Origin of the sequence: Agromyces mariniharenae, assembly GCF_008122505.1 — a bacterium.
In the GTDB taxonomy this organism is placed as follows: Bacteria; Actinomycetota; Actinomycetes; order Actinomycetales; family Microbacteriaceae; genus Agromyces; species Agromyces mariniharenae.
This window is the reverse complement of the sequence record NZ_VSSB01000002.1, coordinates 1-914350: the sequence shown is the minus strand read 5'-3', so window position 1 is coordinate 914350 and position 914350 is coordinate 1. Positions and strand designations below refer to the sequence as shown.

Sequence of the window (914350 nt, the reverse complement as noted above, 5' to 3'; positions counted from 1 at the left end):
CACGCCGAAGGGCGGCACGCACCAGACCGGATTCGACCAGGGGCTGCTGCGGTTCCTGCGCCAGCAGGTGGAGCAGAACGCCCGGCGCCTCAAGGCCGGCAACGACAAGCTCGAGAAGGACGACGTGCTCGCGGGCCTCACGGCCGTGATCACCGTGCGGCTGCCCGAGCCGCAGTTCGAGGGCCAGACGAAGGAGGTGCTGGGCACCCCCGCCGTGCGCGCCATCGTGGCCAACGTGCTCACGAAGGAGCTCGGGGCGCGATTCGCCTCCACGAAGCGCGACGACAAGGCGCAGTCCGCGCTGCTGCTCGACAAGGTCGTCGCCGAGATGAAGTCGCGCATCTCCGCCCGCGCGCACAAGGAGACCCAGCGCCGCAAGAACGCGCTCGAGAGCTCGTCGCTGCCCGCGAAGCTCGTGGACTGCCGCTCCAGCGACGTGGCGCACAGCGAGCTGTTCATCGTGGAGGGCGACTCGGCGCTCGGCACGGCCAAGCTCGCCCGAGACAGCGAGCACCAGGCGCTGCTGCCGATCCGCGGCAAGATCCTCAACGTGCAGAAGGCGAGCGTCTCCGACATGCTCGGCAACGCCGAGTGCGCCTCGATCATCCAGGTGATCGGCGCGGGATCGGGCCGGAGCTTCGATCTCGCGTCCGCGCGCTACGGCAAGGTCATCATCATGAGCGACGCCGACGTCGACGGTGCGCACATCCGCACGCTGCTGCTCACGCTCTTCTTCCGTTACATGCGGCCGATGATCGAGGAGGGCCGCGTGTTCGCGGCGGTCCCGCCGCTGCACCGCGTGGTCGTGATGAACCCGGGCTCGAAGCCCAACGACACGATCTACACGTACTCCGAGGCCGAGCTCCAGGGCGTGCTCGCCCAGCTGAAGAAGCAGGGTCGCCGCTACCAGGACCCGATCCAGCGGTACAAGGGCCTCGGCGAGATGGACGCCGACCAGCTCGCGACGACGACGATGGACAAGCGGCACCGCACGCTGCGCCGCGTCGGCCTCGGCGACGCCGAGAACGCCGGTCGGGTGTTCGAGCTGCTCATGGGCAACGACGTGGCACCGCGCAAGGAGTTCATCATCGACAGCTCCGACGCGCTCGAGCGCGACCGCATCGACGCCTGACGCCGACGGCAGCTCGCGCGTCGGCTCCGCCTCATCGGGCGGACGGGCGGATGTTCTGGTTCAGGTGGAACACGTTGTCGGGGTCGTAGGCGTCCTTCACCGCGGTCAGCCGGGCGAGCTTCTCGTCGGAGTACGCGCGGCGCAGGCCCGCGGCGCCGTCGTCGCCGAGCACGTTGACGTAGGCGCCGCTCGCGAACCGTTCCATGGCGCCGGCGTAGCGTCGCGCCGCCGACATCCGGGCCTCGTCCTCCGACGGATCGCGCCACCGCGCGGCGGCGACGAACTCGAACGCGGTGTCGCGCCGTGAGAACGCGGTGTCGTCATCGTCGACGTCGGCGATCGCGCCGCCGTAGGCCTGCAGGCTCACGTCGGGCAGGTAGGGTTCGTCGCGCTCGAACACGAGGTCGAGGAGCTCGTCGTCGAGGGCGCGGAAGTAGTGGCCCTTCCAGTACCGCCGCCAGGTGTGGCCCTCGAGGTCGTCCTCGCGGGTCTGGAGCTCGAGGTACGACATGGGCTCGACCACGCGGGCGACTGGTTCGGCCACAGCCGAGAGCTCCCGGTCGAGCTCCGCGATCGCGGCGCCTCCCGCCTCGGGGTCGCCGACCCAGACGAGCCCGACGGCCACGTCCTGCCCCGAGATCGTCGCCGTGAAGGTCGCCTCCCTGGGCGCGGTCGCACTCAGGTCGCGCCAGCGTCGCATCGGCATCGCCGCCACGGCCGCGGGGTAGTGGAACTCCGCCGCGATCGTGCGCCCCGGTTCGGGGTGGAGCACGAACTCGAACTCCGTCACGACGCCGAAGTTGCCGCCGCCGCCGCGCAGCGCCCAGAACAGCTCGGGGTGCTCCTCGGCGCTCGCGCGCACGATCGACCCGTCGGCGGTCACGACCTCGAACGAGACGACGTTGTCGCACGTCAGGCCGTGCCGCCGCGCCAGCCAGCCCATCCCGCCGCCGAGTGTCAGCCCGCCGACGCCCGTGTGCGACACGTTGCCCGCGGTCGTCGCGAGACCGTGCTCCTGGGTGGCCACGTCGAGCGCCCCGAGGAGCGCCCCGCCCTGCACGCGAGCCCGACGCGTCGCAGGATCGACCACGACCGCGCCCATCGGGCGGAGATCGATCATGAGGCCCCCGTCGGGCACCGCGTGTCCGACGATGCCGTGCCCGCCGCAGCGGATCCCGAACTCGAGGTCGTGCTCGCGCGCGTACCGCAGGGCGGCGGCCACGTCAGCGGCGTCGGAGCACCGCACGACGAACCTCGGATGCCGGTCGACCATGGCGTTCCACACCGTGCGCGCCTCGTCGTAGCCGTCGTCGCCCGGCGCGAGCACGTCTCCGCCGATCGTCTGCTCCAGCACCGCACGCGTCATCGCCGCCCCCAGCCGTCACGGGCCGGATGCCGCGGGGCGATGCCGCACCGCGCCGGCCACGGCCGAATATGCCGGTCGTCGCGGCCGACGTCAAGAGCGGGACGCCCCGGCGCGGGCCGGCTCAGCCGATGCGCCGCCCCACGGCGGCGACCACGGCCTCGAGCGCCTGGCCCGATGCGTCGCGCTTCGCGCCGCCGTCGGGCAGCTGTCGCGCGGACCCGTCGGTGCCCACCGCGAGCGCGGGAGACCGGCCGACCCAGGCGAGGTGCAGGGCATCCTCGCCCTTCAGGAATCGCTGCGCCCGCACGCCGCCCGTCGCGCGGCCCTTCGCCGGGAACTCCGCGAACGAGCTCACCTTCGCGCTGCCGGGGTCGGTGCCGAGCAGTGTCTCGTTGCTCGCGGCGATCGTGACGACCACTGCGTCGGCCGCGGATTCGGCCGGCACGCTCGTGAAGTGCACCACGTGCGCACCCGAGGCCAGGTTGATGCCCGCCATGCCACCGGCCGGGCAGCCCTGCGGGCGCACGGATGCCGCGGGGAAGCGCAGCAGCTGCGCGTCGGAGGCGACGAACACGAGCTCGTCGGTCTCGTCGCCCTGCACCGCGCCGACGACCTCGTCGCCGGCCTTCAGGCCGATGACCTCGAACTCGGGCTTGTTGGGATAGGCGTTCGCGGCAACGCGCTTCACCACGCCCTGCTTCGTGCCGAGTGCGATCGAGCGGTCGCCGTCGAGCGCCACGATTGCGAGCACCTTCTCGTCGCGGTTCGGCAGCGCGAGGTAGTCGCCGACGCGCACGCCGGCGCCGAGCTGCACCGAGGTCGGCGGCAGCATCGGCAGGTCGACGGGCGTGAACCGGATGAGGCGGCCGAGGCTCGTGACGGCGCCGATCTCGGCGCGGCTCGTGGTGTCGAGCGTCGAGCGGATGGCGTCGTGCTTGCTCCGCCGAGCCGGCTGCGTGATCGCCGGCTGGCCGTCGGGCCCGTCGGGGAGGTCGACGCGAGCGATGCGACCCGTCGCGCTGAGGAACACGCGGCACGCGACATCCGCCACCTCGAGGTCGGCCGCGGCGTGCTTCGCACGTGTGCCCGCGATGCTCGGTCGGGCATCGGTGAGCAGCGTGCGCCGCGGCGTGCCGTAGCGCTCGGCGATCTCGGCGAGCTCGTCGGACACGAGCGCCTCGATGCGGTGCCGGCTCGCGAGCAGGGCCTCGAGCTCGTCGATCTCGGCGCGGAGCTTGTCGCGCTCGGCCTCGAGCTCGAGGCGGGAGAACTTCGTGAGCCGGCGCAGGCGCAGTTCGAGGATGTACTCGGCCTGCAGCTGGCTGAGGTCGAAGACGTCCATGAGGCGGGTTCGCGCCTGCTCGGCCTCGTCGCTCGTGCGGATGACCTGGATGACCTCGTCGATGTCGAGGATCGCGATGAGCAGGCCCTCGACGAGGTGCAGCCGCTCCGTGCGACGCGCGAGGCGGAACTGCGACCGCCGCGTCACCACCGAGATGCGGTGCGCGACGTAGACCTGCAGGAGCTCGCGCAGCCCGAGCGTCTGCGGGCCGCCGTCGACGAGGGCGACGTTGTTGATGTTGAAGGAGTCCTCGAGCGGCGTCAGGCGGTAGAGCTGCTCGAGCACCGCCTCGGGGCTGAAGCCGGTCTTGATGCCGATGACGAGGCGCAGGCCGTTGGTGCGGTCGGTGAGGTCGGTGACGTCGGAGATGCCGCTGATCTTCTTGGCGTTGACGCCGTCCTTGATCTTCTCGATGACCTTCTCGGGGCCGACGAGGTAGGGGAGCTCGGTGACCACGAGCCCCGTCTTGCGCGCGGTGATGCTCTCGACGCTGACCTTCGCGCGGGTCTTGAAGCTGCCGCGGCCGGTCGCGTACGCGTCCTTGATGCCGGCGAGCCCCACGATCGTGCCGCCCGTCGGCAGGTCGGGGCCGGGCACGTACTCCATGAGCTCGTCGAGCGTCGCGTTCGGGTGGGCGATGAGGTGCCGCGCGGCCGCGACGACCTCGATGAGGTTGTGCGGCGCCATGTTCGTGGCCATGCCCACGGCGATGCCGCTCGCGCCGTTGACGAGGAGGTTCGGATAGGCCGCCGGCAGGACCTCGGGCTGGGTGAGCTGGTTGTCGTAGTTCGGGACGAAGTCGACCACGTCCTCGTCGAGCCCCTCGGTCATCGCGAGCGCGGGGGAGGCCAGGCGGGCCTCGGTGTAGCGCGGTGCTGCCGGACCGTCGTCGAGGGAGCCGAAGTTGCCATGGCCGTCGACGAGCGGCACGCGCAGCGTGAACGGCTGCGCCATGCGCACGAGGGCGTCGTAGATGGCCGTGTCGCCGTGCGGGTGCAGCTTGCCCATGACCTCGCCGACGACGCGCGCCGACTTCACGTGGCCGCGGTCGGGCCGCAGGCCCATCTCGACCATCTGGTAGAGGATGCGTCGCTGCACGGGCTTCAGGCCGTCGCGCGCGTCGGGCAGGGCCCGCGAGTAGATGACCGAGTAGGCGTACTCGAGGAACGAGCCCTGCATCTCGGTGGCGACGTCGACGTCCTCGATGCGTTCGACGATCGGCTCGTCGGCGGGCGGGTTCTTGGCTCGGGTCATCCGTGGTCTCTGCTGCTGGCGTGCGGTGCACGCGGGGGGAAACGGGGGCGCGCCCGGCCTGTGCCAGACTGGGCGCGATGCCTGCCATGCTACCGGTGCCCGCCGTCACCGCTCCGCGGCTTGCCGGGGTCCTCGCGAGTTCGCTGGCGAGCCTGCAGGGCGTGCAGAACGGGTTCGGGCTCCCCGCGGCATCCGGTGCGGTGGTCGTGCTCGTCGACGGCCTCGGCGCGGGCAACCTGCAGGCGCGCGCCGGCCACGCCCGATTCCTCAGCTCGCGGATGACGCGGCGCGACGTGATCCGCACGGTGCTGCCGTCGACGACGGCCGCAGCCCTCGCGAGCTTCACGACGGGACGGATGCCGGGGGAGCACGGGCTCGTCGGCTACCGGGTCCTCGACGCGGCGCACGACCGCCTCGTGAACCAGCTCAACGGCTGGGACGCCGCCATGGTGCCCGAGACGTGGCAGCGCTCGGAGACGCTGTTCGAGTCCGCGGCCGCCGACGGCGTTCCGACGTTCGCGATCGGCGCGGCGCGCTATGCCGACTCGGGCTACACGCGGGCGGTGCTGCGCGGGGCGGAGTTCCGGGCCGCCGCCTCGGTCCCCGATCGCTTCGCCATGGCGCAGTCGGTGCTCGAGCAGCACTCGGGCGCCCTCGTCTACCTGTACGTGCCCGAGCTCGACCAGGCCGCACACGCGCACGGCTGGGAGTCCGACCGCTGGCTCGGGCTCCTCGAGCAGCTCGACGCCGAGGTCGCCGCGTTCGAGCGACGGATGCCGCGGGGCACGGGCCTGCTCGTCACGGCCGACCACGGCGTGGTCGACGTGCCCGCCCAGAAGCACGTGTTCGTCGACGCCCGCCCCGACCTCGTCGACGGCATCCGTCACGTCGGAGGCGAGCCGCGGTTCCTCTCCCTCTACGCCGAACCCGAGCTCGACGAGGCGGCCCGCGCGCGGCTCGTCGAGGGCTGGCGGGCCGCGGAGGGCCACCGGGCATGGGTGCTCGGGCGCGACGAGGCGATCGAATCCGGCCTCTACGGGCCGACGGTCGACGAGGAGGTGCTGAGCCGGATCGGCGACGTGCTCATCGCCGCCCGGTCGGGCATCGCCTACTACGACCGGCGCGAGCCGAACCGGCAGGCCGAGCTCATGGTCGGGCAGCACGGCTCGCTCACCGACGAGGAGACCCGGGTGCCGCTCATCCGAGCAGGGGCGTACGCGCGGGCGTGACCTCGCGCGGCACGTTCGGACGCGCCGAGATGGCGGTGCGGCATCCGTCGCCGTTCGACCCTCACGCGGGCCGGGCTCGGATCAGGACGGGTACTGGCCGCGCTTGACCTGCGGCTTCGGCAGACGCAGCGGACGCAACTGCAGCGCGCGCATGGCCGCGTACCAGCGGACCTTCTCGACCTTGTTCTCGCCGAACTTCGCCCTGAGCTTGCGGTTCAGGATCGTGCCCAGGATGATCACGTCGAGCACGGAGACGAGGAAGAAGCCCCAGAGCGCGAAGATGCCGATGGTCTGCACCTCGTAGCTCGGGATCAGCGTGAGCACGATGACGAGGAACATCACCGGGATCAGGATCTCGCCGATGCTGAAGCGCGCGTCGACGTAGTCGCGCACGAACTTCTTCTGCGGGCCGCGGTCGCGTGCGGGCAGGTACTTGTCCTCGCCCATCGCCATGCCGACGCGAGCCCGCTCACGGGCCTCGGTCTGCTTCGCGCGGGCCTGCCTCGCCGCTTCCTTGCGGTCGTTCGGCACGAGCGGGCGCTTGCGTGCGGCCTCCTGGGCGGCACGGCTCGGAGTGGGCGTCCCCTTGCCGACCTTGGGGGTCGACTCGGATGCCGCGTTGTCGGCGCCGGCTTCGGGCGCGGGGGTGTTGGTGGAGTTGTTGGCCACGGGAGTCCTCGGATCGGTTCCCTTAAGATTACCGGCATGACCCAGCCCCCTCCCACCGGATCCACGATCGCGCCCACCGAGACCGCCGCGGCGATCCGCAGCGCCGTGGACGCCGGCTTCCCCGCGACCGTCGCCGACCTCGCCCGCCTCGTGCGGATCCCGTCCGTGTCGTGGCCCGCGTTCGACCCCGCCCACGTCGCCGAGAGCGCCGAGGCCGTCGCCGAGCTGCTCCGCGGAACCGGCGTGTTCGAGCTCGTCGAGATCCGCCGCGCCGCCGTCGAGGACGGATCGGAGCTCGGCCAGCCCGCCGTGGTGGCGAGCCGGCCCGCGCGCAACGGACGCCCGACGGTCCTCCTCTACGCGCACCACGACGTGCAGCCCCCCGGCAAGGACGACGACTGGGACACGCCGCCGTTCGAGCCCACGCAGCGCGGCGACCGGCTGCACGGCCGGGGCGCCGCCGACGACAAGGCGGGCGTCATGGCCCACGTCGGCGCCATCCGCGCGTTCGCCGAGGCGGCGGGCGACTTCGACCTCGGCATCGCGGTGTTCATCGAGGGGGAGGAGGAATGGGCGTCGCGCTCGTTCGCGAACTTCCTCCGCGAGAACCGCGACCTCCTCGCCGCCGACGCGATCATCGTCGCGGACTCCGGCAACTGGGACCTCGAGACTCCCGCGATCACCGTCGCGCTCCGCGGCGCGGTCGCGTTCAACCTCCGCATCGACACGCTCGCGCACGCCTCGCACTCGGGCATGTACGGCGGCGCCGTGCCCGACGCGATGCTCGCCGGCATCCGCCTGCTCGACACCCTGTGGGACGCGGACGGCTCGGTCGCCGTCGAGGGCCTGCGCGACGCGGGGCTCGAGACGCCGGCGTACGACGAGGCGCAGCTCCGCGCAGAGGCGGGCCTGCTCGACGGCGTCGCGCCGATCGGCACGGGCACCATCCTGTCGCGCATCTGGTCGCAGCCCGCGATCACGATCACGGGCATCGACGCGCCCGACGTGGCGAACGCGTCGAACACGCTCCTGCCCGGCATCCGGGTGCGCGTGAGCGCCCGCATCGCGCCGGGCCAGGACGCCGACGAGGCGTTCGCGGCGGTCCGCGCGCACCTCGAGGCGAACGCGCCGTTCGGCGCGAAGCTGACCTTCGAGGACGTGGACACCGGGCAGCCGTTCCTCGTGGACACGAGCGGCTGGGCGGTCGCCGAGACGCGCGCCGCCATGGCGGAGGCATGGGGGCGCGAGCCCGTCGAGATCGGCGTCGGCGGCTCGATCCCGTTCATCGCCGAGCTCGTCGAGGAGTTCCCCGGCGCGCAGATCCTCGTGACGGGCGTCGAGGACCCCGAGTCCAAGGCGCACAGCCCGAACGAGTCGCTGCACCTCGGCGTGTTCAAGCGCGCGCTGCTCGGGGAGGCCCTGTTCCTCGCCCGGCTCGAGGCGCGCGGCGACGCGCCCTGACGGCTCGTGCGACTTCCCGGGTCCGGGCGGGGCGGGTATTCAGGATCCGCGGTTACCATGGAGGCAGGCTTTGATGTACCTGATGCACGAGGAGTGACATGAGCGACACGATCACCGACACGACGCACGGCGTGAAGCTGAGCGACCCCGCCGCCGACAAGGTCCGCAGCCTCCTCGAACAGGAGGGTCGCGACGACCTGCGACTGCGCGTCGCGGTGCAGCCCGGCGGATGCTCCGGGCTCATCTACCAGCTGTACTTCGACGAGCGGCTGCTCGACGGCGACGCCGTCGTGGACTTCTCGGGCGTCGAGGTCGTGGTCGACAAGATGAGCGTGCCCTACCTCGACGGCGCCTCGATCGACTTCGAGGACACCATCCAGAAGCAGGGCTTCACCATCGACAACCCCAACGCGCAGGGCAGCTGCGCGTGCGGCGACTCCTTCCACTGAGGGTTCGTCGACTCCGCTCCCGAAGGGAGGCCGCCCGGGCGGCCTCCCTTCGGCGTTTCCGCAGGTGGTTTCGGGAATCCGTGCATCCCCGTCCGACACCGCCTCCGGGTGCACACCCGGGGGGTCGAGTCGGAGTAGGCTAGGGATCGATCACCGCGCTTCGCTGTGAAGCGCCTTCGAGTCTCCCGAAAGGTCACCGGTGCGCCACAATCGCCGTCTCCGATGGGCTGCAATCCCGATCGCAGCGTCGCTCAGCCTCGTCCTCGCCGGATGCACGCAGGCACAGCTGAACGGATTCCTTCCGGGCTTCGAGGAGGGCGAGCCTCCCGTCACCAACCACACCGACCTCGTCTCGGGCCTCTGGGTGACGTCGTGGATCGTGCTGCTCGTCGTCGGCGTGATCACCTGGGGCCTCACGATCTGGGCCGTCATCGCGTACCGCCGGCGCAAGGGCCAGACCGGCCTCCCGGTGCAGCTGCGCTACAACATGCCGATCGAGGTCTTCTACACGATCGTTCCGCTGATCCTCGTGCTCGGCTTCTTCGCCTTCACGGCCCGCGACCAGGCGGTCATCGAGCAGCGCTTCGCCGAGGACGAGATCGACGTCAAGGTCGAGGTCATCGCCAAGCAGTGGGCCTGGGACTTCAACTACGTCAACGAAGACGTCTACTCGCCCGGCATCCAGGGCCAGCTCTCCGACGAGGGCCCCGCCGGCTCGCTCGTCCAGTCCGAGCTCCCGACCCTGTACCTCCCGGTCGGCCAGAACGTCGAGATCGAGCTCGAGTCGCGCGATGTCATCCACTCGTTCTGGGTCGTGGACTTCCTCTACAAGAAGGACATGTTCCCGGGCAAGACCAACTACATGTCGTTCGTCCCCGAGCGCGAGGGCACCTACGAGGGCAAGTGCGCCGAGCTCTGCGGCGAGTACCACTCGCTCATGCTCTTCAACGTCCAGGTCGTCTCCGAGGCGGAGTACGAGGACTACATCGAGTCGCTCCGCGACCTCGGCCAGGAGGGCCAGCTCTCCAACGAGTACGACCGCAACCAGAACCAGCCCGGCAAGGGCGCGCCCGAACTGAAAGAGGAGCACGAAGCCGAATGAGCACCACGACCGCACCGGCTCGGCCGCAGTCGAGCAGCCTGCCGTTCGGCGCCCCCAAGGTCGAGCGCAAGGGCAACGTCCTCGTCCGGTGGATCACGTCCACCGACCACAAGGTCATCGGGTACCTCTACCTGATCACCTCCTTCATCTACTTCTGCATCGGCGGCGTGATGGCCCTCATCATCCGCGCGCAGCTGTTCGAGCCCGGTCTCGAGATCATCCAGACGCGCGAGCAGTACAACCAGCTGTTCACGATGCACGGCACGATCATGCTGCTGATGTTCGCGACGCCGCTCTTCGCGGGCTTCGCGAACGTGCTCATGCCGCTGCAGATCGGCGCGCCCGACGTCGCGTTCCCGCGACTGAACGCGCTCGCGTACTGGTTCTTCAACTTCGGCTCGCTGATGGCCGTCGCCGGCTTCTTCACCCCGCAGGGTGCGGCGTCGTTCGGATGGTTCGCCTACCAGCCGCTGGCATCGACCACGTTCTCGCCGGGCATCGGCGGCAACCTCTGGATGCTCGGCCTCGGCCTCTCGGGCTTCGGCACGATCCTCGGCGCGGTGAACTTCATCACGACGATCATCACGATGCGCGCGCCGGGAATGACCATGTTCCGCATGCCGATCTTCACCTGGAACACGCTCGTCACGTCGATCCTCGTCCTGATGGCGTTCCCGGTGCTCGCGGCCGCGATCCTCGCCGCCGGCGCCGACCGCATCTTCGGCGCCCACATCTACGACCCGGCCAACGGCGGCGTCATCCTGTGGCAGCACCTGTTCTGGTTCTTCGGCCATCCCGAGGTGTACATCATCGCGCTGCCGTTCTTCGGCATCGTGTCCGAGATCTTCCCGGTGTTCAGCCGCAAGCCGATCTTCGGATACAAGACGCTGATCTATGCGACCATCGCCATCGCGGCACTGTCGGTCACCGTGTGGGCGCACCACATGTACGTCACCGGCTCGGTGCTGCTGCCGTTCTTCGCCCTGATGACGATGCTCATCGCGGTGCCGACGGGCGTGAAGATCTTCAACTGGATCGGCACGATGTGGCGCGGATCCATCACGTTCGAGACGCCGTTGATCTGGTCGCTCGGCTTCCTCATCACGTTCGTGTTCGGTGGCCTCACCGGCGTGATCCTGGCGTCGCCGCCGCTCGACTTCCACGTCTCCGACACCTACTTCGTCGTGGCGCACTTCCACTACGTCGTCTTCGGCACGGTCGTGTTCGCGATGTTCGCGGGCTTCTACTTCTGGTGGCCCAAGTGGACCGGCAAGATGCTGAACGAGCGGCTCGGCAAGTGGCACTTCTGGCTGCTGTTCATCGGCTTCCACACGACGTTCCTCATCCAGCACTGGCTGGGCGTCGTCGCGATGCCGCGCCGGTACTATTCGTACCTGCCTGAAGACAACATCACCTGGATGAACCAGCTGTCGACGATCGGCGCGGGCATCCTCGCGGTCTCGCTCATCCCGTTCTTCCTGAACGTCTACATCACCGCGCGCCGCGCGCCGAAGGTGACCGTGAACGACCCGTGGGGCTACGGCCGCTCCCTCGAGTGGGCGACCAGCTGCCCGCCGCCGCGGCACAACTTCACGTCGATCCCGCGCATCCGCTCGGAGGCGCCGGCGTTCGACCTCAACCACCCCGAGGCCGGCATTCCGGTGGGCATCGGTCCGGCGAAGGACGCCCCGCAGGCACCGGTGTTCGACGCAGCGACGAAGGAAGTCAAGTAGATGCGCGCCAATGTCATCATGTTCTGGATCCTCGCGGTCTTCTTCGGACTCGCGGCGGTCGTCTACGGGGTCTGGAGCGCGATCGACGAAGTGGACCCGGGCATGGAGTGGGCCGGCACCGTGGCGCTGTCGCTCACGACCGTCCTGTCCGCATTCATCGCCTTCTACCTCGGGCGTGTGCACCGTGCGCAGGGCGCTGAGCTGCCCGAAGACCGCCTCGACGCGAACATCGACGACGGCGACGCGGAGCTCGGCTTCTTCAGCCCGTGGAGCTGGTGGCCCATCATCCTCGCGACGGGCGCCGCGCTCGGGTTCCTCGGCCTCGCGATCGGGTTCTGGATCACGTTCCTCGCGGTCCCGCTCGTGATCATCGCGCTCGTCGGCTGGGTGTACGAGTACTACCGCGGCAACTTCGCTCGCTGAGCGATCCCGTTCGAAGGGCCCGGCACCGGATGGTGCCGGGCCCTTCGGCGTTCCTGCCCGTGACGTGCCGCGCGGGTGTGGGGTGGTGATCGACGGAGCGGTGCAGCGAATCACCCGGCGGGCGCGGTGCGGACGCCGGCCGGCTCACGCACCGCAACGGCGATGTGCCACCGCTTCGAGCGTTCGTAGGTGCGCAGTGCGAGCCCGTGTGCCCTGAGGACGCCCAGCATCGCCTCGGGGGAGTGGACGAACCCGCGGTAGTCATGCCCGACGATCGCCATCCGGGCGTTGCTCATGGCCACCACCGCCCGGGTGAAAAGGTTCCGAGCGGGATGGCTGAAGACGACCGCCGACCTGGCGTGATCCGCGGCCGCGCCAAGGAGTCCCGCGAAGTCGGGGTAGCAGCAGATCACGCGGTGCAGCAGCACGTAGTCCGCCCGCGCGACGTCGGCGTCGGATGCCGCGGCGAGGTCGACGCCCACGATGCGGGTGACGCGTCCGTCGACGCCGCTCGCCCGCATGAGCTCGTCGGCCTGCTGCTCGTAGGCGTCGGAGAGCTCGAGGTTCACCGTCTCCGCGGCGCCGCGTGCGAGCAGCTCGAGCTGGAGCTCGCCGACGCCGCCGCCGACCTCGAGCACGCTCCTGCCGTGGAGTCCGAGCCCCGACAGGGCTTCGATGATGCGTCCCTCGGGTGCGGTGAGGCCGCGTCGGCGATACCGGCGGGCGATGCTGCTGGCGAACCGCTCGTCGAAGATCTCGGAGTACCGGCCGTCCGGCGCGGGCCCGCAGCATCCCGACATGAACCCAGTATGACGCCGACGCCGCGCGACGGCGCCGATCGATGGCGTCGATGGTTCAGTCGCCCGCGGCGTGCTCGAACACGAGCACGTCGACGGAGACCGTGACCGTGCGTGCGTGCTCAGGCTGGTGCGGCCGGCGATCGGCGTGATGTGCGGCCGGCCCCATGTCGACGAGCAGCGCCTGTGTCGCGGCCGTGGCCTCGAGCGGGTACGTCACCGTGGTGCGCGCTCCACGCCTGAGTCCCGCCTCGTGGAAGCGATCCGACACCAGTTCGGCCTTCTCAGCCGGCACGTCGAGCATCGCGCCCTCGGCGCGGAGCTCGTGGAGGTGGTCGGCGGTCGGGACCACGACGACCACCACGCCGCCGGGCCGCAGGATGCGGGCGAACTCAGGAGGGTTGCGAGGCGCGAAGACGTCGAGCACGACGTCAGCGACGGCGTCGCGCACCGGGAGGGGTCGCCAGGTGTCGAGGACGACGCCCGTGGATCCCCCGATGGCGCGGCGGCTCATCCGCACCGCATCGGGGGAGCGGTCGGCGAGGAGGAAGTCCGCCGTCGGGAGCGCGTCGGCCAGCAACGCCGAGTAGTACCCGGTGCCGCACCCGAGATCGGCGATGCGAGGGGCATCCGTTGCACCGTCGATGCCTGCTGAGCTCAGCGCTTCGACGATCGACGCCGCGATGGGCGCGTAGGCACCGCTGTCGAGGAGCGCCGCTCGTGCGTCGAGCATCGCGCGGTCGTCTCCGACCGTCCGCGGCGCCTTCGGTGGGAGCAGCGTGACGATGCCGTGCTTCGAGAGGTCGAAGCGGTGCCCGGTCTCGCAACCGAGCGTGCGTTCACCGACCGGATCGAGGTCGAGGAGACAGTTCGGGCACCGGAGCCATGTCGTGTCGATCGACATGGGACCGGTGCCCGAAGCGGAGTGCGGTCGGCTCAGTGGTGCGACGAGTGGTGCGCCGCCTCGAGCTCGCCCTTCGTGACCGGCGCGATGCGGTCCTCGAAGAACCAGCGCGACAGTCCGGCTCGGACTCGCTGGCCGACGGTGATCTTGCCACGGGAGTTCGGGCGGATCATGAGCGGCTCGTACGAGTCGTAGCTCACAAGGCGCCAGCGGTCGTACTCGTCGAGCGGCTGGTGGACCTCGATGAACTCGCCACCGGGCAGCTTCACGATGCGGCCCGACTCGTAGCCGTGCAGCACGATCTCGCGATCCTTCTTCTGCAGTGCGATGCAGACGCGCTTCGTGACGAAGTAGGCGATGAAGGGACCGACGATCGTCGTGAACTGGAGCGCGTGGATGACGCCCTCCATCGTCAGCGAGAAGTGCGTCGCCAGGATGTCGGAGCTCGCCGCAGCCCAGAGGCTCGCGTAGAACGTCACGCCGGCGGCGCCGATCGCGGTGCGGGTGGGCGCGTTGCGCGGACGGTCGGCGATGTGGTGCTCGCGCTTGTCGCCGGTGATCCACGCCTCGATGAAGGGATAGGCCACCACCAGCACGATGAAGATGCCGATCGCGATCAGCGGGACGAGGATGTTGAACGACCAGGTGCGGTCGAGCCACACGAACTCCCAGCCCGGCGGGATCAGGCGCAGCGCGCCGTCGGCGAAGCCGATGTACCAGTCGGGCTGCGTTCCGGCGGAGACGGGCGAGGGGTCGTACGGACCGTAGTTCCAGATCGGGTTGATGGTGAACATCGCGGCGATGAGCGCGATCACACCCCAGATGATGAACATGAAGCCGCCGGCCTTCGCCGCGTAGATCGGCAGGATGGGCGGACCCACCGAGTTCGTCGTCTGACGACCGGGTCCGGCGAACTGCGTGTGCTTGTGGATGAACACGTACACGACGTGGATCGCGATGAGCGCGACGACGAGCGCCGGCAGCAGCAGGATGTGCAGCGTGTAGAGGCGTCCGACGATCGCGGTGCCCGGGAACTCACCGCCGAAGAGCAGGAACGAGGTCCACGTGCCGATGATCGGGATGCCCTTGATGAGGCCGTCGATGATGCGGAGGCCGTTGCCCGAGAGCAGGTCGTCGGGGAGCGAGTAGCCGGTGAAGCCCTCGCCCATCGCGAGGATGAACAGCGTGAAGCCGATCACCCAGTTGAACTCTCGCGGCTTGCGGAACGCGCCCGTGAAGAAGATGCGGAGCATGTGCAGGCCGATGGCCGCCACGAAGAGCAGCGCCGCCCAGTGGTGCATCTGCCGCACGAACAGGCCGCCGCGGATGTCGAACGAGATGTCGAGCGTGGACGCCATGGCCACCGACATCTCGACGCCCTTGAGCGGCACGTACGAGCCGTCGTAGTGGACCTCGGCCATCGACGCCTGGAAGAAGAACGTCAGGAACGTGCCGGAGATGAGCACGACGATGAAGCTGAAGAGCGCGACCTCGCCGAGCAGGAACGACCAGTGGTCTGGGAAGGCCTTGCGGCCGAGGCCCTTGATCGCGACCGCGATACCGGTGCGGTCGTTGAAGTAGTCCGACGCCGCCGCGGTGAACGTGCGCTTCGCAGGCGTGTCGGTTCGGGTCGGTACGGTGGTCAACTGCGCTCCCAGAAACTCGGGCCGACGGGTTCGGTGAAGTCGCTCTGCGCGACGAGGTAGCCCTCCTCGTCGACCGCGATGGGCAGCTGCGGCAGCGGGCGCTTGGCCGGGCCGAAGATGACCTCGCAGTGGTTCGCCACGTCGAACTGCGACTGGTGGCACGGGCAGAGCAGGTGGTGCGTGTGCTGCTCGTAGAGCGCCACGGGGCATCCGACGTGCGTGCAGATCTTGGAGTAGGCGACGATGCCGTCGTACGACCAGGACTCGCGATCAGGCGCCTGGTTGAGCTCGCTCGGCTCGAGGCGCATGAGCAGCACCGCTGCCTTAGCCTTCTCCTCGAGCCGGCCGTGCTCGAGCTCCGCGAGGCCCTCGGGGATCACGTGGAACGCGCTGCCGATGGTGACGTCGGCGGCCTTGATCGGCACGCCCGACGGGTCGAGGGTGAGGCGGGTGCCCTTGGCCCACATCGTGTGGCTCAGGAGCTCGACGGGCAGCTGGTCCTGCGGGGCGAATCCGCGGAACAGGACCACCGCGGGCAGGGGGAAGACGAGCAGTGCGCCGATCAGGCTGTTGCGGATGACCGTGCGGCGCGAGAACCCGGACTCCTCGTCGGCCTCGCGCATCACGTGCACCGCGCCCGCCTTCGTGGGCTCGGCGCCGCCGATCGGGTGGCGGATGTCGACCGATTCCGCAGAGGTCATGAGCGACTTGCCCCAGTGGATGGCGCCGAAGCCGATGCCGAGGAGGGCGAGCGTGGCGCCGAGGCCGATGAACATGTTGTTCAGTCGAACCATGCCGACGTCGTTCGACTCGATCGGGAAGAGCATGTAGGCGGCGATGGCCCACACGCTGCCGAGGATCGACAGGTAGAAGAGCGAGTAGACGGTGCGCTGGGCACGCTTCTCGCGCTTCGGGTCCTCATCGGTGACGCGAGGACGGTGCGGCTCGAAACCGGGATTGTCGAACGCGTCCTGGGCGACGACCGCCGTGCCGGGCGACCGGGTGTATACGTCTGCCTCGTGCGACGAGTCGGCAGCAACGACGTCCGTGCCGCTGTGGTCGTCCTGGGCCATGGTTCTCCTTCTTGGGTGCTGCGAGCCGAGCGGGCGCTAGTTGGACTTCGCCGTGATCCACACGGTGACCGCGACGATCGCGCCGAGACCGAAGATCCAGATGAACAGGCCCTCTGCGACCGGCCCGAGCGAGCCGAGCTCGAAACCGCCGGGCGAGCGGTTGTCCTGCACGTACTGGAGGTACGTGATGATGTCGCGCTTGTCTTCGGGCGAGATGTTCAGGTCGTTGAACACCGGCATGTTCTGCGGGCCCGTGACCATGGCCTCGTAGATGTGCACCCCCGAGACGTCGGTGAGCGGGGGAGCGAACTTGCCCTCGGTGAGCGCACCGCCGGCGCCGGCCACGTTGTGGCACATGGCGCAGTTGATGCGGAACAGCTCGGCGCCGTTCGCGGCGTCGCCGCCGCCGTTGACGAGGTGCTCGGCGGGGATGTCTGGGCCGGGGCCGAGGGAGGCGACGTAGTAGGCCAGCTGCTTGACCTGCTCGTCGGTGAACTGCGGCGGCTTCTGCTGGGCCTGCGGACCCTGCATCTGCATCGGCATGCGGCCCGTGCCGACCTGGAAGTCGACCGCGGCGGCGCCGACGCCGATCAGGCTGGGACCCGTGCCCGTGCCCTGGGCCTCGAGGCCGTGGCAGGTGGCGCAGTTCGCCTGGAAGAGCTTCTTGCCCTGCTCGATGGTCTCCTGCGACGTGGGCTCGCTCTCGGCCTGCGCCGCCGTCCCGGTGCTCAGGGCGGCGTACGCGCCGCCCGTGAAGACGAGTCCGAGCGCGAGAAGCGCGACGGTGGCGAGCGGGTGCCGGCGGCCGGTGCGTCGCTTCGAGCGGTTCATCAGTTTCTTCCTGTTGGCGGTCATGCGGTTCGGGACGCTCCTGCTGCGACTATCTGAGGACGTAGATGACGAGGAACAGGCCGATCCAGACCACGTCGACGAAGTGCCAGTAGTACGAGACGACGATGGCGCTGGTCGCCTCACGGTGGCCGAAGTTCTTGACCGCGAACACGCGGCCGATGACGAGCAGGAACGCGATGAGGCCGCCCGTGACATGGAGGCCGTGGAAGCCCGTCGTGAGGTAGAAGGCCGAGCCGTACGCGTTGGAGTCGAGGGCGATGCCCTCGGAGACGAGCTGCGCGTACTCCCAGATCTGGCCGGCGACGAAGACCGCGCCCATGGCGTAGGTGAGGAAGAACCACTCGACCATGCCCCACTGCGACGGCTTCCACCCGGTGGCGTAGGGCTGCAGCCGCTCGGCCGCGAACACCCCGAACTGGCAGGTGAACGACGAGAGCACGAGGATGATCGTGTTCGTCAGCGAGAACGGGAAGTTCAGTCGATTCGCCTCGAACTCCCACAGCTCGGGCGACGTCGACCGCAGCGTGAAGTAGATCGCGAAGAGGCCCGCGAAGAACATGACCTCGCTGCCGAGCCAGACGATCGTGCCCACCGCAACGGTGTTCGGTCGCTTGATCACGGGCGCGCTCGCCTGATAAGTGATTGAGGTGCTCGTCACGCTCCCCATTATGGCTGAAATCGGGGCTGAGTTTTCGTCATCCGGGGGAGTCGTGTCGGTGCTTTCGGGTTAGGCAACCCTCAGTTGCGGTGTGCGTCAGCCGCGAATCCACCCTGAATCCCCGTCGATAGGATCGGAGCATGCCCGAGCGACAGAACTGGCCCGCCATCATCACCGCGCTGCTCGACGGCGAAGACCTCAGCGTCTCGGATGCCGCGTGGTGCATGGAGCAGGTCATGACGGGCACCGCGACCGACGCGCAGCTGGCCGCGTTCCTCATCGCCCTGCGGGTGAAGGGGGAGACGGTCGACGAGATCGTGGGCTTCCGCGACGCCGTGCTCGAGCACGCCGTGCCGCTCCACGTCGACCCCATGGCGCTCGACATCGTGGGCACGGGCGGCGACCGCTTCGGCACGGTGAACGTGTCGACCATGGCGTCCGTCATCGCCGCGGCATCCGGCGTGCCCGTCATCAAGCACGGCAACCGGGCGGCGAGTTCGGCGTCGGGATCGTCCGACGTGCTCGCCGCGCTCGGGCTCGACCTCGGCCTGTCCGCCGACCGCGTGGCGGCGGTGCTCGACGAGGCCGGCATCACGTTCGCGTTCGCGGGGGCGTTCCATCCGGGGTTCAAGCACGCGGGCCCCGTCCGCGCCCAGCTCGGCGTGCCGACGGTCTTCAACTTCCTCGGTCCGCTCTGCAATCCGGCCCGCCCCGAGGCGTCGGCGGTGGGCGTCGCGCACCTCGATCGCGTTCCCCTCATCGTCGGCGTGTTCCAGACGCGCGGCGCGACGGCGCTGGTGTTCCGCGGCGACGACGGCCTCGACGAGCTCACGACCACCGGCCACAGCCACGTGTGGGAGGTGTCCCGCGGCACGGTGAAGGAGCACGACCTCGATCCGCGCGAGCTCGGCATCCCGCGGGCGAGCATCGACGACCTCGTCGGCGGCGACGCCGCGCACAACGCCGAGATCGTGCATCGCGTGCTCGCCGGCGATCGCGGTCCGGTGCGCGACATCGTCGTGCTGAACGCCGCCGCAGGACTCGTGGCGTTCGAGCTCGCGAAGGACCCGAGCCAGTTCCAGCGCGCCATCCTCGACCGGTTCCGCGACAAGATGGCGGTCGCCGAGGAGGCCATCGACAGCGGTGCCGCCGCACGCAGGCTCGAGGAGTGGATCGCGGCGACGAAGGCCTGAGCCGGGGGCGCAGGTCGAGCGCTCGGTCGCGCGCCCACGACGAGACGCATGCGAAACGGCCCCGCGGATGCCGCGGGGCCGTTCGCCGTTCGGATCACTCGTGCGAGACGTCCTCGTCGACCCAGTCGAACGTCTTCGAGACGGCCTTCTTCCAGAGTCGGAGCTGGCGCTCGCGCTCGGCCTCGTCCATGGCGGGCTCCCAGCGGCGGTCCTCCTGCCAGTTGGCACGGAGGTCGTCGAGGCCCGACCAGAAGCCGACCGCGAGGCCGGCGGCGTAGGCCGCGCCGAGCGCGGTCGTCTCCGCCACGACCGGCCGCACGACCGGCACGCCGAGGATGTCGGCCTGGAACTGCATGAGCGTGTTGTTCGCGATCATGCCGCCGTCGACCTTGAGCTCGGTGAGCTCCACGCCCGAGTCGGCATTCACCGCGTCGAGCACCTCGCGGGTCTGGAACGCCGTCGCCTCGAGGGCTGCGCGGGCGATGTGCCCCTTGTTGACGTATCGGGTGAGCCCGACGAGCGCGCCGCGGGCGTCGGCACGCCAGTACGGCGCGAAGAGTCCCGAGAACGCCGGCACGAAGTACGCGCCGCCGTTGTCGTCGACCGTCTTGGCGAGCTCCTCGACCTCGGGAGCGCTCGAGATCAGCCCGAGGTTGTCGCGCAGCCACTGGATCAGCGAGCCCGTGACCGCGATCGAGCCCTCGAGCGCGTAGTGCGCGGGCTCGTCGCCGATCTTGTACCCGAGGGTCGTGAGCAGCCCGTTCTTCGAGTGCACGATGTCCGTGCCCGTGTTGAAGATGAGGAAGTTGCCCGTGCCGTAGGTGTTCTTCGACTCGCCGGGATCGAAGGCGGCCTGGCCGAACGTCGCGGCCTGCTGGTCGCCGAGGTCGCCGGCGATCGGCACCTCGCGCAGCAGGCTCGACCCGTGGGCCGTGCCGAAGACGCCCGACGAGGGCTTGATCTCGGGGAGCATCGACTTCGGCACGTTGAACGCCGCGAGGATGTCGTCGTCCCACTGCAGGGTCTCGAGGTCCATGAACATCGTGCGGCTGGCGTTCGTGACATCCGTGGCGTGCACGCCGCCGTCGACGCCGCCGGTGAGATTCCAGAGCACCCACGTGTCGGTGTTGCCGAAGATCAGGTCGCCCGCCTCCGCCTTCTCGCGGGCGCCCTCGACGTTCTCGAGGATCCAGACGATCTTGGTGCCCGAGAAGTAGGTGGCGAGCGGGAGGCCGACCTTTTCCTTGAACCGCTCGACGCCGCCGTCGGCCGCGAGCCGGTCGACGATGGGCTGCGTGCGGGTGTCCTGCCACACGATGGCGTTGTAGACGGGCTGGCCGGTGTTCTTGTCCCACACCACTGCGGTCTCGCGCTGGTTGGTGATGCCGACCGCGGCGATGTCGTGCCGGGTGAGCTGCTTCTTGCCGAGAGCCTGGCCGATGACCTCACCGGTGTTGCGCCAGATCTCCATCGGGTCGTGCTCGACCCAACCGGGCCTGGGGAAGATCTGCTCGTGCTCGAGCTGTCCGGTCGACACGATCGAGCCCTTCTTGTCGAAGACGATCGCGCGTGTGCTCGTTGTTCCCTGGTCGATGGCCAGGACGTAGTCAGCCATGACTTCCTCTCAATGTTGCGGATGTCCCGCCGGCGTCCTCGTCGGCGAATGCACGAGCTTGCCCGTGCCGAACGAAGCGGGGCCGGCCGCTCGGGCCGGCCCCGCCGGATGGTCAGGTGAGGACCGGCAGCAGCACCAGGGCCGCCCAACCGGCGAGCAGCCCGCCGATGATCGGGCCGACCACCGGGACCCAGGAGTAGGACCAGTCGCTGCCGCCCTTGCCGCGGATCGGCAGGAAGGCGTGCGCGATGCGCGGACCGAGGTCGCGGGCCGGGTTGATGGCGTAGCCGGTCGGACCGCCGAGGGAGACGCCGATGCCGACCACGAGGAGGGCAACCGGCAGCGCGCCGAGCGAGGCGAGGCCGGATGCGTCGCCCTGACGGCCGAAGCCGATGACGACGAAGACCAGCACGAAGGTGCCGATGATCTCGGTGATGAGGTTCCAGGCGTAGTTCCGGATGCCGGGGCCCGTCGAGAAGGTGCCGAGCTTCGGCGCCGGGTCGGGTTCCTCGTCGAAGTGCTGCTTGTACGCCAGCCAGCAGATCACCGCACCGACGATCGCGCCGATGAGCTGCGCGACGATGTACGCGAGCACCGACGTGAAGTCGACCGGGACGGTGAGCCCGAGGGCCGCATTGCCGAACTCCGTCGCGCCGTTGGCGACCAGCCCCAACGTCACGGCCGGGTTGATGTGCGCGCCCGATGCGTAGGCGACGATGACGGCGGCGAAGACCGCGAAGCCCCAGCCGAACGTCACCATGAGGAATCCGCCGTTGAAGCCCTTCGTCTTGGCGAGGGCGACGTTGGCCACGACACCGCAACCCAACAGGACCAGCATCGCGGTCCCGACGAGCTCGGAGAAGAACAACACCCAGAGAGTGTCCACGTTGACCTTCCATCCTTCGTGCTGAGCCCGTGGGCCGCGCCCACGGGCGGAACACCCCACACCATACTCGCGGCGCGCACGCGCAGGGAATGGCCGGGCGCCTTTTTGTGGAGGCGCCTCTCCGATTTCCGGGAAGCTCTTACCTCGGGCGCCGCTTGGGGCGTAGGTTGACGGGGGAGTGCTGCGACGGCGCCGATGCATGGTCGCGCGGTGTTCGGCAGCCATGGTGAAGGGATGCCCGTGAAGAAGATCATCAACGATCCGAAGCGCGTCGTCGACGAATCGGTCGCCGGATTCGGCCTGGCCCACGCCGACATCATTCGCGTCGAGCTGGATCCGATCCATGTCGTGCGGGCGGACGCCCCGATCGCCGGCAAGGTCGGCATCGTCAGCGGCGGCGGCAGCGGACACGAGCCGCTCCACGCCGGATACGTCGGCTTCGGCATGCTGGATGCCGCGGTGCCCGGCGCCGTCTTCACCTCGCCAACGCCCGACCCGATCCTCGCCGCCACCAAGGCGGTCGACGGCGGTGCGGGCGTGCTGCACATCGTGAAGAACTACACCGGCGACGTGCTCAACTTCGAGACCGCGGCCGACCTGGCGGCCGCCGACGGCATCACCGCGCGCGCGGTCGTCACGAACGACGACGTCGCCGTGAAGGACAGCCTCTACACGGCCGGCCGTCGCGGCGTGGCGGGCACCGTGCTGGTCGAGAAGATCGCGGGCGCGGCAGCCGAGCGCGGCGACTCGCTCGACGAGGTCGCCGACCTCGCCGAGCGCGTCAACGCCAACGCACGGTCGATGGGCCTCGCCCTGACGCCCTGCATCGTGCCGCACGCCGGCGAGCCGAGCTTCACGCTCGCCGAGGACGAGATCGAGATCGGCATCGGCATCCACGGCGAGCCCGGACGCGAGCGCATCAAGCTCGAACCGGCCGACGGCCTCGTCGACCGCCTCATCGAACCCGTGCTCGACGACCTCCCGTACTCGAGCGGCGACCGCGTGCTGCTGTTCGTCAACGGCATGGGCGGCACGCCGCTCATCGAGCTGTACCTCGCGTATCGCCGTGCGGCCGAGGTGCTCGACGAGCGGGGCATCACGATCGCCCGGTCGCTCGTGGGCAACTACATCACGTCGCTCGAGATGCAGGGGATGTCGATCACGCTCCTGAAGCTCGACGACGAGATGATCGAACTGTGGGATGCGCCCGTGCAGACGGCTGCGCTCCGATGGGGACGATAGAAGGAGGCATCCGTGGGTCTGGACATCACCTGGGCGGTGGACTGGGTCAGGCGAAGCGCTGACGTGATCTCCGAGCACCGGGTCGAGCTCATCACGCTCGACCGGGAGATCGGCGACGGCGATCACGGCGAGAACATGGATCGCGGCTTCCAGGCCGTGCTTCCGAAGCTCGACGACCTGCCGGCCGGGTCCACCCCGGGCGATGTCCTGAAGCTCGTGGCGACGACGCTCATCTCGACGGTCGGCGGGGCCGCCGGTCCGCTCTACGGCACCGCGTACCTGAAGGGCGCCGTGGCCGCCGGATCCGAGACGTCGCTCGACGGCTCCGCGATCGCCGCGGTGCTCACGGCGGCGCGCGACGGCATCGTGATGCGCGGCAAGGCGGAGTCGGGCGACAAGACCATGGTCGACGCCTGGACGCCCGCCGTCGATGCGGCCGACGCAGCGGCGTCGAACGGGTCGGATGCCGCAGCGGTCCTCGCGGCTGCGGCGGCCGCCGCCCGTGAGGGCGCGATCGCCACCGAGCCGCTCGTCGCCCGCAAGGGCCGCGCGAGCTACCTCGGCGAGCGCTCCGCCGGACACCGCGATCCCGGCGCAGAGTCGACCGCGCTGCTGCTGCAGGCCGCGGCCGACGCGGCCTCCGCCTCGGCGGGGGCGTGAGGGTGGCGACACCGGGAAAGGTCGGCGTCGTCTTCGTCTCGCACTCCGCGCGCATCGCGGAGGGGCTTGTCGAGCTCGCTCGCCAGATGGCGCCGTCGGCGGCCCTCGTGGCCGCCGGCGGCACCGACGACGGCCGCATCGGCACGAGCTTCGACCTCGTGAGCTCGGGCATCGCCGAGGCCGACTCGGGCGCGGGGGTCGTGGTGCTCTGCGATCTGGGCTCGGCGATCCTCACGACCGAGACGGCGCTGGACTTCCTCGACGACGAGGTGCGCGATCGCGTGCGCATCGTCGACGCCCCGCTCGTGGAGGGCGGGGTCGCCGCGGCCGTGGCGGCGGAAGCGGGCGACGACCTCGCGCACGTGGTGAGCGCTGCGGAGTCCGCGCGCGGCGGCGGAGGCGGCGAGGCGCCGACGGGCGCCGGCGCGACCACGCCTGCCGCGGAATCCGGTGCAGCCGGGGCATCCGGTCATGTGCATGTTCGCACCGTGACGCTCGTGAACGCCGACGGCCTGCACGCCCGCCCCGCGGCCGAGCTCGTGAAGCTCGCGAGCACGTTCGGGCCACGTGTCACGGTGAACGGCACGGACGCGAAGAGCCTGCTCAGCATCATGTCGCTCGGCCTCACGAAGGGTGCGACGGTCGAGATCGCGAGCGACGATCCCGAGGGCGGCGCGGCGGTCGCGGCGATCGCGGAGCTGGCCGAGTCGGGGTTCGGCGAGGCCTGACCCGCCGGCGGGCAGGGGAGCGAAGCTCGCGTCCCGCGTAAGAGAACGATCGTTCTCTGCTAGTTGCCGCCGGCGACCCGGATGTCGGCACCCGAGGTGTACGAGGCATCCGACGAGAGCAGGTAGGCGACCGCGCCGGCCACCTCGTGCACCTCGCCGGGGCGACGCATCGGGATGCCGGGCGCACGTTCGTCGGGCGCGTTCGGGCGCCCGGCCGCCGCGTGGATCTCGGTGCGCGTGGTGCCGGGGGAGACCGTGTTGACGCGCACGCCGACCGGTCCGAACTCCTTCGACGCACCCGTTGTGAGCGCGTTGAGCGCGGCCTTGCTCATGGAGTAGGGGATGTAGGTGTTCGGCGCGCCCGTGGTCGCGGCACCCGAGGAGATGTTGACGATCGAGCCGCCCGCGCCGCCGCGGTCGGTGGCCATGTGGGCGATCGCCGCCCGCGTCAGCACGATCGGGGCGAGCACGTTGATTCGGAACACCAGCTCGGACTCGTCGATCGAGCCGTCGAGGAACCCGCCGATCCGGCCGGTGATGCCCGCATTGTTCACGAGCCCGGTGACGGTACCGAAGTGCTCGACGGCTTCGGGCACGACGGTGGCTGCGGCATCCAGGTCGGCGAGGTCGACCTGGATCAGCAGCACGCGGGCGCCGGATGCCTCGCAGGCGCGCTGCACGGCCTGGGCGTCCTGCGCGCGGTCGCGGTAGGTGAGCACGAGGTCGTGGCCGTCGGCGGCGAGCCGCTCGGCGATGGCGGCCCCGATGCCACGGCTGCCGCCCGTGACGATCGTGACCGGGCGGTTCGCGGCATCCGTGTGCATGCCACCACCCTACGAGCCGGCGCGGATGCTGGCGTGCCTCGGGGGAGCGGGCGTACCATCGGGCCCATGACACGCGACGCGGCAGGTCGCCCAGGCGACGGCAACGCCTTCTCAAGATTCTTCGTCCGAGTCGACAATGCGCTCGAGCCCATCTTCACGACGACACCGCTCGTCGACGACTCGCCGCCGGTCGACGAACAGGAGCTGCGCTCCCGTCCGTGCCCGGTGTGCGGCCGGCCGATCTCCGAGCATGCGTTCGAGGAGACGAACGGCAACGTCATCATGGAGTGCCCGACCGACGAACGGCTGCCCGAGCCGCTCTCGAACGGACCGCTCAACGAGTTCGGCATGCCCGCGACCGGCCGGCGGCTCGAGAAGTACGAGGAGCGGCAGGCGCGCGAGGAGGCCGAGCGCGAGGCCCAACGCGAGGCGCGCGAGGAGGCGGAGGCCGAGCGCGCGTAGCCGGATGCCGATAGGCTGCTCGGCGAACGTGACACGATTCGAGGAGGTGAGCCCGATGCACGCACCGTCCACTCCGGGCGCTCCTTCGAGTTCACGATCGCGCGACTGACGTAGCCGTCGCGGGGAGCGCAACGAAGCTCTCCCAGAAAGCTACGATCATGAATCCTTCCCTGCGGCACCACGCGGAGACGACCGTCGACGACGTCTCCGAACGCCCCACCCGCACCGCGCTCGTCCTCGGGGGCGGCGGATCGACCGGCAACGCCTGGCTCATCGGCGTCGTCGCCGGCCTGTTCGACGCCGGCATCGACGTGACCGACGCCGACCTCACGATCGGGACCTCGGCCGGATCGACGGCCGCGGCTCAGTTCGCGGGTGCGACGCCGACCGAACTGCTCGCCGCCGTCCTCGCCGCCGATGTCCAGCCACTGACCGGTCCGAGCGGACCCGACCGAGGACGCAACGCAGCCGGGTCCGTGGCGGATCACCTCGAGCGCTTGCGGGCGCTTATCGCGTCCGCCGTGGATCAGGCCGACCTGCGTCGCAGGGTGGGTGCGAGGGCACTCGAGCTGGAGGCAGCGTCGCCTGAAACCCGGCAGGCGCAGTGGCGCGCGACCGTCGCCTCGCGCCTGCCCAGTCCCGAGTGGCCCGGTCGACGCATCCTGATCACGGCGGTGGATGCCGAGACCGGCGCACCGATCGTGTTCGATCGCGACAGCGGCATCGACCTCGTGGATGCCGTGGCCGCCAGCTGCTCCAGCGGCGCCGCCTATCGGGTCGACGGCCATGCGTACATCGACGGCGGCTTCCGATCCAACGCGGAGAATGCCGACCTGGCGAGCGGATGCGCACGGGTGCTCGTCTTGTCGCCGTTCGGTGGCAGGTCGCTGGTGCCGGCATCCTGGGGCACGCATCTCGCGACGCAACTCGACGAGTTGCGCGCACGGGGGAGCGGTGTCGAGACGATCGTCCCCGACCGCGCAGCCGAGCACCTGTTCGGCGCGAATGGGATGGATCCGACGTTGCGCCCGCCTGCGGCCCGGGCCGGATACGACCAGGGCCGGGCACTCGCCGACCGCGTCGCCGAGTTCTGGCGCTGAGGCGCGGGCGGATCCGGTGCGATGGCGCGCCGGATCCGCTCAGGCGAGCGGGGCGCGCGTCTCGTAGCGCGCGACCATCGTCCGGGCCGCTTCGTCCACCACCCGCTGGGTCTCCGCCTGGGTGAGCGACCAACCGACGTGCACGAGGCGAGGCCAGAAGACGACGGTGGCGATCATGCCGAGGAACTGCGTCGCCGCCATGTCCGGGTCATCCACCTGTGCGCTTCCCGCAGCGCTCTCCGCGCGGAAGTAGCGACCGAGCGCCGCGAGGACGGGCAAGGTTCCGAAGTCGAACGTTCGCGCGCGCAGTTCGGGGAACCTGGGGGACTCGGCGATCACGGTCCGGATGAGCTCGGCCACGCGGGGCCTGGACAGCAGCTCCGCATACGCGCGGCCCAGCATGACGAGACCCGCATGGAAGGCTCCGGGTGGCGGGAGCTCGATCGTCTCGTCGGGCGAGTCACCCGCCGCGAGCACCGTCGCCTCGAAGAGGGCGGCCTTCGTCGGGAACTGCTTGAACAGCGTCGCCTTGGAGACTCCCGCGCGCTCCGCGACCCGCGCCAGCGAGGTCCGGTCGTAGCCCGACTCGAGGAACAGGTCCGTGGCCGCGTCGAGGATCGCCACGCGGTTCGCCGCAGCGATCCGTCGATGGTAGGCCGAGGGTTCGGGTGACATGGATCCAGTCTGCCATGAGGTGAGTCGGTTGACTCACCACGAAACGCTCGGTAGAGTCGAAGTGGTGAGTCACTTGACTCACCACTACGGAAGGAGGGGTGATGGCACGCGTCATCGTTCACGCGACCGTGACACTCGACGGCTTCATGGCCGACGCGGATGGGGGGATCGACTGGATGTTCGACGTTCCGGCGGCTCCTGAGGACGAAGTGGTCGTACGGCGGGTCATGGACGAGATCGGCGCGGTGGTCGGGGGAGCGAACCGGACGCAGACCATCGAGGACGGCGAAGTGCCGTACGGGGGAATGCTGAAGGTCCCGGTGTTCCTGATGACCCGGAGCGCGCACGAACCCGTGGAGCGGGACGGCATCACGTACACCTTCGTGGTCGACGACATCGAGCAGGCGGTCGAGTCCGCCAAGGCGGCGGCGGGGGACAAGTGGGTCAGCCTCTTGGGCGGCAGCATCTCGAGGCAGTGCCTCGAACGTGGACTCGTCGACGAGCTCCACCTCGACATCGTGCCGATCCTGCTCGGCGGCGGCATCTCCCTGTTCGCCGGCCTGGGACAGCGCATCGACCTGGAGCGCCTCGAGACCTCGGCGTTCGCCGGCGAGACCCACCTCCGCTACCGCGTGCTCTCCCCGGAGGGGAGCGGGCGAGCAGGGATCCCATCCACGGCGTGAACGGATCGGAGGTCGTCGGTTGTCACACGGACGGGTCCCAGGCTGCGAGCTGATCGAAGATGCGAGGGTCGCCTTCGAACTCCAGCGAATCCAGCGGAATGCGGCCGTAGAAGAACAGGACCAGGTCGCTTGCCGTGCCCCGCGCGGAGACGTCGGTCCGTGACCCAGGCGGCACGCTAAACCGACATAATGTGCATTATCGGCGCTTGTTCACGTGAGCCGATGTCAGCTGCCCACCAGCCGCAGCGAAGGATCAGCCGGACAGGCTGGACAGGCACAGCGTGGCGTCGGCCGTGTCCGTCGTCAGCAGCTCCGCCGACTCGGTGCTGATCCGCTCGACAGCTGCGAGGTCGTCGACCTTCGCCTGAAGGTTGCTCAGCTTGACCACGGCGTCCGTCGTCTTGCCGGCCTCGGCGAGCGCCGCGGTGTCGCCGACGATCTTCAGGAGCCCGGCGCGCTCCTTGTCGACCTTCCCGCCGGTGATCGGCACCGAGGACAGGTCGCTGGAGAGCTGGGTGAGCTCGGCGGCGCACGGCGTCTCGGAGTCGGCGATGGCGGCGGATCCGCCGGCGACCGCCAGCGTCGATGCGAGGAGCGCGCCTGCGAGCACGGCCGGAAGTCGAGTGAGCACTGTGGTCCTCCTGGGGTCGGATGCGGGTGTCGGGTACGGCGATCCTAAGCGCCGCGCGGCCACGGCCAACGCCGCGCGTCGGGGCTTGACACGGCGCATCCGGATGCCCTCCGGATCAGTGACCGACCCGGACATCAGTTGCTCGCGCTCGAGCCGCGTCGGCGAGACGGATCGGTGCGACCCGCCTCACCAGGGCATCGGGCGATCGACGGCCCGCTCCGAGTCATCCGGGAACTCCGGCAGCTCGGTTCCGCCTGCCCGGATGCACAGCCAGCGCAGCTGCTCCGAACCGTCGGGCGCGCAGCGCCACGTGCGCCAGACGCCCTGGCCGACCCGCACGAGCGTGCCGGCGTGCACGTCGACGACCTCGTCGTCGAGCCCCATCTGGCCGTCGCCCGCGAGGAAGACGTACAGCTCCTCGACACGGGCGTGCCGATGCCAGTAGCCGGCTTCCTCGCCGGGCTCGAGCGCGTTCGCCGTCAGTCCGATGTACTGCATCGTGAGCTCGTGGTCCACGACGCGTCGGCCGTTGCGTGAGCTCTCGGGTCGGAATCCGCCGTGGTGCGTGCGCCAGTCGTCGAGTCCGCCGATCTCCAAGACCTCGTAGTCCGTCACGTCTCCCACGATAGGGCGCCCGCTCCCCTGTCCGTGTCCGCGGCGGCGGGAAAGCGCTTGCCCAGCGCTTCCGGACGATCCCCTCACCCGCAGATGGCCGCGATCGCCGGCTGGCAGTCGTTCGGCTCGTTCCCGTTCACGCGAGTGAGCCGAAGTGTCGTCACCGCGTTCTCCTGGTAGATGCCGCCACCGGTGGCGGTTCCCCCGGGCGCGCTGACGGCGTTGTGCTGCACGCGACTGGTGGTGAGCGACGCCGTGCCGAAATTCGCGAGGCCACCGCCGACGGCGACGCCACCCGTGGGACCGACCGACGAATTGCCGCGGAGCGCGCTGTTGACGAGCGACAGGCTCGCCCCGGTGTTGTTCGTGATGCCGCCGCCGACCGCTGCGGTGTCACCCGCGGCGAGGTTGTCGCGCACGATCGAGTTGATGAACGAGGCCGTGCCGCCGTTGACGATCCCGGCTCCGCCGACGATCGATCCGCTGCCCGCCGCGGTGTTCTCGAACACGCGACTGTCGACCAGCGTCAGGGTGCCGAGATTGAGGATGCCGCCGGCGCAGATCGCCGCACCTCCATCGGGGCAGTCGACCGCACTCCCCCCGCTGATGCTGCCGTTCAGCATCGTCAGCGCTCCCCCGTTCGCAACCTGGAGGATTCGGAAGGCCGGGGCATCCGTGGTTCTCGAGATCTTCGCGTCGACGATGGTGAGGCCGCTCGTGACGGTGGGCAGGCCCGTTCGGCTCGACGAGCCGGCGGGAACTTCGGTGAGTACGAAACGGCCCGCCGCCTGCAGGGTGTCGGCACCGTCGCCCGCCCGGCACGCGTCGCGCGGCGCATCGGTGTTCGCTGCGATGATCGCCTCCACCAGTGAGCAGTTGCCGTTGACGGCGTCATCGACCGCACCCGGCGTCACGCGAATGAACGCACCCGGTTGCGGGACGGCGCTCGGCTGCGGGACGGCGCCGGTCAGCCCGACGACGGCCACGGATGCCGCGACCGCCGCGTGGATCGCCAGACGCCAGCTCATGCGCGACTCCGCTGCTCGGGGCCAGGAACGAGCCCGGATCAGCGATCCGACCCCTCGATCCGGGCCTTCTTCCAGTTGCTCGTGCACTCGAGCGTGACCGTGAACGTTCCGCTGCCGACGGACCAGTTCGTGAAGGAGCCCTCGATGGACTTGACGGCGACGAACTCCTTCATCCCCTCGATCCGGCGCTCAGACGAGGTCGCCACCACGAGCGTCGCGACCGAGGGCGCCGTGTCGATGATCACGCCCAGCGGGAGGATGCGGTCGTTCGAGAACTTCTTGTCGGTGAGATACGGGAAGTCCGCCGGGCACGCTCCGCTGAATCGGGCGTTGGCCCAGAGCCCCTCGTACCGGACGGAGTAGATCTGCACCCGGATGACCTCGGGATCGCTCGGCGGGTCGGCCGCAGCCGGTGCCGCGACGGCTCCGGCGAACAGCATCCCGAGCCCCGCTCCGACCGCCAGCAGCTTTCGATACCTGGACATACGACATCCTCCCCCGATGCAATGGCCCGCCCGTGATCGCCCGGGCAGCGCCCGACCGCCAGTATGCTCCGAGTTCGCGACGTTGTCTTCCCTTGCGTGTCACCTCGGCTGCCGCATGCCGGTGCACCGAACCGCGGGTCAGGCGCCCACGTAGTCGGCGAGGTGCTCGCCGGTCAGGGTCGATCGAGCGGCGACCAGGTCGACGGGGGTGCCCTCGAACACGATCCGCCCGCCGTCGTGACCGGCGCCCGGCCCGAGGTCGATGATCCAGTCCGCGTGCGCCATCACCGCCTGGTGGTGCTCGATCACGATCACCGACTTCCCGGCGTCAACGAGGCGGTCGAGCAGGCCGAGCAACTGCTCCACGTCCGCGAGGTGCAGGCCGGTCGTCGGCTCGTCGAGCACGTAGACGCCGCCCTGCTCCCCCATGTGCACCGCGAGCTTCAGGCGCTGCCGTTCGCCGCCCGAAAGGGTCGTGAGAGGCTGCCCGATCGTGAGGTAGCCGAGCCCGACATCGGCGAGCCGCTGCAGGATCGTGTGCGCAGCCGGGATCCTGGCCTCGCCCGCGCCGAAGAACTCCGCCGCCTCGTCCACCGACATGGCCAGCACCTCGCTGATGTCGCGGCCGCCCAGCCGGTAGTCCAGCACGGACGCGTCGAACCGCTTGCCGCCGCACACCTCGCACACCGACGACACGGTCGCCATGGGTCCGAGGTCGGTGTAGACGACGCCGTTGCCGTTGCAGTTGGGGCAGGCGCCCTCGGAGTTCGCGCTGAAGAGCGCCGGCTTCACGCCGTTCGCCTTGGCGAACGCCTTGCGGATCGGCTCGAGCATGCCCGTGTAGGTGGCCGGATTGCTGCGGCGGGACCCGCGGATGGCGCCCTGGTCGATCGAGACGACGCCATCGCGGCCCGACACGGAACCATGGATGAGCGAGCTCTTGCCCGAGCCGGCGACGCCGGTCACGACCGTGAGCACGCCGAGCGGGATGTCGACGTCGACGCCCTGGAGGTTGTTGGCGTCGGCACCGCGCACCTCGAGCGCGCCCGACGGCGTGCGGACCGAGGGTTTGAGCGCGGCACGGTCGTCGAGATGCCGGCCGGTCAGCGTGCCGCTCCGGCGCAACTCGTCGACGGTCCCCTCGAACACGATCTCGCCGCCGCCGGCGCCGGCGCGCGGGCCGAGGTCGACCACGTGGTCGGCGATCTCGATCGCCTCGGGCTTGTGCTCGACGACGAGGACCGTGTTCCCCTTGTCGCGCAGCTGCCGGAGCAGGTCGTTCATACGCTGGATGTCGTGCGGGTGCAGCCCCACCGTCGGCTCGTCGAAGACGTACGTGACATCCGTCAACGACGACCCGAGGTGCCGGATCATCTTCGTGCGCTGCGCCTCGCCACCCGACAACGTGCCCGACGAGCGATCGAGCGAGAGGTAGCCGAGCCCGATCTCGACGAACGAGTCCATGAGCTGCTGCAGGTTCGCGAGCAGCGGCGCGACCGTCGGCTGGTCGAGGCCGCGCACCCACTCCGCGAGATCGCTGATCTGCATGGCGCACGCGTCGGCGATGCTGATGCCGTCGATCTTGGACGAGCGGGCGCCCTCCGCGAGTCGCGTGCCGCCGCACTCGGGACAGGCGGCGAACGTCACCGCCCGCTCCACGAACGCGCGGATGTGCGGTTGCATGGCGTCGAGGTCCTTGGAGAGCATCGACTTCTGCACCTTGGGCACGAGGCCCTCGTAGGTGAGGTTGATGCCGTTGATCTTCACCTTCGTCGGCGACTTGTACAGGAAGTCGTGCAGCTCGGCCTCGGTGAACTGCTCCACCGGGGTGTCGCCGTCGAAGAACCCGGACTCCGCGTACAGGCGGGTCGACCATCCGTCGGCCGTGTACCCGGGCACCGTGATCGCCCCCTGGTTCAGCGACCTCGTCGCGTCGAAGAGCTGGCCGAGGTCGATGTCGGAGACCGTCCCCATGCCCTCGCAGCGGGGACACATGCCGCCGAGCTGGGTGAAGTCGATGGACTTCTGCTCGCCGCCCTCCACCGTGATCGCGCCGCTCCCCTGGACGGTCGGGATGTTGAAGGAGAACGCCTGCGGCGAGCCGATGTGCGGGCGCCCGAGGCGGCTGAACAGGATGCGCAGCAGGGCGTTCGCGTCGGTCACGGTGCCGACCGTGGACCGGGCGTTCGCGCCCATGCGCTCCTGGTCGACGATGATCGCCGTCGTCAGTCCCTCGAGCACATCGACGTCGGGCCGGGAGAGGCTCGGCATGAAGCCCTGCACGAACGCGCTGTACGTCTCGTTGATCATGCGCTGCGACTCCGCTGCGATGGTCTCGAACACGAGCGAGCTCTTGCCTGAGCCCGAAACGCCCGTGAAGACGGTGAGCCGGCGCTTGGGGATGGCGACGCTGACGTCCTTGAGGTTGTTCTCGCGCGCACCCTGCACGCGGATGAGGTCGTGGCCGTCGGCCGGGTGCGACCCGTTCGTCGTGTGTTCGGTCGTGGTGATCGTCATCGGTTCTCCATGCGGTGGACGTGGTCTGTGCCATGCGGGAGGTCCTGCACGGCGTCCGTGCAGGACCTCGAGTCGCGGCCGGCAGTGCTCAGCGGGGCTCCTGGATCCTGACCATGTTGCCGGCGGGGTCGCGGAACGCGCAGTCGCGGACGCCGTAGGGCTGGTCGATGGGCTCCTGGGCGACTTCGGCGCCGCTCGCCTGCACCTGCTCGAACGTGCCGTCGACGTCGGCGGTGGCGAGCACGATGCTCGCGAACGTGCCCTTCGCCATCATCTCGGCGATCGTGCGGCCCTCGTCTTCGGTGACGCCGGGGTCGGCGGTCGGCGGATAGAGCACGACCGAGGTGCCGGGCTGGCCGCTCGGGCCGACGGTGATCCACCGCATCCCCTCGTACCCGACGTCGTTGCGCACCTCGAACCCGAGGACGTCGCGATAGAAGCCGAGCGACGCCTCGGGATCCGTGTGCGGGAGGAACGTGTACTGAATCGTGATGTCCATGTGCGCCACGCTACTGCCGCCGTCCGGCGGCCGCTTCTCGATTCCTGACCGGTCGCGCCACCCGCTTCGCCATGACCGACGGCACCCCGGCCATCACGGACGACACGCCCTCGACCGGGTGGCGCGCCTCGCGCTGGTAGACGCTCGGCGGCACGCCGACGAGCTCGGTGAACCGTGTGCTGAACGTGCCCAGCGACGAGCAGCCGACCTCGAAGCACACCTCGGTGACGCTGAGGTCGCCGCGCTGGAGCAGCGCCATCGCGCGCTCGATCCGCCGTGTCATCAGGTAGCTGTAGGGCGACTCGCCGTAGGCGCGCTTGAACTCGCGGCTCAGGTGCCCGGCCGACATGTTCACGCCGCGAGCGAGCGCGTCGACGTCGAGCGGCTTGGCGTACTCCCGGTCCATGCGGTCGCGGACGCGCCGCAGCAGCGCGAGATCTCGCAGGCGCTGCTCGTCAGCGGGACTGCTGTTCACCCCTCGATCGTGCCACGCCCCGCCGACGATGCCCACCCGGCGCGGACCCGCCGGCTGGGTCACGTCGGTGCTGTCCGCCGTGGGTGGCGGGGGCTCCAGCCCGACGCGACGTGAGGAGGCCGCGGAACCCGAGACGGATCGCGTCGGAGTCGCACGTCATCCGCACGGTGGAGGCGCGACTCCGCGGCATCCGCTAGGCATGGAGGATGGAGTTCTCCCTCGAGTTCACGCCCGACCTGCTCGCCGTCTTCCTCACGCTGTTCGTCCTCGAGGTGGTGCTCGGCGTCGACAACGTGATCTTCATCTCGATCCTCGCGTCGAAGCTGCCGGTGGAGCAGCAGGCGCGGGCGCGCAACCTCGGCCTCACGCTCGCGATGCTCATGCGCGTGCTGCTCGTGCTCTTCGCCGGCTGGATCATCACGCTGAAGGCCGACCTGTTCGTGATCGCCGGCATCGGCTTCTCGGGACGCGACCTCATCCTCATCGCGGGCGGGCTCTTCCTCGTCTACAAGGCGGTGCACGAGATCCACCAGAAGCTCGAGGGCGTCGAGGAGCACGGCGCGGGCGGTGCCGCACGCGCGACCTTCGGCTCCGTGATCTTCCAGATCCTGCTGCTCGACCTCGTGTTCTCGCTCGACTCGGTCATCACGGCCGTCGGCATGACCGAGAACCTCGTCGTCATCATCACCGTCGTCGTGCTCTCGTTCGGGCTCATGCTGTTCGCCGCGCGCTACATCTTCACGTTCGTCAACCGCCACCCGACCGTGAAGATGCTCGCCCTCGCGTTCCTCCTGCTCATCGGCGTGTTCCTCATCGCCGACGGCTTCGGGGTGAAGATCGACAAGGCGCTCATCTACGGCCCGATGGCGTTCGCGATCTTCGTCGAGGCGCTGAACCTCCTCGCCGCGTCGCGTCGCGCCAAGCGGCTCGGCACCGTCAGGGAGCCCGTGCGGCTGCACACCGGGTACCCCGTCGAGAACGAGGTCGAGGCCGTGCACGCGGCGACCTCGACGGGCCCCGAAGCTGGCGCCGTGCACCTGTCGCGACGTCCGGTCAGCGGCGTCGTGACCGACCACGACGGGCACGAGGAGCCACGCGGACTGGGCTGATCGCTACTCCCCGTCACGCGACGACACGGGAGGACGCGCGCACTCACATCCGACGCTCAGGTCCCGGCGAGGCATAGCCTGACCCTTGCAACGCCCCTCAGTCGTCGCCTCAGAAAGGACATCCCATGTCGACGCCGCAGTCCAGTACGGTCTTCGCCGCCTTCTCGCTCGACTCAGCGAACCTGTCGAAGTCCGCCATCAACACCGTCCGCGCGACCCTCGGCATCAGCGGGGTCATCGCCCTCATCGTGGGCATCCTCATCACGTTCTGGCCGAAGAACTCGGCGCTCGTGCTCACGGTCATCCTGGCCATCTACTTCGTCATCGCCGGGCTCGCCTACCTGGGCCTCGGCATCTTCTCCAAGGGCATCTCGGGCGGCGCCAGGACGCTCGACATCATCCTCGGCCTGCTGTTCCTCATCGGTGGCGTCATCGCCCTGTTCAACGTCCAGACGGCGGCGGCGGCCCTGGCCGTGTTCCTCGGCATCCTGATCGGAATCCTGTGGATCGTCGAGGGCGTCGTGGCGCTCGTCCAGTCGGGCGACTCGCCGTCGCGCGGGTGGACGATCTTCTTCGGCATCCTGAGCGTCGTGGCCGGCATCATCGTGCTGTTCTCGCCGCTCTGGGGCGCCGTCGTGCTGTTCGTCATCGCGGGCATCGCGCTGATCGTGCTCGGCATCATCCAGATCGTGCGCGCGTTCACGTTCGGTCGTGGCGCGGGCGGAGCGGCCGCGACGGCATAGCGCCGCGGCATCCGACGACGAAGGCCGGTCCGGAGCGCACAGCGCTCCGCGACCGGCCTTCGTGTCGTGCGGCTCAGGCCTCGGGTGCGAATCCCGAGGTGTCGCCCACGTAGCGGGTGTTGCCGGCCGGGATCGGCTCGGCGACGGCGGACGCGACCTCGGCCGCGAACTCCGAGACGTTGTAGAGCCGGCCCGCGTCCTCGCGGCGCGCGGCGATCGCACCGGGGTTGGCGCGCTCGAGCAGCGTTGCGGTGATGGTGCCCTCGATCATGTCGCCCGACACGACCACGAACTCGATGCCGGATGCCGCGAACTCGGGCAGCTTCGCCCGCAGCGCGTCCTCGCCGGCCCGCTTCGAGAGCGCGACGGGCTCGTACTCGGGCATGGTCGGGGTCGTTCGGATGAAGTGCGCCTGGTGGCTCGTGACGAAGACGATGCGCGCGCCCTCGGCGAGATGCGGCAGCGCGCCCTCGACGACGTTGACCTGCGCGTCGCGGTTGAGCCGCATGGCGTAGTCCCCGCCCAGGCCGGTCTCCATGCCGCCCGACGCGTTGAGCACGAGGATGTCGATCGGTCCGAGCTCGGCGACGGTGCGCTCGAACATCTCGGCCACGGACGCCGGGTCGGTGAGGTCGGCGCCCACGGCGATCGCCCGGCCGCCCGCCTCGGTGATGTCGGCGACGACCTTCTCGGCGCGCGGCGCCTTGCTGCGGTAGTTGACGACCACGGCGGCGCCCGCCGCCGCGAGGTAGCGGGCCGTGTCGGCGCCGATCCCGCGCGACGAGCCCGTGACGAGGGCGACGCGACCGTCGAGCGATCCGGGGGCGAGTGGGTTGGTCACGGCGGGGACTCCTCGTGGCTTTCTGGGACGGACCGATGGGTCCTGGCGATGCGCCGAACCGAGACTATCAACTCACCCGTCGCGGCATCCGCCCTGCTAGTTTCGAAGCGGGGACGCGTGCGAAGGAGACCATGACTTGGATGTGCTGACGCAGTACGCATGGATCGTCTGGCTCGTCCTGATCCTCGTGTTCGCGACCATCGAGGTCTTCACGCTCGAGATGACGTTCCTCATGCTCGCGCTCGGCAGCGTCGCCGGCCTGCTCTCAGGGCTGTTCGGCATCCCGTGGTGGGCGCAGTTCATCATCGCCGCGGTGGTGGCCGTGGCCCTCATCCTCACGCTCCGACCGTCGCTGCTGCGGCTGCTCAGGCGCGGCGGCGATCCCGCGCGCAGCAACATCGACGCGCTCATCGGCGCCGACGGCGCGGTCGTGCGCACGGTGACACCCGTGGGTGGCCAGGTCCGCCTCCAGAACGGCGAGGTGTGGACGGCGCGCCTCTCCCCCATCACCGAGCAGGCGGATGTCGCCGTGGGCGAGCGCGTGCTCGTCACGGGCATCGATGGTGCGACGGCCGTCGTCGTGCCCGTTGAGAGGAGCACCCCGCAGTGATCGACGCCGGCACCATCATCATCGCGGTCGTCGTCCTGGCGATCGTCATCTTCGTCATCGTCGTGCTGGCGAAGTCGATCCGCATCATCCCGCAGGCCTACGCGGGCATCGTCGAGCGGCTCGGCCGCTACCACAAGACGCTCATGCCGGGCCTCAACGTGCTGGTGCCGTTCATCGACCGGCTCCGTCCGCTCGTCGACATGCGCGAGCAGGTGGTGTCGTTCCCGCCGCAGCCCGTGATCACCGAGGACAACCTCGTCGTCTCGATCGACACGGTCGTCTACTTCCAGGTCACCGACGCGCGGGCCGCGACGTACGAGATCGCGAACTACCTCGGCGCCGTCGAGCAGCTCACGACGACGACGCTGCGCAACGTCGTCGGCGGGCTGAACCTCGAAGAGGCGCTCACCTCCCGCGACAACATCAACGGCCAGCTGCGCGTCGTGCTCGACGAGGCCACCGGCAAGTGGGGCATCCGCGTCTCCCGCGTCGAGCTGAAGGCGATCGACCCGCCCCTTTCCATCCAGGACTCGATGGAGAAGCAGATGCGCGCCGAGCGCGACCGCCGCGCACTCATCCTCACCGCCGAGGGCACCAAGCAGTCGCAGATCCTCACCGCAGAGGGCGCCCGGCAGGCGGCGATCCTCCAGGCCGAGGGTGACGCGAAGGCCGCGGTGCTCCGCGCACAGGGCGAGGCGGAGGCGATCCTCACGGTGTTCGATGCCATCCACAAGGGCGACCCCGACCCGAAGCTGCTCGGCTACCAGTACCTGCAGATGCTGCCGCAGCTCGCCGAGGGCGCGTCGAACAAGCTCTGGATCATCCCCAGCGAGCTCACCGAGGCGCTGAAGGGCATCGGCACGGCGTTCACGCCGCCGGGTGCGCCGACGGATGCCGCACCGACCCGGTCGACGGATGCCTCGACGACCCGGCCGCCGGGTGCGCCGTCGCCCGAACGACACTGAGCCGCGTGGCCTCGACCTACCTCGATCCGCCCGCGCCGCGGGTGCTGGCGCACCGCGGGCTGGCGCTCGACGCACCCGAGAACACGATGCTCGCATTCTCGGAGGCGGTCGAGATCGGGGCGTCGTACCTCGAGACCGACGTGCACGTGTCGCACGACGGCGTCGCCGTGATCTCGCACGACCCGAGCCTGCGGCGCGTGGCCGGGCATGACCTCCGGGTCTCCGACCTCACGATGGACGAGCTGCGCCGGATCGACCTCGGACACGGCCAGGGGTACTGCACCCTCGAGGAGGCGCTCGACGCCTTCCCGCAGACGAGGTTCAACATCGACATCAAGGTGGAGGGCGCGCTCGCACCCGCCGTCGCCGTGCTCCGACGCACGGGGGCGGGGTCGCGCGTGCTGCTCACGAGCTTCACCGACGGCCGGCGGCGGCGCGCCGCGCGCCTCGTCGTCGACGCCGTGAGCTCGCCCGGCCGTGCCGGAGTCATCCGCTCCCTCATCGCCGCCCCCTTCGGCCCCGCGGCGCTGGCGTGGGCCGTTCGCGGTGCCGTGGCGTTGCAGGTGCCCGAGCGCGTCGGGCCGCTCCGAGTGGTCACGCGCGCCTTCGTCGAGCGTGCGCACCGCGCCGGTCTCGAGGTGCACGTGTGGACGGTGAACGACCCCGCGGTCATGGCGCGTCTGCTCGACCTCGGCGTCGACGGCCTCGTGACCGACCGCGCCGACCTCGCCCTTCCCCTCGTCGAGGCGCGTACCTGAGAATTCCCCGGCAATCCCCCAGTCGGTGGCAAGGGAATGCCCAGCTTGGTCGTTTATACCTGTAGACGATCGAGAGGAGTACGCCATGGCGGACCGGAGCCTTCGGGGCATGCGTATCGGCGCCCAGAGCCTGCAGAGTGAGGACGGCGTGGTCTTCGCCGACCGTGCCGACTACACCTACCGCTGCGAGGCGTGCGGTCGCGAGACCGTGATGACCTTCTCGACCGAGGCGGAGCTCCCCGAGACCTGGGAGTGCCGCTACTGCGGCGCCGCCGCGACCCTGCTCGTGGACTCGAAGCCGGTCGAGATCGATCGCTCGGGCGAGAAGGTCGCCCGCACCCACTGGGACATGCTGCTCGAGCGCCGTACCCGCGCCGAGCTCGAGGAGCTCCTCGAGGAGCGCCTCGCCTACCTGCGAGCCCGTCGCGGCCAGCAGAAGATCGGCGCCTAGCCCTCGCCGTCACCCTCCCCGACGACCTCGCGACGTGAACGTCGCGTGATCACGCCTGCGGCGATGAGTCCGCCGAGCGATCCCGAGACGATGAGCAGCGGGACCGCGCCGCCGAGCACGACCGAGGGCGTGAGGCCCTCGCGCAACTCCACGTCGGTGACCATGGCGCCCGGCTCGTAGGCCGGCAGCGCGTCGATGGTGCGCCCGCTCGGGTCGATCACCTGGCTCGTGCCCACCGTGGAGATGTTCACGACCGACCGGCCCGTCTCGATGGCGCGCAGGCGCGCGATCGCCAGCTGCTGCTGGTTCTCGTCGGTGCCACGGAAGTCGGCGTTGTTCGTCTGGAACATGTAGAGGTCGGCGCCGTCGCGCGCGCCCTCCCAGATGAGCTCGTCGTAGATCACGTCGAAGCAGATCGCCAGGCCCGTCACCGCGTCGCCGAGGTCGAACACCGGCGGGTTCGTGCCCGGGGTGTAGCCACGTTGGATGAGCCCGGTGAGGTCGCCCGCGATCGCGTCGTAGAACCAGCGGTCGGGGATGTACTCGCCGAACGGCACCGGGTTGCGCTTGTCGTAGCTCGCGACCGCGCCCTCACCGGCGCGCCAGAGCAGCGACGTGTTGAAGAACTCCGCGCCGTTCGTGGTCACCGTGTTGAGCACGACGGGCGCGTCGAGCTGCTCGCTGAGATCGTCGAAGATGTCTGCGACGTCGGGGCTGCGTGTCGGGTCGATGTCCGACCCGCCCTCGGGCCAGAGCAGCACGTCGATGTCGGGCTCGTCGAGGATCGGCTCGGTCGCCTCGAGCTGGGCCTCGAGCACGTCGCCGGGTTCGCGCTCGTCGAAGTACCCGGCCGGACCGTTGCCCTGGACGCTCGCCACGCGCAGCTCCCCCGTCGTCGTGGTCGGCCACGCCGGCACGAGGATCGCCACGAGCGCCAGCGCCGCCACCGGCACCGCGGAGCGCAGGTCCTGCCAGCCACGCAGGCGCACCCATTCGATGACCCCGGCCACGAGCGCGACCATGATGAACGACAGGCCGGTCGACCCGACCCACGACACGACATCGGCGAACGGGCTCTCCGACTGGCTCTGCGCGGCACGGCCCCACGGGAATCCGCCGTAGGGAATGGTGCCCGTGGCCGCCTCGCGCACGCACCACAGCCCCGCAACGAGCAACGGGAGCCAGATGAGGCGCACCCACCGCGATGAGCTCGCCCGTGGCACCCAGCGGTAGGCGAGCGTGATGAGCACGGCGCCGCCCGCGACGAAGAACGACTCGAAGATCGACAGGGCGAGCCAGGGCACCGGCCCGAGGTACAGCGCCGTCCACGACACCTGCTGCAGGTAGAACGCCACGCCGAACGCGAAGCCGACGAGCGCGGCCGACCAGCCGCTGCGGCCGATCAGGCTGACGAGCGCGAGCGCGATCCCGACGAAGGCGAGCGGCCAGATGCCGGCGCCCGGGAACCCGAGGTCGTAGAGGAGCCCACCGGCGATCGCGGCGAGGAGTGCGACCCACAACGGCAGCAGCGGACGCGGGTCGTTCTCGGGCACCAGCTCAGCCTAGGCGACGATCCCGGCCGTTCACGCGACCGACCCGTAGGCCACCACGCCGCGCCGCACGGCGTCGATCGCCGCCCGCGCAGTCGCGCCGAGCTCGGCGTCGGCGACGATCGAGACCTGGTCGAGCAGGTCGACCACCTGCTTGGTCAGGCGCACGAAGTCGCCGGCCGCGAGGTCGGTGTCGTCGAGCACGGTGCCGAGGCCCGCACCGCCCGCCCAGGCGTGCATGGCGAGGGCCAGCGCGGGCGACGGCTGGTCGCTCCCCGTGAGCCGGTGGTCGCGTTCGAGGTCGTCGAGGCGGCTCCACACGTCGGTGGTCGCGTCGAACGCCGCACGGAACCGGCCGCGGGGCATCCGGTAGTCGACGCCGCGGTCGTCGCGGCGCGGCTCGTAGACGAGCGCAGCCGCCATCGCGGCGATCGACGGCACGTCGAGGCCGTCCCACAGGCCCTGTCGCAGGCACTCGGCCACGAGCAGGTCGCGTTCGCCGTAGATGCGCTTCAGGATACGGCCCGCCGACGTCGAGACGAGCGATCCCTTCGCGTCGCGCTCGAGGTAGCCGAGCTGCTCGAGCACCTCGGTCACGCGGTCGAACCGCTTCGCGACCTGGCCGGTTCGGGTGCGGATCTGCCGCGAGAGCTGGTCGTGCTCCTGCTTGAGGCGCCACCACCGCTCGGCCCAGCGCGCGTGCTGCTCGCGCTCGGCGCAGCCGTGGCAGGGATGCGCCCGCAGCTGCTTGCGCACCGCGACGAGCTCGCGCTGCATCCGCTCGCGCTGCGCGTGCGTCGGATTGCCCTTGGACGACTGGCGCTCGAGCTCGCCGATGCGTCGCCGGATCGCGGCGTAGTCCGCGAAGTCGCCGAGGTGGCACCGCATGGCCTCGTCGTAGCCCGCCATCGACTCCTCCTGCTTGCGGAGGGTGCGCGCGAGGTCGACGACCGCGCGGTCGGCCTGGAACTGCGCGAACGACAGCTCGAGGATCTGGCGCGTGCGCTCGCGTCCGAACTGGTCGATGAGGTTGACGGCCATGTTGTAGGTCGGCTTGAAGCTCGAGTTCAGCGGGTAGCTGCGACGCGACGCGAGCGCGGCGACCGCCTCGGGGTCGAGCCCGTCGGCCCACTGGATGACGGAGTGGCCCTCGACGTCGATGCCGCGGCGTCCGGCGCGGCCCGTGAGCTGCGTGTACTCCCCCGGCGTGATCGGCACGCGCGCCTCGCCGTTGAACTTCTCGAGCTTCTCGAGCACCACCGACCGGGCGGGCATGTTGACGCCCAGCGCCAGCGTCTCGGTGGCGAAGACCACCTTCAGGAGCTTCAGCTGGAACAGCTCCTCGACGACCTCCTTGAAGGCGGGCAGCATCCCGGCGTGGTGCGCAGCGACGCCGCGCTGGAGGCCCTCGATCCAGTCCCAGTAGCCGAGCACGGCGAGATCCTCGTCCCGCAGCATCCGGGCCCGTTCCTCGACGATCGCGCGGATCTCGTCGCGCTCCTCGGTGTCGGTGAGCCGGATGCCGGAGCGGAGCACCTGGCGGACGGCCTGGTCGCAGCCCGCCCGCGAGAAGATGAACACGATGGCGGGGAGCAGGTGCTTGCCGTGCAGCAGGTCGACGACGTCGGGGCGCTCGATGCGCCCGCTCGGCTGGCCCTGCTGGTGGAACCGGCCGCGGTCGCTCCCGCGCCGTCCGCGTGCGGAGCGCGACGAGATCGACCGTCCGCCGGTGCGCGCCAGGCGCTGCAGCTCGGGATTGACCCGGTTCGTGGCCGCGAGGCCCGACGAGTCGAACAGGTCGAGGAGCTTGCCCTTCACGAGCACGTGCTGCTCGAGCGGCACGGGACGCTCCTCGGAGACGATCACGTCGGTGTCGCCGCGCACGGCCTGCAGCCAGTCGCCGAACTCCTCGGCGTTCGACACGGTCGCCGAGAGCGAGACGAGTCGCACCGCCTCGGGGAGGTGGATGATGACCTCCTCCCACACCGCGCCGCGGAACCGGTCGGCGAGGTAGTGCACCTCGTCCATCACGACGTAGGCGAGGCGGTCGAGCAGCGGCGAGTCGGCGTAGAGCATGTTCCGCAGCACCTCGGTGGTCATCACCACGATGCGCGCGCCCGAGTTCACGTTCGTGTCGCCCGTGAGCAGGCCCACCTGGTCGGCGCCCCACTCGTCGGCGAGCTCCTGGAACTTCTGGTTGCTGAGCGCCTTGATCGGGGTCGTGTAGAAGACCTTCGCCTTCGGCTCCTGCATGGCGAGGAACACCGCGAACTCGGCGACCACGGTCTTGCCTGCGCCCGTCGGCGCGGCGACGAGGACGCTGCGGCCCTCGTCGAGCGCGGCGCATGCGGCCTGCTGGAACGGGTCGAGGTCGAACTTCAGTCGTGAGGCGAACTCGGCGAGGCGGGGCTTGCGGCGCTGCTCACGCGAGATCGCGTACCGCTCGGCCGGGGAAAGGGTCTCCACCCCTCCAGCCTAGACAGCGGCTCCGAACTCCACGCGGTTGCGGCGCTCGACACGGCGGTCGTGCAGGTGCGCGATGAACCACGCGCCGAAGTACAGCGCGATCATCGGGATCGCGAGCATGAACATCGAGATGATGTCGGCCGAGGGTGTCGCGATGGCCGTGAACAGCACGATCACGAGGATCGCCACGCGCCACGACTTGATGATCGCCTTCGCACTGATGATGCCCGCGAAGTTCAGCAGCACGATGAACACCGGCACGACGAATGCGATGCCGATCGCCACGACGAGCTTCAGGACGAAGTCGATGTACTCCTTCGCCGTGAGCAGGGACTCGGCGCCGTCGGGCACGAAGCTCGTCATGAGCTTCACGATGTTCGGCAGCACGAACCACCCGGCCGCGCAGCCGGCGAAGAAGAGCGGGATGGCGGTGGCGAAGAACGCCAGGGTGAACTTGCGCTCGCGCGTGTTCAGCCCGGGCACGAGGAATGCGAAGATCTGGTACAGCCAGACGGGGGCCGAGATCACGATGCCCAGCGTGAACGCGATCTGCAGGCGCAGGTCGAACGCGCTCGAGATCGTCGGGAAGATGATCGCCGTGTCGCTGCCCTGCGCCTCGGCGACCCGCTCGACCGGCTCCTGGATGGCCTGCCAGACGAAGGCGTCGGTCAGCCACCATCCGAGCGCCATGCCGACGACGATGGCGATGGCCGAGATGAAGAGGCGCTTGCGCAGCTCGATGAGATGCGCGCCCAGCGACATCCGCTTCTCGCGGTTCTTCTCCCCGCGATCCTTCACCGCGGACATCGGGGTCAGCGGCTCTTGCCGGTATCGGCCTCGTCGGTCTTGGCCTGGCCGCCCGCGACGTCGGACGTCGCCGGAGTGCTCGTCGCGGTGGTGCTCGACGTGGTGCCGTCGGCCGCCTCCGCGTCAGTCGCCGCTCCGTCCTTCTCGGGACGGACCTCGCTCTTGAGGATCTTCATCGACTGCCCGAGGCTGCGGGCGAGCGCCGGGAGCTTCGGCGCGCCGAAGAGCAGCAGGATGACCACGAGGATGATCAGCGCGTGCCAACCAGTGAAGCCTTGCCACATAGGTGTTCGTCCGTTCTCGGGGGGATCGTGCGGCCAGTCTACCTGCCGAACCCCCTATGCGAGACAATCGCGGTCCGAGCGGCTCCCCCGCCCGCCCGACGCGCGTCGCTCCAGCAGTGCGTCAGCGGGGGCCGGCGGATGCCTCGCGGTCGCCGTAGCCCGCGAGGCCGGCGGCGGCCCACTCGGCGACCGCCGCGCGCGCCTCGGCCGGGGCGACGACCGTCACGAGGCCGGGCAGGCCCGCGACGAGGCGCTTCAGCCCGTGGACGTGCGCGAGCCGCAGCGTGACGCGCAGGCGCCCGTCGATCTCGCGCGTGCTCGAGTCCGCGAGGTAGTCCGCGAGCAGGGGCAGCGCAGACGGCTCGACGTCGACGATGACGTCGAGGTCGGACTCCGAGCCCTGGAACAGGGTGTCGGGCACCGCGCGACCCGAGTGGTCGCCGATCGGCTCGTCGGTGAGCACGAGGTCGCTCATGCGGTCGACGCGGAAGTTCCGCACGTCCTCTCGCGTGTGGCAGTACGCCTGCAGGTACCAGTCCGCGTCCTGCGAGATGATCCGCAGCGGATCGGCACGGCGGCGGCCCCGCTCGCCCCTGGCGTTGAGGTAGTCGAACTCGAGCTGTCGGCCCTCGGCCACCGCCTCGCGGATCAGCGCGAGCGACGCGTCGGCCTCGGTCTCGGCGACGGCGAGCCGGCTCGGCGCGGCCGAGGCACCCGCGGTCAGCTTCGCCATGAGCGAGGCGAGCGACGCGCTGCCGGCGTTCTCGGGCGAGGCCGAGAGGTACTGCAGCCCGGCGATGAGCGCGGCCGCCTCGCGCGCGGAGAGCCGCGGCGCGTCGTCGATCGCGACGTGGTGCACGACGATGACGACGTCGTCCTCCTCGAACGAGTCCCAGTCGATGTCGAACAGGTCGTTCGGCTGGTACGTGCCGGTCTCCCCCGGCAGTCCGGAGGTCGCGATGAGCCGCACGGCGTCGCGGATCTCCTCCTCGGTCATGCCGAAGTGCTGCGCCGCCTCGGAGACGTCGACGACACGCCGCTCGAGCAGGTACGGCACGAACGAGAGCAGGAAGACGAGCTTGTCGGGCGCCTTGAGCGGCTTCTGGCGCTTCGCCATCACGCGACTCCCCCGTTCCGGTGCGCGGCCACGACCGCCTCCAGCCGGACGCGTACCGCCTCGCGCAGCGGCGCGGGACCGATGACGCGCACTTCGGGGCCGTAGGCGGCGATCTCGTCGGCGAAGACCGCGGCATCCGTGTAATGCAGCCGGATGACCCCGGCGTCCTCGTCGCGCAGCACCGCCCGCTTGCCGAGGCGCACCTCGGCGTCGCTGCCCGCCGTGACCGCGAGGTCGGCGGCGTTCTGGAGCCGCAGCTCGTCGAGCTCGGCGAGGATGCGGTCCTGGATGCCGGGCGGCGGCGCGTCGAACGTGAGGCCCGGCACCGGCTCGACGGCGCCGACGATGCGCGACAGCAGGAAGGTGCGCGGGCCCTGCGCGTCGCGGTCGAAGGCGTGCAGGTGCCAGCGGCCCTCGTGCAGCACGACCGCCAGGGGGTTCACCGTGCGCTCGCGCGGTGCGGCCTCGCCCGGCTTGAAGTAGCGGAAGCGCACGACCTGCCGGCGGTCGAGGGCCTGGCGCAGCGGCTCGAACGCGGCATCCCGCACCCGAAGTCGGGGTGCGTAGCCGATGACCGGTTCGCGCGGCTCGATGCCGAGCGAGCGCAACTTGGTGAGCGCGCGCTGCGAGTCGGCCGAGAGGGACGCCTCGCGCCAGACCTCGGCGGCGAGGCCCAGCAGTGCGAGCTCGTCGGGAGTGAACCGCACCTCGTCGGGCAGGTCGTACTGGCCCTTCGGGATGCGGTAGCGCAGGGCCTGGTTGTCGCCGGGGCGGTCGGGCGACTCCACGGTCTCGAGCGGGATGCCGAGCTCGCGGATGTCGTCCTTGTCTCGCTCGAACTGCCGCTCGAGGTTGGCGTTCTGGCCGGACTCGTCGTACCGCTCGGCGTAGCCGCGCACGGTCGAGAGGATCTCGGACTTCAGCAGCCCGGTCTCGGTCGCGAGGAGCGCGAGCACGAGGCTGAAGAGCCGATCTTCGACGGGGATCCGCTGCTCGCCCGTTCGTCCTCCACCAGCCACACGAGCGATCATACTGAACCGCGGGCGGCGTCAGGCCGCCGTCGCCGGCTCAGATCACGCCCAGGACGTCGATCACGAAGAAGAGCGTGGAATTCGCCGGGATCTGGGAGTTCCCCTGCTCGCCGTAGCCTTCGGACGGCGGGATGATGACGCCGACCTGCGAGCCCACCTGCTGCCCGATGAGGGCATCCGCGAAGCCCGGGATGACCTGGGCGTCGTCGCCCTTCGTCACGACGAACGTTGCCGGGGCGCCGTTCTCCCACGTGGAGTCGAACACCGTGCCGCCGTCCCAGAGCACGCCCGTGTACTGCACGACGACCGAGTCGCCGTCTTCGATCGTCTCGCCGTTGCCCTGCTTCAGGACCTCGACCTCGGTGTGGTCCTTCGCGGGCGGGTCGTTGTCGGGCACCGTGATGCCGGGTCGGCCGTCGGGCGCGAGCACGACCGCCGGGAAGCCGTCGCGGCTGAGGCGCGGCGCACCGTCGGCTCGCGACGGGAACGCGCGGTCCACGTCGACGACGAGCACGAGGCTGTCGTCGGGCGAGATGTTGAGCGACGGGTTGCCCTCCTCGCCGAACCCGTCGGCCGGCGGAACGACGACCGCGACGCGGGAGCCGACCTTCGCGCACGACAGCGCCTTGTGCAGGCCGGGCAGGATGGCCGTCGAGTTGGTGACCGAGATGGGGTCCTCGTCACCGAAGCCCGCGACCTGCAGCTCCTCGCCCGTCGCGCCGTTGTAGACCGCGAGGCCGACGAGCGCCTGCTGCCCCTCCTGCAGGTACTCCCCCTCGCCCGCGATGACCTCGGTGCACTGCGTCTCCTCGGGCACGAGCGGCGTGGGGAACTCCACGCGGGGCTCAGCGCCGAAGTCGCCCTTCACCACGACGGCGTCGGACGACTGCCCCGGCGCCGCGTCGGGCGCGGGCGCGGTGGCGCAGCCGGACAGGGCGACGGCGACCAGGCCGGCGGTGGCGATGAGCGCGAGTGACGAGCGCACTGATCCTCGTTTCTTCGAAGGGGGAGCTTCGGGGCGTAGGTAGCCTACCCGCCGTTCCCGGTGGGTTCGGTGTCGGTGGTCGCGGGCGGGGCTGCCGGCTCGGCGACGTCGGCGGCCGCCGCGCCTTCGTCGGCGCGCGAGCGCTCGGCCGCGGCATCCGCTGCCCGGACGCGCTTGCGCAGCGCCTTGTCGCTCACGACGCGTTCCCCGAGGGCGCCGGGCGTCCAGACCTCGACGTCCTCCTCGCTGAAGTCGGTCTTCGACGGGCGGCGCTTGAGCTCGGGCAGCACGGTGCCCGGCGCGAGCCGGCGAGCCGTGATGAGGAATCCGGTGTGCGCGATCATGCGGTGGTCGGGCCGCACCGCGAGTCCCTGCACGTGCCAGCCGCGCACCATCGTCTCGTTCGACACGGGGTCGGTGTAGTGGCCCGTCGCCCGGATGGCCTCGGCGACGCGCGAGAGCTGCGTGGCGGTGGCGATGTAGCAGAGCAGTACGCCGCCGGGCTTCAGCGCCTCGGAGACGACGTCGATGCACTCCCACGGCGCCAGCATGTCGAGCACGACGCGGTCGACGGATGCCGCGGCCGCCTGCCGGGGCAGCTCCTCCGCCAGGTCGCCGAGCGTGATCGACCAGTTCTCGGGGTCGAAGCCGTGGAAGGTCGCGACGTTGCCACGGGCGACCTCGGCGAACTCCTCGCGGCGCTCGAACGACATGAGGCGGCCCTGCGGCCCGATGGCGCGCAGTAGCCAGAGCGACAGCGCGCCCGAGCCGACGCCGGCCTCCACGACCGTGGCGCCCGGGAAGACGTCGGCCTGCGCGAGGATCTGCGCCGCGTCCTTCGGGTACACGATGGCGGCGCCGCGCGGCATCGACATCACGAAGTCGCCGAGCAGCGGGCGCAGGGCGAGGTACTCGACGCCGACCTGGTTCGCGACGACCGAGCCGTCGGGCAGGCCGATGAGGTCGTCGTGCGCGATGGGTCCCTTGTGGGAGTGGAAGAGCTTGCCCGGCTCGAGCGTGATCGTGTGCATCCGGCCCTTGGGGCCCGTGAGCTGCACGCGGTCGCCCGGTCGGAAGGGTCCGCTGCGCTCTCCGCGGCTCTCGCTCATGCGCGGCCCTCGCGGACGGCGAGGAGCTCCGCGACATCCGACACCGTCTTGTCGGCGAGCGTCGGCCAGAGCACGTGGGCTGGCGCCTCGTCGAGGGCGAGGAAGTTCGGGACGCCGACGGTGACGGCCCCGGCCGACCACGCCGACGTGAGCCCCGCGGGCGAGTCCTCGATCGCGACGCAGTCGCGCACGTCGACCCCGAGCTCGGCTGCGGCGACGAGGTAGGGCTCGGGGTGCGGCTTGGGGTTCGCGACCACGTCGCCCGTGACGATCGCGTCGAACGCCTCGAACGGGATGGCCGCGATCACGTCGTCGGCCATCGAGCGGATCGACATGGTGACGAGCGCGGTGGGCACGGATGCCGTGCGCAGCGCCTCGAGGAGCTCGCGGGCGCCCGGGCGCCACGGCACGCCCTGCTCGACGAGCTGCTGCTTCACACGGCCCGTGAGGCGGTGGACGATCGTGTCGGCGTCGAGGTCGACGCCCGCGGCCTGGAACACGCGGGCGGACTCCCAGAGGCCCATGCCGACGAGGCCGAGACCGTCTTCATGCGTCCAGCGACCGCCGAAGGACTCGACGAGCTCCACCTCGGCCGCCATCCAGTACTGCTCGGTGTCGACGAGGGTGCCGTCCATGTCCCAGAGGACGGCGGCGGGAAGGCGAGTGGTCACAACCCGCAAGTCTACGGCCACGGCCTATTGTGGAGGGGACCCCGGTCCACCCGGGGCGGAGAGCGGGGCACCTTTGGTGGATCAGCGGGCCGGTTTCGAGGGCGGAAGGCTCCTCGTCGTCGCCTTCGAGGGCTGGAACGACGCCGGAGAGGCCGCGACCGGTGCCGCGAAGCTCCTCGCGGAGCGCCTCGGCCTCGTCGAGATCGCCGCGGTCGATCCCGAGCTGTACTTCGACTACCAGTTCACGCGGCCCACCGTGGCGGTCGGCGACGACGGCACGCGTCGGCTCGAATGGCCCGGTGCCGCGATCCTCGGCCCCGGCGGGCGCCCGGCGCCCGCCGACGAGGACCGCGTGACCGGCCCCGGCGCCGCCGCGCTGCACGTGCTGCTGGGCGCCGAGCCCGCGCGCAGCTGGAAGGGCTTCGCCGCCGAGCTCGTGGACGCGGCGCTCGCCGCCGACATCGAGGGCATCGTGCTGCTCGGCGCGATGCTCGCCGACGCCCCGCATACGCGCCCGCTCGCGGTGTTCGCGTCGAGCGAGAACCGCGAGGTGCGCGACGAGCTCGGCGTCGACCGCTCGAGCTACGAAGGGCCCGTCGGCATCCTCAGCGTGATCGCCGACCAGGCCGAGCGGGTGGGCATCCCCACGGTGTCGCTGTGGGCGTCGGTGCCGCACTACGTGCACAACGCACCCTCGCCGAAGGCCGTGCTCGCCCTGCTCGCGAAGCTCGAGGAGCTGACCGGGCTCAGCATCCCGCGCGGCTCGCTCGAGACCGAGGCCAAGGCGTGGGAGGCGGGCGTCGATGCGCTCGCCGCCGACGACGAGGACATGGCGGGCTACATCGCCCAGCTCGAGCAGGCGCGCGACGCGGTCGACGCGCCCGAGGCGAGCGGCGAGGCCATCGCGCGCGAGTTCGAGCGCTACCTGCGGCGTCGCGGCGACGGCCCCGAGGGCGGCCGGGCCGACGGTCGCGAGGGGCCGCGCGACGAGCCCTGGCGGCCGCGCGACGGGTCCTGAGCCGAGCGGATGCCGCGGCGGCATCCGTCATCGGACCGGCGTGCCGGCGCGGCATCCGTCATCGCGAGACGCCGCGCCGCGGCATCCGTCACGCGTCGATGGTGCCCGTCGCGAGGAGCGCGAAGATCGTGCCGCCGAGGAGGATGCGGTAGATCACGAACGGCAGGAAGCTGTGGCGTGAGATCCACTGCATGAAGAACGCGATCACGAGGATCGCGACGACGAACGCGACGAGGGTCGCCGCGGCCGTCTCGATGGGGCCGTACACCGCGGGCTCCCCCCAGCTCTTGAACAGCTGGTAGAAGCCCGAGCCGAACACGGCGGGGATCGCGAGCAGGAACGCGTACCGTGCCGCGGCCGCGCGCTCGTAGCCGAGGAACAGGCCCATCGTGATCGTGCCGCCCGAGCGCGAGACGCCCGGGATGAGCGCGAGCGCCTGCGCGAAGCCGAACAGGATGCCGTGCGGCACCGTGATCTGGTCGAGCGTGCGGCGCTTGGCGCCGGCCCAGTCGGCGAGTCCGAGGATGAGGCCGAACACGACGAGCATGGTCGCGACGATCCAGAGGGAGCGGAACACGGTCTCGATCTGGTCCTGGAACAGGATGCCGAGCACCACGATCGGGATCGAGCCGATGATGATCAGCCAGCCCATGCGGGCGTCGGGATCGTGCCGCGGGACGCGCCCGAACAGCGAGCGGAACCAGTGCGCGATGATGCGCACGATGTCGCGCCAGAAGAACACGACGACGGCGGTCTCGGTGCCGATCTGCGTGATCGCGGTGAAGGCGGCGCCGGGGTCCTGCGCATTCGGCAGGAACTCGCCGAGGATCCGGAGGTGCGCGCTCGAGGAGATCGGGAGGAACTCGGTGAGGCCCTGCACCAGGCCGAGGATGATCGCTTCGAGCACGTTGGGGAATCCGCCTTCCGCCGGCTCTCGCTGAGCGCCGGGAGTCGTCGTCGGTGAGCCGTCGGGGTCAGTAGTCGAGGAGCAGGTCCTCGAGCACCCGCCTTCCGAAGGATAGTGCGTCGAGCGGCACGCGCTCGTCGACGCCGTGGAACATGGCCGGGAAGTCGAGGTCGGCGGGCAGGCGCAGCGGCGAGAATCCGTAGCCCGCGATGCCGAGTCGGTGGAGCGACTTGTTGTCGGTGCCGCCCGAGAGCAGGTACGGGAAGACGGGTGCGCCGGGGTCGTGCCGGCCGAGCGATCGCGTCACGGCGTCGACGAGGGGTCCGCGGGTGGATGCCTCGAGCCCGACGTCCTTGTGCACGAACTCGATCTCGATGTCGTCGCCGATGATCTCGCGCACCTCGGCGAGCACGGCCTCCTCCTGCCCGGGGATCGTGCGGATGTCCACGAGCGCCTCCGCGCGGTCGGGGATGACGTTGTGCTTGTAGCCCGCGTCGAGGACGGTCGGGTTCGTCGTGGTGCGCAGCGTCGCGGTGATGAAGCCCGATGCGGAGCCCGTCGCGAGCGCGAGCTCGTCGGGCGAGACTCGCTCGGGGTCGACGCCGAGCGCGCCGGCGATCGCGCCCAGGAGCTCGCGGGTCGTGTCGGTGAGGTGCAGGGGCCACTCGGTGCGGCCGAGCCGGGCGATCGCCTCGGCGAGCCGGGTCACCGCGTTGTCGCGGATCAGGCGCGAGCCGTGCGCGGCCACGCCGCGGGCGATGAGCCGGACCCAGATGAGCGACTTCTCCCCCGTCTGCAGGAGGTACGCGCGCGTGCCGCCCACGGTGATCGAGTAGCCGCCGACCTCGCTGATCGCCTCGGTGGCGCCCGCGAAGAGCTCGGGGTGGTGGTCGACGAGCCAGCTCGCGCCGCGTCCGCCGCCCGCCTCCTCGTCGGCGAAGAACGCGACGACGAGCTCGCGCTCGGGCAGCGACCCGTTGCCGATGATGTCGGCGAGGGCCGTGAGGATCATGGCGTCCATGTCCTTCATGTCCACGGCGCCGCGGCCCCAGAGCATGCCGTCGCGGATCTCCCCCGCGAACGGGTCGACGCTCCAGTTGCGAGGGTCGGCGGGCACCACGTCGAGGTGCCCGTGCAGCACGAGTGCGGGCTTGTCGGGGTTGCGGCCCGGCACGCGGGCGACGACGCTCGTGCGGCGCGCCTCGGGCTCGAACATCCTCGGCTCGAGGCCCAGCGCAGCGAGCCTCGCCTCGACGTACTCGGCGGCCTCCCGCTCGCCCTTCGCGCGCCCCTCCCCGTGGTTGGTCGTGTCGAACCGGATGAGGTCGCGGGCGACCACCGCGGTCTCGTCGAGCTCGGTGCCGGAGTGGGTCGTCTGCGGGGCTGCGGGTGACTCGGCCATGCGTCTCACCGTAGCCCGCCGCCGTGGCGGCGCGTGTACGAGGCGCCCCGGATTCCGTGCTAGTGTCTTCTCTCGGGCCTGCGGGAGACTGCGGGGCCGACACAACGCGCGGGTGGCGGAAATGGCAGACGCGCTAGCTTGAGGTGCTAGTGCCCTAACGGGCGTGGGGGTTCAAGTCCCCCCTCGCGCACGCGTTGCGAAGAAGGCCGGATCATCATGATCCGGCCTTCGTTCGTTTCCGGGCGGATGCCGCGTGTCGACGCGCTGCAGGGTGCGGGTGTCGGCGGCATCCGTACACTCGTGCCCGGCCGACGCGACACGCCGATGTCCCCGGAACGCGGGGTGGACGGGTGGCCCCCGCGACTTGCCGGATTCGAACGTATGTTCGAAACTGGAGCATGACCATGACCGCTCCCCTCGTCGCCCCAGCGCCCCGCCCGGCGCGCGTCGAGGAGCTGCAGGCCCGCATCCGCGGGATGCAGGCGACGCGGCTCGACTCGAAGGCCGTGCCGACGCATCCGGCGCTCGAGTCGGTGCTGCCGGGCGGCACGCTCCGCGAGGGCACGGTGGTGCAGGTCGAGGGGTCGACCACGCTGCTCATGGCGCTGCTGGCGGGGCCGAGCGCGAGCGGCCGCTGGGTCGCCGTGGCGGGCATGCCCGAGTTCGGGGTCGAGGCGGCCTCGCGGTTCGGCATCGCGCTCGAGCGGCTCGTGCTCGTGCCCGATCCGGGGCGCCAGTGGCTCACGGTCGTCGCCGCGCTCGCCGACGTCATCCCCGTGGTCGCGGTGCGGCCCGCGGGGCGGGTCTCCCCCGCCGAGACGAGCCGGCTCCAGGCCCGGCTGCGCCAGCGCGGCACCACGCTGCTCGTCGCGGGCGAGTGGCCCGGCAGCGACGCTCGCCTCGGCGTCGAGGCGAGCGAGTGGCAGGGGCTCGAGCGCGGCCACGGGCACCTCGCCGGGCGCGAGGTCGTGGTGAGCGTCGCGGGCCGCGGCGAGTTCGTGCGCCGCACGCAGTCGCGGCTGCGGCTGCCCGGCCGCTCGCTCGAGTTCGCGCCCGTCGAGGCCGCCGCCGCCCAGCCCGTCGAGCCGATCCGCCTCGACGACCTCGAGCGGAGGGCCACCGGATGACCGTCGACACCGGCCGCACCATCGTGCTGTGGTGCCCCGACTGGCCGATCCTCGCGGTGTGCCGCGAGCTCGGCCTCGACCCCGACGCACCCCTCGCGCTCACCGAGGCCGGCCTCGTCTTCGCCTGCTCGGCCGCCGCCCGCGGCGACGGCGTCGCGCGGGGGCTGAAGCTGCGCGAGGCGCAGTACCGCTCCCCCGAGCTCACGGTGCTCGACTACGACATCGCCCTCGACGTGCGCGTCTTCGAGCCCGTGATGCGCCGCGTCGAGGCCACGGTGCCGGGCGTGCAGCTCATCCGCCCCGGCACACTCGCCATGCGCGCCCGCGGGCCGGCGCGCTACTACGGCGGCGAGGAGGCCGCGGCGGCGGCCCTCCTCGAGACCGTCGGGGTGCCCGGCGCCAGGGTGGGCATCGCCGACGGACCGTTCGCGGCCGAGCAGGCGGCGCGCGCCGCGCGCACCTCGTCGGTCGCGATCGTGCCGCCCGGGGCATCCGCGGAGTTCATCGCCCCACTGCCCGTGGGCCTCGTGGTCGACGCCCGCACCACGACGCTGCTCACCCGGCTCGGCGTGCGCACGCTCGGCGAGTTCGCCGCGCTCCCCGCCGACGACGTGCGGCGCCGCTTCGGCGCCGCAGGCGCGCTCGCGCACGACCGGGCGGCCGGCCGGGAGCAGGCGCGGGTCGTCGCGCGCACGCCACCGCCCGAGTTCGAGGTGGAGCAGCACTTCGAGCCCCCGCTCGACCGCATCGACCAGCTCGCCTTCGCGTTCCGCGTGGGCGCCGAGGAGTTCATCGAGCGCATGCGCGCCGTGCGACTCGTGTGCACGGGCCTGCGCATCGAGCTCGACGACGAGGACGGCGGCCACTCGAGCCGCAGCTGGCTGCATCCGCGGTGGTTCACGCCCGCCGACGTCGTCGACCGGGTGCGCTGGCAGCTGCAGGGCGCCGGCACCGCCGACAGCGGGCTCGCCTCCCCGATCGTGCGGCTGCGGGTCGTGCCCGAGCGCATCGACTCCACCGGCAACCACGAAGAGGGGCTCTGGGGCGGCGGCCCCGACGAGCGCGTGCACCACGGGCTCACGCGCGTGCAGAGCATGCTCGGGCACGAGGCGGTCGTGACCGCGGCGATCGGCGGCGGCCGCATGCTCGCCGACCGGCAGGTGCTCGTGCCGTGGGGCGACCGACCGCCCGAGCGCGCGGGCCACGCGCCGTGGCCCGGCAGCCTGCCAGCGCTGGCACCCGCGAGCGTCTTCCGCGAGCGGCTGCCGATCGCGCTCCTCGACGCGCGCGGCGAGCTCGTCGCCGTCGACGGCCGCGGTGCGATCTCGGCGGCGCCCGAGCGGTTCGCCGTGGGCGGCGGCGAGGCCGCGCCGGTGCGCGCCTGGGCGGGTCCGTGGCCGGTCGTCGAGCGCTGGTGGGACGCCGAGCAGGCTAAGCGCGTGCACCGGTTCCAGGTCGTCGACGACGACGGCTGCGCCTGGCTCCTCGTGCGCGATCGCGAGGGCTGGTGGGCCGAGGCGAGGTACGACTGATGGGCTGGAACAACCCGTCGATCCCGTGGTCGGAGCTCGAGCAGAAGCTCTCCGACCGTCGGCGCCCGGGCGGGCCCTCGATCATCGCCGACGGCGGCGACAGCCCCGGGTGGAGTCGCAAGCGGCATCCGTACCGCCCCTCGGAGGGACTCGAGGCGCCGTCGGGCCCGATCGTGCCGTACGCCGAGCTGCACGCGCACTCCGCGTTCAGCTTCCTCGACGGCGCCTCCTCACCCGAGCAGCTCGTCGAGGAGGCGCACCGGCTCGGGCTCTCTGGCCTCGCGATCACCGACCACGACGGCTTCTACGGCATCGTGCGGTTCGCCGAGGCGGCCGAGAGCTTCCCCGAGCTCACCACGGTGTTCGGCGCGGAGCTCTCGCTCGGGCTGCCCGAGCCGCAGATGGGCGTCGCCGATCCCGAGGGCGAGCACGTGCTCGTGCTCGCACGGCAGGAGGCGGGCTACCACCGGCTCGCGAGCGCCATCACCGCGGGGCAGCTCGCGGGCGGCGAGAAGGGTCGTCCGGTCTACTCCCTCGAGGAGCTCGCGTCGCAGTCGGGCGGCGAGTGGGTGATCCCCACCGGATGCCGCAAGGGCGCCGTGCGGCGCGCGCTGGCCGACGGCGGGGCGGATGCCGCGTGGCGCGAGCTCGATCGTCTGGTCGCGCTGTTCGGCCGCGACCACGTCGTCGTGGAGCTCTTCGACCACGGGCACCCGCACGACCAGGATGCGAACGACGCCCTCGCGGCGCTCGCGGAGCGCGCCCGCCTGCCCCTGCTCGCGACCAACGCGGTGCACTACGCCACGCCGGGCGAGCACCGCCTCGCGTCGGCGCTCGCGGCGGTGCGCGCGCGGCGCAGCCTCGACGAGCTCGACGGGTGGCTTCCCGCCTCCGACGGGCTGCACCTGCGCTCGGGCGCCGAGATGATGCGCCGCTTCGACCGGTACCCGGGCGCGGTCGCGCGTTCGGTCACGCTCGCCGAGGAGCTCGGGTTCCGGCTGCGCAGCGCCCGCCCGCGGCTGCCCCGGCAGGAGGTGCCGGAGGGGCACACGCCCATGAGCTGGCTGCGCGAGCTCGTGTGGTCGGGCGCGGAGCGGCGCTACCCCGGGCTCCCCGACCACGTGCGCGAGCGGCTCGCCCGCGAGCTCGACGTCATCGAGCAGAAGGACTTCCCGGGCTACTTCCTCATCGTGTACGACCTCGTGCGCGAGGCGCGCAGTCGCGGCATCCTGTGCCAGGGGCGCGGCTCGGCCGCGAACTCGGCGGTCTGCTACGTGCTCGACATCACCGCGGTGGACTCGATCTACTTCGACCTGCCGTTCGAGCGCTTCCTCTCGGCGCTGCGCGACGAGGAGCCCGACATCGACGTCGACTTCGACTCCGACCGGCGGGAGGAGATCATCCAGTACGTCTACGGCAAGTACGGCCGCCACAACGCCGCCCAGGTGGCGAACGTCATCAGCTATCGCCCGAAGGTCGCGGTGCGCGACATGGCGAAGGCGCTCGGGTACTCCACCGGGCAGCAGGACGCCTGGTCGAAGCAGGTCGAGCGGTGGGGCGCCGTGGTCTCCACCGACGACCACGACATCCCCGCCCCGGTCGTCGAGCTCGCCGAGCAGCTGCTCACGTTCCCCCGGCACCTCGGCATCCACTCGGGCGGCATGGTGCTCACCGACCGGCCCGTCGGCGAGGTGTGCCCCATCGAGCACGCCCGCATGGAGAACCGCACGGTGCTGCAGTGGGATAAAGACGACTGCGCGTGGATGGGCCTCGTGAAGTTCGACCTGCTCGGCCTGGGCATGCTCGCCGCGCTGCAGTACACGTTCGACCTCGTGCGCGAGACGACGGGCGAGGAATGGGAGCTCGCCACCATCCCGAAGGAGGAGGCGGCCGTCTACGACATGCTCTGCCGCGCCGACTCGGTGGGGGTGTTCCAGGTCGAGAGCCGCGCGCAGATGGGCACGCTCCCCCGGCTGCAGCCGCGCTGCTTCTACGACCTCGTCGTCGAGATCGCGCTCATCCGGCCCGGTCCGGTGCAGGGCGGTGCGGTGCACCCCTACATCCGCCGGCGCACGGGCGAGGAGCCGGTGAGCTACCTGCATCCGAAGCTCGAGCCCGTGCTCGCCCGCACCCTCGGCGTGCCGCTGTTCCAGGAGCAGCTCATGCAGATGGCGGTCGCGGTCGGCAACTGCAGCGCGGCCGACGCCGACCTGCTGCGCCGGGCGATGGGCTCCAAGCGCGGCATCGAGAAGATCGAGCGGCTCCGCGAGAAGCTCTACGCCGGCATGGCCGAGAACGGCATCGCCCTCGACGTGGCCGACTCCATCTACGAGAAGATCGAGGCGTTCGCGAACTTCGGCTTCGCCGAGAGCCACGCCCTGAGCTTCGGGCTGCTCGTCTACGCGAGCTCCTGGCTGAAGCTGCACTACCCCGCCGCGTTCCTCGCCGCGCTGCTGCGCGCGCAGCCGATGGGCTTCTACTCCCCGCAGACGCTCACCGCCGACGCGCGACGGCACGGCGTGCGGATGCTGCGGCCCGACATCCTGCGCTCGGGCGTCGACGCGCGGCTGGAGGCGATCGATGCGGCATCCGGTGCTCGGGGCGATGGCGCTGCCGACGTTGCCGGCGACGACCGGCGCGCGGCGACCGGCATGGACGCGTGCGTCGACGCCGTACAGCCGCCCGTCGACCGCTTCGACCGGGAGGCGCCCGACCGCTCCGCCGACCACCGGCGCGACGGCGCGTACGCCGTGCGGCTGGGGCTGGCCGACGTCTCGTCGATCGGCACGGCCGTGGCCGAGCGCATCATCGCCGAGCGCGCCGCCCGCGGCCCGTACCGCGACATGGCCGACGTCTCCCGGCGGGCCGGCCTCGACGCCGAGCAGCTCGAGGCGCTCGCCGCGGCCGGCGCGTTCTCGGGCTTCGGACTCGAGCGACGCGAGGCGCTCTGGCTCGCGGGCGAGGCCGCGCAGGACCGCGAGGAGTACCTCGCCGGGTCGGTCGTCGTGGTGCAGCCGCCGCTGCTGCCGATGCTGAGCGACGCCGAGCAGGTCGTGTACGACCTGTGGGCGACGGGCATCTCCCCCGACGACCACCCGATCCGGCACATCCGCGAGCAGCTCGACGAGCGGGGGGCGATCCGCATCGACCGCCTGCGGCAGACCGAGAGCGGCCGGCGCATCGAGGTGGGCGGCGTCGTCACGCACCGACAGCGGCCGGCGACGGCGAGCGGCATCACGTTCATGAACGTCGAAGACGAATCGGGCACGCTCAACGTGATCGCCGGGGTCGGCGTGTGGAACCGCTACCGGCGCGTCGCCCGAGAGGCGCCCGCGATGATCGTGCGCGGCATCCTCGAGCGCTCCCCCGAGGGGGTCGTCAACCTCGTCGCCGACCGGTTCGAGCGCCTCATCGTGAAGGCGCCGAGCCGCTCACGCGACTTCCGCTGAACCCGAACGAGGCGCCCGTCCGCCGACTCGCCCGCAGCGTGGCCGCCGGGCATACAGTGAGCCCTGTGGGGAACCGCGGTCGGCGAGCCCGCGCCGACGGAGCCGAGATCACGACGCGCGAACCGGCGGAGCGCCTGTTCACGTCCTCGTTCGTGATGCTCGCGGTGGCCGACCTCGGCTACTTCACCGCCGCAGGCGTCGCGATCTTCGTGCTTCCCCTGCACGTCACCGGCCCGGTCGGCGGCGACGAGGCAGCTGCCGGCCTCGCGTTCGGCGTGTTCGCGGTGTCGGCGCTCCTGCTCCGGCCGTTCGCCGGCCGCCTGGCGGACGTGTACGGCCGACTCCCCCTGCTCCTCGGCGGCGCCCTGCTCGCCGCGGCCAGCCTCGTGCTGCTCGCGCTCACCCGCGACCTCGTCTCGGTCGTGGTGCTGCGCCTCCTGGCGGGCGTCGCCGAGGCCGCGTTCTTCGTCGCCGGGTTCGCCGCGCTCGCTGACCTCGCTCCGCCGTCCCGGCTCGGCGAGGCGCTCTCGTACAACTCGCTCGGCCTCTACCTCGGCATCGCGCTGGGGCCCGTGCTCGGCGAAGCCCTCACGCAGCTCGGCGGCGCCACCCTCGCGTGGTGGGGCGCCGGTGGGCTGGCCGTGCTCTCGGCGGTCCTGGCCCTCTTCATCGGTGAGACCCGGGAGGGCCCGGCGCCCGAACCGGGCGATCGCCACCTCGTCCATCGTCCCGCGCTGCCGATCCTCGTCGGGTTCCTCGCATCCCTCCTGGCGATGGGCGGGTTCCTGGCCTTCGTGACGCTCCACGGCACGCGTGTGGGCTTCGAGGTGCCGAGCCTGGCGCTCTTCACCTACGGCGCGGTCGTCGTGGTCTGCCGGGTCGCCTTCGCCAAGGTGCCCGACCGCCTGCCCGCCCTCCGCCTCGGCGCCGCCGCGCTCATCACGATCGCGCTCGGCCTCACCGTGGTCGCCATCTGGGCGTCGCCGGCCGGACTCGTCGTCGGCGCCGCGATCACTGCGGTCGGCGTCGCCTTCTCGACGCCGGCATTCTTCTCCGCCATCTTCGCCACGGCATCGCCCTCGCAGCGCGGTGTCGCTTCGGGCACCGCCAGCGCCGCGATCGACCTGGGCCTCGGCCTCGGCCCGATCGCGCTCGGCCTCCTGGCGCAGCCGTTCGGGATCCCGTGGGCCTTCGGGGCGGGGGCGGCGATCGCGGGGCTCGGCGCGATCTGGACGCTCGCCCTCTCCCGGCGGACGGCGAGCCGCGAGCGTCGACCGGCGTCCGCGTGATTCCCCGATCGGCCGTGTCGACGCGCGACCGTCCGGGGCGCGTCCGCTAGCCTCGACCGGTGCCGACCCCGACCCACGATCCGAACGGACCCGATCGCTACGGCGCCGACGTACTCGCGGGCGACTGGCGGTCACAGGGACGCCGAACGATCCCGACGCTCGAGGCCGAGCGCGACCTCGTCGTCGAGCTCGCCGCCGACGGGTTCTGCGGGGCCGTCGTGGCGGTCGACAAGCGGCACGTGACGCTGGAGGACCGGTTCGGCGCGAAGCGCGTGTTCCCGCTCGGTCACGGCTTCCTCGTCGACGGAGAGGCCGTGCAGCTCGTCTTCCCGACGCCGAAGGCCCCTGCCGGGCGGCTCCGCACGGCGTCGGGCTCGTTCGCCGTCGGGCAGGCGCCCGCCCGCGTCGCCCTGCCCAGCCGCATCTTCGTCGAGGGCCGGCACGACGCCGAGCTCGTCGAGAAGGTCTGGGGCGCCGACCTGCGCATCGAGGGCGTCGTGGTCGAGTACCTCGAGGGCGTCGACGTGCTCGCCGCACAGCTCGACGACTTCCGACCGGGACCCGGCCGCCGCGCGGGCATCCTCGTCGACCACCTCGTGCCGGGCTCGAAGGAGCAGCGCATCGCGGACGCGGTGGCGCGCGGCCCGCACGGCCGGCATGTGCTCGTGGTGGGGCATCCGTTCATCGACGTCTGGCAGGCCGTGAAGCCCGCTCGCCTCGGACGCGATGCGTGGCCCGTCGTCCCTCGCGGCACCGAGTGGAAGCACGGCGTGTGTGCGGCGTTCGGCTGGCCGCACGCCGACCAGGCCGACATCGCGCGGGCGTGGCAGCACATCCTCGGCCGCGTGCGCGGCTACGGCGACCTCGAGCCCGCGCTCCTCGGTCGCGTGGAGGAGCTCATCGACTTCGTGACCGCGCCGCCTGAGGGTTGAATCCGAACGCTTTCGCGGTGACTCCCGTTCGGCAGCCCGAAACCCGTTCGGCGCTCCGAAATGCTGCCAATCCGGGCCGATCGGCCGGTTCTCGCCCGGCGCGCCGATATCGTGGCTGAGGCCGCGTGAGCGGCGAGGACGTGACGGAGCGGGAGCGACCGGACGTCGGCTCCCCGATGGGATGTGGAGCAGATGACCGACGAACGGCCGGGAACGGCGGCGGACCGGGCACGCTGGCGGCGCTACCTCGCGGACGAGCGGGCGGAGGCAGCGGTCTACCGCGAGCTCGCTGCGCGACGCGACGGCGAGGAGCGGGAGATCCTGCTCGCCCTCGCAGCGGCCGAGGGGCGGCACGAGGCGCACTGGCTCCGGCTGCTCGACGGCGACGACTCCGGCGTGCCGCGCGCCGACCTGCGCACCCGGATGCTCGGCGGCCTCGCCCGCCGCTTCGGCTCGATCTTCGTGCTCGCGCTCGCCCAGCGCGCCGAGGCCCGCTCCCCCTACGCCACCGACCCCGACGCGACCGCCGCCATGGCGGCCGACGAGCGCATCCACGGCGAGGTCGTGCGCGGGCTCGCCGCACGCGGTCGTCGCCGGCTCGCGGGCACGTTCCGCGCGGCAGTGTTCGGCGCCAACGACGGCCTCGTCTCCAACCTCGCGCTCGTGCTCGGCATCGGCGCGACGGGTGTTCCGGCGTCCGTCGTGCTGTTCACCGGCATCGCGGGCCTCCTCGCGGGCGCGCTCTCGATGGGCGCCGGAGAGTACGTGTCGGTGCGGTCGCAGCGCGAGCTGCTCGAGGCATCCGCCCCCGACCCGACGGCGCGCGAGGCGCTCGTCGATCTCGACCTCGACGCGAACGAGCTCGCCCTCGTGTACCGCGCCCGCGGCATGGACGAGGGCGACGCCAGTGAGCACGCGGCGCTCGTGATGGCCCGGGTGCGGGCGGCCGAGCAGCTCGCAGCGCCCACCGACGCGCTCACGGTGTCGGCGCCGCACGACGACGAAGCCGTCGGCACGGGCCTGTCGGCCGCGATCTCGAGCTTCCTGTTCTTCGCGTCGGGCGCACTCATCCCGGTGCTGCCGTGGATCTTCGGCCTGAGCGGCACCGTCGCGATCATCACGGCGACCGTGCTCGTGAGCATCGCGCTCCTCGCCACGGGCGCCACGGTCGGCCTGCTCTCGGGCGCATCGCCGATGAAGCGCGCGTTCCGCCAGCTCGCGATCGGGCTCGGCGCGGCCGCAGTCACCTACGTGCTCGGCCTCGCGTTCGGCACGACGATCGGCTGACGCGCGGTCGTCTGGACTGCCGCTCCGCGCTGGTGGGCGTACGACGCGGTCGTGCGCCTACCCGACGAGCCGGTTCCAGCCGTCGCCGTCGACGTGCTCGAAGATGAGGTTCGTCTCGGTGTGCGCCACGGCCGGATGCCCCGTGAGATGCGCGAGCACGAACTCGCGGAGCTCCTCGGCGTCGCGTGCCGCGACGTGCAGCAGGTAGTCCTCTGCGCCCGCCATGTGGAAGACGCCGAGCACACCCGGCAGGTGGGGCACCTGCGCACGGAACGCGTCGATCTCGCTGCGGTCGTGCTTCACGAGCCGTACCGCGATGAGCGCCTGCAGCGATACCCCGAGCGAGGCCAGGTCGACGTCGACACGGTAGCCGCGCACCGTGCCGAGGCTCTGCAGTCGGCGCAGCCGAAGCGATACGGTGGACTCGGCGACGCCGACCTCCGCGGCGAGGGCGGCGCCCGAGGCCCTCGCATTCGCCGAGAGCGCGCGCAGCAGCGCACGGTCGACGCGGTCGAGTTCGGGTTTCTGCGCCATGAGCTCGGCTCCCCTCGGTGTGGCGTGAAGATTCTTCGGTCTTGAGAGTCTAGCGCGATGATCGTGCATGCGGGTTTGCGTATTGCTGCAGATCCTGCTTTCTTCGAGGCATGCAGACATCGTCGTCGCAGTTCGAGACCCGCGCCGTGCACGGCGGCATGGACGGGGTCCGGGCGAGCGGATCCCACGTTCCCGTCATCGACTTCTCCACCACGAACCCGCTCGGGTCGGTCGAGACCGGCGGCCTCTCCTACGAGGAGCTCGCCACGGGGCACGACCTCGGCGAGGGCCGCTCGGCCGTCTACCAGCGGCTCTGGCAGCCCGGTGTCGCGCGCTTCGAGGACTCGCTCGCGGGCCTCGAGGGCACCGAGGGCGCGGTCGCGTTCGCGAGCGGGATGGCGGCGCTCGCGGCGACGCTCATCGCGACGGCCTCCGCCGGCAAGCCGCACGTCGTGGCCGTGCGTCCGCTCTACGGCGGCACCGACCACGTGCTCGAGAGCGGCCTGCTCGGTACCCGGGTCACCTGGACCGACGCCGACGGCATCGGCGCCGCGATCGAGGCCGACACCGGCCTGGTCGTCGTCGAGACGCCCGCGAACCCGACCCTCGAGCTCCTCGACCTGCGCCGGGTGACGGATGCCGCGGGCGACGTGCCCGTGCTCGTCGACAACACCTTCGCCACGCCCGTGCTGCAGCGCCCGGCCGAGCACGGCGCCACGCTCGTGCTGCACAGCGCGACGAAATACCTCGGCGGACACGGCGACGTCATGGGCGGCGTCGTCGCAGCCGACCGCGACTGGGTCGAGCGGCTCCGCCGCGTCCGCGCCCTCACGGGCGGACTCCTGCACCCGATGGCCGCGTACCTGCTGCACCGAGGCCTCCGCACGCTGCCGGTGCGGGTCCGCGCCCAGCAGGAGACGGCCCGCCTGCTCGCCGAGCGCCTCATCGCACACCCGGCCGTCGTTCGCGTGCACTACCCCGGGTTGCCCGGTCAGGACCCGCAGGGCCTCGTCGGCACGCAGTTGGCGGGTCCCGGCTCGATCATCGCGATCGAGCTCGCCGGCGGCTACGACGCCGCGGCGCGCTTCACGGAGTCGTGCGAGCTCGCCACGCACGCGGTATCGCTCGGCGGGGTCGACTCGCTCGTGCAGCACCCCGCGTCGCTGACGCACCGACCCGTCGCGGGCGAGGCGAAGCCGAACGCGGCGGTCGTCCGCATCTCGGTCGGCCTCGAGCACGTCGACGACCTCACGGCCGACTTCATGTCGGCGCTCGACGCCGCGGCCGAGCACGGCGGGCTCGCGATCCCCGAGCGCGCCGACGCCACGGTCGCCTGAGCCGCCGCGAGCCCCGCTCCACGAGCAGCGTGCTTCGCGCGAGGTGCGGCCCCGCCCGCCCCGCTCACTCGGCGGCGTGCGGGGGCACGTGCGCCGAGCCGTGCGACGGTGCATCGGCGGCCGGCGGCGTCGCACCGGTGGCCTCGGGCGTCGGCGTCGGGTTGCGGATGCCGAGCCACGACACGACGCCGCCGATGACCAGGAACACGGCCGTGGCGACGGCCGCACGTCGGTAGCCGGCGACGTCGAGCTGGGTGCCCACGATGACGCCGATGCTCGCGATCGCGACGAGCCCGGCGATGCGGGCCACGGCGTTGTTGACCGCGGAGCCGATGCCCGCGCGGGCCGGGTCGACCGCGCCGAGGATGGCGGCGGTGAGCGGCGCCACCGTGATGGCCATGCCGAGCCCCATGAGCAGGATGCCGGGCAGGAGGTGCAGCCAGTAGTTCAATTCCGCCTGCACCATGACGGTGAGCAGGTAGCCGACGCCGACGACGAGCGGCCCGATCGTCATGAAGATGCGCGGGCCGTAGCGTGTCGACAGGGTGCCGAACCGGGAGCCGAACAGCACGAGCATGATGGTGGGCGGCAGGGTCGCGAGCCCTGCCATCGTGGCCGAGAACCCGGCGAACTGCTGCAGGAAGATCGTCAGCGCGAACGGCCCGAGCGAGAACGCCGCGTAGATGAAGAGCGTGGCGACGTTCCCCCAGGCGAAGTTGCGCGCCCCGAACAACGAGAGCGGCAGCATCGGATGCCGCGTGCGCCGCTCCCACAGCACGAATGACACGAGCGCGGCGAGCCCGACGACGAGCGGCACCCACACCACGGGCGACGCCCACCCGAACCGGCCCTGCTCGATGAGGGCGAACACCGTGCCGCCGAGCCCGACGACGCCGAGCGCCGCGCCCACCCAGTCGATCGGCTCGCGATCGGGGTTCGGCTCGTCGCGCCCGAGCGCGTGCATCATCACGAGCACCACGGCGATCGGCAGGACGTTGATCCAGAACACGAGCCGCCACGAGACCAGGTCGACGAGGAGCCCGCCGAACAGCGGCCCGATGAGGAACGCGCTCGTGGTCCATGCGGTCCACTGCCCGATCGCGCGGCCCTGCTCGGACTTCGAGAACGTCGCGATGATGATCGCCAGCGAGCTCGGCACGAGCAGTGCGCCCGCTGCGCCCTGGAGGGCACGGCCGACGATGAAGACGATGCCGCTCGGCGCGATCGCGCAGATCACCGAGGTGACGGCGAAGCCGTAGAGCCCGATGCGGATGATGCGCAGCCGGCCGAAGGAGTCGGACAGCGACCCCGCGAGCAGGATGAACGCGCCGAGCGTGAGCAGGTACGCGTCGACCGCCCACTGCTGCAGGGCGAGGCCGCCGCCGAGCTCGGCCGCGAGCGACGGCAGGGCGACGTTGATGACCGCACCGTCGAGGAACGCGATGAACGAGACGACGATGGCGACGATGAGCACTCGGGTGCGGCGTTCCACTCGCCCATGCTGGCACACGCCGCCGACGTCCGCCGAGCGCGTGGGGTCGAGCGCCGTCAGCGTCCGCAGAGCACGTCAGCCGTGCGCGCGTTCAGCGCCCGCCGAGCCGCTTGCGCAGCAGCTCGATGCGCGCCTGCAGCTGCGTCACGGTCGCGTGCGCGACGTCGGGACCGCCGCACGCACGCCGCAGCTCGCCGTGCACGAGCGAGTGCGGATTGCCCGTCTGCCGGGCGTAGAGCCCGACGAGGGAGTTGAGCAGCGATCGCTGCTCCTTGAGCGTGCGGTAGAGCGCCACCGGCTCGGCCTGGTCGGATGCCTCGGACTCGACCGCGTGTCGTCGACGATCCCCCGCGCGGCGCGCCTGCCGCGCCTGCCGGTGACGCAGCAGCTCCGAGACCTGCTCGGGCTCGAGGAGTCCGGGGATGCCGATGAAGTCGTGCTCCTCGTCACTTCCGGGCTCGGCCAGCGTGCCGAACTCGGTGCCGTCGAAGACGACGCGATCGAATGCGGCATCCGAGGCGATCGCCTCCCAGGTGCCGAGGCCGACCTCCTCCGACGCGCGGTCCTCGCGGTTCGCGGACTCGAGGAGGCCGTCGTCGAGGCCGTCATCGTCGCGGTCGCCGTCGCGGCGGTCGAGCGCATGGTCGCGCTCGAGCTCGAGCTGGGCCGCGAGCTCCATGAGCACCGGCACGTTCGGGAGGAACACCGACGCCGTCTCGCCGCGGCGCCGGGCGCGCACGAAGCGGCCGATCGCCTGCGCGAAGAACAGCGGCGTCGAGGCGCTTGTCGCATACACGCCGACGGCGAGCCGCGGCACGTCGACGCCCTCGGACACCATGCGCACGGCGACCATCCAGCGCCGCGTGTCGCCCGAGAACTCCTCGATGCGCGCGCTCGCCTCCTTCTCGTCGGAGAGCACCACCGCGACGGGTTCACCGCAGATGCCCTCGAGGATCCGGGCGTACGCCCGAGCGACGGTCTGGTCGGTCGCGATGACGAGCCCGCCGGCATCGGGAATGGACTGGCGGACCTCGGTCAGGCGGCGGTCGGCCGAGGCGAGCACGGCGGGGATCCACTCCCCCGTCGGCTCGAGCGCCGTGCGCCAGGCCGACGAGGTGATGTCCTTCGTGTTGTCCTCGCCGAGCCGGGCCTCCATCTCGTCGCCGGCCTTCGTGCGCCAGCGCATGTGGCCGGCGTAGACCATGAAGATGACGGGCCGAACGACGCCATCGGCGAGCGCCCGCCCGTAGCCGTAGTCGTAGTCCGTCTGCGACAGGCGGATGCCCTTCGCGTCGGGCTCGTACCGCACGAACGGGATGGGCGCCGTGTCGGACCGGAACGGCGTGCCCGTGAGCGACAGCCGCTTCGTCGCCGGCTCGAACGCCTCGCGGATCGCGTCGCCCCAGGAGAGCGCGTCACCGCCGTGGTGCACCTCGTCGAGGATGACGAGCGTGCGCCCCGAGATCGTGAGCTCGCGGTGCAGCGCGGGGCGCATCGCGACCTGCGCGTAGGTGACCGCGACGCCGTGGAAGTGGCGGGCGGTCTGGCCGTGGGCGTTGCGGAACCCGGGGTCGAGCCGGATGCCGGCTCGGGCCGCGGCATCCGCCCACTGCCGCTTCAGGTGGTCGGTCGGCGCGACGACCGTGATGCGGTCGATGACGCGCCGGTGCCGCAGCTCGGCGGCGAGGCGCAGGGCGAAGGTCGTCTTGCCGGCGCCCGGCGTCGCTGCGGCCAGGAAGTCGCGCGGCAGCTCGGCGAGGTACTGCTCGAGGGCTTCGGCCTGCCACGCGCGCAGCTTGCTCGCGGTGCCCCACGCGGCGCGTTCTGGGAAGGACGGGGAGAGGTGCTCGGCGGCCGAGGTGCCCGGCAGGTGGCCGGATGGGGTCGCTGTGCTCACTGGATCCGAGCGTAGCGGAGGGCCCCGACATCCCCGAACCGGACGGTCGGGCAGACGGTCCGGCGCACGCCGGGCACGGTGACCGGCCGCGTCGGCAGCCGTTGGCACAATGGAGGCATGGTCAAGCAGCAGCATCCGTGGTCCCGCTACGTCGCCCTCGGCGACTCCTTCACGGAGGGCATCGGCGACCCCGAGCCCACCGTGCCGGGCGGGCACCGCGGCTGGGCCGACCGCGTGGCCGAGGTGCTCTCGCTGGGCACCGAGGACTTCGCCTACGCGAACCTCGCGGTGCGCGGCAAGCTCATCCAGCAGATCGTCGACGAGCAGCTCGAGCCCGCGCTGGCGCTCCGGCCCGACCTCATCACGATCTCCGCGGGCGGCAACGACGTCATCCGTCCGGGCACCGACCCCGACGAGATCGCCGCGAGGTTCGAGTACGCGATCGAGCGCCTCTCCCGCGACCACGCCACCATCGTGCTGTTCACGGGCGTCGACGTGGGCTTCTCCCCCGTCTTCCGCGGCATCCGGGGCAAGGTGGCGATCTACAACGAGAACCTGCGCTCGATCGCCGCGAAGCACGACTGCATCGTGGCCGACCAGTGGGCGCTCGCCGAGATCCAGGACCAGCGCATGTGGGCGCCCGACCGCCTGCACCTCAACTCGCTCGGCCACCACACGGTCGCGCGCATGGTGCTCGCGGCGCTCAACGTCGAGAACGACCTCCAGCCCATGAAGCCCGAGCCGCTGCCCCAGGGCACGTGGCGCCAGGCGCGCGTCGAAGACCTCGCGTGGGCGCGCGAGTACCTCGTGCCGTGGGTGCTCCGCCGCGTGCGGCACCAGTCGTCGGGCGACCTCATCTCGGCCAAGCGGCCGGATGCCGGGCCGTACACGCTCCCCGACTGAGGCGCGTCAGCCGGCCGTCGTCGCCGGCACCGCATCGAGCGCGCCCGGGTGCGTGAGCCGCCACCAGGCGCCGGGGTCGGTGATCGTCGCGTCGAGCACGAGCGGCACCGTGATCTCCTGCGTGCCGGCGTGCACGACGGCCGTACCCACCTCGTCGCCGCGGGCGCCGAGCGTGACGGGGTTCGCGTGCACCTCGACGTCGACGGGCGTGTCGTTCCACACGACGACGGTCGCCCCGCTCGTCGTGCGCGCCCGGGCGGTGTCGCCCCACGGGGTGTCGTAGGTCGCGAGCGCCTCGTCGGCCTCGAGCGGCGCCACCTCGTGGAAGCCGGGCGCGATGGAGTCGAGCAGGGCGGCGATCGCGTCGTTCAGCACGGCGTGCGTCTGGCCGCCGAGCAGCACGCCGACGACCGTGATCGAGGAGGCGCCCACCGCGAAGTCCGCCGAGAACAGCAGGTTGGCCGCGTCATCCGTCGTGCCCGTCTTGATGCCGTCGACGCCGTGCGTGCCGAGCAGCTTGTTGCCGTTCTTCAGCGTGCCGAGCTCGGGGATGTCGACCGCCTGCGTCGCGACGATCTCGGCGAGCACCGGGTTCTCGAGCGCGAGCTCGCCGAGCTGCACGAGGTCGGCGGCCGTGCTCACGTTGTCGAGCGACAGGCCGCTCGAGTCGGCGATCCGCGTGTTCGCGAGCCCGTGCGCGTCGAGCCAGGTGCGCGCCTGGTCGAGGAAGCCGTCGACCGAGCCGAACGCCCAGTTCGCGATGGAGATCGCGTAGTTGTTCCCCGACGGCAGCATCATCGCCTCGAGGCTCTCGCGCAGCGTCAGGGTCGCCCCGGCCCGCACCGGCGCGACCGAGCCGTTCTGGGCGATCATGTCCCAGTAGATGTCGACGTCGGCGTCGGTGTACGTGAGCTCGGGGCCGCCCTCGCCGGCCGCGATCGGATGCTCCTCCAGCACGACCAGCGCGGTGATCACCTTCGTGATGCTCGCCGTCGCCATGGGCGCCTGCTCGTTGCCCGCGACGAGCAGCCCGTCGTAGCCGACCGCCGCCACCGCGTACGTGCCGAACCCGGGCAGCGCGAGCGCCTGCGGGGCGGCCACGACGGGCTCGGGATCGGTGACCGCGGGCTGGGCGGCCGGAACGGGTGCCCCGAGCGCGCCGGCGGTGTAGACGCCGCCCGTCGTGAGCAGCGCGACCACGAGCGCGAGCGCGCCGAACACGACGATGCGGCGCCGGCGGTAGACCGCGGCGCTCGGGCGACGCGCGTCGACGTCGGCGGGGGCAGGGGATGGCACGCATCGAGCTTAACCGCGCCGGCTGGTGATCCCCGGTACGGCGCGGGTCGCACCGGCGTCGACCGCGGCGCCGACCACTCAGTCGACCGCGAGCGCGTAGAGCACCACGGCCGCAGCCGCCGCGACGTTGAGCGAGTCCACGCCGTGCGTCATCGGGATCGTCACGATGCGGTCGGCCGCGTCCAGCGCCCGGGGGCTGAGCCCGTCGCCCTCCGCGCCGAACACGAGCGCGAGCCGGTCGGGCGCGTCCGTCGCGAGGTTCCGGAGCGACACGGCGTCGTCGGCGAGTGCGAGTGCCGCGATCGAGAACCCGTGGGCGTGCAGCATCCGGGCCGCCTCTGGCCACTCGGGCAGCCGGGTCCACGGCACCTGGAACACCGTGCCCATGCTGACCCGCACGCTCCGCCGGTAGAGCGGGTCGGCGCAGCGGGGCGTCACGAGCACGGCGTCGGCGCCGAGGGCGGCGACCGAGCGGAAGATCGCGCCGACGTTCGTATGGTCGACGATGTCCTCGAGCACGACGACCCGTCGCGCGCTCGCGAGGAGCTCGCCCGGGTCGGGCATCGGCGGGCGCTCGAACGCGGCGAGGGCGCCGCGATGCACGCGGTACCCGGTGATCGCCTCGAGCTGCTCGGGCTCGGCGAGGTGCACGGGGATGTCGAACGGCTCGAGCACCTCCTCGAGCCCCGGCAGCCACTTCTCCTCCATGAGCACCGAGCGCGGACGGTGCCCGGCGCCGATGGCGCGGCGGATGACCTTCGCGGACTCGGCGATGTAGAGGCCGTTGGCGGGCTCGTGGGCGCTGCGCAGCGCCACGTCGGTGAGTCCCGCGTAATCGGCCACGGCGTCGGATGCCGCGTCGCGGACGCGTTCGATGTGCATGGTCCTCCTCCCCTCCAGCCTGCCAGCGCCCGAAACAATCCCGAAAACCGACGCGTCTAGAATCGGACCACCGTCGAAGGGAGACACGCTGGTGCCTGGCCTGGAAGCCCCGATGCTGACCGACGAGCTGCTCGATGCGGCCGTCGGGCTGATGCGCGGCGCGCGGGTCGCGGTGCTCACGGGCGCGGGCGTGTCCACCGACTCCGGCATCCCCGACTACCGCGGCGAGGGCGCTCCCGTTCGCACGCCGATGACGTTCCAGGCGTTCCTCTCCTCGGAGGCCGCGCGCAAGCGCTACTGGGCCGGCAGCCACCTCGGCTGGCGCAACTTCGGCGCAGCACGGCCGAACACCGGGCACCTGGCCCTCGCCGAGCTGGAGGCGGGCGGCGTCGTGCCCGGCATCGTGACCCAGAACGTCGACGGCCTGCACCGCCGCGCCGGCAGCCGGCACGTCGTCGAGCTGCACGGCGGCATGGACCGCGTGCTCTGCCTCACCTGCGGGCAGCACTACGCCCGCCAGGCCATCGCCGACCGGCTCTCCGAGCTGAATCCCGCGACCGACCTCGACGTGGCGATCCGCATGGCGCCCGACGGCGACGTCGAGGTCGACGACGTCGACGCGATGGTCATCCCCGCGTGCACGGTCTGCGGCGGCATCCTGAAGCCCGACGTCGTGTTCTTCGGCGAGTTCGTGCCCGCCGACACCTACCAGGCGGCCGCGTCGCTCGTGCAGGCCGCCGACACGCTGCTCGTCGCGGGCTCGTCGCTCGTCGTGAACTCGGGTGTGCGGCTCCTCGAGCTCGCGCGTCGGCGCCGCATGCCGATCATCGTCGTCAACCGCGGCATCACGAAGGGCGACAGCCGCGCCGCCGTGAAGATCGACGCCGGCACGAGCGAGACCCTCGTCGCCATGGCCGACGCGCTGCTCGGCTGACGCCTGCGGGCCTGCCGCGGCTGCCCCGGCGTCAGCGCCGACGGCCGTCGCGACGCCGACGCGTCCCCGGCGCCACCGTGCGGCGCATGAGCTCGAGCAGCTGCTCGGCCGACCTCGCCCAGGTGAAGCGTGCGGCGACGTCGACGGATGCCGCGGAGCGGTGCTCCCACTCCCCCGGCCGCCCGAGCGACCACAGCGCGGCGACGAGCGCCTCGGGGTTGTCGGGATCGAAGTAGAGGGCGGCGTCACCGCCGATCTCGCGGAAGATCGGGATGTCGCTCACGACCACGGGCGTGCCGAGGCGCATCGCCTCGACGAGCGGGATGCCGAAGCCCTCGGCGCGGGACGCGTGCACGAGCGCCGTCGCGCCCGACAGGAGCTGCGCGTACTCGGCATCGGTGACGCCGTCGTGGAACACGAGGCGCGCCTGCGGTGCGAGCCGGGTCAGCCGCTCGCGCTCGGCGCGGCCGATGCGACTGGCGAGGTGCAGCTCGTGGTCGGGCAGGGCGGCCACCGCGCGCACGAGCGTGTCGACGTTCTTGTAGGGCATGTAGGAGCCCATGTACACGAGCCGGTTGCCCTCCGGTCGCGCGCGCGGCAGCGCCGGCGTTCCGAGGTCGTCGGCGGCGTTCGACACCACCGTGACGGGGCGATCGGTGAGGTGGTGCTCGCGGATGAGGCCGGCGGTGGTCTGCGACACGGTGACGACCGCGTCGGCGCGGTTCAGCAGCATCCGCTGGGGCCACCAGGCGAGGTGGTACAGCCGCCAGAGGATGCGCACGAACCAGGGCAGGTCGCGCGGCGGCGTGCGGTTCTCGTAGTAGATGAGGTCGTGCAGCGTCAGCAGGAGCTTGTAGTTCCGGCCCCACGAGCCCATGGTCTGCATCGGCGTGAAGACGATGTCGGGCCGCAGCTGCTTCACCTGCCGCGCCACGAACGGCTCGCGCGGGCTCGTCGGCGAGGTCACGAGCTGCCACGGCAGGGACGGCAGCAGGTCGAGCTGGCGGTGGTCGCTGATGAGCATGGTGAGCGGATGCCGCTTCGCGAGCTCGGTCACGATGCCCGCCGTGAAGCGGCTGATGCCGTCGTGGTGCCCGATGCGCACGTAGCGGCAGTCGACGACGATCCTCACGCGCGTGCTCCCGAGCGGAGGAACCGCAGGATGCGCCCCGCGGCATCGCCCGGCGTCTCGTAGTGGATCAGGTGCCCCACCTCGGGGATGACCTCGAGCGTCGCGTCGGGGAACAGGGTCGCGAGCCGGTGCTGCGCCTCGATCGGCGTGACGTCGTCGCGCTCGGCCGCGACGAGCAGCGTCGGCACGTCGATGTCGTGCGCGTACTCGCTCACGTCGTGGCTGACCGACGCGCGGAATGCCTCGAGCACGGCGTCGCGGTCGCCGAACGCGGAGAAGTAGCGGTCGTGCTGGTCGTGGATCCAGCGTCGGAGCGACTTGGAGCGCGTCTTCGCCATGGTGACGCTCATGACCCGCACGATCGCGCCGTTGCGCAGCAGCGCGAAGCCGGCCTTCTCGGGCAGCGCGGCCGCGGTGCGGTAGTAGCCCACGGCGAGGCGGGTCATGATCGCGCGCGGGCCCTCGAGCGCGGGCGCGCCGATCGGGTTGACGAGCACCAGCCGCTCGGGCCGCAGTCCGCGCGCGACCGCCGCGGACGAGATGATCGATCCGAACGAGTGGCCGAGCAGGGCGTACGGGCCCGTGATGCCCACTGCGTCGATGAACGCCGCGAGCCAGTCCGCGTAGGCGTCGATGTCGTGCGGCCGGTCGGCGAACGTCGCCGACTCGCCGAATCCGGGCAGGTCGGGCGAGATGAACCGGAACCCCGGCAGCTGCGCGACGACGGGCTCGAGGCCGTGGTGGTCGCCGCGGAAGCCGTGCACGAGCACGAGCACCGGGGCATCCGCCGGGCCGTACTCCCACCACGCGGTCTCGGTGCCGTCGACGTCGACGCGATGCTCGCTGACGGGGATGCGAGCGAGCTGCTCGTCGTACGGGGAGGCGATCATTCCGCACATTCTACGGCGCGGGGGCTGGGCGATCGCCCCGGCTCCACAGTGCTCGCGACACACGCGGCGCGCTCCCCCGGGTCTGTGGGTGGCCGCCCATAGCCTTCCACCATGGATGCCTCGAGCAGCGCCCGCTGGGCCGATACCCTCGCCGTCTTCGACCTCGAGACCACCGGCATCGACGTCGACACGTGCCGCATCGTGACGGCCCACGTCGGTGTCATCGGCGCCGACGGCGCGGTGCTCGAGCAGCAGGAGTGGCTCGTCGATCCGGGCGTCGAGATCCCCACCGCCGCATCGCTCATCCACGGCGTCACGACCGAGCGCGCCCGCCTCGAGGGCCAGTCGGCCGTCAGCGCCGTCGCCGAGATCATCGCCGCGTTGACGGATGCCGCGAGCCGCGGCCTGCCGATCGTCGCCTACAACGCCGCCTACGACCTCACCGTGCTCGAGCGCGAGGCCGAGCGCTACGGGCACGCGCCGCTCCCCGGACCGGGTCCCGTCGTCGATCCCCTCGTCATCGACAAGGCCGTCGACCGCTACCGACGTGGCAAGCGCACGCTCACGGCCGCTGCCGCGCATTACGGAGTGCCGCTGCTCGACGCCCACGATGCCGGCGCCGACGCCGTCGCCGCCGGCCGGGTGGCGCAGGCGATCGCGCGCGCGTTCCCCGAGCTGGCGGCGCTCGCCGTGGGCGACCTGCACGACCGGCAGGTCGACTGGTGCCGCGAGCAGGCCGAGAGCTACCAGGCCTACCGGCGGGCGAACGGCGAGCCCGCATTCACGACCTCGGGCGCCTGGCCCGTGCGACGCGCGACCGCGGTGCTCGTCGTCGGCGCCCCTGCTTCGGTCGTGGCGCCACCGGCAGCCGTCGAGGCGCCCCTGCCGCCCGGCTCCGACGACATGCTCTTCTGAGGCTCGTCTGCGCGATCTCGGAGCATTCGCCAAGGTCGCATGCAGGAAGAACTGGCGGAGGTGCGGCGTGCCGCCGAAGTCCGCGCCGCGTGTCGGCAGAATCTTCCTGCATCTGTCGCAGCACACGGCGTGGTGCGTCCGCAAGGCCGTTGCTCCCGAGCCGTGAGGTCGTAGGCTCCGGGCATGACGGATTCCGAGCCGATCCAGCGGCACGTCTGGCTCCTCGACGGTCGCTCGCTGTGCGATCGGAGCAGTCGCCCCGCGGAGCTCCGCCCACCGACGCCCGAGGAGTTCGACGCGGAGACCGCCCAGACCGAGGCCGCGCCCGCGTGCACCGCCTGCCTGTTCCTGGCCGCGAACCTGCGACAGGACGCGGCGGCCATCCTCCGCGACGCACGGAGCGTCTGGCCCCCCACCGCCGCGGCGGCATGGGAGTCGCTCACCGACACGCGCTGGACGCAGCGCCTCGACGTCGAGGCGATCGCCCGATCGGAGCCGGTCGACGCGCCGCCCGACTTCGACGGCCTGGTGCTCGCCCTCGACGCCGCCGAGCTCGATCGGATCCGCGCCGAGTGGGCGGCCGATCGGCAGCGTCGGCGCAACGCCCTGATCGGCTACTGGACCCCGTCGCAGGACTCCGAGGATGGCACCTGATCCCGTCGAGCCGTGCCGCGAGACCGTCGCCGGGCACGCCGAAGGGCGGACGACCGGAGTCGCCCGCCCTTCGGATCGGCAGGATTACTTGCCGAAGTTCTTGAAGCGCTGGTTGAACTTCTCGACGCGGCCGGCCGAGTCCATGATGCGCTGCTTGCCCGTGTAGAACGGGTGCGACTCCGACGAGATCTCGACGTCGATGACGGGGTAGGTGACGCCGTCGAGCTCGATGGTCTTGTCGCTCGTCGCGGTCGAGCGGGTGAGGAACGTGGCGCCCGAGGCGAGGTCGCGGAAGACGACGGCGTTGTATTCGGGGTGGATGTCGGTCTTCATGGAGACTTCCTTGTTGATCGGATGTGACGGGGAATCCCGCGCGCTGGGCGCAGGGAAAGCATGATGGCCCTCGGGCCAGCTATCGAGTCTAGCAGAGTCGACGCGACCGCACGTCAGGCGGCGCGCGCAGCGAACCGCCCGTCGGCCTCGGAGAGGTCGATCGACAGCCCGAACGTGTCGCTGAGGCTCTCGGACGTGAGCGCCTCGGTCAGCGGGCCGGCGGTCACGACCTTTCCGCCGGAGAGCAGCAGCGCGTGGGTGAAGCCCTGCGGGATCTCCTCGACGTGGTGGGTGACCATGACGATCGCGGGCGACGACGGCGACGAGGCGTAGCCGCCGAGCAGGCCGACGAGCTCCTCGCGCGCGCCGAGGTCGAGGCTCGCGGCGGGCTCGTCGAGCAACAGCAGCTCGGGATCGGTCATCACCGAGCGGGCGATCTGCACGCGCTTCTGCTCGCCGTCGGAGAGGCTGCCGAAGCGGCGCTCGGCGAAGCCCTCGAGGCCCCACTCGGTGAGCACGCGCTGCGCGCGACGGAGGTCGATCTCCTCGTACTCCTCGTTCCAGCGTCCGGTGACCGAGTAGGCGGCGGTGAGCACCACGTCGAGCACGGTCTCGTTCTTGGGGATCTTGCGCGCCATCGCGGTGGACGCGAACCCGATCATGGGGCGCAGCTCGAAGACGTCGACCTTGCCGAGCGCCTCCTGGAGCACGTCGGCCGTGCCCTTGCTCGGGTGCATCGCTGCGGCCGCGATCTGCAGCAGGGTGGTCTTGCCCGCTCCGTTCGGACCGAGGATGACCCAGCGCTGGTCGGAGTCGACGCTCCACGTCACCGAGTCGAGGATCGGATTCCCGTCTCGGATGACCGACACGTCGTGGAACTGCAGCACCGTACTCGCCATGCCCACCATGCTATCGGGACCGGAAGGGCCCTCCGGTCCGCGCGCAGTCCTCGACGACGCCCCGTGGCGGTGGCTCAACTCCCGAGGACCCGTGCGTAGAGCTCGCGCGTGCGGGCGGCGATCGCGCCCCACGCGAAGTGCTCCTCAGCGCGCCGGCGACCGGCCGCCCCCATCGCGTTCGCCGTGGCCGGATCGCTCACCACGCGGGTCAGCGCCGCGGCGAGGTCGGCGACGAACGCGTCGGGGTCGAGCGGGGTTCCGGTGCCGTCGTCGACCTGCTCGATCGGCACGAGCACGCCCGTGACGCCGTCGTCGACGACCTCGGGGATGCCGCCGGTCGCCGTGCCCACGACGGGCGCGCCGCACGCCATCGCCTCGAGGTTCACGATGCCGAGCGGCTCGTACACCGAGGGGCAGACGAACGTGGTCGCCGCGGTCAGGAGCGCCGTGAGCTCGGGCCGCGGGAGGTGCCGGTCGATCCACACGACGCCGCCGCGCTCGGCGCTGAGCTCCTCGACGAGGCCCGTGACCTCGGCCATGATCTCCTCGGTGTCGGGTGCGCCCGCGCACAGCACGAGCTGCACGTCGGCGGGCAGCAGCCGCGCCGCGCGCAGCAGGTACGGCAGGCCCTTCTGCCGCGTGATGCGGCCGACGAAGATGACCGACGGGCGGTCGGGGTCGAGCCCCAGCGACCGTGCGAGGTCGGCGTCGTGGTTCGGCTTCCAGTCGGTGAGGTCGATGCCGTTGTAGACGACCTCGACGCGCTCGGGGTCGATGGCGGGGTACGCGCGCAGGATGTCGCGGCGCATGCCGTCGCTCACGGCGATCACGGCGTCGGCGTCCTCGAACGCGCTGCGCTCGACCCACGAGGAGAGGCGGTAGCCGCCGCCGAGCTGCTCGGCCTTCCACGGACGGAGCGGCTCGAGGCTGTGCGCGGTGACGACGTGCGGGATGTCGTGCAGGCGCTTGGCCGTGAAGCCGGCGAAGTTGGCGTACCAGGTGTGCGAGTGCACGAGGTCGGCGCCCGCGGCATCCCCGGCCATCAGCAGGTCGACGCCCATCGTGCCGAGCGCGGGGTTGCGGCCGTCGAACTCGGCGGGTGTGCCGTAGCCGATCGTGCCCGGTTCGTCGCGTGGCGCGCCGAAGCAGCGGACGACCACGTCGAGGTCGCGGCGGAGCGCCCTGACGAGCTCTGCGACATGCACCCCCGCTCCTCCGTAGACCTCGGGCGGATACTCGCGGGTGAGCAGGTCGACACGCATGCTGCAACGGTAGCGCAGCGGATGCGGCATCCGACATGGGCCGACATCGACCCCCGAAATCGCACGGCGTCTGACTACGCTGGGGTCCATGGCCACGCGCAAGGTATTCGGCATCGTGCTCGCCGGCGGCGAGGGCAAGCGGCTCATGCCCCTCACGGAGGACCGGGCCAAGCCCGCGGTCCCGTTCGGGGGACAGTACCGGCTCATCGACTTCGCCCTGTCGAACCTGCTCAACTCCGGCCTGAGGCAGATCGTGGTGCTGACGCAGTACAAGTCGCACAGCCTCGACCGCCACATCTCGCAGACGTGGCGCATGAACGGGCTGCTGAACTCCTACGTGGCCTCGGTGCCCGCGCAGCAGCGCCTCGGCAAGCGCTGGTTCTCGGGGTCGGCCGACGCGATCCTGCAGAGCCTCAACCTCATCTACGACGAGCAGCCCGACATCATCGTCGTCGTCGGCGCCGACCACGTCTACCGCATGGACTTCAGCCAGATGATCGACGCGCACATCCAGTCGGGCCAGGCGGCGACGGTCGCGGCGATCCGCCAGCCCATCTCGCTCGCCGACCAGTTCGGCGTCATCGAGGTCGACAAGGAGCACCCCGACCGCATCCATCGCTTCCTCGAGAAGCCGAAGGAGCCCGTCGGACTGCCCGACGCCCCCAACGAGGTGCTCGCCTCGATGGGCAACTACGTCTTCGACGCCGACGCGCTCATCGACGCCGTGCTCCGCGACGGGGAGCGCACCGACTCGAGCCACGACATGGGCGGCGACATCATCCCCGCCTTCGTCGCGCAGGGCGCGGCGGGCGTGTACGACCTCAAGCGCAACGACGTCCCCGGCTCCACCGACCGCGACCGCTACTACTGGCGCGACGTGGGGACGATCGACTCGTTCTTCGAGGCGCACCAGGACCTCATCTCGGTGCTGCCCGTCTTCAACCTCTACAACCGCGAGTGGCCGATCTTCAGCCAGCAGCTCAACTCGCCGCCCGCGAAGTTCACGCGCGACGCCCGCGGCTCGCTCGGCACGGTCATCGACTCGATCGTGTCGCTCGGATCCGTCATCTCGGGCGCCCACGTCGAGCGCAGCGTGCTCGGTCCGTGGGCGATCGTGGGCTCCGGCGCGCACGTCGCCGACTCGATCCTGTTCGACCGCGCCCGCATCGAGGCGGGCGCGACCGTGCAGCGGGCCATCCTCGACAAGGAGGTCGTCGTCGAGGCCGGTGCGCACATCGGCGTCGACCGCGCCGAAGACCTGGCGCGCGGCTTCATCGTGACCGACAGCGGCATCACGGTCGTCGGCAAGGGCTCACGGGTCCGGGTCACGGCGTGACGGGCACGGCGGCCGGCCGCGCGAGCGGCCCCCTCGTCGTGCTCGACGCCGACTCCACGCTCATCCGCGAGGAGGCGATCGAGCTGCTGGCGGATGCCGCGGGCAGCCTCGAGCTCGTCACCGAGGTCACCGAGCGCGCGATGCGCGGCGAGCTCGACTTCGCCGAGAGCCTGCGCGAGCGCGTCGCGACGCTCGCCGGACTGGACGTCGCCGAGTTCGAGCGCGCCCGCGCCCGGATGACGCCGACGGCGGGCGTCGAGGAGCTCATCGAGCGGGTGCACGCCATCGACGGCCGGGTCGGCGTCGTCTCGGGCGGGTTCCACGAGCTGCTCGATCCGCTCGCCGAGCGGCTAGGTCTCGACTTCTGCCGCGCGAACCGCCTGGAGGTGGTCGACGGCCGCCTCTCGGGGCGGGTCGACGGCGCTGTCGTCGATGCGGCCGGCAAGGCCGCGGCGCTCGAGGAGTGGGCGGCGGCGAGCGGCATCCCGCTCGAGCGCACGGTCGCCGTGGGCGACGGCGCCAACGACCTGCAGATGCTCGGCCGGGCTCGCCTGGGGGTCGCCTTCTGTGCGAAGCCGGTCGTGCGCCGGCAGGCGGATGTCGCGATCGACGCACCCGACCTCAGCGCGGTGCTGCCCCTCCTCGGCCTGCGCGGCTGACCCGGTCGCGAGAGCGAATCTGCGGCGGGCTGGGAGCTTCCTCCGAACCCCGACGGCGGCGCCGGATCGGACGTAGCCTGTGCCCATGTCCGGTCGCATCGTCGCACGTACGTTCGCCGCCGCCGCGCTGACCGGACTCTTCGCCGTCGGCGCGGTCGGCACCGCACAGGCAGCCGCTCCGCCGGGCGGCGGAACGGTCGAGGACCTCATCGCCCTCCCCGACGGGTTCCAGCCCGAGGGCATCGCGATCGGCAACGGTCCCACCGCCTACGTCGGCTCGCTCGCCGACGGCGACGTCTACGTGTTCGACCTCCGCACGGGCGACGAGATCACGACACTCCAGGGCCCCGGCACGCCCTCGGTCGGCCTCAAGGTCGACCAGCGCGGGCGGCTCTTCATCGCCGGCGGACCCACGGGCACGGCGCGCGTCGTCGACGCGACCACCGGTGACGTGCTGGAGACCTACCAGCTGACGACCGGACCCGCCTTCATCAACGACGTCGTGCTGACCCGCGACGGCGCGTGGTTCACGAACAGCTTCGCCGGCGAGCTCTACTTCGTGCCGCTCGGCCCGGCCGGCGCGCTCTCCGACGCCTCCGACGTCGTGACGCTGCCGCTCACGGGCGACTGGGTGCAGCAGGGGGGATTCAACGCGAACGGCATCGCCGAGACGCCCGACCACCAGGCGCTGCTCGTCATCCAGTCGGCGACCGCGACGCTCTTCCGCGTCGATCCGGCCACGGGTGAGGCGACGGCGGTCGACCTCGGTGGGGAGACGCTGGCGGCCGGCGACGGACTGCTCGTCGTCGGGAACACGCTCTACGTGGTGCAGAACCAGCTGAACACCGTCGCGGTCGTGCAGCTCAGCCCCGACGGCACGAGCGGCACCGTGGTCGATCGGATCACCGATCCCGACTTCCAGGTGCCGACGACGGTCGCCCGGTTCGGGAAGAGCCTCTTCCTCCCGAATGCGCGCTTCGGCACGCCGCCGACGCCCGACACCGAGTACTCGGTGGTGCGCATCGACCGCTGAGTCGTCACGAACCGACGGACGGGGCGATCACGCCGGGAGCGCCGGCCGCTAGTGCCCCATGCCCAGGCCGCCGTCGACGGGGATGACGGCGCCCGAGATGTAGCCCGCGTCGTCGCCGGCGAGCCAGGTGACGACCTTCGCGACCTCGACCGGGGTCGCGAAGCGCCCCATCGGGATGGTCTTCTGGTAGTCGGCCTGCTGGGCGTCGGACAGCTCGTCGGTCATGTCGGTCTGGATGAAGCCGGGCGCCACGACATTCGTCGTGATGTTGCGGGCGCCGAGCTCGCGCGTGAGCGAGCGCGCCATGCCCACGAGGGCGGCCTTCGACGCCGCGTAGTTGACCTGTCCGGGCGAGCCGTAGAGCCCGACGACGCTCGAGATGAGCACGATGCGCCCGAACCGCGCCTTGAGCATGCCCTTCGACGCGCGCTTGATCACGCGGAACGCGCCCGTGAGGTTCGTGTCGATGACGCTCGTGAACTCGTCCTCGGTCATGCGCAGCAGCAGCGTGTCGCGCGTGATGCCGGCGTTCGCGACGACCACCTCGATGGGACCGAGGGCCGCCTCGACCTCACTGAACGCCTGGTCGACCGACGCGGCATCCGTGACGTCGGCCCGCACCGTGAGCGCGCCCTCGGGGCCCTCGCCCGAGCGGGCCGTGACCGCGACCCGGTGGCCCTCGGCGAGGAACTCCTGGGCGATCGCGTAGCCGATCCCCCGGTTGCCACCGGTCACGAGGACGGTACGGCTCGTCGTCATGCTGGACTCCGTTCTGTGCGGTCGGGCGATGCCCTGCTGCGAAGGGGCGACGCCCCGGCCGATCGGCCCGTCCCAGCATAGAGGCTCCCGATCGGGGCATCCGAGGCGCCCTGACGGACGTAGGCTTGGGGTATGAGGAGGGCGCCGCGAGACCCACGGCGACCAGCATGAAGCAGCAGTCGATCACCACGCTGCCGCCCTCGCCCGAAGCGGAGCGGCGCTCGCGCATGATCAAGTACACGATCGCGATGTCCATCCGCGTCGCGTGCATCTTCTGCATGCTGTTCGCGCAGGGGTGGTGGCTCGTCGTGTTCGCCGCCGGTGCGGTGTTCCTCCCCTACGTCGCGGTCGTGCTCGCCAACGTGAGCGGTCCATCGCGCAACGACGAGGTGCTGCGGCCCGGCAGCATCGTCCCGGTCGGGACGCCGCCCGACGGCGACGCCCGCCCGGAGGACGGGGCAGCCGAGGCGGGCCCGTGGGGTTCGCCTGCTGCCGACGCGCCGGCACCCGACGCGGCCGAACCCGAGGCCGACCCGACGCCGGCAGACGACGCGGGGCCGGCGGCATCCGATCGCGACGGCGACGAGCGCGGTGCCGCGTGATCGGCGGCATCGGGGCGGAACCCGCCCAGGACGTCTGCTCGCGCGCCGCGTGCCGTGAGCCCGCGACCTGGCGCATCGACTGGCAGAACCCGCGTATCCACACCGGCGACCGGTGGAAGACCTGGCTCGCGTGCGACGAGCACGTGGAGTACCTCCGCGGGTTCCTCGAGGCGCGGTCCTTCCCAGTGCGGGTCGCGGCCTTCGACCCGGTGACGGATGCCGCAGCGGGGACCGAGCCGTGAGCGAATGGACGTTCCTCAGGTCGTCGCGGTGGGCGGGCTACCTGGCGCTCGTGATCGTGTTCGCGATCGCGTGCAGCGCGCTCGGCGCGTGGCAGCTCAACCGCCGGGCCGAGGCGCTCGCCGAGGTCGCCCGGATCGACGCCAACTACGACGCCGAGGCGGTCCCGGTGGCCGAGGCCCTGCCCGATCCTGCCGGATTCGACGCGGACCAGCGCTGGCAGGTCGTCGCCCTCTCGGGCGAGTTCCTCGCCGCCGAGGAGGTCGTGGTGCGCAACCGCCCGTTCGAGGGCAGCTCGGGCTTCGAGGTGATCACGCCGTTCCGCCTCGACGACGGCGCCGTGTTCATGGTGAACCGGGGCTGGATCGCCCAGGACTCCGACGGCCGGCCGAGCGAGTACGCGGCGCCGCCGACCGGGAGCGTCGACGTCGAGGCGCGCCTGAAGGCCGGCGAGGGCCGGATCGCCGGGCGCACGTCGACGGGGAACGAGCTCGCCACGATCGACCTCGACGAGCTCGCGGAGCGCGTCGGTGGCGAGACCTACACGGGCGCGTACGGCCTGCTCGTGCAGCGCGGCGAGGACGCCGCCGAGCCGCCCCTCGCGGCCGCGCGTCCGGTGCGCGACGAGGGCCCGCACCTCTCCTATGCGCTGCAGTGGTTCGTGTTCGCGCTGCTCGGGTTCGCCGGGCTGGCGTGGGCGGCGAACCAGGAGCGCAAGGGGCTCGCCGAGGCATCCGCCGCCTCGGGTACGACGACGGATGCCGCGAGGGCGCCCGGCGAGCCGGCATCGGGCACCCCGGTGCGGGCGCCGCGACGGCCCAAGCGCGAGCGGAAGGACGCCGACGCCGACCTCGAGGACGAGGTGCTCGACCGGCGGTGATGAAGCGTGAGGAAGCGCGTCGATCCGCGCCGCGCTGACCTCACGCCAGCTCGATGAGCTCCTGGTACTCCCGCGACCAGTGGTCCTCGGTGCCGTCGGGCATGATGAGCACGCGCTCGGGGTTGAGCGCCTCCACCGCGCCGGGGTCGTGGCTGACGAGCACGACCGAGCCCTCGTAGTGCGCGAGCGCGTCGAGGATCTCCTCGCGGCTCGCGGGGTCGAGGTTGTTCGTCGGCTCGTCCAGCAGCAGCACGTTCGCACCCGACACGACGATCATCGCGAGCGCCAGGCGGGTCTTCTCGCCGCCCGAGAGCACGCCGGCGGGCTTGTGCACGTCGTCGCCCGTGAAGAGGAAGGAGCCCAGCACCTTGCGCGCCTCGGTCTCGGTGAGGTTCGGCGACGCGCTGACCATGTTCTGCAGCACGGTGCGCTTCACGTCGAGCGTCTCGTGCTCCTGCGCGTAGTAGCCGACACGCAGGCCGTGTCCGGGCTCGATGACGCCCGTGTCGGGGTCGTCGACGCCGGCGAGGATGCGGAGCAGGGTCGTCTTGCCCGCGCCGTTGAGCCCGATGATGACGACCTTCGAGCCGCGGTCGATCGCGAGGTCGACCGCGGTGAAGATCTCCAGCGAGCCGTAGCTCTTCGAGAGGTCGCTCGCGGTGAGCGGCGTGCGACCGCAGGGCGCCGGCGTCGGGAAGCGGAGCTTTGCCACGCGGTCGACCGAGCGCACCTCCTCGAGCCCGGCGAGGAGCTTCTCGGCGCGCGCCACCATCTGGTGCGCCGCGGCCGCCTTGGAGGCCTTCGCGCCGAACTTCGCCGCCTGCATCTGCAGCACGCCGGCCTTCTTCTCGGCGTTGGCGCGCTCCTTCTTGCGGCGCTCCTCGTCGGCCGCGCGCTGGCGCAGGTAGTGCTTCCAGCCCATGTTGTAGATGTCGATGACCGAGCGGTTCGCGTCGAGGTAGAACACCCGGTTCACGACCTCGCCGACGAGCTCGACATCGTGGCTGATCACGATGACGCCGCCCTTGTAGCCCTTCAGGAACTCGCGGAGCCAGACGACCGAGTCGGCGTCGAGGTGGTTCGTGGGCTCGTCGAGGATCATCGTCTCGGCGTCCGAGAAGAGGATCCGGGCGAGCTCGATGCGGCGGCGCTGTCCGCCCGACAGGGTCTTCAGCGGCTGATCGAGGATGCGGTCGGGCAGGTTGAGGTTCGACGCGATCGACGCGGCCTCGGCCTCGGCGGCGTAGCCCCCGAGTGCCGTGAAGCGGTCGGTGAGGTTGCCGTACTTCTTCATCGCGCGCTCGGCGACCGCCGGGTCGTCGCTGCCCATCTGCACGGATGCCTCGTGCATGCCGAGCACGAGGGAGCCGAGCCCGCGCGCGTCGAGGATGCGTGTCCGCGCGAGCATGTCGGGATCGCCCGAACGCGGATCCTGCGGCAGGTAGCCGATCTCGCCCGAGCGGTCGATGCGCCCGCCGGTCGGCAGGGTCTCGCCCGCGAGCGTCTTCGTGAGCGTGGTCTTGCCGGCGCCGTTGCGGCCGACGAGGCCGACCTTGTCGCCCGAGGACACGCGGAAGTCCACGTGCTCCATGAGCACGCGCGCGCCGATGCGGATCTCGAGATCATGGACGGCGAGCACGGGGATCCTCCGGGCGGAACGGGTGGTGGGCGACGTGCCGAGCGGCACAGCCGCCCAGTCTATCGCGGATGGCATGGGTGGCCGCCCCAAGCCGATCGGTAGCGCGCCCCGACGGTCGGCGGGCGGGCGGACGACCAGCCGAGCGGATGTCGCCGGCATCCGCCAGACTCGAGGCATGCCGAAGCCCGCCAGCACGGCCCGCCTGCGGGCGGCCCGCCTCGCCGCGCACGGACTCCGCGACGGGCTGCCGTCGATCACCGATGCCGTGCGGCGCCTGGGCGCCGTACAGGCGCAGGACTTCGTCGCGGCGAAGTGGGTGCTCGGCGCACGGGTCCCGGGCTCCGTCGCCGCCGACGTCGACGCGGCGCTCGAGTCGCGCGACGTGGTGCGCTCCTGGCCGATGCGGGGCACGCTGCACATCCTCCCCACCGAGCAGCTCCGACCGATCCTGTGGATCACCGGGCCCCGCGAGCTGCGACGGGCGGCGCTGACGCACCGCACGCTCGAGCTCGACGACGAGACCTACCTGCGGGCTCGCGCGGTGGCCGAGCGCGTCCTCGCCGACGGTGCGATGTCCCGCGAGCAGCTGACCGCCGCATGGGAGGACGCCGGCATCTCGACCGCCGGTCAGCGCGGCTACCACCTGATCTGGTGGCTCGCGCTCGAGGCCGTGATCTGCTGCGGACCCGTCGATGGCCGCACCCAGCGCTTCGTCCTGCTCGACGACTGGGCGCCGCAGCAGGGCGCCCTGCCCGAGCGCGACGAGATCCTCGCGGGCCTGTTCACGTCGTACGTCGCCGGGCACGGCCCTGTCACGGTGCAGGACTTCGCGTGGTGGGCCGGGCTGACGCTCGGCGATGCGCGAACGGCCCTCGCGGCCGCGGGCGACGCAGTCGTCGCGTTCGACGCCGAGCGGGTCGTGGTCGCCGACGCCGGCTGGGCGGCCGATCCCGACGCCGCGGCGCCGCGGGCGGCCGGTCGACACGCGCTCGCCGCGTTCGACGAGTACTTCCTCGGCTACCGCGACCGCGCGCCGGTCTGCGAGCCGCTCCACGCCGGCCGCGTGGTGCCGGGCGGCAACGGCGTGTTCCAGCCGATCCTCGTCGCCGGCGGTGCGGTCGAGGGGCTGTGGAAGGTCGCGCGGGCGCGAGGCGGGGCATCCGTTGCCCTGCACGGCTTCGACGGCGACCTCGAGCCCGCGCGATATCGCTCGGCCCTCGCGAGGTGGGCGCGCTTCACCGGCGAGCGTCTCGACGCGGTCACGACGGCCTGACCCGGTCGGTCCCGCACTCCCCCGAACGCCGAACGGGCGGCGCCGAGTGCCGGCACCGCCCGTTCGCACGCGTCGGACTACTGCTCGAGTGCAGCCTGGAGCTCGAGCGTGATGGTGACCTGGTCGCCGAGGAGCACGCCGCCGGTCTCGAGCGCCGCGTTGTAGGTGAGGCCGAAGTCCTCGCGGTTCACGACGGCCTTCGCGGTGGCGCCGCCCTTGTAGTTGCCGTAGGGGTCGCCGCCGAAGCCGCCGAAGTCGAAGTCGAAGGTGACGGGCTTGGTGATGCCGCGCATGGTGAGGTCGCCGTCCACCTTGAAGTCGCCGCCCTCGACGCGCACGCCGGTCGACACGAAGTCGATCGTCGGGTGGGTCTCCGCCTCGAAGAAGTCGCCGGTGCGCAGGTGCGCGTCGCGGTTCGGCTCGTTCGTCGTGATCGACGCGACCTCGGCGGACGCGGTCACCTGGGAGTCGAGGGGGTTCTCGGCCGTGACGAAGGTGGCGTCGAAGCGCTCGAACTTGCCCTTCACCTTGCTGATCATGAGGTGGCGGATGCTGAAGCCGACCTCGCTGTGCGCGGTGTCGACCTTCCAGGTGCCCACTCGGTAGCCGGGGATCTCGATCGTGGCGGTGCTCGTCATAGTGCGTTGTTCTCCGTGTTCGGTTCGTGCGGCCGGATCGGCCACACTCGATACGAACGCATTGATATGTCGCGTCTATTCCCCGGATCCGGAATCCGCCTCCTCGACGGCGATCGTGCGACGGAGCGTGAGCACCCGCTCGACCGCGTCATCGAGGCGCTCTTCACTGAGGCGGCCCGACTCGACCGCGCCCGTGAGCGACCCGACGAGGCCGTCGACCGAGACGCCGACCTCCGCCGGATCGGCGGGCAGGACGTAGAGGAGCAGGTCGCATCCCGCGGCGACCGCGCGCACGGCGTTCTCGCCCGGATCGGCGTACTCGGGCAGGTCGTTGCGCTGGAGCATGAGCATGTCGTCGCTCACGACGACGCCGTCGAAGCCCAGCTCGTCGCGCAGGATCCGGTGCCACTCCGGCGAGAGCGACGCCGGCGCCTGGTCGATCGCCGGGTACGCCAGGTGACCCGTCATCACGAGCTCGGCGCCGGCGTCGATGCCCGCCTCGAACGGGACGGCCGGTCCGGCGCGCCACTCGTCCATCGTGAGCGGCGCGGTCGGGATGCTCGTGTGCGAGTCGCCGGGAGCGGCGCCATGGCCCGGGAAGTGCTTGAGCGTGCTCTCCACGACGTGACGCTCACCCGTCACGGCCGCGGCCACGCGATCGGCGGCAGCCCTCGGGTCGGTCCCGAGGATGCGACCCGCGATGAACGACTCGGGGTCGGGCGTGACGTCGGCGACGATCCCGAAGTTCACCGAGACGCCCGCATCGGCGAGGGCCGTGGCGCGGGCGGCGAACGCGTCCTCGGATGCCGCGGGCGGCTCGTTGCGGAGCACGTCCGCGCCGGGCTGGCCGTCCCAGGGCAGTCGCTGCACCTCGCCGCCCTCCTCGTCGATCCCGATGAGCGCGGGCGCCTCGGGATCGGCCTGCACCGACGCCGTCAGCGCGGCCAGCTCGGGCGGGGTTGCTGGCATGTTGTCGCCCATGAGGATGAGCCCCGACACGCCCTTGTCGACGTAGGCGCGCAGCGGCGCGGGATCGACGCCCGGGGCGTGCAGCATGAGCAGCGCGGCCGCCTTCTGCTCGGTGGTCAGCTGCGACATCCGCTCGTCGACCCAGTCGCCGACGGGATCGACGGACCGCGACGGCGCGGCCGTCTCCGGTGTCCGCGCGGCGGGGGCGGGGGCGACGCAGGCGGCGGTACCGGCGAGCACGGCCACGGCCAGCAGCGGCAGGATCGTCGTTCTCGTCGTTCGCACCGGCCCGAGTGTACGCTGCGTGTCCGAACGTCCGCCGAGCGGGCTCGTGGGTAGACTCGCGGGGCTCGGAGGGGGTCCTGTGCGAATCGGAGGGAAGGCGGTCGCGGGCATCGCGGTGGTGCTCGCCATGCTCGCCCTGCCCACCGTGCCGGCCGCCGCCGAGGACTATCCGACCTGGGACGAGGTCCAGGCCGCGAAGGCCGACGTGACGACCCGCGAGGCCGAGGCGACGCGGATCACCGCGTTCGTCGACGAGCTCGAGGCCGAGGCCGGGCGCCTCGGCGACGCCGCCGTCGAGGCCGCCGCGGCATCCGCTGCAGCCGAGTCGGCGCGCGCCGCCGCGGAGACGCGGGCGACGACCCTGCGCGCGGCGGCCGACGCCGCCACGGCCGAGGCCGAGGCATCCGCCGCCCGCCTCGGACGCGTGAGCGCGGTGCTCGCCCGCTCGGGCGGCGCGGACGTGGGACTGCGGCTCTTCTTCGACGACGGCAGCGCGTCCGACCTGCTCATGGGGCTCTCCCGCGCCGCGCAGCTCGCCGACCTCTACGGCGGGGTCGCCGCACAGGCGAAGGCCACGCGAGCGGATGCCGCGGCGTTGAGCGAGCAGGCGGACGTCGCGGAGTCCGAGCGGACGCGACTCGCCGCGGAGGCCGAGGCGGCCGCCGCAGAGGCGGAGGCGGCGCATGAGGCGGCAGAGGCGCGCGTGGTCGAGCAGCAGGCCGTGCTCGATACGCTCTACGCCCAGCTCGCGAGCCTGCGCGACCGCACGGTCGAGCTCGAGCGGCAGTACCGGATCGGCGAGCAGGTCGCCCAGGAGCAGGCCGCCCGTGCGGCCGCGGCTGCCGCCGCCGCAGCGGCCGGGGCGTCGGGCGGCGGCAGCAGCGGGCCGCCACCGCCGGGCGTGGTCGTCGACCGGGCGGCGGCGAAGGCGTACGCCGCGAGCCGCATGGCGGCATACGGCTGGGGCTCGGACCAGTTCCGGTGCCTCGACCTGCTCTGGACGCGGGAGTCGGGCTGGCGCGCGAACGCCTACAACGCCTCGAGCGGCGCCTACGGCATCCCCCAGTCGCTGCCCGGCAGCAAGATGGCGAGCGCCGGAGCCGACTGGCGCACGAACGCGGCCACGCAGATCAACTGGGGCCTCGGTTACATCGACGCCCGCTACGGCTCGCCGTGCGCCGCATGGGCGCATTCCGAAGCGGTCAACTGGTACTGACCGGCCGGTCGGTACGAGACGCCCGCCCGCGCAGTCCAGACTGGTACGGATGCGCGACCAGGACGAGCTCGAGGTGTTCCGCCGCCACGGCGCGGAGGGCGTGCTGCTGCTCGGCGGTGGCGCCGCCCTCCTCCTGCAGCTGGCCGATCCCCGGATCGCCCACGGCGTGGTGCGGCACAGCGACTTCCGCACGCGCCCGCTCGATCGGCTCTTCGGCACCCTCGACTACATCTACGCGATCGGCTTCGGCGACGAGGAGACGATGCGTGCCGCGGTGCGGGCGGTCAACGCGGCGCACGTGCCCGTGCGCGCCGCCGCCGGCGACGGGCGCCCGGCCTACAGCGCGTTCGACGCGGATGCGCAGCGCTGGGTGGCCTCGACGCTCGCGGCGGTGGCGCTCGAGCTGCGGGAACGGCTCTGGGGTCCGGTCGACGAGGCGACGGGCGACGCGATCGTGCGCGGGTACGCCGCCGTGGGCCACCGCCTCCAGGCGACGCGCGAGGGCTGGCCCGAGACGCGAGCCGAGTTCGACGCCTGGTGGGCCGATCGCGCCGAGCGGCTGGCGGTGGGCGATGAGGCCCGGGCGGTCGCACGCGCGCTGCTGTCGCGGCAGGCCGGCTTTCCGGTCGGCGCGACGCCGCTGCTCGCCCCCGTCCGGCTCCTCACTGCAGCGCTCCTGCCGGCGCCCGTCCGCGAGGCCTACGGCTTCCGCTGGACGCCGCGCGCGGAGCGCGTCGCGAACGGGTGGATCCGCGGCATCGGCGCCGTCTGGCCGCTGCTCCCCCGGGCCGTGAGGCACGCCCCGATGCGCGCATCCCTCCGTCGCACGAGGCGTCGCAGCCGCTACGCTGGGCTTGAGCACCGAGGACGACGATGACCCAGCCAGCACCGCACCGGAACGAGCCGCTCGACAGCATCGATCGGCGCATCGTCGCGGAGCTCAGCCGGGACGGTCGTCTCTCCGTCCGCACGCTCGCGGAGCGCGTGCACATCTCCCGCACGGCCGCCCACAACCGCGTGCAGCAGCTGCAGAAGCGCGGCGTGATCACGGGCTTCGGCGCGCAGATCGACCGCAAGGCGATCGGCCTGAACATCTCCGCGCTCGTCGTCGTGCGCATCGGCGAGGTGTCGTGGGAGCAGATCGCCGCGAAGCTCGCCACCCTCCCCTTCGTCGAGAAGGTGCAGGCCGTGTCGGGCGACATCGACATCATGCTCACGGTGAGCGCGCCCGACCACGAGCAGCTCAGCCAGGCGATCCTCCGCGACATCCACGACATGCCGGGCGTGGTGTCCACGCGGTCGCACCTGATCCTCGCCGAACTCGACGGACATCCGCCCGCGCAGACCCTGGACATCTGGCGCACCTGAGCCCCGTCTCGGCGGACGAACGGCAACCGTTTCACGCTGGCAGTGCCGTTCGTTCACGCTTGTCCGGGACGCCCAGCGAGCGCCTCGCGATGGGCGCACCATGGCCGTATGAGCCTCAATGTCGAGCACCACAGCGTCCGCGCCCTCCCGTCCGAGAAACCGATCCGGCTGCTCGACAACGCCGGCCACGCGGTGCACGGCGCGGCCGCCGGCGGCTTCGAGCTGCCCGACGTCGAGACGCTCGTCGAGCTGTATCGGCGCATGGTCGTCGCACGCCGATTCGACGTGCAGGTCACCGCCCTCACGAAGCAGGGACGCCTGGCCACCTACCCCTCCGCGTACGGCCAGGAGGCCTGCGAGATCGGTGCCATCTCGGCGATCGAGGCGCGCGACTGGTTCTTCCCGACCTACCGCGACAGCATCGCGCTGCTGACCCGCGGGATCGAGCCCGGCGGCATCCTCGCCTCCTTCCGCGGCGACTGGCACAACGGCTACGACCAGCACGCCCACCGCACGGCCTCGCAGGCGACGCCGCTCGCGACGCAGGCGCTGCACGCGGTGGGGCTCGCGCACGCCGCCCGGCTTCGGCAGGACCCGATCGTGACGATGACGTACCTCGGCGACGGCGCCACGAGCGAGGGCGATGCGCACGAGGCGTTCAACTTCGCGGCGGTCTGGCAGACGCCGACCGTCTTCCTGATCCAGAACAACGGCTTCGCCATCTCGACGCCGGTGTCGCGGCAGACGCGCGCCGTCACCCTCGCCGACAAGGCCGTCGGCTACGGCATGCCCGGCTACCACGTCGACGGCAACGACGTCGCGGCCATGTACGCGGTGACGCACGCCGCGGTCGAGCGCGCCCGCGCCGGTGGCGGACCGACCCTCATCGAGGGCCTCACCTACCGGATCGAGGCGCACACGAACTCCGACGACCCGACGCGCTACCGCCACTCCCGCGACGTCGAGCACTGGAAGCGCCGCGATCCGATCGAGCGCCTCGAGAAGTACCTCGTCTCCGAGGGCGCGCTGAGCGAGGCGGCACGTGCCGAGATCGCGGATGCCGCAGAGGCGGTCGCCGCGCACACGCGCGAGGTCATGACCGCCGAGGCCGAGCTCGACCCGCTCGAGCTGTTCGACCACGTGTACGACCGGGAGCGCGCTTCGCTCCTCGAGCAGCGTGCCCGCCTCGAGGCCGAGCTCGCCGACGCCGCGATGCACGCCGCCGACCACGCCGGAGCCGCCCGATGACCGCGACGTCGACCAAGCCCGACGCCCCCGAGGCATCCGCGCCCACGCAGCTCACGATGGCCGGCGCGCTCAACGCCGCGCTCCGCGACGCCATGGAGGCCGACGACCGCGTCGTCGTCTACGGCGAGGACGTCGGTCCGCTCGGCGGCGTGTTCCGCGTCACCGACGGCCTCCAGGAGCGCTTCGGCGAGGACCGCATCTGGGACTCGCCGCTGGCCGAGTCCGGCATCGTCGGCACCGCGGTGGGCATGGCCATGTACGGCATGCGGCCGGTCGTCGAGATGCAGTTCGACGCGTTCAGCTATCCCGCGTTCGAGCAGATGGTCTCGCACGTCGCGAAGATGCGGAACCGCACGAAGGGCCGGATGACACTGCCCATGGTCGTGCGCATCCCCTGCGCCGGCGCGATCGGCGGCGTCGAGCACCACTCCGACTCCTCGGAGGCGTACTGGACGTCGACGCCCGGCCTCACGGTCGTGATGCCCTCCAACCCCGCCGACGCGTACTCGATGCTGCGCGAGGCGATCGAGAGCGACGACCCCGTCGTGTTCATGGAGCCGAAGAGCCGCTACTGGTCGAAGGCCGAGATGTCGCTGCCCGTGCGCACCGCGCCGATGGACCGCGCCGTCGTGGTGCGGGAGGGCACCGACGCAACGCTCCTCGCCTACGGACCGACCGTCCGCACCGCCCTCGAGGCGGCCGACGCCGCCGCGGCCGAGGACCTGTCGATCGAGGTCGTCGACCTGCGCAGCCTCTCCCCCTTCGACGACGAGACCGTCGGGGCATCCGTACGCAAGACCTCGCGGGCCGCCGTGATCCACGAGGCCGCGCAGTTCGGCGGCTACGGCGCCGAGGTCGCGGCCCGGGTGACCGAACGCAATTTCCACTGGCTCTCGGCGCCCGTGCTGCGCATCACCGGCTTCGACATCCCGTTCCCGTCGCCGAAGCTCGAGGAGTACCACCTGCCGACGCCCGACCGCGTGCTCGCCGCGCTCGACACGTGGGAGTGGGACGACTGATGGGCCGCGACTTCATCCTCCCCGACCTCGGCGAGGGCCTCACCGAGGCCGAGGTCGTCGCCTGGCTCGTCGCGCCGGGCGACGAGGTCGGCATCGACCAGCCCGTCGTCGAGCTCGAGTCCGCGAAGTCCGTGGTGCAGTTGCCCACGCCGTTCGCCGGCGTCGTCGAGACGCTCGGCGGCGAGGTCGGCCAGGTGCTGCACGCGGGCGACGTGCTCATGACGCTCGCCCCGGTCGGCGCCGAGGTCGCATCGGATGCCGCGCCTGAGGCGTCGACGGATGCCGCGCCGGCACCGGTCGCCGCCGAGCCCGGCATCGCCGTGCCCACCGAGGCCGCCTCCGAGGAGTCGGGCGCGGTGCTCATCGGCTACGGCACGAAGGCGACGACCGCGACGAAGCGCTCGGCCGCTGCACCGACGCGGTTCGGCCGCCGTCGGCGTCCTGCCGGCACGGTCGCAGGCGGCGCAGGTGGCTCGGGCGGGCCCGGCAGCGCCGGCCGCACCGCGACCGGGCCGGCGCCCGCGCGCCTGGACCCCGCACGCCGCTCCCCCGTCGTCTCACCGATCGTGCGGCGGATCGCCCGCGAGCACGGCTTCGACGCGAGCCAGCTCGACGGTTCCGGCCCCGACCACCTCGTGAGGCGCCGCGACGTCGAGGCGTACGTGCAGGAACTCGAGGGCAGGACGACGGCCGCGCCCGGGACGACGGCCACCCAGCCCGCGACGCCCGAGCGCGAGCCGGCGGCATCCGCAGCCCCGACGTCCGAGCCCGCCGGCGACCGCCGCGTGCCGCTCGACCGGATGGGACGCGCCGCCGCGGCGCACTTCTCGCGGTCGCGCCGCGAGATCCCCGAGGCGACCGTCTGGATGGACGTCGACGCGACCGAGCTGCTCGCGGCGCGCCGGCAGCTGCAGGAGGCGACCGGAGAGCGCTTCGGCGTCACGGCGCTCGTGGCGCGCTTCGTCGTGGCCGGGCTGGCGCGGCATCCACTGCTCAACTCGAGCTTCGACGCCGAGCGCGACGAGATCGTGCTGCACGGCGACGTGAACCTCGGCATCGCCGCGCAGACGCCGCGCGGCCTGCTCGTGCCGGTGGTGCACGGCGCGGGCCGGATGTCGCTGCGCGAGCTGCGCGACGCGATCGGCGCGCGCAGCGAGGAGGCGGCGTCGGGCGCGTTCCCGCCCTCGGCGCTCACCGGCGGCACCTTCACGCTGAACAACTACGGCACGCTCGGCGTCGACGGCTCCGCGGCGATCATCAACCACCCCGAGGCGGGCATGCTCGGCATCGGGCGCCTCGTCGAGCGGCCGTGGGTCGTCGACGGCGCGCTGGCCGTTCGCACGGTGACCGAGCTCACGCTCTCGTTCGACCATCGCGTCTGCGACGGCGCCGAGGCGGCAGGGTTCCTCACCTTCGTCGCCCGCTGCATCGAGCGTCCGGTGTCGGTGCTCGCCGACCTCTGACGAGGTCCGGCTGCCCCGGCTGAGCCCGGCCGAACGTCGCCGGGCAGGCGGATGCCGCGGCGTCGGGCTCGAGGCGGCCGCCGCGGCATCCGTCGATCAGGGGATCAGAAGAAGTCGTCGGGCGTGCCCGCTGCGCGTTCGACGTCGCGCGTGCTCTCGCCGGCTGCACGCAGCTTGGCGACTGCGACCCGGAGGCCGGACTCCATCTGCGCCGCCCACGAGTCGGAGTCGCGCGCGCTCGCCTCAGCGGCGCGTGCGCGCTCTTCTGCGGCCTCGGCGGTGGCCCGGGCGTCGGCGACCTGACGCAGCGCCAGCGAGATCCCGTAGTAGGCGGCGACCATCGTGGCGATCGGCGCGGCGATGACCGCGAGCGCGCTGATCGCGGCGCCAGTCGGGCTGAACGCGATGAGCAGCGCGAACGCGAGGAAGAGCACGACGATGCCCACGAGCACTACGAGCATGAACCGCAGGTCGCGACTCCACACGCGCGACGACGAGCGCTGCGAGGACCCGCCGCCGGATTCGGGCTGGGGACCCGCGGGCATCACCACGGTGTCATCGGGCTGCTGGGCCGGATAGCCGGCCTGCGCCCCCTGGTCGACGATCTGACGTGAGTACGCGTCGGTCATGGCTCCCCCGCTTCCCGTGCATTGCCGGACCCCCCAATTGTGGGTCGGCCCGGCGAAGGGGTCAAGGAAACGCGCCGCCCGAACTCCCTCGCGCGTCAGGCGGCCGCGGCCTCCGCAAGGCCTCGCTCGATGACCGCGAGCACCGCGGGGTCGTCGGGCTGCACGTTCGGACGGAACCGGGCGACCTCGCCGTCGGGGAGCAGCACGAACTTCTCGAAGTTCCAGGTCACCCGCCCGGCCTTGCCCGCGGCATCCGGCACCTTCGTGAGCTCGACGTAGAGCGGATGCCGCTTGCGCCCGTTGACCTTCACCTTGGCCATGAGCGGGAACGTCACGCCGTAGGTCATCGAGCAGAACGACTTGATGTCCTCGGAGCTGCCCGGCTCCTGGCCGGCGAACTGGTTGCAGGGGAAGCCGAGCACGGTGAAGCCGCGGTCGCCGTACTCGCGCTGCAGCGCCTCGAGCTTCTCGTACTGCGGCGGGAGCCCGCACCGCGAGGCGACGTTCACCACCAGCACGACGCGGTCGTCGTACTCGGCCAGGGTCGTCGTCTCGCCGTCGATGGTCGTGAGCGGGATGTCTCGGAGGTCCACGGTTCGAGCCTAACGCGGGCTCGCCGGGTGTCTGCGCAGTCCCCGGATACGACGATGGCCGGCGCTTCCGCAGCCGGCCATTCCGTTCAAGTGGTGGATCTGAGGGGACTCGAACCCCTGACCCCCTGCATGCCATGCAGGTGCGCTACCAGCTGCGCCACAGACCCGTGCGCCCCGTTCGGGGCAACGAATTGAGCTTACACCAGCCGGGGCCCTCCGATGAAATCGAGCGGTGCTCAGCCGACGGATGCCGCGGATGCCCCGAGCTCAGCTCGAGGAGCTGCCGCTTCCCGCCGCGAGCAGCGGCGCGACCGGCAGCACCGGGCAGTCCAGCCACAGGCGTTCGAGACCGTAGTACAGCCGCTCCTCGCGGTGGAAGACGTGCACGACGAGGTCGCCGAAGTCGAGCAGCACCCATCGTCCGGCGTCGTGGCCCTCGCGGCGGTGCGTCTTGGCGCCGGCCTTGCGGAGCACGTCCTCGACCTCGTCGGCGATCGCGATCACGTTGCGCTCGGACGTGCCGGTGACGATGAGGAACACGTCGGCGAAGGGCAGCGGCACCGACACGTCGAGGGCGACGAGGTCCTCGCCGCCCTTCGAGTCGGCCGCGCGCGCCGCGAGGGCGAGCGAGTCGAGTGCCTGGTCGGATGCGGTCATACGCTCACTTCCGGTAGCTGGTGATGACGCGGCCGATCAGAACAGGCCGGCGACCGCGCCGATGATGAGGGTGGCGACGACGCCGAGGGCGAGCACGCCGGCCGTGACGGCGAGCACGAGCGGAACGTTCATGCCCTCCTTCTTCGGGGGCGCCATCATGGCGCGTGCATTGTTCTGGGTGCTGATCGCCCGCGTGGCCGCGACGGGGGCGCCGACGCCCGCGCCGTCCTCGACCTGGTCGAACAGTCGGTCGACGTCGGAGGAGTCGATCTGGCTGGGATGCACGCCCGTCGCGCCGAAGCTGCGGGGCAGGTCGATCGAGCCGGTCACGATGACCTCGCCGCTCTTCGCGAGCGCGTCGCTCATCGGGCCCTGATCGGGCAGGTTGGGCAGGATGAGCGCGTTGGTGGTCGTCGGGACGCCGTGGCTGATGCCGCCGCGCGACAGCAGCTGGTCGAACGGCTCGGCTCGTTCGATCGGAGCGTCGAGCTGCGACGTCCAGTGTCCCACCGGCTTGGGGGCGGCGGCGGACTCGTCGGCGATGGCGGCATCCGCGACCTGGTGCGGTGCGGGGGCGCGCGTCGGCGCCGGCGGCTGGCCGAACGGGTTCGACGCCGCGCTCGGCATCGGAGCCGCAGGAGCGGGCGCCGCGGGTGCGGGGACCGACGCGGAGGGCGTCTCGGGCCCGAGGTCGTCGAAGATGTCCAGGTCGTGGAACTCGCCCGCCGCATGCGCGTCGAGCATCGCCCGCAGCTCACGGCGCGTGAGCGTGCGCTCGGGCGTCGAGGGCTCGGGCACGGGCTCCTGGCGCGGCGGGGCGGAGGCGGTGGGGTCGAACTGCGGCGGGTACGGGCTGCCGGGCGCAGCCGAGGGCGGCGACGCGATCGAACCGCCGAACGGCGACGACGGGTCGGCGAACCCGCCCGCCGGACGAGGCGCCGTGTAGTCGGGCGGCGGCACCTGCGCCTGCGGCTGCGCAGGCGGAGCCTGCGGCGCGGAGGCCGGGGCGGGCGGGGCGTCAGGGGTCGACGAAGCCGCCTGCTGCTCGAGCAGGCGTTCGCGTTCTCGCATCTCTCGCCGCGTCAGCGGCGGTTCCTGCGACGACGTCATTCGACACTCCGATAGAGGTGGTGCTTGGAGATGTACTGGACGACCCCATCAGGCACCAAGTACCACACCGGGAAACCCCGGCGTACCCGGTCTCGGCAGTCGGTCGACGAGATCGCCAGTGCCGGGACCTCCAGCAAGCTTACGTCCTGCTCCGGCAAACCCGAAACGGACAGGTCATGTCCCGGACGACTCACAGCCACGAAGTGGGCGAGCTCCCAGAGCTCCTCCACGTCGCGCCAGCTGAGGATCTGGGCGATCGCATCGGCACCCGTGATGAAGAAGAGCTCCGCCTCGGGGCGCTCGCGACGGATGTCGCGGAGGGTGTCGATCGTGAACGTCGGCTTGCCGCGATCGATGTCGACGCGGCTGACGGTGAAGCGCGGGTTCGACGCGGTCGCGATGACCGTCATGAGGTAGCGGTGCTCGGCCGGCGTGACCACCGACTTGTACGTCGGCTCCCCCGTCGGCACGAAGACGACCTCGTCGAGCCCGTACGACTGGGCGACCTCGCTGGCCGCGACCAGGTGGCCGTGGTGGATCGGATCGAACGTGCCGCCCATCACGCCGATGCGTGGTCGGCCGCTCCCGCCGCTCATGGCGCGACCTCAGTGGCCGCCGTGCTCGCCCCCGCCGTGGCGGGCCGCGTAGGCCTCGGCCTTGGACCGGTGCCGGTTCGCGACGTCGCGGTACGACGCCGTGACGAAGGCCAGGGCGGCGAAGATGATGAGCGCCACGAGTCCGTAGACCCACGCCTCCACGGGGAGCTCCCTCGCGTGCACCGTCTCGGTCAGCACCGTGCCGGTCAGCACTGCGGTCGTGAGGCTCATTCGCCGTTCCTTTCCATCCTGCGGGTGTTGCTCGTGACAGTCTAGCGAGGTCAGGCGCGCACGTGCCCGGCGCCGCGCACGATCCACTTCGTGCTCGTGAGCTCGGGCAGGCCCATGGGCCCTCGGGCATGCAGTTTCTGCGTCGAGATGCCGACCTCAGCGCCGAATCCGAACTCCGCGCCGTCGGTGAACCGCGTCGACGCGTTCACCATGACCGCCGCGGCATCCACCTCGTTCAGGAACCGCTCGGCGTTGCCGAGGTCGTTCGTGACGATCGACTCGGTGTGCTTGGTGGAGTAGCGGCGGATGTGGCGCAGCGCGTCGTCCATCGAGTCGACGATGCCCACCGAGAGGTCGAGGCTCATGTGCTCGGTCGCCCAGTCCTCGTCGGTCACGGGCACGGTCTCAGGTCGCAGGGCGTGCACGCGTTCGTCGGCGTGCACGGTGACGCCGGATGCCTCGAGCCGGTCGAGCACCGCCGGCAGCAGCCGCTCGGCGGCGTCGCGGTGCACGAGCAGCGTCTCGAGCGCGTTGCAGACGCTCGGCCGCTGCACCTTCGCGTTGTGCACGAGCTCGACCGCCCAGTCCTCGCGGGCGGATGCGTCGAGGAACATGTGCACGACGCCGGCTCCCGTCTCGATGACGGGCACCTTCGCCTCGTCGACGACCGCGCGGATGAGCCCTGCGCTGCCGCGCGGGATGAGCACGTCGACGTAATCGCGGGCCTGCATGAGGTGGCGCGCGCCGGCGCGGCCGAAGTCGTCGACCGTCTGCACGCCGTCGGCGGGGAGGCCCACGGACTCGAGCGCATCGCGCAGCACGCCGAGGAGCACGTGGTTGGTCTGCTCGGCGGCGGTGCCGCCGCGCAGCACGACCGCGTTGCCGCTCTTCAGCGCGAGCACGGCGATGTCGATCGTCACGTTGGGACGCGCCTCGTAGATCGCGCCGACGACGCCGAGCGGCACCCGCACCTGGTCGATCCGGACGCCGTTCGGCAGCGAACGGCCGCTCACGGTGTCGCCGATCGGGTCGGTGAGCGCGATGACCTCGAGCACGGCGTCGGCCAGGGCGCCCACGCGGCGCTCGTCGAGGGCGAGGCGGTCGAGGAGTCCGCTGGAGAGGCCGGCCTCGTCGCCCGCCTCGAGGTCGCGGGCGTTGGCGGCGATGATCTCGGCGGTGCGCTCGCGCAGCAGGACCGAGACCTGCTCGAGCGCGGCATCCTTCTCGGCCGTCGTTGCCCGCGCGAGCCGGTACGACGCCTCCTTCGCGGCGGCGAGCCGCGCGTCGATCACCGTCGTGTCGAGGTCGGGGTGCTCCATGGCACCAGCCTAGGTGAGCGCGGCCTACGCCCCGGCCGTGTGACGAACGGGGGCCGCGTCGAACCAGGTGCCCACCTCGGCGCCCGTGAGCGCCTGCGACACGAGCGGCGTGGCGGTGATGAGCACCGCGGCACCCGACTCCGCGGCGATCCGGGCGGCCGAGACCTTGGTCTCCGCTCCTCCGGTGCCGACGCCGGCGCGACCGATCGTCCCGATCTCGACCCCCGCGAGCGGGTCGCCGAACGGCACGTGGTCGATGCGCTCGGCGCCCTCGAGGTGCGGCGGCTTCGTGTAGAGCGCGTCGACGTCGGAGAGCAGCACGAGCAGGTCGGCCCCGATGAGCTCGGCCACCATCGCGGCGAGCCGGTCGTTGTCGCCGAACCGGATCTCGTGCGTCGCCACGGTGTCGTTCTCGTTGACGATGGGCAGGATGCGCAGGGCGAGGAGCCGGTCCATGGCGCGCTGCGCATTGGAGCGCGGCGTCGCGTGCTCGAGGTCGCCTGCGGTGAGCAGCACCTGGCCCGCGACGATGCCGTAGCGGTCGAGCGAGTCCTGGTAGCGGAACACGAGCAGGTTCTGACCCACGGATGCCGCGGCCTGCTGCGTCGCGAGGTCGTTGGGCCGTTCCTCGAGCCTCAGGTACGGCATGCCCGTGGCGATCGCGCCCGACGAGACGAGCACCACCTCGGTGCCGCGCTCGTGCGACGCGGCGAGGGCGTCGACGAGCGGGCCGATCTGGCCGGCGTTCTCGCCGCTGATGGACGACGAGCCCACCTTCACGACGATGCGACGGGCGTTCGGGATGTCGGCGCGCGTGCGCGGGGTCACCGGTCGTCGTCCTCCGTACCGGGATCGGCAGGTCCGATCGCGTCGTCGTCCATGTCCTCGGCCCACAGGCCGGCCTCGCGCTCGCGCTGCAGCTCGGCGCGGGCCTCGGCCTTCGCGTCCATGCGCTCGTGGTACTCGCTGCGGCGCTCGGCGCGCGTCGCGCGGCGGTTGTCGTCGAGACGCACGTCGGTGCCGCGCGGCGCGGTGATGAGCTCGGCCGTCGACGTGAGCGTGGGCTCCCAGTCGAACACGACGCCCGAGCCGGCTCCGATGACGACCGTCGACCCGGCGATCGCGCCGGCGCGCACCAGCTCGTCCTCGACGCCGAGGCGGGCCAGCCGGTCGGCGAGGTAGCCGACGGCCTCGTCGTTGGTGAAGTCGGTCTGGGCGACCCAGCGCTCGGGCTTCGCGCCCAGCACGCGATAGATGGTGCCGTAGCTGCCGCCCTCGGGGCGCACGACGAACCCGGCCTCGTCGACGGCCTTCGGCCGCATCACGATGCGCTCGGGAGCGGGAGCCGCGGCGGCGGCCGCACGGGCCTCGTCGACGAGCTCGCCGAGGGCGAAGCCGAGCTGGCGGAGGCCCTCGTGGCTCACGGTCGAGATCTCGAACACGCGGTAGCCGCGCGCCTCGAACTCGGGGCGCACGAAGTCGGCCAGCTCGCGGGCCTCGGGCACGTCGACCTTGTTCAGCGCGATGAGCTGCGGGCGGTCGAAGAGCGGCACCTGGCCCTCGGGCACGGGATACGCGGCGAGCTCGGCGAGGATCACGTCGAGGTCGCTGACGGGGTCGCGGCCGGGCTCGAGCGTGGCGCAGTCGATGACGTGCAGGAGCGCGGAGCATCGCTCGACGTGGCGGAGGAACTCGAGGCCGAGGCCCTTGCCCTCGCTCGCGCCCTCGATGAGCCCGGGCACGTCGGCGACGGTGTAGCGGTGGTCGCCCGCCTGCACGACGCCGAGGTTCGGATGCAGCGTGGTGAACGGGTAGTCCGCGATCTTCGGCCGTGCGGCGGAGAGGGCGGCGATGAGGCTCGACTTGCCCGCCGACGGGAAGCCGACGAGTGCGACATCCGCGATGGTCTTGAGCTCGAGGGCGACCTCGCCCTCGTAGCCGGGCGTGCCGAGCAATGCGAAGCCGGGCGCCTTGCGCTTCGTGCTCGCGAGTGCCGCGTTGCCGAGGCCGCCGAGACCGCCCGGTGCGACGACGAACCGCAGGCCGGGCTGGTCGAGGTCGGCGAGCTCGACGCCCTCCTCGTCCTTCACGACCGTGCCGACGGGCACGGGGAGCTCGAGCGTCTCGCCGGCGGCGCCCGAGCGGTTGTCGCCCATGCCGGGCTGGCCGTTGTCCGACGAGCGGTGCGGCCGCCCGTGATACGCCAGGAGGGTCGTGACCTGGGGGTCGGCGACAAGCACGATGTCACCGCCGTGCCCGCCGTTGCCGCCGTCGGGACCGGCGAGCGGCTTGAACTTCTCGCGGCGCACCGAGACGCACCCGTTGCCGCCGTGCCCGGCGCGCACGAACAACGTCACGCGGTCGACGAAGCTGACCATGCCGCTGCCCTCCTGTTGCTCTGGGAAATGCGTGAGGGCGAGCCGAAGCCCGCCCTCACACGACCGATCGGTCGACTATTCGCCGGCCGCCACGATGTTGACGACCTTGCGGCCGCCCTTGGTGCCGAACTGCACGGCGCCGGCCTCGAGCGCGAAGAGCGTGTCGTCGCCACCGCGACCGACGCCCGCACCCGGGTGGAAGTGGGTGCCGCGCTGGCGGACGAGGATCTCGCCCGCGCTGACGACCTGACCGCCGAAGCGCTTCACGCCGAGGCGCTGCGCGTTCGAGTCACGACCGTTGCGAGTGGAGCTCGCTCCCTTTTTGTGTGCCATGTCTGCTTCTCCTTGGGGGCCGCTGCTACTTGATGCCGGTGATCTTGACGCGCGTGAGCTCCTGACGGTGGCCCTGGCGCTTCTTGTAGCCGGTCTTGTTCTTGAACTTCTGGATCACGATCTTGGGACCGCGGAGGTCGTTCAGGACCTCGGCCGTGACCGTGATCTTCGCGAGCGACTTGGCGTCGGAGGTGATCTTGTCGCCGTCGACGAAGAGGACCGGCGTGAGCTGGACGTTGCCGTCCTTGTCCGCCTTGATCCGGTCCATCGTCACGATGGTGCCGACTTCGACCTTCTCCTGCCGACCGCCGGCGCGCACTACTGCGTAAACCACTACTCGTACCTATCTCTGGGGAGCCGGGGCTCCGGTGTCTGATGGGATGTCACTGCGCGGGACCCCAGCGGGATGGAGGGTCGTCACTGCCAGAAAACTGTGCGGGCACACCGGGATAAGCCGGTGGCACCAGCGGTCGAGTCTACCGGATGCCCCGGGGCCGGTCAAACGCGCGTCACCCGGCGCGTCGCGCGCACCCGCGCGTAGGATCGGGCCCATGACCGTGCTCATCGACACGCCGCTCTGGCCGAAGCACGGCACGGTCTGGGCGCACCTCGTGAGCGACCGCTCGGTCGCCGAGCTGCGCGCCTTCGCCGAGCGCAACGGGGTGCCGGCGCGCGCCTTCGACCTCGACCACTACGACGTCCCCGTCGAGCGGTGGGACGAGCTCGTGGCCGCGGGCGCCGAGCCCGTCTCGCCGCGCGAGCTCGTGCGCCGGCTCGCGGCGAGCGGACTGCGGGTCACGCCGCGCGAGCGGCACGGACGGGGCGGGCCCGACCGGCACCACGGCTGACGGTGCGCGAGCGCCGCAGCCGGGTCGGGCCTACTCCTGGCGCTCCCCCGCGGTCGTGCCGTCGGCGCGAGTGATCACGGGCGGTCCGCCGGCGGTGCTGAGCGCCGCGGTCGAGACGCGACGGCTGCGGGATCGTCCCTCGCCGGCCTTCTTCGGGGCGGGCAGCGCGTCGAGCACCGAGTCGAGGAGCCCCTCGGCCTCGGCGGCCCGCACAGTGCGACGTCGCTCGGCCGGCGCGACGGGCGGCAGGTCGAGGTCGACGCGAGGCGACTCGGATGCCGCGGCGGGCTCGGCAGCGGGCGCGGACTCGCGTGCGGCCCGCTCGGGCGCACCGGACTCGGCCTGCTCGGGTGCAGCGGTCGCCGAGACCTCGGCCGGACCCTGCTCCTGCGACACGCGGCGATGACGTCCGCGACGGCGTCCGCCCGAGGACGGCTGCGACTCGCGTCCGCTCGACGCGGCCGTCGCCTCGGCAGGCGCAGCGTCGGTCGTCGCGGCGGCGACCGCGGCCTCGCGGGCCGGCTCGGCTGCGGGCGACGCGGCCTCGCCGCCCGAGGCGGCGGGCGCGGCATCCGTCGCCGGCTTGTGGTCGGCGTGCGGGATGGTCGACGCGGCGATCTGGGCGAGGGCGTGCTTGACGTCCTCGGTGATCGCGTGCGTGCCCGTGTGCGCCTTGGCCTCGGCGGGCTGCTGCTGCGGCTGGTTGCCGCCGCCGCCGCCGCGACCGCGACGGCGCTCGACCTGCTGCTGCGGCGCACGGTGCTTCATGATCGGCTCGTGGTGCACGATGATGCCGCGGCCGGCGCACACCTCGCAGGGCTCGCTGAACGACTCGAGGAGGCCGAGGCCGAGCTTCTTGCGGGTCATCTGCACGAGGCCGAGCGACGTGACCTCGGCGACCTGGTGCTTCGTGCGGTCGCGCGAGAGGCATTCGACGAGGCGCCGCAGCACGAGGTCGCGGTTCGACTCGAGCACCATGTCGATGAAGTCGACGACGATGATGCCGCCGATGTCGCGGAGCCGGAGCTGCCGCACGATCTCTTCAGCCGCCTCGAGGTTGTTCTTGGTGACGGTCTCCTCGAGGTTGCCGCCCGAGCCCACGAACTTGCCGGTGTTCACGTCGACGACCGTCATCGCCTCGGTGCGGTCGATGATGAGCGACCCGCCCGACGGCAGCCAGACCTTGCGGTCGAGGGCCTTCTCGATCTGCTCGGTGATGCGGAACTCGTCGAACGCGTCGCGCTCGCCTGTGTACGCCTCGACGCGCTCGAGGAGGTCGGGCGCCACGGCGCGCAGGTAGCGCTCGATCGTCTCGCGCGCGTCGTCGCCCGAGATGATCATCTTCTGGAAGTCCTCGTTGAAGACGTCGCGGACGATCTTGATCAGCAGGTCGGGCTCGGAGTGCAGCAGCGCGGGCGCCTGCACCTTCTCGAGCTGGGTCGAGATGTCGGCCCACTGCGCGATGAGACGGTTCACGTCGAGCGTGAGCTGCTCCTCGGTGGCGCCCTCGGCGGCGGTGCGCACGATGACGCCGACGTTGTCGGGCAGCACCTCCTTGAGGATCTTCTTGAGGCGCGCGCGCTCGGTGTCGGGCAGCTTGCGGCTGATGCCGTTCATCGAGCCGTTCGGCACGTACACGAGGTAGCGGCCGGGCAGCGAGACCTGGCTGGTGAGGCGGGCGCCCTTGTGGCCCACCGGGTCCTTCGTGACCTGCACGAGCACGCGGTCGCCCGGCTTCAGGGCGAGCTCGATGCGGCGGGGCTGGTTCTTCTCGCCGTTCTCGGCGGCGGCGTCCCAGTCGACCTCACCCGAGTAGAGCACGGCGTTGCGGCCGCGGCCGATGTCGACGAACGCGGCCTCCATGCTCGGCAGCACGTTCTGCACGCGCCCGAGGTAGACGTTGCCGATGAGCGACGCGTCCTGGTTTCGGGCGACGTAGTGCTCCACGAGCACGCCGTCCTCCATCACGCCGATCTGCACGCGGCCGCTCTTGGAACGTACGACCATCTGGCGGTCGACCGACTCGCGACGGGCGAGGAACTCCGCCTCGGTGATGACCGCACGGCGGCGACCGGCGTCGCGACCGTCGCGACGGCGCTGCTTCTTGGCCTCGAGGCGCGTCGAGCCCTTGACCTTCTGCGGCTCGGTGATGAGCTCGGGCTCGCGCGGCTTGCGCACCTTGACGACGGTGTTCGCCGGCTCGTCGCCCGACGGGCGACCCTCCTCGCCGCTGCGGCGGCGGGTGCGGCGGCGCACGCTCGAGGACTCCTCGGCAGCGGCGGCGGCGCGGTCGCCGCGCTCGGGGCGTTCGGGCCGCTCGGTGGGAACGAGCACGGGCGGCGCGTGGAAGATGAGCGAGGTCGTCGTCAGCGTCGCGGGGATCGGCGAGGCGGGCTCGGGCGCCGGCTCGGGCTCGGCGTCGGCCTCGGCGGCGGTCTCCTCCGCCTCGGGCGCGTCGGCGGCGTCGTCCGCGTCGTCGGCCTCGTCGGTCGCGTCGGCGGCCGGTGCGGTCTCGACCCGCTCGGATGCCACGACGGCGGGCTCGTCGACCGAGCGCGCCTCAGCGGCATCCGATTCGGGCCCTGACGGCGACGTCTCGTCGACGGCCGACTCGCCGTTCAGCGCGGTGCGCTCGGACGTGCGACCGCGACCGTTGCGTCGGGCCCCGAACAGGCCGCCGCGTCGCTTCGGTGTGCCGGTGCCGGAATCGGGTTCGTTCGTGTGGTTGTCGTTGCCTTCCACCATCTCTGGTGCACTCCTACGACGGTGTGGACGGCCGCGCCATCCGCTCCGTTCTCGTCTCGAGCGGTCTCGCGCCCTGCGCGGAACCGCCAATCCTTCTCACTGCTGCGACCGGCTGGGTGCCTGTGTCGCCACGTCTCGCGGTGCGTCTCACCGCCTACTCGGATGCGGTGCATCCTCAAAGCCTTCGTCTGCGTCGCGGCGGGCGCGGCCCGTGCGACTCCTTCGATTATCGCACGCTCTCACAGGGTCGTGTGGAAACGGCATGCCACAATACGAACATGCCGGACACTCCCCCGCGGTCCCGACCCGTCGCGGTCGCCGTGTTCCTCGTGATCGCCGGGGCGTTGGGCCTGCTCGCCGCGTTCGAGCTGTCGGTCGAGAAGGTCCTCGTGCTGGCCGATCCCGAGCACGTCCCGAACTGCAACGTCGGGGTGCTCGTGGGCTGCAGCACGAACCTCGCATCGTGGCAGGGCTCGGTGTTCGGCTTCCCGAATCCGTTCATCGGCATGATGGCCTGGCCCGTCGTCGTCACGATCGCGGTGGCGATCCTGGCCGGAGCGCAGTTCGCCCGGTGGTTCTGGATCGGGTTCAACGTGGGCGTCGCCGGGGCGCTGGTCTTCGTGGGCTGGCTCATCTCCCAGAGCATCTACGTGCTCGACGTGCTGTGCCCCTGGTGCATGCTGACGTGGGCGGTGACCATCCCGACGTTCTGGGTGGTGACCCTGCACAACCTGCGCGAGGGTCATATTCCCGCGTCGGCACGCGTCCGGCGCCTCGCAGCCGAGTGGTTCAAGTGGATCCCGCTCATCACGGTCGTCTGCTACGCGATCGTCATCGTGCTGGCGCAGGTGCAGATGAATGCGATCCCGCGCGTGATGATCGACCTGCAGAACCTCTTCGGGTAGGCGATCGGGTCGACCCCGCCTGGGCCGCCGCTCAGGCCCCCAGGGCTCGCGCCGGCCGGGCGACCCGGCCGGCGCGGCATCCGATCAGGCGAACCAGAGGGCGAGCTCGCGCTCGGCCGACTCCACCGAGTCGGAGCCGTGCACGAGGTTCTGCTGCACCCGGAGGCCCCAGTCGCGGCCGAAGTCGCCTCGGATCGAGCCGGGCGCCGCGGTCGTGGGGTCGGTGGTGCCGCCGAGGATGCGGAAGCCCTCGATGACGCGGTTGCCGGCGACGCGCATGGCGACGACGGGGCCCGACTGCATGAACTCCAGCAGCGGCTCGTAGAAGGGCTTGCCCTCGTGCTCGGCGTAGTGCTGCGCGAGCAGGTCGCGGTCGGGCTGCACCATGCGGATGTCGACGAGGGAGTAGCCCTTCGCCTCGATGCGGCGGAGGATCTCGCCCGTCAGGTTGCGCGCGACGCCGTCGGGCTTCACGAGCACGAGGGTCTCCTCGATGGGGGTCGTCATTCCTGTTCCTTCCCCGGATCGGCCGATGCCGTCCGTTCACGGTCGATCCGTGCACCGACGACCATGCAGTACGCCCACAGGCCGCCGAAGATGGCGCCGACGAAGAACATCGCCGGATTGAGGAGGCCCGCCGCGAGGATGAGCCCCTGGATGGCCCATCCGACGCCGTAGCCCCACCTGAACCGCAGGAGCCCGATGGTGGCCACGAGGCCGAGGATCACGACGCCGCCGGCCGCCAGCGCGATCCACGGCGGCAGGTCGAACGTGCCGTTCTCGGTGGGCGCGAGGCCCCAGATCACGAGCGCGGCGAGGAAGACGACGATGATCTCGAACGCGAGCACGATGGAGGCGAGGGTGCGCTGCACCGAGCGCGGCTCGCCGGCCGCGGGCGAGGTGCCGGGTGCGCCGGCCGTCGTGTCGGGCCCGCCGGCCGGGTCACGCGGGGCGTCGGCACCGGGCTCGTGCTCGGCCGGCGTGTCCACGCCGCCGCTCATGCGCGACCCCAGCCGCGGTCGGCGGCGATCTCCATCGCCTCGGCGACGAGCCCGATCGAGCCGGTCACGACCACCGCGCGCTTCGGGGCCTCGGACGCCCACTCGCGCGCCTCGTCGAGCGCGTCGTCGAGCCGGTCGACGACCTGCACGCGCTCGGGCCCGATGCGGGCCGCGATCGACGCTGCCACCTCGCCGGCATCGCGGGCCCGCTCGGAATCGGGCCGCGTCACGAGGAACGCCCCGCCCGTGCGGGCGAGCACCGAGGCGATGCCGTCGGCGTCCTTGTCGGCGAGCACGCCGAACACGAACACGACCTCGTCGAAGTCGAAGTACTCCTCGAGCGCCGCCACGAGCGAGGCGGCGCCGTGCGGATTGTGCGCCGCGTCCACGATGACCGTGGGCTCGGTGCCGATCGTCTGCAGGCGACCGGGCGACGTGGTCGTCGCGAGGCCGTCGACGACCTCGTCGGCGAGGCGCACGGCCCCGCCGCCGATGAACGCCTCGACCGCTGCGATCGCCACGGCGGCGTTCTCGGCCTGGTGCCGGCCGAACAGCGGCAGCGCGATGTCGCGGTACTCCCCCGCGAGGCCCCGGATGGACACCAGTTGTCCGCCCACGGCCACGCGCGACTCGAGCACGTCGAAGGCGTCGCCCTCGACCGCGAGCGTCGACTCGGTGAGGTCGGCCGCGTCCTCCAGCACCTCGAGCGCCGCGTCGGGCTGGCGAGCGCTGACGACGGATGCCGCTGGCTTGATGATGCCCGACTTCGTGCGCGCGATCTCGGTGATCGTGGAGCCGAGTCGCGACTGGTGGTCGAGGTGGATCGGCGTGAACACCGCCACCTGTCCGTCGGCCACGTTCGTGGAGTCCCACTCGCCGCCCATGCCCACCTCGAGCACGACGACGTCGACCGGGGCGTCGGCGAAGCACGCGAACGCGAGCACCGTGAGCACCTCGAAGAAGGTCAGCGGTTCCTCGCCCGCGCCCTCGAGCTCGGCGTCGACGATCGCGATGAACGGGAGGATCTCGTCCCAGTTGCGGGCGACGGCCTCGTCGGCGATGGGATCGCCGTCGATGCGGATGCGCTCGGTGAACCGCTCGAGGTGCGGGCTCGTGAGCAGGCCGGTGCGCAGGCCCGAGGCGCGCAGCAGGCTCTCGATCATGCGGCTGGTCGAGGTCTTGCCGTTCGTGCCGGTGATGTGGATCACGGGCGCGGCGCGGTGCGGGTCGCCGAGCAACTCGACGGCCCTCCGCGTCGGCGCCAGCCTCGGCCGCGGCGAGCCCTCGCCCACGCGGGCGATGAGCGCGGTGTACACGGCGTCGGCCGCGTCGCGCGCCTCGGCGGCCTCGAAGTCGTCGGATGCGTCGGTCACAGCTTCTCCAGGTCCACGAGCAGGGCGGAGCCGTCGCCGACCGGACGCGACGCCGCGGCGCCCGCCACGTCGGCGGCCGTCTCGATGTCGAGCTCGGAGGCGAGCGTCTCCCGGGCGATGAGCGCGTGGTGCGCGGATGCCGCGGCGGCGCCGATCGCGTCGAGCGTGAGGGCGAGGCGGATGCGGTCGCCGACCTCGAGGCCGGCGGCCTTGCGGGCCTCCTGCACGGCGCGGACGACGTCGCGCGCGAGGCCCTCGGCCTCGAGCTCGGGCGTCGTCACGGTGTCGAGGAGGACGAAGCCGCCGTCGGACAGCAGTGCGAGCGCGTTCGATCCGTCGCCCGAGCCGCCGGCCTCGAGCACGAGGTCGTACTCGCCGGGCTCGAGCGCGATGCCGCCGGCCACGACGCCCTCGCCGTTGAGCGACCAGTCGCCCGACCGGGCGGCCTGGATCGCCTGCTGCACGGACTTGCCGAGGCGTGGTCCGGCGGCCCGCGCGTTGACGCTGAGCCGCTTCGTGACGCCGTAGGCCTCGGCGCTCGAGTCGTCGAGCGGCACGAGGTCGACCGACTTCACGTTGAGCTCGTCGCGGAGGATGCCCTCGAAGGGCGCGAGCGCCGCGGCATCCGACGTCACGACCGTGAGGTTCGCGAGCGGAAGGCGCACGCGGCGACCAGCCTGCTTGCGCAGCGCGAGGGTGGCGCCGCTGATCTCGCGGACGGCGTCCATGGCGGCGACGAGCGCCGGGTCGGCCGGGAACTCGTCGGCGTCGGGCCAGTCGGCCAGGTGCACGCTGCGGCCGCCCGTGAGCCCCCGCCAGACCTGCTCGGTGACGAGCGGGAGTAGCGGCGCGGCGAGGCGCGTGTAGGTCTCGAGCACCGTGAAGAGCGTGTCGAACGCCTCGGCACCCGAGCCGTCCTCACCGACACCCGCCCAGAACCGGTCGCGCGACCGGCGCACGTACCAATTGGTCAGCACGTCGGCGAAGTCGCGCAGCTTCTGCGCCGCGAGCGGCGAGTCGAAGTCCTCGAGGTCGGCCGTGACGCCGGCCACGAGGTCGCGCAGCTTCGCGAGCAGGTACCGGTCGAGCACGTCGGTCGAGTCGGTGCGCCGCTGCGCCTCGTACCCGCCCTCGCGCGCCGTGTTGGCGTAGAGCGAGAAGAAGTACCACGTGCTCCACAGCGGCAGCATGACCTGCCGGACGCCCTCGCGGATGCCCTCCTCGGTGACGACGAGGTTGCCGCCGCGCAGCACCGAGCTCGACATCAGGAACCAGCGCATGGCGTCGGAGCCGTCGCGGTCGAAGACCTCGGAGACGTCGGGGTAGTTGCGCAGCGACTTCGACATCTTCTGCCCGTCGCTGCCGAGCACGATGCCGTGGCTGACGACGTTCTCGAAGGCCGGCCGGTCGAACAGTGCCGTCGACAGCACGTGCAGGGTGTAGAACCAGCCGCGGGTCTGCCCGATGTACTCGACGATGAAGTCGGCCGGGTTGTGCGAGTCGAACCACTCCTGGTTCTCGAACGGGTAGTGCACCTGCGCGAACGGCATCGAGCCCGAGTCGAACCACACGTCGAGCACGTCGGGGATGCGCCGCATGGTGCTCTTGCCGGTGGGGTCGTCGGGGTTCGGGCGGGTCAGGTCGTCGATGAACGGGCGGTGCAGGTCGGGCTCGCCGTGCGAGTTGCGCGGCAGCACCCCGAAGTCGCGCTCGAGCTCCTCGAGCGAGCCGTAGACGTCGATGCGCGGGTGCTCGGGGTCGTCGCTCTTCCACACGGGGATCGGCGAGCCCCAGTACCGGTTGCGGCTGATCGACCAGTCGCGGGCGCCCGCGACCCACTTGCCGAACTGGCCGTCCTTGACGTTCTCGGGGACCCAGGTGATCTCCTGGTTCAGCTCGCCCATGCGGTCGCGGAAGTCGGGCACGCGGATGAACCAGCTCGACACCGCCTTGTAGATGAGCGGGTTGCGGCAGCGCCAGCAGTGCGGGTACGAGTGCTCGTAGCTCGCCTGGCGGAGCAGTCGGCCCTCGGCCTTGAGCACCTGCGTGAGCGGCTTGTTCGCGTCGCTCCAGAGGAGGCCCGCGACATCCGTCACCGCCGAGAGGAACCGGCCGCCCTCGTCGAGCGAGAGGATCACCGGGATGCCGGCGGCCTCGCCCACCTTCTGGTCCTCCTCGCCGTATGCGGGGGCCTGGTGCACGATGCCGGTGCCGTCGTCGGTCGTGACGTAGTCGGCGACGAGGATCTGCCAGGCGTTCTGCAGCCCGTAGTGGTCGACGTCGGCGTAGTAGTCGAAGAGCCGGTCGTAGGTCACGCCCTCGAGCTCGGCACCCGTGACCGTGCGCGAGACCGCAGCGCGGGCGTCGTCGGCCGAGTCGTAGCCGAGCTCCTTGGCGTAGCTGCCCACGAGGTCGCGGGCGAGCAGGTACTCGGCGCCGAGCACCTCGGTGTCGGTCGCGCCGACGTGCTCGCGGTTGACCGTCGCATCGGGCGTGCCGTTCGGGCCGGCGGGCACGACGGCGTACTCGATGCCGGGGCCGACCGCGAGCGCGAAGTTCGTCGGCAGCGTCCACGGCGTCGTCGTCCACGCGAGGGCGCGCACGGCGGTGAGCCCGAGCGACTCCGCCTTCGCGCCCGTGAGCGGGAAGGTGACCGTGACGGTCTGGTCCTGGCGCATCTTGTAGACGTCGTCGTCCATGCGCAGCTCGTGGTTCGACAGCGGCGTCTGGTCGCGCCAGCAGTACGGCAGCACGCGGTAGCCCTCGTAGGCGAGGCCCTTGTCGTAGAGCGTCTTGAACGCACAGATCACGGACTCCATGAACGGGAGGTCGAGCGTCTTGTAGTCGTTCTCGAAGTCGACCCAGCGCGCCTGGCGGGTGACGTAGTCCTGCCACTCCTCGGTGTAGCGCAGCACGGCGTCGCGCGCGGCCTGGTTGAAGGCCGCGATGCCCATCTCCTCGATCTCGCTCTTGTCGGTGATGCCGAGCTGGCGCTCGGCCTCGAGCTCGGCGGGCAGGCCGTGGGTGTCCCAGCCGAACCGGCGGTGCACCTGGTGCCCGCGCATGGTCTGGAACCGCGGGAACAGGTCCTTGGCGTAGCCCGTGAGGAGGTGCCCGTAGTGCGGCAGGCCGTTGGCGAACGGCGGGCCGTCGTAGAAGACCCACTCGGGTGCGCCCTCGCGCTGGTCGATCGACGCCTGGAAGGTCTCGTCGGCCTTCCAGAACGCGAGGACCTCGCGCTCGACCGACGGGAAGTCGGGAGACGGGGCGACGGAGTGGTCGTCTGGGGTACGGGGGTACACGCTCGCTCCTTGCGGGGACGGATGCTTCCGCGAGGACGCCGGCCGCTCGATCGAGCTCCGCCGCGGTACCACCTCGCTTGCGAATCGGACCCTTCGCCCTTCGACGAGCTCAGGGACCGGGACCGATTCGCCCCTCGTTGCGGCTGTGACGGGCCGACCCGTTCGGTTCTACTTGCCGATCGGATGCCACGGGGGCATCCACTCGCGTTCTTCCGAAGACTCCCCGGTGATGGCCGGATCGATGTCGTTGCCCTCAAGCCTACCGTGTCGGCGCGGTGCGGAGCACGCCGGGCGACGACGGCGACCACCGGTACGCCTCGCTGATGAGCGCGAGCAGCGCGCTCTCGGGCAGGTCGTGCAGCTTGGCCTCGTCGACGAGGTCGTGGATCGCCCCGGCGAGGGCGGCGTGACCGCCGATGCGCACCGCGACGACGGCGCCACGGCCCGGATGCAGCTCGATGAGGCCCTCGTCGCGCAGCACGCGGTACCCGCGCAGCACGGTGTGCATGTTCACGCCGAGGTCGCCGGCGAGGTCGCGTGCGGCGGGGAGGCGCTCGCCGCCGATGACGCGACCGTCGATGATCGCGGCACGCACGGCGGACGCGAGCTGCTCGAAGAGCGGGGTCGGACGGGTCGGATCGAGTCGGATCAGCACCTCCCGATCGTATTGTGCTAGTCGAATGCGAACAAGTCGCTTGTCGGTCGGATCGGCCGCTGCCATGATGAGTCCGAGCCGCGTCGTCGGGGCGTCCCCGCTCCCCCAGCGCGCCCCGTCGACCGGCCCGGATCACGCCGTCGGTCGCGCGACGCCGGCACCCGCCGAGCCGTCGGGCTCACCGCAGCCAGAACCCACAAGGACCCATCGTGACCACTGCAACCCCCGTGCCCACCACGCCCGCGGACCCGCCCCACATCCGACGCATCGCGTGGGCGTCGATGGTCGGCACCTCGCTCGAATCGTTCGACTTCTACGTCTTCGCGTACTTCTCGGCGTTCTTCGTCGGCCCGCTCTTCTTCGACCCGCTCGGCGAGTTCGGCGGCACCCTCGCCGCGTTCTCGACGATCGCCCTGGCCTTCGTGGTCCGCCCGATCGGTGCGGCGATCTTCGGCCACATGGGCGACCGCCTCGGACGCCGCGCGACGCTGCTCTGGACCGTCGGCATCATGGGCGTCGCGACCGGCCTCATCGGCCTGCTGCCGACCTACGCCCAGGCCGGCTGGCTCGGCGCCGTCGGCCTGGTGCTGCTGCGCGTCGTGCAGGGGCTCTCGCTCGGCGGCGAGTGGGGCGGCTCGATCCTGCTCGCGACCGAGCACTCGAACCCCGTGAAGCGCGCGTTCTACGCCGCGATCCCGCAGCTCGGCTCCCCCGTCGGGTCGATCCTCTCCGCGGCACTGTTCATCATCATGACCCTCGTGCTCCCCGCCGAGGAGATCGCGGCGTGGGGCTGGCGCATCCCCTTCCTCCTCGCGATCCCGCTCCTGCTCGTCTCGCTCTACCTGCGCTGGTCGATCGACGAGACGCCCGTGTTCAAGGAGGTCGTCGCCGAGGGGCGCCGCGACCGCGTCCCGTTCGCGACCATGTTCCAGAAGCGCCCCGTCGCGATCCTCATCGCCATCGGCGCGGCGATGCTCGGCATCGGCTCGTACTCGCTGATGAACACGTACACCATCAACTACGGCGCGGCGGAGCTCGGCTTCAGCTTCCAGGACCTCCTGATCGCGACCACGATCGGCGGCCTGCTGCAGCTCGTCACCATCCCGCTCTTCGGCGCGTGGGCGAACCGCATCGGCTCGGCCCGGGTCGTGGCGTGGGGCGCGCTCGGCACGCTGCTCATCACGTTCCCGATGTACTTCCTGCTGCAGTTCGCGACGTTCCCGATCCTCGTGGGCACCATGATCATCGGCGGCATCCTGCCGACCATGTCGTGGGCCGCGCTCGGCGGCCTCATGAACGACCTGTTCCCCGACCACTTCCGGTACTCGGCGCTCTCGGTCTCGTACGCGATCGCGGCCACCGTGGGCGGCTTCGTGCCGCTCGTGACCGTGGCGCTCGGCGAGGCGACGGGGTACGTGTGGTGGCACCCGGGGATCGTGCTCGCCGTGCTCTCCGCCGTGACCCTCGTCGCCGCGTGGGCGGCCGCCCGGATGCCCGTGGTGCCCGAGTCGGGCGACCCCGAGCAGCAGCTCGAACCGCAGGCGGCCGGTCCCACCGCCTGAGCGGCCCGCTCCGCGGGGTGCGACGCTCCATCCGCTAGGCTGGAGCGTCGCACATTCAGGCACCCCCATGGACTCGGTGCCGTACATACCGAACCGGAGCATCATGACCGACACCCCGCGCATCCCCGACAAGCCCGCACTCGAGGGCCTCGAGGCCAAGTGGGGCGGCGTCTGGGAGCAGGACGGCACCTACCGGTTCGACCGCGACTCCGCCACGCGCGACGCGATCTACTCGATCGACACGCCGCCGCCCACCGCGTCGGGCTCGCTGCACATCGGCCACGTGTTCTCGTTCACGCACACCGACCTCGTGGCGCGGTACCAGCGCATGCGCGGCCGCAGCGTCTTCTACCCCATGGGCTGGGACGACAACGGCCTGCCCACCGAGCGCCGCGTGCAGAACTACTACGGCGTGCGATGCGACCCGACGCTGCCGTACGACCCCGACTTCGTGCCGCCGTTCGAGGGCGGCGACAACAAGAGCACGAAGGCCGCCGACCAGCTGCCGATCAGCCGCCGCAACTTCATCGAACTGTGCGAGAAGCTGACGGTGGAGGACGAGCAGGAGTTCGAGGCGCTGTTCCGCGCGCTCGGCCTGTCGGTCGACTGGACGCAGACCTATCGCACGATCGCCGACGAGGCGCTGTTCACCTCGCAGCTCGCGTTCATCCGCAACGTCGAGCGCGGCGAGGCCTACCAGGCGCTCGCGCCCACGCTCTGGGACGTGACGTTCCGCACCGCGGTGGCCCAGGCCGAACTCGAGGACCGCGAGCAGGCCGGCCACTACCATCGCGTGACCTTCCACCGCCCCGACGGCGGCACGGTCGAGATCGAGACGAGCCGCCCCGAGCTCATCCCCGCGTGCGTGGCCCTCGTCGCGCACCCCGACGACGAGCGCTACCAGCCCCTCTTCGGCACGACCGTGACGACGCCCGTGTTCGGCGTCGAGGTGCCGGTCGTGGCGCATCACCTCGCCCAGAAGGACAAGGGCACGGGCATCGCCATGATCTGCACCTTCGGCGATGTGACCGACGTCGTGTGGTGGCGCGAGCTCGACCTCCCGAACCGCACGATCATCGGGTTCGACGGCCGCATCGTCGCGGAGGCGCCCGACGCCATCACGTCGGAGTCCGGTCGTGCCGCGTTCGCCGAGCTCGCCGGCAAGACCGCCTACTCCGCCAAGCAGGCCGTGGTCGAGCAGCTCCGATCGTCGGGCGACCTGCTCGGCGAGCCCAAGGCCATCACGCACCCCGTGAAGTTCTTCGAGAAGGGCGACCGCCCGCTCGAGATCGTCTCCACGCGCCAGTGGTACATCGTGAACGGCGCGCGCGACGAGGAGCTGCGGTCGCGCCTCGTCGACGGCGGTCGTGAGATCGACTGGCGCCCCGACTTCATGCGCGTGCGCTACGAGAACTGGGTGGGCGGCCTCGCTGGCGACTGGCTGATCTCCCGCCAGCGCTTCTTCGGCGTGCCGATCCCGGTGTGGTACCCGCTCGACGCAGACGGGAATCCCGTGTTCGACGAGCCCATCGTCGCGACGCGCGAGCTGCTGCCGGTCGACCCGTCGTCGGCCACTGCGCCGGGCTACGAGGAGTCGCAGCGCGGCGAGCCGGGCGGCTTCGTCGGCGAGCACGACATCATGGACACCTGGGCGACGTCCTCGCTCACGCCGCAGCTCGCGGGCGGCTGGGAGCGCGACCCCGAGCTGTTCGACCTCGTCTTCCCGTACTCGCTGCGGCCGCAGGCGCAGGACATCATCCGCACGTGGCTGTTCTCCACGGTGCTGCGCGCCGAGCTCGAGCACGGCACCCGGCCGTGGGCGAACACGGCGATCTCGGGCTTCATCGTCGACCCCGACCGCAAGAAGATGTCGAAGTCGAAGGGCAACGTGGTGACCCCCGCGGGCCTCCTCGAGCAGCACGGCTCCGACGCGGTGCGGTACTGGGCCGCGTCGAGCCGCCTCGGCGTCGACGCCGCGTTCGATCCGCAGAACCCGACGCAGGTGAAGATCGGCCGTCGCCTCAGCATCAAGGTGCTGAACGCCGCGAAGTTCATCCTCGGCTTCGACGGAAGCGCGGATGCCCCGGTGACCGTGCCGATCGACCGCAGCATGCTCGCCGAGCTCGCCGACGTCGTCGCGAGCGCCACGCGTTCGTTCGACGCCTACGACCACGCCCGGGCGCTCGAGGTCGCCGAGACCTTCTTCTGGACCTTCTGCGACGACTACCTCGAGCTCGTGAAGGAGCGCGCCTACGGCGAGCCCAGCCCCGAGCAGGCCTCGGCCGTCGCGGCGCTGAAGACCGCGCTCTCGGTGCTGCTGCGCCTGTTCGCACCGGTCATCCCGTTCGCGACCGAGGAGGCCTGGCGCTGGTCGAACGCGGGCTCGGTGCACCGCGCCGCGTGGCCGACGACCGACGAGCTCGCCGCCCGCGGTGAGGCCGGTGTCGAGCTGCTCGAGCTCGCGAGTCTGGCGCTCACGGGCATCCGTCGCGCCAAGACCGACGCGAAGGCGTCGCAGAAGACCCCGGTGTCGAGCGCCGTGATCGCCGCCCCGGCGACCGCGATCGCGCTGCTCGAGTCGGCGGCATCCGACCTCCGCGCGGTGGGGCGCATCGCGTCGCTGTCGTTCGTGGAGGCCGACGAGTTCGAGGTGCGCGACATCGTGCTCGCCGCACCCGAGGCGTAGGGGGAACGCATGGCACACGAGATCCGCATGGCGGGCGACGACGACTTCTTCGGCTGGCTGCCGCTGTTCGAGGCGTACTGCCGGTTCTACGAGACCGATCTCGACGACGCGAAGGCGCTCATCGTCTGGAACTGGATCCGCGACGAGCACGACCCGCTCGAGGCGGCGCTCGCGGTCGACGAGGAGGGCACGCCCGTGGGGCTCGCGCAGTACCGCGTCGTGCCCGACACGCTGCAGGCCACGCGCGGCCTGTACCTCGACGACCTCTACGTCGATCCCGAGTCGCGCGGTTCGGGCGTCGGGCGTGCGCTCATCGAGTTCGTGCACGCCCGCTCGCGTGAGATCGGCGCGGGCGGCGTGAGCTGGATCACCGCGGCCGACAACGCCGATGCTCAGAAGCTCTACGACAACCTCGCACGCCGCACGACGTGGGTCACCTACGAGATGGACGCCTGATGCGCCTCGGCACGCGCTGGGAGTTCGGCGCCGAGCCGCCGGCATCCGTGCCCGCCGACCTGCGCCCGCGCATCGCGGCCGCGGAGGCGACCCACGAGGGCGAGGGCGCCGGCCGCCACTGGACGCTGACCTGGCTGGAGGGGCGCCCGATCGTCGAGCTCGACGACGGCACCGTCGTCAGCGACGCCATCATCGACGTGCACGACGCCGACGAGGACTGGTAGCGCCTCAGGCCCGCGCGAGCACCTCGGCGTGCGGCATGAGCAACCAGCCGTCGTCGTCGGTCGCCCAGTCGCGCCACGCCTGCCCGATGCGCGCGAGCTCGGCGGGGTTCGAGTGTCCCGACTCGATCGCGTGTGCCGCGAACTGCGACTGCGTCGCCCGCTCGGCCCACGAGTTGCCCCACCACTCCCGCTCGAGCGCGGTCGAGAACACCCAGGTCGTCGCGGTGGAATCCGCGTCGACGAAGCCCGCCTCGCGCACCCAGCGCGTGAGGTGACGGCCCGCGTCGGGCTCCCCGCCGTTGCCGATCGCGACGTCGTGGTAGAGCTCGAGCCAGCGGTCGAGGCCCGACGAGGCCGGGCTCCAGATCACGCCGCCGTAGTCGACGTCGCGCACCGCGAGGATGCCGCCGGGTTTCAGCACCCGACGGAACTCGCGCAGCGCGTCGACGGGGCGGGCGAGGTGCTGCAGCACCTGGTGCGCGTGCACGACGTCGAACGCGGCATCCGCGAACTCGAGGGCGTAGGCATCGCCGACGCGGAAGTCGACGTTGTCGACGCGCTCGCTCGAAGCGAGGCCGGCCGCGCGCGCCACGACGTCGGCGGCGGCGTCGACGCCCGTCACGAGGCCGGGTCGCACGCGGCGCGCGAGGTCGATTGTGATGGTTCCGGGGCCGCTGCCGACGTCGAGCACGCGGGCGCCGGCCTCGAGGTGCGGCGCGAGGTAGGCGGCCGAGTTCTCCACCGTGCGCCAGGAGTGCACGCGGAGCACGCTCTCGTGATGGCCGTGCGTGTAGGCCTCGGCCGGTGCGGACTCGATCGACTCCCCGTCGCGCTGCATACGTCGAGCCTACGACCGTCGCGACGCCGTCGCGCTCGCCCATAGGGTGGTCGGATGGACGATCGCACGAACCCGTTCCTCGAACCCAGTCCGCTCCCCTATCGCCTCCCGCTGTTCGGGCTCGTGCGGCCCGAGCACTACCGCGAGGCGATCGAGGCGGGCATGCGCGAGCAGCGCGCCGAGGTCGAGGCGATCGCTGCGGATGCCGCGCCGCCGAGCTTCGAGAACACGCTCGTCGCCCTCGAGCGGTCGGGGGTCCTCCTCCGCCGGGTGCTGCCCGTGTTCGCGAACGCGAGCTCGGCCGACGCGAGCGACGAGCTCGACGCCCTCGAGGCCGAGCTGGCGCCGAAGCTCGCCGCGCACCGCGACGCCATCCGCCTCGACCCGCGCCTGTTCGCGCGCATCGGCGTGCTGCACGGCCTCCGCGACGACCTTGGCCTCGATCCCGATCAGGCGTACCTCCTCGACCGCAGCTACACCGAGGCGGTCCTGGCCGGCGCCGGACTCGACCCCGAGGGGCGGAGCCGACTCACCGAGCTCAACGAACGCCTGTCCTCGCTCACCACGGCGTTCCAGCAGGACCTGCTCGCCGACACGAACGACCTCGCGCTGCACCTCGCCGACGAGGCGGAGCTCGACGGGCTGGATGCGGGTGCGCGGTCCGCGGCCCGTGAGGCGGCCCGCTCCCGGGATCTCGACGGGTGGCTCATCACGCTCGTGCTCCCGACGGGGCAACCGGCACTCGCGGCGCTCACCCGACCCGACGTGCGCGACCGCCTCCTCGCCGCGTCCATGGCGCGCGGCGCCCGCGGCGGAGCGCACGACACCCGGGCGACACTGCTCGAGATCGTGCGCCTGCGCGCCGAGCGGGCGAAGCTCCTCGGGTTCCCCGACCACGCCGCGGCCGTGACCGCGGGCGAGACCGCCGGCTCCCCCGAGGCCGTCGCGGCCCTGCTCGACGAGCTCGTGCCGGCGGCGACGCGGAACGTCGCGCGCGAGCGCGCCGACCTGACCGCCCGGGCATCGGCCGCGGGCGCCCGCACGCCCGTCGCCGCCGACTGGGCGTACCTCGCCGAGCAGGTGCGCGCCGAGCGCCACGACGTCGACCTCGCGGTGCTGCGACCGTACTTCGAGCTCGACCGCGTGCTCGTCGACGGCGTCTTCCACGCCGCGGGCCTCCTCTACGGCCTCCGGTTCGACCGCCGCGACGGCCTCGTCGGCTACCACCCCGACACTCGCGTCTACGAGGTGTTCGAGCACGACGGCTCCCCGGTCGGCCTGTACCTCTTCGACCCGTACACACGCGACTCGAAGCGCGGCGGGGCGTGGATGAGCGCGCTCGTGGACCAGTCCGAGCTCACGGGCGACCTGCCCGTCGTCGTCAACAACATGAACATCCCGAAGCCCGCCGCCGGCGAGCCGACGCTCCTCACGTTCGACGAGACCGAGACGCTCTTCCACGAGTTCGGCCACGCCCTGCACGGCTTGCTCGCCCGCGTGCGGTACCCGTCGCAGGCGGGCACGAGCGTGTTCCGCGACTTCGTCGAGCTGCCGAGCCAGGTGAACGAGCTGTGGGTGCTGCGCCCCGAGGTGCTCGGGCACTACGCCGTGCACCACGAGACGGGCGAGCGGATGCCGCAGCAGCTCGCCGACCGCCTCATCGCCGCGCGCGGCTTCAACCAGGGCTTCGAGACGGCGGAGTACCTCGGCGCCGCGGTGCTCGACCAGGCGTGGCACCGCCTCGTCGCGGAGGATGACGTGAACGACGTGGCCGCCTTCGAGCATGCGGCGCTCGCGGCCGCGGGCCTCGCCGACCCGCTCGTGCCGCCGCGCTACTCGAGCGCGTACTTCGCCCACGTGTTCGCGGGCGGGTACGACGCCGGCTACTACTCGTACATCTGGAGCGAGGTGCCGGGGGCCGACGTCATGGAATGGTTCGAGCACCACGGCGGCGCGACCCGCGAGAACGGCGACCGGTACCGCCGCGAGGTGCTCGAGCCGGGCGGCTCCCGCGACCCGGGCGAGTCGATCCGCGCGCTGCTCGGGCGCGAGCCGTCGATCGACGCGCTGCTGCGGCGCCGCGGCCTCGCCTGAGCGGCGGCTGGTGGCCGAGTGCGACGGCGCTCGGTCACCAGCCGCCGAGCCCCAACCTCCGAGCACGCGACGACGCCCCGGATGCACGCGGCATCCGGGGCGTCGGCGTCGAATCGGAGGCTAGATCGCGAACCCGAGGGCGCGCATCATGTCGCGGCCGTCGTCGGTGATCCGCTCGGGGCCCCACGGCGGCATCCACACCCAGTTGATGCGGAACGCGTCGACGATGCCGTCGAGCGCCTCGGCGGTCTGCTCCTCGAGCACGTCGGTGAGGGGGCATCCGGCGCTCGTGAGCGTCATGTGGATCACGAGCGCGTCGTGCTCATCGTCCCAGCCGAGGTCGTAGATCAGCCCGAGGTCGACGACGTTGACGCCGAGCTCGGGGTCCATCACGTCCTTGAGCGCCTCGGTGACCGCGTCGTAGCGCTCGGGTGCGAGTGTGGTGACCATGATGCGATTCTAGCCGCGGCCTACTCGGCGACGGCCGTCTCCGCGACCTGGTAGCGGTCGTAGCCCTCTTCCTCGAGCCGCTCGGCCAGCTCGGGACCGCCCTGCTCGGCGATCCTGCCCGCGACGAACACGTGCACGAAGTCGGGGTGGATGTACCGGAGGATTCGCGTGTAGTGCGTGATGAGCATGATGCCGAGGCCCGTGTTGGCCTTGGCGCGGTTCACGCCCTCGGAGACGATCTTCAGCGCATCGACGTCGAGGCCGGAGTCGGTCTCGTCGAGCACGGCGAAGCGCGGCTTGAGCAGCTCGAGCTGGAGGATCTCGTTGCGCTTCTTCTCGCCGCCCGAGAAGCCCTCGTTGACGTTGCGCTCGGCGAAGACCGGGTCCATGCGGAGGTTGGACATCGACTCGCGGACGTCCTTCACCCAGCCGCGGATGGAGGGCGCCTCGCCGTCGATCGCGGTCTTCGCGGTGCGGAGGAAGTTCGTGACGGTCACGCCGGGGATCTCGACGGGGTACTGCATCGCGAGGAAGAGGCCGGCGCGAGCGCGGGCGTCGACGGTCATCTCGAGCACGTTCTCGCCGTCGAGCAGGATCTCGCCCTGCACCACGGTGTACTTGGGGTGACCGGCGATCGTGTAGGCGAGCGTCGACTTGCCGGAGCCGTTCGGCCCCATGATCGCGTGGATCTCGCCCTCGTTGATGGTGAGGTCGACGCCGCGGAGGATCTCGCGGACGCCCTGGTCGGTCTCGACGTTGACGTGCAGGTTCTTGATCTCGAGCACGGACATGGTTCTTGTTGGTCTCTTTCGTTCGTCGGCCGCTCGGGCCGGAAGCTGGTGGGTCGGGCGGGTCAGACGGTCAGCGTGACCGACGGGTCGATGTGGACGTCGCCGTCCTTCACCTCGACCTGGAACACGGGGACGGGCTCGTAGGCGGGGAGGGTCAGCGGCTTGCCGGTCGTGAGGGAGAACTTCGAGCCGTGCGCCCAGCACTCGAGCGTGTCGTCCTCCACGAAGCCCTCGGCGAGCGAGATGTCGCCGTGCGTGCAGGTGTCGCCGATGGCGAAGATGTCGCCCGCGGCGTCCTTCACCACGGCGATCGGCACGCCCTCGACCACGAAGCGCGCGGCCTCGTTGGTCCCGAGGTCGTCGACGGCGCAGACTCGAACGGATGCCACGTCAGCTCCCCTGCAGCTCGGCCTCGAGCGCGGCGGTGAGCCGCTCCTCGAGCTCGGGCGAGCCGATCTTCTGGACGATCTCGGTGAGGAAGCCGCGCACCACGAGCCGGCGCGCCTCGTCTTCGCGGATGCCGCGAGCCATCAGGTAGAACAGCTGCTCGTCGTCGAAGCGGCCGGTCGCGCTCGCGTGGCCGGCCCCTTCGATGTCGCCGGTCTCGATCTCGAGGTTCGGCACGGAGTCGGCACGGGTGCCGTCGGTGAGCACGAGGTTGCGGTTCTGCTCGTAGCTGTCGGTGCCGACCGCGGCGTTGCCGATGAGCACGTCGCCGATCCAGACACTGCGCGCGCCCTCGCCCTGCAGCGCGCCCTTGTAGGTCACGCGGCTGCGGGTGTGCGGTGCGTCGTGGTGCACGAACACCTGCTGCTCGAGGTGCTGGCCGGCGTCGGCGAAGTAGAGGCCGAGCGCCTCGACGTCGGAGCCCTGCTCGGCGAGGTGCGTCGACGGGTTGACCCGCACGACCTTGCCGCCGAGCGAGACGACGATGTGCTTGAGGAACGAGTCGCGGCCGAGCCGCGCGAAGTGGCTCGCGAGGTGCACGGCGTCGTCGTCCCACTCCTGGAGGGACACGACCGTGAGCGATGCGCCCTCGCCGACGATGATCTCGACGTTCTCGCTGAGGCGGGCCGGCCCCGTGCCGCGGAGCACGATGAGGCCGCGGCTGTTCGGGGCCGCCTGGATGACCGTGTGCGCGGCGCGCGGCGACTCGCCGAGCCCGTGGCGGGTGACGACGACGGTCTTCTCGTCCTCGCCGTCGACGTTCACGAGGAGGGCCTCGCCGAAGCTCGACCACGCGTTCGCGGCGGCACGCTCCTCGGGGATCCCGCCGGTGCCGCCGACGCGGGCGTCGTCGCGGGCGATCCACGCGACGTCGACGCCCGCGGCATCCGTGGACTCGACCTCGACGCGCGAGCCGTCGAGCTCACCGCCGGTGAGGTCGGCGAACGCGGCGACGGGCGAGAGCTTCCACTCGTGCTCGCGGCCGGTGACCGGGGCGAAGTCGTCGACGTTCACCGATCGGAAGCGCTCGGAGCGCGTCTGCACGGGCACGAAGGCGCCGTCGGAGTGCGGTCGGAACCCGTGCTGCTCGGCGGTGGGCATGGCTGTGCTCTGCGTTGCGGCGGTCATTCTCTAGCCGACCGATCCTTCCATGCCCATCTCGATGAGCTTGTTGAGTTCCATCGCGTACTCCATGGGGAGCTCGCGCGCGATGGGCTCGATGAAGCCGCGCACGATCATCGCCATGGCCTCGTCTTCGGGGATGCCCCGAGCCATCAGGTAGAAGAGCTGCTCTTCGCTGACCTTCGAGACCGTGGCCTCGTGGCCGAGCACGACGTCGTCGACGCGGATGTCGATCGCCGGGTAGGTGTCGGAGCGGGAGATGGTGTCGACGAGCAGGGCGTCGCAGCGCACCGTGTTCGCCGCGTGGTGGGCGTTCGCGTCGACGCGGACCTCGCCGCGGTAACCCGCGCGACCGCCGCCGCGCGCGATCGACTTCGAGACGATCGACGACTGCGTGTACGGCGCCATGTGGATCATCTTGGCGCCGGCGTCCTGGTGCTGGCCCGGGCCCGCGAAGGCGACCGACAGGGTCTCGCCCTTGGCGTGCTCGCCCATGAGGAAGATCGACGGGTACTTCATCGTGACCTTGGAGCCGATGTTGCCGTCGATCCACTCCATGGTGGCGCCCTCGGCGGCCGTGGCCCGCTTGGTGACGAGGTTGTAGACGTTGTTCGACCAGTTCTGGATCGTCGTGTAGCGCACGCGGGCGTTCTTCTTCACGATGATCTCGACGACTGCCGAGTGCAGCGAGTCCGACTTGTAGATCGGCGCCGTGCAGCCCTCGATGTAGTGCACATAGGAGCCCTCGTCGGCGATGATGAGCGTGCGCTCGAACTGGCCCATGTTCTCGGTGTTGATGCGGAAGTAGGCCTGCAGCGGGATCTCGACGTGCACGCCCTTCGGCACGTAGACGAACGAGCCGCCCGACCAGACCGCGGTGTTGAGCGCGGCGAACTTGTTGTCGCCGGCCGGGATCACCGTGCCGAAGTACTCCTCGAAGAACTCGGGGTGCTCCCGCAGCGCCGTGTCGGTGTCCATGAAGATGACGCCCTGGCGCTCGAGCTCCTCGTTGATCTGGTGGTAGACCACCTCGGACTCGTACTGCGCGGCGACGCCGGCGACGAGGCGCTGGCGCTCGGCCTCGGGGATGCCGAGGCGCTCGTAGGTGTTCTTGATGTCGTCGGGCAGGTCTTCCCAGGTCTGGGCCTGCTTCTCGGTGGAGCGGACGAAGTACTTGATGTTGTCGAAGTCGATCTCCGAGAGATCGGCGCCCCAGGTGGGCATCGGCTTGCGCTCGAAGAGCTGCAGCGCGCGCTGGCGGCGCTGGAGCATCCATTCGGGCTCCTCTTTCAGCCGCGAGATGTCGGCGACGACCTCGGGCGAGATGCCGCGTCGGGCCGATGCGCCGGCGACATCGGAGTCGGCCCAGCCGAACTCGTACGTGCCGAGCCCTTCCAGTTCGGGGCGGTCGATCAGTACGTCCGTCATGCTCTCCCTCTTCTCCTCCCGTGCGACCGGCTATCAGTCCGGCTCATGCCCCCTCGCGGGTCGAGGTGCTCGACGGGAGGGCGATGATGTGCGGGTGGCTCCAGTGCGAACCTAAGATGGTTGGCAACCCGTATCGCGCGTTGGCGCGCCTCGCGGGATCTCCAACCCCTCAAGTCTATAGGGTCGCACTCCCGGCTGGTCCGATCTCCCAGTGCCGTCACAGTCCGACCCGGATCAGGACCCTTCAGCGTGAATCGCTTCGCCCAGTGGCTGCCCGATCGCGTCGACACGCGCATCCGCGTGTTCGCGTGGCTCTCGTTCGCGGTGCAGACGATCATCATCGGCACGGGCGGCGCGGTGCGCCTCACGGGTTCGGGGCTCGGATGCCCAACCTGGCCGACCTGCACGGCCGACTCGCTCGTGCCCACCGAGGAGCTCAGCTACCACTCGCTCATCGAGTTCGGGAACCGCATGATGACGGGCGTCGTCGGCATCGTCGCGCTCGTGCTCTTCGTGCTCGTGTGGCGCATCCGCCGCGAGCGGCGCGACCTGTTCACGCTCGCGTTCATCGTGGGCGCCGGCGTCGTCGCGCAGGCGATCGTCGGCGGCATCACCGTGTGGACGGGGCTCAACCCGTTCATCGTCGGCTTCCACTACGTGTCGTCGCTCCTGCTCGTGTGCGTGTGCGCCGCGTTCATCGTGCGCATGGACGCGATCGCCGGTCCCCGTGAGCTCGCCGTGCCCGGCTGGTACGCCGGCCTCACGCACGCCACGACCGCCGTGCTCGCCCTCACGATCGTGTTCGGCATCCTCACGACGGGCGCGGGCCCGCACTCCGGGGATGCCGCGGCCGGCCGCAACGGCTTCGAGGCCGAGCTCCTCGAGCACGTGCACGCGTGGCCGGGCTACGCCCTGCTCGCCCTGACCGTCGCGCTGGTCGTCGGCGCCTGGCGCCTGCGCCTGCCGACGCTCCGCTGGACGATCGTGCTCCTCGCCGCCGAGCTCGTGCAGATCGCCATCGGCCTCTACCAGGCCCGCAACGGGCTCCCGCCGCTCGCAGTCGGCGTGCACATGGTGCTCGCCGCGCTCACCGCCGCCGCGATGACGGTGGTGGTGCTGCGGCTCAAGCGCACCGCTCCGGCCGACCGGCCGGTGGAGGCATCCGTCGGCGCATGATCGTCGAGCATCGCGGCCGCACGCCGCGCATCGATCCCGGGGCCACGATCGCGCCCGGGGCGATCGTGTCTGGCGACGTGGTGGTCGAGGCCGGCGCACGCATCCTGCACGGCGCGGTGCTCACCGCCGAGGACGGCGAGGTGCGCATCGGCCGTGAGGCCGTGGTCCTCGAGCACGCCGTCATCCGCGGTCGCGCGGGGCATCCGGCGGTCATCGGCGACCACGTCATGGTCGGCCCGCACGCGCACGTCAACGGCGCCACGGTCGGCGACCGGGCGTTCATCGCGACGGGCGCGTCGCTGTTCCCCGGCGCGGTCGTCGGCGAGGACGCCGAGGTGCGCATCAACGGCGTCGTGCAGGTGAACACGACGCTCGAGCCGGGCGCGGTGGTGCCCATCGGCTGGGTGGCGGTCGGCTCCCCCGCGCAGATCCTGTCGCCCGACCGGCACGAGGAGATCTGGGCGATCCAGCAGGCGCTCGACTTCCCGGGCACGGTCTACGGCGTCGACCGCGCCGTCGGCATGGACGAGCTGATGCGCCGCCAGTCGGCGTTCTACGCGGCCCACGATGGCGATCGCGAACTCGATTAGGCGGCCGGGCCCGCGCCGTCCGCGACGCGATGCACCAGGCGGGCGAGCTCCACGCGGTTCGCCGTGCCGGTCTTCGCGAGCAGGTGCGACACATGCGTGCTCACGGTCTTCTCGCTGATCATGAGCGTCCGGGCGATCTCGCCGTAGGTGCGCCCGACCGCGATGAGGTCGAGCACGTCCCGCTCGCGTTCGGTCAGGCCGGGCAGCGCCGCCGGTGCAACGGATGCCGCGCCGGCCGGCTCCTCGATCGGAACCCGTGCACGGGCGGCGAGGTCGAGCAGCTCGCCCTCGACCGGCCTCGCGCCCAGCCGGCGTGCGAGCGCGAGCCCGGTGCGGAGCATCTCGGCGCCCGCCTGCCGGTCGTGGCCTCGGCCGAGCAGTGCCTCGGCGGCGCGCCAGCGCGCGTAGGCCTCCTCCCATGGGAGATGCGCATCGGCGCATGCCTCGACCGTCTCCGTCCAGCAGAACGCTGCGGCGGCATCCGCTCGCGCGCGAGCGCGCTCGGCGACGTACATGCGGTCGAGCGCGTCGACCTGGTGTCGCATGAGCTCCGTCCACGTTCCCGAGTCCTCGATGATGTGGGGGAAGCGCTCGACGAGGGCGTCGAGGGTAGCGAGTATCGCATCCGTCGGTTCACCGCCGTCCCTCGCCGCTTGCGCCCGGTCGGCGAGTGCCCTGGCCGCGAACGGCAGCAGCCACTCCGCCATGGTCGGCGGGACCCCGCGATCGACGGCGCCCTCGAGAGCGGCGTCGTAGGCGGCGACGGGGTCGCCCGCGCCGAGCCGGACCTCGGCACGGACCGCGTCGTACTCGACGGCGAGGAACGCCGACCCGTCCACGACGAGTTCCTCGACCCGCAGCAGGTGTCCCTCGGCCTCCCGCTGTCGCCCCTGGAGCAGGGCGAGCCGGGCTGCCGCGAGACGGGCTTCGAGATCACCCAGCGGCCCGGGATCGGAGCCCAGCGCCACCCGGAGTCGTTCGTCGGCCTCGTGCCAGCCGCCCACGGTCAACCATGAGCTGGCCTCTGCAGCAGAGAGCCACGCGATGTACGCGTGCGGACCGCCGTGCGCCTCCAGTTCGAGTCGGCGGTCCCGCATGCGGAGTGCGAAGGCCTCGCTCGCCCAGGTCTCGATGGCGTTCGCCTCCCACATCGACGCGTGCACGAACGCCCACCATGCGCGCGCCTCGAGGGCGGGCGCCTGGGCCGCGTGCCCGAGCTCGGCCGCGACGGCCGTCTCCTCCGCGAAGTTCGCCGCCATCGAACCGGCCGAGAGCGCGAGTGACAACGCCTGTGGGTCTCCCGCCGCGCGGGCCACGTCGATCGCCGTGCGTGCGTGTGCGAGAGCCGCCGGGTCGCCTGCCCAGAGTTCCGCGTGCGCCAGCTCTGCGAGCGCGATCGCGTACTCGCGACTCGACGTGTCGGCCGACGCGAGCCCGACGGCCTCACGCATCTCGTCGACCTCGATGAAGGACCGTCCGCGCATGAACCGCAGGTGCATGCGCCGGACGCGGAGCTCGGCCGCGACGAGCGGCTCGGCCCGTTCGTCCACCCGGGCCAGCAGGGCCTCGACGGCGTCGAGCTCGTCGCCGGTGGCGCCGGCATCGGCCGCCGCGTGCCGGAGCCGTCGGAGCAGGTCGTCGAGCGACGGCGTGACGTCGTCGAGGTCCTCGCGCAGGCTCACCGCGCGCCGGAGCAGCCGGAGTTCCTCCGCGCGACCGGCGGCATCGCCCGCCGCCGCGGCGGCGCGCAGGGTCCACTCGAAGGCGGCCCGGGTCTCGCCGGCGCGGTACCGATGGTCGGCGATGGCGATCACCGACGCAGCAGGAGCCGGATCCGCGAGTCGTGCCTCCAGGAGCTTCGCGAACCGACGATGCCATTCGCGCCGTTCGTCCTCTCCGAGCGAGGCTTCGAGCACCTCGGCGTTCATGGGGTGGTGGAACCAGTACGCGCCGCCGTCGAGCAGGTCGAGCGTTCCCAGGTCGACTGCTTCGGTGAGGCGGGCGCGGATCGCGTCCACCGACACGTGAGCATCGACCACCTCGGCGAGCTCGCTCGCGTGCATCGCGACGCCGCCCACGGCCAGCACCGTGGCGAGCCGGCGCGTCTCGGGTGTCAAGCGGAACCATGCCTGCAGCACCGCCGAACTGAGGTCCGCGGGGAACGTCTCGGGCGCGGCCCGCGCATCCGCGGGCAGCCCGGTGACCATGAGGCGGGTGAAGTAGGGGTTGCCTCGGGTGCGACCGTGCACGTCGTCGATGAGCGACTGGTGCGGAACCGCGCCGAGCAGCGCCTGCAGCTGTTGGGCGGTGCCCACACGGTCGAGGGGGTCGAGTACGAGCTCGGACATGCGGGGCAGTCGCCGGATGTCCGCGAGCCAGCGCTGCAGCGGATGCCCCAGGCCCACCTCGCCGGCGCGGAGCGTGGCGATCACGCTCAGCCGGCGTCGTGCAGGGCCTGCGATGACGTACATGAGGGCATCGAGCGTCGACTGGTCGGCCCACTGCACGTCGTCGACGACGAGCACGACCGGACGTTCCCGGCATCGCCGGCCCAGCCAGTCGTCGAAGCGCAACGTGAGATCGCGGTCGTCGCCGTCGAGCTCGACCCCGCCCCCGTCGTCATCCTCGTCCATCGCGCGCAGCGCGGCGCGGATCGGCATCAGCGGAATCGACATCGACGTGAGGGGCAAGCACGCCCCGAAGATCGTCAGCGCCCGACGGCCGTTCGAGCAGGCATGCGCCACCAGCGCCGTCTTCCCCACGCCGGCGTCGCCGGAGACGACGAGAGCCTGCGCCTCCTCGGCGGCGGATCGGTCGAGGAGCCCCCTGATGGTCCCGAGTTCACGCTCGCGCCCGACGAACACCGGCGACGACGGCTCGGGTGGCATGGCCACCACCCCAGTCTGGCACCGCTGCGCGCGCAGATCTCAGGATGTTCCGCCCCCATCTCAGGGGTCGCACCCGATTCGGCGTACCCGTCGGGGGCGGAGCGTGGTGCCGTCCGATTCCCTGAAAGGCAACGATCATGTCCACTGCACGCACCGTCGGCGCATCCCTCTTCATCGCCGCGTTCCTCACGACGGCCATCGCCGCCCCCGCATCCGCCCGCCCCGAGGCGGCGCCCGACGCTCCACCCACGCAGTCGCACGGGTTCGGTCAGTGCCCGCTGCAGCGCATCGACGACCAGTTCGTCCGCTGCGACGACCTGACCGGTGCCGGCGTGAGGGCCCCGTCCTGGATCCCCGAGCAGCACGCACGCTTCTTCTGAGGAGCACGCATCTTCTGACGGGTGCGCCGGACGTCGACCGGCGCACCCGTCCCATGTCGGCGCGACGCCGCACTGCGAGGCGGTGGCGCGCATCCGACGGCGGTGCGCCGGGTCAGGGACGGCGCACCGTCCCTGAAGCTCAGAACGGCAGCAGCGGGTCGATCCCGATCGCGAGGAACAGCAGCGAGAGGTACGCGATCGAGCCGTGGAACACGCGCATCGGCGAGACCTGCTCATGGCGGATCGCGAGGTTGTAGAGGCGGTGCGTCTCGTAGATGAACCAGATGCCGGTCACCACGGCGACCGTCGAGTAGACAAGGCCCATGCCCGCGACGGGGATGAGCAGCAGCGAGCACGCCACGGTCGCCCACGCGTAGAGGATCACCTGCAGGCCGACCTGGGCCCGGCCGCGCACGACGGCGAGCATCGGCACGCCGGCGGCGGCGTAGTCGTCCTTGTACTTCATCGAGAGCGGCCAGTAGTGCGGCGGCGTCCAGAGGAAGATGATGAGGAACAGGATGAACGGGGTCCAGCTCAGGCTGCCGGTGACCGCCGCCCAGCCGATGAGCACGGGCATGCAGCCCGCGACACCGCCCCAGACGATGTTCTGCGACGTGCGGCGCTTGAGGATGAGGCTGTAGAAGACGACGTAGAGCAGGATCGCGGCGAGCGAGAGCAGCGCGGCGAGCCAGTTGGTGAAGACCCAGAGCCAGACGATGGATGCCGCGCCGAGCCCGTAGGCGAAGACGAGCGCCTCGCGGTCGGTGAGCTCGCCGGTGACGAGCGGGCGGCCGCGCGTGCGCCGCATCACGCGGTCGATGTCGCGGTCGATGTAGCAGTTGAACGCCCCGGCCGAGCCGGCGCTCATCGCACCGCCGATGAGGGTGGCCACGAGCAGCCAGAGGTTCGGGAGCCCGTTCTGGGCGAGGATCATAGTGGGTGCGGTGACCACGAGCAGCAGCTCGATGACACGCGGCTTGGTGAGGGCGAGGTACGCGGCGAGCTTCCGCCGTACCGTCATCGCCGGACGCGACTCGCGTGTGTGTACGGCTGCTGCCTGCATCGTTCCTCTTCTGGGCGCGGGTGTCTCGGCCACTCCCCGCGCGGCCTCCATCGATTCTAGGACATGCCCGCGCGGGGGTTAGGGGAATGCGCTTTCCCCCTCACATCACGCGGAGTCGCGTGTGAGTCACAGCCCGTCACACTGGGCCCGGAATCCATATACTGAGGAATGCGCGCCCGGCTTCGCGGGTTCGACCGAGAGGGCGTCTCGCCGCCGGTCGGATCCGTCGCCCGGGCGGAACCGCGCCGCAACGTCCTCGGCGGGTCGGGGCCGGTCGGTTCCCGACGCCGTCACGATCGGAAGGAACATCACCTCGTGGCAACTCTGCAGTGGGAACCCATCGACGATCGCGCGGTCGACACGGCGCGCGTCCTCGCGGCCGACGCCGTCGAGAAGGTCGGGAACGGGCACCCCGGCACCGCGATGAGCCTGGCCCCCGCGGCCTACCTCCTCTTCCAGAAGGTCATGCGTCGCGACCCGGCCGACCACAGGTGGCTCGGCCGCGACCGCTTCATCCTCTCGGCGGGCCACAGCTCGCTCACGCAGTACGTGCAGCTGTACCTCGCGGGCGACGGCCTCGAGCTCGACGACCTGAAGGCGCTGCGCACGTGGGGCTCCAAGACCCCGGGCCACCCCGAGTACGGCCACACCGACGGCGTCGAGATCACGACCGGTCCGCTCGGCCAGGGCCTCTCCTCCGCGGTCGGGTTCGCCTACGCGTCCCGCTACGAGCGCGGCCTGTTCGACCCCGATGCCGCGCCGGGCACGAGCCCGTTCGACCACTTCGTCTACGTGGTCGCCGGCGACGGCGACCTGCAGGAGGGCGTGACGAGCGAGGCATCCTCGCTCGCCGGCCACCAGCAGCTGGGCAACCTCGTCGTGATCTACGACTCGAACCAGATCTCGATCGAGGACGACACGAACATCGCCTTCACCGAGGACGTCGCCAAGCGCTACGAGGCGTACGGCTGGCACGTGCAGACCGTCGACTGGAAGAGGGCCGGCAAGTACGTCGAGGACGTCGCCGAGCTGCACCGCGCGATCGAGGCCGCCCAGGGCGAGACCTCGAAGCCCTCGATCATCATCCTGAAGACCATCATCGGCTGGCCGAGCCCCGGCAAGCAGAACACCGGCAAGATCCACGGCTCGGCGCTCGGCGCGGCCGAGCTCGCCGCCACGAAGGAGGTGCTCGGCTTCGACCCCGAGCAGACCTTCGTCGTCGCCGAGGACGTCATCGAGCACACGCGTGAAGCGCGCGAGCGCGGCGCCGTCGCGCACGCCGAGTGGCAGGTCGGGTTCGACGCCTGGGCCGAGGCGAACCCCGAGCGCAAGGCGCTCCTCGACCGCCTCGAGGCGGGCGACCTGCCCGATGGCCTCGAGTCCGTGCTGCCGGCGTTCGAGGGCGGCACCGAGCTGTCCACCCGCGCGGCATCCGGCAAGGTCATCAACGCCCTCGCGGGCGAGCTGCCCGAGTTCTGGGGCGGCTCGGCCGACCTCGCGGAGTCGAACCTCACGACCATCAACGACGCCGCCTCGTTCATCCCGACCGAGTGGTCGACGCACGAGTTCGCCGGCAACCCCTACGGCCGCGTGCTGCACTTCGGCATCCGCGAGCACGCCATGGCCGCCATCGTCAACGGCATCGTGCTGCACGGCCCGACGCGCCCGTTCGGCGGCACGTTCCTGATCTTCAGCGACTACATGCGCCCCGCGGTGCGTCTCGCCGCGCTCATGCACGTGCCGTCGATCTTCGTCTGGACCCACGACTCGGTCGCCCTCGGCGAGGACGGCCCCACGCACCAGCCGATCGAGCAGCTCGCGACGCTCCGCGCCATCCCGAACTTCACGGTCGTGCGGCCCGCCGACGCGAACGAGGTCGCGGTCGCCTGGCTCGAGGTCCTGAAGCGTCGCGGCGGCCCCGTCGGCCTCGCGCTGACCCGCCAGAACATCCCCGTGTTCGAGCGCGGCGACGGCGCGGCATCCGGTGACACGCTCGCCTCGGCCGAGGGCCTCGTGAAGGGCGCCTACGTGCTCGCCGAGGCGCCGTCGGGCGAACCCGACGTGATCCTCATCGCCACGGGCTCCGAGGTGCAGCTCGCCGTCGCTGCGCGCGAGCGCCTCGCCGAGGAGGGCATCCAGGCGCGCGTCGTCTCGGCGCCGAGCCTCGAGTGGTTCGAGGAGCAGGACGCCGAGTACCGCGAGTCCGTGCTGCCGTCGTCGGTCACCGCACGCGTCTCCGTCGAGGCGGGCATCGCCCTCACGTGGCGTCCGTACGTCGGCGACCGCGGCCGGAGCGTCTCGATCGAGCACTTCGGCGCCTCCGCCGACTACAAGACCCTGTTCCGCGAGTTCGGCATCACCACCGATGCCGTCGTCGCCGCCGCCAAGGAAACGCTCGCCGCCTGACGGGCGAGAAGGAGAATCACCGACATGGCCACGCAGACCCAGTCCACCCAGTCCCCCACCGAGGCCCTCTCGCAGGCCGGCGTCAGCATCTGGCTCGACGACCTCTCGCGCGAGCGCATCACCTCGGGCGGCCTCGCGCGCCTGATCGCCGACCGCAACGTCGTGGGCGTCACCACCAACCCGACGATCTTCGCCGGCGCGCTCTCGAAGGGCGACGCCTACACCGAGCAGCTGCACGCACTCGCGGAGGCCGGCGCCGACCTCGACGCGGCCGTGTTCGAGACCACGACCGACGACGTGCGCGACGCGGCCGACATCCTGCGTCCCGTCTACGACGCCACCGGCGGCTACGACGGCCGAGTGTCGATCGAGGTCGCGCCCGACCTCGCGCACGACACGACGGCGACCATCGAGCAGGCGCACGCGCTCTGGGAGAAGGTGGACCGGCCGAACGTGATGATCAAGATCCCGGCGACCGTCGAGGGCCTGGACGCGATCACCGCGGCGATCGGCGCGGGCATCAGCGTGAACGTCACCCTGATCTTCAGCCTCGATCGGTACCGCGAGGTCATCGACGCGTACCTCGCCGGGCTCGAACAGGCGAAGGCGGCGGGCCTCGACCTGTCCACGATCCACTCGGTCGCGTCGTTCTTCGTGTCCCGGGTGGACACCGAGATCGACAAGCGCCTGGCCGCGATCGGCACCGATGAAGCCCTCGCGCTGAAGAGCAAGGCCGGCGTCGCGAACGCGCAGCTCGCCTACGAGCTCTACGAGGAGGCGTTCTCGTCCGACCGCGCCGTCGCACTGCTCGCGGCTGGCGCGAACCGGCAGCGCCCCCTGTGGGCGTCGACCGGGGTGAAGGACCCGGCGCTGCCCGACACGCTGTACGTGGTCGAGCTGGTCGCCCAGGGCGTCGTGAACACGATGCCCGAGAAGACCCTCGAGGCCACCTTCGACCACGGCGAGATCCGCGGCGACACGGTGACCGGGTCGTACGCCGAGGCCGGTGCCGTGCTCGATGCGCTCGCTGCGGTCGGTGTCGACTACGACGACGTCACCGCCGTGCTCGAGCGCGAGGGCGTGGAGAAGTTCATCGTGTCCTGGCACGAGCTGCTCGACACCGTCCGCACCGCACTGGAGGCGGCCCGATGAGCTTCCGCATCTCGGTCAGCGGCGCGGCCGCCGACGCCGTCCGCCGCACCGTGCCGGGCCTCGTGTCCGACCTCGTCGCCAGCGGCATCACCGCGCAGGACCCCGAGCTCTGGGGTCCGGCGGCCGAGGAGGAGGCGTCGAAGCGCCTCGGCTGGACCGAGGCGGTCGCCATCTCGCGCCCGCTCGTGCCCGAGATCGAGGCGCTCCGCGAGGAGCTCGAGGCCGACGGCGTCACGCACATCGTGCTGGCGGCCATGGGCGGCTCCTCGCTCGCGCCCGAGGTCATCACGCGCACCGCGCGCGTCGAGCTCACCGTGCTCGACTCGACCGAGCCCGGCCAGGTGCGGGCGGCGCTCGCCGACCGCCTCGCGGAGTCCGCGCTCGTCGTCTCGTCGAAGTCGGGTTCGACCGCCGAGACCGACAGCCAACGACGGGTCTACGAGCAGGCGTTCCGCGACGCCGGCATCGACCCGGCGAAGCGCATCGTCGTCGTGACCGACCCCGGCTCGCCGCTCGACGAGTCGGCGCGGGCCGCCGGCTACCGCGTCTTCAACGCCGACCCGAACGTGGGCGGCCGCTACTCCGCGCTGACCGCCTTCGGCCTCGTGCCCTCCGGCCTCGCGGGCGTCGACATCGCCGAGGTCCTCGACGAGGCCGAGACCATCGAGCTCTCGCTCGCGATCGACAGCCCCGAGAACCCGGGCCTGGTGCTCGGCGCCGCCATCGCGGCCACGGCGCCGCTGCGCGACAAGCTCGCGATCGTGGCCGACGGCACCCACATCGTCGGCTTCGCCGACTGGGCCGAGCAGCTCATCGCCGAGTCCACGGGCAAGGAGGGCACCGGCATCCTGCCCGTCGTGCTCGACGTGAACTCGCCCGAGCTCACCGCCGACCTCCCCGACGTGCAGGTCGTGCGCCTCGTCGACGACGCGGGCGACGAGATCTTCCGCAACGACACCCACGGCGAGATCCGCGTCTCGGGCACGCTCGGTGCGCAGCTGCTCGTCTGGGAGTACGCGACCGCGGTCGCCGGGCGCCTGCTCGGCATCAACCCGTTCGACCAGCCCGACGTGGAGTCGGCGAAGATCGCCGCCCGCGGCCTGCTCGACGCGCGCCCCGAGCCCGCTCCCGCGGCGTTCGTGGCCGACGGCATCGAGGTCCGCGGCACGCCCGAGGTCATCGGCGCGTCGAGCGACCTCGCCTCGGCCATCGAGGTCCTGCTCGAGGAGCTCCCCGCGAACGGCTACCTCTCGGTCCAGGCCTACGTCGACCGCGTCGCGCACCCCGAGGTCGCCCGCATCCGCGACCTCCTCGCGGCGCGCGCCGGACGCCCCGTCACCTTCGGCTGGGGGCCGCGCTTCCTGCACTCGACCGGCCAGTTCCACAAGGGCGGCCCCGCGGTCGGCGTGTTCCTGCAGATCACGGAGCAGCCGGCCGAGGACCTCGAGATCCCCGAGCGACCGTTCACGTTCGGCGAGCTCATCGCCGCGCAGGCGTCCGGTGACGCGAGCGTGCTCGCCGACCACGGCCGCCCGGTGCTCACGCTGACGCTGACGGACCCCGCCGCGAACCTCGCGACGCTGTTCGACGCGGTCGGCTGATCCAGGGAGGATCCGCATTGGCTCCGGCAGAGATCTCCGCGCAGCACAACCCGCTGCGCTCCCCCAAGGACTACCGCCTCAACCGGATCGCCGGCCCCTCGAGCCTCATCATCTTCGGGGTGACCGGCGACCTCTCGCGGAAGAAGCTCATGCCCGCGGTCTACGACCTCGCGAACCGGGGGCTCCTGCCGCCCGGCTTCGCGCTGGTCGGATTCGCACGCCGCGACTGGGCGGACGAGGACTTCGAGCGGGTCGTGCACGACTCGGTGCAGCAGTACGCCCGCACCGAGTTCCGCGAGGACGTGTGGAAGCAGCTCGCCCGCGGCATCCGCTTCGTGCAGGGCGACTTCGACGACGACGCGGCGTTCGACCGACTGCACGCCGTCGTCGAGGAGCTCGACCGCGAACGCGGCACGATGGGCAACCACGCGTTCTACCTGTCGATCCCGCCCAAGTCGTTCCCGCTGGTGACCGAGCAGCTCAAGCGCTCGGGCCTGACGGAGCAGAAGGACGGCCAGTGGCGACGCGTCGTCATCGAGAAGCCATTCGGCAGCGACCTCACGTCAGCGCGCGAGCTGAACGACGTCGTCGCGTCGGTGTTCCCGCCCGACGCGGTGTTCCGGATCGACCACTACCTCGGCAAGGAGACCGTCCAGAACATCCTGGCGCTCCGGTTCGCGAACCAGCTCTACGAACCCATCTGGAACGCGAACTACGTCGACCACGTGCAGATCACCATGGCCGAGGACATCGGCGTGGGCGGTCGCGCCGGGTACTACGACGGCATCGGCGCGGCGCGCGACGTCATCCAGAACCACCTGCTGCAGCTGCTCGCGCTCACCGCCATGGAGGAGCCGATCTCGTTCGACGCCGCCGACCTGCGCGCCGAGAAGGAGAAGATCCTCGCGGCCGTGCGCCTGCCCGACGACCTGGCGACGGGCACGGCCCGCGGCCAGTACTCGGGCGGCTGGCAGGGCGGCGAGAAGGTCGTCGGCTTCCTCGACGAGGAGGGCATGAACCCGCACTCGACGACCGAGACGTACGCAGCCATGAAGCTGCTCATCGGCACCCGCCGGTGGGCGGGCGTGCCGTTCTACCTCCGCGCGGGCAAGCGCCTCGGCCGGCGCGTCACCGAGATCGCGGTCGTCTTCAAGCGCGCGCCCCAGCAGGTGTTCGCCGACAGCCAGACGTCCGAGCTCGGCCAGAACGCCCTCGTGATCCGGGTGCAGCCCGACGAGGGCGTCACCATCCGGTTCGGCTCGAAGGTGCCGGGAGCCGGCATGCAGGTGCGCGACGTCACGATGGACTTCGGCTACGGCCACGCGTTCACCGAGGCGAGCCCCGAGGCCTACGAGCGCCTCATCCTCGACGTGCTGCTCGGCGACCCGCCCCTCTTCCCGCGCCAGGAGGAGGTCGAGCTCTCGTGGAAGATCCTCGACCCGATCGAGGAGTTCTGGGAAACGCAGGGCCAGCCCGAGCAGTACCGCCCCGGCACCTGGGGACCGAGCTCCGCCGACGAGCTCCTGCACCGCGACGGACGAAGCTGGAGGCGCCCGTGATCGTCGAACTGCCCGACACGACGACGAGCCAGGTCTCCAAGACCCTCGTCAAGATCCGCGAGGAGGGCGGCGTCGTCGCCCTCGGCCGAGTGCTCACCCTCGTCATCGCCACCGCACCCGGCAGCGAGGAGGAGGCGATCGAGGCCGCGAACGACGCGTCACGGGAGCATCCGATGCGCGTCATCGTGGTCTCGAGCGACCCCGAGGAAGCGCCCGACCTGGATGCGCGCCTCGACGCGGAGATCCGCGTGGGCGGCGACGCCGGTGCGAGCGAGGTCATCGTCCTCCGTGCCCACGGCGACGCCGCACGCGATGAGGAGAGCCTCGTCATGGGGCTGCTCCTGCCCGATGCGCCGGTCGTCACGTGGTGGCCCGGCGCGTCGCCAGACGTGCCCGGCCAATCCCCGCTCGGCCGCATCGCCCACCGGCGCATCACGGATGCGTCGACGAAGCCAGACCCGCAGCACGCGCTGCACGCCTGCGCCACGAGCTACACGCCCGGCGACGCCGACTTCGCGTGGACGCGGCTCACGCTCTGGCGCGCACAGCTCGCGGCCGTGCTCGACCAGCCGCCGTACGCGCCGATCACGGCCGTGAAGGTGACGGGGGCGATCGACTCGCCGTCGACCACGCTGCTCGCGGCCTGGCTGCACCTGCAGCTCGACGCGCCGACGACGTACGAGCTCACGCCCGTCGAGGAGGGCTCGCACGGCATCCACGGCGTGGAACTGCAGCGCGATGGGGGCACCGTCGAGCTCGTGCGCGACATCCCCGGTGTCGCCACGCTCAACCAGCCCGGCCAGCCGACGCACCACGTCGCGCTGCCGCGCCGCAACCTCCGCGACTGCCTCGCCGACGAACTCCGCCGCCTCGACCCCGACGAGTTGTACGGTGAAGTGATCACGAGCGGCCTCGCGCTGCTCGGCGACGCGGAGGCCGAAGGAGTCCATGCATGACGAATGAGCGGCGGGTGCTCGTCCACCCCGACAAGGCATCGCTGGCGGGATCCGTGGCCGCACGGTTCATCACCAAGATGCTCGACATCCTCGACGAGCAGGCCGTCGCGCACGTCGTGCTGACCGGCGGGTCCATGGGCTCGGCGGTGCTCGAGGCGGTGGCGTCCTCCCCGGCGCGCACGACCATCGACTGGTCGCGCGTGCACTTCTGGTGGGGCGACGAGCGCTGGGTGCCCGCGGGCGATGCCGATCGCAACGACCTGCAGGCGCAGCAGGCGCTGCTCGACGACCTCGACCTCCCCGACGAGAACGTGCACCCGTTCCCCGCGTCCGACGCCGGCCTCGACCTCGACGAGGCGGCGGCGGCGTATGCGGCGGAGCTGTCGGAGCACGGCGTCGACGGGCTCGCGCACCCGATCTTCGACATCACGTTCCTCGGCGTCGGACCCGACGGCCACATCGCGTCGCTCTTCCCGCACCGCTCGGGCATCCAGGTGACCGACCGCACGGTCATCCCCGTGCGCAACTCCCCCAAGCCGCCGCCCGAGCGTCTCAGTCTCACGCGGCCGGTGATCAACTCGTCGCAGCGCATCTGGATGGTGCTCGCCGGCGCCGACAAGGCCTCGGCGCTCGGTCTCGCCCTCGCGGGCGCGAGTCGCGACGAGGTGCCCGCCGCCGGCATCAAGGGACGCCGACGCACGGTGTTCTTCGTCGACGCCGACGCGGCGGCCGAGGTGCCCGAGTCGCTCATCGCGCGCGACTACTGAACGAGCGGGCGGATGCCGCGAGCACACGCTCCCGAATCCGCATTCGCTCCCCCGAGACACGGAAGGGGCCGGCCATCATGGCCGGCCCCTTCCGCATGTCTGCGGGGTGACGTCACTCCTGCGGAGCGACCTGCCCACGGCGCGCGCGAAGCTGCGTGAGCGCCTCCTCGAGCAGCGCGGCGGCCTCCTCGTCGGTGCGACGCTCCTTCACGTAGGCGAGGTGCGTCTTGTAGGGCTCGAGCTTCGACACCGACGGCGGGTTGTCCTTGTCGCGACCGGCCGGCAGCCCCGTGGAGGGGCTGTCGATGATCTCGGGGATCTCCTCCTCGGGCAGGTTCGCCGCGAAGTACCGCACGGTCTCGTTGCCCTGGGCGTCCCAGTAGCTCACGGCGACGCGGTCGGCGTGGAAGCCGCGATCCTGCTCGCCCATCGGGCCCGCGCCCACGCGCGACCCACGGATGGCGCTGTTGCCTGATGCCATGGCGACTCCCCCGTCAGATTCCGGCGTCGAACTTGGTGATGAGTCCGAGCACGACGATGCACGTCACCCACACGAGTCCGAGGATGACGGTGATCCGATTGAGATTCCGCTCGGCCACGCCGGAGGCGCCGAGGCTGGAGGTGACGCCGCCGCCGAACATGTCGGACAGACCGCCGCCGCGGCCCTTGTGCAGCAGGATGAGCAGCGTCAGCAGGAGGCTCGTGAGCCCGAGCAGCACCTGCAGGACGACCTGGAGAATCTCCACGGTGAACCTTTCCGGGCACGACGCAGGGTGTCGTGCCGACAATCGAGTATAGCCGGACCCGCGACCGGGCCGATGGAACCCGCCGTCAGGCCCCGACGTGCTTCTTGAACCGGGCGATGCTCGAGAACTCGTCGATGTCGAGGCTCGCGCCGCCCACGAGGGCGCCGTCGACGTTCGGCTCGCGCAGGAAGGACGCGATGTTCGCGGCCTTCACCGACCCGCCGTAGAGGATGCGCGTCGCCTGCGCGACGTCGTCGCCGAGCACCTCGGCGATCACCTCGCGCAGGGCGGCGGCGACCTTCTCGGCCTGCTCGGGCGTGGCCGCCTGGCCGGAGCCGATCGCCCAGACCGGCTCGTACGCGACCACCAGGCCCTTGGCGCCGTCGACGCCCTCGAGCGCCGTGCGCAGCTGCGCGACGGGCACCGCGCTGGCCCCGAAGCGCTCCAGGTCTTCGGCGGTCTCGCCGACGCACACGACCGGGACGAGCCCGTGGCGCTGCGCCGCGAGCACCTTCGCGTTGACGATGGCGTCGGTCTCGTGGTGGTACGTGCGCCGCTCGGAGTGGCCGATGATGACGTACGCGCAGTCGAGGGCCGCGAGGAACGCGCCCGACACCTCGCCCGTGTAGGCGCCCGAGTCGTGCGCCGAGAGGTCCTGCGCGCCGTAGGCGAGCGGGAGCGAGTCGGCCGCGATGAGCGTCTGCACCGAGCGGAGGTCGGTGAACGGCGGGAACACGGCCACCTCGGCGTCGGCGTAGTCGTGCTTCGCGTCGGCCAGCGACCATGCGAGCTTCTGCACGAACGCGATCGACTGCAGGTGGTCGAGGTTCATCTTCCAGTTGCCCGCGATGAACGGGGTGCGCTTCACTGCCATCCGAGGACCTCCAGTCCGGGGAGCTTCTTGCCCTCGAGGAACTCGAGGCTCGCGCCTCCGCCCGTCGAGATGTGTCCGAATGCGTCGTCGGCGAAGCCGAGCTGGCGTACTGCGGCCGCGGAGTCGCCGCCGCCCACGACGCTGAGGCCGTCGACCTCGGTGAGCGCCTGCGCGACCACCCGCGTGCCGTCGGCGAAGGGAGCCAGCTCGAACACGCCCATCGGACCGTTCCAGAACACGGTCTTCGAGTTGCGGATCCGCTCGGCGAACGCCGCCGCCGTGTCGGGGCCGATGTCGAGGCCGAGTCCGGATGCCCCGAACGCGGTCTGCTCGATCGCATCGGCCGGTGCGACCTCGTGCGCGGCATCCGCGGCGAAGCGCTCGGCCACGACCACGTCGGTCGGCAGGACGATGTCGACGCCGCGCTCGGCGGCCTCGGCCAGGTAGCCCTGCACCGTCTCGATCTGGTCCTCCTCGAGGAGGCTCGAGCCGACCTTGTGGCCCTGTGCGGCGAGGAACGTGAACAGCATGCCGCCGCCGATGAGCAGCGCGTCGACGCGCGGGAGCAGGTGCGCGATGACGCCGAGCTTGTCGGACACCTTCGAGCCGCCGAGCACCACGGTGTACGGGCGCTCGGGCGACTCCGTGAGGCGGTCGAGCACGTCGAGCTCGGAGGCGATGAGGAGGCCCGCGGCGCTCGGGCGCAGCTCCTCCAGCTCGTAGACGCTCGCCTGCTTGCGGTGCACGACGCCGAAGCCGTCGGAGACGACCGCGTCGGCGAACTCGGCGAGCTGGCCGGCGAACGCCGTGCGCTCGGCCTCGTTCTTCGAGGTCTCCCCCGGGTTGAACCGGAGGTTCTCGAGCACGAGCACCTCGCCGTCGCCGAGCGCCGCGACCTTCGCCGCGGCATCCGTGCCGACCGTGTCGGACGCGAACGCCACGGGCGCGTCGATGAGCTCGTCGAGGCGGGCCGCCACGGGCGCGAGGCTGTACTTCGCGTCGGGCGCCCCGTCAGGGCGACCGAGGTGGGAGACCACGATGACGCGGGCCCCCTGGCCGATGAGGGCCTCGAGGGTGGGCACCGACGCCCGCACGCGGCCGTCGTCCGTGATGACCCCGTCCTGGAGAGGAACGTTGAGGTCGCAACGGACGACGACGCGCTTGCCGGCGAGCGGACCGAGGGAATCGATCGTTCGCAGGGTCACGATGGCCCGATTCAGAGGCGCTCGGCGACGTACTCGGTGAGGTCGACGAGGCGGTTGGAGTAGCCCCACTCGTTGTCGTACCAGCCCGAGAGCTTCACCTGGTCGCCGATCACGCGCGTGAGGCCGGCGTCGAAGATGCAGGAGTACGGGTCGGAGACGATGTCGCTCGACACGATCTCGTCCTCGGTGTACTTCAGGATGCCCTTGAGCGGGCCGTCGGCCGCGGCCTTGTAGGCGGCCTTGACCTCGTCGACCGTCACCGGACGCGATGCGGTGACGGTGAGGTCGGTGATCGAGCCGGTGGGGACCGGCACGCGCAGGGCGAAGCCGTCGAGCTTGCCGACGAGCTCGGGCAGCACGAGGCCGATGGCCTTCGCCGCACCGGTCGAGGTCGGGACGATGTTGATGGCGGCGGCGCGGGCGCGGCGCAGGTCCTTGTGGGGGCCGTCCTGCAGGTTCTGGTCGGCCGTGTACGCGTGCACCGTGGTCATGAGGCCGCGCTCGATGCCGAACGCGTCGTTGAAGACCTTCGCCAGCGGCGCGAGGCAGTTCGTGGTGCACGACGCGTTCGAGATGATGTTGTGCTTCTCGGGGTCGTACGAGTCCTCGTTGACGCCCATGACGAAGGTCGCGTCCTCGTCGGTCGCAGGAGCCGAGATGAGGACCTTCTTCGCGCCTGCCTCGAGGTGCTTGCGCGCGTCGGCGGCCTTGGTGAAGAAGCCGGTCGACTCGATGACGATGTCGACGCCGAGCTCGCCCCAGGGCAGGTTCGCGGGGTCACGCTCCGCGAAGGCCTTGATGGCCTTGCCGTTCACGATGATGTGGTCGTCGTCGTAGTCGACGGTCGCGTCGAGGCGACCCGTGACCGAGTCGTACTTCAGCAGGTGCGCGAGCGTCTTGTTGTCGGTGAGGTCGTTCACGGCGACGATCTCGAGGTCGGCGCCCTGGGCCAGGGCGGCGCGGAAGTAGTTGCGGCCGATGCGGCCGAAGCCGTTGATGCCGATCTTTACGGACACGGATGTCTCCTGAATTGACGTGCGCGAATGCGCGGATTCCAAGGTGAGCTATCGGACGGCGGTGTCCCCGGACGGCGCCCGGGGACACCATCCGCTATGACAGTAGCAGCAGCCCTGAGGTCTTCTCGCGTGCGGCCTGGAGGCGCTGCTGGGCGTTGTCCCAGTTGGCGATGTTCCAGAACGCCTTCACGTAATCGGCGCGCACGTTCTGGTAGTCGAGGTAGTACGCGTGCTCCCAGACGTCGAGCATCAGGAGCGGGACGATGCCCGCCGGCAGGTTGCCCTGCTGGTCGAAGAACTGCACGATGATGGGCCGCTGGCCGATCGAGTCCCATGCGAGCACGGCCCAGCCGGAGCCCTGCACGCCGAGCGCGGTCGCGGTGAAGTGCGCCTGGAACTTGTCGAACGAGCCGAACTCGTCGTCGATCGCCGCGGCGAGCTCGCCGGTCGGCTCGTCGCCGCCGTCGGGCGACAGGTTGGTCCAGAAGATCGAGTGGTTGACGTGGCCGCCGAGGTTGAACGCGAGGTCCTTCTCGAGCTTGTTGACGTTGGCGAGATTGCCCGAGTCGCGCGCCTCGGCGAGCTGCGCGAGGGCCGTGTTGGCACCGGTCACGTACGCCTGGTGGTGCTTCGAGTGGTGCAGCTCCATGATCCGGCCGCTGATCGACGGCTCGAGGGCCGCGTAGTCGTACGGGAGATCGGGGAGGGTGTAGTCAGCCATTGCTTCTCCTTGTCAGATGCCGGGGAACCGGGCCTCTGCCCGGCGCGACCGCGGCATCCCCTAGCCTATGCCTGACGCTGCGGGCGCTGCCGGGCCTTGACGCTTTCGGTCATGGCCGACCGGGCATCGGCATCGGATGCCGCGACGCGGCGCCCGGGGCACACGGATGCCGCGCGCCGGCCCCCCGGGCAACGGATGCCGCGATGCGCCCGCTCGCCCGCTCAGTCGTCGAGGTCGGCGGGCAGGCTCGCCTCGGTGCCGGGGACGCCCAACTCCGCGGCGCGCTTGTCGGCCATGGCGAGCAGGCGCCGGATGCGCCCGGCGACGGCGTCCTTCGTCATGGGCGGGTCCGCGTGGTGGCCGAGCTCGTCGAGGCTCGCGTCGCGGTGCGCGAGGCGCAGCTCGCCGGCGTACTTCAGGTGGTCGGGGATGTCGTCGCCGAGCAGCTCCATGGCCCGCTCGACGCGGGCGCACGCGGCCACGGCGGCCTGCGCCGACCGGCGGAGGTTCGCGTCGTCGAAGTTGACCAGGCGGTTGGCGGTGGCGCGCACCTCGCGGCGCTGGCGCAGTTCCTCCCAGTTGCGCACGGTGTCGGTGGCGCCCATGATCGCGAGCATCGCGCTGATCGCCTCGCCGTCGCGGATCACGACGCGGTGCACGCCACGCACCTCGCGGGCCTTCGCCGAGATGCCGAGGCGTCCGGCCGCGCCGACGAGGGCCATGGCCGTCTCGTTGCCGGGGCAGGTGACCTCGAGCGCCGCCGACCGGCCCGGGTCGGTGAGGCTGCCGTGTGCGAGGAACGCGCCGCGCCAGACGGCCGCGACGTCGTCGCGCGAGCCGGTGGTGAGCTTGTTGGGGAGCCCGCGCACGGGGCGGCGGCGGGCGTCGAGCAGGCCGGTCTGACGGGCGAGCGTCTCGCCGCCGTCGAGCACGCGCACCAGGTACTGGTTCTGCCGGCGGATGCCCGACGGCGAGATCACCGAGACGTCGGGTCGCACGCCGTAGAGCTCGCCGAGGTCGCGGGTCACTCGACGGGCGATCGTGGGCGAGTCGAGCTCGGCCTCGATCGCGATACGGCCCGAGATGATGTGCAGTCCGCCCGCGAAGCGCAGCACCGAGGCCAGCTCGGCGGCGCGCACGCTCGTCTTCGACACCTCGACCCGCGCGAGTTCCTCTTTCACGTCGGCGGTCAGCGCCACGTCACGTCCTCTCGTTCATTCATCTGGTGCGGCCGGCTCATTCACGGCCGCGATCGCGGTGCTTCACGCTGACGGCCACGCCCGGGAACGCACCCAGGCGGTCGGCCAGCTCGCGGACGATGGCGACCGAGCGGTGCTTGCCGCCGGTGCATCCGATCGCGATGGTCGCGTGTCGCTTGTTCTCACGTTGGTAGCCCGCGAGCACCGGCTCGAGCGCGGCGGCGTAGGCGTCGATGAACTCGCGCGCGCCGGGCTGGCCGAGCACGTACTCGGCCACCTCGGGGTCCTCGCCGTTGAGGTGCCGGAGCTCGGGGATCCAGAACGGGTTCGGCAGGAACCGCGCGTCGGCGACGAGGTCGGCGTCGGCCGGGAGGCCGTACTTGAAGCCGAAGCTCAGCAGCGTGACACGCAGGCCCGCTCGGCCCTCCTCAGCGAAGGTCTCGGTGATGAGCGTCGCGAGCTGGTGGATGTTGAGGTCGGAGGTGTCGACGACGATGTCGCTCGACTCGCGCAGCTCGGCCAGTCGCCCCCGCTCGGCGCCGATGCCGTCGAGGAGCGTGCCGTTGCCCTGCAGCGGGTGCGGGCGGCGGACCGACTCGAACCGGCGCACGAGCACGGCGTCGGTTGCGTCGAGGAACACGACGCGCACGTTCACCCCCGTGCGCAGCGCCTGGATGATGTCCTGCAGCTCCGAGAAGAAGTCGCGACCGCGCACGTCGACGACGGCCGCGATGCGTGGCAGCGAGGCCCCCGCGCGCTCGACGAGCTCGACGAGCGGACGCAGCATCTGCGGCGGGAGGTTGTCGACGACGTACCAGCCCAGGTCTTCGAGCGCGTTGCCGACGGTCGATCGTCCGGCGCCCGACATCCCGGTGACGATGAGCATCTCCTGCTGGTGCTCAGCCTCGGCTGCCATCGTCTCGAACCCCCTTTTTCGCGTCGACACCCCAGCCTACCGGGGCGCCGACACGCCGTCAGCGTGCAGGTGCGCGTGAACGGTGGCCGCGAGGCTCGGCCCGATGCCCTTCACCTCGGCGATCTCCGTCTCCCCTGCGCCGCGCAGGCGTTTCACCGATCCGAAGTGCTTGAGCAGCTCCCGCACGCGTGCCGGCCCGAGGCCCGGGATCTCGGAGAGCACGGTCGAGATGTCGCGCTTGCGGCGCTGGCGCTGGTGCGTGATCGCGAACCGGTGCGCCTCGTCGCGGACGCGCTGGAAGAGGAACAGCGCGTCGCTGTTGCGCGGCAGGATGACGGGGAAGTCCGCGTCGGGCGTCCAGATCTCCTCGAGCCGCTTGGCGATGCCGCAGAGGTAGATGCCCTCCACGCCCGACTCCTCGAGAGCGCGCGCGGCGGCCGCCACCTGCGGCTGACCGCCGTCGACGACGAGCAGGTTGGGGCGGTAGACGAACTTCCTGCGCCGCTCGGAGACGACCGGGGCATCCGCCGCATCGCCGTCGGCCACGTCGGGGCGAGTGCCCGCACCCGCTGCAGCCGTATCGGATGCCTCGTCGTCGGGCCGCCGCCCGAGGTAGGCGAGCCGGCGCGTGAGCACCTGGTGGATCGAGTCCGTGTCGTCGGTGGAGCTCGGGATGGTGAACCGGCGGTACTCGTCTTTGCGCGCGAGGCCGTCTTCGAAGACGACCATCGACGCGACGATGTTCGTTCCGCTGAGGTGCGAGACGTCGTAGCACTCGATGCGCAACGGCGCGTCGGCCATGCCGAGGGCCTCCTGGATGTCCTCCAGCGCGCGGGAGCGGGTCGTGAAGTCGGCGCTGCGGCGGGTCTTGTAGAGCATCAGGGACTGCTTGGCGTTCTGCGTCGCGGTGGCGAGCAGCTGCGCCTTCGCGCCGCGCTGCGCGACCCGCAGGTGCACGTTGCGACCCGCGAGCCCGCCGAGCCAGGTCTCGAGCGCCTCGGCGTCGTCGGGCAGCTCGGGCACGACCACCTCGCGGGCCGGCGTGAGGTCGTCGCCGTACGCGTTCTGCACGACCACGTCGACGAGTTCGCCGAGCGGCACGTCGAGCTCCTTGTCGACCGTCCACGACCGCTCGCCGCGGATGCGACCGCCGCGCACCATGAACAGGTGCACCGCAGCGGCGAGCTCGTCGTGCTCGATGCCGAACACGTCGAGGTCGACGCGGTCGCCCAGCACCACCGCGCTCTTCTCGAAGAACGCCGTGGCGGCCTGCAGCTGGTCGCGCTTGCGGGCGGCCGTCTCGTAGTCCTGCACGGCCGAGGAGGCCTGCATCTCTCGCTCGAGGTCGCGCACGATGCGCGGGTCCTGGTTCTGCATGAACGCGACGAACCGGTCGACGTTGGCCCGATGCTCCTCGATGGTCACCTTGCCCGAGCACGGCCCGAAGCACCGGCCGATCTGCCCGGCGAAGCACGGCTTGCCGGTCGCCATCGCGCGCCGGTAGTCGCTGTCCTTGCACGTGCGGATCGGGAACAGCTTGATGAGGATCTCGAGCATGTCGGTGACGGCCCACATCTTCGGGTACGGCCCGAAGTAGCGTGCCCCCGGGATGCCGCGCTTGCGCGAGACCATCGCCCGTGGCGCCTCGTCGGCGAGCGTCACGACGAGGTACGGGTACGACTTGTCGTCCTTGAAGCGCACGTTGAACGGTGGCTTCAGCTCGTTGATCCACGTGATCTCGAGGTTGAGCGCCTCGACATCGCTCGCGACGACGGTCCACTCGACGGATGCCGCGCTGAGCACCATGCGGCGGGTGCGCTCGTGCAGGCTGTACAGCGGCGCGAAGTAGTTCGAGAGGCGCGCGCGCAGGTTCTTCGCCTTGCCGACGTAGAGCACGCGGCGGTCGGCGTCGCGGAACCGGTAGACGCCGGGACCCGTGGGGATCTCGCCCGGCCTCGGCCGGTACGGGACGGTGTCTCGTGACAGCGCTGTGCTCATCCGCGTCAGCTGGCGACCTCGACGCGGGCGGATGCCGCGTCGAAGATCTCGCGCAGGAAGTAGCCGGTGTGGCTCTCGGCCACGCGGGCCACCTGCTCGGGCGTGCCGGTCGCGACGACCTGCCCGCCGCCGGAGCCGCCCTCGGGCCCGAGGTCGATGATCCAGTCGGCGGACTTGATGACGTCGAGGTTGTGCTCGATGACGATGACGGTGTTGCCCTTGTCGACGAGCTTGCCCAGCACCTTCAGGAGCTTGCGCACGTCTTCGAAGTGCAGGCCCGTGGTGGGCTCGTCGAGCACGTACACGCTGCGGCCGTTCGAGCGGCGCTGGAGCTCGGTCGCGAGCTTCACGCGCTGCGCCTCGCCGCCCGACAGGGTCGTGGCGCTCTGCCCGAGCTGCACGTAGCCGAGACCGACGTCGACGAGGGTCTTCAGGTACCGGTGGATCGCCGAGATCGGCTCGAAGAACTCGGCCGCCTCGCTGATCGGCATCTCGAGCACCTCGGCGATGTTCTTGCCCTTGTAGTGCACCTGCAGCGTCTCGCGGTTGTACCGCTTGCCGCCGCAGACCTCGCATGCGACGTAGACGTCGGGCAGGAAGTTCATCTCGATCTTGATGGTGCCGTCGCCCGCGCACGCCTCGCAGCGCCCGCCCTTGACGTTGAAGCTGAACCGCCCGGGCAGGTAGCCGCGCGCCTTCGCCTCGGTGGTCTCGGAGAAGAGCGTGCGGATGCGGTCGAACACGCCCGTGTAGGTCGCCGGGTTCGACCGCGGAGTGCGGCCGATCGGCGCCTGGTCGACGTGCACGACCTTGTCGAGCTGCTCGATGCCCGTGACGCGGCGGTGCTTGCCGGGCACCTTGCGGGCGCCGTTGAGCCGGTTCGCGAGCACGCGGTAGAGGATGTCGTTGACGAGCGACGACTTGCCCGAGCCGCTCACCCCGGTGACCGCCGTGAAGGTGCCGAGCGGGAACTCGACGTCGACGCCGCGCAGGTTGTTGGCCTCGGCGCCCTGCACCGAGATCATGCGCGCGGCATCGACGGAACGCCGATGAGCGGGCATCGCGATCTCCTTGCGACCCGACAGGTAGTCACCGGTCAGCGACCGCGAGTTCTTGAGCAGGTCGGCGTAGCTGCCCGAGTGCACGACCGTGCCGCCGTTCACGCCGGCACCCGGCCCGATGTCGACGATCCAGTCGGCCGTGCGGATCGTGTCCTCGTCGTGCTCGACGACGATCAGCGTGTTGCCGAGGTCGCGCAGCGCGACGAGCGTATCGATGAGGCGGCGGTTGTCGCGCTGGTGCAGGCCGATGCTCGGCTCGTCGAGCACGTAGAGCACGCCCGTGAGGCCCGACCCGATCTGCGTCGCGAGCCGGATGCGCTGCGCCTCGCCGCCCGACAGCGTGCCAGCGGCCCGAGCGAGGTCGAGGTAGCTGAGCCCCACCCGGATCAGGAAGTCGAGCCGCACCTTGATCTCGCGGAGCACCTGCGCGCCGATGGCCTGCTCGCGCTCGGTGAGGTGCAGGCGGTCCATGAAGGCGCGGGCGTCGGTGAGGCTGAGCAGGCCGACGTCGGCGATGCTGTGCTCGTGGATGAGCACCGAGAGCACCTCGGGCTTGAGGCGCTTGCCGTCGCACACCGGGCACGGCACCTCGCGGAGGTACTCGGCCCAGCGCGCCCGCTGCACGTCGGTCTCGGCCTGGAGGTACTGCCGCTCGATGTAGGGCACGACGCCCTCGAACCCCGAGGTGTAGCTCATCTCGCGGCCGTAGCGGTTGCGCCAGCGCACCTTGACCTCGAAGTTGTCGCCCCGCAGCACGGCGCCGCGTGCATCGGCCGGGAGCTCCTCCCACGGCGTGTCGAGCGAGAAGCCCAGATCGCGGGCCAGCCCGTCGAGCAGCTTCTCGTAGTAGTTGTAGAGGCTCTTGCCCTGCGAGGTCCACGGCAGGATGACGCCCTCGGCGATGCTGAGGCTCGTGTCGCCCAGCAGCAGCGCCTCGTCGACCGACATGCGCGTGCCGAGGCCGGAGCACTCGGGGCAGGCGCCGAACGGCGCGTTGAACGAGAACGTGCGCGGCTCGATCTCGGTGAGCTGGATCGGGTGCTGGTTGGGGCACGAGAGCTTCTCGGAGAACGTGGTCCACGCGTCGGGCCCGGTCTCGTCGACGAAGTTGACCTGCACGAGCCCGTCGGTGAGCCGCAGGGCCGTCTCGAGCGAGTCGGTGAGGCGGCCGAGGAGTTCGGGTCCGGCGACGAGGCGGTCGATCACGACGGAGATGTCGTGCTTGACCTGCTTCTTCAGGACCGGCGGCTCGTCGAGCCGGATGAGCTCGCCGTCGACGACGGCACGTGAGTAGCCGCCCGCCGCGAGCTCGCGGAACAGGTCGACGAACTCGCCCTTCTTCTGCGACACCACCGGGCTGAGCACCTGGTAGCGCGTGCCCTCTGGCAGCTCCATGAGCTGGTCGGCGATCTGCTGCACGGTCTGCCGCTGGATCTTCTCGCCGCAGACCGGACAGTGCGGCACGCCGATGCGCGCCCAGAGGAGGCGCATGTAGTCGTAGATCTCGGTGATGGTGCCGACCGTCGAGCGCGGGTTGCGGTTCGTCGACTTCTGGTCGATCGAGACCGCCGGGCTCAGCCCCTCGATGAAGTCGACGTCGGGACGGTCGACCTGGCCGAGGAACTGGCGGGCGTAGGCGGAGAGCGACTCGACGTAGCGACGCTGGCCCTCGGCGAAGATCGTGTCGAACGCGAGCGAGGACTTGCCGGAGCCCGAGAGCCCCGTGAACACGACCATGGCATCGCGCGGGATCTCGACGTCGACGTTCTGCAGGTTGTGCACGCGGGCACCGCGGACACTCAGGCGCGAGTGGGCATCGAGACGTGAAACTGGCACCCTCCGAGTCTAGAGAGCGCCACCGACACCGGGTCCGCCGCGGCACGTGCTCTCAGCGAACATACGTTCGATTCTCGCCATCGGGGGGACTCCCCCGGCCTACGTCAGGTGTCCGGCCTTCTCCATCTGCCGCAGCTCCCGCTTGAGCTCGGACACCTCGTCGCGCAGCCGGGCAGCGAGCTCGAACTTCAGCTCGCCGGCGGCCTCGAGCATCTGGTCGTTGAGGTCGCGGATCAGGTCTTCGAGGTCGTTCGCGCCCTCGGCCGCGATGCCCTCGCGGCGGAGGTTCGGCACGGGCGCCTTGGTGCGTCCCTCGCGGCCGGCGAGCAGCGCCGCGGTGTCGGCCTCCTCGCGCGCGAGCACCGCCGTGATGTCGGCGATGCGCTTGCGCAGCGGCTGCGGATCGATGCCGTTCGCCCGGTTGTACTCGAGCTGCTTCTCGCGGCGACGCGTCGTCTCGTCGATCGCGGCCGCCATCGACTCGGTGAGCACGTCGGCGTACATGTGCACCTCGCCCGATACGTTGCGTGCGGCTCGGCCGATGGTCTGGACGAGCGAGGTCGACGATCGCAGGAAGCCCTCCTTGTCGGCGTCGAGGATCGCCACGAGGGACACCTCGGGCAGGTCGAGGCCCTCGCGGAGCAGGTTGATGCCGACCAGCACGTCGTAGACGCCGGCCCGCAGCTCGGTGAGGAGTTCGACGCGGCGGAGCGTGTCGACGTCGGAGTGCAGGTAGCGCACGCGCACGCCGGCCTCGGTGAGGAAGTCGGTGAGCTCCTCGGCCATGCGCTTCGTGAGCGTCGTGACGAGCACGCGCTCGTCGCGCTCGGCGCGGACGCGGATCTCCTCGAGCAGGTCGTCGATCTGGCCCTTCGACGGCTTCACCACGATCTGCGGGTCGACGAGGCCGGTCGGGCGGATGATCTGCTCGACGACGCCGTCGGCGACGCCCATCTCGTAGCGGCCGGGGGTCGCCGAGAGGTACACGGTCTGGCCGACGCGCGCCTTGAACTCGTCCCACTTGAGCGGGCGGTTGTCGATGGCGCTCGGGAGCCGGAACCCGTGCTCGACGAGCGTGCGCTTGCGCGAGGAGTCGCCCTCGTACATCGACCCGATCTGCGGCACGGTGACGTGCGACTCGTCGATGACGACGAGGAAGTCGTCGGCGAAGTAGTCGAGGAGGCAGTGCGGCGCCTCCCCCGGCGCGCGGCCGTCGATGTGCCGCGAGTAGTTCTCGATGCCCGAGCAGAACCCGATCTGCTCCATCATCTCGAGGTCGAACGTGGTGCGCATGCGCAGGCGCTGCGCCTCGAGGAGCTTGCCCTCGCGCTCGAGCTCGGCGAGGCGCTCGTCGAGCTCGTCGCGGATCGTGCCGATCGCCCGCTGCATCACGTCGGTGCTCGCGACGTAGTGCGAGCCCGGGAACACCGGGACGGCATCGAGCTTCGCCACGACCTGCCCGGTGAGCGGGTGCAGGCTGTAGAGCGCCTCGATCTCATCGCCGAACATCTCGATGCGGATGGCCAGCTCCTCGTAGACCGGGATGATCTCGATCGTGTCGCCGCGCACGCGGAACGTGCCGCGCGAGAACGCGAGGTCGTTGCGCTGGTACTGCATGGACACGAACTTGCGGATGAGCCAGTCGCGGTCGACGCGCTGGCCCACCTGGAGCGGCATCATCGCGTTGAGGTACTCCTCGGGCGTGCCGAGGCCGTAGATGCACGACACCGTGGAGACGACGACGACGTCGCGCCGGCTGAGCAGCGAGTTCGTGGTGGAATGCCGCAGCCGCTCGACCTCGGCGTTGATCGACGAGTCCTTCTCGATGAAGGTGTCGGTCTGCGGCACGTAGGCCTCGGGCTGGTAGTAGTCGTAGTAGGAGACGAAGTACTCCACCGCGTTGTTCGGCATCAGCTCGCGGAACTCGGTGGCCAGCTGGGCCGCGAGCGTCTTGTTGTGCGCGAGCACGAGCGTGGGCCGCTGCACCTGCTCGATGAGCCAGGCCGTGGTCGCGGACTTGCCGGTGCCGGTGGCGCCGAGGAGCACCACGTCGGTCTCACCGGCGTTGATGCGGGCGGCGAGGTCGGCGATCGCCGTGGGCTGGTCGCCGCTCGGCTGGTACTCGCTCACGACCTCGAACGGACGGACGGAACGCGTGGCCTGCATGCGTTCAAGTCTAGGTTCGCCCGCCGACACTCCACCCGGCGTGCGCCAGGGGCGAACGCGCGCCGACGCGAGCGGCGGCATCCGCCCGACAGCCCGCCTACGCCCGCGCGCGCTCCTGGCGGATGCGCTGCCAGAGCGCGTCGGTCTGGCTCATGGTGTGCGCCATCGAGCCGTCGGTGTCGATCACCACGTCGGCGATCGAGAGCCGGGCCGTGTTGTCCACCTGCGCGTCCACGCGCGCCTCGGCGTGGATCGGATCGTATCCGCGCTCCTGCACCAGGCGCTCGACCTGCGTGCGTCGCGGCGCGTTCGTCACGACGATGAGGTCGAAGGGGTGGTCGACGGATGCCTCGACGAGCAGCGGCACGTCGTAGACCACCACGGCGTCGGGGTCCTCGGCCTCGGCGCGCTCGATGAGCTTGCGCGACAGCTCGCGGACGGCCGGGTGCACGATCGCGTTGAGCCGCGTGCGCGCGGCGTCGTCGGCGAACACGAGCTCGCCGAGCTTCGGACGGTCGAGCCGGCCGTCGTGCCCCACCACGCCCTCGCCGAACTCGGCGACGATCGCGTCGAACGCGGGCTTGCCGGGCTCGACGACGCGTCGCGCGAGGTCGTCGGCGTCGATGTGCACCGCCCCGTGCTCGACGAGGCGCCTGGCGACCGTGGACTTGCCGGAGGCGATTCCGCCCGTGAGACCGATCAGATACACGCTCACCACTCTATCCGTGCGACACTCGACCCGACGGCGACGCCGGGTCGGCGGGCCGCACGGCCGAGGGGGTGCGGATGCTCGAGCTGCTGACCGGCACGGGCCTCGCGCTCGCGGCCGGGCTCAATGCGTGGATCCCGCTCGTCGTGCTCGGCGCCCTCGACCGCTTCACGGGACTGATCGAGCTCCCGGCTGCATGGGCGTGGCTCGCGAACGAGTGGGTGCTCCTCATCCTCGTCGTGCTGCTCGTGTTCGAGTTCGTCGCCGACAAGGTGCCCGGACTCGACTCCATCAACGACGTGGTGCAGACGTTCGTCCGGCCGACGGCCGGGGGCATCGCGTTCGGCTCGGGCGTCGGCGCGACGACCGTCGCGGTCACCGATCCCGAGGCGTTCTTCGCCTCGCAGCAGTGGGTGCCGATCGCGATCGGCATCGTGCTCGCGCTCGGCGTGCACCTCGCGAAGGCGGCCGCGCGACCGATCGTGAACGCGTCGACGGCCGGCGTCGGCGCGCCAGTCGCGAGCGCCGCGGAGGACGCCGGCAGCTTCACCCTCGCGTTCGCCGCCATCCTCGCGCCCGTCCTCGTGCTGCTCGGCATCGTCGTGATGGCCGCACTCGTCGTGTGGCTCGTGCGCCGGCGCCGCCTGCGGCGCGAGCGGGCTGCGCAGCCGCCGCCCACCGTCGCCGGCTGATCGGTCGGCCGCCGGCGGTCGACCGAGCCGGCACGGGTGCCCCTCCAGACGCCGGAAGGCCGGCCCCCGAGGGGACCGGCCTTCCGTTCGTCGCGGTGCGACTAGTTGTTGCTCGAGAGCTTCTCGCGCAGCGCAGCGAGCGACGCGTCGTCGGCGAGGGTGCCTGCCGCCGCGGAGTCGCTCGAGTACGACGCCGAGCCCGAGAACGAGTCGTCGGCGGCAGCGGCAGCGTTCGCCTGGGCGACCTGCTTCTTGTGCGCCTCCCAACGAGCCTGGGCGGCAGCGTAGTCCTGCTCCCACTTCTCGCGCTGGGCCTCGAAGCCCTCGCGCCACTCGTTCGTCTCGGGGTCGAAGCCCTCGGGGTACTTGTAGTTGCCCTGCTCGTCGTACTCGGTGAGCATGCCGTAGAGCGCCGGGTCGAACTCGGTGCCCTCGGGGTCGACGCCCTCGTTGGCCTGCTTGAGCGAGAGCGAGATGCGGCGACGCTCGAGGTCGATGTCGATGACCTTGACGAAGACCTCCTCGCCGACCGACACGACCTGCTCGGCCAGTTCGACGTGACGACCCGACAGCTCCGAGATGTGCACGAGGCCCTCGATGCCGTCGGCGACGCGGACGAATGCGCCGAACGGGACGAGCTTCGTGACCTTGCCCGGGGTGACCTGGCCGATCGCGTGCGTGCGGGCGAAGACCTGCCACGGGTCCTCCTGCGTCGCCTTGAGCGACAGGGAGACCCGCTCGCGGTCGAGCTCGACGGAGAGCACCTCGACGGTGACCTCCTGGCCGACCTCGACGACCTCGCTGGCGTGCTCGATGTGCTTCCACGACAGCTCGGAGACGTGCACGAGGCCGTCGACGCCGCCGAGGTCGACGAACGCACCGAAGTTGACGATCGACGAGATGACGCCCTTGCGGATCTGGCCCGGGTGGAGGTTCGCGAGGAACGTCGAACGCGACTCGGACTGCGTCTGCTCGAGGAGCGCGCGGCGCGAGAGCACGACGTTGTTGCGGTTCTTGTCGAGCTCGAGGATCTTCGCCTCGATCTCCTGGCCGAGGTACGGCGTGAGGTCGCGGACGCGGCGGAGCTCGATGAGCGAGGCCGGGAGGAAGCCGCGGAGGCCGATGTCGACGATCAGGCCGCCCTTGACGACCTCGATGACCTGGCCGGTCACGACGCCGTCGGCTTCCTTGATCTTCTCCACGTCGCCCCAGGCGCGCTCGTACTGGGCGCGCTTCTTCGACAGGATGAGCCGGCCTTCCTTGTCCTCCTTCTGGAGGACGAGGGCCTCGACGGTGTCGCCGACGCCGACGACCTCGCTGGGGTCGACATCGTGCTTGATGGAAAGCTCGCGGGAGGGGATCACACCCTCGGTCTTGTAGCCGACGTCGAGGAGGACCTCGTCGCGGTCGATCTTCACGACGGTACCCTCGATGAGGTCGCCGTCGTTGAAGAACTTCAGAGTCTTCTCGACCGCGGCGAGGAAATCGTCAGCAGATCCGATGTCGTTGATCGCGACCTGCTTGGGCGCCTTGGTCGTTGCGGTTGTCATGTAGTGAATGCTCCGTAAAGGACAGAATCGAGCCCGTCGCGAAGTAGAGCGTTTATGATTTCCGCGGCGGGCATGCGGACAGGGATGTCACACGCGTGACGCTCCATCCTAACCGACGGCGGAGGCCATCGGCAACCGGACATCGGGCGGCCATCTCGGTCGCCGTGCGACGCGAGACTCAGGGCGTGAGCCCTGGGCCGACCACCCGCATGCGAAGGATTCGTCACGCGGGTGGCGACCCCTCGCGACGGTCAGCCCAGCAGCGCACCGCGCAGCGTGTCGAGCCCGACGCCGCCCAGGTCGAGGGCACGACGGTGGAACTCCCGGATGTCGAACGCGTCGCCCTCGCGGTGCGCGACCTCGTCGCGCAGCTGCTCCCAGATGCGCTGGCCCACCTTGTAGGAGGGAGCCTGCCCCGGCCAGCCGAGGTAGCGGTTCACCTCGAAGCGGACGAAGCCCTCGTTCATGTTCACGTTCTGCGACAGGAATTCGAGCGCGTACGCCCCGTTCCACGGGCCCTCGCCGTCGGGACGCGGCTTGCCGAGGTGCACGCCGATGTCGAGCACGACGCGAGCGGCGCGCATGCGCTGCCCGTCGAGCATGCCGAGCCGGTCCGCGGGATCGTCGAGGTAGCCGAGGCCCTCCATGAGCCGCTCGGCGTAGAGCGCCCAGCCCTCGGCGTGGCCCGAGGTGCCGGCGAGCTGGCGCCGCCACGTGTTGAGCTTGCCGCGGTTCACGACCGCCTGCCCGATCTGCAGGTGGTGGCCCGGAACGCCCTCGTGGTACACCGTGGTGAGCTCGCGCCAGGTGTCGAACTCGGTCACTCCCTCGGGCACCGACCACCACATGCGGCCCGGCCGGCTGAAGTCGTCGCTCGGACCCGTGTAGTAGATGCCGCCCTCCTGCGTCGGCGCGATGAGGCACTCGAGCGTGCGGATCTCGGCGGGGATGTCGAACTGCGTCGCGCCGAGCTCGGCGACGGCGCGGTCGCTCGTCTCCTGCATCCACCGCTGCAGCGCGTCGGTGCCGTGCAGCTTGCGCGCCGGGTCGCCGTCGAGGTGCGCGATGGCCTCCGCGACGGATGCCCCGGGCTTGATCTCGCGGGCGATGGACTCCTGTTCGGCGACCATTCGGGCGAGCTCCTCGATGCCCCACTCGTAGGTCTCGTCGAGGTCGATGACCGCGCCGAGGAACCGACGCGACTGGAGCGCGTACAGCTCGCGCCCGACCGCGTCGCGTTCGCCTGCCTTGGGAGCGAGCTCGCCCTCGAGGAAGTCGGCGAGTGCACCGTAGGCAGACGCCGCCTCGGCCGCCCCGCGCTCGAGCTCGCGGCGCAGCGGCTCGGCGAGCTCGTCGTCTCCGGCCTTGGCGTTCTCGGCGAAGGTCGCGAAGAACCCGTCGGCCTTCGCGATGCGCCGCGCCTGCGCGGCGACCTCGCGCACCTGCCGCACGGCGGGGACGACGCCCTCGCCGATGCCCGACCGGAGGGTGGCGACGTACCCGTCGATCGCGCGCGGCACCTCGCCGAGCCGGGAGGCGATGCGCTCCCAGTCGTCGCGCGAATCGGTGGCCATGATGTCGAACACGTCCCGGATCTCCTGCGCGGGGCTCGCGATCACGTTGAGGTCGCGCAGGTGGAGCTTCGCCTCGTTGCCCTCGAGGTCGAGGGCGAGCTCGCTGCCGAGGTCGGCGACCGTGATGCGATCGACGTCGTCGACCGGATCGGCGGCGCGCAGGGCGGCCAGTGCCCGGCGCGTCTCGTGGACGACCCGCTCGTGGCCCTCGGGTGAGTAGTCGGCGAGCCGGTCGTCGGCCGAGGATCGGCCGATGTACGTGCCGACGGCGGGGTTCAGCTCGACGAGGGTGTCGACCCACCCTTCGGCGATGCGGTCGACGTCGGACGGGATGCGCTCACTCGATGCCATGGGAGCGAGCCTAGGGCACCCCGCCGACGCGCTGCGGACGCCCTGGAGACTGGCTCGAACGGCGCGGGCGAGCACCCGGCGAGCACCCGGCGGCAGGCACCCGCGACGGATGCCCCGTGCCGCATGCGGCGGCGCGCGGCATCCGTGCCGGCCGGCTCAGTGAGCCGCGTCGTCCCAGTTCGCGCCCCGCCCGATCTGCACGTCGAGCGGCACGAGGAGGTCGGCGGCACTCGCCATGCGGCCGCGGACGATCTCCTCCAGCACGTCGGATTCGCCGGCCGCCACCTCGAAGATGAGCTCGTCGTGCACCTGCATGAGCATGCGGCTCCCGAGCCCGCGGGCGGCGATGTCGGCCTCGACGCGCGACATCGCGATCTTGATGATGTCGGCGGCCGAGCCCTGGATCGGCGAGTTGAGCGCGGCGCGCTCGGCGTTCTCGCGGAGCACGCGGTTGGGGCTGGACAGGTCGGGGAACGGGCGCCGGCGGCCGAAGATCGTCTCGGTGTAGCCGTCGATGCGTGCCTGCTCGACCACTCCGCGCAGGTAGTCGCGCACGGCGCCGAAGCGCTCGAAGTACTCGCGCATGAGCTGCTGCGCCTCTGCGCGCTCGATGCGGAGCTGCTTGGAGAGGCCGAACGCGCTGAGCCCGTAGGCCAGGCCGTAGGACATCGCCTTGACCTTCGTGCGCATGAGGTTGGTGACGTCGGCCGGGTCGACCGAGAACACCCGCGCGCCGACGAACCGATGCAGGTCCTCACCGGCGTTGAACGCCTCGATGAGCCCCGGGTCGCCCGAGAGGTGCGCCATGATGCGCATCTCGATCTGCGAGTAGTCGGCCGTGAGCAGCTCGGCGTACTCGGGACCGTGGCGGAACGCCTCGCGGATGCGCCGCCCGTCTTCGGTGCGGATGGGGATGTTCTGCAGGTTCGGGTCGTTCGACGACATGCGGCCAGTGGCCGCGCCGATCTGGCCGTACGTCGTGTGGATGCGCCCGTCGGCGCCGATCGCCTTGTCGAGCGACTCGATGATCTGGCGGAGCTTCGTGACATCGCGATGCTCGAGCAGGTAGCCGAGGAACGGGTGCGGGTTCGACTCCTGGAGGTCGGCGAGGGCGTTGGCGTCGGTGGTGTAGCCGGTCTTCGTGGCCCGGGTCTTGGGCATGCCGAGCTGGTCGAAGAGCACCTCTTGGAGCTGCTTCGGCGAGCCGAGGTTGATCTCGCGGCCGATCTCGGCGTAGGCGGCCTCGGCCAGCGCCGCGGCGCGCGCGCCGAGCTCCCCGGAGAGGGTGGCGAGCTCACCGTGGTCGACGGTGACGCCGCGGAGCTCCATGGCGGCGAGCACGTGCACGAGCGGCATCTCGATCTCGGCGAGCAGGCGTCGCGACTCGTCGGAGAGGGCGCGGAGCACGACGGGCGCGAGGCGGAGCGTGTACCAGGCGTACTCGGGCGCGCCGGAATCGCTGCCCTCTTCGGGGACGAGCATCGCCGGGTCGGCCTGCGGCACGGTCTCGCCGAGGTGATACGCCACGAGGTCGGCCAGCGTCTTCTCCTGCAGGATCGGCCGCACGAGCCATCCGGCGAGGAGCGTGTCGAGCACGAGCCCGTCGATCGCGAGACCCGACCGCGTGAGCGCCTTCAGCTGCGGCTTCGCGTCGGTGAGGATCTTCGGCGCGTCGCTCGCGAGCCACGCCTCGAACGGCGCCGTCTCGGGCGCGCCCTCCCGCCATGCGAGGTGCACCGACTCGCCGTTCGTCGCGATCCCGGCGCCGATCACGCGCCCGTCGACGACCTCGAGGCTGAGGCCGAGCCCGGCCGGCTCGGCGGCGGCGGCGCGCTCGAGCCACCCGGCGAGCTCGTCGCCGACGAGGCGCAGCGGGGTCGGCGCCGTCGGTGCGGGGCCGATCTCGACGACCTCGGGCTGGGCGGGCGCGGATGCCGCGGCCGCGCCGCCGCCGCCGCCGTTGGCCTCGCCCGTGACGAGCTTCGTCACGCGCTCCATGAGCGTGCGGAACTCGAGCCGCTCGAAGATGGGCCGGACCGACTCGAGGTCGATCGGCCGGGACTCGAGCTCGGCGATCTCGACGTCGAGCTCGACGTCGCGCACGAGCTGGTTGAGCTTGCGGTTGCGCACCGCGTTCTCGCGCCCGTCGCGCAGGTTCTGCCCCACGACGCCCTTGATCTCCTCGGCGTGCTCGAGGATGCCGTCGAGGTCGCCGTAGAGGCCGAGCCACTTCACCGCGGTCTTCTCGCCGACCTTGGGGATGCCGGGCAGGTTGTCGCTCGTCTCGCCGACGAGCGCGGCCACGTCGGGGTACTGCTCGGGGCGGATGCCGTAGCGCTCGACGACCGCGTCGGTGTCGTAGCGCTTGAGCTGCGAGACGCCCTGCGTGTTGGGGTAGAGCAGCGTGACGTCGTCGTTGACGAGCTGGATGGTGTCGCGGTCGCCCGACACGAGCAGCACGCGATACCCCTCGGCGACGCCCCGCGCCGCGAGCGTCGCGAGGATGTCGTCGGCCTCGAAGTCCTCCTTCTCGAGCGTGCGCACGCCCATGGCGCGCAGCGCGTCTTGGAGGAGCGGGACCTGCCCCCGGAACTCGACCGGCGTCTCGCCGCGGTTGCCCTTGTACTCCGCGTACTCGCGCGTGCGGAACGACTGGCGGGACATGTCGAACGCGACCGCCAGGTGCGTCGGCTTCTCGTTCTGCAGCAGCAGGAGCAGCATCGACAGGAAGCCGTGGATGGCGTTCGTGTGCTGTCCGTCGCGCGTCGAGAAGCTGTCGACGGGGAGGGCGTAGAAGGCGCGGAAGGCCAGCGAATGGCCGTCGATCACGAGGAGGGTGGGCTTGTCTGCGTCCGGCACCCACCAAGACTACAAGCGACCGACGACACCGATCGGCCGCCGGCGACGGGCGACGGATGCCGCGGCCACGGCTGCCCGCGGAGACGACGGATGCCGCGACGAACGGGTCGTCGCGGCATCCGATGCTCTGGCTCTGAGGCCCTACTTCTTGGGGGCGAGCTGCTCGATGATGGCCTGGGAGACGTCCTTCATGGTGAGGCGACGGTCCATCGACGCCTTCTGGATCCAGCGGAACGCCTCGGGCTCGGTGAGGCCCATCTTCTCGTTGAGCAGGCCCTTGGCGCGGTCGACGAGCTTGCGGGTCTCGAAGCGCTCGACGAGGTCGCCGACCTCGGCCTCGAGCGCGATGATCTGGGCGTGCCGGGCGAGCGCGATCTCGATGGCCGGCAGCAGGTCGTTGGGGGTGAACGGCTTGACGACGTAGGCGAGGGCGCCCGCCTCGCTCGCGCGCTCGACGAGCTCCTTCTGGCTGAACGCGGTGAGGAGCACGACCGGGGCGATGTGCCCCTTCGAGAGTCGCTCGGCCGCCGAGATGCCGTCGAGCTGGGGCATCTTCACGTCCATGATGACGAGGTCGGGGCGCAGCTCGGTCGCGAGCGCCACCGCCGTCTCGCCGTCGCCGGCCTCTCCGACGACCTCGTAGCCGTTGTCGCGGAGGATCTCGACGATGTCGAGGCGGATGAGGGACTCGTCCTCCGCCACGACCACGCGGCGCGGCGCCGGCTGGGTCTGTTCGCTGTCTGTCACGCAGGAAAGCCTACGGTATTCTGGGCGGGGCCTCTGGCCGGTGTGGCGGAATGGCAGACGCGGAGCACTCAAAATGCTTTGCCCGCAAGGGCGTGTGGGTTCGACCCCCACCACCGGCACCATCACGGTTCAGCCTCGCCCATGCTCCGCATGCCCCCCGCGGCATCCTGGCCGCTGCGACCGCGGCACGACGAACGACCCGGTCATCCGACCGGGCCGTTCGCAGGATGGGGCTAGAGCACCTCGCCGACGACGTGCACGCGCACGTCGTTGGTGGTGCCGGGGATGCCGGGAGGCGAACCCGAGATGATGACGACCTTCTCGCCGTTGACCGCCATGCCGGTCTTCGCGAGCACCTCGTCGACCTGGCCGACCATCTGGTCGGTGTGCGTCACGCGGTCCACGACGAACGACTCGACGCCCCAGTTGAGCGCCATGCGGCGCCGGATGGCGGGGTCGGGCGTGAACGCGAGGATCGGGATGACCGATCGGATGCGGGTCATCCGTCGCACGGACTCGCCGGTCTCGGTGAAGACGCAGAGGTACTTCGCCTCGACGAAGTCGGCCACCTCGACCGCAGCGAGCGTGATCGCGCCGGCCTGCGTGCGCGGCTTGGTGCCGAGCGGCGGGATGCGCTCGAGGCCGTGCTGCTCGGTCGACTCGACGATGCGCGCCATGGTCTTGACGGTGATCACCGGGTACTCGCCGACGCTCGTCTCGCCCGACAGCATGACCGCGTCGGCGCCGTCGAGGATGGCGTTCGCGACGTCGGAGGTCTCGGCGCGCGTCGGCACCGGGCTGTGGATCATCGACTCGAGCATCTGCGTCGCAACGATGACGGGCTTGGCGAGGCGGCGGGAGATCTCGATCGCGCGCTTCTGCACGATGGGCACGGCCTCGAGCGGCAGCTCGACGCCGAGGTCGCCGCGGGCGACCATGATCGCGTCGAAGGCCTCGACGATCTCCTCGAGCGCGTCGACGGCCTGCGGCTTCTCGATCTTCGCGATGACCGGCACGCGGCGGCCGACCTCGTCCATGATCTCTCGCACGCGCTCGACGTCGGCGGCGTTCCGCACGAACGACAGGGCGATGAGGTCGGCGCCGAGCTCGAGGCCCCAGCGCAGGTCGGCCTCGTCCTTCTCCGAGAGCGCGGGCACGTTGACCGCGACGCCGGGGAGGTTGATGCCCTTGTTGTTCGAGACCGGGCCGGCGACGATGACCTTGGTCGTCACGACGGTGCCGTCGGTCTCGACGACTTCGACGCGCACCTTGCCGTCGTCGATGAGCAGGTGGTCGCCGGGCTTCACGTCCTGGGGCAGGCCCTTGAAGGTTGTGCCGACGATCTCCTTGGTGCCGAGGATCTCCTCGGTGGTGATCTTGAAGATGTCGCCCTCGGCGAGCTCGTGGGGGCCGTTCTCGAACTTGCCGAGGCGGATCTTCGGGCCCTGGAGGTCGATGAGCACCGCGACCGCGCGGCCGGAGTCGTTCGCTGCCTTCCTGACGTTCTGGTAGACCCCCTCGTGCACGTCGTAGGTGCCGTGGCTGAGGTTCATGCGCGCGACGTCGACGCCGGCATCGATGATCGCCCGGATCTGCTCATAGCTCGACGTCGCCGGCCCGAGGGTGGCGACGATCTTCGCTCGTCTCATCTGGTGTGTGCTCCCGTGTTCCGCGCCGAGGCGCTGGGTTCGTGGTCGTGGGTCGTGCGTCGCGCCGACGGCGCTCCGTGTGGGCTAGATCGCGAAGGCGCGGGCGTGCGCGGCGATCGGGCTCGGCAACTCGGTGTCGCCTTCAAGGTACCGGTCCACGGCGGATGCCGCAGCGCGGCCCTCTGCGATGGCCCACACGATGAGGGACTGGCCGCGTCCGGCGTCGCCGGCCACGAACACGCCCGGCTGGGACGTGCTGTAGTCGGCGTCACGGGCGACGTTGCCGCGGTCGGTGACGGGCAGCTGCAGCTGCTCGTCGAGCTCGCGGGTCTCGGGGCCCGTGAAGCCGAGCGCGAGGAGCACGAGGTCCGCGGGGATCTCGCGCTCGGTGCCCGCCTTGGGCACGCGGCGCCCGTCGAGGTACTCGGTCTCGGCGACGCGGATGGCGCGCACCTCGCCGGCGTCGTTGGCGAGGAACTCGACCGTCGAGGCGAGGTACTGGCGCACGCCGCCCTCCTCGTGCGCGCTCTGCACCTCGAACAGCGTCGGGTGCATCGGCCACGGCTGCTCCGACGGACGCGACGGGCTCGGCTGCTTGCCGATCGCGAGGTTCGTCACCGAGAGCGCACCCTGGCGGTGCGCGGTGCCGATGCAGTCGGCGCCGGTGTCGCCGCCGCCGAGGACGACGACGTGCTTGCCCTCGGCCGAGATCTGGTCGAAGACCTCGTCGCCTGCAAGGTGGCGGTTGGACTGCACGAGGTACTCCATGGCGAAGTGCACGCCCGGCAGGTCGCGGCCGGGGATCGGCAGGTCGCGGGGCACGAGCGCGCCCGTGGCGACCACGACGGCGTCGTACCGCTCGCGGAGCTGCTCCCACGTGATGTCGACGCCGATGTTCACGCCGGCGCGGAACCGGGTGCCCTCTGCGGTCATCTGCGCGAGGCGCAGGTCGAGGTGCTTCTTCTCCATCTTGAAGTCGGGGATGCCGTAGCGCAGCAGGCCGCCGATGCGGTCGTCGCGCTCGAACACGGCCACCGTGTGGCCGGCGCGCGTCAGCTGCTGGGCGGCCGCGAGCCCCGCGGGACCCGAGCCGACCACGGCCACGGTCTTGCCGGTGAGGCGCCCCGGCGGCTGCGGCTGCACCCAGCCGTTGCCGAACGCCTGGTCGATGATCGAGACCTCGACCTGCTTGATCGTGACGGCGGGCTGGTTGATGCCGAGCACGCACGCCGACTCGCACGGCGCCGGGCACAGCCGGCCGGTGAACTCGGGGAAGTTGTTCGTCGCGTGCAGGCGCTCGATCGCGGCACGCCCCTCGCCGCGCCACATCAGGTCGTTCCACTCGGGGATCAGGTTGCCGAGTGGGCAGCCCTGATGGCAGAACGGGATGCCGCAGTCCATGCAGCGACCGGCCTGGCGGCGGAGCTGGGCGGGGTCGCCCTGCTCGTAGACCTCTTTCCAGTCCATGATGCGCACCGGCACGGGGCGCCGCTTGGGCAGCTCCCGCTCGGTGACTTTCAGAAAGCCCTTCGGGTCAGCCACCCGTCACCTCCACGCAGTTCATGGGCACAGCTCGGGTCCACACCGCGTTGCTGTCAGCCACCCGTCACCTCCACGCAGTTCATGGGCACAGCTCGGGTCCACACCGCGTTGCTGTCAGCCACCCGTCACCTCCAGGATTCGTGTCCACACCACGTCGCCGTCGGGGTCGAGGCCCTCGTCGACCGCGCTCTGGCGGGTCCGGAGCACCGCCGCGTAGTCGCGCGGCAGCACCTTCGTGAAGCGGTCGAACGCGACGTCGCCCTCGGCGAGCAGCTGCGCGGCGACCGCGGAATCGGTCTGCTCGAGGTGCTGCTCGAGCAGGTCGCGCACGATCTCGATGTCGGCGCTGCCGAGCGGCAGCAGCTCGAGCTCGCCCGAGCTCAGCGCCTCGCGGTTCACGCGACCCTCGCGCAGGCCGAGCACGTAGGCGGTGCCGCCCGACATGCCGGCGCCGAGGTTGCGGCCGGTGTCGCCGAGGATGAGCGCCAGGCCGCCCGTCATGTACTCGAGCGCGTGGTCGCCCACGCCCTCGACCACGGCGGTCGCTCCTGAGTTGCGCACGAGGAACCGCTCGCCGACGATGCCGCGGATGAACATGCTGCCGCGCGTCGCGCCGTAGCCGATCACGTTGCCGGCGATCACGTTGCGCTCGGCGACGAAGCCGCTGTCACGCGACGGGCGCAGCACGAGCTGGCCGCCCGAGAGTCCCTTGCCGACGTAGTCGTTCGAGTCGCCCTCGAGGCGCAGCGTGATGCCGCTCGGCAGGAACGCGCCGAGCGACTGGCCAGCCGATCCGGTCAGCGTCACGTCGATGGAGCCCGCCGGGAGGCCGTGCTCGCCGTGGCGGACGGTCACCTCGTGGCCGAGCATGGTGCCGACGGCGCGCTCGGTGTTGCGGATCGGCAGCGTGATCTCGACGCTGCCGCCCTGCTCGAGCACGATCGCACCGCGGCGGATGAGCTCGTTGTCGAAGTGCTCGTCGAGCTCGTGGTCCTGCTGGCGGAGGTTGCGGCGCGGCTCGGACTCCGAGAAGTCGGGGCCGACGAGCACGGGCGTGAGGTCGAGGCCCGACGCCTTCCAGTGCTCGACGGCGCGGTCGACGTCGAGCAGGTCGCGCCGGCCGATGACCTCGTCGAGCGAGCGGTAGCCGAGCTCGGCGAGGTACTCGCGCACCTCCTGGGCGATGAACTCGAAGAAGTTGACCACGAACTCGGGCTTGCCCGTGAAGCGCTTGCGCAGCTCGGGGTTCTGGGTGGCGACGCCGACCGGGCAGGTGTCGAGGTGGCAGACGCGCATCATGACGCAGCCCTCGACCACGAGCGGCGCGGTGGCGAAGCCGAACTCCTCGGCGCCGAGCAGGGCGCCGACGATGACGTCGCGACCCGACTTCAGCTGCCCGTCGACCTGCACCACGACGCGGTCGCGCATGCCGTTCAGCATGAGCGTCTGCTGCGTCTCGGCGAGGCCGAGCTCCCACGGCGTGCCGGCGTGCTTCAGCGAGTTCAGCGGGCTCGCGCCCGTGCCGCCGTCGTGCCCCGAGACGAGGATCACGTCGGCGAGGGCCTTCGCCGTGCCGGCCGCGACCGCGCCGATGCCCGACTGGCTCACGAGCTTCACGTGCACGCGTGCCTTCGGGTTCGCCCGCTTCAGGTCGAAGATGAGCTGCTTGAGGTCTTCGATGGAGTAGATGTCGTGGTGCGGCGGCGGCGAGATGAGCCCGACGCCGGCGGTCGCGTGCCGGGTGCGCGCGACCCACGGGTAGACCTTCGTCGGCGGCAGCTGGCCGCCCTCGCCAGGCTTCGCGCCCTGGGCCAGCTTGATCTGGATGTCGTCGGCGTGCGTGAGGTACATGCTCGTGACGCCGAAGCGGCCCGAAGCGACCTGCTTGATCGCGCTGCGGCGCTCGGGGTCGAGCAGGCGGTCGAGGTCCTCGCCGCCCTCGCCCGTGTTGGACTTCGCACCCAGCCGGTTCATGGCGATCGCGAGGGTCTCGTGCGCCTCCTTCGAGATGGAGCCGTAGCTCATCGCACCGGTGGAGAACCGCTTCACGATCGACTCGATCGGCTCGACCTCGTCGATCGGCACCGGCGCGCGCGAGCCCGTGCGGAGCGCGAACATGCCGCGCAGCGTCATCAGATCCTCGGCCTGCGAGTCGACGAGCGAGGTGTACTCGCGGAACACGTCGTAGCGGCGGTTCCGGGTCGCGTGCTGCAGGCGGAACACCGTCTCGGGGTTGAACAGGTGCGGCGATCCGTCGCGGCGCCACTGGTACTCGCCGCCCGTCGCGAGGCGCTCGTGCGCGCGCACGGCGACGTCCTCGGGGTACGCGACGCGGTGGCGGTGCACGTTCTCGGCCGCGATCACGTCGATGCCGACGCCGCCGAGCTTCGAGGTGGTGCCCGTGAAGTACTCGTCGATGAACTCCTGCGAGAGGCCGACGGCCTCGAACGCCTGGGCGCCCGCGTACGACGAGATGGTCGAGATGCCCATCTTCGACATGATCTTCAGTACGCCCTTGCCGAGCGCCTTGATCACGTTGTGCACCGCCTGCTCGGGCGTGACGCCCGTGATGACGCCGGAGCGCACCAGGTCCTCGCAGGTCTCCATCGCGAGGTACGGGTTCACGGCGGATGCCCCGAAGCCCACGAGCAGCGCGATGTGGTGCACCTCGCGCACGTCGCCGGCCTCGACGACGAGGCCGACCTTCATGCGGGTCTGCGACCGGATGAGGTGGTGGTGCACGGCGGAGAGCATGAGCAGCGACGGGATCGGCGCGAGGTCCTTGGTGGAGTCGCGGTCGCTCAGGACGATGAACGACGCGCCCTCCTCGATGGCCTCGTCGACCTCGTCGCACAGCTCGTCGAGGCGCGCGCGCATCGCCTCGGGGCCGTCGTCGACTCGGTAGAGGCCCTTCAGCGTCTTGGTGGTGCGCGAGCCGATGCGCGGGTCGATGTGCACGATCTTCGCGAGCTCGTCGTTGTCGATGACCGGGAAGTCGAGCACGACCTGGCGCGCGTGCTCGGGCCCGGCGTCGAGCAGGTTGCGCTCGGGGCCGAGCGACGAGCCGAGCGACGTGACGACGGCCTCCCGGATCGAGTCGAGCGGCGGGTTCGTGACCTGCGCGAACTGCTGCGTGAAGTAGTCGAAGAGCAGGCGCGGCCGCTTCGAGAGCACTGCGATCGGAGTGTCGGATCCCATCGCGCCGAGCGGCTCCTGCCCGGTGCGCGCCATGGGCGTGAGGAGGATCTTCACCTCCTCCTCCGTGTAGCCGAAGGTCTTCTGGCGGCGGTTCACCGACGCCGGCGGGTGCACGATGTGCTCGCGCTCCGGCAGCTCGGCGAGGCGGATGCGACCGGCGTCGAGCCACGTCCCCCACGGCTCGGATGCCGCGAGCTCGGCCTTGATCTCGTCGTCCTCGATGAGTCGGCCGGCCTCGGTGTCCACGAGGAACATGCGCCCCGGCTGCAGGCGGCCCTTGCGCACGATCCGCGACTGGTCGATGTCGAGCACGCCGATCTCGCTCGCGAGCACGACGAGGCCGTCGTCGGTGACGACGTACCGCCCGGGGCGCAGGCCATTGCGGTCGAGCGTCGCGCCGACGAGCGTGCCGTCGGTGAAGACGATCGCGGCGGGGCCGTCCCACGGCTCCATGAGCATCGAGTGGTACTCGTAGAACTCCCGGCGGGCCGCGTCGATCTCGGTCTGGTTCTCCCACGCCTCGGGCACCATCATCATGACCGCGTGCGGGAGGCTGCGGCCCGCCAACGTGAGCAGCTCCACCACCTCGTCGAACGAGGCCGAGTCGCTCGCTCCCGGCGTGACGATGGGCAGGATCGGGTCGAGGTCGCCGAGCAGCTCCGACTCGAGCTGCGACTGGCGCGCCCGCATCCAGTTGCGGTTGCCCTGGATCGTGTTGATCTCACCGTTGTGCGCGATCATGCGGAACGGCTGCGCGAGCGGCCACGACGGGAACGTGTTGGTCGAGTAGCGCGAGTGCACGAGCGCGAGCTTCGACGCGAACCGCTCGTCGGAGAGGTCGGGGTAGAAGGGCTCGAGTTGGAGGGTCGTGACCATGCCCTTGTAGACGAGCGTGCGGCACGACAGCGACGCGAAGTAGAGCTCGATCTCGCGCTCGGCGCGCTTGCGCAGCCGGAAGGCGAGCCGGTCGAGGGCGATGCCAGAGAGGCGGTCGCCGTCGGAGGTGGTCGCAGAGGACTGCACGTAGAGCTGCTGCACCACGGGCATGGCGGCGCGGGCCAGCGTGCCGAGCTCCTCGGGCCGAACGGGGACCTCGCGCCATCCGATGACCTCGAGCCCCTCGGATGCCGCGAGCGCGGCGAGCCGGCGCTTGACGCTCGACCGCGTGGTGGGGTCGACGGGGAGGAACGCGTTGCCGACCGCGTACGCGCCTGCGGCCGGGAGCGCGAAGGGTGCGACGGCGCGCAGGAACGCGTCGGGGACCTGGGTGATGATGCCGGCGCCGTCACCGGTTCCAGCGTCGGAGCCCACCGCTCCGCGGTGCTCGAGGTGGCGCAGCGCGTCGAGCGCGGCCGTGATGATGTCGTGCCCCGCGGTGCCGCGGAGCGTCGCGACCATCGCGAGGCCGCAGGCGTCCTTCTCGGCGGCGGGGTCGTACATGCCCTGCGCGTCGGGAACGAGACCGAACCTCGAGAAGGGTGGAGTGAGCGACACGTGGACCGTCCTCATCAACTAGATAACAGCGGGGGACGTCGTCGGCCCTTCGAAGGGATGTCGCGACGCATGGTGCGGCGTCGCGTCGGAGAACGTGCGATGGACGCTACGGCGTGGTGGACCGGCTCGAGCTTGTGGCTGCGGTCTCGCCCGTGGTGTTCTCACCCTCGACGCCATCGTCGAGAGAGTCGGAGTCGGACTCGGTTTCGTCAGAGTCTACCTCAGCGTCGGGTCCCTTCCATTCACGGCCGGGAACGTACGGCGAGGGCTCGTCGCCGGTGTGCCGGCGGCGCTGCACGAGGTAGAGGATGATGCCGAACACGACCGCGGCCCACGACGCCCACACGTTGACGCGCACGCCGAGGAACATCTCGCTCGGATCGACGCGGATCGCCTCGAAGAAGGCGCGGCCCGTGCCGTACCAGATCAGGTAGAGCGCGAACGCCTTGCCCCAGCGCAGGTTGATGCGACGCTCGAGGAAGATGATGAGCGCGGCGCCCGCGAGGTTCCAGACGATCTCGTAGAGGAACGTGGGGTGGAACAGCGTGCCGTCGGCGAGTCCGGCGGGGAACGCCGCGTTGTCGGACTCGATCTCGAGCCCCCACGGCAGGTCGGTGGGCAGGCCGAACAGCTCGTGGTTGAACCAGTTGCCGAGGCGGCCCACGGCCTGGGCGACGAGCATGCCCGGCGCCAGCGCATCGGCGAACGACCAGAACCGGATTCCCGTGAAGCGGCAGCCGATCCAGACGCCGACGGCGCCGCCGATCAGCGCGCCGTAGATGGCGTTGCCGCCCTCCCAGATGTTCCAGATCGCGCCGGGCTGGAACGGGTTCAAGACGTTGGCGCCCTCGAAGAAGTAGTCGTCGGGGTGCGTGAGCACGTGGTACAGCCGCGCGCCGATGATGCCCAGCGGCACCGCCCAGAGGGCGATGTCGAGCACGATGCCGGGCTCGGCGCCCCGCTTCGTGAGCCGGCGGCCGGTGATGATCACGGCGAGGACGATGCCGAGGAGGATGCACAGCGCGTACATGTGGATGTTCAGGGTCCAGCCGAAGATCGGGATCTCGAGGACCTGCCACGCGTAGTCCGGGCTCGGGATGCTGAACGGAGCGATCACGCCGTCGACTGCCTTTCGTCAGGGGGTGCGGCCGCCGCAGCGGCCTCCAAGAGCGTACTTCACTCGGGCTGCGTGCCGCGTGCGAGCTCCGCCGCCAGCTCGCCGGCCGCGCCGACCCCGCCCTCGGCCAGCGCCTTCACGAGCGCGGAGCCGACGATCGCGCCGTCGGCGTACTCGAGCACCTCGGCGACCTGGGCGGCCGTGGAGATGCCGAGGCCGACGCAGCTCGCGGGCGAACCCGCGTCGGCGAGCCGGGACACGAGCGTGCGCGCCGCCTGGTCGACGTCGCTGCGCGCGCCGGTGATGCCCATCGTCGAGACGGCGTAGACGAAGCCGCGGCTCGCGTCGACGGCCTGCGCGACGCGCGCGTCGGTCGACGTGGGCGCCGCGAGGAACACCCGGTCGAGGCCGGTGCGCTCGGATGCCGCGATCCAGTCGGCCGCCTCGTCGGGGATGAGGTCGGGCGTGATGAGGCCCGCTCCCCCGGCGGCGGCGAGGTCGTCGGCGAAGCGGTCGACACCGTACTGCACGACGGGGTTCCAGTAGGTCATGATCAGCACCGGGGCATCCGTGCGCTCGGTGATGCGACGCACCGCCTCGAAGCCGTCGGCCAGGCGGAACCCGTTCTGCAGTGCCTGCTGCGTCGCCGCCTGGATGACGGGGCCGTCCATGACCGGATCGGAGTACGGGAGCCCGAGCTCGAGCACGTCGACGCCGTGCTCGACGAGGGCGACGGCCGCCTCGACGCTCTCGTCGAGCGTCGGGAAGCCGACCGGGAGGTAGCCGATGAGGGCGCCGCGCGCCTCCTCGTTCCGCCGCGCGATCACGGGCCCGACGGTCCTCATTCGGTCGCTCCCTCGTCGTACAGGTCGAAGTACTTCGCCGCGGTGTCCATGTCCTTGTCGCCGCGGCCCGAGAGGCTCACGAGGATCGTCGCGTCGGGGCCGAGCTCGCGGCCGAGCTCGAGCGTTCCCGCGAGGGCGTGCGCGGACTCGATGGCGGGGATGATGCCCTCCGTGCGCGTGAGCAGGCGCAGCGCCTCCATGGCCGCCGCATCGGTCACCGGGAGGTACTCGGCGCGGCCGATCGCGGCGAGCCAGGCATGCTCGGGGCCGACGCCCGGGTAGTCGAGGCCCGCGGAGATCGAGTGCGACTCGATCGTCTGGCCGTCCTCGTCCTGCAGCAGGTAGCTGCGGGCGCCGTGCAGCACGCCGGGGCGGCCCTTGGTGATGGTCGCGGCGTGGCGCTCGGTGTCGACGCCCTCGCCGCCCGCCTCGTAGCCGACGAGCCGCACGTCGGCGTCGTCGAGGAACGCGTGGAAGATGCCGATGGCGTTCGAGCCGCCGCCGACGCACGCGGTGACCGCCGTGGGCAGCGAACCCGTGAGGTCGAGCACCTGCTGGCGCGCCTCCTCGCCGATGACCTTCTGGAAGTCGCGCACCATCTCGGGGAACGGGTGCGGGCCCGCCACCGTGCCGAAGATGTAGTTGGTGGTGGCCACGTTGGTGACCCAGTCGCGCATGGCCTCGTTGATCGCGTCCTTCAGCGTGCGCGAGCCCGCCTTCACGGCCACGACCTCGGCGCCGAGGAGCCGCATGCGCGCGACGTTGAGCGCCTGGCGCTCGGTGTCCACCTCGCCCATGTAGATCGTGCACTCGAGGCCGAACAGGGCGGCCGCCGTCGCCGTGGCGACGCCGTGCTGGCCGGCGCCCGTCTCGGCGATGACGCGCGTCTTGCCGATGCGCTTCGTGAGCAGCGCCTGGCCGAGCACGTTGTTGATCTTGTGCGAGCCCGTGTGGTTCAGGTCCTCGCGCTTCAGGATGATGCGTGCGCCGCCGGCGTGGGCGGCGAACCGCGGCACCTCGGTGATAATCGAGGGCCGCCCCGTGTAGCTGCGGCCGAGCTCGGCGAGCTCTTCGCCGAACGCGGGGTCGAGCTTCGCGAGGTCGTACGCCTCGCCCAGCTCGTCGAGGGCGGCGACGAGGGACTCGGGCACGAAGCGCCCGCCGAAGTCGCCGAAGTACGGACCGGTCTGCGCTCTCAGCGTCATGTCACACCGCCAGGAAGGCTCGGAGGTTTTCGATCGGGTCGCCCGTGACGAGGGCCTCGCCCACGAGCACGACGTCGGCGCCGGCGGCGCGGTAGTGCGCCACGTCGGCCGCCGACAGCACCGCGGACTCGGCGACCTTGATCGCGTCGGCCGGGAACCGGTCGGCGAGCCGGCCGAAGAGGTCGCGGTCGAGCTCGAACGTGGAGAGGTCTCGGGCGTTCACGCCGATGAGCCGGGCGCCGAGCGCGGCGGTCCGGTCGAGCTCCTCGGCGGAGTGCGTCTCGACGAGCGGCGTCATGCCGAGCTCGACGATGAGGTCGAAGAGCTCGCGCAGCGTGGCGTCGTCGAGCGCCGCGACGATGAGGAGCACGAGGTCGGCGCCGGCGGCGCGGGCCTCGAGCACCTGGTACGGCGTCGCGATGAAGTCCTTGCGCAGCACGGGCAGCGCCACGGCCGCGCGCACGGCCTCGAGGTCGGCGAGCGAGCCGCCGAAGCGGCGCCCCTCGGTGAGCACGCTGATCGCGCTCGCTCCGCCCAGCTCGTAGCTGCGGGCGAGCGCGGCCGGGTCGGCGATCTGCGCCAGCGCCCCGCGCGACGGGCTCGAGCGCTTGATCTCCGCGATGACCTTGACTCGCTCGGAGGGCTTCAGCACCTCGAGCGCGTCGATGGCCGCCGGGCGCTCGAGCGCGGCGCGTTCGACCTCGGCGAAGGGGCGCGTCTCACGGCGCGACAGAGAATCGGCGACCGCGTTCGCCGTCAGTTCGGACAGCACGCGTCAGTGCACCCTCTCGGCGACCTTCGCGCCGCCGACGCCGTAGCCGGCGCGGGCGAGGATCCAGCCGACGATCGCGCCGATGAGGAGCAGGCCCGCGGAGGCCCACACGAGCCACTGCACGTCGAAGAAGAACGCGACCGTGCCGATGACGAACGCGATGAGCATGATCGTGACGGAGGTCCACGCCGCGGGCGAGTGTCCGTGGCCGGGATCTGCGTGCTCAGTGCTCATGATGCTCCTTCGTTGCGGGGTTCGGGGGTCAGTCTAGCGGCTGCGCTCGGTCGGGCCCTCGCCCGCGGCGCGGCCGTCGGCGGGCGCGTCGGGTGCGTCCTCCGCAGCGGCCGCGGCGGGTGCCGCGGCGTCTTCTCGCGCATCGGGTGCGCCGGGAGCGTCCGGCGCGTCCGATGCCGCGACCGGCTCCTCGTCGGTGGGGTCGTCCCCGCGGCTCAGCTCGTCCCAGTCGTCGATGGCGCGATCGGATGCCGCGCGCTCGCGATCCCCGGCCGAGCCCGGCTCGTCGGCGTCGGCGAGGCGGGCACCCCGGTAGCGGCGGGAGGAGGCGGGCCAGCGCGTGCCGGTGACGAGCACCGCGATCCCGGCGAGCACGAGCAGCACGCCACCGGCGATCGCCGCGACGGGCCATGCGGTGGCGGTCGCCGAGGCCACGAGTTCGGCGGTCGGTCCGGATCCCGTGACGCCCGTGGCATCCGTCACCGCCGGGGCGACCGCGGCCACCGCGTTCCCGAGCGAGATGCCGGCGGCGAGGAGGACGCACCCGCCGAGGATGATCTCGAGCACGCCGAGGACGATGCGGATGCCCGGTCCGGCGATCGCCAGCGCGGCGACGAGCGCGAGCCCGGCGAGCCCGAGCGCCGCGAGGGCAGGCGAGGCGACGCTGCCGGGCACGGCGATCGCCTCGCCGCCCGCCGCGGCATCCGTCAGCCTGAGCTCGTACCAGGTCTGGCTCCACGAGAGCAGCGCGAGGCCCGCGCCGATGATCGTGACGACGAGGACCGGCAGCTTCATGCGCGCGGGGGTCACTCGACCCTCCGCATCGCGTTCGCGACCGCGACCGCGCGTAACGGTGCCGCGGCCTTGTTCACCGACTCCTGGAACTCGGACTCGGGCACCGAGTCGGCCACGAGTCCGCCGCCGGCCTGCACGCGCGCGACGCCGCCCGAGATGGTCGCCGTGCGGATCGCGATCGCCAGGTCGGCGTCGCCGCCGAAGCCGAAGTACCCGACGACGCCGCCGTAGAGGCCGCGCTGCGCGGGCTCCAGCTCGTCGATGATCTCGAGCGCACGCGGCTTCGGCGCGCCCGAGAGCGTGCCCGCCGGGAAGGTCGCGCGGAACACGTCGACCGCGTTCGCGTCGTCGCGCAGGTCGCCCTCGACCGACGAGACGAGGTGCATGATGTGGCTGAAGCGCTCGACGCGCATGAACTCGGTGACCTCGACCGACCCCGCGAGGCAGACCTTCGCGAGGTCGTTGCGGGCCAGGTCGACGAGCATGAGGTGCTCGGCCTGTTCCTTCGGGTCGGCGACGAGCTCGGCCTCGAGCTCGGCGTCCTGCTCGGGCGTCGCGCCGCGCGGCTTCGACCCGGCGATGGGGTGCGTGAACACCCGGCCGTCCTGCACCTTCACGAGCGCCTCGGGCGAGGAGCCGACGATCCAGTACGGCTCGCCGGCCGGGTCGTCGAGGTGGAGCACGTACATGTAGGGGCTCGGGTTCAGGCTGCGCAGCACGCGGTAGACGTCGAGCGGATGCGCGGTCGCCTCCAGCTCGAACCGCTGGGCGATCACGACCTGGAAGACGTCGCCCTCGCGGATGTACTCCTTCGACCGTTCGACGGCTGCGAGGAAGTCGGCCTTCTCGGTGCGGTGCGCGGGGCTCGCGGCCGTCGAGAGGTCGATCTCGGCGAGCCACGCCTCCGACGGCCGGGCGAGGCGCCGCTGCATCCGGTCGAGGCGCTCCTGTGCGTCGACCCAGAGGGCGTCGGGTGCGTCGTCGCCGTCGTTGAGCACGGATGCCACGAGTTGCACGGTGCCCGTGCGGTGGTCGATCACGACGAGCTCGGACACGAACGAGAACGCCTGTCCCGGCATCCGGAAGTCGGCCGGCGGGCGGTTCGGCAGGCGCTCGATCTGGCGGATCGCCTCCCACCCGATGAAGCCCACGAGCCCGCCCGTGAGCGGCGGCGCTCCGGGCACGTCCTCGGTGCGCCAGCGCTCGAACAGCGCCTCGAGGGCGGCGAGGGGCGCGAGGTCGGCGGCGTCGCCGAGCGCGCGTTCCGCGCTCAGGCCGTAGTCCTGCCACTCGACGCGGCCGTCGTGCTCCGTGAGCACGCCGTAGGAGGACGCGCCGACGAATGAGTACCGCGACCAGATGCCGCCCTGCTCGGCGGACTCGAGCAGGAACGTGCCGGGGCGGCCCTCGGCGAGCTTGCGGTAGATGCCGACCGGCGTCTCGCCGTCGGCGAAGAGCTCGCGCGTCACGGGCACGACGCGGCGGCCGGGCAGCAGCGCGGTGAACTCCTCGAAGCTCGTGGTGGCGGGCACGCGGATCTCCTCGTCGTCTCGGCGGGTGTCGTCGTCAGTCGGCCGCGGCGGGCGCGATGCCCTTGCGCACCTCGAGCGGGTCGCCGTCGAAGCACGTGCGCGTGCCCGTGTGGCATGCCGCACCGACCTGCTCGACCGTGACGAGCAGGGTGTCGGCGTCGCAGTCGAGCGCCGCCGCGCGCACGTACTGCACGTGACCGGAGGTGTCGCCCTTGCGCCAGTACTCCTGCCGCGAGCGCGACCAGAAGGTCACCCGGCCCTCGGTCAGCGTGCGCCGCATCGCCTCGCGGTCCATCCAGCCGAGCATGAGCACCTCGCCGGTGCCCTCCTGCTGGATGATCGCCGGCAGCAGGCCGTCGGCGTTGAAGGTCGCCCGGTCGAGCGGCGATCCCCCGGGCGTCCACGCCTCGTCGTCGCGCTCCAGCTCCTCGTCGCCCGGTTCGCTCATCGCACGATCCTCCCCTCGGCCGCGAGGGCCGCCTTGACCTCGGCGATGGTGATCTCGCCGTTGTGGAACACGGATGCCGCGAGCACCGCGTCGGCGCCCGCCGCGATCGCCGGCCCGAAGTCGCCGACGGCGCCGGCGCCGCCCGACGCGATCACGGGCACGCTCGCGAGCTCGTGCATGAGCGCCGTGAGCTCGAGGTCGAAACCCTGCTTCGTGCCGTCGGCGTCGATCGAGTTCACGAGCAGCTCGCCGGCGCCCAGCTCGATCGCGGTGCGCGCCCATTCGAGCGCGTCGAGGTCGGTCTCGGTGCGGCCGCCGTGCGTGGTCACGACGAAGCCCGACGGCGTGCGATTCGAGCGCTTCACGTCGAGCGACAGCACGCACACCTGGGCGCCGAAGCGGTCGGCGATCTCGGCGACGAGACGCGGGCGCGCGATCGCGGCGCTGTTCACGCCGATCTTGTCGGCGCCGTGCCCGAGCAGGCGCGCGACGTCCTCGGCGGAGCGCACGCCGCCGCCCACGGTGAGCGGGATGAAGACCTGCTCGGCGACGCGCTGCACCATCCCGTAGGTGGTGGACCGGTCGTCCACGGTCGCGGTGACGTCGAGGAACGTCAGCTCGTCGGCGCCCTGGTCGGAGTAGCGGGCGGCGAGCTCGACGGGGTCACCGGCGTCGCGCAGGTTCTGGAAGTTCACGCCCTTCACGACGCGGCCGCCGGCCACGTCGAGGCACGGGATCACTCGGACGGCGAGGGACATGCGAGCTCCCTCCTACAGTCGTGCCGCGTGGATCGCGCTCACGAGGATCGCCCGCGCGCCCAGGGCGTAGAGGTCGTCCATGACGTGGTTCATGTCGACGCGCGGGATCATGACGCGCACCGCCGTCCAGTCCTTGTCGTGCAGGGGCGACACCGTGGGCGACTCGAAGCCGGGGGCGACGGCCGTGGCGGCCTCGAGCGCGGTCACGGGCACGTCGTAGTCGAGCATGACGTACTGCCGGGCGACGAGCACGCCCTGCAGGCGCCGCATGAGTGTGTTCGTTCCCGGCTTCTCGACGCCGGAGCCGATGAGCACCGCCTCGGAGTCGAGGATGACCGGGCCGAAGATGTCGAGGCCCGCCTTGCGCAGCGTGCCCCCGGTGGAGACGACGTCGGCGACGGCATCCGCGACGCCGAGCCGCACGGCCGACTCGACGGCGCCGTCGAGCTTCACGAGCTTCGCCGTGACGCCGTTGCGCTCGAGGAAGGCGCCGACGAGACCGGGGTAGCTCGTCGCGACGCGAACGCCGTGGAGGTCGGCGAGCACCGAGTACGCTCCGGGCGGGCCGGCGAAGCGGAACGTCGAGTCGCCGAACCCGAGCGGCGCGATCTCGGTTGCGTCGGAGCCCGAGTCGAGCAGCAGGTCGCGGCCGGTGATGCCGACGTCGAGCGCGCCCGAGCCGACGTAGGTCGCGATGTCGCGCGGGCGGAGGTAGAAGAACTCGACCCCGTTGCGGGGGTCGGCGACGATGAGCTCGCGCGGGTCGCGGCGGCCGGTGTACCCGGCCTCGTAGAGCATCTGCGCGGCGGTGTCGGAGAGCGAGCCCTTGTTGGGCACGGCGATTCGGAGCATTCCCTGGCTTTCGTGTCGACGGAACTGATCTGCGGTCATGGCGGATCAGAGATGTCGGTACACGTCGGCGAGGGTCAGGCCCTTGGCGAGCATGAGCACCTGGAGGTGGTAGAGCAGCTGCGAGATCTCCTCGGCGGTCTCGTCGTCGCCCTGGTACTCGGCGGCCATCCACACCTCGGCCGCCTCCTCGACGATCTTCTTGCCGATGGCGTGCACGCCGGCGTCGAGCTGGCGCACGGTGCCGGAACCCTCTGGGCGGGTGGTGGCCTTGTCGCTGAGCTCGACGAAGAGGTCGTCGAAGGATTTCACTCCCCTAGGCTACCGGTGCGCGTGGGTGTGCGCCGACGCGGCGTCGCGCAGCGACGCGATGCGCTCGGCCGGCACCTCGCCGCCGAAGACGGCGGAGCCCGCGACGAACGTGTCCGCGCCCGCCTCGGCCGCGATGCCGATGGTGTCGGCGGTGATGCCGCCGTCGACCTGCAGCCAGACGTCGAGGCCGGAGCTGCGCACGGCGTCGGCCACGCGACGGAGCTTCGGCATGGTCTCGGGGATGAACGCCTGCCCGCCGAAGCCCGGCTCGACGGTCATGATCAGCACCTGGTCGAACTCGGGCAGGAGGTCGAGGTAGGGCGTGGCATCCGTGCCGGGCTTCAGGGCGATGCCCGCCCGAGCGCCGATCTCGCGCAGCCGGCGCGCGAGCGACACGGGCTCGCCGGCCGCCTCGGCGTGGAACGTGACCGAGTACGCGCCCGCCTCGGCGTAGCCCGGTGCCCAGCGATCGGGGTCGTCGATCATGAGGTGCACGTCGAGCGGGATGGGCGAAACCTGCTGCAGCCGCTCGACCATCGGCAGGCCGAACGTGAGATTCGGCACGAAGTGGTTGTCCATGATGTCGACGTGCACGAGATCGGCCGTCGCGATGCGTCCGAGCTCGTGCTCGAGGTTCGCGAAGTCGGCGGCGAGGATGCTCGGGTTGATGCGCGTCGTCATGCGGCACAGCCTACCGAGCGGCCTCCGGGGCATCCGTCGTCGTGCGCTGCACGAGCGCGACGAACATCGCGTCGGTGCCGTGCCGGTGCGGCCAGAGCTGGGCGGTCTCGGGCGCGCCGGCGAGGTCGAGCGGATGCCGCGCCACGCCCTGCACGACGGCCTGCGTGTCGAGCTGCCGGATGCCGCCGCCCCACCGCTGGAGCGCCGCGTTCAGCGTCCCGTGGGTCTCTGCGGTGTGCGGCGAGCACGTGACGTAGGCGAGGATGCCGCCCGGCGCGAGCGCCCGCACCGCCGCGTCGAAGAGCTCGCCCTGCAGCCGAGTGAGCTCGGCGACGTCGGACGGCGCCTTGCGCCAGCGCGCCTCCGGCCGTCGCCGGAGCGCGCCGAGCCCGGTGCACGGCGCGTCGAGCAGGACGCGGTCGAATCCGTCGGGCGCGCCGAGGGCGGCCGCATCGACCTCGCGGCCGTCGCCCACGCGCACCTCGACGGGCAGCGGCACCCCGGCGATCGCCGTGCGCACGAGGTCGGCGCGCGCCGGGACGAGCTCGTTCGCGGCGAGCATGGCGTCGTTCGCCGCGGCCTCCGCGGCGAGCACGGCGGTCTTGCCACCGGGGCCGGCGCACAGGTCGAGCCAGCGCTCCCCCGGCCGGACCGGTGCAGCCCGGGTGAGCGCGAGCGCGGCGAGCTGGGAGCCCTCGTCCTGGACGCGGACGCGTCCCTCTGACGACTCAGCGGCGGCGATCGCGTCGTCGGCCACGCCGCCGATGGGCGAGTACCGATCGGGTTCGAAGCCGGGGAGGTCGTCAGGGTCGGCGCCCAGGCCCGGCAGGACCGCGAGGTTCACCCGCGGCGAGGCGTTGTCGGCGGCGAGCAGGGCCTCCAGCTCGTCGCCACGACCCTCGTGCTCGAGCGCGGCGCGGAAGGCGCGCACGATCCACTCGGGGTGGCTCTCGAGCCGGGCGAGGCGCTCCTCGTCGCTGCGGGTGCCCTCGGCGATGAGCTCGCGCCAGCCCTCGGGCGACGTGCGCGAGATCGTGCGCAGCACGGCGTTCGCGAAGCCCGCGGCCTTCGGCTCGACCCGGCGCGCGAGCGCGACCTGCTCGTTCACCGCGGCGTGCGTGGGCACCCGGGTCGCGAGCAGCTGATGCGCGCCGAGCCGCAGCACGTCGAGCACGGCCGGGTCGATCGCCGACGTCGGCCGGCCCGCGGCGAGCTCGATGACCCGGTCGTAGGTGCCCTGCCGGCGCAGCGTGCCGTAGGTGAGCTCGGTCGCCAGGGCGGCATCCGCCTTGCTCAACCCCGCCCGGCGGATGCGCACGGGCAGGAGCAGGTTCGCGTACGCCTCGTCGGTGCGCACGGCGGCGAGCACGTCGTACGCCACGAGCCGCGCGGGCGCGACGCGCTCCTCGCGGGGCGGGCCTCCGCGACCGCTGCGACTGCGTGCGGGGCCTTGGCCGCGACCTCCGCGGTCGCGCCCGCCGCCCGCGCCGGGTCCACTGTCCGGTCCACGTCCGCCGCCCTGTTCGGCGTTCATCGCGCCACCGCTCCGTCTCGTCCCGAGCCCCGCCACCAGTCCGCCGCCGACATGGCCGTGCGTCCGGCGGGTTGCACCCGGCGCAGCTCGAGCGGTCCGGTGCCGGTGCCGATGAGGAGGCGTCGCCCGACGAGCTCCAGTGCGCCCGGGGCGAGCGCCGCGGCATCCGTCGCCGTCGGCTCGGTCGCCTCGGCGAGGTCGAGCACCTTGACGCGCTGGTCGTCGACCGTCGTCCACGCGCCCGGCTCGGGCGTGACGCCGCGGAAGCGGTTGCGCACCGCGTCCGCGGAGGCTGTCCAGTCGAGCTGCGCGTCGTCGATGCCGAGCTTCGGGGCGAACGTGGGCTCGCCGGCCTGCGGTGTCGCGGATGCCGAGCCATCGGCGATGCCGTCGACGACCTCGGCGAGCAGGTCTGCGCCCTCGTGCGCGAGGGCCTCGAGCAGCTCCCCCGCGGTGTCGTCGCCCGCGGTCCGTGCTCGCATCGCGAACACGTCGCCGGCGTCGAGCTCGGGCACGAGCCGGAACACCGATGCCCCGGTCTCGACGTCGCCGGCGATGAGCGCGTGCTGCACCGGCGCCGCGCCGCGCCAGGCGGGCAGGAGCGAGAAGTGCAGGTTGATCCAGCCATGCTCGGGCGCGGACAGCAGCGGCTCGCGGACGAGTCCCCCGTAGGCGACGATGGCGCCGAGGTCGGGATCGAGCGCGACGATGCGCTGCGTCGTCGCCTCGTCGAGCCGTGCCGCTTCGATGACCTCGAGGCCGAGCCGCTCGGCCGCGGCGGCCACGGGCGACGGGGCCAGCACGCGCTTGCGGCCCTGCGGTGCCGCGGGGCGCGTCACCACCGCGACGATCTCGTGCCCGCTCGCGGCGAGGCGTTCGAGCGACGGGACGGCGGCGGCCGGCGTGCCGGCGAACACGAGACGGAGCTTCTGCACACTCCATTGTGGCCGACCGGCGTGCACGGCGGATCCGATGCCCCTCGCGTCAGGGCACGTCGGGATCGTCGAACCGCACGCGCAGCACCGGTGGTCGCCGCACGGGCCGCCCGGCCACGGGTCGTCGCCGCTCGGTCGCCACGCGGATCATCTCGGCGCGCAGCTCGCGCGCGACGCGGGCGCCCGCGCCGTAGTCGAACCGCACGATCGCCCGCTGCAGGCCCTCGTCCTCCTCGCCCGTGGGCGCCGGTCCGAGCACGTCGACCCCGTCGATCCCGCGCACGGCGTCGACCGCCCGCGTGACGGCGGCGTGCCCGGCGGTGACGCTCGCGACCCGCACCGCGGGCGGGAAGCGCAGGGCGCGCCGCGCGGCGAGCTCGGTCGCCGCCCACTCGGGCTGCCGCCACGTCGAGAGCGCCGTGGCCAGCGCGCCGCCGACGCCGACGAGGAAGACCGGTGCGCCCGGAGCCGCCAGCGCACTGGCGTTCGACCACCATCGCAGGCAGTCCTCGGCGACGCGCAGGGACTCCCGGAGCAGCATCCGCTCGCCGTCGAGCAGCAGGACGGCGCGGTAGCCGCCGTCGGCGATCGGCTCCGCGCCGCGCGTGGCGACGACGAGCGCCGGTTCGGCGCCCACGCGCAGCACCGGCCGCTCGCCGTCGGAGAGGATCACAAGCGAGCGCGGGAACGCGCGACCGAGCTCCTCCGCCGTGCGGCTCGCCCCCACGGTCGCGGCGCGCAGGCGTGTGCCGTCGCACACCGGGCAGCGCCAGCCGCTCGCGCTCGTGCCGCACAGGACGCAGCGCGGGTCGCCGCCCGCACGCGGCACCACGAGCGTGCCGCCGCAGGCCGCGCAGTGGGCCGTCTCCCGGCAGCGGTCGCACGTGAGCAGCGGGGCGTTGCCCGGGCGCGCAACCTGCACGAGCACCGGGCCCTCGCGCACGGCCTCCTGCGCCTGCCGCCAGGCCGACGAGGGGATGCGCGCGGATCCCGGCTCGGGGCTCGCCTGCTGCTCGGTGAGCACGACCTTGGGCCGCACCTGCGCGGCCGGTTCGATCGCCTGGACCCACCCGATCCCGACGAGCCGCTCGACCTCGACGCTGCGGGTGTGCGCCATGAACAGCAGCGCGGCACCGCTCTGCTCCTGGCGCACGAGCGCCGCGTCGCGCGGATGCACGCCAGGGGCGAGCGGCTCGCTCAGCAGCGGGTCGCCGTCGTCCCAGATCGCGATCAGGCCCAAGCGGGCCGCCGGCGCGTACACGGTCGAGCGGTTGCCGACGATGATGCGGGCGTCGTCGCGCGTCGCATCGAGGAAGGCCCGGTAACGGTCGCCGCCCGTCTGCCGGGCGTCGGTGCGCAGCACGCGTCGCGAATCCACGAGGGCTCGAAGCGCCGCCTCGAGCTGCTCCTGGTCGCGGTAGTCGGGCACGACGAGCAGCGCCGAGCGGTCGCGGTGCAGCGCGTGCGCGGCCGCCTGCGCGAGCGCGACCGCCCACGCGCCGACCCACTCCCCGGTCGGCAGGCGCAGCGGACGCGGATCGGCGGTGAGCGTCATCCGCTCGCCGCCGTCGACGCCCGCCTCGACCCGGCCGGCGGGAGCGCCGTGGACCGGCGGCGGTGCCTCAGGTGGGGGCCCGGGCTCGCCAGGCGATGCGAGCCACGACCGCTCGACGCGCACGTACCGGCTGGGGATGGCGAGGCGCAGGATGTCGCTCGCGTTGCCCGCCGCCCGATCGGCGACGGCGCGCGCGAGCGCCCAGACCTCGGGCACGAGCATCGGCACCTCGGAGACGACGTCCTCGAGCTCGCTCAGGGTGCCCCCGTACTCGCTCGTGTCGGCGAGCTCGACGAGCCAGCCGTCGGCGATCCGGCCGCCGGTGCGCAGCGGCACCCGCACCCGGACGCCGGGGCGCACCCGCTCGCGAAGGCGTTCGGGCACGGCGTAGTCGAAGAGCTGGTCGAGCTGCGGCAGGGGCGAGTCGACGAGCACCCTGGCGACGGCGCCGCCCGGCACGTCAGAGACCGGCGGCGCTGCGGAGGTCGTCGACGCGGTCGAGCCGCTCCCAGGTGAACTCGGGCAGCTCGCGCCCGAAGTGGCCGTAGGTCGCGGTCTTCGCGTAGATGGGTCGCAGCAGGTCGAGATCGCGGATGATCGCCGCGGGCCGGAGGTCGAACACCTCGCGGATCGCCCCGATGATGCGCTCGTCGGGCACGTGCGCGGTGCCGAACGACTCGACGTAGAGGCCGACCGGCGCCGCCTTGCCGATCGCGTACGCGACCTGCAGCTCGAGCCGGTCGGCGAGGCCGGCCGCGACCGCGTTCTTCGCCACCCAGCGCATCGCGTAGGCCGCCGAGCGGTCGACTTTCGACGGGTCCTTGCCGCTGAAGGCGCCGCCGCCGTGCCGGCTGGCGCCGCCGTAGGTGTCGATGATGATCTTGCGCCCGGTGAGGCCCGCGTCGCCCTGCGGTCCGCCGATCTCGAAGCGGCCGGTCGGGTTGATGAGCACCGACAGGTCGGCGCGCGAGAGCTCGACCGTTTCGAGCACCGGCTGGATGACGAGCTCCTCGACCTCGGCGCGCAGCTGCTCGGTCGAGATGGCCGGCGAGTGCTGCGTCGAGAGCACGACGGTCTCGATCGTGCGCGGCACCTGGCCGTCGTAGCCGACCGTGACCTGGGTCTTCCCGTCGGGGCGCAGGTAGTCGAGCTCGCCCTGCTTGCGCACCGCTGAGAGTCGCTCGGCGAGGCGGTGGGCCAGCCAGATCGGCACGGGCATGAGCTCCCGCGTCTCGCGGGTGGCGTAGCCGAACATGATGCCCTGGTCGCCGGCGCCCTGGCGGTCGAGGGCGTCGTCGCTCGCGCGCTCGCGTGCCTCGAAGGCGTTGTCGACGCCCTGCGCGATGTCGGGCGACTGCCCGCCGATCGAGACCGAGACGCCGCACGAGCGGCCGTCGAACCACACGTCCGACGAGTTGTAGCCGATCGACGTCACGCGGTCGCGCACGATCGCGGGGATCTCCACGTACCCCGTCGTCGAGACCTCGCCGGCCACGTGCACGAGACCGGTCGTGACCAGCGTCTCGACGGCGACCCGGGCGTGCGGATCAACGGTGAGGAGGGCGTCGAGGATCGAGTCGGAGACCTGGTCGCAGATCTTGTCGGGGTGACCCTCGGTGACGGATTCGGAGGTGAACAGTCGGAGTGCGCTCATGTCGTGGGCTCGTGTTCCTTCGTGGTGTCGGCGGCGACCGCCGTGGTCGTCGCCATCGAGACAACCACGTCGAGGATGTCATGGGCCACTGATGTCTTGGTTCCGTGTGCTCGTGTGACGATCTCGCCGTCGCGTCCGATCACGACGACGGCGTTCTCGTCGGTCGCGAAGCCCTCGTGCCAGCCCACGCGATTGACCACGAGCAGGTCGGCGCCCTTCGCCTCGCGCTTGGCGCGACCGAGGGCCAGGAGGGCCTCGTCGTCGGGCTCGGTCTCGGCGGCGAAGCCGACGAGCAGCGTGCCGTCGTGCGGCGCGTGGCCGAGCCCGGCGAGGATGTCGGGATTGCGCACGAGCTCGAGCGTCAGCCCAGAATCGCTCGCGTCCTTCTTGAGCTTCGACTCGCTCACGTCGGCGGGCCGGTAGTCGGCGACCGCAGCAGCCATCACGACGACGTCGGCCTCGCGCGCGGCGTCGGTCACGGCATCCTGCAGCTCGAGCGCGGTCGACACGCGGCGGATGTCGCAGCCGCCCGGGTCGGCCACCTCGAGGTTCGCGGCGATGAGGGTCACCTCGGCGCCGCGGGCCCGTGCCGCCTCGGCGATCGCGACGCCCTGCTTGCCGCTGGAGCGGTTGCCGAGGAACCGCACCGGGTCGAGCGGCTCCCTGGTGCCGCCCGCGGTCACGACGACGCGCAAGCCGGCGAGGTCGCGTCGACCGGATGCCGCGGCGAGCGCGGCGGCGGCGATCACGTCGGGCTCCTCCATGCGTCCGGGCCCGCTGTCGGCGCCCGTGAGCTGGCCGACGGCCGGCCCGACGATGGTGACCCCACGCGAGCGGAGCGTCGCGATGTTCGCCTGCGTGGCCGGATGCCGCCACATCTCGGTGTGCATCGCGGGCGCGATGACGACGGGCGCCTCGCTCGCGAGCACGGTGTTGCCGAGCAGGTCGTCGGCGAGGCCCGTGGCGAGCTTCGCGATCGTGTTGGCCGTGGCCGGCGCGATCACGATGAGGTCGGCAGCCTGCCCGATGGCCACGTGCCGCACCTCGGCGACGCCCTCGTACAGGTCGGTGTGCACCGGGTTGCGCGAGATCGCCTCGAGCGTCGGGCGGCCGACGAAGCGGAGCGCGCCCTCGGTCGGCACGACGTGGACGTCGTGTCCCGCGAGCACGAGGGCGCGGACGACGCCGACGGCCTTGTACGCCGCGATGCCGCCGGTGATGCCGACGACGATGTTGAGCGGCGACATCCGTGCCGTGCTACTCGCCGATGGGGCGGAGCCGGAGCTTGTCCTCGTTGATCTCGTGGAGCGCGACCGACAACGGCTTGTCGTCGATCGACGAGTCGACGAGCGGCCCGACGTTGTCGAAGAGGCTGCCCTCGTGCAGGTCCGCGTAGTAGTCGTTGATCTGGCGTGCGCGCTTCGACGCGAAGATCACGAGCTGGTACTTCGAGTCGACCTTCGAGAGCAGGTCGTCGATGGGCGGATCGATGATGCCGGACAGCTTCTCAGCCATGGAGGAACTCCTTCAGACGGAACGGGCGCACCTCGGTGCGCGGAAAGTCGTGGCCCGGGCAGCTCAACGCCGACCCTTGCGGGGCCTCATCAAGTCTACGACCTTTTGCGCGGCCTCGCCGACGTCGTGGTTCACCACCTGGTGGTCGAACTCGTCGACCGCCGCGAGCTCGACCTTCGCGGTCTCGAGCCGGCGCTGCTGCTCGGCGGGGCTCTCGGTGCCCCGGCCGACGAGCCGGCGCACGAGCTCGTCCCACGTCGGCGGGAGCAGGAACACGAGGGTCGCCTCGGGCATCGCGCGGCGCACGGAGCGAGCGCCCTGGATGTCGATCTCGAGCAGCACGCTGTCGCCGGCGGCGATCGCCCGCTCCACCGCGCGGCGCGGCGTGCCGTACCGGTACGCGTTGTGCACGGTCGCCCACTCGAGCAGCTCGCCCGCGTCGACCATGCGGTCGAACTCGGCGTCGTCGACGAAGAAGTAGTGCTCGCCCTCGACCTCGCCGGGCCGCGGTGCGCGCGTCGTGGCCGACACCGAGAGCCGCACGTCGGGGTGGTGCCGGCGGATGTAGCCGGCCACCGTGCCCTTGCCGACGGCCGTCGGACCCGCGAGCACGACGAGGCGGTCGCCCGTGCCGCCGTGCGACGCGATCCACTCGGCGACGAACTCGCGCAGGCGGCGGCGCTGCAGGCGGCCGAGGCCGCCGAGGCGCTTCGAGGTGGCGATCTCGAGATCCTGCATGATGCGCGCGCTCTTCGTCGCGCCGATCGCGGGGATCGACGTGAGGAACTCGGGCACGCGCAGGCGGCCCTCGACGCCTTCGGGCGCCTCGTACGCGACGCGCAGCACGTCGAGCGGACTGCGCGCACCGCCGGCGATGTCGGCCTTCACCGCGGCCCGGGCCCGGCGCGCGGCGACGGCCGCGCGGGATGCCGCGACGCGGTCGACCTCGGGCGGGCTCGACGGGGTGGCGGTCGTGGTCGTGGTGGTGTCAGGCAATCGCCGCTCCGTACTCGTCGACGCGACGCGCGAGCGCGTCGCCCAGTCCGTCGGGTCCCGCCATGAGCAGCGACCGCGACTCGTTCGCGACCACGCCCCCGGCGTACGAGCCGAAGCGGGCCCGGATGTCGCGGGGCTCCGCCCCCTGGTGGCCGAAGCCGGGCGCCAGCACCGGCAGGCCGGGCCGCGGCGGCTGGCCGTCGATGTCGATGCCGGCCGACGGGAGGTCGGTGGTGGCGCCGAACACGACGCCGATCGAGCCGACGGCGCGCTCCGCGGCATCCGTGCGGCCCTGGTTCCAGCCGATGACGCCCTGCGTGATGGCCTGCGCGACCGTGGATCCGGCGCGGCTCGACTGCTGCAGCACGGCCCGCTGGATCGCGGCGGCCTCGGGGTTCGAGGTCGCGGCGAGCACGAACAGGCCCTTGCCCGCGGACTCTGCGTCCGTCATGACCTGCTCGATCGAGCCGAGTCCCTGGTAGGCGCTGATCGTCATGGCGTCGGCCTCGAGGCTCGACCCCGGGCGCAGCCACGCCTCGCCGTAGGCCTCGACGGTCGAGCCGATGTCGCCGCGCTTCACGTCGGCGATCACGAGGAGCCCCGCGTCGCGCGCCTCGGCGAGCAGCCGCTCGAGCACGGCGTAGCCCGCCGCCCCGTGCCGCTCGAAGAACGCGACCTGCGGCTTCATGATGCCGATGCGGCCGGCCGCCGCCTCGATCGCGCGCAGGCCGAGCTCGCGCACGCCCTCGGCGGAGTCGGGCCGACCCCATGCGGCGAGCACCGACGCATGGGGGTCGAGGCCGAGGCACAGGTGGCCGTACGCCGCGAAGACGGCCTCGAGCCGCTCGCCGAACGGCGTCACGTCGTTCGCCCTCACGCGGGCACCTCCCGACGCGCGCCGTACTCCTGCAGGCTCGTCACCTCGAACCCGCCGCGCACGGCGTCGAGCGAGGCGACCGCGGCCGACAGCTCGGCGATGGTGGTGAACAGCGGGATGTCGGCCGCCACGGCGGCGGCGCGGATCTCGTAGCCGTCGGCGCGCGCCGAGCGGCCGCTCGGGGTGTTCACGACCACGTCGACCTCGCCGCGGTGGATGAGCTCCACGACGGACGACGCGTCGGCGGTGGGCTTGTCGCTGAACTTCAGCACCTCGCGCGCCTGGATGCCGTTGCGGCGCAGCACCTCCGCGGTGCCCTCGGTCGCCGTGATGTCGTACCCGAGCTGCTGCAGGCGCAGCACCGGCAGGATGATGGCGCGCTTGTCGCGATCGGAGACCGACACGAAGACCGTGCCCGACAGCGGCATCCCGCCGTAGGCCGCGAGCTGGCTCTTCGCGAACGCGGTCGGGAAGTCGCGGTCGATGCCCATGACCTCGCCGGTCGAGCGCATCTCGGGGCCGAGCACCGAGTCGACCATGATGCCCTCGCGCGTGCGGAACCGGTGGAACGGCAGCACGGCCTCCTTGACGGCGACGGGCGCGTCGAGCGGCACGTTCGAGCCGTCGGATGCGGGGAGCATGCCCTCGGCGATGAGCTCGGCGATCGACGCGCCGACCATGATGCGCGACGCCGCCTTCGCGAGCGGGATGCCGAGCGCCTTCGAGACGAAGGGCACCGTGCGGCTCGCGCGCGGGTTCGCCTCGAGCACGTAGAGCACGCCCGCGCCGATGGCGAACTGCACGTTGAGCAGGCCCTTGACGCCGACGCCCTCGGCGATCGCACGGGTCGCCGTGCGCACGCGGTCGATCTCGGCGCGGCCGAGCGTGACGGGCGGCAGGGTGCAGCTCGAGTCGCCCGAGTGGATGCCGGCCTCCTCGATGTGCTCCATGACGCCGCCGATGTAGAGGTCGGTGCCGTCGTAGAGCGCGTCGACGTCGATCTCGATCGCGTCGTCGAGGAAGCGGTCGACGAGCAGCGGGTGGCTCGGTCCGACGATGCCCTGGCCCTCGATGCGGGCGAAGTAGTCGGCGAGCGACGGCGAGTCGTAGACGATCTCCATGCCGCGTCCGCCGAGCACGTAGCTCGGGCGAACGAGGACCGGGTAGCCGATGCCCTCGGCCACGTGCACGGCGCCGGCGAGGTCGATCGCGGTGCCGTTGCGCGGCGCGAGCAGGCCCGCGTCCTCGAGGATGCCGGCGAAGAGGCCGCGCTCCTCGGCGAGGTCGATCGCGGAGGGGCTCGTGCCGAGGATCGGCACGCCGGCCGCCTCGAGGCCCTTCGCGAGGCCCAGCGCGGTCTGGCCGCCGAGCTGCACGACGACGCCCACGAGCTCGCCGGTCTGCGACTCCGCGTGGATGACCTCGAGCACGTCCTCGAGCGTGAGCGGCTCGAAGTAGAGGCGGTCGCTCGTGTCGTAGTCGGTCGAGACCGTCTCGGGGTTGCAGTTGATCATGATCGTCTCGAACCCGGCCTCGGAGAGCGCGAACGACGCGTGCACGCACGAGTAGTCGAACTCGACGCCCTGGCCGATGCGGTTCGGGCCCGAGCCGAGGATGACGACCTTGCGGCGGTTGCTCGGCTCGACCTCGGTCTCGAGGTCGTAGCTCGAGTAGTGGTACGGCGTGAGCGCCGGGAACTCCCCCGCGCACGTGTCGACGGTCTTGTACACCGGCCGGATGCCGAGGATGTGGCGCACCTCGCGGGCGTCGGCCTCGCCGAAGCCGCGGAGCTGGCCGATCTGCGCGTCGGAGAAGCCGTGGTCCTTCGCGAGCAGCAGCGTGTCGTGGTCGAGCGCCTCGGCGTTCGCCACGGCCTGCGCGACCTCGTTGATGAGCACGATCTGGTCGAGGAACCAGGGGTCGATCCTGGTCGCCTCGAACAGCTCCTCGACCGTGGCGCCCTTGCGCAGCGCCTGCTGCACGAGCACGATGCGGCCGTCGGTGGGCGTGCGGCTCGCCTCGACGAGCTCGGTCGCCGAGCGCTCCTCCTCGCCCCAGTGGAACGACGACCCGCGCTTCTCGAGCGAGCGCAGCGCCTTCTGCAGCGCGGTGGCGTAGTTGCGGCCGATCGCCATCGCCTCGCCGACGGACTTCATGGTCGTCGTGAGCGTCGGGTCGGCGGCCGGGAACTTCTCGAACGCGAACCGCGGAACCTTCACGACGACGTAGTCGAGCGTCGGCTCGAAGCTCGCGGGCGTGACGCGCGTGATGTCGTTCGGGATCTCGTCGAGGCGGTAGCCGATCGCGAGCTTCGCCGCGATCTTCGCGATCGGGAAGCCCGTGGCCTTCGACGCGAGCGCCGACGACCGCGACACGCGCGGGTTCATCTCGATGACGATGATCCGGCCGTTCTCGGGGTCGACCGCGAACTGGATGTTGCAGCCGCCGGTGTCGACGCCGACGGCGCGGATGATGTCGATGCCGATGTCGCGGAGCCGCTGGTACTCGCGGTCGGTCAGGGTGAGCGCGGGCGCCACGGTGATCGAGTCGCCCGTGTGCACGCCGACCGGGTCGACGTTCTCGATCGAGCAGACCACGACCGTGTTGTCGGCCGTGTCGCGCATGAGCTCCAGCTCGTACTCCTTCCAGCCGAGGATGGACTCCTCGAGGAGCACCTCGGTCGTGGGCGAGTCGCGCAGGCCCTGCGTCACGATGCGGACGAGGTCCTCCTCGGTGTACGCGAAGCCCGAGCCGAGGCCGCCCATCGTGAACGAGGGGCGCACGACGAGCGGGTAGCCGAGGTCCTCGGCGTAGGCCTTCGCCTCGTCGAGCGTCGTCGCGATGAACGAGCGGGCGACGTCGGCGCCCGCCTCGACGACGAGCTCCTTGAAGAGCTGCCGGTCCTCGCCCTTGCGGATCGCGTCGACCTTCGCGCCGATGAGCTCGACGCCGTGCTTCTCGAGGATGCCCGCGTCGTGCAGCGCGATGGCCGCGTTCAGCGCGGTCTGGCCGCCCAGCGTCGGCAGCACCGCGTCGGGGCGCTCCTTCACGATGATCGACTCGATGACCTCTGGGGTGATCGGCTCGATGTAGGTCGCGTCGGCGAAGCCGGGGTCGGTCATGATCGTGGCCGGGTTCGGGTTCACGAGGATGACGCGCACGCCCTCGGCGCGCAGCACGCGGCACGCCTGGGTGCCGGAGTAGTCGAACTCGGCGGCCTGTCCGATGACGATCGGGCCGGACCCGATGACGAGGACGCTCTGGATGTCGTCGCGCTTGGGCATCAGGCGTCGTTCTCCTTGCTTGCGATGACCATGTCGCGGAACCGGTCGAAGAGGTAGTTGGCGTCGTGCGGGCCGGCCGCCGACTCTGGGTGGTACTGCACCGAGAACGCGGGGATGTCGAGGCAGTTCAGCCCCTCAACGACGTTGTCGTTGAGGTCGTAGTGGCTCACCTCGACGCGGCCGAAGCCCTCGCTCGACTCGCTCACGCGGTCGATGGGCGCGTCGACGGCGAAGCCGTGGTTGTGCGCGGTGATCTCGACCCGGCCGGTGGCCTTGTCGAGCACGGGCTGGTTGATGCCGCGGTGGCCGAAGGGCAGCTTGTAGGTGCCGAAGCCGAGCGCGCGCCCGAGCAGCTGGTTGCCGAAGCAGATGCCGAAGTACGGCAGTCCCTCGCGCAGCGTGGTGCGCAGCAGGTCGACGTGCCGGTCGGATGCCCCGGGGTCCCCAGGCCCGTTCGAGAAGAACAGCGCGTCGGGCTCGAGCGCGAGCACGTCCTCGGCGGTCGCCGACTGGGGCACGACATGCACGTCGAATCCGCGCTCGGCGAGGAAGTTGAGCGTCGACGTCTTGACGCCGAGGTCGAGCACCGCCACGGAGCCGACCCGCTCCCCCGTCGCGGGCAGCGTGTACGACTCCGTCGTGGACACCGTGCCCGAGAGGTTCCGGCCCGCCATCTCGGCGCCGCCGAGCACGAGCTCGAGCTGCTCGCCGTGGGTGAGCACCGCGCCGTCGCCCGAGAAGATCCCGGCACGCATGGCGCCCGCAGAGCGGATGTGCCGCGTGACGGCGCGGGTGTCGATGCCGCTGATGCCGACGACGCCGGCCGCCTCGAGGTCGTCGTCGAGGCTGCGCTGCGAGCGGAAGTTCGACACGACCCGGGAGGGGTCGCGCACGACGAAGCCCGCCACCCAGAGCTTCGAGGACTCCATGTCCTCGTCGTTCATGCCCGTGTTGCCGATGTGCGGCGCGGTCATCATCACGATCTGGCCGGCGTACGACGGGTCGGTCAGGGTCTCCTGGTAGCCCGTCATCCCGGTCGCGAAGACCGCCTCGCCGAGCGTGACGCCTCGGGCGCCGTAGGCGCGTCCCTCGTACCGCCGTCCGTCCTCGAGCACGAGCACGGCGGGATCGCTCGTGCGGGTCAGGGTCTCAGTCATCCGAGGCCTCGCTCTCCTGTTGCTGGTCGGGCCGCGTCGCGACGTGCGCGGCGGCGATGTCGTTGACGGCGGCGATGATGCGCGCCGAGTCGCCCGGGTACCGGGCCCTGAGGTAGCTGTCGACGTGCGGTGCCTCGACCTCGGGATCGGCTGCGTGCGCGATCCAGGTGACCGCGACGAGCCCCTCGGGCTCGACGCCGCGGTCGATGGCGTAGGTGGCCGCACCGGCGGCGACGATGCGATCGGCGGGCACCCAGGTCGGCGGCTCCCCCGCGATCCGGAGCACGAGGCCGTCGGGCGACATCTCGATGCGGGCGGCGCCGCGGAACGCGAGCCCCTGCACGGCGAGCCGCTCGAGGGGCTGCCCCACGGGAGTGGTCGCGACGTAGAGCACCTCGGTCTCGAGCGTCGGCGCGGGCAGCGAGGCCGGCACCGGGTACGCCGAGAGCGTCTCGTCGCGCACCGTGCGGCGTCGCCACGAGCGGATCATGAGCCACGCGACGACGGCGATGATCGCGACCGCGACCAGGGCGCCGATCAACTCACCCACGCGCGACCTCCCGCTCGACGGAGAGCTCCGCGACCTCGTCGGCCGGGCGAACGGCGCCGCCGAGCACGGTCGCGTAGCCCGCGTGGAACGTGGCGACCACGCGGCCCGGCAGCCGGCGCCCGAGGTACGGCGAGTTCACGCTGCGCCCGGCGAGGCGGTCGAGTCCGAACTCGGATGCCGCGGCCGGGTCGTAGAGCACGACCTCCGCGGGCGCGCCGGCGGCGATGGCCCGCCCGTGGCCGGCGAGCCGCCCGATGCGGGCCGGCGTCGCCGAGAGGACGCGCGCGACATCCGACCAGCCCAGCAGGCCGTTCTCGACGACCGCGGCGTGTACGACCGACAGGGCCGACTCGAGGCCGACCATGCCGTTCGCGGCGGCGTCCCACTCGCTCTCCTTGGCCTCGACCGGGTGCGGCGCGTGGTCGGTGGCGACGATGTCGATGGTTCCGTCGGCGAGCGCGGCGCGCAGCGCCTCGACGTCCTCGGCGCGGCGCAGCGGCGGGTTCACCTTGTAGCGCGGGTCGTAGCTCGACACGAGCTCCTCGGTGAGCAGCAGGTGGTGCGGGGTGACCTCGGCGGTCACGTCGATGCCGCGGGCCTTCGCCCAGCGGATGACCTCGACCGATCCGGCGGTGGAGACGTGGCAGACGTGCAGGCGGCTGCCGACGTGCTCGGCGAGCAGCACGTCGCGCGCGATGATCGACTCCTCGGCGACGGCGGGCCAGCCGGCGAGGCCGAGCTCGCCCGACAGGGCGCCCTCGTTCATCTGCGCGCCCTGCGTGAGGCGCGGCTCCTGCGCGTGCTGGGCGATGACGCCGTCGAACGCCTTCACGTACTCCAGCGCCCGGCGCATGAGCAGCGGGTCGGACACGCAGAAGCCGTCGTCGCTGAACACGCGCACGTTCGCGCGCGAACGGGCCATGGCGCCGAGCTCGGCGAGCTGCTCGCCCTTGAGGCCGACGGTGACCGCGCCGATGGGCTGCACGGTGGCATAGCCGGCGGCGCGGCCGAGGCTCGCCTCCTGCTCGACGACGCCGGCCGTGTCGGCGACCGGGAAGGTGTTCGCCATGGCGAAGACCGCGGTGAACCCGCCGGCGGCGGCCGCCTGCGTGCCGGTGAGCACGGTCTCGCTCTGCTCGTAGCCGGGTTCGCGCAGGTGCGTGTGCAGGTCGACGAGTCCGGGGAGGGCGAGGAGGCCGTCGGCGTCGACGACCGTGGCGCCCGCGGCATCCGCGATGCCGCCCACCTCGGCGATGACGCCGTCGGCGAGCAGCAGGTCGGCGCGCTCGCCCGAGGGCAGCGTCGCGCCCGTGATGAGGAAGCGCTCGATCATCAGGCCTCACCCCGTTCGCCGGACAGCAGGAGGTAGAGGGCGGCCATTCTCACTGATACTCCGTTCGCGACCTGCTCGCGCACCGTCGACTGCGCCGAATCGGCGACACGGGCGGCGATCTCGAGCCCGCGGTTCATCGGGCCGGGGTGCATGACCATCGTAGTCGGGGGCAGCCGTTCGAACCGGGCGTCGTCGAGGCCCCAGGTGCGCGCGTACTCGCGGCTGTTCGGGAAGAACGCCGCGTGCATGCGCTCCGCCTGGATGCGGAGCATCATGACGACGTCGGGCTCGCCCGCGAGCGCTGCGTCGAGGTCGTAGCCGACGCGCGCGGGCCAGGCCGCGGTGTCGACCGGTACGAGCGTCGGCGGTGCGACGAGCTCGACCTCGGCGCCGAGCGTCTCGAGCAGCCAGACGTTCGAGCGGGCGACCCGCGAGTGCAGGATGTCGCCGACGATCACGACGCGCACCCCGTCGAGGTCGCGACCGCGCGACGCCGTGCCGTGCAGGCGGCGCCGGATGGTGAACGCGTCGAGGAGCGCCTGGGTCGGATGCTCGTGCGTGCCGTCGCCGGCGTTCACGACGCCCGCGTCGATCCATCCGCTCGTGGCGAGCGTCTGCGGGGCGCCCGACGCGTGGTGGCGGATGACGACGCCGTCGGCACCCATCGCCTGGAGGGTCTGCGCGGTGTCCTTCAGGCTCTCGCCCTTCGAGACACTGGAGCCCTTCGCGCTGAAGTTGATGACATCGGCCGAGAGTCGCTTCGCGGCCGCCTCGAATGAGATGCGCGTGCGCGTCGAGTCCTCGAAGAAGAGGTTCACGACCGTCTTGCCGCGCAGGGTCGGCAGCTTCTTCATCTCGCGCTCCTGCACGGCCGCCATGTCCTCGGCGATGTCGAGCAGCGCGATGGCCTCGTCGCGGGCGAGGTCCTTCGTGGAGAGCAGGTGGCGCATCAGTCCTCGCCCCCGTCGATGGTGACGGCGTCGTCGCCGTCGATCTCGGCGAGGTGCACGTTGATGCGCTCTCGCGTCGAGCTCGGCAGGTTCTTCCCCACGAAGTCGGCGCGGATGGGGAACTCGCGGTGGCCGCGGTCGACGAGCACGGCGAGGCGCACGGCCTTCGCGCGGCCGAGGTCGGCGAGCGCGTCGAACGCCGCGCGGATGGTGCGGCCGGAGTAGAGCACGTCGTCGACGAGCACGACGGTGGCGCCGTCGATGCCGCCGGCCGGCACCGAGGTCGGCTGCGGCGCGCGCACCGGATGCCGGTCGAGGTCGTCGCGGTACATGGTCACGTCGAGCGCGCCGGCCGGCACGTCGGATGCCGCGATGCGGCCGATGATCGCGGCGAGGCGCTCGGCGAGCACGACGCCGCGGGTCGGGATGCCGAGGAGGACGAGTCGTTCGGCTCCGCGATTGGATTCGAGGATCTCGTGGGCGATGCGAGTGATCGCCCGATCGATGTCAGCCTGCTGCAGCACGGTGCGCACAGCCATGCGGACTCCCTTCTCCGCCTCACAGGACGGGCTTCAAGGTTGCCTTTCCGACGAGCCTACCAGCCAGGAGATGGCCCCCAGTTCGTCGGGCCCGGGTACGCCGAAGGGCGGAGCGCCATGCGCCCCGCCCTTCCCGTGTGCGAACGGATGCCCGTCATCGAGCGGACCGGACCGGCCCGCGGAGCGCCTTCGAGGCGACCACGAGGGCGGCCGCGATGAGCACGACGTTCTTCAGCACGTACTGGCCGAGCAGCGTGGGCCCGGTCGCGGCGAACAGCTCGCCCGGGAAGAACACGAGCGGTGAGAGGATGCCGACGAACGCGATCGCGAGCATCACGAGGCCGAAGCGCGCGAACACGCCCGAGATGAGGGCGACGCCGGCGACGGTCTCGATGATCGCGGTGAGCACGAGCGCGAGCTGGCCGCCGACGAGGCCGAAGGTGAGCACGCCCCAGGTCGCCTCGACGAGCGGCTCGACCGGGCTCACGCCGGGGAAGAACTTCAGCACGCCGAAGGCGACGAACACGGCGCCGAGGGCGACGCGCAGCGCGGGGATGCTCCAGCGCTCGAGGAACGCCTTCAGCATCGCCTCGAGCGCGGCGAGCCGGTCGAGCACGCCGATGCGCGAGACCGGGACGGGGCGGGGGCCGATGGGCTGGAGCCCGGGGGTGGTGGCGGGGATCGTGGACATGGCGAAGGTGCTCCTTCCAGAGCGTGGATTCGAGTGGGAACGGCGCGCAGCAGTGCGGCGATATCCAGTGAACCGGTGGGGCCCGCCCCGGCGGATCGGGGTTCGCGTGGGAATCCGGAGAGGGTTAACCCTCGATGCGTGCCGGGGTCACCACGTGGCGGGCGCCTCCCCTGCGGTGCTGGAATGAGCGGCATGGTCGCCGTCATGATCCAGGCGATGCCCTTCCACGGGCACGTCGCACCGCTCGCCGAGGTCGCTCGAGCGTTCATTTCCGCGGGGCACGACGTGCGCGCGTACACGGGCTCCGCGCACGCCGACGCGTTCCAGCGCGTAGGAGCCGAGGTCGTGCGATGGCGCGCGGCACCCGACTTCGACGAACACGACGTCGCCGCGACCTTCCCCCGCCTCGTCGGGCGCAAGGGTCCGGCGCAGATGCTCCGCAACGTCGAGGACCTCTTCGTGCGCACGGCCGACGGCCAGGTCCAGGACCTGCTCGCCGAGTACGCCGAGCGGCCCTGGGACGTCATCGTGGCCGACGAGCTGAGCCTCGGCGCCGGGCTGGCCTCGGAGCTCACGGGCACGCACTGGGCGACGGTGGCCATCACGCCGCTCGCACTCCAGAGCCGCGACCTCCCGCCGATCGGGATCGGACTGCGCCCGGGTCGCGGGCCGCTCGGCCGGACCCGCGACGCCGCGCTGCGCCGGATCGTGCCGCGCCTCACCGCCGCCCTGCAGCGCGCCTACGACGAGCAGCGGCGGGGCCTCGGCCTGCCGCCGGGCGTCCGGGCGTTCGCCGAGGCCGGATTCTCGACCGAGCTCGTGTGCGCCACCGGCGTCCCCGAGCTCGACTGGCCGCGGAGCGACCTGCCCGACTCGGTCGCCTGGGTCGGCGCACTCGCCCCCGCGGGCGCCTCGGGGCTCGCGCTGCCGCCGTGGTGGGACGAGCTGGTCGCCGACCCGCGGCCCATCGCACTCGTCACGCAGGGCACGCAGAACACCGACCCGGACGACCTCGTGGCGCCGGCCTTCGCGGCGCTCGGGCGGCAGGACGTGCAGGTGGTCGCCACGACCGGCCGTGCGGACGCCGCGGGCTTCCCGTTCGCCGCGCCGCCCAACGCGCGCGTGGCGCCGGTGGTGCCGTTCGGCGACCTGCTCCCCCGCACCGACGTGGTCGTCACGAACGGCGGATGGGGCGGCGTGCTCGCCGCGCTGGCGCACGGCCTCCCGGTCGTCGTCGCCGGCGGCGACCTCGACAAGCCGGAGGTGGCGGCCCGGGTCCGGGCGGCGGGCGCCGGCATCAGCCTCGGCACGGGGCAGCCGACCCCGCGGCAGGTGCTGGGCGCCTGGCGCCGCGTCCGCGACGACCCGGGGTATCGCGATGCGGCGCGACGCATCGCCGCGCGGCTCGCCGAACACGACGGACCCGCCGAGGTGGTCGAGCACGTCGCACGGCTCGCCGAGACCCCGCAGCCGTCCGAGCGACGCTAGGTTCGGTTCATGCGACGACACCCCGCGCGGATGTGGAGCGTGGTCATCGCGCTCATCGCGGCGGCGTGGGCGTTCTTCCTGCTGCCACCGCAGCAGGCCGCCTGGTCGGGGTCGGGTTCACCCGCGTGGCTCCGCGCCCTCGACGCCATGCCGATCTACGAGGGACTGCGCGAGGCGCTCCCCGCCACGGGATCGTCGGACGCCTACCTCGTGTTCGGCGCCGCGGCATCCGTCTCGTTCGCCCTGCTCTGGTTCGCGACCGGTCCCGTCTTCGCGGCACTCGGCTGGAGCGGCCGCGTGCTCGGTGCGTTGGTCCTCGCCGCGGCGCCCATCACGCTGCTGAGCTACCTCAACCATCCGGCGGATGCCCCGGTGCACCTGCTCTGGGGCGCCGAGCTGTTCGCCCTGCTCGCGATCGGCGTGTGGGGCCTCGTCGTCGCGTCCGTCGCGCCGCGGGGCCGCGGCATCCCCCTGTGGGAGCGCCTCCTCGTCGGATCGACGCTCCTCGTCATCGTGTTCGCCACCGTCGCGCTGAGCTACTGGCCGCACGGCAGCCTGGTCGGCCTCGGACTCGAAGCCGCTGTGCTCGCCGGGCTCGCGCCGCGGTGGGCGGATCCGTCCGAACGGCGGCGGCCCGCGGCATCCGTCGAAGGGAACGGAACCGGGCCGGGCGTCTAGGCCTTCGCGTGCGAGATCGCCGCGAGCAGGCCGTTCACGAAGCCGGCCGAGTCGTCGGTCGACAGCACGGTCGCCGCCTCGACGGCCTCGGAGATCGCGACCGGGTCGGGTACCTCGTCGTTGTAGAGGATCTCCCACACGCCGATGCGCAGCAGCGCGCGGTCGACCGCTGGCATGCGCTCGAGGGTCCAGCCGCGCGAGTGCGTCGTGATGAGCTCGTCGATCTCCTCGCGGTGGTCGACGATGCCGTCGACGATCTCGCGGGCATACAGCCACGACGCCTGGCGTTCGGGCTCGTTGACGGCGCGCTCCGCCTCGGCGGCCAGCACCTGCTCGACGGGCACCTGGCGCATGTCGGCCGAGTACAGCATGTCGAGGGCGCGCTTGCGCGCCTTGGTGCGGGCGCTCACTAGTCGTTCACGCGGCCGAGGTACTCACCCGAGCGGGTGTCGACCTTGACCTTGGTGCCGGTCTCGAGGAAGAGCGGGACCTGGATCTCGTAGCCGGTCTCGACGGTCGCGGGCTTGGTGCCGCCGGTCGAACGGTCGCCCTGCAGGCCCGGCTCGGTGTAGGTGATCTCGAGCACGACCGACGCGGGAAGGTCGACGTAGAGCGGGTTGCCGTTGTTCAGGGCGATGGTCACGGCCTGGTTCTCGAGCATGAAGTTCGCGGCGTCCCCGACGACCGTCGCGGGGACCGTGATCTGGTCGTAGTCGGTCGCGTCCATGAACACGAAGCCGTCGCCGTCGCTGTAGAGGTAGGTGAAGTCGCGGCGGTCGACGTTCTCGATGTCGACCTTCGCGCCGGCGTTGTAGGTGCGGTCGACGACCTTGCCGGTCACGACGTTCTTGAGCTTGGTGCGGACGAACGCGCCGCCCTTGCCGGGCTTGACGTGCTGGAACTCGACGACGCTCCAGAGCTGGCCGTCGATGTTCAGGACGACGCCGTTCTTGATGTCCGCGGTGCTTGCCATGGGTGGGTGTTTCCGATCGATCGTGGGAAGTCAGAGGGCACGCCGGATTCGCGTGCGACTGATCGAGTGTAGTCGACTCAGCCGAGCGACCGCAGGACCCAGTCGACCGCGAGCCGGTAGGAATCGGCGCCGAAGCCGGCGATCACACCGGTCGCCACGCCCGAGATGACGCTCGTGTGGCGGAACTCCTCGCGCGCGTGCGGGTTCGACAGGTGCACCTCGACGAGCGGCACGCCGGCCTGCTTCAGCTGCGCCGCGGCGTCGCGCAGCGCGTAGCTGTAGTGCGTGAATGCGGCGGGGTTGAGCACCACCGGCAGGCGACGGTCGACGGCCTCGTGGATCCAGCCGATGAGCTCGGCCTCGTCGTCGGTCTGCCGCAGGTCGATCTCGACGTCGTCGGGCACGGATGCCGCGAGGCCCGCGCCGATGTCGGCGAGCGTCTCCGATCCGTACACCTCGGGCTCACGGGTGCCGAGGCGTCCGAGGTTGGGCCCGTTCAGCACGAGGATCGTCGTCATGCGGAAAGCCTAGCGGCGCGGCATCCGTGGACTTCGCGGCCCTCGAGCCCGTTCAGGACCCGATCTCCTGGTACGCGGCGAACAGCAGCGACTGGTCGGGCGCCTGCATGACGGTCGGCTTGGCGAGGTCGTCGAGCACGATGAACCGGAGCTGCCCGCCGCGTGCCTTCTTGTCGCGCTGCATGGTCGCGAGCAGCGTGTTCCATCGGCCGGCCGGGTAGCTCGTGGGCAGGCCGAGCAGGTCGAGGACGCGCTTGTGCCGGTCGGCGACCTCGTCGGAGAGGCGGCCCGAGAGGCGGCCGAGCTCGGCGGCGAACGCCATGCCGACCGAGATCGCCGCACCGTGCCGCCACTGGTAGCGCTCGGCGTGCTCGACCGCATGGCCGAGCGTGTGCCCGTAGTTGAGGATCTCGCGCAGGCCCTGCTCGGTGAAGTCCTCGGAGACCACGTCGGCCTTCATCCGGATGGCGAGTTCGACGACCCGGCGGAACTCGGGCGACGTCGGGTCGGTCGCGACCTCGGGGTCGGCCTCGATGATGTCGAGGATCTCGGGGTATCGGATGAATCCGGCCTTCACGATCTCGGCGAAGCCCGCGAGGATCTCGTTGCGCGGCAGCGTGTCGAGCAGCTCCAGGTCGCAGAGCACCGCGGCCGGCGCGTGGAAGACGCCGACGAGGTTCTTGCCCTCGTTCGTGTTGATGCCGGTCTTGCCGCCGACGGCCGCGTCGACCATGCCGAGCACGGTGGTGGGCACCTGCACGGCGCGGACGCCGCGCAGCCAGGTGCCGGCCACGAACCCGGCGAGGTCGGTGATCGCGCCGCCGCCGAGCCCGACGATCGCGTCGCTGCGCGTGAAGTCCGCCTGCCCGAGGATCTGCCAGCAGAACGCGGCGACCTCGATGCGCTTGCCCGCCTCGGCGTCGGGCACCTCGGCGAGCAGCACCTCGAAGCGGTCGCCGAGCTCCTCGCGCAGCTCGGCCGCGCGGGCGCCGAGGGTCGGGGCGTGTACGACGAGCACCTTGCGCACGGCCGCGCCGAGCGCATCGCCGAGCTCCGCGACGACGCCGCGGCCGACGACCACGTCGTATCCCGCGTCGCCGCCCACCCGGATCGCCGTGCGCGTCTCCCCTGCCGTCATGCTGCTCCTCCGAAGCGCCCGGTGATGTCGTCGACGATGCGTGCGACCGAGCGGCGCGACGTGTCGATGTCGAGGTCGGCGAGCTCGGCGTAGATGGGCTCGCGCTGCTCGAGGATCGCCGTCCAGGCGCCGATCCCGCCCTCCGCGATGAGCGGGCGGTTGCCGCCGGCGAGCCGCGGGGCGACCGCCTCGGGGCTGACGCGCAGCCACACCACCTGCAGGTCGGCGAGGTCGGCGCGGGTGTCGGGGTGCAGCACCGCGCCGCCGCCGAGCGAGATCACGGCCTCCTCGTGCAGCGCCTCGGCGACGACCTCGCGCTCGATGATGCGGAAGTACTCCTCGCCCTCGCGCTCGAAGATCTCCTCGATCGGGCCGTACCGCTCCACGATGCGCTGGTCGGTGTCGATGAACGGCGCGCCGGCGGATGCCGCGAGCCGATGCCCGACGCGCGACTTGCCGGAGCCCATCGGGCCGATGAGCACGATGGGCAGGCTGACGCGGGCGCCCTCAGACACGATCGGCGGCGGTGTCCGCCGAGGCGATCTCGGTGCGGAGCGCCTCGGGGATGGACGCGAGGTAGGACTCGAGGTTGCGGCGCGTCTCGCCGACGGAGTCGCCGCCGAACTTCTCGAGCACGGCATTCGCGAGGGTGAGCGCGACCATGGCCTCGGCGACGACGCCCGCGGCGGGCACGGCGCAGACGTCGGAGCGCTGGTGGTGCGCGGGCGCCGCCTCGCCGGTCGCGACGTCGATGGTCGGCAGCGCGCGCGGCACGGTGGCGATGGGCTTCATGCCCGCGCGCACGCGCAGCACGGTGCCGGTCGACATGCCGCCCTCGGTGCCGCCCGCGCGATCGCTGGCACGCACGATGCGGCCGTCGCTGAGGTGCAGCTCGTCGTGCGCCGCGGAGCCGCGCCGGGTGGTGGTCGTGAAGCCGTCGCCGACCTCCACGCCCTTGATGGCCTGGATGCCCATGAGCGCGGCGGCGAGCTGCGCGTCGAGACGTCGGTCCCAGTGCACGTAGGAACCGAGCCCCGGCGGAACCCCGTAGGCCAGCACCTCGACGACGCCGCCGAGCGTGTCGCCGTCCTTGTGCGCCGAGTCGACCTCGGCCACCATGCGCGAGGAGGTCTCCTCGTCGAAGCAGCGCAGCGGGTCGGCGTCGAGGCGGTCGACGTCGTCGGGCACGGGCAGCGGGCGGTCCTCGGGCACGCGGACCGGGCCGATGGCGATCGTGTGCGAGACGAGGCGGATGCCGAGCTCCTCGAGGAACCCGCGGGCGACCGCGCCGAGGGCGACGCGCGCCGCCGTCTCGCGGGCGCTCGCCCGCTCGAGCACCGGACGGGCCTCGTCGAAGTCGTACTTCTGCATGCCCACGAGGTCGGCGTGACCGGGGCGCGGGCGGGTCAGCGGCGCACCGCGGCCGCGTCCGAGCTTCTCGGGGTCGATGGGCTCGGGGCTCATGACCTCCTGCCACTTCGGCCACTCGGTGTTGCCGATGCGCAGCGCGATGGGGCTGCCGAGCGACTCGCCGTGGCGCACGCCGCCCGAGATCGCGAGCTCGTCCTGCTCGAACTTCATGCGGGCGCCGCGACCGTAGCCGAGCTTGCGGCGCGCGAGGTCGGCGCGGATGGCGTCGAGCGAGACGGGGATACCGGCGGGAAGACCCTCGAGGATCGCGACGAGCTCAGGGCCGTGCGACTCTCCGGCAGTGAGCCAACGGAGCATGGACTCCATCCTTCCACAGCCCGATCAGAGCGAGCGGCGCATGACGTCGAGCACGGCCGCCTCGTCGGGCAGCGCCTGGAACGGGTCGCCCGACGCGAAGATCCGCACCTGGAGCACCGCCTGGTGCAGCAGCATCTCGAGCCCGTGCACGACCGTGCCGCCGGCCTCCAGCCACTGCGACACGAGCCGCGTGGGCCACGGGGCGTAGGCCACGTCGAACAGGGTCGCGCGGCGCAGGGCGGCGGATGCCTCGACGCCCGGGTCCGCGCCGCCGGGCAGCGTGCTCACCACGAGGTCGGCCTCCTCGAGCGTCGCGAGGTCGGCGATCGGACGCACCTCGACGGCCAGCCCGAGCCGCGCGCCGAGTTCGGCGACGGACCCGCCCGCCCCGGGCCGCCGCAGCAGCACCTGCACGCTCGCGGCGCCGAGCTCGGCCATGGCCGCGAGGGCGGACGCCGCGGTCGCTCCCCCGCCGACGAGGACGCCGTGGCGGATCCGGTCGCATCCGGCCTCGCCGAGGGCGCGCACGATTCCGCCGACGTCGGTGTTGAACCCCCGGCGCACGCCGTCGGCGAGCAGCACCGTGTTCGCCGCGTTCGTCAGCGTCGCGAGCTCGTCGACCTCGTCGAGCAACGGCAGCACGTCCTGCTTGAGCGGCATCGTGAGCGAGAGCCCGCGCCACGACGCGTCGCGTGTGTCGAGGAACGCGCGCAGCCCGGCGCCGTCGAGCTCGATCGCGGTGTACTCCCAGTCGAGCCCGAGCAGGTCGTACGCGGCGCGGTGCAGCGCGGGGCTCTTCGAGTGCGCGATCGGGGAGCCCAGCACCGCGAGGCGGCGCCGGTCACTGGCCATAGTCGGGGTGATCCTCGAGCCACTGGTAGAACTGCTCGGCCGCGGCCTCGTGCTCCTCGATGGTCGTCGTGAACACCGTCTCGCCGGTCTCGGGGTTCACCGTCACGAAGTACAGCCACGGTCCGTCGGCGGGGGTCAGCGCGGCCTGGATCGCCTCGGCGCCCGGGTTGCCGATCGGGCCGGGCGGCAGTCCCTGATGCACGTAGGTGTTGTAGGGGTTGCTCGCGTCGGCGCGCTCCGCGTCGGTGGTCGTGACGACGGAGTTGTCACCCGTGCCGTAGTGCACGGTCGAGTCGAACTGCAGCAGCATCCCCTGGTCGAGGCGGTTCTGGATGACCCGCGAGACCTTCGTGAAGTCCTGCGGCAGGCCCTCGCGCTGGATGAGCGACGCGATCGTCGCCACGCGGAGCCGGTCGTCGGGCGCGACGCCCGCCGCGTCGTAGGCGGCGATGCCGTTGGCGACCATCGTCTGCACGACCTCCTGGGCCGTGACGCCCGGGTTGAAGGTGTAGGTCGCCGGGAACAGGAAGCCCTCGACGCTCGTGGCCCCGGCCGGCAGGCCGAGCGCCTGCGGGTTCGCGGCCGCGGCTTGGAGGTCCTCGATGGGGATCTGCAGCACCGCCGAAGCCTCGGCGAGGGCGTCCCTCGCCCAGGTGCCCTCCGTGATCAGCAACGTGTTCTCGAGCTTGTTCGCCGGGTCCATGAGGGCGTCGAGGGCGGCCTGCGCGCTCATCTCCTCGGCGAGCGCGTAGGCGCCGGGGTGGAATTCCGGGTCCGTCGGCTGTTCGAGCAGGAGGTCGTAGAAGGCGTCGTACGAGGCGGTCACGCCGGCGTCGACGAGGTTCTCGGCGACGTCCGAGCCGGTGTCACCGGCGTGGATCACGAACATGACCTCGCCGGTGCCCGATCCCGTGTAGTCGGCCGCCGGCGTGAATCGCTCGATGACCGCGTTGATGGGACCCTGCAGGAAGAAGAAGGCGCCGACCGCGAGCGCGGCGACGACGAGGAGCCCCACGAGGCATCCCCACGGCCCGCGCCGCCGGGTGCGGGCGTGCTCGGGGTCGTGGTCGTGGTAGTCGGGTGCCGCGGCGGCGCGGCGCTCGGCGCGCGACGGCTTGCGCGGCTCGTACACCTCGGGCTCGGGCTCCTCGAGCGCCCGCCGTTCCGCCTCGCGCGCCTCGCGGCGGGTCATCGGCTGGCCGCCGGCTCGGCCGGCGCGCGAGGCCGGCGTCGGCCCGGTGGCCGCGCCGCCGCCGGCGACGTCGGGGGTCTCTCCGGCGAGCAGCGCGTGCCAGTCCGTGGCATCGCCCGGCGCGGAGCCGCGCGGCTCGGGGGGAAGGTGGGTCACAGGGGGGACGACCCTTCGTCTGTCGTGACCAGGCGTCCGGGCTCGGTGCCCGACGCCCGTTCCGTGTCGATGGCGTGTTGCAGAATGATAACGGCTGCGACTTGGTCGACGATGGGACGCTGGCGGCGACTCGACTTCCCCGACGCGCGCAGGGCCTGCTGCGCGCTCACGGTCGAGAGCCGTTCGTCGACGAGCCGCACCGCCGCGCCGGCCGCCGCGAGCCGCCCGGCGAAGGCCACCGCGTCGTCGGTCGACGCCGTCGGCGCGCCCGACAGCGAGAGCGGATTGCCCACGACGAGCTCGATCGCGCCGAACTCCTCGGCGAGCTCGAGGATGCGGCGGACGTCGGCGTCGCCGTCGGCGTCGCGCGCGACCGTTTCGACGGGCACGGCGAGCAGCCCGCCGGCGTCGCATCGGGCGACGCCGATCCGGGCTCGCCCGACGTCGATGCCGAGCCTCGCTCCGGGGCGCATGGGACTACCGGCCGAGCTCGCGCTTCACCGCGTCGAGGGCCGCCGGGATGGCGGACACGTCGTTGCCGCCGCCCTGTGCGAGGTCGGGCTTGCCGCCTCCGCCGCCGCCGAGCGCCGTGGCCATCGCCTTCGCGAGCGGCCCGGCGTTCGCGCCGGCATCCCGCGCGGCCGGCGAGGTGGCCACGATCGCGACGGGCTTGCCGCCGACGTCGGCCGCGAGCGCCACGACGGATGCCGCGTCGCCGAGCTTCGACCGCACGGCCGTCGCGAGCGAGCGCAGCTCGTCGCCCGAGCCGAGGCGACCGACCGTCTCGGCCACGAGGAGCACGTCGCCGGTGCGCACCGCGTTCGCGGCGAGGGCGGGGACGCGGTCGCTGAGCGCCCGCGCCTCGAACTGCGCGATCTTCTTCTCGGCGGACTTCAGGCTCGCCACGAGCTCGCCGACGCGGTCGACGAGCAGCTCGGGTCGCGTCTTCAGGCTCGTGCTGAGCTCGTTCACGAGCGCGCGCTCGGCGGCGAACCGCTGGAACGCCTCGCGGCCGACGAGCGACTCGACGCGGCGGTTGGACGCGCCGACCGACGACTCGCCGACGATGTTGATCATGCCGATCTCGGAGCTCGAGACGACGTGGGTGCCCGCGCAGAGCTCGCGGGACCACGGTCCGCCGATGTCGACGACGCGCACGACGTCGCCGTACTTCTCGCCGAACAGCGCCATGGCGCCGAGCGACTTCGCCTCGTCGAGGGTCATCTCGCGGGTCTGCACCGGCAGGTTGTCGCGGATCGCGTTGTTGGAGATCTCCTCGATCTCGCTGCGCGTCTCGGGTGAGAGGGCGGCGTTCCAGCCGTAGTCGAGTCGCAGGTAGCCGGCCTTGTTGAACGAGCCGGACTGGTGCGCGGTGGGGCCGAGCACCTGGCGCAGGGCCGCGTGCACGATGTGCGTGCCCGAATGCGCCTGCGTCGCCCCGCGACGGTAGTCCTCGTCGACGAGCGTGGTGGCGTGCTCGCCGACCGCGACCTCGCCCGACGTGACCTTCACGGTGTGGCTGATGAGCCCCTTCACCGGCTTCTGCACGTCGAGGACCTGGAGCTCGAAGCCGTCTCCGACGATGCGACCCTGGTCGGGCGCCTGACCGCCGGACTCCGCGTAGAGCGAGGTCTCGGCGAGGATGACCTCCGCGGTCTGGCCCGCCGTCGCGACGGGCACCGGGTGCCCGTCGACGATGATGCCGAGCACGGTCGATTCGGTCGAGAGCTCGGTGTATCCGGTGAAGATGGTCTCGCCCTTGGCGCGGAAGTCGCTGTAGACCGACAGGTCGGCGAGCACCTTCTTCTTCGACTTGGCGTCGGCCTTCGCGCGCGTGCGCTGCGCCGTCATGAGCTCGTCGAACGCGCCGCGGTCGACGGAGAGCCCGGCCTCCTCGGCCATCTCGAGCGTGAGCTCGATCGGGAAGCCGTAGGTGTCGTGCAGCAGGAACGCGGTGTCGCCCGCGAGCTCCTCGCGGCCCGACTGCTTGGTCGACGCCACCGCGCCGTCGAGGATCGACGTGCCCGCCGCGAGCGTGCGCAGGAACGTCTCCTCCTCGCCGAGCGCGAGCTGCTCGATGTGCGCGTAGTCGCGCGCGACCTCGGGATACGCCGCCTTCATGGCGTCGCGGGACGCCGCGAAGAGCTCGCGGAAGGTCGGCCCCTCGACGCCGAGCAGGCGCATCGCCCGGATCGTGCGGCGCAGCAGGCGACGCAGGATGTAGCCGCGGCCCTCGTTCGACGGGCTCACGCCGTCGCTCATGAGCATGAGGGCGGAGCGCACGTGGTCGGCGATGACGCGCATCCGCACGTCGTCCTCGTGGTCGGCGCCGTACCGGTGACCCGAGAGCTCGGCGGCCCTGTCGAGCACGGGACGCACCTGGTCGATCTCGTACAGGTTGTCGACGCCCTGCTTGATGAAGGCGACGCGCTCGAGCCCCATGCCGGTGTCGATGTTCTTCTTCGGCAGCTCCTTCACGATGCGGAAGTCGGTCTTCGACTTCACGTCGTCGATGAGGTACTGCATGAACACGAGGTTCCAGATCTCGACGTAGCGGTCGTCGTCGGTGGCGGGGCCGCCGTCGATGCCGTACGCGGGGCCGCGGTCGAAGAAGATCTCCGAGCACGGGCCGGCCGGGCCGGGCTGGCCGGTGTGCCAGTAGTTCGTGTCCTTGTCGAGGCGCTGGATGCGCTCGTCGGGCAGGCCGGCGACCTTCTTCCAGAGCTCGATGGCCTCGTCGTCGTCCTTGTAGACGGTGACCCAGAGGTCCTTCGGCTCGAAGCCGTAGCCGCCCTCGGCCTCGGGCGTCGTCAGCAGCTCCCAGGCGAGGCTGATCGCCCCCTCCTTGAAGTAGTCGCCGAACGAGAAGTTGCCGTTCATCTGGAAGAACGTGCCGTGCCGGGGGGTCTTGCCGACCTCCTCGATGTCGTTCGTGCGGATGCACTTCTGCACGCTCGTCGCTCGCGGGTACGGCGGCGGCACGAGTCCCGTGAGGTACGGCACGAACGGCACCATGCCGGCCACCGTGAAGAGCAGCGTCGGGTCGTCGGAGACGAGCGAGGCGGAGGGCACGACGGTGTGGCCGCGCGCGGCGAAGAAGTCCAGCCAGCGCTGGCGGATGTCTGCGGTCTGCATGGTTCCGTTCTGGTTCAGCGGCCCGATCGGCCGCGGCGAGTCCTGGAGCCGGCGGTCAGCCGACGGCGGGCCGCTCGTCCTGCGCGCGGAGCTCGGCGTCGCGCTCGTGGTAGCCCTCGGCGATCGCCTTCCCGAATGCGCGGGCCTTCGCGTCGATCGAGGAGAAGAACTCCTGGCCCTGCTTGGTCTGGTTGAGCTGGTGCGCGGCGACGAAGCCGGCCGCGACGCCGATGGCGAACCACACGATGCTCTTCACGAAGTGCTCCTCTGCCCGATGCGTGCCGCGGGAGTCCCGCTCGGCACTCGATCCAGTCTAGTGGCGTCGGATGCCGCGGCAGCAGGCCGCGGCGCCCGCGATCGGCGCCTCCCGGGAACGCGACAGGGGCCGCGGGAGGATCCCCGCGGCCCCTGTCGGACGGTGTCCGCCGATCAGCGAGCGGCGTAGTACTCGACGACGAGCTGCACGTCACAGGTCACGGGGACCTCGGCGCGCTTCGGGCGACGCGAGAGCGTGGCCTGGAGCTTGTCGAGCTCCACGTCGAGGTAGCCCGGGAGCTTGGGGAGCACGTCGACGTGGCCGCCGGCCGCGGCGACCTGGAACGGCTCGGTGCCCTCGGAGCGCTGCTTGACGCCGATGACCTGGCCCGGCTTCACGCGGAAGGAGGGACGGTCGACGATCTTGCCGTCGACGAGGATGTGGCGGTGCACCACGAACTGGCGGGCCTGCGCGATGGTGCGGGCGAAGCCGGCGCGCAGCACGAGCGCGTCGAGGCGCATCTCGAGCAGCTCGACGAGGTTCTCACCCGTCAGGCCGTCGGTGCGGCGGGCCTCGTTGAACGCGATGCGGAGCTGCTTCTCGCGGATGCCGTACTGGGCGCGGAGGCGCTGCTTCTCGCGGAGGCGCACGGCGTAGTCGGAGTCCTGCTTGCGCTTGGTGCGGCCGTGCTCGCCGGGAGCGTACGGGCGCTTCTCCATGTACTTGGCGGCCTTCGGGGTGAGGGCGACGCCGAGCGCGCGGGAGAGACGGGTCTTGCTACGTGACTGGTTCGACACAAGTGTCCTTTCGGAAGAATCTCAAGTTCGATTTCACGGCGCACGGTCGCGCCGGAAGTCCGTGTCAGAGGGATTCGCCAAGGGTGGATCGGCTACAGATCGCACCCGTTCGCCGGTGACCCTCTCGCAGCCGCGCTCGAGGATCTGGCTTCAGGCCAACGGACATGCTATCACGGACGGCCGCTCACGACGCGCGCGGCGCGCCCCCTCCTGCGCCGGGGTTCGCAGGGCGTCAGCGCCCGCCGCGCACGATGCGCCGGAGCTTCGCGAGCCGCGCCGAGACCTCGCGCTCGTTGCCGTGCTCGGTGGGCTCGTAGTACGTCGCACCGCGCAGCTCGGTGGGCAGGTACTCCTGGGCCACGACGCCGATCGGATCGTCGTGCGGGTAGACGTAGCCCTTGCCGTGGCCGAGTCGCTTGGCGCCCGGGTAGTGCGCGTCGCGGAGGTGCTTGGGGACGCGCCCCGCGCGACCCTCGCGCACGTCGGCGATGGCCCGATCGATGCCGAGGTAGGCCGCGTTCGACTTCGGCGCGGTGGCGAGGTGCACGACCGCCTGCGCCAGCGGGATGCGTCCCTCTGGCATGCCGATGTACTGCACGGCGTCGGCCGCGGCGACCGCGACGCCGAGCGCCGTGGGGTCGGCCATCCCGATGTCCTCCGAGGCGAGCACGATGATGCGCCGGGCGATGAACCGCGGATCCTCGCCGGCCTCGATCATGCGCGCGAGGTAGTGCAGCGCGGCGTCGACGTCGCTGCCGCGCACCGACTTGATGAACGCGCTGATGACGTCGTAGTGCTCGTCGCCGTTGCGGTCGTAGCGCAGCAGCGCGCGATCGACGGCCCGGGCCACGACCTCGGCGGTGATGACGGGCTTCGCGGCCGCGGCATCCGCCGACTCGACGTCGTCGTCGCCGGCCGCCTCGGCCTCGGCATCGGCGGCATCGCCGTCGGCGGCGGGTGCGGCCCGGGACGCGGCCTGGCTCGCCGCGACGGATGCCGCCTCGAGCGCAGTGAGGGCACGACGCGCGTCTCCCGAGGCCAGCCGGATGATCGCGGCGCGCGCCTCGGCCTCGAGCTCGACCGCCCCCGCGAGGCCGCGCGGATCGGCGAGGGCACGATCGACGAGCACGCCGAGGTCGTCGTCGGTGAGGAGCTCGAGCGTGAGCAGGAGCGAGCGCGACAGGAGCGGCGAGATGACCGAGAACGACGGGTTCTCGGTGGTCGCGGCGACGAGGATGACCCACCCGTTCTCGACGCCCGGGAGCAGTGCGTCCTGCTGCGCCTTCGTGAAGCGGTGGATCTCGTCGAGGAAGAGCACGGTGGAGAGGCCGTAGAGGTCGCGCGAGGCGCGCGCCTCCTCCATCACCTGCCGCACGTCGCGCACCCCGGCCGTGACCGCGGAGAGCTCGACGAACTTGCGGCCCGAGGAGCGCGCGATGGCCTGCGCCAGCGTGGTCTTGCCCGTGCCCGGTGGGCCCCACAGGATGACGGACACCGAGCCCGACTCACCGCTGCGGTCGCCCGCGAGCGCCACGAGCGGCGACCCGGGGGTGAGCAGGTGGCGCTGCCCCGCGACCTCGTCGAGGCTCGTCGGCCGCATGCGCACGGCGAGCGGGGTCGCGCCGGAGCGCAGCCCCGGGCTGGAGTCCACCATGCCGTCCAGCGTAGCCGCGGCATCCGACACCACCGCCGTGCCGCCGCCCGCGCGAGCACCCGCGCGCGCACCCGCCCGCCCGCGCGATTGGTGCCGACGGCGGCGCGTTGCGTAGAGTCGGCACGCAGGAGTCCCGAGAAGGAGCATGCGTGGCATCCAACGACCGTCAGGCGCGTGAGGAACGCGCCCGCCTCCGCACGTACCAGGCGCGCCAGGAGGTCCATGTCCGCAAGCAGCGCCGCCGCGTCCGGGACAACGTGATCGCGGTCGTGTCCCTCGTCGTCGTCCTGGCGCTCGCGACCGCCGCGCAGCTCTTCTTCTTCAGCGGCGGCCCCGGCACGCCGGTCGCCGAGCCGACGGAGACCCCGACGGCGACGCCCACGCCGCCCGCCGGCGAGAACCAGGGCGACGTGCCGTCGCCCGACCTCGCCGAGGGACGCACCTGGACGGGCACCCTCACGCTCAACGACGTCCCCCTCGGCGTCGAGCTCGACGGCGAGGCGGCACCGCAGGCGGTCGCGAGCGAGATCAGCCTCATCCAGTCGGGCTTCTACGACGGCACGAGCTGCCACCGCCTCACGCGCGAGAACATCTGGGTGCTGCAGTGCGGCGACCCGGCCGGCGACGGTACGGGCGGCCCCGGCTACAGCTACGGCCCCGTCGAGAACGCGCCCGAGGACGGCCTCTACCCCGCCGGCACCATCGCGATGGCGCGGCAGATGGGCAACGCCTACAGCCAGGGCAGCCAGTTCTTCCTCGTCTACGAGGACACGCAGCTCACTCCCGACGAGGCCGGCGGCTACACCGTCATCGGCCGCGTGACGAGCGGACTCGACGAGCTGAAGTCGGGCATCACGGACGCCGGAACGGCCGACGGCGCCACCGACGGAGCGCCCGCCGTTCCGGTGACGATCACCGGGTTCACGATCCAGTGACGACCCCGCGCCGCCCGATGGCGGTGCAATAGGCTTGATGCCGTCAACGCCGCCCATGGGCGGCATCCGACCACGACAGGGTGAGGCCCGTGACCGATTCAGAGCAGCAACCGTGGGGCCGCGTCGACGAGACGGGTACCGTCTTCGTGCGGACGAGCGACGGCGAGCGGGAGGTCGGCCAGTACCCCGACGCGACGCCTGAGGAGGCCCTCGCGTACTTCGAGCGCAAGTACGCCGACCTCGCCGGCCAGGTCGGCCTGCTCGAGCAGCGCGTCCGTCGCGGTGCACCTGCGGCGGATGTCTCGAAGGCCGTCGCGAGCCTGCGCGAATCGGTCGCCGGCGCGAACGCCGTGGGCGACCTCGAGTCCCTCTCCCGTCGGCTCGAGGCGCTCTCGGGCACCACGAAGGAGCTCACCGAGCAACAGCAGGCCGAGGCGAAGGCCGCGCTCGCCGACGCGATCGCCGAGCGCACGCGCATCGTCGAGCAGGCCGAGGCGCTCGCCGCTCAAGACCCCGCGAAGACCCAGTGGAAGCAGGCGACCGCCGAGCTCGACGCCCTCTTCGCGAGCTGGCAGCAGCACCAGCAGGAGGGGCCGCGCCTGCCCAAGAACGAGGCCAACGAGCTGTGGAAGCGATTCCGCACCGCCCGTTCGACCATCGAGCAGCACCGCAAGGCGTTCTTCGCCGAGCTCGATGCCGCACACCGCGACGTCCGCGCCCGCAAGCAGCAGCTCATTGAACGCGCAGAGGCCCTCGCGCCGCGCGGCGCCGACGCCGTCGGCGACTACCGCGCCCTGCTCGACGAGTGGAAGCAGGCCGGCCGCGCCGGCAAGAAGGTCGACGACGCCCTGTGGGCGAAGTTCAAGGCCGCGGGCGACGTGCTGTTCCAGGCGAAGGCCGAGATCGACGCACAGGAGGACGAGGCCTACCGCGCCAACCTCACCGAGAAGCTCGCGCTCCTCGAAGAGGCCGAGAAGCTCCTGACGGAGACCGATCCGAAGCAGGCCCGCACCGCGCTCAACCGCATCCAGCGCAGCTGGGACGACATCGGCCGCGTGCCCCGCGACCAGGTGCGCCCGGTCGAGGACCGCCTGCGCAAGGTCGAGACGCACGTGCGCTCGCTCGAGGACGAGCGCTGGCAGCGCGAGGACCCCGAGAAGAAGGCACGCTCCGAGGGCATGGTCGGGCAGCTGCAGGACGCGATCGCGAAGCTCGAGGCCGAGCTCGCCGCGGCCGAGGCGTCCGGCGACCAGCGCGCGGCCGCGGAGGCGCGCGAGGCACTCGACGCGCGTCGGTCGTGGCTGAAGGCGGTCGGCGGCTAGGACCGACGACTCGTCCGTCCCCGGCGCTCGCGCGAGCCCGTTCTCCACAGCGCGCCCGCGTGCGGGCAGTCGGCGTGATCGGATGCCGCAGCATGGCCTCATGGCCAGGCTCCCACCGGTGCTCGACACCCACGACCTCCCGCTCGCCGAGCTGTGCGCGGCGCGCCTCGACGGCGAGCTCTTCGCGATCGACGACGGCTGGGCGCCGCTCGACGAGCCCGACCTGCCTGCATTCCGAGCCGCGGTCACCGCGTTGCGTGCGCCGCGCTCGCTCGTGATCGAACGGATGTCGGCGGCGTGGGTGCACGGCGCGATCGTCGCTCCCCCGCCGGTCGCCCAGTTCTGCGTCCCGCTCAAGGCTCGCATCGCGGTGATCGGCGATCATCGCGCCCAGGTGCGCGAGGTGCGCATCGACGACGACGAGATCATGCGGTTCGGCGGCGTGCCGTGCACGACACCCGTGCGCACCGCGTTCGACCTGCTCCGCGATCCGGGGCTCGACGACGACGACATCGTCGCCGCGGTCGCATCGCTCGCGGCGTCGCATCCGCGGCTCGCCGCCGACGTGCGCGACCGCTTCGATGCCGCGCCCCGGATACCGCACAAGGCGACGGCGCTCGTGCGCCTCGGTCGAGCCGGGCAGTCGATGCGCTCGGGCGATTCGGATGCGGCCTAGCCGTCGCTGACGCGGTAGACGTCGTAGACGGCGTCGATGCGCCGCACCGCGTTGAGCACGCGGTCGAGATGCGTGGTGTCGCCCATCTCGAACACGAAGCGGCTGAGGGCGAGTCGGTCGGTCGACGTCGAGACGTTCGCCGACAGGATGTTCACGTGGTGCTCCGAGAGCACCCGGGTCACGTCGGAGAGCAGCCCCGCCCGGTCGAGCGCCTCGATCTGGATCTGCACGAGGAACACGCTCTTCGAGCTCGGCGCCCACTCCACCTCGATCATGCGCTCGGGCTCGCGCATCAGCGCCTGCACGTTGTGGCAGGCCGCCTGGTGCACCGAGACGCCCGAGCCGCGCGTGATGAAGCCGACGATCTCGTCGCCAGGCACGGGCGTGCAGCACCGGGCGAGCTTCACGAGGATGTCGGGGGCGCCGCGCACGAGCACGCCCGAATCGCTGTTGCGCGGGAGCGGGCGCGAGCGTGTGGAGATCGGGATGTCGGGCTCGTCGTCGCCTTCGTCGACGTCGCGCACGAGCGCGACGACCTTCTCGATCACGGACTGCGTCGAGACGTGCCCCTCGCCCACTGCGGCGTAGAGCGACGACACGTCGTCGTACTTCAGCAGCGCCGCGACCTCCGCGAAGGACTCCTGGCTCATGAGCTTCTGGAGCGGCAGGTTCTGCTTGCGCATCGCCCGTGCGATCGCATCGCGGCCCTGCTCGATGGCCTCGTCGCGACGCTCCTTGGTGAACCACTGCCGGATCTTGTTGCGGGCGCGAGGGCTCTTGACGAACGTGAGCCAGTCCTTGCTCGGGCCGGAGTCGGGGTTCTTCGACGTGAACACCTCGACGACGTCGCCGCTGTTGAGCTCGCTCTCGAGCGGCACGAGGCGCCCGTTCACCTTGGCCCCCATGGTGCGGTGGCCGACCTCGGTGTGCACCGCGTACGCGAAGTCCACCGGCGTCGCGCCGGCGGGCAGGCCGATGACGCGGCCCTTCGGCGTGAAGACGTAGACCTCCTTCGCGCCGATCTCGAACCGCAGCGAGTCGAGGAACTCCCCCGGGTCGGCGGTCTCGGCCTGCCAGTCCGAGATGTGCGCGAGCCAGGCCATGTCGGTCTCGTGCGCGCTCGCGCTGTCGGTGGCGCGGCCCGAGTTCATCCGCTCCTTGTACTTCCAGTGCGCGGCGACGCCGTACTCGGCGCGCTGGTGCATGTCGTGCGTGCGGATCTGGATCTCGACCGCGCGGCCCTTCGGCCCGAGCACGGTGGTGTGCAGCGACTGGTAGAGGTTGAACTTCGGCGTGGCGATGTAGTCCTTGAAGCGGCCGGGCAGCGGGGTCCAGCGCGCGTGGATCGACCCGAGCACGGCGTAGCAGTCGCGCACCGAGTTGACGAGCACCCGGATGCCGACGAGGTCGTAGATCTCGTCGAAGTCGCGGCCGCGCACGATCATCTTCTGGTAGATCGAGTAGTACTGCTTCGGCCGGCCCATGACCTTGCCGCGGATGCGCGCCGCCTTGAGGTCCTCGTTCACGAGGTCGATCACGGTCTGCACGAACTCCTCGCGCTGCGGCGTGCGCTGCTTCACGAGGCTCTCGATCTCGGCGTAGAGCTTCGGGTAGAGCACGGCGAACGAGAGGTCCTCGAGCTCCCACTTGATGGCCTGGATGCCGAGCCGGTGCGCGAGCGGCGCGTAGATCTCGAGCGTCTCGGTGGCCTTGCGCGAGGCGGACTCCGCGGGGACGAAGCCCCACGTGCGCGCATTGTGCAGCCGGTCGGCGAGCTTGATGATGAGCACGCGGATGTCCTTCGACATCGCGACGATCATCTTTCGGACGGTCTCGGCCTGCGTGGAGTCGCCGTACTTGACCTTGTCGAGCTTCGTGACCCCGTCGACGAGCATCGCGATCTCGTCGCCGAAGTCGTGGCGCACCTCGTCGAGCGTGTAGGCGGTGTCTTCGACGGTGTCGTGCAGGAGCGCCGCGGCGACGGTCTTCGGGCCGATGCCGAGGTCGGCGAGGATCTGCGCGACCGCGATGGGGTGCGTGATGTACGGCTCGCCGCTCTTGCGCTTCTGCCCCTCGTGCGCCCGCTCGGCGACCGTATAGGCACGTTCGATGAGCCCGAGATCGGCCTTCGGGTGGTGCATCCGCACCGTGCGCATGAGCGTGTCGACGGCTCCCGACGGCTGCGCCTTCGAGAAGATCCGAGGCACGAGGCGGCGCAGCGAAGCGGTCGAGTTGACTCCCGCCTCAGTCATGCGCGCACCTCCAAGACTCAATTATCGCCGCTTCGAGGTGTGCTCCGTGCCGCTCTCGCCCGAGGCGAACATCAGGCCGGCGTGGGCAGGGCCCCCGCGGTCTCGGCGGTCGCACCGCCGGCCCGCTCGCGCTCCTTCAGCACCTTCTGGTCGTGGCGCTTGATCGCCGGCTCGCCCTCGCGCAGCTGCGAGTAGAGCGGCGCCGCGATGAACACGGTCGACCACGTGCCGACGAGGATGCCGATCAGCAGCGCGAGCGAGATGTCGCGCAGCGTGTCGGCGCCGAGCACGCCCGCACCGATGAAGAGGATGGCCGCGACCGGGAGCGCCGCCACGACGCTCGTGTTGATCGAGCGCACCAGGGTCTGGTTCACGGCGAGGTTCACCGACTCGGCGAACGTCCTCCGTGACTCGGGTCCGGCGTCCTCGGCCGTGTTCTCGCGGATCTTATCGAACACCACGACGGTGTCGTAGAGCGAGTAGCTGAGGATCGTGAGCACGCCGATGGTGGCGGCGGGACTGATCTCGAAGCCGACGGCGGCGTAGATGCCGACGGTGGCGATGAGGTCGCCGATGAGCGCGAGGATCGCCGCCAAGGACATCTTCCACGTTCGGAAGTACAGCGCCATGATGATCGCGGCGAGCAGGACGAACGCGATGAGGCCGACGAGCGCCTGCCTCGTGACATCCGCACCCCAGCTCGGGCCGATGAACGAGGACGTGACCTCGGACACCGGCACGTCGTAGGCCTCGGCCAGCGCCGAGGCGACCTCGAGCGACTCCGACTGCTCGAGTTGCTCGGTCTGCACGCGCACGCCGTCGCCGCCCACGATCGTGACATGCGAGACGGCACCGGGCACGACCGACGCGACCGCGTCGCTGGCCGGCTGCGTGGTGGCGTTCTCGACGCCCGCGATCTGGAACTGGGATCCGCCGCGGAACTCGATGCTGAAGTTCACGCCCCGCAGCAGCGGGATGGCGATCGTCAGGATGATGATCACGCCCGCGATCAGGTACCACTTCTTGCGGCCGCCGACGAAGTTGAACGAGCGCTTGCCGGTGTAGAGGTCGTTGCCGAATTGGGTGAGTCGGTTGGCCATCAGGACTCCTTGCCTTCGCTCGACCCGGTGCCGACGCCCGCGGTGGCCTTGCGTTCTGCGATGGTCTGGCGCTTCTGCGCCTCCTTCGAGCTCGACGCGACCTTGCTCGCGGGGACCGCGACCGGCTTGCGGAACTCCGCACGACCGCGGTAGACCGCGCCCAGTGCGTTCGGGTCGAGGCCCGACCAGGGGTTGCCGCTCGAGAAGAACCTCGTCTGCGCGAGCAGCTGCAGCATCGGGTGCGTGAACAGGATCACGACGACCACGTCGATGATCGTGGTGAGACCCAGGGTGTAGGCGAAGCCCTTCACGCTGCCGACCGCGAGGATGAACAGCACGACGGCGGCGAGCAGGTTGACGCCCTTCGACGCGAGGATCGTGCGGAACGCGCGCTTCCATCCGGCTTCGACCGCGCCGACCAATGGTCGGCCGTCGCGCAGCTCGTCTCTCACGCGCTCGAAGTACACGATGAACGAGTCGGCGGTGAAGCCGATCGCGACGATGAGGCCCGCGATGCCGGCGAGCGAGAGGCGGTAGCCCTCGCGCCACGACAGGATCGTGATCGACAGGTACGTGATGAGGCCGACGATGACGAGCGACGCGATCGTGACGCTGCCGAGTGCCCGGTATTGGAACAGCGTGTAGATGACGACCAGGATGAGGCCGATGAGGCCCGCGATGAGGCCGGACTGCAACTGCGACGTTCCCAGCGTGGCCGAGATCGTGTCGGACGACTGCACCGTGAAGCTGATCGGCAGGGCGCCGAACTTCAGCTGGTCGGCCAGCGACTTCGACGACTCCTGCGTGAAGCTGCCCGTGATCTGCGGGCGACCGTCGGTGATGACGCCGTTCATCGAGGGAGCCGTGAGCACCGCGCCGTCGAGCACGAACGCGAACTGGTCGCGCGGCGTCTGGCCCTGCAGGCCGTAGAGGCGCGTCGAGACCTCGGCGAAGTCGCTCGTGCCCTGGTCGTCGAACTGGATGTTCACGGCCCACTGGCCGGTGTTCGCACCGGTCTGGGTCTGGATCATGCCGTTCGTGGCGTCGACGATGTTCTCACCGCTGGCCTCGACCGGGCCGAGGAGGTACTTCGCGGTGCGCGACACGTCGCACGTGACGAGCGGTTCGTCGGCGGGAGCGACGTTCGTGGCCGCCTCGTCGAGCGTCGAGCAGTCGAAGTTGTCGAACTCGTCCTGGAGGGCGGGCGTGATCCACGCGGGGTCGCTGCCGTCGGTCGGCTCCGCCGTGGGCGTGTCCGAGAGCTCCTCGGCGGGCTCGGTGGGCGCTGGGCTCTCGGTGGAGTCGATCGCCTGGTTCGTCGCGGCATCCGCGAGCAGCACCGCTCGCAGTTCGAGCTTGGCGGACGACTCGATGCGCGCACGCGTCTGGTCGTCGAGCTCGCCCGGGATGCGGACGACGACGTTGGAGCCCTCGGTGTTGATCTCGGCCTCGGCCACGCCGGAGGCGTCGACGCGCTGGCGGATGATCGACACCGCCTGGTCGAGCTGCTCCTGCGAGACGGATGCGCCGGTCTCGACTTTGGGCTCGAGGATGATCTGCGTGCCGCCCTCGAGGTCGAGGGCGAGCTTCGGTGTCCACGAGCCGTTGCCCCAGATCACGCCGGCGGCGTTGATCGCGAAGAGTCCGACGATGATGACGCCGAGCCAGGTGAGCGATCGCCAGGCCTTGCGAACGGGGGTCGGCCGCGATGACCGCTTCGATGGTGCAGCCACGTGTTCTGCTTTCTGTGCCGGAGCCCGCGCGACACCGCGCGGGCCGAGCCTCGGGTGGGAGCCTTAGTCGTCCGACTTCTTGGTGTCGGGCGTCTCGTCGCTGGGCGTGTCCTCGACGCGCTCGCCGTACTCGGGCTCGCCGTCGGCGTCCGCCGGGCCGACCTCGGTCGCGGCAGCGACCGCCGCGGGCTCCACCACGCGCGCGATCGTCTGGCGGTGCACCGTGAGCACCGTGCCGGGCGAGGTCTCCAGGAGGACCTGGTTCTCGTCCTCGTCGATGGACAGGATGGTTCCGAAGACGCCGAAGTTGGTCATCACCTTCGCCCCCGGCTGGACCTTCGACTGCAGCTCCTGCTGCTCCGTCCGGCGCTTGCGCGAGTTGCGGAACATGAAGAAGATCAGCACCGCCAGGACGGCGAGCATGATGATAGTGAACGGATCGAACGTCATGAGGGGGAGGAACCTTCCGGTGTGCGGGGAACCGCACGAAGTCGACGGCGGTGAGGACGAAACCTCAATGGATTATAGGTCATCGATCGGAAGGGTCGCTGCGCCCTGGGGAGCGCTCTCCGACAGTCCGAAGTGACGCCATGCCGCGGGGGTCGCGACCCGACCGCGGGGGGTGCGCGTGATGAGCCCGATGCGCACGAGGAAGGGCTCGACGACCGCCTCGATCGTCTCGGCCTCCTCGCCCACGGAGACCGCGAGCGTGTTCAGCCCGACCGGCCCCCCGCCGAACCGGGTGAGGATCGTCTGCATCACCGCACGGTCGAGCCGATCGAGTCCGAGCGCGTCGACGTCGTAGAGGTCGAGCGCGGCCCGCACCGCCTCGACGTCGGCCCCGGCGGCACGCCGCCCCGAGCCCGTCGAGGCATGCACGAGCGCGTAGTCGCGGACGCGCCGCAGCAGCCGGTTGGCGATGCGGGGCGTGCCGCGGCATCGCCCGGCGATCTCGGCGAGGGCCTCGCGGTCGATGGCCAGCCCGAGCATCGACGCCGCGCGCTCGAGCACCTGCTCGAGCTCGGCCTGGTCGTAGAACTCGAGGTGCGCCGTGAAGCCGAATCGGTCGCGGAGCGGGTTCGGCAGCAGGCCGGCGCGCGTCGTGGCGCCGACGAGCGTGAACGGCGCGAGGTCGAGCGGCACCGAGGTGGCACCCGCGCCCTTGCCGACCATGATGTCGATGCGGAAGTCCTCCATGGCGAGGTACAGCATCTCTTCGGCCGACCGGGCCATGCGGTGGATCTCGTCGATGAAGAGCACCTCGCCGGGCACGAGCGAGCTGAGGATCGCCGCGAGGTCGCCCGCGTGCTGGATCGCCGGCCCGCTCGACATGCGCAGGGGCCGGCCGCCCTCGTGCGCCACGATCATGGCGAGCGTCGTCTTGCCGAGCCCGGGCGGGCCTGCGAGCAGGATGTGGTCGGGCGTGCGCTGCTGCAGCGTGGCCGCCGTGAGCAGGAGCTGCAGCTGCCCTCTGACCCGGGTCTGCCCGACGAACTCGGCGAGGCTGCGGGGACGCAGCGCGCCCTCGAACGCGAGCTCGGCCTCGGACGCGAGCACCGGGTCGGTGAGGTCGAGGTCGCGGTCGGCGTCGTCGACGCCGCTCACGTCGCGGCCGCTCATCGGGCCCGACCCGCCTGCTGCGCCGGGCCGAGCCGGGCGAGCGTGAGCCGCAGCAGCGCGGGCACGGATGCCGCGTCGGCATCGGATGCCTCGGCCACCGTCTCCTCAACGGCCTCGGCGGCCACCTTCTCGGACCAGCCCAGCCCCGTGAGCGCGGCGAGCACGTTCTCGGCCGCACCCCCGCGCGCCACGGGCACGGGAGCCGACGGCGTGGCACGAGGAGCGACGAGCTTGCCCGCGAGCGACACCGTGATGAGCTTCGCGGTCTTGGGGCCGATGCCGCTGACCTTGCGGAACACCGCGTCGTCGTCGTGCTGCACGGCGGTCGCGACCTGCTCGGGCGAGAGCGCCGAGAGCACGCCGAGCGCCGACTTCGGGCCGACGCCGGTGACGCCGATGAGCAGCTCGAACACGTCGAGCTCGTCGCGCGTGCCGAAGCCGAAGAGCGTCAGCGCGTCTTCGCGCACGATGAGGCTCGTGTGCACCGTGATCTCGTCGCCCTCTCGACTGGCCAGTGCGAGCGCGGGCGTGGCGTTGACGTGGAACCCGACACCGCCGACCTCGATCACGACCGAGCTGCCGGCCGCCGTGAGCACGCGGCCGCGGAGAGAGGAGATCACTCCTTCACCCTACGGGCCGCCCCCGACACGGCGGCGGAGCGCTCCGCGGCGAGCCATGCGCGCTGTGCGGGCGTGAGTGCGGCGTCGTCGGCCGGACCGCGGCGTGAATCGGCCACGGCCTCCCCCGCCGCCCCGCCGGTGCGCCAGGCGTGGCAGATCGCCAGCGCGAGGGCGTCCGCGGCATCCGCCGGCTTCGGCACCTGCTCGAGGCCGAGGATGCGGGCGACCATCGCGCCCACCTGCGCCTTGTCGGCGCGGCCGTACCCGGTGATCGCGGCCTTCACCTCGCTCGGCGTGTGGAGCGCCACGGGCAGCGCGCGCCGCGCGGCGATGAGCATGGCGACGCCCGAGATCTGGGCGGTGCCCATGATCGTCGACACGTCGCTGCGGGCGAAGACCCGCTCGAGCGCGACCGCCTGCGGCCGGTGCTCGTCGACGATGGCCTCGAGCCCGTCGGCGATGCGCGCGAGCCGTCGCGGCGTGTCGAGGTCGGCGGGCGACCGCAGCACCACGACGTCGACGAGCCGCGCCGTGCGATTCGGCTCGACATCGACCACGCCCACGCCGCAGCGCGTGAGCCCAGGGTCGATGCCGAGCACGCGCACGGCGATCGGCCTAGTCCTCGTCCTCGAGCTCCGCCTGCACCTCGCGGCTCAGGTCGAAGTTGCTGTACACGTTCTGCACGTCGTCGCTGTCCTCCAGCGCGTCGATGAGGCGGAACACCTTGCGCGCCGTGTCGGCGTCGATCTCGACCTTGAGGTTCGGCACGAACTCCACGTCGGCCGACTCGTAGTCGAGCCCGGCCTCCTGCAGCGCCTTGCGGACCGCGACCATGTCGGACGGGTCGGTGATGACCTCGAAGCCCTGGGCGTGCGGCTCGATCTCCTCGGCGCCGGCCTCGAGGGCGGCCATCATGACGTCGTCCTCCGTCGTGCCCTCGCCCGAGACGACGATGACGCCCTTGCGGGTGAAGTTGTAGGCGACAGAACCCGGGTCGGCGAGGGTGCCGCCGTTGCGGCTGAGCCCGGTGCGCACCTCGGCCGCCGCGCGGTTCTTGTTGTCGGTCAGCACCTCGACCATCATGGCGACGCCCGACGGACCGTACGCCTCGTAGGTGATGCTCTGGTACTCGACCGCCTCGCCGCCGATTCCGGCGCCGCGCTTGATGGCGCGGTCGATGTTGTCGTTCGGCACCGAGGTCTTCTTGGCCTTCTGCACGGCGTCGTACAGGGTCGGGTTGCCGTTGAGGTCGGCGCCGCCCATCTTGGCGGCGACCTCGATGTTCTTGATGAGCTTGGCGAAGGACTTCGCGCGACGTGCGTCGATGACGGCCTTCTTGTGCTTCGTCGTGGCCCACTTGGAATGCCCGGACATGCTGCTCCTGGTTCGGCTTCTCGGCGGGTCCGCCCGCCGACATCCCATTCTAGGCCAGCCCCCGGCTGGGCCCCGGGCGGCTGGCGGATGCCGCGCCATCGCGCTCCGGCCTCCCCGGCCGCTGCTCGGGACGCCCGCGTCCGCCGAGCAGCTTCGCCAGCGTGCGCAGGTTGCGGTTCGTCGTGGTCGGCTTGAACCGGGCCTTCGCGAGCACCTTCGCGAACGGGGTGTCGACCGTCGTGCCCTTCACCGGGTTCCAGTACACGACGCCGTCGCCGCGCCGGATCGGGTCGACGTCGGGGTCGGTCTCGCCCGCGGTGTCGAGCAGGTCGTCGAGCGCGGATGCCTCGGACGCGAACACGACCCACGGCTGGCGCGAGGCGTCGTCGGCGTCGAACGGGAAGGCCTCGATGACCCGCTCGAGCTCGTCGCGCGTGACGAGCACGATCCACGCCTCGTAGCCGAAGCGCTCGCCGAGGGCCCGCTCGAGGTCGCGCTTCAGCGCGGCGGCATCCGTGCGCTCGCTGTCGAAGGCGACGTTGCCGCTCGCGAGCACGGTGCGCACCTCGTCGAAGCCGAGCGACTCGACGAGCTCGCGGAGGTCGGCCGAGCGGATGGTGATGCCGCCCACGTTGACGCCCCGGAGCAGTGCGATGTAGCGGGTCATGTCCCGAGTGTATGGGGCTCCCCCGTCACACGAACGGGCCGCGATTCCGGTCGGCGCGTCACGGGATCGGTGGGACCGGGCGCCCGTCGTAGAGCTCGTCCATCGCGCGCTCGTGCCGGCGCTTCAGCAGCAGCGTGTACAGCAGGCGCACCGGGGCGGGGAGGTTCTGCTTCATCCAGGCCGGTCGCTCGTCCTCGGGGATCGTCGCGATCATCAGGCCGAACTGGATCGCCATCACGTCGCGCGGCAGCTCCTTGCGTGCCTCCTGGATGCCGGTGCGGGCGTGCTCGCCCATCTCGTCCCACTCCGACTGGGTGAGCACGGAGCCGGCGACCGGGAGGATCTCGTCCTCCTCGCGCCCGAGGTGGCCGACGAGCGTGTCCCGCACCCGTTCGACCCCGTCGGCGAGCCGGTCGCGCGTCGCGGCGTCCGCCGACGCACGCCACGGCTCGACGAGCGGTTCGACCTCGCGGAGCTCGGCGGCCACCTGCGCGTGCTGCGTGCGCATCAGCTCGACGTGGGGGGCGCAGCCCGGCGATCGCTCGACGAGGCGGTCCCACAGCACGACGTCCTCGGTCTCGTGGTGCAGGTGCAGCGCGAAGAAGTCCATCGACGCGTAGTCCGCGACGACGTCGGCGCGATCGACGTCGCCGTCGTCGACGTCGCGCACCAGCCCTGGCAGCTCCCGGTACAGCCAGCGGAGGATGCGGTGCACCTGGATGAGGTCGGACGTGTCGCATCCGAGCGGCTCGCCGGCAGGACGCGGCTCAGACGAGCTCGGCAGTTTCGTGACCACGGGGCACCCCGTTCCCGCGCCGCTCCCGATCCCGTCGCTGCGCCCGGCGCGGCGCTGCTCCGGGCGGACGTGACGCAGGGGGGCTACGCGCGGTCCCGGGTCACCCGCATCGGGGTTACCCCCGATTCCGCGACGGACCTCGGGAGCATGCCGTCAGGCGCTCGCCCGGTCGGCGATCCGGTCGCGGACCTTGCGGAGGAAGTACGCGTGGAAGCGGTACTCGCCGTTGATCTCGGGGTGGAAGCTCGTGCCGAGCAGGTCCCCCTGCTCGACCGCGACGACCCGGCCGTCGGGGATCGTCGCGAGCGCCGTCGCAGCGGGACCGACCGACTCCACCACCGGCCCCCGGATGAACACGGCGTGCACGGGCGCGTCGCCGAGCGCCGGGACCTCGAGGTCGGTCTCGAACGACTGGTTCTGCGAGCCGAAGGCATTGCGGCGCACGACGACGTCGAGGCCGCCGAGCGACTCCTGGCCGGCGATCGCGTCCAGCACGGTGTCGGCGAGCATGATGAGCCCGGCGCAGGTGCCGTAGACGGGCATGCCGTCGGCGATGCGCGCCTTCAGCGGCTCGGCGAGTCCGTAGGCGCGCGACAGCTTGTCCATGACGGTCGACTCGCCGCCGGGGATGACGAGGCCGTCGATGGCGTCGAGCTCCTCGGGACGGCGCACGAGCGAGACGTGCGCGCCGAGGCGCGACAGCACATGCGCATGCTCCCGGAAGTCGCCCTGCAGTGCGAGGACCCCGACGCGGGGGCCGGCCGACGCCGGCTCCCCCGCGTCGAGCGACTCGCTGCGGAGGGTGGTCACCAGCCGCGCTCGGCCAGGCGGTGCGGCGCCGCCAGGTCGCCGACGTTGATGCCCACCATGGCCTCGCCGAGGCCGCGCGACACGTCGGCGATGACCGACGGGTCGTCGTAGAACGTGGTGGCCTTCACGATGGCCGCTGCGCGCTGCTCGGGGTTGCCCGACTTGAAGATGCCCGAGCCGACGAACACGCCGTCGGCGCCGAGCTGCATCATCATCGCGGCATCCGCCGGCGTGGCGACGCCGCCCGCGGTGAAGAGCACGACCGGCAGCTTGCCGGTCTCGGCCACCTCGAGCACGAGCTCGTACGGCGCCTGCAGCTCCTTCGCGGCGACGTAGAGCTCGTCGCGCGTCATCGACTTCAGCTGGTTGATCTCGGAGGTGATCTTGCGGATGTGCTTCGTGGCCTCGGAGACGTCGCCGGTGCCGGCCTCGCCCTTCGACCGGATCATGGCCGCGCCCTCGTTGATGCGGCGCAGCGCCTCGCCGAGGTTGGTGGCGCCGCAGACGAACGGCGTGTTGAACGCCCACTTGTCGATGTGGTTCACGTAGTCGGCGGGCGAGAGCACCTCGGACTCGTCGATGTAGTCGACGTCGAGCGCCTGCAGCACCTGCGCCTCGACGAAGTGGCCGATGCGCGCCTTCGCCATGACGGGGATCGAGACCTCGGCGATGATCGCCTCGATGAGGTCGGGGTCGCTCATGCGGGCGACACCGCCCTGTGCACGGATGTCGGCGGGCACGCGCTCGAGCGCCATGACCGCGACGGCGCCGGCGTCCTCGGCGATGCGGGCCTGCTCGGCGGTGACGACGTCCATGATGACGCCGCCCTTCAGCATCTCGGCGAGGCCGCGCTTCACGCGGCTCGAGCCGGTCTCGGCAGTGCTCATCTGGGGGTTCCCTTCGGTGGAGGACGCGTGTTCACGCAGGCTCTCGGCCAATGCGAGCGCTTGGCCTAGGCCAAACGGTAGCATGGACCGCGACCGACCCGAAGAGGAGCCATGGACCGCGACCTGACCCTCGAGATCTCCGGCCGCGCGGCCGCCGACATCGCCGCCAGCGTGCGCGCCCTGATCGAACGCGGTGCCCTGCAGCCGGGCCAGGCGCTGCCGCCCGTGCGCACGTTGGCCGACACCCTCGGCGTGAACCGCAACACCGCCGTCGCGGCGTACCGGCAACTCACCCGGGCCGGCGTCGTCGTCACGCGCGGGCGCGGCGGCACGCATGTCGCCGACCGCTCCGCCGTGCCGCAGGAGGGCTTCGCCGCCGACAGCGTGCTCCGCGACGTCGCGACCGGCAACCCCGATCCCGACCTCATCCCCGACCCGTCACGCGCACTCGCCCGCATGGCGGGTCGTCCCGTGCTGTACGGCGAGCCCGTCATCGATCCCGGGCTCGAGCAGTGGGCGCAGTCCTGGATGCGCTCGGACCTCGCACCCGAGGAGCTCCGGCTCACCATCACGAGCGGCGCGGCCGACGCCGTCGAGCGGCTCCTCGCGCAGGCGCTCGTGCGCGACGACGCGGTGGCGCTCGAGGACCCGTGCTTCCTCACGAGCATCCACACGGTGCGGGTCGGCGGGTACCGCGCGGTGCCGGTGCCGGTCGACGAGGAGGGCATGACGGTGGAGGGCCTGCGCACTGCCCTCGACCAGGGCGTCCGCGCCATCGTGTGCACGCCGCGGGCGCAGAATCCCACGGGCGCGAGCCTCACCGAGGCCCGCGCCGAGGAGCTGCGCGCCGTGCTGCGGGCCCATCCCTACGTCCTCGTCATCGAGGACGACCACTTCTCGATGCTGTCCCGCCGTCCGTTCCACTCCCTCATCGGTCCCGATCACCGGCGCTGGGCGCTCGTGCGCTCGGTCTCGAAGTTCCTCGGCCCCGACATGTGCCTCGCCGTGACGGCGTCCGACCCCGACACCGCGGAACGGCTCGCGATGCGGCTCACCCCGGGCACCACCTGGGTGAGCCACCTGCTGCAGCGCCTGGTGCTCGCGCTCGTGACCGACCCCGAGGTCGTCGCCGGGATCGAGGCGGCCGGCGCGCACTACGCCGACCGCAACCGTGCGTTCGCCGAGCGACTGACCGCGCTCGGGATCCACGCTGCGGCCGGCGACGGGCTCAACCTCTGGGTCGCGCTGCCGGTGCCGGCCCGCGACGTATCGGAGCAGCTCATGCGGCGCGGCTGGCTCGCTCGACCTGGCGACGCGTTCGTGCTCGCCGACGCGCCCGCCGCACGGCGGCTGCGGCTCACCGTGCACGACCTCGGCGCCACCGATGCCGAGCGCCTCGCCGCCGACATCGCGGCCGCCGTCCGGGCCGCGGGTGGACGGCTCGTCACTGCCGGGATGCGATGATCGACCGGTGAAGGTCCTCTCGATCCAGTCCGCCGTCGCCTACGGGCACGTCGGCAACTCGGCCGCCGTGTTCCCGCTCCAGCGCATCGGCGTCGAGGTCATGCCCGTCTACACGGTCAACTTCTCCAACCACACGGGCTACGGCGAATGGCGCGGCCCGCTCATCGATCCCGACGACGTGCGAGCCGTGATCACGGGCATCGATGAGCGCGGCGCCTTCCCGCAGGTCGACGTCGTGCTCTCGGGCTACCAGGGCGGCGAGGGCATCGCCGACGTCATCCTCGACGCGGTGGCCCGCGTCAAGGCCGCGAACCCGTCGGCCATCTACGCGTGCGACCCGGTCATGGGCAACGCGAAGTCCGGATGCTTCGTGGCGCCGGCGATCCCGGTGCTGCTGCGCGACCGCGTGGTGCCCGCCGCCGACCTCATCACGCCGAACCAGTTCGAGCTCGGCTACCTGACGGACACGGAGCCCGACACGCTGGAGTCGACGCTCGAGTCGGTCGACCTGATCCGTGCGACCGGTCCGCGCACCGTGCTCGTGACGAGCGTCGAGCGCCCCGATCGCGAGGAGGGCACGATCGAGATGCTCGCCGTCGACGACTCGGGCGCCTGGATCGCGCAGACCCCGCTGCTGCCCCTGAAGGCGAACGGCTCGGGCGACGTGACCGCGGCGCTCTTCACCGCGCACTACCGGCGCACCGGGGATGCCGCGACGGCACTCACACGCACGACCTCGAGCGTCTTCGACCTGCTCGAGCGCACCCACGCGTCGGGTGAGCGCGAGCTGCAGCTCGTCGAGTCGCAGGAGTCCTACGCCAACCCGCGCATGCAGTTCGCGGTGCGCCAGGTCCGCTGACTCCAGGTCCGGTCAGCTCGGCCAGGCCTCGGCGATCTCCTGGCGCACCTCGCCGAGGAGCCGCGGCAGGGCCTTCGTGCCCGCGATGATCGGGAAGAAGTTCGCGTCGAGCGCCCACCGCGGAACGATGTGCTGGTGCAGGTGCTCGGCGATGCCCGCCCCCGCGATTCGCCCCTGGTTCATCCCGATGTTGAACCCGTCGCATCGGGAGACCTGCTTCACGACCCGCATGGCCACCTGCGTGAGCTCGCCGATCTCGGCGACCTCCTCGGGCGTCGCCTCGTCGTACGTGGCGATGTGACGGTAGGGGCAGACGAGCAGGTGGCCACTGTTGTAGGGATACAGGTTGAGCAGCACGTAGGCGAGCTTCCCGCGCGCGACGATGAGCGACTGCTCGTCGCTCAGCTCGGGCGCGCGGCAGAACGGGCACGAGTGCTCGTCGGGCTGCTGGCCGTGCTGGATGTAGACGAGCCGATGCGGGGTCCACAGTCGCTGGAACGCGTCGGGCACACCGGCGAGGTCGGCCGCGGCATCCGTCGGGACGCCGTCGAACTCGTCGGCCTGGTACGCGCTCATCCGAACAGGTCGTCCCTCGTGGTCACCTGGCGGCGATCGTCGATCGCCGCGCGGATCCGCTCGATCGCGTCGGCGACCGGCACGCCGTTCTCCTGGGTGCCGTCGCGGAAGCGGAAGCTCACGGTCGCGCCGGCGCGGTCGTTCTCGCCCGCGATGAGCTGGAACGGCACCTTCTGGGTGGTGTGCGTGCGGATCTTCTTCTGCATGCGGTCGTCGCTCGTGTCGAGCTCGGCGCGGACGCCGCCGCGCTGCAGCTGCCGCACGATGTCGCCGAGGTACTCCGCGTGCTCGTCGGCCACCGGGATGCCGATGACCTGCACGGGTGCGAGCCACACGGGGAACGCGCCGGCGTAGTGCTCGGTGAGCACGCCGAAGAACCGCTCGATCGACCCGAACTTCGCCGAGTGGATCATGACCGGCTGCTGGTGGGTGCCGTCGGCCGCGGTGTACTCGAGCCCGAAGCCCGCCGGCTGGTTGAAGTCGTACTGGATGGTCGACATCTGCCAGGTGCGGCCGATCGCGTCGCGCGCCTGCACCGAGATCTTCGGGCCGTAGAACGCGGCGCCGCCCGGGTCGGGCACGAGCTCGAGGCCCGAGGCCTCCGCGACCTCGCGCAGCACGTTCGTGGCCACCTCCCACTGGTCGTCGGTGCCCTTGAACTTGTCGGATGCCGCGTCGCGCGTCGAGAGCTCGAGGTAGAAGTCGTCCAGGCCGAAGTCGCGCAGCAGGCCGAGCACGAAGTCGAGCAGGTGCTTGATCTCCGCCGGAGCCTGTTCGGGAGTGACGTAGCTGTGCGAGTCGTCCTGGGTGAGGCCGCGCACGCGGGTCAGGCCCTGCACCACGCCCGACTTCTCGTAGCGATAGACGGTGCCGAATTCGAAGAACCGCAGCGGCAGCTCGCGGTACGAGCGACCGCGCGACCGGAAGATGAGGTTCTGCATGGGGCAGTTCATCGCCTTCAGGTAGTACTCGCTGTTCTCGAGGTCCATCGGCGGGAACATGGTGTCCTTGTAGTACGGCAGGTGCCCCGACAGCTCGAAGACGTGCGCCTTCGTGATGTGCGGGGTCGACACGTACTGGAACCCCTCCTCGATGTGGCGGCGGCGGACGTAGTCCTCCATCTCGCGCTTGATGATGCCGCCCTTGGGGTGGAACACGGGCAGGCCGCTGCCGATCTCCTCGGGGAACGAGAACAGGTCGAGCTCGGCGCCGAGCTTGCGGTGGTCGCGGCGGGCGGCCTCCTCGAGCCGGTGCTGGTAGGCGCGCAGCTCGTCCTTCGTCGGCCAGGCGGTGCCGTAGATGCGCTGCAGCTGCGGGTTCTTCTCTGAGCCGCGCCAGTACGCAGCCGCCACGCGCATGAGCGCCCACCCGTTGCCGATCATCCGGGTGTTCGGCAGGTGCGGCCCTCGGCAGAGGTCCTTCCAGGCGACGTCGCCGGTCTTCGGGTCGACGTTGTCGTAGATGGTGAGCTCGGCGCCGCCGACCTCGACCGACTCGCTCTCCTCGAACTGCTCGGTGCCGCTTCCGTGGCCCTTCAGCCCGATGAGCTCGAGCTTGTACGGCTCGTCAGCCAGTTCGGCGCGGGCGTCGTCGTCGGCGACGACCCTCCGCACGAACCGCTGCCCCGAGCGGATGATCCGCGCCATCTCCTTGTCGAGGGCCTTGAGGTCCTCGGGGGTGAACGGCTCGGCGACGTCGAAGTCGTAGTAGAAGCCGTCGGTCACCGGCGGGCCGATGCCGAGCTTCGCCTCGGGGTTGACGTTCTGCACGGCCTGCGCGAGCACGTGCGCGGTGGAGTGGCGGAGGATGCTCAGGCCGTCGGGCGAGTCGATCGTGACGGGCTCGACCACGTCGGACTCCGTCACCGTCGTGGCCAGGTCCTTGAGCTCGCCGTTGACGCGCATCGCGACAACGGATCGATCGGTGAAGAGCTCGAAGCCGTCGGCCACTGTGATCCACTCCCTGTGAGTCGAAACGAACCCTTCAACTGTAGTGCGACGCGCCACCCCGGACCGGCCGTGCGGCCCGGTGCCCGCCCTGATGACGCCGGCCGCCCCGGGTCCTAGAGTTTGCCTCATGTTCAGTTCAGATTCCGACGACGGCCGCGGCGACGCGGCCGAGACCGTCGCATTCGCCGAGTTCGAGACCGACCTCACCGCCGAGGACTGGGCCACCAAGCGCCGAGCCGGCGAGCTCGGCCGGGGGCCGATCTTCTGGGCGCCGATCGAGGTGCTCGCGCCCGTCAAGACCGTGGGCAAGGGTCGCACGAACCTCACCCTCATCCGCCCGACGATCCTGCAGACCGACGCCGTCGAGCCGTACGCGGGCTTCGACCTGCGCGAGTCGCCCAACCGGAACCCGGCCGTGTCCGTGCATTTCAATCCCGGCGCGTACGGCGCGACCGGCGTGGGCACCTACGTCTTCACGTTCGCGGTGGAGGCGTACACCCGCACGGCGTTCAGCCCGACGGGGTACGCGGGCAGCGGCACGGTCGACGCGCCCGGGTCGATCCGGTTCAGCGGACGGCGGGTGATCACCATCATCCTGCGCGACGTGCAGCCGGGTCAGGACACCTGGGCCGCCATCGAGCAGACCTCGGGTGAAGCGTGGTCGTGGTTCAGCACGCGGATCAGCCATCCGCCGCTGGTGTTCGACCCGCTTCCCATCAACCCGGGCCCCTGAGTCCGAGTCGGGCGGTGCGCGCCCGCCACGCCTCTGGCGCCACACGCCCGAGGGCGCGCTGAGCCGGGCCGCTTGCAGCCGGAGCACGCAAGCCACCGCGTCCGCATGCCACCGCTTGCAGGCGTTTGCGCCTGATCCTGCAAGAACACGACTTCTCGTCGACAATCCCTCGCAACCCCTTGTGACGCCGCTCCAAGGCGGCATACCCTCGCCTCACTCGCGGCAGATCCGCGGTGTCCGAAGACGTGCACCACCGAGAGGAAACGAGTCGACGATGACGCGTCCCACGATCCCCCTCCCCCCGTCCGTCCCTCGACGGTATCCAGGGCGCGGCCGCACGGCCGTCGCGGCGGCGGCCGCGGCCGCGATCGTCGCCGGAGCCGCACTCGCCGGCCCCGCGGCATCCGCTGCGCCCGCGGCCCCGGTCGTGACGCGTGCGGCGCTCAACCCGGCCCTCGTCGCCGGCCGCGGCGCCGACGTGCCGTTCCTCGAGCAGGAAGCGGAGCGCGCGACGACGAACGGCGAGGTCATCGGGCCCGACCGCACGGCCTACACGCTGCCCGCCGAGGCATCCGGCCGCAGCGCCGTGCGCCTCGACCCGGGCGAGCACGTGGAGTTCACGCTGCCCGCGGCCGCGAACGCGATCACGGTGCGGTACAGCATCCCCGACGCCCCGAACGGCGGCGGCATCACGGCGCCGCTCGAGGTGCGCGTCGACGGCGGCGCGCCGCAGGAGCTGATGCTCACGTCGGAGTACTCGTGGCTCTACAACCAGTACCCGTTCACGAACGACCCGAACGCTGGGCTGCTCCACCCCGACTGGTGGATCACCGAGTGCGGCTGCGTGCCCGGTGAGGGCTACGAGGTGCAGACGCCGTTCCGGCCGATGCACTTCTACGACGAGCAACGGATGCTCCTCGGCGCGACGTATCCCGCCGGCTCCGTCCTCCGGCTCACGGCGCCTGAGGGCACGGATGCCGCGTGGACGGTCATCGACCTGCTGGACTCCGAGCTCGTGGCGCCTCCGACGCCGCAGCCCGCGGCATCCGTCAGCGTGACGAAGTTCGGTGCCGACGCCACCGGCCGCCGCGACGCGGGACCCGCGTTCCGCGCCGCGATCCGGTACGCCCAGCAGCATGACGTCGACGTGTTCATCCCGGCGGGCACGTTCCGCGTCGAGGAGCACCTCATCGTCGACGATGTGACGATCCGCGGTGCCGGCAACTGGCACTCGATCCTGTTCGGCGACGAGGTGGCGCTCAAGAAGCCGACGCCCGACGGCTCGGTGCACACCGGCGTCGGGTTCTACGGCAAGGACGCCGCCGACGGCGGCAGCCGCAACGTGCACCTGTCGGACTTCGCCATCCGCGGCGACGTGCGCGAGCGCATCGACACCGACCAGGTGAACGGCGTCGGCGGCGCGATGAGCGACTCGACCATCGAACGGCTGCACATCGAGCACACCAAGGTCGGCCTGTGGTTCGACGGACCCATGCACGACGTCGTCGTGCGCGACAACATCGTGGTCGACCAGATCGCCGACGCGCTCAACTTCCACACCGGCGTGACCGACTCGCTGGTGGCGGGCAACTTCATCCGGAACACGGGCGACGACGGCCTGGCGATGTGGTCGGAGGGCACGGCGAACGCGCGCAACACCTTCGATCGCAACACGGTGCAGACGCCGACGCTCGCGAACGGCATCGCGATCTACGGCGGCACCGACAACACGGTGTCGAACAACCTCGTCGCCGACCCGATCCGGGAGGGCAGCGGACTGCACGCCGGGTCGCGCTTCGGCGCGGTGCCGTTCACCGGGACCCTCGCGTTCACCGACAACACGACGGTGCGCGCGGGCGGGTACGAGCTCAACTGGAACATCGGCCTCGGCGCGATCTGGTTCTACGCGCTCGACCGCTCGATCGACCAGGCCGACATCCGCGTGTCGGGCGACTTCCTCGACAACACGTACAACGCGATCATGCTCGTGTCCGACTGGCCGGTGAAGGACCAGGTGTCGATCTCGAACGTCCACTTCGAGGACGTCCGAGTCGACGGCACCGGCACCTCGGTCGTGAGCGCACGCGTCGCCGGCTCGGCGTCGTTCGAGAACGTCGACGCGCGGAACGTGGGCGCCGTCGGCGTGAACAACTGCGGCTCGTTCAACTTCACGCCCGCCGGCTCCGAGTTCTCGCTCGTCGACCTCGGGGGGAACGACTCGAGCGGCGTGAACACCACCGGGCCGTGGCTGGCCCCGTGGGAGCTTCCGAACACCATCACGTGCGACGACCGGCCGCCGGTCGTGGCGCCGCCGGCGCCATCGCCGTGGTGACGCGCTGAGCACGGCGGGCCGGATGCCTCGACGGGCGTCCGGCCCGTTCCGCCTGATCGCAAGGGCACCGCCCGCTGATCCGCCGCACCCCAACCGCGTCGTACCGCCCGACCGCGACCGCTTGGGCATTGCAGCGCAGGCGCCTCGGGCATACCGTGTTGCGCATCCGGCGTCCGATGGCGCCGCGCACGAGGAGGTGCGACATGGACCCGCTGTGGTGGATCGCCGGTCTCGGGATCATCGGGATCATCGTCGTGCTGCTGGCCAGGGCCCGACGCAGTTCACGGACACCGTCCGAGGATGCTGCTGCCGAGCGGGCCGCGCACGAGAAGGCCCGCCGCGAGCACGAGGGTCGAGACCGGATCGGGCCCGGTGGAGGAAGCGTCTGACGCGACCGACGAACAGGAACCAAGAGGGGCTGACATCGCCTCCGAAGACACGAAAACCCCCGGAAATCCGGGGGTTTTCGCTGGTGGGCGATACTGGGATCGAACCAGTGACCTCTTCCGTGTCAGGGAAGCGCGCTACCGCTGCGCCAATCGCCCAAGTCGAGAACGGCGTTCTCAGGCTTGGAGGTGGATACGGGATTCGAACCCGTGTATACGGCTTTGCAGGCCGCTGCCTCGCCTCTCGGCCAATCCACCGTGTCTGGGTTCACCACCAAAGAACAGAAGGGGCTTTCGCCCCTGCTGATCAGAGCGGATGACGAGACTCGAACTCGCGACCCTCACCTTGGCAAGGTGATGCGCTACCAACTGCGCCACATCCGCGTTGTCGCTGTTTCGGCGACAGAGAGACTCTAACGGATTCGGTGAACGAATCACAAACCGAGGGGGCCGCATGGCACGTTCGGCCCGGTCATCGCCCGAATCCGTACGTGTTTCCCGGGCGTGTCGAGGCTTCTCCGCGGTCGATTGCGCACCACCCGGCCCGCCGATGTGCATTCGCCGGTTCGGGTCGGCTAGTATCGAATCCGCGGTCACGACGAGATCGGAACCGCATCCCACATGGGCGATTGGCGCAGCTGGTAGCGCGCTTCCTTCACACGGAAGAGGTCGTCGGTTCGAGCCCGGCATCGCCCACCATGAGACCCCCGGTTCGCCGGGGGTCTTCGTCGTTCGGGGCGGCCTCCGCGCACGCATGGCAACCCCGTTGCCGCGGCCTCCCGCCGCGGCTACCGTGACTGGCGCACAGCGCGGCAGCGGTGCCGCGCGCGGACCGCGAGCGGAGGAACCATGACCGGAGAGGTGTCGTTCATCGAGTTCGGCGGGGCGGATGCCATGACCGCGCGTTCGTTCTACGGGAAGCTGTTCGGCTGGTCGTTCGAGACCGGTCCCGGCGGCGACGGGTACGCGATCGAGGGCGTCGGCGTCCCGGCGGGCGTCCACGGCGGCGACGAGGGCGCATCGCCCTACGTCTTCTTCCGCGTCGAGGACCTCGACGCCGCGGTCGCGGAGGTCGTCCGCCTCGGCGGCACGGTCGAAGACCTCCCGGGAGGCGACGACGAGGCGACCGCCGCGATCTTCGGCGAGTTCCGCCTCTGCCGTGACGACCAGGGGTCGCCGTTCGGCCTGCATCGACCGCCGCGCCACTGAGGCGGGCCCGAAGACACGTCGGTCCACCGAGCCGGCACCGGGGCCGGCCGGGCCCGGCACTCGACCGCGCGCCTCAGCGCCAGCCGTACCGCTCGCCGAGCGCGCTCGCGAGCCGTCCGTAGCGGGCCGCGTCCAGCGACGCCGCCTCGCGCCGCATGCCGCCGGCCCGCACCCGGAACACGCGGTCGATGCGGGCCCAGCTCGCCCGGCCCGCGGCATCCCACGCGCCGTCGCCGAGAGCGACGAAGTCGCGGTCGCCGTCGTGCGGCTTGCTCGTCAGCTGCACCGCCAGGAAGTCCCCTCCCCCGGATGCCGCGACGATCGCGACCGGCCGGTCCTTGCCGCGCCCGTCGCGCTCCTCGAACGGCACCCACGTCCAGACGATCTCGCCCGGATCGGGCTCGCCGTCACGCGACGGCGTGTACGCGAGCCGCACGCCCTCCAGGCGCCGAGGATCCACCTCGACCGTGGCCGACGGCCCCGTCTGCCCGGGCGAGAGCAACCCGGTCGAGACCGACGCGGCCGCGCCCGCGGAATCCGTCGACGCCGCCTGCTGCCGCCCGCCGGTGAACGATCGGATGACACGCCCGAGGGCGGTGAGGAAGCGGTTGGTGTCTGGCACACCCGCACACTACCCCACCGCCCTCGCGGTGAATCAGCGTCGTCAGACGGTCTCGAGCTTGTAGCCCTCCTCGCCGTGCACGACCGTGTCGATGCCGGCGATCTCGTCCTCGTTCTTGACCCGGAAGCCGATGGTCTTCTGGATCGCGAAGCCGATGACCCAGGCGAACACGAAGGAGTAGAGCAGCACCGCGATCGCCGCGATGGCCTGCGCCGCGAGCTGCGTGAACTCGCCGCTGTAGATGAGGCCGGTGCCGTTGGCGAAGAAGCCGAGGTAGAGCGTGCCGATGAGGCCGCCGACGAGGTGGATGCCCACCACGTCGAGCGAGTCGTCGAAGCCCCACTTGAACTTCAGGTCGATGGCGACGGCGCAGACGGCACCGGCGAGCAGGCCCAGCACGATCGCCCAGAACGGGGTGAGGAACGCACACGCCGGGGTGATCGCGACGAGGCCGGCGACGGCACCAGAGGCGGCGCCAACCGAGGTCGGCTTGCCGTCCTTGATCTTCTCGACGACGAGCCAGGCCAGGAGTGCCGCGGCCGGAGCGGCGAGCGTGTTGATCCAGGCGAGCGCTGCGGTGCCGTCGGCCGCGAGCTCGGAGCCCGCGTTGAACCCGAACCAGCCGAACCACAGGAGGCCGGCGCCGAGGAGCACGAACGGCGGGTTGTGGGGCACGTGCGCGCCCTTCGAGAAGCCGACGCGCTTACCGAGCACGAGCGCCAGGGCGAGGGCCGCGGCTCCGGCGTTGATGTGCACCGCCGTGCCACCCGCGAAGTCGAGCGCCCCGACACCCAGCCACTCCTGCAGGCCGTAGGTGATCCAGCCGCCGTAGGCGAACGAGCCGTCCTCGGCCAGGCCGAAGTTGAAGACCCAGCTCGCGACCGGGAAGTAGACGATCGTCGCCCAGAGCGCGGCGAAGATCATCCACGCGCCGAACTTGGCGCGGTCGGCGATGGCGCCCGAGACGAGCGCGACCGTGATGATCGCGAAGGTCGCCTGGAAGCCGACGAAGGCGAGCGGCGGGTAGGCCGCGCCCTCGGGCGTCTCGAGGAGGCTCGTCAGGCCGATGGCCGACCAGTCGATGGACCACGGCGCGCTGAGGCCGTCGGCCGACGGGAATGCGATCGCGTATCCGTAGAGCACCCACAGCACGCCGATGAGGCCCATCGCGCCGAAGCTCAGCATCATCATGCTGATGACGCTCTTCGCCTTGACGAGGCCGCCGTAGAAGAACGCGAGCCCAGGGGTCATGAGCAACACGAGTGCTGCTGATATCAGTAGGAACGCGGTGTTGCCTTGATCCATCTCGAACCTCTCTCGGATGCAGGGGTTGGGGAAACCTGTGCGGCCCAGTCTCATGACGGGACGTTTCGAGAGGGATCGTCTTGTGTTTCGCGTTCGTTACGGCATGGGCCGCTCGCGTAAACAGCGTGTTTCGGCGCGCCGGGCAGGCGATGTGAATCGTGGTCCGCCGGGAATGCGGTCGCAGGTGCGAATCGCGATGACGGATGCCGCGGCGCGGGTGTCGACGACGCGCGGATGCCGCGGCATCCGCGTCGCCGGAAGGCCGGGCGGGTGCGTCGGCTCAGTCGTGCGGCGGCAGCTCGCCCGTGGTGAGCGCGATCATGCGGCTCATCGCGCGCAGGTACTTCTTGCGGTAGCCGCCGGCCATCATCTCGTCGTCGAACACCTGGTCGAGCGGGAGCCCGCTCGCGAGGATCGGGACCTCGGCGTCGTAGACGCGGTCGATGAATGCCACGAGGCGCAGGGCGGCGTTCTGGTTCGAGAGCTGGTGCACGCCCTCGAGGCCGATGAACTCGACGCCCTCGATGAGCTTGATGTACTTCGACGGGTGCACGGTCGCCAGGTGCGCGATGAGGTCGTCGAACCCGTCGAGGGAGACCGCGTGGCCGCGGGCGGCGAGCGCTTCGGTCGCGTGGGCGACTGCGGTGTCGTCGGCCAGCGCCTCGGCGTGCCCCTCGGTGTCGCGGCGGCGGTAGTCGAGCCCGTCGATGCGCAGCGTCTCGAAGTTCGAGGAGAGCGCGTGGATCTCGCGGAGGAAGTCGGAGGCCGCGAACCGGCCCTCGCCGAGCGCGTTCGGCGGCGTGTTCGAGGTCGCGGCCACGCGCGTGCCGCCGGCCATCAGCTCGCCGAGGAAGCGCGTCATGAGCATGGTGTCGCCCGGGTCGTCGAGCTCGAACTCGTCGATGCAGACGAGGCGGGCGCCGCGCAGCAGCTCGACCGCCTTGGCGTAGCCGAGGGCGCCGACGAGCGCGGTGTACTCGATGAACGTGCCGAAGTACTTCGGACCGTGCGCGACGTGCCAGAGCGCCGCGAGGAGGTGCGTCTTGCCGACGCCGAAGCCGCCGTCGAGGTAGACGCCGGGGAGCTCGATGCGAGCCGGTCGCTTGCGGGAGAAGAATCCGCCGGGGCGCTGCGCGGCGCGCCAGGCGCCGGCGAACTCGTTCAGCCGGTCCAGTGCCGCCTGCTGCGACGGGTAGTCGGGGTCGGGCCGATAGGATTCGAAGGACGCGTGCTCGAACTGCGGCGGCGGCACCAGCTCCGAGGCGATCTCCGCGGCCGAGATCGACGGATTCCGCTCGACGAGGCGGATGAGGGCATGGCTCGCTGCCGTGGTCATGCTGGAGGGACTCCCGTATTGCACCGGATGACGGGCATGCTGACTTCCACCCGCACGCCGCGTAGATTCGAGGTGGACAGGTAACCAGCCTAGTCCGCTCCCCCGCTCACCCCGTCTGACCCGACGCTCCCAGGAGGTTCCCCATGCCCGCCGAGTTCGACTCCGCTGCCAAGTTCGCCGAGTACGCCCACCCCGAGCGTCTCGTCACCACCGACTGGCTCGCCGAGCGGCTGGGCCAACCGGGTCTCGTGGTCGTCGAGTCCGACGAAGACGTGCTGCTGTACGAGACCGGCCACATCCCGGGTGCCGTCAAGGTCGACTGGCACACCGACCTCAACGACCCCGTCGTGCGCGACTACATCGACGGCGAGCAGTTCGCCGCGCTGCTCGGCTCGAAGGGCATCTCGCGCGACACGACGGTCGTCATCTACGGCGACAAGAACAACTGGTGGGCCGCCTACGCGCTCTGGGTGTTCACGCTCTTCGGCCACGAGGACGTGCGCCTCCTCGACGGCGGCCGCGACCTCTGGATCGCCGAGGGCCGCGAGCTGACGACCGACGTCCCCGTGGTGGGCCTCGTCGACTACCCCGTGGTCGAGCGCGACGACAGCGTCGTCCGGGCCTTCAAGGACGACGTGCTCGCCCACTTCGGCAACCCGCTCATCGACGTCCGCTCCCCCGAGGAGTACAACGGCGAGCGCACGAGCGCCCCCGCCTACCCCGAGGAGGGCGCGCTGCGCGCCGGCCACATCCCCACCGCGGCATCCGTGCCCTGGGCCCGTGCCGCCGCGACCGACGGCACCTTCAAGACGCGTGAGGAGCTCGACGCGATCTACCGCGGCGAGGCCGGGCTGCAGGACGGCGACGACGTGATCGCGTACTGCCGCATCGGCGAGCGTTCGAGCCACACGTGGTTCGTGCTCACCCACCTGCTCGGCTTCGAGAAGGTGCGCAACTACGACGGCTCGTGGACCGAGTGGGGCAGCGCGGTGCGCGTGCCGATCGTCTCGGGCGCCGAGCGCGGCGAGGTCCCCACCCGCTAGTCGACCTCCCCGATCCGCTCGGGGAGCCGGGCGGGCGAGCTCGTGCGTCCGAGATGGGAGAATGGAACCGATGGACGCCACGACCCTCCCCGCCCCGCTCGCCGAGACCCGCGAGGACTTCCTCGCGCTCGGCGTCAAGGACCGGCTGCAGCTGCTGCTCGAGTTCTCGAACGAGCTGCCCGAGCTGCCCGAGCGGTATCGCGACCACCCCGACCTCCTCGAGAAGGTCGAGGAGTGCCAGTCGCCGGTCTACATCTTCGTCGAGGTCGTCGACGGTCACGTGCACCTGCACGCGACGGCGCCGGCCGAATCGCCAACCACGCGCGGCTTCGCCTCGATCCTGGTGCAGGGCCTCGACGGGCTCACGGTCGACGAGGTGCTCGACGTGCCCGCCGACTACCCGCAGTCGCTCGGCCTCGCCGAGGCCGTGTCCCCGCTCCGGGTGCGGGGCATGACCGGCATGCTCGGTCGTGTGAAGCGCCAAGTGCACGAGCGCGTCGCCGCCTGACGCGATCGGATGCCGCAGCAGCGCGCCGCGGCATCCGCCGCCCTGTGCCTGCGTCGGGCCGTCTAGCCCGTGATCTCGGCCTCGTCGGCCAGTCGGCGCGCGTCGAGCGAGCTGCGCTCGAGCCAGCCCCGCACGAGGCCCGTCCAGCGCTCGGGGTCGTGGTTCCACAGCTTCGTGTGGCGGGCGCCCTCGAACTCCTCGAACTGCACGAGGTCGGGTCGCGCTGCGGCGAGGCGGCGCGAGCCGTCGATCGGCACGAAGCCGTCGTCGACGCTGTGCATGAGCAGGATCGGGACCGGAAGCTCCTCGGCGCGCGCGACGGGATCGAGGTCGTCGACGTCGATGGGCGCGGCCACGCCCGTCAGCCCGCCGCTCCACGGACCTCCGAGGACGCGGGCCACCGCGTCGCCGAGACCGCGTGGGAAGCCGAGCGCCTGGCCTTGGAAGCGGAGGATGTCCACCCAGTCGATCGCGGGCGAGTCGAGGATGAGCCCGACGAGCCGCTCGCGGACGGCGGCCGAGCGCAGCACGGCCTGCAGCGCGATCGCGCCGCCCATCGACCAGCCCATGAGCACGATCCGCTCGGCGCCGTGGTCCTCCGCGAAGCGCACGGCGGCGACCACGTCGGCCCATTCGGTGCCGCCGAGGCCGTAGCGGCGGTCCTCGCTCTCGGGCGCCTCGCCGTCGTTGCGATACGACATGAGGAGCGAGTTCCAGCCCGCCTCCCTGACGGGATCCACCGCGCGCAGCGCCTCCTGGCGCTTCGCGCCGCGCCCGTGCACCTGGATGACCCAGCGGTCCGTCGGCGTTGCCGCGGGCACGAACCACGCCGGGGCCGGCCCGAGCGGGGTGTCGACCACCACGTTCTCGTACTCGTGCCCGAGCTCCCACGGCCCGAGATGGTACCACCCGCTGACCCGGCCGTGCCCGGCCCGGTCGAGCCGTCCGAAGTCGACGGACTCGACGCGCCGGCGCACGACGCGCTCGTCCTCGTCGATCACGTCGCCCAGCCGCGCGTAGCCCGAGTCGTGCTCGAACCAGAGGCCGTAACTGCCGCGCATGCGCGTCTCGTCGGATGCCGCGAGCACGACCTCGCCCGCGGCGAGGTCGACGCCGACGATGCGCTCCTCGTCGGGCCGCGTCGTGGGCGGGATCACCACTCGCCGGGCGTACGCCACGGTGACCACCGCGGCGGCGGCCGCGACGGCCGCAGTGAGCATCCCGACGGCCACTGCGGCGACTCCGAGCGTTCCGACTGCGCCGGTGCGTCGACCCATCCGTGCCCTCCCTCGCGAAGGTGTCGTCCGTCTGGCATGCGATGCGGCGTGCCGCCGACATGACCCCTGTTCGAGAGCCTAGTCTGCACTCGTGCCCGACTCCTCGCCGCATCGGCCTGCCGAGTTCGAGGCCGCACTCGAGGCCTTGCGAGCGGCCTCGCTGCGGCCCGAGCTGCGCGTGTCGGAGATCCCCGCGCCAGGCTCGCTCGCACCTTGGGCGGTGGCGCTGTCGGCCGACGTCGCTCCCAGTCGTCACGGCGACGACTCCGACCTCGGCACCGGGCGCTTCGTGCTGCTCTACGACCCCGACGAGCCCGAGGCATGGGGCGGACGCTTCCGGGTCGTGTGCTTCGCGCAGGCTCCACTCGAGACCGACATCGGCCTCGACCCGTTCCTGGCGGATGTCGCATGGTCGTGGCTCGTCGACGCGCTCGATGCACGCGGCGCCCGGTACATCGCGGCCTCCGGCACTGCGACCAAGATCCTGTCCACCGGATTCGGCGAGCTTGCCCGCCAGGGCGACGGCGCGCAGATCGAGGTGCGGGCCTCCTGGACGCCCCTCGATGCCGCCGTGGGCCCGCATGTGGAAGGCTGGGGAGAGTTGTTGTGCATGCTCGCGGGGCTGCCGCCTCGATCCGAGGGGGTGACCGCCCTGCCCCGACGGAGGACCAAGCGTGGATGAATTCCGGGTGATCGAGTCGCCCGCCGACTTCGAGGACGCGGTGCGGCGACTCGCCGACGGCGAGGGTCCCGTCGCGGTCGACGCCGAGCGCGCGAGCGGATTCCGCTACTCGCAGCGCGCTTACCTCATCCAGATGTACCGCCGCGGCTCGGGCACGTTCCTGTTCGACCCGCCGCAGATCCCCGACTTCACCGCGCTCGAGGACGCCGTCCACGCCGAGGAGTGGGTGCTGCACGCCGCGAGCCAGGACCTCGCCTGCCTGCGCGAGGTCGGGCTCGACCCCGACCACATCTTCGACACCGAACTCGCCGCCAGGCTGCTCGGGATGCCCCGTGTCGGCCTGGCCTCGGTCGTCGAGGAGCTGCTCGGCATCAAGCTCGCGAAGGAGCACTCGGCCGCCGACTGGTCGACCCGGCCGCTGCCGCAGTCATGGCTGACGTATGCCGCGCTCGACGTCGAGCTCCTCGTCGACGTGCGCGACCGCCTGGCAGAGCGCCTCGAGGAATCCGGCAAGGCCGTCCTCGCCGGCCAGGAGTTCGCCGCGGTGCTCACCCGCGAGGCGAAGCCGGCGGCCGCCGAGCCGTGGCGACGCCTCTCCGGCATCCACGGGCTGCGCAACCCGCGCAACCTCGCCGTCGCACGCGAGCTGTGGCTCGCACGCGACGCCCGGGCGGCCGAACTCGACGTCGCGCCGGGTCGCATGGTGCCCGATGCCTCGATCCTCGCCGTCGCCAAGGCGATGCCGCAGTCCCGCCGCGCCCTGGCCGACCTCCGGGAGTTCACGGGCCGTGCGAGCCGCTCCGAGCTCGACCGCTGGTGGACCGCCGTCGAGACCGGCCTCGCGACGAACCAGCTCCCCGCCGTGCGCGTGCCCAGCGACTCGCCGCCGCCGCCGCGGGCGTGGGCCATGCGCAACCCCGAAGCGGACGCGAGGCTCCGGCTCGCGAAGGACGGCGTCGCCGAGGTCGCCGAGCGGCTCGAGATGCCGGTCGAGAACCTGCTGACGCCCGACCACCTGCGTCGCGTCGCCTGGCAGCCGCCCGCCGAGTCCGGCGCGGCCGGGGTCGCGGCAGCGCTCGCGGCCCTCGGTGCGCGCCCGTGGCAGGTTGCGGAAACCGCACAGATCATCGCCGACGCCTTTGTGGAGGCGTCACAATCGGTGCAGGACGCCGCCAGCGGCGGATCGTAGGTTCCGTCAACCGATTCCGCCCCCTCTCCGAAGCGTTCCTAGGATCGAAGCATCCTCTGATCGAAACGGAGCTGCAGCGTGGCTGAACGAGCTGATGTCGTGTTCGTCGACGGGGTCCGCACCCCGTTCGGACGAGCCGGCGACAAGGGCATGTACTGGAACACGAGGGCCGACGACCTCGCCGTGAAGGCGATCACCGGACTCCTCGAGCGCAACCCGAACCTGCCCAAGGAACGCGTCGACGACGTGGCCATCGCCGCCACGACGCAGACCGGCGACCAAGGCCTCACGCTCGGCCGCACCGCCGCGATCCTCGCGGGACTCCCCCTCAGCGTGCCGGGCTTCGCCATCGACCGCATGTGCGCCGGCGCCATGACCGCCGTGACCACCACGGGCGCGGGCATCGGCTTCGGCCAGTACGACGTCGTCATCGCCGGCGGCGTGGAGCACATGGGACGCCACCCGATGGGCCTCGACGCCGACCCCAACCCGCGGTTCCTGGCCGAGAAGCTCGTCAACCCCGACGCCCTCAACATGGGCACGACCGCCGAGCGACTGCACGACCGGTTCCCCGAGCTCACCAAGGAGCGCAGCGACCGCTTCGGCATGCGCAGCCAGCAGAAGCTGCAGGCCGCCTACGACGCCGGGCACATCCAGCCCGACCTCGTGCCCGTGGCCCTGCGCACCCCCGAGGGCTGGGGCCTCGCGACCGAAGACGAGGGACGTCGTCCCGAGACCACGATGGAGGGCCTCGCGACCCTCAAGACCCCGTTCCGCCCGCACGGTCGCGTGACGGCGGGCAACGCGTCGCCGCTCACCGACGGCGCCACGGCCGCCATCCTGGCGAGCTCGGATGCCGCGAAGGAGCTCGGCCTCTCGGTCAAGATGCGCATGGTGAGCTTCGGCTTCGCCGGCGTCGAGCCCGAGGTGATGGGCATCGGCCCGATCCCGTCGACCGAGAAGGCGCTCAAGAACGCCGGCCTCACGATCGACGACATCGGACTGTTCGAGCTCAACGAGGCGTTCGCCGTGCAGGTGCTGAGCTTCCTCGACCACTTCGGCATCGACGACGAGGATCCGCGCGTCAACCCGTGGGGCGGCGCGATCGCGATCGGCCACCCGCTCGCCGCGTCGGGCGTCCGCCTCATGCTGCAGCTCGCCCGCCAGTTCGAACAGCACCCCGAGGTGCGCTACGGCCTCACCGCCATGTGCGTCGGCCTCGGCCAGGGCGGCAGCGTCATCTGGGAGAACCCGCACCACAAGCGCTACGGAAAGGGCCGCTGAGCGACATGACCGACTACTCGAAGATCGACTTCTCCGAGCTTGCGGCCGCGTTCGCCGACGACGAGGTCGTCACGCACTCGTACGTCCGCGACATCCGCCTGCCCTCGGGCCGCACGCTCGCGCTCATCACGCTCGACAACGACCGCGACCACACGCGCCCCTCGACGCTCGGTCCCGTGACGATGCTCGAGCTCGGCGAACGGCTCGACGAGCTGCAGGCGCGGGCTGCGGCCGGCGAGATCCAGGCCGTCGCGATCACCGGCAAGCCGTACTTCCTCGCCGCGGGCGCCGACCTCTCGAAGGTCGGCGAGATCCCGAGCCGGGACATGGCGCTGAAGATGGGCCAGCTCGGCCACATGGTCTTCGGCAAGCTCGGCGAGCTCGGGGTTCCGTCGTTCACGTTCATCAACGGGCTCGCCCTCGGCGGCGGCCTCGAGGTCGCGCTGAACTCGGACTACCGCACCGTGGATGCCTCGGCGCCGGCCATCGCCCTGCCCGAGGTCTTCCTCGGCATCGTGCCGGCGTGGGGCGGCGCCTACCTCCTGCCGAACCTGATCGGCATCGAGAACGCCCTGCGCGTGGTCGTCGAGAACCCGCTGAAGAACAACCGCATGCTGAAGGCGAAGGACGCCCTCGACCTGGGCATCGCCGACGCGATGTTCTCGCCGGTGAACTTCCTCGAGGACTCGCTGAAGTGGGCCGACGGCGTGCTCGGCGGCAAGATCGACGTCAAGCGCCCCAACGTTCCCGGCAAGCTCGAGCGGCTCGCCAAGTGGGACATCGCGATCAACATCGCCCGCAAGAGCCTCGAGGGCAAGATCGGCACGACCGCGAAGTCGCCGTACGTCGCGCTCGACCTGCTGAAGGCCGCGAAGGGCGGCACGAAGGCCGAGGCGTTCGCCCGCGAGGACGAGGCGCTCGCCGACCTCGTGGCCGGCGACCAGTTCGTGGCGTCGATCTACGCGTTCAACCTCGTGCAGAAGCGCGCGAAGAAGCCGGCGGGCGCGCCCGCCAAGGAACTCGCGCGCAAGGTCACCAAGGTCGGCATCATCGGCGCCGGGCTCATGGCGAGCCAGTTCGCGCTGCTCTTCGTGCGTCGGCTCCAGATCCCGGTCGTCATCACCGACCTCGACCAGGCGCGCGTCGACAAGGGCATCGCGTACATCCACGACGAGATCGGCACCCTCGAGCAGAAGGGTCGCATCGACGCCGACGAGGCCAACCGCCTCCGCGCGCTCGTGAGCGGCACGACCGACAAGGCCGACTTCGCGGACTGCGACTGGGTCATCGAGGCCGTCTTCGAGGACCTCGCCGTCAAGCAGCAGGTGTTCGCCGAGGTCGAGCCGTTCCTCTCCGAGTCCGCGATCCTCGCGACGAACACCTCGTCGCTCTCGGTCGAGCAGATCGGCGCGAAGCTCGCCCACCCCGAGCGCGTCGTCGGCTTCCATTTCTTCAACCCGGTGGCGATCATGCCGCTCCTCGAGATCGTGAAGGCCCCGGCCACCGATGACGCGACGCTCGCCACGGCGTTCGCCGTCGCCGCGAAGCTGAAGAAGAGCGCCGTGCTCACCGCCGACGCTCCCGGCTTCGTCGTGAACCGCCTGCTCGCCAAGGTCATGGGCGAGGCGGCGCGCGCGGTCGACGAGGGCACCCCGGTGCCGGTCGTCGAGCGGGCGCTCGCGCCGATCGGCCTGCCGATGGGCCCGTTCGAGCTCATCGACCTGGTCGGCTGGGCCGTCGCTGCCCACGTGCAGGACACCATGGTGCGCGAGTTCCCCGACCGGTTCTACTCGTCGGAGAACCTGCACGCGCTTGCCGAGCTCGGCGGCCCCGTCGTCGAGAAGGACAAGCACGGCAAGGTCACCGACCTCACGAAGGACGCGAAGAGGGCGATCACCGTCGGCAAGAAGCCCGTCGACGAGACGACCATCCTGCGTCGCGTCGAGGACGAACTCGCCCGCGAGATCAAGCTCATGCTCGACGAGGGCGTCGTCGCGGCGGCCGAGGACATCGACCTGTGCCTCATCCTCGGCGCGGGCTGGCCCTTCCAGGCAGGCGGGGCGACCCCCTACCTCGACCGGGTCGGTGCCTCCGAGCGCGCCTTCGGCGACACGTTCCACCACCCGGCCATCCGGGGCGTCGGCTCGAAGCAGGCCGCGGCGGTCGCGTAGCGGCATCCGTCGTCTCGAACGGCCCTCGGCACTCGCCGGGGGCCGTTCGCGTCACACGCGCGGCTGCGAACCCGTGTCGCTCGAGACGTGCTCGAGGCCCGCGCCGCGCGCGTGCGGCAGCTTGGAGCCGAGCACCATCGCGGTCACGTCGCGCGCGATGTGCTGCGGGGTGAGGCCGACGCGCTCGAGGATGTCGCCGCGCGAGCCGTGCTCGAGGAACTCGTCGGGCAGGCCGATCTCGGTCACCGCGGTGTCGACGTCGGCCTCGCGCAGGTCCTGGCGGATGCGCGTGCCGATGCCGCCGACGCGGATCCCGTCTTCCAGGCTCACGACGATGCGGTGCTCTCGTGCGAGGTCGATGACGCTGCGCGGCACGGGCACGACCCAGCGCGGGTCGACGACGGTGGCGCCGATCCCCTGCGCCTCGAGGCGCTCGGCGACCTGGAGTCCGATGCCGGCCATCGGGCCGACCGTGACGAGCAGCACGTCCTTGCGCGCGGACTCGGCGAGCACGTCGACGCCGTCGTCGGTGCGGCGGATCGCGTCGTAGTCGACCCCGACCGTGCCCTTCGGGAAGCGCAGCACCGTGGGTGCGTCGTCGACTGCGACGGCCTCGGCCAGCTCTTCGGCGAGGCGAACCGAGTCGCGAGGGGCGGCGATGCGGATGCCGGGAACGACCTGCAGGATCGAGAGGTCCCAGACACCGTGGTGGCTCGGGCCGTCGGGGCCGGTGACGCCGGCGCGGTCGAGCACGAACGTGACGCCGGCCTTGTGCAGCGCGACATCCATCAGCACCTGGTCGAACGCCCGGTTGATGAACGTCGCGTACACGGCGACGACGGGGTGGAGGCCGCCGAACGCGAGGCCGGCCGCCGAGGTCGCGGCGTGCTGCTCGGCGATGCCGACGTCGAACACGCGGTTCGGGAAGCGCTCGGCCATGCGGTGCAGGCCGGTGGGCCGGAGCATCGCCGCGGTGATGCCGACGAGGCGCTCGTCGTGCTCGGCGAGCCGCACGAGCTCGTCGGCGAACACGCTCGTCCACGACGGCGCCGACGCCTTCTCGAGTGACTCCCCCGTCTCGGGGTCGATCTGGCCGACGGCGTGGAACTGGTCGGCGATGTCGCGACGCGCGGGCTCGTAGCCGCGGCCCTTGTCGGTGATCGCGTGCACGATGACGGGCGCGCCGTAGTCCTTCGCCTGACGGAGCGCCTCCTCCATGGCGCGCTCGTCGTGGCCGTCGACGGGCCCCAGGTACTTGATGTCGAGGTTCGAGTAGAGCGCCTCGTTGCCCGTGAAGCGGCTGAGGAAGCCGTGCAGGCCGCCGCGGACACCGCGGTAGAAGGCCCGCGCGGGGCCGCCCAGCCGATCGGCGGCCCGGCTGCTCGAGAGATGCAGGTTGCGGTAGGTCTGCTTGGTGCGCACCGCGCTCAGGAACCGGCCCATGCCGCCGATCGTGGGCGCGTAGGAGCGGCCGTTGTCGTTGACGATGACGATGAGCTTGCGGGTGTTGTCGTCGGAGATGTTGTTGAGCGCCTCCCACGTCATTCCGCCCGTGAGCGCGCCGTCGCCGACCACGGCGACGACGTGCCGGTGGTCCTGCCCGGTCATCTCGAACGCCTTCGAGATGCCGTCGGCCCACGAGAGCGAGCTCGACGCGTGCGAGCTCTCGACGATGTCGTGCTCGGACTCCGACCGCTGGGGGTAGCCGGCGAGCCCGCCGGTCTTGCGCAGCGTCGAGAGGTCGCGACGACCCGTGAGGAGCTTGTGCACGTACGACTGGTGCCCGGTGTCGAACACGATCGCGTCGCGAGGCGAGTCGAACACCCGGTGGATCGCGATCGTCATCTCCACGACGCCGAGGTTCGGCCCGAGGTGACCGCCCGTCTTCGACACGGATGCCACGAGGTACTCGCGGATCTCCGTCGCGAGCTGCTCGAGCTGCTCGTGACTCAGCGCGTCGAGGTCGCGCGGTCCCGAGATGTTCTCGAGCAGGGTCATCGGAACCGCCTTTCCCACGCCCCGGTAGGGCGAGGCACCCGTCGATTCTACGCGACCCCGCCGGGCGTGCCCGGCGGGGGTGGCGGACTCGTTCCGACCGGACGAGAATGCGACCGACGGCCCCGAGGCCCGGCGGGAGCCGCCCGGAGGCGGTCATGCGAACACGACCCGCACGCCTGGCGAATGTCGCCGGCTTCAACATCGACGTCGTGGCCGACGCGGCCGGGAACGATCCCGACGTGCTGCGGCTGGAGAACCTCGACACCGACCTCGCCCCGCCGGCCGAGGCGATCGAGGCGACCCGCGCGGCGGTGGGCGAGCTCTCGGCGAACTCCTACCTGCCGTTCATCGGCAGGCTCGACCTCCGCGAGGCGGTCGCGGCCCGGGTCCGCGGACGTTCGGGCGTCGCGTTCGACCCCGAACGGGAGGTCGTGATCACGCCGTCGGACGGCGACGCGGTGCTCGATGCGCTCCTCGCGCTCGTCGACCAGGGGGACGAGGTGATCCTCACCGACCCCTGCTACGCCGGCCTGGTGAACCGGGTGCGGCTCGTCGGCGCCGTGCCGCGGCTGGTGCCGCTGCGAAGCGACGGACGGGCATGGCGCCTCGACCTCGAGGTGCTCGCCGAGGCCGTCACGAATCGCACGCGCGCCATCCTGCTGCTCAATCCGTCGTTCCCGACCGGATGCGTGCTCACCGACGAGGAGTGGACGGAGGTCGCCCGGCTCTGCGTCGAGCGCGACCTCTGGCTGCTCTACTGGGGCCTGATGGAGGGCATCGTCTTCGACGGCGCGCCGGTGCGGCATCCGCTGCAGCTCGCGGGAATGCGCGATCGCACCGTCACCATCGGGACGGTGAGCTGCGAGCAGCGCATGATCGGCTGGCGAATCGGATGGATGGTCGCATCCGAGCTCGTCATGCGCGACCTCGCGGTCGTGCACATCTACAACGGCATCGTCGCCGGCGGCATCGGCCAGGCCGGTGCGCTCGCGGCACTCAGTGCGCCCGACGACGGCCTCGCGGCTTGCGTCGCAGCGTGGCAGGAGCGGCGCGACGTGGTCGGCGCCGAACTGCGGGGCTTCCCGATGACGCCCGCCGCCGGCGGCTGGTCGCAGCTGCTGGACGCCCGCGAACTCGGTGTCGACGCCGAGGACCTCTCGCGCGCGCTGCTCGCGCACAAGGTGGCCGCGACGCCCATGACGGGGTGGGGCGGCCGCATCGCCGACCGCCACGTGCGACTCGTGTTCAGCCGGGAGCCCGCCGACCGGCTGCGGCTGCTCGGCGAGCGGATGCTGGGCGCCCTCGACGACCTGGGCGTACCGTCCTCGTGGCGCCGCGGCTGAGCACATGCCGGGAACGACGACGGCCCGGCCCTTCGAAGGGACCGGGCCGTCGGTGCGTCGGGCTCTGACGAGCGAGCGCTCAGACGAGCGAGCGCAGTACGTACTGCAGGATGCCGCCGTTGCGGTAGTAGTCCGCCTCACCTGGGGTGTCGATGCGCACGACCGCGTCGAACTCGACGGTCTGCTTGCCCTCTGGCGAGTCCTCGCTCGGCTCGGCGACCACGTGCACGGTGCGCGGCGTGGTGCCCTCGTTGAGCTGCTCGAGGCCAGAGATCGAGACGACCTCGGTGCCGTCGAGCCCGAGCGAGTCCGCGGTCTCACCGGCCGGGAACTGCAGCGGCACGACGCCCATGCCGATGAGGTTCGAACGGTGGATGCGCTCGAAGCTCTCGGTGATGACGGCCTTCACGCCCAGCAGGTTCGTGCCCTTCGCGGCCCAGTCGCGGCTCGAGCCCGAGCCGTACTCCTTGCCGCCGAAGATGACGAGCGGGGTGCCCTGCGCCTGGTAGTTCATCGACGCGTCGTAGATGAACGACTGCGGGCCGCCCTCCTGCGTGAAGTCGCGCGTGAAGCCGCCCTCGACGCCGTCGAGGAGCTGGTTCTTCAGGCGGATGTTCGCGAACGTGCCGCGGATCATGACCTCGTGGTTGCCGCGACGCGAGCCGTAGGAGTTGAAGTCCTTGCGGTCGACGCCGTGCTCGGTGAGGTACTGGCCCGCGGGGCTGTCGGCCTTGATCGAGCCGGCCGGCGAGATGTGGTCGGTGGTGACCGAGTCGCCGAGCTTCGCGAGCACGCGTGCGCCGACGATGTCGGTCACCGGCGTGGTCTCGAGCGTCATGCCCTCGAAGTACGGGGGCCGGCGCACGTAGGTCGACTCGGCATCCCACTCGAAGATGGCACCCGTCGGGGTCGGCAGGGTGCGCCAGCGCTCATCGCCCTCGAAGACGCTCGCGTACTGCTGCGTGAACATCTCCTCGTTGATCGACTCGTCGATCGTCTTCTGCACCTCCGCCGCGTCGGGCCAGATGTCCTTGAGGAAGACGTCGTTGCCGTCCGTGTCGGTGCCGAGGGCATCCGTCTCGAAGTCGAAGTTCATCGAGCCGGCGAGCGAGTACGCGATCACGAGCGGCGGGCTCGCGAGGTAGTTCATCTTCACGTCGGGGTTGATGCGGCCCTCGAAGTTGCGGTTGCCCGAGAGCACCGCGGTCACGGCGAGGTCGTTCTCCTGCACCGCGGCCGAGACCTCCTCGATGAGCGGGCCCGAGTTGCCGATGCAGGTGGTGCAGCCGTAGCCGACGGTGTAGAAGCCGAGGTCCTCGAGGTCCTGGGTGAGGCCGGCCTTCTCGTAGTAGTCGGTCACGACCTTCGACCCCGGCGCCAGCGTGGTCTTCACCCACGGCTTGGCCTTCAGGCCCTTCTTCACCGCGTTGCGCGCGAGCAGGCCCGCGGCGAGCATGACCGACGGGTTCGAGGTGTTCGTGCACGACGTGATGGCCGCGATCGTCACCGCGCCGTGGTCGAGCGTGTAGCTCGCCCCGTCGGCGGCCTCGACCCGCGTGGGCTTCGACGCGGACTTCGGCGCGTGCGAGTGGTGATGGTGGACGTGCAGGTTGTACTCGTCCTCAGGGGTGTTGCTCGGCGGGTCGGACGCCGGGAAGGACTCGGAGATCTCGAGGTCGACGAGGTCGTGCTCGACGTCGGCGTAGTCGGTGAGGTCCTTCTCGAACTGCGCCTTCGCGTCGGCGAGGACGATGCGGTCCTGCGGCCGCTTGGGGCCGGCGATCGACGGCACCACGGTCGACAGGTCGAGCTCGAGGTACTCCGAGTAGACGGCCTCGTTCTCGGGGTCGTGCCAGAGCTGCTGCACCTTCGAGTACTCCTCGACGAGCGCGAGCTGCTCCTCGCTGCGGCCGGTGAGGCGCAGGTACTCGATCGTCACGTCGTCGATCGGGAAGATGGCGGCGGTCGAGCCGAACTCGGGGCTCATGTTGCCGATGGTGGCGCGGTTGGCGAGCGGCACGGATGCCACGCCCGAGCCGTAGAACTCCACGAACTTGCCGACCACGCCGTGCTTGCGCAGCATGTCGGTGATCGTGAGCACCACGTCGGTGGCGGTGACGCCCATGGGGATCTCGCCCGAGAGCTTGAAGCCGACGACCTTGGGGATGAGCATCGAGACGGGCTGGCCGAGCATGGCCGCCTCGGCCTCGATGCCGCCGACGCCCCATCCGAGCACGCCGAGGCCGTTGACCATCGTCGTGTGCGAGTCGGTGCCGACGCACGTGTCGGGGTAGGCGCGGGTCACGCCGTCGCCCCCGTCAGTCGACACGGTGCGGTGGTAGATGACCTTCGCGAGGTGCTCGATGTTCACCTGGTGCACGATGCCCGTGCCCGGGGGGACGACCTTGAAGTCGTCGAACGCGGTCTGGCCCCAGCGCAGGAACTGGTAGCGCTCGCCGTTGCGCTCGTACTCGATCTCGACGTTGCGCTCGAGGGCGTTCTCGCTGCCGAAGAGGTCGGCGATGACGGAGTGGTCGATGACCATCTCGGCCGGCGAGAGCGGGTTGATGCGGTTGGGGTCGCCGCCGAGGGCGAGGACGGCCTCGCGCATGGTGGCGAGGTCGACGATGCAGGGCACGCCGGTGAAGTCCTGCATGACCACGCGCGCCGGCGTGAACTGGATCTCGGTGTCGGGCTCGGCCGTCGGGACCCAGGAGCCGAGCGCCTCGATCTGCGCCTTCGTGACGTTGGCGCCGTCCTCGGTGCGGAGGAGGTTCTCGAGGAGCACCTTCAGGCTGAACGGCAGCTTCTCGTGACCGGGCACCGTGTCGAGACGGTAGATCTCGTAGGACTGGTCACCGACGTGGAGCGTGTCCTTCGCCCCGAAACTGTTCACTGCAGACACGATGTCCTCTCCTTCGCGGATGCCGCGCGAGCACGCGCACGACGCTCCATCTTCTCCGTCAGACAGGGAGCTGATCCAGCAAGGCTCACCTAAGCGTGCCACGGACCGGCACCGTCATGGGGACGGATTTATCTTGACGTCGAGATAACTGTATCACTCGCCGGAGCGCGCGGCCGACGGGTAGACCGCCCGCACGACGAGCCACGTGAACACCAGCACGAGGGCGTAGAGCGGCACGCCCATGAGCAGCCGGGTCACGCCGAGCGCCTCGACGTTGTCGACGAGGTAGAGCGGCACCTGCACCACGAGCCGTGCGACGAAGAGCCCGATCCAGACGAGAGTCAGGAACTGCGCGGCGCGGTACTTGCGCCGGTCTTCGCGCCACGCCACGCCGTCGCCCATCAGGAAGCCCACGATGAGCCCGATCGCCGGCCAGCGGACGAGGAGCGAGATCAGGAGCGCCACGGCGTAGGCCGCGTTCGTGAAGAACCCGAGCACGTAGTTGTCGCGGGCGTCGCCGGTCCAGAGCGCGAGCGCGGCCGAGGCGATCACGCCGATCAGGCCGGCGATCGCCTGGGTGGGCTGCCCCTTCGTCACGATGCGGGCGAGGGTGAACACGACCGCGAGCCCGACGGATGCCGCGAGGGCCGGCACGAGGGCGGCCTGCGGGTCCTGGCCCGCAACGCTCGTGAGCAGGCTGTAGGTCACGAGGAAGACGAGGCCCGGCAGAAGCGCCTCGAGGATGCCGCGCACTCCCCCGACCGCCGTGAGGAGGTCGCGGCCGGTCAGCTTCTCTTCGCGCGCGATCGCGCCGAGTCCGCTCTTCTCCGCGGCCGCGGCGAACTGGCGAGCGAACTCGCCCGAGTCGGGGCGGTCCGCAGCGCCGGCGGTCGCCGCATCAGGGCCGTACGGCGTCACGTCGTCGGCGGCAGCGGACGTCGCGTCGTCGACCGAACCGGCGTCGGCGGCACCGGGTGCCGGTTCGGCCGGCGGCTGCGCCGCGGCATCCGCCCGCTCGTCGTGCCCGGGCTCGCGCTCGGCGTCGGGTCCCTGCATCGCTACGCGGTGGGCGTGCCGGACGAGGCGGCCGGCATGCGCAGCGGGATGAGGTCGCGCGGCGGCATGGGCGTCGAGCCGCGCACGACGACGATCGAACGGAAGAGGTCCTCCACCTGGGCGGCCGCGGCCGGGTCGACCGCCGCCTCGCCGGCGATCACGCCGCGCAGGAACCAGCGCGGACCGTCGACGCCGATGAAGCGGGCGAGGCGCATGTGCCCGGCCTGGCCCTCTGCGGCGGCGACGGGGATCTGGGCGAGCAGCTCGGGGCCGAACGCGCCCTCGCGCACCGTGGTGGTGCCGCCCTGCCGGGCGATCTGGTCGGCGATCTGCGCGCGGATCTCGTGCCACAGCCCGGCGGAGCGCGGCGCGGCGAACGGCTGCACCTGCAGGGTCGAGTTGGCGTAGTCGAGGCCGATCGCGACGACGCGCTTCGTGCCCTCCTCGACCTCGAGGCGCAGGTGCAGGCCCTCGCGGGGCAGCACCTTCACGCCGCCGAGGTCGACGTAGGGCCGCACGGGGTTCGCCTCGGACTCGTCGAACGGGCCGGCGGTGGCCCGGTCCTCGGGTGCGGACTTGGGCTGGTCGACGGGGACGTCGTCGACGTTCTCGATGTCGCTCACGCGTTCACTCCTGACTTGTGCTCCCCGAATCCCGTGGAGCCGAATCCCCCCTCGCCGCGCAGGCTGCCGGGGAGCCGCTCGACCTTGACGAACCGCGCCCGGCTGACCGGCATGACGACGAGCTGGGCGATGCGGTCGCCGGCCTCGATCGCGTAGGGCTCGCGGGCGTCGGTGTTGAGCAGCGCGACCCTGATCTCGCCGCGGTATCCGGCGTCGACGGTGCCCGGCGCGTTCACGATCGTGAGGCCGTGCTTGAACGCGAGCCCCGACCGCGGGACCACGAATCCGACGTAGCCGTCGGGCAGCGCGATCGCGACGCCCGTGCCGACCGTGGCACGCTCGCCGGGGCCCAGCACGACGGACTCGGAGGCATGGAGGTCGGCGCCCGCATCGCCCGGATGGGCGTACGACGGGACGCGATCGGCCGTGATCAGCACATCGACGGAATCGGTCACTGTTCGAGGGTAGTGCAGAAGTCTGGTCTGATAGTTCCATGCCCGACTACCGCGAGAAGCTGTGGCCGTCGCCGTGGATCTACATCGCGACGCTCCTGCTCGTCCCCGCGAGCATCCTCGTGCTCGCCCCCGTCTCGCTGCCGGCCGGCATCGTGACCGGCATCGTCCTCTACATCGCCGCGGTGGGCTCGCTCACGCTCACGGCACCGGTCATCGAGGTGCGGGATCGGATGCTGCTGGCCGGCCGCGCCCAGATCTCCCTCGACCACACGGGCGAGGCGGTCGCCGCGTTCGACGCGGCCGCGCGCATCGAGCGCGGCACGGGACTCGACGCACGCGCGTACCTCGTGATCCGCGGATGGGTGCACCCCGTGGTGCGCGTGCCCATCACCGATCCCGCGGACCCGGCGCCGTACTGGCTGCTGTCGAGCCGTCGGCCCAAAGAACTGGCCGCCGTGATCAACGGATCACGACGGCCTGAGCGCGGGGAGGGCACGACCTAGGAGGCGCACTCCATGCAGATCGGACCGAGCTTGGTCTCGTGGTCGATCTGCGAGCGGTGCTTCACGAGGAAGCAGTTCACGCACGTGAACTCATCGGCCTGCGGGGGCAGCACCACGACGTCGAGCTCGACGTCGGAGAGGTCGGCTCCGGGCAGGTCGAAGCCGCCGGGGTTGTCGGCGTCTTCGACGTCCACCACACCCGACATCTTGTCGGGGACGCGCTCCTTCAGGGCCTCGATCGACTCGGAGTCGTCTTCGGTCTTGCGCGGTGCGTCGTAATCCGTTGCCATTCCCATCCATTTCCTCATCGCCGAAGATTCGGCGGCGATAGTCTGCATCAAATCGGTGGCGTAAGCAAACCACTTGCGTCCCGCTTGCACGGCTGTGCGGACCGGCTACCTCGTCAACTTCCGGCGCGCCCGTGCTATTCCCGAACGCTCCCCTTCGCCCGTGGCATCCTTGGGCGGAGACGAAGGCACGGAAGGGCTTGTCGCGATGCAGGAACTGAAGGTAATCGGAGTCGAGAACGGCGCGCTGCTCGCCGCCTCCGACGATGGCGCACGCTTCCGGATCGAGATCGACGAGGTCCTGCAGTCGCGGATCCGCCAGGCGCAGCCCGAAACGCACACCGGCCCGAAGCCCTCGCCGCGCGAGGTGCAGTCGCTCATCCGCTCCGGGCTGTCCGCCGAGGACGTGGCGCAGGTCACCGGGGCATCCGTCGACTACGTCCGCCGCTTCGAGGGCCCGGTCCTCGCCGAGCGCGAGCACGTGGTGACCTCCGCCCTCGCCGTTCCCGTGCACGTCACGGTCGAGGCCGACCCCAACGACGACCCGCCCACGTTCGGCAGCGTGATCCGCGACCGCCTTTCGAAGCTCGGCGCGCACGGCGAACGCTGGGCGAGCTGGAAGGACGAGGAGCGCGGCTGGATCGTCAAGCTCGAGTTCACGGCCGACGCGATCGACCACGACGCGCGGTGGGGATTCGAGCCCCGCAAGCAGTCGCTGCACCCGATGAACGGCGAGGCGACGACGCTCTCGCAGCAGGGCGAGCTGAAGGGCGGCCTCATCCCACGGCTGCGCGCCGTGGCCCCTGAGGCCGACGAGTCGCGCTTCGACAGCGGCGCGTTCACCTTCGACGAGCCCGAGTTCGGCGAGCACGACACCGCGCCGCACCTCGAGCCGCTCCCCTACGCCCGCGCGACGCCCGCGACGTCGAGCCCCGCGGTCACCCGCGCCGCGATCAAGCGCGCGGACGAGCCGAAGGAGTCGATGGGCGAGACCGCCGACCTGCTCGAGGCGCTCCGACGCCGTCGCGGGGAGCGCGAGTCCGCGGCCGCGGAGCCCGAGCAACCGCAGCTGCCGCCGCCGCTCGCTCCCGCGCCGGCCCAAGCATCGGAAGCCCCGAAGTCGCAGCCGGCCGAGGCCGCACCCGAGGACAAGCCCGGCGCCGCGGCACGGGCGCTGTGGGGCGGCGGCAAGACCTCTGGCGCGTCGAACAAGCCCGCGAACGGCTCGAACGGTTCGCAGCGGCCCGCCAAGAAGGGCCGCGCCTCCATGCCGAGTTGGGACGAGATCGTCTTCGGCGCGCGATCCGACGACGACCTCGCCTGATCACTCGCGTGCCTGAACTGGCGGGTTGAGCGCGCGAGCGCCTTGGCCCGCGCTGCTGACGGTTGGCCCGGTTCGCCCTCTCGACCCTGCCGCCGCGCCACGCCCGGTGCTACCATTCGAACATACGTTCGAACGCGGTGGAGGTGCGCATGCCCCGGGTGCAGGAGCTCGTCGAGGTCTGGACGAGCGACGCCGGTGAGCCTCAGCGGCTCGTATGGCGCGCGCGGCGGTTCCGCGTGACCGACATGCCGACGGCGCTCGTCGGCCCCTGCGACTGGTGGGCGCCGTTCGCAGGCCACGATGTCTCGCCCGGCCGTGTGCCACTGGCGATCTCGGGCTGGCGATTCCAGGCGAGCGCCGACGACGGCGAGACGCACGTGTTCGACGTCGAGCACGACGGCGCGCACTGGCAGCTCGTGCGCGTCTACGACTGAGTCGCCGCTACGCGGACTTCTCGGCGCGACGCGGCTTGTGCGGCACGATGGTGGGCGCCGCGTTGTCGAGCACCGCCGCCTTCGTGACGACGACCCGGGCGACACCGGTGGACGAGGGCACCTCGAACATGATGGGTCCGAGCACCTCCTCCATGATGGCGCGGAGGCCGCGGGCGCCGGTCTGGCGCAGCACGGCCAGGTCGGCGATGGCCTCGAGTGCCGCCTCCTCGAAGTCGAGCTCCACGCCGTCGAGCTCGAACATGCGCTGGTACTGCTTCACGAGCGCGTTCTTCGGCTCGGTGAGGATCTCCATGAGCGCGTCGCGGTCGAGCGGCGTGACGGTGGCCACCACGGGAAGGCGGCCGATGAACTCGGGGATGAGGCCGAACTTGTGCAGGTCTTCGGGGAGGACCTCGCTGAACAGCTCGGCCTCGTCCTGCTTGCTGTGCAGCGGGGCGCCGAAGCCGATGCCGCGCTTGCCCGCACGCGAGGAGATGATGTCCTCGAGCCCGGCGAACGCGCCGGCGACGATGAACAGCACGTTCGTGGTGTCGATCTGGATGAACTCCTGGTGCGGATGCTTCCGCCCGCCCTGCGGCGGCACCGATGCGACCGTGCCCTCGAGGATCTTCAGGAGCGCCTGCTGCACCCCCTCGCCCGAGACGTCGCGCGTGATCGACGGGTTCTCGGCCTTGCGGGCGATCTTGTCGACCTCGTCGATGTAGATGATGCCGGTCTCGGCGCGCTTCACGTCGTAGTCGGCGGCCTGGATGAGCTTGAGGAGGATGTTCTCGACGTCTTCGCCGACGTAGCCCGCCTCGGTGAGGGCGGTGGCGTCGGCGACGGCGAACGGCACGTTGAGCTGCTTCGCGAGCGTCTGGGCGAGGTAGGTCTTGCCGCAGCCCGTCGGGCCGATGAGGAGGATGTTCGACTTCGCGATCTCGACGTCGTCGTGGGCGCGGTCGGCCGGGGTGAGCGTCGTGCGGGCGCGGACGCGCTTGTAGTGGTTGTAGACCGCCACGGCCAGGGCGCGCTTCGCGGCATCCTGCCCGATGACGTACTCCTCGAGGAAGGCGAAGATCTCCTTCGGCTTCGGCAGCTCGAACTCGCCGGCCTCGGTCTCGCCGGCCTCGGCGAGCCGCTCCTCGATGATCTCGTTGCAGAGTTCGACGCACTCGTCGCAGATGTAGACGCCGGGCCCGGCGATGAGCTGCTGGACCTGCTTCTGGCTCTTGCCGCAGAAGGAGCACTTGAGCAGGTCGGCGCTCTCCCCGATGCGTGCCATCGAACCCTCCCTGTCGACGAGTCTGATCCGAGCCTAGCCCGAGATCGGAGCGTTGCGGCGTGGCGCGCCCGTATTGGGGTGGAGCCGCGGTTTCGCGCTCCGCGAACCCCGCGGCAGCCGCTGGCCCGCACGCGCGAAACGCGGCGGACGAGCCGGTCGGGACCGGTCGGCCGCCGCGTTCACGCGGTCGGATCGGCTAGCGCGCGAGCGCCGGCAGGCTCTTGCGCGAGGTGAGCACCTGGTCGATGAGGCCGTACTCGAGGGCCTCCTCGGCGGACAGGATCTTGTCGCGGTCGATGTCGGCGTTGACCTGCTCCTGCGTGCGGTTCGAGTGACGCGAGAGCGTCTCCTCGAGCCACGAGCGCATGCGCATGATCTCGGCGGCCTGGATCTCGATGTCGGAGGCCTGGCCGTGGCCGGCCTCGCCCATGGCGGGCTGGTGGATGAGCACTCGGGCGTTCGGCAGCGCGAGGCGCTTGCCCGGGGTGCCGGCCGAGGCGATCACGGCCGCGGCCGATGCGGCCTGGCCGAGGACGACGGTCTGGATCTGCGGCCGGATGTACTGCATCGTGTCGTAGATCGCCGTCATGGCCGTGAAGGAGCCGCCGGGCGAGTTGATGTAGAGGATGATGTCGCGGTCGGGGTCCATCGACTCGAGCACCAGCAGCTGGGCCATGATGTCGTCGGCCGACGCGTCGTCGACCTGGACGCCCAGGAAGATGATGCGGTCCTCGAAGAGCTTCGCGTAGGGGTCCTGGCGCTTGTAGCCGTAGGCCGTGCGCTCCTCGAAGCTCGGCAGGATGTAGCGCGAGCCCGGCATCTGCAGGCCGCCGTTCGCGACGCCGCCGAAGGTGGGGGTGTTCATTCGCTCGTTCTCTCTTCTCTCGTCCTACGCAGCCTGGTCGGTCCCGCCGCCGCCGGACACGTCGAGCGCCGACTCGCGGATGTGGTCCACGAAGCCGTACTCGAGCGCCTCCTGCGCGTTGAACCAGCGGTCGCGGTCGCCGTCGGCGTTGATCTGCTCGACGGACTTGCCGGTCTGCGCCGCGGTGATCTCGGCGAGGCGGCGCTTCATGTCGAGGATGAGCTGCGCCTGCGTCTGGATGTCGCTCGCGGTGCCGCCGAAGCCGCCGTGCGGCTGGTGCAGCAGCACGCGCGCGTTGGGGGTGATGTACCGCTTGCCCTTCGTGCCGGCCGTGAGGAGGAGCTGCCCCATCGACGCGGCCATGCCGATGCCGACGGTGACGATGTCGTTCGGCACGAACTGCATCGTGTCGTAGATCGCCATGCCGGCCGTGATCGAGCCGCCGGGCGAGTTGACGTAGAGGTAGATGTCCTTCTTCGGGTCCTCCGCCGCGAGGAGCAGCAGCTTCGCAGCGATCTCGTTCGCGTTGTCGTCGCGCACCTCAGAGCCGAGCCAGATGATGCGGTCCTTCAGCAGTCGATCGAACACACCGGGCTGCAGTGTCGGTTCGGCCATGGATTTCGCTCCGTTTCCGTTGTCGCGTTCACTCGAATCTATCCGGTGCAACACACGCGAACGGGGCTGTTCGCCCTAGGCGGATGCCGCGCCGTCGCGCGGCTCGCCGGCGCTCTTCGCGAGCTCCCGGGCGTAGGCGCCGAGCGCCCGTCGGTACTGCGTCACGTGCTCGGCCAGGGCCGTCAGCGCCTCGGATGCCGCGAGCCGGGCATCGCCCGCGTCGACACGGGCCAGCGCGCGGAACCCGATCACGGCGTCGCGGAGGTCACCGGCCTCCGGCTCGATCGCGTCGAGGAGGGCGATCGCCTCCCGCGGGCGGCCGAGGTTGCGCAGCGTCGACGCGAGCTGCACGTACAGCTCGACGCGTGGCCGTCCGTCGAGGCCGAGGTCGAGGGCCCGCCGGTAGAACGGCTCCGCCTCGGCCTCGAGCCCCGCCGAGTCGCGGGCGCCGCCCTGCTCGAACGGCGCGCGCGGGTCGTCGTCGGGCAGCTCGGCCGCGAGCGCGTCGATGCGGCGGACGACCTCGTCGCCGCCGATCTCGCCCGCGGCATCCCACACGGCGTCGACCCGCTGCTGCCAGTCCTGCACGATCCCTCCCGGAGACGACGCGGGGCCGGACGGCATCCGTCCGGCCCCGCGGGGTGATCGATCGCCGACTACTCGGCGTCGGCCTTCTTCGTGGCCCGCTTGCGCGCGGGCTTCTTCGGCTCCTCGGCCTCGGCGTCCGCGTCGGCGGGCGCCTCGTCGGCGTCGGCCTTCTTGGCGGCGCGCTTGCGCGCCGGCTTCTGCTCCTCGGCGGGCGCCTCGGCGGCCTCGGTCGTGGCCGCGGCATCCGCCTCGGTCTCGTCGGCGTCGGAGACGGCGGTGAACTCGGAGAGGTCGACCGCGTTGCCCGCGGCATCCTTCACCGTGACCTTGCCGAGCGCGATCGCGAGCGCCTTGTTGCGCGCGACCTCGCCGACCATGGCGGGGATCTGGCCGTTCTGGCTCAGGATCTGCACGAACTCGTTCGGGTCCATGCCGTACTGCGCGGCGCCCTGCACGAGGTACTGGGTGAGCTCGTCCTGGCTGACCTGCACCTTCTCGGCCTCGGCGATCGCGTCGAGCACGATCTGGGTCTTGAAGGCCTTGGTGCTGGCCTCGGAGACCTCCGCGCGGTGCTCGTCGTCCTCGAGGCGACCCTCGGACTCGAGGTGGCGGTGCACCTCGTCCTCGATGACGCTGTCGGCGACGGGCACGTCGACGAGCTCGAGGAGCTTGTCGACGAGGAGGTCCCGGGCCTGCGAGCCCTGGCCGAACGACTTGTTGCGGGCGACCTGCTCCTTCAGGCTCGCGGTGAGCTCGTCGAGCGTGTCGAACTCGCTGGCGATCTGCGCGAAGTCGTCGTCGGCCTCGGGGAGCTCGCGCTCCTTGACGGCCGTCACGGTCACGGTGATCTCGGCGGTCTCGCCCTCGTGGTCGCCGCCCAGGAGCTTCGACTCGAACGTGGTGGTCTCGTCGGCGGTGAGCGACTCGAGCGCCTCGTCGATGCCCTCGAGCAGCTCGCCCGAGCCGACCTCGTAGGAGATGCCGCTCGCGGTGTCGACCTCGGCGCCGTCGATGATCGCGACGAGGTCGAGGGTCACGAAGTCGCCGGTCGTCGCCGGGCGGTCGACCGTGATGAGCGTGCCGAAGCGGCTGCGCAGGCGCTGGAGCTCCTCGTCGACCTCGTCGTCGCCGACCTCGACCGAGTCGACCGTGAGCTCGAGTCCGTCGTAGGCGGGCAGCTCGATCTCGGGGCGCACGTCGACCTCGATGGCGAGGAGCAGGTCGCCCGAGAAGTCCTTCTCGTTCGGCCACTCGACGATGTCGGCCTCGGGGCGACCGAGGGGGCGCAGCTCGTGCTCGCTGACGGCGGCGCGGTAGAAGCCGTCGAGGCCCTCGTTGACCGCGTGCTCGAGCACTGCGGCCTTGCCGACGCGCTGGTCGATGATGGGCGGCGGCACCTTGCCCTTGCGGAAGCCCGGCACGTTGATCTGCTCGGCGATGTGCTCGTAGGCGTGGGCGATGCTGGGCTTCAGCTCCTCGGGCGTCACCGAGATGGTGAGCTTGGCGCGCGTCGGGCTCAGCTTCTCAACCGAAGTGGTCGGCATGGGGAGGATCTCCTGTTGTGTGGAAGTTCGTGTCGGGTCTCGTCTCGGGCGACCCGTCGGGGCGACAGGATTCGAACCTGCGACCTCCCGCTCCCAAAGCGGGCGCTCTAGCCAAGCTGAGCTACGCCCCGAGTCGCTGACTCAACTCGTCGATTCACCCGCGCGGGCATGCCGAAGCACGCGTCAGGCGGATGGACCCCCGAAAGTCTACTGCACGGCGATCGGAGCGCGTGTCGCAGCCGTCAGGCGGAGCGTGACCCCCGAACGTCTACTGCACGGCGATCGGAGCGCGTGTCGCAGCCGTCAGGCGGAGCGTGACCCCCGAACGTCTCCTGCACGACGATCGGAGCGCGTGTCGCGGCCGTCGGGCGGAGCGTGACCCCCGAACGGGCGCTGTGGATGATCGGTCGCTGATCGGATGCCGCGTGGCAGAGTGTGCGCATGACCGACCGACCGTCGAGCGTCGAAGCTCGAGGCATCCGGCGCTGGCCCGCCGATCCCGCCTGGCTCGTGGACACGACGCGGTGTCCCGCGTGCTTCAGCCCGCTCGCGTCGACGCGCTGCGACGTGTGCGGCCTCGACGTGGCCGTGCCGGCAGCGACGGAGCTGTTCCGACTGGCGACCGAGATCTACGAGGACGAGCAGGCCCGCCGGTCGTTCATCGATCGCATGCGGTCGGATCAGGCCGCGCGCGAGGCGGTCGCCGCGATGCCCGATGCCGCATCGCCCATCGGCATCCCCGTGCCGCCACCCCTCCCCGACACGGGCGTCGCCGTCCGAACCGTGTCGCCGCCGCTTCCCGATGCCGGTGTCGCGCCGCAGGTCGTCCCACCGCCGCTCCCGCCGCAGGACGTCGCCGAGGCGATCACCTCGCCCGAACCGACGACGCCGGCTCGGCGCCGCTCCGGCGTGCAGGTGCTCCTCCTCACGCTCGGCGTCGTGCTCATCTCGGTCACGGCGATCGTGTTCCTCTTCGTCGCCTACCTCGTGGCGAGCCTCGAGGTGCGCTCGGTCATCATCGCCGCAGCCAGCGTGCTCGTGCTCGGCGTGGCCTGGCTGCTCCGCGCGCGAGGGCTCCCGGGCACGGCGGAGGGCGTGGCATCCGTCGCCGTCGTGCTGCTGCTGCTCGACGTGTGGATCGTGCGCGCGAACGCGCTCTTCGGCTCCGACGCACTCGAGGCATCCGCGTACACCGGCATCGCACTCGCCGTGGTCACCGCGCTGCTCGCAGGCACCCGCGTCGTGAGCCGGATCCGCGTCCCGGGTTTCGCCGCCTCCGCGCTGGCGCCCGTGTCCGCCTTCCTGCTCGCGTTCTCCATCGATCCCGACTCGGGGGCCGGGCCCTGGCTCGGGGGCCTCGCCGTGGTCGTGGTCGGCGCCGTCGCCGTCTGGCTGCTCCCACGCTCGCCCGAGCGGATCATCCTGTGCTCCGCAGGGCTCGTCGGCGCCGTCATCGCCCTCGCGAGCGCGGCGTGGGCGCTCCCCGGGCTCGCCTGGGGCCAGACCTGGGCGTTCCTCGCGGTCGCCGCGGCCTGCGCGGTGCTCGTGGTCGCCGCACTCGCAGCGCGGGTGCCCGCCGCACTGGCCTGGGGCGTCGTCGCGGCCGTCGGCGCCGGGGCGGCCATGGCGCTCGCGCCGGCGGTCGGCATCGCCACGGAACTCGAGGAAGGGGTCTCGACGTGGCTCGCGCCGGCCGCGGCCGGCGCCGTCGCCGCGGTCTTCGCCGCCGTCACGCGGGGTCCGGCGATCGTCCGCCGACCCGCACTGGCCGCGATGATCGCCGCGGCCACCGTCGCCGCGGTCGCCTCCATCCCGGGCCTGTTCCTGATCAGCGCAACGATCTTCGAACGACTCCTGGCGAGCGACCCGCCGTGGCAGGTCGACCATGGCTCCCTGATCCGCTGGACATCGGAGACGAACCTCGACGCCGCCACGATCCTCGTACCGTTCGTGATCGCCGCCGGTTCCCTCGCGGTCCTCCTCCTCTTGGGGGCGGCACGGAAGCTCCTCGCCATCCCCGTCGCCGCAGCACTCGTCGGCGGGATCATCGGCGGGGCGATGGCACCGGGCACGGCCCTGCCGGTCGCGATCCTCGTCGCGGTCGGCGCCGTCGCGCTGGGGTTCGCCGCGCTCCGCGACCGCCTCACGGCGCCGGGGCTGCTCGCGGTCCTCGCTATCCTCGGCATGGGCGCCGTCGCGTTCGCGTGGTGGATCGGCTGGTCGAACGAGGACGTGTGGCCGTGGGCGACCGCGGGCGTCCTGGCCACGGTCATCGCGGGTCGCGTGCTGGCATCGCGGGTCTGGGCCGAGCTCGCGGCACAGGTCGTCGGCGCCGCCCACCTCGTGCTCGCGGTCGTGATCGTCGCCGTCACCTCGTTCGCGATCCCGTCGTGGCTCGATGCCTCCGGCGTCGAGGTCGCGGATCCGTGGACCTCGAGCTGGCTCTGGCTCGGCACGGTCGCGGCCGTGCTGCTCGGCGCGTTCGTATTCGCTCCGCGCCTGGTCACCCGTGATCGCCTCGCCCTGGCCACGCCGGCACTGGCCGCCGCGGTCGTCGGCGCGTTCGCGGTCGCACTCCCCGCGGCCCTCGTCGGGGTCGTGATCCTCGGCTGGCTCCCTGCCGCGATCGTCGCCGTCGTGGCGAGCGTCGGTACCCGCCTGGTCGAGGCACGGCTCCTGCGCATCCTCCTGGCCGCGGCCGGCCCCGTGATGATCGCCCTCGCACTCGAACGCGTGCTCGCGTCCATCCCCGACGCGCCGCCGTCGGTGCTCGGCGCGGCCGCCGGCGTGCTCGCCGCCGCCGGCCTCGCGCCGCTCGTGCTGCCTGCCGACGGTGGCGTACGTCTCGCCTGGCGGGCCTCGGTCGGGGTCTCCGGCGTCGTCACGCTCGCCGCCATCGGTTCGGCGGGCGATCAGGCGTGGCTCCTCCTGCTGGTGCTGGCGCCCGTGCCGATCATCCTCGCCGGACTCGACGGCGACCCGATCGGCGGCACGTCCGCCACGCGCCACCTCTCCTGGCTGAGCCTCGCACTGGCGGTGGCGGCCGTCTGGACCCGACTGGCCGGCGCCGGCGCCGGCGTCGACGACGTCGAGGCGTACACGCTGCCGCTCGCGGCGGGGCTCGCGATCGCGGGGGGCCTGGTGACCTGGCGTCGAACGGCGCCGCCGGACTCGACCGCGCTCGGCCGAACCGCGCTGTTCGCGTCCGCCGCCGCGGTGGCCGTGCTGCCGAGCGTCGCATCGGCCGCGGAATCCGAACTCCGCACGCTGGTGCTCGTCGCCGCCGGTGCGATCGTCGGGCTCGCCTCCTCGTTCCTGCCCGAGCGGGCACGCGGCGTGCCGATCCGCATGCTCGGCGTCGCGACGGGCTGGGCGGCGCTCACCGGCGCGGCGCTGGTGCGCGGTGCGGCGGTCGGCACCGGTGCGTCGAGCGACCTGCTCGTCGAGTTCTGGCCGCTGCTCGCCCTCGCCGCAGGCGTCGCGCTCGCCGTCATCTGGGCGCGCTCCGACTCGCGGCCCACCGTCGTCGGGGATGTGCTGCTCGCGGCATCCGTCGTCGCTGCCGCCGTGCCCACGCTGCTCGCGATCGTCTCGGGTGACCGGCCGACCCTGCGGGCCGCGGTGCTGTTCCCCCTGCTCGCGGCGGTTCACGTGGCCGGGGTCGCGTCCCGGGCGCGGCCCTTCGCCGGACCGATCCTCGCCTGGAGCGCGCTCGGCGTGCTGGTGCTCGGGGGCCTCGCCGCGCTCATCCGCGGCGGCGTCGAGCCGTTCGACCTCGTCACGGCATCGACCGGCGCGGCGCTCATCGGCTCGGGCGCGATCCGGATGTCCCGCTCCCCTGCGCTCGGCAGCTGGCCGGCACTCGGCCCGGGCCTCGCGGTGCTCCTCGTACCCCCGCTGATCGCCGACTTCACCCAACCTGAGCTGTGGCGGCTCATCGCGCTCGGCGTCGTCGCGGCGGCGACCGTGGTGGCAGGCGCCGTCCGACGCCTGCAGGCCCCGCTCCTGCTCGGCGGCGGGGTGCTGCTGGTGCACGCGATCGCGCAGCTCTGGCCGTGGATCACGTGGGTCTACGAAGCCGTGTGGTGGTGGCTGTGGCTCGGCATCGCGGGCGTCATCCTCGTCGCGCTCGCCGCGACGTACGAGCGCCAGCTGCGCCTCGCGCGCGGCGTGGTGCACTCGATCGGCGAGTTGCGCTGACAGCGACGCGCGTGGTGCGCTGCCGCTCCGCGGCATCCGTCAGATGCGCTCGACCCACTGCTCGCGCCACTCGGGCGCCTCGAACGGGAGCGACCAGTACGCGGTCTCCCTCGCGATCTTGCCGTCGCGGAGCTCGAAGATGAACACGGCCTGGTACTCGGCCTCGTCGCCGTAGTCGAGGCCCGCCTCGACGACCCAGAGGTCACCCTCGCCGAGGATGCGGCGCGGCGTGATGGTCGGCAGCTTCGGGAAGGCACGGTAGACACCTCGCCGGTTGTCGCCGCCGACGATGCGCTCGCCCGACTGCGGCCAGTCCATGACGGCGTCCTCGTGGAACACGTCGTCCATGCCGTCGACGTCTCCGGCGTTCAGCGTCGCGATCAGCGCCTCGACCGTCTCTCGTCCGCTCATGCGCGTTCTCCCTCGAACGGATGCCGCGCTTGCGCCTGCCGGGACCGGCCTCGGCCGTGTACTACGATGGTCCGGTGCCCGCGCGCGGGCGCCGCGCGGATGTAGCTCAATGGTAGAGCCTCAGTCTTCCAAACTGATTACGCGGGTTCGATTCCCGTCATCCGCTCCACCACGAATCGATCCTCCGCCTGAGCCTGGATGCGACAGCGCAAGGGCGCCCCGGGTCGAAGCCGGGACGCCCCTCGGGTTGTGCCGCTGAGGTCAGCCCTTGTTGTGACCGTCGACGACGACGCCGTCACGGTTGGTCACGACGACCGACGACTCGACGAACGAGAACGTCTTGCCGGCGGCGGTGAACCCGGTCACCAGTCCGTCGCCCTTCGCACCACTGCCCAAGCTGAAACCGACGGCGACAACCTTCGCCGACGGCGCGGCCGCCGACCACTCGTCGAGGGTGCCGAAGTACGCCGAGCCGTTGCCCGAGTCGTTCGTTCCGCTCGGGTCGAGCGCCTTGAACTCGTCAGTCGCCCCGTTGTTCAGCCACCAGTTCGCGCCGTAGAAGTTCGGTTCGCCGACGAGGATGCCGTCGCCTACGCCGTCGCCGGAGATGTCGACCACGAGCTGCGCGCCGGGGAGCTGCCCCGAGTAGGAGGCGTACCCGAGCGCGACGTCGGCGTCGGCGACCGCGGAGAGGGCGAGGTCGCTCGGCAGGTAGCCGGCCACCTTGTCGGTGCTCGTCGATCCCTCGGTCCAGATGTGCAGACCCGAAGGAGTCGCCTCATAGTGGCCGGTGGACCGAGTGTCGGAGTAGATGCCGACCGGAGTCCACACGGTGGTGTACACCAGGCCCGGCCGCTCTCGAGGCTCGGCTTGCACCGGTGCGGCGACGGCCGCGAGGCTCAGGCACACAGCGCCGGCAGCGGCGGCGGCGAGGATGGTTCGTTGTTTCATACGACGTCTCTTTCCCGGGTTGATTGACCGGTGACGCGGACGGTCACCGGTGATGACATCTGGATCCGAGTCTGCACGGTAGGCGTGCGCCGTCTCGACGTGGACGCCGCCCCAAAACGGGGGAGATTGTCCGCTTCGCGTCCAATCGAGGGCCATGCGCCACGTCGACCGCGGGCGCTGCCCCAGTTGTTCGGCCGGCGTAATGTGTGGCGTGAACCTCCATGCGTGCGCCTCGTCCAAGGAGGCCGTCATGACCGCACGACGCTCGGAGCGGACCCGCGTGGTCGCCGACCTCGCGTGGCTCGCCGGCCTGACCCAGGTCGTCTTCGGCCTCGCGCTGCTGGCGTCGCCCGAATCGGCGGTGGTCGCCGCGATCCTCGCGATCGTGGCGGGCACGCTCGCGGTGGTCGCCGGAGCGATGCTGCTCAATCGGCTGCCCACGTCGTGGACGACGATGACGTTCGCGTTCGTGCTCTCGATCGGCGCGTCGGCGTACGCCCTGTGGGTCGCCACGCCCTACTGGTGGGGAGCGGCCGTCAGCGGCATCCTCGCGCTCGCCGGCCTGATCATCGAGTGGACCGACCGCGGTCCCCGCCCGTCGCCGGCTCCCGGCGCCTCCGTGCGTCGCTCCCGACGCCCGCACCCGCCGTCGCACCCCTGATCGAGGTCCGCGACGCCCCTCCGACGAGGCGCTGCACGATCGCGGCCGCCGGGAGTATGTTGTGCCGTGGACGACCCCTTGCGTGCGCCTCGGGAAGGAGACCCTCGTGCGGACCCGAGTGCTCATCACCATCGCCGTCACGGTCATCGCGGCGGGTGCGACCGTCGCCGCATGGGCGGGCCTCCGCCGGCGATCGACCCCGGCCGGGTTCTCGGGGCAGGCCGCACCGGCCGACGACGCGGCATCCGCACGGCACCGGGAACGGATGCACCCGAAGAAGCCGCAGTCGTCGCTCGCCGAGCGCTGGACCACCGTCGACGGCATCGACGTCTTCTACCGGGAGTCGCAGAACCCGCCCGACGCGCCCGTGATGATGCACGTGCACGGCTTCGGCCTCTCGGGGCGCTACCTCCTGCCCACGGCCGAGCGGCTCGGCGGCGAGTTCCACACGCTCGTGCCCGACCTGCCGGGATTCGGTCGCAGCGGGAAGGCGAAGAACGCGCTCGACGTGCCCGACCTCGCCCACGCGGCCGCGCGCTTCCTCGATGAGCGCGGCATCGACAAGGTGACGCTCGTGGGCAACTCGATGGGCTGCCCCGTCATCTGCGAGTTCGCGTACCACTACCCCGAGCGGCTCGAGCGCGCGATCCTCGTCTCCCCCGCGGGCGGCGTGCACAACCAGCCCCTGGGCCGCGCGGTCGGCCAGCTCAGTCGGGACGGCACGCGCGAGCCCGCCAGGATGATCGGCGTGGCGACGCCCGACTACATGCGCTTCGGCGTGCCGAGCACGTTCAAGATGTTCCACGCGCTGACGCAGTACCCGTCGCTCGAGCGGCTGCTCGAGCTGCGCATCCCCACTCTCGTGGTCCTCGGCGACCGGGATCCGCTGCTGCCCGCACCGCACCGGGTCAGGGAGATCGCCGAGCGCACCGACACCCACGTGCTCGTCGTCGGCATCGACGGGGCGGCGCACGCCATCAACTTCAGCCATCCCGGCGAGCTCTCGCACGTCATCCGGCAGTTCATGGCCGACCGCCCCATCACCGACGACCCCGACTCGCCCGGTCACGCCCGCGTCTACGAGGTGCACCGCGGCGTGCACCATCCACCGGCGACGCCCGGGGCCTGATGCAGCGGATGCCGCGGCGCGACGCCGCGGCATCCGCATCGACCCGGTGAGCCGAGCCTTTCCTTCCTTGAAATACGCGCGCCGCTGCGTAGCGTTGAAGGAGACGAACGCACACGGAAGGTGACACGATGACCGACACGAAGACCGCTCCGAAGACCACCAAGACCGGCGCCAACGCCGACGTCGCCGCCGGCGTCGCCCAGTACCTCACCCCGGTCGTGCACGAGCTCGTCGCGCTCGTCGTCAACGGCAAGCAGGCGCACTGGCACGTGCGCGGCGTCAACTTCATCGCCGTGCACGAGCTGCTCGACGACGTCGTGGCGCACGCCCAGGAGTGGGCCGACACCGCGGCGGAGCGCGTCGTGGCCCTCGGCCTCCCGATCGACGGCCGGCTCGCGACCGTCGCCGCGAAGAGCGGCGCCGCGAACCCGAAGCTCGGCTTCCAGCCCTACGAGGAGGCGATCGCCGACGTGGTCGCGCAGATCGACCTCGCGACCGAGAAGGTGAACGACGCGATCGAGGGCCTCGCCGAGCTCGACCCGGCCAGCCAGGACGTCGTGATCGAGATCCGCCGCGGCCTCGACAAGGACCGCTGGTTCCTCTTCTCGCACATCGCCGTCGAGTAGCGCGATGGCGGGCCGACCGGGCCCGGGTGCAGAATGCCGCTATGACGGCGGATGCATCCGGGCCCGTGTCGTCTCCCGGTGACGACGTCGCGCAGCTCACGGATGCGCAGCGCTCGCTCCGCGCGCAGATGCTCGCGACCGAGCATTGGAGCCTGCTCGCCTCGCGCTCCACGACGCAGAGCGAGGTGCTCACGCGGATCGCGATCTTCCTCACGCTCGTGTCCGCGGGGCTCGTGACCCTGGGCGTGCTCGGCAACGCGACGGGGTTCAGCGGCTGGTTCGGCGCGGCGGCGCTCGGCATCCTCTTCCTGCTCGTGCTGCTCGGGCTCATCACGCAGCTGCGCGTGTTCAACACCGCCCAGGAGGACCTCGCCTACGTCCTCGCCATGAACCGGCTCCGCGCCGCCTACGTCGACCTCGATCCCGGCATCGCGCCCTACCTCATGATGGGGACGACCGACGACCTGCCCGGGTCGCAGCGGACGTACTACCCCTTCGCGGCCCGCGATCGCTCGCAGGTCTTCGCGAGCTCGATGGTGCTCATCCTCGTCGTGCACGCCGCTCTCGGCGGGTTGTTCGTCGGCGCGCTCACCTTCGCGCTCTCGGGCTCGATCGGCTGGTCGATCGGGTTGGGCGTGGTCGTCGCGATCGTCGCGTTCGTCGGCTGGATGGTCTGGGGGTACCGCGGATACCGAGCGGTGTGGCGGCTCCACGAACCGCTGCGGGCGACCTCCGACGCGTAGCTGCGGTCGACGCGCGACCGGTCAGCGCTGCAGCCAGGCGAGCACGGCGAGCACACGACGGTGGTCGGTGCCGGAGTCCTCGAGGCCGAGCTTCTGGAAGATCGACGTCACGTTCTTCTCCACCGCGCCGACGCCGATGAAGAGCTGCTTCGCGATGCCGGCGTTCGTGCGCCCCTCGGCCATGAGCTCGAGCACCTCGCGCTCGCGCGGCGTGAGCGACGCGAGCGGGTCGCCGCGGCGGGCCAGGAGCTCGCGCACGACCTGCGGGTCGAGCACGGTGCCGCCGGCGCTCACGCGCTCCACGGCGTCCTCGAGCTCCTCGAGCGAGGCCACCCGATCCTTCAGCAGGTAGCCCATGCCGCCCTCCCCAGAGGAGAGCAACTCGTGGGCGTAGGTGCCCTCGACGTACTGGCTGAGCAGGAGGATGCCGACCTCGGGCCGACGTCGGCGCAGCTCGATCGCCGCGCGCACGCCCTCGTCACGGAACGTCGGCGGCATGCGCACGTCGAGCACCGCGAGGTCGGGCGTGTCGCCGTCGAGTGCGGCGAGCAGCGCATCCGCGTCGCCGTACGCCCCGACCGTCTCGAAGCCCGCCTCGTCGAACAGGCGGACGAGCCCCTCGCGCAGGAGCACCGAGTCCTCGGCGAGCACGATGCGCAGGGGTCGGCGGGCGGCATCCGTCATGCCTTCACCATATCGGCGCGACGGCAGCGGCCCCGGCGCGCAGGACGCCGGGGCCGCGGGTGCGACGAGGGTCAGGTCGCGGATGCCGCGACGGGCACGTACGGCACGTGCGCGCCGATCACCGTGGGCCCGCCAGCCGGGCTGTCGACCACGATCAGGCCGCGGAGGCCGTGCACGCGCTCCTCGAGCCCGGCGAGGCCGTGGCCAGGACGTGGCGAGGCGCCGCCGTGCCCGTTGTCGGTGACCCAGAGGTCGAGCCAGTGACCCGAGGCTCCCGTGTCACGGCTGGCCACCCGCAACCGGATCGCGCTCGCACCGGCGTGCTTGGCCGCGTTGGTGAGCAGCTCGGCCGCGATGAAGTACGCGTTCCGCTCGATGGCCGCCGGCAGCGAGGCATCCGTCGCCAGCCGGTTCTCGAACTCGACCGGTACCGGGCTGCGCGCGGCGAGCGACTCGAGGGCGCTCGCGAGGCCGCGGTCCTGCAGGAGCGGCGGGGCGAACCCGCGCGAGAGCGCGCGCAGTTCGTCGAGCGCCTCGCGGGCCTGGTCGCGGGCCTCGCCCACGAGGGCCTTCGCCGAGTCGGGATCGTGCTCCAGGCGGCGCTCGATGGTCGCGAGGTCCATCTGCAGGCGCACGAGCCGCTGCTGCGGGCCGTCGTGGATGTCGCGCTCGAGGCGGCGGAGCGAGGCGTCCTCGGCCTGCACGGCCGCGCCACGCGACGCGGCGAGTTCGGCGACCTCGCGCTCGAGGGCCTCGGAGCGCCACGCGCCGAGCATGCCCCGCGCGATCGCGTCGTGCATGAGCGTGAGTCCGCGGAACACGAGCGGCAGCGTGAGAAGGAAGATCACGCCGATGAGGACCTCGAGCACGCGCTCGCCGAAGACGGGATCGATGGGGGCCGCGTCGGGGAGGAACCGCTCGAGCAGCCACTGGTTGAGCCAGAACGTGCGCTCGTCGTTTGGGATGAACGGCTGCCAGATCCAGCCGGTCACCCCGGCGAGCGCCGTCGCGGTCCAGGCCACGGTGAGGCTCCACGAGACGATGCTCACGATGGGGTTCACGACGAGCGAGTGCAGCAGGTACAGCCAGTAGTGGCCGTCGATGAACGGCCCGAAGACCGCGCGCCAGAAGCCCTGGGCACTGTCGACCCGCTCCCAGACCGGGCGGCGGATCTCGGGCCGCCCGGCCCAGCGCAGGCGGACGAGCTCGAGCGTGCCGAAGCCGCGCGCGATGTAGAACGACGCGACCATGAGGAAGATGCCGACGACGATCGCGACGAGGCCGAGGCCCGTGAAGAACACGGTCGAGATGATGACGAGCCCGATGATCGCGATGGGCATCGTGAGGATGAGGAAGCCGAACTCGCGGGGCACGGCCGCCCAGAGGGAGCCGTAGCCCCGGCGGCGCGGCGCGGCATCCGTGGTGCTCGTCGTGGTCGTCGACATCGGTGCGGTGCTCGCCCCCTCGGCGGTGGTGGCCGGGTGGAGGATCGCGGTCGCGGGGTCCGCGGCTCCGTTCCCGGGTCGGTCGGTGGGCACGGTGTCAGTGCTCATGGTCGGTTCCTCCTGTCATCGTGGCAGACTGGCCGGGTTCGACGACGGCGAACTGGCCCATCATGCCCTGGTCCTCGTGCCACAGCAGGTGGCAGTGGTACATGTACGGGGTGTCGGGGTCGGTGTAGTCCTCGAAGCGCATGAGGAGCTCGTACTCCCGCTGCGGCTCGGCGTGGATGGTGTCCTTCCAGCCCGCGAGCTCGGGCGGCGGCGCGGCGCCGTCGATGGACGCGATGCGGAACTGCACGTCGTGCACGTGGAAGCTGTGCGGCACCTCGGTGTCGTTCGTGACGATCCAGCGCTCGAGCGTGTCGACCGTCACGGTCTCGTCGATGCGGGCCATGTCCATGGCGTGGCCGTTGATCTCGAAGCTGTCGTCGAGGCGGAACGTGCGCGTCGTCGCGACGTCGGCCTCGTTGTAGGGCTCGATGGTGGTGAGGCGCTCGGGCACCGGGTCCGCGGCGGCGAGCTCGTCGGCGGCGCGCACCTCGAGCACGTCGAACGCGTCGGTGTTGCCGTTCATGGCGGCGACGGGTCCGACCATGCCGGCGGCCTCGGCGGTCATCTCGGAGCGCAGCACGACGCGTTCGCCCGGCGTGAGTCGCACGAGCACCTCCGCTCGCTCCCCCGGCGACAGCACGATGCGGTCGAGCGATACGGATGCCTCAAGCAGGCCGCCGTCGGTCGCGATCAGCTCGATGGGCCGGTCGTCCGACCACGTGAACCCGTACGTGCGGGCGGTCGATGCGTTGAGCACTCGGAGCCGGACGAGCTCGCTCGTCGCGTCCAGGTACGGCGTGCGCGTGCCGTTGACGAGGAGCTCGTCGCCGAGCCCGCCCGCGTAGCCGCGCACCGGCGGCTCCCGCCGTCCCTCGGCCGAGAAGCCGGTGTCCTGCACGATGACGGGGACGTCGTCGACGCCGTAGTCCGACGGCAGGCCCAGCGCCCGCTCGTCGGGGTCGTGCAGCAGGAACATGCCCGCGAGGCCCCGGGCGACGTGCTCCTCGGTCTCGCCGTGCGGGTGGGGGTGGTACCAGAGCGTCGCGGCCTGCTGGTCGATGTCCCAGGTCGGCGACCACGTGGCATCCGGCTCGACCATCTGGTGCGGGCCGCCGTCCATCTCGGCGGGCAGGTGCATGCCGTGCCAGTGCACGGTGGTGGGCTCGTCGAGCGAGTTGGCGACGTCGACCCGCACGCGCTCGCCGCGGTCGGCCACGAGGGTCGGTCCGAGGTAGGAGCCGTTGAATCCCCAGGTGTCGCTCGCCACGCCCGGTTCGAACTCCGTCGTGCCGCCCTGCGCCTCGAGCGAGAACACACGCGTGCCGTCGGCGTCGACCGTCGACTCGGCGAGTGGCGGGATCGCGAGCGGCCGGTCGAAGTCGACCTTCCCGACCGTGTCGACGGGCCCTGGACCGGCGATGCCGCAGCCGGCGAAGGCGACGGCGACGAGGGCGCCCGACGCGACGGCGGCGAGCGCGGTGAGCGCGGCCTTCGGACGGCGGATCGCGGTGGCGGCGATGCGTGATGCTGGCATGCTTCCAGCCTCGCGACGCGGGCGCGGTCGCCCCATCCGGTGGGCGACCGGATCGGCGCGGGGGTTATCCCCCGGGGCTGGATCTCGATACGCGTCGGGCTTCGCCCGGCGCTACTCGATCACCGGGTGTCGTGGGTGAAACGGCCGCCGACGAGGGTCGCGGCGACGGGCATGGTGCGCAGCTCCTCCACGGATGCCGCGTACGGGTCGCGCTCGAGCACCGCGAGGTCGGCGCGCAGGCCGACGTGCACCTCGGGGCCGGCGCCGCCCGTCGACGCGGCGAGCGCGGCGCGCACGTCGATCGCCTGCTCGGGATGCCAGGGCTCCCGTCCGCCTCGGGTGCGGCCCACGGCCGCGGCGATCGCCACCCAAGGGTCGAGCGGCGCCACGGGCGCATCGGAGCCGAGGGCGAGCTCGACGCCGGCGGCCTGGAGGTCGGCGAGCATGAACGCCCGGTCGGTGCGTCCGGCCCAATACCGGTCGGCGACGTCTCGGTCGTCCATGGCGTGCTCGGGCTGCACGCTCGCGACGACGCCGAGCCGGGCGAACCGGGCGACGTCCTCGTGGCGCAGCAGCTGGGCGTGCTCCACGGAGCCGCGGCAGCCGACCTCCTCGAACGCGTCGAGCACGCGGGCGTTGGCGCGGTCGCCGATCGCGTGGATGGCGGGCGTCAGGCCGCCCTCGTGCGCGCGCCGCATCAGGGGCACCAGCTCGTCGTACGCGATCGTCGCGATCCCGTAGGGATGCTCGTGGCCGTCGAGTCCCGGATACGGGTCGAAGCACCACGCGGTGCGGGTGTTGAGCGAACCGTCGGTGATCGCCTTCGCGCCGCCGACCGTCACGAGCCCGCCGGTCCCCTCGACGACCTCGCCCGTGCGCAGCCCCTCGGCGATGGCGCGGTCGAGGTGCTGCGGGTACACGCCGAACGCGACACGCAGCGGCCAGTCGTCCGCGGCTGCGCGGCGGGCCCAGTCGTCGCGGTTCCAGCGCATCTCGTAGTCGACGACGCCGACGACGCCGCGCGCGGCGGCACGACCGGCAGCGTCGGCGACCCACCCGTCGAGCACGTCGTCGGCGACGTCGTCGAGCTCGCGCACGAGGCGGAAGCAGGCGTCCTCGCGGAGGATGCCGTCGTCGGGTGCGTCCACGCCGTGCCGGCGGGCGGCCGCCGAGTTGATCCAGCAGGCGTGCAGGTCGGCGGCGACGAGCACGACCGGGACCTCGCCCGAGACCGCGTCGAGCAGCGCCCGGCTCGCGGCATCCGGCCAGAGCCCGTCACGGTAGCCGAACCCGATCACCTCGGGCTCGCCCGCGTCGACCGCGGCACGCACGAGCGCGGCGGTCTCAGCCGCGGATGCCGCGCCGGCGAGGTCGAGCCGCCGCGAGACCATGGCCCACTGCGAGAGGTGCACGTGCCGGTCGTGCAGGCCTGGGACGATCCAGCGGCCGTCGACGTCGACGCGCTCGGTGCCGGACCCGGCCGTCGACGCGCCCGACGGCACGACCTCCTCGACGACGCCGTCGGCCACGAGCACGTCGACGACCTCGGGGGCACCGGGCAGTCGAGCACCGGCGAGGAGCAGCCCGCTCACGCGCGAGCCGCCCGCAGCGCCTCGTGCGTGCGGCGCATCTCGGCGGCGAGCGCGGGGCTCGCGTACGGCCCGTCGCCCTCGAGCTCGCCGATGATGCGGTCGACGGTCTCGTCGGGGCGGTTCTGGCTCATCTTGTTCTTCGCGACGAACCGCGTGATCGGGATGCGCAGGCCCACGGTGCCGGCGGCGATGCGGTCGGCGTACGCCGAGTTCTCGGGCGTCCCGCGCATGCGGCGCGGCTCGGGCATCGGGTCCTCGAAGTGGTCGACGAGCGCCTCGAGCACGCGGAGGTTCTCGTCGGCGTCGAGCAGCTCGGGCGTGCCGTAGAGGTGCGCGGTCACGAAGTTCCACGTCGGCACGGCCGGGTTCGCGTCGTACCAGCCGGGCGAGATGTAGCCGTGCGGGCCCTGCACGATGACCATGACCTCGTGCCGGCCGAGCTCGTGCACGACCTCGTCGGGGCGGCCGACGTGGGTGAGGAGGACGATGCCGTTTGCGGTCTCGTCGAGCAGCACCGGGTAGTGGCTCGCGACGAGGCCTGCGGCATCCGTGGCGCTCACGATCGTCATCCAGGGGTGCTCGCGGATCAGCCGCTTCACGCCCTCCTCGCTCGCCAGCGTGAAGCTCGGGTTCTGTCGCATGGGTCTCCTCAGGCCTGGCAGTAGGGGCACCAGTAGAGCTTGCGGGCGCCCATCTCCTCGAGCACGATGTTCGTGCCGCACACCCGGCACGGTAGCCCCTCGCGCTTGTACACCCAGTGCCGGTCGTCGCGGTTGGCCATCGCGGCGCGGTACTCGTCGGGGTCGAGGTCGTCCATGGTCATCATCTGGCCGGTCTCGACGCCGATGCGCAGCAGCTTCGCCCAGTCGGTCCAGAGGTGCCGCACGTGCTCTTCGGGCACCTCCCTGCCCGGCGTGTGCGGGTTCTGCTTGGCACGGAACAGCAGCTCGGCGCGGTAGACGTTGCCGATGCCCGCGACCACGTCCTGGTCCATGAGCAGGAGCCCGATGGGCACGCCCTTCCGGCGCACGGTGGAGGTGAATCGCTCCTCGGCGTCGGGGCCGGCGTCGATGAGCGGATCGGGCCCGAGCTTCGACACGATGCGCTCGACCTGCGCCGGGTCGAGCACCTCGCACGCGGTGGGGCCGCGCAGGTCGGCCACGATCGTCTCGGTGAGCAGGCGCACGCGCACCTGGCCGACCGGCTCGGGCGGGAACGACTCGAACCCGTTCGCCTCCTTCTCGGATTCCGACATGCGCAGCCGCGTGCGGCGCGGCGCTCCGATGGAGGTCAGCGAGTTCTCGCCCGCCGAGTCGAAGACGGCCGCGTCGGGATTGGGACCATCGAGGAACGTGCCGCGCTGGTTCGTCTGCCCCATGCGCCCGTTCGCCGACGCGATCGTCGGGTCGAGCAGGATGTCGCCGGCGAAGTCCCACGCGCCGTACAGGCCGAGGTGCACGCGCAGCCAGCGGTCGCCCTCGAAGCCGAGGAACATCTGCTTGCCCACGGCGCGGGCGTCCGTCATCCGTCGCCCGTCGAGGTCGGCCGCGCCCTGCGCGAACCGGCCCTGCGGGCTCGAGGCGTGCACGACGTGCCCGACGAAGTTCCGGTCGAACTGCCGGGCGATCCGGTGGATCGAGTGTCCCTCGGGCACTGCCGCTTCCTACGCCTCGCCGGGCGCCGACGGCTCGTGGTCGACGCCCTTGCCCGCGATGTCGCCCGTGGTCTCGTACTCCGCGAGTTGCGCGATGCGGCGCACGTGCCGCTCGTCGCCCGAGAAGGGCTCGGCGATGAACGCGTCGATGTAGCGGATCGCCTCCTCGACGGTGTGCTGCCGGGCCCCGATGGAGATGACGTTGGCGTCGTTGTGCTGGCGGGCGAGGATCGCGGTGTCCATGCTCCACACCAGCGCGGCGCGGATGCCCTGCACCTTGTTGGCGGCGATCTGCTCGCCGTTGCCCGAGCCGCCGAACACGATGCCGAGGGTGCGCACCCCTGCGGCCTGGTCGCGGGCGACGGCCTGCGCCGCATTGATGCAGAACGCCGGGTAGTCGTCGAGCGGGTCGTACTCGGTGGGGCCGTGGTCGACGACGTCGTGACCGCCGTTGGTCAGGTGGTCGACGAGGGTGCGGCTGAACTCGAGGCCGGCGTGGTCGGTCGCGATGTGGATGCGCATGCGCCCAAGTCTAGGGATTCGGCACCCACCGGACGGCACGCCCGTGGGGCTGCGCCCAGGCCAGCTGCACGCCGTCGAGCGCGAGCACGAGGTCGGAGCTCTCGTTGGGCACGTCCTCGCGCACGCGGATGCCGGGCGTGACCGCGCGGGCCTCCACGGAGAGCCAGTGCCCGGGGAGCCGGCGGACGTGCTCGGCGAACCGCGCCCGGCCGGCCCCGTCGAGGTACATGAGCACCGCCGTGTGGAACACGACGAGGGTCGCTCCGTGGGGCACCTGCGCGGCGACCGCGTCGAGCTCGGCGTCGAGGTCGCCGGCGACGATGCGCGGCGGGTCGGCCGCGGCGATCGCGGCGGCGGCCCGCAGGCGTGCCCGCCGGTCGTCGTGCTCGGGCCAGATGAGCGCGTCGAGCCACGCGACGTCGTCGGGATGCCGCACGTCGAGCGGATTGAGGTCGATGCCGCCGCGCCACACGACCTCGGGGAGGCGGCCGGGCACCGGCACGGGCCCCTCCACGACGCAGTCGAGGACGACGGGACTCGGTCCGTCGGCCGGGTCGAGCCGCGGATGCCCCGAGTAGCGGTAGCTGTAGCGGTCGGGGTAGAGGCACAGCCCGGCCGACGTGCCCACCTCGAGCAGCGCGAGCGGTCCCTCGATCCCCGCGAGCGCGGGCACGTGCAGGGCGCTCCGGGCCGCCTCGTTCGTCTGCGTCGCGTGCGTGAGCGCCGTGGCCCGCACTTCCAGCCAGTGGCCGTGGAGCCAGTCGCGGAACAGGTGGTACGGACCCGCGGGCGCGCCCTGGTAGCGCGCCGCCGAGAACACGAGGTTCGGCTGGCGCTTCGGCGCCGGCAGTTCGTCGATGAGCGCGATCGTGGCGGGGTCGCCCGCGACCCCGAGCGCCCACGCCTCGTACGTGGCGGACATCCCGCGTGCCTCGACCTCGCCGAAGACCCGGTATCGCTCGGCGGTCGGCGCCGCGGCATCCGTGGACTTCATGCCGCCACCGTAGGGCGGCCGACCGAGCGGGTCAACGCGAGCCGAGCTCCCTGCCGTGTTCTGGGGGCGGCGTGCCGCGGCGGTCGGCAGTAGGCTCACGCGCAGCCCGGTCGGCCGGAACGGAGGTCGGATGCTGGTTGTGATCCTGAGCGTCGCACTGCTCGTCCTCGCGGTGGTGCTCTGCATCCTCTGGGGCGGCGAGCGGCTCGTCGAGCCCGCGTTGCCGGGGCCTGCGTGGGATGCCGCGGCCTCCACGCCGTCGGAATCCCGGCTCCGCCGCCATCTCGACGGGCTCCGCCTGTATGCCTGGTGGGTGACCGTGTTCCTCGTCGCGGGCACGGTGTCCAGCCTCCTCGTCACCGGGGCGGGCGGGCGGCTCGCCATGCGGCTGCTGGCACTGACCTCGCCAGAGGCGACGGGTCGCCTCACGGAGGCGCAGGCGACCGTCGGCGAGATCACGTTCGAGGGCACGATCGGCTACTTCGTCTTCGGCGCCCTGCCCTTCGCGTTCGCGTCGACCGCGTTCTACCTGCTCGCGGCCCCGTGGCTGCCGAAGGGGCGCCTCGCGGGACCGACCTTCGGCCTCGCCGCGTTCGTGATGGTGGCGCCGTTCATCGACCCGCTCCGGTCCGACAACGTGGACTTCGACATCGTGGGGCCGGGCTGGCTGTCGGTGCTCGTGTTCGCCGCCCTGTCCGTCGTGCAGGGCGCGTTCCTGGCGGCCTTCGCGGGTCGCCTCAGCCGGAGCCTGCCGCTCATGACGCAGCGGAACCGGCCCGACACCGTGCTGCCGCTGCTGCTCGGTGTCGTGCTCTTCCCGCTGGGCGCGATCCTCGCGATCGGTGCGCTCGCGACCTTCGCCCTCCCCCGGCTGCTGCCGTGGTTCCTCGCGGTGCGCGCCTCGCGGGCGGGCGTGATCGTCGGTCGCGTGCTGCTGGTGCTCGCGGTCGTCGCCGCACTGCCCGCGTTCGCGGCATCCGTCGTCTCGATCTGGAGCCGCTGACGGGGCCGTTGCGACGTCGGGGCCGACCTGAGGGCGGGCTGGGGCGCTCACCGCACGCGGGGCTAGGCTGGGACACGTTGCCTGCGGCCACGAGCCGCGAAGACTGCGAAGGAGCGCACGTGCCCGGAGAGAACCTCACCCGCATCGAAGCCGAGGAGCGCGCGGCGCTCGTCACGGTCCACGACTACGACGTCGTGCTCGACGTGACGACCGGCCCCGACGTGTTCCGCTCGACGACCACCGTGCGGTTCGACGCGCGCGCCGGAGCGTCGACGTTCATCGACGCGATCACGGCGGAGGTGCACTCGGTGACCCTGAACGGCGTGGCGCTCGACCCCGCAGCGGTGAGCGACGGCGTCCGCATCCAGCTGCCCGACCTCGCCGACGAGAACGAGCTCGTCGTGGTGGCCGACGGCCGCTACATGCACACCGGCGAGGGCCTGCACCGCTTCGTCGACCCGGTCGACGGCGAGGCCTACCTCTACACGCAGTTCGAGGTGCCCGACTCGCGCCGCATGTTCGCCGTGTTCGAGCAGCCCGACCTGAAGGCCGCGTTCCGGTTCACCGTGACCGCGCCGGCGCACTGGGAGGTCGTGTCGAACTCCCCCACGCCCGAGCCGGTCGACGCGCACGAGGGTGCGAAGACCTGGGCGTTCGAGCCGACGCCGCGCATCTCGAGCTACATCACCGCGCTCATCGCGGGCCCCTACGCGGTCGTGCGCGACGAGCTGACCTCGGCCGACGGCCGCGTCATCCCCCTGGGCGTGTTCAGCCGCAAGAGCCTCTCGCAGTACCTCGACGCCGACTACATCTTCGAGAAGACGAAGCAGGGATTCGCCTACTTCGAGTCGAAGTTCGACGTGCCCTACCCCTTCGCGAAGTACGACCAGCTCTTCGTGCCCGAGTACAACGCGGGCGCCATGGAGAACGCGGGCGCGGTGACGTTCACCGAGTTCTACGTGTTCCGGTCGAAGGTGACGGATGCCGTGCGCGAGCGCCGCGTCGTCACGATCCTGCACGAGCTCGCCCACATGTGGTTCGGCGACCTCGTGACCATGAAGTGGTGGAACGACCTCTGGCTCAACGAGTCGTTCGCCGAGTGGGCGTCGACCATCGCCACCGCCGAGGCCACCGAGTGGACCGAGGCGTGGACGACGTTCAACTCGATGGAGAAGAACTGGGCCTACCGCCAGGACCAGCTCCCGTCGACCCACCCCGTGGTCGCCACCATCAACGACCTCGAGGACGTGCAGGTCAACTTCGACGGCATCACCTACGCCAAGGGCGGCTCGGTGCTGAAGCAGCTCGTCGCCTGGGTGGGCGTCGAGGCGTTCTTCGCCGGCGTCTCGGCGTACTTCAAGAAGCACGGCTGGGGCAACACGACCCTCGCCGACCTGCTCGCCGAGCTCGAGGTCTCGAGCGGCCGCGACCTCTCCGACTGGTCCGGCCAGTGGCTCGAGACCGCGGGCGTGAACACGCTGCGTCCCGAGATCCAGACGGATGACGCGGGCGTGATCACGTCGTTCGCGGTGCTGCAGTCGGCGGTCGCCGACCACCCCACCATCCGCCCGCACCGCCTCGCGATCGGGTTCTACAACCTGCACGACGGCAAGCTCGTGCGCGACCACCGCGTGGAGCTCGACGTCGACGGCGAGCGCACCGAGGTCGCCGAGCTCGTGGGCCTCGCCCGTCCCGACCTCGTGCTCCTCAACGACGACGACCTCGCCTACGCGAAGATCCGCCTCGACGAGGCGTCGCACGGCGTCGCCCTCGCGAACCTCTCCGAGATCGAGGACCCGCTGGCCCGGGCCCTCGTGTGGAGCTCGGTGTGGGATGCCACGCGCGACGCCGAGACCCGGGCGAGCGACTACCTCGCACTCGTGCTCGGCAACATCGCCAGCGAGACGGAGTCGACGACGCTGCGCATCGTGCTCGCGAACTCGATCCTCGCGGCGAGCGGCTACACGACGCCCGAGCGACGCGCCGACGCACGCCGTGCCCTCGCCGACGGGTTCTGGCGCCTCGCGCAGGAGGCCGAGCCGGGCAGCGACGCGCAGTTCCAGTTCGTCATGAACTTCGCCGCGATCGCGGAGGCCGGGTCGCATGTCGACCAGCTCGTCGCGCTCTACGACGGCTCGCTCGAGCTCGAGGGCCTCGAGATCGACACCGACCTCGGCTGGGAGCTGCTCATCGCGCTCGTGGCGTCGGGTCGCGCCGGCGACGCCGAGATCGACGAGCGCCTCGCCTCCGACAACACGGCGACCGGCCAGCAGTCGGCCGCGCACGCCCGCGCCGCGATCCAGACGCCCGAGGGCAAGGAGCGCGCCTGGGCGTCGCTCATCGACGTCGACACCGCCACGAACACCGTGGTGCGCGAGACGGCCGAGGGCTTCCTCCGCGCGGGCGACCCCGCCCTGCTCGAGGCCTTCGTCGAGCGGTACTTCGCGATGCTCGAGGACGTGTGGGACAAGCGCAGCTACGCGATCGCCGAGAAGCTCGTCGACGGCCTCTACCCGTCGCCTCTCGCGAACCGCGCCCTCGCCGACGCGAGCCGCACCTGGCTCGACACGCACCCCGACGTCCCCGCGCTGCGCCGCCTCGTGGTGGAGCGGCTCGCCGGGGTCGACCGGGCGCTCGCCGCGCAGGAGCGCGACGCGCAGGACGCGTAGTCGCGGCATCCGCCGGCACCGCCGCACGACCCGAACCGACCCGAACACGCACGAACGCACGACGGAGGCACTCATGCCACGGCCCGACCTGACCCGCGACGAAGCCGAGGCCCGTGCCTCCGTCGTCGCCGCACCCGCCTACGAGGTCGACCTCGACCTCACGGGCGACGGCGAGACGTTCCGCTCGACCACGGTGGTGCGCTTCCGCGCCGAGCCGGGCGCCGACACGTTCATCGAGTCGACGACCCTCGAGGTGCACGAACTCGAGCTGAACGGGCGGGCGCTCGATCCGGCGGCCGCGAGCGACGGCTTCCGCATCCGGCTCGACGGCCTCGAGGCCGAGAACGAGCTGCGCGTCGTCTCGACGCGGGAGTACACGAACACCGGTGAGGGCCTCCACCGGTTCGTCGACCCCGTCGACGACGCCGTGTACCTCTACACGGAGTTCGCGGTCGCCGAGGCGAACCGGGTGTACGCGGTGTTCGACCAGCCCGACCTGAAGGCCTCGGTACGGTTCACGATCACCGCGCCCGCCGGCTGGCAGGTGCTGAGCAACGCGCCGACGCCCGAGCCCGTCGCGGACGCCGACGGGGCCGGCGCGACGTGGTCGTTCGAGACCGGCCCGGTGATCTCGAGCTACATCGTGGCGATCGTCGCGGGGCCGTACGCGGCCTGGCGCGGATCAGCGCGCAGCGTCGACGGACGCGACGTGCCGCTCGGCCTGTTCACGCGCGCGTCGCTCGCGCAGTACGCCGAGCCCGACGTGATGTTCGGGACCGTGCAGGCGGGCCTCGCGTTCTACGAGGCGGCCTTCGGCGTGCCCTACCCGTACGGCAAGTACGACCAGATCTTCGTGCCCGAGTACAACTGGGGCGCGATGGAGAACGTCGGCGCGGTCACGTTCAACGAGAGCTACCTGTTCCGGTCCCGCGTCTCGGACGCGCGGCGCGAGCAGCGCGCGATCGTCGTCCTGCACGAGCTCAGCCACATGTGGTTCGGCAACTCGGTGACCATGCGGTGGTGGAACGACCTCTGGCTGAACGAGTCGTTCGCCACCTGGGCGTCGACGCTCGCCACGTCGCGGGTCACCGAGTTCACGGGCGTCTGGGCCACGTTCGCGAGCGACGAGAAGACGCACGCCGCCGAGCAGGACCAGCTGCCCTCGACGCACCCGATCGTCGCCGAGATCCGCGACCTCGCCGACGTCGAGGTGAACTTCGACGCGATCACCTACGACAAGGGCGCCTCGGTCCTCAAGCAGCTCGTCGCGTGGGTCGGCCTCGACGCGTTCCAGCGCGGCGTCGGCGCCTACCTGCGCGCCAACGCGGGCGGCAACGCCACGCTGCGCGACCTGCTCGACGAGCTCGAGCGGGCGAGCGGCCGCGAGCTCACCCGGTGGTCGCAGCTCTGGCTCGAGACCGCGGGCGTGAACTCGCTGCGAGTCGTGGTCGAGACGGATGCCGCGGGCCTGATCACCTCGGCACGCGTCGAGCAGTCCGCCGCGCCCGACTACCCGACCCTCCGCCCGCACCGCGTCGCGCTCGGCTGCTACTCGAGCGACGAGCGCGGACGCCTCGTGCGCACCGACCGGGTGGAGCTCGACATCGACGGCGCGTCGACCGACGTGCCCAAGCTCGTCGGCCTGCCGCGCCCCGAGCTGCTGCTCGTGAACGACGAGGACCTCACCTACGCGAAGGTGCGGCTCGACGCGACCTCGTTCGACACCGCCGTGCGCCGGCTGTCGGAGCTCGCCGACCCGGTGGCCCGCGCCGTCGTGCTCGGCTCCGCTTGGGACGCGGTGCGCGACGCCGAGCTGCCGGCGAGCGACTATGTGCGGCTCGTGCTCGCGGCGATCGGCCACGAGACGCAGTCGGCCGCACGCGGCCTGGCGCTGGCGCGTCTCGAGGTCGCGCTCAGCCGCTACCTCGCCGACGACCACCGCGAGCAGCTCGCCTCCGAGACCGGCGACGCCGTCTGGGCGCTCGGCGAGCTCGCCGAGCCCGGCTCCGACGCCCAGCTCCAGCTCGTGAAGGCGTTCACGCGCATCGCCTCGACGCAGGCGCATGCCGACGTGCTCGGGAGCCTCCTCGACGGCTCGATCCGGCTCGACGGGCTCGAGGTCGACCTCGACCTGCGCTGGGAGCTCGTGATCGCCCGTGCGACGCTCGGCGCGGCATCCGACGAGGAGATCGACGGCGCGCTGGCGCACGACGACACTGCGAAGGGACGCCAGCTCGGCGAGACCGCCCGGGCGGCCCGACCCGACCCGGTCGGGAAGGACATCGCCTGGCACCGCGTCGCGACCGACGAGAGCCTCTCGAACGACCTCGCGCGCGCGATCGCCGAGGGCTGGCGCCGCACGACCCAGCCCGAGTTGCTCGCGCCCACGGTGTCCGAGTACTTCGAGACCCTGCAGCGCACCTGGGCCGACCGCAGCTTCACCATGGCCTCCCTCGTGGTGTCGCGGCTGTACCCCGCGCCGCTCGTCGATGACGAGCTCGCGGCGCTGACCCGCGCCTGGCTGGCCGCGAACCCCGAGCCCGCGCCGCTGCACCGGCTCGTCTCCGAACAGCTCGACGAGCTCGACCGGGCGCTCGCCGCGCGTGCCCGCGACGCCGTCGCGCTCTCGGGCGCCGTCCAGTAGCCCCTCGATAGACTCGCTCAGATGTTCCTGGCAGAAGAACCGACCGTCCCGCCCATCGACGAGACGCTGAACGGGGACTTCTGGGCGGACATCGCCCAGTTCTGGGCCGACAACTGGGGCATCATCGTCGGCAAGCTGGTCTCGATCGCGGTCATCATCGCGATCGCGTTCCTGATCCGCTGGATCCTGCACTTCGTCATCGACCGCGTCGTCAACCGCATCGTCACGGGCGTCAAGAGGAAGCAGGACGTCACCGACACGCAGGCGCTGCAGGCCTCGCCGCTCGCCGCCGTGCGCGTCGTGCAGCGAACCCGAACGCTCGGCACCGTGCTGCGGAACGTCGTGAACGTGACGCTGTTCATCATCGTGACGCTCATGATCGTGAACGTGATCGACACGTCGATCCTCGGGTCGTTCGCGCTCCTGTCGGCCGCGATCGGCGCCGGTCTGGGCTTCGGCGCGCAGAACATCGTGAAGGACGTGCTGAACGGCCTGTTCATGGTCGTCGAGGACCAGCTCGGCGTCGGCGACGTCGTCGACCTCGGACCCGCGACGGGCATCGTCGAGGAGGTGCAGATCCGCATCACCAAGGTCCGCGACGTGAACGGCACCCTCTGGTTCGTGCGCAACGGCGAGATCCTGCGCGTCGGCAACATGTCGCAGGGCTGGGCGCGCGTCATCCTCGACCTCGCGGTGCCCTACGACGCCGATGTCGAGGCCGTCGAGGCCGAGATGCTGCGCACCGCCGTCGACATGTCGCAGTCGGGCAAGTGGCGCTCGCGCATCCTCGAGAAGCCCGAGATCTGGGGCCTCGAGTCGATCTCCGACGACGCGATGGTCATCCGCATCGTCATGAAGGTGCGCACGTCGTCCAAGGACGACGTGGCGCGCGAGCTGCGCACCCGACTCAAGCATTCGCTCGACGCCATGGACGTGCGGCTGCCGAGCCTCTCGAGCGTCGTGCTGTCGGGCTTCGAGGGTGCAACCCGAGTGAAGGGCGCGAAGCCGCCGAAGACCGGACCGACCGTCGTCGCCGGCGGCGCGGGCTCGGGCGTCGCGACCAAGGTGAAGACCCCCAAGGCGCCGCGCGCCCCGAAGCCGCCGACCATGCCGAACCCCCCGAGCAGCGGAGACACGCCGTGACCGACCAGACCACGCCCGCGGCATCCGGGCCCCCGCAGCCGGCCAACGTGCCGCTGCGCGGCAGCGAGCACGGCGCCGCGCTCGGCCCGTCGTTCTACGAGACCGTCGGCGGACGCGCGACGTTCGAGAAGCTCGTGAACGAGTTCTACCGCGGCGTCGCCGACGACCCGGTGCTGCGCCCGATGTATCCCGAGGAGGACCTCGGGCCCGCGGCCGAGCGGCTCACGATGTTCCTCGAGCAGTACTGGGGCGGTCCGGGCACCTACAGCGAGCAGCGCGGCCATCCCCGGCTGCGGATGCGGCACCTGCCGTTCAAGGTCAATCCCGACGCCCGCGATCGTTGGCTCTCCCACATGCGCGCCGCGGTCGACTCGCTCGACCTGCCGCCGCTCGCGGAGGAGACCTTGTGGGACTACCTGCAGCGCGCGGCCTTCGCGATGGTCAATACGTTCGAGGAGTGACACGGCGCGACCGCGTTTCGCCGTGCGGGCAGTAGCATCGCCACGGCGGCACCCTCACCGCCGACGCCGCCCCGCGGCATCCGCCGCACCGCCCGCGACGCCCGCCGCCGCATCGATCGGCACCCGCCGCACCACCGAGACGAAGGAGTCCCACGTGGCCGCCACCCCAGCATCCCGCCCCGAGCCCGACGCGATCATCATCGGCGCGGGCCTCTCCGGCCTCGTCGCGGCCGCCGAGCTCGTCGACGCCGGCAAGCGCGTCGTGATCGTCGAGCAGGAGCCCGAGGCGAGCCTGGGCGGGCAGGCGCACTGGTCGTTCGGCGGGCTCTTCCTCGTGGACTCCCCCGAGCAGCGTCGCATGGGCGTGAAGGACTCGCTCGAGCTCGCCCGCCAGGACTGGGACGGCACCGCCGGCTTCGACCGCGACACCGACGAGTGGGGCCGCAAGTGGGCCGAGGCGTACCTCGAGTTCGCCGCCGGCGAGAAGCGCAGCTGGCTGCACGAGAAGGGCGTGCGGTTCTTCCCCGTCGTCGGCTGGGCCGAGCGCGGCGGGTACAACGCGATCGGGCACGGCAACTCGGTGCCGCGGTTCCACATCACCTGGGGCACCGGCCCCGGCGTGCTCGCCCCGTTCATCGCGCGCGTACAGGCGGGGTCCGCCGCCGGCCTCGTCGAGCTGCACCACCGCCACCGGGTCGACGAGCTCGTCGTCGAGGACGGCGCGGTCGTCGGCGTGCGCGGCGCCGTGCTCGCACCGGATGCCGCGGGGCGCGGGGAGCCGAGCAACCGCGACGTCGTCGACGACTTCGAGTTCCGCGCGCCCGCGGTGGTCGTCGCATCCGGCGGCATCGGCGGCAACCACGACCTCGTGCGCGAATACTGGCCCGAGCGCATGGGCGCCGCACCAGAGGAGCTCCTCTCGGGCGTGCCCGCGCACGTCGACGGGCGCATGCTGCCCATCGCCGAGCAGGCCGGCGCCCGGCTCGTGAACCGCGACCGCATGTGGCACTACACCGAGGGCATCACGAACTGGGACCCGATCTGGCCGTCGCACGGCATCCGCATCCTGCCCGGCCCGTCGTCGCTCTGGTTCGATGCGGAGGGGCGGCGGCTCCCCGTGCCGCTGTTCCCCGGCTTCGACACCCTCGGCACGCTCGAGCACATCGTCTCGACCGGCTACGCGCACTCCTGGTTCGTGCTCACGCAGAAGATCATCGAGAAGGAGTTCGCCCTCTCGGGCAGCGAGCAGAACCCCGACCTCACCGGCAAGGACCTGAGGCTCCTCGCCGAGCGGATCGGCTCGGGCGCCCCGGGCCCCGTCGAGGCGTTCAAGCAGCACGGCGTCGACTTCGTCGTGGCCGACACGCTGCCCGAGCTCTTCGAGGGCATGCGCGCCCTCTCCCCCGAGGCGACCATCGACACCGAGAACATCGAGCGCGAGATCGTGGCGCGCGACCGGGAGCTCGACAACGAGTTCTCGAAGGACCTGCAGCTCACGGCGGTGCGCGGCGCCCGCAGGTACCGCGGCGACAAGCTCATCCGCGTCGCGACGCCTCACCGCATCCTCGACCCCAAGGCCGGACCGCTCATCGCGGTCAAGCTGCACCTGCTCACGCGCAAGAGCCTCGGCGGCATCCAGACCGACCTCGACTCGCGCGCGCTCGCACCCGACGGGTCGGTGCTGCCCGGCCTCTACGCGGTGGGCGAGGCAGCCGGCTTCGGCGGCGGCGGGGTGCACGGCTACCGAGCGCTCGAGGGCACGTTCCTGGGCGGATGCCTCTTCACCGGCCGCGCGGCCGGGCGGTCGATCGCCCGCGGCTGACCCGGGCCGGCACGTGGACCCAGGCGGCTACGCCTTCAGCGTCCAGGCCTTGCGACGCACGAGCACGTGACCCCGTCGCGTGGTGAGGCGCGTCCACGGGCCGGTCTCGAACAGGCGCACCGGGTCATCGCCGAGGAAGCCGAGGCTGAATGCCGCGAACGCGGCGCCCGTCGGCACGTACTCGAGTCCGTCGATGCCGCGGCCCCAGATCTCCGAGCGCACGCGCTGCACGAGCTGCTCGCCGGTGCCGGTCGGGATGGCGGCGGCGACCTCGTCGATGCCCGCCCGTGCGGCGGACTCGAGCGCCGCGGCATCCGCCTCGCCCAGCGCCCGCCAACCGCCCCGCGGCGGCGAGATGCCCGCCCAGGTGACCGTGTTGACCTCGGGTGGCCGGGTCATCGAGACGAACCGCGACTCGTCGTCGTCGGGGAGCTGCGCCTTCGCGCGCTCGATGCGCTCGACCATCGACCGCATCGGGACGACGATGTCGAAGTCCTCGGTGTCGACCAGTTCGAAGGTGCGGAGCCCGAGCACCGTCGGGCTCTCGTCGAGGATGCCGCGTGGGTAGAGGATCGCCGTGTAGACGGCGAGGATGCCGTTGCCCGCGATCAACCGGACCGAGCCGTCCTCGACGCGCCCGGCGCGCTGCAGGTACGTGTGCAGGTCGCCGAGCGCGAGGCTGTCTGCGAGCGTCAGTTGCTGGACCATCTGCTCCTAAACTACCAAGGGAGCGCCGCCGCCCCGGCGGGCCGCGCTTCCACCGGGTCGCGGCCCAGCCCCACCGACACGGAGGAACGATGAACGGTCCCATCGACGGCCTGCTGAGCACGCTGCACCTCACCGACACGGGCGCTCGCACGACCGAGGACATCTTCACCGGGCCGTCGCAGTGGATGCCGCTCGGGCGCGTCTTCGGCGGGCAGGTGCTCGCGCAGTCGATCGTGGCGGCCATGCACACCGTGCCCGCCGATCGGCAGATCCACTCGATGCACGGCTACTTCCTCCGCCCGGGCGACGTGCAGCACCCCATCACCTTCTCCGTCGACCGCATCCACGACGGGCGCTCGTTCTCGACGCGCCGCACCCAGGCGTTCCAGCACGGCGAGCCGATCCTGTCGCTCATCGCGTCGTTCCAGACCCACGACGAGGGCGTCGAGCACCAGGTGGAGATGCCCGACGACCTGCCCGATCCCGAGACGCTGCCGTCGACCGCCGACGTGCTCGGCCACCTCGACCACGACGTCGCGCGGTACTGGTCGAGCGAGCGGGCCTTCGACGTGCGGCACATCCCGTCGCCCGTCTACCTCCGCGTCGACGGCGAGCGCGTGCCGCGGCAGGCCGTGTGGATGAAGGCGTTCGGCCGCCTGCCCGATGACCCGAAGATGCACCGGGCGGCGCTCGCGTACGCGAGCGACTACTCGATCCTCGAGCCCGTGCTGCGCGCCCACGGAGTCGCATGGGCGACCCCGGGGCTGAAGGTCGCGAGCCTCGACCACGCGATGTGGTGGCACCGCGACGCCCGAGCCGACGAGTGGCTCCTGTACGTGCAGGAGTCCCCCTCGGCGAGCGGCGGCCGCGGCCTGTCGCTCGGGCGCATCTACACGCGCGACGGCGTGCTCGTGGCGAGCGTGGCGCAGGAGGGCATGGTCCGCGTCCCGCATCCCGAGGCCGACGAGTGAACCGATCGCGCCTCGCCCTCGTTGTCTCGACACGGTGTCCGAACGGGATCGTGTCGGCCGGGTTCCATTCGTCTGGATGAATCCTGTGGGTTGCCGCGCTCCGGCCACCGTCGACCCCAGAATGGGGCCATGGCGCGCACACGGCGCGAGCGATGGCGAACGCAAGGAGCTCAGGCGATGATGGATCCCACGGACCTCACGAGGCGCACGATGCTGACGCTCGGGTCGGTCGGCGCGGTCGGCGGTGCGCTCACGCTCGCCGGTTGCACGACGGATGCCCCTGAGGGCTCCTCGTCACCCACGGCGTCGCCGTCGCCCACCCTCACGGAGGAGCCCCAGGCCGACCCGTCGGCGGCACCCGACGCACCGCCAGTGGGTGAGGACGTCGCCGCCCTGGCCGACGTCCCCGTCGGCGGCAGCATCGACGCCACGATCAACGGCCAGCCGGCGCTCATCGCGCAGCCGGCGGCCGGCCAGGTGGTCGCGTTCAGCGCTGTCTGCACGCACCAGCAGTGCGTGGTCGCCGCCGCGGGCTCGGAGTTCGACTGCCCCTGCCACGGCTCGAAGTTCGATGCCGCGACGGGCGACGTGATCAACGGGCCGGCGCTCGCGGCCCTCTCGCCGATCGCGGTGTCGGTGTCGGGCGACCGCATCGTGGCGACTGCCTGAGCGGCGACCATGGATTACATCGTCGACGACCTCCCGCTGCACGTGCTGCTCGTGCATGCGGTCATCGTGCTGGTGCCGCTCGTCGGGCTCGCCCTCATCGTGATCGCCGCGTGGCCGGCGGCGCGTCGCGTGCTGTGGCTGCCCGTCCTCATCGCGGCCGTGCTGCTCGTCCCGCTCGGTCTCGTGACGATCGAGGCGGGCAAGTGGCTGCAGGCGCGTGTTCCTGCGGCACCGCTCATCGAGGCGCACACGAGCATCGGCGAGTCCATCGTGCCGTGGCTGTGGGCGCTGCTCGGCGTCGCGGTGCTCGTGTCCGCGTGGGCCGTGATCGAGCTGCTCGCCGCGCGACGTTCGACGGGCACGGAGGAACGGCGTCCGTCCCGCGGGCTGCGCATCGCCGTGAACTCGGTGCTCACGGTCGCCGCGCTGGCCGTGACCGCGGGCGCCGGGTGGACCGTCTTCCAGATCGGCGAATCGGGCAGCCGTGCCGTGTGGGAGGGCTCGTTCAGCGACGAGCCGCTCGAGCAGTGACCCGCCTCAGCGGCGCCGGAACGTGATGGGCTCGCCCAGGTAGGGCTCCCACGCCGCGCGCTCGCGATCGTCGATGCGGCGGGGTCGCTCGGTGGCGGCGTCGACGAGCACGATCGTCGTGACCGCGCGCGTGTACAGCACGCGCGGCTCGATGCCCTCGGGCGAGTACACCTCGTAGCAGACGTCGAGGCTTGCGCCGCCCATGTGGCCGATCCACAGCTCGATGTCGACGGGCTGGCGCTGGTACGGGATCGGCGCGAGGTACTCGACCTCCTGGCGCGCGATCAGCGTGATCGTGGTCGCCCCGGGCGTCGCGTCGAGCACCGCGGTGGACGCGCCGACCGCATGCTCGGACGTGTCGTCGCTCACCCAGAACGCCTGGATGCGAGCCTCCTCGAGGAGGCTCAGCATCCGGGCGTTGTTCACGTGGCCGTAGGCATCGAGGTCGCTCCAGCGGAGCGGCGTCGGCACGTGCAGGCGCATGTCAGTCCCTCGTGAGCTTGCGGTACGTCGAGCGGTGGGGCTTCGCGGCCTCGGGGCCGAGACGCTCGACCTTGTTCGCCTCGTAGGCCTCGAAGTTGCCCTCGAACCAGTACCAGTTGTCGGGGTCGTCGTCGGTGCCCTCGTAGGCGAGGATGTGCGTCGCGATGCGGTCGAGGAACCACCGGTCGTGCGTGATGACCACCGCACAGCCCGGGAACTCGAGGAGCGCGTTCTCGAGGCTCGACAGCGTCTCGACGTCGAGGTCGTTGGTCGGCTCGTCGAGCAGCAGCAGGTTGCCGCCCTGCTTGAGCGTGAGCGCGAGGTTCAGGCGGTTGCGTTCACCGCCCGAGAGCACGCCGGCCTTCTTCTGCTGGTCGGGGCCCTTGAAGCCGAACGTGGAGACGTACGCGCGGCTCGGCACCTCGGTCTTGCCGACCTGGATGTAGTCGAGCCCGTCGGAGACGACCTCCCAGAGCGACTTGTTGGGGTCGATGCCGCCGCGCGACTGGTCGACGTACGAGATCTTCACGGTCTCGCCGACCTTGAGGTGGCCGCCGTCGAGCGGCTCGAGGCCCACGATCGTCTTGAAGAGCGTCGTCTTGCCGACGCCGTTCGGGCCGATGATGCCCACGATGCCGTTGCGCGGGAGCGAGAAGCTCAGGTCGTCGATGAGGGACCGGTCGCCGAAGCCCTTCTCGAGCTTCTTCGCCTCGAGCACGACGTCGCCGAGGCGCGGGCCCGGCGGGATCTGGATCTCCTCGAAATCGAGCTTCCGCGTGCGCTCGGCCTCCGCCGCCATCTCCTCATAGCGGGCGAGGCGCGCCTTCGACTTCGCCTGGCGGCCCTTCGCGTTGGAGCGGACCCACTCGAGCTCGTCCTTGAGGCGCTTCTGGAGCTTCTGGTCCTTCTTGCCCTGCACCTGGAGGCGCTCGGCCTTCTTCTCGAGATAGGTCGAGTAGTTGCCCTCGTAGGGGTAGAGGCGACCGCGGTCGACCTCGCAGATCCACTCGGCGACGTGGTCGAGGAAGTACCGGTCGTGCGTGACGGCGAGCACGGCGCCGGGGTACTTCGCCAGGTGCTGCTCGAGCCAGAGCACGCTCTCGGCGTCGAGGTGGTTGGTGGGCTCGTCGAGCAGGAGCAGGTCGGGCTTCTGCAGCAGCAGCTTGCAGAGCGCGACGCGGCGCTTCTCACCGCCCGAGAGCACGGAGACGGGACTGTCGCCCGGTGGGCAGCGCAGGGCGTCCATCGCCTGGTCGAGCTGCGAATCGAGGTCCCACGCGTCGGCCGCGTCGATGTCCTCCTGCAGCGTGCCCATCTCGGCGAGGAGCTTGTCGAAGTCCGCGTCGGGGTCGGCCATCGCCGCCGAGATCTCGTTGAACCGGTCGAGCTTCGCCTTGATCGGGCCGACGCCCTCCTGCACGTTCTCGAGCACGGTCTTCGACTCGTCGAGCACCGGCTCCTGCATGAGGATGCCCACGGAGTAGCCGGGGGTGAGCCGGGCTTCGCCGTTGGACGGGTGGTCGAGCCCCGCCATGATCTTGAGGATCGTGGACTTGCCGGCCCCGTTCGGGCCGACGACGCCGATCTTGGCTCCGGGGAGGAACGCCATCGTGACGTCATCGAGAATGACCTTGTCGCCGACCGCCTTGCGGGCGCGCACCATCGAGTAAATGTAATCCGCCACCGAGAACCTCACGTCTTGAGTCGCATACGATCGTGGCCCGTACGCGCACTTCAGCGTCCCAGCCTACCGGGCTGCGAGACCAGCTTCTGCCGACGTCGTCGCGTTCGATGCTCGGGACGGTTCGGTTCTCGGCGCACGAGATCGACGAGCTCCACGCCATCAGCGACCGCTATCCGGACGTCGCATGATCCCTCACCCGGCGGGTGTCGAGTGGTGGCTCTCACGGCGAGTGAAGATTCCGCTCGGTCGCCTACCAGTCGATGGGGCGTGTCTCGCCCACGAGACACCCGCCGCTGCCGAGGGCGGGTCGCACGGCGCTGTGGTATCCGCCGGATGCCGGGCCGTACTGCCCGACCAGGCACTCGCCCTGGAACAGCACCGCGAACTGCACGGAGTCGGCCGCGAGATCGACGGTCGTGCGATCGGCCGTGACCTGCATCTGCGCCCTGTCGAAGCCCGCCGCGGCGAGCGCGTCGATGAAGTCGCGCCCACCCGCCTGGCCGTTCGCCGAGATCACGTCGAGGTTGACCGCGTCGAAGAACGCGAGGTTCTCGGCGGCCGACAGCTGGGGGCTGAGGGTCGCCGGCGCCGTCGGAGCGGGCGGATCCGTTTCGACCGGGTCGACCGTCGGGCCCGCCTCCACGCTCGGCGTCCCTTTCGAGTCGCGAGCTGGACCTCCGGATGCGCATGCGGACGCCCCCACGGCGAGCGCGACGCACGCCAGCGTGAGGAGCGCGACCGTTCCGACGCGCCCGTTCATCGCTCCCCTGTTCCGGCGGTGCGACCGCCCGAGTCGTTCCGGCGGCCGCGACCGCCCGAGCCGAGTCTAGGTGCTGCTGCCGGCCGGTCGGCGTCGTCGACGAGGCCGCGAGCTCAGAACACGGGTTCGAGCCGCGGGCGGTCCTCCCGAGCGCCGTCGACCTCGTCGCCGTCTTCGTCGCCGAAGTCCTCGGTGAGCCCGTCGGTGGCGGGATCCGACCCATCCTCGACGTCGGCCGCGACCTGCTGCTCGACGCCGGGCCACGCGTTCGACTCCCCCGACTCGCCCGGCCCGCCGGTGGCGGTCGCCTGCCCGCCCTCGCCCGCCCCCTCGCGGCGAACCTTCGTCAGCACCGTGGTGCCCCACGCGAGGTCGTGCCCGATCGAGTCGGCCTCGATCTCGACCGCGATGCCCGACTTCTCGCCGTTCTCCCACGCCCGGACGCGGAGTCGCCCCTGCACGACCACCCGGTCGCCCTTGTGCACGGAGGCCATGGCGTTGCTCGCGAGCTGGCGGAAGCCGGAGACCGTGTACCAGTTGGTCTCGCCGTCCTCCCAGGTGCCCTTGGCGCGGTCGAAGTAGCGCCGCGTGGATGCGAGCCGGAACGAGGCGATCGCGAGTCCCTGCGTCGTCACGTGGAGGCGGGGGTCGCTGCCCACGACGCCCGTGACGGTGATGCTGTCGGTCATGATGTGCTCCTCGGGTCGACGCCGCCGCGTATCGGCGGCTCGCGGCATCCGGAGCTGCTCGTGCCGGATCAGGCCCCGGATGCCGCGTCGCACCAGCATCGCCGCGCCGTCGCCACGGCGGCGGGCGACGAAGCGCCCCCGTGCGGAGCATCCGTCACGGGGGCGATGTCGAGGACGAGTCGTGCGGCGAGCACGTCGCCAGTGGCGCGCGCCGTCAGGCGAGCACGTAGTCGGCGTACGAGCGCCGGATCTTGTTCACCTTGGGCAGGGCGACGGCGAGGCAGTAGCCCTGGCCCGGGTTCTTGGCGAAGAAGTCCTGGTGGTACTCCTCGGCGCGGAAGTAGTCGCCGAGCGGCTCGATCGTGGTGACGATCTCGCCCGGCCACCAGTCGGCGGCTCGGTCACGCGCCGCCTCGAACAGCTCGCGCTGCGCGTCGTCGGCGAAGAACATCGCCGACCGGTACTGCGTGCCGACGTCGGCGCCCTGGCGGTTGAGCTGGGTCGGGTCGTGCAGCGAGAAGAAGACGTCGAGGATCACCTCGCGCGGGATGACGTCGGGGTCGAAGTCGACGCGCACGGCCTCGGCGTGGCCCGTCGCTCCGGTGCAGACGGCCTCGTAGCTCGGGTTCGGCGTCACGCCGCCGGTGTACCCCGAGACGACCTCGTCGACGCCCTTCAGTGTGCGGTAGACGGCGTCGAGGCACCAGAAGCAGCCACCCGCCAGAACGTAGCTTTCCATCGCCATAGAGTAACGGGATGACCTTCGTCGCCATTCCGGAACGCTACGACCGCATGCGCTACAACCGCGTCGGGAGGAGCGGGCTCAAGCTCCCCGCGCTGTCCCTGGGCCTCTGGCACAATTTCGGCCACGACCGGCCGTGGGACACGCAGCGCGCGATCGTGCGCCGCGCGTTCGACCTCGGCATCACGCACTTCGACCTGGCGAACAACTACGGGCCGCCCGCGGGCAGCGCCGAGGAGAACTTCGGCCGCATCCTCGCCGGCGACCTCGCCCCCTACCGCGACGAGCTCGTGGTCTCGTCGAAGGCCGGCTACGACATGTGGCCGGGCCCCTACGGCGACTTCGGCTCGCGCAAGTACCTGCTGTCGTCGCTCGACCAGAGCCTCGGCCGGCTCGGCCTCGACTACGTCGACATCTTCTACTCGCACCGTCCCGACTCAGAGACGCCGATCGAGGAGACGATGGGCGCTCTCGCGCACGCGGTGCGGCAGGGCAAGGCGCTGTACGTGGGCATCTCGAACTACGACCCCGAGCAGACCCGTGCGGCCGCCGCCGCGCTCGAGGCCGAGGGCGTGCCGCTGCTCATCCACCAGCCGCGCTACTCGATGTTCGACCGGCACATCGAGGACGGCCTGTTCCCGGTGCTCGAGGACGTCGGCGCGGCCAGCATCGTCTTCTCGCCGCTCGCGCAGGGCCTGCTCACCGACCGCTACCTGTCGGGCGAGGTGCCCGCCGACTCCCGCGCGGCGACGAGTCGGTTCCTCTCGGCCGAGAAGATCAGCGACGACTACCTCGAGCGCATCCGCGGCATCGACGCGATCGCGAAGGAGCGCGGCCAGAGCATCGCGCAGCTCGCGCTGTCGTGGGTGCTCCGCGAGCCGCTCGTCGCGAGCGCGCTGATCGGCGCATCGAGCGTCGCGCAGCTCGAGCAGAACGTGGCGGCCCTCGACGCCGCGCCGCTCACCGAGGACGAGATCGCGCGCCTCGAGCCGCTCGCGGCGAACGGCACCGTGCTCGGCTGACACGCGGCGCGCCTGCCCGGAACGCGGCGTCGGAGGTGATCCTCCGGCGCCGCGCGGCATGTCGGGGCGGCCTTACGCGATGCGATCCGCGGATGTCGGTGGTCGAACGTATCTTCGAATCACACGCAGGGCCGGCTGCACGACGAGAGGAGCGCCATGTCCGCCACCGTTCTCACCGCACCCGTCACCACCGACCCCGTGCCCGCCGTCGGCGCGCTGGCGCGATCGGGCGGCACGCCGGTCGTCCACGATCGAGCGGATGCCGCGCCGCCCGCCCCGCGCGGCCTGTCGATCGTCACCGCGGCGCCCGGGCTCTGGCGGGTGGCGCTGATCGGCGGCCCGGTGCTCGGGCACATCGAGCTGCGCGAACGCGACGGCGAGGAGCGCTTCGTCGCGCGGCGCCTCCTCCGCGGCGGCCTGCGCTCGATCGAGCTCGGCGAGTTCTGGTCGCCCACCGATGCCGCGGAGTGCTTCCGCTGATCGGTGGCGGGCGGGCGTGATCCGGGCGCGCCGCGCCGCCTCGGTGGCGCCGGCCACCGCCGCGGGTAGCCTGCGCTCATGCAGTGGTGGAACGACCTCATCTCCTGGCTCACCTCGAGCGCCGCACGACCCACGGTCTACGCCGGCATCGTGCTCTTCGTCGCGGTGCTCCTCGCGGGCCTGCTCGCGTCGTGGATCGCGTCGATGGCCATCCGGCGGGTCGTCGCCCAGCGCGACCGCGAGGCGAAGAACGCCGCGGTCGCGGCGCTCGTCGACGCGGCCACCGAGGCGTCGGTGTGGAACTCCCTCACGCCTCAAGAGCAGGTGCTCGCCGATCGGGCGGTCGGGCAGGCCGACATCCTCGTACGACTCCTCCCGATCAAGGGTGCGGATGTCGCCGCCAACTGGGCGTCCCACCAGCTCCACGAACTGAAGCGAGCGTCCGCGACGTTCGGCTACCAGCTCGACCCCGCGGTCGTGGAGTTCCGCGATCGCATGCTCGAGTGGCAGAAGCGCCCGTCCCGCACCCGCCGGCAGTTCCAGAACGACCTCGTGCGCTGGCGCTCGCAGCGCCAGGAGCCCGAGCAGGCGGCCGTCGAGGCGCAGGACACCTGGGTCGCCGGCCAGCACCACGAGCGCTACCAGTCCGCGGCATCCATCGACCCCGAGGTTCGCACCGACACCGCGCCGACGCCGACGCTCGACGACGCGCGAGCCTGAGCGGGGGCGTCCGACGAACGACCGAGGGCCCGACCGCATCGGCGGTCGGGCCCTCGTCGTCGCCCATCGGGATGCGTCCGCTCAGATCCACCAGTCGTCGAACATCGACACCGGCACGGCCCGCTTGTGCCGCGTCTGCAGGAAGCGCTGCTCGATGCGCTCGGCGATCTCGGGGTCGATGTCGTGGCCCTCGAGGAACGCGTCGATGTCGTGGTACTTCAGCCCGAGGTTCGCCTCGTCGGACTGACCCGGATCGTGGTCGAGCAGGTCGGCGGTCGGCACCTTCAGGTGGATGTCCTCCGGTGCCTCGAGGAATTCGAGCAGGGCCCGACCCTGGCGCTTGGTGAGGCCGGTGAGCGGCAGGATGTCGGCGCCGCCGTCGCCGTACTTCGTGAAGAAGCCGGTGACCGCCTCAGCGGCGTGGTCGGTGCCCACGACGAGCAGGCGACCCTCGCCGGCGATCGCGTACTGGGCGATCATGCGCATGCGGGCCTTCACGTTGCCCTTGCCGAAGTCGCTGAGCGCCGTGCCCACGCCCTCGCCGTACTCCTCGGCGAGCTCGTCGACGCTCTCCTTGATGTTGAACACGACCGTCTCCTGCGGCCGGATGTACGCGAGCGCGACCTGCGCGTCGGCCTCGTCGCGCTGCACGCCGTAGGGCAGGCGGACGGCGATGAACCGGGCGGGATCGCCCTCCTCCACGAGCTCCTCGACGGCCTTGCGGCAGAGCATTCCGGCGAGGGTCGAGTCCTGTCCGCCGCTGATGCCGAGCACGAAGCCCGCTGCACCCGACGTGCGCAGGTAGGCCTTCAGGAAGTCGATCCGAGCGCGCACCTGCTCGGCGGGGTCGATGACCGGACTGACATTGAGTTCTTCGATGATTCTCGCCTGCACGTCGCGCATCCCTCGACGATACAACCGCCGTGTTTCCGGGGCGATACGGCCGGCACGCGGCATCCGTCGCCCTGATGCGCAGCACGGCCACCGCCAGTAGCATCGCGACAGGGGCGACCGACGAGGGACCTGGGGGCGGACATGGCAGTCGACTACTCGCTGGGAACGCTGGTCCTCATCCCGACGATCGCGGTGATCGCGCCGCTCCTCGTCCGCGGGCTGGGCCGCTGGGTGACGATCCCGCTCGTCGTGTTCGAGATCGTCCTCGGGCTGCTCTTCGGACCCGCCGTGCTCGGCTGGATCCAACCCGGTCCCTTCGCGCAGGCGTTCTCGGACTTCGGGCTCGCGATGCTGTTCTTCCTCGCGGGCAGCGAGATCGACTTCCGCGCCATCCGTGGCCGGCCCATCGGTCGCGCCGCGATCGGCTGGATCGTCTCCCTCGCTGCCGGCTTCGGCATCGCCGTGCTCTTCGCGCCCAACCTCGGGGCGGCGGCCTTCATCGGCATCGCGCTGACCTCGACGGCCCTCGGCACGATCATGCCCGTGCTCCGCGATTCGGGCGACCTGCGCACGCCGTTCGGCGTCGCCGTGATCGCGCTCGGCGCCATCGGCGAGTTCGGCCCGCTGCTGGCCATCTCGCTCTTCCTCAGCGGCCGTTCGCCCCTCGTGGCGACCCTCGTGCTGGTGGGCTTCGCCGTCGTGGCGGCCGCGGGCATCTGGCTGGCCACGCGCGACGTGCGGCACCGGGTGCACCGCGTCATCACGGCCACCCTGCACACGAGCGGCCAGTTCGGCGTGCGCCTCGTGGTGCTCGTGATCATGGCGCTCGTCACGCTCAGCCTCGCGCTCGACCTCGACATGCTCCTCGGGGCGTTCACGGCCGGCGTCATCTACCGCCTGCTGCTGTCGGGCGCTCCGAAGCACGACATCGAGATGATGGAGAGCAAGGTCGAGGCCCTCGGCTACGGGTTCTTCGTGCCGATCTTCTTCATCTTCACGGGCGTCACGTTCGATCTCGACGCGCTGCTCGCCGATCCGCGCACGCTCGCGCTCGTGCCGATCTTCCTCGTGCTCCTGCTCGTCGTGCGCGGGCTGCCATCGCTCATCGTGGCGCCCGTGGGTTCGAGCGTGCGCGACCGAGCTGCCATCGGACTGTTCGGGGCCACTGGCCTGCCGATCATCGTCGCGGTGACGGCCATCGGCGTCGAGGCGGGCGACCTCGCGAGCGGCACCGCCTCGGCGCTCGTCGGCGCCGGCATGCTCTCGGTGCTGCTGTTCCCGCTCATCGCGCTCGCGCTGCGCAGGCGAACGCCGGATGCCGCGCCCCGGCCGCGCGAGGACGACGCCTTCGTGCCCACCGAGGGGTGATCCAGCACCGCCCGGTATGCTGGCGTGGCCGGCCCCCGTAGCTCAGCGGATAGAGCAGCAGCCTTCTAATCTGTCGGTCGCAGGTTCGATTCCTGCCGGGGGCACCGTCACGCCGAGGCGTCGTAGCGCAGGTCCGCCCGCTCACGCGGTCGGTGCCGAGCCGCGAAGTCGCGCTCGTTCGGCGCCCAGACGTCGTCCCACACGGTGACATCCGCGTCGCCCCGCCGCAGGTCGCGGGCGCGGCCGCGCTCGGTGGCCGTGTCGAGGTCGACGTCGACCCAGATGCGCACGTCGAGGAGGCCGTCGAGCTCGTGGTGGAACAGGCCCACCGCGTCGACCACGAGCACGGATGCCGCAGGCAACGGCTCCGCGGGCCCCAGCGTGCCGGTCGCCCAGTCGAGCCGGCGGAACGTGCCCGGCCGTCCGGCCCGGAACGGCTCGAGCACCTCCGCCCGGAGACGCGTGCGATCGAACGCAGCCCAGTCGGCCGATCGCTCGCGCGTGAGCTCGGGATGGAGGAAGTCGTCACCGCGGATGCGCACGCTTCCGGGCACCTCGTCGAGCAGGCGACGGGCGAGCGTCGACTTGCCCGCGCCGCCGTAGCCCGAGACGCCCACGACGATTCGGGGCGACCGCGACGTCGCCGACCGGATCGCCTCGAGCACCTCGTCGAACGTCGCCACCCGGCCAGCCTATGGGCGCCGCGTCGAAGGGCCGTCACGGTACCGGCGTCGACGGTCGGCTGTCCGACGCCCCCGGTAGACTCGCCGCATGGCAACCTCGAGTGACCGACTGGTCTGGATCGACTGCGAGATGACCGGCCTCGACCTCGAGGTCGACGAGCTGGTCGAGATCGCCGTCGTGATCACGGACTACGACCTCAACCCCGTCGACGCCGGGCTCAGCATCGTGATCAAGCCCGACGCGAGCGCGCTCGAGAACATGGGCGAGTTCGTCCGGGCCATGCACACCGAGTCGGGCCTCATCGAGGAGATCCCCAACGGCGTGAGCGTCGCCGAGGCCGAGTACGAGGTGCTCGAATACGTGCTGAAGCACGTCCCCGAAGAGCAGCGGGCTCCCCTGGCCGGCAACTCGATCGGCACCGACCGCGGGTTCATCGCGAAGTACATGCCGCGGCTCGACTCGCACCTGCACTACCGCAACGTCGACGTGTCCTCGATCAAGGAGCTTGCGAAGCGCTGGTTCCCCCGCGCCTACTTCAACTCCCCCGCCAAGAACGGCGGCCACCGCGCGCTCGCCGACATCCTCGAGTCGATCCGCGAACTGCACTACTACCGTCGCGCCATCTTCGTCGCCGATCCCGGGCCGTCGAGCCAGGAGCTGCAGACGCTCGCCGCCGCCGTGGTGGACGAGTTCGAGGCGAAGGTGTAGTAGTCTCTTACAGTTGCCTCGATCGCCACGGCGGTCGACACATGGTGGGTATAGCTCAGTTGGTAGAGCGCCTGGTTGTGGTCCAGGAGGTCGCGGGTTCAAGCCCCGTTACTCACCCCAATCGCCTGGTCGCGGTACGGTTCGAAGATCAGGTCGCGGGTTCAAGCCCCGTTACTCACCCCAAACGCCTGGTCGCGGTACGGTTCGAAGATCAGGTCGCGGGTTCAAGGCCCGTTACTCACCCCAATTCGTAGCGTCACTTCCCCGCCACCGACGGGAGCAGTCGTGGAACTCGATGGTGAAGCGTTCGAGGCCCTGGTCGTCGACGAGCTCGACCAGCTGCCCGACGACATGGTCGACGGGCTCGAGAACGTCGTGTTCGTCGTCGAGGATCGCCCCGAGGACGGCTCCCTCGACCTGCTCGGCCTCTACGACGGCTATGCGCTGACCGAGCGCGACCGCTACGGCATGGGCGAGATGCCCGACCGCATCATCCTGTACCGGGACCCGCTCCTGGCCGTCGCCGACGACGAGGAGCAGCTCCGTGAGGAGATCCACATCACCCTCGTGCACGAGATCGCCCATTTCTACGGCATCGACGACGACCGGCTGCACGAGCTGGGCTGGGCCTGACCAGCCTCCGGTTACGCTGAACGCATGACCTCCCCCGGCCGGATCATCGGCATCACCGTCGGCGCGCTCGCCATCCTCGGCATCGGCGTGTACGGTCCTGCGATGCTGCTGGGCCCGCTCCCCGACGTGACGGTGCGGCCGGCCGCGGCGGCCGCCGCCCCGGCCGAGGTTCCGGCGCTCACGCTGCCCGAGACGGGCGCGAGCGCCATCGCGGTGGTCGGCGACGACGGCACCGCCGAGACCATCGCGACGGCCGGCGACCCGGCGGCCGTGCCGATCGGCGGCGCCGCGAAGCTCGTGACGCTCCTCGTGACCCTCGACTCGCTCCCGCTGCCGGCCGACGGCCCGGGTCCGGCCATCCCCATCGGACCCGAGGACTACGTCGACTACCTGCGGTACTCGGGCGAGGGGTCACGTGCGGTGCAGGTCTCCCCGGGCGAGACCTGGACCGAGCGCGACGTCGTGCGGGCGATCCTGCTCGCCTCGAGCAACAACCACGCCGACACGCTCGTGCGCTGGGCGTTCGGCTCGCCCGACGCCTACGTCGAGGCGGCGAACGCGTGGCTGGCCGAGCAGGGCTTCACCGCCACGCGCGTCGACGACGCCACGGGGCTCTCAGGCGACAACGTGGGCACGGCCGACGAGCTCGCGCGCCTCGCCTCCCTCGTGCTCGCCGACGACCAGCTCGCCGCCATGCTCGACGACCCCGAGGCGGCGCCGCCCGGCGCGCGCGTCGTGCCCGACCTCGTCGGCCGGGCCGATGACGGTGCCGTGCGGGCGATCACCCGCAGCTTCACCGACCAGGCGGCGCTGAGCTACGTCTTCACGACCGAGCTCCCCGCCGTCGAGGGCGTCGAGGGCCTCCGTCGCATCACCGGTGCGATGCTGTTGATGCCCGACTACGAGACGCTCGACCCGGCCGTCACCGCGGCCGTCGACTCGGCCGCCGCCGCCTCGGCTCCCGTCACGGTCATCGCCGAAGGCACGCCCTACGCGCGCGTCGTCGCGCCGTGGGGCGACCAGGCCGAGCTGGTCGCGTCGGTCAGCCGCACGGATGCCGCGTGGGGCTCCGCTCCGGGCGAGGTATCCGTCACCGTCGACGACTTCTCGACCGCCCCCGAGGGCCGCGAGGTGGGCCGCGTCTCGGTGGCGACCGCGACCGGCGAGCTCGCCTCGCCGCTGCGGCTCACCGGCGACATCAACGACCCGGGGCCGGTGTGGCGGCTCACGAACCCCGCGACGGTCATCGGCGCGTTCCTCGCGGGTCAGGCGTCCTGACCCGACGGCGTCACCGCCTGCGAGGCGGAATCAGTCGTTGTCGTCCTCGTCGAACTCCACGGGGTCGGAGTCGTCGGCGTCGAACCGGAAGCGCACCCGCAGCTGGCCGTTGACCTGCCGCTCGTCGACCGCGTCGTACCAGAACAGCGACTCGAGGCCGTCGACGGCGGCCATCATGCCGACGCGCGACTCGGCCTTGCCGCCCACGAGGACGCGGTGCTCGAACTCGCCCTCGAGCGGGCCGTCGATGAACTCGGCGACGTACTCTGCTGGACCCGTGTCTGCGCTCATGGCACTACGTTATCCCTCACGCTCCGGCGTGCACAGCCACCGCGCCCGCAGCGGTCCCGGGCTCGATGCGCCCGTCGGGCGCCGCGCGGAGGCGCACCGTGGCTCGACGTTCGGGCGACGTGCGTCGCACGTGCCGCCGCCACTGCCGTTCCCAGAGCTCCCAGTACGGGTCATAGGTGCCCCGGTCGCGTCGGAGCGCCCGGCGCTTGCGCGTCGCATCCGCGGCGTCAACCCACACGTGCACCGCGTCGATGGCCGACGCCCCGGCGGTGAAGGCGCCGCACCCCTCGACGACGAGCCCGTTCCGGCCCGGCCGCACGCGCTCGAGCACGCCGGGCGCGTCGCGGGCCCAGTCCCAGCGGCGCCAGCTGCCGACGGATCCGCGCCGGGTCGGCGGCAGGAGCGTCCGCGCGAGGTCGGAGCCCGCGCGCTCGAGCCCGGTCCACCCCGGGTAGACGTCGTCCAGCCGCACGAGGGTCGGCGGCGGACCGGGCCAGCGTTCGATCACGGCATCGGCCAGCGTGGACTTGCCCGCGCCGCTCGGTCCGTCGATGAGGACGACGGGCGAGCGGATGCCGCGGGCCGCCGCGAGCACGGCCGCGATCGCCGAGGCGGCGGGCTCGCCGTCGTGCGCGCCGACGGCTCCCGCGCCCGTCTCCCGTGGTGCGGCGTCAGGCCCAGATGACATTCCAGCTCCCCGTCACGACGGCGACCGCCGCCGAGAGGGCCGCGACGAGGCATCCGACCGCGATCACGACCCACTCGCGCGCGCCGAAGTGGGCGACCCTCGCCCACGTCCGCTCGCCGGGCGCCCCGAACCCGCGCGACTCCATGGCCGTGGCGAGCGTGCTGCCGCGGCGGATCGCGAGCACGAGCAGCGCGAAGGCCTGGCCGAGACCGCGACGAACGACGCCGTGGTCCGCGATCCCCCGCGCGCGCCGGGCGAGGCTGAGCGTGCGCCAATCGTCGATCGATGAGCCGACGAGCCGCAGCGCCGCGACGGCGCCGAGCACGAACCGGGCGGGCAACCGGAGCGTCTGCGCCAGCCCGTCGGCGAGGTCGGTGGGGTCGATCGTGAGGAAGATGACGACGGCCGGCAGCGCGATCGCGATGACGCGCAGGGTGGTCGCGACGCCGATCTGCACCGATCCCTCGGTGACGTGGATCACGCCGAAGTCCCACAGCACGGCGCCCGACGGCGCACCGTACAGCACCATGCTGATGCCCGTGAGCGGGGCGGCGATCCAGACCGGCAGCGTGCGGCGCGACCACAGCAGGTGACCGAGCCCGACCGCGGTGAACAGCACGAGCTCGCACGCGATCGCGACGGCCGCCGATACCGCGTCGAGCGTGAGCACGAGCACGATGCTGAGCGGCACCGTGGCGGCGATCTTCGCGACGGGGTTGATCGTCGCGAGCGGCAGCCCCGGGCGGATCGCGGCGATGCTCATCGCGCACCTCCGCTCGACGGCAGCGGCACCGCGCCGAGCTCGAGCCGTCGGTCGGCGATCGCGTCGACGAACACGTCGTCGTGGGTGACGGCGACGACCCCGACGCCGTGGTCGCGGAGGTCGACGATGAGGCGCGCGAGCTCGCGCCAGGTCGTGGCGTCCTGCCCGAACGTCGGCTCGTCGAGCACGAGCATGCGGGGGCGCGTGGCCAGGGCGCTCGCGACCGAGAGGCGGCGCTTCTCGCCGCCCGACAGCGTGAACGGGTTCGCCTCGGCGAGCCGCTCGAGCCGCAGGACGGCCAGCAGCTCGTCGACGCGGCGCTCGCGCTCGTCGGCCGGCAGCTTCAGCGCCCGCGGCCCGACCTCGAGCTCCGCCCGCACCGATCCGGTGAGGAACTGGTGCTCGGGGCTCTGGAACACGGTGCCGATTCGCGTGAGCAGGTCGCGCGAACGCCAGCGCCACGGCTCGCCGCGGAGCCCGCCCGCGAGCTCCGCCGACGGCTCGAGACGTCCGCCCTCGGGGCGGAGCAGGCCGGCCAGCGTGAGCGCGAGCGTCGACTTGCCGGCGCCGTTCGGCCCCGTCACCGCGAGGATGCCGCCCGCATCGACCGTGACGCCCACGCCGCGCAGCACGGGCGCGCCCGGAACGCGGGCGACGTCGAGCCCCTCGGTCGTGAGCAGCGGATGCCGCGCCGACGCATCGCGCGCCGGCGCGCGCCACGGCACCTCGTCGGGAAGCCACACCCCGGCCGCCCGGAGCTCGGCCCCGCGTTCGGCGAGCACCTGCCCGGGCGCGCCGTCGGCGAGCAGGCCCCCGCCCGCGCCGAGGACGACGATGCGGTCGACCGCGGGCAGCCAGGTGGACACCCGATGCTCGATGACGACGAGCGTCGCACCCGTCTCCTCGGCGACGCGCGCGACCGCGTCGCGCACCTCGCGCACGCCCGACGGATCGAGGTTCGCGGTGGGCTCGTCGAGGAGGATCAGCCCCGGCCGCATGGCCAGCACGCCCGCGAGGGCGAGCCGCTGGCGCTGGCCGCCGGACAGGTCGGCGGTGGCATGCTCGAGCGGGAGGTCGAGGCCCACCGCGCCGAGCGCCGCCCGCACGCGCGGCCAGATGTCGTCGCGCGCGACGCCGAGGTTCTCGAGGCCGAACGCCACGTCGTCGCCGAGCCGGGCCATGACGACCTGCGCGTCGGGGTCCTGCAGCACGAGGCCCGACCGGCCGCGCGACGCCGCCGCCGGGCGCCCGTCGACGAGCAGCTCGCCGAGGACCTCGCCCTCGTCATCGCCGCCGAGCACGCCCGCCATGCCGTGCAGCAGGGTGGACTTGCCCGACCCCGAGGCGCCGAGGAGCAGCACGCGCTCGCCCGGTCGGATCTCGAGGTCGAGGTCGTGCACGGCGGGCAGGCGCCGCCCGCCGTGCCGCCAGCCCCAGCCCCGGGCGACGACCGACGCCGCGCCCGACGACGACGCGTCGTGCGTCGCCACGTCAGACCGTCCGGAGCTCGCGTCCCGCGGCGAAGCGGTCGAGCGCGCCCGCCCTGGCGAGCCCGCGTACGGCGAGCCACGACAGGCCGCCCGCGATGACCGCGCCGCCGACGACCGCCGAGATCGTGTAGACGATCGCGAACGTCGGCGCCGCACCGGCGTACCAGAGGATCAGGTCGTTGATCGCCATCGCGAGGCCGGCGCCTGCGCCGGCGAGGAGCGCGACCGGCAGGCGCCAGTTGCGATACAGGAAGATCGCGAAGACCAGCTCGGCGCCGAGGCCCTGGACGAGTCCGGCCTCGATCGTCAGGAGGCCGCCCCACTGGCTGCCGATGAGCGCGGAGACCACGGCGGCCACCAGCTCGGTGTAGATCGCGGCGCCGGGCTTGCGGATGATCAGGGCGCCGAGCACGCCGGCGATGAGCCATACGGCCGCCGGTGCGGCCTGCAGCCCCGGCAGCAGGGCCTCGATCGGTGCGGAGATCGGCCCCCAGACGACGCCCCAGGCCCAGAATACGACGCCGACGGCGACGCCGATGACGCTCGCGACGACGATGTCGACGACCCGCCAGCGGAGTCGACGCTCGCCGGAGCGCGCGGTGGAAGCGGATGATGCGGTGGTTGCGTGCACTGTCGTGCCCTTTCGGTTCGAGGAAAGAGGCACGGGAATTGAGATGCGCTGCCCTCCCTGCGCTGGCATGACCCAGATCAGGTTCGACGGTCGAAGGTTGAGAACCTTCCTCTCAGCCCGGCTCACCGGACTCCCGTGTTCGACACCGAGTATACGCGCGACGACGAGTCCCGACGTCGTCGCCGGGACCGTTGGCGCCGGTCAGTGCTTCAACGCGCGGATGATCATCTTGAGCGCACGGCCCGTCGCCCAGACGAGCGGTGTGGCCACGAGCAGCAGGCCGATCACGTTCGGCTCGAAGCGCACCTCGCCACGGCTGCCGACGTATGCGCCGAGCGGAATGGACACGCCGCCGCCCCCACCGCCGCTGCCCTCGCCCTCGCCCTGCAGCTCCCTGCCGACGTTGCCCCCGCCGCTGCCGCTGCCGCTGCCGCCGCCGAAGCCGTACGCGCCGAGCGCCACCGGGATGATCTTGGTGCCCTCGACATCCACCGTGTCGCCGTACGAGGTCTTCACCCCGACGCTCGAGACGGTCCCCGCCAGATCCAGTACGAGTTCAGCCATGCGGGCCACGCTACTCGCGGATGCCGCGGCCTACCACCCCCAGCCGGCGGCTGCGGCCTCGGCATCGTCGTCGTCGGGCCCCCGGCTCGGTCGCTCGGATCGTCGCTCGCCGCCCGGGCGGACGAGCGTGGCGGGCCGCACGGCTCCCGTGCCGAACTTCGCGGTGACCTGGTCGATCGTGCGCTCGGCGTCGCGCCACTCCTCGTCGGGGTCCCACAGCATGGCGCCGCCGCCGCTCGGCCTCAGGTGCTCGGCCCGCACGCCGATGAGCCGTACGCGCTCGCCGTCGCCGATGAGTTCGCCGAGGGCGTCGGATGCCTCGTCGTAGATGCGGCGCGCGACATCCGTCGGCTCGGCGAGCGTGCGCGAGCGCGTGACGGTGCGGAAGTCGCCGTAGCGCAGCTTGAGCGTGACGGTGCGGCCGACGAGGCCGGCCTTGCGGAGGCGAACCGCGACGTTGTTCGCGAGCCGGAGCAGCTCACGCCGGATCTCGACGGGATCGACGAGGTCGTGTCCGAAGGTGTTCTCGTGGCCGATGCTCTTCTCGGTGCGCGTGGTGTGCACGTCGCGCGGGTCGATGCCGTTGGCGAGGCGCCCGAGGCGTTCCGCGAGCGCCGGCCCGACGGCGCGTTCGAGGGCATCGTGCGGCATGGCGGCGACGTCGCCGACCGTGCGCAGGCCCAAGCGGAGCAGCGACTCCTCGGTGACCCGCCCGACGCCCCAGAGCGCGGAGACGGGGAGCGGATGCAGGAACTCCACGGTCTGCGCCGCGGGAACGACGAGCATGCCGTCGGGCTTGGCCCGGCTCGATGCGACCTTGGCGACGTACTTCGTGGCCGCGACGCCGATCGAGCACGTGAGCCCCGTCTCGGCGCGCACCCGCTCGCGGATCGTCCACGCGATCTCGGCGGGACTGCCGTGCAGGCGCCGTGCTCCCGACACGTCGAGGAACGCCTCGTCGATCGAGAGCGGCTCGACGAGCGGCGTGAGCTGCTCGAAGATGCCCATGACCTGCTTGGAGTACGTCGCGTAGCTCGCGTAGTCGCCGCGCAGCACGATCGCGTTCGGGCAGCGCTGCAGCGCCACCGACATGGGCATCGCCGAGTTCACGCCGAAGCGACGGGCCTCGTAGCTCGCCGCGGACACGACCCCGCGGCCGGCGGTGCCGCCGACGAGCACCGGCTTGCCGCGCAGCTCGGGGCGCTTGAGCAGCTCGACCGAGACGAAGAACGCGTCCATGTCGACATGCAGGATCGGGGTCGCCGAATCGTCGACGGGGCCGGTGGTGACCTGCCTCGACGAGCCGTCCTGCTTGCTCATGCCCCGACCCTAGCGCCAGCCGCCGTCATCGGCCGGGCCCCGTGAACGCGCGACCCGGCCGAGGATCGGGACGGATCAGAACCCGAAGTCGCCGCCGCCGAAGTCGCCGCCGCCGAAGTCGCCGAATCCGCCGCCGTCGTAGCCTCCCGCGTCACCGGACGCGTCGGCTCCGGCATCACCCGACGCGTCGGCGCCGGTGTCGCCGCTCGCGTCGCCCGAGCCATCGGCGCCGGCCTCGAAGCTCGACGGGTCGGGCAGGAACGCCTGCGCGATCGCCGATCCGACGACCACACCGGCGACGGTGCCGAGCAGTGAGCTCGCGAACATGCCGCCCATCGAGGGACCAGCGACGCCCTGGCGGCGGCCCGCGGAATCCGCGTTCGCGAACGCGCGCTCGACGCTGCCGGGCTGGCGGAGCTCCTGCCGTGTCGCCGCGCGAGCGAGGGCGGACGGCTCGTCGGAGACGAGTCGCTCACCCGCCGGCGCCTGCTCCGACAGCGACTGGTAGACCAGTCGACGCTGCTCGGGCGTCAGCTTCGCGAACGCCTCGGCGTGCACGGCCTCGATCGACTCGGGCGGCGCGGTGCGCAGCAGGTAGCGGTATCGCTCGACGGCCAGTTCGTCCTCGCTGAGCTGGCGTGCGGGCGGAACGGGCCGGGCGGGCTGCTCCGCCCGGTCGTCGGTGCCGAACAGTCGGTCAAGGAAGCCCATGGTGTCCTCGTCAATCGTCTCAGGGGACCACCAATCTACGGGTGCCGGCATCACGTCGCCTGTGAGTCGACGGATGCCGCGGCGGCGCGCCCTGCTTGCCCTCCGGCGTCCCCTCCCGAATCGCGCTCGACGCCGAGCGCTCGCACGGCCGCGATCGTGCGACACTTCTCCTAGGCCAGCCAACGTCGGAGGCGCCGTGACCGAGTCGAGGGTGACGCATCCCGCAGCTTCCGCGCGCGGCGGATCCGCCCGCGATCCCGCCATGGACCTGGTGCGGGTGCTCTGCGTGGTGCTCGTGGTCGCCGGACACCTGCTCATGATCGGCGCCACGATCGTGCCGGGGCGTGGACTCGTCGTGGAGCGCACGCTCCTCGAGACGCAGTGGATCGGCCCCCTCACGTGGATCGCGCAGATCATGCCGTTGTTCTTCGTGGTGGGCGGGTTCGCCGGGCTCGGCGCGTGGCGGCGACTCGAGGCCTCGGGCGGCACGGCGTCCGACTACATCCGCTCCCGGATCCTCCGGCTCGCCCGCCCGTCGATCGCGCTCTTCACCGCGCTCGCGATCGGAATCCTGGCCATGCACCTCACGGGCGTCGATCCCGTCTCGATCCGGCTCATCGGCCTCGGCATCTCCGCGCCGCTGTGGTTCCTCGCCGCGTACGCCTTCGCGCAGGCGTACCTGCCCGGTCTCGCGACGTTCCACGCCCGCGCGCCGTGGTGGACGCTCGCCACGCTCGCCGCCGGGGCGCTGGCCTGCGACATCCTGCGGTTCGCGACGGGCTTCGAAGCGCTGGCGCTGCTCGACATGACGTTCGTCTGGCTGTTCGCGCAGCAGCTTGGCTTCTGGATCGCGGACGGCTGGTTCGCGCGGCGCTCCCCGGCCACGGTCGCGGCGATCGGCGCTGGAGCATACCTCGTGCTGTTCGGCCTCGTCGGCCTCGGCTACCCGGGCAACATGCTCGACAACCTGTGGCCGCCGACATTCGCGATCGTGGCGTTGGCGGTCGGGCAGACCTGCCTCCTCGTGCTGGCGCATCCTGCGCTGACCAAGCTCGTCTCGGTGCGCTGGGTGCGGGTCGTCGTCGCGGTCGTCGGTGCACGGCTCATGACCGTCTACCTCTGGCACGTGCCCGTGCTCGCGCTCGTCATCGGCCTGCTGCTGCTCACCCCGCTGCCCGCGCCCGCCGCCGGATCACCCGCATGGTGGCTGACCCGGCCGGCAGTGCTCGTCGTGATGGTCGTCGTACTGGCAGGGATCTCCGCGGTGCTCGGACGGCTCGAGCGGCCGTCGCCGGCGCCCCGGCAGCGTCCATCGGACTGGGCGACCGGGCTCGCGTCCGCGTGCATGGTGCTCCCGCCGTTCGCCGTGCTCGTCTGGGGGCTCTACTTCCTGGTCGCGGCGTGCAGCGCGCTCCTGCTGGCCGGAGCCGTGCTGCTGCTCAACCCGCTGCCGGCACGGGCGCGCGAGCGCGATCCGAGCGCGGTGACGCCCTAGGCTCGGCACGCCGAGGGCACGCTCGCGCCCAGGCGTGGTGCGGGCCGCGCGCATGCTCGCACCAAGGCGCGCGGCCCGGTGTTCGCCGGATGCTACGCGTCGGTCGCCGAGGCGCGCTCGAGCACGAGCTCGCGCACGCGCGCGGCATCCGCCTTGCCGTGCATGGCCTTCATGACCGCGCCGATGACCGCGCCGGCCGCCTGCACCTTGCCGTCGCGGATCTTCGCGAGCACGTCGGGCTGCGAGGCGAGGGCCTCGTCGATGGCGGCGACGAGCGCACCGTCGTCGGACACGACCGCGAGGCCGCGCGCGTCGACGATCTCCTGCGGCGAGCCCTCGCCCGCGGCGACGCCCTCGAGCACCTGCCGGGCGAGCCGGTCGGTGAGGGTGCCGGCGTCGACGAGGGCGGCGAGCTCGGCGACCTGCGCGGGCGTCGCGAGCGACGCGGCATCCGTGTCCTGGGCGTTCGCGAGGCGGGTGAGCTCGCCGGTCCACCACTTGCGGGCGGCGGCGGGCGTGGCACCGGCGGCGACGGTCTCGGCGACCTCGACGAGCAGGCCGCCGTTCACGACGTCCTGGAACTCGAGGTCGGTGAAGCCCCACTCGGCCTTCAGGCGACGACGGCGCGCCGCCGGAGCCTCGGGCAGGGCGGCCCGCAGCTCCTCGACGAGCTCCCGCGACGGCACGACCGGGAGCAGGTCGGGCTCGGGGAAGTAGCGGTAGTCGTCGGCGTCGGACTTCGGGCGACCGGGGCTCGTGGTGCCCGAGTCCTCGTGCCAGTGCCGGGTCTCCTGCGTGATGCTGCCGCCCTTGGCGAGGATCGCCGCCTGCCGCTGGATCTCGTAGCGCACGGCGCGCTCGATGGAGCGGAACGAGTTCACGTTCTTCGTCTCGGTGCGGATGCCGAGCTGCTCGGCGCCGCGCGGACGCAGCGACACGTTGGCGTCGCAGCGCAGGTTGCCCCGCTCCATGCGCGCGTCGGAGATGCCGAGCGCGATGGCGATGTCGCGGATGGTGGCGACGTACGCCTTCGCGAGCTGGGGCGCGTCGGCCTCGGCGCCGAAGATCGGCTTCGTCACGATCTCGACGAGCGGCACGCCCGCGCGGTTGTAGTCGACGAGCGAGTACTCGGCGCCGTGGATGCGGCCGGTGGCGCCGCCCACGTGCGTGAGCTTGCCCGCGTCCTCCTCCATGTGGGCGCGCTCGATCGGGATCTGGAAGACCCGGCCGTCCTCGAGCTCGACCTCGACGCTGCCCTCGTAGGCGATGGGCTCGTCGTACTGCGAGATCTGGTAGTTCTTCGCGAGATCGGGGTAGAAGTAGTTCTTGCGCGCGAACCGGCTCGACTCCGCGATGGAGCAGCCCAGCGCGAGGCCCAGCGAGATCGAGGAGCGCACGGCCTCGCCGTTCACGACGGGCAGCGAGCCCGGGAGGCCGAGGTCGACCGGCGCGACGAGCGTGTTCGGCTCGGCACCGTGGAACGCCGAGTTCGCCGGGTTCGGCGCCGGCGAGAACATCTTCGTCGTGGTGTTCAGCTCGACGTGCACCTCGAGGCCGATCACCGGCTCGAAGAGCTCGAGGGCCTTGTCGTAGTCCATCAGGTCGGCGCGGGCCATCAGACGGCACCCTCCTCGCTCGCGAGCATCTCATGGGTGGACAGGTCGGGTGCGCCGTCGAGGATCGGGGCACCCCATTCGGCGAGCAGGAGCTGCTCGAGCGCGCCGCCGACGTTGTAGAGCCGCGCGTCCTCGCGTGCGGGCGCGAGGAACTGGATGCCGACGGGCAGGCCGTCCTCGGGCGCGATGCCCGAGGGGATCGAGATGCCCGGGACGCCGGCGAGGTTGGCGGGGATGGTCGCGACGTCGTTGAGGTACATCGCGAGGGGGTCGTCGAGCTTCTCGCCGAGCTTGAACGCCGTGGTCGGAGCCGTGGGCGTCGCGAGCACGTCGACGTTCGCGAAGGCCGCGTCGAAGTCGCGCTGCACGAGCGTGCGCACCTTCTGGGCGCTGCCGTAGTAGGCGTCGTAGTAGCCGGCCGAGAGGGCGTAGGTGCCGAGGATGATGCGGCGCTTGACCTCGGGGCCGAAGCCCGCCTCGCGCGTGGCGGCCATGACCTGCTCGACGGTGCCGCCGCCGCTCGGCGTGACGCGCAGGCCGAATCGCACGGAGTCGAACTTGGCGAGGTTCGAGGAGGCCTCGGCCGGGAGGATCAGGTAGTACGCGGCGATCGAGTACTCGAAGTTCGGGGCGCTGACCTCGACGATCTCGGCGCCGTTGCGCTCGAGCAGGGTGAGCGCCTCGTGGAAGCGCTGGCGCACGCCGGCCTGGAACCCGTCGGAGTCGAGCTCCTTCACGACGCCGATGCGAAGGCCCGAGACATCCGCTCGCCGCACCGCCTCGGCCATCGACGGCCACTCGGTGGGGATGGACGTCGAGTCGTGCGGGTCGTGGCCCGCGATCACGTCGTGCAGGAGCGCGGCATCGAGCACCGTGCGGGTCACCGGGCCGATCTGGTCGAGCGAGGACGCGAGGGCGATCGAGCCGTAGCGGCTCACTGCCCCGTACGTCGGCTTCACGCCGACCGTGCCGGTCACGTGCGCGGGCTGGCGGATGGAGCCGCCCGTGTCGCTGCCGAGCGCGAGCGGCGCCTCGAAGCTCGCCACGGCGGCGGCCGATCCGCCGCCGGAGCCGCCGGGGATGCGCTCGAGGTCCCACGGGTTGTGGGTCGGGCCGTAGGCGGAGTGCTCGGTCGACGAGCCCATCGCGAACTCGTCCATGTTCGTCTTGCCGAGCGGCACGAGCCCGGCCTCGCGCACCTTGCGCACCGGCGTGGCATCGTACGGCGGCACCCATCCTTCGAGGATGCGGGAGCCCGCGGTCGAGGGCATGCCCTCGGTGACGAGCACGTCCTTCACCGCGATCGGCACGCCCGCGAGCTCGCCGAGCGGCTCGCCCGCTGCCCGACGGCGGTCGATGTCGGCCGCGGTCGCGAGCGCGCGCTGCGTGTCGACGTGGAGGAACGCGTGCACGGCGCCGTCGACGGCGCCGATGCGGTCGAGGTGGGCCTGCGTCGCCTCGACGGACGACACGTCGCCGGCGGCGAGGCGCGCGCCGAGCTCGGCCGCGGTCAGCCGGATGAGGTCGCTCACTGCTCCTCCCCCAGGATCGCCGACACCACGAAGCGCGAGTCGGCCGCCTCGGGCGCACCCGAGAGCGCCTGCTCGACGGTCAGCACCGTGTCGCCCACGACGTCGTCGCGGAAGACGTTCTGCATCGGGATCGGGTGGCTCGTCTGCGGCACGTCGGGCGTGGCCACCTCGCTCACCTTCTCGACCGCCTGCATGATCTGGCCGAGCTCCGCCGTGAGGTGCTCGATCTCTTCCTCGGTGAGCGCGATGCGTGCGAGGTTCGCGAGGTGGGCGACCTGCTCCGCACTGATTTCGGACATGCTGCTCCGTCGTGTCGGGATGGGGATCACCCGAGTCTATCGGTGCCGCTCTCTCCGCCGACGACGGGCACGGGTGTCGCTCCCTGTGCGAGCTTCAGCCGCGTCCAGACCGTCATGTTGATGATCACGGCCGCGATCTCGGCGATCGCCGCTTCGTCGAAATGGGCGAGCAACCGCTCGTGGAGCCCCGGGAACGCGACGAGGTCGTAGGTCGTGAGCCCCTCGCAGTACGCGAGCGCGGCCTTCTCGGCGTCGGTGAACACGGCGCTCTCGCGCCAGCCGGCCACGTGGGCGATCGTCTCGGCGTCGATGCCGATCCGTTCCGCAGCGGCGGTGTGCAGGACGAGGCAGTACGAGCAGGGATCCAGCTGAGCCACGCGGAGGCGCAGGAGTTCCGCCAACCGGGCGTCGATGGAGAGCTCGGCCGTGTAGCCGAACTTCGCGGCCATCTGCTTCGCGAGGTCGTGGAACTCGGTGAGGTCGGGATCGAATCGGGTGTTCTCGAACCGCAGGTGCTCGAATCGGATCGCCATCTCGTTGTCTCCCCTCCACGGGCCGCGACCCGTGCGCGGGCTGCGACCGTCGTCGGATGCCGCGTCAGCGCGGCTTGCCGAAGAGCCCCTCGCCGTAGCGGTGCAGGAGCTCGTAGGCGTCGGCGTAGGTGGACGGCTCCTCGGCGTCGGGCGCGCCGTACTTCGCGAGGAGCAGGCCGAGCAGGCCCCGCGCGGGCGGGCTGAGCGGCTTGTCCTTGTGCTGGTGCGCCGGATGCGGTGCCTCGGACTGCGGATTCGGCGGGATGTACTGCGGCGACGTCGACGGCCACGTGATCGGCGCCCGCGGCTCGCGGAGGTTGACCGCGTTGAAGAGGTTGTTCGCTCCGACGTCGCGTCGCGTGAGCGGCTTCAGTCCGTGCAGCCGCGAGAGGGTCGCGATGACGGCGGCGTGGTGCATCTCGTCGTGGATGACGGTGCCGGCGCGCGTGTAGGCCGAGACGGCGATCGCGGGCACGCGGCATCCGAGCCGGTCGAAGCGGAAGCCCATCTCGCCCTCGGACTCCTCGTGCGGGGGCGTCGCCGACGGCGGCGGGACGTGGTCGTACGTGCCGCCGTGCTCGTCGAACGTGATGAGGAACATCGTGTTGAGCGCGTTCGAGCCGTCGGGCGAGGCGCTGCGCTTGATCGCCTCGTAGATCTCGTGCACGAGCGCCTCGCCCGCGCGCACGTCGGACACGGCGGAGTCGATCACCTCGACGCCGTCGACGTCGCTCTCGCGGAGTCGGCCGAACGGCGGGTGGAAGTCGTTGTGGTTGTAGGTCATGCGCGGCTCGATGAAGGCGTAGGCCGGCAGGCGCCCCAGCTTCACGTCCTCGTAGAACTGGCTCATGGTCGCGAACCGCTCGGTGCGCCAGTACGGCTCGAGGACGGGCGCGTGGAGGACGCCGGTGAACGAGACGAGCTGGAGCTCGTCGAAGTAGATGCGCCACGAGATGCCGGCCTCCTCGAGGCGATTGAAGATCGTGGGCGCCTCGGGGGCGTCGAGCCACTTGTCGTACCCGCCGCCCGCCTTGTTCGTGACGAAGCCGTGCGACGTCGAGGCGTGGAAGAACGAGCGGTTGCAGAACGTCTGCGAGGGCACGGCGCAGTACCAGTTGTCGAAGACGGCGAAGTTCTTCGCGAGGGTCGACAGCACCGGCAGCATCGGCGGCGAGAACGAGCCCATGATCTGGCTCGCCTCGTCGATCGTGGGCGCCGTGCCCTTCCTCAGCCGCATGTAGTTGATCCAGTAGTCGCGCACGAACCCCGACATGTCGGCAGTGGCCCCGCGCCCTGGCGCGTTGTACGGCGCCTGCATCGACTCGACGAAGAGCTCGGCGTTCGTCGCCGGGTCGACGGTGTCGAACAGCTGCGTGTTGACGTGCGGGAACTCCTCGCCCGGGTCGGGGTTCGGGCGGCCCATGATCTCGTCGGTCGGGCCCTGGTAGACGTGCGCCGCCACGACCGTGCCGTCGGGCGCCGTGTTGGCGTAGTCGCCGAACGCGAGTCCCTCGAACGTCTCGCCGTCGGGCAGGTCGGACTCGGAGTACAAATAGCCGAGCAGGTTGTCGAACGAGCGGTTCTCGCCCATGAGCACGACGAGGTGGTCGAAGCCGGCCTGCTGGCGCGCGGTGAGCGGCACGAAGTCGTCGACGCCCTCGTCGAAGCCCATCTGGTGCCCGATCGCGGCTCCGACGGCCGCGCCGATGCCCCCGCCCACGACGGCACCGGCCGCCGCGGCCCCGCCGATCTTCAGGAAGTCGCGACGCGAGGTGGCGCGCGTCGTGTCGGGCGCGGCATCCGTGCTCGCATCTCCGCCGCCGTCGGGCGCGTCGGGCCCGCTCGGCTTCCGCTCGACGTCGTCCCCCACGCTTCCCCCTCCGCTCGGCGCCGCTCAGGTGTCGAGTGCGCCCGGCCCCTCGGTCACGAGCCGCGCGAACTGCGCGGCGTCGATCACGCGGATGCCGAGGGCCTCCGCCTTCGCGAGCTTGGAGCCGGCGCCGGGGCCGGCCGCAACGAAGTCGGTGTTCTTCGACACGCTCGAGGCCGCCTTGCCACCTGCCGCGATGATAGCCTCCTGCGCTCCCTCGCGAGAGAATCCGTCGAGCGAGCCCGTGGCCACGATGGTGAGCCCGGCGAGCACTCCCCCGGCCGCGGCAGCGGCCGCGGCGCCCGGTCCGGCATGCCCCGGCGTCGCGAACCGCACGCCGGACGCCGTCCACCGTTCGACGATCTCGCGATGCCAGTCGACGTCGAACCACTCGGTGAGCGACTCGGCGATGATGCCGCCGACCCCCTCGACGTCGGAGAGCTCCTGCACGGACGCCGCCCGGATCGCGTCGAGCGATCCGAAGTGGTCGGCGAGCGCCCGGGCCGCGACCGGACCCACGTGCCGGATGTTGAGCGAGACGAGGAGCCGCCACAGCGGCTTGGTCTTGGCCTTCTCGAGCTCCTCGAGGAGCTTCGTCGCGGCCCCCGACGGCAGCAGCTCGCGATGGGTCTTGCGAATGCCTGCACGGCGTCGCTCGGCCGCGTCCATCCGCTCGGTGCCGGGCGGGTAGGTCGCCGGCGCCCACTTCTGGAACGGTGCCCTGCGGATGGGCTCGCCCGTGGCCTCGTCGACCTTGACCTCGCCGGTCTCGGCATCGCGGACGACGACCTGGATGGGCACGAGCTCGTCGAGCGTGAGGTCGAACAGCCGGGCCTCGGTCTCGAGGGGCGGCGTGGTGGGAACGGACGGCTGCGTGAGCGCGGCCGCGGTGACCTCGCCGAGCGCCTCGATGTCGAGGGCGCCCCGGGAGCCGATGTGCTCGACGCGCCCCCGGACCTGCGCGGGGCACGACCGCGCGTTGGGGCAGCGGAGGTCGATGTCGCCCTCCTTCATGGGCCGGAGCGGCGTGCCGCACACCGGGCAGTCGGCGGGCATGCTCCACTCGCGCTGCGTGCCGTCGCGCAGCTGCTCGACGGCGCCGAGGATCTCGGGGATGACGTCGCCCGCCTTGCGGAGCACGACCGTGTCGCCGATCATCACGCCCTTGGCCTTGACAACCTCCTGGTTGTGCAGCGTCGCCTGGCGCACGGTGGAACCCGCGACCTTGACGGGCGCCATGATCGCGTACGGCGTCGCCCGGCCGGTGCGGCCGATCGCCACTGCGATGTCGAGCAGCTTCGTATGCACCTCCTCGGGCGGGTACTTGTAGGCGATCGCCCATCGCGGGGCCCGGCTCGTCGCGCCCAGCTCGTCGTGCAGTGCGAGCTCGTCGACCTTGACGACGATGCCGTCGATCTCGTGCTCGACGTCGTGTCGGTGCTCGCCCCAGTTCGCGATGAACGCCGCGACGTCGTCGACGGAGTCGAGCACCCGCGTGTACGGCGAGACGGGCAGGCCCCACTGCGCGAGCAGCCCGTAGACCTCGGACTGCGTCGCGACCGGCGGGCGATCCCACGCGCCGATGCCGTGGAGGTACAGCGAGAGCCGCCCCAGCCGGTCGCGCATCAGCCCGAGCTCGAACGCGCTCTTGCGCTCGCGTCGCTGCCTGAGGCTGCCCGCAGCCGTGTTGCGGGCGTTCGCGAACTCGGGGAAGCGCACCTTGATGGACGCCTCTGGACGGCCCTTGGCCAGCTCCTCGGCCTCGTACGCCGCCTGCAGCTCGTGCTGTCGCCGGTTCAGCTCCTCGAAGTCGGCGGTCGACAGGAAGACCTCGCCGCGCACCTCGAAGAAGGGCGGGAACCCATCGCCCTCGAGGCGGCGCGGGATCGCCGGGATGAACTCCAGGTTGTCGGTGATGTCCTCGCCGACGCGGCCGTCGCCTCGCGTCGTCGCCGTCTCGAGCACGCCGTCGCGGAAGGCGAGGCTCAGCGCGAGCCCGTCGATCTTGAGCTCGCACAGCCAGTGCACCGGTCGCCCGGCGTCGCGCTCGACCTTCTCCGCCCACTCGCGGAACTCGTCGATGGAGAAGACGTTGTCGAGGCTGAGCATGCGCTCGGCGTGCTCGTGCTCGGGGAAGCCGGCGGTCGCGACGACCGCGCCCACCTGCTGCGTGGGGCTGTCTTGGCCGGCGAGCTCGGGGAATGCGCGCTCGAGCGCCTCGAGTCGATGGAACGCCACGTCGTACTCGGCGTCGGAGAACGGCGAGTCGCCGTCGCCGTAGTAGGCCAGACGCGCCCGGTCGATGAGGTCGGCGAGCTGCTCCGATTCGGCGCGGGCGGTCTCGAAGTCGGCTGGGATGTCGCTCACAGGTGCCATCCTATGAGGCCCCTCCGACGCCGCATCGGAAGCTTCGGGCGGGTGCGGGACGCGCGCGCCGGCTACTCGTCGTCGACGACGTGATCGACGCGACGGTGGTACCGCACGCCGACGACGCCGCCGAGGATCGCTCCGCCGAGGCTCACCACGGCGACCACCACGGCCGCGACGATGCCCGCGATGGTCAGCAGGTCGTCGGAAAGCGGGATGCGTCCGATCAGGTCCCGGCCGACGGGCTCGTCGAACAGGCCGAGCACGAAGCCGATGACCGCGATCACGATCCCGATCGCGATGGTCCACACCCAGACCGCGATGCCCTGGGCGACGCCGCTGAAGCGCGCCATGCGGCCGGCGACGTACCCGCCGCAGTAGTAGGCGGCGAACAGCACCACGAGCAGCGTGCCGGCGCCGATCCAACCGACCGTCTGGAGGTCGAGCGGGAGCTCGCGGGCGAAGAGCATGGGGTTGCGCACGTCGAGTCCGAGCACGACGCCGACGGCGGTGGCGATTCCGCTGAGGATGGCGAAGGTGGCCGTGGCGGTGAGCCACCCGAAGAAGGCGGAGCCGACCTTGACGCCGCCGAATCGCTCGCGCTGGCGTTCGATGACCTCGTCGGTCGTGAGCGTCATCGGGTCGGCCACGTCCTCCCACGCTCCGGGGCTGGAATCGATGGTGGCGACGGGGCGGGTCGAGGGCGCGAGGTCCAGGTTCCGGAAGGGCTCGGCGGGGTCGCGGTCGGGGGCGGCGGGGTACAGCGGGTAGTTCACAGGTTCTCCTCATCACTCGCTCGGCGCCGGGGGGAGCGCCAGCGTGAATCTACGCGAAGCGCCTCGCGACCGCGAGGCGAGGCGCCCCGGGCATGACGGATGCCGCGTGGTCGGCCACGCGGCATCCGCCCGCCGATCAGCCGCCGAAGCCGGCCCGGTCGACCTTGCGGTGGTAGTGCGTGCCCGCCTTGCCGCCGAGGATCGCGCCCCCCAGGCTCGCGATGGCGACCACGATCGCGGTGATGATGCCGGCCACCGTGAGGTCGCCCTCGCTCAGCGGCAGGCGCGGGAAGAAGTTGAGGTCGGCGAAGACGTCGAACCGGCTGCCGATCACCACGCCGAGCAGGGCGACGACGATCGCGATGACGAGCGCCCAGACCCAGACCGCGAGGCCCTGCGCCACGCCGTTGAACCGGGCCATGCGACCGGCCACGTAGCCGCCGCAGTAGTACGCCAGGAACAGGATGAGCAGGAGCGCGATCGCGCCGATCCAGCCGATGGTGCCGGCGTCGAGGCCGACCTGGTCCGCGGCAGCGTCCACGTCCTCCACGCCCAGGCCCAGTGCTGCGCCGGTCGCGGCGAGGAGCGCGGTGAGCAGCGTCGCCATGCCGAAGGCGGTGAGCCAGCCGAAGAAGGACGCGCCGATCTTCACGCCGCCGAACGCCTCGCGCTCGCGGGCGGCGACCTGGTGCCGCTCGGCGGCGAGATCCGCGGCGTGCGGCCGGGCGTGCACGTCGTCCTGGCCTGCGGCGGCCTCGCGCCGGTCGTCGATGCCGTCGCCGTCGCGATCGATGCCGGCCTCGCGGCGGTCGTCGATGCCGTCGCCGTCGCGATCGATGCCGGCCTCGCGGCGGTCGTCGATGCCGTCGCCGTCGCGATCGATGCCGGCCTCGCGGCGGTCGTCGATGCCGTCATGGTCTCGGTCGACGGCGACCTCGCGCCGGTCGTCGATCCCGTCGCCGTCGCGGTCGCGGTCGACGCCGACCTCGCGGCGGTCGTCGACGCCGTCGCCGTCGCGGTCGACGCCCGTGTACGCGGCGTCCCTCCGCTCAGCCGCGGGCATCGCGATGGTGTCGCCTGAGGCGGCGTTCGTTCGTTCCGAGGGTCGATCAGCGGGCTCTCGTGGGGTGCTCACGGTGGATCCTCTCGTCATCGGGGTCGCGCCATCGGGTCGGCGCAGCCGTGAATCTACGCGGCGGGACGCCCGTCCGCACAGGCCTTGACAGGCCCGCGAACGGTACTCCATGTGCGCGCGCGATCGCACCGATGACGGTGCAGGGACGCCGTTCGTCAGGCGTCGACGGGGATGGCGCTCACCGTGCGGTCGATGGTGCACTGCCCGAGCACGCGAGTGCCGACGTAGACGACCGCGGTCTGGCCGGGTGCGACGCCGTCGAGCGGCTGCCCGGGCGTGATCACGAGCTCGCCGTCGGCGACGACCGCCGTCGCGGGCACGGGATCGGCGTGCGCGCGGATCTGCACCTCGCACGCGAACGGCGTCGCAGGATCGACCGGCGGCATCCCGGCCCACGTGAAGCGCGAACCGGCGATCTCCGCCGTCGCGAGCGCCGCCTTGGGACCGACGACGACCGTGTTCTCCTTCGGACGGACCTCGAGCACGAATCGAGGCCTGCCGTCGGGCGCCGGCGTGCCGAGGCGGAGGCCGCGGCGCTGGCCGACCGTGTAGGCGTGCGCGCCCTCGTGCGCGCCGACGACGGCTCCGGACCGATCGACGATGTCGCCCGGCGCCTCGCCGACGTGCTCGGCGAGCCAGCCCTTCGTGTCGCCGTCGGGGATGAAGCAGATGTCGTGCGAGTCGGGCTTCTGCGCCACGCTCAGGCCGCGGCGCCCCGCCTCCTCGCGCACGAGCTGCTTCGAGGGGGTGTCGCCGAGCGGGAAGTACGCGTGCGCGAGCTGCTCGGCCGTGAGCACGCCGAGGACGTAGGACTGGTCCTTCGCCCAGGCGCTCGCGCGGTGGAGCTCGCGGTTGCCCGCGGCATCCGTCACGATCGTCGCGTAGTGGCCCGTGCAGACCGCGTCGAAGCCGAGCGCCAGCGCCTTCTCGAGGAGGGCGGCGAACTTGATGCGCTCGTTGCACCGCATGCACGGGTTGGGCGTGCGGCCCGCCGAGTACTCGGCGATGAAGTCGTCGACGACGTCGGCCTTGAACCGCTCCGAGAAGTCCCACACGTAATAGGGGATGCCGAGGACGTTCGCCGCGCGCTGCGCGTCCATCGAGTCCTCGATCGTGCAGCAGCCGCGGCTGCCGGTGCGCAGCGTTCCGGGCATGCGACTGAGCGCGAGGTGCACGCCGACCACGTCGTGGCCCGCCTCCACCGCGCGCGCTGCGGCCACGGCGCTGTCGACGCCGCCGCTCATCGCTGCAAGGACTCGCATCGTTCCAGTGTACGAAACCGGTCCTGAACGGATGCCCCGCGCAGGTCTCCTTCCCGAATGCAGGAAGATTCGAGCGACACGCCGTCGTGCTCGGGCGGACACGCCGCGAGCTGCACGGTTCTTCCTGAATTCGGGCGGCACGCGGGTCACAGGGGTGCTTGAGCGGATGCCCCGGGGCCCGATCAGCGACCGAACGACGTGAGCCGGCCGGCGAGGCCGGCCTTCGCCGCCTGCGCGTACGCGGCCGGCAACGCCGCGAGGAACGCGTCGACGTCCGCCTCGGTGGAATCGTGGCCGAGGGTGATCCGCAGCGCGCCGCGCGCGTCGGACTCCGACCGGCCCATGGCCATGAGCACGTGCGAGGGCTCGGGCACTCCCGCCTGGCATGCCGATCCCGTCGAGACCGCGACGCCCGCGGCATCCAGCAGGAACAGCAGCGAGTCGCCCTCGCAGCCCGGGAACGAGAGGTGCACGTTCCCCGGCAGACGCCCGTCAGGGCCCGGATCGCCCGAGAGCCGCGCCTCGGGCACCGCGGCGAGCGCGCCCGCGATAAGGCGGTCGCGCAGCGCCGACATCCGCCGCGCGTCGTCGTCGAGCCGCCCGTGCACGCACGTCGCCGCCGCGGCGAAGCCGGCCGCCGCGGCCACGTCCTGCGTCCCCGAGCGCAGGCGGCGCTGCTGCCCCCCGCCGTGGATGAGCGGCTCCACGACCGCCGACCGGTCGAGGACGAGCGCGCCGATGCCGGCGGGGCCGCCGATCTTGTGCGCCGAGACGCTGAGGGCGACGAGACCGGCGCCGCGCGGGGCATCCGTCGCCCGTCGCAGCCCGTGGAGGTCGATCGGCAGCTGCCCGTACGCGGCGATCGCGTCGACGTGCAGCGGCACGCCCGCGCGAGCCGTGAGCCGGGCGACCTCCTCGACGGGCTGGATCGTGCCCACCTCGTTGTTGGCCCACAGCATGGTCACGAGCGCCACGGATGCCGCGTCGCGGGCGAGCTCGGCCTCGAGCAGGTCGAGCCGCAGCCGACCCAGTCCGTCGAGCGGCACCTCGTCGATCTCGGCGCCCTCGTGCGTCGCGAGCCACTCGATCGTGTCGAGGGTGGCGTGGTGCTCCCCCGCCGGGACGAGGATGCGCGACCGCGGACGACCGGTCGGCGCCGACGCCTGCCGGCTCCACCACAGCCCCTTGATCGCGAGGTTGACGGCCTCGGTGCCGTTGCCCGTGAAGATCACCTCGATGGCGTCGGCGCCGAGCGTCGCGGCGATGCGCTCGCGCGATTCCTCGAGGAGCCGCTTGGCCTGCTGGCCTGCGCTGTGGATCGACGAGGGGTTGCCGACGACGGCGAGCGCCGACGTGAGCGCCTCGATCGCCTCGGGCCGCATGGGGGTGGTCGCGGCGTGGTCGAGGTAGACCATGGCGGACCTCCTCCCCCGCTCGGGCCCGTGCGCGGCACCTCGCGTCCGCGCGTGGGAGCGCTTGCACTACGAACTACTGTAGATCGCATGTCCGCGTCCGGCCCCCTGCACGACCTCGGCGTCCGGACGGGCGCGGAGGGCGGGGCCATCCGGGTCTGGTCCGAGCACGCGTCGTCGATCGACCTCGTGGTGTTCGCCGACGGCGACCTCGACTGGGCGGTCGAGCGCACCCCGCTCGTGCGAGACGGGCACGGGGTGTGGGAGGGCCGCTCGGCGAAGCTCGTGCCGGGTGCGCGCTACGGACTGCGCGTCGACGGCCCCCCGGGCGTCGAGCACGCGTTCAACCCGGTGCACACATTGCTCGACCCGTACGCGCGCGGCCTCACCGCCGCGGCCGACGGATCGTGGCGCGGCGTGGCCATGGCCTCGCTCGTCGACGACGGCTTCGACTGGACGGGCACGGCCAAGCCGCGCGTCCCACTCGACCACACGGTCGTCTACGAGGCGCACGTGCGCGGCTTCTCGAAGCTCAACACGGCCATCCCCGAGCCGCTGCGCGGCACGTACGCCGGGCTCGCGCACGACGCCTCGCTCGAGTACCTCACGGGCCTCGGGGTCACGACCGTCGAGCTGCTGCCCGCGCAGGCGTTCGTCTCCGAGGAGCGGCTGGTGCGGCAGGGCCGGCCGAACTACTGGGGCTACAACACGCTCGGCTTCTTCGCGGCGCACGCACCCTATGCGACCGCCGCGGCGCAGGCGGCGGGCGCGCACGCCGTGCGGCGCGAGTTCGCGGGCATGGTGCGCCGGCTGCACGAGGCGGGGCTCGAGGTCGTGCTCGACGTGGTGTACAACCACACGGCCGAGGAGGGCCGTCGCGGCCCGACGTACTCGTTCCGCGGCATCGACAACGCGTCGTACTACCGGCACGACGCCCACGGCCGCTACGTCGACACCACCGGATGCGGCAACACCCTCGACTTCGGGCACGCAGCGCCGCAGCGGCTCGTGCTCGACTCGATGCGCTACTTCGCCGAGGAGCTCCAGGTCGACGGCTTCCGGCTCGACCTCGCCGCCACCCTCGGACGCGACGATCACGGCGCGTACACGCCCGACCACCCGCTGCTGCGCGGCATGCTCGAGGACCCGGTGATCGGCGCCTCGAAGCTCATCGCCGAGCCGTGGGACGTCGGCCCCGGCGGCTGGCGGACGGGTGACTTCCCGGCGGGCTTCAGCGAGTGGAACGACCGCTACCGCGACCGCATGCGCGACTTCTGGCTCGGCGACCTGCGCCGCGAGCGCGAGACGGTCTCGGCGGGCAGCGGCATCGGGCGATTCGCCACGCGACTCGCCGGTTCCTCGAACACCTTCTCGCAGGAGCGCGGCCCGCTCGCGAGCCTGAACTTCGTGACCGCGCACGACGGCTTCACGCTCGCCGACCTCACCGCGTACGACATGAAGCACAACCTCGGCAACGGCGAGCAGAACCGCGACGGCGCCGACCACAACAACTCGTACAACCACGGCGTCGAGGGCGACACCGACGACCCGGCCATCCTCGCGGCGCGTCGGCGCAGCATCCGGAACCTGCTCGGCACGCTGCTGCTCTCGGCCGGCGTGCCCATGATCACGGCGGGCGACGAGTACGGCCGCAGCCAGCGCGGCAACAACAACGCGTACTGCCACGACTCCGAGCTCACGTGGCTCACGTGGCGCGACGACGAGCGCGATGCCGGCCTGCTCGCGACCGTGCGGCGGCTGCTGCGGCTCCGCGCCGAGAACCCCGCGCTGCGTCCGGTGCGGTTCGGCCGGTTCGGCGAGACGATCCCGAGCGCCTCGCAGATGGACTGGTTCAACGCCGAGGGCACCACCATGACGATCGACGACTGGAACTCGCCCGAGCAGCGCACGCTCCAGTTCCTCGCCGCGTCGACGCCCGAGTTCGAGGCGTTCAACCGCATCCTGCTCGTCGTGCACGCGCACGAGGAGGCGACCGAGGTCGTCCTCCCCGACCACGAGGGCGTCACGGGCTACTCACGGCTCTGGGACTCGGCCGGCGAGGAGCCGATCGACGACCCGACCGTGCATGCGCCGGGCGACGTGCTGGCGATCCCGCCGCTGTCGATGCACCTGTTCCGGGCCGACGGCGAGCGGCCGACGCCGCGCGCCGTACGCGCTTCCGAGGCCGAGTCCTGATGGCCAAGCGAGCGGATGCCTCGGCGGGCACGCCCGCGACCGTCGCGCTCGCCCGTGCGGGCGTCGTCTTCACCGCCCACGCCTACGAGCACGACCCCCGTGCCACCGCCTACGGACTCGAGGCGGCCGAGAAGCTCGGCATCGACCCCGACCGCGTGTTCAAGACGCTGCTCGCGAACGTCGACGGCGCGCTCGCGGTGGGCATCGTCCCGGTCGCGCAGCAGCTCGACCTCAAGGCGCTCGCGCAGGCGCTCGGCGGCAAGCGCGCCGAGATGGCCGACCCGGCGGTCGCCGAGCGCAAGACCGGCTACGTCGTGGGGGGCATCAGCCCGATCGGCCAGAAGACCGCGCTGCCGACCGTCCTCGACGAGTCCGCGATCCTCTGCGAGACGATCCTCGTCTCGGGCGGCCGTCGCGGACTCGACCTCGAGCTCGCGCCCGACGACCTGCTCGCCGTCACCGACGGCCGGTACGCGCCCATCGCCCGCGGGCGCTGACGCACGGGGGCGCGTGTCGCCGCGTCACGCGGCGACCGCGACGAGCCCCAGCTCCGCCGGCGACGTGAGCAGCGGATGCCGCGGCACCACCCGCACCGTGTACCCGAACGCGCCGGCGCGGTCGAGCACCACCGTGCCCGTGTAGAGCCGCGGGCCCGAGGCGCTCGCGGCATCCGTCGACCGGTCGGGCTCGAGCGTCGTGCGGCGCACGCCCTCGATCGACTCGTCGCTGCGGCTGCGGCCGTAGACGACCTCGACCGCGACGTCGTCGGGAGCGAGGCCGTCGAGCTCCACGTAGGCGCGCAGGTTGAGCTCGTCGCCGACGTGCGGCGACTCGACGCCGCCCGACTCGACGTGCACGACCTGCACCTTCGGCCACGAGGCGCGGACCCGCGCACCGAACGCCGCGAGCTCGCGCGCGCCGCGGTCGCCGTCGGCCTCGACGCGGGCCGCCTGCTCGGCCGCCGGGCGGTAGAGCTCCTCGACGTACTGGCGCACCATGCGGTCGGCGCCGAGCTCGGGCGCGAGGGTCGTGAGCGTCTGCCGCACGCGGCGCACCCACTCCACGGGCACGCCGTCGCCGTCGCGCTCGTAGTACCGGGTCGCGACGCGGTGCTCGAGGAGCTCGTAGAGGGCAGCGGCCTCGAGGGCGTCGCGCTCGCCGGCATCGCCCGCGGCATCCGCCGACGGGATCACCCAGCCGTAGTCGTCGCCCGCGTACTCGGCCCACCAGCCGTCGAGGATCGACAGGTTCAGGGCACCGTTCATGGCGGCCTTCATGCCCGACGTGCCGCACGCCTCGAGCGGGCGCAGCGGGTTGTTGAGCCACACGTCGCAGCCCGGGTAGAGCAGTTCGGCCATGCCCATGTCGTAGTCGGGCAGGAACACGATGCGCTCGCGGAGCTCTGGCTGCTGCGCGAACTGCACGAGCTGCTGGATGAGGCGCTTGCCCTCGTCGTCGGCGGGGTGCGACTTGCCGGCGATCACGAACTGCACGGGCCGCTCGCGGTTCGTGAGGATCGCCTTCAGCCGCTCGGGGTCGCTGAGCATGAGGGTGAGGCGCTTGTACGTCGGCACGCGCCGCGCGAAGCCGACGGTGAGCGTGTCGGGGTCGAGCACCCGCGAGACCCACGAGGGCGCCTGGCTGCCCGGATGCTGCTCCGCCCACGCCGCGCGCAGGCGCCGCCGCGCATCCTCCACGAGCTGCAGGCGCATGCCCCGCTTGACCGCCCAGAGCTCGCCGTCGCTCAGCGCGGCGCTGTTCCAGTCGGCGTGCTCGGTGTCGCCGGTGCCGAGCCGCGACTCCGCGAGCCCGATGAGCGCGGGGTCGGTCCACGTCGGCGCGTGCACGCCGTTCGTGATCGACGCGATCGGCACGTCGTCGGCGTCGAACCCGGGCCAGAGGTCGCCGAACATCCGGCGGCTGACCTGGCCGTGCAGCTTCGACACGCCGTTCGCGCGCTGCGCGAGCCGCAGGCCCATGACCGCCATGTTGAACGGGCTCGTCGCCGGGTCGGCGTCGGGCTCCACGCCCAGCGCGAGGGCGTCGGCGGGATCGACGCCGGGCAGCAGCGAGCTCGTGAGGTAGCGCTCGACCAGGCCGCGGTCGAACCGGTCGATGCCCGCGGGCACCGGCGTGTGGGTCGTGAACACCGTGCCGGCGCGCACGAGCTGCAGCGCCTCGGCGAACGAGCGCCCCTCGGCGATGTGCGTCGCGATGCGCTCGAGCCCGAGGAAGCCCGCGTGACCCTCGTTCATGTGGAACACGTCGGGGGCCGGGCCGCCGCTCAGTTCGGTGTAGGCGCGCACGGCGCGCGCGCCGCCCACGCCCAGCAGCAGCTCCTGGAGCAGGCGGTGCTCGCCGCCGCCGCCGTACAGGCGATCGGTGACCGAGCGCAGCTCGTCGTCGTTGGCGGGGATGTCGGTGTCGAGCAGGAGCAGCGTGATCCGGCCGACAGCGGCCTTCCACACGCGCGCGTGCAGCGCGGCGTCGTCGGGCAGGGCGAGCGTGACCTGCACGGGCGAGCCGTCGGGGCGGCGCAGCACCGAGAGCGGGAGGCCGTCGGGGTCGAGCACCGGGTAGCGCTCCTGCTGCCAGCCGTCGGGCGAGATCGACTGGGAGAAGTAGCCGGCCTTGTAGAACAGGCCGACGCCGAGCAGCGGCACGCCGAGGTCGGATGCCGCCTTCAGGTGGTCGCCCGCGAGGATGCCGAGTCCGCCGGAGTACTGCGGCAGCGCCGCGGTGATGCCGAACTCGGGCGAGAAGTACGCGACGAGCCGCGGCGCATCCGTGCCGAGCGACTGGAACCAGCGCGGCTCCGAGAGGTACTCGCGAAGGCCCGCCCGCTCGCGCTCCGCCCACTCGACGTACCCGTCCTCGGCCGCGAGCCGGTCGAGCCGCGCCGGGTCGACCTCGCCGAGGAACGCCACGGGATCACGCCGCGACGTGCGCCAGAGCTCGGGGTCGATGTGCTCGAACAGGCGCTTCGTCGGCTCGTGCCACGACCAGCGGAGGTTGCCGGCGAGCTCCTCGAGCGCGGAGAGCGAGCCGGGCACCACGGCCCGGACGGTGAACTTGCGGATGGGCTTCACGCGCTCCACCCTAAGTCGCACGCGTGTCGAATGTGTGAACGGCAACCCCGCGACGCGGACGCCCATTCCGCGCTACGGTCGGATGCGTGACGACCCACGCAGTGCAGGCCGGCCGCATCCCGGTGACCCGGGTCACCCCAGCCCTCCCCGACGGGCGGTGGAGACCCAAGGCGTACGAGGGCGAGGTCGTGCCGTTCCGGGCCACGGTCTTCCGCGAGGGCCACGACCAGGTCGGCGCCATGCTCGTGATCACGAGCCCGTCGGGCACGGTGCGCCACGAGCGGATGTCGCCGCTGACCGCCGGCACCGACCGGTGGGAGGCGCAGGTGCTCCTCGACGAGCGCGGCGTCTGGCGCTGGCACGTCAGAGGCTTCGACGACGAGGTCGCCACGTGGCGGCACGACGCCGCCCTGAAGGTGGACGCGGGCGTCGACGTCGAGCTCATGTACGAGATCGGCGCGCGCCTGCTCGATCGCGCCGCCGACGAGAAGGCGCGACCCGTCGCCGCCCGTCGCCGGCTCGCGGCGCTGGCGACCGCCCTGCGCGACGACACGATGTCGCCGGCCGAGCGCCGCGCCCTCATCGACTCGCCGGTGCTCGGCCTGTTCGCGGGCTGGCCACTCGCGCGCCTCACGAGCGACACGCCCGAGCACGAGATCCTCGTCGAGCGCCGCCGCGCCGGCGTCGGCGCCTGGTACGAGTTCTTCCCGCGTTCGGAGGGGGCCAAGCGGTTCCGCGACGGCCGCTGGAAGAGCGGCACGTTCCGCACCGCCGCGAAGCGCCTCGACGGCGTCGCCGCCATGGGCTTCGACGTCGTGTACCTGCCGCCGATCCATCCCATCGGCGTCACGAATCGCAAGGGCCGCAACAACACGCTCGACCCGGGCCCGCAGGATCCGGGATCGCCGTGGGCCATCGGCGCCGCCGAGGGCGGCCACGACGCGATCCACCCCGACCTCGGCACGCTCGCCGACTTCCGGGCCTTCGTGCGCCGAGCGGCGGCCCTCGGCATCGAGGTCGCGCTCGATCTCGCCCTGCAGGCCTCCCCCGACCACCCGTGGGTGGCGGAGCATCCCGACTGGTTCACCCAGCTGCCCGACGGCACCATCCGCTACGCGGAGAACCCGCCGAAGAAGTACCAGGACATCTACCCGGTCAACTTCGACGACGACCCCGAGGGGATCTACGACGAGGTCCTCCGCGTCGTGCGGCACTGGATCAAGCAGGGCGTGCGCATCTTCCGCGTCGACAACCCGCACACGAAGCCCCTCGCGTTCTGGGAGCGCCTCATCGGCACCGTGAACGCCGAGGATCCCGACGTGGTGTTCCTCGCCGAGGCGTTCACGCGCCCCGCGATGATGCAGGCGCTCGCGATGGTGGGCTTCCAGCAGTCCTACTCGTACTTCACCTGGCGGAACACGAAGCAGGAGCTCGAGGAGTTCCTCACCTCGGTGTCGCAGGAGACGGCGGACTTCATGCGGCCGAACCTGTTCGTGAACACCCCCGACATCCTCACCGAGTACCTGCAGTTCGGCGGCCCGGCGGCGTTCACGGTGCGCGCCACCGTGGCCGCGACCGCCGCGCCGCTCTGGGGCGTCTACGCGGGCTTCGAGCTCTTCGAGTCGGTCGCCCGGCCCGGCGCCGAGGAGGCCATCGACAACGAGAAGTACGAGTACAAGCCGCGCGACTTCGCGGCCGCCGAGAAGGAGGGCCGTTCGCTCGCGCTGTACCTCGGCATCCTCAACCGCATCCGCGCCGACCACCCCGCACTCGGGCAGTTGCGCAACATCCGGTTCCACAGCAGCGAGGACGACTCGGTGCTCGTGTACTCGAAGCACCTCGACGGGCGCTTCACCCCCGACGGCGTCGCCGACACGATCATCGTCGTCGCCAACGTCGACCCGCACTCCGTGAGGGAGACCACCGTGCACCTCGACCTGGCCGCCATCGGGCTCGAGCCCGGATCCCGCTTCGAGGTCGAGGACCTCGTCACCGGGCACCGCTGGGACTGGGGCGATGCGAACTACGTGCGACTGGACGCCTTCACGAGACCGGCCCACGTGCTGCACGTGGTGCGGGGGTCGCGATGAGCGAGCGGATGCCGCGCACCGGCCCCGCCGTCGCCGACGGCGAGCTCGCGGCGATCGCCGAGGGCCGCTCCTTCGACCCGCACGCGGTGCTCGGCCAGCACGGGTTCGACCTCGCCGGATCCCCGGGCGCCCACACGGTGATCCGCACGCGCCGCCCGCTCGCCGACCGCGTCGAGGCGCTCCTCGACGGCGGCGGCGTGCTCGAGCTGGAGCACGTCGGGCACGGCATCTGGGCCGGCGCCGGCGACTTCGGCCCCGTCGACTACCGGATCCGGGCCGTTTACGGCGACGACGAGTGGACGAGCGACGACCCCTACCGGTTCGCCCCGACCATCGGCGAGCTCGATCTCCACCTCATCGGCGAGGGACGCCACGAGGAGCTCTGGCGCGTGCTCGGCGCGCACTACCGCGAGCACTGGGGCGTCGGCTCGGGCGTGCGCGGCACGAGCTTCACCGTGTGGGCTCCACGAGCACGCGCCGTGCGCGTCGTCGGCGAGTTCAACCGGTGGGACGGCGCTGGCCACGCCATGCGCAGCATGGGCTCAGCAGGCATCTGGGAGCTGTTCGTGCCCGACCTCGAGCCCGGCACGGTCTACAAGTTCGAGATCCTGACCGCATGGGGCGAGTGGATCATGAAGGCCGACCCGATGGCGCGGCAGGCCGAGGTGGCGCCCGCGACCGCGTCCGTCGTCAGCACGAGCTCGCACGACTGGGCCGACGGCGACTGGATGTCGCGGCGCGCGCGGGTGAACCCGCACAACGAGCCGATGAGCATCTACGAGCTGCACCTCGGGTCCTGGCGGCCCGGGCGCGGCTACCGCGACGTGGCCGACGAGCTGATCGAGTACGTGCAGTGGCTGGGCTACACGCACGTCGAGTTCATGCCCCTCGCGGAGCATCCGTTCGGCGGCTCGTGGGGCTACCAGGTGACCGGCTACTTCGCCGTGACCAGCCGCTTCGGCTCTCCCGACGACCTCAAGCACCTCATCGACCGGCTGCATCAGGCCGGCATCGGCGTGATCATGGACTGGGTGCCCGGGCACTTCCCGAAGGACGACTGGGCGCTCGCGCGCTTCGACGGCGAGGCGCTCTACGAGTACGCCGACCCGCGGCGCGGCGAGCAGAAGGACTGGGGCACCTACGTCTTCGACTACGGCAACCCGCGCGTGCGCAACTTCCTCGTGGCCAACGCGCTGTTCTGGCTCGAGGAGATGCACGTCGACGGCCTGCGCGTCGACGCCGTCGCCTCGATGCTGTACCTCGACTACTCGCGCGAGGACGGCGAGTGGCTGCCCAACATCCACGGCGGCCGCGAGCACCTCGAGGCGATCGGGTTCCTGCAGGAGGCCACCGCGACGGCCTACAAGCGCAACCCGGGCATCGTCATGATCGCCGAGGAGTCGACCAGCTGGCCGGGCGTGACGGCCCCCACGAGCTCGGGCGGCCTGGGCTTCGGCTACAAGTGGAACATGGGGTGGATGCACGACACGCTCCAGTACGTCGAGAAGGACCCGATGTACCGGTCGTACCACCACCACGACCTGACGTTCTCGTTCCTGTACGCGTTCAGCGAGCACTTCATCCTGCCGATCAGCCACGACGAGGTCGTGCACGGCAAGGGGTCGCTGCTGCGCAAGATGCCGGGCGACCACTGGCAGCAGCTCGCGAACGTGCGCGCCTACCTCTCGTACATGTGGGCGCACCCGGGCAAGCAGCTGCTGTTCATGGGCCAGGAGTTCGGGCAGCTGAGCGAGTGGAGCGAGGAGCGCGGGCTCGACTGGTGGATCCTCGACCAGCCGACGCACAAGCAGCTCGCCGAGTTCGTCGGCGCGCTCAACCGCACCTATCGCGAGCAGCCCGCGCTCTGGCAGCTCGACGACGACTCCTCGGGATTCGAGTGGGTCGAGGGCGGCGCGGCATCCGAGAACGTCATCGCGTTCCTGCGGTACGACCGCGACCGGCGGCCCCTGCTGTGCGCCGTGAACTTCGCGGGCCGGCCGCACGAGGGGTTCCGGCTCGGGCTCCCCAGGGCGGGTCGATGGCGCGAGCTCCTGAACTCGGATGCCGCGGAGTTCGGCGGCTCGGGCGTCGGCAACCTCGGCGGCGTCGAGGCGACCGACGACCCTTGGGCCGGTCGACCGGCGTCGGGCGTCTTCACGCTGCCGCCGCTCGCGGCCGTGTGGTTCACGCTCGACGAGTAGGCAGCGCGGCTAGAAGAGCAGGTTGGCCAGGCGGCGCCGGGCGGCGGTGACGCGGGGGTCCTCGGTGCCGACGACCTCGAACAGCTCCACGATGCGCTCGCGCACGCGCTTCTTCCCGTCGGAGTCGAGCTTCGGGAACAGGGACAGCAGTCGGTCGAACGCGTCGTCGACGTGCCCGCCCGAGACGTCGAGGTCGGCGACGTCGAGCTGGGCGTCGAGGTCGTCGGGGGCGGATGCCGCGGCGTTCCGGATGGCGTCGAGCGTCCTGCCCTGCAGGCGCCCGAGGAGGTTGGCCTGCGCGAGGCCGGCGACGGCGAGCTCGTCGCGCGGATCCTGCGCCATCGCGGTGCGGTACGCGTTCGCGGCGGCCTCGTAGTCGCCGCGCTCGATCGCGTCGTACGCCTCCTGGTGCAGCGGCGGGAGCGGCTCCTCCACGGGCTCGGCGGGCTCGGTGCCCTCGGCCCCGCCCTCGGGGTCGATGCGCCCCGTCACGCCGTGCTGGCCGGCGAGCTCGAGGAGCTGGTCGAACACCTGGTCGATCACGTCGTCGGGCTGGAGGCCGGCGAAGAGCGGCACGGGCTGGCCGGCGACGACCGCCACGACCGTGGGGATGGCCTGCGCCTGGAACGCCTGCACGAGCTGCGGGCTGCGATCGGCCTCGGCGGCGGCGAGCACGAGGCGCCCCTCGCGCGCGCGCACGAGGCGCTCGAGCGTGCCGACGAGCTCGGTCGACTGCTCGCTCCACGTGGCCCAGAGCACGACGACGACCGGGACGGTGCGCGACAGCTCGAGCGTGGAGCCGAAGCTCGCGTCATCCGTCGCGAAGACGACCTGGTCGCCCGAAGCGGCGCCGCCCGCCGCCTCCTGCTGCGGCTGTTGGCGCTGCACGAGTGCGGAGAGGTCGACGGCTCCTCGGAGGCCGCCGGGCGGGGTGGGGTCGGTCACGGTACCTCCGATGCTCCGATCAGGCTCTCGGACCACCCGAGGAGCCGGATCTGCTCGTCCGAGCCGACGCTCGGCACGTAGAACAGCAGCTGCACGCCGATGACGCGCTGCACGCCCTTGGCGCTCTTCCCGGTGAAGCCCGACAGCGCGGCGCCCGGCGCGCCGGCCTCGAATCCGATGGTGCCGCCGTCGTTCGGGGTGACCTTCTCGGTCTGCTCGATCGAGGCGGTCACGAGGGCGCCGGAGTCGTTCGTCGCGAGCGCGACGACCGGGCTCTCGCCGACGACGTTCGAGAACGTGATGTCCGCGGTGGGCGGCAGCGCGTCGTTGATCGCCTGCTGGCCCGTGACGCCGAGCTGCTCGCGCAGCACGTCGCCCTCGGGGTCGAACAGCGTGGCGTACTGCGACGCGTCGCCCAGCAGCAGCACGTCGGCGTAGGCCGCTGCGACCTGGCCGGGCGGCAGCACGAGGCCCTTGAACTCGGGCGAGATGAGCGGGGCGCCGATCGACGCGGGCGCCACCTCGGGCACGTCGGCGTCGGGCGCGAGCGACATCGCGTAGGCGATCTTGTAGTTGTCGCGGGGGGCGTCCTGCTGCAGCACGAGCGCGGTGGGCGCCACCGTGGGGTCGTCGCCGTTGGTCGCGATCGTCAGCACCGTGCGACCCGAGGCCGGCCATCCTGCGACCTGCTGCGGCAGCGTGAGGGTGAGCGGCGCGGCGGGGATCGGCGTGGGGCCGGGCTGGTCGGGCAGGGTGTTGCGGATCGTGTAGTTCGCCATGCGCGCCTCGAGGGCGGGCCCGGTGAACCGCGCCGGGAGCGCGCTGCCGTCGCGCGCCTCGTCGGCCGCGTTCGTCGAGACGGCGACCGAGCGCATGATCCGCTCCATCTGCGGCACCGTGACGGCGGGCTCCATCTCCTCGGACTCCTCGGGCGCCTCGGCCTCCCCCGTGGGCGCGGGAGTCTCGGTCGCGGGCGCCGTCGACGCCGGAGCCGCGTCGAACGTCGGCCAGTAGTCGGCCGAGCACGCGCTCAGCGCGAGCGCCGGGATCGCGACGAGCGGGACGATCGCCACGCGCTTCGCGCGACTGATGGACCGGCGGCCACCGCTCGTGACCTGGTTGCGGCGCGAGGGCTTGGGCGCGCTGGGGAGCTTGCCCCGGTTGCGTCGCGGCCCGCGCGACCGGCGGTGGTGCACGAAGCCGGAGACCAGCAGCGCGATGCCGAGGCCGAAGACGAGGCCGCCGCCGAGGATCAGCGGGCCGGCCCACGGCGTGGCGTTGTCGAGCGGCCATGCGATCGCGAGGTCGTTCGGCGCGGGCGCGGTGCCGTCGCTGGCGAGCAGCACCGAGATGTCGTCGGGCACGTCGATCGTGGTCGTGACCTCGTCCTCGCCCGTGAACTCGTCGAGCCAGAGGTCGGAGCCGACGGGAGACGCCGCGGGATCGGGCACGGCCGGAGCGACCGGCTCGGCGGCCGGCGGCGTCGCCGTCGCCGTGCCGTCGGTCGCGGCATCCGTCGACTCGGGCTCGACGACCTCGCTCGTGAACTCGTCGGCCTCGGCGTCGTAGCCGACCACGACGTAGGGCTCGTCGCCGATCCACGCCGCCACGTCGGAGCTGCGGCCGTACGAGACGAAGACCGCGTCGGATCCCGAGACCGTGATCGTCTGCTTGCCGGGATGCGCCCCGAGGGCCTGGGGATCGATCACCGTGTACGCGGCCTCGTCCTCGATCTCGGTCGACAGCGAGACGCGGTCGGGCTCGAGGAAGACGGTGCGCTGGGCGATGCCGAACCCGATCATCACGGCCGCGGCGAAGAATGCCACGATTGCCAGGGCGAATCGCACGAACATTACCTCCGGTGCCGCCAAGGAGCGGCTTCGAACAAAGACACCCCACACTACCGGCGGTGTCTGGGAGGTTCCTAACCACCTCCTGAGCGTCGGGTCGGCCGCCATGCACCGCCGGCGACCGGCTCGCGCATCCCCCGCCGCCTGTGAACGGCGCGCACGGCGGATGCCGCGTGCCTCTACAATCGACACATCCCGCACGAGCCCCCACGAACGCGGGACAGAGCCCGGAGGAAGAATGGCCGTCGAAGAGACCGAGTTCACGCAGGTGTTCCGCGGATACGACAAGGACGAGGTCGACAAGAGCATCAATGGGCTCCGTCGCGACGTCATCAACACGAACAACCAGCTCGCCGAGCAGGGCAAGGAGAACAAGCGCCTCCTCGCCCGCATCGAGGAACTGACCGCCGAGCTCGAAGAGGTCGGCAGCCCCACGTTCTCGGGCCTCGGCACCAAGCTCGAGAACACGCTCCGGGTCGCCGAGGAGCAGTCCACCCGCCTCATCGCGCAGGCCGACATCGACGCCGAGAAGCTGCGTCGCGCCGCTGAAGACGAGGCGCACCTCATGCGCTCCGACGCGCACGAGCTCGCCGAGCGCACCCTCACCGAGGCGCGCGCGCAGGCGAACCGCCTGCTCGAGAACGCCCGCGCCGAGGTCGACGACATGGTCTCCCGCGCGCACGAGTCGAGCGAGCAGCTCCGGCAGGAGGCCGCGCGCGACGCCGCCTCGATCCGCGGGGCCGTCGCCACCGAGGCCGCAGAGGCCCGCTCCAGCGCGAAGCGCGAGGCGTCGGCCGCCGTGTCGTCGGCCGAGCGCAAGGCCTCGGAGATCCTGGTCGCCGCGAACACCGAGGCGAACGAGGCGCGCGCGACCGCCGCCGGCCTCGCGCAGGAGACCGAGCAGACCCGCGCCGAGGTCGCCATCGAGCTCGACCGGGCCCGTGCCGAGCTCGCCAAGGAGACCGAGCAGGCCCGCATCGACCTGGCCCGCGAGACCGAGCAGTCGCGCCTCGACCTCGAGCGCGAGACCGCAGAGGGTCGCGCCGACATCGAGGCAGAGATCAGCGAGCGCCGGGCGGCCCTCGTGCACGAGCTCGAGCAGGCCCGCACCGACCTCGACAAGGAGCTCGAGGGCGGTCGCGCCCAGCTCGCGCAGCAGCAGGAGCAGGCCAAGGTCGACCGCGAGCGCGAGGCCGAGGCCGCGCGCCTGAAGCTCAAGCACGAGCTCGAGCGCATCCGCGCCAAGCACGCCGCCGACCTCGACCAGATGCGCGCCGACCTCGCCCTCGAGCAGGAGCAGGCCCGCGCCGACTTCGAGGCGGAGTCCGAGCAGTCGCGCATCGACCTCGACAACCAGCTCACCGCGATGCGCAAGAAGACCACGCACGAGGTCAACCGACTGCGTCGCGAGGTCGAGAAGGCCCGCCTCGACCTCGAGGCCGAGCTCGCCACCAAGCGCGACGAGGCCGAGCAGGAGCTCCTCGCCGCCCAGCAGGAGGCGACGGCGCAGACCCAGAAGTTCCTCGACGAGGCGAACGCCGAGCTCGCCGAGACGAACTCGCGCACGGCGGAGACCCGCGCCGAGGCCGACCGGCTCGAGGCGAAGGTGCGCAGCGAGATCGCCGTGGTCCGCGACAAGGCCGACGAGGAGGCCCGCGACCGCGTGGCCGCCGCGCACGACCAGGCGCGCAAGCTCATCGCCGACGCCGAGGAGCGCACCCGTGCGCTCGTGGCCGACGCCGAGGACCGCCTCTCCCAGATCAAGATCGAGCGCGACGCGGTCGCGGGCTACTTCGAGAGCCTCCGCGGCGTGCTCACCCAGGCCGAGCAGGTGGCTGCGGACAACCGCTGAGCCGACGGGCGGCCGGCCCCATGAAGATCCAGAACGCGTTCCGCATCGGCCTCATCGGAACGCTCGGGGTCGGGGTCGGCCTGCTCATCCTCATGTCGATCGCGAGCCTCTCGACGATCATCGCGTACATCGGCGCGGCACTCTTCCTGGCCCTCGGCCTCGATCCGGCGATCAGCTGGCTCGAGCGCCGGGGGCTTCCGCGTTGGTCCGCGATCCTCATCGTGATGACCGCCGTCGGCCTCGTCGTCGCGGCGCTCGTGCTCGCGGTGGTGCCCATCGTGGTCGACCAGGTGAGCCAGCTCGTCGACGAGATCCCGTTCATCGTGGCGCGCGTGAACTCGCAGGACTGGATCGAGAGCCTGCAGGAGCAGTTCCCGCAGGTCCAGGTCGACGAGATCAGCCGCCAGGTCACCACTGCGGTGAACGAGTTCGTCACGAATCCCGAGAAGCTCAGCGAGCTCGCCGGCGGCGTGCTGCAGGTCGCGGTCGCGATCGGCGCCGGCCTCTTCGCCGTCGTGATCGTGTTCATCCTCACGCTGTACTTCGCGGCGTCGCTGAACAGCATGAAGCGCGCGACCTACCAGCTCGTGCCGGCCTCGCGGCGAGAGCGGTTCGCCGACCTCACCGAGCAGATCACGCAGTCGGTCGGCCGCTACGTGGCCGGGCAGGTGTCGCTCGCGGCAGTCAACGGGGTGCTCAGCTTCATCTTCCTGTCGATCATCCAGGCGCCGTTCCCGGCGGTGCTCGCGTTCCTCGCGTTCCTGTTCTCGCTGGTGCCGCTCGTCGGCACGGTGACGGGCTCGGTGATCATCGTGCTGGTCTGCCTCATCCCGGGGCTCGGCTCGCCCGTCACGGCCCTCGTGGCGGCGATCTACTACCTGGTCTACATGCAGGTGGAGGCCTACGTGCTGAGCCCGCGCATCATGAACCGGGCGGTGAAGGTGCCCGGTGCACTCGTCGTCATCGCGGCACTGGCCGGCGGGGCGCTGCTCGGCATCCTCGGCGCCCTCATCGCGATCCCGGTCGCGGCATCGTTCCTGCTCATCATCAAGCAGGTCGTGATCCCGCGGCAGAACGAGCTCTGAGCGGAGCGGCGGAACCCGCCGAGGGGCGTCGTGGCCCGACTCGGCGACGCAGCCCGACTCAGTCCGCAGGAGGGGCCGGCGGCGTCGCAATCGTGGGCGGCCAGGTGGTCGGCAACGGCAGCGCCGACGGGTTGACGGCAGCCACGATCTCGTCGAGCACGCGGCGGGTCTGCGACTCCCCCACCCAGAGGTGCCGGCCGCCTGCGACGTCGACGCGGCGCAGCCGGGGCAGCACCGCGAAGCGCTCCGCAGCCTGGTCGGGCTTCAGGTAGTCGTCGTGCTCGGGGATGACCGCGACGATCGGCGCGGCCGAGCCGTTCCAGCGTCGCAGTTCCTCGTCGGTCGTGCGATGCAGCGGCGGCGACAGCAGGATCGCGCCCGCGATGCCGTGCTCCAGCCCGTACTTCAGTGCGAGCTCGGTGCCGAACGACCAGCCGACGAGCCACGGGTTCGGCAGTCCTCGCGCCGCGACGAAGTCCATCGCCGCGGCCACGTCGGCCCGCTCGGCCACGCCCTCGCCGAACGCGCCCTCGCTCGTGCCGCGCGGCGACGACGTTCCGCGCGTGTTGAATCGGAGCACCGCGAGGTCGGCCAGCGCGGGCAGCCGCGCCGCGGCCTTGCGGAGGATGTGCGAGTCCATGAAGCCGCCGGCGGTCGGCAGCGGATGCAGCGTGACGAGCGTCGCGACCGGCGGGCGATCGACAGGGGTGGCGAGCTCGCCGACGAGGCGCAGGCCGTCGGCCGTGCGCAGCTCGATCTCCTCGCGGATCGCGGGCAGCTCGACGCCCGCGCGGATGTCGACAGGGGTCGTGTCAGGGGCGTTCACCGGGCGCCGATCCTCCAGCAGTGCGTGTGCCAATGACGCCGCGCCGCGAGGTCGGCGGCGTCGCCCAGCACGCCGTCGGCGCGCCAGGTGACGAGGTGCGCCACGCCGGGCGACACCTCGAGTCCGCAGCCCGGGCAGATGTAGGCCTTGACGGCCTGCGCCTCCGAGACGGGCTGCACGTTCCATTCGCGACCGCCGCGCACCTCGGTGCGTCGCCAGCCGGCGGTGAGCCGATCCACGTCGAGCTCGGGGTGCTCCTCGCGAGCACGGGCCGCACGACCGCGTGATCGGTTCGAGCGTGCCATGGGTTCCAGTCTAGGCGGGGCGCGGCATCCGCCAGCTCGTCGACCGCCGCCGGACGGCGCGGCGCAACGCACGTCGAGCGGACGTCAGCGCAGCGATCGGGGTGGAGCCCGTCAGTACCAGCCGACGTCCTGCGAGTGCGCCCACGCGCCGCACGGCGCCGCGTAGCGGCCCTGGATGTAGCCGAGGCCCCACTCGATCTGCGTGGCCGCGTTCGTCTCCCAGTCGGCGCCGGCCGTGGCCATCTTCGACCCGGGCAGGGCCTGCGGGATGCCGTAGGCGCCGCTCGACGCGTTGTAGGCGTTCACGCGCCAGCCCGACTCCTTGCTCCACAGCGCGACGAGGCAGTCGAACTCGGTCGACGGCCAGCCGCGCGCGGCGACGGCGCCGGCCGCGTAGGCCTGCGCCGAACCGGGGTCGGGGGTGATCGCCGGCGGGGCCCAGCCGCTCGACGCGGACGTCGATGCCGGTGCGAGCTTCACTTCGGGCTTCTTCTCGACGACGTAGCCCTCTTTGGAGACGTCGATCGTGTACTCGCCGTCGACGTCGAAGGCCTGCACCTCGGCGCCGCCGAACCGCTCGCCGCGCTTGGCGAAGTCGGGCGAGGCGGTGGCGCCCGAGAACGGGTCGACCACGTTCACGAGCAGGAAGCTGACCGACGCGACGAACGCGAACACGACGGTCGCGCCCTGCTTGACGGCGCTGCGCGCCGACGTGCGCGGTGCGGGGCCCGAGGTCGAGCGCGCCGCGGCCGGAGCGGCGACGGGAGTCGTGGAACGGCCGATGGACGGTTGACGCACGGGTGTCGTCGAAGCTTCGTTCCCGGAATGCCTGCCCACGATTCGTCGAGTGTATCGGAGCGATCGTCGCCGAGTCGAACCGGATGTCAACGGACGGCGAGCATGACGTCGACGACGGCGTCGAGCACGAGGTCGACCTGCGATTCACGGTACCCGCCGCGCTGGGTGGTGAAGACCACCGTGCGCACGTCGTCGATGGAGATGGGCCATCCGTCGCGGAAATAGCGGGTGAGCTTGTCGGCGAAGCGGTCCACCTCGCGCACGCGGTAGCCGAGCGCGAGCGGGCTGACGCGGTCGAAGCGCTGGCCCTCGGGGCGTGCGAGCCGGTTGGAGACCACCTGCGCGGTCGTGCGCGCCTCGCTGAGCCACGCCTCGCTGCCGTGCAGGCGAGCGGCGACCTGGCGCTCCTCGGCCGCGAACGCGTCCTCGAGGCGCTCGAGCGCCGCGTCGACGTGCGCCGTGGAGTACCCGCCCTTCTGCATCGCGAACGCGGTCAGGCGGATGCGCTCGGACGAGAGCGGCGGGTCGTCGTGACGAGCAGTGCCGTCGTACGCGCGACGGGCCACTTGCAGGAACTCCTCGACCTGGGCGGTGTTGTATCCCAGCTGAGGCTTTCTGGCGCGAGGGAAGGTCGAGTCCACCGGACCATTATCGCGGACGCTCAGCCGAAGATCCGGAAGGCCACGAACGCAACCGCCGCCGACGGCAGGATCGAGTCGAGCCGATCGAGGAAGCCGCCGTGCCCCGGCAGCCACGAGCTCATGTCCTTGATGCCGATGTCGCGCTTCACGAGGGACTCGGCGAGGTCGCCCAGCGTCGCCGTGAGGAAGATCGCGGCCCCGAAGATCAGGCCGAACCACCACGTGTTGCCGAGCATGAAGAGCGAGAGCAGCACGCCGGCGACGAGGCTGGCGCCGGCTCCCCCGGCGAAGCCCTCCCACGTCTTCTTCGGGCTGATGACCGGTGCCATCTTGTGCTTGCCGAACATGAGCCCGAACGCGTAGGCGCCCACGTCGGCGGCGACCGCGATGATGATGAACGCGAGGGTCCACCACTGCCCGCCCTCGGCCGCGGTCAGCACGACCGTGAACGTGGCGAGGAGCGTCACGTACCCCTGCACGAAGACGCCGGCCGTCAGGTCGCGCAGGAGGCTCGCGCCGGTGCGTCGCCGCGACGGCACCGCCTGCTCGACGAGCCGCCACGCCGAGACCACCACAATGGCGCCGAGCACGGCGAGCAGCTGCCCGCTCGCGCCGCCGTAGTACGCGATCGGGATCGCGATGACCGCGGCGGCCACCGTCGGGATGCGCGGGACGTCGAAGTCGCCCTTCCGCAGCGCCTGGCTGAGCTCCCACGCCGCGAAGCCCGCGAGCACCACGGCGAAGAGCATGAACAGCTCCTTGATCACCAGGAGGCTGAGCAGCAGGAGGCCGCCGAACGCCAAGCCGATGATGATCGCCAGGATCAGGTTGCGGCCCGTGCGGGCCTTGATCTTCTCCTGCGCCTGGTCGAACTGCGCCTTCGACGCCTCGAACTGCTTCTCGAGGTCGGCCTTGCGGGACTGCACTTGCGCGCGGAACTCATCGCGCGAGGTCCGTTCATGCCCCCCGGCGTCCGACCTGTCATCCCCTGGGACGCCCGACATCGTGCTCCCTCAGACCTCGAGGAGTTCGGCTTCCTTGCGCTTCAGCGCATCGTCGATCGCGTCGACGTTCGCCTTGGTGATGTGCTCGAGCTCCTTCTCGCCGCGGGCCACCTCGTCGTCGCCGACCTCGCCCTTCAGGGCGTCGAGGTCGTCCTTCGCCTTCCGACGGATGTTGCGCACCGACACGCGGGCATCCTCCGCCTTCGAACGCACGATCTTCACGTACTCGCGGCGCCGCTCCTCGGTGAGCTCGGGCAGGGTGACGCGGATGATGTTGCCGTCGTTGTTCGGATTCGCCCCGAGGTTCGGCATGTCGCGGATCGCCTGCTCGATGTCCTTCAGCGCGCTCTTGTCGTAGGGCGTCACGACGAGCGTGCGCGCCTCGGGGTTCTGCAGCGAGGCGAGCTGCGAGAGCGGCGTCGGCGTGCCGTAGTAGCTCACCATGATCTTCTGGAAGAGCTGGGGATTCGCCCGCCCCGTGCGCACGGTGGCGAAGTCATCCTTGGCGACTTCGACGGCCTTGTGCATGCGTGCGGTGGCATCGGAAAGTACATCCGCGATCACGGGGGCTCCTTCTGTTCGCTGCTCGGGACAGTCTATCGAGTGGACACCGGCACGCCGTTGCTCACGATCGTGCCGAGTTCGGTGCCGAGGATGGCCTTGGTGACGTTGCCGCTCGGCTCCATGCCGAACACCTGCATGGGCATGCCGTTGTCCATGCACAGGCTGAACGCCGTCGAGTCGACGACCTTGAGGCCGCGCTGCAGCGCCTCCTGGTAGCTGATGCGGTCGATCTTGTGGGCGTCGGGGTTGGTGCGCGGGTCGTCGGAGTAGACGCCGTCGACGCCGTTCTTCGCGACGAGCACGACGTCGGCGCCGATCTCGAGCGCTCGCTGCGCGGCGACCGTGTCGGTCGAGAAGTAGGGCAGGCCCGCGCCGGCGCCGAAGATGACGACCCGGCCCTTCTCGAGGTGGCGCTCCGCACGGCGCGGGATGTAGGGCTCGGCGACCTGCGTCATCGAGATCGCCGACTGCACGCGGGTCTCGGCGCCCGCCTGCTCGAGGAAGTCCTGCAGCGCGAGGGAGTTCATGACCGTGCCGAGCATGCCCATGTAGTCCGCCCGGCCGCGATCCATGCCGCGCTGCGAGAGCTCGGCGCCGCGGAAGAAGTTGCCGCCGCCGACCACGATCGCGACCTCGACGGTGCGCGCGGCATCCGCGATCTCTCGTGCGAGTGCGCTCACGACGTCGGGATTGACCCCGAGCGCTCCCCCGCCGAACGCCTCCCCGGAGAGCTTCAGCATCACCCTGCGCTTGCGTTCCGTCATCCCCGACCGTCCCTTCGTCCCCGTGTCAAAACTAGTGGTTCACCGGCCCCGACGCAGTGCCGGTGCCGGATGTCGCACGGCGTGCCACTCGGCCGCGGCACGTGGCGGCGGCATCCGCGCATGGAAAAGGGAGCCCGGATCGCCTGTGCGATCCGGACTCCCTCACCTCGACTTACGCGCCGACCTTGAAGCGAGCGAAGTCGCTCACCGTGAGGCCCGCGTCCGAGAGCACCTTGCCGACGGAGACCTTGTCGTCCTTGGCGTAGGGCTGCTCGAGGAGGGCGACCTGCTTGAAGTAGGCACCGAGGCGACCCTCGATGATCTTCGGCAGGGCGGCCTCGGGCTTGCCCTCGTCGCGCGTGATCTGCTCGACGATGGCACGCTCCTTCTCGACCGCGTCCGCCGGGACGTCCTCACGCGTGAGGTACTCGGGGTTCGCGAACGAGATGTGCTGGGCCACCGAGCGCGCGGTCTCCGCGTCGTCGCCGGCGTAGCCGAGCACGACGCCGACCTGCGGGGGCAGGTCCTTCGACGTCTTGTGCAGGTAGATCGAGAACTGCTCGCCCGTGACGAGGCGGATGCGACGGAGCTCGACCTTCTCGCCGAGGATCGCGGCCTCCTCGCTGATGACGTCGGCGACGGTCTTGCCCTCGGCCGGCGCGGCCAGTGCGGCCTCGACGGTCTCGGCGCGGGCCGCGGCGGCGGCGGCGAGCACGCGGTCGGCGAGGCCGACGAACTTGTCGCCCTTGGCGACGAAGTCGGTCTCGCAGGCGAGCTCGATGAGCGTGGCGGTGCCGTCGCCGTTGTCGACGGCGGCGACGAGACCCTCGGCGGTGGAGCGGTCGGCACGCTTCGCGTTGCCCTTCGCGCCCTTCAGGCGGAGGATCTCGACGGCCTTCTCGAGGTCGCCGTCGGCCTCCACGAGTGCGTTCTTCGTGTCGACCATGCCGGTGCCGAGGCGCTCGCGCAGGGTCTTGACGTCTTCGAGGGTGAAGTTGGCCATAGTTGTCTCCTGGACTTGTGGTCGTAGGTGGAGTGGATTACTTGGACTCGGCGGCGGCGGCGCCCTCGGCGTCCGCCTCCGACTCGGTCGCGGCGATCTCCGTCGCGGCCTCGTCGACGACCTCGGCCGCCTCGGCCTTCGCCTCGGCGACGGTCTCCGCGACATCCGCGGTCTCGGCCGACGCCTGCTCGGGGGTGGTCGCGCTGCCGGCCTGGAGGAGCTCCTGCTCCCACTCGGCGAGCGGCTCGACGGCCGAGACGTTGCCCTCGGCCTCGGGCTTCTGGTGACGCTCGATGAGGCCCTCGGCGGCGGCGTCGGCGATGATGCGGGTGAGCAGGCTCACCGAGCGGATCGCGTCGTCGTTGCCCGGGATCGGGTACTGCACCTCGTCGGGGTCGCAGTTGGTGTCGAGGATGCCGATGACGGGGATGCCGAGCTTCTTGGCCTCGTCGATCGCGAGGTGCTCCTTCTTGGTGTCGACCACCCAGAGCGCCGACGGAGTCTTCGACAGGTTGCGGATGCCGCCGAGCGACTTGTGCAGCTTGTCGAGCTCGCGCTTCTTGATGAGCAGCTCCTTCTTGGTGAAGCCGCTGGTGGTGCCCTCGAAGTCGAGCTCCTCGAGCTCCTTCATGCGCGCGAGGCGCTTGGAGACCGTGGAGAAGTTGGTGAGGAGGCCGCCGAGCCAACGCTGGTTGACGTACGGCTGGCCGACGCGGGTCGCCTGCTCGGCGATCGACTCCTGGGCCTGCTTCTTCGTGCCGACGAAGAGGATGGTGCCGCCGTGGGCGACCGTCTCCTTGACGAAGTCGTACGCCTTGTCGATGTAGGCGAGCGACTGCTGCAGGTCGATGATGTAGATGCCGGAACGCTCGGTGAAGATGAAGCGCTTCATCTTCGGGTTCCAACGGCGGGTCTGGTGCCCGAAGTGCACGCCGCTGTCGAGCAGCTGGCGGATGGTGACGACGGCCATGAGCCGTACTCCTTTGTTCTCAGTTGTCGCTCGCGCCGGCGGCGCGGAGCCCTGGTGCCCGGCACGGCTCCGCCTGCTCGGCTGGGAACCAGCGCTTCGCGGGACTGAGTGGAGTCGGTGGCCGAATGGCACGCGTAGTCACCCCGGCGGGCCGAGGTGCATCGGATACTCTACCACGGCACCCGTCCTCCCCAGCCCGCGCGCGGGCGTCGGCGGTCCCCGGTGCCACCGCATGCGAGCACGGATGCCGCGTGCCCGGCCAGCATCGGCGCATGACCGTCACCGCAGCCTCCTCCCCTCCTCCCGAACGCTCGTCAGCCGCTCGCCGGTCCCGGCGGATCGGCGCACTCGCCGCGCTCATCCTGAGCCTGCTCGTCGGCGCTGCGCTCGTGTCGATCAGCCCCGGCGCGGCCGGCGCGTTCGGACTCCCATCGGCCGTCGTCTCGGCTCCCCCGGCGGTGGCCCCGCCGGTGCAGTGGCGTTGGCCGGTGCCGCCGCCGATCCGCGTCGTCTCGCCATTCAGGGCACCGGCTTCGCCGTACGCCTCCGGTCACCGCGGCATCGACATCGTGGTGGAGCGGGGCGCGACGATCGTGGCGCCCGAGTCGGGCACTATCAACTTCGCCGGTGCGGTGGCCGGGCGGAACGTCGTCGCGATCGACCACGGCGGCGGGATCGTGAGCGCGATCGAGCCGGTCGACGCGCTCGTGAGCCGGGGCCAGGCGGTCGCGGCCGGCGACCCGATCGGCGTCGTGTCGGCGGGTGGCCATTGCGATTCGGGCTGCGTGCACTTCGGCGTGCGCATCGACGGGGAGTACGTCTCGCCGTTCCTGTTCCTCGGCGGCATCCCTCGCGCGGTGCTGCTGCCGTCCTGAGGCAGTGCTCTCCCGGCGACGCACCGTGCCGGGAGAGGCCCCGGGTCCGGGATTCCCGCCGACGACTCAGGCGCGCGGATGCGCCGTCCGGTAGCTCTGCTTGAGCCGCTCCGCCGAGACGTGCGTGTAGATCTGCGTCGTGCCGAGGCTGGCGTGCCCGAGGAACTCCTGCACGGCGCGCAGGTCGGCGCCGCCGTCGAGCAGGTGGGTCGCGGCGCTGTGCCGGAGGGCGTGCGGGCCGCCCGGACCGGAGCCGGGGATGTCCTCGAGGAGCGACGCGATCTGCCGATGCACGCTGCGGACGCCGAGGCGGCCTCCCCGCACTCCGAGGAACACGGCCGACGTCGTCGGCGCCGCTTCCGCACCCGCGACCAGGGCAGGACGTGCGGACTCGAGGTAGCGGTCGAGCGCGCGTGCGGCGGGTGCGCCGTACGGGACGACGCGTTGCTTCGCGCCCTTGCCGGTGACCAGCACGGTGCGCCGACGACGGTCGACATCGGCGAGGTCGAGCCCGACGAGCTCCGACACGCGCAGCGCAGCGGCGTAGAGCAGCTCCGCGATCGCGGCGTCGCGAACCGCCACGGGGTCGCCGTCGGCCGCGCGGGCCGCGAGCGCGGCCAGCGCGTCGGCGAGCGCATGCTCCGTGACCACGCGCGGCAGCGTGCGCTGCGCCCGCGGCGCCTTGAGCCGTGCGCCGGGGTCGGCAGCGATCAGGCCGCGCCGGTGCAGCCAGGCCGTGAAGCCCCGAGCGGATGCCGCGCGACGCGCGATGCTCGCGCGCGCGAGTCCGCGCTCGGTCGCCGCCCAGAGCCAGTCGCGGAGCAGCCCGAGCTCGAGGCCGGCCGGGTCGTGGACGCCGCGCTGCTCGGCGAACCCGATGAGGTCGACGAGGTCGGCGCGATACCCGGCGACGGTGTGCGCGGAGTACCCGCGCTCGGTGCGGACGTGCGCGAGGTAGTCGTCGAGGGCGCCGTCGAGGGTCATGACCCCTCGGGCTTGCGCGAGAAGCGATCGAGCCGGCCCTCGGGTGAAAGCCCCTCGACCTCCGCGAGGAAGGCCTCGCCGAAGCTCGTGACGACCGGGAAGGGGCCGAGCGGCACGACGATCGTGACGTGCGAGTCGTCGTACACGTGCACGACGTCGAACGACCGGCCACCGTCGACGCCGACGAGCTCGCGCGGCGGCGCGGAGAGGTCCATGGTGTACGCCGTGGCGCCCGCGACCGAGACGGGGATGCCGGCGAACTCGCCGTTCGTCGGGTAGTGCAGGTGCCCGCCGAGGATGAGCCGGATGCCGCGACCCCGGATCACTTCGGCGAGCGCGTCCTGTCCGCGCAGCTCGAGCACGTCCATGAGCGCCAACGGCGTCGCCAGCGGGGCGTGGTGCATCGCGAGGATGGTGCCCTCGGGCGCAGGCTCGGCGAGGACGCGGTCGAGCCATTCGAGCGAGGCGTCGTCGAGGGCGCCGTGATGCCAGCCGGGCACGCTCGTGTCGAGCGCGATCACCCGGAGTCCGTCCAGATCCACGACCTGGTTGACCGGCTCGTCGGAGGCCGGCTCGCCGAGCAGGCCCTCGCGGAACGCACCGCGCGCGTCGTGGTTGCCCATGACCCACACGACCCGGGCGCCCGACGACGCGGCGAGCGGATCGACGAGCTCGCGCACGCGCCGGTACGCGTCGGGCTCCCCGAGGTCGGTGACGTCGCCGGTGACGACGATGGCGTCGAGGCGGTCGCCGAGCCGATCGAGCTGGGACACCACCTGCCGCAGGGCGCCGACCGTGTCGGCGCGGCCACCGAGGGGCGCCCCGCCGTGGAGCAGGTGGGTGTCGCTCACGTGGGCGATGACCCGCCTCGCCGCCGGATACCTGCCGAGCTGCTCCGCCATGCCGACCTCCTCGCGGTCAGCCTATGGCGTGCACCGGATGCCGGCCCGATGGTCACCCGGCACGCCGCCGACGCCAGCCACGCGCGTCCCGCACGGCGACGCCCTCGGCCTCGAGCGAGCCGAGCACCGACATCACCTCCGTCACGGCCAGGCCGGCGCGACGCGCCACGTCGGCGAGCGGCCGCGGCGTGCGGCTACTCAGGGCGTCGAGGACGCGGATCAGCCTCGGGTCGGCGCGATCGTCGGGGAACGAGGCCGTCATGCCGCGGTCGCCGGATCCCGCTTCGCCGTCCACGTCGATGCCGAGCTCGCCGCTCCAGCGCGGTCGACCGCCGGCCGTCACGAGCTCGGCCATCTGGTCGGCGTCGACGACGCAGACGGCGTCGAACTCGCGCAGCAGCCGGTGGCATCCGGCCGAGGCCGGACTGGTGACCGGCCCCGGCACCGCGCCGAGCGGACGTCCGAGGGCGGCGGCGTGCCCGGCCGTGTTGAGCGAGCCCGAGCGCATGCCCGCCTCGAGCACCACGGTCGCCTCGCCGGCCGCGGCGATCAGCCGGTTCCGCTGCAGGAATCGCCATTTCGTCGGCGCCGCGCCGCAGGGCAGCTCGGCGACGACGGCGCCGGACTCGGCGATGCGCGCGAGCAGCGACTCGTGCCCGAGCGGGTAGTAGCGGTCGACCCCGCCCGCGAGGAACGCCACCGTCGTGCCGTCGCTCGCGAGCGCGGCGCGGTGCGCCATGCCGTCGATGCCGTACGCCCCGCCCGACACGATCGCGAAGCCCCGGTCGACGAGCCCCGCCGACGCCTCCATCGTCACGTGCTCGCCGTACCCGGTGGCCGCGCGAGCACCCACGAGCGCGATGGTCGGTTGCGTCCCGGCGAGTGCTTCGACACGACCTCGGACCCACAGGGCGAGCGGAGCATGCGCGCCGAGCTCGTCGACGCCGCTCGGCCAGCAGGCGTCGCCCGGCACGAGGAGTCGCGCGCCCACCCGCGCGGCCTGGGCGAGCGACGTGACGAAGCCCCGATGGTCGAGTCGCGGAAGCCAGCGGTCGCGCGCCGAGCTCGCCTCACGTTCGTCGAGGTCACCACCGGCCTCGACGACCGCGTCGACCAGCGCCTCCGCGGGTGCTCGGGCGAGCAGGCGCTCGGCGACCGCCGGCGCGCCCGCGGCGGAGATCGCGCGCCCGAGCACGCCGTCCCCCGGTTCGGCGATGAGTCCCAGCACTGCGCGTGCGAACGCGTCGAGCGATGGTTCCTCGCCGCGGCGCACGACGGCGAAGTCTGCCGCGGACTCCCGTGCGGCTTCGGTCAACAGCTTCACTGGTCGAATCCCCTCCTCAGGAACAGTGCGCGGCCGACATGCTCCCGGGTGGGCGCGACCGCGCCCCCGAGGTCGGCCAAGGTCCACGCCGTCTTCAGCACGCGGTCGTAGCCGCGCATCGTGAGGCCGCCGAGCTCGAGCGCCCGGTCGGCCGCGGCGCTCGCCCGACCGCCGGGATGCAGGCGACCGGCTCCGCGCATCCACGGGCCCGGCATCTCCGCGTTGGTGCGCCAGGGCGTGCCCCTGAGCCGATCGCGTGCGACCTCCCGCGCCGCGACCACACGGGCCCGCGCCTCGGCGCTCGACAGGCCGGGCCGATCGACGGCCAACCGCAGGCCGGCTGCCGTGATGCGCGGCACCCACACCTGCAGGTCGATGCGATCGAGCAGTGGTCCGGAGATGCGCCCGAGATACCGACGACGCATGATCGGCGTGCACGTGCACTCCACGCCCTTCAGGCCGTGGTTGCCGCACGGGCACGGGTTCGCCGCCACCACGAGTTGGAAGCGCGCAGGGAAGGAGGCCACCGAGTTCGCCCGATGGATGCTGATGGTGCCCGACTCGAGCGGCTGCCGCAGCACGTCGAGGACAGCCGACGGGAACTCGGGCGCCTCGTCGAGGAAGAGCACGCCGTGCGAGGCGCGCGACGCGGCACCCGGACGGATCAGGCGGCTGCCGCCGCCCACGATCGCGGCGGCCGTCGCGGTGTGGTGCGGTGCCTCGAACGGTGGCCGTACCGAGAGGGCGTCTCCAACCGAGCGGCCCGCGAGCGAACGGATCGACGAGACCTCCAGTGCCGCGTCGGGAGGCAGGTCGGGCAGGATGCCGGGCAGCCGGGAGGCGAGCATCGTCTTGCCGGCACCTGGCGGGCCGAGGAAGTAGACGTGGTGCCCGCCTGCCGCGGCGGTGAGCAGCGCGTCGACCGCGTCGTCGTTGCCCGCGACGTCGGCCAGGTCGCCGGCCGGCGCCTCGGTGTCGTCGCCGCGCGCCGTCGCCGCAACCGGCTCCACCGGTCGCTCCTCGAACTCGCCGCCGTGCCGGATGGCCGCCTCGAGCAGCGACGCGACGCCGATCACCTCGACGCCGGGCACGAGCGCCGCCTCGGCGGCGTTCGCGCTCGGCACCATCACGGTGTCGTGTCCGGCGCGCGACGCCGCGAGGACGGCCGGGAGGATCCCGTCGATCGGGCGCAGCCGCCCGTCGAGGCCGAGCTCGCCGAGGTGCACGACGCGATCGACGGACTCGACCGACACCTCGCCGGCCGCGGCGAGGCACGCCACAGCGATCGCGAGGTCGAAGCCCGATCCGTGCTTCGGGAGCGCGGCCGGCGAGAGGTTCACGGTGAGCTTGCGCGGCGGCAGCGGGCAACCGGCGTTGGTGGCCGCCGACCGCACGCGTTCCCGCGCCTCGGCGAGGGCCGCGTCGGGCAACCCGATGATCGAGATGCCGGGAAGCTGCGACGAGAGGTCGGCCTCGACCTCGACGATGGAGCCCGCGAGCCCGAGCAGGGCGACCGAGCGGGTGCGTGCCACCGGCATCAGCCGATGCCCTCGAGGTGCTCGATCATGGCGGGCGCCTCCGTCGGCGCGAGCACGGCCACGGCGTCGATGCGGATGCGGGCCACCGGGGCATCCGTCGCCTCGCACCAGGCCACCGCGAGGCGTCGCAGGCGCGCGAGCTTCAGCGGCGTGATGGCCTCGAACGGATGCCCGAAGTCGTGGGTGGTGCGGGTCTTCACCTCGACGAACACCGTGTCGCGGCCGTCGCGCGCGACGATGTCGATCTCGCCGAGCCGGCAGCGCCAGTTGCGCTCCACCACCGTCATGCCGCGACCGAGCAGGTGGTCGACCGCGAGCTGTTCGCCGCGCCGACCGAGTTCCGCGTTGTGGGCCATCCGCACCACCTCCGCGACCAGCGTGGCGGCGAGCGGGCGCACGGAACCGAGGTTCGACGCGCAGGTCAGACGGAACTCGGGAGGCCCTCGATTGTCGAGGACGAGTGCGGATCAATCGACGCGACGGCGGGATTCGAACCCGCGACGCACCCGATAGAGCATGTGCCCCGGTCCACCCGGAACGTCGCGATGCGGCGATGTTACCTTTTCGTTATCTTTCGCCGCGAGTCCTCCTTTCGGAGGACACGGAGGCCATTCGGCGAACACGAGGCCCCGGCCGAGGACGACATCGACGACCCGACGATTCGCCCGCGAAACCCGCAGCTCACTCGTCGAGCGCGAGCTCCTTGGGCAACTCGAACTCGCGCGTCGCGAGCTCCTCGACGTTCACGTCCTTGAACGTGAGCACGCGCACGGACTTCACGAACCGGTCGGCGCGGTAGACGTCCCAGACCCAGACGTCCTTCATGTTGAGCTCGAAGTAGAAGTCGTGCTCGGTGTCGCGGCGCACCAGCTCCACCTCGTTCGCGAGGTAGAAACGCCGCTCCGTCTCGACCACGTACTGGAACTGCGACACGATGTCGCGGTACTCCCGGTACAGGGCCAGCTCGACCTCTCGGTCGTAGTCTTCGAACTCGTCCTCATCCATCGTGGATCATCCTACGCCGAGCTCGAACAGCGCCGGCTCCGCCTCCGCGGGGCGCTCGTGCAGCCAGGTGTGGCGGTGCAGGTCGCTCGGCCCGTGCTCGTCGAGGGCGGCGAAATGGCCGCGGCTCGAGTACCCCTTGTTCTCGTTCCAGCCGTACAGCGGCAGCTCGTCGTGGGACCGTCGCATGCCGCGATCGCGATGCACCTTGGCGATGACGGATGCCGCGGCCACCGACGCGCAGTCGCGGTCGGCCTTGATGCGCGTCGACACCTGCACCCGGTGCTCGACCGAGGCGCTCAGCCAGTCGTAGTTGCCGTCGAGCAGCAGCGGCGTGCCGAAGGCGATCTCCTCCGCCGCGGTCAGCGCCGCGAACGCCCGGGCGCCGGCGAGTCCGAGGCACGCCATGATGCCGAGCTCGTCGATCTCCGCGGCGGATGCCTCGCCAACCGCCCAGCCTCGCACCCACGCCGCGGCGCGCGGCGCCATGGCCTCTCGCTTGGGCTCGGCGAGCAGCTTCGAGTCGCGGAGCCCCGCGGGCATGCGTCGCACCGTCGGATCGATGAGCACGAGCCCGACCGTGACTGGTCCGGCGATCGCCCCCCGCCCGACCTCGTCGCACGCGAGCACCAGTCCGGCGCCCGTGTCGAAGAGCTCGCGCTCGACCTTGAGGTTCGGGATCGCCGACGGGCTCATCTCAGCCGGCCCCCTCGTCGACGCCCGCGAACACCTCGGGGTAGTTGCCGAGCCACGCCCAGTGGTCGATCGGCCAGCTCACCACGAACGCCCGGCCCACGACGTTGTCGATCGGCACGAAGCCCTTGAGCGGCGTCTCGGTGTTGTAGCGCGAGTCCTTGGAGTTGTAGCGGTTGTCGCCCATGACCCACAGGGAGTCGTCGGGCACCGTGACGTCGAAGTCGTCGCGCGAGACCTTGGTCTCGCCTGGCGGCAGCGCCACGTAGGGCTCGTCGAGGGGCACGCCGTTGACGCTCATCTGGCCGAGCGCGTTGCAGCAGATGACGTGGTCGCCGGGCAGGCCGATGACCCGCTTCACGAGGTGGTCGTTCGAGTCGGGCGCCGACAGGCCCACGAACGCGAGGAACCAGTCGACCGCGGCGATGAGCGGCGGCTGCTCGGTCTCTGCGCGGGCCGGCAGCCAGCCGCCCGGGTCCTTGAACACGACGACGTCGCCGTGCTCGATCGGCGTCACCTCGGGCACCAGCTGGTTCACGATGATGCGGTCGTCCATGACCAGGGTCTCCTCCATCGACTGCGATGGGATGAAGAACGACCTGATGAGGAACGTCTTGATGAGGAACGAGACGAGCACCGCCACCAGGAAGATGACGAGCAGGTCTCGCAGGAAGAGCAGCGTGCTCTTCTTCCTGCGTGCCGATGTCGAGCCCGCGCGGTCGATCCGCGTGGTGCTGATTTCTTCTGTCATTTAACCGCCCGAGCTCCCCACCCAGTCTAGGGGTGGGGAGCTCGGGGAAATGACGCGATGGCCCGCGACGCGCGGACGGATGCGACGGATCAGCTGTCGCGCTTCTCCTTGATCTTCGCCTTCTTGCCGCGGAGCTTGCGCAGGTAGTAGAGCTTCGCGCGGCGGACGTCACCGCGGGTGACGATCTCGATGTGGTCGATGATCGGCGAGTGCACCGGGAACTTGCGCTCGACGCCGACCTGGAAGCTGACCTTGCGGACCGTGAAGGTCTCGCGCACGCCCTCGCCCGAACGGCCGATGACGACGCCCTGGAAGACCTGGATGCGCGAACGGTTGCCTTCGACGATGTTGACGTGCACCTTGACGGTGTCGCCGGGGCGGAAGTCGGGGATGTCCGACTTCAGGCTCGCGGCGTCGACGTGGTCGAGGATGTGCATGATGGTTCGCTCTCTGCGCCCGCCACCGGTCGAACGCGGATCATGGATTGGAAGTGTCTGGTGCCGCCCGCGCGATCTCTCGCGCTGTGCGTGCTCCCCGGAGGCAGAGTCCTGCGGCGGCACAATCCTCTATTGTGCCATGTCGCGGCGCCGCACGCCAAAGCGGGCCGACGGATGCCGCCGCCCGCCGCCTGCGATCAGTCGCGGACCTCGTGGATGATGATGACGTCGTCGCCGTCGTCGCCGTACGGCGGGCGTCGCGCCGACGGACCGCCCGCGGCATCCGCGCCGGACGCACCGGACTGCTGCGCGGCGAGCCGCTCGAACTCGGCCATGCTCGCCTGCACGCGACGCGCCCCATCGGACACGAGCTGCCAGATACTGCTCCAGAACGCGCCGATCGCCAGCAGGATCGCGAGCACGCTGAGGATCGCTGCGGTCTCACCGTAGAAGCCGACCCCGATGATCGAGAGGTGCCAGGCACCGACGACGGCGACGTCGACCCACGACACGGCGCGCTCGGCGCGGACGGTGGGGCGCGCCCACACGAGCAGCGCGATGATGCCGAGCGAGATGAACGCGACGGGCACCGTGATGATGAGGCCCAGCGTGCCCCAGCCGCCCCCGCCGTAGATCGCCCAGCCGACGCCGAGCCAGACGGGCAGCACGACGACGGCTGCGACCAGCCACCTGAGGAACGCCCGCCGGATGAGCATGCGAGAAGCGTATCGCCGCTCCCTGCGCGTCGGCCGGGTGTTCACTCAGGGCGGACCCGACAGAATGGAGGGCGGAAAGGGAAGAGCGTGATCGAACTGAGGACCCCGGCCGAGATCGAGCAGATGCGTCCGGCCGGCCGCTTCGTGGCCAGCGTGCTGGAGGCGACGGCGCAGGCCGCGGCCGTCGGCGTGAATCTGCTGGAACTCGACGCACTCGCGCACGAGATGATCCGGAAGGCCGGCGCCGAGAGCTGCTACATCGACTACCACCCCTCGTTCGGCGCGAGCCCGTTCGGCAAGGTCCTCTGCACGTCGGTGAACGACGCCGTGCTCCACGGCCTCCCCCACGACTACAAGCTGCGCGACGGCGACCTGCTCAGCCTCGACTTCGCGGCCGCCGTGGACGGCTGGGTCTCCGACTCGGCCGTCTCCATCGTGGTCGGCACTCCGCGCGACGAGGACCTGCGCCTCATCGACACGACTCGTCGGGCGCTCGACGCCGGCATCGCCGCCGCGCGCCCCGGCAACCGGATCGGCGACATCTCGCGGGCGATCGCGGATGTCGCGAAGGCCGAGGGCTACTCGATCAACACGGACTTCGGCGGCCACGGCGTCGGCCGCACCATGCACGGCGACCCGCACGTGCCGAACAACGGACGCCCCGGACGCGGACTGCCGTTGAAGCCGGGACTCGTCGTCGCGATCGAGCCGTGGTTCCTCGAGACGACCGACCGCATCTTCACCGACCCCGACGGGTGGACCCTCCGGAGCGCCGACGGCTCCCGCGGCGCCCACTCCGAGCACACCATCGCGGTCACAGAGGGCGACCCGATCGTGCTCACGCAGCGCGGCTGAGCCGTCAGGCGTCGAGCTCGACCTCGATCATGCCGCCCACCACGCGCGTGCGATAGGTGCGGAGCGCGAGCGACGCGTCGGTGAAGCACGCGCCGGTGCCGAGGTCGTAGACCTGCTTGTGCAGCGGCGAGGCGATCGTCGGCCGGTCGCCGCGCGAGCCGACGATGCCACGGGCCATCACGGGCGCTCCCGTGTGCGGATCGTGGTGGTCGACGGCGTAGACCTCCTCGCCGCCCACGCGCACGAGCGCGACCTGGCGGGCGCCGAGCAGCGCGACCTCGCCCCAGCCGGGCTCCAGGTCGTCGAGCTCGCACGTGCGCTCCCAGGTGGTCGTCATCTCGATCGTCGGCACCATGGCGGTCTCCCCTCGTCCTGCCGACGACGCTAGGTCCGGGGTGTTTCCCCCGCGGCATCCGGGTGTTACCTCGACGTGAAACTCCCCTCACATCGGCACCCATCGCATGTGCGGATGCGTGCCCACGCGGTTACGTCGCCGTAACAGGGCGGAAACGGGCCGGTCGTAACGTCGCCTGCATTCCCAGCCATGGAGGCCCCCATGACCGAGACCACCCACACCCCCGCCGGGGTCCGCGACGTCGTCATCGTCGGCGGCGGACCCGCCGCGCACCGCCTCGCGGACAGCCTGCACGCCCGCGACGAGGAGCGCACCCTGCGCGTGACCGTCGTCGGCGAGGAGCTGCACCGCCCCTACGACCGCGTGGCGCTCAGCACGAGACTGGCGGATGCCGCGGCCGACCTCACGCTCGAGCCCACCGCGATGTGGGACGAGGGGCACACCCGGCTCGTCACCGGCGAGCGCGTCGTCGCCGTCGACGCGGCCGCGCGCACCGCGACCACGTCGAGCGGACAGGTGCTGCCGTGGGACGAGCTCGTGCTCGCCACGGGCTCGAGCGCGCCGGTACCCGACCTGCCGGGGCGCGATCACGCCCGCGTCTACCGCACGATCGACGACGTCGACGCGCTCGTCGCCGAGACGCAGGAGCTCGCCGCGCGCCACGGACGGCCCGCGCAGGTCGTCGTCGCCGGCGGCGGGCTCCTCGGCCTCGAGGCGGCCGGCGGCCTCGCGAAGCTCGGCGCGCACGCCGCCGTGGTGCACTCGGGCGGCTGGCTCATGTCGGCCCAGCTCGACGAGGGCGCCGGACGCGCGCTCGGCCGGATCATCGCCGGACAGGGCATCGGCCTGCACCTCGGCACGCGGCCGGCCGAGGTCGTCGTCGAGGACGGCGCGGTCGTGGCCGTCCAGCTCACCAACGGGCGCCTCATCGCGTGCGACCTCATCGTCTTCGCGATCGGCATCAGCCCGCGCGACGAGCTGGCGCGCGACCTCGGGCTCGAGCTCGGCCCGCGCGGCGGCGTCGCGATCGACACCTCCTGCGCGGCATCCGTCGCGAACATCTGGGCCATCGGCGAGGTCGCGAGCTTCGAGGGCCGCTGCACCGGTCTCGTCGCGCCCGCGAACGCCATGGCCGAGGTCGTGGCCGACCGACTGCTCGGCGGCGCTGCGGAGTTCACGAGCGTCGACGACGCCACGAAGCTGAAGCTCTCGGGCGTCGACGTCGCGAGCTTCGGCGACGCGCTCGCCCGCACCGAGCAGGCGCTCGAGATCGTCTACGCCGACCCGGCTCGCGGCCTCTACCAGAAGCTCGTCATGACCGACGACGCGAAGACGCTCCTGGGCGGCATCTTCGTGGGCGACGCGTCGCCGTACGCTTCGCTGCGCCCGATGCTCGGCACCGAGCTGTCGGCGGAGCCCGCCGCCTACCTGTCGGCCTCGGGCATGGAGGCGCCGGCGGGCGACGAGCTCCCCGCGGCCGCGCTCGTCTGCGCATGCAACAACGTCACCGCCGGCACGATCCGCGATGCGGTGAACGGCGTCGGCCACGAGGAGGGCTGCACCGAGCTCGGCGCCCTGAAGACGTGCACCCGGGCGGGCACCCAGTGCGGCTCGTGCGTGCCGCTCGTGAAGAAGCTGCTCGAGTCCGAGCTCACGAAGTCGGGCCAGGCCATCTCGCACGCGCTGTGCGAGCACTTCGAGCTCTCGCGCCAGGAGCTCTTCGAGAGCGTGCGCGTGCTCGAGCTCACCTCGTTCGAGGAGATCATCGGCCGGCTCGGCACCGGCCGCGGGTGCGACGTCTGCAAGCCGGTCGTCGGCTCCATCCTCGCGTCGCAGCACGGCTCGTACATCCTCGACGGCGGCCGCGGCGGCCTGCAGGACACCAACGACCGCGCCATGGCGAACATGCAGAAGGACGGCACGTACTCGGTCGTCCCGCGCATCCCGGCCGGCGAGGTCACGCCCGAGAAGCTCGCGGTCATCGCGCAGGTCGCGATGGAGTTCGGGCTCTACACGAAGATCACGGGCGGCCAGCGCATCGACCTGTTCGGCGCCCGGCTCGACCAGCTGCCCGACATCTGGAGGATCCTCGTGGACGCCGGGTTCGAGTCGGGCCAGGCCTACGGCAAGTCGCTGCGCAACGTGAAGAGCTGCGTCGGCTCGACCTGGTGCCGCTACGGCGTGCAGGACTCGGTCGCGATGGCGATCAAGCTCGAGCTGCGCTACCGCGGGCTCCGCTCGCCGCACAAGCTGAAGTTCGGCGTCTCGGGCTGCGCGCGCGAGTGCGCGGAGGCCCGCGGCAAGGACGTCGGCGTCATCGCCACCGACCAGGGCTGGAACCTCTACGTCGGCGGCAACGGCGGGTTCCAGCCGGCGCACGCGCAGCTGCTCGCGAGCGACCTCGACGACGAGACGCTCATCCGCTACATCGACCGCTACATGATGTACTACATCCGCACCGCCGACCGGCTGCAGCGCACCGCGCGCTGGATGGAGGACCTGGAGGGCGGCCTCGATCACGTGCGAGAGGTCGTCGTCGAGGACTCGCTCGGCCTGGCCGAGGAGCTCGAGGCGGCGATGGCCAAGCACGTCGACACCTACGAGGACGAGTGGGCGGCGACCCTCGCCGATCCCGAGCGGCTCCGACGGTTCCGCTCGTTCGTGAACGCACCCGGCACGCCCGATCCGTCGGTCGCACGCGTCCCCGAGCGCGGCCAGTTCCGCCCGGCCACCGCCGAGGAGCGGGAGCGCGGCGAGGCCGTGCTCGTCGCCGGCGCCACGATCCCGGTTCGGGGGGCCGACGCATGACCGGCCGGGTGACCCTCGTCGGCGGCGGCCCCGGCCGCGAGGACCTGCTCACGCTCGCCGCGGTGCGGGCGCTCGCGGCCGCCGACGTCGTGCTCTACGACCGGCTCGCCCCGCACGAGGGCCTGGCCGAGCTCGCGCCGCACGCCGAGCTCGTCGACGTCGGCAAGCGACCCGGGCACCACGCCATCCCCCAGCACGAGATCGAGGCGCTCCTCGTGTCGCACGCCCTCGCCGGGCGGCACACCGTGCGCCTCAAGGGCGGCGACCCGTACGTCCTCGGCCGCGGCGGCGAGGAGGTGCTCGCGTGCCACCGCGCCGGCGTGCCGGTCGAGGTCGTCCCCGGCGTGACGAGCGCCGTCGCCGTGCCGGGCGCCGCCGGCATCCCGCTGACGCACCGCGGCGTGAGCCACCTCTTCACGGTCGTGTCGGGCCACGCCCCGCTCACCGACGCGGAGCTCGAGCACCTCGCGGGCCTCGGCGGCACGATCGTCGTGCTGATGGGCGTCAACTCGCTGCCCTCGCTCACCGCGGGTCTCGCGCGCGCCGGCATGCCCGCCGGGATGCCCGTCGCGATCATCGAGCGCGGCTTCAGCGCCGACCAGCGCACGACCGTCGGCGACCTCTCCGACATCGTCTGGGCGGCTGGGCGCGCGCGCGTCTCGTCGCCGGCCGTGGTCGTGGTCGGCGAGGTCGTGCGCCTGGCCCACGACGGCGACGCCGCGGCATCCGAGCTCATGGAACGCGCGGCGGGCTACGCGGCGGTGGCCGCGTGACCGACGTCATCGAGTGCGCGCCGGGGTTCCGGCCCGACCAGCTCGCCGGATTCCGCATCGGCGTCACGAGCGACCGGCGCTCCGCCGACCTCATCGACGCGCTCGCCCGACGCGGCGCGCAGGTCGTGCACGCGCCGACGCTGCGCATGACGAACGCGCTCTCCGACGACCCCGTCATCGCCGACACGCGCGCGATCATCGCGGCGCGGCCCGACGTGCTCCTCGCGACGACCGCCTACGGCGTGCGCCGCTGGTTCGAGGTCGCGGATGCCGCGGGGCTGGGCGAGGACCTCGTCGACGCGCTCGCCGACACGGCCATCCTCGTGCGCGGGCCCAAGGCACGCGGCGGCGTGCGAGCCGCCGGCCTCAACGACGTGGGCATGAGCGCGGAGGAGACCACCGAGTCCCTCATCGACGAGGTGCTCGCGAACTACCCCGCGGGACTCACGGTCGCGGTGCAGCTGCACGGGTTCCTCAACCCGTCGCAGCTCGACCGGCTGCGCGACGCGCACGACCGCGTGCTCACGGTCGAGCCGTACCGGTGGGTGCAGCCCGACGACGGCGACGACCGCGTCGACCGGCTCATCGAGGCGGCCTGCACCGGCGGCCTGGACTGCATCACGTTCACGAGCGCGCCCGCCGTGCACGCGCTGTTCGGCGCCGCGGAGGCGCGCGGCCGGTACGACGACCTCGTCGACGCGATGTGCGGGCCCGTGGTCGCCGCGGCCGTCGGCCCCGTCACCGCGCAGCCGCTCGTCGCCGCGGGCATCGTGCCCATCCAGCCCGAGCGCTTCCGCATGGGCGCCCTCATCCGGCTCGTCTGCGAACACCTGGAGTCGACGCGCGTCCTCCGGCTCGACACACGGCACGGGCCGCTCGCGCTGCGCGGCTCGGTCGTCGACGTCGACGAACGACGGGTCTCACTCGCCCCGGTCGCGCTCATGATCCTCCGCACGCTCGTGCAGGCCCGGGGCTCGGTCGTGGGCCGCGACCGGCTCGCGTCGGGCCTGCCGGGCACGAACGACGAGCACGCCCTCGAGGTGGCCCTCAGTCGCCTGCGGCAGACCCTCGGGGTGCCCGGGCTCATCGCCACCGTCGTCAAGCGCGGGTACCGCATCGATGTCTGACCACGACCTCACACGGACGCCCGTCCCGGGTGAGCAGGTGGAGACGCAGGGTTTACCACCGGACCGATCCGAGGAAACACGTCGCCCATAGCGTCGGCTGCACGAGTTCCACCACGTGACGACACCCCCCGGAGGCACCGATGACCGAGACCCTGAGCGCCGCTCCCCCGCACGGCGCACCGACGCAGGCCCCCGAGTCCACCGCGCCCGCCCTCGCCACCCGGCCGGGCCGCTGGATCGACAACTGGAACCCCGAGGACACCGCGCAGTGGTCCTCCCAGGGCCGCGCGATCGCGCGACGCAACCTGAACTGGTCGATCTTCGCCGAGTTCCTCGGCTTCGTCGTCTGGCAGCTCTGGAGCATCGTCGCCGTGACCCTCCCGGCGGCCGGGTTCGACCTCGGCACCGGCGAGATCTTCTGGCTCATCTCGATCCCGAGCCTCGTCGGGGCGACGCTGCGCATCCCCTACTCGTTCCTCGTGCCGAAGTTCGGCGGCCGCAACTGGACGATCATCTCGGCCGCGCTCCTGCTCCTGCCGACCATCGCCCTCGCCCTGTGCGTGTCGAACCCCGAGACGCCGTTCGGCGTGCTGCTCGCGGCCGCGGCCCTGGCCGGATTCGGCGGCGGCAACTTCGCCAGCTCGATGTCGAACATCACCTACTTCTACCCGCAGCGCGAGAAGGGCTGGGCGCTCGGCCTCAACGCCGCAGGCGGCAACCTCGGGGCATCCGTCGCGCAGTTCGTCGTGCCCATCGTGATCACCGTCGGCGCGGCCGCGACCCTCAACCTTCCGGTCGCCGGCTGGATCTGGATCCCGTTCATCCTCGTCGCGATGTTCGGCGCCGCCCGGTACATGGACAACCTCTCGAACGCGAAGGCCGACCTCGCGGGCTCGGCCGCTGCGCTCAAGGAGCCGCACCTCTGGCTGCTCTCGCTGCTCTACATCGGCACGTTCGGCTCCTTCATCGGCTTCGCGAGCGTGTTCCCGAAGCTCATCGCCGACCAGTTCCCCGAGTTCTCGACCATCGCGGTCGGGGGCACGGCGGTCTCGCTCGCGTTCCTCGGCGCGCTCGTCGGGTCGCTCGCCCGCCCCTACGGCGGCCGGCTCTCCGACCGGTTCGGCGGCGCCCGCATCACGATGCTCGCCTTCGCGGCGATGGGCACCATCACGGTCGGCGTGCTGCTCACGCTGCCGCTCGGCAACTTCTGGCTCTTCCTGGGCCTGTTCCTCCTGCTCTTCGCGGCGGCGGGCATCGGCAACGGCTCGACCTACCGCATGGTGCCAGTGGTCTTCGCAGTCCGCGGTGGCGGCACCGGCGACGTGTCCACCCAGCGCAAGGCGGCGGCGGCCCTCGGCCTCATCTCCGCGATCGGCGCGTACGGCGGCTTCCTCATCCCGCAGGCGCTGAACCTGTCGTTCCAGGCCACGGGGGGCTACGCCGGCGCCTTCCTCGGGTTCGTGGTCGGCTACGCCGTGCTCCTCGTGCTCACCTACGTCGTCTACGTGCGGTCGGGCCGCATGGGCGCGCACAAGATCTGAATCGAGGCCGCATGACCCGCCCCGCCGACTCGCACTGCCCGTACTGCGCCCTGCAGTGCGCGATGACCCTCACCCCGACGGATGCCGCAGCGGATGCCGCGACCCCGCCCGTGACGGTCGCCGGCCGCGACTTCCCGACGAACCGGGGCGGCCTGTGCAAGAAGGGCTGGACCTCGGCGGAACTGCTCCGCGCACCCGCTCGCCTCGGCGCCCCGCTCCTGCGGGGCGCCGACGGCGCGTTGCACGAGGCCAGCTGGGACGAGGCGCTCGACCTCGTCGCGACGCGGCTGCGCGGCATCCGCTCGGCGCACGGCGCAGACGCCGTCGGCGTGTTCGGCGGCGGCGGCCTCACGAACGAGAAGGCCTACCTGCTCGGCAAGTTCGCCCGGCTCGCGCTCGGCACGAGCCGGATCGACTACAACGGTCGGTACTGCATGTCGTCGGCCGCGGCGGCCGGCAATCGCGCGTTCGGCGTCGATCGCGGACTGCCGTTCCCGCTCGAGGACCTCGACGGGGCGTCCACGATCCTGCTGCTCGGCACGAACGTGGCCGAGACGATGCCGCCGTTCATCGGGCACCTCGCGGGCGCCCAGGCGGCCGGCGGCCTGGTCGTCGTGGACCCGCGCCGCACCGCGACCGCGCGGCTCACCGACGAGGGGAAGGGAATGCACGTGCAGCCGGCGCCCGGCACCGACCTGGCGCTGCTGCTCGGCCTCATCCACGTCGTGATCGCCGAGCGGCTCGTCGACGAGGCCTACATCGGTGCGCGCACGGTCGGCTTCGACCGCCTCCGCCGCAGCGTGGCGTCGTGGTGGCCCGAGCGCGTGCAGTCGGTCACGGGCGTGGCGGCGCTCACGCTGCGCCGGCTCGCGCGACGGCTCGCCTCGGGAGCCGGCACCTACATCCTCACCGGCCGGGGCGTCGAGCAGCACGTCGACGGCACCGACACCGCGACGGCCGCGATCAACCTGGCGCTGCTGCTCGGCCTGCCGGGACGCCCCGGCAGCGGCTACGGCACCCTGACCGGTCAGGGCAACGGCCAGGGCGGCCGCGAGCACGGCCAGAAGTGCGACCAGCTGCCCGGCTACCGCAAGATCGTCGACCCCGAGGCCCGCGCGCATGTCGCCCGAGTCTGGGGCGTCGACCCCGACGACATCCCCGGACCAGGCGTCCCCGCGGTCGAGCTGCTGCAGCTGCTCGGGCAGTCGGGCGGCGTGCGCGCGCTCATGGTGCACGGATCGAACCTCGTGGTGTCGTCGCCGAACGTCGACGCCGTCCGCGCCGGCCTCGAGCGGCTCGACCTGCTCGTGGTGTGCGACTTCTTCCTCTCCGAGACCGCGGCCCTCGCCGACGTCGTGCTGCCGATCACGCAGTGGGCCGAGGAGGAGGGCACGATGACGAACCTGGAGGGACGGGTCATCCGTCGCCGCCGGGCGATCACGCCGCCCACGGGCGTGCGCGACGAGCTCTGGATCCTCGCGGAGCTCGCAGGGCGCCTCGACTGCGTCGCCGCGTTCGACACCGACCCCGAGCGGGTCTTCGAGGAGCTGCGCCTCGCATCCGAGGGCGGCATCGCCGACTACTCGGGCATCGACTACGCGATGCTCGACCGCGGCGACGCCGCGTACTGGCCATACCCGCGCGGCAGCGCCGGGACCCCTCGCCTCTTCGCCGAGCGGTTCGCGCACCCCGACGGGCTCGCCCGCCTCGTGGCCGTGTCGGTGCGCGAGTCGGCGCGCCCGCGGCCGGGCGACGACGAGGTGACCCTCGTCACCGGGCGGCTGCTCGAGCACTACCAGAGCGGCGCGCAGACCCGGCGGGTGCCCGAGCTGCTCGACGCCCAGCCCGAGGCCCTCGCCTCGCTGCATCCGGCCACCGCCGATCGGCTCGGCATCGCCGACGGGGACGACCTCGAGGTCGCGAACCACCGCGGCGCGGTGCACGTGCGGGCACGGCTCACGACCGACATCCGGCCCGACGCGGTGTTCCTCCCGTTCCACTACGGCGACGCGCAGGCCGCGAACCTGCTCACCTCCGACGCGGTGGACCCGGTCTCGGCGATGCCCGAGTTCAAGACCAACGTCGTGCGCGTCACGCGCATCACGAGCCCCGCGAGCGCCGCTCGCCGCACGGAAGCCGAGGTCCACGCATGAGCGCGCTCAGGATCGTCCTCGTCGGCTACGGGCCGGTCGGCGCCCGCTTCGTGGAGGAGCTGCTGCCGTCGGTGCGCAGCGGCGCCGTCGAGCTCACGGTCGTGGCCGGTGAGGACGTCGAGGCCTACAATCGCGTGCTCGTCGCCGAGTACGCGGTCGGCAACACCGACCTCGACGCCATGCTCGTCGGCGACCGCGAGGCGGCCGAGGAGGCCGGCGCCCGCGTGCTGCTCGGGGTCGCCGCGACCGCGATCGACCGGGCCGCGCACCTCGTGCGGCTCAGCACGGGCGAGGAGCTCGCCTACGACCGGCTCGTCCTCGCCACCGGATCGCGAGCGAACGTCCCGACGCTCGACGGGGTCGAGCGCCATCGCCGCGACCTCGCGTCGCTCGGGAAGTACGCGAGGCAGCTCGTGGCCCGTGACGACGACCTGCCCGCCGGCGTCACCGCGCTGCGCGACCTCGCCGACGCCGAGCGGGTGCTCGAGGCCGTGCGCGAGCGACGCCGCATCATCGTGCTCGGCGCCGGCGTGCTCGGCCTCGAGCTCGCCCTCGCGGCGGCCCACGCGGGTGCGCAGGTGTGCGTCGTGCACCACGGGCCGCACCCGATGCCGCGCAACCTCGACCGGGGCGGCGGGCAGGTGCTTCGGGCCGCGCTGCGCCGCACGGGCATCACGGTCATCGCGCACAGCCGCGCCGAGGCGGTGGCGTTCCGCACCGACGACGAGGGCCGGCGCCGGTTCGACATGCTCGTGACGGCCGACGGCAAGCAGCTCCGCGGCGACCTGCTCGTGCTCTCGTGCGGCGTGAGCCCGCGCAACGAGCTCGCGACGCTCGCGGGCCTGCGCACCGCCGTCGGCATCGTCGTGAGTCCGCGACTGCAGTCGTGGAGCGACCCCGACGTGTACGCGATCGGGGACTGCGCCCAAGTCGTCGAGCGCACCGAGGAGCTCGCCGGGCAGCGCGTGCTCCCCGGCGCGCCGTCGGGGCTCATCGGCCCGGGATGGCGCCAGGCCGCATGGCTCGCCGAGGCGTTCGCGACCGAGGCCGCGGGACGCGCCGGCGACGGCGCAGGCGGCGCCACCGGCGCCGTGCCCGCCGAGCGCGACCCGATCGTCATGCTCAAGGCCGAGCACATCGACGTCGTCGCGGTCGGCGACATCTCGGCCGACCCGTGGGACGACGACGCGCTGCACCCGCGCCGCCGCGTCTCGCAGTGGGCCGATCCCGAGCACCTGCGCTACGTGAAGATGGTCACCGAGGACGGCGCCCTCACTGGATTCGTGAGCGTCGGGATGCCGCGCACGGCCGCCGAGCTCACGCTGCTGTTCGAGCGCCGCGGCGAGCTCCCGGCCGACCGCTCGCTGCTCCTGCGCTTCGACGGGCCCGACTACGACCCGAGCGAGGACGCCGACGCGTTCGCGCCCGCGACGACCGTGTGCTGGTGCAACGGCGTCACCGTGGGCCGCATCGAGGAGTCGGCCGCGTGCGGCAACACGACCGTGGAGTGCGTCGGCCGCGACACCCGCGCGGGCACGGGCTGCGGCGGGTGCAAGACCCGGATCGCCGACGTGCTCGGGCGCGTCGCGGAGGCGGACGGGACGCCGAGCCTCACGGCGTGACCGACTGTGCCAGCGGTATCGGCAGTGCCTCGAGCGGCCGAGAGCGCGACCGCTCAGTCCCTCAGACGGGCTCCCAGTCGTTCGCGTCGACCGCTGCGTAGCGCTCGAGCACGAGCTCGACGAGCTCGTGCGGGGCGGGGCGGTCGGGCAGCAGCAGCGGCTCGGCGATGAGGTCTCCCCCGGCACCCGCAGCCGCGTCGTAGAACGTGCCCGGCGCGAGCAGGTAGGCGCCGACGACGACGCGCGTGCCCGGGTGCACCTCGCGGATCATCTCGATCGCGTCGGGCAGCCGCGGGATCGCTGCGGCGATGAACCCGACCGTCACGGGTCGGCCGAGGCGCTGGGCCAGCCGCCGCGCGGTCTCGAAGCACTCGCGCACCGCGCGCGGGTCGTTGGACCCGGCGGCCGCGAGCACGACCGTGTCCTCCTCGTCGAGCCCCAGGTCGCGGAGGCGTCGCGCGAGCACGGCGACGATGCGGTCGTCGGGCCCGAGCTCGTCGGCGAGCTGTGCGCCGCCGCCGAGGCGGTCGAGGCCGAGCGACAAGCCGGTGCGCACGTGGAAGCCGGCGGAGAGCACGAGCGGCACGATGACCGCGTCGGGCTCGGCGGCGGCCGCGAGGGATGCCGCGACGTCGCGGTTCGCGGCATCCACGAAGCTGATCGACACGTCGAGCTCGGGCCGCTCGGAGGCGACGGCGTCGACGAGCCGGATCACGGCCTCGCGGTTCTCCGCCGAGGGGGCGCCGTGCGTGACCGCGACGAGCCGGAGGGGGTGGATGCCGGGTATGTCCGCCGGCACGTCCGCACCGCTCGTCCCGACCATGTCCCGCCCCGCGCTTCCCGGCGGAATCCGGTCTCGCCGCCGGTTTCGACGCTATGCACGGCGTGTTTCGCAGGCGGGGCCCGCGTGTTTCCGGGACGTGAAGACTGCCTCACGGCCGCGCTGGGCGGCTGCGCGTCGGGCGGGCCGGCGGGGCGCAGGCGCGCCGACGCGGCATCCGATCGCGACCGTGTGGTGTCAGTCGTCGAGCAGCTCGGGCCGCACGCGCCGGGTGCGCTCGACCTGCTGCTCGTGCCGCCACGCGGCGATCGCGCCGTGGTTGCCCGAGAGCAGCACGGGCGGCACCTCGAGTCCGCGCCACGACGCGGGCTTGGTGTAGCTCGGGTACTCGAGCAGCCCGTCCTCGTGCGACTCCTCGACGAGGCTCTCGGGATTGCCGACGACGCCGGGCACGAGCCGGCCCGCCGCCTCGATCATGGCCATGACGGCCACCTCGCCGCCGTTCAGCACGTAGTCGCCGAGGCTGATGAGGCGCACGCGCATCCGCTCGCCGTAGTGGTCGACGACGCGCTGGTCGATCCCCTCGTAGCGGCCGCATGCGAACACGAGGTGCGCCTCGGCGGCGAGCTCGCGTGCGGTCGCCTGCGTGAACGGCTCGCCGGCGGGCGATGGTACGACGAGCAGCGCATCGGATGCCCCGTCGCCCACGATCTCGTCGAGCGCCTCGCCCCACGGCTCGGGCTTCATGACCATGCCCGCACCGCCGCCGTACGGCGTGTCGTCGACCGTGCGGTGCCGGTCGTGCGTGTGCTCGCGGAGGTCGTGCGTGCGGACGTCGATCAGCCCCGACTGCCGCGCCTTGCCGAGCAGCGACAGGTCGAGCACGTCGAAGAACGACGGGAAGATCGTGACGATGTCGATCCGCATGGGCCGACCCTACTCGGCGGGGTCGTCGGCGCGGTCGGATGCCTCGGCGTCGCCGTCGGCGGCCGACGCGTCAGGTGCGCTCGCCTCGGCGTCGGACGTCTCGCCCTCCCCCTCGGCGGGCGCCTCGGGCTCCTCCGGGAGCTCCTCGAACAGCCCGGCGGGCGGCGTCACGGTGAGCGTGCCTGCGGCGATGTCGACCTCGGGCACGATGGCCGACACGAACGGCACCATGACCTCGCGGCCGTGGGCCTTCACGATGAGCAGGTCTTGGGCGGGAAGGTGGTCGACGTGCACGACCTCGCCGACCTTGACGCCGTCGCGCATGACGGCGAGACCCACGAGCTGGTGGTCGTACCAGGCGTCGTCCTCGGGCGCCTCGTCGTCGACGTGCTCGACCCAGAGGATGGCCTTCACGAGGCCCTCGGCCGCGGTGCGGTCGTCGACGCCCTCGAAGAAGCCGACCGGGTGGCCGTTGTACCAGCGGAGCTCGCGGAGCGTGAGGTGCTTGCCGTGCCACGGCGACGACTCGGGCACCTGCAGCGAGAACTCCGCGCCCGGCACGAAGCGGCGCTCGGGGTCGTCGGTGTAGAGCTCGAGCTTGATGGCGCCCTTGAGGCCGTGGGCCTTGGTGAGACGGCCGACCCTGAGCTGCGTGCGAGGTGCGCGCGCCACGTCAGTCGTCGGTGTCGACGACGTCGACCCGCACGCGGCGACCGTCGGCGAGCGCGGTCACCAGGGTGCGCAGCGCCTTCGCCGTGCGCCCGGCGCGGCCGATCACGCGACCGAGGTCCTCGGGGTTCACGTGAACCTCGAGGACCTCGCCGCGTGCGCTCGACGCGGTGACGACCTTCACGTCGTCAGGATGATCGACGATCCCCTTGACGAGGTGTTCGAGCGCGGACTGGAGCAAGGCCTACGCCTCGTCCGTCGTGGTCTCGTCGGCGTCGGCAGCCTCGGCGGGGGCCTCCTCGGCCTTCGCGGGCTTCTCGGCCTTGGGCTTGAGGACCGGCTTCTTCGACTCGTCGGCGACGAACGCGGCCTTGGCCTCGGCGACCTGGACGGTGGACTTCGCGTCCTTGTCGCCCTTGAACTTGCCCCAGTCGCCCGTGAGCTTGAGGATCGCGGTGACCTGCTCGGTCGGCTGGGCGCCGACGGAGAGCCAGTACTGGGCGCGGTCCGAGTCGACCTCGATGAACGAGGGGTTCTCGGTGGGGTGGTACTTGCCGATCTCCTCGATCACACGACCGTCGCGCTTGGTGCGCGAGTCGGCGACGACGATGCGGTAGTACGGCGCCCGGATCTTGCCGAGGCGCTTGAGGCGGATCTTGACAGCCACAATTCTCCTGAAATGTTGTGAGGTGGGCGAACTGACAGCCGTGAGCGTGGGGTGCACACTCGGCGGAAGCTCTGATGAGGCTCTGCGCGCCGGATAGAGGGTCGGGCGGTACAGAACTCGACTGACCATTCTTGCAGATTCGCGGATGCCCCGCCAATCCGCCGGACGTCGATGGTCACGCCTGCGTCGACCGGTCCATGATCAGGAGCACGGGTGCTACGTGACATATTACACATTACTCCCTAGACTGCACTCATGTCCGGCGTGCTCGACTCCATCCAGCTCATCGACGGCGACACCCTCAGGCGCCGCGTCACGATGCGCGCCGCCATCCGCGCCATCCGGCAGCTGGTACGCGACGGCTTCGATCCCGATCACGATCCGGCGCGCGCCATCGTCGACGTGCCGAACGGCCAGCTGCTGCTCATGCCCTCCGCGATCGACGGCCTCGCCGGCCAGAAGCTCGCGACCGTCGCCCCCGGCAATCCCGCGCGCGGCCTCGAGCGCATCCAGGCGGTCTACGTCGTGCTCGACGGCGACACGCTGGCCCCGATCGCGCTCGTCGACGGCACGGCGCTCACGAGCCTGCGCACGCCCGCGGTCTCGGCGGCGGTGCTCGACGTCGCCGCGACGCCCGACGCCTCGTCGCTCGTCGTGTTCGGCACGGGCCCGCAGGGCGTCCGCCACGTGGAGGCGATCGCCGCCATCCGCGGACTGCGTCGCGTGCGCTTCGTCGGCCGTGACCGCGCGAAGGCCGGGCGCGCCGTCGAGGCCGCCCGCGCCTACGCCCCCATGGCGGAGATCGACGTGGGCACTGCGGCCGACGTCGCCGACGCCGACCTCGTCGTGTGCGCCACCACGGCGGCCGAGCCGCTCTTCTCCGCCGACCTCGTCGCCGACCGCGCCGCGATCGTCGCCGTCGGCTCCCACGAGCCCGACCGGCGGGAGCTCCCGGGCGCCCTGCTCGCGCGCGCCCAGGTCATCGTCGAGACCGAGCGGATCGCCCGTGCGGAGGCGGGCGACGTCATCATGGCGGTCGCCGAGGGGCACCTCTCCGCGGACGCCGTCGTGCCGATGGCGCGCATCCTCGACGGCCGCGTCCCCGTGCGCTTCGATCGGCCGCGCGTGTTCAAGACCTGCGGCATGGGGTGGCAGGACCTCGTGGTGGCGAGGCTCGCACTCGAGACGGGCGCCGGGGGCGCCGGAGGGACGGACTGATGCGCTGGAGCACCGAGGACTGGCACACCGCGGGCGAGCCGTTCCGCATCGTCGACGGCGTCGCGACCGAGGGGGCGACCGTCGCCGAGCGGCGCGTGCACGCGATGACGGGCGAGGCCGATGCGGTGCGCCGATTCCTCTGCCTGGAACCCCGCGGGCACGACGACATGTACGGCGGGTTCCTGACCCCGCCCGACGACGACGGAGCCGAGTTCGGCGTGCTGTTCTGGCACAAGGACGGCTTCTCGACCGCCTGCGGGCACGGCACCATCGCGCTCGGCGCGTGGGCGGTGCGCACCGGCCGCGTCTCGGCGCCCGACGACGGCGAGGCCGTCGTGACGATCGACGTCCCCAGCGGCCGCGTGCAGGCACGGGTGCAGCGCGAGGGCGGTCGCACGACCGGCGTCGTGTTCCGCAACGTCGAGTCGCGCGTGCTCGAGCGCGGCATCCGCCTGGAGACGAGCCGAGGCGAGGTCGACGTGGACCTCGTCTTCGGCGGCGCCGTGTACGCGACCCTGCCGGCCGCTGCCGTCGGCCTGTCGGTCGCGCCCGAGCACACGAGCGAGCTCATCCGGCTCGGACGCGAGATCAAGTGGGCGTTGGACGAGCACCCGGCAGCGCAGGTCGACGACGAACGCCTGTCGGGCGTCTACGGCACGATCTGGGTCGACGACCTGGGTCGCACCGAGTCCGGACCGTGGCAGCGCAACGTGACCGTCTTCGCCGATGGCGAGGTCGACCGCAGCCCCTGCGGATCGGGCACCGCGGCGCGCGTCGCACTGCTCGCGCACACCGCCGTGCTCGGCGAGGGCGAGGTCCTCACGCACGACTCGATCATCGGGACCCGCTTCCTCGCACGCGTCGCCGAGCGCACCGCAGTCGGCGTGATCCCCGAGGTGACGGGCCAGGCGTACCGGGTCGGTCGCTGCGAGTTCGAGCTCGACGAGGGCGACCCGCTCGCCGACGGCTTCTCGCTGCGGTGAGTGCGTGGTGCCCCGGTCGTCGCCCGGAGCACCACGCGGCATCCGTCCGCTCAGTACTCGCCCGCGAGGCTCCCCCACCCGGCGGAGCGGCCGGCGTCGCTGCGGCGCTGCGGCACGCCCCACGGATTGTCGTCGCGCAGGGGCGGCGGGAGCAGCGACTGCGGCGCGCCCTGGTAGGCGACGCCGCGCAGGAATCGGGTGATGGCCGCGGTGCCGACGCTCGTGGCATCCGTCGTCGTCGCCGGGAACGGGCCGCCGTGCTGCATGGCGCTCGTCACCGACACGCCCGTCGGCCAACCGCCGAACAGCACGCGCCCGCTCGTCTCGGCCAGCGCGTCGACCAAGTCCGCGAGCCGACCGTCGGCGAGCTCGAGGTCGTTCGCGTGCACGGTCGAGGTGAGGTTGCCCGGGAACAGCTCGCGGTGCAGTTCCGGCAGCACGTCGGCATCGTCGTAGCGCACGAGGATCGACAAGGGCCCGAAGGACTCCTCGAGCAGCTCGTCGCGGTGCGCGAGCAGCGTGTCCACGTCCACCTCGACGACGGTGGGCGTCGCGAAGCGCTGGTCGGCCTCGTCGACCCGGACCGCTCCCTCGGCGAGGACGGTCACTCCCGGAGCCCCGAGGACCGCGCTGCGGCGCTCCTCGAAGGCTCGGCCGATGCCGGGATTGAGCAGGCGATGCTCGGGCACGGCCGCCGCGGCATCCGCCACCGGTTCGAGCTCGGCGTCGGCCGGGACGAACAGGAAGCCGGGCTTCGTGCAGAGCTGCCCGGCCGAGCCGGAGACCGAGCCGAGGAAGCCCTGCAGCAGCCCGGGGTCGGCGGCCACCGCGCCCGTGGTCGCGTACACGGGGTTCACGCTGCCGAGCTCGCCGTAGAACGGGATGGGGCGCGGGCGCGACGCCGCGATGTCCGCGAGCAGGCGTCCCACGTGCGTCGAGCCGGTGAACGCCCCTGCGCGGATGCGGTCGTCGCGCAGGAGCGCGACGCCGCGCTCCTGGCCCTCGACGAGCTGGAAGACGCCGTCGGGCATGCCCGCCGCGGCGAGGGCCGCCGTGACGACCTCCGCCGTGCGGCGGGAGAGCTCGGGATGGCCGGAGTGCGCCTTCACGACGACCGGGCACCCCGCGGCGAGGGCGGCCGCCGAATCGCCGCCCGCGACGGAGAACGCGAACGGGAAGTTCGACGCGGCGAAGTTGAGCACCGGCCCGACGGGCTCGAGCACGCGGCGCACGTCGGGCCGCGGTCCGATCACGTAGTCGGGGTCGGCGGCGTCGATGCGGGCGTCGAGGTAGGCGCCGTCGACGATGACCTCGGCGAAGAGTCGCAGCTGGTTGGTGGTGCGGCGCACCTCCCCCACCAGCCGGCCCTGGGCCAGCCCGGTCTCACGCGTCGCGATGGCGATGAGCTCGTCGGAGGCGGCGTCGAGCGCGTCGGCCACGGCGACGAGCGCCTGCGCCCGTGCGCGGGGTTCGGTCTCGGCGAAGGGTCGTGCAGCGCGCGCCGCGTCCGCGGCGATCCGGTCGGTGTCCATCGATGCTCCTGGGGTCGGCGTGGGTGGTCGGTCAGAAGACGAAGCCCTCGGGGAAGGGGTCGTCCTCGTCGAGGAGGTACTGGCCCATGCCGGTGACCCAGGCACGGCCCGAGATGGTCGGCACGACCGCGGGCACGCCACCGACCTCGGTCTCGCGCAGCAGGCGACCGGTGAACTCGCTGCCGATGAACGACTCGTTCACGAAGTCGGTCTCGAGCGCGAGCTCGCCGCGAGCATGGAGCTCGGCCATGCGCGCGCTCGTGCCGGTGCCGCACGGCGAGCGGTCGAACCATCCGGGATGGATCGCCATCGCGTGCCGCGAGCGGACCGCATCGGAACCCGGCGCGATGAACTCGACGTGGTGCACGTGATCGGCCCCCGAGAGCTCGGGATGCTTCGGCGGCTTCTGCTCGTTGATCGCGTCCATGATCGCGAGTCCGGCCCGCAGGATGTCGTCCTGTCGCTCCCGGTCGAACGGCAGCCCGACGTCGTCGAGGTCGACGAGCGCGTAGAAGTTGCCCCCGAACGCGATCGAGTACGGCACCTCGCCGTAGCCCGGCACCTCGATCGTCTCGTCGATGCGCTCGACGAAGCTCGGCACGTTCTCGATCGTGACGCGCTTCGCGCGACCGCCTTCGACCTCGACGCGCGCGACGACGAGGCCGGCGGGCACGTCGAGCCGGATCTCGGTGACCGGCTCGGTCACCTCGACCATGCCCGTCTCGACGAGCACCGTGGCCACGCCGATCGTGCCGTGCCCGCACATCGGCAGGAAGCCGCTCGCCTCGACGAACACCACGCCCCAGTCGGCGTCGTCGCGCGCGGGCGGCTGCAGCAGCGCGCCCGACATGGCGGCGTGGCCGCGCGGCTCGTTCATGAGGAACCCGCGCAGGCCGTCGAGGTGCTCGATCGCCCACAGCCGCCGCTCGTTCATCGTCGAGCCGGGGATCCGTCCGACGCCGCCCGTGACGACGCGGGTCGGCATGCCCTCGGTGTGCGAGTCGACGGCCGAGACGACCCGACGGGTGCGCATCAGCGGGCCGCCGCGAGTGCCGCGAGCGCGCGCTCGGTGTCGGCGGTCACCTGCGCGCGCTGCTCCGCCGAGAGCGGGCCGCGCGGCGGACGCGTCGGGCCGCCGTACGAGTTGCCGCAGATGTCCATCGAGAGCTTGATGGCCTGCACGAACTCGGTGCGCGAGTCCCAGCGGAACACCGCGACGAGCTGCTCGTAGAGCGCCTTCGCCTCGTGCCACTTGCCGTCGGCGCAGAGGTCGTAGAGCTCGACCGCCTCGCGGGGGAACGCGTTCGGGTAGCCGGCGAACCAGCCGACCGCGCCGTTCACCATGAGCTCGAAGAGCACGTCGTCGGCACCGGCGATGATGTCGATGTCGCACAGCTCCTTGATCTCGTAGACGCGACGCACGTCGCCCGAGAACTCCTTGATGGCCACGACCTCGGGGATCTCGGCGAGCTTCGCGACCATCGAGGGCACGAGGTCGACCTTCGTGTCGAACGGGTTGTTGTAGGCCATGATCGGCAGGCCGACCTTGGCGACCTCCTCGAAGTGCGCGATGACCTCGCCCTCGTTGGCCCGGTACATGGTCGGCGGTAGCAGCAGCACGCCGTCGGCGCCGTCCTCGCGAGCGAGCTCCGCCCATTTGCGCGCCTGGTGGCTGCCGACGCCGTGCGCGCCGGCGATGACGATGCCGCGCCCGTCGACCGCCTCGACGGCGACCTGGATCACCTTCCGTCGCTCCTCGTCGGTGAGGGACGAGTACTCGCCGAGCGATCCGTTCGGGCCGACGCCGCGGCATCCGTTCGACATGAGGAAGTCGACGTGCTCGGCGAACCGGTCGTAGTCGACGGCGAGGCCGGCCGGGGCCGACGGGTCCTCCTTGAAGGCGAGGGCGGTGGCGACGACGACGCCGCCGAGGTCCATGTTCTGCTCGGTCATTCCTGCTCCTGGTGCTTGATTCGGTCTGGGGTGTGGTGGAGGCCGGCGAGCTCCCCGATGCGGATCGAGGAGAGCACCGGCCGCTGGTCGTAGTCGACGGATGCCGCGACGAGCGCCTCGACGCTGCGGCCGCAGGTGCGACCCTGGCACGCGCCGAGGCCGGCACGGGTCGCGAGGCGCACGCCACGGCTCGAGGCGTCGGCGTACTCGGCGATGCGCGCACGCGTGACGGACTCGCAGCGGCAGACGATCGTGTCGTCGTCGAGCCAGGCCGTCCATCCCGATCGGATGGCGTGGGTGGCGAGTCGTTCCGCGAAGGCGTGCATCCGACGCCGCGCGTCGACGACACGGCGCAGTCGCGGGTCGCCGAGCTCGCCGCCGGCGGCGAGGAATCCGGCGACCGCGCCCTCGGCGAGGGCCGCGTCGGCGCCGGCGATGCCGGTGACCTCGCCCGCCGCGAAGACGCCGGGCACCGAGGTGGCCTGTCGCCCGTCGACCTCGACGAACCGGTCGGGCGAGATCGCGCATCCGGCCTGGATCGCCGCCTCGAGGCGGGGGGTGAAGCCGTGGCCGAGGGCGACCGAGTCGCATTCGACGACGCGCTCGGTTCCCGGGATCGGACGCCAGTCGGCGTCGACGCGCTGGATGGTCGCTCCCTCGACCGTACCGACCCCGTGGATGCGCGTGACAGCGCTGCCGAAACGGTAGGGCGTCCGGTGGCGGATCAGGTCGCCGAGGTACTCCGTGAGCTCGCCCGCCTTGCCTGCCGCACCCGCGAGTCGCCACGGGCTGCGGCCCCAGCCGCGCGCGATCGCGCCGACGCCCACGGCCTCGACGACCTCGGCGACGCTGCCGCCGGCGAGGCCGATGCTCGCGGCGACCGGCAGCAGGAACGGCCCGGCGCCCGCGACGACGGTCCGACGCCCGGGGGCGACGCCGTCGCGCTTCGCGAGCGCCTGCGCGGCGCCGGCGGTGATCACGCCGGGGAGGGTCCACCCGGGCACGGGCAGGGCACGGTCGTGCGCACCCGTGGCGAGGACGAGCGCATCGGCCTCGACCGTGAGGGCCGTGCGGCCGGCCGCGTCGGCGGGGCCGACGAGCGCGTGCATGCGCAGGCCTCCGTCGGTCTCGACGTGCCAGACGCTCGCCTGTGCGTGTACCTCGGCCCGGTCGAGGGCTCCTCGGAGTCGCTCGAAGCGCGGCCACTGGTGCTGCATGCGCGGATCGGTGAGTGCATCGTGGTGGCGCCAGAACTGGCCGCCAGGACGCTCCCCCTCGTCGAGCACGGTGACGTCCGCACCGTGCGCGATCGCGGCCTGTGCGGCGGCGAGGCCCGCGGGGCCCGCACCGAGGATGACGACGCGCCGGCTCATCGCGCCTCCCGCTCGATCACGTCGCCGTCTCTGGCGGTGCGCTGGCAGGCTCGGACGCCCTCGACGCCGTTGACGGTGACGAGGCAGTCCTGGCAGACGCCGATGCCGCAGAAGACGCCGCGCTCCGCGCCGGCCGCCGAGCGCCAGCTGCGCCGGCCCGCGCCGATCAGCACGCCGGCGATGGTCTGGCCGTCGCGCCCCTCGAGCTCGGTGCCGTCGACCGCGATGCGGATGGTCACGCGGCCTCCTCGAGGCTCGCCCGGGTGGGCAGGAACGGTGCGGGGTCGAGCGGTGCGGGCGTGCCGAGCACGGCGTGCGCGACGAGCTGGCCGGTCGTCGGGGCGAGGCCGATGCCGGCGCCCTCGTGGCCGGCCGCGTGGAACAGCCCGCCCACGCGGCCGTCGGCGCCGATGGCCGGCAGGTGGTCGGGCGTGTACGGCCGGAAGCCGACGTAGCTGCGCAGCAGCATCGTGTCGGCGAGGAACGGGAAGAGCCGCGTCGCCTTCGCCGCGATCTCGGCGAGCGGCGCGAGCGTGTGGGCCGTCGAGAAGCCCACGCGCTCGCGGCTCGAGCCGATCAGCACGGTGCCGGCCGGCGTCGACTCCACGACGGTCGAGGTCTGGAGCGCGGCGTCGCTCGATCCGACCGCACCGACGTAGTCGGCGTCGTACACCTTGTGGAACACCCGCTGCGGCATGGGAGTGGTGACCAGGATGGCGCCCCGCCGGGGTCGGATGTCGAGGCGTGCGCCGAGCAGGTCCGCGACGCGGCCGGCCCACGGGCCCGCGCAGTTCACGACCGCGTCGCCGAGGATCGCGCCCTCGGGCGTGACCACGCCGGCCAGGCGATCGCCGTCGTGCACGGGACCCGTGACCTCGGTGATGCGGAACTCGGCGCCGAGGCGGCGCGCCCTGGCGAGCATCGCCTGGGTGGCGAGGCTCGGCTGCACCTGGGCGTCCTCGGGGTAGTGGATGCCGCTCGCGACCTCGGGGCTCAGGTGGGGCTCGAGGCGACCGAGGTCCTCGGAGGACACCGCGTCGGCGCGGATGCCGATCGCGCGCTGCGACGCGGCGAACGCCTCGAGTGCGGTGGTGCCGCCCGCGAAGGCGACGACCACGCCGCCCTTCGCCTCGAACTCGGTGGCGGGCTGCCCCGGCGCGCGGTCGGCGTCGAGCCGGGCGGCGAGGTCGCGCCAGGCCTCGCGAGCGGCGATCGCCAGGTCGGCCTCGGCGCCGGGCGCCTTGTCGGACACGAGGATGTTGCCCTCGCAGCGACTCGAGGTCTCCGCCGCCACGCCCGCGCGGTCGGCGACGACGACCTCGGCGCCGGCCTCGGCGAGCGCGAGCGCGCAGGACGCGCCGATGGCGCCCGCACCGATCACGACGACGCGCATGCCCGGCTCCTCTCAGTGATACGTGACATATTACCTATGCTCGACCGGAAGCGCACCCGCGGCGTCCGCGGGTGCCTTCCGCCATCATGCCCCGAGGTAGGCCTCGACCACGCGCGCGTCCCGCGCGAGCTCGGCGGCCGATCCCGACAGCGTGACGGTCCCGGTCTCGACGACGTAGGCGCGGTGCGCGATCTTCAGCGCGGCCCTGGCGTTCTGCTCGACGAGCAGGACGGTGGTCCCCTGCGCGTTCACGGCGGCGATGACCTCCATGACCTGCTTGACCACCAGCGGGGCGAGTCCCATCGACGGCTCGTCGAGCAGCAGCAGCTTCGGACCGCCCACGATCGCACGGCCGATCGCGACCATCTGCTGCTCCCCGCCCGAGAGCGTGCCGCCCTGCTGCTTCCGGCGCTCGGCCAGCCGCGGCATGAGCTCGTAGACCTGCGCGATGCGTTGGTCGACGACGCGCCGGTCGCGGACCGCATACCCGCCGAGCAGCAGGTTCTCGTGCACGGTCATGGTCGAGAAGATGCGGCGCCCCTCCGGCACGTGGATGAGCCCGGCCGAGACGATGTCCCACGGCTTCGCCGTCGCGAGGTCCATGCCGTTCCACCGCACCGCGCCGTCCTTCGGGCGGACGAGCCCCGACAGCAGGTTCATGGTGGTCGACTTGCCCGCGCCGTTGTTGCCGAGCAGGCACACGATCTCGCCGTCGCCGACGGAGAAGCTCAGCCGCCGCAGCGCGTGCACGCGGCCGTAGTAGACGTCGACGTCCTGCACCTCCAGCGCGGTCATCGCGACCCACCGTCCTTCCCATCGGATGCCGCGCCGACGGCGCTCGCGCCGAACGCGTCCGCGATCGCGTCGGCCGAGACGGTCCCGGTGCGCAGACGCGTGGCGTCGATCGCCTCCTCGTCCTCGTCGACGCCGAGGTACGCCTCGATGACCAGGGGATCGGCCTTGATCTGCGCAGGCGTGCCGTCGGCGATCTCCCTGCCGTAGTTGAGCACGACGATGCGTTCGGCGAGTTCCATGATGAGGCCCATGTCGTGCTCGATCAGCACGACCGCGACACCGAGGTCGCGGATCCGGCGGATCAGTTCCATGAGCGCCTGCTTCTCGTTGTGGTTCAGGCCCGCGGCGGGTTCGTCGAGCAGCAGCAGCTTCGGGCTCGTGGCGAGGGCGCGGGCGATCTCGACGCGGCGCTGCTCGCCGTAGGGCAGCTGCCCGACGTAGAGGTCCTCGTCGTCCTCGAAGCCGACGAAGTCGAGCCATCCGCGTGCCTCGCGGGCGCACGCCTCCTCGGCCCGCCGGTACCCGGGCGTGTGCAGCAGCGTGGACCAGAACCCCTCGCGGAGGATCGAGTGCATCGCGGACTTCACGTTGTCGAGCACGCTGAGCTCGCGGAACAGCCGCAGGTTCTGGAAGGTGCGGGCCATGCCCCACTTCGTGACGCGTGACGGGAGCACCCGGTAGAAGCCGAAGCTCTGCAGCAGGTGCCCGAGCCGGAGCGCGCGCCAGAAGCCCGGCACCTCGCGCACGATGCGCTTCCCGTCGAACACGACCGACCCGGACGTGGGCAGGTAGAACGCCGAGATGCAGTTGAACGCGCTCGTCTTCCCCGCGCCGTTCGGGCCGATGACGGCGAGGATCTCGCCTTCGCGGACCTCGAAGCTGAGACCGTCGACGGCCTTCACGCCGCCGAACTGCAGGCGGAGGTCCCGGACCTCGAGCAGGGCGCTCATGCCTGCCTCCCTTCCTCGGCATCGGCGGCGGGCAGGCCGTCGACGGACTCCATGACACTGGGTTCGACGTCGGGGACGCCCTGGTCGATCGCGCCGACCGCCGAGGTGAACGGCGGAGGCTGCGGTCTCGTGCGCTTGAGCCACGGGAGGACCGCAGTGGCGGGCCACAGTCCGGACGGTCGGAACAGCATCACGACGACGAGCAGGATGCCGAAGATGAGGTAGCGCCACTCGGCGAAGTCGCGCAGCAACTCGGGAGCCAGCGACACGAACAGGGCGCCGATGATCACGCCTGGGGTCGAGCCCATGCCGCCGAGCACGACCGCCATGAGGATCAGCGCGGAGTAGAGGAACTGGAAGCTGTTCGGGCTGATCGCGGAGAGGTGGGTCGCCATGAGCTGGCCCGCCATGCCCGCCCAGACGGCGCCGATGATGTACGCGGAGATCTTTGCGACGTAGGTGTTGATGCCCATGGCCTCGGCGGCGTCCTCGTCGTCGCGGACGGCCTTCCAGGCCCGGCCCATCTTCCCCTTCGCGAGGCGGCCGGCGCCGATCACCCCGACGACGACCACGACGGCCGCGACGAAGTAGTAGAAGACGACGTAGCCGGGGAACGCGAGCCCGCCGACCGTGAAGCCGTCGTCGAAGCTCCAGCCGCCGAAGTCCCACGAAGGGATGCCGTGGATCCCTGACGGGCCGCCGGTGATCTCGAGGTTGTTCGCCGTGATCCGGATGATCTCGCCGAACCCGAGCGTGACGATGGCGAGGTAGTCGCTGCGCAGCCGCAGTGTCGGGGCGCCGATGAGGATGCCCGCGACGATGCAGGCGGCGATCGTGGCCGGCAGCGCGAGCCACATCGGGAACCCGAGCACGGTGGTGAAGATGCCCGAGACGTAGGCGCCGACGGCGAAGAACGCGATGTAGCCGAGGTCCAGGAGTCCGGCGTACCCGACGACGACGTTCAGGCCCATGCACAGCATCACGTAGATCAGCGCACTCGTCGCGATCGACATCGTGTACCGGGACGCGTCCAGGAACGGCAGCGCGGCGAGCAGCAGCACGGCCAGGGTCCCGAGTGCGCGGAGGAACCCGCTCTGCGAGGTGAAGACACCGGTCGCGGGTCGGGGACGGTCGAACAGCGGGGCCGGCGCGCGCAGGGGCGCGTGCTTCAGCGCGAGGTCGAGGTCGCGGGCCATGTCACATCCTCTCCACGACGCGGGCGCCGAGCAGGCCCGTCGGCTTGAACGTGAGGAACAGGATCAGGAACGCGAACGAGAACACGTCGCGCCACTCGCCGCCGAACCAGGCGGCCCCGAACGATTCGAGCAGGCCGAGCAGGAGCCCGCCGAGCATCGCGCCGTAGAGGTTGCCGATGCCGCCGATGACCGCGGCGGTGAACGCCTTGAGCCCGATGATGAATCCCATCAGGAAGTCGATCGACCCGTAGTACGCGCCGGCCATCACGCCCGCGGCCCCGGCGAGGGCGGAGCCGATGAAGAACACGGTGGCGATGACCCGGTTCACGTTCACGCCCATGAGCTGCGCGCCCTGCGGGTCGAGCGCGATCGCACGCATCGCGCGACCCTCCCGGGTGCGTTCGACGATGTGCGCGAGCACGAGCATCAGCACCGCCGCGATGATCACCAGCACGAGCTGCGAAGCCGTGATGCGCATGCCCGCGAAATCGAACCCGCTCGATTCCAGGCGGATCGGGAACGCCTCGGGATTGGGACCGAAGATCTGGCGCACCCCGTACTCGAGCGTGAACGACACGCCGATCGCGGTGATCAGCACGGCGAGCCGTGGGCTCTTGCGCAGCGGACGGTACGCGATCCGCTCGATGCCGACGCCGATCAGGCCGGTCGTGACCATCGAGAGCAGCATGATCACGACGAGCAGCGGGATCGAGGTCTCGTTCGAGATCCCGAACGCGGAGAGCGTGAAGAACCCGACGAACGCGCCGAGCATGTAGATGTCGCCGTGCGCGAAGTTCAGCAGCTTGATGATCCCGTAGACCATGCTGTAGCCGAGCGCGACGAGGGCGTAGAACGAGCCCACGATCAGGCCGTTCCAGATGAGTTGCATCACGGTGCGGTGACTCCTTCCGGTGCCGGTCCGGGACGGGCGGCGAGCGCCGCCCGTCCCGGGCGACTCAGCCCTGCAGGTCGTCCTTCAGCACGAACGCGTTCGTGGCGGGATCGATCGAGACGATCACGAACCCGCCGCCCGAGAGGGTGTGGTCGTCGGTGAACGTCAGCGGGCCCGCGAACGTGTCGAAGCCCTCCAGACCCTCGAGGCCGGCGACGACCGCGTCGAAGTCGGTGCTGCCGGCATCCTCGATCGCCTGCGCCATGACGCGCACCGCGTCGTAGGCCTGCGTCGAGTACGGTCCGGGTGCCTCGCCCGCGAGCTCGGAGTAGTCGGCGATCCACTGGTCGGCACCCTCGATCATGTCGGGCGTCTGGGTGAACGTCGCGACGACGTTGTCGGTGTACCCGGGACCGGCGATCTCGGCGAACTTCGCGTCGACCGACCCGTCGCCGACCAGGAACGCGCCGGTGTAGCCTGCGTCGGTCGCCTGGCGGACGATCAGGCCGCCCTCCTGGTAGTAGCCGGTCCAGTAGACGAGGTCGGGCTGCACGCTCGCGAGCTCGGTCGCCACGGCCGAGTAGTCGTTCTCCCCCGGCGTCACGGTCTCCTCGAACGCGATCTCGAGGCCGGCGTCGCCGGCCTGCTCGACGAACGAGGCGGCGAGGTCGGCCGAGTACGAGGTCGCGTCGTCGATCGCGGCGACCGTCGTCGCGCCGATCTCCTCGGCGTACTGCACCGCGGCCGCGGCCTGCTGGGTGCCCGTTCCGTTGATGAGGAAGACGCCGGGCAGTCCCTGCACGAGCTCGTTAGAGTTCGCGGCCGGGATCACCATGGGGATGCCGGCCTCGTCGAAGATCGGGAGGGTCGGCAGGGTCGCGCCGGAGCAGTACCCCCCGACCGAAGCCGTGATGCCCTCGGTCACGAGCTTGTTCGCTCCGGCGACCGCGGTCGTGGCATCGCAGGCGTCGTCCTCGACGACGAGTTCCAGCTCCCGGCCGAGCACCCCGCCGTCGGCGTTCAACTCGTCGACCGCGAGCTGAGCGCCGTTCTGCATGTACGCGCCGAACGCGGACTCGCTCCCCGAGAACGGCGCCAGCATGCCGAACGAGATCGGTCCGTCGCCGTCATCGCCACCGCCGCCGCCGCCGCCGGCCAGGCCGCCGGAACACCCGGTCATGGCCAGCAGGAGGCTCGCGCCGGCGGCGAGCTGCAGGAGGCGCGTGCGGCGCCGGGGTCCATACGACATGGGATTCTCCTCTGTGCGACGTTGCAGGGATCCGTTGCGATGTCATGCGTGACATATCACTACGGGCGGTACGTGACATATTACTCATGGCGAAGCGTTTGGCAACCTCGAACGCGGAAGGCGTCGGGCGTCGCGCGTCCGCGACGGGCGAGGGTGAGCTGGACTACGCCTCCCGGCGCCCGCTCCAGAGGCCGGCCACGTGGCCGATGTGCCGGCGCATGAGGGCCTCGGCACCCTCGCCGTCGCCCTCGACGAGCAGGCGGATGAGCTCGGCGTGCTCGAGCGACGAGCTCTCCAGCTCGTCCGAATCGGCCAGGTTCACGAGTCCCACCAGCCGGGTCTGCTGGCGGAGCTCCGACACGAGCCGCACGAGGTGCCGATTCCCCGTCCGCTCGAGCAGCGTCAGGTGAAAGGTCGTGTCCGCCTCGAGGTAGTCCTCGAAGCGGCCCTCGCGGCCGGCGCGGACGATCTCGTCGGCCAGGCGCCGCAGCCGTTCGACCGTCTCGTCGGGCAGCGCTCCTGCGAGCGATCGCATGGGCGGCGCCTCGAGGAGCCGCCGGATCTCCCCGAGCTCGCGCAGCTCGTCGTCCGAGACCTCGGTCACCTCGAACCCGCGGTTGCGGAGCGGACTCAGGAACCCCCGACGGGCCAGGTTGAGCATCGCCTCGCGCACGGGCGTCGCGCTCACGCCGAACTCGCCCGCCAGCGTCGGCACCGTCAGCACGGTGCCCGGCGCGAACTCGCCCGTCACGATGCGCGACGAGAGCGTGCGCTCGACCTGCTCGCGCAGGCTCAGCACCTCGAGCACGCGCATCTGCTGGCCGCTCATCGGAACCTGCCCGGGTGACGCATCATGCGGCACATCGTACTCGACGCCCGCATGAGCGCCATGTTCCGACGCGCGCCCGTCGCGTCGGGCGGGTCCGTGCGATGATTGCGAGCACGATTCCCGCACGCCCCGAGGGAGGCCGCGCATGCCGATCGAGTTCGCACGTTCCCCGCGTTCCACGATCGGCCTCGAGTGGGAGGTCGCGATCGTCGACCGTTCGACGGGCGAGCTCGCGTCCATCGCCGATCGCGTACTCGAACTCCTCGACGAGCGCAGCGAGGGCGGGACGCATCCGTCGATCACGTCGGAGCTGCTGACGAACACGGTCGAGCTCGTGAGCGGCGTGCACGAGCGGGTCGCCGGCGCCGTCGCCGACCTCGAGGGCCAGCTCGCCGAGGTGCGGGCGGTGATCGACGAGCTCGGCGAGTACGAGCTCATCTGCAGCGGGTCGCATCCCTACAGCCAGTGGTACGACCAGCGCCTCACCGACAAGCCGCGGTACCACAAGCTCATCGAGCGGACCCGCTGGTGGGGGCGGAACATGATGATCTGGGGCATCCACGTGCACGTCGGCGTCGATGATCGCGACAAGGCGCTGCCGATCCTCGACGGGCTGCTCGCGTACATGCCGCACCTGCAGGCGCTCAGCGCCTCGAGCCCGTTCTGGGCGGGCGTCGAGACGGGCTACGCCTCGAACCGCGCGCTCATGTTCCAGCAGCTCCCGACCGCCGGACTCCCCTACCCGCTCGCCGACTGGGCCGCGTACGAGCGCTACGTCGACGACCTCGTGCGGACGGGCGTCATCGAGGACCACACCGAGGTCCGCTGGGACATCCGCCCGTCGCCGCGCTGGGGCACGGTCGAGGTGCGCGTCTGCGACGGCGTCTCGACCGCCGCCGAGATCGCGGCGATCGGCGCGCTCGTGCAGTGCCTCGTCGAGTGGATGAGCCAGCGCCTCGACGACGGCGAGACGCTGACCGTGCTGCAGCCCTGGTACGTGCGCGAGAACAAGTGGCGGGCGGCCCGATACGGCATGGACGCCGAGATCATCACGGATGTCGCGGGCAGCGAGCGGCTCGTCGGCGACGACCTGCGCGAACTGCTCACGACGCTCGTGCCCGTGGCCGAGCGGCTCGGCTGCCAGGCCGAGCTGCAGCAGGTGCGCGCGATGCTCGACGGCGGGGCGAGCTACCAGCGGCAGCTTCGCGTCGCGGAGTCCGCGGGCGGCGACCTCACGGCCGTCGTCGCGCACCTCGCGCGCGAGCTCCGCGAGGGCGTGAACCCGCAGGCGTGAGCCCCGCCCGTCTGAGCGCCCGGGCCGGAGGGGCCGCCCCGCGGCATCCGCTCGACTACGCCGGGATGGCCCTCGTGCGGATGAGCTCGGCGTACCACTTCGCGCTGTCCTTCGGCAGCCGCTCGAGCGTGTCGTAGTCGACGCGCACGATGCCGAAGCGCTTGGAGTAGCCGTAGCCCCACTCGAAGTTGTCCATGAGCGACCACACCTGGTAGCCGCGCAGGTCGACGCCGCGGGCCATCGCGCGGTGGGCGGCGGTGAAGTGCCGGCGCAGGTAGTCGACGCGCTCGACGTCGTGCACGGCGGGGCCGTCGGGCTCGTCGGTCACCTCGTCGTCGAACGCGGCGCCGTTCTCGGTGACCATGAGCGGCAAGGACGGGTACGCCTCGTGCAGCGCGACGAGCAGGTCCTCGAGGCCCGACGGGTCGATGTTCCAGCCCATCGCGGTGTACGGGCCCTGCTGCACGAGGAACTCCACGTGCTCGGAGCCCGGCCAGGGCGTGCCGCCCATGTCCTTGTGGCCGTCGGCCTTCACGCGCGGCGAGACCCCGTCCCACATCTCGACGGTGACCGTCGAGTAGTAGTTCACGCCGAGCAGCGAGATCGGCTGGCGGATGAGCTCGAGGTCGCCGGGCTTCACGAACGACCAGTCCGTGACCTCGGCCGTGTCGGCGATGACGTCGGCGGGGTACTCGCCGTCGAGGAGCGGCCCGAGGAACACTCGGTTCGCGAGCCCGTCGATGCGTCGCGCGGCCTCGGCCCCGGTCGGCCCGTGCGGGCGGATCACGTGCAGGTTGAGCGTGATCGAGTAGCCCGGGTCGTTCGTCACGACCGCGCGGAGGGCCGCGATCGCCAGGCCGTGCGCGAGGTTGAGGTGGTGCACTGCGGCGAGCGCCTTGGCGCCGTCGAGGAGGCCGGGCGCGTGGGCGCCCGAGCCGTAGCCGAGGTAGGCGCTGCACCACGGCTCGTTGAGGGTCGTCCACACGGCGATCCGGTCGCCGAGGCGCTCCCCCACGATGCGCGCGTAGTCGGCGAACGCCTCGGCGGTCGCGCGGTTCGCCCAGCCGCCCTCGTCTTCGAGCGCCTGCGGCAGGTCCCAGTGGTACAGCGTCGCGATGGGCCGGATGCCGCGGGCGATGAGCCCGTCGACGAGCCGTTCGTAGAACGCCAGGCCGGCCTCGTTCGCCGGCCCGCGCCCCGTCGGCTGGATCCGCGGCCACGCGATCGAGAACCGGTACGCCTCGAGGCCGAGCTCCGCCATGAGGTCGAGGTCCTGCTCCCAGCGGTGGTAGTGGTCGTCGGCGACGTCGCCGGTGTCGCCGTTCCAGACCTTGCCGGGCGTGTGGCTGAACGTGTCCCAGATGGACGGCCCGCGGCCGTCCTCGTCGGCTGCGCCCTCGATCTGGTACGACGCCGTGGCCGATCCGAAGAGGAAGTCGTCGGGGAATGCGAGACCCGCGTCGCGGTAGTCGGCCGAGCCGGTGGTCATGGTGGTGCTCCAGTCGTCGTGTCGCGGCATCCGCCGGTCGTTCGCGGCATCGGGCCTGCCGCCGCGTTCACTGTAGCGCGTCGGCCGATCGCGCGACTTACCGCGCTGTAAGCATTCGCAACGGACGCAGCGCCGTCACCAGCTCAGTACCAGTAATCGCCCGTGCGCTCGCGATGCGCGGCGAGGAACGCGCCCTCACCCACCCGCCAGGCCTCCCCGCGCTCCTCGTGCGAGAGCTGGAACGCGGGCATGTACTCGAGCACGTCGCGCGTGAAGGCGCTCTTGAAGACGAGGATGCCCTGGCCCGGGGCGTCGGGCTCGCCCGGCGGCGGGACGTGGCCGAGCTCGTACCGCGCGACGCCGTCGGACGCCAGGTCGCAGATGATGCGCCACTGCAGCAGGCGGGACGCCATGACCTGCGGATGCTCGCGGGTCGAGCCGCCGTCCTTGTACCAGGCGTTCGGCCCGTAGCGGGCGATGAACGCGCCGGCCACGATCTCGTCGCCGTAGCGGGCGAAGTACAGCTGGCCGCGATCGTCGGCGGCGAACGTCTCCCACACCGACTCGAGGTAGTCGTCGCCGCGGAAGAACGCCCCCGAGCGCTCCTCGGTCTCGCGCACGAGGTCGATCATGCGGGTGCGGTTCGCGGCGTCGAGCTCGGCGCGTCGCACCTCGACCCCGTGCCGCTCGGCGACGCGGATCTCGGCGCGGGCGCGCTTCTTCATGTTCGCGAGGATCTCCTCCTCGCTCGTCGAGGTGTCGACGACGACCGTGTGCCGGTACTGCGAGGCCTTGGCCGGCAGCCACCCGTGCGCCAGGAACGCCTCGACGAGCGCCTCGTCGCGGGGCTGGTGCACCTCGATCTTCGTGGCGAACGCGGTGCCGCGCTCGGCGCGGACCCGATCGGTGAGGCCGCCGATGTCGGCGGGTTCCAGGCCGCTGACGCGAGGCAGGTGCTGGAAGAGGCCGAAGCCCTCGGCGAGCCGCTCGAAGACGAGCACCGGGTAGTCGCGATCGGTGCCGAGGCCGCGCCGGTGCACGTGCCAGTGACCCCGCGAGCGCACGGCCTCCCACGTGCTCGACTGCATGAAGTGCGGCGTGGAGTGGGTCGCGAGGACCCGGTCGTCCCATGCGACCGCGACCTGCTGCGACTGGGACTGCGCCGCCTGCACGATGCCCTCCATCCGGCGTGGTCCGGGGCGTCAGGGCCCGCCTTCGGGTTCCACGTCCCTTGGCGCACATCATAGGCGGCGCACAGGTCCGATCGGCGAACTCCACCCCGAAGATCCCGATGTCGTCACGGCGTCTGGTCCACCGCCGGACCCCCACCTAGTGTGGTTGGCATGGGCGATCCCCGACTGGAACTCGACGGCGAGCACGTCACGGCACGGCTCCTCCCCGAGCGCGGCACGAACGGCGGCTTCTCGCTCGTCATCGAGGGCACGACGCAATCGCACGTGAATCCGCTCGACCCGCTCGACCTCCAGCTCGAGTACACGCGGCTCGTCGCCGGCATCATCGACGGATGCCGCGAGCCCGGCGTCCCCATCCGCGTGCTGCACCTCGGAGCGGGCGCCCTCACGATCCCCCGGTACATCGGCGCGACGCGACCCGGGTCGGTGCAGCACGTGGTCGAGCTGCACCGCGAGCTCTTCGAGTTCGTGCTCGACGTGCTGCCGCTCGACGACGACGTGGAGCTCACGGTCGAGTTCGACGACGGGCGGGTCGCCGTCGAGCGGGCCGCACGCACGGGCGGCGGCTGGGACATCGCGGTCGTCGACGTGTTCTCGGGCGCGGTGTCCCCCAGGCACATGTCGACCGCCGAGTTCTTCGGCCAGCTCGACCAGCTCCTGGCGCCCGACGGGGTCGTGGTGGTGAACACCCTCGCGACCGCGGGGCTCGACATGAGCCGGGAGGTCATCGCGACGCTCGCCGCGCGGTACGACGACGTGCTCGCGCTCGCGGCGCCGGCGGTCGTCGAGGGCACGAGCCTCGGCAACGTCGTCATCGCGGCGTCGTCGGAGCCCCTCGCGGGCGACGAGATGCTCCGCAACGCCGACACCGGTCCGCGACCCGTCGAGGTGCTGCGCGACAGCGCCCTCACCGCGTTCGTGGGCGACGCGCCCGTGCGTCGCGACGACGATCCCGTGGACTGAGCATGGCGGCCGGTCGCGCGTGGTCGCGGGCGCGCACCCTCGCGGTCGGCCTCCTCGCGATCATGCTCGCCGGGGGCGCCGCGGGCGCGCCCGCGGTCGCGCAGCCCACGGGCCCGCAGGCGTCGGTGGTGCAGCCCGCACCCGCCGAACCCGCGCCACCCGTCGCGCCGCCGGGCCGCGAGCCCTCGATGGGCGGCGGCATCGAGTGGGTCGCACACCGTGACAACCCCTTCCGGCAGGGCGACGACGCCGACTTCATCAACTCCGACCTCGCCTTCTCGGGCGACTACCTCGTGCAGGGCAACTACGCGGGCTTCTCGATCTGGGACATCGCCGACCCGGCCTCGCCCGAACTGGTGAGCGCCGTGTCGTGTCCGGGCGGGCAGGGCGACGTCAGCACGGTCGGCAACCTCGTGCTCATCGCGATCGACGAGACGATGTCCGACGACTCCTGCGCGGCGAGCCGCGTGCCCGAGACCGCGGAGAACTGGGAGGGGCTGCGCATCTTCGACATCAGCGACCCGGCGGCGCCCCGCTACGCCGCCGCCGTGCGCACCCGCTGCGGCGGGCACACGCACACGGTCGTGCCCGATCCGGGGAGCACCGACCGGGTGTTCGTGTACATGAACGCCTACAGCCGGGGCGCGTCGCTCAACTGCACCGGCCGCAACCCGCTGCAGGTCATCGAGGTGCCGCTCGCCGCCCCCGAGGAGGCGGCGATCGTCAGCGAGCTCGACCTGTTCGACGACGAGACCGCATTCGGCCCCGAGGACCGGGTGGCGGGCGGCGCCGAGACCCGTTCGACCACCGGATGCCACGACATCACGGCGTACCCGGCCAAGGGACTCGCGGTGGCGGCGTGCAGGGGCGACGGACTGCTCCTCTCGATCGCCGACCCGCTGAACCCGGTCGTGCTGCAGCGCGTGCGCGACCCCGCCGTGACGTTCTGGCACTCGGGCATCTTCGACAACGACGCGACGCGCATCGTCTTCCAGGACGAGCTCGGCGACGGCTTCATCAACACGTGCTCGCCGGCCTACGGCGCCGATCGCGGCGCCGACGCGGTGTGGCTCATCCAGCCCGACGGGCTCGTCAAGGCGGGCACGTACAAGCTCCCGCGCGAGCAGTCCGACCTCGAGAAGTGCGTCGCCCACTCGGGCGGCCTGGTACCGGTGCCCGGGCGGTTCATCATCGCGCAGGCGTGGCTCGAGGGCGGGGTCTCGGTCGTCGACCTCACCGACCCCGCCGCGCCCGTCGAGCTCGCCTGGTTCGACCGGCCCTCCTACGGCTACTCGATGGACTACACGGCCGGCATCTGGGCGGTGTACCCGTACCGCGGCCACCTCTACGCGAGCGACATGTACGAGGGCCTCGACGTGCTGCGCCTCACGGATCCGGTCTTCGCCGACGCCGCGCGCTACGACGACGCGAGCCTGAACCCGCAGACGCAGCCCTCGTATGCGTGGGTGTGGCGTGAGGCGCCCGTGGTGCCGACCGCGCCCGAGGAACGCGCACCGCTCGAGACGCTCGCGGTGGAGCCGGCCGAGCTCGTTCCGGCCGACACGGCGACGGTCACGGTGTCGCTGCCGGCCGGGTCGCTCGCACCCGGCGAGACGGCCGACGTGTGGTGGATGCCGACGCAGGCGGTGCTCGCCACGGTCACCGCCGCCGAGGACGGCGCGCTCGCGCCGACCGAGGTGGCCCTGCCCGGCCCGCTCGTCGCCGGCACGTACGACCTCGTCGTGCGAGGCGACGCCTCCGCGCCGAAGCTCGCGCTCGCGAGCGTCGTCGTGGCCGAGCACACGGCCGCACCGGCAGCGGATGCCGCGCCGGCGGCGCCCGGCGGCGACGCATGGTGGCTGCTCGTGCTCGCCCCGTTCGCCATCGCACTGGCCTACCACGTCGCACTCGCCGTCCGACGTCGCCGGCGGACCCTCGGATGACGGTGGAGCGACTCCCCCGTGGCGCCGGGCCGCGACGGTCCGCGCTCGCCACGGCTCCCGCCCTCGCGCTGGCGCTCGCGCTCGTCGCCGGCGTCGCGGGCTGCACGGCCGGCACCGGCACGGCCGCGACGACGCCGACCTTCGTCACGCCGGCCCCGCCGCCGGGCTCCGAGTCGGATGGCACGGCGGCGGGCGCGCCTGCCGATCAGTCGGCGACCGAGGCGGACCTCGACTTCGTCGCCGCGATGATCGTGCACCACGAGCAGGCCGTCGAGCTCGCGGAGCTCGCGCCCGGGCGGGTCGACGATGCGGAGCTCGCGGACCTGGCCGAGCGGATCGCCCTCGTGCAGGCCGACGAGGCCGAGCAGATGCGCACCTGGCTCGAGCGCCGGAGCACCCGCGACGATGCGGGCGACGCGCACGGCCACGCCGACGACATGGCGGGCGCGATCAGCCGCTCGACGCTCGACCGGGCCTCGGAGCTGCAGGGCACGGCGTTCGACCGCCTGTTCATCGAGGCCATGGTGCCGCACCACCGCGGCGCGATCGAGATGGCGGAGACCCGGCTCGCAGAGCCCGGCGACTCCGCGGTCACGCGTTGGGCACGCGCGATCGCGACCGCCCAGGCGCTCGAGATCGACCGGCTCCTCGAGGTCGAGGCGAGGCTGCCGGCCGGCTGACGTCGACCACGCGGCATCCGGCCGGCCGGCTGACGTCGACCACGCGGCATCCGCCCGCCCGACGCGCGACTCGACGCTCAGGCGAGCCGGAACCCGCCCGCGGCCGTCAGCGGCCGAGGAACTTCTGCAGGGCGGCGAGCTCCTCCTCGCTCGGGGCGCCCTTCGCGCCGCCACCGCCGCCACTTCCGAGGCCGAAGCCCGATCCCGTGGGGGCCGACGACGGACCGGTCGGCGCGACGCCCGATGCGATCGCGGCGTTCTCGGCTGCGCGTTTCGCGGGGTTGCCCGACCGCGAGCCCGACGGCTTCTTCTTGCCCTTCGCGGCCTGCCGCTTGCCGCCGCCGTAGGTGCCGACGCCCGGGATCGGGCCCATGCCGGGGACCTGCGGCACGCCGCCGCGCGCGACGGTCTTCATCATCTTCGCCGCCTGCTCGAAGCGCTGCACGAGCTGGTTCACGTCGGTCACGGTCATGCCGGAGCCCTTCGCGATGCGCAGGCGCCGCGAGCCGTTGAGGAGCTTGGGGTTGCGTCGCTCGGCGACCGTCATCGACTGGATGATCGCCTCGGTGCGCACGATCTCGCGCTCGTCGAAGTTCTCGAGCTGCTGCTTCATGCCGCCCGCGCCCGGCAGCATTCCGAGCATCTTCTTGATCGAGCCGGCGCCGCGGAGCTGCTGCATCTGCTGCAGGAAGTCCTCGAGCGTGAACTGCTCGCTCGCGAGCTTCTCGGCGACCTTGAGCGCCTCCTCCTCGTCGAAGGCCTGCTGCGCCTGCTCGATGAGGGTGAGGATGTCGCCGAGGTCGAGGATGCGGCTCGCCATGCGGTCGGGGTGGAACGGCTCGAAGTCGTCGAGTCCCTCGCCCGTGGACGCGAAGATGATGGGGCGCCCGGTGACGGATGCCACGCTGAGCGCAGCGCCGCCGCGCGCGTCGCCGTCGAGCTTCGAGAGCACGACGCCCGTGAAGTCCACGCCCTCTTGGAACGCCTTCGCCGTCGTGACGGCGTCCTGGCCGATCATCGCGTCGATGACGAACAGCACTTCGTCGGGGTTCGTCGCCTTGCGGATGTTCGCGGCCTGCTTCATCATCTCGGCGTCGACGCCGAGGCGGCCGGCGGTGTCGACGATGACCACGTCGTGCTGCGACCGCACGGCCTGCGCCACGGCGTCCTTCGCGACCTTGACCGGGTCGCCGACGCCGTTGCCGGGCTCGGGCGCGAACACCGGCACGCCGGCCTGCCCGCCCACGACCTGGAGCTGGTTCACGGCGTTCGGACGCTGGAGGTCGGCCGCGACGAGCATCGGGGTGTGGCCGTCCTTCACGAGCCACTTCGCGAGCTTGCCCGCGAGCGTGGTCTTGCCGGCGCCCTGGAGGCCCGCGAGCATGATGACGGTCGGCGGGTTCTTCGCGAACTGCAGCCGGCGCTGCTGGCCGCCCAGGATCGCGACGAGCTCCTCGTTGACGATCTGCACGACCTGCTGCGCGGGGTTCAGCGCCTTGTTGACCTCGTCGCCGAGCGCGCGCTCGCGCACGTGCGCCGTGAACTGCTTGACCACGTCGAGCGAGACGTCGGCGTCGAGCAGCGCGCGACGGATCTCGCGCACGGTGCCGTCGACGTCGGCCGCCGACAGCTTGCCCTTGGTGCGGAGGTTCTTGAAGGTCTCGGCGAGGCGGTCAGACAGGTTTCCGAAGGTAGCCATGGTGCCTTCGATTGTAGGCGAGAGCGGATGCCTCCCCGCTTCGCGGGCGGGAACTACCCCTCGAAGCGCACGTCGACGATCTCGCGGCCGGTGTCGATCACCGCGACGAGGCGCTCGTCGGTCTCCTCGGGTGCGAGGGCGTACTCGAACTCGGCGAACGGCTCGCCCTCGCCGTCGGCCTCGGGGCGGAGGTCGACGCGCACGAGGCTCATCGAGCGCAGCGCGTCGAGCTGGCGGTCGCCCGAGTCCCGGCCGATCGCGTCCTCGATCTCCTCGGCCTGCTCGAGGTCGGGGTCGAGCAGCACGTCGAGGAAGCGCACGACGGGCGTGCTGCCCGAGTCGAGCTGGCTGACGAACGCCGACCGCAGCTCGTCGTCGACGAGTTCGAGCTCGCCCACGAGAGCGGCCGCGGCATCCAGCGCGGTCGTGGCGACGGCCTCGTCCTCGGCGTCGAGCACGACCTCGACGCGCTGGTCGCCGTACTCGATCATCTCCGACCAGTAGTCGCCGACGATGCCGAAGTAGTCGTGCTCGGTCGCCATGATGCCTCCCCTGCCTAGCCGACGAGCTTCTGCGCGAACACGTGCGGGGTGAAGCCCGTGAGGTCGCCGATGCCCTCGCCCTGGCCGATGAGCTTGATCGGCAGGCCCGTCTTCTCCTGCACGGCCAGCACGAACCCGCCCTTCGCGCTGCCGTCGAGCTTCGTGAGCACGAGGCCGGTCACGCCGCCGTGCTCGATGAACGCGTCGGCCTGCGCGAGGCCGTTCTGACCGGTCGTCGCGTCGAGCACGAGCAGCACCTCGCTGATCGGCGCCTGCTTCTCGACGACGCGCCGGATCTTCGACAGCTCGTCCATGAGCCCGCCCTTGGTGTGCAGGCGGCCCGCGGTGTCGATGATGACGATCTCGATGCCGTCCTGCTTCGCCTTCTCGACGGTCTGGAACGCGACGGATGCCGGGTCCTGGCCTTCGCGCTCCGGGCGGACGACATCGACGCCGGCGCGGGCCGCCCACGTCGCCAGCTGATCGACCGCGGCCGCGCGGAACGTGTCGGCGGCGCCGACGACGACGCTGCGGTCGTAGCTGCGCAGGAACCGGGCGAACTTGCCGATCGTGGTGGTCTTGCCGACGCCGTTCACGCCGACGACGAGCACGACGGCGGGGCGCTCGGTGAGCTTCAGCGTGGGGTCGTACTTCGAGAGCCGCTCCTCGATGAGCTCCCGCAGCATCCGCTGCACGTCGCGGGGGTCGGTCGTGCGGTACCGCTCGACCTGCGCCTTGATCGCGTCGACGATCTCCTCGGTGACGGCCGGCCCGAAGTCGGCCCGGATCAGGGCCGACTCCAGGTCGTCCCAGGTGTCGTCGTCGATGGTCTTCGCACCGAAGACCCCCCGGAGAGCCGCCCCGAGCGACCACGATGCGCGTTCTGCCATGCGAACGAGTCTATTTGCAAGGCCTTGCCGCCTCGGCACGACCACGGAAGCGTCGAGGGTGACGGAAGGAGTGCGGATGACGATCGTGGGATTCCACGCCTCGCACGAGCAGATCGCCCCGGCGCACCTGCTGCACGCCGTGCAGCGCGCCGAGGAGGCCGGCTTCGACGCCGCGATGTGCTCGGATCACCTCGAACCCTGGAGCGTCCGGCAGGGCGAGTCCGGCTACGCCTGGAGCTGGCTCGGCTCGGTGCTGCAGGCGACGCTCATCCCCCTCGGCGTCGTCACGGCCCCTGGCCAGCGCTACCATCCGGCGATCACCGCGCAGGCCATGGCGACGCTCGAGTCGATGTACCCCGGCCGGTTCTGGACCGCGCTCGGCAGCGGCGAGGCGCTCAACGAGCACGTCACGGGCGACCCGTTCCCGCCGAAGGACGAGCGCGATGAGCGCCTGCGCGAATCCGTCGACGCGATCCGGCGGCTGCTGCGCGGCGAGGAGGTCTCCGCCGACGGACACGTGCGGATGGACCGGGCGCGCGTCTGGAGCCTGCCGCAGGTGCCGCCGCCGCTGCACGTCGCGGCCGTGAGCTCCGAGACGGCGCGCTCGGGCGCCGAATGGGCCGACGGCCTCATCACGGTCGACCAACCCCGCGACGCGCTCCGCGAGGTCATCGGCGCCTACCGCGACGCGGGCGGCCACGGCCCGGTCGCCGTGCAGGTGCACCTCAGCTGGGCACGCACCGACGACGAGGCGCTCGCGATCGCGCACGACCAGTGGCGCACGGGCGTGCTGCCCGGTCCCGTGATCTGGGAGATCGACCGCCCGGAGGCGTTCGACGCGGCCACGGCGGATGCCTCGCCCGACGACGTCGCGCGCACGGTGCAGGTCTCGAGCGATCCCGCCCGCCACCTCGCGAAGCTCGCCGAGCTCCTCGACGTCGGCGCCGACCGCGTCTTCCTGCACCACGTCGGGACGACGCAGGACGAGTTCATCGACGTCTTCGGCGAGCAGGTCGTGCCCGAGCTGAAGGTGGTGGGCCGATGAAGATCACCGACCGCAGCGACCTCTGGTGGAAGACGGCGGTGGTCTACTGCCTCGACGTCGAGAAGTACCTGGACTGGAACGACGACGGCATCGGCGACTTCGAGGGCCTCGCGCACCGGCTCGACCACCTCGCCGAGCTCGGCGTCAGCTGCCTCTGGCTCATGCCGTTCCAGCCGTCGCCGCGCCGCGACGACGGCTACGACATCACCGACTTCCAGGCCATCGATCCGCGCGTCGGCTCGCTGGGCGACTTCGTCGAGTTCATGCGCACCGCCAAGGACCGGGGCATGCGGGTCATCATCGACTTCGTCATGAACCACACGTCCGACCGGCATCCGTGGTTCCTGGACGCGCGCCGCAGTCGCGACTCGCGGTTCCGCGACTTCTACGTGTGGCGCGACGAGCCGCCGAAGCAGCAGCCCGAGGTGGTGTTCCCCGGCGAGGAGACGAGCGTCTGGGAGTACGACGAGCGCACCGACCAGTACTACCTGCACAGCTTCTACCGCCACCAGCCCGACCTGAACATCGCGAACCCGGCCGTGCGCGACGAGATCGCGAAGACCATCGGCTTCTGGCTCGAGCTCGGCGTCTCGGGGTTCCGCGTCGACGCCGTGCCGTTCCTCATCGAGCCGCCCGCCGGCGTCGACGTCGGCGATCCGCACGAGTTCCTCCGCGACATCCGCCGGTTCCTGCAGCGTCGCTCGAGCGACGCGATCCTGCTCGGCGAGGTGAACCTGGACTACGCGGGGCAGCTCGACTTCTTCGGCCACCTCGACGCGCCCGCCGAGCTCACGCTGCAGTTCGACTTCCCCGCGATGCAGCGCATGTACCTGTCGTTCGTGCGCGAGGATGCGACCCCGCTCGCGGAGATGCTGGCCGCGCGCCCCGAGCTGCGCATCGAGGCGCAGTGGGCGAACTTCGTGCGCAACCACGACGAGCTGACCCTCGACAAGCTGAACGACGAGGAGCGCGAGGAGGTCTTCGACGCGTTCGCCCCGGAGGAGTCCCAGCGGATCTACGGCCGGGGCATCGCGCGGCGGCTCCCGCCGATGCTCGGCGGCGATCCACGACGCATCGAGCTCGCCTACAGCCTGCTGTTCTCGCTCCCCGGCACGCCCGTGCTGTTCTACGGCGAGGAGATCGGCATGGGCGAGAACCCCGACCTCGGCGGTCGCATGCCCGTGCGTTCGCCGATGCAGTGGTCGACCGAGGCCAACGGCGGGTTCTCGCGCGCGCCCGCGCGCAAGCTCGTGGCGAAGCCGCCCACCGACGGCTACGCGCCCGAGCACGTCAACGTGGAATCGCAGATGCACGATCCCGAGTCGCTGCTCGCGAAGATCCGCCTGTTCGCGCACCGGTACCGCAGCTCCCCCGAGATCGGGTGGGGCCGCCTGGAACTGCTCGACACGGGCGAGCCGTCGATCCTCGCGCACCGCATCGTCGCCGACGTCGGCAGCTTCATCGCCGTGCACAACTTCGCGTCGACCCCGGTGACCGTGCGCCTCCCGCTCGGCGACGTGTCCGAGGAGGCACGCCTCTCCGACCTGCTCGCCGACACGGTCGTGCCGATCGACGACAAGGGCCGCGCCGACGTCGAGGTGGGCGCCTACGGCTACCGCTGGTTCCGCACGGTCGACTCCCGCGACCGCCGGCTCACCTGATCGACGGCGAGCGGATGCCGCGCGCCGGCGTCAGCTCGCCTTCGCCTCGCGCTCCTCGCGCACGCGCTGCCCGACGACCGCCGAGACGCCGTCCTGGCGCATCGAGACGCCGTAGAGCGCGTCGGCGATCTCCATCGTGCGCTTCTGGTGCGTGATCACGATGAGCTGGCTCGACTCGCGCAGGTCCTCGAGGGTCGTGAGCAGGCGCCCGAGGTTGGCGTCGTCGAGCGCGGCCTCGACCTCGTCCATGATGTAGAACGGGCTCGGGCGCGCCTTGAAGATCGCGATGAGCAGCGCGACCGCGGCAAGCGACCGCTCGCCGCCCGAGAGCAGCGAGAGGCGCTCGATCTTCTTGCCGGCGGGCTTCACCGACACCTCGATGCCGGTCGTGAGCAGGTCGTCGGGGTCCGTCAGCGCGATGCGCCCCTCGCCGCCCGGGAAGAGCACCGGGAACACCTCGGCGAACGCCGCGCGCGTGTCCTCGAACGCGCCGCGGAAGATCGACTCCATCTTGCCGTCGATCTCCTCGATGATCGTGAGGAGGTCCTTGCGGGTGTTCGCGAGGTCGGTGAGCTGCTCGGTGAGGAACTGGTGCCGCTGCTCGAGCGCCGCGAACTCCTCGAGCGCGAGCGGGTTCACGCGCCCGAGCTGGGCGAGCTTGCGCTCGGCCGCGACGAGGCGGCGCTGCTGCTCCTCGCGCACGAACGGGCGTGGCTCCGCCTCCTCCGACTCGGGCGGCACCTCGGCTTCGGGGCCGTACTCGGCCACGAGCACGTCCTCGGTGAGCCCGAGCTCCGACTCGGCGCGCTCGACCAACCCGGCCGCGTGCAGCTTCTTCTCGTAGATACGCAGCTCGAGGCCGTGCACGTCCTCGGTCACGGCGTGCAGCCGCTCGCGGACTGCCGCCTCCTGGCGGCGCACGCGCTGCAGCTCCTCGTTGCGGCTCGCGCGCTGCGCCTCCGCCCGTCCGAGCGCGACGCGCGCCTCGGCGACCGAGGCGTCGACCGACGCGAGCACCGCGGGCAGCGACTCCGCGACCCTCGACGCCGCCGCGAGCTGGGCCCGGCGCAGCACGGCCCGCCGCGCGGCATCCGCTGCGGCCTGCTGCTCGGCCTCGAACTGGCGCTCCATGGCGCGCACGCGCGCCTCCTCGGCGCGCACGCGCTCCTTGGCGGTCTCGACCCGAAGCCTCGCCTCGACCTCGAGCTCTCGCGCGCGATCGAGCGAAGCCACCGCGCCGTCGCGGGCGGTCGCGTCGAGCACGGGACGGGGCAGGGCGCGGGCCGCCTCGTGCGCGGCCTTCGCGGCATCCGCGGCGCGCTCGGCCTCGGCGACCCGCTCCTGCGCGTTCGCGGCGGCCTGCTCGAGTCGTGCGGCCTCGGCGTCGGCAGCCTCGACCTGCACACGGGCGCGGTTCAGCAGCTCGGTGCGCTGGGCGAGCTGCGCGTCGTACTCGCGCAGGGCGGCCAGTGCCGCCTTCGCCTGCTCCTTCGAGCGCTCGACGAGCTGGCGCTGCTCGGCGAGCTCGAAGCGGCTGCGCTCGAGCTCGGAGCGCACCTCCTCGAGCCGGGCGCCGGCGCGATCGCGCTCGGCGATGAGCTCGATGCGGCTCTGTTCGCGTCCGGTGCCGCCGCGCACGACGTAGCGGCCGACGACCGTGCCGTCCTTCGTGATCACCGTGGCGGGTCCGTCGAGTCGCGCGAGCGCCGGCTCCGCCGCCCGCGCCGCGGCGAGGTCGTCGGCGATGAGCACCTCGGCGAGCAGTGCGGTCACGCCGGCGGGGGCGGTGACGACGTCGGATGCCGCGGTGAGCCCGTCGACCGCCACGCCCGCCCGCGGGTCGACGCCGGGGTCGGCGAACGCGAGCGCCACCCGGCCGAGCTCGCCGCGCTCGGCGTGGTCGAGCGCACGCCAGGCGGCCGCGCGGTCGTCGACGAGCACGGCGTCGGTGAGCGAGCCGAGGGCTGCGGCGATCGCCGCCTCGAAGCCGGGCTCGACGTGCAGTGACTCGGCGAGCAGGCCCCGCACGCCGTCGACGTTGGCGGCGACGAGCGCCGCCGAGCCGTCCTTCTGGTCGAGCGCCAGCGAAAGGGCTGACGTGCGCGCGGCGAGCGCGCCCTGCTCGCGTTCGCGTGCGTGCAGCTCATCGCGGATCCGCTCGATCTCGGCCTCGCCCTCGAACACGGCCGCCTGCGCGAGCTCGTACGCCTCGTCGAGGTCGGTCTCGGCATCGCCGCCCGCCTCGGCCTCGGCCTCGACTCGGGCGAGCTCGGCACCGGCGGCCTCGCGTCGGGCGGCGGCGGCCTCGAGGGCGTTCGCGTGCCGGAGCACCTCGCCGCGCACGGCGGCGAGCTTCGACGCGGCGGTGTCGGCCTGGCCGGCGAGCTTCGACAGCTCGAGGTCGTAGGCCGCGACCTGCGCGCTCTGGAGCGCGATGCCCTCGTCGACCACGTCGAGCTCGTCCCGCGTGGCGCGGGTCGCGACCACGGCGGACTCGAGCGCGGAGGCCGCCTCGCCGACAGCGGCGGTGAAGCCGCCGAGGCCGTCGGTCGCCTCGTCGATCATCGCGCGGGTGACGCTCGGCGCGGCATCCGCCGGCTCGACCTGGGCGCTGAGCAGGGCGATGCGCTGCCGGGCCAGTGCGTCGAGGGCGCGCAGGCGCTCCTGCGCCGACTCGAGCGCGTGCGTGGTCGAGCGCGCCGCATCGACGTCGTCGCCGAGGTAGGCCGCCTCGAGCCGCTCGACCCTGGCCTGGTGCTGCTCGAGCTCCTCCTGCAGCACGAGGCGCTCGCCGTGGCGCTCGTGCTCGCTGCGCCCGTGCTCCTCGAGCGCGCGGCGCAGGCCGACGACCTCGTCGGCGAGCAGGCGGGCGCGTGCGTCGCGCACGACCGCGGCGATCGTGGCTGCCTCCCGGGCGACCTCCGCCTGGCGCCCGAGCGGCTTCAGCTGCCGGCGGATCTCGCCCGCGAGGTCGGAGAGGCGCGTGAGGTTCGCCTGCATGGCGTCGAGCTTGCGGAGCGTCTTCTCCTTGCGCCGGCGGTGCTTCAGGATGCCCGCGGCCTCCTCGATGAAGCCGCGGCGGTCCTCGGCGCTCGCATGCAGCACGGCGTCGAGCTGGCCCTGCCCCACGATGACGTGCATCTCGCGGCCGAGGCCCGAGTCGCTGAGCAGCTCCTGCACGTCGAGGAGCCGGCACGTCTCGCCGTTGATGGCGTACTCGCTCTGCCCGCTGCGGAAGAGCGTGCGCGAGATCGTCACCTCGGTGTACTCGATGGGCAGCGCGCCGTCGGCGTTGTCGATGGTGAGGCTGACCTCCGCGCGGCCCAGCGGACCGCGCGTGGCCGTGCCCGCGAAGATGACGTCCTCCATCTTTCCGCCGCGCAGGGTCTTCGCGCCCTGCTCGCCCATCACCCAGGCGAGCGCGTCGACGACGTTGGACTTGCCCGAGCCGTTGGGGCCGACGATGCACGTGACGCCCGGTTCGAACGCGAACGTCGTCGGCTGCGCGAAGGACTTGAATCCCTTCAGCGTCAGGCTCTTGAGGTACATGCTCCCCCGGGTTCGGCTCGATGGTGCGGATGCCTCGGAGAAGCGTACCCGAGTCGGGCCCTCGCGCCCCGCCTCGCGCGCCGTCCCGGCCGGATCGGCCCTTGCCGCCGACCTCGCGCCCGCGCTAGTCTGGGCGGCTGCCTGCGCCGAGGTGAGGAGCGACGATGACCGTCGAGGTTCGACCGGTGGAGGTCCCGCGTGCGCTGGGCACGCCCGAGGCCGCCGACTTCGAGGCCTACGCGGCACTCGGCTTCGAGCTCGAGCGGGCGAACTGGGGCCACGACCACTTCGCCGAGACGCCTGCCGAGCTGCACGCGCTGCACCGCAACGACGTGCATCGCGGCCGGCGGCTCTTCGGCGCGTGGGACGGCAGGACGCTCGTGGGTCGCAGCCGCATCGGCTGGGAGCGCGGCGACGACGCGGCCACGATCGAGGTCACGCTCGGCGTCGCGCCCGCGCACCGGCGGCGCGGCGTCGGCTCGCAGCTCCTCGCCGCCGCCGAGGAGACCGCACGCGGGCTCGGACGCTCGATCGTCGTCGCCTACTCCGATCACCCCGACACCGGCGAGGCGCCCGACGGGCCGGTGCTGCGCGCACCCGACGGTGACGCGGTGCTCGCGGCATCCGCACCGGCCGCGGCGTTCGCGGCCGCGCACGGCTACGCGCTCGAGCAGCTCGAGCGCGTGAGCAGCCTCGCGGTCGAGGGCCGCGTCGACGGATACCGAGAGGAGTTCGCTCGGCGCGCGACCCGCGCGGCCGACCTCGGCTACCGGCTCGAGCTCTGGACGGACCGCACCCCCGAGCGCCTCGTCGACGCCTACGCCGCGGCGCGCGCCCGCATGGCCCTCGACGTGCCGGCGGGCGGCGTCACGATCGACGAGGAGCGGTGGGATGCCGCACGCGTGCGCGAGCACGAGTCGGAGCAGCTCGACGGCGGCATGGGCGTGCTCGTCGCCGCCGCGGTGACCGACGACGGCGCGATCGCCGGCTACACGGAGCTCCTGCTCCCGCTCGACAGGCCCTTCGCCTACCAGTACGACACGCTCGTGGTCGGCGCGCACCGCGGCCACGGCCTCGGCATGCTCGTCAAGCTCGCGAACCTCGTGCGGCTCGCCGAGGCGGCCCCCGAGCGCGACGTCGTCTACACGTGGAACGCCGACGAGAACGAGCACATGCTCGCGATCAACATCGCGCTCGGCTTCCGTCGCTGCGGCCTCGAGGCGGCCTGGCAGCGCGAGGGATTCAGCCGGTGACGGCCCGACGCGGCATCCGGAGCCGCTGGCATCGCGGGCACCGGTGCGACGACCGGTTCATGAACGCCTCGCGCACCATGGGCGTGCCGCAGCGCGGGCAGGGCAGGCCGGCTCGCCCGTAGGCGTTGAGCGAGTGGGCGAAGTAGCCGGATGCTCCGTTGACGTTGACGTACTGCTCGTCGAAGCTCGTGCCGCCCTCGGCGAGCGCCTTGCCGAGCACCTCGCGCACCGCCGCGAGGAGCTCGCGGGCCCGACGGCGCGGGATGGACGATGCGGGCTGCTCGCCGTGCAGTCGCACGGCCCAGAGCGACTCGTCGGCGTAGATGTTGCCGATGCCGCTCACGAGGTTCTGGTCGAGCAGCACGCGCTTCACGCCCGACGAGCGCCGGCCGAACGCGTCGAGGAAGGCGCGGTCGTCGAACGCGGGGTCGAGCGGGTCGCGGGCGATGTGCGCGACCTGGGCCGGGATGCTGCGCGCCCACGGTCCCGTCACGCCGGCGGAGAACCCGGCGACCTCGCCGTCGGCCGTGGGCACCAGCCGGTCGACCGCGAGCGAGCCGAACGTGCGCTGGTCGACGAAGTCGACGCGGAGCTCGCCGTGCTCGGGATGCTCGAGGTGCAGACGGATGCGCGCGTGCCGGTCGTCGCCCGGGTGGTCGGGCGTGCGCAGCAGCAGCTGCCCGCTCATGCCGAGGTGCCCGACGATCGCTCGATCGGGCGAGATCGGCAGCCAGAGGAACTTGCCGCGGCGCACGGCGGCCTCGATGCGGGCGCCCGTGAGGGTCGCCTCGAAGTCGCCGGACGCCGCGTCGTGCCGGGTCAGCGAGCGCGTGTCGAGCACGTCGACGGCGGCGATGCGCGCGCCGGTGACCGCGGGCGCGAGCCCCGCGCGGACGACCTCGACCTCGGGAAGCTCGGGCACGTCAGCGGCTGTTCAGGTCGGTCCAGGCCTCGAGCGCGGCGGCCATCTCGGCCTGCTTCTTGCTGGAGCCCTCGCCGGTCGCCTGCACGAGCTCGCCGACCGACACGGTGGCGACGAAGTGCTTGTTGTGGTCGGGACCCGACTCGGTGACCGTGTAGACGGGCGGCGGCGCGCTGCGTCGCGCGGCGATCTCCTGCAGGCTCGTCTTCGGGTCCATGGCCGCGCCGAACCGGTCGGGGTCGGCGAGGAGCGGCCTGACGAGGCGCAGCACGAGCGCCGTGGCCGCGTCGCCGCCCGCGTCGAGGTACACCGCGCCGATGATCGCCTCGACGGTGTCGGCGAGGATCGACGGCTTGTCGGCGCCGCCGGTCATGGTCTCGCCGCGACCGAGGCGGATGTACGGACCGACGCCGATCGACCGGCCGACCTCGGCGAGCGCGGCACTCGAGACGAGGCTCGCACGCCGCTTGGCCAGCTCGCCCTCGTCGAGCTCGGGGTGGTCGCGGAACAGCTTGACCGTGACGGCCTGGCCCAGGATCGAGTCGCCGAGGAACTCGAGGCGCTCGTTGGTGGGGATGCCGCCGTTCTCGTACGCGAACGACCGGTGCGTGAGCGCGAGCTGGAGGAGGGCCGGATCGACCTCGACCTGCAGCGTGCGCTGCAGCTCGTCGAGCGTGCGATCTCCGTGCCCTGCCTGCTCCGTTCGCGTCACGACCGGTCGGTGGCGTGCCTGCGGCCGACTAGACGTCGGCGACCTTGCGGCCCTTGTACTCGAGGAAGAGCGGGGTGCCCGCCGAGTCCTCGACGACCTTCGCGCGGTGCGGGAGGCTGTAGGTGACCTTGCCGTTCTCGACGGTCTTGACGAGCGTGGGGGCCTCGGCCTTCCACTGCGAACGGCGCGCGTGGGTGTTGGCGCGTGACTTCTTCCGCTTGGGAACAGCCATGACTCTCTCTCAATCTCTCTGCTGGTCGGCCTCGGATGCGACATCCGTGCCTTGGTCTTCGGAAGCCTTGAACCCCGCGAGCGCGTCCCACCTCGGGTCGCGCTGCTCAGGGGTGACGAGTTCCGGATGATCGGCCAGTCGGAGCCCGGTCACGGGGTCGAGACCCGGGCAGTCAGGCCGGCACACCGGCTGGAACGGCAGTGCCAGCACCACCGCATCTCGGATGAGCGATTCAAGATCCACGTGGTCGTCTTGAACCTCATACTCGAAAGCTTCCCCAGAATGATACGCGAAAAGCTCCTGGAACTCGACTTCGACGGGCAGGGCGATGTCGATGAGGCAGCGCCCGCACTCGCCTTCGGCGACCGCGTCGACCTCGGCGGTGACGAGGATCCCCTCGTGCACGGACTCGAGCCGGACGTCGAGGTCGAGCTCCGAACCCTCGCGCACGGAGACGAGGCCCTCGCCCATCTGCTGGGCGACGGGGATCGCGAGGCGCTGCTCGCGCATCTCGCCGGGACGGTTCACGAGGTCGCGCACGTTCACGCTGAACGGCGAATGCTGTGTGGCCACGATCGACGATTCTACGCCCCGGGCGCGAGCCGATCGCCGAGCATCCGGCGGGCCCGCTCGAAGAGCGATCGCGGTGCGAACACGGCCCGCGCGCGCTCCCCCGCGGTCGCGTCGGCGAGCAGCGCGGTCCTGGCCGTGACGATGTCCTCCGCGATCCCGGGAGCCGCCGTACGGCCGACCGGGCCGTACCGCTCGCGCTCCACGCCGTCGCGCAGGCGCAGCAGCGCTCCGCGGGTGACCGCGTCCTCCGCGAACGCCGGTCGTTCGGCCATGCGCGACGCGAAGGCGCGCGCGGTCTCGACGTCGCCGAGCCCGGTGCCGAGGTCGCGCGCCGTGGCGACGAGCTCGTCCCACGCGGCATCCGCCGGTCGCTCGCCGCGCCGGATGCGACCCATGCGACTGAGCCGCTGGCTCGCGCGGAACGCCGCGGGGGTCACCAGCAGCACGAGTGCGACGAGCAGCAGCGCGCCGACCCGCAGCCAGAGGTCGCCGGCCGCGCCGAGCGGCCCGCCGCCGGGTCCGGCGAGCCCGCGGTCGGGGTCGAGGTCGGGTCGTCCGCTCGCGCCCGGCGTCGAGGTCGCGGCGTTCGGGATGTTCGGGCCCTGCTCCTCGCCCGCGTTGGGGCGCGAGTAGTCGGGCACGAGGCCTCTGCCCGGGGTCGGCTCGAACGGCACCCAGCCGACGCCCTCGAAGTACAGCTCGGGCCAGGAGTGCAGGTCGTGCGAGTCGACCTCGACGCGCTGCACGCCGTCGACCCGCTCCTCGGTGGGCGAGCCCTGCGTGTAGCCGATCGAGATGCGGGCCGGGATCCCGATCTGCCGGGCGAGCACGGCCATGGTCGAGGCGAAGTGCACGCAGTAGCCGGCCTTCGTCTCGAGGAACCGGGCGATGACATCGAAGCCGCCGCCGTCGTAGCCCTCCTCGACGGGCGCCTCGGTCGAGTAGTCGAAGTCGGGTCCGCGCAGGTACGCCTGGATCGCGACGGCCGCGTCGTACTGCGAGGCTGCGCCGGAGGTGACGGATGCCGCGGTGTCGGCGATGAGCTGGGGCAGATCGTCGGGCAGCTCGAGGAACGGGGCGAGCTGGGCCGGCACGCTGTCGGCGGCGCGCAGCTGCGCCGGCGTCGGCTCGACCTCGAGCCGCGTCACGCGGTAGCGCTGCCCGTCGGTGTTCGAGTCGACGCTGCGCACCGTCAGGGAACCGTCGTCCCAGAACCACGAGCCGTCGAGGCCCTCGATGGCCGCGGTCGGGTACGGCACCGGCAGCCAGGTCGTGCTCACGTCGTCGATCACGACGTCGATCGGATGCTCCGACGCCGCCACGCGGCGCGAGAGGCCGTCGGGCCGCGGCATGGCGTCGACGGTGTTGTCGCCGTCGACGGCGCGCTCGGTCGCGCTCCACACCTCGCCCTCGAACCGGTCGAGCGTGAGGAGGGTGAAGTACGGCCGGTCGCCGTCGCGTGCGAGGTAGTGGAAGGCGGCCCTGGCCTCGGGCCGGCGCAGGTCGCGTCCGAGGTCGATGAACGGGCTCACGCCGCGCGCGAAGAGGGTGCCCTGCGACGGCGAGCCGAGGAGCAGGCTCGTCGAGATGCTCGGCGTCGACGCCGCCAGCACGGATGCCGCGAGCAGGCCCACGGCCGCGAGCCCGAGCGACGCGCCGAGCGTCGACACGATGGGCACGCGCTTCGGCGCGATCACCGTCGCGGCCTGCCCCGTGCTCTGGCCCGCCGGGTCCTCGCCCGCCGTGAGCCGGGCGCGGCGGCGCACGCGCACGTCGACCCGCAGGAGCAGCAGGTACGCCGCGGCGGTGAGCACGAGCGTCGGCAGTTCGGCGCCCGCCTCGATGATGAAGCCCGGGATGAGGATCGGCACGAGCGCGGGCGCGGCGGCGAGCGCCGGCATGCGCACGGTCTGCACGAGGATGTCGGTGACGACGGCGAGCAGGCCGATCCCGAGGGCCAGCGCGAACGACAGCGGCGGCACGGTGAGGGCGGGCACCGACTGCTGCTCGATGGTGCGCTGCGCGCCCACGAAGAGCTCGCCGAACGTCTCGAAGGTCCCCTGCGTCGGGATGATCAGTGCGATGCTCGTGCCCCCGCCGAACAGCAGGGTGAGCAGGAGCAGGAGCACGCCGAGTTCGAGCACGGGCACGAGCGACGGCGGCGTGCGCACGGCGCGGAGCCCGAAGCCCGAGAAGAGCGTGCCCGCCGCGATGAAGGCGCACAGCCACCACCAGCCGCTGCCCGACAGCAGCGGCCCGAGCGCCATGGTGGCCACCGCGAGCAGCAGGAACGACGCGGTGGTGAGCGCGAGGCGCTGGGCGCGGGTGAGGGGTGCCGAGTCAGCGTCCATCGCCCACCTCCCCGCCCGGCTCGTCGTCGCTGCTCGCGTCGAGCGTGCCGCTGCGCCGCGCGGCCGCCGTGATGCCGGCCCACGCCTCGCCGATGTCGGCGGAGCGCCGCAGCCGGATGATGCGCCAGTCGGCCTCCTCGAGCTCGTCGAGCACGCGACGCGAGACGCCCTCGACGGCGAAGGCGATCGCCGGTTCGAGCGACGAGCGCAGGGCCACCAGGTTGCGCGCCTCCTGCTCGTCGGGGTCGACGAGCACGGCGAAGCCGGGCGCACGCGCCTCGCGGGCACGCGGCCGGCCCTCGGATGCCCCGGACTCCGTGCCGGCGTGCGCGATCGTGCGTGCGGGCTCCTCGAGCCTCGCGAGGTCCTCGAGCAGCGTGCGGTCGCCACCCGGCATGCGGTAGCCGCCGTCGTAGGCGGACCCCGTGGTGACGCCGCGCTCGGGATCGGCGACCTGCGTGAGCCGCACCCGGAAGCCGCGCTCGAGCAGGTGCACGCCGATGGACGCGGCGAGCTCGATGCCGAGCTCGTACCCGAAGTGCGGGGTGTCGTCGTGCTCGCGGCGGAGCGACGCCACGCGCGGGCGGCCCGAGAGCGTGGTGTCGAGCAGCAGGCGCGCCTCGGGGTCGCCGCGCTGCTCCTCCTCGCGCACCATGAGCTCGCCGCGCCGGGCGGTCGCGGCCCAGTGCACGCGCCGGAGCGGGTCGCCGTAGCGGTACTCGCGGGCGATGAGCTCGTCGGAGTTCGGGTGCGTGCGCCGCTGCAGCCCGTGCACCACGCCGTCGATCGACGCGGCGCTGCCCAGCGCGGCGTCGAGCACCGTGACCCGCGGCGTCACGACGAGCTCGTGCCCGGTGCCGACGTCGCGGTCGATGCGCGCGAGGCCGAACGGGTCGAAGACGGCCACGCGCAGCGGGCCGATGCTCGGGACGCCGCGCCGCGGCATCCGCACCCGGTACTCGAGGCGCACGGTGTCGTCGCCCGACGGGAGCACGCTCTCGTAGGGTCCGATGCCCGGGAGGATCGCCTCGGGCGGCGCCTGGATCCCGTCGGGCGTGGTGTCGCGCCAGTGCGCGCCGTCGAAGGTGCGGCGCCCGCGGTTCTTCACGACGAGCGAGACCCGGGTCCAGCCGCCGGCCGGCACGACCGGCGGGGCGAACGTGCGCGTCACGGCCAGGCGCGGGGTGCGCACGAGCACGAACACGGCCGCCGCGAGCGGCATCGCGATGCCGACGAAGGCGAGCAGCATGACGTCGCGCAGGTCGAACCAGAGCGACACCGCGAGCAGCAGCACGCCCACCGCCACGAGCGCTCCACCGCGCCTCGTCAGTCGCGGCCAGGCGGAGACGCGGACGGGGCGGGGGCGGGACACGGTTCAGCTCCTTCGAGCACTGCCGACGGGAACCGGCGTCTCCCCCACGATGCGGCGCACGATGGCGTCGATGAGCGGCCCGCTGTCGCGGTCGTGCGCGCCGATGGCACGGCTCGTCGGCACGAGGCGATGCGCGAGCACCGGCACCGCGAGCGCGTCGACGTCGTCGGGCAGCACGAAGTCGCGGCCGTGCATGGCGGCGTGCGCCTTGGCCGCGCGGATGAGCTGCAGCGTGGCCCTGGGGCTCGCGCCGAGACGGAGCTGCCGGTCTTCGCGGGTGGCTCGGGCGAGCTGCACCGCGTACTCCTTGACCGGCTGCGACGTGAAGACGTGCTGCACGGCCTGGATCATGTCGCGGAGCTCGGCGAGCGACACCACCGGCTCGAGCCGGTCGAGCGGGCTCGAGGTCTCGCGCGTGGACAGCATCGCGATCTCGTCGGCGGGCGACGGGTACCCCATCGAGACCCGGGCCATGAACCGGTCGCGCTGCGCCTCGGGGAGCGGGTAGGTGCCCTCCATCTCGACCGGGTTCTGCGTCGCGACGACGGTGAACGGCTGCGCGAGCACGTAGGTCGTGCCGTCGGCCGTGACCTGCCCCTCCTCCATGCACTCGAGCAGTGCCGACTGGGTCTTCGGGCTGGCGCGGTTGATCTCGTCGCCGATGACGAGGTTGGCGAAGACGGGGCCGCGCTTGAACTCGAAGTGCCGGGTCGACTGGTCGAAGACGCTGACGCCCGTCACGTCGCTCGGGAGGAGGTCGGGCGTGAACTGGATGCGGCTCACGCTCGCGTCGACCGACCGGGCCAGCGCCTTCGCGAGCATGGTCTTGCCGACGCCCGGGACGTCCTCGATGAGGAGGTGCCCCTCGGCGAGCAGCACGGTGAGCGCGGCCGTGATGGCCTCGCGCTTGCCGGCGATGACGGTCTCGACGTTCTGCACGATGCTCGCCGCCAGCGAGCCGACCTCGTCGATGCCCAGCGGGAGGTCCGCGCGACCCGCGTCGCCGGGACCGCCCATGGTGACCGCCGCCTCGCTCACGCCGTCACCGCCCCCTGCAGGTAGTCGGCCACGACGAGTGGCACGTACGGCGAGACGTCGCCGCCGAGCGCCGCGACCTGGCGCACGAGCGAGCTCGACACGTGGGCGTTGGCCGGGTCGGGCAGGAGGAACACGGTCTCGACGCCCGCGAGGTGCCGGTTGACGATCGCCATGGGCGTCTCGTACGCGACGTCGACCTGCGAGCGGATGCCCTTCACGAGCACCGTGGCGCCCACGTCGGTGCAGTAGTCGACCAGGAGCCCCATGCTCCACGAGGCCACGACGATGCGGCCCTCGATGCCGGCGTCGGCGATCGACTTCTCGATGAGCGCGACCCGCTGCGCGATCGGCAGCAGCGCCGTCTTGTCGGGGTTGTGCACCACGACGACGTGCAGCTCGTCGTAGAGCCCCGCGGCCCGCCCGATGACGTCGAGGTGGCCGAGCGTGACGGGGTCGAACGAGCCTGGGACGACGGCGATCCGCTGCATACGCACCAGCGTAGTGCCCGCTCGCGGCGCTGGAAGCGCTGTCGGAGAGTCTCAGCCCTTGCTCAGGAACCCGCTGGTCTCGGCGTCGAGCCGGCGGCGCACCTCGGCCGCGAGCGCGGCGTGCCGGCGCAGGCCGGGGTCTTCGGCGAGCACCTCGGCGGCGAGGTCGCGGGAGTCCGAGATGACGTCGCCGTCGCGCACCACTCGCAGGAGCTTCAGCGACGAGCGACCGCCCGACTGGCTCGCCCCGAGCACATCGCCCTCCTGGCGCAGCTCGAGGTCGACGCGCGCAAGCTCGAACCCGTCGAGCGTCGCCGCGACGGCCTCGACGCGCTGGCGGGCCAGCGACCCGGCCTCCGCGTTCGTGACGAGCAGGCACAGGCCGGGCACGCTCCCGCGGCCGACCCGGCCGCGGAGCTGGTGCAGCTGCGAGACGCCGAACCGGTCGGCGTCCACGACGACCATCGCGCTCGCGTTCGGCACGTCGACGCCGACCTCGATGACGGTCGTGGCGACGAGCACGTCGATCTCCCCCGCCGCGAACGCCCGCATCGCGGCATCCTTCTCGTCGGCGCTCATGCGGCCGTGCAGGGGCGCGACCCGCTTGTCGGCGAAGCGCGGGTGCGCCGCGAGCTCGGCGAGCACCGAGGTCACGGATGCCGCGGGCGCCCCGCCCTCGACCTCGCCCTCGAGCGGCTCGCCGTCGTCCTCCGCGACCTTCGCCTCGATCGCCGGGCAGACGACGAACCCCTGCCGGCCGAGCTCGACCTCTTCGGCCAACCGCTCCCAGACCCGGGGCCGCCACCCCGGACGGTCGGCGAGCGGCACGACGAAGGACTCGATGCCCGCGCGGCCCGCGGGGAGCTCGCGGATCGTGGACACGTCGAGGTCGCCGAAGACCGTCATGGCCACCGTGCGCGGGATGGGCGTCGCCGTGAGCACGAGCACGTGCGGCGGATGCTGCCCCTTGAGGCGCAGCGCCTCGCGCTGGTCGACGCCGAACCGGTGCTGCTCGTCGACCACGACGAGCCCGAGGTCGGCGAACGACACGGCGTCGCCGATGAGCGCGTGCGTGCCGACGACGATGCGGGACTGGCCCGCGGCCGCCCGCAGCAGCGCCTTCTTGCGCTCGGCGGTGGGCAGCTGGCCCGTGAGCAGCGTGGGCATCAGCGACGCCGACAGCTCGGGGCCGAGCATGCGCGCGATCGACCGCACGTGCTGCGCCGCGAGCACCTCGGTGGGTGCGAGGAGCGCCGACTGCCCGCCCGAGTCGGCGACGGCGAGCATGGCGCGCAGCGCGACGAGGGTCTTGCCCGAGCCCACCTCGCCCTGCACCAGCCGGTTCATCGGCACCGGCTGGCCGAGGTCGTCGGCGATCTCGCCGCCCACCTCCTGCTGGTCGTCGGTGAGGGTGAACGGCAGCGACGCGTCGAAGCGCGTGAGCAGGCCCTCGGGCGACGGCGGCCGCGCGGTCGTGGAGTGCTCGCGCAGCTCGGCCCGGCGCAGCAGCAGCGCGGTCTGCAGCACGAACGCCTCGGTGAACCGCAGGGTGCGGCGCGCGGCCTTCCACTCGGCCTCGGTCTCGGGCCGATGCACCTGCTCGAGCGCGCGCCGGTGGTCGAGCAGCGAGCGGGCGCCGCGGACCTGCTCGGGGAGCGGGTCGTCGACGGGGCCGAGCCCGTCGAGCAGCAGCGCGACCGACTTCGCGAGCTGCCAGCTCGCGAGGGTGCCGGTGGCCGGGTAGATCGGGATGGGCGCCTCGACCCAGCGCTTCGCGGCATCCGTTGCGACGACCTCGGCGTCGTCGAACAGCTCGTAGTCGGGATGCGCCAGCTGCCGGTTGCCCTTGTAGTCGCCCACCTTGCCCGCGAAGATGCCACGACGGCCCGGGCGAAGGTCGTTCTCGCGCCACTTCTGGTTGAAGAAGGTGAGCGTCAGGATGCCGGTGCCGTCGGAGATCTTCGCCTCGAGGATCGACCCGCGGCGCTGGCGCATCTCGCGCACGCGCACCTCGAGCACCTCGGCGACGATCGTGACGTTCTCGTCGAGCGGGAGGCTCGCGAGGGCGGTGAGCTCGCCGCGGAGCGCGTAGCGGCGCGGGTAGTGCGCGAGCAGCTCGCCCACCGTGCGGTAGCCGAACGCCCGCTCGACGGCCTGCGCGGTGCGGCCGCCGAGCGCGCCGGAGAGTCGGGTGTCGAGGGTGAACCGACCGGCGCCCGCGGCATCCGCTCCTTCGGCCGTCATGCCTCGATCGTAGGCTCCCCCGCCGACTCGTCCTTCGTGAGCTCCGCGAGCTCGGACTGCACGTACGGGTCGTCGGGGCGCGCCCGGGCCAGCTCGCGCTGGAGCTCGAGCGCCTCGTCGGTGCGGCCGAGCGTGCGCAGGCAGCGGGCGACCGACCAGCGGGCGACGTGCTGCTGTTCGGTGGTGCCGTAGCGGTCGGCCGCGTCGACGGCCTGCTGGAACTCGGCGAGCGCCGCCTCGGCGCGACCGGAGTCGTGCATCGTCCAGCCCAGGTTGTTGTGCAGGGCGACGCCCCAGCGCAGCACGCGCGGGTCGCGCGAGCCGGCGAGCACGTCGAGGCCCTCGGCGGCCCACTCCTCCTCATGGCCCGCGTCGTTGAGCGCGAGCATGTGCAGCGCGTCGAGCACCAGGAAGTTCGAGCCGGCGAGCGCCGCCTCCCGCACGCCGCGCGTGAGCTCGGGCACGGCCTCGGCGCGGCGGTCGGCGGCGGCGAGGATGCGCCCGCGCTCGATCGAGACCCGGGCGCGCACCTCGGCGGCGTCGCGCTGCGGCTCGTCGGGGGCGGTGCCCGCGGCGGCCACCTCGTCGAGCACCGCCAGCGCCTCGTCGCCACGGCCCTGGATGCCGATGGCCCGCGCGAGCTGGGTCGACAGCACGGCGCGCACGTGCGCCGGATGCGAGTCGTCGTCGGCCGCCTCGCGGAACCGCTCCTCGCTCGCGGCGGGGTCGCCGAAGTCCCAGAGTCGGTCGATCAACTGCTGTTCGTCTCCCCGGTGGCGGGACGGTTCGGCCGGCACCTGGTCTGTCGAGTCATCCACCCCTCCATCATGGCAGCGCCGGGCACGTGCTCGCGTCGGCATGACACCGTGCAACCGCGCGGATATGCTGCGGGAAGCATGACCCGCATCATCGCCGGATTCGCCGGCTCGCTCTCCCTCGCCGTCCCGCGCTCGGGCACGCGTCCCACGAGCGACCGGGTGCGCGAGGCGATCTTCTCGGCCCTCGACGCACGTGACGCCGTCGACGGTGTCGCGGTGCTCGACCTCTACGCCGGATCTGGCGCGCTCGGCCTCGAGGCGGCGTCCCGGGGTGCGGCCGAGGTCGTGCTCGTCGAGAAGGCGAAGCCGGCCGCCGACATCTGCCGGCGGAACGCCGAGGCGGTGACGCGCGCGGCGCGGGGCCATCGGCCGCGCATCCGGGTGGCCATGCGCAGCGTCGCGTCGTACCTCGAGTCGGCGACGGGGCCGTTCGACCTCGTGTTCATCGACCCGCCGTACGACCTCGGCGAGGCCGCGCTCGCGCACGACCTCGAGCTGCTGTCGCCCCTGCTCGCGGCCGACGCGGTCGTCGTGGTGGAGCGGAGCTCGCGGTCGCCCGAGCCGCGGTGGCCGGCCGGCATCGCGCCCGAGCGGCGCCGCGACTACGGCGAGACCACGCTGTGGTGGGCGGCGGCTCAGCCCGAGCGGCCGTCCCAGCCGGAGTAGGGGTCCCAGCCCTCGGCGTCGATCCCGCGTCCGTCGATGAGCACCTCGCCCGGGGCGGGCACGATCCGGCCGACGACCTCGAACGGCGCGGGCGGCTCGACACCCGGCGGGAACGTCGCGAGCAGGCCGTGGTCCTCCGCGCCGGCGAACGCGACGCGCAGGTCGGCGCCGAGCGCCTCGCCGTCGAAGTCCAGGCCGACGCCGCTCGCCTCGGCGATGCGCCGGGCGTCGCGGGCGAGTCCGTCGGAGACGTCGAGCATCGAGGTCGCCCCCGCGCGAGCGGCCGCCACGCCCGCCGCGACGGGCGGGTGCGGCGCCAGCTGGGCCGCCACGAGCTCGGGATGCCGCGCGCGCACCTCGGCGGCCCGTTCGGGATCGGGCTCGCCCGCGGCATCCGTGCCCTCGGCGAAGAGCAGCGCCAGGCCGCGGGCCGCGTCGCCCCGGGCGCCCGCGTGCGCCAGCACGTCGCCGACGCGCGCGCCCGAGCGGAGGACCGGCGCGCGGCCCTCGAGGTCGCCGAACGCCGTCACCGCGATCGTGAGCACCGTCGACGCCGAGAGGTCGCCGCCGACCACCCCGGCGCCCGGCGCGAGCGCCGCAAGGCCCTCGTGCAGCCCGTCGGCGATGCCCTCGAGCACGGCGGCGGGCGTCGTCGGCGGGGCGGCGATGGCGACGACGAGCGCGGTGGGCCGGGCGCCCATCGCCGCGACGTCGGTCAGGTTGGTGGCCGCCGCCTTCCAGCCCAGCTCGAACGGCGTCGACCAGGCGAGCCGGAAGTCGGGTCCGTGCACGAGCAGGTCGGTCGTCACGACGTACCGGCCGTCGGCGGCCGCCACGACCGCGGCGTCGTCGCCCGCGCCGAGCAGCGCCGCATCCCCCGACGCGAGTCGCGGCAGGATGCGCGCGAGCGTGCGCGACTCGCCCAGTTCGCCGATCGTCGGCGACTCGGTGCGCGCAGGTCGTTCCATGCCTCTCACGGTAGCCTGAACGGCGATGCCCCACCCCACAGCACCCCTGACCCGACGCGGGCTGCGGCGCGTCGCGCTCGCCCTCGGCCTCGCCGTCGCCGGGACGATCGCGCTCGCCGGCTGCAGCCAGGCCGTCCCGTTCGCCCCCGCGCCGCAGGCGACCGACGCCGACTGCGCCGCCGTGATCGTGCGCCTGCCCGACGTCGTCGCCGGCCAGGCCGAGCGCGAGACCAACGCACAGGGCACGGGCGCGTGGGGCAACCCCGCATCGGTGCTGCTGCGCTGCGGCGTCGAGCCCCTCGGTCCCACGACCGACCGGTGCGTGAGCGTCGACGGCGTCGACTGGGTCATCGACGAGTCGGACGCCCCGCGCTACCTGTTCACGACCTTCGGGCGCACGCCGGCGGTCGAGGTGCTCATCGACAACGACGTGGTCTCGGGCACGACCGCGATCGCCGACCTCTCGTCGGCCGTCTCGGCGATCCCCGCCGAAGGCGGCTGCACGAACGTCGACGACGCGACCCTCGGCTGAGCCGCCGTCACGGCGGTCCGCTGCCTCCGGCACCCCCTGACCCGGGGGATTGTCCGATCGTGGGCACTCGACCTAACCTGAGACATCCTCGCTTACGGAGGACCGAGCCCACCCGAGTCGAACGGCCGTCCTCCGGCGGCGCGGCGAGGGGTGCCACCCGGCACTCCTCCCACGTGGGCACCACGTGCCCCGCATCCCGAGGGGGAAGCATGCGGAAGATCCTCGCGACCTGCGCGCTGGCCGGCCTGCTGGTCACCGCGCCCGCCATGGGCGCCATGGCGGCGCCGCTGCCCGACAACTGTACGAAGGACCGCGGAACGGTCTCGTGCGAGACGTTCGAAGGCCCCGGCAACAACCAGGCCGGCGTGGGCTCCACGTCGACCACGGAGACCAAGGGCAACACCTCGAACACGAGTCCTGAGCCGCAGGAGCTCGAGGACGAGTGCACGGTCAACCCGCCGTCGAGCCAGGGCGCACCCAACTCCTGCTGACCCGACACGGCCCGGACGTCGGCCCTCCGCACACGCCTCCGGGGATGCGGAGGGCCGACCTCGTTCCGCCTCAGCTCGCGTCGAGGCCGGCCTCGGGCTCGGGGCCGAACGTCACGCGGCGTCCGCTGATCACGTCGGCGTCGATGCGGATGAAGTTGCGCTTCACCGTCGGGATCCACGGCACGAGCGACGCCGCCTCCGCCTCGGCGATCTCGTCCGCGCTCTCGAGCGCCCGGGCGCGACCCTTGATGACGACGCTCCAGCCGTCGGTCGCGCCGTAGTCGTCGATCTCGAAGGCCACCTTGTTGTTCACCGTCACGCCGAACAGCTTCGTGCCCTCCGCGGTGCGCAGCAGCACGCCGCCCTCGACGGTCGTGTAGTTGATCGGGAAGATCTCGGGCTGATCGCCGATCGAGACGGCCAGCCTTCCGAAGTCCTTCTCCACGAGCAGGGCCCAGCACTCGTCGTCGCTGAGGACCTTCACCGGTTCGCGTTCTTCAGCCATGCCACCATCGTTGCACGCGGTCGCGCCCTCGTCATGGGACATACGACCCGCGCGTCGAGCTCGGCCGCCTCGCTGCGGCACGGCGCGTCGACAGCTGCGAGCGGATGCCGCGCCGCCCGCGCCGAGGCTCAGCGGCTGCCGCGCGCGTGCCCGACCTCGATGAGCTCCGAGATGAGCTCGGGGTACGTGAGCCCCGAGTTCAGCCAGCACGTCGGGAACATCGAGATGGGCGTGAATCCGGGCATCGTGTTGACCTCGTTGACGACGAAGCCCTCGTCGGTGAGGAACACGTCGACCCGGGCGAGCCCCTCGCCGCCGATCGCCTCGAACGCCCGACGGGCGATGCGGCGGAGCTCGAAGAGCTCGCCGTCGCCGAGGTCGGCCGGGCAGATGAGGTCGACGCCGGGCGCGTCGAGGTACTTCGCCTCGAAGTCGTAGAAGTCGCGGCCGGTGACGACGACCTCGCCGGCGACGCTCACGCGCGGGCCCTGGCCGTCGCGACCCTCGAGCACGCCGCACTCGATCTCGCGGCCGACGACCGCGGCCTCGACGAGCACCGTGCGGTCCTCCGCGAACGCGACGTCGAGGGCGGCGTGCAGCTCCGACCAGTCGGACACCTTGCTCACGCCCACCGACGAGCCGGCGCGGGCGGGCTTCACGAACACCGGCAGGCCGAGTCCGTGCACGCGGCGCTGCCACAGCTCGGGCTCCTCGGCGAGGGCGGCCCGGGTGAGCGTCACCCACGGGGCGACGGCGATGCCGGCGCCCTCGAGCACCGTCTTCGTCACGTGCTTGTCCATGCCGATCGCCGACGCCAGCACGCCGTTGCCGACGTAGGGCAGTCCGACGAGCTCGAGCAGGCCCTGCACGGTGCCGTCCTCGCCGAAGCGGCCGTGCAGGATCGGGAGGACGACGTCGACGTCGCCGAGCGAGCGCTCGCCCGTGGCATCCGTGACCCGCACCTCGCGGGATGCCGAGCTCTCGGGCCAGCGCACGCGCGTGCCGTTGTCGACGACCTCGGGCAGGTGCGCCGGGTCGAGGGCGTAGCGGGCCGGATCGTCGGCCTCGAGCACGAAGGCGCCGTCGCGGGTGATCCCGACCGGGATCACCTCGTAGCGGTCACGGTCGATCGCCCCCAGGATCCCGCCCGCCGTTGCGCAGCTGATCGAGTGCTCGCTTGAACGCCCGCCGAACAGCAGAACCACCCTGAGCTTGTCCATCCAATGTCCTTTCGCCCTGGGGCTCGTCGTCGGTCGTGAGGTGCGGTGCGATGTCCTTCGGGGCGAGCGTGCCCGCGAGCACCTGCCGGACCTGCTCGACGATGGGCATCTCCACGCCCTTCGCCCGTGCGAGCTCGAGGATCGGGCCCACCGAGGCGAGGCCCTCGGTGGTCTGCTGCATGCGATTGACCACGTCGGGCAGCTTGTAGCCCTGGCCGAGCAGGCGCCCGGCGGTGTTGTTGCGCGACAGCGGCGACTGGCAGGTCGCGATGAGGTCGCCGAGGCCCGCGAGACCGGAGAGCGTGTCGGGGTGCGCGCCGTAGGCGACCGCGAAGTCGGTCATCTCGACGAGGCCGCGCGTGATGATCGAGGCCTTGGTGTTCTCGCCGTAGCCCGCGCCGTCGACGATGCCGATCGCCACGGCGATGAGGTTCTTCAGCACGCCGCCGAACTCGGTGCCGATCACGTCGGTGTTCACGAACGAATGGAAGTACTTGTTGCGCGAGATGGAGGCCACCGACTGCGCCGTCTCGAGGCTCGTCGACGACACGACGGCGGCCGTCGGCTGCTCCCTCGCGATCTCGAGCGCGAGGTTCGGGCCCGAGATCACCGCGATGTTGGACTCGGCGATGGGGAGCACCTCGGCGATGACCTCGCTCATGCGGTGGCCGGTCGACTTCTCGACGCCCTTCATCAGCGAAATGACCGCGGCGTTGGCCCCCAGGTGGGGTTCGGCGGCGATGAGGTTCTGCCGCAGCGTCTGGCTCGGCACGCAGACGTACACCTGCTCGGCGCCCGCGAGCGCGAGGTCCATGCGGCTCGTCGCGCGCAGGCCGATCGGCAGGTTGATGCCCGGGAGGTAGTCGCTGTTGCGCCGCGCTTCCTGGATCTCGCGCGCCAGCTCGGGCCGGCGCGCCCAGATCATGACGTCGGCGCCGCCGTCGGCGAGGATCTTCGCGAACGTGGTGCCCCAGCTGCCGGCGCCGAGCACCGCCACGCGCTTCCCGGGTGCGCGGCGCCCCGTCCTACGATTCAACGCGATCCGTCCCCTCCTGGTCGAGGCGACCGGTCTCCTTCTGGCCGTGCTTGACCGGGTCCCAGCGCTCGGCGGGTGCCGGCTCGCCGCGCAGCTCGGCGAGGAGCGCGGCGATGGCGTCCATGAGCACCGTGGTCGCGGCCGTGAGGCTCGCCTGGTCGAGCCTGCCCTCGAACGACGAGAGGTCGATCGGCTCCCCGATGATGACGTCGACGCTCTTGCGCGGGAAGAGACTCAGCTTCTTGCCGTAGCGCGGGAGGATCTGCTGCGTGCCCCAGTGTGCCGCGGGCACGAGCGGGATGCCGCGCTCGATCGCGATCCGCACCGCGCCCGTCTTGCCGCGCATGGGCCACAGGTCGGGGTCGCGCGTGAGCGAACCCTCTGGGTACACGATGACCATGCGGCCCTTGGAGACGAGGTCTTCGGCCGCGCGGATCGCCGCGTGGCTCTGGCTGCCACTGCGCTCCACCGGGATCTGCCCCGAGGTGCGAAGGACCCAGCCGAGCACCGGGTTCTTGAAGAGCGACGCCTTCGCGAGGAACCGCGGCGCGCGGCCGAGCTTCCACGAGGCGACGCCCATCACGAGCGGGTCGACCTCGCTGTAGTGGTTGGGCGACAGCACGAAGGCGCCGGTCTGCGGCATCCGCTCGGGGTGGTGGAAGCGGTACTTCACCGCCAGGTTCCAGAGCGGGATGATCAGGGCGGCGAGGAGCCAGAAGAACGACGGACGGCGCTTCTCGGCCCCCGGCTTCGCCGCATGCGCAGCGGTCGGGTCTTGTTGTGGCACGGACCCATTATCCTTCGAGCGTGAAGTCCGCCCCGAGCAGCTCCAGCTTGGTGATGAAGTTCTCGTAGCCGCGCGCGATGATCCCGACGTTCGACACGGTCGAACGGCCCTCGGCGGTCAGGGCCGCGATGAGGTGGCTGAAGCCGCCGCGCAGGTCGGGCACCTCGATGTCGGCGCCGTGGAGCTTGGCCGGGCCCGAGATGACCGCGGAGTGCTGGAAGTTGCGCTGGCCGAACCGGCACGGGCGGCCGCCGAGGCACTCCTTGTGCACGTCGATCGACGCGCCCATCTCGACGAGCGCGTCGACGAAGCCGAAGCGCTGCTCGTATACGGTCTCGTGCACGATCGACACGCCCTTGGCCTTCGACAGCGCCACGACGAGCGGCTGCTGCCAGTCGGTCATGAACCCGGGGTGCACGTCGGTCTCGATGATGACCGGCTTGAGCTCGCCACCGGGGTGGTAGAAGCGGATGCCGTCCTCCTGGATCTCGAACGCGCCGCCGACCTTGCGGTACACGTTGAGGAAGGTGAGCATCTCGGCCTGGCGGGCGCCGCCGACGAAGATGTCGCCGTCGGTCGCGAGCGCCGCTGCCGCCCAGCTGGCGGCCTCGTTGCGGTCGAAGAGCGCGCGGTGCGTGTAGCCCTGCAGCTTCTCGACGCCCTCGATGCGGATCACGCGGTCGGTGTCGACCGTGATGATGGCGCCCATCTTCTGGAGGATGTTGATGAGGTCCATGATCTCGGGCTCGATGGCCGCGCCCGAGAGCTCGGTGATGCCGTCGGCGAGCACCGCGGTGAGCAGCACCTGCTCGGTCGCGCCGACGCTCGGGTAGGGCAGCGAGACCTTGGCGCCGTGCAGGCCGCTGGGGGCCGACATCCGGATGCCGCTCGGGAGCTTCTCGACGATGGCGCCGAAGTTGCGCAGCACCTCGAGGTGGAAGTCGATCGGGCGGTCGCCGATGCGGCATCCGCCGAGGTCGGGGATGAACGCCTCGCCCAGGCGGTGCAGGAGCGGGCCGCAGAAGAGGATCGGGATGCGGCTGGAGCCGGCGTGCGCGTCGATGTCGGCCATGTGCGCCGACTCGACGGCCGACGGGTCGAGGATGAGCTCGCCCTCGTCGACGCCGTGCGTGACGCTGACGCCGTGCACCTCGAGAAGGCCGCGCACGATGCGGACGTCGCTGATGTTCGGCACGTCCTTCAGCACGCTGGGGGTGTCGCCGAGGATGGCCGCGACCATCGCCTTCGTGACGAGGTTCTTCGCGCCCTTGAGCTCGATGCGACCGCGCAGCGGCTTGCCGCCGTTGATCGTGATGCGGTCGACGTTCAATCCGACTGCCGTCGCGTGGTTCTTGGCGTCCTGCCCGAGTGTGTTCACAGACTCCCTGATTCTGCCGGCTCCCGGATGGGGAGGGTCTTCGGCCGCCAAGCCTCGCGATGTGACTCGAACTCGGCGATCGACTCCTCGTCCCGGAGGGTGAGCCCGATGTCGTCGAGCCCTTCGAGAAGCCTCCACCGAGTGTAGTCGTCGATGTCGAACGGCACCGTGAGCGCGCCCGCGCTCACCGTACGCTCAACCAGATCGACCGTGACGGGTATTCCCGGCTCCGCCTCGATGGCCTCCCAGAGGCGCTCGACGTCCTCATAGGCGACCTGGGCGGCGAGCAGGCCCTGCTTGCCCGAGTTCCCGCGGAAGATGTCGCCGAAGCGCGAGCTGATGACCACGTCGAAGCCGTAGTCGCGCAGCGCCCAGACGGCGTGCTCGCGGCTCGATCCGGTGCCGAAGTCGGGCCCGGCGATGAGGACGCGGGCGCCCGCGTAGGCCGGGTCGTTGAGGATGAAGTCGGGGTCCTGGCGCCACGCGTGGAAGAGCGCGTCGTCGAAGCCGGTCTTCGTCACCCGCTTGAGGAACACCGCCGGGATGATCTGGTCGGTGTCGACGTTCGAGCGGCGCAGCGGGACCGCCACGCCCGTCACGGTGCTGAGCTTCTCCATGGTCAGCGTCCCTCCCCGTCGTTCTGCAGGTCCCACGGGCTCGACAGCGTGCCGCGGATGGCCGTGGCGGCCGCCACGAGCGGTGACACGAGGTGCGTGCGGCCGCCCTTGCCCTGCCGGCCCTCGAAGTTGCGGTTCGACGTCGAGGCGCAGCGCTCCCCAGGCGCGAGCTGGTCGGGGTTCATGCCGAGGCACATCGAGCAGCCCGCGAAGCGCCACTCGGCGCCGAACTCCTCGAACACCTTGTCGAGGCCCTCGGCCTCGGCCTCGAGGCGCACGCGGGCGGAGCCCGGCACGACCATGACGCGCACGCCGTCGGCCTTCTTCTTGCCCTGCACGATGGACGCGAACGCCCGCAGGTCCTCGATGCGGCTGTTCGTGCACGAGCCCATGAACACGGCATCGACGTGGATGTCCTTCAGCGGCGTTCCGGGCGCGAGGTCCATGTACTCCAGCGCGCGCTCGGCGGCTGCGCGCTCGTGCTGGTCGTCGATGGTCGCCGGGTCGGGCACGGCCTCGCTCAGCGAGACGCCTTGGCCCGGGTTCGTGCCCCAGGTGACGAACGGCTCGAGCGCGTCGGCGTCGATGAAGACCTCGGCGTCGAACTCGGCGCCCTCGTCGGTCGCGAGGGTGCGCCAGTACGCGACGGCGTCGTCCCAGTCGGCGCCCTGCGGGGCGTGTGCGCGGCCCTCGAGGTAGGCGAACGTCGTCTCGTCGGGCGCGACCATGCCGGCGCGCGCGCCGGCCTCGATCGACATGTTGCAGATGGTCATGCGGCCGTCCATCGAGAGCGCGCGGATGGCGCTGCCGCGGTACTCGAGCACGTAGCCCTGGCCGCCGCCCGTGCCGATCTTCGCGATGACCGCGAGGATGATGTCCTTGGCGGTGACACCGGGGCGCAGCGCGCCCTCGACGTTGATCGCCATGGTCTTGAACGGCTTCAGCGGCAGCGTCTGCGTCGCGAGCACGTGCTCGACCTCGCTCGTGCCGATGCCGAACGCCATGGCGCCGAACGCGCCGTGGGTCGACGTGTGCGAGTCGCCGCAGACCACGGTGATGCCCGGCTGCGTGAGCCCGAGCTGCGGGCCGACGACGTGCACGATGCCCTGCTCCTTGTCGCCGAGCGAGTGCAGGCGGATGCCGAACTCCGCGGCGTTGCGGCGGAGCGTCTCGATCTGCGTGCGGCTCGTCGGGTCGGCGATGGGCTTGTCGATGTCGAGCGTCGGGGTGTTGTGGTCCTCGGTCGCGATCGTCAGGTCCGGCCGCCGCACTGGGCGACCGGCCACGCGCAGGCCGTCGAAGGCCTGCGGGCTCGTGACCTCGTGCACGAGGTGGAGGTCGATGTAGATGAGGTCGGGCGTGCCGTCCTCGCCCCTCTTCACGAGATGGGCGTCCCAGACCTTCTCGGCCAGGGTGCGCGGTCGTGCTTCCAGCGTGGTCACGCCGTTCGCGGGTGTGTGTTCCATGCGTTCGCTTCCTCAGGATCTGCGGTCAGCCGACGACGAACTCCGCGACGGGATCGGCCTAGAACGAGGCCCCGCCGCGGCACCGAAGGAGAAGTCGCGGAGCACGCACCATCTCAGGCTACACCGTGTGGAGCGGCGCCCGATCCACGCGCACGGCGAACTCCCCGAGCAGCAGGGTCGACCCGCCGGCCACCTCGGATGCCACGCCCGGGTCGAGCTCGCGAGCCTCGCCGTCGGGCGTCAGCACGCGCGTGCCGTTCGTCGAGTGCAGGTCGGTCACGGTCACTCGGCCGTCCACGACCTCCACGAGTGCATGCGTCTTGGAGACCGAGCGCGCCGGGTCGGCGAGCGGGATCGCGGCGGCATCCGGTCGCGTCGCGTCGGCCGACGGATCGCGGCCGAGCACCACCGGGCGCAGGAGCAGCACCTCCAGCCCGCCGGGCGCGCGCAGTCGCCAGGCCCCGGGCTGCGGGGTCGGCGTCGGGGCCTCGACGCGCTCCTCGACCGCCTCGACGCGTTCCTCGACCGCCTCGACGCCGTCTCGCGACGGCGGCGCCACGGGCACGACCGCCGGGCGGGAGCCGGGAGGCGGCGGGAAGGCCGGCAGGGACCGCGGTGGGACGTCGCGCACGGTGCGGTCGGGCTCCTCGCTCGGCGGCGGCGCCGACGGGATCAGCCCCGGCGGCGGGACGATGAAGTCCGGCGAATCCACGGCATCACTCTAGCGCCGGCGGTGCAGCCGGTAGCGGCTGACGAGGCGCCGCAGGCGGCCCGCCGCGCGCGCCACGGCGTCGGTCGAGGCATCCGCGGCCGTCCACCGGTCGTCGACCACCGCGTCGCTCACGTCGGCGCCGCCGAACACGTCGCGGTCTATCGTGGCGGCGAGGGTGGCGAGCCGGACGGGCGCTGCCGCAGGCGCTCGCGTCGCGGCATCCGCCCGGCCGACGCCGACCGTCGACGGCAGCGCCGACCCGAGCCCCTGCTCGTCGACCTGCCGCTCGAGGGCACGTGCCGCCTGCAGCCGGGTGCCCTGCACGGGCGGCTCGAAGCCGAGCTCGGCGTACCGGTCGACGAGCTCCTCCCACGCGCCGGCGGCGCGGCGGTCGTTCGCGCCGCTGCGCCGGCGCCGGCGACGGTCGCCCTTGACGAGGGCGACGACGAGCATCGGCAGCAGCACGATCGCGAGGGGGATGCCCACGGACGCGAACGTCACCCACACCCAGCCCGGCAGGGCGAACGGGCGATCGCGGTCGTCGTCGGAGTCGTCGATCTCGACCGTCGTGAGCAGCTGCTCCTCCTCGTCCTCGGAGCGCGGGGGCTGGCGCACCTGCGGCTGCGGCTCGGACTTCGGCTTCGGCGTCTGCTCCTGCGGCACGTCGACCTGGTCGGGCGTCGGGCGGAAGGAGACCCAGCCGACGCCTTCGAACGGCACCTCGACCCACGCCGTGACGTCGCCGCCGAGCACCTCGACCGCCTCGCCCTCGCGCACCTCGGGCGCGAAGCCCATGACGACGCGAGCAGGGTAGCCGAGGTGCCGGGCCATGAGCGCCATCGCCGAGGCGTACTGCTCCTCGTCGCCGACCATCTGCGTGCGCGTGAACAGCTCGATGATGCGGTCGGCGCCGTGGCCCGCCCGCGACGGCACGGTGTCGGAGGCGAGGCCGTGGCTCAGGAACCCGTTGGTCTTCAGGCCCGTCTCGATGGCGCGCAGCTGCTCGATCGGCGTGGTCGCGTCGCCGACGTACTCGTCGGCCTTCGCCGCCACCACGTCGGGCACGTTCTGCACGGCCGGCATCGCGAGGGTGGCGACCGGCACCTCGAGGAGCTCGTCGGTCTCCGGCTCGACCTGCATGCGGGTGTCGAGCTCGTAGGCCGCGCCCTCCGCGAGGCCGCTCGTGAGCACGGCGGTGCCGGCCGCCGGGTTGTAACGCAGGTCGCCGGCGCGGTCGCTCGTGCCCCGGTCCTGCAGCGCGAGCGTCTCGCCGTAGCCGACCGTGGGCAGCCACACGTCGCCGTAGCCCTCGACGCGGACCTGCACGTGCCGCTCGCTGCCGAGGGTCGCGAGGAGCGGCTCGGGCAGGGTCGCGCCGACGATCGCGTAGCCGCCGCCGTCGGGACCGACGTCGTCGGGGCCGGCGACGTTCCAGAGCCGGCCGGTGTACGCGTCCATGGTGGCGAGCCGCACGACGTCGCCCGGCTCGAGCCCCGTCACCTCGAAGAGCGGCGCCTCGGCGAGGTCCTTCGTGTAGTGGCGGAACCCCGCGAGCGGGCTCGGGAACTCGAGCGGGTCGAACGGCGGCACGACCTCCTCGCGCAGCACGAACCGGTCGGGCGAGACGGGCGCCAGTGCGATGCCCGCGACGGCGCCGATCGCGATGGCGCCGGCGACCACCGCCGACGTGCCGGCGACCTTCTGGCGGCGCAGTCGAGCGGCGCCGTCGCCGCTCGACTCGACCGTCGCCCCGCGCCGCCAGGCGAGCCACACGAGCGCCACGACGGCGAAGGCGACGCCGCGCACGGCCGCGAGGTACGCCTCGTCGGTGCCGAGCAGGACGCCCGACAGGTAGAGCACGACCGGGCCGATGAGCAGCACGCTCGCCCGCAGTGCCGTGCGCCGCCGCGGCAGCCAGCGCGTCGCGAGGAGCGTGCCGACCAGTGCGACGAGCCACGCCGCGAAGTACGGTACGACGGCGACGTAGTACGGCGCCTCCACGGGCGTGCCGATGGTGACGATGTCGGCCCAGCCGTAGACCGGGCCGATGACCAGCCCCGTCAGGCCCTCGAGCGACGGCAGCACGGCGAACAGCGCGGCATCCGGCATCGTGACCGGGGTGCCGACGAGCAGGTAGCCCGCCATCGCGAGGAGCACGGTCGGGACGACCCCGAAGCGCCATGCGGCGCCCGCCACCGCGGCGAGGGTGCCGACGACGAGACCCGCGACGGCCGCGACGAGGAAGTTCAGCCCGCCGAACGCGGTCTCGTAGCCGGCGATGCCGAGCAGCGAGAGCAGGCTCAGCGCGAGGATGTCGGTCACGGCGGTGCGGGGCAGTCGGGTCACGGGCGCACCCTCCGCACGAGCCGCGGGAGCTCGGAGAGGTCGCCGACGGTGACGACGGTGCTGCCCGCGATGCGGGTGATGCGGGATGCCGCGCCGAGCTCGGCTCGGAACGCGATGATCTCGGTGTCGGGGCCGAACACGGTCTCGACCGTGCGCAGGTCGGCGACCGGCAGGAGGGAGCCGGCCACCGTGATGACGACGCTCGGCGGAGGAAGCCGCTTCGTGGCCTCGCGCACGAAGTCGCGGACGCTCGGGAACGCGCGCCGGGTCGGCTCGATGCGCGACGTGTCGTCGAGCAGCGCCGTCGGCGTCGCGGTGCGGAGCGCGAGGGACTCGGTGACCACGGCCAGGCGCGTGGCGTCGCGGATCACCTGCACGCCGAGGGACGCGAGCACCGACACGGCGAGCTCGAACTCGTCGTCTGATGCGTACTGGTCGCGGTCGGTCGGCTGCACCAGGATGAGCTGCGAGCGGCGAGTCTCCTCGTACTGGCGCACCATGAGCTGCCCGGTGCGCGCCGACGTGCGCCAGTGCACGTTGCGCAGCGCGTCGCCCGGCTCGTAGGCGCGCAGTGCGTGGAACGAGATGTCGTTGTTCGTGATGGTCTTCGTGACCTCGCCCTCGAGGTCGCGCACGAGGCCCGCCGCCGACGGACGCAGGCGCGCGGTCACGGGGTGCACGAAGAGCTCGACGGGGTCGGTCCAGCGCACCGTGCGGCGGAGCAGCCCGAGCTGGTCGCCGCGCACCGAGACGGCCGGGCCGGCGACGATGACCGCGCGGCGGTTCGTCGGCACGGCGAAGAGCTCCTCGTGCTCGCCCTCGGGCGGCAGCGACGGCACGACGAACTCGGCGAGGCCGGCGCCGACGGGCAGCTCGAGCCGCGACGGCGTCGAGGCTGACGTGCCCGCGTTCGTCACGAGCAGGCGGCCGAGCGCCCGCTCCCCCGCGACCACCCGCGCGGGTTGCAGCTCGATGCCGACGCGGTAGTGCATGCGGCCGAACACGAACCCGATCGACACGAGCACGGCGGCGAGCAGCGTGAAGCCGAGGAACGCGAACTCGATCCAGCCGAACGCCCACGCGATCACGAGCGACACGGCCGCGGCCGCGAGCACGAGCCATCCGGTGGTCGACACGACGCCCGTGACCGGTGCCGCGAACCGCGCGACGGCGTGGCCGACCGTCGCCGCGTGCGCTCCGAGTGAGCGGGCGGATGCCGCGACCGACCGCCCGACGGCCCGCGCCGCGATCCGCGCCTGCGAGGGCGCCGCCGGCGGGGCGGGCGCCTCGGCTCCCGACGCGCCGCTCATGCCGCCCGGTAGGCGGGCGGTGCGACCTCGACGAGCACGCGTCCCACGATGTCCTCGGCGGTCACGCCGGCGAACTCCGACTCGGGATCGACGATGATGCGGTGCGCGAGCACGGGCACCGCGAGCTCGCGCACGTCGTCGGGCGTCACGTAGGTGCGTCCATGCGCGATCGCCCACGTCTTGGCGGTGCGGGCGAGCGCGAGCGCCCCGCGCATGCTGACGCCGAGCGCCGAGTCCTGGTGCTCGCGCGTCGCCGACACGATCTGATTGAGGTAGCCGAGCACGGCCGCGTCGACGAAGACCTCCGACGCGAGCTGCGCCATCGTCGTGACCGAGCTGGCCGCGATGATGGGCGACACCCTGGTGGCGCGGGCGCGGTTCGCCGAGTCGAGCAGCAGCGTGACCGCGGTGTCGTGGTCGGGGTAGCCGAGCGACGTCTTGATGAGGAACCGGTCGAGCTGCGCTTCGGGCAGCGAGTAGGTGCCGGCCTGCTCGACGGGGTTCTGGGTCGCGATGACCATGAAGGGCGAGCCCACGTCGTAGCTCACGCCGTCGACCGTGACCCGGCCCTCCTCCATCACCTCGAGCAGCGCCGACTGCGTCTTCGGGCTGGCGCGGTTGATCTCGTCGGCGAGCACGATCGACGCGAAGATCGGCCCGCGGTGGAACTCGAAGCGCCCCTTGCCCTGGTCGTAGATCGTGACGCCCGTGACATCCGACGGGAGCAGGTCGGGCGTGAATTGGATGCGCGAGTTCGAGCCGTCGAGCGTGTTGGCGAGCGACTTCGCGAGCACGGTCTTGCCGGTGCCCGGGAAGTCCTCGAGCAGCACGTGCCCGTCGCTCAGCAGGGCGATGAGCACGAGCTCGATCACCTCGCGCTTGCCCAGGATCGCCTGGTCGACGTTGTCGACCAGCTTGGAGAAGGCGTCCTGGAACCACAGGGCCTGTTCGGATGTCACTGCCATGTCATGCTCCTCGCGTCAACCGCTGCATTGGCCGGGCGACAGCGCGTTCCACTGCGCGCCCGAGATCGTGTTCGTCTTGCTGATGTTCGTGGGGCCCTCGATGACGACCCAGATGCCGGCGTCGAATCGCACGCCGAGCCAGTTCTGCAGCGTCTGCTTGCCGTCGCCGCCGATCGAGAACGTCTCCTTGTAGAAGGCGCTGGAGTCGCCGTCGATCGACGTGTACATGCGGTGGCCGCCGCCCGTGAAGTTCTCGTAGCGCACCTGCACCGCGTTGCCGCCGCCCTGGGCGCCGCCCTTGCAGATGAACGCCCGTGGGGGCGGTGGCGGCGGGTTGCTCACGCCGACCGAGTCGGACGCGATGGGGCCGGTCTGCGTGCTGCCGTTGTTGATGGCGCGGACGTCGAGCGTGTACGTGCCGGCGCCGACGTTGTTCACGCGTGCCGAGGTGCCCGTCGTCCGGGTCCAACCCTGCGCGCCCTGGATGCGCCACTCGTACGTCACCGCGCCGCCGCCGGTTGACGAGGGCGCACTCCAGCTCGCCGTGAGGTCGGCGGGGGCGTCGCCCGACGACTGAAGCCGCACGTTGTTCGGTGCGGAGGGCGTGCCGTAGGGCGTCCTGGTCGTTCCGGCCGACCAGTCCGACGCGCCGATGGCGTTGATCGCCCGCACCGTGAACGTGTAGGCCGTGCCGTTCGTGAGGCCGCCGATGCGCTGCGTGATGCCCGCCGCGCCGGCGCCGTAGGTCGCCTTCTGGCCGTTGTAATCGACCTCGTAGCCGGTGATCGCCGAGTTGTTCGGCGCCGGCGCCTGCCACGTCACGTCCGCCCACCCGTCGCCGGCGGTCACGGTCGGCGCGTTCGGCCGGTCGGGCCGGTCGCGCACGATCACCGTGACGCGTCCCTGGGTCTCACGGGCGGGGTCCTTCGTCGCGTCCTGGATGCGGTAGATCACGCTGAGCGTGCCGGTGAACGCGGCCCCGGTGCGCACGGTGACGTCACTCGCAGTGAAGCTCGCCGACGCCGACGACCCGACGTCGAGCTGGTCGACCTGAGCATCGACGATCCGCAGCGGCGACTCCGGGAACGGGTTGAAGTCGTTCGCGAGCACGTCGATCGTCTTCGCGTCGCTGCGGGTGAGGTACACGGGCCCGTCGTCGACGGCCTGCGGCTTCGCCCGGGTCGACGACACCACCTTCACGTCGACGTACCCGGGCACCGTGAACTCCTTGAACGTCACGTCGAAGGTGAGGCGCGTCGCCGTGCCGGGCTGCACGCCGAGCGGCGAGGAGACGCGCAGCGTGCCGCCGTCGATCGAGGCCTGGATGTCGGCGGTCGTGCCCTGCAGGTTGCCGTAGCCGAGCCGCCCGATCACGTCGGGGTTCGGGTGGTCGCTCGAAGACCGCAGGTCGATCTCGAGCGGCTGCTCCCCCGCCTCGATGGTCTCCTGCCGCGGCGTGAACACGGGCGGGGTGTCCTCGAAGTTCGGGTCGCCGACGGTGACCGGCAGGGTGAGCAGGGCCTTGCGGCCGTCGGGGTCGTCGGCGTCGCGCCCGTCGGTCACCTCGAACGTGACGGATGCCTCGCCGCGGTAGTCCTGCGCGGGTGCGTAGCGCAGCGTGGTGCCGTCGACGTACGCCTCCGACCGGGCGTTCGCGGCCGAGGCCGACAGCACCAGGGCCGGCTTGCCCGAGGGGACGACCACGAGGTCGGCCACGTCCCACGTGATGCTGCCGTTCATGGGCACGACGATCGGGTCGAGCTTCGCGAGGTGCGGCGCCGGGATCGTCGGCTCGTCCTCCTCGATGTCCTCCGCGGATGCCGCGGGCGGCACGATCACGAACGCCATCGCCGAGTGCTCGTCGAGCTCGTTCGTGAGCCGGTACGCGACGGCGTAGCGCTCCCGGCCGGGCTCCACGACGATGCCGCCGCCGGACGTCACCTCGGCGCGGCCCGCGTTCGGGCCCTCGAGCGTGACGACGAGGTCCTCGACGAGGCCGCCCGGGTTGGTGGCGTCGTCGAGCGGCTCGACCGTGACGGAGTCGACCTCGACGACGTCCTCGGGCTCGATGACCTGGTCCTCGGCCGTCGGCGGGAGGATCTTGGCGTCGTCCTTCACGGCGACCTGGAGGAACGCGGTGTCGGCCCCGCCGTGCCCGTTCGAGATCTCGTACCGGATCGTGAACGCGCCCTCCTGGTCGGGGGCGGTGACGACGACGCGTCGCTTGTCGCGGATCTCGGCCTCGATGCCCTCGTCGACCTCGGGCAGGTCGACGGCCTTCAGGCTGTAGCCGCTCGGGTCGGAGTCGTTGAGCAGCACCTCGACCGAGGCGGTACGGCCGGGCTTCATCTCGACGGCGTCGTCGACGGCCTTCGGCGGCAGCGCGACGGCGGGCCGCGGGATCACGCCGATGCGGATGGTGCCCTTCGCACTCGCGCCGAACGCGTCGCGCAGCTCGTAGGTGAAGGTGTCGGTGCCCGTGGACCCGGCGAACGCCTCGTACGTGATCGACGTACTGGTGCGCTCGGCGACGCGACCCAGGTTCGGCGCGGACGAGATGCCCGTGAGCACCACGGAGTCGCCGTCGGGGTCGAGGCCGTCGAGCGGGATGTCGATCGAGACGGCCGAGCCCGCGAACGTGCGCGAGGTCAGCGGCGTCGGCAGCGGCGGGCGGTTCTCGCCGGCGTCCTTCGCGACGACCGTGAACGTGATGGTCGCTCGAGCGGTCTGCTCGAAGTCGTCGCCGATCGTGTAGACGGCCGAGTAGATGCCGGGCTCCTCGGGCGCCTGGTACCGCACCTCGTCGTCGTCGACGAACGCGAGCCCCTGGAGCGAGCCGGTGTCGGCGAGCTCGGGCAGCACGTGGATGGCGGTCGAGTCGGGGTGGTAGTCGTTCGCGAGCACGGGCACCGTCGCGATGTCGCCGGCGCGCACGTTGGCGGCGTCGTCGACGGCGACTGGCGGCTGGTGCTTCACGAGCGGCGGCACCGGCACGACCGTCACGGTCGCCGTCGCCGTGTTCACGCCGTCGGAGATCGTGTAGCTGAACTGCAGCTGCCGGTCGAGCGCCTCCGAGGCGGTGACCCGCGCCACGGTGTTCGTGAGGATCTCGACCGAGACGAGGTCGTCGGTCGCGGAGTCGTCGGCCGACTGCACGGCGAGCACGCGGCCCGACGGCGAGACGTCGTTCACGAGCACCGGCACGGTCGTCGGCTCCCCCGGCCGCAGGTAGGCGGTGTCCTTGACCGCGATGGGCGGCGGCGCCTCGGCGGGCGGCTCCACGACCTGCACGCGGATGAGGCCGACGCTCACCGCGGCATCCGCCCCGACGTTGTAGAGGAAGATGACCTCGCCCGGCTGGCTCGACGAGAACGCGATCGTGCCGCGCTCGGGGTTCGGGGTGACGGATGCCGCGGTGGGCACCTGGTCGACGCCGAGGAGCGCGAGCGGGGCGCCCGACGGCGTGAGGTCGTTCTCGAGCGGCTCGATGAGCGCGGTCTCCCCGGCGAACACCTGCGCGAAGTCGGGCGTGCCGACCGGGTTGAGCGTGCCCGTGGGCTTGACGTCGACGGTCAGCGTGCCCGTCGCGGTGAGCTGCCCGTCGGACACGGTGAACGCGACGTCCTTGAGGCCGAGCTCGCCCGACTTGTGGTCGAACGTCACGAAGCCGTCGGGGCTGAACCGCACGGAGTCGCCGCTCGTCGGCGAGGCGTTCACGAGGAACACGTCGTCGCCGTCGGGGTCGTTCCAGTCGGCGAGCACGTTGTAGGAGATCTGCTGCCCCTGCTCGACGCTCACGGCGCCCGAGCGCATCGAGGTGGGCGCGGCGTTCTCGGGCTCGGGCACGATGCGCACGTCGACGGATGCCTCGGACACGCCCATGCGGCCGTCGTCGACCGAGTAGCGGAACGACACGGTGCCTGCGGCGCCCTCGGCGGGCGTGAACTGCAGGGCGCGGCCGCCGTCGATGAGCTCGAGGCGACCCTGGGACTCGGCGACGTCCGACGTCGAGGACACGGTGAGCACGTCGCCGTCGGGGTCGGTGTCGTTCTCGAGCACCTCGAGCACCGTCGTGCGTCCGGGACGGACGCCGGCCTCGTCGTCGCGCGCGACGGGCGTGCGGTTGGCGTCCGTGCGCTCGGCGAGGGTGTCCTCGAAGGTCTGCTGCGCGCTCTTCTCGTCGCCCTCGAGCTCGTCGGTCTCCTCGGGCGGCGTGACCTCCTCCCAGTTGTCGACGAGGCGGAGGTCGGAGTCGACGAGCCACGCGTTGCCGGTCGTGAGGTCGTTGAGCACCACGACGTCGCGGTTCACCCGGAACTCGAGCCGGGAGCCCGCGGTCGGCTGCTCGATCGCCTGCGATTCGGGCTCACGGTCGTCGCATGCGGCGAGGTAGGTGGAGGAGGTCGCCCAGGCGGCGTGCGCGCAGCCGTTCACCCAGACGGGCGCGGCGACCTCGTCGGCGGACCGGGCCGGCGCCGCCGCGGCATCCGATTCGATGACACGGGCGTCGCCCCCGCCGAGCGGGACGGCGATGAGCTCGGCCGCGCCGGCGACGTAGGCGACGTCGTGCTCGGCGCTCGACTGCTGCAGCCGCAGGCCGGGCTCGGGCAGCGGCACGTCGCGGCCGTCGACCACGACGACGTTCCGGTCCTCGTCGAGCACGACCGCGCGCTCCCCGACCGCGGCGAGCTGGTGAGCGCCGAGCCTCGGGAGCTCCGAGACGGCGGGCTCGCCGCCGCCCGTGTCGATGCGCACCAGCTCGTCGTCGTCGGCCGAGGTCGCGAACACGGTGCCGCGGTCGGAGACGGCGGCGCGGGCGTCAGCACCGAGCTCGGCGATGGGGTCGGTGCCGTTCGCGTCGAACGAGAGGTCGCCGCCCGCGGGGGTCGTCCAGAGCTCGCCCTTCGGCGAGAGGATCGCGAGCACGTCGCCGCCGTAGGCGATGCGCGACCCGAGCGGCACGTCGATGCGCTGGGTCAGGGTCGTGAACGAGGGGTCGATGCGCTCGAGCGAGCCCGCGCTCGCGTCGAGGAGGAAGACGTCGTCGCCGTCCTGGAAGACGTCGACGTCGTTGGACGCCGTGGCGACGGCGGCGTCGAGCTCCTCGATCTGCCGGTTGAGCCGGCCCGCGAGGAGCTCCTGCCCGTTCGTGACCCAGACGTCGCGCGCGGTGAGGTCGGGGTCGGTCACCGGGAAGCCCTGGTGGAACGCGGCGATCGTCACGGGGACGCCGACGGCGACGGCGAGCGCCACGACCGAGGCGACGGGCTTGCGCGCACGCACCCAGGACGCGGAACTCCCCACTCTCAACTCCCCTGGATTTCGTCTTCCCGCCGGTCGGATGCACCGGTCGGATGCGTCGGACGGACGGGCGCGCGGACGCGAACGGCCCTCAACGTAACACGGTCGCGCGTACCCCTGAAATGGGGACGCCTCCCCATGTCGGATCGGCTACGCGCGGGCCTCCTCGGCCTCGCCGTCGGCCCCCCGATCGAGCAGCGCGAGGTCGTCGGCGCTCACGAGCCGGGTGGCCACGGCGTACTCCACGAGGCGGGCCCTGCGGTTCGTCGCGAGCTTGCCGCGACCGCCGCGGAGCCCGTCGACGCCGATCTTGTCGAGCTTCTCGCAGACGTTGTCGAGCTTGCGGTTGAAGGTCGTCATGCTCCACCCGAGCCGGCCCGCCGCCTCGGCCGAGGTCGGCACGGTCGCGCGACCGGCGACCGGCTGCGAGAGCACGTGCTCGGCGAGCGCGACCACGAGCTGCCGCTGGCTCGTCGTGAGCGTGACGGGCAGGATCGTCGTGCCGCCGTCGGCCGGCTCGGCCGTGAGGGACGTGTTGTAGAAGTCCTCCTCGGCGTGCACGGTGAAGTCGTACGTCGTCGAGCCGGCGCTGAACATCACATGCACGGTCTGGAACACGAGCGGGAGCTTGGCGCCCGGCGCCACCCACGCCTGCACGCTCCCCGTTGCATCCGACACCGTGGCCGACAGCAGCTGGCCGACGTTCGAGAGCCACCACAGGCCGAACTCTGACGACAGCGTGAGGAACGTGCGGTGCAGGTAGGGGTTGTCGTCGATGGTGAGGTCGGACTCGCGCCCGATCGTGAACGGTGCGCCCTCCTCGACGGTGTACCACTCGCCGCAGAACTCCACCTTCAGGGGCCTCACGGCGTGCATCCCGTCACCGGCTCCGACGTCTTGCTGCCGCGCTGCACCTGCACCTCGATGCACACCCGCTCCCCCGAGCCCACGCCCGCGACGACGATCGCCGGCCCCTCGGCCACCTCGGTCGACCCCGAGCCGTCGGCCCGGTGCCAGCGGTAGCGGTCGCCGTCCTCGGCGCTCGGGTGCGACACCGGGAAGCTCACGCTCACGCCGTCCGCCGAGCGCACCCCGTCCTCCACCACGGGAGCGGGCACGGTCGCGGCGAGGATCGCGTCCTGGTCGGTCGGGGCGGCGGTCGGATCGGGCGAGCCCTGCTGCAGCGTCCCCGAGAGGGCGACGGCGATGCCGATGGCGGCCACGACGACGGCGCCGGCGGCGACCGCGACGAGCGTGCCGACGCGGGAGCGCTCGGGTCGCGCCGTGCGCGTTGCGGTCGCGGTGTCGGATGCCGCAGGGCCGCCGTCGCGCGGCCGCACCTGCGTGGCATCGACCGGAGCCGACGCACTCCGACCCGCGCGCACCACGGTGGCATCGACGGATGCCACGTCGGGCGCGGACATTCGCGGGGACGCGCCGCGCAGCACCGTGCCCTCGTCGGGCGTCGGCTGCGCCTCCACCGTGCGCGGCGTGCGCGCCGCGGTCGCGTCGTCGCCGGCGGATGCCGCTGGGCGGGGCTGCGCGTCGACGGTGCGCACGGCGCGGGCGCGAGTGGCATCCGCGTCGTCGACGGCTGCGTCGTCGGTCGTGACGCGCTCGGTCGCGAGGTTCGGCACCTCGATGCCCGTCGGCGCGTACCCGAGTTCGAGCTCGACGCGCTGCAGGGCCCTGGCGAACTCGATCGCGGACGGATAGCGGTCGTCGCGGCGGGTCGCCATGCCCTTCGCGAGCACCGCCGTGAGGCTGCGCGGCACGTCGGGCCGGTCGATCGGCGTGATCGCCCCGCGCTCGATGCGGCCTATGAGGTCGAGGGAGCCGTTGGGGCGGCCCGGGATCTCGAAGGGCGTGCGGCCGGCGAGGAGGGTGTGCACGGTGGCGGCGAGCGAGAACACGTCGCTGCGCTGGTTGGGGCGCGGGTCGTCCTCGAACATCTCGGGCGGCGACCACGGCACGCTCATGCCGACGGCGGACTGGCCCGACCCGGTGGCCGAGGCATCCGCCGGCGACGTGACGGTGTGCACGGGCAGTTCGCCCTCGAGGTTCGACGAGATGCCGAAGTCGGTGAGGGCCGGCCAGCCGTAGTCGTTCGTGAGCACGTTCGCGGGCTTGATGTCGCGGTGCAGGATGCCGGCGGCGTGCGCGGTCGCGACGGCGCCGGCGAGTCGGATGCCGGTGCGCAGCGCGTCCTCGACGGCGAACCGCTCCCGCTTGTAGCGCTCGGCGAGGCTCGGACCCGAGCAGTACTCCATGACGAAGTACGGGCGGCCGTCGGCCGACACGTCGGCGTGGAAGATCGTGACGATGAACGGGTGCGCCGACAGCTGCGCCATGAGGTTCGCCTCGGCGACGAACTGCGCGCGCGTGTCGCGGCCGAGCTCCTCGGTGAGCAGCACCTTGACGGCGACCTTGCGGCGCGGCAGCCGCTGCTCGTAGAGGAACACGTCGGCGAAGCCGCCGGAGCCGAGCAGCTGCAGCGACCGGTACCCGGGCAGGTCGGGCGGGGTGGAGGGGGCGCGGCGCATCAGGCTCCGACCACCTGGATGGTCCAGCCGCCGCCGAGATCGACGACCGTGCCCGCGAGCACCGGCGTCGGCTCTCCCGCCCGAAGCTTGACGGGCGACTTGCCGGGCGCGACGACGTGCGTGCCGTTGCGCGAGTGCAGGTCGGTGACGACGACCGTGTCGCCCTCGACCGCGACGCGCAGGTGGTTGCGCGAGATGTCGGGGTCGCCCGCCCCGATGGTCACGAGCCGCGGCAGTCGGCCGCCCGACACCTGGCTGACGCTCGGCGAGCGACCGAGCAGCACCTCGGCGCCGATCGACTCGATGCTGCCGTCGGGCATGCGCAGGCTCGACGAGGGTGCGGCCTCGGCTGCGGGGACGACGCGCCCGGGCGTCGCGGATCCCTGCCGGGCGGCGCGCTCGGCGCGCAGGCGCCGGATGTCGACGCTCGCGACGGTGAGGCCGTCGTGGTCGCCGTCGAGCTCGTGCAGCGCGTCGGGCGACGGCGGCGTGACAGGTGCGGCGATCGTGTCCTCGGCGGGGACGATGGTCTGCTCGGCCGAGGTCACGGCGGCGACCACCTCGGGCGGGACCGTGATCGACGGCGCGGGCGCCGCGACGGGCGGCGGTGCTTGCGCCGGCGCTTCGACGGGCGCCGACACGGATGCCGCGACCGGCACCGCGGCGTCGCGCGCCACCACACGGGTCTGCTCGTCGACCGCGTCGACCGCGTCGCCCGATGCCGGAGCCTCGGGTGCGACGCGCTCGACGCCCCCGGAGCGCACCGACACCGCGAGCACGATCGCCTCGACGACGGGCAGCGCCGCCGCGGCATCCGCTGCGATGCCGTCGGAGACCGCCTCGACGCGCACCTCGGCGTCGCCGGCCTCGACCACCCGTTCGGCCCACGTCGAGACCCCCGAGCCCGGGACGACCTCGGCGCCGACGTGCACGACGACCGGGCCGCGCGCCACGACGCGCGCCGAGCCGTCGTTCGCGTCGCGGACGACGAGTGCGAACGGTGGCGTGGCGGCGAGTCCGCGCGACGTGAGCACGTCGAGCACCGCGGGCGTGGGGTCGGCGTCCGCGAGCCGCGGCCAGAGCGCGGTGACCTCTGTCGCTGCCGCCGTCGGCGCCAGCAGCACCACGCCGCCGCGGACGGCGGCGATCCATTCGTGGGCCGGGTCAGGCCGGTACGTCGCCATGCTCGCCTCCCCCGGTGCGCGGCGTGGTGTCCTCGGCCGAGCGGGTGAGGCCGTCGGGCCGGTCGCGCGTGGTCTCGTCGTCGTCGCCGGTCGAGCCGAGCTCTGATTCCACGACGATGACGGTGATGTTGTCGCGGCCCCCATGGTCGAGGGCGGCGTCGACGAGCTCGCCGGCGAGGCCCGCGGCGTGGCCGGTGTCGCCCGCGAGGATGTGCGCGAGGCGCACGTCGTCGACCTCCTTCGAGAGGCCGTCCGAGCAGACGAGGAAGACCTGGCGCCCGGTCGCGGGGATGAGCCAGACGTCGGGGTCGACGACGTCGTCGGCGCCGATGGCCCGAGTGATGACGTTGCGGTCGGGGTGGCGCTCGGCCTCGTCGGCGCTGATGAGGCCCGCGTCCACCAGCTCCTGCACGGCCGAGTGGTCGACGCTGAGCTGCTCGAGCGTGCGGCCGTCCCACGAGTAGACCCGCGAGTCGCCGATGTTGAAGACCATCCAGTGGAACCCGGTGCCCTCGCCTGCGTCGACCAGCGCGACGCCCGTGAGGGTGGTGCCCGCGACCGCGGTGCCCTCCTCGCCCTCGCCGCTCAGCGCGCGCACCGCGTCGTTCGACGTGTGGATCGCGTCGAGCACCTGCTCGGGCGACGTCGGCCGCCCGGCCTCGATATGGCGGCGGAACGTCTCGACGACCGTGCGGCTCGCGACGTCGCCGCGCGCGTGGCCGCCCATGCCGTCGGCCACGAGGTACACGGGCGCCTCGGCGAGGTACGAATCCTCGTTCATGGTGCGGACGCGGCCCACGTCGCTCTGCGCGCTGTGGGCGATCACGGCGGAACCGTGTGGGAGCGGGACGATGTCCTCGCCGTCAACGGACACGGTTCTCCTCGTCGCAGCTCGATCCGGACCCCCCGGTCCGGGCGCCCCACCCAGGCGCCGCCTCCCAACGCTAGCAACTCCCGGCCGCCGTCGCGGACCGCTGTGGATCGTGCGACGGCGGCGGGAGCCGACGGATCAGCGTTCCCGGTGCGAGTCCTCGGTGAAGTGGGGCACCTCTTCGAGCAGCTTCGCACCGCGGCGCTTCGAGTCCACGCCGGCCTTCACGAGGCTCGCCACGGTCGCGACGGCCATCGCAGCGACGATGACGGCGAGCGAGGTCCACGTCGAGATCTCGGGCGCCCAGTCGACGTGCTCGCCGCCGTTGATGAACGGGAGCTCGTTGACGTGCAGGGCGTGCAGCACGAGCTTCACCCCGATGAACGCGAGGATGAACGCGATCCCGTACTTGAGGTACTCGAGGCGCTCGAGCAGTCCGCCGAGCAGGAAGTAGAGCTGGCGAAGGCCCATGAGCGCGAACACGTTCGCCGTGAAGACGATGAACGCCGACTGCGTGATGCCGAAGATCGCCGGGATCGAGTCGAGCGCGAAGAGCAGGTCGGTCGTGCCGATCGCGATGAAGACGATGAGGATCGGCGTGAACATGCGCGTGCCGTCGACGGTCGTGCGGAGCTTGATGCCGTCGTAGTCGTCGGAGATGCGCACGCGCCGGCGGAGCATCCGCACGAGCCCGCTCTCGTTCTGCTCCGCGTTCTCCTCGCGGTGCAGGAACGCCTGCTGGATCGCGGTCCACACGAGCCAGGCGCCGAAGATGTAGAAGATCCAGCTGAAGTTCTCGATGAGCTGCGCGCCGAGCAGGATGAAGACCCCTCGGAAGATGAGCGCAAGGATGATGCCCACCATGAGCACCTCCTGCTGCATCTTCTTCGGCACCGCGAAGCGCGCCATGATCACGACGAAGACGAAGAGGTTGTCGATCGAGAGGCTGTACTCGGTGAGCCAGCCCGCGACGAACTGCCCGGCGTGCTCGGCGTCGCCGAGCAGCAGCATGAACAGCGCGAAGATGAGGGCGAGCACCACGTAGAACACGACCCAGAGCGTGGATTCGCGGAACGACGGGACGTGCGGCCGCTTGATCACGAGCAGCAGGTCGGCGATGAGGATCAGGGTGAGGACCACGAGGGATCCCACTTCGAACCAGACGGGGAGTTCGAGCACAGGAGGCCTTCCGGGTTGGAGGGTACGGGTGGACCCGAAAGTCTCTCCCGGCCGCGCCTCCGGCGCGCCGCCACGACCGGAGCGGCGTCTTCGGCGCTCGTACTGACGATCGTTGGCCCGAGGCGTTCGCCCCGCGGGATACTCCCCTTCGCTCAGGCGAGTCTAGCGGATGCCCCGCAGCCCGCCGACGCGGTCACGCACCGCCGCAGCCGGTGCACGAGCGTCGGACGAAGGCGGGCGGATGCCGCGGCCGAACTCGCCCGGAAATGCAAAAACCCCCGGATGACCGGGGGTTTTCGCTGTTGTGACCCCAGCGGGATTTGAACCCGCGCTACCGCCGTGAGAGGGCGGCGTCCTAGGCCGCTAAACGATGGGGCCGAATCGACAACTTGAAGAGTATGACACAGGCGCGGGCCTCCCTCCAAATCGAGGCCGCGCCGCCCGTTCAGGCGAACACCGACAGCGCTCCGGGCACCACCTCGACGTCGATCGGGAGCGGTCCGATCCGCTCGCCGTCGGCGTACGCGACGATGTCGTCGGCCTCGATGGTGATGCGGCTCCCCTGCACGAACTCGACCGCCGGATGGTCGGTGTGCTCGCCCCGGAACACCTTCGGGAAGACCGCCAGGAGAGCCGCCCGCGAGAGCGGATGCACGATGAACACGTCGAGCAGCCCGTCGGCGAGCTCGGCGTGCGGCACGATGCGCATGCCCCCGCCGAGCGAGGAGTTGTTCGCGACCGACACGAGCATGGCCTTCTGCTCGCGGCGCGCGCCGTCGATCGTGATCGCGTACGTGCGCGGACGGAAGGTGGCCAGCTCGCCCAGCAGCGCCAGCGTGTACCGGCTCGGACCGCGCGGCCGCGTCATCCGATTCGCCCGCTCGTTGACGACCGCGTCGAACCCGGTCGAGACGACGCAGGCGAACCACGTGCGGAGCTCCCCGTGCCGGATGACGCCGGCGTCGATCGTGCGCGTCGGCCGCTCGAGCGCGGCGAGAAGCGCATCGGTCGCCGCCGCGGGATCGTCGTACGGCAGCCCCAGCCCGCGCGCGAGGTCGTTGCCGGTGCCCGCCGCGACGATGCCGAGCGGCACGCCGGTCTGGGCGACGAGGTTCACGCCGAGCGACACCATGCCGTCGCCGCCGACCACGACGAGCGCGTCGGTGCCCTGCTCGAAGGCCGACTCCGTCTCACGACGCAGCAGCTCGAAGTTCGCCTCCCGCAGCATCGAGACCTCGTAGCCGGCGTGCACCAGCCGCTCGACGACCGCCGGCCCCACCGTGCGGTTGCGGCCGAACGAGGCGGCCGGATTCACGGCGACGAGGAGGCGCCGAGGGGCTGCAGTCATGGAGCGATTCTGGCAGGCGGCGGGCTTGCGCGCCGATCGGCGTGCGGTGTTGGCTCGACCCATGCGACTCACGAAGCTGGAGCACGCTGCTTTGGTCCTCGAGGACTCAGGCGACAAGCTCTACGTCGACCCGGGCAAGTTCACGACGCCGATCACCGAGTCGGCCGGCGCCGTCGCCGTCGTGATCACGCACGAGCACGACGACCACTGGACGCCCGAGCAGCTGAAGCGCATCCGCGATGCGAATCCCGACGTGCGCATGTTCGGCCCGGCGGGTGTGGCCGCCGCGGCATCCGCCTTCCCGATCGAGACCGTGCGGGCCGGCGACGAGGTGGAGGTCGGCCCGTTCCGGTTGCGCTTCTTCGGCGGGAAGCACGCGGAGATCCACCGCTCGATCCCGATCATCGACAACCTCGGCGTGCTTGTCGACGACGCGTTGTACTACGCCGGCGACTCCTTCGCGGTGCCCGAGGGCGTCGACGTGCAGGTGCTCGCCGCCCCAGCCGGCGCACCGTGGATGAAGATCAGCGAGGCGATGGACTACGTCATGCAGGTCGCGCCGAGACGCGCGTTCCCGACGCACGAGATGCTGCTCTCGACGGCCGGCAAGGCGCTGTCGAACGCCCGCCTGGGCTGGGCCGCCGAGCAGGGCGGCGGCGAGTACCTGCCGCTCGAGCCGGGCGACACGATCGACCTCTGACGCGCTTCGGGCGCGTGGACGCCCCACGTGCGCTGCGACGCCGCAACGCTGTTCACCCGCGCGGGTCGGCACCCTCGGCGGCGACGGCGAACGTCTGGGCCCGCCCGCCCACGAGCGGCGTCATCCGCGTCTCGAGGCGCAGGCGGCCGGCGGCGCCGCGCAGGAACCAGACGAGGTGGTCGGGCGAGTCGCAGGTGACGTCCTCGAGTCCGGCATCCTCCGCCACGGGCCCTCCGACCGCGGCCCACGCCGACTCGATCGCGGCCCTGCGCTCGGCGTACGGCACGTCGAGTGCTGCGTTCGTCGCGAGCAGGGCGTCGGCCGCGGCATCCGACCACTCGACGGCCAGGAGGCTGAGTCCCTGCGCCGTGCGGAGCGTCTCGGCCCACGGCTCGGGTGCCGGGCGCACCGGCGCGACGGCGTCGGCGTCCAGCAGCATGCGCTCGAGCGCCGCCTCCGCTCCGCGCGAGACCTTGGCGTAGGTCGCGTTCTCGAGGGCGACGACCCCGAGCCCGGATGCCGCGTGCCACCGCATGTGCGCGCTGAACCCGGGGTATCCGCCCGAATGCGACACCACCGCGCCGAACCGCGCGTCGTGCTCGACCACGAGCCCGTAGCCGTACCCGTGCACGGGCGGCGCGGGCCCCGGATCGTCGGGCGCGGGCGTGCGCGGCGGAGCCACGCGGTGCAGCTGCTGCAGCTCGCGGCGGCTCGCAGCGGACAGCGGTCCCGACTCGTCGCCGCGCCAGGCCGACGCGAGCCAGCCCGCCCAGGCGGCGAGGCTGCGCGCCGACGCGAACACGCCGCCGATCGCCGAGAACACGCCGGGGCCGGTGAACGGCAGCGCGACCCAGCCGTCGGGCCCGGGCCGGTACCCGATCGCCGCCGCGGGCGTCTCGCCCGGGGGCGCCTCGAACCGCGCGTCGATGCCGAGCGGCGCGATGAGCTCGCGCTCGACGAACTCCACGTAGCCGACGCCGCTCGCCGCCTCGATGACCTGACCCAGCAGGGCGTATCCGAGGTTGGAGTACTCGAACGTCGTCCCGGGCACGGTGGCGCAGCGGATGCCGCCGGCGAGCGTGCGTCGGAACGCGTCGCGCGTCATCGACTCCTCGCGATCCGCCCACGGGTCGTCGGTCGGGAGCCCGCCCGACATGGTCATGAGCATGCGCACGCTGACCGGCGCGGCGATCCCGCCGGGAACCTCGGGCTCGAACTCGGGCACGAACGAGCGCACCGGCGCGTCGAGGTCGAGGGCATCGCGGTCGCGGAGCAGCAGCAGTGCGGCGGCGGTGAAGCTCTTCGTGCACGACGCGACCCGGAAGAGCGTGTCCGCGTCGGACGCGACGGCATCGGATGCCGCGCCGCTCGGCCGCGGGTCGCCCAGTGGCGCGACACCCGTGGATGCGTCGCCGAGTCGGGCTGCGCCGGTCCCGCCAGCCGCGACGACGCCGTCGCGGTCGAACACGGCCCAGGCCGAGCCCGGCGCGCGTTCCTCGCGGACGCGTCGTTCGAACAGGTCCGCGACGGCGCTGGCGGTCTCGGCGGCGATGGGCATGGATCCTCCTGATCGGCCCTCTGGAGGCCGCGACCAGCGTACAAGCGCCGCCCGTCCGACCCGCCGCGGAGCGGCCAGCCCGGACCGCGGAGCGGCTAGCCCGGACCGCGGCCGCCGTTCCCGTTGCCGTTCCCGTTGCCGTTGTTGCCGGGGCCGTCGTCCCCGCCGCCGTCGGGCTGCCCGCCGTCACCGCCGTCGGCCGGGACGTCCGCCGGCGCGGAATCCGGGGCGCCGGGAGCCACCGGCCCGAGGCCGCCCTCGCTGAACCCGTCGCCGCCGTACTTCGCGGCCGCGACCGACATCACCATCGGCCACATGCGGTGCCGGGCGGTCGCGGCGGAGCCGCTGTCGAACGAGATCCCGCGCTGGTTCGCGTCGCCGTTGACGCTGACCACCGCGGCCGCGATCGCGACCTTCGTGCTGGCGCCCACCATCCAGGTGTCCTTCGCGCCGTCGGTGGTGCCGGTCTTGCCGATGAGCGGAACGCGCGGATTCGTGGCCGAGTTCGATGCCGTCGCGGTGCCGCCGGTCATGACCCGGCCGAGCGCCGTGTGCATGGCCGCGGCGACCTCGGGTGTCACGGCCTGGGAGCACGTCGACTGCGGAACCGGCACCTCCTTGCCGTCACGGTCGGTGATGCGGTCGATCGCGATCGGAGTGCACGAGACACCGTTGTTCGCGATGCCCGCGAAGGCCACGGCCATGCTCAGCGGCGCAACCTCGTTCGTGCCGATGACCGACGACGGGCCCTGCACGAGCGGATCGCCGTCGGCGCGGTGCATGCCGAAGGCCTCGGCCGTCTTGCGGATGCCGCAGAGATCGAGCCGCTTCGCCATGCCGATGAACCCGGTGTTGATGGATCCGATGGTCGACTCGAGCGCGCTGTAGTTGCCGCCCGACTCGCCCGCGTCGTTGCGGGGGTTCCAGTCGCCCGCGAAGTGCGGCCCCTCGCAGCTGTCCTGGAAGACGCCCCAGTTGGCCTTCGGCCGCGAGTCGACGCGCTCCGAGAGCGCGTGGCCCGTCTTCAGCCACTCGGCGAGCGTGAACACCTTGTAGGACGACCCGGGCTGGAAGCCGCGTGATCCGCCGTAGTCGAAGTCGGTGTTGTAGTTGATGCTCGTGAACTGCGGGCCCGATGCGAGCACGGCCGGGTCCTGGCTGTAGGTGCGGTTCTGGGCCATGGCGAGCACGCGACCGGTGCCGACCTGCACGCTCGAGATCACGGCGCCGACGTCCCAACCGGGGTAGGTCTGCGGCACGTTCTGGGCGATCGCCGTCTCGGCGGCGTTCTGGAGGTCGAGGTCGATCGTCGTGTACACGTCGTACCCGCCGCGGCGGAAGTTCATCATGCGCGTCTCGTCCTCCGCGCCGAAGACCGGGTCGTTCTGCAGGATGTTCTTCACGTAGTCGCAGAAGTAGGCGCTGCCGCCCGCGGTCTGGCATCCGGTGCTCGGTTCGGTGATCGCCGGGGTCACCGGCGTCGCGATCGCCTCGTCGAACTCGGCCTGCGTGATCTTCCGCTCCTCGAGCATGCTCGTGAGGATGTAGTTGCGGCGCGCGGTGTTCTCGGCATAACCGTTCGCCACGCCGTTCGTCTCGCTGTCGGGCCGGTCGAGCTGGAACTTCACCGGGTTGTTGACGATGGCCATGAGCGAGGCGGCCTGGGCGAGCGTGAGGCCGGCGGCGGTGGTGCTGTAGTAGTAGTTCGCGGCCGCCTCGATGCCGTAGACGGTGCCGCCGAAGCCGGCGATGTTGAGGTAGCCGAGCAGGATCTCGTTCTTCGTGTAGCGCTTCTCGACGCCGATCGCGAGGCGCATCTCCTTGAGCTTGCGGTCGATCGAGGTCTCGGTCACCTTGTCGTAGCAGCCCAGGCGCTCCTCCTCGACGAGCGCGTGTCGCTGGTCGCCGGTCAGCGCGAGCCGCTCCTCCTCGCTGAGGTCCTCGAACGCGGTGACGTCCGCCATCCGCTCGCACTCCTGGACGCGCACGTTCTTGACGTACTGCTGCGCGATCGACGACCCGCCCTGCGTCTCGCGCCCCGTCGCGGTCGTCACGGCGGCTCGGATCGTGCCCTGCAGGTCGACGCCGCCGTGCTCGTAGAACCGCGGGTCCTCGCCGGCGATCGCGGCATCCTTCACGTACTGGCTGACCTGGTCCCAGCCGACCTCGATGCGGTTCTGGTCGTAGAACGATGCGAGCAGCACCGTCGAGCCGTCGGAGCGGGTCGCGTAGATGTTGCTCTTCTGCGAGAGCTCGCCGATCTGCAGGTAGCCGGGGAGGTTCTCGAACACGCCGATGGTGCTGGATGCCGCCATTCCGACGGTCGCGATCGCCGGCGTCACCCCGACCACGACGAGCGTGGCCGCCGCGGCGCTCGCGGCGATGAGCCCGAGGAAGCCGCCGATGACGCCGAGCGGCGTTCGCGTCTCCGCGAAGTCGCGCGCCCGCTTGTTCCGAACGACCATGCACTCACCCCCGGGGGTCGAGGAACGCCGATGCGTCGACCGGTTCGGGCGGTCGTCGACGGCGCTCCCTCACCATGGAACCTCAGCATCGGCCCGGTGTCCAGCACCCGACGCGACATCCGCGGCCGTGTCACGCGGCGTTGTGGCGTGGCGGCCCGCCGCGTTGAATGGCTGCGTGGACACCGACGACCGCGTTTCCCCCGATGAGGGCGGTGCGCCCGCCCCGCGCGGGCGACGCGGCCGGAGGCTCCGCCGGTTCGCCGCGGGCCTGGCGATCATGACGGTGGGGGCCGCCGTGCTGTCGGGACTCGGGTGGTGGTCGGCGGACGCTCGGGCACGGTACGCGGAGGCCGCGACGGGCTACGACGAGGCACGTGCGGCCTACGAGGACGCGGCGGAGGAGGCGGCCTCGGCCCGGCGCGACGCAGACGAAGCGGTCCGGCTCGCCGCGCGCTACACCGCGATCGACCTCGCACCGGCCGTCGACGTCGCGGTCGCGGATCCGCTCGAGCGCGCGGCCGAAGAGCTCGACGGACTGGACGAGCCCGGGGCATCCGTCGAACCGGTCGCGCCCGCGGCATCCGACGACTCGGCATGGCCGCCGGCCCTCGACGAGGCCGGCGCGGCCCTCGACGTCGCGTCGCGCGAGCTGGACGAGCGCGCCGACGCGCTCGAGGCGGACGCGGGCGACCTCCGCGAGGCCACCGATCGGGTGGAGTCCGCCGGCGACGAACTCGTCGCCGAGATCGCGGCCTCGCGCACATCGCTCGAGGCCGCCAATCCGTCGGCACGCAACGCCGACCTCCTCGCGTTCCGCGCGGCCGCCGACGCCATGGCGACGCGCGTCGGCCGGTGGGACGCCGAGAGCGCGGTACAGGTCGAGTCGTACGTCGCGGCCGCCGCCGTGCTCGCCGCCTCGAGCGCGGCCGAGCTGCAGGAGCGGTCCGGCGGCCTCGACGGGCAGCGGCAGGACGTCGAGGCGTTCGCGCGGTCGCTCGCCGGTGGCGTCCTCCTGGAGTTCGACTGGGCGCCTGTCGTGAACGGCTACGGTGGGGGCGGCTCGTACGGAGGCTGGGCCACGGTGCCGGACGACGTGGCGCCGCAGGCCACGATCTCGCTGTCGGACTCGATCGCGCGCGACTGGGCGACGTCGGCCATCCCCCGCGCCGTCGTGGTGCACGAGGTCGGCCACGCCATGTCGAGCAAGTGCCGGGCGCTGTTCGCGCCGAGCACGCGCGGGGAGAGCGAGGCGTGGGCCACGGCGTGGGCGATCGGCATGGGCTACGACGGTCCGGGCAACGGGGAGAGCATCTACGGCCGCCCGTCGGCGGAGCTCATCGGGCTCGCGGCCACCTGCCGTTGAGCGAGGCGACCGGTCGCGGCATCCGCCCTACGCGGCCTCGAGGAAGGGCTCGTACTGGTAGCCGCTCTCGTGGAGGATCGCGACGGTCGACTCGGGCACCTCGAGGAACGCGCCGGGGAGGTCGTTGAGCGGCTCGGACACCACGACGCGGGCACGGCGGCCGAAGAGGTTCAGGCGCTCGACCTCGGGGTACATCTCCCGCAGCGTGTCGATCTCGACCGAGTGGAAGAGCGAGCGCGAGCGACCTTGCGACGAGTACCGGAACGTCCAGATCGTCGCGCCGTCGGAGATCGCGATCGTGCCCTGCATGGGGAACCTGACCCCCAGCCCATGGCCCACCGACTCGACCTTGCGGACGGCCTGGCGCATCGCCTCGATCGGGTCGTCCATGAGCCCGTAGGTGAGCGCGAGGTGGAACACGACCTCGGAGTCGGTCGTCCCCTTGATGTCGGGATACAGGGACGGGTCGACCGCGAGGACGAGGTCGCGCTTCATCGTGAGGAAGTCGCCGAGGAACCCGTTGTGCATGAACATCCAGTTCTGGTACCGGAACGGGTGGCAGTTCGTCTGCTGGATCGGCGGCCCGGCCGCCGCGCGGACGTGGCTGAAGAACAGCGGGCTCTCGATGGCGTGCGCGAGCTCACGCAGGTTCTCGTCGTTCCACGCGGGCTCGGTGCTGTGGAACAGCGCCGGGATGCCCCCTGCGGCCTCGTTGGCCGGATACCACCCGAGTCCGAATCCGTCGCCGTTCACGGTCTCGGCACCGAGCTGCGAGTTCAGCGACTGCTTGACGAGCGACTGCTGCGCGTCGAGGATCAACGTCGACGGCTGAAGCGGTTCTCCCGTGTATGCGAGCCAGCGGCACATGTCTCCCTCTCCCTGCACGACGTGGGCCTCCCGCGCTCGACCTGCGCGGGTCGGCATCCCCCTGGGACGGAGCGTACGCGTGCCGACGGGGGCCCGCCAGAGCTCCTCGGTCCCCCATATCGCGCGGCAGTCGTGCGCGTCCACCCCCGGCGTCGCCCAGTTCTGGGGGCAGTGTCCCCCGCTCCCGCACCCCTACGATGGGAGCACCGCGTTTGTCGAGGCATCCTCAGTCATCGACGCGCCCACGAGCCCGACACCCAAAGGGAACGAGGGACTCCGATCAATTTCTCCGGGTCGGGGTCCCTCGCTTTTGGGTGGATGCCTCGCCGCGCTCGTCTCGACGATCGTCGCCGCGGCGCGGGGTCGGGCGGACACCGGATCCCGGAACTGGGGGTCGACCGCGTCCGCGATGGTGTGCCAGCATGCGATGACGGACAGCCGGCTCGAAGGCGCGCCGGCGGAGAGGGCGACATGCCGATCCCGAACAGACGCATCTGGAGCGTTGCCACGATCGCCGCACTCGCGGCGGTGGCGGTGGCCGCGAGTCCTGCGTACGCAGCACCGAACAACAACACGGTCAAGAAACTGACGAACGCCGTCACCGCCGAGGGCGTGCTCGATCACCTCGAGGCCCTGCAGGACATCGCCGACGCCAATGGCGGCGACCGAGCGGCCGGCCGCGACGGCTATGCCGCGTCCGTCGACTACGTCGTCGAGGAGCTCGAGGCCGCCGGGTACGCGCCCGAGGTGCAGGAGTTCGAGTTCCCCTACTTCGAGGAGAACAGCGAGCTCATCCGCGTGACGCCCCAGCCGAGGACGTTCGTCAACGGCATCGACTTCCTCCGGAACACCTTCGACTCCGGCACGCCAGAGGGAACCGCCACGGGCGTGCTCGTCCCGGTGGGCCTGGTCGTCCCCGCCGCGGGGCTCCCGGCGAACAGCAACACCAGCGGCTGCGAGGCATCCGACTTCATCGGGTTCCCGGTCGGCGGCATCGCCCTGATGCAGCGCGGGACGTGCGGCTTCGCCGTCAAGGCGCTGAATGCGCAGGCGGCGGGCGCGGCCGGCGTCATCATCATGAACGAGGGCCAACCCGGGCGCACCGGGCTCATCAACATGATCGGCGACGCGACCGGACTCACGGTCCCCGCGGTGTTCGTCACGTCGGCGGCCGGCGAGAACCTCGCCGCGACGCCGGGTGCGACCGTCACCGTGAAGGTCGACTTCACCGCGGAGACTCGCGAGGCCTACAACGTGATCGCGGAGACGACGTCCGGGAACAGCGCCAACACCGTCATGGCGGGCGCGCACCTCGACAGCGTGCAGGATGGCGCCGGGATCAACGACAACGGCTCGGGCAGCGCCGCGCTGCTCGAGACGGCGATCCAGATGAAGAAGGTCAAGACCAACAGCGCCGTCCGGTTCGCCTGGTGGGGTGCCGAGGAGGAGGGCCTGCTTGGGTCGGAGCATTACGTCGGTGAGCTCACCGACGACGAGATCGCCCAGATCGCGCTCTACCTCAACTTCGACATGATCGCGTCGCCCAACTACATGTTCGGGATCTACGACGGCGACAACTCGAGCGGCACCGCGGCTCCGGGGTTCATCCCCCCGGGCTCCGCGGAGATCGAGGACGTGTTCGAGGCGTTCTACGACAGCCGAGGCGAGCCCTACCAGGACACCGAGTTCTCGGGCCGCAGCGACTACGGTCCGTTCATCGCGGTGGGCATCCCGGCGGGCGGCCTGTTCACCGGCGCGGAAGGTGTCAAGACGGCTGACGAGGCCGCCCTCTACGGGGGCGTGCCCGGGGCGGCCTATGACCCGTGCTATCACGCGTTCTGCGACAACCTGAGGGGCGACGGCCAGAACGTGGCGCTGTACAACCAGTTGCGCGCGGACTACGAGCTGGTCGGCAACATCAACGTGCACGCGCTCGACGTGAACGCCGACGCCCTCGCGGCTGCCGTGATCACGCTCGCCACGGACTCCTCGACCGTGAACGGCGTGCGCGTGCCCGGCAAGTCGCACGACGCGGGCAAGAGCGCCGACGCGTTCAAGAACCGCTTCGACAGCTGACGCTGCGGCGACGCGGCGGGTGCCTCCGGGCATCCGCCGCGTCGTCGAGTCCGGCACGTGATTCGCCGATCCCGGGTCCCTCGTTTCGGGGTGGATGCCCCGGGGCCGCCCGTCCGTGTAGTCGTCGCCGCCGAGCGTGGTCGGGCGTAGCATCCGGCGCAGGAGCCGCGGCCTTGCGGCGAGTCGATCGGAGGACGCGATGGACCCGGTGAGCTGGATCGTGGTCGGCGGGGTGATCGTGCTGGCCATCGTCGCGGTCGTGCTCTGGAAGCGGTTCGGTCGGGGCAGCGCCCTCGATCGCCGGATGGGCGGAGACGTCGACCAGGGCGTGCATGACGCTCGCAGGGAGACGGCTCGCACCCGTGACATGGACGGCCCCAATGCCGGCGGACCGATCTGACGAGCCGAGTCAGACCCCTGACCGAAGAACGCTCGACCCGCCGCTGCCACACTCACTCCACGGTCTGCGCCGTCATCGCGATCGAGACCAGGATGCCGGGCAGCTCGGGCCCCAGCCTCGTCACGGCGCGGGCAGGAGGGCGGTCACTGAACACCGACGCATACGCCGCATTCATCCCGGCGAAGTCGGCCGGGTGCGCCAGCAACACGGTGACGAACCCCACGTCGTCCAGCGAACACCCCGCTGCCTCGAGGACGCTCTCGCAGTTGCGCAGGGCCTGCCGAGTCTGCTCCTCGATCGATGTCCCCGCCGGCTCGCCGGTTGCCGGATCGACTCCCGCCATCCCCGACACGAAGATGGTCGATCCGATTCGAACGCCCTGACTGAACAGCGGAGAACTCGGCGCGTCGCCGGTCGCGATGATCTGCCTCGCCATGCACCGGAGCCTACGCCGAGATGCGAGGACGGCGTCATCCCAAGTAGATTCATTCGATCGCCGAGCCAGGGGCCGAGTCCTGGCGTCAGCCCGAGGGTCCGGTCAAGTCCAGTGTCGTGGGCGAGCCACGGCGGGGGGCAAGGGGCGGCCAGAGCGCACTTGCCCTACTCTGAGAGACATCGGGTGCTCTGCGGTACGTCGTGATGGGAACCCGCGGGCGACCGCCACGGCAACGGGGCCGTGCGGCGAAATGCGAGGACGCATGACGCTACTGGGGAGACAAGCCGAGTGGGCGGAGCTGACACGCCTGCTGAGGGAGGGCACCAGATACATCGGAGTGGTGGGCCGGGCGGGAGTGGGAAAGTCCGCACTGGTCTCACAGCTCGCCGGCTCTCCGCCGCCGGGCATGGAGGTGTGGGATGTCGACCTCGCCGGGGCACCCGCCGGTTCTACACTGCTCGACGAGGCGGCTCGGCGACTGGGACTCGCCCGGAGGGTGGACTCTCCCGTGGCAGACGGAGTCGACGCGATCGCCGCTCGGGTCGGCCGGCAACGTGTCGTCCTCGCGCTCGACCACACCGACGAGCTCGCGCTCGAGCCCGACCTCGCCCAGGACCTCTTGCGTCGCTGCCCGGGCCTCACGCTCCTGGTGGCGCGGCATCGACCACCCGAGGAGTCCATCGCGCTCATCCATCTGCACCCCCTCGAGGTGCCGGATGAACGAGCCTCCCTCGACGAACTGTCCCAGAACCCGAGCGTCGGACTGTTCCTGGATCGAGCCGGTCGTACCGACCCCCGGTTCCAGCTGACCGATGCCAATGCGCGCGATGTCGCGGAGGTCTGCCGACTCGTGGGGGGCCTGCCCCTCGCTATCGAACTCGCTGCGGCGCGGCTCCAGGTCGTGTCCCCCGCAGGACTCGTGCGTGAGCTGCGCGATGGCGGCGCCGGCCGCGGCCTCGACCTGCTCACAGCCCCGATCCACACCATCCACTCGGGGATCCGCGAGGCGCTCGCCTCCACGTGTGGAGACCTCTCCTCGCGCGAGCGTCGGCTGCTCGAGCTGCTGTCGGGCTTCACTGGTTCCTTCCCGTTCGAGGCTGCAGTCTCGCTCAACGGCCGACCCGCCTTCGAGACACTGGACGATCTCGAGAGACTGGTCGACCTCCGCCTGGTTGAGCCACAGACGAGCCTCGGGGGCGAGCGGGTCTTCGGCCTGCTTCCCATCGTGCGCGCATACGTGCAAGAGGTGTCGATCCTGCGGGAGGACGACGATCGCCAACGCCGAACGGTGCTGGCAGATCTGCTCGCTCAGGCGGCTTCGGCGACGCGGTCGGCAGGGTCGATCGCCGATGTGACCCCCGCTCAGGTGATGCGACGGGATCTCGCACACGAGGCGAGACGACTCATGGATGATGGCGCATCGGGCGTCGCATCATGGTTGGTCGACTGCGCCGAAGTACTCCACGGATTCGCGGAAGGAGCCGTCATCAGCGAGCTTCTCGACCGGGTCATCGCCTCCCGCGATCTCGGCGGCCTGGACCAGGAGACCCGAGCCCGGGTGTTCCTCTGGAGTTCCTACCTGTTGGCCATGTCGCCGGACGGAAGCGGTCTCGCCGCGACGGTCGGAGACAGATTTCGGGCAGCCGCCGACCTGGTCGACGCCGACAGGTGGCCGTTGACCTCCTTGCAGACGAAGTTCTTCGGCATGATGTCGAATGTCGTGACAGGTGATCTGCCTCTGGCGATGCGACTCGCTACGGAGGGAGCGCAAGAAGCGGAGTCTCTGCCGAGCCCTGTTTGGGCCGCACGATTCGCCGTGTGGCTGGCAGGCGCCGCGCATGCCGTGGGGGATGTGTCGACCGCAGTCTCCATCGCTGTCGGCGCGCTCGAACGCGGGTCGAGGCTGCACGACTCGTACACCCTGGTCGGATCGGCAGTCGTCCTCTATACGCTTCCACATGGGTCATTGCCTGATGACCTCCCTCTTCCACCCCTCGAGGACGCGCTGGCACTCGCACGGGCACGCAGCGATGTCATCCAGGAGGGCTTCGTCCTCGCCACGCTCACGAGCGTGGAGATCGATGCGCAGAACTACCACGGGGCAGCCGGCTGGTGCGCAGAGCGGCTTGCGCAGTGCACGAAGCGTGGATGGTCGTTGGAATCGGAGATCTCGTTGGTGCAGACGGTGTTGATCGCGGCCGGCCTCGGTGAGTTCCGGTTCGCGGCACGGATGCTGGGCGCCGTGCGCGCAGATCGCGAACGCGTGCTGCGAGCGATGGCGCCGCGCCACCGGGAAGCTCTCGACATCGCCCAGAAGACAGTCGTCGATCGACTGGGAGCGATCGCGTTCGAGCTCGTCGGCGCCGGGCAGTTCCTCTCCACTGAGGAGGCCGGCCAGGAAGCGATGAACTGGCTTCGTTCTCAGGCCGCCCAGCGGGAATCGAAGAGGACATCGGGTGCGCCGATACTGACACCTCGAGAGCACGACGTCCTCCGGCTGCTGGCCGAAGGGGACTCCAACAAGCAGATCGCCACTCGGTTGGGCCTCTCGGTCAAGACCGTCATGCACCACTCGGTGTCCATCTACCGAAAACTCGCGGTGCGCGGTCGCGCTGAGGCAACGGCGTACGCCTACCGAGGAGGACTGCTGACGGACGCTTGACCGACCCGGCGGCTCCGGCAATGAGGGACTGGAACCAGATGCGCTGAGAAGCAGACCTCTGTCCGGCGTTTCAGGCGTGCCCTCACGTGAGAGTGACCCCGGGCAAATGCCCGATGTGCTCCGCAACGTACCTGCCTACATTGCGACTATGGCCATCCGAACGTCAAGCCGCAGCAACCCCTCGGGCCTGTCTGGGAGCACCCGTGTCTCGCGCGCAGGGGCGGGAGTCCTCGTCGCCGCGGTCGTGACCGCGTTGGTTGCGGTTGTGCCCGCCCAGGCGGCGCCGAAGCCCAAGCCCGAGGTGCTGACGAGCTCCATCAGCACGACGGACATCCCCGGCCCCATCGTCGGTGAGAGTAGGGCGGAGAGGCTGCCCATCCGAGTCACCGCCCAGGCGAAGAGCAAAGGTTTCGCGTTGGTGAAGATGCCCCCTCCGCAGATGCACCCGCGCAGTCAGCAGCTGATCCCGCTGGGTTTCGGCGACGGTGAACAGCCACAGACGGTCGACTCCGCACGCTCCGGATACGTCAGCCTCACGGGTTCTACGTGCAAGGGTGCTCAGCTCGTCGGCGTCAGCGCTGCCGGCTTCGAGGTGAGCTACGACTGCGATACGGGTCAGGGCTTCACGGTCGAGTACCGCCCCCGCATCGACTGGTACGGCTTCGCGGATCCCAACGTGGCGTACGACGACGTGTGGACCTTCGGCCTCGCCCAGCGCGGGTCCGCGACCAAGCCGTGGACCACGCTGTCCAGCACCAACTCGATCACCGTCGAGCCAGTGGAGATCCGGCCACCGAGCAACTTCTACACCGCCCCGCCGCAGGCTCTGACCGACGTGATCGTTGAGCAGAACGGGTCGGTGATCCTCACGACCAACGGCTACGACTTCGACGGGGTCAAGATCGAGGGCAACCTGTTCATGAATCCCCCGGAAACGCCGGGAGCGCCTGCGCCGCCGATTCTGGCGTGGACGTTCGATGCGAGCTCGCAGCTCCAGATCAGCGATGCGACCAAGTTGAGGAGCATCGAGCAGGCCCCTCTGCAAATCAGTGACTGTGTGGGCGACGGCCCTCTCGCGGGCACCATCACAGGGAGCTTGAGGTCCGTGAGCGGAGTGGCTACGGCTCCCACGTCCTTCGAGGTGACGGGGGACTTCTTCACAGACGAGATCTCCGCATTCAACCACGGCTTGGTGGGCGGCAGCCAGGTCCAGTTCCTGCAACGGTCCGGAGGCAACGGGCTGTCGAACTCGACGGTCTACACCGTCATCAACGCCACCCAGCACACCTTCCAGCTTTCGACCGGCGGCGAGGTTCCGGTGAACTTCACGACAGACGTCGGCGTGAGCTTCATGGTGCAGCGGAACATCGCCCCCAACACCTTCAACGGGGTGGGCCTTCCCGACGGCACCAGGGTGGTCTTCACCTCGAAGGACGGCGGCTCGGGCCTTGCCATCTACACCTATTACTTCGTCAGGAACTCGTCGTATCGGTCGTTCCAGCTGGCCGCTACGGACGGGGGGCCTGTCATCTCGCTCGGCACCAACCTCAAGTCGCCCGGCACGGCATACATCATGCAGGCCCCTGCCGACTTCCAGACGACCGCCTGCGGTGACGGAAACTTCGGTTTCGTCAACGTGTTGTGCCCGTCCGCGGGCGCCTGCAGCCTCGGGGACAACAACTACTACGGCGACGCCTGGATCGGCTACGCCGGCTCATCGATGGCCACCACGCAGTGGTCCGGGGCCAACGTCGACTGCTTGAGGGCCGCCGGGAACTTCTTCGGGAAGGGTCTGACTCCGAACGGCAAGGACGCCGAGTGGCGCTGTGACTTCCCCGCGGGCCGCGGTTACACCGGCGCCCAGCTGCAAACCATCCAAAGCGGTTGGATGGACCAATACGGCGGCGTACCCACCTGCGCGAGCAACCTTACATTCATCGAGGAGAACTACGTCGGAGGCGCGGGTGCTGACGACATCTACTGCGTCCGCACGGCTTCGTTCTGACCGACACGGCTAGCGAGAGGAGCAATCACGTCAACGCTCTGCCGCGAGCCCGTGCTCCTGGGCCCCGGCCGTAGCAGAGACCGCCCGCGGACACCCCGAGTTTGCGATAGATCGTGACGAATTGGTGCATGACCGTCTTGGCATTGTCACCATACGAAGCGTGAGCGGGCGTTGAGAACATGAGAAAACCCCCGGACGACCGGGGGTTTTTCACTGCTGGGGTACCTGGACTCGAACCAAGAACAACTGAACCAGAATCAGCCGTGTTGCCAATTACACCATACCCCAATGGCCCTCAGCCGAAGCTCGGGCCGACACGCAACTCTAGCCTACGCACCGCACCCCGACCAAACTGAGCGAGCCTCGCCGAGCCACCGCGCTCCCCCTCGTCCTCATGACCTGCCATGCTGTGCCCATGCCCGACGCCAACGACCTGCTCGCCGTGCTCATCGACGCCGACAATGTCTCGCCAGCTCGAATCGACGCCGTGCTCGCCGAGGTCTCCCGCTATGGCGTGGCCTCCGTGAAGCGCGTGTACGGCGACTGGACGAAGCCGAACATCCGCAGCTGGAAGGATGCCGCGAGCGCACGTCATCCAGCCGATCCAGCAGTTCGACAACACCACGGGCAAGAACGCGACCGACAGTGCGCTGATCATCGACGCGATGGACCTGCTCTACACCGCACGATTCCAGAGCTTCTGCATCGTGTCGTCCGACAGCGACTTCACTCGCCTCGCGGCGCGTATCCGCGAGCAGGGCATCACCGTCTACGGGTTCGGCGAGCGCAAGACGCCCGAGTCGTTCCGAAACGCGTGCGATCGGTTCACGTACCTCGAGGTGATCGAGACGCCGGTCGCCGACGGCGTCGTCGAGAGCGCACCGGTTCGTGCCCAGGTGCCCACCACCAAGCTGCGCACTGACGGTCGACTGGTCTCCGTGCTGCGCGCGAGCGTCGGCAGCGCGGCCGGCGAGGACGGCCGCGCGAACCTCGCCGCCGTCGGCTCGCTGCTCCGCAAGCAGCAGCCGGACTTCGACTCGCGCAACTGGGGTTACGCGAAGCTCTCCGACCTCATCCGGGCGACCGGCCTCTTCGACGTGGTGACCGCGGCGAACGGCGGCGTCATGGTGCAGCAGAAGCGCAAGGCGGCCTGAGCGCAGGCGACGACGACCACCGCCGAGTCGGAGCGACCGGCACGCGCCGCGGCTACTCCGCCGGGCTGAGCTCCGCTGCGAGCCGGTCGATCCGGTCGATCGAGTCGATCTTGCCGAGGATCTGCATCGACTCGAACAACGGCGGCGAGACACGGCGACCCGAGATCGCGGTGCGCACCGGGCCGAACGCGACCCGCGGCTTGAGGCCGAGGCCGTCGACGAGAGCGCCGCGCAGCGCCTCCTCGATCTGGTCGTGCGTCCACGCGTCGGCGGGCAGGCGGTCGAGGGCGTCGCGCGCCGCGGCGAGCACCGCGCGCGCGTCGGCGGGGAGCCCGGCGAGGGCGTCGACGTCGTACGAGAGGCCCGCGGCATCCGTGAACAGGAAGCCCAGCATGCCCGGCGCCTCGCCGAGCAGGCCGATGCGCTCCTGCACGAGCGGCGCCGCCTCGACGAGCACGGCCTCCTGCGCAGCAGAGATCGGCGTCTCGACGGCGCCGGCGGCCTGCAGGTACGGCACCGTGCGGGCGGCGAACTCGCCCGGCTCGAGCAGCCGGATGTGGTCGCCGTTGATGGCCTCGGCCTTCTTCAGGTCGAAGCGCGCCGGGTTCGGGTTGACGTTCACGACGTCGAACGCGGCCACGAGCTCCTCGCGGCTGAACACGTCGCGGTCGGCCGAGAAGCCCCAGCCGAGGAGGGCGAGGTAGTTGACCAGGCCCTCGGGGATGAAGCCGCGGTCGCGATGGTGGAACAGGTTCGACTCGGGGTCGCGCTTCGAGAGCTTCTTGTTGCCCTCGCCCATCACGTAGGGCAGGTGGCCGAAGCGCGGAACGAACGTCGTCACGCCGATGTCGATGAGCGCGTGGTACAGCGCGATCTGCCGCGGCGTCGAGCTCAGCAGGTCCTCGCCTCGCAGCACGTGCGTGATGCCCATGAGCGCGTCGTCGACCGGGTTCACGAGAGTGTAGAGCGGGGCGCCGTTCGGGCGCACGACCACGAAGTCAGTCGTCGATCCCGCGGCGAAGTCGATGCGGCCGCGCACCAGGTCGTCGAACCCGAGGTCGACGTCGGGCACGCGCAGGCGCAGCGCGGGCGTGCGACCCTCGGCGCGGAACGCGGCGCGCTGCTCGTCGGTGAGGTCGCGGTCGAAGTTGTCGTAGCCGAACTGCTTGGGCCGACCGGCCGCCTCGTTGCGGGCGTCGATCTCGTCGGCGGTCGAGTAGCTCTCGTACACGTGACCCGACGCCTTGAGCTGCTCGACGACGTCGGCATAGATGTCGAGCCGCCGGGACTGGCGGTAGGGCTCGTGCGGGCCGCCGATGCCGATGCCCTCGTCCCAGTCCAGTCCGAGCCAGGTGAGCGCGTCGAGGATCTGCTCGTAGCTCTCCTCGCTGTCGCGCGCGGCATCCGTGTCCTCGATGCGGAACACGAAGGTGCCGCCGGTGTGCCGGGCGAACGCCCAGTTGAAGAGGGCGGTGCGCACGAGGCCGACGTGGGGCGTGCCCGTGGGCGAGGGGCAGAAGCGCACGCGGATGTCGGAACCGGTGGCGGATGTGGTGGGGTGGGCTGTCTCGGACATACCCGTCCATGCTATCGAGCGCCGCGTCGCCGCCGCGTTCTCCGGGGGGCCGCCGGATGGCCGTCGTGTCAGGCGGCGAGCGACTCGAGCGCCGCGATCGCGGCCGCGACGGCGGGCACGCGCTCGGCACCCCGCGCGGTGACGAGATGGAGCGACCGCACGTCGGCCCGCGCCGTCGGCCGGGTCACGACCTCGGGATGCCGCGGCGAGGCCGCGAGCGCGAGCGCCGGCAGCAGCGCCACGCCGAGCCCCTGCGCGACCATGCCCTCGACGGCGACGAAGTTGTCGGTCTCGAACGCGATGCGCGGCGTGAACCCCGCGGCATCCGCCAGCTCGAGCAGGTGCCCGCGGCAGCGCGGGCACCCGGCGATCCACGGGTCGTCGCGCAGCGCGGCCAGGTCGACGACGTCGGATGCCGCGGCCGGATGCCCCTCGGGCAGCACGAGCCGGATGGGCTCCTCGCCGAACGCGCGCACGTCGAGGCCGCGCGCGCTCGCGCGGTGCGGGTCGTCGCGGTCGCCGGGGTAGCTGAAGGTGATCGCGAGGTCGGCGCGGTCGGCGCGCACGGCGGCCACGGCCTCGGGCGGCTCGGCCTCGACGTACGTCACGGCCACGCCCGGATGCGCCGCGCCGAGCGCCGCGATGAGCCGCGGCACTAGCGACGCCGACGCCGACGGGAAGGCGACGAGCCGCACACGCCCGGCCCGCAGCCCGCGGATCTCGGCGAGCTCGCCGGCCGCCGCCTCGAGCGCAGTCGCGACGGCGTTGGCGTGACGGGCGAGCACGCGGCCCGACTGCGTGAGCCGGATGCCGCGACCCACGCGTTCGACGAGCGCGATGCCCGTGCGCTCCTCGAAGCGGCGCAGCTGCTGGCTCACCGCGGGCTGGCTGTAGCCGAGCGCGTCGGCGGCGGCGGTCAGCGAGCCGTGCTCGGCGACCTGGCGCACGACACGCACCGTCTGGAGGTCGAGGGCCGCGGCGAGGCCGTCGATGGACGCGTCCGACATGCCCAGAAGCATAACGTCACGGCATGGGTGTGATCACATACCTGCCGTTGTCGAATGGATGCCGCAGGCGGAGACTGGGGACATGACCCCCACCGTGCAGAACCGACTCGCCGCTGTCCGCGACCGATTCGCCGCAGGCCGAGGCTACCTCGCCGCGTGCACGCTCGGCCTGCCCGCCGACGTCACGGTCGAGGCGGTGCGCCGCGACCTCGAGCGCTGGGCCGCCGGCACCGCGGACTCGCTGGAGTACACCGCGGCGGTCGAACGGTCGCGGGCGCACGCCGCGACGCTCCTCGGCGTCGACGCGACGCGGATCGCAACGGGATCGCAGGTCTCCCCTTTCGTCGCGCTCGCCGCAGCGGCCGCGCCCGCGGGTGCGGAGATCGTCTGCATCGAGGGCGACTTCTCGTCGCTCGTCGGGCCGTTCCTCGTGCGCGGCGACCTCCGCGTGCGGCATGTGCCCATCGACGCGCTCGCCGACGAGATCGGGCCGAGCACCTGGCTGGTGGCGTACTCGCTCGTGCAGTCCGCGACGGGCGCGGTCACCGACGCGGCATCCGTCGCCGAGGCCGCCCGCGCCGTCGGCGCGCGCGTGCTCGTCGACACGACCCAGGCGACCGGGTGGATGCCGACCACCGACGTCGAGGCCGACCTGCTGGTCTGCCACTCCTACAAGTGGCTGTGCGCGCCCCGCGGTGCCGCCTTCGCCGCCTTCTCGGACCGCGCACTCGCCGAGTTCGTGCCGATCGACGCCGGCTGGTGGTCGGGGACCGATCCGTGGGCCTCGTGCTACGGACCCGACCTGCACCTCGCCGAGGATGCGAGCCGCTTCGACGTCTCCCCCGCCTGGCACGCGTGGATGGGCGCGGAGGCCGCGCTCGGCCTCGCCGCGTCGCTCGACGCGGACGAGGTGCGCGACCACGCCGTGGGCCTCGCGAACGCGTTCCGCGACCGCATCGGACTCGACCCGTCGAACAGCGCGATCGTCGCCTGGCCCGACGCCGACGGCACGTCGCTGCGGGCGCTCACCGCGGCCGGCATCACCGCCTCGGGACGTGCCGGTCGCGCCCGCGTGGCGTTCCACCTGTGGAACGACGACGAGGACGTCGACCTCGCCGCGCGCGCGATCGGCCGCTGAGCCGCTGAGCCCCGACGGCGGATGCCCCGGGGGCCGATCAGCCCGCTGCGCGCACCGGGTTCGAAAGCGTGCCGAGTCCCGACACCGTGACCTCGACGGTGTCGCCGTCGACGAGCGGGCCGACGCCAGCGGGCGTGCCGGTGAGGATGACGTCGCCGGGCAGCAGCGTGAAGACGCTCGACGCGTAGGCGACGATCGCCGGGATCGAGTGCACCATGTCGGCCAGGCGGCCGTGCTGGCGCCGCTCGCCGTCGACGATGGTCTCGATGGTGCCCCCGTCGAGGTCGAGCTCGGTGTCGATGACGGGCCCGAGCGGGCAGAACGTGTCGAAGCCCTTCGCGCGGGTCCACTGCCCGTCGCGGCGCTGCAGGTCGCGCGCGGTCACGTCGTTCGCGATCGTGTACCCGAAGATGACGCCCGCGGCATCCGCGTCGGCGATGTTCTTGGCGATGCGGCCGATGACCACCGCGAGCTCGCCTTCGTGCTCGACCTGCTCGCTCTGCCTGGGCAGCACGATGGCGTCGCCGGGGCCGATGACCGACGTGTTCGGCTTCAGGAACAAGAGCGGCTCGGCCGGCGCCTCGCCGCCCATCTCCTCGGCGTGCTCGCGGTAGTTCTTGCCCACCGCGACGACCTTCGACCGCGGGATGACCGGCGCGAGCAGGCGCGCCTCGGCGAGCGGCACTCGCGCGCCCGTCGGCTCGTAGCCCGCGAACATCGGGTCGGCCTTCAGCACGACGAGCTCGTCCTCCTCCTCGTCGACGATGCCGAAGGCGATGGTGTCGCCGTGGGAGAAGCGCGCGATCTTCATGCAGCCAGCCTATTGGGCGGGCGGGACGACGCGACGGCCGACGCGACGACGCGACGGCCACGCGGGCCGTCGCGTCGTGCGCGCGTCAGGCGTCGAGCCGCGTCATCCAGCCGTGGCGGTCCTCGACGCGCCCGTACTGGATGCCGGTGAGCTCCTCGCGCAGCGACATGGCGAGCTCGGTCGCGCCCGGGCCGTTGTGCACGATCTCGAAGTCCTCGGCGAGCAGGCGGCCGATGGGGGTGATGACGGCGGCCGTGCCGCACGCGAACGCGCCCACGATGTCGCCGGATGCCGCGCCCTCGCGCCACTCGTCGATGGTCACCTTGCGGCTCTCCACCACGTGGCCGCGGTCCTTCGCGAGCTGGAGCACCGAGTCGCGCGTGATGCCCTCGAGGATCGAGTCCGACTCGGGGGTCACGACCGTGCCGTCGCGGTAGACGAGCACCACGTTCATGCCGCCGAGCTCCTCGAGGTACTTCCCTTCGTCGAGGAACAGCACCTGCTGGCATCCGTGCTGGGCCGCCTCGGCCTGCGGCAGCAGGCTCGACGCGTAGTTGCCGCCCGTCTTCGCCGCACCGGTGCCGCCCTTGCCCGCGCGGGCGTAGCGCGTGGAGAGCCAGATCGACACGGGCTGCACGCCGCCGTGGAAGTAGGCGCCCGCCGGGCTCGCGATGAGGTAGTACGCCACCTTCTTGGCGGGCCGCACGCCGAGGAAGGCCTCCTTGGCGAACATGAACGGGCGCAGGTAGAGGCTCGTCTCGGGGGCGGTGGGCACCCAGGCGCCGTCGACCGCGATGATCTGCTTGAGCGACTCGATGAAGTACTCGCTCGGCAGCTCGGGCAGCGCGAGGCGGGCGGCCGAGCGCTGCAGGCGCGCCGCGTTCTCGTAGGGGCGGAACGACCAGATCGACCCGTCGGCGTGCCGGTACGCCTTGAGGCCCTCGAAGATCTCCTGCGCGTAGTGCAGCACCGCGGCCGACGGCTCGAGCTGGATCGGGCCGTACGGCGAGACGCGCGGACGGTGCCAGCCGCCCTTCTCCGACCAGCAGAGGTCGACCATGTGGTCGGTGAAGTGGTTGCCGAAACCCGGGTCGGCGAGGATCGCGTCGCGCTCGGCGTCGGTCTTCGCCGCGTCGTTGCGGGTGACGGCCCAGGTGAGCCCTGCCGCGGAGGGTGCCTGGAGCGGGAGGTTGATGGTCATGTGCTTCGTCCTTCGGATGCGCTGGTTACTCGTGTGCGCCGATGCGAGCGACGATCGCGTCGCCGACCTCGGAGGTCGAACGTCGTGCGTCGCCGCGCTCGGCGATGTCTGCGGCGACCGCCCGCTGCACCTTCGCCGCCTGCTCGCGGTGACCGAGGTGGTCGAGCAGCAGGGCGACGGAGAGGATCGCGGCGGTGGGGTCGGCGATGCCCTTCCCGGCGATGTCGGGTGCGGAGCCGTGTACGGGCTCGAACATGCTCGGGAACCGGCCGTCGGGGTTGATGTTGCCCGAGGCCGCCAGTCCGATGCCGCCGCTGATCGCGCCGGCCAGATCGGTGAGGATGTCGCCGAAGAGGTTGTCCGTGACGATGACGTCGAATCTAGCAGGATCCGTGACGAGGAAGATCGTCGCAGCGTCGACGTGCAGGTAATCCACCGAGACGTCGGGGTACTCGACGGCGACGGCGTCGACCGTGCGCTTCCACAGCGACCCGGCGAAGACGAGCACGTTGGTCTTGTGCACGAGCGTCAGCTTCTTGCGCGGGCGCGCGGATGCCGCGGCGAACGCGTAGCGCACGACCCGCTCCACCCCGTAGGCGGTGTTGACGGACACCTCGTTCGCGACCTCGGCGGGCGTGCCCACGCGGATCGCGCCGCCGTTGCCCACGTAGGGCCCCTCGGTGCCCTCGCGCACGACGACGAAGTCGACATCGCCCGGATCGGCCAGCGGGCTCGCGACGCCGGGGTGCAGCACCGACGGACGCAGGTTCACGTAGTGGTCGAGCTCGAAGCGGAGCTTCAGCAGCAGTCCTCGCTCGATGTTGGCGCCCACGAGGCGCGGATCGCCGGGCACGCCGCCGACCGCGCCGAGCAGGATCGCGTCGTGATCCTTGATCGCGGCGAGGTCGTCGTCGGTCAGGACGTCGCCCGTCTCGAGGTAGCGCGCGGCCCCCAGGGAGAACGGCGTCTGCTCGAAGGCGATCTCGGTGCCGGCGACCGCCGCATCGAGCGCCCTGAGCGCCTCGGCGACGACCTCTGGGCCGATTCCATCGCCCGGAATGACTGCGAGCCTGACCGTACCTACCATGGATTCTCCTTCGTGCGCCAGCCCTCCCAGCGTAGTGTCCGTCGGACTGGCTGATGGCTACAGTGGGCCTCAGGACGAGGTATCCACCTCATCGAAGCGCGGCACCCGAGCCGCCGGAGAGAAAGAGGAACCCCCACATGAGTCTCGGTCTCGGCATCGTGCTCTTCGTCATCGGCGCGATCCTCGCATTCGCGCTGAACCTGACCGTCGACTGGGTCAACCTCCAGTTGGTCGGCTACATCCTCATGATCGCCGGAGCGATCGTGATCATCCTGGGCATCGTCCTCCTCGCCCGCCGTCGCCGTTCGATCTCCACGTCGCAGACGAGCGTGGACCCGGCGACCGGCAGCCGCGTGACCCGCAACGAGCACTCGGCTCCCGAGGACCCGACGACGCTCTGACCGCACGTCACGACACGGCCGCCGCCCGGGAGGGGCGGCGGCCGTTCGTCGTTCGGGCCGCGATCGCGCCCCGCCCGCTCAGGCGCGCGGGGCCTTCGGGTTCCGCAGGGCGATCGCCGCCACGACGGCCGCCGCCGCCATCAGCGCGACGCCGATGAGCGACGTCACGACGACGCCGGCGTCGAAGGCGTGGGCAGCGGATGCCGCGAGCTGCGTGCCGATCGGGCCGGGCAGCCCGTCGGCGACCGTCATCGCGCCCGCGAGCGTCTCGCGCGCGGCATCCGCCTGCTGGTCGGTGAGCACCGACGGGAGCACGAGGCCCGCGCGGAACTGCACCGCCAGGATGCTGCCGAGGATCGCCGTGCCGAGCACCGCGCCGAGCTCGTAGGCGGTCTCGGAGACGGCGGACGCGGCACCGGCCTTCGCGGGCGGCGCGCTCGAGAGGATGAGCTCGTTCGAGACGGTCTCGGCCGCGCCGATGCCCACGCCGAGGAGCACGAACGCGAGGACGATCGGGCCGATCGAGCCGGATCCGGCGAACAGCGCGATCACGAGGTATCCCGACGCCGACAGGCCGAGCGCGACCGGGACGAGCACGCGCGGGCGCACCCGACGCGCGACCGGCACGACCAGGAGGCCGGCGGCGATCATCGCGACGAGGCCCGGCAGCAGCGCGAGTCCGGCCTCGACGGGACTGAGTCCCGCGATGAGTTGCAGGTGCTGCGACACGAAGTAGAGGAACCCGACGAGCGCGATGACGCTGAACAGGTTCACGACGACGGCGCCGCCGAACGAACCCTGGCGGAAGAGGCGCACGTCGAGCATGGGCGTCTCGCTGCGCAGCTGGCGCCGCACGAACCAGAGCGCGCAGGACACTCCGAGCGCGATCGCCTGCACGCCGAAGCCGTGCATGCCCTCGGTCGCGAGCGACTTGATGCCGTACACGATGGGGCCCATCGCCGCGAGCGACAGCACGGTGCTCACGAGGTCGATCCGGCCCGGCGCAGGGTCGCGGCTCTCGGGGATGAGCATCGGCACGAACACGAGCAGCGGCACCAGCACGGGCACGGCGAGGAGGAACACCGAGCCCCAGTGGAAGTGCTCGAGCAGCAGCCCGCCGACCAGCGGACCCATCGCGCTGCCCGCGGCGAAGCCCGACGCCCAGATCGCGATCGCCAGGCGGCGCTGCTCGCGTTCGGTGAAGACGGCGCGCAGCAGCGAGAGCGTCGAGGGCATGAGCATGGCGCCGAAGAACCCGAGCGCGGCACGTGCGACGATGAGCGCCTCGGCTGTGGGCGCGAACGCGGCGCCGATCGAGACGAGCGCGAACCCGGTCGAGCCGATGAGCAGCATCCGGCGGCGTCCGTAGCGGTCGCCGGCGCTGCCCATCGCCACGAGCAGGCCCGCGAGCACGAGCGGGTACGCGTCGATGATCCAGAGCTGCTGCGCGGCCGTGGGCGCGAGGTCGGCGGAGATCGCCGGCAGCGCGAAGCTCAGCACGGTGTTGTCGACCGAGACGAGCAGCACCGGCAGCATGAGCACCGCGAGCGCCAACCAGGCGCGCCGCGGCGCGCGCGTCGACCGGCCGGGATCGATGCGCGCGGCGGCATCCGTCGCGCGGTCGATGGGCGTGATCGTGCGTTCCGTGGTGTTCGTCATCTCGGGTTCCATTACTTTACCGTCCAGCCGGTATAGTATCAGATCATGCACGGATGCCGCCCGCTCACGTCTCGCTAGCATCGAGCACATGAGCCGCCCTCCTGCCGCACGCGACGCCGTGCTCGACGCGTTCGAGCGCCTCCTCGTGGAGGACGGCGAGCGCGCCGCCACCCTCGACGCCGCGGCCCGCGCCGCCGGCGTCTCGAAGGGCGGTCTGCTCTACCACTTCCCCAACCGGGAGGCACTGGTCGACGGCGTGCTCGCGCGGTTCTCCGCGCTCGTCGACGCCGATCTCCAGGTCATGGCCGAGGCGCCCGAGGGCGCGGTCGCGTACTTCGTGCGCTCGTCGGTGTCGCACGACACGGCGCTCGAGCGGGCGGGCGTGGCGGCGGCGCGACTGGCGCAGGCGGGGCATCCGTCGGCCGTGCGCATGATCCGCTCGGTCCGCGAACGCTGGATGGGCGCGGTGCGGGCGCACGTGGCCGACCCGACCGTGGCGCTCGCGATCACCCTCATCGGCGACGGCCTGTACTACGACTCGGCGCTGCACGGCGACGACGCCGAGACGGGCGTCGACGCGCCGCCCGCGAGCGAGATGGACGCGCTCGTGGCCATGCTCGAGCGGCTCGCAGCCGAGCCGCCGACGAGCTGAGCCGGGTGCGCGCCCGATTACTCCTCGGTGATGTCGATCTCGACGAGCACGTCGGCGTCGATCGCCTCGCGCACCCGGTCGAGCACCTCGGTCGGCACCGGTGAGTCCACCGTGAGGACGCTCAGCGCCTGGCCGCCGGCCTCGCGGCGCGCGATCTGCATGCCCGCGATGTTGATGCCGGCCTCGCCGAACTCGCGGCCGTAGATCGCCACGATGCCGGGACGGTCGGTGTACTGCATCACGATGTGGGTCGTCGCGATCGGCACCTCGATCTCGTAGCCGTTGACGCCCACGAGCTTCTCGATCTGCTTCGTGCCGGTCAGCGTGCCCGAGACCGAGATCTGGCGGCCGTCGGCCAGCGCTCCGGCGAGCGTGATGACGTTCCGGTACTCGGGCGAGTCCGCGTCGACGATGAGGCGCACGTCGATGCCGCGGTGCTCGGCGAGGAGCGGGGCGTTCACGTACGAGACGCTCTCGCTCACGACATTCGTGAAGACGCCCTTGAGGGCGGCGAGCTTGAAGACGCTCACGTCGTAGTCGACGAGCTCGCCGTGCACCTCGACGTCGAGGCTCGTGATCGCGGTGTCGGCGAGGCCGGCGAAGAGCTGGCCGAGCTTCTCGACGAGCGGGATGCCGGGCCGCACGTACGGGTCGATGACGCCGCCGGCCACGTTGACCGCGTCGGGCACGAGTTCGCCGGCGAGCGCGAGGCGCACCGACTTCGCGACCGAGACGCCGGCCTTCTCCTGCGCCTCGTCGGTCGACGCGCCGAGGTGCGGCGTCACGATGACGTTCGGCAGCGCGAGCAGCGGCGACTCGCGCGGCGGCTCGGAGACGAAGACGTCGAGGCCCGCGCCGGCGATCGTGCGTGCGGCGAGCGCGTCGTAGAGCGCGTCCTCGTCGATGAGGCCGCCACGGGCGACGTTGACGACGTAGGCGGTCGGCTTCATCTTCGCGAGCTGCTCGGTGCCGATCATGCCGGTCGTCTCGGGCGTCTTCGGCATGTGGATGGTGATGAAGTCGCTGCGCTCGAGGAGCTCGTCGAGGCTCACGGTCTGCACCCCGAGCTGCTGCGCGCGGGCCGCCGTGATGTAGGGGTCGTACGCGATGACCTCGGTGCCGAAGGCCTGCAGGCGCGCGGCGATGAGCGCGCCGATACGGCCGAGGCCGATGATGCCGATGGTCTTCTCGTAGAGCTCGACGCCGGTGTAGTGCGACCGCTTCCACTCCCCCTGCGCCAGCGCGGAGTGCGCCGCCGGGATGTGGCGGGCGAGGCTCAGGATGTGGCCGACCGTGAGCTCAGCCGCCGAGATGATGTTCGAGGTCGGCGCGTTCACGACCATGACACCCGCGGTCGTGGCGGACTTGATGTCTACGTTGTCGAGGCCGACTCCGGCGCGGGCGATGACCTGGAGCTTGGGCGCGGCCGCGATCGCCTCGGCGTCGACCTTCGTCGCCGACCGCACCAGTATGGCGTTCGCGTCGGCGATCGCCTCGAGCAGCGCCGGACGATCGGTGCCGTCGACGTTGCGGATCTCGAAGTCGGGCCCGAGGGCGTCGACGGTGGCGGGCGAGAGTTCTTCGGCGATCAGCACGACCGGCTTTGACACGAACGATTCCTTCGGGGCGAAGCGCGCACGCGGCGCTCTGATGTGCGGGTGGGGATGCGCCACACGCCGTGGGGGCGCTACCCGCTCACTCTACTGGAGGGCGCATGCGGCATCCGTTCTGTGACGACCTGGCCGTCACAGGCACGACCGTCAGCCGAGGTCGAGGCCGCCGACCTGGAAGAAGAGGTCGGTGAGCCCGAACGTGAGCGCCTGCACGGCCGCGTAGCCGGCGAGGAACAGCACGACCTGCTGCAGGGGCCCGCGGCGGCGGCCGAGCCAGAACGCGACGCCGAACACCAGGAACGGCAGCACGAGCGCGAAGATCAGCAGCGTGAGGCCGAGGCCCGAGAGCGCGATGCCGAGCGACCCCGCCTGCAGGTTGAGGCCGACGAGGTTGCCGACGGCCTCCCACACGTCGTAGGCGTAGAGCACGCCGAACAGCACGGCGATCGTGACGGCCAGCCAGAGCGGGGTCGCCAATCGCGGTGCGGCCGCGTCGTCGGCGGATGCCGCGGCACCGGCGTCGGCGGGAACGGATGCCTCGGTCATCTCAACCTCGCAGCAGGAACGGGACGGGGACGAGGACGATCGCGCCGACGATGAGCCAGAGCAGCCGTGCGCGGCGGCGCTCGGACGCCAGCCAGAGCGTCGTGCCGAACCACAGCGCGGGCGCCAGCACGGCGAGCCAGCGACCGAGTCCGTACATGAACTGCGCGACGGGGTCGCCGAGATCGGGAGCCGCCGAGATCGCCCAGAGGAGCCAGCCGACGGAGTAGAGGAGGTACACGCCGCCGAGCACGCCGAGCAGCACGAGCTCGGCCGAGCCGGGCTGCGTCGCGGCATCCGCTTGGTCGGCTTCGACGGCCGTCGCGGCCTGCCCGTCTCGCTCGTCGCCGTCGACGTGGTCGACCGCGGTGGCGCCGTTCGGCTCGGCGACCCGATCGGATGCCGCGGCATCCGCCGACTGGGAGCCGGTCGGGTTGCCGACGACCTTCCACCCGGGGGCGAGCGTGGGGTCGTCGTCGCCCTCCCAGCGCAGCGCGTCGTCGTCGGGATCCGGGCTCATGCGACCAGACTAGCGAGCCGGATGCTCCGCGTCCGTGCGCACCTCGGCGAGCTCGCGCCGTACCGCTCCACCCGCGGCTTCGGCAGCGACATCTCCGTCGCACGGGGGACGCGGAGCGCGACCTGGCGCTCGCATGATCAGGCGTATGAGCGAATCCATCATCACGCCAGGAGCCGACGTCCTCACTCCGCGCGGACGCGGCGCGATCGTCGATGTCCGGGCCACTCCGTCGGGCAAGTTCGTCTTCGGCGTCGAGGATGACGACGGCGAAGTGAGCTACTTCACCGAGAAGGCGCTCCGGCTCGCGCGAAGCTAGAACAGCCTGCCGAAGCAACAGGCTCTAGCTGTCTACCTAGCCGTTCGGCAGGCACCGGCCTTCGATGCGCGGCTGCGCCACGCCGAACGCGAAGTCGACCTTCGCGAAGTCGACCGCCGACATCGCGGCGCCGCCGAGGATCGGCTCGCCGTGCAGCACCTCGGGCGTGCCGAGCCCGGCCGCCGACCAGGCGAGCACGATGCGGTCGGCCGCCGCGAGGTTCGCCTCGGTCACCGCGCGGTCCTGTTCGTCGGTCGTGACGTCGGTGATCTCCCCCATCGCGAACTCCGCATCGATGCGCAGCGCGGTGCGGCCGTCGCCGCAGTCGACCTCGCGCACGACGACGCCCGGCTCGTCGCGCCAGCGGGCCTCGGGGCCGGCCGCCTCGAGGGTGGCCGCGGCGAGCGCGGCGAACTGCGCCCGGCCCACATCGAGGGTGGGTGGCGGCACGTCGATCACGCTGGGATCGCGCGGGCGGTCGCTCGTCGGATCGAAGTCGGCCGGGTCGCCTGCCCAGACCGTCGGCGGGGGCGGCGGCCCGACCTCGATTGCCGCGAGCCGCGACTGGAGCGTCACGCCGACCATCACCGCGAGGACCGAGGCGACGAGCAGCGTGAACCCGGCCCAAGCCAGCGCCGCGGAGGTACGGCTCGGGAACGGTCCGAGCGAGACGAGGATCCCGCTGAGCAGGAGCACTCCCCCGAGCGCGAGGAAGGTGGGCACCGCGCCGCCGAGCCACTGCGCGGACGGAAGCAGGAAGAACGCGGAGATGCCGACCGTGAGTCCGGCGCCGACGAGCAGGCGCACGAGCACCGGTCGCCATTCGTCGAGCGGATGCCGCAGCGTGCGACGGTGCCCGTACATCGCCGCCGCGACCGCGGCCACGATCCAGGCGACCCAGAGCCAGGGCGGGACTCCCCAGGTGATCCCGGAGACGGCGAGCAGCACCGGGAACGAGGCGACCCCGGCCGCCGCCGGGACGACCACGCGCTCGACCGTCACCCTCCATCCGAGGGCTCGGCCGACGGCGAGGCCGGCTCCCCCGGCGATCCCTCCCGACGCTGCCGCCAGCGGCAGGAACGGCCACGGGAGCACGAACAGGAACAGCACGGGGAAAGCGAATGCGAGCACGGATCCGACCAGCGTCGCGATCGAGCCCGCGAGGATGGCAGTGCCGGCGAGCTGCGCCGCCGCGCGCAGGATGCGATGCTCGGGCGCCTCCTCCGGCCGCTTCGCCCCGGCATCCTCGACGGACGGCGGCTGATCGGTCGCCGTCATCGCGCCGTCGCAGCGGCAGCGTCGACCGCCGCGCGGACGATCGCGGCATCCGTCGTGTCGTAGCCGACCTCGCCACCGCCCGGGCCGCTCGGGCCGCCCCGATCCACGCGGCTGCGTGCCGACAGGTGCACGGCGTCGACCCCCGCCTCGGCGAGCGCCACGATGTCGTCGACGACGACGCCGCCGCCGGCCATGAGCTCCACGGCTCCTCCGAGCTCCGCCGCCATGCGCGCGAGGGTCCCTCGTCCGGCACGGCAGTCGGCCGCGCCACCCGACGTGAGCACGCGGCGCACCGGCAGCCCCGCGAGCGAGGTCACCGCGGAAAGCGGGTCGGCCGCGGCATCCACCGCCCGGTGCACCGTGACGTCGATGCCCTCGGCCGCGTCGACGAACCGGCGCAGCAGGTCGAGATCCAACTCGCCGGCGTCCGTCAACGCGCCCACGACGACGCCGTCGGCTCCGAGCGAACGCATGGATCGGATGTCGCGGATGGTCACGTCGACCTCGTCGGCGTCGTACACGAACCCTCCGCCGCGGGGGCGGACCAGCACATGCACGTATCCGAGAGCGGATGCCGCACGCGCCATCTCGACCGCGGACTCGACGAGCCCCGTCGACGGCGTGAGCCCGCCGAGGCCGAGCGCCTGGCACAGCTCGACGCGCGCGGCGCCCTCGCGAAGTGCGATGCGGACCCCCGCGGCATCCTGGACGGCGATCTCGACGGGGAGGATTCGTGGCACCTCGTCACCCTATCGAGCGACGGCCCGCCGCGGCCTGCACTGGCCCGTGCCGCCGATGGGGAGCACACTCGTGTCATGACCGACCGCAACGAGACCGTGCGCCTGGCGATCTACTCGAGCCTCGCCGGCACCGGCCGACTGCCGACGGAGGCCGAGCTCGTCGAGGAGACCGGGTTCACCGCAGCCGAGCTCGCCGAGGCGATGGAGGAGCTCGCGGCATCCCGCCACTTGGTGTTCGACGACGACCACCAGATCGTGCTCGCCCACCCGTTCGCGACCCGCAACTTCGCGTTCTCGGTCATGGGCGACCACACCCTGTGGTGGGGCGGGTGCGCCTGGGACGGGTTCGCGATCCCGAACCTCGTGCCCGGCGAGCCGTCGGCGCTCGTCGCGACGACCTGCCCGGCGTGCGGTACCGCGCACTCGTGGACGGTGACGCGCGAGGGCCCGCCCGAGGGGACGCAGATCGCTCATTTCCTCACGCCGATGGCGCACGTGTGGGACGACGTCATCCACACGTGCGAGCACCAGCGGATCTTCTGCGACGAGGCGTGCCTGGATCGGTGGCTCGCCGAGACCGGCAACGAGCGCGGCGCGGTGTTCGACCTCGCGACGCTGTGGCGGCTCGCATCGGGCTGGTACGCCGGCCGGCTCGACACGCCCTACCAGCGCCGCGAGCCGAAGGAGGCCCACGCGTACTTCGCGAGCGTCGGGCTCGTCGGGCCGTTCTGGGGGAACGCGCCCGCCTGAACGCGCTCGACTCAGCGCCCGTGCACGCGGGTGATGACCCGACCCCGCGATGCCACCGCCTCGTCGGCCAGGCGTGCGCGGACGAGCAGCTCGATCACGTAGCGGTCGGCTGCCTGGTGCACGAGCGCGTCGTGCATCGCCGCGTCGACGTGCGGTGGGAGCAGAAGGGCGCGCGACCCTGCGGTCGGTGAGGGCGCCGCGCATCCCGCGAGGCACGTGGCGAATGCGACCACGGATGCCGCGACGACGAGTCGGAGCGAAGCGGTTGCGGTGTTCATGCCTCCCACGCTCCACCGACGGGGTATGCGACCGACCCCGGATCGGTATGCAACCGGTATGCACGGTATGCGTTCGTCGTTGACGGGCGCCGTCGGACGGCGAACAATGCGGAGCATGGGCGTGGGAGTCTTCGGCCCCCTCACCGTCGAGGGGGTCTCGCTCAGTCCGCGGGAGCGGACCGTGCTGTCGGCACTGGTGCTTCGGGCCGGTCGACAGGTGACGACGGATGAGCTCGCCGAGGCGCTCTGGGGCGACGAGCTCCCTGGCACGTGGCCGAAGCAGCTGCAGGCGTCGGTCGGCCGCGTGCGCAACGCGATCGGGCATCACGCGATCGAGACCGCACCAGGTGCGTACGTGCTGCGGATCGACCCCGAGAGCGTCGACGTCGAGCGTTTCGAGCGCCTCGCGGCATCCGCGCGGGAGCACCTCGACGACGACCCCGCGCGTGCCGTCGACGCCGCCGATCGGGCCCTCGCGCTCTGGCGCGGAGCCCCCTATTCCGACCTCGCATCGTGGCCCCCGGCGATCGTCGAATCGGAGCGGCTCGACGAGGTGCGGATGGAGCTCGAGGAGGTGCGTCTCGACGGCCGGCTCCGCACGGGCGCGCATGCGGCCGCTATCGGCGACGGCGAGCAGCTCGTGCGGGAGGCGCCGCTCAGGGAGCGCCGCTGGGTGCTCCTCGCCACCGCCCTCTATCGGAGCGGTCGCCAGGCAGACGCGCTCGCTGCCATCCGGACGGCCCGGGAGCGACTGGCGGACGAGCTCGGCGCCGAGCCAGGCGCCGAACTGACCCAGCTCGAGCTCGGGATCCTCCGTCACGACGACGCGCTCGACCTCGAGACGGCCCCGTCGGCGCCGAGTGCAGCGTGTCCGTACCGCGGCCTGCAGCCGTTCGGCGTCGACGACGAGGACGAGTTCTTCGGTCGCGAGGCCGACATCGCCGCGGCCCTCGCCCGTCTCGCACGCTCGAGCTTCCTCGCCGTGTCGGGCGCCTCGGGCAGCGGCAAGTCGTCGCTCGTCCGGGCCGGCATCGTGCCCGCCCTGCAACGACGCGGCGACCGGGTCGCGATCCTCACGCCCGAGCGCGACCTCGACATCCGCATTCGCGACGCCGCCATGGGCGCGCGTCGCGCTGATGTCGTCGTCATCGACCAGTTCGAGGAGGTCTTCCACGCCGGTGAGGCCGACGTGGACGCCGCCGCGCGAGCCATCTTCGACGCCGTCGTGATCGAGACGACGGTCATCCTCGTCGTGCGTTCGGACTTCCTCGACGACTGCGCTGCGCACCCCGACCTCGCGCCGCTCGTCGCGGAGCGCGTGCACCTGCTCGGGCCGATGACGCCCGATGCCCTCCGCGCAGCCATCGAACAGCCGGCGAGACGGGCCGGACTCCGGCTCGAACCCGGCCTGGTCGAGGTCATCCTGCGGGATGCCGCGGGCGAGACCGGCGCGCTTCCCCACCTCTCGCATGCCCTCGTCGAGACCTGGCTCCGGCGGGAGGGCGCGACGATGACGGTCGCCGGATACGAGGCATCCGGTGGCATCTCGGGCGCGATCGCCCAGTCCGCCGACCGCCTCTACCAGTCGATGAGCGCCGACCAGCGGGCGGTGTGCCGCTCCCTCCTGCTCCGGCTCATGGCCCTCGCCCCCGACGGCAGCCCGGTGCGTCGCCGGGTGTCGTCGAAGCCGCTGCGAACGGATGCCGCGCGCGACGAGGTGCTGACGATGCTCGCCCGCTCGCGGCTCGTGAGCACCGAGGCCGAATCGGTCGAGGTGGCCCACGAGTCGCTCGCGACCGCGTGGCCACGGCTGCAGTCCTGGCTCGAGGAGGACGCCGAGAGCACGCGCATGCTCACGGCCGTCGCCGCCGCGGCCGAGGCGTGGAACGCCGCCGACCGCCCCGACGACGACCTCTACCGGGGCGTGCGACTGCAGGCCGCGCTCGAGTGGCGCGACGCCTCGCCGGCGGACCTGACCGACGTCGAGTCGGCCTTCCTCGACGCCTCGGCCGCCCGCGCGACGGCCGAGCAGGAGCAGCTCGCCGAGCGCGCAGTCCGGGACCGCCGCCAGAACCGGCGTCTGCGCGTGCTGCTCGGCGTCGCCGCGGGTCTCATCGTCCTGCTCGTCGGCGCCGGATCGGTCGCCGTCGGCTCGTCGCAGGAGGCGAGCGCGCAGCGCGACAGCGCCGCGATCGAGGCCCTCGTCGGCACGGCGCTCGCGCTGCGATCGTCGGAGCGCGACGTGTCCGCGCTGCTCGCCGCGGAGGCCTACCGGCGCTGGCCCGACGATCCGCGCACGCGCTCCGGACTCATGGGCGTGCTGCAGGGCGCCGGCGGGTTCCTCGGGAACACGATCCTGGCCGACGACGGGAACACGTACGGGAGCGTGGTCCCGGGCACCGGCCAGGTCGTGGTGGTGAACACCGCTGGCGAGGCCGCCGTCCGCGACGCCGAGACGGGCGACGTGGTCCGCGAGCTCGACCTGGGGTACGTGCCCGGCCCGCCGAAACCGGCACCACTCGTCGAGGTGAGTGCCGACGGACGCGTGGCCGCCGTCATCTGGTCGGTACGCACCCAGCTGGCCGGGCCCGCCCCCTACGGCACTTCGACGCAGTCGGAGGTCGTGGCATTCGACCTCGAAGCCGGACGGCGCATCTTCGGACCGGAGCTCATTCCCGTCGGGGCGGGCGCGCTCGCGGTCGATGCCGACGGTTCGATCATCGCGATCGCGGACTCGCGTCACGGGGCTGTCACGCTCCTGGCAACCGCGGACGGGAGCATGTCCACGGTCGGCGGTGAGACGACCGTCGACCTCGACCGCGAGACGTTCGCTGCAGCGATCGTGTTCGACGACCGGAACCGGCTGCTCGTCGGGCGTCTCGATGACCGAGTGGACGTGATCGACGCGAGCTCGGCGAGCATCACCGGCAGCCTGATCATGCCCGAGAGCTCGGCGCACGTCGCCATGGCCGTCGCGCCCTCGGGGCTCGTCGTGGCTTCCGGCGACCGGCACCTGGTCGCCTTCGACCCCGATGATGGCCAAGTGCGATGGTCCACCGACATCGCCCGGCCATACCTTGCCCCGTGCAACTGGCTCGCCGTGGCGGAGGAGTTGCAGCGCGCATACTGCGGCAGCCGATTCGGGCTGATCAGCGCGTACTCGCTGGTCGATGGCGCACCGCTGCCAGCGGAGGAGCTCGGCCCACTGTACGGCGAGGTCGGGCCGATGGACGTCGTCGGTGACGCGACCCTGCTCGCGATCAGCGGCAGCCACCCGCTGGTCTCGCACTGGCAGCTCGATGGCGAGGGCCTCGGGCACCGCATGCTCGCGCCGGGGCAGATGGTGGTCGGTCCGTACTCCACGGACGGCAGCGCGCTGGTCGTCGCCCCGCAGGCCGTCGTCACCAGCACCGCGTTCGAGGGCGCCGTCGTGCAGGACACGGCGACGGGCGAGGTCGAGTATCGATTCACGGGTCCCGTCACCGACGTCGTATGGGCCGATGGGCGCCTCATCGCGGAGAGTGCTGACACCGGGCAGTTCCGATTCCTCGACACCGAGTCCTGGGACCAGGTCGGCGAGTCGAAGTGGAACGTGGCGCGGTTCTTCCCGAGCGGCGACGGCGAGCTGCTCCAGGCGATACGCACGGACGGACGGATCCAGGCCTTCGATCCGGAGACAGCCGAGGCCGCCGACGACTCCTGGCCGGTGGATGGCTGGGCCCGGTGGCTCTCGGCCTCGCCAGACGGCGAACGCATCGCCGTCAGCTACCAGGAGAACACGTACTCACGGTCGCCGACCGAGGGACTCACGAGCGAGCAGCTCCGGCTCCGCCTGTCGATCGTGGACAGCGGGGAGGATCGAGTCCTGTACGACGAGGCGACATCGTTCGACGAGCACGTGCTGCTCGAAGACGGCGACCTGATCGCCCTCGAGAACAACCGCATCGGACGCTACGAGACGGAGCCGATCGCGAGGGTGGGGACCATCGCCGGTGCCGCGGGAGGACTCCAGGCGCCGTCGCTGAGCCGCGACGCACGGATGCTGCTCGTCATGGCGGCCGATGGCACGGCGCTGCTCTACGACACACCCTCGGGCACCCGGATCGGCGACCCCCTCCGCACCGACGGGCGTACGGTCGGCGTGGCCGTGCTCCGCCCTGACGGCCGCGAGATGGCCGTGTCGATGCCTGGCGGCGTCATGCTCTGGGACCTCGACCCCGAGCACCAGTTCGGGTTCGCCTGCCAGCTCGCCGGCCGGGACCTCACCGAGGACGAGTGGAGCACGTACCTCGGGGACCTGGGCGATCCGCAGAGCACCTGCGGGTTCGACTGATCACGCGCGCATGCGAAGGCGGGGCCGGCCTGAGCCGACCCCGCCGGGGTGTTGGTGGTGGTCGCGATCGCCGCGACCGGGGTGGGTCAACGACCGTCGAGGGGGCTCAGGTCGTCGTGGACGGGCGCAGCGGCGGTCGTCTCGACGACCTCGTCCTCCGCCATGTGGGCACGGACCTCGAGCTCGTTCACGTAGCGGAGCGCGGACTCGCGCACGAGCTCGCTGTGCATTGCAACCGTCTTCGTGGCGGTCCCCTGCGCCATGTGCGCACGGACCTCGAGCTCGTTCACGTAGCGGAGCGCAGACTCGCGCACGAGCTCGCGATGCATGGCGGGCGTGGTGATGGGCCGGACGATCTGGCCGGCGCGGGAGTCGGCCTCGGCGGCGCTCGCGGCGCTGGCGGATCCGACGACGGTCACCGCGAGAGCGGCGGCGGCCGCGGCGGCGGTGAGGCGGGTGAATGCGGTGGTGGTGTTCATGCCTCCACCATCGGATGCCGCGGTATGCGGCCGTCTCCCGGGAGGTATGCGCGAGGTATGCACCCATTCGACGGTATGCGGACGGCGGAGCCGGCCGAAGCCGACCCCGCCGTCGGCGGTCCCCGTCGGAAGGGTCAGAACACGGGTGTTCCGTTCCGCACGAGCTGCCAGTTCTCGACGTGGAAGTCCGCCGGATCGATCGCGCCCGCCGCCGACGCGTACGAGACGATGGCCTCGCGGATCGCGACCTGGGCGTTGTAGACGACCGGCGCACCCTGGATGTGCGGGAACCCGCCGCCGCCCGACTGCCGGTAATTGTTGACGGCGACGAGGAACTGCTGGTCGGCCGCGACCGGAGCGCCCTCGAACGAGAGGCCGACGATGCGCGAGCCGACCGGCTGCGAGATGTCCACGCCGTACTCGACGCCCGAGAACTGGTCGTAGTTGTAATCGGGCGTGTTCCCCGCATTCGTCCACGTCGCCGGTGCGACCGGGGCATCGGGCGCCACCACGGCGAAGTACTTCGCCGAGTACTCGAGGTAGTCCTTGATCTCGGCGCCGGTGAGGATCGAGGCGAGGAGGGTGTTGTCGTAGATGTACAACCCCGCGACGTCCTTGATGGTCACCTGTCCGGCCGGGAAGGTCGCCGCACGGTTGAAGGGCGCCGCGATCGACACGATCGGAAGCGCCGCCTCGGGCGTGCCCGCCACGGCGGCCGCGACGGTCGCCGTCTGCACGGCATTGACGTAGTCGAGGATCGCCGTGTCCTTCCAGCACGCCTCCGCCGCCGACATCGCCTCGGTCGACACCGCCACGGGCGTGTTGACGTAGCTCACCACGGCGTCGTGCTGGGCGCGCACCACGGCGACGAGAGCCGGATCGTCGACGACGGCGTTCGTGTTCACCGTGGTCGACGAACCCGACGTGACCGACCACTTGCCCTTCGCGTACTCGACGGTCAGGTCGAAGACGCTGAGGCGCTGGCCCCAGTTCTTCGGCTCGCTGAGCACCACGTCGCGGCCGGTCGCGAGGTTCTTCACGATCCGCTGCGGCACGTCGACGTGCGCGTGGCCGAACAGGATCGCGTCGATGCCGGGCACCTGCTCGGCCACGAGCGCGGCCGCGTTCTCGACCGGGAGGTCGCCGGTGTACGACGAGCGGCCGTTGTCGCCCGAGTGGGCGCTCACGACCACGACGTGGGCGCCGGCGCGGCGCATGACGGGCACCCAACGCGCTGCGGTCTCGACGAGGTCCTGCACCTCGATCCTTCCGCTGACGTTGGCCTTGTCCCAGATCACGACGCCTGGGTTGGTGAGGCCGAGCACGCCGACGCGGATCGGCGGGCGACCCGGCACCTTCATCGTCTTGATCACGTACGGGGTGTAGGCGGGCACCTTCGTGCCGGCGTGCACGGCGTTCGCGGCGAGCACGTCGGCGTCCATCTGGTCGATCCAGTAGTCGAGGAAGTCGAGGCCGTAGTTGAACTCGTGGTTGCCGAGCGCGACGGCGTCGTAGCCGATCGCGTTCATCTGCGCCGCGATCGGGTGCACGGCACCCGATTCGGTCACCGGGTCGACCAGCGCGTAGTAGAACCCCAGCGGCGATCCCTGGATGGTGTCGCCGGCGTCGAAGAGCAGCGTGTGCTCCCGCCCGCGCTCGGCACGGACGTGGTTCACGACGCTCGACACGCGAGCGAGGCCGATGGCGTTGCCGGCGCTGTCGCTGTAGGCGGCGTCCTTGTAGTAGTCCCAGTTCACGGCGTTGGCGTGCAGGTCGGACGTGCCCATGATCGTGATGGTCACGGAGTCATCGCCGGGCGCGGCCTGGGCGGCTCCCGGCCAGCCGGCGGCCGCCAGGACGCCGGCCGCGGAGGCGCCGACCAGCAGGTTGCGCCGGGAGAGGCCGGACGTCGTCGTCTCGACCTCGTCGTCGGGTGCGGCGCAGGAACACCAGCGTGGAGTGGGTTCAGGGTGGGTGTGTGGAGTTCGGGTCATGGGACCACATGCGATCACGCCGCGAACCCCCCTGACAAGGGGGTCGGGCCTGCTCATTCGCGCATGAGGTGAGGGTCCCTCGACACCGACGGCGGGGCCGGCCGAAGCCGACCCCGCCGTGCGGGTGAACTCAGTCGAGCCGGTCCGCTCGCGTCAGCGAGCGACCTCGCCGTCAGCGCCGGCCGAAGGGCGGCGCGGCATGAGCACCGTTGACGGAGAGGGCGGCAGGTCCGCTCGCGTCAGCGAGCGACCTCGCCGTCAGCGCCGGCCGAAGGGCGGCGCGGCATGAGCACCGTTGACGGAGAGGGCGGCAGGTCCGCTCGCGTCAGCGAGCGACCTCGCCGTCAGCGCCGGCCGAAGGGCGGCGCGGCATGAGCACCGTTGACGGAGAGGGCGGCAGGTCCGCTCGCGTCAGCGAGCGACCTCGCCGTCCACGTAGTCGTCCTCGTCGACCTGGGTCCACGAGAAGAGCTTGCGGAGCTCGCGACCGGTGGTCTCGATGGGGTGCCCCTCGCCCTTCGCGCGGAGCTCGAGGAACTCCTTGGCGCCGTTGTCCTGGTCGTCGATGAAGCGCTTGGCGAACGCACCCGACTGGATGTCGGCGAGCACCGCCTGCATGTTCTCCTTGACGCGCGGGTCGATGACGCGCGGGCCCGAGACGTAGTCGCCGTACTCGGCCGTGTCGGAGACCGACCAGCGCTGCTTGGAGATGCCGCCCTCCCACATGAGGTCGACGATCAGCTTGAGCTCGTGGAGCACCTCGAAGTAGGCGATCTCGGGCTGGTAGCCGGCCTCGGTGAGGGTCTCGAACCCGTACTGCACGAGCTGCGACACGCCGCCGCAGAGCACGGACTGCTCGCCGAACAGGTCGGTCTCGGTCTCCTCGGTGAAGGTCGTCTTGATGACGCCGGCGCGGGTGCCGCCGATGGCCTTGGCGTACGACTTCGCGAGGTCCCACGCGGTGCCCGAGGCATCCTGCTCGACCGCGATGATGTCGGGGATGCCGCGACCGGCGACGAACTCGCGACGCACCGTGTGACCCGGCGCCTTCGGCGCCACGAGGATCACGTCGACGCCCTCGGGCGCCTGGATGTAGCCGAAGCGCACGTTGAAGCCGTGGCCGAAGACGAGGGTGTCGCCCGCGGCGAGCTGGTCCTTCACCGACTCGGCGTAGATGTGGCGCTGGAACTGGTCGGGAGCGAGGATGACGACGACGTCGGCCCAGGCCGCGGCATCCGCGACGCTCTTCACCTCGAAGCCCGCCTCCTCGGCCTTGGGCTTCGACTTCGAGTCGTCCTTGAGGCCGATGACGACCTGGACGCCCGAGTCGCGGAGGTTCTGCGCGTGCGCGTGGCCCTGCGAGCCGTAGCCGATGACGGCGACCTTCTTCGCCTGGATGAGCGAGAGGTCGGCGTCCTTGTCGTAGTAGATCTCAGCCATGCTGTTCATTTCTCCTTGTGATGGGTTCAGGTGGCGGATGCCGCGGCGCCTCGCCGCGGCATCCGTCGTGTCAGTTCTTGAAGACGCGCTCGGTGATGGACTTGCCGCCGCGGCCGATCGCGAGGAGGCCCGACTGGGCGATCTCCTTGATGCCGTAGGGCTCGAGCACCTTGAGGAACGCGGTGGTCTTGCCGGAGTCGCCGGTGACCTCGATCACCAGTGCGTCGGTCGACACGTCGACGACGCGGGCGCGGAAGAGGTTCACCGCCTCGAGCACCTGCGAGCGGGTCGCGTTGTCGACGCGCACCTTGATGAGCAGGTGCTCGCGCTGCACCGACTGCGCCGGGTCGAGCTCCACGATCTTGATGACGTTGATGAGCTTGTTCAGCTGCTTGGTCACCTGCTCGAGGGGCAGCTCCTCGACGTCGACCACGACCGTGATGCGGGAGAGCCCGTCGATCTCGGAGTGGCCCACCGCGAGGGACTCGATGTTGAAGCCGCGTCGCGCGAAGAGCCCCGCGACGCGGGTCAGCAGGCCGGGCTTGTCCTCGACGAGGAGGGAGAGCACGTGGGTCGACATGATCAGTCCTCCTCCTCGCTGAACGCCGGCGAGTGGTCGCGGGCGTACTGCACGTAGCTGTTCGACACGCCCTGCGGCACCATCGGCCACACCATGGCGTCGGCCGAGACGACGAAGTCGATGACGACGGGGCGGTCGTTCGTCTCGAGCGCGAGCTTGATGGCCGCGTCCACCTCCTCCTCCTTCGTGACCCGGATGCCGAGCGCGCCGTAGGCCTCGGCGAGCGTCACGAAGTCGGGCACGCGCACGGTGTCGTGGCCCGTGTTCAGGTCGGTGTTCGAGTAGCGGCCGTCGTAGAACAGCGTCTGCCACTGGCGCACCATGCCGAGCGAGGAGTTGTTGATGACCGCGACCTTGATCGGGATGTCGTTCAGGGTGCAGGTCGCGAGCTCCTGGTTCGTCATCTGGAAGCAGCCGTCGCCGTCGATCGCCCACACGACCCGGTCGGGCTGGGCGACCTTGGCGCCCATGGCAGCGGGGACCGCGTAGCCCATGGTGCCGGCGCCGCCCGAGTTCAGCCACGAGTTCGGACGCTCGTACTTGATGAACTGCGCCGCCCACATCTGATGCTGGCCCACGCCGGCGGCGTAGACGCCCTCGGGGCCGGTGAGCTCGCCGATGCGCTGGATCACGAACTGCGGCGAGAGCAGGCCGTCGGAGGTCGGGACGTAGCCGAGCGGGAACTCCGAGCGGAGCCCGTTGAGCGTGGCCCACCACTCGTCGAGGTCGGGCTCGCTCGCCGCGGTGGCGTCGCGGTAGGCGGCGGTGAGGTCGACGAGGACCTCCTTGAGGTCGCCCACGATCGGCACGTCGGCCGTGCGGATCTTCGAGATCTCGGCGGGGTCGATGTCGACGTGCACGATCTTGGCGTTGGGGGCGAAGAGCGCCGCCTTGCCGGTCACCCGATCGTCGAAGCGAGCACCGAGCGCGACGAGCAGGTCGGCCTCCTGCAGGGCGAGCACGGCCGGAACGGTGCCGTGCATGCCGGGCATGCCGAGGTGCTGGTCGTGCGAGTCGGGGAACGCGCCGCGCGCCATGAGCGTCGTCACGACGGGTGCCTTGGTGGTCTCGGCGAGCTCGAGTAGCTCGGCCGACGCCTCCGAGCGGATGACGCCGCCGCCCACGTAGAGCACGGGGCGCTTCGACTCGGCGAGGAGCTGCGCCGCCGCGGCGACCTGCTTGCCGTGCGCCTTGGTGATCGGGCGGTAGCCGGGCAGCTCGACCTTCGGCGGCCAGCGGAAGGGCGCGAGCTGCTGCTGCGCGTCCTTCGTGATGTCGACGAGCACGGGACCGGGGCGTCCGGTCGTCGCGATGTGGTACGCCGCCGCGATGGTCGCGGGGATGTCCTCGGCGCGCTTCACGAGGAAGGAGTGCTTGGTGACGGGCATCGTGATGCCGACGATGTCGGCCTCCTGGAAGGCATCCGTGCCCATGAGGTTCGAGAACACCTGGCCGGTGATCGCGAGCAGCGGCACGGAGTCCATGTGCGCGTCGGCGATGGCGGTGACGAGGTTCGTCGCGCCGGGGCCCGACGTCGCGATCGCGACGCCGATCCTGCCCGACGACGAGGCGTAGCCCTCGGCCGCGTGGCCGGCGCCCTGCTCGTGCCGGACGAGGATGTGGCGGAGCTTGCGGCTGTCGAGCAGCGGGTCGTAGACGGGGAGGATCGCACCGCCCGGCAGCCCGAAGACGTCGGTGATGCCGAGCATCTCGAGCGAGCGGACGACCGCCTCGGCGCCGGTGATCTCCACTGGCGCGCCGGGCGGCACGGGGGCGGGCGAAGGCACGGGGGTCGATTCCGTGGTCATTCGATTCCTGTTCTGGTGGACGGTGGAAATGCGGGGAGGCGCAGCACTCAGCCTGTCGTGGCGCCTTCGGCGGCGGAGCGCACGAGCTTCGAGTACTTCGCGAGGACGCCACGGGTATAGCGCGGAGGAAGCGGAGCCCAGCCTTCACGGCGGGCAGCCAGCTCGGCATCGTCGACCAGTAGGTCGATGGAACGAGCTGCGATATCGACCCGTATCAGATCACCATCGCGCACGAAGGCGATGGGACCTGCGTCCACCGCTTCGGGTGCTATGTGGCCGATGCACAGGCCGGTTGTGCCGCCGGAGAATCGACCGTCCGTCAAGAGTAGTACATCTTTTCCGAGCCCAGCGCCCTTGATGGCGGCCGTGATGGCGAGCATCTCGCGCATGCCCGGCCCGCCCTTGGGGCCCTCGTAGCGGATGACGACGACGTCGCCGTGCTTGATCTCGCCGGCGGTCAGCGCGTCCATCGCCGCGCGCTCCCGCTCGAACACCCGCGCGGGGCCCTCGAACGTCGCGGCGTCGAAGCCCGCGGTCTTCACCACGGCGCCCTCAGGCGCGAGCGAGCCGTGCAGGATCGTGAGCCCGCCGGTCTCGTGGATCGGGTTGTCGAGCGTGCGCAGCACCTCGCCGTCGAGCGGCGGGATGTCCATCTCGGCGAGGTTCTCCGCGAGCGTCTTGCCGGTGACCGTGAGGGCGTCGCCGTGCATGAGGCCGGCGTCGAGCAGCGCCTTCATGAGCACGGGCAGGCCGCCGCGGCGGTCGACGTCGTTCATGACGAAGCGGCCGAACGGCTTGAGGTCGCCGATGTGCGGCACCTTCGAGCCGATGCGGTTGAAGTCGTCGAGGGTGAGCTCGACATCGGCCTCGCGCGCGATCGCGAGCAGGTGCAGCACGATGTTCGTGGAGCCGCCGAGGGCCATGCCGACCGCGATGGCGTTCTCGAACGCCTGCTTGGTGAGGATCTGGCGAGCCGTGATGCCGTGGTTCAGGAGGTTCACCACGGCCTCGCCCGAACGGTGGGCGTAGTAGTCGCGACGGCGGTCGGCGGCTGCCGGTGACGCCGAACCCGGGAGCGAGAGGCCGAGCGCCTCCGCGACCGACGCCATGGTGTTGGCGGTGTACATGCCGCCGCAGGCGCCCTCGCCGGGCGCGAACGCGCACTCGATGCGCTTCGCGTCGGCTTCGCTCATCGTGCCCGCCCGCACGGCGCCGACGGCCTCGAACGAGTCGATGATCGTGATGTCCTTCTCGGTGCCGTCGGACAGGCGCACCCAGCCCGGGGCGATCGAGCCGGCGTAGAGGAAGACGGAGGCGAGGTCGAGTCGCGCGGCCGCCATGAGCATGCCGGGGATCGACTTGTCGCAGCCCGCGAGGAGCACCGAGCCGTCGAGCCGCTCGGCCTGCATCACGACCTCGACCGAGTCGGCGATGACCTCGCGCGAGACGAGCGAGAAGTGCATCCCCTCGTGGCCCATCGAGATGCCGTCGGACACCGAGACGGTGCCGAACTGCAGCGGGTACCCGCCGCCGCCGTGCACGCCCTCCTTCGCCGCCTGCGCGAGCCGCGCGAGCGACAGGTTGCAGGGGGTGATCTCGTTCCACGAGCTCGCGATGCCGATCTGCGGCTTGTCCCAGTCCGCATCGCCCATGCCGACGGCGCGCAGCATCCCGCGGCTGGTCATGGCTTCGATGCCGTCGGTGACGGTGCGACTACGCGGCTTGGGGTCGAACTGCGACATGCATTCGAGTCTATGGCCAGCGCGCGTCGCCCTGGCGCGCCGCGTCACGCGCATCGGCGAGCTGCTCGAGCAGCTCCGCGACGTCTTCGGGACTGCGCACGCGGTAGGTCGCGATCGACTTGCCCTGGCCGACCTTCACGCCCACGTCGCCGGCGTCGAGCGTCGCGAACGCGTCCTCGTCGGTGACGTCGTCGCCCACGTAGATGACGGCCGTCGCGCCGACGTGCTGGCGCAGCCTGGTGAGGGACTCCCCCTTGTCGCTGGCCCGCACGGCGAACTCCAGCACGGCCTTGCCGGTGCGCACCGTGATGCCGAGGAGCTCCGCGGCGACCTGGTCGCGGGCGTCCTGCTGGAGCGCGCTGCCCTCAGGTCCCTTCAGGCGCCGGGTGTGCAGCGCGAGCCCGGCCGGCTTGCGCTCGATGAAGGCGCCCGGGGTGCTGTCGGCGACGCCCTCGACGATCTCGGTCAGCCGGTCGAGCTTCTCGAGCTCGGTGTCGCGCAGGTCGATCTGGATCGGACCGGTGTCGAGCTTCAGCTCGACGCCGTGCGAGCCGCTGAGGAGCGTGCCCGTGGGCGGGCTCGCGACCTCGCCGAGGCTGTCGAGCGCCCGGCCCGACACGATCGCGACGCGGGTGTCATCGACACCCGCAAGGCGCTCGATCGCCGCACGGGCGCGCTCGGTGGCCCGGGCGTCCTCCGGGCGTTCGACGATCGGCGCAAGCGTGCCGTCGAAGTCGAGCGCGACGAGGAGGCGCTCGGTGGCGGCGAGCCGGGTGATCGCGGCCATGAGCGGGTCGGGCACGCCGGGTGCGATGATCCCGGCGCCGGTGAGTGTCTCGAGGAAGCTGCGCGACCAGTTCGCCACGTCGTTGTCGCGGACGCGCTTGCGCAGGGCGCGCATGCGGCGGGCGCGCTCGCGCCGCGGCATCCGGATCGCCTCGACCATGGCGTCCTTCAGGCCCTCGATGTCGTGCGGGTTCACGAGCACGGCCTGCCGCAGCTCGTCGGATGCCCCGGTGAACTCGCTGAGCAGCAGCACCCCGTCCTCGTCGAAGCGGCAGGCGACGTACTCCTTGGCGACGAGGTTCATGCCGTCGCGGAGGGCGGTCACGAGCATGACGTCGGCGGCGAGGTAGAGCGCCACCATCTCCTCGCGCGGGTAGCCGTGGTGCAGGTAGGCGATCGCCTGGTGGCCGAGCGTCGAGTAGTCGCCGTTGAGGCGTCCGACGGCGAGCTCGATCTCGTCGCGCAGCTGCCGGTAGGTCTCGACGCGCTCGCGCGAGGGGCTCGCGACCTGCACGAGCGTGGCGTCCTCGACCTCCAGCCGGCCGTCGCGCAGGAGTTCGCCGAACGCCTTCATGCGGTGCCGGATGCCCTTGGTGTAGTCGAGCCGGTCGACGCCCAGCATGATCGTCTCGGGGTTGCCGAGGCTCTCGCGGATCTCGCGGGAGCGTGCCTGCACCTCGGGCCGGCGGGCGATCTCCTCGAACCCGGCCGCGTCGATCGAGATCGGGAAGTGCCGCGCGACCACCCGCCGGCTCCCGCCGTCGGCGTCGGGCACGTCGATGACGGTGCCACGGGTGGAGTAGCCGAAGAGGCGGCGCACGGCCCGCGAGAAGTTGCCGGCGTCGGCGGCCCGCTGGAAGCCGATGACGTCGGCGCCGAGCAGTCCGTCGAGCACCTGGCGGCGCCAGGGCAGCTGCGAGTAGATGCCGTAGGCCGGGAACGGGATGTGGTTGAAGAACCCGATCACCAGGTCGGGGCGGCTCTCGCGCAGCATCCGCGGCACGAGCTGCAACTGGTAGTCCTGCACCCAGACGACCGCGCCGTCGGATGCCGCGCGTGCCGCGGCCTCGGCGAACCGCCGGTTGACCCGCACGTACGCCTCCCACCACTCGCGGTGGAACGACGGCGGCGCGATCACGTCGTGGTAGAGCGGCCACAGCGTGTCGTTGGAGAAGCCCTCGTAGTACTCCTCGAGCTCGCGCGACGACAGGGGCACGGGGATGATCGAGATGCCGTCGTGCTCGAACGGGTCGAGCTCGCGGTCGGCCACGCCGGTCCAGCCGATCCATGCGCCGTCGGCGGCCCGCATCACCGGTTCGAGGGCGGTCACGAGACCGCCGGGCGAGCTCTTCCAGCGGATCTGCCCGTCGGGCCCCTCCTCGTAGTCGACGGGGAGCCGGTTCGACACGACGATCATGTCGTAGACGTGGTCGACGTAGAGGTCGTCGCGTGTCGGTTCAGGGGCGTGCATGTCGGCGGATGTCCCTCCTCGGCGCTCCGTTCAGGCTAACAGCCGCCCTCGGCGCCCTCCCCGCCGCCGGGTCGCGGGACGAGACTGCGTGCCCTGATCCTGTCGGTGCATGCGCCCGTGCTGCTGCTCACGCACTTCGTGTGGGGCCGCGACCCCGGCGTGAAGCTCACCCGCACGGCCGAGCTCGCCACGGCCCTCGGCGCCCGCACGGTCGTCGTGCATCCGCCGTTCCGCTGGCAGGCGGAGTACGCGGAGCGCTTCCTCGACATCGTGCGCGAGACCTCGTCACGGCACGGCGTCGAGATCACCGTGGAGAACATGTTCCCGTGGCGCGCCGCCGGCCGGAACCTCAAGGCCTACGCCCCCGGATGGGATCCGCGCCGCATGGACTGCGACGCCGTGACGCTCGAGCCGCGTCGATCGGATGCCGCGCCGGCGTGGCCCACGTACGAGCGCGCCGGCGCAGCATCCGATCAGGCGGTCGCGACCGCGAGCCTGCCCGGCGAGCGCACGGCCCGACGGCGCGCGATGACGAAGGCGGTGCCGAGCGCGCCGAGCACGCCGAACAGCGCGGTCGCACCGACCGCGGCCCAGACGCCCGATCCGCCTGCGCCGGAGACGATGAGCTGCATGCCCTGCACGGCCCAGGTGAGCGGGAGGAAGGGACTGATCGCCTGGTACGGGCCGCTCACGACCTCGAGCGGGTAGAGGCCGCCGGATGCCGCCAGCTGCAGCACCACGAGCACGAGCGACACGATCGTGCCGGCCCGGCCGAGCCACGAGTGCAGGAACGCGTGCACGGCCATGAACGACAGCGCGAGCAGCACCGAGAACGCGAACGTCTGCGGCAGCAGCGACCACTCGACGCCGAGCGCCGTGTGCATGAGCAGCACCACGGCCACGGCCTGCACGATCCCGATGAGCGAGGCGCGGAACAGCGTCCGCGCGACGATCCGCGCCGTCGGCGCCGTGCTCGCGAGCGCTTCGCGTGAGAACGGCCGCCAGATGAGGAACAGCGCCATCGCCCCGAGCCAGAGGCCGATGGGGCCGAGCAGCATGGCGACGACCTGTCCGATCGAGGTGATCTCGTTGTCGCGGGTCGACTCGGAGGTGACCGGCTTCGCGACGACGTCGGCGGTCGCGGCGGCGTCCATGTCGTCGAGCGACGAGGTGCCCTCCGCACCCTGCGCGAGCCCGTCGGCGAGTTCGCCGGTGCCGCCCGCGAGCTGCGACGCGCCGTCCGCCGACGCCTGCGCGCCCGACTGCAGCTGGGTGAGGCCGCCCGCGAGCTCCGTCGTGCCGGATGCCGCGCCCGACGCGCCCGACTCGAGCTCACCGAGACCGCCGGCCAGGCCGTCGACGCCCGACGCGATGCCGTCGGCACCCGTCCGCAGCTGGGCGGACCCGCCCGCGAGCTGGGATGCCCCGCCCGCGAGCTGGGCGATGCCGCCCTGGAGCGTGCCGAGGCCGGCGCCGCCGGCGGCGAGGGGAGGCCCATTGGTGGCGAGGACCGAAAGCCCGTCTCCAGTGCCCTCGACGCCGCTTCGCAGGTCGCAGAGGCCCTGGAGCGGTGCGGGAAGCGGCTCCGTCGCACAGGTGGCGTCCTTCTGGCCGATCGCCTCGGCCGTGGCGGCGACGTTCGAATCGATGAGCGCGAGCAGCCCGGGCTCGAGCTGGCCGTAGCCGGTGTTGAGGTCGGAGACTCCGGTGGTGTAGTCCACGATGCCGGTTCCCAGCGTCCCGAGCTCCGTCGTCTGCGCCGCGAGCTGCCCGAGCCCGCCCGCGAGCCCGTCGACACCCGCGGTGTACTGGTCGACGCCGTCGGCGTAGGCGTACGCGCCCGACGCGGCCTGCGCGGCGCCCGAGGCGGCCGAGCCGACGCCGCCGGCGAGCTGGTCGAGGCCGCCCGCGAGCTCCGAGGCGCCCGACGCCGAGGCGCCGACGCCCGAGGCGAGCTGGCCGAGTCCCGACGAGAGCGAGTCCGCGCCCGAGGCGAGCTGCTGCGCGCCGTCGGCGGCGTCGCCGAGCGAGCCGCCCACCGTGATGAGGTTGCCGTAGAGCCCCTCGAGGTACTGCGTCGTGAGCGCGGTGCCGAACGTCGAGGCGATCGCGTCGCCGACGGTCGAGCCGACGATGCCGGCGAGGTAGCCGTGCGCGTCGTCGGTTCGGATGTCGAGCTGCGCCGTGGTGGGCGCGTCGCCCTGGAGCGAGGTCACCGAGGCCGAGAAGTCCGACGGGATCGTGAGCACCGCGTACGCGTCGCCGTCGGCGAGGGCCTTCGCGGCCTCCTCGTCGTTCGAGATGGTCCAGTCGAACCCGGTGTCGCCGTCGCCGGTGAGTTCGGTGACGAGCTGGCGGCCGGCGAGCACGGGCTGCTCCTCGCCGTCGGGAGTCGTGATGGTGACGAACTCGTCGTTGTTCACGACGATGGCGGGGATCGCGTCGAGGCGCTCGTCGGCGCCGCCGATCGCGCCCGCGACGAGGCCGGCGACCGCGAGCGGCACGGCCACCACGGCGGCGATGAGGGCGGCGCGACGGCCGCGACGGCGCCCGGGGGTCGGGCCGTCGAGCACGGCGGATGCGTCGGGGCGGGTCATCGGAGTGCCTCCTGGGGGCGGGCGACGAGGTCGGGTGCGCCGGCGAGGCCGGCATCGAGGTCGAGCGAGCGGATGCCGCGGACCGCGAAGGCGTCGACGGCGGGGATGGGGTCGGCATCGGCCGGCACGGTGGCGATCAGCACCACGCCGTCGGGCACGAGCCGCGCGAGCGCTGGCCAGAGCCGATCAGCGGGGCCCGAGGCGTCGTCGAGGTCGACGACGACGGCTCCGGGCCGCTCGGCGAGGGCCGCGGCCACCGCGACGAGGGTGCGGTCGAGCGGGTCGAGCGACGCGAACGGGGTGTCGGGATCGAGCGAGCGGGTGCGCCACGCGAGCGGGTCGGCGGCCGCGGTGCGCGCCTCGGCGACGCGGCGGAGGGCGGCCGAGACGGCGGCCCGGCTGGAGTCGAGGCGGTACCACGCGCGAGTGGCCTCGACCCGGGCGGCGACGACGTCGCCCGCGGTCACGCCGGGCGCGGCATCCGTCGACGAATCGGCCACGGCGACGCGTCGCATGACGGCGCCCGCGTCGGTGGGAAGGGGCGCGCCGAGCACCGCGAGCCGGCCGCCGGCGGGCGTGACCCGCCCGGCCAGCGTGGCGGCGACGAGCCGGCGCTCGTTCGCACGGCCGCGCACGACGAGCGCGCCGCCGCGGGGAACGGCCACCGAGAGCGGCCCGATCGGTCCGGCCGGGTCGCCGACGAGCAGTTCGTCGGCGAGCACGTCGGCGTCCTCCGCCTCGGCCCACTCGCTCTCCGCGAGGTGGTGGCGCAGGCCCTCTCCCTCGATGTCGACGTCGGGCAGGATGCGGGCGAGCCACTTCGGCAGCCACCACGCGCCCCGTCCGGCGAGCGCCATCGCGGCGGGCACCAGCGTCATGCGCACGAGGAACGCGTCGAACGCCACGCCGATCGCGAGCGCGAACGCGATGCCCTTGATCGCTCCCGTGCCCTCGGGCACGAACGCGAAGAAGACGAAGAACATGATGAGCGCGGCGGCGGTGACGACGCGGGCGGCGTGCTGGAACCCGTGCACGATCGAGCTGCGCGGCTCCTTCGTCTTCACGAACTCCTCGCGCATGCCCGAGACGAGGAACACCTCGTAGTCCATGGCGAGGCCGAAGAGCACGGCCATGAGCAGGATCGGCAGGAAGCTGAGGATCGGGCCGGGCTCGATGTGCATGAGGTCGGCGAACCAGCCCCACTGGAACACGGCGACCGAGACGCCGATTGCGGCGAACGCGGAGAGGAGGAACCCGAGCGCGGCCTTGATGGGCACGAACACCGAGCGGAACACGATGAGCAGCAGGATGATCGACAGCCCTACGACGATGAGGGCGAACGGCACGAGCGCGTCGGTCAGGCGCTGCGAGATGTCGATCGACACGGCGGTGTAGCCGGTGACGGCGATGGGCGTGCCGAAGTCCTCCTGGATCTCGGGCTCGAGTGCGCGGATCTCCTGCACGACCTGCTTGGTCTCGGGATCGTTCGGCGCACTCTCGGGGATCACCTGGATGATCGCGGTGTCGACCGTCGCGTTGGGCATGCCCTGGCCGACGTAGGCGACGCCGTCGACCTCGGCGAGGCGCGCGGCGATCGCGTCGAGGTCCTCCATGATGTCGGTCGTCTGCGTGATGTCGACCGTCACGACGAGCGGGCCGTTGTAGCCAGGTCCGAAGCCGTCGGCGATCATGTCGTACGCCTCGCGCTGGCTCGAGCCCGCCTCGCCGGCGCCCGAGGGCAGGTTGAGGTCGAGGCTCGCGGCGGGGATCGCGGCGGCGCCGAGGAGGCCCACGACGAGCAGCACGAAGACGATCGGCGCCTTCAGCACGGTGTCGACCCAGCGGCGGCCCATGGTCTTCTTCCCGCCCTCGTCGCCGGCGACGGCGCGACGGTAGGCGCGGCTGCTCGGCTTCGGGATCAGGCGCTTGCCCGCGAGCCCCAGCAGCGCGGGCAGCAGCGTGGTCGCGCCGATGACGGCGATGAGCACGGCGAACGCCGCCGCGACGCCCATGACGCTGAGGAACGGGATGCCGACCACGAGCAGGCCGAGCAGCGCGATGATGACCGTGAGGCCGGCGAACACGACGGCGCCGCCGGCGGTCGCGACCGCCTCGGCCGCGCTCTCCTGCGGATCCATGCCGCGCGCGAGCTGGGTTCGGTGCCGGGACAGGATGAACAGCGCGTAGTCGATGCCGACCGCGAGGCCGATCATGACCGCGAGCATGGGTGCGGTGCTCGACACGGGCGCGAATGCGGCGACGACCGAGATGCCGCCGAACGCGGCCCCGACGCCGACGAGGGCGGTGAGCAGGGGCATGCCGGCTGCGAGCAGCGAGCCGAACGTGATGATGAGCACGACGCCGGCGAAGAGCACGCCGATCGCCTCGGTGATCGTGAGGCCGAAGGTCGTGTCCTGGAACACCTCGCCGCCGAAGGCGACCTCCATCCCGGCGTCGCGCCCGAGGTCGCCGGTCGCGAGCACGGCGTCGATCGACTCCGCAGAGACATCCGTCACCGGACCGTCGAACTGCACCTGGATGTAGGCCGTGCGGGCGTCGTCGGAGACCTGGTCGCCGGCGTACTCGTCGAACGGGCCGAGCACGCTCGCGACGCCGTCGACGTCCTCGAGCGCAGCCTCCATGTCCTCGATGGCGGCGGTGTACGAGGGGTCCTCGACGGATGCCCCGTCGGGCACCTCGACGACGGCCTTCGCCGAGGCGCCGGCCGTCTGGGGGAACACGGCGGCGAGCTGGTCGATCGCCTGCTGGGACTCGGTGCCGGGGATCGCGTACGACTCCTGGAGCTGGCCGCCGAGGCCGATGCCGGCGCCGAGGAGGGCTGCCAGGGCGACCACCCAGCCCGCGAGCACGAGCCAGGCGCGCCGGAAGGCGAAGCGTCCGATGCGGTGGAGGAGGAGGGCCACGGGTCGTCTCTCAGTCGTTCGCGGTCGGTCGGGGGCGGTGGGCGGGTGCGAGCAGCTCGCCGAGCACGGTGTGCAGCGCGTCGCGGACCTCGTCGTCGGCGGGGAGCGTGTCCTCGTCGGCGAACGTGCGACCCGCGGTGAGGAGGAAGGCAGCGCCGCCGAGGGCGATCCCGAAGCGCACCTGGTCGACCACGCTCTCGCGCTCCTCGCCGATGGCGGCGGCCAGGCGGCGCACGGCGGCGTTGGCGCGCGCGATGATCGGCAGCTCGGAGAGGCTCGGCCCCTGGATGAGGAACACGTGCACCGCCTCGCGGTGCTCCAGCAGCATGTCGACGACCCGGTCGACGAGCCTGGCGCGACGGCCGCGGTCGCGGCTGGAGAGGAACTCGTCGAGCACGGTCTCGAACTCGCTGATGGCGGGCTCGATCGCCGCCTCGAGCAGCGCCTCCTTCGAGGCGTAGTGGTAGAGCACGCTCGACTTCGAGTAGCCGGCGTGGTCGGCGATGTGCTGCAGCGAGGTTCCGGCGAATCCGACGGTGGCGAACTGCTCGAGGGCGACCTGCTTGAGCTCGTCGGCCGCGCGCACGCGTGTCGTCGGTTGGGTGTCGGTGGGCATGCCTCGACGGTACTTGACCGATCGGTCAGATCCTGCACGATCGGTCAGATTCACGGATGACTCACAGCCCCTCGTCACCAACCGGTAGCGTGGCGACATGCGCAAGTACCTCTTCAGCGGAGCCGTGTTGAGTGCGATCTTCAGCGGGATCGGGGTCGTCCGCGCGACCGTCGCAGGGCCCAGGGACTGGCGCCTCGCGCTGATGTGGGTCTCGTGGGCCGCGAGCATGGCGATCGCCATCGGCACCGTCGCCGACGAGACGAAGCGCGCCGAGCTGACGGAGTAGCATCATCGCGGAGGTCATCCTCCGTTTCGGCCTCGAACGCCCATGCCGGCGAACGCGGCGTGTCACCGGTGATCCGCGAACCGAGGGCACAGACTGAAAGTGCACTGCCGTACGAGACCCTGACCGTGCGGTCCGAACCACCGAGAGGGGCCTTCGATGTTCCGCCGCTGGCGCCGCCGTGCGAGGCTCGCAGCCGAAGCCGCCGCCCACGCCGCCGCTCCTGCGCCGCGCCCGACCGCGGCCGACCTGCGCGGCGAGCATCTCTTCGAGCTCCTCAACGCGAAGCTCTCGGAGTTCATCGGCCCCGGCGGTTCGTGGGCGCTCGTGCGTCGCACCGACGACGACACCGACCGCATCTTCCACGCGATGCTCACGCACCAGATCGCGGCCGAGCTGACGCGCACGGTCCTCGACGAGCGCGAGGCCGTGGCCGTCGTGGTGCCCGCCGAGGATGCGCCGCTCGCGCTGAGCTGGGAGCCCGCGCCGCTCGTCGTGTGGGCCGACCCCGTGGTGGTGCCCGAGTCCGAGGCGGATGCCGCGTCGCTGCCCTCGATCGGCACCCCGGCCGAGCTCGAGGCCCGCGCCGCCTGACGGCGCTCCAAATTCGACCCCCGATTCTTGTACGGCCGGGTCGAGAAGCCGCTCCCCCGCCTTTCGTAGCGTGAGACCGGGCCACGACGCCCGCAACCACCACGAGAGGGACCCCCATGAGCGCCCCGCAGCACACCTCGCCCGACGCATCCGCCGCCACTTCCACTGACGAGGCTTCGCCGTACGGCCCGAAGCGGCGCAGCACCGCCACCGATCTCGCGCAGATCGCCGTCTTCGCCGCGCTCATCGCCGCCCTCGGCCTGCCCGGCGCGCTGTACCTCGGCGGCACTGCGGTGCCGATCACCTTCCAGACGCTCGGCGTCATGCTCGCGGGCGCCATCCTCGGCGCACGTAAAGGCTTCCTCTCGGTGCTCCTCTTCCTCGCGCTCGTCGCGGCGGGGCTCCCGCTCCTCTCGGGCGGACGCGGCGGCATCAGCGTGTTCGTCGGACCCTCCGTGGGCTACCTCCTCGGCTGGCTCCTCGGCGCCGCCCTCATCGGCCGGGCCACGGCGCGACTCCTGCCGGCGTACCGCATCCTCCCGGCCCTCCTCTGGACGGCCCTCGGCGGCATCGTCGCCGTCTACCTCGTCGGCGTGCCCGTCTTCGCCGCGATCACCGGCACGCCTCTCGGCGTCGCGATCGCCGGCTCCGCGATCTTCCTGCCGGGCGACCTCGCGAAGGTCGTCGTGACCGTGCTCGTCGCGAAGGGCGTGCACCGGGCGTGGCCCGGGCTCATCGCGCCGCGGCCCTGGCCGTGGACTCGCGACGCGGCGGTGGCCCCCGCCGCATGAGCGACTGGCTCGGCGGTTCGCCGCACGACGTCGCCCTCGACTTCGGGGGCGCCGCCGTGCGCTACCGCGAGCTCGCCCGAGCCGTCGGGCGGGTCGTCCTGCCCGACGGCGACGGCGCGGTCGGATGCCCCGCCGGCATGGATCCCGTCGCGCTCGTGGCGACCGTGCTGGCCGCGATCGACCGTGGCCGGCCGGTGCTCGTCGGCGGCCCAGCGAGAGGTGTTCTCGAGCAGCTCCCGGTTGGCACCGAACTCGCGCTGCTGACCTCTGGCTCCTCGGGCGGCGGGTCGGGGCCCCGCGTCGTCGCCCGCACCAGCGCCTCGTGGCTCGCCTCCGCGCAGCCGCTCGCCGACGTCGCCGGTCTCGACGCCCGCGACCGCATCGCCGTGACCGGCCCGCTGCACGTCTCGATGCACCTCTACGCGGTGCTGCACGCGCTGTGGCTCGGCGCGACCGCGGGCGACGACCTCCGCTCGGCGACCGTGATGCACGCGACGCCCACGCGCCTGGCGCGGGTGCTCGACGGCGGCGCCTGCCCACCTGCCGTCGTCGTGGCGGGTGCGGCGACGAGCGACGAGCTGCGGTCGCGGGCAGCAGCGCGCAGCATCCGCCTCACCGAGTACTACGGTGCGGCCGAGCTCTCGTTCGTGCTCGCGGGCGGAGCCGACGGACTCGTGCCCTTCCCCGGCGTCGAGGTGGACCTGCGACCCGGGCCGGCGGGCGACGAGCTCTGGGCACGGTCGCCGTACCTCGCGCTCGGCACCGTCGGCGGCGGGATGCTGCGACGCGACGACGCGGGCTTCGCCACGGTCGGCGACCTGGCCGAGCGCACGTCGTCGGGCGCGATCCGCGTGCTGGGCCGCGGTGACGCGGCGATCACCATCGCCGGCGCTACGGTGCTCGCCGAGCACGTGGAGGCGCTGCTCTGCACGCTGGCCGGCGTGACGGCGGCCGCGGTCGTGGGCGAGCCGCACGAGCTGCTCGGCCAGCGCGTGGTCGCCGTCGTCGAGCTCGCCGACGGGATCGACCTCGAGGAGGTGGCGTCCGCCGCGCGGGAGCGCCTCTCGGCGGCCGAACTCCCCCGGCGCTGGTTCGCACGCGCGCTGCCCCGGACGGACTCGGGCAAGGTCGCCCGCGGTGCCGTGCGCGACGCGCTCGCGACGGGCGAGCTCGGCGCGGGGCATCCGGTCGCGTTCGAGCGGAGCGCCTCGTGAGCGGCGTGCCCGTCATCGTCGCCGCCCGGCGCACCGCGATCGGCACCGCCGGACGCGGGTTCGCCGCGCACACCGTCGACGCGCTCGCGGCACCGGTGCTCGCCGAGGTCGCGCGCGCCGTCGCGCCGGTCGGGCTCCCGATCGACGACGTCGTGCTCGGCAACTGCATGGGCCCGGGCGGCGACGTCGCCCGCGTCGCGGCGCTGCACGCCGGGCTCGGGCACGACGTGCCCGGCGTCACGGTCGACCGTCAGTGCGGCTCGGGGCTCGACGCCGTGCTGCAGGCCGCCTCTCGGGTGCGGGCGGGCGATGCCCGTCTCGTGCTCGCGGGCGGCGCCGAGTCGGCTTCGACCGCGCCGCACCGCTCGTGGCCCCACTCGGGCGAGCGGTACACGCGGGCGCCGTTCGCGCCGGACGGCTTCCCCGATCCCGACATGGGGCCCGCGGCCGATCGGCTGGCCGCCGTGCGCGGGATCACGCGCGCCCGCCAGGACGCGTGGGCGGCGCGGTCGCACGCGCTCGCGGCATCCGCTCGGGAACGCGGCGTCTTCGACGGCGAGATCGTCGCGGTCGACGGCGTGGTGCGCGACGACCGGCCCCGGCCGGGCATGGATGCAGCGCGACTGGCGCGATTCGCCCCGGCGTTCCTCGACCCGGCACTCGGCGCGGCCGCGGCATCCGGACTCGGCACGGTCACGGCAGGCAACTCGTGCGGGTTCTCCGACGGCGCCGCGGCCATGGCCGTCACGTCCGGGGCGGTCGCGCGCGAGCTCGGGCTGCCGGCGCTGCGCGTGCGCGCCGCCGCCGTCGCGGCGGGCGACCCCGCCCTGCCCGGACTCGGCGCCGCACCGGCGGCGCGTGCCGCGCTCAGCCGGGCCGGACTCACGCCGGGCGACCTCGGATTCATCGAGATCACCGAGGCGTTCGCGGCGCAGGTGCTCGCGGTGACCGACGAGCTCGGGCTCGACGAGGAGCTCGTGAGCGCCGACGGCGGGGCCATCGCGCTCGGGCATCCGTGGGGGGCATCCGGTGCCGTGCTGCTCGTGCGCCTCGCAGCGCGCATGGCGGCGGCCGACGACCCGCGCCCCGGGCTCGCGGCGTGCTCGATCGGCGGCGGACAGGGCGTGGCCATGATCGTGGAGCGGGTGGCATGAACGAGATCGTGTTCGAGGGCGTCAGCCACGACTTCGGGGCGGAGCGTGTGGTCGACGACGTGTCGCTCGTGCTGCGGGAGCGGCGCGTGGGCATCGTCGGGGCGAACGGCTCGGGCAAGTCCACGCTCGCGCGCATGATCAACGGGCTCGTCGAGCCGACCGTCGGTCGCGTGCTCGTCGACGGCCTCGACGTCGCCCGGCACGGACGCGAGGTGCGGCGCCGGGTCGGGTTCGTCTTCACGAACGCCGACAATCAGATCGTGATGCCGACCGTCCGAGAGGACGTCGCGTTCACGCTGCGTCGTCACAGGCTCGAGAAGGCGGATGCCGCGGCTCGCGTCGAGGCGGCGCTCGAGCGCGCCGGCATCGCGGACCTCGCCGACCGCCCGGCGCACCGCCTCTCGGGCGGGCAGAAGCAGCTGCTCGCCATCACGTCGGTCCTCGTCGCGGAGCCGGCGATCGTCGTCGCCGACGAGCCCACGACGCTGCTCGACGCCCGGAACGCTCTCCGGGTGGCCGAGCACTTCGACTCGCTCGACCAGCAGCTCGTCGTGGTCAGCCACCAGCTCGAGCTGCTCGAGTCGTTCGACCGGGTCATCGTCATGGAACGGGGGCGGGTCGTCGCCGACGACGTGCCGTCCGCCGCCCTCGACGCCTACCGGGCGCTGATCGGATGAAGCGGGCATGATCGGCGTCTTCCATCCCGGCACTTCGCTCGTGCATCGCACGCCCGCGCTCGCGAAGCTCGGGCTGCTCGCGGTGCTCGTGACCGCCGTGGCGCTCGTGCCGTCGCTCGCGTGGCTCGGCGCGGCATCCGTCGTCGTCGTGCTGCTGTTCGTGCTCGCGCGAGTTCCGTTCGCGCTCGCGTGGCGGCAGGTGGTGCCGATCCTCTGGGTGCTCGCGTTCGCGGTGCCGGTGCAGGTGCTGTTCGGCGGGTGGGAGGCGGCCGCGATCATGGCGGTGCGGCTCGTGATCGCCGTCGCGCTGGCGGCCCTGTACACGCTCACCACGCCGGTGAGCGCGACGCTCGACGCCATGCAGGCGCTGCTGCGACCGTTCCGGCGGTGGATCGATCCCGACCGGATCGGGCTCGCGCTCGCGCTCACGATCCGGTGCGTGCCGCTGCTCGCCGACCTCGTGCGCGAGGTCATGGAGGCGCGGAAGGCGCGCGGCGCGGAGGGATCGATCCTCGCACTCGCGGTGCCCGTGATCGTGCGGGCGCTGCGCACCGCGGAGCACCTCGGCGAGGCGCTCACCGCGCGCGGCTTCGACGACTGAGCCGCTGCTCCGGCGCCGAGTCGCGCAGGCGCCGCGTGCCCTCGTCCCGATGTCTGCCGCTCCGTGCAGACTGGTCGACGGCCTGATCGGCCGAGCACCGGCCGACCGAGGAGCACCACCGCATGATGGGCATCACGCACGCGACGAGCGGCGCCGCGGCATGGATCGCCGTCACCGGTGCGATGCCGATGGTCACCCTCGGGGCGTATCCACTTGACCCGGTCGGCGTGCTCGCAGGCGCCGCGGTGTGCGCCGGCGCCGCGCTGCTGCCCGATGCCGACCACCACAGCGCGACGATCGCGCACTCCGTGCCCGTGCTCGGTCGAGTGGTCACCGGCACGGTCGGCCTGCTCTCCGGCGGCCACCGCCAGGGTGCGCACTCCGCCGTCGCGGTGGCGGTCGTTGCGGTGGCCGCCTGGGCGCTCACGCTGCTCGTCATCGCGACCGAGGAGGTCGGCACGGTCGCGGTGGGCGCCGGCGTCGGCACGGCGATGCTCACGTGCTTCGGCCTGAAGGCCCGCGACTACGTGCGCACGTGGGCGGCCGCGTGGGGACTCGGCGCACTGCTCGGCCTGTTCGTGGCGGTCATCGCGCCCGAGCAGGTCGCGTGGTTCCCGCTCGCCGTCACGGTCGGCTTCGTCGCGCACCTCGCGGGCGACTTCCTCACCACCGGCGGTCTGCCCGGCCTGTTCTGGCCGTGGGTGCCCAGGCCGCCCGAGGTGCTGCATCCGGTGCCCGTGCTGAACCGCATCTGGATGCCGAACGGCTACGTCGCGCTCCCGCTCCTCGGCGACACCGGATCGCTCCGAGAAGCGGCGCTCGGCGCCGTGCTCGGCCTGTACTGCGTCGCGGGCTTCGCCTACGAGGGGATGCGAATGGTGGGGCTCGATGCCCGGCTCGACGCCCTCCCGTTCGGCTGACCGGCCCGATCGCGGTGGTCCGTGGGAGGATCGCCGTGTGGCCGACCGACTGATGCTCCTCGACACCGCGTCCCTCTACTTCCGCGCGTTCTACGGCGTGCCCGACTCGCTGAAGCGCGCAGACGGCACGTCGGTGAACGCGGTGCGCGGGCTGCTCGACATCATCGCGCGGCTCGTCGCCGACTTCGAGCCGACGCACATCGTCGCCTGCTGGGACGACGACTGGCGCCCGCACTGGCGCGTCGAGCTCATCCCGAGCTACAAGGCGCACCGCGTCGCCGAGGTCGTGCCCGGCGGCCCCGACGTCGAGGAGACGCCCGACCCGCTCGAGGCGCAGATCCCGATGATCCGCGAGCTCCTCGCCGTGCTCGGCATCCCCGTCGTCGGCGCCGAGCACCACGAGGCCGACGACGTCATCGGCACGCTCGCGACCCGCGCCGACCTCCCGGTCGACGTCGTCACGGGCGACCGCGACCTCTTCCAGCTCGTCGACGACGCCCGCGAAGTGCGCGTGGTCTACACGGCGCGCGGCATGAGCAAGCTCGAGGTCGTGACGGATGTCACGGTCGTCGGCAAGTACGGCGTGCTGCCCTCGCAGTACGCCGACTTCGCCGTGCTGCGCGGCGACGCGTCCGACGGCCTCCCCGGCGTCTTGGGCATCGGCGAGAAGACCGCGGCGAGCCTGCTGCAGCAGTTCGGCGACCTCGACACGCTCATCGCTGCGGCCGCCGATCCCGAGGCTCCACTCTCGGCGACGATGCGCGCCCGCATCTCGGGCGCGTCCGACTACCTCGACGTGGCGCCGACGGTCGTCGAGGTCGTGCGCGACCTCGTCTTCGAGCCGTTCGACGCCCGGCTCGCGCCGCTCGACCCCGACGCCGTCGCCGAGATCGAACGGCTCGCCAGCGATTGGAACCTCGGCGGCTCGGCGCAGCGCGTGCTGAAGGCGCTCGGGAACGACGTCGCGGGCGCGTAACGCCCCGCGAGACGCGAGGAGCCCGGAACGTGATCGTTCCGGGCTCCTGTGGTGCACCCCCAGGGACTTGAACCCTGAACCCACTGATTAAGAGTCAGTTGCTCTGCCGATTGAGCTAGAGGTGCATGTCATTCTCATGACGCGGCCGGCGTGTCTGCGACAACCCCGAACCGAGGGTCAACGTTATCAGGAGAACCGGCCCTTGCGCCAATCGAGCCGATGACGCGGCGCGTCGCCTCCACGGTCACGGCGACAGGGTCGCCCGATAGCCTGAATCGGTGACCGCCTACGCCGATGACCTCGCGCTCGCCCTCGAACTCGCCGACCTCGCCGACGCCGTCTCGCTCGGCCGGTTCCGGGCCGTCGACCTCGAGGTGCGCACCAAGCCCGACCGCACGCCGGTGACCGAGGCCGACCTCGCGGTCGAGCGCGCGATCCGCGATCGGCTCGCCGAGGCGCGGCCCGACGACGGCATCCTCGGCGAGGAGTTCGGCACCGAGGGCGATACGGCCCGGCAGTGGATCATCGACCCGATCGACGGCACCGCCAACTTCCTGCGCGGCGTGCCCGTGTGGGGCACGCTCATCGCGCTCGCGGTCGACGGCGTGCCCGTGGTGGGCATGGTCTCCTCCCCCGCCATGGGGCGGCGATGGTGGGCGGTCGAGGGCGGCGGCGCCTTCACGACGGACGCCCCGGGCGCCGAGCCGCGGCGCATCGGCGTGTCGCAGGTGGCCGAGCTCGCCGACGCATCCCTCAGCTTCCAGAGCCTCGCCCAGTGGCGGGGCGCGGGCTACCTCGAGCGACTGCTCGCGCTCTCGGAGCGCGTGTGGCGCGACCGCGCCTACGGCGACGTCTGGTCGTACATGCTGCTCGCCGAGGGTCTCATCGACATCACGGGCGAGTTCGACGTGAAGGTCTACGACCTCGCCGCGCTCGTCCCCATCGTCGAAGAGGCCGGCGGACGCTTCACGTCCATCACCGGCGAACGCGGTCCGGGCCACGGCAACGCCCTCGCCACCAACGGGCTGCTGCACGACGTCGTGCTCGCGGAGCTCGCGAAGTGACGGCGCCGCTCGAGCTCTGCATCTTCACCGAACCGCAGCAGGGCGCGAGCTACGGCGACCAGCTCGCGCAGGCGCAGGCGACCGAGCGGCTCGGCTTCGACGGCTGGTTCCGCTCCGACCACTTCCTCGCGATGGGCGGCACCGACCCGCTGCCGGGGCCGACGGATGCCTGGACCACCCTCGCGGGCCTGGCACGTGAGACCCGCGGCATCCGACTCGGCACCCTGGTGTCGTCGGCGACGTTCCGCCACCCGTCGCTGCTCGCGATCCAGGTCGCGCAGGTCGACGCCATGTCGGGCGGGCGCGTCGAGCTCGGCCTCGGCACCGGATGGTTCGCCGAGGAGCACGAGGCGTACGGCATCCCGTTCCCGGCCAAGCGGTTCGACCTGCTCGAGGAGCAGCTCGAGGTGATCACCGGGCTCTGGTCGACGCCGGTCGGCGAGGGCTTCGACTACCGGGGGCGGCACTACACGCTCGAGCAGGCGCCCGGACTGCCGAAGCCCGAGCAGCAGCCCATGCCGATCATCGTGGGCGGCGCAGGACCGCGACGCACACCGAGGCTCGCCGCGCGGTTCGCGACCGAGTTCAACATCGGGTTCCGCTCGGAGGACACGATCGCGGCGGTGTTCGACGGCGTCGAACGCGCCTGCGAGGACGCGGGTCGCGACCCGGCCACGCTGCGCCGGTCGGTCGCCCTGCCCGCCGTCGTCGCGATCGACGACGCGGAGTACCTCCGCCGCCTGACGGCGATCGGCGCCGATCCCGACACGTTCGCCGAGGTGAACATCGCCGGCTCGCCCGAGGCGGCCGTCGAGAAGATCCTGCGCCTGCGCGACCTCGGTGCCGACCGGGTCTACCTCCAGCTCGTCGACCTCCGCGACCTCGACCATCTGGAGCTCATCGCCGCCCAGGTCGTGCCGCACCTTCGCTGACCGCCCGGCCCGCAGGATCGAACCCCCCGATGAGGGGGGTTTTCCATTTCTGCGACCCGGCTTATGAGTGTTGATCAACATATGTTCGATGATTGACAGTGCACTTTCGACGCCATAGTCTGCGGATCAGTACACAAGTCGACAGAACGGTTTCTGCGAAGCCCCTGTCGGTCGCTCTGACGCGAAGCCGCGACGGGATACTCCGTCGCGCGCTCGCGCCCTGTCACCGTCGACGGAGGATCGCATGTCCCGTGCACCGGCAACCGCCCCCGCCGGCCCGGCTGCGATCGGAGCCGCGCTCGCCGCGCGCGTCGAGCGGTTCATGGCGCAGGCGCCGCTGTTCGCGGCCGAGCTGTGGGGCGAGGTGGGTCGCCGGTCGGCCGCCGCGGGGCCCGAGATGTCCGACCTCGTCGACGCCGCACGCGCTGCCGACGGCGGCAAGTACGTTCGGCCCCGGCTCGTCGCCACCGCGTTCTTCGGACTGGACGGCGACGACGAGGCGCTGCTCCGTCGCGTGGCCGGTGCGCAGCAGCTGCTGCACCTCGGGCTCTGCATGCACGACGACGTCATCGACGGCGACCGCGTGCGCCACGGCCGCCCGAACGTCGTCGGCCTCGGCGAGCGCGACGCGAGCGCGGCCGGACTCGATGCATCCGCCGCTGCACGCCAGGGCGCGGCATCCGGGATCCTCGCGGGCGACCTGGCCCTCAACGGGGCGGTGCTCGCGCTCCTGACCGCCCCGACGGCCGTCACCACCCGCCTCCGACTTGCCGAGGCCGCACTCGACGCCGTCGAGCGCACCATCGCGGGCGAGCTCCTCGACGTCCGCTCCGAGCTGGTCACGCCGGCGAGGTCGCAGCCGCTCCAGGTGGCGCTCCTGAAGACGGCGTCGTACAGCGTGACGCTCCCCCTCACGCTCGGCGCCATCGCCGCCGGGGCCGACGACGCCGCGACGCTGGCGGCGCTCGAGCGCGTCGGCTCGGCGTTCGGCATCGCGTACCAGCTCAGCGACGACGACCTCGGCCTGTTCGGGGCGCCCGCCGTCACGGGCAAGTCCGCCCTGTCCGACCTGCGCGACGGCAAGCGCACCGAGCACATCCGGCTCGCGCATGCCCGTGCGTCCGAGGCCGACCGCGACCTCATCGACGAGGTGCTCGGCCGGTCGGATGCGAGCGAACGGGATGCCGCGCGCGTCCGCGCCGTCGTCGCCGCAACGGGCGCCCGTGCCGCCGTTCACGATCTCATCGACCGGCATCTCGACCACGGCGTCCGCGTCGCCGCCGACGACCTGCCGCCCGCGCTCGCCGGGCATCTCGCCGACCTCGCCCGCACGCTCCGCACCCGCGAGCGCTGATCCGACCCACGTAGGAGGAGACACCGTGACCATCACCCCCGACGAGCTGCACGACACCGCGACGGATGCCGCGTGGACCCGAGGCCGGGTCGGCCTCTGGCTCATCGGCGCCCGCGGCTCCGTCGCCACCACCGCCGCCGTGGGCGTGCAGGCGCTCGCCGCGCGGATCGCCCCGCCCACCGGATGCGCCACGGCGGGACCCGGCTTCGCGGGCGTGCCGCTGCCCGGATTCGACCAGATCGTGATCGGCGGCCACGACGTGAGCACCATGCCGATCGCGCGTCGGGCCGAGGCGCTCGCCGACGTGGGCATGCTCCCCGCCGGCGTGGTCGCCGAGGCGCACCGGGCGCTCGGGGCGATCGACGCCGAGATCCGGCCGGGCTACGACCCGGCCACCGACACCGGGTCGCAGGCCGACGCGGTGCGTCGCCTGAGCGACGACATCACCGCGTTCCGCGCTCGTCACCACCTCGCGCACGTGGTCGTCGTCGACGTCTCGTCCACCGAGGCGCTGCCCGAGGACCGACCCGAGTTCCACGACCCCGAGCTGCTCGTCGCCGCACTCGCGGATCCCGAGCAGCAGATCCTCCCCGCGAGCTCGGTCGCCGCGCTCGCCGCCGTGGAGTCGGGCAGCGCCTACGCCTGCTTCACCCCGTCGACGGGGCTCTGGCTCCCCGCGCTCCTGACGATCGCCGAGCGCCGCGGCATCCCGTACGCCGGGCAGGACGGCAAGACCGGCGAGACCCTGCTGCGCACCGTGCTCGCGCCGATGTTCACCGAGCGCGGCATGCACGTGCGCTCGTGGGCCGGCACGAACCTGCTGGGCGGCGGCGACGGCGCGACGCTCGCCGACCCCGAAGCCGTGCGCAGCAAGCTCGTCTCGAAGAACCGCGGGCTCATCAGCCTCGTCGGCGACCACGTCGTGGCCCCGCTCCACATCGACAACGTGCCCGACCTCGGCGACGTCAAGACGGCCTGGGACCACGTGCACGTCGAGGGCTTCCTCTCGACGCGGATCACGCTGCAGACCACGTGGAGCGCCTACGACTCCATGCTCGCGGCTCCGCTCGTCATCGACCTCGCCCGCCTGCTCTCCCTCGCCGACGCCGCCGGCCACCACGGCGTGCTCCCGGCCCTCGGCTTCTTCTTCAAGGACCCGTGGGGCAGCGACGTCCACGCGTTCGCCGACCAGGCGACGGCGCTGCGCTCATGGGCGTCGGAGACCGGGCTCGCGGTCGCCGCGACGTCAGTGCCCGCAGCGGCCGCGCCTGCGGTGGCGATCGGCGGCGCACGGTGACCACCGTCCGTGACGTGCTCGAACTCGTTCGGGCGCCCGCGGCGCTCACCGTGCTCGGGGACACCGCGGTCGGCGCGCACGCGGCATCGGGCGGGTTCGGCCGACGAGGCTGGCTCCTCCCGCTCGCATCGGCGGCGATCTACAGCGGCGGCATGGCGCTCAACGACTGGGCCGACCGTGACGTCGACGCCGTCGAGCGGCCCGAGCGGCCGATCCCCTCGGGCCGCGTGCGCCCGAAGCAGGCGCTCGCGGTCGCGGCCGCCTGCGGCGTGGCCGGCCTCGCGCTCGCGGCCGCGGGCGGCGGGCGCCGCTCGCTGGCGGTCGCCGTGCCGCTCGTCGCGGCCGTGGTCGCCTACGACGTCGTGGCGAAGCCCACGGCCGCCGGCCCGCTCGTGATGGCGGCGTGCCGCGCGCTCGACGTGATGATGGGCGCGCGCGGGTCGTCGCGCGCGCTCCCCGCCGCGCTCACGATCGGCACGCACACGGCGGGCGTCACCGCGCTCTCGCGCGGCGAGGTGCATGGCGGGTCGGCGGCCGAGGTCGGCACGGCCCTGGCCGCCACGGGCGCCGCCGCGGCATCCGTCGACGGCGTCGCACCCTCGGTGCAGACGCCCCTCGCGCGTGCGGCGGGGGCGGCCGGGGCGGCGGGCTACCTGGTGTCCGCCCTCCCGAGCCAGCTCGCCGCCGCCGACGACCCCTCGCCCGCCCGAGTGCGCGATGCGACGCGCACCGGCATCGGCTCGGTCGTGCCGCTGCAGGCGGCGCTCGTCGCCCGGAGCGGATCCCTCGCCGTCGCGCTCGGCCTCACCGCGCTCGACGGCGCACGTCGACTGCTCATGGCGCGCCGTCGTGCGGGAGACGTGACATGAGGCCCTTCCAGCCCGTGTCCGCATTCGCCGGCTCGGCTGCGAAGCTCCCCGGCTCAGCCGGGTCGCTCGCCGAGCCGGGCCTGCCGGACGCCGTCTTCACGGTCGGCTACGGCACGAACGGGTTCGCCGACCACGCACTCGATGACGCGGTGCTCGTGCTCGACCGCCTCGGCTACCGGGCGCTCGCGCTCACGCTGGGGCATCCGCACCTCGACCCGTTCGCGGCCGACGCCGACCGCGTGGCGGCCCGCCTGCGCCGACGGCTCGACGACCTGGGCTGGCGCGTCGTCGTCGAGACGGGCGCGCGCTACACGCTCGACCCGTTCCGCAAGCACCGGCCCAACCTGCTCGACGACGATGCGAGCCTGCGCGAGGTGTTCCTGCGCCGGGCCGTCGACCTCGCCGCCGTGCTCGGGGCGGAGTGCGTGTCGCTGTGGTCGGGCGTGCTCCCCGACGAGGTGTCGCCCGAGCAGGGCGGCGATCGGCTGCGCGAGCGCCTCGACAGCCTCGTGGCGCACGCCGCGGCATCAGGTGTCGACCTCGCGTTCGAGCCCGAGCCGGGCATGCTCGTCGAGACCGTCGCCGACGCGCTGCGCCTCCGGCACGACCTCGGCGACCCGCCGGCGCTCGGCCTCACGGTCGACCTCGGGCACTGCGTGGTCGTGGAGCCCGAGGGCGTCGTCGGAGCCCTCCGCGCGGCCGGGCCGCTGCTGCGCAACGTGCAGGTCGACGACATGCTCCCCGCCGCGCACGAGCACCTCGAGCTCGGGCACGGGGTGCTCGACCTCGCGGCCGCGCTGCGCACCCTCGACGAGCTCGACTACGACGGGATCGCCGCGATCGAGCTCCCGCGACACGCCCACGACGCGCCCGCCGTCGCGGCGCGCTGCATGACCGCACTCCACGACGCCTGGGAGGCACGATGAACGACGGATGGATCACCGAGGGCGTCGCGGCGGTCGCCGCCGAGCCCGCCCGCATCGCCGAGCTCTTCCCAGCCGCGGGTCGAGCGGTGGGCCGCGAGCCCGTCGATCCCGACGGCGACCCGCTCGGGCTCGTGCACGGCACGCTCGACGACCGGGCCCGCGAGGAGCTGGTCTCGGCGCTGCTCGCCGCACTGCCGCCGGCGGATGCCGCGCGCGAGCTCGGCGACCTCTACCGCTACGGCGACGACGCCGAGCGGCGCGGAGTCCTGCGCGGGCTGAGTGCCGCCGACCCCGACGCCGAGCGGATCGTGACCGCGGGGCTCGACCTCGTCGCCGACGCGCTCCGCACCAACGATCCACGCCTCGTCGCGGCCGCGCTCGGGCCGTTCGGCGCACGCCACCTCGACCAGCACGCGTGGCGGCACGGCGTGCTGAAGGTCCTCTTCATGGGCATCCCGCTCGACGCGATCGCCGAGGTCGACCGACGCACAGACGACGAGCTCACGCGCATGGCCGCCGCCCTCGTGGCCGAGCGCCGCGCGGCATCCCGCGACGTCACCGACGACATGGCGCGCCTGGCGGGCGGCGACCGCCTCGCAGGCGGCGACCGCCCGATCGCAGACGACCACACGACCACCGCCCACGACCACGAGCAGGAGGACTGACCCGTGCGCATCTTCGACCCGCACATCCACATGACGTCGCGCACCACGAACGACTACACCGCGATGTACGACGCCGGCGTGCGCGCGGTCGTCGAGCCCTCGTTCTGGCTCGGGCAGCCGCGCACCAACGTCGGCAGCTTCGCCGACTACTTCGACGCGCTCATCGGCTGGGAGCGGTTCCGGGCGGCGCAGTACGGCATCCGCCACCACGCCACCATCGGCCTGAACCCGAAGGAGGCCAACGACCCGCGCTGCCGCGAGGTGCTGGGCCTCCTCCCCCGCTACCTCGCGAAGGACGGCGTCGTCGCCGTCGGCGAGACCGGCTACGACTCGATGACCCCCGCGGAGGACGAGGCGTTCGCCGCGCAGCTCGAGCTCGCCGACCGCTTCGGGCTCCCCGCGCTCGTGCACACGCCGCACCGCGACAAGGCCGCCGGCACGCTGCGCACGCTCGACGTCGTGCGCGAGTCGGGCCTCGCCCCCGAGCGGGTCGTCGTCGACCACCTCAACGAGATGACCGTGCGCGCGGTGGCCGAGAGCGGCTGCTGGATGGGCTTCTCCATCTACCCCGATACGAAGATGGACGAGCGCCGGTTCGTCGCGATCCTGCAGGAGTACGGCACCGAGCGGATGCTGGCGAACAGCGCCGCGGACTGGGGCCACTCCGACCCGCTGAAGACGCGGGCCACCGCGGAGGCGATGCTCGAGGCCGGGTTCACGCTCGACGACGTCGACGCGGTGCTCTGGCGGAACCCCGTCGCGTTCTACGGGCAGAGCGGGCGCCTGAACCTCGACCCGGTGCCCGGCTTCGAGGCGGATGCCGCGGATGCCGCAGACGCGGCGTTCGCCGGAGCCGGTGCGACCTTCGAGGGCAACTCGGTGCTGCGAGGGGTGCGCGCCTGATGGAGCTCTCGTACTGCACCAACGTGCACCCCGCCGAGGACCTCGACGGCGTGCTCGCGCAGCTCGACGCGTACGCGGGTCCCGCCCGGCGCGCCGCGGGCCTCGAACGGCTGGGCGTCGGCCTGTGGCTGCCGGCCGACCTCGCCAGGCGCCTCGCGGCCGACCCCGAGGCGCGCGATCGCCTGCGCGCCGGGCTCGAGGCGAACGGCCTCGAGGTCCGCACGATCAACGCGTTCCCGTACGCCGCGTTCCACGCCGACGTCGTGAAGCTCGACGTGTACCGGCCCGACTGGACCGACACGCGCCGCGCCGACTACACCCTCGACTGCGCCGCCGTGCTCGCGGAGCTCCTGCCGCCCGGCGGGTCGGGCAGCATCTCGACGCTGCCGCTCGGGTGGCGCACGCCATGGACCGCCGACGACGACGCCCGCGCGACCGCCGCGCTGCGCCGCGTCTCGAACGGCCTCCGCGACCTGCGCGAGCGCACCGGCCGCACCGTGCGCCTCGCCATCGAGCCCGAGCCGGGCTGCGTGCTCGACACCGTGGCCGATGTCGTCCGCTGGCTCGGCCCCCGACTGCGGGCGACCGGGACCGAAGCCGAGACGGATGCCGCGCCCGGCCGTCGTGCCGACGGCATCGACCCCGAGCACGTCGGCCTCTGCCTCGATGCCTGCCACCTCGCGGTCTCGTTCGCCGATCCGACCGCGACCGTGCGCCTCGTGGAGGCGGCCGGCATCCGGATCGTGAAGGTGCAGGCCTCGGCGGCGCTCCACGTCGACGACCCCGCCGACCCGGTGAGCCGCGCGGCCGTCGCCGCCTTCGTCGAGCAGCGGTACCTGCACCAGACGCGCGAGCTCGGCGCCGACGGCGCCGTCACCCCCGTCGACGACCTGCCGGAGGCACTCGACGACCTCGCGGGAGACGGCCCCTGGCGCGTGCACTTCCACGTGCCGCTGCACCTCGCTCCGACCCCGCCGCTGACGGCGACCACCGACGTGCTGCGCGAGGCTGTCGCTGCCGCGCGCGCGACGGCGCACGGCGACGAGGCGCACCTCGACATCGAGACCTACACGTGGTCCGTGCTGCCCGGCGGCGTCGACGACCTCGTCGGCGGCATCGCCGCCGAGCTGCGCTGGGCGGTCGAGGAACTGCTCAGCGACGACGAGGCGGCCGCCGTGGCATCCGCTCGCACGCCCGCCGCCGCACTCGCCGCCGCGCTCGAGGAGGTCGCCTCGTGACCCGCGTGCTCCTGCTCGACGTCGTCGGCCTCACCGAGCATGCGCTCGCGCACATGCCGCGCCTGCGGGCGATGGCGGCCGGCGGCGTGCAGTCTCGGCTCGGCACGGTGCTGCCCGCGGTCACCTGCAGCGTGCAGTCCACGATGCTCACGGGGCTCGCGCCGGCGCAGCACGGCATCGTGGGCAACGGCTGGTACCTGCGCGACATCGGCGAGGTGAACCTCTGGCGGCAGCACAACGCGCTCGTCGGCGGCGAGAAGGTCTGGGAGACTGCACGTCGCGCCGATCCGGCCTTCACGGCCGCGAACGTCGGCTGGTGGTACGCGATGGGCGCGAGCACCGACATCACGGTGACACCGCGGCCGATCTACCACGCCGACGGACGCAAGTCGCCCGACGCCTACACGCGTCCGCCCGCGCTGCACGACCGGCTCACCGAGGAGCTCGGCACGTTCCCCCTCTTCCACTACTGGGGCCCGACGGCGTCGATCCGCTCGAGCCGCTGGATCGTGGAGGCGACGCGCATCCTGCTGCGCGAGCAGGCCTCCGACCTCGTCATGGCGTACCTGCCGCACCTCGACTACGACCTGCAGCGCTTCGGGCCCGACTCCCCCGAGGCGGACCGCGCCGCCGCCGACCTGGATGCCGCGCTCGCGCCGCTCCTCGACGACGCGCTCGCGCTCGGGGCATCCGTCGTCGCCGTCGCCGAGTACGGCATCGCACGGGCCGACCGACCCGTCGACGTCAACCGGATGCTGCGTGCCGAGGGCCTGCTCGAGGTGCACGAGCAGCAGGGACGCGAGCTCCTCGACCCGCTCACCTCTCGGGCGTTCGCCGTCGCCGACCACCAGGTCGCCCATGTCTACGTGGCGGACTCGGCCGACGTGCCGCGCGTGCGGGACCTGCTCGAGCAGTTGCCCGGCGTCGACGAGGTGCTCGACCGCGAGCAGCAGGCCCGGTACGGACTCGACCACGAGCGATCGGGCGAGCTCGTCGCGATCGCCGAGCCCGGCGCGTGGTTCACCTACTACTACTGGCTGGACGACGAACGCGCCCCCGACTTCGCGCGCGGCGTCGAGATCCACCGCAAGCCGGGGTACGACCCCGCCGAGCTCTTCCTCGACCCGGCCGACCCGCTCGTGAAGCTGCGCGCGGGCATGAACCTCGTGCGCAAGAAGCTCGGGCTGCGGTACGCGATGAACGTGATCCCGGTGGATCCGTCGTGCGTGCGCGGCACCCACGGCCGGCTGCCCGAGTCGGCGGACGACACGCCGCTCCTCATCTGCTCGGACGCATCGCTGCCGTTCTGGGACGCCGCGCCCGAATTGGTGCCGGCCGCCGGCGTGCGCGACCTCGTGCTGCAGGCAGCGCGGGTGGCCGGGGCGGCGGTGCCGCGGTGAGCACGCGCGCGGGCGTCGCCACGAGGGTCGGCGCGGCAGGCTTCGAGGCAGCGGCTGGCGCCGACGCCGAGGTCACCGCCGACGCCGACGTCGAGCTGGTCGTGCTGCTCGACGACTCGGGCGCCCCGATCGGCACGGCCGACAAGCGGCTCGTGCACGGACCCGACACCCCGCTGCACCTCGCCTTCTCGTGCTACGGCTTCGACGCCGACGGCCGGATGCTCCTGACCCGCCGCTCCCTCGCGAAGCGCACCTGGCCCGGGGTCTGGACGAACGCGTGCTGCGGCCATCCGGCCCCCGGCGAGGACGTCGAGGACGCCGTGGTCCGCCGCGTGCGTCGGGAGCTCGGCGTGGAGCCGCACGATCTCCGGCTCGTGCTGCCCGACTTCCGCTACCGCGCGGTGGCGCCCGACGGCACCGTCGAGCACGAAGTGTGCCCCGTCTTCGTCGCGGAGCTGCCGACCACGCTCGCGCCCGACCCCGACGAGGTGCTCGAGTGCGCCTGGGTCGCGCCGTCGGCGTTCCTCGAACTCGCCGAGACCGCGCCGTTCCTGCTCAGCCCGTGGAGCGTGCTGCAGGCCGCCGAGTTCCGTCGTGGGAGCGCGCTCACGCCGATCGATCCGGCAAGCGCCTTCCGAGAACCTGCCGACCACTGACCATCGAGCGCCGGTCATTCCACGACCGGTCGACCGGAAGCGCACTGCCTCGACGGAAATCATCGCGACATCCGAGTCTGGTGCTCGATCTTCGACCCCAGAAGGTGAAAGAATATGACTATGAACGACGTAAGTCCCCCGGTCGACGACGCGCACGTCACCGCACTCGGATCCTCGGTCGCGAGCGACCTCTTCCAGATCCTGCGCGACGGCCGTCCCCGCACCCGCACCGAGCTCTCGGCCATGACCGGGCTCGCGCGCTCCACGGTCGCGCTGCGCATCGACGCGCTCATGAACCTCGGCCTCGTCGGCCCCGTCGGCGACGCCGTCTCCACGGGCGGTCGTCCGTCGAGCCAGTTCGCGATCACGGCCAGCGGCCGCGTCGTGCTCGGCGTCGACGTCGGCGCGTCGCACGTGCGCCTCGCCGTCAGCGACCTCACCGGCCGCATCCTCGGCGAGAGCGACGACCGCATCCCGGTGTCCGACGGCCCTGAGGCCGTGCTGGGCTGGGTCACCACGGCGGCGAAGGAGCTGCTCGCGCGCGTCGGCCGCGATGAGCGCGACCTCCTGGCGATCGGCATCGGCCTGCCCGGTCCGGTCGAGCACAGCACCGGCCGGCCCATCAACCCGCCGATCATGCCCGGGTGGGACCGCTTCGACGTGCCCGGTTGGTTCAACGACGTCTTCGACGCACCCGTGCTCGTCGACAACGACGTGAACATCATGGCGCTCGGCGAGCGCGAGCTCTCGTGGCCCGAGGTCGACCACCTCATCTTCGTGAAGGTCGCCACGGGCATCGGCTCGGGTGTCATCTCGGGCGGCATCCTCCAGCGCGGCGCCCAGGGCACCGCGGGCGACATCGGCCACGTCTACGTCGCGCGCGGAGCCGACGTGCCCTGCACCTGCGGCAACCGCGGATGCCTCGAGGCCCTCGCCTCGGGCCCCGCCATCGCCCGCGAGCTGCGCGAGACCGGCCTCGTGGCCGAGTCGAGCCAGGACGTGGTCGACCTCGTGAAGCGCGGCAACATCGACGCCATCCAGTCGGTGCGCCAGGCCGGCCGCGACATCGGCGAGGTGCTCACGACCTGCGTGAGCCTCATCAACCCCTCCGTCATCGTCATCGGCGGAAACCTCGCACAGGCGGGCGAGCACCTCATCGCCGGCGTCCGCGAGATCGTCTACACGCGCTCCATGCCGCTCGCGACCGAGCACCTGCAGATCACGCAGTCCAAGGCCGGGTCGGATGCCGCGGTGCTCGGCGCCTGCATGCTCGCCATCCACCACGCGCTCTCGCCCGAGAGCGTCGAGGCCATGGTCGTGGGCGCGCCAGTGCCCGTTCCCGTGAAGTAGTCACGCCGGCCCGCGGCATCCGCTGCGCACGCGAGGAAGCCCCGGTCGGAGTGATCGGGGCTTCCTGCATGCTCGGCGCCCGTCGGCGCCGGGGCGGTGCTGCTCGCCTACTTCGTGCTGAAGGCAGCGTCGAAGGCGGCGTCGGGGGCGTCGAACGCGAGCCGGCGCACGAACTCGAGCGCCTCGGGCGCGCCGATGAGGCGGTCCATGCCGGCGTCCTCCCACTCGACCGAGATGGGGCCCTGGTAGCCGATGGTGTTGAGCATGCGGAACGCGTCCTCCCACGGCACGTCGCCGTGCCCGGTCGAGATGAAGTCCCAGCCGCGGCGCGGATCGGCCCACGCGAGGTGCGAGCCGAGACGGCCGTTGCGACCGTTCACCATGCGCTTGCGCGTGTCCTTGCAGTCCACGTGGTAGATCCGGTCCTGGAAGTCCCACAGGAACCCCACCGGGTCGAGGTCCTGCCACACCATGTGCGACGGGTCCCAGTTGAGGCCGAACGCCTCGCGGTGCCCGATCGCCTCGAGGGTGCGGACGGTCGTCCAGTAGTCGTAGGCGATCTCGGACGGATGCACCTCGTGCGCGAACCGCACGCCGACCTCGTCGTAGACGTCGAGGATCGGGTTCCAGCGGTCGGCGAAGTCCTGGTAGCCCGCGTCGATGAGCTCCTGCGACACCGGCGGGAACATGGCGACGTACTTCCAGATGGCCGAGCCGGTGAAGCCCACGACGGTCTGCACGCCGAGCTTCGCGGCGAGCCGCGCGGTGTGCTGCATCTCCTCGGCGGCCCGCTGCCGTACGCCCTCGGGCTCGCCGTCGCCCCACACCCGGGCCGACAGGATGTCGCGGTGCCGCGAGTCGATGGGGTCGTCGCAGACGGCCTGGCCCTTGAGGTGGTTCGAGATCGCCCAGACCTTCAGCCCGTACCGGTCGAGCAGGGCGAGCCGATCCTCGATGTAGGCGTCGTCATCCCAGCGCCACGGGTCGAGGTGGTCGCCCCAGCAGGCGATCTCGAGTCCGTCGTACCCCCACTCCGAGGCGAGGCGCGCGACCTCCTCGAGCGGCAGGTCGGCCCACTGGCCGGTGAACAAGGTGATGGGTCTGGTCACGGAATCCTCCTCGATGCGATGTGACGGAATGGGGTCAGCCGACGTTCGTCCAGGCGCCGCGCTCCTCCGAGCTGCGCTCGACCGCACCGAGCACGCGCTGCACGTGGAGCCCGTCGGCGAACGACGGCTCGGGCTGGACGCCCGCGGCGATCGCCTCGACGAAGTCCTTGGCCTGGTGGCTGAAGCCGTGCTCGTAGCCGAGCATGTGACCGGCGGGCCACCACGCGCCGACGTAGGGGTGCTCGGGTTCGGTCACGAGGATCTTCGTGAAGCCCTGGCGGCCGGCGGGCGCGGCACCGTCGTAGACGTGCAGCGCGTTCATGTCCTCGAGGTCGAAGGCGATCGCGCCGTTCGAGCCCGAGACCTCGATGCGCAGGGCGTTCTTGCGGCCCGTGCTCATACGGCTGGCGACGTAGGAGCCGAGCGCTCCCCCGTCGAAGCGGCCGGTGAAGAGCGCGAGGTCGTCGACGGTCACCGTGCCGACGCCGACGCCGGCGGTGCCCGAGAGCCCCGAGCCCGACTCGAGCAGCGGGCGCTCCTTCACGACGGTCTCGATCGTGCCCGCCACGTCGACGAGGCGCTGGCCGGTGATGAACTGGGAGAGGTCGATGGCGTGCGCCCCGATGTCGCCGAGCGCGCCCGATCCGGCGTGCTCCTTCTGCAGGCGCCACGCGAGCGGGGCCTTCTCGTCGACGAGCCAGTCCTGCAGGTACTCGGCGCGCACCTGGCGGATGTCGCCGATGCCGCCGCTCGTCACGATCTCGCGCGCGAGGGCGACCGCGGGGACGCGGCGGTAGGTGAAGCCGACCATGGCGTACACGCCCCGGGCGGCGGCTTCCGCGGCCGCCGCGGCCATGGCCTCGGCCTCCTCGACGGTGTTCGCGAGCGGCTTCTCGCACAGCACGTGCTTGCCGGCCGCGAGCGCGGCGATGGCGATCTCGGCGTGCGAGTCGCCGGGGGTGACGATGTCGACCACGTCGATGTCGTCGCGGTCGAGCACCTCGCGCCAGTCGCTCGAGGTCTCCGACCAGCCCCACTTCGCTGCGGCGGATGCCACGGAGCCGCCGTTGCGCCCGACGAGGAGCGCCATCTCGGGCGTGGCGGGCAAGTCGAAGAAGCGCGGCGCGACCCGCCATCCCTGCGAGTGGGCGGCACCCATGAATCCGTAGCCGATCATGGCTACCCGCAACGTGGTCATCGTTCTCTCTCTCGTCCCCGGCGAGGGGTGGTCGTGGGACGCCCGCGTCGCAAGCGCGACGCGGGCGTCCGATTCGTCGTGCGGCTGCCCCGGTGAGCGGGCGGACCCTGTCCAGGCGGGCGTCGCCCGCTCACCGGCCGCTGATCAGGATGCGAACGCGGTCGGGAGGTACTCGTCCACGTTCTCGGCCGTCACGACGGGTGCGTAGAGCACGATGCGCGTGGGCACGTCCTGCTCCACGAGGTCGCCCAGCGACTTGCCCTGCGCCACGAGGCGCGCGAGCGCGATGCCGTCGGCGCCCTGCGTCGACGGGTAGATGACCGTCGCCTCGAGCACCGAGTCGCCGGACTTGATCTCGTCCATCGCGTTCTTCGAGCCGGCGCCGCCGACCATGAAGAACTCGTCGCGGCCCGCCGCGTCGATCGCGGCGAGGACGCCGACGCCCTGGTCGTCATCGTGGTTCCAGATGGCGTCGATCTGCGGCGCGGCGGCCAGCAGCTGCGAGGCGGCGGCCTCGCCGCCCTGCACGGTGAAGTCGGCGGCGACGCGGTTGCTGACCTCGAGACCGCAGTCCTCGAGCGCGTCGGCGAAGCCGCGCGACCGGTCCTGCGTGAGGGGCAGCGAGTCGATGCCGGCGATCTCGGCGACGACGGCGTCGGGGTTGTCGCCGATCTTCTCGCAGATGTAGGTGCCGGCGCTGACGCCCATGCCGTAGTTGTCGCCCAGGACGGTGACGCGGGCGGCGAACGGGCTCGAGAACTCGCGGTCGACGTTGATGACCGGGATGCCCGCCTCCATGGCCTTGATCGCGACCTCGGTGAGCGCCGCGCCGTCGGTCGGCAGCAGCACGATCGCGTCCACGCCGTCGTTGATGAAGGTCTCGACCTGGCTGATCTGCAGGTTCGCGTCGTTCGTGCCCTCGGCGACGACGAGCTCCACGTCGTCGTACTTCTCCGCCTCGGCGATGGCGGCCGAGTTGATGGCGCCGAGCCAGCCGTGGTCGGCGGCCGGGCCCGAGAATCCGATGCGGACCGTCTCGCCGCTCTCCGAGTTGTTGGCGTTGTTCGTCGGGCCGGTGTTGGACTCTCCGGTCGAGGCCGTGCAGCCGGTCACGAGGCCCGTGACCGCCAGCATGACGCCCGCGGCGGCCACCAGGTGCCGACGTGAGTGCGCTGTGCGCATGTGCTTCCTCCGTTTCAGTGATTCGCAGACATGCCGGCGGAGACGCGGAGCGCGCGTACCCGGGGAGGGGATCGGCAGCTGCTGTCCACGCTGACAATCGTCACCGTAGCATACGTGCACGCCCAGTTGTCATCTTTTTATCGTGACTCGTCGTAAGTCGTGATCGACCCGTGATCCCCGTGCTTCCTCTCGCGCGCGCGCATGTACGCGTATACGTTCGGGGGTGACGGCCGTCCTGGTATGGGTAGTCGCCGTGGCATGCCATCTGTTATGTTCGTCGCATGATCAAAGGTGATAACACTGCGTCATTACTCGAGATGCGCGGGATCACGAAGGAGTTCGCGGGCGTCCGAGCGCTCTCCGGCGTCGACCTCGAGGTGGTCGCGGGCGAGGTCCACTGCGTGCTCGGCCAGAACGGTGCGGGCAAGTCGACCCTCATCAAGGTGCTCGCCGGCGCGCACCAGCCCGATGGCGGCGAGATCCTGTGGCAGGGCGAGCCGGTGCAGATCGACAACCCGGTCGAGGCCATCAAGCTGGGCATCGCGACGATGTACCAGGAGCTCGATGTCGTCGACGGCCTGAGCATCGCCGAGAACATCTACCTCGGCCACGAGCTCGCCACGGGTGGGGTGCTCCACCGCGGCCAGGCTGCGAAGCACACGCGCGCGCTGCTCACGCGGCTCGGGCACGGCAACCTCTCCCCCCACCGCGAGGTCGGCACGCTCTCCGCGGCCAACAAGCAGATCGTCAGCATGGCCCGCGCCCTCTCGCACGACGCGAAGCTCATCATCATGGACGAGCCGAGCGCCGTGCTCGACTCCGAGGAGGTCAAGAACCTCTTCCGCGTCGTCCGCGAGCTCACGGCCCAGGGCATCGCGATCATCTACATCTCGCACCGCCTCGAGGAGATCCGCCAGATCGGCGACCGGATCACGGTCATCAAGGACGGCCGGAGCATGGCGACGGGGCTGCAGGTCTCCGAGACCCCGACCCCCGAGCTCATCCGCCTCATGACCGGTCGCTCGGTCGAGAACGTCTTCCCCCAGCGCCGGCCGCTCCCCGCCGAGGCGCCGGTCGTGCTGGCGGTCGACGACCTCGGACTCCGGGGCGAGTTCTCCGACGTCTCGTTCGACGTGCGCGCCGGCGAGGTCGTGGGCCTCGCGGGCCTCGTCGGCTCGGGCCGCTCCGAGATCCTCGAGACCATCTACGGCGCCCGCAAGGCGACGTCGGGCACGGTCTCCGTGGCGGGCGCTCGCCTGAAGGCCGGATCCGTCAACGCCGCGGTCGAGGCCGGCGTCGGCCTCTCACCCGAGGAGCGCAAGAGCCAGGGCCTCATCCTCGAGGAGCCGATCTTCAAGAACGTCACCCTGGCGACCTTCGCCCGCTTCGCCCGCGCCTCGTTTCTCGACGAGCGTCGTGAGCGCTCGGTGACCCGCGAGCAGATCGAGGCGCTCGAGCTGCGCCCCGCCGATCCCGATCGCGTCACCGGCACACTGTCGGGCGGCAACCAGCAGAAGATCCTCCTCGGCCGCTGGCTCGTGCACGGCACCCGCGTGCTGCTCCTCGACGAGCCCACCCGCGGCGTCGACGTCGGCGCCCGCGCCGAGATCTACGCGCTCATCCGTCGCCTCGCCGACGCCGGCAACGCCATCGTCGTCGTCTCGAGCGAGATCGAGGAGGTGCTCGGCCTCTCCGACCGCGTCCTCGTCATCGCCGACGGGCGCGTCCTCCACACCACCCCCGCCACCGACATCGACGAGCACGGCGTGCTCGACCTCATCATGGAAGGAGTCGCCGCGTGAGCGACCAGACCACCGCCCCCGCCGCCGAAGCGACGACCGAAGCCCCGAAGTCCGACGAGAGCCTCGCGCGGCGTCTCCTCGGCGGTGCGGTCGGCCGCAACCTCGGCCTCGTCATCGCCCTCCTGCTGCTCGTCGCCGTCGGCGCGATCACCGCGGGCGACCGTTTCTGGAACTTCGAGAACTTCCTGACGATCATCCGCTTCGCCTCGATCATCGGCGTCATCAGCATCGGCATGACGTTCGTGATCACCGCCGGTGGCATCGACCTCTCCGTCGGATCCGTCATGGGCCTCGCGACCGTCGTCGCGTCGCTGTCGTGGGTGCAGGCAGCGTCCGAGCAGACGAGCTGGCTGCTCATGGTCGCCGTCGCCCTCGCGGTGGGCGCCGGAGCCGGGCTCATCAACGGCATCGTGATCGCCTACGGCAAGGTGGTGCCGTTCATGGCGACACTCGCCATGCTCGTCGGCGCACGCGGCCTCGCGGAGCTGCTCTCGAACAAGACGACCCAGATCGTGAACGTCCAGGGGTTCCTCGACTTCTTCCGCGGTGACTTCCTCGGCATCTCGTGGCTCATCTGGATCTTCGTGATCGTCGCCGTCGTCGGCTGGTTCCTGCTCAACCGCACGACCTTCGGCCGTCGCACGGTCGCGATCGGCGGCAACTTCGAGGCCGCCCGCCTCGCCGGCATCCGCGTCAAGCGCCACCTCGTCGCGCTGTACGTGCTCGTGGGCCTCACCGCGGGCATCGCCGCGGTGATGATGCTCGGCCGCACCACGGCCGGCACCTCGACGCACGGCCTGCTCTACGAGCTCGACGCGATCGCCGCGGTGGTCGTCGGCGGCACGCTCCTCGTCGGCGGTCGCGGCACCATCGTCGGCACCGTCCTCGGCGTCCTGATCTTCTCGACGCTGACGAACGTGTTCACGCAGAACAACCTCTCCACGTCGGTCCAGGCCGTCGTGAAGGGCGTCATCATCGTGATCGCGGTGCTCCTGCAGCAGCGCTTCGCCTCGCGTCCCGGCGGTCGCAGCTCGAGCTGACGCGGCTCCGCCTCGAACGACCAGATGCCCCCGGCGATCTCGCCGGGGGCATCGTCGTGTCCGCGGCATCCGCGCCCTCGCTGGTGTAGCCGACCGGCCGGCCGTGCCGTGTGCACTCCCCCGGAGACGAATGCGTCCCGGGTCGCACCCGTAACGTGCGACCCGGGACCATGCAGCACCCCTCTACCAAGAACGGAGCAGCCCCGTCAGCCTAGGCCACTTCGGTTGCGGCGCACGTCCCCCAGCACGGGGGTGACGGGGTACACCGGGCTCCACGAGGGGTCATCGGATGCCGCGGACGCCGCGGATGACGTGCCGGACCGTCGAACCGACGGGCTGGCCGACCGCCCGTCGGCGGGTCGACGTCTCCGACCGTGCGCGGCATCCGCCCGCCTTCGTCCTGGGCGCCCCGCCCCGCGGATCGGGGTACACGCTCGAATGCGCTGCGGCACCCGGACCAGCACAGCCCCGGACGCACGAGAACGGGCCCCGGTTCCGTGGAACCGGGGCCCGTCCGTCGGGCGGGGCCTACGTCAACTGCGTGAGGTCCGCGATCACCGCCTGCGCGGCGCGGACGACCAGGTCGGCCGCGTCGGCGTCGGTGCGGATCCGGTTGGGGACCTGGGCGACGATGAACTCGAGCTTGCTGATCGCCGTGGCGGTGTCCCCGGCGGCCAGTGCGGCGTCGATCTCCGCCAGCGTGTCACCGAACGACTGCTTCGCGCCGTTGGTGATGCGCTGGTCCGCCGCGAGCGCGGCGAGCAGCGAGCGGATGTCACTCGTCGACGTGGTGAACGCGAGCTGGTCGAGCTCGACCCCACCGGTGCTCGTCACGTAGAGCCGGTCGGTGCCCTCGGGCACCTCGAGCAGCGGCGACGAGATCTCCTGCCAGGCGCCGCTCGTGTTCGCGACGTCGATGGTGAGGAAGGCGTCGGCGTCGGCCGAGCCCCAGCGGAGCGACAGGGTGCCGGTGCCGATGGCGCGAGCCTCGACGCCGGTGATCCCGATCAGGTTCACCGGGTCGTAGGCGAGCCAGTCGCCGGAGTCGAACGACACGACCTTGCGCACGCCGTGCGCGGTCTCGTCGTCGACCACCTCGATGCCGCTGCGGGCGTCCGCGTGCTCGGCCTGCAGTTCACGCGGGTTGAGCAGCGTCACCGCATCGCCCAGGAGGGCCGGTGCGGTCGCCGTGCCGGCGTCGGTGTACGAGGCGCCGATCACGCCGTAGATGTTCTCGGTCTCGCCGTGCCCGGCCTCCGACTGCGTCTCGATGGTGGCGGTGCAACCGCTGCCCGTGAAGAGCGGATGGGCGTGCGTGTTGTCGTGACCCAGGCCGTAGCTCCACAGCACCCGGCTGCAGTCGATCGTCTCCTCGGGGTCGGTGACCTTCACCTCGAAGGCGACCTTGTCGCCCCAGTCGGTGAAGGAGCCGTTCTCGGGGGTGACGATCTCCACGATCGGCGCCGTGTTGCCCACCGTGATGACGACGGAGGTCAGGCTGACCCGGCCACCGCTGTCGGTCACGCGAACGCGGGCGGTGTACTGGCCGTCCTCGGTGTACGTGTGGCTGATCTCAGCCGGTCCGTCGGTGAAGGTGCCCGTGCCCTCGAGGTCCCAGGCGAAGCTGAGCGCGAGGTCGTCGGGGTGCGTGCTGCCGGCGGCCGAGAAGTCGACCGCGAGCGGGCCGTGACCAGACGTCACCGAGGCCGTGAGGTCGGCGCGCGGACCCTTGGTGCCCACGGTGTAGTCGACCCGGTACAGGCCCGCGTCGGGGTTCGGCCGGAAGAAGCCGTCGCCGTAGTCGAGCACGTAGAGCGAGCCGTCGGGGCCGAACTCGAAGTCGATCACGTTGTCCCAGACCGGCATGCCCGCCGCGGTGAGCGCGGAGTTGGGCAGGAAGTCCTGGATCTTGGTGACCGGGCCGTCGGGGTCGTCCTGCGAGAAGGCGAAGACGCGGTCACGCGAGAACTCGGCCATGAAGGCCTTGCCGTCCCAGTACTCGGGGAACTTCGTCGCCGACTCGTTCTCCTCGTCGTAGCGGTAGGTCGGGCCGCCCATGGGCGCCTGCCCGCCGCTGCCGAACTCGGGCCACGGCTGGTGCGTCGGCTGGTCGCCGTACCAGAGCTGCGGGGCCGTCGCAGGCGGCAGCTGCTGCAGGCCGGTGTTGTAGGGCGACGGGTTCACCGGCGCGGTGCAGTCGTACCAGCCGCGCACCGTGAGCGTCGCGTAGTCCCAGTTGCTGTAGTTCGCGTTGGGACCGTGGCACAGCGGCCATCCGCCGTTGATGGGGACGGTGGTCGACTGCCACTCGACGTAGCCCATCGGGCCGCGGTCGACGTTCGCCGTGCCCGCGTCAGGGCCGTAGTCGCCCCAGGTGACCGCGTTCGTCACCGGGTCGTAGTCGATCCGGAACGGGTTGCGCACGCCCATGACGAAGATCTCGGGGCGCGTGCCTGCCGTGCCCGGCGCGAACAGGTTGCCCGCGGGGATCGTGTACGAGCCGTCGGCCTGCACGTCGATCCGCAGGATCTTGCCGCGGAGGTCGTTCGTGCTGCCCGCACCGCGTCGTGCGTCGAAGCCCGGGTTGAAGCCCGGCCGGTCGTTCATGGGCGCGTAGCCGTTGGCACCCGGCGCGCTCGCGGGCGTGTTGTCGCCCGTCGAGAGCAGCACGTTGCCGTCCTTGTCGAACGCGACGTCACCGGCGACGTGGCAGCACTGCCCGCGGTTGACCTCGACCTTGATGATGACCTGCTCGGTCGCGAGGTCGAGCTGGCTCGTCTCGGCGTTCCACTTGAAGCGGCTGAGCTGGTTGTAGCCCTTCCACTGGTCCCAGTAGCTCGCGTCCGCGCCCGCGGGCAGCGAGTTCGGCGCCGAGCCGGTGGGCGTCGTGGCGGGGTACGGCGCCGTCATGGTGCGCGGCGCGTAGTAGAGGTAGACCCAGCCGTTCTCCTCGAAGTCGGGGTCGAGGGTGATCGTCTGGAGGCCGTCCTCCGAGTTGGCGTAGACGTCGACGGTGTTGACCACCGTGGTCGTGCCCTGGGCGGGGTCGGTCAGGCGCACCTGGCCGCCGCGCGTCGTGTGGAGCACGCGCGAGTCGGGCAGGACGGCCAGGTCGATGGGCTCGCCGACGTCCTTGGTCAGGGTGACCTTCTCGTAGTTGGCCCACGTGGTGGCGGCGATCTCGTCTCCGTGATCATCGCCGTCATGGGCGAAGGCGGTGGCGGGGCTCATGGCGAGCGCCGTCACCGCCAGGAGTCCGCTGAGCGCGAGCGCGCCCAGGCGGAACCGGGGTGTGGACATGGATGTCTCCTTGGTAGAGGGGTGTGGTGGTGCGGTTGCCCCGGGGCCGGGGTTACGGTCCGGCCCCGGGGTGTCACGCGACGCGTCGCGCGGTCGGCGTGCGCCTGATCAGCCGCGCAGCGACGCCATGTGGGCGTACGACGAGCCCGCGTTCTGCAGCGACAGCGCCGGGCTCGCGGGCGCCGGCACCGTCGACGCGTTGTCCTGCTCGTACATCGAGTTGTGGTAGCCCTTCGCCCCGATCCGCTGGAAGAAGGTCGTGAAGTCGATGTTGCCCTGGCCGAACGGCACGATGGTGTAGCCGGCGGCGAGGTCGGGACGCGAGGCACCGTCCTTGGCGTGGAACAGCGGGAAGCGCGTCGTCTGCGCGGCCACCAGGCCGGCGGGATCGAACACGTTCGTCGCGGCGCCGCCGTCGGGAGCGGTGTAGTTCTGGAACCGGAACTGCGCCACGTGGGCCCAGTAGATGTCCATCTCCAGGTACACGTAGTTCGGGTCCGTGTTCTGGAGGAACCACTCGAGACGACGGATGCCGCTCGACCGGGTCGGACGTCCGGCCGCGTCGTTCGGCCCGCTGTCGAGCAGGAAGCTGTACGCCGCGTCGTGGTTGTGCGTGTACAGCTTCAGCCCGTGCGACGCCGCACGCTCGCCGAGGATGTTCCAGCGCTCGGCCGCGGCCTGCCAGTCGGCGAGGTAGCCGCTGCTGGTCGGGTCGTTGCCGGTGCCGATGTGGCCGAAGCCGAGGATGTTCGCGATCTCGCAGGCGGTGTCGAACTGCGCGAGCGTGGCGTCCGTGATGGTCGACGGGATCGTGCCGTGGTTGCCCTCGGCCTCGAGCCCGTTGTCGTCGAGCCAGGTACGGAGCAGCTGCGCGCCCTGCACGGTGTTCAGGTTCGCGCCGCCCTCGGCGTTGGCGTGCTGGGTGTAGCCCGCGAACTCGATCTGCTTGTACCCGATGCGGGACAGCTCCTGGAAGACCTCCTTGAAGCCGGAGGCCAGTTCCGTCGTGTTCGGGTCGCGGCTGATCGCGTCGCGGACCGTGTAGAGGATGATGCCCCGCTTGCCGGGCGGGATGAGGACGCCGTTGCCACCGGGGGCGGCCTTGGCGGCGCCGGCCGCCTGGGCGAGGGCCTGGGCGGGGCTCCCGCCGATCGCCGCCGCGCCGAGGGCGGCCGCCGCAGCCATGCCCGTCGTCGCCGCGAGCAGCTGGCGCCGGGACAGGCCGAGGCTGCGCCCCAGCTGCGGATCGTCGGATCGATCGATCAGATCGCTCATGATGCTCCTTTGCACTGATGTGTTGGGGGAATGCAGCCGTGGCCCACCGGGCCCCGAGTGCCTGACGCCGTCCTGGTTCCCACCGGTCGAGCGCCCCGCGCGAACCGAGCGGATCACGCTTTTTCGGACACTACGGCATTTCTCAAGAGTCGGTCAAGCAAAAGACGAGTCTCCGGTTTTGACTTTTGGATTGTTGTCGTCATAAGTGAGGACACGACGCTCCGAGCCCGGGCATGCCGGACTCCCGGAGGCCGAAGCCGGCCTCCGGGAGGGGCGGTGAGGATGGCTCAGGCGGCCGCGTCGGCGTCCCGTGCGGTCGGCTGGGCGGCGGTCGCCTGCGGGCTCGCGGGCTTCTCGCCCTCGTCGCGGATCTCGGTCTTGAGGATGCGCATGGACTGCCCCAGGCTCCGCGCCAGCGCGGGGATCTTCGGGGCTCCGAACAGCAGCAGGATCACGACCACGACGATCAGGGCGTGCCACCCGTTGAGATTGGCGAACATGGGTCTCCTCCGTACTCCATCGTGCGAATCGCGACTCCGTCGCTGCGTTTACAGCTTATGCACAGCGGTCGCCATATGTCCATCGACACGCATGGAACGGCTCCCCGGATCGTCCCTCGTTCACGGGGCAGGAGGCGCGGAAATGACCCTCATCAGGGGCGCAGCACCGGCAGCGGCCCGCCCTCGCGCGCCTCCGCCCAAAGGTCGACACCCTCGGTCGTGCCCGCGAGCGCGTCGATCTCGGCGAGCTCCTCGTCGGAGAAGTCGAGGCGGTCGAGCGCGGCGACGTTCTGGTCGAGCTGCTCGACCCGGCTCACTCCGAGCACGAGGCTCGTGACGCGCTCGTCGCGGAGCGCCCACGCGAGTGCGAGCTGCGGCAGGGACTGGCCCCGGCGCTCGGCGATCCGGGTGAGCCCCCTGAGGCGCTCGACGAGCTCTTCGGTGAGGACCTCCGAGTCGAGCGAGCCGTCGGTCGACGCACGCGACCCCTGGGGCACGCCCTCGTGGTACTTGCCCGAGAGCAGGCCCTGCGCGAGCGCGGTGAACCCGATGATGCCGAAGCCGTGGTCGCCCGCGGCCTCCACGAGGCCCTCGGTCTCGATCCAGCGATTGAGCATCGAGTACGACGGCTGGTGGATGGTCAGGGGCACGCCGCGCTCCGCGAGCAGGTCGCGCATGCGCCGCGTGTCGTCGGCGGAGTACGACGACACGCCCACGTACAGGGCCTTGCCCTGCTCGACGATCGTCGCCAGGGCGCCCGCGGTCTCCTCCATGGGCGTCTCGGGGTCGGGCCGATGGTGGTAGAAGAGGTCGACGGAGTCGAGCCCGAGGCGGCGCAGCGAGGCATCCAGCGAGGCGATCACGTATTTGCGGCTCCCGCCCACGCCGTAGGGCCCCGGCCACATGTCCCAGCCGGCCTTGGTCGAGATCACGAGCTCGTCGCGGTACGGCGCGAGGTCGGTCGCGAGCAGGCGCCCGAAGTTCGCCTCGGCCGCGCCGTACGGCGGGCCGTAGTTGTTCGCGAGGTCGAAGTGCGTGATGCCGAGGTCGAACGCACGGCGCACGATCCCGCGCTGCACGTCGAGCGGTCGGTCGTCGCCGAAGTTCTGCCAGAGCCCCAGCGACAGCACCGGCAGCTTGAGTCCGGATGCCCCGACGCGCCGGTAGGGCATGCGGTCGTAGCGGGTGGGGTCGGCGGTGTACGTCATCGTTCTCGGCTCCTTCGGCAGTGCGGCGGTCGCGCCACCGGCAGGCTATCCCGAACGCCGTGAACGCGGGTCGACCATCGGGTGGACCTCAGCGCCTGCGGCTCCACGCGACCCCGGCGAGGCACAGCACGCCGCCGAGCATGCCGAGGAGCGTCGGCAGCTCGCCGAGGATCAGCCAGGACATGAGCACGACGATGGCGGGCACGGCGAGCGTCGCCGATGCCGTCGCACCTGCCGTGCTGCGCTGGAGCACGTAGCCCACAGGATGAACGCGATCGCCGACGGGAAGATCCCGAGGTAGACCATCGCGAGCGTCGCGGACATCGGCGCGACCGCGACCTCCGTGACCAGCTGCGGCAGGAACGGCGCGAGCGCGATCGCCCCGACGGCGCATCCCACCCAGGTCGCCCCGAGCGCATCCGTCGTCTTCAGCGCGACCTTCTGCACGAGCACGCCGCTCGCGTAGAGCGCCGCCGCCAGCAGGCCGAGCGCGATGCCGACGGGGTCGCCGTGCGGGCCGACGCCGCCCGCGGCGATGAGTACGACGCCCGCGAACGCGACGCCGATGCCGATCATGAGCGACCTCGGGAATCCCTCCTTCAGGACGACCCCCGCGACGAGGGCGACGAGCAGCGGGGCGACGTTCACGAGCATCGCGGTCGTGCCCGCGTCGAGGTGACGCTCGGCGATGTTGAGGACGAGCGTGTAGCCCCCGAACCAGAGCAGCCCGTAGAGGACGACGAGCACGAGACCGCGACCTCGCGGAAACGGCGGCCGCCGCACGAGCGCGATCGCCGCGAGCGCGACGGCGCCCACGAGCTGGCGTCCGAGCGCGAGCGCACCCGGCGAGAGCGCCTCCCCGATGCCTCGGATCGCGATGAACGCCGACGCCCACAGCACGAGCACCACGGCGGTGGCGGCAAGCACCCGCCAATCGAGTGCGCGAGTCTCGCGGATCGGCGTTCGGACCTGCTGCGCGGCGATCTCGGTCGGCGTGGGCATGCGTCCAGCCTCGACGGGCTGTGTCTTCAGCACAAGCGAACGGTTCTTCCGCACTCTTCAGTTCCACTGTATGATCGCGACGTGGTCGATCCGCAGCGTCTCCGCGTCTTCCGATCCGTCGTGCAGACCGGCTCGATCAATCGCGCGGCCGAGCGCCTGGGCTACACGCCATCGGCGGTGAGCCAGCACGTCGCGGCGCTGCAGCGCGAGACCGGCCTCGTGCTCGTCGAACGTCACGGCCGCGGCATCCGGCCGACTGCCGCCGGCGTGGCGGTCGCCGAGCACGCGACGCGCGTGCTCGACCAGCTCGCCGACTTCGAGAGCCTCGCCGACGACCTGCGTACGGGCCGCAGCGGCACGCTCCGCATCGGATGCTTCATGTCGGCCAATCGGGCGTGGATGCCGGGAGTCGTCGCGAACCTCACCGACGAGTTCCCCAGCCTGCGAATCGAGCTGAGCCTCGTCGAGCTCCGTGGACAACGCTCGACCGACGCCGATCTGGAGCTCTACATCGCCGAGGCGGTCCGCGGCGACCGCGATCCCGCTGCTGCCGACGGAGCCGCCGACGGATACGACCTCGAGCCGCTCCGCACGGAGGGGTACGTCACCGTCGTACCCGACGGCCACCCGCTCGCCGCGCGCACCTCCGTCGCGATCGCCGACCTCGCCGGCGAGCCGTGGGTCGACAACGACCACGCCCGCGGGCCATGCCGCGAGATCGTGCTCACGGCCTGCACCGCCCGGGGCTTCTCGCCGCGGTTCCGGATCGCGGCGCCCGACTACGCCACCGCGTTCGACTACGTCGCGCAGGGCATCGGCGTCACGGTCCTGCCCCGACTCGGCGTGCACCTGCTGCCGAGCGGTGTGACGGCGGTCTCTCTCGCCGATGACGACGTGCGGCGTCGCATCATGCTGCGGGTGAAGCGGTCGATGCGCACCAATCCCGCCGCGCAGCGCGCGGCGGAGCTCCTGCGCGCGGCGGCCGGGGCCGGCTGAAGACGGACGGCACGCATGACGAACGGCCGCCCATCGGGCGGCCGTTCGGTCCACGTCGTGCGACAACAGCTGTCGTCCGCCGGAGGCGGAGCCCCGACGAACACTGTGTGGAGATGGGGGGAATTGAACCCCCGTCCATCGCTGAGTTTCCACGCCTTCTCCGGGCGCATCCTGTGAGGCGTTCTGCTCGGCCCCGACTCTTGCCACAGGCATCTGAGTCGACGGGCCCAGCCTGAGGAAAGTCCCGCGCGTCGCTCAGGCGACGACGCGCAGCGAGTTCCCGAGATGACGCCAGTGACCGGGGCGGGAACGAACCCGGACTGACGGACTATCGGCCTCGCTTAGGCAGCGAGGGCGAAGTCGGACTGCTTCTTATTGGCAGTTATTGTTTCGCAGGGAGCGTTCACGAGATAACCCTGCATCCTCGGCCCGCTTCTCGTGGGCGCACAGGCGATGTCGAAACCGATCATCCCCATGTGGCACCGCGCCGGTCGGAACCGGTTCGGAGGGCCGTTGTCGCACGCTGTGGAGTTTCCAAGTCCCGCATTCCCGAACTCGACGCTCGGGTCCGCGGCCTTACAGGATACAACGGACCGGCCGTCACTGTCATTCCACGGCACGGACAGCGCTCGGCAATCGTTCATCCGGCCGTAACCCACGGCCTGCGCGATACCCGTAGCGTCCCGGCATGGGAAGTTCGGGAGCCGCGTGATCGGCCGCGTCGATCCGTTCATCGGCACGGAGGTCACCGACCTGCCGCCGCCCACGGGCATCGCGGCCACGTGGTGGTGGCCGAAGCCGCAGGTGGGCAACACGCATCCAGGTGCGACGTATCCGCTCGGGATGGTCTCGGCGTGCGCCTACTCGGGCGCCTATCCCACCGGATACGGGCGGTACGACCTCAGTACCGAGGGCGTGCCGACGACCATCCACGACGACGCCGTGGCATCCGGCTTCACGCACTTCCAGCAGTCGGGCACGGGAGCGATCCGCAAGTACTACAACTACTTCCGGGTCACGCCCATGCTCGAGCCGCTCGACGTGCTCGGTCGCACGTGGCACCTGGTCGACGAAGAGGCGGAACCGGGCTACTACGCGGCGACGCTCGACTCCGGCATCCGCGCCGAGCTCACGGTGGGGCCGAAGAGCGCGGTGCACCGCTACACGTTCCCGCGCAACCGCAACGCGCGCGTGGTGGTCGACTTCTCGCTCGGCGGGCTCTCGATCCCCCACGGCGAGACGATCCCGCTGCGCGCGCACCTCGAGTCGATCGGGCCAGGGGTGGCACAGGGCGAGATCGTGGTGGAGGGCGCCCCGCTCGCGGTGTACGTCGAGTGCGACGCGCGATCGTGGCGGCAGATGCTCTGGTACGACCGCCGGCTCATGCCCGGCGGCACCCGGCTGGCGTTCGACCACATCCGGCCGACCACGCTGCGGCCGTTCGGACTCATGTGGGCGGGGCCCAGCGACGCCGGCCAGACGGTCGAGGTGCGCATCGGGTTCTCTCTGCGTGGCGTCGAGCAGGCCCGTGAGAACCTCCGGCGCGACTGCGGCGTCGGGCCGGCGCGGTTCCCGCAACGACGCGACCGCACCAGGAAGGCGTGGCGCCGGCAGCTCAAGGCGATCACCGTGGACACGCCGTCGGCCGACCGCGAGACGGTGTTCTCCACGGCGCTCTACCACTCGCTCATCAAGCCGTGCCTGGCCCCCGAGGAGAGTCCGTTCTGGCCGTCCGACGGGCCGTTCGTCTACGACCTCTCGACGATGTGGGACATCTATCGCACGCAACTGCCACTGATCACCGCGCTGCTGCCCGACCGGGCGGTCGAGCTCGGCACGGCACTCCTCACCATCTGCGAGGAGGAGGGCAACTTCCCCATCGGCTACCGCATGGCGCGCGGCAGCGACCGCTTCTCGCGGCAGGGCAGCGCGCTGGCGCAGACGTTCCTCGCCGACCTGTGCGGCCTCGGGCTGCCCGGGATCGACTGGGAGTGGGCGCTCGTGCACATGCACACCGACCTGCGCCGCACGTACGGCGAAGACTTCCTGCTGCGCGGCGTCGCGCACCCGATCAGCCACACGCTCGACCTGGCCTATGGGTACTGGTGCACGGCGGGCATCGCCGAACGCGTCGGCGATCGCGACCTCGTCGAGCAGTTCCGCACCCTCGCCGCGCGCTGGGTGAACGCGTTCGACGACGCCACGGGCCTGCTGCAGGACTCGACGTTCTACGAGGGCAGCCGCCACAACTACTCGTTCCGGCTCTTGCACGACATGCGCAACCGCATCGGCCTCGCCGGCGGCGACGACGCCTTCGTGCGCATGCTCGACGCGTTCTTCGGCTACGGCGCCGAGCCCGTGCGCCAACCGGGCGTGCGCCCGGGGCTCGAGGAGCTCGCGAACGGGTACGCGCTCGGCCGGTTCGAGGGCCTCAACAACGAGCCCGACATGGAGGCCCCATGGGCCTACCACTACGCCGGACGCCCCGACCGCACCGCCGAGGTCGTGCACGCCGCGGTGCACCAGCAGTTCGGCACCGGCCGCGGCGGCCTGCCCGGCAACGACGACTCGGGCGGCCTCAGCTCCTGGTACGTGTGGGCGTCGCTCGGGCTGTTCCCGGTCGCGGGGCAGAACCTGTTCCTCGTCAACGCCCCGTCGTTCGCGGAGTCCGAGCTGCGCCTCGGCGACGGCGAGCTGCGCATCGAGACCACGGGGTTCGTCGAGCCCGAGCGCGACGGGCCGACGCAGTACGTGCAGTCCGCCACGTTCAACGGCGTCCCGCTCGACCGCACCTGGTTGCGCGGGGACGACGTGCACCGCGGCGGCCGATTGCGCATCGAGCTCGGCCCCGAGCCGAGCTCGTGGGGTCGTGACGGCCGGCCGCCGTCGGCTTCGGATCCCTGAGCACCCCGCAGACCATCGCCCACCACCAGGAAGGACGAGCCCCATGACCGCCAAGCCCCGCTCCCGACTCGTCATCGTCAACCGCGCCGACCCCGTGATCTGCGGCCACTCCGTCGAGGGACGCAACCTCGCCGAGGCGGCCCTCGAGCGCGGCTTCGACGAGGTGCGCATCGTGACCTGGCCGATCGACCGCCTCGAGGCGACCGGCCTGCCGCTGAAGCCGCTCGATCGCATGCTCCCCTACAGCGAGGGCATCATCGTCGAGCGCCCCGAACCGGTCGGCGACTACAAGGTGCCCGACGGCCGCTGGCTCGCGGGCATCACCGGCCGCCTCGTCGAGCTCTTCACCGACGGCGTGCCGACCGTGTGCCTCTCGCTCTACCTCAGCCCGCACACGGTCGCCGTCACCGACGCCGTGCGTGCGGCGTGGAGCACGGGCCTGCCCGTGAACGTCACGACCATCGCCGAGGCGGTGGGGTCGGATGTCACGAACGTCGTCCGCTCGTGCGTGGAGGAGGGCCGGTTCGGGGCCGCCGCGCACATCCTCTCGAGCTACCTCGCACAGGACCACTGCGTCGCCGTCTCGGAGTACACCCGCGACCTCATCGTCGCCGCGGCATCCGAGATCGACGCGTTCCACGGCACGCGGTTCGCCGACCAGTGCCGCGAGCGCATCCGCATCTCGTACCCGGCGATCGACACGTCGCAGTACCTCGACCTCGACCCCGCGCTCGTCGACGGCGTGCTCGCGGCACGCGGACTCGAGCGCGACGGCTACGTCTTCTTCCTCTCGCGCCTCACCAGGGCGAAGGGCGTCGACGACCTGATCGCCGCCTTCGAGCGCACGCCCGCGAACGCCCGGCTCAAGCTCGTGATCGCCGGCCGGGGGCCGGATGCCGCGTGGTTCCGGCGGCTCGCGGCCGCCTCGCCGGTCGCCGATCGCATCGTCTTCCTCGATGACGTCGACGACGCCGAGAAGCCCTTCCTCATGGCCGGATGCGCCGCCTACGTGCTGCCGAGCAAGCCGCGACCGGAATTCGTCGAGACGTTCGGCATCGCCCTCGCCGAGCAGATGCTCGCGGGCGGTGGTGCGGTGATCACGACCGAGACGGGCGGGATCGGCGAGGCCGTCGGCGACCACGCCTTCATCGTGCCCGTCGACGATCCCGACGCGATCGCGGCCGCGATCGACCAGGCGCTCGCGCTGCCCGTCGAGGAGCGCGTCGCGCGAGCCGAGCGGGCTCGCGCATACGCGCTGCAGTTCGACCGGATGGCCGTGTTCGACCGGCTCTTCGACGCGGCCGGCGTGCTCCCGGCACGCCAGCCCGCCTGAGGCTCGGCGGCGCGGTCGGCCCCGGCACGTATGCTGAGGTCGGCCGCCCCGCGTGCGGCCGCGGACGCGTCACGTCGCCCGCCGCTCGCCGTCGAGAGGGGACCACATGCCGACCACGATCGCCGTCACCGGACGCGCCGAGGAGCGCATCGCCCCCGAGCTGGGCGCCGTCACGCTCTCGGTCGGCGGCTCGGGCGCCGCGCGCGAGCACGTCTACGGCCGCACGAGCGCCGCGCACGAGCGCCTCCTCGCCCAGGTCCGCGAGCTCGAGGCATCCGGCGCGCTCGACACCTGGTCGGCCGGCCAGCTGCGCGTGTGGTCGTACCGGCCATGGAACAACGAGGGTCGGCAGCTGCCCGTCGTCCACCAGGCGAGTGCCGACGTCGAGGTCGTCTTCAGCGACCTCTCCCGCATCGGCGAGTGGGTCGGCGAGGCGGCCGGCTCCGACGAGATCACGATCGGCGGCATCGACTGGCGCCTCACCGAGGCCACGCGTCGTCGCGTGCAGGAGGCCGCCCAGCGCGCGGCCGTGGCCGACGCCGTGACGAAAGCCCGGGTCTACGCGTCGGCGCTCGGGCTCGGCACGCCCACTCCCGTCGAGCTGGCCGACCAGGGCCTGCTCGCCGTGCAGCCCGGCCCGCCCATGCCGAAGGCCATGATGATGCGCGCCGTCGCCGACGTCGGCAGCGCCGCGCCCACCGAGTTCGCGCCGCAAGAGCTCGTGATCGAGGCCGCCGTCGACGCCCGCTTCACCGCCGACCCTGCCTGAGCCGCCACGCGGGTCGAGGAGCGCCGGGCGAAGCCCGACGCGTCTCGAAACCCAGCCCTCGAGCCCCTCAGCGCCCGCCGTCGATGAGCAGGGCCTCGAGCGCCGCCAGCTCGTGCAGCGTGAGCCCCGACGCGAGCAGGTACTCGCGCGTCGAGCCGTGGGCGCGCTCGACCGTGTCGATCACGCCCTCGAGCGCCTCGCGCGGGCTGCCGCCCATGAGCACGCGCAGCTCGGGGGTGTCGGGCACTCCGTAGCGGCCGATCATGGTCACCATGTCCTCCAGCCACTCGCCGGCGAGGTTGCCCTCGGTGCGCGCGTAGTCCTCGACGACGGCGTCGCGGTCGACGCCCACCGCGAGCAGCGTGAGTGCGACGACGATGCCCGTGCGGTCCTTGCCGGCGGTGCAGTGCACGACGACCGAGCGGTCCCCCGCGCTCGAGATCTCGCGCAGCGCGCCGACGACGATGGGCGCGTGCTGGGTCACGATGCGGTCGTAGAGCGCGTCGAGCGAGATGCCGCCCCGGCCCTGCGAGGCGCCCGAGCCCTCGAAGACCGGCAGTCGCAGCACCTCGACGTCGAGTCCGTCGAGGTCGTCGGGCATGACCGCGGCCTCGTTCTCGTCGCGCAGGTCGATGACGATGCCGATGCCCAGCTCGCGCAACGCGGCGCGCCCCTCGGCGCCGAGGCGGTGCAGCCCGTCGGACCGGAACAGCACCCCGTCGCGCACCGTGCCGGTCTTCGCCGGCAGCCCGCCGACGTCGCGGAAGTTGTACGTGCCGGGAACCGGGATACGGGTCGAGGTCTCCATCGCGATGAGCCTACCCCTGCGTGCCGACACGTCGGCTGGGAGGCATCCGGGAACGCGGCACGGCCGCGACGTCGCCGCGCGACGCCGACGCGGGCTACTCGCCGAGGTTCCGCCGGCTCGCCATGGCCCGGTCGGCCTCGCGCTTGTCCTGCCGCTCGCGCAGCGCCTGGCGCTTGTCGTACTCGCGCTTGCCCTTCGCCACCGCGAGCTCCACCTTGGCCCGGCCGTCGCTGAAGTAGATCGACAGCGGGATGAGCGTGTACCCGCCGTCCTTCGTGCGGTGGCTGATCTTGATGATCTCCTGCTTGTGCAGCAGCAGCTTGCGCTTGCGCCTCGGGGCGTGGTTGTTCCACGTGCCCTCGGTGTACTCGGGGATGTGCACGGCGTCGAGCCACATCTCGCCGTTGTCGATGAACGCGTAGCCGTCGACGAGCGACGCGCGCCCCTCGCGGAGCGACTTCACCTCGGTGCCGGTGAGCACGATGCCCGCCTCGTACGTGTCCTCGATGAGGTAGTCGTGGCGCGCCCGGCGGTTGGTCGCGACGACCTTCTGACCGCGTTCCTTGGGCACGACGTGCTCCTTCGTTCGAGTTCGAGCGCCCCGGGGCATCCGAGGCAGCCTCTCACTCTAGCGGATGCCGCGGCCGACGCCGCCGGCGCTCACACCTTCAGGTAGCGCGTGATCGCGATCCCGGCCGACACGGCCGCGAGCAGCACGCCCACCGCGACGAGGATCGGCACCACGATGAACGCGTCGGTGAGGTCGACGAACGTGAACGACAGGCTCTGCGCGAGGTAGCCCTGCACGAAGAAGTGCACGATCGCGATCACCGCGCCGCCTGCGAGCAGCGATCCGAGCAGCCCCGCGAACACGCCCTCGAGCACGAACGGCGTCTGGATGAACCGGTTCGAGGCGCCGACCAGCCGCATGATGCCGAGCTCCCGGCGGCGCGAGAACGCCGAGAGGCGGATGGTCGTCGCGATGAGCAGCGCCGCCGCGACGAGCATGATCGCCGCGATCGCGATGGCCGTGTAGCTCGCCGCGTTCAGCACGTCGAAGATCTGGTCGAGGTAGCGGCGCTGGTCGACGACCTGCTCGACGCCCGCGAGGCCCGCGAGGCTCTCGGCGATGACGGCAGCCTGCGACGGGTCGACGAGGTTCACCCAGAACGTCTCGTTGAGCACCTCGGGCGTCACGTAGTCGGCCGCGGGCGTGCCCTCGAACTGCTGCTGGAAGTTCTCGTACGCCTGCTGGTGGTCCTCGAAGTAGAACTCGTCGATGAACGGATTGAGCGTGTCGGAGTCGAGCTGCCCCTCGACGGCCGCCTTCTGCTCCTCGGTCGCCTCGCCGTCGGTGCATCCCGCGGCGGTCGACACCGACGTGCAGAGGTACACCGCCACCTGCGCCCGGTCGTACCAGTAGTTCTTCATCTGGGCGATCTGCAGCTGCATGAGCGCCGCGGTGCCCACGAACGTGAGGGAGATGAACGTGACGAGCACGACCGACACGACCATCGTCGCGTTGCGCCGCAGGCCGTTCCCGGCCTCGGCGAGCACGAGCCCGAACCTCATTTCGTCGGTCCCACTTCCTGCTGGTCGTCACCCTCGCGCGGTCCGCCGGGGGCGCGCAGCCCGAGGCGCTCGGCGAGGGTCAGGTGCTCGGATGCCACGCCGCCGGCCTTCGCGGCGGGTGCGGCGGTGCCGGGCTCGGCCGCGGGCTCTGCGGTGTCGCCCGCGGGCGTGACGGGGACGGACGCGGTGGCGGCCGCGGTGATCGCCGCCGCGGCATCCGTCACCTCGTCGCGCTCCTCGGGCTCGACGTAGAGCGGCTGCTTCTCCTCCATGACCTTGCGGTCGACCTTGGGCGCGGCCTTCTTCACGGGCTTCCTCGCCGGGGCGGGCTTCGCGGGCGCGGGCTTCGCCGGGGCCGCAGGCGCGCCGGCCGTCGCGGCCTCGCCGTCGGTGTCGGTGGCCAGCTCGGCCGCGGCCGCATCGGATGCCGCCGCGGCCGCTGCCGCCTTCGGCACGGAACCCGTCGCCTTCGCGGCCCTGGAGCGCGGCGTCGTCGCCTTCGCCTTCCGGCCGCCCTTCGCGGCGGCGCCGCCCGCGAGCACCGCAGCGACGGCCTCCTCGTCGGGGACCGGACCGGCGGGCGCGGCAGGTGCGGCGGCGGCCTCGGCCGACGCCTCGACGGGCTCCTCGCCCGTGAGCGCCGCGTCGACGTCGCCAAGGGCCGCGCCGTAACCGGCGCCCCGCTCGTCGCGCACGATCTCGCCGGCCGACAGCTCGATGACGCGGCGCTGCATCTGGTCGACGATGCCGGCCTCGTGCGTGGCCATGACCACGGTCGTGCCGCTGGAGTTGATGCGCTCCAGGAGCGTCATGATGCCCGCGCTCGTCACCGGGTCGAGGTTGCCCGTCGGCTCGTCGGCGAGGAGGATCTGGGGCTTGTTGACGATGGCCCGCGCGATCGCGACGCGCTGCTGCTCGCCGCCCGAGAGCTCGTGCGGCATCCGCTTGCCCTTGCCGTCGAGGCCCACGAGCTTGAGGGTCTCGGGCACGGCCGACTGGATGAAGCCGCGAGACTTGCCGATGACCCGCAGGGTGAACGCGACGTTCTCGTACACGTTCTTGTTCGGCAGCAGCCGGAAGTCCTGGAAGACGACGCCGAGGTCGCGACGGAAGTACGGCACTTTGCGGCTCGAGATCGAGCCGAGGTCCTGTCCGAGCACGTGGATCTTGCCCTTGGTCGGCTTCTCCTCCTTGAGGATGAGCCGGAGGAAGCTCGACTTGCCGGAGCCCGAGGCCCCGACCAGGAATACGAACTCACCACGGAGGATCTCCACCCCGAGGTCGTCCAGGGCGGGCCTCGACTGTCCCGGGTAGGTCTTGGTGACGGCGTCGAATCGGATCATGTCGGATCGAGCCTAAGCAGCCGCGGCGCGGAACGCACCTGCGACTCGCCCGTTTCTCAGGTTGGGTCGGGAGTAGCGTGGGAAGCGGGTGCTGGAGCACACCCCTTGGAGGAACGCATGACGGTTCCACTCATCGGCATCGTGGCCGACCGCAAGGCCGCGAGCTACGGCTCGTGGGTCGACATCCCGACCGACGCGATCTCGCACACCTACGTCTCCGCGGTGCAGGAGGCGGGCGGCGCGCCGATCATCTTCCCGAGCCTCGACGTGCACGTCGACGACCCCGAGCGCCTCATCGACCTCGTCGACGGACTCTTCCTGCCGGGCGGGCGCGACCTCGACGCCGAGCTCTACGGCAGCGTCGCGCACCCGACGAACGATAAGCCCCTGCGCGTGCGCGACGAGCTCGAGATCGCCCTCACGCAGCTCGCGCGCGAGCGCGACATCCCGATCCTCGGCGCGTGCCGCGGCATGCAGGTGCTCAACGTCGCGCTCGGCGGCACGCTCGAGCAGCACCTCGGCGACCGCATCGACCTCACCCCGCACCGGAACATCTACGGCGAGCACACGTCGCATCCCGTGTCGATCCTGCCCGACACACTGCTGCGGAGCATCACGCACGAGGCGGACTTCGAGATCTCGTCGCACCACCACCAGGGCGTCGACCGCCTCGGCGAGGGGCTCGTGGTCTCGGCGAGCGCGCCCGACGGCGTCGTCGAGGCGATCGAGACGACCAACGGCGCGTTCTGCCTCGGCGTGCAGTGGCACCCCGAGGAACGGCTCGACCCCGAGGGCATCGCGCTCATCCGCGCGTTCGTGCAGGCAGCGCGCACGCGGGCGCTCGCGAAGTTCGCGGTGCGGTCGTAGGCGCGGCCGGCGCGCCCAGCGGATGCCGCGGGCGCGCGGCATCCATCTCCGAGTCGACTCGGCTACTCCACCTTCTGCTTGCGCCACTTGATGCCGGCGGCGATGAACCCGTCGAGGTCGCCGTCGAACACCGCGTTGGGGTTGTTCACCTCGTGCTCGGTGCGCAGGTCTTTGACCATCTGGTACGGCGCGAGCACGTAGGAGCGCATCTGGTCGCCCCAGCTCGCGGTGATGTTGCCCGCGAGCTCCTTCTTCTGGGCGGCCTCCTGCTCCTTCTGCATGAGGAGCAGGCGCGACTGGAGCACGCGCATGGCGGCGGCGCGGTTCTGGATCTGCGACTTCTCGTTCTGCATCGAGACGACGACGCCCGTGGGGAGGTGCGTGATGCGCACGGCGGAGTCGGTGGTGTTGACCGACTGGCCGCCTGGGCCGCTCGAGCGGAACACGTCGACGCGGATGTCGCCCTCGGGGATGTCGATCTCCTCGGTCTCCTCCATGAGGGGGATGACCTCGACGGCGGCGAACGACGTCTGGCGCTTGCCCGCTGCGCCGAACGGGCTCATGCGCACGAGGCGGTGGGTGCCGGCCTCGACGCTCAGCGTGCCGAACGCGTAGGGCGCGTCGATCTCGAAGGTCGCGGACTTGATGCCCGCCTCCTCGGCGTAGCTCGTGTCCATGACGGTGGCGTCGTACCCGTGCTTCTCGGCCCAGCGCAGGTACATGCGCATGAGCATCTCGGCGAAGTCGGCGGCGTCGACGCCACCGGCGCCGGCGCGGATCGTGACGACGGCCGGGCGGCCGTCCCACTCGCCGTCGAGCAGCGTCTGCACCTCGAGGTCGCCGACGGTCTTCTGCAGCGCGGCGAGCTCGGCGCGCGCCTCGGCGGCGGACTCCTCGTCGTCGGCCTCGTTCGCGAGCTCGACGAGCACCTCGAGGTCGTCGAGGCGGGAGTCGATGCTCTTCACGCGCGCGAGCTCGGACTGGCGGTGGCTCAGGGCGCTGGTGACCTTCTGGGCGTTCTCGGTGTCATCCCACAGGTCGGGGGCGCCGGCCTGCTCGGAGAGGCTGGCGATCTCGGCTTCGAGGGCGTCGACGTCGACGACGGCACGGATGTCGCGGAAGGTGGAGCGCAGGGAGGCGATGTCCTGCGTGAGGTCAAGATCCAACATGGCCTGTCCAGCCTAGTCGCGCGCGGCGTACACTGCGGATCGACGGCGGCATCCGGGGGGACGGGGCCGCGCCGAAGGGGGCGACCGATGTCGGGCCACGCGTACCTCACGTTCTTCGACGACGCGCCGGGCGAGTCGCCCGCGGTCGGGCACGAGGACTGGATCGAGCTGCTGTCGTGGAACTGGGGCGTGACGGCGCAGGTCGGTCCAGGCGGTCCGGGCGGCGGCCCCGGCGGAGGCAGCGGGGGCGGCGCCGGTCGGCCCGATCCGTCGGCGCTCGTGTGGGAGCACGTCTTCGACGCGGCTTCCACGAGGCTGCTCGGGTTCGTGGCCTCGGGCCGGCGCATCCGCAAGGCCGAACTGCACGTGACCCGCGGCGGCGGGCACGGCGGACGCGACGCGTGGCTCGTCGTGACGATGGAGGACCTCGTCGTAACGTCGGTGCACACGACGGGCTCGGCCGACGGCGAGGTCGAGCAGACCGTCGGAATGGAGTTCCGCTCGGTGAAGTTCGCGTACCGGCGCCAACGGCCCGACGGGACGCTCGCCGAGCCGATGACGTTCTCGTGGAACGTCGCGACCGGCGCGGTCGGCACGACGCCGTGAGGAAGCGCCGGCGCTCGCGTCGGTGAAGCCGCGACCGGGGGCACGGATGCCGCGCGCCCCGGGTGTAGCGTCGAAGTCGATGACCGACGCGACGCCCCCGTTCTCCTGGCGCTCGATCATCCTCCCGGCCTACCTGCCGACGCTGCTGTTCTCGATCGGCGAGGGCGCGATCATCCCCGTCATCCCGGTCGTCGCGACCGACCGCGGCGCCTCGCTCGCGCTCGCGGGCCTCATCGCGGCCATGCTCATGGTCGGCGAGCTCGCGGGCGACCTGCCGGCCGGCTGGCTCGTCGCCCGCATCGGCGAGCGCAACGCCATGATCGGCGCGTCGCTGCTCGCCGTCATCGGCGTGCTCATCGCCCTCGCCTCCCCCACCGAGCTCGCCCTCGGCATCGGCATCTTCCTGCTCGGCCTCGCGACCGCCGTGTTCGGGCTCGCGCGGCACGCCTTCCTCACGAGCTACGTGCCCGAGGCGGTACGGGCGCGGGCGCTGTCGACGCTCGCGGGCGTGTTCCGCGCCGGCTGGGCCATCGGCCCGTTCGTCGCCGCCGCGCTCATCGCGTGGACCGGCTCGTCGGAGGTCGTGTTCTGGGTGCTCGTCGCGGCGTGCTTCGCGGTCGTCGTCGTGCTCATCGTGCTGCCCGACCCCGAGCGGGTGTTCGGGGCCGCGCGGCTCGTGCGCGAGGCATCCGCGGATGCCGCTGCGGCGGGCGCGGGCGACGGCTCGGACGTCGCGCGCACGGCCGGCGAGGCCGAGGCGGATGCCGCGTCGCACGGCGTGTTCCGCGCGATCGTGACCTACCGCGCGGTGCTGCTGCGCATCGGCAGCGGCGTCGGCCTGCTCGCGGCCGTCCGCGCGAGCCGCACGGTGATCCTGCCGCTGTGGGCGGTGTCGATCGGGATGCCGCCCGAGGCCGCCGCGCTCGTGATCGGCGTCTCGGCGGCGATCGACTTCGCCCTCTTCTACGTGAGCGGCCAGGTCATGGACCGGTTCGGCCGGCTCTGGAGCGCCATCCCGGGGCTCGTCGGCCTCGGCACGGGCCACCTCGTCCTCGCGTTCACGCACGACGTGCCCGGTGCCGAGGCGTGGTTCACGTTCGTGGCGCTGCTCTTCGGCGTCGCGAACGGCCTCTCGAGCGGCGTGATCCTCACGCTCGGCGCCGACCTCGCACCGAAGGCGAACCCGGCGCCGTTCCTCGGCGCGTTCCGCACGATCGGCGACGCGGGCCAAGCGGTCGCGCCGCTCATCCTCGCCGGCGTGACGTCGGCCGTCTCGATCATGGCCGCGAGCGCGACGATGGGCGTGCTCGGGTTCGTCGGCGCGGGCATCCTGTGGCTCTACGTGCCGCGGTACGTGCCGAATCCGCGTCGCTCGCGGCGGGCGGGCGGCTCGGAGGACTCTGGACCGCCGGAGCCGCCCGTCCCCGGCACCTGACGCTCAGCCGAGCTTGTCGCGCGCCGCCTCGGCGGCGTCGACGTCGTCCTTCGCCCGGTCGACGGCCACCTCGGCCTTGTTCCGCACCCGCTCGGCGTCGCGCTCGTCGCGCTCGGCGTCGACGATCTCGGATCGCAGCGCCTTGAGGCGCGTCTCGAGCTCGTGGCGTTCGTCGCGGAGCTCATCGGCGTTCCACTCGGCGGCCTTCAGCAGGTCCTCGGCCTCGGCGAGCGCCTTCGCGGCGGCGTCGAGGCGACCCTTCGCGTCCTGCACGTCGGCGTCGGCCTGCTCGCGGGCGGCGCGGGCGGCCGCCTCGCGCTCGGCCGCGGCATCCGCTTCGGCCTGCTCGTCGGTCTCCTCGCCCGTCGTGCCTGCGCCGGTCTTCTTCGCGGTACCGGTGGCGGCACTTGGCTTCGCCGCCCGCAGCTTCCGGGGTCGAGCAGCGGATGCCTCGCCGGCGACGGCCCCGTCGAGGTCGACGGGCTCGAAGCCCACCGCCTGCAGGCCGCGGGTGAGTCGTCCGGTGCGCAGGGCCTCGCCGGCGGCCTCGTCGACGGTGGCGGCGATGAGGGTCTGCTCGACCTCGTCGAGCACCGCCCGCGACGGCGAGCGGTCCGCGGCATCCGCGATGTGCGTCGCCTGGCGCAGCAGGCCCGCGATGAGCTGCCGGCGCTCGGCGCCCACGGTCGTGAGGGTCTTGCCGTCGCCGGCGGCCTGGGCGTCGCGCAGGTCGGCGCCGAGGTCGAGGAGCTCGTCGACGGCGTCGGGCTGCTCGCGCACGAGCCGGTTGAGGATCCACGCGGCGGGCGACGGCTTGCGGAACTCGCCGATGCGCTGGCCGAGCGCCTTGTCGTCGGCCTTCGCGTCCTTGGCGCGTGCGTTGCGGGCGGCGGTGAACTCCTCGGGCACGAGGGCGTAGAGCTCGTCGGCCGCGGCGGTCAGCGCATCGGTGGCCATGCGCTCCATCATGGCGCGGCGGCGCGCGGGGCGCGAAGGGTCACGCCGAGAAGTACACGACCGAGAGGATGACCGCCTGGCTCACGAACACGAACCCGCTCACGATGATCGCGGCGAGCGACACCCATCCCGGACCGTTGGCGGGGTCGCGCCTGAACTGCCGCCGGCCGAGCACGCCGAGGATGATGCCGCCGGCCGCGGCGACGAGCGCCGGTACCGCCGGCAGTGCGAGCGAAAGGACGCCCAGCAGCAGCCCGACGATCGCGAACAGCGGGACGCGTCGCCGCGCGGTGCTCCCGCCCTGGCGGTCGGCGCTCATCGAGCGAGTCCTTCGTCGGGCCGATGTTCGGTGCTGCGGAGGGCGGCGGTCATGCCCTCCAGTCAACCGCATGCGCCCGACCCGCTCGCCGTGTGCCCCGGTTGGGGGCCGCGTGTCCCGAGCAGATGGGGGGTGACTCGGCATCCCGCTCCGCTATGTTCGCAACGAGGGCCGGTCCCGGGGCCCGATGACGGAGGACGCGGATGACCCGATCCGAGCCCGCAGGCCGTAGGCAGCCTGCTTCAGGACCGCAGGAGGCTGCGGGCATCGTCGACCTGATGACGCCCGTCCGCGGCGTCGCCGCGGTCGACCCGATCGACGCACTGGTCGAGCGGATCGTCACCGAGGAGCACGACGCGCTGCGCCAGGCGTTCGCCGAGGGCGCGGAGTTCGCGGTGACCCACATGGAGTCGCCGAGCGAGCGGATGCTCCACCGCCTCGAGTGCGCATCCCTCGAGCCGCACCTCGACCTGCGGGCCCGCTGGAGCGCCGGCCACCGTCGGCGCCTGCACGACGACCGCACCTACCGGCTCCCGCTGCCCGCACTCGTCACCCGCGAGTCCGCGCGGGGTCTCTCGGGCGTGCGCAGCTGCAAGGTGTGCTGGCCGAACGTGCACGGCACCGAGCCGCGTCCGCTGCGCAGGCTGCAGGCCCGCGGCATCCGCTCGCATCACATCGGGCATGTGCTCTCGACCGACGACGGCCACTCGCTCGGCACCATCGTCCGCTCGGCGCACCAGACCGGCGCCGACCTGTTCGGCCAGCGGCAGGAGGTCGTCGAGATCATCACGACCGCGCGCACGATGCAGTACTCGCCGTCGGACCACGTCTTCATCTGGGACCTGCCCACCGACGAGGAGGCGATCCGCCGCAAGACCCAGCTCTTCGAGCGGTTCGGGCCGGGCTTCGCGCCGACGTACTGAGCGGGCGTTCGCACGTCCCCGCGTTGCAGGAAGAATCCCGCCCCGCCCCGCGTGTCGTGCGTTCGTCACCGGCGTGTCGCGCGGATCTTCCTGCACTCGGAGAATAAGCGTCACCGAGGACCCGTGGTCACCGAGGAACCCTTCAGTGGAAGACCGAACGGGCGGTGACGGTCACCTCGACCGGCACCTCGATCGGCACGAGGTCGGTGTGGATCGGCGCCCGCCAGACCGAGCGCAGCGTCACGGTCGCGCTGCGGCCGTCGGTCGAGCTGGCGCTCACGAGTACGACGTCGCCGAGATCGGTCGCCGCGTCCGAGAGGTACGCGCCCGCTGCGCGTTGCACCTCAGCATCCTCGAGGTCGAGCGTGAGCCGGCCGCCGTCGACGCGCACCGATTCGAGCGCCCACGCCTCGGCCGCAGCGAGCGCCGCGCCGTCGGCGACGGTGAACAGCCGCTTGCGCTCGAGGTAGAGCGTGGTCGCGGAGGCGACCACGAGGATGATCGCGAGCCCGAGCGCGCCGTAGCCGATCGTGAGGAGCAGCGTCGACCCGGTCTCGTCCCGCGCCGCGCGTGTTCGGAGCGTCCGCATCACGACGCACCCGCGAAGCGGGAGACGGTCTGCGTCGCGCTCGCCTCGACGGGCACGCTCCCGACGGCGGTGAGCGAGAGCACGTCGGGCACGAGCGGCAGCTCGACGCGGGCGACGACGGTGACGCTCACCCGCGCGCCCGGCTCGCCGCAGTCCGCGCGATCGCAGCGCACGGTGACGGATGCCGCGTCGGCATCGATCGCGTAGTCGGCGAGCGTGACGCGGACCGCACGTTCCACCGCGGCATCCGTGGCCCCCTGGTCTGAAGCCGTCACCGCGACGCGAGCAGCCTGCCGCGCCGCACCCTCGACGCCGAGCGCTCCCGCCTGCACCGCGGCAACCGCGAGCACGAGGTAGACGAGCGGCACGAGCAGGAGCATGCCGACCGTGAGGAACTCGAGCGAGGCCGAGCCCTGATCGCCTGCGAGGCGTCGCAGGACGCGCCGGGCGATGAGACGCATCGACTGCGGCTCAGTCGACCGACTCGAGTGCCGCATGACCCGACACCTCCAGGCCCCGCTCAACCCCCAGCAGGCCGACGACCGGCAACGTCGCGCGCACGGTCACCTCCACGGCCGGCACGCCGCCGACCGAGGTCGTTCCCGCGGTGATGTCGCGCGCGTACTCCGCGGAGATGGCCGTCGAGATGAGGTCGCGGGTCCGCGCCGTGCCGTCGCTCGCCGAGGAGCCGGCCAGCGCCGCGAACCTCGCGCCCTCGGCCGCCGCGTCGAGCAGCGTGTTGCGCACGTGCAGCGCGAGCGCGAGCTGCACGACCGCGAGCGCGAGCACCGTGAGCAGGACGCCGACGAGCGTGAACTCGGCGACCGCGGAGCCGCGCTCCTCGCGCGCCAGCGTCCCGAGCACCGAGCCCGAACGGCGCGCTCCCGGAGCCGCAGACCAGCGCCTCAGAACCCGAGGACCCGGCTGATCGCCTGATCGAACACGCCGCTCAGCGCGGGGCCGGCAAGGCCCCAGATCACGATGACCAATCCCGCGGTCATCAACGTGATCAGCACCCAGCCGGGCACGTCGCCGCGTTCCTCGCGCAACCGCGCGATGAGCTCTCGCATGGACCGTCCTTTCGTCGGCGCACCCCCCGGTGCGCGATCGGAGCGCCGACTCGGCGGGCATCAGAAGCCCGCCTGCAGCACGAGGTAGCCCGGGAACAGCGCGAATGCGACGGTCACGGGCAGGATCAAGAAGACGAGTGGCACGAGCATGGCTATCTCCTTGCGACCGGCCAGCTCGATGAGGGTGCGCTTGGCCCCTTCGCGCGCATCGCCCGCTTGGGACCGGAGCACCGCAGCCAGCGGCGCACCGCGATCGAGCGCGCCCAGCACCTGGTCGATCGCGCGGGAGAGGCCGGGATGGTCGAGGCCGTCGCGCAGCTCGGCGAGCGCACGACCGAGCGGAACACCCGTCCCGACCTCGCTCACCACGCGCGCGAACTCACCGGGAAGCTCGCCGGAGCCGGCGTTCGCGACGCGGCGGATCGCATCGAGCATGCCTTCGCCCGCCGTGAGGCTGAGCGTGAGGAACTCGAGCACGGTCGGCAGCTCCGCTGAGATGCGCGCGAGTCGTCGCCGTGCCCGGCGCTGCAGCGTCCAGTCGCGGAGGGCCGCGCCGAGCGCGCCGGCGAGCACCGGTGCGGCGATCCGCACGACGACGGGAAGCCCGCCGAACGTCGGGACGAACAGCGCGACGGCCGCGCCGATCACGAACCCTGCGGCGGCCCACGCGAGCTGCTCGCCGCGAAAGCGCTCGACGGATGCCGCGGCGCCGGCCTGGCGGAGGCGCTTGGCGATCGTCTCGTCGCCGCCGAGCCACGTCGACATGATCGTGCGTGCTCGGCGGGCGACCGGCCCGACGAGCACGCCGAGCACCGGACTCGGGTCCGCGGGTCGACGGTCGAGCAGCGCCCGCGCCGCGGGCGACAGGTCGGCGACGTAGGGCGCGACGCGCTCGACCAGTCTCGGCCGACCGAGGCGCGGCACCGCCGAGGCGACCAACCAGAGCCCGAGGCCGAGGACGGCGCCGAGCACCAGTCCGAGGGCGCCGATCACGTTCATCGCAGCCATCGGCGCTCCTCGGGGAGGCGCCCGAGCGCGATCATCGCGCGATAGGCGACGAAGGTCACGACGACGCCAACGACGATCAGCACGCTGCCCGCCGTCGAGTCGTAGGCGACGAGCGTCTCCTGTCGCGAGGCGAGGACGAGCAGCAGCAACCACGGCGCCGCCACTCCGAGGCGCGCGGCATTCCGGATCCAGGACTGGCGCGCGACGACCTCCGACCGCACGGCCGCATCCTCGCGCAGGTATCCGGCCAGTCCGCGCAGCACGGCGGTCACGTCACTCCCGCCGACCTCTCGCGCCATGCGCAGCGTCTCGAGGATGCGATCGGCCGTCGGATCGGCGAGCGTCGACTTCAGGCGGTCGATGCACTGGCCGAAGTTGCCGCTCCGCCCGAAGTCCGCCTCGAACTCGGCGAACGCCGGCCGCGTGACCGCGGGTCCGAGCTCGGCCAGCGCGGCGACGCTGTCGGGCAGCGACATCCCGGCTCGCACGGAGGCGACGAGGTGGTCGACGACGTCGGGCCACACCTCACGATTCGCGGCACGACGCCGCACGGCACGTGCGTTCACGACCATCGGCACCAGCGCCGCTCCGAGCACCGCCGCCACGGCCGTAAGGATCGGGACGTGGAACACCGCCTGGGCGAGCGCCCCGCCCACGAGCGCGAGCAGCAGGCAGACGATCGCCACCACCGGGATCGAGACACCGCCGAGCCCGGCGAGTGCGAGGGCATCGCGAGAGGAGTCGAATGCCCGGCGTCTCGACGTCGCCGTCGCTCGAGCCGGCCACAGCCACGGCGAGAGGACGAGGAGGACCCCGAGACCGAGGACGCCGCCCAGGATGAGGCTCATGCGGCATCCCGAGCGAGGACGATCGCGGGATCCAGCCCGACGGCGTCGTACTTCTCCCTGCGGGGCGGCAGCGCACCGGTGGGCACGAGCTGACCGCTGCGACGCGTGAAGATCGGCTCCAGCTCGACCACGCCGTCGACGGTTGCTCCCGACGTCGCCCCGACCTCGGCGACATGCCGGCCGCCATCGCGATCCATGCCGAGGTGCACGACGAGGTCGATGCAGCTCGCGACGGTCGGCACGACGAAGGACGCGTCGATGTTGCGACCCGCGAGCAACGGCAGCGTGCACAGCTTCGTGAGCGCATCGCGCGCCGTGTTGGCGTGGATGGTGCACATGCCGGGAACGCCCGAGTTGAGCGCGATGAGCAGGTCGAGGCTCTCGGCCTCGCGCACCTCGCCGACGATGAGACGGTCGGGTCGCATGCGCAGCGCCTCCTTGATGAGCCGCCGCAGCGTGATCTCGCCCGTGCCCTCCAGGCTCGGCTGGCGGCACTGCATCGACACGAGGTCGCGCACGTCGAGGTCGAGCTCGAACGTCTCCTCGACGGTCACGACGCGATCTCCGGTGCGCGCCGCCGACATCAGCGCATTCAACATGGTCGTCTTGCCGGTGTGCGTCGCACCCGACACGAGGATGTTGGCGCCGACGAGCACGCTCATGCGCAGGAACTCGGCCGCTTGCCGTGTGAGCGAGCCGAGCTCCACGAGCTGCGACAGCGAACGGATGCTGCGCCGGAACTTGCGGATGTTCACCGCCCAGTGCGCCCGCGTGACGTCGGGGATCACGACGTGGAGCCGCGACCCGTCGGGAAGGGAGGCGTCGACGAAGGGCGACGACAGGTCCACCCGGCGGCCGGAGTGCTGCAGCATCCGCTCGACGAGCTCGCGCACCTCGCGGTCGGAGAGCACGACCGGTGTCAGTTCGCCGACGCCGTCGCGGGCGACGAACACTCGCGTCGGCGCGTTGATCCAGATCTCCTCGACGCTCGGGTCGTCGAAGAACGGCTGCAGCGGGCCGTACCCGGTGATCGCCGCGACGACGTCGCGCGCGGTGCCCGACTCGTCGGCGAGCTGGGCGTGCGCACCGGCGAGCGCTCGCTCGCTGTAGCGGCGCACCTCCTCGTCGGCGAAGCGGCGAGCGGCCGTGCCGTCGGCCCCGAGATCAATGCCCTCGCGCAGGACCCTGGTGCGCACGCGCTCGGCGATCGTGCGCACGGGGTCGGTCATGGCTCCATCTTGGAGAAGCTCGGATGCCGCGGCCGGACTTATCCACAGCGGCATCCGCCACGCCGACCACGGCCGCCCACGACGGTCTCGGGTTCGAGTCCCTCACTTCCGCACCAGGGGAACCGGCGCGGAAGTGAGGTCTCACGAGTCGGCCAGGAGCCTGCAGGCCTTCTCCAGTTGCTTGTCCCCGCGGAGCACGGGCTCCTTCACGACCTCATTCGTGTCGAGGTCGAGGACCAGGGCTCCGACGAAGGCGAACGGCACCTGACCCGTGACCGTGAGGGTGACCGTGCCGTCGGGAGCGACCTTCACCTGGTCAGCGCCGACATCCATGATCCGGACGCTGCCGAACTCCGACGACGACGTACCCCTGATGCTGATCGTGGCCAGCTCGACGAGATTGCCGGCTCCGTCGACGAACTCCCGTTCGATACGGAAGCCCGAGATGGTCGTGGTGACGTCCACACCGCACTCCGCGGAGAGGAAGGTGTCGTGGAAGGTGTCCTCGAACGGAATGCGTTCGATCGACGGGGCTGCATGTGCGGGCGTCGAGCTCGCGAGCAGCAAGGCGATCGCGGAGATCGCGGTCGCAGCGCTGAGGTTCGTGCGCATGGTGTTCCTCCTTGGCGATGCGAGCAGCGACCCCTCGAGGTCGGATGGCTGCACGCCGTGCCGAGGCGAGGCTGCACGCCGCCAGTGAACCGCCCCTCGCACGGGGCCGCAAGACGATCGCCCACCCCAAGTCGGGGGTGGTCGACGGCGCGCGAGTCGACCGCACACTCACGACCTCAGCGGCCGTTGACCTTCTCGACCTGCATCACGAGGATCACGCGGTCGGCCTTGTCGGCCGGGGCCGCGGCATCCGGATCGCCGTAGCGGTTCGCGAGGTGCACGTAGAAGGCGCCCTCGGGGTCGGGCACGACCTCAGTGAGCCGGCCGCGCACCTCGACGTACCGGAACGGGCTCTCGGGGTCGAGCGCCTCGAGCGTCATGCGCGGGTCGTGCTGCAGGTTGCGGAATTTGGCGCGCTTGGTCGTGTGCGTGAAGCGGATGACCCCCGCTTCGCGGTCGAACTCGAACCACATGGGATTCACCTGCACGGTGCCGTGCTTGCGCACGGTGGCGAGGTGCCCGAAGACGGGCGCGTCGAGGATGCGGGCGAAGTGGTCGGTGAGTCCGTGGGTCATCCCGCCAGTCAAGCGCACCGCGGCATCCGTCTCGTGCACGGCTGCTCGAGCGGATGCCGCGAACGACCACGCCCGTCGGTCGCCGGTCAGTCGCCGGTCAGTTGCTCGTCCAGGGCGCGCGCCAGCCGCCGAGGTCCGCGGCGACGGACTCCGCCTGCGGCGGACCCCATGTTCCCGGCTTGTACGTGTGAACGGGCGGCGGGGAATCGAGCAGCGGCTGCAGCACCCGCCAGGCGGCCTCGACGGTGTCCTGACGGGCGAACCGCGGGGTCGCGCCGATGAGGGCGGCGTGCAGCAGCACCTCGTAGGGGGTGGGTCCGTCGCCGCCTTCCGCCGCGAACTGCATGTCGAGTTCGACAGGACTCGGGAGCGGGGCATCCGCTCGCTTCGCATTGAGCACGATGCGCACGCCGGTGTTCGGGTCGATCCGGAACACCAGCTCGTCGGGCGCGGTCTGGGCGTTCTGCAGCCCGAAGCCCAGCTTCGGCGACGGCTTGAAGACGAGTCGCACCTCGGTCTGCGTGAGCGGCAGCAGCTTGCCCGTGCGGATGAGGAAGGGGACGCCCGACCAGCGCCAATTCTCGATCTCGAGCTTGAGCGCCGCGAACGTCTCGGTCGTCGAGTCGGGCGCGACGCCCGGGAGGTCGTGGTAGCCCTCGAACTGGCCGCGCACGTAGTCGCGCGGATCGGCGTGTGCCATCGCACGGAACAGCGAGGTCTGCATGTCCTGCAGCGTGGTCGGGTCGCCGCCCGCGGGCGCCTCCATGGCGGTGGCCGCGACGACGAGCATGAGGTGGTTCACGACGACGTCGCGCAGTGCGCCGACGGGGTCGTAGAAGTGGCCGCGGTTGTCGAGCCCGAACTGCTCGGCCATCGTGATCTGCACGAACTTCACGTAGTTGCGGTTCCAGACGGGCTCGAGCATGGTGTTCGCGAACCGCAGATAGAGGATCTCCTCGAGGCCCATCTTGCCGAGGTAGTGGTCGACTCGGAACAGCTGCGACTCGTCGACGTACTGGTGCAGGTCGGCGGCGAGCGCGCGGGCCGACGCGAGGTCGTGCCCGAACGGCTTCTCGACGATGACGCGGGCGCCCGTCACGAGCCCGGCGCCGGCGATCCCCTTGACGACCGTCGCGAACAGGTTCGGCGGGATCTCGAGGTAGAACACCGGATGCCGCTTGCCCTCGATCGCGGCGGCGACCTTGGTGTACGTGGAGTCGTCGGCGAAGTCGCCCGAGACGTAGCTGAAGCGGGCGGCGAGGCGCGCGAAGACATCCTCGTCGAGCGGCTCCCCGGTCGCGACGATCGACGTGCGGGCGCGCTCGATGAGCTGGTCGACGGTCCAGTCGTCGACGGCCACGCCGACGATCGGCACGTCGAGCATGTTCCGCCGCTCGAGGCGGTAGAGCGATCGGAACGTCATGACGCGTGCGAGGTCGCCCGTGAGTCCGAAGATCACGAGTACGTCGCCGCGGGCGCCGGTCACCCCCTGGCGGCTGGCGAACATGCGGTCCATTGGCGCGTTCGAGGCAGTCTGGGCCGGCGCACCCGCCGTGGCATTCGTCGCGTTCGTGCCGCTCTCGGCATCCGTGGCCGGTGCCGTGTCGTTCGAGGCATCCGCGTTCGTCGCCATCGTGGCCCCCCGTCGCTCGGGCGGGCGTTCAGCGCCCGACCGCTCGTGGCCGATCGTCCCACGACGCGGGCGGCGCCCGCCAGTGCCCGTAGAGGTGCCGCCTAGACTGAACGGGCACTCGCGGGAGTGGTGGAATCGGTAGACACGCAGGATTTAGGTTCCTGTGCCTTCGGGCGTGAGGGTTCAAGTCCCTCCTTCCGCACTCAGGCTGACGCGCCGCCTCCCCCGACTTTCCGGGGCAGTTGGGCGGTGCCGCTGACCTGGAGACCAGCCGGTGACAACGGAATGGCAACAATCGCAGCCGACCGCGCCGTATTGAGGGCAATCAACACGGCCTCGAGGTCCTCGTCGAAGAGGTCGGCGTACACGTCGAGCGTCATGGCCGCTGAGGCATGGCCGAGCATGCGCTGAACCGCCTTGACGTTCGCCCCCGAGCTGATGGCGAGGCTCGCCGGATCCGAGCCTATGCGGGCGTCGTGCTGAGGGAGCCTCGCTTACTCGGCGGTGCGGCGCGTCGGGCCCACGTCCTCGGGGACCGCGGTATGCAGGGTCGGCTCGTACACGAGCTTCAAGGTGCGACCGTCGAGCACTGTCGTGTCGACCAGGTCGAGGTCGAACTCGGCCCCGTCTTGAAAGAGGGCGGCGTATCCGGCCTTGCCGGTGATGGCGGGGAACACCATCACCTCGAGCCGGTCAACGACGCCGGCCGCGAGCAGTGCGCGATTCAGCGAGATGCTGCCGTGCGACCGCAGCGGGACGTCCGTGGTCTCCTTCAGGCGTCTGATCGCGGCGACCGCGTCCTCGGCGAGCACCGTCGAGTTCTCCCAGCCCGGATCCTTCGGGTCGAGCGTGCTCGAGAACACGAGCTTCGGCATCTCGTTCAGGCGGTCGTAGTACGGCTCATCGAACAGCTTCACAAACTTCGCAAACTCGCGGAACGTCGTCGCGCCGAGGACCAAGACCTGGTCCCGCTCGAAGGTGTCCACGCGGTCTTGCCGCAGCTGGGGACCTTCCTTGCCCCAGTATCCCGGCCAGCCCTCGGCCGAGCCGTAGCCGTCGAGGCTCATGAAGTAATCGACAGTCAGAGTGGTGGTCATGTCATTCGTCCTCTCGCAGCCGCCTCCAGTTAGCGGCTTCACTGGTGCTACGAACTGCGGCGGCTCAATTCGACAGGCTCCCACTGAGGTTGCCACCCGACACGGTTGTACCAGTTGCTCCGGATCCAATGGTCCACGGGTCAGTCACCGGACGTCCGCAAACAGACCGGCTATCGGGCGGGAGGGGATGCCAAGTTCCTCTCACATGCATCGCTGTTGGGCCGCGGTCTCGAGCCTTCGACCGGTAGCGTGATGGGTTCGCGCGCACTTGCGCTCGCACAGGTGCTCAATGAGGAGGCGTCGACTGTGAGGTCTCTTGTCGGCAAGGTCAGCGGTGTCGGAGTAGCGCTGCTCTTTCTCAGCGGCTGCGCAAGCGGGGCAGGAGCGGCAGATCCGGGCGCGACGGCGGGGGCCATCGAGCTCGCCGTGTCTGAGACATGCGCTGCAAATTCCGCGCCTGAGTGCGTCGACGTGAATGGCGAATACGTGATAGTGCCGGATGCAGGTTTCTCGCGGGCTGAAGTCGAGTCCGTTGCGGTCGCCGGCGATGAGGCGGGCAACGCTGTCGACGTCACGCTCACGAGCGAGGGCGCGGCAATCCTCGAGTCCGCCACGACGGAAGCCGCGCAAGCTGGGGACGACGCTCGCCTGGTGATCAAGGTCGGGGGCGAGGTGCTTTCTGCGGTGGCCGTTGCCGAACCGCTTGAAGGCGAGCACTTCCTTCTGGCGCTGCCTCCGGAGTTGAGCGCCGAGGAGTTCACCGAGCGAATTGGACGAGACTGACCCTTCACCCGGCAGGGGACGCCCCATCTTCACTTAGGGATCCTGCGTAGTCCTCCTGTGCTCGCCACATATAGCCTCGGTGCGTGTCCGTAACCTTCACCTACTTTGCCGCACCCGACGACGAGGCAGCTGCGGCGACCATCGACTGGCCTGGAGGGCCAGCCCGGGCCCCTACCGAAGAGCGGTCTCCTCGGCATGTTTCGGCGGAGACCGACAGCGCCGTCGCTAGCAACGGGTTCCCGTCCGTCGAAGGCGGATTTGATCCGGTGATGCAGGCAGGAACGCTGACGGCCATCCTGGCCGAGCGTGACTACGACGAGATAAGTGGGGAACCTGGCTGGGGACGACTCATCGCGGCGCGCGACGGTGGTGAGGGCTTGGTGCTGGCGTTGCCGCCCGCAGTAGGCGATCTCCTCGCCGACCGCTCGGCGGCTCGACTCGAGCAGGCTGCTGTGGCGTGGGCGGAGACTGAAGAGTTCTGGGGCCAGGCAGATCCGGGTTCGCTCGGAGGCATGCTCGGCGAACTCCGCGAGCTCGCGCGGACGGCGCGATCAACCGGATCCCAGCTGTACTGCTGGATCTGTGTGTAGGTCATGACCCACCTCCTGCGATCCCGCTGAGGGATCCCTCAAAGGGAGGGATTGCACCATCAACAGCCTGAGATGCGCGAACGACGAGGGCCGGCCGCTTGAGCGCGCTGTTAGCTCCGAAGCGGAGCCAAGTCAGCTGTCGCTGAGGGATCCCTCAGAGAACTTATCGATTGCGAGATGCGGGCCGGCATCCTGTCTGTTCCAACTGACGACGGCCTCACTTAAGCTCTGACCCATGCCCAGGAACCCGAATGGCCGGCTCCAGGTGGTATGCGGGCCGATGTTCGCCGGCAAGTCCGAGGAGCTGCTGCGGCGGGTGCGCCGCGCGCAACTTGCCGGACTCGCCGTCGAGGTCGTCAACCACGCGCTTGACGATCGGCACGCCGCGGGCCGGGTGGCCTCGCACTCGGGGCTCAGCATCGCGTCCCGATCAGTGCCCGACGTCGAGTCGCTGGTGGAGCTGGTCGGCGATCGCGAGCTAGACATGCTGGCTATCGACGAAGCCCAGTTCTTCGGGCCGGAGCTCGTCCCGACGGTGAGCAGGCTGGCGCTCACCGGGATGTCGGTGGTCGTCGCCGGTCTCTGCGTGACGTTCGACGGCCGCCCCTTCGAGCCCCTCCCGTCGCTCATGGCGCTCGCCGAGGACGTGACGAAGCTCACAGCCGTATGCGCCGTCTGCGGGCAGGACGCCGCGTTCCATCAGCGCGTCCTCGCCGACGATGTCGCGGACGCTCGCGTCGCGACCGCCGAGCACGTGGGCGGCATCGAGTCGTATCAGGCTCGCTGTAGGCAACACTTCGGCGAACGAGGCCGTCGCTCACCGTAATGCGTACACTCCGATTCGAACGAGAGCGCCACGAGCGCACTATCCGGGATCTCATCAACGGGTGGCGCTGAGGGATCCTCTTACGAACGTCCGCCGGCGGACCATGCCATCGAGCGAATACGGACACCCGTGGCAACAAAATGGCAGCAACCGTTGTGATTACGGGCCAATCTGGAGACTGAGCCGGCATTCATCTGAGGCGGAATTCCGCGAATCCGGACTTCGGTCGCACGTTGTCAGGGCACCGTTTCGGGTTCAAGTCCCTCCTTCCGCACGACGACACGTCGCACGACGGGAGCCCGAGCCGGGTCGGGCGGATCAGCGGCTCACAGCGCCCTGGTGATGCTGGCCGCCGGTGTCCGCGTCGTCGGCGGTGGCGGGGATCGTGTTCGCGAGCGTGAGCACCAGGATCACCGCCGTGAGGAAGGCGATCAGCAGCCCGCCGGCCGCCCTGTTGGTGAGCCGGTCGGTATGGTGACCCTCCGTGAGTTCGTGCATCAGTTCGTCTCCGTTCGCGTTCGGGTCCCGCAGTCGGGGGTCGAAGGTTCGACAGTCCATCGAAGCGCGATGAGGCGCGATTCAGCCACCCCTTGACAGCGTTTGCAGTCGGGGAGTTCTCCGCCGGCCGGCGGTGCGGCAAAGCATGCGCCGCGGCGTCTACGGTGGAGGACATGCGCGCGCGTCACCCGGCCTCCGCCGACCGCAAGCGACGGGCGACCCGATGAGCGCCGCGATCGACGCCTTCGTCGAGCGAGTCGCGGATGCCGCGGCCGGACCGAACGCCGCCAACATGTTCGATCGGTCCGATCCGACGAACGGCGTGCGGCGTCGCAACCTCACCCTGTACCTCGAGCAGCTCGCCGAGCGCGGCGCGACGACGCTGCTCGTCGGCGAGGCGCCCGGCTATCGGGGCATGCGCATCACGGGCGTGCCGTTCACGAACACGGCGATCCTCGCCCGCGGCATCCCGGCGTTCGACCTGCTCGGGACCGCGAACGGGTACGAACTGCCCGATCCGCTGCCGGCCGTCGCGGCCGAGCCGACCGCGACCGTGATGTGGTCGACGCTCGTCGAGCTCGACTTCGTGCCCGTGCTGTGGAGCGCCTGCCCGCTGCATCCGCATCGGCCGGGTGCGCCGCTCACCAATCGCAAGCCGACCGCGTCCGAGACCACAGTCTGGACGTGGTCGTGGCAGGAACTCGAGCGGATCTTCCCGATTCGCTCGGTCGTCGCCGTCGGCAACGTCGCCGCCGAGGCGCTCGCGCGGGCCGGCCGGGCGGTGCCGCGCGTGCGGCACCCAGCACACGGCGGGCGGGTCGAGTTCGCGGACGGGCTGCGTGCGTTGATTGCCGATGGCGTGATCAGCTAGCCCTGTTCTAAAATCGAACACACCGTTCGACTACCGAAGCAGGAGCCCATGCCCGCCGCCACCGACGAGTCCACGCCCGGCACCCAGTCGCAGACGCTGTCGCGCGGCATCCGGGTGCTCGAGATCCTCGCCGATGCGCGCGAGCCGCTCTCGATCGACGAGCTGGCGCAGCGCCTCGGCGTGCACCGGTCGGTCGCCTACCGGCTGCTGCGCACGCTCGAGGCGCACCGCCTCACGGTGCGCGACGCGCGCGGGCGCATCACGCTCGGCGCCCGGCTCGCCGCACTCGCGGCGGGCGTCGCGCACGACCTGCAGGCGGAGGCGCTGCCCGAGCTCACCGCCGCGGCGAACGACCTCGGCATGACGTGCTTCCTCGCGGTGCTCGACGGCGACGAGATCGTCACGCTCACGAGCGTCGAGCCTCGCCACGCGATCGCGTCGGTCGCGCAGCGTCCGGGCACGCGGCACTCCATCGGCGTCGGCGCTCCGGGCAAGGTCATCCGCACGCTCACGCCGCTGACCGAGTGGCCCGACGACGTGGATGTCGCGCACCGGACCGAGCTCGAGGAGGCCCGCGCGCAGGGCTACGCGATCAGCCACGACGAGGTCATCCCCGGCCTGCGGTCGACGGCCGTGCCGCTGCAGCTGCCGAGCGGGCAACCGGCCGCACTCGCGGTCGTCTACGTGTCGAGCGGCCGGACCGACCCCGAGATCGCCGAGCGGCTCACTGCGGCGTCGCGGTCGATCCGCAGCGCCCTCGGCGCCTGAGGACCGAACTCAGCTCACGCCCTCGCCGGCTGCGCCTGCCTCGCCGAGAGGATCGGCCGGAAGAACGCCGCGAGCTCGTCGGTCGCCGCGAGCGGCAGCACGTTCGCCACGTACTGGTCGGGACGCACCACCACGACGGCTCCCGCGCGGTCGATGCCGCGCTGCTCGAAGACGTCGTCGGCCGGGTCGGCGGCGTACACCTTCTCGTAGTCGGTGAGCTGGAACGGCCCGCTCGCCGGCAGGAACACCCGCGGCACGGCGCCGAGGTCGACGTCGGTGTAGGCCTGCTGGTAGACGACCTTCACGTCGAACCACGCGTCGCGGTCGGCGCCCTCGGGCGTCGCCGCGAGCGGCGAGTCGGGCGCGGTCGCCAGCCAGTCGGCGAGGTCGGCGACGGCGGATGCCTCGCCCGCGCGAGCGGCGTCGGCGAACACGTAGATGCGCCACCGGCCGTCGGCCGTCGCGTGGTGGCCGAGGTGCACCGGGTTCCCGTCGCACACGCGCGTGACCATCGCGGACTTGAACCGCTTGCCGATCGGGTAGCCCTCGGCGAGCGCCTGGTGCTCCCCCGCGCCCACGATGAGCGACGGCGCGTACTGGGTCATGAAGCCGGCCGGGAACTCGAACGTCGCCGCGTAGAACTCCTCGAGCTCGTCGGGCGACGAGAACTCCTCGGGCTTCTTCGCCATCATCGAGGACCATTGCTTGTCGAAGTCGATGAGGCTCTGCGCCACCACCTGGCGCTCGGCGGAGTACGTGGCGAGCAGCGCCTCGGGAGCGCGGCCCTCGAGCACGTGGCCGAGCTTCCAGCCGAGGTTCCAGCCGTCCTGCATCGACACGTTCATGCCCTGGCCGGCCTTCGCGCTGTGCGTGTGGCAGGCGTCGCCGGCGATGAACACGCGCGGGGTGCGGGTGCCCGCGGCATCCGTCTCGACGTCGTCGAACCGGTCGGTGAGGCGATGGCCGACCTCGTAGACGCTGTGCCACGCGACGTCCTTCACGTCGAGCGTGTAGGGGTGCAGGATCTCGTTGGCTCGGGCGATGACCTGCTCGATCGTGGTCTGGCGCACGTGGTGGTGGTCGTCGAGCGGCACCTCGCCGAGGTCGACGTACATGCGGAAGAGGTAGCCGCCCTCGCGCGGGATGAGCAGGATGCTGCCGGCCTCGGACTGGATCGACGCCTTGAGGCGGATGTCGGGGAAGTCGGTGACGGCGAGCACGTCCATGACGCCCCACGCGTGGTTGGCCTGGTCGCCGGCCATGTGGCATCCGATCGCCGAGCGCACCTTGCTGCGTGCGCCGTCGGCGCCCAGGACGTACTTGGCCCGCACGACGCGGGGCTCGCCCGCCTGCTCCCCGGCAGTGCGCACGAGGTGCACCGTGACCGGGTACTCGGCGCCGTCGGCCGCGTCGGCGACCTCGAGCCGCTCGAAGTCGTAGCCGTAGTCGGGCTTGGCTCGCGTGGGCGACTTCGCCATGACGTCGCCGAAGTAGTCGAGCACGCGCGCCTGGTTCACGAGGAGGTGGGGGAACTCGCTGACGCCGGCGGGGTCGTCGGGCGTGCGCTTGACCCGCACGATGTTCGACGGGTCGGCGGGGTCGGGCTTCCAGAACACCATCTCGGTCTGCCAGAACGCCTCGGCGATGATCTCCTGCGCGAACCCGAACGCCTGGAACGTCTCGACGCTGCGCGCCTGGATGCCGTCGGCCTGCCCGATCTCGAGCCGGCCGGGCCGGCGGTCGACGATGCGCGTCATCACGTCGGGGAACTGCGAGAGCTGCGCCGCGGCGATCATGCCCGCGGGGCCGGCGCCGACGATGAGCACGTCGACCTCGTCGGGAAGCTCCTCGGGCCGGTCCAACCCGACGCCCGCGGCGGGCTTCACCCGGGGATCTCCGGACACGTAGCCGTGGTGGTGGAACTGCACGGGCTCTCCTCACTCCATCGTGTGGCGGCGATCAGTGTTCGATTATCGAACATCACATTCACATATCGCGCATATCGATGGTAGAGCGCGTCATCGCGTCGAGCAAGCCGAGCGGATGCCGCGGCGACGCGGCATCCACTGCGCTCGACACGCCCGAACGGAGTAATGTCGGGGCCACGGCGGGTTCTCCGCGCCGGACCTCCTGATCGGCCGTCCACGCCGGCCGACGATGCGGGGGCGAAGGGGATGCGTGTCCCCGGTGAACCAGCGAGCAGTGCACCGTTCCCGTATCCGGCGGGCCTCGGTCGCGTGGAGTCCGGGCCGAACGCCGGTTGGAGGACACGATCACGACCGCTCGCAAGCATCTCAAGCAGCTCGTCCGCGACCGCATGCGCAAGACCGGGGAGCGCTACACCGTCGCGCGCCGCCACGTCGTCGCCGCCGGATCCTCATGGTCATCGTCACCGTCACCGAACTCGTCGTGGGAGCTGCGTGGCGGCGTGCACGGCGACACCGCGGCGCTCGCCAACGTGCTGGCCAACCTCGGCGTGGTCGCGCCGCACACGGGTGAGCCCCTGACCGAGGCCATGGTGCTCGGCGTGGGCGGCGGGCTCGGCGCCGGCTACATCCTGTGGGAGTTCGATACGCTCCCGTTCCGCGCACGGGTGCTGACCCTCGGCTTCCGCCGGCTGTGGCAGTACCCCGACCGGTGGGTGCGAGGGACCGCCGAACGGCTCGGCCTGCACGCCGAGGTGCACGAGACCGGCGGGGCGAAGGGCGCCGCGGCGGCGCTCGACGCGCAACTCGACCAGGGGCTGCCGGCCATCGCCTGGATCGACACCGAGACCCTCGGGCACCGCTTCGAGCCGGCGTGGCGCAGCGGCTACGGCGGAGAACCGCTGGTGGTCTACGAACGCGACGGCGACGAATACGCGATCGACGACCGCTCGGCGGCGCGGATCACGGTTCCGGCCGAGCGGCTCGCGGCGGCGCGGGCACGGGTCGGCTCGTACAGGCACCGGCTGGTCACGATCGATCCCGACCGCATCGACCTGGACCTGGTTCCGGCCGTCGAGGAAGGCCTGCGACTGCAGGTCGAGCACCTCGGCGAGACGTCGGACTCGTTCTCGCTGCCGGCGTGGCGCAAGTGGGCGCGGATGACCACCGACACCCGCAACCGGAAGGGCTGGCCGACGGTGTTCGCCGACGGCCATGGCGTGGGCAGCCTGCGCGCCTCGATCTACACGGGCGCCGCGCACGGCGCGCACCTCAGGGGCCTGTACGCGGATTTCCTCGACGAGGCGACGGAGCTGCTCGGCCGCGATCTCGGTGCGGATGCCTGGCGCTCGGCCGCCGACGCCTGGGACCGGATCGTCGACGCTGCCCTGCCGCCGGGCGACGAGCTGCGCACACTCATCGACCGTACCGACGAGCTCGTGGCAGGTGGGGCGGATGCCTCGGAGGTGGCCTCGGCGCGATGGGCCCTCCAGCGGGTTCGCGACGACACGGCCGATGAACCTCCGGCGGTCGGCGAACTCGTGACGGCGATGCACGAGGCGGAGGTGGCGGCACTGGCGCGGCTCAGGTCAGCCGTGTGAGTCCGCGCAGCAGAGTCGTCGAGGAAGCGAGTTGTTCCAGGCCGGAGGGTCGCGTCGGTCTGCGCTCCGACGTGCAAGGCTGCTTCCATGCCCTCCTCGCAGTCGCTCAGCGAATCCGACCGCCGTGAGGTCGCCGCGTGGGCGGCGGACTGCGCCGAGCGGGTGCTGGTCGTGTTCGAGGCGGAGGCCCCGACGGATGGCAGACCACGGGATGCCATCGCTCGAGCTCGGGCGTTCGCCCGCGGTGAGCTCGACACGGCCGGTGAGATCCGCCGACGGTTCGTCGCCGGTCGGGCCGCGCACGCGGTGAGCTCCCCGGCGGCGGTGGCTGCCGCCCGGGCTGCCGCTCAGGCCGCCGGCGTCGCGCACGCCCTCGGCGCGGCCGCGTACGCCGCCAAGGCCGCCGGGCTTGCCGCTCCCGACCGGCCCGAGGCCGTCGGCGACGAGATCTCCTGGCAGCTCGGGCACATGACCGATCGAACGAGGTCGGCGCTTCGGCAGCTGCCTCCGGTCGGTGAGGACTCGGCCGGTCCCCTCGGCTCGGGACTGCTCGCCTCGGGCGTCCTCGGATCGATCATCCGGGAGCTCCAAGCCGCCCTGAGGGATGCATCCACGCGGAGGGCTCGGTAACGCTCCCGCTCGGATCACGCAAGGCGTGAGCTGGAAGACCGGGATCCGGCGATCGGTCTTCTCGAGGTCGTCCCCCAACGGCGGCTCCTCGTCCACGATGGCGGCGTACGCGTCCCGCCATTCGTCGCCCGTGGTTGATCGATGCCGAACGCCATGCGCTCACCCGACCTCAGGGTCGACGCTTCCACCAGCGGGCCCGTGACGCCCGCTGCTCGTGCTCGAGCTGTTCGCGCTCCTCGGTCGCCCGGCGCTGTCGGGCATCGCGGCGATCGCGCCAGGCACGGACCTCACCGTCGGCATCCCGGGTCGGGGTCACGACCGGCGGCCCGCCCAGCAACTGGCGTCGCGCCTCGATCACCCGCCGGTTGAAGTCCTCGATCGCCTCACGCACGTCGGATTCGCGGTGCATCCGATCCAGGCGGGCCTCGAGTTCGGCGTTCTCGACCCGGAGCATGAGCGCGGGAGGACCCAATCCGCTCAGCTGCTCGCGCTCGATCTTGCGACGAATCCACCAATCGGGATCGTGCCGCCCGGTCAGTCCTTCGAGCGGCTTCCCCGCGCCGGGGAGGTTGTCGAACTCCCCTCGTCGGATGGCCTGCTGGATCGCCTGCTCCACGTACGCCGCTCGCTCGGCCTGCGTGGGCGGCCGAACCGGTTCGGGGGCCGGGTCGGCGGCGTCGGGTAGCTCGCCGCGGGCGATCGCCTCGTCACGGGCGAGCCGGTCGAGCCGGTACTGCCGCGCGGCGCGCTGGGGAGCGTCGCTCATCCTCGACCCCGACGTCCTGACTTCTACTCCGACGCGAGGCCGGCCCGCCACCGCTGCTGCTCGCGCACGAAGAGCACGGCGAAGATGCTCCACAGTCCGAGGTCGTCTGCGATTCCCAGGGGGCCGAGCACGAGTTCGGGGATCAGGTCGATCGGTGCGAACGTGTAGGCGACGGCAGCGATCGCGGCCGCCCAGGTCGTCGGGGCGACGCGGTGCTCCCTATTCTTGACCGCCTTGAGGAATCTCCACATGCATCCAGTGTGCGAGGCCACGACGATGAGCACGCCCGCGCATCAGTGGTCGCGATGCCCTGGCGCTTCGGATCGATGCGATTGATAGGCTGGAATCCCAGGCTCATCGAAGAAGGACACGACGTGTCCGGTACGTCCTCTCTCTCACGGCTCGACCTCAACCTGCTCGTGTCGCTCGACGCGCTCCTCACCGAGCGCAGCGTCACGCGCGCGGCCGACCGGCTGCACCTCAGCCAGCCCGCGCTCAGCGCTTCGCTCGCGCGCCTGCGCGCGCACTTCAACGACCCGATCCTCGCGCGCACCGGCAACACCTACGAGCTCACCCCGCTCGCCTCCCGACTCGCCGAGCACACGGCCGCGGCGCTGGATGCCGCGCAGCGCGTGTTCGCCAGCAAGGCCGAGTGGGACCCGAGCCGGTCGACGCGCGAGTTCGCGATCCACGGCTCGGACTACGCCGTCGCCACGGTCGGACGACGCATCGCCGCCCTTGCGGCCGAGCGTGCGCCCGGCGTGCGGTTCCGCTTCATGATGCACGACCCGCAGATCGTCGACGAGGCCCTCGACCGGCTGCGCAGCGCCGACGCGCTGCTCATGCCGCACGGCTTCCTCACCGACCTGCCCTTCACCGACCTCTGGACCGACACGTGGGTCGTGGTCGCCGCCGAGGAGAACGAGGCGGTCATCGACGGCGTGACGCTCGAGCACGCGGGGCGGCTGCCCTGGGTCTTCACCTCCCGTTCGCGGTCGGCGTTCACCTCGGCGACGCGGCAGGTCCAACAGTTCGGCATCGAGCCACGCGTCGAGGCCGTCGTCGAGAGCTTCCTCGCGTTGCCGCTGTTCATCGCGGGCACCGACCGCCTCGGGCTCCTGCAGTCGGGTCTGGCCGAGTACGCCCGCAACGTGGCGGCATCCGCGTACTCGAATCGCCGTTCGACACGACGCCGATCCACAACGCGCTGTGGTGGCATCCGATGCACCGTCGGGATCCCGAGCACGAGTGGCTGCGAACGCTCGCGGTCGAGGCGGCGAGCGGGATCGAGCCCGCGTCGGTCTGAGGCGCTCGACGACTCGACGACGCTCGCAACCGACGGACCCTGGCCCCGCCCCGCTTGGCATACTGGAGGGAGCCGCTTCCGATGGAGGACTGCCGTGGCCGATCTCAACGTTCTCGCCCAACGCCACCTCGATGCCGCGCTCGCGGATGAGCACGGCCGCAGCGCCGAGCTCATCCTCCGCGACGGTCCCATGCGCCAGACGATCATCGCCCTCCGCGACGGCGTCGAGCTCGCCGAGCACAACTCCCCCGCCGCCGCCAGCCTGCAGGTGCTGGTCGGGAGCGTGCGCGTGACCGGCCAGGACGTCACCGACATCCGCGACGGCCGCATCGAGGTGCTGACGCATCACCGCCACGCGGTGCTCGCGCTCGAGGACGCGGTGTTCCTGCTCACGACCGTGACGAGCGTCGAGGGCAGTGTCGGCGGGCCCGAGCGCGCCCGCTGAGCTCAGGCCACCTCGCCGCCGGAGGCTCGGAGCGCCGACCGCGCCGCAGCGATCGAGGGAGCGGCCTCGCTGCCCCGGCGGAGCGCCAGGCGGATCGTCCGTGCGCTCCCGCTCGGCTCCAGGGCGCAGGCGGATGCCTCGGCCGAGACGATCGCCGGCAGGAACGCGACCGCGCGCCCGTGCGCGACGAGCCGGGCGTGGAGGAGCACGTCGGTCGACTCGAAGGCGACGTTCGGCTCGAATCCGGCGGCACGACAGGCGGCCACGGCCCACTCGCGGGAGCGGGTCCCCGGCGGCTCCATCGCCCACCGCGCATCGGCCAGCTCGGCGAGCGCGGTCGCCCCGTTCGCTCGCGGCGTCGCGACGAGCATCGCATCGTCGAGCAGGTGCTCGGTGCGGATGTTCGTGATCGGCGCCACGGGGGCGCCCGGGTACTGCTCGTAGAGCACGAGGTCGACGTCGCGCGCGAGCAGCGCTGGGAGGCCGTGCTCCGCATGGACGTGCAGGAACGAGACCTCGACATTGGGATGCTCGGCGGCCAGCCGGTCGAGCGCGGCCGGGATCAGCGAGTGCGCGGCGGACTGGAACGCGGCGATCCGCACGTGCCCCGAGACATCCGTGCGGCTCGCGGCGATGGCCGCCTCGGCGTGCTCGAGCTCGAGCAGCACGCGCTCGGTGTGGGCGACGAGGAGCTCCGCGGCATCCGTCAATCGCACCCGGCGGCCCACGGGCTCGAGCACCGGCACGCCGACCTCGCGCTCGAGGATCGCGAGCTGATGCGAGATCGCCGAGGTGCTGTACCCGAGCGCCTCGCCGACCGCCGCCAGCGTGCCGCGGTGCTTGAGCTCGCGGAGGAGACGAAGTCGATGGAGGTCGTACATGGAACACCGTTCGATCTGCTTCACCGATACCGATGACTTTCATGCTATCGATCGATGAGTCGTGCCTTCGTATCGTCGAGGCATGACTGACCTGCTTCCCGCTCGCACGCCGCACACGCTCACGATCGACGCCGACCGCCTCTGGGCCTCGCTCATGCAGCTCGCCCGCGTCGGCGCCTACACGGATGCTGCGACCGGCCTCATCGGCGTCGACCGCCAGTCGCTCACCGACGCCGACGCCGAGGGGCGGCGCCTGCTCATCCGCTGGATGGACGACGCCGGCCTGGAGGTGACCGTCGACGAGATGGGCTCGATCTTCGGCCGCCGCGAGGGCCGCGAGCCCGACGTCGCGCCGGTCATGGCCGCCTCGCATGTCGACAGCGTCGCGACCGCGGGCGCGTTCGACGGATGCCTCGGGGTGCTCGGTGGGCTCGAGGTGGTGCGCAGCCTCGACGATGCGGGCATCACCACTCGTCGGCCGCTCGTCGTCGCGGCGTTCACCGAGGAGGAGGGCGTGCGGTTCGGCACCGACATGCTCGGATCGGCCGTCGCCGCCGGCCGCCTCACCCTCGAGTACGCGTACGACCTCGTCGACTCGGCAGGGCTGCGGTTCGGCGACGAGCTCGTGCGCATCGGATTCCGCGGCGACCGGCCGGTGCGGCTCGATCCACCGCACGCCTACGTGGAGTGCCACATCGAGCAGGGTCCCGTACTCGCGCAGCAGGGGTTCGCCGTCGGCGTCGTCACTGGAGTGCAGGCGATCTCGTGGCAGCGGGTCACGATCCACGGCCGAGCGGCGCACGCCGGCACCACGCCGACCGAACTTCGCGTCGACGCCGGCCTCGCGGCCGCGCAGGTCGTCGTGCACGTGCGCGAGATGGTCGACTCGGGGCGCTACGGCCGCCTTCGCGGAACCGTCGGGCACCTCAGCGCCTCCCCCGGCCTGCCAAGCGTCGTGCCCGACCGCGCCGAGCTCACCGTCGACCTCCGCAACCCCGACGACGCGCTCATGGCCGCCGCCGAAGCCGATCTGGCCGCGTTCCTCGACGACCTTCCCGAGCGGCAGCCCGGCCTCCGTGTCGAGTCGACGCGCATGGCCAAGACCAGCGCCGTGCCGTTCTCGGTCGACGTGCAGGGGGCCATCGCCTCGGCGGCCGCGGACCTCGGCATCCCGACGATGCGACTCATGTCAGGCGCGGGGCACGACGCCCAGGAGATCGCGGCCATCGCGCCGACCGCGATGGTGTTCGTGCGCGGGCAGTACGACGGCATCAGCCACAACCCGCGCGAGTACTCCACGCCCGAGGACTGCGCCGCCGGCATCGCGGTGCTCGGCACGACGCTGCTGCGACTCGCGGAGGAGGCAAGAGCATGACCGAGACGTACTGGAACCCCGCCGCCCGCGCCTGGCGTGCCGATCGGCCGAGCGGGGTCATCGAGTTCCACCGGACCCTGCCGGGCTACCGCCCGTCGCCCCTGGTCGAAGCGCCCGAGCTCGCCGCCGAGCTCGGCGTCGGCCGCGTGTTCGTGAAGGACGAGAGCTCACGCCTCGGCCTGCCCGCCTTCAAGATCCTCGGGGCGGCCCACGCCGTCGCCCGTGCGCTGTCCGCCCGGGTCGGGTCGCCCGGCCGAGCGCTCACGCTCGACGAGCTGCGGCCGGCCCTTGCGGCGGCTCCCCCGGTGCGGCTCGTTGCCGCGACCGATGGGAATCACGGGCGCGCCGTCGCGCACACGGCGCGGCTGCTCGGCCTGCCCGCGCAGATCTGGTTCCCCGACGGACTCACGCCCGAGGCGAAGGACGCCATCGCGGCCGAGGGCGCCGAGGTCGTCGAACTGGCGATCCCGTATGACGACGTGGTCGCCGCGGCCACGCGCGCCGCGGAGGGGGCCGGGCCCGATGCCGTGCTCATCCAGGACACCGCATGGCCGGGGTACGAGCAGGTGCCGCAGTGGATCGTCGACGGGTACTCGACGCTGTTCGAGGAGGCCGACGCCCAGCTGGCCCAGCTCGGGGTCGTGGCCGGAGCGGATCTCGTTGGGGTGCCCGTCGGGGTCGGATCGCTCGCGCAGGCGGCGGTGCGCCACTACCGATCGGGCGCCGGCGCAGGCGACGGCGTGGGTGTGCTCAGCACTGCGCCGATCGTGCTGAGCGTCGAGGCGAGCGCGGCCCAGCCGATCATCGCGTCGCTGAACGCCGGTGAGCTGGTGAGCGTGCCGACGAGCCACACCGTGATGTCGGGACTCAATTGCGGCACGCCGTCCGAGATCGCCTGGTCGGTGCTGGCCGCGGGGCTCGACGCGGCTGTCACGGTCGACGAGGAGGAGGCGATCCGCGCGGTCCACGACCTGGAGGCGCTCGGGATCGACTCCGGTCCGTGCGGCGCTGCCACGCTCGCGGGCGTGCGCCGCCTGCTCGCCGACGATCGCGCTCGGTCCGCGCTCGGCGCCGACGCGACGGTCCTGCTGCTGTCCACGGAGGGCCGGCAGGCGAACCCGCTGCCCGAGGAGGATCGATGAGCGACGGACGGACGGGCGGCGGCGCAGCGAACACGGGCGCGGCATACCGAACTCGCTCCGAAGAGCTCGAGCTGCTCCGCGACCTCATCGCGATCGACTCCGTCAACCCGGCGCTCGTTCCCGGCGGCGCCGGTGAGTCCCGCATCGCCGACGCGGTCGTCGCCTGGCTCTCCCCACGCGGCTTCGAATGCCGGCGCCTCGAGACGACGCCGGGGCGTCCATCGATCGTGGCAATCGCCCGCGGCACCGGCGGCGGACGCAGCCTCATGCTCAACGGGCACCTCGACACGGTCTCGCTCGCGAGCTACGACGGCGACGGGCTCGCGCCCGTGGTCCGCGACGGGCGACTGCACGGTCGCGGCGCGTACGACATGAAGTCGGGACTCGCCGCGATGATGGTCGCGGCCGCGGGAGCTCACGGCACCCCGCACCGCGGCGACGTCGTGCTCGCGCTCGTGGCCGACGAGGAGCACGCCAGCCTCGGCACTGAGGACGTGCTCGAGCACGTCGTCACCGACGGCGCCGTCGTGGTGGAGCCGACCGGGCTCGACCTCGTCACGTCGCATCGCGGGTTCGCCTGGGCGACCGTCACCGTTCACGGACGCGCCGCGCACGGTTCCCGGCCCGACCTCGGCGTCGATGCGATCGCGAAGGCCGGCCGACTCCTCACCGCGATCGACGACCTCGGCGCCCGGCTCGCGGCCGGCACGCGGCATCCGCTGCTCGGCACCGGCAGTATGCACGCCGGAACCATCACGGGCGGCGCCGAGCCGTCGAGCTACCCCGGCTCGTGCACGGTCACGATCGAGCGGCGCACGATCCCCGGCGAGGATCACCTGACGTTCGAGCGCGAGCTCCGGGGCATCCTCGACGAGCTGGCGCGCACGGATGCCGCGTTCACCGCCGATCTCGCGATCACCACGCACCGCGGCACGTTCGAGGCCGGCGTGGCATCCGAGGTCGCCGCCGCCGTCGGTGCGAGCTTCGGCGAGGTGACCGGTCGGGAGCCGGCACGTCGCGGCGAGCCGTTCTGGACGGACTGCGCACTCCTGGCGGCGGCCGGCATCGACACCATCATGTTCGGCGTCGACGGGGGCGGCGCGCACGCGGCCGACGAGTGGGTCGACCTCGACTCGCTCATCGTCGTCACCGCGACGCTCGAGCGAACGATCGCGCGCTACGTGGGGTGACGAGCCAGACTCTCAGGCACTTCGAGCATTTGTTCGACTCTATGCTCCGCTCTGCTTGTTCTGACCCGAACATGAATGCTAAACTGAGCACGCTCGTGCCGGAGCGAACGAACTGGAGACAGTCATGCATCCGTTCCTGCACGAAGACGCTCGTCCGTGTTGACCGCGGGCTCTGAGGTGGCCTCGGGTTCTCCGGTGACCGCGGGCGCTGTGTTCGCCCCCGGCCTCGACCTCATCGTCGACCGGCTCGCCGAGGCGACGGCTGCGCAAGCCGATGCCAATCGGGCTCATGCCCGCCAATGGACGGCGCTGGCCGAACTGATGCGACTCGCGCGCGCCAATCCGCGTGTGTACCTGCGCTCCGAGGGGATGGCTCGAGCCGACGCGTTGGAGATGGCCGAAGACACGGCCGCATACGACGCGGGACTGCGCCTGCAGCTTTCGGCCAACCAGGTGCGCAGCATCGCCCACGATGCACAGGTGCTGGAAGACCGGCTGCCGGTATTGCACGCCGAATTCGTCGCCGGACTCACCACGGTCGGACACGTCCGTGTCGCCGTCGACCTCGTGGCGGGATGGACCGACGATGCAGCCCTGCGGACCTTCGACGGGCAGCTCGCCGCGTGCGCATCCACGACGACGGTCACGGCGTTCCGCGGGCGGGCGCGCCGCCTCAAGGAGCGACTGCTCCATGAGTCCCCCGAAGAGCGCCACGCGAAGGCATTCGCCGATCGGCGTATCTGGGTCGAGCGAGCCGACGACGGGATGGCCTACCTCCACGCACTGGTTGCAGCGCCCGACGCCGTACGGATCATCGAACGGCTGAACGCCACGGCACGTGCCGAGCAGAAGAAGACCCGGTGCGGCGAGCCCCGATGGCGTTCGCGTGATCAGATCCGCGCCGACCTGGCCGTCGGGTGGCTCGCGGGCGACGGCACGCCGACCGCCGCGAAGGTGCGTCCGATGCTGCTCGTCCCGATGCTCTCCCTGCTGGGCGAGGGCGACGAGCCGATCGAGCTCCCGGGATACGGCAGCATCGATCGGCGCTCGGCGGCGCGCCTGTTCGCGAAGGCCCCATCGTTCCGGCGGGTTGCCACCGACCCGTTCACCGGCGAGATCCTCGAGTACGACCGCACGCGCTACCGGCCGACGAAGGCGCAGCGAGACTGGGTCGCACTGCGCTTCGAGACCTGCATCGACCCGACGTGCTCGCGCTCGGCCTACGATTCCGACGTCGATCACCTCGAGGAGTGGGCTCGAGACATGGGGAGCACGAATCGCGACAACCTGGTCCCGCTCTGCGAGAACGGCAATCTCCGCAAGAACCTCAGTCGCATCGCCTACGACCGACTGCCCTCGGGAAAGGTCTCGATCACCACGCCGACCGGGTACGCCGTCATCGCCGACGCGCCACCGTTCTGATCGACACCGCGCGCCCCCCGCCCTGACGCTTCACTCCCGTATGCCCGCGCGCGGCGGGCGGACCGCCCGCACTTCCCATCGCGTCTGCCGGCGCGTGACGCGGCTCGCGTCGGTCGGCGGTCACGCAATCGAGCGCGTCAGCCAGCCGTCGCGTCGGTCGACTGGTCCATGACGTAGATCACGAGCCCGTTGGGATCGCGATACGTCGCCAGCTTCCCGCCCGGGATCTCGGCCGGCTCCGCGAGCACGTCGAGCCCTGCGGGTGCGTCGGCGTGGAACCGATCGACGCTGTCGACGACGAACACCGGTCCGGCCGGGGCGTCGGGATCATTCGCGTCGAGCATGAGCTGCACGTCGGTGCCGGGCATGCCGAGCGCGACGGTGGTGTCGCCCTCGCGCCACACCTCCTCGGCGCCGAACGCGTCGCGGTAGAGGGCCAGTGAGGCGGCCAGGTCGGAGGTGGGCGCCAGGAGGAACTCGAGCTTCATCGCGCGGCCTTTCCGTGTGTCATAACGTGACTTGCCCTCAGCATAACGGCATTATGGTCATGTGCGCGAGTGGATCCCGGTCTCGACGTCCCCGAAGGGACGACTCGTGCTGGCCGCCGCCCGCGAGTTCGGCTCACGACCTTTCGACGACGTGACCGTCGCCGACCTCGCTCGAGCCGCGGACGTCACGACCGGCGCCCTCTACCATCACTTCGACGGCAAGCTCGGGATCTACGCGTTCGTGCGCACCGACGTCGAACGCCGCGTGCTCGACCGTATGGAGGGCGCTGCGGCGGCCCTTCCGGGCGGCTCGGCGAGCGCGCGAATCGGTGCTGCGATGGCGGTCGGCTTCGACTTCGCGACCCGGGCCGGATTCGCCTGGATGCTCGCCGAACCGCCGATCGGCGACGAGCCCGACGCCATCGCCGGCGCCCTGGGCGAGCTCTGCGCGCCCCCCTCCGCCGAGCTCGGCGCGATGCTCGCCGCCGCCTGGCGCGCCGCCGTCGGGGCGGTCGCGCGGGGCGGCGACCCCGCGACCGTGCGCGAGGCGTTGAGCCGACTGACAGCGGGCTGACGGAGCCCGGTTCGGTCACTGGCCCGGTGCGATGTCGGTGGTTGCTGAGATCATCTCAATATGACCACGATCGACCACCCGCGCATCGACCCCGTGCGCACCGAGTCGGCGCCCACCGAGCTGGCCCAGACGCGCCAGCTCGTCGTGGGCGACATGCTCGTCAACGCCGCGGGTTCCGAGTACGAGGTCACCAAGCTCGCACGGCTCGGCCGCGGCATCCGCGTGCACTATCTCACCCGAGACGGCCGCCAGGGCCGGTTCACCTCGGCGCCCGAGGCGATCGTGCGCCGACGCGACGCCGAACGCGCCGAGCGCGCGTCCTGATCTGGCAGGACGCGCGCTCGAACGCCGGTCGGACGATCGATGTCAGGCGGTGCGGAAGAACTCGTTCGCCCGGGCCGAGAAGAGCAGCAGCAGGCCGATGAGGGCCAGCGCGCCGCCGATGAGCGCCGACCAGAGCAGCGCGGGGTGCGTGAACATCGTCAGGATCGCCGTGCCCAGGTTGAGCGCGAAGACGATCGCGACGATGATCCTCGCCGCGTTGTTGCCCCGGAAGAGGCCGAGGCTGACGATGACCGTGATGGCGCCGATGAGGATGTTCGCCCACGCGACGCCCGCACCACCGCCTTGCGCGCCGAACAGGATGAGGACGCCGGTGAGGATCTGGAGGGCTCCAGAGATCCAGGCGAGAACGGCGACGAGGGTGACTCCCCCAGGACGAGGACCTGCCACGATGGCTCCTTTGCTCACAGAGAGGTGCTTGGGCTCAACGTACTGCGAGGATGCCTCGGGTCGGGCGAACCGGGCGCCTCGGCGTGTCACGGATGCCGCGGCATCCGTCACCTCACCCGACGTCAGCTCACCCGGCGTCAGATCACCCGCCGACCCTTCGAGAGCACCGGGTCGACGAAGCCCGACCCGTGATCGAGCTGGTAGTCGAGGTTCACCGCCGCGTTGATGAGCGAGAGGTGGCTGAACGCCTGCGGGAAGTTGCCGAGCTGCTCGCCCGTGAGCCCGATCTCCTCGGCGTAGAGGCCGAGGTGGTTCGCGTAGGTGAGCATCTTCTCGAAGACGAGCTGCGCCTCGTCGAGGAACCCAGATCGCGCGAGCGCGTCGACGTACCAGAACGAGCACAGCGTGAAGGTGCCCTCCGACCCGCGCAGGCCGTCGGGCGACGCGCTCGGGTTGTAGCGGTAGACGAGGCTGTCGGAGACGAGCTCATCGTCCATCGCCTCGAGCGTCGAGAGCCACATCGGGTCGCGCGGCGCGATGAATCCCATGAGCGGCATCACGAGCAGCGACGCGTCGAGCACCTCGGTGCCCTCGTACTGCACGAAGGCCTTCCGCTCCTCGTCCCAGCCCTTCTCCATGACCCACTCGTAGATGGCGTCGCGCTGCTCGCGCCATCGCGGGATGGGCGCCGGCCGGCCCCGCGACTGCGCGAGACGGATGCCGCGGTCGAGCGCGACCCAGCACATGAAGCGCCCGTACGTGAACTTCTTCGGCCCGCCGCGGGTCTCCCAGATCCCCTCCTCGGCGGTGTCCCAGTGGTCGCAGACCCAGTCGAGCAGCCGGCTGAGCTGCGTCCAGCCGACGTGCGGCAGCTGCAGGCCGTGCGTGTCGGCGAGGTGGATCGAGTCCATGGCCTCGCCGTAGATGTCGAGCTGCAGCTGGTCGGCGGCGCCGTTGCCGATGCGCACGGGCGCCGAGCCGCGGTAGCCCGAGAAGTGCTCGAGCGACTCCTCGACGAGGTCCGACGAGCCGTCGACGCGGTACATGATCTTGAGCGGCCCCGAGGTGTCGCCGACGCTCTCGTGCACCCGCTGCATGAGCCACTCGACGAACTGCTCGGCCTCCTCGGTGTAGCCGAGGCCGAGCAGGGCGTACACCGAGAACGACGCGTCGCGGATCCACGTGTAGCGGTAGTCCCAGTTGCGCTCGCCGCCGACCTGCTCGGGCAGTCCCGCCGTCGGCGCGGCGACGAGCGCCCCCGTCGGCGCGTACGTCATGAGCTTCAGGGTCATGGCGGAGCGGGCGACCATCTCGCGCCAGCGCCCGCGGTAGGTGGAGCGCTCGTTCCACTCGCGCCAGTAGCGCCGGGTCTCGAGGAACATGTCGAACAGCTCGTCGTGCGTGATGCGCTTCGGCGGCACGCCGCCCGACTCGAGCATCACGCCCGTCATCTCCCCCGCGTTGAGCGAGCCCGTGATGCGCACGCCCTGGCCGGCGATCTCCCCCCGCCCGGCACGCTGGCCGCCGTGCATCACGAAATCGCCCACGCGGTGCAGCGTCAGCGCCTGGTCGGGCGACCGGAAGATGACGCCCTCACCCTGGACGGCCGAGAAGTCGTGCGCCTGCCGGCCGTAGTCGAAACGGGGCTGCACCTCGGCGATGAAGTCCAACGTCCCGCGCACCACGCGCAGCATCCGCACGAGCCGGTGGCGGTCGGTCGCCGTGCCGTCGGCCACGGGCATGAAGTCGATGAGCTCGCCGACGCCCTGCTCGGTCATGAACCGCGTCACGAGGATCGCCGTGTTCGGCAGGTACAGCTGGCGCGACACGTAGTCGTCGGTCGCGGGGCGCACGCTGCAGTACCCCCCGCGCTCGGCGTCGAGCAGCGACGCGAACACGCTCGGCGAGTCGAACCGCGGGCAGCAGAACCAGTCGATCGTGCCGTTCGAGTCCACGAGCGCGGCCGTCTGCAGGTCGCCGATCAGCCCGTGGTCGGCGATGTTCGGATACGTGTCGGCCATGCGCCAGCCCCCAATCCCCAGCGCCATGTTCTCACGGCGGCCGCGGCGGGCTCAGGGCCGCGTTCGGGGGTGTCGGCGTCAGTCCCGCGGATGCCGCGGGACGCTCATTCCCGTGGCAGGAATGCGTGGTGCATGAGCGACCACGCCCGCTGCGCGACGTCGGGGCGCTCCGCGGCATCCGCCCGCGAGATCACGTCGGCGAGCATGGTGATCGCGAGCAGCACGTCGGCCGCCTCGACGTGCTCGCCGAGGCGGCCGGCGGCCTGTTCGCGAGAGAGCACCCGCTCGACGATGCCGGCGAGCTTGTCACTCAGGTGCGTCACGCGCTCGTCATGGCGGTTGTGCCAGATGAGGTCGATGAAGGCGGTCGAGACCACGACCTGTCCGACGATCGCGTCGAGCAGGTCGTCGAGCGTGGCGTCGTCGGGCTCCACCGCGACCGCGAGCTCGTCGAGGTTCTCGTCGAAGACGGCGACCGCGAGCGAGAGCCGGTCGGGGAAGTGCCGGTAGAGACTGCCCTGCCCGACCCCCGCCTTCTTCGCGACCGCGCTGAACGGCGCCTGCAGTCCCTCGGTCGCGAACACCTCGCGTGCGGCGGCGACGAGGGCGCGCCGATTCGCGGGTCCGGCGCTCGGCCCGCGATTGGGCTTGCGCTCCGCTCGGATTCCCTTCCCACGCTCAGGCACGGGTGTTACGTTACTACCGGACAAGGATGTCCGGTAGGTTCCGGACGAGCCCGAAGAGAAGGAAGCACCCCCATGAGCACCCCCAAGCCCCTCACCGGCGACGACTCCATCAAGACCTGGCTCGAGCACCCGGTCGGCGGCCCCATCATCCGCGACATGCTCGCGCAGGCCGGCCAGGACCCGAGCGTGCTGCGTCCCGTGTACCGCCTCGCGCTGAAGCGCCTGGTCAAGCTCAGCAAGGGGCAGTTCAGCCAGCAGATGGTCGACGACCTCGTGGCGCGGGCGGCCGCGGGCGACGTGCCCGCGGCGGCTGCGGTCGCGGGCGAGGTCGATGACGCCTCCGATGAGGCGGTGGCGGATGCCGCGGGCACGCCCGTCGAGCGACCCGAGTGGGTCGAGCGCCTCGACCAGGGCCGATTCGCGGGCAAGACCGTCATCGTCACGGGCGCGGGCTCGGGCATCGGCCGTGCCACCGCGTCGCGCATCGCCCGGGAGGGCGGCCGTGTCGTGGCCGTCGACGTGTCGCAGGAGCGCCTCGACGAGTTCGCCGCGGACCACCCCGGCGCCGACATCGTGACGCTCGTCGCCGACATCACCGACGACGCGAAGGTCGCCGAGATCGTCGGCGCCGCAGGCGAGCGCATCGACGGCCTCGCCAACATCGCCGGGATCATGGACGACATGACGCCGATCGGCGAGCTCACCGACGCCGTCTGGCAGCGTGTCATGCGCGTGAACGTCGACGGCACCATGAAGCTCATGCGGGCGGTCGTGCCGACCATGCTCGCAAAGGGCTCCGGCTCGATCGTGAACACCGCCTCCGAGGCGGCGTTGCGCGGCTCGGCCGCTGGCGTGGCCTACACGGCCTCGAAGCACGCCGTGGTCGGCCTCACGAAGTCGACCGCGTTCATGTACGGCCCGAGCGGCCTGCGCGTGAACGCCGTGGCCCCCGGCCCGACCATCACGAACATCGAGGCGTCGTTCGCATCGCCGCTCGGCGCGCAGCGCGTTCGCCAGGCCATGGCGATCCTGCCCGACGCCGCCGAGGCCGAGGCGCTCGCGGCATCCATCACGTTCCTGCTCTCCGACGACGGCGTCAACGTGAACGGTGTCGTGCTCGCGTCCGACGGCGGCTGGTCGGCGGCGTAGGCCGGCTCGCGGCGACGACGGCGTCCAGCCCGTGCCGACGTTCCATCGCGACCTCGCGGTCGCGCGGTTCATCCCGAAGCTCTCGGTGACGCCCCGACTGCTGCCGCTCATGCGGCAGACGCCGCGGGTGTCGCCGGCTCCCGCCGACGTGCGGATCGACGAGCTCGGCGTTCCCGGCCCGCCCGGCGCGCCCGACGTGCGCATCCGGCGCTACGATCCCGTCGGGCGCTTCGCGACGACGCCGGCCCTCCTCTGGATCCACGGCGGCGGCTACCTCCTCGGCACGCCCGAGCAGGACGAGGAGTCGAGCATCGGCTTCGCCCGGGAGCTCGGGATCCCGGTGTTCGCGGTGCGGTACCGGCTCGCCCCGGAGCATCCGTCACCGGCCGGGCTCGAGGACGCGTATGCGGCCCTGCGCGCGATCGCACGTGATGCGGAGGCCCTCGGCGTCGACCCCGCGCGGATCGCGATCGGCGGGGCCTCCGCGGGCGGCGGCCTCGCCGCGGCGCTCGCCCTGCTCGCGCACGACCGCGGCGAGGTGCGGCCCGCGTTCCAGCTGCTCGTCTACCCGATGCTCGACGATCGCACCGTGGTGCGCGACGACCACGTGGTGCCGGGGGTGCGCGGCTGGACGCCGAAGAGCAACCGGTTCGCGTGGACCGCCTACCTGGACGGCGAGCCCGGGGCGGCCGACGTCTCGCCGTATGCCGCTCCGGCGCGTCGGGACGACCTCTCGGGCCTGCCGCCCGCGTGGATCGGCGTCGGGTCGAACGACCTCTTCCACGACGAGGACGTCCGGTACGCCGCGCGCCTGGCCGAGGCGGGCGTGCGGTGCGAGCTCGTCGTCATCGACGGCGCGTTCCACGGGTTCGACGCCATCCTGCGCAGGGCGGGCGTCTCGCGCGCGTTCTGGCGCACGCAGGCGAGGGCGCTGCGGGGGTCGCTCCTGGGCTGATCGCCGCTGGGCTGATCACCCGACGCGGTCGGAGCCGCACCGCTCAGCCGGCGTAGTCCGACGCGGGCGGTGCGGCATCCGCCTCGATGCCGAACGCGCACGCGGCGTCGCGGATCGCCCGCGCCCGCGCGATGCGCGGCAGGTCGCTGCCGTCGCGGATGCCGCAGCGCTCGAGCGTGTCGAGCACCTCGCCCGCCCACGCGAGCTCCTCGCCGGTCGGGCTCAGCGCGTCGTTGACGGCGGCGACCTGCTCCTCGCGCAGGCAGAGCCGGCCGGTCATGCCGAGGGATGCCGCGTGCCGCGACGCCGAGGCGAGCGCCTCCGCGTCGCGCGGCACCGTGGGTCCGTCGACGGGACCCGGCAGTCCCGCCGCCCGACTCGCCGACACGAGCCGCGAGCGCGCGTAGAGCAGCGCGAGCGGATCGTCGGCCGCACCCGTGTCGCGGCGGAAGTCGCCGCTGCCGAACGCGAGCCGCACGACCCCCGGCGCCTCGGCGAGCTCGAGGGCGGCCTCGACGCCCCGGGCGCTCTCGAGGAGCGCGACGATCGGCAGCTCGCCGTCGAGGGCGTCGACCGTTCTGCGCACGTGATCGCGGGCCTCGACCTTCGCGAGCACTACGCCCGCCACCAGGTCGCGCCCGTGCAGCAGCGCGACGTCGGCACGCCACTCGTCGGAGGCCGCGTCGCCGATGCGCGCCCATGGCCGCAGCCCGGCGTCGGCGGCCGCGGCGAGCGCGCGACGGGCTCGGCCCTTGTCGTCGGGCGCGACGCCGTCCTCGAGGTCGACCACGACGACGTCGGCGACGGATGCCGCGAGGCGACGCTCGAGGTCGGGCGCCGAGCCCGGCACGAGCAGCCACGAGCGGGCGAGCCCGGCGGGCACCGCGGATGCGGTGCCCGCCTCGACGTCCGAGGCCGTGACCGTTACGGCCGACGTCGTCGTCGCCGACGTCGTCGACTCAGCGCCCACGGCCCTGCCCGGCCTTCTCCTCGTCGAGGTCGCCGACGATCGCGGCGATCGCGGCCGTGGAGGGGCGCTCCTCGTGCGCCGGGTCGACGCCGTGCCCGGTCTCGCGCGCGACCTCCGCCTGCTCGTCGGGTGACAGGTGGTCGTCGACGCTCATGGTCGCCTCGTCGAACGGACGGTCGCCCGCGAGCACGTGGCGCAGCTGGTCGCGGTCGAGCTCCTTCGTCCAGGTGCCGACGAGGAGGGTCGCGACGGCGTTGCCCGTGAAGTTCGTGAGCGCCCGCGCCTCCGACATGAACCGGTCGATGCCGACGATGACGCCCACGCCGTCGACGAGGTCGGGACGGTGCGCCTGCAGGCCGCCCGCGAGGGTCGCCAGGCCCGCGCCGGTGACGCCGGCGGCGCCCTTCGAGGCGACCATCATGAACAGCAGCAGCCCGACCTGCTCGCCGAGCGAGAGCGGCGTGCCCATGGCGCTCGCGATGAACAGCGACGCCATCGTCAGGTAGATCGCGGTGCCGTCGAGGTTGAACGAGTAGCCCGTCGGGATGGTGATGCCCGCGACCGGCTTCGAGACGCCCGCGTGCTCCATCTTCGCGATGAGGCGCGGCAGCACGACCTCGCTCGACGACGTCGAGACGATGAGCAGGTACTCGCGGCCGAGGTACTTCATGACCTTGAAGATGCTGACCCGCGTGACGGCCCAGAGCAGCGAGCCGAGCACCACGACGATGAAGAGGATGCACGTGATGTAGAACGCGATCATGAGCGTGCCGAGCGCGAAGATGGCGCCGACGCCCGTCGCGCCGACCACCGCGGCGATCGCGCCGAACGCGCCGATGGGCGCGACCCACATGATCATCGCGAGGATGCGGAACACGAGCCCCTGGATCTGGCGGATCGCGCCGAGGATCGGCGTGCCCTTCGGGCCCATCTTCTGCAGCGCGAAGCCCACGAGGAGCGCCACGAAGAGCACCTGCAGGATGTTGCCGTCGACGAGCGACGAGAGCAGCGAGGTCGGGATGATGCCGAGCACGAACTCCTGCGTCGTCTTCGCCTCGGTGGTGCCGGCGTCGTAGGAGGCGCCCGCGATGTTGAGGCCCTCGCCCGGGTGGATGAGGTTGCCCACCACGAGGCCGATGCCGAGCGCGAACGTCGACATGACGATGAAGTAGAGCAGCGCCAGGCCGCCGACCTTGCCGACGGTGGCCGCCTTCGCGATCGAGCCGACGCCGAGCACGATCGTGCAGAAGATGATCGGGGCGATCATCATCTTGATGAGCAGCACGAACGCGTCGCCGATGGGCTTCAGCCCCACCGCGAACTCGGGTGCGGCGAGCCCGACGGTGATGCCCGCGAGCACTGCGCCGATCACCGCGATGTAGAGGTAGTGCGAGGAGTCGATCCTGCGCCGGGACTTCGTGCCCGGGGTTCGAGACTGGAGCGCCATTGCCGTCTGCCCTTCGTATCGGTCATCGCCGGTCGACGATGAGGTCGGTATCGGGCAAGGATGCGACGACGGATGCCGCGCGCTCGCGTTGTGTTCATAGTGTTCGCACCGCACGCTCGCGCTGTGCTCATGTGGCACCGCGCGCTCGCGTTGTGTTCATAGTGTTCGCACCGCACGCTCACGAGGCTGCCTAGGCTGAGGTGCAGCGATGGAGCGAGGTGACACGATGGCGCGATGGATCCGGGGCTGGAGCATCGCCACGAAGCTCTTCGTCCTGCAGCTCGTCATGATCGTGGCGCTCGCGACGATCGCCGTCGTGTGGATCTGGGCGGATGCGCGCGCCGACGTCGAGCGCGACGCGGCCGCGAAGAGCATGGCGGTCGCCGAGACGCTCGCGTCGGATCCGTTCGTGCACACGGCGCTCGGCACCGGCGATCCGTCGTCACGGCTGCAGCCCTACGCCGAGGACGTCATGACCGAGGCCGGGGTCGACTTCGTGACGATCATGGCGCCCGACCGCACCCGCTACACGCACCGCGATCCCGCCCAGATCGGGCAGCAGTTCCTCGGCAGCATCGACCGGGCGCTCGCCGGCGAGGCGTTCACCGAGACCTACACGGGCACGCTCGGCCCGTCGGTGCGCGCAGTCGTTCCGATCGAGAACGACGCCGGCGAGGTGATCGCGCTCGTCGCCGCCGGTGTCACGGTGTCGAACACCCAGGTCGCGCTCGGCGGGCGCATCGCCACCGTCCTCCTCGCCGCGCTCGCCATGATCGCGATCGGCGCCGTCGGCGCGTGGCTCCTCAGCCGGTACCTCCGGCGGGTCACCTGGGGCCGCGGCGCCGAGGAGATGAGCCGCATGTTCGCCTACTACGAGGGCGTCTTGCACTCCATCGGCGAGGGCCTCCTGCTGCAGGACCGCTCGGGCGCCGTCGTGCTCTACAACGACCGCGCCGCCGAGCTGCTCGGCCTGCCCCGCCGCGAGCGCGGGCGCGACGACCCGATCCCGCTCGACCGGTTCGACCTGCCGCCCTCGGTCGCCGAGGTGCTCGGCCGCACCGACGTGGTCGTCGACGAGATCGCCATCACGCCGAGGCACGTGCTCGTGATCGACCGCGACGTCATCGTCTCCCGCGAGCGCGGTCGCGGGCGCGAGCGCAGCCGCAACGCCGGGCGCGACCGCGCCGGCGCCGGGCGCATCGGCTCGGTCACGACGATCCGCGACCACACCGAGCTGCAGGAGCTCACCGGGGAGCTCGCCACCATGACGACCCTCTCCGACGCGCTGCGCTCGCAGGCCCACGAGTTCGCGAACCGGCTGCACACGATCATCGCGCTCATCGAGCTCGACCGGGCGCAGGATGCCGCGGAGCTCGCGACCTCGGAGCTCGCCCTCAGCCAGGCCCTCGCCGACCGGCTGCTCTCGGCCGTCGAGGAGCCCGTGCTGCTCGCGCTGCTCCTCGGCAAGGCCGCGCAGGCGTCCGAGCGCGGGATCGCGTTCGAGCTCGACCTCCCCGACCGGCTCGAGGCCACCTCGGTGCCCGCGCGCGACCTCATCGCGATCGTCGGCAACCTCATCGACAACGCACTCGATGCGGCATCCGCCACCCCGTCGCCCCGCGTCGAGGTCTCGGTGCGCACGGCGGGAGACGAGCTGCGCATCGCGGTCGCCGACAGCGGACCCGGACCGCGCGACGGCGACCACGTGTTCGACCTCGGCGTCACCACCAAGCGCGCAGCCGGCCACGGCATCGGGCTGGCGCTCGTGCGGCAGGCGGTCACGCGCCTCGGCGGCCGCATCAGCGTGACGGGCTCCCGCTTCGCGGTGAGCCTGCCGATCGCGGTCGCGGCGCCGCCCGCCGCCGCACCCGCGCCCCGGCCCGCCGCCGCTGAGGCGTCGACCGATGGCTGACCCGACCGGCGGCATCGGCCCGCCGCTGCGCGTGCTCGTGGTGGAGGACGACCCCATCACCGCCGAGGCGCACGCCGCCTACGTCGAGCGCGTCGACGGGTTCCGCACCGCGGGCGTCGCGCACACCGGGCACGAGGCGATCCGGATGCTGCGCGACGCCCGCGAGGGCCGCAGCGCGCCGTTCGACCTCATCCTGCTCGACGTGAACCTTCCCGACACCACCGGGATCGAGCTGTGCCGGTCGTTGCGCGCCGCCGGCATCGAGACCGACGTCATCGCGGTGACGGCCGTGCGCGACGCCGCCGTCGTGCGCTCGGCGGTGTCGCTCGGCATCGTGCAGTACCTCATCAAGCCGTTCGGCTTCGCGGCATTCGCGGAGAAGCTCACCGCCTACCGCGACTACCACGCCCGCGTGGGCACGGCAGTGGTCACCGACCAGCAGGAGGTCGACGCGTCGTTCGCGGCGCTGCGCACGAGCTCGGGCGGCGACCTGCCCAAGGGGCTCACGCGGGAGACACTCGACCGCGTGCGCGCGGCGGTGCGGGCCGCGCCGTCGGGCGCGGTCTCGGCGACGGAGCTCGCCGGCGCGCTGGACCTCTCGCGGGTCACCGCACGTCGCTACCTCGAGCACCTCGCCGACACGGGCGTCGTCGAGCGCGCGAGCCGTTACGGCGCTCCGGGCCGCCCCGAAGTGGAGTACCGGCTGCGCTGAGGGACGCGCCACACCGCCATCCACCGATGAAAGCGATGCGCAAAGCACCGCGTCCCATGCTGTGCGTCCTCGAGGGATACAAGCCGCCGCGCCGCGCAGGCCTAGCGTCCCAGAACGCCTGACGCCGTCCCGGGTCATGGCCGGCGTCGGCCCGCGGCGCGCTCCCCGCCGCACACAAGCAGACGGATCCCGAGTCGGTCTTTTCTCGGAGATTCGTCCCGCTCCGCCCTACTCGCGAGACTAGACGTCCTTGTTGATCCACTCCCACGTGCTCTCCGACAGCCATCCCTGGTTCGGCTGCCCCGTGATGTCGACTGCGAAGAGACGGTCCGACCCGTCCACCACGGCGCGAAGGTCGTCTGTCACCTTCTCGGGCGTCAGGGTCGACCCGGCCACGATCCAGGTGGACCTCATCAGCTTCGCGTAGCCCGGGTAAGCCTTGATCTTCTCGATGAGCTTGTCGTACTTCTGACCCGGCACGTTGAGGTCGTAGTCGATCAGAATGGCAGGCATGGCCTGCTCCTCTCCGGAACAAGCTAACTACCGCCGCAGCTTCCGCCACCCCGGCCCGGCTGATGGGCATCCGAGCGCGTTTGGGTTACCCTTGACTGAGAATCCTGGCAGATTCAGTCAAGTGGCCCGAGAACGGTAGAGCCCGCGTCTCGGGCCTTTCTTGTTCCTATGAGCCATTCTCGGCCAGGACACCCACACCCACGGTTCCGACACGCCGGTTAACGTCCCGAGGCGCGGGCGCCCGATCACTATCGTTGACAGCTTTGCACAAGTTGTTACAGCGACCCGCACACTTGAACGCGATGTGATCTCGGATCTGGTGGTCATCCCGCTGGAGGAGGCTGCACACGTGGTCGCCGAGCACGACGAACGGTACCTTTACCGCATGAGCGAAGACGCTCCTCAAGCGAAGCAGCCCGCCACAGGCAGTGGCTGCATCGGTTGCATCGTGGTGATCGTCTTGGTCGCCGTGGTGGCGGTAGTGGGCGCGATCATGGCTGGAGCGAGCGGAAGCCGCGACTCGTCAGTGGTAACTGGAGGCCAGAACGGCACGACCGATGCGGCGTTCGTCGATCAGCTGCGATCGAGATACTCGCAGTTCGAATCGATGTCGGATCAGCAGATCGTGTCTCAGGCCAAGTCGTACTGCACTCGCATTGAGAATGGACAGTCGCCAACTACAGCGATGACGGCGCTGTTGGTGGAAGCCAGCCAGTCGGAGTACCCCAGCGAGATCAGCTACTTTATCGGCGCAGCCGTTGCCGTCTACTGCCCCGAATACGGCGCCGAGTTGAGCGCCATCACGGGCTAGCACGTCCAGCTCACCTCCTCCGCACCTCGCTCAGCCGCGACGCCCGACCTCAAGCACGGGTGGGGGTGCCCCACCCCCCTCCTCCCTCCACGCCAAAGCTGCCAGCCCGCGGGTGTCCGACACGAGGGCCTCGCCCTCGCGCTCCTCCCACTCGTGCAGGAGCACGCCGCGCACATCGACAACCTCGAGGAGCGGCCCGTCGCCATCGAGGACAGCCTCGGCGCCATCGCCGCGACTACGCGTAGTAGTGCAGACCGACGCACCCAGCGCCTACCCGCTTCCGCGCGAAGGCGCCCGGATAGGATGCGGCTGTGCCGCCCACGATCGCCAATCCTGACGACCTGTCGTCGTGGAGCGGCGTCCTCACAGGAGTGAAGCGCGGGTCGGCCACATTGACGGCCCGCGCATACCGGTCCTCGTACGACGACGGCACGCACGCTTCGCTCGTGCTCACATCGAACCGGCAACCGTACTGGATCAAGGTCCTGGGCAACCCGCAAGGCGACCAGATCCTCGTCACCGAGGCTGTCGTTTCCGGCGTCGGCGAGTTGATCGACGCACCCGTGCGCCCGACGGCCCTCATCGAGGTCCCGCCCACTCTGGCCGGATTCGAGTACGCGAAGGCGTACCGCTTCCACGCCGGCATCGCCCATGGCTCCCTCCACCTCGAACATGCCGAGGAGGGCGACAAGATCCTCTATCCCCGCCGCGACGGCAACCCGTCCCGCCGCGCATGTCTCGCCGCGCTGTGGGACTGGTGCATGGGCGACGACGAACAGTGGTTGTACGACTTGGACAACGATTACTCCATCTGGTCGTTCGATCACGGCTTCTGGTTCGGCGGCGACGGAGGCATGTGGGACACACCGATGCTTGAGCGCCTCGTCGACCACCCATGGCCGTGGACGGAGGCTACCGCTAGCATCAACCCAGAGAGCCTCACAGCCTGTGCGGCTAGAATCCGAGGGGTCACGGCGGCTGACATTCTGCGGATCATCGCACGAGTGCCGCTCGAGTGGGGCACGCCGAACTCGGACCTCGAAACTCTCGGATGGTTCCTACACCGTCGAAAGAGCGGCGTCGCCGACCGCCTCGACGTCCTGGCATCCGACATCGATAGCAAGCAGAGGAAGGACTAGGCACATGGCAAGCACGTACATGTACTGGCTTCTTCGCTATGTACCCAACGCAGTCCGCGGCGAGGCAGTCAACGTCGGCGTCCTAGTCGGACGCGACGGCGGCGACTGGAGCCTCCGCCGAGTGCATTCTTACGCGCGCGCCAACCGCCTCGGCGGCGACGCCCGCCGCATCGAGCCGTGGCTCGCGGCCCTCGAGCGAGAGGTTCGCGACTGGATGTCACCGGAGCTCGCCGTGTTCCGCGGCGACCGGCCGGAGGGCCTCTCAAGCTCCCGGATCCACCGGATGCAGCTACGCCTGAACAACTCCATTCAGATCGCCGAGCCGGCGATCGTTCAGGGCGAGACCGCCATCGAAACCGCGGACTTCCTTTACGACTTCCTCGTGCAGGAGGAGCCAAAGGCCCACCGCTCGACGACTCGACGCCGCCTCGTCGGCCAACTCCGCGAACAGTATGAGCAGCTTGCCGAACTTCATGTCGGCGGCACGCTTCAAGCAAAGCCACTCGCTCGCGTGGGACGGCAGCGTGGACGCTTCGACTTCGCAGTCGTCGATGACGAGGTGAACCAACTTTCCCAAGTGTGGACTTTCGATCTCGCCGATATGGACCGCCTCGAGCAGGAAATCCACGCGTGGAGCTACCTAGTGACGCGCTTGCGCAACGATGGTGGCGAGCTCGGGCTCAAGAGGGGCCAGAGCGCGCTTGCACCGCTCCGCATTGCGGAGGATGTGGCGATTGCGACGGTCGTCCAGCCGCCGACTCCGAACGGCGTCCACCGGGCGGAGCGTCAAGAGGTTTACCTCGCTGCACAGGAGGCATGGAACGACCTTGCCGTCGAGGTAGTGCAGAGTACGGAAATGGACCGCGTCGCGCGGGAGGCGCTCGCGCTCACTGCGTAGCTAAGCGCCAGCGGGCCGGCGAGGGTCGGGCCCATGAAGCGGACGTGAACGGCCACCGGTGACGCCGGATGGCGCGTCGTCATCGCCGCCGAGCCCGGCGGCTACGTCCTTGTCGGCGGTGAATTCCGGATCCGTGACAGGACAAGACATATCTCCTCCACTTTCCGCACCAGAGCCTACGTCGAAATGGTCACCATGCGGTCGAAGCCGTGTTCGGACGGGGCGTCATGTGCACAGCGCGGGGCCTCAGTCCACTCGTGGCGGACCCGCGCGCAGGCGGTCGCGGGCGTACTCGGCGACACGCTCGGCGGGCACCTTCCAGTCGGATTCGAGCCACCACGTGGCGCCCGCCTCGGCCCACGGGCGCACGCGCGCGGCATCCGCTCGGGGGTCGACGCCGCCCGTCGTGCCCTCCTGCACGACGTCGAACGGCCGATCGCCGAGGCCGAGCCGCACGCGCTCGTCACGGATCCACGCGATCGCCTCGGCGGCGATCTCGGGCGTGTACGTGCGCTGCTGCTCGTCGGGATCGACGCCGTCGGCGTCGGGCGGCGCGTAGTTCGGGATCCACCCGTCGTAGCGCGCCACGCGCCGCATGGACTTCATACGCGGCCAGACCCCGACCACCCAGGTGGGGATGCGCGGCTGCTGCACGATCCTGGGCGGCAGCATGGTCTCGGTGCGCTTCGCGTGGAAGTGGGCGCCCTCGTAGGTGAACGGCTCGCCCTGCCAGAGCTGCTCCATGAACTCGAGTCCCTCGTCGAGCAGCTCCGCGCGCTTGCGGCGGCCGGGGTCGTCCTCGAAGATCCAGAACCGGTCCTCGACCTCCTCGGCCACGCCGAGCCCGGCCGAGAGGATGACCCGCCCATTGGAGAGCCGGTCGACTGTCATCGTCTGGCCGGCGAGCTCCCACGGCCTCCGGCGCGGCACGGGCGTGAGCATGGTGCCGAGGCGGATGCGCTCGGTCACCATCGCGCAGGCCGCGAGCACCGCCCACGGGTCGGTCGCCCAGATGCCCTCCCACACGAAGAACGCGTCCCACCCGGACGCCTCGGCCAGCGGGGCGAGCTCGACCGCGAGCTCGGGATCGGTTCCGGTGAAGATGAAGCCGTGCCGCATGCGCGTGACGTTACTCGCGCCCTCCGACACGTCGGCCCTTCCCTCGAACGAGCACGACCCCTACGCTGAGTGAGGTAATGCTTACCTAACCTCCGCTCGCGGCGGTCCAGAACGAAGGCTCGACATGACGATCGCTCCCCCGCCCGCCGTGCCCACCTCCACCGAGCCCCTCGACGTCGCCGCCCTCGTGCGCGCGGCCTCCGCCGACGACCACCGCGCCGCCGAGACACGCGGCTTCATCACGGCCCTCATGGGCGGCGAGCTCTCGCTGGCCGACTACACGCGCTACCTCGCCCAGCTCGCGTGGGTGTACGAGGCCCTCGAGGAGCGCGGCGCCCGCCCGGGCGATCCCGCCGTGTTCGACCCCGAGCTCGCGCGCATGGCGGCCATCGACGCCGACCTGTCCGCGCTCGGGGCATCCGACTGGCGCGACGCGCACGCGCCGCTGCCCGAGACGGCCGAGTATGCGGCCCACCTGCGCGCCGTCGCCGACGACGACGTGCGCTACCTCGCGCACCACTACACGAGGTACCTCGGCGACCTGTCGGGCGGACAGGCGATCGCGTCGCTCGTCGCCCGCCACTACGGCGCGACACCCGAGCAGCTCGGCTTCTACCGGTTCGACGTCGCCGACGGCGGCGTGGTGCGCTACAAGCGCGGCTACCGCGAGGCGATGAACGCGCTCGCGCTCCGGCCGGAGGAGGTCGACATGCTCGTCGCGGAGGTGCGCACGTCCTTCCGCATGAACAGCGCGATCTTCGAGGCGCTCGACGCCTGAGCGCGGTCATCGTTCGCGGCCACACAGCGAGCCGGCAGCGGATGTCGCGGCCGCCCGTCATCCGCTCGGATGATTTCCCGGCCGGATCCCAGTCCGACGCGGCATCCGCTGGGTAGACTGCAACGACACCACGCCGCCTGTTGACCCGGCGATACGCCGTGTCCGACGACTGGAGCCATCCCAATGATCCACACCGCGCTCATCCCGTTCCTCGACCCCGAGTCGATCATCGCCGCGGCCGGGCCCTGGGCGTTGCTGGTGGTGTGCTTCATCGTCTTCGCGGAGACGGGCCTGCTCGTCGGCTTCCTCCTGCCGGGCGACACGCTGCTCGTCATCTCGGGCCTGCTGTCGAACCCCGAGCTCGTGCCGCCGAACGGCGTCTTCGGGGTGTCGGTCTGGATCGTCGCCCTGCTCATCGCCGTGTCCGCGTTCGTCGGCGGCGAAGTCGGCTACGAGATCGGCCATCGCGGCGGTCCGAGGGTGTTCGAGCGCAAGGAGAGCGGCCTCTTCAGCGTCAAGAACGTCGAGCGCACGAACGCGTTCTTCGAGCGGTTCGGCGGCCTCACGATCATCCTCGCCCGGTTCGTGCCGATCGTGCGCACGTTCGCCCCGGTCGCCGCGGGCGTCGGCCACATGAACCGCGGCCGCTACACGCTCTACAACTTCATCGGCGCCGTGCTCTGGGGCTTCGGGCTCACGATGTTCGGCTACCTCGTGAGCTTCATCCCGCCGGTCGCGACCCTGGTACGCGACTACATCGACATCATCCTGCTCATCGCGGTCGGCGGCACCGCGCTCATCACCGCCTGGCACTACTTCAGCGAGCGCCGCAAGGCCAAGAAGGCCTCCGCCGCCGGTGAGGACGTCGTGACCGACCACGAGGAGGCGGAGCACCTCGTGCTCGACCCCGAGGTCTTCGAGCGCGGCCCCGAGGAGCGCTGAGCTCGACCCCGACGCGCGCTGAGCGCGACCCCGACGCGCGTCGGAGGGCCGGACTACACTCGGCCGCATGAGCTTCCTCTACGAGGAGCACGCCTCATCGTCCCGGTTCGTCGACGTGGTCTGGCACACGGTCGACACGACCGACGGCACCTACCTCGCGGCGGCCGACGCCTGCTGGGACCTGATCTTCACGCGCATGCCGGTCGGGGCACGCGTGCTGCTCAGCGGCCCGTCGTCACGACCGACGCTGGTGCCCTACCGGGCCGGCAACACGAACGTCGGGGTCCGGTTCACGCAGGGCACGTACTTCACGCACGTCGATCCGCACTCGATGTGCGACCGCACCGTGCCGCTGCCGATGCCCGACGACGAGCGCTTCGAGCTCGCGGGACGTACGTGGACGATGCCCGGCTACGACGACGTCGACGACCTGCTCGCGGCATTCGACGACGCCGGCCTGCTGGCGCACGACGAGGTCATCGAGGCGGCCCTGCTCGGAGAGGAGCCGCCGGTCTCGCCGCGCACGGTCGAGCGCCACTTCACGCGCATCACCGGCCGGAGCCTGCGCCAGGTGCGCCAGATCGCACGCGCCAGGGAGGCCGCCGCACGCCTGCGCACGGGCGAGGCGATCGCCGACGTCGCGTACGCACTCGGATACGCCGACCAGTCGCACCTCACGCGCGACGTGAAGCGGCTGACGGGCTACACGCCTGCGGAGGCGCAGCGCCGCGACGAGCCGGTGTAGCGGGCGCACGCACGCACGGGAGAGGTGTCGTTCCGGTTCACGACAGCGCACGCGGCATCCGCTCGGCGCCATTGATCGAGGGACATGTCGTTCCGGTTCAAGACAGCGCACGCGGCATCCGCTTCACTCGACGGCGTCGCCGCCATCGAGAGGACCCACGACATGGACATCCGGCCGTACACGATCGCGATCCCCGACGAGGAGCTCGCCGACCTGCGGGACCGGCTCGCGCGCACGCGCTGGCCCGCCGCGCTCACCGAGGACTGGGCGCGCGGCACGCCCGTGCCGTACGCGCAGCGCCTCGCCCGGTACTGGCTCGACGACTACGACTGGCGGGCCGAGGAGGCGAGGCTCAACCGACTCCCCCAGTTCCTCGCCGAGGTCGACGGCCAGCCCATCCACGGGCTGCACGTGCGGTCGGCCGACGACGGCGCCGTGCCGCTGCTGCTCCTGCACGGCTACCCGTCGTGCTTCGTCGAGTTCGCGGGCATCGCGCCGCTGCTCGCCGAACCGGGGCAGGGCGGTGCAGCGGATGCCGCGACGCCGGCGTTCCACGTCGTCGCCCCGTCGATGCCGGGGTTCGGGTTCTCGACCCCGCTCACGAGCCACGGCTGGGACATCGCCCGCACCGCGCAGGCGTTCGACGAGCTCATGCAGGCGCTCGGGTACGACCGCTACGCGGTGTTCGGCGAGGACGTCGGCGCCGGCGTGAGCGAGCAACTCTGCCTCGACGCCGGCGACCGCGTGCTGGGCTCGATCGCGGCGACCGATCCCGGCGCGATCGCGACGGCGTACACGCCGCCCACCGACCACCTCACCGACGACGAGCGCGAGCGCCACGATCGGCTCAAGGACGCCCGCACCGAGGACTTCGGGTACCTCGCGCTGCAGACGTCGCGACCGCTCAGCATCGCCTACGGGCTCACCGACTCCCCGATCGCGCAGGCGACCTGGATCGTCGAGAAGTTCCAGGAGTGGACCGACCCGCGCGCCGGCCTCCCCGAGGACGCCGTCGACCTCGACGCGCTGCTCACGCTCGTGACGGTGACCTGGTTCGGACGCGGCGGCGACGGCGCGGCGAACATGCTGTACGAGGCCGCGCACGCCCAGGCCGCGTGGGGACGGCAGCACGACCGGCCGCAGGGCATGGCCGCGTTCGGCGAGGAGCCGCTCATGGAGCGCATCCTCAATCCCGACGGGCACCTCGCATTCTGGCGCGAGCACCCGCGCGGCGGCCACTTCCCCGCCATGGAGGCGCCCGACGAGCTCGTCGGGGACATCCGCGCCTACTTCGCGAGGCTGCTCGCGGTGTGAGCCGCGCCGACCCCGAGCCCCGAGCGGAAGCCCTCGCGCCAGGTCGCGTAGCGCGGCGCCCAGCCGAGCTCCGCCTTCGCCTTCGCGTTCGACGAGCCGCGCCCGGTCGTCATCCAGGCGACGCCGAACTCGCCGATCGCCATCCGCGCGACCCAGGCGGGCACGCGCGTCGGCGACTTCGCGCCGACGACCCTGGCGAGCTCGGGCAGCCACTCCGAGACGGCCGCGGGTTCGTCGTCGACGATGTTGTAGATCCCGGCAGCACCACGGGTGGCGGCGGCGACGGTCGCTGCAGCCGCATCGTCGATGTGGCAGAACGACCAGATCCCGCGACCCCCGCCGACGATCGGCACCTGCCGCCTGCGCACGGACTCCAGCATCTCGCCGCCCTCGCCGAGCGACTGCCCCGGGCCGTAGAAGTTGCCGAAGCGCAGCGCCAGTCCGCCGGCGTCGAGGGTCGCCCGTTCGGCGTACGCGATCGCCGCGAGCGTGTTCCCGGCCGCGGGAACCGGGTTCGGGTCGAGCGGATCCGCCTCGGTCTTCACGGCCGAGCCGGCGTGCTCGTTCGTCCAGCCGGTGTAGCTCTGCACGACGATGCGGCCGGTGCCCGCCTCCTTCGCGGCGGCGAGGAGCGCGTCCGTGCCGCGCGTTCGCAGCTCGTTCGTGACCGCGAAGGTCTCGTCGAACCGCTTGAAGTCGAAATGCCCCGACAGCGCCGTGACCTGATGCACGAGCACGTCGGGCGCTGCGTCGAGCACGGCACGGCGAACGGATGCGGCGTCCCGCCCGTCCATGACCACCCCGCGACCGCCCGCCGCGGCGATGCGCGCAACGCCCTCGGCAGTGCGCGACGTTCCCGTCACCTCGTGTCCCGCCGCGACGAACAAGGGCACGAGCCGGGAGCCGACCGCGCCCGTCCCGCCGGCGATGAAGATCCTCATGATGTTCTCCTCTCCTCACCCCCTCCGACGGACGACGCAGCCCTCGTGTGACAGGCTCGGAGCATGGATCTCGCCGTCGAAGTCCCGACGCTCCGCCCGCTGATGTTCTCCATCGCCTACCGCATGCTCGGCAGCGTGACCGAGGCCGAGGACGTGGTGCAGGCGGGACTCCTGCGCATCCACGAGCACGAGCTCGCCGGAGAGCCGATCGAGCGTCCCGACGCGTTCGCGTCGACCGTGGCGACGCGGCTCGCCATCGACGTGCTGCGCTCGGCCCGCCATGCACGCGAGGTCTACGTCGGCCCCTGGTTGCCCGAGCCGCTGCTCGCCGACGACGCCGATCCCGCCCGCCGCATCGAGCAGGATGAGACGCTCTCGGTCGCGGTGCTCATGATGCTCGAGCGGCTCGGGCCCGTCGAGCGCGCCGTCTTCGTGCTGCGCGAAGCGCTCGGCTTCGACTACGACGAGATCGCCCAGATGGTCGAGCGCGACCCGGCCGCGTGCCGCCAGATCATGCACCGCGCGCGGGCGCGCGTGGCGAGCGGCGGCGTCCGGTTCGATGTGGACGACGCGGATGCCGCGCGCCTCACCGACGAGTTCCTCGAGGCGCTGCGCGACGGCGACGTCGACGGCGTCCTGCGCGTGCTCGCGCCCGACGTGCTGTTCACCGCCGACGGCGGCGGCAAGGCGCCCGCGATCCAGCACCCGATGTCTGGCGACGTCGCGGTCGCGCGGTTCCTCATCGGCCTCATGCGTCGCGGTGCGCCGCTGGGCGTGCGGCTCGAGCCGACGGTCGCGAACGCCGAGCACGCGGTGCGGATCCGCACGGCCGACGGGGCGACGGTCTCGCTGCTCACGCTGCACGTCGAGGGCGGCGCGGTCCGCTCGATCACGAACCAGCTCAATCCCGACAAGCTGCGGCACATGGGACCGGTCGGGGACCTGTTCGCGCTGCTGTGCGACGGCGTGTAATAAGCCCCGTCACGGATGCTGCGGCTGCTCCTGCTCGGCACGTCCGGCGGGCTCCAGCTGGAACGTCGAGTGCGCGACGTCGAAGTGCTCGGCGAGGCATCCGCCCAGCTCGTCGAGGAGCTCGCCCGCGCGACCCGACTCGAAGACCTCGGGCTCGACCTCGACGTGCGCGCTGAAGACGGGCGACCCCGACGTGATCTGCCACACGTGCACGTCGTGCACGGCGACGACGCCGGGGGTGCCGAGCAGGTGCTCCCGGATCTCAGCCACGTCGGTGTCGGCGGGCGCCGACTCGAACAGCACGTGCACGACATCGCGCAGCAGCGAGAGCGCACGCGGCACGATGAGCACCGCGATGAGGAGCGACGCGATGGGGTCGGCCGCATCGAAGCCCGTCGTGACGATGACGAGCGCGGCGATGATCACGAGCGCGGAGCCGATGAGGTCGCCGAGCACCTCGAGGTAGGCGCCGCGCATGTTGATCGACTCCTTCGCGCCGCCGCGCAGCACGAGCATGGCGGCGACGTTCGCGAGGAGGCCGATCACCGCGATGACGAGCATGGGCACGCCCTGCACCTCGTGCGCCTCGCCCTCGGCGCCGCTCATGAGCCGTCCGATCGCCGACACGGCCACCGTCACCGCGACGACCACGAGGATGACGCCGTTCACGAGGGCGCCCAGCACCTCCGCGCGACGGTACCCGTAGGTCTGCCGATCGGTCGCGGGCCGCGCCGCGACGATGGCCGCGACGAGCGCGACGACGAGGCCGATGAGGTCGCTCGCCATGTGGCCCGCGTCGGCGAGCAGCGCGAGCGAGCCGCTCAGGATGCCGCCGACGACCTGCACCACCAGGAACGCGCCGATGATCGCCATCGCCACCACGATGCGGGTGCGGTTCGACGACGCCCCGTGGGCGTGCGCCTGGTCGTGCGTGTGTGCCATCCCCTCCAGCGTAGGCGCGGATGCCGCGACCGCTCCGTGATGGGAATGAGTCGCGTTCTCAGGCGGGCGGGCGGCCCTCGGGGGCGCCCGGTCGCACGACCCCGGTCTCGTAGCCGAGCACGACGGCGTGGATGCGGTCGCGCAGGCCGAGCTTCATGAGGATGCGGCCGACGTGCGTCTTCACCGTCGACTCCGACAGGTAGAGCGCCGACGAGATCTCGGCGTTGCTCATGCCGCGGGCGATGGCCGTGAACACCTCCGCCTCGCGTTCGGTGAGCGACGCGAGCCTCGGGTCGTCGAGCGGATCGCGGGCGGGCGCGGGTTCGGCCGAGGCGGGAGCGACCGCGCCGTCGGCGGGGAGCTGCCCGCCGAACAGGTCGAGCAGCCGCCGCGTCACCCGCGGCTCGACGATCGCGTCGCCCGCGGCGACCGTGCGGATGGCGTGCACGAGCTCGGCGGGCGGCGCGTTCTTCAGCAGGAACCCGCTCGCACCGGCCCGCAGTCCCGCGAACGCGTACTCGTCGAGGTCGAAGGTGGTCACGATGAGCACCCGCGCCCCCGGCGAGGTCGCGACGATCCGCTCGGTCGCCGCGATCCCGTCCATGCCGGGCATCCGCACGTCCATGACGACCACGTCGGGCGCGAGCTCGCCCGTCCGCGCGATCGCCGCGGCGCCGTCGTCGGCCTCGCCGACGACCGTGAGGTCGGGCTCGCCTTCGAGCACCATGCGGAAGCCCAGCCGGATGAGCGGCTGGTCGTCGACGAGCAGCACGCGGATGCCGCGCGCGGACCCCTGGTCAGGCATCGCCGTCACCGCCGATCGCGTCACCCTCCGCGGCCCGTCCGCCGTCGGGGTGCGGTAGCACGGCCCGGACCCGCCAGCCGCCGGTCGGGACCGGGCCCGCCTCGACCGTGCCGCCGAACACCGCCGCCCGCTCCGCCATGCCGATGAGGCCGCGGCCCGACCCGGCCGACTCCCCCGTCGCAGCGCCGCGGCCGTCGTCGGTCACGGTGACCGTGGTGGCGGGCGGACCGTACTCGACCGCGACCGTGACGTGCGCGGCATCCGGTGCATAGCGGAGGGCGTTCGTGAGCGCCTCCTGCACGACGCGATACACGGCCAGCTCGAACGTCGCGTTCGCGATCGGGGTGCCGCGCACCGAGAAGCGCACCGGCAGCCCGGCCGTGCGGAAGCGCTCGACGAGGTCGGCCAGGTCGGCATGGCCCGGTGCGGGCTCGCGGGCGGCGGCGGCATCCGTCGACTCGCCGAGCACCGACAGCGTGCGGCGCATGTCCTGCAGGGCGGAGCGCCCGGTCTCGGAGAGCTGGGCCAGGGCACGGCGCGCGGTCGCGGGATCGCGTTCGAGCGTGGCGTCTGCGCCGTCGGCCAGCGAGATCATGACCGAGAGGCTGTGCGCGACGATGTCGTGCATCTCACCGGCGATGCGGCTGCGCTCGGCGAGGGTGGCGATCCGCGCCTGGGCGTCCCGCTCCCGGGAGAGCTGCTCGGCACGTTCGGTGAGGACCTTCACGCGCTCCGCGCGCTGCCAGGTGTTCGCACCGAGCAGCACGCCCACGGTGTCGGCCATCGCGAGGGTGAGCAGCACGACCGGGATGTCGAAGGCGCCGGGCTCGCCGAGCTGCGCCGAGAGCGCGGGCAGCCAGGCGAAGAGGCTCACGACCGTGACGAGGTAGGCGCCCGCGCCCGCGATCCAGCCGATCGTGGGCGAGCGGAGGGCGGCGACCGCGTAGAGCGCGATCGGCACCGCGAGGAGCAGGTTCGACTGCGCCGAGAACGTGATCACGGTCGTCAGCAGCAGCACCACGACGAGCACCGTGAGCGGCGCACGGCGGCGGAAGAGCAGGGCGATGGCGGTGCCGGCGATCGTGAGCACGTCCCACACCGTGACGACGGCCTGACCCGTGAGTGCCTCGGACGCGAGCGTCGCGACGACGATGGCCGTGAACACGAGCGAGACCGCCGCGTCGACGAGCCACGGCCGCGCCCGGAGGAATCGGCCGAGCGGCTGGCCGGCGGCGGTCGCCGCGTCGGCGCGCGGGGGCCCGCCCCGGTCGGGGGTGTCCGCCCCGGCGGTGGTGGGTCCCCGCTCGGCCATCACACGTCTCGTCTCTTGAAGAGCACGCCGCCCAGCACCGCTGCGCCGGCCGTCCAGCCGAGGAGGACGAGTCCCCCGGTGACGATCGGCTGCCAGCCGACCTGGGCTGCGGATTGGAACAGCATCATACCGGCGCCGCTCGGCAGCACTCCGGCGAGGTGGGCGCCGATCCCTGGGATGATCGGGAGCAGCGCGGGCGCGAGCAGCAGCAGGCCGAGCACGGCGCCCATGGCGGCCGCGGTGCCCCGGAATAGCGACGCGATGGCCGTCGACATCGCCGCGACGAGGCCGAGGAACACGGCGCCGCCGGTCATCACCTGCAGCCCGTCGGGGGCGAACGGCGACGAGGCGAGGCCGAGCCCTGCGAGCGCCGGCTGCGCGAGGAGCGCCGAGGCCAAGCCGACGACGACGGCCACGGCCACGCCGAGCGCGGCCGACGCGAGCAGCTTCGCGACGAACACGGGCGTGCGCCGCGGCGCCGCGGCGAGCGTGGCGGCGAGCAGGCCCGAGGAGCGCTCGGGGCTCACGAGGAGCACCCCGAGCACGGCGACGAGCGCGTACGAGAAGATGAACGAGAGCCCGAGCACGCCGAGCGTGGGCACGGCGCCGTAGTTGTCGGTGACGACCGCGGCCGGGTCGGGCACGTCGGCGGCGGGCGCGAGCAGCACGAGCTGCAGGATGCCGGCCGCGAACAGCACGGTGACGCCGACGGTGGCGCCGATCGTCCATGGCGTCGACCGCACGGAGCGGGCCTTCAGCCATTCGGCGCCGACCAGCCGCGCGAACGTGACGCGCTGGGCGGTGGTGGGTGCGGGTGCGGACATGGGGTGATGCTCCTTCGGTTGCAGTGCGGCGCTCATCGGGCCGCGGCCGCCGGCACGGCCTGGTAGTCCACGGCGGCGTCGGTCAGCGAGAGGTAGGCCTCTTCGAGCGAGGCGGTGCGGGTGGTGAGCTCGTGCAGCAGCACGTCGTGGTCGCGCGCGATCGCCGCGATCTCGGCGGCGTCGATCCCCGTCACCTCGAGCTCGCCGGCGGCGACGCTCGTGACGGTGACGCCGCGTCCGGCGAGCGCGGGCGCCAGCCGGTCGGCGTCGGGCGTCCGCACCACGACACGGGTCTCGCCGACGCCGTCGAGCAGTTCCGCGATCGGGGCGTCGGCGATGAGCCGGCCCCGGCCGATCACGACGAGGTGGTCGGCGGTCTGCGCCATCTCGCTCATGAGGTGCGAGGAGAGGAACACCGTCCTCCCCTCGGCGGCGAGGCCGCGCAGGAAGTGGCGCACCCAGACGATGCCGTCGGGGTCGAGGCCGTTGATCGGCTCGTCGAGCATGATCGTGTGCGGGTCGCCGAGGAGCGCCGCGGCGAGTCCGAGGCGCTGCGCCATGCCCATCGAGTACGTGCCGACGCGGCGGTTCGCGACGGCCTCCATCCCGGTGAGGCGCAGCACGTCCTCGACGCGGGCGCGTCCGAGTCCGTGGGTCGCGGCGAGGGCCCGCAGGTGGTTGCGGGCGGTGCGGCCCGGATGCGCGGGGGTGCCGAGCAGCGTGCCGATCTCGGTGAGCGGGGCGGCGTGCTCCTCGATCGGGCGCCCGTTCACGCGGGTCGTGCCCGACGTCGGGCGCACGAGCCCGGCGATCGCACGCATCGCCGTGGACTTGCCGGCGCCGTTCGGACCGAGGAAGCCGGTGACGGTGCCGGGGCGCACGGTGAACGACAGGTCGTCGACGGCGGTGGTGGCGCCGAAGCGCTTGGTGAGGTGTTCGACTTCGATCATGGTGATCGACGGTCCCTTCGAATCGGATGCCCCGCCGGAGGGTTCCCGGCGGGAGTGCACGATCGAAGGTACGGAGCGGCGCGCGCGCCGTCGTCAGACCGCGGTGCCGACCTGCGGCGACGCCGTGGTACCGCGGGACGAGTCCCGCCGGACGAGCCCGCTCAGCCGGCGGGCAGCAGCGCCGCGACCCGCTCGAGCTCGGGCAGGAGCTCGGCGAACGCGCGGGCGCGGTGGCTCCGCGCGTCCTTCTCCTCGGGAGGCAGCTCCGCGGCGGTCACCTCGAGGCCCTCCGGCTCGAAGATCGGGTCGTAGCCGAAGCCGTGCGATCCGCGCGGCTCGTACGCGAGCGTGCCGCGCCAGCGGCCCTCGGCGACGTACTCGTGGCCGCCGTCGAGCAGCGACGGGGGCACGACGAGCGCGATCGTGCAGCGGAACTCCGCGCCGCGGTGCGGACGGGAGAGGTCCGAGACCTGGTCGAGCAGCAGCCGCAGGTTCGCCTCGTCGCCGGCCGTGTGCCCCGCCCACCGCGCGGAGAGGATGCCGGGCGCTGCGCCGAGCACGTCGACCACGATGCCCGAGTCGTCGGCGAGTGCGACGTGCCCGGTGTGCTCCGCGGCACGCCGTGCCTTGATGAGCGCGTTCTCGGCGAAGGTGACGCCGTCCTCCACGGGCTCGGGCCCGTCGTACTCGTGCACGACGGCCTGCGGCATCCGCTCGCCGATGATGCGCTGGAACTCGCGCACCTTCTTCTGGTTGTGGCTCGCGAGCACGAACTCGAGGCTCATGCGCCGGCCTGCTCGACGGATGCCGCGAGCGCGGCCTGCTGCAGGCGCGCGAGCTCCGTGGTGCCCGCCAGCGCGAGGTCGAGCAGCGAGTCGAGCTCGCCGCGGTCGAAGGGCGCGCCCTCCGCGGTGCCCTGCACCTCGACGAAGAGGCCGCGGCCCGTGGCGACGACGTTCATGTCGGTCTCGGCGCGCACGTCCTCGACGTAGGCGAGGTCGAGCATGGGCGTGCCGTCGATGATGCCGACCGACACCGCCGACACCGTGTCGATGAGCGGCTTCGCGCGCTGGCCGATGAACTTCTGCTCGCGAGCCCACTCGATCGCGTCGGCGAGCGCGACGTAGGCGCCCGTGATCGCGGCCGTGCGGGTGCCGCCGTCGGCCTGCAGCACGTCGCAGTCGAGCTGGATGGTGTTCTCGCCGAGGCCCTTCGTGTCGACGACGGCGCGCAGGCTGCGCCCGATCAGGCGGCTGATCTCGTGCGTGCGGCCGCCGATGCGACCCTTCACCGACTCGCGGTCGTTGCGGGTGTTCGTCGAGCGGGGCAGCATCGCGTACTCCGCAGTGACCCAGCCACGGCCCTTGCCGGTCATCCAGCGCGGCACGCCGTTCGTGAACGACGCGGTGCACAGCACCTTCGTGCCGCCGAACGAGATGAGCGCGCTGCCCTCGGCGTGGGCGCTCCAGCCCCGCTCGATGGTGACGTTGCGCAGCTCGTCGGGGGCGCGGCCGTCGGCCCGCACCACGTTCGCCGTGCCGGTCGTCGTGCTCGGGTCGGATGCCTCGGTCATGCGTTCTCCTTGTCGAAGTGCGGTGTCGTCGTGCGTCCTCAGCGCGCCGAAGGGCGGTGGGGAAGGGTGATCGCGCCCGTCTGCACGAGCTCGACGCTCGGGATCTCGGGGGCGATGAGGCGGTGGGCGAGGTCCAGGAAGGCGCTCGTCGACTCCCCCGTCGCCTCGTAGCGGTAGGTGGGCGGCGCGAGGGAGGTGCGCTCCATGCCGTTGGAGACGAGCACCCGGTACACGTCGTTGGCGGTCTCGACGTCGCTCGAGACGAGCGCGACCTGCTCGCCCATGACGTACGAGATCGCGCCCTTCAGGAACGGGTAGTGCGTGCAGCCGAGCACGAGCGTGTCGACGTCCGCCTCGCGCAGCGGGGCGAGGTACTCCTCGGCGATCGAGAGCAGCTCGGGGCCGCTCGTGACGCCCGCCTCGACGAACTCCACGAAGCGCGGGCACGCCTGCGAGAAGAGCTCGAGGTGCGGCGCGGCGGCGAACGCGTCGTCGTAGGCCCGCGACTGCACGGTGCCGACGGTGCCGATCACGCCCACGCGACCGTTGCGCGTCGTGGCGACGGCGCGGCGCACGGCCGGCTGGATCACCTCGACCACGGGCACGTCGTAGCGCTCGCGCGCGTCCCTCAGCATGGCCGACGAGGCGGTGTTGCAGGCGATGACGAGCATCTTGACGCCCTGCAGCACGAGGTCGTCGAGCACGGCGAGCGCGTAGCCGCGCACGTCGGCGATCTTCTTCGGGCCGTAGGGCGAGTGCTCGAGGTCGCCGATGTAGAGGATCGACTCGTTGGGCAGCTGGTCCTTCACGGCACGGGCGACCGTGAGCCCGCCGACACCGGAGTCGAAGATGCCGATCGGTGCGTCCGTCACGACATCCAAGCTTAGGCGAGCCGGGGAGCGGGGTCGGCCGGGGCGCCGCCGGCGGCCGTCGCCCTCCGCAGGGTGGCGAGGGCCTCCTCCTCGTACGCCGTCCGGATGGCGCGGGCCACGCGCCCGGCTGCCGGATGCCGGTGCCGCCGGTGCCAGGCCAGGTGCACCTCGATCGCCGGCGCGTCGTGGATCGGCACGAACACGACGCCCGGCCGCGGGTAGTGGTGCACGGTGCCCTCCGCCGTGACGCCGATGGCGTCGCCCACGGCGATGAGGTCGAGCCACTCCTCCACGTCGCCGGTCTGGGTCATCGACGGGGCGGGCAGTCCGACGGAGGTCCAGAGCTCGGCCGACGTCGTACCGGTGTTCCGGTCGCCCGCCACGAGGAACGGGACGAGGTCGACGAGGCCGACCGACGTGCGCTCGGCGAGCGGGTGGTCGAAGGGCAGGGCCACGACGCGACGCTCGGTGCCCACGAGCTCCGAGTCCAGCTCGGGGTCGACGCCGTGCCGGAGCACGGCGAGGTCGACGAGCCCGTCTCCGAGGCCGCCGTCGCGGCGGTTCAGTCGAAGGAGGCGCATGGGCGCGTCGGCGTGCGAGCGGTTCCACGCCCGCAGCACGGGCGTCGTGTGCGCGCCGAGCGCGGCCCACTGGTAGCCGACACGGATCACCGAGCGCTCGCCCCTGGCCTCGGCGACGGCGCGATCGAGCTCGGCCAGCACGCGTCGTGCGGTGGCCGCGAACGACGCGCCCGCCTCGGTGGGCTCGACGCGGCGGGTCGTGCGGTGCATGAGCCGGGCGCCGAGCTCGTGCTCGAGCGCCGCGAGCGAGCGCGAGACGGCGGCCTGCGACATCCGGAGCCGGTCGGCGGCCGCCGTGAACGAGCGCTCCTCGTCGACCGCGACGAGGACCCGCAGCTGGCGAACCTCGATGTCCATGCGTCAAGCGTATCAATCATCGTCGATTGCATTTCTCTTCGCACGAATGCCGGCGTACCGTCGAAGACATGTCACGAGAGCCCATCGCCGCAGCGGCCGTCGTCGGCGGCGCCGCCTCGGTGCAGCTCGGCGCGGCACTGGGCGCCACCATCTTCCCGCTCGTGGGACCGAGCGGGGTGGTGGCGCTCCGGCAATCCGTCGCCGCGGTCGCGCTGCTCGCCGCGGCACGCCCGCGCGTGCGCGACCTGACCTGGCGCGCCGTGCGTCCCGCGCTGCTCCTCGGGCTCGTGCTGGTGAGCATGAACCTCGCCCTCTACGGCGCGGTCGAGCGCATCGGCCTGGGGCTCGCCGTCACGCTCGAGTTCCTCGGACCCCTCGCCCTCGCGCTGGTCGGCTCGCGCCGTCGCATCGACCTCGTGTGCGGGGTCATGGCGGGCGTCGGCGTGGTGCTGCTCACCGGCACCGTGCCCGGCATCGACCTCGTGGGCGTGCTGCTCGCGCTCGTCGCGGCGGCCTCGTGGGCGGCCTACATCGTCCTCAGCCGGCATGCCGGCCAGAACCTCCCCGGCGTGCAGGGCACCGCACTGGCGAGCCTCCTCGCCGCGATCATCACGTCGCCGCTGCTCGTCATGGCGCTCACCGGCCTCGCCCCCGAGGAACTCGCCCACGTGCTGCTGATCGGCCTGGCGATCGGCATCCTCTCGTCGGCGCTCCCCTACTCGATCGACCTGCTCGTGCTCCGCCGGCTGCCGCAGCAGCTCTTCAGCGTGCTGCAGAGCGTGCAGCCGGCCGCCGCAGCGCTCGCCGGGTTCGTACTGCTCGGGCAGGCGCTCGGCGCATGGCAGGTCGTCGGGCTCGGCCTCATCTCGCTCGGGAACGTCATCGCGGTGAGCCGGCCGAACCGGGCGTCCCGGGAAGCCCGCGCGGCGCGCACGCGCGCGTCGGCCGCTGGGAGGGTGCCCACTAGGCTGACCGTGTGACCGGGTCAGCTGCGCTCTTCACCGACCGTTACGAGCTCACGATGGTGGATGCCGCGCTGCGCGACGGCGCCGCCCACCGCGAGAGCCTGTTCGAGGCGTTCGCCCGGCGCCTGCCCGACGGACGTCGCTACGGCGTCGTCGCCGGCACGGGTCGGCTGCTCGAGCTCATCGACCGGTTCCGCTTCGAGGACGCCGAGCTCGAGTGGCTGCGCGAGAACCAGGTCGTGCGGCCCGAGACGCTCGACTGGCTGGCCGACTACCGCTTCCGCGGCGACATCTGGGGCTACCGCGAGGGCGAGGCGTACTTCCCCGGCTCGCCGCTGCTCACCATCCAGGCGAGCTTCGCCGAGGCCGTCATGCTCGAGACCGTCGTGCTCTCCACGTTGAACTACGACTCGTCGGTCGCGAGCGCGGCCGCCCGCATGGTGTCGGTCGCGCTGGGGCGTCCGATCGCCGAGATGGGATCCCGCCGCACGAGCGAGCGCGCGGCGATCGCCGCGGCGCGGGCCGCGTTCATCGCCGGGTTCGACGCGACCTCGAACCTCGAGGCCGGCCGTACGTGGGGCATCCCGACCATGGGCACCGCCGCGCACGCGTTCACGCTGCTGCACGACAGCGAGGAGGACGCGTTCCGCGCCCAGGTCGAGGCGTTCGGGCCGAAGACCACGCTGCTCATCGACACCTACGACATCACCCGCGGCGTCGAGCTCGCCGTGGAGGTGGCGGGCCCCGAGCTCGGCGCCGTGCGCATCGACTCCGGCGACCTGCCGACCGTGGTCGCCGCCGTGCGCGAGCAGCTCGACTCGCTCGGCGCGGTGAACACGCGCATCACCGTCACGAGCGACCTCGACGAGTTCACCATCGCGGGTCTCTCGGCCGCGCCCGTCGACTCCTACGGCGTTGGCACGGCGGTCGTGACGGGCTCGGGATCCCCGGCGGCGGGCATGGTCTACAAGCTCGTCGCGCGCCGCGACGACGCCGGCGAGTGGGTCGCCGTCGCGAAGGCGTCCACCCACAAGATCAGCGTCGGCGGACGCAAGAACGCGGCACGACGGCTCGACTCGACGCGCACCGCCCGCGAGGAGCTCGTATTCGTGGGAGACGGCCCCGAGGGGGCCGCGGAGTTCGAGCCAGACGACGAGCTGCGACCGCTCATGGTGCACCTGGTGTCCGACGGCGTCGCCGATCCGGCGTTCCTCGGCGCGGAGGGCACGCGCGCGGCGCGGGCGCACCGCGCCGAGGTCATGCAGGAGCTGCCGATCGAGGCGTTCCGGCTGGGGCGCGGCGAGCCCGTGATCCCGACGACCTATCGGTAGGCGCGTCGCTCGGCGAAGCGCTACTCCGCGCGCATCCGCTCGTAGATCTCCTTGCACGTCGGGCAGACCGGGAACTTGTCGGGGTCGCGCCCTGGCGTCCACTTCTTGCCGCACAACGCCTTGACGGGCTTGCCCGTGACGGCCGACTCGAGGATCTGCTCCTTCTTCACGTAGTGCGCGAAGCGGTCGTGATCGCCCGGGTCGAGCGACTCCTCCTCGAGGAGCTTCTCGAGCTCGCGGTCGAGCACGTCGGTGCCTCCGCCGGGTGCGTCGGGGTCGGCGATGCTCGCGCGCACGGGATCGATCATGCGCTCGATTCTACGCGGGGATGCCACGGGGCCCGCCGGTCGGGCAAGACCTGCTCCCGGCATCCGCTCGCCCGCTACGCGCGCAGCGCCGCCGCGAGGATCTCGGGTCCACGGTGGTCGAACACGCGGCCGCCGAGCCCGATGCCGGCCGCGAGCACGACGACGCCGAGGCCGACGCCCGCCGCGAACGACGCCATGTACCACGACGGGTCGTCGAAGAGGCCTAGCGCGGCGAACGCCACCGCCGGAGCGGCGATGAGGAGCGAGCCGAGCATCGTGATCGACTGCACGAGCGCCGTGATGGCACCGGTCGACTGCGGCTGCTGGAACGGGCTGTCGCCGGGTTTCACGGCGGGATACGGGAACCTGGCCGAGACGATCGAGCTGACGCCGAGGCCGCCGAGCAGCAGCGCCGCGCTCACGCCGACGAGCGCGGGCAGCAGGCGCCAGTCGTCGAGCACGAACACCGTGACGGCGCTGCCCAGGCCGATCACGACCACGCCGGCGATGAGCACGGGCACGAGGCGCCCCGCACGATCGGCTGCGCCGCGCACGCCCGACACGGTGTGCAGCCACACGGCCGTGCTGTCGAAGGCCGTGTCGTTGTGCAGCGACCAGCCGAGCAGGAGGCACATGAGCGGCACCGGGATGAGCGCCGTGTACGAGAGGGGGATCCCGGCGACGCCGAGTGGCACGATCACGAGCACCGGCACGATCGGCACCATGATGATCGACACCCAGTAGCGCGCGTCGCGGAACCAGTACGTGAAGCTGCGGGCGGCGACCGCACCCGCGGGCGTGTGCGGCATCCGGTCGAACCAGCCGAGGCCGCGGTAGCTGCGGGCCGACGCCTCGCGACCGGGCGTGACGAGCATCTTCGCGACGAGCGACTGCCACGCGAGCCAGATCGCACCGAGCGTCGCCGCGGCGATGATGAGCTTCAGCACGGCCGGACCCCAGTCGCCTGCGGCCGCGTCGCCCGGGGCCGCGAAGGCCGCGCCGAGCGGGGTCCAGCCGACGACGCCGGCGAACGACTCGAGCACGCGCAGGCCCGAGTTCGCCCAGTCCAGCGTGACGAGCACGACGACGACCGGCGAGAGCAGCACCACGAGCAGCACGCCGAGCACCCCGCTCACCTCGCGTGCGCGCCGGGTCGCCAGCAGCACGGATGCCACGCCGGTCGCGACGCGCGCGATCAGGATGCACGTGCCGAACGCCAGCAGTGCGGAGATGAGCGCGAAGACCGTCTCGCCGAACCCCCGGGACCAGGTCACCACCGTTCCGGCCAGGACGATGGCGAGCACGAACGCGGGGATGCCGATGAAGGCGGCCAGCGCGAGCCCGAGCGCGAGCGTGCGGTCGGGCAGGCCGAACAGCGCGAACCGCCTGGGGTCCATGGTGTCGTCGACGCCGAACGCGAGCGGGAAGATCACGAAGCCGATCACCACGGCCGCGCCCACGATGACGAAGACGTCGCGGATCACCTCGACGTCGTCGACGAACCGCAGGCCGACGAGCGTGAAGAACAGGATCGTGGCGAGGCCGACGCCGTACACGAGTCCGAGGACGATGCCGACGACCTGCCAGGGGCTCCGTCGGAAGATGTTGCCGAGCAGGCGCAGTTTCAGTCGGAGAAACTGTGCAACCATTCCATGCCTTCCGCTGCCTTGCGTCCGCCGGCGAGCTCGACGAAGCGGTCTTCGAGGGTCTGTCCGGCGCGCACCTCGTCGAGGGTTCCGGATGCCAGCACCCGGCCGCCGACGATGATCGCCGCGGAGTCGCACACGCGCTCGATGAGGTCCATGCCGTGGCTCGACAGCAGCACGGTGCCACCGCCCTCCACGAAGCGCTCGAGGATGTCGGTGAGGTTCGCGGCCGACACCGGGTCGACCGACTCGAACGGCTCGTCGAGCACCAGCAGCCGCGGCGCGTGGATCATCGCGCAGGCGAGCGCGATCTTCTTGGTCATGCCCGCCGAGTAGTCGGCCACGAGGCGGTCGATCGCGTCCTCGAGGCCGAACGCGGCGATGAGGTCGGCGCTGCGATCGCGCACCGTGCGGTCGTCGAGCCCGCGGAGCGCGCCCGAGTAGTAGAGCAGCTGTGCGCCCGTCAGGCGGTCGAACAGGCGGAGGCGGTCGGGCAGCGCGCCCGTCAGGCGCTTCGCCGCGCGCGGGTCGCCCCACGCGTCGACGCCGTGGATCCGCACGGTGCCCGCGTCGGGGCGCAGCAGGCCGGTCACCATCGAGAGCGTCGTGGTCTTGCCGGCGCCGTTGGGCCCGACGATGCCGTAGAACGACCCCGTGCGCACGTCGAGCGAGATGCCGTCGACCGCGGTGGTGTCGCCGAACCGCTTCACGAGGCCCTGGATCTCGAGCACGCGCGGAGCGTCGGCCGCCGGGGCGGGACGCGCCACGCGCAGCGTGCGCTTCTTGCGCGGCGCGGGCTTGCGGGGCGCCGGGATCACGGCCACGGCCTGCTCGCCCGTCGCGTCGGCGGATGCCCCGTCGCCGTCGAGCGCGGCACCCGCGACCGCGGCGCTCCCGATCTCAGTGCTCACGTCGGTGCCGGCGACCTCCACGCCCGCGGCGTCGGCGAGCGCCTCGTCGAGCGTGAGCGCGGCATCGGATGCCTCGACGGAAGCCGGCTCGACGGCCTCGGGCGCGGCAGCCGCGATGTCCTCCGTGACCGGTGCGTCCTCCGCGACCGGATCGGCCTCGGCCTCGACGACCGGGGCGGCGGGCTCCTCGGTCGCGGGCTCCGCCACGACAGTCGCGGCCGGGTCGGCCTCGACGACCGGGTCGGCGGGCGCCTCGGCAGCGGGCGTCTCAGTGGAAGGCGCCTCGGTGGCGGGAGCGTCGATCGCGGTCGCCTCGCTGACGGATGCCGCGGCCGCCGTCGGGTTCTCGCCCCCGTTCGATTCCGGCGCGCGCGGCGCCGTGGGCGCGGGCTCCGCGATCGCGTCGTCGGCGATGGCGGCCGCCGCGACGGCCGCCGCTGCGCGGCCGGCGGTGCTGCGTGCGATCGGACGCTCGCGCGTGGTCTCGTCGACGGTGCCCTCGGCGGCGCCGGCGTCGGTGGTGGGCGGGACCGGCGCCGCGGATCCGGGCTTGCGGGTCGCGCGCTCGGCAGCCGTGGTCTCGGTGGTCAACGACGCCGCGACGCGCTGCGCCTGGCGCTTCGTGCTCGCGGCCGCGGCCGCTCGGGTGCGCTGGGACGAGGCGGCCGACGCGCGCGCGGCCCGCGCCGTCTTCGTGGCCTCGCCGCGGGCGGACGCGGCCTTCGAGGAAGCGGCACGCGATGCCGCAGTGCGCTTCGAACCCGTGGTCTCGTTCGGCTCCGCCGCGGCATCCGCCTGCGCGGAGTCGGCCGGTTCGGTCGGTGCGGCGGCCGACGTCGTGCGCTTGGTGGTGGTGCGCTCGGCAGCCGGCGCCTTCGCGGTCGTCGCGTCGGCCTCGGGCGTGGTCGCCTCGGTCGCAGGCGCCGTCGAGGCAGTGGTCTTCGCAGTGTTCGCGCGTGACGCCGCCGACCTCGACGCGGCGGGCTTCGAAGCAGGCGTCTTCGACGCCGCCGACTTCGACGCGGCCGACTTCGCCGCTGACGACTTCGCGGCGGTGTTCTTCGCCGTGGACGCCTTGCGCGCGGTCGTGCTCGGGGTCTCGCCCGACGACTCGGGTCGCGAGCTCGTGCCGGGGCGGGCCGGAGCGCCCTCGGTCGCGGCGGCGCGCGACGCGGCCGTCTTGGAGGCCGTTCCCCGCGCGGCGGAGGAGCGGGCGGTGCGCGACGCGGCCGCGGCATCCGACTTCGGGGTCGTCGAGCGCGTCGTGCGCTTCGACGCCCCTCGCGGCGCGCGCGGCGCGCTGGACGTTCCCCCTTCGGCGGACACCCCCGTGCCGGTGCCTTCGGGAGCTTCGTCGTCGTGTTCGGAGCGCGAAACGGAAGTCACCCAGACAACCTACCAACCGCGACCCGCGTTCCCCAGTCGGGTCGTCATGCGACGCGCGGGGGAACCTGTGGGTTTCCTGAGCGTCGCATCACGATCACACTACGACGTCGGGCTCGACTCGTTCACCGAAGGGGTCGCCCGGTACCCTGTAAATCGGCATAACGGCGTGTCCACATGTGAACTTCCGGGTGAACGACGGGTGAAGAATCGGCGAGGGGCCGATCGCCCGCGGCATCCGACCACCATAAGGAGATGCAGTGACCCAGATCGTGATTCTGGCAGCCGGCATGGGGAGCCGGCTCGGACGATCCCTCCCCAAACCGCTCACCGAGCTCAGCGACGGCCGCACCATCATGCGCCAGCAGTTCGACAACATCGAGCACGCCTTCGGCAAGGACCCGAACGTGACGATCGTCGTCGGCTACAAGCTCGAGCACATCATCGAGGCGTTCCCGCAGGCGTCGTTCGTCTACAACGAGGAGTACGACCAGACGAACACCTCGAAGAGCCTCATGCGCGCCCTCGCGGCGTCGCAGGCGGGCGGCGTGCTCTGGATGAACGGCGACGTCGTGTTCGACCCGCGCATCCTCGACCGCGCCCTCCCGTTCATCGAGCGCGACCAGTCGTTCGTGACCGTCAACACCGCGAAGGTGTCCGACGAGGAGGTCAAGTACACCACCACCGCCGAGGGCTACATCAAGGAGCTCTCGAAGACCGTCAAGGGCGGTCTCGGTGAGGCGGTCGGCATCAACTACGTGTCGAGCCGCGACAAGGCGGCACTCCTCGCGTTCCTGCAGCGCGTGGGCGACCAGGACTACTTCGAGCGCGGCATCGAGCTCGCCATCGAGAAGCAGGGCATGCTCGTCGAGCCGATGGACATCTCCGACCTCTACGCGGTCGAGATCGACTTCGCCGAAGACCTGGAGCGTGCGAACCACTTCGTGTGATCGCAAGCACCACAGCAGTGGAGAGCGGATGCCCGACGGCATCCGCTCTTCGCGTCTCCGGACGCTCCGCTCCTCAGGGCCGAGCGGATGCCGCGCGGCATCCGTTCGCGTCTAGGCCGCGTTCTGCCGGTCGCCCACCGACTGCCGGGCCACGCCCGTCTTCGCCAGCCGTGCGGCGATGACGCGGCCGAGCCAGGTGAAGAAGACCGGGCTCGCGACGAACAGCGCGAGGTAGAGCGCCCACGCCCAGGGCGCGTAGTGCTCCGCACCGAGCACGACGAACGTGCCGACGGCGAGCGCGACGCCCGCGAACCCGGCGGCGAGGTAGGAGAGCCAGGCGCTCCAGTTGCGGTACCGGGTGATCAGGAACGGCAGCTCGAGCAGGGCCCCAACGAGCAGCCCGGTGCCGACGAAGCGCCAGATCCAGATCGGCGCGAACACGGCCCCGACGAGTCCGGCGATGAAGCCGACGAGCACGGCGACGCCCGGCCGCCGCAGCAGCGCGAGCGCGACGGCGCTCGGGAGGAAGTGCGTGCCGATCGTGAGCCCGTAGAGCACGGGGATGAACGCCGCGAACGCGGCGGCGAGGTAGGCGGATGCCCCGGCCACGAGCCCCCCGGCGACGCCGATCGCGGCGCAGCTGAGGAGCACGCGGGTGCTGGTGCGGTGCACGACGCTCCTTCCGAACTGGCGCGGCCCAACGGCCGGGCGCGGCACGCGCCGCCCGCCTGCTTTCAAACCTACCGCGGCATGGCATCTACGATGAGATCGTGATGAGCGCGGTATCCGTCGGGAGTGCTGGAGACTCGCATCCGCTCCAGCGGACGGCGTGGATCCGCTACCGGCACTCCCTCTGGCTCCTCACGACCCGCGACCTGAAGGTGCGCTACTCGACCTCGGCGCTCGGGTACCTCTGGTCGATCCTCGACCCCCTCGTGATGGCCGGCATCTACTGGTTCGTCTTCACCCAGGTGTTCCAGCGACCCGTGGGCACCGAGCCGTACATCGTGTTCCTCCTCGCGGCACTGCTGCCGTGGATGTGGTTCAACGGCGCGATCTCCGACTCGACGCGCGCCTTCCTGAAGGACGCGAAGCTCGTGCGGTCGACGATGATCCCGCGCACGATCTGGGTGAACCGCATCGTGCTCTCGAAGGGCATCGAGTTCCTGCTGTCGCTGCCCGTGCTCGCGCTCTTCGTGATCTTCTCGCCCGGGTCGCGGGTGGGGTGGGAGCTCGTGTTCTTCCCGCTCGCGATCCTGCTCCAGGTGATCCTCACGTGCGGGGTCGCGCTCATCGTCGCGCCGCTCGTGGTGTTCTTCCGCGACCTCGAGCGGGCGGTGAAGCTCGTGCTGCGGTTCCTCTTCTACGCGTCGCCGATCATCTACGGCGTCGAGAACCTGCCGGAGGAGCTCCACGTCTGGGCGGCGTTCAATCCCCTCTCGGGCATCTTCGGCCTCTATCGCGCGGGCTTCTTCCCGCACGAGCTCGACTGGTTCAACGTCGTGATCTCGGCGGTGATGTCGCTCGCCCTGCTCGGCATCGGCCTCCTCGTCTTCCGCGGCAGCGTGCGCCAGGTGCTGAAGGAGATCTGATGACGGATGCCGCAGCCGCCGCCCTCGCCGCCACGGAGACGTACGCGATCCGTGCCGAGGGCCTCGGCATCCGCTTCCGCCGCAACCGGCGCGGTCGCCGGTCGTTCAAGGACCTGCTCGCCGGGCGCCGGCGTCGGACGCGGCCCGGCGAGTTCTGGGCGCTGCGGAACCTCACGATGGAGGTCCGCCCCGGCGAGGCCATCGGCGTGGTCGGACGCAACGGCCAGGGCAAGTCGACGCTGCTGAAGCTCGTGGCGGGCGTCATGATGCCCGACGAGGGCCGTGTCGTCGTCACGGGCGGCGTCGCCCCGCTGATCGAGATCACCGGCGGTTTCGTCGACGACCTGACCGTGCGCGACAACGTGTACCTGACGGCGGGCCTGCACGGCATGACGCGCTCCCAGATCGACGCGAAGTTCGACGAGATCATCGGGTTCGCCGACATCGCGGACTTCCTCGACACGCCGTACAAGCACCTCTCGAGCGGCATGAAGGTGCGCATCGCGTTCGCGGTGATCTCGCAGCTCGAGGAGCCCATCATCCTCGTCGACGAGGTGCTCGCCGTCGGCGACAAGGCGTTCCGCGAGAAGTGCTACCGGCGCATCGAGGAGCTCCTCGAAGGAGGCCGCACGCTGTTCTTCGTCTCGCACAACGAGCGCGACCTGCGACGCTTCTGCACGCGCGGCCTGTACCTCGACAAGGGCGCGCTCGTGCTCGACGGGCCGATCGACGACGTGCTCGAGCGCTACAACGCGGAGCACGGCACGACGTAGCGGCCCATACCGCATCCGCCCAGGCGTGACGAGCCCCGGGCAGCGATCCGGGGTTCACCCGGATGGGCGCTCTATGATGCTCGGCATGGCCGAACGGGTGCACAAGATCACCTCGATGGGGCCCTCGGCTCCGCAGGAGGGCTCTCCCGGCGCGCCCGACGAGCGGCCGCAGGCCCCGGGTGGAGCGGCGGGCGAACGGCCCACCGACACCGGACGAGCACAGGGCATGGAGCGCGGCATCGACATGGTGCTGTCGATCCAGCGTCCGATCGTGCTGGCGCACCTCCGCGGCATCCGTCGACGCGTGCCGAACGCGACGCCCGACCAGCTGGTGCGCATCCTCGAACGACGCTACCTCGCGGCCGTGACGACCGGCGGCGCGGCCGTCGGCGCCACGGCGGTGATCCCCGGCATCAGCACGGGCATCACGCTCGCACTGTCGGGCGTCGAGACGGCCGGCTTCCTGGAGGCCACGGCGCTCTTCGCGCAGTCGGTCGCCGAGGTGCACGGCATCCCCGTCGACAATCCCGAGCGTGCCCGCGCGCTCGTGATGACCCTCATGCTCGGGCGCGAGGGCGTCGACCTCGTGCGCCAGTTCGCCGGGCAGGCGACCGGCGGCGGACCCGCGCGCAACGTGTTCTGGGGCGAGCTCATCACGAACAGCATGCCGAAGGCCCTCATGGGCACCATGGTCGACCAGCTGCGGCGCGTGTTCGTGCGCCAGTTCGCGGTGCGCGGCGGCGCGGGCATCATCGGCAAGGCGATCCCGTTCGGCATCGGCGCCGCGATCGGCGGCACCGGCAACCACCTGCTCGGCCGCAAGGTGCTGCAGCAGTCTCGGCTCGCGTTCGGCGCGGCACCCGCGGTGCTGCCGGCCGTGCTCGAGCCCCGCGAGGGCGACACGTTCATCCGCACGACGGGCTCGCGGATCGGGCGGGCGGGCGTCGCCGTCGGCGAGCTCGCCGCGTCGACCGGTCGCGGCATCCGCGGCGCCGCCACCAAGGTGGGGCGCGGCATCACCCGGCGGCGGGGCGACGATGCGGCGGTCGACGCAGGCGCCGACGCCGGCCCCTAGGTCAGCGCCTCCGCCTCGTCCTCGTCGTCCGCCTCGAACTCGTCGACCTCCTCGTCGCCCGCGTGCAGTGCCGCGAAGCGCTCCCACTCGGCCATGAGGCGGTCGACGGCCTCGTGGAAGCGCGCCGTCGTGACGCCCGGCGTGGTGTCGCCGAAGTACCGCTCGACCCACGCCTCGAGCCGCGCGAGCGCGTCGGCGTCGTGCGCGACCGCGTCGACACGCGCGAGCATGGCCGCGCCGTCGCCCGCGTCGAGCCACTCGCACGCCTGCAGGTAGCCGCCGGTGTCGATCTGCGCCTCGGGATTGACGGGACGCGTGATGAGCAGCGGCTTGCCGGCGGCGAGCCGGTCGTAGACCATCGCCGAGATGTCGACGATCGCGACATCCGCCGCGGCGAGCTGCCAGCCGAGCGAGGGGCCGTCGTCGTAGACGTGCTGCGCGGAGGGGTCGGCCGCGTTCGCCGCCGAGATCGCCTCGATGATCTCGCGGTTCGCCGCACGGTAGTCGGGGTCGACGACGCCCGACCGCGGGTGCGGACGGTAGATCACGCGGTGCCGGCCCGTCGCGAGCAGCGCCTTCACGAGTGGCACGCCGTGCGACGCGATCGATCCGTAGGCGGCCGCGCCGCGATCGCCCTCCCACGTGGGCGCGTAGAGCACGACCTCGCGCTCGTCGGGCGTGTAGGGCAGCGGCGAGCCGTCGAGGTAGTGGTCGGCCTGCGGCCGCCCGATCGGGATCGCGCGCTTGTCGAAGTCGTAGTCCCAGAGCACCTTCTCGAGCCGGGCCCGGGCCGCGTCGCCCGCGATGAAGGCGTAGTCGTAGGCCTTGAACTGGTTGGTGGTCATGTACATCTTGTCGGACTCGCCGTGGTTGATGAACACGTGCCAGCGCCGCCCGTAGCGCATCATCTGGAAGTTCTTCGCGTTCTGGTTCACGTAGAACACGACGTGCAGGTCCTGGTCGTGGATGACCTGCTCGAGGTCGACGACGCGACGCACGTAGGCGACGGGCAGCGGCGACTCCTCGAGGAGTTCGAGCGCCGACCCCGAGGCGCGGCTGAGGATGAGCACCGGATGCCGCTTCGAGAGCTCGAGCAGCGGCCTGTACCACTGTCGCAGCTGGTAGAGGTTGACGCGGCCGTCGGCGAAGTACACGCCGATGCGGTAGCGGTGCGGCTCGAGGGGCGGCAGTTCGCGCAGCTTCCTCAGCAGCTCGCGCTGCGCCCGCCGCGACCACATGATGTCCTTGGCCAGCTTGACGGCGCGCTGTGCATCTCTCCGCAATCCCACTCGCACAAGGGTACCGAAGGCGCGGATGCCCCGCGGCCCCCCGCGACTCGATACGCGTCGCCTCCGGCGGCGCTCCTCGACGACCGGCTCCTCGACGACCGCGATCAGACGATCGGCGGCCGGCCCGCGAGCGTCATCCGCCACACCGTGCGCCACCGCATCGGACGCCGCTCCCCCGGATCCTCGCGCCAGCCCGCGCGCCAGCCGCCGAACCACGCCTTCAGGGCCGACGGGTTGCGGAACCAGCGCAGCACCTGGATCGCCGTCCACGAGCCGACGTAGAAGGGCACGAGCACGAGCGGCAGGTTGCGCCGGGCGAGCCACACGCGGTTCCGCGCGTTGAGGCGGTAGTAGTACGCGTGGCGCGCCGGGTCGATGACCGGATGCCCCGCCTCGAGGTCGCCCGCGTACCACGCGACGTGGCCGGTGTCCCACACCCGCCACGCCAGCTCGATGCCCTCGTGCGCGTAGAAGAACGGATCCGCCCAGCCGCCCGTGGCGTGGAACACGGCGCGCGGCATGAGGACGGCGCCCTCCCAGCACGAGAACACGTTGCTCGAGCGCGCCGGGTCGCCCTTGCGGATGCGTGGGATCCAGCGCCGCGGCGACACCTTGCCCGTGGGGTCGACGACGCGGGGCTGGATGAGGCCGAGCTCGGGCCGGTCGGCGAGCTCGCGGCATCCGTCGGCCAGGAAGCGCGGGCTCGGCAGGAACGCGTCGTCGTCGAGGAAGAACAGCACGTCGCCCGACACCTCGGGCACGCCGCGGTTGCGTCCGGCGGGGATGCCGAGGTTCTCGGGCAGGTGCAGCGTCTTCACCGCGCTCGGCAACGGCGGCTCGGCGCTCGCGGGGTTCCAGCCGTTGCCGACGCACACGACGTCGACGTCGACGTCCCGCTGCTCGAGCACGCTCCGGATGCCGCGCGCGAGGTCGTCGGGCCGAGTCCCCATGGTGAGCACCACCACGCCGACCCGCGGCCGCCCGTCGACGGGCTCGGGGAACGAGCGGTCAGGACCGGACACGGCGGGAGGCCATGATCGCGACGAAGTGCCCCAGGAGCGAGAGCGCCGCGAGCGGCAGCAGCGCGATCACGACGACGCGGTCGACGAGCGGCTGTCCGGCGAAGAGGCCCACGATGGCCGCGGCGAGCGCGATGAGCGTGAGCTCGACCGAGTGGTACAGGCGGTGGAACGGCAGGAAGCGCGCGGCCTTGCGGAGCTTCGCGATGAGCCCGCCGCGCGGCGCGGTCTCGCCGTGCGTGTCGGCGAGCTTCGGCAGGCCGGCGTTCGCGCGCGCCACGTGCACCATGTCGTTGAGCGCCTTGTTCAGCACGATGACGAGCGCGAGCAGCGCGCCGACGGTCGTCCAGAGGAAGTCGGCCGGGAACTCGAGCGGGTACGCGGCGGCGCGGATGCCGAGCGCGAGCGGGATGAGCGCCTCGGTCGTGTAGTGGCCGACCTTGTCGAGGAAGACGCCGGCGGGCGACGACGTGCGGCGCCAGCGGGCGACCTCGCCGTCGCAGCAGTCGACGAGCATCTGCAGCTGGCCGAGCACGACCGCGAGCAGCGCGCCCCAGATGCCCGGGATGAGCAGGGCCGCGGCGGTCGACCAGCCGACGAGGATCATGAGGCCCGTGACGCCGTTGGCGGAGATCGGGGTCTTCAGCAGGAGCCACGTGAGGTACGGCGAGAAGCGACGGAGGTAGAGCGACGCCGTCCAGTGCTCGGCGTTGCGTCGGCCGCGGACCTCGGGCGGCTGGGTGACGGCGCGGAGCTCGGCGATGCTCGTGGGCCTGGCCTGGGCCGGACCGGCTTGTGACATCCGCGTCACCTTCCCGTGTGCTTGGCGATGTTGCTCGTCAGCGAGAGGTAGCCGAGCACGAAGCCGACGCCCCACGAGACGTGTATGCAGGGCAAGACTACGAGAAACCTCCACGCCACGGCGGCTCCGCGCACGCGGGCGTAGGCGAGCGTGGCGACGACGACGAAGAGCAGGTAGGCCGCGGGCACGAGGAAGCCGAGGAGCAGCCACGGCGTCGCGCCCATGGCGGCCTGCACGAGGCCGATGATGCCGAGGATGAGCCCGAGGGTCACGCCCACGACCATGGCCGGCGGGATGAAGTAGCGGATGCCGTTGGCCGACGGGAAGCGCCGGGCGAGCTCGCCGCGCCACAGGCCCGTCGAGAACATCTGACGTGCGAGGCGCTCCACGCTCGACCGGGGGCGGTAGGTGACCGCGAGCTCGGGCGTGAACCAGACGGTGCCGCCGGTCTCGCGGAGGCGGCGGTTGAGCTCCCAGTCCTGGCCGCGCTTGATGGTCTCGTCGAAGAGGCCGACGCGCTCGAGCGCAGCGCGGCGGAACACGCCGAGGTACACGGTCTCGGCCGGCCCCTCGGCGCCGCCGACGTGGAACGCCGATCCGCCGAGGCCGACCTTCGTCGTGTAGGCGAGGGCAACGGCCTGCTCGAATGGCGTCTCGCCACGGGCGTCCATGATGCCGCCGACGTTGTCGGCGCCCGTGCGCTCGAGCACGCCCACGGCGACGCGGGCGTAGTCGACGGGCAGCATCGAGTGCGAGTCGACGCGCACCACCACGGGGAACTGCGCGGCGCGGATGCCGATGTTGAGGCCCGAGGGGGTGGAGCCCACCTCGTTCTCGAGCACGCGCACGCGAGCGTCGCGGGCGGCGAGGTCGGCCACGAGCTCGGCGGTGCCGTCGATCGACGGACCGAGCGCGATGAGCACCTCGACGGGGCCGGCGTAGTCCTGCTCGAGGATCGACTCCACCGCCGCGCGCACGTGCGAGGCGTCGTTCAGCACGGGCATGACGTAGGAGACGCCGACGAGCGGCGACGCTGCCGCCTCATGGTGCTGCTCGGGCATGTTCCTCACTCGCTCGGGTCGATCGAGCCTAGCAGCCGGCGCGTTCGCGGACGCTGAAGGGGCCGGGGTCCCATGGACCCCGGCCCCGTCGTTCGACCGGTCGTGCGAGCGTCAGCCCTCGAAGGTGCCGAGCGTCACGGTCGCGGTCTGCGAGTCGCCGTCGCGGGTGAAGGTGATCTCCGCCTTCGCGCCGCCCGGGAGCGCACGCACCTGCGCGGTCAGGTCGGTCTGGTCGGTGATCGGCACGCCGTTGAACTCGGTGACCACGTCGCCGGCCTGCAGGCCCGCCTGCTCGGCCGCGCCGCCCGAGCTCACCTCGGAGATGAGGGCGCCGACGGTGTCGCTCTCGCCGTCGGCCTCGGCCGACGTGACCGTCGCGCCGAGGAGGCCGTGCGTGGCCGCCCCGCTCTCGATGATCTCCTCGGAGATGCGCTTCGCGAGGTTCGACGGCACCGCGAACCCGACGCCGATGTTGCCGGCCTCGGTGCTCGAGCCGCCCGCCGAGAGGATCGCGACGTTCACGCCGATGAGCTTGCCCTCGGAGTCGAGCAGCGCACCGCCCGAGTTGCCCGGGTTGATCGCGGCATCCGTCTGGATGACCGGGAGCGACACCTGGCCGGCCGACGCCTGCGGCGCCTGCGACTCGCCGCTGTCGGGGTCGGGCAGGTCGAAGAAGAAGTCGAACGGGCTCTGGCCGTCGCCCTGGCCCTGGTCGCCCTCGCCCGAGTCGCCCTGGGAGTCGTCGGGCGTCGTCGGCGCGGCCGAGGAGGCCACGTCGATCGAGCGGTTGAGGGCGCTGATGATGCCGTTCGTCACGGTGCCCGAGAGGCCGAGCGGCGCGCCGATCGCGATCGCCGTGTCGCCGACGTTGAGCTTGTCGGAGTCGGCGAACTCGAGCGGCGTGAGGCCCGACGCGTCGACGAGCTTGATCACCGCGAGGTCGGACAGCGGGTCGGTGCCGACGAGCTCCGCCGCGTAGAGGTGGCCGTCGCTCGTCTTGACCTGGATGGTCGGGTCGCCGGTGGCGCCGTCGAGGGTCACGACGTGCGTGTTGGTGAGCACGTAGCCGTCCTCCGACAGGATGATGCCCGAACCCGTGCCGCCGGCCTGGCCGCCGCTGACCGAGATGGTCACGACGCTCGGGCTGGCCTTCGCGGCCACCGCGGTGATCTGGTTCACCGAGTCGGTGTCGTTGACGACGATGTTCTGCGCGCTGCCGGCGCTGTCGCTCGTCGCGGGAGCCTGGTTGCTCGAGATGAGCGCCGTGATGCCGGCGCCCGACGCGCCGCCGATGAGGGCGGCCGCCACGATCGCGGCGGCGACGCCGAGGCCCACCCGGCGCTGCTTGGGCGCGGGCTGGCCGGCCTGCGCGGGCTGGCCGGGCTGCGTGCCGTACGGCGGCACACCGGCGTAGGAGCCGGTCGGCTGCGCGTCGCCGGGGCGGGGTCCGCCGAACGCGGGCGGCACCTGGCCGCTCACGGGCTGCGTCGGAGCCGTCTGCTGCGCGGATGCCGCGGCGGGCGCCGGCGCGGCGTAGGGCTGCGGGGCCTGGCCGGGCTGGTAGACCGTGCCGGTCGCCTGGGCGGCCGGGACCGGCTCGGGGGCGGCGGGCGCGGCGGCAGCCTGCGCGGATGCCGCGGGGGCGGGCGCGGCCGGAGCCTGCGTCGCGGGAGCGGTGGCGGGCGCGGCCGGAGCCGCCTCGGGTGCCGGCGTCTCCGACGACGCGGCGGGGGTCTCGGGGGTCGTCGCGGCGGCCTCCGCGGCCTGGCTCGCGGCGGGCTCAGGGGTTGCGGAGGTGGCGTCGACGACGCCCTCGCGGGCCTCCCCCGTCGAACCGTCAGTGGTGTCGGTCATGGTCTGCTCCTTCCAAAGCGATGCCAGCATCCCGCGCGAGTCTGTGTGCGGCATCGGCGAAGTCTGTGATCCGGCTATCACCGGGCGGTGAGTCCCCCGAATGCGGCGACGGCGTCCCGTCGAACCCGTGCGCCAGCGTAGCGGCCCCACCCTGACGTACGGTGAGAGCGTGAGCGACTTCTCCCCCGCACCCGGCCTGCAGCCCTGGCAGCGCACGGCCGCCGGCGCCGGCCTGCTCGACGCCGACGGCCGCATCGCCGCCACGATCTTCGCCGAGATGAGCGCCCTCGCCGCGCGCACCGGCGCGATCAACCTCGGCCAGGGGTTCCCCGACGAGGACGGGCCCGCCGAGGTGCTCGAGGCCGCCCGGCAGGCCATCGCCGACGGGGTCAACCAGTACCCGCCGGGCATCGGCATGCCCGTGCTGCGCGAGGCGGTCGCCGCGCACCAGCGCCGCTGGTACGGGCTCGAGGTCGACGCGGCATCCGAGGTGCTCGTGACCGCGGGCGCGACGGAGGCGCTCGCCGCGACCCTCCTCGCGTTCGTCGACGCCGGCGACGAGGTCGTGACGTTCGAGCCCTCCTACGACGCCTACGCAGCCCTCGTCGCGCGTGCCGGCGGGGTGCATCGCACGGTGCCGCTCAGGTTCCCCGACTGGCGACCCGACCCGGCCGAGCTCGAGGCGGCGGTCACCGATCGCACGCGCGTCATCCTCGTGAACTCGCCGCACAACCCCACGGGCGCGGTGCTCGACCGCGAGACGCTCGAGCTCGTCGTGCGCCTCGCCGAGCGGCACGACGCGATCATCGTCACCGACGAGGTGTACGAGCACCTCACCTTCGGCGCTCGACACACCCCCATCGCGACGCTGCCCGGCGCCTGGGAGCGCACCGTGTCGATCTCATCGGGCGGCAAGACCTTCTCGACGACCGGCTGGAAGATCGGCTGGATCACCGCGCCCGCCTCGCTCGTGACCGCCGTGCTCGCCGTCAAGCAGTACCTCACGTTCGTGAACGGCGCGCCGTTCCAGCCGGCGATCGCGACCGGGCTGGGGCTTCCCGATGCGTTCTTCACGGACGCCGCGGCCGAGCTCCGCGCGAAGCGCGACCTGCTCGCGGGCGGCCTCGAGGCCGCGGGCTTCGCGGTCTCGCGCCCCGAGGCGGGCTACTTCATCGTCGCGGATGCCGCGCCCCTCGGCTACCGCGACGGCGCCGTGCTGTGCCGGGAGCTGCCCGAGCGTGCCGGCGTGGTCGGCGTGCCCGTGTCGGCGTTCGTGCACCCCGACCGCCAGGACGCGTACCGCAGCCTCGTGCGCTTCGCGTTCTGCAAGCGGCACGCGGTGCTCGAGGACGCGACGGCGCGGCTCGCGGGGCTCGCGGTCGGCTGAACCGGGCTCGGTGACGGCGGCTGAGGCGGCCGCGAGCTCAGCCGCGGCGCTCGGTCACGTCGAAACGGCGGAGCGCGAGCGCCGGGTTGAGCCGCCGCACGGCCTCGATGCGCTCGCGCGACACCCAGGCGACCGCGACATCCGTGCCCTCGCCGATCGTGGCCACCTCGACGCCCATCGGGTCGACGACCATGCTGTTGCCCGCACCTACCGGCGGGGCGTGGTCGGCGGCCGCGACGTACATCGTGTTCTCGAGGGCGCGGGCCGTCGTGAGCACGCGCCAGTGCGACTCCTTCAGCGGTCCGCGCACCCACTCGGCGGGCATGCAGACCACGTCGGCGCCCGCGTCGACGATGCGCCGCGTCACCTCGGGGAACCGCACGTCGTAGCAGGTCTGCAGCCCGAACCGCAGGCCGCCCGCCTCGAAGACCTCGGGAGCGGCGATCTCGCCCGGCGCCACCCACGCGGACTCGCGCTGCCCGAATGCGTCGTACAGGTGCAGCTTGCGGTACCGAGCGACGATGTCCCCGCCCGGCGCGACGGCGACCACGGTGTTGCCCACGCGGTGCTCCTCGCCGTCGAGCCGCTCGATCATGCCGGCGACGAGGTGCACGTCGAGGCGGGTCGCCAGCTCGGCGAGCCGCTCCGTGAACCGACCACCGACGCGCTCCGCCTTGGCGTGCCACTCGGGACCCGGCTCGGGCGTGAACCAGCTCGAGTACTCGGGGAACACGACGAGGCGCGCTCCTCGCGCGACCGCCAGCTCGGCGAGCCGGGTGATCTCGGCGAGGTTCGCGTCGGCGTCGGCATCCGGCGCGAACTGGGCGACGGCGATCGGGAATCCGGGCGAGGCCGCGTCGACAGGCTCCATGCCGACAGCCTACGGCGCACGGATGCCGCGGCGACCTCCCATCCACACCGCTCCTGCTGGACGGTCAGCTCTCCCGACGGACGTCGGCCTCGACGTGCCGATACCCGGCCGTCTCGTACCCGACGGCGACGACGAAGGGCGACAGCATCACGACGAAGAGGCACCACCCCAAGGGAAGGCCGGCAACGGCGAGCAGGACGCCCAGCACCAGGAAGGCGACCATGCCCGCCGCGAGGAGCACGTGGAACGCGTCGACGGCGCGGAAGAGGATCGACCAGAGCACGAAGTACGCCACCAGGAAGACGAACACGGGGATGGCGACCGACAGCACGACGCCGGTCGTGCCGATGGACGTCTCCCCCTCAGCGGCGTACGCGGCCACGTGCAGTCCGGCGCCGACCGCCGCCACCCCGCCGAAGAGGACGATGTGACCGTAGCCCCACGCCCACTTCCGCTCGCGATGCCGCGCGAGGACGGGTGCCGACGGAAGGATGAAGTAGTCCACCAGAGGCCGAACGTCAGGCCGGTGCCCGCGATCACGATGAGCACCGCCTCGCTGCTCCAGCCGACGTGCGCGACCACGGCGGCGACGGCGGCGATGGTCCCGAGGATCCCCTCGCCGAGCGTGATGATCACCATCAGGCCGTACCGCTCGCTGATGTGGCGTGCGTTCCACGGCGTCCCCTGCCAGCTGTGGTCCGCACTCCTCGCATTCCAGGTCGCGAACGGATGCCCCGCGAACTCGGCGATCCAGAGGACGACGAGCACCGCGACCAGGACGGCGGTGCTCTCGGGCTGCACCAGCGCCACGGTCAGCCAGCCGGCCTGGATCACCACGTTGAATCCCGCGTAGCGCAGGGCGACGCGCCGGTTGGCCGGATCCTCCCTCGCGACGCGCAGCCACATCAGGACGAGCGACGTCCGCATGACGACGTAGCCGACGGCGACGAGCACGAAGTCGAACGGCCCGCCGTCGTCGATCGACTGGAAGACCGCCGGGATGCCGAGCGCGAGCACGATGACGCCGACCATCTGCACCATCGTCAGGATGCGCTGCAGCCAGTCGTCCGTGTCGAACGCCGACGCGAACCACGTGAAGTTGATCCACGCCCAGCACACCGACAGCAGGACGAACGCGAAACCCCAGACGGCGACCGGGATATGCGCCTCCGCGACGTAGTGCGCGAGTTGGTCGCCCGCCTGCGCGAACGCCACGACGAACGTCAGGTCGAACAGCAGTTCCAGCGGGGTGACCGTGCGATGCGGTTCGCGCGGATCACGACCGAGCATTCGTCGGAGACCGTGCGGGCGCACGTACTCGACGACCGGGTCGGGTGCTGACACGCGATCAGGATAGGGAAGACGAGCTCAGGTCGTCCACCCGGCGAGCATCCTCGCCGGGCCCCGGTGCCGTTCGGCGCGGCCATGCGGTCAGCGCAACCCGAGAGACCCGGCATCCGTCAGGGCAGGCAGGGCAGCGATTTCACGCCCATCCAGCGCCCCTCGAACCACATCACCTCGTAGTCGTACGGATACGCGGGCGCGACCAGTACGTAGCCGGTGGCGCGATCGGGGTACCACCAGTCCCAGATGGCCTCCGTCTCGCAACCGGGACGGTAGTCGCCCGCCGCCTCGACGCGGAGCGGGGGCTGGGGCGGGAAGCCCGTGACCAGCGGCCCGCTCGGAGGGCGCGGCGTGGTGGACGACGAGGCGCCGGATCCCTGCTCCTCGGCAGCGGCGGCCGCGGCCGCGGCGGCGGCCGCCGCTGTTGCTGCAGCTGCGACGTTGGCGGCGTGGGAGGCGACGACGCGATCGCTCGCGGAACGCAGCCGTTCGAGCGATCCGGCGGCGTCCTCGCCGTCGGCCACCGCCGCACGGACCTCCGTGACCGCCGACGCCGCCTCGTCCTTCGCCGCCTGGTCGGCCGAGCCGTTCGCCGCGACGCGGGCCTCGGCGCCGGCGCAGACGGCCTCGAGGAACACCGCGTGCGCGGCGCGCACCGCCGTTCGGGCCGCGCCCATCGCGCCGATGTCCCGTCCTTCCATGGCCCGGTCGAGCTCGGTGACGACGTCGTCCAGTGCAGCGGTCGCCTCGGCATCCGCCAGGTCGCCCGCCGACTCGATGGCCGCGCGAGCCGCGACGGCGACGGGCTCGACGCTGCGCCGAGCGGCGGCGACGGCGCGCTGCCAGCGGTCGGCGGACGCTGCACGCTCGGCAGCCGACTGCTCGGTCTCCGCCACGTGCCGCTGCTCGGCCTGCGCGATCGAGTCCTGCACGGCGAAGCTGCAGAACATGAGGACGACGAAGGCGAGGAGCGCGGCGGTGGACTTCCCGATGGCAGACATCGAGATGATCCTAGGGGGTCGCCGGCGGGCCTTCGCGCCATCGGCATGGGCCCGGGAATGCAGAAGATCCCGGCCTCGTGATGAGACCGGGATCTTCCGTTTCTGGTTGCGGGGGCAGGATTTGAACCTACGACCTCTGGGTTCCGCGTCAGCCGCTTGATTCCGCGGGACCGCCGTCGTTCTCCACAGAGTTATCCACAGCGCCAGGTGGGGGCAATCCTCCGGTTGTCAGACTGGCGCCACGTCGTCGGGGACGACCGTGAGGAACACCGGGGAGCGAGCTGACTCCCCTCTGGGGACGGGGGTCGAGGGGGTGCTATCACGCTACCGCGCCGCGCTGATCCAGGCTGGACGCTCCATCGGCACCATCCAGCAACGAATCGGCGACGTGGAGCGATGGGCCGCCTTCCACCGAGACATCCTGGCTGCGACAACCGCGGAGCTCGTCGCATACGTCGGGAATCCTGACTGGTCGGCCGAGTACCGGAAGAAGATCACCGCCTCGTTCCGATCCTTCTACCGGTGGGCACACTCGACAGGTCTCATCGAGACCAACCCTGCCGCGGAGCTTCCGAGCGTGACGGTGCCACGCCGGCCCGCCCTCCCCGCCTCGCCCGAAACGGTCGTGCTCACCGCGTTCGAGTCCGGGACGCTGCACGAGAGGACGATGCTGCTCCTGGCCGCGACGATGGGCCTGCGCCGAACCGAGATCGCCAGCCTCCACCCCGCCGACCGACGCGAGCGGGTGATCCGCGTGCACGGCAAGAACAGCACCGTTCGGGAGCTTACCCTCGACAAGCTCACCTACGAGCTCCTCATCCAAGTCGAGGCCGAACAGGGGCGCGACAGCTACTACTTCCCCGGCCGGTTCGGCGGCCACGTTCACCCCGCGACGGTCTACAAGTGGCTGAAGCCTCACCTCGGCCCCGAGTGGACGCTCCACTCCTGCCGACGGCGCGCGGCCACCGTCGGGTATCGCGCGACGAAGAACGTCTACGCCGTCCAACAGTTCCTAGGCCACTCCTCCGTCGAGACCACGCAGATCTACGTCGACGTCGGCGCCGAGGACATCGCAGCCGTCGCCGCAGCCGCGTCGCTCGTCTCGGCACGCAGCACCCGGCATGTCGCCGGCCTACGACCTGAAGAACGCGACGACATCGACGACAAGGGCGAGTTCCTCGCCGACCTGGCGAGTCTCACGAGCCGGGCACGAATCTACGGCCTCGAACTCACCATCCGATGAAGAACCGGATCGACCCGGCCGCGGCCGGCGAGCACGTGCTAAGCCCATGGGCATCCCATCTGAACACTCCATGCTCGCCCCTACGTGCCGTGCCGCAACCCCAGTGTCGGCGAGCGAACGGCCGGGGACGGTGCTCCGCACCATGCGTGGTGACCTCCAGCGTTCGGGGGTTGCACCACGTCACTCCGATGCGCTCACTCCGCTTGTCAGGTGGGATGCCCGCCGAAACGGTGGGGCCCAACGATTGCGCCCACCAAGCGCCATGGGCCGTGACCCCGCACACGCCCGCCGAGCACCACACGCTCGTCGACGCCCGCGCCAAATGGCGCCCGCCACCGCATAACCGCGGAACCAGGAAGGAACCACGATGACCGAGATCGCAACCCGCGTCCGCGCATGGGCGAAGGGCATGTACCCCACCGAAGCAGGCGCCGAACTCCTGATCCGCCACGGCGCGATCCACGACGGCGCACCGTGGCTCACCGATCACGGGGGCCTCACCTCCATCGACACGTTCGTGCTGCTTGACGAGACCGGTGCATGGTCCGGCGGTGAACGCCGCATCGTCGCAATCGCCGCATCCCTCCTCGACGGGGCGCCAGTCGACCTCTGTGACATCATCCCGGGGCTCGATCGGAAGAATCTCGCGCTCGTGCTCGCCGCAATCGCCCACGCAAATGGTTCCCATGAAGACGGCGGCATCCGCTTCAGCGACGACGGTGTCCCCCTCGGGTTCTATCGCGACTCCAGCCTTTACCCCTGGCCTGAACCCATCTCCCGATGAGCCCCCTTGTAGTGGTCCCGACACGTCTGAATTTGACAGCTAGATTCATGACCGGAATGAGGGGCTTGAATCACGCCCACTTGGCGCGCCTTCGGCTGCGCATTCCGGCGCTCGACTTCGCGTCGGATACTAGCGTCCTCGCGTCCGACTAGGCCACTGTGGTGCCCATGAGGACCACCGAGTCGGAGAAGCTCTACGAACACAACGGCATCTTGTGGAGGCCGAAGCCTAGCGCGACAGCGACCTTCGAAGAGATGCTGGCCGCTCGTGCGGTCTTCGTGGAGATTCACCAGGACGCCCTCTGGAATCCATGGGTCGAGGACGACCGCGCGGACGATCTCGAGCGGGCCGAGGCTGTCATGGGTCAGTGGACGCGTGGCGAGCCGTGGTTCCGGTACAAGACCAATCGTCAGCTGGACGCCGAGTTCGCCGATGTCGATCGGCGGATTTCGGCCGAACGAGCCGCAGACGAGGCTCGCTGGGAGCACGACAGTGAACGGTACAACCTGGAGCGTGAGGTGGCGCGCCTGTCGCTCCTCGAAATGAGCTCCATCCTGGCGCGCGACCGTGAGGAACTCGCCGCGTACCGCTCGGGCGAACGCTTCCCGGCCATGCCCCACAGCATTCGCGCAGGGAACATGGCCGAACTCGAGGTCACGATCGCGCAGCGCGAGGCCACAGTCAAGCGGCTGGCAGAACAAGTCGGCGACCCGGAAGACGTGGTCGACAAGCAAGGCTACCTGCCGCGCGATCGACGGGTGATCTCGCTTATGTATTACCGAATGAATCGCGAGCGCGACGTGACCGCGCTGCGCGCCCAGATTCCCGAACTGCAGGAAGGGCTCAAGCAGGCGACCGACAAGGCGGAGAAACCGAAGCTGCGTACGGAAATTCAGATAGCCGAACGTCGGCTTGCCGATCTCCTCGCCGTTCCACCGCTCACGGCGGACGACATGTGTTCCGAGTGCGCCACTCCCGCCAGCAAACACGGCTGGGTGACGCCGCCGTACCAGGGCCCGTGTCCAGCATGGCCGGGCTGGTCGGCTCGTCTCCGCGAGGTGCGGCGCATGCTCGAGCAGTCAGCTGCTCGCACGAAGCTGAAAGAAGCTGACCCGCGGAAGCCGCAACCGCTCGCCACGGTGCCCTCTGGCCTGCCGCTGGGCGAAGTGGCGAAGCGCCTGGCTGAGCTCGACGCTGAGTTCCCCGGTGCCATCGTGAAGCGGGGTCGAGCCAATCGCTGGGAGCTCTGGCCGCCCAAATGAGACATAGTGCTTGTCGGGCCGTGGTCGACGTAGATGTTCTCATCGTCGACGCCCAGTCAGCAAAGCGCGAGGCCCGGCGTGGCGAGGCCGAACGACAGCGATCCCACTGAGGGATGCTCCGGCGGCGCAGGCTCAGTTGAACTGGAACGTGCGGTACGAGCTCCGCACGTTGAACCGGCGACCCTCTTTCCGGCGCTGGAGGAACCCGGCGATCGTGTCAACGTCGTTCGGCCGCATCCCGAGCTCTCGGCACTTCGCACGGACCTGCTCGACAGTGACCGAGCTCCACCGCTCTGGGCGGTTCATCATGTCCGCCTTCAGCTTGTCTTCCTCGTTCCATTTCAGTCCAGACGAGTATCCAGCCGCCATGCCGGCCACGTACTCGAGGATGCCGTCGATCCCATTGGGCAGGGGTTCGAGGAGCTTCTCTTCACCCGAGACCGTCGACGCGGGCACGATCCCCTCAGGCAGCAACTGCATCGGATTGGTGTCGGCGATCCACTCAGCTGTCTCCTGCGTATTCCACTCGATGACCACGAGGGCGTCCGCCTCACTCCCCCAAAGATCGTTCAGATGCTTACGGTCCGGCCAGGCGTACAGCACCCGCTGGCCGTCGAAGGAGCCGCCGACGAACCCCCGCCATGTGCGATGAACGACTCCAGGCTGCGCGATCAAACGCCTCAGGCTGTCTCCATCGAAGTTCTTCTGTGGCGTCACAACGACGATCGGACCACCGGGCTGCTGCAAGAGCCACTCCACAGCACGCCGATTCTGTGACTCGCGTGAATCCGGCTCTCCGAGCCGCGACACCGCAACGGGGATGGACGACATACAGCGACTCCTCTACCTCGCAGCCTTCCGGTGTCACGAAGCTAGCGCTGCCGTACGACAACCCGATCGGGGTGAGCCGACGGAGAAGGCAAATGCTGCTGGTGGACCTGCAGGATCGTCCCGTGCCTCGAGCGGTTTGGGATCGGACGTCACAGTCACAGTTGCTCTTGCGGCGTGAGCAGATACTCACGGCTCTACTCCGGCTAGGAGAATCAGCCCTGGATTCGCGAACGCCCAACTGTCGGGGAAAACAGCGGAGTCCGGTCAACTCAGTCGATGAACCAGCTTTCGCTGATTCTGTCGCCTACTTGCCAGATTCGCCCGCGCTCGGCGTTCAGGATCGCCAGTACGAGGATCTCCTGGAGCTGATCCAGCGTCCACGATCCGGGTCGCGGCTTGAAATCAAGATGGCGCCAGTACCAGTACTCCATCGTGGTGTCGTCGCGAAGCTGCTCGAGCCAGGGATAGGTGGTCGCCGGGTGTGGAGCATATGCGGGCCCGTCGAATTCATGAACTCGCCCGTCCACGAAGACGATAAGCCCATCGATGGCGCCGCTCTCGCTGAAGTACGCGCCCTTTCGCACATCTGGGATTGCCCACCCATCGCCTAGCTCGTCTACCACGGCACCGGCGCGCTGCTCTGGGATCCAATAATCCCAGGGTCTCTGCATCTTCTTGAACCAATCTTCCGGCTCTGCTGGCGCATAGCCGGCCTCGCGAGCCACCCACTCCTTGTAAGTTGCAAACCGATACCGGGGAATGCCCACCCTGTGAGCAGCTGTGGCGAATTCGGCCACGATCGGCAACAGCTGCTGTTGCCTCACCGACACGCGTTCGGCTTCCTCGGCGCGCTGCCTTTCGATTCTTGCCTCTAACGCCGACTCGGCCTCCTCCTGTCGCTTACGAGCGCCGCTGAGAGCGTCTTCAAACCCCATCACGACCTCCCCATTCCATGGTCAACGACCGGTCTTCCAGAGCTGGGCGAGCACGAGGGCGCCGATGCTGATGCCGACGCCCCGTCAGGCTACTTACAGCCCGGCGCCTGCACGTGAGCGTGCCCTGTTCGCGCCGATGATGGAGAGAACGAGGGCTATGAGCGCGACGCCGGTGGCCTGGTTGGCGCGAGGAAGTTGGCTGCTGCGGGAACCGCGATAACGAAGCCGCGATAGCGAATCCGTTTCGGATCGACTGCGTCGGAGTCATCGTGGCCGGCGACGCCGCCGCCCACTCCGTGCAGGTCCACCACCTCGAGGGGCCGGCGCGTTCGGGGTCGGGGTACCAGCCGGCGGGCGGGAGACTCGTCTTCTGCATGCTCATGGTGGGAAGCTTCCCAGCGCATAGCCGACCCGCGCCATTCCCAGTCGCGCGCCGACGCGACCAGAGTTGCTCCAAGTGCGCGGTACAGATCGAGGATGTCTGCTGCCGCTTGCGGAGGCAGCAGTCCAAGCGTGGCGCCGGCGGCCGTGCAGCTTCAAGCAAGCCCGCCTGAAGGAGGATCGACTGCAGCTCTCGCGATCGCGCCCCGGTCGCCACCATGATCAGTCGCCATTCTTCTTTCTGTTCTGCAGTTGCAGTCCGCCGGCCGGTCGGGTTTCGATGTGGAAGAGTTCCGTCGCGCGAACCAGCTCGGAGAGTTTTGCGTAGCCCCAGTTTCGTGAGTCGAAGTCGGGATGTTGTTTCCGCATTAGCTGGCCCACCGTGGCAAGGTTCGCCCATCCGTCCTCTCCCGATGCGGTGGTGACACTCGTTCGTAGCCCGGAGACAAGCTTTGTGTCGCTGCGCAGTCTCGGCGGCGGAACGCGAGTGCGCGCTGCAGAGGTGCTCTCCGTTGCTGGCTGGTCGAGCACGTCCAGGTAAGTGAACCGATCGCACGCGTTACGGAATGCTTCGGGCGTCTTCCGCTCACCGAACCCATAGACGGTGACACCCTCTTCGCGGATGCGAGACGCGAGACGGGTGAAGTCGCTGTCGGATGACACGATGCAGAACCCGTGAAATCGGCGCGTGTACAGCAGGTCCATGGCGTCGATGATCAACGCACTGTCGGTCGCGTTCTTGCCGACCGTGTTGGCAAACTGCTGGATTGGCTGAATCACATGCTCGCTCGCAACCTGCTTCCAACTGCTTAGGTTCGGCTTGGTCCAGTCGCCGTAGACCCGCTTGACCGAGGCAGTGCCGAAACGTGCGACCTCGGTAAGGACTGCACCGATTGTCGAAGGCGGCACGTTGTCAGCGTCCACAAGAACGGCGAGGAGGTCGTGAGGCTGCGCCATGCGACAAGCATGGCAGTGAGCGCCCAACGATTGGCCATCCCGCTACGCGGATCCACTGAGGGCCGCTGTCTCCATCGATGTCGGAAGTATTGGTCATAATTGAGATCGGGAGGTCCCATGACCGACATCGTTTCTGGAGCGAGCTCCATCTTCGGCGCGGTCGCGGGTCCCGTCGCAGCCGGTCAGGTGACGAAAGGCCACATCCGTTGGGCGCGGCGGCACGCAAGCGGCACCGCTCTGTTGGAATCCCTTCTTTCCGTCAAGCGGCTGCTGGACCACCGAGACGTAGTGACCGACGTCGAGCGCTGGAAGATGGCGATTGAAGGGGCAATTACCACGATCGAGCAAGAGCAGTCGGGTCTGCCCCGGCAGTGGGCACATCTAGAGAGAAGCGTCCGAGCTGCGATAAGCGAAGCGACGGGCTTGGGGTTCGCCGATCGGATGTCCGACGACCAATGCTGGCGAGTGGTCGGCTTTGATCGACTGTGGTTGGACTTTGCCGCTGAATACCTCCGTCTCGTGATTGCCACGATCGGGCTCTGGCGTGAAGAGCCCTCATTCCGTCGGGCCAACCAAGTGACCATCCCCAGTTTCGATCGATGGCTACAAGAGTCGGGTCGCTACGTTCCCGGCCTCGGCCTCTGGCCCGACGAAAGCTCACTGAAGCCGCAACGCAGGGAACGGTCAATTCTGCCGTAGGACGACGCGACGAACTCGGCGTTCAGGGAGAGCGGCTCCAGCTGCACGAGCTCGGTTCGTGGTCGCCGGAACGGCTTGACTCGGTCCGGCGACCACACGCCGCGTTCGGGGATCCCACTTGATCCTGGCGTCGGATGACGCGGGTCGCGCTAGCGTCTTGACCGACACCGCCGGCGCACCTGCAACTTGAACTGGACATGGGTGTCCGTGCGGCCAACTAAGTTGGTGGAATGACTCCTGGCCGTGACACCGGCGAGCAATCCTCGTTCGACGACGATGCGGCTGCGCAATTGCGGGCATCGCTCGCATCGCATGGAGCATTGCCTTACCTGTTCATCGGCAGCGGCATCTCCCGCCGTTATCTCGGCCTTCCCGATTGGGAAGGCCTTCTGCGGCAGTTTGCGGCAGAGGCAGGTGAGAACTTCAACTACCACCTGGCGACAGCGAATGGAGATCTCCCGACCGCTGCAACCAGCGTCGCTCAGGCGTTTCACCAGCGCTGGTGGAACGACCAGTCCTACGCGCAGCAGCGCGAACAGCATTCGGCGATCGTTCGTGACGATGAGGGCGGTCTGAAGGTGGCGATCGCCGAGTACATCCGCACGCATGACGCATTGACCGCGGGCGTCCCCGGCGTCGATGACCCCGACCTGGCCGCCGAAGTCGCCCTGCTCGGATCAGCTGTCGTCGACGGCGTGATCACGACCAACTACGACTCTCTGACCGACCAATTGTTCCCAGCCTTTCAGCCGTACGTCGGTCAGGACGAACTGCTCATGAGCGATGCCCAGTTCATAGCAGAGACGTATAAGATCCACGGCGCGGCCACGCAGCCGCTGTCGCTGATCCTGACCAAGGGCGACTACGAGCGGTTCTCCAACCGGAATCACTACCTCGCCGCCAAACTGCTGACGATCTTCGCCGAGCATCCCGTGATCTTCGTCGGCTACAGTCTCAGCGATGAGTACCTGAACGAGATCCTGGACAACATCGCGACCGCGGTCGGACCTGATCGACTGGGCGAACTCGGCAAGCGCATCTACTTCGTTGAGTGGAACCCCGATGCGTCGTCAGCCACGGTCATCGAGCAGACGAGCATCCAGCGGGGCGGTTCGCGACTTCCGATCACTCGGGTCGGAACCCACAGCTTCGAATGGCTGTGGGGGGTCCTCTCCCATCTGGAACGTCCGTTCCCTGCAGCGATCCTCCGCGAACTACGGAAGCACGTCTTCGACCTCGTCACACACCCCGATCCATCGCAGACACGTGAAGTCGTGCGCGCGATTCCGATCGATGCGGAAGACGCCGACGAGTATCGCGTGGTCTTCGGGGTGGGCGCGTTCTCCGAGAAGGACCTGCAGAACCTGTCCACCATCGGCCGCACGCTTCGTCGTGATGACGTCGAACAGGATGTCCTCGGTATTCGCAAACACGGGTTGGACCCGGACAATCTCCTGGCGTCCGGAGTCCGCGACGGGATTCGCGCGGCGCACAACTCGTATCTGCCGGTTCACAAGTACTTGCTTGAGGCCGGACGCATCGCCCCAGACGGAAGCATTCACTTCGACGGGCTCCCAGATGTCATCAAGCGGCTCGCGGAGCGACCTCTGACGGCGTCCGCTCAGAACGAAGCGCGATTCAATCGCGACGTGAAGGGCGCCCTAACCACTCCACGGCAGATCGTCGACTCGGAGTACACGACGTATTTCAAGCTCGAGTGCTTGGTCCTCCTCGATCCGGCCGACTACAGCACCACTGACCTGCACGACGTACTGGTTGAGCTTTACGGAACCCCCGACGTGAGTTCGCCGTATAACTTGGCGCTATTCCGCCGCGCGATTTGCCTGTACGACCGTCGCAAAGCCCTCGAAGCCGCCGCCGCTGGCGCGGCGACACAGGAGTAGGAGGAATTAAGGTGACCGAATCCGGCTACACGGACATTCCCGCAGTCATCCGGGTACTGGACGGGATGAAGCTCTCGGCTTCGAAGCAGACAGAGGGCGCTGTGAGGGCTCTGCTGAGGAATGCCCAGACCAACAGCCTCGAGACGCACGCGGAAATCTTCCTCGTCGACAAGAGCAAGAGCGCGCTGAAGAACCTGACCCCGAAGGACTGGGCTGTCTTGGGAATCGGAACGCTAGTCGTGATCGGAGCGACGGTAGCAACGGTCAAGGTCATGGATCGCTTCAAGGCGGGGCGGCCGGAGAAGGCCGAAGCCATCAAGACCGACGGTTCCCATGGGATTGAGCTCCATGAACCCTCCGAGGAACTGTCGCCGGTGGAAGCGCCCGTGGCGCTCGTCATCGGCTCCGAGGTCGAGACTGCTGACGAGCAAGTTTTCATCACCATGACTGCCGAGGACTGGCAGGAACTCCTGCGAAAGGCCGTGCTGCTCAACTCGCTCGAAGAACGGATCTGGCTGCTCCTGTCCAGCGTTCGCATCGAGGGCGCCGACGAGGACGTCCTCGAGTGGCAGCAGCGGATGAAGGAGCTCTCCCCGCAGGCGGCTGCATCCGAGGTCAGGCTCATGCTCGAGGCTCATCCCGAGCTGCGCTACGACGAAGAACTGGCCGACCTCATCAGGATGTTCATTGACGGACGCCCCGACGATGGAGACGCCCGACTCAGGTCGCTCGGCGCCGAATAGGCCATGCCGCTCTCTGTGCCTGACTCGGTCGAGCACGAATCTGTCGTCTGCCGTTGATCAAGATGAACGCGCTCGCGATGTCGGCTCTGGCACTTGCGCGTGCTGGATTGGGAGGGCGAGACAGCCATCGGGGTGGGAGCCTCACCCGAGGAGAAATCCGATTCCCGGGGATGCAGCAATTCGCGACGGGCCGGTACCCGGGCACAAGGTCCTGACTGCGAGTGATCGCATCCAGAATTCTGCTCGCAGTTCGCGGCAGAGCAAGCTCGTGCGTGAGTGCAGGCGCGGCGTTCCGGTCTTCCTGCTTGTCGAAGCAGAACACGTCTGGCACTTGAGGGCGGCTGCGTCGCAACCGCGTTACGCCAACATGCGCGTTGCGACCCATCGGAAGTGCATGAAGCTGACACACAACGCCGCAACCACCCTCGATGATGCACTCAGCCGTGTGCGGGTGGCCGGACCTACCGTGATCCACGTCGCCCGGCGCGACGACCGGCACGGCATTCACGATGACATCCGCCTGGCCGTCGCCGGCGCGGAGCGTCGAGCATGACGCGTCAGCTGTCGCGGGCGATGACGATGCTCGGCGACGCGGCTCACGCGCCGCAGCGCATCGGGCATCGACGGTTCGCGTCGTGGTGTCGCGAATGTCGTCGTCGGTTCGTCGCCGGCACTCAGCACACGTCGTTCTGCTCGCAGGCGTGTCGTGACGCAGCTCGTCGCCGTGTGTCGCGTCAGGAATGCGACGCTGCGACGTCCGTGCTGACGCGACGCTGCGACAGCTGCCTCGACTGGTTCGTGTCGTCGCTGTCGCGTCAGCGGTTCTGCTCGGCGTCATGTCGCAAGCGCGCGTGGCACTACGCGGCTCGTGTCGCGGCGCCGCGACGGACGACCTGCGCGAACGCGTCGTGTCGGGCCGACATGTCGGCCGCCCGAGCAGGTCAGCAGTACTGCTCCACGCGATGTCGTGTCGCGGCGTTCCGGGCGCGTCGGGCGGCGACGTCGTGATCTCGATGGTGAAGATCGCGTCGGGCGAGGACGCGTGGCGGTACTTCCAGGACTCTGTCGCGGCCGAGGCGGGTCGCGGTGACGCTGTCGACTACTACGCCGCCGAGGGCACACCGGCCGGCCGCTGGTACGGCGCCGGTGTCGCCGGTCTTGGGGTCGCCGAGGGGCGAACCGTGACGCCTGCCGAGCTGTCGCATCTCTATGGTGCTGGCGCTCACCCGTTGACGGGTGAGCCGTTGGCGCGGAGGTACGTTGTCGTCGCGACACTCGAGGAACGGATCGACGCGCGCGTGAAGCAGCTCGACACGTCGCTGGACGACGCGACGCGCGAGCACGTTGTGGCGAAGATCATCGCCGAGGAGACCGCGCACACCCCGCCGTCATCCGTCGCCGGGTTCGAGCTGGTGTTCAACCCGCCGAAGTCGGTCAGCGTGCTCTGGGCGCTGTCGCCCGCATCAGTGCAGGAGCAGATCAAGGCCGTCCACGAGCAGGCATTGCAGGAGACCCTCGCGATCCTCGAACGCGACGCGCTGCGCACCCGAGCCGGCACTGGCGGCGTCGTTCAACTCGAGGTGCTTGGCGCGGTCGCGACAGGATTCGACCACTGGGATTCGCGAGAGGGCGACCCGCAGCTGCATACCCACCTGCTGATCTCGAATCGCGTCCAGACGACCGACGGACAGTGGCGCACCATCGACTCGCGGCATGCCTTGTCGCCTCACGTCGTCACGCTGTCCGAGACCTACGACGCGGCGCTCATGGATGCGCTGTCGAACCGACTGGGCGTCCAGTGGACCGAGCGGTCGGTGGAGCGTTACCCAGAGCGGTACGCCCGGTTCCTGAGGGAGCGCGACCTCAACGACTCGCAGGAGAGCCGCGCGCTGTTCGCAGACGAGCTCGGCGTCGCCGCACGGAATCGGAAGTGGGAGATCGACGGTATCCCGTCATCGCTGCTCGACGAGTTCTCGCAACGGTCGACGCAGATCGCACGGGCTAAGGACGAGTTGATCGAGGAGTACCGCGCGGCGACGGGCAAGGAGCCGTCGCGGTTCCAAGTCTGGAGGATGCGGCAGGCGGCGACTCGGCGCACCCGCGCATCCAAGACCGTGCGCTCGCTCGAGGAGCTGTCGGCGTGGTGGCGAGACCGGGCCGCACGCATCACCGACCCCGACCGGCTCGTCGGACGCGTCGTGGAGGCCGGACATCGACGCTTGTCGTCTCACTCGCAGTGGTCGCTGCACGGCGATGACCTTTCCGACATCGTCGATGTGGGTGAGATCGCCGGCCGCGTGCTCGCCGCGCTGACCGGGTCCCGAGCGACGTGGACTCGAGCCAACGCGATGGCGGAGGTGCATCGTGCGCTCAAGCCGGTGACGTTCCGCAGCATCCTCGACCGCGCTGACGCGTCGTGTCGCGTGCTCGAACAGGTCGTCGCGGCCGCGGTGGCGCTGACGCCTCGAAACCCGCTGCACGCGCCACGAGAGTTCCGGCAATCGGATGGCGCCAGCGCGTTCGCGCCGACCGCGCGGGAGCTGTTCACCACGCGCGCGCTGCTGGATGCTGAACGTCGCCTCGTCGCGGCATCCCATCAGGCCAGCGACCTCCGCGTCACAGCGGACGCGATCGCGATCAGGCTCGACACCGCCGACAGTGAGGGTCGGATGCTCGCTGACGACCAGCGCGACGCAGTCGCTCGCATTGCCACGTCGGGACTCGCCGTCGACGTGCTCGTCGGCCCGGCAGGGGCGGGCAAGACGACGACCCTCGCGAAGCTGCGCGAGCTGTGGGAGCACGAGTACGGGCAGCACTCGGTGATCGGACTGGCTCCGTCGGCCGCGGCCGCTCGCGTCCTCGGCGACGCGCTCGGCATCGAGACCGAGAACACCGCGATGTGGATCACAGGATCGACCGGCGATCGACCCCGGTTCGCCATGCGCCCGGGGCAGCTCGTCATCGTCGACGAGGCCGGCATGAGCGGCACCCTCGCCCTTGACGAACTCCGCGCGCAGGCCGCGGCCGCAGGGGCGAAACTCCTGCTCGTCGGCGACTGGGCACAGCTCGGCGCCGTCGACGCGGGTGGCGCGTTCTCGCTCATCGTCGCCGAGCGCGGCGATCGCGCCGCACAGCTCGACCAGGTGTGGCGATTCGCGGCCGAGTGGGAGCGGGATGCCTCGGTGCTGCTGCGACTGGGGGACGTCGGCGCGATCGACACGTACGCAGCGCACGACCGCATCGAGTCGGGCACCAGCGACGAAATGCTCGCTGACGCTCTCGCCGCATGGCAAGCGGATGTCGCAGCGGGTCTCGATTCGCTGCTGATCGCATCGGACAACGCCCAGGTCCGCACGCTGAATCTCCACGCCCAGAAATGGCTGAGGAAAGCCGGCTGGCTCAGCGACGAGTCCGCCGCGATCAGTGAGCAGATGCGCGCACACCTCGGCGACAGGCTCGTCACCCGGAACAACAACCGGACCCTCCGCGACTCGCACGGTGAGTGGGTCCGCAACGGTCAGGAGTGGATCGTCGTCAGGCTACGCCGCAACGGTGAAGCCGTCGTTGAGAACGCGGATGGCGCACGTGTGACCCTTCCCGTCGCGTACCTCAGGGAGCACGTGCAACTCGCATACGCCACCACGGCACACCGATCGCAAGGACGAACGGTGGACACCGCGCACATGCTCGTCGACGAGAGCACGACACGCGAGGTCGCGTACGTCGGCCTCACCCGCGGCAAGCACTCGAACAAGGCATACGTGACGGTGGGCGTCTCCGACTCGGACACGAGCCGACAGCTCGAGCGTGGATGGCGCGACGTGCTCGAGTCGGTGCTCCGTTCGGCCGGCGCGGATACGTCCGCCACCGCAACGGCTCGAGGCGAGTACGAGCGAGTGTCAAGCATCCGGCAGCTCGCGGCCGAGTACGACACACTGGCCGCGCACATCGCCGCCGAACGATACGGCGCTGTGCTGAACGCGTCGCTCGGGGAGGAACAGCACGCGCAGCTTCGCAGCCATGGCGGCTACGACGCGCTCGTGGCGCTGCTGCGTCGCGTCGACGAACAGCAACTCCCGGTCGCTGAGCTCATCTCCGAAGCCGTCCACCCTCGTCGACTCGACACCGCCGACGACGCGGCCGCAGTCATCCATCAGCGGCTCACCGATCGTCTCGCCCTCGCATCGGCGAACGCTCCCCGCACGAGGCGCGAACGCATCGCCGGCCTCATTCCCGTGATCCGCAGCGACAACGCGGACATGCAGCGTGCGCTCGACGAGCGAGCGACCGCCATCCACGAACGCGCCGAACGCGTACTCGACAACGCGATCGCCACACGTGAACCGTGGACCTCGAGACTCGGCGTGCCAAGCGGAGACGACTGGCGCGAACACGCGGTGACGATCGCCGCCTACCGCGACAAGTGGGGCGTCACTTCGTCGACGCCGCTCGGCCCCATCGATGACCTAAACCATCAGCGGCGCACCGACTACGAGATCGCTCACACGGCGCTCTCCCACGTCGAGGCAGCTCCCCCGACCGTCAGTCGGCCGCGCTCGGACGACGGGTCGCGTCGCCCACAGATCCCCGCCGAAGAGACGACACGTCAGCGGATCCGTCTACCGTGAGGGCCATGCGGCATAACGACCACTACAAGACGCTCGGGATCACCCCTGACGCCTCCGCCGAGGCGGTGGAGGCGGCGCTCACCGAGCGCGCGTTCGCCACGCACCCTGACTTGGTCGGCAGCCGCCGCACCACCCGGGACCATGCGCGCGTCGTGACCGCCGGCGAAGTCCTCACCGACCCGGTACGTCGTGCCGCGTACAACGCCCAGCTTGAGAGGGCGCGCGAGCACCACCGCCTTCCGGACTGGATCGTCGTTGTTGCGGCGATCATCGTTCCGGCGGTCGTGCTGATGGTCGCCTTGGCCATGCTGTCTTCGGCGGCCAGTCGCCTTCCCGCCGCAGCCGAGCCCGCTGCCGTGTCGCAGATGTTATCGCTGCAGCTGGTGCTCGTCGGCCTGGTGGTCGCGGCCGTGCTCGCGTATCTCCCGCGGCGGAGCTTCCCACGCCGGTCCTTCGCGGCGCTCTTGGTGGCGGCGATGGGCATGGCCCCGCTGGCGGTCCGCTCCGCGGACCTCGGCACTGTCGGACTGCTCGTGTTCTACGGCGCACTGCTCATGGGCCTCGCCGTGCTCGCAGGCGGTGAGCTCATGATTCGGTTGATCGGGCTGTGGGCGAGGAAGCGGTGGGCCATGATGCTCGAGCTCGCCCGAAGTGGGGACATGCGACTGATCTACGTCGAGCGGGCGCTGCTGTATCCCTCACACTCGCAGGTGCTCGGATACGACTTCTTCACGGGCGACTGGCAGACAGTCGACCTGTGGGGTCGCGCGATGGCCGGGTATTGGCATCTCGTCGACGGCCGAGGTGTCGTGAGTGTCGAGCCGCGATTGAGTCGGCGTAACCAGCGCCTCATCGATCCTCTGTCCAGATGAGCCGGTGCCGACCTTGCTCGAGCTTGTCTGACCGGCTCAGCGGGGAACGATAGATGCCCCCGCGAACTCCACACCCTGGTCATCCGACCCACAGCCCGGAGCGCGAGTCGACCGCGCCCTTTAGCATTCTGCAGAGTCGTTGGAGTAGCCCCGGCGATCCAGCGACTCGACGACGGCATCAAGGGCGAGCTTCACCATGCGATTCAGCACTCCCGTTCGCCCGAGACGTTTCGCCAGTGAAGGGCTCACGGCGTAGTACACCTTGATCGCCGTCCTCCCTGTCGCGGTCCCGGCGAGCTTCCGATCGCGGAATCGACGAAGGGTGAGGACTGGAGGTGCATCGTACGATCCGTAGACTGCCGTCGCGATGTAGCATCCTCCGCGCGGCGACTCGGCACTTGCCTGGAGCTTCGCGACGTTCGCATAATGCTCACGAAGTTCCCGGACCATCGCTGGGTAATCCCGGGGGAGGCGATAGTCCGCATTTCCCGAAATATCGCGGAGGTACGCTTCCAGGCTCGCCTCAGAGGACGCCGACTTGAGAAGCCGGCTCAAATGGTCCTGAAAGGTAGTCGGCCGCTCCTTCGCGGGAGGCCACGGATGCGGGTCGAGCTGGAAGATTGTGAGCGCCCTCATGAGCAGGAAGTTGCCGTCTAGGAGATCACCAGCACACGCTACGGTCTTGTAAAGGCTGAGTAGCACTCCCGTGTAGACCGTGCCCGCAACACGAGTCAGGCCCATGTAGATCTTCGCCGACGCCAGGAATTGTCCTTCGCGCTTGAGTTGCACCGCCTGCCTGATCTGAGCCTCCCAAGTGTCCGGGTAGGCGGCAGAGCTACTGCCGAGCTTGCTTCTGGAAGGAGTTGAGTCCCACTCCGCCATGAACTCGTTCAACGCCGCCCTCAGCTCATCAAAGCGCCCGTCTGGGGTGAACCGGTTCGGTTGGTGCGGGGTAATGATCCACTGACCATCCGCTGAGGATCGCAGCGCTACGAGAGACTCCTCCTTGTCCTCTCCTTGAGTACGAGGAGCGCTCTTTCTTCTGATCGTCTCGAAGTACTTCTCACGCGTGAGGCTGGCCCTGAGGTATGAGGGCTCTGCGTTCTCGTCGAGCTCGATCAGCAACGCACCAATGTCGTCGAGAATCAACAAGTCCTCGTTGACCGCGCCAGGCACGCGGCGCACGGCCTCCCCGTAGAGCACTTCCAGTTCGCGCTGCCTGCGATCTCGTGCCGCCCAGCGTTCCTGTGCTTCATCAAGCAGCCCGGACTCGGCAAGCCGCTCCTGCAGGGCTACAGCAAAGCCTGGGGAGTTCACGGGAATGTGGCGCTGGTCCTTGATTTCGCTCTGCCAGCGGCGGAGGTTGTCGGCGACGATTCTGAGTACGCTTTCGTCCATACCCGTGAAGATTCCCTTACTCTCGGTGTCGGGCTTGCAGCTAGGCACGCGCCGCTAGCCGCGGTTGCTGCTGAACGTTCTGACGCGATGGCGCGGTCAGCCGCCGGCGTTGAGTTTGGCCTCGTATTCGCGGGCGGACTCCATGAGTTCGGCCTCGGTCACGAAGTCATCCCACTCTCGCAGATACGGCCGGATGACCTCTGCTCCCTTGTTACACCGCACATCGTCGTGCCAGTCCTCGTTGTAGCTCGGATCGTAGTTGCAGGACCACCCGAAGACCCCGTCAGCAGCCTCCTGCTCGGCTCGGGCGATATCGACGTCCGTCGGCTCATACTCCTCCACGGCTCGAGCGCCGGGCGCTCATTCGCAGCCAGGTCCATTGCCTCAGTTGAGTAGTAGCCCGAGCACCCAGACACGCCGAGGCCGACGAGAAGGACGAGCGCCGTCTGGCTCCAGCCAAACAACGGGGGGCGATTCATGGACTCAGGCTAGCCAAGCGGGCCAGCCACGTGAGGCGGGATCCAACGCCCCACTTGTAGGGGTGGTTTCGACGTGCAAGTGCTGCTATGGCTTCTGTGCGGCTGCGCTGGATTGCGACGCCTGACTGCCCGGGGCAAGAACCGTTCTTCGTAAATGGTCACCCCGACCTGCCTCGTCACCGCGCGGCTATCACTGGGCAGAACGATCGGGGCGGAGACGGGCACGCGGATTATCGCGCCCGTTTCGGCTACTTCCGGTGCGAGTCGAAGGCTGGGTACCCCTGGAACGCTGCCGGCCCATGCGACCGGATGAAGGCGGTGTGCACTCGCTCGCAGGCTCCGCGTAACGTCGTGTCATAGCCGAGCAAGGCGTTCCGGAACTCAACTCGGTATCGAACCTCGCCATCCAGCCGAACGATGGTCACGCGCCCGTACTCACGCTCGTAGCTGTCGAGGAGCCGCCATTGCCCCGGCTCTGGCTCATCGGCGGCCAGGATCGGGTGCCATCGAACGACCATGACTCGAACATAAGTTCGAATCCTGTGAACACCAAGCCGCACCGGACGAAGGGCTCAGCCTCGTATCGCATTCGCGACGCGCTGGTTGCTGCCACGCTCCAACGCCGTCCGGGCGCGTGGGCGCGAACTCACCTACCGGCGTGCCACGACGGTGGACGCATCCACGGCGGCGAACATCGTCGGCCGCTCCCCCGTCAAAGGCGCAGTCGGACCCAGCGCCGGCGCGCTCGGCACGCTGCCGATACCCCCGTAGAGGGCCTGAATGTGCGCCGATCGCCCAGCGGCGGTGCCGAACTCCCGGACCTCGACCCCGGCTGGCCCGATCGTGAGCAATCGCGCGTCGCCGTACTCGTCGCTGACGAGGAGCAGCTGCTGGGGCGCGACGCCGGTGGGTGCCGGCACGATCCGCCAGCCGGCCCGCACATTCGCCTGCACAAGCTCGCGCACGCTGCCCGCGGTCACGACCGCGCCGCTGCGGTGCGCCTCCAAGACTCTGCCCGAAACCTCCTTGCGGGCCTGGCCTTCGCGGACCTCTGCCACGGCGCGTCGTCGTACCTCGAGGAGTACGTCATACGGCAGCTTGCAGACCAACTCACGCGCACGCGAGTCTAGGATGACCTCCTCATGCAACCGCTCGGCGTGTTCGAACTGATACACGTCGACCGCGCGCCGGAACCGCAGACGATCCCGAAGCCGCGCGGCCCCATCGTTCCACTGGCTGATCAACTCCGGCGGAGTCGGCTCGTCCTGCCTCCTGATCCTCGTCAGCTCGACGTAAGAGCGCCGCCGAGCGAAGAACGCATCGGCCTCAGCCGCGTTCCTGCGCTTCTCGAAGGCGAGGACCCGCCGGATCCTCCGTGAGGGAAGACCGGCCTTGGCAAGGGCACGTTCGACACGCTTCTTGTCACGTTGCTGAGCCTGGTACCGCTCGCGCTGCTCGGGCGACGGCGGCTTCGCCGGCTTCGCGCGATCTCGCTTCTCGTTGTCCCGCCGCGCGTCCGCTCGCACCTTGTCGGGCGTTCGGGCCGCATCCCGGCGCGCTTGAATCGCTTCCTTGTTGCGGTGGTAGTAGGCCCGCTGCGCCTCGCGGTACTTCTCGGGGTTCGCAGCCTTGTATCGCTCGCGCGCGGCCTTGCGCTTGTCGGGGTTCTGCTTGCTCCATTCGCGGACACGCTCGACTTCGCGCTCTCGCCGCTTCTTCTCGGCGGCTTGAGCTCGCATGTAGTTGCGATTCTGCTCGCGAAGCCGCTCGAGATTCTTCTTACGGTGTTCCGCGCGGTAGTCCGGATGGGCGTCCCACCACGCACGCTTACGCGCCCGGTCCCGGGCGATGCGTTCCTCTTCCGGGAGGGGCCGAGTCATTCTGCTGTGGCGTCCGGGTCCGCCAGGTCCGACAGCGCCGCGAAGAGCTCTTCGCGAAACTCGCTCGGGTCGACGATGGCTCGTCCCACGGCATCCCTGACCGACCCGAGCGCGGCGCCTTCGAGGTCACCGAGCGGTTCGACGCACCAGGCAACATCCTCATCGAGACGGTAGTCCGGTTGGTCGACGTGGATCTGGGGGTAGTAGATGAACGCGGCGATCGCAGTGCGCTGCAGGGCAACGTCGATCTGGTCCTGGGTGCTCATAGTGGAGGTTCCTTTCGTTGTCCCTTTGGGCATGACGTTATTGACCGTGGCGGCAGTACGGCCCGCACCACGGATTGCCGTGGATCGGCGGCGACCATCGCGCCGCCGCATGCGTGTACGTCATCGGCGCAGGCGGGCGATCGCTAAGCCTGGCGCCGTCCCTGACGGCATTGGTGTCGCTGAGCCCGCGCTGTGGCGGGACCCGGATGCAGGCGGCGTGCTCTGCTGAGTCGGTGCCGGCCTTCGATAGGCCACCGGGAGCCGCCCGGCTGGGTACGCGCCGATATCGCGGGGGCCGTCTGCTTCCCCGGTGCGCCAGAGCTCTTCGGCGACGGTGTCGACGTATCGCTCGCGCTGTTCGACGGAGTCGAACTCCCATTCCTCGGTGTCGCCCTCGATGTACAGCAGCGCTCGTGGCTTTTCGTAATCGTCGCTGAACATGACGACAGTGGTCGGCCACCGCCCGAGATCCCAGCCCTCGGCAGCCCAGTCAGGGACGGCGCGCCAGCCGGCGCCCTCGTTGACCGCGATGAACTCGTACCCGTCGCCGTGCGTGGGAACGACGCCAGAACGGTGGGAAGGCACGGGGACGCCGCTGTCGGGCGCCTCCGCCGGTTCGGGGGCGTCGCGCGCCAGGTCGTCGCGCTCGGTGGATGTCGCCCGCGTGAGCCATCCGCGATCGGTAATGTCCTTCGCCATGGCGATCTTCCTCTCGCTCACCGTCACTGCCCCCAAAACGAGATCTCGTGTGGGGGGCATTCAAGGTATGTCAGTCAGCGTGTGACGCTCGCGGCCTGCTCAGGCGTGTGGTGCTGCGCCTGCGCGGGCGCCGGTGCTTTTGGGCCGCGTTCGATCACCACCCGCCCGCTGGCGAGGTCGGCCCCGATGGCCTGGATCGCGAACTCGTGCGAGGAGCGCGAGTTGCCGTCCTTGTCCTCGAAGGTCGAGAACCGCAGGTCGCCGGTCGCGACGAACGCGTCACCAGAACGCAGCGTGCCCTCGATGCGATCTGCGAGGGGGCCGTACCAGACCACCGCCTCGTGGAATGCGCGGTGCGACACGACGGGGTACCCGTTCTCGTCGCGAACGAGCTGGCCGTTCTCGCGTTTGAAGTCCTCTTCGACGAACCGAAAGCGGAGCTTCGGCCCATTCTCGTGCTCGGACCGCGCCGGGTCCGAGACCAGCCGCCCCTTGAGCGGGATGTTCTCCTTGGTCGTCGCCATTGCTTCCCTCATCTCCCCTGGCGGCCCAGCGAGTCCGGGCCGTTCACAGGTCAGATGGGGTTCGACGCGCACCTCGCCCCGGCTGCCGACAAGGTGCGTGGCATCGGAGCACGGCGAGAGCGTGCTCGTTCGCGAGCCGCAATGGCATCCGCTGGCGCAGCCCGAGTCGGTCAAGGAGGTCGTGCACCTCGTCGTGCGCCTGGCGGTGCAGTGGCACGAGGTCTTCGTGCCGTTCCGCGCCGAGGCGGGCGTACTCGAGGTGGTGCAGGTCGTCGCGGAGCAGGTCCCAGTCCCGGCCGCACACGGCGCACACGAGCGGCATGCAGGTGCGGGCGGACTCCTCAGCCGCCCACGCCACGCGACGCTCACGCCACGCACGTGAGTCGATGTACGCGTCGTAGCGCCTCTTCCGCTGCCGGGCGAGCCTCTGACGGGGCCCGCCACGGCTGGCCGGGCTCATCCCGGGTTCCGCTCGTTCCACCGCCGCAGGCGCGCCGCGTATGGGCTCGCCGCGGAGAGTCGGGCGGCGACCATGTCGCGGTCGGTCTTCAACTGTTCGGCGATCGGGAGCGCGATCCACGGGGTGAGTTTCACGATCGCTGGCTTGAGCTGTCGGAAGAACACCAGCGCGGTCCCGAATGCGAGGGTCCTGATCTCGCTGGCTCGAAGAACTCGCTTCTCCTCGCGAGCGTGCTGGTACGAGACGCCGCTCTCGGACGTCGAGAATGTGCGCCGCTCGAGCTCCACCTCGCCGACAAGCGTTTCGAGATCTTTCAGATCGGACGGGTCGGAACCCCCGGGCAGGACGATCTTCAGGCTCGCGGCACCCCACAAGGCGCGCGCTCCATCGCGACCCCACGCCATCTCAGCCTGCGAGATCGACTGCAGCACGACGATCACGGTCAACCCGGAGCCGCCACTGTAGCTGATCAGCTTCGGCAGGGTCGGGATTCTGAAGTTCGCGGCCTCGTCGAGGATGAACTGCACGGGCGGGTCGAGGCGCGCGTCCGGCGACGCGCCCGCGATGCCTTGGGCGACCGCGGAGATCTCTTCAACGAGTGCGACGATCAACGGCTCGAACGCGGCCGCGGATGCTGCATCACCGATCAGATACAGGGTGCCGCGCGACATGATGAACTCGAACGGGTCGAACCCCGCATCCTCCGCGGTCGGCGACATCGATGCGCGCACCTTCGGGGAAGCCATGTACGCGACGTCGGCGTACGCTGCCGCCCAGTCATTGCCGCGCTGCTCGGGGCTTCCGGTGAGGACCGCGTTAAGGGAACGTGCCGTGGCACGGTCGGAGTCGGGATGCGAGTTCAAGATCTCCAACGCTTCAGTCTTCGCGAGGTTCGGATCACTCATCCACCGCCAGAAGTCATCAATTGTGCGCTCGTCGAGCGCGGCCGCGTGGAACAAAGCGAGGATGATCTTCTTCGACGTCGCCTCCCAATAACCGGTGTTCTGGACGCCATCGAATCCGTCGCTTGGGATCAGCGACGCGAGACGACGCATTGCGATGTCAAGATCATTGGCGCCTTCCAGTGGTGACCAACGCAGTTCGTTTCCGGCGCCGGCCGCGACCCCTGCAGGGTCGAACACGAACATCGGCCCTCCGGCGCGCTTGCGGTGCTCCATCGTGAGGAGCAGGTTGTCCGCGCGGGTGGAGGTCGTCACGACTGCGCCCATCGCCTTTGTCAGCATGGGGACGACAAAGTTGAAGCCTTTGCCCGATCGGGACGGGCCGATAAGGATCGCTGAGTCCTCCACGCTCATCCAGATCGGCAGGCCGTGCGCCGCCCCGATGCAGTATCCGACCTCTTCTGGCTTCGCCGTCTTCTTGTCGATCGACGGTCGAAGGGTGGTTGCACGCCTGACCAGCTGGGGGCCGCCGGCGTGCCTCTTCAGCTCTGCCTTGCTTGCAGTACCCTTCCGCAGTGTTTCCCCAAGGCCCGAACCTCGGCGCTGCCGCAGCCACAGCACTACTGGCAGCAGCATCAGAGCGACGGCAAGCGCCACCAGTCCCCAGTGCACGGCCCCCGGGACGGGCTGCCCTGTCACGATGGTCGGATCGGGTTGCGCGTACAAGCCGAGCAACTGCCAGATCGACAGGTGGGCGACTGGTTTCGAAGTCGCCACAGCGAGCGCCCAAGCTGTTCCGGCCTGCGCGATGATCAGCGCAGCCACGACGCCGACACCAGCCAGTGCCATATTTGCGCGCCAAGCATCCGGTGAACGCATCCGTGACTCCCTTCAGTCACGGTTGTGATGCTGACTCTCGCGCACTCACAGTCAGAGTTGCGGTGAACAGCCTTGGCTGGCCTTGACTGCCCGGCAGTGCGGCGACGCTTGAGAACTGGTCACTTTTCAACGCCTTGGTATCCAGCAGCTACGCTCGGTGAACTTCTGCCCAATGGGCACGATATCCGCCGGGTAGCCGGCCGGGAGCTTGATCGAACTTCGACCCTTCTCGTACTTCTCCCTTTCTGCGCCCTGCCATGTTCTGTTCCTCTTCCGACACGTCAAGCAGGCGCGGAATGAGCCTCAGCGGGCAAGTTTTCGGAACGCGCCGGCTCTGTCGCCCACTCGGCCGAAATGACGCTGAGCGCTCCGACCAAGCGCATCAGGTAGTCGGCGAATGCTTCTCTTTCTCGAAGCTCCGACGCCGACGGAAAGGGGAGCTCCGCGGTCCATAGCGGAAAGGACTCGCCGGGAACCCGCGAGTACCGGCGACTAATGTCTTGTCCCGTACTGGCCGCCTCAGGGTAGAGGAGCACCGCGAGGGACGGCGAATCGTCGTCCATCTGCGCGAGGTGGCTGTACGCGAACAGCTGGTAGCCGTCGCCTGAGCGGATGTACCCCAGGTCGATCTTGTACTTCGCGTCGACTGCAGCCACGCGGCCGTCCGGCAGCCGGACGAGGAAGTCAATCCGGCCGGTCTGCGGCGGACGAGCCGGATCGAGCGCCCACGGCCCGCGCGTCGTCGCTTGAGGGCGAACGTCCGTCCAGAGAATCCGCAAACCGCGCTCCAGCCACTCCTCCCACGCCTGCTCCATAGGCAGGCTCAGAACTGGAGCGCGCTGGGCTTCGTCGCGCCCCTCCGTCGGCGCCACCCCGTGCCCGCGGAGGACCGGCATGGCTGCCGCGATGGCCGGCTTCCATTGTTCATCCAGGCGCCCGAAGTAAGAGCGCTCGGCGAGGAGCATGGCACTCGGAGGATCGAGTACGGTCACCCCCGACAGCAGCTGGAGTAACCGGGCCGCACGATCGCGTAACCCCGTCGCGACTGCGCGCAGTCGCAGGTCGTGCTGATCCGCAACGGTCACTCGAAGCGCGGCCGCAGCGATCTGCAACACCGGCGTGTTGGTCGTCAACTCATCGAACACCGACTCGACTCGAGGAACCCCTGACCACTCGGAGCGCAGAAGTGCCCCCTCCACCAGGCGGCCTCGAGGAATGGTGAGCTCCTCGTGGCGCTCCTCATAGCGGGGGCGCGCGAGGTAGATGACCCGCTCGAGCTCGCCAACCATCCGGAGCTGCTCCATCAACCGAAGGAGCGATCGGGAGTACCGGCCCCGCATTGAGCGGTGCCCGCGGAGGACACGCGACCGCTCGATGATGAGGAGGAGACGTAATAGCGCTTCATACAAGTCATCGGGCGTCGCCTCAGGGATCGCCGCGCCCGAAGGCGCCACCGCCTCAAGTAGTCGACGTCCACGACCGTCGTCGTCATCGCCAAGCTCGGCTGGCAGAGAAGTCACAGAGAGCGCGATGGCCTGAGCAGCGCTCCGCTCAGTCGCGATCTCGGCGACATCGAGCTCATACAGGACGACATGGGTCGTCGTCCCGGGCTGGTGCGCAACAGATCGCGCGCGGCCTGGAGCGGAAGACCAGGGCTTAGGGAGGACAACGACGGCTACCGCGCCCGTCTCGCTGCCGTCGCTCAGCACTGTAAACCCCGCGGTGGAGCCATCAGGGCTCGCCCTCAGTGCGATCGACGCGAGGTCAGCCATACTGTCTACGTTTCCGCCGCCGGCGCTTCGACGGGCTCCTCAGTCTGCGCTTTGTCGCCGCCGCCGGTCTCCTTAGGCCCGGCGTGTGCCGCCTCCGGGCCAGGCGCCGCCTCAATGACGGCAAGACCGCGCGTCATCCCGCGCCCTTCCTCGACGATAGTCAGGCCGAGACTCTGGGCGAGGAATGCATCGAACTGCGCCAGCGCCGCCTCCAGCTTGGCGCGCGCCGCCTGCTCGAAGCTTGCCTCGGTCAGCCACTCGGCTCGTCGAGTGCCCGCCACCAGGAGGCCGGCGGCGTAGGCCTGTGTCACCGTCTCGATCAGCTGCGGAAGGATCGCGTAGCGCCACACCCACCACAGGCGGTCGCGCTGCTTGGGCTGAGCAGGGATGACGCCCCATGTCCGGGCCTCGCCCTCTTTCGGGCGCTGACCGGGCCGCGACGCCCTCCAAAGCGCGTCCGCGCGACTGAGCGGGACGACGACGAGTTCCATCGTTCTATCAGTCCCGCTAATCGGACGAAACAGCGCAATGTGGCCCGTCAGCTCGGCCATCGGCAGCGCCGACTCGCCCTCGCCATTCTTTGAGAGACGGATCGTGTTGTTCGCCGAGTTGCGCGTGATCGCCGGCGTGTACGTTCGCCCGCGGAACCGCGTGACGACTTCGCCGGCGGACCCCTGAGCGGTGGGGACTTGCATCGGGTCGGCGAAGCCGACGCCAGGAAGAAACGCATTGCTCCAGACCGTCGCCGGAAACTGGAGTTGGGAGCCGGTATCCATCCGCCCGGCCGTCGTCATCCAGAAGACTTCACCTAACGCGCCGGTCTCCAGTTCGGCCTCCAGACTCGACGGATCGACGAAGAGGTAACTATGCCCAAGTCGCGAATCCGGCCCAAGGCACTTCGTCAGCACGTCGTTGATCGTGTCGAGCGCTCCGACGGACGGCTTCCAGATCATTTCCGCTGTTGCTTCGTCGACGTCGTACTCCGACGCGAGCGCTCCGAGTAGTTGATCGCCTGACAGCGGTTCGACGGAGACGAATGCGAACCGGCGGCGAAGCGCCGCATCGAGCGGTGCAATCGAGCGGTCGGAGGAGTTCATCGTGCCAAGCAGATAGACATTGCTAGGCATCTCAAACGATAGACCCGAGTACGGCAGCGTAACTGGGGTTCCATCGACCCACTCCGTACCGTTCCACTGGGCTCGCTTACTGGCTTCAACCGTGAGCAGGAGATCGCCGAAGACCTTTGGGACGTTCGCTCGGTTCAGCTCATCAATGAGGATGAGGTAGTCGCGATCAGGGTCACTGCGTGCTGCCTCAACCACCAATCGAACAAACCCCGGTTGCAGAACGAATCGCTGGATGCCCTTCGTATCGTCGTACCGTAGCCCCTCGACGAACTCTTCGTAGGTGGTTGAGGGGTGCAGCGTGACGGAGAACGGAAAGGAGCGGTCGTTGCCGTCCTTATCCTTCATGGTCCCGGCCGTGACTACGTGTCGGCCGCTGTGCGTTAACCACGCCGCCGCAATCCGATCCCGCGCGTATGTCTTGCCAGTGCCGGGCGGCCCGAAGAGCACGACGTTCTTGAAGATCTGGAGCGCGCCAAGCGCCTCATCGACAGTGCGTCCCATGCCGTCGACTGCTTCCGCCATTAGAGCCCCTTCCGCTCCTACCAGCCGAGGAGCGATGCCAGTTCATCGCTCGTGACGTAGCGGCCCTTTGCGCTGTCGCCCGACGATCGCATTACCTGGCGATACAAGATATGAAGGGCCCGCCAGTCCTCCTCGGTCCCGCCCAACGACTGCAGCGCGATCCTGTCAAGCTTGTCCGTGGTCGGGCGAACGTTGTTCCAGCGCACGTTGAAGTACCACTGCTTATTGAGACTGACGTAGGCAACAGTGCGAGCCGCTTCTTCCACGTCCGCCACTGCGTCTACCCAGCCGTCGCTGCCACGCGCGGCGAGCGCGAGCGCCCGCGGTGCGGTCGTCTCGCGAGCGTAGACATCGAAGTCGTCGCTGATCGCGGTCCACCACAGGTAGGTCAGGCGCCCGCCGAGCGTTGCGATGACGTCCGACACCTGTTCATCGCCGCCTAGGGGCACGACGCGAAGGCGACGGTCCACCGACTCCAGAACGTTGCCGTCTGAATCCAGTACTGGCGCCGGCCCAAGGAGAACGGGGAACCAGTACGAAGCGGTCGGGCGGAGGTAGACCACGTCATCGGATCGCCGTGGGGTCGGCACCGCGAGGTCACGAAGCCGTTCAAGCACGCTGGTGGCGACACCGCCACGCACCGGCCAATCGGCACCGTCTCGCGTGCTCGCCGCGTATTCGATCGTGGGGAACAGCCAGCTACGCTGACGGGCGGTGTGAATGTGGTGGCGCGTGACGTAGCGACCCTCGCCCGGTCCGAGCACCACGATGGTGTTCCTGACACGCACGCCCCGGAAAAGCGCCGCCGGGATCTTGCCGTAAGTGCTCCACCACTCCGCACCGCCCCGCTCGCTGATGACGTCTCGAAGCGGCGCAAAGGCATCCCAAACAGTCAATGAGGCCATCACGATGAAGGCGTGGCGACCGTCCGGGTGCGTGAGCGAAAGGCTGCGTTCGTAGCACGGCGCATAGAGATCGGCGCAGGTCGAAGTCTTGTAGCCGGCGACAGAGTACCCCTCGATCTCGCTTCGCTTGACGTACGGCGGATTGCCGACGACAACATCGAATCCGCCACGCCGGATGATCTCCGGGAACTCGCAGAACCAATGGAACGGCCTCGCCGATTCCACCCAGTCGTCGAAGTCGGCGTCGGGGATACCCGCGACCTGAGCGTACGTTCGGTCACAGTCCGGCCGAAGCAGTTCCTCGTTCTCGCGGAGGGCGGACTTGAGCGCCTCCTGCTCTGGCGAGTCCGACTGAACCGCATGGCGGAACCGGTTGTAGAGATCGACGTGCTCGTCGATGCGCGAGTCGAACCCCTGGAGGTAGGCCTCCGCGACGAGGTCGTTCCCGACGCGGTGAACGTCCGCGGCGTCCTTCAACCCGACTACGAGATTGCCGGCCTTCAGATTGAAGTCAAGGTCCGGCAGCGGCTTGAAGTCGTCGTACGAGTCAACGCAGGCGGCGAGGGCGAGGAAGATACGGAGTTTGGCCGTCTCGATTGCCCCAGGCATCAGGTCGGTGCCGTAGAGGTTCGTGATCGCGATGTGCTTCCGGATGAAGTAACGCTTGCCACTCGGACGCGCGGCCTGGCTTGCGTAGTCGCCGAGCTGCGAGGCGACTCCGGTCGCGGCCGCAATGTCGACAATGTGGGCGTAGATATCCTCGAGCACTTCCAGCGCGGCGAAGAGGAAAGCGCCCGAACCGCAGGTCGGGTCGAAGACGGACAGCTCCGACAATCGGCGGAACAATCGCACTACCGACAGGGGGTTGCTGATCCGATCGATGGCGTCTGTGAGGAGCAGCTGCCCATTCAGGTTGTACGTAACGAGGTCGTTGACACTGCGCAGGCCGCCTTCCGCCGCGCGGCTCCGGATCAGCTCGACGCGATCGCGCCGGTGGAGCGTCTCAACCCACGTCTCCCCCGGCAGGTTCAGATCGCTCGACTCGGGGGCAGCGTCCAGCCTCGACCATTCGCTGGGGCCGGCCGCCCAGGCGTCCTCGAGTTCAGACGGGATGGGCAGCCACATGCCCACGTCGGCATCCCAGCCCTTGAGCATTGTCGGCTGGAGATACCGATCCGGGTCCGCTCGGAGCAGGGAGAAAGCGTCCTCGATCGCTTCGAAGTCGTCGAAGATGCGCGGGATCAGCGCCTGCGACACCATGTAGGCCGTGACGTCGTGCGGCGTGTAGTAGGCGCCGTTTTCCTTCTTGCCCGAGGACGCGAGGTTGATGAACTGCTCGAAAATGTAGCCGATCACCTCAGGGTTGATTTCGTCCGAGTTCTGCGTCGGGCGGGTGTCCAGATGCCAACTGAAGGCGCCGAAGAACTCAAAGATCTTCTCGAACGCTGTGTCCGGCACGAGCAGCGTGTCGGAGTGTTCGACTTCGATGTCAGTCCGCCCGAAGATGCCGCCGTTGACGTATGGGATATGGCCGAGGATGCGTCGGATGTCGGGGTCGGCGACGTGGCCGTCCCGATCGTTCAACTTGTCAAAGAACAACGGCAGCAGGGCATCCCGGTAGAAGGAGTAGTAGCGGTCGTTGCCCTTGATGTCGCGCACGGCCCGGAGCGTGTTCTCGAGGTAGTTGACGTCCCCGTTGAGGAACTCCTTCTTCTGCAAGAAGTAAAGGAACATCAGCCGGTTGAGCAGCGTCGTCGAGTAGTCGAACCGTCGATTGCTGGGAAGGCCCTCAATGGCGTTCGCCAGCGCGACCTGCTCCTTCGCGAAGCGGTCATAGAATCGCTTCGTCACGGCGCTGACGTCGAAGTTGCCCTGGACGCGGTCACGCACGTCGACGAGCGTTATGCCCTTCTTGAGTTCGTTGATGGTGAACTCAAGCCCCGTCAGCCGCTGGGCGAGAAAGGTCGGGAGCGTTCGCGGCAGCGTCTCAACGGTTTCGTAGGTTGTAGTTCCCGCGTTCGTCCGGCGCGGCCAGTGCCAAGTCCACGACCCTGCGGACTCGAATATTTCAAGACGCTCCGGAGAGAGTTCTGCTAGCTGGTGATCGATCCGGCGCATCGAACTCCGCGACGGCTTTTCGTCGCAGGCAACCGAGTAGACGCGGAACTCCTTGAGCGTCGCGACGATCGATGCCGCGAACACCTCGCCGTCCACGTTTATGGCCGTCGTAGGGCTCGCGCCCCCGGGGTTCTCCCATCCCAGTTCATCAACGAAGACCGATCGTAGCCCGCCCCGTTCGAAGGCGTTTAGGATCGCCCGCACACGCGTTACCTCAGGCAAGTAATTCCACCCCATCTGCCGACGTCAACGGATTGAAGCCCACCGACGTCACGAGTTGCACCCGGTCGACACCAAGGTCGCGGACATCCACCAATAGATGGTCCTCATGCAGCGCGAGCAGGCGTTCGAGCTGTCCACCATCCTCTCCGAGCACACGGACGGAACGCAGAATCGCGTTCACCTCGCTCTTGGCGCTCTCTCGAAGGGGGTTGGACGTGACGGCTTCGACCAACTGTCCGATCTGAGCGTGCGTCAGCGCGGGCAGGTCGATCCGACCGCTCTGCTTCATTAGGAAGTCATAGAGACGTTTTCGAAGCCCATGATTGAGCAGCACGGTGTTCTGGCGCACATGCTTGATCATGGCACTGGCGGCGCGCTCGACGTGCTCGAGATGCGTGCCCAGCACCGCGGCCGGCGCTTCGCCCGGCTCGCTTTCGGAGGCGGCCAGCGCCTCCATCGGGGTAAGGAATACCACGTCGAGCGCGGTCGAGCGCACGAGCAAATCGGTGCCGGCGTCGGTAATACCGTAGGTCACGACGCTGACGTCGCGCCCGGCGTCCGAGTGCTTGGTCGAATACACGACCTTCTGAAGATCGAGGGCGATCCTCCGGTCACGGTCGTTGGCGCTTTCCCAGATGCGCAGTGCGTAGCTCGACGAGTCCACTTCGCCTTCGTCTTCGCCGAGATCGGCGGTGCCGTCGAATAGCCCCGCCAGGTCGGTCGTAAAGTCGTCGTCATCGAAGAAACGCTCGCCGCCGCCGAGGATCTGTTCGGAGTTCTTGAGCCGCTGCAACAGTCGAGCCCGCAGCTGAATCACCCCCTCCACCCCCGCCTGGGGTAGGAACGACATGACCCGGATGGTATCCGCCTGCTGCCCGACGCGGTCGACGCGGCCGGCGCGCTGGATGACCTTGATGATGGTCCACGGCAGATCCCAGTTGACGACGATTCCAGCGTCCTGCAGGTTCTGACCCTCGCTGAGCACGTCTGTGGTAAGGAGGACATCAAGCTCGGACTCCCCCTCGGGCAGCCCGCCGAGGTGCGCGTTGGCCAGAGGCGCAAAGCGGCGTGCCAGCCGGACGGGATCGCCGGATGCGCCGCTCGCCGCTGCGAAGCGGCGCTGCGTCCATCGCGGCAAGTGCTCGGCGAGATAATCCACCGTGTCCTTGTACTCGCTAAACACCAGAACCTTCTCGCCCATTGGGAGGGCATCAATCAGGCGGCCGAGTGCATCCAACTTGGTGTCGTTCTCTGGCTCCCACACGCCGTAGTCGTCAAGAAGCCCCTGCAGCGTGCGCGAATCTTCGCGCAGGTCATTCAGCAGCCTGGACGACTCGAACAAGGAGGGTCGCGCCCACCGAATGCCCCTCGGCTGTTTCTGGGCGACCCGCTCGTACGCTCCGCGGGCATAGGCAAGCCACTGATCCGCCGTCCAACCAACTCCCCACGACGGTGAGGCTGAATCGTCGACGCCGTCCGCCTCATCCGCATCACCGTCGTAGTCGTCCAGCTCGAAGTACTGCTCCGAGAAGTTGCCGAGCGGCACGGCCAAATCGCTGGTGATGGCGTAGTCGAGCACAGCGTTGCGCGCGATCATTCGCTTGATCGTCAGGATAAAAGCGTGTGCCGAAGAGGTAAGCCGCTTGAGCGCCGTCGTGCGGATGAATCCCGCGGCAGCCGAGATCGCGGTGCGCAGATCCTCAATCAGTTCCGCCTCATCCTTGTCGCGGGCAATGATCGCGTCATCGAGATAAAGGCCGAGCTGATACCGCGCGTAGGTCAAGCCGGTAACGGCCTGGAAGGTCTCGTCAGTGGCGAGCCGGTCATTGGGGTCAGCCGGGCCGCCCGGATATTTGAGGGGCTCTGGGATGCGCTTAGGGAAGCGGAACCGAGTGCCGTCGGGGAAAGCTAGCGTCGTCTCCCCGGAGACAGGATCCGTCGAGCCGTAGGTGGTTTCAAGGAACTTACGGGTGCGGCGAACGAGAAACTCGCTCAGAAGCCGCTGCCAGTCCTCGTTGTGCTCCGAATGCTCGAATGCAGCCAGCGTGTCGAGCCGACCGCCAGTCTTACGGGCGACATCAACGGCGCCGATTTCGCTGATGAGGTGCTCGGGGCGCACGCCGAGTGGCTCGTCGGACTGCAGCTTGAGCCCGAGTTGGCCGCCGATGTCGCTGTGCCGCGCGTTGAACATTGTCGCGGTCAGGAGGACGACCTTGCAGTCGTTCTCGTCGATGTAACTGCGGATCGCGTTCCACGCCTTGCGCTGGCGGTTCCGGAGGTTGTGCGATTCATCGATCAGCACCAGTCGAAAGCGCCTAAGCTCCGGGAGCTCGCGGCGAACCATACTCAGGCTGATCACCCGACCGGGGATGTGAAAGCGGTCCAGGTGCTCTTGCCACATCTTCGTCAGGTTCTTCGGAGCAATCACCAGGACGCTCTCTCCAACCGTGGCTGCGATAGCTGTGCCGGTCAGTGTCTTGCCGAGCCCAACGACATCGCCAATGACGGCGATACCCTTTCGCTCAATCAGGCGGGTCGCAACCCGCACCGCACTCTCCTGATGCGGGAGCAGCACCTTGCGCACTTCGGTGGGGATATCGAGGGTGAGGCCGGCGCGGGCGTCGCGTGACAATTCGTATGCCAGGCGGAGGTAGACGTGGTACGGGCTCGGCTGCTCTTCCCGAACCCAGGACTCTTCGAGGACGTTGATGAGGTCGTCAGTGACATCGATGGAGAACGGGTCGTCCCAGCGCGCGTCGAACCAGTCAGCGAGTTCCGCCGTCAGCTGCTGGTCGGTCTCCTCGAGGCTCAGTTCGCCATGCTTGCTCATGCCGGCGGAGGTGAAGTTGGAGGAACCGACCACCGCCTGCCTGAACCCGTTCGGACCGGACGGAATGTGGGCGACATAGAGCTTGGCGTGGAGCGGCTCACGTGCCGCAAACTTCACCTGAAGCAGGCCATCCTGCAGGTCCATTCGCAGCTGCCGCAGGCCAGCCTCGTCCGTCTTCGTCGGCACGCCCCACACAAGCTGCTGAGCGAATCCAAGGACTGCCTGTTCAGAGCGCCGCACTGCCGCGGGCCGGTCAACTGCCGGTGCTCCACCTTCGAGTGCTTGGCGCAGCGCCTCGTCCGCTGACATTGCCATGCCAACGAGCAACCTAACCGGCGGACGGCTGCCGTCGCCCGGCTGCATCTGACCGATCGCGTCTCGCAGGAGACGCCAGCCACGGAGGTTGAAGTACCCGACGCACGCGTCGAAGGCCACGGAGTGCGGCAGTACATCATTGAGCGCGACCGACAGCGTCACGACGCCGTTATCGACGATCCTGCTCAAGGCAACCTCCCGCACACCACTCTGTCAGATTTCAACTCGGCGCTCGGGAGCCCAGTCATGTCGGCGTGCCCAATCGGAGCAGCCGATTTCGTCGAGCGCAGCGACCGGATCGCCCGATGAACAGAGGCCGCCGCGCACCTGGTCCACACGCCTGCCGGCCGTGCAACTTGGGCGCACCGCCGGCCGCGCGCGATGCCTCGCGGGTGCGCGAGCTGATCCAGCCACCCTGGCCTCGGCGAGCGCCGCCATGATCGTGAAGAATAGTTTGGCATTGAGTGCGCGCGGAAGCCTTCCTCAAGGGGTCGGTGACGACGTCGGTTCCTGCTGTGCCGCGATGTGCGCCGTTCGGCAAGCGGACAGCACCGACGAGATCGGCGTGCTCGGCGAACCGTTTGCGCACTCGGGAGTCCTTGCCGTCCATGGTCCACCTCGAGGTGAGGACCGCAATCAAGCCACCTGGCTTGGTCATCTGCAGGGACTTCGCGATGAAGTGGTTGTGCATGGTGAACCGGTCCGGGTTGTAGACCGGTCGTGCAGGCGCGTGTCGGCGAACGGCACGTTGCCGATGACCGCGTCGAACCCGTCCGCGTCGGGCCCGTGCGGGTCGAGTTTCGTGTCCGCAAACGATTCGGTTCTCACTTGTGCGGTGGGGTGCAGGTGGCGGCTGATCGCCGCCGAGGTCGGGTCGAGTTCGATTCCGACCATTCGTAGCCGCTCGGGGGCGCGGCCGAGGAAGTTGCCCGACCCGCTGCCCGGCTCGAGCACGGTCCCGCTCATGAGCCCGAGCCCCGTCAAGGTGTCCCATATCGGGCGGGTGATCGCGGGGTCGGTGTAGTGCGCGTTAATCGTCGTGCGCGCCGCCGCGTGCCACTCGTCATTGGTCCACAGCTCGCGCAGTTCCGCGCGCTCGTCGGTGAACCGGCGGGACCGCTCGTTGAACAGCTCCGGGACCGCCCCCCATCCCGGCCAGGCCTGGAGAGTCGCCGCCTCGTCGTTGGTCGCTGGCCGTTGCTCTCGTTCGAGCAGCTTGAGGACCCGGACGGCGTCGATGCCGCGCCGCACACGCTCGGCCGCACTCGAACGGTACGCCAGCGCGCTGCCCTGCCGGCCCTGGCCTCCACGCTCAGCGCGCCCAGGCCGGCCACGCTCCGGCGCGTGCGAACCGTCGACCGCAGTGGCGGCGGGTTCGTCTGCGCGCAGGTTCACCCGGGCGGATGTCGCGAGCGGCGATTCACGGCCGCCGAGGTCGAACAGCGCGGATGGCACCGGCTTCGCCGCTGGGGGGAGCGACGCAGCCGGTGCCGGTTCGGGGAGGTCGTCGAGGTTCCAAATGTCGAACGCGAGCTGGTTGGGGTCTTCACGGTTTCGACGGGCCACGAATCCCTAATGCGGCGCGGCCGCGCACCGAACCGGTCAGAGCCGGAGCACCTCTTTGAGGTGTTCGATGTGGTCGTCGATGACGTCCGCGGATTCCTCTACCGCGGCGGCGAGGTGCGCTGTGACGAGCAGTCCCGGCGATTTGCGCGCTTGCTCACGGGTGAGGGCTGCGAGCACCGGGTCGGCGCGGGCGATTCTGCGGATCGCGACGAACCACCCGACCGTGAGGTCGGGGATGGTGCGCGCGACGGCGAGGACATCGGCGTGCGCCCACATCAGTGTGGCCGGCATGTCGCCCTCTCCAACCGGAATCGACGCGACCACGGCTCGGTGTAGTTGACCGTGCGCCCGCAGTGCGGCCGCGAGCTCTGAGAGTCCTTCCTGCTCGACGGCGCCGCGGTATCGCTCGACCGCGGCGGCTTGGGCGAGCCAGACAGCCGCGAGGCGGCCCGAACTGATCTTGTTCCGGCCGACGATCTCGCAGGTCGCGGCGAGCTGTTCGAGCGTTGAGGTCACCACTCGCCTGACTCACGGAGGTGCCGCTCGGCGGTGGTGATCAGCTCGCGGGTCTGTTCGAACTGCCACACCGGGTCGGCGTCGTTCGCGTTCTCGGCGCGCCTGATTCCGGGGATGTACCAGCTGAGCTGGCTGATCATGTCGCAACGGTGCTGGATGCGGACGTACTTGTGCGCCTCGGGCTCTTCCCGCCGGAAAGATAGCTCCATCGCTTCGACACGTGCTTCCTGGGCGAGACCGTGCAGCTCGTCGAACCCGCTGGAGTCCCCTTCGACCGGCGGCTTCATCAGCTCGCCGAGGTCGAATGCCGGGGCGCTCATCATGAGGCAGTCGACCACGTAGGTCTTCATCGCCTCGCACACGAACACCATCTGCCGGTCGTGGTCCGGACCCCACCAGTCCGGGTTCTCGTAGTCCCAGTCCTCCTCGGCGATGCCGCACGGTTCACCGTCTTCCTCCCACGTCGGGATGGGACGACGCACAGCGGACGTCTGCAGGTGCGTGATCACCTGCCACACCCGGATGAGTTTCGCCTCGATGCCCGAGTCGATGATGAACGGGTCCATCCGGGCGCTCCTCTGCAGAATCAAGCTCATGCCGCCGCGCCATCCGGTTCGACGTCGGCGATCTGCTCACCGCATCGGATGCAGTACTTGCCCGGCTTCGTGGCCGCATGGATCGACGGCGAGTCACACCCGACAGTACTCACTTCGTCTTTCTGCGTGTCGGCGCGAGAGGCCTCGAGCCCACGCTGAGCGAACTCGAGTTCCTGGTATTCGTCGCGTGCGGACTTCTCGCCCGATTCGGCCTGCCATCCGATCGGGTAGAGCTGGCTCTGACCCACGACGGCCAGCGTTCTCGGCGACGGGTCGACGAGGATCTCGTCGGGGATCTCGACCTCGAAGCGGCCGCTGGTCTTGAAGACCTCCAGTTCCTGCTCGGTGAGGATGTTGCTCACCAGGAAGGGTCGCTTGCCGATCTTCCACAGGCCCATGCCCCTTGGAAGGGCCGAAACCTCGCTGATCTCGCGATCGGTAAGTCCGAGGCCTTCTTTCGTCGCCTCGAGCACGTCGGCTTCCTGCCGGTAGACGACGCGGATCTCGGCGTCTGTCAGCAGGCCCTGCGCGATCGCTCGTGCGGCCGAGCCTTGGTCGCCGACCATGTCGAGGTCAGTGATGCGGTGCATGACGAGCAGGTTGCAGAGGCCGTACTGTCGGGCGAGCTTCCACTGCTCGCTCATGCGCAGCAGCATGAGCTCGTCGCGCAGCATCCGCCACCCTTCGTCGTAGACGAGGATGCGACGCCCGCCATTCGGGTCCATGACGGCCGCTTCGACCCAGGCCGCGACGACCGTCATCGCGACCGAGAGCAGCGTCCCGGATGCGCCCATGAAGCCCGAGGTGTCCATGACGACCATCGGAGCGTCGGCGTCGAACTCGACGGTGGACTCGCCGTCGAACACGCCGGCGAGGTCGCCCTCGACGAGTCGGCGCATTCCGTGCGCTACGTCCGAATCGGCGGCCGGCGCTCCGCTGCGACCGTGCTCGGGGTCGACGAGCCACCGGTAGACGTCACGGATGGTGACTTCGCCTCTCCGAGCACGGTCGTCGACGGCACGGTCGAGGGCGATGTCGAGCTGGGTGTGCTCGGCCGGCTTGAGGTCGCGGCCGATCAGCGACGGGATGATCGACGACAGGAGCAGTCGCCGGCGGGACTTCACCAGCCGTGCCCATGCGGCGTCGCTCAGTCGAGAGTCGCGGGGACCCTCATCGAGCGGGTTCAGCCGCTGATCGCCCGACGGCGAAAGCGTGATCACCTTTCCGCCCATCGCCTCGGCGACGGGAGCCCACTCGCCCTTCGGATCTGACGCGACGGTGACCTTCACACCCATGGTCGCCATCCGGCACGCGAACGACTTCGCGCCTGCCGACTTGCCGGTGCCGACCGTGCCGATCCATACCATCGACGTGCCGGTGACGTACTCGGCGTTGTAGAGTTCGTAGGGATCGAACACGAAGTCGCCGCCGCCGCTGATGTCGGCGAGCTTGCCCATCCAGACGCCTCGCGTGCCGAGGCCTTCTTCGGTCAGGAAGGGGTAGGCGTACGAGGTGACGAGCGAACTCGCACGATGCGGACGCGGGGTCACGTGCGCCGGACCCCACCACGCCTTCGGGCTGCGATCGCCCCACGCCTTCGCCTTCGGCTCCGCGCTCGGTGCCGGCTGTCGTTTTGGCGGCGCAGCCGCGGCGAGTCGCTCGCGCATCTCGATCTCGCGCGCCTTCCGGGCGGCGCGGGTCTCACGCTCAGGGATGACGCTCCCGACGAATGCTCTGCTCTTCATGCCGTTCACCACACCTTCACCCCGCGCGTCTTCGCCGGTGCGAGCGCAAATGGCAGGCCGGACGAGTTGAACGCGGCAAGCTGCTGTCCGAACATCGGCCGGGCCTCCATGCCCTTGCCCTCGACGGCGGTGCGCAGCTCGCTCGAGTACGCGTCGAGATCCTCGAGTGTGGTCGCGGTCACGGTGATGAGGCCGATGTACTCGAGGTCACCGAAGCCCTGCGTGAGTTCCTCCTCACGCTCGTCGATGGCTTGCCGCTCGCGTCTTTCGAACGCGTTGTCCTCGCGGTAGTTGCCGCGCTTCTGGCGCAGTTCCCGGTTCGAGTCGATCGCCCCGCGTTCACGCTTGATGCGGGACATTGACTGCTTGAGCTTGATCGGGGTGAGGTACAGCGACATCGTGTGCTGGAACGGAAGCGTGTTCACCGCGTTGAGGAAGTCGGGCAGAGTCGGGATACGCGGCCACTCGGTGATCTCGAATGTTCGGTGGAACACTTCATCGACTTGGATGTGGTCCCAGCGCTCCTCGCCGGCCATCGGCCCGGCTGTCGAGGGTGCAACGCCCGCACGATCGGCGGCGCGGTCGTCGATCAGGTCGCCGGTGGTCGGGTCATAGGCGATGCGCGTCACCGCCGACAGCTGCCGGGCGCCAAGCCAGTGCCGGACGGTCACTGAGCAATCCGTCAGCGCGCTCCGTACTGTCGCGACCTCGCGGGCCATCACGGAGATCAGGCCGGCCGTTCCGCCACCTTGTGCACGGACCTCTTTGCCGATCCTCGACTTTTCGAGGACAACGGCGACGTACTGTCGGTGCGTGGTGGTGGTCGCGACCCCGGCGTGGAGCAGGGTCTCGTACTGTTCGCGCGCCCAGTCCGACACCAGGTCGGAGACGCGGCGCTCGTAATAGTCGCGGAGTTGCTTCGGTTGCGCGACTCGGGACGTGTTCAGCACCTGCACCCGTGCCAAACCGACGTGGTTGACGAGGCCGGACTGCAGTTGCGCCCACGCCGCCACCCGACCTTCCTGGTCGCTGTCGTCGAGAAGACCGTAGCCGGGCGACGTCACCTCGATCACGGCCGTCGCGGTTCCGGATGCCGCGTCCTCCATGATCGCGCCACCGCCCGTCGCCTCGAGAAGGCGAAGGCTGCTTAGCGCACCGGGCAGCTGCAGTCTCCCGGCGCCCGAGAGGGGCACGCCGGCGGGGCGCCGGTAGCTCGTCTGTCCGAGGCTCTTCCTCATGGTGAACATCGCTCTCTGGAGAAGGGTGGATAGGAGCGGGTAGCCGTACTGGTCGGACCAGAGCCCAGCGACGATCAGCGCCGCCGACGGGACAAACGCAAGCGTCAGGCCCTGGATCGGGTCGGGTCCCGTGAACATGCTGAGGATGGCGAGACCGGCGCCGACGCCGGCAACGATGAGCTGCGCCGGGTCGAAGGTCCCGACCACCCCGGTGCGACGACGCCCGGGGAACGCGAGGCGGGGCACACCCGCGGATGCTTCCTTGGTCATGGTCTGCCTCGTTTCGTCGAATTACTGTCTGGGGACGGGTCGCGGTTGGTGGCTCGGCGGCGGCGAAGGCTTTGGGGCCGCACGGGTCGACGGGCCCGGCCCCGAGCTCGGGTTCGGCCTCGAGCCGGAGTTCGACGATGAGGTGTGCTTCGGCTTGTTCGGCACGGGACGAGACTGCTTGCCGTCCAACCTCGCGCCGCTGGGGCGGTTCGGCACCGGCTTCGGGCTGCGATGACCAGAGCCACCGCCGCCGCGTGCCACCCCGACGAGCGACCGCGCGCCTCGACCTGCCTTCTGCGCACCTTGCTTGAGGTTGCCCTCGCCCGCAGCGCGTGCGTAGGCCTCAGTGATCTCAGTGCCGAGGAAGCCGAAGAACTTCATGGCGATCACCGGCGCGAACGCGGCGACGAGCAGCCCCACGAACGCCGCGATGAACATGACCAGGTTCATGCTCGCCGAGACGGAGACCATCTTGGCCGAGAGCGACAGGATGATCGCGGCGAGCGGTTTCGCCGCAACGAGCGAGATGAAGATCTTCACCCACAGTCCGATCATGTTCTTCGACGCCTTCTCGGCGGGAAGGAACATGAGCGCGAGCGGCGCGAGGGCGATCATCGCAACGACCGCCCACCGGCGGAACGCGAGCATCATCATGAGCGCGAGTGCCGCGCCCGCCATCAGCAGCCAGAGGATCAGCGGGATGCCGAGCGGGTTGCCGCCCGCGGCGCTGAACACCATCCACACCGGAGGCTCGTACTCGCCGCCGCCGGTCGATTGCCACTCGTCACCGACCTTGCGGAGCCCGACACCCTCCATGAGGGTCGTGCCGAGCCCGCCCGGCCCCGACTCGAACGCGTCGAGCAGGGCGATCGTGGTCTCGTCGAAGCCACGCACCATCTCGGGGCCGTACCAGAAGACGATCCGGGTGCCGGCGACCATCGCGACGCCGCCGACCAACGCACGCAGCACACCTTCCGCACGCCCCTTTGAGGCTGAGCGCATGACCTGCCAGATCATGGCGGCGATCGTCAACGGCACCGCGAGATACAGCACCAGGTTGCCGACGCTCGTGGCTGCCTCCAGGTCGGCGTCGGTCGGTCGCCCGTCGGTCGTTCGCGAGTCGATCGTGAAGATGCCGTTGAGGATGTCTCCCACAAACGCCGCAAGGCCGAGGATCCCGGCACGAAGCATGTCGAGGAAGCCGTCACCGATCCAATCGCCGAGCCAGCCCATGTCTCAGCCCCCTAATCAGCTGATCGGGTTCTGGCCGGACGCCCACTTGATGATGGCGGGCGCCGCACCGATGAGAACCGCGCCCAGGACGGAGAGGAACACCATCCACTTGCCCGCGGTCTGCTGTCTCGAGTTGTCACTCCCCGACCCGGCGACCCAGGTGAAGATGCCCGCGATGAGCAGCGCGACCATCGCAACGACCCCGAGCGTCTGGAAGTTGCCGACCTGCTGACCGATCCAGGTGAAGATCGGCCACGAGTTCGAGGGACTCACACCCGGGTCGATCTCGCCCGGGGTGACGAGGGTCTTCGTGTCCATGTGAATCGTTGGCCCTTTCCGAGCCGCCTGTCGGCTCGGCACATTGATTCACATGCCCGCGCACTCCAGTCAATCAGTACAGCCGCACGTCCCGCTCGCGGAGAACTTCGTGAAGCATCTCGGGCAGGTGCCGTACTCGCGTGCCAGGCTTCGACGGGCGCCCGCGTCGCGCCCTGGCGCGCCCGTCGGGTGGCCGATTCGCCAGAGGCCTTTCCGAGTGATGCTTGGCCCCCGGGGCGTTTCGTCGCCCGCGGCGCGGATGACTTCCTCCTCGGAGACGAATCCGTTCGTCCCGCCGTAGTAGATCCGCAGGTCGGGACCGCCGTCGGCACGGACCGCTCTAATGTAGCCAGTCGTCTCATAGAATCCCTCGATCCCAACGACCGAGGTGAACCGCTTGATATGGGCGTGGTTCTCAAGTGGGTAGCGCTTGTCGCGCAGAGCCTCGCCGAGCGATGCGTACCGACGCAGTGCCGTGTCACCCGAGGCGTTCACCGGATTTCCTTCCAGCGTTTCGCCTGCTCCTCGGTGATGCCGACGTACAGCTGGTCGCGCACCTTGAGGTGCCGGCCAGCGATAGTCACGAGGGGCCACATCGGTTCGCCGATGTAGGGCTCCCGATCCCACAGCGGCACGTCCGGGTAGTGCCTCTTGAGGTGAGGCCCGATCTTGCGGCACGCGTCGCGCCACTCGTTGACCGGAATTCCAGTCTTCGCGGACACCTCCTCAGTGGAGAACGTCTCCCCCGGATGCTCGGCGCACAGGTTCATGACCTTCGTCCAGCGCTGCGTCGTGAGCGTCGAGCCCTCAGCGAGGCGAGCAAGCGCGGAAGCGGGCCACGGCCGATGCTCACCGAACGCGGCACGCAGTACCGTGTCCACCGCCATTTCGTCCCCGCGCAACTCCTCCGTCGACGGGGAGACCGCCTCCCCCCGCTGTCGCTGGCGGTACTCGACCATGTGCTTCAGCTCCGCATAGTCTTCCTGCGGCACAGGGAGTAGTACCCATTCCGTCGCCATGATGCCCCTCCAAACCTCCTCATAAAGCCCCCTGTTTACAGTGACTCACTGTAAAGCCGTTGGCTCAATTTTGTCTAGTGGGGCACACCATGAGATCGAGGGCCTCACCCGGTCAGGTCGGAGGAGCGCGTCGTCATTCACGCCGCGCGAGTGCAGACCTCGGGTCCGCAGAGACCGACCCCGAACGCCCGCGTGAACTCTTCGGGATCAACCCAGCCGCCCGCCCCGGGGTCAGGCACGAGCGCGAGGACGCGCGGATCCGTCGCGCCCTCCGGGTTCACGCGAACGTCGAGGTGACAGCCGGTCGACGGCGGCTGTGTGCCGACCGCAGAGATCTGCTGTCCAGCTGCGACCCGGTCGCCGGGGCGCACGAGGTGATCGGCCGGTGCCGTGTGCAGGTAGCCGATCTGCCCGGCACCAGGCGTCTCGATGAGGATCGTGAGTGAGTCGGCGGACACGACGCGGCCGCTCATCATCGCGTACACCGGTGTCCCGCAGTCGGCTGCGAGGTCGACGCCGCGATGGAATGGATTCGTTCCCATGCCGAGGTTGCGCCATCCGTAGCCATCCGTGAGGGTGTAGCCGGCCGCCAGCGGCAGCACGAGCTCGCCCGAAGCGATGCATCCGCCGGTGTTCTGTGCGGCATCTGCCGCCGACCCGGTCATGCCCGTCCATCCCACCTCAGCCGGGATCGACACCGGCCCAACGTGCGCCCACAGCGTATCGATCGTCGCCGCTGCGGTGCTCTCCCACTTCGCGTACGCGTCGGGGAAGCCGGAGATCTGCACCTTCTGTGCCGCGATCGTCACCGGCAGTTGCTGCCATCCCGCCACCTGTGCGAGTGCCTGATAGAACCGGCCCGCCGCGTACGCCGGGTCCATGATCTGCTCCGGCGTGCCCCATCCCATCGACGGGCGCTGCTGGAAGAGGCCGAGCGAGTCGCGGTCGCCGTGGTCGATGTTGCGAAGCCCGGACTCCTGCAGCGCCGTGGCGATCGCCACCAGCGCTGCGCGGCGCGCGGTCGCCTCGTCCGGGAAGAGTGCCTTCGCCGCTCCGATGAGGATTCCCGCGTTCTGCGTCTGCTCAGCGTCGAGCTCAGCGACCGGGCTGTCGACCACCTGCGGTGGCGCGCAGGATGCCGCCTCCGCACCGCTTGCGAGGAGCGTCACGACCACCGCGATCGGACCGATGATCGCGACCGCGAGCACGACGAGCAGCACACCGGCAGCCCGGAACATGAACTTCACGAGCTACTCCGACGCCCAACCGTGGAAGTCGAACAGCTGAAGCCCGGTCATGTCCCACCCGGACGCCGTGCTCGGCCAATTCTCGTGGGCGCATGGGGCGGTGAGAACGACCGTGACCGTCTCCACCGCGGATTCGGGCTCGATGCCGTCACCGGCTCGGGTGATGGTCACCGCGTAGTCGAGCTGCATCAGCGAATGCTTCGGGGCGGTCGTCACCACCTGATTGATGCGTACCTCGCTGCGGACACCGTTCTGCGCCCATCCGGCCCACGTGGATTCGCTGATGCCGATGGACTTGAACCGGTCTTCGATCAGCCCGGTGTCGCCCTTGCCATTCATCCCGTCACCGCCGTAGTAGCCGTACAGGCGGTTCCACTCGCGGTCCAGCGGCGCCGCCCACTGGTCGAAGGTTGCCGTCGACGTGTCCCAGGTGAATAGGTACGCAATGATGTCGTTTCCCATCGCGCGGGCCTCAGGGATCTGCGAAGCAGTGCACTCAGCGACGGGAACGTCGTCGTACGCGGGGGTCGTGAGCGCGTCGAGCGGAACCTCGGCCGGCCAGGGCGTGAGCCCCGTGTGCTTGTCCGGCTCGGCCTCTGGATCCTCAGGCTCGACCCAGCCGTCGATGTTCGCGGGGATCCCGGGTCCTCCGACGTCGACTTGCCCGTTGTCCATGATGACCGGTGCCCCGCCCGGCTTCTGAGTCTCGACGGATGCGTCGGGGAACAGCTCTTCGGATGGCTCAGCTGGCGTGGTCGTAGTCGGCGGTGTCGCTTGCGGAGCGAGTGCGACGTTCATCGCGACGATCGACCCGACCACCAGCAGCGTGAGCGCGACGGTCGTGAAGATTGCGAACCGGCCGCGGCCGGTCGCCCACAGCTCTCGAATCGTCCCGGTGAACGACGCCCACATGTCGGCCATTCCCCTACTCCTCATCCGTCATCTGCTGAAGTAGCTCGTCGAACTCACGCTCGACCGCGGTCGCGGCTGAGCTGTGCGGCACGACCCACATCGGGAGCGCTTTCGTGAGGTGCTCGTTGGGCTTGCAGCCGGCCTCCAGGGTCCAGGCGCGCATCCTCGCCGTCCACATCCCGAGCTGGTAGTGGAAGTCGAGAGCCGCGCCCGGGGACTGCTGCTCAATGAATTGCTGCTCGTTGCGGTACTGCATGAGCGAAAGCAGCTCCTGCACCATCTCCTCGTGCCGGAACCAGCACGGCGGCACGATCTCGCCCGGCAGTCGGTACGAGCGCACCAGCCGCTGAGTGAAGGACCACACACGGTTCAGCTGGGCGCGCCGCTCGGGCTGGCCGAGCTTCCACCAGTCGATCGGCGGGTTGAGCCCGCCGCTCTCGCCATCCGGCGCGACTGGGTCGGGCTCGGTCATGCCGTAGTCCTCAGGTGTCAGTTCATCGTCGTACACGCCTCACCGATCCCTCATTGCGCGCAGCAGACGCGCGGATGCGTCACACGGTGGAGTGCGGTCAGGCTGCGTTCTCGCGTTCGAGGTAGGCGGCGAGGTAGCGCTGCCCAGTGCGCGTCGACTTCCCGCCGAGCCAGTCTGCGACCTCGCGGCCCGACGGCGTCGCGCCCCTCTCGAGCGACTCGCGGATACGCGCGTCAACGCTCCACGACCCCGTCGATGCGTGCGACACCGGTGCGGGCGTCCCGGGCCCTGCCTGTCGCGTCGTCGCCGTCTCACGCGACGCGGCGTGCGCGACACTATCGTCGTCCCCCTTCTCGGTTGTCGCGACATCGACGGACTGCGACGCCTGGCCTGTCGCAGTCGTGACGCTCGTGCTCGCGGTGTCGCGACGGCTAGTGTCGCGGCGCGACGACTTCACGGTCGCGTCGTGACGTGCAGGATCGCTGGTCGCGGATGCCGCGGCGATCCGCTCGCGCTCCTTCATGTCGGGGACGAGCTTCATCACCAAGTGCGTGATTGCCACGAGCGCGGCCGGCGGCGTCGCTGCGAGCATGATCGCGACGCCGAGTGTTGTCGCGGTCAGGTCGGCAGCGCCGAGCGCGTGCGTCGCGTTCGCGAAGACCGAAATGCCCGACAACGCGAAGAAGGTCACGTGGGCGAGCCAGCGCCCGTTGATGCCAAGGGTGCGGAATTGGGCTGCGGCGACCATGCAGGCGACAGTGCCGACGTCGATGAGAATCGGGAACAGCTCGGGCAGCGGCATTCCGTTCACGCGGGCGACATCGATGAGCGTGGCGTAGCTGATCGCCATCGCGGAGGCGCCCACCACGACGAGCGGCAGTACGAGCGACAGGACTCCGCCCCAGGTTCGCCTGACGTTCTTCGCACTCATCGCCGCACCCCTTCAGTCGCGGTAGCGCGTCCCGCGAGAGCCACGTCACGGTCATCGCGCCAGTTCGGTCGATCGATCCCGCACCGGGCGCAGCACTCGTCGAACTCGCCGATCCATCGATGCCCTGCGGCAGTGCACTCAGCGACGGTCGGTGGCCTCCGCGCCTCGCGCTGCGGCTGCGCGCTTGAATTCGTCGCCACGAATCCAAGCCCATCGACGGCGTCGGTGCGGACCCAGCGCCACGGCTCGGCGGCGAGTGACGAGGCAACATACGCGACAGGGTTCCCGACGCGACGGGGTGCGGCGCCGAGGACGTCATCAACAGCGCGGGGAAGGTCGATGAGCTCCACGGCGACGTTCGGGTGGCTCCGGTTCAGGCGGTCGACGAGCTCACGCAGGTCGAGGCGAGCGTCCAGGCGGGCGAGCCGGTCTGCGGTTCCCTGGTCGAACCATGCTCCGCCGGTGTCTTCGTCCGGCGGCGCAGCCGCCGCCTCGACGTCGCGCCCGTCTGTGGTCACCTTCAGAACCGACGACGAAGAGTGTTGTTTCACTTGGTCTTGTTTAAGCGGCGGATGACCCGGCGCTGGGTGTTCCGCCAAGGCTTCTGCCCAGTGATCGCGCGGGATCTCCTCGTACTCCGCAGCTGCGCTCTCGAGCGGCGAAGGCCAAGGCGGCTTTTCCGCCGAGGCTTCGGACTGCGAGGCTTCGACGCTCTCGGCGGGCCTCGGCGGGTTATCCGCCAAGGCCGGAGGCTTCATCCTTTCGCCGCCCGACTCGACCGGCCGGCGGTCGACGAGGGCTCGGAGCTCCGCGGGCGGCTCGGGGTCGCAGACGATGAGTTCGGTCCACTTCTGACCGCCTATCGGCGCGCCGTTCTCGTCGACCTCGCCGGGCGCGTAGCGGTGCACGACGACCTCGAGGTAGCCGGCTGCTTGGAGTTTCCGGCGTGCGGCGAGGTAGGCGTCCTTACCGAGGCCGAGGTCGCGCATCACCTTCGACTGGGTTACTCGGAAGTCCGCCCGGTGCGAGAGCAGATAGAAGAAGATTGACGCCGGGTTCCCGACGATCCGCTTGTCCTGCACCCACCAGTTCCGCACTTGCAGGAAGTCGCGTTCGAATGCGAGCTCGGGGCGTACGAACTCGGTTTCCCGCCTCATGCTGGTGCCGTCTCTGCGTCGTGTGGGATGTCCCAGGCACGATGTCGGAGCCGAACGGCGCCCTCGACCACCTCGAGATAGCCGAATCCGACCGCGAGCCTAAGCGCATCGTCGATGACGCTGCGGTCCCATGTGCGGAGTACGGCGTCGAGGTGCTCGAGCTGCACTCGGTCGGTGCCCGGTGCCCGGCGCTCAGCGAACCAGCGAACAAGACGAATCGCCTCCTCATTCAGGCGCTGGTCGGCCTCCCATGGTGCGGGCATGACTCCCGTCGCAGCATCCGGGATCATGACGCGGCCCTTTGCCCGCCCCGCTGCACACCCGCTCGAGCCAAAGTGGCGCGCATGTTCATCAACGCCAGACGATGCGGTCGAGACGCATGGGGATCAAAGCTGTCATCGAGCAGGAACGCGCGGAGCAGGCTCGTGACGTGCATGTTCGGCCGGCCTCCCCACGTGACCCGAGCAAGCGCGCCGACTTCATCAGGTGCGAAACCCATCCGCCCGAACTCAGGGGCACGACGGGCATCCGAGTGACCGTGGCCCTGGTGCGTCGGCGGGTTCTCCGCGAACCACGTCACCGCCGCCCGGTAGGGCCGGTCAGCCACGTCGTCGACGTAAGCCTCGACGGTCTCCGTCGTCTTGTCGATGACGACCGGTAGCGGAGTGAGCCCATGCGCGGGGTCTAGGCCGGCGTCAGCGGCTGAGCCCGCGACTCCAGGCAGGTCCACCATGGCGTCCAGCTCGCCGACACGATGGCCGGCCTGCCCGATCGCCCACATACTGGCGCACTTCGCGAGGTAGGCCCACGGGTCTCGCGAGCCTTGAATGCCCGACACAAGGACCTTGCCAGTTTCAGGGTCCGCGAGTCGCACGAGGACGGTGTTCGTGACTTCATCCCGCTCGAGCGCGTATCCCAGCTTCGACCGGACCGAGCGAGCGATCTGCCCCGCGAGGTACCGATCGACTTGGGCGACGAGCTCCCCACAACTCGACGTTGCCCAGAAGGCGCCGCCCGACGACGCCGCGGCGATCACCGTGGCCTTCAGCCGATTCCCCGACCAACGCTGCATCTCAGCTCCCCCTTGGCCGCTCGCACGCCTCGCGACGCCTGCGCGCGTCACGGCCCCACTCCATCGTCCGCTGCAACACCACTGCGAGACCCCGCCACCCGCCCTCGGACAGCACCCCTGCGACCTCGGCCGCGGGGTGCTCCTCCAGCAGCCGTTCGAACGCGGAGAACCCTCGTGTGAGACGTGCCTCGACCTCGATCGACGGGTCAGGCCTCGGCACGGCCGGCTGCTCAACGAGCGCCCGAACCCGCTTGTACTCGCCGTCGACCTTGCCGAGCGTGTTCGCCCGATCACGCGCCCGCGCGGCCTCCTCCCGCACCGGCGCCGGAAGCGACTCATCTTCCGACCAGTCCGCGAGCTGCTCGAACTTCTCCATAGTCCGCCCCGACACACCCAAGTAGTGGTTGAGCAGATCGCGCGACTTCCCCGATGCCGGGCGAGACTCGACCTCGACCGCGGGTCCTGCAGCGAGAATCGCCGGCGTCACCACGGGTGCGACGACGTGTCGCTCAGTAGAAGGTGGAAAGTTTCCACCTTCTACTGAGCGCCCCCACATCTGCGAAGCCCGGGCGGTGCCGTTGGCCTGCTGGCGCTCCTTGGCGCGGGCTGTGAGGATCGGGTCGAGCACGTCGCGCTTGAACGCAAGCTGTTCCTCGAGCGTGAGGTCCTGACGTGCGTCGTTCTCTTCCCACTCCATCAACCTGCGAACCTCAGGGTCGTCGGCGGACTCGAACTCGCGCGCCTCGATGCGCTCCCACCCGAGCTTCTTCGCCGCCGCGAGCCGCGTGGTACCGAAGATCAGCACGTTGTGAGGCGTCACCCCGATCGGCATCAGCAGACCCACGTCCGTGAACGAGCGAGCGATCCGCTCGACCACGACCGGGTCGGGCTCCCGCCGCGACCGATCATGTGGCAAGACAATGCTGTCGACCTTGACCCAGATCACCGGGTTCACATCGTCGAGCGCCGCCCGTCGCGCCATCGCCATGCTCACGCGAGCACCCCCCCGACTGCGACAGCGCTGGCCGCGATCAGCAGGCCGCTTACGACAGCCAGGAACCAGTCCTTGTCGAAGATCGAGCGGAACATGACGACCAAGAACGCCGTCGCCAGCCCTCCGAACAGGATGAACAAGACCGCGCCCCACTCACGCGTCAGCTCCTCCATGCCGATCATGCCGCCACCTCCCCCACCTCAAGCGACGCAACAACATCGCGAGCGACGTCCCACGCAACCCACGCGCACGTGATCGACGCGCACTCTGACGCCGACGTCGCGAACGATGCGCCTGGACAGCACAGCCCATGCGTGGTCTCCCGCACTCGCGCCGCGATCGCCTGGAGCCGCGCCACCTCCGACGCCGTGAAGGGCGCCCCCGTGGCGCGGCCGAAAACCTGGCTGATACCCTCGAACATGGCCTGATTCCTCCTATGCCTAGCCCGTGAATTGGAATCCCGACCCCCCGCTGCAACGGGGGGTCCCTTCTTATGCGGACGCACGTCCAGTCGTCCGCTCGGTGTGGGGCGTCTCGCTGAGCGCCGAGCGTGGGATCCGCCACTGGGACCCGACGCGGACCGCACGCATCTCCCCTGTCCTGATCAATCGCCGGATGGTCGCCCCAGTGACGCGATAGATCGCGGCCACCTCGTCCGGCGTCAGGTAGCTCTCTTCCGTGACCATGTACGCACGGTATCATGATGTACGTGTTTTATGTATCTTTCACGGATCTACAGTGAAACTGCGTGCCTTGCGTGCTTCTCTGTGCGATCATGTGGAAATGGCTGAAGCAATGAGCATCCCGGAGTACAGCGCCACCGAGCTGGTCGCGCTTCGGGTGAACCACCTGCTCTTCTTGAACCGGATGTCACAGCGGGAGCTGGCCATGCGCCTCGGCACAAAGCCGACGACGGTGAACAGCAAGATGAACCGCTCGAACCGCTGGAACCTCGACGAGATCCTTCACCTGGCCGAGATCTTCGGTGTCAGCACTGACTACCTGCTCGGACGCGCCCCGATCGAGTCGGCGGTCCCGGTGAACACGAAACGCCCGGCCTCCGAAGAGACCGGGCGTTCCGATTTGGTTGCGGGGGCAGGATTTGAACCTACGACCTCTGGGTTATGAGCCCAGCGAGCTACCGAGCTGCTCCACCCCGCGGCACAAGAGATAACACTAGCATGCGGGTCATCCGTCGTCCAATCGAGCCCGGCTCAGACGAGCATGGCGATGATGACGAGCACGGGCAACGCCACCAGCACGATCACGTTGCGCCAGTACCGGATCTCGGTGAAGACGATGACGAAGCCGAGCACGACGAGGACGATGCTCGTGAACGCCACGAGGGTGCGACCGACCTCGGGGAAGCCGAGGTTCACGGCCAGCACGCCGGCGAGCACCCCGAGTCCCCACAGCATGTTGACGTACCCGCTGTAGACGGCCCACGGCCGTACCGCCTCCTGGTCCCCCGGCTGGATGTAGAGGAACCTGAAGAGCCGCGGGCTGCGGAAGAAGAACGCCGTGATGATCCCGACCACGATCAGGGCGATCCCTTCGACGACCGCGAGCACCTGCGCGACCACGCCCATAGGGCTCAGTGTGCTCGCGCGATCCCGGCGTCACAATACCCCAGATCGGGCCGTGGAAAGCACTCTCGGCCCGGATGCCGCAGCACCCCGCCGACGGCGCGAGCCCAGTGCTGCCGGGCCGTCGCGACGACCGCCCGATGCGGGTGCCGAAGCATCCCGCCGACGGCGCGAGCCCAGCGCTGCCGGGCCGTCGCGACGACCGCCCGATGCGGGTGCCGAAGCATCCCGTCGACGGCGCGAGCTCAGCGCTGCCGGGCCGTCGCGACGACCTCGTACGAGAGCGGGAGCCACCGCTCGGACGGCCAGCCGAACATGCCGTCGCCGACCGGCACCGTGACCGGGAAGATCTGCCACGGCACCTGGTAGTGCTCGTCGAACGCGTCGATCGAGAGTCCCGCGTCGCGCAGGGCCCCGAGCACCTCGGCGAGCGGATGCATCCACTCCCACGTACGGGCGTTCGAGATCGCCACGTCGCGGTCCGCGTAGTCGCTCGCGTCCTCGAGCACGTCGGGCTCGGGATTCGAGTACGGGAACTGGAACACGGGCAGGCCGCCGGGGCCGCCGTCGCCATCGAAGACGAACGCCGAGGGGTGCCCGTCGGCGAAGTAGAGGCGTCCGCCGGGCTTCAGGAACCAGGCGATGATGCGCGCCCACTCCGCGACGTCGGGCAGCCAGCCGATCGTGCCCCACGTCGTGAAGACGAGGTCGAACGACTCGGGCTCGGGCAGCAGGTGCCGCGCGTCGTAGAGGTTCGCCTCGACGAACCGGGCTCGATCGTCGACGCCGAGCTCGGCCGCCATGCGCCGCGCCTCCTCGACCGCCGGCCGCGAGAAGTCGAGGCCGACCACGCTCGCGCCGCGGTTCGCGAGCGAGAGCGTGTCCGAGCCGAAGTGGCACTGCAGGTGCAGCACGCGCACGTCGCGCATGCCGTTCGGGAACAGGCGGTCGACGCCCGCCCGCGCGATCGGGTCGAGCACGCCGTCGCCCCGGCGCAGGGGCGACCGATCGTAGAACTCGGACGCGACGTGCACGGGCACGCGCTCGTCCCAGTTGGCGCGGTTGTCGTCGAGCCAGTCACCGCCGCGGAGGTCGACGTCCACGGCTACTGCGGGTTCGTGTCGGGCTGGTTCAGCTCGATGAGCTGGGCGATGATCTCGGCGAGCTGCGCGTCGGCGGCGCCGTACGCGGCCCAGTCGCCCTCGGCGAGGGCGGCCTGCTTGTTCTGCAGCGCGACCTTCGCCTCGTTGAGCAGCGCCTGGGTCTCGTCGTCGGGCACGGTCGGGGTCGTCGGCTGCTCGCCGCCCTCGGGTGGCGTCGTCGGCGTGGTGCCGGGCTCCACCTCCTCGTCGCCGGCTGCGGCGCCGGAGTCGCCGCCGAACAGCACGTCGAGCGCGAGGTCGAGCGTGTCCTGGAACGCGATCTGGTCGCCGAACGCCACGAGCACCTTCTGCAGCAGCGGATAGCTCGTGTTGCCGGTCGACTTCACGTACACCGGCTGCACGTAGAGCAGGCCGCCGCCGACGGGCACCGTGAGCAGGTTGCCGTTGATCACCTCGGACTGCCCCTGCTTCAGCAGGTTCAGCGACTGCGACACCGTCGGATCGCCGTTGAAGGTGTTCTGCACCTGGCCGGGGCCCGGCACGTTGTCGTCTTCGGGCAGGGTCAGCAGGCGCAGCGTGCCGTAGCCCTCGGCCCGCTCGCCGTCGGTCGAACCGGCGTCGGAGTCCACCGCGAGGTAGCCGCGCAGCACGTTGCGGCTCTGCTCGCCGCGGGCCTCGGGGATGAACGTGGAGTACAGCGAGTACGCCGGCACGTCCTGCCCGGGCATCTGCATGGTGAGGTAGTACGGCGGCTGCAGCAGCTGCGTGTTCGAGGCCGCGGTCGGGTCGTTCGGCGTGGTCCACGCGTCTTCACGCGAGTAGAACGAGCCCGGGTTGGTCACGTGGTACCGGCCGAGGACGGCGCGCTGCATCTTGAAGAGGTCGGCCGGGTAGCGCACGTGGCTGAGCAGCGCGCCCGACATCTCGCTCATCGGCTCGAGCGTCGACGGGAAGATCTTCTGCCAGGTCTGGAGGATCGGGTCCTCGTCGTCCCAGGCGTAGAGCGTGACGGAGCCGTCGTAGGCGTCGACCGTGGCCTTCACCGAGTTGCGGATGTAGTTGACCTCGTCGAACGGCAGCGACTGCGGCAGGCCCTCGCTGTCGGCGATCGCCTCGCTCATGCTCACCTTGTTCGAGTACGGGTACTGGTCGGTGAGGGTGTAGCCGTCGACGATCCAGACCACGCGACCGTCGACGACCGACGGGTAGCTGTCGGAGTCGAGCGTGAGGTACGGGGCGACCTTCTTCACGCGCTCGATCGGGTCGCGGTCGTAGAGGATCTGCGAGTCGTCGTTGACGGCGTCGGAGAGGAAGATCTGCTCGGACTGGAACTTCAGCGCGTAGACGAGCTTCGTGAAGACGTTGTCGAGCGCCGGGCCGCCGTCGCCCTCGAACGTCGTGTAGGTCTGCTCGTCGCTCGAGGCGCCGGCCGGGTAGTCGAGCTCGACCGGGTCGGCACCCTCGGGCGCACCCACGATGGAGTACGCCGGCGAGTCCTCGCCGAAGTAGACGCGAGGCTCGAACTCGCCGAGCGAGCCCGTCGAGGGGATGCCCGACTGCAGGAACACGGGCTGGCCGTCGACCGAGCGCTGGTTGCCCGCCGCCGCGACGAGTCCGTAGCCGTGCGTGTAGACGATGTGCGAGTTGAACCACGTCTCGGCGTCGCCGAGGCCCGAGAGGGCGAGGTCGCGCACCGCGACGACGGTGTCCTGCGTGGTGCCGTCGATGTCGTAGCGGTCGACGTCGAGCGCATCGGGGAACTGGTAGTACTGGCGGAACTGCTGGAGCTGCTGGAACGCCGGGCTGATCACGAGCGGGTCCATCAGGCGGATGTTCGCCGTCGTGGCGGCATCCGATCGCAGCGCGCCGGGCTCGGCATCGGTTTCGGCCTCGAACGGGATCGTCTCGATGTCGTCGACCCCGTAGGCGTCGCGCGTGAGGTCGATGTTGCGTTCGATGTAGGGCGCCTCGAGCGAACGCGCGCTCGGGTCGACCTGGAAGCGCTGGATCACCCACGGGTAGAGCGAGCCGATGATGAGGCTCGACACGATGAGCAGCGCGGTGCCGATGAGCGGCAGCCGCCAGCGCCCGATGATCGCGGTCACGAAGAAGAGCAGCGCCACCACGGCGGCGATGGCCGCGAGGATGCCGCGACCGGGGATCACGGCGTTGACGTCGGTGTATGCCGCACCGGTCATGAGCGTCGAGTTCTCGGTGACGGTCGCGTACTGGTCGAACCAGATGCTGATCGCCTGCAGCAGCAGGTAGATGCCCGCCGTCACGGCGATCTGGATGCGCGCCGACTTCGAGATGACGACCTCGCGCCCGCTCACGCGGATCGAGCCGTAGAGGTAGTTCGTCGCGATGACGAGCAGGAGCGAGAGCAGCACGACGGCCGAGGCGAACCCGACGATCGAGCGGTAGAAGGGGAGCTCGAAGACGTAGAAGCCCACGTCGAAGCCGAACTGGGGGTCGGTCGTGCCGAACGGCGTGCGGTTGAGCCACATGAGCGTGAGCTCCCACCGGCTCGACGCCGAGACGCCAGCGAAGATGCCGAGCACGGCCGGGATGCCGTACATCGCGAGGCGGCGCAACGGCTCGAAGACCTCCTGGTAGCGGTCGAGCTGCGAGTTGAGCTTCGCGTAGACGGGGCGCGTGCGGTACGCGATCTGGATCGACGCCCAGACGGGCACGGCCATCGCGATGAAGCCCACCAGGAACAGGACGATCCGGGCGACCCATTCCGTGGTGAGCACGTTCAGGAATCCGAGCTGGTCGTACCAGAGGACGTCGGCGTAGAGTCCGACGAACACGAAGAACCCGATCACCAGCAGGGCGACGACCCCGATCGTGATCAGGATCGGCGCGCGGCGTCGCGGAATCCTCGGTTCTTGCGTCTGTGCTGACACTCTCGGCCTCTGTTCGGGGTCGCTGTGGGGGCTCGGGATTCCATCCTAGGGTCGCGATGCTTGGAAACGGCTGTTCGGCCGTTCGCTGTCAGCGACGCCTCAGGATGCCTCGCAGGACGCGAATCCGGAGGTGTCGCCGCGTTCGCCGATCGTCTCGACGATGGTGCGCGCCTCGTCGAGGGTCTCGACGGCGAACACGCGGATGCCGTCGGGGACATGTCCCACGACCTCGTCACAGTTCCCGGCGGGCGAGAGGAACCAGTCGGCGCCCACCTCCTCGGCGCCCCAGAGCTTCTGCCGGACGCCGCCGATGGCCCCGACCTCCCCCGCGGAGTCGATGGTGCCCGTGCCGGCGATGATCTCGCCGCCCGTCATGGCGCCCGGCGTGAGCTTGTCGATGATGCCGAGCGCGAACATCATGCCCGCGCTCGGGCCGCCGACGTTGTCGAGCTGGAGCTCGACGTCGATCGGGAACGCGTAGACCATCCGCACGCCGACGCCGAGCACGACCGTGCCGTCGCGATCGACGGGCGTCACCTGCACCGTGAGCGGCGCGCCGTCGCGCACGACCGACAACTCGGCCGGCGCATCCGCGCCGTTCTCGCGCACCGCGGCGCGCAGCTCGTCGATGGAGTTCACCGGGTCGCCGTTGACCTCGGCGATGACATCGCCCTCCTCGAGCACGCCCGCCGCGGGCGAGTCGTCGAGGATGCCCGCGACGGTGACGTCGCGCGGGAAGTCGTAGCCGAGCTCGACGAGGGCGGCCGCGATCGCGTCCTGCTGCGAGTCGACCATGGCCGCCTCGTTCTGCGCGTCGCGGTCCTCGTCGGTGACGCCGGGCGGGAAGATCGCCTCGACGGGCACCGCGGAGCGCGTGCGGTCGAACCAGGCGCCGAGCACCTCGAGCCAGTTCGGCGTCTGCCCCGGGCGGCCGAGCACGGTCACCGTGAGCAGGTTCAGCTCGCCGTCGGTGGGGAAGGTCTCCTCGTCGGGGATCTCGATGAGGGGCACCTCGTCGCCGTCGTGCTCGGCGACGCCCAACGTGTCGTAGACCGGCCCGGGCTGCTCGATGACGTACGGCGACGGGAGCAGGGCGAACAGCACGCCGATGAGGACGGCGACGATGATCGCGATGCCGCCGATCCGCTCCCGGCGCGAACGGGCGCGCGGGCGCGGCGACGGGTCGTCGTCGAAGAGGGCCATCCGATTCCTTCCGGGGCGGGCCGGACGCCGCCTGGGGCGCCGGGCGGCGATGTTCGCGAAGGGCGGACAGCCGGAAGGCCCAGCCTAGGCCATTTCCCAGACGCGCGCCTGAGCGCCGGGGCTACGGTTGAAGTGACGCGACTGGAGGTGGCGCACGTGGCCGATCGGGACGACGAGCCCTTCGACCGGGACCCCGAGGAGGAGTTCCGCGAGATGCTCCGCGAGCTGCTGTCGGGGTCGGGCGGCATCGATCCGTCGCGGCTCGCCGGCGCCGCGGGGCTGCCCAACGATCCGGCGAGCATCGCCGCGCTGTTCGGGCAGCTGCAGCAGGCGATGAACCGCGGCGACGAGGGCATCGACTGGAGCCTCGCGCTGCGCCAGGGCGAGGACCGCGCGGCATCCGAGCAGCGGCAGATCACGCCCGAGGAGCGCGCCCGGCTCGACCAGGCGCTGCAGGTGGCGGCGCTCTGGCTCGACGAGGTCGTCGACTTCGGAGGCCTCCCCGACACCCCCGAGCTGCTCACGCGTCGCGCGTGGGTCGCGGCGACCATGCCCGTCTGGTCGCAGCTCGCGGAGCCGGTGGCGCTCAGCATCTCCGACTCGCTCACGCGCGTCATGAGCGAGCAGGCGCCCGAGGAGCTGAAGTCGATGATCCAGGGCGCGAGCCGCATGATGCGCGGCATCGGCGGCGCACTGTTCGCCATGCAGCTCGGCCAGGTCGTCGGGCAGCTGGCCGACGAGGTCGTCTCGGGCGGCGACGTCGGCATCCCGCTGCAGACCGACGGTCGCGCGGCGCTCATCCCCCAGAACGTCGCCGAGTTCGGCGACGGCCTCGACATCCCCACCGACCAGGTGGAGCTCTACCTCGGCGTGCGCGAGCTCGCACACGCGCGGCTCTTCCGGCACGCGCGCTGGCTGCGCCTGCACCTCATCACCGCGATCACGGCGTTCGCCCGCGGCATCGACATCGACACCGAACGCCTCGAGGAGCTCGCGGAGGGCTTCGACCCGTCGAACACCGACGCGCTGCGAGACGCGGTCGTGAACGGCGCCCTCATCCGCCCGAAGAGCGAGGCGCAGGAGTCCGCGCTCGCCCGCCTCGAGACGATGCTCGCGCTCGTCGAGGGCTGGGTCGACGCCGTGACGGCCGACGCCACCGGGCGCCTGCCCAAGTCCGACGCCATCGCCGAGTCCATCCGGCGCCGTCGCGCGTCGGGCGGCCCGGCCGAGTCCGCGTTCGCGACGCTCGTGGGCCTCGAGCTGCGACCGCGCCGGCTCCGCGAGGCGGCCGCGATGTGGCGCGCGGTCACCGAGGCGGTCGGCGTCGAGGCGCGCGACGCGCTGTGGGCGCACCCCGACCTGCTGCCGACGTCCGCCGACATCGACGACCCGAGCGGCCTCATCGCACGGCTCACCGGTACCGACACCGCCGAGTCCGAGGCCGACGACGAGTTCGACCAGGCGCTCGAGCAGCTGCTCCGCGGCGAGACGCCGGCCGCGCCCGGCGAGGACGGCGAGGAGCCGAAGGCCTGATCGGCCGGGCGGGCGGTCGCCCGTCCCCGCTCGTGCCGCCTGTGGACGGATCGGGGCCCGAGGCCTGACCGGCCAGTGGGCGCATGGGTCGGTCGTGCCGCCTGTGGACGGATGCCGCGCCGCGGCGCCCCGCTCGGGCATGCTCGCGGCATGGCTCCGCGCATCGACCCGGCCCTCCCCCTCGTCTGGCGCACGCCGGCCGACCTCCAGCTGGGCGCCACGGAGGCTCGCGTGGTGCTCCGCGACGCGGGCGACCTCGAGACGGGCCTCATCTCGGCCCTGCGGCACGGCGCGAGCATCGGCACGCTGACGACGATCGGCATCGGGCTCGGCGGCAGCGGCGAGCGGGTGCGCGCGGTGCTCGCGGCGCTCGAGCCGGCATTCGAGGCGGCAGCCCAGGGTGGGGAACGATCGGCTGCGGGGTGTCCGCCGCGCAGCGTGGTGGCGATCGACGCGACAGGCGAGCTCGGCGCCCGCATCGCCGCCGACCTCGCCCTCCTCGGTCACGAGGTGGTCGACCTCGAGGGCGGCGCCCGCCGATTCGCCGACGGGGAGGGGCCCGACGCGGCATCCGTGCTCGACCGGGCCGACCTCGCCGTGGTCGCGGCCGACTGGGTCGTGCCGCCCGCGCGCCACCTGCGGTGGCTCCGCCGCGACGTGCCGCACCTCGCGGTCGTGTTCGACGACGCCGGGGTGCGGGTCGGGCCGCTCGTCGAGCCGGGTGCGGGCCCGTGCCTGCGCTGCCTCGAGCTCGCGCGTCGCGACGCGGATGCCGCGTGGCCGGTCATCGCGGCGCAGCTCGCCGGACGATCGGCGGCCACGCGCGACCCCCGCGCGGTGATCGAGGCGGCGGCACTCGTGGTCGCGGTCGTCGACGATCGCCGTGTCCACGGACCGGGAGCGCTCGCGTCGGCGTCGATCAGGATCGGTCGCGCACGACCGGCCGGGCTCCCGCGGTCGCATCGGCACGCGATGCATCCCGAGTGCGGGTGCGGAGCTCCTGGAGGAAGCGCGACGGCTCCCGCTCCCCTCGGTGCGCGCCGCCCGCCCGCGCCCAGCTCAGCGAGAGCCGGCGCCGTGCCCGCGTGATGCCGACGTAGAGCAGCCGGCGCTCCTCGTCGATCGCGTCGAAGCCCTTCGCGTACGCGATCGGGAGCATGCCCTCCACGAGGCCGACGATGTGCACCTCGTCCCACTCGAGGCCCTTCGCGGAGTGCAGGGTCGCGAGCGTGACGGCGGAGACCGTCGGCTCGTGCTGCGCCTCGGCGCGGGCGCGCAGGTCGTCGGCGAACGCCCGGAACGTCGTGCCGTCGGGCGCGTCGTCGACGAGGCGGGCGATCGCGTTGAGGGACTCCCACCGGGCGCGAACCGCGCCGGGGCCCTCGGGCGGCTGCACGGTCCATCCGAGCGACCGCAGCACGTCGCTCACCGACTTGAAGAGCGGCTCGCCCGTGATCGTGAGCGCCGCCGCGCGCAGCGCGTGCACGGCCTCGCGCACCTCGGGCTGGTCGAAGAACCGCGCCGCGCCGCGGACGCGCGAGCTCACGCCCACCTCGTCGAGGGCCCGCTCGAGGATCGCCGACTGCGAGTTCACGCGCATGAGCACCGCGATCGCCTCGGGCCGGATCCCCGCGTCGATGCGGTCGCGGATGCGGGTGGCGGCCGCCCGGGCCTCGGCGAGCTCGTCGGGGTACTCGAGCACGACGGGTTCGACGCCCGGCCCGGCATCCGCTGCGGGCCGGCCGCCGAGCGGCGCGGCATCCGCTGCGGCCCGACGCTCATCGTGCCCGGCCGACGCGACCGACCCCGCCGGCGCCACCGCCTCGAGGTGCAGGGCGCCCGCCCGGCCGCGCATGAGCCGGTTGGCGACGCCGATGATCTCGGTCGTCGAGCGGTAGTTGCGTTCGAGCCGCACGAGCGTCGCGTCCTCGTAGCGACGCTCGAAGCCGAGCAGGTACTCGGGGGTCGCCCCGGCGAACGAGTAGATGGTCTGGCTCGCGTCGCCGACCACGCAGAGGTCGCGGCGGCCGCCGAGCCAGAGGTCGAGCAGCTGCTGCTGGGCCGGCGAGACGTCCTGGTACTCGTCGACGACGAAGTGCCGGTAGCCCTCGCGCACCTGCATGGCGACGGCGGGCTCCGCCTCGATCATGCCCGCGGTGGCGAGCAGCACGTCCTCGAAGTCGAGCATGCGGCGCTCGTCCTTGAGCTGCTCGTAGCCGGCGATGAGCGCGAGGAGCTGCTCGGCCGTGAGGTCGCCGGGTGCGCCGCGCGACGCCACGCGTCGCTCGTAGTCGTCCATGCCGAGCACGCTGACCTTGCGCCACTCGATCTCGGAGGCCACGTCGCGCAGGGTGGGCACGTCGACACGGAGCCGCATCCGCTCGGCCGCCTCCCCGAGCAGCCGTCCCTTGTACTCGAGCACCCGGGGGGCCGACCCGCCGACCACGAGCGGCCAGAAGTGGTTGAGCTGCGCGAGCGCCGCGGCATGGAACGTGCGGGCCTGCACTCCGCCCGCGCCGAGCGCGCGGAGTCGGGCGCGCAGCTCGGCCGCGGCGCGCGACGTGAAGGTGAGCGCCATGACGCGGGCGGGGTCGTAGGCCCCGGATGCCACGCCGTAGGCGATCCGGTGCGTGATCGCCCGGGTCTTGCCGGTGCCGGCGCCCGCGAGCACGCAGACGGGTCCGATGAGCGCCTCGGCCACCACCCGCTGGTCGTCGTCGAGCGGGGCGAGCAGCGGGTCGGATGCCCCGGTCACGACGTCGCCCACGCGAGCGACTCGGGGATCGGGCCGCCGTACCAGCGCTCGAGCATCCACCGTGCGATCGACGTGCCGCCCGGCAGGCCGATGTCGCCGACCGACTCGGCCAGCTCCTCCCTCGTGAACCAGCGCAGCTGCAGGATCTCGACCCCGTCGGGCGCTGCGGACGACGGCGCAGCGCCCGCGGCGACGCGAGCCGTGAACCCCAGCATCAGGCTCGCGGGGAACGGCCACGGCTGGGAGCCGCCGTACTCCACGCGGTCGACGAGCAGGCCGGCCTCCTCGCCGACCTCGCGCACGACCGCCGCCTCGAGCGACTCCCCCGGCTCGACGAAGCCGGCGAGCAGCGAGAAGCGGTTCTGCTCCCACAGCGCGTTCGAGCCGAGCAGCACCCGGTCGTCGTCGTCGGTCACGAGCACGATGACCGCGGGGTCCGTGCGCGGGAAGAGCAGGTTGCCCTCGCGATCGCAACGGCGCGCCCAGCCCGCCTGCACGACGGTCGTCGTCGAGCCGCAGCGCGGGCAGAAGCGGGCGTTGTCGTGCCAGTTCGCGAGCGCGAGCGCCTCGGTGAAGAGTCCGGCGTCGCGGTCGCCGAGCACGGGCGCGGCGGCGCGGAGCCCCGACCAGCGGGCGTCCTCGCCCTCGAGCGCCGCCGCGGCATCCGCGTCGACGACCCGGAGCTCGATCGGCGTGCCGGGCGGGAGGCCGTCGGGCGATCCGGCGGTCGCCACCGCGCGCCCGAGGTAGGCGCGCAGCGCCGGCGTCGGCACGTCGGCCGGGCGCAGGAACTGCAGCGACGGCGCCGACCCCTCGATCACCTCGGCGAGGAGCGCCTTGTCGCGATGCACGGCGATGACGCGCGCGGCGGGATCGGCGTCGAGGTGCGCGAGGGCGTCGTCGTCGGCCCGGGTGTCGCCGTCGCGATCGAGGGCCGCGCGCGCAAGTGGCGGGGCTGACGGTTCGCGCACTCGGCCACCTCTCGGCACATCAGGCTCGGCCACGGAGGGCTCGGGCGCTTCGGAGCGGAGTCGGCGGGAAGGCGTGGCGGTCGCCCGGGAGGCGGATCCGCCTGCTTAAGCTGTGTGCCATGGCCAGACCCCCTCTCACTCTAGCCGCGTTGGCCACGGCGGCGGTGCCCGGCCTCGAGGTGAGCGCGGCTCGCGCGCACTCGCGTCGCAGCCACGGGGGCTACGACGCCGTCGAGCTCCGTTCGACCGACGGCCGGCACCTCGTCATCCGCGCGCCGCGGTCGCAGAACGCCGAGACGGAGCAGTCGGCCGACCTCGTCGCCATTCGCGCGATGACGGCCGGGATCCGCGCCCGCCTGCCGTTCCGCGTGCCGCAGTTCGTGGGCCAGGCGCCCATCGACGGCACGCGCGCCGTCGTCACCGGATTCCTCACGGGCGCCGTGCGCACCGCCGACGAGCTCACCGAGCACCCCGCGCTGGCCGCCGCGGTCGGCGCCGCGGTCGCCGCGGTGCACGCGCTCCCGAGCGGCTTCGTCGGGGATGCCGGGCTTCCGCGCGAGACCGCCGACGAATCGCGCGACGCGGTCATCGAGCTCATCGGCCGGACCGCCGACACCGGGCACCTGCCCGCGGCGATCCTGCGCCGCTGGGAGCAGGCGACCGACGACGAGTCGCTGTGGCGGTTCCGCCCCACGGTGATCAACGGGGGCCTCACCGCCGACTCGATCCTCGTCGACGGCGACGCGGTCAGCGCGATCGTGGGGTGGTCGGCACTGGCGGTCGGCGACCCCGCCCGAGACCTGCACTGGCTCATGACCTCGCGCGGGGCATCCGCCGAGATCGCCCTCGAGGCCTACGTCATCGGCCGCAGCGGCGGCGCCGACGGCCACCTGCCGCAGCGCGCGCTGCTCTACGGCGAGCTGGAGCTGGCCCGCTGGCTGCTGCACGGCATCGACCAGCGCGACGAGGCGATCGTCGACGACGCGGTGTCGCTGCTCGACGGACTCGCCGCGAGCGTGCACGACCGGTCGAGCGAGCCGCTGTCGCCCGAGACCGGGCCGATCATGACGGTCGGCGACGTGGAGCGCATGCTCGACGACACGCCCCGCGGCGGCGTGCCGCGCGAGGGCGGCGCGACGCTCCTGACCGACAGTTACGACTTCTCCGAGCTCGAGCGACGCGAGGCGGGCGAGCAGCCGGCGGCGGCGATGGACCTGACCGCGCCCATCCCCCTCGACCTCAGCGACTGGGGCGACGCGGCGCCGCGCGAGGGTCAGCCGACCGCGGACGGAGCAGCGTCCGACGCCGCGACCGACGCCCACGAGCGCCGCAACGCCGCCTCGTCGTAGAGCCGCTCGGGCCGGATGACCCGGTCGTCCTCGACGAAGTAGAACACCGCGTCGACGGTCTCGGGCGGCACGTCGGCCCACGTCGCGTACGCGAGGCGGTACAGCGCGAGCTGGGTCTGCTTGAGCTCGAGGTCGTGCGCGTCGCGCGGTGCCTTGCCGGTCTTCCAGTCGACCACCTGGTAGCGGATGCCGCGCTTCGCGAGCTCGCTCCCGGCGGGCACCTCGTACACCGCGTCGAGCTTGCACACGAACACGTGCGCGTCGATCGGCAGGTGCAGCTCGAGCTCGACGGCGATCGGCTTGCGGCCGCCCCACTCGGACGTCTCGAAGGTGGCCTGCAGGGCGCGCAGGCGCTCGGCGGTCGCGGCCGCGATGGAGGCTGCGGGCGCCCGCTGCGTCGTGGGCGCGTCGTCGGCAGGGCGGTCGGCGGGGTCGGCCCCGTCTGACCCGCGGGGCCGCTCGGCATCGAGTGAGCGGTCGAGCGCGTCGTCGTCGTGCCAGAGCCCGTCGTGCCAGAGCCCGTCGTGCCCGACGTCGTCGATGGCCGCCGCCTCGCCCTCGCCGGTCGCGCGGTGCTCGACCCAGGCGTGGAACAGGGTGCCCAGGCGGGTCGCGCGGTATGGCCGCTGCGGCATCGGACGGCGCAGCTGCTCGGCGACGGCGGCCGGATCGTCGACGTAGTCCTTGAACCGCGACGCCGGCACGCGCGCCGGGATCGCCGGCGACGCCGGACCCTCGGAACGGCGGCGTCGATCCTCCAGCAGCAGGCGCAGCTCCTCGGCGAGGCGGGGGCCGATGCCCGCACCGCTCGGCTGCTCGGCCGCGACCCGCACGGCCTCCGCCGCGGCGAGCACGGGGTCGCGCCGGGCACCGAGCGGATCGAGCGGCCACACCTGGCGCGCGGTGGCGCCGGCGCGCGGGTTGGCGTCGGCGACCGGGGCGGCCGGGAGCACCCCGGGCGCGATGATGCCCGCGCGCGACAGTTCGTAGAGGTACGGACTGGGCTTGCGGGGCGACTTCTGCGTCGACCACCACGATCCGGTGAGCAGGAGCTCGTCGCGCGTGCGGGTGAGCGCCACGTAGGCGAGCCGCCGCTCCTCCTCGGCGAGGCGCTCGCGGTTCTCGTCGGCGAACGCCCCGAGCGCCCGGTCGAACTCGGCCTGGCTCGGCACGCCGCGCCACTGCAGCTCGGGGAGCTCGTCGCGGTCGCCCTTGAAGTCGTTCGGCAGCTCGCCGAAGGCGAGCCAGCCCTTCGTGGTGCGCGGCTTCGCCGGCAGCTCCTCGTCGACGAGCCGCGGGATCGCCACGACGTCCCATTCGAGGCCCTTCGAGCCGTGGATCGAGAGCACCTGCACGGCGCCGGGCTCGGGCTCGTCTTGGCGGGGGGCCAGCCGGTCGCGCTGCTCGGCCTCGGTGAGCCAGCCGAGGAACGCGCCGAGCGTCGGGTGCTCGGACACGTCGGCGAATCCGGCGAGCAGCTCGTCGAACGCCTCGAGGCTCGGCGCACCGAGCGGCTGGGCGGCGTTGGCGGCGACCTCGATGTCGAGCAGCAGCTCCTGCTCGACGAGGTGCACGAAGTCGACGAGCCCGAGGCCGGCGCGGCGGCGCAACGACTGGAGCTGGGCACCCGCCCGGCGCATGCGGCCCAGGCCCACCGCGGTGAACTCGCGCAGTGCGGAGTGGCCGTCGGGCGCCGTGAGCAGGAAGTCGAGCGCGTCGACGATCGACGGCGACTCGTCGGGCGCGATCGACGCGCGCAGTTCGCGGCGGACGTCGTCGTCGAGGCGGCGGCTGCCGAGGTCGCGGTCGGCGAGCCAGCGCGCCAGCCCGTTGAGCGCGATGAGGTCGGCCGGGCCGATGCGCCACCGCGCGCCGCCCAGCACGCGGATGAGCTCGGAGCCCGCCGTCGGGTCGTGCAGCACGCGCAGCACGGAGACGAGGTCGGCGATCACGGGCTGGTCGAGCAGGCCGGCCAGGCCGAGCACGTGCGCCGGCACGCCGTGCGCGCGGAGCGCGGCGGTGAACACGCCCACGTTCGCGAACGTGCGGCAGAGCAGCGCGCCGCTGCGCGCCTCGCGCCCGCCCGCGGTGCCGACGCGCGCGCGGAACCACCGGGCGACGAGGTCGGCCTCCTCCTCGATCGTCTCGGCCCACGCGGTGTCCACGACGCCGGCGCCGGCGAACGGCGACGGGGCGAGCGGCGCCTTCGGGATCCCGGCGTCGAGCGGCTCGATGAGCGCGTTCGCCGCGTCGAGCACGATGCGCGGGTTGCGCCAGCTCGTCGAGAGGTCGAAGACTCCGGCCTCGCCGGGTGCGCCGTCGACGTCGGCGGCGAAGTCGCGCGAGAAGCGTGCCAGGTTCGCGGCGCTCGCCCCGCGCCATCCGTAGATCGACTGGTCGGGGTCGCCGACCGCCATCACCGAGTGACCGCGGAACAGCGTGGCGAGCAGGCGGGTCTGCACGACGCTCGTGTCCTGGTACTCGTCGAGCAGGACCGTGCGAGCCCGTTCGCGGTGGGCGGCCACGACGTGCGGATGCCGCTCGCAGATCGCGAGCGCCAGCGCGACCTGGTCGGAGAACTCGACGTGCCCGCGCTCGCGCTTGGCCGCCTGGTAGGCGTCGGCCAGGTCGAGGAGCGGCGGGAGCGCGCCGACGACGCCGAGCGCGTCGACGAAGGTGGCGAAGTCGGTGCGCTTGCGCGGCGCCTCGATGGGCAGCCCCTCCATCGCGAGGAAGTCGCGCGCGAACGCGCGCACGTCGCGGCTGTCGGCGACGTTCTCGGCGAGCGCTCGGCTCAGCGAGAGCACGGCGCCCGTGACGCGGTCGAGCGACGCGTCGAGCTCGACGAGGCGCGGGTCGGCCGATGCGCTCGCGACCGACCGCGCGAGCATCCACGCGGATGCCTCGCCGAGCACGGAGGCGTCTGGCTCACGGCCGATGAGCATCGCGTGCTCGCGATAGATGGCGCTCGCGAAGGCGTTGTAGGTGCCCACGGCGGCCGACTCGAGCGGATCGAGCTCCACGTCGGCGATGCCCTCGGCGACGAGCTGCCCGACGCGTTCGCGCACCCGCTCGGCCAGCTCGCCTGCCGCCTTGCGCGTGAACGTGAGGCCGAGCACCTCGGGCACGGCGACGTGCCCGTTGGCGAGCAGCCACACCACGCGGTTCGCCATGGTCTCGGTCTTGCCGCTGCCCGCCCCGGCGACGACGATGCTCGCACCGCGCGGGTCGGCCTCGATGACCGCGCGCTGCTCGTCGGTCGGCGGGTGGAGCCCGAGCCTCGCGGCGATCTCGGCGGCGCCGATCGAGGCGGGGGCGGGTGCGGCGCTCATGCCGACACCGCCGGCACCAGGTGCACCCGGTACTGCCACGACCCGAAGCGCGACCGGAACCCGAGCTCGCCCGGGCCCTCGAACTCGCTGCCCGACATCGTGCGCGCGACCGCGGCGAGCCGCTCGCGGAACGCGGCCTCGTCGTCGTCGTCGAACGGCTGCTGCGCGCGCTCGGAGAAGCCGAGACCGCGCACGGGCTTGGCCACGTACACGAGCTTCGCGCCGCCGAGCACGCCCGCGTCGGGCACCTCGCCGAGGCGCGCGGCGAGCTGGTACGCCGCGAGCTGCGGATGCTGCGCGGTCTGTTCGGCGGTCGGCGTCGTGCGGCCGGTCTTCAGGTCGACGATGACCGTCGTGCCGTCGGGCGACGCCTCGACCCGGTCGATGGTGCCCGTGATCCGGATGCGATCGAAGACGAGCGTGAAGCGGCCTTCGGCGCCGAGCAGGACCTTGCGGTCGTCGCGGAACTGGGTGAGGTAGTCGGAGGCGCCCTCGGCCATGCGCCGGGCACCTCGGCGCTCGCGCTCGGCGACCCAGCCGGCCTCGAAGCGGAGGTCGCGCCAGCGCTCCTCGACGGACGCCCACAGCGTCTCGATGCTCGTGTCGCCGTCGTCGCGCCGACCTGCCTCCTCGACGACCGCGTGGATGAGCGTGCCGATGGAGGCGGCGATGCCCGACGGCGGCGCGGCGACGCGGTCGATGAACCAGCCGAGCGGCGACTCCTCGGCGCGGTCGATCTGCGACGGGGAGACCGCCACGACGGCCTCGGGGTCGCCGTCGAGGTCGACGATGGGCGCGGTCGTCGACGGCGCCGCGAGTCCGTACCAGTCGTCGGGGTGCGCGCCCGGAACGCCCTCCTCGGCGAGCAGCGCGAGCGCCGCGGCGGCCTCGTGGTCGCGGCTCGCGGCGAGGTCACGGCGAAGCGCGCCGACGAGCCCGCGCAGGTGGAGCGGACGGCGTCGGGGGCGGAGGCGCTCGGCCGCGTAGCCCATGAGCATCGACGGCTGCTCGTCGTCGTTGGAGGTGCAGCTGAGGACGAGCTGCCGGCGCGCACGGGACGCGGCGAGCGCGAACAGCCGCAGCTCGTCGCCGCGGACCGTGGCGCGGGCCTCGGCGGTGGTCTCGGGCGCGGGAAGCGGTGCACCGGCGCGGGCGGCGTGCACGACGCGCGGGAGCAGTCCGGCGTGCAGCAGCGTGCCGCGCGGGCGCAGGTTGGGCCAGACGCCGTCTTGGAGGCCGGCGACGACCACGACGTCGAACTCGCGGCCGATGAGCGTCGGCGGCGTGGTGACAAGTACCGTCTCGGCGTTGCGCCGTGGGGCGAGGGAGTCCTCGGGGAGCTCGCTCGCGAGCACGTCGTCGACGAAGCGGAGGGCCGGAGCGTCGGGCTCCCGCTCGACGAAGCGCGTCGCGGCGGCGAACAGGGCGACCGCGGCGTCGAGGGCGCGGTTCGCCTCCTCGGCGAGCACGCCCGTTCCGCGTGCCTGCGCGCCCCACTCGGCCGCGAGGGAGCTGCCGTCCCACAGCGACCAGAGCACCTCCTCGATGGTGCCGCCCGTCTCGCCGACGGCGCGCGCGGCGTGCAGGAGCTTCGCGAGGCGCGCGGCCCGACGGCCGGGTGCAGCATCGATGGTCTCGAAGCCGCCGGGCGCCGACAGCGCGTCGACGAGGAGCTCGTCGCCCGGGCGCGAGCCGCCCGCGGCGAGCTCCTCGTGCCGCAATGCGAGCCGGAGCCGGCGCAGGCCGACACCGTCGAGGCGGCCGAGCGGGCCCGTGAGCAGGCTCACGGCGAGCTCGGGCGTGAGGGGTTCGCGCCCGAGCACGAACGACGCCGCGGCGAGGAGCGCGGCGGCGGCCGGCGCCTCGCGCAGCGCGGTGCGGGCGGCGTCGCCCGCGGTGGGCACGTCGGCGAGCGCGAGGCCGCGTTCGATGGCCGGCACGTCGGCGCCCGACCGCACGACGACCGCCATTGACGACCACGGCACGCCGTCGAGCAGGTGGCGCTCGCGCAGCAACCCGGCGATCGCCTGGCATTCGGCGGCATGCGAGGCCGCCTCGATGCCGAGCACGGGTGCGAGCGGGTCGTCGTCGGCACGGCCGTCGGAGCCGTCGTCGTCGGCACGGCCGTCGGAGCCGTCGTCGTCGGCACGGCCGCCGGAGCTGTCGTCGTCGGCACGGCCGTCGGAGCCCTCGAGGAGCCCTGCGAGCGCCGCCTGGCGATGGGTGCCGCCCAACGCCGTGCCGATGTGCGAGGTGACCGAGCGCACGAGCTCGCGGATCGCGGGTCGGCCGCGATGCACCGTGTCGAGGTCGATGCGACGAACGGGGGCGCCCACCACTGCGCCGAGCGAGCCGAGCAGCTCGGGTCGGCCGCCGCGGAACCCGTTGCTCGCCACGTCGGGATCGCCGAACGCGACGATCGCGACCCCGCGTGCGGCGAAGGCGCCGAGCAGCGCGGCGGTGGCCTCGGTCGCCTCCTGCGCGTCGTCGACGACGATGAGCCGCAGCCCGGTGAGCACCCCGAGCGCCGCGGATGCCACGGGGTCGACCGTGCTGCGCCGTACGATCGCCGCGGCGAACGCGCCGAGCTCGGCCGAGTCGAACTGAGTCGGCCGCAGCTGCTCCTTGACCTCGGCGTACTCGGCGAGGAACGCGGCGGCGGCGACCCACTCGGGCCGGGCCGCCCGCTCGCCGAGCCGGGCGAGGTCGTCGGCGCCGACGCCGTGCTCGACGGCGCGCATCATGACGTCGCGCAGCTCGGAGCGGAAGCCGCGAAGGGCCCGCACCTCGGGCGTGAGCGGGTCGGGCCACGCGGGCCCGAAGCCGTCGCGGATGCCGCCCTCGAGGAGCTCGCCGACGATCTGGTCGTGCTCGGCGCCCGTGAGCAGCGTCACCGGCTCGCCCGTGAACGCGCGGACGAGCTGGAACGCGACCGAGTTCGCCGTGCGGGCGAGCGGACCGCGCGTGGTGACGCCGAGCCGCACGGCCAGCTCGTCGCGGAGGGCGGTGGCCGACGCCCGCGTGGCCGACAGCACGAGCACCTCGTCGGTCGTGTAGCCGCGGCGCTCGACGCGCTCGGCGACGACGTCGATCAGCAGCGCGGTCTTGCCGCTGCCCGGGGCCCCGAACACCGCGGCATGCTCGCCGTCGACCAGGGTCGCGACGGGATGCAGGAGGGTCGCGGTGCCGGGCATGCCTGAACGCTAACGCGTTCCGCCGACAGTGAACGCGTACGGCCCGGCGCGGCCCGTGTCGTAGGGTTTCAGCAAGAGCAGAAAGGCGCACCGTGGACGTTCGCATCGGCATCCAGAACTCCCCCCGTGAACTCGCATTCGAGACGTCGCACTCGGCGGCGGAGGTGGAGGAGGCCGTCGGGGCGGCCCTCGCAGGGCAGTCGGCGCTGTTGAAGCTCACCGACGACAAGGGCACCGTCTACGTCGTGCCGGCGCCCGCGCTCGCCTACGTGGAGATCGGCTCCGAGGAGTCGCGCCGCGTCGGATTCGTCGCCTGACGATGGAGCTCCTCTTCGTCGTGCTCGGCGGCGCCATCCTCGGCCTCGCGGCGCGCTACGCGCTCCCGCGTCGCCACACCTACGGCAGCGCCCTCGTCCCGGCCATCGGCGCCGGCGTGGCCGCAGTCGTGTGGGTCGCCCTCACCTGGCTCGGCTGGGCGTGGGACGGCGGATGGATCTGGGTCGTCTCGCTCGCCGTCGCCGCCCTCGCGTCGGTCGGCGCCGTGCTCTTCATCGGCCCGCGCCGCGAGCACGCCGACACGGCGCTCTTCGAGCGGCTCGCCCGCCCCGGGGCATCCGCCCGCAGGGCCTAGCCGACTCGGGTCGCGACTCGCCGTTCAGGCGGTGGGTCCGCGGGTGTGCGGCAGATGGGGTCAGCTGAGCGCGCGCCGTTCAGGCGGTGAGCCCGAGCGCGTCCATGCGGCGCGTGTGGTCGGCGATGAGCTCGGTGAACACGGGCTCGACGTCGTCGCCGGATGCCTCGGACGCCCGCAGCGCCGACCGCGCGATGAGCAGCGTGTCGCCCACGAGGCTGCGCCCCCAGAGTGCGAGCCGATCGGCGAGGTCGGGATCGTTCGCGATCGCGGACTTCAGCTCGGTCTCGAGCACGACCGACGCGCCCTCCTCGTCGAGGATGGCGCGCACGCGCGAGCCGAGCTCGACCGGCAGTCCCTGGGCGAGCCGCGAGAAGTAGCCGTCGAGCATCCCCGCCGTGATGTGGATGCCGAGCAGCAGTTCGAACCAGTCGGCGCCGGAGGTGGCCAAGCGGAACCGGTCGGTGGCGGGCGCGAACGGCGCCATCACGTCGTCGGGCTCGACGCCGAGGCGGCGGAGCTCCGCGATGAGGGCGTGGTGCTTGCGGAGCGCGACACCCGCGGCGGCGCTCAGCCCCTCCTTCGCGGGCAGCGTCGGCGCGGTCGCGACGGCCCTGGCGAGGTTCTCGAAGAACTCGAGCTGGATGTACGCGGCCTGGCCGAGGAACGGCACGGGCTCGGGCACCAGCTCGGCGAAGTCGACCTTCGCCAGCTCGGTGGGGGCGACGCGGGGACGCATGCGCGGCGTCTCGGGGCGGGGGACCCGCCGATTCGTCCAGAACACCACGGGGACAGCCTATATCCGAGCCTCGCCGGCACCCCGGAGAGGGTCGTCGGGCGCGTTCCGGGCGCGTCCGGGCACCCCGTTCGAGGGCCGCTCAGTCGCCGTCCGAGAGGCTCACAGGCTCACTCCGATAGTGTGGAGGGGCATGCGGGCGTTGGATCCGCGGCCATGCGCCTGTGATCGAGACGAGGCGCATCCCCTCATCACGAACCTCGACAGGCAGATCCTTGACTACTTTCACCGACCTCGGCGTCGCGTCCGACATCGTCGACGCCCTCGCCGGGAAGGGCATCGTCGATGCCTTCCCCATCCAGGAGCAGACCATCCCCCTCGCCCTCTCCGGGCAGGACATCATCGGCCAGGCCAAGACCGGCACCGGCAAGACCTTCGGCTTCGGCCTCCCGCTCATCCAGCGCCTCGGCGACGCGCCCGGGCCGGGCGTGAAGGCGCTCGTCGTCGTCCCGACCCGCGAGCTCGCGGTGCAGGTGACCGAGGACCTCGAGCTCGCGACCTCCAACCGCCCCACCACCGTGGTCTCGATCTACGGCGGCAAGGCCTACGAGGGCCAGATCGAGCAGCTGAAGGCCGGCGCCCAGATCGTCGTCGGCACGCCGGGCCGGCTCATCGACCTCGCGAACCAGCGCATCCTCTCGCTCGCCGACGCGCACGAGGTGGTGCTCGACGAGGCCGACAAGATGCTCGACCTCGGCTTCCTCCCCGACATCGAGAAGATCTTCTCGAAGGTCCCGGCGACGCGGCACACGATGCTGTTCTCCGCCACGATGCCCGGCCCCATCGTCGCGCTCGCGCGCCGCTTCATGACGCGGCCCATCCACATCCGCGCGAACGACCCCGACGAGGGCCTCACGCAGGCGAACATCAAGCACCTCATCTACCGGGCGCACTCGCTCGACAAGGACGAGGTGATCTCGCGCATCCTCCAGGCCGACGGACGCGGCAAGACCGTCATCTTCACGCGCACGAAGCGCGCCGCCGCGAAGCTCGTCGAGGAGCTCAACGACCGCGGCTTCAACGCCGCGGCCGTGCACGGCGACCTCAACCAGGACCAGCGCGAGCGCGCCATGGCCGCCTTCAAGGCGGGCAAGAAGGACGTGCTCATCGCCACGGATGTCGCGGCGCGCGGCATCGACGTCGACGACGTGACGCACGTCATCAACCACACCATCCCCGACGACGAGAAGACCTACCTGCACCGCGCCGGCCGCACGGGCCGCGCGGGCAAGACCGGCATCGCCGTGACGTTCGTCGACTGGGACGACCTGCACAAGTGGGCGCTCATCAACCGCGCCCTCGAGTTCGGCCAGCCCGAGCCCACCGAGACGTACTCGTCGAGCCCGCACCTCTACAGCGACCTCGACATCCCCGAGGGCACCAAGGGCCGCCTGAAGCCCACGGCCGCCGCCGCCCCGACCCGCTCGAGCACCGCGGGCCGCAGCGAGGGACGCGCAGAGGGCGCCGAGCGCGCGCCGCGCTCGCGCTCGCGTCGCCGCACCCGCAGCGGCCAGCCCACGGGCGAGGGCGGCGCACCCGCGACCGAGAAGGCCGACTCGGCCGTGGCCGCCGCCAAGGAGCCGGGCACCGGCACCCACGACGGCAAGGGCCACGAGCACCACGACGGCAACGCGGCACCGCGTCGTCGCCGTCGCCGTCGCGGTCCGCGCACCGGCGGGGCCGCCCCGCAGGCCTGAGCCGTCGGCGCCCGGGCCCCGGCCCGGGCGCCAAGCGCGCCCGAAGGGCTGGCCCTATGGCGTCACGATCGTCGAGCCCCGCCCCTCGGCGATGATGCGCTCGACGACCTCGGGCGCCGTGCGCAGCTCCCCGAGCCGGTTGGGCTTGCCCGTGCCGTGGTAGTCGCTCGACCCGGTGACGGCGAGCCCGTGCGCTCGCGCGAGCTCGCGGAGGCGGGCCTTGGCGTCGTCGCGGTTCTCGGGGTGGTCGATCTCGAGGCCGAAGAGCCCCTCGTCGACGAGCCGCGCGAGGCGCTCGGGTGGGATGACCCGCTCGGCGCCGCGCGTGCCCGGGTGCGCGAGCACGGGTACCCCGCCCGCGGCGCGGATGAGCCGCACGCCCGTGAGCGGATCAGGCGCGTAGTGCGGCTGCGCGTACCCGGCCCGCGGGTGCAGGATGCCCGCGAACGCCGCCGACCGCGTGGCCACGTGCCCGCGCGCGACGAGTGCGTCGGCGATGTGCGGACGGCCGATCGTGGCGCCTTCGCTGGTCTGCGCGAGCACGTCGTCCCAGCTGAGGTCGTAGTCGCGGCCGATGCGCCGCACGATCTCCTCGGCGCGCGTGAGGCGCGACTCGCGGATGCGCGAGGTCTCGGCGAGCAGGCGCTCGTCGAGCGGGTCCACGAGGTAGGCGAGCATGTGCACGCTCATGAAGCCCTCGCGCGTCGACAGCTCCATGCCCGGGATGAGCACCACGCCCGTGTCGGGCACCGCGGCCGCCGCCTCGGCCCAGCCGCTCGTGGAGTCGTGGTCGGTGAGGGCGACGCCCCAGAGCCCGGCCGCGGCCGCCTGCGCCATGAGCTCGGCCGGAGACTCCGTTCCGTCGGAGACGGTCGAGTGCGCGTGCAGGTCCGCCTCGCCGACGGTGAGGGGGGCTGCTGGCATCCCCTCATGCTAGTCCCGGCATCCTCCTCCCAGCCGATCGGCGGCGGCGCCTCGGCCACGCGCGCCGAGCCTCCCCTAGGGTGGATGGAATGCTCCCCCGCATCCTCGGCTGGGCACTCGTGCTCGGCACCGTCCTGGTCGCGGCCGTGCTCCTGTGGCCGCAGGCCTTCGGGCTGCAGAACCAGTGGGTGGCGGCGCACGTCGTGGCGCTCCGCGGAGCGGCAGCGGCGTGCGCGGGCGTGGCCGCACTCGTGCTCGCACTGGCGGTGATCCCCCGCGCCACTCGCGTCTTCGGTATCGCGATGGCGGTCGTGCTCGCGCTCTACGCCGTGGGCAACGTCACGGTGCTCGCCGTGCGCGGCCTCGGCGGGTCGGATGCCGCGGGCGACGCGGCATCCGTGACGGTGCTGAGCTGGAACACCCTCGGCGAGGTGCCCGAGGCCGCGACCATCGCCGGACTGGCACTCGACGAGGGCGCGGACGTGGTGGTGCTGCCCGAGACGACCGACCCGCTCGGCGAGGAGGTCGCGATCGCGATGCGCGAGGGCGGGCGGCCGATGTGGGTGCACACGGTCGCCTTCGACGACATCGCGAAGGCCCGTTCGACGACGATCCTCATCTCGCCCGACCTCGGCGACTACGAGGTGGCGTCGGCGCTCTCCCCCGGGCCGCCCGGCAACACCAACACGCTGCCGTCGATCGTGGCCGAGCCCGTCGACGGCGACGGCCCGCGCATCGTCGCGGTGCACGCGGTCGCCCCGATCCGGTGGGAGCTGCGCAATTGGCGCAGCGACCTCGACTGGCTCGCCGAGCAGTGCGCCGGCGAGAACGTGATCATGGCGGGCGACTTCAACGCGACCGTCGACCACTTCGCTGGCCGGGGGATCGACGGCGGCGACCTCGGCCGGTGCCGGGATGCGGCTGTGGCGGCGGGGGCCGGCGGCCTCGGGACCTGGCCGACCGATGTGCCCGAGCTCCTCGGCAGCCCGATCGACCACGTGCTCGCGACCCCGGGCTGGCGGGTCGACGCGTTCCGGGTGATCGGCGACGTCGACCACGCCGGCAGCGATCACCGCCCAGTCGTCGCGACGCTGACGCCCGTCGGATGAGGCCCTCGGACGGTGCGAGAATGGAGCACATGTCCGAGACGAGCGACACCAGCACGACCACCGCACCCACCGCCCCCGACGAGGAGGGCCGCAACGCGAATCGCTCGACCACCCCGGGCTCCGAGGGCTTCAAGCGCTACATCGGCAGCGGCTGGGCCGAGCGCGACGAGACCCTGCCGCCCGCGCGCGAGCAGGCCGCCCACGCGGCGGCGCGTCGCGCGACCGTCTCGGCCGCCTTCCCCGGGCAGCGGGTCATCGTGCCCGCCGGCGACATGAAGCAGCGCGCGAACGACACCGACTACCCGTTCCGGGCCCATTCCGCGTTCGCGCACCTCACCGGCTGGGGCTCCGACTCCGAGCCGGGTGCGGTGCTGGTCCTCGAGCCGACCCCCGATGGCCACGAGGCCACGGTCTTCTTCCGCGAGCGCGCAGGGCGCGACTCCGAGGAGTTCTACGCCAACCCCGCGATCGGCGAGTTCTGGATCGGCGCCCGCCCCTCGCTCGCCCACGTCGCCGCCGACCTGGCGATCGCGACGAGCGACGTCGCCGACCTCGACCACGTGCTCTCGCGGGTCGACACCGCGACGCTCGTCGTGCGCGAGGCCGACCCGGCGATCACCGACCGCGTCGACCACGCCCGCATCCGCTTCGCGGCCGAGATGGCCCTGTCGACCAACGCGGCCGACACCCCGTTCTCGCTCGAGGTGAACGCCGAGCACGAGCCCGACGCGGAGCTGGCCCGGGTCCTGTCCGAGCTGCGCCTCGTGAAGGACGACTACGAGGTCGCCGAGCTCCGCGCCGCCATCGACGCGACGCAGCGCGGCTTCACCGAGGTGCTCGAGGAGCTCCCCCGCATCACCTCCGAGGTGCGCGGCGAGCGGGTCATCGAGGGCGTCTTCGCGACGCGCGCCCGCCTCGACGGCAACGACGTCGGCTACGGCTCGATCGCCGCGGCCGGCCCGCACGCCACGATCCTGCACTGGACCCGCAACGACGGCCCCGTCGTGCCCGGCGACCTCGTGCTGCTCGACGCCGGCGTCGAGCGCGACAGCTACTACACCGCCGACATCACGCGCACGTTCCCGGTGAACGGCACGTTCTCGCCCGTGCAGCGCCAGGTCTACGAGGCCGTGCTCGAGGCCGCGGATGCCGCGTTCGCGGTCGTGCGGCCCGGTGCGATCTTCCGCGAGGTGCACGCCGCCGCGATGGCGGTCATCGCCCGGAAGACGGCGGAATGGGGCTTCCTGCCCGTCTCGGCCGAGGAGTCGCTCGAGCCCGACAACCAGTTCCACCGCCGGTACATGGTGCACGGCACGAGCCACCACCTGGGACTCGACGTGCACGACTGCGCGCAGGCCCGCCGGTCGCTGTACATGGACGGGGAGCTCGCTCCCGGCATGGTGTTCACGATCGAGCCCGGACTGTACTTCCAGCCCGACGACCTCACCGTGCCCGCGGAGTTCCGCGGCATCGGAGTGCGCATCGAGGACGACATCCTCGTGACCGCAGACGGCGCCGAGAACCTCTCGGCGGGCATCCCGCGCACGGTCGACGAGGTCGAGGCCTGGGTGCGCGCGAGCCGCGGCTGAGGCTTCCGACCCGCAGCGACTCCGGAGCGCCGGCGGGTCAGCCCTGCGCGGACGCCGCGCGGCGTGCGCGCCACCACGCCCAGAACCGGGCGAGCTGGCGCCTGGTGAACGCCGCCAGGCGCTTCGCCCACGCGAACTCGGTGCCGAGGATCGCCAGGCCGAGGAACACGACGAGCCAGCCCGGTCCGGGCAGCGGCACGAGCAGCAGTCCGCCGACCGCGATCACGCCGCCGAGCGCGCCGACCCCTGCCCGGTAGGCGACGCGCAGCCGGGGGTGCCGGTCGATCCGTCGACGGATGCCGCGCAGCATCCGCCGCACCGGGCGATCGGGCCGCTCGGCCTCGGCGATGCCGCGTTCGAGCTCGGGCTGCGTGACCATGGCGGACACGATATATCGCGAAACTGGCAAAGCGCCGCGACCCGAAGGCCCCAACGCGGGAGGACCTGCGGTGCGCGCGCCGTCAGGACTCGCCGGCGTCGCGCCGCTCACGGGCCGCGCGTCGGGCGGCGTCCTGCGCCTCGCCGTAGGTGAGCGGGCGGGCGGCGTCCTCGCCCTCGGCTGCACCGGGCTGCGGCGCGGCCGGCGCCGGCGCGTCGGGCTCGCCGGCGACCGGCTGCGACGAGGTCGGCGGCGCTGACGGGGCGGTGGGCGTCACGACCGGTCGGGGTGCGGCGGACGCGAGGCCCGCGGCATCCGTGCCCAGCACCGTGCGTGCCCGGGCGACGTGCTCGGGCTCCGCGATGATCGCGTAGCGCGTGGCGAGCACCTGCATGACCGACGTGAAGTCGCGACGGCGGCGGTTGATCGAGTACGAGACGAGGCCGAAGATCATGCCGAACCCGGCGCCGATGAGGATGGCCGAGCCGAGGATGCCGAGACCCGCGCCGGTCGGCGAGAAGATGAAGAAGAGCAGCCCGAGGAACGTGCCGAACCAGGCGCCGGAGAGCGCGCCGGCGCCGGCCGCGCGGCCCCACGTCAGCACGCCCGTGATCCGCTCGACGCTCGTGAGGTCGGTGCCGACGATCGCGAGCTCCTTCACCGGGAAGGCGGCCTTCGCGAGCTTGTCGACCGCGGCCTGCGCCTCCTGGTAGGTCTCGAAGCTCGCCACGGTCTCGCCCTTGGGCAGGGTCGGGAACTGGCGCGCCGTCCGGCCGCCGAAGGGTCCAGGGTTGCTCACCCGGACATTGTCCCACGGGCTCCTGCACCGGGCCGGGAACGGGCCGCCTTCCCGGTTCCGGGGGCTAAGTTGGTAGTCGTGAGCGCCACGAGAGTCTTCGTCGCCCGACTCGCCGGGTGCGCCGTCTTCGACCCCGCCGGGGATCGGGTCGGCAAGGTGCGCGACGTCCTCGTCGTGTACCGCAAGAACGACCCTCCGCGCGTGGTGGGCCTCATCGTCGAGATCCCCGGCAAGCGGCGCGTGTTCGTCTCCATCGGGCGCGTCACGTCGATCGGCGGCGGCCAGATCATCACGACGGGCCTCATCAACCTGCGCCGCTTCGAGCAGCGCGGCGGCGAGGTGCGCGTGATCGCCGAGATGCTCGGCCGCAAGGTGGTCTTCAACGACGGCTCGGGCGAGGCGACCATCGAGGACGTCGCGATCGAGGAGCAGGAGCTCGGCGAGTGGGAGGTCGACCAGCTCTTCGTGCGCCGGCCGAAGACCAGCGCGTCGCCGTTCGCGAAGGGCCAGTCGGCCTACGTCACCTGGCGCGAGGTGCGCGAGCTCGCGCCGAAGGGCGAGGCGCAGTCGGCCGAGCAGCTCATCGCCACCTACTCCGAGCTGAAGCCCGCCGACCTCGCGAACACCCTGCTCGACCTGCCGGCCCAGCGCCGGCAGGAGGTCGCCGAGGAGCTCTCCGACGACCGGCTCGCCGACGTGCTCGAGGAGATGCCCGAGTCCGACCAGGTCGACATCCTGGCCCGGCTCGGCGACGACCGCGCCGCCGACGTGCTCGACCACATGCAGCCCGACGACGCCGCCGACCTCATCGCGCAGCTGCCCGAGGAGCGCGGCGAGCACCTGCTCGAGCTCATGGAGCCCGAGGAGGCCGACGACGTGCGCTTCCTCCTCTCCTACGGGCCCGACACCGCGGGCGGCCTCATGACGACCGAGCCGATCATCGTGTCCGCCGACGCGACCGTGGCCGAGGGCCTCGCGCTCATCCGCCGGCACGACCTGCCGCCCGCCCTCGGCGCCGCGGTGTGCGTCACCCTCCCGCCCTACGAGCCGCCCACGGGCCGGTTCCTCGGCATGGTGCACTTCCAGCGGATGCTGCGCTACCCGCCGCACGAGCGCATGGGCACCCTCATCGACCAGGGCCTCGAGCCCGTGACCGCCGACACCTCCGCCGCCGAGGTCAGCCGCATCCTCGCGAGCTACGACCTCGTGTCGGTGCCGGTCGTCGACGAGAAGCATCGACTCGTCGGGGTGGTGACCATTGACGACGTGCTCGACTACCTCCTGCCCGATGACTGGCGAAGTCATCCCGAGGAGACCGAAGTGGGTCGCCGCGCCGCGGCGCGGGCCCAGCTGACCACCGGAAGCATCCCGATCCCGAACGGAAGGAGGGCAGGAGATGGCACGCGTTGACGTCGAGGACCGCCGGTTCGACACCCCGAAAGGCATCCGCCGATCTGCGCCCTTCCGCGGGACCGGCGACAACGACCGCTTCGGCCGCTTCACGGAGTGGGTCGCCCGCGGCATGGGCACGCCGGGCTTCCTGCTCGGGCTGTCGGTGTTCGCGATCACCTGGATGGCGTGGAACACGTTCGCGCCCGAGCCGTGGCGCTTCGACTCGATCGCGATCGGCTTCACGGCGCTGACGCTCGTGCTCTCGCTGCAGGCCTCGTACGCCGCGCCCCTCATCCTGCTCGCCCAGAACCGGCAGGACGACCGCGACCGCGTGCAGATCGAGCAGGACCGCCAGCGCGCCGAGCGCAACCTCGCCGACACCGAGTACCTCGCCCGCGAGGTCGTCGCGCTGCGCCTCGCCGTGCGCGACCTGGCGTCGCGCGACTTCATCCGCGCCGAGCTGAAGGCGGTGCTCGAGGAGCTCGACCGGCGCGACGAGGAGGAACGCGAGCATGCCGCGTCCTGACCTCGAGGCGTCCGTCCGCGCGGCGCTCGGATCGGTGATCGACCCCGAGATCCGCAAGCCCATCACCGAGCTCGACATGGTCGACTCGGTCACGGCGGGCGACGACGGGCGCGTGCACGTGGGAATCCGGCTCACGATCGTCGGATGCCCCGCCTCCGATCGCATCGAACGCGACGTGCGGCAGGCGGCCGAGGCCGTCGCCGGTGCCGGCAACGCCGACGTGACCCTCTCGGTCATGACGCCCGAGCAGCGCGCCGCGCTCACCGAGCGTCTCCGCGGCGGACGCACCGCGCGCGGCAACCCGTTCGGGCCGGGCAGCCTCACGCGCGTCATCGCGATCACGAGCGGCAAGGGGGGCGTCGGCAAGTCGACGCTCACCGCGAACCTCGCCGTCGCGCTCGCGGCGCGTGGCCTCTCGGTGGGGCTCGTCGACGCCGACGTGCACGGCTTCTCGATCCCGGGCCTGCTCGGCCTCGTCGACGAGCACGGCAACGCCGCGCGTCCGACGCGGGTCGACGAGATGATCCTCCCGCCCGTCGCGCACGGCGTGAAGGTGATCTCGATCGGCATGTTCGTCGAGCCGACCGAGCCCGGCGGGCGCGCCTCCTCGGTCGCCGTGGCGTGGCGCGGGCCGATGCTGCATCGCACGCTCTCGCAGTTCCTCACCGACGTGTACTTCGGCGATCTCGACGTGCTGCTCGTCGACCTGCCGCCCGGCACGGGCGACGTGGCGATCTCGCTCGGCCAGCTGCTCCCGAACGCGGAGGTGGTCGTCGTCACGACGCCGCAGCCCGCCGCCGCCGACGTGGCCGAGCGGTCGGGCGTCGTCGCCCGCCAGACCGGCCAGCGCATCGTCGGCGTGGTCGAGAACATGGCGGGCTTCGCGGGGCCCGACGGCATGGTCGAGCTGTTCGGCTCGGGCGGTGGTGCGCTCGTCGCCGAGCGCCTCTCGGAGGGCCAGCCGTCGCCGGTCCCGCTCCTCGCGAGCGTCCCGCTGAGCATCGCGCTGCGCCAGGGCGGCGACGCCGGCGTGCCCGTCGTGGTCGCCGCGCCCGACGATCCCGCCGCGCGGGCGATCGAGGACGTCGCCGCGCGACTCGCGGCGCTCCCCCGCTCCCTGGGCGGCCGTCGCCTCGACGTCACGGTGCGGTGACCAGGTGAGCAGGATGCCGCACGCCCGCGTCATCCGCTCGCTCGCGCTCATCGGCGCCCTCGCGGCAGCCTCGGCCGTGCTCGCGGGCTGCTCGGCACCCGGCGCACCGGCCGAGGAGCCGCTGCCCGCCGGCCTCGCCGTCGCCATCCAGCAGGGCCGCCTCGACGTCGTCAACGGACGCCTCGTCGTGCGCTTCGAGAACACGGGCGACGACCCGGTCACGGTCGAGGGATTCGCCGTCGAGACGCCGACCCTCGCCGACGGACTCGAGCGCACGACGCCGTTCGAGCTCGCAGCCGACGACGCGATCGCGATCCGGCTCGACCTGCCCGAGAGCCGGTGCGACGCGGAGCCCGGCCCGGTCGTCGTGCACGTGACAGCCCGAACGGCGTCGGGCGTGGAGGCGGCGGGCGACCTCACCGCCGAGGATCCGTTCGACACGGTCGCGCGCGTGAACGCCGAGGACTGCCTGGCCGAGTCGGTCGCCGACGTGGCGGCGATCGTGCTGCCCGAGCATCTGCGCTCGACGGGCAGCGGCCCCGACCGCCGCGCGTTCATCGACGTGACGATCGAGCCCGTGGCCGCCGGCGACACGACCATGCGCATCGAACGGGTCTACGGCACCACCCTGCTGAACGCCGAGGACGGCATCGACTGGACCCTCGGCGTCGACGTCGCGGCCGGCGACCCACCCCTCGTGCTCACGCTCCCGGTGCGGCCGGCGCGCTGCGACGCGCACGCGATCGCCGACGACAAGCGCGGCACGATCCTGCCCTTCGAGATCGCGACGGGCGACGGCCGCGCGGGCCGGCTCGACGTGCCGAGCGACCCCGGGCTGAAGGCCGAGCTGTACGCGTACTACGCCGAGCGCTGCGGCCTGGAAGCGCCCCGCGGATAGCAGCACCCCCCGGAGAGGTCCGTCGACGCGGCGACGGGAGCGGACTAGCATGCGACGCATGACCGAGGCGCAGCAGTCGAGTGGATCCGCCGCGTCGGGATCGACGGGCGGCGGGTGGTTCTCGAACCTGCCCGAATGGGCGCGCTGGGCGATCCCGGTCATGCTCGTCTTCCTCGGCGTGGGCCTCATCGCGACGTTCCTGCGCTACACGGGCGGCGGATCGTCCGATCCCGAGTCGCAGGTGCAGTCGCTCTGCCAGGCGGCCGTCCAGGACGACCTCGAGGCCCGCGGCAACACGGTCGAGGACCTGCCGCTGTTCTCCGACGTCGAGCAGGTCGACGACGCCGAGTACCGCACGCAGGGGTCGGTGTCGTACGACGAGGACGGCGAGAGCGAGCAGCGCACCGTCCGCTGCGTCGTGCGGGTCGACGAGGACGGCACGATGCAGGTCGCGAGCGTCCGGTTCGGCGGCTGAGCCGCTTCAGTGAGCAGTGTCAGTCGGATGCCGCGGGCCGGGCGGAGGCCGCGGGCCGCGGTTCGACCACGCGCGCGAGCAGCTCGACGAGCAGTCGCTCGGTGAGCGGTCCGGGCAGCGCCTCGACAAGGGCGAGCACCGGCGCGAGCCGATCGGGCAGCGCACCCGTCGCACCGGCGCCGCCGAGCAGCCCGAACGCGGCGAGCAGCGTCGCGGCCGCCTCGCTGTCGAGGCCCGAGGCGGCCGCGGCGAGCGCGTCCGCCCCACCGGGCAGCTGCGCGGCCAGGCCGGCGAGGAGCTCGCCGCCGTCGATCGGCGGCGCACCGCGGACCGCGTCGGCGGCGGCCGCGAGCGCGGCCGACAACTCGGGCAGCACCGACTCGGTCACGGGCGTGATCGTGAGGTGCGTCGTGTGCGGCAGTCGCGTGCCGTCGCGCTGCACGAGGCCGGGCTGCAGCTGCAGGTGCCAGCCGGCCGTGCGCGCGGCATCCGCCCAGTGGTGCGGGTCGATGCGCCGATCGGGCGCGACCCCGTCGTCGGTCGCGACCGCGAGCAGCGGACCGGTCGGATCGCCCACGACCCGGAGCCCCTCGATGCCGTCGACGAGGGCGCGCACGGCGGCCGTCGCCCGTGCGGCGCGGCCCGTGAGCTCGACGAATCCGGGCTCGCCGAGCGCCCGCACGATCGCCCACGATGCCGCGAGCGGGCCGGCGGGCCGGGAGCCCGCGAGCGTCGGGTTGACGACCGGGTAGCCGGGCCACGCCGTCGTCGCGAAGTACTGCCGCCGCTGGCGATCGCGGCCGCGCGTGAGCAGCACCGAGACGCCCTTCGGGGCGTAACCGTACTTGTGCAGGTCGGCGGAGAGGCTCGTCACGCCCGGCACCGCGAAGTCCCACGCGGGCAGGTCGTCGGGCCAGAACGCGAGGGCGAACCCGCCGATGCAGGCGTCGACGTGCAGCGCGATGCGGCGGGCGGCGCAGACGGCCGCGACCTCGGCGACCGGGTCGAGCGTCGCGAACGGGTACGACGGTGCGCTGACCACCACGAGCGCCACGTCGTCGCCGAGGCGCGCCTCGAGGTCGTCGACGGTCGGGGCGCCGGTCGCGGGGTCGACGGGGACGAGGTCGAGCGCGAGGCCGAGCAGCTCGGCCGCCTTGTGGAACGCCGCGTGCACCGTGACGGGCGCGACGAGCCGCGGCATCCGAGGCGTGCCCGCCCGGGCGGCCCGCCAGTCGTCGCGGGCCGTCTTCACCGCGAGCACGCAGCTCTCGGTGCCGCCCGAGGTCACCGAGCCGACGACGATGTCGGCGTCGGAGTCGTCGTCGGCGCTTCCGAACGCCGCGCCGGCCGTCGAGCCGGACCCGCTTGAGCCCGCGGCATCGGGCTCGCCGTGGAAGACGCGGCGTGCGAAGCCGACGACGGCCGACTCCATCGCGGCGACCGACGTGAACGTGGTGGGGTCGAGCCCGTTCACGGGCTGCACGAGCCGAGCCGCCTCGCCCGCCAGCTCGTCGATCGCGTGCTCGCCGGAGTCGTAGACGTACGAGAGCACGCGTCCGCCGTGGGTGGGCGCGTCGGCGGCGCGGAGCGACTCGAGTTCGGCGATGACCTCGGCGGGGTCGCGCCGGAACACGCTCACAGGGCCACCGCCCGGAGCGCGGCATCCGCCTGGATGTCGTGCCTGCGGAGCGGGTAGCGTCCGATCGGCACGAGGCTCAGCAGCACGAGCGCCGCGGGCAGGAGGCTGAAGCTCACGACGATGCCGACGACGGCCGCGGCGGGCTGCTCCACCACCGTCGAGCCGGCCGACTCGACGTAGCCCGTGACCGCGAGGGCGATCGTGAGCAGCGTCGCGCCGAGCGCCATTCCGGCGGTCTCGCCCGCCGTCCAGATGCCGCCGAAGCTGCCGGCGCGGCCCTCGCCGTGCTGCCGCGCGTCGTGCGAGATCACGTCGGGCAGCATGGCCATCGGCAGCGACTGCATGCCGGCGTAGGCGGCGCCCGCGAGCGCGACGGGCGCGTACACCCACGCGCCGGGCGCCCAGAGCATGCCCACGAGCGAGGCGGCCGCCGCGGCGAACAGCACGCTCGCGATCGCGAAGCCGCGCTCCTTGCCGACGCGGCGGGCCACCTGCTGCCAGACCGGCGCGCAGAGCACGGCCGGCGCGATGAGCGCGACGAACAGGAACGTCACGGCGCTCTCGTCGTGCAGCACCCACGTCGCCACGAACTGGGCGCCTGCGAGCATGACGCCGGTCGCGAGGCCCTGCAGCACGAACGCCGCGAGCAGGTCGCGGAACGGGCGGCTGCGCCCGAGTGCCGCGAAGCCCTCCGCGTACCCGGCGCGCAGGCTCCGCGCCTGGTGCGAGCCCGTCGGCGCACCGCGAGCCGCGGTGAACGAGGCCACGAGCATGCCCGCACCGATCGCGACGCCGGCCACGATCGCCATCACGAGGTAGCCGACGTGCTCGTCGGCGAACGCGGCGCGCACCTCGGGGCCGCCGGCGCCGAACAGCAGGATCGCGACCGTCAGCACCACCACGCGCCAGGTGAGCAGTCGGGTGCGGGCGTCGTAGTCGCTCGTGAGCTCGGCCGGCAGTGCGATGTACGGCACCTGGAACAGGCTGAAGGCCGTCGCCGTCGCGAGGAACGCGACGAACACCCAGGTGCCGGATGCCGCGGGGTCGAGCCCGGCCGGCACCGCGAAGGTGAGCACGAAGCCGACGGGCAGCGCGATCGCGCCCACGACCATCCACGTGCGCCGGGTGCCGGTGCGGGCGAGCGCCCGGTCGCTGCGCTCGCCGATCCACGGATCGATCACGACGTCCCACACCTTCGCGGCGGTCACGACGAGTCCGGCCACGAGCGCGGCCACGCCGAGCGTGTCGGTCAGGTAGTACACGAGCACGAGGCCGGGCAGCGTCGCGAACCCGCCTGTGCCGATCGAGCCGATCGCATACCGGGTCACGACGCCACGGGACAGGGATCGCTCCGGTGCGGTCATGGAGGCAGTGTACTCATCGAGCGGCGAAGTGGGACAACTGACCTAGACTGTGGCTCATGCGTGCCACGATGGCCTCCCCCCACCTGTATCGGAGCCTCGCCGACGACGTCGTCGCGTCGGGCTCCGAGACCACCGCCGTGCCCACTCCCTCGACCGGCGAGACCCTGTACGAGCTCCCCCGATCGAACGCCGACGACGTGCGCGACGCGGTGGCGCGGGCGCGACTCGCGCAACTTGCGTGGGCGCGCGCGGGATTCGCCACGCGGCGCCGGATCCTCCTGCGGGCGAACGACCTGATCCTCGACCGGCGCGAGCAGCTGCTCGACCTCGTGCAGCTCGAGACGGGCAAGACCCGCGGGCAGGCGGTCGAGGAGGTCTACCAAGCGGCATCCGTCACTCGCTACAACGCGCTGTCCGCCCGTCGCGTGCTGCGAGGTCGCGGCCGCCGGGCCGGCGTCCCGCTCGCGATGACGACCCGGGTCCGCTACCGCCCGAAGGGCGTCGCCGGGGTCATCACCCCCTGGAACTACCCGCTCAGCCTCGCCGCGATGGACGTCGTGCCCGCCCTCGCCGCCGGCTGCGCGGTGGTGCAGAAGGCCGACGACCAGGCGGCGCTCACCGTGCTCGCCCTGCGACGCGCCTTCATCGACGCCGGAGTGCCCGAGGCACTGTGGGCGGTCGTCGCCGGTCCCGCAGACGAGGTCGGCGAGGCCCTCACCGACCACGTCGACTACATCTGCTTCACCGGGTCGACGGCGGTGGGCCGGCGGATCGCCGAGAAGGCCGGACGTCGACTGGTGGGCGCCTCGCTCGAACTCGGTGGCAAGAACGCCGTGATCGTGCTCGACGACGTCGACCCCGAGCGCACCGCGGCCGACGTCGCCTACGCGTGCTTCTCCTCGATGGGACAGCTGTGCGTCTCGACCGAGCGGATCTACGTGCACCGAGCGATCGCGGGTCCGTTCACGAGCGCGCTGGTCGACCGGATCGCGACGGCGAAGCTCGGCACGTCGCTCGACTTCGGCTCCGACTTCGGCTCGCTGGCGAGCGCCGGCCAGCTCGAGCGCGTCGAAGCGCACCTCGACGACGCCGTGGCGAAGGGTGCGACCGTCATCGCCGGCGGGCGCGCGCGCCCCGATCTCGGCCCGTGGGTCTTCGAGCCGACGGTGGTCACCGGCGTCACCCCCGACATGCGCATCCACGCCGAGGAGACCTTCGGTGCCCTGGCGTCGCTCTACCTCGTCGACAGCGAGGAGGAGGCCGTCGTCGCGGCGAACGCGAGCGAGTACGGGCTGAACGCGTCGGTGTTCACCCGGTCGAGGCGGCGCGCACGGCGCATCGCCGACGCGCTCGAGGCCGGGAGCATCAACGTGAACGAGGGCTATCGGGGATCGTTCGGCTCGGTCGACGCGCCGATGGGCGGTGTCAAGGCGTCAGGGCTCGGTCGCCGCAATGGACCCGAGGGCCTCCTGCGATTCGTCGAACCCATCACCGTGTCCCGAGCCACCGGGGTGATCCCGCTGCCGACGAGCGGACGGGACTTCGCCGTGCTGGCCGGGCCGTTCATGCTGCTCGCCCGGGTGCTCCGGGGCATCCGCCGACGCTGAGGTGCCGCTGGCGGGATGCGCGGCATCCGCCGACGCTGACGTGCCGCGGGGCTAGCTAGGTCGCCTCGGAGTCGAACGGCGCGGCCTCGCCCGCGCCGAGCACCTCGCGCTTGCGCTTGTGCTGGAGGTAGGCGGAGTTCTCGTTGACCGCCGCGCGGGCGACGACGGGCTTCGGCGGTTGGGGCTCGGCGAACGGGTCGACGTCGGTCAGGGCCTCGCGGATGATGCGACGCGGGTCGTACTGGCGAGGGTCGAGCTTGCGCCAGTCGACGTCGTCGAAGTCGGGGCCCATCTCCTCCTTCACGCGGTCCTTCGCGCCGGTCGCCATGTCGCGCAGCGAGCGCACGAGACGGCCGAGCTGGGCGGCGTAGTGCGGGAGTCGCTCGGGCCCGAGCAGGAAGACGGCGATCACCCCGATGATGAGGAGCTTCTCGAACGTCAGACCGAACACCACTACAGGATAGTGGGCGGCGAGGCGTGTGTTCGCCGCATGCGGCGCGCCGTAGGCTTGGGGGTCGAGAGATCCCCGGGAGCCGCACGTGTCCGATCGAGACCTGAACTGGAAGTACGTCGACGAGTCGGTCGTGGAGTCCGACGCCATCGCGAAGGCCAGGCAGCAGTCCCTCGAGCTCGGCATCGATCCCGTTTCGCCGGCGGTCGGCGCGCAGCTCGGCGTCATCGCCGCGGCCGCGCGCGCCGAGTCGATCATCGAGGTGGGCACCGGCGTCGGTGTCTCGGGCCTGTGGATGCTGCAGACCGTCCGCACCGCGATGCTGACGTCGATCGACACCGAGAACGAGTACCAGCAGCACGCCCGTGAGCACTTCGCCGACGCGGGGATCGCTCCCGCGCGCGTGCGACTCATCGCGGGGCGGGCGAGCGAGGTGCTCCCCCGCATGAACGAGAGCTCCTACGACGTCGTCGTCATCGACGCGGATGCCCCGTCGGTGATCGAGTACGTCGAGCACGGCCTGCGCCTGGCGAAGCCGTACGGCTGCGTGCTCGTGGCCCGCGCGCTGTGGAAGGGTCGCGTGGCCGACCCGGCCCGCCGGGACGACGCCGCGACCGCGTTCCGCGAGCTCAACTCGGAGCTCTCGGCGTCGACGGCCGTAGCGACGGCCGTCTCCCCTGCGGGAGACGGCCTGCTCCAGATCGTGAAGCTGGGAGCCTGAGTCAGGCGGGGTTCACGACGCCACCGAGGACGTCGTAGAGCTCCTTGGCCTCAGCGTCGTTCACCGAGACGACCAGGCGACCGCCCCCCTCGAGCGGAACCCGCACGATGATGAGGCGACCCTCCTTCACAGCCTCCATAGGCCCGTCTCCGGTGCGTGGCTTCATGGCCGCCATTGAGCTACCCCTTTCGTGGCTGACCGTTCCATTATCGGCCATCCCGAGCGGCGCTGGGAAATCCCGGCCGGCTTGTGGACAACGCTTCCAGCGCCCGGAGCGCGCGCATCGCGGCATCCGCACGCTCGATTCCGCTGCTCATCAGGCGATGTGCGCACGCATCAGGGCGGGGTCCAGTCGCGCCCGTCGATGCCCCAGCAGATGAGGAGCCAGCCGACCTGCAGGGCCAGGAACAGCACGACGAGCCCCCATCGGTACCACCGAGCCCGAGGGATCGCGAACGCGCCGAGCAGCGGGAACAGCGGCGCGAGCAGCCGGAACGTGCTCGACTGCGGGAAGAAGACGGCCAGCAGGTACAGCGCATAGCTGATCGACCACAACCGGATGTCGCTCCCGAGGCGTGCGACGGCCGGCGAGGCCACGAGCACCGCGAACACGAGGACGAGGCCGATCACCGCGATGGTGCCCATGGGCTGGCCGAGCCACCACTCCCCCGACTGGAACCACGCGGTGAAGGGCACGAGCTCGCGGTACCCGATGTACGCCGAGCGCCAGGCGAGCTCGGTGTCGAAGTAGGCCATGAGGTCGCCGGTCGCGACGCCGGCGATGCCGATCCAGGCGAGGCCCGCGAGCCCCGAGAAGACGGCAGCGGATGCCGCGAGCACGCGTTCGCGCACCGGGAACGGCTCCCGGTCGCGCCGGTACCACCGCCACGCCCAGTGCAGCACCAGCGTCAGCGCGAACGCGAGCGCCCCGGGCCGCGTGAACGACCATGCGAGCACGACGGGGAAGAGCCAGCCGTAGCGGCGATCGACGAGGAGCAGGAGCGCGAGCGCCAGCCAGAGGAATCCGAGCGACTCGGCGTAGCCGAACTGCATGATGGGCGCGACGGGCGCGACGCAGAACAGCACGACCGCGTACAGCGCGCGGTCGGGCTCGAGGAACCGCGACATGAGCCGGTGGAACACGAGCGCGGCGCCGAGCCCCGCCGACACCGAGACGAGCACGGACGCGACGTTCCACGGCACGGCGAGCCAGGTGAGCGCGCCGACGAGCGCGGGGTACACCGGAAGGAACGCCCAGGCGTTCTCACCCACCTGCCCGCCGTCGGTGACCGGCAGGGTCGACGGATAGCCGCCGAGCCAGATGATCCGGTACCAGAGCGCGTCCCACATGTTGGCGTACTCGAAGTAGCCCGGCCGGGCCTGCGTCCACGGGTTGGGGCCCTGCACGCTCGCGAGCGCGAGGACGAAGACCGTGGTGATCACGCGGGATGCGGCGTAGACGATCGCCACCTTCGCCCACCACGGCAGCAGCCGCCATCGCACGCGCGGCGACCACCGGGTCGCGCGGAACGGATCGCGCTCCCGCTCGACCGGCGTGCTCGTCACGGCTTCCCCGCTCAGGCCGCGCCCGTGAGCCACGCCCGCAGGGCGCGCTCGCACTGGAGGACCTGGTCGGTCGCCACCCGCTCGTCGTCGGCGTGGGCCTTCAGCGGGTCGCCCGGGCCGAAGTTCACGGCGGGGATGCCCATGGCGCTGAACCGCGCGACATCCGTCCAGCCGTACTTCGGATGCGCCGGGCCGCCGACGGCGGCCACGAAGCGCTTGGCGAAGTCGGCGTCGAGGCCCGGCCGGGCGCCCTCCGCCTCGTCGACCACCGTGAGCTCGTACTCGGGGAACAGGTCGCGCACGATCTCGATCGCCTCGGCCACCGTGCGGCTCGGCGCGAAGCGGTAGTTCACGTGCAGCATCGCCTCGTCGGGGATCACGTTGCCCGCGATGCCGCCCGAGACGCCCACGGCGTTCAGCCCCTCGCGGTACGCGAGCCCGTCGACCTCGATGGTGGCGGCCTCGTAGGCGGCGAGCCGCTCCAGCGCCGGCGCGAGCTTGTGCACGGCGTTGTCGCCCACCCAGCTGCGGGCGGAGTGCGCACGCACGCCGTAGGCGCGCAGCTCGACCCGGAGGTTGCCGTTGCAGCCGCCCTCGACGCGGGAGTTCGACGGCTCGCCGAGGATCGCGAAGTCGCCCGTGAACAGGTCGGGGCGGTTGCGCGCGAGGCGGCCGAGCCCGTTCAGCTCGGCCGAGACCTCCTCGTGGTCGTACCACATCCAGGTGATGTCGTACGCGGGTTCCGCGAGCTCCGCCGCGAGCTTCAGCTGCACGGCGACGCCCCCCTTCATGTCGACCGTGCCGCGGCCCCACAGGTAGCGCTCGCCGTCGATGACCTCGAAGCGCGTGGGCAGGTTGCCGTTGATCGGCACGGTGTCGAGGTGGCCAGCGATCACGACGCGGCGCTCGCGGCCGAGGTTCGTGCGGGCGACGACCGTGTCGCCGTCGCGGATGACCTCGAGATGCGCGGCATCCGCGAGGGCGTCCACGACGAGGTCGGCGAGGCGCGTCTCGTCGCCCGACACGCTCGGAAGGTCGCAGATCGCCTGCGTGATCGCCACCGAGTCTGCGGCGAGGTCGAGCACGGGCCGGGGCGAGGCGTCAGCAGGCATGCTCCGAGTCTACGGAGCGACCACGGGCGTCACGGATGCCGCGGGCGGCCGGCCCGCGGATACGCTGGAGTCATGCCCGCAGCTGACGACACCGCCTCCTCCCCTGCCCCCCGCACCGCCTGGGGTCACGGCCTGGCGACGGTCGCCGCCGACGGGACCGTGCTCGACACGTGGTACCCGTCGCCCGCGCTCGGCGTCGACGACGGATCGCCCGTGCCGATCGAGCTCCGAACGCTCGCCGAGCGCGACGAGCGCCGCGCCGTCTCGGTGGAGCCGGTCACCGTCGTGATCGACCTCGACGCGCCGCCCGCCGGCACGTCCGACGCGTACCTGCGCCTGCACCTGCTGTCGCACCTCGTCGTGCGGCCCAACGAGGTGAACCTCGACGGCGTGTTCGGCCACCTCCCGGCGGTCGTGTGGACGAACGCGGGCCCGGTGCACCCGGCCGACTTCGCCCGGCTGCGCCCCACGCTGCAGCGAGACGGCATCCACGCCACCGGGCTCGACAAGTTCCCGCGCCTGCTCGACTACGTCGTGCCCGACCGCGTGCGCATCGCGGATGCCTCGCGCGTGCGCCTCGGCGCCCACCTCGCACCCGGCACCACGGTGATGCACGAGGGCTTCGTGAACTTCAACGCCGGCACCCTCGGCACGTCGATGGTGGAGGGCCGGATCTCGCAGGGCGTCGTGGTCGGCGACGGCAGCGACATCGGCGGCGGCGCGTCGATCATGGGCACGCTCTCGGGCGGCGGCACGCAGCGCGTCGCGATCGGCGAGCGCGCCCTGCTCGGGGCGAACTCGGGCATCGGCATCTCGATCGGCGACGACTCCGTCGTCGAGGCGGGCCTCTACGTCACGGCCGGCACGAAGGTCGTCGTGGTGGGCGGGGCGGGCGAGGCCGGCCGCACCGTGAAGGCCGTCGAGCTCTCGGGCGTGCCCAACCTGCTCTTCCGCCGCAACTCCCTCAACGGGCAGGTCGAGGTGCTCTCGCGCACGGGCGACGGCGTCGCCCTGAACGCCGCGCTGCACGCCTGACGCGACGCGCGGCGTCGTCGACTACAGTGGGGTCCTCAGGCCGCCGGTCGGCGGCCGTCGCCGTGCGCATCACGAAGGAGTGACGTGGGGACCGACGCACCCAGGACCCATCGGCATCGGGGACTCGCGTTCCTGACGGGCCTGCTCATCGCGGTGCTCGTGCTCGTGGTCGCCGCGGCCGGCCTCGGCTGGTGGACGGTGCAGCGCTCCTTCCCCACCACGAGCGGCCGCCTCGAGGTGCCGGGCCTCACCGCCGCGGTCACGGTCTACCGCGACGATGCCGGCATCCCGCAGCTCGTGGCCGAGACCGACCACGACCTCTTCCTCGCGCAGGGCTACGTGCACGCGCAGGACCGGTTCTGGGAGATGGACTTCCGCCGGCACGTGACCGCCGGACGCGTCGCCGAGCTCTTCGGCGCGTCGCAGGTCGCCACCGACGCATTCGTCCGCACGCTCGACTGGCGCGGCATCGCCGAGCAGGAGTACGCCCTGCTCGACCCGGCGACGCGCGGCTACTACGAGGCGTATGCGCAGGGCGTGAACGCCTACCTCGAGGAGCGCTCGGGCGCCGACCTCTCCCTCGAGTACGCCGTGCTCGGCCTCCAGAACCCGGGGTACGCGCCCGAGCCGTGGACGCCGGTCGACTCCATCGCCTGGCTGAAGGCCATGGCCTGGGACCTGCGCTCGAACCTCGTCGACGAGGTCGACCGCGCGCTCCTCGCAAGCGAGCTGCCGGCCGAGGAGGTCGCCCGCCTGCACCCCGGGTTCGCGTGGGACTCGATGCCGACGATCATGCAGGGGATTCCGGCCGCCGCGGCCCCCGCCGGGCTCGACGCCGAGGCGCTGCCCGGCGCGGCATCCCCGAGCCCCTCGACCGCGCCCTCGACGCTCGATCCCGAGACGGCCGACGCGATCGCCGCACCCCTCGCGTCACTCGAAGCGCTCCTCGACGACGTGCCCGAGCTGCTCGGACCCGACGGCGGCGAGCTCGGCTCGAACTCCTGGGTCGTCTCGGGCGCGCTCACCGAGTCGGGGATGCCGCTGCTCGCCAACGACCCGCACCTCGGGCCCGCGATGCCCTCCATCTGGACCCAGATGGGCCTGCACTGCGCCGAGGCCCGGGACGACTGCGACTTCGACGTCGCCGGCTACACGTTCTCCGGCCTGCCCGGCGTGATCATCGGCCACAACGATCGCATCGCGTGGGGCTTCACCAACCTCGGGCCCGACGTGGCCGACCTCTACCTCGAGAAGGTCGACGGGGACACCTACGAACTCGACGGCCAGGCGATTCCGCTCACCGTTCGCGAGGAGACCATCGAGGTGGCCGGCGGCGACCCCGTCACCTTCACGGTCCGCTCCACGGCGCGCGGGCCGATCGTGACCGACATCGGGTCGGACTTCGGCGAGATCGCGGCCGAGTACCCCGCGACATCCGGCGCCCCCGATGGCGAGTACGAGCTGTCGCTGCAGTGGACGGCGCTGACCCCGGGCACCACCGCCGCCGCCGTCTTCGCGCTGAACCGCGCCGAGGACTGGACCGACTTCCGCGGGGCGGCCGACCTGTTCGACGTCCCCGCGCAGAACCTGATCTACGCCGACGTCGACGGCAACATCGGCTACCAGGCGCCCGGCTCGATCCCGATCCGTCGCGCCGGCGACGGCACGGTGCCCATGCCCGGCTGGACGAGCGCCAACGGCTGGAGCGGCATGGTGCCCTTCGACCAGCTGCCCTCGATGCTCAACCCCGAGCGCGGCTGGGTCGTCACGGCGAACAACCCCGTGAGCGCCGACGGCCCGACGCTCACGCAGGACTGGGACCTCGGGTACCGGGCGGAGACCATCGAGCAGATGCTGCAGGAGCGCATCGCCGACGGCGCGAAGCTCAGCCCCGACGACCTCGCCGAGATGCAGCTCGACACCGCGGACGTGAACGCCGCCGCCATCCTGCCGGTGATCGCCGAACTGCCGCTCGAGGGCGACGCTGCGCGCGGCGCCGAGCTCCTCGACGGCTGGGACGGCCGCGCCGACGTCGACAGCGCGCAGGCGGCGTACTTCGCCGTGTTCTGGCGGAACCTGCTCGACGACATGTTCGGCTCGCTGCCCGAGTCGACCCGGCCGGTCGGCGGAGACCGCTGGTACGGCGTGGTCGACGGGCTGCTCGACGAGCCCGACGCGCGCTGGTGGACGAACGACGAGCAGGGGGTCGCCGGCCGCGACGCGATGCTCGCCAACGCGCTCGACCACGCGTGGGACGAGGCCTCCGACCGCATGGGCACCGACTCCGACCGGTGGCGCTGGGGCCGGCTGCACACGCTCACGCTCACGAACCAGAGCTTCGGGCAGTCGGGCATCGCCCCGATCGAGTGGCTCTTCAATCGCGGTCCCTACGAGGTCGGCGGCGGCTCGTCGATCGTGAACGCGATCGGCTGGGACGCGAGCCTCGGCTACGACGTCGACTGGGTGCCGTCGATGCGCATGATCGTCGACCTCGACGACCTCGACGCGTCGCGGTGGATCAACCTCACCGGCGCGTCGGGCCACGCCTTCCACGGGCACTACGCGGACCAGGCCCCGCTCTGGCAGGAGGGCGAGACGCGCGACTGGCCGTTCACCATGGACGCCGTGCGGGAGGCCGCGAGCGAGACCCTCCAGCTGCAGCCGGCGGGCGGCTGACGGTCGGGCCGGCGCACGCCGGCCGCGCCCGGAGCGTCAGGCGGAGGGGTCGGCGCGAGCGCTCTCGCGAGCGTGTCAGGCCGAGGGGTAGCCGCGAGCGGGCTCGCCCACGTACAGCTGCTGCGGGCGGCCGATCTTCGTCTGCGGGTCGAGGTTCATCTCGCGCCAGTGCGCCATCCAGCCGGGCAGGCGGCCGATCGCGAACAGCACCGTGAACATCCGCGTGGGGAAACCCATCGCCTTGTAGATCACGCCGGTGTAGAAGTCCACGTTCGGGTAGAGGCGGCGCTCGCGGAAGTAGTCGTCCTCCAGGGCGATCTGCTCGAGCTCCTTCGCGAGGTCGAGCAGCGGGTCGTTGACGCCGAGGCCCTCGAGCACCTCGTCGGCCGACTCCTTCACGAGCTTGGCGCGCGGGTCGTAGTTCTTGTAGACCCGGTGGCCGAAGCCCATGAGCTTGACGCCGTCCTCCTTGCGCTTGACGCGCTCGACGAACTTGGCGACGCCCTCGCCCGAGTCGCGGATGCGGGCGAGCATCTGCAGGACGGCCTCGTTCGCGCCGCCGTGGAGCGGTCCCGAGAGCGCCTGGATGCCGGCGGAGATCGACGCGTAGAGGTTCGCGCCCGTGGAGCCGACGAGGCGCACGGTCGACGTCGACGCGTTCTGCTCGTGGTCCTCGTGGAGGATGAGCAGGCGGTCGAGCGCCTTCGAGAGCACCGGGTCGATCGCGTACGGCTCGGCCATGTTGCCGAAATTGAGGCGCAGGAAGTTGTCGACGAAGCTCAGCGAGTTGTCGGGGTAGAGGAACGCCTGGCCGATGCTCTTCTTGTGCGCGTAGGCGGCGATCACCGGGAGCTTCGCCAGCAGGCGCACCATCGTCAGCTCGACGTGGTCGTTCTCGTGCGGGTCGGACGAGTCCTCGTAGTAGGTCGACAGCGCGGAGACGGCGCTCGAGAGCACGGCCATCGGGTGCGCGGTGTGCGGGAGCGCCGAGAAGAAGCGCTTCAGGTCTTCGTGCAGGAGCGTGTGGCGACGGATCTTCTCGTCGAACTCCGCGAGCTGGTCGGTCGTCGGGAGGCTGCCGTAGATCAGCAGCCACGCCACCTCGAGGTACGTCGAGTGCTCGGCGAGCTGCTCGATGGGGAACCCGCGGTACCGGAGGATCCCCTGCTCGCCGTCGATGTAGGTGATCTCCGAGCGGGTGGATGCGGTGTTGACGAAGCCGTAGTCGAGCGCGGTGAGGCCGGTCTGGCGGGTGAGGGTCGACAGGTCGATGCTCGAGTTGCCGTCGACGGCGCGGCGGATCGGGAAGTCCGCGGTGCCGCCCGGGAAGGACAGGGTGGCGGCGTCGGGGTCCTGCCCGTTCGCCGGGGTCACGACGTCGCTCACGGCGCCTCCTGTGATCGTCACGTTCGCGGTCACCTGCTTTCCGAATTGGGGCCGAAGGGCCGCGGATCCGAGTACAGCCTAGACGTGGTCGCGGCACACTGTGGCATCCGCCAAGAGATCAGGGCTCCCGTTGAGGGGATGCACAGCCCCTGCGATCAGGGGTGGACGGCCGCCCGAAGCCGCTCCGCGCCGGCCGAGATGCGCTCGTCGCTCGCCGTGAGCGAGAGGCGCACGTGCTCGGGGAAGTGCACGCCGTAGAAGTGGCCGGGACCGCCCAGGATGCCGAGGTCGGCGAGACGACCGAGGCTGTCCCACGCGTCGCGGCCCTCGGTCGCCCAGAGGTAGAGCCCCGCCTCACTGCGGTCGATGCGGAAGCCGGCCTCCTCGAGGGCCGTCTTCAGGATGCCGCGCCGTGCCCGGTACCGCTCCTTCTGCTCCGCGACGTGCGCCTCGTCGCCGAGGGCGGCCACCATCGCGTGCTGCAGCGGCTGCGGGAGCATGAGCCCCGCGTGCTTGCGCACGTTGGTGATGCGCGCGATGAGGGTGCGGCATCCGGCCATGAACGCGGCGCGGTAGCCCGCCATGTTCGACTGCTTCGAGAGCGAGTAGATGACGAGCGTGTCGCGGCGGTCGCCGTCGGTGACGGCGGGGTCGAGCAGGCTCGGCACGGGCTCGTCGGCCCAGCGCCCCTCCCACCCGAGCTCGGCGTAGCACTCGTCGCCCACGATGACGGCGCCGAGCTCGCGTGCGCGTGCACGGGCCGCGCGGAGCTCCTCGATCGTGAGCACCCGGCCGTCGGGGTTGCCGGGGCTGTTCAGCCAGATGAGCCGGGTGCCGACGGGCCACTCCGCCGGGTCGTCGGCGGCCATCGCGGTCGCGCCGACGAGCACGGCGCCCATCTCGTAGCTCGGGTAGGCCGCGCGCGGGTGCACCACGATGTCGCCCTCGCCGAGGCCGAGGAGGAAGGGCAGCAGCGCGACGAGCTCCTTCGAGCCGATCGTCGGCAGCACGTTCGCCTCGGTGAGCCCCGGCACGCCGCGGCGCCGCTCGAACCACCGCACGATCTCGGCGCGGAGCTCGGGCGTGCCCACCGTGGTGGGGTACGCGTGCGCGTCGGTGGCGACGGCGAGCGCCTCGCGAACGACGTCGGGCGTGGGATCGACGGGCGAGCCGATCGACAGGTCGACGATGCCGCCCGGGTGCGACGCGGCCCGATGGCGGTAGGGACCCATGAGGTCCCAGGGGTAGTCGGGCAGGTCGCCTCGCGCCATGCTCAGTGGCCCTGCGGCGGCAGGGCGGCGATGATCGGGTGGTCCTTGGGGATCACGCCGACCTTCGCGGCACCACCCGGCGAGCCGACCTCGTCGAAGAACTCGACGTTGGCCTTGTAGTAGTCGGCCCACTCCTCAGGGAGGTCGTCCTCGTAGTAGATCGCCTCGACGGGGCACACGGGCTCGCAGGCGCCGCAGTCCACGCACTCGTCGGGGTGGATGTAGAGCGAGCGTTCACCCTCGTAGATGCAGTCGACGGGGCACTCGTCGATGCAGGCCCGGTCCTTGACGTCGACACACGGCAGGGCGATGACATAGGTCACGGTGACTCGCTGTCCTCTCGGATGGCTGGGATACCAGTCTATGCGCCGTCGGCGACGGCGGTGCGTCGCGCGGGCAGGCTCGGCCATGCGACCACGAGCACCGCGATGAGCGCGGGCCCGACCGCCCAGATGGTGCCGACGAGGTCGCCGGCGACCAGCACGGACCCGCCTGGTCCGGGCAGCGTGAGCAGCGCGACGATGCCCACGATCCCGGCGCCGGTGGCCGCGGCGGCCCAGCGCCCGCCCGCGACGAGCCGGATGCCGAGCAGGAGCGCGAAGACGCCGACGAGGGCCAGCACGAGGCCCCACGGGAGCTCGACGTCGCCGATGCGGATGGCCTGCCGGTGGCCGATCGTGGCGACCGCACCGTAGATCACGCCGATGAGGAAGGCGAGGGCGTACGTGCCGACGCGCGCGAGGAGCGTCGGGCGATGCTGGTCGTTCACTGCACCGGGGTCACGGTGTAGACGACCGACGATCCCTGGCCGACGAGCAGAACGGAGTACTCGCCGTCGGAATAGAACTCGGCGCCCACGCCGCCCGTCGCGATCGACTCGTCCTTGGTGAAGCCCGCCGACTCGAGGGCGGCCACCGCATCGGCCATCGGATCGGCGGCCTCGGACGTCACCGTGACCACCCAGCCCTCCGTGCCGTCCGCCGCTCCCCCGGCACCGATCGAGATGTCGCCGTCGATCACGGGAACCGACTCGGGGAAGCCCTCGGGCAGTTCGCCGAGGCTGACGTCGCCGCCCGTCGCGCCCTCGATGGCGTCCTCGACGCCCTGCTGCACGACGTCGGCGGGATTGCAGCCGGTCAGGAGTGACGCGGTGACGCCGGCGATCGCGAGGGCGATGGCGGCACGGGTGCGGGTCGTCGGGGTCGACATGGCGGACTCCTCGGTGGCGACGGATGGCGGAGGGCGAGCCGGTGCGCGGCGCGGAGCCGCGGCATCCGCTCGCTCGGAGTCTACCGTTCGACGCTCGCCCGCGACGATGCCGTAGCGTGGGTGAGGCGCGGCGCCGGCGCCGCCGGAGAGGACTCGATGACGATGTCGGATGCTGCAGCGACCGGGGGCGACGGCGAGCGGGCGGTGCGCGTGGAGCGCGACGGCAAGGTCGCGATCGTCACGATCGACCGGCCCGCCGCGCTCAACGCGCTCTCGGCCTCGGTGCTCGGGGAGCTCGAGGCCGCGTTCCTGGCGCTGGCCGACGACGTGCCGGCGATCCGGGGCGTGCTGCTGGTCGGCGAGGGCGGGCGCGCGTTCGTCGCGGGCGCCGACATCCGCGCGATGACCTCGCTCTCACCCGAGGAGGCCGCCGCCCTCTCGCGCCGGGGCCACCGTGCCGCCGCCGCGATCGAGGCGCTCCCCGCGCCGGTCATCGCCTGCGTCGACGGCTACGCGCTCGGCGGCGGGCTCGAGATGGCGCTCGCCTGCGACCTCATCTATGCGACGGATGCCTCGACGTTCGGCCAGCCCGAGGTGAAGCTCGGCCTCATCCCCGGCTTCGGCGGCACCGTGCGCCTGCCGCGCGCGGTCGGCCTCGCCCGCGCCAAGGAGCTCATCTACTCCGGACGGCGGATCGGCATCGACGAGGCGCTCGACTCCGGCCTCGTCGCCCGCAGCTTCACCGACCGCGCGGCGCTCCTCGACGGGGCGCGCGCGACCGTCGAGCTGATCGCGACGAACTCCCCCACCGCGGTCGGCACGGCCAAGCGCGTGCTCGTCGAGGCGGCGGGTCGGCCCACCGAGGTCGCGAGCGACATCGAGGTCGGCGCGTTCGAGGACGCGTTCCGCACGGAGGACATGCAGGAGGGCGTCGCCGCGTTCCTCGAGAAGCGCGAGCCGCGGTTCGGCGGCGCCTGAGGCGTCAGCGCGCCTTCGGCCCGAGGATCTCGCACGACCGCGGGGACCGCGGGGCCGACGAAAGCGCCGGCCCCGCGGCATCCGTCACGCGTTGACGTGCTCGGAGAGCCAGGCGAACCCGTCGAAACGCACGCCGTCGGCGCCGAACATCTCGAGGTGCAGGTGCGGACCGGTCGACTGGCCGGTCGAGCCGACGAGGCCGACCTGCTGGCCGGCGCTGACGCGCTGGCCCTCGGACACCTGGAGCGAGCCGTACTGCATGTGCGCGTACGAGGTGGTGATGAGCTCGCCACCGATGTTGTGCTGCACCTCGACGTTCACGCCGAGCCCGCCGCCGTTCTCGGTCGCGAGCACGACGACGCCGTCGGCGACCGCCATCACGGGCGTGCCGTTGCCCGGGTTGAAGTCGACGCCGTCGTGGTTCGTGGAGCAGCCCGAGCAGGGGGCGTCGCGCGGGCCGAAGCCCGACGCCCGCTTCGACCAGTCGATCACCGGCCACACGATGCGGTCGGACTCGACGACCGAGACCGAGCCGAGTCCGGCGACCTCGCTCATGATGGGCGGCGGGGCCGCCTCGACGGCGTAGCCCTCGACCGACATCGGCTCGAGTTCGGCCTCGCTCGCGACGTCGAGCGTCTGGGGGTCGAGCGAGATCGTGTCATCGACCGGGGCGTAGACCGAGGCGCGGTGCTCGGCGTCGGTCGCGCTGATCGCGAGCGCGGGCACGCTCGTCGCGATCATCATGCCGCCGACGAACGACATCGCGAGCATCGAGAACGCCGGTCGGAGCGCACGCCGCCGACGGCCCTGGGGGCGGGTCGACGGCGTCTCGGCCGTGCGCGTCGGAGCCGTGGCGGCTGCGGCCGTGGCGGCTGCCGTGTCCGCCGCGGCCGTGCGTCGCTCGCTGGAGCGCGCGGCGGAATCACGGGTCGATCGAGTGGATCTGGTGCTGAAGCGGGCAGGGGGCTTGGGGGCGGCGCGACGGCCGTGCTTGGGGGGAGTCATGCAGTGCGTTACGTATTCGGGTTCGGGGGCGTTGAGACAATCCCGGCTACAGTACGTACCCAGTCTGGGAGGTTCCTCCGTTATCGAACCGTTATCTGGGAAAGCCCTGAGAACGCTTTCCGAAACGATTCACTCGACGAGGCCCCGCAGACGCCGAAGGACGCCCGAGGCACTCCCCGGGCGTCCGTCGAACGGCCCCTGCTAGCCCTGCTTCTTCAGGCGCGACGCGGCCCGGGCACGGGCCGTCTGGTCGAGCTCGACCTTGCGGATCCGCACCTTCTCGGGCGTGACCTCGACGCACTCGTCCTCGCGGGCGAACTCCAGGCACTCCTCGAGCGTGAGCTGGCGCGAGGGCGTCATCGACTCGAAGGTGTCGGCCGTCGACGAACGCATGTTCGTGAGCTTCTTCTCCTTCGTGATGTTCACGTCCATGTCGTCGTTGCGGGAGTTCTCGCCGATGACCATGCCCTCGTAGACCTCCTCGGTGGGGTTCACGAAGAAGGTCATGCGCTCCTGGAGCGCGATGATGGCGAACGGCGTGACCACGCCGGCGCGGTCGGCCACGATGGAGCCGTTGTTGCGCGTCGTGATGGCGCCCGCCCACTCGTCGTAGCCGTGCGAGATCGCGTTCGCGATGCCGGTGCCGCGCGTGATGGTGAGGAACTCGGTGCGGAAGCCGATGAGCCCGCGGCTCGGCACGATGAACTCCATGCGCACCCAGCCGGTGCCGTGGTTCGCCATGTTGTCCATGCGGCCCTTGCGCGCGGCGAGGAGCTGGGTGATCGCACCGAGGTACTCCTCGGGCGCGTCGATCGTGAGGTGCTCGTAGGGCTCGTGCACCTTGCCGTCGATGGTGCGGGTGACCACCTGCGGCTTGCCGACGGTGAGCTCGAAGCCCTCGCGGCGCATCTGCTCGACGAGGATCGCGAGCGCGAGCTCGCCGCGGCCCTGCACCTCCCACGCGTCGGGGCGGCCGATGTCGACGACCTTCAGCGACACGTTGCCGACCAGCTCGCGGTCGAGGCGGTCCTTCACCATGCGGGCGGTGAGCTTGTGGCCCTTGACCTTGCCGACGATGGGCGAGGTGTTGGTGCCGATCGTCATCGAGATCGCGGGGTCGTCGACGTGGATCGCGGGCAGCGGGCGCACGTCCTCGGGGTCGGCGAGGGTCTCGCCGATCGTGATGTCCTCGATGCCCGCGACGGCGATGATGTCGCCGGGTCCGGCGTCGTCGGCGGGGAAGCGCTCGAGCGCCTTCGTCTTCAGCAGCTCGGTGATGCGCACGTTGGAGTGCGAGCCGTCGTGGCGCACCCACGCGACCGTCTGGCCCTTGCGGATGGTGCCGTTGAACACGCGGAGCAGCGCGAGGCGGCCGAGGAACGGCGAGGCGTCGAGGTTCGTCACCCATGCCTGCAGCGGCGCCTCGTCGTCGTAGGTCGGCGCGGGCACGTGCTGGAGGATGGCCTCGAACAGCGGCTCGAGGTCGTCGCTGTCGGGCAGGCTCCCGTTGGCGGGCTTCGTGCTGGAGGCGCGGCCGGCCTTTCCGGAGGCGTAGACGACGGGGACGTCGAGGATGGCGTCGAGGTCGAGGTCGCCATCCGTTCCAGCGGACGCGGCGTCGTCGGCGAGGTCGCTCGCGAGGCCGAGGAGCAGGTCCTGGCTCTCGGCGACGACCTCGTCGATGCGCGCGTCGGGCCGGTCGGTCTTGTTGACGAGCAGGATCACGGGCAGTCGCGCCTCGAGCGCCTTGCGCAGCACGAACCGGGTCTGCGGCAACGGGCCCTCGCTCGCGTCGACGAGGAGCACCACGCCGTCGACCATCGAGAGACCGCGCTCGACCTCGCCGCCGAAGTCGGCGTGGCCCGGGGTGTCGATCACGTTGATGGTGACGGCGCCGCCGTTCGCGTGCGCACCGCGGTACTCGACCGCGGTGTTCTTCGCGAGGATCGTGATGCCCTTCTCGCGCTCGAGCTCGTTGGAGTCCATCGCGCGCTCGTCGACGTGCGCGTGCTCGGCGAACGAGTTGGTCTGCTTGAGCATGGCGTCGACGAGCGTCGTCTTGCCGTGGTCGACATGGGCGACGATCGCGACGTTGCGCAGGTCGTTGCGGGTGGCGTTGGCCATTGGTGGGTCCTCAGTGGGTGCGTGTCGTCACATGGCACCGGCGCGGCCCTGGGCGGGCGGCACGACGGCAGCGCGGAAGCGCTGTGTGGTGAAGGTCGGTGGGATCGCGCGGAGCCGAAGCGCGGCGCGCGCCATGCAAGCCTACCGTGCGCGGCCCGGCTTCGGCTGGGAACGCCGAACGCCCGGCATCCGGGTGAGCGGATGCCGGGCGTCGCGGTCGTCGCGGGACTACGCCCCGAGCTGGATGCCGGCCCCCGGGATCGCCGCGAGCAGGTCGCGGGTGTACTGCTCTCTGGGGTTGTCGAACACCTCGTCGGTGGTCGCCGCCTCCACGATCTTGCCGCGCTGCATCACGCACACGTTGTCGGCGATGACGCGCACGACGGCGAGGTCGTGGGTGATGAACAGGTAGGTGAGTCCGAGCTCGGCCTGCAGGTCGGCGAGCAGGCGCAGGATCTGGGCCTGCACGAGCACGTCGAGCGCCGACACGGCCTCGTCGAGCACCACGATCTCGGGCTTGAGCGCGAGCGCACGCGCGATGGCGATGCGCTGGCGCTGTCCGCCCGACAGCTCGTTCGGGTAGCGGCTGATGAGCGTGCGCGGCAGCGACACCTGGTCGAGCAGCTCGAACACGCGCTGGCGGCGCTCCGCACGGGTGCCCACCTTGTGCGTGAACAGCGGCTCCGAGATGGTGTTGCCGATGTTGCGCAGCGGGTTGAGCGAGCCGTACGGGTCCTGGAACACCGGCTGCATCCTGCTTCGGAGGTCGAACAGCTCCTTGCCGGTGACGCTCGCCAGGTCCTTTCCGCCGACGACGATCTTGCCGCTCGTCACGTCCTCGAGCTTCAGCAGCATCTTCGCGACGGTCGACTTGCCCGAGCCCGACTCGCCGACGAGCGCCGTGGTGGTGCCCTTCGCGATCTGGAACGAGACCTCGTCGACCGCGGTGAAGTCGCCGGAGCCGCGGATCTTGAAGACCTTGGTGAGGTCCTCGACGACGATCGCGGGCGGGGCGGATGCCGCGGCCTCGAGCGCCTCGGCGCGGGCCTCGGCCGTGGCGATGAGGTCGATGGTGTCACCGGCCGCCGCGGAGGCGTCCTCGGCCATCGACGACTCGGCCGCCGAGATGCTGCCCGACGCCTGGATGCGACGCGAGGCGAGGCTCGGGGCCGCCGCCACGAGGCGCTGCGTGTAGGGGTGCTGCGGGTTCTGCAGGATCTGCACGGACGGACCGGACTCGACGACGCGGCCCTTGTACATGACCACGAGCTGCTCTGCGCGCTCGGCGGCGAGGCCGAGGTCATGCGTGATGAACAGCAGGGTCGTGCCGAGCTCGCGGGTGAGGGACTCGAGGTGGTCGAGGATCACGCGCTGCACCGTGACGTCGAGCGCCGAGGTGGGCTCGTCGGCGATGAGCAGCTGCGGGTCGGCCGCGAGGCCCATGCCGATGAGCACGCGCTGGCGCATGCCGCCCGAGAACTGGTGCGGGAACTGCTTCAGGCGCCGGTCGGCGTCCTGGAGGCCGGCCTGCTTCAGCACCTCGATCGCGCGCTTCTTGACCTCCTTGCGCCCGGTCGCGATGCCGTTCGCCTTGATGGCCTCCTCGACCTGGAAGCCGATCGACCACACCGGGTTGAGGTTGGACATCGGGTCCTGCGGGACGAAGCCGATCTTGCGACCGCGGATCGACTCCATCTCCTTCTTCGACGCCTTGGTGAGGTCCTGGCCGTCGAGGAGGATCTGGCCGCCGGAGATGTGGCCCGTGCCGGGGAGCAGCTTGATGATCGCGTGCGCGGTCGTCGACTTGCCCGAGCCCGACTCGCCCACGATGGCGAGGCTCTGGCCGCGGTACAGCGTGATGTTCACGCCGTCCACGGCCTTCACGAGGCCGTCCTGGGTGTTGAAGCCGACCTGGAGGTCCTTGATCTCGAGGAGGGGACGCTCGCCGGTGTCGACCGAGGTCTCCACCTGGGTGTCGTTCGTGTCGTTGACGATCTCGGTCATCGCTGCGCCCTCGCCTTCGGGTCGAGCGCGTCACGGACGACCTCGCCGAGCATGATGAAGCTCAGCACGGTCACGGACAGCGCGATGGACGGGAGGATGAGCACCTGCGGTGCGGTCCGGAGGTCGGTCTGCGCCTGACTGATGTCGTTGCCCCACGACATGGTGGACGAGGGCAGGCCGACGCCGAGGAACGACAGGGTCGCCTCCGCGACGATCGCCGACGCGAGCGAGATCGTCGTGATGACGATGACGGGCGCGATCGAGTTCGGCAGCACGTGGCGCAGCAGGATGCGGAACCGCGAGACGCCGAGGGCGGTGGCCGCCATCACGAAGTCGGAGTTCTTCACCCTGAGGATCTCGGCTCTCAGCACACGTGCTGTCGCCGGCCACGCGAATATGCCGATGGCGAGCGAGATCACCCACACGTTCGCGTACTGCGAGAACACCGACATGATGACCACGGCCGCGAGGATGTAGGGGATCGAGAAGAAGATGTCGCCGAGGCGCGAGAGCACCGAGTCGAGCCAGCCGCCGTAGAAGCCGGCGAAGGCGCCGAAGACGATGCCGAGCGTGAACACCAGCACGGTCACGATGATGCCGACCGAGAGCGACGTCGCCGTGCCGTGGATGATGCGCGAGTAGATGTCGCAGCCCTGCTTCGTGAAGCCGAGCGGGTGGCCCTCGGTGGGCGCGCCGTTGCTGTTCGCGAGCTGGCAGTCGTTGTTCGGCGGGACCTGCGTGAACAGGCCCGGGAAGAGCGCGACGATCACGACGAGCACGATGAGCGCGGAGGAGATCCAGAACATCGGGCGCTTGCGCACGTCGTTCCACGCGTCGCGCCAGAGGTTCGAGGGCTTGCCGTCGGTCTGGACCTTGTCGATCGCGACGAGCGGGGTCTCCTCGATCGGCGCGACGTAGTGCTGCTGATCGGGTCTGGTGGTGTTACTTGGCATAGCGGATCCTCGGGTCGAGAACGGCGTACAGCAGATCCACCAGCAGGTTCACCACGAGGTAGATCAGCACCATGACGGTCACGAAGGAGACGACGGTGGGTCCCTCTCCGCGGATGATCGCCTGGTAGAGGGTGCGGCCGACGCCGGGCACGTTGAAGATGCCCTCCGTGACCGTCGCGCCGACCATCAGCACGCCGAAGTCGACGGCGAGATAGGTGACGACGGGGATGAGCGAGTTGCGCAGGATGTGCACGGGGACGATGCGGTTGCGCGACAGGCCCTTGCTCGCGGCGGTGCGAACGAAGTCCTGCGTGTCCGTGTCGATGACCGACGCCCTCGTCAGTCGGGTGATCTGCGCGAAGCTGATCGTCGCCAGCACCAGCGCGGGCAATATCAGGTCCTGTGTCGGGGCGCCGGTGCCCACCGTGGTCCTGAACCATCCGAGTTGGATGCCGAAGATGTACTGGGCGACGAACGCGACCACGAAGATCGGCAGCGAGATCAGGATGAGGCTGACGACGAGCGCGCTCGCGTCGAAGATGCCGCCCTTGCGGAGGCCCGAGATGAGGCCCACCGTGATGCCGGCGACCATCTCGAAGAAGATGGCGAGCACCGCGAGGCGGAGCGTGACGGGGAAGGTCGCCGCCAGGATCTCCGAGACGGGCTGGCCCGAGAACGAGGTGCCGAGGTCTCCGCGGAAGATGTTGCCGAGGAAGATGAAGTACTGGACGATGAACGGCTGGTCCAGGTGGTAGCGCTCACGCAGCTGCTCGATGACCTGCGGGGGCGGGGTCTTGTCGCCGAAGAGGGCGACGATCGGGTCTCCGGGCATTGCGAAGACCATGAAGTAGATCAGGAAGGTGGTGCCGAGCAGGACAGGGATCGCCTGAAGCAGTCGGCGCACGATGTAGCCGGCCATGGATCAGGCCCCGCTGTTCGTGGATGTTGACATGTTGAAAGAAACCTCACCGTTTGCGAGTTCGTCCACACGATGCTACGCCGATCGGCAGCGCACCGGGGATACGTGGGAGTGGGGCGGCAGTCGATTCGACTGCCGCCCCACGGGCGCCTCAGAGTCTAACCCCGAGTCGCCCCTGAACGAGAATTACTCGCTCTTGGTGACCTCGTAGTACAGCGGCACCGAGTTCCAGCCGTACTGGACGTTCTCGACCGACTGGCCCCACGCGCCGTTGACCGTGGAGTACCACAGCGGGATGGCGGGGAGGTCCTGGAACAGGATCTCCTGCACCTGCTGGAACTTCTCGTTCGCGGCGGCGAGGTCGGTCTCGGCGAGACCCTCGTCGAGGAGCTGGTCGACCTCTGCGTTGGAGTAGTCACCGTCGTTCGAACCGGCACCCGTGCCGTAGATCGGCCCGAGGAAGTTGAACAGGGCCGGGTAGTCGGCCTGCCAACCGGTGCGGAACGCGGTCTGGATGGTGCGGTCGGTGATCGCGGTGCGCGCCTCGGCGAAGGTCGGGTACGGAGCGCCCGACGCGTCGATGCCGAGGTTGTTCTTCAGCTGGTTCGCCACGGCGTCGACCCAGGCCTGGTGGCCACCGTCGGCGTTGTAGGCGATCTGGAAGGTGCCGGTCCACGGGGAGAGGGCGTCGGCCTGGGCCCACAGCTCCTTCGCCTCGTCGGCGTCGAAGTCGAGCACCTCGGAGCCGGGGATGTCCTCCGAGTAGCCGTCGATGACGGGCGACGTGAAGTCGTGCGCCGGGGTGCGGGTGCCCGAGAAGATCACGTCGGTGATCTCCTCGCGGTTGATCGCCTTCGAGATGGCGGCGCGGCGGAGGTTGCCCTCCTCGCCGGCGAAGTGCGCCAGGCGCGCCGGGATCGTGAACGACTGGAAGATCGCCGCGGGCTGCGTGATCGCGCGGTCGCCGAACTCGTCCTGGAAGGTCGAGAGCGCGCCGTCGGGGATGGCGTCGAGCACGTCGAGGTTGCCGCCCTGGAGGTCGGCGTACGCCGCTTCCTGCGTGGCGTAGAAGATGATCGAGAGACCACCGTTCTGGGCGACGCGCGGGCCGTCGTAGTCGGGGTTCACGACCAGGTCGATCTTCTCGTTGTGCTTCCAGGCGCCCTCGCCGTCGAGCATGTACGGGCCGTTGCCGACCGGGTTCTCACCGAACGCGGCCATGTCCTCGAACGCCGACTCGGGCAGCGGGAAGAACGCCGAGTAGCCGAGGCGCAGCGGGAAGTCCGACTCGGGCTGCTTGAGCTTCACGGTGAAGGTCGTGTCGTCGACGACCTCGAGGCCCGTGAGCTCCGAGTCCTCGTCGTAGCTGAAGCCCTCGATCGACTCGAAGAAGTAGCTCGAGAGCTGCTCGTTCGAGAGGAGCGCGCCGTAGTTCCAGGCGTCGACGAACGAGCTGGCCGTCACCGGCTCGCCGTTCGAGAACTTCTGGTCGGCCTTGAGCTTGATGGTGTAGGTCTGCGCGTCCTCGGTCTCGATGGACTCGGCGACGTCGTTGTGCGGGGCGCCCTCGGCGTCGTAGTAGACGAGGCCGGCGAAAATCGAGTCGAGGATCTTGCCGCCGCCGACCTCGTTCGTGTTGGTCGGGACCAGCGGGTTCTGGGGCTCGTTGCCGTTCGTCGTGATGACCGCGGACGAGCTCGCGCCCTCGGTCGACTCAGGCGAGCCGCTCGTGCAGCCGGTCAGCACGAGGGCGCCGGCCGCAGCAAGAGCAATGGCGGCGACGCCGATTCTCTTGATCTTCAATGTTCCTCCTGTGAGATGAGCGCAGGACAGCGCGACTTATGGCCGCGTGGTGCGCTGGGATAGATCGAGAGTATGTATCGCTTCCCGTGGAAGCAAACTCCAGAGGAAACCGTTACCGACGCGCAATCTTGCGATCGATCCGGAAGTGGAAACCGCTGTCACCACGCAGGAATCTTGCACCCGCGATCCGCGTGCGAGGATAACCGCATGTCAAGCCCCCGGCGCGGCCTCCAGGTCGAGGTCGTGATCGTCCTCGGACTCAGCCTCGGGGCGTCCGCGGTGTACTCGATCGTCTCCCTCGTCGCGAAGCTGACCGAGGAGCGCGCGCTCGGCGACCAGTCCGTCGCCCTCAACCCGTCGCGATCGAGCCGCGAGTGGCTCGACTTCACGTACCAGTTCCTCGACGTCTTCTTCGGGCTGTTCGCGGTCGCCCTCGTGCTGTACCTGCTGTGGCAGCCGGGCGTGAGCCCGTTCCGTCGCATCGGCTTCGACCTCACCCGGCCCGGTCGCGACGCGGCATCCGGCCTGCTGCTCGTCGCCGTCATCGGCGTGCCGGGGCTCGCCCTCTACGCGATCGGCCGGGCGCTGGGGGTCACGGTCGCCGTGCAGACGTCACCGGCCGACTGGTTCTGGTGGACCGTGCCCATGCTCGTGCTGCGCGCGCTCGAGGCCGCGCTCACCGAGGAGGTCATCGTCGTCGGCTACCTGTTCACCCGGTTCCGGGAGCTCGGCGTCGGACGGTGGTCGACGATCCTCTCGAGCGCCGTGCTCCGCGGCTCGTACCACCTCTACCAGGGGTTCGGGCCGTTCGTGGGCAACGTCGCGATGGGCATCGTGTTCGGCTGGTTCTACGCGCGATGGGGTCGCACGATGCCGCTCGTCATCGCGCACTGGATCCTCGACATCGTGTCGTTCGTCGGCTACCCGCTCGCGATGGGCTGGTGGCCCGAGCTCTTCGCTCCCCCGGCGGCCTGAGCCGAGCTCGCCGCAGCAGCCGACGGATGCCGCGTGCGCGGCGCCTGCGGCACGTGCTCGCTGCGTGCGAGCGCTACGACCGTCGCGGGCATCGGCGGCAGGGCCTCCTCGGGCACCTCGACGCGGAGGTCGGAGTCCGTCGCGCGCACGCGCGCCCCGTCGTGCCAGCTGCGCCGGCTGGGCGAGCAGACGGCCGAGAACCCCTCGGGGCCGAAGACGGTGCTGCTCGAGTAGTCGGTGAACGACTGCGCCCGGCGCAGCGCCTCGGCCGTGGTCGGATCGCGTCGCTCCAGGAGGCCCGCCCGCTGCTCGAGCCCGAGGCCGCGGCCCGCGAGCATCGAGCTCCCGACGAAGACGCCGGCGAAGGCGAGCGTGGCGAGTACTGCGATGAGATCGACGGAGATCATGCGCGCCCCCTCTTCGAGAGAACCTCAGTGTACTCCCGGGGACGGCCATCGGGGCGGCCCGGATCCGCCGCGTCGCCGGTCTCGCGAGCATGGAGGCGGCGCGGGCCGGATCCCCCGCGTCGAAGGGAACGGACGACCATGGACCTCGCACACGCCATCGCCGCGGGCGGCCTCTCCGCGCGCACCACCGACCGCCGTTTCCGAGCGACCGACGACGAGATCCGCGACGCGGAGCGCCGCGTCGTGGCGCGCCGCAGGGCCGTCGTCGAGGCATCCGGCGCCCGTGTCTACACCGAGCGGGGACGGCACGTCGCGCAGCGCCCTGCTCAGCCGCGACCCGCGACCGCCTGACGCATCAGGTGCCGCTCAGCCGGTGACGCCGCGCATCAGCACGTCGCCGGACGCGACCGCGCGGATCTCGAGCGACGCGATCTCGTCGACGGATAGCGCGCTCCCCGCCTCGAGGCGCGCGGTCGAGCCGGGGGTCGCACGCCACGTCGACACCTCCGTGCTCCGCCCCTCGCGGTCGATCACGACCAGCGCGTACGGCCAGTCCTGCGCGGACGCGTCCTCGCCCGGCGGCACGTCGTAGGTGCAGTCCAGCTCGATCCTGGTGCCCCATTCCACCGGGGTGAGCACGGCGCTCGCGGTCACGGGCACGTCGACGATGGTCTCGAACGCGACCGACTGCCGGTCCGCGACGGGCCGGGTGAGCGCGAGCGGCACCGCGACCGCGGCGATCACGACGACCGCTGCGGCGGCCGCCAGCACGATGCGGGTGCGCGTGCGACGGATGCCGCGGCGGCGCCCTTCGCGACGTACGGCGTCGAGCAGCGCAGGGCTCGGCGACGAGGGCGCGACGTCGGACTCGTCGAGGAGCGCCTCGGCGCGGTCGGCGGACAGCCGGGCGAGGAGCCCGGGCATCGGCGAGAGTTCGGCCACGGAGCGGCGGCAGGCGTCGCAGGTCTCGAGGTGCTCCTCGTACTCCCGGCGCTCGCCCGGGGAGAGCGCGCCGAGCACGTAGGCGGAGTCCCAGTCGGCGTAGCGCGAGTGATTCGGGTTCATCGCGTCACCCCCTTCTCCTGCAGTGCGAGGCGCAGCGCCCGCAGTCCGTAGTGCAGCCGCGACTTGACGGTCCCCTCGGGGATGCCGAGGCGTCGCGCGACCTCCGCGATGCTGCATCCGCCGTAGTAGGCGTGCACGATCACGGCGCGATGCTCGAAGTCGAGGCCGGCCAGCGCCTCCTCGATCAGGAGGCTCTCGAAGAGCTGGTCGGTGCCGTCCTCGCGTCCGGGATCGGGCAGCTCGCCGACGCCGATCTCGTGCCGGCGACGGGCGCTGCGGGCCTCGTCGATCACGAGGTTCCGAGCGACGGTGAACATCCACGACCGCGTCGACGCCGGCTCCTGCTCGAGGATGCGCGGGCTCCGCCAGGCGCGCAGCAGCGTCTCCTGCACGATGTCGTCGGCACCCGCCGGGTCGCCCGTGAGGTGCACGACGTACCGCCACAACGACGGCCCGTGCGCGTCGTACAGCGCGACCAGCCGACGATCGTCGTCCTGCGGCATCCGTCACCTCCTGCGGTGACAACGAGAGTGAGAAGTCTCAGGTTCACCGCACTCTACGCGGGGAGGCCCCGTTCAGTCCGGCTTCGAGGTCTGCCGGACACGCTTCGCGGCGCGATGCGCCGCGAGCGCTCCTGCTCCGCCCTTCGTGACCTGCCGCGTCGCTACGCGCCGCGCCCGGCCACGCTACGCGAACGCCTCCACCGGCGGGCAGGCGCACACGAGGTTGCGGTCGCCGTAGGCCTGGTCGATGCGGCGCACGGGCGCCCAGTACTTGTTCCGCACGAGCGAGTGCACCGGGTAGACGGCCTGCTCGCGGGTGTACGGGTGCGTCCACTCCCCCGCGATGACCGACTCGGCCGTGTGCGGCGCGTTGCGCAGCGGGTTGTCGTCGGCCGGCCACTCGCCGCGGCCCACCGCGTCGGCCTCGGCCTTGATCGCGATCATCGCCTCGATGAAGCGGTCGAGCTCGGCGAGGTCCTCCGACTCGGTCGGCTCGACCATGAGCGTGCCCGCCACGGGGAACGACATGGTCGGCGCGTGGAAGCCGTAGTCGATGAGCCGCTTCGCGACGTCGTCGACCGTGACCCCGGTCGCCGCGGTGAGCGGGCGCAGGTCGAGGATGCACTCGTGCGCGACGAGCCCGTTGTCGCCCGTGTAGAGCACCGGGAAGTGGTCGCGCAGGCGTGCGGCGACGTAATTGGCCGCGAGCACCGCCGTGGCGGTCGCCTGCTTGAGGCCCTCGGAGCCCATCATGCGCACATACGCCCACGAGATCGGGAGGATCGACGGGCTGCCGTACGGCGCCGCCGAGACCGGGCCGCCGTCGTGCGTGACGCCGCCCGAGTGGTCGGCGCGCTGCGCGAGCGGGTGGCCGGGCAGGTAGGGCGCGAGGTGCGCCTTCGCCGCCACCGGGCCCACGCCGGGGCCGCCGCCGCCGTGCGGGATGCAGAACGTCTTGTGCAGGTTGAGGTGCGAGACGTCGCCGCCGAAGTCGCCGAAGCGGGCGAAGCCGAGCAGCGCGTTGAGGTTGGCGCCGTCGACGTAGACCTGGCCGCCCGCGTCGTGCACGGCCTGCGTGATCTGCTTCACCTCGTGCTCGTAGACGCCGTGCGTCGACGGGTAGGTGATCATGAGCGCGGCGATGCGGTCGGCGTGCTCCGCGATCTTCGCGCGCAGGTCGTCGAGGTCGACGTTGCCGAGCTCGTCGCACGCGACGACCACGACGCGCATGCCGGCGAGCACGGCGGAGGCCGCGTTGGTGCCGTGGGCGCTCGACGGGATGAGGCACAGGTCGCGGTCGAGGTCGCCGTTCGCGCGGTGGTACCCGCGGATCGCGAGCAGGCCGGCGAGTTCGCCCTGACTGCCCGCGTTGGGCTGCAGCGAGACGGTGTCGTAGCCCGTCACCTCGGCGAGCCAGTTCTCGAGCTGCTCGATGAGGCCGAGCGTGCCGACGACGTCGGCCTCGGGGGCGAACGGGTGCAGGTTCGCGAACTCGGGCCACGTGACCGACTGCATCTCGGTGGCGGCGTTGAGCTTCATGGTGCACGAGCCGAGCGGGATCATGCCGCGGTCGAGCGCGTAGTCGCGGTCGGCGAGCGTCTTCAGGTACCGCATCATCTGCGTCTCGGACTGGTGCGTGTTGAACACCGGGTGCTCGAGGTACGAGGAGGTGCGGCGCAGCGACTCGGGCAGGCTGGCGGGCAGCTCTCGCAGCGACACGGGCACGTCGATCCGCGGGTCGAACCCGAACGCCTCGACGACGCGCGAGAGCTCGTCGGCCGTCGTGGTCTCGTCGACCGCGATGTGCACGGTCGCCTCGTCGGCCTCCCAGACGTTGAGGCCGAGCCCGCGGGCGCGGGCCACGACGTTCGTCGCGAGGCCGGGCACGTGCACGCGCACGGTGTCGAAGTAGGCGTCGTGCGCGAGCGTCAGGCCGTAGCCCGACAGCACGTCGGCGAGCGCCTTCGCCTTCGCCGCGGTCGTCGTCGCGATGTGCCGGATGCCCCGGGGACCGTGGTACACCGCGTACATCGACGCCATGACGGCGAGGAGCACCTGGGCGGTGCAGATGTTCGAGGTCGCCTTCTCGCGACGGATGTGCTGCTCGCGCGCCTGGAGGCTCAGCCGGTAGGCCGGGTGGCCCGCGGCATCCTGCGACACGCCGACGAGGCGACCCGGGAGCTGGCGCTCGAGGCCCTTCCGCACCGCCATGTATCCGGCGTGCGGGCCGCCGAAGCCCATCGGCACGCCGAACCGCTGCGACGTGCCGACCGCGACATCCGCCCCGAGCTCGCCGGGGCTGGTCAGCACGGACATCGCGAGCAGGTCGGCCGCGACGACCGCGAGCGCGCCCTGCTCCTTCGAGGCGGCGATGACGGATGCCGGGTTCCACACGCGGCCCGAGGCGCCCGGGTACTGCACGAAGATGCCGAAGTGCTCGCCGAGGGCGGCGACATCCGTCGACTCGTCGAGCTCGGCAACCACGAGCTCGATGCCCACGGCCTCGGCGCGCGAGACGAGCAGGGCGTGCGTCTGCGGCAGTGCGTCGGCGTCGACGACGAAGCGGTTCGAGGCCGACTTCGACCCGCGGCGCGCGAGGAGCATGCCCTCGACGACGGCCGTGCCCTCGTCGAGCATCGACGCGTTCGCGGTGTCGAGCCCCGTGAGGTCGGAGACCATCGTCTGGAAGTTGATGAGCGCCTCCAGGCGGCCCTGCGAGATCTCGGGTTGGTAGGGCGTGTACGCGGTGTACCAGCTCGGGTTCTCGAGCACGTTGCGCTGGATCACCGCGGGCGTGATCGTGCCCGAGTAGCCCAGCCCGATCATCGACGTGCGCACGGTGTTCTGCTCGGCGAGCGCGGCGAGCTCCGCGATCGCCCCCCGCTCGGTGGCGGCCGGCGGGATCACCGAGTCGAGCACCTCCCCCATGCGGATCGCCGTCGGCACCGCCGCCGTCATGAGCGCGTCGAGGGAGTCGTAGCCGAGGGCGGCGAGCATCCACTCGTGGTCGTGCGGGGTCGTGCCGATGTGGCGGCGTCCGAACGCGTCGAGGTCGAAGGCCGGGGAGGTGGGCATGGGGATCCTTCGTGTCGTGGGTCTGTCGCCGGCGGGACCGGCGTCGCTGGTGGGTCCGGCGTCTACTCGCCGGTGAGCGCCTGGTACTCGTCGCGCGTGAGCAGCTTCGGGAGGTTCGGCGCGGTGACCTTGATGAGCCAGCCCTCGCCGAAGGGGTCGCTGTTCACGAGCTCGGGCGCGTCGATCACGGCCTGGTTCGCCTCGACGACCTCGCCGTCGACCGGGGCGAACAGCTCGCCGACCGACTTGGTCGACTCGATCTCGCCGACGACGTTGCCGGAGGTGATCTGCGTGCCCGCCTTGGGCAGGTCGACGTAGACGACGTCGCCGAGCTTCTCGGCGGCGTAGTCGGTGATGCCGATCGTCACGGTGTCGCCGTCGACGAGCACCCATTCGTGCTCTTCGGTGTACTGCAGGGCGGTCAGGTCGGTCATGGGGTTCTCCTCGCGGTCGGCGGTGCGGTGGGTTCGGTCGTGGTGCGTCAGGCGGGTCGCTTGTAAAAGGGGAGCGGCACGACGGATGCCGCGACGCGCGTGCCCCGGACGTCGACGTACAGCTCGCGGCCCGGCTCGGCGGCATCGGGCGCGACGAACGCCATCGCCACGGGGTGGCCGAGGGTCGGCGACAGGGCGCCGCTCGTCACGACGCCGACGCGCGCGGCATCCGCGCCCTCGCCGTCGTAGACCTCGTAGTCGGCGCGCGCGGCGCGGCGGCCCTCCGCGGCGAGGCCGACGAGCACCGGGGCATCCGTCGCCGGGCCGGCCTCGATGGCGGCGCGGCCGACGAAGTCGCCCTCCTTGGCGAGCGCGACGACACGGCCGAGGCCGGCCTGCACGGGCAGGATGTCGCGGTTCAGCTCGTGGCCGTAGAGGGGCATGCCCGCCTCAAGGCGCAGCGTGTCGCGGCTCGCGAGCCCGGCCGGGACGACGCGCGGGCCACCCGTCTCGGTGAGCGCCTCCCAGAGGCGTGCGGCGCGGTCGGGCGCGATGTAGAGCTCGAAGCCGTCCTCACCCGTGTAGCCGGTGCGGGCGACGAGCACCGGCTCGCCCTCGAACGTCGCCGGGAACGCGCGGTAGTACCTGAGCGCGGCGAGCTGCACGTCGAACTCCTCGACGTCGTTGCTCGGGCCGTCGTCGACGCCGAAGCCCGGAGTCTCCTCGAGCACGGCGCGGGCGTCGGGGCCCTGCAGGGCGACGAGCGCCACGTCGTCGCTCTCGTCGGAGACGAACGTGTCGAAGCCCTCGGCGCGGGCGACGAGCTCCGTCGCGACGACCTCGCGGTTCGCGGCGTTCGCGACCACCATGTAGCGGTCGTCGCCGGTGCGGTAGACGACGAGGTCGTCGATGATGCCGCCGTCCTCGTCGAGCAGCAGCGAGTACTTCGCCTGCCCGATCTCGATGGCCGACAGCTTGCCGGCGAGCGCGAAGTCGAGCGCCGCGGCGGAGCCCGGGCCGAGCAGGATGATCTCGCCCATGTGCGAGAGGTCGAAGATGCCGGCGTGCGTGCGCACCGCATGGTGCTCGGCGAGGTCGCTCGAGTAGCGCACGGGCATCTGCCAGCCCGCGAAGTCGGTGAACGACGCGCCGGCGGCGCGGTGCACCGCATCGAGGGGGCTTCGACGTTCGGTGGTGCCGGGTTCGGTGTCGGTCACGAGTTCTCCAGAGTCGCGTGGGCGGTCGGCGGATGCCGCTGGGAACTCCCCCTCTGTCATGGGCCTGAGAGCTTCACGCGTGGTTCGCGCTTTCACCGTCGGCGGGCCCGGTCGGAGGAGGGTCGATACGGGTCAGGCTACGCCTGCCGTGCTCGACCTGGATCTCGCTCCGCTCGATCCACTTTTCAGAGCGGCCTCGTCATCGCGGTGTGTGACCTGAGAGATTGGCGGGGAGGCTTGCTCCTTCGGTGCCGGCCCAGTGTCTCCTGCTGGAAGTGTGTCTCCTGCTGGAACTGTCCGGCTCTCCCGCGACGCGTCGATGGCCCGGTGTGAGGTTGTACCGCCGATCCTAGCCGACGCGGGCGCGGGCGCGGGCGCGTCGGAGACCCTGCCGGCCGGGATGGTGCCCTGGCGGAGACGGTGCCGGCCGGGATGGCGCCATCGCCGGAGAGGTTCCCGGCCGTGGCGGTCCCGCCGTGGCCGGGGGCGGTGCGGCCGCGTGGCCGGCACGAATGCAGGAACGACTGCAGTGACGTCGGCGTGTCACGGCGCGACATGCCGACCGGCATCCCGCTCTTCCTGCATACGCATCGTCACTCGCATCCTCGCCGCACCATGACGTCACGAATTCGCGTTCGTGTCACTTTGACTGTAAGCTGGTTCCAGCACTTCGAGTCATCCTGACTCTAAGACGACGTCGATCGAATGAGGGGCCACGGATGCCGCAGCAGCACGACCCGGCCGCGCCGGCGCGCCTCGCCGTCTCCACGGTGATCTTCGCCCTCAGCCCCGACGAGGGCGCCGAGCGCCCCAGCCTCCGCCTGCCGCTCGTCCGGCGGCTCCGCGAACCGGGCCTCGGACGCTGGGCACTGCCCGGCGGCTGGCTCCCCGTCGACGAGGCGCTCGAGGGCGCGGCGGCCCGCACGCTCGCCGAGACCACCGGGCTCACGCCGAAGTACCTCGAGCAGCTCTACACGTTCGGCGCGGTCGACCGCTCCCCCGACGAGCGCGTCGTCTCGGTCGTGTACTGGGCGCTGGTGCACTCCGACGAGGTCGAGCGCGCCGTGTCCGACGAGAACGTGCAGTGGTTCGACGAGGACGAGCTGCCCGAGCTCGCGTTCGACCACCGCGCGATCATCGACTACGCCCTGGGGCGGCTGCGCACGAAGCTCGAGTACTCGCGCATCGCGCACGCGTTCCTCGGCGAGACGTTCACCCTGGCCGAGCTCCGCGCGGTGCACGAGGTCGTGCTCCGCAAGCGGCTCGACCCCGCGAACTTCCGCCGCACCATGGAGGCCTCGGGCACGCTCGTCGACACCGGCGAGCGCCTCTCGGGCACCCGGCATCGCCCGCCGGCCCTCTACCGCTTCGACACGGCGTCCGCGATGGCGCCCGCTCCCGACCCCATCCACCTCTGAGCCACCCGCGCTGATCCACCCGCGCTGATCCACCCACCGCCCACCACCGACCCACCACCGTCGAGGAGCCGATCATGACCATCGTCCAGCCTCCCGCCCGCGACGTCCGGCTCGCGGCATCCGTCGACCGCTCGATCCGCCTCATCTCGACGGGCTCGTCGGCCGGCTCCACCTGCGCGCCCGAGCTCGCGAAGGGTCCGTGGGAGTTCGACCGCGGGCCCGCGGGCTACGGGCCGGGCGCGTCGATGGGCGACGTCATCCCGACCGGCTCGCCGCGCCAAGGCGCCCTGCCCGACGAGTACCGCCGCGCGTCCGACGCCGAGCTGCACGATCGCATCCGGGCCGCGAAGGCCACGCTCGGCGACCGCGTCGTCGTGCTCGGGCACTTCTACCAGCGCGACGAGGTCGTGGAGCACGCCGACTTCGTGGGCGACTCGTTCCAGCTCGCGAACGCAGCGCTGACGAAGCCCGACGCCGAGGCGATCGTGTTCTGCGGCGTGCACTTCATGGCCGAGACCGCCGACCTGCTCTCCAAGCCCGAGCAGGCCGTCATCCTGCCGAACCTCGCAGCGGGCTGCTCGATGGCCGACATGGCCGACGAGTCGAGCGTCGAGGAGTGCTGGGAGCAGCTCGAGGAGGTCTACGGCGACCTGGCGACCCCCGGCGCCGACGGCCGCGTGCCGGTCATCCCGGTCACGTACATGAACTCGTCGGCAGCGCTCAAGGGCTTCGTCGGCCGCAACGGCGGCATCGTCTGCACGTCGTCGAACGCGCGCACGGTGCTGGAGTGGGCGTTCGAGCGCGGGCAGCGCGTGCTCTTCTTCCCCGACCAGCACCTCGGCCGCAACACCGCGAAGGCCATGGGCGTGCCGCTCGAGCAGATGCCGATGTGGAACCCCCGCAAGGCGCTCGGCGGAAATTCCGCCGAGGAGCTCACCCACGCCCGCGTCATCCTGTGGCACGGCTTCTGCTCGGTGCACCGCCGGTTCACCGTCGACCAGATCGAGCAGGCGCGCCGCGAGCACCCGGGCGTGCAGGTCATCGTGCACCCCGAGTGCCCCATGCCGGTCGTCGACGCAGCGGATGCCGCGGGCTCGACCGATTTCATCGTGAAGGCCATCGCCGCGGCCCCCGCCGGCTCGACCTTCGCGATCGGCACCGAGATCAACCTCGTGCAGCGGCTCGCGGCGGAGCACCCCGAGCACACGATCTTCTGCCTCGACCCCGTGGTGTGCCCGTGCTCGACGATGTACCGCATCCACCCGGGCTACCTCGCCTGGGTGCTCGAGGAGCTCGTCGCGGGCCGGGTCGTCAACCGCATCACCGTGCCCGACACGGTCGCCGACCCGGCGCGGCTCGCCCTCGAGCGGATGCTCGCGGCGAAGCCGCCGGCTGCGACGCCAGCCGCGGTTCCGGCAGGAGCCTGACCATGGCGCGCGTGCTCGTGATCGGCGGCGGCATCGCCGGCCTGTGGATCGCGGTCAAGGCCGCGGACGCGGGCCACGAGGTCGAGGTGGTCACGAAGGCCGCGCTCGTCGAGGGCAGCACGCGCCACGCCCAGGGCGGGATCGCGGCGGCGCTGTTCCCCGACGACTCGGTCGAACGCCACTACGCCGACACGATCGCGGCGGGAGCGGGCTTGTCCGACCCCGCGGCGGTCCGTGTGCTCTGCGACGAGGGACCGGCCCGCGTTCGCGACCTCATCCGCTTCGGCGTCGCGTTCGACCGCGGCGACTCGGGCCTCGCGCGAGGCCTCGAGGCGGCGCATTCCCGCGCACGCATCCTGCACGCCGGCGGCGACGGCACGGGTGCGGCGATCGAGTCCGCGCTGGTCGCCACGGTGCGCCGTCGCGCGGTGCGCGTGCACGAGCACACCATGCTCGTCGACCTGCTGGTCGAGCGCGGATGCGTCGTGGGTGCGCGCCTGCTCGCGGCATCCGGCTTCACCGAGGTGCGGGCCGACGCCGTCGTGCTCGCCACCGGGGGCAGCGGATGCCTCTACCGGCATACGACCAACCCCGACGTCGCGACCGGCGACGGCGTGGCGGCCGCATGGCGTGCCGGAGCCGAGGTCGCCGACCTCGAGTTCGTCCAGTTCCACCCGACCGCGCTCGCAGCCCCTGGCACGCCGCTCGCCTCCGAAGCGGTGCGCGGCGAGGGCGCCGTGATCGTCGACGAGCACGGCGACCGGTTCATGCCCGACGTCGACCCGCGCGCCGAACTCGCCCCGCGCGACGTCGTCGCCCGGGCGGTGTGGAAGCGCATGGCCCAGCAGGACGGCCGACCGGTGTTCCTCGACGCGACGGCGCTCGGCGCGGAGTTCCTCGCCGCGCGGTTCCCCGGCATCGACGCGGCGTGCCGCGATGCGGGCTTCGACTGGGGCACGCAGCCCGTGCCGATCACGCCCGCCGCGCACTACGCCATGGGCGGGGTGGTCACCGACCTCGACGGCCGCACGACGCTGCCCGGGCTCTTCGCCGTGGGCGAGTGCGCGCGCACCGGCGTGCACGGCGCGAACCGGCTGGCGTCGAACTCGCTGCTCGAGGCCGCGGTGTTCGCCGACCGCGCGGCCCGCGCGCTCGGCGTCGCAACGATGTCTGCAGGAACTTCCGGGCGACACGCCGACAGGACCACCCTCGTTCGCGGCGTGTCGGCCGATTCTTCCTGCATCTCGCGCGTGGAGACGGTGGATCTCCTGGACACGGTCGACCGGGGCGCGCTGCAGGCGCTCATGTGGGAGCACGCCGGGCTCGAGCGCTCGGGCGTGGGTCTCGCCGCGGCATCCGCTGCGCTCGACGCCTGGAGCGCGCCCGTGGTCGTCGACCGCCGCACCGCGGAGGACCGCAACCTGCTCGACCTCGCGCGACTCACCGTCGCCGCCGCGATCGCGCGGACGGGCAGCGTCGGCGCGCACTTCCGCACCGACGACCCGGATGCCGCGACCGCAGAGCCGCTCGTGGCGGCGCCCACGACCCCGTCCGTCGCCGCCGACGCCCTCGAGGAGGCCGCCTGATGACCGACGTCCGCGAGATCGACCGCATCGTCATCGCCGCGCTCGACGAGGACGCGCCCTGGGGCGACCTCACGTCCGAGACGCTCATCCCGGTGGAGGCGACGGCGACCGCCGACCTCGTCGCGCGCGAGCCGGGCGTGCTGAGCGGCGTCGAGGTGTTCGCGGCGGCGTTCCGCCTCACCGACCCGCGGATCGTCGTGGAGCGCCTCGCCGCCGACGGCGACGCGTTCGAGGCGGGCACGGTGCTCGCCCGGGTCACGGGGCCGGCCCGCGGCATCCTCACGGCCGAGCGCGTCGGCCTCAACCTCGTGCAGCGCATGTCGGGCGTCGCGACGCTCACGGCGCGGTACGTCGCCGCCGTCGCGGGCACGCGCGCCCGCATCGTCGACACGCGCAAGACGACGCCGGGACTGCGCAGCCTCGAGCGACAGGCCGTGCGCGACGGCGGCGGCCGCAACCACCGCCGGTCGCTGTCCGACGCGATCATGGCGAAGGACAACCACCTCGCCGTGCTCACCGCGGGCGGGCGCGACCTCGCCACGGCGCTGCGCGAGGCACGCGAGCGGATGCCGCACACCGCCCACCTCGAGGTCGAGGTCGACCGGCTCGACCAGCTCGACGCCGTGCTCGCCGGCGGCGCCGACACGATCATGCTCGACAACTTCACGCTCGACGACCTTCGCACCGGCGTCGAGCGCATCGGCGGACGGGCCGTGGTCGAGGCATCCGGCGGCGTCTCGCTCGACACCGTCGCCGCGATCGCCGCCACCGGCGTCGACGTGATCTCGGTCGGCGCGCTCACGCACTCGGCGCGCGCGCTCGACCTCGGGCTCGACGTCGTCATCGAGGCGCCGTCGTCGGATGCCGCGACCGCCGCGTCGGCCGCGCCCGCCCCGGAAGTCTCCCCGTGATCTTCCTCGACCACGCCGCCACCACGCCCGTGCGCCGCGAGGCGCTGGAGGCGATGTGGCCCTTCCTCACGGGGTCGTTCGGCAACCCGTCGAGCCACCACGGGCTGGGCGACGAGGCCTCCCGGGCGCTCGAGTCGGCGCGGGCCGAGGTGGCCGCCGTCGTCGGATGCCGCCCCGGCGACGTCGTGTTCACGAGCGGCGGCACCGAGGCCGACAACCTCGCGATCAAGGGCATCGCGCTCGCGAACCCGCGCGGCCGTCACGTCGTCGTCTCCCCGATCGAGCACGAGGCGGTACTCGAGTCCGCGGATCACCTCGCACGCGTGCACGGCTTCACGGTCGACGAGGTCGAGGTCGACGCGGGCGGCCTGGTGCATCCCGAGGCGCTGGCGCGCGTCATCCGCCCCGACACCGCGCTCGTGTCGGTGCAGCTCGCGAACAACGAGATCGGCACGGTGCAGCCCGTCGCCGAGCTCGCCGAGCTCGCGCACGCCGCGGGCGCGCGATTCCACACGGATGCCGTGCAGGCGGCCGGCTGGCTGCCGCTCTCGCTCGACGGGCTCGGCGTCGACGCGCTCTCGCTCGCCGGCCACAAGGTCGGGGCGCCCAAGGGCACGGGCGCGCTGGTCGTGCGCGGCCGGATCCCCCTCGAACCCGTCGTGCACGGCGGCGGCCAGGAGCGCGGGCGACGCTCGGGGACCGAGAACGTGGCGGGCGCCGTGGCGTTCGCGACGGCGTTGCGCCTCGCCGAGGAGGAGCGAGCGGATGCCGCGACCCGCGTCCGCGCGCTCGCGAACCCGCTCGTGGCGCGCATCGCCGCCGAGGTGCCCGAAGCCGTGCTCACCGGCGATCCCGTGCACCGGCTGCCCGGCACGGTCTCGTACGTCTTCCCGGGCACGAGCGGCGAGGCCGTGCTGCTCGAGCTCGAGCGCGACGGCGTGATCTGCTCGAGCGGGTCGGCGTGCGCCGCGGGCAGCGACGAGCCGTCGCACGTGCTCACCGCGATCGGCCTGCCCGCCGAGCTCGCGCAGACCGCCGTGCGGTTCACGCTCGGCGCCGAGACGTCCGAGCACGACGTGGCGGATGCCGCGGCCGCCGTCGCCCGGGCAGTGTCGGTGGTGCGCGCTATCGTGAAGCCATGACCGATCCCACCGCCATCCCCGCCGACGACGACGCCGAGCGCGACGTCGAAGCACGGGTCGACGACGAGGTCGCTCCCGAAGAGGAGCTCCTCGAGGGGTGGCTTCCCGACGCCACGCCGACCGACGGGCCCGCGCCCGCTCCGTAGTCCGCGCGCACCGCGCACACCGCCCGACGTGCGCGACCGCATCGCCGTTCCCATTCGCAACCCGCACCCGTTCGCGCCGCGAGGTTCCATACGTTCCGATCGATCCGTCGATTCGGGAATAGCGCCTCCTCCGATGCGGGTTGTCTCTCACATTCGACGCAACTCCTCCGGCGCCGCTCTGCGCCGAGATCGATTGGACGCCTCTCCTTGACCGAACGCGCCGTTCCCGACCTGACCGAGAACGAGCCCGTCGCCGCCGGCGACGGGGCTCCGCACCACGCCCAGACCGCCCACCACACCGACGCCGAGGCCCTCCACGGCAAGCGCAACTCGCGCGTGATCTGGCTGCTCCTCGCGTCCGCCTTCGTCGTCATCCTCAACGAGACGATCATGGGCGTCGCCATCCCGCACCTCGTCACCGACCTCGGCATCACCATCGAGGCCGCGCAGTGGCTCACCACGGCGTTCATGCTGACGATGGCGGTCGTCATCCCCATCACGGGCTTCCTGCTGCAGCGGTTCGCCACGCGCCCGATCTTCATCGCCGCGATGAGCCTGTTCTCCGCGGGCACGCTGATCGCCGCGCTCGCGCCCGGCTTCGAGGTCCTGCTGCTCGCGCGCGTCGTGCAGGCGAGCGGCACGGCCATCATGATGCCGCTGCTCATGACCACCCTCATGACGCTGGTGGCGCCGGCCGACCGTGGCCGCTTCATGGGCCGCGTCTCGACCGTGATCTCGGTGGCGCCCGCCATCGGGCCGACGATCTCGGGCCTCATCCTCACCTACCTGTCGTGGCGGTACATGTTCTGGCTCGTGCTGCCGATCGCCCTGGTCATGCTCGTCATCGGCATCCGCCGCGTCGAGAACGTCAGCGAGCCGCGCGTCATCCCGATCGACGTGTTCTCGGTGGTCCTCTCGGCGTTCGGCTTCGGCGGCCTGGTCTACGGCCTCAGCCTCGTCGGCGGCGTCGTCTCGGGCACGGGCTCCCCCGCCGCCATGTGGATCTCGCTCGCCGTGGGCGCCATCGGCATCGCGACGTTCATCCTGCGCCAGCTGCTGCTGCAGCGTCGCGACCGCGCACTGCTCGACCTGCGCACGTTCCGGTCGCGCAACTTCGCGATCTCGGTCGGCCTCATGGTCATCGTGATGGCCGCGCTGTTCGGCACGATCATCCTGCTGCCGATCTACCTCCAAGACGTGCTGCACCTCGAGCCGGCCATCACGGGGCTCCTGCTGCTCCCGGGCGGCCTGCTCATGGGCCTCCTCGGCCCGACCGTCGGCCGCCTGTTCGACCGGTTCGGACCGACGCCGCTGCTCGTGCCGGGCGCCATCGCGGTGAGCGCCGTGCTCTGGTCGCTCACGATGGTGACCGAGACCACCTCGCCGTGGCTGCTGCTCGTCGCGCACGTGGTGCTGTCCGCCGGCCTCGCGTTCATGTTCACGCCGCTGTTCACGTCGGCGCTCGGGTCGGTCGAGCCGCGGTTCTACTCGCACGGCTCGGCCATCGTCGGCACCGTGCAGCAGGTCGCGGGCGCCGCCGGCACGGCGCTGTTCGTCACGGTCATGGCAGCCGTCACGGCCTCCGTCGCGGTGACGGGAGCGACCGCCGAGGCCGCGCAGGCGGCCGGCCTGCGCACGGCGTTCCTGGTCGGGGCGATCATCTCGATCGGCGCGGTCGTCGGCGCGTTCTTCGTCCGCAAGCCCGCCGACATGACGGCGGACGCACACGGCGACGCGGCGCTCGAGGCCGCTTCCGCCGAGGCGTGACGGCGACGCATCCGATCAGGAACTGACCAAGGGCCCGGCATCGCGCCGGGCCCTTCGTCGTGTGCGACGCGGTTCAGCCGCAGTTCGGGCGGCAGGTGCGCTGCGAGAGCGCGTCGACGAGCACCGTGCCGAGGTCCTCGGGCCGCGAGGCGGAGTACGCCGCGCCCTTCGTCGCCTGCGCGATGCGCTGCATCGCCGCGAGGTCGGTGTCGGGACCGAATCCGATCATGATGACCGGCACCGGCTTCGTCGGGTCGTCCATCTTGGCGAGCTCGGCGAGCAGCGTGTCGAGGTCGATGCCGTTCTCGTCCTCGTTCCGGCCGTCGGTGATGAGCAGCACCGAGTTCACCTTCTCGGGGTCGTACGACTCGCGCACGCGCTGCACGGCCGCGAGGGTCGTGTCGTAGAGTCCGGTGGCGCCGCCGAGTCGGGCCGGCAGCGACTGGATGATGCCGGCGATCTGGGCCTTGTGCGCCTGGTCGGCGAGCGGCGCGATCGGCGACAGGTCCTCCCAGTCGAGGTCGCCGTTGCGCGCGGTCGAGAAGACCCAGACGCCCAGCTCGACCTCGCCCGAGAACTTCTCCATGGCGCCGATCGCCGCCTGCTGGAAGATGTCGATGCGCCGCAGTCCGCTCTCCGCGGGCTCCTCCATCGAGCCCGACACGTCGATGACGGCGAGCATGCGCGAGCGGAGCGTCAGCACGGCCCACGCCCGGAGGATCTCGAGCTGTGCGGCGGCGTCGAGCTCCGTCGCCGCTCCCACGGGTCCCTCGGCCGCGAGGCCGGCGACGTCGATCGCGCCCGTGCCGTCGGGCGCGCGGAAGCCGTCGGCCGCGAGCCGATCGGTCGCATCGCGAACCGCCGCCGCGAAGGCCGTGAGCAGCTCGGCACGGGTCTTCGTCGCGTTCGCGGCGCCGTCGGCGGTCGCCTCGTCGTCGGACTGCGACGGGAGGCGCACGAACGGGTACTCGACCAGCACGGTGCCGTCGGCCGGGTAGGCCGCGACGAGCGTCTCCGCCGGCTCCTCGAGGTTGTACGCCGCCACCTGCGCCTCGCTCGTGATCACGACGCTCGGCTGCTGCACCGCGGCGAGCGCCGCGAACGCCGCTCCCGTCGATGCGGGAATGGACTTGCCGAGCTCGATCATGGCGCCCGCGAACTGGCGCGGATCGTCGGGCGAGGAGTGCCCGCGCAGGGCGAGGAGCCCTGCGAGGCTGGTCGACGATGCCTCGGGATCGGGCAGGATCGTGGGCATGCCGCCGCCGAGCACGCGGCTCCAGGTCACCGGCTCGCTCGCGATCTGGGCGGCCTTGGTGGCCGGTGCGGCGAACACGACGGGCGTCGCTGCGACCGCCTCGCCCACCTCCACCTCGGGCGGGGTCTGCCCCAGCGAGGCGGCGGTGGCGGACATGCGGTCGACCCACACGTCGGACTCGGGGATCCACGCGTCGGCGTCCAGTCCGCCCGACGCGAGCACCGCCGACGTGTCGGCCGAGTCCTGCGACGTGATCTTCGTCTGCACGCAGGTCTCCGAGTTCGCGTCGAACTCCTTCGCGATGTCGGTGAGCGCCGGCGCGATCGTCGTGTCGGCCACGATGGCGAGCCGCTCACTGCCGGCGCAGCCCGCGTCGGCCGCGGCGAACAGGGGGTTCAGGTAGCCGCCGACCCAGACGAAGACGCCGGACGCCACGATGCCCACGACCGCGAGCGCCGCGACGATGGAAAGGATGAGTGCGCGCCCCGGCCTCTTCGCCGGAGCCTTCACGCTGTGACGCCCCACGGACACTCCAAGCTGGACGGTGCCGTGGCGCCGCCGTTTCCCTCACTGGACGGGTTCCCCCGGTCCTGGGGGAAGGATGCCCATCAGCATAGGCGACGCATCCCGATACGCGAACTTCGCTCGGGATCGGCGTGCGGGCCGGGTCGACGGTCCGCGAGTGACGCGGGAGAACGCTTTCGCGGACGGTGACGGTGACGGCGCGGCGTCACGCGCAGTTCGTGCGCAGACGGAACACGCGGGTCGGATGACCCCCAGTCATCCGACCCGCTCCCCCGCCCTGGGTGCGACCCCTCAGTCGTCACTCAGGCGTCTTCGGTGTTCTCCGTCCCGACGGTCACGCGGCGCCGGTGCTCCGATCGCCCATCGTCCCCTGCCGTCGGATCTCCAACGCTAGGCGGCGGGGTCGGCCGAAGACAGGGCTTGACGCAGTGGGTGCCGACGGCTATTGGCGCGAGCCCCAGGGGGTGGCATCCCGCAGCACCGAGTGCGAGCATCACGACATGGAGCACTTCACCGATCGACGCGACGCGGGCCGACGGCTGGCGCGGGCGTTCGCGGGCCGGGCGCTCGATCGTCCGGTCGTGCTCGGACTCCCCCGCGGCGGCGTCCCCGTGGCGGACGAGCTCGCCAGGGCGCTCGGCGCGCCGCTCGACGTGCTCGTCGTGCGCAAGCTCGGGCTTCCGCGCCAGCCCGAGGTCGCCATGGGCGCCATCGGCGAGCGAGGTGCCCGAGTGCTCAACGACGACGTCCTGCGTTACGGCAGGGTGCGCGACGCCGAGCTCGCCGCCGTCGAGCGGAAGGAGCGTGCGGAGCTCGAGGCGCGGGTCGCGCGGTTCCGCGGTGGCGCCGCACCGGTCGACCTCACGGGCCGCACCGCCGTGATCGTCGACGACGGGGTGGCGACCGGTGCGACCGCGCGGGTCGCGGCGGTCGTCGCGAAGGAGCTCGGCGCGGCATCCGTCGTGCTGGCGATGCCCGTCGGCGCCCCCGACAGCATGGCCGAGCTCGCGGCGATGCCCGAGGTCGACGAGGTCGTGTGCCTTTCGACGCCGCCGGGGTTCATGGCGGTGGGCATGCACTACCTCGACTTCCGGCAGACCTCCGACACGGAGGTGCAGCAGATCCTCGAGGCCTCGCGCGAGTCGGGAGCGGGCGGCGCCTGAGCCCCGCGTCAGCAGCGTCCGACGACCACCGTGGCGTCGAGCTCGTCGTCGCGCAGCACGCGCGTCTCGAGCCCACCGGCCTCGACCGCGGCGGTCGTGCGGGCCGCCTGGCCGCGGCTCGTCTCGACGAGCAGGTGACCGCCGGGCGCGAGCCACTCGGCGGCGGATGCCGCGACGCGTCGGTGCACGTCGAGGCCGTCGTCGCCGCCGTCGAGCGCGACGTGCGCCTCGTGGTCGCGCGCCTCGGGCGGCATCATCGCGATCTCCGCGGTCGGGACGTACGGCGCGTTCACGGCGAGCACGTCGACGCGTCCCCGGACGTCGGCCGGCAGGGGGTCGAACAGGTCGCCCTCGACGACCAGGGCGCCGAGCGGCTCGAGGTTGCGGCGCGCGGCGCGCACGGCGTTGGGGTCGATGTCGGCGGCGACGAGAACGACACGGCCCCCGGCGCCTTCGACCGCGGCGACGACGGCCGCCCCGATCGCACCCGCGCCGCAGCAGAGGTCCACCACGACCGCGGGCCGCCCGGCGACGGCGGACGCGAGCCGACCGGCCTCAGCGGCGAGGAGCTCGGTGCGCCGCCGCGGCACGAACACGCCGGGCTCCACCACGATCCGCAGGCCCGCGAACTCCGCCCAGCCGAGCACCTGCTCGAGGGGCCCCCCGGCAACGCGGCGCGTGACGAGGCGCTCGAGCTCCGACGCGGCATCCGCCCGGCCCTCGACCGCCGCCGCGAGGAGCAGCGCCTCGTCCTCGGCGAAGACGCAGCCGGCGGCGCGCAGCCGCGCGACGAGGGAGGGATCGGGCTCCGACGCCGGCGATGCCGGCGGCAGGTTCTCGGAACGGGGGCCTGCGTGCACCATCGCATCGTAACGGCGCGCCACGCGGGGTGCGCCGGTCGATGGCATGCCATAGAGTGCTCGTCATGACCGCGTCGATCCGCACCTGGTGGCCCGCCTCCTAGGCGGCCCTCCACGCGTACCGACGCACGACGACCGCCCGAGGGCGGTCGTCTCGCATGTGCGGGGACGTTCCGGCCGAGGGCCCGACCGGAGACCGACATGACCCGCCTGCTCCCCTCGCTCCTCGCCGCCGACGCGCCCCCGTTCGCGGTGATCCATCGCGAGCACGAACCGGTGCTCGACGTGCTCGTCGGCGACGTCGTCGACGTCGACCGCCTCGCCGACATCCCGCTCGACGGTGCGGAGGTGCTCGCGCTCGTGCCGTTCCGCCAGGTGCGCGAGCGCGGCTTCGCGGCGCATGACGACGGCGCGCCGATCCGCTGCCTCGTCGTGCGCGACCGCGAGTCGCTCGGCGTCGCCGAGGCGATCGCGCAGCTGCCGCGGCATCCGGTGATCGTCGACGACCTCGACGTCGACGTGAGCGACGCCGACTACGCCCACGTCGTGCGCCGCGTCATCGACGACGAGATCGGGCGCGGCGAGGGCGCGAACTTCGTCATCCGCCGCGAGTTCACGGGGTCGACGGATGCCGCGCCCGCCGTCGCGGTGCTCGGCTGGCTCCGGCAACTGCTCGAGCACGAGACGGGCGCGTACTGGACGTTCGCGTTCAGTACCCCCGAGCTCGCCGCGGTGGGTGCGACGCCCGAACGGCACGTGTCGTCGATCGACGGGCTCATCTCGATGAACCCGATCAGCGGCACGTTCCGGCACGGCGACGCGGCGCACGACGACGACGCCCTGCTCGCCTTCCTCGACGACGTGAAGGAGCGCGAGGAGCTCGTCATGGTCGTCGACGAGGAGCTCAAGATGATGAGCGCGGTCTGCCCCGACGGCGGGCGCATCCGTGGTCCGTTCCTCAAGCGGATGTCGCGACTCACGCACACCGAGTACCTGCTCGAGGGACGCTCGTCGCTCGACCCGCGCGAGGTGCTGCGGCGCACGATGTTCGCGCCGACGGTCACGGGCTCGCCGATGGGGAACGCGTGCGCGGTGATCGCGCGGCACGAGCCGACGCCGCGCGGCTACTACGCCGGCGTGCTCGCCCGCTTCACGCCGCGCCGGGGCGGCTACGACGTCGACGCCCCGATCCTCATCCGCGCCGCCTACGTCGACGGCGTCGGCCGCATTCGCGTGCCCGTCGGCGCGACCCTCGTGCGTCACTCCGACCCCGACGGCGAGGTGGCGGAGACCCGGGCGAAGGCGGCCGGCGTGCTCACGGCCCTCGGCGCGCTCCCACGTGCGGCGTCCTCCGACCGGCGCGTCGACGCCGCCCGCCTCGAGACGCTCCTCGAGTCGCGCAACGACCGGCTCGCGCCGTTCTGGCGGACGCCGCAGGCGGCGAGACCCCCGCGGGCGGCGACCGCACTCGTCATCGACGCCGGCGACGACTTCACGACGATGCTCGCCCATCAGCTCCGCCACCTCGGGCTCGAGCCGCGGGTGGTGCCGTGGCACGACGCGGCCGAGGCGCCGTCGGAGGACCTGGTCGTCTTCGGGCCCGGTCCCGGCGACCCGCGCGACCTCGACGACCCTCGAGTCGGCCGCCTGCGCGAACTCATCGCTGCACGGCTCGCGACGGGTCGACCGCTCCTCGCGGTCTGCCTGAGCCACCAGGTGCTCGCCGGCCTCGCCGGGCTCGAGCTCGCGCCGCTGCCCGCGCCGCGCCAGGGCGTGCAGCTCGACGTCGACGTGTTCGGGCAGCGCGCGGCCATCGGCTTCTACAACACGTTCTCCGCCCTCGCACCGGCGGGTTCGATGAGCCCGCGGCTCGGGCTCGAGGTGGCCGCGGATGCCACGACCGACGTGGTCGACGCACTGCGGGGGCCCGCCGTGGCATCCGTGCAGGGGCACCTCGAGTCGGTCACCTCGCCCGACGGCCTCGCCGTGCTCGAGCGCCTGCTGGACGACCTCCTCGTCCGTCGGGCGGAGGTGCAGGAGCCCGCCGGCGCGGGCCGGGCGCGCGGATGATCCCCCACTCGGCGACGTTTGGCAAGGCATTGCCGCCAGGCGTCCTCACGGGCTTGGCTGGACGCGACCCGACCCGAGGAGGCGGTTCCCTGTGGAAACCAGCACCATCATCTGGATCATCGTCGGCATCGTCGTCGTCATCGCGATCATCGTGGTCGCGTGGCTCATGACCAGCCGGCGCCGCCGCGAGGCGCACCTCGAATCCGAGCGCCGCAAGGCCGAGGAGCTGCGCCGCGACGCATACGAGACCGATGTCTCGCGCCGTGAGCGCGAGGCGGATGCCGCGACCGCGGCGGCCGCGGCGAAGCAGGCCGAGGCCGACGCCATGCAGGCGAAGCTCGAGGCGGAGCGCCTCGAGCGCGAGAGCGCCGCGCACCGGGCGGACGCGGAGCAGCTGCGCACGCAGACCGACGAGCGAATGCGCAAGGCCGACGACGTCGACCCCGACGTGGTGCGTGACGAGGACGCGGCCCGCGCCGCGGTCGCCGAGGCGCGCGCCGGCGGGCGCACGGCCGACGGCGACGAGCGCGTCGCCGCCCACGACGAGCACGTGGCCGCTCGCGACGAGCGCACAGCCATGCGCGACGACCGCGTCGCAGCCGCTGACGACCGCGACGCCGCCTCCGACGAGCGGGCGGCCGCGGAGCGCGAGCAGGCCGCGCGGGAAGAGCGCGCGACCCTCGACGCGCAGTCCGCGACGCGCGAACGCCGCGACACCGAGACCGGGCGCCCCGTCTAGGCGCAAGCACCCGTGCGGGCGGCGGAGCAGCACGCTCCGTCGCCCGTTCGCATGTCAGGTGGCCGCTGGGAGCATCACGCTCCCGGCGCGGCCTCCCGCTCGATGAGCACGCGGACCTCGTCGGCGAGTCCGTCGATCGGACCCTCGGCCACGAGCCCGGGCGCGACGACCGCGATGGGCAGCGCCGCCACGGCCGATGGGCCCGCGCCTGCGGTGGCGCGCCACGCGGAGATCTGCGCCGACGACGCGACGAAGACGATGCGGCCGAGACCCACCCACGCGTGAGCCGCCGAGCACATCGGGCAGTGCTCCCCCGAGGTGTACACGGTCGCGGCGGCGCGGTCTGCGGGGGTCAGGTGCGTCACGGCCCAGCGCGCGATCTCGATCTCGGGATGCCGCGTCGGATCGCCGGTGCTCTGTTCGCGGTTGCGGTCGGCGAACCGTTCGACCCCGTCGCGGTCGACGAGCACGGAGCCGAACGGGCCGTCACCCGCGTCGGCGGCCTCTTCGGCGAGGGCGACGGCGCGGCGGAGGTGGACGAGGTCGGTCTCGGAGATGGCCATGGAAGCAGTCTGCCCCCGGAATCAGCCGAGAGCGATGACCTCGCGGAGCATCGCCTCGTCGAGCGGACGGTCGGCGAACACCAGCCGCTCGAGATGGGTCGTGTCGTCGGGCCCGGTCGGCGCGGTCGACGAGACGCCCTGCCATGCGAGCTCGAGGTCGAGCCGTTCGAGCACGCGGATCGACGCCGGGTTGTTCGCCAGCACGCGCGCCGTGACCGGCACGTCGGGCGCGGTGGCCCTGGCCGCCTCGATCGACGCGGCGGCGGCCTCGCCCGCCAGCCCGCGGCCCCACGCCTCTGGCAGGAAGCGGTAGCCGAGGTTCCACGCGCCGAACGGCAGCATCGCGGCGCCGGCGGTGCCGATGAACCCGCCGGGCGGAAGCTCGCCGACGGGTTCGCGCAGCGTGACCGCCAGGTGACCGAATCCGTGCTCGCGGCGACTCGCCATCGAGCGCTCGATGGCACGGGCGGACTGGGCACGATCGACGTGGCGACCGCTCGGGAGGTGCTCCCACGTGCGCGGGTCGCCGTAGACGCGGTGGTAGTCGTCGAGGTGGTCGAGCGTGAGGGCCGTGAGCATGAGGCGAGGGGTGTGCAGGTACGTCATCGTCGACAGTCTCGCAGCGGCATCCGACACCGGGGTTCGGCCCCAGCTCGGTGACGCAGGGACCTACTTCAGGAGGCGCGACAGCACCCGGTCGGCGAGCGGCTTGCCGCCTGTCTGGCAGGTGGGGCAGTACTGGAACGTCGAGTCGGCGAAGATGACCTCGCGCACGGTGTCGCCGCAGACCGGGCACGGCTGGCCGGTGCGGCCGTGCACCTGCATGCGGCTGCGCTTGCCGTCCTTCAGCTCTTCGGGCGGGCGGCCGGCGGCACCGGCCACCGCCTCGTCGAGCGTGTCGCGCAGCGCCCGGTAGAGGCGCTCGACGTCGTCGGGCTTGAGGTTCGCGGCGAGCGCATAGGGCGACATGCGCGCGTTGTGCAGGATCTCGTCGGAGTACGCGTTGCCGACCCCGGCGAAGACCGACTGGTCGCGCAGCAGTCCCTTGACCTGCGTGCGTCGCCCCTTCAGGATCGCCGCGAAGTCGTCGAGCGTGAAGTCGGGTGCCGTGGGATCGGGACCCAGCCGCGCGATGCCGGGCACGTCGGCGGGGTCGTGCGCGACGTAGACCGCGAGCGACTTCTTGGTGCCCGCCTCGGTGAGGTCGAACCCCGAGCCGTCGTCGAGCCGCACGCGCAGGGCGATCGGCGACTTGCCCGGGCGGATCACGGTCTTCGGCAGCTCCTCGTACCAGCGCAGCCAGCCGGCGCGTGCGAGGTGGAACACGAGGTGCAGGTCGCCGAGCTCGAGGTCGACGAACTTGCCGTGCCGCCGCGCGCCATCGATCGTGCGACCGGTGAGTGCCTGCAGCGGCGGATCGAACGTCTTCAGGGCCGAGATCGCGGCGACCGTCGCCCCGGTGACGGCATGGCCGACCGCCCGCTCGCGGAGGAACCCCACGAGCGCATCGACCTCGGGCAGCTCGGGCACCATGCCATCGTCTCACCCGCGGGCGACATCATGGCCGTTCTCGCCCTACGATCACCCTGTGGACCCCATCACGGCGCGGCAGGTGCTGCGCATCTTCCCCGACGCACCCCTCACCGTCGAGCTCGTCGAGCGCGCCTACTCCGAGGAGTACTGGGCGCGGCATCCGTCGCGCTACCAGGACCCGACGCAGCGCCGGGAGGCCGAGCAGTGGGCGGCCACCCTGGCGACCGCCCGGCAGGTGCTCCTGCAGGAGGCAGGCACGACGGATGCCGCGGTCGCGCCACCGCGGAAGCGCGGCCTTTCGGGCGGGGTGATCGCGGGCATCGTCGCCGGCGGGGTCGCGCTCCTCGCGCTCATCACGTTCGGGACCATCGGCGCCATGAACCTCCTGACGCAGGCGGCCACGACCGCGCAGGAGACCATCGAGCAGGAGCTCGACGAGCGGGTATCGGGCGGCTCGGACGGCTCGGAGGGCCCGGACGTGTCGGAGGACGGCGTCGAGCGCTACGAATCCAGCGAGACGTACTTCGCGTTCCCGGCCGCGCTCGAGTTCTACCTGGACGGACGCTACGACGCCGACTGCTCGACGGACTACGCGCAGGGCTGCTGGGAGGCGGCGCTCTTCACCGAGTCGGACTGCGGGACGCTGCAGGTGCAGCTCGGGTTCTCGAACGACGCCGACGCGCTCCTGCCCGACGTCACCGACACGATGGAGTTCGCCGACGTCGCGGCCGACGAGGCGATCCCCGTGGTCTACGGCAACGACGACTACGCCTACGGCTGGATCAACCAGGTCACCTGCCTCGGCTCGCCGTAGCGAGCGATGACCCGCCACCCCCGTCCGGGGGCTAGGGTCGTCTCATGCGCATCGACGAACACCACGGCGTCCGCGTGCTCCTCCTCGAGGCTGAGGGAGAGCCCATCTCGACGCCCGACGACGCCACCGACCTCGTGGGCTCGGCCTGGTCGCACCAGGCCGAGCTCATCGCCGTGCCCGTCGAGCGCCTCGACCCGAAGTTCTTCCGGCTGAAGACCGGCCTCGCAGGCGAGATCACGCAGAAGCTCGTGAACTACCGCCTGCGGCTCGCGGTCGTGGGCGACATCAGCGCCCACGTCGCGAAGAGCGACGCGCTGCGCGACTACGTGCGCGAGTCGAACCGCGCCGACCACGTGTGGTTCGTCGAGTCCGAGGCCGACCTCGAGCGCCGGCTCGCCGATCGGGCCGGGGTCCGCGCCGGCCGCTGACGCGGGCCGAACGGCACTCCGCCCTCGCGGCGGGCCAGCACCCCGACGGATGCTGGAGGGGCACCGCGCCGAGCGTGCGCGGGAATCGAGGCATCCGATGGACTCGATCACCAGGAGACTCACGGCCCTCGTCGTCGCCACGAGCAGCACTGCGGCACTGGCGGGCTGCATCGCGTCCTCACCGGTGCCCGCGTCCACGGCCCCGGCCGGCGGCTCCGCGGCGCCCGGCTCGGCCGCAGTGCTCCCCCAGGGCGATGACCCCGTCGAGCTCGACCCGGCGGACTTCACCACCGAGATCGACAACCCCTACTGGCCGATGACGCCGGGCACGCAATGGGTGTACCGCGAGACCGATCCCGAGGGCGACCTCACCGTGCGCGTCACGGTGACCTCCGAGACGAAGCGGATCGCGAACGGCATCGAGGCGCGCGTCGTGCGGGACACCGTGATGCGGGGTGACGAGCTCGTCGAGGACACGTTCGACTGGTACGCGCAGGACGCCGACGGCGCTGTCTGGTACCTCGGCGAGGACACCGCGGAGTTCGAGGGCGGCGAGGTCGTGTCGCGCGAGGGCAGCTTCGAGGCGGGCGTCGACGGCGCGCTCCCGGGCATCGCGATGCCGGCCGACCCGCAGCCGGGCATGACGTACCGGCAGGAGTACCTCGCCGGCGAGGCCGAGGACGCCGGCGCCGTGCTCGGCGACTCCGAGCTCGTCGAGGTCCCCTACGGCTCGTTCAGCGGCGCGGTGCTGACCCGCGACACGACGCCGCTCGAACCCGACGTCCAGGAGCTGAAGTTCTACGCGCCGGGCGTCGGGCCGGTGCTCACGCTCGCGGTGTCAGGCGGCAGCGGCCGCGAGGAGCTCCTCGAGGTGCGGACCGTGCCCGACGGGACGGGCACCGCTCCCCTCGGGTCGCCCGACTGAGCGCGGTCACTCGTGGTCGTCGCCGGCGCGCAGCCGACCGCCGGCGCGCAGCCGACCGCCGGCGAGCACGAGCTCGTGGATCGACGCGTTCCCGAACGCGGGCGTGACCGTGTCGGGGTGCTCGCCCACCGAGAGGCGGAGCGCGTTGATGACGCCCCGGTGCGTGACCACCGCGATCGTCTCCCCCGGCACGGCCCAGCGCTCGAGCGCGGCCCTCGCCCGGGCGACGACGGACGGCCGGTCCTCGATGCCGGGCACGCCGTCGGGGAACTCCGCCGTCGCGTCCGCCCAGCGCCGTCCCTCGGCGCGACCGAAGGCCTGCTCGACGAGGCCGGCGTCGACGTCGAAGCCGTCGAGGCCGAGCGCCTCCGCGATGACCTCCGCCGTCTGCGTCGCGCGGTGCAGCGGGCTGCTGACGACGCGACGGATGCCGCGACCCCCGAGCGCCCGCGCCACCTCGTCGGCCTGCTCGCGCCCGCGCGCGTTGAGCGGCAGGTCGGTGCGGCCCTGCACCAGCCCCTCGGTGTTCCAGTCGGTCTCGCCGTGCCGCACGAGCAGGATGCGGGCGTCCACGGTACGACCCTACGTCCGCGTTCGATCCAGCCGTAGGATCCCAATCATGACCCTGCCCCCCGCTGCCCCCGCGACGGCGTATCCCGCCGCGCCGCCGGCTCCCGCCGTCTCGCGAACGAACGTGCTCTCGATCGTGGCGATCATCGCCGGATTCATCGCCCCCATCGCCGGGATCATCACCGGGCATCTCGCCCTGCGCCAGATCGCTCGGACCGGCGAGGAGGGCCGCGTGCTCGCGCTCACCGGGCTCATCGCGGGCTACGCGCTCACGGCCTTCAGCGTGGTCTTCTTCATCGTGTGGCTCACGATGCTGCTGTCCATCCTGTCGACGGGGTTCGTCTCGGCCGGCTGAGGCCCCGCCGTCCGAGGCTGAGCCGGCCGGTCGGCGGCTCCGACGAGCTTCCTCGCCGGGTCCGCCGCTACGACTTGCGCAGCGGCAGCACCTCGCCGCCCGTCTGGCAGGTCGCCGAGTACTGCGCCGTGGTGCTCGCGAACGAGAAGTCGCGGATCTCGTCGCCGCACCGGGGGCACGGCTCGCCCGTTCGCCCGTGCACCTGCATGGCGGCGACCTTGGCTGCCTTGAGCTGGTCGATCGGCACCCCGCTGCGCGCCGCGACCGCCTCGGAGATCACGCCGACCGTCGACGCGAACAGGCGGTCGAGCTCGTCGCCGCCCAGCGACGCGGCGTGGGCGACGGGCGAGAGCTGCGCCGCATGCAGGATCTCGTCGGAGTACGCGTTGCCGATTCCGGCGAGCGACTCCTGCTCCTGCAGCACGGCCTTGACCTGCTTGCGCCGGCCGACGACCCCCGCGTCGAAGTCCGCTCGCGTGAAGTCGGGGTCGGCGGGGTCGGGCCCGAGCTTGGCCACGGCCGGCACCTCGAAGGGGTCGTCGACGACCCAGCCGCCGAGCGAGATCCAGTCACCGGCATCCGTCAGCTCGAGCGTCGTGCCGTCGTCGAACTCGATCGAGACGAGCGCGGGCGGTGGCGGCTCGGACTCGGCGTTCGGCGCCTCGGTGACGGATGCCTCGGTGACGGATGCCTCGGCGCCGCCGTAGCGCGCCCAGCCGTGCCGCCCGAGCGACACGACGAAGTGCGCGTCGTCGTCGAGGGTGACGTCGAGCAGCTTGCCGCGCCGCGTGACGCCGGCCACGCGGCGACCGACCAGCGACTCCAGCGGACGCGCTCGCGTCTTCGTCACCCTGAACTCGAGCACGTCGACGCCGCGGATCTCGTGACCCGCGAGCCGCCGGCCGAGATCGTCGGCGAGTGCCTGCACCTCAGGGGATTCGGGCATGCGCCCAGCCTCGCACGGCCCGGCGACAACCGCCACGCCTCGCGGCTGATCCCCGACCGCGGCGGCTGTCGGGGCCGTTCGGGCCGCTGCTAGCCTGTGGCCGAGGCGAGAGAAGGTGAGCATGCTTCACGCCCAGGTCGCGGGTCCAACGGAGGTGGACGGGATCGTCATCCCGATCATCGTGACGCTGATCACGATCGCCGGGGCCATCATCGTGCCGCGCCTCCGCTCGAACGCCGACGACCTGCGACGCGCCGAGAGCCTCACCTCCGTGCTGGACTCGATGCCGCCCTCGTCGGAGCGGCGACTGCTCGAGCAGCTGCGCGACGACCACGCGATCGTCTGGTCGCTCCGGCAGGCGGCCCCGCCGCTGCCCACCATGCGCGCGGTCGGCTCGGTCGCGTACGCAGCGGGGATCGTGGTGCTCATCGTGGGGGTCGTGTACCTGCTGGCCGCACCCGGCTACCAGTGGTGGTTCTGGCTGGTCTACATCGGCGGGGTCGCCGACATCCTCGTCGGCTGGCTCGTGCACCGGTTCCGCACCGGACGTCGGCGCACCTGGATGGCCGCGGAGCTGCAGCGGCTCGGACTGCGCCTCCCCATCGACGCACGCCTGCGCCGTGAGGTGTCGGGCCCGCTCGTCGCGGGCGTCAGTCCTCGAGCCGGAATCCCACCTTCAACGTGACCTGGTAGTGCGCGACGTCGTTGCCCTCGACCTCGCCGCGCACCGACACGACCTCGAACCAGTCGACGTGCCGCAGGGTCGCGGTCGCGCGCGAGATCGCATTGCGGATCGCGGTGTCGATGCCCTCGGGAGAGGTCCCGACGATCTCGGTGACGCGGTAGACGTGATTGCTCATGGCCGGCTCCCCACCCCCGCGCCGTCGCGGGATGCCTCGACCCTAGCCCTCGGCGCGTCGGAACCGATAGGGCGGGCTCGCGATCGCGATCGCGGCGACCCCGGCGGTCACTCCGACGCGCGTCGGGCCTGCTCGACGTTGGACTGGTGCGGACCGGCGAGCCACTCCTGCTCGAGGCGCGCGTCGACGGGTTCCTCGCCGCGTCGCAGCGCGTCGATGTAGGCGCGATCGGCGGCGAGGCGGGCCGCCACCTCTGGGCCCTCCGCGACGGCGCCGTGCCCGGGGATCAGGACCTCGACGTTCGCGGCGGCCGCCCCGAGCTTGTCGAGGGCGTCCGCGTAGGCGTCGACCTGCCCGTCGCGGCGGAAGTCGAGGAGCGGGATGAGCACGTCGGAGAGCATGTCGCCGGCGATCAGGACGCCGCGGTCCGCAATGAGGATCGCGGCGTGGCCGACGGCGTGCGCCTCGTGCTCGATGAGCTCGCCCGGCACCGGTCCACCGTCGGCGGGTAGCGGCGCGAGGAGCCCGATCAGCTCGAGCGGGACGCCCTCGGCGCTCTCGGCCGCCATCGCCTGCGCACGGTCCCGCACAGCGTCGACCGCCCGTGCGGACGGGGCGGTGGCATATCGCGGGACGTCGCCGAAGCGGGCGTGCCAGAGCAGGTGGTCCCAGTGCAGGTGCGTCGAGAATCCGGCGATCACCGGGAGGCCGAGACGTTCGATCTCATCAGCCAGTGCGTTCAGGTCGGCACCGTCGATGCCGGGATCGACCAGGATCAACCCGTCGTCGACGCGGACCACCGTGGAGTTGCTCCACACCCACTCGCTCTGGCGCACCCAGACGCCGTCGGCCACCTGCTTCATCATCGCTCCACCCTGATCGGCGTCCGCCCGCTGCGAGTCGGACGGTGGTCGACGTCATCGCCGGCAGCGACTAGTCGTCGACGAGCTCCTGACCCGAGAGGTGGCACCCCTCGTTGCAGGAGTACCAGACCTGCGGCGTGCGTCGACCGAGTCGGGTGTCCAAGGCGTCCACGTCCTCGTGGCGCTCGACCGGGAGGTCGTGTTCGGGGCATGCGAGCATCTGCCAAGGGTACGCATCCGGCCGCTCCGGCGCTACGGTCCCGCGGACCCCCGTCCGCGGGCTATTCGGTCGCGAAGTCGAGCTTGGAATCGGCGACGGCGATGACCGACCAGGTGCCGCCCGCGGCATCCGTGAACTCGTAGGCGGGCACCAGGAGCACGCTGCCGTCGGGCTGCCAGTGGGTCGCGAGACCGAGGCGGGCCTCGACGATCTCGACGTCGTTGACCGGCCACGCGAGCGCGATGCCCTCCGACGGGACTGCGGGCGGCTCCGTCGGCGGCACCCACTCGGTGGGTGCGTCGGGCTCGATCGCCTCCATCGTGTCGGCCGCCCTGGCCTCCATCGCGAACGGGAAGGCCATCACCTCGGGTCCGAAGCGCGGGTCGGAGAGGCGCTCGAACGCCTCCTGCTCGCTCACGATCGGGTACTCGCCGAGCTGCACAGGCTCAGCGAGCGCGCCCGAGGCGTTGACGATGCCGTCCTCCGCGAGTTCGAGGTACCAGCCCTGGTCGGTGCGCTGGCCGTCGACGAGCAGCCACGCCTGCGCGGTGCGCGTGGGCGAGCCCTCGTAGACCTGCGAGGCGAACTCGAAGTCGCCGGGATCCCGTCCGACCGACGAGATGAGGGAGCGCAGCCTGTCGATCGTCGCGGCCTCGCTCGGGGGCGTGCCGGTCGGCTCGCAGACCGTCGCGTCGGGCGCGCACTGCCACGGGTTGAGCTGGGGATCCCAGTACGAGAAGGAGAGCGTGCCGTCGAGGCCCACCCAGAGGGATGCCGACGTGCCGTCCTGCGGGCCGACGACCCAGCCGCCGTCCTTCAGCTCGGGCGTGCCCGAGAGGCCGAGCGCCGCGGCGAGCGCGCCGACGGTCTCGGCGTTCGAGGCCGCGCGCGCGTCGTAGGCGAAGGCGATCGCGGTGCCTTCGTCGGTCGACAGGCCCGACGCGCTGAAGTCGTTCCGGCCGTAGCCGGAGGGCATGAAGCGATCGGTCGCGCCCGAACCCGGCGCCGTCTTGGCGCTCTCGGGCGCACCGGCGGCCGCGTCGGGCTGCGGCACGGCCTGCTCGGTCGCCGCATCGACGCCCGACTGCAGCGAGATGGGCGGCGCGGCACCGCCGGCGACGGTGCTGGTCCCGGTGGTCGTCGCGCCGACGGCGTAGCCGGCTCCGCCGACGATCAGCACGGATGCCGCGACGGCCGCGGCCGTCAGCCAGCGGTTGCGGCGGCGGGCCCGCTCGGCGGCGAGGTCGGCGACGGTCGCTGTCTCGGACGGAGTGGCCTCGTGCGCCGGCTCGCCCTCGCCCGCGGCATCCGCTGCGGCTCGTGCGACGACCCCGTCGGCGAAGCCGGAGCTCGGCGCGATGTTCGCAGCGGGGTCGGCGGACCGCAGCCGCTCGACGGGGTCGAGCTCGTCGTCGTGCCGGTCGTTCATGTCGATCACCCTCCGTGACATCCGTTCACTGATGGATGTGTGCCGAGCACCCCGGACCTTGCATCAAGTCCCGTGCGCACCGCCGGCCGGCCCTGCACGGCAGGGCGCCGGGCGCCGCTCCGTGCAGGCGTCAGGCGGACGACGCCCGCGGGGCTGAGATCATCGAGACGGCACGCCGAGTGACACGGACCGGCTCGGCGAACTCGAGCCGCACGAGCGGAATCACGGGCGGGTCCTCACCCGTCACCTCGGCCATCAGGCGCTCGAGCCGCGGCCAGAGCATCGGATGCTGCGCCGCATAGCGGGCGAGCTTCACCCTGCTCTCGGCGGCGTCGAGCACGGTCGCCCGGGCCGACACCCGGATACGCCAACCGACGCTCACGCCGCAGCGCGGTTCGGCCTGGACGTTCTGCAGCCATTGCGCGTGCGGCCCGAATCCCGATGGAACGACGATGCTCGTCGGGCTCTCGTGCTCGGCGACCTCGAGCACGGTGTATCGGCGCTTGCCCGACACACGACCACGATGCTCGAGCATCATGAGGCGGCCGCCGAACACGAAGCCGAACCCCGCCCGGAACAGCGGGATGGGGGCGCGCACGATCCAGCGCGTCGTGACCATCCACGCGGTGATCCCCCGGCGCTCCACCATGCCTCCATTGTGAGGCCGGGAGCTGCGCTGCGACCTCCCCGTCAGAACGAGAGGCGCTCGCCCCAGGCGTCGCGGAGGCGCTTGCGAGCGCGCGAGAGCGCGGCGTCCGCCCCCGATCGCGAGATGCCGAGCACTGCGGCGAGCTCCTCACCGTCGAGGCCCTCCCACGCATGCAGGAGGAGGATCTGCCGGTCACGCTCGCCGACGCTGGCCAGCGCCCCGCGGAGCTCCGCGTCGAAGAGCATGCTCAGCTCGGGATCGTCGGCGACGCGTGCCGACCCGCTTTCGGGTACCTCGTCGACGGGCAGGTCGACGATCTTGCGCCGATGGTTGGCGAGCGTGAAGCCCGCCGTGCGATACAGCCACGGCAGCACGGCCTCGCGGGGCACGTCGTCTCGTCGGCGCCATGCGGTGGCGAACACGTCGGCGGCGAGGTCCTCGGCATCCTGTCGCGGTCCGCGACGGGCGAAGTACCGCACGAGGGCCGTCGAGTGCTCGCGCACGACGCCGGTGAACCACTCGAGGTCGTCGGCGCGGTCGGATGTCGCATCGGCACCGTCGGCCATCGGCACCCCCTCGGTCGTGTCGGCGGCTACGGCGGTGCTGACGATCCTCACATCATGCCTGTGTCGCGCCTGGCCCGAGTCTTGCACGAGGACGAGGAGAATGCTGCCGACGAACCGCATGCGAACGGACGCGAAGACCCCAGACAGCCTGAAAGGCCCTGGCGTCTGTCGACTCGTCGGGGCCTTTCTATGCCGGAGCGTCCTCCGGTGGTGCACATGATCATACGCCGGCCGGCGCAGGACGCAAGAGGTTCGTGACATTCGCTCACATTCGGGATCCGCTGACGCCGGGATCGCGGTCGACGGGTCGATCAGCGACCGGGCTCGCGAGATGCTCGAGCAGAAGGCGATGATGCCGGGCGGCGGCGGTGTCGAGGTGCACGAGCGGTTCGCGGGGTTCGCGCGGAGGACGGGCACCCGGGACTGATCCCCGCGGTCGATCGCATGCCGCCCGAGACATACGGCGTGGCATACGGTTGCCGGATGCTCCGACGACTCGTGTCCCGCGTCTACTGGGCCTGCAGTCGTTGGCGCCTCGTCAGCGAGCCGGCGCCCGATCGCCCCACCGTGCTCGTCGGGGCGCCGCACACCTCCAACTGGGACTTCGTGCTCATGCTCGGCATCGCCTGGCGGCTCGGCATCGACGTGCGCTGGCTCGGCAAGAAGAGCCTGTTCGCCGGATGGCGCGGGCCGATCATGCGGGCGCTCGGCGGCATCCCGGTCGATCGCTCCGACCCGGGCCGCGTCGTCGGCGAGGTCGTCGATCGGGTGCACTCGGGCGAGGTGTTCGGCCTCGTCGTGACGCCCGACGGCACGCGCGGCGCGAACGAGTACTGGAAGTCGGGCTTCTACCGCATCGCCAGGGAGACGGGCATGCCCGTCACGCTGGGCTATGTCGACCGCACGACGATGACGACGGGCCTCGGCCCGACGATCGAGCTCACCGGCGAAGTTCCCGCCGACATGGATCGGATCCGCGTCTTCTACGCCGACAAGGCCGGCCTGCGCCCGCACCTGCGCACCGAGCCTCGCCTGCGGTCGGAGGATGTGGCGGACGGTTCCACGATCGACTGATATCGCCCCGGCCCGACGCGTGCCGCACCCGGGCCACTGCCGTAGGCTCCGACACAGCGCACCGCGCTGCCTGCTGACCTCCGGACCGAGGACGTGATGACATGGCCATCAAGGTGATCGTGGAACTGCGGGCCCTGCCCGGACGGCGGCAAGACGTCACACGAGTGATGGACGACCTGGTCGCCGCCCAGGGACCGGCACAACGCGGCTTCCTCGGCAGCACCCGATACGAGGCGATCGACGACCCCGACGTGTTGGTCGAACTCGCCGATTGGGAGTCGGCCGAGGCTCGGATCGAACACATGCAGGAGGCTGCGGCCACCGGCGCCTACGCACCGTTGATGGAGGTCCTCGCCGCACCCATCAGGGTGACGGTCGTCCGCCCGCTGTGACGTCCGTCGACCTCCATCAGCGCACATCCGCGGGACGAGGCTCGCCGAACCAGTGCGTGAGGGCATCGGTGAGCGGCTCCTCCGTCCCGTCCTCGACCCAGGCGACGTGGCCGTCGGGCCGCACGAGCACGGCGGTCGGCGGCGCGACCTGCCCGAGCACCGGCAGCTCCCACGCGCCGGTGAATCGCGCGTCCACCACTCGCACCCGGCCCGCCCACGGTGAGGCTTCGAACCGCCGCTGGTCGGCGAAGTCGAGCAGCAGGGGCCTGGCATCGTGCAGGAGTTCGGAGACCCGCGTCGGGGTGCGCGCGATCTCGAGGTCGAGGTCCGGCATCCGTCGGCCGAGCAGCGGATGCCCCGCGCCGAGGTCGTAGGCGACGTCGAGGCCGTGGATGCGGGCGGCGAGCTGCCTGCGCGCGGCATCCGTCATCAGGAGGTCGTCGAGGATCTCGTTCAGGGCAGCGGTGCGCGGGTCCGCCCGCTGGAGGACCGTCTGCGCCATCGAGAGCTCGAGCGCCCGCGCGTCGGCGGGATGCCGCTCGGCGGTGTAGGTGTCGAGCAGCGACTGCGGTGAGATCCCCTTCACGACCTGCGCGAGCTTCCAGCCCAGGTTGACGGCGTCCTGGATGCCGAGGCCGATGCCCTGGCCGCCGGCGGGAGAGTGGATGTGCGCGGCGTCCCCGATCAGCAGGACGCGCCCGTTCCGATACGTCGCAGCCTGGCGCGTGGCATCCGTGAATCGCGAGATCCAGGTCGGATCGTGCACGCCGAAGTCGGTGCCGTAGACCGCCGTGAGGGCGTTGCTGAGATCGGCGAGGGTCGGATCCGCGGCCGTGACGAGCCGGCGTTCGGTCGTCACGACGCGATAGGTGGGCCCGCCCGGCATCGGCAGGAGGCCGTGGGTGCCCGACTCGTCCTGGCGCATGCCCGACGGCGGTTCCTCCGTCACCTCGACCTCGGCGATGAGGTTGCTGCGGGTGGCCTCCCAGCCGGGGAACTCGATGCCCGCCGCCTTGCGGATCACGCTGCGGCCGCCGTCGGCGCCGACGAGGTAGCTCGCGCGCCGTGTCTCGCCATCGGAGAACTCGACCTCGACGCCGTCCTCGTCCTGCACGAAGCCGGTCACCTCTCGTCCGTGCTCCACACGAACCCCGAGCTCCTCGATCCAGCCGGCGAGGATCGGCTCGATCTGGTTCTGCCACAGCGCGAGGCCGTACGGATGCCGCGTCGGGAGGTCGCCGATGTCGAGCACGGAGGTCCCGAACCTCGCCGTCTGCGCGGTCTGCCCCGCCGCCAGGAACCGATCGGCGATCCCGCGCTGGTCGAGGATCTCGATCGTGCGCGAGTGGAATCCGCCTGCGCGCGACCCGACGAGTTCGGAGGTCGTCCGACGCTCGACGACGGCGACATCGACACCCGCGAGCGCCAGCTCGCCGGCCAGCATCATCCCGGCCGGCCCGGCCCCGACCACGATCACGTCAGTCATGGGCTTCATCTTGAACCAGGTTCGGGCGACCGGCCAGAAGAGGATCCTCACGAGGATGCCCAGCACGGCTTCGATCATTCGTCGTGGACGTTCGCATTGCGAGCGGCGCGATCGTTGATGGTGCGTCCGACCCACGCCACGGATCCCAAGACAGCTCCACCGAGAAGGAGTATCGGTCCGATCAGGAGTGACCAGAGATTCCACGTCCCATGCAGGATGACCTCGATCACACCTGCGACGGAGAACGCGAGTCCCACCAACGCAGCGAATGCGCCTTCGAGCGCCGTGGCGAGGTCTTCGTCGAACAGGAACGAGCGAATCGTCGTCCACCGGCCCGGCTCCACGCCGAAGAACGACCGCCAAGCTGAGGGCACACGGCCCCGGTGACGAGGAATCGGTCGTCGCGAACCCTCAGCCAATCGGCGAGCCTGATCGTCGCGAAGCACTCGGACGCGATGCCCGCCGACCCCGAGAACCCGAGGCGGACGAGGAAACCATCGACTAGACGTTGAACCGGAACTCGACCACGTCGCCGTCCTGCATGACGTAGTCCTTGCCCTCCATGCGGGCCTTGCCCTTGGCGCGGGCCTCGACGACCGAGCCCGTCTCGACGAGGTCGCCGAACGAGATGACCTCGGCCTTGATGAAGCCCTTCTCGAAGTCGGTGTGGATCACGCCGGCCGCCTGCGGGGCCTTCCAGCCCTTGCGGATCGTCCAGGCGCGCGACTCCTTGGGGCCGGCGGTGAGGTAGGTCTGCAGGCCGAGCGTGTCGAAGCCGACGCGGGCGAGCTGGTCGAGGCCCGACTCGTCCTGCCCCGTCGACGCGAGCAGCTCCGCGGCATCCGCGGGGTCGAGGTCGATGAGCTCGGACTCGATCTTCGCATCGAGGAACACGGCCTCGGCGGGCGCGACGAGCGCCGCGAGCTCGGCCTTCTTCGCGGCATCCGTCAGCACTGCCTCGTCGACGTTGAAGACGTAGATGAAGGGCTTCGCGGTGAGCAGCCCGAGCTCGGCGATGGGCGCGATGTCGACCTTCGAGGCCGAGAGGGGCGTGCCCTTCTGCAGTTCCTCCTGCGCCTCCTTTGCGGCCGCGAGCACCGAGGGGTCGAGCTTCCTGCCCTTGACCTCCTTCTCGTAGCGCGTGATGGCGCGCTCGAGCGTCTCGAGGTCGGCGAGGATCAGTTCGGCGTTGATCGTCTCCATGTCGTTCTTCGGGTCGACGACGCCCTCGACATGCACGACGTCGGAGTCCTCGAATCCGCGCACGACCTGCGCGATCGCGTCGGCCTCGCGGATGTTCGCGAGGAACTTGTTGCCGAGGCCCTCGCCCTCGCTCGCGCCCCGCACGATGCCGGCGATGTCGACGAACGACACCGTCGCGGGCAGGATGCGCTCGGAGCCGAATATGCCGGCGAGCGTCTCGAGCCGCGGGTCGGGCAGGTTCACCACGCCGATGTTCGGCTCGATCGTCGCGAACGGGTAGTTCGCAGCGAGCACCTGGTTCTTGGTGAGGGCGTTGAAGAGGGTCGACTTGCCGACGTTCGGGAGTCCGACGATTCCGATGGTGAGTGCCACGGGCGTCCATCGTACCGGGCGGCGGGCGGGGCGACGCTGTGCAACGGATGTCGGGACCGCCCCATAGGGTGCGAGCGTGAACGTTCCGGCCTTCAACGTCCTCGAGCACGGCTCCGGGCTGCCCCTGCTCGCCCTGCACGGCTTCCCCGTCGACCATCGGCTGATGAGCGGATGCCTCGAGCCGCTCTTCGAGCCGGGTGAGCCGATCCGGCGCCTCTACCCCGACCTGCCCGGCCTCGGCGCATCCTCGGGCGACGGCGTCTCGAGCACGCGCGACGTGCTCGACCGCGTGGACGCGTTCATCGACGAGGCGATCGGCGACGAGCCGTTCCTCCTCGTGGGCGAGTCGTACGGCGGCTACCTGTCGCGAGCGCTGGTGCAGCGGCGGCGCGCGCAGGTGCTCGGGCTCGCGCTCATCTGCCCGATGGTCGTCGCCGAGGCGTCCGCCCGCCGTGTTCCACCGCGCACGGTGCGCCGTCCCGATCCCGAGCTGATCGCGCGCCTCGAACCCGTGGAAGCCGCCGAGTTCACGGACGTCGCAGTGGTCGAGTCGGCCGAGACCCTCGAACGCTTCCGCGCCGAGGTCGCACCCGGCCTGGCCGCGGGCGACCCCGCCCCCGTCGCTCGCATCCGCGCCGACTACGGGCTCGAGGAGCCGATCGAGCGCGGGGAGCCGTTCACGGCGCCCACCCTGATCCTCGCCGGCCGCCAGGACTGGATCGTGGGGTACCGCGACCAATGGCGTCTCGTGGAGCGCTACCCCGCCGCGACCTTCGCCGTGCTCGACGTCGCCGGCCACAACCTGCAGTTCGAGCGGCCCGACCTATTCGGGGCGCTTCTTCGTGATTGGCTCGATCGGGTCGCCGGAGAGCCCCGAAGCTGACCCCTCGAGCCCGACCGTCCCACGCGACCTGCGCTGGTGCAGCGTGAGGTAGACGCCCGCGATCACGATCGCGCCGCCGATGACGGCGGGCAGTTCGAGCGTCGCGCCGAACGCCAGGGCGATGACCACCGTGAACACGGGCAGCAGGTTGAGGAAGATGCCCGCCCGCGACGGTCCGACCTTCGAGGCCCCGATGTTCCAGAGCGCGTACCCGGCCATCGACGGGAAGACCACGATATAGGCCAGCCCGAGCGCACCGCCGGGCGACGACGGCAGCGAGACGCCGGTGAACGCGATGAGCGGCAGCATCGTGACGACGGCGAACACCGCCTGCACCGAGGTCGCCGTGATGGGCGGCGTCACGAGGCGCCGCGAGATGAGCGAGTAGACCGTCCACGCGAGCACCGAGCCGATGACCAGCAGGTCGCCGACGCCGAAGCCCTGCTCGACGAGCTGCACGAGGTCGCCGCCCGTGAGCACGACGGTCACGCCCACGAACGCGACGACGATGCCGAGCGCCTGCACCCGGTTCAGCCGCTCGTGCAGGAAGATCGCCGCGGCGAGCGCGATCGTGGCCGGGTTGATGGCGCTGATGACGGCGGCGTTCACCGCGCCTGTCAGTCCGAGCGCGGCGTACAGGAGCAGGGTGTACCCAGTGAGACCGAGCACCGACTGCAGCAGGTGCAGCTTCCACTCGCGCCACGCCTCGCGCCAGTTCGGCCGCTCGATGAGCCACGCCAGGCCGAGCAGCGGCAGCACCGCGAACGCCCAGCGGAAGAACGTCAGCGAGATCGGCGAGATCTCCCGCGTGACCATCTCGCCGAACACGTAGTTGCCGGCCCAGAAGAGGTTCGCGAGCGCCAGGAAGAGGTACATCCGGCCGCGTTCCACCCGAACAGCGTACGTCCTCGAAACGGGTCGTCCTGACGCCGATCGGCCGGTCGGATGCCGCGGCCGGATGCGGCGGCGCGCCGGGCGGCGTCAGGGCGACCCCTCCGCGGCATCCGGGATGCCACTGAACGTGCCCGTCGACGCTGGTGGGCGGGCTCGCCGCGGTCGTATGCTGCGCCTGAGGGCGAAGTCGAGCACCACTCATGTTCATGGGCGGCGCGACGAGTCGAGGGGGAATCGGCCATGTACGCCACGTGCAGGCGGGTCGACGGATGCCGCGGGCGGAGGCCCGGGCGATGATGCCGCCGCCGGCGATGCTCGGTGCGCGCGGCGCGGTGCGCGTGGTCGCCCCGGCGGAGGCCCTCGACTGGACGCCGCCATCGTCGGGACGCGTGCTCGCGCGCGCCGACCTCGTCGGAACGGGTGGTGGGCCGCCGGTCGTCGTCATCTCGCTCGCCGAGGACGTCGACCCGCGTCGCGTCATCGTGTTCGTGCAGGTCGAGGCCCTGCTCTGCTCGTTCCGCCCGACGGGCGACGATCCCGACGCACTCGAGGTCGTGCTGCCGTTCGCCATCGGGCCGCGCCGCGGAGTCGTCGTGGTCGTGGAGTGCGAGACCGAGGCGGAGGCTGAGGAGCTCGCCCGCGTCTACGCCGCGCGGCTGGAGACCGCGGCGCCCGAGGCGCCGCGGAGCGCGGAGCCGCCCGCGGAAGCCGCCGAGCCCGGCGCCGAGGAACCGCCGATCACTCGATCCGCACCACCGCCGCCGCCGCCCCCGTCGTTCCCGCTGCCCGCGCCCGGCCTGCCCCCCGACTTCGGCCCCGAGGATTCGACGGGCGTCGGCGGTGCCGGCGACGAGTCCGCCGAGCGACGCGCGCTCGCGCACGTGCACGCCGAGATGCCCCGCCGCGTCGTGGTCGACGAGGTCACCGAGGTGCGATTCCGCCTGAGCCGGCGGCGGCTCGAGGCATCCGCGGGCACGACGCACGCCGAGCAGGGGATCATGATCGATCCGCGACGGGACGTCACGGTGACGATCGCGCTGCGGGGGTTCAGGCTCGTGGAGGGCGAACGCGAGAGCATCGTCGAACGCCTGCCGGAATCCGAGGCGGACGTTGCCGAGCGCGTGTTCCGCGTCGTCGGGCCGATCCCGGGCAACGGCGAGGTGTCACTCGTCGTGCGCCAGGACGCCGACCTGCCGCTCGCCACGCTGCGCCTCACCGCGGAGATCGTCGCCGCGGGCGCGCGCGCCGCCGCCGAGCCGACCCGGGTGACCGCCGACGTCGTCGAGCCCGACCCCGAGCTCGTGGCGCTGCCGAGCATCCGCATCGACGAGTCGATCGTGGGCACCGACTCGCGACTGCGCATCCGCGTGACCGTCGGTCCCGGCGCCGCCGAGTGCGAGACCCCCATCGCCGACAAGGCCGCGTTCATCTCGCGCACGTACGAGAAGGTCGCCGGCATCCGCGCCGAGCTCGCGGAGATCACCGATCGCGACAAGCGCGCTCGCCGCGGCCGCGACCGTCTGCGGCGGCTCGGCATGGGGCTCGCCCAGGCGCTGTTCTCACCGAAGGTGCTCGCGTTCCTCTGGACGGCCCAGGACGACCTCGACGGCCTCATCGTGCAGACCGCGGGCGAGCTCGACATCCCGTGGGAGGTCGTGCACCTCGTGCCGCCGCCGGGCGTCGCCGATGACCGGAAGCCGCGCTTCCTCAGCGGCTACGGCCTCACCCGGTGGGTGTACGACACGGCGCACCCGACCGAGCTGACCGTCACGGCCGCGGGCGTGCGCTTCGTGTGCCCCGACTACGCCGATCGGCATCTTCGCCTCGCGCACACCGCCGAGGAGCGGAAGTTCCTCGAGGGCCAGTTCGCCGCGACGACCATCGACCCCGACGACGCCGACGGCATCACCGGGCTCATGCGGCAGGGATTCGACCTGCTGCACTTCGCCGGGCACGGACGCTGGAGCGCTGCGCCGCCGCAGGTGCAGGAGCTGCTGCTGGCGGCGTTCAGCGAGACGGAGGACCTGCCGCTCGCGCGCTACTCCGACGGCGAGCTGCGGCGCGACCTGCCCGACCGGGGACGCATCGACGACGCCGACACCGGGCCGTTCGTGTTCCTCAACGCATGCGACATCGGCCGCCTGCCGGCCGGCCCCGCGGCACTCGGCGGATTCCCCGAGGCGTTCCTTCGCGGCGGCGCCGCCGCGTTCGTCGGATGCTCGTGGGCCGTCGGCGACGAGCCCGCCTCGACGTTCGTGGAGGCGTTCTACCTCGCGCTCGCCGACGACCGGCTCACGATGGCCGAGGCGACGCGCAAGGCCCGCCGCGCCGCGAACGAGGTGGCCGACCTCTCCGAGCTCGCCTACGCCGTGTACGCGCACCCGCGCGCACGCATCCTCCTCGACCAGCCCGACCAGCCCGCACCGGCCGACGAGCCCGCACCGGCCGACCAGCCCATCCCGGAAGGACCGCAGCCATGAACGCCGTACGCCCGCCGAGCCCGTCCGCTCCTCCGTCGCCGCCGACCGCTGCGGCCCCGGCCGCCCCGCGTGGCGGCCCCGACCTCTCGGCGGCGGAGCTCGCCGACCTGCGGCCGCACGTGATCACGCTCGAGGACGGGAAGCTCGCCACGGGCGCGCCCTCCGAGCCGCGCGACGTGGGCGCCTACCGCACGACCACGGGTGACGTCGACGCCCTCTTCGAGACGCACCTGCCCGCCTTCATCGCCGCGCACGCGCCCGGTCCCGTGCCGGTCGTGCTCTACGCCCACGGTGGACTCGTCGACAAGGCCTCGGGCTTCGGCATCGCGCAGCAGCAGGTGGCGTGGTGGAAGGAGAACGGCGTCTACCCGATCCACTTCGTGTGGGAGACGGGCCTCGGCACGGCGCTGTGGGACGCACTGCGGCGCTGGGCGTCGGGCGGCCGCCGCGGCTGGGTCGACGAGGCGAAGGACACGTTCCTCGAGGTCGCCGCGCGGCTGCTCGGCGGCGGCGGGATCTGGAACGACATGAAGATCGACGCGGCCGCGGCATCCGTGAAGGGCGGCGGCGGCCACTACTTCGTGCGCGCCCTCGCGAGGTTCATGGCCGAGCACCCCAACGAGATCGAGGTGCACGCGGTCGGCCACAGCGCGGGCTCGATCTTCCACTCGCACCTGCTCGACGCGGCGCTCGAGGCGGATGTCCCCGAGATCTCGTCGCTCAGCCTGCTCGCGCCGGCCGTGCGCGTCGACACCTTCTCGAAGCTCGTGATGCCGCACGCGCGCAGCGGCAAGATCGCCCGCGTCGCGATCTTCACGATGGACGACGAGGCCGAGCGCGCCGACACCTGCCTGCGCATCTACAACAAGTCGCTGCTCTACCTCGTGTCGGCGTCGTTCGAGCCGCAGAAGGCGACCCCGATCCTGGGCATGGCGAAGTTCCTCACCCGCGACGCCGAGCTCGCCGACTTCTTCACGGGCGCGTCGGCCGACGGCGACCTCGTGCTCGCCCCCAACGCCGTCGGCGTGCGCACGGCGAGCGCCGCGACCTCGCACGGCGACTTCGACGACGACGCCCCGACCATGGAGAGCGTGGCCCGACGCGTCGCGGGCGTCGGCGCCGTCTCGGCCTTCCCGAAGGGACGCTCGCGCGAGATCGCACCCTGGCCCGAGTACGAGGACGTGCCCGGGGCCGTCGCCGGGACCCGCTCGGCCGACGGCGCCGGGGGCACGGATGCCGCGCCGGGCACCGGAGCCCGCCGGGCGCTCTGCATCGGCGTCGACGCGTACCCCGACGAGGGCGACCGCCTGCGCGGCTGCGTCGCCGACGCGCGTGCCTGGGCCGAGGCCCTGCGCGCGGCGCAGTTCGAGGTCACCGAGCTGACGGATGCCGCGGCTACCCGCGACGCGATCCTCCGCGGCATCCTCGAGCTCGTGAGCCAGGCCGCGCCGGGCGACGTGCTCGCGGTGCAGTACTCGGGACACGGCACCTTCGTGCCCGACCTCGACGCCGACGAGGAGGACGGCGACGTCGCGAAGGACGAGGCGCTCTGCCCCGTCGACTTCCGCAAGCAGGGCCGGCTCATCATCGACGACGACCTCGCCCGCATCTGGGACGTGATCCCCGAGGGCGTGGCGCTCACCGCGTTCTTCGACAGCTGCCACTCGGGCTCGGCGAACCGGGCGCCGCGCGTGGACCTCACGCCCGTCGGCGACTCGCTGCCGCGCGCCGTCGTGCTCACGCGCGAGGACGAGCAGGCGTACCGCGCCGACCGCGGCGTCGCTCCGGTGTCCGATGACGACGACGCGGTGCGGGATGCCGCGATCGCGAGCGTGCTCGCCTCCGAGGTGGTCGCGCCGGCCGCGCCCAGGGCCGCCGGTGTGCGGCGCGAGGTGCTGTTCAGCGCCTGCAAGGCCACCGAGGTGGCGTGGGAGTCCGGGGGGCACGGCGACTTCACGCGCACGGCGCTCCCGCTGCTGACGACCGGCGTCGGCTCGGTCTCGAACCGGGACTTCGTGCGGCAGGTCGTCGAGCAGTTCGGCGCGAACCGCCGGCAGACGCCCGAGTTCCATGGCGAGGAGGTGCTCGGCGGGCGGATCCTGCTCGGCACCGCGAGCGCGTCGGCGGTCGCCGCCGACGGCGTCGCCACGGTCGGGACCGGCACGGTCACGCCGGTCGGCCCCGGACCGCGCACCGACGACGGCGCGGCATCCGATCGCCAGCGCGACGCCGTGGTCGCGATCCTGCGCGCGACGGCCGACCTGCTGGAGGGCTGAGCGGGCCGCGGGCGGAGCCGGCTACCGGAGGCGCGCGCGGAAGCACCGCGTGACGTAGGGCACCGCGAGCTCCTCCGCGCCGGCGACGTCGGGATGCGTGTCGAGCAGCGTCTCGAGCGTCGCGATGGTCGACGCCTGCTCCTCGGGCGACGCCGTGATGAAGTAGCTGCGCGAGCGCACGAGGTCGAGGAAGCGCGACCGCGACATCCGCTCGTGCCATTCGACCGTGTGCTCCTCGATCGGACCGAACGGCGACCCGATGCGCACGTAGCTCTCGAACGTGGCGCTCGCGTCGTGCCGCTCGTGCATGATCTCGCCGGCCTCGCGCAGCCAGTCCGCGCTCGTGTCGCGGCTGTTCCAGACCAGGCCGAGCACGCCGCCGGGACGCAGCACGCGGGCGATCTCGGGCACCGCGCGCTCGGGCACGAACCAGTGCCACGCCTGGCCGGCCACGACGGCGTCGACCGAGTCGTCCTCGATGGGGATGTCCTCGGCCGTGCCGAGGATGCGCGGCACGCCGGGCACCGCGACCTCGAGCTCCTCGAGCATCTCCTCGACCGGGTCGACGGCGATCACGTCGCGATCGAGCTCGATGAGCGCCTCGGTGAGCTTGCCGGTGCCGGCCCCGAGGTCGAGCACGCGCTGCGCGTCGCCGATGAGCCAGGCGATCGCGTCGACCGGGTAGCCCGGGCGCGACGCGTGGTACACGGATGCCGCGGCGCCGAACGAGCGCGCCGACCGCACGGTCGCGGGGTCGGTCGGGTCGGCGACGAGGCCGTCGCGCCGGCCGGTGCCCGTGGTCTCGGGGGAATCGCTCACGGCTCGCTCACCCCGTGATGGTCATGCGCTCGATGGCCGCGCCGCCCGGCGCGAGCCGGAAGGTGAACGTCGAGGGCCCGTTGAACCCGTCGCCGCCGACGTCGGCCGCGACGATCACCACGTCGCCCGCCGTGCGCACGTCGGTGACGTCGAAGGTCTGGTTCACGCCGATCGACTCGCGGCGGCTCCAGCCGGCGATCTCGTCGCGGCCGCGGAACTCGCGGCCCCAGTCGTCGATGACGCCGTCCTCGGCGAAGGCGCCGACGAACCGGTCGAGGTCGCCGACGTTGGTCGCGTCGAACGCCTCCGCAACCGGTGCGGGCAGCTCGGTCATCGGGTCTCCTCACCTCGCGGCGCTGGTCGGGTCGGTGCGCCCGCAGCCATTCCACGCCCTGCCCGCGGCATCCGTCAACCCGTCGGATGCCGCGCCGCCGCGGCATCCGGACCCCGATCGCCGACGCGCCATGCGACGCGCCCGGCCGTGTCGGAACCGCGTGCGACGATGCACGCGTGCCAGTGGACTTCACCGCGATCGACTTCGAAACCGCCAATCCGTCGAGCGCGTCGGCCTGCTCGGTCGGCCTCGTGAAGGTGCGCGACGGCAGGGTCGTCGACCGGGTGCACTGGTACATCCGGCCGCCGTTCCCGCACGACGAGTTCTCGGAGTGGAACGTGCGCATCCACGGCATCACGCGCGACATGGTCGACGACGCGCCCGGCTGGCCCGTGCACCTGCCCGCGCTGCGGGAGTTCGCCGGGGGCGACGTGCTCGTCGCCCACAACGCCGGGTTCGACATGGGCGTCATCGCCAAGACGTCGACCGCGTTCGGGCTCGCGATCCCCGACTTCCGCTACCTCTGCAGCCTGCAGGTGGCGCGCCGCACGTACCACCTCGAGTCGTACCGGCTGCCGTCGGCGGCGATGGCCGCGGGGTTCGAGGACTTCTCGCACCACGACGCGCTCGCCGACGCCGAGGCGTGCGCGGCGATCATCGTGCACGCCGCGAAGCGCCACGAGGCCGACGACGTCGAGCGCCTGGCGCACGTCACGCGCGTGCCGCTGGGCGCGATCGGGCCGGTCGCGACCCAGGCGCAGCAGTCGGCGCACGGGCCGATGGCGCTGCAGTAGCGCGCCTGCGCCCCGCCCGGCCGCGGGCCGCCGCGCGACGAGTGGCTCTGCGCCAGTTCCACGCCCGCTGCGCCAGTACACGTGGCGCGCAGGCCGGCAACGTGGCGCAGCGGCCGCCGGGCGCCGCCGCGGCCCCGATCCACGCCCAGCCGGGCCGCCTCGCGAGCGATGTCGGATGCCGCTGCCACACTGACGGCATGGACCTCCTCGCACTCGTCATCGGCCTCGTGATCGGCGCCGTCGTCGGCGGCCTGATCGTCGCCGTCCGGTCGGCTCGTCGCCCGGCCGGCGACCCCGTCGGCGACGACCCGGCGCTCATCGAGGCGCGTCACCAGGCGCAGCTGGCCGAGGTGCGGGCGGCCGAGGCATCCGCGATGTCCGAGCTTCGCGCACAGGAGCAGGAGGTACGCGCGCGCCTCCAGGCCGACCTGGCGTCGGCCATGTCGACCGTCGAGGGCCTCGAGCAGCAGGTCGAAGAGCACCGAGCCCGCTACCGCGACCTCGTCGACCAGCAGCGCAGCGACCAGGCCGAGCGCGAGGCGCGGGCGAAGCGCGAGAGCGTCGTCCTCGAGGCGCTGAGCCCCGTGCGCGAGACGCTGCAGACCATGCACGTGAAGGTCACCGAACTCGAGCGGCAGCGCAGCGAGCAGTACGGGTCGATCGCGCAGCAGCTGAAGCAGGCCCAGGCCTCCGACGCCGAGCTCCGTGCCACGACGGAGTCGCTCGCCTCCGCGCTGCGATCGAACAGCACGCGCGGCGTGTGGGGCGAGACCCAGCTGCGCCGCGTGGTCGAGGCGGCCGGGCTCACCCAGTACGTCGACTTCTTCACGCAGCAGAGCATCGTGACCGACGCCGGATCGGGCCGCCCCGACATGGTCGTGCGGCTCCCGGGCAGCAAGTCGATCCCGCTCGACGCCAAGGTGCCGCTCGAGCACTACCTCGAGGCGAGCCAGATCCCCTTCACGGCCACCGGCGACGAGGGCGCGCGGCGCAAGGAGCTCATCACCCGGCACGTGCGGGCGGTGCGCGGCCACATCGATGCGCTCGCCAAGAAGACCTACTGGGAGGGCCTCGACGCGAGCCCCGAGTTCGTGATCGCCTTCATCCCGAGCGAATCGCTGCTGTCGTCCGCGCTCGAGGCCGACCCCTCGTTGCTCGACTACGCGTTCGGCAAGCGCGTGGCGCTCGCCTCCCCCGTGAACCTCTGGGCCGTGCTCAAGACCGTGGCGTTCACCTGGCAGCAGCAGGCCGTATCCGACGAGGCGAAGAAGCTCTTCGATCTCGGCAACACCCTCTACCAGCGCATCGGCACGCTCGCCGGCCATGCCGAGGGCCTCCGCAAGGCGATCGAGCGCACGGTCGACAGCTACAACAAGTTCGCCAACTCGCTCGAGTCGCGCGTGCTCGTGACGGCTCGCCAATTCCCCGGCATCGACGAGACCAAGGTGTCGCTCCTCGCGGCGCCCGCTGCAGTGCACGAACAGCCCCGCCGGCTCACCGCGCCCGAGGTCACCGAGGCGATCGTCGCCGACGAGTTCGACGCACGCTCGGACGAGGGCCGGTCGCTCCTCGAGCTCGACCCCGAGATCCGGCGCCAGCTCGAGGTCGGCGACGGAGCGACCGACTAGCCGTCGGCGCCGCGCCGCGCCGACGGCTCAGCTCCGACGAGCCGCTTCCATCCGACGGCGCCGCGGCGATCCCCGAAGCGTCAGTCCTCGATGACGCTGATGACGTTCCCGGCCGGGTCGCGGAACCACGCGATGTTCGGGCCCGGGTTGTCCTCCGAGCTGCGGGAGATCCCGCGCTCGTCGGTCCCGAAGTCCAGGTCACCCGAGTAGATCTTCGTCACGACCCCGGCCGCGTTCAGCTCGTCGACCGCGCGGTCGATGTCCTCGACCACGAGGTTCAGGATCGTGAACGTCGCCGGTTCGTGGTTGTCCTTCTGGTAGATGAACACCACCTGGCCCGACGGCAGGGTCACGTTCAACGAGCCCATCGGCGCGTCCTCGACCGACAACCCGAGCTTCGTCCCGTAGAACTCTCGCGCGGCGCCGAGGTCGTCGACGCTGAAACCCGGGAATGCATCCTTCATCGTGACCACGTGGGGCCTCCTCCGTCTCGTTCACCTGCTCGGCACGGGCCACGCTTCCACACGACCACGTCGGCGTCGAGGGGTTGCCGGGTCGAGGGGTTGCCACGAGGAGCGGCGGACCGCAGCTCGCCGCGGTCGACCGCCGCGCCCCGCCGCCTGCCCTCGGCCCTACCCCGGCTCGAGGTCGGGGTCGGCACGCCGGTCGGCCTCGTGCCGATGGTGCGGCTCGTCGACTGGCGCGGCGAAGCCGGCGGCCGCCTCGGCGCCGGTCACGGCGGTTTCATCGGGGTGCCCGTCGAGCGGATGCGCGAGCTCGTCCTGCCCGAGCCGCGCGGCGGCGAGCGTGATCACCGCGAGCAGCGGCGGCACCAGGCCCGCGATGAGGAAGGCGGGCGCCAGTCCGAGCCACTCGCCGAGCGGACCGGCCACCGCCATCGAGATCGGCATGAGCGCGAGCGACACGAAGAAGTCGAGGCTCGACACGCGGCCGAGCATCGCCGGCGGCACGCGCCGCTGCAGGAGCGTGCCCCACACCACCGAGGCGCCGTCGAAGAGGAAGCCGACGATGAACGTCGCGACCACCATGACCCACAGCCACGGGGTCACGCCGATGAGCGCCAGCGGGATGCATCCGAAGCCCCACGCGATGATCATGAGGGTCAGGTAGCGCCGCGGCAGCGGGAACGACGCGACGAGCAGCGATCCGACGGCGCCGCCGATGCCGAACGAGGCGAGCACCAGGGCGAACTCGCCGGCGCCGCCGCCCGCCTGGTCGCGGACGGCGAACGGGATGAGCACCTCGATGGGCCCGATCACCACGAGCACGAGCAGGATGGAGAACGCGAGCGTCGCGAAGAGCCACCGCGTGCGCAGCAGGTACCCGAAGCCGTCGCGGAAGTCGGTGAACATCTGCCGCAGCGGATGCGCATCGACGTCGTCGAGCTCGCGGCGCACGGCAGTGGTGCGCATGATGGCGAGCCCCACGATCGCGACGAGCTGCAGCACCGCGACCGTCAGGAACGCCAGCCACGGCGCCTGCACCGCGATGAGCGCGCTCGCGACCGCCGGACCCGCGGCGTTCTGCGCCACCGGGCGCAGCACGCCCTCGACCCCGTTCGCGGCGAGCAGCTGGTCGGCGGGCAGTAGAGCCGGCAACCATGCGGAGTACGCGGGGTAGAAGAAGCCGTCGGCGACGCCGAGCACGAACGACAGCACCGCCAGCTGCCACACCTCGATGACGCCCGACACGGCGAGGACTCCGGCCACGGTGAAGACGACCGCGCGCGCGACCTCGACGACGAGCAGGATGCGCCGCTGCGGAACGCGGTCGGCCACGACCCCGCCGACCAGCACGGCGAGCACCAGCCCGAGGCTCGCCCCGACCGCGACGATCGAGAGGTCGACGGGCGAGCCGCCGAGCTCGATGACCTGCCACGCGGCCGCCACGATCCACGCCCCGGCCGAGAGCAGCGACGCGGCGAGCGCGACGACGAGCAGCCGATACTGGCCCGAGGCGAACGGGCGCAGGGCGCGCGGCAGCTTCGTCGCGTCGGTCATTCGGCCATTCTGTCGGGTCCCGCCCACATCCGCCCGCGGAATCGGGTCAGCGGTCGGCTTCGTCGAGCCACTTCTCCACGAGGTGGTCGGCCACGACGCGGCGGATGGTGCCCGACTTGCCGCGCAGCACGATCGACTCGGTGCGGATGATCGGGCCCTTCTTGCGGACGCCGTCGACGAGCTCGCCGTCGGTCACGCCGGTGGCCACGAAGAACGTGTTGTCGCTGCGCACGAGGTCGTCGAGCTCGTAGACCTGGTCGCAGTCCAGGCCCGCCGCCTCGCCGCGGGCGCGCTCGGCGTCGTCCTTCGGCGCGAGCCGGCCCTGCATGAACCCGCCGAGCGCCTTGATCGCGCAGGCGGTGGTGATGCCCTCGGGGCTGCCGCCGATGCCGACGCACATGTCGATGCGGGACTCGTAGCGGGCCGCGTTGATGCCGCCGGCCACGTCGCCGTCGCTGATGAGGCGCGTGCCGGCGCCGGCCGCGCGGATGTCGGCGATGAGCTGCTCGTGCCGCGGGCGGTTGAGGACCGCGACCCGGAGCTCGCCGACCTCCTTGCCCTTGGCGGCCGCGAGCGCGCGGAGGTTCTCGCCGATCGGCTTGCGGATGTCGACGACGCCGATGCCCGCGGCATCCGTGACGATCTTGTCCATGTAGAAGACGGATGACGCGTCGAGCATCGTGCCGCGGTCGGCGACTGCGATGACCGACAGCGCGTTCTGGCGGCCGGCGGCGGTGAGCGAGGTGCCGTCGATCGGGTCGACCGCGATGTCGCAGGCGGGGCCGCGGCCGTTGCCGACGCGCTCGCCGTTGAAGAGCATGGGCGCCTCGTCCTTCTCGCCCTCGCCGATGACCACGACGCCGTCGAAGTTGACCGTGCCGAGGAACGCCCGCATGGCGTCGACCGCCGCGCCGTCGGCCGCGAGCTTGTCGCCGCGCCCGATCCACGGGTACGAGCGGATGGCGGCGGCCTCGGTGGCCCGCACCAGCTCGAGCGCGATGTTGCGGTCGGGATGCAAGTAGAGGCTGCTTTCGGTGTCGGTGCTCACGATCGGGGGTCCTTCCCGGGGTGGTCGGTCGGAGGTCGCGGCCGGAGTGGCATCCGCGAACCGGTGCCGAGCCTGCTTCGAGCTTAACGATCGCACCCGTCGGAAAGCGCATTCCGTGCCATGGATGACGTGAAAATTCGTGCGTTCTTAACGGGCGGGCCGATCGGGTTCAACGGTCGCGCCGCGACGGCGCTCGACGGTCGGGCCGACGGCGCTCCACAGTCGCGGCGCGACGGCGCTCAACGGCCGGGCCCGACGGCGCTCAACGGCCGGCGCCGGCGACCGCGCCGTCGTCCCCCACGAGCAACTCCGACCTCCGCGGCGCGCGCTCTGGCCCGACGTCCCACGACGCGACCCGGATGCCGCGGGCCTCCCGCCGCGCCGCCTCGAGCACGCCGTCGGCCCCCGGCCGGCACGCCGTGACCGCGCTGAGGAACAGCCACGCGGGCCCCGGGCAGAGGTCGTCGAGGGTGAGCGGCGTCGAATCCGAACGGCCGGATGCCACGAGCCGCTCAGCCTCGCCGGCGGACTGCGGCGCGTACGACGCGACCATGTCGGCGCCGAGCGCCCGCACCGCGGCGGCCGTCAGCAGTCCCTCGGGCGCTCCCCCGATGCCGGTCACCACGTCGAGGTCGGTGCCGGGCTGCGCGGCGCGCAGCGAACGCTCGATGTCGCCGTGCTCGAACGGCACCACGGTCGCCCCGGCCGCGCGGGCGCGCGCGGCGACATCGGCGTTCCGGGGCCGGTCCTGCACCGCGACGCGCACGTCGGCCGGCGCCGCGCCGCGCACCTCGGCGAGGCGCGCGACCAGCCGGTCGATGGGCAGCCCCGCGGCATCCGGCAGCCAGGTGACCTGCTTCGCGAGGTAGTGCGCCGGGCCGAGGTCGGCGAATCCATCGCGGCCGGTGACCGCGAGCACGGCCATCGCCCCGTCGCGACCGGACGCCGCGAGCCGCGTGCCGTCGACCGGGTCCACCGCGAGGTCGAGGGCGAGACCGCCCGTGCCGAACCGCTCACCCGGCGCGAGCATCGGCGCCGCGTCCTTCTCGCCCTCACCGGCGACGACGCGACCGTCGACGGCGATCGCCGCGAGCGCGGCGCGCAGGGCATCCACCGCGGTGCCGTCCACGGCCATGCCGTCGCCCGAGCCGACGAGCGGCACCACGGATGCCGCTGCCGCCGCCGTCGCATTCCGCAGCGCACGCGCGACCCGGCCGTCGAGGTCGGCGAGGGGCGCGGCGCCAGGGGAGCTCATCCGTCCATCCTGCACCGCGCCGACCGACCCCGCCGCCCGTCACGAGCGACCTGAGCACTCCTCGCCACCTCGCTAGACTCGTCCCGAACCCAACGTCACCTTCGAAGGAGCACCATGCCCATCGCAACCCCGGAGCAGTACGCCGAGATGCTCGACACCGCCAAGGCGAAGGGCTTCGCCTTCCCGGCGTTCAACGTCTCCTCCTCGCAGACGCTCAACGCGGTGCTGCAGGGTCTGGCCGAGTCGGGCTCCGACGGCATCATCCAGGTGACCACGGGCGGCGCCGACTACTTCGCCGGCCACACCGTGAAGGCCCGCTCCGCCGGCGCGCTGGCGTTCGCGCGGTTCGCGCACGAGGTCGCGAAGTCCTACCCGATCACGGTCGCGCTGCACACCGACCACTGCCCGAAGAACGCGCTCGACGACTTCGTGTTCCCGCTCATCGCCGCCTCCGAGGAGGAGGTCAAGGCCGGCCGCAACCCGATCTTCCAGTCCCACATGTGGGACGGCTCGGCGGTTCCGCTCGACGAGAACCTCGAGATCGCCAAGGAGATCCTCCCCCGCATGAAGGCCATCAACGCCGTGCTCGAGGTCGAGATCGGCGTCGTCGGCGGCGAGGAGGACGGTGTCAGCCACGAGATCAACGAGCACCTCTACACGACGCTCGACGATGCGATCAAGACGGTCGAGGCCCTCGGCCTCGGCGAGGACGGCCGCTACATGGCCGCGCTCACGTTCGGCAACGTGCACGGCGTCTACGCGCCCGGCAACGTGAAGCTCCGCCCCGAGCTCCTCAAGGAGATCCAGGACGGCCTCGCCGCCAAGTACGGCACGGGCCCGAAGCCGCTCGACCTCGTCTTCCACGGCGGCTCCGGCTCGACCGACGAGGAGATCGCCGAGGCCGTGCGCAACGGCGTCGTGAAGATGAACATCGACACCGACACGCAGTACGCGTTCACGCGCTCGATCGCCGGCTACATGTTCGACAACTACGACGGCGTGCTGAAGGTCGACGGCTCGGTCGGCAACAAGAAGCTCTACGACCCGCGCGCCTGGGGCAAGGTCGCCGAGTCGGCGATGGCCGTCCGCGTCGGCGAGTCGACCCGCCAGCTCGGCTCGGCCGGCCAGTCGATCAGCGCGTAGGCACACGGATGTCGCAGGACGAGGCCGCTCGCACGCCCGACGCCCCCGGTCAGGGTGGCGCCGCCGACGAGCGGCCACGTCCGCGCTACGGCGAGTACGCGCCAGAGGGCTGGACGTGGCAGCCGCCCGCCGACGAGTCGGCGGCGCCCGTGCAGCCGGCCCCTCCCGTGCAGCCCACCGCGCCCCCGCCTCCGCCGGCCCCGGTCGCGCTGCCCGGCGAGCGCCAGCCCAGTGCCGTCGATCGCGTCGTGACCATTGCGCTGCTCGCACTCGGCGCATTCGGCGCGATCAACACCGCGGCGAGCCTGCAGATGCTGCCGCAGCAGTTCTCCCTCGTCTACGAGCAGCAGGGCGTCGGCGACTTCACGCCGCCCGAGTGGCTGCCCACGCTCACCATGGTCGGCACGGTGCTCCAGCTCGCGCTCTACGCGGCGACGCTCGGCTGGTCGATCCTGCGCCTGCGCGCCCGCAAGACGGCGTTCTGGGTGCCGATCCTCGGCGGCGTGCTGTCGCTCGTGCTCATGATGGTGCTCGTGTCGATCGTGTTCCTCAACGATCCGACCTTCGTCGCCTACATCGAGCGCATGGCGGGCACCACGGCGCCGTAGCGCCACGCCGCCGCTGTGCGGCCCAGTCAGTGCCGGGACCTCGTCACCAGCGGCATCCGTCGCGCCGCGCTGTCGCGCTCAGGCGTCGGTGTTCGCGCGCGAGCGCCCACCGAGGGCGCGGGCGTCGCGGTTGCCGCTGAGGTCGCGGCGCAGCTCCTTCGGCAGCGAGAACATGAGGTCCTCCTCGGCCGTCTTCACCTCCGCGACATCGGCGTAGCCGGCGTCCTCCAGTTCGAGGAGCACCTCCTTCACGAGCCCCTCGGGCACGGATGCCCCGCTCGTCACGCCGACCGTCGACACGCCGTCGAGCCACTCCTGCTTGATCTCGGTCGAGTAGTCCACCCGGTAGGCGGCCTTCGCGCCGTTCTCGAGGGCCACCTCGACGAGGCGGACGCTGTTCGACGAGTTCGCCGAGCCGACCACGATCACGAGCTCGGCCTCCTGCGCGACCTTCTTGATCGCGACCTGGCGGTTCTGCGTGGCGTAGCAGATGTCGTCGGAGGGCGGGTCCTGCAGGGCCGGGAACCGCTCGCGCAGTCGCCGCACGGTCTCCATGGTCTCGTCGACCGACAGGGTGGTCTGCGACAGCCAGACGACCTTCTCGGGGTCGCGCACCTCGATGTTCGGCACGTCGTCGGGGCTGTTCACGAGGGTGACGTGGTCGGGCGCCTCACCGGCGGTGCCCTCGACCTCCTCGTGGCCCTCGTGGCCGATGAGCAGGATCTCGTAGTCGTCGCGCGCGAAGCGCACGGCCTCGCGGTGCACCTTCGTGACGAGCGGGCAGGTCGCGTCGATCGCGTGCAGGCCGCGATCCGCCGCCGAGTTCACGACCGCGGGCGAGACCCCGTGCGCGCTGAACACCACGTGGGCGCCCTCGGGCACCTCGTCGACCTCGTCGACGAAGATCGCGCCCTGCTTCTCGAGCTCGGTGACCACGTGGATGTTGTGCACGATCTGCTTGCGCACGTAGACGGGCGCGCCGTAGTGCTCGAGCGCCTTCTCGACGGCGATCACGGCGCGGTCGACACCGGCGCAGTAGCCGCGGGGCGCCGCGAGCAGCACCCGCTTGCGTCCGGGGGCGGGGATATCCTTGAGCCGGCCGCGAACGCCCGGCATCCTGGGCATCCCGAGGCCGATTCGCGGGGCATCCGTCGTGCTCGTCACGGTGTCCATCCTACGCGGGCGATGCTGGGCGGGCGGCGGGAGGCCCCCATGACCGACGCACCGGCGACGCGCGAGCATCCGTGGCCCGTCGCGCTGCTCTCGGCGAAGCTGAAGGAGTACCTCGACCGGCTCGGCACCGTGTGGGTCGAGGGCGAGATCACGCAGTGGGGCGTCTCGGGCGGCAACGTCTACGGCAAGCTGAAGGACCTCGAGACCGACGCCACGATCTCGTTCACCATGTGGTCGTCGGTGCGCGCGCGCCTGTCCGAGCAGTTCAAGCAGGGCGACCACGCGGTGCTGCTCGCGAAGCCGAGCTGGTGGGTCAAGGGCGGCACGCTCTCGATGCAGGTCTACGACATGAAGCACGTCGGCCTCGGCGACCTGCTCGAGCGGCTGGAGCGCCTGCGCCGGCAGCTCGCCGCCGAGGGCCTCTTCGACGCCGACCGCAAGAAGCGCCTCCCCTTCCTCCCGGCTGTGGTGGGCCTCGTCACGGCGCGCGACAGCGACGCCGAGCAGGACGTGCTGCGCAACGCCCGCCTCCGGTGGCCGGCGGTCGAGTTCCGCACGGCGTACGCGTCGGTGCAGGGCGACCGCACCGCGCCCGAGGTCGTCGCCGCGATCCGGCGCCTCGACGCCGACCCCGCGGTCGAGGTCATCATCGTCGCGCGCGGCGGCGGCGACTTCCAGAACCTGCTGGGGTTCAGCGACGAGCGGGTCGTGCGGGCGGCGGCCGCGGCATCCACCCCCATCGTCTCGGCCATCGGCCACGAGGCCGACCGGCCGCTCCTCGACGACGTCGCCGACCTCAGGGCCTCCACGCCGACGGATGCCGCCAAGCGCGTCGTGCCCGACGTCGCCGAGGAGCTCCTGCGGGTCGAGCAGGCGCGAGCCCGCCTCGGCATGCGGCTGTCCGCCCTGCTGTCGCGCGAGATCGACCGGATCGGCCACCTCCGCGCCCGCCCGGCACTCGCCGACGCCGGCTGGATCGTCGACCGCCGCGCCGAGGACCTCACGCGCTGGGTCGCGCGTGGCACCGAGCTCGTCGAACGCTGCATCGAGAAGCAGGCGGCCCGCGTCGGCGAGCTCCGCGGCCACCTACGGGCGCTGTCGCCGCAGGCGACGCTCGACCGCGGCTACGCCATCGTGCAGGGACCCGACGGACACGTGCTGCGGGCGCCGGCCGGCGCCCCCGAGGGCGCGACCCTCACGCTCACGCTCGCCGAGGGCGTGCTCGGCGCCGTCTCGACGGGCGCGGCGCCCCACGACCTCCGCGAGCCCGCGCCGTCCAGCAGCGGTGCGAGGCGCTCCACTGGTGCGGACGACGGCGACGGCGGGGTCGGCGACGCCGAATAGAATGGGTGGCATGCCCCCCACCACCGATGTCGCCGAGCTGAGCTATGAGCAGGCGCGCGACGAACTCGTGCAGGTCGTCGCCGAGCTCGAGCAGGGCTCCGCGACCCTCGAGCAGTCGCTCGCGCTGTGGGAGCGCGGCGAGGCGCTCGCGGCGCGGTGCGAGGAGTGGCTCATCGGCGCGCGGGCGCGCCTCGACGCGGCGCGCGCCGGGGCCGGGCGCGGCACGCCCGCGGCATCCGACGACCCCGGCGCCCGCTGATGGCGCAGCGACCGCCGCGCGAGGTGGCCGAGCTCGGCCGCCCCGAGACCCCAGAAGAGACGGCCGCCCGCAAGGCCGAGAACTCGCGACTGCACCGACAGCGGCAGACGGTGCTCAACCTCGTCCTCGCGCTCGGCGCGAGCCTGCTGGTCGTGCTCGTCATCGTGCTGATCGTGCCGCGCTCCGACACCGCCCTCGAGCGCGACGTCGACGTCGCCCCCATCGCCGAGCAGGCGCAGGTCGCGATCGACGACCAGCTCGCGGTGCCCGAGCTGCCCGAGGGCTGGCGCACGAACGCCGCCGAGCTGCGCACGTCGCAGGTCGACGAGGTCATCGCCTGGTACGTGGGCTACCTCACGCCGAGCGACGAGTACATCGGCATGTACCAGGGCTTCGAGGCCAACCCCACGTGGGTGGCGGGCCTGCTCGCCCGCACGCTCGCCACCGGCACCACCACGATCGACGGCGTCGAGTGGACGGTGTACGACAACCGCGACACGGGCGACGACGTGGGCAACGCCGAGTACGGCCTCACCACCGAGGCGGGCGACAGCACGTTCGTCCTGCTCGGCACCGGCACGCCCGAAGAATTCGAGACACTGGCGACCGCCCTCACCCCCACCATCGACGCACTCCGCTGAGCAGCAGACCCGCCCCGAGAGGAGCCGCCGTGAGCGAGCAGCCGACCGAACGCCGCACCGAGTCCCCCGCCGAGGCCTGGCGCGAGCTGCGCGCCGGCAACCAGCGGTTCATCGCCGGCGAGCCGCGGCATCCGCGCCAAGACGTCGATCGCCGACGCGAGCTCGCCCAGGTGCAGCGCCCGCTGGTTGCGATCTTCGGATGCTCCGACTCGCGACTGTCGGCCGAGATCATCTTCGACATCGGGCTCGGCGACGCCTTCGTGGTGCGCAACGCGGGGCAGGTCGTCTCGGACTCGGCGCTCGGCTCGCTCGAGTACGCCGTCGGGGTGCTGGGCGTGCCCCTCATCCTGGTGCTCGGCCACGACCACTGCGGTGCGGTGCGTGCGGCGATCGAGTCGCAGGGCGCCGACGCCGCGCCGCTGCCGCCGCACATCGCGTCGCTCGTCGGCAAGATCGTCCCGGCGGTGCGACGCGTCGCGGGGGTCGAGCCGGGCGCGTCGATCGAGGTCGACCACATCGACGCGGCGTTCGTCGGTCGCGAGCACCTGCGCGACACCGTCGCCGAGATGCTCGAGCGTTCCGAGGTGATCGGCGAAGCGGTGGCAGCGGGTACGCTGGCTGTCGTGGGCGCGAACTACCGGCTCGTCGAGGGCCGCGCCGAGACCGACGTCGTCCTCGGCCGCATCTAGCGCCGCCCAGCCGCGCGAAGCGGCTTCCGGCCGGGGCATCCGGCACGCAACCGAAGGGGAACACACCGTGGTGGACAACGCCGCCGAGTACCGCATCGAGCACGACACCATGGGCGAGGTGAGGGTGCCGGCCTCGGCGCTCTACCGGGCGCAGACGCAGCGCGCCGTCGAGAACTTCCCCATCTCCGGCTCGGGCCTCGAGGTCCAGCAGGTCCAGGCCCTCGCGCGCATCAAGAAGGCCGCCGCGCAGGCGAACGCCCGCCTGGGCGTGCTCGACCCGGCGATCGCCCGCGCGATCGAGGACGCCGCCGACGAGGTCATCTCGGGCCGCCACGACGTCGTCGCGCACTTCCCGGTCGACGTCTACCAGACCGGCTCCGGCACGTCCTCGAACATGAACATGAACGAGGTGCTCGCCACGATCGCGACCGAGAAGCTCGGCTCGCCCGTGCACCCGAACGACCACGTGAACGCGTCGCAGTCGTCGAACGACGTCTTCCCGACGTCGGTGCACATCGCCGTGACCGCGGCCCTCATCGACGACCTCGTCCCCGCGCTCGACCACCTCGCGGTCGCGCTCGAGGCGAAGGCCGAGCTGTGGGCCGACGTCGTGAAGGCCGGCCGCACGCACCTCATGGACGCGACGCCCGTCACCCTCGGCCAGGAGTTCGGCGGCTACGCCCGCCAGGTGCGCCTCGGCATCGAGCGCGTGCGCACGGCGCTCCCCCGCGTCGCGGAGGTCCCGCTCGGCGGCACCGCCGTGGGCACCGGCATCAACACGCCCGCGGGCTTCCCGCAGCTCGTCATCGAGCTGCTCCAGCAGGAGACCGAGCTGCCGATCACCGAGGCGGTCGACCACTTCGAGGCGCAGGCCAACCGCGACGGCCTCGTCGACGCATCCGGCGCCCTGCGCACCATCGCCGTCAGCCTCACGAAGATCTGCAACGACCTGCGCTGGATGGGCTCCGGCCCGAACACCGGCCTCGGCGAGCTGAGCATCCCCGACCTGCAGCCCGGCTCGTCGATCATGCCCGGCAAGGTGAACCCGGTCATCCCCGAGGCCGTGCTCATGGTGGCCTCGCGAGTGATCGGCAACGACGCGACGATCGCCTGGGCCGGGGCATCCGGCTCGTTCGAGCTCAACGTGCAGATCCCGGTCATGGGCACTGCGCTGCTCGAGTCGATCCGCCTCCTCGCGAACTCGACGCGCGCGCTCGCCGACAAGACCGTCGACGGCCTCGAGGCGAACCTCGAGCGCACGAACGCCCTCGCCGGCATGTCGCCCTCGATCGTGACGCCGCTCAACAAGCACATCGGCTACGAGAACGCCGCGAAGATCGCGAAGCACTCGGTGAAGAACGGCATCACCGTGCGCGACGCCGTCGTCGACCTCGGCTTCGTCGAGCGCGGCGAGCTCACCGAGGAGCAGCTCGACGCCGCCCTCGACCTGCTGTCGATGACGCGGCCGCCGAAGGCCTGACCCGCATCGCGAACGCGCCTCGACGCCCAGGCGTCGGGGCGCTTCGTCGTCCGGGCGTAGCGTGGGAGCCATGGATCACGGAGGAACCCCGGTCACCTCGGTCGCCGAGCTCGAGGAACTCGTCGGGCAGCCGCTGCGCGCCGCGCGGAACAAGGTGCGCGACCGGCTGCACGAGCTCGACCGCGCCTGGCTCGCCGCCTCCCCGTTGTGCTTCATCGCGACCGCCGACGCGGAGGGCAACGCCGACGTGTCGCCGAAGGGCGACCCTCCCGGGTTCGCGCTCGTGCTCGACGACGCGACGATCGCGCTGCCCGAGCGGCCCGGCAACCGCCGCGCCGACGGCTTCCACAACGTGCTCGCCAATCCGCACGTGGGGCTCGACTTCGTGATCCCCGGCCGCGGCGACACGCTCCGCGTCAACGGTCGCGCCCGGCTCCTGCGCGACGTGCCGTACGCCGAGCGGATGCGGGTGCGCACCCACGTGCCGACCCTCGTGCTCGAGGTCGCGATCGACGAGGTGTTCTTCCACTGCTCGAAGGCGTTCCTGCGCTCGAAGACGTGGGACCCGACCACCTGGACTCCCGATGCCGCACCCCGTCGCCCCGTCATCGCGCGCACGCTCGAACGCCCCGACGACTCGCTCGAGGTGCTCGAGGAGTACTACGGCCCGTCGTACGCGGAGCGGATCTACGGCTGACCAACCGGGGGCGATGGCTGCCCGCTCGCGCGCGCCCGGACCGGACCCCCACCCGCGGGGCGGCCCCCACCGCCCCGCGGGTGCTCAGGAAGGGTCAGGTGAGCTCGGCCCCGTCGAGCATCTCCGAGACGAGCGCGGCGATGGCCGAGCGCTCCGAGCGGGTGAGCGTGACGTGGGCGAACAGCGGATGCCCCTTCAGCGTCTCGATCACGCTCGCGACGCCGTCGTGGCGGCCGACGCGCAGGTTGTCGCGCTGGGCGACGTCGTGGGTGAGGACGACCCGCGAGTTCTGGCCGATGCGGCTCAGGACCGTGAGCAGCACGTTGCGCTCGAGCGACTGCGCCTCGTCGACGATCACGAACGCGTCGTGCAGCGAGCGCCCGCGGATGTGCGTGAGCGGCAGCACCTCGAGGATGCCCCGGTCGACGACCTCGTCGAGCACGTTGTCGGAGACCACCGAGCCGAGCGTGTCGAACACCGCCTGGCCCCAGGGGTTCATCTTCTCGCCCTGGTCGCCAGGCAGGTAGCCGAGCTCCTGCCCGCCGACCGCGTAGAGCGGGCGGAACACCATGATCTTCTTGTGCTGCTGCCGCTCGAGCACCATCTCGAGGCCCGCGCACAGCGCGAGCGCCGACTTGCCGGTGCCGGCGCGCCCGCCGAGCGAGAGGATGCCGATCTCGGGGTCGAGCAGCAGGTCGATCGCGAGCCGCTGCTCGGCCGAGCGCCCGTGCACGCCGAAGATGTCGCGGTCGCCGCGGACGAGGCGCACCTCGTGCTCTCCGACGACGCGGCCGAGGGCCGACCCGCGCTCGGAGTGGATCACGAGGCCCGTGTTGACCGGCAGCGCCTCGACCTCGCGCGTCTCGAGCCGCTCGTGCTCGTAGAGCCTCGCCATGTCGTTCGAGCCGAGCGAGAGCTCGGCCATGCCGGTCCACCCGGAGTCGGGCGCGAGCTCGGCGCGGTACTCCTGGGCGTCGAGGCCGATCGACGCGGCCTTCACGCGCAGCGGCAGGTCCTTCGAGACCACCGTGACGGCGACGCCGTCGTTCGCGAGGTTGGCGGCGCACGCGAGGATGCGCGAGTCGTTGTCGCCGAGCTGCAGTCCGCTGGGGAGCACCGATGGGCTCGAGTGGTTGAGCTCGACTCGCAGCGAACCGCCCTCGCCGACCGGGATCGGGAAGTCGAGCCGCTCGTGCTCGACGCGCAGCTCGTCGAGGATGCGCAGCGACTGGCGCGCGAAGTACCCGATCTCGGGATCGTTGCGCTTCGCCTCGAGCTCCGTGATGACGACGACGGGAAGGACCACCGCGTGCTCGGCGAAGCGGAACAGCGCCCGGGGATCCGACAGGAGCACCGAGGTGTCGAGCACGTACGTCCGCACGGATTGCGCGGCACCCACGGGTGCCGCGCCTTCGGGCCGCGATGCGCGACCGATGTTCCGACCGACGGACTTGGAGGTATCGAGTGAGGCCACAACCGCTCCCGCCCCGAGCTTCCGCTCGGCTCTCGCGCCGGCCGGCGAATCCCTCCACGAGCGCTTCACGAAGCCGACTCGATCAGGCACGTTGCCCGATGGGTTGAGCGTACGTCGGTGCACCGACACCGATGGTTCCGACACGCGAAACGTTCACACCGTGTTCACAAACGCGTGGGGCGCCGTCAGCGATGCCGCACGCCGCCGCCGCGGGCGTCGCCGGCACGGGCGCGGCGGCGACGGGCGACGGATGCCGCGGCATCCGCTCGGCCGAGTGCGACGCTCAGTACGACGCGGCCGTGCCGTACGACACGAATGCCGCACGCAGCATGTCGAGGGTCTCCTCGGTCATCGCCGCGTGCATGCTGAGGCGCACCTGCCCGTTGCGGGTCGTGGCGGTCACGCCGTGGTTGTGCAGCGACGCCGTGAGGTACGTGACCTGGCCGGCGGGCGGCTCGAGCACCACGATGCCCGCGCGCTCCTGCTCGTCGCGCGAGCTCACGACGGCGATCGCGAACTCGTCGGCGAGCTCGATGACGCGGCTCACCCAGCCGGTGATCGCCGCGTTGATCGCGGGCACGCCCGCGGCGGCGATGTCCTCAAGTGCGGCAGCGAACCGTGCCTCGGCGATGGGGTCGGGGTTCGACACGCGGTAGGCGCGCGCGTCGGGCGCGGGCGGCGGCACGTGCCCCCAGGGCTCCTCCTCCTCGGTGCCCGTGAAGCCCGAGAACACGGGCGTGAGGCGCTCGAGCGCGCGCTCCGACAGCGCCATGATGCCCGTGCCCCAGCCGGCGCGGCACCACTTCTGACCGCCCGTGAGCACGATGTCGGCCGCGGCCCAGGGCGCGTCGACGACGCCGAAGCCCTGGATCGCGTCGACGATGAGCAGCCTGTCGCCGATGACCTGGCGGATCCCCTCGATGTCGCAGAGGTAGCCCGTGCGCGAGTCGACGAGGCTGACCGCGACGGCGGCGACGTTGGTCTCGAGCTGCTCGCGGATCTGCCCGGGCGTGACCTTGCCGTGGTCGGTCTCGAGCCACACGGGTTGCACGGAGTGCAGCGCCTCCTGCGCGCGCACGGCGGCGATCGGCAGGCTCGGGAACTCCCCCGGCGACAGGAGCACGCTGCCGGTGAGCCCGAACATCGCGTGCATGATGCCCTGCGTGGTGTTGGGCTGGAACACGACCCGGTCGGCCGGGAAGCCGGTGAGGGCGGATGCCGCGGCGCGCAGCCGCGCGCCCTGCTCGGCGAACACGTCGACGCTGCCGTGGCGCGCGCGCTCGAGCACCTGCGTGAGCGCGAACGCCTCCTCCGCAGCGGGGGTCGACAGCGGACCGAACCGTCCGTAGTCGAGGTAACCGGGCTCCTCGGTGAACCCGGCGATGTAAGCGTCGATCGTCACGTACGCCCCCTTCTCCGAGCCATATCATGGCAGACCGGCGGGCTCGGGAAGAACGGGCTCAGCCGCCGAACCTGCGGTGGCGCTTCTCGTAGTCGCGCAGCGCACGCAGGAAGTCGACCTGGCGCAGGTCGGGCCCGAGTGCCTCGACGAAGTAGAACTCGCTGTGCGCGGCCTGCCACAGCATGAAGTCGCTGAGCCGCTGCTCGCCCGACGTGCGGATGACGAGGTCGGGATCGGGCTGTCCGCCGGTATACAGGTGCTCCCCGATGAGGTCGGGCGTGAGGCGCTCGGCCAGGTCTTCGAGGCTCCGGCCCTCGGCGTGATGGGAGGCCACGATCGACCGCATCGCGTCGGTGATCTCCTTGCGTCCGCCGTACCCGACGGCGAGGTTCACGTGCAGGCCGCGCTTGTCGGCGGTGCGGCGCTCGGCCGCGTCGAGGGCGGCGACGAGCGGTTCGGGCAGGCCGGCATCCGATCCGACGTGCTGCACGCGCCAGTCGCGGTAGTGCGAGAGCTCCTCGGCGAGCTCGGCGATGATCTCGAACAGGTCGGAGAGCTCGGTGCTCGGCCGATTGCCGAGGTTGTCGCTCGAGAGCAGGTAGAGCGTCACGACCGTGATGCCGAGGTCGTCGCACCACTCGAGGAACTCGCGCATCTTCGCGGCGCCCGCCCGATGCCCGTGCGCCGCGGAGTCGTAGCCGAGCTGCTTCGCCCAGCGCCGATTGCCGTCGATGATCATCGCGACGTGCTGGGGAAGGGCCGTGGGGTCGAGGCCGCGGCGGAGCCGGTTCTGGTAGAGGCGGTAGAGGATGCCGCGACCGAGGGGCTGATCGCTCGTCTGCACGGCACTACGCTACCCCGGGACGCGGCTTCACGGCTCACAGCGGATCGTGATCGCGGACGCCCTACGCTGTGTCCATGACCCCCAAGCGCCACCGCGACGCCGGCACCCTCGCGGACGACCTCACCGGCCCGGTCGCGCCCGACGACACTGCGGATGTCGCGATCAGTCGCGAGGCGCACGGGCCCGACCTGCCCAACATCCCGCTCCTCGACGACTCCATCACGTACACCGCGGAGGTCAAGCCGAAATGGCGCGGCTGGATCCACGCCGGCACGTTCCCGGTCACGATCGCGGCGGGCATCGTGCTCATCGTGCTCGCCGAGGGGCCGTGGGCGAAGTGGGCGAGCGCGGTGTTCATGCTCACGTCGATGCTGCTGTTCGGCAACTCGGCGCTCTACCACCGCTTCAACTGGAAGCCGCGCACCAAGGTCGTGCTGAAGCGCATCGACCACGCCAACATCTTCCTGCTCATCGCGGGCACGTACACGCCGCTCGCGCTCCTCGCGCTGCCGCCCGACAAGGGCTTCGTGCTGCTCGCAATCGTGTGGGGCGGAGCGTTGCTCGGCATCGGCTTCCGGGTGTTCTGGATCACCGCGCCGCGCTGGCTCTACGTGCCGATCTACCTGCTGCTCGGGTGGGCCGCGGTCATGTACCTCGGCGACCTGCTCGCCGCGAGCGTCGCGATGATGGTGCTCGTCATCGTCGGCGGCGTGCTCTACACGATCGGCGCCGTCGTCTACGGCCTGAAGAAGCCGAACCCCTGGCCCGGCACGTTCGGCTTCCACGAGATCTTCCACACCTGCACGGTGCTGGCGTTCATGTGCCACTGGACGGCGACGCTGCTCATCGCCATCGCACCCGCCTACCACGGGGCCTGACCCGGCCGGTCCGCCCGATCGGGCACGGCGTTCCGCCGGTGCCTCAGCGGGCGGGCGGCTCGTCGTCGTCGGATGCCGCGGGGCGCCCGTCGCGCTGACGGCGGCCCGTGGCATCCGTGCCGTCGACGTCGTCGAGCGGGTCGCGCTCGAGCCCGCCGTCGATGAGCTCCTGCTCGAGGCGCTCGGCTTCGAGCTGCTCGCGCACCTCGGCCCGGTAGTTCACGCGGCGGATGCGACGCACCATGTCGAGCACGAGCAGCACGACGACCACCATGATGAGGAACGTGAGCACGAAGCCCCAGACGCCGGGCGTCACGGTGTTCGGGTCGAACTCCTCGTCGGGCTGCTCCGTCGCAGCGCGGGCGAGGGCGGGCAGGGCGGCAGCGATCACGAGCGTGCTCCGACGATGGAACAGGCGGGCACGGCGAGCATCGGACTCACTTTCACCGAGGATCTCGGCTTCGCGGGGCGGGGTTAGGCTTGATCCAAGCCTAGACGATCGAGGTTGGAAGGAGCCGGGCGGTGGCCGAGCAGCAGACCGATGTGCTCGCCGCGCGTTACGGCCGCAACCCGCGCAACCGCACCCGCGATCGGTGGCTCATCATCGGCGCGGCGATCGCGTTCGCGGTGGTCCTCGTCGCATGGGTGGTCTGGGCGGGGCTCGACGGCCAGAAGCCGACCGTGCAGGCCACCGACACGGGCCACCGGCTGCTCAACGACGAGCGCGCCGTCGAGGTCAGCTGGACCCTCTCGGTGCCCCCGGGCAACGCGACGGCGTGCGTCGTGCAGGCGCTCGACGAGGACTTCACCGTCGTCGGCTGGCGGGTCGTCGAGATCCCGGCATCCGACCGCCACCTGCGCACGTTCACCGAGCGCGTGCGGGTCGCCCGGGAGGCGAACACGGGTTTGATTTCGAGCTGCTGGCTCACCTAATATGGGGCATTCGCCCCGGCAGACGTCGGGGCGTCACGTCTATACAGTGTGTATCCGATACACGGGAGAGTGCACCATGGCGCAGGACGCCACCGTCACCTGGCTCACGCAGGAGGCCTTCGACCGACTCGCCGGCGAGCTCGAGCAGCTCTCGACGCACGGCCGCGAGGAGATCGCCAAGCGCATCGAGGCCGCGCGTGAGGAGGGTGACCTCAAGGAGAACGGCGGGTACCACGCCGCGAAGGACGAGCAGGGCAAGCAGGAGGCCCGCATCCGCCAGCTGACGCAGCTGCTCCGCACCGCCCAGGTCGGCGAGGCGCCCCAGTCGTCGGGCGTCGTCGAGCCCGGCACCGTCATCACCGCCGTCATCGCGGGCGACGAGGAGCGGTTCCTCATCGGCAGCCGCGAGATCGCCGGCGACTCCGAGCTCGACGTCTTCAGCGAGTCGTCGCCGCTCGGCGCGGCGATCCTCGGCCTGAAGGTCGGCGACTCGACGAGCTACACGGCTCCCAACGGTCGCGAGATCTCGGTGCAGGTCACCGGCGTCGAGACCTGGGGCGGCCAGTAGGCTCCCCGCACACGGAACGTCCGACGGCCCCTGCGCAGCGCGCGGGGGCCGTCGTCGTCGGCCGGGCGCGATCGGATGCCGCGGCGGGGCGCGGCGGCATCCGTGCGCCGTCGTTCGGCTGTCGCGCCGTGCTCAGTCGACCTCGACGCGCGGCTCGTAGCCGGCCCGGCGCAGCACGTCGACGACCGCGGCTCGGTGCTCGGGACCACGGGTCTCGACCGACAGGCGCAGCTCGACCTCGGTGATCTGCATGCCCGAGCCGTGTCGCGTGTGCAGCACCTCGACGACGTTGGCGTTCGCCTCGGCGAGGAGCGCGGCGACGCGGGCGAGTTGGCCGGGGCGGTCGGGCAGCCCGACGCTGATGGTGAGGTACCGGTCGGATGCCGCGAGCCCGTGCGCGACCACGCGCTGCATGAGCAGCGGGTCGATGTTGCCGCCCGAGAGCACCGCGACCACGGGTCCGTCGGGCTGCACCGCGCCCGTCATCATCGCCGCCACGGCGACCGCGCCCGCCGGCTCGACCACGAGCTTCGCGCGCTCGAGCAGCACGAGCAGGGCGCGGGCGATGTCGTCTTCCGTGACGGTCACGACCTCGTCGATCGTGTCGCGGATGATCGCGAAGTTCAGCTCGCCCGGGCGGTAGACGGCGATGCCGTCGGCGATGGTCGGCACGACCGGCACCTGGCGCGGCTCCCCCGCCGCGAGCGAGGCGATGTAGGGCGCCGCATTCTCGGCCTGCACGCCGACGATGCGCAGTGGACGGCCCTCCTTCGCGGCCTGCTGCTTCGCCGCGCTCGCGATGCCGGCCGCGAGGCCGCCGCCGCCGATGGGCACGACGATGGTCGTGGCGGCGGGCGCCTGCTCGAGGATCTCGAGGCCGAGCGTGCCCTGGCCCGCGATGACGTCGGGGTGGTCGAACGGCGGGATCATGACGGCGCCCGACTCCGCGGCGAACGCCTCGGCGGCCTCGATGGTCTCGCCGATGGAGTCGCCGACGAGCATGACGTCGGCGCCGTAGGCACGGGTCGCGTCGAGCTTCGGCAGCGCGACGCCGACGGGCATGAAGATCGTCGCGCGGATGCCGAGCTCGCGGGCGGCGTACGCGACGCCCTGGGCGTGGTTGCCGGCCGACGCCGCCACGACGCCACGCTCGCGCTCGGCGTCGCTCAGCGCCGCGATGCGATTGGAGGCGCCGCGGAGCTTGTAGGAGCCCGTGCGCTGCAGATTCTCGCACTTGAGGTGCACGGGCACGCCGAGCCGCTCGGCGAGGAACTGCGATGACTCCATGGGCGTGCGCCGGGCGACGCGCGACACGACCTCGCGCGCACGTTCGAACTCGGCGAGACCCGGACCCGGGATGGTCGTGATCACTCGTTCATTCTCCTCGCTGGTAGCCGGGTCGCTGCGGCACGGTGCGCCAGAGCGGCGAACGCGCCTCGGTCGCCGGCGGGCCGGGTTCGCCCTTCCAGGTGCCGGCGGCGATGTAGATGATCATGACGTTGACCACGGCCGCGACGGGCACGGCGAACAGGGCGCCGGGGATGCCGGCGAGCAGCGATCCGGTGGCCACCGCGATGACGACGCCGAGCGGATGCACCTTCACCGCCGTGCCCATGATGAGCGGCTGCAGGATGTGCCCCTCGACCTGCTGCACGAGCAGCACGACGCCGAGCATGATGAGCGCGATGACCCAGCCGTTGTAGATGAGCGCGACGAACACCGCGAGCGCTCCGGTGACCACCGCACCGACGATCGGGATGAACGAGCCGAGGAAGACGAGGATCGCGATCGGCACGGCGAGCGGCACGCCGAGCAGGAAGGCGCCGAGGCCGATGCCGATGGCGTCGATCGTGGCGACGAGGATCTGCACCTTCACGAAGTTCTGCAGCGTCGCCCACCCGGCCTGGCCGGCGCCGTCGACGGCGGCCCGCGCGCGCTTCGGGAAGACGCCGACGATCCAGCGCCAGATGTGGTGGCCGTCGATCAGGATGAAGAGGGTCGCGAACAGCGCGAGCAGCATGCCCGCGAGGAAGTGCCCGAGCGTCGAGCCGAGCGAGAGCGCGCCGCTCACGAGGACGCTGCTGTCCTCCTGGATCGACGCGAAGATCTGACCCGCCCAGTCGTTGAGCTGTTGCTCGGTGATGTGGAACGGGCCCTCGAGGAGCCACGCTCGGAACTCGTCCCACGCGACGATGCTCTGGGCGACGAGCTCGTCGCGGTCGCGGGCGATGAACGAGATGCCGACGGCGAGCAGGCCGCCCACGACGATCAGCGTGGAGAGCATCGCGACGGTGACCGCGAGCCACTTCGGCCAGCGGTGGCGCTGGAGGAACTGGGAGAACGGCACCAGCAGGGCACCGAGCAGGACCGCGACGAGCAGCGGGATGACGATCAGGCGCAGCTGGATGATGAGGAAGATGACGACCGCGAGGACGCCGCCGACGAGCAGCAGCCGCCACGACCAGGCGGCGGCGATGCGCATCCCGAACGGGATCGACTCGGTGGCGTCGCGACGCGGCGTGATCGGCGACGACTCGCGCTCGGCGGCCCGCCGCCGCTTGACGAACCTGCCCCGCCCCTGGTCGCTCGACCCCGTCATCGCTCCAGTCTAGGCGGGCCGCATTCCGGGCAGGGCATGCGCCGGTCGCTGTCGGTGGCCCCCGATAGGGTCGGAGGATCATGGTCGACACCGTCAGTCCCGCCCTCGCGCGGCGCATCGCCCTGGCCGCCCAGGGCTTCGGGCGCCCGGCCGCGGCCGAGCCGGGCCTGCGCCAGGTCGCCGGGCTCGTCGACCGGCTCGGCGTGCTGCAGATCGACTCGGTCAACGTGTTCGAGCGCAGCCACTACCTGCCGGCGTTCAGCCGCCTCGGCGCCTATGACCGCGGCCTGCTCGACCGGCTCACCACGGGCCGACGCGGGCGCATGGTCGAGGCCTGGGCCCACCAGGCCGCCTTCATCCCGCGCGAGCTGTGGCCGCTGTTCGAGTTCCGCCGCGAGGAGTACCGGCAGAAGGGCAGCGAGTGGAACGGATGGCTCGTCGAGAATCGCACGCTCGCCGACTGGCTCCGCGGCGAGCTCGCGGCCAACGGCCCGATGCGGGCGAGCGAGATCGAGCACGACGCCAACGAGCGGCGCGGCCCGTGGTGGGGCTGGTCCGACGTCAAGCGCACGCTCGAGTGGATGTTCCGCGTCGGCGAGGTGGTGTGCGTCGAGCGCGTGCGGTTCGAGCGCGTGTACGCGCTCCCCGAGCAGGCGCTCGCCCCTGAGCTGCTCGAGTCGGCGCCGTCCGAGGTCGACGCCGTGCGCGAGCTCGTGCGCCGCGCGTCGATCGCACTCGGCATCGCGACCGAGGCCGACCTCGCCGACTACTGGCGAATGCTGCGCGCACCCGTGCGCGTCGCCGTGGGCGAGCTCGTGGAGGCCGGCGAACTGCTGCCCGTCGAGGTCCCCGGGTGGACCACGGGCAGCCGCGCCACGCCCGCGTGGGTGCATCGCGACGCCCGCCGGCCGCGCCGGCTCGAGACGGCCGCCGTGCTCTCGCCGTTCGACCCGGTCGTGTGGTTCCGGCCGCGCACCGAGCGGCTCTTCGACTTCCACTACCGCATCGAGATCTACACGCCCGAGCCCGAGCGCAAGTTCGGCTACTACTCGCTGCCGGTGCTCATCGACGACGACGTGGTCGGCCGGGTCGACCTCAAGAGCGACCGCAAGGCCAAGGTGCTGCGCGTGCAGTCCGCCTGGATCGAGCACGGCGCCCCCGACGAGACGGCGGCGCGGCTGCTGCCCGTGCTGTGGCAGGCGGCGGCTTGGCAGGGCCTCGACGAGGTGCAGGTCGTGGGCCGCGGCGACCTCGCGCCGGCGCTCATGGCCGAGCTCGCGGCGGCGTAGCCGGCTCGCCGCCCGCGCCCGCTAGAACGCGCCGCCCATCTGCTCGAGGCGCTTGACGCGCTCGGCGATCGGCGGGTGCGTGGCGAACAGGCGGTCGATGACGCCGGGCTTCAGCGGGTCCGCGATCCACAGGTGGGCCATCGACGAGTTCTGGCGCTGCATCGGCCGGCCGTAGGCCTCGAGCTTCTCGAGGGCGCGCGCCAGGGCATCGGGGTGGCGCGTGGTCATCGCGCCCGTGGCATCCGCCAGGTACTCGCGCTGCCGCGAGACGGCCAGCTGCACGAGGCTCGCGACGAGCGGGGCGATGAGCAGCGCGATGAGCCCGAAGACGAGCAGGATCGGGTTCTGGTTGTTGCCGCGCCCGAAGAACGTCAGGCGCACGAGCATGTCGGAGATGAAGCCGACCGCCACGACGAGGCCGAACACGATCATCGAGAGGCGGATGTCGTAGTTGCGCACGTGCCCGAGCTCGTGCGCCATGACGCCCTCGAGCTCGGCGTCGTCCATGAGCTCGAGCAGCCCGGTGGTCGCCGCGACGACGGCGTGCTCGGGGTCGCGGCCGGTGGCGAACGCGTTGGGCGCCGGGTCGGAGATGACGAACACGCGCGGCATGGGCGTGCCGGTCGTGATGGAGAGGTTCTCGACCGTGCGCCAGAGCCGCGGGTGGTCGGCCTTGCTGCGCAGCTCCACGGCGCCCGACATGGCGAGCGCCTGCCGGTCGGCCGTGAAGTACTGGAACAGCGCGTACGCCGTGGCGATAACCAGCGTGACGATCACGATCGTGAGGTCGTTGTAGACCCACGCGGCCAGCCAGCCCAGCCCGCCGATGATGGCGAGGAAGAACAGGATGATGAAGACGGTGTTGCGCTTGTTCTTGGCGATCGCCCGGTACAACGACGGCCCTTAGAACTGCACGCGCGGGGGCTCGGCGATGGCCGCCGGCTCCGTGACCTCGAAGAACTCGCGCTCGTGGAAGCCGAGGCCGCGCACGAAGAGCGTGTTCGGGAAGACCTTGATCTTGGTGTTGAGCTCGCGCACGCCGCCGTTGTAGAAGCGCCGCGAGGCCTGGATCTTGTCTTCCGTGTCGACCAGCTCGGCCTGCAGCTGCAGGAAGTTCTGGCTCGCCTGCAGCTGCGGGTAGGCCTCGGCGACCGCGAAGATCGACTTCAGCGCCTGCTGCATGTGGTTCTCGGCGGCACCCGCCTCGGCCGGCCCCTGCGCCTGCAGCGTCTCGGCGCGCGCCCTGGTGACGTTCTCGAACACCGCCTTCTCGTGCGCCGCGTAGCCCTTGACCGCCTCGATGAGGTTGGGGATCAGGTCGGCTCGCCGCTTGAGCTGCACCGTGATGTCGCTCCACGCCTCGTCGACGCGCACGTTCAGCGTCACGAGGGAGTTGTATGTGGCCCACAGGTAGATGCCGATGATGAGGAGGAGTACGACGACGATGATGACGGGAATGAGCCATTCCATGGCACGGACTCCTAGCGCTGCGGCGACTTTCGGGGTGTGGAAATCATCCTACCGATCGGTCAGGCGGCGGCAGTGAGCTTCCCATGAGACTCGAAGGGAAGCGGCGGCCGGCTCCGGGCGTAGGCTCAGCCTGTGGAGCAGCGTGAAGCGCCACGCCGACGCGGGCGGCCGCGCGGCGCCAACCCCGACGACACGAAGGCGCGCATCCTCGCGGCCGCGGCGGCCGAGTTCGGCGAGCGCGGCTACGAGGCGGCGTCGATCCGCTCCATCGCCCGCCGCGCGCACGTCGACCCGCGGCTCGTGCACCACTACTTCGACGACAAGTCGGCGCTCGTGGCCGAGGTCGTCGCGGTGCCGCTGCGTCCCGATCGCATCGTGCAGAGCGCGCTCGACGGACCCATCGACGAGCTCGGGGCACGCCTCCTGCGCGCGGTGCTCGCGGCCTGGGGCAACCCGAGCGTGCGTCCGGCGGCGACCGCCGCGATGCGCTCGGTCATCGGCCAGGGCCCGGTCGCGCGGATGCTGCGCGAGTTCCTCCGCCGCGAGATCATGCTGCGGCTGGCCGCCCGGCTCGGCGACGCCGCGGATGCCGAGCTGCGCGCGGAGCTCGCCGCGTCGCAGGTCGTCGGCATCATCATGGTGCGCCACATCCTGGCCTTCGAGCCCGTCGCCTCGATGAGCGACGAGGAGATCGTCGCGCGGGTCGCGCCGGCCATCCAGTTCCACCTGACGGGCGACCATCGCATGCTTGACAGCGCCCCGACACCGGCGAAGAATTCGGCACATGATGAATAATGCGGATGCCGCGATCGGCGGGGCCGCGATCGTCGTGCACGACCTGCACGTCAAGCGGGCGAAGACGCCCGTACTCCAGGGCCTCTCGCTCGCCGTGCCGCGCGGGCTCATCGTGGGCCTCCTCGGGCCGAGCGGCAGCGGCAAGACCACGCTGATGCGCTCGATCGTGGGCGTCCAGGTCGTGCAGTCGGGCACCATCGAGGTGCTCGGCCTCGCCGCCGGGTCACGGGGGCTCCGGCGGCGGGTCGCGTACTACACGCAGCAGGCGAGCGTGTACGACGACCTCACGGTGCGCCAGAACCTCTCGTACTTCCGCAAGGTCCTCGGCGCCCCGGCATCCGACATCGACCGCGTCATCGAGCGCACCGACCTCGGCTCGGTCGCCGGCCGGCTGGCCGGCTCGCTCTCGGGCGGGCAGCGCGGCCGGGTCTCGCTGGCCGCCGCCCTGCTCGGCGATCCCGAGGTGCTCGTGCTCGACGAGCCGACGGTGGGGCTCGACCCGGTGCTGCGCGTCGAGCTGTGGCAGCTCTTCCACGAGCTCGCCACCGAGGGCGCGACCCTCCTGGTCTCGAGCCACGTCATGGACGAGGCCAAGCGCTGCGACCGGCTCCTGCTCATGCGCGACGGCGAACTGCTCGCCGACGACACCGTGCAGGGCGTGCTCGCGTTCACCGGCACCGACGACGTCGAGGAGGCGTTCCTGCGCCTCATCGGTCGCGGCGAGCCCGACCTGCAGCCGCACAACGGGGCACCCGCGGATGCGCCCGTCCATGTCGCGAAGCATGCGAAGGCGGACTCCGACGCCGACTCCGGAAGCGAGGCGACGCGATGACCCTCGTCCGCACCTTCTCGACCGCGGGTCGCGTGCTCGGCCAGATCCGCCACGACCCGCGCACCGTCGGCCTGCTACTCGTGGTTCCGAGCCTGCTGATCGGGCTCGTCGCGTGGATCTTCACCGACACCGACGTGTTCCAGACCATCGGTCCTGCGATGATCGCCCTGTTCCCGTTCATCGTCATGTTCCTGGTCACGAGCATCTCGACCCTTCGCGAGCGGCGCAGCGGCACGCTCGAGCGGCTCTTCTCGATGCCGCTCGGCAAGGGCGACTTCATCCTCGGCTACGCGCTCGCGTTCGGGTTCCTCGCGGTCTTCCAGACGGCGATCGCGGTGTCGTTCGCGGTGTTCGTGTGCGGCCTCGAGATCGAGGGCTCGATCTGGCTGCTGTTCGCCGTGACCGTCGCCGACGCGCTGCTCGGCACCGCGTTCGGCCTGCTCGCGAGCGCGTTCGCCCGCACCGAGTTCCAGGTCGTGCAGTTCATGCCGCTGCTCGTGTTCCCGCAGATCCTGCTCGGCGGCATCTTCATCCCGCGCGACCAGTTGCCCGAGGTGCTCGAGGCGATCAGCGACTGGCTGCCGTTGAGCTACGCGATCGACGCGCTGACGGCCGTGGCCGACGGCTCGGAGGACGCCGAGTGGATCTGGGCGCGCATCCTCGCGATCGCCGCCTGGATCGTGGGGTCGATCGTGGTGGGCTCGATCACGCTGCGTCGGCGGACGCCGTAGCATCGGCGCCGGGCCCGGCCGCGGCATCCGCTCGGCCCGTTCCCAGCACGCGGTCGAGGTACGGGTTCGCGAAGCGGCGCTCGGGGTCGAGCTCGTCGCGCACGCGCAGGAAGTCGTCGAACCGCGGGTACACCTCGCGAAGGGTCTCGGCCGACTGCGTGTGCATCTTGCCCCAGTGCGGCCGCCCGCCGAAGCCGCGCATGAGCTGCTCGACCGCGGCGAAGTACTCGGTGGGGTCCTCGCGGTAGTACCGGTGCACGGCGATGTAGCCCGTCTCGCGGCCGTACGCCGTCGAGAGCCAGTTCTCGTCGGATGCCGCGGCGCGCACCTCGATCGGGAAGCTGACGCGCCATCCGTTGCGCTCGACGAGGTCGCGCACCCCGCGTACCGCCTCGGGGATCGCCTCCAGCGGGATCGCGTACTCCATCTCGCGGAATCGCACCGTGCGGTTCGTGGTGAAGACCTTCGGCGCGAAGTCGGTGAAGTCGCGGTCGCCGGTGAACGTGTCGACGAGGCGGGCCAGCTTCGGAGTCACGCTCGGCTGCAGGTGCCCGTGCAGGCACATCGCCCGGTAGGCGCCGTTGGCGAGGAGCTCGTCGTCGATCCACCGCGACACGCGGCCGAGCGGCTTTCGCGGCGCGTCGCCGGGCAGGCGCGTGTTGGTCTTCGTGAGCGCCGTATCGGTGTGCGGGAACCAGTAGAACTCGAAGTGGTCGTTGCCGCGCACGCGGTCGAGCCACTCGTCGAGCACGAGGCCGAACGGCTCCTGCCGCTCGACGGCGTGCAGCACGAACCTCGGCACGAGCTGCAGCGTCACCTCGACGAGCACGCCCAGCGCGCCGAGGCCGACGCGCACGGCCGGCAGCAGCTCGGGCCGTTCGGTCTCGCTGACGCTGATGAGCTCGCCCGTGCCGGTCACGAGCTTCGCGGCCACGATCTGCGTCGCGAGTCCGCCGAACCCGAGGCCCGTGCCGTGCGTGCCGGTCGAGGTCGCGCCCGAGATGGTCTGCCGGTCGACGTCGCCCATGTTCTGCAGGGCGAGGCCGTAGGGTGCGAGCAGCTCGGGCAGCTGGTGCAGTCGGGTGCCGGCGGCGAGCGTCACCCGGCCGGTCGCGACATCCGCGTCGACGACGCCCGAGAGGTCGGTGAGGTCGAGCTGCACGTCGGGGGCGACGGCGATGCCGGTGAAGCTGTGGCCGGACCCGACGGGCTTGACGCGCAGGCCGGATGCCGCGGCGGCGGTCACCGCCCGCTGCACGGCGCCGGCCGTGGCCGGCCGTTCGACCCGCAGCGGCCGCACCGACTCGGTGCGCGCCCAGTTGCGCCACGTCGCTCCGCTCGCCGTCACAGGAACGCCTTCCCCTCGCCTCGATAGGTGGGCACGGTGTCGACCACCTCGTCGCCGTCGACGACGGCGAACTCGTTCAGGTGCTCCGACAGCTCGCCCGACTTCGTGTGCCGGAACCAGACCCGGTCGCCCGCGCGGAGCGTGCGCGCCGCAGCCCCCGTGACGGGCGTCTGCACCTCGCCCGCCGACTCGCGTGCGAGCAGGGCGAGTCCCTCGGGCCACACGATCCTCGGCACGCGATCGACTGCGGGCGGGCCCGACGCGATCCAGCCGCCGCCGAGGATGGTGGCGTGCTCGGGGCTGGGCGACCGCACCACGTCGAGTGCGAACGCCGCGGCCGGTGCGGGCGTGAAGTGCGCGTACCCGTCGAACAGGTGGCCGCCGAACAGGCCGGAGCCGGCGGCGATCTCGGTGACGGAGGGGTCGGCCGCGGTGCCCTCGAGCGAGCCGGTGCCGCCGCCGTTCACGAACTCGAGGTCGGCGTGCTCGCGCACGGCCGCCACCGCGCGGGCGCGGCGCTCGACGAGCTCGGGCATCGAACGGGACTGCATCCAGCGGTTGATCGCGCCGTCGACCGGCCTGCCCTTCGGCCGATTGGTGACGCCCGCGATCTGCGCCTCGTACGACATGACGCCGACGAGGCGGAAGCCGGGCCGCTCGGCGATGTACGCGGCGAGCGCGCCCGCGTCGGACGGGTCGTGCACGGGCGACCGGCGCACGCCGAGGTGGCCGAGCACGGGCGCGTTCCACGAGGCGTCGAGCTCGAGGCACACGCGCAGCTCCTCGCGGCGGCCGGGCGGCAGCACGGCGTCGACGAGGTCGAGCTGCTGCGGCGAGTCGACCATGAGCGTGATGCGGCCCGCGAGGTCGGCGTCGGTCGCGAGATGTCGGATGCCGCCCCGCTCCGCCGTGGGGTAGCCCACGACGAGATCGTCGACGGTATCGGCGAGCCAGATCGCCTCGGCGAGCGTGTAGGCGAGCACCCCGTGGTAGCCGGGCTGGGCGAGGAGGGATTCGATCACGCTCCGAACCCGCACCGACTTCGACGCGATGCGGATGGGCGTGCCCGCGGCACGGCGCGTCATGTCCTGCGCGTTGTGCCGGAGGGCGCCGAGGTGGATCGCGCCGACGGGGGCGTCGAGGTGCCGGGTGGCCGCGGTGAGGGCGGGCCAGTACCGGGCGGGATCGGCCCAGGGCGCGGCATCCGTCGTCTCGTGGTCGAGGTGCAGGTCGAGCGAGGTCGTCATCGCACGCTCCTGACCCGCGCCACGGCGAGCGCGCCGCCGAACGCGAACACCGCCGAGAGCACGAAGACGAGCACGAACGAGCCCGTCATCACGACGGCCGCGGCGCCGATGAGCGGTGCGATCGCCTGCGGCACCGCCGAGGCGATGTTCATGATGCCGAGGTCCTTGCCGCGGGTCGCGGCATCCGGCAGCACCTGCGTGGCGAGCGCCTGGTCGACCGAGAGGAAGCAGCCGTAGCCGAGCCCGAGCAGCCCGGCGGCGACCATGGCCACCGACAGGTCGGGCACGATGGCGAGCAGGAGCGCGGCCACGCCCTGCAGGCCCGAGGCGAGGAAGACGAAGGCCTTGCGCCGCCCGAGCCGGTCGGAGAGCTTGCCGAGGCCGAGCGAGGCGAGGATCACGAACACCATGTAGATGAGCGTGAGGAGGATGAGGTCCGCTTCGGCATGCTCGTCGTCGAGCTGGAACATGAGGAAGTAGAGCAGCAGGCTCGTGCCGAGCGCGTTGCCGATCGAGACCATGACCCGGCTCAGCAGGGTCCAGCCGAAGTCGGGGTGCTTGCGGGGGCTGATCCAGAAGCCCGAGATGATGTGCTTCGCCGTGACGCGGGTGCGCTCGGTCGCCGTCAGCGGCTCGTCGTGGCGGAACAGGAACGGCACGGCGAGCACGACGAGGATCGCCGCGAGCAGCGCGTAGCCCGTGACCCGGTCGGTGACGAGCTCGGTCACGAGCAGCAGGCCGACGATGATGCCGACGGCCTGCGGCGCCGACATCCAGCCCGACACGAACCCGCGCTGGTTCACGGGCACCTGGTCGGAGATCGTCGCCGTGAGCGCGGCGGTCATGATGCAGAAGCCGACGGATGCCGCGACCCACGCGGCGCCGATCGCCCACATCTCGGACTGGAACCCGAGCAGCACGAGCGAGACCGCGAAGACGAGCGCGCCGATGAGGATCCACGGCCGGCGCCGGCCGAAGCGCGAGGTGGTGCGGTCGGAGAGGGCGCCGGTGAGCGGGTACGCGATGATCGTCGCCAGCGCGGCGACGCCCGAGATCGCGCCGAACGCGACGACGCTGTCGACCCAGTCCTCGGGATGCAGGCGCTCGTCGACCTGCGCGGGGAGCAGCAGCTGCACGGGCGTGAGCTGCGCCATCCAGATGCCGAACCAGGCCGTCGCGAACGCGGCGATCCAGCCGGCGCCGACCCGTCGGGTGGGCTCGCCGAGGGCGGCGGGGGCGGCGGGCACGGTGCCGGATGCCGCGTCGAGATGGGTCATCGGGGGTCGGCCATCCTCGAGAGGGCGTCGGCGGCCGCTGCGGCGACCGCCCGGGCGGCGTCGTCGTCGCGCTCGACGAGCCAGGTGAGCGTGAGCCCGTCGGTGAACGCCACGAGCACGCGGGCCGCCTGGGACACGGGCACGCGCCACGCGGCATCCGCCACGTTCGCGGCGAGCTCGAGCGAGCGCTCGGCGAGTTCGACGTAGCGCGCGTACTGCGCGAGGGCGAGCGGATGCCGCTCGGGGGACCGCAGCGCGTACTGGGTGAGCTCGAGCATCGCCTGCTCGTGCTCGGGGTCGGCCTTCAGGTGCTCGAAGTAGCGGAGGATGCCCGCCTCGAGGATGTCGCGCAGGCCCTGGCCGGGCACCACCTCGGGCATCACGGCCGCCTGCTCGCGGGCGACGACCGTGGCGATCAGCTCGTCGATGAGCTCGTCGCGCGAGTCGAACGCGTAGTGGAAGCTCGCGAGCGACATGTCGGCCTCGGCGACGATCGCGCGCGTCGTGGCCTGCGAGATGCCGTGCCGGGAGACGACGCGCAGGGCCGCCTCGATGAGCGCCGCGCGGCGCTCGGGTGCGGGGATGCGGGCCACGCGGCTCCTCTCGACTCCATCGCCGACCGAAGTGGGACGATCGTCCCAGTCGCACCAGTATGCACGAAACGGACGCGTGGTGCACGCCGGCACGGCTACGCTCGGGGCATGCGCCTCGGTGTCCTCGACGTCGGATCCAACACCGTGCACCTGCTGGTCGTCGACGCCCATCCCGGTGCCCGCCCCATCCCCACGGCCTCGCACAAGGCGGTCCTGCGCCTCATGCGGTACCTCGAGCCCGACGGCGCGATCAGCGACGAGGGCGTCGCCGCCATCCTCGACGCGGTCGGCGGTGCAGCGGATGCCGCGCGCGAGGCCGGCATCGAGGAGCTGCTGCCGTTCGCGACCTCGGCCATCCGCGAGGCGGCGAACGGCGAGGAGGTGCTCGCCCGCGTCGCGCGCGAGACCGGCGTCGAGCTGCAGGTGCTGTCGGGCGACGACGAGGCGCGGCTCACGTTCCTCGCGGTGCGCCGCTGGTACGGCTGGTCGGCCGAGCGCATCCTGCTCTTCGACATCGGCGGCGGCTCGCTCGAGATCGCGAACGGCGCCGACGAGGTGCCCGACGTCGCCGAGTCGCTTCCCCTCGGCGCCGGGCGATCGACCGTCGCGTTCCTGCCCGACGACCCGCCGAGCCCCGAGCAGGTGCAGGCGCTGCGCGAGCACGCGGCGAGCGTGCTGCAGTCCGCCCTGCCCGACTTCGCTCACCTCCCCTCGCCCGATCACGTCGTCGGCTCGTCGAAGACCATCCGGTCGCTCGCGCGGCTCGCCGGATGGACGGAGGAGGGCGTCGGCTCGGAGGAGCGGAGCATCCTGCGCCGGAAGGGCCTCGACGACTGGATCCCGCGCCTCGCGCGGATCCCCGCCGACGCTCGGCCGGCGCTGCCCGGCATCACGGCCGACCGCACGTTCCAGATCGTCGCGGGCGCGGTCGTGCTCTCCGAGGCGATGAAGGCGTTCGACGTGCCCGAGCTCGACGTGTCGCCGTGGGCGCTGCGCGAGGGGCTCATCCTGCGCCGGCTCGACCGGATGAACTGAGTCCCGCGCGTCGAGAGCGGGTTCGCGCCGGCCGGGCGCTACGCGTCGAGCCGGGGTGGCCGCGCGAGCACCGGCGGGTGGTCGCCGTGGCGGTGCACGATGCGCCACTCGTCGCCCAGGCGACGGTAGACGTGGGTCACGCGGATCGTGATCTCGTCCGGGTCTCCGCCGTCGACGCGCACGACCCCGCGCTCGAACCCGACGGTGTGCGCCGTGTCGGCCCCGACGTGCACCAGGTCGTACTCGGGCACCAGCGCGCCGTCGCTGAACCGGCTCGCGACCCAGTCGAGCGTCGCCATGACGTCGTCGTAGCCGCGCTCGATCGTGCCGAAGGCGCCGAACAGCGTGACGTCGTCGATGGTCGCCCAGCACGCGCGGTACGGCGCGGCGTCGCCGCGACCCATGGCCCGAAGACCCTCCGCCGTGCGCTCGAGCGCGTCCTCGAAGCCGCTCTCCCCCACGTCGCCTCCCCCCGCCGCCGCGTGACGCCACCCGGGTGCCACCTGGTCCGAACCGATTATCGGGCGCTCGCCCCGTAGCGCCGCCAGCACCGTATCGTGTCGCCCGAACGGGTGCGTGTCCGCGGCTCTCGCACGGCGGTAGCCTGAGCCGACACGCTGGACCCGCTCGCGCAGAGGAGCGCCGATGGACCACGAGCTCGACCGCCGGCGGGTCCGCCGCGGCATCCGGAACCTCGTCGGCACGACGGCGATCGCGGCGCTCGTCGCCCTCGGCACGTCCTCCTGCATCGCGTCGCCGCAGCCCGATGCCGCGAGCACGTCGCCGACCGCCCCGGAAGCGGCGTCCGCTGCTCCGGCCGACCCCGAGCAGGCCGCGGAGCTCGCCGAGCTCGTGCAGGACGCGATGGACGACATGCACCTGAAGGCCGTGATCGTGAAGGTGCAGGTCGGCGACGAGCTCGTCATCGAGCAGGCGTTCGGCGAGTCCATGACGGGCGTGCCCGCGACGACCGACATGCACTTCCGCAACGGCGCGGTCGCGTTCGCCTACGTGAGCAACCTGCTCCTCCAATACGTCGACGACGGCACCGTGGCCCTCGACGACACCGTCGACGAGTGGATGCCCGACCTCCCCGAGTCCGACGTCGTCACGCTGCGGATGCTCACGAACCAGACCACGGGCTACCCCGACTTCGAGACCGACGAGGGATGGACCGCCGCCTACAACGCGGATCCCTTCCACCTCTTCACGTTCGACGAGCGGCTCGACGCCGCGTTCTCGCGCCCGATGCAGTTCGAGCCCGGCACGAACTGGAGCTACTCGCACACGAACTTCATGATCCTCGGCGAGATCCTGTCGCAGATCGGCGGGGCGCCGCTCGACGAGCTCATCCAGGAGCGTGTGCTCGACCCGATGGGGCTCGAGCAGACCGCCGCATACGACTCGTCGTTCATCCCCGAGCCCGTGCTGCACTCGTTCAGCTCCGAGCGCCGCGTCGCCCTGCAGGTGCCGCCCGGGCAGGCGTTCTACGAGGAGTCGTCGTTCTGGAATCCGGTCTGGGGCACGCCGATGGGCGCCGCCCAGACCACCACGGTCGACGACCTCGTGACGACCGCGATCGCGATCGGCACCGGCGAACTGCTGTCGGAGGAGAGCTTCCACGAGATGACGGACTCGAAGCTCATCGGATTCGGCGAGCACCTCCCGTCGTGCGGCGGCTCGTGCTTCACCCAGGTCGACGCCTACAACTACGGGCTCGGGGTGGTGCGATCGGGCGATTGGATCCTGCAGAATCCGCTGCTCAGCGGATACAGCGCCGTCGAGGCGTACCTGCCCTCCGACCGTGTCGCGATCGGGGTCGCGGCCACGTTCGCACCCGAGGCGTTCGACGACGACGGGATCTACGACAACGCCGCCGACAGCCTGTTCCGGCTGATCGGCGCGTACGTCGCCCCCGACAGCCCGCCGCCGACCAAGGGCTGAGGCGTACGGATGCCGCGCACCGCCGCCGCACCGGCCGCGAGCGGCCGGCCGCCGACCGACGCCGAGCCTCGGTCGGGTAGCGTCGCTGCATGAGCAGCCCCTCGAACGCGACCGACCGATTCGGCGAGCGGATCGCCGACGCCGCCCGGGCCCTCGGCGTCTCCGTCGGCGCGGCCGAGTCGCTCACGAGCGGTGCCGTCGCGGTCGCGCTCGGGAAGGCGCCCGACGCCAGCGAGTGGTTCGTCGGCTCGGTCGTCGCGTACGACGCATCCGTCAAGTCCGACGTGCTCGGCGTCGATGCCGGGCCGGTCATCACCGCCCGCGCCGCGGAGCAGATGGCACGTGGCGCGCTGCGGGTGCTCGGAGCGGACTACGCCGTGGCGGTCACGGGCGCGGGCGGACCGGGACCCGAGGAGGGCCGGCCCGCCGGGACCGTGTTCGTCGCCGTCGCGACGGACGACGACGTCGGGGTCGGCGAGCATCGGTTCGACGGCGATCCGGCCCAGGTCGTCGCCGCCACCGTGCACGAGGCGCTCGCGGCACTGCTGCGCCGGCTCGAGCGCATCTGACGCACGGGTCGTCGCGAGCACCCGGTCGTCGGATGACGGCGGACGGAAGGCGGATGATGGCCGATCCGGTCGGCGACATCATCGGCGACGACCGCGCGTTCACCGCACGGCAGCGCGATCGCCTGCTCGCCCGCTGGATCCCGCAGCGGATCGTCACGGCGACCGGCCCGAATCCGCGGCCGCGCTGAGCGCTCGCTGCGCGACGGGCGGCACGACCCACGCCGCGAGGAGGGCCAGCGCGACGCCCAGGAGGGTCAGCGCGACCCGCTCGAGGAACCAGTGCGCGGCGGATTCGGACTCGTCGAGGAGCAGCATCGAGAGCACGAGCACCGTCGAGAAGAAGGGGAACACGTACCACCGGCTCCCCGACGTGCCCGATCCGGCGGCGAGCGTCAGGAGCACGAGCACGGCGATCGCGGAGTGCGACGGCGACAGCGCGGCGATGGTGCACGCGACCACGGAGCCGAGCACGACGGATGCCGCGCGCCCCCAGCCGCGCGCATCGAGCAGGCGTGTGTCCGGGCGGCTCACGAGGAGCGCGGCCGTGCAGGCCCAGCCGGGGTGGTCGACGCCGAAGGCGTATCCGAGCGCGGCGCCGGCGGCGCCCGCCAGCCCGATCTGCACCCCGTAGGCGAGCATCGTCGTCCGCGATGCGGGGACCCGCGCGGGACGGCGCGCGCGCTCCCCCTCCGGCCAGGCCAGCGAGACGAGCCAGCCGTACACGGATCCGCCCACCATGAGGAGCCCGGCTGCGAGTCCGGCCGCCCACGAGGACTCGGACAGCCCGGCGCCGTACAGCGGCAGCCCGAGCATCAGCATCAACGGCGCGAGCCGCCGCGACGGATCGGCGGTCATCACGGCCACGACGACGCACAGCACGAACACCAGCGCGACGGCGAGCACTGCACGCGCTGCGACCAGCGACCCGAGGAAGATGGACGCGCCCGCGACCACACCGACGAGGATGACGAGGGCGCGCTCCCGTCGCGTGCTGCGCAGGCCCAGGGCCGCCGCGGGCAGCACGCCGACCGCCAGCGGCAATCCGAGCGACGGATCGAACACGGACGCCGCGACCGCGGGGAGGGCGAGCATGACGCCGTGGGCGACGTTCCGCCACGACCACGCGATCGCACGCCGGGACTCCATGCGACCAACCCTGCCGCATCCGTCGCGGATCGGTGCGGCGACATCCCCGCACGCGTCGCCCCGTCTCGGACCGCCACCGTGGCCCGGACCTCGCTAGGAGCGGAGCGTGTGCGAGGGCGGCCGTCCATGGACCGCGCCGTACTGCCGGGCGAACGCAGCGGGGTCGCGGTAGCCCCACGTGCGGGCCACGGCGGCGACGGTCGTCGTCGCGGCATCCGAGCGCGTGAGCTCGGCGTGCGCACCGGCGAGCCGTGCGCGACGGAGCAGGTCTGCGGCGGTCGAGCCCGTGGTCGCACGCAGGAGTTCGTCGAGCGCGGTCGTCGGGACGCCCACGGCACGGGCGACGTCGTCGGGCGTGATCGGCTCGTGGGCGTGGTCCTCGACGTAGGCCAGGGCTCTCCGGCTGAGCCGCTGCCGGGCGCGGAACGACGCGAGACGCACGTCGGGGTCGCCGACGAGCCGGAACGCCTCGAGGGTGACCATGGCGAGGTGACGGCGCGTCGTGGCGTGCACGATCGGCATCGTGTCGAGGGCCGGGTCGCGGAACACCGCGGCGGCCATCGCGGCCGTCGCCACCCAGAATCGCTCGAGCTCGGGCGACACCGGGTCGGGTCCGTCGAAGCGGACGTCGGCGTCGGGCATGCCGTACGCGTCGGCAGCGTACCCGGCCATGGCCGCAGCGTCGAAGCTCATGAGCCGGAGTTCGGCATCGGACTGGCGACTCCGGATGCGGTCGCCCGGCTGGCCGAGGAAGGGCTGGTTGCCGCTGCCGCACTCCTCGCCGACGGTCCACGCGAACTCCCCGGCGGTCGGCAGCACCACGAGCACCTCGCCCTCCATGTCGGACGCCCCTTCGAAGCTGCCGTCGAGGCGCATCCTGACCTCGTTCACGCCCGCGTCGCCGTCGAGCTCCTGCGTGAACCTGCCGAAGGAGCTCAACTGCTTCAGCTCGCTTCCCGGGTAGGTGTCGCGCACGACCTGGTCGGCCACCCCGGGATCCCTGGTCTCCCAGTGCCAGTGCACCACCTCGGCGGTCATGCCCGGCCCCGATGCAGCGTGGCCCGCGGCGTTTCGCCGAAGAGAGCGCGGTAGTCGCCCGCGAAGCGGCCGAGGTGCGCGAACCCCCAGGTTCGGGCCGCGGATGCCACGGTGGTGTCCGCATCGGGATGTCGCAGCTGCTCGCGCGCGCCGTTCAGCCGCACCATCCGGAGGTACTCGTAGGGCGTCGTGTCGAGGTGGCGACGGAACGCGGCCTGGAGGCCGCGCAGCGAGAGGCGCGCGGCATCCGCGATGTCGGCGATCGTGATCGGCTCATGGGCGTGCTCGTCGACGTACGCCACCGCCCGCTGCGCACTTGCCGGCATGGCTCCGCGGCCGTCGACCGGACGATGCGACGACGGTGGGAAGAACACGGTGAGGAGCATCCGCACGCACAGCTCCTCGGTGGTCGCGCGGATGAGCTCGTTCTCGAAGGCTCCCTCGGCGCGGAAGAAGTCCCGCACGAGGTAGTCCTGGAACCGGTTCCACTGGTCGGCGAGCGCCTGCGACGGCGCCTGCACCAGGTGCTCGCCGTTGGGCCGCTCGTCGGAGTGGACCCGCAGCGCGACGTACTCCTCGAGCGTGTCAGCGGGCACGAGCATGGCCTGCGCGTCGACGCGCTCCCAGGTGCCGGCGAGCGGAACCCCGGGCAGGATCAGGACGGGTCGTTCGGTCGTGCTGACCGCGCGTCCGTCGGAGAGCGACATCGGTCGACCGATCGTCCTCGAGATCACCGCGCCCGGCGTGCTGTCCTGGCCGGCCGAGGACCCCATCGAGAACACGAACTCGACGAGGTTGAACCGCGGGTCGCCGTCGAATCGCTCCTCGAGGATCAACGACGTGTCGCCGCGTGGACGGTGGACGCGGATCGATGGGTAGATCGCCCGCAGCCGCGCCTCGGCCTCGTCGAGGTCCACCGTCGTGGCGTGCAGGTGCGTGACGGCCACGGCGTCCCCTCTCCGGACGCGCATCCCCGTCCCATTCATCCGCATTGCGCATGCTTTTCACACCGGATCGCACCAACTGTCCCGCATTCGGGGGGATTCCCGACGCGGGGCGTACTGTGAGCCACAGGGACGGACTATCCGAGATCCGCAGCAGGTCGCTGTGTCACGCGGGTTCGCGTTTCTGGAAAGCCGGACGTCCACCATGGGAGCACTGCACCTTGACGGCGTGGGCCCGATCGTCATCGATGATGAACTCCTCGATCACGTCTTCACCGTCATCACCACGAAACTGCGCCGACATGAGCCCGTCCTGCTCAGCTGGGCCGACGAGGTCGGCCAGGAGCAGCGGGTGTTCATCACCCACATCACGTTCCTCCGGGCCGAGTTCGACTCGGTCGCACGCTCGCCGCGCGACAAGCACTGGCTCGACCGGTTGATGATCGCGGTCAACAGCAATGCCGGCCTGTCGCTCAGCGCCGCCATCGCCGACCGCGACACCAACCGGATCCCGACGGAGCATCTGCCGTCGCGTCCGCGGACGGCGGGCGTCGCGACCTCACCGGCCGCCTGAACCCGCGCCGCGCAGCCTCGAGACCGTCCCGGTCGGATCGGCGACCGGGGTTCCGGAGTGCCTGGATCCCCCGCCCGACCGGCCACGGAGGCTAGCGAGCGCCTCCGGCGCGGTCAATCCCCTGACATCCCGCGCGCCGGATTCGTAGCGTGGAACACGGTCGGCCCCGCGGCTCGATGACCTGTGGGCCCACATGGGATCCGGCCGCGAAGGGCGGTGATGATGACCGGTTGGAACATGGACACGCTCGCGAACACGGCGGGGCCGGGTGCGGTGACGATCGTGGAGGGGACCTCCTTCTGCGTCTCCGGCCCCAACGGCGACATGGCGCCCGAGCTCCCGCACGGGGCCTTCTACCGCGACACGCGCGTGGTCTCGAAGCTGACGCTGCTCGTCGACGACACGCCGGTGGAGCCGCTCTCCTCGATCACGCCGCATCCGTATCGCGTCGTCATGGTCGGACGGGCCGGCCACGTGCCGGGACGCGCCGACACCCCGCTGATCGTCGAGCGCGACCGCCGGGTCGGCGCGGGGCTCCTCGAGACCATCACCCTGCGCAGCTTCTCCCGCGACCCGATGGCCTTCCGCGTCGAGGTCGTCATCGAGGCGGACTTCGCCGACATCTTCGAGGTGAAGGAGGGTCGCGGCGCTCGGCGGCCGAAGCGCATCGAGTCCGAGGGACCGGGTCGCTACCGCATCCGCTCAGCGAACGCCGAGAACCACGGCCTCCTGGTGATGGCGGAGGGCGCCGAGCTCGTCGGCGACCGTCTCTCCTTCGACGTCGTGCTCGACGCGCGCGGCGAGTGGTCGCGCACCCTGCGGGTCGTCCCCGCCGACGAGGTGCCCGACCTCGCCGCAGCACCCGACGCCGAGGAGGACGTGCTGACCGAACCGGCGCGACGATTCCTGGCGTGGCAGTCGGGGTCCCCGGTCTCGTCGCTCGAGGACGACGCGATGGAACGCGTCATCCGCCGGAGCCAGGAGGACCTCGGGGCGCTCCGGATCTTCGATCCCGACCACCCCGACCGACCGGTGGTCGCCGCGGGCGTGCCGTGGTTCATGGCGCTGTTCGGACGGGACTCGCTGCTCACCTCGCTCATGGCCCTCCCCCTCGATCCGGCGCTCGCGCTCGGCACGTTGCAGACGCTCGCCGGCCTGCAGGGCGAACGGGAGGATGCCTCGTCGGAGGAGCAGCCCGGCCGCATCCTGCACGAGGTGCGACTCGGCACCACGACGAACCTCGCGCTCGGCGGGCGGTCGGTCTACTACGGCACGATCGACGCCACCCCGCTGTTCGTCGTGGTGCTCGGCGAGCTCGCCCGCTGGGGCGGACTCCCCCATGACGCCGACGACCTGCTCGCGGCCGCGGATCGCGCGCTCGACTGGGTGGACCGGTTCGGCGACCGCGACGGCGACGGCTTCGTCGAGTACGCGCGCCTCAACGACCACGGCCTGGTGAACCAGGGCTGGAAGGACTCGTGGGACGGCATCAACTTCGCCGACGGCTCGCTCGCCGAGGCGCCCATCGCCCTGTGCGAGGTGCAGGGGTACGTCTACGACGCGTTCCTCGCGCGCGGGATGCTGGCGAAGCTCCGCGGCGACGACGAGGCCGCCGAGCGGTGGACGGAGCGCGCGGCCGAGCTGAAGCGCGCGTTCAACGACGCGTTCTGGCTCCCCGACCGCGGCTGGTTCGCCGTCGCGCTCGATCGCGACAAGCGACCCGTCGACGCCGCCACGTCGAACATGGGGCACTGCCTGTGGAGCGGCATCGTCGACGACGACAAGGCCGGGGCCGTCGCCGAGCGCCTGCTCTCGCCCGAGATGTTCAGCGGGTGGGGCGTGCGGACGCTCGCCACCGACATGGGCGCCTACAACCCGGCGAGCTACCACAACGGCTCGGTCTGGCCGCACGACAACGCGATCGTCGCCGCCGGCCTCATGCGCTACGGGTTCGTCGAGGAGGCCAACCGCATCGTCTCGGGCCTGTTCGAGGCGGCGTCGTACTTCGGCGGACGGCTGCCCGAGCTGTTCTGCGGATTCGACCGGGAGCGCTATCCCGAGCCCGTCGCCTACCCCGCCTCGTGCTCACCGCAGGCGTGGGCGGCGGCGACCCCGCTCTCCCTCCTGCGCACGACGCTCCGGTTCGACCCGTCGCTCCCGACGGGCGAGGTCTGGGTCGCCCCGACCTCGGCGGAGACGTTCGGCGACATCCACCTGCGCAACGTCCCGTTCGCCGGGCGTCGCATCTCGCTGGACACCTCGCGGTCCGGCACGTCCGTCGCCGGTCTGCCCGCCGGCGTCACCCTGCACCGCGAGCCGATCCCATCGGCCCCGGTGGCCACCCGAAGGGAGCACACATGAGAATCGGCATCATCGCGCCGCCCTGGATCCCGATCCCGCCCCCGGCCTACGGCGGGATCGAGTCCTTCATCGACACGCTGGCGCGCGCACTCGACGAGGCCGGCCACGAGGTGGTGCTCGCGGCATCCGCCGACAGCACCTCGCCCGTGCCCAAGCTCGACGGCTTCGAGCCCTCGGACCCCGAGACGATGGGCGTGACCGCGCACGAGCTGCGGCACCTGCTGCGCTCGTTCGCCGGCCTCGCCGACGTCGACGTGATCCTCGACAACACGCTCGCCGGGCCGATCATCGCGAAGTCCGCGACCGACGTCCCGGTCGCGACCGTGGCGCACGGACCGCTCATCCCGCTCGAGCAGGAGCTGTACCTGGCCGCGGCATCCGAGGTCGCGTTCGTGGCCATCTCGCACAACCAGGCATCGCTCGCCGCGCCGGTGCCGATCGCGCGCGTCATCCACCACGGCATCCGCGTCGAGGACGTGCCGGTCGGGCCCGGTGGCGACACGGCCTGCTTCGTGGGCCGCATGCACGCGTCGAAGGGCATCCCCGAGGCGATCGAGGCGGCGGCCATCGCCGGGATCCCCCTGCGAATCGCCGCGAAGATGCAGGAGCCGGCCGAGGAGGAGTACTTCGAGGAGGTCGTGCGGCCCGCGCTCGGGTCGAACGCGGAGTACCTCGGCGAGCTGTCGGCCGACGAGAAGTACGCGCTCATGGGCGAGTCCTGCGCGCTCCTCAACCCCATCCAGTGGGACGAGCCCTTCGGCCTCGTCATGATCGAGTCGCTCGCCACGGGCAGTCCGGTGGTCGCGACGCCCCGCGGCTCGGTGCAGGAGATCGTCGAGGAGGGCCGCACGGGGTTCGTGCGCGGAACCCCGCAGGATCTCGCGGATGCGCTCCGGCGCGCGGGCGAACTCGATCGCGCGGCATGCCGCGAATCCGCCGAGACCCGCTTCTCAGCGGCCCGGATGGCGGCCGACTACGTCGCCCTGTTCGAGGATCTCGTGCACCGCCCTCATCCCGTCGACCGCGCCGGAGCCGCCCGACCGGCCGCGGTGACCCTCGACGGGCTGAGGTCCGCGGAATAGGGCAGGAAGGGGCACGGTCAGACCGAGCCGCCGCCGAGGTCGCCGAACAGGAAGCCCGCCCGCTGCTCCCGAGCCTTCCGCTCGACCTCGAGCGGGTCGAGGTCCGACCCGTCGTCCGCCAGGACCGGGCCGCCCGCATCCTCGGCGGCGAGGTCGACCGGATCGGCCTCCTGCCGGAGCTGCTCGTCGGCGGCATGCTCGACGAGGGCGGGGATGTACTCCCGCACCTTGCCGTCGGCGAGCCGCGCCGACGCTTCATCCACGACGGCCTCGACCCGCTCCCGGCCGAGTGTCGGGAACCGCTCGACGAGGCGGTCGACGACGTTCCGAATGGCTGCCTGCTCGACGGGATCCTCCATTCGTGCATTCTCGGCTCCGCGGCATCCGTGGCCAACCCCGCCGAGGTGAACGGCTCGTGAACGACCGGACGCACCGCCGCGGCCTCGCCGGCACGACGCGGGCGGAATCCTTGAGGCCCGAAAGTGCCCACCGTAGGATGCGAACGTGGTCGAGGACAACCGGGGGGCGGTCTCCGCTTCGCCTGCGCTCGACCGCGAACTGCTGGATGCCAAGTTCAACCCGCCGCCGCCGCGACCCGGACTCGCGAGTCGCCGGACCCTCGTCGATCGCGCGGTCGGCAGCGGCGCGCGCGTCGTCGCGGTCACGGCCCCGGCCGGCTACGGCAAGACGACGCTGCTCGCTGAGTGGGCGTCGACCGATGCCCGCCCGGTCGCCTGGGTGTCGCTCGACCGCTTCGACGACGACCCGGCCGCGCTGCTCACCCTGCTGGCGATGGCGTTCGCGCGGATCTTCCCCGACGCCGCCGAGGTGGTCGCCGAGATGCGCGGCCAGGGCGCCTCGGCGCTGGGTCGCTCGGCGCCCCTGCTCGCCGCCGCGATGTCGGATGCCGCCGTCCCGTTCCTCCTCATCGTGGACGACCTGCACGAGGCCGATTCGCCCGCCTGCCAAGACGTGCTCGAGGTCGCGCTCGCCGGTGTCCCCGACGGCTCCCAGGTCGTGCTCGCCGGCCGGCACGAGCAGGCCCACCTCGCCCGGCGCCGCGTTGAGGGCTCGGCCTTCGAGATCGGCGCAGAGGGGCTCCGAGCGGATGCCGCGGCAGCGCGCGTGATCTTCGCCGGCGCGGGCGTCGACATCGCCGATCCCGAGCTCGACGCGCTCGTGGCACGCAGCGAGGGATGGCCGACCGGCCTCTTCCTCGCGGCCCTGCTGGCGCGCGACGGCGGCGAACCGGCATCGGTGACCGGGGACGACCGCTTCGTGGCCGATTACCTCTACCGGGAGTGCGTGCGGAGCCTGCCCGAGGATGCGCAGCGGTTCCTCCGTCGCACGGCGATCCTCGAACAGCTGTCGGGACCGGTCTGCGACGCGGTGCTCGACCGGTCCGACTCGGGCGCCCTGCTGCGCGAGCTCGAGGCGCACGGGCTGTTCCTCGTGCCGCTCGACCATCGACGCGGCTGGTACCGGTACCACGCGCTGTTCCGCGAGTTCCTGCTCGGCGAGCTCGCGGCGTCCGAGAACGGCTCCGCGATTCGACTGCACCTCGCCGCCGCCGCGTGGTACGAGGAGCACGGGCTCCCCGCCCAGGCGATCGAGCACCTCCTGGCCGCCGGGGATCGGACCCGCGCGGCCCGCCTGGTGGCCGCGCTGGCGCGGCCGACCTACCTGGTCGGCCAGGTGAGCGTCGTCACCAGGTGGCTCGCCGAGCTCGGCGACGCGGCCATCCAGGCGTACCCGCCGCTCGCGATCCTGGCGGGCTGGGCGGCGGTGCTCACCGGCGCCCCAGCCGAGGCCGAACGGTGGGCCGCCATGATCGAGCGCATCCGCTTCGACGGCGGCGACGACGAGGACCTGCCGATGTTCGAGTCCGCGCGCGCCATGCTGCGGACCGCCATGTACACGCACGGGCGCGAGCGCGCGATCGCCGACGCGACGCTGGCGGTGGCGAGCGAGCCGCCGTGGAGTCCGTGGCGCGACCTCGCGCTCTACCTCTCGGGCGAGGTGTCGCTGCTGAGCGGCGACGTCGACGCCGCCCGATCCTCGTTCGAGGAGGCCGCGGCGCTCGCGCCGCAGGTCGGGGTCACCGACGCCGTGCTGCTGAGCGAGGCGGAGCTCGCGATCCTCGCGGCGCAGGACCACCGCTGGACGGACGCGGAACGTCACGCCGCCGTCGCGCTCGACGCCATCGACGCCGTGCACATGGAGGGCTATCCGACGACCGCACTGGCGCTCGCCGTCGGCGCCTCGGTCGCGATCCGCCGCGGCGACCGGTCGGCGGCCGAACGCCTGCTCGCCCGCGGCATGCGCGCTCGGGTGGGCTGCACCTACGCCATGCCCTTCGTGTCCGTGCGGGTCCGGCTGCAGCTCGCCGTCGCGTTCACGGCGTCGGGCGATGGCGTCACCACGAACCACCTGCTTCGGGAGATCGACGACCTGCTCGACCGCTGCCCCGACGTCGGCGCGCTCGCCGACGAGATCGCCGCGTTCAAGCACGAGGTCCTCGATCAGCCCGCGGCCGGCAGCACCCCTTTGACCCCGGCCGAACTGCGCCTCCTGCCTTACCTGCAGACCCACCTCACGCTGAGCGAGATCGGCCGTCGCCTGTTCATCTCGCGCAACACGGTCAGCTCGGAGGTCGGATCGATCTACCGCAAGCTCCAGGTCACCACGCGAGGAGAGGCGGTCACTCGTGCCGTTGCGATCGGGCTGCTCGGCGCGTGAGCTTCCCGATCGGCGAATCACCGGCGGGCGCGACGGAGATCAGAACGTGTCGTCGGGCGCGAGTCCCACGTCGCAGCCGAGGGCCAGGGCGAGCTTCGGGGCGGCCGCGACGACGAGCGGGAGCCCGATGACCGGGACGACCCCGGCGAGCACGTCGACGATCTCGCTCGGCGACGCCCCGGCGCTCACCGCGGCATCCGCCTCGGCGCCGAACGACGGCTCGGGACCGCCCACGGCCACGAGCGCGGCGATCCGGACGAGTGCGAGCGTCCTGCGGTCGAGCTCGACCGCCTCCCCGACCTCCGCGCCGAGGCGCTGGTCGTTGATCGTCAGCCGGCGCAACCGTTCGGTGTAGTCCACCAGGGCCCCTCCCGTCGACATCCGGCATCCGTGAGTACGCCGACATTCCATCCGACGGATGCCCCGCCCGCATCACGCGAATCGCGTGATCCACGGCATCGAACGGCTTCACGCGATTCGCATGATGTGCCCCCGGCGAACGCCGCAGTAGCGTTCGGGCGACGGCGTGTCCGACGTGGACGACGACCGCACGACGAAAGGCAGGACGATGAACTTCTGGGAATTCCTGGTCTGGCTCTTCTGGGTGTACATCCTCTTCGCGTGCATCTGGATCTTCATCTCGATCGTGATCGACATCTTCCGCGACCACACCCTGAACGGGTGGGGCAAGGCGCTGTGGCTGATCTTCCTCGTGTTCCTGCCGTTCCTGGCGGCGCTGGTCTACCTGATCGCGCGCGGGCGCGGGATGGCCGAGCGCAACATGGCACGCGTCCGAGACGCCCAGCAGGCGAACGCCGACTACATCCGCAGCGTCAGCGGTTCGGCCGCCTCGCCGACGGCCGAGATCGAGAAGGCGCAGCAGATGCTCGCCGCGGGAACCATCACGCAGGCGGAGTTCGACGCCCTCAAGGCGAAGGCGCTGGCCGCCTGACCGCGGCGGACGGCTGCGGGGGTTCGGGTTCGTGGGGAAGGACGGACGTGAGATGACGGACGAGACACGCGATTCGGTGATCGGTTCGCCCCTGCCGCCGGTGAGGACCTTGCCGTTCCCGCCGGCGGCATCGGGCAGCATCGCCGGACGCACCATGCAGGAGTCCACCTACAGCCCGAAGCCGCCCGACCATCACCTGCCGGCCGACGCCCCGAACGTGCTCATCATCCTGATCGACGATGCGGGGCCGGCGCTGCCGACCACGCTCGGCGGTGCCGTGCGCACGCCGACGCTCGATCGGGTGCGCGCGCGGGGCGTCGGCTACAACCGGTTCCACACGACGGCCATGTGCTCGCCGACTCGGGCGTCGCTGCTCACCGGCCGCAACCACCACCGCGTCGGCAACGGCCAGATCGCCGAGCTCGCCAACGACTGGGACGGCTACTCCGGCCACATCCCGAAGAGCAGCGCGACCATGGCGGAGGTGCTGCGGCAGTACGGCTACGCCACGGGCGCCTGGGGCAAGTGGCACAACACGCCGGCCGAGGAGACCACGGTCGCCGGGCCGTTCGATCGCTGGCCGACCGGCTACGGGTTCGAGTACTTCTACGGGTTCCTCGCCGGCGAGGCATCCCAGTACGAGCCCAACCTCGTGCGCAACACCACGTCGGTGCTGCCGCCGAAGACGCCCGAGGAGGGCTACCACCTGAGCGAGGACATCGCCGACGACGCGATGGCCTGGCTGCGGAATCACAAGGCCCTGAAGCCCGACCAGCCGTTCTTCATGTACTGGGCGACGGGCGCGCTGCACGGCCCGCACCACATCATGAAGGAATGGGCCGACCGGTACGCGGGGGCCTTCGACGACGGCTGGGACGCCTACCGCGAGCGCGCCCACGAGGGCGCGAAGGCGGCCGGCTGGATCCCCGCCGACGCGGAGCTCACCCCGCGGCCCGAGAGCCTCGCGGCGTGGGACGACATCCCCGAGCACCAGAAGCCGTTCCAGCGCCGCCTCATGGAGGTCGCCGCCGGTTTCGGCGAGCACGCCGACGTGCAGGCGGGCCGGCTCATCGACGAGCTCGAGCGACTCGGCTACGGCGACGACACGATCGTCGTCTACATCTGGGGCGACAACGGGTCGTCGGGCGAGGGCCAGAACGGCACCATCAGCGAACTGCTCGCGCAGAACATGATCCCGTCGACCGTCGACCAGCACATCGCGGCGTTGGAGGAGCTCGGCGGGCTCGACGCGCTCGGCACGCCGGCGACCGACAACCAGTACCACGCCGCCTGGGCATGGGCGGGCTCGTCGCCGTACCAGGGGATGAAGCTGCTCGCGTCGCACCTCGGGGGCACGCGCAACCCGATGTTCGTGCAGTGGAACGGCCGCATCGAGCCCGACCCGGTGCCGAGGACGCAGTTCCACCACGTGGTCGACGTCGTGCCGACGATCTACGAGATCATCGGCATCTCCCACCCCGACTCCGTCAACGGCATCCCGCAGGACCCGATCGACGGCATCAGCCTCGCGTACTCCATCGACGACGCGGATGCCGCGGGCCGCCGTCGCACGCAGTACTTCGAGATCATGGGCAGCCGTGCCGTCTACTCCGACGGGTGGATGGCGTCCGCGCTCGGGCCGCGCCTGCCGTGGGTGCCCGGCGCACCCCCCGGCATCGCGACGTGGACCCCCGATCAGGACCCGTGGGAGCTCTACGACCTCGACCACGACTGGAGCCAGGCGCGCGACCTCGCCGCCGACCATCCCGAGAAGCTCGCCGAGCTGAAGGAGCTGTTCGCGATCGAGGCGGCGCGCAACGACGCGCTGCCCATCGGCGGCGGGCTCTGGGTGCCCGCGCTGCACCCCGAGGACCGGATCAGCCCGCCGTACACCGAGTGGGAGCTGAGCGGCGACACCGTGCGCGTTCCCGAGTTCTGCGCCCCCGCGCTCGGCAACCGCCCGAACACGGTCACCATGCGGGTGCGGCTCGGCGATCGGGCGAACGGCGTGCTCTACAAGCTCGGCGGCGCGGGCGGCGGTCTCACCTGCTTCTTCGCCGACGGCGTGCTCACGTACGAGTACAACCTCTTCCTGGTCGAGCGCACGGTCATCGCGTCGGCGTCGCCGATCCCGGCGGGCGACGACGTCATGATCGAGGTCGAGACGACGTACCTCGAACCCCGGCCGGGCGGCCCGTTGCGGGTCGTGCTCCGCGTGGACGGCACCGAGGTCGGCTCGGGCACCGTGCCCGTCAGCGCGCCGCTGCTGTTCTCGGCGAACGACTGCCTCGACATCGGGCGGGCGTACGGCGGGGCCGTTTCGCGGCACTATGCCGACCGCATGCCGTTCGCGTTCGACGGCCGCATCGACCGGGTGCACATCGCGTACGCGGTGCCGCAGGCGGCCGGCTGAGGGGCTCCGCGCACGCCGAACCTGGGGACCGAGGCGTGCGCGGGGCCGGGCGCGGGACACTCCCCCCGGATCCCCGAGCCGATGCCCGACCCGTGTGGAGAACCAGGCGGATCCGCGAACGGTTCACCGCGTGATGCTGCCGGCGCATCGAGCCGAACGGTCGGGGCGGCCAGCGGCGGCGGCCGTGCATTCCGCATCGACCGCCGCCGCCTCCCCGGTTCAGTTCAGCTGCTCAGCGCCTTGGCCTTGAGCTGGTCGTACTCGGCCTGCGAGATCGCGCCCGAGTCGAGCAGCTGCTTGGCGCTCGCGATCTCGGATGCCGCGGAGGTTCCGCCGCTGCCGGCGACGCTCCGGATGTACTCGTCGTTCGCCGCCTGCATCTGACGCATCTCCCCCGCTCGCCGCTCGGCCATCGAGCCGCCGCGCGCGATGAGGTACACCAGCGCGGCCAGGAACGGCAGGAACACGAGGAAGATCACCCAGCCGGCCTTGGCCCAGCCGTTCAGCGACTTGTCGCGGAAGATGTCGATGAAGATCGTGATGAAGATCCAGATGCACGCGATCGCGATGTAGATCCAGAAGAGCCAGACGAGGAAATCCCAGAGACTGTTCATCGTCGTACCTTTCGTCCCTCGGCGTCATCCGTCGCGCCGAACCTGCCCTGACGCTAGACCTCGCCGGAATCGGATCGCAACACCCCCGAACGGATGACCTGATCACCCGCCCGGACCGTCCCACCGCGGCACGCGCGGGAGCTCGTGGCGCACCGCGGGACCTTCGCCCCAGCCGCGTCCGCCGGGGCCCCGAAGGCTGGTCGTGGAAGGGAGAACACCATGAGTGCGCTCGTGATCTACGAGTCGATGTTCGGGAACACCCGTCGGATCGCCGAGGCGATCGGCGAGGGCCTGTCGGAGTTCACCGAGGTCCGGGTCGAGCCCGCGGCATCCGCCTCGCACCAGACCGTCGACCTGGTCGTCGTCGGCGCCCCCACGCACGCCCATTCACTGCCTCGGGCAGCCTCGAGGGCGGATGCCGCGAAGTGGGCCGCCGACCCCGAGAAGCACCTCGCGCTCGAGCCGGGCGCGGCCGAGGCGGGCGTGCGCGAGTGGGTCGATGCGGTCGAGGACGCCCCGGGCGCGTGGGCCGCGTACGGGACGCGCGTCGACATCCCCCGGATCTTCTCCGGCGATGCCGCCGCGGGGATCGAGCGCCGGCTGCGGCGCCAGTGGCCGCGCCCTGCGGTCGAGGCCGAGTGCTTCCTCGTCACGACCGACAACACCCTCGTCGAGGGCGAACTCGAGCGCGCCCGCGAATGGGGCGGGAACCTGGGCAGGACCGTCTTCGCCATGCAGGCCTCCGCGTCGGGCTGAACTGCACGCAGGCGGCGCTGGTTTCCGGGCCGCGCCGGACGTGGCCGACGACGTCGGCCCGTCACCCCGGCGGTTCGCGGCGCTCGAGCTCGTACACGGCCGCCTGAGTGCGCCGCTCGAGGCCCAGCTTCCTGAGCAGCCCCGAGACGTAGTTCTTCACCGTCTTCTCCGCGAGTCCGAGGCGCTCGCCGATCTGCCGGTTGGTGAGCCCCTCGGCGATGAGCGCCAGCACCTGCCGCTCCCTGAGCTGCAGGGAGCCGAACCTCGGATCGTCGCGATCGCCCGACTCCGCCCCCTCCGCGAGGTGCCGGGTGGCCGCGGGGTGCAGCAGTGAGCGACCGGATGCCACGGCTCGGATGTCCTCGAGCAGGCGCGAGCCCGAGACGTTCTTCAGCACGTAGCCCGACGCTCCTGCAAGCACGGCGGACATGGTCGCCTCGTCGTCGTCGTAGGCGGTGAGCATGAGGCAGCGCACTTCGGGATGCCGCGAGCGGACCTCGCGGCAGAGCTCGACGCCGTCGCCGTCAGGCAGTCGCACGTCGAGCACGGCCACGTCGGGGCGCGTCGCCGCGATGCGGGTCAGCGCGTGGGTGACGTCGCCGGCCTCTCCGACGACCTCGAGGTCGGGCTCGCGATCGAGGAGCTCGGCGATGCCGCGACGGACGATCTCGTGGTCGTCGACGAGGAAGATGCGCGTCACAGGGGTCCTCCGATGGCATCGGGGTCGGCTTCGGAGCGAGCCCCGGGCGAGGGGACGCGCCATTCGACCTCCGTCATGCCGGGGGCGGAGTCGATGCGCAGGGTGCCCCCACGACGCTCCGCTCGGATCCGGAGGTTGTCCAGCCCGCTCCGCCGGCCCTGCTCGGGGATGCCGACGCCGTCGTCATCGACCACGACTCGAACCCAGGTGGGGTCGACCGTCACGGAGATGCGGATCTGGTCGGCGTCGGAGTGACGGGCCGCGTTCGTCAGGAGCTCCCGGACGACCGCTGCGACGTCGTCGCCGAGGGAACCGTCGATGACGAGGTCGACCGGGCCCGAGAAGCTCACCGGCACGGGATGCGGGAATCCCGACGACCCCTCCGCCACCAGGTCGAGGATCCGGTGCCGCACCGATCGCTTCGGCCCGCGCGGTCGCAGGGCGAAGATGATCGTGCGGATCTGGGCGATCGCGTCGTCGAGCGTGGAGATGGCACCCTGCAGGCGAGCCGCGGCATCCGGCTGCGCATCGCCGGCGAGCGACTGCAGTTCGAGCCCCACGCCGAACAGCTGCTGGATGACGTGGTCGTGGAGGTCGCGGGCGATCCGGGACCGGTCCTCGCTGAGCTCTTCGCGCTGCCGCTGCTCACGGGCCTCGGCGAGCTCGATGGCGAGGCCGACGCGGATCGCGAGGTCCCCGGCGATGTCGAGCTCGGCCGGGGTGAACGACGCTCGGCCCGGTTCGCGGGCGAGCGCGACGACGGCCCAGACCGCGTTCGCGTGGGTGAGCGGCACCGTCATGACCGGGCCCGCGGCCCCGTCGCGGACGATCGCGAGCGCGTCGACGGCGGAGGCGTCGCGGCTGCCGGGGACGACGCGCGCATCGCCCGACTCGAAGCTGAGCCCGGCGGCGGTGTCCATCGAGGACAGGGCACGACCGGCCAGATCGTCGGCGCCGGAGCCCCGCGCCTCCGCGATCCGCAGCGTCAGGGGCTCGGCGCCCGCGAGGAGGATGCACACGCGGTCGGTCGTCGACCTGGCGGCGAGCTCATCGGCGAGCAGCGGCAGCGCGGCCGTGCTGGCGGTGTCGAGCAGCGCGGACGCGATCTGCGCCGACGCCGCCGTCCACTGCTGGCGCAGCAGCGTCTCGTCGTAGAGCCGCGCGTTCGCGATCGCGAACCCCGCGGTCGCGGCGAGCGCGGACACGAGCTCCTCGTCGGCATGGCTGAACTCGCCCGACCGCGGTTCGGTGAGGTAGAGATTCCCGTAGACCTCGTCGCGCACGCGTACCGGGACGCCGAGGAACCCCTCCATGCGCGGATGTCCCACCGGGAAGCCGACCGAACGCGGATCGTCGCTGAGGTGCCGCAGGCGGATGGGCCTCGGATCGTCGATCAGGGCTCCGAGGATGCCGCGTCCCTCGGGCAGGTGGCCGATCTCCGCCACCTGCTCCTCGGGGATCCCGACGTGGATGAACGCCTCGAGCCCGCCGTGCTCGGCGATGACACCCAGCGCGCCGTACCTCGCGTCCACCAGCTCGACAGCCGCCTGCACGATGCGCTCGAGGACGACGGGAAGGTCGAGCGGCTCGACGACGGCCTGGGTGGCCCGCAGGAGGGACCGCAGCCGATCCTGCGAGTGCACGATCTCGCCGGCGCGGTCGACGAGCTCGTGCAGGGCACGATCGAGCTCGGACCCCGGGTCTCCGGGGAGGGAGCCGGGGGTCCGCTGACCGGGCATGGCACCTCCGGGACGACTTGAGCGCAGGCTACCACCGGGCCGGTCGGGTCGGCAGTCGAGCGGGGGACCAAAGGCCCGCCGCCGCGACCGGGCGGGCGCGAACATGGGCGCATGCCGTCCTCGTGGTCCGCCGCGACGACGGCAGCAGCGACTGGAGCCGGGAGGCGGGCCGATGGATCCGACGATTCTCGTGGGCATCGACGGGTCGGTCGCGAGCCGCGCCGCCATCGCGTGGGCGATCGCCCGCGCCGGCGACCTGGGTGCCGAGGTGTTCCTGATGAACGTGGTCGACGACGAGTGGGGCACGATCAGCGACCGTGACGTGCGGGAGCTGCGCAGCGACGCCGAACGCCTCGCCGCCCGTGAACTGGCGTTCGCCCGCCAGGCGACCGACGGGGTGCCGGTGTCCGCGGGTATCGACGTCGGCGCTCCGATGCTCGAGCTCGCGACGTCGGCCTCGGCCTACGAGTCGGTCGTCATCGGCTCGCACAAGACCGGCTCGTTCCACGGGCACGCGCTCGGCGCGCGCGGCCTCCAGCTCGCGGCGATGTCGCCGGTCCCGGTCGCGGTCGTCACCGCGTCGGCCGGCAACGGGCGGAGCGGCGTGGTCGTCGGCGCCGGCAATGCGCCGGGCTGGATCGGAGCGGTGCGCTTCGCGATCCAGGAAGCGGCCCGCCTCGGCCAGCCGCTCACCGTGATCCGGTCCGACCGCGACCTCCCGTTCGACGACCGGTCGCTGTCGAGGCTCACGGATGCCGCCGGCGAGGCGTCGACCGTCGACGTCGTGCTCCGGCGCTCGACCGCTCCCGCCGGGCAGGCGCTCGCGGATGCCTCGGGGCGGGCGGTCCTCACCGTCAGCGGTCGTCCGACCGAGCCGGGGGCTCGCGGGTTCCGCCCGCTCGGGCGGACGAACAGCGAGCTGCTCCTGAATGCCGGCGGCCCGGTCGTCATCGTGCCGCACTCCACGGCGCAGTGAGCACGACGGCGGGCAACGCCGTGGGACGTTCGACCCATCGGATGCCGCGAACGTCGGCGATCCTGTGGGCATGCCTGCCGAGCCGATCACGATCCACCGCCGCATCCCTCGTTCATCTGATGCGGTCGCGCGGACGGCGTCGCCGCTGACGCTGACGATCTCACCGCTCGATGGAACGGTGACCATCTCGCGGGCACCGGGTCGGGTCCGCGATGGCATCCGGGCCAGCGGACCGGTCTGCGTCCGCGTGACCATCCGCAACGTCACCGCGCACGCGTAGCGGGATCCCGGGTCACTTCGGGAATACCCCATAGGGGTATTGCGTAGATGTCTTTCAAGACATCTCGAAAGGAGTGACCCATGTCACCATCCCCGACCGGCGCGCCGCGCCGGTGGCTCGGCCTCGCACTCATCGCCGCGGCGCAGTTCGTCGTCATCATGGACACGTCGATCATCGGCGTGGCCCTTCCCGACATGCAGGCGGAACTGGGCTTCACGCCCGAGTCGCTGTCCTGGGTGTTCAACGCCTACGTCATCGCGTTCGGCGGACTGCTCCTCCTGGGCGGTCGACTCTCCGACCTCCTCGGAGCACGCAAGGTGTTCCTGGGCGGATGGCTGGTCCTCGCCGCAGGATCGATCCTCGCCGGGGCGGCCGGTGACGCCGCGGTCGAGATCGCCGGGCGTGCAGTCCAGGGCGCCGGTGCCGCGCTCATCGCTCCGGCGGCGCTGAGCCTGCTGATGGCGCTGTTCGGCGGCACCTCCGACCTGCCGAAGGCCCTCGCGGTCTATGGTGCGGCGGCACCGATCGGCGGCACAGCGGGCGTGTTCCTCGGCGGCGTGCTCACGGAGTACGCCAGCTGGCCGTGGGTGTTCTACATCACCGTGCCGATCGCCGCCCTCGTGATCGTGCTCGCCCTCGTTGCGCTTCCGGCCATCGCCGGTCGGCGTGGGTCCGTGGACGTGATCGGCGCAGTGACCGGCACCGGCGGCCTGGCCGCCCTCGTCTACGGCATCGTGCGGGCACCCGAGGTCGGCTGGGCGTCGCCCGAGACGCTCGTCGCCCTCGGCGTCGGCGCCGTCCTGCTCGTGCTGTTCTTCCTCGTGCAGGCGCGGTCGCGCCAGCCCCTGCTGCGCCTCGGCATCTTCCGGGCGCCGCAGCTCGGTGCGGCGAACCTCGCCCAGCTCCTGCTCGGCGCCGCGTGGGTGCCGATGTGGTTCTTCCTGAACCTGTACCTGCAGCAGGTGCTGGGGGCCGGCGCATTCGCCGCCGGAGCCGCGCTCCTGCCGATGACGCTCCTGATCGTCCTCGGGATGACGCTCGTCGGGCCGCGCCTGCTCGCGAGGTTCGGCGCGAAGGCGCTCATCGTCGCGGGGTTCGCGTTCCTCGCGGCCGGACTCGTGTGGCTCGGGTTCGCCCGGCCCGACGGCACCTACGTCCTGGACGTCCTTCCGGCGTCGCTGGTCGCCGCATTCGGCATGGCCCTCACGTTCGTGCCGTCGCTCGGAACCGCCATCGCGGCTGCACGACCGGAGGAGACCGGTGTCGCCTCGGGGCTGGTGAACACCAGCTACCAGATCGGCTCGGCCGTCGGGCTCGCCGCCCTCACCGTGCTGAGCTCGACGATCGCCGCGGGCGGCACCACCGCCGAGGCCCTCACGACCGGGTACGCGGCAGGATTCCTCGGCGCGGCGGTCATCGCCACCGTCGGCGGGACGCTCGCCGCCGTCACACTCAGGGGTCGACGCACCACCGAGGTGGCGGACGCCGAGCTGGTGGGTGCCGACGCCTGATGCACGCACTCGCGAGGGGCGCGGATGCGTCCGCGCCCCTCGCGGCCCAGGACTTCCAGGTCGACGGGCAGGTCCACACGGCCCAGTTCGCACTGGACGCGCGGCGCAGCGTCGAGGCATCCGGCGGTCATTCAGGCGGACATCACCACTGAGGTGCACGAGCGCAACCCTGGCTCTAGCCCGGATGACGTGAGCCGCCTACTCCTCGCTGGGGGAATGCGAGTGCTTCAGTCGCTTCTTCGCCTGCTTCTCGACGAGCACGGGCACGAAATCGCGAACGGGATTGCCCTGGAGCGCGAGGTACTCGACATTCACGGCTCCCTCGACCTCGGCCGTGCTCGCCGTCGGGAAGCGCTTGGTCAGGCGGTCGATCACCTCGGCGAGCTCGCGCTCTTCGTCGGGAGTCTGCATGGGCAGAGTCTCGCCGTGCGAGCCGGTGTCGGTCAACCGCACCCGAGATCGGGCACGTCGACCGCGACATCCGGCCCGACGCCGACCGAACCCTCAGCGCTCACCAGTCGGACCCGTCGCCGAGGCGCACCTGGCTGAGGAAGACGTCGGTGATCAGGTCGTCGAGATCCTCGTGGGAGCCGAGCAGCCGCGGCGCGCCGTCCGCACCCGGCGGAGCGAACGCCTCCCACCGACCCTCCTCGTGGAACACGGATCCCAGGAACACGCCGTCGAGATCGCCGTCGCCCACCCGGACGACGTAGCCGACATCGTCGGAGAGTGGAAACGCCGTGACGGTGAGCGCGTCCTCGGCGGAGTAGATCCGTGGTGAAGCCATGAGTTCACCCGCCAAACGGGTCGGTGCCCGCACGCTCGGCCATGCGTGCATTCTCGACGCGGTCGACGCCGGCGGCAATCGCTCCTCGGTGAACGACCCGTGAACTCTTCCGGCTCACACCTCGACGCGCGAGCCCATGAGGATGGTGCGCCCGCGAGGCAGGTCGAAGCACTGTGCGGCATCTGCGGCGCCGCCGTCGAAGGAGAGCTGCTCTCTTCCGGGGTGGGCTTCGAAGGGGTAGACAGGAGCGGACGAGCGAAGGAGGGCGTCATGTCCGATCCCACCTCAGACACAGCCCCGAACACGATCGTGCTGATCCACGGATTCTGGGTCACACCTCGGAGTTGGGAGCACTGGAAGAGCCACTACGAAGGCAAGGGATACACCGTCCTCACGCCGGCCTATCCCGGGTTCGAGATTGAAGTCGAGGCGCTGCGTGCGGACCCGACACCCATCGAGAACCTCGAAGTCTCCGAGATCATCACGATACTCGAGGAGTTGATCGGCAAGCTCGACCGTCCACCGATCATCATCGGCCATTCGGCCGGTGGGGCGTTCACGCAGATCCTGCTCGACCACGGTTACGGGGCGGCCGGTGTGGCGATCAACTCCGCCCCCACCGAGGGCGTGAAGATCATCCCGTTCTCCGAGATCAAGTCCTCGTTCCCGGTCTTGAAGAACCCGGCGAACCGGCACCGGGCGGTCGGTCTGACCCCCGAGCAGTGGTACGAGATCTTCGCGAACACGTTCAGCGAAGCAGATTCGCAAGCTCTTTACGATCGGTACCACATCCCGGCCTCCGGGAAGGTCTTCTGGGGTAGCGCACTCGCCAACATCCACCCGGGGAAAGACGACACCTACGTCGACTACGACAACGACGCGCGGGCGCCGCTGCTGTTCATCTCAGGGAGGCAGGATCCGCTCTTCCCACCGAAGGTCGGTCACTCGAACGTCAAGCACTACACGTCGAACACCACGACCGAGATCGTCGAGTACGACGGCCCGCACCTGCTTCCCGCGGTACCTGAATGGGAGCAGATCGCCGACTTCGCGCTCGATTGGGCCGTGAGGCATGCGAAGCCCGCACCAGCCTGAATCGGTGGCAATTCCGTCTCCGGGGCGTTGGATGCGTCAGTCCCAGGTGACCGAGTCGGCAGGAGTGGCGGAGCGCCACGGCGCCCTCCACTCGGGAGCAGCCCAGCCTTCCATGATGTAGATGCGCTCGTGGACGACGAGGTCGTCTGAATCGAGTTCCATGAGGTTGACCGTGTACATGGGTGGACCGCCGTCGTAGCTGATGAAGAGTTCGGCGACGACGAGATCTCCGTGACGGTTGAGGCGGCGGATCTTGAAGGCGACGTCTGCTGGATATCTACGTCGCCACTCGCGGAAGTTCTCAATGCCCTCGTAGCGCTCGCCGCCCTGAGGGAACTCGAGGACCGCGTCCTCGGCATAGATTTCGTGGGCGATGTCCTCGTCCTTGCCGGAGTATTGCCAGTGACGCTCCAGTTGTGCTCTCAATCGCGAGTCGAGCATTCGGCCTCCTCATGCGCCGAGGTTTCGGAGAATTCCTGTCTCGTGGTTCAACCGGTCGTGGTTGGGCCTTCACTCGGTATCTTCCCGATTCCGGCGGGGCGCGACAACTCTTGCTCCATGAAGGTCGCCCGTCTCTTCGAGCACGGGCGCGGCTCCTCGTCATGGTGCGGGTCCCGGGACGGGGGCCGCGGGATGCGCGACCCCCGCCGATGGGTCTCAGGGCTCGGTGAGCAGCTGCTCCATCGTGGCGATCTCGGCGGTCTGCCCGTCGATGATCTGCTCTGCCAGCTCGATCACGTCGGGGTGCTGACCGTTCTCTACTTCGGACTCGGCCATGTCGATGGCGCCCTGGTGGTGGACGATCATCTGCTCGAGGAAGAGGCGTGCGGCGTCGTTCCCGGTGGCCGCCTCGAGTTCGGCCATGTCCTGGACGGACATCATGCCGTCGCCGTGGCCCATGCCGTCCGTGCCGTCGCCGGACATCGCCGGGATGCCCCAGTCCTCGAGCCAGCTGTTCATCTGCTCGATCTCGGGGCCTTGGGCGTCCTTGATCTGCTGCGCAAGGTCGAGCACGCGCGGGTCGACGCCGTCCTTTCCCAGGATCAGGTCGGACATCTCGATCGCCTGCTCGTGGTGGGGGATCATCATCTCCACGAACATCTGGTCGCTCATGTTCGCCTCGGTCGAGTCGCCGCCGGGTGACATCGGGGATGCACTGTGATCCATCCCGGGCATCGGGTTGGTGCCCGAGCCGCTCGTGGGAGCACAGCCGGCGAGCAGCACGGTGGCGACGAACGCCGCGGAGGCGAGGGTGATTGTGCGGGTCTTCATCAGGGGTCCTTCGTTTCAGTCGTGAGTGGGAGATTCGACGCCCGGGCAGGGCGAAGTGACCGTGCGGGTTGAACCGCCGATCGCCGAATCAGGTGCGACTGATCGAGAGGACGTGCAATGACGGCGGACGCAACGGCGCAGCCGCTCGGAGTATCCGGGCGCCCACGACCCGGGTCGCCTCGAGGGCGGCCGGCAACGCTCGCGATGCGGGAGGCAGCAGCAGCAGGATCGCGCCAACGAGTCCGAGCACGCAGGACGCCATCAGCATCGAGTGGGTGGGCATCCCGGCCGGCATGTCGCATTCGCCGTCACAGGGTTCCCCACTGACCGAGTGCCCCAGCGAGAGGACCGAGTGCCCTGGCGAGAGGTTGGTTGCCTGCTCCCCCGGTTCCGCATGGCCGGGAGCGACTGGGTGATGCGCGTGTTCCGAGATGGTCACGGGTCCGGCGAGCGCGTGGTCGCTTCCGAAGGTGCTGAGGACGTGCATGGCCAACAGGCCTGCGATCAGGGCGATGGCAGCGGCGAGCGACACGAGCAGGCGTGCGGCGTTGAGCTCGGTGCGCACGAATGCGCGGATTCCCGCCATCGCCTCAACTCCTCCGTCCCCCACAGCCTAGTACCCCCACTGGGTACCCGACACGCACCTGACGCCTCGTCCTTCAGGACCGCACGAGGCGTGCGATGGCCGCGGACGCCTCCTTCAGCTTCTGCTCGGCCTCCTCACCGCCCTCTTCAGCTGCGACGAGCACGCAGTGCGTGAGGTGGTCGTTCAGCAGCCCGAGCGCGACCGCCTCGAGTGCGCTGGTCATCGCGGAGACCTGGGTCAGGATGTCGATGCAGTACTTCTCGTCGGAGACCATGTTCTGCAAGCCGCGTGCCTGGCCTTCGATGCGCTTGAGTCGGCGCACGTACTCACCCTTGTCGCTGATGTATCCGTGCGTCGCGTGATCCGTGCGCATCCGGCTCGCCTCATCCATGCTGGATCCCATTCGATCGACAGTTTGACACTGTACCCCTGAGGGGTATATTGAATGGTACCCGTCCGGGGTATTCGAGACAAGGGGAACCCTGCATGTGCGACAGCAATGGCAACCACGAGATCTGCACCTGCGACACCGCGTCGAGCGGTACGCACGAGCACTCGCATGACCACCCCGGGCACACGCACTCCGGCAGCGACCACGGTCATTCCGCCGCCCTGACGACCGAATACGGCGTCGAGGGCATGACCTGCTCGCACTGCGTCGCCAGCGTCACCGAGGAGATCGGCCGACTCGAGGGTGTGAGCAACGTGGACATCGACCTGGTCGCCGGAGGGATCTCTCGCGTCAGGGTCGGCAGTTCTCGTGCGCTCGCCGACGCCGAGGTCGCCGCCGCGGTCGACGAGGCCGGTTACGAGCTCGCCACCCTGCCCCGATGAGCACGCAGCAGGTCGAGCTCGACGTGGGCGGGATGACCTGCGCCTCGTGTGCGGCCCGCATCGAGAAGAAGCTCAATCGGATGCCCGGCGTGGAGGCCACGGTCAACTACGCCACCGAGCGCGCGAGCATCGCCCTCCCCGAAGGCACGAGCGTCGACGATGCGATCGCGACCATCGAGGCGACCGGGTACACCGCCGAGCTGCCCGCTCCGCCCCCGACATCCGATGACACGGAGGCCGGGGAACGAGATGGAATGAGCGCGGAGGTCGCGTCCCTGCGTCGCCGGCTGATCGTCTCGACGGCGCTCACCGTGCCGGTCGTGGCGATGTCGATGATCCCCGTGCTGCAGTTCACGAACTGGCAGTGGCTCGCACTCACCCTCGCCGCGCCTGTGGCGGTGTGGGGCGCGTGGCCGTTCCACCGGGCAGCGTGGGTGAACCTCCGCCACGGCGCCGCCACGATGGACACCCTGATCAGCGTCGGCGTCCTCGCCGCGTTCGGCTGGTCGCTCTACGCATTGTTCTTCGGCATGGCGGGCATGCCGGGCATGACGATGAGCTTCGCCCTGTTCACCGCACCGGGACAGGGGGCCGACGAGATCTACCTCGAGGTCGCCGCGGCCGTCACCGTCTTCATCCTCGCGGGCAGGTACTTCGAGGCCCGGGCGAAGACGCGCTCGAGCGCAGCGATCACCGCCCTGCTCGAGATGGGCGCGAAGGAGGCATCCGTCATCCGCGACGGCGCCGAAGCACGCGTCCCGGCGTCGACGCTCGCCGTCGGCGACCTGTTCGTCGTCCGCCCCGGGGAGAAGGTCGCCACCGACGGCATCGTCGTCGAGGGCAGCTCTGCGGTCGACGCCAGCATGCTGACGGGCGAGTCCGTTCCCGTCGAGGTCGGGCCCGGCGACGACGTCATCGGCGCGACCATGAATGCCGGCGGACGGCTGGTGGTGTGTGCGACTCGCGTCGGCGCGGACACCGAGCTCGCCGTCATGGCCCGCCTCGTCGAGCAGGCGCAGACCGGCAAGGCAGAAGTGCAGCGCTTGGCCGACCGCGTATCCGCCGTGTTCGTCCCCATCGTCATCGCACTCGCCCTCGGCACGCTCGTCGTGTGGCTCCTCATCGGAGCTGGGCCCGAGGTGGCGTTCACGGCGGCAGTTGCAACGCTCATCATCGCCTGCCCGTGTGCCCTCGGGTTGGCCACGCCGACCGCGCTGCTCGTGGGCACCGGCCGCGGCGCGCAACTGGGCATCCTCATCAAGGGCCCGCAGATCCTCGAGTCGACCCGGCGTGTGGACACCATCCTGCTCGACAAGACGGGCACGGTGACCACGGGCAGGATGTCGCTCACGGACGTGGTCGCCGCGGACACGGAGGATGAGGCGGAGGTCCTGCGCCTCGCGGGCGCGGCCGAGGCCGGGTCGGAGCATCCGATCGCAGCGGCCATCGTCGCCGAGGCACGCACTCGTCTCGGCGAGCTGCCCCGACTCGAGTCGTTCGCGTCGGCGCAGGGAGTCGGCGTTCAGGCTGTGGTCGATCGGCATCTCGTGGTCGTCGGACGACCCGGTTGGCTGACGAGCAATTGGGGCATCACCGTGCCGGAGGACCTCGCCGCAGCGAGTGATGAACTCGAAGGGCTCGGCCGGACGGCCGTCACCGTCGCCTGGGACGGCCGGGCTCGAGGAGTCGTCGCCGTGTCCGACACCGTGAAGTCGACCTCCGCCGAGGCGGTCGCGCAGATGAAGCGACTCGGACTCACCCCCGTGCTCGTGACGGGCGACAACCCGCGGGCCGCGCGTGCGGTGGCCGCAGAGGTGGGGATCGACGAGATCCACGCCGAGGTGCTTCCTGCCGAGAAGGCGAACGTCGTTTCGGAGTTGCGGGCCGGCGGCCGCGTGGTCGCGATGGTCGGCGACGGGGTGAACGACGCGGTCGCGCTCGCGACCGCAGACCTCGGAATCGCGATGGGCACCGGCACGGATGTCGCCATCGAGGCGAGCGACCTGACCCTGGTCCGCAGCGACCTGATCGCCGTCGTGGACGCCATCCGGCTTTCCCGGCGCACGCTCGCGACGATCAAGGGGAACCTCTTCTGGGCATTCGCGTACAACGTGGCGGCGATCCCGGTGGCGATGCTCGGCATGCTGAACCCGCTCGTCGCGGGCGCGGCGATGGCGTTGTCGTCGGTGTTCGTCGTGAGCAACAGCCTGCGGCTGCGTTCCTTCCGGGGCGCCTCCGACGGTGTTCCTGCGGCGAAGGCAACCGCTGTGGAGCGGGAGACGGTGCGACTCAGCCCCTGAGTCGCCCTTGCGGCTTCACCCATCCCAAGACGGCGATGAGCAGGAGCCGTCGCGCCCACCGTGAGCACCGACGGCCGTGTCGATCAGTCACCACTGATCGGTGCGGAGCGCGTGGGGTCGACCCGGGACGACCGTGCCCTATGTCGCGGAACCCCTTCCTGCTCGAGCGCTGGTCCGAGCATGAGGGCCCAGAACTCTCGCTCACGTGGTGACGCGATCCGTGCCTCTCCCGGGTCGACGGCTCGGAACAGGGGTGACTCTGGCGCCATCACTGCCACCTCCGGGGAATCAGCGCGATGGCTGCGACCACCGTCACCATGACCACGATCGAAATCGCCACCGCCATGACCACCCCGGAAAGCCATTCGGGAAGGGAGAGCGCCTGAATCACGTCTTCGTCGGCCGCGAGGATCGCCGTGCCGATGCACAAAGCCACGGCGGCGACAGCGGCGACGACTCCGACGATGTAGGAACCGACTGACCCTGCTCTCATGATCTTCCTCCACTCGAGTCGACCTCAAGGTGAGGTGAACGATGAGCCCGGGATGTGTTTCGCCGACGTCGCGGAACGCTGGTGCGAAGCGCGAGACCTGATCTGGTGGAAGGGCCGGTGCGCTTCTCCGGGCAGCCAGCATGCTCAGTTGTAGTCGACACTTCCTCATCCACCTGCATCCCGCCCGGGCCCTTGACAGTTGCGGCAGAAAGTGCAGTGGCGATCGCTCGCCAACGCATGGACAGCTCGTCAACCTCACGGGAGACCCCGTTCATGCAGCGCACGCCTTTCGCGCATCCGCCCGCACGTCGACGGGCGCAGGATCCGATCGGATCCCGCGCCCGTCAGTTCGCGGTGGACTAGACCCCGAAGGGCTCCGACGACGAAGGCACCGCGCCCGAAGGCGACGGTCGTTGCGTCGACGGGTCACCCGACGTCGACGGAGGTGCGGAAGCCGGGTCCGCGACCGACCGGTCAGACGTCGGCGCGTGCCGCTCGGCCGTGTGCTTGGCCTCGCTGCCGACCTCGGACGCGGCCGCCTCGCCTTCCTGGCGGACCGTCTCAACGGCCTCGGTGGCACGCTCCTTGACGGCCTCGGCCGCCTCTTTCGCGGGCTCACGGAGGTTATCGGCCGCCTCGGCGGCGACCTCCTTCACCTCATCGACCAGGGGTGCCGCGGCGTCCTTCGCCTGGTCGGCGACCTGACGCTCGACCTTCGACGCCGGGACCAGCGATGCGGCCAGCCAGCCGACGCCGAAGGCGATCAGGCCGACGGCGATCGGGTTGCCACGCGTGGTGGACGCGACCTTTCGCGGCGCGTCGCTGACCGCGTCGCCGACATGCTCCGCGGCGTCGTGGGCGGTATCGCCGACGTCGGACGCAACGCCCATGACTCGGTCCTTGACCGAGGTCAGCGCACGACGCATCCTGCGGGTCTGACGTTCGGCGATCTTCGACGGCGTCACCTTGTCGGCAAGGGCGTCGACATCCTGTCCGAGCTCTGCACGAGTGCGTTCGATGTCGGCGCGGATCTCATCCGGGTTGCTCATCGGTTCTCCTCATTCCTCTTCAACGTCTCCGGGATCTCCTTCACGGTCTCGACCGTCTGCGGGACCCCGCTGATCTCCTCGATCTGCTTCTTGCCGGTGAGGGCGAGCACCAGGGCGACGACGCCCCAGAGGACGGCCACGATCACGGCCGACCACGCGTTGCCCATCACGTAGCCGAGCCCCCACCAGAGTGCGACGGACAGGAACACCAGGGCGAGCAGTCCGGCCACGCCGGCGCCGCCCAGGAGTCCGGCACCGCGCCCGGCCCGCTTCGCGGACTCGCGGATCTCGGCCTTCGCGAGCTCGACCTCCTGCCGCATGAGCGTGGACACGTCGCGCGAGACCTCGGCGAGGAGATCGCCGAGCGAGGTCGCCTCAGCCTGCCGCTCGGACGGCGTCAGCGACGGGTCGTACGACGCGTCGTACGAGTGACGTGGGTCGCCCATCAGGCACCGCCCGTCCCCGGCGAGCCGTACGTGCCGCCCCCGGCCCCGCCGACGCCCGTGCCGGGTATCGTGCCGGTGCCGATCGTCGCGGCCCCGGTGGTTCCGGTGCCGGTGCTACCGGTGTATCCGGTGCCGACCGTGGTTGTCGCGGGAGGCTGCACCTCGCGGACCGGAGGCACCGGCGGCGCCGTGAAGTCGGCGCGACCGGTGGTCATCGCGCGACGTCCGGCGGAGCCCTCCTCATCGGGCGGCGACATGATCGCCCGCGTGACGCGGCCGGCGAGGACGCCGGCGCCGATCGCGATGGCGATGAAGACGCCGGGGCGACGACGCGCGAAGCCCTTGACCTCTTCGAGCACCGAACGCGGGTCGCGCTGCTCGAGCCAACGTGCCACGGAGTCGGCGCGCTCGCCGGCTCCGCGCACCAGCTCGGAGGCGTAGCCAGAACTGGTCGAGGCGTTCGCCATCTCCGAGAACTCGGAGCCCGCCGACCGCAGCCCGCCGGCCAACCGCGTCTGCTGCGTTGCTGCCTGGGTGCTGAGCTCGTCGCCCACCTGGCCGAGGAACCGGCGAGCCTGGTGCTTCGTCTCCGAGGCGACGGAGCGGGTCTCGTCCTTGGCCACGTCGACGACGTGCCGGCCGGCGTCGCCGGCATCCGAAGCGAGCGTCGAGACGTCGTCGCGGAGATCGCCGGACTGCTCCGGGGTCGTGTCGGCGGCGGGGACGCCGCCTGGCGTGTTCGACGGGTAACTGTTGGTCATCGTCAGCCCTCATTCCTGCATCTGGGCCGACGGGCTCGACGCCCCGATGGTGCATCGGCAGCCCGTCGGTTCGGGTGCGAACACGGTACGTACGGAGCGAGAAGCGGAAGAAGTCCCTTGCGAAGCCAGAACCGGGCGCGTATAACGCACGCGCGCGGTTCCTGCGCGACGGGCGGAAATCGCGCGCCGAGCACGACGTCGCGCTCGGACTGCACAGTCCGATGACGCTGGAGGATGCGGCGCACCACCACGGCAAGGCCGCGTCCCTGCGCCTGCTCGGCGATGCGGAGGCCGCGCGGCCTGCCGATGCCGCGGCGACGGCCTGGGCGGGGCGCAGATCGGCACGGATGGGGCGGTGGTCGTCAAGCCCGTGCCCGCCACCACGGCCTGGGGTTACGTTCGCCGCATGAAGGTCGTGTTCACGTCATGGCTGACGGCGATCGCCGTCGGTCTCCTGTACATGTACGCCATCGCACTCTCGGGACGGTGACCGGCATGCGCCTCAGACAGCACTCGCTCAGCATCTTCTTCGCGGTGATCTTCGTGCTCGCCCTCGTTGGCCAGTCGATCGCCGGACTCTTCGCCTTCAACGAGGAGCAGCTCGCGCACGGCGCGGAGGTCGTGACGTGGGTGCAGTTCGTCACGTCGTCGGACTTCGTCGTCGACGTGGCCGAGAACTGGCAGTCCGAGTACCTGCAGTTCTTCCTCTTCATCTTCGCCACGATCTGGCTCGTGCAGGATGGATCGCCCGAGTCGAAGAAGCCCGGCCACGAGGGGACCGGCTCGGACGAGCAGCAGAAGGTCGGCAGGTACGCGGAGCCCGATTCGCCGAAGTGGGCGAAGGCGACGGGCTGGCGCCAGGTCGTCTACAGCAACTCGCTGCTGCTCACGATGGGCGCGATCTTCCTGCTGTCGTGGCTCGCGCAGGGCATCGCCGGGCACACAGTATACAACCAGGAGCAGGCCCAGCACGGACAGGAGCTGCTGACCTTCGGCGAGTACCTGCTGTCGGCCGACTTCTGGAACCGCACGCTGCAGAACTGGCAGTCGGAATTCCTCGCGGTCGGCAGCATGGTCGCGCTGTCGATCGTGCTCCGCCAGCGCGGCAGTTCCGAGTCCAAACCCGTCGGGACGCCGCACCGCGAGGGCGCGATCAGCCCCGAGTAGCACCGGCGTCGTCCTCCGGCACCGCCGCCACGGTCTCATCGCAGCCTCACAGGCAGGCTGATCCCGTCCGCGAGGGCAGCCACTTTGCCATTTCTGGATTCGGGTTTCGACGCAGTTCGCTCGCGCCACCCCGCCCGTGCATTTCACCCCGCAAGCACCCCGAGCCGCACCCCAGCTCTCGCGCCGCGGCGCGCGTGTTGCGTGTCAAGGGGTGCGCGCAGAGGCGGGTGAGGGGGTACAACCGTATTGCCGGCCAACGGGATCGCGTCCGACGCGGGCTGACCCGAGCCACTCAGGTCGCCGGCTCCATGAGTCTCGTAACTGAGAATCGACGGATGTGTGGTCCCTGGCGAATCGAGTCGGGCGGCAGCGAACCGGGACCACACGTAGACGCAGACGGGAAGCACGCATGCTGCAGGCGAGTATCAGGATCGAGGGGCGAGATCACTTTCTCCCTCCGGGCGACAGCGCTGATGCGGTCATGGGCAGGATCACCGAACAGCTGCGAGCCGGCGGCGGATTCGTGGAGATCATTCGGACACCCGATCGTTCGGTGCGCGTTCTCGTCTCACCCGGCATGAGCCTCTCCATCGAGGTCGCCGACGTGGACGACGATCCATCGGAGCCCGCCGCAGAGGTGGAGGTGGATTGGCGTCCACAGGCGTGGTTCAGCTCGATTGACCTGCTCTAGGTCGGCTAGCGGAAGCGTCAGACGTGATCAAGCCCCGGACGGTTCTCACGTGCGCAGCGCACCTCGCGCTACCGTTCTTCGCGGGAGGACCAAGATGGGGAAACTGCACTACGGGAACCACGCATTCGAGATGGACGATCGACAGCTCGCCCATCTACAGCTGATCATCGGAGTGAAGCTCCGTCGCGGTGAGAACTTCTTCATGGCCTGGAAGGCTCCTGCATCATCCGGCGAGGGGCGGCGTGCGGTCTGGATCGACAACGGCGTCCCGATCTATTTCGAGTACGCCGGTGGGCGCGAACCGAAGTTGAACTTCGCGTGGGCTGAGAAGCTCGCGGATTCCGCGTCCAAGGGCGGCGGTCTCATCATCATGGCCGAGGACGTTCCGATCATGCCCGACGCGACCACCTGACATCGCGCGAGAACCTCTTCGGCTCGTCCTCCGAACTCCGGGTGGGAGGGGCGCTCGCCTTTCATCCGCCAAGCTGGGAAGTCAAGGGTCGACCAACCGATTTCGCGGATCGACGCCGCCGAGGTGAGATGGAGCCAGCCGATCCTAGGGGCATCGGCTAGATGTCGGCCCGTCCGCCGCAGTCGCCGGGGGCGAACGCGTTGAAGGACGGGCCGGCACACCAAACGACTCTGCGTCTCGCCTTCGCGTGCCAAGGCGGCACTTCGTCAGAGTCATGGGTGCATTGCACCTCGATGGTGCGGGTCCAATCGTCTTGGAGGATGAACTCCTCGATCACGTGTTCACCATCATCACCACCAAGCTGCGCCGCTACGAACCAGTCCTCATGAGCTGGACCGATGAGTGTGGCCTGGAACAGCGCGTGTTCCTCACACATCGCGTTCGTCCGTGCCGAGTTCGATACCGCGGTGCGGGTACCGCGCGACAAGCACTGGCTCGACCGGCAGATGATCGCCGTCAACACCAACGCAGGGCTCGTTGCTCTCCCTCGATGCGCACAGCGCGATTTCTCCGGCCTGTACTCGTGATCGGCCAAGCCGCCTGCTGACGTCGAAGAACCTGTACGGGAGGCGTTAGCGCGCCGTGAGGGATCGGCGTCTGGGCGTTAGGGATCCGTAAGGATCGGCTCCGCGGCATCCGCGCGGGTGTTGCATCGCTGGTGCCATGCGAGGCGTCCGCCGAGATCTTGTAGGAGGAGCTGGCAGATGCGCGATTGGACCGAGTTCGAGTTCCCGGCCAGCGTGCCGGGCCCTGCAGCCGGTCGCCCGCGGACCCCGCTCTCGCGATGGCTCTTCCAGCACAAGGTGCCACCCGCCGGTCCCGAGATCGAGGAGTCGACGGTCCCGCAGCACTCCTGGTGGAAGGTGATGTCCCTGACGGGCGTCGACTACTTCTCCACCCTGTCCTACCTGCCGTCGATCGCCGTCCTCGCGGCTGGCGCCGTGTCGCCGATCGCCACGCTGCTGATCGTCGCCTTGACCCTGCTCGGGGTGCTGCCCATGTACCGGAGGGTCGCCGAGGAGAGCCCGCACGGGCAGGGTTCGATCGCGATGCTCGAGCGATTGCTCCCCTTCTGGCGGGGGAAGATATTCGTCCTCGCGCTGCTCGGCTTCGTCGCCACCTCGTGGATCATCACCATCACGCTGTCATCTGCGGACGCCACGGTGCACCTCATCGAGAACCCGCTCGCTCCTGATGCGTTGCAGGGGCAGGCCGTCGCGATCACCATCGTGCTGCTGCTCATCCTCGGCGGGGTGTTCCTGCTCGGGTTCACGGAGGCGGTGAATGTCGCCATCCCCCTCGTGGCGGTGTTCCTCGGGCTCAACGCGACTGTCATCGTCACCGGCCTGATCGAGCTGGCCGCCGATCCGGTGGTCGTCGACGATTGGTGGGCGGCGCTGACCGCGAGCGGTGGCGGGTTCTCCAGCGTTCTGCTTCCGGCCCTGCTCGCGTTCCCCCTGCTCGTGCTCGGGCTCTCGGGGTTCGAGACCGGGGTCAGCATGATGCCCCTCGTCAGCGCGAACGGTCAGGCCCGGCAGGACCGGCTCGCCTCGCGCATCCGGAACACGCGGAAGCTGCTCACGACGGCAGCGGTCATCATGAGCCTTTTCCTGATCACGAGCAGCCTCGTGACAACGCTGTTGATCCCACCGGCGGCGTTCGAGCCGGGTGGTGAGGCGAACGGCCGAGCGCTCGCGTACCTTGCGCACGGGTTCTTCGGCGATGCGTTCGGAACCGTCTACGACCTCAGCAGCATCCTGATCCTCTGGTTCGCCGGAGCGTCGGCGATGGCCGGACTGATCAACATCGTGCCGCGGTACCTCCCGGCATATGGGATGGCGCCCGAATGGAGCCGCGCGATCCGCCCCGTCGTGCTGGTGTACACGGCGATCAGCATCATCATCACGATCGCGTTCGAGGCGGATGTCGATGCGCAGGCGGGTGCCTACGCGACCGGCATCCTGGCGATGATGGTGTCGGCCGCGGTCGCCGTCCTGATCTCCGCGGTCCGCCGCCGCACACCGCGCTCGATCGTCCGATTCGCCGTCCTGACGGCGATCCTCGGCTACGCGCTCGTCGCCAACGTGATCGAGCGGCCCGACGGGCTCGCGATCTCGGCGCTGTTCATCCTCGGCATCGTCGTCATCTCGGTGGTCTCACGCCTCACGCGGACGACCGAGATCCGGGCCGAGCGGATCGAGTTCGACGACACAGCCCGTCGGTTCATCGCCGACTCACTCCTCTACGACGGCCGGCTCAACCTGATCGCGAACCGACGCACAACAGGTGACGCGGCCGAGTACGCCGAGAAGGAGATGACGCAGCGTCGACTCAACCCCGTGCCGGGTCGAGCAGACGTGATGTTCCTCGAGATCGAGGTGGTCGACCCGTCCGAGTTCCGGGAGGTGCTGCAGGTGCGTGGCGTCGCGGTCGACGGCCACCGGGTGCTTCGTGCCGACAGTCCCGCGGCGCCGAACGCGATCGCCGCGATCCTGCTGGCGATGCGCGACGTGACCGGGGTGCAGCCGCACGCGTACTTCGAGTGGTCCGAGGGCAATCCGCTCCTGCACATGGTCCGCTACATCCTGCTCGGACGCGGCGACACGCCCCCGGTCGTGCGCGAGATCATCCGTGAGGTCGAGAAGGACCCCGCCGAGCGACCGGTGATCCACGTGGGCGGCTGAACGGTTCGTGCCAGTAGCGACGACCGGGGCAGGCGCTGGTCAGTCTTTCGTGTCGCCGTCAGCCTTCTCGAGCCGCTTCTTGGCCTGTTTCTCGACGAGAACGGGAACGAAGTCGCGCACGCGGTTGCCGTCAAGGGCGAGGTACTCCACCGTCACCGCGCCTTCGACCTCCGCCCGACGCGCCGCGGGGAATCTCGTGATCAGACGATCGATCACCTCGGCGAGTTCGCGCTCTTCGTCCGGTGTCTGGATGGTGGGAGTTTCACCTTGCATGCGGGTGGTCGTCAATCGAACACGAGATGAATGGCATCTCGGATGCGTCGGTAGCTTGTCCATGCAGGTGCACGGATCAAGCTGCGTCCAGTCGTGAGCGCTCGGCCGCAGTTGTTGCCAAAGTATCGCCGGTTGCCCCATCGGCGGAGGCCTGACCAACCCGACTCCCGCATGATTCCCCGGATCCGAGGGGACCGATCACGGTGCTCCCGCTGGGATTCGAACCCAGACTTCGGCGAGTTTAAGTCGCCTGCCTCTGCCAGTTGGGCTACGGGAGCGCGGCGCCGCCCCGAAGGGCGACGCCGCGTCAACACTACTTCGCGGAGACCGGGGTCACTTGGCGGCGACCGGCTCGGCCTTCGCATCGGCCTTCGCGGGCTTGGCCTCGGCCGGGGCCTTCACGGCCTTCGGTGCGGCCTTGCCGGATGCCACGGCGGGAGCCGGTGCGGGCGCGGCGGCGGCCGGCGGCTTCGGGCGCGCGGCGAACAGCTCGAACTGGGCACGCGGCTGCTGCAGCGCCGAGAGCGACACGATGTCGCGGCCGAGCCAGAAGTTGTTCCACCAGCCCCAGAACACGCGGAACTTGCGCTCCCAGCTGGGCATGGCGAGGCCGTGGTAGCCGCGGTGCGCGAACCAGGCGATGAGGCCCTTGAGCGCGAGCTTGCCCGACTGGAACACGCCCGAGCCGATGCCGAGACCGGCGACCGCACCGAGGTTCTTGTGGAAGTACTCCTTCGGCTCCTCACCGCGAAGGACCGCGACGATGTTCTTCGCGAGGAGCTTGCCCTGGCGCACGGCGTGCTGCGCGTTCGGCACGCAGTAGCCGCCCACGCCACCGCCCGACAGGTCGGGCACGGCGGCGATGTCGCCGGCCGCCCATGCGTCGGGCACGAAGTCGTCTTCGTCGCCGACGCGGAGGTCGGCGCGCGTCATGACGCGGCCGCGCTCCTCGACGGGAAGGTCGCTCGAGCGCACGATCGCGGGGTTGGCCATGACACCCGCGGTCCAGACGATGAGGTCGGACTCGAAGGTCTCGCCCGTCGAGAGCTCGATCTTGCCGTCGACCGCGCTCGTGAGCTGCGTGTCGAGGTGGATCTCGGCACCGCGCTGCGCGAGGTGCTTGATCACCCAGTGGCTGGTCTCGAGCGACACCTCGGGCATGATGCGGCCCATGGCCTCGATGAGGTGGAAGTGCGTCTCGTCGAACGTGAGCTGCGGGTAGTACTCGAGCAGCGCGCTGGCGAACGAGCGGAGCTCGGCGAACACCTCGATGCCCGCGAAGCCGCCGCCGACGACGACGAACGTGAGCAGGCGCTCGCGCTCGGGGCCGGGCGGGAGGTTCGCCGCCTTGTCGAAGTTGCTGAGCACGCGGTCGCGGATCGCGACGGCCTCCTCGATGGCCTTCAGCCCGATCGCGTTCTCGGCGATGCCGGGGATCGGGAAGGTGCGCGACACGGCGCCGCCCGTGACGACGACGACGTCGTACTCGAACTCCCACGGCTCACCCAGCTCGGGCGTGATCGTGGCCGTCTTCGACGCGTGGTCGATGCGGGTGACCTTGGCCGTGACGACGTTGGTCTTCTTCAGGTGCCGGCGCTGCGAGACGACCGCGTGACGGGGCTCGATCGAGCCCGCGGCGACCTCGGGGAGGAACGGCTGGTACGTCATGTACGGGAGCGGGTCGACGATCGTGACCTCGGCCTCGCCCGCGCGCAGCCACTTCTCGAGCTTCCACGCTGTGTAGAACCCCGCATAGCCGCCACCGACGATGAGAATCTTGGGCACGGTGAATGGACTCCTCAGTATCTGTTGCTTGCGATCACTGCTCGCGAGTGCGGACAGTCCGCCTGGTATGCCGAGTGGCGCCGATGCCCAACAGCGCTGCTAGCGTACCAAATCCGGCGACCAACGAGAGCGGCACCGTGATATAGGCGAGCGTCCATGCCGTCGGCAGGAGGGTCTTCGCCTCGTCGGATCGCGGCAGCGGTGGGTCGGCGATCGGCACGACCTCCTGGGATTCGTCGCCGCCCTCGGAGGTCGGGGCATCCGCCCGCCGGTGCAGGGTGATCCACGCTGCGAGGCTGCCGAGCGGGTTGTCCTCGATCTCGGGCACGTCGGCCGTGAGCGCCGGGACGGGGTCGATGATGCCCCATCCGTAGAGCGGACTCGGCACCGACTGTCCGTGCGGATCGGCCGTCCGAATGAGTCGTTCGATGACGTTGGCCGCGCTCAGCTCGGGATACTCGCTGCGCACGAGCGCCGCGAGGCCCGACACGATCGGGGCCGCCGCGCTGGTGCCGCTCCACTGCACATAGCTGCCGTCGGGCAGCACGCCGACGAGGTCCTCGCTCGGTGCGGCGACCGCGATGGTGATGCCCTGCGAGCTCGCGTCGAAGCTCGCGTTCTTCTCCTTGTCAACGCCCGCCACCGTGAGCACGCCCGGGATCGTCGCCGGCGCGCCCACCTCGCTCGTGCCGCTCCCCCGGTTGCCGGCCGCGGCGACGATCACGACGTCGTGCTCGAACGCGTAGAGGAACGCCTCGTCCCAGCTCTCGGGCCAGTCGCGGGTGTTGCGCGTGAGCGACATGTTGATGACGTCCGCGCCGCTGTCGACGGCCCATTTCACGGCCTCGGCGATCTGGTCGTCGTTCGACTTCTCGGCGCCGGTGTCCTGCCCGAACGCCACCGAGACGGTGAGCAGGTCGGCCTGCGGGGCGATGCCGATCACGCCGTTGCCCTCGCCCGTGCCGCGACCGGCGAGGAGCGACGCGACCATCGTGCCGTGGTTCGGGTCGTCGCCGACGGGGGTCTGCCCGTCGGGGCTGCCGATGCCCGAGACATCCGTGCCGCCGACGACCGCGCCCCTGAGCTCGGCGACGTTGCCGTTCACGCCCGTGTCGATGATCGCGACCGTGACGCCCTCGCCGCGGGTGGTGTTCCAGGCGGTGGTGAAGCCGTAGTCGGTGAGCCAGTACTCGAGGTCGCGCACGGTGTCCGCGTGCGCTGGTGCCGCGCCCACGAGCGCGATCGTCGTCGCCACGGTGGCGACGGCGGCCGCCCGCGCCACGACGGCGAGGGGACGACGGACGCGACGCGTCACGCGCGCCCTCCGGTGTCGTCGTCCGCGGGGTCCTCGGGGTCGGGCACGTCGACGCCGTAGTCGGGGCACTGGCACACGTCGGGCGTCCACGTCGAGCGCTCGAGCGCGAGGTCGCCGATCGGGTTCGCGCCCGGGCCGGCCGAGAGCGCGTGGGCGGCGAGGGCGTGGAGGCACTTCACGCGCGTCGGCATCCCGCCCGCCGAGATGCCGGCGAGCTCGGCCACGACCTCGATCGACTCGCGGTCGGCGAGGTAGTCGACGTGCGCCTGCTCGTAGCCGGCGCGCACGTCGGCGTCGGCCGCGAGCAGCTCGTTGCACTCGACCATGACCTGCGCGGCCTCGAGGAACGACATCGCCGCCGTCGCGACGGGGTGCGTCAGGTAGTAGAAGGTGGGGAACGGCGTTCCGTCGGAGAGGCGCGGCCGCGTCGCGACCACGGTGGGCGCGCCGCACACGCAGCGAGCGGGGATGCCGACGACGTCGCGGGCCCGGCGGCCCAGCTGCGCCGAGACGATCCGGATGTCGCGCTCGCTCACGGGCGGGAACGGCGGCCTCATCGTCCGCTCCCCTCGGCCGGCGCGCCCACCGGCGCGTCAGCGGGCGTCTCGACGGGTGCATCCGTCGGATCCGTCGGCGCAGGAGCGAGCCCCGCGGTCATCACGGAGTCCAGCAGGGTGCGCATCCAGTCGCCCTTCGATTCGGTCACCTCGGCCGAGACGGCGGCGGTTGCATCCGCCTTCGCCGCCTCTGAGCGGTCGTCGATGACGAGGTAGCTCACCTCGCCCGGCATCACGTAGTACAGCCGCTCGCGGGCCTGGGTCATGATGAACGTCTCGTCGTTCCAGCGTTCGCGTCCGTCGCGCAGGCGCTGCACCTCCGCCTCCTGCGCGGAGACGGCGGCGCGCAGCTCCGCGATCTGTTGGCGCTGCTGCGCGAACGCCGCGATCGTCGGCGCGAGCACCACCACCGCGAGCACGAGCACACCCATCATGATGAGCGAGAACCCTGAGAATCGGATGCCGCTGAGCCACCCCGCGCGGTCGGTCGACGCTGCTCCGCCCGACCTCGCCTTCGAGCGGGCCCTTGGCGGGCGGGTCGAGCCGTTGCCGCCGCGAGCCGGGCGTGAGGTCTTCGACGCGGATGCCGACGTCGAGCCCTTCGCGGACGTGGTTGCCTTCGCGGAGGCCGCCCCGCCCTTGGCCGGCTTCGACGCCGAAGCCTTCGATCCGGTCGTCGCGGTGCCCTTCGCCGCGTTGCCCCTCGGGACGGCGCCCTTGGGGACGGCGCCCTTGGGGGCGGCGCCCTTCGCCGCGGTACTCTTCGCGGCATCCGCCTTCGAGATCTTCGGTGCCGTCGTCGGCTTCGGCTTCGCTGCGGCATCCGACTTCGATGCACCGGGAACCGCGCCCGGACGACCGGGGACGGCGGGCCGGCGCGGCACGCCCGACGAGCGCGTAGGGCGCGGAGCATCGGGTTGCATCGCCCCTCCTCACCGACCCGGAAAGGAGAACGGGGGCGGCCCCACGGCCGCCCCCGTCATGACCTCTGTCTGCTCAGGCCGTGAATCGCGGGAACGCCGTGCGGCCCGCGTACACCGCGGCCTCACCGAGTTCTTCTTCGATCCTCAGGAGCTGATTGTACTTGGCGACGCGCTCCGACCGGGCGGGCGCGCCCGTCTTGATCTGACCGCAGTCGGTCGCGACGGCGAGGTCGGCGATGGTCGTGTCCTCGGTCTCGCCCGAGCGGTGCGAGAGCACCGCGGTGTAGCCGGCGCGCTGCGCGAGCTTCACGGCGTCGAGCGTCTCGGTGAGCGTGCCGATCTGGTTGACCTTCACGAGGATCGAGTTGCCCGCGTGACGGGCGATGCCGTCGGCGAGGCGCGCGGGGTTGGTGACGAACAGGTCGTCGCCGACGAGCTGGAGCTTCGTGCCGAGCTCGGACGTGAGCGCTGCCCAGCCCTCCCAGTCGTCCTCGTTCAGCGGGTCCTCGATCGAGATGAGCGGGTACGCGTCGGCGAGCTCGGCGTAGTACGCGTTCATCTCGGCCGACGTGCGGTCCTTGCCCTCGAAGCGGTAGACGCCGTTCTCGTAGAACTCGCTGGCGGCGACGTCGAGGCCGAGCGCGATGTCGGTGCCGAGCGTGAAGCCGGCCTTGCCGATCGCCTCGGCGATGAAGTCGAGCGCTGCGCGGTTGTGCTCGAAGTCGGGGGCGAAGCCGCCCTCGTCGCCGAGGCCGGTCGAGAGGCCCTTCGACTTCAGCAGGCTCTTCAGCGCGTGGTACGTCTCGACGCCCCAGCGGAGGCCCTCGGAGTACGTCGGCGCGCCGATCGGCAGGACCATGAACTCCTGGATGTCGACGCCGGTGTCGGCGTGCGCGCCGCCGTTGATGATGTTCATCATCGGCACGGGCAGCACGTGCGCGTTGGGGCCGCCGAGGTAGCGGAACAGCGGAAGGTCGGCCGAGTCGGCGGCGGCCTTCGCGACGGCGAGGCTCACGCCGAGGATGGCGTTCGCGCCGAGGCGGCTCTTGTTGTCGGTGCCGTCGGCCTCGATGAGCGCGGCATCGACGAGGCGCTGGTCGGCGGCGTCGAGGTCTTCGATCGCCGGGCCGAGCTCGTCGAGCACGGCGTCGACGGCCTTCTGCACGCCCTTGCCGAGGTAGCGGTCGCTGTCGCCGTCGCGCAGCTCGTACGCCTCGAAGGCACCGGTCGACGCGCCCGAGGGAACGGCCGCGCGCGCCAGCGAGCCGTCGTCGAGCAGCACCTCCACCTCGACGGTCGGGTTGCCGCGAGAGTCGAGAATCTCGCGGGCGCCTACAGCTTCGATGAATGCCACAGTGAACTCCTCTGTGATGGGGGTGTGCGTCGGACGACTCCGTCGTGATCCGCCAGCCAGTCTAGTGAGGCGCGCTCACGCGTGACGTGCCGCGGATGCCGCGGGCGCGCGGCATCCGCTCGCTCGCGCCGCACATCGCACCGCGGCATCCGCTCACCGAGCCGTCGCAGATGCAGGGTTCGTTCGACCGGGACCGTGCATCTACGACGGATCGGCGCCTTTCGACGTCACGACCGCCCGATCGTCGCCAGGAGCCCACGCACTGACGCGAGGAACTCGAGACGGGCCGGGCCGAGATCGTCCGCAGTCACGTCGATCACCCGCCAGCCGCTGCGCTCGAACTCCCGTCGCCGACGGATGTCCCCCTGCCACCGCGACCGATCGTCACGGTGCCGGTCGCCGAGGTACTCGAACGCGATGCGCCACTGGACGTAGGCGAGATCCGGATGCCGCACTTCGCCGTTCGCGAGCCGGATCGGCGGGTTGGGGATCGGCTCCGGCAGACCCGCGTCGACCAGGACCAGCCGCGTGTGCGTCTCACGTCTCGACTCCGCGCCGACGCGTACGCGCGGCAGAGCGGACGCAAGCGCTCGCGCTCCGCGACGGGATCCCCATGCATCGACCGCGCTTCGGAGATCGCGCAGCGATGCGAGTGCAGGAGCACGCACCACACCCCTCCGTCGCCCAGTGACGATCGCATCGCCAACGGCGATCAGGTCGTCGAGAGCGAGCGCGCTCGCAAGCTGGCACCACACGTGGGCCGGTGCGACCACCGGCAGATCGCGATGCAACACGATCGGCGCCCCGACGGATGCCTCGTGGCCGACGACTCCTCGCCCACGAGCCCTCGTCGCCCCGGGCGGCGCCAAGAGATGCAGGGCGTGGGACCTACTCGGCGTCGGCACGCCGAACAGCTCCGCCGCAGTCAGGTGGCTGAACGCCTCGCCCGGCCGGAGCAAGGGCTCGTAGGCACGGCAGCGCTCCGCCACGTCCGCGAGATCGAGTCCTACCGAACGGACCGCGGTGAACGGCCGCTGCATGTCGGCGGCGACGAGGCGGTTGCGAGAGGCACCGTGGAAGGCGTGGTCCGCGACGCTGAAGCTGGCTCCGGAGAGGTACGGCGGGAGCGGCGATCGACGGGCCACGCGCCCAGCGTGCCGGTCGACGTACGGCGGGAAAACGGACTCTCCACAGGGTGAGGCGCGAATTGGATCGAACCGGCGCTGATGCAGGGTTCGGCGCCTCGGGACCCTGCATCCGCGCCGGTTCGGCGGAGTGGTGCGCGGAGAGCGACTCCGGGGATGCGGCGAGCGCGGGCGCGGCGACGCGGTGGCGGCTACGAGGACAGGTCGCGGAACGCGAGGGAGGCGGCATCCGTCGTGTCGGCGCCGACCTGAGCGAACGCGTCGAAGCCGTCGGCCGACACGCGGTCGAGCAGGGCGCGCAGGTTCTTGACGCGGCGCTCGAGGCGCACGCGGGTGCCGCCCGACACGAGCTCGTCCTTCAGGCGCAGCAGCTCCGACGGGGACACGTCGGGGTCGTACACCAGCACGACCGCGCGCGGGCGCGAGTGGTCGCGGATCGCGAGGAGGTCGACGATGCGCTCGAACCCGATCGAGAAGCCGCACGCCGGCACCTCCTGGCCGAGGAAGCGCCCGATCATGTGGTCGTAGCGTCCGCCGCCGCCCAGGGAGTAGCCGAAGTCGGGGTGGGCGATCTCGAAGATCGTGCCGGTGTAGTAGCCCATGCCGCGCACGAGCGTGGGGTCGAACTCGATCGCCGCGTCGGGCAGCGCCTCGCGCAGCGCGAGCAGGTCGCGGTAGGCGTCGAGGTCGAGCCACGCGGGCGGGGCTACGACGCCGTCGTGCAGGTGCCAGTCGGCGGCCGTGAGCGCCTCGAGCTGCGCCGCGACCTCCGTCGACGCGTCGACCGCCCCGAGCTCGACGAGCTCGGCCGCGACGCCGGCGGTGCCGATCTTGTCGAGCTTGTCGATCGTGATGAGCGCGCGCTCGCGCAGTTGGTCGGGCACGTTCCACGACGACAGGATGCCGCCGAGGATGCGCCGGTCGTTGAGGCGGATCGTGCAGCCGCCGAGCCCGAGCGCGTCGAGCGTGGCGAGCGTGGCGGTGAGCAGCTCGAGCTCGGCGAGCGCTCCGGCCTCGCCGATGATGTCGATGTCGCACTGCACGAACTGGCGGTAACGACCCTTCTGCGGACGCTCGGCTCGCCAGACCGGCGCGATCTGGATCGCCCGGAAGACCGGCGGCAGCGCGGCGCGGTGCGTCGCGTAGAACCGTGCGAGCGGCACGGTCAGGTCGTAGCGCAGGCCGAGGTCGGCGAGCGAGAGCGTCTCACCGGATGCCGCGGCGGCCGCCAGGTCGTCGGCGGTGAGGCCGCGCTTCATCACGGCGAACGCGAGCTTCTCGTTGTCGCCGCCGAGGCCGGCGTGCAGCCGCGAGGAGTCCTCCATCACGGGCGTCTCGATCTCATCGAAGCCGTGCGCCGCGTAGACGTCGCGGATCACGCCGAGGGCGTGCTCGCGCCGGGCCTTCTCGGCGGGGAGGAAGTCGCGCATGCCGCGCGGAGGGGTGACGGATGCGGCCATGCCGACCATTCTTCCAGCACGGGTGAAGCGATCCCGCGACGGATGCCGGGCCTCACCCGAACAGGTCGAGGTCGACGCCGCGCGTGCGCGCGGCGCGCTGCAGCGCGTCCGCCTCGTCGATGCCCACGGCGAGGTAGACGTGCAGCGCGTCGGCGTCGTCGCGCACGAGGTACTCGTAGTCGGTCGTGACGATGACCTCGTCGACCGCGTCGAGGTAGCTCCAGCGCACCCGGACGAGCGAGATCCGGTCGGTGAGCGCGCTGACGGCGAGGATCTCGGGCAGCGCGGACTCGAGCCCGAGGCGTCGGTAGAGCGGGTACGACGACGCGAGCCCGGCGGCCATGTCGGCGCGGCTCTCGAGCGCGCCCGCGAAGTCGTCGGTGACGATCATGCCGGGCAGGCCCCATAGCCGGGCGGTCGCCTCGGCGTCGAACTCCCGCAGCGCCGCGGCGTACTCGTCGAAGAACTCGGCGAGCCGCTCCTCCTCGATGCCCATGTCGCCCTCGATCCCCTCGTCGCCGTGCGGTGATGCGTGCGGTGATGCGTGATGCGCCTGCCCCGACCGTACGCCGACGTCGGTGCGCACGCGACCCCGACGCGCCTCCGCGCGCGACCTCGACGCGTGTCCACAGACTCCTCGCGTTCTCGACGCCACGTCGGATGCCGCCGCTAGACTCGACCGATTGCGACGTGGCGAACGGGGCGGAGGCGGCGCGGTGGCGGGAATCACGGTCGAGGGGGTCGCACGCTCGTTCGGCGAGGTGGAGGCGGTGCGGCACGCGAGCTTCTCGGTCGCCCCGCGTCAGGTGGCCGGCCTCATCGGGCCGAACGGCGCCGGCAAGACCACGCTGCTCCTCATGCTCGCGACGCTCCTCGCGCCCGACGCGGGCTCCATCCGCATCGCCGGGCACGACCCGGTCACCGAACCCCGTCAGGTGCGTGCGCGCATCGGCTGGATGCCCGACACCCTCGGCTCCTGGCCCGCCCTCACCGTGCGCGACGCGCTCGCGACGAGCGCCCGCATGTACGGCATGTCGAGGGAAGCGGCATCCGCTCGCGCCGCGCAGCTCATCGACCTCGTCGACCTCGCGCCGCTCGCCGACCGGCCCACGCGCGTGCTCTCGCGCGGGCAGAAGCAGCGCCTGAGCCTCGGCCGCGCGCTCGTGCACGATCCCGAGGTGCTGTTGCTCGACGAGCCGGCGTCGGGACTCGACCCGGGCGCGCGCGTCGCGCTGCGCGACCTCGTGCGTCGCCTGGCGGGCCAGGGCAGGACGGTGCTCGTGTCGAGCCACGTGCTCGCCGAGCTCGAGGAGATGGCCGACACCGCCGTGTACGTCGCCGACGGCGTGACCGCCGCGGCCGACGCCGTCGCCGCCGCCGGACGCACGGCGCGGCAGTGGCGGCTCCGGGCGCTGCATCCCGAGCGGCTCCGCGAGGCGCTCATCGCGGCGGGCTTCGGCACCGTCGCGCACGTGGACCACCTCGGCGCCATCGTGCCGCTCGCGAGCGAGGCGGATGCCGCGCAGCTGCTCGCGCACCTCGTGAGCGTGGGCGTGCCGGTCTCGTCCTTCGCACCCGCCGTCGGCGACCTCGAGCACGTGTTCCTCGACCTCAACCGCGCCGGGGCGCCGCCGGCGGCATCCGCCCCCGACCCGGCGGCGCGCATCGACGGCGAGGCCCGCCCATGAGCGCCGCACCCGGGACGACGCCGGTGCAGGCTCGTCCGGCCGACCCGAGCCCCGACGACGGCTTCTTCGCCGGCATGTGGCTCGTCGTGACGCTCGACCTCAAGCAGCGCGTTCGCGGCGTGGCCTGGTACGTGCTGCTCGGCGTGTTCGTGCTGCTCGTGACGATCGTCACCGGGCTGCTCGTGCTCGCGACCAACGCGTGGGACGACGGCGGCGGCGGCGTGTTCTCGACGATCGTCTTCTTCGTGCTGCTGCTCGGCACGCTCGTCTCCCCCGCGCTCAGCGGCAACGCGATCAACGGCGAGCGCGACGCCGGCACCCTCGCGACCACGCAGGTCACGCTCATCACCACGGCGCAGCTCGTGGTCGGCAAGTGGATCGCGGCGTGGCTCACGGCGCTGGCGTTCCTCGCGGCATCCGTGCCGTTCCTCGTCTTCGCGGTCGCGCTCGGGCAGGTCTCGGCCGCCACGATCATGGTCTCGGTCCTGGTGCTCGCGATCGAGCTCGGCGTCATCGCCGCGATCGGCGTGGGGCTCTCGGGCGTGCTCACGAAGCCGCTCTTCTCCGTCGCGGTGACCTATCTCGTCGTCGCGGCGCTCAGCATCGGCACGCTCATCGCGTTCGGCCTCGGCGGCACCGCCATCCAGACGACCGTGCGGCAGACCTACATCGGCGTCGATTGGCAGGCGCTCGAGCAGGACGGACCGCCGCCGGCCGGCAGCCTGGCGCCGTGCCTCCCGCCCGTCATCCGCGAGTACCCGACGCCGCGGTTCGACCTCGTCTGGGGCTTCCTCGCCGCCAATCCCTACGTCGTGCTGGCGGATGCCGCGCCGGGCACGTTCGACGAGTACGGCAGTCCGCGCGACCTCTTCGGATGGATCGCGGTCGGCGTGCGCTCGGCGCAGCATGCGCCCGAGACCGACGTGCTCATCGACGACTGCGCGACCTGGCGCCCGTCGGGCGAGTACGTCCAGCGCGACACCGAGACGCCGCAGGAGATCCACGACCGTTCAGTGCCCTCGTGGTTCGTGGGCCTCACGATCCAGGCGCTGCTCGGCGGCGGGGCGCTGTTCTGGGCGTGGCGGCGCACCGAGGTGCCGGCGCGGCGCCTGCCTGCCGGGAGCCGGGTGGCGTAGACGGCCTCGGGAGCCGGCTCAGGCGGGCCTCGATGCGTCGTGCCCCGCCGCGTCGCCCGCGATCGCGGCGAGCACCTCTGCCAGGTCGGAGCCGGCGCGCAGGAGCGCGACCGAGCGCGCGGCGATGCCGTCCAAGCGCACCTGCAGGATGCGGTCGGCCTCGCCGAGCCCGTCGGCATGCCCGAGCGCACCCATGAGCTCCCGCACTGCGGGGATGCCGTACCCGGCGCGCCGCAGGGCGGCGACGATCCTCGCCTCTCGCACGGCGTGAGGCGCGTAGTGCCGGGCCCGGAGCGACGTGATCCGGTCGGGGTGCACGAGCCCCTCCTGCTCCCAGAAGCGCAGCGTCGACGTGCGCACGTCGAGCGCCCCGGCGAGCTCGGTGATCGACAGGGCGTCGCGATCCTCCGCCGCCGGTGGCGGAGGCGAGTGCGTCGACCCGGCCTCGGCCCTGATCGCGGCGAGCGCCCGCCGCGCCTGCAGCACCTCGTCGCGCTGGCGCGCAAGCCGCACGTGGACGTCGCCGATCGCAGCCGCGGCATCCGGCATCGACTGCCGCCACACGCCGGCGAGCACCTGCCGCGCGACCACCGGGCCGGCCGCGAACGCGAGCGCACGATAGGCGCGGAGTGCGACCACGTGCATCGGACCGTAGGCGCGATAGCCGTTGCCCGCCCGCGCTGCAGGCGGGATGACGCCGAGTCGCTCGAGGTCGCGCACCTGCTGCAGCGAATAGCCCGACGCCCGAGCGACGTCGGCGGTGCGCAGCGGATGCCGCTCCACGTCCCCTCCCGTCGAACCCCACAGATGCACTTCAAGCACATGCTTGAACCATGAGCATGCAGCAGATCATCGACCAGATGCAAGGCCTCGACGGGGCCCTCGTCGTGGTGCCCGGGCCCGGCGACGGCACGCCCGAGCTCGCGTGGGGCGACGCGTTCTTCTACTACGCCCCCGACGGGCGGATGCCGCAGCACACCCAGCCCTACGGCACGATCGTCACGAAGGACTACCCCGACGACACCGCGTCCGACCTCGGCCCCGTCGGCCGGTGGCGCGTGAACGTGCACGTCGACCGCGCGACGTTCATCGAGCTCACGGGCGAGGAGCCGAGGCGTCTCGAGCGGTCGCGGGACTTCGCCGCGGCCGACGTCGTCAACCCGCATCCCGTGTACGGCGCGCTCGGCTGGGTCTGCGTCGTCGTCCCCGGCGAGCGCACGATGGAGACCGTGCTCGGGTTCCTCCGCCGCGCGCACGACGCGGCGCGCGCCCGAGTCGAGCGACGGGCAGGCGCCTAACCCGCCGACGCGGTGTCGACCGCGGTGTCGGCGGTTGCGGCCTCGGCCGCGCGCACCTCGTCCTCGAGTCCGCGCACGGCGTGGCGCAGCGCGCGCTCGGCGTCGAGCCCCTGCGCCCGGGCGGAGGCCACGAGCGCGAGCAGCGTCGCCCCGAGCTCCGCCTCCGTGGCGGGCTCCGGCCGCGTGGCGGCATCCGGCGCTGCGGCACCGGTCGAGCCCGTGGCATCCGTCGACCCCGCGGCATCCGTCGAGCCCGCGGCATCCGGAACCGACGCGACCGCGACCCCGACGCCCACCTTCGCGGCCTTGCCGAGCACCTTCTGCGCGAGGGCGAGCGCGGGCATGCCGCGCGGGATGCCGTCGAGCACGCTCGTGCGGTGCGGCTTCTCGCCGGCCTTCAGCTCGTCCCAGAAGCCCACGACGTCGTCGGCCGTCTCGGCCGTGCGGTCGCCGCCGAACACGTGCGGATGCCGCGACACCATCTTCGCGGTCATGTGCGCCGCGACGTCCTCGATGTCGAAGTCCTCGCCGGGCGTGTGCGCGGCGATGTCGGCGTGGAAGAGCACCTGGTAGAGCACGTCGCCGAGCTCCTCGATCATCTCGGCGCGATCGCCCGACTCGATCGCGTCGATGAGCTCCCAGCTCTCCTCGACGAGGTACTGCACGAGGCTCTCGTGCGTCTGGTCGGCGTCCCACGGGCACCCGCCCGGCGCGCGCAGCTGCGCGACGATCGCGACGAGTTCCTCGAGGCGCGGGTGTTCGGCGCTCATCCGGCCAGCATAGGCGTCAGTGCAGGAAGACGAGCAGCACGCCCACGGCGATGAAGAGCAGGCCGAAGACCACGTCGACGATGCGCTGCCCGCGGGCCGACCGGGTGAACCGGCGCATGCCGTGCGCGGCGAGGGCGAAGAACCCCCACATCACGATGACGTCGACGACGACGACGGTCGCCGCCACGACGACGTACTGCGGGAGCAGGGGCAGGCTCGGGCGGATGAACTGCGGCAGGAACGCGAGGAAGAACACGATCGCCTTTGGGTTCAGCAGGTTCACCCACAGGCCGCGACGGAACATCGACCAGCGCGACTCGGCCGGCGGGCGCACCGCCGCGGCATCCGGCGCGACCTCGACCGTGGCGAACGCCTCGGATCCTTCCGAGGCGCGAGACGTACCCGACGGTCCTGAGGAGCCGGATGCCTCGGACGACTCGGATGCCTCGGGCGCATCGGCCGCCTCGGATGCCGCGGCCCGCTCGGCGGGCTCGACCGCGACCGGCCGCCGGAGCAGCTGCCGCACGCCGAGGTAGACGAGGTAGGCGGCGCCCGCGTACCGGATGACGTCGAACGCGACGGGCGAGCTCGCCACGAGCACGCCCACGCCGAGGGCGACGATCGCGATGTGCACGACGAGCGCGGCCTGCTGGCCGAGGATGCCCCAGATGGAGCGGCGGAACCCGTGGCTCAGCGAGTTGCCCATGGTGTTGATCGCGCCCGCCCCGGGCGTGAAGCTGATGACGAAGCACGCGGCGAGCAGCGTGATCCAGAGCGAGAACGACACCGCCACAGCGTAGCCCGGCCGGCGTCGCTAGACTCGCCCACGGAGAGCCGGGAAGCCTGGTCGGCCGACGCGACGGCGTCGAAACCGTTCACCGACCGGCGAATCACCTCGCCAGACAGGGGCTCCCATGTCGTTCCTCCGCTCCGAGCGCGTGGCCGCGGCGCTGCTGCTCGCCGCCGCCGTGCTCGGCCTCCTCATCGCGAACCTGCCGTTCGGGGCATCCATCATCGCGATGAAGGACGCGCACCTCGAGATCCCGTTCCTGCGCGTCGACCTCTCGACCGGGCACTGGATCACCGACGGCCTGCTCGCGATCTTCTTCTTCATCGTCGCGGTCGAGCTGAAGCGCGAGCTCGTGATCGGCGAGCTCAACTCGCTGTCGAAGGCCATGCTGCCCGCCATCGCCGCGATCGGCGGCGTCGTCGTGCCGGCGGCGATCTACGTCGCGTTCACGGCGGGTGGCCAGACGGTCGACGGCTGGCCCATCCCCACCGCCACCGACATCGCCTTCGCGCTGGGCGTGCTCGCGGTGTTCGGCCGGTTCATCCCGACGCGCGTGCGGGTCTTCCTGCTCGCACTCGCCGTGCTCGACGACCTCATCGCGATCCTCATCATCGCGTTCTTCTTCACGACCGACGCCGACCTGTCGTACCTCGGGTTCGCGGGCATCTCGATCGCGCTCTTCGGTGCGGTGAGCCGGCTCATGAAGCCGCGCTCGGCGTGGATCCTCTCGCGGCGACCGCAGTGGCCGATCAACGTGCTGCTCGTCGTGCTGGCGGTGCTCGCCTGGTACTTCACCTACCGGTCGGGCGTGCACGCGACGATCGCGGGCGTCGCGCTCGGCCTGGTGATGTCGCGGCGACCGGCCGGCCGGGCCGCGCACGCGCTCGAGCCCTGGTCGAACGGCGTGATCCTGCCGCTCTTCGCCTTCTCGGCGGCCCTGGTCGCCGTGCCGCAGGTCTCCCCGAGCCAGCTCGACCCGGCGTTCTGGGGCATCCTCGTGGGCCTGCCCGTCGGCAAGCTCGTCGGCATCGTCGCGGCCGGGCTGCTCGGCGCCTCGGCCGTGCGGCGACGCACCGGCGCGCCGCTCACGTTCGCCGACCTCGGCGTCGTCGGCGCGCTCGGGGGCATCGGGTTCACGGTCTCGCTGCTCATGAACGAGCTCGCGTTCGCGCAGCTGCCCGGCGTGCGCGACGAGGGCACGCTCGCCGTGCTGCTCGGCTCGGGCATCGCGATCGTCCTGTCGGCGATCGTCGTGACGCTGCGTTCCCGCCACTACCGACGACTCGGCGGGCCCGCGGGCATGGGCGGTCCGTTCGCGCACTGACGGCACGCCGACGCGGCCGCCTCGCGGGTCAGGACCGTGGCGTGAATCGGAGCGGAAGCCGCACGGGACCGGTGTTGCCCGAGACCGGGAGCCATTCGCCGGGACCATCGGCGGAGACATCCGTCAGCCGTCGTGCCAGCAACGGGAGCGCCACGCTCATGTCCGTGCGCGCCACGAAGTGCCCGAGGCAGTGGTGCGCGCCGCCGCCGAAGCCGCTGTGCAGCGGGCGATCGTCGTACGTGATGTCGAACGGCACGTGGTCGCCCATCGCCCTGGGATCGGTGCCGATCGCGTGCGAGAGCACCTGCACGATCCCGCCCTTCGGCACGTGCAGGCCGTTGAAGTCGACGTCGTCGATCGCCTCACGCGTGACCCAGGTGACCGTGGGGTTGACCCGCATGACCTCTTCGACGGCCCGTGCGCCGAGGTCGGGTCGTTCGGCGAGCAGCGCCCATTGCTCGGGGTGCGCGAGGAAGGTCTGCATCGCGAGGCCGAGCTGGTTTCGGGTCGTCTCCATGCCCGCGAACGCGAGGAACACCAGTGCCGAACTGAGCTCCCGACGGCTCAACGCGTCGCCCTCCTCGTGGGCGGCGACGAGCGTCGTCACGAGGTCGTCGCGTGGATGGGCCCGACGGTCGGCGATCACCTCCTCGACGTAGCCGGTGAGGCCCTCGAGCGCCGACTCGATCCGAGGAAGGTCGTGACGCACGTTGATGCCGAACGACTTGCCGAGGTCGTCGGCCCAGTGGGCGACCTGCGGCCATTCCTCGTCGGGCAGTCCGAGCAGCAGGCAGAGGATGCGGGACGAGTAGGGCTCGGCGAACTCGCTCACGAACTCGACCGTGCCCTGTGGAGCGAAGGCGTCGATGAGGTCGTTCGCGAGCGCCTGGAACTGCGGTCGCATCGCCTCGATGGCCTTGCTGCGGAAGGCCGGCCCCAGCAGCCGGCGCAGCCTGAGGTGGTCGTCGCCCTCGATGCTCAGCAGCGTCTCCTGCCACCATTCACGCCAGGGTCCGTCGTGGATGCCGTTCTGGTCGGGCCAGCGACCGTTGCCCTGCTGGAACCGCCGGTCCTTCAGGAGCGCGGTGCCCTCCTCGTAGCGCAGGACGGCCCATCCGTACGGGGTCCGGGCGTACCAGCTGTCGTCCTGCGCGCGATGCACGGCATCGGAGGTGACGTCGAAGGTCGTGTCGGCGAGGTCGAGGAAGGGCGCATCGGTCACAGGCGGAGTCTATGCCGCGAGAAGTGACGACGACGCTCGAGCCCTGCACGGGCACAGGCGTCGACCCCGGTCGAAGCGTCTTCGCCGCGACTCGTGACGACGACGCTCGCGCCGTGCGCCGGCACGGCGTCGGGCCCGCGGGCCGACGCGAGCGGATGCCGCGACTCAGCCCGCGGCCGCGGCCGTCGCGCCCGCGGCATCCACCTGGCCCGCTGCCGGCTCGGGTGCCGGGAAGATCGCCGTCACGAGCTTCGACACCCACTCGATGAGCTCGGCGTCTTCAGGGAGCTCGCCCCCGGGCATCGGGAACGGCACGAGGATCACGTCGTTCTGCGCGAAGTGCTTGGCGCCCGGGTACAGGCGCTCGAGGCGCACGCGCCGGGAGTCGGGGATCTTCGCCGGCGCGATGCGCAGCTTCGAGCCCGTGGCGATGACGTCGGAGAGCCCCGCGAGCTGTGCCGTGCGCCGCAGCCGCGAGATCGCGACGAGGTGCTTGACCGCCTCGGGCGGCGCGCCGTAGCGGTCGACGAGCTCGTCGAGCACCGCGTCGATCTGCGCCTCCTTCGCCGCCGGGCCGCTCGCGGCCGACAGCTTCTGGTAGGCCTCGAGCCGCAGCCGCTCGGAGTCGACGTACTCCTCGGGGATGTGCGCGTCGACCGGCAGCTCGAGCCGGAGCTCGGTCTGGCCCTCGGCGACGTCGCCGCGGAACGCCGACACCGCCTCGCCGATCATGCGCAGGTAGAGGTCGAAGCCGACGCCCGCGATGTGGCCCGCCTGCTCGGCGCCGAGCAGGTTGCCCGCGCCGCGGATCTCGAGGTCCTTCAGGGCGATCTGCATGCCGCCGCCGAGCTCGTTGTTCGCGGCGATGGTGGAGAGCCGGTCGTGCGCCGTCTCGGACAGCGGCTTGGCCGGGTCGTAGAGGAAGTACGCGTAGGCGCGCTCGCGGCCACGGCCGACGCGGCCGCGCAGCTGGTGCAGCTGGGAGAGGCCGTACTTGTCGGCGCGGTCGATGATGATCGTGTTCGCGTTCGAGATGTCGAGGCCCGTCTCGATGATCGTCGTCGACACGAGCACGTCGAACTTGCGCTCCCAGAAGTCGACGACGATCTGCTCGAGCACGTGCTCGTTGAGCTGGCCGTGCGCGACCGCGATGCGCGCCTCGGGCACGAGCTCGGCGAGCTGCGCGGCGACCCGGTTGATCGACGAGACCCGGTTGTGCACGAAGAACACCTGCCCCTCGCGGAGCATCTCGCGGCGGATCGCGGCGGCGACCTGCTGCTCGGAGTAGGGGCCCACGAACGTGAGGATCGGGTGGCGGTCTTCGGGCGGGGTGGCGAGCGTCGACATCTCGCGGATGCCGGTGACCGCCATCTCGAGCGTGCGCGGGATCGGCGTCGCGCTCATCGCGAGGATGTCGACGTTGGTCTTGAGCTTCTTCAGCTGGTCCTTGTGCTCGACGCCGAACCGCTGCTCCTCGTCGATGATGAGCAGCCCCAGGTCTTTGAACGACACCTTCTCGGTGAGGATGCGGTGCGTGCCGATGACCATGTCGACCGTGCCGTCGGCGAGCCCGGCGACGGTCTCGCGCACCTCCTTGTCGGTCTGGAACCGGCTGAGGGCGCGCACGTGCACCGGGAATCCGGCGAACCGCTCGGAGAACGTCTCGAGGTGCTGCCGCACCAGCAAAGTCGTCGGCACGAGCATCGCGACCTGCTTGCCGTCCTGGATGGCCTTGAACGCGGCGCGCACGGCGACCTCGGTCTTGCCGAAGCCGACGTCGCCGGCGAGCAGACGGTCCATGGGGATGGGCCGCTGCATGTCGGCCTTGACCTCGTCGATGGTCTGCAGCTGGTCGGGCGTCTCGGCGAACGGGAACGCCTCCTCGAGCTCGTGCTGCCACGGGGTGTCGGGCCCGAACGCGTGGCCCTTCGCGGCCATGCGCGCGGAGTAGAGCTTCACGAGCTCGACCGCGATCTCGCGCACCGCCTTGCGCGCGCGGCCCTTCGCCTGCGCCCAGTCGCTGCCGCCCATCTTCGACAGCGACGGCGCCTCGCCGCCGACGTAGCGGCTCAGCAGGTCGAGCTGGTCGGTCGGCACGAACAGGCGGTCGCCCGGCTGGCCGCGCTTCGAGGGCGCGTACTCCAGCACCAGGTACTCGCGCACGGCCGTGGGCGCCTGCTGGATGCCGGCGGTGCGACTCGGCCCGGTGGGCCGGCTGCCGGTCGCGACCTCGCGCTGCACCATCTCGACGAACCGGCCGATGCCGTGCGTCTGGTGCACGACGTGGTCGCCGGCCTTGAGCTGCAGCGGATCGACGACGTTGCGCCGCCGCGTGGCGAGCTTCTTGTTCTGCCGCGTGTCGTACCCGGCCGAGCGGCCGTAGAACTCCGCCTCGGCGATGAGCGCGAGCTTGGCCTCTGGCACCTCGAAGCCGCGCGCGGCGTCGGCCTGCACGAGGTAGGCGACGCCGGGCTCGAGGTCGGCGGGCACCGACTCGACGATGCGTGCGGCGAGCCCCGCCTCGGCGAGCACGTCGCGTGCGCGCTCGACGAGTCCATGGCCGGCGGATGCCACGACGAGGCTCCACCCGTCGCGCAGCCGCTCGGCGGCGTGGTCGATGGCGCCCGCGACGTTGCCGGCGAAGCTCGGCATCGCGTTGGCGGCCACGCGCACGTAGTCGGATGCGGCCGCAGCCGCTGCCGCCGCGGCCTCGTCGTCGCCGGATGCCGCGACGACCGCCGCGGCGTCGCCGAGGTCGAAGCCCGAGAACGTCCACCACGCGCGGCGCGGGTCGGGCTCGCCGGGCGCGCTGAACAGCGTCGCCTGGCGGAACTCGCGGACCGTGAGGAAGTCGCCCGCCGCGAGGTCGATCGGCGCCTCGGCGCCCGCCGTGGCGGCGCTCCACGCGGCGCCCAGGAACTCCCGGTTCGTCTCGGCGAGGCTCACCGCGCGACCGGTGACGCGCTCGGGCTGCAGCACGGCGACCGCGGCGCCCTCTGGCAGGTAGTGGGCGAGCGGGACGAGTCGTTCGAGCAACGCCGGGGCGAGCGACTCCATGCCCTCGACGGGGATGCCCTCCGCGATCTTCTCGAGCATGCCGGCGAGGCTCGGGAACTCGTGCACCATCTCGCGGGCGCGCTGGCGCACCGACGGCGTCAGCAGCAGCTCCCGGCTCGGCGCGAGCGCCACGCGCTCGACCGGCTCGGGCAGCGATCGCTGGTCGGCGACGGAGAACGCTCGCAGCTCCTCGACCTCGTCGCCGAAGAACTCCACGCGCACGGGGTGGTCGGCGGTCGGCGGGAACACGTCGAGGATGCCGCCGCGCACCGCGAACTCGCCGCGCCGGGCGACCATGTCGACGCGCGCGTAGGCGAGGTCGACGAGCCGCGCCGCGAGTTCGGCGAGGTCGTAGCCGCGACCGCCGGCGACGAGCTCGATCGGCGCGAGTCCGGCGAGGTTGTCGGCGAGCGGCTGCAGCGCGGCGCGCACCGACGCGACCACGACGAGCGGATGCCGCGCGCCCTCGTCGGCCCATTCGTGCATGCGGCGCAGGGCGTGCAGCCGGCGCCCGACCGTCTCGGCCGACGGGCTCAGCCGCTCGTGCGGCAGCGTCTCCCAGGCGGGGAACTCGAGGATCTCGGCGTCGTCGAGGTACGGCGCGATCGACGAGCGCACCGACTCGCCCTCGCGGCTCGTCGCCGTGACGACGAGGAGCGCGGGCGGCAGCCCCGCCTCGGCGCGCCGGGCGAGGAGCCCCGCGAGCAGGGGCGCATCGAGCCCGGCCGGTGACGAGAAGTCCGCGTTCCGCAGGGCTTCGGCGAGTGCGCCGTCGATCGTGGAGGCGCGCGAAAGCGCCGTGTTCAAGCCCTGCAGGATCACCGTACGAGTCTACGCGGGCCCTCCGACGCGGCATCCGGAGTGCGCTCCGGGCGAAACGCGTGACGCCCGCTCCCGCTAGCATGAGCGCCGGACGGAAGGACACCCTGCATGATCATCGCCGCAGCTGACGGATCCGCCCTCGGCAACCCGGGCCCCGCCGGTTGGGCCTGGTACGTCGACGACACGTGCTGGGCGGCCGGCGGCTGGCCACGTGGCACGAACAACCAGGGCGAGCTCACCGCCGTGCTCGAGCTGTTCCGCGCGACGGCGCACCTCGACGACGAGCTGCTCGTGCAGTGCGACAGCCAGTACGTGATCAACGCCGTCACGAAGTGGATGGCCGGCTGGAAGCGCAAGGGCTGGCGCAAGGCCGACGGCAAGCCGGTGCTCAACCTCGAGCTGCTGCAGGCGCTCGACGCGGCGACCCAGGGTCGCCGCTACCGGTTCGAGTGGGTGCGCGGGCACGCAGGGCATCCGGCCAACGAGGCGGCCGACGAGCGCGCCCGCGCGGTCGCGCTCGCCTACCAGCAGGGTTCCGACGTGCCGAGCGGCCCCGGGTGGACGGGCGAGTGCGAGCCGGCGACGGATGCCGCGGCACCGCGCGTCGCGGAGGCGCGCGCGCCCGCGCCCGCGGCATCCGTGACCCCTGCAGCGCCGACCGCCCCCGCCGCGACCGCGCTCGAGGACCGCGCCGCGGAGGACGCGACGCTCTTCGACTTCGACGACCCGGCCGCCGACTGGACCACGCTCTCGCTCGAGCTCACGACCGAGGAGCACATGCGGCTCGTCGAACGGGCGCGTGCCGCAGGCGTCTCACCCGAGGAGTTCCTGCGCGGACTGATCTGACCGACCGAGGGCGTCGATCACGGGGTGCTGACGGGCACGCCCGCCGCAGCGGCGAGGTCGGACGTGAACATCACGCCGGCGCCGGCGCCGGCGCCGTCGCCGTCCGCGAGGACGACATCCGCCGACCCCGCCACTGCGCCACGAGGCCCGCGGCCTGCAGCACCGCCCAGGCCAGCTCCAGTACGAGGAACACCGCGAGCAGGGCGCTCGCTCCCGAGGCCAGTGCGACGACCATCCATGCCGAGAACGCTACGCGGCCGACCGTGTCGATCGCGATGAGGTCCGTGATCGGATGACGCAGCCTGGCGATCGCCCACATCGTGACGACCGTCCCCATCATGCTGAGGAACATGAGCTCGACCGGTCCGAACTCCGGCAGCGGCGCGCCGCCGAGCCCGAGCACCGTGTGGATCCTGCGCTGGAGGTCGAGCATCGCGGTCGCGGTCCACGGCGTCGCGAACGCGACCGTCACGACGAGGTCGTAGAGCGCTCCTGCGCGCCCGAATCGGACGGGGGCGGGCCGGTTCGCGAAGAGGGCGGGGCTGACGGAGACGTGAGTCAGTGACTGGGTCATGCCGTCATCATCGACCCTGCACCGCGGTGCAGGGTCAAGTCCCCGACTTCGCTGAACCCTACGCCGGCGAGTGGAACCGCTGCTGCGCGGCCACGAGGCCGTGCTCGACGATCGCCTCGACGGCGTCCGCGGCATCCGATACGAGGTTCGGCACCGCCTGGCGCTCTGCGCTCGAGAACTCCTTGAGCACGAAGTCGGCCGAGTCCTGCCGGCCCGGCGGGCGGCCGATGCCGACCCGCACGCGCGTGAAGCCGCCGCCGTCGAGCGCCTTCGACACGTCGCGCACGCCGTTGTGGCCGCCGTGGCCGCCGCCCTGCTTGAGCCGCACGGTGTCGAACGGGATGTCGAGCTCGTCGTGCACGATGACGACGCGGTCGACCGGCAGGGAGTAGTACTTGACGAGCGCCGACACGGGGCCGCCCGACGTGTTCATGTAGCTGTTCGGCTTCGCGATGACGAGCTTGGGGCCGCCGGGACCGAGGAAGCCCTCGGCCACGCGCGACGGCGTCTTGTGCGACTTGAACGTCGCGCCGATGCGCGACGCGAGCTCGTCGGCGACGAACTGGCCGACGTTGTGCCGCGTCGCGGCGTACTGCGCGCCGGGGTTGCCGAGCCCGACCACGAGCCAGGTGTTGTCGGCCACGGAGTCGTCCTTCCGGCGGGAGCGCAGGCGGTCGAGGAGGCCCATGGGCGGCTCCTCTCGACGGCGCGGGATTCGGGGAAACGGGGCGGGGCCTGCGGCCCGCAGTCCGAGCGTACCCGGATGCGGTGCCGCAGGCCCCGTGCGCGTGCGGGCGCCGAGCGACTACTCGGCGGACTCGGCGGCAGCCTCCTCGGCGGTCTCCTCGCCCTCGACGGCCTCCTCGCCCTCGGCCTCCGCGGCCTCTGCCTCTTCGCCCAGGTCGACCTTCTGCGGGACGTGGACGTTGACGACGAGCGTCTCGGCGTCGCTCACGAGGGTCGCGCCCTTCGGGAGCTCGACGGCGCCGGCCAGGATCTGGGTGCCCTCCTCGAGGCCCTCGATCTCGACGACGATCCGCTCGGGGATGTGGGTCGCCTCGACCTCGAGCAGCAGCGTCTTCGCGTCGAGGTCGGCGATGGTGCCGGTGAACGGCTCGCCCTCGAGGTGCACGGGCACCTCGACCTGGACCTTCTCGCCGCGCTTCACGACGATGAGGTCGAGGTGCTCGATGACCTGGTGCACCGGGTCCTTCTGCACGTCCTTCACGAGGGCGAGCTGGCTCTTGCCGTCGATCTGCAGGTCGAGCACGGCGTTCGCCTTGCGGATCAGGAGGCCGACCTGGTGGCCCGGGAGGGTGAGGTGCTGCGGCGCGGTGCCGTGGCCGTAGAGCACGGCCGGGATCTGGCCGGTGGCGCGGAGCTTGCGCGCCGCACCCTTGCCGAACGTGTCGCGGGTGCCGGCTTCGACCTTGTTGTCTTCATCCATGGTGGTTCTCCTTGCGGGCTCGCGGCCCAGATGGGGGTGTCTGTCGTCTCGACTCGAACGCGCGGCATGTGACATGCGCTGATGCGTGAGGAAACAGCCGTGAAGCCTGGTTCCACCGCGTCGATCACGGATGCCCCGCCCGCCGCTCTCGCGGATGGCCGGGCCTCCCTCGCCGAAGTATGTCGATCGCCCGCGCCGCTGACGCGGGAGACCAAGGGGTGAGTCTACCAGCCCCGCTCGATGGCCGCGATCGCCCGCGCGACGACCTCGTCGACCGAGCCGACGTTGTCGACGCGGGCGCCGGCCTCGTCGGCCCCGAGCGGCTCGAGGGCCTCGAGCTGCGAGGCGAGGAGCGACACCGGCATGAAGTGGCCGGGGCGCGATCCCAGCCGGTCGGCGAGCTCGTCCGTCGGCACGACGAGCTCGATGAACGCCCCGTCGGGGCACGCCCCGCGGATGACGTCGCGGTAGCGCCGGCGCAGCGCCGAGCACGCGATGACCCGTCCGGTCTCGCCTGCGGCGAGCTCCTCTCCCACGACCCGCAGCCACGGGAGCCGGTCGACGTCGTCGAGCGGCACGCCGGCGCGCATCTTCTCGACGTTGGCGGCGGGATGCAGGTCGTCGGCGTCGACGAACGAGAGGCCTGGGAACCGGGCCGCCAGGCGCTCCGCGAGCGCGGAGCCCACCACGGACTTGCCGGCGCCGCTCGGTCCCATGACGACGAGGCGGGGCGGCGATGGCGGGGCGGTCATGCGTGGCAGGGTAGCCGAACGGCCGCGCCGGGGCATCCGCCGCCCCGCCCTCACCGCAACAGCGCGCAACGGTGAGCCGCGCTCACAGTACGCTGGTTGGCGACCCCCCGAACTCACGAGGAGAGCTTTCGTGCCTGCAAACGGATCAGCAAATATCGGCGTCGTCGGACTCGCGGTGATGGGGTCGAACCTCGCCCGCAACCTGGCCAGCCGCGAGGGCAACACCGTTGCGGTGTTCAACCGCTCCCCCGAGCGCACGCGCACGCTCACCTCCGAGCACCCCGAGGCCGGGTTCGCCGCCTCGGAGGGCTACGACGAGTTCGTCGCCTCGCTCGCCACGCCGCGCACCGCGGTCATCATGGTGCAGGCCGGCGCGGGAACCGACGCGGTCATCTCCGAGCTCGTCAAGCGCTTCGAGCCGGGCGACATCATCGTCGACGGCGGCAACGCGAACTTCCACGACACCATCCGCCGCGAGGCCGAGATCGCGCCGACCGGCATCCACTTCGTCGGCATGGGCGTCTCGGGCGGCGAGGAGGGCGCGCTGCACGGCCCGTCGCTCATGCCCGGCGGCACCGTGCAGTCCTACGAGACGCTCGGTCCGATCCTGCAGACCATCGCCGCCGTCGCACCCGACGGCGAGCCCTGCGTCACGCACGTGGGCACCGACGGCGCGGGCCACTTCGTGAAGATGGTGCACAACGGCATCGAGTACGCCGACATGCAGCTCATCGCCGAGGCCTACGACCTCATCCGCACGGGCACCGGCAAGACCCCGGCCGAGATCGCCGACGTCTTCGCCGAGTGGAACACGGGCGAGCTCGAGAGCTACCTCATCGAGATCACCGCCGAGGTGCTGCGCCAGGTCGACGCCGAGACGGGCAAGCCGCTCGTCGACGTCATCCTCGACTCGGCCGGCGCCAAGGGCACCGGCGCGTGGACCGTGCAGAACGCGCTCGAGCTCGGCGTTCCCGAGTCGGGCATCGCCGAGGCCGTGTTCGCGCGCAGCCTCTCGTCGAAGCGCGCCCAGCGCGACGCGGCCGCCGACCTGCCGGGCCCGTCGACCGAGTGGACCGTCGACGACCCCGAGGCCTTCATCGAGGACGTGCGCCAGGCGCTCTACGCGTCGAAGATCATCGCCTACTCGCAGGGATTCGACGAGATCGTCTCGGGCGCCGAGCAGTTCGGCTGGGACATCCACAAGGGCGACATCGCGAAGATCTGGCGCGCCGGGTGCATCATCCGCGCCCGCTTCCTCAACCGCATCGCCGAGGCCTACGCCGACGACCCGTCGCTCGTCGCGCTCGTCGTGGCGCCGTACTTCCGCGACGCCGTCACGAGCGCGCAGGAGAGCTGGCGCCGCGTCGTCGCGACCGCGGCGCAGGCCGGCATCCCGACCCCCGCGTTCTCGTCGTCGCTCGCGTACTACGACGCCCTGCGTGCGAAGCGCCTCCCCGCCGCCCTCATCCAGGCCCAGCGCGACTTCTTCGGCGCCCACACCTACCAGCGCATCGACAAGCCGGGCGTCTTCCACACGCTCTGGTCGGGCGACCGCTCGGAGATCGAGACGACGCCCTCGTCGCACTAGCGACCCGCGACGCGCACCTGCGACGCGCGACCGCACCGGTATCCGCCGTTCCGCGCCCAGAGCCGCGACGCCCTCCTCGCATTAGGCTGGATGCCCGAGGCGAGGAGGGCGTCGATGCGCGGACCGGCGTGGCAGCACGAGGGCGACGACCCCGACTACCGCTTCACGCTCGCGAACGAGCGCACGTTCCTCGCGTGGATCCGCACGGCGCTCGCGCTCCTCGCCGGCGGCGTGCTGCTGCACCAGTTCGCCGCGACGCTCGAGCCGCGCGTGGTGCTCGTCTCGGTGTCCGTGGCGCTCGGCCTCATCGCGGCCCTGCTGAGCGTCGTGTCCTACACGCGGTGGCGCGCGAACGAGATCGCGATCCGACGGCGCCGCCCGCTCCCCTACAGCTGGGTCCTGCCGGCGCTCGCCGGGGCGTGCCTGCTCACCGCCGCCGTGCTGACCTTCCTCCTCCTGGTGTCCTGAACGGTGCTCCCGTGACCGCCTACCGCATCCCCGCCACCGGTGACCCCGGCCTGCAGCCCGAGCGCACGTCGCTTGCGTGGGTCCGCACCTCGCTCGCGATCGCCGTGAACGCGCTCCTGGCGCTCCGTGCGGGCTTCGTTGCGGGCGAGCCCGCGCTGCTCGCGGTGGGCGCGCTGCTGTTCGCGGCCGCGGGCGCTGCGGTCGCCGTCGGCGCCGTGCGCCGTCGCCAGCTCATGGGCGAGACGCTCACGATCACGCCGCCGCGCGGCGTCCTCGTCGGCGTCGCAGTCACGACGCTCGTCGCGAGCGCGGTCGGCGTGGCCTCGATCCTCGTGGAGGGCGGGCGATGAGCGAACGCCACCCCGAGCTCGAGCCCGACCCGTTCGACGAGGCCCCCATGCCGGGCGAGCGGCGACGCAGGGTGCTGCGCATCGCCGTCCTCGTGGCCCTCGCCGCGATGGTGATGCCGCTCGTGCTCTCGTCGGTCGCCGTGGCGCACTCCTCGGCCGAGCGCACGTGCGCCGTCGTCGTCGCCGGCTACGACACGGATGCCGCGGGCGGCCGCGTCGCGTTCGAGTTCTTCGGCCCCGGCGGCCCGGGCTGGCTGTGCTACGAGATCCGGGGCGACGGCGGCAGCCGCCTCGTGGCCAACCTCGGCATCATGCCGTCGGGCCCGCAGCCCGCGCCGACGGGCGTCCGCACGTAGGCGTCCGCGCTCGTCAGTCGCTCGCGCCGTCCTCCGCCACGTCGGGAAGGAACACGCGCTTGTACGTCCTCCCGTCGGGCAGCTCGACGGTGGTCGCCTCGAGCAGCCCGCGGTTCACGCGCTGGTAGATCGCCTGCGGCGTCACGCCGAGCCGCTTCGCGGCATCCGACACCGAGAGCCCGGGCAGGTCGGTCGGCACGCTCGACGGCCGGTCCCGCTTGCGACGGCGGCTCGCCTCCTGCCGCTCCGCGATGGCGTCGTCCCCACCCGCCCAGCGGTACTTCGCGGCCGACGCGCTGAGGCCCGCGGCATCCGCGACCTCGTCCCACGTGGCGCCGCCGTCGAGCGCCCCCCGCACGGCCGCAAGCGCCGCCGGGTCGGCCTCGAGGGCGGCCGCGAGCGCACGGATGCCGCGGAGCCGCTCGAGCGGCGCGGCATCCGCGTCGCCCGACGCACTCGACTCGAGCGCGACGAGCCGCGCGAGCGCGCCCGCGGACTCGCCCGAGAGGAACCCCACCGGCTCAGCCCTCGAGCAGCCCGTTGCGCACCTGTCGGCGCAGCACCTTGCCGATGAGCGACCGCGGCAGGTCGTCGGCCTGCATGACGCGCTTCGGCACCTTGTAGGGCGTGAGCCCGGCGCGCGCGAACTCGCGGATCGCGGCGGCGTCGAACGCCGCGCCCTCCTTCAGCACCACGACGGCGACGACCTGCTCGCCCGAGTGCTCGTCGGGCAGCCCGACCACCGCGCAGTCCTCGACGTCGGGGTGGGCGCGGACGGCCTCCTCGACCTCGCTCGGCGCGACGTTGAAGCCGCCCGTGATGATGAGCTCCTTGATTCGGTCGACCACGCGCACGAAGCCCTCGTCGTCGATCGCCACGATGTCGCCGGTGCGGAACCAGTCGGCGCCGCCGTCGTCGGCGGGCACGAACACGGCCTCGGTCTCCTCGGGCTTGCGCCAGTACCCCGAGAACACCTGCGGCCCGCGCACGATGAGCTCGCCCTCGGCGCCCGGCTCGCGGTCGCGCGTGGGCTCGTCGGGGTCGACGACGCGCACCTCGGTCGAGGGCAGTGGCAGCCCGACCGTGCCCGCCTTGCGGCTCGGCGCGACGGGATTGGCCATGAGCACGGGCGAGCACTCGGAGAGGCCGTAGCCCTCGACGAGGTAGCCGCCCGTCGCGGCCTCCCACGGCTCGACGACCTCGGCCGACAGCGGCATCGCACCCGAGATGGCGATCTCGATGCCCTGCAGCGACACGCCCTCGGCCGCCGCCGCCTTCGTGAGCCGGTCGTAGATCGGCGGCACGGCGGGGAAGAACGTCGGCGGATGCCTCTTCACGACCTTCAGCACGAGGTCGGCCTCGAACCGCGGGAACAGCACGAGGCGCGACCCCATGCTCATCGCGAACGTCAGGCACAGCGTGAGGCCGTAGGCGTGGAACATCGGCAGCACGGCGTAGACGACCGACGTGCCGCGCTCGACCTGCGGCACCCACGCGCGGGCCTGCGCCGCGTTCGCGCCGAGGTTGGCGTGCGTCAGGGTCGCGCCCTTGGGGCTGCCGGTCGTGCCGCTCGTGTACTGGATGAGCGCGACGTCCGACGCCTCGGGCCCGATGATGTGCGCGTCGACGGGGGCGGATGCCACGAGCTCCTGCCACGGCGTCGTGCCGCGCACCTTCGTGGTGAGCGCGGCCCGCGACTCTCGCGCCCTCGCGATCGGCAGCCGCAGCATCGCCCGCGTGACGAACGGCATCGCCCGGGTGACGTCGACCGACACGATCGATCGGACCGCGACATCCGCCGGGAAGTCCTGGATGGTGCCGACCACCTTGTCCCAGGCGATCACGACGCGGGCGCCGTGGTCCTCGAACTGGTGGCGCAGCTCGCGCGGCGTGTAGAGCGGGTTGTGCTCCACGACGATGGCACCGAGGCGCAGCACCGCGTAGAAGGCGACGACGTGCTGCGGGCAGTTCGGCAGCACCAGCGCGACCGGGTCGCCCTTCTGCACGCCGAGGATGCGCAGGCCCTCGGCCGCACGTTCGATCTGGTCGCCGAGCTGCGCGTAGGTGGTCGTGGCGCCGAAGAACTCCAGCGCGACGTGGTCGCCGTACTGCTCCACCGAGCCGCGCACGAGATCGTAGAGCGACCCGTCGAACGCCTCGATGTCGTCGGGCACGCCCTCGGCGTAGGAGGCCAGCCAGGGTCGCGGGGTCGAGATGGCCATCGGTCGGCCTAGGCGGCGCCGTCGAACATGCTCGTCACCGAGCCGTCCTCGAACACCTCGTGGATGGCCCGGGCCAGGAGCGGCGCGATGGGCAGCACCGTGAGGCGATCCCAGCGCTTCTCGGGCGGGATGGGCAGCGTGTCGGTGACGACGACGGCGTCGATCGACTCGTTCTGCAGGATCTGGACCGCCGGGTGCGAGAACACCGCGTGCGTCGCCGCGACGACGACGCCGATCGCGCCGTTGGCCTTCAGTGCCTCGGCGGCCTTCACGATGGTGCGGCCCGTGTCGATGAGGTCGTCGACGAGGAGGCACACGCGGCCCTCGACGGTGCCGACGATCTCGTGCACCGACACCTGGTTGGGCACGAGGGGGTCGCGGCGCTTGTGGATGATCGCGAGGGGCACGCCGAGCTTGTCGCTCCAGATGTCGGCGACGCGCACGCGGCCCATGTCGGGCGAGACGACCGTGAGGGTCGTGGGGTCGAGCCGCGCCTTGAAGTGCTCGAGCAGCACGGGCATCGCGAAGAGGTGGTCGACCGGGCCGTCGAAGAAGCCCTGGATCTGCGCCGCGTGCAGGTCGATCGACATGATGCGGTCGGCGCCGGCGGCCTTGTAGAGGTCGGCGACGAGCCGCGCCGAGATGGGCTCGCGGCCGCGGCCCTTCTTGTCCTGCCGGGCGTAGGGATAGAACGGCGAGACGACCGTGATGCGCTTGGCCGACGCGCGCTTCAGCGCGTCGATCATGATGAGCTGCTCCATCAGCCACTCGTTGATGGGCGACGTGTGCGACTGGATCACGAAGGCGTCGGTGCCGCGCACGCTCTCGTCGAAGCGGGCGTAGATCTCCCCGTTGGCGAAGGTGCGCGCATCGGTGGGCATGAGCTCGGTGCCGAGCTCCTCCGCGATCTGCTCCGCGAGCTCGGGGTGGGCCCTGCCGGAGACGAGCACGAGGCGCTTCGATCCGGTGGTCTCGATTCCCGACATGTGGTGTGTCCTCTCCACCCGCGTGGGCCGGTGCGTCAGTCGGCGGCTGCGTCGTGCGATTCGGGCCCGGATGCCTCGTCGGCCGCCTCGGCCGCCTGGGCCGCCGCGGTGCCGGGTCGGTGCGTCCTGACCCATCCCTCGATGTTGCGTTGCGGGGCCACGTTCACGGCCAGCGCCCCGGCCGGGATGTCCTTGCGGACGACCGTGCCGGCGCCCGTGTAGGCCCCATCGGCAATCCTAACGGGCGCGACGAACACGCCGTGCGAGCCGGTGCGCACGTGCGATCCCACCTCGGAGTGGTGCTTCCGCACGCCGTCGTAGTTGGCGAAGATCGAGCCCGCGCCGATGTTCGAGTGCACCCCGATCGTGGCGTCGCCGACGTACGAGAGGTGCGGCACCTTGCTGCCCTCGCCGATGGTCGCGTTCTTCGTCTCGACGAAGGCGCCGATCTTGCCGTCGGCGCCGAGCACCGTGCCGGGCCGGAGGAACGAGAAGGGGCCGACGGTCGCCCCGTCGCCGATGACCGACAGCGTGGCATCCGTGCGCTTCACCTCGGCGCCCCGGCCGACCTCGCAGTCGACGAGCGTCGTGTCGGGGCCGATCACCGAGCCGGTCGCGACGACCGTGGCGCCCTTCAGCTGCGTGCCGGGGCGGATCGTCACGTCGGGCTCGAGCTTCACGTCGAGGTCGATCCACGTCGTGGCCGGGTCCTCGATCGTGACGCCGGCGAGTTGCCAGCCGCGCACGATGAGCGCGTTGAGGCGGGCCGCGGTCTCCGACAGCTGCGCGCGGTCGTTGATGCCCGCGACGAGCCACGGCGCCGACACGGGCACGGCCTCGACCTCGGAGCCCGCGGAGCGCAGCAGTTGGATCACGTCGGTGAGGTACTTCTCGCCCTGTGCGTTGTCGGTCGTGAGGTTCGCGAGCTGGTCGCGAAGGGCGCCCGCGCCGAACGCGTAGATGCCGGCGTTGATCTCGTCGATCGCGCGCTCGTCGTCGCTCGCGTCCTTCTGCTCGACGATGCGGTCGAACGCGCCGTGGTCGTCGCGCACGACGCGGCCGTAGCCCGTGGGGTCGTCGTAGAACGCCGAGAGCACGGATGCCTGCGCGGCATGGCCGCGGTGCCGCTCGAGGAAGGCGGCGAGCGTGTCGGCGTCGAGGAGCGGCACGTCGCCGTTCAGCACGAGGACCTCGCCCGCGAAGTCGTCGGGCAGCACGGCGATGGCCTGCTCGACCGCGCGCCCGGTGCCGGGGATCTCGTCCTGGTCGACCACGACCGTGCCGGGCAGCGTCGCCTCGACGGCGGCGGCGACCTGGTCGCGCTCGTGCCGCACCACGGCGATCACGTGGGCGGCGTCGAGCGCCTGCGCCGTGCGCAGCACGTGGGCCACGATCGGCGACCCCGCGAGGGGGTGCAGGAGCTTCGGGGTGGCGGATTTCATGCGCGTGCCCTGGCCCGCGGCGAGCACGATGATGGCGAGTTGCTGGTCCATGCTCCGCCACCAGGATTCGAACCTGGTCCTCACAGCTCCAAAGGCTGTCGTGCTGCCGTTACACCATGGCGGACTGCGCGGGGGTCGGGCCCTGCGCCGCCCACAAGTCTGCCATGGCGCACGCGTGCGGCCCCGCGGCATCCGCTCGCCGTGGCCTGCAGTGGGCTGCAGCTGCGCGGCATCCGTCGCACCCCTGCGGTGGGATGATGGCGGGATGACCGATGCTGACGAGGTCGACCGGATCGTGGGCGACTGGGAGCGCGAGCGTCCCGACCTCGACTTCGCGCCGCTGCAGGTGCTCTCGCGCGTCGCGCGGTTGTCGAAGCACCTCGACCGCGCGCGGCGGCAGGCGTTCGCACGGTCGGAGCTCGAGGCATCCGAGTTCGACGTGCTCTCCGCGCTGCGGCGCGCGGGCACGCCCTACCGGCTCTCGCCGAAGCAGCTGCTGCAGCAGACCCTCGTCTCGAGCGGCACCATGACGAACCGCATCGACCGGCTCGTCGAGCGCGGGCTCGTGTCGCGGCAGACCGACCCGAACGACGGGCGCGGCATCCTCGTGGAGATGAGCCCGGCCGGCCTCACCCGCGTCGACGCCGCCATCACGCGGCTCGTCGACGCCGAGTCGGAGCTGCTCGAGAGCCTGCCCGCGGCCGAGCAGAAGCGGCTCGCGGCGCTGCTGCGCAAGCTCAGCCTCGGGTTCGACTGAGCCGCGGGCTCCTCTGCCCGAGTCGCGGTGCTCTGGCCGCGACGCTCTCCCTCCCCGGCGCACGCTCCGATCGGGAATGCAGGAAGAACCGGCCCCCGTCCGTCGTGTCGCGGATGCTTGGACGGCGTGTCCCGGGATCCTTCCTGCATTCCCGTCAGCAGCTCGCGTCGGCGACTCGTGTCACCGCCGCAACACCCTGCGCGCGAGCCAGTTGCCGAGGAACTGCACCCCCTGCACGAACACGACGATGAGCAGCACGGCGGCCCACGTGATGACCGGCTCGAACTGGCGGTAGCCGTACACCTGCGCGAACGTGCCGAGGCCGCCGCCGCCGATGAGGCCGGCGACCGCGGTCATGTCCACGATCGCGACGAGCACGAACGTGTAGCCGAGGATGAGCGGACCGAGCGCCTCGGGGATGATGACGGTGACGAGGATCCGGATCGGGCCCGCGCCCATCGCGCGCGCCGCCTCGATCACGCCCGGCGACACCGTGAGCAGGTTCTGCTCCACGATGCGCGCGATCGCGAAGGATGCCGCGAGCGACAGCGCGAAGATGAGCGCGTTGTTGCCGATGCCGGTGCCCACGACGACCCGCGCGAGCGGCTGCACGGCCGCGATGAAGATGATGAACGGGATGGGTCGGAAGAAGTTGATGACGACGTTGACCACGTTGTACACGACGCGGTTCGACAGCAGGCTGCCGGGACGCGTCGTGTAGAGCGCGACGCCGAGCAGGAGCCCCGCGATGCCGCCGAAGAGCAGCGTGAGCGCCACCATGTAGAGGGTCTCGACGGCGGCGACCCAGAACTCGCCCTGGAGTTCGAACAGGCGATCCATCAGGCTGCCTCCGTCACGTCGACGCGGGAGCCGATGCTCGCGAGCGCGGCGTCGATCGCGGCATCCGCGCCCCGGATCGCGAGCGTCAGGTGCCCGAACGCGCGTCCCTGGATGTCGTTGATGCCGCCGTACACGAGCTCGAACTCGAGGCCCGCCGCGCCGAGCTCGAGGAACACCGAGGCCTGCGAGGCGTCGCCGTCGCGGAACGAGATCGTGACGATGCGGCCCTCGTGCCGCTCGCGGAGCACCGCGAGCTCCGCCGGCGACGGGATGCCCTTCACGACCGTCGAGACGAATCGCGCCGACGACGGGTTCTGCGGGTCGGAGAACACGTCGAACACGTCGCCGTGCTCGATCACCCGGCCGCCGTCCATCACGGCGACCTTCGTCGCGATCGACTGGATGACGTCCATCTCGTGCGTGATCACGATGATCGTCACGCCGAACTCCCGGTTCACGCGCTTCAGGAGCTCGAGCACCTCGTACGTCGTCTCGGGGTCGAGCGCGCTGGTCGCCTCGTCGGCGAGCAGCAGCCGCGGCGACGTGGCGAGCGCGCGGGCGATGCCGACGCGCTGCTTCTGCCCGCCCGAGAGCTGGTCGGGGTGGTTGCGCGCCTTGTCGGCGAGCCCCACGAAGTCGAGCAGCTCGGCGACTCGGGCCTCGATCTCCGACTTCGACGCGCCCGCGACCTTCAGCGGGTACGCGACGTTCTGCTGCACCGTCTTCGACCCGAACAGGTTGAACTGCTGGAAGATCATGCCGATGCCGAGGCGGATGCCGCGGAGCTCGCGCTCGGGCATCGCCGTCAGGTCGCGCCCGTCGACGGTGATGGAGCCCGAGGTCGCGGGCTCGAGCGCATTGACGAGGCGCACGAGCGTGGACTTGCCCGCGCCCGAGTAGCCGATGATGCCGTAGACGTCGCCGGGCTCGATGTCGAGCGTGACGTCGTCGACGGCGACGACCGGCGCCCCGCCGCGCTCGGCGGCCGGGTAGGTCTTGGTGACGTTGGTGAGGCTCACGAGGGCCATGGATGCTCCTTCCGCACGCCGCGGCGGGCGGCGGAGGCCGATTCGGCGCCCGCCGCCCGCTCGTGGCGATCGATCGTGGATCGTGGTGCGGATCAGCCCTTGGCGGACTTCGTGTCGGCCTCGACCTTCGCGAGCGAGTCCTCGAGGTCCTCCACCGGCGTGACGATCGGCACGCCCGTGCCGCCCGAGGCGTCGACGAGCGCCTCCTGCACCGCCGGGTCGGTCTGGAAGATCTCGACTAGCTTCAGGTAGGTCGCGTCGTCCGTGTCGTCCGCGCGCGCGGCGAAGATGTTCACGTACGGCAGGGCGTTCGGGTCGCTCGGGTCGTCCTTCGCGATCGCGTCCTCGAACGTGAGGCCGGTGTCCTCGACGAAGTCGTTGTTGATGATGGCGGCGGCGACGTCGGGCAGCGACGTCGGCGTGAGCGACGCCTCGAGCGCGGTGACCTTCACCTTCGAGTTCGCCTCGTCGATGTCGGCGAGGTCGGAGAAGATCGTGCCGCCGCTCTTCAGCTCGATGAGCCCGGCGGACTGCAGCACGAGCAGCGCACGAGCCTGGTTCGAGGCGTCGTTCGGCACGGCGACCGTCTCACCGGCGGGGATGTCCTTCACGGAGTCGTACTTCAGCGAGTACAGCCCGAGCGGGTAGATCGCCGTCGAGCCGATCGGCGCGAGGTCCTCGCCCGCCGACACGTTGTAGTCGGCCAGGTACACGATGTGCTGGAACTGGCTCAGGTCGAGCTCGCCCTCGGTGAGGGCGGGGTTCGGCTGCGCGTAGTCGGCGAAGTCGACGATCTCGATCTGGATGTCCTCGGCGGCCGCGGCCTCCTCGAAGGCGGCCCACTGGGGGTCGCCCTTGCCGACGACGCCGATCTTCACGACGTCGTCGGCCGCGGCGCCCGCGTCGCCCGCTGCAGGCGAGGCGCAGGCGGCGAGGCCGGCGATCAGGGGAAGGGCCGCAAGCGCGGCGAGGATCTTGGTGCTGGTGCGTGACATTCCGGTGGACTCCCTTTCGCATGGGCGCGCGCGTCCAGGGTGCTGGTGTGCGTGGAGCAGGCATGGCTCCGCCACGGTCGGTGAACGATGGGGGCTTCGATGCCGCGAACGCGCGCGCACCTCCACGTTAGGCGAAGGATCTTCGGGCCTGCGCCAGAGGGGTCACGATCGGTCACAGTTCCTGCGGATGTGAAGCTGTGTTACGACGGATGCTGCGAGCAACACGAACATCGTTCGTCCCGCCGCGTGCTCCGGGCCGCGCCGGCTCAGCCCTCGAGCGCCTCCGACACCTCGAGCCAGCGCGTCTCCAGCTCCGCCACGGATGCCTCGAGCCCCGCGAGCTCGTCGCCGAGCTTGCCGAGTCCCACGTAGTCGCTCTGGTCGTGGCGGGCGAGCCGCTCGTGCTGTTCGGCGATCTGCGCCTGCAGCTTCTCGAGCCGGCGGTCGATCGACGAGAGCTCCTTCTCGGCGGCGCGGCGCTCGGCGCCGCCGAGCGCGGGTGCCGCAGTGATCGGTGGTCGAGTAGCCCCCGAAGGAGGCGTATCGAGACCCGATGCACCAGCAGGTTCGGGTCTCGATACGCGTGCGCCTTCGGCGCTCGCTACTCGACCACCGGATGTGCGTTCGGCGCTCGCTCCTCGACCACCGGAATCCTGCCGCCGCAGCTCGAGGTATTGCTCCACCCCGCGCGGGAGGTCGCGCAGGTGCCCGTCGAGGATCGCGAACTGCCGGTCGGTGACGCGCTCGATGAGGTAGCGGTCGTGGCTCACGACGAGCAGCGTGCCCGGCCACGAGTCGAGCAGGTCCTCGATCGCGGCGAGCATGTCGGTGTCGAGGTCGTTCGTGGGCTCGTCGAGGATGAGCACGTTCGGCTCGGCGAGCAGGATCAGCAGCAGCTGCAGCCGGCGCTTCTGACCGCCCGACAGGTTCTTCACGGGCGTCGAGAGCTGCGCGTTCGTGAACCCGAGCCGCTCGAGCAGCTGTCCGGGGGTGAGCTCGACGGACTTCGAGCCCGAGCCGATCGTGTAGCTCGTGCGCTGCTCCGCGATGACCGCGCTCACCCGTTGCTCGCTCCACTCGGCGAGCTCCGCGAGCTCCTGGCTCAGCGTCGCGATCTTCACGGTCTTGCCGCGCTTCACGCGACCGGTCGTCGGCTCGACCGCGCCGGTCACGAGTCCGAGCAGCGTCGACTTCCCGGCACCGTTGACGCCGAGGATGCCGGTGCGCTCCCCCGGTGCGATGCGCCACTCGAGGTCGTGCAGCACGGTCTTCTCGTCGGGCGCGTCCGGCGCGGCATCCGTCACGGGGTAGACGACCGAGACGTCGAGCAGGTCGACGACGTCCTTGCCGAGGCGCGACACGGCGAGCCGGTTGAGCTCGATCGGGTTGCGCGCGGGCGGCTCGTCCTCGATGAGCTGGTTCGCCGCCTCGATGCGGAACTTCGGCTTCGAGGTGCGCGCCGGCGCGCCGCGGCGCAGCCAGGCGAGCTCCTTGCGCATGAGGTTCTGCCGCTTGGCCTCGGATGCCGCGGCCATCCGGTCGCGCTCCACGCGCTGCAGCACGTACGCGGCGTAGCCGCCCTCGAACGGCTCGACGATGCCGTCGTGCACCTCCCATGTGGCGGTGCACACCTCGTCGAGGAACCAGCGGTCGTGCGTCACGACGACGAGCGCACCGGCATCCGCGGCCCACCGGGCCTTCAGGTGCTGCGCCAGCCAGGCGATGCCCTCGACGTCGAGGTGGTTCGTGGGCTCGTCGAGGAACACGACGTCCCAGTCGCCGATGAGCAGCGCCGCCAGCGCGACGCGCCGGCGCTGGCCGCCCGAGAGGCTCGCGACCTGCGCCTGCCACGGCACGTCGGCGAGCAGGCCGCCGATGACGTCGCGCACCTTCGCGTCGCCCGCCCAGACGTGCTCCTCGATGCCGCCGACCACGGCCTCGGCGACCGTGTGTCCCGGGTCGACCGCGTCGGCCTGGTCGAGCATCCCGATCCGGATGCCGCGGCGGTGCGTGACCCGCCCGCCGTCGGGCTCGAGCCGACCCGCGAGCAGCTTGAGCAGCGTCGACTTGCCGTCGCCGTTGCGGCCGACGACGCCGATGCGGTCGCCCTCGTCGATGCCGAGGGTGATCTCGTCGAAGACCGTGCGCGTCGGGAACTCGAGGTGCAGGCGCTCAGCGCCGAGGAGGTGTGCCATGTCCCGTCGAGCCTACGCGTGCACGATCCGGGCGCCGTGGACGGGCCCGTGCACGTGCACGGCGTTGAGGCGCGCGGCGGAGAGCGCGACCTGCAGCTCGAGCGCCGTGTCGGCGTCCTCGGCGAGGAACGCGACCGTGGGTCCCGAGCCCGAGACGACGCCGGCGATCGCGCCGTGCGACTCGCCGAGCTCGAGGATGCCGCCGAGGCCCGGGGCCAACCCGAGCGCGGCGGCCTGCAGGTCGTTGTGCAGCGCGTCGGCGAGCAGGTGCGCGTCGCCCGCGCGCAGCGCCTGGAGCACGGCCGTGTCGACCGTCGGCGACGACGCGGGCACCGTGAGGCGCGGGTCGGTCTCGCGGCGGCGGTCCAGCTCGCGGTAGACGCCGGGCGTCGAGAGGCCGAACTCGGCGACCGCGAGCACCCAGTGGAACGACCCCGTCGCGAGCGCAGGGCTGAGCCGGTCGCCGCGTCCGGTGCCGATCGCCGTGCCGCCCGTGAGGGCGAACGGCACGTCGGCGCCGAGCTTCGCGGCGAGCGCGTGCAGCTCCTCCTTCGAGAGCATGGTGCCCCACATCGCGTCGCAGGCCACCAGGGTCGCCGCGGCATCCGCGGACCCGCCGCCCATGCCGCCCGCGATCGGCACGTGCTTCTCGATCTCGAGGTGCACGCCGCCGGGCACGCCGGCGGTGCGGGCGAGCAGCTTCGCCGCCTTGATCGCGAGGTTCGAGGCATCCGTCGGCAGGCCCGACGTGTCGATGCTGCCGCCGAAGACGACGCTGAACTCGTCGTCGGGCCACGCCTTCACGTCCTCGTAGAGCGAGACGGCCTGGTAGGCGGTGGCGACGTCGTGGTAGCCGTCGGGCTGCACGTCTCCGACGCGCAGGAAGAGGTTGACCTTGCCGGGCGCCCGGACGTGCACTGCCTCGTCGGTCGCCGCGATCGTCATGTTTCCACGCTAGCCGACCGCCCGCAGCCACTCGCGCATGCGCGCCTTGACCTCGGTGAGCCGCGTGCCGTCGGGCATGCGGCCCCAGGTGAGGCCGATCGACGAGCGCCCATCGGCGACGGGACTGACCGTCGCGAGCACGTACTCGCCTCCCTCGAGCGGGAACCGGGCGGTCGGATGCTTCGCGGTGAGGTTGAGCGCGAGCGGATCCACGTCGAGCTGCAGCGTGACCACGGCGGCGAGCGCCCGCAGCGCATCGGTCGGCGCGAGGTCGACCGTGCGGCTGACGCTCGCCTCGAACGTGCCGTCCTGCCGCTGGCCGGGCCGACGGATGCCGCGTGCCTGCTCGAACCCGACCGTGATGCCCTGCGCCCACCAGCCGTCGACCCCGTGCTCCCGCACGAGCCAGCCCGCGACGTCCTTGTGCGTCCACGTGGCGGCGCCCGCCTCGTCGAGGAGCGCGAACCACTCGGCACGATCCCGACCCGTCGCCGCGCGCACGGCGTCGTCGCCGACGCCCTCGGCGTTGCTGCCCACCGGCGTGCTCATGGCTCAACGGTAGTGCGGTCGGCGAAGGCGCGGAAGGCGCGCCGCGCGGCCGGCCGAGCCGTCAGGCCGGAGCCGTCGGGCCGGAGCCGTCAGGCCCGCGCCGTCTCCGACGCCCGCGCGATCGCGAGGAAGTCGTCGACGCGCAGCTGCTCGCCACGCGACTGCGGGTCGACGCCCGCTCGCTCGAGGGCCGCGGCCGCGGACGCGGAGGAGCCGCCGAGCACGCTCGAGAGGGATTGGCGCAGCATCTTGCGGCGCTGCTGGAACGCCGCGTCGACGAGCGCGAACGTCGCTCGCCGCTCGGCCTCGGTGCCGGGCTCCTCGTCGCGCTCGAAGCCCACGAGCACCGAGTCCACGTTCGGCACCGGCCAGAACACCATGCGCGACACCTGCCCGGCGAGCCGCCATCGGCCGTACCACGCGGCCTTCACGCTGGGCGCGCCGTAGACCTTCGAGCCGGGGTCGGCGGCCAGCCGGTGCCCGACCTCGGCCTGCACCATGACGATGCCCGCGCGCAGCGACGGGAAGTGCTCGAGCAGGTGCAGCAGCACGGGCACCGACACGTTGTAGGGCAGGTTGGCCACGAGCCGCACGGGGTCGCCCGGCAGCTCGGTGACCCGCAGCGCGTCGTCGTGCACCACCGTGAGCGAGCGTCCCGGCTGCATGAGGCGCACGGTGTGCGGCAGCTGCTCGGCGAGCCGCCGGTCGATCTCGACGGCGATGACGGATGCCCCGGCCTCGAGCAGCCCGAGCGTGAGCGATCCGAGCCCCGGGCCGATCTCGAGCACCGTCTCGCCGGGCTGCACCCCCGCCGCCTGCACGATGCGGCGGACGGTGTTGCCGTCGTGCACGAAGTTCTGGCCGAGCTTCTTCGTCGGCGTCACGTCGAGGACCTCGGCGAGATCGCGGATCTCGGCGGGGCCGAGCAGGCGCGGCGTCGGCTCGTCGCCGTCGGCCGCATGCCGATGGGCGTTCACGCCCCCGTCTCCCCCATGCGCACATCATCCCACGAGCCGTACACGCGCTCGGTATTCGCAGCGACCTGGGCGCAGAGCTCGTCGAGATCGGCCCCGAGCACCCCGGCCATGAACCGCACGGTGTGCGGCACGAGGTACGGCGCGTTCGGGCGTCCCCGCAGCGGCACGGGCGTGAGGTACGGGGCATCCGTCTCGACGAGGATGCGGTCGAGCGGCGCGACCCGCAGCGCCTCGCGCAGGTTCTCGGCGTTCTTGAACGTCACGTTGCCGGCGAACGAGAGGTACCAGCCGGCATCGGCCGCGGTCGTCGCGAGCTCCTCGCCGCCCGAGAAGCAGTGGAACACCGTGCGCTCGGGCGCGCCCACGCGGCGCAGCGTCTCGAGCACCTCGTCGTGCGCGTCGCGGTCGTGGATCTGCAGTGCGACGCCGTGCCGCTTGGCGATCTCGATGTGCGCCTCGAACGAGCGGAACTGGGCGTCGCGTCCGTCTTCACCCGTGCGGTAGAAGTCGAGCCCGGTCTCGCCGACGGCGCGCACGCGCGGCCGGGCGGCGAGCTCGTCGATCACGGCGAGCGCGTCGTCGAGCGTTCCGGCGGCCTCGAGCTCGGGCGCCTCGTTGGGGTGCAGGGCCACCGCGGCGAGCAGGCGCGGCTCGCGCTCGGCGACGTCCGCCGACCAGCGGCTCGTCGCGACATCCGTGCCCACCTGCACGGCCCCCACGACGCCGACGGATGCCGCGCGCTCGAGGTGCTCGTGCACGTCGAGGGGCAGCGCGCCGTCGGCGATCTCGAGGTGCGTGTGGTTGTCGTACACCCCGACGGCGAGCGGCTCGGGCGGCGGCGGGTACTCGACCGCGCGGCCGCCGTCGGAGCGCGTGCGGAGGTGGTCGGGCCGGGCTTCCGTCACTCGGCGACCTCGACGCGCGGGAAGAGCGCCGCGAGCGGCGACACGCGCTCGCCCACCGTCCACTCGTTCGCGCGGTCGATGCGCTGCTCCTGCACGGTGCCGGGCGCGCCGAGCGCCGTCCACAGCTTCGCCGTCGCCTCGGGCAGCACGGGCGAGAGCAGCACGGCGAGCGTGCCCAGGCCGTGGTACGCGGTGGCGAGCACGGTCTCGAGGCGGGCGCGCTTGTGCGGGTCCTTCGCGAGCGTCCAGGGCTCCTCGACGGTCAGGTAGCCGTTGAGGGCGTCGACGAGCTCCCACGCGGCGGCGATCGCCTCGTGGATGGCGAGCCGGTTCACGGCCGACCACGAGGCATCCGTGGCCCGCTGCTCGATCGCCGCGACCTCGTGGTCGGCGGCCGAGAGCTCGTCGGCGGCCGGCACGACGCCGTCGCAGTAGCGCGTGATCATCGCGACGACGCGCGAGGCGAGGTTGCCGAAGCCGTTGGCGAGCTCCGCCTGGTAACGCGCGGCGAGGTCCTCCCACGAGAACGAGCCGTCCTGGCCGAAGTGGATCGCGGAGAGGAAGTAGAACCGGAACGCATCGGAGCCGAACGTCTCGGTGATCTGCGACGGCGCGATGCCCGTGAGCTTGGACTTCGACATCTTCTCGCCGCCGACGAGGAGCCAGCCGTGGCCGAACACGCCGCGGGGCACGTCGAGGCCGGCCGCCATGAGCATGGCGGGCCAGATCACCGCGTGGAACCGCAGGATGTCCTTGCCGACGATGTGCTGGGCGGGCCAGCGGCGCGAGAACTCCGCCTCGTCCTGCCCGTAGCCGACCGCGGTGATGTAGTTGAGCAGCGCGTCGAACCACACGTAGACGACATGCGAGTCGTCCCACGGGACCTTCACGCCCCAGTCGAACGTCGACCGCGAGATGGAGAGGTCGGCGAGGCCCTGCCGCACGAACGAGACGACCTCGTTGCGCGCGGACTCGGGCTGCACGAAGTCGGGCCGCTCGGCGTAGAGCTCGAGCAGCTTGTCGGCGAAGGCGGACATGCGGAAGAAGTAGTTCTTCTCGTGCAGCAGCTCGACCGGCTTCGAGTGGATGGCGCACACGAGCTGGCCCTCGTACTCGCCCGTGCCGTCGACGAGCTCGGACTGCTGCTTGTACTCCTCGCAGCCGACGCAGTAGTAGCCCTCGTATTCGCCGGTGTAGATGTGGCCGTCGTCGTACAGCCTCTGCAGGAAGCGCTGCACGTTGAGCTCGTGCCGCTCGTCGGTCGTGCGGATGAAGTCGTCGTTGGCGATGTCGATGGTCTGCAGCAGCGGCTTCCACGCCTCGTCGACGAGGCGGTCGGCCCACTCCTGCGGCGTCACGCCGTTGGCCGTCGCGGTGCGCAGGATCTTCTGGCCGTGCTCGTCGGTGCCCGTGAGCGACCACGTGTCCTCGCCCGCCTGCCGGTGCCAGCGCGCGAGCACGTCGGCCGCCACCTCCGTGTACGCGTGCCCGATGTGGGGCACGTCGTTCACGTAGAAGATGGGCGTGGTGATGTAGAACGAGGAGGCGTCGGCCATGCGCTCAATCCTATGGGCGCGCGGATGCCACTGCCGCCGGGTTACGCCCCGGGCGGACTCGCCTGCGGTGCCGGCCCCGACACCGCCCGTGCCGCCGTTCGCGCGGCCCGTTCACGCGTTCCTGGCGCGCTCCTCCCGGTGCCGCCGGCGCACGCTGCCGTCGCCGATGGCGGGCGGCACGGCCTCCTCGACGTCGAGGTGCCGGTGCGGCGTGAGCACGCCGAGGGTCACGTCCTGCTCCTTGATCTCGGGCTCGCGCACCCGCTGCCCGGGGTAGTCCACGATGCGCAGGCCGAGCACGATCTTGCCGGGCGCCTCGCGCTTGTCGAGCGCGCGGTACGCGTCGGCGACGGCGTCGAGCGGGAACACGTCGGCGATGGGCAGGCGGATGCGTCGTGCCGCCGCGAGCGCGGCGACGCGTCCCAGTGCGACCACGTCGCCCGGCGAGACGTGCAGCACGCCGTGCTCGTCGACGGCGTCCCAGTCGAGCACGGTGAGCACGCGCGACGCGTGGACCCCGAGCTCGCGGGCCGCGGCCGTCTGCCCGCCGAGGAAGTCGAGGAACGCGGTCACCGGTCCGGGCGTCAGCGCGCGCACCCGCTCGGCGAGCCCCTCGCCGTAGCCGGTCGGGATGATCCCGAACTGGCGCAGGAAGTCGAACCGGGTCTCGACGCTCGTGCCCACCACGGTCGCGCCGCGCATGCGGGCGAACTGGGCCGCGAGGCATCCGACCCCGCCGGCCGCCGCGGTCACGACCACCGTGTCGCTCGGGCCGAGCTGCAGGCCCTCGACGGCGCTCCAGGCCATGGTGCCCGCCGTGTACAGCGACCCCGCGACCTCCCACGAGAGGGCGGGCGGACGCGGCATGAGGTTGCCCTCGGGGACGACGACGTGCGTCGCCTGCGCACCGTGCGAGACGAAGCCCATGACCTCGTCGCCGCGCGAGAACCGCTCGACGCCGGGCCCGGTCGCGATCACGACGCCGGCGAGGTCGCGCCCCTCGGTCGCCGGCAGCTCCACGGGCCAGCGTTCGGGGTGATCTCCCCGCCGGATCGCGCTCTCGACCGGGTTCAACCCCGTCGCGAACACCTCGACGAGCACCTCGCCCTCGCCCGGTTCGGGCGTGGGCATCTCCACGACCTCCAGCACCTCGGGCCCCCCGAATGATGCGAACCTCACTGCGTGCGCCACGGGCACCTCCACCGTTGTGCGGTACTGCCATTGTCCCCCTGTTCGAGGGACAGCGGTGGAACACTCAGGGAGCGTCCAGATGCGGTTCAGCCGGCGGTTGAAGGTCGCAGCCCGCGCATCGGCGCGCCCGCTCGCTCAGGTGAGCGCGGCGCCGTCACCTGCGGGCCGCGAGCGCCGCCTCGTACAGGTCGCGCTTGCCGAGTCCGCTCTCCGCGGCCACGAGCGCCGCGGCGTCCTTCAGCCGGGTGCCGGATGCCGCGAGCTCGAGCACGCGGTCGAGCGCCCCCGCGGCATCCGCCGGCCCCTCGGGCGCCCCACCGACGACGATGCAGATCTCGCCGCGCACGCCGTCTGCCGCCCACGCGGCGAGCTCGCCGAGGCCGCCGCGGCGGACCTCCTCGTGCAGCTTGGTGAGCTCCCGGCACACGGCGGCGGGACGGTGGGCGCCGAACGCCTCGGCGAGCGCCTCGAGGCTCACGGCCAGGCGCGACGGCCCCTCGAAGAACACGAGCGTGCGCCGATCGCCCGCGAGCTCGGCGAGGCGGCGGGCCCGGTCGCCCGCCTTGCGCGGCAGGAAGCCCTCGAACGCGAACCGGTCGGTCGGCAGCCCCGACACGGCGAGCGCGGTGATCACGGCCGACGGACCGGGGATCGCGGTCACCGCGACGCCCGCGGCGACGGCGGCCTGCACGAGCGGGAAGCCCGGGTCCGAGACCGTCGGCATGCCCGCGTCGGAGAGCACGAGCAGGTCCTGATCGCGCGCGAGCTCGACGAGGTCGGCGGCCTTCTGCCGCTCGTTGTGCTCGTGCAGCGCGATGAGTCGCGGCCGGTTCGGGATGCCCAGCCCGGCGAGCAGCCGCTGGGTCACGCGCGTGTCCTCGGATGCCACGACCGCGGCCTGCTCGAGCGCCTCGCGCAGGCGCGCCGAGGCGTCGCCGAGATTGCCGATGGGCGTGGCCGCGAGGATGATCATGCCCCCAGTGTCCCCCATGCCCGGCCGGGAAGGTGGTGGGGGTGGCCGGCGCGATTACTCTGGGGCGCATGGGTGTTGAGACCGGCGCCGCCGACGCGCGTGCATCGCGTGCCGACGACGACCCGGCGGAGCATCCCGCGCCCGAGGGCGCCGACGAGGCATCCGGCGGCACCGCGCCTGCCGCGCACGCCCCCGCCGCGCACGGGCCCGCGCCCGTTGCCGCCGACGTCGACCGCGGCACGCCGCTCGACCGCTGGTGGGGTCGCGTGCTCTCCACGCCGCGTCGCCGCACGCTCTGGTACTGGGGCGGCCCGATCGTCGTCACGGTGCTCGCCGCCGTGCTGCGGTTCTGGAACCTCGGGCACCCGCAGGCCATCGTCTTCGACGAGACCTACTACGTGAAGGACGCGTGGACGCTCCTCCACAACGGCTACGAATCGGCCTGGCCCGAGAACGCCGACGCGGACTTCGCCCGCGGCGACACCGACATCTTCACCGACGACCCGGCCTACGTGGTGCATCCGCCGCTCGGCAAGTGGATGATCGCGCTCGGCATGGCGGTCTTCGGCGCGGACAGCGCGTTCTGGTGGCGGGCGAGCACGGCGCTCGGGGGCACCGCGGCGGTGTTCGTCCTGGCGCTGGTCGCGCGTCGCCTGTGGCCGTCGACGATCGTCGCGGTGATCGCGGCGTTCCTGCTCGCGATCGACGGCAACGCCATCGTGATGTCCCGCGTGGCGCTGCTCGACAACTGGATCATGCTGTTCGCGCTGCTCGGCTTCTGGTTCGTGCTCCTCGATCGCGAGCACGCCGCCCGCGAGCTCGCCCGACGACTGGCCGAGGCCCGCGCGCACGGGCGCGATCCGCACTACGGGCCAGCGCTCTGGGCCCGGCCATGGGTGGTCGCAGCGGGCGTTGCGTTCGGCGCCGCCTGCTCCGTGAAGTGGTCGGGGGCCTGGTTCCTCGCCGCGTTCGGGCTCTACCTCGTGGTGGTCGACGCGCTCGCGCGCCGGCGTGCGGGCGTGCCCTTCTGGATCACCGGCGCGGTGCTGAAGCAGGGGCCGGTGACGTTCCTCCTGATGGTGCCGGTGGCCCTCGTCGTGTACCTCGCGTCGTGGACCGGCTGGCTCACGACCGACGGCGGCTACTACCGGCACTGGGCCGACGCCCCCGAGAACCAGGCCACGGGCTGGCTCGCGTGGGTGCCGCACGCGCTGCAGAGCCTCTGGCACTACCACCAGTCCGCGTACACGTACCACATCGGCGTGCACGCCGAGCATCCGTCGCAGGCGAACCCGCTCACCTGGCTCATCATGTTCAAGCCAACGAACATGTACTTCTCCTCCACCGACGACGGGTCGGGCGGATGCGGCGCCGCGACCTGCTGGGAGTCGATCATCGGCATCGGCAACCCGCTCATCTGGTGGGCGGCCGCGCTCGCGTGCCTCTACCTCCTGTACCGGCTCGTGCGCTACCGGGAGTGGCAGGTCGGCATCATCCTGCTCGGCCTCGCCGCCGGGTACCTGCCGTGGCTCGGGTACCTCGATCGCACGGTGTTCCAGTTCTACTCGATCGCGTTCCAGCCCTACACGATGCTCGCGCTCACGATGGTGCTCATGCTGGTGCTCGGCCGCCGCGACGACGTGCGCTGGCGACGGGAACGCGGCATCGCCGTCGTGGCGATCTTCCTCGGCTTCGCCCTGCTCGTCTCGGCGTTCTACTACCCGATCTGGACGGGCATGCCCGTCACGCCCGAGTTCCGGCAGCTCCACTTCTGGACGCCCGCCTGGGCGACGTGAGCCCGATGCGCGAACTGATGCCGGGACTCGCCATCGCGGCCTCCGCGGCGCTCGTGGCCTGGCTCGCGCATCTCGCCATGCCGGCCGTGCCGATCCTCACGGCCGCCGTCGCACTCGGGATCCTGGTCGGCCAGGTGCCCGCCCTGCAGCCCGCCCTCGCCGGTCGCCTCGCGCCGGGCCTGCAGCTCGCCGCGCGGCGACTGCTGCGCCTCGGCATCGTGCTGCTCGGCCTGAAGCTCAGCCTCGTCGACATCGCGGGCCTCGGCTGGATCACGATCCTCACGACGATCGCCGTCGTCGTGCTGACGTTCGCCGGCACGATCGGACTCGGGCGGGCGCTCGGGCTGCCCGGGCACCAGCCGGTGCTCGTGGCCAGCGGCTTCGCGATCTGCGGTGCGTCCGCGATCGGCGCGATGGGCGCGACCGTGCGCGCCCGCGACGAGGAGCAGGCCGTGCCCGTGGCGCTCGTGACGCTGTGCGGCACGCTCGCCATCGCCGTGCTGCCCGCGCTGTGGCATCCGCTCGGGCTCTCGGCGACGGGCTTCGGGCACTGGGTCGGCGCCGGCGTGCACGACGTCGGGCAGGTCGTGGCGACGGCGCAGCTCGCGGGACCGGCGGCGCTTGCGGTCGCCGTGGTCGTGAAGCTCACGCGCGTGCTCATGCTCGCGCCGATGGTCGCGATCACCGCCGCGGTCGAGCGACGCCGCGCGATCGAGCCCGCCGGCCCGCACCCGCCGATCGTGCCCCTGTTCATCGCCGGCTTCCTCGCGGCGGTGCTGCTGAACTCGTTCGTGCCGCTGCCCGAGTGGCTGCTCACCGGCGCCGACGTCGTGCAGACCGCGTTCCTCGCGACGGCGCTCTTCGCCCTCGGCGCGTCGATCCGCGTGGTCGAGCTCGTGCACACCGGATGGCGCGCGCTCGTGGTCGGCCTCACGTCGTGGGTGCTCGTCGCCGCGCTCGCGTACGGCGCGGTGCTGCTCGGCTGAGGCCGACCCGTGCGATCGGCGCCCGCGCCGCTCAGCGCACCGCGAGCACGAGCTTGCCGCGCACGTCGCCGGCTTCGAACCTGGCGACCGCGTCGGCGGCCCGCTCGAGCGGGAACACCGTGTCGACGACGGGCCGCACCTCGCCCGCGTCGATGCGCCGGGTCAGCTCGGCGAGGTCGTCGCCGTCGCGCTTCGCCGCGAGCGTGCGCAGGTGCTGCGGCACGAATGGCGACATGACGGATGCCGCCGCGATGCGCCAGAGCGGACCGACCACGCGTCCCCCGCGGCCCGACGAGAGCACGAGCGTGCCGCCGCGCGTCAGGGAGCGGCTGATGCGCCGGAGCGAGCGATCGGCGACCATGTCGAACACGACGTCGTACCGGCCCGCATGCGCGGTGAAGTCCTCGGTCGTGTGATCGATGACGTGGTCGGCGCCGATGGCGCGCACGTGGTCGGCCTTCTCGGCACGGCAGACCCCGGTGACCTCGGCGCCCATCGCCTTGGCGAGCTGCACCGCGAAACCGCCGACGCCGCCCGACGCGCCCGTCATGAGCACGTGCTGACCCGGCCCGACGCGGGCGAGCCGCAGGCCCTGCAGCGCTGTCGTGCCCGACACCGGCACGGCCGCCGCGTGCGCCGCGTCGACCGACGCCGGTCGCCGCGCCGCGAAGCGCTCGGGCACTACGACGAGCTCGGCCCAGCCGCCCTGGTCGGACTCGGCGTACACGGGATCTCCGACGCGGAACCGCGTCACGGCCGGCCCGACCGCGGCGACCTCGCCGGCGACGTCGCGGCCGAGCACCGGCCGCTTCGGTCGCGAGAGCCCGAACGCGAGCCGCACCATGCTCGGTTCGCCGCGCATGAGGAACACGTCGCCGGCGCTCACCGCGACCGCGTCGACGCGGATGAGCACCTCGTCGGCTGCGGGCTCGGGCGCATCGACCTCACCGAGCTCGAGCACCTCGTGCCCGCCGTAGCGGCGGTGCACGATCGCCCTCACGCGCCGGCCCCGTTCGCCTCGCTGACGGAGTCGGCCCGCTCCGCGGCATCCGACACCGCGATCACGACGCTGCCGACCTTGTGGCCGGTCTCGACGCGGTGGTGCGCGGCGACGAGCTCGTCGAGGGGCAGGATCCGGTCGACGACCGGAACGAACGCGCCCGACTCGACCAGGCTCGTGAGCTGTTCGAGCTCGCGTCCCTTCACGCTCGAGTCGCGCAGGCCGGTGAATGCGATGGCCGCGCGCCGCCCGCGCCGGAACACCCGGGTCAGCGGCGTCTGCAGCATGATCGCGCCGGTCGGCACCGTCGTGAGGTAGATGCCGTGCGCCGTGAGCGCCCGCCGGCACTCGCCGAACGAGCGCTTGCCGACCGCGTCGAAGATCACGTCGTAGGCGCCGCGCTCGGCCGTGAAGTCCTCGCGCGTGTAGTCGATGACCCGGTCGGCGCCGAGCGAGCGCACGAGCTCCGCGTTCGGGCCGCTCGTGACCGCGGTGACGGATGCCCCGAGGTGCTTCGCCAGTTGCACGGCCGCCGAGCCGACGGTGCCCGAGGCGCCGTTCACGAGCAAGGACTGCCCCGGCCGCACCTCCCCCGCATCGCGCAGGAACGGCAGCGCGGTGAGGAAGCCGTCGACGGTCGCCACGGCGTGCGCTGCATCCAGCCCACGGGGCGCCTGCGCGATCGCCCCGTGCTCGCCGACCACGACGAACTCCGCGGTCGCGCCGGCACCCACCTCGGCGGCGCCGAAGACCCGGTCGCCCGGCGCGAAGCGGGTCACGCCCGCGCCGACCCGCTCGATCGCGCCCGCGAACTCCGTGCCCAGCATCGGGTACTTCGGGCGTCGCAGCCCGAAGAACAGGCGGGCGAACCACGGGGATCCCGACCGGCTCACGGCATCGGTGACCCCGACCGCCGAGGCATCCACCCGCACCAGCACCTCACCGTCGCCCACCTCGGGAACGGGCCGCTCCTCGATGCGCACCACCTCGGCCGGACCGTACCGGTCGAACATCGCTGCCCTCATCGCTTCGTCTCCTCGACCTCGGGGTACTGGAACACGTCGTCGAGCGGGACCCCGAACACCCGCGCGATCTGGAAGGCCATCTCGAGCGACGGCGAGTACCGCCCCTGCTCGATGGCGATGACGGTCTGGCGGGTCACGCCGAGGCGCTGCGCCAGGTCGGCCTGGGTCATCTCGCCCTGCCGGAACCGCAACGAGCGGATGTCGTTGGTGACGCGCGTCGGCTTCACCATGTCGGCACGCCCCTGCGGTAGGCCACGAGGCGGGTGATGCTCTCGAGCAGCGCCGAGAGCACGAAGCACAGGTAGATGACGTTCGCGATCCAGAACCAGTCGGCCTCGAGCATCGCGAGCACGAGCGCGCCGAGCGCGCCGATCACGACGAACGAGCTGCCGACCCGGGTGCCGAGCCGATCGATCTCCTTGTCACGGACGTCGCCCTTGGTGCTCTCGCTCGGGAACACGATCTCGACGAGGATGCGCAGCACGATCGTGGCGACGATCGCGCCGCCGATGGTCCAGAGCATGACCGGCACGTAGTCGACGTCTTCGACGGGAACGCCGCCGGCGACCTGCGGCAGCACCAGCGAGAGGTACACGGTGTAGCCGACGACGGCGACCACCAGGTAGAGCCAGGTCCCCTTCTCCTCGTACGACATGCCAACTCCTCAGGTAAACAATGTTTGACATGGCCAGTGTCAATCAAACGCGACATGATGTCAAGCATTCTTTACACGCTTGGGCGAACGCGAGCGGATGCCGCGGCGTCGGCCTGCGGCATCCGCTTCGTGCCTGTTCTGGCTAGTGGCTGCCGTCGACGAGCTTGAGGCCGACGACGCAGCCCACGAGGCCCGCGATGAGGGCGAGCTTCATCCAGGAGACGTCCGAGTCGCCCGTGACCATCGCCCAGACGACCGTGAGGGCCGCACCGATGCCGACCCACACCGCGTACGCGGTGCCTGTGGAGATGTCGCGCATCGCCCACGCGAGCCCGCCCATCGAGAGCACGAGCGCGCCGAAGAAGATCACCGACGGCCACAGCTTCGTGAAGCCCTCTGACCTGCCGAGCGCCGTCGCCCAGACGGCTTCGAGCACACCGGATGCGATGAGGATGACCCACGCCATGACGTCCACTCTCCTGAGTGCCAGTCTTGTCGCGTTCCGGGTACTGGGTTCCCTCGTCCGGGGCCGCGCAGTGCGACCTGCCTCGAGGCTAGCAACCGGGCCTGATCAAGCCCTGTGCAGGCTGGGCAGCGGATGCCGCGCGGCATCCGCTTGCGTCAGGCCGCACCGCACGCGGCATCCGCTGCCCGGCCCTGCGCCACTTCGACGCCCGTTGCGCCACCCGAACTGGCGCAGACGGCGCCGAAGTGGCGCAGTCGCGCGGACGGAGGGCTCGCGCGGACGGAGGGCTCGCGCGGACGGTGAGCTCGCGCGAGGTCGGGCGCGATCGTGGCGGCCGTCAGGCCCGCGCGACCTCGGCGAAATGCTCGACCACGGGGAACGGCTCGTAGAACCCGTGCAGCAGCGCCCGCCAGCGCTCGTACTCGGGCGAGCCGCGGAACCCCTGCTCGTGCGCCTCGACGCTCTCCCAGTGCACGAGCAGGAGGTAGGCGTTCGGCGTCTCGATCGAGTGCGACAGCGTGAGGTCGACGAAGCCGGGCGTCGACGCGATGATCGGCTTCGCCTCGGCGAACGCCGCCTCGAAGTCCGCCTCGCGGCCGGGGACGACGGGCAGGATCGCGTGCTCGAGGATCATCCCCCGAGCCTAGGGCGGCAGGATCCCGACGACGATCGGCAGGCATTCGCGGCCCGTGTGCGGGCGCGCCGACGCAGGATGGACGCATGGACATCGCCGACGACGCCGCCCTCCTCGTGATCGACGTGCAGCGGGGGTTCGACGACCCCGGCTGGGGGCCCCGCGACAACCCCGATGCCGAGGCGAACATCGGCCGGCTCGTCGCCGCGTGGACCGACGCCGGGCGTCCCGTCGTCCTGGTGCGGCACGACTCGGAGGAGGAGGGGTCGCCCCTCGCACCCGGCACCCCGGGCAACGCGCTGAAGGACGTGGTGGCGGATGCCGCGCACGAGCTCCTCGTCTCGAAGGAGGTGAACTCGGCATTCCACGGGCGGCCCGACCTCGACGCGTGGCTGCGCGAGCGCGGCATCCGTCAACTCGTGGTCTGCGGCATCCAGACGAACATGTGCGTCGAGACCACGGCCCGCGTGGGCGGCAACCTCGGGTACGACGTGATCGTCCCGCTCGACGCGACGCACACGTTCGACCTCGAGGGGCCGGGCGGCATCCGCCTCACGGCCGCCGAGCTCGCGCGCGCGACCGCGGTGAACCTCGACGGCGGCGAGTTCGCGCGCGTCGTGTCGACCGACGACGTGGTCGGTTGAGGCGCCCGTTGCCCCCGGTTACGGCGGCGCGCGAGCCGCACCCGGCGCACGGCTAGCGTGGACCGCATGGCAGACCGCGAATACGGCTTCAAGACGCGTGCGATCCACGCGGGCAACATCCCCGACCAGGTGACGGGGGCCCGCGCCCTGCCGATATACCAGACCAGCGCGTTCGTCTTCGACGACACGGCGGATGCCGCGGCCCGCTTCGCGCTGCAGAAGTACGGCAACATCTACTCGCGGCTCGCCAACCCGACCGTCGCGAGCTTCGAGGAGCGCGTCGCGAGCCTCGAGGGCGGACTCGGCGCCGTCGCGACCGCGTCGGGCCTGTCGGCGCAGTACATCACCTTCGCGAGCCTGGTCGGGGCCGGCGACCACATCGTGGCGAGCGCGAACCTCTACGGCGGCTCGATCACGCAGCTCGACGTGACGCTGCGCCGCTTCGGCGTCGAGACGACGTTCGTCGCGAGCGCCGACGCCGAGGACTACGCGGCGGCGATCCGGGAGAACACGAAGGCGCTCTTCGTCGAGACCATCGCGAACCCCTCGGGCGAAATCGCGGACCTCGAGGCGCTCGCCGACGTCGCGCACGCACACGGGATCCCGTTCATCGTCGACTCGACGATCCCGACGCCCTACCTCAACCGCCCCATCGAGTGGGGCGCCGACATCGTCACGCACTCGGCGACGAAGTTCCTCGGCGGGCACGGCACCACGCTCGGCGGCGTCGTCGTGGAGTCGGGGCGGTTCCACTGGCACTCCGACAAGTTCCCCCTCTTCGGCGAGCCGGTCCCGCACTACGGCGGTCTGCAGTGGTCGGGCAACTTCGGCGAGTACGCGTTCCTCACCCGCCTGCGTGCCGAACAGCTGCGCGACCTCGGCCCGACGCTCGCGCCGCACTCGGCGTTCCTGCTCGCGCAGGGGGTCGAGACACTGCCGTACCGCATCCAGGCGCACGTCGACAACGCCCGCACCGTCGCCGAGTGGCTCGAGCAGGACCCGCGCATCGAGCGCGTGTTCTGGGCCGGCCTGCCGAACCATCCGCACCACGACCGCGCGCAGAAGTACCTGCCGCAGGGGCCCGGTTCCGTGTTCAGCTTCGAGGTGAAGGGCGGTCGCGAGGTCGGCCAGCAGGTCATCGAGTCCGTGAACCTCGCCAGCCACCTCGCGAACATCGGCGACGCGAAGACCCTCATCATCCACCCGGCGTCGACCACGCACGCCCAGCTCACCGAGCAGCAGCTCGTCGACGCGGGCGTCCTGCCGGGCGTGATCCGCCTCTCAGTGGGCATCGAGGACGCCGACGACATCATCTACGATCTGGACCAGGCACTCGCGCAGGCCACGGGAGGCAAGTGATGACCGACACGCTCACGACCGAAGCGACGGATGCCGCGGCTGCGTCGACGGAGCTCGGCGCCGACGTCGAGACCGTCCGCCTCGTCAACGGCCTCTCCTGCGAGCTGCCGGCGAACTCGCCGCTCGCGAAGCTGCTGCACTCGCAGCGCACGTGGACGGGCCCCGACGCGCGGCAGCGGCTGCGCATCCTGAACGCGGCGAAGTCGGTCGCGATCGTCGGCGCCTCGCCGAAGCCGTCGCGCTCGAGCTACTTCGTCGGCACGTACCTGCAGCAGTCGAGCGACTACCGCCTCTACTTCGTGAACCCGAACGAGACCGAGATCCTCGGCGAGCCGGCGTACGCGAGCCTGCAGGACCTGCCCGAGGTGCCCGACATCGTCGTGGTGTTCCGCCGCGGCAGCGACATCCCGCAGGTCGTCGACGACGTCGTCGCCGCCGGTGCGAAGACCATCTGGGTGCAGCTCGGCATCTGGAACCAGGATGCCGCGTACTACGGCGAGGAGCAGGGGCTCACGGTCGTCATGGACCGCTGCATCAAGGTCGAGCACGCCCGGTTCCACGGCGGGCTCCACCTGCTCGGCTTCGACACGGGGCAGATCACGGCGCGCAAGACCGTGCGCTGACTCGCGCGGCAGCGGAGCGTCAGGCCGCCGACGACTCGGGTGCCGCCTCGACGTCGCGCCCGTACGCCATGAGCAGGAAGCTCCGGCCGCTCGGCAGGTCGACGACGTGCTCGCGCTCGTGCAGCCGGGAGAACCCGAGCCGGGCGTAGAGCCGCTGTGCCGACTGCATCTCGGGGCCGGTGTTGAGCACGACGCGACGGATGCCGCGACGAGCCGCGAGCTCCATGACGTGCCGGACGAGCACCTCGCCGACCCCGCGACCGCGTGCCGCCGCCGAGACGCCGAGGAACCGGAAGTCGAGCTCGTCGTCGTCGCGCGCGACGGCCGACATGCGCCGGCCGGCCCTCGGCGTCGAGACCGTGCCGAGCAGCGCGCCCGTCGCGGCATCCGCGGCCACCCACACCTCGTGGGCGCGCTCGGCGACCGACTCGATCTCGACCAGGTACGTGGCGCTCAGCACGAAGTCGCCGGCGTACGCCTCTCGTGCCAGTGCGCCGACGGCTTCGTGCTCGCCGTCGCGCACGAGTCGCACCTCGACGCCGCCGGGCGCGGAGGCGGGCGTAGGGTTCGGGCTGGTCGGGTCGGTCGAGGACATCCGACCCAGCCTACGGGGCGCCGGCCGGACGATCGTCGCGGCGCCGGGATGCCTGTCGACCTCGCGCGACACCACCGCTGACACCACTCGAACCACCCGTTGACACCAATCTGACGCACATGGTGTTGACATGACACCACTGTGGTGTCACACTGGTGTCATGGAACTCACCGGATACGTCGACGAACTCCAGCGCCAACTGGCCATCGCAGCCGAGGCCGGCGGCGAGGAGGCACTCGGTCTCGCACAGCGACTGACCGCGCCCCTCGACGCCTCCGTGCGGCTGGTGCTGCTCGAGGCGCTCTCCGCCGCCGCGGCGGAGATCACCGCCGAGCTCGCCCCCGGCGCGGTCGACGTTCGGCTCCGCGGACGCGACCCCGAGTTCGTCGTCACGGTCCCCCCGACTGCGACGTTCGAGCCCGCGTCCGACCGTACCGCGCCTGCGATGCAGGTCCCCGCGGCATCCGCTGCCGTGCCCGTCGCCGAGGACGCCGCGACGAGCCGCACCACGCTCCGCATCCCCGACCAGCTGAAGGCCCAGGTCGAGCTGGCGGCCGCCCGCGACGGCGTCTCCGTCAACACCTGGCTCGTGCGCGCGATCGCCGCCGCTGTCGAGCCCGCCCCAGCACGGCCCACCGAGACCCGCCCGGCCGACGGCGACGCGAACCGCGTCACCGGCTGGGTCCGCTGAACACCGATCATCACGAAGGAGTCATCATGACCACCTACCAGACCCCGCATCCCGTCGTCGTCGACCTCGACCTCGGCTGGGGCGACGTCGACGTCGTCGCCTCCGACCGCGCCGACACCGTCGTCGAGGTCCGGCCCGCCAACCCCGAGAAGTCGAGCGACGTCAAGTCCGCCGCCGACGCGAAGGTCGAGCTCGTGGGCGACGTGCTCACGGTCCGCACGACGAAGGGGTGGCTCCACTACACCCCGTTCGGCGGCAACGGCCAGGTCGACGTCACGATCCAGGTGCCCGAGGGCTCCGAGGTGCGCGGCGCCACCGGCGCCGGCCGCCTCCTGGCCGAGGGCTCCTTCGGCGCCGTCGCCTACCGCAGCGGCGCCGGCGACGTGCGGGTCGACGAGGCCGAGCGCGTCACGGCCCGCACCGCATCGGGCGCGATCATCGTCGGCCGCGCGACCGGCGCCGTGGAGCTCACCTCGTCGGCCGGCAGCATCCGCATCCGCGAACTGTCGGGCGAGGCGATCATCAAGAACCCCAACGGCTCCACGACGATCGGCGAGGTCACCGGCACGCTCGTCGTGCAGGGCGCCCACGGCGACGTCACCGTCGCCAACGCACGCGGTGCCGTCACGGCGAAGAGCAGCTACGGCAACCTCCTCGTCGAGCGCATCGACGGCGGCCGCGTGCAGCTCGAGGCCGGCTACGGCGGCATCGAGGTGGGCGTGGCCGAGGGCACGGCCGCCTGGCTCGACGTCTCGAGCCAGCACGGCGCCGTCCGCAACAAGCTCACGCCCTCCGACGCGCCCGGCGCCGACGAGAACACCGTCGAGCTGCACGCCCGCACGAGCTGGGGCGACATCCTGATCCGCCGGCCGAGCTCGACGCCGGCTCACTAGCCGACCCGGTCACCGACCGCTCACACCGACCCCCACCGCCACGCACGACCCGCCGGACGAACCACGTCCGACGTCGGGATGGTCGAGTGCGCCCTGAAACACCCGAGCACACCGCACCAGCGCGCGACGCACGTCCGTGCATCGCGCTCCAGTTGAGAAACGGAGATCCAGATGACCACCGATCAGTCCCAGGCGCCTGCCATCCGCGTGCAGGGCCTGGAGAAGGCCTACAAGAAGGACCTGCAGGTCCTCCGCGGCGTCGACTTCGACGTCGCCCGCGGCAGCATCTTCGCCCTCCTCGGCTCCAACGGGGCCGGCAAGACCACCGTCGTGAAGATCCTGTCCACCCTGCTCCGTGCCGACGCCGGCTCGGCCGGCGTCAACGGCTTCGACGTCGCCGAGCAGGGCGCAGAGGTCCGCGCGTCCATCAGCCTGACCGGGCAGTTCGCCGCGGTCGACGAGGTCCTCACCGGCCGCGAGAACCTGGTGCTCGTCGCCCAGCTGCGGCACCTCCCCGGCCCGGGCCGGATCGCCGACGACCTGCTGGCGCGGTTCTCCCTCACCGAAGCGGGCACCCGCAAGGTGGCCGAGTACTCGGGCGGCATGCGCCGACGCCTCGACATCGCGATGAGCCTGATCGGCGACCCGCCGATCATCTTCCTCGACGAGCCGACGACCGGGCTCGACCCGCAGGCGCGCATCGAGGTGTGGCAGTCCGTCACGGAGCTCGCCGCGAACGGCACGACGGTGCTGCTCACGACGCAGTACCTCGACGAGGCCGAGCACCTCGCCGACCGGATCGCGATCCTCCACCAGGGCCGGATCCTCGTCAACGGCACCCTCGACGAGCTGAAGCGGCTGCTGCCCCCGGCGACGGTCGAGTACGTCGAGAAGCAGCCCACCCTCGAGGAGATCTTCCTCACCCTCGTCGGCGACGACGGCAGCACCGCCACCGCCGACACCGCCACCGCCGATGCGGCCACGACCGCCACGTCTCGAAAGGACCGATGATGACCACCGCAACCGCACCGATGACCGCGACCACGCACTTCCTCGGCGACACCGCCGTGCTCACGGGCCGATCCCTGCGCCACATCACCCGCAGCCTCGACACGATCATCACGACAGCGATCATGCCGATCGCCTTCATGCTGCTCTTCGTGTTCGTGTTCGGCGGCGCGATCGACACCGGCTCCGACACGCAGTACGTGGACTACCTGCTGCCCGGCATCCTGCTCATCACGGTCGCCTCTGGCGTGTCCTACACGGCCTACCGGCTGTTCCTGGACATGCAGGGCGGCATCTTCGAGCGGTTCCAGTCCATGCCGATCGCCCGCTCGAGCGTGCTGTGGGCGCACGTGCTGACCTCGCTCGTCGCGAACCTCGTGTCGCTCGCGATCGTCGTGGGCGTCGCGTTCATCATGGGCTTCCGCACGGGCGCCGACCTGCTGGCCTGGCTCGCCGTGGCGGGAATCATGGTGCTGTTCACCCTGGCCCTGACCTGGCTCGCCGTGATCCCGGGCCTCACCGCGAAGTCGGTCGACGGCGCGAGCGCGTTCTCGTACCCGCTCATCTTCCTGCCGTTCATCAGCTCCGCGTTCGTGCCCACCGAGAGCATGCCGGGCCCGGTCCGCGTCTTCGCGGAGTACCAGCCCGTCACCGCCATCGTCGACGCGATCCGAGCCCTGTTCACCGGCCAGCCGGTGGGCTCCGACATCTGGATCGCCCTCGCCTGGCTCGTCGGCATCCTCGTGGTGGCCTACGGCTTCGCGATGCTGGCCTACCGCCGCAAGATCTCGTGATCGGATGACGCGTCGGATGACGCGACCCGATGAGCCTGCCCGCCCTCCGGCGGGTGGGCTCATCGGCGTGCTGAGGATCGTCGAGGACTGCTCACATGAGCAGGCGATAGGCGATCCCGCGCGGTTCCGCGACGAAGCGGCCATCGGCGCACGATTCCTTCGATCCGACGGCGGATCCGTGCGCGTGCTGCGACGTAGCCTTGAGGGGTGACAGCGTTCGTCTCAGCCCTCGATCTCTTCTCGATCGGGATCGGACCCTCGAGTTCGCACACCGTCGGCCCGATGCGCGCGGCGCGTGCGTTCGCCGAGCGGCTCGCCGACGACGGCATCCTCTCTCGCGTGACCCGCATCACGTGCTCCCTGTACGGCTCGCTCGGCGCGACCGGGCTCGGACACGGAACGCCTGACGCGGTCGTCGCCGGGCTCGCGGGCCTGAAGCCCGACGACTGCGACCCCGACGACGTGCGCGGCGCCTGGGCGCGGCTCGGCGACGAGGGCGCCGAGGTGCGCGTGGCCGGACGCCACCCGATCACGATGACGCGCAACGACCTCAGCCTCGAGCCGCGCACCCGCCTCCCCGGACATCCGAACGCGATGACGCTCCAGGCCTGGGGCGAGGACGACGCGCTGCCCCTCGCCGAGGAGACCTACTACTCGGTCGGCGGCGGCTTCATCCGCCGCGAGGGCGACGCGCCCGAGCAGTCGGAGGCGTTGCGGCATCCGCTGCCCTACTCGAATGCGGCCGAGCTGCTCGACCTCTGCGACGAGCACGGCGTCTCGTTCTGCGACGTCGCGCGGTACAACGAGGTCGCCGTGCACGGCGAGGAGGGCATCGACGCGGGACTCGACGCGATCTGGGCGGCCATGGCCGAGTGCGTCGACCACGGGCTCTCGACCGAGGGCACGCTGCCCGGCGGGCTCGGCGTGAAGCGCCGCGCGCCCGAGGTGCGCCGCCGGCTCGAGGAGTACGACCGCGACACGGCGCACACCACCGGCCTTCGCGACACCTCGACGGAGTGGCTGCACGCGTTCGCCCTCGCGGTGAACGAGGAGAACGCGTCGGGCGGCCGCGTCGTCACCGCGCCGACCAACGGCGCCGCGGGCATCATCCCCGCGGTCGGCCACTACTACCTGCGCTTCGTGCCCGGTGCGGATGCCGCCGGCATCCGCCGCTACCTGCTCACCGCCGCGGCGATCGCGAGCCTCGTGAAGAAGAACGCGTCGATCTCGGGCGCCGAGGGCGGATGCCAGGCCGAGGTCGGCTCCGCGTGCGCCATGGCGGCCGGAGCGCTGTGCGCCGTGCTCGGCGGCACGCCGCGCCAGATCGAGAACGCCGCGGAGATCGCGATGGAGCACCACCTCGGCCTCACCTGCGACCCCGTCGCCGGCCTCGTGCAGGTGCCCTGCATCGAGCGCAACGCGATCGCGTCGTCGACCGCGGTCTCGGCCGCGCGGCTCGCGCTGCACGGCGACGGCACGCACCTCGTGTCGCTCGACACGGTCATCGAGACCATGCGCCAGACCGGCCTCGACATGATGACGAAGTACAAGGAGACGAGCGAGGGCGGCCTCGCGGTCAACGTCATCGAGTGCTGAGCGCCCCCCGACGCTGACGCTCGCGTCGGGCCGGCGATCGAGTCGGTGCCCGGACCCGATCGCGTCCAGGCTGTCCCCCGATCGGGACCCTCGCGCAGCGAGGCACGCGTCTGGCAACCTGTGCTGATGGACTCCCCTGACGTCTCCGACCTCGTCACCAGCGCCGGCCTCATCGGCCTCGTCATCGGCCTGGTGGTCTACCTCGCGATCCTCGCCCTCATGCTCTGGATCGGCTACCTCATCATCAAGTCGGCCGTGCGCAACGGCCTGCGCGAGCACACGCTCTGGCTGGAGAGCCGGCGGGGGATGCTGCGCTGACCCGCCGCCCGAGCGGGTTACGGCCTGTTGCGGCATCCGGCGCGACGGGCCGACGCTCGGACTAGCGTGTCGGCATGCCGGCACTCGACCTCCCGACCGACCTCGTCTCCACCGAGTGGCTCGCCGCCCACCTCGGCGACTCGGGGCTCGTCGTCGTCGACGCGAGCGTGCTCGGCACCGAGACGCCGGCCGGCTTCCGCTGGCTGAGCGGTCTCGACGAGTACCTCATCGAGGGGCACATCCCGGGCGCGGTCTTCGGCGACCTGCTCGAGGAGCTGTCCGACCCCGAGGGGCCCTTCTCCTTCACGCGCCCCGAGCCGGCGCGGCTCGAGCGCGCGGCCCGCGACCTCGGCATCGACGACGGAGTCGCCGTCGTCGTCTACGACTCGTCGATCGGCCAGTGGGCGGCCCGGCTGTGGTGGATCCTCGCGTCGGCGGGCGTCGAGCGCGTCGCGGTGCTCGACGGGGGCCTCGCCCGCTGGCGGGCCGAGGGTCGCACCCTCGAGACCGGCTTCGAGGCGCCGCGCGAGGCCGGCTCGCTCACGCTCTCGCCGCGCGAGGGATTCTGGGCCGACGGGCCCGAGGTGCAGCGCATCGTCGCCGGCGAATCGGATGCCGCGCTCGTCTGCGCGCTGCCGCCGAGCGACTTCCGCGGCGAGACCGGGCGGCGCGCCCGGCGCGGCCACATCCCCGGCAGCGTGAACGTGCCGGTGGGCAGCGTCGTCGACCGCGAGACCCGCACCCTGCTGCGGGGCGCGGAGCTCGACGCGCGGCTCGCGGCCGCGACCGAGGGCGACCCGTCCCGTGTGGTCGTGTACTGCGGCGCGGGCATCGCGGCGGCGGGCACCGGGTTCGCCCTCCGGCGCGCCGGGCACGCGGACGTCGCGATCTACGACGGGTCGCTCGACGAGTGGACCGCCGACCCCGCCGCGCCGCTCGTCACGATCGCCTGAGCGCGGCGCGTCGGCGGCGTGGCGGCGTGCTCAGCAGGCTCGCGCCCTCAGCAGGCGCAGGTGATGCCCGAGGCGATCGCATCGCCCGTGAGGAGCTCCCCGCGCGTCCCGGGCGTCGACGCCGCGCCGAATCCGTCGGGCGCGACGTTCGTCAGCGCGTCGGCCGGAAGCTGTGCGAGCCCGTCGGCGCTGTCGAACGCGAAGCCCTCGCGAACCCAGTACTCGAAGCCGCCGATCATCTCCTTCACCGGGTAGCCGAGCAGCGCGAACTCGAGCGCGGCACGCGTGGCGCCGTTGCAGCCGGGTCCCCAGCAGTAGACCACCACAGGCGTGCCCGTCGGGATCAGCTCGGGCGCGAGGTCCTCGATCCGGCGCCGCGGCAGGTGCAGCGCGCCCGGCACGTGCCCCTGCGCCCACGACTCGTCGCTGCGGGTGTCGACGAGCACGAACCCGGGCCCGGGCTCGCCGAGGGCGGCTGCGACGTCCGACACGTCGACCTCGACCGCGAGGCGGCCGCGGAAGTGCGCGATCGCCTCGTCGCGCGTCGCGACGTGCTCGAAGAGGGCGGATGCGGCGGGGGCGGTCGTCTCGGTCATGCGACCACCCTCGCACCGCCGCGCGCCGCCCCGCCCGTGAAATCGCGCCGTCGTGCCGCGAGATCCGGCCAGCGTGCCGGTCGCCGGATCGGAACGGCCGATCAGTCCTCGGGCGCAAAGAACGCCGTCACGGCCGCGGCGAGCGCGACGAGGTCGTCGACGTGCGCGAGCTCGCGGGCCGAGTGCATCGAGAGCAGCGGCGCGCCCACGTCGACCGTGCGGATGCCGAGCCGGGTGGCCGACAGCGGGCCGATCGTCGTGCCGCACGGGACCTGGTTGTTCGACACGAACGGCTGCGTCGAGACGCCGGCCTGCCGGCACGCACGCGCCCACAGCGCCGAGCCCACGCCGTCGGTCGCGTACCGCTGGTTGGCGTTGAGCTTCAGCAGCGGTCCGCCGCCGAGCACCGGGCGGTTGCCCGGGTCGTGGCGTTCGGGGTAGTTCGGGTGCACCGCGTGACCGGTGTCCGACGAGAGCAGCCAGGAGTCCGCGAAGCCGCGGCGGCGGTCGGTCGCGTCAGCGCCGAGCCCCGCGGCGATGCGCCTGAGCACGTCCTCGAGGAACGGCCCGCTCGCGCCCGAGCGCGACTCCGAACCGATCTCCTCGTGGTCGAACGCGGCGAGCACGCTCACGTGCCCGGTGCTCGCCGGCGCGGCGAGCAGGGCCACCAGGCCCGCGTGCACCGACGTGAGGTCGTCCATGCGACCCGAGGCGAAGAGCGCGTCGTCGAGCCCGAATCGGGCGGGCGCCGCCGCGTCGGCGACGAGGACGTCGTGCCCGGCGACGTCGTCGGGGTCGACGCCGGCGACACCGGCCAGGTGGGCGACGACGTCCTGCCCGGCGCCGGCGCCCCAGATGGGCTGCATGTGGCGCTGCTTGTCGAGCGTGAGGCCCTTGTTCACCTCGCGGTCGAGGTGGATCGCGAGCTGCGGGATGCGCAGCAACGGGCCCGTGCGCACGAGGTGCTCGACGCCGTCGGTGGTGACGAGGCGACCGGCGAGCTCGAGCTCCCGGTCGAGCCACGAGTTGAGCAGCGGCCCGCCGTAGACCTCGACGCCGGCCTGCAGCAGCCCCTCCGCGGTCGTGGACATGCCCGGCTTGAGCTTGAACCCGGGCGAATCGGTGTGCGCGCCCAGGATCCGGAACGGCGTCGTCGGTCCCGCCGCATCGGGCTGCACCCAGGCGATGACCGCGCCGTCGCGCACCACGACGCGCCTGCCCGGACCGGCCGGCCACTCGGCGCGCTCGTCGAGCCGCTCGAACCCGGCGGCCTCGAGTCGCGCGGCCACCGCGGCGGCGGCGTGGTACGACGAGGGCGAGTCGCGGACGAAGTCGGCGAAGTCGGCGATGTGGGCATCACGGTCGAGATCGGGCATCCTCCCATGATGCCGGATGCCGCGGGCCGACCTGTCCGCTCAGCGCCTCACGCGAACCGCACGACCGCCTGCAGCCGCGAGCGCACCTCCATGACCTCGGTGCCGCCGAGATGCGCGGAGCCCGGGATCCCCTCGCGCACGGCGCTCGCGAGTCGTGAGCTGCGCACGAGTGCGACCGCGGCGCCGCGAATGCTGCCGCCGAGCGCGAGCGGCTCGGCGGCGTACTCGTCGGGCACCACGATCACGAGCGCCGTGGGCTTCACGCGGGCCGCTCGGCCGATCGCCTTCGCGCGGGCCGCGAGCGCCCGGAACGGCCGTTCCCCGGCGAGCGCCTCACCGACGAGTTCGCCGCGCTTCAGCGCGACGGGTCCGCCCCAGTCCTCGGACTGGACGGCGAACAGGCCCGTCGGCCCGAGCACGAGGTGGTCGAGCTTCGGCGGGAATCCCGGGCCTGCGGCATGCGTCGCGATGTCGTGCCAGATCGTGTAGGCGATGCCGAGCGTCGAGAGGGAGCGGGCGGTCGACTCCTCGACGAGCGCGTCGGCGAGGATGTGCCGGATCTCGCGCGGCGCCCGGCTCACGAGGGCGGGATCGTACGGGTCGGGCACGTCGACGCCGCGACCCGACCACTCCCGGATGCGGTCGAGGTAGAGCTCGCGCGTGAGCCCGCCCGGATGTCCGTAGGAGCGAGCCAGCGGACGCGAGTCGCGTGGGCGCTTCGGCGGCGCCGGCGCCCAGGCCTCGCGGCTCGGCGCGCTCCCGCCGCCCGACCCGTTCCGGATGCCGCGGTCGAAGGCCGCGCGCGCCTCGGGCGTGCCGATGAGCACCCACGCCCGCTGCACCGCGTGGAATCGCGCCGGGTCGCCGCCCGTGTCGGGGTGGGCGGTGCGGAGGGCCCGGCGGTACGCGAGGCGCAGCGCGGCGGCATCCGCATCGGCGGACACGCCGAGCACCTCGTACGGGGACTCGGAGAGGGGGCTGTCGGCCATGGACTCGCTTTCGGACGTGCCAACCGAGGATACCGCCGACGGCTCGGGGAACGCCGTGACCCGGCGGTCCCGGCCGCCCTCACTCGGCGGGCAGCAGCAGCATCCCGTCGTCGATGAGCGCCCGCACGGCGGGCAGCAGGTCGGCGGCGAGCGCGTCGGCGTCCACCTCGAGCAGGTCGGCGATCGCGGCGACGATCGCGGCGACCGGGAGCTCGCCGTCGCAGGCGCCGACGAGCGCCGCGAGCCCGGTGTCGAGGCTCACGACGCGTCCGAACCCGCCGCCCTGTCGCAGCAGCATGGCGGTGGGGTGCTCGTCGCCGGGCCAGTGGTGGCGCTCCTCGGTCACGTCGCCCGCGACCGCGAGGCGCTGTGCCGCGAGCGCGGCGTCGTCGAGTCGCGCCTGCCGGTCGTGCGCCTCGAGGCACGCGGCGAGGTGCACGCCGAGGCCGCCGGCCCCGGCGCCCGAGCCGAGCGGACCGTGCAGCCGCTCCACCCGGGCCAACCGCGGCGCCGTCTCCTCAGCCGGGCGGCGCAGCAGCACGTAGCCGAAGCCGACCTCGCGCACGCCTCGCCGCTCGAAGTCGTCGAGCCAGGCCTCGTAGAGCCGGTCGAACGCGGGCGTCCCGGGGCGCGTGCCCCCGTCGCGGATCCAGGTCTCGGCGTATTCCGTGGCGCGCTGCACCTCGCGTTCGACGATCCAGTGCTCGAGGTGCCCGGCCCAGCCGCGCGCCCGATCGAGGCCGTCCTCGACGTCGCGCACCTCCCAGTTGCCGAGCAGCTGCGCGATGCCGCCGTGCTCGAGGTGCTCCGCCGCGCCACGCATCACGGCCTCGACGATGCCGTCGCCGACCATGCCGCCGTCGCGGTACTCGTACTCGGGCACTCCCGGCGCGCGCGGCGTGATCACGAACGGCGGGTTCGAGACGATGCGGTCGAACCGCTCCCCCGCGACGGGCTCGAACAGGCTCCCGAGCCGGAACTCGACGCCCTCGATGCCGTTCATCGCGACGTTGAGCTGCGCGAGCCGCAGCGCGCGCAGCGAGATGTCGGTGGCCACGACGCGGTCGGCGAACCGGGTCGCGTGCATGGCCTGGATGCCGCAGCCGGTGCCGAGGTCGAGCACCGTGCGCACCGGCGTCGGCAGCATGAGCCCCGACAGCGTCATCGAGGCACCGCCGACGCCGAGCACGTGGCCTTCGCCGAGCTCGTGGCCCAGGGCCACCTCGCCGAGGTCCGAGAGGATCCACCACTGTCCGTCGCCGTGCGCGTCGACGAACGCGTACGGCCGCAGGTCGAGCAGCGGGCGAACGGATGCCGCGTCGCCCGCCGCGCCCGCGCGGGTCGTCGTCGCGGCATCCCGCATGAGGAGCTCCAGCTCCACGGCCCCGTCGACGCCGAGGCTCGGGAGTGCGTGCGCCGCCTCGCGTTCGGGGACCGGCAGGCCGAGCACGAACAGCTCCGCGAGCGTCGCCAGATCGGCCGCGGGATCGTGCGCGGCGCGACGGGCGTCGAGGATGCGTCGTGCGGGGACGCGTTCGCCGCGATGCAGGGCGGCCGCGGCATCCGCGCCCCACAGGCGGTCGAGCGCTTCGACGGTGAAGCCGCCCGCGCGCAGGTCGTCGCCGAGCCGGCGCACCAGGTCGGTCGTGCGCTCGTCGAGGGGAGCGATGCCGGAGGTCACCGCACCATTCAACCGCACCCGGCCGGACCGCTCCCGGTCAGCCGTTGACGAGGTCGCGCACGAGCGGGAAGGGCCCGAAGCCGTCGTCGATCGTGAGGTGCCCGCCGCCCGGCACCTCGACGAATGCGGCGTCGAGCGGGATCGCGAACGTGCGCTCGGCGCCGTCGGGACAGTACGGATCCTCAGCGCCGGCCACGATGGTCGTGCGCTCCGTGGCGCTCGACGCGAGGGCCGCCCTGAGCCCTTCGTCGTCGGATGCCGGCGCGAACCCCATGATCTCGGGGATGCCGCGGATGACGTCGGGCGCGGGCGGCGCGACGAGCACGACCCGCCGAGCGAGCGGCGCGACCTCGCCGGCCGCGGCCCGCCGGCTCGCGTGCGCCAGCCAGAGCAGGCAGCCGAGGCTGTGGGCGACCACCGTGAGCGTGGCCGGGTCGGTGCCCGCGAGTTCCGCGTCGAGCGTGCGGAGCCAGTCGTCGAGCACGGGCTCGTCGGGCTCGGGGAGCTGCGGGTAGCGCACATGCGCGCCGCGCGCCTCGAGCTCGCCCGCGAGCCATCGCTGCCAGTGCCCGTCCGGGCGGCGGTTCTGCCATCCGTGCAGGATCAGCACCTCTGCGGCCACGCGCGCTCCTCCCGTCCGTGCTCCAGCCGGTTCATTCAAGCAGGCACGGGCCGAACCCGGCCCGTCCGCGTCATCTGGACGTCATCTCGCGTACACGTGCCTTCATGCCGTGTAACCCCGACGTCACACGGGGCACGTAGCGTTGCAGGGGTCGACGTGGCGTTGGCTACGATCGAGGAAGCGAGGGGAGGTCGCGCATGGGTGACGCATCGACGCTGGAGCGCTTGAGGCAGGATGCCCGCGACGAGCTGGCGGCGCTCATCGAGCTGCGATGCCGGCTCGGCGAGGACCCGTGGGTGTTCCTGCCCGACCTCCCGTCGGTCGACGAGCAGGTCGTGGCCACGCTCCGCGAGGAGCGGCTGCACTCCGAGCGCTAGAGTCCGGCACGCGCCCGTGCCTACCACCCCACCGCGCGCGACGGCGATGCGGCCCGGTTCGAGTTCGAGCTGCTGCGCGACATCGCGCTCGACCACCCCGAGCTGAGCTCGGCGGTGTGGTCGGTGCTCGACCGCGTGCCGTCGGCCTGGTGACGCGCGACCCGGCACGCGACGCCTCAGGCCGGTGATACGCCCTCTGCGAGCTTGGCCCGCCGCTGCACGCGCATCCAGGTGATGAACCCGAACAGCGTGAACGCGCCGTAGAACACGTAGAGGAACGCCGAGGCGTAGTAGCCCGCGCTCACGAGCAACGGCACGCCGACGATGTCGACCGCGATCCAGATGAGCCAGAACTCGGTCCATCCCTTGGCCATGCCCCAGGTCGCCAGCAGCGAGCCCATGAAGATCCACGCGTCGGCCCAGACGGGCTCGAACGAACCGAGCGCCCGGAAGATCGGCGTGAGGATGAGCGTGCCGCCCACCAGCGCGATGGCCAGGATGATGCGGTTCCGGGTGCCCGCCCACTTCGGATCCACCGCCGACTCGCTGACCTGCCGGTGCCGCGCCCACCGCACCCAGCCGTAGATCGACACGACGATGAACATGACCTGCCGGGCGGCCTGGCCGAGCAGGTTCACGGGGTTCGGGGTGTCGAACACCGCCCCGAGGAACACCGTGAAGAGCAGCACGTTGCCGATGATGCCGACCGGCCATGCCCACACCTTGCGGCGCAGGCCGCCGAGCGCGCTGGCCAGGCCGAACAGGTTGCCGATGATCTCGCGCCACAGGATCACCTGTCCGCCGATGACGAGCTGGGCGTCGAAGAGCCACTCGATGACGTTCATGCCGCGCCGACCCGGCCGCGCGCGCGAAGTCGGATGACGGCCCAGGCGATCGCCCGCCACCCGAGGAGCAGCACCGCGAGCGTGAGCGTGGCGACCACGATGAACGCGGCGGCCGTGCCCTGGCCGGTGACGAGCCGCAGCAGCATGCCGACGACGAGCGTCGACGCCCACACGATCACCCCGGTCGGCCAGACGGCGATCGGATGCCGCCACGCCCGCGCCGCGAGCCAGCCCACGCCGAGGCCCGCGAGGAACGGCCAGGCCGTGCCCCAGACGCCGGCGACGTCGAGGCCCTCGGCGTGGCTCGAACGGCCCACGACGGCGAAGACGACCACGAGCACGGCGTCGACGACGAGGGCGACGACCACGGAGGCCGTGCCGACGGATGCGCGATCGCTCATGCGACCATCGTACGGATGCGGCAGGCCCTGCCGAACGCCGTGTCGCCCGCGCCGCCGACGCCGATCGACTACTCGAGCTCGACGAGCTCCTCGAGCGCGCCGGCGTCGTGCACGGGAAGCGCGCACACGAACGACCGGCACCGATACGCGGTCGCCACGTCGTCCTGCGCGGTGCGTCCCTCGAACAGGTCGAACCCGGCTGTCGCGAACTCCCGCGCCTGCCGGTCGGTGACGATCGCCGCGACGGATGCCGCGTGCCGCCGGGTCGCGGCGCGGAGCAGCGCGCTCGCCCCGTCGTCCTCCTCGTCGTCGTCGGGCACGACCGTGACGAGCTGCACGAGCGGCGCCGCGAGCCGGGCCATGACCTCGAGTGCCCCGCCGAACGCGATCGGGCGTCGCACGGCCATGCCGGCGACGGAACGCATCGCCTGTTCGGCCAGGTCGAGGTAGCGATCACCGGCGCCGAGCGCGTAGAGCCGCCATGCGGCGTCGGCGCAGGCCGTGACGCCCGACGGCGTGGCGCCCTCGGCCGGGTCGCTCGGCAGCGCGAGACCGTACGACGCGAGCACGGGATCCGCGCCCGACGGGGCGGCGAACGGGACGCTCGAGCTCTCCATGCCGTCAGCGGCATGCGTGGCGACGGCGGTCTCCGCCGCCCGGTCGATGAGGCGGCGAGCGGCCTCGGCGTACCGCACCGAGCCGGTCGCTGCGGCGAGCTCGAGCAGGCCGCCGGCCAGCATGCCGGTGTCCTCGAGCGTCGCCACGGCGTCGGATGCCACGTCGTCGAGCGACGAGCGCACCAGCGTGCCGTCCTCGCGCACGTGCCGCTCGAGCAGGAAGTCCGCGGCCCGACGAGCGGCGTCGATCGCCGCGGCGTCGTCGAAGACGAACCCGGCCCGCGCGAGTCCGCCGATCGCGAGGCCGTTCCACCCGGTGAGCACCTTCTCGTCGAGCGCCGGCGGCTCGAGCCCGACCCGGCCGGCCGCATCGCGCCGGTAGTAGCCGCCCTCGTCTCGTCGACCGTCGATCCAGCTCTCGGAGTCCTGCGCGCTCGCGAAGCCGCCGCCGGCCAGCTGCATCCGTTCGGCGAGGAAGCCGACGACCCCATCGGCGAGCAGGTGGGCGAACGCGGCCGCGCCGTCACCGCGACCGAGGTCGGCGGCGACGCCGAGCAGCAGCGCGTTGTCGGTGAGCATGCGCTCGTAGTGCGGATCGCTCCAGTCGGCGCGCGTCGCGTAGCGGAAGAAGCCGCCCTCGACCGGATCGCGCAGCGGCGATGCGCCCATGAGCTTCAGGGATCGCTCCGCGAGCCGGCGACCCTCGGGACCCGCCTGGCTGAGGAACCCGAGCACCGGGGCGACGGGGAACTTCGGCGCCGTGCCGAAGCCGCCGTGCAGCCGGTCCTCGTCCTCCGCGAGCATCGCGACCGCGCCCTCGAGCTCGGCCGGCCCGGGCAGCTCACCGGCGGTCGACGCGACGGATGCCGCGGCCAGCGCCTCGGCGACGGCCGCAGCCGTCTCGTGCAACTCGCTCCGTCGCTCGCGCCACGCCTCCTCGACCGCAGCGAGGACCTCGGCGAACGACGGGACGCCACGCATCGATCGCGGCGGGAAGTAGGTGCCGGCATAGAACGTCCGTCCCTCGGGCGTCGCGAACACGGTGAGCGGCCAGCCGAGTTCACGCGTGAAGGCGGATGCCGCAGCCAGGTAGCTCGCGTCGACGTCGGGGTGCTCCTCGCGGTCGACCTTGATCGCGACGAACCCCGCGTTGAGGAGCTCGGCGATGGCGGGATCGCTGAAGCTCTCGCGGGCCATCACGTGGCACCAGTGGCACGTGGCGTATCCGATCGACACGAGCACGGGCACATCGCGCTCGCGTGCGGCGGCGAAGGCCTCGTCGCCCCACGGATACCAGTCGACGGGGTTGTCGGCGTGGGCCCGGAGGTAGGGACTCAGCGACGCCCCCAAGCGATTCCCCATCCCCACAGCCTAGGCCGGATGGCGTCGCGTTAAACCAAGAAGAGCCACCCAGCACTGGGTGGCTCTTCTCGAATGAATGTCCGGCGGTGTCCTACTCTCCCACAGGGTCGCCCCTGCAGTACCATCGGCGCTGCGAGTCTTAGCTTCCGGGTTCGGAATGTGTCCGGGCGTTTCCCTCGCGCTATGGCCGCCGAAACTCTGGTACCAGCACCACCCGACATGTGTGTGGGGGTGTGGTGGTCTCGGTTGCACGTACCCCCTTGGCCAACCGTGGTTGGTGCGGGGTGTGCGGGTCTGTGTTGAGTTTGTGTGTGTTGTGTTGTGTTTCCGTCTGTTGGGAACCACAGAGTGGACGCGAGCAATCCTGTTCCACGCACCACCGCCTTACAACGTGGTGTGTGTAGTGATTGTCAAGTTATCGGCTTATTAGTACCGGTCAGCTGCACAAGTCGTTAGTCCTTGCTTCCACATCCGGCCTATCAACCCAGTCGTCTG

The 914350-nt window shown here is 71.5% G+C and carries 847 protein-coding genes, 19 tRNA genes, 1 rRNA gene, 1 other RNA gene, 4 pseudogenes and 3 riboswitches (1 of these 875 cut by a window edge); of the genes and pseudogenes, 329 read left to right on the top strand and 543 right to left on the bottom strand.

What is annotated here, in order from left to right:
- A protein-coding gene (locus FYC51_RS17565; protein ID WP_148735043.1) for a DNA gyrase/topoisomerase IV subunit B crosses the window boundary here: on the top strand, positions 1 to 1132 show its 3' portion. It extends 947 nt beyond the left edge of the window; only the last 1132 of its 2079 coding nucleotides appear in the window; its start codon lies beyond the left edge, outside the window; its stop codon occupies positions 1130 to 1132.
- Positions 1133 to 1163: 31 nt separating this feature from the next.
- On the opposite strand, the gene FYC51_RS17560 is transcribed toward FYC51_RS17565, so the two are convergent.
- Both FYC51_RS17560 and FYC51_RS17555 read right to left on the bottom strand, forming a co-directional pair.
- Positions 1164 to 2498: an FAD-binding oxidoreductase gene (locus FYC51_RS17560; protein ID WP_148735042.1), complete on the bottom strand. Its 1335-nt coding sequence runs from the start codon at positions 2496 to 2498 to the stop codon at positions 1164 to 1166.
- A gap of 121 nt (positions 2499 to 2619) precedes the next feature.
- Positions 2620 to 5094 carry a DNA gyrase/topoisomerase IV subunit A gene (locus FYC51_RS17555; RefSeq protein WP_148735041.1) on the bottom strand — a complete coding sequence of 825 codons (2475 nt, stop codon included), beginning with the start codon at positions 5092 to 5094 and terminating at the stop codon, positions 2620 to 2622.
- 77 nt (positions 5095 to 5171) lie between these two features.
- Between FYC51_RS17555 and FYC51_RS17550 the strand changes: the two genes are divergently transcribed.
- Positions 5172 to 6323, top strand: coding sequence for an alkaline phosphatase family protein (locus tag FYC51_RS17550; protein ID WP_148735040.1), 1152 nt, complete (start codon positions 5172 to 5174; stop codon positions 6321 to 6323).
- A gap of 81 nt (positions 6324 to 6404) precedes the next feature.
- Here the strand turns inward: FYC51_RS17550 and FYC51_RS17545 are convergent, their stop codons facing one another.
- A complete protein-coding gene (locus tag FYC51_RS17545) occupies positions 6405 to 6992 on the bottom strand; it encodes a DUF3043 domain-containing protein (protein ID WP_148735039.1) in 588 nt (195 codons plus the stop codon).
- A 36-nt stretch (positions 6993 to 7028) separates the two neighbouring features.
- Between FYC51_RS17545 and FYC51_RS17540 the strand changes: the two genes are divergently transcribed.
- From FYC51_RS17540 to FYC51_RS17520, 5 genes are all read left to right on the top strand, one after another.
- Complete coding sequence (locus tag FYC51_RS17540; protein WP_148735038.1) at positions 7029 to 8453, top strand: dipeptidase; 1425 nt, start codon at positions 7029 to 7031, stop codon at positions 8451 to 8453.
- Positions 8454 to 8551: 98 nt separating this feature from the next.
- Complete coding sequence (gene erpA / locus FYC51_RS17535; protein ID WP_148735037.1) at positions 8552 to 8902, top strand: iron-sulfur cluster insertion protein ErpA; 351 nt, start codon at positions 8552 to 8554, stop codon at positions 8900 to 8902.
- Between the two features lie 199 nt (positions 8903 to 9101).
- Entirely contained in the window at positions 9102 to 10004 is a 903-nt protein-coding gene (gene ctaC, locus FYC51_RS17530) for an aa3-type cytochrome oxidase subunit II (RefSeq protein ID WP_148735036.1), read from the top strand.
- Positions 10001 to 11737, top strand: a complete 1737-nt coding sequence (gene ctaD, locus FYC51_RS17525) for an aa3-type cytochrome oxidase subunit I (protein ID WP_148735035.1) — start codon at positions 10001 to 10003, stop codon at positions 11735 to 11737. Before ctaC ends, ctaD begins: the two co-directional genes overlap by 4 nt.
- Positions 11738 to 12160, top strand: a complete 423-nt coding sequence (locus FYC51_RS17520) for a cytochrome c oxidase subunit 4 (protein ID WP_148735034.1) — start codon at positions 11738 to 11740, stop codon at positions 12158 to 12160. It begins immediately after the preceding gene.
- 110 nt (positions 12161 to 12270) lie between these two features.
- On the opposite strand, the gene FYC51_RS17515 is transcribed toward FYC51_RS17520, so the two are convergent.
- The 6 genes from FYC51_RS17515 to ctaE are packed head-to-tail and all read right to left on the bottom strand — an operon-like array spanning position 12271 to position 18099.
- Entirely contained in the window at positions 12271 to 12960 is a 690-nt protein-coding gene (locus FYC51_RS17515; RefSeq protein WP_148735033.1) for a methyltransferase domain-containing protein, read from the bottom strand.
- A 55-nt stretch (positions 12961 to 13015) separates the two neighbouring features.
- Positions 13016 to 13861, bottom strand: a complete 846-nt coding sequence (locus FYC51_RS17510) for a methyltransferase domain-containing protein (RefSeq protein ID WP_148735032.1) — start codon at positions 13859 to 13861, stop codon at positions 13016 to 13018.
- A 32-nt stretch (positions 13862 to 13893) separates the two neighbouring features.
- Positions 13894 to 15507, bottom strand: coding sequence for a cytochrome bc1 complex cytochrome b subunit (qcrB, locus tag FYC51_RS17505; RefSeq protein ID WP_148735031.1), 1614 nt, complete (start codon positions 15505 to 15507; stop codon positions 13894 to 13896).
- Positions 15504 to 16580: a cytochrome bc1 complex Rieske iron-sulfur subunit gene (qcrA, locus tag FYC51_RS17500; protein WP_148735030.1), complete on the bottom strand. Its 1077-nt coding sequence runs from the start codon at positions 16578 to 16580 to the stop codon at positions 15504 to 15506. The genes qcrB and qcrA overlap by 4 nt, the downstream gene beginning before the upstream one ends.
- 36 nt (positions 16581 to 16616) lie before the next feature.
- The gene (qcrC, locus tag FYC51_RS17495; protein WP_148735029.1) at positions 16617 to 17411 is read right to left on the bottom strand and encodes a cytochrome bc1 complex diheme cytochrome c subunit; all 795 of its coding nucleotides are present in this window, start codon (positions 17409 to 17411) and stop codon (positions 16617 to 16619) included.
- A gap of 49 nt (positions 17412 to 17460) precedes the next feature.
- Complete coding sequence (ctaE, locus tag FYC51_RS17490) at positions 17461 to 18099, bottom strand: aa3-type cytochrome oxidase subunit III (protein WP_148735028.1); 639 nt, start codon at positions 18097 to 18099, stop codon at positions 17461 to 17463.
- A 131-nt stretch (positions 18100 to 18230) separates the two neighbouring features.
- Between ctaE and trpD the strand changes: the two genes are divergently transcribed.
- Entirely contained in the window at positions 18231 to 19283 is a 1053-nt protein-coding gene (gene trpD / locus FYC51_RS17485) for an anthranilate phosphoribosyltransferase (protein WP_148735027.1), read from the top strand.
- A gap of 94 nt (positions 19284 to 19377) precedes the next feature.
- Here trpD and glpK read toward each other — a convergent pair whose 3' ends face one another.
- Both glpK and FYC51_RS17475 read right to left on the bottom strand, forming a co-directional pair.
- The gene (gene glpK, locus FYC51_RS17480; protein ID WP_148735026.1) at positions 19378 to 20898 is read right to left on the bottom strand and encodes a glycerol kinase GlpK; all 1521 of its coding nucleotides are present in this window, start codon (positions 20896 to 20898) and stop codon (positions 19378 to 19380) included.
- A 112-nt stretch (positions 20899 to 21010) separates the two neighbouring features.
- Positions 21011 to 21736 carry an MIP/aquaporin family protein gene (locus FYC51_RS17475; protein WP_238476485.1) on the bottom strand — a complete coding sequence of 242 codons (726 nt, stop codon included), beginning with the start codon at positions 21734 to 21736 and terminating at the stop codon, positions 21011 to 21013.
- Positions 21737 to 22024: 288 nt separating this feature from the next.
- Here FYC51_RS17475 and dhaK point away from each other — a divergent pair, with 288 nt between their 5' ends.
- From dhaK to dhaM, 3 genes are read left to right on the top strand one after another with little or no spacing between them, the layout of a single operon-like run.
- Positions 22025 to 23026 carry a dihydroxyacetone kinase subunit DhaK gene (gene dhaK, locus FYC51_RS17470; protein ID WP_148735025.1) on the top strand — a complete coding sequence of 334 codons (1002 nt, stop codon included), beginning with the start codon at positions 22025 to 22027 and terminating at the stop codon, positions 23024 to 23026.
- 12 nt (positions 23027 to 23038) lie between these two features.
- Positions 23039 to 23686 (top strand): dihydroxyacetone kinase subunit DhaL, encoded by a 648-nt coding sequence (gene dhaL, locus FYC51_RS17465; protein WP_148735024.1) that lies wholly within the window; start codon positions 23039 to 23041, stop codon positions 23684 to 23686.
- Between the two features lie 2 nt (positions 23687 to 23688).
- The gene (dhaM, locus tag FYC51_RS17460) at positions 23689 to 24414 is read left to right on the top strand and encodes a dihydroxyacetone kinase phosphoryl donor subunit DhaM (protein ID WP_238476440.1); all 726 of its coding nucleotides are present in this window, start codon (positions 23689 to 23691) and stop codon (positions 24412 to 24414) included.
- Between the two features lie 59 nt (positions 24415 to 24473).
- On the opposite strand, the gene FYC51_RS17455 is transcribed toward dhaM, so the two are convergent.
- Positions 24474 to 25238 carry an SDR family NAD(P)-dependent oxidoreductase gene (locus tag FYC51_RS17455; RefSeq protein ID WP_148735023.1) on the bottom strand — a complete coding sequence of 255 codons (765 nt, stop codon included), beginning with the start codon at positions 25236 to 25238 and terminating at the stop codon, positions 24474 to 24476.
- Positions 25239 to 25304: 66 nt separating this feature from the next.
- Between FYC51_RS17455 and FYC51_RS17450 the strand changes: the two genes are divergently transcribed.
- Together FYC51_RS17450 and FYC51_RS17445 are read left to right on the top strand one after the other, a co-directional pair.
- Entirely contained in the window at positions 25305 to 25700 is a 396-nt protein-coding gene (locus FYC51_RS17450) for a hypothetical protein (RefSeq protein ID WP_148735022.1), read from the top strand.
- Between the two features lie 158 nt (positions 25701 to 25858).
- On the top strand, positions 25859 to 26800 hold the full coding sequence (locus tag FYC51_RS17445) for a patatin-like phospholipase family protein (protein WP_148735021.1): 942 nt from the start codon (positions 25859 to 25861) through the stop codon (positions 26798 to 26800).
- Between the two features lie 39 nt (positions 26801 to 26839).
- On the opposite strand, the gene FYC51_RS17440 is transcribed toward FYC51_RS17445, so the two are convergent.
- The gene (locus tag FYC51_RS17440; RefSeq protein WP_238476439.1) at positions 26840 to 27424 is read right to left on the bottom strand and encodes a TetR/AcrR family transcriptional regulator; all 585 of its coding nucleotides are present in this window, start codon (positions 27422 to 27424) and stop codon (positions 26840 to 26842) included.
- 152 nt (positions 27425 to 27576) lie between these two features.
- Here FYC51_RS17440 and FYC51_RS17435 point away from each other — a divergent pair, with 152 nt between their 5' ends.
- Positions 27577 to 28158: a dihydrofolate reductase family protein gene (locus tag FYC51_RS17435; RefSeq protein ID WP_148735019.1), complete on the top strand. Its 582-nt coding sequence runs from the start codon at positions 27577 to 27579 to the stop codon at positions 28156 to 28158.
- 253 nt (positions 28159 to 28411) lie between these two features.
- Here FYC51_RS17435 and FYC51_RS17425 read toward each other — a convergent pair whose 3' ends face one another.
- The 7 genes from FYC51_RS17425 to FYC51_RS17395 all read right to left on the bottom strand — a co-directional run bounded on the left by FYC51_RS17425 (position 28412) and on the right by FYC51_RS17395 (position 34408).
- Positions 28412 to 28789 (bottom strand): hypothetical protein, encoded by a 378-nt coding sequence (locus FYC51_RS17425; RefSeq protein ID WP_148735017.1) that lies wholly within the window; start codon positions 28787 to 28789, stop codon positions 28412 to 28414.
- Positions 28790 to 28975: 186 nt separating this feature from the next.
- A complete protein-coding gene (locus FYC51_RS17420; protein WP_148735016.1) occupies positions 28976 to 29404 on the bottom strand; it encodes a cupin domain-containing protein in 429 nt (142 codons plus the stop codon).
- Positions 29405 to 29487: 83 nt separating this feature from the next.
- Positions 29488 to 30432, bottom strand: a complete 945-nt coding sequence (locus FYC51_RS17415) for a hypothetical protein (RefSeq protein ID WP_148735015.1) — start codon at positions 30430 to 30432, stop codon at positions 29488 to 29490.
- 38 nt (positions 30433 to 30470) lie between these two features.
- On the bottom strand, positions 30471 to 30917 hold the full coding sequence (locus FYC51_RS17410; protein WP_148735014.1) for a hypothetical protein: 447 nt from the start codon (positions 30915 to 30917) through the stop codon (positions 30471 to 30473).
- 138 nt (positions 30918 to 31055) lie between these two features.
- Positions 31056 to 33434 (bottom strand): ATP-binding cassette domain-containing protein, encoded by a 2379-nt coding sequence (locus FYC51_RS17405; RefSeq protein ID WP_148735013.1) that lies wholly within the window; start codon positions 33432 to 33434, stop codon positions 31056 to 31058.
- A gap of 88 nt (positions 33435 to 33522) precedes the next feature.
- Positions 33523 to 33933: a VOC family protein gene (locus FYC51_RS17400; protein ID WP_148735012.1), complete on the bottom strand. Its 411-nt coding sequence runs from the start codon at positions 33931 to 33933 to the stop codon at positions 33523 to 33525.
- Between the two features lie 10 nt (positions 33934 to 33943).
- A complete protein-coding gene (locus FYC51_RS17395; RefSeq protein WP_148735011.1) occupies positions 33944 to 34408 on the bottom strand; it encodes a helix-turn-helix transcriptional regulator in 465 nt (154 codons plus the stop codon).
- A 206-nt stretch (positions 34409 to 34614) separates the two neighbouring features.
- Here FYC51_RS17395 and FYC51_RS17390 point away from each other — a divergent pair, with 206 nt between their 5' ends.
- Positions 34615 to 35517: a TerC family protein gene (locus FYC51_RS17390; RefSeq protein WP_148735010.1), complete on the top strand. Its 903-nt coding sequence runs from the start codon at positions 34615 to 34617 to the stop codon at positions 35515 to 35517.
- A gap of 125 nt (positions 35518 to 35642) precedes the next feature.
- Positions 35643 to 36260 (top strand): HdeD family acid-resistance protein, encoded by a 618-nt coding sequence (locus FYC51_RS17385; protein WP_148735009.1) that lies wholly within the window; start codon positions 35643 to 35645, stop codon positions 36258 to 36260.
- Between the two features lie 73 nt (positions 36261 to 36333).
- Here the strand turns inward: FYC51_RS17385 and FYC51_RS17380 are convergent, their stop codons facing one another.
- Entirely contained in the window at positions 36334 to 37101 is a 768-nt protein-coding gene (locus tag FYC51_RS17380) for an SDR family oxidoreductase (RefSeq protein WP_148735008.1), read from the bottom strand.
- A gap of 142 nt (positions 37102 to 37243) precedes the next feature.
- Between FYC51_RS17380 and FYC51_RS17375 the strand changes: the two genes are divergently transcribed.
- The 4 genes from FYC51_RS17375 to FYC51_RS17360 all read left to right on the top strand — a co-directional run bounded on the left by FYC51_RS17375 (position 37244) and on the right by FYC51_RS17360 (position 39885).
- Entirely contained in the window at positions 37244 to 37711 is a 468-nt protein-coding gene (locus FYC51_RS17375) for an NfeD family protein (protein ID WP_238476484.1), read from the top strand.
- Positions 37708 to 38676, top strand: coding sequence for an SPFH domain-containing protein (locus tag FYC51_RS17370; protein WP_148735006.1), 969 nt, complete (start codon positions 37708 to 37710; stop codon positions 38674 to 38676). The genes FYC51_RS17375 and FYC51_RS17370 overlap by 4 nt, the downstream gene beginning before the upstream one ends.
- A 5-nt stretch (positions 38677 to 38681) precedes the next feature.
- Positions 38682 to 39434, top strand: coding sequence for a glycerophosphodiester phosphodiesterase family protein (locus tag FYC51_RS17365; protein ID WP_238476438.1), 753 nt, complete (start codon positions 38682 to 38684; stop codon positions 39432 to 39434).
- 85 nt (positions 39435 to 39519) lie between these two features.
- Positions 39520 to 39885 (top strand): RNA polymerase-binding protein RbpA, encoded by a 366-nt coding sequence (locus tag FYC51_RS17360; protein ID WP_148735004.1) that lies wholly within the window; start codon positions 39520 to 39522, stop codon positions 39883 to 39885.
- Here FYC51_RS17360 and lnt read toward each other — a convergent pair.
- The 9 genes from lnt to FYC51_RS17315 all read right to left on the bottom strand — a co-directional run bounded on the left by lnt (position 39882) and on the right by FYC51_RS17315 (position 49905).
- Positions 39882 to 41438, bottom strand: coding sequence for an apolipoprotein N-acyltransferase (lnt, locus tag FYC51_RS17355; protein ID WP_148735003.1), 1557 nt, complete (start codon positions 41436 to 41438; stop codon positions 39882 to 39884). The two genes, FYC51_RS17360 and lnt, sit on opposite strands and share 4 nt — an antisense overlap.
- Positions 41439 to 41468: 30 nt before the next feature.
- On the bottom strand, positions 41469 to 43901 hold the full coding sequence (locus FYC51_RS17350) for a DEAD/DEAH box helicase (protein WP_148735002.1): 2433 nt from the start codon (positions 43899 to 43901) through the stop codon (positions 41469 to 41471).
- A gap of 9 nt (positions 43902 to 43910) precedes the next feature.
- On the bottom strand, positions 43911 to 44663 hold the full coding sequence (tatC, locus tag FYC51_RS17345; protein WP_148735385.1) for a twin-arginine translocase subunit TatC: 753 nt from the start codon (positions 44661 to 44663) through the stop codon (positions 43911 to 43913).
- A gap of 50 nt (positions 44664 to 44713) precedes the next feature.
- Positions 44714 to 44992 carry a Sec-independent protein translocase subunit TatA gene (gene tatA, locus FYC51_RS17340; RefSeq protein ID WP_148735001.1) on the bottom strand — a complete coding sequence of 93 codons (279 nt, stop codon included), beginning with the start codon at positions 44990 to 44992 and terminating at the stop codon, positions 44714 to 44716.
- Between the two features lie 121 nt (positions 44993 to 45113).
- Complete coding sequence (locus FYC51_RS17335) at positions 45114 to 46109, bottom strand: helix-turn-helix transcriptional regulator (RefSeq protein WP_148735000.1); 996 nt, start codon at positions 46107 to 46109, stop codon at positions 45114 to 45116.
- Positions 46109 to 47128 carry a helix-turn-helix transcriptional regulator gene (locus FYC51_RS17330; RefSeq protein WP_238476437.1) on the bottom strand — a complete coding sequence of 340 codons (1020 nt, stop codon included), beginning with the start codon at positions 47126 to 47128 and terminating at the stop codon, positions 46109 to 46111. The genes FYC51_RS17335 and FYC51_RS17330 overlap by 1 nt, the downstream gene beginning before the upstream one ends.
- A 49-nt stretch (positions 47129 to 47177) precedes the next feature.
- Positions 47178 to 48125 (bottom strand): FKBP-type peptidyl-prolyl cis-trans isomerase, encoded by a 948-nt coding sequence (locus FYC51_RS17325; RefSeq protein ID WP_148734998.1) that lies wholly within the window; start codon positions 48123 to 48125, stop codon positions 47178 to 47180.
- 44 nt (positions 48126 to 48169) lie between these two features.
- Positions 48170 to 49234 (bottom strand): tRNA (adenine-N1)-methyltransferase, encoded by a 1065-nt coding sequence (locus FYC51_RS17320; protein WP_148734997.1) that lies wholly within the window; start codon positions 49232 to 49234, stop codon positions 48170 to 48172.
- Positions 49231 to 49905, bottom strand: coding sequence for an HAD family hydrolase (locus tag FYC51_RS17315; RefSeq protein ID WP_222863299.1), 675 nt, complete (start codon positions 49903 to 49905; stop codon positions 49231 to 49233). The genes FYC51_RS17320 and FYC51_RS17315 overlap by 4 nt, the downstream gene beginning before the upstream one ends.
- A gap of 76 nt (positions 49906 to 49981) precedes the next feature.
- On the opposite strand from FYC51_RS17315, the gene FYC51_RS17310 reads away from it, so the two are divergent.
- Positions 49982 to 50923, top strand: coding sequence for a PAC2 family protein (locus FYC51_RS17310; protein WP_238476436.1), 942 nt, complete (start codon positions 49982 to 49984; stop codon positions 50921 to 50923).
- Positions 50924 to 51011: 88 nt separating this feature from the next.
- Here FYC51_RS17310 and FYC51_RS17305 read toward each other — a convergent pair whose 3' ends face one another.
- Entirely contained in the window at positions 51012 to 51830 is an 819-nt protein-coding gene (locus tag FYC51_RS17305; RefSeq protein ID WP_148734995.1) for an undecaprenyl-diphosphate phosphatase, read from the bottom strand.
- Between the two features lie 67 nt (positions 51831 to 51897).
- A complete protein-coding gene (locus tag FYC51_RS17300) occupies positions 51898 to 53232 on the bottom strand; it encodes a M20/M25/M40 family metallo-hydrolase (RefSeq protein ID WP_148734994.1) in 1335 nt (444 codons plus the stop codon).
- A gap of 106 nt (positions 53233 to 53338) precedes the next feature.
- On the opposite strand from FYC51_RS17300, the gene FYC51_RS17295 reads away from it, so the two are divergent.
- From FYC51_RS17295 to FYC51_RS17265, 7 genes are all read left to right on the top strand, one after another.
- Positions 53339 to 53422 (top strand) — tRNA-Leu (locus FYC51_RS17295).
- A gap of 214 nt (positions 53423 to 53636) precedes the next feature.
- Entirely contained in the window at positions 53637 to 54359 is a 723-nt protein-coding gene (locus FYC51_RS17290) for a hypothetical protein (RefSeq protein WP_148734993.1), read from the top strand.
- Entirely contained in the window at positions 54356 to 55891 is a 1536-nt protein-coding gene (locus tag FYC51_RS17285; RefSeq protein ID WP_148734992.1) for a DNA polymerase Y family protein, read from the top strand. Before FYC51_RS17290 ends, FYC51_RS17285 begins: the two co-directional genes overlap by 4 nt.
- Positions 55891 to 59340: an error-prone DNA polymerase gene (locus FYC51_RS17280; protein WP_148734991.1), complete on the top strand. Its 3450-nt coding sequence runs from the start codon at positions 55891 to 55893 to the stop codon at positions 59338 to 59340. Before FYC51_RS17285 ends, FYC51_RS17280 begins: the two co-directional genes overlap by 1 nt.
- Before the next feature lie 65 nt (positions 59341 to 59405).
- A complete protein-coding gene (locus tag FYC51_RS17275; RefSeq protein ID WP_187432710.1) occupies positions 59406 to 60629 on the top strand; it encodes an MFS transporter in 1224 nt (407 codons plus the stop codon).
- A gap of 59 nt (positions 60630 to 60688) precedes the next feature.
- Positions 60689 to 61561 (top strand): DUF3097 domain-containing protein, encoded by an 873-nt coding sequence (locus FYC51_RS17270; protein WP_148734989.1) that lies wholly within the window; start codon positions 60689 to 60691, stop codon positions 61559 to 61561.
- Between the two features lie 192 nt (positions 61562 to 61753).
- Positions 61754 to 62848 carry a VIT1/CCC1 transporter family protein gene (locus FYC51_RS17265; RefSeq protein WP_148734988.1) on the top strand — a complete coding sequence of 365 codons (1095 nt, stop codon included), beginning with the start codon at positions 61754 to 61756 and terminating at the stop codon, positions 62846 to 62848.
- 57 nt (positions 62849 to 62905) lie between these two features.
- Here FYC51_RS17265 and FYC51_RS17260 read toward each other — a convergent pair whose 3' ends face one another.
- On the bottom strand, positions 62906 to 63382 hold the full coding sequence (locus FYC51_RS17260) for an Lrp/AsnC family transcriptional regulator (RefSeq protein ID WP_148734987.1): 477 nt from the start codon (positions 63380 to 63382) through the stop codon (positions 62906 to 62908).
- A gap of 110 nt (positions 63383 to 63492) precedes the next feature.
- On the opposite strand from FYC51_RS17260, the gene FYC51_RS17255 reads away from it, so the two are divergent.
- Positions 63493 to 64719, top strand: a complete 1227-nt coding sequence (locus FYC51_RS17255; RefSeq protein ID WP_148734986.1) for a trans-sulfuration enzyme family protein — start codon at positions 63493 to 63495, stop codon at positions 64717 to 64719.
- 64 nt (positions 64720 to 64783) lie between these two features.
- Here the strand turns inward: FYC51_RS17255 and FYC51_RS17250 are convergent, their stop codons facing one another.
- Together FYC51_RS17250 and FYC51_RS17245 are read right to left on the bottom strand one after the other, a co-directional pair.
- On the bottom strand, positions 64784 to 66211 hold the full coding sequence (locus FYC51_RS17250; protein ID WP_148734985.1) for an MFS transporter: 1428 nt from the start codon (positions 66209 to 66211) through the stop codon (positions 64784 to 64786).
- 91 nt (positions 66212 to 66302) lie between these two features.
- Entirely contained in the window at positions 66303 to 68108 is a 1806-nt protein-coding gene (locus FYC51_RS17245; protein ID WP_238476435.1) for a DEAD/DEAH box helicase, read from the bottom strand.
- Positions 68109 to 68225: 117 nt separating this feature from the next.
- Between FYC51_RS17245 and FYC51_RS17240 the strand changes: the two genes are divergently transcribed.
- On the top strand, positions 68226 to 69011 hold the full coding sequence (locus FYC51_RS17240; protein ID WP_148734983.1) for an SGNH/GDSL hydrolase family protein: 786 nt from the start codon (positions 68226 to 68228) through the stop codon (positions 69009 to 69011).
- 6 nt (positions 69012 to 69017) lie between these two features.
- Here FYC51_RS17240 and FYC51_RS17235 read toward each other — a convergent pair whose 3' ends face one another.
- Entirely contained in the window at positions 69018 to 70307 is a 1290-nt protein-coding gene (locus FYC51_RS17235) for a D-alanyl-D-alanine carboxypeptidase family protein (RefSeq protein ID WP_148734982.1), read from the bottom strand.
- A 78-nt stretch (positions 70308 to 70385) separates the two neighbouring features.
- Positions 70386 to 71189, bottom strand: coding sequence for a TrmH family RNA methyltransferase (locus FYC51_RS17230; protein ID WP_148734981.1), 804 nt, complete (start codon positions 71187 to 71189; stop codon positions 70386 to 70388).
- A 112-nt stretch (positions 71190 to 71301) separates the two neighbouring features.
- On the opposite strand from FYC51_RS17230, the gene FYC51_RS17225 reads away from it, so the two are divergent.
- Positions 71302 to 72123, top strand: coding sequence for an NAD-dependent protein deacetylase (locus FYC51_RS17225; protein ID WP_148734980.1), 822 nt, complete (start codon positions 71302 to 71304; stop codon positions 72121 to 72123).
- 31 nt (positions 72124 to 72154) lie between these two features.
- On the opposite strand, the gene FYC51_RS17220 is transcribed toward FYC51_RS17225, so the two are convergent.
- Positions 72155 to 73255 (bottom strand): glycosyltransferase family 4 protein, encoded by a 1101-nt coding sequence (locus tag FYC51_RS17220; protein WP_148734979.1) that lies wholly within the window; start codon positions 73253 to 73255, stop codon positions 72155 to 72157.
- A complete protein-coding gene (locus tag FYC51_RS17215) occupies positions 73252 to 74145 on the bottom strand; it encodes an alpha/beta fold hydrolase (protein WP_148734978.1) in 894 nt (297 codons plus the stop codon). Before FYC51_RS17215 ends, FYC51_RS17220 begins: the two co-directional genes overlap by 4 nt.
- A 111-nt stretch (positions 74146 to 74256) precedes the next feature.
- Between FYC51_RS17215 and FYC51_RS17210 the strand changes: the two genes are divergently transcribed.
- Together FYC51_RS17210 and FYC51_RS17205 are read left to right on the top strand one after the other, a co-directional pair.
- The gene (locus FYC51_RS17210; protein ID WP_148734977.1) at positions 74257 to 75060 is read left to right on the top strand and encodes an exonuclease domain-containing protein; all 804 of its coding nucleotides are present in this window, start codon (positions 74257 to 74259) and stop codon (positions 75058 to 75060) included.
- 183 nt (positions 75061 to 75243) lie between these two features.
- Positions 75244 to 75714: a hypothetical protein gene (locus tag FYC51_RS17205; RefSeq protein WP_148734976.1), complete on the top strand. Its 471-nt coding sequence runs from the start codon at positions 75244 to 75246 to the stop codon at positions 75712 to 75714.
- Positions 75715 to 75798: 84 nt separating this feature from the next.
- On the opposite strand, the gene FYC51_RS17200 is transcribed toward FYC51_RS17205, so the two are convergent.
- The 3 genes from FYC51_RS17200 to glgA all read right to left on the bottom strand — a co-directional run bounded on the left by FYC51_RS17200 (position 75799) and on the right by glgA (position 78208).
- On the bottom strand, positions 75799 to 76047 hold the full coding sequence (locus tag FYC51_RS17200) for a type B 50S ribosomal protein L31 (protein ID WP_148734975.1): 249 nt from the start codon (positions 76045 to 76047) through the stop codon (positions 75799 to 75801).
- Between the two features lie 113 nt (positions 76048 to 76160).
- Positions 76161 to 76946: an ABC transporter ATP-binding protein gene (locus tag FYC51_RS17195; protein WP_148734974.1), complete on the bottom strand. Its 786-nt coding sequence runs from the start codon at positions 76944 to 76946 to the stop codon at positions 76161 to 76163.
- Positions 76947 to 77020: 74 nt separating this feature from the next.
- Positions 77021 to 78208 (bottom strand): glycogen synthase, encoded by a 1188-nt coding sequence (gene glgA, locus FYC51_RS17190; RefSeq protein ID WP_148734973.1) that lies wholly within the window; start codon positions 78206 to 78208, stop codon positions 77021 to 77023.
- 88 nt (positions 78209 to 78296) lie between these two features.
- On the opposite strand from glgA, the gene glgC reads away from it, so the two are divergent.
- From glgC to FYC51_RS17175, 3 genes are all read left to right on the top strand, one after another.
- Complete coding sequence (gene glgC, locus FYC51_RS17185; RefSeq protein WP_148734972.1) at positions 78297 to 79544, top strand: glucose-1-phosphate adenylyltransferase; 1248 nt, start codon at positions 78297 to 78299, stop codon at positions 79542 to 79544.
- The gene (gene serB / locus FYC51_RS17180; protein WP_238476434.1) at positions 79541 to 80203 is read left to right on the top strand and encodes a phosphoserine phosphatase SerB; all 663 of its coding nucleotides are present in this window, start codon (positions 79541 to 79543) and stop codon (positions 80201 to 80203) included. Before glgC ends, serB begins: the two co-directional genes overlap by 4 nt.
- Positions 80204 to 80288: 85 nt before the next feature.
- Positions 80289 to 81236 carry an SMP-30/gluconolactonase/LRE family protein gene (locus FYC51_RS17175; RefSeq protein ID WP_148734971.1) on the top strand — a complete coding sequence of 316 codons (948 nt, stop codon included), beginning with the start codon at positions 80289 to 80291 and terminating at the stop codon, positions 81234 to 81236.
- Between the two features lie 48 nt (positions 81237 to 81284).
- Here the strand turns inward: FYC51_RS17175 and fabG are convergent, their stop codons facing one another.
- On the bottom strand, positions 81285 to 81995 hold the full coding sequence (gene fabG / locus FYC51_RS17170; protein ID WP_148734970.1) for a 3-oxoacyl-ACP reductase FabG: 711 nt from the start codon (positions 81993 to 81995) through the stop codon (positions 81285 to 81287).
- Between the two features lie 167 nt (positions 81996 to 82162).
- Here fabG and FYC51_RS17165 point away from each other — a divergent pair, with 167 nt between their 5' ends.
- Genes FYC51_RS17165 through FYC51_RS17155 form a run of 3 tightly spaced genes read left to right on the top strand, consistent with a single transcriptional unit; the run spans position 82163 to position 83717 of the window.
- Complete coding sequence (locus FYC51_RS17165) at positions 82163 to 82597, top strand: DUF3099 domain-containing protein (RefSeq protein WP_148734969.1); 435 nt, start codon at positions 82163 to 82165, stop codon at positions 82595 to 82597.
- Positions 82594 to 82839 carry a hypothetical protein gene (locus tag FYC51_RS17160; RefSeq protein ID WP_420797255.1) on the top strand — a complete coding sequence of 82 codons (246 nt, stop codon included), beginning with the start codon at positions 82594 to 82596 and terminating at the stop codon, positions 82837 to 82839. Before FYC51_RS17165 ends, FYC51_RS17160 begins: the two co-directional genes overlap by 4 nt.
- Complete coding sequence (locus FYC51_RS17155; protein WP_187432709.1) at positions 82836 to 83717, top strand: SURF1 family cytochrome oxidase biogenesis protein; 882 nt, start codon at positions 82836 to 82838, stop codon at positions 83715 to 83717. The genes FYC51_RS17160 and FYC51_RS17155 overlap by 4 nt, the downstream gene beginning before the upstream one ends.
- 40 nt (positions 83718 to 83757) lie before the next feature.
- Here FYC51_RS17155 and FYC51_RS17150 read toward each other — a convergent pair whose 3' ends face one another.
- Complete coding sequence (locus FYC51_RS17150) at positions 83758 to 85356, bottom strand: ABC-F family ATP-binding cassette domain-containing protein (RefSeq protein WP_148734967.1); 1599 nt, start codon at positions 85354 to 85356, stop codon at positions 83758 to 83760.
- Positions 85357 to 85531: 175 nt separating this feature from the next.
- On the opposite strand from FYC51_RS17150, the gene FYC51_RS17145 reads away from it, so the two are divergent.
- The gene (locus FYC51_RS17145) at positions 85532 to 86629 is read left to right on the top strand and encodes a winged helix DNA-binding domain-containing protein (RefSeq protein ID WP_187432708.1); all 1098 of its coding nucleotides are present in this window, start codon (positions 85532 to 85534) and stop codon (positions 86627 to 86629) included.
- Between the two features lie 77 nt (positions 86630 to 86706).
- Here FYC51_RS17145 and FYC51_RS17140 read toward each other — a convergent pair whose 3' ends face one another.
- Entirely contained in the window at positions 86707 to 87267 is a 561-nt protein-coding gene (locus tag FYC51_RS17140) for a YceI family protein (protein ID WP_148734965.1), read from the bottom strand.
- 75 nt (positions 87268 to 87342) lie between these two features.
- Entirely contained in the window at positions 87343 to 88521 is a 1179-nt protein-coding gene (locus FYC51_RS17135) for a glycoside hydrolase family 3 N-terminal domain-containing protein (RefSeq protein WP_238476433.1), read from the bottom strand.
- A 79-nt stretch (positions 88522 to 88600) separates the two neighbouring features.
- Between FYC51_RS17135 and FYC51_RS19475 the strand changes: the two genes are divergently transcribed.
- The 6 genes from FYC51_RS19475 (at position 88601) to FYC51_RS17105 (ending at position 94835) form a co-directional block, all read left to right on the top strand.
- Positions 88601 to 89737 (top strand): aggregation-promoting factor C-terminal-like domain-containing protein, encoded by a 1137-nt coding sequence (locus tag FYC51_RS19475; protein WP_222863298.1) that lies wholly within the window; start codon positions 88601 to 88603, stop codon positions 89735 to 89737.
- A 49-nt stretch (positions 89738 to 89786) separates the two neighbouring features.
- Positions 89787 to 90614: an oxygenase MpaB family protein gene (locus tag FYC51_RS17125; protein WP_148734964.1), complete on the top strand. Its 828-nt coding sequence runs from the start codon at positions 89787 to 89789 to the stop codon at positions 90612 to 90614.
- Positions 90611 to 91105: an Lrp/AsnC family transcriptional regulator gene (locus tag FYC51_RS17120; RefSeq protein ID WP_148734963.1), complete on the top strand. Its 495-nt coding sequence runs from the start codon at positions 90611 to 90613 to the stop codon at positions 91103 to 91105. Before FYC51_RS17125 ends, FYC51_RS17120 begins: the two co-directional genes overlap by 4 nt.
- A 108-nt stretch (positions 91106 to 91213) precedes the next feature.
- A complete protein-coding gene (pdhA, locus tag FYC51_RS17115; RefSeq protein ID WP_148734962.1) occupies positions 91214 to 92353 on the top strand; it encodes a pyruvate dehydrogenase (acetyl-transferring) E1 component subunit alpha in 1140 nt (379 codons plus the stop codon).
- Complete coding sequence (locus FYC51_RS17110; protein WP_148734961.1) at positions 92350 to 93372, top strand: alpha-ketoacid dehydrogenase subunit beta; 1023 nt, start codon at positions 92350 to 92352, stop codon at positions 93370 to 93372. The genes pdhA and FYC51_RS17110 overlap by 4 nt, the downstream gene beginning before the upstream one ends.
- A complete protein-coding gene (locus tag FYC51_RS17105; protein ID WP_148734960.1) occupies positions 93372 to 94835 on the top strand; it encodes a dihydrolipoamide acetyltransferase family protein in 1464 nt (487 codons plus the stop codon). Before FYC51_RS17110 ends, FYC51_RS17105 begins: the two co-directional genes overlap by 1 nt.
- A gap of 104 nt (positions 94836 to 94939) precedes the next feature.
- Here the strand turns inward: FYC51_RS17105 and FYC51_RS17100 are convergent, their stop codons facing one another.
- From FYC51_RS17100 to rplU, 12 genes are all read right to left on the bottom strand, one after another.
- The gene (locus tag FYC51_RS17100) at positions 94940 to 95464 is read right to left on the bottom strand and encodes a hypothetical protein (RefSeq protein WP_148734959.1); all 525 of its coding nucleotides are present in this window, start codon (positions 95462 to 95464) and stop codon (positions 94940 to 94942) included.
- A gap of 95 nt (positions 95465 to 95559) precedes the next feature.
- Positions 95560 to 96057: a glutathione peroxidase gene (locus tag FYC51_RS17095; protein WP_148734958.1), complete on the bottom strand. Its 498-nt coding sequence runs from the start codon at positions 96055 to 96057 to the stop codon at positions 95560 to 95562.
- Positions 96058 to 96148: 91 nt separating this feature from the next.
- A tRNA-Ala gene (locus FYC51_RS17090) sits at positions 96149 to 96224 on the bottom strand.
- Positions 96225 to 96324: 100 nt separating this feature from the next.
- Positions 96325 to 96714 (bottom strand): ribosome silencing factor, encoded by a 390-nt coding sequence (rsfS, locus tag FYC51_RS17085; protein WP_148734957.1) that lies wholly within the window; start codon positions 96712 to 96714, stop codon positions 96325 to 96327.
- 36 nt (positions 96715 to 96750) lie between these two features.
- Entirely contained in the window at positions 96751 to 97785 is a 1035-nt protein-coding gene (locus FYC51_RS17080) for a hypothetical protein (protein WP_148734956.1), read from the bottom strand.
- A 35-nt stretch (positions 97786 to 97820) separates the two neighbouring features.
- On the bottom strand, positions 97821 to 98420 hold the full coding sequence (gene nadD / locus FYC51_RS17075; RefSeq protein WP_148734955.1) for a nicotinate-nucleotide adenylyltransferase: 600 nt from the start codon (positions 98418 to 98420) through the stop codon (positions 97821 to 97823).
- 9 nt (positions 98421 to 98429) lie between these two features.
- Entirely contained in the window at positions 98430 to 98651 is a 222-nt protein-coding gene (locus FYC51_RS17070) for a hypothetical protein (RefSeq protein ID WP_187432707.1), read from the bottom strand.
- A 50-nt stretch (positions 98652 to 98701) separates the two neighbouring features.
- A complete protein-coding gene (locus FYC51_RS17065; RefSeq protein ID WP_148734954.1) occupies positions 98702 to 99970 on the bottom strand; it encodes a glutamate-5-semialdehyde dehydrogenase in 1269 nt (422 codons plus the stop codon).
- Between the two features lie 24 nt (positions 99971 to 99994).
- Entirely contained in the window at positions 99995 to 100798 is an 804-nt protein-coding gene (gene proB, locus FYC51_RS17060) for a glutamate 5-kinase (protein ID WP_148734953.1), read from the bottom strand.
- Positions 100795 to 102348 (bottom strand): GTPase ObgE, encoded by a 1554-nt coding sequence (gene obgE, locus FYC51_RS17055; protein ID WP_148734952.1) that lies wholly within the window; start codon positions 102346 to 102348, stop codon positions 100795 to 100797. The genes proB and obgE overlap by 4 nt, the downstream gene beginning before the upstream one ends.
- Positions 102349 to 102423: 75 nt before the next feature.
- On the bottom strand, positions 102424 to 102681 hold the full coding sequence (gene rpmA / locus FYC51_RS17050; RefSeq protein WP_148734951.1) for a 50S ribosomal protein L27: 258 nt from the start codon (positions 102679 to 102681) through the stop codon (positions 102424 to 102426).
- 25 nt (positions 102682 to 102706) lie between these two features.
- The gene (gene rplU, locus FYC51_RS17045; RefSeq protein ID WP_148734950.1) at positions 102707 to 103015 is read right to left on the bottom strand and encodes a 50S ribosomal protein L21; all 309 of its coding nucleotides are present in this window, start codon (positions 103013 to 103015) and stop codon (positions 102707 to 102709) included.
- A 217-nt stretch (positions 103016 to 103232) separates the two neighbouring features.
- Here rplU and FYC51_RS17040 point away from each other — a divergent pair, with 217 nt between their 5' ends.
- Entirely contained in the window at positions 103233 to 103529 is a 297-nt protein-coding gene (locus FYC51_RS17040) for a DUF4031 domain-containing protein (protein WP_148734949.1), read from the top strand.
- A 30-nt stretch (positions 103530 to 103559) separates the two neighbouring features.
- Here FYC51_RS17040 and FYC51_RS17035 read toward each other — a convergent pair whose 3' ends face one another.
- Positions 103560 to 106274: an Rne/Rng family ribonuclease gene (locus tag FYC51_RS17035; protein ID WP_148734948.1), complete on the bottom strand. Its 2715-nt coding sequence runs from the start codon at positions 106272 to 106274 to the stop codon at positions 103560 to 103562.
- Positions 106275 to 106552: 278 nt separating this feature from the next.
- Here FYC51_RS17035 and FYC51_RS17030 point away from each other — a divergent pair, with 278 nt between their 5' ends.
- Positions 106553 to 107179 (top strand): vitamin K epoxide reductase family protein, encoded by a 627-nt coding sequence (locus FYC51_RS17030; RefSeq protein ID WP_148734947.1) that lies wholly within the window; start codon positions 106553 to 106555, stop codon positions 107177 to 107179.
- 84 nt (positions 107180 to 107263) lie between these two features.
- Here FYC51_RS17030 and ndk read toward each other — a convergent pair whose 3' ends face one another.
- The 5 genes from ndk to FYC51_RS17005 all read right to left on the bottom strand — a co-directional run bounded on the left by ndk (position 107264) and on the right by FYC51_RS17005 (position 113510).
- Positions 107264 to 107686, bottom strand: coding sequence for a nucleoside-diphosphate kinase (ndk, locus tag FYC51_RS17025; protein ID WP_148734946.1), 423 nt, complete (start codon positions 107684 to 107686; stop codon positions 107264 to 107266).
- Complete coding sequence (locus FYC51_RS17020; protein ID WP_148734945.1) at positions 107683 to 108180, bottom strand: DUF4233 domain-containing protein; 498 nt, start codon at positions 108178 to 108180, stop codon at positions 107683 to 107685. The genes ndk and FYC51_RS17020 overlap by 4 nt, the downstream gene beginning before the upstream one ends.
- Positions 108177 to 109553, bottom strand: a complete 1377-nt coding sequence (locus FYC51_RS17015) for a bifunctional folylpolyglutamate synthase/dihydrofolate synthase (RefSeq protein WP_148734944.1) — start codon at positions 109551 to 109553, stop codon at positions 108177 to 108179. Before FYC51_RS17015 ends, FYC51_RS17020 begins: the two co-directional genes overlap by 4 nt.
- Positions 109550 to 112855, bottom strand: coding sequence for an isoleucine--tRNA ligase (gene ileS / locus FYC51_RS17010; RefSeq protein ID WP_148734943.1), 3306 nt, complete (start codon positions 112853 to 112855; stop codon positions 109550 to 109552). Before ileS ends, FYC51_RS17015 begins: the two co-directional genes overlap by 4 nt.
- Before the next feature lie 259 nt (positions 112856 to 113114).
- Positions 113115 to 113510 carry a GntR family transcriptional regulator gene (locus FYC51_RS17005; RefSeq protein ID WP_148734942.1) on the bottom strand — a complete coding sequence of 132 codons (396 nt, stop codon included), beginning with the start codon at positions 113508 to 113510 and terminating at the stop codon, positions 113115 to 113117.
- A 209-nt stretch (positions 113511 to 113719) separates the two neighbouring features.
- Here FYC51_RS17005 and FYC51_RS17000 point away from each other — a divergent pair, with 209 nt between their 5' ends.
- From FYC51_RS17000 to FYC51_RS16985, 4 genes are all read left to right on the top strand, one after another.
- Positions 113720 to 115072: an MFS transporter gene (locus FYC51_RS17000; RefSeq protein ID WP_238476432.1), complete on the top strand. Its 1353-nt coding sequence runs from the start codon at positions 113720 to 113722 to the stop codon at positions 115070 to 115072.
- Positions 115073 to 115175: 103 nt separating this feature from the next.
- Positions 115176 to 117758 (top strand): valine--tRNA ligase, encoded by a 2583-nt coding sequence (valS, locus tag FYC51_RS16995; protein WP_148734941.1) that lies wholly within the window; start codon positions 115176 to 115178, stop codon positions 117756 to 117758.
- Positions 117759 to 117767: 9 nt separating this feature from the next.
- Positions 117768 to 118214: a GNAT family N-acetyltransferase gene (locus tag FYC51_RS16990; RefSeq protein ID WP_148734940.1), complete on the top strand. Its 447-nt coding sequence runs from the start codon at positions 117768 to 117770 to the stop codon at positions 118212 to 118214.
- Positions 118214 to 118438 carry a hypothetical protein gene (locus FYC51_RS16985; protein ID WP_148734939.1) on the top strand — a complete coding sequence of 75 codons (225 nt, stop codon included), beginning with the start codon at positions 118214 to 118216 and terminating at the stop codon, positions 118436 to 118438. Before FYC51_RS16990 ends, FYC51_RS16985 begins: the two co-directional genes overlap by 1 nt.
- 4 nt (positions 118439 to 118442) lie before the next feature.
- Here the strand turns inward: FYC51_RS16985 and FYC51_RS16980 are convergent, their stop codons facing one another.
- Positions 118443 to 119276, bottom strand: a complete 834-nt coding sequence (locus tag FYC51_RS16980) for a methyltransferase domain-containing protein (protein ID WP_148734938.1) — start codon at positions 119274 to 119276, stop codon at positions 118443 to 118445.
- Between the two features lie 54 nt (positions 119277 to 119330).
- Here FYC51_RS16980 and FYC51_RS16975 point away from each other — a divergent pair, with 54 nt between their 5' ends.
- A complete protein-coding gene (locus FYC51_RS16975) occupies positions 119331 to 121370 on the top strand; it encodes a M3 family metallopeptidase (protein ID WP_148734937.1) in 2040 nt (679 codons plus the stop codon).
- 120 nt (positions 121371 to 121490) lie between these two features.
- On the opposite strand, the gene FYC51_RS16970 is transcribed toward FYC51_RS16975, so the two are convergent.
- The 5 genes from FYC51_RS16970 to sufB all read right to left on the bottom strand — a co-directional run bounded on the left by FYC51_RS16970 (position 121491) and on the right by sufB (position 125608).
- Positions 121491 to 121820 carry a metal-sulfur cluster assembly factor gene (locus tag FYC51_RS16970; RefSeq protein WP_148734936.1) on the bottom strand — a complete coding sequence of 110 codons (330 nt, stop codon included), beginning with the start codon at positions 121818 to 121820 and terminating at the stop codon, positions 121491 to 121493.
- A gap of 20 nt (positions 121821 to 121840) precedes the next feature.
- Positions 121841 to 122611 (bottom strand): Fe-S cluster assembly ATPase SufC, encoded by a 771-nt coding sequence (sufC, locus tag FYC51_RS16965; protein WP_148734935.1) that lies wholly within the window; start codon positions 122609 to 122611, stop codon positions 121841 to 121843.
- 62 nt (positions 122612 to 122673) lie between these two features.
- Positions 122674 to 123000 (bottom strand): non-heme iron oxygenase ferredoxin subunit, encoded by a 327-nt coding sequence (locus tag FYC51_RS16960; RefSeq protein ID WP_148734934.1) that lies wholly within the window; start codon positions 122998 to 123000, stop codon positions 122674 to 122676.
- Between the two features lies 1 nt (position 123001).
- Positions 123002 to 124159, bottom strand: a complete 1158-nt coding sequence (gene sufD / locus FYC51_RS16955; RefSeq protein ID WP_148734933.1) for a Fe-S cluster assembly protein SufD — start codon at positions 124157 to 124159, stop codon at positions 123002 to 123004.
- 30 nt (positions 124160 to 124189) lie between these two features.
- On the bottom strand, positions 124190 to 125608 hold the full coding sequence (gene sufB / locus FYC51_RS16950; RefSeq protein ID WP_148734932.1) for a Fe-S cluster assembly protein SufB: 1419 nt from the start codon (positions 125606 to 125608) through the stop codon (positions 124190 to 124192).
- Positions 125609 to 125857: 249 nt separating this feature from the next.
- Between sufB and FYC51_RS16945 the strand changes: the two genes are divergently transcribed.
- Positions 125858 to 126784: a COX15/CtaA family protein gene (locus tag FYC51_RS16945; protein ID WP_148734931.1), complete on the top strand. Its 927-nt coding sequence runs from the start codon at positions 125858 to 125860 to the stop codon at positions 126782 to 126784.
- Complete coding sequence (locus FYC51_RS16940) at positions 126781 to 127374, top strand: gamma carbonic anhydrase family protein (RefSeq protein WP_148734930.1); 594 nt, start codon at positions 126781 to 126783, stop codon at positions 127372 to 127374. The genes FYC51_RS16945 and FYC51_RS16940 overlap by 4 nt, the downstream gene beginning before the upstream one ends.
- Here the strand turns inward: FYC51_RS16940 and FYC51_RS16935 are convergent.
- Positions 127371 to 130262, bottom strand: a complete 2892-nt coding sequence (locus FYC51_RS16935) for a helix-turn-helix transcriptional regulator (RefSeq protein WP_238476482.1) — start codon at positions 130260 to 130262, stop codon at positions 127371 to 127373. The two genes, FYC51_RS16940 and FYC51_RS16935, sit on opposite strands and share 4 nt — an antisense overlap.
- Before the next feature lie 137 nt (positions 130263 to 130399).
- On the opposite strand from FYC51_RS16935, the gene FYC51_RS16930 reads away from it, so the two are divergent.
- Positions 130400 to 130642 carry an SDR family oxidoreductase gene (locus tag FYC51_RS16930; RefSeq protein WP_148734928.1) on the top strand — a complete coding sequence of 81 codons (243 nt, stop codon included), beginning with the start codon at positions 130400 to 130402 and terminating at the stop codon, positions 130640 to 130642.
- 139 nt (positions 130643 to 130781) lie between these two features.
- On the opposite strand, the gene FYC51_RS16925 is transcribed toward FYC51_RS16930, so the two are convergent.
- A complete protein-coding gene (locus FYC51_RS16925; protein WP_148734927.1) occupies positions 130782 to 131705 on the bottom strand; it encodes a heme o synthase in 924 nt (307 codons plus the stop codon).
- A 315-nt stretch (positions 131706 to 132020) separates the two neighbouring features.
- On the opposite strand from FYC51_RS16925, the gene tkt reads away from it, so the two are divergent.
- From tkt to pgl, 6 genes are read left to right on the top strand one after another with little or no spacing between them, the layout of a single operon-like run.
- Positions 132021 to 134111 (top strand): transketolase, encoded by a 2091-nt coding sequence (gene tkt, locus FYC51_RS16920; RefSeq protein ID WP_148734926.1) that lies wholly within the window; start codon positions 132021 to 132023, stop codon positions 134109 to 134111.
- 24 nt (positions 134112 to 134135) lie between these two features.
- Positions 134136 to 135263: a transaldolase gene (tal, locus tag FYC51_RS16915; RefSeq protein ID WP_148734925.1), complete on the top strand. Its 1128-nt coding sequence runs from the start codon at positions 134136 to 134138 to the stop codon at positions 135261 to 135263.
- A complete protein-coding gene (locus FYC51_RS16910; RefSeq protein WP_148734924.1) occupies positions 135260 to 136864 on the top strand; it encodes a glucose-6-phosphate isomerase in 1605 nt (534 codons plus the stop codon). The genes tal and FYC51_RS16910 overlap by 4 nt, the downstream gene beginning before the upstream one ends.
- A 17-nt stretch (positions 136865 to 136881) precedes the next feature.
- Positions 136882 to 138423, top strand: a complete 1542-nt coding sequence (gene zwf / locus FYC51_RS16905; RefSeq protein WP_148734923.1) for a glucose-6-phosphate dehydrogenase — start codon at positions 136882 to 136884, stop codon at positions 138421 to 138423.
- Complete coding sequence (locus FYC51_RS16900) at positions 138420 to 139379, top strand: glucose-6-phosphate dehydrogenase assembly protein OpcA (RefSeq protein ID WP_148734922.1); 960 nt, start codon at positions 138420 to 138422, stop codon at positions 139377 to 139379. Before zwf (FYC51_RS16905) ends, FYC51_RS16900 begins: the two co-directional genes overlap by 4 nt.
- A complete protein-coding gene (gene pgl / locus FYC51_RS16895) occupies positions 139376 to 140146 on the top strand; it encodes a 6-phosphogluconolactonase (protein ID WP_148734921.1) in 771 nt (256 codons plus the stop codon). The genes FYC51_RS16900 and pgl overlap by 4 nt, the downstream gene beginning before the upstream one ends.
- A gap of 112 nt (positions 140147 to 140258) precedes the next feature.
- On the opposite strand, the gene FYC51_RS16890 is transcribed toward pgl, so the two are convergent.
- The 12 genes from FYC51_RS16890 to coaE form a co-directional block, all read right to left on the bottom strand.
- Positions 140259 to 140627 (bottom strand): RNA polymerase-binding protein RbpA, encoded by a 369-nt coding sequence (locus tag FYC51_RS16890; protein ID WP_148734920.1) that lies wholly within the window; start codon positions 140625 to 140627, stop codon positions 140259 to 140261.
- Positions 140628 to 140640: 13 nt separating this feature from the next.
- Positions 140641 to 140892: a preprotein translocase subunit SecG gene (gene secG, locus FYC51_RS16885; RefSeq protein ID WP_108595410.1), complete on the bottom strand. Its 252-nt coding sequence runs from the start codon at positions 140890 to 140892 to the stop codon at positions 140641 to 140643.
- An 85-nt stretch (positions 140893 to 140977) separates the two neighbouring features.
- Positions 140978 to 141766 (bottom strand): triose-phosphate isomerase, encoded by a 789-nt coding sequence (tpiA, locus tag FYC51_RS16880; protein WP_148734919.1) that lies wholly within the window; start codon positions 141764 to 141766, stop codon positions 140978 to 140980.
- The gene (locus FYC51_RS16875) at positions 141757 to 142971 is read right to left on the bottom strand and encodes a phosphoglycerate kinase (RefSeq protein WP_148734918.1); all 1215 of its coding nucleotides are present in this window, start codon (positions 142969 to 142971) and stop codon (positions 141757 to 141759) included. The genes tpiA and FYC51_RS16875 overlap by 10 nt, the downstream gene beginning before the upstream one ends.
- An 11-nt stretch (positions 142972 to 142982) precedes the next feature.
- Complete coding sequence (gene gap, locus FYC51_RS16870; protein ID WP_148734917.1) at positions 142983 to 143987, bottom strand: type I glyceraldehyde-3-phosphate dehydrogenase; 1005 nt, start codon at positions 143985 to 143987, stop codon at positions 142983 to 142985.
- Between the two features lie 94 nt (positions 143988 to 144081).
- Positions 144082 to 144708 carry a superoxide dismutase gene (locus FYC51_RS16865; RefSeq protein WP_148734916.1) on the bottom strand — a complete coding sequence of 209 codons (627 nt, stop codon included), beginning with the start codon at positions 144706 to 144708 and terminating at the stop codon, positions 144082 to 144084.
- A 221-nt stretch (positions 144709 to 144929) separates the two neighbouring features.
- The gene (whiA, locus tag FYC51_RS16860) at positions 144930 to 145907 is read right to left on the bottom strand and encodes a DNA-binding protein WhiA (RefSeq protein ID WP_148734915.1); all 978 of its coding nucleotides are present in this window, start codon (positions 145905 to 145907) and stop codon (positions 144930 to 144932) included.
- A 37-nt stretch (positions 145908 to 145944) separates the two neighbouring features.
- Positions 145945 to 146823 (bottom strand): RNase adapter RapZ, encoded by an 879-nt coding sequence (gene rapZ / locus FYC51_RS16855; RefSeq protein ID WP_148734914.1) that lies wholly within the window; start codon positions 146821 to 146823, stop codon positions 145945 to 145947.
- Between the two features lie 36 nt (positions 146824 to 146859).
- The gene (gene uvrC, locus FYC51_RS16850) at positions 146860 to 148821 is read right to left on the bottom strand and encodes an excinuclease ABC subunit UvrC (RefSeq protein WP_148734913.1); all 1962 of its coding nucleotides are present in this window, start codon (positions 148819 to 148821) and stop codon (positions 146860 to 146862) included.
- Positions 148822 to 148826: 5 nt separating this feature from the next.
- The gene (gene uvrA / locus FYC51_RS16845) at positions 148827 to 151718 is read right to left on the bottom strand and encodes an excinuclease ABC subunit UvrA (protein ID WP_148734912.1); all 2892 of its coding nucleotides are present in this window, start codon (positions 151716 to 151718) and stop codon (positions 148827 to 148829) included.
- 99 nt (positions 151719 to 151817) lie between these two features.
- Positions 151818 to 153884 (bottom strand): excinuclease ABC subunit UvrB, encoded by a 2067-nt coding sequence (uvrB, locus tag FYC51_RS16840; RefSeq protein WP_148734911.1) that lies wholly within the window; start codon positions 153882 to 153884, stop codon positions 151818 to 151820.
- A gap of 97 nt (positions 153885 to 153981) precedes the next feature.
- Complete coding sequence (gene coaE / locus FYC51_RS16835; RefSeq protein WP_148734910.1) at positions 153982 to 154593, bottom strand: dephospho-CoA kinase; 612 nt, start codon at positions 154591 to 154593, stop codon at positions 153982 to 153984.
- A gap of 77 nt (positions 154594 to 154670) precedes the next feature.
- On the opposite strand from coaE, the gene FYC51_RS16830 reads away from it, so the two are divergent.
- Positions 154671 to 155285: a DUF4126 domain-containing protein gene (locus FYC51_RS16830; RefSeq protein ID WP_148734909.1), complete on the top strand. Its 615-nt coding sequence runs from the start codon at positions 154671 to 154673 to the stop codon at positions 155283 to 155285.
- A gap of 101 nt (positions 155286 to 155386) precedes the next feature.
- Here FYC51_RS16830 and rpsA read toward each other — a convergent pair whose 3' ends face one another.
- The 4 genes from rpsA to FYC51_RS16810 form a co-directional block, all read right to left on the bottom strand.
- Positions 155387 to 156835, bottom strand: a complete 1449-nt coding sequence (gene rpsA / locus FYC51_RS16825; RefSeq protein WP_148734908.1) for a 30S ribosomal protein S1 — start codon at positions 156833 to 156835, stop codon at positions 155387 to 155389.
- Positions 156836 to 157086: 251 nt separating this feature from the next.
- Positions 157087 to 158760, bottom strand: a complete 1674-nt coding sequence (locus FYC51_RS16820) for a DUF885 domain-containing protein (protein ID WP_148734907.1) — start codon at positions 158758 to 158760, stop codon at positions 157087 to 157089.
- A 156-nt stretch (positions 158761 to 158916) separates the two neighbouring features.
- Entirely contained in the window at positions 158917 to 161619 is a 2703-nt protein-coding gene (polA, locus tag FYC51_RS16815) for a DNA polymerase I (RefSeq protein ID WP_148734906.1), read from the bottom strand.
- A gap of 141 nt (positions 161620 to 161760) precedes the next feature.
- On the bottom strand, positions 161761 to 162366 hold the full coding sequence (locus tag FYC51_RS16810; RefSeq protein ID WP_130352818.1) for an ANTAR domain-containing response regulator: 606 nt from the start codon (positions 162364 to 162366) through the stop codon (positions 161761 to 161763).
- A gap of 36 nt (positions 162367 to 162402) precedes the next feature.
- Between FYC51_RS16810 and FYC51_RS16805 the strand changes: the two genes are divergently transcribed.
- Positions 162403 to 162488: transfer RNA gene (locus FYC51_RS16805), tRNA-Leu, on the top strand.
- A gap of 111 nt (positions 162489 to 162599) precedes the next feature.
- Here the strand turns inward: FYC51_RS16805 and pyk are convergent.
- The 30 genes from pyk to FYC51_RS16655 all read right to left on the bottom strand — a co-directional run bounded on the left by pyk (position 162600) and on the right by FYC51_RS16655 (position 197367).
- Positions 162600 to 164015 (bottom strand): pyruvate kinase, encoded by a 1416-nt coding sequence (pyk, locus tag FYC51_RS16800; RefSeq protein ID WP_148734905.1) that lies wholly within the window; start codon positions 164013 to 164015, stop codon positions 162600 to 162602.
- Positions 164016 to 164099: 84 nt separating this feature from the next.
- On the bottom strand, positions 164100 to 165557 hold the full coding sequence (locus tag FYC51_RS16795) for a glutamate synthase subunit beta (RefSeq protein ID WP_148734904.1): 1458 nt from the start codon (positions 165555 to 165557) through the stop codon (positions 164100 to 164102).
- A 114-nt stretch (positions 165558 to 165671) separates the two neighbouring features.
- On the bottom strand, positions 165672 to 170264 hold the full coding sequence (gene gltB, locus FYC51_RS16790) for a glutamate synthase large subunit (RefSeq protein WP_148734903.1): 4593 nt from the start codon (positions 170262 to 170264) through the stop codon (positions 165672 to 165674).
- 91 nt (positions 170265 to 170355) lie between these two features.
- Entirely contained in the window at positions 170356 to 171366 is a 1011-nt protein-coding gene (gene lgt / locus FYC51_RS16785) for a prolipoprotein diacylglyceryl transferase (protein ID WP_420797254.1), read from the bottom strand.
- Between the two features lie 59 nt (positions 171367 to 171425).
- A complete protein-coding gene (gene trpA / locus FYC51_RS16780; RefSeq protein WP_148734902.1) occupies positions 171426 to 172211 on the bottom strand; it encodes a tryptophan synthase subunit alpha in 786 nt (261 codons plus the stop codon).
- On the bottom strand, positions 172208 to 173416 hold the full coding sequence (gene trpB / locus FYC51_RS16775) for a tryptophan synthase subunit beta (RefSeq protein WP_148734901.1): 1209 nt from the start codon (positions 173414 to 173416) through the stop codon (positions 172208 to 172210). Before trpB ends, trpA begins: the two co-directional genes overlap by 4 nt.
- A 1-nt stretch (position 173417) precedes the next feature.
- Positions 173418 to 174188, bottom strand: coding sequence for an indole-3-glycerol phosphate synthase TrpC (gene trpC / locus FYC51_RS16770; protein ID WP_148734900.1), 771 nt, complete (start codon positions 174186 to 174188; stop codon positions 173418 to 173420).
- A gap of 3 nt (positions 174189 to 174191) precedes the next feature.
- Complete coding sequence (locus FYC51_RS16765; protein WP_148734899.1) at positions 174192 to 174422, bottom strand: DUF6704 family protein; 231 nt, start codon at positions 174420 to 174422, stop codon at positions 174192 to 174194.
- A 33-nt stretch (positions 174423 to 174455) separates the two neighbouring features.
- On the bottom strand, positions 174456 to 175232 hold the full coding sequence (locus FYC51_RS16760) for a Trp biosynthesis-associated membrane protein (RefSeq protein WP_187432706.1): 777 nt from the start codon (positions 175230 to 175232) through the stop codon (positions 174456 to 174458).
- The gene (locus FYC51_RS16755) at positions 175229 to 176749 is read right to left on the bottom strand and encodes an anthranilate synthase component I (protein WP_187432705.1); all 1521 of its coding nucleotides are present in this window, start codon (positions 176747 to 176749) and stop codon (positions 175229 to 175231) included. Before FYC51_RS16755 ends, FYC51_RS16760 begins: the two co-directional genes overlap by 4 nt.
- A 34-nt stretch (positions 176750 to 176783) precedes the next feature.
- Positions 176784 to 177197 carry a phosphoribosyl-AMP cyclohydrolase gene (gene hisI / locus FYC51_RS16750; protein WP_148734897.1) on the bottom strand — a complete coding sequence of 138 codons (414 nt, stop codon included), beginning with the start codon at positions 177195 to 177197 and terminating at the stop codon, positions 176784 to 176786.
- The gene (hisF, locus tag FYC51_RS16745; RefSeq protein ID WP_148734896.1) at positions 177194 to 177955 is read right to left on the bottom strand and encodes an imidazole glycerol phosphate synthase subunit HisF; all 762 of its coding nucleotides are present in this window, start codon (positions 177953 to 177955) and stop codon (positions 177194 to 177196) included. The genes hisI and hisF overlap by 4 nt, the downstream gene beginning before the upstream one ends.
- A gap of 12 nt (positions 177956 to 177967) precedes the next feature.
- Positions 177968 to 178807, bottom strand: a complete 840-nt coding sequence (gene hisG, locus FYC51_RS16740) for an ATP phosphoribosyltransferase (protein ID WP_148734895.1) — start codon at positions 178805 to 178807, stop codon at positions 177968 to 177970.
- A gap of 45 nt (positions 178808 to 178852) precedes the next feature.
- On the bottom strand, positions 178853 to 179116 hold the full coding sequence (locus FYC51_RS16735; protein WP_148734894.1) for a phosphoribosyl-ATP diphosphatase: 264 nt from the start codon (positions 179114 to 179116) through the stop codon (positions 178853 to 178855).
- Between the two features lie 9 nt (positions 179117 to 179125).
- Positions 179126 to 179797, bottom strand: a complete 672-nt coding sequence (gene rpe / locus FYC51_RS16730; protein ID WP_148734893.1) for a ribulose-phosphate 3-epimerase — start codon at positions 179795 to 179797, stop codon at positions 179126 to 179128.
- A gap of 10 nt (positions 179798 to 179807) precedes the next feature.
- Positions 179808 to 181331, bottom strand: a complete 1524-nt coding sequence (locus FYC51_RS16725; protein ID WP_148734892.1) for an RsmB/NOP family class I SAM-dependent RNA methyltransferase — start codon at positions 181329 to 181331, stop codon at positions 179808 to 179810.
- The gene (gene fmt / locus FYC51_RS16720) at positions 181328 to 182266 is read right to left on the bottom strand and encodes a methionyl-tRNA formyltransferase (RefSeq protein WP_148734891.1); all 939 of its coding nucleotides are present in this window, start codon (positions 182264 to 182266) and stop codon (positions 181328 to 181330) included. The genes FYC51_RS16725 and fmt overlap by 4 nt, the downstream gene beginning before the upstream one ends.
- Before the next feature lie 49 nt (positions 182267 to 182315).
- Positions 182316 to 184280 carry a primosomal protein N' family DNA-binding protein gene (locus FYC51_RS16715; protein WP_148734890.1) on the bottom strand — a complete coding sequence of 655 codons (1965 nt, stop codon included), beginning with the start codon at positions 184278 to 184280 and terminating at the stop codon, positions 182316 to 182318.
- A gap of 1 nt (position 184281) precedes the next feature.
- Entirely contained in the window at positions 184282 to 185475 is a 1194-nt protein-coding gene (metK, locus tag FYC51_RS16710; RefSeq protein WP_148734889.1) for a methionine adenosyltransferase, read from the bottom strand.
- The gene (gene coaBC / locus FYC51_RS16705) at positions 185472 to 186722 is read right to left on the bottom strand and encodes a bifunctional phosphopantothenoylcysteine decarboxylase/phosphopantothenate--cysteine ligase CoaBC (protein ID WP_148734888.1); all 1251 of its coding nucleotides are present in this window, start codon (positions 186720 to 186722) and stop codon (positions 185472 to 185474) included. The genes metK and coaBC overlap by 4 nt, the downstream gene beginning before the upstream one ends.
- Positions 186723 to 186732: 10 nt before the next feature.
- The gene (rpoZ, locus tag FYC51_RS16700) at positions 186733 to 186990 is read right to left on the bottom strand and encodes a DNA-directed RNA polymerase subunit omega (RefSeq protein WP_067947279.1); all 258 of its coding nucleotides are present in this window, start codon (positions 186988 to 186990) and stop codon (positions 186733 to 186735) included.
- Between the two features lie 63 nt (positions 186991 to 187053).
- Positions 187054 to 187986, bottom strand: coding sequence for a guanylate kinase (gmk, locus tag FYC51_RS16695; RefSeq protein ID WP_238476431.1), 933 nt, complete (start codon positions 187984 to 187986; stop codon positions 187054 to 187056).
- Positions 187979 to 188863, bottom strand: a complete 885-nt coding sequence (gene pyrF, locus FYC51_RS16690) for an orotidine-5'-phosphate decarboxylase (RefSeq protein WP_238476430.1) — start codon at positions 188861 to 188863, stop codon at positions 187979 to 187981. Before pyrF ends, gmk begins: the two co-directional genes overlap by 8 nt.
- Positions 188860 to 192147, bottom strand: coding sequence for a carbamoyl-phosphate synthase large subunit (gene carB / locus FYC51_RS16685; protein ID WP_148734887.1), 3288 nt, complete (start codon positions 192145 to 192147; stop codon positions 188860 to 188862). The genes pyrF and carB overlap by 4 nt, the downstream gene beginning before the upstream one ends.
- Entirely contained in the window at positions 192147 to 193304 is a 1158-nt protein-coding gene (carA, locus tag FYC51_RS16680) for a glutamine-hydrolyzing carbamoyl-phosphate synthase small subunit (protein WP_187432704.1), read from the bottom strand. Before carA ends, carB begins: the two co-directional genes overlap by 1 nt.
- A complete protein-coding gene (locus FYC51_RS19355; RefSeq protein WP_187432703.1) occupies positions 193297 to 193854 on the bottom strand; it encodes a PH-like domain-containing protein in 558 nt (185 codons plus the stop codon). Before FYC51_RS19355 ends, carA begins: the two co-directional genes overlap by 8 nt.
- Positions 193847 to 195187 (bottom strand): dihydroorotase, encoded by a 1341-nt coding sequence (locus tag FYC51_RS16670; RefSeq protein ID WP_148734886.1) that lies wholly within the window; start codon positions 195185 to 195187, stop codon positions 193847 to 193849. The genes FYC51_RS19355 and FYC51_RS16670 overlap by 8 nt, the downstream gene beginning before the upstream one ends.
- Entirely contained in the window at positions 195187 to 196137 is a 951-nt protein-coding gene (locus FYC51_RS16665) for an aspartate carbamoyltransferase catalytic subunit (RefSeq protein WP_148734885.1), read from the bottom strand. Before FYC51_RS16665 ends, FYC51_RS16670 begins: the two co-directional genes overlap by 1 nt.
- Positions 196137 to 196676 (bottom strand): bifunctional pyr operon transcriptional regulator/uracil phosphoribosyltransferase PyrR, encoded by a 540-nt coding sequence (gene pyrR / locus FYC51_RS16660; protein ID WP_148734884.1) that lies wholly within the window; start codon positions 196674 to 196676, stop codon positions 196137 to 196139. Before pyrR ends, FYC51_RS16665 begins: the two co-directional genes overlap by 1 nt.
- A gap of 154 nt (positions 196677 to 196830) precedes the next feature.
- Positions 196831 to 197367 carry a DoxX family protein gene (locus FYC51_RS16655; protein ID WP_148734883.1) on the bottom strand — a complete coding sequence of 179 codons (537 nt, stop codon included), beginning with the start codon at positions 197365 to 197367 and terminating at the stop codon, positions 196831 to 196833.
- 192 nt (positions 197368 to 197559) lie between these two features.
- Between FYC51_RS16655 and FYC51_RS16650 the strand changes: the two genes are divergently transcribed.
- Both FYC51_RS16650 and FYC51_RS16645 read left to right on the top strand, forming a co-directional pair.
- Positions 197560 to 198855, top strand: coding sequence for a glycosyltransferase (locus tag FYC51_RS16650; RefSeq protein ID WP_148734882.1), 1296 nt, complete (start codon positions 197560 to 197562; stop codon positions 198853 to 198855).
- A gap of 9 nt (positions 198856 to 198864) precedes the next feature.
- On the top strand, positions 198865 to 199533 hold the full coding sequence (locus tag FYC51_RS16645) for a hypothetical protein (RefSeq protein WP_148734881.1): 669 nt from the start codon (positions 198865 to 198867) through the stop codon (positions 199531 to 199533).
- Here the strand turns inward: FYC51_RS16645 and nusB are convergent.
- The 13 genes from nusB to FYC51_RS16580 form a co-directional block, all read right to left on the bottom strand.
- On the bottom strand, positions 199530 to 199943 hold the full coding sequence (gene nusB / locus FYC51_RS16640) for a transcription antitermination factor NusB (RefSeq protein ID WP_148734880.1): 414 nt from the start codon (positions 199941 to 199943) through the stop codon (positions 199530 to 199532). The two genes, FYC51_RS16645 and nusB, sit on opposite strands and share 4 nt — an antisense overlap.
- Positions 199943 to 200506 (bottom strand): elongation factor P, encoded by a 564-nt coding sequence (gene efp / locus FYC51_RS16635; RefSeq protein WP_148734879.1) that lies wholly within the window; start codon positions 200504 to 200506, stop codon positions 199943 to 199945. Before efp ends, nusB begins: the two co-directional genes overlap by 1 nt.
- Before the next feature lie 77 nt (positions 200507 to 200583).
- The gene (locus FYC51_RS16630; protein WP_148734878.1) at positions 200584 to 201024 is read right to left on the bottom strand and encodes a type II 3-dehydroquinate dehydratase; all 441 of its coding nucleotides are present in this window, start codon (positions 201022 to 201024) and stop codon (positions 200584 to 200586) included.
- A 52-nt stretch (positions 201025 to 201076) separates the two neighbouring features.
- Complete coding sequence (aroB, locus tag FYC51_RS16625) at positions 201077 to 202162, bottom strand: 3-dehydroquinate synthase (RefSeq protein WP_148734877.1); 1086 nt, start codon at positions 202160 to 202162, stop codon at positions 201077 to 201079.
- Positions 202159 to 202677: a shikimate kinase gene (locus FYC51_RS16620; protein ID WP_238476429.1), complete on the bottom strand. Its 519-nt coding sequence runs from the start codon at positions 202675 to 202677 to the stop codon at positions 202159 to 202161. Before FYC51_RS16620 ends, aroB begins: the two co-directional genes overlap by 4 nt.
- The gene (aroC, locus tag FYC51_RS16615) at positions 202670 to 203890 is read right to left on the bottom strand and encodes a chorismate synthase (RefSeq protein WP_148734876.1); all 1221 of its coding nucleotides are present in this window, start codon (positions 203888 to 203890) and stop codon (positions 202670 to 202672) included. The genes FYC51_RS16620 and aroC overlap by 8 nt, the downstream gene beginning before the upstream one ends.
- 24 nt (positions 203891 to 203914) lie before the next feature.
- Positions 203915 to 204742, bottom strand: coding sequence for a shikimate dehydrogenase (locus FYC51_RS16610; RefSeq protein ID WP_148734875.1), 828 nt, complete (start codon positions 204740 to 204742; stop codon positions 203915 to 203917).
- On the bottom strand, positions 204732 to 206090 hold the full coding sequence (mltG, locus tag FYC51_RS16605; RefSeq protein WP_148734874.1) for an endolytic transglycosylase MltG: 1359 nt from the start codon (positions 206088 to 206090) through the stop codon (positions 204732 to 204734). The genes FYC51_RS16610 and mltG overlap by 11 nt, the downstream gene beginning before the upstream one ends.
- Positions 206087 to 206563: a Holliday junction resolvase RuvX gene (ruvX, locus tag FYC51_RS16600; protein ID WP_148734873.1), complete on the bottom strand. Its 477-nt coding sequence runs from the start codon at positions 206561 to 206563 to the stop codon at positions 206087 to 206089. Before ruvX ends, mltG begins: the two co-directional genes overlap by 4 nt.
- A gap of 4 nt (positions 206564 to 206567) precedes the next feature.
- Positions 206568 to 209225, bottom strand: a complete 2658-nt coding sequence (gene alaS / locus FYC51_RS16595; RefSeq protein WP_148734872.1) for an alanine--tRNA ligase — start codon at positions 209223 to 209225, stop codon at positions 206568 to 206570.
- Between the two features lie 55 nt (positions 209226 to 209280).
- Positions 209281 to 209481 carry a hypothetical protein gene (locus FYC51_RS16590; protein ID WP_148734871.1) on the bottom strand — a complete coding sequence of 67 codons (201 nt, stop codon included), beginning with the start codon at positions 209479 to 209481 and terminating at the stop codon, positions 209281 to 209283.
- A 173-nt stretch (positions 209482 to 209654) separates the two neighbouring features.
- The gene (gene rpsD / locus FYC51_RS16585; RefSeq protein WP_148734870.1) at positions 209655 to 210278 is read right to left on the bottom strand and encodes a 30S ribosomal protein S4; all 624 of its coding nucleotides are present in this window, start codon (positions 210276 to 210278) and stop codon (positions 209655 to 209657) included.
- Positions 210279 to 210510: 232 nt separating this feature from the next.
- On the bottom strand, positions 210511 to 211932 hold the full coding sequence (locus tag FYC51_RS16580; RefSeq protein WP_148734869.1) for a replication-associated recombination protein A: 1422 nt from the start codon (positions 211930 to 211932) through the stop codon (positions 210511 to 210513).
- A gap of 149 nt (positions 211933 to 212081) precedes the next feature.
- On the opposite strand from FYC51_RS16580, the gene FYC51_RS16575 reads away from it, so the two are divergent.
- The 3 genes from FYC51_RS16575 to FYC51_RS16565 all read left to right on the top strand — a co-directional run bounded on the left by FYC51_RS16575 (position 212082) and on the right by FYC51_RS16565 (position 214865).
- Complete coding sequence (locus FYC51_RS16575; protein ID WP_148734868.1) at positions 212082 to 212867, top strand: peptidylprolyl isomerase; 786 nt, start codon at positions 212082 to 212084, stop codon at positions 212865 to 212867.
- 89 nt (positions 212868 to 212956) lie between these two features.
- Positions 212957 to 214189: a DUF349 domain-containing protein gene (locus FYC51_RS16570; RefSeq protein ID WP_148734867.1), complete on the top strand. Its 1233-nt coding sequence runs from the start codon at positions 212957 to 212959 to the stop codon at positions 214187 to 214189.
- Positions 214190 to 214289: 100 nt separating this feature from the next.
- The gene (locus FYC51_RS16565; protein WP_187432702.1) at positions 214290 to 214865 is read left to right on the top strand and encodes a type IV toxin-antitoxin system AbiEi family antitoxin; all 576 of its coding nucleotides are present in this window, start codon (positions 214290 to 214292) and stop codon (positions 214863 to 214865) included.
- On the opposite strand, the gene FYC51_RS16560 is transcribed toward FYC51_RS16565, so the two are convergent.
- From FYC51_RS16560 to pdxS, 12 genes are all read right to left on the bottom strand, one after another.
- Complete coding sequence (locus FYC51_RS16560) at positions 214862 to 217117, bottom strand: RelA/SpoT family protein (protein WP_148734865.1); 2256 nt, start codon at positions 217115 to 217117, stop codon at positions 214862 to 214864. The genes FYC51_RS16565 and FYC51_RS16560 overlap by 4 nt on opposite strands.
- Positions 217118 to 217188: 71 nt before the next feature.
- Positions 217189 to 218217, bottom strand: a complete 1029-nt coding sequence (secF, locus tag FYC51_RS16555) for a protein translocase subunit SecF (protein ID WP_148734864.1) — start codon at positions 218215 to 218217, stop codon at positions 217189 to 217191.
- Entirely contained in the window at positions 218217 to 219950 is a 1734-nt protein-coding gene (gene secD, locus FYC51_RS16550; RefSeq protein WP_238476428.1) for a protein translocase subunit SecD, read from the bottom strand. Before secD ends, secF begins: the two co-directional genes overlap by 1 nt.
- 63 nt (positions 219951 to 220013) lie before the next feature.
- Positions 220014 to 220373 carry a preprotein translocase subunit YajC gene (gene yajC, locus FYC51_RS16545; RefSeq protein ID WP_238476427.1) on the bottom strand — a complete coding sequence of 120 codons (360 nt, stop codon included), beginning with the start codon at positions 220371 to 220373 and terminating at the stop codon, positions 220014 to 220016.
- A gap of 99 nt (positions 220374 to 220472) precedes the next feature.
- Positions 220473 to 221570, bottom strand: a complete 1098-nt coding sequence (ruvB, locus tag FYC51_RS16540) for a Holliday junction branch migration DNA helicase RuvB (protein ID WP_148734862.1) — start codon at positions 221568 to 221570, stop codon at positions 220473 to 220475.
- Positions 221567 to 222190 (bottom strand): Holliday junction branch migration protein RuvA, encoded by a 624-nt coding sequence (gene ruvA, locus FYC51_RS16535; protein ID WP_148734861.1) that lies wholly within the window; start codon positions 222188 to 222190, stop codon positions 221567 to 221569. Before ruvA ends, ruvB begins: the two co-directional genes overlap by 4 nt.
- Positions 222187 to 222795 carry a crossover junction endodeoxyribonuclease RuvC gene (gene ruvC / locus FYC51_RS16530; RefSeq protein ID WP_187432701.1) on the bottom strand — a complete coding sequence of 203 codons (609 nt, stop codon included), beginning with the start codon at positions 222793 to 222795 and terminating at the stop codon, positions 222187 to 222189. Before ruvC ends, ruvA begins: the two co-directional genes overlap by 4 nt.
- A 10-nt stretch (positions 222796 to 222805) precedes the next feature.
- Positions 222806 to 223564 carry a YebC/PmpR family DNA-binding transcriptional regulator gene (locus FYC51_RS16525; protein ID WP_148734859.1) on the bottom strand — a complete coding sequence of 253 codons (759 nt, stop codon included), beginning with the start codon at positions 223562 to 223564 and terminating at the stop codon, positions 222806 to 222808.
- Between the two features lie 49 nt (positions 223565 to 223613).
- A complete protein-coding gene (locus FYC51_RS16520) occupies positions 223614 to 224231 on the bottom strand; it encodes a DUF1697 domain-containing protein (protein ID WP_148734858.1) in 618 nt (205 codons plus the stop codon).
- Between the two features lie 58 nt (positions 224232 to 224289).
- Entirely contained in the window at positions 224290 to 225027 is a 738-nt protein-coding gene (locus tag FYC51_RS16515; RefSeq protein ID WP_187432700.1) for a hemerythrin domain-containing protein, read from the bottom strand.
- Positions 225028 to 225180: 153 nt separating this feature from the next.
- Positions 225181 to 225840, bottom strand: a complete 660-nt coding sequence (gene pdxT / locus FYC51_RS16510) for a pyridoxal 5'-phosphate synthase glutaminase subunit PdxT (protein ID WP_420797262.1) — start codon at positions 225838 to 225840, stop codon at positions 225181 to 225183.
- A complete protein-coding gene (pdxS, locus tag FYC51_RS16505; RefSeq protein ID WP_148734855.1) occupies positions 225834 to 226724 on the bottom strand; it encodes a pyridoxal 5'-phosphate synthase lyase subunit PdxS in 891 nt (296 codons plus the stop codon). The genes pdxT and pdxS overlap by 7 nt, the downstream gene beginning before the upstream one ends.
- A 111-nt stretch (positions 226725 to 226835) precedes the next feature.
- On the opposite strand from pdxS, the gene FYC51_RS16500 reads away from it, so the two are divergent.
- Positions 226836 to 228188 (top strand): aminotransferase class I/II-fold pyridoxal phosphate-dependent enzyme, encoded by a 1353-nt coding sequence (locus tag FYC51_RS16500; RefSeq protein WP_148734854.1) that lies wholly within the window; start codon positions 226836 to 226838, stop codon positions 228186 to 228188.
- A 7-nt stretch (positions 228189 to 228195) separates the two neighbouring features.
- A complete protein-coding gene (gene pdxY, locus FYC51_RS16495; RefSeq protein ID WP_148734853.1) occupies positions 228196 to 229047 on the top strand; it encodes a pyridoxal kinase PdxY in 852 nt (283 codons plus the stop codon).
- Between the two features lie 12 nt (positions 229048 to 229059).
- On the opposite strand, the gene FYC51_RS16490 is transcribed toward pdxY, so the two are convergent.
- Entirely contained in the window at positions 229060 to 229623 is a 564-nt protein-coding gene (locus FYC51_RS16490) for an HIT family protein (RefSeq protein ID WP_148734852.1), read from the bottom strand.
- Complete coding sequence (gene thrS / locus FYC51_RS16485) at positions 229620 to 231527, bottom strand: threonine--tRNA ligase (protein WP_238476480.1); 1908 nt, start codon at positions 231525 to 231527, stop codon at positions 229620 to 229622. The genes FYC51_RS16490 and thrS overlap by 4 nt, the downstream gene beginning before the upstream one ends.
- 172 nt (positions 231528 to 231699) lie before the next feature.
- On the opposite strand from thrS, the gene FYC51_RS16480 reads away from it, so the two are divergent.
- From FYC51_RS16480 to FYC51_RS16470, 3 genes are all read left to right on the top strand, one after another.
- Complete coding sequence (locus FYC51_RS16480) at positions 231700 to 232305, top strand: hypothetical protein (protein WP_148734850.1); 606 nt, start codon at positions 231700 to 231702, stop codon at positions 232303 to 232305.
- Positions 232306 to 232579: 274 nt separating this feature from the next.
- On the top strand, positions 232580 to 234637 hold the full coding sequence (locus FYC51_RS16475) for a glycosyl hydrolase family 28-related protein (protein ID WP_148734849.1): 2058 nt from the start codon (positions 232580 to 232582) through the stop codon (positions 234635 to 234637).
- Between the two features lie 203 nt (positions 234638 to 234840).
- Positions 234841 to 235026 carry a hypothetical protein gene (locus tag FYC51_RS16470; protein ID WP_148734848.1) on the top strand — a complete coding sequence of 62 codons (186 nt, stop codon included), beginning with the start codon at positions 234841 to 234843 and terminating at the stop codon, positions 235024 to 235026.
- An 81-nt stretch (positions 235027 to 235107) separates the two neighbouring features.
- Here the strand turns inward: FYC51_RS16470 and FYC51_RS16465 are convergent.
- The 3 genes from FYC51_RS16465 to FYC51_RS16455 form a co-directional block, all read right to left on the bottom strand.
- A tRNA-Val gene (locus FYC51_RS16465) sits at positions 235108 to 235182 on the bottom strand.
- A 25-nt stretch (positions 235183 to 235207) separates the two neighbouring features.
- Positions 235208 to 235281: transfer RNA gene (locus FYC51_RS16460), tRNA-Cys, on the bottom strand.
- A gap of 53 nt (positions 235282 to 235334) precedes the next feature.
- Positions 235335 to 235407, bottom strand: a tRNA-Gly gene (locus FYC51_RS16455).
- A gap of 239 nt (positions 235408 to 235646) precedes the next feature.
- Here FYC51_RS16455 and FYC51_RS16450 point away from each other — a divergent pair.
- Both FYC51_RS16450 and FYC51_RS16445 read left to right on the top strand, forming a co-directional pair.
- Positions 235647 to 235722 (top strand) — tRNA-Val (locus tag FYC51_RS16450).
- Between the two features lie 150 nt (positions 235723 to 235872).
- On the top strand, positions 235873 to 236232 hold the full coding sequence (locus tag FYC51_RS16445; protein WP_148734847.1) for a VOC family protein: 360 nt from the start codon (positions 235873 to 235875) through the stop codon (positions 236230 to 236232).
- A 73-nt stretch (positions 236233 to 236305) separates the two neighbouring features.
- Here the strand turns inward: FYC51_RS16445 and FYC51_RS16440 are convergent, their stop codons facing one another.
- From FYC51_RS16440 to zapE, 3 genes are all read right to left on the bottom strand, one after another.
- Positions 236306 to 236854, bottom strand: a complete 549-nt coding sequence (locus FYC51_RS16440; protein WP_222863297.1) for a type II toxin-antitoxin system PemK/MazF family toxin — start codon at positions 236852 to 236854, stop codon at positions 236306 to 236308.
- A gap of 42 nt (positions 236855 to 236896) precedes the next feature.
- Positions 236897 to 238159 carry an ammonium transporter gene (locus FYC51_RS16435; RefSeq protein ID WP_148734846.1) on the bottom strand — a complete coding sequence of 421 codons (1263 nt, stop codon included), beginning with the start codon at positions 238157 to 238159 and terminating at the stop codon, positions 236897 to 236899.
- 280 nt (positions 238160 to 238439) lie between these two features.
- Positions 238440 to 239495, bottom strand: a complete 1056-nt coding sequence (gene zapE / locus FYC51_RS16430) for a cell division protein ZapE (RefSeq protein ID WP_148734845.1) — start codon at positions 239493 to 239495, stop codon at positions 238440 to 238442.
- Between the two features lie 143 nt (positions 239496 to 239638).
- Between zapE and FYC51_RS16425 the strand changes: the two genes are divergently transcribed.
- Both FYC51_RS16425 and FYC51_RS16420 read left to right on the top strand, forming a co-directional pair.
- Positions 239639 to 240538: a sulfurtransferase gene (locus FYC51_RS16425; protein WP_148734844.1), complete on the top strand. Its 900-nt coding sequence runs from the start codon at positions 239639 to 239641 to the stop codon at positions 240536 to 240538.
- 70 nt (positions 240539 to 240608) lie between these two features.
- A complete protein-coding gene (locus FYC51_RS16420; protein ID WP_148734843.1) occupies positions 240609 to 241046 on the top strand; it encodes a SufE family protein in 438 nt (145 codons plus the stop codon).
- 62 nt (positions 241047 to 241108) lie between these two features.
- Here the strand turns inward: FYC51_RS16420 and FYC51_RS16415 are convergent, their stop codons facing one another.
- Positions 241109 to 242323 carry an alpha/beta hydrolase family protein gene (locus tag FYC51_RS16415; protein WP_148734842.1) on the bottom strand — a complete coding sequence of 405 codons (1215 nt, stop codon included), beginning with the start codon at positions 242321 to 242323 and terminating at the stop codon, positions 241109 to 241111.
- Positions 242324 to 242414: 91 nt separating this feature from the next.
- Between FYC51_RS16415 and FYC51_RS16410 the strand changes: the two genes are divergently transcribed.
- The 4 genes from FYC51_RS16410 to FYC51_RS16395 all read left to right on the top strand — a co-directional run bounded on the left by FYC51_RS16410 (position 242415) and on the right by FYC51_RS16395 (position 247649).
- Positions 242415 to 243005, top strand: coding sequence for a DUF3000 domain-containing protein (locus FYC51_RS16410; protein ID WP_148734841.1), 591 nt, complete (start codon positions 242415 to 242417; stop codon positions 243003 to 243005).
- On the top strand, positions 242998 to 244194 hold the full coding sequence (locus FYC51_RS16405; protein WP_148734840.1) for a ribonuclease D: 1197 nt from the start codon (positions 242998 to 243000) through the stop codon (positions 244192 to 244194). Before FYC51_RS16410 ends, FYC51_RS16405 begins: the two co-directional genes overlap by 8 nt.
- Positions 244195 to 244272: 78 nt before the next feature.
- On the top strand, positions 244273 to 245478 hold the full coding sequence (locus FYC51_RS16400; RefSeq protein ID WP_148734839.1) for a thiolase family protein: 1206 nt from the start codon (positions 244273 to 244275) through the stop codon (positions 245476 to 245478).
- Positions 245479 to 245483: 5 nt separating this feature from the next.
- Complete coding sequence (locus tag FYC51_RS16395) at positions 245484 to 247649, top strand: 3-hydroxyacyl-CoA dehydrogenase NAD-binding domain-containing protein (protein WP_148734838.1); 2166 nt, start codon at positions 245484 to 245486, stop codon at positions 247647 to 247649.
- Positions 247650 to 247700: 51 nt separating this feature from the next.
- Here FYC51_RS16395 and dxs read toward each other — a convergent pair whose 3' ends face one another.
- On the bottom strand, positions 247701 to 249647 hold the full coding sequence (gene dxs, locus FYC51_RS16390; RefSeq protein WP_148734837.1) for a 1-deoxy-D-xylulose-5-phosphate synthase: 1947 nt from the start codon (positions 249645 to 249647) through the stop codon (positions 247701 to 247703).
- A gap of 155 nt (positions 249648 to 249802) precedes the next feature.
- Between dxs and FYC51_RS16385 the strand changes: the two genes are divergently transcribed.
- Positions 249803 to 250990 (top strand): pyridoxal phosphate-dependent aminotransferase, encoded by a 1188-nt coding sequence (locus FYC51_RS16385; RefSeq protein ID WP_187432699.1) that lies wholly within the window; start codon positions 249803 to 249805, stop codon positions 250988 to 250990.
- A gap of 79 nt (positions 250991 to 251069) precedes the next feature.
- Here the strand turns inward: FYC51_RS16385 and acnA are convergent, their stop codons facing one another.
- The 4 genes from acnA to dut form a co-directional block, all read right to left on the bottom strand.
- Positions 251070 to 253895 carry an aconitate hydratase AcnA gene (gene acnA / locus FYC51_RS16380; protein ID WP_148734835.1) on the bottom strand — a complete coding sequence of 942 codons (2826 nt, stop codon included), beginning with the start codon at positions 253893 to 253895 and terminating at the stop codon, positions 251070 to 251072.
- Between the two features lie 153 nt (positions 253896 to 254048).
- On the bottom strand, positions 254049 to 254951 hold the full coding sequence (locus FYC51_RS16375) for a DUF3159 domain-containing protein (protein ID WP_148734834.1): 903 nt from the start codon (positions 254949 to 254951) through the stop codon (positions 254049 to 254051).
- Positions 254952 to 254953: 2 nt separating this feature from the next.
- Positions 254954 to 255574, bottom strand: a complete 621-nt coding sequence (locus tag FYC51_RS16370) for a DUF3710 domain-containing protein (protein WP_148734833.1) — start codon at positions 255572 to 255574, stop codon at positions 254954 to 254956.
- Complete coding sequence (dut, locus tag FYC51_RS16365; protein ID WP_148734832.1) at positions 255571 to 256029, bottom strand: dUTP diphosphatase; 459 nt, start codon at positions 256027 to 256029, stop codon at positions 255571 to 255573. Before dut ends, FYC51_RS16370 begins: the two co-directional genes overlap by 4 nt.
- A gap of 38 nt (positions 256030 to 256067) precedes the next feature.
- On the opposite strand from dut, the gene FYC51_RS16360 reads away from it, so the two are divergent.
- Positions 256068 to 256532: a DUF3093 domain-containing protein gene (locus tag FYC51_RS16360; RefSeq protein WP_148734831.1), complete on the top strand. Its 465-nt coding sequence runs from the start codon at positions 256068 to 256070 to the stop codon at positions 256530 to 256532.
- Here FYC51_RS16360 and FYC51_RS16355 read toward each other — a convergent pair.
- On the bottom strand, positions 256529 to 256822 hold the full coding sequence (locus FYC51_RS16355) for a DUF4193 domain-containing protein (RefSeq protein WP_148734830.1): 294 nt from the start codon (positions 256820 to 256822) through the stop codon (positions 256529 to 256531). The genes FYC51_RS16360 and FYC51_RS16355 overlap by 4 nt on opposite strands.
- A 205-nt stretch (positions 256823 to 257027) precedes the next feature.
- Between FYC51_RS16355 and sepH the strand changes: the two genes are divergently transcribed.
- Together sepH and FYC51_RS16345 are read left to right on the top strand one after the other, a co-directional pair.
- Entirely contained in the window at positions 257028 to 258143 is a 1116-nt protein-coding gene (gene sepH / locus FYC51_RS16350) for a septation protein SepH (protein ID WP_148734829.1), read from the top strand.
- Positions 258144 to 258292: 149 nt separating this feature from the next.
- The gene (locus tag FYC51_RS16345; protein ID WP_148734828.1) at positions 258293 to 258577 is read left to right on the top strand and encodes a hypothetical protein; all 285 of its coding nucleotides are present in this window, start codon (positions 258293 to 258295) and stop codon (positions 258575 to 258577) included.
- A 7-nt stretch (positions 258578 to 258584) separates the two neighbouring features.
- Here the strand turns inward: FYC51_RS16345 and clpX are convergent, their stop codons facing one another.
- From clpX to FYC51_RS16315, 6 genes are all read right to left on the bottom strand, one after another.
- The gene (gene clpX, locus FYC51_RS16340; RefSeq protein WP_148734827.1) at positions 258585 to 259862 is read right to left on the bottom strand and encodes an ATP-dependent Clp protease ATP-binding subunit ClpX; all 1278 of its coding nucleotides are present in this window, start codon (positions 259860 to 259862) and stop codon (positions 258585 to 258587) included.
- A 196-nt stretch (positions 259863 to 260058) separates the two neighbouring features.
- On the bottom strand, positions 260059 to 260727 hold the full coding sequence (locus tag FYC51_RS16335; RefSeq protein WP_148734826.1) for an ATP-dependent Clp protease proteolytic subunit: 669 nt from the start codon (positions 260725 to 260727) through the stop codon (positions 260059 to 260061).
- A gap of 24 nt (positions 260728 to 260751) precedes the next feature.
- On the bottom strand, positions 260752 to 261384 hold the full coding sequence (locus tag FYC51_RS16330; RefSeq protein WP_274379505.1) for an ATP-dependent Clp protease proteolytic subunit: 633 nt from the start codon (positions 261382 to 261384) through the stop codon (positions 260752 to 260754).
- Between the two features lie 33 nt (positions 261385 to 261417).
- Entirely contained in the window at positions 261418 to 261930 is a 513-nt protein-coding gene (locus tag FYC51_RS16325) for a tetratricopeptide repeat protein (protein WP_148734824.1), read from the bottom strand.
- A 68-nt stretch (positions 261931 to 261998) separates the two neighbouring features.
- Positions 261999 to 263474 (bottom strand): trigger factor, encoded by a 1476-nt coding sequence (gene tig, locus FYC51_RS16320; RefSeq protein WP_148734823.1) that lies wholly within the window; start codon positions 263472 to 263474, stop codon positions 261999 to 262001.
- 56 nt (positions 263475 to 263530) lie between these two features.
- A tRNA-Pro gene (locus tag FYC51_RS16315) sits at positions 263531 to 263605 on the bottom strand.
- A 310-nt stretch (positions 263606 to 263915) separates the two neighbouring features.
- Between FYC51_RS16315 and FYC51_RS16310 the strand changes: the two genes are divergently transcribed.
- Positions 263916 to 267674, top strand: a complete 3759-nt coding sequence (locus FYC51_RS16310) for an SCO7613 C-terminal domain-containing membrane protein (RefSeq protein ID WP_148734822.1) — start codon at positions 263916 to 263918, stop codon at positions 267672 to 267674.
- A 39-nt stretch (positions 267675 to 267713) separates the two neighbouring features.
- Here the strand turns inward: FYC51_RS16310 and FYC51_RS16305 are convergent, their stop codons facing one another.
- A complete protein-coding gene (locus tag FYC51_RS16305) occupies positions 267714 to 268085 on the bottom strand; it encodes a nuclear transport factor 2 family protein (RefSeq protein WP_148734821.1) in 372 nt (123 codons plus the stop codon).
- 95 nt (positions 268086 to 268180) lie between these two features.
- Between FYC51_RS16305 and FYC51_RS16300 the strand changes: the two genes are divergently transcribed.
- Positions 268181 to 268254 (top strand) — tRNA-Gly (locus FYC51_RS16300).
- 92 nt (positions 268255 to 268346) lie between these two features.
- Here FYC51_RS16300 and FYC51_RS16295 read toward each other — a convergent pair.
- Positions 268347 to 269036, bottom strand: coding sequence for a hypothetical protein (locus FYC51_RS16295; RefSeq protein WP_148734820.1), 690 nt, complete (start codon positions 269034 to 269036; stop codon positions 268347 to 268349).
- Between the two features lie 250 nt (positions 269037 to 269286).
- Between FYC51_RS16295 and FYC51_RS16290 the strand changes: the two genes are divergently transcribed.
- The 4 genes from FYC51_RS16290 to FYC51_RS16275 all read left to right on the top strand — a co-directional run bounded on the left by FYC51_RS16290 (position 269287) and on the right by FYC51_RS16275 (position 272195).
- Positions 269287 to 269697, top strand: a complete 411-nt coding sequence (locus FYC51_RS16290) for a hypothetical protein (RefSeq protein WP_148734819.1) — start codon at positions 269287 to 269289, stop codon at positions 269695 to 269697.
- 265 nt (positions 269698 to 269962) lie between these two features.
- Entirely contained in the window at positions 269963 to 270826 is an 864-nt protein-coding gene (locus FYC51_RS16285; RefSeq protein WP_148735370.1) for an alpha/beta fold hydrolase, read from the top strand.
- Positions 270827 to 270954: 128 nt separating this feature from the next.
- Positions 270955 to 271452 carry a Dps family protein gene (locus FYC51_RS16280; protein WP_148734818.1) on the top strand — a complete coding sequence of 166 codons (498 nt, stop codon included), beginning with the start codon at positions 270955 to 270957 and terminating at the stop codon, positions 271450 to 271452.
- Positions 271453 to 271493: 41 nt separating this feature from the next.
- Entirely contained in the window at positions 271494 to 272195 is a 702-nt protein-coding gene (locus FYC51_RS16275; protein ID WP_148734817.1) for a hypothetical protein, read from the top strand.
- 21 nt (positions 272196 to 272216) lie between these two features.
- Here the strand turns inward: FYC51_RS16275 and FYC51_RS16270 are convergent, their stop codons facing one another.
- The 8 genes from FYC51_RS16270 to FYC51_RS16235 form a co-directional block, all read right to left on the bottom strand.
- Entirely contained in the window at positions 272217 to 272879 is a 663-nt protein-coding gene (locus FYC51_RS16270; RefSeq protein WP_148734816.1) for a response regulator, read from the bottom strand.
- A 71-nt stretch (positions 272880 to 272950) separates the two neighbouring features.
- Positions 272951 to 274432 (bottom strand): sensor histidine kinase, encoded by a 1482-nt coding sequence (locus tag FYC51_RS16265; RefSeq protein ID WP_238476425.1) that lies wholly within the window; start codon positions 274430 to 274432, stop codon positions 272951 to 272953.
- The gene (locus tag FYC51_RS16260; protein ID WP_148734815.1) at positions 274422 to 275966 is read right to left on the bottom strand and encodes a multicopper oxidase family protein; all 1545 of its coding nucleotides are present in this window, start codon (positions 275964 to 275966) and stop codon (positions 274422 to 274424) included. The genes FYC51_RS16265 and FYC51_RS16260 overlap by 11 nt, the downstream gene beginning before the upstream one ends.
- A gap of 119 nt (positions 275967 to 276085) precedes the next feature.
- Entirely contained in the window at positions 276086 to 277558 is a 1473-nt protein-coding gene (locus tag FYC51_RS16255; RefSeq protein WP_148734814.1) for an amidohydrolase, read from the bottom strand.
- Positions 277555 to 278199, bottom strand: a complete 645-nt coding sequence (locus FYC51_RS16250; protein ID WP_148734813.1) for an FMN-binding negative transcriptional regulator — start codon at positions 278197 to 278199, stop codon at positions 277555 to 277557. The genes FYC51_RS16255 and FYC51_RS16250 overlap by 4 nt, the downstream gene beginning before the upstream one ends.
- Before the next feature lie 8 nt (positions 278200 to 278207).
- On the bottom strand, positions 278208 to 279212 hold the full coding sequence (locus FYC51_RS16245) for an Fpg/Nei family DNA glycosylase (protein WP_148734812.1): 1005 nt from the start codon (positions 279210 to 279212) through the stop codon (positions 278208 to 278210).
- A gap of 9 nt (positions 279213 to 279221) precedes the next feature.
- Positions 279222 to 279734 carry a ribose-5-phosphate isomerase gene (locus FYC51_RS16240; protein WP_148734811.1) on the bottom strand — a complete coding sequence of 171 codons (513 nt, stop codon included), beginning with the start codon at positions 279732 to 279734 and terminating at the stop codon, positions 279222 to 279224.
- A gap of 10 nt (positions 279735 to 279744) precedes the next feature.
- Positions 279745 to 280728 (bottom strand): DUF2332 domain-containing protein, encoded by a 984-nt coding sequence (locus FYC51_RS16235; RefSeq protein WP_148734810.1) that lies wholly within the window; start codon positions 280726 to 280728, stop codon positions 279745 to 279747.
- A gap of 130 nt (positions 280729 to 280858) precedes the next feature.
- Here FYC51_RS16235 and FYC51_RS16230 point away from each other — a divergent pair, with 130 nt between their 5' ends.
- From FYC51_RS16230 to FYC51_RS16205, 6 genes are all read left to right on the top strand, one after another.
- Positions 280859 to 281731, top strand: coding sequence for a hypothetical protein (locus FYC51_RS16230; protein WP_148734809.1), 873 nt, complete (start codon positions 280859 to 280861; stop codon positions 281729 to 281731).
- A gap of 119 nt (positions 281732 to 281850) precedes the next feature.
- Positions 281851 to 284400 (top strand): aminopeptidase N, encoded by a 2550-nt coding sequence (gene pepN, locus FYC51_RS16225; RefSeq protein ID WP_148734808.1) that lies wholly within the window; start codon positions 281851 to 281853, stop codon positions 284398 to 284400.
- A gap of 73 nt (positions 284401 to 284473) precedes the next feature.
- Positions 284474 to 287044 carry an aminopeptidase N gene (gene pepN / locus FYC51_RS16220; protein ID WP_148734807.1) on the top strand — a complete coding sequence of 857 codons (2571 nt, stop codon included), beginning with the start codon at positions 284474 to 284476 and terminating at the stop codon, positions 287042 to 287044.
- A gap of 21 nt (positions 287045 to 287065) precedes the next feature.
- Complete coding sequence (locus FYC51_RS16215) at positions 287066 to 288187, top strand: mechanosensitive ion channel family protein (protein ID WP_148734806.1); 1122 nt, start codon at positions 287066 to 287068, stop codon at positions 288185 to 288187.
- A gap of 53 nt (positions 288188 to 288240) precedes the next feature.
- Entirely contained in the window at positions 288241 to 288648 is a 408-nt protein-coding gene (locus tag FYC51_RS16210) for a globin (protein WP_148735368.1), read from the top strand.
- 154 nt (positions 288649 to 288802) lie between these two features.
- Positions 288803 to 290470, top strand: a complete 1668-nt coding sequence (locus tag FYC51_RS16205; RefSeq protein ID WP_148734805.1) for an FAD-binding dehydrogenase — start codon at positions 288803 to 288805, stop codon at positions 290468 to 290470.
- Positions 290471 to 290497: 27 nt separating this feature from the next.
- On the opposite strand, the gene FYC51_RS16200 is transcribed toward FYC51_RS16205, so the two are convergent.
- Positions 290498 to 291178, bottom strand: a complete 681-nt coding sequence (locus FYC51_RS16200) for a DUF8185 domain-containing protein (protein WP_148734804.1) — start codon at positions 291176 to 291178, stop codon at positions 290498 to 290500.
- A gap of 89 nt (positions 291179 to 291267) precedes the next feature.
- On the opposite strand from FYC51_RS16200, the gene FYC51_RS16195 reads away from it, so the two are divergent.
- The 3 genes from FYC51_RS16195 to FYC51_RS16185 all read left to right on the top strand — a co-directional run bounded on the left by FYC51_RS16195 (position 291268) and on the right by FYC51_RS16185 (position 293349).
- Positions 291268 to 292149: an acyl-CoA thioesterase gene (locus tag FYC51_RS16195; RefSeq protein ID WP_148734803.1), complete on the top strand. Its 882-nt coding sequence runs from the start codon at positions 291268 to 291270 to the stop codon at positions 292147 to 292149.
- Positions 292150 to 292326: 177 nt separating this feature from the next.
- Positions 292327 to 292818: a Rieske (2Fe-2S) protein gene (locus tag FYC51_RS16190; protein WP_148734802.1), complete on the top strand. Its 492-nt coding sequence runs from the start codon at positions 292327 to 292329 to the stop codon at positions 292816 to 292818.
- Positions 292819 to 292827: 9 nt separating this feature from the next.
- A complete protein-coding gene (locus FYC51_RS16185) occupies positions 292828 to 293349 on the top strand; it encodes a DUF2231 domain-containing protein (RefSeq protein WP_148734801.1) in 522 nt (173 codons plus the stop codon).
- Positions 293350 to 293355: 6 nt separating this feature from the next.
- On the opposite strand, the gene FYC51_RS16180 is transcribed toward FYC51_RS16185, so the two are convergent.
- From FYC51_RS16180 to msrA, 5 genes are all read right to left on the bottom strand, one after another.
- Positions 293356 to 293832: an acyl-CoA thioesterase gene (locus tag FYC51_RS16180; protein ID WP_148734800.1), complete on the bottom strand. Its 477-nt coding sequence runs from the start codon at positions 293830 to 293832 to the stop codon at positions 293356 to 293358.
- A 1-nt stretch (position 293833) separates the two neighbouring features.
- The gene (gene ettA / locus FYC51_RS16175; protein WP_148734799.1) at positions 293834 to 295516 is read right to left on the bottom strand and encodes an energy-dependent translational throttle protein EttA; all 1683 of its coding nucleotides are present in this window, start codon (positions 295514 to 295516) and stop codon (positions 293834 to 293836) included.
- A gap of 250 nt (positions 295517 to 295766) precedes the next feature.
- Positions 295767 to 296159, bottom strand: a complete 393-nt coding sequence (locus tag FYC51_RS16170) for a DUF6993 domain-containing protein (protein WP_148734798.1) — start codon at positions 296157 to 296159, stop codon at positions 295767 to 295769.
- A gap of 230 nt (positions 296160 to 296389) precedes the next feature.
- Positions 296390 to 296965, bottom strand: a complete 576-nt coding sequence (ssb, locus tag FYC51_RS16165) for a single-stranded DNA-binding protein (protein WP_148734797.1) — start codon at positions 296963 to 296965, stop codon at positions 296390 to 296392.
- Between the two features lie 214 nt (positions 296966 to 297179).
- Positions 297180 to 297704: a peptide-methionine (S)-S-oxide reductase MsrA gene (gene msrA / locus FYC51_RS16160; RefSeq protein ID WP_148734796.1), complete on the bottom strand. Its 525-nt coding sequence runs from the start codon at positions 297702 to 297704 to the stop codon at positions 297180 to 297182.
- 17 nt (positions 297705 to 297721) lie between these two features.
- On the opposite strand from msrA, the gene FYC51_RS16155 reads away from it, so the two are divergent.
- The 3 genes from FYC51_RS16155 (at position 297722) to FYC51_RS16145 (ending at position 299929) form a co-directional block, all read left to right on the top strand.
- Positions 297722 to 298729, top strand: coding sequence for an aldo/keto reductase (locus FYC51_RS16155; protein WP_148734795.1), 1008 nt, complete (start codon positions 297722 to 297724; stop codon positions 298727 to 298729).
- 156 nt (positions 298730 to 298885) lie between these two features.
- Positions 298886 to 299209: a hypothetical protein gene (locus FYC51_RS16150; protein WP_148734794.1), complete on the top strand. Its 324-nt coding sequence runs from the start codon at positions 298886 to 298888 to the stop codon at positions 299207 to 299209.
- 78 nt (positions 299210 to 299287) lie between these two features.
- Complete coding sequence (locus FYC51_RS16145; RefSeq protein ID WP_148734793.1) at positions 299288 to 299929, top strand: hypothetical protein; 642 nt, start codon at positions 299288 to 299290, stop codon at positions 299927 to 299929.
- Between the two features lie 81 nt (positions 299930 to 300010).
- On the opposite strand, the gene nadE is transcribed toward FYC51_RS16145, so the two are convergent.
- Entirely contained in the window at positions 300011 to 300832 is an 822-nt protein-coding gene (gene nadE, locus FYC51_RS16140; protein ID WP_148734792.1) for an ammonia-dependent NAD(+) synthetase, read from the bottom strand.
- A gap of 132 nt (positions 300833 to 300964) precedes the next feature.
- Between nadE and FYC51_RS16135 the strand changes: the two genes are divergently transcribed.
- The gene (locus tag FYC51_RS16135) at positions 300965 to 302191 is read left to right on the top strand and encodes a cation:proton antiporter (RefSeq protein ID WP_148734791.1); all 1227 of its coding nucleotides are present in this window, start codon (positions 300965 to 300967) and stop codon (positions 302189 to 302191) included.
- 31 nt (positions 302192 to 302222) lie between these two features.
- A tRNA-Arg gene (locus tag FYC51_RS16130) sits at positions 302223 to 302295 on the top strand.
- 3 nt (positions 302296 to 302298) lie between these two features.
- Here FYC51_RS16130 and FYC51_RS16125 read toward each other — a convergent pair.
- Positions 302299 to 302874: a uridine kinase family protein gene (locus FYC51_RS16125; protein ID WP_238476424.1), complete on the bottom strand. Its 576-nt coding sequence runs from the start codon at positions 302872 to 302874 to the stop codon at positions 302299 to 302301.
- Positions 302875 to 302962: 88 nt separating this feature from the next.
- On the opposite strand from FYC51_RS16125, the gene orn reads away from it, so the two are divergent.
- From orn to FYC51_RS16105, 4 genes are all read left to right on the top strand, one after another.
- Positions 302963 to 303583 carry an oligoribonuclease gene (orn, locus tag FYC51_RS16120; RefSeq protein WP_148734790.1) on the top strand — a complete coding sequence of 207 codons (621 nt, stop codon included), beginning with the start codon at positions 302963 to 302965 and terminating at the stop codon, positions 303581 to 303583.
- Positions 303584 to 303627: 44 nt separating this feature from the next.
- Positions 303628 to 303703: transfer RNA gene (locus FYC51_RS16115), tRNA-His, on the top strand.
- 165 nt (positions 303704 to 303868) lie between these two features.
- The gene (locus FYC51_RS16110; RefSeq protein ID WP_148734789.1) at positions 303869 to 304216 is read left to right on the top strand and encodes a metallopeptidase family protein; all 348 of its coding nucleotides are present in this window, start codon (positions 303869 to 303871) and stop codon (positions 304214 to 304216) included.
- Between the two features lie 24 nt (positions 304217 to 304240).
- Entirely contained in the window at positions 304241 to 305494 is a 1254-nt protein-coding gene (locus FYC51_RS16105) for a serine hydrolase family protein (protein ID WP_148734788.1), read from the top strand.
- 30 nt (positions 305495 to 305524) lie between these two features.
- Here FYC51_RS16105 and FYC51_RS16100 read toward each other — a convergent pair whose 3' ends face one another.
- From FYC51_RS16100 to FYC51_RS16065, 8 genes are all read right to left on the bottom strand, one after another.
- Positions 305525 to 305785: a hypothetical protein gene (locus FYC51_RS16100; protein WP_148734787.1), complete on the bottom strand. Its 261-nt coding sequence runs from the start codon at positions 305783 to 305785 to the stop codon at positions 305525 to 305527.
- 16 nt (positions 305786 to 305801) lie between these two features.
- Positions 305802 to 306473, bottom strand: coding sequence for a nucleoside/nucleotide kinase family protein (locus FYC51_RS16095; protein ID WP_148734786.1), 672 nt, complete (start codon positions 306471 to 306473; stop codon positions 305802 to 305804).
- Positions 306457 to 307236: an energy-coupling factor transporter transmembrane component T family protein gene (locus FYC51_RS16090; protein WP_148734785.1), complete on the bottom strand. Its 780-nt coding sequence runs from the start codon at positions 307234 to 307236 to the stop codon at positions 306457 to 306459. The genes FYC51_RS16095 and FYC51_RS16090 overlap by 17 nt, the downstream gene beginning before the upstream one ends.
- Entirely contained in the window at positions 307233 to 308726 is a 1494-nt protein-coding gene (locus tag FYC51_RS16085) for an ABC transporter ATP-binding protein (RefSeq protein ID WP_238476423.1), read from the bottom strand. The genes FYC51_RS16090 and FYC51_RS16085 overlap by 4 nt, the downstream gene beginning before the upstream one ends.
- Position 308727: 1 nt before the next feature.
- A complete protein-coding gene (locus tag FYC51_RS16080; protein ID WP_238476422.1) occupies positions 308728 to 309357 on the bottom strand; it encodes an ECF transporter S component in 630 nt (209 codons plus the stop codon).
- Positions 309358 to 309394: 37 nt separating this feature from the next.
- Positions 309395 to 309504: riboswitch (TPP riboswitch) on the bottom strand.
- A gap of 54 nt (positions 309505 to 309558) precedes the next feature.
- Positions 309559 to 309921 carry a hypothetical protein gene (locus FYC51_RS16075; RefSeq protein WP_148734783.1) on the bottom strand — a complete coding sequence of 121 codons (363 nt, stop codon included), beginning with the start codon at positions 309919 to 309921 and terminating at the stop codon, positions 309559 to 309561.
- Positions 309922 to 309951: 30 nt separating this feature from the next.
- On the bottom strand, positions 309952 to 311241 hold the full coding sequence (locus tag FYC51_RS16070; RefSeq protein WP_148734782.1) for a DNA polymerase IV: 1290 nt from the start codon (positions 311239 to 311241) through the stop codon (positions 309952 to 309954).
- 75 nt (positions 311242 to 311316) lie between these two features.
- Positions 311317 to 311952 carry a hypothetical protein gene (locus tag FYC51_RS16065; RefSeq protein WP_148734781.1) on the bottom strand — a complete coding sequence of 212 codons (636 nt, stop codon included), beginning with the start codon at positions 311950 to 311952 and terminating at the stop codon, positions 311317 to 311319.
- A gap of 196 nt (positions 311953 to 312148) precedes the next feature.
- Here FYC51_RS16065 and FYC51_RS16060 point away from each other — a divergent pair, with 196 nt between their 5' ends.
- A complete protein-coding gene (locus FYC51_RS16060; RefSeq protein ID WP_187432698.1) occupies positions 312149 to 313447 on the top strand; it encodes an acyltransferase family protein in 1299 nt (432 codons plus the stop codon).
- A gap of 92 nt (positions 313448 to 313539) precedes the next feature.
- On the opposite strand, the gene gatB is transcribed toward FYC51_RS16060, so the two are convergent.
- The 10 genes from gatB to FYC51_RS16005 form a co-directional block, all read right to left on the bottom strand.
- Complete coding sequence (gene gatB / locus FYC51_RS16055; protein ID WP_148734779.1) at positions 313540 to 315063, bottom strand: Asp-tRNA(Asn)/Glu-tRNA(Gln) amidotransferase subunit GatB; 1524 nt, start codon at positions 315061 to 315063, stop codon at positions 313540 to 313542.
- Positions 315063 to 316595, bottom strand: coding sequence for an Asp-tRNA(Asn)/Glu-tRNA(Gln) amidotransferase subunit GatA (gene gatA / locus FYC51_RS16050; RefSeq protein WP_148734778.1), 1533 nt, complete (start codon positions 316593 to 316595; stop codon positions 315063 to 315065). The genes gatB and gatA overlap by 1 nt, the downstream gene beginning before the upstream one ends.
- Positions 316592 to 316894 (bottom strand): Asp-tRNA(Asn)/Glu-tRNA(Gln) amidotransferase subunit GatC, encoded by a 303-nt coding sequence (gatC, locus tag FYC51_RS16045; RefSeq protein ID WP_148734777.1) that lies wholly within the window; start codon positions 316892 to 316894, stop codon positions 316592 to 316594. The genes gatA and gatC overlap by 4 nt, the downstream gene beginning before the upstream one ends.
- Positions 316895 to 316920: 26 nt before the next feature.
- Positions 316921 to 317427 (bottom strand): carboxymuconolactone decarboxylase family protein, encoded by a 507-nt coding sequence (locus FYC51_RS16040; RefSeq protein WP_148734776.1) that lies wholly within the window; start codon positions 317425 to 317427, stop codon positions 316921 to 316923.
- A 64-nt stretch (positions 317428 to 317491) separates the two neighbouring features.
- On the bottom strand, positions 317492 to 319297 hold the full coding sequence (locus FYC51_RS16035) for an alkaline phosphatase family protein (protein ID WP_148734775.1): 1806 nt from the start codon (positions 319295 to 319297) through the stop codon (positions 317492 to 317494).
- Positions 319298 to 319321: 24 nt separating this feature from the next.
- Entirely contained in the window at positions 319322 to 321673 is a 2352-nt protein-coding gene (gene ligA / locus FYC51_RS16030; RefSeq protein ID WP_148734774.1) for an NAD-dependent DNA ligase LigA, read from the bottom strand.
- 62 nt (positions 321674 to 321735) lie between these two features.
- A complete protein-coding gene (locus FYC51_RS16025; RefSeq protein ID WP_148734773.1) occupies positions 321736 to 322440 on the bottom strand; it encodes a hypothetical protein in 705 nt (234 codons plus the stop codon).
- A gap of 136 nt (positions 322441 to 322576) precedes the next feature.
- Complete coding sequence (locus FYC51_RS19845) at positions 322577 to 323575, bottom strand: hypothetical protein (protein ID WP_338014709.1); 999 nt, start codon at positions 323573 to 323575, stop codon at positions 322577 to 322579.
- Between the two features lie 155 nt (positions 323576 to 323730).
- Positions 323731 to 324837 carry a tRNA 2-thiouridine(34) synthase MnmA gene (gene mnmA, locus FYC51_RS16010; protein ID WP_148734772.1) on the bottom strand — a complete coding sequence of 369 codons (1107 nt, stop codon included), beginning with the start codon at positions 324835 to 324837 and terminating at the stop codon, positions 323731 to 323733.
- 182 nt (positions 324838 to 325019) lie between these two features.
- Positions 325020 to 326252: a cysteine desulfurase family protein gene (locus FYC51_RS16005; RefSeq protein WP_148734771.1), complete on the bottom strand. Its 1233-nt coding sequence runs from the start codon at positions 326250 to 326252 to the stop codon at positions 325020 to 325022.
- 87 nt (positions 326253 to 326339) lie between these two features.
- On the opposite strand from FYC51_RS16005, the gene glgX reads away from it, so the two are divergent.
- Together glgX and ybaK are read left to right on the top strand one after the other, a co-directional pair.
- Entirely contained in the window at positions 326340 to 328445 is a 2106-nt protein-coding gene (gene glgX, locus FYC51_RS16000; protein ID WP_148734770.1) for a glycogen debranching protein GlgX, read from the top strand.
- A complete protein-coding gene (gene ybaK / locus FYC51_RS15995; RefSeq protein WP_148734769.1) occupies positions 328445 to 328942 on the top strand; it encodes a Cys-tRNA(Pro) deacylase in 498 nt (165 codons plus the stop codon). Before glgX ends, ybaK begins: the two co-directional genes overlap by 1 nt.
- 24 nt (positions 328943 to 328966) lie before the next feature.
- Here ybaK and glgP read toward each other — a convergent pair whose 3' ends face one another.
- Entirely contained in the window at positions 328967 to 331534 is a 2568-nt protein-coding gene (gene glgP / locus FYC51_RS15990; RefSeq protein WP_148734768.1) for an alpha-glucan family phosphorylase, read from the bottom strand.
- An 86-nt stretch (positions 331535 to 331620) separates the two neighbouring features.
- On the opposite strand from glgP, the gene FYC51_RS15985 reads away from it, so the two are divergent.
- Both FYC51_RS15985 and glgB read left to right on the top strand, forming a co-directional pair.
- Complete coding sequence (locus tag FYC51_RS15985; protein WP_187432697.1) at positions 331621 to 333624, top strand: alpha-1,4-glucan--maltose-1-phosphate maltosyltransferase; 2004 nt, start codon at positions 331621 to 331623, stop codon at positions 333622 to 333624.
- Between the two features lie 8 nt (positions 333625 to 333632).
- Positions 333633 to 335825, top strand: coding sequence for a 1,4-alpha-glucan branching protein GlgB (glgB, locus tag FYC51_RS15980; RefSeq protein WP_238476421.1), 2193 nt, complete (start codon positions 333633 to 333635; stop codon positions 335823 to 335825).
- 9 nt (positions 335826 to 335834) lie between these two features.
- Here the strand turns inward: glgB and FYC51_RS19665 are convergent, their stop codons facing one another.
- A complete protein-coding gene (locus tag FYC51_RS19665; protein ID WP_238476420.1) occupies positions 335835 to 336770 on the bottom strand; it encodes a tetratricopeptide repeat protein in 936 nt (311 codons plus the stop codon).
- Entirely contained in the window at positions 336767 to 338596 is a 1830-nt protein-coding gene (locus FYC51_RS19660) for a DUF8094 domain-containing protein (protein ID WP_238476419.1), read from the bottom strand. Before FYC51_RS19660 ends, FYC51_RS19665 begins: the two co-directional genes overlap by 4 nt.
- 262 nt (positions 338597 to 338858) lie before the next feature.
- Here FYC51_RS19660 and FYC51_RS15970 point away from each other — a divergent pair, with 262 nt between their 5' ends.
- Positions 338859 to 340472, top strand: coding sequence for a DivIVA domain-containing protein (locus FYC51_RS15970; RefSeq protein WP_148734766.1), 1614 nt, complete (start codon positions 338859 to 338861; stop codon positions 340470 to 340472).
- Positions 340473 to 340492: 20 nt separating this feature from the next.
- On the top strand, positions 340493 to 341557 hold the full coding sequence (locus tag FYC51_RS15965) for an AI-2E family transporter (protein ID WP_148734765.1): 1065 nt from the start codon (positions 340493 to 340495) through the stop codon (positions 341555 to 341557).
- Between the two features lie 58 nt (positions 341558 to 341615).
- On the opposite strand, the gene FYC51_RS15960 is transcribed toward FYC51_RS15965, so the two are convergent.
- The 9 genes from FYC51_RS15960 to rpsB form a co-directional block, all read right to left on the bottom strand.
- The gene (locus FYC51_RS15960) at positions 341616 to 342383 is read right to left on the bottom strand and encodes an alpha/beta hydrolase (RefSeq protein ID WP_148734764.1); all 768 of its coding nucleotides are present in this window, start codon (positions 342381 to 342383) and stop codon (positions 341616 to 341618) included.
- A complete protein-coding gene (locus FYC51_RS15955) occupies positions 342380 to 342688 on the bottom strand; it encodes a hypothetical protein (protein WP_187432696.1) in 309 nt (102 codons plus the stop codon). Before FYC51_RS15955 ends, FYC51_RS15960 begins: the two co-directional genes overlap by 4 nt.
- Positions 342689 to 342799: 111 nt before the next feature.
- On the bottom strand, positions 342800 to 343486 hold the full coding sequence (locus tag FYC51_RS15950) for an aggregation-promoting factor C-terminal-like domain-containing protein (RefSeq protein WP_238476418.1): 687 nt from the start codon (positions 343484 to 343486) through the stop codon (positions 342800 to 342802).
- A gap of 86 nt (positions 343487 to 343572) precedes the next feature.
- Positions 343573 to 344127 (bottom strand): DivIVA domain-containing protein, encoded by a 555-nt coding sequence (locus tag FYC51_RS15945; protein WP_148734763.1) that lies wholly within the window; start codon positions 344125 to 344127, stop codon positions 343573 to 343575.
- A gap of 20 nt (positions 344128 to 344147) precedes the next feature.
- Positions 344148 to 345053, bottom strand: coding sequence for a phosphatidate cytidylyltransferase (locus tag FYC51_RS15940; protein WP_238476417.1), 906 nt, complete (start codon positions 345051 to 345053; stop codon positions 344148 to 344150).
- Positions 345054 to 345140: 87 nt separating this feature from the next.
- Positions 345141 to 345695 carry a ribosome recycling factor gene (gene frr, locus FYC51_RS15935; RefSeq protein ID WP_148734761.1) on the bottom strand — a complete coding sequence of 185 codons (555 nt, stop codon included), beginning with the start codon at positions 345693 to 345695 and terminating at the stop codon, positions 345141 to 345143.
- A 32-nt stretch (positions 345696 to 345727) separates the two neighbouring features.
- Entirely contained in the window at positions 345728 to 346459 is a 732-nt protein-coding gene (pyrH, locus tag FYC51_RS15930) for a UMP kinase (RefSeq protein WP_148734760.1), read from the bottom strand.
- 172 nt (positions 346460 to 346631) lie between these two features.
- Positions 346632 to 347462 (bottom strand): translation elongation factor Ts, encoded by an 831-nt coding sequence (gene tsf, locus FYC51_RS15925; protein WP_148734759.1) that lies wholly within the window; start codon positions 347460 to 347462, stop codon positions 346632 to 346634.
- Positions 347463 to 347499: 37 nt separating this feature from the next.
- Entirely contained in the window at positions 347500 to 348432 is a 933-nt protein-coding gene (rpsB, locus tag FYC51_RS15920; protein WP_148734758.1) for a 30S ribosomal protein S2, read from the bottom strand.
- A gap of 272 nt (positions 348433 to 348704) precedes the next feature.
- Between rpsB and FYC51_RS15915 the strand changes: the two genes are divergently transcribed.
- On the top strand, positions 348705 to 349307 hold the full coding sequence (locus tag FYC51_RS15915) for a M23 family metallopeptidase (protein WP_187432695.1): 603 nt from the start codon (positions 348705 to 348707) through the stop codon (positions 349305 to 349307).
- Between the two features lie 66 nt (positions 349308 to 349373).
- Here FYC51_RS15915 and FYC51_RS15910 read toward each other — a convergent pair whose 3' ends face one another.
- The 11 genes from FYC51_RS15910 to FYC51_RS15860 form a co-directional block, all read right to left on the bottom strand.
- The gene (locus FYC51_RS15910; protein ID WP_148734756.1) at positions 349374 to 350291 is read right to left on the bottom strand and encodes a tyrosine recombinase XerC; all 918 of its coding nucleotides are present in this window, start codon (positions 350289 to 350291) and stop codon (positions 349374 to 349376) included.
- Positions 350288 to 351193, bottom strand: a complete 906-nt coding sequence (locus FYC51_RS15905) for a phosphodiesterase (RefSeq protein ID WP_148734755.1) — start codon at positions 351191 to 351193, stop codon at positions 350288 to 350290. The genes FYC51_RS15910 and FYC51_RS15905 overlap by 4 nt, the downstream gene beginning before the upstream one ends.
- 52 nt (positions 351194 to 351245) lie before the next feature.
- Positions 351246 to 352517 carry a DNA-processing protein DprA gene (dprA, locus tag FYC51_RS15900; protein ID WP_238476416.1) on the bottom strand — a complete coding sequence of 424 codons (1272 nt, stop codon included), beginning with the start codon at positions 352515 to 352517 and terminating at the stop codon, positions 351246 to 351248.
- A complete protein-coding gene (locus tag FYC51_RS15895) occupies positions 352514 to 354055 on the bottom strand; it encodes a YifB family Mg chelatase-like AAA ATPase (RefSeq protein WP_148734754.1) in 1542 nt (513 codons plus the stop codon). Before FYC51_RS15895 ends, dprA begins: the two co-directional genes overlap by 4 nt.
- Positions 354055 to 354411, bottom strand: a complete 357-nt coding sequence (locus FYC51_RS15890; protein ID WP_148734753.1) for a YraN family protein — start codon at positions 354409 to 354411, stop codon at positions 354055 to 354057. Before FYC51_RS15890 ends, FYC51_RS15895 begins: the two co-directional genes overlap by 1 nt.
- 118 nt (positions 354412 to 354529) lie before the next feature.
- A tRNA-Glu gene (locus tag FYC51_RS15885) sits at positions 354530 to 354600 on the bottom strand.
- Positions 354601 to 354736: 136 nt separating this feature from the next.
- Complete coding sequence (locus FYC51_RS15880; protein ID WP_130352672.1) at positions 354737 to 355060, bottom strand: DUF2469 family protein; 324 nt, start codon at positions 355058 to 355060, stop codon at positions 354737 to 354739.
- A gap of 6 nt (positions 355061 to 355066) precedes the next feature.
- Positions 355067 to 355753 (bottom strand): ribonuclease HII, encoded by a 687-nt coding sequence (locus FYC51_RS15875; protein ID WP_148734752.1) that lies wholly within the window; start codon positions 355751 to 355753, stop codon positions 355067 to 355069.
- Position 355754: 1 nt separating this feature from the next.
- Positions 355755 to 356501 carry a signal peptidase I gene (lepB, locus tag FYC51_RS15870; RefSeq protein ID WP_148734751.1) on the bottom strand — a complete coding sequence of 249 codons (747 nt, stop codon included), beginning with the start codon at positions 356499 to 356501 and terminating at the stop codon, positions 355755 to 355757.
- 89 nt (positions 356502 to 356590) lie between these two features.
- Positions 356591 to 356938 (bottom strand): 50S ribosomal protein L19, encoded by a 348-nt coding sequence (rplS, locus tag FYC51_RS15865; RefSeq protein ID WP_148734750.1) that lies wholly within the window; start codon positions 356936 to 356938, stop codon positions 356591 to 356593.
- Positions 356939 to 357135: 197 nt separating this feature from the next.
- Positions 357136 to 357654, bottom strand: coding sequence for a hypothetical protein (locus FYC51_RS15860; protein ID WP_148734749.1), 519 nt, complete (start codon positions 357652 to 357654; stop codon positions 357136 to 357138).
- Between the two features lie 87 nt (positions 357655 to 357741).
- Here FYC51_RS15860 and map point away from each other — a divergent pair, with 87 nt between their 5' ends.
- Positions 357742 to 358509, top strand: a complete 768-nt coding sequence (gene map, locus FYC51_RS15855) for a type I methionyl aminopeptidase (protein WP_148734748.1) — start codon at positions 357742 to 357744, stop codon at positions 358507 to 358509.
- 4 nt (positions 358510 to 358513) lie between these two features.
- Here map and nirD read toward each other — a convergent pair whose 3' ends face one another.
- Positions 358514 to 358864 (bottom strand): nitrite reductase small subunit NirD, encoded by a 351-nt coding sequence (gene nirD / locus FYC51_RS15850; protein ID WP_148734747.1) that lies wholly within the window; start codon positions 358862 to 358864, stop codon positions 358514 to 358516.
- Between the two features lie 201 nt (positions 358865 to 359065).
- Here nirD and nirB point away from each other — a divergent pair, with 201 nt between their 5' ends.
- The 6 genes from nirB (at position 359066) to FYC51_RS15820 (ending at position 368888) form a co-directional block, all read left to right on the top strand.
- Positions 359066 to 361672 carry a nitrite reductase large subunit NirB gene (nirB, locus tag FYC51_RS15845; RefSeq protein ID WP_148734746.1) on the top strand — a complete coding sequence of 869 codons (2607 nt, stop codon included), beginning with the start codon at positions 359066 to 359068 and terminating at the stop codon, positions 361670 to 361672.
- A complete protein-coding gene (gene cobA / locus FYC51_RS15840; protein ID WP_148734745.1) occupies positions 361669 to 362445 on the top strand; it encodes a uroporphyrinogen-III C-methyltransferase in 777 nt (258 codons plus the stop codon). Before nirB ends, cobA begins: the two co-directional genes overlap by 4 nt.
- Positions 362442 to 363572 carry a uroporphyrinogen-III synthase gene (locus FYC51_RS15835; protein WP_238476415.1) on the top strand — a complete coding sequence of 377 codons (1131 nt, stop codon included), beginning with the start codon at positions 362442 to 362444 and terminating at the stop codon, positions 363570 to 363572. Before cobA ends, FYC51_RS15835 begins: the two co-directional genes overlap by 4 nt.
- Before the next feature lie 140 nt (positions 363573 to 363712).
- Positions 363713 to 365113, top strand: coding sequence for an MFS transporter (locus FYC51_RS15830; RefSeq protein ID WP_148734744.1), 1401 nt, complete (start codon positions 363713 to 363715; stop codon positions 365111 to 365113).
- Between the two features lie 11 nt (positions 365114 to 365124).
- Positions 365125 to 367266 carry a molybdopterin oxidoreductase family protein gene (locus FYC51_RS15825; protein WP_148734743.1) on the top strand — a complete coding sequence of 714 codons (2142 nt, stop codon included), beginning with the start codon at positions 365125 to 365127 and terminating at the stop codon, positions 367264 to 367266.
- Positions 367263 to 368888 carry an FAD-dependent oxidoreductase gene (locus tag FYC51_RS15820; protein WP_148734742.1) on the top strand — a complete coding sequence of 542 codons (1626 nt, stop codon included), beginning with the start codon at positions 367263 to 367265 and terminating at the stop codon, positions 368886 to 368888. Before FYC51_RS15825 ends, FYC51_RS15820 begins: the two co-directional genes overlap by 4 nt.
- Before the next feature lie 61 nt (positions 368889 to 368949).
- Here the strand turns inward: FYC51_RS15820 and FYC51_RS15815 are convergent, their stop codons facing one another.
- From FYC51_RS15815 to rpsP, 5 genes are all read right to left on the bottom strand, one after another.
- Complete coding sequence (locus tag FYC51_RS15815) at positions 368950 to 369711, bottom strand: sirohydrochlorin chelatase (protein ID WP_148734741.1); 762 nt, start codon at positions 369709 to 369711, stop codon at positions 368950 to 368952.
- A gap of 195 nt (positions 369712 to 369906) precedes the next feature.
- On the bottom strand, positions 369907 to 370596 hold the full coding sequence (gene trmD / locus FYC51_RS15810; RefSeq protein ID WP_148734740.1) for a tRNA (guanosine(37)-N1)-methyltransferase TrmD: 690 nt from the start codon (positions 370594 to 370596) through the stop codon (positions 369907 to 369909).
- A 9-nt stretch (positions 370597 to 370605) separates the two neighbouring features.
- Positions 370606 to 371268 carry a ribosome maturation factor RimM gene (rimM, locus tag FYC51_RS15805; RefSeq protein WP_148734739.1) on the bottom strand — a complete coding sequence of 221 codons (663 nt, stop codon included), beginning with the start codon at positions 371266 to 371268 and terminating at the stop codon, positions 370606 to 370608.
- Position 371269: 1 nt separating this feature from the next.
- The gene (locus tag FYC51_RS15800; RefSeq protein ID WP_148734738.1) at positions 371270 to 371506 is read right to left on the bottom strand and encodes an RNA-binding protein; all 237 of its coding nucleotides are present in this window, start codon (positions 371504 to 371506) and stop codon (positions 371270 to 371272) included.
- A gap of 3 nt (positions 371507 to 371509) precedes the next feature.
- Positions 371510 to 371932, bottom strand: a complete 423-nt coding sequence (gene rpsP, locus FYC51_RS15795) for a 30S ribosomal protein S16 (RefSeq protein WP_148734737.1) — start codon at positions 371930 to 371932, stop codon at positions 371510 to 371512.
- Positions 371933 to 372187: 255 nt separating this feature from the next.
- Between rpsP and FYC51_RS15790 the strand changes: the two genes are divergently transcribed.
- Both FYC51_RS15790 and FYC51_RS15785 read left to right on the top strand, forming a co-directional pair.
- Positions 372188 to 373150, top strand: a complete 963-nt coding sequence (locus tag FYC51_RS15790; protein WP_148734736.1) for an ornithine cyclodeaminase family protein — start codon at positions 372188 to 372190, stop codon at positions 373148 to 373150.
- On the top strand, positions 373150 to 374133 hold the full coding sequence (locus FYC51_RS15785) for a proline racemase family protein (RefSeq protein WP_148734735.1): 984 nt from the start codon (positions 373150 to 373152) through the stop codon (positions 374131 to 374133). Before FYC51_RS15790 ends, FYC51_RS15785 begins: the two co-directional genes overlap by 1 nt.
- Positions 374134 to 374183: 50 nt before the next feature.
- Here FYC51_RS15785 and FYC51_RS15780 read toward each other — a convergent pair whose 3' ends face one another.
- The 12 genes from FYC51_RS15780 to FYC51_RS15725 all read right to left on the bottom strand — a co-directional run bounded on the left by FYC51_RS15780 (position 374184) and on the right by FYC51_RS15725 (position 386295).
- On the bottom strand, positions 374184 to 375665 hold the full coding sequence (locus FYC51_RS15780; RefSeq protein WP_148734734.1) for an aldehyde dehydrogenase (NADP(+)): 1482 nt from the start codon (positions 375663 to 375665) through the stop codon (positions 374184 to 374186).
- Between the two features lie 31 nt (positions 375666 to 375696).
- Positions 375697 to 376698: a proline racemase family protein gene (locus FYC51_RS15775; protein WP_148734733.1), complete on the bottom strand. Its 1002-nt coding sequence runs from the start codon at positions 376696 to 376698 to the stop codon at positions 375697 to 375699.
- A complete protein-coding gene (locus FYC51_RS15770) occupies positions 376698 to 377618 on the bottom strand; it encodes a dihydrodipicolinate synthase family protein (RefSeq protein ID WP_148734732.1) in 921 nt (306 codons plus the stop codon). Before FYC51_RS15770 ends, FYC51_RS15775 begins: the two co-directional genes overlap by 1 nt.
- Positions 377615 to 378991 (bottom strand): FAD-dependent oxidoreductase, encoded by a 1377-nt coding sequence (locus FYC51_RS15765; RefSeq protein ID WP_148734731.1) that lies wholly within the window; start codon positions 378989 to 378991, stop codon positions 377615 to 377617. Before FYC51_RS15765 ends, FYC51_RS15770 begins: the two co-directional genes overlap by 4 nt.
- Complete coding sequence (locus FYC51_RS15760; protein WP_148734730.1) at positions 378988 to 379230, bottom strand: (2Fe-2S)-binding protein; 243 nt, start codon at positions 379228 to 379230, stop codon at positions 378988 to 378990. The genes FYC51_RS15765 and FYC51_RS15760 overlap by 4 nt, the downstream gene beginning before the upstream one ends.
- The gene (locus FYC51_RS15755; RefSeq protein WP_148734729.1) at positions 379227 to 380384 is read right to left on the bottom strand and encodes an NAD(P)/FAD-dependent oxidoreductase; all 1158 of its coding nucleotides are present in this window, start codon (positions 380382 to 380384) and stop codon (positions 379227 to 379229) included. The genes FYC51_RS15760 and FYC51_RS15755 overlap by 4 nt, the downstream gene beginning before the upstream one ends.
- An 84-nt stretch (positions 380385 to 380468) precedes the next feature.
- Positions 380469 to 381179: an ABC transporter ATP-binding protein gene (locus FYC51_RS15750; protein WP_148734728.1), complete on the bottom strand. Its 711-nt coding sequence runs from the start codon at positions 381177 to 381179 to the stop codon at positions 380469 to 380471.
- Positions 381176 to 382129 (bottom strand): ABC transporter ATP-binding protein, encoded by a 954-nt coding sequence (locus tag FYC51_RS15745; protein WP_148734727.1) that lies wholly within the window; start codon positions 382127 to 382129, stop codon positions 381176 to 381178. Before FYC51_RS15745 ends, FYC51_RS15750 begins: the two co-directional genes overlap by 4 nt.
- Entirely contained in the window at positions 382126 to 383325 is a 1200-nt protein-coding gene (locus FYC51_RS15740; RefSeq protein ID WP_148734726.1) for a branched-chain amino acid ABC transporter permease, read from the bottom strand. The genes FYC51_RS15745 and FYC51_RS15740 overlap by 4 nt, the downstream gene beginning before the upstream one ends.
- Position 383326: 1 nt before the next feature.
- A complete protein-coding gene (locus FYC51_RS15735; RefSeq protein ID WP_187432739.1) occupies positions 383327 to 384214 on the bottom strand; it encodes a branched-chain amino acid ABC transporter permease in 888 nt (295 codons plus the stop codon).
- Positions 384215 to 384281: 67 nt separating this feature from the next.
- Positions 384282 to 385466: a branched-chain amino acid ABC transporter substrate-binding protein gene (locus FYC51_RS15730; protein WP_148734724.1), complete on the bottom strand. Its 1185-nt coding sequence runs from the start codon at positions 385464 to 385466 to the stop codon at positions 384282 to 384284.
- A gap of 163 nt (positions 385467 to 385629) precedes the next feature.
- The gene (locus FYC51_RS15725) at positions 385630 to 386295 is read right to left on the bottom strand and encodes a GntR family transcriptional regulator (protein WP_148734723.1); all 666 of its coding nucleotides are present in this window, start codon (positions 386293 to 386295) and stop codon (positions 385630 to 385632) included.
- A 145-nt stretch (positions 386296 to 386440) separates the two neighbouring features.
- Between FYC51_RS15725 and FYC51_RS15720 the strand changes: the two genes are divergently transcribed.
- The gene (locus tag FYC51_RS15720; protein ID WP_148734722.1) at positions 386441 to 387589 is read left to right on the top strand and encodes a glutamate--cysteine ligase; all 1149 of its coding nucleotides are present in this window, start codon (positions 386441 to 386443) and stop codon (positions 387587 to 387589) included.
- A gap of 55 nt (positions 387590 to 387644) precedes the next feature.
- Here FYC51_RS15720 and FYC51_RS15715 read toward each other — a convergent pair whose 3' ends face one another.
- On the bottom strand, positions 387645 to 389108 hold the full coding sequence (locus FYC51_RS15715) for a GH1 family beta-glucosidase (RefSeq protein WP_148734721.1): 1464 nt from the start codon (positions 389106 to 389108) through the stop codon (positions 387645 to 387647).
- A 113-nt stretch (positions 389109 to 389221) separates the two neighbouring features.
- On the bottom strand, positions 389222 to 390262 hold the full coding sequence (locus FYC51_RS15710) for a lipid II:glycine glycyltransferase FemX (protein ID WP_148734720.1): 1041 nt from the start codon (positions 390260 to 390262) through the stop codon (positions 389222 to 389224).
- A gap of 159 nt (positions 390263 to 390421) precedes the next feature.
- Here FYC51_RS15710 and FYC51_RS15705 point away from each other — a divergent pair, with 159 nt between their 5' ends.
- The 3 genes from FYC51_RS15705 to FYC51_RS15695 are packed head-to-tail and all read left to right on the top strand — an operon-like array spanning position 390422 to position 393857.
- Entirely contained in the window at positions 390422 to 391234 is an 813-nt protein-coding gene (locus tag FYC51_RS15705) for a spermidine synthase (protein ID WP_148734719.1), read from the top strand.
- Between the two features lie 2 nt (positions 391235 to 391236).
- Positions 391237 to 393177, top strand: a complete 1941-nt coding sequence (locus tag FYC51_RS15700; protein WP_148734718.1) for an LVIVD repeat-containing protein — start codon at positions 391237 to 391239, stop codon at positions 393175 to 393177.
- Positions 393174 to 393857 (top strand): DUF305 domain-containing protein, encoded by a 684-nt coding sequence (locus FYC51_RS15695; protein ID WP_148734717.1) that lies wholly within the window; start codon positions 393174 to 393176, stop codon positions 393855 to 393857. Before FYC51_RS15700 ends, FYC51_RS15695 begins: the two co-directional genes overlap by 4 nt.
- Before the next feature lie 106 nt (positions 393858 to 393963).
- On the opposite strand, the gene ffh is transcribed toward FYC51_RS15695, so the two are convergent.
- From ffh to ftsY, 3 genes are read right to left on the bottom strand one after another with little or no spacing between them, the layout of a single operon-like run.
- Positions 393964 to 395556, bottom strand: a complete 1593-nt coding sequence (gene ffh / locus FYC51_RS15690; RefSeq protein WP_148734716.1) for a signal recognition particle protein — start codon at positions 395554 to 395556, stop codon at positions 393964 to 393966.
- 53 nt (positions 395557 to 395609) lie between these two features.
- Positions 395610 to 396098 (bottom strand): RNA-binding protein, encoded by a 489-nt coding sequence (locus FYC51_RS15685; RefSeq protein WP_148734715.1) that lies wholly within the window; start codon positions 396096 to 396098, stop codon positions 395610 to 395612.
- A gap of 14 nt (positions 396099 to 396112) precedes the next feature.
- Positions 396113 to 396988, bottom strand: coding sequence for a signal recognition particle-docking protein FtsY (gene ftsY / locus FYC51_RS15680; RefSeq protein ID WP_148734714.1), 876 nt, complete (start codon positions 396986 to 396988; stop codon positions 396113 to 396115).
- A gap of 76 nt (positions 396989 to 397064) precedes the next feature.
- Here ftsY and FYC51_RS15675 point away from each other — a divergent pair, with 76 nt between their 5' ends.
- Entirely contained in the window at positions 397065 to 398033 is a 969-nt protein-coding gene (locus tag FYC51_RS15675; RefSeq protein ID WP_148734713.1) for a TIGR03885 family FMN-dependent LLM class oxidoreductase, read from the top strand.
- On the top strand, positions 398030 to 399694 hold the full coding sequence (locus tag FYC51_RS15670; RefSeq protein WP_148734712.1) for an alpha-amylase family protein: 1665 nt from the start codon (positions 398030 to 398032) through the stop codon (positions 399692 to 399694). The genes FYC51_RS15675 and FYC51_RS15670 overlap by 4 nt, the downstream gene beginning before the upstream one ends.
- Positions 399695 to 399724: 30 nt before the next feature.
- Here FYC51_RS15670 and smc read toward each other — a convergent pair whose 3' ends face one another.
- Positions 399725 to 403243 (bottom strand): chromosome segregation protein SMC, encoded by a 3519-nt coding sequence (gene smc / locus FYC51_RS15665; RefSeq protein WP_148734711.1) that lies wholly within the window; start codon positions 403241 to 403243, stop codon positions 399725 to 399727.
- A 164-nt stretch (positions 403244 to 403407) separates the two neighbouring features.
- Between smc and FYC51_RS15660 the strand changes: the two genes are divergently transcribed.
- Positions 403408 to 404496, top strand: a complete 1089-nt coding sequence (locus FYC51_RS15660; protein ID WP_148734710.1) for a GNAT family N-acetyltransferase — start codon at positions 403408 to 403410, stop codon at positions 404494 to 404496.
- Here the strand turns inward: FYC51_RS15660 and mutM are convergent.
- The 10 genes from mutM to FYC51_RS15610 form a co-directional block, all read right to left on the bottom strand.
- Entirely contained in the window at positions 404486 to 405418 is a 933-nt protein-coding gene (mutM, locus tag FYC51_RS15655; RefSeq protein ID WP_148734709.1) for a bifunctional DNA-formamidopyrimidine glycosylase/DNA-(apurinic or apyrimidinic site) lyase, read from the bottom strand. The genes FYC51_RS15660 and mutM overlap by 11 nt on opposite strands.
- Position 405419: 1 nt before the next feature.
- On the bottom strand, positions 405420 to 406130 hold the full coding sequence (gene rnc / locus FYC51_RS15650; protein ID WP_148734708.1) for a ribonuclease III: 711 nt from the start codon (positions 406128 to 406130) through the stop codon (positions 405420 to 405422).
- A gap of 28 nt (positions 406131 to 406158) precedes the next feature.
- Positions 406159 to 406362, bottom strand: a complete 204-nt coding sequence (gene rpmF / locus FYC51_RS15645; protein ID WP_055857210.1) for a 50S ribosomal protein L32 — start codon at positions 406360 to 406362, stop codon at positions 406159 to 406161.
- 9 nt (positions 406363 to 406371) lie between these two features.
- The gene (locus FYC51_RS15640; protein WP_148735358.1) at positions 406372 to 406872 is read right to left on the bottom strand and encodes a YceD family protein; all 501 of its coding nucleotides are present in this window, start codon (positions 406870 to 406872) and stop codon (positions 406372 to 406374) included.
- Between the two features lie 74 nt (positions 406873 to 406946).
- Positions 406947 to 409286 carry a transglutaminase TgpA family protein gene (locus FYC51_RS15635; protein ID WP_148734707.1) on the bottom strand — a complete coding sequence of 780 codons (2340 nt, stop codon included), beginning with the start codon at positions 409284 to 409286 and terminating at the stop codon, positions 406947 to 406949.
- Positions 409276 to 410658, bottom strand: a complete 1383-nt coding sequence (locus FYC51_RS15630) for a DUF58 domain-containing protein (protein WP_148734706.1) — start codon at positions 410656 to 410658, stop codon at positions 409276 to 409278. Before FYC51_RS15630 ends, FYC51_RS15635 begins: the two co-directional genes overlap by 11 nt.
- A 3-nt stretch (positions 410659 to 410661) precedes the next feature.
- Positions 410662 to 411675: an AAA family ATPase gene (locus FYC51_RS15625; protein WP_148735357.1), complete on the bottom strand. Its 1014-nt coding sequence runs from the start codon at positions 411673 to 411675 to the stop codon at positions 410662 to 410664.
- Between the two features lie 17 nt (positions 411676 to 411692).
- Positions 411693 to 412184 (bottom strand): pantetheine-phosphate adenylyltransferase, encoded by a 492-nt coding sequence (gene coaD, locus FYC51_RS15620; protein ID WP_148734705.1) that lies wholly within the window; start codon positions 412182 to 412184, stop codon positions 411693 to 411695.
- Between the two features lie 51 nt (positions 412185 to 412235).
- Entirely contained in the window at positions 412236 to 414428 is a 2193-nt protein-coding gene (locus FYC51_RS15615) for an ATP-dependent DNA helicase RecG (RefSeq protein WP_148734704.1), read from the bottom strand.
- Complete coding sequence (locus tag FYC51_RS15610) at positions 414425 to 415246, bottom strand: tetratricopeptide repeat protein (protein ID WP_187432694.1); 822 nt, start codon at positions 415244 to 415246, stop codon at positions 414425 to 414427. The genes FYC51_RS15615 and FYC51_RS15610 overlap by 4 nt, the downstream gene beginning before the upstream one ends.
- 78 nt (positions 415247 to 415324) lie before the next feature.
- Between FYC51_RS15610 and rsmD the strand changes: the two genes are divergently transcribed.
- Positions 415325 to 415912, top strand: coding sequence for a 16S rRNA (guanine(966)-N(2))-methyltransferase RsmD (gene rsmD / locus FYC51_RS15605; RefSeq protein ID WP_148734703.1), 588 nt, complete (start codon positions 415325 to 415327; stop codon positions 415910 to 415912).
- Here the strand turns inward: rsmD and thiL are convergent.
- A complete protein-coding gene (gene thiL / locus FYC51_RS15600) occupies positions 415882 to 416880 on the bottom strand; it encodes a thiamine-phosphate kinase (RefSeq protein ID WP_148734702.1) in 999 nt (332 codons plus the stop codon). The genes rsmD and thiL overlap by 31 nt on opposite strands.
- Positions 416881 to 416905: 25 nt before the next feature.
- Here thiL and FYC51_RS15595 point away from each other — a divergent pair, with 25 nt between their 5' ends.
- Positions 416906 to 417412, top strand: coding sequence for a DUF3515 domain-containing protein (locus FYC51_RS15595; RefSeq protein ID WP_148734701.1), 507 nt, complete (start codon positions 416906 to 416908; stop codon positions 417410 to 417412).
- 209 nt (positions 417413 to 417621) lie between these two features.
- Positions 417622 to 417903 carry a hypothetical protein gene (locus FYC51_RS15590; protein WP_148734700.1) on the top strand — a complete coding sequence of 94 codons (282 nt, stop codon included), beginning with the start codon at positions 417622 to 417624 and terminating at the stop codon, positions 417901 to 417903.
- Positions 417904 to 417973: 70 nt separating this feature from the next.
- Here the strand turns inward: FYC51_RS15590 and FYC51_RS15585 are convergent, their stop codons facing one another.
- The 19 genes from FYC51_RS15585 to FYC51_RS15495 all read right to left on the bottom strand — a co-directional run bounded on the left by FYC51_RS15585 (position 417974) and on the right by FYC51_RS15495 (position 442671).
- Positions 417974 to 418408 carry a pyridoxamine 5'-phosphate oxidase family protein gene (locus FYC51_RS15585; RefSeq protein WP_148734699.1) on the bottom strand — a complete coding sequence of 145 codons (435 nt, stop codon included), beginning with the start codon at positions 418406 to 418408 and terminating at the stop codon, positions 417974 to 417976.
- Between the two features lie 128 nt (positions 418409 to 418536).
- A complete protein-coding gene (locus FYC51_RS15580) occupies positions 418537 to 419628 on the bottom strand; it encodes a D-alanine--D-alanine ligase family protein (RefSeq protein ID WP_148734698.1) in 1092 nt (363 codons plus the stop codon).
- Positions 419528 to 420619 (bottom strand): NAD(P)H-dependent glycerol-3-phosphate dehydrogenase, encoded by a 1092-nt coding sequence (locus tag FYC51_RS15575; protein WP_148735356.1) that lies wholly within the window; start codon positions 420617 to 420619, stop codon positions 419528 to 419530. Before FYC51_RS15575 ends, FYC51_RS15580 begins: the two co-directional genes overlap by 101 nt.
- A 34-nt stretch (positions 420620 to 420653) precedes the next feature.
- A complete protein-coding gene (locus tag FYC51_RS15570; protein ID WP_238476413.1) occupies positions 420654 to 421451 on the bottom strand; it encodes a lysophospholipid acyltransferase family protein in 798 nt (265 codons plus the stop codon).
- A gap of 7 nt (positions 421452 to 421458) precedes the next feature.
- Complete coding sequence (gene murA / locus FYC51_RS15565; protein ID WP_148734697.1) at positions 421459 to 422829, bottom strand: UDP-N-acetylglucosamine 1-carboxyvinyltransferase; 1371 nt, start codon at positions 422827 to 422829, stop codon at positions 421459 to 421461.
- Entirely contained in the window at positions 422826 to 423446 is a 621-nt protein-coding gene (gene leuD / locus FYC51_RS15560) for a 3-isopropylmalate dehydratase small subunit (RefSeq protein ID WP_148734696.1), read from the bottom strand. The genes murA and leuD overlap by 4 nt, the downstream gene beginning before the upstream one ends.
- A gap of 2 nt (positions 423447 to 423448) precedes the next feature.
- On the bottom strand, positions 423449 to 424912 hold the full coding sequence (gene leuC / locus FYC51_RS15555; protein WP_148734695.1) for a 3-isopropylmalate dehydratase large subunit: 1464 nt from the start codon (positions 424910 to 424912) through the stop codon (positions 423449 to 423451).
- A gap of 118 nt (positions 424913 to 425030) precedes the next feature.
- Positions 425031 to 425624 (bottom strand): FHA domain-containing protein, encoded by a 594-nt coding sequence (locus FYC51_RS15550; RefSeq protein ID WP_148734694.1) that lies wholly within the window; start codon positions 425622 to 425624, stop codon positions 425031 to 425033.
- 9 nt (positions 425625 to 425633) lie between these two features.
- Positions 425634 to 427970 (bottom strand): transglutaminase domain-containing protein, encoded by a 2337-nt coding sequence (locus FYC51_RS15545; RefSeq protein ID WP_148734693.1) that lies wholly within the window; start codon positions 427968 to 427970, stop codon positions 425634 to 425636.
- Positions 427967 to 429280, bottom strand: a complete 1314-nt coding sequence (locus FYC51_RS15540; RefSeq protein ID WP_148734692.1) for a DUF58 domain-containing protein — start codon at positions 429278 to 429280, stop codon at positions 427967 to 427969. Before FYC51_RS15540 ends, FYC51_RS15545 begins: the two co-directional genes overlap by 4 nt.
- Positions 429277 to 430245, bottom strand: coding sequence for an AAA family ATPase (locus FYC51_RS15535; protein WP_187432693.1), 969 nt, complete (start codon positions 430243 to 430245; stop codon positions 429277 to 429279). Before FYC51_RS15535 ends, FYC51_RS15540 begins: the two co-directional genes overlap by 4 nt.
- Before the next feature lie 15 nt (positions 430246 to 430260).
- Positions 430261 to 435549, bottom strand: a complete 5289-nt coding sequence (locus tag FYC51_RS15530) for an Ig-like domain-containing protein (RefSeq protein ID WP_148734691.1) — start codon at positions 435547 to 435549, stop codon at positions 430261 to 430263.
- Positions 435550 to 435696: 147 nt separating this feature from the next.
- Entirely contained in the window at positions 435697 to 436422 is a 726-nt protein-coding gene (locus FYC51_RS15525; protein WP_148734690.1) for an FHA domain-containing protein, read from the bottom strand.
- Positions 436410 to 438089 carry a serine/threonine-protein kinase gene (locus FYC51_RS15520; RefSeq protein WP_148734689.1) on the bottom strand — a complete coding sequence of 560 codons (1680 nt, stop codon included), beginning with the start codon at positions 438087 to 438089 and terminating at the stop codon, positions 436410 to 436412. Before FYC51_RS15520 ends, FYC51_RS15525 begins: the two co-directional genes overlap by 13 nt.
- On the bottom strand, positions 438089 to 439273 hold the full coding sequence (locus FYC51_RS15515) for an FHA domain-containing protein (protein WP_148734688.1): 1185 nt from the start codon (positions 439271 to 439273) through the stop codon (positions 438089 to 438091). Before FYC51_RS15515 ends, FYC51_RS15520 begins: the two co-directional genes overlap by 1 nt.
- A complete protein-coding gene (locus FYC51_RS15510) occupies positions 439254 to 440099 on the bottom strand; it encodes a PP2C family protein-serine/threonine phosphatase (RefSeq protein ID WP_238476412.1) in 846 nt (281 codons plus the stop codon). Before FYC51_RS15510 ends, FYC51_RS15515 begins: the two co-directional genes overlap by 20 nt.
- 183 nt (positions 440100 to 440282) lie before the next feature.
- Positions 440283 to 441323 carry a TerC/Alx family metal homeostasis membrane protein gene (locus FYC51_RS15505; RefSeq protein ID WP_148734687.1) on the bottom strand — a complete coding sequence of 347 codons (1041 nt, stop codon included), beginning with the start codon at positions 441321 to 441323 and terminating at the stop codon, positions 440283 to 440285.
- A gap of 305 nt (positions 441324 to 441628) precedes the next feature.
- Positions 441629 to 441701: transfer RNA gene (locus FYC51_RS15500), tRNA-Glu, on the bottom strand.
- Between the two features lie 67 nt (positions 441702 to 441768).
- Positions 441769 to 442671, bottom strand: coding sequence for a diacylglycerol/lipid kinase family protein (locus FYC51_RS15495; RefSeq protein WP_148734686.1), 903 nt, complete (start codon positions 442669 to 442671; stop codon positions 441769 to 441771).
- 61 nt (positions 442672 to 442732) lie between these two features.
- On the opposite strand from FYC51_RS15495, the gene FYC51_RS15490 reads away from it, so the two are divergent.
- Positions 442733 to 443371 carry an MBL fold metallo-hydrolase gene (locus FYC51_RS15490; RefSeq protein ID WP_148734685.1) on the top strand — a complete coding sequence of 213 codons (639 nt, stop codon included), beginning with the start codon at positions 442733 to 442735 and terminating at the stop codon, positions 443369 to 443371.
- 52 nt (positions 443372 to 443423) lie between these two features.
- On the opposite strand, the gene FYC51_RS15485 is transcribed toward FYC51_RS15490, so the two are convergent.
- Together FYC51_RS15485 and FYC51_RS15480 are read right to left on the bottom strand one after the other, a co-directional pair.
- Positions 443424 to 444929: a serine hydrolase domain-containing protein gene (locus tag FYC51_RS15485; protein ID WP_148734684.1), complete on the bottom strand. Its 1506-nt coding sequence runs from the start codon at positions 444927 to 444929 to the stop codon at positions 443424 to 443426.
- Between the two features lie 95 nt (positions 444930 to 445024).
- Complete coding sequence (locus tag FYC51_RS15480) at positions 445025 to 447394, bottom strand: transglycosylase domain-containing protein (RefSeq protein ID WP_148734683.1); 2370 nt, start codon at positions 447392 to 447394, stop codon at positions 445025 to 445027.
- Between the two features lie 175 nt (positions 447395 to 447569).
- Here FYC51_RS15480 and FYC51_RS15475 point away from each other — a divergent pair, with 175 nt between their 5' ends.
- Complete coding sequence (locus tag FYC51_RS15475) at positions 447570 to 448757, top strand: hypothetical protein (RefSeq protein WP_148734682.1); 1188 nt, start codon at positions 447570 to 447572, stop codon at positions 448755 to 448757.
- A 27-nt stretch (positions 448758 to 448784) separates the two neighbouring features.
- On the opposite strand, the gene FYC51_RS15470 is transcribed toward FYC51_RS15475, so the two are convergent.
- The gene (locus FYC51_RS15470; protein ID WP_420797253.1) at positions 448785 to 449642 is read right to left on the bottom strand and encodes a class II glutamine amidotransferase; all 858 of its coding nucleotides are present in this window, start codon (positions 449640 to 449642) and stop codon (positions 448785 to 448787) included.
- Between the two features lie 453 nt (positions 449643 to 450095).
- Between FYC51_RS15470 and FYC51_RS15465 the strand changes: the two genes are divergently transcribed.
- The gene (locus tag FYC51_RS15465; protein ID WP_148734681.1) at positions 450096 to 451700 is read left to right on the top strand and encodes a M28 family peptidase; all 1605 of its coding nucleotides are present in this window, start codon (positions 450096 to 450098) and stop codon (positions 451698 to 451700) included.
- Positions 451701 to 451899: 199 nt separating this feature from the next.
- A complete protein-coding gene (locus tag FYC51_RS15460; protein WP_148734680.1) occupies positions 451900 to 452100 on the top strand; it encodes a hypothetical protein in 201 nt (66 codons plus the stop codon).
- Between the two features lie 52 nt (positions 452101 to 452152).
- Here the strand turns inward: FYC51_RS15460 and FYC51_RS15455 are convergent, their stop codons facing one another.
- Positions 452153 to 452536 (bottom strand): RidA family protein, encoded by a 384-nt coding sequence (locus FYC51_RS15455; protein ID WP_148734679.1) that lies wholly within the window; start codon positions 452534 to 452536, stop codon positions 452153 to 452155.
- Positions 452537 to 453044: 508 nt separating this feature from the next.
- Between FYC51_RS15455 and FYC51_RS15450 the strand changes: the two genes are divergently transcribed.
- A complete protein-coding gene (locus FYC51_RS15450) occupies positions 453045 to 455198 on the top strand; it encodes a LuxR C-terminal-related transcriptional regulator (RefSeq protein WP_187432692.1) in 2154 nt (717 codons plus the stop codon).
- A 148-nt stretch (positions 455199 to 455346) separates the two neighbouring features.
- Positions 455347 to 457203, top strand: coding sequence for a hypothetical protein (locus FYC51_RS15445; RefSeq protein WP_148734677.1), 1857 nt, complete (start codon positions 455347 to 455349; stop codon positions 457201 to 457203).
- A 216-nt stretch (positions 457204 to 457419) separates the two neighbouring features.
- Here FYC51_RS15445 and FYC51_RS15440 read toward each other — a convergent pair.
- A tRNA-Gln gene (locus FYC51_RS15440) sits at positions 457420 to 457491 on the bottom strand.
- A 106-nt stretch (positions 457492 to 457597) separates the two neighbouring features.
- On the opposite strand from FYC51_RS15440, the pseudogene FYC51_RS19915 reads away from it, so the two are divergent.
- Positions 457598 to 457982 (top strand): annotated as a pseudogene (locus FYC51_RS19915) (NYN domain-containing protein); the annotation flags it as partial.
- A gap of 60 nt (positions 457983 to 458042) precedes the next feature.
- Positions 458043 to 458357: an OST-HTH/LOTUS domain-containing protein gene (locus FYC51_RS19910; RefSeq protein WP_420797261.1), complete on the top strand. Its 315-nt coding sequence runs from the start codon at positions 458043 to 458045 to the stop codon at positions 458355 to 458357.
- 52 nt (positions 458358 to 458409) lie between these two features.
- Here the strand turns inward: FYC51_RS19910 and gltX are convergent, their stop codons facing one another.
- Positions 458410 to 459933, bottom strand: coding sequence for a glutamate--tRNA ligase (gene gltX / locus FYC51_RS15430; RefSeq protein WP_148734676.1), 1524 nt, complete (start codon positions 459931 to 459933; stop codon positions 458410 to 458412).
- A gap of 68 nt (positions 459934 to 460001) precedes the next feature.
- Complete coding sequence (locus FYC51_RS15425; RefSeq protein WP_148734675.1) at positions 460002 to 460940, bottom strand: LysR family transcriptional regulator; 939 nt, start codon at positions 460938 to 460940, stop codon at positions 460002 to 460004.
- Between the two features lie 82 nt (positions 460941 to 461022).
- Here FYC51_RS15425 and FYC51_RS15420 point away from each other — a divergent pair, with 82 nt between their 5' ends.
- Entirely contained in the window at positions 461023 to 462078 is a 1056-nt protein-coding gene (locus FYC51_RS15420; RefSeq protein ID WP_148734674.1) for an aminotransferase class V-fold PLP-dependent enzyme, read from the top strand.
- A gap of 37 nt (positions 462079 to 462115) precedes the next feature.
- On the opposite strand, the gene FYC51_RS15415 is transcribed toward FYC51_RS15420, so the two are convergent.
- The 3 genes from FYC51_RS15415 to FYC51_RS15405 form a co-directional block, all read right to left on the bottom strand.
- The gene (locus FYC51_RS15415) at positions 462116 to 462889 is read right to left on the bottom strand and encodes a fumarylacetoacetate hydrolase family protein (protein ID WP_148734673.1); all 774 of its coding nucleotides are present in this window, start codon (positions 462887 to 462889) and stop codon (positions 462116 to 462118) included.
- An 85-nt stretch (positions 462890 to 462974) separates the two neighbouring features.
- Positions 462975 to 464090, bottom strand: a complete 1116-nt coding sequence (locus FYC51_RS15410) for a branched-chain amino acid aminotransferase (RefSeq protein ID WP_148734672.1) — start codon at positions 464088 to 464090, stop codon at positions 462975 to 462977.
- A gap of 25 nt (positions 464091 to 464115) precedes the next feature.
- Entirely contained in the window at positions 464116 to 465177 is a 1062-nt protein-coding gene (locus FYC51_RS15405) for a 3-isopropylmalate dehydrogenase (RefSeq protein WP_148734671.1), read from the bottom strand.
- 137 nt (positions 465178 to 465314) lie between these two features.
- On the opposite strand from FYC51_RS15405, the gene FYC51_RS15400 reads away from it, so the two are divergent.
- Positions 465315 to 465578 (top strand): DUF6458 family protein, encoded by a 264-nt coding sequence (locus FYC51_RS15400; RefSeq protein ID WP_148734670.1) that lies wholly within the window; start codon positions 465315 to 465317, stop codon positions 465576 to 465578.
- 78 nt (positions 465579 to 465656) lie between these two features.
- On the opposite strand, the gene FYC51_RS15395 is transcribed toward FYC51_RS15400, so the two are convergent.
- Entirely contained in the window at positions 465657 to 467237 is a 1581-nt protein-coding gene (locus FYC51_RS15395) for an MFS transporter (protein WP_148734669.1), read from the bottom strand.
- Positions 467238 to 467325: 88 nt separating this feature from the next.
- Here FYC51_RS15395 and FYC51_RS15390 point away from each other — a divergent pair, with 88 nt between their 5' ends.
- A complete protein-coding gene (locus tag FYC51_RS15390; RefSeq protein ID WP_148734668.1) occupies positions 467326 to 467889 on the top strand; it encodes a TetR/AcrR family transcriptional regulator in 564 nt (187 codons plus the stop codon).
- Between the two features lie 17 nt (positions 467890 to 467906).
- Here the strand turns inward: FYC51_RS15390 and serA are convergent, their stop codons facing one another.
- The 3 genes from serA to FYC51_RS15375 all read right to left on the bottom strand — a co-directional run bounded on the left by serA (position 467907) and on the right by FYC51_RS15375 (position 470565).
- A complete protein-coding gene (gene serA / locus FYC51_RS15385) occupies positions 467907 to 469499 on the bottom strand; it encodes a phosphoglycerate dehydrogenase (RefSeq protein WP_148734667.1) in 1593 nt (530 codons plus the stop codon).
- A gap of 150 nt (positions 469500 to 469649) precedes the next feature.
- Positions 469650 to 470048 carry a hypothetical protein gene (locus tag FYC51_RS15380; protein ID WP_148734666.1) on the bottom strand — a complete coding sequence of 133 codons (399 nt, stop codon included), beginning with the start codon at positions 470046 to 470048 and terminating at the stop codon, positions 469650 to 469652.
- Position 470049: 1 nt separating this feature from the next.
- Positions 470050 to 470565 (bottom strand): hypothetical protein, encoded by a 516-nt coding sequence (locus tag FYC51_RS15375; RefSeq protein WP_148734665.1) that lies wholly within the window; start codon positions 470563 to 470565, stop codon positions 470050 to 470052.
- A 145-nt stretch (positions 470566 to 470710) separates the two neighbouring features.
- Here FYC51_RS15375 and FYC51_RS19350 point away from each other — a divergent pair, with 145 nt between their 5' ends.
- Entirely contained in the window at positions 470711 to 470881 is a 171-nt protein-coding gene (locus FYC51_RS19350; RefSeq protein WP_187432691.1) for a hypothetical protein, read from the top strand.
- A gap of 36 nt (positions 470882 to 470917) precedes the next feature.
- On the opposite strand, the gene FYC51_RS15370 is transcribed toward FYC51_RS19350, so the two are convergent.
- Positions 470918 to 472159, bottom strand: a complete 1242-nt coding sequence (locus FYC51_RS15370) for a hypothetical protein (RefSeq protein WP_148734664.1) — start codon at positions 472157 to 472159, stop codon at positions 470918 to 470920.
- The gene (locus FYC51_RS15365; RefSeq protein WP_222863295.1) at positions 472156 to 472899 is read right to left on the bottom strand and encodes a copper homeostasis protein CutC; all 744 of its coding nucleotides are present in this window, start codon (positions 472897 to 472899) and stop codon (positions 472156 to 472158) included. The genes FYC51_RS15370 and FYC51_RS15365 overlap by 4 nt, the downstream gene beginning before the upstream one ends.
- A 75-nt stretch (positions 472900 to 472974) precedes the next feature.
- Here FYC51_RS15365 and merB point away from each other — a divergent pair, with 75 nt between their 5' ends.
- Positions 472975 to 473649 (top strand): organomercurial lyase, encoded by a 675-nt coding sequence (gene merB / locus FYC51_RS15360; RefSeq protein ID WP_148734663.1) that lies wholly within the window; start codon positions 472975 to 472977, stop codon positions 473647 to 473649.
- An 11-nt stretch (positions 473650 to 473660) separates the two neighbouring features.
- Here the strand turns inward: merB and FYC51_RS15355 are convergent, their stop codons facing one another.
- Complete coding sequence (locus tag FYC51_RS15355) at positions 473661 to 473927, bottom strand: hypothetical protein (RefSeq protein ID WP_148734662.1); 267 nt, start codon at positions 473925 to 473927, stop codon at positions 473661 to 473663.
- A 115-nt stretch (positions 473928 to 474042) separates the two neighbouring features.
- Here FYC51_RS15355 and FYC51_RS15350 point away from each other — a divergent pair, with 115 nt between their 5' ends.
- Positions 474043 to 478260 carry an nSTAND1 domain-containing NTPase gene (locus tag FYC51_RS15350; protein ID WP_187432690.1) on the top strand — a complete coding sequence of 1406 codons (4218 nt, stop codon included), beginning with the start codon at positions 474043 to 474045 and terminating at the stop codon, positions 478258 to 478260.
- 86 nt (positions 478261 to 478346) lie between these two features.
- On the opposite strand, the gene FYC51_RS15345 is transcribed toward FYC51_RS15350, so the two are convergent.
- The 10 genes from FYC51_RS15345 to FYC51_RS19345 all read right to left on the bottom strand — a co-directional run bounded on the left by FYC51_RS15345 (position 478347) and on the right by FYC51_RS19345 (position 494697).
- Positions 478347 to 478739 (bottom strand): hypothetical protein, encoded by a 393-nt coding sequence (locus FYC51_RS15345; protein WP_148734660.1) that lies wholly within the window; start codon positions 478737 to 478739, stop codon positions 478347 to 478349.
- Between the two features lie 134 nt (positions 478740 to 478873).
- Positions 478874 to 480733: a 5'-nucleotidase C-terminal domain-containing protein gene (locus FYC51_RS15340; protein ID WP_148734659.1), complete on the bottom strand. Its 1860-nt coding sequence runs from the start codon at positions 480731 to 480733 to the stop codon at positions 478874 to 478876.
- A gap of 411 nt (positions 480734 to 481144) precedes the next feature.
- Complete coding sequence (gene ilvC / locus FYC51_RS15335; protein WP_148734658.1) at positions 481145 to 482173, bottom strand: ketol-acid reductoisomerase; 1029 nt, start codon at positions 482171 to 482173, stop codon at positions 481145 to 481147.
- Between the two features lie 70 nt (positions 482174 to 482243).
- The gene (ilvN, locus tag FYC51_RS15330) at positions 482244 to 482753 is read right to left on the bottom strand and encodes an acetolactate synthase small subunit (RefSeq protein ID WP_148734657.1); all 510 of its coding nucleotides are present in this window, start codon (positions 482751 to 482753) and stop codon (positions 482244 to 482246) included.
- 2 nt (positions 482754 to 482755) lie between these two features.
- Entirely contained in the window at positions 482756 to 484561 is a 1806-nt protein-coding gene (locus tag FYC51_RS15325) for an acetolactate synthase large subunit (RefSeq protein WP_148734656.1), read from the bottom strand.
- Between the two features lie 47 nt (positions 484562 to 484608).
- Positions 484609 to 486303 (bottom strand): dihydroxy-acid dehydratase, encoded by a 1695-nt coding sequence (gene ilvD / locus FYC51_RS15320; protein WP_148734655.1) that lies wholly within the window; start codon positions 486301 to 486303, stop codon positions 484609 to 484611.
- 10 nt (positions 486304 to 486313) lie between these two features.
- Positions 486314 to 488560 carry a bifunctional alpha,alpha-trehalose-phosphate synthase (UDP-forming)/trehalose-phosphatase gene (locus FYC51_RS15315; RefSeq protein WP_187432689.1) on the bottom strand — a complete coding sequence of 749 codons (2247 nt, stop codon included), beginning with the start codon at positions 488558 to 488560 and terminating at the stop codon, positions 486314 to 486316.
- Positions 488561 to 489033: 473 nt separating this feature from the next.
- Positions 489034 to 491157 (bottom strand): YhgE/Pip family protein, encoded by a 2124-nt coding sequence (locus FYC51_RS19770; protein ID WP_148734654.1) that lies wholly within the window; start codon positions 491155 to 491157, stop codon positions 489034 to 489036.
- Positions 491154 to 494081 (bottom strand): MMPL family transporter, encoded by a 2928-nt coding sequence (locus tag FYC51_RS15300; protein ID WP_187432688.1) that lies wholly within the window; start codon positions 494079 to 494081, stop codon positions 491154 to 491156. The genes FYC51_RS19770 and FYC51_RS15300 overlap by 4 nt, the downstream gene beginning before the upstream one ends.
- Before the next feature lie 10 nt (positions 494082 to 494091).
- Positions 494092 to 494697, bottom strand: coding sequence for a TetR/AcrR family transcriptional regulator (locus tag FYC51_RS19345; protein WP_187432687.1), 606 nt, complete (start codon positions 494695 to 494697; stop codon positions 494092 to 494094).
- 97 nt (positions 494698 to 494794) lie between these two features.
- Here FYC51_RS19345 and FYC51_RS15295 point away from each other — a divergent pair, with 97 nt between their 5' ends.
- The 9 genes from FYC51_RS15295 to FYC51_RS15255 all read left to right on the top strand — a co-directional run bounded on the left by FYC51_RS15295 (position 494795) and on the right by FYC51_RS15255 (position 501907).
- On the top strand, positions 494795 to 494983 hold the full coding sequence (locus FYC51_RS15295) for a hypothetical protein (RefSeq protein WP_148734652.1): 189 nt from the start codon (positions 494795 to 494797) through the stop codon (positions 494981 to 494983).
- A gap of 156 nt (positions 494984 to 495139) precedes the next feature.
- A complete protein-coding gene (locus tag FYC51_RS15290) occupies positions 495140 to 495574 on the top strand; it encodes a hypothetical protein (protein ID WP_148734651.1) in 435 nt (144 codons plus the stop codon).
- 116 nt (positions 495575 to 495690) lie between these two features.
- On the top strand, positions 495691 to 496365 hold the full coding sequence (locus FYC51_RS15285; protein ID WP_148734650.1) for a biotin transporter BioY: 675 nt from the start codon (positions 495691 to 495693) through the stop codon (positions 496363 to 496365).
- Positions 496362 to 497579: an AMP-binding enzyme gene (locus tag FYC51_RS15280; RefSeq protein ID WP_148734649.1), complete on the top strand. Its 1218-nt coding sequence runs from the start codon at positions 496362 to 496364 to the stop codon at positions 497577 to 497579. Before FYC51_RS15285 ends, FYC51_RS15280 begins: the two co-directional genes overlap by 4 nt.
- Complete coding sequence (locus tag FYC51_RS15275; RefSeq protein WP_148734648.1) at positions 497576 to 498733, top strand: thiolase family protein; 1158 nt, start codon at positions 497576 to 497578, stop codon at positions 498731 to 498733. Before FYC51_RS15280 ends, FYC51_RS15275 begins: the two co-directional genes overlap by 4 nt.
- A complete protein-coding gene (locus FYC51_RS15270) occupies positions 498730 to 499410 on the top strand; it encodes an energy-coupling factor ABC transporter ATP-binding protein (RefSeq protein ID WP_148734647.1) in 681 nt (226 codons plus the stop codon). Before FYC51_RS15275 ends, FYC51_RS15270 begins: the two co-directional genes overlap by 4 nt.
- A 7-nt stretch (positions 499411 to 499417) precedes the next feature.
- Positions 499418 to 500011 carry an energy-coupling factor transporter transmembrane component T family protein gene (locus FYC51_RS15265; RefSeq protein WP_148734646.1) on the top strand — a complete coding sequence of 198 codons (594 nt, stop codon included), beginning with the start codon at positions 499418 to 499420 and terminating at the stop codon, positions 500009 to 500011.
- A gap of 122 nt (positions 500012 to 500133) precedes the next feature.
- Positions 500134 to 500931, top strand: a complete 798-nt coding sequence (locus FYC51_RS15260) for a metal-dependent hydrolase (protein ID WP_148734645.1) — start codon at positions 500134 to 500136, stop codon at positions 500929 to 500931.
- A gap of 37 nt (positions 500932 to 500968) precedes the next feature.
- Positions 500969 to 501907, top strand: a complete 939-nt coding sequence (locus FYC51_RS15255) for a 5'-3' exonuclease (protein ID WP_238476411.1) — start codon at positions 500969 to 500971, stop codon at positions 501905 to 501907.
- A 49-nt stretch (positions 501908 to 501956) separates the two neighbouring features.
- Here the strand turns inward: FYC51_RS15255 and FYC51_RS15250 are convergent.
- A tRNA-Lys gene (locus tag FYC51_RS15250) sits at positions 501957 to 502032 on the bottom strand.
- 153 nt (positions 502033 to 502185) lie between these two features.
- Here FYC51_RS15250 and hisN point away from each other — a divergent pair.
- The 12 genes from hisN to FYC51_RS15195 all read left to right on the top strand — a co-directional run bounded on the left by hisN (position 502186) and on the right by FYC51_RS15195 (position 514561).
- Positions 502186 to 502971 (top strand): histidinol-phosphatase, encoded by a 786-nt coding sequence (gene hisN, locus FYC51_RS15245; protein ID WP_148734644.1) that lies wholly within the window; start codon positions 502186 to 502188, stop codon positions 502969 to 502971.
- Complete coding sequence (locus FYC51_RS15240) at positions 502968 to 503903, top strand: LLM class F420-dependent oxidoreductase (protein ID WP_148734643.1); 936 nt, start codon at positions 502968 to 502970, stop codon at positions 503901 to 503903. Before hisN ends, FYC51_RS15240 begins: the two co-directional genes overlap by 4 nt.
- A 244-nt stretch (positions 503904 to 504147) precedes the next feature.
- On the top strand, positions 504148 to 505257 hold the full coding sequence (locus FYC51_RS19645; protein WP_148734642.1) for a polyprenyl synthetase family protein: 1110 nt from the start codon (positions 504148 to 504150) through the stop codon (positions 505255 to 505257).
- A 25-nt stretch (positions 505258 to 505282) separates the two neighbouring features.
- A complete protein-coding gene (locus FYC51_RS15230) occupies positions 505283 to 506554 on the top strand; it encodes an inositol-3-phosphate synthase (RefSeq protein ID WP_238476410.1) in 1272 nt (423 codons plus the stop codon).
- Complete coding sequence (locus tag FYC51_RS15225) at positions 506551 to 507423, top strand: SCO3242 family prenyltransferase (RefSeq protein WP_238476409.1); 873 nt, start codon at positions 506551 to 506553, stop codon at positions 507421 to 507423. The genes FYC51_RS15230 and FYC51_RS15225 overlap by 4 nt, the downstream gene beginning before the upstream one ends.
- Positions 507420 to 508349, top strand: a complete 930-nt coding sequence (locus FYC51_RS19470) for a sugar phosphate isomerase/epimerase family protein (RefSeq protein WP_222863294.1) — start codon at positions 507420 to 507422, stop codon at positions 508347 to 508349. The genes FYC51_RS15225 and FYC51_RS19470 overlap by 4 nt, the downstream gene beginning before the upstream one ends.
- Positions 508346 to 509014, top strand: coding sequence for an EboA domain-containing protein (locus FYC51_RS19465; RefSeq protein ID WP_222863293.1), 669 nt, complete (start codon positions 508346 to 508348; stop codon positions 509012 to 509014). The genes FYC51_RS19470 and FYC51_RS19465 overlap by 4 nt, the downstream gene beginning before the upstream one ends.
- A 3-nt stretch (positions 509015 to 509017) precedes the next feature.
- Positions 509018 to 509917 (top strand): TatD family hydrolase, encoded by a 900-nt coding sequence (locus FYC51_RS15215; protein ID WP_148734639.1) that lies wholly within the window; start codon positions 509018 to 509020, stop codon positions 509915 to 509917.
- A complete protein-coding gene (gene eboE, locus FYC51_RS15210) occupies positions 509917 to 511155 on the top strand; it encodes a metabolite traffic protein EboE (protein WP_148734638.1) in 1239 nt (412 codons plus the stop codon). The genes FYC51_RS15215 and eboE overlap by 1 nt, the downstream gene beginning before the upstream one ends.
- Positions 511152 to 512555, top strand: a complete 1404-nt coding sequence (locus FYC51_RS15205; protein WP_148734637.1) for an alkaline phosphatase family protein — start codon at positions 511152 to 511154, stop codon at positions 512553 to 512555. The genes eboE and FYC51_RS15205 overlap by 4 nt, the downstream gene beginning before the upstream one ends.
- A gap of 95 nt (positions 512556 to 512650) precedes the next feature.
- Complete coding sequence (idi, locus tag FYC51_RS15200) at positions 512651 to 513211, top strand: isopentenyl-diphosphate Delta-isomerase (RefSeq protein ID WP_238476475.1); 561 nt, start codon at positions 512651 to 512653, stop codon at positions 513209 to 513211.
- 120 nt (positions 513212 to 513331) lie between these two features.
- Positions 513332 to 514561, top strand: a complete 1230-nt coding sequence (locus FYC51_RS15195) for an ROK family transcriptional regulator (RefSeq protein WP_238476408.1) — start codon at positions 513332 to 513334, stop codon at positions 514559 to 514561.
- 107 nt (positions 514562 to 514668) lie between these two features.
- Here the strand turns inward: FYC51_RS15195 and FYC51_RS15190 are convergent, their stop codons facing one another.
- The 3 genes from FYC51_RS15190 to FYC51_RS15180 form a co-directional block, all read right to left on the bottom strand.
- Positions 514669 to 515670, bottom strand: coding sequence for a sugar phosphate isomerase/epimerase family protein (locus tag FYC51_RS15190; RefSeq protein WP_148734634.1), 1002 nt, complete (start codon positions 515668 to 515670; stop codon positions 514669 to 514671).
- 34 nt (positions 515671 to 515704) lie between these two features.
- Complete coding sequence (locus FYC51_RS15185) at positions 515705 to 516868, bottom strand: Gfo/Idh/MocA family protein (protein ID WP_148734633.1); 1164 nt, start codon at positions 516866 to 516868, stop codon at positions 515705 to 515707.
- A 144-nt stretch (positions 516869 to 517012) separates the two neighbouring features.
- The gene (locus tag FYC51_RS15180; RefSeq protein WP_148734632.1) at positions 517013 to 518050 is read right to left on the bottom strand and encodes a substrate-binding domain-containing protein; all 1038 of its coding nucleotides are present in this window, start codon (positions 518048 to 518050) and stop codon (positions 517013 to 517015) included.
- A gap of 281 nt (positions 518051 to 518331) precedes the next feature.
- Here FYC51_RS15180 and FYC51_RS15175 point away from each other — a divergent pair, with 281 nt between their 5' ends.
- Both FYC51_RS15175 and FYC51_RS15170 read left to right on the top strand, forming a co-directional pair.
- Complete coding sequence (locus FYC51_RS15175) at positions 518332 to 519852, top strand: sugar ABC transporter ATP-binding protein (protein ID WP_187432686.1); 1521 nt, start codon at positions 518332 to 518334, stop codon at positions 519850 to 519852.
- Positions 519849 to 520892, top strand: coding sequence for an ABC transporter permease (locus FYC51_RS15170; protein WP_148734631.1), 1044 nt, complete (start codon positions 519849 to 519851; stop codon positions 520890 to 520892). Before FYC51_RS15175 ends, FYC51_RS15170 begins: the two co-directional genes overlap by 4 nt.
- A 528-nt stretch (positions 520893 to 521420) precedes the next feature.
- On the opposite strand, the gene FYC51_RS15165 is transcribed toward FYC51_RS15170, so the two are convergent.
- The 5 genes and pseudogenes from FYC51_RS15165 to FYC51_RS15145 form a co-directional block, all read right to left on the bottom strand.
- Positions 521421 to 524192, bottom strand: coding sequence for a PQQ-dependent sugar dehydrogenase (locus FYC51_RS15165; protein ID WP_238476407.1), 2772 nt, complete (start codon positions 524190 to 524192; stop codon positions 521421 to 521423).
- A 108-nt stretch (positions 524193 to 524300) separates the two neighbouring features.
- Positions 524301 to 525467 carry a sugar phosphate isomerase/epimerase family protein gene (locus FYC51_RS15160; RefSeq protein ID WP_148734630.1) on the bottom strand — a complete coding sequence of 389 codons (1167 nt, stop codon included), beginning with the start codon at positions 525465 to 525467 and terminating at the stop codon, positions 524301 to 524303.
- A gap of 287 nt (positions 525468 to 525754) precedes the next feature.
- On the bottom strand, positions 525755 to 525967 hold the full coding sequence (tatA, locus tag FYC51_RS15155; protein ID WP_148734629.1) for a twin-arginine translocase TatA/TatE family subunit: 213 nt from the start codon (positions 525965 to 525967) through the stop codon (positions 525755 to 525757).
- A 152-nt stretch (positions 525968 to 526119) separates the two neighbouring features.
- Entirely contained in the window at positions 526120 to 527175 is a 1056-nt protein-coding gene (mgrA, locus tag FYC51_RS15150) for an L-glyceraldehyde 3-phosphate reductase (RefSeq protein ID WP_148734628.1), read from the bottom strand.
- 88 nt (positions 527176 to 527263) lie between these two features.
- Positions 527264 to 528177: pseudogene (locus FYC51_RS15145) on the bottom strand (DMT family transporter).
- Positions 528178 to 528258: 81 nt separating this feature from the next.
- Here FYC51_RS15145 and FYC51_RS15140 point away from each other — a divergent pair.
- Complete coding sequence (locus FYC51_RS15140) at positions 528259 to 529173, top strand: LysR family transcriptional regulator (protein WP_148734627.1); 915 nt, start codon at positions 528259 to 528261, stop codon at positions 529171 to 529173.
- A 105-nt stretch (positions 529174 to 529278) separates the two neighbouring features.
- On the opposite strand, the gene ssrA is transcribed toward FYC51_RS15140, so the two are convergent.
- Positions 529279 to 529647: a transfer-messenger RNA gene (ssrA, locus tag FYC51_RS15135) on the bottom strand.
- Positions 529648 to 529881: 234 nt separating this feature from the next.
- Here ssrA and FYC51_RS15130 point away from each other — a divergent pair.
- The 3 genes from FYC51_RS15130 to FYC51_RS15120 all read left to right on the top strand — a co-directional run bounded on the left by FYC51_RS15130 (position 529882) and on the right by FYC51_RS15120 (position 534179).
- Positions 529882 to 532077 carry a glycoside hydrolase domain-containing protein gene (locus FYC51_RS15130; protein WP_148734626.1) on the top strand — a complete coding sequence of 732 codons (2196 nt, stop codon included), beginning with the start codon at positions 529882 to 529884 and terminating at the stop codon, positions 532075 to 532077.
- Between the two features lie 43 nt (positions 532078 to 532120).
- Positions 532121 to 533410, top strand: a complete 1290-nt coding sequence (locus FYC51_RS15125; RefSeq protein WP_148734625.1) for a glycosyltransferase — start codon at positions 532121 to 532123, stop codon at positions 533408 to 533410.
- A 106-nt stretch (positions 533411 to 533516) separates the two neighbouring features.
- On the top strand, positions 533517 to 534179 hold the full coding sequence (locus tag FYC51_RS15120) for an SIMPL domain-containing protein (RefSeq protein WP_148734624.1): 663 nt from the start codon (positions 533517 to 533519) through the stop codon (positions 534177 to 534179).
- 67 nt (positions 534180 to 534246) lie between these two features.
- Here the strand turns inward: FYC51_RS15120 and FYC51_RS15115 are convergent, their stop codons facing one another.
- From FYC51_RS15115 to ftsE, 4 genes are all read right to left on the bottom strand, one after another.
- Positions 534247 to 534987 (bottom strand): tyrosine-protein phosphatase, encoded by a 741-nt coding sequence (locus FYC51_RS15115; protein WP_148734623.1) that lies wholly within the window; start codon positions 534985 to 534987, stop codon positions 534247 to 534249.
- A 94-nt stretch (positions 534988 to 535081) separates the two neighbouring features.
- Entirely contained in the window at positions 535082 to 535558 is a 477-nt protein-coding gene (gene smpB / locus FYC51_RS15110) for an SsrA-binding protein SmpB (protein WP_148734622.1), read from the bottom strand.
- Between the two features lie 89 nt (positions 535559 to 535647).
- Entirely contained in the window at positions 535648 to 536559 is a 912-nt protein-coding gene (ftsX, locus tag FYC51_RS15105) for a permease-like cell division protein FtsX (RefSeq protein WP_148734621.1), read from the bottom strand.
- Positions 536556 to 537902: a cell division ATP-binding protein FtsE gene (ftsE, locus tag FYC51_RS15100; RefSeq protein WP_148734620.1), complete on the bottom strand. Its 1347-nt coding sequence runs from the start codon at positions 537900 to 537902 to the stop codon at positions 536556 to 536558. Before ftsE ends, ftsX begins: the two co-directional genes overlap by 4 nt.
- Positions 537903 to 538019: 117 nt before the next feature.
- Here ftsE and FYC51_RS15095 point away from each other — a divergent pair, with 117 nt between their 5' ends.
- A complete protein-coding gene (locus tag FYC51_RS15095; RefSeq protein WP_148734619.1) occupies positions 538020 to 538769 on the top strand; it encodes a gamma-glutamyl-gamma-aminobutyrate hydrolase family protein in 750 nt (249 codons plus the stop codon).
- Positions 538770 to 538831: 62 nt separating this feature from the next.
- Here the strand turns inward: FYC51_RS15095 and prfB are convergent, their stop codons facing one another.
- Positions 538832 to 539938: a peptide chain release factor 2 gene (prfB, locus tag FYC51_RS15090; RefSeq protein WP_148734618.1), complete on the bottom strand. Its 1107-nt coding sequence runs from the start codon at positions 539936 to 539938 to the stop codon at positions 538832 to 538834.
- Positions 539939 to 540025: 87 nt separating this feature from the next.
- Between prfB and FYC51_RS15085 the strand changes: the two genes are divergently transcribed.
- Both FYC51_RS15085 and FYC51_RS15080 read left to right on the top strand, forming a co-directional pair.
- Entirely contained in the window at positions 540026 to 540544 is a 519-nt protein-coding gene (locus FYC51_RS15085) for an Hcp family type VI secretion system effector (protein WP_148734617.1), read from the top strand.
- Between the two features lie 79 nt (positions 540545 to 540623).
- Positions 540624 to 541979, top strand: coding sequence for an MFS transporter (locus FYC51_RS15080; RefSeq protein ID WP_148734616.1), 1356 nt, complete (start codon positions 540624 to 540626; stop codon positions 541977 to 541979).
- Positions 541980 to 541982: 3 nt separating this feature from the next.
- Here FYC51_RS15080 and FYC51_RS15075 read toward each other — a convergent pair whose 3' ends face one another.
- Together FYC51_RS15075 and FYC51_RS15070 are read right to left on the bottom strand one after the other, a co-directional pair.
- Complete coding sequence (locus FYC51_RS15075; RefSeq protein ID WP_148734615.1) at positions 541983 to 542936, bottom strand: hypothetical protein; 954 nt, start codon at positions 542934 to 542936, stop codon at positions 541983 to 541985.
- A 40-nt stretch (positions 542937 to 542976) separates the two neighbouring features.
- The gene (locus FYC51_RS15070) at positions 542977 to 543255 is read right to left on the bottom strand and encodes a hypothetical protein (RefSeq protein ID WP_148734614.1); all 279 of its coding nucleotides are present in this window, start codon (positions 543253 to 543255) and stop codon (positions 542977 to 542979) included.
- A 278-nt stretch (positions 543256 to 543533) separates the two neighbouring features.
- Between FYC51_RS15070 and FYC51_RS15065 the strand changes: the two genes are divergently transcribed.
- Positions 543534 to 544178, top strand: a complete 645-nt coding sequence (locus FYC51_RS15065) for a hypothetical protein (RefSeq protein ID WP_148734613.1) — start codon at positions 543534 to 543536, stop codon at positions 544176 to 544178.
- A 142-nt stretch (positions 544179 to 544320) separates the two neighbouring features.
- On the opposite strand, the gene FYC51_RS15060 is transcribed toward FYC51_RS15065, so the two are convergent.
- The 10 genes from FYC51_RS15060 to zwf (FYC51_RS15020) form a co-directional block, all read right to left on the bottom strand.
- Positions 544321 to 544767, bottom strand: coding sequence for a pilus assembly protein TadG-related protein (locus FYC51_RS15060; protein ID WP_148734612.1), 447 nt, complete (start codon positions 544765 to 544767; stop codon positions 544321 to 544323).
- Entirely contained in the window at positions 544767 to 545228 is a 462-nt protein-coding gene (locus FYC51_RS15055; RefSeq protein WP_148734611.1) for a hypothetical protein, read from the bottom strand. The genes FYC51_RS15060 and FYC51_RS15055 overlap by 1 nt, the downstream gene beginning before the upstream one ends.
- A gap of 10 nt (positions 545229 to 545238) precedes the next feature.
- A complete protein-coding gene (locus FYC51_RS15050) occupies positions 545239 to 545631 on the bottom strand; it encodes a TadE/TadG family type IV pilus assembly protein (protein ID WP_238476406.1) in 393 nt (130 codons plus the stop codon).
- Between the two features lie 41 nt (positions 545632 to 545672).
- Positions 545673 to 545837: a hypothetical protein gene (locus FYC51_RS19340; RefSeq protein WP_187432685.1), complete on the bottom strand. Its 165-nt coding sequence runs from the start codon at positions 545835 to 545837 to the stop codon at positions 545673 to 545675.
- 60 nt (positions 545838 to 545897) lie between these two features.
- The gene (locus FYC51_RS15045) at positions 545898 to 546845 is read right to left on the bottom strand and encodes a type II secretion system F family protein (protein ID WP_238476405.1); all 948 of its coding nucleotides are present in this window, start codon (positions 546843 to 546845) and stop codon (positions 545898 to 545900) included.
- The gene (locus tag FYC51_RS15040; protein ID WP_148734610.1) at positions 546833 to 547693 is read right to left on the bottom strand and encodes a type II secretion system F family protein; all 861 of its coding nucleotides are present in this window, start codon (positions 547691 to 547693) and stop codon (positions 546833 to 546835) included. Before FYC51_RS15040 ends, FYC51_RS15045 begins: the two co-directional genes overlap by 13 nt.
- The gene (locus tag FYC51_RS15035; protein ID WP_148734609.1) at positions 547690 to 548922 is read right to left on the bottom strand and encodes a TadA family conjugal transfer-associated ATPase; all 1233 of its coding nucleotides are present in this window, start codon (positions 548920 to 548922) and stop codon (positions 547690 to 547692) included. Before FYC51_RS15035 ends, FYC51_RS15040 begins: the two co-directional genes overlap by 4 nt.
- Positions 548923 to 549063: 141 nt before the next feature.
- Positions 549064 to 549534 (bottom strand): hypothetical protein, encoded by a 471-nt coding sequence (locus FYC51_RS15030; RefSeq protein WP_148734608.1) that lies wholly within the window; start codon positions 549532 to 549534, stop codon positions 549064 to 549066.
- Between the two features lie 176 nt (positions 549535 to 549710).
- Complete coding sequence (locus tag FYC51_RS15025) at positions 549711 to 550109, bottom strand: PPOX class F420-dependent oxidoreductase (protein ID WP_148734607.1); 399 nt, start codon at positions 550107 to 550109, stop codon at positions 549711 to 549713.
- Between the two features lie 97 nt (positions 550110 to 550206).
- Positions 550207 to 551742 (bottom strand): glucose-6-phosphate dehydrogenase, encoded by a 1536-nt coding sequence (gene zwf, locus FYC51_RS15020; RefSeq protein ID WP_222863292.1) that lies wholly within the window; start codon positions 551740 to 551742, stop codon positions 550207 to 550209.
- A gap of 120 nt (positions 551743 to 551862) precedes the next feature.
- On the opposite strand from zwf (FYC51_RS15020), the gene FYC51_RS15015 reads away from it, so the two are divergent.
- A tRNA-Leu gene (locus FYC51_RS15015) sits at positions 551863 to 551944 on the top strand.
- 1 nt (position 551945) lies between these two features.
- Here the strand turns inward: FYC51_RS15015 and FYC51_RS19335 are convergent.
- Together FYC51_RS19335 and FYC51_RS15005 are read right to left on the bottom strand one after the other, a co-directional pair.
- Positions 551946 to 552233: pseudogene (locus tag FYC51_RS19335) on the bottom strand (hypothetical protein); the annotation flags it as partial.
- Between the two features lie 3 nt (positions 552234 to 552236).
- On the bottom strand, positions 552237 to 552839 hold the full coding sequence (locus FYC51_RS15005) for a dihydrofolate reductase family protein (protein ID WP_148734606.1): 603 nt from the start codon (positions 552837 to 552839) through the stop codon (positions 552237 to 552239).
- Positions 552840 to 552944: 105 nt separating this feature from the next.
- On the opposite strand from FYC51_RS15005, the gene FYC51_RS15000 reads away from it, so the two are divergent.
- The 3 genes from FYC51_RS15000 (at position 552945) to FYC51_RS14990 (ending at position 555038) form a co-directional block, all read left to right on the top strand.
- Entirely contained in the window at positions 552945 to 553622 is a 678-nt protein-coding gene (locus FYC51_RS15000) for a hypothetical protein (protein WP_148734605.1), read from the top strand.
- Positions 553623 to 553705: 83 nt separating this feature from the next.
- Complete coding sequence (locus FYC51_RS14995) at positions 553706 to 554212, top strand: hypothetical protein (RefSeq protein WP_148734604.1); 507 nt, start codon at positions 553706 to 553708, stop codon at positions 554210 to 554212.
- 235 nt (positions 554213 to 554447) lie between these two features.
- The gene (locus tag FYC51_RS14990; RefSeq protein WP_148734603.1) at positions 554448 to 555038 is read left to right on the top strand and encodes a thymidine kinase; all 591 of its coding nucleotides are present in this window, start codon (positions 554448 to 554450) and stop codon (positions 555036 to 555038) included.
- 318 nt (positions 555039 to 555356) lie between these two features.
- On the opposite strand, the gene FYC51_RS14985 is transcribed toward FYC51_RS14990, so the two are convergent.
- Positions 555357 to 555536 carry a hypothetical protein gene (locus tag FYC51_RS14985; RefSeq protein ID WP_148734602.1) on the bottom strand — a complete coding sequence of 60 codons (180 nt, stop codon included), beginning with the start codon at positions 555534 to 555536 and terminating at the stop codon, positions 555357 to 555359.
- 223 nt (positions 555537 to 555759) lie between these two features.
- Here FYC51_RS14985 and FYC51_RS14980 point away from each other — a divergent pair, with 223 nt between their 5' ends.
- Together FYC51_RS14980 and FYC51_RS14975 are read left to right on the top strand one after the other, a co-directional pair.
- The gene (locus FYC51_RS14980; protein WP_148734601.1) at positions 555760 to 556407 is read left to right on the top strand and encodes a uracil-DNA glycosylase; all 648 of its coding nucleotides are present in this window, start codon (positions 555760 to 555762) and stop codon (positions 556405 to 556407) included.
- A 48-nt stretch (positions 556408 to 556455) separates the two neighbouring features.
- Entirely contained in the window at positions 556456 to 557175 is a 720-nt protein-coding gene (locus tag FYC51_RS14975; protein WP_148734600.1) for an IclR family transcriptional regulator, read from the top strand.
- A 14-nt stretch (positions 557176 to 557189) separates the two neighbouring features.
- Here the strand turns inward: FYC51_RS14975 and FYC51_RS14970 are convergent, their stop codons facing one another.
- Complete coding sequence (locus FYC51_RS14970) at positions 557190 to 559103, bottom strand: FAD-binding monooxygenase (protein WP_148734599.1); 1914 nt, start codon at positions 559101 to 559103, stop codon at positions 557190 to 557192.
- A 332-nt stretch (positions 559104 to 559435) separates the two neighbouring features.
- Between FYC51_RS14970 and FYC51_RS14965 the strand changes: the two genes are divergently transcribed.
- On the top strand, positions 559436 to 560701 hold the full coding sequence (locus FYC51_RS14965; protein ID WP_148734598.1) for a BtrH N-terminal domain-containing protein: 1266 nt from the start codon (positions 559436 to 559438) through the stop codon (positions 560699 to 560701).
- 87 nt (positions 560702 to 560788) lie between these two features.
- A complete protein-coding gene (locus FYC51_RS14960) occupies positions 560789 to 561331 on the top strand; it encodes a putative immunity protein (RefSeq protein ID WP_148734597.1) in 543 nt (180 codons plus the stop codon).
- Positions 561332 to 561500: 169 nt separating this feature from the next.
- On the opposite strand, the gene FYC51_RS14955 is transcribed toward FYC51_RS14960, so the two are convergent.
- Both FYC51_RS14955 and FYC51_RS14950 read right to left on the bottom strand, forming a co-directional pair.
- Positions 561501 to 562097, bottom strand: coding sequence for a DnaJ family domain-containing protein (locus FYC51_RS14955; RefSeq protein ID WP_148734596.1), 597 nt, complete (start codon positions 562095 to 562097; stop codon positions 561501 to 561503).
- Between the two features lie 23 nt (positions 562098 to 562120).
- Complete coding sequence (locus tag FYC51_RS14950; protein WP_148734595.1) at positions 562121 to 562348, bottom strand: DUF1232 domain-containing protein; 228 nt, start codon at positions 562346 to 562348, stop codon at positions 562121 to 562123.
- A 123-nt stretch (positions 562349 to 562471) separates the two neighbouring features.
- Between FYC51_RS14950 and FYC51_RS14945 the strand changes: the two genes are divergently transcribed.
- Positions 562472 to 563848, top strand: a complete 1377-nt coding sequence (locus tag FYC51_RS14945) for a LysR family transcriptional regulator (protein ID WP_338014708.1) — start codon at positions 562472 to 562474, stop codon at positions 563846 to 563848.
- 2 nt (positions 563849 to 563850) lie between these two features.
- Here FYC51_RS14945 and FYC51_RS14935 read toward each other — a convergent pair whose 3' ends face one another.
- Positions 563851 to 564729 (bottom strand): LysR substrate-binding domain-containing protein, encoded by an 879-nt coding sequence (locus FYC51_RS14935; RefSeq protein ID WP_148734593.1) that lies wholly within the window; start codon positions 564727 to 564729, stop codon positions 563851 to 563853.
- 82 nt (positions 564730 to 564811) lie between these two features.
- Here FYC51_RS14935 and FYC51_RS14930 point away from each other — a divergent pair, with 82 nt between their 5' ends.
- The 4 genes from FYC51_RS14930 to FYC51_RS14915 all read left to right on the top strand — a co-directional run bounded on the left by FYC51_RS14930 (position 564812) and on the right by FYC51_RS14915 (position 569858).
- On the top strand, positions 564812 to 566104 hold the full coding sequence (locus FYC51_RS14930; protein ID WP_148734592.1) for a M20 family metallo-hydrolase: 1293 nt from the start codon (positions 564812 to 564814) through the stop codon (positions 566102 to 566104).
- Positions 566101 to 567246, top strand: a complete 1146-nt coding sequence (locus FYC51_RS14925) for a pyridoxal-phosphate dependent enzyme (protein ID WP_148734591.1) — start codon at positions 566101 to 566103, stop codon at positions 567244 to 567246. Before FYC51_RS14930 ends, FYC51_RS14925 begins: the two co-directional genes overlap by 4 nt.
- A complete protein-coding gene (locus FYC51_RS14920; protein WP_148734590.1) occupies positions 567243 to 568436 on the top strand; it encodes a M20/M25/M40 family metallo-hydrolase in 1194 nt (397 codons plus the stop codon). The genes FYC51_RS14925 and FYC51_RS14920 overlap by 4 nt, the downstream gene beginning before the upstream one ends.
- A 195-nt stretch (positions 568437 to 568631) precedes the next feature.
- Entirely contained in the window at positions 568632 to 569858 is a 1227-nt protein-coding gene (locus tag FYC51_RS14915; RefSeq protein WP_148734589.1) for an HNH endonuclease signature motif containing protein, read from the top strand.
- A gap of 137 nt (positions 569859 to 569995) precedes the next feature.
- On the opposite strand, the gene FYC51_RS14910 is transcribed toward FYC51_RS14915, so the two are convergent.
- Positions 569996 to 570346 (bottom strand): VOC family protein, encoded by a 351-nt coding sequence (locus FYC51_RS14910; protein WP_148734588.1) that lies wholly within the window; start codon positions 570344 to 570346, stop codon positions 569996 to 569998.
- A gap of 61 nt (positions 570347 to 570407) precedes the next feature.
- Between FYC51_RS14910 and FYC51_RS14905 the strand changes: the two genes are divergently transcribed.
- Both FYC51_RS14905 and FYC51_RS14900 read left to right on the top strand, forming a co-directional pair.
- On the top strand, positions 570408 to 570920 hold the full coding sequence (locus FYC51_RS14905; protein ID WP_148734587.1) for a TetR/AcrR family transcriptional regulator: 513 nt from the start codon (positions 570408 to 570410) through the stop codon (positions 570918 to 570920).
- A gap of 60 nt (positions 570921 to 570980) precedes the next feature.
- Positions 570981 to 571244, top strand: a complete 264-nt coding sequence (locus tag FYC51_RS14900) for a hypothetical protein (RefSeq protein ID WP_148734586.1) — start codon at positions 570981 to 570983, stop codon at positions 571242 to 571244.
- 42 nt (positions 571245 to 571286) lie between these two features.
- Here the strand turns inward: FYC51_RS14900 and FYC51_RS14895 are convergent, their stop codons facing one another.
- The 3 genes from FYC51_RS14895 to FYC51_RS14885 form a co-directional block, all read right to left on the bottom strand.
- Positions 571287 to 571652, bottom strand: a complete 366-nt coding sequence (locus FYC51_RS14895) for a hypothetical protein (RefSeq protein ID WP_148734585.1) — start codon at positions 571650 to 571652, stop codon at positions 571287 to 571289.
- Positions 571653 to 571789: 137 nt separating this feature from the next.
- The gene (locus FYC51_RS14890) at positions 571790 to 573673 is read right to left on the bottom strand and encodes a glycoside hydrolase family 15 protein (RefSeq protein WP_148734584.1); all 1884 of its coding nucleotides are present in this window, start codon (positions 573671 to 573673) and stop codon (positions 571790 to 571792) included.
- Between the two features lie 104 nt (positions 573674 to 573777).
- Positions 573778 to 574359 (bottom strand): TetR/AcrR family transcriptional regulator, encoded by a 582-nt coding sequence (locus FYC51_RS14885; RefSeq protein ID WP_222863291.1) that lies wholly within the window; start codon positions 574357 to 574359, stop codon positions 573778 to 573780.
- A 72-nt stretch (positions 574360 to 574431) separates the two neighbouring features.
- Between FYC51_RS14885 and FYC51_RS14880 the strand changes: the two genes are divergently transcribed.
- Together FYC51_RS14880 and FYC51_RS14875 are read left to right on the top strand one after the other, a co-directional pair.
- A complete protein-coding gene (locus tag FYC51_RS14880) occupies positions 574432 to 575508 on the top strand; it encodes an SDR family NAD(P)-dependent oxidoreductase (RefSeq protein ID WP_148734583.1) in 1077 nt (358 codons plus the stop codon).
- A 31-nt stretch (positions 575509 to 575539) separates the two neighbouring features.
- Positions 575540 to 576463 carry an alpha/beta hydrolase gene (locus FYC51_RS14875; protein WP_238476404.1) on the top strand — a complete coding sequence of 308 codons (924 nt, stop codon included), beginning with the start codon at positions 575540 to 575542 and terminating at the stop codon, positions 576461 to 576463.
- Between the two features lie 43 nt (positions 576464 to 576506).
- Here FYC51_RS14875 and FYC51_RS14870 read toward each other — a convergent pair whose 3' ends face one another.
- The gene (locus FYC51_RS14870; RefSeq protein ID WP_238476403.1) at positions 576507 to 577433 is read right to left on the bottom strand and encodes an HpcH/HpaI aldolase/citrate lyase family protein; all 927 of its coding nucleotides are present in this window, start codon (positions 577431 to 577433) and stop codon (positions 576507 to 576509) included.
- Positions 577423 to 578880, bottom strand: a complete 1458-nt coding sequence (locus FYC51_RS14865) for a cation:dicarboxylate symporter family transporter (protein ID WP_148734582.1) — start codon at positions 578878 to 578880, stop codon at positions 577423 to 577425. Before FYC51_RS14865 ends, FYC51_RS14870 begins: the two co-directional genes overlap by 11 nt.
- A 226-nt stretch (positions 578881 to 579106) precedes the next feature.
- Here FYC51_RS14865 and FYC51_RS14860 point away from each other — a divergent pair, with 226 nt between their 5' ends.
- Positions 579107 to 580792 carry a sensor histidine kinase gene (locus FYC51_RS14860; protein ID WP_148734581.1) on the top strand — a complete coding sequence of 562 codons (1686 nt, stop codon included), beginning with the start codon at positions 579107 to 579109 and terminating at the stop codon, positions 580790 to 580792.
- Positions 580785 to 581504, top strand: coding sequence for a response regulator (locus FYC51_RS14855; protein WP_148734580.1), 720 nt, complete (start codon positions 580785 to 580787; stop codon positions 581502 to 581504). Before FYC51_RS14860 ends, FYC51_RS14855 begins: the two co-directional genes overlap by 8 nt.
- A 240-nt stretch (positions 581505 to 581744) precedes the next feature.
- On the opposite strand, the gene FYC51_RS14850 is transcribed toward FYC51_RS14855, so the two are convergent.
- Entirely contained in the window at positions 581745 to 582017 is a 273-nt protein-coding gene (locus FYC51_RS14850) for a hypothetical protein (RefSeq protein ID WP_148734579.1), read from the bottom strand.
- 304 nt (positions 582018 to 582321) lie between these two features.
- Here FYC51_RS14850 and FYC51_RS14845 point away from each other — a divergent pair, with 304 nt between their 5' ends.
- The 3 genes from FYC51_RS14845 (at position 582322) to FYC51_RS14835 (ending at position 584865) form a co-directional block, all read left to right on the top strand.
- Positions 582322 to 582828 carry a DUF732 domain-containing protein gene (locus FYC51_RS14845; RefSeq protein ID WP_148734578.1) on the top strand — a complete coding sequence of 169 codons (507 nt, stop codon included), beginning with the start codon at positions 582322 to 582324 and terminating at the stop codon, positions 582826 to 582828.
- Positions 582829 to 583139: 311 nt separating this feature from the next.
- Entirely contained in the window at positions 583140 to 583967 is an 828-nt protein-coding gene (locus FYC51_RS14840) for a hypothetical protein (protein WP_148734577.1), read from the top strand.
- A gap of 4 nt (positions 583968 to 583971) precedes the next feature.
- Positions 583972 to 584865, top strand: coding sequence for a DUF3037 domain-containing protein (locus FYC51_RS14835; RefSeq protein ID WP_148734576.1), 894 nt, complete (start codon positions 583972 to 583974; stop codon positions 584863 to 584865).
- A gap of 246 nt (positions 584866 to 585111) precedes the next feature.
- On the opposite strand, the gene FYC51_RS14830 is transcribed toward FYC51_RS14835, so the two are convergent.
- Positions 585112 to 585984 carry an LLM class flavin-dependent oxidoreductase gene (locus FYC51_RS14830; protein WP_148734575.1) on the bottom strand — a complete coding sequence of 291 codons (873 nt, stop codon included), beginning with the start codon at positions 585982 to 585984 and terminating at the stop codon, positions 585112 to 585114.
- Positions 585985 to 586108: 124 nt separating this feature from the next.
- Between FYC51_RS14830 and FYC51_RS14825 the strand changes: the two genes are divergently transcribed.
- From FYC51_RS14825 to FYC51_RS14810, 4 genes are all read left to right on the top strand, one after another.
- Positions 586109 to 586762: a biliverdin-producing heme oxygenase gene (locus FYC51_RS14825; protein ID WP_148734574.1), complete on the top strand. Its 654-nt coding sequence runs from the start codon at positions 586109 to 586111 to the stop codon at positions 586760 to 586762.
- Between the two features lie 183 nt (positions 586763 to 586945).
- Positions 586946 to 587704 (top strand): DedA family protein, encoded by a 759-nt coding sequence (locus tag FYC51_RS14820; RefSeq protein ID WP_148734573.1) that lies wholly within the window; start codon positions 586946 to 586948, stop codon positions 587702 to 587704.
- Between the two features lie 67 nt (positions 587705 to 587771).
- On the top strand, positions 587772 to 588449 hold the full coding sequence (locus FYC51_RS14815; RefSeq protein WP_148734572.1) for an AraC family transcriptional regulator: 678 nt from the start codon (positions 587772 to 587774) through the stop codon (positions 588447 to 588449).
- A gap of 84 nt (positions 588450 to 588533) precedes the next feature.
- Positions 588534 to 589763 carry an epoxide hydrolase family protein gene (locus FYC51_RS14810; RefSeq protein ID WP_222863290.1) on the top strand — a complete coding sequence of 410 codons (1230 nt, stop codon included), beginning with the start codon at positions 588534 to 588536 and terminating at the stop codon, positions 589761 to 589763.
- Here the strand turns inward: FYC51_RS14810 and FYC51_RS14805 are convergent.
- Entirely contained in the window at positions 589736 to 590704 is a 969-nt protein-coding gene (locus tag FYC51_RS14805) for an NAD-dependent epimerase/dehydratase family protein (RefSeq protein WP_148734571.1), read from the bottom strand. The two genes, FYC51_RS14810 and FYC51_RS14805, sit on opposite strands and share 28 nt — an antisense overlap.
- Positions 590705 to 590767: 63 nt before the next feature.
- Between FYC51_RS14805 and sigJ the strand changes: the two genes are divergently transcribed.
- Positions 590768 to 591676: an RNA polymerase sigma factor SigJ gene (sigJ, locus tag FYC51_RS14800; protein ID WP_148734570.1), complete on the top strand. Its 909-nt coding sequence runs from the start codon at positions 590768 to 590770 to the stop codon at positions 591674 to 591676.
- 9 nt (positions 591677 to 591685) lie between these two features.
- Here the strand turns inward: sigJ and FYC51_RS14795 are convergent, their stop codons facing one another.
- The 9 genes from FYC51_RS14795 to FYC51_RS14755 all read right to left on the bottom strand — a co-directional run bounded on the left by FYC51_RS14795 (position 591686) and on the right by FYC51_RS14755 (position 599892).
- Positions 591686 to 592618 carry a cation diffusion facilitator family transporter gene (locus tag FYC51_RS14795; protein ID WP_148734569.1) on the bottom strand — a complete coding sequence of 311 codons (933 nt, stop codon included), beginning with the start codon at positions 592616 to 592618 and terminating at the stop codon, positions 591686 to 591688.
- A 58-nt stretch (positions 592619 to 592676) separates the two neighbouring features.
- Positions 592677 to 593423, bottom strand: coding sequence for a response regulator transcription factor (locus tag FYC51_RS14790; protein WP_148734568.1), 747 nt, complete (start codon positions 593421 to 593423; stop codon positions 592677 to 592679).
- Positions 593416 to 594735, bottom strand: coding sequence for a sensor histidine kinase (locus FYC51_RS14785; RefSeq protein WP_148734567.1), 1320 nt, complete (start codon positions 594733 to 594735; stop codon positions 593416 to 593418). The genes FYC51_RS14790 and FYC51_RS14785 overlap by 8 nt, the downstream gene beginning before the upstream one ends.
- The gene (locus FYC51_RS14780; protein WP_187432683.1) at positions 594735 to 595559 is read right to left on the bottom strand and encodes an ABC transporter permease subunit; all 825 of its coding nucleotides are present in this window, start codon (positions 595557 to 595559) and stop codon (positions 594735 to 594737) included. The genes FYC51_RS14785 and FYC51_RS14780 overlap by 1 nt, the downstream gene beginning before the upstream one ends.
- Before the next feature lie 32 nt (positions 595560 to 595591).
- Complete coding sequence (locus FYC51_RS14775; RefSeq protein WP_148734565.1) at positions 595592 to 596509, bottom strand: ABC transporter ATP-binding protein; 918 nt, start codon at positions 596507 to 596509, stop codon at positions 595592 to 595594.
- Positions 596510 to 596670: 161 nt separating this feature from the next.
- Positions 596671 to 597294, bottom strand: coding sequence for an RdgB/HAM1 family non-canonical purine NTP pyrophosphatase (gene rdgB / locus FYC51_RS14770; protein WP_148734564.1), 624 nt, complete (start codon positions 597292 to 597294; stop codon positions 596671 to 596673).
- A complete protein-coding gene (gene rph, locus FYC51_RS14765; RefSeq protein ID WP_148734563.1) occupies positions 597291 to 598082 on the bottom strand; it encodes a ribonuclease PH in 792 nt (263 codons plus the stop codon). The genes rdgB and rph overlap by 4 nt, the downstream gene beginning before the upstream one ends.
- A 38-nt stretch (positions 598083 to 598120) precedes the next feature.
- Positions 598121 to 598954 (bottom strand): glutamate racemase, encoded by an 834-nt coding sequence (murI, locus tag FYC51_RS14760; RefSeq protein ID WP_148734562.1) that lies wholly within the window; start codon positions 598952 to 598954, stop codon positions 598121 to 598123.
- Between the two features lie 11 nt (positions 598955 to 598965).
- Positions 598966 to 599892 (bottom strand): LysR family transcriptional regulator, encoded by a 927-nt coding sequence (locus tag FYC51_RS14755; protein WP_148734561.1) that lies wholly within the window; start codon positions 599890 to 599892, stop codon positions 598966 to 598968.
- A gap of 68 nt (positions 599893 to 599960) precedes the next feature.
- On the opposite strand from FYC51_RS14755, the gene FYC51_RS14750 reads away from it, so the two are divergent.
- Positions 599961 to 600872, top strand: coding sequence for an EamA family transporter (locus tag FYC51_RS14750; protein WP_148734560.1), 912 nt, complete (start codon positions 599961 to 599963; stop codon positions 600870 to 600872).
- Positions 600869 to 602188: a nicotinate phosphoribosyltransferase gene (locus FYC51_RS14745; protein WP_148734559.1), complete on the top strand. Its 1320-nt coding sequence runs from the start codon at positions 600869 to 600871 to the stop codon at positions 602186 to 602188. The genes FYC51_RS14750 and FYC51_RS14745 overlap by 4 nt, the downstream gene beginning before the upstream one ends.
- Positions 602189 to 602208: 20 nt before the next feature.
- Here the strand turns inward: FYC51_RS14745 and FYC51_RS14740 are convergent, their stop codons facing one another.
- The 3 genes from FYC51_RS14740 to FYC51_RS19905 all read right to left on the bottom strand — a co-directional run bounded on the left by FYC51_RS14740 (position 602209) and on the right by FYC51_RS19905 (position 606439).
- A complete protein-coding gene (locus FYC51_RS14740) occupies positions 602209 to 602496 on the bottom strand; it encodes a DUF3039 domain-containing protein (protein ID WP_148734558.1) in 288 nt (95 codons plus the stop codon).
- 74 nt (positions 602497 to 602570) lie between these two features.
- Entirely contained in the window at positions 602571 to 604145 is a 1575-nt protein-coding gene (locus tag FYC51_RS14735; RefSeq protein ID WP_148734557.1) for a hypothetical protein, read from the bottom strand.
- Positions 604121 to 606439, bottom strand: a complete 2319-nt coding sequence (locus FYC51_RS19905) for an ATP-binding cassette domain-containing protein (RefSeq protein WP_420797252.1) — start codon at positions 606437 to 606439, stop codon at positions 604121 to 604123. Before FYC51_RS19905 ends, FYC51_RS14735 begins: the two co-directional genes overlap by 25 nt.
- Positions 606440 to 606696: 257 nt before the next feature.
- Here FYC51_RS19905 and FYC51_RS14725 point away from each other — a divergent pair, with 257 nt between their 5' ends.
- Positions 606697 to 607386 carry a phosphocholine cytidylyltransferase family protein gene (locus FYC51_RS14725; protein ID WP_274379501.1) on the top strand — a complete coding sequence of 230 codons (690 nt, stop codon included), beginning with the start codon at positions 606697 to 606699 and terminating at the stop codon, positions 607384 to 607386.
- Positions 607387 to 607497: 111 nt separating this feature from the next.
- On the opposite strand, the gene FYC51_RS14720 is transcribed toward FYC51_RS14725, so the two are convergent.
- Complete coding sequence (locus tag FYC51_RS14720; protein ID WP_187432682.1) at positions 607498 to 608058, bottom strand: ECF transporter S component; 561 nt, start codon at positions 608056 to 608058, stop codon at positions 607498 to 607500.
- Between the two features lie 101 nt (positions 608059 to 608159).
- On the opposite strand from FYC51_RS14720, the gene FYC51_RS14715 reads away from it, so the two are divergent.
- The 3 genes from FYC51_RS14715 to FYC51_RS14705 all read left to right on the top strand — a co-directional run bounded on the left by FYC51_RS14715 (position 608160) and on the right by FYC51_RS14705 (position 610826).
- Positions 608160 to 608978 carry an ABC transporter permease gene (locus FYC51_RS14715; RefSeq protein ID WP_148734555.1) on the top strand — a complete coding sequence of 273 codons (819 nt, stop codon included), beginning with the start codon at positions 608160 to 608162 and terminating at the stop codon, positions 608976 to 608978.
- Positions 608978 to 609751, top strand: coding sequence for an ABC transporter ATP-binding protein (locus tag FYC51_RS14710; protein WP_148734554.1), 774 nt, complete (start codon positions 608978 to 608980; stop codon positions 609749 to 609751). Before FYC51_RS14715 ends, FYC51_RS14710 begins: the two co-directional genes overlap by 1 nt.
- A gap of 85 nt (positions 609752 to 609836) precedes the next feature.
- Positions 609837 to 610826, top strand: coding sequence for a hypothetical protein (locus FYC51_RS14705; protein WP_148734553.1), 990 nt, complete (start codon positions 609837 to 609839; stop codon positions 610824 to 610826).
- On the opposite strand, the gene FYC51_RS14700 is transcribed toward FYC51_RS14705, so the two are convergent.
- The 5 genes from FYC51_RS14700 to FYC51_RS14680 form a co-directional block, all read right to left on the bottom strand.
- Entirely contained in the window at positions 610823 to 612115 is a 1293-nt protein-coding gene (locus FYC51_RS14700) for a hypothetical protein (RefSeq protein ID WP_148734552.1), read from the bottom strand. The two genes, FYC51_RS14705 and FYC51_RS14700, sit on opposite strands and share 4 nt — an antisense overlap.
- Positions 612116 to 612219: 104 nt before the next feature.
- Positions 612220 to 613065, bottom strand: a complete 846-nt coding sequence (locus tag FYC51_RS14695; RefSeq protein WP_148735337.1) for a glycosyltransferase family 2 protein — start codon at positions 613063 to 613065, stop codon at positions 612220 to 612222.
- A 58-nt stretch (positions 613066 to 613123) separates the two neighbouring features.
- Complete coding sequence (locus FYC51_RS14690) at positions 613124 to 613936, bottom strand: CDP-alcohol phosphatidyltransferase family protein (RefSeq protein ID WP_148734551.1); 813 nt, start codon at positions 613934 to 613936, stop codon at positions 613124 to 613126.
- A 5-nt stretch (positions 613937 to 613941) separates the two neighbouring features.
- The gene (locus FYC51_RS14685; protein WP_238476402.1) at positions 613942 to 614997 is read right to left on the bottom strand and encodes a glycosyltransferase family 2 protein; all 1056 of its coding nucleotides are present in this window, start codon (positions 614995 to 614997) and stop codon (positions 613942 to 613944) included.
- 111 nt (positions 614998 to 615108) lie between these two features.
- The gene (locus tag FYC51_RS14680) at positions 615109 to 616851 is read right to left on the bottom strand and encodes a S1C family serine protease (RefSeq protein WP_148734550.1); all 1743 of its coding nucleotides are present in this window, start codon (positions 616849 to 616851) and stop codon (positions 615109 to 615111) included.
- Positions 616852 to 617020: 169 nt separating this feature from the next.
- Here FYC51_RS14680 and FYC51_RS14675 point away from each other — a divergent pair, with 169 nt between their 5' ends.
- Positions 617021 to 618238 carry an aminotransferase class I/II-fold pyridoxal phosphate-dependent enzyme gene (locus FYC51_RS14675; RefSeq protein ID WP_238476401.1) on the top strand — a complete coding sequence of 406 codons (1218 nt, stop codon included), beginning with the start codon at positions 617021 to 617023 and terminating at the stop codon, positions 618236 to 618238.
- Between the two features lie 37 nt (positions 618239 to 618275).
- Here FYC51_RS14675 and FYC51_RS14670 read toward each other — a convergent pair whose 3' ends face one another.
- The 3 genes and pseudogenes from FYC51_RS14670 to FYC51_RS14660 form a co-directional block, all read right to left on the bottom strand.
- Positions 618276 to 619109 (bottom strand): carbon-nitrogen hydrolase family protein, encoded by an 834-nt coding sequence (locus FYC51_RS14670; protein WP_148734548.1) that lies wholly within the window; start codon positions 619107 to 619109, stop codon positions 618276 to 618278.
- 64 nt (positions 619110 to 619173) lie between these two features.
- A pseudogene (locus FYC51_RS19840) lies at positions 619174 to 620399 on the bottom strand (low temperature requirement protein A).
- A 170-nt stretch (positions 620400 to 620569) separates the two neighbouring features.
- Complete coding sequence (locus FYC51_RS14660; protein WP_148734547.1) at positions 620570 to 621454, bottom strand: hypothetical protein; 885 nt, start codon at positions 621452 to 621454, stop codon at positions 620570 to 620572.
- A gap of 577 nt (positions 621455 to 622031) precedes the next feature.
- Here FYC51_RS14660 and FYC51_RS14655 point away from each other — a divergent pair.
- From FYC51_RS14655 to FYC51_RS14645, 3 genes are all read left to right on the top strand, one after another.
- Positions 622032 to 622697 carry a tyrosine-type recombinase/integrase gene (locus FYC51_RS14655; RefSeq protein WP_148734546.1) on the top strand — a complete coding sequence of 222 codons (666 nt, stop codon included), beginning with the start codon at positions 622032 to 622034 and terminating at the stop codon, positions 622695 to 622697.
- A 367-nt stretch (positions 622698 to 623064) separates the two neighbouring features.
- Positions 623065 to 623481 (top strand): hypothetical protein, encoded by a 417-nt coding sequence (locus FYC51_RS14650; protein ID WP_148734545.1) that lies wholly within the window; start codon positions 623065 to 623067, stop codon positions 623479 to 623481.
- A 167-nt stretch (positions 623482 to 623648) separates the two neighbouring features.
- The gene (locus FYC51_RS14645; protein WP_148734544.1) at positions 623649 to 624743 is read left to right on the top strand and encodes a P-loop NTPase family protein; all 1095 of its coding nucleotides are present in this window, start codon (positions 623649 to 623651) and stop codon (positions 624741 to 624743) included.
- A 132-nt stretch (positions 624744 to 624875) separates the two neighbouring features.
- On the opposite strand, the gene FYC51_RS14640 is transcribed toward FYC51_RS14645, so the two are convergent.
- The 3 genes from FYC51_RS14640 to FYC51_RS14630 all read right to left on the bottom strand — a co-directional run bounded on the left by FYC51_RS14640 (position 624876) and on the right by FYC51_RS14630 (position 627847).
- The gene (locus tag FYC51_RS14640) at positions 624876 to 625574 is read right to left on the bottom strand and encodes a hypothetical protein (protein WP_148734543.1); all 699 of its coding nucleotides are present in this window, start codon (positions 625572 to 625574) and stop codon (positions 624876 to 624878) included.
- A 269-nt stretch (positions 625575 to 625843) separates the two neighbouring features.
- Complete coding sequence (locus FYC51_RS14635; RefSeq protein ID WP_148734542.1) at positions 625844 to 626509, bottom strand: hypothetical protein; 666 nt, start codon at positions 626507 to 626509, stop codon at positions 625844 to 625846.
- 603 nt (positions 626510 to 627112) lie between these two features.
- The gene (locus FYC51_RS14630) at positions 627113 to 627847 is read right to left on the bottom strand and encodes an NYN domain-containing protein (protein ID WP_148734541.1); all 735 of its coding nucleotides are present in this window, start codon (positions 627845 to 627847) and stop codon (positions 627113 to 627115) included.
- 117 nt (positions 627848 to 627964) lie between these two features.
- Here FYC51_RS14630 and FYC51_RS14625 point away from each other — a divergent pair, with 117 nt between their 5' ends.
- The 6 genes from FYC51_RS14625 to FYC51_RS14605 all read left to right on the top strand — a co-directional run bounded on the left by FYC51_RS14625 (position 627965) and on the right by FYC51_RS14605 (position 636693).
- Positions 627965 to 628546 carry a hypothetical protein gene (locus tag FYC51_RS14625; RefSeq protein ID WP_148734540.1) on the top strand — a complete coding sequence of 194 codons (582 nt, stop codon included), beginning with the start codon at positions 627965 to 627967 and terminating at the stop codon, positions 628544 to 628546.
- A 230-nt stretch (positions 628547 to 628776) separates the two neighbouring features.
- Positions 628777 to 630450 carry an SIR2 family protein gene (locus tag FYC51_RS14620; protein WP_148734539.1) on the top strand — a complete coding sequence of 558 codons (1674 nt, stop codon included), beginning with the start codon at positions 628777 to 628779 and terminating at the stop codon, positions 630448 to 630450.
- A gap of 11 nt (positions 630451 to 630461) precedes the next feature.
- The gene (locus FYC51_RS14615; RefSeq protein WP_148734538.1) at positions 630462 to 631193 is read left to right on the top strand and encodes a hypothetical protein; all 732 of its coding nucleotides are present in this window, start codon (positions 630462 to 630464) and stop codon (positions 631191 to 631193) included.
- Positions 631194 to 631587: 394 nt separating this feature from the next.
- A complete protein-coding gene (locus tag FYC51_RS19330) occupies positions 631588 to 631746 on the top strand; it encodes a hypothetical protein (RefSeq protein ID WP_187432681.1) in 159 nt (52 codons plus the stop codon).
- 409 nt (positions 631747 to 632155) lie between these two features.
- On the top strand, positions 632156 to 635821 hold the full coding sequence (gene mobF, locus FYC51_RS14610) for a MobF family relaxase (RefSeq protein WP_187432680.1): 3666 nt from the start codon (positions 632156 to 632158) through the stop codon (positions 635819 to 635821).
- A gap of 5 nt (positions 635822 to 635826) precedes the next feature.
- Entirely contained in the window at positions 635827 to 636693 is an 867-nt protein-coding gene (locus tag FYC51_RS14605; RefSeq protein ID WP_148734536.1) for a J domain-containing protein, read from the top strand.
- Positions 636694 to 636813: 120 nt separating this feature from the next.
- Here FYC51_RS14605 and FYC51_RS14600 read toward each other — a convergent pair whose 3' ends face one another.
- From FYC51_RS14600 to FYC51_RS14575, 6 genes are all read right to left on the bottom strand, one after another.
- The gene (locus FYC51_RS14600; protein WP_148734535.1) at positions 636814 to 638139 is read right to left on the bottom strand and encodes a CFI-box-CTERM domain-containing protein; all 1326 of its coding nucleotides are present in this window, start codon (positions 638137 to 638139) and stop codon (positions 636814 to 636816) included.
- Positions 638140 to 638187: 48 nt separating this feature from the next.
- Positions 638188 to 638433 (bottom strand): hypothetical protein, encoded by a 246-nt coding sequence (locus FYC51_RS14595; RefSeq protein WP_148734534.1) that lies wholly within the window; start codon positions 638431 to 638433, stop codon positions 638188 to 638190.
- Between the two features lie 787 nt (positions 638434 to 639220).
- Entirely contained in the window at positions 639221 to 640450 is a 1230-nt protein-coding gene (locus FYC51_RS14590; protein ID WP_148734533.1) for a hypothetical protein, read from the bottom strand.
- Positions 640447 to 640716, bottom strand: coding sequence for a hypothetical protein (locus FYC51_RS14585; protein ID WP_148734532.1), 270 nt, complete (start codon positions 640714 to 640716; stop codon positions 640447 to 640449). The genes FYC51_RS14590 and FYC51_RS14585 overlap by 4 nt, the downstream gene beginning before the upstream one ends.
- A gap of 120 nt (positions 640717 to 640836) precedes the next feature.
- On the bottom strand, positions 640837 to 641415 hold the full coding sequence (locus FYC51_RS14580) for a hypothetical protein (protein WP_148734531.1): 579 nt from the start codon (positions 641413 to 641415) through the stop codon (positions 640837 to 640839).
- A 74-nt stretch (positions 641416 to 641489) separates the two neighbouring features.
- Positions 641490 to 641939 carry a single-stranded DNA-binding protein gene (locus FYC51_RS14575; protein WP_187432679.1) on the bottom strand — a complete coding sequence of 150 codons (450 nt, stop codon included), beginning with the start codon at positions 641937 to 641939 and terminating at the stop codon, positions 641490 to 641492.
- A 97-nt stretch (positions 641940 to 642036) separates the two neighbouring features.
- On the opposite strand from FYC51_RS14575, the gene FYC51_RS14570 reads away from it, so the two are divergent.
- Positions 642037 to 642321 (top strand): hypothetical protein, encoded by a 285-nt coding sequence (locus tag FYC51_RS14570; protein ID WP_148734529.1) that lies wholly within the window; start codon positions 642037 to 642039, stop codon positions 642319 to 642321.
- A 74-nt stretch (positions 642322 to 642395) separates the two neighbouring features.
- Here the strand turns inward: FYC51_RS14570 and FYC51_RS14565 are convergent, their stop codons facing one another.
- The 24 genes from FYC51_RS14565 to FYC51_RS19900 all read right to left on the bottom strand — a co-directional run bounded on the left by FYC51_RS14565 (position 642396) and on the right by FYC51_RS19900 (position 669963).
- Positions 642396 to 644150 (bottom strand): TraM recognition domain-containing protein, encoded by a 1755-nt coding sequence (locus FYC51_RS14565; RefSeq protein WP_187432678.1) that lies wholly within the window; start codon positions 644148 to 644150, stop codon positions 642396 to 642398.
- A 311-nt stretch (positions 644151 to 644461) separates the two neighbouring features.
- Entirely contained in the window at positions 644462 to 645952 is a 1491-nt protein-coding gene (locus FYC51_RS14560; RefSeq protein WP_148734527.1) for a 5-methylcytosine restriction system specificity protein McrC, read from the bottom strand.
- Between the two features lie 5 nt (positions 645953 to 645957).
- On the bottom strand, positions 645958 to 647601 hold the full coding sequence (locus FYC51_RS14555; protein WP_148734526.1) for an McrB family protein: 1644 nt from the start codon (positions 647599 to 647601) through the stop codon (positions 645958 to 645960).
- Between the two features lie 17 nt (positions 647602 to 647618).
- A complete protein-coding gene (locus FYC51_RS14550) occupies positions 647619 to 650720 on the bottom strand; it encodes an Eco57I restriction-modification methylase domain-containing protein (protein ID WP_148734525.1) in 3102 nt (1033 codons plus the stop codon).
- Between the two features lie 118 nt (positions 650721 to 650838).
- Positions 650839 to 654180 (bottom strand): helicase-related protein, encoded by a 3342-nt coding sequence (locus FYC51_RS14545; protein ID WP_148734524.1) that lies wholly within the window; start codon positions 654178 to 654180, stop codon positions 650839 to 650841.
- A gap of 465 nt (positions 654181 to 654645) precedes the next feature.
- Positions 654646 to 655557 carry a class I SAM-dependent methyltransferase gene (locus FYC51_RS14540; RefSeq protein ID WP_148734523.1) on the bottom strand — a complete coding sequence of 304 codons (912 nt, stop codon included), beginning with the start codon at positions 655555 to 655557 and terminating at the stop codon, positions 654646 to 654648.
- A gap of 36 nt (positions 655558 to 655593) precedes the next feature.
- The gene (locus FYC51_RS14535; protein ID WP_148734522.1) at positions 655594 to 656073 is read right to left on the bottom strand and encodes a hypothetical protein; all 480 of its coding nucleotides are present in this window, start codon (positions 656071 to 656073) and stop codon (positions 655594 to 655596) included.
- Positions 656070 to 656639 (bottom strand): hypothetical protein, encoded by a 570-nt coding sequence (locus tag FYC51_RS14530; RefSeq protein WP_148734521.1) that lies wholly within the window; start codon positions 656637 to 656639, stop codon positions 656070 to 656072. Before FYC51_RS14530 ends, FYC51_RS14535 begins: the two co-directional genes overlap by 4 nt.
- Before the next feature lie 26 nt (positions 656640 to 656665).
- Entirely contained in the window at positions 656666 to 658414 is a 1749-nt protein-coding gene (locus FYC51_RS14525; protein WP_148734520.1) for an ATP-binding protein, read from the bottom strand.
- Between the two features lie 5 nt (positions 658415 to 658419).
- Positions 658420 to 659922 (bottom strand): SCO6880 family protein, encoded by a 1503-nt coding sequence (locus FYC51_RS14520; RefSeq protein WP_148734519.1) that lies wholly within the window; start codon positions 659920 to 659922, stop codon positions 658420 to 658422.
- A 21-nt stretch (positions 659923 to 659943) separates the two neighbouring features.
- Complete coding sequence (locus tag FYC51_RS14515) at positions 659944 to 661155, bottom strand: TrbL/VirB6 family protein (protein ID WP_148734518.1); 1212 nt, start codon at positions 661153 to 661155, stop codon at positions 659944 to 659946.
- A 15-nt stretch (positions 661156 to 661170) separates the two neighbouring features.
- The gene (locus FYC51_RS14510) at positions 661171 to 661473 is read right to left on the bottom strand and encodes a hypothetical protein (RefSeq protein ID WP_148734517.1); all 303 of its coding nucleotides are present in this window, start codon (positions 661471 to 661473) and stop codon (positions 661171 to 661173) included.
- Between the two features lie 69 nt (positions 661474 to 661542).
- Positions 661543 to 661968 (bottom strand): hypothetical protein, encoded by a 426-nt coding sequence (locus tag FYC51_RS14505; protein ID WP_148734516.1) that lies wholly within the window; start codon positions 661966 to 661968, stop codon positions 661543 to 661545.
- Positions 661965 to 662492, bottom strand: coding sequence for a hypothetical protein (locus FYC51_RS14500; protein WP_148734515.1), 528 nt, complete (start codon positions 662490 to 662492; stop codon positions 661965 to 661967). Before FYC51_RS14500 ends, FYC51_RS14505 begins: the two co-directional genes overlap by 4 nt.
- A 137-nt stretch (positions 662493 to 662629) precedes the next feature.
- A complete protein-coding gene (locus FYC51_RS14495) occupies positions 662630 to 663730 on the bottom strand; it encodes a M23 family metallopeptidase (protein ID WP_238476472.1) in 1101 nt (366 codons plus the stop codon).
- Positions 663731 to 663742: 12 nt separating this feature from the next.
- Entirely contained in the window at positions 663743 to 664660 is a 918-nt protein-coding gene (locus FYC51_RS14490) for a hypothetical protein (protein WP_148734513.1), read from the bottom strand.
- Positions 664661 to 664664: 4 nt separating this feature from the next.
- Positions 664665 to 665123: a hypothetical protein gene (locus FYC51_RS14485; protein WP_148734512.1), complete on the bottom strand. Its 459-nt coding sequence runs from the start codon at positions 665121 to 665123 to the stop codon at positions 664665 to 664667.
- Between the two features lie 97 nt (positions 665124 to 665220).
- On the bottom strand, positions 665221 to 666054 hold the full coding sequence (locus FYC51_RS14480) for a hypothetical protein (RefSeq protein WP_148734511.1): 834 nt from the start codon (positions 666052 to 666054) through the stop codon (positions 665221 to 665223).
- Positions 666051 to 667211, bottom strand: coding sequence for a hypothetical protein (locus FYC51_RS14475; RefSeq protein ID WP_148734510.1), 1161 nt, complete (start codon positions 667209 to 667211; stop codon positions 666051 to 666053). The genes FYC51_RS14480 and FYC51_RS14475 overlap by 4 nt, the downstream gene beginning before the upstream one ends.
- The gene (locus tag FYC51_RS14470; protein WP_148734509.1) at positions 667208 to 667501 is read right to left on the bottom strand and encodes a hypothetical protein; all 294 of its coding nucleotides are present in this window, start codon (positions 667499 to 667501) and stop codon (positions 667208 to 667210) included. The genes FYC51_RS14475 and FYC51_RS14470 overlap by 4 nt, the downstream gene beginning before the upstream one ends.
- Positions 667498 to 668283 carry a hypothetical protein gene (locus FYC51_RS14465; RefSeq protein ID WP_148734508.1) on the bottom strand — a complete coding sequence of 262 codons (786 nt, stop codon included), beginning with the start codon at positions 668281 to 668283 and terminating at the stop codon, positions 667498 to 667500. The genes FYC51_RS14470 and FYC51_RS14465 overlap by 4 nt, the downstream gene beginning before the upstream one ends.
- 1 nt (position 668284) lies before the next feature.
- On the bottom strand, positions 668285 to 669277 hold the full coding sequence (locus FYC51_RS14460) for a ParB N-terminal domain-containing protein (protein WP_148734507.1): 993 nt from the start codon (positions 669275 to 669277) through the stop codon (positions 668285 to 668287).
- Positions 669274 to 669459, bottom strand: a complete 186-nt coding sequence (locus FYC51_RS14455; RefSeq protein ID WP_148734506.1) for a hypothetical protein — start codon at positions 669457 to 669459, stop codon at positions 669274 to 669276. The genes FYC51_RS14460 and FYC51_RS14455 overlap by 4 nt, the downstream gene beginning before the upstream one ends.
- Positions 669460 to 669768: 309 nt before the next feature.
- Positions 669769 to 669963: a helix-turn-helix domain-containing protein gene (locus FYC51_RS19900; protein ID WP_148734505.1), complete on the bottom strand. Its 195-nt coding sequence runs from the start codon at positions 669961 to 669963 to the stop codon at positions 669769 to 669771.
- On the opposite strand from FYC51_RS19900, the gene FYC51_RS19895 reads away from it, so the two are divergent.
- Positions 669962 to 670405 (top strand): helix-turn-helix domain-containing protein, encoded by a 444-nt coding sequence (locus FYC51_RS19895; protein WP_148735335.1) that lies wholly within the window; start codon positions 669962 to 669964, stop codon positions 670403 to 670405. The two genes, FYC51_RS19900 and FYC51_RS19895, sit on opposite strands and share 2 nt — an antisense overlap.
- Here the strand turns inward: FYC51_RS19895 and FYC51_RS14440 are convergent.
- The 5 genes from FYC51_RS14440 to FYC51_RS14420 all read right to left on the bottom strand — a co-directional run bounded on the left by FYC51_RS14440 (position 670362) and on the right by FYC51_RS14420 (position 676078).
- Positions 670362 to 670438 (bottom strand) — tRNA-Met (locus tag FYC51_RS14440). The genes FYC51_RS19895 and FYC51_RS14440 overlap by 44 nt on opposite strands.
- Before the next feature lie 53 nt (positions 670439 to 670491).
- The gene (locus tag FYC51_RS14435; protein WP_148734504.1) at positions 670492 to 670866 is read right to left on the bottom strand and encodes a DUF1304 family protein; all 375 of its coding nucleotides are present in this window, start codon (positions 670864 to 670866) and stop codon (positions 670492 to 670494) included.
- A 242-nt stretch (positions 670867 to 671108) separates the two neighbouring features.
- Positions 671109 to 671966, bottom strand: coding sequence for a class I SAM-dependent methyltransferase (locus FYC51_RS14430; RefSeq protein ID WP_148734503.1), 858 nt, complete (start codon positions 671964 to 671966; stop codon positions 671109 to 671111).
- 2 nt (positions 671967 to 671968) lie between these two features.
- Positions 671969 to 674875, bottom strand: coding sequence for a UPF0182 family membrane protein (locus FYC51_RS14425; RefSeq protein ID WP_148734502.1), 2907 nt, complete (start codon positions 674873 to 674875; stop codon positions 671969 to 671971).
- 99 nt (positions 674876 to 674974) lie between these two features.
- Positions 674975 to 676078 carry a YlbL family protein gene (locus tag FYC51_RS14420; RefSeq protein WP_148734501.1) on the bottom strand — a complete coding sequence of 368 codons (1104 nt, stop codon included), beginning with the start codon at positions 676076 to 676078 and terminating at the stop codon, positions 674975 to 674977.
- Between the two features lie 213 nt (positions 676079 to 676291).
- On the opposite strand from FYC51_RS14420, the gene FYC51_RS14415 reads away from it, so the two are divergent.
- Positions 676292 to 677611 (top strand): zinc-dependent metalloprotease, encoded by a 1320-nt coding sequence (locus FYC51_RS14415; RefSeq protein ID WP_148735334.1) that lies wholly within the window; start codon positions 676292 to 676294, stop codon positions 677609 to 677611.
- Between the two features lie 919 nt (positions 677612 to 678530).
- On the opposite strand, the gene FYC51_RS14410 is transcribed toward FYC51_RS14415, so the two are convergent.
- Positions 678531 to 680378, bottom strand: a complete 1848-nt coding sequence (locus FYC51_RS14410; protein WP_148734500.1) for an ATP-dependent helicase — start codon at positions 680376 to 680378, stop codon at positions 678531 to 678533.
- Entirely contained in the window at positions 680363 to 681337 is a 975-nt protein-coding gene (gene nudC, locus FYC51_RS14405) for an NAD(+) diphosphatase (protein ID WP_148734499.1), read from the bottom strand. The genes FYC51_RS14410 and nudC overlap by 16 nt, the downstream gene beginning before the upstream one ends.
- Positions 681338 to 681456: 119 nt before the next feature.
- On the opposite strand from nudC, the gene FYC51_RS14400 reads away from it, so the two are divergent.
- Entirely contained in the window at positions 681457 to 682686 is a 1230-nt protein-coding gene (locus FYC51_RS14400; RefSeq protein WP_148734498.1) for a phosphotransferase, read from the top strand.
- Here the strand turns inward: FYC51_RS14400 and FYC51_RS14395 are convergent.
- Entirely contained in the window at positions 682611 to 686018 is a 3408-nt protein-coding gene (locus FYC51_RS14395) for an ATP-dependent DNA helicase (protein ID WP_148734497.1), read from the bottom strand. The two genes, FYC51_RS14400 and FYC51_RS14395, sit on opposite strands and share 76 nt — an antisense overlap.
- Positions 686015 to 689212: a UrvD/REP family ATP-dependent DNA helicase gene (locus FYC51_RS14390; protein WP_148734496.1), complete on the bottom strand. Its 3198-nt coding sequence runs from the start codon at positions 689210 to 689212 to the stop codon at positions 686015 to 686017. Before FYC51_RS14390 ends, FYC51_RS14395 begins: the two co-directional genes overlap by 4 nt.
- 92 nt (positions 689213 to 689304) lie before the next feature.
- Here FYC51_RS14390 and FYC51_RS14385 point away from each other — a divergent pair, with 92 nt between their 5' ends.
- Positions 689305 to 689529 (top strand): DUF3107 domain-containing protein, encoded by a 225-nt coding sequence (locus FYC51_RS14385; protein ID WP_148734495.1) that lies wholly within the window; start codon positions 689305 to 689307, stop codon positions 689527 to 689529.
- A 2-nt stretch (positions 689530 to 689531) separates the two neighbouring features.
- On the top strand, positions 689532 to 689843 hold the full coding sequence (locus FYC51_RS19630) for a hypothetical protein (protein ID WP_238476398.1): 312 nt from the start codon (positions 689532 to 689534) through the stop codon (positions 689841 to 689843).
- Between the two features lie 79 nt (positions 689844 to 689922).
- Here FYC51_RS19630 and FYC51_RS14375 read toward each other — a convergent pair whose 3' ends face one another.
- Complete coding sequence (locus FYC51_RS14375; protein ID WP_148734494.1) at positions 689923 to 690630, bottom strand: ferritin-like fold-containing protein; 708 nt, start codon at positions 690628 to 690630, stop codon at positions 689923 to 689925.
- A 224-nt stretch (positions 690631 to 690854) separates the two neighbouring features.
- Here FYC51_RS14375 and FYC51_RS14370 point away from each other — a divergent pair, with 224 nt between their 5' ends.
- Positions 690855 to 692336, top strand: coding sequence for a DEAD/DEAH box helicase (locus FYC51_RS14370; RefSeq protein ID WP_148734493.1), 1482 nt, complete (start codon positions 690855 to 690857; stop codon positions 692334 to 692336).
- A gap of 54 nt (positions 692337 to 692390) precedes the next feature.
- Here the strand turns inward: FYC51_RS14370 and FYC51_RS14365 are convergent, their stop codons facing one another.
- Positions 692391 to 693260 (bottom strand): PHP domain-containing protein, encoded by an 870-nt coding sequence (locus tag FYC51_RS14365; protein ID WP_148734492.1) that lies wholly within the window; start codon positions 693258 to 693260, stop codon positions 692391 to 692393.
- Between the two features lie 89 nt (positions 693261 to 693349).
- On the opposite strand from FYC51_RS14365, the gene FYC51_RS14360 reads away from it, so the two are divergent.
- Together FYC51_RS14360 and FYC51_RS14355 are read left to right on the top strand one after the other, a co-directional pair.
- On the top strand, positions 693350 to 694369 hold the full coding sequence (locus FYC51_RS14360; protein ID WP_148734491.1) for an endonuclease/exonuclease/phosphatase family protein: 1020 nt from the start codon (positions 693350 to 693352) through the stop codon (positions 694367 to 694369).
- Between the two features lie 29 nt (positions 694370 to 694398).
- Positions 694399 to 695958: an aminopeptidase P family protein gene (locus FYC51_RS14355; RefSeq protein WP_148734490.1), complete on the top strand. Its 1560-nt coding sequence runs from the start codon at positions 694399 to 694401 to the stop codon at positions 695956 to 695958.
- Between the two features lie 37 nt (positions 695959 to 695995).
- Here FYC51_RS14355 and FYC51_RS14350 read toward each other — a convergent pair whose 3' ends face one another.
- Positions 695996 to 696337 carry a TIGR02611 family protein gene (locus FYC51_RS14350; protein WP_222863289.1) on the bottom strand — a complete coding sequence of 114 codons (342 nt, stop codon included), beginning with the start codon at positions 696335 to 696337 and terminating at the stop codon, positions 695996 to 695998.
- A gap of 82 nt (positions 696338 to 696419) precedes the next feature.
- Positions 696420 to 697136, bottom strand: a complete 717-nt coding sequence (locus FYC51_RS14345; RefSeq protein WP_187432677.1) for a YflT domain-containing protein — start codon at positions 697134 to 697136, stop codon at positions 696420 to 696422.
- 78 nt (positions 697137 to 697214) lie between these two features.
- Between FYC51_RS14345 and FYC51_RS14340 the strand changes: the two genes are divergently transcribed.
- Genes FYC51_RS14340 through FYC51_RS14320 form a run of 5 tightly spaced genes read left to right on the top strand, consistent with a single transcriptional unit; the run spans position 697215 to position 701580 of the window.
- Positions 697215 to 698546 (top strand): magnesium transporter MgtE N-terminal domain-containing protein, encoded by a 1332-nt coding sequence (locus tag FYC51_RS14340; protein ID WP_148734489.1) that lies wholly within the window; start codon positions 697215 to 697217, stop codon positions 698544 to 698546.
- On the top strand, positions 698533 to 699054 hold the full coding sequence (locus FYC51_RS14335) for a DUF1003 domain-containing protein (RefSeq protein WP_148734488.1): 522 nt from the start codon (positions 698533 to 698535) through the stop codon (positions 699052 to 699054). Before FYC51_RS14340 ends, FYC51_RS14335 begins: the two co-directional genes overlap by 14 nt.
- Positions 699041 to 700207 (top strand): Mrp/NBP35 family ATP-binding protein, encoded by a 1167-nt coding sequence (locus FYC51_RS14330; protein ID WP_148734487.1) that lies wholly within the window; start codon positions 699041 to 699043, stop codon positions 700205 to 700207. Before FYC51_RS14335 ends, FYC51_RS14330 begins: the two co-directional genes overlap by 14 nt.
- A gap of 13 nt (positions 700208 to 700220) precedes the next feature.
- Positions 700221 to 701105, top strand: a complete 885-nt coding sequence (locus FYC51_RS14325) for a hypothetical protein (RefSeq protein ID WP_148734486.1) — start codon at positions 700221 to 700223, stop codon at positions 701103 to 701105.
- A gap of 58 nt (positions 701106 to 701163) precedes the next feature.
- Positions 701164 to 701580 carry a hypothetical protein gene (locus FYC51_RS14320; RefSeq protein ID WP_148734485.1) on the top strand — a complete coding sequence of 139 codons (417 nt, stop codon included), beginning with the start codon at positions 701164 to 701166 and terminating at the stop codon, positions 701578 to 701580.
- A gap of 19 nt (positions 701581 to 701599) precedes the next feature.
- Here the strand turns inward: FYC51_RS14320 and FYC51_RS14315 are convergent, their stop codons facing one another.
- Complete coding sequence (locus FYC51_RS14315) at positions 701600 to 703219, bottom strand: pyridoxal phosphate-dependent decarboxylase family protein (RefSeq protein WP_148734484.1); 1620 nt, start codon at positions 703217 to 703219, stop codon at positions 701600 to 701602.
- The gene (locus FYC51_RS14310; RefSeq protein WP_148734483.1) at positions 703216 to 704583 is read right to left on the bottom strand and encodes an MFS transporter; all 1368 of its coding nucleotides are present in this window, start codon (positions 704581 to 704583) and stop codon (positions 703216 to 703218) included. The genes FYC51_RS14315 and FYC51_RS14310 overlap by 4 nt, the downstream gene beginning before the upstream one ends.
- 56 nt (positions 704584 to 704639) lie before the next feature.
- Between FYC51_RS14310 and FYC51_RS14305 the strand changes: the two genes are divergently transcribed.
- Positions 704640 to 706190, top strand: coding sequence for a succinic semialdehyde dehydrogenase (locus FYC51_RS14305; protein ID WP_148734482.1), 1551 nt, complete (start codon positions 704640 to 704642; stop codon positions 706188 to 706190).
- 55 nt (positions 706191 to 706245) lie between these two features.
- Here FYC51_RS14305 and FYC51_RS14300 read toward each other — a convergent pair whose 3' ends face one another.
- Entirely contained in the window at positions 706246 to 706644 is a 399-nt protein-coding gene (locus FYC51_RS14300) for a twin-arginine translocase TatA/TatE family subunit (protein ID WP_187432676.1), read from the bottom strand.
- A gap of 85 nt (positions 706645 to 706729) precedes the next feature.
- On the opposite strand from FYC51_RS14300, the gene FYC51_RS14295 reads away from it, so the two are divergent.
- A complete protein-coding gene (locus FYC51_RS14295) occupies positions 706730 to 707362 on the top strand; it encodes an O-methyltransferase (RefSeq protein ID WP_148734480.1) in 633 nt (210 codons plus the stop codon).
- A 1-nt stretch (position 707363) separates the two neighbouring features.
- Here the strand turns inward: FYC51_RS14295 and FYC51_RS14290 are convergent, their stop codons facing one another.
- The 3 genes from FYC51_RS14290 to dapE all read right to left on the bottom strand — a co-directional run bounded on the left by FYC51_RS14290 (position 707364) and on the right by dapE (position 710040).
- On the bottom strand, positions 707364 to 707537 hold the full coding sequence (locus FYC51_RS14290) for a DUF3117 domain-containing protein (protein ID WP_067875042.1): 174 nt from the start codon (positions 707535 to 707537) through the stop codon (positions 707364 to 707366).
- Positions 707538 to 707698: 161 nt separating this feature from the next.
- Positions 707699 to 708928 carry a hypothetical protein gene (locus tag FYC51_RS14285; protein ID WP_238476397.1) on the bottom strand — a complete coding sequence of 410 codons (1230 nt, stop codon included), beginning with the start codon at positions 708926 to 708928 and terminating at the stop codon, positions 707699 to 707701.
- Positions 708929 to 708939: 11 nt separating this feature from the next.
- A complete protein-coding gene (gene dapE / locus FYC51_RS14280) occupies positions 708940 to 710040 on the bottom strand; it encodes a succinyl-diaminopimelate desuccinylase (protein ID WP_148734479.1) in 1101 nt (366 codons plus the stop codon).
- 72 nt (positions 710041 to 710112) lie between these two features.
- On the opposite strand from dapE, the gene dapD reads away from it, so the two are divergent.
- Both dapD and FYC51_RS14270 read left to right on the top strand, forming a co-directional pair.
- Positions 710113 to 711075 (top strand): 2,3,4,5-tetrahydropyridine-2,6-dicarboxylate N-succinyltransferase, encoded by a 963-nt coding sequence (gene dapD / locus FYC51_RS14275; RefSeq protein WP_148734478.1) that lies wholly within the window; start codon positions 710113 to 710115, stop codon positions 711073 to 711075.
- Positions 711076 to 711159: 84 nt separating this feature from the next.
- Entirely contained in the window at positions 711160 to 713751 is a 2592-nt protein-coding gene (locus tag FYC51_RS14270; protein ID WP_148734477.1) for a penicillin acylase family protein, read from the top strand.
- A 75-nt stretch (positions 713752 to 713826) separates the two neighbouring features.
- On the opposite strand, the gene FYC51_RS14265 is transcribed toward FYC51_RS14270, so the two are convergent.
- The 5 genes from FYC51_RS14265 to FYC51_RS14245 form a co-directional block, all read right to left on the bottom strand.
- Positions 713827 to 715086: a citrate synthase gene (locus tag FYC51_RS14265; RefSeq protein ID WP_420797260.1), complete on the bottom strand. Its 1260-nt coding sequence runs from the start codon at positions 715084 to 715086 to the stop codon at positions 713827 to 713829.
- A 206-nt stretch (positions 715087 to 715292) separates the two neighbouring features.
- Positions 715293 to 716408 carry a succinyldiaminopimelate transaminase gene (gene dapC / locus FYC51_RS14260; RefSeq protein WP_148734476.1) on the bottom strand — a complete coding sequence of 372 codons (1116 nt, stop codon included), beginning with the start codon at positions 716406 to 716408 and terminating at the stop codon, positions 715293 to 715295.
- Between the two features lie 2 nt (positions 716409 to 716410).
- Entirely contained in the window at positions 716411 to 716731 is a 321-nt protein-coding gene (fdxA, locus tag FYC51_RS14255) for a ferredoxin (protein WP_148734475.1), read from the bottom strand.
- A gap of 38 nt (positions 716732 to 716769) precedes the next feature.
- Positions 716770 to 717177, bottom strand: a complete 408-nt coding sequence (locus FYC51_RS14250; protein WP_148734474.1) for a histidinol dehydrogenase — start codon at positions 717175 to 717177, stop codon at positions 716770 to 716772.
- Positions 717174 to 717617, bottom strand: coding sequence for a hypothetical protein (locus tag FYC51_RS14245; protein WP_148734473.1), 444 nt, complete (start codon positions 717615 to 717617; stop codon positions 717174 to 717176). Before FYC51_RS14245 ends, FYC51_RS14250 begins: the two co-directional genes overlap by 4 nt.
- 162 nt (positions 717618 to 717779) lie before the next feature.
- Between FYC51_RS14245 and FYC51_RS14240 the strand changes: the two genes are divergently transcribed.
- Complete coding sequence (locus FYC51_RS14240) at positions 717780 to 718595, top strand: enoyl-CoA hydratase/isomerase family protein (protein ID WP_148734472.1); 816 nt, start codon at positions 717780 to 717782, stop codon at positions 718593 to 718595.
- Positions 718596 to 718679: 84 nt separating this feature from the next.
- Here the strand turns inward: FYC51_RS14240 and FYC51_RS14235 are convergent, their stop codons facing one another.
- From FYC51_RS14235 to FYC51_RS14210, 6 genes are all read right to left on the bottom strand, one after another.
- Entirely contained in the window at positions 718680 to 719600 is a 921-nt protein-coding gene (locus tag FYC51_RS14235; protein ID WP_148734471.1) for a M23 family metallopeptidase, read from the bottom strand.
- Positions 719601 to 719801: 201 nt separating this feature from the next.
- A complete protein-coding gene (typA, locus tag FYC51_RS14230) occupies positions 719802 to 721724 on the bottom strand; it encodes a translational GTPase TypA (RefSeq protein WP_148734470.1) in 1923 nt (640 codons plus the stop codon).
- A 228-nt stretch (positions 721725 to 721952) separates the two neighbouring features.
- A complete protein-coding gene (locus FYC51_RS14225) occupies positions 721953 to 723728 on the bottom strand; it encodes a dipeptide ABC transporter ATP-binding protein (protein ID WP_148734469.1) in 1776 nt (591 codons plus the stop codon).
- Positions 723725 to 724681: an ABC transporter permease gene (locus FYC51_RS14220; protein WP_148734468.1), complete on the bottom strand. Its 957-nt coding sequence runs from the start codon at positions 724679 to 724681 to the stop codon at positions 723725 to 723727. Before FYC51_RS14220 ends, FYC51_RS14225 begins: the two co-directional genes overlap by 4 nt.
- Positions 724671 to 725600, bottom strand: a complete 930-nt coding sequence (locus tag FYC51_RS14215) for an ABC transporter permease (protein ID WP_148734467.1) — start codon at positions 725598 to 725600, stop codon at positions 724671 to 724673. The genes FYC51_RS14220 and FYC51_RS14215 overlap by 11 nt, the downstream gene beginning before the upstream one ends.
- Positions 725601 to 725786: 186 nt before the next feature.
- Complete coding sequence (locus tag FYC51_RS14210; RefSeq protein WP_148734466.1) at positions 725787 to 727403, bottom strand: peptide ABC transporter substrate-binding protein; 1617 nt, start codon at positions 727401 to 727403, stop codon at positions 725787 to 725789.
- Positions 727404 to 727610: 207 nt separating this feature from the next.
- Between FYC51_RS14210 and FYC51_RS14205 the strand changes: the two genes are divergently transcribed.
- A complete protein-coding gene (locus FYC51_RS14205; RefSeq protein WP_148734465.1) occupies positions 727611 to 728378 on the top strand; it encodes a CPBP family intramembrane glutamic endopeptidase in 768 nt (255 codons plus the stop codon).
- Here the strand turns inward: FYC51_RS14205 and FYC51_RS14200 are convergent.
- The gene (locus FYC51_RS14200; RefSeq protein WP_148734464.1) at positions 728324 to 728785 is read right to left on the bottom strand and encodes a hypothetical protein; all 462 of its coding nucleotides are present in this window, start codon (positions 728783 to 728785) and stop codon (positions 728324 to 728326) included. The two genes, FYC51_RS14205 and FYC51_RS14200, sit on opposite strands and share 55 nt — an antisense overlap.
- Positions 728786 to 728923: 138 nt before the next feature.
- Here FYC51_RS14200 and FYC51_RS14195 point away from each other — a divergent pair, with 138 nt between their 5' ends.
- Positions 728924 to 729136, top strand: a complete 213-nt coding sequence (locus FYC51_RS14195; protein ID WP_148734463.1) for a hypothetical protein — start codon at positions 728924 to 728926, stop codon at positions 729134 to 729136.
- 15 nt (positions 729137 to 729151) lie between these two features.
- Here FYC51_RS14195 and FYC51_RS14190 read toward each other — a convergent pair whose 3' ends face one another.
- The 5 genes from FYC51_RS14190 to gcvT all read right to left on the bottom strand — a co-directional run bounded on the left by FYC51_RS14190 (position 729152) and on the right by gcvT (position 735079).
- On the bottom strand, positions 729152 to 729850 hold the full coding sequence (locus tag FYC51_RS14190) for an anti-sigma factor family protein (protein WP_187432675.1): 699 nt from the start codon (positions 729848 to 729850) through the stop codon (positions 729152 to 729154).
- A complete protein-coding gene (locus FYC51_RS14185) occupies positions 729847 to 730353 on the bottom strand; it encodes a sigma-70 family RNA polymerase sigma factor (RefSeq protein ID WP_148734461.1) in 507 nt (168 codons plus the stop codon). Before FYC51_RS14185 ends, FYC51_RS14190 begins: the two co-directional genes overlap by 4 nt.
- Positions 730354 to 730536: 183 nt before the next feature.
- Positions 730537 to 733428, bottom strand: a complete 2892-nt coding sequence (gene gcvP, locus FYC51_RS14180) for an aminomethyl-transferring glycine dehydrogenase (protein WP_148734460.1) — start codon at positions 733426 to 733428, stop codon at positions 730537 to 730539.
- A gap of 62 nt (positions 733429 to 733490) precedes the next feature.
- A complete protein-coding gene (gene gcvH / locus FYC51_RS14175) occupies positions 733491 to 733862 on the bottom strand; it encodes a glycine cleavage system protein GcvH (protein WP_148734459.1) in 372 nt (123 codons plus the stop codon).
- Between the two features lie 47 nt (positions 733863 to 733909).
- Positions 733910 to 735079, bottom strand: coding sequence for a glycine cleavage system aminomethyltransferase GcvT (gene gcvT, locus FYC51_RS14170; protein WP_238476395.1), 1170 nt, complete (start codon positions 735077 to 735079; stop codon positions 733910 to 733912).
- Between the two features lie 195 nt (positions 735080 to 735274).
- Positions 735275 to 735398, bottom strand: a riboswitch (glycine riboswitch).
- 400 nt (positions 735399 to 735798) lie between these two features.
- Here gcvT and FYC51_RS14165 point away from each other — a divergent pair.
- The 7 genes from FYC51_RS14165 (at position 735799) to FYC51_RS14140 (ending at position 743476) form a co-directional block, all read left to right on the top strand.
- Positions 735799 to 736497 carry an NUDIX hydrolase gene (locus tag FYC51_RS14165; protein WP_148734457.1) on the top strand — a complete coding sequence of 233 codons (699 nt, stop codon included), beginning with the start codon at positions 735799 to 735801 and terminating at the stop codon, positions 736495 to 736497.
- Between the two features lie 74 nt (positions 736498 to 736571).
- On the top strand, positions 736572 to 737924 hold the full coding sequence (gene nadA / locus FYC51_RS14160) for a quinolinate synthase NadA (RefSeq protein ID WP_148734456.1): 1353 nt from the start codon (positions 736572 to 736574) through the stop codon (positions 737922 to 737924).
- A gap of 2 nt (positions 737925 to 737926) precedes the next feature.
- Positions 737927 to 739510, top strand: coding sequence for an L-aspartate oxidase (nadB, locus tag FYC51_RS14155; RefSeq protein ID WP_148734455.1), 1584 nt, complete (start codon positions 737927 to 737929; stop codon positions 739508 to 739510).
- Complete coding sequence (gene nadC, locus FYC51_RS14150; protein ID WP_148734454.1) at positions 739510 to 740421, top strand: carboxylating nicotinate-nucleotide diphosphorylase; 912 nt, start codon at positions 739510 to 739512, stop codon at positions 740419 to 740421. Before nadB ends, nadC begins: the two co-directional genes overlap by 1 nt.
- Positions 740418 to 741563, top strand: coding sequence for a cysteine desulfurase family protein (locus tag FYC51_RS14145; RefSeq protein ID WP_148734453.1), 1146 nt, complete (start codon positions 740418 to 740420; stop codon positions 741561 to 741563). Before nadC ends, FYC51_RS14145 begins: the two co-directional genes overlap by 4 nt.
- On the top strand, positions 741560 to 741709 hold the full coding sequence (locus FYC51_RS19325) for a hypothetical protein (RefSeq protein WP_187432674.1): 150 nt from the start codon (positions 741560 to 741562) through the stop codon (positions 741707 to 741709). The genes FYC51_RS14145 and FYC51_RS19325 overlap by 4 nt, the downstream gene beginning before the upstream one ends.
- A gap of 207 nt (positions 741710 to 741916) precedes the next feature.
- Positions 741917 to 743476, top strand: a complete 1560-nt coding sequence (locus FYC51_RS14140) for an MDR family MFS transporter (protein ID WP_238476394.1) — start codon at positions 741917 to 741919, stop codon at positions 743474 to 743476.
- A gap of 73 nt (positions 743477 to 743549) precedes the next feature.
- Here FYC51_RS14140 and FYC51_RS14135 read toward each other — a convergent pair whose 3' ends face one another.
- Entirely contained in the window at positions 743550 to 745256 is a 1707-nt protein-coding gene (locus FYC51_RS14135; RefSeq protein ID WP_148734451.1) for a VWA domain-containing protein, read from the bottom strand.
- Positions 745257 to 745756: 500 nt separating this feature from the next.
- Here FYC51_RS14135 and FYC51_RS14130 point away from each other — a divergent pair, with 500 nt between their 5' ends.
- Positions 745757 to 746419 (top strand): phosphoribosyltransferase, encoded by a 663-nt coding sequence (locus tag FYC51_RS14130; RefSeq protein ID WP_148734450.1) that lies wholly within the window; start codon positions 745757 to 745759, stop codon positions 746417 to 746419.
- Between the two features lie 8 nt (positions 746420 to 746427).
- Here FYC51_RS14130 and FYC51_RS14125 read toward each other — a convergent pair whose 3' ends face one another.
- Positions 746428 to 747282 (bottom strand): putative protein N(5)-glutamine methyltransferase, encoded by an 855-nt coding sequence (locus tag FYC51_RS14125; RefSeq protein ID WP_148734449.1) that lies wholly within the window; start codon positions 747280 to 747282, stop codon positions 746428 to 746430.
- A gap of 198 nt (positions 747283 to 747480) precedes the next feature.
- Here FYC51_RS14125 and FYC51_RS14120 point away from each other — a divergent pair, with 198 nt between their 5' ends.
- Together FYC51_RS14120 and FYC51_RS14115 are read left to right on the top strand one after the other, a co-directional pair.
- The gene (locus FYC51_RS14120) at positions 747481 to 749349 is read left to right on the top strand and encodes an anthranilate synthase family protein (protein ID WP_148734448.1); all 1869 of its coding nucleotides are present in this window, start codon (positions 747481 to 747483) and stop codon (positions 749347 to 749349) included.
- 91 nt (positions 749350 to 749440) lie between these two features.
- A complete protein-coding gene (locus FYC51_RS14115; protein ID WP_148734447.1) occupies positions 749441 to 750088 on the top strand; it encodes a hypothetical protein in 648 nt (215 codons plus the stop codon).
- Positions 750089 to 750162: 74 nt separating this feature from the next.
- Here FYC51_RS14115 and FYC51_RS14110 read toward each other — a convergent pair whose 3' ends face one another.
- The 3 genes from FYC51_RS14110 to FYC51_RS14100 all read right to left on the bottom strand — a co-directional run bounded on the left by FYC51_RS14110 (position 750163) and on the right by FYC51_RS14100 (position 752181).
- A complete protein-coding gene (locus FYC51_RS14110) occupies positions 750163 to 750651 on the bottom strand; it encodes a nucleoside deaminase (RefSeq protein WP_148734446.1) in 489 nt (162 codons plus the stop codon).
- Between the two features lie 21 nt (positions 750652 to 750672).
- Positions 750673 to 751257, bottom strand: coding sequence for a GNAT family N-acetyltransferase (locus FYC51_RS14105; protein WP_148734445.1), 585 nt, complete (start codon positions 751255 to 751257; stop codon positions 750673 to 750675).
- 63 nt (positions 751258 to 751320) lie between these two features.
- Positions 751321 to 752181 (bottom strand): Fpg/Nei family DNA glycosylase, encoded by an 861-nt coding sequence (locus FYC51_RS14100; RefSeq protein WP_148734444.1) that lies wholly within the window; start codon positions 752179 to 752181, stop codon positions 751321 to 751323.
- A 58-nt stretch (positions 752182 to 752239) separates the two neighbouring features.
- Between FYC51_RS14100 and FYC51_RS14095 the strand changes: the two genes are divergently transcribed.
- The 3 genes from FYC51_RS14095 to FYC51_RS14085 all read left to right on the top strand — a co-directional run bounded on the left by FYC51_RS14095 (position 752240) and on the right by FYC51_RS14085 (position 754351).
- Complete coding sequence (locus tag FYC51_RS14095; RefSeq protein ID WP_148734443.1) at positions 752240 to 752998, top strand: hypothetical protein; 759 nt, start codon at positions 752240 to 752242, stop codon at positions 752996 to 752998.
- A gap of 44 nt (positions 752999 to 753042) precedes the next feature.
- Positions 753043 to 753426, top strand: coding sequence for a DUF4180 domain-containing protein (locus FYC51_RS14090; RefSeq protein ID WP_148734442.1), 384 nt, complete (start codon positions 753043 to 753045; stop codon positions 753424 to 753426).
- Between the two features lie 97 nt (positions 753427 to 753523).
- Positions 753524 to 754351: a hypothetical protein gene (locus tag FYC51_RS14085; protein WP_148734441.1), complete on the top strand. Its 828-nt coding sequence runs from the start codon at positions 753524 to 753526 to the stop codon at positions 754349 to 754351.
- Between the two features lie 6 nt (positions 754352 to 754357).
- On the opposite strand, the gene FYC51_RS14080 is transcribed toward FYC51_RS14085, so the two are convergent.
- Positions 754358 to 754924 carry a histidine phosphatase family protein gene (locus tag FYC51_RS14080; RefSeq protein WP_148734440.1) on the bottom strand — a complete coding sequence of 189 codons (567 nt, stop codon included), beginning with the start codon at positions 754922 to 754924 and terminating at the stop codon, positions 754358 to 754360.
- A 46-nt stretch (positions 754925 to 754970) separates the two neighbouring features.
- On the opposite strand from FYC51_RS14080, the gene FYC51_RS14075 reads away from it, so the two are divergent.
- Positions 754971 to 755276 (top strand): DUF4190 domain-containing protein, encoded by a 306-nt coding sequence (locus tag FYC51_RS14075; RefSeq protein ID WP_187432673.1) that lies wholly within the window; start codon positions 754971 to 754973, stop codon positions 755274 to 755276.
- Positions 755277 to 755343: 67 nt separating this feature from the next.
- Here FYC51_RS14075 and FYC51_RS14070 read toward each other — a convergent pair whose 3' ends face one another.
- Positions 755344 to 756222, bottom strand: coding sequence for a DNA-formamidopyrimidine glycosylase family protein (locus FYC51_RS14070; RefSeq protein WP_148734438.1), 879 nt, complete (start codon positions 756220 to 756222; stop codon positions 755344 to 755346).
- Positions 756223 to 756343: 121 nt separating this feature from the next.
- Between FYC51_RS14070 and FYC51_RS14065 the strand changes: the two genes are divergently transcribed.
- Positions 756344 to 756907, top strand: coding sequence for a hypothetical protein (locus tag FYC51_RS14065; protein ID WP_148734437.1), 564 nt, complete (start codon positions 756344 to 756346; stop codon positions 756905 to 756907).
- Here the strand turns inward: FYC51_RS14065 and FYC51_RS14060 are convergent.
- The 6 genes from FYC51_RS14060 to FYC51_RS14040 all read right to left on the bottom strand — a co-directional run bounded on the left by FYC51_RS14060 (position 756873) and on the right by FYC51_RS14040 (position 760809).
- Entirely contained in the window at positions 756873 to 757082 is a 210-nt protein-coding gene (locus tag FYC51_RS14060; protein WP_148734436.1) for a dodecin, read from the bottom strand. The two genes, FYC51_RS14065 and FYC51_RS14060, sit on opposite strands and share 35 nt — an antisense overlap.
- 107 nt (positions 757083 to 757189) lie before the next feature.
- Positions 757190 to 757948, bottom strand: a complete 759-nt coding sequence (locus FYC51_RS14055; RefSeq protein ID WP_148734435.1) for an MBL fold metallo-hydrolase — start codon at positions 757946 to 757948, stop codon at positions 757190 to 757192.
- 67 nt (positions 757949 to 758015) lie between these two features.
- On the bottom strand, positions 758016 to 758165 hold the full coding sequence (locus FYC51_RS19320) for a hypothetical protein (RefSeq protein WP_187432672.1): 150 nt from the start codon (positions 758163 to 758165) through the stop codon (positions 758016 to 758018).
- A 61-nt stretch (positions 758166 to 758226) separates the two neighbouring features.
- The gene (locus tag FYC51_RS14050) at positions 758227 to 759594 is read right to left on the bottom strand and encodes a hypothetical protein (protein WP_148734434.1); all 1368 of its coding nucleotides are present in this window, start codon (positions 759592 to 759594) and stop codon (positions 758227 to 758229) included.
- Positions 759595 to 759724: 130 nt separating this feature from the next.
- Complete coding sequence (locus FYC51_RS14045) at positions 759725 to 760243, bottom strand: nitroreductase family deazaflavin-dependent oxidoreductase (RefSeq protein WP_148734433.1); 519 nt, start codon at positions 760241 to 760243, stop codon at positions 759725 to 759727.
- A gap of 41 nt (positions 760244 to 760284) precedes the next feature.
- Entirely contained in the window at positions 760285 to 760809 is a 525-nt protein-coding gene (locus FYC51_RS14040) for an RNA polymerase sigma factor (RefSeq protein WP_148734432.1), read from the bottom strand.
- Positions 760810 to 761292: 483 nt separating this feature from the next.
- Here FYC51_RS14040 and FYC51_RS14035 point away from each other — a divergent pair, with 483 nt between their 5' ends.
- On the top strand, positions 761293 to 761883 hold the full coding sequence (locus FYC51_RS14035; protein ID WP_148734431.1) for a 1-acyl-sn-glycerol-3-phosphate acyltransferase: 591 nt from the start codon (positions 761293 to 761295) through the stop codon (positions 761881 to 761883).
- A gap of 101 nt (positions 761884 to 761984) precedes the next feature.
- Positions 761985 to 762275 carry a putative quinol monooxygenase gene (locus FYC51_RS14030; RefSeq protein ID WP_148734430.1) on the top strand — a complete coding sequence of 97 codons (291 nt, stop codon included), beginning with the start codon at positions 761985 to 761987 and terminating at the stop codon, positions 762273 to 762275.
- Between the two features lie 16 nt (positions 762276 to 762291).
- Here FYC51_RS14030 and FYC51_RS14025 read toward each other — a convergent pair whose 3' ends face one another.
- The 3 genes from FYC51_RS14025 to ychF all read right to left on the bottom strand — a co-directional run bounded on the left by FYC51_RS14025 (position 762292) and on the right by ychF (position 765336).
- Positions 762292 to 763827, bottom strand: coding sequence for an FAD-dependent monooxygenase (locus FYC51_RS14025; protein ID WP_238476392.1), 1536 nt, complete (start codon positions 763825 to 763827; stop codon positions 762292 to 762294).
- 8 nt (positions 763828 to 763835) lie between these two features.
- A complete protein-coding gene (locus FYC51_RS14020) occupies positions 763836 to 764135 on the bottom strand; it encodes a hypothetical protein (RefSeq protein ID WP_148734429.1) in 300 nt (99 codons plus the stop codon).
- A 127-nt stretch (positions 764136 to 764262) separates the two neighbouring features.
- The gene (gene ychF, locus FYC51_RS14015; protein ID WP_148734428.1) at positions 764263 to 765336 is read right to left on the bottom strand and encodes a redox-regulated ATPase YchF; all 1074 of its coding nucleotides are present in this window, start codon (positions 765334 to 765336) and stop codon (positions 764263 to 764265) included.
- Positions 765337 to 765412: 76 nt separating this feature from the next.
- Here ychF and FYC51_RS14010 point away from each other — a divergent pair, with 76 nt between their 5' ends.
- Entirely contained in the window at positions 765413 to 766219 is an 807-nt protein-coding gene (locus FYC51_RS14010; protein WP_238476391.1) for an alpha/beta fold hydrolase, read from the top strand.
- Here FYC51_RS14010 and FYC51_RS14005 read toward each other — a convergent pair.
- Positions 766160 to 767110, bottom strand: coding sequence for a DMT family transporter (locus tag FYC51_RS14005; RefSeq protein ID WP_148734427.1), 951 nt, complete (start codon positions 767108 to 767110; stop codon positions 766160 to 766162). The genes FYC51_RS14010 and FYC51_RS14005 overlap by 60 nt on opposite strands.
- 272 nt (positions 767111 to 767382) lie before the next feature.
- Here FYC51_RS14005 and FYC51_RS14000 point away from each other — a divergent pair, with 272 nt between their 5' ends.
- The gene (locus FYC51_RS14000; RefSeq protein ID WP_148734426.1) at positions 767383 to 769593 is read left to right on the top strand and encodes a DUF7363 domain-containing protein; all 2211 of its coding nucleotides are present in this window, start codon (positions 767383 to 767385) and stop codon (positions 769591 to 769593) included.
- On the top strand, positions 769590 to 771869 hold the full coding sequence (locus FYC51_RS13995; RefSeq protein WP_148734425.1) for a caspase family protein: 2280 nt from the start codon (positions 769590 to 769592) through the stop codon (positions 771867 to 771869). The genes FYC51_RS14000 and FYC51_RS13995 overlap by 4 nt, the downstream gene beginning before the upstream one ends.
- A gap of 21 nt (positions 771870 to 771890) precedes the next feature.
- Here FYC51_RS13995 and FYC51_RS13990 read toward each other — a convergent pair whose 3' ends face one another.
- Positions 771891 to 772688 carry a class I SAM-dependent methyltransferase gene (locus FYC51_RS13990; protein ID WP_222863287.1) on the bottom strand — a complete coding sequence of 266 codons (798 nt, stop codon included), beginning with the start codon at positions 772686 to 772688 and terminating at the stop codon, positions 771891 to 771893.
- A gap of 7 nt (positions 772689 to 772695) precedes the next feature.
- Entirely contained in the window at positions 772696 to 773022 is a 327-nt protein-coding gene (locus tag FYC51_RS13985) for a nuclear transport factor 2 family protein (RefSeq protein ID WP_148734424.1), read from the bottom strand.
- 176 nt (positions 773023 to 773198) lie between these two features.
- Between FYC51_RS13985 and FYC51_RS13980 the strand changes: the two genes are divergently transcribed.
- Positions 773199 to 773816: a 3'-5' exonuclease gene (locus tag FYC51_RS13980; protein WP_148734423.1), complete on the top strand. Its 618-nt coding sequence runs from the start codon at positions 773199 to 773201 to the stop codon at positions 773814 to 773816.
- 197 nt (positions 773817 to 774013) lie between these two features.
- Positions 774014 to 775444 carry a DNA recombination protein RmuC gene (locus tag FYC51_RS13975; RefSeq protein ID WP_148734422.1) on the top strand — a complete coding sequence of 477 codons (1431 nt, stop codon included), beginning with the start codon at positions 774014 to 774016 and terminating at the stop codon, positions 775442 to 775444.
- Between the two features lie 80 nt (positions 775445 to 775524).
- Here the strand turns inward: FYC51_RS13975 and FYC51_RS13970 are convergent, their stop codons facing one another.
- The 4 genes from FYC51_RS13970 to FYC51_RS13955 all read right to left on the bottom strand — a co-directional run bounded on the left by FYC51_RS13970 (position 775525) and on the right by FYC51_RS13955 (position 779768).
- A complete protein-coding gene (locus tag FYC51_RS13970) occupies positions 775525 to 775908 on the bottom strand; it encodes a VOC family protein (RefSeq protein ID WP_148735327.1) in 384 nt (127 codons plus the stop codon).
- Between the two features lie 168 nt (positions 775909 to 776076).
- Positions 776077 to 777465: an MFS transporter gene (locus FYC51_RS13965; RefSeq protein WP_148734421.1), complete on the bottom strand. Its 1389-nt coding sequence runs from the start codon at positions 777463 to 777465 to the stop codon at positions 776077 to 776079.
- A 46-nt stretch (positions 777466 to 777511) separates the two neighbouring features.
- Entirely contained in the window at positions 777512 to 778516 is a 1005-nt protein-coding gene (gene glpX, locus FYC51_RS13960) for a class II fructose-bisphosphatase (protein WP_187432735.1), read from the bottom strand.
- A gap of 259 nt (positions 778517 to 778775) precedes the next feature.
- A complete protein-coding gene (locus FYC51_RS13955; protein ID WP_148734419.1) occupies positions 778776 to 779768 on the bottom strand; it encodes a fructose-bisphosphatase class II in 993 nt (330 codons plus the stop codon).
- 114 nt (positions 779769 to 779882) lie between these two features.
- Between FYC51_RS13955 and fbaA the strand changes: the two genes are divergently transcribed.
- Both fbaA and FYC51_RS13945 read left to right on the top strand, forming a co-directional pair.
- The gene (fbaA, locus tag FYC51_RS13950; protein ID WP_148734418.1) at positions 779883 to 780911 is read left to right on the top strand and encodes a class II fructose-bisphosphate aldolase; all 1029 of its coding nucleotides are present in this window, start codon (positions 779883 to 779885) and stop codon (positions 780909 to 780911) included.
- A gap of 8 nt (positions 780912 to 780919) precedes the next feature.
- The gene (locus tag FYC51_RS13945) at positions 780920 to 781519 is read left to right on the top strand and encodes a DUF6264 family protein (RefSeq protein WP_148734417.1); all 600 of its coding nucleotides are present in this window, start codon (positions 780920 to 780922) and stop codon (positions 781517 to 781519) included.
- Positions 781520 to 781597: 78 nt separating this feature from the next.
- Here FYC51_RS13945 and FYC51_RS13940 read toward each other — a convergent pair whose 3' ends face one another.
- A complete protein-coding gene (locus FYC51_RS13940) occupies positions 781598 to 782644 on the bottom strand; it encodes a 4-hydroxy-3-methylbut-2-enyl diphosphate reductase (RefSeq protein ID WP_148735326.1) in 1047 nt (348 codons plus the stop codon).
- Between the two features lie 60 nt (positions 782645 to 782704).
- On the opposite strand from FYC51_RS13940, the gene xseA reads away from it, so the two are divergent.
- From xseA to FYC51_RS13910, 6 genes are all read left to right on the top strand, one after another.
- The gene (gene xseA, locus FYC51_RS13935; protein ID WP_148734416.1) at positions 782705 to 784036 is read left to right on the top strand and encodes an exodeoxyribonuclease VII large subunit; all 1332 of its coding nucleotides are present in this window, start codon (positions 782705 to 782707) and stop codon (positions 784034 to 784036) included.
- A gap of 10 nt (positions 784037 to 784046) precedes the next feature.
- Positions 784047 to 784295 carry an exodeoxyribonuclease VII small subunit gene (locus tag FYC51_RS13930; protein ID WP_148734415.1) on the top strand — a complete coding sequence of 83 codons (249 nt, stop codon included), beginning with the start codon at positions 784047 to 784049 and terminating at the stop codon, positions 784293 to 784295.
- Positions 784295 to 784936: a DUF4245 domain-containing protein gene (locus FYC51_RS13925; RefSeq protein ID WP_148734414.1), complete on the top strand. Its 642-nt coding sequence runs from the start codon at positions 784295 to 784297 to the stop codon at positions 784934 to 784936. The genes FYC51_RS13930 and FYC51_RS13925 overlap by 1 nt, the downstream gene beginning before the upstream one ends.
- 29 nt (positions 784937 to 784965) lie before the next feature.
- Positions 784966 to 785625, top strand: coding sequence for a carbonic anhydrase (locus tag FYC51_RS13920; RefSeq protein WP_222863285.1), 660 nt, complete (start codon positions 784966 to 784968; stop codon positions 785623 to 785625).
- A gap of 67 nt (positions 785626 to 785692) precedes the next feature.
- Complete coding sequence (locus FYC51_RS13915; protein WP_148734413.1) at positions 785693 to 787105, top strand: class II fumarate hydratase; 1413 nt, start codon at positions 785693 to 785695, stop codon at positions 787103 to 787105.
- A gap of 70 nt (positions 787106 to 787175) precedes the next feature.
- On the top strand, positions 787176 to 787802 hold the full coding sequence (locus tag FYC51_RS13910; RefSeq protein ID WP_148734412.1) for an MSMEG_1061 family FMN-dependent PPOX-type flavoprotein: 627 nt from the start codon (positions 787176 to 787178) through the stop codon (positions 787800 to 787802).
- 94 nt (positions 787803 to 787896) lie between these two features.
- On the opposite strand, the gene FYC51_RS13905 is transcribed toward FYC51_RS13910, so the two are convergent.
- The 3 genes from FYC51_RS13905 to FYC51_RS13895 form a co-directional block, all read right to left on the bottom strand.
- On the bottom strand, positions 787897 to 789201 hold the full coding sequence (locus FYC51_RS13905) for a PhoH family protein (RefSeq protein WP_420797251.1): 1305 nt from the start codon (positions 789199 to 789201) through the stop codon (positions 787897 to 787899).
- Positions 789202 to 789559: 358 nt separating this feature from the next.
- Positions 789560 to 790678 carry an aminotransferase class V-fold PLP-dependent enzyme gene (locus FYC51_RS13900; RefSeq protein WP_148734411.1) on the bottom strand — a complete coding sequence of 373 codons (1119 nt, stop codon included), beginning with the start codon at positions 790676 to 790678 and terminating at the stop codon, positions 789560 to 789562.
- Between the two features lie 58 nt (positions 790679 to 790736).
- On the bottom strand, positions 790737 to 791522 hold the full coding sequence (locus FYC51_RS13895; RefSeq protein ID WP_148734410.1) for an isoprenyl transferase: 786 nt from the start codon (positions 791520 to 791522) through the stop codon (positions 790737 to 790739).
- Between the two features lie 74 nt (positions 791523 to 791596).
- On the opposite strand from FYC51_RS13895, the gene trhA reads away from it, so the two are divergent.
- A complete protein-coding gene (gene trhA, locus FYC51_RS13890; protein ID WP_148734409.1) occupies positions 791597 to 792400 on the top strand; it encodes a PAQR family membrane homeostasis protein TrhA in 804 nt (267 codons plus the stop codon).
- Between the two features lie 43 nt (positions 792401 to 792443).
- On the opposite strand, the gene FYC51_RS13885 is transcribed toward trhA, so the two are convergent.
- Complete coding sequence (locus FYC51_RS13885; protein ID WP_148734408.1) at positions 792444 to 792791, bottom strand: hypothetical protein; 348 nt, start codon at positions 792789 to 792791, stop codon at positions 792444 to 792446.
- A 131-nt stretch (positions 792792 to 792922) separates the two neighbouring features.
- On the opposite strand from FYC51_RS13885, the gene FYC51_RS13880 reads away from it, so the two are divergent.
- Positions 792923 to 793333, top strand: a complete 411-nt coding sequence (locus tag FYC51_RS13880) for a DUF4307 domain-containing protein (RefSeq protein ID WP_187432671.1) — start codon at positions 792923 to 792925, stop codon at positions 793331 to 793333.
- Positions 793334 to 793409: 76 nt separating this feature from the next.
- Positions 793410 to 793901 carry a transcription elongation factor GreA gene (gene greA / locus FYC51_RS13875; RefSeq protein ID WP_148734406.1) on the top strand — a complete coding sequence of 164 codons (492 nt, stop codon included), beginning with the start codon at positions 793410 to 793412 and terminating at the stop codon, positions 793899 to 793901.
- A 132-nt stretch (positions 793902 to 794033) separates the two neighbouring features.
- Here greA and ilvA read toward each other — a convergent pair whose 3' ends face one another.
- Both ilvA and FYC51_RS13865 read right to left on the bottom strand, forming a co-directional pair.
- Positions 794034 to 795272 carry a threonine ammonia-lyase gene (gene ilvA, locus FYC51_RS13870; RefSeq protein ID WP_222863284.1) on the bottom strand — a complete coding sequence of 413 codons (1239 nt, stop codon included), beginning with the start codon at positions 795270 to 795272 and terminating at the stop codon, positions 794034 to 794036.
- A gap of 4 nt (positions 795273 to 795276) precedes the next feature.
- Positions 795277 to 796500 carry an AI-2E family transporter gene (locus FYC51_RS13865; protein WP_148734405.1) on the bottom strand — a complete coding sequence of 408 codons (1224 nt, stop codon included), beginning with the start codon at positions 796498 to 796500 and terminating at the stop codon, positions 795277 to 795279.
- An 80-nt stretch (positions 796501 to 796580) separates the two neighbouring features.
- On the opposite strand from FYC51_RS13865, the gene FYC51_RS13860 reads away from it, so the two are divergent.
- On the top strand, positions 796581 to 797789 hold the full coding sequence (locus FYC51_RS13860) for a winged helix-turn-helix domain-containing protein (RefSeq protein ID WP_148734404.1): 1209 nt from the start codon (positions 796581 to 796583) through the stop codon (positions 797787 to 797789).
- A 21-nt stretch (positions 797790 to 797810) separates the two neighbouring features.
- Here FYC51_RS13860 and FYC51_RS13855 read toward each other — a convergent pair whose 3' ends face one another.
- Together FYC51_RS13855 and FYC51_RS13850 are read right to left on the bottom strand one after the other, a co-directional pair.
- On the bottom strand, positions 797811 to 798683 hold the full coding sequence (locus FYC51_RS13855) for a M48 family metalloprotease (protein WP_148734403.1): 873 nt from the start codon (positions 798681 to 798683) through the stop codon (positions 797811 to 797813).
- A 9-nt stretch (positions 798684 to 798692) separates the two neighbouring features.
- Complete coding sequence (locus FYC51_RS13850) at positions 798693 to 799259, bottom strand: LemA family protein (protein WP_148734402.1); 567 nt, start codon at positions 799257 to 799259, stop codon at positions 798693 to 798695.
- A 132-nt stretch (positions 799260 to 799391) separates the two neighbouring features.
- On the opposite strand from FYC51_RS13850, the gene FYC51_RS13845 reads away from it, so the two are divergent.
- The 3 genes from FYC51_RS13845 to FYC51_RS13835 are packed head-to-tail and all read left to right on the top strand — an operon-like array spanning position 799392 to position 801617.
- Complete coding sequence (locus FYC51_RS13845) at positions 799392 to 800054, top strand: TetR/AcrR family transcriptional regulator (protein ID WP_148734401.1); 663 nt, start codon at positions 799392 to 799394, stop codon at positions 800052 to 800054.
- On the top strand, positions 800044 to 800886 hold the full coding sequence (locus FYC51_RS13840; protein ID WP_222863283.1) for an ABC transporter ATP-binding protein: 843 nt from the start codon (positions 800044 to 800046) through the stop codon (positions 800884 to 800886). The genes FYC51_RS13845 and FYC51_RS13840 overlap by 11 nt, the downstream gene beginning before the upstream one ends.
- Positions 800883 to 801617: an ABC transporter permease gene (locus FYC51_RS13835; RefSeq protein WP_148734400.1), complete on the top strand. Its 735-nt coding sequence runs from the start codon at positions 800883 to 800885 to the stop codon at positions 801615 to 801617. Before FYC51_RS13840 ends, FYC51_RS13835 begins: the two co-directional genes overlap by 4 nt.
- On the opposite strand, the gene FYC51_RS13830 is transcribed toward FYC51_RS13835, so the two are convergent.
- From FYC51_RS13830 to FYC51_RS13815, 4 genes are read right to left on the bottom strand one after another with little or no spacing between them, the layout of a single operon-like run.
- Positions 801592 to 802965: a D-arabinono-1,4-lactone oxidase gene (locus FYC51_RS13830; RefSeq protein WP_148734399.1), complete on the bottom strand. Its 1374-nt coding sequence runs from the start codon at positions 802963 to 802965 to the stop codon at positions 801592 to 801594. The two genes, FYC51_RS13835 and FYC51_RS13830, sit on opposite strands and share 26 nt — an antisense overlap.
- The gene (locus FYC51_RS13825) at positions 802962 to 804212 is read right to left on the bottom strand and encodes an alanine racemase (RefSeq protein WP_148734398.1); all 1251 of its coding nucleotides are present in this window, start codon (positions 804210 to 804212) and stop codon (positions 802962 to 802964) included. Before FYC51_RS13825 ends, FYC51_RS13830 begins: the two co-directional genes overlap by 4 nt.
- Entirely contained in the window at positions 804209 to 805489 is a 1281-nt protein-coding gene (locus FYC51_RS13820; RefSeq protein WP_148734397.1) for an MFS transporter, read from the bottom strand. Before FYC51_RS13820 ends, FYC51_RS13825 begins: the two co-directional genes overlap by 4 nt.
- Positions 805486 to 806082: a TetR/AcrR family transcriptional regulator gene (locus FYC51_RS13815; protein ID WP_187432670.1), complete on the bottom strand. Its 597-nt coding sequence runs from the start codon at positions 806080 to 806082 to the stop codon at positions 805486 to 805488. The genes FYC51_RS13820 and FYC51_RS13815 overlap by 4 nt, the downstream gene beginning before the upstream one ends.
- 108 nt (positions 806083 to 806190) lie before the next feature.
- Here FYC51_RS13815 and FYC51_RS13810 point away from each other — a divergent pair, with 108 nt between their 5' ends.
- The gene (locus FYC51_RS13810; protein ID WP_148734395.1) at positions 806191 to 807117 is read left to right on the top strand and encodes a Ppx/GppA phosphatase family protein; all 927 of its coding nucleotides are present in this window, start codon (positions 806191 to 806193) and stop codon (positions 807115 to 807117) included.
- Between the two features lie 38 nt (positions 807118 to 807155).
- Here FYC51_RS13810 and FYC51_RS19315 read toward each other — a convergent pair whose 3' ends face one another.
- On the bottom strand, positions 807156 to 807578 hold the full coding sequence (locus tag FYC51_RS19315) for a YybH family protein (RefSeq protein ID WP_187432669.1): 423 nt from the start codon (positions 807576 to 807578) through the stop codon (positions 807156 to 807158).
- A 184-nt stretch (positions 807579 to 807762) separates the two neighbouring features.
- Here FYC51_RS19315 and FYC51_RS13800 point away from each other — a divergent pair, with 184 nt between their 5' ends.
- The 3 genes from FYC51_RS13800 to FYC51_RS19760 all read left to right on the top strand — a co-directional run bounded on the left by FYC51_RS13800 (position 807763) and on the right by FYC51_RS19760 (position 809818).
- Entirely contained in the window at positions 807763 to 809061 is a 1299-nt protein-coding gene (locus FYC51_RS13800) for a serine hydrolase domain-containing protein (RefSeq protein WP_148734393.1), read from the top strand.
- Between the two features lie 89 nt (positions 809062 to 809150).
- On the top strand, positions 809151 to 809630 hold the full coding sequence (locus FYC51_RS13795) for a CinA family protein (protein WP_148734392.1): 480 nt from the start codon (positions 809151 to 809153) through the stop codon (positions 809628 to 809630).
- A 56-nt stretch (positions 809631 to 809686) separates the two neighbouring features.
- Complete coding sequence (locus tag FYC51_RS19760; protein ID WP_274379500.1) at positions 809687 to 809818, top strand: hypothetical protein; 132 nt, start codon at positions 809687 to 809689, stop codon at positions 809816 to 809818.
- Here FYC51_RS19760 and FYC51_RS13790 read toward each other — a convergent pair.
- From FYC51_RS13790 to FYC51_RS13780, 3 genes are all read right to left on the bottom strand, one after another.
- The gene (locus tag FYC51_RS13790; RefSeq protein ID WP_148734391.1) at positions 809784 to 810776 is read right to left on the bottom strand and encodes an FUSC family protein; all 993 of its coding nucleotides are present in this window, start codon (positions 810774 to 810776) and stop codon (positions 809784 to 809786) included. The two genes, FYC51_RS19760 and FYC51_RS13790, sit on opposite strands and share 35 nt — an antisense overlap.
- 93 nt (positions 810777 to 810869) lie before the next feature.
- Positions 810870 to 811814 (bottom strand): helix-turn-helix transcriptional regulator, encoded by a 945-nt coding sequence (locus FYC51_RS13785; RefSeq protein ID WP_148734390.1) that lies wholly within the window; start codon positions 811812 to 811814, stop codon positions 810870 to 810872.
- Positions 811811 to 812761 carry a helix-turn-helix transcriptional regulator gene (locus FYC51_RS13780; protein ID WP_148734389.1) on the bottom strand — a complete coding sequence of 317 codons (951 nt, stop codon included), beginning with the start codon at positions 812759 to 812761 and terminating at the stop codon, positions 811811 to 811813. Before FYC51_RS13780 ends, FYC51_RS13785 begins: the two co-directional genes overlap by 4 nt.
- 160 nt (positions 812762 to 812921) lie before the next feature.
- Between FYC51_RS13780 and FYC51_RS13775 the strand changes: the two genes are divergently transcribed.
- From FYC51_RS13775 to FYC51_RS13765, 3 genes are all read left to right on the top strand, one after another.
- Complete coding sequence (locus FYC51_RS13775; RefSeq protein ID WP_148734388.1) at positions 812922 to 813332, top strand: DUF7882 family protein; 411 nt, start codon at positions 812922 to 812924, stop codon at positions 813330 to 813332.
- Between the two features lie 222 nt (positions 813333 to 813554).
- Complete coding sequence (locus FYC51_RS13770; protein WP_148734387.1) at positions 813555 to 815693, top strand: amylo-alpha-1,6-glucosidase; 2139 nt, start codon at positions 813555 to 813557, stop codon at positions 815691 to 815693.
- On the top strand, positions 815690 to 816775 hold the full coding sequence (locus FYC51_RS13765; protein ID WP_148734386.1) for a glycosyltransferase: 1086 nt from the start codon (positions 815690 to 815692) through the stop codon (positions 816773 to 816775). The genes FYC51_RS13770 and FYC51_RS13765 overlap by 4 nt, the downstream gene beginning before the upstream one ends.
- Positions 816776 to 816792: 17 nt before the next feature.
- Here FYC51_RS13765 and FYC51_RS19310 read toward each other — a convergent pair whose 3' ends face one another.
- Entirely contained in the window at positions 816793 to 817134 is a 342-nt protein-coding gene (locus tag FYC51_RS19310) for a three-helix bundle dimerization domain-containing protein (protein ID WP_187432668.1), read from the bottom strand.
- Between the two features lie 145 nt (positions 817135 to 817279).
- On the opposite strand from FYC51_RS19310, the gene FYC51_RS19755 reads away from it, so the two are divergent.
- Positions 817280 to 819514 (top strand): LuxR family transcriptional regulator, encoded by a 2235-nt coding sequence (locus FYC51_RS19755; RefSeq protein WP_148734385.1) that lies wholly within the window; start codon positions 817280 to 817282, stop codon positions 819512 to 819514.
- A gap of 39 nt (positions 819515 to 819553) precedes the next feature.
- Here FYC51_RS19755 and FYC51_RS13750 read toward each other — a convergent pair whose 3' ends face one another.
- The gene (locus FYC51_RS13750) at positions 819554 to 819874 is read right to left on the bottom strand and encodes a carboxymuconolactone decarboxylase family protein (RefSeq protein ID WP_148734384.1); all 321 of its coding nucleotides are present in this window, start codon (positions 819872 to 819874) and stop codon (positions 819554 to 819556) included.
- Between the two features lie 175 nt (positions 819875 to 820049).
- On the opposite strand from FYC51_RS13750, the gene FYC51_RS13745 reads away from it, so the two are divergent.
- Complete coding sequence (locus FYC51_RS13745) at positions 820050 to 820466, top strand: SHOCT domain-containing protein (protein ID WP_338014707.1); 417 nt, start codon at positions 820050 to 820052, stop codon at positions 820464 to 820466.
- A gap of 100 nt (positions 820467 to 820566) precedes the next feature.
- The gene (locus FYC51_RS13740; RefSeq protein ID WP_238476390.1) at positions 820567 to 822879 is read left to right on the top strand and encodes an arylsulfatase; all 2313 of its coding nucleotides are present in this window, start codon (positions 820567 to 820569) and stop codon (positions 822877 to 822879) included.
- A gap of 224 nt (positions 822880 to 823103) precedes the next feature.
- Here FYC51_RS13740 and FYC51_RS13735 read toward each other — a convergent pair whose 3' ends face one another.
- Positions 823104 to 823493 (bottom strand): SHOCT domain-containing protein, encoded by a 390-nt coding sequence (locus FYC51_RS13735; protein WP_148734382.1) that lies wholly within the window; start codon positions 823491 to 823493, stop codon positions 823104 to 823106.
- Positions 823494 to 823712: 219 nt separating this feature from the next.
- Here FYC51_RS13735 and FYC51_RS13730 point away from each other — a divergent pair, with 219 nt between their 5' ends.
- On the top strand, positions 823713 to 824249 hold the full coding sequence (locus tag FYC51_RS13730) for a flavodoxin family protein (protein WP_148734381.1): 537 nt from the start codon (positions 823713 to 823715) through the stop codon (positions 824247 to 824249).
- Between the two features lie 61 nt (positions 824250 to 824310).
- Here FYC51_RS13730 and FYC51_RS13725 read toward each other — a convergent pair whose 3' ends face one another.
- Positions 824311 to 824949: a response regulator gene (locus tag FYC51_RS13725; RefSeq protein WP_187432667.1), complete on the bottom strand. Its 639-nt coding sequence runs from the start codon at positions 824947 to 824949 to the stop codon at positions 824311 to 824313.
- Entirely contained in the window at positions 824946 to 826688 is a 1743-nt protein-coding gene (locus FYC51_RS13720; RefSeq protein WP_148734379.1) for a sensor histidine kinase, read from the bottom strand. The genes FYC51_RS13725 and FYC51_RS13720 overlap by 4 nt, the downstream gene beginning before the upstream one ends.
- A gap of 172 nt (positions 826689 to 826860) precedes the next feature.
- Here FYC51_RS13720 and FYC51_RS13715 point away from each other — a divergent pair, with 172 nt between their 5' ends.
- The 3 genes from FYC51_RS13715 (at position 826861) to FYC51_RS13705 (ending at position 829455) form a co-directional block, all read left to right on the top strand.
- Positions 826861 to 827664 (top strand): universal stress protein, encoded by an 804-nt coding sequence (locus tag FYC51_RS13715; RefSeq protein WP_187432666.1) that lies wholly within the window; start codon positions 826861 to 826863, stop codon positions 827662 to 827664.
- 70 nt (positions 827665 to 827734) lie between these two features.
- Entirely contained in the window at positions 827735 to 827944 is a 210-nt protein-coding gene (locus FYC51_RS13710) for a hypothetical protein (RefSeq protein ID WP_148734377.1), read from the top strand.
- An 80-nt stretch (positions 827945 to 828024) separates the two neighbouring features.
- The gene (locus tag FYC51_RS13705; protein WP_148734376.1) at positions 828025 to 829455 is read left to right on the top strand and encodes an MFS transporter; all 1431 of its coding nucleotides are present in this window, start codon (positions 828025 to 828027) and stop codon (positions 829453 to 829455) included.
- 198 nt (positions 829456 to 829653) lie between these two features.
- On the opposite strand, the gene FYC51_RS13700 is transcribed toward FYC51_RS13705, so the two are convergent.
- Both FYC51_RS13700 and FYC51_RS13695 read right to left on the bottom strand, forming a co-directional pair.
- On the bottom strand, positions 829654 to 829866 hold the full coding sequence (locus FYC51_RS13700; RefSeq protein ID WP_148734375.1) for a three-helix bundle dimerization domain-containing protein: 213 nt from the start codon (positions 829864 to 829866) through the stop codon (positions 829654 to 829656).
- Positions 829867 to 829966: 100 nt separating this feature from the next.
- Positions 829967 to 830242: a hypothetical protein gene (locus tag FYC51_RS13695; protein WP_148734374.1), complete on the bottom strand. Its 276-nt coding sequence runs from the start codon at positions 830240 to 830242 to the stop codon at positions 829967 to 829969.
- A 270-nt stretch (positions 830243 to 830512) separates the two neighbouring features.
- On the opposite strand from FYC51_RS13695, the gene FYC51_RS13690 reads away from it, so the two are divergent.
- Positions 830513 to 831337: an alpha/beta hydrolase gene (locus FYC51_RS13690; protein WP_148734373.1), complete on the top strand. Its 825-nt coding sequence runs from the start codon at positions 830513 to 830515 to the stop codon at positions 831335 to 831337.
- Positions 831338 to 831373: 36 nt separating this feature from the next.
- On the opposite strand, the gene FYC51_RS13685 is transcribed toward FYC51_RS13690, so the two are convergent.
- The 4 genes from FYC51_RS13685 to FYC51_RS13670 all read right to left on the bottom strand — a co-directional run bounded on the left by FYC51_RS13685 (position 831374) and on the right by FYC51_RS13670 (position 833568).
- Positions 831374 to 831778, bottom strand: a complete 405-nt coding sequence (locus FYC51_RS13685; protein ID WP_148734372.1) for a nuclear transport factor 2 family protein — start codon at positions 831776 to 831778, stop codon at positions 831374 to 831376.
- A 216-nt stretch (positions 831779 to 831994) separates the two neighbouring features.
- Positions 831995 to 832609 carry a DUF305 domain-containing protein gene (locus FYC51_RS13680; RefSeq protein WP_148734371.1) on the bottom strand — a complete coding sequence of 205 codons (615 nt, stop codon included), beginning with the start codon at positions 832607 to 832609 and terminating at the stop codon, positions 831995 to 831997.
- A gap of 88 nt (positions 832610 to 832697) precedes the next feature.
- Positions 832698 to 833195, bottom strand: coding sequence for a DUF6153 family protein (locus tag FYC51_RS13675; protein WP_148734370.1), 498 nt, complete (start codon positions 833193 to 833195; stop codon positions 832698 to 832700).
- Positions 833196 to 833268: 73 nt separating this feature from the next.
- Positions 833269 to 833568 (bottom strand): metal-sensitive transcriptional regulator, encoded by a 300-nt coding sequence (locus tag FYC51_RS13670; RefSeq protein ID WP_187432665.1) that lies wholly within the window; start codon positions 833566 to 833568, stop codon positions 833269 to 833271.
- A 113-nt stretch (positions 833569 to 833681) separates the two neighbouring features.
- Here FYC51_RS13670 and FYC51_RS19835 point away from each other — a divergent pair, with 113 nt between their 5' ends.
- Together FYC51_RS19835 and FYC51_RS13660 are read left to right on the top strand one after the other, a co-directional pair.
- On the top strand, positions 833682 to 834029 hold the full coding sequence (locus FYC51_RS19835; protein ID WP_148734368.1) for a heavy-metal-associated domain-containing protein: 348 nt from the start codon (positions 833682 to 833684) through the stop codon (positions 834027 to 834029).
- Positions 834026 to 836329 (top strand): heavy metal translocating P-type ATPase, encoded by a 2304-nt coding sequence (locus FYC51_RS13660; protein WP_148734367.1) that lies wholly within the window; start codon positions 834026 to 834028, stop codon positions 836327 to 836329. Before FYC51_RS19835 ends, FYC51_RS13660 begins: the two co-directional genes overlap by 4 nt.
- Before the next feature lie 268 nt (positions 836330 to 836597).
- Here FYC51_RS13660 and FYC51_RS13655 read toward each other — a convergent pair whose 3' ends face one another.
- The 4 genes from FYC51_RS13655 to FYC51_RS13640 form a co-directional block, all read right to left on the bottom strand.
- Positions 836598 to 836822 (bottom strand): hypothetical protein, encoded by a 225-nt coding sequence (locus tag FYC51_RS13655; RefSeq protein ID WP_148734366.1) that lies wholly within the window; start codon positions 836820 to 836822, stop codon positions 836598 to 836600.
- 359 nt (positions 836823 to 837181) lie between these two features.
- The gene (locus FYC51_RS13650; RefSeq protein WP_148734365.1) at positions 837182 to 837871 is read right to left on the bottom strand and encodes a DUF3618 domain-containing protein; all 690 of its coding nucleotides are present in this window, start codon (positions 837869 to 837871) and stop codon (positions 837182 to 837184) included.
- Positions 837868 to 838317 carry a phage holin family protein gene (locus tag FYC51_RS13645; RefSeq protein ID WP_148734364.1) on the bottom strand — a complete coding sequence of 150 codons (450 nt, stop codon included), beginning with the start codon at positions 838315 to 838317 and terminating at the stop codon, positions 837868 to 837870. Before FYC51_RS13645 ends, FYC51_RS13650 begins: the two co-directional genes overlap by 4 nt.
- Positions 838317 to 839078, bottom strand: a complete 762-nt coding sequence (locus FYC51_RS13640; protein ID WP_148734363.1) for a hypothetical protein — start codon at positions 839076 to 839078, stop codon at positions 838317 to 838319. Before FYC51_RS13640 ends, FYC51_RS13645 begins: the two co-directional genes overlap by 1 nt.
- A 355-nt stretch (positions 839079 to 839433) precedes the next feature.
- Between FYC51_RS13640 and FYC51_RS19750 the strand changes: the two genes are divergently transcribed.
- From FYC51_RS19750 to FYC51_RS13615, 6 genes are all read left to right on the top strand, one after another.
- Entirely contained in the window at positions 839434 to 839568 is a 135-nt protein-coding gene (locus tag FYC51_RS19750) for a hypothetical protein (protein WP_274379498.1), read from the top strand.
- A gap of 5 nt (positions 839569 to 839573) precedes the next feature.
- The gene (locus FYC51_RS13635) at positions 839574 to 840245 is read left to right on the top strand and encodes a DUF6766 family protein (protein ID WP_148734362.1); all 672 of its coding nucleotides are present in this window, start codon (positions 839574 to 839576) and stop codon (positions 840243 to 840245) included.
- 409 nt (positions 840246 to 840654) lie between these two features.
- The gene (locus FYC51_RS13630) at positions 840655 to 840936 is read left to right on the top strand and encodes a hypothetical protein (RefSeq protein ID WP_148734361.1); all 282 of its coding nucleotides are present in this window, start codon (positions 840655 to 840657) and stop codon (positions 840934 to 840936) included.
- A 94-nt stretch (positions 840937 to 841030) separates the two neighbouring features.
- Positions 841031 to 841348, top strand: a complete 318-nt coding sequence (locus FYC51_RS13625; RefSeq protein ID WP_148735320.1) for a DUF7882 family protein — start codon at positions 841031 to 841033, stop codon at positions 841346 to 841348.
- Positions 841349 to 841622: 274 nt separating this feature from the next.
- Positions 841623 to 841955 carry a DUF7882 family protein gene (locus FYC51_RS19930; protein WP_476561150.1) on the top strand — a complete coding sequence of 111 codons (333 nt, stop codon included), beginning with the start codon at positions 841623 to 841625 and terminating at the stop codon, positions 841953 to 841955.
- 157 nt (positions 841956 to 842112) lie between these two features.
- Positions 842113 to 844092, top strand: coding sequence for an APC family permease (locus FYC51_RS13615; RefSeq protein ID WP_148734359.1), 1980 nt, complete (start codon positions 842113 to 842115; stop codon positions 844090 to 844092).
- A gap of 39 nt (positions 844093 to 844131) precedes the next feature.
- Here the strand turns inward: FYC51_RS13615 and FYC51_RS13610 are convergent, their stop codons facing one another.
- From FYC51_RS13610 to FYC51_RS13565, 10 genes are all read right to left on the bottom strand, one after another.
- Entirely contained in the window at positions 844132 to 844380 is a 249-nt protein-coding gene (locus tag FYC51_RS13610; protein WP_148734358.1) for a three-helix bundle dimerization domain-containing protein, read from the bottom strand.
- Between the two features lie 189 nt (positions 844381 to 844569).
- Positions 844570 to 844643 (bottom strand) — tRNA-Leu (locus FYC51_RS13605).
- A gap of 55 nt (positions 844644 to 844698) precedes the next feature.
- Positions 844699 to 846150: an NAD(P)/FAD-dependent oxidoreductase gene (locus FYC51_RS13600; RefSeq protein ID WP_148734357.1), complete on the bottom strand. Its 1452-nt coding sequence runs from the start codon at positions 846148 to 846150 to the stop codon at positions 844699 to 844701.
- Between the two features lie 34 nt (positions 846151 to 846184).
- Positions 846185 to 847465, bottom strand: coding sequence for a S8 family serine peptidase (locus FYC51_RS13595; protein WP_238476388.1), 1281 nt, complete (start codon positions 847463 to 847465; stop codon positions 846185 to 846187).
- Entirely contained in the window at positions 847462 to 848022 is a 561-nt protein-coding gene (locus tag FYC51_RS13590; RefSeq protein WP_148734356.1) for a DUF501 domain-containing protein, read from the bottom strand. Before FYC51_RS13590 ends, FYC51_RS13595 begins: the two co-directional genes overlap by 4 nt.
- Complete coding sequence (locus tag FYC51_RS19615; RefSeq protein ID WP_238476387.1) at positions 848019 to 848945, bottom strand: FtsB family cell division protein; 927 nt, start codon at positions 848943 to 848945, stop codon at positions 848019 to 848021. The genes FYC51_RS13590 and FYC51_RS19615 overlap by 4 nt, the downstream gene beginning before the upstream one ends.
- Before the next feature lie 73 nt (positions 848946 to 849018).
- Positions 849019 to 850299: a phosphopyruvate hydratase gene (gene eno / locus FYC51_RS13580; RefSeq protein ID WP_148734355.1), complete on the bottom strand. Its 1281-nt coding sequence runs from the start codon at positions 850297 to 850299 to the stop codon at positions 849019 to 849021.
- Positions 850300 to 850526: 227 nt separating this feature from the next.
- Entirely contained in the window at positions 850527 to 851444 is a 918-nt protein-coding gene (locus FYC51_RS13575) for a hypothetical protein (protein ID WP_148734354.1), read from the bottom strand.
- Positions 851445 to 851635: 191 nt separating this feature from the next.
- Positions 851636 to 852904, bottom strand: coding sequence for a histidine--tRNA ligase (gene hisS, locus FYC51_RS13570; RefSeq protein WP_148734353.1), 1269 nt, complete (start codon positions 852902 to 852904; stop codon positions 851636 to 851638).
- Between the two features lie 52 nt (positions 852905 to 852956).
- Positions 852957 to 853400 carry a hypothetical protein gene (locus FYC51_RS13565; RefSeq protein ID WP_187432664.1) on the bottom strand — a complete coding sequence of 148 codons (444 nt, stop codon included), beginning with the start codon at positions 853398 to 853400 and terminating at the stop codon, positions 852957 to 852959.
- Positions 853401 to 853620: 220 nt separating this feature from the next.
- On the opposite strand from FYC51_RS13565, the gene FYC51_RS13560 reads away from it, so the two are divergent.
- Positions 853621 to 854592: an ABC transporter ATP-binding protein gene (locus FYC51_RS13560; protein WP_148734352.1), complete on the top strand. Its 972-nt coding sequence runs from the start codon at positions 853621 to 853623 to the stop codon at positions 854590 to 854592.
- Positions 854589 to 855728 carry an ABC transporter permease gene (locus tag FYC51_RS13555; protein ID WP_238476386.1) on the top strand — a complete coding sequence of 380 codons (1140 nt, stop codon included), beginning with the start codon at positions 854589 to 854591 and terminating at the stop codon, positions 855726 to 855728. The genes FYC51_RS13560 and FYC51_RS13555 overlap by 4 nt, the downstream gene beginning before the upstream one ends.
- 18 nt (positions 855729 to 855746) lie before the next feature.
- Here FYC51_RS13555 and FYC51_RS13550 read toward each other — a convergent pair whose 3' ends face one another.
- Positions 855747 to 856511, bottom strand: coding sequence for a MerR family transcriptional regulator (locus tag FYC51_RS13550; RefSeq protein WP_238476385.1), 765 nt, complete (start codon positions 856509 to 856511; stop codon positions 855747 to 855749).
- Between the two features lie 50 nt (positions 856512 to 856561).
- Here FYC51_RS13550 and FYC51_RS13545 point away from each other — a divergent pair, with 50 nt between their 5' ends.
- Entirely contained in the window at positions 856562 to 857026 is a 465-nt protein-coding gene (locus FYC51_RS13545; RefSeq protein WP_222863282.1) for a DUF6194 family protein, read from the top strand.
- On the opposite strand, the gene FYC51_RS13540 is transcribed toward FYC51_RS13545, so the two are convergent.
- A complete protein-coding gene (locus FYC51_RS13540; RefSeq protein WP_148734351.1) occupies positions 857023 to 857796 on the bottom strand; it encodes a nucleoside triphosphate pyrophosphohydrolase in 774 nt (257 codons plus the stop codon). The genes FYC51_RS13545 and FYC51_RS13540 overlap by 4 nt on opposite strands.
- Positions 857797 to 857812: 16 nt before the next feature.
- Positions 857813 to 858583, bottom strand: a complete 771-nt coding sequence (locus FYC51_RS13535; RefSeq protein WP_148734350.1) for a LysE family transporter — start codon at positions 858581 to 858583, stop codon at positions 857813 to 857815.
- A 127-nt stretch (positions 858584 to 858710) separates the two neighbouring features.
- Here FYC51_RS13535 and FYC51_RS13530 point away from each other — a divergent pair, with 127 nt between their 5' ends.
- On the top strand, positions 858711 to 859910 hold the full coding sequence (locus tag FYC51_RS13530; protein ID WP_148734349.1) for a Na+/H+ antiporter NhaA: 1200 nt from the start codon (positions 858711 to 858713) through the stop codon (positions 859908 to 859910).
- 28 nt (positions 859911 to 859938) lie between these two features.
- Here the strand turns inward: FYC51_RS13530 and FYC51_RS13525 are convergent, their stop codons facing one another.
- Positions 859939 to 861132, bottom strand: a complete 1194-nt coding sequence (locus tag FYC51_RS13525) for a cytochrome P450 (RefSeq protein ID WP_148734348.1) — start codon at positions 861130 to 861132, stop codon at positions 859939 to 859941.
- A 165-nt stretch (positions 861133 to 861297) separates the two neighbouring features.
- On the bottom strand, positions 861298 to 865011 hold the full coding sequence (mfd, locus tag FYC51_RS13520) for a transcription-repair coupling factor (protein WP_148734347.1): 3714 nt from the start codon (positions 865009 to 865011) through the stop codon (positions 861298 to 861300).
- A gap of 108 nt (positions 865012 to 865119) precedes the next feature.
- Here mfd and FYC51_RS19890 point away from each other — a divergent pair, with 108 nt between their 5' ends.
- Positions 865120 to 865857 carry an RNase H family protein gene (locus FYC51_RS19890; RefSeq protein ID WP_148734346.1) on the top strand — a complete coding sequence of 246 codons (738 nt, stop codon included), beginning with the start codon at positions 865120 to 865122 and terminating at the stop codon, positions 865855 to 865857.
- Positions 865858 to 865927: 70 nt separating this feature from the next.
- Here FYC51_RS19890 and FYC51_RS13510 read toward each other — a convergent pair whose 3' ends face one another.
- The 4 genes from FYC51_RS13510 to FYC51_RS13495 all read right to left on the bottom strand — a co-directional run bounded on the left by FYC51_RS13510 (position 865928) and on the right by FYC51_RS13495 (position 868630).
- On the bottom strand, positions 865928 to 866431 hold the full coding sequence (locus tag FYC51_RS13510; RefSeq protein WP_148734345.1) for a hypothetical protein: 504 nt from the start codon (positions 866429 to 866431) through the stop codon (positions 865928 to 865930).
- Between the two features lie 58 nt (positions 866432 to 866489).
- Entirely contained in the window at positions 866490 to 867119 is a 630-nt protein-coding gene (gene pth, locus FYC51_RS13505) for an aminoacyl-tRNA hydrolase (protein ID WP_148734344.1), read from the bottom strand.
- Between the two features lie 117 nt (positions 867120 to 867236).
- Complete coding sequence (locus FYC51_RS13500; protein WP_148734343.1) at positions 867237 to 867878, bottom strand: 50S ribosomal protein L25/general stress protein Ctc; 642 nt, start codon at positions 867876 to 867878, stop codon at positions 867237 to 867239.
- A 224-nt stretch (positions 867879 to 868102) separates the two neighbouring features.
- Complete coding sequence (locus FYC51_RS13495; protein ID WP_148734342.1) at positions 868103 to 868630, bottom strand: gluconokinase; 528 nt, start codon at positions 868628 to 868630, stop codon at positions 868103 to 868105.
- Between FYC51_RS13495 and gndA the strand changes: the two genes are divergently transcribed.
- The 4 genes from gndA (at position 868593) to FYC51_RS13475 (ending at position 871392) form a co-directional block, all read left to right on the top strand.
- Positions 868593 to 870218, top strand: coding sequence for an NADP-dependent phosphogluconate dehydrogenase (gene gndA / locus FYC51_RS13490; protein ID WP_420797250.1), 1626 nt, complete (start codon positions 868593 to 868595; stop codon positions 870216 to 870218). The two genes, FYC51_RS13495 and gndA, sit on opposite strands and share 38 nt — an antisense overlap.
- 114 nt (positions 870219 to 870332) lie before the next feature.
- Entirely contained in the window at positions 870333 to 870686 is a 354-nt protein-coding gene (locus FYC51_RS13485; protein ID WP_148734340.1) for a YidH family protein, read from the top strand.
- 11 nt (positions 870687 to 870697) lie between these two features.
- Complete coding sequence (locus FYC51_RS13480) at positions 870698 to 871036, top strand: DUF202 domain-containing protein (protein WP_187432663.1); 339 nt, start codon at positions 870698 to 870700, stop codon at positions 871034 to 871036.
- Positions 871033 to 871392, top strand: coding sequence for a hypothetical protein (locus FYC51_RS13475; RefSeq protein ID WP_148734338.1), 360 nt, complete (start codon positions 871033 to 871035; stop codon positions 871390 to 871392). The genes FYC51_RS13480 and FYC51_RS13475 overlap by 4 nt, the downstream gene beginning before the upstream one ends.
- Positions 871393 to 871405: 13 nt before the next feature.
- On the opposite strand, the gene FYC51_RS13470 is transcribed toward FYC51_RS13475, so the two are convergent.
- From FYC51_RS13470 to FYC51_RS13450, 5 genes are all read right to left on the bottom strand, one after another.
- A complete protein-coding gene (locus tag FYC51_RS13470) occupies positions 871406 to 871909 on the bottom strand; it encodes a hypothetical protein (protein ID WP_148734337.1) in 504 nt (167 codons plus the stop codon).
- Positions 871910 to 871913: 4 nt separating this feature from the next.
- Complete coding sequence (locus tag FYC51_RS13465) at positions 871914 to 873614, bottom strand: long-chain-fatty-acid--CoA ligase (RefSeq protein ID WP_148734336.1); 1701 nt, start codon at positions 873612 to 873614, stop codon at positions 871914 to 871916.
- An 8-nt stretch (positions 873615 to 873622) separates the two neighbouring features.
- The gene (locus FYC51_RS13460) at positions 873623 to 874600 is read right to left on the bottom strand and encodes a ribose-phosphate diphosphokinase (protein WP_148734335.1); all 978 of its coding nucleotides are present in this window, start codon (positions 874598 to 874600) and stop codon (positions 873623 to 873625) included.
- Between the two features lie 35 nt (positions 874601 to 874635).
- Positions 874636 to 876093, bottom strand: a complete 1458-nt coding sequence (glmU, locus tag FYC51_RS13455) for a bifunctional UDP-N-acetylglucosamine diphosphorylase/glucosamine-1-phosphate N-acetyltransferase GlmU (RefSeq protein WP_148734334.1) — start codon at positions 876091 to 876093, stop codon at positions 874636 to 874638.
- A gap of 1 nt (position 876094) precedes the next feature.
- Positions 876095 to 876166, bottom strand: a tRNA-Gln gene (locus tag FYC51_RS13450).
- A gap of 141 nt (positions 876167 to 876307) precedes the next feature.
- Between FYC51_RS13450 and FYC51_RS13445 the strand changes: the two genes are divergently transcribed.
- Positions 876308 to 876799 (top strand): MarR family winged helix-turn-helix transcriptional regulator, encoded by a 492-nt coding sequence (locus tag FYC51_RS13445; RefSeq protein ID WP_148734333.1) that lies wholly within the window; start codon positions 876308 to 876310, stop codon positions 876797 to 876799.
- 180 nt (positions 876800 to 876979) lie between these two features.
- Here FYC51_RS13445 and FYC51_RS13440 read toward each other — a convergent pair whose 3' ends face one another.
- From FYC51_RS13440 to rsmI, 11 genes are all read right to left on the bottom strand, one after another.
- Positions 876980 to 877639, bottom strand: a complete 660-nt coding sequence (locus FYC51_RS13440) for a methionine ABC transporter permease (RefSeq protein ID WP_148734332.1) — start codon at positions 877637 to 877639, stop codon at positions 876980 to 876982.
- Complete coding sequence (locus tag FYC51_RS13435; RefSeq protein WP_148734331.1) at positions 877639 to 878667, bottom strand: methionine ABC transporter ATP-binding protein; 1029 nt, start codon at positions 878665 to 878667, stop codon at positions 877639 to 877641. Before FYC51_RS13435 ends, FYC51_RS13440 begins: the two co-directional genes overlap by 1 nt.
- A gap of 92 nt (positions 878668 to 878759) precedes the next feature.
- A complete protein-coding gene (locus tag FYC51_RS13430; RefSeq protein WP_148734330.1) occupies positions 878760 to 879662 on the bottom strand; it encodes a MetQ/NlpA family ABC transporter substrate-binding protein in 903 nt (300 codons plus the stop codon).
- Between the two features lie 266 nt (positions 879663 to 879928).
- The gene (locus FYC51_RS13425; RefSeq protein ID WP_148734329.1) at positions 879929 to 881857 is read right to left on the bottom strand and encodes an ABC-F family ATP-binding cassette domain-containing protein; all 1929 of its coding nucleotides are present in this window, start codon (positions 881855 to 881857) and stop codon (positions 879929 to 879931) included.
- A gap of 12 nt (positions 881858 to 881869) precedes the next feature.
- Positions 881870 to 882802 (bottom strand): 4-(cytidine 5'-diphospho)-2-C-methyl-D-erythritol kinase, encoded by a 933-nt coding sequence (locus FYC51_RS13420; protein WP_148734328.1) that lies wholly within the window; start codon positions 882800 to 882802, stop codon positions 881870 to 881872.
- Between the two features lie 9 nt (positions 882803 to 882811).
- The gene (locus FYC51_RS13415) at positions 882812 to 883351 is read right to left on the bottom strand and encodes a DUF4287 domain-containing protein (protein WP_148734327.1); all 540 of its coding nucleotides are present in this window, start codon (positions 883349 to 883351) and stop codon (positions 882812 to 882814) included.
- A gap of 89 nt (positions 883352 to 883440) precedes the next feature.
- Positions 883441 to 884328 carry a 16S rRNA (adenine(1518)-N(6)/adenine(1519)-N(6))-dimethyltransferase RsmA gene (rsmA, locus tag FYC51_RS13410; RefSeq protein ID WP_148734326.1) on the bottom strand — a complete coding sequence of 296 codons (888 nt, stop codon included), beginning with the start codon at positions 884326 to 884328 and terminating at the stop codon, positions 883441 to 883443.
- Positions 884325 to 885233: a TatD family hydrolase gene (locus FYC51_RS13405; protein ID WP_148734325.1), complete on the bottom strand. Its 909-nt coding sequence runs from the start codon at positions 885231 to 885233 to the stop codon at positions 884325 to 884327. The genes rsmA and FYC51_RS13405 overlap by 4 nt, the downstream gene beginning before the upstream one ends.
- On the bottom strand, positions 885230 to 886789 hold the full coding sequence (gene metG / locus FYC51_RS13400) for a methionine--tRNA ligase (RefSeq protein WP_148734324.1): 1560 nt from the start codon (positions 886787 to 886789) through the stop codon (positions 885230 to 885232). The genes FYC51_RS13405 and metG overlap by 4 nt, the downstream gene beginning before the upstream one ends.
- 111 nt (positions 886790 to 886900) lie before the next feature.
- On the bottom strand, positions 886901 to 887968 hold the full coding sequence (locus FYC51_RS13395) for an NADP-dependent oxidoreductase (RefSeq protein WP_148734323.1): 1068 nt from the start codon (positions 887966 to 887968) through the stop codon (positions 886901 to 886903).
- A gap of 166 nt (positions 887969 to 888134) precedes the next feature.
- Positions 888135 to 888953, bottom strand: coding sequence for a 16S rRNA (cytidine(1402)-2'-O)-methyltransferase (gene rsmI / locus FYC51_RS13390; RefSeq protein WP_148734322.1), 819 nt, complete (start codon positions 888951 to 888953; stop codon positions 888135 to 888137).
- 68 nt (positions 888954 to 889021) lie between these two features.
- Between rsmI and FYC51_RS13385 the strand changes: the two genes are divergently transcribed.
- Together FYC51_RS13385 and FYC51_RS13380 are read left to right on the top strand one after the other, a co-directional pair.
- Positions 889022 to 890749 (top strand): dolichyl-phosphate-mannose--protein mannosyltransferase, encoded by a 1728-nt coding sequence (locus FYC51_RS13385; RefSeq protein ID WP_148734321.1) that lies wholly within the window; start codon positions 889022 to 889024, stop codon positions 890747 to 890749.
- Positions 890750 to 890766: 17 nt separating this feature from the next.
- Positions 890767 to 891735, top strand: a complete 969-nt coding sequence (locus tag FYC51_RS13380) for a YeiH family protein (RefSeq protein ID WP_238476384.1) — start codon at positions 890767 to 890769, stop codon at positions 891733 to 891735.
- 31 nt (positions 891736 to 891766) lie between these two features.
- On the opposite strand, the gene FYC51_RS13375 is transcribed toward FYC51_RS13380, so the two are convergent.
- The 6 genes from FYC51_RS13375 to FYC51_RS13345 all read right to left on the bottom strand — a co-directional run bounded on the left by FYC51_RS13375 (position 891767) and on the right by FYC51_RS13345 (position 895515).
- Positions 891767 to 892735: an NAD(P)-dependent alcohol dehydrogenase gene (locus FYC51_RS13375; RefSeq protein ID WP_148734319.1), complete on the bottom strand. Its 969-nt coding sequence runs from the start codon at positions 892733 to 892735 to the stop codon at positions 891767 to 891769.
- Positions 892732 to 893760: an NAD(P)-dependent alcohol dehydrogenase gene (locus tag FYC51_RS13370; protein ID WP_148734318.1), complete on the bottom strand. Its 1029-nt coding sequence runs from the start codon at positions 893758 to 893760 to the stop codon at positions 892732 to 892734. The genes FYC51_RS13375 and FYC51_RS13370 overlap by 4 nt, the downstream gene beginning before the upstream one ends.
- Positions 893757 to 893990 (bottom strand): helix-turn-helix transcriptional regulator, encoded by a 234-nt coding sequence (locus tag FYC51_RS13365; protein ID WP_148734317.1) that lies wholly within the window; start codon positions 893988 to 893990, stop codon positions 893757 to 893759. Before FYC51_RS13365 ends, FYC51_RS13370 begins: the two co-directional genes overlap by 4 nt.
- The gene (locus FYC51_RS13360; protein WP_187432662.1) at positions 893984 to 894415 is read right to left on the bottom strand and encodes a hypothetical protein; all 432 of its coding nucleotides are present in this window, start codon (positions 894413 to 894415) and stop codon (positions 893984 to 893986) included. The genes FYC51_RS13365 and FYC51_RS13360 overlap by 7 nt, the downstream gene beginning before the upstream one ends.
- Before the next feature lie 142 nt (positions 894416 to 894557).
- Positions 894558 to 894881 (bottom strand): DMT family transporter, encoded by a 324-nt coding sequence (locus FYC51_RS13350; protein ID WP_148734314.1) that lies wholly within the window; start codon positions 894879 to 894881, stop codon positions 894558 to 894560.
- 16 nt (positions 894882 to 894897) lie between these two features.
- Positions 894898 to 894963: riboswitch (guanidine-III (ykkC-III) riboswitch) on the bottom strand.
- A 255-nt stretch (positions 894964 to 895218) separates the two neighbouring features.
- Positions 895219 to 895515, bottom strand: coding sequence for an antibiotic biosynthesis monooxygenase family protein (locus FYC51_RS13345; RefSeq protein WP_148734313.1), 297 nt, complete (start codon positions 895513 to 895515; stop codon positions 895219 to 895221).
- An 86-nt stretch (positions 895516 to 895601) separates the two neighbouring features.
- Here FYC51_RS13345 and FYC51_RS13340 point away from each other — a divergent pair, with 86 nt between their 5' ends.
- The 3 genes from FYC51_RS13340 to FYC51_RS13330 all read left to right on the top strand — a co-directional run bounded on the left by FYC51_RS13340 (position 895602) and on the right by FYC51_RS13330 (position 898141).
- Positions 895602 to 896159 carry a cysteine hydrolase family protein gene (locus FYC51_RS13340; protein WP_148734312.1) on the top strand — a complete coding sequence of 186 codons (558 nt, stop codon included), beginning with the start codon at positions 895602 to 895604 and terminating at the stop codon, positions 896157 to 896159.
- 66 nt (positions 896160 to 896225) lie between these two features.
- Positions 896226 to 897518 carry an O-acetylhomoserine aminocarboxypropyltransferase/cysteine synthase family protein gene (locus FYC51_RS13335; protein ID WP_148734311.1) on the top strand — a complete coding sequence of 431 codons (1293 nt, stop codon included), beginning with the start codon at positions 896226 to 896228 and terminating at the stop codon, positions 897516 to 897518.
- Positions 897519 to 897622: 104 nt separating this feature from the next.
- Entirely contained in the window at positions 897623 to 898141 is a 519-nt protein-coding gene (locus FYC51_RS13330; protein WP_420797259.1) for a CoA-binding protein, read from the top strand.
- Between the two features lie 19 nt (positions 898142 to 898160).
- Here FYC51_RS13330 and FYC51_RS13325 read toward each other — a convergent pair whose 3' ends face one another.
- Positions 898161 to 898736, bottom strand: coding sequence for a GNAT family N-acetyltransferase (locus FYC51_RS13325; RefSeq protein ID WP_187432661.1), 576 nt, complete (start codon positions 898734 to 898736; stop codon positions 898161 to 898163).
- 160 nt (positions 898737 to 898896) lie between these two features.
- Between FYC51_RS13325 and FYC51_RS13320 the strand changes: the two genes are divergently transcribed.
- The 7 genes from FYC51_RS13320 (at position 898897) to FYC51_RS13290 (ending at position 904989) form a co-directional block, all read left to right on the top strand.
- Positions 898897 to 899427: a toxin-antitoxin system HicB family antitoxin gene (locus tag FYC51_RS13320; RefSeq protein WP_148734308.1), complete on the top strand. Its 531-nt coding sequence runs from the start codon at positions 898897 to 898899 to the stop codon at positions 899425 to 899427.
- A gap of 26 nt (positions 899428 to 899453) precedes the next feature.
- Positions 899454 to 900320, top strand: a complete 867-nt coding sequence (locus FYC51_RS13315; RefSeq protein ID WP_148734307.1) for a DUF4097 family beta strand repeat-containing protein — start codon at positions 899454 to 899456, stop codon at positions 900318 to 900320.
- Between the two features lie 171 nt (positions 900321 to 900491).
- The gene (locus tag FYC51_RS13310; protein WP_148734306.1) at positions 900492 to 901331 is read left to right on the top strand and encodes an ABC transporter ATP-binding protein; all 840 of its coding nucleotides are present in this window, start codon (positions 900492 to 900494) and stop codon (positions 901329 to 901331) included.
- The gene (locus tag FYC51_RS13305) at positions 901331 to 902122 is read left to right on the top strand and encodes an ABC transporter permease (RefSeq protein ID WP_274379494.1); all 792 of its coding nucleotides are present in this window, start codon (positions 901331 to 901333) and stop codon (positions 902120 to 902122) included. The genes FYC51_RS13310 and FYC51_RS13305 overlap by 1 nt, the downstream gene beginning before the upstream one ends.
- A 207-nt stretch (positions 902123 to 902329) precedes the next feature.
- On the top strand, positions 902330 to 903718 hold the full coding sequence (locus tag FYC51_RS13300; RefSeq protein WP_148734305.1) for an L-serine ammonia-lyase: 1389 nt from the start codon (positions 902330 to 902332) through the stop codon (positions 903716 to 903718).
- Positions 903719 to 903844: 126 nt separating this feature from the next.
- On the top strand, positions 903845 to 904036 hold the full coding sequence (locus FYC51_RS13295) for a hypothetical protein (protein ID WP_148734304.1): 192 nt from the start codon (positions 903845 to 903847) through the stop codon (positions 904034 to 904036).
- Positions 904037 to 904110: 74 nt separating this feature from the next.
- Entirely contained in the window at positions 904111 to 904989 is an 879-nt protein-coding gene (locus FYC51_RS13290) for a sulfurtransferase (protein ID WP_148734303.1), read from the top strand.
- A 47-nt stretch (positions 904990 to 905036) separates the two neighbouring features.
- Here the strand turns inward: FYC51_RS13290 and FYC51_RS13285 are convergent, their stop codons facing one another.
- The 5 genes from FYC51_RS13285 to FYC51_RS13265 all read right to left on the bottom strand — a co-directional run bounded on the left by FYC51_RS13285 (position 905037) and on the right by FYC51_RS13265 (position 910253).
- Positions 905037 to 905585: a rhodanese-like domain-containing protein gene (locus FYC51_RS13285; protein WP_148734302.1), complete on the bottom strand. Its 549-nt coding sequence runs from the start codon at positions 905583 to 905585 to the stop codon at positions 905037 to 905039.
- A gap of 101 nt (positions 905586 to 905686) precedes the next feature.
- Positions 905687 to 906961, bottom strand: a complete 1275-nt coding sequence (locus tag FYC51_RS13280) for a M18 family aminopeptidase (RefSeq protein ID WP_148734301.1) — start codon at positions 906959 to 906961, stop codon at positions 905687 to 905689.
- 47 nt (positions 906962 to 907008) lie between these two features.
- Positions 907009 to 907950, bottom strand: coding sequence for a J domain-containing protein (locus tag FYC51_RS13275; protein ID WP_148734300.1), 942 nt, complete (start codon positions 907948 to 907950; stop codon positions 907009 to 907011).
- Between the two features lie 79 nt (positions 907951 to 908029).
- Complete coding sequence (locus tag FYC51_RS13270) at positions 908030 to 909631, bottom strand: DUF7059 domain-containing protein (protein ID WP_420797249.1); 1602 nt, start codon at positions 909629 to 909631, stop codon at positions 908030 to 908032.
- Between the two features lie 37 nt (positions 909632 to 909668).
- On the bottom strand, positions 909669 to 910253 hold the full coding sequence (locus FYC51_RS13265; RefSeq protein WP_148734299.1) for an RBBP9/YdeN family alpha/beta hydrolase: 585 nt from the start codon (positions 910251 to 910253) through the stop codon (positions 909669 to 909671).
- 197 nt (positions 910254 to 910450) lie between these two features.
- Between FYC51_RS13265 and FYC51_RS19830 the strand changes: the two genes are divergently transcribed.
- Positions 910451 to 910630, top strand: coding sequence for a hypothetical protein (locus tag FYC51_RS19830; RefSeq protein ID WP_338014706.1), 180 nt, complete (start codon positions 910451 to 910453; stop codon positions 910628 to 910630).
- Positions 910631 to 910806: 176 nt separating this feature from the next.
- Here FYC51_RS19830 and pnuC read toward each other — a convergent pair whose 3' ends face one another.
- The 4 genes from pnuC to rrf form a co-directional block, all read right to left on the bottom strand.
- Positions 910807 to 911475 (bottom strand): nicotinamide riboside transporter PnuC, encoded by a 669-nt coding sequence (pnuC, locus tag FYC51_RS13255; RefSeq protein WP_148734298.1) that lies wholly within the window; start codon positions 911473 to 911475, stop codon positions 910807 to 910809.
- Positions 911472 to 911876, bottom strand: a complete 405-nt coding sequence (locus tag FYC51_RS13250) for a DUF3054 domain-containing protein (RefSeq protein WP_148734297.1) — start codon at positions 911874 to 911876, stop codon at positions 911472 to 911474. The genes pnuC and FYC51_RS13250 overlap by 4 nt, the downstream gene beginning before the upstream one ends.
- Before the next feature lie 68 nt (positions 911877 to 911944).
- Positions 911945 to 913855, bottom strand: coding sequence for a thioredoxin domain-containing protein (locus FYC51_RS13245; protein WP_148734296.1), 1911 nt, complete (start codon positions 913853 to 913855; stop codon positions 911945 to 911947).
- Positions 913856 to 913933: 78 nt separating this feature from the next.
- A 5S ribosomal RNA gene (gene rrf, locus FYC51_RS13240) occupies positions 913934 to 914050 on the bottom strand.
- Between the last annotated feature and the right edge of the window lie 300 nt (positions 914051 to 914350).

Coding starts and splice junctions, on each gene's coding strand:
- FYC51_RS17560 (WP_148735042.1), bottom strand. CDS start 2,498: ATGACGCGTGCGGTGCTGGAGCAGACGATCGGCGGAGACGTGCTCGCG.
- FYC51_RS17555 (WP_148735041.1), bottom strand. CDS start 5,094: ATGACCCGAGCCAAGAACCCGCCCGCCGACGAGCCGATCGTCGAACGC.
- FYC51_RS17550 (WP_148735040.1), top strand. CDS start 5,172: ATGCCTGCCATGCTACCGGTGCCCGCCGTCACCGCTCCGCGGCTTGCC.
- FYC51_RS17540 (WP_148735038.1), top strand. CDS start 7,029: ATGACCCAGCCCCCTCCCACCGGATCCACGATCGCGCCCACCGAGACC.
- erpA (WP_148735037.1), top strand. CDS start 8,552: ATGAGCGACACGATCACCGACACGACGCACGGCGTGAAGCTGAGCGAC.
- ctaD (WP_148735035.1), top strand. CDS start 10,001: ATGAGCACCACGACCGCACCGGCTCGGCCGCAGTCGAGCAGCCTGCCG.
- FYC51_RS17520 (WP_148735034.1), top strand. CDS start 11,738: ATGCGCGCCAATGTCATCATGTTCTGGATCCTCGCGGTCTTCTTCGGA.
- FYC51_RS17515 (WP_148735033.1), bottom strand. CDS start 12,960: ATGTCGGGATGCTGCGGGCCCGCGCCGGACGGCCGGTACTCCGAGATC.
- FYC51_RS17510 (WP_148735032.1), bottom strand. CDS start 13,861: ATGTCGATCGACACGACATGGCTCCGGTGCCCGAACTGTCTCCTCGAC.
- qcrA (WP_148735030.1), bottom strand. CDS start 16,580: ATGGCCCAGGACGACCACAGCGGCACGGACGTCGTTGCTGCCGACTCG.
- qcrC (WP_148735029.1), bottom strand. CDS start 17,411: ATGAACCGCTCGAAGCGACGCACCGGCCGCCGGCACCCGCTCGCCACC.
- ctaE (WP_148735028.1), bottom strand. CDS start 18,099: ATGGGGAGCGTGACGAGCACCTCAATCACTTATCAGGCGAGCGCGCCC.
- trpD (WP_148735027.1), top strand. CDS start 18,231: ATGCCCGAGCGACAGAACTGGCCCGCCATCATCACCGCGCTGCTCGAC.
- glpK (WP_148735026.1), bottom strand. CDS start 20,898: ATGGCTGACTACGTCCTGGCCATCGACCAGGGAACAACGAGCACACGC.
- FYC51_RS17475 (WP_238476485.1), bottom strand. CDS start 21,736: ATGCTGGTCCTGTTGGGTTGCGGTGTCGTGGCCAACGTCGCCCTCGCC.
- FYC51_RS17455 (WP_148735023.1), bottom strand. CDS start 25,238: ATGCACACGGATGCCGCGAACCGCCCGGTCACGATCGTCACGGGCGGC.
- FYC51_RS17450 (WP_148735022.1), top strand. CDS start 25,305: ATGACACGCGACGCGGCAGGTCGCCCAGGCGACGGCAACGCCTTCTCA.
- FYC51_RS17445 (WP_148735021.1), top strand. CDS start 25,859: ATGAATCCTTCCCTGCGGCACCACGCGGAGACGACCGTCGACGACGTC.
- FYC51_RS17435 (WP_148735019.1), top strand. CDS start 27,577: ATGGCACGCGTCATCGTTCACGCGACCGTGACACTCGACGGCTTCATG.
- FYC51_RS17415 (WP_148735015.1), bottom strand. CDS start 30,432: ATGAGCTGGCGTCTGGCGATCCACGCGGCGGTCGCGGCATCCGTGGCC.
- FYC51_RS17410 (WP_148735014.1), bottom strand. CDS start 30,917: ATGTCCAGGTATCGAAAGCTGCTGGCGGTCGGAGCGGGGCTCGGGATG.
- FYC51_RS17405 (WP_148735013.1), bottom strand. CDS start 33,434: ATGACGATCACCACGACCGAACACACGACGAACGGGTCGCACCCGGCC.
- FYC51_RS17400 (WP_148735012.1), bottom strand. CDS start 33,933: ATGGACATCACGATTCAGTACACGTTCCTCCCGCACACGGATCCCGAG.
- FYC51_RS17390 (WP_148735010.1), top strand. CDS start 34,615: ATGGAGTTCTCCCTCGAGTTCACGCCCGACCTGCTCGCCGTCTTCCTC.
- FYC51_RS17385 (WP_148735009.1), top strand. CDS start 35,643: ATGTCGACGCCGCAGTCCAGTACGGTCTTCGCCGCCTTCTCGCTCGAC.
- FYC51_RS17360 (WP_148735004.1), top strand. CDS start 39,520: ATGGCGGACCGGAGCCTTCGGGGCATGCGTATCGGCGCCCAGAGCCTG.
- tatC (WP_148735385.1), bottom strand. CDS start 44,663: ATGTCGCTGGGCGCGCATCTCATCGAGCTGCGCAAGCGCCTCTTCATC.
- tatA (WP_148735001.1), bottom strand. CDS start 44,992: ATGTGGCAAGGCTTCACTGGTTGGCACGCGCTGATCATCCTCGTGGTC.
- FYC51_RS17335 (WP_148735000.1), bottom strand. CDS start 46,109: ATGGCGAAGCGCCAGAAGCCGCTCAAGGCGCCCGACAAGCTCGTCTTC.
- FYC51_RS17320 (WP_148734997.1), bottom strand. CDS start 49,234: ATGAGCGAGAGCCGCGGAGAGCGCAGCGGACCCTTCCGACCGGGCGAC.
- FYC51_RS17300 (WP_148734994.1), bottom strand. CDS start 53,232: ATGGCCGAGTCACCCGCAGCCCCGCAGACGACCCACTCCGGCACCGAG.
- FYC51_RS17290 (WP_148734993.1), top strand. CDS start 53,637: ATGACCGCTCCCCTCGTCGCCCCAGCGCCCCGCCCGGCGCGCGTCGAG.
- FYC51_RS17285 (WP_148734992.1), top strand. CDS start 54,356: ATGACCGTCGACACCGGCCGCACCATCGTGCTGTGGTGCCCCGACTGG.
- FYC51_RS17280 (WP_148734991.1), top strand. CDS start 55,891: ATGGGCTGGAACAACCCGTCGATCCCGTGGTCGGAGCTCGAGCAGAAG.
- FYC51_RS17265 (WP_148734988.1), top strand. CDS start 61,754: ATGACCGACGAACGGCCGGGAACGGCGGCGGACCGGGCACGCTGGCGG.
- FYC51_RS17260 (WP_148734987.1), bottom strand. CDS start 63,382: ATGGCGCAGAAACCCGAACTCGACCGCGTCGACCGTGCGCTGCTGCGC.
- FYC51_RS17255 (WP_148734986.1), top strand. CDS start 63,493: ATGCAGACATCGTCGTCGCAGTTCGAGACCCGCGCCGTGCACGGCGGC.
- FYC51_RS17240 (WP_148734983.1), top strand. CDS start 68,226: ATGGTCAAGCAGCAGCATCCGTGGTCCCGCTACGTCGCCCTCGGCGAC.
- FYC51_RS17230 (WP_148734981.1), bottom strand. CDS start 71,189: ATGCACATCGAACGCGTCCGCGACGCGGCATCCGACGCCGTGGCCGAT.
- FYC51_RS17225 (WP_148734980.1), top strand. CDS start 71,302: ATGCTGACCGACGAGCTGCTCGATGCGGCCGTCGGGCTGATGCGCGGC.
- FYC51_RS17215 (WP_148734978.1), bottom strand. CDS start 74,145: ATGATCGCCTCCCCGTACGACGAGCAGCTCGCTCGCATCCCCGTCAGC.
- FYC51_RS17210 (WP_148734977.1), top strand. CDS start 74,257: ATGGATGCCTCGAGCAGCGCCCGCTGGGCCGATACCCTCGCCGTCTTC.
- FYC51_RS17205 (WP_148734976.1), top strand. CDS start 75,244: ATGACGGATTCCGAGCCGATCCAGCGGCACGTCTGGCTCCTCGACGGT.
- FYC51_RS17200 (WP_148734975.1), bottom strand. CDS start 76,047: ATGAAGACCGACATCCACCCCGAATACAACGCCGTCGTCTTCCGCGAC.
- FYC51_RS17195 (WP_148734974.1), bottom strand. CDS start 76,946: ATGGCGAGTACGGTGCTGCAGTTCCACGACGTGTCGGTCATCCGAGAC.
- glgA (WP_148734973.1), bottom strand. CDS start 78,208: ATGCGTGTCGACCTGCTCACCCGCGAGTATCCGCCCGAGGTCTACGGA.
- glgC (WP_148734972.1), top strand. CDS start 78,297: ATGGCCACGCGCAAGGTATTCGGCATCGTGCTCGCCGGCGGCGAGGGC.
- FYC51_RS17175 (WP_148734971.1), top strand. CDS start 80,289: ATGTCCGGTCGCATCGTCGCACGTACGTTCGCCGCCGCCGCGCTGACC.
- fabG (WP_148734970.1), bottom strand. CDS start 81,995: ATGACGACGAGCCGTACCGTCCTCGTGACCGGTGGCAACCGGGGGATC.
- FYC51_RS17165 (WP_148734969.1), top strand. CDS start 82,163: ATGAAGCAGCAGTCGATCACCACGCTGCCGCCCTCGCCCGAAGCGGAG.
- FYC51_RS17145 (WP_187432708.1), top strand. CDS start 85,532: ATGCCGAAGCCCGCCAGCACGGCCCGCCTGCGGGCGGCCCGCCTCGCC.
- FYC51_RS17140 (WP_148734965.1), bottom strand. CDS start 87,267: ATGACGAGCACCGCCACGATCGAGATCCCCGGCTACCGAGTGGGCACC.
- FYC51_RS17125 (WP_148734964.1), top strand. CDS start 89,787: ATGCGCGACCAGGACGAGCTCGAGGTGTTCCGCCGCCACGGCGCGGAG.
- FYC51_RS17120 (WP_148734963.1), top strand. CDS start 90,611: ATGACCCAGCCAGCACCGCACCGGAACGAGCCGCTCGACAGCATCGAT.
- pdhA (WP_148734962.1), top strand. CDS start 91,214: ATGAGCCTCAATGTCGAGCACCACAGCGTCCGCGCCCTCCCGTCCGAG.
- FYC51_RS17110 (WP_148734961.1), top strand. CDS start 92,350: ATGACCGCGACGTCGACCAAGCCCGACGCCCCCGAGGCATCCGCGCCC.
- FYC51_RS17105 (WP_148734960.1), top strand. CDS start 93,372: ATGGGCCGCGACTTCATCCTCCCCGACCTCGGCGAGGGCCTCACCGAG.
- FYC51_RS17100 (WP_148734959.1), bottom strand. CDS start 95,464: ATGACCGACGCGTACTCACGTCAGATCGTCGACCAGGGGGCGCAGGCC.
- rsfS (WP_148734957.1), bottom strand. CDS start 96,714: ATGACCGCATCCGACCAGGCACTCGACTCGCTCGCCCTCGCGGCGCGC.
- FYC51_RS17080 (WP_148734956.1), bottom strand. CDS start 97,785: ATGCGAGAACGCGAACGCCTGCTCGAGCAGCAGGCGGCTTCGTCGACC.
- nadD (WP_148734955.1), bottom strand. CDS start 98,420: ATGAGCGGCGGGAGCGGCCGACCACGCATCGGCGTGATGGGCGGCACG.
- FYC51_RS17070 (WP_187432707.1), bottom strand. CDS start 98,651: ATGAGCCTCACGACCGCAGTGCTGACCGGCACGGTGCTGACCGAGACG.
- FYC51_RS17065 (WP_148734954.1), bottom strand. CDS start 99,970: ATGGAGCACCCCGACCTCGACACGACGGTGATCGACGCGCGGCTCGCC.
- obgE (WP_148734952.1), bottom strand. CDS start 102,348: ATGGTCAGCTTCGTCGACCGCGTGACGTTGTTCGTGCGCGCCGGGCAC.
- rpmA (WP_148734951.1), bottom strand. CDS start 102,681: ATGGCACACAAAAAGGGAGCGAGCTCCACTCGCAACGGTCGTGACTCG.
- FYC51_RS17040 (WP_148734949.1), top strand. CDS start 103,233: ATGACCGTGCTCATCGACACGCCGCTCTGGCCGAAGCACGGCACGGTC.
- FYC51_RS17035 (WP_148734948.1), bottom strand. CDS start 106,274: ATGGTGGAAGGCAACGACAACCACACGAACGAACCCGATTCCGGCACC.
- FYC51_RS17030 (WP_148734947.1), top strand. CDS start 106,553: ATGCCGGACACTCCCCCGCGGTCCCGACCCGTCGCGGTCGCCGTGTTC.
- ndk (WP_148734946.1), bottom strand. CDS start 107,686: ATGACGACCCCCATCGAGGAGACCCTCGTGCTCGTGAAGCCCGACGGC.
- FYC51_RS17020 (WP_148734945.1), bottom strand. CDS start 108,180: ATGAGCGGCGGCGTGGACACGCCGGCCGAGCACGAGCCCGGTGCCGAC.
- valS (WP_148734941.1), top strand. CDS start 115,176: ATGACCGACACCCCGCGCATCCCCGACAAGCCCGCACTCGAGGGCCTC.
- FYC51_RS16990 (WP_148734940.1), top strand. CDS start 117,768: ATGGCACACGAGATCCGCATGGCGGGCGACGACGACTTCTTCGGCTGG.
- FYC51_RS16985 (WP_148734939.1), top strand. CDS start 118,214: ATGCGCCTCGGCACGCGCTGGGAGTTCGGCGCCGAGCCGCCGGCATCC.
- FYC51_RS16980 (WP_148734938.1), bottom strand. CDS start 119,276: ATGCAGCGCGACGGGGAGTCGATCGAGTCCGCACCGGCCGAGGCCTAC.
- FYC51_RS16975 (WP_148734937.1), top strand. CDS start 119,331: ATGGACGATCGCACGAACCCGTTCCTCGAACCCAGTCCGCTCCCCTAT.
- FYC51_RS16970 (WP_148734936.1), bottom strand. CDS start 121,820: ATGGTCACCACACTCGCACCCGAGCGCTACGACGCGGTCACCGAGGCG.
- sufC (WP_148734935.1), bottom strand. CDS start 122,611: ATGTCCGTGCTCGAGATCAAGAACCTGCACGTCAACGTCGAGACCGAC.
- sufD (WP_148734933.1), bottom strand. CDS start 124,159: ATGCCCACCGCCGAGCAGCACGGGTTCCGACCGCACTCCGACGGCGCC.
- sufB (WP_148734932.1), bottom strand. CDS start 125,608: ATGACGGACGTACTGATCGACCGCCCCGAACTGGAAGGGCTCGGCACG.
- FYC51_RS16940 (WP_148734930.1), top strand. CDS start 126,781: ATGATCGTCGAGCATCGCGGCCGCACGCCGCGCATCGATCCCGGGGCC.
- FYC51_RS16935 (WP_238476482.1), bottom strand. CDS start 130,262: ATGCCACCCGAGCCGTCGTCGCCGGTGTTCGTCGGGCGCGAGCGTGAA.
- FYC51_RS16930 (WP_148734928.1), top strand. CDS start 130,400: ATGTCCACTGCACGCACCGTCGGCGCATCCCTCTTCATCGCCGCGTTC.
- FYC51_RS16925 (WP_148734927.1), bottom strand. CDS start 131,705: ATGCAGGCAGCAGCCGTACACACACGCGAGTCGCGTCCGGCGATGACG.
- tal (WP_148734925.1), top strand. CDS start 134,136: ATGGCCACGCAGACCCAGTCCACCCAGTCCCCCACCGAGGCCCTCTCG.
- FYC51_RS16910 (WP_148734924.1), top strand. CDS start 135,260: ATGAGCTTCCGCATCTCGGTCAGCGGCGCGGCCGCCGACGCCGTCCGC.
- pgl (WP_148734921.1), top strand. CDS start 139,376: ATGACGAATGAGCGGCGGGTGCTCGTCCACCCCGACAAGGCATCGCTG.
- FYC51_RS16890 (WP_148734920.1), bottom strand. CDS start 140,627: ATGGCATCAGGCAACAGCGCCATCCGTGGGTCGCGCGTGGGCGCGGGC.
- tpiA (WP_148734919.1), bottom strand. CDS start 141,766: ATGGCAGTGAAGCGCACCCCGTTCATCGCGGGCAACTGGAAGATGAAC.
- FYC51_RS16865 (WP_148734916.1), bottom strand. CDS start 144,708: ATGGCTGACTACACCCTCCCCGATCTCCCGTACGACTACGCGGCCCTC.
- rapZ (WP_148734914.1), bottom strand. CDS start 146,823: ATGGCAGCCGAGGCTGAGCACCAGCAGGAGATGCTCATCGTCACCGGG.
- uvrC (WP_148734913.1), bottom strand. CDS start 148,821: ATGAGCACAGCGCTGTCACGAGACACCGTCCCGTACCGGCCGAGGCCG.
- uvrB (WP_148734911.1), bottom strand. CDS start 153,884: ATGCAGGCCACGCGTTCCGTCCGTCCGTTCGAGGTCGTGAGCGAGTAC.
- FYC51_RS16830 (WP_148734909.1), top strand. CDS start 154,671: ATGCTCGAGCTGCTGACCGGCACGGGCCTCGCGCTCGCGGCCGGGCTC.
- rpsA (WP_148734908.1), bottom strand. CDS start 156,835: ATGACAACCGCAACGACCAAGGCGCCCAAGCAGGTCGCGATCAACGAC.
- FYC51_RS16820 (WP_148734907.1), bottom strand. CDS start 158,760: ATGGCATCGAGTGAGCGCATCCCGTCCGACGTCGACCGCATCGCCGAA.
- pyk (WP_148734905.1), bottom strand. CDS start 164,015: ATGAGACGAGCGAAGATCGTCGCCACCCTCGGGCCGGCGACGTCGAGC.
- gltB (WP_148734903.1), bottom strand. CDS start 170,264: ATGAGGACGGTCCACGTGTCGCTCACTCCACCCTTCTCGAGGTTCGGT.
- trpA (WP_148734902.1), bottom strand. CDS start 172,211: ATGAGGACCGTCGGGCCCGTGATCGCGCGGCGGAACGAGGAGGCGCGC.
- trpB (WP_148734901.1), bottom strand. CDS start 173,416: ATGACGCTGAGAGCGCAGACCGGTCCGTACTTCGGCGACTTCGGCGGG.
- FYC51_RS16765 (WP_148734899.1), bottom strand. CDS start 174,422: ATGAGCACTGAGCACGCAGATCCCGGCCACGGACACTCGCCCGCGGCG.
- hisI (WP_148734897.1), bottom strand. CDS start 177,197: ATGAGCGAACCGGGCGACGAGGAGCTGGAGCGCGACGACGAGGCGTGG.
- hisF (WP_148734896.1), bottom strand. CDS start 177,955: ATGTCCCTCGCCGTCCGAGTGATCCCGTGCCTCGACGTGGCCGGCGGC.
- hisG (WP_148734895.1), bottom strand. CDS start 178,807: ATGCTCCGAATCGCCGTGCCCAACAAGGGCTCGCTCTCCGACACCGCC.
- rpe (WP_148734893.1), bottom strand. CDS start 179,797: ATGACGACGCGCATCAACCCGAGCATCCTCGCCGCCGACTTCGCGAAC.
- FYC51_RS16725 (WP_148734892.1), bottom strand. CDS start 181,331: ATGAACGCCGAACAGGGCGGCGGACGTGGACCGGACAGTGGACCCGGC.
- metK (WP_148734889.1), bottom strand. CDS start 185,475: ATGAGCGCACTCCGACTGTTCACCTCCGAATCCGTCACCGAGGGTCAC.
- coaBC (WP_148734888.1), bottom strand. CDS start 186,722: ATGTCGCCGCTCAACATCGTCGTCGGCATCACCGGCGGCATCGCGGCG.
- rpoZ (WP_067947279.1), bottom strand. CDS start 186,990: ATGGCTGAGAAGCTGTCCGGCATCATCGATCCGCCCATCGACGACCTG.
- carB (WP_148734887.1), bottom strand. CDS start 192,147: ATGCCCAAGCGCGACGACATCCAGAGCGTCCTCGTCATCGGGTCCGGC.
- carA (WP_187432704.1), bottom strand. CDS start 193,304: ATGACTGAGACCCTGACCCGCACGAGCGATCCCGCCGTGCTCGTGCTC.
- FYC51_RS16670 (WP_148734886.1), bottom strand. CDS start 195,187: ATGATCGAGCGCTTCCTCATCACGGGCGCGACGCTGCCCTCGGGCGAG.
- FYC51_RS16665 (WP_148734885.1), bottom strand. CDS start 196,137: ATGCGCCACCTGCTCTCCACGAAGGACCTCGCCCGCGACGAGGCCATC.
- pyrR (WP_148734884.1), bottom strand. CDS start 196,676: ATGGCTGTGCGCACCGTGCTGCAGCAGGCTGACATCGATCGGGCGATC.
- FYC51_RS16655 (WP_148734883.1), bottom strand. CDS start 197,367: ATGTCCACGATCCCCGCCACCACCCCCGGGCTCCAGCCCATCGGCCCC.
- FYC51_RS16650 (WP_148734882.1), top strand. CDS start 197,560: ATGGTCGCCGTCATGATCCAGGCGATGCCCTTCCACGGGCACGTCGCA.
- FYC51_RS16645 (WP_148734881.1), top strand. CDS start 198,865: ATGCGACGACACCCCGCGCGGATGTGGAGCGTGGTCATCGCGCTCATC.
- efp (WP_148734879.1), bottom strand. CDS start 200,506: ATGGCAAGCACCGCGGACATCAAGAACGGCGTCGTCCTGAACATCGAC.
- FYC51_RS16630 (WP_148734878.1), bottom strand. CDS start 201,024: ATGACGACGATCCTCGTGCTGAACGGGCCCAACCTCGGACGCCTCGGC.
- aroB (WP_148734877.1), bottom strand. CDS start 202,162: ATGACGGCAGGGGAGACGCGCACGGCGATCCGGGTGGGCGGCGACGCG.
- aroC (WP_148734876.1), bottom strand. CDS start 203,890: ATGCTCCGTTGGCTCACTGCCGGAGAGTCGCACGGCCCTGAGCTCGTC.
- FYC51_RS16610 (WP_148734875.1), bottom strand. CDS start 204,742: ATGGCCAGTGACCGGCGCCGCCTCGCGGTGCTGGGCTCCCCGATCGCG.
- ruvX (WP_148734873.1), bottom strand. CDS start 206,563: ATGCGCCCCGGAGCGAGGCTCGGCATCGACGTCGGGCGAGCCCGGATC.
- alaS (WP_148734872.1), bottom strand. CDS start 209,225: ATGCAGACCGCAGACATCCGCCAGCGCTGGCTGGACTTCTTCGCCGCG.
- FYC51_RS16580 (WP_148734869.1), bottom strand. CDS start 211,932: ATGGTGGACTCCAGCCCGGGGCTGCGCTCCGGCGCGACCCCGCTCGCC.
- FYC51_RS16565 (WP_187432702.1), top strand. CDS start 214,290: ATGGCCAGGCTCCCACCGGTGCTCGACACCCACGACCTCCCGCTCGCC.
- FYC51_RS16560 (WP_148734865.1), bottom strand. CDS start 217,117: ATGACTGAGGCGGGAGTCAACTCGACCGCTTCGCTGCGCCGCCTCGTG.
- secF (WP_148734864.1), bottom strand. CDS start 218,217: ATGGCCAACCGACTCACCCAATTCGGCAACGACCTCTACACCGGCAAG.
- yajC (WP_238476427.1), bottom strand. CDS start 220,373: ATGCTCGCCGTCCTGGCGGTGCTGATCTTCTTCATGTTCCGCAACTCG.
- ruvB (WP_148734862.1), bottom strand. CDS start 221,570: ATGAGCGGCCGCGACGTGAGCGGCGTCGACGACGCCGACCGCGACCTC.
- FYC51_RS16525 (WP_148734859.1), bottom strand. CDS start 223,564: ATGTCCGGGCATTCCAAGTGGGCCACGACGAAGCACAAGAAGGCCGTC.
- FYC51_RS16520 (WP_148734858.1), bottom strand. CDS start 224,231: ATGACCCGCTACATCGCACTGCTCCGGGGCGTCAACGTGGGCGGCATC.
- pdxS (WP_148734855.1), bottom strand. CDS start 226,724: ATGAGCACTGCCGAGACCGGCTCGAGCCGCGTGAAGCGCGGCCTCGCC.
- FYC51_RS16500 (WP_148734854.1), top strand. CDS start 226,836: ATGGACCGCGACCTGACCCTCGAGATCTCCGGCCGCGCGGCCGCCGAC.
- FYC51_RS16490 (WP_148734852.1), bottom strand. CDS start 229,623: ATGAGCGCGTACCAGGCCGACGAGTTCGACGGCGTCCCGACGGATGCC.
- thrS (WP_238476480.1), bottom strand. CDS start 231,527: ATGCGCGTCAACGGCGAGCTCAAGGACCTGGCCACGACGGTGACGGAG.
- FYC51_RS16480 (WP_148734850.1), top strand. CDS start 231,700: ATGTTCAGTTCAGATTCCGACGACGGCCGCGGCGACGCGGCCGAGACC.
- FYC51_RS16475 (WP_148734849.1), top strand. CDS start 232,580: ATGACGCGTCCCACGATCCCCCTCCCCCCGTCCGTCCCTCGACGGTAT.
- FYC51_RS16470 (WP_148734848.1), top strand. CDS start 234,841: ATGGACCCGCTGTGGTGGATCGCCGGTCTCGGGATCATCGGGATCATC.
- FYC51_RS16445 (WP_148734847.1), top strand. CDS start 235,873: ATGACCGGAGAGGTGTCGTTCATCGAGTTCGGCGGGGCGGATGCCATG.
- FYC51_RS16435 (WP_148734846.1), bottom strand. CDS start 238,159: ATGGATCAAGGCAACACCGCGTTCCTACTGATATCAGCAGCACTCGTG.
- zapE (WP_148734845.1), bottom strand. CDS start 239,495: ATGACCACGGCAGCGAGCCATGCCCTCATCCGCCTCGTCGAGCGGAAT.
- FYC51_RS16425 (WP_148734844.1), top strand. CDS start 239,639: ATGCCCGCCGAGTTCGACTCCGCTGCCAAGTTCGCCGAGTACGCCCAC.
- FYC51_RS16420 (WP_148734843.1), top strand. CDS start 240,609: ATGGACGCCACGACCCTCCCCGCCCCGCTCGCCGAGACCCGCGAGGAC.
- FYC51_RS16415 (WP_148734842.1), bottom strand. CDS start 242,323: ATGGGTCGACGCACCGGCGCAGTCGGAACGCTCGGAGTCGCCGCAGTG.
- FYC51_RS16395 (WP_148734838.1), top strand. CDS start 245,484: ATGACCGACTACTCGAAGATCGACTTCTCCGAGCTTGCGGCCGCGTTC.
- dxs (WP_148734837.1), bottom strand. CDS start 249,647: ATGACCCTGCTCGAGAACATCTCGGGACCGCGCGACCTCGACGCGCTG.
- FYC51_RS16385 (WP_187432699.1), top strand. CDS start 249,803: ATGCGAACACGACCCGCACGCCTGGCGAATGTCGCCGGCTTCAACATC.
- FYC51_RS16375 (WP_148734834.1), bottom strand. CDS start 254,951: ATGCAGGGACCCGACGCCGAGCGCGAGCCCGGGCACGACGAGCGGGCG.
- FYC51_RS16360 (WP_148734831.1), top strand. CDS start 256,068: ATGCCCGACTACCGCGAGAAGCTGTGGCCGTCGCCGTGGATCTACATC.
- FYC51_RS16355 (WP_148734830.1), bottom strand. CDS start 256,822: ATGGCAACGGATTACGACGCACCGCGCAAGACCGAAGACGACTCCGAG.
- sepH (WP_148734829.1), top strand. CDS start 257,028: ATGCAGGAACTGAAGGTAATCGGAGTCGAGAACGGCGCGCTGCTCGCC.
- FYC51_RS16345 (WP_148734828.1), top strand. CDS start 258,293: ATGCCCCGGGTGCAGGAGCTCGTCGAGGTCTGGACGAGCGACGCCGGT.
- clpX (WP_148734827.1), bottom strand. CDS start 259,862: ATGGCACGCATCGGGGAGAGCGCCGACCTGCTCAAGTGCTCCTTCTGC.
- FYC51_RS16335 (WP_148734826.1), bottom strand. CDS start 260,727: ATGAACACCCCCACCTTCGGCGGCGTCGCGAACGGCGGCCTGCAGATG.
- tig (WP_148734823.1), bottom strand. CDS start 263,474: ATGCCGACCACTTCGGTTGAGAAGCTGAGCCCGACGCGCGCCAAGCTC.
- FYC51_RS16310 (WP_148734822.1), top strand. CDS start 263,916: ATGACCGACCGACCGTCGAGCGTCGAAGCTCGAGGCATCCGGCGCTGG.
- FYC51_RS16305 (WP_148734821.1), bottom strand. CDS start 268,085: ATGAGCGGACGAGAGACGGTCGAGGCGCTGATCGCGACGCTGAACGCC.
- FYC51_RS16295 (WP_148734820.1), bottom strand. CDS start 269,036: ATGAAACAACGAACCATCCTCGCCGCCGCCGCTGCCGGCGCTGTGTGC.
- FYC51_RS16290 (WP_148734819.1), top strand. CDS start 269,287: ATGACCGCACGACGCTCGGAGCGGACCCGCGTGGTCGCCGACCTCGCG.
- FYC51_RS16285 (WP_148735370.1), top strand. CDS start 269,963: ATGCACCCGAAGAAGCCGCAGTCGTCGCTCGCCGAGCGCTGGACCACC.
- FYC51_RS16280 (WP_148734818.1), top strand. CDS start 270,955: ATGACCGACACGAAGACCGCTCCGAAGACCACCAAGACCGGCGCCAAC.
- FYC51_RS16275 (WP_148734817.1), top strand. CDS start 271,494: ATGACGGCGGATGCATCCGGGCCCGTGTCGTCTCCCGGTGACGACGTC.
- FYC51_RS16270 (WP_148734816.1), bottom strand. CDS start 272,879: ATGACGGATGCCGCCCGCCGACCCCTGCGCATCGTGCTCGCCGAGGAC.
- FYC51_RS16265 (WP_238476425.1), bottom strand. CDS start 274,432: ATGAGCACTGACACCGTGCCCACCGACCGACCCGGGAACGGAGCCGCG.
- FYC51_RS16260 (WP_148734815.1), bottom strand. CDS start 275,966: ATGCCAGCATCACGCATCGCCGCCACCGCGATCCGCCGTCCGAAGGCC.
- FYC51_RS16250 (WP_148734813.1), bottom strand. CDS start 278,199: ATGCGACAGAACCCGAGCTTCACGCTGGCGAGCGAGGAGGGCGTGAAG.
- FYC51_RS16240 (WP_148734811.1), bottom strand. CDS start 279,734: ATGCGCATCCACATCGCGACCGACCACGCCGGCCTCGAGTTCAGCCGC.
- FYC51_RS16235 (WP_148734810.1), bottom strand. CDS start 280,728: ATGAAGTCCACGGATGCCGCGGCGCCGACCGCCGAGCGATACCGGGTC.
- FYC51_RS16230 (WP_148734809.1), top strand. CDS start 280,859: ATGCTGGTTGTGATCCTGAGCGTCGCACTGCTCGTCCTCGCGGTGGTG.
- pepN (WP_148734807.1), top strand. CDS start 284,474: ATGCCACGGCCCGACCTGACCCGCGACGAAGCCGAGGCCCGTGCCTCC.
- FYC51_RS16215 (WP_148734806.1), top strand. CDS start 287,066: ATGTTCCTGGCAGAAGAACCGACCGTCCCGCCCATCGACGAGACGCTG.
- FYC51_RS16200 (WP_148734804.1), bottom strand. CDS start 291,178: ATGGTCCAGCAACTGACGCTCGCAGACAGCCTCGCGCTCGGCGACCTG.
- FYC51_RS16195 (WP_148734803.1), top strand. CDS start 291,268: ATGAACGGTCCCATCGACGGCCTGCTGAGCACGCTGCACCTCACCGAC.
- FYC51_RS16190 (WP_148734802.1), top strand. CDS start 292,327: ATGATGGATCCCACGGACCTCACGAGGCGCACGATGCTGACGCTCGGG.
- FYC51_RS16185 (WP_148734801.1), top strand. CDS start 292,828: ATGGATTACATCGTCGACGACCTCCCGCTGCACGTGCTGCTCGTGCAT.
- FYC51_RS16180 (WP_148734800.1), bottom strand. CDS start 293,832: ATGCGCCTGCACGTGCCGACGCCGCTCCGCTGGAGCGACCTCGATGCC.
- ssb (WP_148734797.1), bottom strand. CDS start 296,965: ATGACCGACAGCATCACCGTCACGGGCGTCGTGGGCAGCGACCCCCGC.
- msrA (WP_148734796.1), bottom strand. CDS start 297,704: ATGGAAAGCTACGTTCTGGCGGGTGGCTGCTTCTGGTGCCTCGACGCC.
- FYC51_RS16155 (WP_148734795.1), top strand. CDS start 297,722: ATGACCTTCGTCGCCATTCCGGAACGCTACGACCGCATGCGCTACAAC.
- FYC51_RS16150 (WP_148734794.1), top strand. CDS start 298,886: ATGTCCGCCACCGTTCTCACCGCACCCGTCACCACCGACCCCGTGCCC.
- FYC51_RS16145 (WP_148734793.1), top strand. CDS start 299,288: ATGCAGTGGTGGAACGACCTCATCTCCTGGCTCACCTCGAGCGCCGCA.
- nadE (WP_148734792.1), bottom strand. CDS start 300,832: ATGCGCGACGTGCAGGCGAGAATCATCGAAGAACTCAATGTCAGTCCG.
- FYC51_RS16135 (WP_148734791.1), top strand. CDS start 300,965: ATGGCAGTCGACTACTCGCTGGGAACGCTGGTCCTCATCCCGACGATC.
- orn (WP_148734790.1), top strand. CDS start 302,963: ATGGCAACCTCGAGTGACCGACTGGTCTGGATCGACTGCGAGATGACC.
- FYC51_RS16105 (WP_148734788.1), top strand. CDS start 304,241: ATGACCTCCCCCGGCCGGATCATCGGCATCACCGTCGGCGCGCTCGCC.
- FYC51_RS16100 (WP_148734787.1), bottom strand. CDS start 305,785: ATGAGCGCAGACACGGGTCCAGCAGAGTACGTCGCCGAGTTCATCGAC.
- FYC51_RS16095 (WP_148734786.1), bottom strand. CDS start 306,473: ATGTCATCTGGGCCTGACGCCGCACCACGGGAGACGGGCGCGGGAGCC.
- FYC51_RS16090 (WP_148734785.1), bottom strand. CDS start 307,236: ATGAGCATCGCCGCGATCCGCCCGGGGCTGCCGCTCGCGACGATCAAC.
- FYC51_RS16075 (WP_148734783.1), bottom strand. CDS start 309,921: ATGGCTGAACTCGTACTGGATCTGGCGGGGACCGTCTCGAGCGTCGGG.
- FYC51_RS16070 (WP_148734782.1), bottom strand. CDS start 311,241: ATGAGCAAGCAGGACGGCTCGTCGAGGCAGGTCACCACCGGCCCCGTC.
- FYC51_RS16065 (WP_148734781.1), bottom strand. CDS start 311,952: ATGGGCTTCCTTGACCGACTGTTCGGCACCGACGACCGGGCGGAGCAG.
- gatB (WP_148734779.1), bottom strand. CDS start 315,063: ATGGCCCGCGCCGACCTGATGGACTACGACAAGGCCCTCGAGCTCTTC.
- gatC (WP_148734777.1), bottom strand. CDS start 316,894: ATGTCCGAAATCAGTGCGGAGCAGGTCGCCCACCTCGCGAACCTCGCA.
- FYC51_RS16040 (WP_148734776.1), bottom strand. CDS start 317,427: ATGGCGATCCGATTCGAGCACCTGCGGTTCGAGAACACCCGATTCGAT.
- ligA (WP_148734774.1), bottom strand. CDS start 321,673: ATGGCACCTGTGAGCGACATCCCAGCCGACTTCGAGACCGCCCGCGCC.
- mnmA (WP_148734772.1), bottom strand. CDS start 324,837: ATGCGAGTCCTTGCAGCGATGAGCGGCGGCGTCGACAGCGCCGTGGCC.
- FYC51_RS16005 (WP_148734771.1), bottom strand. CDS start 326,252: ATGGTCTACCTCGACCACGCCGCGACCACCCCCATGCGGCCCGAGGCG.
- glgX (WP_148734770.1), top strand. CDS start 326,340: ATGTCCGCGTCCGGCCCCCTGCACGACCTCGGCGTCCGGACGGGCGCG.
- ybaK (WP_148734769.1), top strand. CDS start 328,445: ATGGCCAAGCGAGCGGATGCCTCGGCGGGCACGCCCGCGACCGTCGCG.
- glgB (WP_238476421.1), top strand. CDS start 333,633: ATGCCGCGCACCGGCCCCGCCGTCGCCGACGGCGAGCTCGCGGCGATC.
- FYC51_RS15970 (WP_148734766.1), top strand. CDS start 338,859: ATGGCCGTCGAAGAGACCGAGTTCACGCAGGTGTTCCGCGGATACGAC.
- FYC51_RS15965 (WP_148734765.1), top strand. CDS start 340,493: ATGAAGATCCAGAACGCGTTCCGCATCGGCCTCATCGGAACGCTCGGG.
- FYC51_RS15955 (WP_187432696.1), bottom strand. CDS start 342,688: ATGGCACGCTCGAACCGATCACGCGGTCGTGCGGCCCGTGCTCGCGAG.
- pyrH (WP_148734760.1), bottom strand. CDS start 346,459: ATGACGGAACGCAAGCGCAGGGTGATGCTGAAGCTCTCCGGGGAGGCG.
- tsf (WP_148734759.1), bottom strand. CDS start 347,462: ATGGCCAACTTCACCCTCGAAGACGTCAAGACCCTGCGCGAGCGCCTC.
- rpsB (WP_148734758.1), bottom strand. CDS start 348,432: ATGGCCGTCGTCACCATCCGCCAGCTGCTCGACAGCGGCGTGCACTTC.
- FYC51_RS15915 (WP_187432695.1), top strand. CDS start 348,705: ATGACCGTCACCGCAGCCTCCTCCCCTCCTCCCGAACGCTCGTCAGCC.
- FYC51_RS15910 (WP_148734756.1), bottom strand. CDS start 350,291: ATGACCCTCGACGGCGCCCTCGACGACTACCTCGCGCACGTCCGCACC.
- FYC51_RS15905 (WP_148734755.1), bottom strand. CDS start 351,193: ATGGCGGAGCAGCTCGGCAGGTATCCGGCGGCGAGGCGGGTCATCGCC.
- FYC51_RS15895 (WP_148734754.1), bottom strand. CDS start 354,055: ATGCCGGTGGCACGCACCCGCTCGGTCGCCCTGCTCGGGCTCGCGGGC.
- FYC51_RS15890 (WP_148734753.1), bottom strand. CDS start 354,411: ATGGCCCACAACGCGGAACTCGGTCGGCGCGGCGAACAGCTCGCGGTC.
- FYC51_RS15880 (WP_130352672.1), bottom strand. CDS start 355,060: ATGGATGAGGACGAGTTCGAAGACTACGACCGAGAGGTCGAGCTGGCC.
- FYC51_RS15875 (WP_148734752.1), bottom strand. CDS start 355,753: ATGAGCCCGTCGGCGATCCCGAACCTCAAGGTCGAGCGCGAGCTCTTC.
- lepB (WP_148734751.1), bottom strand. CDS start 356,501: ATGACAGAAGAAATCAGCACCACGCGGATCGACCGCGCGGGCTCGACA.
- rplS (WP_148734750.1), bottom strand. CDS start 356,938: ATGCACATCCTCGACCACGTCGACGCCGCGAGCCTGAAGTCGGACATC.
- FYC51_RS15860 (WP_148734749.1), bottom strand. CDS start 357,654: ATGCTCATCCGGCGGGCGTTCCTCAGGTGGCTGGTCGCAGCCGTCGTC.
- nirD (WP_148734747.1), bottom strand. CDS start 358,864: ATGGTGCCGACGATCGAGATGACGACCACCTGGGAGCGCACGTGCGAG.
- nirB (WP_148734746.1), top strand. CDS start 359,066: ATGACCGAGACCACCCACACCCCCGCCGGGGTCCGCGACGTCGTCATC.
- cobA (WP_148734745.1), top strand. CDS start 361,669: ATGACCGGCCGGGTGACCCTCGTCGGCGGCGGCCCCGGCCGCGAGGAC.
- FYC51_RS15830 (WP_148734744.1), top strand. CDS start 363,713: ATGACCGAGACCCTGAGCGCCGCTCCCCCGCACGGCGCACCGACGCAG.
- FYC51_RS15825 (WP_148734743.1), top strand. CDS start 365,125: ATGACCCGCCCCGCCGACTCGCACTGCCCGTACTGCGCCCTGCAGTGC.
- FYC51_RS15820 (WP_148734742.1), top strand. CDS start 367,263: ATGAGCGCGCTCAGGATCGTCCTCGTCGGCTACGGGCCGGTCGGCGCC.
- FYC51_RS15815 (WP_148734741.1), bottom strand. CDS start 369,711: ATGGTCGGGACGAGCGGTGCGGACGTGCCGGCGGACATACCCGGCATC.
- trmD (WP_148734740.1), bottom strand. CDS start 370,596: ATGCGGATCGACATCGTCACGATCTTCCCGTCGTTCTTCGACGTGCTC.
- FYC51_RS15790 (WP_148734736.1), top strand. CDS start 372,188: ATGTCCGGCGTGCTCGACTCCATCCAGCTCATCGACGGCGACACCCTC.
- FYC51_RS15785 (WP_148734735.1), top strand. CDS start 373,150: ATGCGCTGGAGCACCGAGGACTGGCACACCGCGGGCGAGCCGTTCCGC.
- FYC51_RS15780 (WP_148734734.1), bottom strand. CDS start 375,665: ATGGACACCGACCGGATCGCCGCGGACGCGGCGCGCGCTGCACGACCC.
- FYC51_RS15775 (WP_148734733.1), bottom strand. CDS start 376,698: ATGCGCACCCGTCGGGTCGTCTCGGCCGTCGACTCGCACACCGAGGGC.
- FYC51_RS15770 (WP_148734732.1), bottom strand. CDS start 377,618: ATGACCGAGCAGAACATGGACCTCGGCGGCGTCGTCGTCGCCACCGCC.
- FYC51_RS15765 (WP_148734731.1), bottom strand. CDS start 378,991: ATGAGCCGGCGCGTCGTCATCCTCGGTGCGGGCCCCGCGGGCCTCGCC.
- FYC51_RS15755 (WP_148734729.1), bottom strand. CDS start 380,384: ATGCGCGTCGTCGTGATCGGTGCGGGCGCCATCGGCGCGTCCTGCGCG.
- FYC51_RS15750 (WP_148734728.1), bottom strand. CDS start 381,179: ATGACCGCGCTGGAGGTGCAGGACGTCGACGTCTACTACGGCCGCGTG.
- FYC51_RS15745 (WP_148734727.1), bottom strand. CDS start 382,129: ATGAGCGCCCTGCTCGAGGTCCGGGACCTCCGCCTGCAGTTCGGCGGC.
- FYC51_RS15740 (WP_148734726.1), bottom strand. CDS start 383,325: ATGGCCCGCGACCTCGACCTCGCGCTGAAGCACGCGCCCCTGCGCGCG.
- FYC51_RS15735 (WP_187432739.1), bottom strand. CDS start 384,214: ATGCAACTCATCTGGAACGGCCTGATCGTGGGCTCGTTCTACGCCCTC.
- FYC51_RS15730 (WP_148734724.1), bottom strand. CDS start 385,466: ATGTCGTATGGACCCCGGCGCCGCACGCGCCTCCTGCAGCTCGCCGCC.
- FYC51_RS15725 (WP_148734723.1), bottom strand. CDS start 386,295: ATGAGCGGCCAGCAGATGCGCGTGCTCGAGGTGCTGAGCCTGCGCGAG.
- FYC51_RS15720 (WP_148734722.1), top strand. CDS start 386,441: ATGCCGATCGAGTTCGCACGTTCCCCGCGTTCCACGATCGGCCTCGAG.
- FYC51_RS15715 (WP_148734721.1), bottom strand. CDS start 389,108: ATGCCGCGACACGACGACTGGAGCACCACCATGACCACCGGCTCGGCC.
- FYC51_RS15710 (WP_148734720.1), bottom strand. CDS start 390,262: ATGGAGGGCATCGTGCAGGCGGCGCAGTCCCAGTCGCAGCAGGTCGCG.
- FYC51_RS15705 (WP_148734719.1), top strand. CDS start 390,422: ATGGGCGATCCCCGACTGGAACTCGACGGCGAGCACGTCACGGCACGG.
- FYC51_RS15700 (WP_148734718.1), top strand. CDS start 391,237: ATGGCGGCCGGTCGCGCGTGGTCGCGGGCGCGCACCCTCGCGGTCGGC.
- FYC51_RS15695 (WP_148734717.1), top strand. CDS start 393,174: ATGACGGTGGAGCGACTCCCCCGTGGCGCCGGGCCGCGACGGTCCGCG.
- ffh (WP_148734716.1), bottom strand. CDS start 395,556: ATGGCTACCTTCGGAAACCTGTCTGACCGCCTCGCCGAGACCTTCAAG.
- FYC51_RS15685 (WP_148734715.1), bottom strand. CDS start 396,098: ATGGCGACCGAGCACGACTACTTCGGCATCGTCGGCGACTACTGGTCG.
- ftsY (WP_148734714.1), bottom strand. CDS start 396,988: ATGGCAGAACGCGCATCGTGGTCGCTCGGGGCGGCTCTCCGGGGGGTC.
- FYC51_RS15675 (WP_148734713.1), top strand. CDS start 397,065: ATGACGATCGTGGGATTCCACGCCTCGCACGAGCAGATCGCCCCGGCG.
- FYC51_RS15670 (WP_148734712.1), top strand. CDS start 398,030: ATGAAGATCACCGACCGCAGCGACCTCTGGTGGAAGACGGCGGTGGTC.
- smc (WP_148734711.1), bottom strand. CDS start 403,243: ATGTACCTCAAGAGCCTGACGCTGAAGGGATTCAAGTCCTTCGCGCAG.
- FYC51_RS15660 (WP_148734710.1), top strand. CDS start 403,408: ATGACCGTCGAGGTTCGACCGGTGGAGGTCCCGCGTGCGCTGGGCACG.
- rpmF (WP_055857210.1), bottom strand. CDS start 406,362: ATGGCTGTTCCCAAGCGGAAGAAGTCACGCGCCAACACCCACGCGCGC.
- FYC51_RS15640 (WP_148735358.1), bottom strand. CDS start 406,872: ATGCGCGAGCAGCGCCTCGCGATCCCCGTCGCCCAGCAGATGGGCGAG.
- FYC51_RS15635 (WP_148734707.1), bottom strand. CDS start 409,286: ATGGACGCTGACTCGGCACCCCTCACCCGCGCCCAGCGCCTCGCGCTC.
- FYC51_RS15625 (WP_148735357.1), bottom strand. CDS start 411,675: ATGGGCGGTCCCGGCGACGCGGGTCGCGCGGACCTCCCGCTGGGCATC.
- coaD (WP_148734705.1), bottom strand. CDS start 412,184: ATGCAGCGGATCGCCGTCGTCCCAGGCTCGTTCGACCCCGTCACGCTC.
- FYC51_RS15615 (WP_148734704.1), bottom strand. CDS start 414,428: ATGACGGCCGAAGGAGCGGATGCCGCGGGCGCCGGTCGGTTCACCCTC.
- rsmD (WP_148734703.1), top strand. CDS start 415,325: ATGACCCGCATCATCGCCGGATTCGCCGGCTCGCTCTCCCTCGCCGTC.
- thiL (WP_148734702.1), bottom strand. CDS start 416,880: ATGGAACGACCTGCGCGCACCGAGTCGCCGACGATCGGCGAACTGGGC.
- FYC51_RS15595 (WP_148734701.1), top strand. CDS start 416,906: ATGCCCCACCCCACAGCACCCCTGACCCGACGCGGGCTGCGGCGCGTC.
- FYC51_RS15590 (WP_148734700.1), top strand. CDS start 417,622: ATGCGGAAGATCCTCGCGACCTGCGCGCTGGCCGGCCTGCTGGTCACC.
- FYC51_RS15585 (WP_148734699.1), bottom strand. CDS start 418,408: ATGGCTGAAGAACGCGAACCGGTGAAGGTCCTCAGCGACGACGAGTGC.
- FYC51_RS15580 (WP_148734698.1), bottom strand. CDS start 419,628: ATGGACAAGCTCAGGGTGGTTCTGCTGTTCGGCGGGCGTTCAAGCGAG.
- leuD (WP_148734696.1), bottom strand. CDS start 423,446: ATGGAGAAGCTCAGCACCGTGACGGGCGTGGCGGTCCCGCTGCGCCGC.
- leuC (WP_148734695.1), bottom strand. CDS start 424,912: ATGGAACACACACCCGCGAACGGCGTGACCACGCTGGAAGCACGACCG.
- FYC51_RS15540 (WP_148734692.1), bottom strand. CDS start 429,280: ATGAGCGGCGCGTCGGGAGCCGAGGCGCCCGCCCCGCCGGCGGCGCCC.
- FYC51_RS15535 (WP_187432693.1), bottom strand. CDS start 430,245: ATGGCAGTGACATCCGAACAGGCCCTGTGGTTCCAGGACGCCTTCTCC.
- FYC51_RS15525 (WP_148734690.1), bottom strand. CDS start 436,422: ATGCACGCCGTGAGGCCCCTGAAGGTGGAGTTCTGCGGCGAGTGGTAC.
- FYC51_RS15520 (WP_148734689.1), bottom strand. CDS start 438,089: ATGCGCCGCGCCCCCTCCACCCCGCCCGACCTGCCCGGGTACCGGTCG.
- FYC51_RS15515 (WP_148734688.1), bottom strand. CDS start 439,273: ATGGCGACGTACCGGCCTGACCCGGCCCACGAATGGATCGCCGCCGTC.
- FYC51_RS15495 (WP_148734686.1), bottom strand. CDS start 442,671: ATGACTGCAGCCCCTCGGCGCCTCCTCGTCGCCGTGAATCCGGCCGCC.
- FYC51_RS15490 (WP_148734685.1), top strand. CDS start 442,733: ATGCGACTCACGAAGCTGGAGCACGCTGCTTTGGTCCTCGAGGACTCA.
- FYC51_RS15485 (WP_148734684.1), bottom strand. CDS start 444,929: ATGCCCATCGCCGCCGAGACCGCCAGCGCCGTCGCGGACCTGTTCGAA.
- FYC51_RS15480 (WP_148734683.1), bottom strand. CDS start 447,394: ATGGTCGTTCGGAACAAGCGGGCGCGCGACTTCGCGGAGACGCGAACG.
- FYC51_RS15465 (WP_148734681.1), top strand. CDS start 450,096: ATGCCGATCCCGAACAGACGCATCTGGAGCGTTGCCACGATCGCCGCA.
- FYC51_RS15460 (WP_148734680.1), top strand. CDS start 451,900: ATGGACCCGGTGAGCTGGATCGTGGTCGGCGGGGTGATCGTGCTGGCC.
- FYC51_RS15455 (WP_148734679.1), bottom strand. CDS start 452,536: ATGGCGAGGCAGATCATCGCGACCGGCGACGCGCCGAGTTCTCCGCTG.
- FYC51_RS15445 (WP_148734677.1), top strand. CDS start 455,347: ATGGCCATCCGAACGTCAAGCCGCAGCAACCCCTCGGGCCTGTCTGGG.
- gltX (WP_148734676.1), bottom strand. CDS start 459,933: ATGTCCGAGACAGCCCACCCCACCACATCCGCCACCGGTTCCGACATC.
- FYC51_RS15425 (WP_148734675.1), bottom strand. CDS start 460,940: ATGTCGGACGCGTCCATCGACGGCCTCGCCGCGGCCCTCGACCTCCAG.
- FYC51_RS15420 (WP_148734674.1), top strand. CDS start 461,023: ATGACCCCCACCGTGCAGAACCGACTCGCCGCTGTCCGCGACCGATTC.
- FYC51_RS15415 (WP_148734673.1), bottom strand. CDS start 462,889: ATGAAGATCGCGCGCTTCTCCCACGGCGACACCATCGCCTTCGGCATC.
- FYC51_RS15410 (WP_148734672.1), bottom strand. CDS start 464,090: ATGACCATCAACCTCCCGCTCCAGGCACCCTCCGCGGCAGGGCTCACC.
- FYC51_RS15405 (WP_148734671.1), bottom strand. CDS start 465,177: ATGGTAGGTACGGTCAGGCTCGCAGTCATTCCGGGCGATGGAATCGGC.
- FYC51_RS15400 (WP_148734670.1), top strand. CDS start 465,315: ATGAGTCTCGGTCTCGGCATCGTGCTCTTCGTCATCGGCGCGATCCTC.
- FYC51_RS15395 (WP_148734669.1), bottom strand. CDS start 467,237: ATGACGAACACCACGGAACGCACGATCACGCCCATCGACCGCGCGACG.
- FYC51_RS15390 (WP_148734668.1), top strand. CDS start 467,326: ATGAGCCGCCCTCCTGCCGCACGCGACGCCGTGCTCGACGCGTTCGAG.
- FYC51_RS15380 (WP_148734666.1), bottom strand. CDS start 470,048: ATGACCGAGGCATCCGTTCCCGCCGACGCCGGTGCCGCGGCATCCGCC.
- FYC51_RS15375 (WP_148734665.1), bottom strand. CDS start 470,565: ATGAGCCCGGATCCCGACGACGACGCGCTGCGCTGGGAGGGCGACGAC.
- FYC51_RS19350 (WP_187432691.1), top strand. CDS start 470,711: ATGAGCGAATCCATCATCACGCCAGGAGCCGACGTCCTCACTCCGCGC.
- FYC51_RS15370 (WP_148734664.1), bottom strand. CDS start 472,159: ATGACGGCGACCGATCAGCCGCCGTCCGTCGAGGATGCCGGGGCGAAG.
- merB (WP_148734663.1), top strand. CDS start 472,975: ATGACCGACCGCAACGAGACCGTGCGCCTGGCGATCTACTCGAGCCTC.
- FYC51_RS15355 (WP_148734662.1), bottom strand. CDS start 473,927: ATGAACACCGCAACCGCTTCGCTCCGACTCGTCGTCGCGGCATCCGTG.
- FYC51_RS15350 (WP_187432690.1), top strand. CDS start 474,043: ATGGGCGTGGGAGTCTTCGGCCCCCTCACCGTCGAGGGGGTCTCGCTC.
- FYC51_RS15345 (WP_148734660.1), bottom strand. CDS start 478,739: ATGAACACCACCACCGCATTCACCCGCCTCACCGCCGCCGCGGCCGCC.
- FYC51_RS15340 (WP_148734659.1), bottom strand. CDS start 480,733: ATGACCCGAACTCCACACACCCACCCTGAACCCACTCCACGCTGGTGT.
- ilvC (WP_148734658.1), bottom strand. CDS start 482,173: ATGGCTGAGATCTACTACGACAAGGACGCCGACCTCTCGCTCATCCAG.
- ilvN (WP_148734657.1), bottom strand. CDS start 482,753: ATGTCGACCCACGTGCTCTCCCTCCTCGTCGAGGACAAGCCCGGCCTG.
- FYC51_RS15325 (WP_148734656.1), bottom strand. CDS start 484,561: ATGACCACGGAATCGACCCCCGTGCCTTCGCCCGCCCCCGTGCCGCCC.
- ilvD (WP_148734655.1), bottom strand. CDS start 486,303: ATGTCGCAGTTCGACCCCAAGCCGCGTAGTCGCACCGTCACCGACGGC.
- FYC51_RS15315 (WP_187432689.1), bottom strand. CDS start 488,560: ATGCACGCCCCTGAACCGACACGCGACGACCTCTACGTCGACCACGTC.
- FYC51_RS19770 (WP_148734654.1), bottom strand. CDS start 491,157: ATGACCCGCCCCGACGCATCCGCCGTGCTCGACGGCCCGACCCCCGGG.
- FYC51_RS19345 (WP_187432687.1), bottom strand. CDS start 494,697: ATGCCCACCGACACCCAACCGACGACACGCGTGCGCGCGGCCGACGAG.
- FYC51_RS15295 (WP_148734652.1), top strand. CDS start 494,795: ATGCGCAAGTACCTCTTCAGCGGAGCCGTGTTGAGTGCGATCTTCAGC.
- FYC51_RS15290 (WP_148734651.1), top strand. CDS start 495,140: ATGTTCCGCCGCTGGCGCCGCCGTGCGAGGCTCGCAGCCGAAGCCGCC.
- FYC51_RS15285 (WP_148734650.1), top strand. CDS start 495,691: ATGAGCGCCCCGCAGCACACCTCGCCCGACGCATCCGCCGCCACTTCC.
- FYC51_RS15280 (WP_148734649.1), top strand. CDS start 496,362: ATGAGCGACTGGCTCGGCGGTTCGCCGCACGACGTCGCCCTCGACTTC.
- FYC51_RS15270 (WP_148734647.1), top strand. CDS start 498,730: ATGAACGAGATCGTGTTCGAGGGCGTCAGCCACGACTTCGGGGCGGAG.
- FYC51_RS15265 (WP_148734646.1), top strand. CDS start 499,418: ATGATCGGCGTCTTCCATCCCGGCACTTCGCTCGTGCATCGCACGCCC.
- FYC51_RS15260 (WP_148734645.1), top strand. CDS start 500,134: ATGATGGGCATCACGCACGCGACGAGCGGCGCCGCGGCATGGATCGCC.
- FYC51_RS19645 (WP_148734642.1), top strand. CDS start 504,148: ATGTCCCGTGCACCGGCAACCGCCCCCGCCGGCCCGGCTGCGATCGGA.
- FYC51_RS19470 (WP_222863294.1), top strand. CDS start 507,420: ATGAGGCCCTTCCAGCCCGTGTCCGCATTCGCCGGCTCGGCTGCGAAG.
- FYC51_RS19465 (WP_222863293.1), top strand. CDS start 508,346: ATGAACGACGGATGGATCACCGAGGGCGTCGCGGCGGTCGCCGCCGAG.
- eboE (WP_148734638.1), top strand. CDS start 509,917: ATGGAGCTCTCGTACTGCACCAACGTGCACCCCGCCGAGGACCTCGAC.
- FYC51_RS15195 (WP_238476408.1), top strand. CDS start 513,332: ATGAACGACGTAAGTCCCCCGGTCGACGACGCGCACGTCACCGCACTC.
- FYC51_RS15185 (WP_148734633.1), bottom strand. CDS start 516,868: ATGACCACGTTGCGGGTAGCCATGATCGGCTACGGATTCATGGGTGCC.
- FYC51_RS15180 (WP_148734632.1), bottom strand. CDS start 518,050: ATGCGCACAGCGCACTCACGTCGGCACCTGGTGGCCGCCGCGGGCGTC.
- FYC51_RS15175 (WP_187432686.1), top strand. CDS start 518,332: ATGATCAAAGGTGATAACACTGCGTCATTACTCGAGATGCGCGGGATC.
- FYC51_RS15165 (WP_238476407.1), bottom strand. CDS start 524,192: ATGTCCACACCCCGGTTCCGCCTGGGCGCGCTCGCGCTCAGCGGACTC.
- FYC51_RS15160 (WP_148734630.1), bottom strand. CDS start 525,467: ATGAGCGATCTGATCGATCGATCCGACGATCCGCAGCTGGGGCGCAGC.
- tatA (WP_148734629.1), bottom strand. CDS start 525,967: ATGTTCGCCAATCTCAACGGGTGGCACGCCCTGATCGTCGTGGTCGTG.
- mgrA (WP_148734628.1), bottom strand. CDS start 527,175: ATGACGTACACCGCCGACCCCACCCGCTACGACCGCATGCCCTACCGG.
- FYC51_RS15125 (WP_148734625.1), top strand. CDS start 532,121: ATGACCGCCAAGCCCCGCTCCCGACTCGTCATCGTCAACCGCGCCGAC.
- FYC51_RS15120 (WP_148734624.1), top strand. CDS start 533,517: ATGCCGACCACGATCGCCGTCACCGGACGCGCCGAGGAGCGCATCGCC.
- FYC51_RS15115 (WP_148734623.1), bottom strand. CDS start 534,987: ATGGAGACCTCGACCCGTATCCCGGTTCCCGGCACGTACAACTTCCGC.
- ftsX (WP_148734621.1), bottom strand. CDS start 536,559: ATGAGGTTCGGGCTCGTGCTCGCCGAGGCCGGGAACGGCCTGCGGCGC.
- ftsE (WP_148734620.1), bottom strand. CDS start 537,902: ATGATCCGATTCGACGCCGTCACCAAGACCTACCCGGGACAGTCGAGG.
- FYC51_RS15095 (WP_148734619.1), top strand. CDS start 538,020: ATGACGGTTCCACTCATCGGCATCGTGGCCGACCGCAAGGCCGCGAGC.
- prfB (WP_148734618.1), bottom strand. CDS start 539,938: ATGTTGGATCTTGACCTCACGCAGGACATCGCCTCCCTGCGCTCCACC.
- FYC51_RS15085 (WP_148734617.1), top strand. CDS start 540,026: ATGTCGGGCCACGCGTACCTCACGTTCTTCGACGACGCGCCGGGCGAG.
- FYC51_RS15080 (WP_148734616.1), top strand. CDS start 540,624: ATGACCGACGCGACGCCCCCGTTCTCCTGGCGCTCGATCATCCTCCCG.
- FYC51_RS15075 (WP_148734615.1), bottom strand. CDS start 542,936: ATGGCCACCGATGCGCTGACCGCCGCGGCCGACGAGCTCTACGCCCTC.
- FYC51_RS15070 (WP_148734614.1), bottom strand. CDS start 543,255: ATGAGCGCCGACCGCCAGGGCGGGAGCACCGCGCGGCGACGCGTCCCG.
- FYC51_RS15065 (WP_148734613.1), top strand. CDS start 543,534: ATGACGCCCGTCCGCGGCGTCGCCGCGGTCGACCCGATCGACGCACTG.
- FYC51_RS15060 (WP_148734612.1), bottom strand. CDS start 544,767: ATGCGGACGCTCCGAACACGCGCGGCGCGGGACGAGACCGGGTCGACG.
- FYC51_RS15055 (WP_148734611.1), bottom strand. CDS start 545,228: ATGCGTCTCATCGCCCGGCGCGTCCTGCGACGCCTCGCAGGCGATCAG.
- FYC51_RS19340 (WP_187432685.1), bottom strand. CDS start 545,837: ATGCGAGAGCTCATCGCGCGGTTGCGCGAGGAACGCGGCGACGTGCCC.
- FYC51_RS15045 (WP_238476405.1), bottom strand. CDS start 546,845: ATGGCTGCGATGAACGTGATCGGCGCCCTCGGACTGGTGCTCGGCGCC.
- FYC51_RS15040 (WP_148734610.1), bottom strand. CDS start 547,693: ATGAGCCTCATCCTGGGCGGCGTCCTCGGTCTCGGGGTCCTCCTCGTC.
- FYC51_RS15035 (WP_148734609.1), bottom strand. CDS start 548,922: ATGACCGACCCCGTGCGCACGATCGCCGAGCGCGTGCGCACCAGGGTC.
- FYC51_RS15030 (WP_148734608.1), bottom strand. CDS start 549,534: ATGCGCACGAACCTCAGCGCTGCGACCGCGATCTCCGCGATCGCCTTG.
- FYC51_RS15025 (WP_148734607.1), bottom strand. CDS start 550,109: ATGACCCACGGACTCACCGACCACTTCGCCCGCATCCTCGACGCGCCC.
- zwf (WP_222863292.1), bottom strand. CDS start 551,742: ATGGCGACGAACGCGGATGCCTCGAACGACACGGCACCGGCCACGGAT.
- FYC51_RS15005 (WP_148734606.1), bottom strand. CDS start 552,839: ATGACCACCACTCTGACTGTCGATTACTTCATGAGCCTCGACGGCTAC.
- FYC51_RS14990 (WP_148734603.1), top strand. CDS start 554,448: ATGCCCAGGAACCCGAATGGCCGGCTCCAGGTGGTATGCGGGCCGATG.
- FYC51_RS14985 (WP_148734602.1), bottom strand. CDS start 555,536: ATGCACGAACTCACGGAGGGTCACCATACCGACCGGCTCACCAACAGG.
- FYC51_RS14980 (WP_148734601.1), top strand. CDS start 555,760: ATGAGCGCCGCGATCGACGCCTTCGTCGAGCGAGTCGCGGATGCCGCG.
- FYC51_RS14975 (WP_148734600.1), top strand. CDS start 556,456: ATGCCCGCCGCCACCGACGAGTCCACGCCCGGCACCCAGTCGCAGACG.
- FYC51_RS14960 (WP_148734597.1), top strand. CDS start 560,789: ATGCCCTCCTCGCAGTCGCTCAGCGAATCCGACCGCCGTGAGGTCGCC.
- FYC51_RS14955 (WP_148734596.1), bottom strand. CDS start 562,097: ATGAGCGACGCTCCCCAGCGCGCCGCGCGGCAGTACCGGCTCGACCGG.
- FYC51_RS14950 (WP_148734595.1), bottom strand. CDS start 562,348: ATGTGGAGATTCCTCAAGGCGGTCAAGAATAGGGAGCACCGCGTCGCC.
- FYC51_RS14935 (WP_148734593.1), bottom strand. CDS start 564,729: ATGTACGACCTCCATCGACTTCGTCTCCTCCGCGAGCTCAAGCACCGC.
- FYC51_RS14930 (WP_148734592.1), top strand. CDS start 564,812: ATGACTGACCTGCTTCCCGCTCGCACGCCGCACACGCTCACGATCGAC.
- FYC51_RS14925 (WP_148734591.1), top strand. CDS start 566,101: ATGACCGAGACGTACTGGAACCCCGCCGCCCGCGCCTGGCGTGCCGAT.
- FYC51_RS14920 (WP_148734590.1), top strand. CDS start 567,243: ATGAGCGACGGACGGACGGGCGGCGGCGCAGCGAACACGGGCGCGGCA.
- FYC51_RS14910 (WP_148734588.1), bottom strand. CDS start 570,346: ATGAAGCTCGAGTTCCTCCTGGCGCCCACCTCCGACCTGGCCGCCTCA.
- FYC51_RS14900 (WP_148734586.1), top strand. CDS start 570,981: ATGACCACGATCGACCACCCGCGCATCGACCCCGTGCGCACCGAGTCG.
- FYC51_RS14890 (WP_148734584.1), bottom strand. CDS start 573,673: ATGGCCGACACGTATCCGAACATCGCCGACCACGGGCTGATCGGCGAC.
- FYC51_RS14880 (WP_148734583.1), top strand. CDS start 574,432: ATGAGCACCCCCAAGCCCCTCACCGGCGACGACTCCATCAAGACCTGG.
- FYC51_RS14865 (WP_148734582.1), bottom strand. CDS start 578,880: ATGGCGCTCCAGTCTCGAACCCCGGGCACGAAGTCCCGGCGCAGGATC.
- FYC51_RS14860 (WP_148734581.1), top strand. CDS start 579,107: ATGGCGCGATGGATCCGGGGCTGGAGCATCGCCACGAAGCTCTTCGTC.
- FYC51_RS14855 (WP_148734580.1), top strand. CDS start 580,785: ATGGCTGACCCGACCGGCGGCATCGGCCCGCCGCTGCGCGTGCTCGTG.
- FYC51_RS14850 (WP_148734579.1), bottom strand. CDS start 582,017: ATGCCTGCCATTCTGATCGACTACGACCTCAACGTGCCGGGTCAGAAG.
- FYC51_RS14835 (WP_148734576.1), top strand. CDS start 583,972: ATGGCAAGCACGTACATGTACTGGCTTCTTCGCTATGTACCCAACGCA.
- FYC51_RS14830 (WP_148734575.1), bottom strand. CDS start 585,984: ATGCGGCACGGCTTCATCTTCACCGGAACCGATCCCGAGCTCGCGGTC.
- FYC51_RS14825 (WP_148734574.1), top strand. CDS start 586,109: ATGACGATCGCTCCCCCGCCCGCCGTGCCCACCTCCACCGAGCCCCTC.
- FYC51_RS14820 (WP_148734573.1), top strand. CDS start 586,946: ATGATCCACACCGCGCTCATCCCGTTCCTCGACCCCGAGTCGATCATC.
- FYC51_RS14815 (WP_148734572.1), top strand. CDS start 587,772: ATGAGCTTCCTCTACGAGGAGCACGCCTCATCGTCCCGGTTCGTCGAC.
- FYC51_RS14810 (WP_222863290.1), top strand. CDS start 588,534: ATGTCGTTCCGGTTCAAGACAGCGCACGCGGCATCCGCTTCACTCGAC.
- FYC51_RS14805 (WP_148734571.1), bottom strand. CDS start 590,704: ATGAGGATCTTCATCGCCGGCGGGACGGGCGCGGTCGGCTCCCGGCTC.
- sigJ (WP_148734570.1), top strand. CDS start 590,768: ATGGATCTCGCCGTCGAAGTCCCGACGCTCCGCCCGCTGATGTTCTCC.
- FYC51_RS14795 (WP_148734569.1), bottom strand. CDS start 592,618: ATGGCACACACGCACGACCAGGCGCACGCCCACGGGGCGTCGTCGAAC.
- FYC51_RS14790 (WP_148734568.1), bottom strand. CDS start 593,423: ATGCCTGACCAGGGGTCCGCGCGCGGCATCCGCGTGCTGCTCGTCGAC.
- FYC51_RS14785 (WP_148734567.1), bottom strand. CDS start 594,735: ATGGCCGAGCGGGGACCCACCACCGCCGGGGCGGACACCCCCGACCGG.
- FYC51_RS14780 (WP_187432683.1), bottom strand. CDS start 595,559: ATGTCCGCACCCGCACCCACCACCGCCCAGCGCGTCACGTTCGCGCGG.
- FYC51_RS14775 (WP_148734565.1), bottom strand. CDS start 596,509: ATGATCGAAGTCGAACACCTCACCAAGCGCTTCGGCGCCACCACCGCC.
- rdgB (WP_148734564.1), bottom strand. CDS start 597,294: ATGAGCCTCGAGTTCGTGCTCGCGAGCCACAACCAGAAGAAGGTGCGC.
- rph (WP_148734563.1), bottom strand. CDS start 598,082: ATGACCGAGGCATCCGACCCGAGCACGACGACCGGCACGGCGAACGTG.
- FYC51_RS14755 (WP_148734561.1), bottom strand. CDS start 599,892: ATGGACATCGAGGTTCGCCAGCTGCGGGTCCTCGTCGCGGTCGACGAG.
- FYC51_RS14750 (WP_148734560.1), top strand. CDS start 599,961: ATGTCACGAGAGCCCATCGCCGCAGCGGCCGTCGTCGGCGGCGCCGCC.
- FYC51_RS14740 (WP_148734558.1), bottom strand. CDS start 602,496: ATGATCGATCCCGTGCGCGCGAGCATCGCCGACCCCGACGCACCCGGC.
- FYC51_RS14735 (WP_148734557.1), bottom strand. CDS start 604,145: ATGGTTGCACAGTTTCTCCGACTGAAACTGCGCCTGCTCGGCAACATC.
- FYC51_RS14715 (WP_148734555.1), top strand. CDS start 608,160: ATGAGCGCGGTATCCGTCGGGAGTGCTGGAGACTCGCATCCGCTCCAG.
- FYC51_RS14710 (WP_148734554.1), top strand. CDS start 608,978: ATGACGGATGCCGCAGCCGCCGCCCTCGCCGCCACGGAGACGTACGCG.
- FYC51_RS14705 (WP_148734553.1), top strand. CDS start 609,837: ATGGCCGAACGGGTGCACAAGATCACCTCGATGGGGCCCTCGGCTCCG.
- FYC51_RS14695 (WP_148735337.1), bottom strand. CDS start 613,065: ATGGGGACTCGGCCCGACGACCTCGCGCGCGGCATCCGGAGCGTGCTC.
- FYC51_RS14690 (WP_148734551.1), bottom strand. CDS start 613,936: ATGTCACAAGCCGGTCCGGCCCAGGCCAGGCCCACGAGCATCGCCGAG.
- FYC51_RS14685 (WP_238476402.1), bottom strand. CDS start 614,997: ATGCCCGAGCAGCACCATGAGGCGGCAGCGTCGCCGCTCGTCGGCGTC.
- FYC51_RS14680 (WP_148734550.1), bottom strand. CDS start 616,851: ATGACCGACACCACTGACGGTTCGACGGGGGAGGCCCGCGAGGGCGTC.
- FYC51_RS14670 (WP_148734548.1), bottom strand. CDS start 619,109: ATGGAGCCTGTCGACGCGGCCTCGCCCGGATTCCCGATCGCCGTCGCC.
- FYC51_RS14660 (WP_148734547.1), bottom strand. CDS start 621,454: ATGTCTGCCATCGGGAAGTCCACCGCCGCGCTCCTCGCCTTCGTCGTC.
- FYC51_RS14650 (WP_148734545.1), top strand. CDS start 623,065: ATGACCGAGATCGCAACCCGCGTCCGCGCATGGGCGAAGGGCATGTAC.
- FYC51_RS14645 (WP_148734544.1), top strand. CDS start 623,649: ATGAGGACCACCGAGTCGGAGAAGCTCTACGAACACAACGGCATCTTG.
- FYC51_RS14640 (WP_148734543.1), bottom strand. CDS start 625,574: ATGTCGTCCATCCCCGTTGCGGTGTCGCGGCTCGGAGAGCCGGATTCA.
- FYC51_RS14635 (WP_148734542.1), bottom strand. CDS start 626,509: ATGGGGTTTGAAGACGCTCTCAGCGGCGCTCGTAAGCGACAGGAGGAG.
- FYC51_RS14630 (WP_148734541.1), bottom strand. CDS start 627,847: ATGGCGCAGCCTCACGACCTCCTCGCCGTTCTTGTGGACGCTGACAAC.
- FYC51_RS14625 (WP_148734540.1), top strand. CDS start 627,965: ATGACCGACATCGTTTCTGGAGCGAGCTCCATCTTCGGCGCGGTCGCG.
- FYC51_RS14620 (WP_148734539.1), top strand. CDS start 628,777: ATGACTCCTGGCCGTGACACCGGCGAGCAATCCTCGTTCGACGACGAT.
- FYC51_RS19330 (WP_187432681.1), top strand. CDS start 631,588: ATGAAGCTGACACACAACGCCGCAACCACCCTCGATGATGCACTCAGC.
- mobF (WP_187432680.1), top strand. CDS start 632,156: ATGTCGTGTCGCGGCGTTCCGGGCGCGTCGGGCGGCGACGTCGTGATC.
- FYC51_RS14605 (WP_148734536.1), top strand. CDS start 635,827: ATGCGGCATAACGACCACTACAAGACGCTCGGGATCACCCCTGACGCC.
- FYC51_RS14590 (WP_148734533.1), bottom strand. CDS start 640,450: ATGACTCGGCCCCTCCCGGAAGAGGAACGCATCGCCCGGGACCGGGCG.
- FYC51_RS14585 (WP_148734532.1), bottom strand. CDS start 640,716: ATGAGCACCCAGGACCAGATCGACGTTGCCCTGCAGCGCACTGCGATC.
- FYC51_RS14580 (WP_148734531.1), bottom strand. CDS start 641,415: ATGGCGAAGGACATTACCGATCGCGGATGGCTCACGCGGGCGACATCC.
- FYC51_RS14575 (WP_187432679.1), bottom strand. CDS start 641,939: ATGGCGACGACCAAGGAGAACATCCCGCTCAAGGGGCGGCTGGTCTCG.
- FYC51_RS14565 (WP_187432678.1), bottom strand. CDS start 644,150: ATGGCACTGGCTGGTGTCGGCGTCGTGGCTGCGCTGATCATCGCGCAG.
- FYC51_RS14560 (WP_148734527.1), bottom strand. CDS start 645,952: ATGGCTGACCTCGCGTCGATCGCACTGAGGGCGAGCCCTGATGGCTCC.
- FYC51_RS14555 (WP_148734526.1), bottom strand. CDS start 647,601: ATGGCGGAAGCAGTCGACGGCATGGGACGCACTGTCGATGAGGCGCTT.
- FYC51_RS14530 (WP_148734521.1), bottom strand. CDS start 656,639: ATGGACCCGTTCATCATCGACTCGGGCATCGAGGCGAAACTCATCCGG.
- FYC51_RS14525 (WP_148734520.1), bottom strand. CDS start 658,414: ATGAAGAGCAGAGCATTCGTCGGGAGCGTCATCCCTGAGCGTGAGACC.
- FYC51_RS14520 (WP_148734519.1), bottom strand. CDS start 659,922: ATGACCAAGGAAGCATCCGCGGGTGTGCCCCGCCTCGCGTTCCCCGGG.
- FYC51_RS14515 (WP_148734518.1), bottom strand. CDS start 661,155: ATGGGCTGGCTCGGCGATTGGATCGGTGACGGCTTCCTCGACATGCTT.
- FYC51_RS14510 (WP_148734517.1), bottom strand. CDS start 661,473: ATGGACACGAAGACCCTCGTCACCCCGGGCGAGATCGACCCGGGTGTG.
- FYC51_RS14500 (WP_148734515.1), bottom strand. CDS start 662,492: ATGGCGACGGAATGGGTACTACTCCCTGTGCCGCAGGAAGACTATGCG.
- FYC51_RS14495 (WP_238476472.1), bottom strand. CDS start 663,730: ATGTTCCGGGCTGCCGGTGTGCTGCTCGTCGTGCTCGCGGTCGCGATC.
- FYC51_RS14490 (WP_148734513.1), bottom strand. CDS start 664,660: ATGGCCGACATGTGGGCGTCGTTCACCGGGACGATTCGAGAGCTGTGG.
- FYC51_RS14485 (WP_148734512.1), bottom strand. CDS start 665,123: ATGACCGAGCCCGACCCAGTCGCGCCGGATGGCGAGAGCGGCGGGCTC.
- FYC51_RS14480 (WP_148734511.1), bottom strand. CDS start 666,054: ATGAGTGCGAAGAACGTCAGGCGAACCTGGGGCGGAGTCCTGTCGCTC.
- FYC51_RS14475 (WP_148734510.1), bottom strand. CDS start 667,211: ATGAGGCGGGAAACCGAGTTCGTACGCCCCGAGCTCGCATTCGAACGC.
- FYC51_RS14470 (WP_148734509.1), bottom strand. CDS start 667,501: ATGATCCCGGATGCTGCGACGGGAGTCATGCCCGCACCATGGGAGGCC.
- FYC51_RS14465 (WP_148734508.1), bottom strand. CDS start 668,283: ATGCAGCGTTGGTCGGGGAATCGGCTGAAGGCCACGGTGATCGCCGCG.
- FYC51_RS14455 (WP_148734506.1), bottom strand. CDS start 669,459: ATGATCGGCATGGAGGAGCTGACGCGTGAGTGGGGCGCGGTCTTGTTC.
- FYC51_RS19895 (WP_148735335.1), top strand. CDS start 669,962: ATGTACGCACGGTATCATGATGTACGTGTTTTATGTATCTTTCACGGA.
- FYC51_RS19900 (WP_148734505.1), bottom strand. CDS start 669,963: ATGGTCACGGAAGAGAGCTACCTGACGCCGGACGAGGTGGCCGCGATC.
- FYC51_RS14435 (WP_148734504.1), bottom strand. CDS start 670,866: ATGGGCGTGGTCGCGCAGGTGCTCGCGGTCGTCGAAGGGATCGCCCTG.
- FYC51_RS14420 (WP_148734501.1), bottom strand. CDS start 676,078: ATGGCCCTCTTCGACGACGACCCGTCGCCGCGCCCGCGCGCCCGTTCG.
- FYC51_RS14415 (WP_148735334.1), top strand. CDS start 676,292: ATGCTCCGCGAGCTGCTGTCGGGGTCGGGCGGCATCGATCCGTCGCGG.
- FYC51_RS14400 (WP_148734498.1), top strand. CDS start 681,457: ATGGCCAGACCCCCTCTCACTCTAGCCGCGTTGGCCACGGCGGCGGTG.
- FYC51_RS14395 (WP_148734497.1), bottom strand. CDS start 686,018: ATGAGCGCCGCACCCGCCCCCGCCTCGATCGGCGCCGCCGAGATCGCC.
- FYC51_RS14390 (WP_148734496.1), bottom strand. CDS start 689,212: ATGCCCGGCACCGCGACCCTCCTGCATCCCGTCGCGACCCTGGTCGAC.
- FYC51_RS19630 (WP_238476398.1), top strand. CDS start 689,532: ATGGAGCTCCTCTTCGTCGTGCTCGGCGGCGCCATCCTCGGCCTCGCG.
- FYC51_RS14365 (WP_148734492.1), bottom strand. CDS start 693,260: ATGCCAGCAGCCCCCCTCACCGTCGGCGAGGCGGACCTGCACGCGCAC.
- FYC51_RS14360 (WP_148734491.1), top strand. CDS start 693,350: ATGCTCCCCCGCATCCTCGGCTGGGCACTCGTGCTCGGCACCGTCCTG.
- FYC51_RS14355 (WP_148734490.1), top strand. CDS start 694,399: ATGTCCGAGACGAGCGACACCAGCACGACCACCGCACCCACCGCCCCC.
- FYC51_RS14350 (WP_222863289.1), bottom strand. CDS start 696,337: ATGGTCACGCAGCCCGAGCTCGAACGCGGCATCGCCGAGGCCGAGCGG.
- FYC51_RS14335 (WP_148734488.1), top strand. CDS start 698,533: ATGGCACGCGTTGACGTCGAGGACCGCCGGTTCGACACCCCGAAAGGC.
- FYC51_RS14330 (WP_148734487.1), top strand. CDS start 699,041: ATGCCGCGTCCTGACCTCGAGGCGTCCGTCCGCGCGGCGCTCGGATCG.
- FYC51_RS14325 (WP_148734486.1), top strand. CDS start 700,221: ATGCCGCACGCCCGCGTCATCCGCTCGCTCGCGCTCATCGGCGCCCTC.
- FYC51_RS14320 (WP_148734485.1), top strand. CDS start 701,164: ATGACCGAGGCGCAGCAGTCGAGTGGATCCGCCGCGTCGGGATCGACG.
- FYC51_RS14310 (WP_148734483.1), bottom strand. CDS start 704,583: ATGACCGCACCGGAGCGATCCCTGTCCCGTGGCGTCGTGACCCGGTAT.
- FYC51_RS14305 (WP_148734482.1), top strand. CDS start 704,640: ATGCGTGCCACGATGGCCTCCCCCCACCTGTATCGGAGCCTCGCCGAC.
- FYC51_RS14290 (WP_067875042.1), bottom strand. CDS start 707,537: ATGGCGGCCATGAAGCCACGCACCGGAGACGGGCCTATGGAGGCTGTG.
- dapE (WP_148734479.1), bottom strand. CDS start 710,040: ATGCCTGCTGACGCCTCGCCCCGGCCCGTGCTCGACCTCGCCGCAGAC.
- dapD (WP_148734478.1), top strand. CDS start 710,113: ATGCCCGCAGCTGACGACACCGCCTCCTCCCCTGCCCCCCGCACCGCC.
- dapC (WP_148734476.1), bottom strand. CDS start 716,408: ATGGCGCGAGGCGACCTGCCCGACTACCCCTGGGACCTCATGGGTCCC.
- FYC51_RS14245 (WP_148734473.1), bottom strand. CDS start 717,617: ATGTCGACCCCGACGACCCGCACCCGTGCCGCCATCGCCCTCGCGATC.
- FYC51_RS14240 (WP_148734472.1), top strand. CDS start 717,780: ATGTCGGATGCTGCAGCGACCGGGGGCGACGGCGAGCGGGCGGTGCGC.
- FYC51_RS14235 (WP_148734471.1), bottom strand. CDS start 719,600: ATGACTCCCCCCAAGCACGGCCGTCGCGCCGCCCCCAAGCCCCCTGCC.
- typA (WP_148734470.1), bottom strand. CDS start 721,724: ATGGCCAACGCCACCCGCAACGACCTGCGCAACGTCGCGATCGTCGCC.
- FYC51_RS14225 (WP_148734469.1), bottom strand. CDS start 723,728: ATGACCGAGATCGTCAACGACACGAACGACACCCAGGTGGAGACCTCG.
- FYC51_RS14220 (WP_148734468.1), bottom strand. CDS start 724,681: ATGCCAAGTAACACCACCAGACCCGATCAGCAGCACTACGTCGCGCCG.
- FYC51_RS14215 (WP_148734467.1), bottom strand. CDS start 725,600: ATGGCCGGCTACATCGTGCGCCGACTGCTTCAGGCGATCCCTGTCCTG.
- FYC51_RS14205 (WP_148734465.1), top strand. CDS start 727,611: ATGTCAAGCCCCCGGCGCGGCCTCCAGGTCGAGGTCGTGATCGTCCTC.
- FYC51_RS14200 (WP_148734464.1), bottom strand. CDS start 728,785: ATGATCTCCGTCGATCTCATCGCAGTACTCGCCACGCTCGCCTTCGCC.
- FYC51_RS14195 (WP_148734463.1), top strand. CDS start 728,924: ATGGACCTCGCACACGCCATCGCCGCGGGCGGCCTCTCCGCGCGCACC.
- FYC51_RS14190 (WP_187432675.1), bottom strand. CDS start 729,850: ATGAACCCGAATCACTCGCGCTACGCCGACTGGGACTCCGCCTACGTG.
- FYC51_RS14185 (WP_148734461.1), bottom strand. CDS start 730,353: ATGCCGCAGGACGACGATCGTCGGCTGGTCGCGCTGTACGACGCGCAC.
- gcvP (WP_148734460.1), bottom strand. CDS start 733,428: ATGCCCACCTCCCCGGCCTTCGACCTCGACGCGTTCGGACGCCGCCAC.
- gcvH (WP_148734459.1), bottom strand. CDS start 733,862: ATGACCGACCTGACCGCCCTGCAGTACACCGAAGAGCACGAATGGGTG.
- FYC51_RS14165 (WP_148734457.1), top strand. CDS start 735,799: ATGCCGCAGCAGCACGACCCGGCCGCGCCGGCGCGCCTCGCCGTCTCC.
- nadA (WP_148734456.1), top strand. CDS start 736,572: ATGACCATCGTCCAGCCTCCCGCCCGCGACGTCCGGCTCGCGGCATCC.
- nadB (WP_148734455.1), top strand. CDS start 737,927: ATGGCGCGCGTGCTCGTGATCGGCGGCGGCATCGCCGGCCTGTGGATC.
- nadC (WP_148734454.1), top strand. CDS start 739,510: ATGACCGACGTCCGCGAGATCGACCGCATCGTCATCGCCGCGCTCGAC.
- FYC51_RS19325 (WP_187432674.1), top strand. CDS start 741,560: ATGACCGATCCCACCGCCATCCCCGCCGACGACGACGCCGAGCGCGAC.
- FYC51_RS14130 (WP_148734450.1), top strand. CDS start 745,757: ATGGAGCACTTCACCGATCGACGCGACGCGGGCCGACGGCTGGCGCGG.
- FYC51_RS14125 (WP_148734449.1), bottom strand. CDS start 747,282: ATGGTGCACGCAGGCCCCCGTTCCGAGAACCTGCCGCCGGCATCGCCG.
- FYC51_RS14120 (WP_148734448.1), top strand. CDS start 747,481: ATGACCCGCCTGCTCCCCTCGCTCCTCGCCGCCGACGCGCCCCCGTTC.
- FYC51_RS14110 (WP_148734446.1), bottom strand. CDS start 750,651: ATGGCCATCTCCGAGACCGACCTCGTCCACCTCCGCCGCGCCGTCGCC.
- FYC51_RS14105 (WP_148734445.1), bottom strand. CDS start 751,257: ATGACGTACCTGCACACCCCTCGCCTCATGCTCACGGCCCTCACGCTC.
- FYC51_RS14090 (WP_148734442.1), top strand. CDS start 753,043: ATGCGCATCGACGAACACCACGGCGTCCGCGTGCTCCTCCTCGAGGCT.
- FYC51_RS14085 (WP_148734441.1), top strand. CDS start 753,524: ATGGACTCGATCACCAGGAGACTCACGGCCCTCGTCGTCGCCACGAGC.
- FYC51_RS14075 (WP_187432673.1), top strand. CDS start 754,971: ATGACCCTGCCCCCCGCTGCCCCCGCGACGGCGTATCCCGCCGCGCCG.
- FYC51_RS14070 (WP_148734438.1), bottom strand. CDS start 756,222: ATGCCCGAATCCCCTGAGGTGCAGGCACTCGCCGACGATCTCGGCCGG.
- FYC51_RS14065 (WP_148734437.1), top strand. CDS start 756,344: ATGCTTCACGCCCAGGTCGCGGGTCCAACGGAGGTGGACGGGATCGTC.
- FYC51_RS14060 (WP_148734436.1), bottom strand. CDS start 757,082: ATGAGCAATCACGTCTACCGCGTCACCGAGATCGTCGGGACCTCTCCC.
- FYC51_RS14055 (WP_148734435.1), bottom strand. CDS start 757,948: ATGATGAAGCAGGTGGCCGACGGCGTCTGGGTGCGCCAGAGCGAGTGG.
- FYC51_RS19320 (WP_187432672.1), bottom strand. CDS start 758,165: ATGCTCGCATGCCCCGAACACGACCTCCCGGTCGAGCGCCACGAGGAC.
- FYC51_RS14050 (WP_148734434.1), bottom strand. CDS start 759,594: ATGAACGACCGGCACGACGACGAGCTCGACCCCGTCGAGCGGCTGCGG.
- FYC51_RS14045 (WP_148734433.1), bottom strand. CDS start 760,243: ATGGTGGAGCGCCGGGGGATCACCGCGTGGATGGTCACGACGCGCTGG.
- FYC51_RS14040 (WP_148734432.1), bottom strand. CDS start 760,809: ATGGCCGACGGTGCCGATGCGACATCCGACCGCGCCGACGACCTCGAG.
- FYC51_RS14035 (WP_148734431.1), top strand. CDS start 761,293: ATGCTCCGACGACTCGTGTCCCGCGTCTACTGGGCCTGCAGTCGTTGG.
- FYC51_RS14030 (WP_148734430.1), top strand. CDS start 761,985: ATGGCCATCAAGGTGATCGTGGAACTGCGGGCCCTGCCCGGACGGCGG.
- FYC51_RS14000 (WP_148734426.1), top strand. CDS start 767,383: ATGCCGCGGGCGGAGGCCCGGGCGATGATGCCGCCGCCGGCGATGCTC.
- FYC51_RS13995 (WP_148734425.1), top strand. CDS start 769,590: ATGAACGCCGTACGCCCGCCGAGCCCGTCCGCTCCTCCGTCGCCGCCG.
- FYC51_RS13985 (WP_148734424.1), bottom strand. CDS start 773,022: ATGACCGAGCTGCCCGCACCGGTTGCGGAGGCGTTCGACGCGACCAAC.
- FYC51_RS13975 (WP_148734422.1), top strand. CDS start 774,014: ATGGACCTCCTCGCACTCGTCATCGGCCTCGTGATCGGCGCCGTCGTC.
- FYC51_RS13970 (WP_148735327.1), bottom strand. CDS start 775,908: ATGAAGGATGCATTCCCGGGTTTCAGCGTCGACGACCTCGGCGCCGCG.
- FYC51_RS13965 (WP_148734421.1), bottom strand. CDS start 777,465: ATGACCGACGCGACGAAGCTGCCGCGCGCCCTGCGCCCGTTCGCCTCG.
- FYC51_RS13955 (WP_148734419.1), bottom strand. CDS start 779,768: ATGAGCTCCCCTGGCGCCGCGCCCCTCGCCGACCTCGACGGCCGGGTC.
- fbaA (WP_148734418.1), top strand. CDS start 779,883: ATGCCCATCGCAACCCCGGAGCAGTACGCCGAGATGCTCGACACCGCC.
- FYC51_RS13945 (WP_148734417.1), top strand. CDS start 780,920: ATGTCGCAGGACGAGGCCGCTCGCACGCCCGACGCCCCCGGTCAGGGT.
- FYC51_RS13940 (WP_148735326.1), bottom strand. CDS start 782,644: ATGCCCAGGATGCCGGGCGTTCGCGGCCGGCTCAAGGATATCCCCGCC.
- xseA (WP_148734416.1), top strand. CDS start 782,705: ATGCTGGGCGGGCGGCGGGAGGCCCCCATGACCGACGCACCGGCGACG.
- FYC51_RS13930 (WP_148734415.1), top strand. CDS start 784,047: ATGCCCCCCACCACCGATGTCGCCGAGCTGAGCTATGAGCAGGCGCGC.
- FYC51_RS13925 (WP_148734414.1), top strand. CDS start 784,295: ATGGCGCAGCGACCGCCGCGCGAGGTGGCCGAGCTCGGCCGCCCCGAG.
- FYC51_RS13910 (WP_148734412.1), top strand. CDS start 787,176: ATGGATCACGGAGGAACCCCGGTCACCTCGGTCGCCGAGCTCGAGGAA.
- trhA (WP_148734409.1), top strand. CDS start 791,597: ATGACCCCCAAGCGCCACCGCGACGCCGGCACCCTCGCGGACGACCTC.
- greA (WP_148734406.1), top strand. CDS start 793,410: ATGGCGCAGGACGCCACCGTCACCTGGCTCACGCAGGAGGCCTTCGAC.
- FYC51_RS13865 (WP_148734405.1), bottom strand. CDS start 796,500: ATGACGGGGTCGAGCGACCAGGGGCGGGGCAGGTTCGTCAAGCGGCGG.
- FYC51_RS13860 (WP_148734404.1), top strand. CDS start 796,581: ATGGTCGACACCGTCAGTCCCGCCCTCGCGCGGCGCATCGCCCTGGCC.
- FYC51_RS13850 (WP_148734402.1), bottom strand. CDS start 799,259: ATGGAATGGCTCATTCCCGTCATCATCGTCGTCGTACTCCTCCTCATC.
- FYC51_RS13840 (WP_222863283.1), top strand. CDS start 800,044: ATGATGAATAATGCGGATGCCGCGATCGGCGGGGCCGCGATCGTCGTG.
- FYC51_RS13835 (WP_148734400.1), top strand. CDS start 800,883: ATGACCCTCGTCCGCACCTTCTCGACCGCGGGTCGCGTGCTCGGCCAG.
- FYC51_RS13825 (WP_148734398.1), bottom strand. CDS start 804,212: ATGACGACCTCGCTCGACCTGCACCTCGACCACGAGACGACGGATGCC.
- FYC51_RS13820 (WP_148734397.1), bottom strand. CDS start 805,489: ATGACCCATCTCGACGCGGCATCCGGCACCGTGCCCGCCGCCCCCGCC.
- FYC51_RS13810 (WP_148734395.1), top strand. CDS start 806,191: ATGCGCCTCGGTGTCCTCGACGTCGGATCCAACACCGTGCACCTGCTG.
- FYC51_RS13800 (WP_148734393.1), top strand. CDS start 807,763: ATGGACCACGAGCTCGACCGCCGGCGGGTCCGCCGCGGCATCCGGAAC.
- FYC51_RS13795 (WP_148734392.1), top strand. CDS start 809,151: ATGAGCAGCCCCTCGAACGCGACCGACCGATTCGGCGAGCGGATCGCC.
- FYC51_RS19760 (WP_274379500.1), top strand. CDS start 809,687: ATGGCCGATCCGGTCGGCGACATCATCGGCGACGACCGCGCGTTCACC.
- FYC51_RS13790 (WP_148734391.1), bottom strand. CDS start 810,776: ATGGAGTCCCGGCGTGCGATCGCGTGGTCGTGGCGGAACGTCGCCCAC.
- FYC51_RS13785 (WP_148734390.1), bottom strand. CDS start 811,814: ATGACCGCCGAGGTGGTGCACTGGCACTGGGAGACCAGGGATCCCGGG.
- FYC51_RS13770 (WP_148734387.1), top strand. CDS start 813,555: ATGACCGGTTGGAACATGGACACGCTCGCGAACACGGCGGGGCCGGGT.
- FYC51_RS13765 (WP_148734386.1), top strand. CDS start 815,690: ATGAGAATCGGCATCATCGCGCCGCCCTGGATCCCGATCCCGCCCCCG.
- FYC51_RS19310 (WP_187432668.1), bottom strand. CDS start 817,134: ATGGAGGATCCCGTCGAGCAGGCAGCCATTCGGAACGTCGTCGACCGC.
- FYC51_RS13735 (WP_148734382.1), bottom strand. CDS start 823,493: ATGAACAGTCTCTGGGATTTCCTCGTCTGGCTCTTCTGGATCTACATC.
- FYC51_RS13730 (WP_148734381.1), top strand. CDS start 823,713: ATGAGTGCGCTCGTGATCTACGAGTCGATGTTCGGGAACACCCGTCGG.
- FYC51_RS13720 (WP_148734379.1), bottom strand. CDS start 826,688: ATGCCCGGTCAGCGGACCCCCGGCTCCCTCCCCGGAGACCCGGGGTCC.
- FYC51_RS13715 (WP_187432666.1), top strand. CDS start 826,861: ATGGATCCGACGATTCTCGTGGGCATCGACGGGTCGGTCGCGAGCCGC.
- FYC51_RS13710 (WP_148734377.1), top strand. CDS start 827,735: ATGCCTGCCGAGCCGATCACGATCCACCGCCGCATCCCTCGTTCATCT.
- FYC51_RS13705 (WP_148734376.1), top strand. CDS start 828,025: ATGTCACCATCCCCGACCGGCGCGCCGCGCCGGTGGCTCGGCCTCGCA.
- FYC51_RS13700 (WP_148734375.1), bottom strand. CDS start 829,866: ATGCAGACTCCCGACGAAGAGCGCGAGCTCGCCGAGGTGATCGACCGC.
- FYC51_RS13695 (WP_148734374.1), bottom strand. CDS start 830,242: ATGGCTTCACCACGGATCTACTCCGCCGAGGACGCGCTCACCGTCACG.
- FYC51_RS13690 (WP_148734373.1), top strand. CDS start 830,513: ATGTCCGATCCCACCTCAGACACAGCCCCGAACACGATCGTGCTGATC.
- FYC51_RS13685 (WP_148734372.1), bottom strand. CDS start 831,778: ATGCTCGACTCGCGATTGAGAGCACAACTGGAGCGTCACTGGCAATAC.
- FYC51_RS13680 (WP_148734371.1), bottom strand. CDS start 832,609: ATGAAGACCCGCACAATCACCCTCGCCTCCGCGGCGTTCGTCGCCACC.
- FYC51_RS13675 (WP_148734370.1), bottom strand. CDS start 833,195: ATGGCGGGAATCCGCGCATTCGTGCGCACCGAGCTCAACGCCGCACGC.
- FYC51_RS13670 (WP_187432665.1), bottom strand. CDS start 833,568: ATGCGCACGGATCACGCGACGCACGGATACATCAGCGACAAGGGTGAG.
- FYC51_RS19835 (WP_148734368.1), top strand. CDS start 833,682: ATGTGCGACAGCAATGGCAACCACGAGATCTGCACCTGCGACACCGCG.
- FYC51_RS13660 (WP_148734367.1), top strand. CDS start 834,026: ATGAGCACGCAGCAGGTCGAGCTCGACGTGGGCGGGATGACCTGCGCC.
- FYC51_RS13655 (WP_148734366.1), bottom strand. CDS start 836,822: ATGAGAGCAGGGTCAGTCGGTTCCTACATCGTCGGAGTCGTCGCCGCT.
- FYC51_RS13650 (WP_148734365.1), bottom strand. CDS start 837,871: ATGAGCAACCCGGATGAGATCCGCGCCGACATCGAACGCACTCGTGCA.
- FYC51_RS13645 (WP_148734364.1), bottom strand. CDS start 838,317: ATGGGCGACCCACGTCACTCGTACGACGCGTCGTACGACCCGTCGCTG.
- FYC51_RS13640 (WP_148734363.1), bottom strand. CDS start 839,078: ATGACCAACAGTTACCCGTCGAACACGCCAGGCGGCGTCCCCGCCGCC.
- FYC51_RS13635 (WP_148734362.1), top strand. CDS start 839,574: ATGCGCCTCAGACAGCACTCGCTCAGCATCTTCTTCGCGGTGATCTTC.
- FYC51_RS13630 (WP_148734361.1), top strand. CDS start 840,655: ATGCTGCAGGCGAGTATCAGGATCGAGGGGCGAGATCACTTTCTCCCT.
- FYC51_RS13625 (WP_148735320.1), top strand. CDS start 841,031: ATGGGGAAACTGCACTACGGGAACCACGCATTCGAGATGGACGATCGA.
- FYC51_RS19930 (WP_476561150.1), top strand. CDS start 841,623: ATGGGTGCATTGCACCTCGATGGTGCGGGTCCAATCGTCTTGGAGGAT.
- FYC51_RS13615 (WP_148734359.1), top strand. CDS start 842,113: ATGCGCGATTGGACCGAGTTCGAGTTCCCGGCCAGCGTGCCGGGCCCT.
- FYC51_RS13590 (WP_148734356.1), bottom strand. CDS start 848,022: ATGAGGCCGCCGTTCCCGCCCGTGAGCGAGCGCGACATCCGGATCGTC.
- FYC51_RS19615 (WP_238476387.1), bottom strand. CDS start 848,945: ATGCAACCCGATGCTCCGCGCCCTACGCGCTCGTCGGGCGTGCCGCGC.
- hisS (WP_148734353.1), bottom strand. CDS start 852,904: ATGGCCGCATCCGTCACCCCTCCGCGCGGCATGCGCGACTTCCTCCCC.
- FYC51_RS13565 (WP_187432664.1), bottom strand. CDS start 853,400: ATGGGCATCGAGGAGGAGCGGCTCGCCGAGTTCTTCGACGAGTACGCC.
- FYC51_RS13555 (WP_238476386.1), top strand. CDS start 854,589: ATGAGCGCCGCACCCGGGACGACGCCGGTGCAGGCTCGTCCGGCCGAC.
- FYC51_RS13545 (WP_222863282.1), top strand. CDS start 856,562: ATGAGCATGCAGCAGATCATCGACCAGATGCAAGGCCTCGACGGGGCC.
- FYC51_RS13540 (WP_148734351.1), bottom strand. CDS start 857,796: ATGAGCGCCGAACACCCGCGCCTCGAGGAACTCGTCGCGATCGTCGCG.
- FYC51_RS13530 (WP_148734349.1), top strand. CDS start 858,711: ATGTCGTTCCTCCGCTCCGAGCGCGTGGCCGCGGCGCTGCTGCTCGCC.
- FYC51_RS19890 (WP_148734346.1), top strand. CDS start 865,120: ATGATCATCGCCGCAGCTGACGGATCCGCCCTCGGCAACCCGGGCCCC.
- FYC51_RS13510 (WP_148734345.1), bottom strand. CDS start 866,431: ATGACCCAGTCACTGACTCACGTCTCCGTCAGCCCCGCCCTCTTCGCG.
- pth (WP_148734344.1), bottom strand. CDS start 867,119: ATGGGCCTCCTCGACCGCCTGCGCTCCCGCCGGAAGGACGACTCCGTG.
- FYC51_RS13500 (WP_148734343.1), bottom strand. CDS start 867,878: ATGGATGAAGACAACAAGGTCGAAGCCGGCACCCGCGACACGTTCGGC.
- gndA (WP_420797250.1), top strand. CDS start 868,593: ATGACGACGAGGCGGGGCGGCGATGGCGGGGCGGTCATGCGTGGCAGG.
- FYC51_RS13495 (WP_148734342.1), bottom strand. CDS start 868,630: ATGACCGCCCCGCCATCGCCGCCCCGCCTCGTCGTCATGGGACCGAGC.
- FYC51_RS13485 (WP_148734340.1), top strand. CDS start 870,333: ATGCGCGGACCGGCGTGGCAGCACGAGGGCGACGACCCCGACTACCGC.
- FYC51_RS13475 (WP_148734338.1), top strand. CDS start 871,033: ATGAGCGAACGCCACCCCGAGCTCGAGCCCGACCCGTTCGACGAGGCC.
- FYC51_RS13465 (WP_148734336.1), bottom strand. CDS start 873,614: ATGGCCATCTCGACCCCGCGACCCTGGCTGGCCTCCTACGCCGAGGGC.
- FYC51_RS13460 (WP_148734335.1), bottom strand. CDS start 874,600: ATGTCGGGAATCGAGACCACCGGATCGAAGCGCCTCGTGCTCGTCTCC.
- glmU (WP_148734334.1), bottom strand. CDS start 876,093: ATGGACCAGCAACTCGCCATCATCGTGCTCGCCGCGGGCCAGGGCACG.
- FYC51_RS13445 (WP_148734333.1), top strand. CDS start 876,308: ATGACCGATGCTGACGAGGTCGACCGGATCGTGGGCGACTGGGAGCGC.
- FYC51_RS13440 (WP_148734332.1), bottom strand. CDS start 877,639: ATGGATCGCCTGTTCGAACTCCAGGGCGAGTTCTGGGTCGCCGCCGTC.
- FYC51_RS13435 (WP_148734331.1), bottom strand. CDS start 878,667: ATGGCCCTCGTGAGCCTCACCAACGTCACCAAGACCTACCCGGCCGCC.
- FYC51_RS13430 (WP_148734330.1), bottom strand. CDS start 879,662: ATGTCACGCACCAGCACCAAGATCCTCGCCGCGCTTGCGGCCCTTCCC.
- FYC51_RS13425 (WP_148734329.1), bottom strand. CDS start 881,857: ATGGCACACCTCCTCGGCGCTGAGCGCCTGCACCTCGAGTTCCCGACG.
- FYC51_RS13420 (WP_148734328.1), bottom strand. CDS start 882,802: ATGACGATCGCGGCGACCGACGAGGCAGTGCACGTCCGGGCGCCCGGC.
- FYC51_RS13415 (WP_148734327.1), bottom strand. CDS start 883,351: ATGAGCACGCCGGTGGGCAGCAACGCCGAGGGCGTCGGCGACGACGCC.
- metG (WP_148734324.1), bottom strand. CDS start 886,789: ATGGCCGACGCCTCCTCGTTCTACATCACCACGCCCATCTTCTACGTG.
- rsmI (WP_148734322.1), bottom strand. CDS start 888,953: ATGATCATCCTCGCGGCCACGCCCATCGGCAATCTCGGCGACGCCTCG.
- FYC51_RS13385 (WP_148734321.1), top strand. CDS start 889,022: ATGGGTGTTGAGACCGGCGCCGCCGACGCGCGTGCATCGCGTGCCGAC.
- FYC51_RS13380 (WP_238476384.1), top strand. CDS start 890,767: ATGCCGGGACTCGCCATCGCGGCCTCCGCGGCGCTCGTGGCCTGGCTC.
- FYC51_RS13370 (WP_148734318.1), bottom strand. CDS start 893,760: ATGAGGGCAGCGATGTTCGACCGGTACGGTCCGGCCGAGGTGGTGCGC.
- FYC51_RS13365 (WP_148734317.1), bottom strand. CDS start 893,990: ATGGTGAAGCCGACGCGCGTCACCAACGACATCCGCTCGTTGCGGTTC.
- FYC51_RS13360 (WP_187432662.1), bottom strand. CDS start 894,415: ATGTCGTACGAGGAGAAGGGGACCTGGCTCTACCTGGTGGTCGCCGTC.
- FYC51_RS13350 (WP_148734314.1), bottom strand. CDS start 894,881: ATGGCGTGGGTCATCCTCATCGCATCCGGTGTGCTCGAAGCCGTCTGG.
- FYC51_RS13345 (WP_148734313.1), bottom strand. CDS start 895,515: ATGATCCTCGAGCACGCGATCCTGCCCGTCGTCCCCGGCCGCGAGGCG.
- FYC51_RS13340 (WP_148734312.1), top strand. CDS start 895,602: ATGGACATCGCCGACGACGCCGCCCTCCTCGTGATCGACGTGCAGCGG.
- FYC51_RS13335 (WP_148734311.1), top strand. CDS start 896,226: ATGGCAGACCGCGAATACGGCTTCAAGACGCGTGCGATCCACGCGGGC.
- FYC51_RS13325 (WP_187432661.1), bottom strand. CDS start 898,736: ATGTCCTCGACCGACCCGACCAGCCCGAACCCTACGCCCGCCTCCGCG.
- FYC51_RS13320 (WP_148734308.1), top strand. CDS start 898,897: ATGGAACTCACCGGATACGTCGACGAACTCCAGCGCCAACTGGCCATC.
- FYC51_RS13315 (WP_148734307.1), top strand. CDS start 899,454: ATGACCACCTACCAGACCCCGCATCCCGTCGTCGTCGACCTCGACCTC.
- FYC51_RS13310 (WP_148734306.1), top strand. CDS start 900,492: ATGACCACCGATCAGTCCCAGGCGCCTGCCATCCGCGTGCAGGGCCTG.
- FYC51_RS13305 (WP_274379494.1), top strand. CDS start 901,331: ATGACCACCGCAACCGCACCGATGACCGCGACCACGCACTTCCTCGGC.
- FYC51_RS13295 (WP_148734304.1), top strand. CDS start 903,845: ATGGACTCCCCTGACGTCTCCGACCTCGTCACCAGCGCCGGCCTCATC.
- FYC51_RS13290 (WP_148734303.1), top strand. CDS start 904,111: ATGCCGGCACTCGACCTCCCGACCGACCTCGTCTCCACCGAGTGGCTC.
- FYC51_RS13285 (WP_148734302.1), bottom strand. CDS start 905,585: ATGACCGAGACGACCGCCCCCGCCGCATCCGCCCTCTTCGAGCACGTC.
- FYC51_RS13280 (WP_148734301.1), bottom strand. CDS start 906,961: ATGCCCGATCTCGACCGTGATGCCCACATCGCCGACTTCGCCGACTTC.
- FYC51_RS13275 (WP_148734300.1), bottom strand. CDS start 907,950: ATGGCCGACAGCCCCCTCTCCGAGTCCCCGTACGAGGTGCTCGGCGTG.
- FYC51_RS19830 (WP_338014706.1), top strand. CDS start 910,451: ATGGGTGACGCATCGACGCTGGAGCGCTTGAGGCAGGATGCCCGCGAC.
- pnuC (WP_148734298.1), bottom strand. CDS start 911,475: ATGAACGTCATCGAGTGGCTCTTCGACGCCCAGCTCGTCATCGGCGGA.
- FYC51_RS13250 (WP_148734297.1), bottom strand. CDS start 911,876: ATGAGCGATCGCGCATCCGTCGGCACGGCCTCCGTGGTCGTCGCCCTC.
- FYC51_RS13245 (WP_148734296.1), bottom strand. CDS start 913,855: ATGGGGAATCGCTTGGGGGCGTCGCTGAGTCCCTACCTCCGGGCCCAC.